This window comes from Paraburkholderia tropica, assembly GCF_014171495.1.
Taxonomy (GTDB): Bacteria; Pseudomonadota; Gammaproteobacteria; order Burkholderiales; family Burkholderiaceae; genus Paraburkholderia; species Paraburkholderia tropica.
Genome location: NZ_CP049134.1, coordinates 1 through 920,151 on the forward strand (window position 1 = coordinate 1; position 920,151 = coordinate 920,151).

The window sequence follows — 920,151 nt, forward strand, 5'->3', positions numbered from 1 at the left end:
ATGAACGAATTCTGGCAACACTGTTCCGCACTACTGGAGCGCGAATTGACGCCCCAGCAGTACGTGACGTGGATTAAACCGTTGGCCCCGGTTGCCTTCGACGCTGCGGCGAACACGCTGCAGATAGCCGCTCCCAACCGCTTCAAGCTCGACTGGGTGAAGAGCCAGTTCTCGGGCCGGATCACCGATCTGGCGCGCGACTTCTGGCAGACGCCCGTCGATGTGCAATTCGTCCTCGACCCGAAGGCGGGCATGCGCGCGCCTGTCGCCGCTCCCGCGCCGCGCGCGCCGCTGGCCGCCGCCGAAGCGGCGCCGGCCGTTCACCACGCCGCGCCGAGCCACGCGGGCGCCGCAGCCGTCGCCGCCATGAACAGCCTCGCCGCCGCGCAAACCGCGCATGCGGCCCAGGCCGCCCAGGCCGATGACGCCGCCGACCTCGACCTGCCGAGCCTCGACGCCAACGAAGCCGCCGCCGGCCGCCGCAGCTGGCGTCCGGGTCAGGGCGCGGCCGCCGCGGCCAGCGCCGAGCCGGACCCGACCTACGAGCGCTCGAAGCTCAACCCGGTGCTCACGTTCGACAATTTCGTGACCGGTAAGGCGAACCAGCTCGCGCGCGCCGCGGCCATCCAGGTCGCCGACAATCCCGGCATCTCGTATAACCCGCTGTTCCTGTACGGCGGCGTGGGCCTTGGCAAGACCCACTTGATCCACGCGATCGGCAACCAGCTGCTGATCGACAAGCCGGGCGCGCGCATCCGCTACATCCACGCGGAACAATACGTGTCCGATGTGGTGAAGGCGTATCAGCGCAAGGCGTTCGACGACTTCAAGCGCTACTACCACTCGCTCGACCTGCTGCTGATCGACGATATTCAGTTCTTCTCGGGCAAGTCGCGCACGCAGGAAGAGTTCTTCTACGCGTTCGAGGCGCTGGTCGCCAACAAGGCGCAGGTGATCATCACGAGCGACACGTATCCGAAGGAAATCTCGGGTATCGACGACCGCCTGATCTCGCGCTTCGACTCGGGCCTGACGGTCGCGATCGAGCCGCCGGAACTCGAAATGCGCGTGGCCATCCTGATGCGCAAGGCGCAGTCGGAAGGCGTGAGCCTGAACGAAGACGTGGCGTTTTTCGTCGCCAAGCATCTGCGCTCGAACGTGCGCGAACTCGAAGGCGCGCTGCGCAAGATCCTCGCGTACTCGAAGTTCCACGGCCGCGAAATCTCCATCGAGCTGACCAAGGAAGCGCTCAAGGATCTGCTGACGGTGCAGAACCGCCAGATCTCGGTGGAAAACATCCAGAAGACGGTGGCGGACTTCTACAGCATCAAGGTCGCCGACATGTACTCGAAGAAGCGCCCCGCGAACATCGCGCGGCCGCGCCAGATCGCGATGTACCTGGCCAAGGAGCTGACGCAGAAAAGCCTGCCGGAAATCGGCGAGCTGTTCGGCGGGCGCGATCACACCACGGTGCTGCACGCCGTGCGCAAGATTGCCGACGAGCGCACCAAGGACGCCCAGCTCAACCACGAGCTGCACGTTCTGGAGCAAACGCTCAAGGGCTGACGGGGCGGGCCCCCGAGGTTCCCCCTGTTTATTGCGTGGATCGCCCCCAATTTAGGGAAGCGGTCCGTTTTCAGGCACAATATGGGTTTAACCGTCCGGCGCTCCGGCCGACCGGGCGGATTCCACGCCACGGCCTGTGCTGCGGGACGGCGCCGGGATCGGGCGCACGACGCCCGGCCCGGACAGGGTGCGCAGACCGTCACATCAACGAAGGAACTCTATGCAACTGGTCAAGACCGAACGCGATAACCTGCTGAGGCCGCTGCAAACGGTGAGCGGCATTGTCGAACGCCGCCACACGTTGCCGATCCTCGCCAATCTGCTGATCACCAAAACCGGTTCCGACGTTTCGTTCCTGTCGACCGACCTCGAGCTGCAGATCACCACGACCGCCGACTTCGGCGTCGGCAGCGAGCAGGTCGCGACCACGGTCGCCGCACGCAAGCTGCTCGACATCCTGCGCGCGATGCCCGACGGCCAGGTCACGCTCACGCTCGCCGACAAGCGCCTGACGGTGCAGTCGGGCAAGAGCCGCTTCGCCCTGCAAACGCTTGCCGCGGACGAGTTCCCCACGGTGGCGCAGGCCAAGGACTTCGGCGCGAACCTCTCGGTGCCGCAGAAGACCTTCCGCCAGTTGCTCGGCATGGTCTATTTCGCGATGGCGCAGCAGGACATCCGTTACTACCTGAACGGCATGCTGCTGGTGGTGGACGGCGACCAGCTGATGGCCGTGGCCACCGACGGCCACCGCCTCGCGTTCTCGTCGATGAAGATCGAAGGCTCGTTCGCGCGCCAGGAAGTCATCATCCCGCGCAAGACCATTCTCGAACTCCAGCGCCTGCTCGAAGACATCGACGACACGCTCAAGATCGACATCGGCTCCACGCAGGTCAAGTTCACGTTCGGCCAGGTCGAGCTCGTTTCGAAGCTCGTGGAAGGCAAGTTCCCCGACTTCCAGCGCGTGATTCCGAAGGCGCACAAGAACACCTTCCAGATCGGCCGCGAAGAACTGCAACGCTCGCTGCAACGCGCGGCGATTCTCACGTCCGACAAGTTCAAGGGCGTGCGCTGCATCATCGAGCCGGGCCAGCTCAAGATCATGTCGACCAACGCCGACCAGGAAGAGGCGCAGGAAGAGCTGGAAATCGCCTATCAGGGCGACACCATCGACATCGGGTTCAACGTCACGTATCTGCTCGACGTCCTCGCGAACCTGAAGGTCGACACGCTGGAAGTGAGCCTCGGCGACGCCAGTTCCAGCGCGCTCATCACGATTCCCGAGAACGAGGAATTCAAGTACGTGGTGATGCCGATGCGCATTTAAAAAGCGCGACAGAAGAAGAACACCAGGGGGCGCTGCGCCCCTTTGGCGTTTTTATGGCTTTTCAAAAAGTCTCGAGCAGTAACGCTGGCAGTACAGCAGAACCGGAAAAATTCCATGACTGATACGAACAACTCGCAACCCGACAACAGCTACGGCGCCTCGTCGATCCAGATCCTCGAAGGTCTGGAAGCGGTGCGCAAGCGTCCCGGGATGTACATCGGCGACACGTCGGACGGCACCGGTCTGCACCACCTCGTCTTCGAAGTGCTGGACAACTCCATCGACGAAGCGCTCGCCGGCTATTGCAACGACATTCACGTCGTCATTCACGCCGACAACTCGATCTCGATCACCGACAACGGCCGCGGCATTCCCACGGACGTGAAGATGGACGACAAGCACGATCCGAAGCGCAGCGCCGCTGAAATCGTGATGACCGAGCTGCACGCGGGCGGCAAGTTCGACCAGAACAGCTACAAGGTCTCGGGCGGCCTGCACGGCGTGGGCGTCTCGTGCGTGAACGCGCTGTCGAGCTTCCTGCGCCTGACCGTGCGCCGCAACGGCAAGAAGCACTTCATGGAATTCCACCGTGGCGTGCCGCAGAACCGCATTCTCGAAGAGCGCGACGGCGTGACGGTGTCGCCCATGCAACTGCTCGGCGACACGGAAAACCGTGGCACCGAAGTGCACTTCATGGCCGATGAAACCATCTTCGGCAGCGTCGAATATCACTACGACATTCTCGCCAAGCGCATCCGCGAACTCTCGTTCCTGAACAACGGCGTGCGTATCCGCCTGACCGACCAGCGCTCGGGCAAGGAAGACGATTTCGCGTTCGCGGGCGGCGTGAAGGGCTTCGTCGAGTACATCAACAAGGCGAAAACGGTCCTGCATCCGAACATCTTCTACATCTCGAGCGAGAAGGACGGCGTGGGCGTGGAAGTCGCCATGCAGTGGAACGACAGCTACAACGAAAGCGTGCTGTGCTTCACGAACAACATCCCGCAGCGCGACGGCGGCACGCACTTGACGGGGCTGCGCGCGGCGATGACGCGCGTGATCAACAAGTACATCGCCGACAACGAAATCGCCAAGAAGGCGAAGGTCGAAACCTCGGGCGACGACATGCGCGAAGGTCTGTCGTGCGTGCTCTCCGTGAAGGTGCCGGAGCCGAAGTTCAGCTCGCAGACGAAGGACAAGCTGGTGTCGTCGGAAGTGCGCGCGCCGGTGGAAGACGTCGTGGCGAAGGCGCTGGAAGACTTCCTGCAGGAAACGCCGAACGACGCGAAGACCATTTGCAGCAAGATCGTCGACGCCGCGCGTGCGCGCGACGCCGCGCGCAAGGCGCGTGAAATGACGCGACGCAAGGGCGTGCTCGACGGCGTGGGCCTGCCGGGCAAGCTCGCGGACTGCCAGGAGAAGGATCCGGCGAAGTCCGAGGTGTATATCGTCGAGGGCGACTCGGCAGGCGGCTCGGCCAAGCAAGGCCGCGACCGCAAGTTCCAGGCGATCCTGCCGCTGCGCGGCAAGGTGCTGAACGTCGAGAAGGCGCGCTACGACAAGTTGCTGTCGTCGGAGCAGATCGTCACGCTGATTACCGCGCTCGGTTGCGGTATCGGCAAGGAAGATTACAACCTCGAGAAGCTGCGTTATCACCGCATCATCATCATGACCGATGCGGACGTGGACGGCGCGCACATCCGCACGCTGCTGCTGACGTTCTTCTATCGGCAGATGCCGGAGATGATCGAGCGCGGTTACGTGTATATCGCGCAGCCGCCGCTTTACAAGCTCAAGGCGGGCAAGGACGAGCGTTATCTGAAGGACGACGCCGATCTGAACGCGCATATGCTGCGTCTGGCGCTGAACGGTTCGGAACTGGTGCCGACCGAAGGCGCGACGCCGATTTCGGGTGATGCGCTGGGCGAGCTGGCAAGGTCGTATCAGTTGGCGCGCGCCGTGGTGGATCGCTTGTCGCGTCTGTATGACGTGCGGGCGCTCGAAGCCATTATGGATGGCGTGGCGATCGATCTGTCGAGCGAGGAGTCGACGGAGGCTTCGGCTCGTGCGCTTGAGGCGCATCTGCGCGACGATCCTTTGAAGCCGGAAGTGTCCGTTGTGCCGATGTATGACGCGGTGCGCGAGCAGCGTTCGCTGCGCGTGGAGCGTCGTCATCATGGCAACGTCAAGGTTTCCGTGATCGACGAAGAGTTCCAGCTGACGGCAGATTATCAGCAGCTCGTGAATACCGCGAATACGTTCAAGGGTTTGATCGGCAAGAATGCGCTCATCAAGCGGGGCGAGCGCAGCATGGCGGTGACGGACTTCAAGAGCGCGATGAAGTGGCTGATCGCGGATGCTGAGCGCAATGTTTCGAAGCAGCGTTATAAGGGGCTCGGCGAGATGAACCCTGAGCAGCTCTGGGAAACGACGATGGATCCGACTGTGCGTCGTCTGCTGCGCGTGCAGATCGAGGATGCGATTGCTGCGGATGGGATTTTTACTACGTTGATGGGTGATGACGTGGAGCCGCGTCGCGCGTTTATCGAGAGCAATGCGCTGCGGGCGGGGAATATTGATGTTTGAGGGGTTTTAGTCGGGTCGCGGTTGGCGATCTGGCTGGAATTGGGAGACCCACGAGTTGAGAGACTCGTGGGTCTTTTTGTTTTTGGGTTTGATTTGGTTTATGGGTGGGATGGGATGCGGATTGCAATCGCGTTCGCAATGCGAAGGACGGGAGTTCGATCCTCCTCCGCGCAATGCGACTAACAAAGCCCTCTACGCCACCCACCTCACCCCACTCCCCCAGCCCCTCAACAAAAAAAGCGCCCTCAAGGCGCTTTTTCTTCGCCCAAACGAAGCTCCCCAACCTATCCACCCCCCCTCTGGATAACCCCCTTACAACCCCCGGAACATCCGGTGCACGAAACCTGAACAACTCCGCCCCTGGATAAAACAGTGGAAAAGTTGTCAGCAACTACCTGGGATTGTCCCGTTAACACCCGCAGGGTTATGAATTTTCCACAGCCTTGTTTACTCAATAGTTTTCCGGGGTTATCCACAGAAAACCCAGGGACTTGTTAACTATTACTACGTTTACGTATACATAGATTGAAAAACCCTAAGAGACCGCGCATCGGAAACGAAAAAGCCGCTGGACAACCTCTCCAGCGGCCTCGAAAAACCCAGGTAAGCCCCGAAACAAGCCCTCAAACCAGCGGAATATAAAGCTCGGTTTTCAGATCCTCAGGCGCGACCTCGTCCGGCGTATTCAGATACACCTCGAACGAAGGCACCGAAAAGTCCGCATTGCGCCCGAGTTGCTTCAAGCCATCGTTGTAAAGCCACATCCACGCCTGCTGCAGTCCCTGATACGGCCCGCTGTGCAGCACCATCGCGTGTTCACCGCCGCGCAACTGAAACTTCTCCACCGGCGCCACAACCTGCACATCGCGATCGTGCACAAGCTGCACCGCCGCCTTCGAGCGCAGCTTCGATTCCTCGACCGAATTCGGATCGTCGTAGTAAATGCCGACCAGCCTCGATCCCGACGTCCGCACCTTCCGCTCGCCGAGCCATTGCGCGAGCGTATAAAACGCATCGCCGATCTTCATATACGGGCCGGTATGGCTCACGGCGAGCAGATCCATCGGATCGAGCTTGAGCAGCTTCACGTCGCGGTTTTGCATGATGTCGTCTCCAGGTTCGGCGCGCGCGAATGTGCGAATGCGCAAATGCGCGGATCCCGGCCAGGATAGCATCGCCCTCGAAATCCCTCCCGCTACCTGTCTCAGCGCAAAGTCACAAACTCACCCGCGCCACCGGATGGGCTTCGAGCCACGCGTTCTCCTCATCGTCATAAAGCCGCGAGCGCGTGAGAAACCGCAACCCCGTCGGCCGCTCAAGCGAAAACATGCCGCCATTGCCCGGCACCGCATCGATGATCAACTGCGTATGCTGCCAATACTCGAATTGCGACGCGGTCATATAAAACGGCACGCCGCCAATCTCGCCGAGTTGCACATCGGCGTTGCCCACGAGAAATTCCCCGGCGGGAAAACACATCGGCGCGCTGCCATCGCAGCACCCGCCGGATTGATGAAACAGCAGTGAGCCGTGCTCGCGCGCGAGTTGCTCGATCAGCGCGAGCGCGGCGGGCGTGGCGGTAACGCGTTCGACCATGTCGCGGCGCTCCTCGAAAAAGACGCTCGCCGGAACGCCCCACACGGCGCCCGGCGAGCCGGTACAACACCCGCAATCGATCAGAAGAAGATCACACGCCCATCAGAAGAAACCCAGCGGCTGGTCGCTATAGCTGACGAGCAGGTTCTTCGTCTGCTGATAGTGATCGAGCATCATCTTGTGGTTCTCGCGGCCGATGCCCGACTGCTTGTAGCCGCCGAACGCCGCGTGCGCCGGATACGCGTGATAGCAGTTCGTCCACACGCGCCCGGCCTGGATCTCGCGGCCGAAGCGATATGCGCGCGTGCCGTCACGCGTCCACACGCCCGCGCCGAGGCCGTAGAGCGTGTCGTTGGCGATCTCCAGCGCTTCCTCTTCGGTCTTGAACGTCGTCACCGAAACGACCGGCCCGAAGATCTCTTCCTGGAAGATGCGCATCTTGTTGTGGCCGCGGAACACGGTCGGCTTCACGTAGTAGCCCGCGCCGAGTTCGCCGGCCAGCGCGTTGCGTTCGCCGCCAATCAGGCATTGCGCGCCTTCCTGCTTGCCGAGGTCGATGTACGAGAGGATCTTCTCCAGCTGTTCCTGCGAGGCCTGCGCGCCGATCATCGTCTTCGTGTCGAGCGGATGGCCTTGCTGGATCGCCGCCACGCGCTTGAGCGCGCGCTCCATGAAGCGGTCGTAGATCTTTTCGTCAATCAGCACGCGCGACGGGCAGGTACACACTTCGCCCTGATTGAGCGCGAACATCGCGAAGCCTTCGAGCGCCTTGTCGAAATAGCTGTCGTCGTGATCGAGCACGTCGGCGAAGAAAATGTTCGGGCTCTTGCCGCCCAGTTCCAGCGTCACGGGAATGATGTTCTGGCTCGCGTACTGCATGATCAGGCGGCCCGTCGTCGTTTCGCCGGTGAAGGCGATCTTGGCGATGCGCTTGTTCGAGGCGAGCGGCTTGCCTGCTTCGAGGCCGAAGCCGTTCACGATGTTGAGCACGCCCGGCGGCAGCAGATCCTGAATGATCTCGGCGAACACGAGCATCGAGGCGGGCGTCTGCTCGGCGGGTTTGAGCACGACGCAGTTGCCGGCCGCGAGCGCGGGCGCGAGCTTCCAGGCGGCCATCAGGATCGGGAAATTCCACGGGATGATCTGGCCGACCACGCCGAGCGGTTCATGGAAGTGATAGGCCACCGTGTCGTGATCGATTTCGGAGATGCCGCCTTCCTGCGAGCGCACGCAGCTCGCGAAATAGCGGAAGTGATCGGCCGAGAGCGGAATGTCGGCGGCCAGCGTTTCGCGCAGCGGCTTGCCGTTGTCGATGGTTTCGGCCACGGCGAGCTTGTGCAGGTTCTGCTCGATGCGGTCGGCGATGCGATTGAGGATGTTGGCGCGCTCGGTCGGCGAGGTCTTGCCCCAGGCGGTCTTGGCTTTGTGCGCGGCGTCGAGCGCCAGCTCGACGTCGGCTTCGCGCGAGCGCGGAATCGACGTGAACGGATGGCCGGTGATCGGCGAGATGTCGTCGAAATACTCGCCGCCCAGCGGCGCGACCCACTCGCCGCCGATGAAGTTGCCGTATTGCTTCTTGTACGGGAACTCGGTCGTCAGGAACTGCATGTCCGCGTGATTCATCTACGTGCTCCTCGTTTTGTCTGTGTCGATATGGGTGGGCGCGTCAGGCCGAGACCGCGCAACCGGTGCTCGTCAATGCCAGAAGCGTGCCAATCGCGGATCGAGAGGAGCGCGGGCGCGAGGCGAAGGGGCGTGCAGGGCCGCTGCGGCGCGCGGACGCATGCGGCCCGGTCTGTACGGCGCGCGGAGCCTGAACGGCTTAGCGAGACAGGCGAGGGCGCCGGCGCGGCCACATTGCGCCGCCACGGCACAGCAAAGCGCAGAAGGACGCGCACGCGTTGCTCAAAAACTGAACAACGCGCGGGAAAACGAGCGAGCGTGAAGAAAACGCGAGGAAAGGATGGCGGAAAGCGCGACGAATTGCGGCGCGCGGGGCCCGCATGCTGTAGGCTTTGCAGCCGTAACAGCAAGGAGAATCTGCAATGTCTGAAACTGAATCGTTCGTCTGCCGCAATCAGTCCTGCGGCACGCCCTGGGAACAAAGCGAAGTGGTCATCAAGAACGAGGGCCAGGGTCCGTTGTTCCGTTGCCCACTGTGCGGCGCCCGCAACTATTTGGAGCAATTCGAGGACGACGAAGGCAACGTCGTCTACGAACAGGTCGACGGCAAGCCGTTCCTGTGAGCCAGTGAGCGGACGCGCGCCTCAGAAGTCCCTCAAAGAATTTCCGAGGCCAGCGAGATGCCGAAAATGATGCCGCCCACGAGACCCAGCGCGCGGCCCACGAGCAACAGGTTCAGATCTTCGTCGAGCAGGCCCGGATCGCGCCGTTCTCGCAGCAGCGTGCGATGGAGAATCGGGCGCGGGAACAGCAGCAGGGCGGAGAGGGCGGCGGGCACGGCAAGCCGTACGGCCGCGCCATAGCCCCGGTCCGACGGAAAGTCGAGCCAGACCATCAGCACGACGAGCGCGGCGGTGAGAATGCCGCCGATGACCGCGCCGGCGACGAGTTTGTCGGTTGGATGCCCGTGCATGGCAATCACCTCTGGAGTGTTTTTCGATCACTCCATGATCTGATGCAGGTCAGAAAAACCCTATCGGATCAGTCTTAAAACGCGCGCGGCACGGCGCGTCGGGCCTGAGCATCGCGCGTGCCCGTCGATGCGTTCTGGCTGGATTTTCGCCCTATCCAATCGGGTAGGCTGGCGTCGCGCCCCGGTCGTCCTACAGTTACGTCATACGATAAGAAACACTGTCGGAAACGGGGAGTTCGCCATGACATTCGTTGAACAGGAAATCGCGCATATCGCGCGCGTGATGCCGGCGTCGCTATCGAGCGACTTCGAAGAGCCGATCATGGACGCCGACTACTGGCGCAAACGGCTGCACGCCTTGCTCAAGCAAAACCATTTGTCTCACGTTCAGCTCGCTACGGTCGACACGCTGCTGCGTCAGCTCGACGGTTTCGAGTCACTCGGCCGCTGGCTGCCCCAGCCGCCGCGCGCGGTGCGTTTTTCGATGAAAGTGAGAGATCGCAGCGCCGACGTGCTGGTTTGAGCGGCGAAAGCGCAGCGCCACCGCTGCGCAGACAAGCGCGCGCAGGAAAAACGGCGGGAGAAATGCAAAAAGCCCGGTCAGAAGACCGGGCTTTTTGCATGACATTTATCGCACGAGGGACGCGGCGCGGGCCGACGTGTTCGATTACATCGAGCGCTTCTACAACCCGCATCGCCGACATTCAACACTGGACTTCGTTAGCCCGGTTCAGTTCGAGCTACGCATGACGGGCTAATTTACCTGTCCGGGAAAGCGGGGGAAAGCCAATCCGCGTATTCCTGAGGTAAGCCGGGACGAATGGACAGACGCCATCTGTCGCCCGGTTTAAATTTTTCGAATCGCAAAGGTAGTGACATGACGCGCGCGCTCAAACGTGAGCCGCGCCATTTGTCAACTTATCCGATTCAAAATACGGGGTGATCTACATCAAATTTTGATGTATTGATTATTCGATTTTTAAAAATTAATGAAAATCAGATTGTTCTGATTTTCACCGTTCAATATTTCAGATCACTATGGTTGTGCAATAGGGCCTGCATCAATCATGCGGTTGCGGCAACATTTTTACGTAACGAACCAGGAGGCGAAATGGCCGATATTTTTCTGAAAATAAATGGTATTTCAGGTGAGGCGAAAGATGCAGTCCATCAAGATGAGATAGAAATTTTTAGCTGGCAATGGGAAATGGCTCAGCAATCATCAATGATGTTAGGGTCTGGCGGCGGTGCAGGTAAGGCAACAATTAAGGATTTGAAATTTGTTCATCAAATTGATCGCTCCAGTCCTAATCTCATGCGTTATTGTTTGACGGGTCGCCACATACCAGAAGCAATCCTGTCAGTGCGCAAGGCGGGTGGTGTGCCACTTGATTTCTTAAAAATAATTATGGGAGACGTGATAATAACCTCTGTTAAGCCGATTGTACATGATGAGAGTTACTGTGAGCACGTTGCGTTTTCATTTTCTCGGGTAAAGCAAGAATATATATTGCAAAGCGATATCGGTGCAAGTGCAGGTACTGTCACCGCGAGCTTTGATATCAAGGAAAATTTGGATCGTTGACGTTTAATTACTAGACACTCAACAATGGAGGGCACATGGCGGACTTATCCACCAAATCCACTATTTCAATCTACGCAGGCAGGATAAGCAAGCCGTGGAAGGCATCGAAGGAAGGCTTGTCATTTATAAGTGTGTGGGAGTCTGGGTTGTTGAACGGTGTAAATTTTCAAGGGCATCAAGTTATTGATGGATTTATATTGAAGGCATACCGTGACAATGTTGGAATTCCTACAGTCGCGAGCGGCCATCGTATCTTGCCTGCCGATCATATAGCATTGGGGCAAACTATTTCGCTAGAACGCGCCAGAGAATTCAAGAGGCGCGATCTTGAAAGAATGGAGCAGCGTTTAAACGGAGATGTAAACGTAGAGTTATATCAATTTGAATATGATGCGCTTGTAAGCATTGTTTTCAATTGTGGCCCCAATGGCGGTGCGGATGATATTATCGACAAAGTTAACGGTGGCCGCTACGGAGAAATGTTTGATTATATATTGGAATATCGAATCGGAAAGAACAAAAAATTAAGGACGAGGCGCTATGCCGAGGCGCGTCTCTTTGCTTCGGGAGTTTATGATGCGGAGCACTAAGACACTATGTTTTATCGCAATGTTGCTGATGCTGGGTTCGTTCACGCCATCGCGCGTAAATGCACAATCCATATATTCGGAGCGATTTGACTATAAGCTGTATCGATCCTCGGCGGCTTATTTTCTGGGGAAGTCAACGGCGTGGATTGATGAATTATGCAAAGCGCAGCATAATGCCTCACAGGAGGATATGGATCAGTGTGCCCATCGTGAATTTGAAGATGCCGATGATAAGTTAAATAAGGAATTGCGATTATTTTCTGAAAAAGCAGCGAGAAATGATAAATCTTTGAAGGCTGATAATTATCCATTGGCATGGCCCTATTTCAAAAATAGCCAAGATGCATGGGTGCAGTATCGAGACAACTACTGCTATGGTGAGACGTATGGACTGGGGCAGGCATCCATGCGTTACATCGTTTTTTGGGGATGCATGGAGCGGATAACAAAGAGCCGATTGCAGGAACTGAAAGCCCCAGATGCGGGTTAGGCATGTTTTCATAGGCCCACGCTTCGCGTGCCCTGCTGTTGTGAGGGGGGGGGCGTGCGGGAGGAGCGGCAAGATCGCTTTGAGGTGGCGAAGATTGCGATTCGCGTGGATGCACTTCGCGCACTGAATAAGCTGCGACATTGCAGGACGAATGTTGCTCGAATTTGCCTACATAGTGCCTACGTGGAACCTGGAAAGCAAAAAGCCCGGTCAGAAGACCGGGCTTTTCACATAAATTGGCTGGTGGGGCGTGAGTGACTCGAACACTCGACCTACGGATTAAGAGTCCGCTGCTCTACCAACTGAGCTAACGCCCCCAACAGAAGAAAGATTATGCCCTGCCTTTTGAGTCTTGGCAAGTCCTTTTCGCAAATTTCCTAAAAAAGTTGCTGGCGGCCTGGAACGGCAAGCTGGCGCGTCGCGGCAGCACGGTCGCCTTATCTTCAATATCAACAGGACGCGGTACCACCCGGTATCATGTGGCCACGCTGGCGGGTCCGCGCTTCGGATCGCTTCCGATCGTTTCGGGCCGCGAGCCGGCGTGCCGCGCGCTACCCGCCGGGTCCGTCGCCACGAGGACATCCGCCACGCGGCACGCACTCCATAAAAGGCACAAGAGAGACGATGGACGACAAGGCAATCGACGCGCTGCTCGAGCGCGTGCTGGCGCCGTGGGTGAAGGCGCTCGGGTTGAAGCCGCTCGACGTGACGGAAGACAGCGCCACGCTGCGGCTGCCGTTTTCCGGCGAGCTGCGCCACGCGGGCGGCGTGATCTGCGGCCAGGTGTTCATGGCGGCCGCCGACACGGCGATGATCGTGGCGATCTCGGCGGCGCTCGGCGAATTCAAACCGATGACCACGGTCGCACTCAACACCAACTTCATGCGCGCGGTGCGCAAGGGCGACGTGAAGATCACGGCGCGCGTGCTGCGCATGGGCCGCAATCTGGTGTTCGGCGAAATAGAACTCTATGACGAAGACGGCCGGATGGCCGTTCACGCGACCTCGACTTACGCGCTACTCGACTAAGCTGTCGCATTCAGGACGAATCGAAGGAAAGAGGGCGCATGTTCGATCAGGTTGTCTTTGCCGGCGGCGGCAACCGCTGCTGGTGGCAGGCGGGTTTCTGGGACGTCGTTCAGCCGAAGCTGGATCTGCGCCCGCGCGTCATCACGGGCATTTCGGCGGGCGCGGCCACCGCGTGCATGATCTACACGCGCGATTCGCAGTGGGTCATGCGCTATTACGAGGAAGCGCTCAAGCACAACAAGCGCAACGCGTACTGGGGCAACCTGCTGCGCGGCGAGTCGGTGTTTCCGCACTACCGCATCTACCGTCAGGCGCTGCTCGACATCTACGGGCCGCGTTTCGAAAAGCTGCAGGACGCGCCCGAGATCCGCATCGGCGTGTCGCATCTGCCGCGCTGGCTCGGCGCGCGCAGCGCGGTGGCGGCAGGGCTCATCGCGTACAACATCGAAAAGCACATCCGCAAGACGCTGCATCCCACGCTTGGGCGCAAGCTCGGTTTTCATCCGGAATTCGTGACGGCGCAGGCTTGCCAGAGCGTCGACGATCTCGCCGACCTCGTGCTGCAATCGTCGTGCACGCCGCCTTTTACGCCGGTGCTGCGCCGTAACGGGCGCGCCGTGCTCGACGGCGGCATGGTCGACAACGTGCCCGTCGGCGCGCTCGACGACACGCCCGGGCGCGTGCTGGTGATGGTCACGCGGCTGTATCCGCGTCCGCAGATGTTCGTGGTGAAGCACCGCACGGGCGGCGACGGCGGCCAGCCCGGCGAGCAACTGCGCCTCTATGTGCAGCCGACCGCGAAGGTGCCGATTTCGAGCTGGGACTACACGAGCCCGCAGCAGATGCAGCACGCCTGGAACCTCGGCGCCGAAGACGGCGGGCGTTTTCTCGCGCGTCTGCCGGAGATGTTCGAGGCGGCCTCGCACGTCTGAGCCGCATCGCGCGGCGCGCGCATCGACGCAAAAAAGGCGGCCTGATGGCCGCCTTTTTGTTGGCTACGCGCGCAGCTTGCCGCCTTACTTGCGGCGACCGCCTTGCAGCGCTTCCGGATTCGCGACGTGCGAGAGATCGCCCGCATCGAACGACAGGATGTTGCGGAAGGCCGCGCCGAAATACAGCTCGTAGCTTTCGCGCTCCACATAGCCGATGTGCGGCGTGCAAATCACGTTTTCCATACGCAGCAGGCTGTAGCCCTGCAGGATCGGCTCGCTCTCGAACACGTCGATCGCGACCATGCCCGGCCGGTTGTGCGCGAGCGCGCCGAGCAGCGCGTTCTCTTCGAGCAGTTCGGCGCGGCTCGTGTTGACGAGCAGCGACGTCGGCTTCATGCGCAACAGGTATTCCTGCTTGACGATGCCGCGCGTGTCGTCGTGCAGACGCAGATGCAGCGAGAGGATGTCGCTTTCCTCGAACAGCGCCTCGTGGCTGGCGGCGGCTTCGTAGCCGTCGGCGCGCGCGGCTTCGAGCGAATGCTCGCGGCCCCAGATGATCACGCGCATGCCGAACGCCTTGCCGTAACCGGCGACCAGGCGGCCGATCTTGCCGTAGCCCCAGATGCCGAGCGTCTGGCCGCGCAGCACCTGGCCGAGACCGAAGTTCGGCGGCATCGCCGAGGTCTTCAGGCCCGACTGCTGCCACGCGCCCTGCTTGAGGTTGGCGACATACTGCGGAATGCGCCGCTGCGCCGCCATGATCAGCGCCCAGGTGAGTTCGGCGGGCGCGACCGGCGAACCGGTGCCTTCGAGCACGGCGATGCCGCGTTCGGTACAGGCTTCGATATCGATGTGCGGACCGGCCTTGCCCGTCTGGCTGATCATGCGCAGATGCGGGAGTTTGTCGAGCAGTTGCGAGGAGATGCGCGTACGTTCGCGAATCAGCACGAGTGCTTCGACTTCCGAGAGGCGGCTCGCGAGCTGACCGAGCCCGCGCACGGTGTTGTTGAAGACCTTGACCTCGTGATCGGCAAGCAGCTGGAAGCAGTCGAGCTTGCGGACGGCGTCCTGGTAGTCGTCAAGGATGGCAATTTTCATGGCGGCAAAAGTGATAGGCAGCGCACCGTACGTGGCGCGACTCGATGTTCATCTGGTGGTTATCCCACTATGCAGCGTTTGGCAGGCTGGTATGAATACGGGGTCGCCTCACGTTGCATCGGCCGCAACGAAGAAATAGCGCTCGCGGGTACCGCAATTGCTGTTTCGTTCGATGGCGCTCAATGCGGCTGCACGAGGTTTGAACGAGAATTTTTCCCCTTTTATCAGCTTGTCGGGTCGCCATGCAAGCCGCTTTACAGACGGTTGCGAACCCCTGCTGATTGGGCCTTGACGACCTGCACAACTGCGCGGACCGCAGCCCCGGTTTCGCCGTTGAATCGCTTAAAAAAGTGCCTCTCGCACGCAGCGTCGAAAAGGGCCTGAAACGATTTTTTATCAGCCCCTATGGAGACTTTTCGATGAATCATCCCGACTTCCCCGCCCAGGCCGCCATGCAGGCGCCGTCCTGGGTCCGACACCGGAAACTGGTGGAATGGGTCAAGCAGATCGCCGCGCACACGCAGCCCGAACGCATCGTCTGGTGCGACGGCTCGCAGGAGGAATACGACCGCCTGTGTCAGCAGATGGTCGACGCGGGCACGATGCGCCGCCTCAATCCGCAGAAGCGCCCCAACTCGTATCTGGCCTGCTCCGATCCCTCGGACGTGGCGCGCGTCGAGGATCGCACCTTCATCTGCTCGCAGAAGAAGGAAGACGCCGGCCCGACCAATAACTGGATCGCGCCCGCCGAAATGCGCTCGACACTCGACGGCCTGTTCGCCGGCTCGATGCGCGGCCGCACGATGTATGTCGTGCCGTTTTCGATGGGCCCGCTCGGCTCGCCGATCGCGCATATCGGCGTCGAACTCTCCGATAGCCCCTACGTGGCCGTCAACATGCGCATCATGACGCGCATGGGCCGCGCGGTGTACGACGTGCTGGGCGAAGACGGCCCGTTTGTGCCCTGCGTGCACACTGTGGGCGCGCCGCTGGCGGCGGGCGAGCAGGACGTGCCGTGGCCGTGCAACAAGACCAAGTACATCGTCCATTTCCCGGAAACGCGCGAGATCTGGAGTTATGGTTCGGGCTATGGCGGCAATGCGCTGCTCGGCAAGAAGTGCTTTGCACTGCGCATCGCTTCGACGATGGGCCGCGACGAAGGCTGGCTCGCCGAGCACATGCTGATTCTCGGCGTGAAATCGCCGGAAGGGCGCAAGTATCACGTCGCGGCGGCGTTCCCGTCGGCGTGCGGCAAGACCAACTTCGCCATGCTGATTCCGCCGGCCGCCATGAACGGCTGGGAAATCAGCACGATCGGCGACGATATCGCCTGGATCAAGCCGGGCGCGGACGGCCGCCTCTACGCCATCAACCCGGAAGCGGGCTACTTCGGCGTGGCGCCCGGCACGAGCGAGAAGACCAACTTCAACGCCATGGCGACGCTCAAGGAGAACGTGATCTTCACGAACGTCGCGCTGACCGATGACGGTGACGTCTGGTGGGAAGGCATGACCGACACGCCGCCCGCGCATCTGATCGACTGGCAGGGCCAGGACTGGACGCCGGCGATTGCGAAGGAAACGGGTCGCAAGGCCGCGCATCCGAACGCGCGCTTTACGGCGCCCGCGTCGCAATGTCCGTCGATCGACGCCGAATGGGAGAACCCGAAGGGCGTCGCCATCGACGCGTTCGTGTTCGGCGGCCGCCGCTCGACCACCGTGCCGCTCGTGACCGAGGCGCGCGACTGGACCGAAGGCGTCTACATGGCCGCGACGATGGGCTCGGAAACCACGGCGGCGGCGGCAGGGCAGCAGGGCGTGGTGCGCCGCGATCCGTTCGCCATGCTGCCGTTCTGCGGCTACAACATGGCCGACTACTTCGGCCACTGGCTGAAGGTGGGCGGCCGCCTCGAACAGCTCGGCGCGACGCTGCCGCGCATCTTCTGCGTGAACTGGTTCCGCAAGGGCGACGACGGCAAGTTCGTGTGGCCGGGCTTCGGCGAGAACATGCGCGTGCTCGAATGGATGGTGCGCCGTATCGAAGGTCAGGGCGAGGGCGAAGCGCACGCGTTCGGCGTGTCGCCGCGTTATGGCGATCTCGACTGGCGCGGCCTGAACTTCACGCCCGAGCAGTTCGCGCAGGTGATTTCGGTCGACGCCGACGCCTGGCGCGCGGAGCTGGCCCTGCATTCGGAGCTGTTCGACACGCTTGCGCAAGGTTTGCCGCCGTCGCTGCGCGACACGCGTGCGGATCTGGAAAGCCGCCTTTGAACGGCGTTTTTCGATGAATGTGAGCGCTCACTATCGGTGTGAGCGGGTATGAGCGCTCGAATTGAACAAAAGATCGCCTGCGGGCGATCTTTTTATTTGGGGTCGTACTTAGTTCGTGGAAAAAGGCGGGCAAAAATCTGCTCTAGAACGCGTGTTCTGTTCACGATGATCCGGGCTTTTCGCTGCGATGCAGAAAATTGTTTCGAAGCGGGAAACAATAGCGGCTGTGATACTGCGTAAACAGTGACAGTAGCGAAAATTTCGAAGAAATTCAGTGCTTCTTAGGCAACTTCTGCACGATTTCTCATGTCGTAGGAGAATTCGTGGTTTCCTCCGTCGGATTCCGACGGACAGTAACAGGCAGGAGTTGTCTCATGGATCATTTGCAGTCGATGCGAGTTTTCGTCAAAGTGGCCGACCTCGGCAGTTTTGCCCGGGCCGCTTCCGCGATGGATATCTCGAATGCGGTTGCGACGCGTCACGTGGCGGACCTCGAAGGTCGTCTTGGCACGCGTTTGCTCAACCGCACGACCCGCAGTCTTTCCCTCACCGAGTCCGGTCAGGTCTATCTCGAACGCGCCCGCCAGATTCTCGACGAGCTCGAAGATGTGGAGCAGATGGTGGTGGCGCGCAACCACGAACCCGTCGGCACCTTGCGCATCGTGGCGCCGGTGGTGTTCGGGCTGCACAATCTCGCGCCCGTGCTGCAGACCTACACGCAGCGCTATCCGCAAGTCATTCCCGATGTCACGCTGGTCGACCGCCAGGTCGATCTGGTCGAAGAAGGCTTCGATCTCGGCGTCGTGACCGCGCGCCAGATGCGCAGCGCGAGCATCGTGACGCGTCGTCTCACGACGGGCTGCATGACGGTGTGCGCGACGCCCGCGTATCTGGAAAAGCACGGCACGCCCACGCGTCCCGAGCACCTGATGGAGCATCCGTCGCTGTCGCTGCCTTCGGAATACTGGGGCGACGAGCGCGTGTTCACCGGTCCGGAAGGCGAAGTGCGCGTGCGCCGAGCAACGTGATCGTCGCGAACAATACCGAAATGCTGCGTCAGTTCGCGCTGCTCGGCATGGGCATCGCGATTCTGCCGAGCTACCTGATCGGCCGCGACATGACGCGCGGACGCCTCGTGCGCCTGCTCGGCGACTACCGTCTGCCGCAGGTCGAGATCAACGTCGCGTACCCGAGCCGCCGCCATCTGCCGGCCAAGGTGCGTACGTTCATCGACCATCTGGTGGAGCATTTCAGCCAGACGCCGAACAGCCAGCTCGGCGAACAGTGGGTCAAGGACGGTCTCGCGCGCCCGGCAAACGCCCGCAACGGCGCGCCGAGGCGTTCGACGGCGCGGAGCCGATCTCGGATCTGCTCGACGGTTCGCGCGGCGCGGAAGGCGAGCACAACGGCGCGGAAGAGCGCGCGCCGAAGGCTGGCCGCGCATCGGCCGGTCGCACGCGTTCGTCGGCGATTTCGCCGCTTTAATTCGCGTTTTGGGTCGATCGTCGCGAGATTGCGTCGGTCGATGCAGGCGATAAAAAAGGCGCAGCTTCGTGAGAAGCTGCGCCTTTTTGTTGGGCGGCGCGGTGAACCACACCGCGCCTGAGACTTAAGAACCCGTCTTGCGCGCGGCGGTTTTCTTCGCCGCGGTCTTGCGCGCAGGCGCGGTCTTCGCAGCCGCCGTCTTGCGTGCCGGCTTCGCAGTGGCTTCCGCGCCTTCGGCTGCGTCGTTGGCGGCGTCGGCGCTCGCGGTGGACTTCTTCGCCGCGGTCTTGGCCGCCGTCTTCGCGCTCGGTTCCTTCTTCTCGAACTCGAAGCCGATCTTGCCGTCGGGCTGCTTCACGAGGAACGCCTTGAAGTTACGCCCCGTGCGCGATGACTTGAAGTTCGTCAGCAGGTCCGTGCGGCCTTCGGACAGCAGCTTGGCCATCTGCTCGCGCGCGATTTCCTGCTGGAGAATCACCTTGCCCGAGCGGAAGTCGCAGGTCTTCGGATTCGCCACCGAGTTTTCGCAGACGTAGCTCATGCCGTGCTCGAACACGCGGCCCTTGCACTTCGGACACGCGCCCACGGCCTCCTGCTGCGAGAAGTCGGGCGCTTCGCCGTCTTCCGTGCCCTGATCCTGACCGAAGTCGAATTCGAGCTTGTAGTTCTTGATCTCGTCGTCGAACGACAGCTTGAGGATCGCCGAGAACGGACGGCCCATCTTGCTGCGGAAGCCCGAAAGCGGACCGATCGTCTTGTTCTGCAGCAGTTCCTCGACTTCGGGAATCTCGAACTGACGGCCGCCCGGAATCTTCGAAATCGAGAATTCGCACTTCGTACACGCGAAGCGTCGGTAGTTTTCCTTCACCTGACCGCCGCAATTCGGACACGGCGTTTCCAGCGTGGCGTAGTCGCCCGGAATGGTGTCCGAATCGTATTCCTTCGCGCGCTTGACGATGGTCTGCGTCATGCGGGCGATTTCCTGCATGAACGCGTCGCGCGGGAGCTTGCCGCGCTCCATCTGCGAAAGCTTGTATTCCCACTCGCCCGTGAGTTCCGGCGCGGTCAGTTCTTCCACGCCGAGGCCGCGCAGCAGCGTCATCAGCTGGAATGCCTTGGCCGTGGGAATCAGCTCGCGGCCTTCGCGCACGAGATACTTTTCGCCGAGCAGACCTTCGATGATGGCCGCGCGCGTGGCCGGCGTGCCGAGCCCCTTGGCGGCCATCGCCTCGCGCAGTTCTTCGTCGTCGACGAGCTTGCCCGCGCCTTCCATCGCCGAGAGCAGCGTCGCTTCGTTGTAGCGCGCGGGCGGCTTGGTCACGAGCTGGTGCGCGGCGATCTTGTCGGTCTTGACCTTCTCGTCCTTCTGCACCGGCACGAGGTTCGCGTCTTCGCCGCTCGTGTCGCGGCCATAGATCTGCAGCCAGCCCGGCTCGACCATCACCTTGCCTTCGGTCTTGAAGTGATGACCGGCGACTTCGGTGATACGCGTGGTCACGCGGTACTCGGCCGCCGGGAAGAACACGGCGAGGAAGCGCTTGACGACGAGGTCGTACAGCTTCTGCTCCGGCTCCGACAGATTCTTCGGCGCCTGCAGCGTCGGGATGATTGCAAAGTGGTCGCTGATCTTCGAATTGTCGAAGATGCGCTTGTTCGGCTTCACCCAGCCCTTGTCGAGCGCCTGCTTGGCGAACGGCAGATAGTTGTTGCTCTCCTTGAGCATCTCCATCGTCTCTTTCACGGTGCTGAGGTAGTCCTCAGGCAGCGCGCGCGAGTCGGTACGCGGATAGGTGAGCACCTTGTGCTTTTCGTACAGCGCCTGGGCGAGACCGAGCGTGTTCTTGGCCGAAAAGCCGAAGCGGCCGTTGGCTTCGCGCTGCAGGCTCGTCAGGTCGAAAAGCGCGGGCGAGAGCTGCGTGGACGGCTTCGATTCTTCCGTGACCGTGCCTTCGCGGCCATGGCAGGCGGCGACAATGGTTTCGGCGGCCGGCACGCTCCAGAGACGCGAATCGCGCTTTTCCGGATCGTGCTCGTCCTTCTTGAATTTCGGGTCGTACCAGCGGCCTTCGTAGAAGCCGCCCGCGCAGACGAATTCGGCGCGCACTTCCCAATAATCGCGCGGCACGAAACGGCGGATTTTCTCTTCACGTTCGACGACGATCGAGAGCGTTGGCGTCTGAACGCGACCGACCGTGGTCAGGAAGAAACCGCCGCCCTTGCTGTTGAAGGCCGTCATGGCGCGCGTGCCGTTAATGCCGACGAGCCAGTCGGCTTCCGAGCGGCAGCGCGCGGCGTCGGCCAGCGGCAGCATGTCGTCGTCGCTGCGCAGGTTCGCGAAGCCGTCGCGGATTGCCTGCTGCGTCATGGACTGGAGCCAGAGGCGCTGCACGGGCTGCTTCGCCTTCGCGTGTTGCGCGATCAGGCGGAAGATCAGCTCGCCCTCGCGCCCCGCGTCGCAGGCGTTGATCAGCTTCGTGACGTCCTTGCGCTTGAGCAGCTTCGTGAGCACCTTGAGCCGCGATTCGCTCTTGGCGATCGGGTTCAGGTCGAAATGGGGTGGGATGACGGGCAGGTTCGCGAAGCTCCATTTGCCTCGCTTGACCTCGTACTCCTCGGGTGCGGCGATTTCCAGCAGATGGCCGACCGCCGACGAGAGCACGTAGTCGTCGCTCTCGTAGTACTCGTCATGCTTGGTAAATCCGCCCAGAGCGCGCGCGATGTCGTTCGCGACGGATGGCTTCTCGGCGATGATCAGAGCTTTGGACATGACTGATTGTGTGTGGGTGTATCCGGTGGGCGCCCCGTCTATGCCATGTGACTCGCGGTGGCGGGGCCGTCGCGCCCTTGGGGCGCCTCGTTAACGACCGCTTTATAGCACATGGCGCGGCGGTGGCGATTTTCGTGTCATCGGTGCGTGCTGTCCGCGCGCCGCTGGCTGCGGCTTTTTCGGGCGCCAATCATAAGGGCGCGGCGCGGCGGCGAGCAAGCTGGTGGGCAGGCGGCAGCGTGGCACATGCGGTCAAGCTGCGCGGGCGCAAGCTCAAGATCACGCTCAAGCGCACGACCCGGCGGCGTAGCGCCCGGCTAGCGGGGTGCGATCAACATGTGTGCGGGCCGACTGCGGGTGAACGGCAGCGTTCGCGTCACGCTTCGAGCAGCGCCGGGCGCAGCTTCGGCGCGTCGGCGACGCCCGGCAGCGCGGTGAGGTCGGCGAGCATGCGCTCGACCACCGCGCCATGCGGCAGCACCGTGCCGAAGAAGCGCGTGGCGTTGCCGTCTTCGATCAGGATAGTCGGGAAATTCTCCACGTCGAGGTCGTCGAAGCGGTCGGCGTGGGTTTCGATATCGATGTACGCGAAGCAGATGTCGGGATGCGCGTCGGCGATGCGGTCAAAGGTCGCCCGATAGTCGCGACAGGTGCCGCACCACTCGGCGCACAGACACGCGACGAACAGCGTCTCGCGGTCGGCGACGCGCTCGGCGATCTGGTCGGCGTCGGTGTCGAGGTCAAGCGCGGGCATGGTCGTTCCTTGCGTTCTCTTCTATATAGAGGCAATGCGTGGGGCGGTGCATTTGGCGCGAATGTAACACGGCGCGCCGCTAGCAGTGGGACGCCCGGGCGAACCAGCCGCCGGGCAGCGCGCTCACGTGGCCGGCCAGTTCGAGCCGCAGCAGCGTGGCCTGGAGCACCGCTTCGGCCATGTCGGTGCGCTGCGCGAGAATTTCAAGCGTGGCGGGCGCGTGACCGATTGCGACGAGCACGGCCTGGGCTTCTTTATCGTCGAGACGATTGGGCGCGGGCGGGCGGCCTGGCGGGGTGTCGAGCGGCAGGGCGATCTGGCTGGCAGCGCTTGCCGTTCGCGGATGCGTGGTTTCGTTCGAGTGCTGTTCTTGCCTTCCGTGCCGTGCGCGCTTCTGGGCGGGAGCTATCGCGACTGTTGCCGCCGCCGGCGCTGCGAAACCCAGCGCTTCGAGCACCTCCTCGGGCGTTTCGACCAGTTGCGCTCCCTGCTTGATGAGCCGATGACACCCGCGCGCCAGCGGCGCGTGAATCGAGCCGGGCAGCGCGAACACGTCGCGGCCCATCTCGTTGGCGAGCCGCGCCGTAATGAGCGAGCCCGAGCGCATGGCGGCTTCCATCACGATCACGCCTTCGACGAGCGCCGCGATCACGCCGTTGCGCTGCGGGAAGTTGGCCGAGCGCGCGGGCGTGCCGAGCGGCCATTCGGAGACGATCGCGCCGCGCGCGGCGATCTGCGCGGCGAGCGCGTGGTGCGCGGACGGATAGACGAGGTCGGCGCCCGTGCCGATCACGGCGACGGTGCCGCCGCGTTCGTCGAGCGCGCCGCGATGTGCGGCTCCGTCCACACCGAGTGCGAGGCCCGAGACGACGGTCACGCCCGCCGCCGCGAGCGTGCGGGCGAAGCGCGCCGCGTCCTCGACGGCCTGCGGTGTGGCGCTGCGGCTGCCCACCACCGCGACGCTGCGCGCATGCAGCAGGTCGAGCCGCCCTTTCACGTAGAGCAGCGGCGGCGGATCGGTCATCGCCAGCAAGCGCGGCGGATAGGCGGCGTCTGCGAGCGTCACGAGCGCGTTGCCGGGCTGCGCGCACCAGTCGCGCACCGCGTCGGCCTGTGGCGCGAACCCGGGTGGCGGTGCGGCGAGCGCGGCTTGCGCCGCCACGCTGCCCGCGACGGCTGCAAGCGCACTGAACGATTGCGCGAGCACCTGTTGCGGCAACCCGAACGCGCCCAGCAATGCGCGCAGCGCGGCGGGCTTCAGGCCGCGCGCACAGGCGAGGCGCAGCCAGGCGTGGAGTTCGTCCGATGCCAGCGGCAGCGGAGCCGGCGGCGGTGGCGCGAGCGACTGAGGACGCGACTGAGGACGTGACTCGGGAAGCGACGGCGGAAGCAACGGCGGAAGCAACGGCGGAAGCAACGGCGGAACGAGCATGGGCGATTCTCCCGTGGGCGGGCGAAGCGCAGCCCGTCGTGTTAAAATTTTCACCATCCGAAATTTGTTGGCGGCGCTCGTTGAGGTACGCACCGAGGCGCTGCTGCAACGCGCCGCAGCGAGGCATTGCCCTTGCGCGGCCGCGTTGGCCCGTGCGAGTGCGCGAGTGGCACGGAGCCGGCTGCCCGAGGCGGCCGGCGCGTTGAATCCGGCCGTTTTGTCCGTATATCCTCCGTATCCTGTACTGGGCCCGCAAGCTGGCCGAACGGCCAGTCCGCGCGCGATCCGCAACATCGGCGCGGCCTGCCGCCCAACGAGAAACCGTGAAATCATGGCTCTACTGAATATTCTTCATTACCCGGACAAGCGCCTGCACAAGGTCGCCAAGCCGGTCGAAGCGGTCAACGACCGCATCCGCAAGCTCGTCGCCGACATGGCCGAGACGATGTACGCAGCGCCCGGCGTTGGCCTCGCCGCCACCCAGGTGGACGTGCACGAGCGCGTCGTGGTGATCGACGTGTCCGACGCGCACGACGAACTGCAGGTGTTCATCAACCCGGAAATCGTCTGGTCGAGCAACGAGCGCGAAGTGCACGAAGAGGGCTGCCTCTCGGTGCCGGGCATCTACGACGAAGTCGAGCGCGCGGAGAAAGTGCGCGTGCGCGCCCTCAACGAGAAGGGCGAGAGCTACGAAGTCGACTGCGAAGGCCTGCTCGCCGTGTGCATCCAGCACGAAATGGATCACCTGATGGGCAAGGTGTTCGTGGAATACCTTTCGTCGCTCAAGCAGACGCGCATCAAGAGCAAGATGAAGAAGCTCGAACGCGCCATGTAAGCGCCGCGCACGCCAGCCGTGCGCCTCACTGTTTCACCCCGTATTCGCTTGTGCCCATGAGCCACTCTCTTCGCGTGATCTTCGCCGGTACGCCGGAATTCGCCGCCGCGGCGCTCGCCGCCATTCACGAGGCGGGCTTTCCCGTGCCGCTCGTGCTGACCCAGCCCGATCGTCCCGCCGGACGCGGCATGAAACTCCAGGCGAGCCCGGTCAAGCGTTACGCGCAGGAGCACGGCATTGCCGTCGCACAGCCCACTTCGCTGCGCCGCGCGGGCAAGTACCCGCAGGAGGCCGCCGAGGCCATCGACCTGCTGCGCGCCACACCGCACGACGTCATGGTGGTGGCGGCTTACGGCCTGATCCTGCCGCAGGAAGTGCTCGACATTCCGACGGACGGCTGCATCAACATTCACGCTTCGATCCTGCCGCGCTGGCGCGGCGCCGCGCCGATCCATCGCGCGATCGAGGCCGGCGACGCCGAAACCGGCATCACGCTGATGCAGATGGACGCGGGCCTCGACACCGGTCCGATGATCTCGGAAGTGCGCACGCCGATCACGCCCACCGACACCACGGCGACGCTGCACGACCGCCTCGCGAATCTGGGCGCGCAACTCGTGGTGGACTGGCTCACGCAGCTCGAACGCACCGGCCAGTTGCCGCTCACGCCGCAGCCCACCGACGGCGTGACCTACGCCGAGAAGATCGGCAAGCAGGAAGCCGCGCTCGATTTCCGCCGCCCCGCCCTCGCGCTCGCGCGCCAGATTCGCGCGTTCGATCCGTTCCCGGGCGGCGCGGCCACGCTCGACGGCGCGCAGCTCAAGCTGTGGGCCGCCGAACCGGCCGCCGGCGTGACGCTGCCCGAAGGCGCCGCGCCGGGCCAGATTCTCGAAGTCTCGCCCACGGGCGTGGTGGTGGCGTGCGGCGAGGGCGCATTGCGCCTCACGCAGTTGCAAAAGCCGGGCGGCAAGCGCCTGCCCGCGCGCGAATTCCTGGCCGGCATGCCGCTTTCGGCAGGCCAGCGTTTCGCGTTGCCCGACGAATCCGCAGCGTAAATCCAGGCGCGTTCGCGCGCCAGTCATCCGTTCGGCCAGGTGTCGCGCGCCATGCGGTGCGCGTTAGAATCGGTGGGTTGCTTCGAGGCCCGGTCGCGTCTCGATCGAGCCCCGCGCGACCGCGTTCGTGCGCTATTTCTTCACCGTATTTGCAGAGAAAGTCATGTTCGGCATCACCCATTTCGGCTTCTTCGTGGTCGCGGTTTTCCTCCTGAACGTCACGCCCGGCCCGGACACCGCGTACATCGTCGGTCGCAGCGTCGCGCAGGGCCGCAGCGCCGGTCTGGTGTCGGCGCTCGGCATCTCGGCGGGCTGCTGCGTGCACGCGCTCGCCTGCGCGTTCGGTCTCACGGCGCTGCTGGCGGCGTCGGCCACCGCTTTCACGGTCATCAAGCTGGTGGGCGCGTGCTACCTGGTGTATCTCGGCGTGCGCCTGATTTTCGCGAAGAGCGAAGCGAAGGCCAGCGAGCCCGAAGCCGGCGAAGCCCGCGCCGCCGCGCCGCGCCCGCTGCGCCAGTTGTTCCTGTCGGGCTTCTGGACCAATGTGCTGAATCCGAAGGTCGTGCTGTTCTTCGTCTCGTTCTTCCCGCAGTTCGTGAGCGTAACGAGCCCGCACAAGGTGATCGCGTTCCTCACGCTCGGCGTGGTGTTCGTGCTGATGAGCTGGGTCTGGAACAGCTTCGTCGCGTGGATCGCGGGCAGCGTCACGCAGCGTTTCTCCGGCAAGCCGGGCATCAAGAAATGGCTCGACCGCACGGTCGGTACCGCGTTCGTCGGGCTTGGCGTGAAGCTCGCGACCACCACGCGTTGAAGCTGGCGCTGAATACCGAGCTGAGCGTCGAACTGAACGCCGGGCTGAAACCGCGCGCCACCCGAAAACGGCGCGCGGAGATTGAATTTTTCGCACCCGCCCTTATCTAACAGATCGCTTACAATGCGCTCGCTGCCGCGGCCTGTCCCTTTGAGTGATGGCGCGCGGCGGGCGTCCAACGATTTGATCCCCACTGGGTTAAGGAGCACAGCACATGTTCAACTGGGTCAAGACCGCGATGTTGATGGCCGCGATTACGGCCCTGTTCATCGCGATTGGCGGTTTGATCGGCGGGCGCAGCGGGATGATGTTCGCGCTCGTGATCGCGCTTGGCATGAACTTCTTCTCGTACTGGTTCTCGGACAAGATGGTTCTGCGCATGTACAACGCGCAGGAAGTCGACGAAACCACGGCGCCGCAGTTCTACCGGATGGTTCGCGATCTGGCCACGCGCGCGAATCTGCCCATGCCGCGCGTCTATCTCATCAACGAAGATGCGCCCAACGCGTTTGCCACGGGCCGCAATCCCGAGCACGCAGCGGTGGCGGCGACCACGGGCATTCTGCGCGTGCTGTCCGAGCGTGAGATGCGCGGGGTGATGGCGCACGAGCTCGCGCACGTGAAGCACCGCGACATCCTCATTTCCACGATCTCGGCCACCATGGCCGGTGCGATTTCGGCGCTCGCCAACTTCGCGATGATCTTCGGCGGCCGCGACGAAAACGGTCGTCCGACGAACCCCATCGCGGGCATCGCCGTCGCGCTGCTGGCGCCGATCGCGGGCGCGCTCATCCAGATGGCGATTTCGCGCGCGCGTGAATTCGAGGCCGATCGGGGCGGCGCGGAGATTTCGGGCGATCCGCAGGCGCTGGCGTCGGCGCTCGACAAGATCCATCGCTACGCGCAGGGCATCCCGTTCGCGGCCGCCGAGCAACATCCGGCCACCGCGCAGATGATGATCATGAATCCGCTCTCGGGCGGCGGCATCCAGAATCTGTTCAGCACGCACCCGTCGACGGAAGAACGCATCCGTCGTCTGATGGAGATGGCGTCGGGCCAGCGCTAAACCGGGAACGGTCGCGCACGCAGCGCGAGCGCATCAGGAAAAACGCCTCTTTCCGAGGCGTTTTTTTATGCCTGCCTGATGCCGATGTGTGACGGCGGGCGCGCGTGACCGACCTTGCGCAACGCGCGCTGGCGCATCGAAATCGCAAGAAAGAGACCGTAGACGCTCACAATCCACATCAGGTCGAGGAAGAGGAAAACGTGCGTGAGCCGCGCCAGCATCCACGCGGCGGCGAACGCAACCGGAACGACATAGGCGATCAGCCGTTGCGCGCGATCCTCGGGCCGTGTGCTCTGAAAGAGTGAGATATAGCAGCATGCGAACAACGCGCCGATATCGTATTCCTTCAGGCGCGGATTCAGGATGATCGCGAACGCGATCACGTAGAACAGCTTGCCCGAGACCTCGTCGAAGCCGATCGTGCGCGGCTCGCGCAACGGGTTGATCCCGTAAAGAAATAGCGCGACGACGATGGCTTCGTGGATCAGCACGTCCTGAAGCGCCGAGAGGCTCGCGACGCGCTGCTGCAGGATGCCGGAAAGCACGAGACCCGAGTCGTGCTGCGTCAGCACCTGCCAGCGCAGGCGCGTCTCGAAACCGGCCCACAACTGCGGTTCGAGCAGCATTTGCGCGGCGTCCACGCACGCGACGCAAATCGGGATGATGAAAAAGTAGCGGATACCTTTCGGCAAAAATAGAAAGACGAGCGCATAGGCCGCGAAGTAAATCTTGATCGACGCGAACAGCACGATGACGAGCGTGGCGAGGCCGTAGCCGAGCGCGGCGCGACGCTCGCTGCGCGACGCCGAATAGAGCAGCATGACAATCAGCAAGTGCGAAAAGATCGCGAAATTCGCTGTGAGCAGCGCGCCGACGCCCGCGCCGCCCGCGAGAAAGCCCACGCTGGCGGCCCAGACGAAATCCGTCCTGCGCACGCGGTACACCACGTAGGCAAGCGTCGCGAGCGCGAACAGCAGATACACGGCGAGAAACGGCACGTTCGCGAACAGATTCAGAAAGATCGGCGGATAGACCAGCGGAAAGTCCGAAGCCGCGATGCCGTACGGATCGACGCCGAGGTGGTAGCGCGTGAGCGCGGACGTGTAACTGCTGTAGTCCCAGAAGGGCGCGAGCAGCTTGTGAGATCCCTGAGCGGCCACCGCGAACAGCGCGACAAAGACCAGGAACACGAGATCGAATCTTTTTCCGAACAGTTTCATGGCGGCCTTTACGGGGCGTAGCAGGGCGTTTGCCATTTTGCAGCGGAAACTCAGGCGAAATCGGCGGTTTTCTAGTGCACGAGCGCCGCGTCTGTCGGCGGTTCGGCGCGGCGAAGCGTCGGCTTTGCTGCGCCGCATGGACAGCGTTGCGCCCACGCCACGCTACAATGGCTCGCTTGTGCTTTGCTTATGCCAGTACGCCGCGCCATGCGGCTCGCATCCGGTTTTTTCATGACATCCAGCCATTCCCGTCGCCCGTCGGGCACTGCCGGCAAAGCCGGCCAGACCCGCGCAGGCCGTTCCGCACGATCCGCTTCGCCTGCCCGGCAATCCGGCGCACCGGCGACGCTTGCGCCCGTGCATCTGGCCCCCGACTCGCTCGGCTTCGCGCTCGATCAGGCTGCCCAGGCCGTTGGCGCGGTACGGGCCGGCGCGGCGTTGCCCGCCGCGCTGTCGAACGCGTTCGCGTCCTTGCCGCATGAGCTTGCTTCGGTCGCGCGCGGCGCGGTGCAGGACATCGCGTATCGCACGATGCGTCGCCTCGGCACGGTCGACTGGCTGATCAAGCAGCGCGTGAGCAAGGCGCCGCCCGCCCATGTGACGAACCTGCTGGCCTGCGCGCTGGCGCTCCTCGTCGACGACGAAGCGCACGCCGCCTACACGCCGTTCACGGTCGTCGATCAGGTCGTGCGCACGGTGGGCGCGCGCCGCGAAATCGCTTTTGCGAAGGGCCTCGTGAATGCCGTGCTGCGCGGTTTCCTGCGCGAGCGCGATCAGGCGCTGGCCGCCGCGCAAGCCGACGACGTCGCGCGCTGGAACTATCCGCAATGGTGGATCGACGCGGTGCGCCGCGCGTGGCCCGCGCAATGGGAAGCGATTCTCGCCACGGGCAACACGCACGGTCCGCTGACGCTGCGCGTGAACGCGCGCCGCGCCAACGCCGCCGACTATGTGCAGCGCCTCGCCGCCGAGAACATCGCCGCGACGCAGATCGGCACGCACGCCGTGCGGCTGGCCACGCCGCTGCCGGTGGATCGCATTCCGGGCTTTCTCGCGGGCGACGTGTCCGTGCAGGATGCGGGCGCGCAGATCGCCGCCGAAATCCTCGGTGTTCGCGACGGCATGCGCGTGCTCGATGCGTGCGCGGCGCCCGGAGGCAAGAGCGGCCATCTGCTCGAACTCGCCGACATCGACCTGATCGCGCTGGAGAGCGACGCCTCGCGCGCGGGGCGTATCGGCGAGAACTTCGCGCGTCTGGGTTTCGCGCAGGACGACGCCGCGCATCCGTTGCGCCACGCGCGCGTCGTGGTCGGCGATGCGGGCGAGCCGCAGGCGTGGTTCGAAGGTGAAGGCGGCGAGGGCGGCGACCAGCGCTTCGACCGCATTCTCGCCGACGTCCCGTGCTCGGCCTCGGGCATCGTGCGACGTCATCCCGATATTCGCTGGCTGCGCCGCGAGCGCGATATCGCGACGCTCGCCAAGGAGCAGCGCCGTATCGTCGAAGCCTTGTGGAGCCTGCTCAAGCCGGGCGGCGAACTGCTCTACGTGACCTGCTCGCTGTTCCCCGAGGAAGGAGAGGCGCAGGCGGCCTGGTTTGAAAGCAGCCGTGAGGATGCGGTACGATTGGATGCTCCGGGGCAACTGTTGCCCACCGCGGCCGATGGCGCGCCGGCCGATCGCCCCGCGGATCACGACGGATTCTTCTACGCGCGCTTCCAGAAACGGTGACCATCAAACGCTTCTTCCCGCTGCGCTTCGCGGCCCTGCTCTGGGTCGCGTTGTTCTTTGGCTTCATGGCCGCCGCGCCGGCGCGCGCCGATTCGATCTCGGTGCAGCGCGCCTCGTTGCAGGCCGACGGCTCCGGCTGGAGCCTCGACGCCCGCTTCGATTTCGATCTCAACAGCAGCCTGGAAGATGCGGTCAACAAGGGCATCCCGCTCTACTTCACCACCGATTTCGAACTCACGCGCCCGCGCTGGTACTGGTTCGACGAGCAACCCGTGAGCGTCTCGCAAAGCATTCGCCTCTCGTTCCAGCCGCTCACGCGCGAATATCGCGTGTCGAGCGGCGGTCTCCAGCTCGGCTTTTCGACGCTGGCGGACGCGCTCGCCGTCATCAAGCACGTCACGTCGTGGCACGTGATCGAGCGCAATCAGGTGCATCCGGGCGAGACTTACACGGCCTCGGTGCGCATGCAGCTCGACGTCGCGCTCATGCCCAAGCCGTTCCAGATCGACGCGGTCAACAATCGCGACTGGAACCTCGCTTCCGACTGGAAGCGCTTTAGCTTCACGGTGACCGAACGTGCTAAATAAAGTGCGCCGCGCCACCGGAGGCAGTGTCAGCAGCTTCGTCGTGAGGCTGCTGGTGTCCACCGTCGCGTTCACCGCGGCGCTGCTGCTCGTGTTGCTCGCCGCCGCGAGCGCGAACACGGAATTCTTCGACCGCTATTACGGCTGGCTCTACGCGGCCAACATCGGCGTCGCGATCATCTTCATGTCGGTGGTCACGGCGCTCGTGATCGTGATCGTCGTGCGTTTGCGGCGCGGCAAGTTCGGCACGCGATTACTCGCCAAGCTCGCATTCTTCTTCGCGCTCGTGGGCGTGGTGCCGGGCGGCATCATCTACATCGTCTCGTATCAGTTCGTCTCGCGCTCGATCGAATCGTGGTTCGACGTGAACGTGGAAACCGCGCTCACGGCGGGTCTCAATCTCGGGCGCGGCATGCTCGACGCCTCGCTGTCCGATCTGCAGACCAAGGCGCGCCTGATGGCCGAGCAGATCGCGAGCGGCGACGCGGCTGGCACGACGCTCACGCTGCTGCGCGCGCGCGACCAGTTCGGCGTGCAGGACGCGACCATCGTCGAGCCGGTGCGCAGCATGTCGGGCGCGGCGCCGGACATGCACGTGGTCGCGCAGGCGTCGAGCAACTTCTCCTCGCTGATGCCGGCGGACCTGCCCACCGCACTGATGATCGATCAGGCGCGCGGGCGCGGTTATGCGGCGATCGAAGGCGAAGTCGATGGCGATCCGCATCTGCATGGACCCAAGGGCGCGCTGAGGTTGCGCGTCGTCACGCGCATTCCCGACGGCAACACCACCGACCTGCAGCCCGCCGAACGCTTCCTGCAACTCGAACAGCCCGTGCCCGCCGCGCTCGCGCGCAACGCGGACGCCGTGCAGCGCGCCTATCGCGAATATCAGGAAAAGGCGCTCGGCCGCACGGGCCTGCGCAAGATGTACATCGGCACGCTCACGCTCGCGCTGTTCCTCGCGACCTTCGTGGCGATGATGCTCGCGCTCGCGCTCGGCAACCAGCTCGCGCGGCCGCTGTTCCTGCTCGCGCAGGGCACGAAGGAAGTGACCGAGGGCGACTACACGCCCAAACGCGAAATCAAGTCGCGCGACGAGCTGGGCTTCCTCACGCAGTCGTTCAACGCGATGACGCGGCAACTTTCCGAAGCGCGCCAGGCCGTCGAGAAGAACCGCGTCGCGCTCGAACATTCGAAGGCGTATCTCGAAAGCATCCTCGCCAATCTCACGGCGGGCGTGTTCGTGTTCGACCGGCAGTTCCGCCTGACCACGGCGAACCCCGGCGCGGAACGCATCTTCCGTCATCCGTTCCAGACCCAGGTGGGCTTGCCGATCGACCACGTGGCCGCGCTCGGCGACTTCGCGGCGATGGTGCGCAAGGCCTTCGCCGATCAGGAAGCGTCGCGCATGGGCGGCGACAACGGCGGCGTCGATCGCGGCCACTGGCAGCAGCAGTTCTCGGTGCCCGTGCCGGGCGAAACCGATCCGCTGACGCTGCTCGTGCGCGGTGCGCGTCTCGTCTCCGACACCGGCCGCGACGCGGGCGACATGCAGACTTCGGGCTACGTCGTCGTGTTCGACGACATTTCCGACGTGATCTCGGCACAGCGCTCGGTCGCGTGGGGCGAAGTCGCGCGGCGTCTCGCGCACGAGATCAAGAATCCGCTCACGCCCATTCAGCTGTCCGCCGAGCGTCTGCAGATGAAGCTCTCGGACAAGCTCGCGCCCTCGGACGCCGAAGTGCTCAAGCGCGGCGCGACGACCATCGTCAATCAGGTCGCGGCCATGAAGCAGATGGTCGACAACTTCCGTGACTATGCGCGCACGCCGCCGGCGGTGCTCGCGAGCCTGCAGTTGAACGACCTCGTGAGCGAAGTGCTCACGCTCTACGGCGCGGAAGAAGGCAAGAGCGCGATCAAGGTCGAGCTGTCGACGCTGCCCGTCATTCGTGGCGACGCGACGCAATTGCGCCAGGTCATCCACAACCTCCTGCAGAATGCGCAGGACGCCGTGGCCGATGTCGCGCAGCCTCGTGTAACGCTCGAAACGCGGGCCGTAGAATACGGCGAAGCGGACGCGCAAGGTCACACGCGCGTTGCGGTGCGTCTCACGGTCTCGGACAACGGTTCGGGTTTTCCGGCACGCATCCTCACGCGTGCCTTTGAACCCTACGTGACGACCAAGGCCAAAGGAACAGGACTCGGGCTTGCGATGGTCAAGAAGATCGTCGACGAGCACGGCGCGCGCATCGACATTCGCAACCGCATGAAAGCGGGCGATGTGATCGAAGGCGCGCAAATATCGATTCTCTTTCTCCAGCTCGCCGACGACGTCGACCCGGACGCCAACGCAAACGCACGTTCAAGCGTTACAGCGGAGCAGGGATCAAAAGCAACAGTGCAGACAAGGGCAGCGTAAATGGCAACCATCCTGGTGGTAGACGATGAAATGGGCATCCGGGAATTGCTCTCGGAGATCCTCAGCGACGAGGGACACGTCGTGGAGCTCGCGGAGGACGCGCAACAGGCGCGCGAATTCCGTCAGCGTCAGGTGCCTGACCTGGTGCTGCTCGATATCTGGATGCCCGACACCGACGGCGTCACGCTGCTCAAGGAGTGGGCCGCGCAAGGCCAGCTCTCGATGCCGGTCATCATGATGTCGGGACATGCGACTATCGACACGGCGGTCGAGGCGACCAAGATCGGGGCGCTCAACTTCCTCGAGAAACCGATCGCGCTGCAAAAGCTGCTGAAGGCAGTCGAGCAGGGCCTCGCGCGCGGCACCGCCGCGCCGGTGCCGGCGGCGGGTGCGCCTGGCGCGAAGCCGGCGGCGGGCGGTCCGGCCGTGGTGGCGTCGGCGGCGGCGCTGCCGGTGCTGGGCGCGGACGGCGCGCCGGGCGTCAGCGTGGCGCAGACGGCCTCGATCTCGTTCGACATTCCGTTGCGCGACGCGCGCGACGCGTTCGAGCGCGCGTACTTCGAGTATCACCTCGCGCGCGAGAACGGCAGCATGACGCGCGTGGCCGAGAAGACGGGCCTCGAGCGCACGCACCTGTATCGCAAGCTCAAGCAGCTCGGCGTCGACCTCGGCAAGAGCAAGGGCGAATGACTGAATGAACGAGCCCTTTCCCAGAATCTTTTGAGAAAGGGCTTGCGCAAGTCGGAAAAGCTCTCTATACTTTCCCTTCTTCGTTGGCCCGGTAGCTCAGTTGGTAGAGCAGCGGATTGAAAATCCGCGTGTCGTTGGTTCGATTCCGACCCAGGCCACCAGAATGCAGAGAGCCCCAGGAGATCGTACGATTCCTGGGGCTTTTTCGTTGGAGGGCGCCGATCGCCCTGCGTGAGTGCCCAGCGTGTTGCGCGCAAAATGGGCCTCGGGCAGACGCCAGCGCGCGATCAGGGCTAATCAGCGGTATAAAGTGGCGCCGATATCCCCCGGGAGGGCGCGCCCTATACTGCTTGGGCCGGCGCCGGATCGAGCCGGTCCGCCCGGCGGGTTTCGACAGCTTGCGACCGCGCGGAACCTCATACACGGAGTTTCACGGTGACTCGAACAGAAACCAGAAACGGCGCGCTCGTGCTGTTTTCCGGCGGCCAGGACTCGGCAACGTGCCTCGCCTGGGCGCTCGACCGCTACGATACCGTCGAGACGCTCGGCTTCGATTACGGCCAGCGTCATCGCGTCGAACTGGAATGCCGTGAGGGCTTTCGCGCCGCTGTCGCGAGCCGGTTCCCAAAGTGGGGCGAGCGTCTCGGCGACGATCACATGATCGACCTCTCCGTGCTCGGTTCGATCAGCGACACCGCCATGACGCGCGAAATCGAGATCGAAACGGCCGCGAACGGCCTGCCGAACACCTTCGTGCCGGGCCGCAACCTGATGTTCATGCAGATCGCCGCGGCCATCGCGTATCGGCGCGGGCTCAAGGTGCTGGTCGGCGGCATGTGCGAGACCGATTTTTCGGGCTATCCCGACTGCCGCGACGACACCATGAAGGCGCTGCAAGTCGCGCTCAATCTCGGCATGGACAGCCGCTTCGTGCTGGAAACGCCGCTGATGTGGCTCGACAAGGCCGACACGTGGCGTCTGGCCGAAACGCTCGGCGGCGAAGCGCTCGTCGAGCTGGTGCGCGTGGAAACGCATACGTGTTACGTCGGCGAGCGCGCCGAGCTGCACGCGTGGGGCTTCGGCTGCGGCGAATGCCCGGCGTGCAAGCTGCGCAAGCGCGGCTACGAAGCGTACCTCGCGGGCGAGAAAGTAACGGAAGCGCCGGTCTGATCCGACGACGGGCGCGCAGCCGCGCAGGCAGTCTTCTCAGGACTGCGCGGCGTTGGAACGCGGCAAGACCGAAGCGGCGCACGGGCGGCGCACTTCGCGACGCGACGAGCGAGCCGAAAGGCTCAACAAGCGCCCGCCATCATGACGGCTCCCCACGAGCCCCGAGTCGATATCAGGCAGCAGCATGACTTACGCGGTAAAGGAAATTTTCTACACGTTGCAGGGCGAAGGCGCGAACGCCGGGCGTCCGGCCGTGTTCTGCCGGTTCGCCGGCTGCAATCTGTGGTCGGGCCGCGAGGAAGATCGCGAGTCGGCACAATGCCGTTTTTGCGACACCGACTTCGTCGGCACCGACGGTGAGAACGGCGGCAAGTTCCGCACGCCCGAAGAGCTGGTCGCGAAGATCGCGTCGCTGTGGCCCGAGGGCGAGAACCACCGCTTCGTGGTCTGCACGGGCGGCGAGCCCATGCTGCAGATCGACCCGCCTTTCGTCGATGCACTGCACGCGGCGGGCTTCGAGATCGCCATCGAAACCAACGGCTCGCTGCCGGTGCTCGACACCATCGACTGGATCTGCGTGAGCCCGAAGGCCGACGCGCCGCTCGTGGTCACCAAAGGCAACGAGCTCAAGGTCGTGGTGCCGCAGGACAACCAGCGTCTGGCCGACTACGCGAAGCTCGATTTCGAGTATTTTCTCGTTCAGCCGATGGATGGTCCGTCGCGCGACCTGAACACGAAGCTCGCCATCGACTGGTGCAAGCGTCATCCGCAATGGCGCCTTTCGATGCAGACGCACAAGTACCTGAACATTCCCTGAATTTGCCCCGGAAGCGCCGTGCTGACGATCACCCGAAAACTCGAATTCGACGCGGGCCACCGCATCCCCGACCACCGCAGCCAGTGCCGTAACCTGCACGGCCATCGCTACGTGCTCGAAATCACCCTGCAGGGCGATACCGTCGAGACGGAAGGCGCGCCCGATCGCGGCATGGTGATGGATTTCGCCGACGTGAAGTCGCTCGCGAACCAGCATCTCGTCGATCTGTGGGACCACGCGTTCCTCGTCTTCGAAGGCGACACGCAGGTGCGCGGTTTCCTCGAAACGCTGCCGGGCCACAAGACGGTCGTGATCGACCGCATTCCGACCGTGGAAAATCTCGCGGCCATCGCGTTCGAGATCCTCGCCAATGTGTACGACGCGCATTACGGCGTGAACCTGCAGCTGCACAAGGTGCGCCTGTACGAAACGCCCAACTGCTGGGCCGAAGTCGTTCGCGACTGATCTCCCGCTGATCTCCGCCGGCGCCGTCGCGCGCCGCGCAAGACGGGTTTTCCGTCCGTCCCTGCAAACTTTTGTCGCGGTATGATCGCTCCGGCAAGGCCTGCGCAGCTCGCGCGGCCCGACAACACAACGGAGCGAGACTTGCCGGCTGCCGCACCGCCGGGCCACGCGGCCCGCGCGTGACGCGCATCGCGCACGCTCGCCGGGAGCACGGCGATGAGTACCTTCACCAATCCCCTCAAGGAACGCCTCAAGGACGCCGAGCCGCTGTTCGGGCTATGGCTGTCGATGGGCAGCGAAACGGCCGCCGAAGCGCTCGCGCACGCCGGTTTCGACTGGCTGCTGATCGACATGGAGCACACGCCCAACGACAGCGGCGACACCATCGCGCAACTGCGCGCGATCGCGGCGGCGCATCTGCCGACCGAGCCCGTGGTGCGCGTGGCGGCCAACGAGCCGTGGCTCGTCAAGCACGTGCTCGACGCGGGCGCGCGCACGGTCATGTTCCCGAATATCGCCTCGGCGGCCGAAGCGGCGCGCGCGGTGAGCACCACGCGCTATCCCGATGCGCAGTCGCCTGACGGCCAGCGCGGCGTCGCGGGCGTGGTGCGCGCGGCGGCCTACGGCATGCGGCGCGACTATCTGCACGGCGCGAATGCGCAGATCGCGACGCTCGTGCAGATCGAGTCGGCGGCAGCGCTCGCGGAAGTCGAGCAGATCGCGGCGGTGCCGGGCGTCGATTGCCTGTTCGTCGGGCCTGCCGATCTCGCCGCGAGTCTTGGTCATCTTGGCGATTCGAAGCACCCGGATGTTCAGGCGGCGATGACGCGCATCGTTGCCGCCGCGCGTGCCGCGGGCGTGGCCGCAGGCATCTTCGCGATGGATGCGGCCCAGGCGAAGCAATATCGCGAGATGGGCTTCTCGTTCATCGCGCTGGCCGCCGACGTGATCTGGCTCGTGCGCGCCACGCGCCAGGCGCTGCAGGAGGCGCGGTCATGAGGCATCCGCAAGAGTGGAGCGCGCAGGTTGGGCGCGTGACGATGGCGTCGATTGTGGTTGCCGTAGTTGCATTAACCGCCAACGCGGCTTACGCAGCCGATAACGGCGCGAAGCCGGCAACCCAACCTGCAACGACGGTCGCCGCTTCGAGCGCCGCCGCGTCGAACGCCGAGGACGATCCGCAAACGGCCAGCGCCGTCGCCGACTACAACGCGGGCAATCTTGCGGCCGCGCGCAAGGAGTTCCTGGCAGCGGCGGCGCGCGGCAACCGGCTCGCCGAATTCAATTACGCGATGATGCTCGTGAACGGCGAGGGTGGCGGCGCCGACGTCGCCGAAGGCCGCAAGTGGCTGCGCAAGGCCGCCGACGCGAACATGTCCCACGCGCAATACGTGTACGGAAAAATGTACGACGACGGCGACTTCGTCGGGCGCGATCCGGCGCAAGCGCATCAGTGGTTTATGAAGGCCGCGAAGCAGGGGCACGTGCAGGCGGAACTCGCGCTCGCGAACCAGTTCCTCGACGGACGCGGCACCGTGCGCGACAACAAGCAGGCGTTCTACTGGTACAAGAAGGCGGCCGAGGGCGGCGACATGACCGCGCAATACGTGACCGGCTCGTTCTACGAACGCGGCGGCGACGGCGTGCCGAAGAACCTCAACGTCGCGCGCGCGTACTACGCGGCGGCGGCGGCCCAGGGCGATCCGGTGGCGCGCCTCAAGTTTCAGCAGTTGAGCGCGCAATTGATGAAATCCGCGCCCGCGCAGCCGCAGTGAGTTCGCGGTGAATCCACGCTAGATCGCGTGCAGAAATGAAAAACGCGCCGGTGAAAACCGGCGCGTTTTGTTTTGTGCGGCCTGCTGTGTACTAATGCAATGCCCGTCAGCTTTGCATCAGCCGCTTCTGGCGCCCCACACTCATGATCAGCCCGATGGCGATGCCGAGCGTCGTCAGCGCGGTGCCGCCGTAGCTCATGAACGGCAACGGCACGCCGACCACGGGCAGGATCCCGCTCACCATGCCGATGTTGACGAACGCGTAGGTGAAGAACGCCATCGTCAGCGAACCGGCCAGTAATCGCCCGAACAAGGTCGCGCCGTTGGCCGCGATATAGAGCCCGCGCGCGATCAGACACATGTAGAGCGTGAGCAGCACGATGCCGCCCGCCATGCCGAATTCTTCCGAGAACACCGCGAAGATGAAGTCGGTGTGCTTTTCGGGGATGAACTCCAGATGCGACTGCGTGCCCTTGAGCCAGCCCTTGCCGAGCGGCCCGCCGGAGCCGATCGCGATCACCGCCTGAATCGTGTGGAAGCCCTTGCCGAGCGGGTCGGACGTCGGGTCCAGCAGCGTGCAGATACGGTGCTTCTGGTAGTCGTGCATGAGCGGCCAGTTGACCTGCGGCTGGCAGATCTTGTCCTGGAACGCCGCGATCGAGGCCACGGCGATCACGCCCGCGATCAGCACCGGCACGATCAGCTTGAACGAGAGCCCCGCGAAATAAATCACGAACACGCCCGAGGCGAACACCAGCACGGCGGTGCCGAGGTCGGGCTGCTTGGCGATCAGGGCGACCGGCACGAGCAGGATCGCGAAACCCACCACGAAGTCGTACCAGCGCGTGACGCCTTCGCGGCGCTGGTAGTACCACGCGAGCATCAGCGGGGTGGCGATCTTGAGAATTTCCGACGGCTGGATGACCACGCCCACGTTGATCCAGCGCTTCGCGCCCTTGCGGGTGAGCCCGAAGAGCGCGACCGCTATCAGTAACGCGATGCCGAAGGTGTAGATTGGCACCGCGAAGCGCATCAGCGTATTGGGCGGCACGTTGGCGAGCACCCACATCAGCACGAAGGTCAGCATGATGTTGCGCAGCTGGTCTTCGACGCGGCCCGGCACGTCGAGGCTCGCGCTGTAAAGCGTGACGATGCCCACGCACAGCAGCAGGAACACCGTGAGCGCGAGCGGGCGATCGAAGCCCAGGAACATCTTGCGCAACGTGTCGAGCACGGCGCGCTTGTCGATCTTGTCGAACTGGAGGAGAGGCATGGTGTGTCCTTACTCGTCGGCGTTGCCCGTCGCGGCCTTGGGCGGCGGCGCGAGCGTGGCGTTGCCGGACGCGCTCGCGGGGCGGCGCGGACGATGCGGGCCGGGGCCGAAATGGCGCGGCAGCGAGGCGGCGGCGGGACGCGCCGGGACGCCGTCGTCGCCGATCGCGGTGCCGCCGTTCACGGCGTCGGCGATGTCGGCGTTCATGCCGGCGCTGTTGTTCGCGGGTTTGGCTTTCGGTGCGGCAGGCGCGTGCGCGCCGCTCGCGGCTGAGGCGTTCGACGCCGCTTCGGCGTTCGCCGCCGCGGAGGCCGCCGCCGCAGCGGACGCCGCCTCGGCCGCCGAAGCCGCGCCGGGAAGCGGCAGCGGCGTGAAGCCCGCCGCAACCTTGACGCTCGATACGGGCGCGCTGGCGGGCGCGGGCGCCGAAGCGCCGCCCGTAGCCGATGCACTTGCGGCACCCGACGCACCCGCAGCACCCGACGCTTCCAGCGGCGCGCCGCCGATCACGGGCGCGGACGCATCCTGCGTCGCCGACGCGGCAGCGGCCACGGCCGCCTGTTCCGCGCCCGGCTTCAGACGGTCGACGAGCCAGTAATCGAGCACGCGGCGCGCGATCGGACCGGCCGCCTGTGCGCCCCAGCCGCCGTTTTCGACGATCAGCGCGAGCGCGATCGTGGGCTTGTCGGCGGGCGCGAAGGCGGTGAACAGCGCGTGGTCGCGCAGATGCTCGGCGACCGCGTGCGCCTGATACTTCGCGCCTTGCAGCGAGTACACCTGCGCCGTGCCGGTCTTGCCCGCCGACGTGTACGGCGCGTTGCGGAACAGCTGATACGCGGTGCCCGACGGATTCATCGTCACGTTTTCCATGCCGCGTTTCACGACGTCGATGTCGGACTGCTTCACGTCGAGTCGTCCGCTTTCGGCCGGCACGGTCAGATGCTCGGCCTTCGTGATCGGATTCTCGATGGCCTTCACGAGGTGAGGCTTCATGAGCACGCCGTTATCGGCGAGCGTGGCCGTGGCGTGCGCGAGCTGCAGGATCGTGAACGAGTTGTAGCCCTGACCGATCCCGAGGCTGATCGTCTCGCCTTCGTACCACTTCTGTTGCTCGGGCTTGCGGTAGGCCTTCTTCTTCCACTCGGTCGAGGGCAGGATGCCGCGCGCCTCGCCCGCGATGTCGATGCCGGTGAGCTGGCCGAAGCCGAGCGGCTTCATGAAGTTGGCGATGGCGTCCACGCCCAGATCGTGCGCGAGCATGAAGAAGTAGGTGTCGTTCGACACCATGATCGCCTTGTTCATGTCGACCCAGCCCTGGCCGGAGCGCACGTCGTTGTTGAAGCGGTGGCCGCCGAACATGTAGTAGCCGGGGTCCGAGAAGCCCCACTGCGGCGTGCGCTTGTGCAGCGTGAGAGCGGCGAGCGCCATGAACGGCTTGTAGGTCGAGCCCGGCGGATAGGTGCCGTGCAGCGGACGGTTGAGCAGCGGGTGATCGGGCGAGTTGTTGAGTTCGTCCCAGGTTTGCTGGTCGATGCCGTCGACGAACGAATTCGGGTCGAAGCTCGGCGCGGAAACGAAGGCGAGAATGTCGCCCGTCGACGGCTCGATGGCCACGAGCGCGCCGCGCTTGCCCGCGAAAGCCTGCTCGGCCACCTGCTGCAAACCGATGTCGATCGACAGCACGAGGTTGTTGCCCGGCGTGGCCTGCGTGCGCGAGAGCGTGCGCACCGGACGGCCGCCCGCCGTCACTTCGACTTCCTCGAAACCGGTCAGGCCGTGCAGCTCGGTTTCGTAGCTCTGCTCGACGCCGATCTTGCCGATGTAGTCGGTGCCGTTGTAGTTGTTGGCATCGAGACGCGGATCGTAATGCTCGGTATCGCTGTCATTCTTGTCGCTCATGTCGTCGATCCGTTCCTGATCGCGCTGCGAAATGCGGCCGATATAGCCGATCACGTGCGCGGCCGTCGGACCGAGCGGGTACTGGCGGAACAGACGCGCGCGCACTTCCACGCCGGGGAAGCGGAAGCGCTGCGCGGTGAAGCGGGCGACTTCGTCGTCGGTGAGGCGCGTGCGGATCGGCAGGCTCTCGAAGTTCTTCGAATCTTCGAGCAGCTTCTTGAAGCGGCGGCGGTCGCGCGCGTCGATCGGAATCACGGTCGAGAGTTGATCGATCGTGTTGTCGAGCGTGTCGGTGAGCTTCGACGGCGTGATTTCGAGCGTGTACGCCGAGTAGTTCTTCGCGAGCACGACGCCGTTGCGGTCGGTGATGATGCCGCGATTCGGCACGATCGGCGCGACCGAAATGCGGTTTTCGTCCGCTTGCAGCGAGTATTTGCTGTGGTTCCAGACCTGCAGATAGAGGAAACGGAACGCGATCAGCCCGAAGCAGACGAACACGAACAGGCCCGCCGCCGCGACGCGCAGGCGGAACTTCGTGAGCTGCTGCTGGGTGTCCTTGAATTCGGTCATGCGATCAGGCGACGAGGCCCGCGCCTCGCGCGAGCGCTGCGGCGGGCCGGTAGGAAGAGTGAGTCATCGGGCGTCCAGCAACGGCGAGCGGCGCGCGGCCGCTCAGATGGGCCGCGTGTCGTCGGGATCGACGGGACGGCGCTGCGGCAGCAGCAGCAGCACGCTCGTGACCGGCCACAGCACGGCTTCCACGAAACCGCTGATCAGATAGCCCCAGCCGGGAAACGACGCGCCCATCAACAGGCGGATCACGAAGGGCACGACCTGCGCGCCCACGAGCAGCGGCGTGACGGCGAACATTTGCAGCCCGATCGACATCCACAGCACGCGGCGGTGGATCGTGATCGCGCCGAACGAAAGCAGCGTGTAGGCGAGCGCGTGCTCGCCGAGCAGATTCGCGTTGTGCACGTCCATCAAGAGGCCGAGGCAGAACGCGATGCCCATGCCGACCTTGCGCGGCTGGTGGATGTTCCAGAACAGCAGCACGAGCGCGACGAAGTCGGGCACGCCGGGCAGCTTGCCCCACGGCAGCAGGTTCAGCAGGAACGCCGCCGCGAGACTGAACGCGATGAAGTACGGGTTGACCGGTTGAAGAATGTATTGCGGACGCGGCATCAGTGGCTGCCCCCTTGTGCGGCAGGCTTGGCCGGCGCGGGCGCCGGAGACTTCGCGGGCGCGGCGCTGCTCGCGGCGGCGGGTTTGGCCGCCGGGGCTGCCGCGCCAGGCGCCGCGTTGGTTGCCGCGTTGGTTGCCGCATTAGCTGCGGGCTTGGCGTCGGCTTTCTTGTCGCCCTTCTTGTCGCCGCCCTTGGCGGCCTTCTTCTTCGCGTCCTTGGCTTCTTTCGCTGCTTCGGCAGCGGCGGCGTCGGCGGCCTCTACCGGATTCGGCGGCAACTGCGCCGTGAAATGCAGCACCAGCACCTGACGCGCGCCGCGCACGGCCGCGAGCGGCACGCACACCACGCGCGCGAAAGCCGTGTCGGCCTGCTTGTCGACGCGCAGCACCTTCGCGACTGGCAGACCTTGCGGATACACGCCGTCGAGACCGCTGGTGACGAGTTCGTCGCCGGCTTGCACGTCGGCGCTGATCGGCACGAAACGCAGATCGAGCAGATCGCCGCGCGCCGTGCCGTAGATCACGCTGCGCAGACCCGTGCGGACGATTTCCACCGGCACGGCCTGGTCCTTGTCGGTCACGAGCGTGACTTCGGACTGCATCGGGAACACGCGGGTGATCTGGCCGATCACGCCGTCTTCGGTCACGACGGGCGAGCCGTTCTGCACACCTTGCTGCGAGCCGCCGCCGATCACGACCTTCTGCGTGAACGGATCACGCGTGTCGTACTGGATTTCGGCGGGCGTGGTCTGCGCGCCGATGCGCTGCGACAGCTGCAGCAGCGCGCGCAGATGCGTGTTTTCCACCGCGAGCGAGGCTGCCTCGTTGGCCTGCTGGGCGAGCTGGAGATTGCGGGTGTGCAGTTGCGCGTTGTCCTGGCGCAGCGAGGCGCTCGTGACAGCGAGGTCGGCGGCGCCCATGAAGAGGTCGCGCGGCACGAGCGCGGCGCGCTGCAGCGGATAGAGACCGGCGCCGAGCACGCCGCGCACGACTTCGAGCGTCTTGAAGCGGGCGTCGGAGACGAGCAGCGCGATCGACAGCACGACGAAGAACAGCAGTCGTGCGAGTGCCGATGGGCCTTGTTTGAACAGAGGCGGCGGACTGTATTCCATGGTCGGCGCCGGGGGCGTGTGCGGTTCGGTGAAACTAACGGTGAAACTGGAGGCGCGAGGGCCGGGCCGCGAAGCGCGCCGCGAGCGCCGCCTCGACATGGGCGGCACGAACGTCACGAGCGGCACATTCGGCCTGAGCGGCGCGGGCGACGAGGCGGGGCGGCGTCTGCCGCCGCCGAACCGTCAACCGTTCGACAGTCTCACCCACTGCGGCGCGATAAGTCGCACCAGATGTCGCGCCAGATGTGACACCACATTCAGCGCCAGGTTCCAGAGCTGGGGCGCCGGATTGCAAATGCACCGTTGCGCCCGCAGCGAAGGGCTGCTTACTCGTACGAGAAGATGCTGCCGAGCTTGTCCATGCGCTCGAGCGCCATGCCCGAACCGCGCACGACGCAGGTGAGCGGATCTTCCGCCACCAGCACCGGCAGACCGGTTTCTTCGGCCAGCAGGCGGTCGAGGTCGCGCAGCAGTGCGCCGCCGCCCGTGAGCATCATGCCGCGTTCGGCGATGTCGGCGCCCAGTTCCGGCGGCGTTTGTTCCAGCGCGATCTTCACCGACGAGACGATCTGGTTCAGCGGGTCGGTGAGCGCTTCGAGAATTTCGTTGCTCGAAATCGTGAAGCTGCGCGGAATGCCTTCCGACAGGTTGCGGCCCTTGACTTCCATTTCCTTGACTTCGGAACCCGGGAAGGCCGAACCGATTTCCTTCTTGATGGCTTCGGCGGTCTGCTCGCCGATCAGCATGCCGTAGTTGCGGCGGATGTAGTTGACGATGGCTTCGTCGAACTTGTCGCCGCCCACGCGCACCGAACCCTTATAGACGATGCCGCCGAGCGAGATCACGCCCACTTCGGTCGTGCCGCCGCCGATGTCGACGACCATCGAGCCCGTGGCTTCCGAAACCGGCAGGCCGGCTCCGATTGCCGCGGCCATCGGTTCTTCGATCAGGTAGACCTGCGAGGCGCCCGCACCGTGCGCGGCTTCCTTGATCGCGCGGCGCTCGACCTGGGTCGAACCGCAGGGCACGCAGATGATGATGCGCGGCGACGGCGAGAACATGCGCGATTCGTGTGCAGTCTTGATGAACTGCTTGATCATCTGCTCGGTGACGGTGAAGTCGGCGATCACGCCGTCCTTCATCGGGCGGATGGCCTCGATGTTGCCCGGCACCTTGCCGAGCATCTGCTTGGCTTCCTTGCCGACTGCCTGAATGGTCTTTTTGCCGTTCGGGCCGCCTTCCTGGCGGATGGACACGACCGAGGGTTCGTCGAGGACGATGCCCTTGCCGCGCATGTAGATCAGGGTGTTGGCGGTGCCGAGGTCGATCGCGAGATCGTTGGAGAAGTAGCTACGCAGAAAACCGAACATTCAAAAATCCTGTCTCGCTGGTGGCCGACCTGTGGAACGAGCGGGTCACGGGCGGCAGCGGAAAAAATAACAGCCTCAGGACGGGCGGAAAGTGCCGCCGCGAGGAGCCTGAAACTGCGGGAATGGTGACCGGAGGCAACCCCGTTGCGCGCCTGCTGAACGCAAATTGCTGCGATCAGGCTTGAAAGGCGGGTGCAAGGCGGTCCGGGTTTGAGTCGAACGCGTAATGATACCTTATAATTTTGCCTGTTTTGCAGGATCCGGAGGTCAGTTTTTGACCGCGTCGAAGCTTTCTTCGCTCCCCGGATCCGGCGCGATAAACCGCTGTTGCAGCACTGATTTTCTGCACTGCTTCAGCCTCATTTTCCGGTGACCGCATGGCCCTGACCCTGACCGATGTGAAGCGCATCGCGCATCTCGCGCGCCTTGAACTGGCCGAAGCCGAGGCCGGCAATACGCTCGAGCGCCTGAATAACTTCTTCGGGCTCGTCGAGCAGATGCAGGCCGTGGACACCACGGGCATCGCGCCGCTCGCGCACCCGATCGAGCAGATCGAGGACGTCGCGCTGCGCCTGCGCGAGGACGCCGTGACCGAAACCGTGGATCGCGAGGCCTTCCAGCGCCCCGCGCCCGCGGTACAGGACGGACTGTACCTCGTCCCGCGCGTGATTGAGTAAACACGCTGGCATTTACCGTTATTTTCGAAGAAATCCGAGTTATCGGACCTTAACTTCGCGGACTTTAATTTCGCGAACGGCGGCAAGACCGAACGGCCGGCGCCTCGCGCACCGGCGCGCAGCGCCCCTCGCGGCGGCGTGCGCAATTCGAAGCGCCGTCACGTTCTTCCAGGAATCACGCAATGCATGACAAAAGCTTGACCGAACTGCGCGCCGCGCTGGCTGCGAAGGAATGCTCCGCAGTCGAACTGGCCCAGCATTTTCTGGGTCGGATTGAGGCGCATCAAGACCTGAACGCGTTCGTCGACGTCAATCCCGAAGCGACGCTCGCGCAGGCCAAGGCCGCCGACGCGCTGCTGCATTCGGGCCACGCCGGCCCGCTCGCGGGCATTCCGCTCGCGCACAAGGACGTGTTCGTCACGCGCGGCTGGCGCTCGACGGCCGGCTCGAAGATGCTTGCAAACTATGTGAGCCCGTTCGATGCGACCGTGGTCGAGCGTCTCGGGCGCGCGGGCATGGTGACGCTCGGCAAGACCAATATGGACGAATTCGCGATGGGCTCGTCCAACGAGAACTCGCACTTCGGCGCGGTGAAAAACCCGTGGGACAAGAATGCGGTGCCGGGCGGCTCGTCGGGCGGTTCGGCCGCCGCCGTGGCCGCGCGCCTCGCGCCCGCCGCAACGGGCACCGACACGGGCGGCTCGATCCGTCAGCCCGCGTCGTTCTCGGGCATCACCGGCATCAAGCCCACGTACGGCCGCGTGTCGCGCTACGGCATGATCGCGTTCGCCTCGTCGCTCGACCAGGGCGGCCCGATGGCGCAGAGCGCCGCCGACTGCGCGCTCCTGCTCAACGCGATGGCCGGTTTCGACGAGCGCGATTCCACGAGCCTCACGCGCGACGACGAAGACTACACGCGCCATCTGGGTGAACAGTGGGGCGCGAACGCGAGCGCCGACAAGCCGCTCGCGGGTCTGCGCATCGGTCTGCCGAAGGAATACTTCGGCGCGGGCCTCGCCGACGACGTGCGCGCCGCCATCGACGCCGCGCTCAAGACTTACGAGTCGCTCGGCGCGACGCTCGTCGAAGTCACGCTGCCCAAGACCGAGTTGTCGATTCCCGTCTATTACGTGATCGCGCCGGCGGAAGCCTCCTCGAACCTCTCGCGTTTCGACGGCGTGCGCTTCGGCCATCGCGCCGACCAGTACACCGATCTGCTCGACATGTACAAGAAGTCGCGCGCGGAAGGTTTCGGCCCCGAAGTGAAGCGACGCATTCTGGTCGGCACCTACGTGCTTTCTCACGGCTACTACGACGCGTACTACCTGCAGGCGCAGAAAATCCGACGCATCATCGCGCAGGATTTCCAGCAAGCGTTCAAGCAGTGCGACGTCATCATGGGCCCGGTCGCGCCGAGCGTGGCGTGGGACATCGGCGCGAAGGGCGACGATCCCCTGCAGATGTACCTCGCGGACATCTACACGCTGTCGACCAGCCTCGCGGGCCTGCCCGGCATGAGCGTGCCGTGCGGCTTCGGCGCGGGCGCGAACGCGCAACGTCCGGTCGGTCTGCAGATCGTCGGCAACTATTTCAACGAGGCCCGCATGCTGCAGGTCGCCGACGCTTTCCAGCGCGCGACCGACTGGCATCGCAAGGCGCCGGCAGGGGTGTAAAGCATGAGCACGCAATGGGAAGTCGTTATCGGTCTTGAGACGCACGCGCAGCTGTCGACGGTCTCCAAGATCTTCTCGGGCGCATCGACGCAATTCGGCGCGGCGCCCAACACGCAGGCCTGCCCCGTCGATCTCGCGCTGCCGGGCGTGCTGCCGGTGATGAACCGCGGCGCCGTCGAGCGCGCGATCCAGTTCGGTCTCGCGATCGGCTCGACGATCGCGCCGCGCAGCATCTTCGCGCGCAAGAACTACTTCTACCCGGATCTGCCGAAGGGCTATCAGATCAGCCAGTACGAGATTCCGGTCGTGCAGGGCGGCCAGATCACGATCCAGGTGCCCGCCAATGAAAAGGCCGGCAAGGAAGCGTACGAAAAAACCGTCAACCTGACGCGCGCGCATCTGGAAGAAGACGCGGGCAAGTCGCTGCACGAAGACTTCGCGGGCATGACGGGCATCGACCTGAACCGCGCGGGCACGCCGCTGCTCGAAATCGTCACGGAACCTGAAATGCGCAGCGCGGCGGAAGCCGTGGCCTACGCGAAGGCGCTGCACACGCTCGTCGTGTGGCTCGGCATCTGCGACGGCAACATGCAGGAAGGCTCGTTCCGTTGCGACGCGAACGTGTCGGTGCGTCCGGTCGGTCAGAAAGAGTTCGGCACGCGTGCGGAAATCAAGAACCTGAACTCGTTCCGCTTCCTCGAAGAAGCCATCCAGTACGAAGTGCGACGTCAGATCGAGCTGATCGAAGACGGCGGCACGGTGGTGCAGGAAACGCGTCTCTACGATCCGGACAAGCGCGAAACGCGCTCGATGCGCAGCAAGGAAGACGCGCACGATTACCGCTATTTCCCGGATCCCGACCTGATGCCGCTCGTGATCGACGCGGCGTGGGTCGAGCGCGTGAAGGGCGAAATGCCGGAGCTGCCCGAGTCGATGCAGGCGCGCTTCGTCGAGCAGTACGGTCTGACCGCGTACGACGCGAACGTGCTGACGTCGAGCAAGGCGATGGCCGCGTACTTCGAGGCCGTGGTCGCGAAGGCCGGCGCCGCGCAGGCGAAGGCCGCCGCGAACTGGCTGATGGGCGAAGTGTCGTCGCAGCTGAACCGCGAAGACCTGGAGATCGGCGCGTCGCCGGTGTCGGCGGCGCAACTCGCGCTGCTGCTCGCGCGTATCGCCGACGGCACGATCTCGAACAAGATCGCCAAGGAAGTGTTCCAGGCGATGTGGGACGAGAAGGCCGCCGACGAAGGCGCGGCCGACCGCATCATCGAAGCGAAGGGTCTCAAGCAGATTTCGGATACCGGCGCGCTCGAAGCGATCATCGACGAGGTGCTCGCCGCGAACCAGAAGTCGGTCGAGGAATTCCGCGCGGGCAAGGAAAAGGCGTTCAACGCACTGATCGGCCAGGCGATGAAGGCCACGAAGGGCAAGGCCAATCCGCAACAGGTCAACGAGCTGCTCAAGAAGAAGCTCGGCTGACCGGCTTGCAGACGGGCGGCTGAAACGCGGGCGCATGGGCGAAGTCGACATCGCCCTGCGCCCGTCCTCGTTTTCGACGCTGCGCTTTGCGCGGCGCTGGCATGCAGCAGCGGTTACCCCGAACCAGGAGGAGAGCAGAGCATGACGAAGTCCCCGTCCCGAGTCTCGACGATTACCGCGTGCCGCTATTCGGCGACAAGAAAGCCGGCAAGTTTGCGTTGGCTGACGTCGATCCGTCCGCCAAGCCGTTTTCCACCGGCAGCAAGGACGGCGACCGCGACCATCTCACGGAAGTCGGCCAGAAGATCGATGTGCAGCAGGAACGCCTGCACGCGCAGCGTCACGACCGCGTGCTGCTGGTTCTGCAGGGCATGGACACGAGCGGCAAGGACGGCACGATTCGCGGCGTGTTCCACGAAGTCGATCCGCTCGGCCTGCGCATCGTGGCGTTTCGCGCGCCCACGCCCATCGAGGCGTCGCGCGACTTTCTCTGGCGCGTGCATATGCAGGTGCCGGGGGCGGGCGAGCTGGCCGTCTTCAACCGCAGCCATTACGAAGACGTGCTGGTGCCGCGCGTGCTGGGCCAGATCGACGCGGCCGAGTGCGAGCGCCGCTATGCGCAGATCCGCGACTTCGAGCGCATGCTTGCCGAGACCGGCACGACCATCATCAAGTGCATGCTGCACATCTCGAAGGACGAGCAGAAGCGCCGCATCCAGGCGCGGATCGACGATCCCACGAAACACTGGAAGTTCGATGTGTCCGACCTCGAAGCGCGCAAGCAGTGGGACGCGTATCAGCTTGCCTATCAGGACGCGCTCGCGGCCACGTCGACCGACTACGCGCCGTGGTACGTGATTCCCGCCGACTCGAAAACGCATCGCAACGTCATGGTGGCCGAGCTGCTGCTGCGTCTGATGGACGGACTCAAGCTCGAATTTCCGCCCGCCAAACCGGAACTCAATGGCATGAAGATCGAGTGACGCTTCGAGTGAAGACTCGATGAGCGCCTCGCTTCACGCCGCTCGCGCGCGCCGCGCCGCCGCGAGCTCCCTGAAACGCAAACCACAAGGAAACACAACATGCTGCGTGTGATCACCGCGAACCTCAACGGCATCCGTTCGGCGGCGAAGAAGGGCTTCTTCGAATGGTTCGGCGACCAGAAAGCCGACGTGCTCTGCGTGCAGGAAATCAAGTGCTCGCAGGACGACATGACGCCCGAATTCCTCGCGCCGCACGACTTCAAGGGCTACTTCCAGCACGCGGTGAAGAAGGGTTATAGCGGCGCGGGCGTCTACACGCGTCACGAGCCGGACGACGTGATCATCGGCTTCGGCAGCGAGGAATTCGATGCCGAAGGCCGCTACGTCGAAGTGCGTTTCGGCAATCTGTCGGTCATTTCGGTGTACGTGCCGTCGGGTTCGAGCGGCGAAGAGCGTCAGGCCGCGAAGTATCGCTTCATGGACGCGTTCATGCCGCATCTGGCCGAACTCAAGCGCGAGCGCGAAGTGGTGCTGTGCGGCGACGTGAACATCGTCCACAAGGAAATCGACATCAAGAACTGGAAGGGCAATCAGAAGAATTCCGGCTGCCTGCCCGAAGAGCGCGCGTGGCTCACGCAACTGTTCGACGACGTCGGTTACGTGGACGTGTTCCGCACGATCGATCAGCGCCCCGAGCAGTACACGTGGTGGAGCAACCGCGGCCAGGCTTACGCGAAGAACGTGGGTTGGCGTATCGATTACCAGATCGCCACGCCGGGCATTGCGGCGACGGCGAAAGACGTATCGGTGTTCAAGGACATCAAGTTCAGCGACCACGCGCCGCTGACGATCGACTACGACTGGAAGATGAAGAAGTAAGGTCGATCCACGCAATTCCACGCAATTCGCAGGCAGAAAAATGGGCGCTCGGGCGCCCATTTTTTTCGTGCTTCGTTCGCGATTCGGCGCCGCGCGCCGTGCTTCAGGGCGACGCCACCACCTTGCGCTTTTGCACGGCCGGCATGCCCTCGTAGTCGGGCAACTGCGCGAGCGGCTTGCCGATCGCTTTCGCGTAGAGCGGCATCATGTCGGCGAGACGCTTGGCGATGTCGGCGCGCCGCGCGGGCGTGTACGGATGCACGTAGATGAAGCCCTGATCGCGATCGGCGCGCGTGGCCATCGCGAGCTTGTCCCAGAGCGTGAGCGCGGCGCGCGGATCGAAGCCCGCGCGCGCGGCGATATCGCTGCCGATCACGTCGGCTTCGGTTTCGTCGGCGCGGCCATAGTGCATCTCCACGAGCCGCGAGCCGATGCCGAGCGGGAACATGCCGAGATCGGCGAGACCGAACAGTTGCGGCACCGCGCCCGATTCGATCTGCGCGGCCTGCTGTTCGCCGAGACGCTCGCGCACGTGCTCGCGCACCGCATGCGCGATCTCGTGGCCGAGCAGCATGCCGAGTTCGTTGTCGTTGAGCTTCACGCGGTCGAGCAGGCCGCCGTAGACGACGATCTTGCCGCCCGGCAGGCAATACATGCGGATATCGGGCGAGCGCACCACGGCCACTTCCCACTTCCACGATTTCACGCGGTCGCTCCACTTGAGCGCGTAGGGCGCGAGCTTGTCGACGAGCTGGCGCACGCGCTGCACGTGCGGATCGCTATCGGGATAGAGGCGGTTCGAATGCGCGGCGCCGCGCACGATCTCGTTGTATTCCGCGGTGGCCTGGGCTTCGAGCATCGGCGACGGAATCAGGCTGCGGAACACGGCGATATTGCCGAAGCGCACCACGCGGCCGGTGCTCGGGCCGCTGCCTTGCACGCCGGTTTGCGCACTGCCGGAGATGGCGTTCGGCGCGGCGCTGCCCGATGCGCCGCTGGACGCGGCGCCCGTCGGGGCGCTCGACTCGGTGGCGGGCGTGGACGTGGCGCCGGCCGGGTTGGCGGCCGGATTTTCCGTGGCGTGCGCGATCTGGCCGACACCCGCCTGCAGCGTGGCGGCGAGCGTCAGCGCGAGCGCGCGCAACGCGGTGCGAAGCGGCGGACGAGCGGGCGTGCCTTTGCGCGGACGTTGCCGACCCGCCGCGCCGCCCGCATCGCTTCCCTCCGGACGGCGTCGCGTCGAACGGAAAGCGAAAACTGCTGGCTGAGGCGGGGTCACGACCGGTTTCTCCACGGGGCGATACGAATGAGCAGGAGCATACCCGGTACGGCGAGCAGCGTGCAGACGACGAAGTAATCGAACCAGCCAATTTTAGCGACGACATAACCGCTCGCGGCGGACGCGAGCGTGCGCGGAATCGAGGCGAGGCTCGTGAACAGCGCGAACTGCGTGGCGGTGTAGCGCGGATCGGTGGTGCTGGCGATATAGGCGGTGAACGCGGCGAGCGTGAGGCCGGTCGCGAAGGTCTCGAAGCCGTAGACGAGCGCGAGCGCCACCGCGCGCGGATCGAGCGTGAGCTGCGTGTGCGCGCCGAACACGCTCGCGATCTGCGTGACGCCGTGGCTCACTGCGAGCACGACGTCGTAGATCGCCGCGAGCGACGGCGAGCCCGGTCCGAGCTGCGCGAGCCACGCGAAGCCGAGCGTCGAAATCATCTGCAGGAAACCGAAGATCCACAAGCCGCGCCCGATGCCGATCTTTACCAGCGCGATGCCGCCGAGAATGCCGCCCGCGAGACTCGCGCCGAACGCGGTCATCTTGGCGATCACGCCGATCTCGGTGCGCGAATAGCCGATGTCGAGAAAGAACGACGTCGAGAGCGTGGTCGCCATCGTGTCGCCGAGCTTGTAAAGGAAGATGAACGCGAGCACGAACAGCGCGGCGGCGAGGCCGTCGCGGTTCACGAATTCGGCGAACGGCTGCACGATGGCTTCGCGCAGATTCTTCGGCGGCGCGCCGTGAATCTCCGGCTCCGTCACGACCAGCGAGAGGATCATGCCGGGAATCATGAACGCCGCCGTGACGACGAACACCGTGCTCCACGGCAGGTGATCGGAGAGGATCAGCGCGAGCGAGCCGGGCACGAGCGCCGCGATCTTGTACGCGTTCACGTGGACCGCGTTGCCCAGACCCTGTTCGGTGTCCTTGAGCAGTTCGCGCCGGTAGGCGTCGACCGAAATGTCCTGGCTCGCGCCGAAGAACGCCACCAGCGCGGTGAGCGCGGCGACGGTCCAGATCGACTCTTTCGGGGAGACGAAACCGAGCGCGGCGATCGCGCCCGCCACGAGTATCTGCGTGACCAGCATCCAGCCGCGGCGGCGTCCGGGCTTCCAGCCCGGCAGACGCGGCACGTAGCGGTCCATCAGCGGCGCCCAGACGAATTTCCAGGTATAGGGAAACTGGATCAGCGCGAAGAGGCCGATTTCCTTGAGATTGACGCCCTCGGAGCGCAGCCACGCCTGCACCAGATAGACGAGCGTGAAGAGCGGCAGCCCCGAGGTGAAGCCCAGAAACACGCAGATCAGCATGTGCGTGTTCAGGTACGCGCGCCAGCCCGGATGGTCTTCGTGAGCCGACAGGTCGTGCGCGTCGTGAGCGCCAACGTCGTGCGGGTTGTGCGTGTCGTGCGCGTCGGGCGCGTGGCGCGCCTCGTGTGCGTCCTGCTTGGTGGCCTCTTGGGGCGGATTCGGCATGTCGTCGGGCGGCGGCGCGTGTGTATCGAGATGAATTCGGCGAGAAACGCGCGGCGCCGGTCCCGGCGTCAGCGTTTCTTCACGCGATAGACCGCAAGACTACCACGCCAGTTCACACCCCAACGCACGGTCTGGCCCCCATGCAGCACGGCGCGATCGAGAATTTCGATGCCGACTTCGGGCGCGAGCGCCTCGAAATCCTTCACCGTGAGCACGCGCACGTTCGGCGTGTTGTGCCATTGGTAGGGCAGCGACTTCGAGACCGGCATGCGACCGCGCAGGACCGAAAGCCGGTGCGGCCAGTAACCGAAATTCGGGAACGAGACGATGCATTCCTTGCCCACGCGCGCCGTCTCGCGCAGGATCGCGGCGGTCTGGTGAATGGTCTGCAGCGTCTGCGAAAGAATCGCGAAATCGAAACTCGCGTCTTCGAACAGGCGCAAGCCGTCTTCCAGATTCTGCTGGATCACGTTGATGCCGTTCTTCGTCGAGGCGAGCACGCCCGCGTCGTTGATCTCGATGCCGTAGCCCGTGCATTCGAGCTCTTCGGAGAGCAGCGAAAGCAGCGCGCCGTCGCCGCAGCCGAGGTCGAGCACCTTCGAGCGCGGTTCGATCCAGCGCGCGATGGTGCGGAAGTCGGGACGGGCGGAAAGACTGTCGAAAGCGCTCTGGTTCATGCGCCCACCTCAGCAGCAATGCGTTCGTAATAGGCGCGCACCACGTTGTGATAGCGCGCGTCGTCGAGCAGGAAGGCGTCGTGGCCGTGCGGCGCGTCGATTTCCGCGTAGGTCACCTGACGATTGTGATCGAGCAGCGCCTTCACGAGTTCGCGCGAGCGCGCGGGCGCGAAACGCCAGTCGGTCGAGAAGCTCGCCACGAAATATTTCGCTTTCGTGTGCGCGAGCGCGCGGGTCAGGTCGCCGTCGAAGGTGCGGGCGGGATCGAAGTAATCGAGCGCGCGCGTGATCAGCAGATAGGTGTTGGCGTCGAAGTAGTCGGCGAACTTGTCGCCCTGGTAGCGCAGATACGACTCCACTTCGAACTCCACGTCGAAGTTGAAGTTGTACTCGTTCTGCGCGCCCTCGGCGCGGCGCAGCGCGCGGCCGAATTTTTCGGCCATGTCGTCGTCGGAGAGATAGGTGATGTGGCCGATCATGCGCGCGACGCGCAGGCCGCGCTTCGGCTTCACGTCGTGCGCGTAGTAGTCGCCGCCGTGGAAGTCCGGGTCGGAGAGAATCGACGAGCGCGCCACTTCGTTGAACGCGATGTTCTGCGCGGAGAGCTTGGGCGTGGAGGCGATCACCAGACAGTGGCCGAGGCGGTCCGGATAGCGCAGGCTCCAGGCCAGCGCCTGCATGCCGCCGAGGCTGCCGCCCATCACCGCCGCGAACTTCTCGATGCCGAAGCGATCGGCCACGCGCGCCTGCGCGTCGACCCAGTCTTCGACCGTCACGACGGGAAATTTCGCGCCCCAGGGCTTGCCGGTGGCGGGATCGATGCTCATCGGGCCGGTCGAGCCGAAGCACGAGCCCAGATTGTTCACGCCGATCACGAAGAAGCGGTTGGTGTCGAGCGGCTTGCCCGGCCCGACCATGTTGTCCCACCAGCCGACGTCTTTGGGGTTGTCCGCGTAGACGCCCGCGACGTGGTGCGACGCATTGAGCGCGTGACAGACGAGCACCGCGTTGCTGCGGGCGGCATTGAGCGTGCCGTAGGTCTCGACCACGAGGTCGTACCCGGCCAGCGCCGTGCCGTTCTGCAGTTGCAGAGGCTCGTCGAAATGCAGTGTTTGAGGAGCGACGATGCCGATCGATTCCATTCGTTCCGCCTGTGTTTTTCGGGCGGCTAAACGGTGTCGGCGAGCGCGGAGTGCGAAGGAGTTGGCGCAGCTGACGACCTCTTTAGCCGCATTTATATCGAACTCCGGGCCCATGCCATGGGAGTTCACGCGCCCGCAATCGAGTCAGCAAATCGGCGCGTGGGTGAAGCAAGTGAACGCAGAGTATAGCGGAAAACGCCGGCGTCAATGCGGCGGACGGGTTGTCGCTGGAGCGGCGCGCGGGCGGGCGGCGTGCGATGCCGCCGCCCTTACGACGCTGTATCAGCGCAACCCCAACGCAAGCTCAGCCGCCGTTCGGATGCGTGTTGCGCCAGCGCCGCAGCCCGAAGGCGGCGACGATCATCAGGATGCCGTAGAGCACGGCGTAGGCGGCGATCACCCAGATCAGCGAGAGCGCGCCCGCGCCCGGAAACATGACGATGAAGAAGCCCACGGCGGCGGAGAGCAGGCCCGAGAGGCCGACCGCCCACGGATGCGCGATCGCGCGGCGGTACTGGAACGCGTAGATGATTTCGAAGACGCCGACCGCGAGCGCCCAGAAGCCGATGATCATCACCAGCACGATCGCCGTCTCGCCGGGCCAGAAGAGCGCCACGAGACCCGCGATCACGCCGATCAGCCCGACCACGACGTAGGTCCAGCGCCGCGTGCCGCCGCCGCGCGCGCCGTAGAGCAGCGCGAACGCGCCGTCGACGATCGCATAGGCGCCCCAGACGATGGCGAGCGTGATGACGGTGAAGCCGGGCCACATGAAGGCGAGCACGCCGAACACGATGGCGGCGATGCCGCGCGCGAGCAGCCAGCCCCAGTGCGCGGACAGGCCCGCGAGGATGGACAGGGCGGCGGGAGGAATGGGACGGGTGTCGGGACGGTTCATGCGTTCTTCTCCTTACGGGCGGAAACGAAGCGCACGGCCGCGACAGGCGACAAGACGCGCCGAACGTGCCGCAAAACAGGCGGAAAGAGCGGGCGCGGCCGCGCTACTGAAGAATCACGCGAATCTGCTCGTCGGCGTGCTCGCTGGGCGAGCGTGTGAAGCCGCTTTGCGCGTAACGGTGCCAGCAGCCGATCACGTAGCGCACCACCAGATTCGCGCGCACCGCCGGATCGTAACCTTTTGGCGCGGCCGCTGCGCCGGGGTTGGCCGACGCGCTCTCCGCGAGTTCGGCGATGCCCACGCGCAGGCACTGGCGCAGCGTGGCCTCGATGCGGTCGAGCATCTGGTTCACGCGTTCGGCGAGGCGCTCGTGCTCGCCCACCAGCGCTTCGCAGGTCAGCACGCGCGTCATGCCGGCGTTTTTCGCCGAAAACTGGACCAGCATCAAGGCAATGGCGCGCGCCTGCAAAACGCCGCTCGGCTCCTTCGCGACGATCTGGTTCACGAGCGCGAACAGCGTCTGCTCGATGAAGTCGATCAGCCCTTCGTACATCTGCGCCTTGCTCGCGAAATGGCGATACAGCGCCGCTTCGGAGACGCCCAGCTTCGCGGCGAGCGCGGCGGTGGTGATCTTCTCGCCGCGCGGCGCTTCCAGCATGGCGGCGAGCGTCTGGAGAATGTGCACGCGGCGCTCGCCCGGCTTCGGACGGCTGGCGCGGCGCGGCGGTGCGTCGGCTGAGTCCGGTGATTCTGCTGCTACGACTGCGTCACGCGTTTCGGTCGGCTGCATGAATGTCGCCCCTGAGTCCGGATCGCGGCCCGCGGCGAGTCCGCCGGGCCGTCGAATCTTGCGGTGTGGTGTGCGTCCGGATGCGCGCTGGCGTCAGCGCCGGCTCCGGATTCGTGTGCTGCGTGCTGCATGACGCGCCCGTGGTCCGTCGGGCGCGGCGCGGTCGGCGTTCGCTGTTGGCGTTCGCGGTCAGTCTGTTACGTGCCGATACGTGCCGGTGAAGCTGCGCGGTGGCTTGCGCGATTGGCCCCGCAGTTGCCCTGTCCGCAGTCCGCGTCCCAGCGATTTTAGCGAACGAATGCGATGGTCGACATAGTGAGGCCGCCCGCCGCGTGCGAGCGCTGCGGGAAGGTGGCCGGTGATCCACACCGTCTGGATGCCGAGGCGGCGGTAGCGCTTCAGATGCCCGCGCGTGTCCTCGACGAGAATCGCGTCCTCGAAGGCCACGCCGATGTCGCGCAGCGTCTTGCGCAGCATCGACGCATCGGGCTTGGCGCGCCAGCGCTCGCGCGTGCGCATGTGCTCGATGGCCAGCACGCGCTCGAAGATCCGCTCGATGCCGAGCGCGTCGAGCACCGCGTGGGCGTACCCGGTCGGACCATTGGTTAGCACGATCTTGCGGCCGGGCAACGCGCGCAGGATGCGCGCGAGGCCGCGCTCCGCGTGCAGCATGGCGCTCAGATCGTCGAAGGTGTGGACGACCTTGAGGAAATCGTGCGGATCGATGGCGTGGTGGCGCAGCAGGCCGAGCAGCGCCGCGCCGTAGCGGTGCGTGTAGCTCGTGCGCAGATGGTTCGCGACGTCGCGGCTCACGCCCAGCGAGTCGATGATGTACTGCGTCATGCCGCGGTTGATGGCCGGAAAGACCGCGCGCGACGCGCCGTGCAGCGTGTTGTCGAGGTCGAACAGCCAGACGGGGCGGTGTGCGGCGCGCGTCGGCCGCCGCCTGGGCGACCTGGACTGCGGGCGATTCACGTTCATGGGGGAGACAGCGTTGGCGGCGCGCGAGGCGCCGCCAACGCAGAGGGGGCGTCAGTGGGAGCGGATCATCGTGCCGAACGGCTGTTCGGTCAGGATTTCCAGCAGCACCGAGTGCTCGATGCGGCCGTCGATGATGTGCACCGAGCGCACGCCGCTCTTGGCCGCGTCGAGCGCCGACGAGATCTTCGGCAGCATGCCGCCGGAAATCGTGCCGTCTTCGAACAGCGCATCGATCTCGCGCGCCGAAAGATCGGTCAGCAGAGTGCCCGACTTGTCCATCACGCCGGGGATGTTCGTCATCATGACGAGCTTCTCGGCGTTGAGCACGACCGCGAGCTTGCCCGCCACGAGGTCGGCGTTGATGTTGTACGACAGACCGTCTTCGCCGAAGCCGATCGGCGAAATGACCGGAATGAACGCGTCGTCCTGGAGCGCCTTCACGACGGCCGGGTTGATCGCCTCGACCTCGCCCACCTGGCCGATGTCGATGTACTGACCGGGGTTGTCGCGGTCCGGCATCATCAGCTTGCGCGCGTGGATCAGGCCGCCGTCCTTGCCGGTCAGGCCGACCGCGTGGCCGCCGAAATGGTTGATCAGCGTGACGATGTCCTGCTGCACCTCGCCGCCGAGCACCCACTCGACGACTTCCATGGTTTCTTCATCCGTGACGCGCATGCCCTGGATGAAGGTGCCTTGCTTGCCGATCTTTTTCAGCGCCGTGTCGATCTGCGGGCCGCCGCCGTGCACGATGACCGGGTTGATGCCCACGAGCTTCAGCAGGATCACGTCGCGCGCGAAGCCTTGCTTGAGCCGCTCTTCGGTCATGGCGTTGCCGCCGTATTTGATGACCACGGTCTTACCGTGGTACTGACGGATGTAGGGCAGCGCTTCGGCCAGAATTTCGGCTTTCAGGGTGGGCGCGATCTGCGTGAGGTCGAGAGGCTCGGACATGGCGACGGAGACTGGACAGAAAACGGGACAAAAACGAGACGAAAAGCGCGAAGAATCCGGCGAAACCGGCCGCGCGGGTCTGTGCGGGTCAAACAGGCCGAATTGTACAGGACTGGCGCGGCGCAACAGGGTTTGCGACCGGGTTTTAGAGAAGGCGCCGTTGCAGTGCGGCAGGCTTACAGCCGCGCTCGTAATTTTGGGAAAATGCACTAATTCATCGTCGATATCGGGAAATTTATTCCTTTGAGCGGCGATGTCGCGGTGGGGAATGGGCGGCGGACAGTCCGCGATGCGTTGTCTGGAACCAACGGGCCGCGCGGCTGCCCGGACGCGCGCCGCGCTGTGGCATCATTTCCCTACCGCCGACGCCGGCACACGAGGAGCGCGCCATGACCGCCTCCAGGCCCCACGCCGCCACGCAGTCCGCGACTCGGGACACCTCTTCGGACACGACCCGCAGCGTCCGCTGTCCGCGCTGCGGCAACCGCTTCGACTGCGGCCGCCACGCCGAGCCGTTCGACTGCTGGTGCAAGTCGCTGCCTGCATTGCCCGCGAGCCAGCTCGATCCGCGCGGCCGCTGTCTGTGTCCCGAATGTCTCGCCGCCGCGGTCGCCTCGGGGCAGGCGCCGTCTGGAGGCGCGCAGCGCCGCTGACGCCGTGCGCCGGTTCGTCGAACCGGGCCAAATCGAGCCTCTGAATGGACCCCGGCCTAAGCGAGCGCCTCGCGATGCGCGCCGGCGAGCCCGGCCAGATCGGCGCTGACGGCGTCGAGCACGGGCTGCCAGTCGCGGAACTGCTTCTGCCGATACAGCGTGGTGTTCGGATACCACGGGCTGTCACGGCGATCGAGCTGCCAGACCCAATGCGGATTCACGTCGAGCAGCACCCACGTGCGCTTGCCGAGGGCGCCCGCCAGATGCGCCGCCGACGTACACACCGAAATCACCAGATCGAGTCCGTCGACGAAGGCGGCGGTGTCGTCGAAGTCGGGCCATTCGGCGCTGTAATCGGCGATCTCGAAGCCCGCCGCGCGCGCCGCCTCGACGTCGGCTTGCGCGCCCGGCTGCAGCGAGTAGAACGCCACGTCGGCGTGCAGGCCCGCGAACGCCTGCGCGAAGCGCTCCAGCCCGACGCGCCGGAACGGATTGCGTTGATGCGTGAGGCTGCCGGTCCAGGCGAGGCCGACTTTCAGGCGGCGCTCGCCGGCATCGTCGGCGAGCCGCTTGCGCCAGTAAGCGGCGCGCGCCGGATCGGGCGCGAGATAGGCGGCGGGGCCGGGAATGGTGTCGTCGCGCGTCTCGAAGAGGAACGGCAGGCTCAGCAGCGACACCTCGCAGTCATACGGCGGCAGCGCTTCGACCGGACCGCCCGCGCAATAGAGATCGCAGTGGGCGCCGAGGCTGCGCGAGAGCAGCGCGCCCATCTGCGGAAACGAATTCCAGACCAGTTTGCCGCCTTCGCGATGCACGCGTTCGGCGAGCATCGGCACGTAGCGGGCGAACTGCAGCAGGTCGCCCATGCCCTGTTCGCCCCATAGCAGCAGCGTGCGCCCGGCGAGCGGTTCGCCACGCCATTGCGGTTTCGGAAACGCGGGCCGTCCCGCCGCGAGTTCGCGCGAACCTTGCCAGCGCAGTTCGTGTCCGGCCCAGCCTTCGGCATACCCGCCGCGCACGAGCCGCAGAATCGCCAGATTGAAACGCGACGAAGCCCCGTTGGGCGCATACTCGCAGGCGGCGCGCGCCATGCGTTCCGCTTCGTCCCAGTCTTGCGCTTCCTTGCATACCATCGCGTAGTTGTTGAGCGCGAGCGGGTCGTGCGGCGCGAGCGCGACGGCCCGCCGGGCTGCGTCATGAGGTCGCGCAAGATCGATGTCGGTCGGACGCAGCAACGCGAGGTTGACCCATGCCCGACTGTCGTTCGGATCGGCCGCGACGGCTTCTTCGAGAAGCCAATCGATCTCGCTTCTCTCAGAATTGATAAGCATCAAAGAGATTGCAAGATTGTTGCGAAGATTTGGAAACGTTTGGTCGATTGCAAGCGCGCGGCGGTATGGTTCGACGGCATCGGCATGACGATTCGCGAATTGCAGGGCCAGTCCGGCGGCGAACTGCGCCGCCGCGCGAGCGGGTGCGAGACGGGCCGCGGCCAGCGCAATCCGCAGCGCGGCGTGGGCTTTGGCGGGATCCTTCACCTCGGCGGCGATGCCGACCAGCGCGTCGTCGCCGAGCGCGAGCAGCGTGGCGCGCGTATTGGTTAGCAGTGCAATGGCTTCTTTGGAAGCCGTCTGTGCCGGGTCCGCCCGCACGGCGGCATCGACGAAATCGTGGAAGAGATTCCTTACCGGCTGAAGCGGATCGTGAGTATCCGTTTGCATGTTTTATTGGCCTTAGATGATTAACGCGGCTTCAGGCAAATCTATTTCGAGCAGATTCGACTATGAGCAATATTCAAACAAAGCTGCTCAGGTTAAGGAATCGGACAAGTACGAACAGGTAAACTGACAGCATGCATCGAATAACCGTCAGTGCTCGCGTCAATCTCAGCCATCTGTTCTGGCTGCGCAGTCTCGCCATCATCGGCCAGCTCTGCACGATTGCGTTCGTGCAATTTTTCTTCGGCGTGCAATTGCCGCTGCCTGCCATGCTGTTCGTGATCGCCCTCGAAGTGGCGTTCAACGGCGTCACCTGGCTGCGCGTCACGCAGGATCGTCCCGAATCCAATCTCGAACTGTTCGGCCAGATCTGGGTCGACCTCGGCGCGCTCTCGGCGCTGCTGTTTCTGTCGGGCGGCACGACCAATCCGTTCGTCTCGCTCTATCTGCCTTCGCTCGCCATCGCGGCGGCCGTGCTGCCCTGGTATCTCACGGCGTGGCTCGCGTGCTTCGCGGTGGCCTGCTATGTGCTGCTCGGCTTCGACAACGTACCGCTCAATCTCGACAACCCGTCGAACCTGTTCGATTACTACCGCGCCGGCACGTGGGTGAACTTCATGGTGAGCGTGGCGCTCATCGTCTGGTTCGTCGCGCGGATGTCGCGCGCGTTGCGCCAGCGCGAATACGCGCTCGCCGACGCGCAGCAGCGTCTCCTGCGCGACGAACGCGCGGTCGCGCTCGGCGTGCAGGCGGCCACGGTCGCGCACGAGATCGGCACGCCGCTCTCCACCATTTCCATGCTCACCGAAGAGCTGCGCGACATCGCGCGCACCGACCAGGGCCTCGCGCCCTACGGCGCCGACCTCGAACTGCTCGACAAGCAGATCACGCTCTGTACCTCGGCGCTCGCGCGCCTGCGCAGCCGCGCCTCGTCGGCGGGCAGCCGTCAGTTCGTGGGCGAATGGCTCGGGCCGTTCGTCGAGCAATGGCGGCTGCGCCATCCGCACGTGAAGTTCGAGCTGCAGGGCGAACCGCCCGCCGACCTGAGCCTCGACGACACCGTTGCGGTCGGCCAGATCCTCACCATTCTGCTCGACAACGCCGCGCGCGCGAGCCGCGACTTCGTTTCGCTTCGCGCGTATCCGTCGCCGCGCCTGAACGACTTTATCGATTTTGAAGTCTGCGACGCGGGGCCGGGCATTCCGGCTTCACTGCGCGCCTCGCTGGGCGCCGCGCCCGTTGACAGCACACAGGGCGGTCACGGCGTTGGGCTCTATCTGGCGTTTTCGTCGGCGGCGCGGCTGGGCGGTTCGATCGAACTGACCGACGCGACGACGGCGGGCGCGGCGTCCGAGGGCGGCGCGTCCGAAGGGAGCAGTGGAGGAGTCGCAGCGAGTGCTGCGGCCGCGGTGGGCGGCGGCACGCGCGCGCGCAAGGCGCGCGGCACGCGTGCGGTGCTGCGGGTGCCTGTGAAAACGGGCGGCCCGGCACAGGCGCCGGCATCGCCGGGCGAGACGGACCAGGTTGCGGGCTCGCGCGATGGCGCGGCGGCCAAGGGTCCGGATATTGAATCAGGCGAGGGGCCGGCCCGGCCCGACGCGGCCTAAACAACACGGAGAAAGTGGCATGAGCGATATGAATTTTCTGGTGATCGACGACGACGAAGTCTTCTCCGACATCCTGACGCGCGGTCTCACGCGACGCGGTTATCAGGTCCAGCAGGCGCACAACGCCGACGAGGCGGTGCGTTTCGCCAACCAGCAGAAGTTTGCGCAAATCACCGTCGACCTGCATCTGGGCAACGACTCGGGCCTGTCGCTGATCGCGCCGCTGCGCGACCTGCAGCCCGACGCACGCATGCTGGTGCTCACGGGTTACGCGAGCATCGCCACGGCGGTGCAGGCGGTGAAAGACGGCGCGGACAACTATCTGGCCAAGCCCGCGAACGTCGAAATGATTCTCTCGGCACTGCAAAGCGACGCGAGCGCGCTGCAAGCCGAAGCGGCCATCGAGCATCCCACGCCGCTGTCGGTTGCGCGCCTCGAATGGGAGCACATCCAGCGCGTGCTGGCCGAGCACGGCGGCAACATCTCCGCAACGGCGCGCGCGCTCAACATGCACCGCCGCACGCTGCAACGCAAGCTCGCGAAGCGGCCGGTCAAGCAGTAAGCGTCACGGCGCAGCCATGAAAAAAGCCCTGCATTGCAGGGCTTTTTTCGTTGGCGAGACGCTTGAAGGTCAGAGCACGTAGCGCGACAGATCTTCGTCCTGCGCCACTTCGCCGAGCGCCTTGTCGACGTAGGCGGCGTCCACCGTCACGCTCTGGCCCGCGTGGTTGCCGGCCGCGAACGACACGTCTTCCAGCAGCTTTTCGATGACCGTATAGAGGCGGCGCGCGCCGATGTTTTCGGTCTTCTCGTTGACCGAGTAGGCGATTTCCGCGAGGCGGCGAATGCCGTCTTCCGCGAAGTCGAGCTGCACGTCTTCGGTCGCGAGCAGCGCCTGATACTGCTTCACGAGGCTGGCGTCGGTCGAGACGAGAATCGCTTCGAAGTCCTTCACGGACAGCGATTCCAGTTCCACGCGAATCGGGAAACGGCCCTGCAATTCGGGGATCAAATCGCTCGGCTTCGACAGATGGAACGCACCGCTCGCGATGAACAGGATGTGATCGGTCTTGATCATCCCGTACTTCGTGTTGATGGTGGTGCCTTCCACGAGCGGCAGCAGATCGCGCTGCACGCCCTGGCGCGAGACTTCGCCGCCACCGCTGCCTTCGTTGTTGCGCGAGGCGATCTTGTCGATTTCGTCGAGGAACACGATGCCGTTCTGCTCGACGTTCTGCACGGCCTTCTGCTTGACCTCTTCGTCGTTGAGCATCTTGGCCGCTTCTTCGTCGGTGATCAGCTTGAGCGCTTCCTTGACCTTCACCTTGCGGCGCGTTTTCTTGCCGCCGCCGAGGTTGGCGAACATCGAACGGATCTGCTCGGTCATGTCTTCCATGCCCGGCGGCCCCATGATGTCCATGCCCGCTTGCGGCATCTCGACGTCGAGTTCGATTTCCTTGTCGTCGAGCTGGCCTTCGCGCAGGCGCTTGCGGAAGGTCTGGCGCGTGGCGTTGTCGCCGCCGTCGGCCGGCGCCGACGCCGACGCATCCGACGAACCGAAGCCGACCGGGCGCGCGCTCGGCAGCAGGATGTCGAGAATGCGGTCTTCGGCCTGATCGGTTGCCTTGCTGCGCACCTTGCGCATTTCCGTTTCGCGCGTCTGCTTCACGGCGATTTCGATCAGGTCGCGCACGATGCTGTCGACGTCGCGGCCCACGTAGCCCACTTCGGTGAACTTGGTGGCTTCGATCTTGATGAAGGGCGCGTCGGCGAGCTTCGCCAGACGGCGCGCGATTTCGGTCTTGCCGACGCCCGTCGGCCCGATCATGAGAATGTTCTTCGGCGTGATTTCCTGGCGCAGCGGGTCGGCGACCTGCTGGCGGCGCCAGCGGTTGCGCAGCGCGACGGCCACGGCCTTCTTCGCTTTCGCCTGGCCGATGATGTGCTTGTCGAGTTCCGAGACGATCTCGGCGGGGGTCATGGTGCTCATCCTGATTCCTTCTCGTCGGTTCGGTCTGGGTACGCTTACTCGATCGTCTCGATCACGCGGTTGTGATTCGTGTAGATACACATGTCGCCGGCGATTTCGAGCGATTTTTCGACGATCTCGCGCGGCGAGAGGTCGGTGTTCTGCATGAGCGCGCGGGCCGCGGCCTGCGCATACGCACCGCCCGAACCGATGGCGCAGATGCCTTCTTCGGGATCGAGCACGTCGCCGTTGCCGGTGATGACGAGCGTGGTGCTGGCGTCGGCGGCGATCAGCATCGCTTCGAGACGACGCAGCATGCGGTCGGTGCGCCAGTCCTTCGCGAGCTCGACGGCCGCGCGGGTGAGATTGCCTTGATGCTTTTCGAGCTTGGCTTCGAAGCGGTCGAGCAGCGAGAACGCGTCGGCGGTGCCGCCGGCGAAGCCGACCATGACCTTGCCGCCGTAGATGCGCCGCACCTTCTTCGCGCCACCCTTCATGACGATGTTGCCGAGGGTGACCTGACCGTCGCCGCCGAGGGCGACCTTGTCGCCGCGTCGCACCGATACGATGGTCGTGCCGTGATATTGCTCCATGTGCGTTCCTTTTTACCGTTGATGCCAGCGTGTTGCGTGGACTTCGCACGGCGGCATGTGCGCCGCGCTTGCGGATCCGGTGACGCGCCGTACGCGGCGCGAGGCGCGCGAGCGGGCGTGTCGGTAGAAGTTTAGGGCGGCAGCGGGCAGTTCAAGGTCTGACAGCGCAGAAAAGCCGTGTCGGCATGCGATCCGGCGTGACGCTCAGGTCGTTCGCGAGGCGCGAAGCAATGAGGGAGGGAACGGGAAAGCGCGGGCGGGGAGGAAGCGAAACGCAAATGAAAAAGCGCACGGGACTCCGTGCGCTTCGAAAGAAGGCAGTCGATCCGGCACGCGCCGCGCGGCGCCGCCGGCGGCCAATCAGTCGCCGAACAGCTTCTGGCGCAGTTCGCGACGCTCTTGCGCTTCGAGCGAGAGCGTGGCGGTCGGGCGCGCGAGCATACGCGGGATGCCGATCGGCTCGCCCGTTTCCTCGCACCAGCCGTAGTCGCCGGAGTCGATGCGCGCGAGCGACTGCTGCACCTTCTTCAGCAGCTTGCGCTCGCGGTCGCGCGTGCGCAGTTCGAGCGCGTGCTCTTCTTCGATCGTCGCGCGGTCGGCCGGATCGGGAACGATCACGGTTTCGCGCAGATTCTCGGTGGTCTGGCCCGCATTGCGGAGGATTTCCGCCTGCAGCTGTTCGAGCCGGTTCTTGAAGAAGGCGAGCTGATCCTCGTTCATGTAATCCTTGTCGCTCATCTTCAGGATTTCGGCTTCGGTCAAGAGTCGTTTCGTCGTCATCTGGCTTGCTTCTTCAATGAGTGAGGCAAAACTGGCACATCTTGCCTGCACTTGGGTGTTGCCCGCAGTGGCTTTGACCACGTTTGGCGCGCGCTGCTCGCGCGTCAAACTGCGCGCTGGCGGGCACGACGGTGCATTGTCGGTGACGCCTGAGCGCCGCTGCGGGGCCGAACTCCTCTGGAAACCGTTCTTCAGATGCTCCTGAGGCATATTTCGTACCGGCTGCGCGCTGCGACGCGATGCGCGGCCGGGGAGGCGCGTTTTTTCCGGATAGCTTATCGAGCTATTTCCGGCGGGCGCCCTGTCTTCCAGTGGGGCCGTATTGTAACCGAACCGCAAACTCGCGCCGCAAGCGGGAAATCCCTGCGTCGGCGGCATTCGTCTGGCGGTCGATATCCAGAAAATATAACGCGCCAATCGTGAAAAAGCGATGGTCGGGTACGTTATTTGACGCTCGATGCGTGAATCGGCGCCGGAAAGGCGCTTTTGAGGCCGCCAGGAGGCGCGTTAGGCGCACTTGCGAGCGGGTTTTCGCTGGCGCCGGCCGTGAACTCGCGCGCTGTCAGGCCTTCGTTCGCCAGACGATCGTGGCGCGCACAAACAAAAACGCCCGGCGCGAAGCCGGGCGTCGCATTCAGCGCGCGTCGCTTACTTCACGAGGCAGGCGTCGAGGCCGTCGGTGATCAGGTCCTGCGGCAGTTCGATACCGATGAACACCATCTTGCTGGTCTTCTTCTCGACCGGCAGCCACTTGGCCGCGAGGTCGCTGCCCATCATCTGGTGCACGCCCTGGAACACCACCTTGCGGTCCACGCCCTTCATGTAGAGCACGCCCTTGTAGCGCAGCAGGCGCTCGCCGTAGATCTGCAGGATGCCGCCGAGGAAGTCCTCGAGGCGGTTCGGATCGAACGGCTTGTCGCTGCGGTAGACGAACGACTTGATCTTGTCGTCGTGGTGCGCATGGTGGTGGTGATGGCCGTGGTCGTGGCCTTCGTGCGTGCACTTGCCGTGGTCGTGATCGCAATCGGCGTGGTCGCCGTGCTCGTGGCCGTGGCCGTGTTCATGGCCGTGATCGTGATGATCGTGCGCGTGGTCGTGCTCGTCTTCGGCGAGGAAGTCGGGATCGATTTCGAGCTTGGCGTTCAGGTTGAAGCCGCGCAGATCGAACACTTCCTTGATGTCCGCTTCGCCGAAATTCACCTCGCGCACCTGCGCCTTCGGGTTCATGTGCAGCACGCGGTGACGCAGGTCGGCGACTTCCTTCGCGTCGACGAGGTCGGCCTTCGTGATGAACAGGCGGTCGGCGAAACCGACCTGGCGCTGCACCACTTCGTGCTCGTCGAGCTGCTTGTTGCCGTGCTTGGCGTCGACCAGCGTGATGATCGCGTCGAGCAGGAATTCGTCGGCGATCTCGTTATCCATGAAGAAGGTCTGCGCGACCGGACCCGGATTCGCGAGGCCCGTGGTCTCGATCACGACGCGCTCGAAGTCGAGCTTGCCGTCGCGCTTTTGCTGCGCGAGGTCGGCGAGCACGCGCGAGAGGTCGCCGCGGATCGTGCAGCAGATGCAGCCGTTGCTCATCTGGATGATCTGCTCGTTGCTGTCCTGCACGAGAATTTCGTTGTCGATATTCTCTTCGCCGAATTCGTTCTCGATCACGGCGATCTTCATGCCGTGGTTTTCGCCGAGGATGCGCTTGAGCAGCGTGGTCTTGCCGCTGCCGAGGAAGCCGGTCAGGATGGTGACGGGAATCATGCTGTTTGCCATGCTCTTTGCCTGGTAAGTGTCTCGTATGGGCGGCGCGGCGCAAGCGCCCGCGTGCCGGAATCTCGCGGTGTTACAACATAACCACCTATTGGAACATATCTGCGGCGAGGGCGCTGGCGCGGCTTCGATTCAAGGGCGACGCGAAGGCGATTCGGGGTCGAATCCGCGCTTCGGGTCCGCACTTCGAGTTCATATCGATGATGCCCGCGCGCGCCGCTCGCGAACCCAGCCGCAGATAAGGCCGCTTCAGGCGATTTGCAACAGCAGGCCCTTCAGATACTCGCCTTCCGGGAACGCCGTGAGCAGCGGATGATCGACGCCCGCGCCGAGGCGCTTGATGATGCGCGCATCGACCTTCGCGTCGGCGGCCGCGCCCGCGACGATCTTCTGGAACAGCTCCGCGTCGATCGCGCCCGAGCACGAATACGTGAACAGCAGGCCGCCCGGACGCAGCAGCTTGAAACCGGTCAGATTGATGTCCTTGTAGGCACGCGCGGCGCGGTCCACGTGCTCGCGCGACGCCGCGAACTTCGGCGGATCGAGCACCACGAGGTCGAAGCGCTCGCCTTCTTCGTGCAGACGGCGCAGCGTCTTGAACGCGTCGGCGTCGAGCCAGGTGGCGCGCCCGGCGTCGAAGCCGTTGGCCTGCACGTTCTTCTGCGCGGTGTTCAGCGCCTCGCCCGACGAGTCGATCGACACCACGCGTTTCGCGCCGCCCTTCATCGCCGCGAGCGAGAAGCCGCCCGTGTAGCAGAAGCAGTTGAGCACGTCGCGGTCTTGCGCACAGGTCTGCACGAGCGCGCGGTTGTCGCGCTGATCGACATAGAAACCGGTCTTGTGGCCGTTGCGCACGTCGACGTGATAACGCACGCCGTTTTCGTTCGCGATGATCGTTTCGGGCGGTTCGTCGCCGGCGAGCAGGCCGGTGATCTGTTCGAGCCCTTCCTTGTCGCGGATCGAGACGTCCGAGCGCTCGTAGACGTTCGGGCAGCCGGTCGCCGAGGTCAGCGCGTTGACGATCGCCTCCTTCCACGCCTCGACGCCCGCCGCCATGAACTGGCAGACGAGCTGGCCGCGCGGGTTCTGCGCGACGTCTTCGGTGTACCAGTCGACGATCAGGCCGGGCAGACCGTCCGCCTCGCCGAAGATCAGACGCACGGCGCCGGTGTCGCGCACCATCGCCTGACGATGGGCGAGCGCGCGCTGCACGCGGCGCTTGAAGAACGCGTGGTCGATGGGTTCGCTTTCGTCGAAGCTCCAGACGCGCGCGCGGATCTGCGAATGCGGGCTGTAGGCGGCGCGCGCGAGGAAGCGGCCGTCGTGGGCGCGCACGATCACCGTGGCGCCGGACGCGGGCTTGCCTTCGACGCGGTCGATCGCGTTCGCGTAGACCCAGGGATGGCGGCGCAGCAGGGATTTTTCTTTCGACGGCTTGAGGGTGACGATATTCATGATGGCTTCGCTAAAGGTGATGCGGCGGCGGGCGTTGCGCCTGCCGCTTGCGGGCGCGCCGCGTGTCGCTCAGGATCACGCGCGCGCCGGAGTGTTCGGGCCGGTCGCGGCGGAGGCCGCTTGATTGCCTCCGTCTGATTGCCCCTAATCGCGCTTCTTCGCGCGTGGATGGGCGTTGTCGTAGACCTTGGCGAGATGCTGGAAATCGAGCGACGTGTAGACCTGCGTGGCCGAAATGCTCGCATGGCCCAGCAGTTCCTGCACGGCGCGCAGATCGCCGCTCGATTGCAGCAGATGCGTGGCGAACGAGTGCCGCAGCACGTGCGGATGCACGTTCGCCGGAATGCCCGCCGCGAGCGCCGCGCGCTTGACGCGCTCGCGCACCACGCCCGGCGCCATGCGGTTGCCGCGCACGGAGACGAACAGCGGCGCGTCGTCGTGCTTGATCCAGGCGTCGCGCACCGCGAGCCAGGCGTCGAGCGCGGCGAGCGCCTTGCTGCCGACCGGCACGACGCGATGGCGGTTGCCCTTGCCGTGCACTTCGACTTCGGCGGCGTCGCGCTTGAACCAGCTCGACGACTCGTAACCGTCGCGGCGGATGTAGCGCACGTCGAGTCCGACCAGTTCCGCGAGGCGCAGGCCCGACGAGTAAAACAGTTCGAGCATCGCGTGGTCGCGCAGCGTTTCGAGGCTGTCCGCGCCTGTGCTCGCGGGATTCGGCGCCTCCATGAGGCGCGTGGCGTCGTCGACGGACAGCGCCTTGGGCAGCGTCTTCGCGCGCTTGGGCGCACGCACGGCGGCGACGGGATTTGCGTCGAGCTCGACACGCCCCGCATACCAGCGATAGAACGCGCGCCACGCCGACAGCCGGTGCGCGATCGAGCGCGCCGCGAGGCCGCCCGCGTGCGCGCGCGCCACCGCGCCGCGCACCTCGGCGGCTTCGACGCGTTCGAGCGGCCGGCCCTTGGCGAGCGTCTTCAGCTCGTCGAGTTCGTGCGCGTAGGCGCGCAGCGTGTGCGCCGACAGGCGGCGCACGTGCTCGAGCTCGGCAAGGTAGTCGGCGATCGGATCGGGCGCGTTCACGGCTTCAGTGCGAATTCAGTGCGGCTGCGTCAGTGCGGCAGCAGGCGCGAGAGCGCCGCGCTCGCGAGCGTGCCGATCTGGCGCAGGAAATCGGTGGCCATGCCGTCGTGGAAGCGGCGCGGATCGGGCGAGCCGAGCACGATCAGCCCGAACGCGTCGCCGCTCGGGTCGCCTTCCTCGTCGTTCGCGCGGCGGCGCAGCGCGACGATCGCGACCGACTGCGTCGGCTGCTCCTCGCCTTCGGCGCCCGGCGCGGCGGCGAGCCACTGCGCGGCTTCGAAGCCGGTGTTCGCGCCGCAATACGGCACGTCGAGGCTGTTGGCGAACAGGCGCACTTCCTCGCCCGTGTGCTTCGCGAAGTCCGCTTGCGCATAGGCGTCGGCGACGTCCCAGACGCGCAGGGCCGCGAGCGGCACGTCGAATTCGGCGCGCAATTGCCCGGCGATCGTGCGCGGCAGCGCATGCGGATCGCGCTCGGCGACCACCTGCGAAGTCCAGCGCACGAAGCGCGCGGCGATGCCGTCGTTCTCGTGGCCGTAGCGCAGCAGCTCGGCGAGGCGCAGTTCGAGGTGCTTGTTCTTTTCGCGCAGCATTTCCATCTGGCGCTCCTGCAGCGACACGGCGGCCTTGCCGTGCGGATTGCCGAGCTTGATCGTCGCCAGCAGTTCGGCGTGCTCGACGAAGAAATCGGGGTGGGCGAGCAGGTAGTCGGCGACTTCGCGATCGTTCATGTTGTAGACGCTTTCGGTGAAGAAGCGGCGCGCGGCGGCGCGCCATGCGTGATGCGATGCTGCGGTGCTTCTGATGTGTACTGCCGATGGGTGTTGCGTGTGCCGCAGTGGCTCGGGCGGCCCGAGCCGACTCAGACCGTCAGCTCGATCTCGCCTTCGAAGACGGTCGTGGCCGGACCGGCCATGAAGAGCGACGCGTTTTCGTCGCGCGCGCCGTCCCAGTCGATCGTGAGCGTGCCGCCGTGCGTGTGCACCTTCACGGGCGTATCGAGCAGACCGCGGCGAATGCCCGCCGCCACCGCCGCGCACGCACCCGTGCCGCACGCGAGCGTTTCGCCCGCGCTGCGCTCGAACACGCGCAGACGCACTTCGGTGCGCGACACGATTTCCATGAAACCGGCGTTGACCTTGTTCGGGAAGCGCGCATGCGTTTCGACGAGCGGACCTTCCGTGAGCACCGGATACGCCTCGACGTCATCGACCACCTGCACCGCATGGGGATTGCCCATCGACACGGCCGAGATCCAGCGCGTCTCGCCGTTCACGTCGATCGGCCAGAGCGTGTCGTTGCCTTCGCGGCGGCCTTCGAGACCGCTCGCGTCGAACGGCAGACGCGCCGGTTCGAACACCGGGCTGCCCATGTCGACCACGACTTCGCCGTTCGGCTGCATGGCGGGCGAGATGATGCCGTTCTGCACCTGCACGCGGATGCGGTCCGCCGTGGTGAGCTTGCGATCGCGCACGAATTTCACGAAGCAGCGCGCGCCGTTGCCGCAATGCTCGACCTCGCCGCCGTCGCAATTGAAGATGCGATAGCGGAAGTCGACGCCGTCGACGGTCGGCTTTTCGACCAGCAGCAACTGATCGGCGCCGACGCCGAAGTGGCGGTCGGCGAGCGCGCGCACGCGCTCGGGCGTGAGCGCGAGGTCTTCGCTGTAGCCGTCGAGCACGACGAAGTCGTTGCCCGCGCCGTGCATCTTGGTGAATTTGAGTTTCATGCCGTTATTGTAAGCGACGCGCGGACCCGCGCCCGCGCGCCTTCGGTCGTGGCGAGACGCTTACGAGTAGACGCTCGGTTCGCCGGGCGGCCGCGTCTTGAAGCGCTTGTGCACCCAGTAATACTGCTCGGGAATGCGCGGAATCTGCTCTTCGAGGAAGGCGTTCATGCGGCGCGCGTCTTCCTCGTCGTTGCCGGTCGGGTAATTGTCCCAAGGTTTGAAGATTTTCAGCCGATAACCTTTGTAATTGGGCAGCACCTCGCCGATGAACGGCACGACCTGCGCATGGCCCACTTTCGCGAGACGCCCGACCGCCGTGAGCGTGCACGCGGGCACGCCGAAGAAGGGCACGAAGGTGGAATTGCGCATGCCGTAGTCCATGTCGGCGCCGAGCATCACGGGCTTGCGGTCGCGCAGCCAGCGCAGCACGGCGCGCGCGCTGTCCGCGCGGCTGACCATTTCGGCGCCGAAGCGGCTGCGGCCGGCTTTCGCGGCGGCTTCGAACTCGGGGTTCGAGAACGGCTGATACAGCGAGCCGCACGGGCGATGCAGCGAGTAGTTCAGGAACATCGACCCCGCCTCGATCCCCACGAAATGCAGGCCGAGGAACAGCGTGGGCGGCAGATCGGGATCGGTGAGATCGACTTCGCTGTCGAGCTGGATCAGCTTTTCGAGCTTCTTCGCCGAGCCGAACCACTGCACGCTGCGCTCCATATAGCTGCGGATGGCCTGGCGGAAATGCTTGCCCGCCACGTCCTCGCGCTTCTCGTCGCTCCACTCGGGGAAGCACAGGCGCAGATTGGTGTGCACGACGCGCTTGCGGCGGCTCGGGATCTGATAAAGCAGCCAGCCAAGGCCGTCGCCGAGGCGCGCGACGAAGCCATAGGGCAAGATCGCGAACAGCTTGAGCAGGCCGATGGCGAAACGGGAGCCTAGCTTGCCGAGCATGATGCGGCTCCCAAGACTGGCGTAAACGAACTGGAGAAGGCGATTGACAACACGCGCGGCGACTCTGCGACAAATTAGGGAAGTCGCTATAATACGGGCTTCGCCGAGTTAACTGACAACTTGCGGGGCGAAGCCGGTTTGCCGCACATCGTTCTTTTCGACCGATCTGCAGGCGCGCCGGTCCGGTAATCCGCTAAAGCGTCGCCGCTTCGAGGCCCGAAGCTGGCAACGTGAGTACCACCGTCACCAGCTACAAGGAGCCTTACACGTGGCAAACGATTATTTCTTCACCTCCGAATCCGTTTCGGAAGGCCATCCGGACAAGGTCGCCGACCAGATCTCGGACGCGATTCTCGACGCCATCCTTACGCAAGACAAATACTCGCGCGTTGCAGCGGAAACGCTCTGCAACACGGGTCTCGTCGTGCTCGCCGGTGAAATCACCACCACGGCCAACGTCGATTACATCCAGGTCGCGCGCGACACGATCAAGCGCATCGGCTACGACAACACCGACTACGGCATCGACTACCGCGGCTGCGCGGTGCTCGTCGCCTACGACAAGCAGTCGCCGGACATCGCCCAGGGCGTGGACCGCGCGCACGACAACAATCTCGATCAAGGTGCGGGCGACCAGGGCCTGATGTTCGGTTATGCGTGCGACGAAACGCCCGAGCTGATGCCGCTGCCGATCCACCTTTCGCACCGTCTGGTCGAGCGCCAGTCGAACCTGCGCCGCGACGGCCGTCTGCCCTGGCTGCGTCCGGACGCGAAGTCGCAGGTCACCGTGCGCTACGTCGACGGCAAGCCGCACGCGATCGACACGGTCGTGCTGTCCACGCAGCACTCGCCGGACATCGACCTCGGCACGCTGCGCGAAGCCGTGATCGAAGAAGTCATCAAGCCCGTCCTGCCGGCCGACCTGATCAAGGGCGACATCAAGTTCCTCGTGAACCCGACCGGCCGTTTCGTGATCGGTGGCCCGCAAGGCGACTGCGGTCTCACGGGCCGCAAGATCATCGTCGACACGTACGGCGGCGCAGCTCCGCACGGCGGCGGCGCGTTCTCGGGCAAGGATCCGTCGAAGGTCGACCGTTCGGCTGCCTACGCCGGCCGTTACGTCGCGAAGAACATCGTGGCCGCCGGCCTCGCGTCGCGCTGCCTGATTCAGGTCTCGTACGCGATCGGCGTGGCCGAGCCGACCTCGGTCATGGTCAACACGTTCGGCACCGGCAAGGTTTCGGACGCGACCATCACGAAGCTCGTGCGCGAACACTTCGACCTGCGTCCGAAGGGCATCATCCAGATGCTCGACCTGCTGCGTCCGATCTACGAAAAGACCGCTGCTTACGGCCACTTCGGCCGCGAAGAGCCGGAATTCTCGTGGGAAGCCACCGACAAGGCGCTCGCGCTGGCTGAAGCCGCCGGCACGGAACCCGTCGTCGCGCTGGCGTAAGCACGCTGCGTCGTTCGATGCCGCACAAGCGGCGTCGCACGCGCCATGAAAAACCCCGCAGGGCTCGCGCCCGTGCGGGGTTTTGTTTTTCTGCGCGTGTCTTTTAACGCATCGCGAAACCGAACCAGCCTTCGCTGCTCGCGCCCATGCGGCGCGGCCGGCGCGTGTTGCGCGCCGTATGGACGGTCGAGGGCGCGGCGAGCGTGCGCAGCGTCGTGTTCGGACGATAGAGCAGCGTGCGCAGCGAGAAGTGGCGCGAACCGGCGCGCTGACGCAGCACCGAGAAGAACGCGTGGAACCAGGCGCGCATGCCGTCGACGGGGCGCGCTTCACGCACGTGCTGGGCGAGCGCGTGCGTGCGTGCGGCGTGATGGCGCAGCGCGCGGACGACATGACGGCGGGGGCGCGCGGCCTTCAGTGCGGCGCGAGTCATACGGCGAGTATCGAAAAGGGTATGCATGGCGTGTGCGGAATCGGGTTCGGTGTGCGCCTCGCGCGACGTGATGCTTCGAGCACCAAACGTGCCTGTTTGCAGGGAAGTCACGATAGCGGAATTCGCGCGGCGAGACGCTGGGCGTGCGCAAGGCGAAAGAGTGAGCGCGGGGATCGGCCCGAAGAGGCGAGCGCCTTGCTGGGCAAGGTCTGGCTGGCGGTCCGTCCGCGCATTGGAGGTGAAGTGCGATGAAACTGCATGCGCGCAGACTACACGCGAATCGTGACGCCAGAAAGTCGGTTAATACCCGCGTGTGCTCAATAAAGAGGCATGTCATCGCGCCCTTTCTCGCCATCGCGGTGCGCGTGCGCCATCGGCGTGCTCCGGATACGTTCGCCGCCGGCGCGGGATTGCGCACGCACACATATCATCCGGATGGCTAACGCTTGTCTCCGCCCGAGCCCGCACGCTTTACAATCGAGCGAACGGCGCAGGCTCGGGCAAACAGGCCTCGGGGCGCCGCTGCTGCGCGCCTCGCGCGTCATCGGAGCCGCTTCGGTGCGCAGCCTTCGCAGGCCTCGAATAACGGAAGTCTCATGTCAGTTCAGTCAAAGAAAGAACAGGTGCAGGCGCTGCGCGAGCGCGGTTTCGTGGTCGTGCCGGGCCTCGTCGCGCCCGAGCGTTGCGACGAGATCAAGCGCACCGCGCAGGAGCAGTTGAAGGCGGCGCAGGCGCCGGTCGAATTCGAAGCCGACCTGCGTTATCCTGGCGCGCCGGATTCGAAAGACGCGCCGGGCGGTCATACGGTGCGGCGTCTGCTCGACGCTTATGGGCGTGATCCGCAATTCGCTTCGTGGGCCACGTCGCCGGAAATCGCGGGCTGGATGGAGCTGTATTTCGGCGAGGAGCCGATGCTCTCGCGCGTGCATCACAACTGCATGATGACCAAGCATCCCGCGTACGGCAGCCTCACGGGCTGGCATCGCGACGTGCGCTACTGGTCGTTCGAGCGCGACGACCTCGTTTCCGTGTGGCTCGCGCTCGGGCCGGAAACGGTCGAGAACGGCGGCCTGTGGTTCGTGCCGGGCTCGCATACGGCGCCGTTCACGTCGTCGAGCTTCGACGCCGCCAAGTTCTTCCGCTCCGACGTGCCCGAGAATCAGGCGTGGATCGAGCAGGCCATGTCGCCCACGCTGCAAAAGGGCGACGTGGTGTTCTTCCACTGCAACACGTTGCATTCGGCCGGTCAGAACCAGAGCAACGACGTAAAGTTCTCGCTCGTCTACACCTACCACGGCGCGAGCAACGTGCCGCTGCCGGGTTCGCGCTCGGCCTCGAAGCCCGAGGTCAAGCTGGTTTGACGGTGCAGGTTCGACGATAAAGGGCGCGCGCGTCACGCATCGCGCCCTTCGTGAAACAGACGTGCCGCCGATGTAAAGCCGATGCGCTAGCGGCGGCGGCCGCTGAGCGCGAGACCGGTGAGGCCCGCAATGGTCGCGGCCACGCCGGCCACGATCAACGTCATCGTGCGGTCGGTGGGCGCGCCCGTCACGAGGCGCGAAACGTCGTTCGAGAACGAGTGAAACGACTGGCCGCCGAAGTAGAGCAGCACCACGCCGCAGGCGATCAGCGCGAACGAAACCGCTTTCATCATAAGAGACCTCCCGGGGTTGGACGGACGCCGCAGTGTAGGCGAGCCGCGCTTTGGCGTCCATGTTCGCATCCCACATGATGGGCCTCTGCACGCATCGCGCGGATTGGCTAACATGGCAGCCCGCGCGGCGTATCGAGCGGGCGCAAGCCGCTGCTGGAGCGGCATTCGCGTGTATCGGGCGCCGCCGCCGGACTTCCTGAAAACCTGTTCTCGTCGAGGATTCAAACGATGGCCTACGAAGCAGCTGCTGAACGCTATTCGGAGATGCAATACCGCTTTTGCGGCAAGTCGGGACTCAAGCTGCCGGCGCTCTCGCTCGGCCTGTGGCACAACTTCGGCGACACCACGCCGATTTCGACGCAGCGTGACATTCTGCGCACGGCCTTCGATCTCGGCGTCACGCACTTCGACCTCGCGAACAATTACGGCCCGCCGTACGGCAGCGCCGAAACCAATTTCGGCCGTATTTTCAAGGACGATTTCCGTCCGTACCGCGACGAGCTGCTGATCTCGTCGAAGGCCGGCTGGGACATGTGGCCGGGTCCGTACGGCCAGGGCGGCGGCTCGCGCAAGTACGTGCTCGCGAGCCTCGACCAGAGCCTGCAGCGCATGGGCCTCGATTACGTCGACATCTTCTACTCGCACCGTTTCGACGTGGAAACGCCGCTCGAAGAAACCGCCGGCGCGCTCGCCACGGCCGTGCAGCAGGGCAAGGCGCTGTACGTGGGCATCTCGTCGTATTCGGCGCAGAAGACGCGTGAAATGGCGAAACTGCTGGCCGAGTACAAGGTGCCGCTGCTGATTCATCAGCCGTCGTACAACCTGCTCAACCGCTGGATCGAGCACGATCTGCTCGACACGCTCGAAGACATCGGCACGGGCAGCATCGCGTTCACGCCGCTCGCGCAGGGCCTGCTCACGAACAAGTATCTGAACGGCGTGCCGGAAGATGCGCGCGTGAACCGTCCGGGCGGCGGTTCGCTCAAGAGCGAGCATCTGAGCGCGCAGAACATCGAGCACGTGCGCAAGCTCAACGAACTCGCGCAGCGTCGCGGCCAGAGCCTCGCGCAGATGGCGATCGCCTGGACGCTGCGCGGCGGCCGCGTGACCTCGGCGCTGATCGGCGCGAGCCGCGCGGAGCAGGTGCGCGAGAACGTGGCGGCGCTGAAGAACATCGAGTTTTCGGCCGAAGAGCTGGCCGAGATTGATCGTTTCGCGACCGAAGGCGGCGTGAATCTGTGGGAAAAGCCGTCGACCGATCAGCACATCTGATCGCGCGCGTCCGGTGTGCGGACGCGTGAAGATGGACGCCCGACGCCTCGCTTCATGCGAGGCGTTTTTTATTCGGCATCAACGTTGTCATGCGCGGTGACAGGCCTTGCGACGCCGAAGGCTGCGCGTCCTGGGGCTGTCACGGAGCGCTGCTAACGTCGCGGCAGTCTTTGCACTGAGGATTGCCGATGGAGTCGACGAGCGCCGTACGTACCCTGGGCGAGGCAGCGTCCGCACCGCCTGCTGCTGCGCCGCGCGCGTCCGCCGGCACGGCAGGCCGCCGCATGCCCGCACGCAAACCCGCACGCAAACCCGATCTGCGCGCCAACACCGCGCTCATCGCCGTCGCCACGCTTGCGCTCGCGTATCAGTTGTTCGGTTTGCCACTGCTGTTGCGCGCGGCGGGCGGCCCGACTTTCGCGCTGATGGCGTCGCTCGTGCCGGTCGTGCTCGCCACGCCGATCCACTGGGGATTGATTCACGAAGGCATCCACGGGCAATTGCTGCGCTCGCGACGCGCGAACGAAATCGTCGCGCGCTTGCTGGCCATCGGCATGGCGATGCCGTTCGACGCCGTGCGTTTCGGACACCTGATGCATCACCGCTTCACGCGCGAGGCGTTCGATCGTCCCGACGTCGATGATGCACACGGCCCGCGCTGGCTGCGTCGCCTCGCGTGGTACGTGCGGCTGCTTGGCGGCCTGTATGTGGGCGAACTGCTCGTGCCGCTGCTCGCGTTTCTGCCAGTGCGGCTCGCGCGCACGCTCGTCGCGCGCGGCGTGGGCACGCCCGGCGAACGCGCGAGCGCCGAGGACGTTCAGGTGCAGCGTCTTTTTGTGAATCACGCGACCGATCCGCAAAAGCGCCGCCGCGCACGGCGCGACTGGCTCTGCTCGCTGGCGCTGTATGCGTGCGCGTTCGCGCTGTACGGGAAGGCGTGGCCGGTGCTGGCCGCGGCGATGTTCGCGCGCGGCTTGTGGCTGTCGCTCGCGGATAACCTGCCGCACTACGGCGTCGCGCTCGACGAGCCGGGTCGCTCGCGCGACTTTCGGGTGCCGCGCGTGATCGGCTTGATGCTGATGAATCATCATCTGCATCGGCAACATCATCTGTATCCGACGCTGCCGTGGGTCGCGCTGCCCGCGCTCGTCGCCGACCATGATGATGCGGACGATGCCGCCGCATCCGCGACGACGCGCGAGGCGTACTGGCGCGCGGCCGCGCGTCAGCTCAAGGGATTGCAGCCGGGTGTAGGGGAGTGCGGTTTGCGCTGACATGCGCGGCAAGTAGCGCGGCACGCCCAGGCGTCCGCGCATGACGGCGCGCCTGCATGCGCCTGAGCGGACTCAAGCGCACGTCAGCCACGCCAGACAACCTCGCAGACGACGCGGAACCCCCAAACGTCCGCAGTGTCCGCGCCGTTGCGCGCCGTCTGAATCGCTACATCAGCGCCGGCAACGTTTCGACCAGCGCGACCGCGACCATGGCGCCGATCAGTGCGCCGATCACGCGCAAGGTGTTGTGCCGGAATTCGGTCGCGCAGGGCAAGGCGCCGAGAAAGAGCGCGCCGGCAAGGGCCATCGGGATGATCATCACGAAATCGCCGATCGTGAAATATCCTTCCATGCTCGTCTCCTTTTTTCGTGGGGCGGCAGGCGCGGCGCGTTCAAACGGCTTTCTTCTGTCGCACGGCGTGCGGCGCTGCGGCTGCGGGCCTGAATCGAGTATAGGTGAGGCTTGCAAACGAGACGCCTCCCACGCGTGCCGCGTGTGCGCCGCCGCACGGCCGCGCAGGCCCGTGTGGCGGGACCTCGCGGCGTCGCGACGGACACCGTGCGGTGCGCGCGCGCAGCGACTTCAGGTTACGAACAGCTTTCGATTCGATGCGTGCTGCGTCGAATGTCGCTTCGAATGCAGCTTCGAATGCGCGCTCGAATGCATCCGGGCTGCGCCGTTTGATGCACCGTTGATGCACCCTCAGCCGCCCCGCCGGACCTGACCGATCAAGCCGCGCCTTCGCGTTCGCGCGCGCAACACGCTTGCCAGCGCCAGCCCGGCCACCAGCAGCACGGCGACCAGACCCGCGACGCCGCTCCAGCCCCAGCCGGCCCAGAAGTGGCCGCCGACCGAACCCATGATGCTCGAACCCAGGTAATAGGCCAGCAAATAGAGTGCCGCGGCCTGGCCCTTGGCTTCGCGCGCGAGCCGGCCGACCCAGCCGCTCGCGACCGCGTGGCCCGCGAAGAAGCCGATCGTCAGGCACGCGATGCCCGCGGCGATCGCGTAGAGCGGCGTGAACATCGTCAGCACGACGCCCGCGAGCATCAGCGCGAGGCTCGCGATCAGCACGCGTCCGCGACCGAAGGTGTCGGCCATGCGGCCCGACCACGGCGAGGCCACCACGCCGGTCAGGTAGACGAGGAAGATCGCGCCGATGGCCGCCTGGCTCATGCTGTACGGCGGCGCGATCAGCCGGTAGCCGATGTAGTTGTAGAGCGTGACGAAGCTGCCCATCAGCACGAAACCCATCACGAACAGCACGGGCAGGCCGGGCCGTCCGAAGTGGCGGATGAGCGCCGCGCGGTGATGCGAGAAGCCGAGCCCGCGTTTGGGCACGAAATGGCGCGACGGCGGCAGCAGCGAGCGGAACGCGAACATCGAGCAGAGCCCCAGCACGCCGATCACGGCCACGGCCACGCGCCAGCCGAACAGGTCGGTGCAGATGCCGGTGATCACGCGTCCGGCCATGCCGCCGATCGCGGTGCCGCCGACGTAGAGACCCATCGAGAGGCCGAGCCCTTCGGGATGCATTTCCTCGGCGAGCCAGGCCATCGCGACTGCGGGCACGCCGCCGAGCGCGATGCCTTCGAGCGTGCGCAGCACCAGCAATGTTTCCCAGTGGGGCACGAACGCGACGGCGAGCGCCAGCAGCGACGAGGCCGTGAGCGAAGCCGTCATCATCGCGCGTCGGCTCCAGCCTTCGGAGAAGAAGCCCGCGACGAAGATCGCGCCCGCGAGCGCGGCGGTGGAAAACGAGAGCGAGAGACTGCTTTGCGCGGGGCTTACGCCGAACGTCTGCGAGAACGCGGGCAGGAGCGGCTGGACGCAGTAGAGCAGCGAAAACGTGGCGTAGCCCGCGAACAGCAGCGCGAGACTCGCGCGCCAGAAGGCGGGGCTGCCGCGCTCGATATAGGGAAGGGTCGCGCTCGGGGAAGCGGCGGAGGCGCTGCTGGGCGCGGTCTTGCGGTCGGCGCCCGGTGATGCGGTCACGACTGGAACTCCTTGCGGAAAATGGCAAAGGCGCAACGATACGCCTGTTGCACGATCCGTGCCGCGTCGATTGGCAGCGTGGGGCGGGTTTTGCGTGCTGCGACAGCGTCAGTTGTGCGAAGGAGCGGACGAAGCAGAGGAAGAGGCCGCGTCGCTGGTTGCGCGAGCAACCGAAGCCGACGCCGAAGCCGACGCCGAAGCCGACGCCGAAGCCGACGTCGGCGCGTCCCCATCGACCGAATCCAGCGCCGCCGCGCGCCATCCGCCGCCAAGCGCCTTCACGAGCGCGACGCTCGCCGCAAGCCGCCGCCGCGCGATCGCCACCGCCTGCCGCTCGTTGGACAGTGTCGTGGTCTGCGCGACCACCACATCGAGATACGTGATCGCACCGTTCTTGTAGCGATCCTCGACGATCGCCAGCGTGCGCTTCGCGGCGTCCACCGCGCGATCCTGCGCCACGGCTTCCTGTTCGAGCACGCGCAGCGCCGCGAGGTTGTCCTCGACCTGGCCGAACGCGTCGAGCACGGTTTGCCGATACTGCGCGACGCTGGCGTCGTATTGCGCGCGCGCCTCGTCGCGCACCGCCTCGCGTCCGCCGAAGTCGAGCAGCGTGCCCGCGAGCGCCGGGCCGAGCGACCAGAAGCGCGCGGGCGCGACGAGCCATTGGCTGTAGTTCGTCGCCTCCAGACCGCCCGTCACCGCGAGCATCAGGCTCGGGAAGAACGCCGCCGTGGCCACGCCGACCTGCGCATTGGCGGCGGCCACGCGACGCTCGGCGGCGGCGATGTCGGGGCGGCGCTCCAGCAGCGTCGACGGTACGCCGGGCGGCGAGGCGAACGGTTGCGCCGAGAGCGGCGCGCCGGGCAGCACAGCGAGCGTGAACGTGGAAGGCGGCTGTCCCGTGAGAATCGCGATGGCGTGTTCGAGCTGCGCGCGCTGCACGCCGAGATCGATCGCCTGCGCCTCGGTGGTCTGCAATTGCGTCTGCGCCTGGCCGACATCGGCGTCGGTGGCGATGCCGCCGTCGTAGCGATGCTGCGTGAGCGCGAGCGACTCGCGATAGGCGGCGAGCGTGTCGTCGAGCAACTGGCGCTCGCGGTCGATGCCGCGCAGTTCGAAATAATCGGTCGCGAGTTCGGCCTGCATCGAGAGCAGCACGGCCTGCATGTCCGCGGCGCTCGCCTGCGCGTTGGCGCGCGCGCTTTCGACGCTGCGCGCGACGCGTCCCCAGACGTCGGGTTCCCAGGTGGCGTCGAGGCCCACGCTGTAGTCGTTGATCGTGCGCCCGGCCTTCGAGGTGTACGCGAGGTTCTCCGAGGTGCGCGCGCGCGAAAAGTCGCCGCCGGCGGTCACGACCGGAAAGAAGCTGGAGCGTTGCTGCGCGACGTTCGCGCGGGCCGCGCGAAAGCGCGCCTGTGCGGCCTGCACGTTCTGGTTCGCTTCGGCGACGCGGGTTTCCAGTGCGTCGAGTTCGGTGTCGCCGTAGATCTGCCACCACGCGCCGCGCGGCGCGCCGTCGGCGGGCTGCGCGAGCGCCCAGCCGGTGCCGTCGAGCGCTTTCGCGTCGGCGTCGGTTTCCTTGTAAGTGGCGGCGACCTGCGCCGTCGGCCGTACGTAGTCGGGGCCGACCTTGCAGCCGGCGACGAGCGCGCTCACGCCGACGATGCACAAGGCCCGCGCGGCGAGATCGAGAAAGCGCCGCGTCATGATCCCTCCGACTCCGAACCGGCGGGCGCGGCTTTCTTCGCGTTCGGCTCGACGATGCGCACCGGCGTGCCGTCGACGATCGAATCCTGCGGATTGACGATCACGCGCGCCTGCGCGCCGAGTCCGTCGGCGACGGCCACGCGCGTGCCGAAGTCGGTGCCGAGCGTCACCGTCACGAGCTTCACGCGATCGTTTGCATCGACGGTCGCGACCATCACGCCATGCGGCCGGAACAGAAACGCATTGCCGGGCAGCGTGAGCGGCGTCGCCGCGCCGTCGAGCGCGAAATGCACCTGCGCGTAGGCGCCGGGCAGCAGCGTGCCATCGGCGTTGTTCACGTCGACTTCGACGAGCATCGTGCGCTGCTGCGGATCGACCGCGCCCGCCGAGCGCGCAATCACGCCCGGATAGCGCGCGCCCTGCGTTTCGTTGAGCGTCAGATACGCGTGCGCGCCGGGCCGGATCTGCTGCGCGTACGCTTGCGGCACGTTCGCATAGACGCGCAGCCGGTCGGCCTGCGCCACATGAAACAGCTCCTTTTGCGGACCGCCCGAACTGCCCGCGTCGATCAGCGCGCCGACGTCCACGTTGCGCGCCGTGACGATGCCGTCGAACGGCGAGGTCACGCGCTGATACGACTGCAACTGCGTGAGCCGGGACACGTTGAAACGCGCCGCGTCGAGCGTGGCTTTTTTCGCCAGCATGTCGCCGACCTTTTCGTCGGTTTCCTGCTTCGAGACCGAGCGGTTTTGCAGCATCTGCGTCCAGCGGTCGGCGGTGGTTTTCGCGAGCGCGTAATTGGCCTCGGCGTTCGCGAGATCGGCGCGCGCCGCGCGCAACTGATCGTCCACTTCGGGCGCGTCGATTTCCGCGAGCAACTGACCCGCCTTCACATGCGCGCCGATATCGACGTACCACTTGCGCAGATAGCCGTTGGTGCGCGCGTAAATGGGCGTGTCAAGAAAGGCCTGCACGTTGCCCGGCAGCACGAGATCGAGCGCGTGTTGCGAACGCTGCGGCGAGACCACCTGCACGCTCAGCACGCTTGCATGCTGCGCGTCCTGTTCGAGCGCCGCGTGCGCGCTGTGGCGCGACCAGATGCCTTGCGCCGCGAGCGCGATCACGACGAGCGCGGCGACGGCCAGCGGCCAGCGGCGCGTGCGGCGATGTTCGCGAGGTTCACGAGAATCGGGAGGCGGCGCGTCAGCGTGCATGATCGGTCGGCGTGAAAGTGAGAAGGGGAGAAGTCGTCATGGTTTCGGTACGACGTGTTCGATGGCGCGCTGGCGGCGCGCGGCGAGCTTGCGATAGACGAGCGAGAACACCACGGGCACGAACACCAGCGTCGCGAGCGTGCCCACGAGCAGGCCGCCGATCACCGCGCGCCCGAGCGGCGCGTTCTGCTCGCCGCCTTCGCCGAGCCCGAGCGCCATCGGCACCATGCCGATCACCATCGCGAGCGCGGTCATCAACACGGGACGAAAGCGCGTGAAGCCCGCTTCGATGGCCGCGCGCGCGGCGTCGCCATGTTCGCGCAACTGCTCGCGCGCGAAGCTGATGACGAGAATCGAATTCGCAGTGGCGATGCCGATACACATGATCGCGCCCGTGAGCGCGGGAATGGAGAGCGTGGTGTGCGTGAGAAACAGCATCCAGACGATGCCCGCGAGCGCGCCCGGCAGCGCCGTGATGATGATGAACGGATCGAGCCACGACTGGAAATTCACCACGATCAGCAGATAGACGAGCACGATCGCGAACACGAGTCCGCCGAACAATCCGGAGAACGAGTCGTTCATCGTCTGCACCTGGCCGCGCAACTCGATGGCCGAGCCCTTGGGCAACTGGGCGCGCGAGTTGTCGATGATCCTGCGGATGTCGTCGGAGACCGCGCCGAGATCGCGGCCGTCGGCGCTGCCGTAAATATCGACGGCGGTCTGCGCGTTGTAGTGCGAGACCACGGCCTCGCCCGCCTCGCGCTGCATGCTCGCGAGCGAGCCGAGAATATTGCTGCGGCCGTTCGCGGTGAGCGGAATGTTGGCGAGCGACTGGAGCGAATCGATCGTGTATTGCGGTGCTTCCGTGACCACGTTGTAGCTCACGCCGTTCATCGGATTGAGCCAGAACGTGGGCGTGGTCTGCTGGCTGCCCGAGAGCGTGATGAGCAGATCGCTCGCGATGTCCTTCTGCGTGAAGCCCGCCTGTTGCGCGCGCGTGCGATCGACGTCGATGAAGATGCGCGGCAGGTCGGCGGGCTGCTGGATGCGCGCGTCGGCGAGACCGGGCACGCTGCGCAGCTTCGCGAGCAGGCGCGCGGCGAAGGCGCGGTTGGCGGTGGCGTCGCGGCCCGTGATCTGCACGTCGATAGGCGCGGGCATGCCGAAGTTCAGCGTCTGGCTCACGATATCGGCGGGCAGAAAGGCGAACTGCACGCCGGGGAATTCGTCGTTGAGCGTGCGGCGCAAGCTGCGCACGTAGTCCGCGGTCGGATGATGGTCTTCGTTCAGCGAGATCAGCACGTCGGCGTCCGAGGTGCCGATGGTGCCGGTGTTGCTGTACGAGAGATTGATGCCCGACACCGGCAGGCCGATGTTGTCGATGATCGAATGCAGCTCGCGCGCGGGAATCAGCGCGCGAATGCGCGCGTCGACGCGGTCGGTGAGCACCGCCGTTTCTTCCACGCGCATGCCGGTCTTCGCGCGCAGATGCAGCGCGATGGTGCCCGCATCGACTTGCGGAAAGAAGTCGCGTCCGAGGAAAGGCATCAGCAGCAGCGAGGCGCCGCAACAGGCCAGAAAGAGCGTGACGAAGCCCACGGGATGCGCGACGCGCGCCGCGAGAAACGCGCGATAACGCCCGCGCGTGCGCTCGAAGCCGCGTTCGAACGCGAGGTGCACGCGCATGAACGGATTGCGCGTGGTTTCGTGATGAAGGTCCGCGCTCTTGTGATGGCGCAGCAGGTATTTCGCGAGTGTCGGCACCAGCGTGCGCGAGAAGAAGTACGAGGCGAGCATCGCGAACACCACGGCTTCCGCGAGCGGAATGAACAGATAGTGCGCGACGCCCGTGAGCAGGAACATCGGCACGAACACGATGCAGATCGAGAGCGTGGACACCAGCGTGGGAATCGCGATCTGATGCGCGCCGTCGAGAATCGCCTGTTCGAGCGTCTTGCCCTGTTCGAGTTGCTGGCTGATGTTTTCGATGGCGACCGTTGCGTCGTCAACGAGAATGCCGACGGCGAGCGCGAGGCCGCCGAGCGTCATGATGTTGATGGTTTCGCCGAGCGCTGCGAGCGCGATGATCGAGGTGATCATCGAGAGCGGAATCGACACGGCGATGATGAGCGTCGCGCGCCAGTTGCCGAGAAACAGCAGGATCATCAGCGCGGTGAGCGCGGCGGCGATCAGCGCCTCGCGCAGCACGCCCTTGATCGAGGCGCGCACGAACAGCGACTGGTCCGCGACCGGGTCGATGTTCAGCGACGACGGCACGAGGTTGCGCAGTTGCGGCATCATCGCCTTGATGCGGTCGACGATGTCGAGCGTCGAGGTGTTGCCGCTCTTGTTGATGGTGAGCAGCGCGGCGCGCTGGCCGTCCACGCGCACGATGTTGGTCTGCGGCACGAAGCCGTCGCGCACGTGCGCCACGTCGCGAATGTAGACCGTGCCGCTCGCCGTGGTTTTCACGGGGATGTCGTTGAGGCCCGCGATGGTGTCGGGGCTCGCGTTCATCAGCACCGAATACTCGGTCGCGCCGATCTTCGCGGTGCCCGACGGCAGAATCAGATTCTGCGTGCTGATCGCGCTGACGACGTCCATCGGCGAGAGATTGTGCTGCTGCAATTCGCGCTGGTCGATGTCGACCATGATCTGCCGCTGCTTGCCGCCATACGGCAGCGGCGCGCTCGCGCCCGGCACGGTGGCGAGCTGCGTCTTGAGGAAGTTGTTGCCGTAGTCGAACAGTTCCTGCTCGGTGAGTTGCTGCGAGGACAGCGAGAGCCGCAGGATCGGCACGGTCGAGGCGTTGTAGCGCAGGATGTTCGGCGGCGTGATGCCGGGCGGCAGCTGGCGCAGTTGCGTCTGCGAGAGCGCGGTGACTTCGGCGAGCGCTTCCTGCACGTTCGCGTGCGGCTGGAAGAAAATCTTCACGATCGCGATGCCGTTGAGCGACGTCGATTCGGTGTGCTCGATGTCGTTCACGGCCACGGAAAGCCCGCGCTCGTAGTTGAGCGCGATGCGCCGCGACATCTCGTCGGCGGGCAGGCCCGTGTAGGTCCAGATGACCGAGAGCACGGGAATGTCGATGTTCGGGAAGATGTCCGTGGGCGTGCGCACGATCGTCAGCGGCCCGACGATCAACAGCAGCAACGCGAGCACGACGAACGTATACGGGCGCTTGAGTGCGAGCCGGACGATCCACATGGAACAGCGATTCCTTCGCTCAGGGCGATGCGCCGCGCCGATGCGTGCGCAGCGCGCGCGCCTGGTCCGGACGGCTTGTGTTTATCTGGTGGTGGTCCGATCGCTATCGGGGGTGGTCGGTGGCGGCTCGCCCTTGCGGCGCGCCGTTTGTCTCCTTGGGACTGGACTATAGCGCCTGCGCGCGCCCGTGTGCACCCGTGTTGCAGCCTCGCTGCATGGGGGTTTCACGCGTGGCGCACCGGCTTCGGCGGCTGGGCGCGTGCTCGCGTATGGGGCTGCGTGTGTGCTTGCGCGTGCTTGCGTGTGCTTGCGTGCGCTCGTGTGCGTGTTCTTTCGCGTGGACGTGTGTGCCGGCGCACTTCGCGTGCCGAACGCGAAAGGGTGGAAAGGCGGGCGCCGGTTCACCATCTGGTACAGTCAGCGTCTCGTAAGTGTTGTGGGCGACGCAATCGCGCAACGCGAGACGGGTCTTCGCGGCCCGGGCGGGATTCGCCGAACAGCGCCACGGAATACGCTGTATTCGACGCTGCACGAAGGCGCGCGGCGTGCGAAAGTAACAGCATGCCCGTCTGCGGCGGGCTTTGCCATTGTTCGGCCCCCTATTTTTTTGCTTTGCGGGCGTGCCCAAACAGGCAACAATGGGGAAACCGGTTGGCCCAAAACGCGCTTGCACAGCGAATCCGAAGCTGCATGCCGTGGTGAACGCAATCGTGCATGCCGTCGTGCACGCGGGCCGTCGGAGCAGGTTGGATGCATGCGCAACCTGGTGGTGTGCGCAGCGGTTTTTGTCAGTACAGTGACCGGTCTTTCCTGCGGGAAAGCCGGCAATGGGAACGGGGAAACATCATGCAAATCGGTTCTATCGTCCGCACCGTCCATATCGCCGTGCCCAATGGGGCGCGCGGCATCGTGCAACGTATTCTCGGCGACATGGCCATGGTCACGTGGTACAGCGGCGAGCCCGGCGCGTCGAAAGAGCTCAATACCGAGCCCTTTTTTCTCGAAGATCTGATCGACACGGGCGAGCACGTCATGCCCGCCGGCGCGAAAGTCCACTGAGCGCCACTGCGCCTCGCGGGCCGATCCCCGGCCCGTCTGCGCGCGCGCCGCTGTCTGTCGCTGTCTGCCTCTGCCTGCGCGCGTGCCACGCGCGATCTAAGCGAGATCTACGAAAAGGGGCTTGCCCCCACTGCCTGCCTGGCCGTCCGGTTTAACGTTTGACTGCGCGGCCGCGCGGCAACCAAACCTTCCCCGACCCCCACGTTTGCGGCTCGCCGCCGCGCTCCGCAAGATGCACAATGCGGGGATGAACGACGATACCTCCTTCCCCTCCGACGAGCCGCAACCGGCGGATTCGGCCGATTCGGCCCAGGCCGCACCTTACGCGCGCCTGACGCCCGAGTGCGTGCTCGACGCCGTCGACAGCGTGCTGATGCCCGCGGGCGAGCGCACCGATGGCCGCATGCTCGCGCTCAACAGCTACGAAAACCGCGTCTATCAGGTCGGCGTCGAAGACGCGCAGCCGCTGGTCGCGAAGTTCTACCGCCCGCAGCGCTGGAGCGACGAAGCGATTCTGGAAGAGCACGCCTTCGTGGCCGAACTCGCCGCGCGCGAGATTCCGGCCGTGCCCGCACGCGTGCTGGAGGGCCGTTCGCTGCATGAATTCGAGGGCTTTCGCTTCGCGCTGTTCGAACGGCGCGGCGGCCGCGCGCCCGAACTCGACCGCAGCGACGTGCTCGAATGGATCGGCCGATTCATCGGACGGATCCACGCCGTGGGCGCGACGCAGCCGTATCGCGCGCGGCCGTCCATCGACATTCAGAGCTACGGCTACGAGCCGCGCGACTGGCTGATCGAGCACGACTTCGTGCCCGCCGACGTGCGCGGCGCGTGGCAGGCCGCGATCGGGCTCGCGCTCGAAGGCGTCGAAGCGGCGTTCGAGCGCGCGGGCGACGTGCGCCAGTTGCGTCTGCATGGCGACTGCCATCCGAGCAACGTGCTCTGGACCGACGCCGGCCCGCATTTCGTCGACTTCGACGACAGCCGCATGGGTCCCGCCGTGCAGGATCTGTGGCTGCTGCTGCCCGGCGACCGCGAAGGCGCATCGCGCGCGCTCGCCGAGCTGCTCGCGGGCTACGAGGATTTCAGCGAATTCGATCCGCGCGAACTGCATCTGATCGAAGCGCTGCGCACGCTGCGCCTCATCCACTATTCGGCGTGGCTCGCGCGCCGCTGGCACGATCCCGCGTTTCCGGCCGCGTTTCCGTGGTTCAACACGCAGCGCTACTGGGAAGAGCGCATTCTCGAATTGCGCGAGCAGATCGGTGCGATGCAGGAAGGGCCGCTCTGGCCGGTTTGACGATCGCGCCTAGTCCGCGCCCGTTTCGGGCGTCAACAAGGGCTTCGACGCGGGCTTCACGATCAACTGCGCGCGCAGGTCGCGCGCCATCGTTTCGAAGGCCGGACGCATCTGCGTGAATTCGTCGGCGCTGCAGACGTCGCTTGCGAAATGCGTGCGTCCGGTGCGCGTCACGCGCAACACGTTCGCCTGCGCGTCGAGCCGATACTGCGAGCGGTAATCGACGAAAGCGTTGTCGGCCTGTTGCGGCGACGGCACGTCGAGCACGCGCAGGCTCGCGGGCAGCGCAATGCGCGCGCGTTCGGTCATCTCCACGTTGCGGCACACGAACGGCTGCGTGCGGCGCGTCTCGCCGAGCCAGTAGCGCAGATTCGCGTCGAGCCCGCCCACGAGGCTCGTGAGCGTCGGCACCGGCGTGGTCATCTGCGGATCGACGAAGCCGTCCAGCGTGCCCGTGAGCGTGACGACGAGCGGGCCGCCCGTCGCGTCCAGCGGACTCGACGCGAGCGTGGCGCTGCCGCGCAGATTCGCGTTGCGCAATTCCCATTGCAGCGATTCCTCGCGCTGCGCGGGCGTTTGCAGACGCAGCACGCTGCGCGTCTGCTCGGCGGCCCAGCCTTCCGATTGCAGGCGATAGACGAAGCGCGCCGAGCCGTCGGCCGCCACGGTGATGTCGAGATCGCTGTCGCGCGTGGTGGTGGCGGTGGCGGGCGTGCTCATCAGCGAGCCGTCGCCGGCCAGCACGGTCTGGCGGTTCATGTCGGTCGACGGCAGATAGCCGAACTCGACGTTGCTCGCGGTGGAGTCGGCGAACATCTGCAAGCCCGGCAGCCACGTGATGACGTGATTGATCACGCCGAAGCCGGGCACGGCGGGCAGCGTGTAGATCGTGCCGCTGTTGAGGAGCGCGGGCGTGTTGCGCACGCCCACGGCGTCGAGCAGCGCGCCGTAGAGCGCCACGTGGTCCTTGCAGTCGCCGTAGCGGTTCGCGAGCACCTCGCTCACGCGATGCGGCACGATCTCGCCGCGCCCGATGTTCATCGCCACGTAGCGGATATTGCGGCGCACCCAGTCGTAAAGCGTCTGCGCTTTCGCGCGTTCGGTGGCGTCGCGCGCAGTGAGCGTGCGCGCGAGCTGCACGACGGCGGGGTCGCGCGCGCTCGCGTCGACGGCCGCTTCGCGATAGACGCGCGCGAACGCCGCGTAGTCGGGGAAGGTGGAGACCATCAGCCGGTCGCCGTAGCTTACGTAGGAAACCGAACCATATTCGAGGCGGCCGAAATTGCGCTTGTCGTAGCGGAATTCGTAGCGTGTGCGGCCGCGCGCGGTGACGGGTGCAATCGACGTGAAACCGCGCGCGTCGGCGTAGAGCGGCACGTTCGCGGGCAGGTCGTAGATCACGCGGAAGTTATGCGTGGGCGCCATGTCGGGCGGCGTGAAGTCGCTGAACCAGCCGGGCACGAGCGGCACGCGCTGCGTCTTGCGCCAGGTGAGATGCACGCGCGCGCCGGGCTCGACGGCGGGGAACACGATCACCTTGTCCTGCACGTCCTGGAACATCGGCGCGTCGAACGAGCGCACTTCCTGCACATCGCGGATCTGGTCGGGACGCACGTCGTGACGGCCGCCCCGGGCGTCCTCGGTCCACGCGTCGAGAATCTCGACGTGCGCCATCTCGCGGTTGAACCACACGTAATACTGGCCCGCGCGCGCGATGCCCGCTTCGGTGTTCACGCGCAGCGTGAGCGTGTCGGTCTTGGTGTAGGAGCCGTCGGCGTTGATCGTGAAGGTCTGGGTTTCCGCCTCGTTGGTGTAGGGCGCCTGCTCGGCGGCGTCGGATGCGGCGACGGTCGCGACAGTCGCCACGGTCGCCACCGCCGCGCTCGCGGCCGGTTCGAACGGCGAGCGCAATTCGGCCGCTCTCGCGCCGCCGGGCGTCGCGAGCAGGGCAAGGCAAACAACGAGGACGTAGCGCATGGCGGCCTTCTGGGGGCTTCGCTGCGGTTGATGGGGGCGTGCCGGGTCGATTGTGCGTCGCCTGCTCGATGGGCTTTTTGCGCCGGCCATGCGCGTTTTTGCGCCATCCCCTCACTTAAAAGTCATGCTATTCGCTTGTCAAGCGCCGCCGCCGTCCCAGCGTGCGGACGGCCGCACGGCGGGTTTCGCGGCGGCCCGGCTTTCGAATATGTAATAATAACTATTCTCATTTGTAAGCTTGGCTGCGGCGCATGGCGCGGCGCCGTGTCTGGAGTGCTCCCGTGAATGCCCGTGTCGACGAGATCGCGATCGAATCGCCTTCCGCCCGCAATGCCGCCAATCCGTCCGCTAATGCGTCAGGTGGTGCGTCCACCAGACCGCTCGACGCTGCCGATCGCGCCGCGCGTCGCCAGCGCTCGCGCCGCGCGACCTTCATCAAATGGCTGCGCAAGGTGCACGGCTGGGTGGGCCTGTGGGGCGCGGTGCTCGGTCTGCTGTTCGGCGTGACCGGTTTCCTGCTCAACCATCGCGCGGGGCCGATGAAGATTTCGTCGGGCGCGCCGCAGGTCAAGGAGATGCAGGTGGCGCTGCCCGGGGAGCGGCCGCCGTCGCCCGAGGCGCTCGCGCACTGGCTGCAGCGCGAACTCGCCTTCGACGGCAAGCCCGGCAAGATCCGCCGCGAGAAGGCGCATCCGGTCGCGTGGGGCGACCGAAGCGTGGTGCAGCCCGAATCGTGGCAATTCGCGCTGATGGGGCCGCGCCAGAGTCTCGCCGTCGAGTACTGGGTGGGCAACAACACGGTCTCGGTGCGGCGCACGCAGAGCGCCTTCTTCGCCACGCTCAACAATCTGCACCGCGGCGTGGGCATGGGCATCGGCTGGGTGCTGTTGATGGACACCATCGCGGGCAGCCTGATCCTGCTCTCGCTGACGGGCGTGCTGCTGTGGACCGAACTGAACAAGCGCCGCACGATCGGCGTGGTGCTGGTCGCCGGATCAGTGGCCGCCGCCTTCGCCGTCGGGTTGCTTTGACGCCACGCGTCGCTAACGATTTACCCTGAGCCGCGCGATCCACGCGCGGCGCAAATATCGCGCGATTCCCGTTCACAGGGCCGCAGTCAAGCGCTTTTCTTCGCTCTCCTGTCCTCCGTCATGGGCTTGTTCGGCCCATATGCATTTCTGTCTCATATTGCCAACACTCGCGCCGGGCACTAACGTTCGGGCGTGCCGAGCTTTCGGCATGTAAGCGCTTCGTGCGCGCACGCAGGAAAACCATCGCTACGGGGACCCATTCAGCGATTGCCGGCCGCCTTCGAGGCGGCGCCGGCACGTGCGCGCACGGCATGACGTATTTAGCTTCCCAAGGAGACCGACCAATGAGCAGCGTTGCGGATTCGACGCGCGGCACCGCACCCGCACCCTTCTTCTCTAAGGAGGCCACCATTGCACCGCCCGGCTTTTCGCGCTGGATGGTGCCGCCCGCCGCGCTCGCGGTGCATCTGTGCATCGGCCAGGCGTACGCCTTTTCGGTGTTCAACTCGCCGCTGACGAAAGTGATCGGCGTGACGCAGTCGTCGCCCGACGACTGGACGCTCACCTCGCTCGGCTGGATCTTCTCGCTCGCGATCGTGTTCCTCGGCCTGTCCGCCGCGTTCGGCGGCAAGTGGCTCGAACGCGTCGGCCCGCGCCGCACGATGTTCACGGCGGCCTGCTGCTTCGGCGGCGGCTTCCTCGTCTCGGCGCTCGGCGTGTATCTGCATCAGATCGTGCTGCTGTATCTCGGCTATGGCGTGATCGGCGGCATTGGGCTGGGCCTCGGTTATGTTTCGCCGGTTTCGACGCTGATTCGCTGGTTCCCGGACCGCCGCGGCATGGCGACCGGCCTCGCGATCATGGGCTTCGGCGGCGGCGCGATGATCGCCGCACCGCTCTCCGTGATGCTGATGAAGCACTTCTCGAGCGACACGAGCGTCGGCGTCGCGCAGACCTTCGTGGTGCTGGGCATCGCCTACTTCATCTCGATGACGATCGGCTCGATCGCGATCCGCGTGCCCGCGCCGGGCTGGCAGCCCGCAGGCTGGACGCCGCCCGCGACCAGCGGCAAGCTCGTTTCGCGCTCGCACGTGCATATCGACCAGGCGCTCAAGACGCCGCAGTTCTACCTGATCTGGCTGGTGCTGTTCCTGAACGTGACGGCCGGCATCGGCATTCTCGGCCAGGCCTCGGTGATGATCCAGGAAAGCTTCAAGGACACCGTGACGGCGGGTGCCGCGGCGGGCTTCGTCGGCCTGCTCTCGCTCTTCAACATGGGCGGACGTTTCGTCTGGGCCTCGGCGTCGGACTGGGTCGGCCGCAAGAACACGTACTTCATCTTCTTCGTGTTCGGCGCGGTGCTGTACTACGCGGTGCCGCAGTTCGCGCAGAGCGGCAACATCGTGTTCTTCGTGCTCGCGTACTGCCTGATCCTCTCGATGTACGGCGGCGGTTTCTCGACCGTGCCCGCGTATCTCGCGGACATGTTCGGCACGGCGTTCGTCGGCGGCATTCACGGCCGTCTGCTGACCGCGTGGGCGGCGGCGGGCGTGGCGGGTCCGGTGCTCGTGAACTACGTGCGCGCGTATCAGGTGGCGCACGGCGTGGCGAAGGCCGACGCCTACACGATGACCGTGCACATCATGGCCTCGCTGCTGGTGGTCGGTTTCATCTGCAATCTGCTGGTGCGCCGCGTCGACGAGAAGCATCACATGAGCGACGCGCAACTCGCGGCCGCCGGTAAATAAGGAGCGACCATCATGACGAATGCAGCCGTGCAAACCACGAAGTCCTCGAACAAGGCGCTGATGGCGGTGTTCTGGCTTTACGTGCTGGTGCCGCTCGTGTGGGGCGTGACGAACACGCTCGCGCAGGCGATGAAGCTGTTCGGCTAAGCCGCCAATCGGCGTGGTTTAGCGACAAGACAACGATGACAGGCGCCCGCCGAGGGCGCGCAATTTGCTGCATCCCGCAGCACTCTACGGGCCGCCGACGCAAGTCGCGGCCCGTTTTTCATGCGCGCGCCGCGGTGTCGCGCGTGCTGCGTCGAGCCGAACGCGGCCGAAACCGCGCGCGCCTCACACGTGACACGAACCGGCACTCGCAGCCTGCTCGCGCGCGGCCTTCGCGCCTTCGACCTGCAGGATCGTCGGCAGCGAGACGCCGTTCTTCGCCGCCGTGACTTCCGCGAGGATCGACACGGCGATCTCGGGCGGCGTGCGGCTGCCGATATAGATGCCCACCGGCCCGTGCAGCCGCGCGAGTTCCGCCTCGCTCAGATCGAATTCCTTGAGCCGCTCGCGCCGCGCCGCGTTGTTGCGCCGCGAGCCGAGCGCGCCCACGTAGAACGCGGGCGTTTTGAGCGCTTCCATCAGCGCGAGGTCGTCGAGCTTCGGGTCGTGCGTGAGCGCGATCACGGCGCAGCGTTCGTCGAGCTTCATGTCGATCACGGTGTCGTCGGGCATGGTGCGCACGAGCGTCGTGCCGGGCACGTCCCAGACGTCGGTGTATTCCTCGCGCGGATCGCACACGGTCACCTGATAGTCGAGCCCCACGGCGATCTGGCAGAGATAGCGCGACAGCTGCCCCGCGCCGATCACCAGCATGCGATAGCGCGGGCCGTGAATGGTCAGCAGGCGGCGCTCGTCGAAATCGATGCCGTCGGTGGCGCTCGCGGGACCGAGCGTGGCCTGGCCGCTTGCGATGTCGAGCGTGCGCGCGACGAGTTCGCCGCGCTCCACCGCGTCGAGCAGCGCGCGGATGCCCGAGGCCGCGCTGAGCGGTTCGAGCACGAGCTGGATCGTGCCGCCGCAAGGCAGGCCGAAGCGATGCGCTTCTTCGGCGCTGATGCCGTATTTCACGGCTTCGGGTTTCGCGATGCGCACGCCTTCGCGGCGCACGCGCTCGATCAGATCGTCCTCGATGCAGCCGCCGGAGACCGAGCCGGCCACGAGGCCGTCGTCGCGCACGACGAGCATCGCGCCCTCGGGCCGCGGCGACGAGCCCCACGTCTTTACCACCGTCACCAGCAACGCGCGGTGGCCTTCTTCGAGCCAGCGCACGCTGGATTTCAGGACTTCGAGATCCACGCTGTCCATGATCGTTTCCTCTTTTGCGGTTCGTCGCCGGTCGCCGCGGTGTCGTCGGCGCTCGCGGCTGGCGGGTCGGTTGCTGTGCTGTCGTTTTCGTTGCTGGCGGTTTGCTCCGCGTCGCCGCCGAACTGTTCGCCGAAGCGCTTGAAGAACTCGGCGGCGATTTTGCGCGCCGCGCCGTCGACGAGCCGCGAGCCGATCTGCGCGAGCTTGCCGCCGACCTGTGCGCGGGCGGTGTAGCTGAGCGTCGTGGCGTCGTCGCCGGCCGCTTCGAGCGTCACGCGCGCGTCGCCCTTGCCGAAGCCCGCTGCGCCGCCCTGGCCTTCGAACTGGATCGTGTAGCTGCGCGGCGCGTCGATATCGGCGAGCTGCATGCGGCCTTTGAAGCGCGCCTTCACCGGCCCGACAGCGGCGGTCAGCGCGACAGCATACGCGTTTTCGCCGTCGGGCTCGATGCTCTCGCATCCCGGGATGCACGTCTTGAGGATGGCCGTGTCGTTGAGCGCTTCCCACGCGCGCTGCTGCGGCACCGGCAGCGTGTGGGTTTCGGTCAGCTCCATCGTGTGGCTCCTTGATGTGGCGCGCGCGGCGGCGGCGTCTCGCGCAGACTGCGCCCGAGCGCTTCGAGGCAGTCGAGGTTGTGGACCGGATAATGCGCGTCGACGTGCGGCAGCATCGCCTGCACGCCGCGCGCCTTCGGTGCGAAATCGCGGTAACGCAGCAGCGGATTGAGCCAGACGACGCGATGCGCGAAGCGGTGCAGACGCGCCATTTCGTCGTCGAGCGCGGCGGTGGCGTCGTGGTCGAGGCCGTCTGTGACCATCAGCACGGTGGCGCGGCCGCCGAGCATGCGGCGCGCCCAGCGGCGGTTGAATTCCGCGAGCGTCGCGCCGATGCGCGTGCCGCCCGACCAGTCCGCCACCTGCGCGGCGAGTTGCGCGAGCGCGATGTCGGGATCGCGTTCGCGCAGCGCGCGCGTGGCGTAGGTGAGGCGCGTGCCGAACAGGAACACCTGCAGACGTTCGCGCGATTGCAGCAGCGCGTGGCAGAAGTAGAGCACGGCGCGCGAGTAGGCGCTCATCGACCCGGAGATGTCGAGCAGCAGCACGAGCGGCAGCTTGCGCTCGACGGGCGCGCGGTATTTCCACACGGTCCAGTCGCCGCCCGCGCGCACGGCATGACGCGCGCTCGCGCGCAGATCGGCGTGCGTGCCGCGCGACGAGGTTTTCAGACGCCGCGTGCGCTCGGTCGCGAGCGGCAGCCGGCGCGCGCGGATCAGGTGGCGCAGCGTGCGCCATTCGTCGGCGGTGAGCGTGTCGAAGTCGCGCTGGCGCAGGCGCTCCTCGGCACTGAAGGTCGCGTGCGCGCGCAGTTCGTGCTGTTCGTGCGTTGGGGGCGGGTGCGGCGCGTTCGCGCGCGTGGCGGCCCGCGCGGCGAGCGCGTCGGCGAGACGGTTATTGCGGCGCGGCGGCGGCAGCGCGCCGCGCACCTTCGGCAGCAGCAGCGCGCGCAGCTTGCCTTCCCAGTCGGGATCGCGCCAGAACAGCGCGAACGCGGCGTCGAACAGTTCGCGCTCGTCGGGCGCGGCGGTGAGCAGCGCGGCCAGCGCCGCGCGCACGTCGTCGCGGCGCGCGAGGTCGATGAAGGCGAGCGCGTCGATGGCTTCGGCGGCGCGCGCGCCCGACATCGGCAAGCCCGCGCCGCGCAGCACGCGCACGAAGTGCACGACGTTGCGCGCGAGCATGGGCGGGCCGCCGTGCGCGTCCGATGCGCGGGAAGCGGCGGTGAGCGAAGTGGCAAGCGCGGGCGCGCGCGGCATCGGCATCGACATTACTCCGCGAGCGCGAGCGTGTCGGCGATCCGTTGCGCGTCGAGCTGCGCGAGATCGTCCTGATACTTGAGCAGCACGCCCAGCGTGTCCTGCACCGATTGCGGATCGAGTTCGGTCACGCTGAGCGCGTGCAGCGCGCGGCACCAGTCGATGGTTTCGGCGATGCCCGGCGCCTTGAACAGATCCATCGTGCGCAGTTGATGCACGAAAGCGACGGCGCGGCGTTGCAGATCGGCCGAGGTCTCGCTCGCGCGCGCCGCGACGATGGCGAGTTCGCGCGCGCGATCCGGGTAGCCGAGCCACTGATAGAGACAGCGGCGCTTGAGCGCGTCGTGCACTTCGCGCGTGCGGTTCGACGTGATGACGACGAGCGGCGGCTCGCTCGCGCGCACCGTGCCGTATTCGGGTATCGACACCTGGAAGTCCGAAAGCAGTTCGAGCAGGAAGGCTTCGAACGGCTCGTCGGCGCGGTCGATTTCGTCGATCAGCAGCACGCGGCGCGCGCCCGGATGTTGCGGATCGGGTTGAAGCGCCTGCAACAGCGGACGCTTGAGGAGGAATTCGTCGCGATAGAGCGTGTCGTTGCGCGGCGTGTCGCCGGCGGCTTCGGCGAGGCGCAGCGCCATGATCTGACGCGGATAGTCCCACTCGTAGAGCGCGCTCGCCGTGTCGAGACCTTCGTAGCATTGCAGGCGCAGCAGCGTCGTGCCGCAGAGCGCCGCGGCGGCTTTCGCGAGTTCGGTCTTGCCCACGCCGGGCTCGCCTTCGAGAAACAGCGGGCGCTGCATCTTGAGCGCGAGAAACAGCGCCGTGGCCAGTTCGCGGCTCGCGAAATAGCCCTGCGCTTCGAGTTGCGCGAGCGTGTCGTCGATGGTGGCGGGGAGCATGGCGGCCTTTGACTGCGCGAGCGTTTTCCTTGGTGGCGGGCGGAAGGTGGGCGAGCAGCACCGGCGTCCGCGCGCGCAGAAAGTCGCGCGAACGGACGCCGATTCCCGCACGCGCCTAACCGAGCGCCTTCGTCACCGCGCGCGCCGCGAGCACCGGAATCAGGTGCGCCCGATACTCGGGGCTCGCATGCAGATCGCCGTTCAAGCCGTCCGCGCCGATCGTGACCGCGCGCGCCGCCTGCGCCGTGAAGCTCGCCGTGAGCGCGGTTTCGAGCGCCGTCGCGCGAAACACCGACGGCGCCGCGCCCGTCACGGCCACGCGCACGCCCGAGGCGAACTGCGCCACGAACACGCCCGTCAGCGCGAAGTGCGAGGCCGGATTGCGAAACTTTTCGTAGGCCGAACGTTCCGGAACCGGAAACTCGACGGCCACGATCAGCTCGTCGGGTTCGAGCGCGGTCTCGTACATGCCGAGGAAAAAGTCGTCGGCGGCGATGCGGCGGCGGTCCGTCACCACGGTCGCGCCGAGACCGAGCACGGCGGCGGGATAGTCGGCGGCCGGGTCGTCGTTGGCGAGCGAGCCGCCGAGCGTGCCGAGCGCGCGCACCTGGCGGTCGCCGATATGCGCGGCCAGTTGCGCGAGGCCCGGCAGCGCGTTCTGGATCGGCGCGTTCGCGGCGACGTCGGCATGGCAGACCGCCGCGCCGATCTTCACGACCTTGCCGTCGACCGAGATCGTCTTCAGCTCGGGAATGCGCGTGACGTCGACGAGCGTGGACGGCTGCGCGAGCCGCAGCTTCATCGCCGCGAGCAGGCTCTGTCCGCCCGCGAGGAATTTGGCGTCCGCGTCGGCGGCAATCGCTTTCACGGCGCCTTGCGCGTCGCCCGCGCGCTGGTAGTCGAATGCGTACATGGTGGGCCTCCGCTCAAGGTTGCTGCGACGTGGATTGCGATGACGATTGCGCCGTGGATGACGAAGCGGACGACGAAGCGGACAACGAAGCGGCCTGCATCGCCTGCCACACGCGATGCGGCGTCGCGGGCATCTGCAAGTCCTTCACGCCGAGCGGCGCGAGCGCGTCGAGAATCGCGTTGATGACGGCGGGCGGCGAGCCGATCGCGCCCGCCTCGCCGCAGCCCTTCACGCCGAGCGGATTGTGCGTGCAGGGCGTCCCTTTCGCGGTTTCCACGTTGAACGAGGGCACGTCGCTCGCGTGCGGCATCGCGTAGTCCATGTACGAGCCGGAGAGCAACTGGCCGCTTTCGGTGTCGTAGACGCAGCGCTCGAGCATCGCCTGGCCGATGCCCTGGCCGAGTCCGCCGTGCACCTGGCCTTCGACGATCATCGGATTGATGACGTTGCCGAAATCGTCGACGGCGGTGAAGCGCTGGATGCGCGTCTCGCCGGTGTCGGGATCGATCTCCACTTCGCAGAGATAGGCGCCCGACGGATAGGTGAAGTTGGTCGGGTCGTAGAAGGCGCTTTCGTCGAGGCCCGGTTCGAGCGTTTCGAGCGGATAGTTGTGCGGCACGTAAGCGGCGAGCGAGATTTCCGCGAAGGTCTTGCTGCGGTCGGTGCCCGCGACGCGGAACACGCCGTCGGCGAACTCGATGTCTTCCACGCCCGCTTCGAGCATGTGCGCCGCGATCTTCTTCGCCTTCGCCTCGATCTTGTCGAGCGCCTTCATGATCGCCGAGCCGCCCACGGCGATCGAGCGCGAGCCATACGTGCCCATGCCGAACGGAATGCGCGCGGTGTCGCCGTGCACGATGTCGATCTGCTCGATCGGCACGCCGAGGCGGTCGGAGACCACCTGCGCGAAGGTCGTTTCGTGACCCTGGCCGTGGCTGTGCGAGCCGGTGAACACCGTCACCGAGCCGGTGGGATTCACGCGGATCTCGCCCGCTTCGAACAGGCCCGCGCGCGCGCCGAGCGCGCCCGCGATGTTCGACGGCGCGAGGCCGCACGCCTCGATGTAGCACGAGTAGCCGAGGCCGCGCAGCATGCCGCGCGCCTTCGACGCGTCGCGCCGCGCGGGGAAGCCCTTCACGTCGGCGAGTTCCAGCGCGCGAGAGAGACAGGCTTCGTAGTCGCCGGTGTCGTAGGTGAGGCCGACGGGCGTGGCGTACGGAAACTGCGTGATGAAGTTGCGGCGGCGGATCTCGGCGGGATCGATCCGCATCTCGCGCGCGGCGGTTTCGACCAGCCGCTCGACCACGTAGGTCGCTTCGGGTCGGCCCGCGCCGCGATAGGCATCGACGGGCACGGTGTTCGTGAACACGGCCTTCACCTCGGCGTAGATCGCGGGCGTGGCGTACTGGCCCGCGAGCAGCGTGGCGTAGAGGATGGTCGGCACGCTCGACGCGAACGTCGAGAGATACGCGCCCATGTTCGCCGTGGTGTGCACGCGCATGGCGAGGAACTTGCCGTCCTTGTCGAGCGCGAGTTCGGCCTTCGTCACGTGATCGCGGCCGTGCGCGTCGGAGACGAAGGATTCGCTGCGTTCGGCGGTCCATTTCACCGGACGGCGGATCTGCTTCGAGGCCCATGTGAGCGCCACGTCCTCGGCGTAGAGGAAGATCTTCGAGCCGAAGCCGCCGCCCACGTCGGGCGCGACGATGCGCAGCTTCGTTTCCGGCAGCCCGAGCACGAACGCCGCCATCAGCAAACGCTCGACGTGCGGGTTCTGGTTCGACACGTAGACCGTGTAGCTGTCGTCGTGCTGCGCGTAGCTCGCGTTCACGGCGCGCGGCTCGATCGCGTTCGGCACCAGCCGGTTGTTGACGATGTCGAGCGTGGTGACGTGCGCGGCCTGCGCGAAGGCGGCGTCGGTGGCGGCCTTGTCGCCGTGGCCCCACGTGTAGCAGGTGTTGTTCGGCACGCCGTCGTGCACGAGCGGCTGGCCGTCGTCGGCGGCGCGGGCGGTGTCCGCGGCGGCCGGCAGTTCCTCGTAATCGACCTCGACGAGTTCGGCGGCGTCCTTCGCTTGCTTCCACGATTCGGCGATCACGAGCGCGACCTGGTCGCCCACATGCAGCGCTTTCTCGTGCGCGATCACGGGATGCGGCGGTTCGTGCATCGGCGAGCCGTCGATGCTGTGGATCAGCCAGCCGCACGGCAGGCCGCCCACGCCCGCGGCGGCCACGTCGGCGCCGGTGAACACGGCCACCACGCCGGGCGCGGCTTTGGCGGCGGCGGTGTCGATGCTGCGGATGCGCGCGTGCGCGTGCGGCGAGCGCACGAACACGGCGTAAGTTTGCTGGGGAAGGACGACGTCGTCGGTGTACTGGCCCGCGCCGGTGAGGAAGCGATAGTCTTCCTTGCGCTTCACCGAGGCGCCGATCATGCGCGGCTGGGAGTCGGGTGCGTTCATGGCGGCCTCCCTCGTCACGCCGCCGAAGCGGTGGCGGGTTGCGCGGCGGGCTGCTCCGCGGCCTGCATGGCTTCGGCGCCCTGGAGCACGGCCTTCACGATGTTGTGATAGCCCGTACAGCGGCACAGATTGCCGTCGAGGTTCGCGCGCACGTCCGCTTCGGTCAGGCCCGGACACGCGTGCGCGAGCGCCACCGCGCTCATCACCATGCCGGGCGTGCAGAAGCCGCATTGCAGGCCGTGGCAGTCGCGGAAAGCGGCCTGCATCGGATGCATCGCGCCGTTGGCGGCGAGGCCTTCGATCGTCGTCACGTTCATGCCGTCGCACTGCACGGCGAGCGTGTTGCACGATTTGATCGCGCGGCCGTTCAGATGCACGGTGCACGCGCCGCATTGGGCCGTGTCGCAGCCGACGTGCGTGCCGGTGAGGCGCCGCTGCTCGCGCAGAAACTGGACCAGAAGCGTGTGAGGTTCGATCTCGGCGGTCACGGGCTGGCCGTTGACCGTGAGGCTGAGGCTGATCGCCATGGGCTGTCTCCTGTCGCCCGGAGCGACGCGCGCGCATCGCGCCCGGGTACCACACTCGGTGAGGATCAGGGACCGGCCTGGCCCGCGTTCACCACTTGCCCCGAGATGCCGCCTGCGATCTTTCGTCCGGCGCGCGTCCGAATCGGAAGACGGCGCATGCCGCGGCGCGGATTGGGCGCGCGCGACGAGGACAAAAGCGAGGGCGAAAGCGGGGACGAGGGTCCGGCTGGTGCTGTGCTGTTCAGTGCGTGGAATGCGTGCTGCTGAATTACCGATGCCGTGCTGCTGTATTGCCGTTCTTCCGGCTGCCGCGATGATGCTCGGCACAGTAAAGCACACTTTGCCGATTTACGCTGCGCGGGCTTTTACTCGCCATAAGCGGCGTTTTTCAGCGTTTTTGTACGTGTTTCAGGCGTTTTTTGCACTGCGGCCATGCCGGGCGCGCGCATGAAAAACGGCCCGTCCGGACAGGCCGGAACGGGCCGTTGCAGCGCAGCGAAAGCGCGCCGGGAATGTCGGGCGCTTACTGCTCGTGCGGCTGATGCGCGAGGCGCGAATGGCGGCGCGAGTAGCCGAAGTAAATCGCCATGCCGATCACCAGCCAGACGATGAACGCGATCCACGTCACGCGCGCGAGGTTCAGCATCAGGAACAGGCACGACGCCACGGCGAGGACCGGCACCACCGGCACGCCGGGGCAGCGGAACGCGCGCGGCAGATGCGGGTGCGTCTTGCGCAGCACGAGCACGGCGATCGACACCATCGAGAACGCCGCGAGCGTGCCGATGTTGATCAGCTCGGCGAGCACGTTGAGCGGCACGAGCGCGCCGATCAGGCCGAAGAAGATGCCCACGAGCCAGGTCGTGAAGAACGGCGTGGCGAAGCGCGGATGCACCTTCGAGAGCTTCGCGGGCAGCAGGCCGTCGCGCGACATCGCGTAGATGATGCGGGTCTGGCCGTAGCTCATCACCAGAATCACGGTGAGCATGCCGAGCACGGCGCCGAGGTCGATGAAGCCCGCGACCCACGGCTGGCCCGCGACCTGCAGCGCGTACGACACCGGATGGCCGATGTTGGCGAACTGCGCCGACGGCACGATGCCCGTGACCACGGCCGCGACCGCCACGTAGAGCACCGCGCAGACGGCGAGCGAGGCGATGATGCCGGCGGGCAGATCGCGCTTCGGATTCTTGACTTCCTCGGCGGCGGACGAGACCGCATCGAAGCCGATGAAGGCGAAGAACATCACCGCCGCCGCGCCGAACACGCCGTTCCAGCCGTTGGGCATGAACGGATGCCAGTTCTCGGGCTTGACGTGGAACGCGCCCACGGCGATCACGAGCAGCACGACCGTGACCTTGATCGCGACCATGATGTTGTTGATGCGCGTGGATTCGCGCACGCCGATCGCGAGCAGCGCCGTGATGCCCATCATCACGAGGAAGGCGGGCAGGTTGAACAGCGTGTGCACGCCCGGCACCGCGCCCGGCGCGGCCGTGAGCGCGGCGGGCAGATGCACGCCGAAGCCGCCGAGCAGCGATTGCAGATAACCCGACCAGCCGACCGAGACCGCCGAGCTGGCGAGGCCGTATTCGAGCATCAGATCCCAGCCGATGATCCACGCGATCAGTTCGCCGAGCGTGGCGTACGAATAGGTGTAGATCGAGCCGGCGACCGGGATCGTCGAGGCGAATTCGGCGTACGACAGCGCCGCGAAGCAGCAGGCCACGGCGGCGATCAGGAACGAGACCATCAGCGCGGGGCCGGCCTGCACGGCGCCGGTGCCGGTCAGCACGAAAATGCCGGTGCCGATGATCGCGCCGATACCGAGGAAAGTGAGGTCCAGAGCGCCGAGAGCCTTCTTCAGGCCGGCGCCCTGCGCGCTCGCCTTCAGCATGTTTTCGACGTTCTTCTTGCGAAAGAGGGACATTTGGCGGGGAACTCCAGGTAGAACGCGCGAGGCGCCGATCGGATGGGATCGCGCCTGCGTGCCGTATGTCGGGGAAACCTGCAATTTTATCCGATCGCCGTGTCGGAACCGGCTCAATCGGGTCGGAAGCCGCCGCAAGGCGCAGTCGATTCCGCCGCAAACGGGCGCGGCTGCGCGCGATCCTTGCCGGGCGTTTCGCGAATCGGCGAAATCATTTCCGGATCAAGGGCTTATGGCGAGAAGGTTGCCTGAGTGGGACGGCGCACGCTTGCATGCGCCGGGCGTGCAGGCGTGCGGCGCGACGGCGCGCAGCCGGCTGCGGCAAGAGGACGCCGCACGCCACCGCCCGTCCGGGCGCGAATCCGCGCCGCTCAGAAGCTCGCGGTGGGCGCGAGATCGACGAGCTGGTTGCTCATCGCGTAGAAGGTCAGCTCTGCGTTGTTGTTGAGCTTCATCTTTTCGAGCAGGCGCGTGCGGTAGACGCTCACCGTCTTCACGGAGAGCGAGAGCGTGTGCGCGATGTCGGTGAGGCGCTTGCCCGAGGCGAGCATGCACAGCGTCTGGTATTCGCGGTCGGAGAGCTTTTCGTGCGGCAGCTGCTCGGCGTCGACCAGCACGTAATCGGCGAGCGCCTCGGCCATCGCCGGGCTCACATACTTGCGGCCGCTCGCGACCTGCTGGATCGCGGCCGTCATCTGCGCGGCGTCCACGGTCTTGGACAGATAGCCCGACGCGCCGGCCTTCAGCGCGCGCACCGCGTATTGATCCTCGCGATACATCGAGAACATCAGCACCGGCACGCGCGGCGCCTTTTTCTTCGCGCGTTTGAGCACCTCGATGCCGCTCATGTCGGGCAGCGAGATGTCGAGCAGGACCACGTCGCAGGCGTGGCGCGCGAGCGCGACGAGCGCCTCGCTGCCGGTCTGGGCTTCGATCACTTCGCAGGCGATGCCGCGGTCGAGCAGCAACTGGCGCACGCCCTGGCGCACCACGGCGTGATCGTCGACGAGCAGGATGCGCAGGGTCATGAGCGGGCGTCCTGAGCGGAGTTCGGAAGAGAAGACGGGGCGGTGTCGGCGCAGAGCGTGTCCCAGAGGAAGCGCGCTTCGACGTTCGTGCCGGGGCGGGCCTGGCCCGGTTGCGCGGTCGCTGCGCGCAGCGTGCCGCCGAATGCGGCGCAGCGCTCGCGCATGCCGGAGACGCCGTAGTAGCTGCGGCCCGTGGCGCCGGCGGCGTCGTCGTGTACGAACGCGAGCGACGCGTCCTGCTGGCGGCTCTGGCGCTTCACGCGGCGGGCGGCTTCGCGCGACAGGCCCACGCCGTCGTCGACGACGGTGAGGATCAGCTCGCGCTCGGTGCTGTCGAGACGGACTTCGACGCGCGTCGCCTGGGCGTGGCGCGCGACGTTGGTGAGCGCTTCCTGCGCGACGCGGAACACGGCCAGCGCGGCTTCGCCGGGCAGCGCCGCGAGGCGTGCGTCGCAGGTGCCGCCGGTGAATTGCGCGCTCAGGCCGGTGCGCGACGCGAAGCCGCGCGTCCAGCGCTTGAGCGCCGGCGCGAGGCCCGCGTCCAGTTCGGGTGCGTGCAGGCCGTCGAGCACGTGGCGCACGGCAGTGGCGGCGGCGTCGAGCGAGCGGGCGACCAGCGCGAGCGCGTCGGCGCATTGCGGCGGGGCATCGGCGGGCAGCCAGGTGTAGACGTTGGCGATGGCGAAACGGGTCGCGGCCAGTTCGGCGCCCACGCTGTCGTGCAGCTCGCGGGCGAGGCGATGGCGCGCGGCCTCGTCGGCGTCCACGCGTGCGGCGCCGGCCGCGACGATCTGCCGCTGCACGCGCGCGATGGCGTCGAGCGCGGCGCGTGCGCCATCGGCGTTGGCCAGCAAGGAGAGGCCGCCGCCCGCATGGCTGGCGCGCGCCGCGGACGCATCAGCGCCAGGCGCGCGCGCGTTGCCCGCGGCGTAAGTCGACGTATCCATCCTTCCCCCGTTGAGGAACCGGTCCCGCCTGGTTCCTGGCTCCGCGCCGGCTGAATCGGTGGCCTTTCCGCGTCGGAAAGCGGGACCCCGAATTCGCTCGGCGCAGCGTAACGAAATTTACATCCGGTAACAACCTGACCGAGACTCTGCCAGGCATTCCGAAATGGCCGATGTTGCGCCGCGATAATATCCCAAAATAAGAAAAGATACAGTCGGGAAAGGCTTTAGCGGCGAAACCTGAGAGCCGGCTTGAAGTTCGGCTCGCGTGCGTCTTCTCGATTTCTGTCAGAAAAACACTGACAAAGAAGCTACGCGAAATCGGCGAAAAATGTAACTGTCCGGGCAGTTTATGCGTGTTGTTGTTGCGTGCATACCGCGAAAAAAAACCGGAGCGCGGGGCTCCGGTTTTTTGGGCGTGGCGTGCTGCGGCTTTTCGCCGCCGCCGGCGAGGAAATCAGCCGACGAATGCCTTTTCGATCACATAGTGACCCGGCTCGTTGTTGCTGCCTTCCTTGAGGCCGGCCTTTTCGAGCAGTTCGACCGTGTCGCGCAGCATGTGCGTGCTGCCGCAGAGCATGATGCGGTCGCGCTCGGGCGTGAACGCCGGCAGGTCGAGGTCGGCGAACAGCTTGCCGGTGTCGATCAGTTCGGTGATACGGCCGCGGTTGTCGAACACTTCGCGCGTGACGGTCGGGTAGTAGACCAGCTTTTCGCGGACGATCTCGCCCAGGTATTCGTGCTCGCGCAGTTCTTCGGTGATGAATTCCTTGTACGCGAGTTCATCGACGAAACGGCAGGTGTGCGTGAGGACGATCTTGTCGAAGCGGTCGTAAATGTCCGGATCCTTGATGATCGACATGAACGGCGCGAGGCCCGTGCCGGTCGACAGCATCCACAGCACTTTGCCGGGCAGCAGGTTGTCGGCCACCAGCGTACCGACGGGCTTCTTGCCGATCAGCACCTTGTCGCCGACTTTCAGATGCTGCAGGCGCGACGTGAGCGGGCCGTCCGGCACCTTGATGCTCAGGAATTCGAGGTGTTCCTCGTAGTTCGCGCTCGCCAGCGAATAGGCGCGCATCAGCGGCTTGCCGTCCACTTCGAGGCCGACCATCGTGAACTGGCCGTTGTCGAAACGCAGGGCCTGGTCGCGCGTGCAGGTGAAGCTGAAAAGCGTGTCGGTCCAGTGATGGACGCTCAGAACGGTTTCTTCGGTGTGTTTGCTCATGGTTCCTGATGATGCGAAACGAGGTCCGCCGGACGGGGCGTTCCTTCCGGCCGCATGACGATGCATGACTGGCCCGGTATGACGATGCGCGGCGCGCGGCTCTGACATCCGGTGGCTACGTGGCTTTGCAGGCGCTGACCGTGCCGCTGCGAGCCCGCAGCCTCGATGCGAACGAGGCGCAATCCGCCATTTTACCGCGTGCGCGCCTCATGGGCGGCGCCGCGCTGCAAGGGGAGGGAAGCTCGCGTGGGCCGAGGCATCGTGCTGGCGCCCGTACGCGGCTGGCGTGACGGGTAGCGCTGGCTGCCGATCGGCGGAAAACGGCTGGCGCCGGCCGGGCCGTGCCGGACTTTGTGCTCCGGGCCGCATGCGGCCCCGATTGCGTCCGGTTCAGCCCGATTTCGATTCGATTTCGCTCAGAGCGACTCGAATCCGGCCGTCCTGCCCGTTCCACCAGGGAGCGGGCGTGCTTGCCGCGAGCGGCGCGCGTCGCGAACGAGGCGCGCCTGCGAATGTTCGCCCCAGATAATACCGGATCGTCTGACAGGCCGCACCATTGACCCTGACGGCGGGGCAGTTTCGCGGCGCGCGAACAACGCTTGAAACTGCTCAGGATGCCTCAGCAGACATCGGCGGGTTTCAGCAGACGCCGAGCGGGCTTCATCGGGCAAAGGTCGGCGGTCAAAGGTCAAAGGTCAGCGGTCAAAGGTCAGCGGTCGGCGGCGAGCTTGGCGGCGAGGCCGATCAGCGCCGTGCCGCAGAACGCGTCGATCGGACGGCGCAGGCGCTTGTAGCCGCGCTGCGTGCGTTGATCGGCGAACAGGAGCGCGAGGCCCGCGTGCCAGCCGAACGACATCGCCGCCACCAGCGCGAGCGCCGCGCCGTAGAACCACGTCGGCGGATGCGCGGGAAAGACCGCCGCGAACACGCTGGTCCAGAACACACACGACTTCGGGTTGGTCAGGCAGGTGAGAAAGCCCGCGCGCCAGGTGCGGAACCACGCGCGGCGGTCGGGCGGCGGCAGCGGCTCGACGGGCGCGCTGGGCGCGGCGTTCTGCGATGCCGTGTCGCGGCGCATGCCCGAGCGCAGCAGCTTGATGCCGAACCACAGCAGATACAGCGCGCCGCCGATGCGCACGCCCTGATACAGCCAGTCGATGTGCTGGAGCACGGCGGCGAAACCGAGCATCGCAAGCGCGGCCCAGAGCGTCGAGCCCGTGCCGACGCCGAACGCCGACGCAATGCCGAGACCGCGCCGTCCGGCGAGCGAGAGTTGCGTCACCATAAAGAAGTTCGGGCCGGGACTGATCAGCGCGAACAGGTAGACGACGGCGATCTGGAGCAGGGTGGCGAGGTGATGCACGCGGGCCTCGGAGCAAGAAAAGCGCGCCATCGAGGCGCGCGACGCGACATATTAACGCGCTTGCTTCGCAGACCCAGGGCGTTTTTCAGCGGTTCCGACGCCGTTTTCGCGCGGCGTGGGAATCATCGGCGGGAAGGATGAAATCGGCGGAATCGGCAAAATCGGCGAAATCGGCGCGCGAGCCCGCCGTCTCGCGTCACTCCAGCCGCAGCCGCGCCATATAAGGAAGGTGATCGGAGAGCCAGGCCGTTTCCTGCGGCGGCGTGATGAGTTCGACGGGTTGCAGGCCGCGCACGAACATCTTGTCGAGCGCGAGCGCGGGCGAGAACGCCGGGAAGGTGCGGGCGGGCTCGCCGAGCAGCGTCGCCACTTCCTGCAGGCCGTGTTCGGCGAACAGCGGCACCGAATCGTTGCGCCAGTCGTTGAAATCGCCCGCAAGCACGAGCGGTCCTTGCGGCGCTTCCTTGGCGATCCAGTGGGCGATCCAGTGCATCTGTTTGAGGCGCGCGCTGCGGGTGAGCGCGAGGTGCGCGCACAGCAGCGTCACCTGCTGGCCCGCCACGCTCGCGCGCGCCACCAGCAGACCGCGCCGCTCGAAGCGATGCGCGGAGATGTCCCAGCGTCCGCCCAGGTCGAGCGGATGCGGCGACAGAATGGCGTTGCCGTGCCGCCAGGACGGCTTGAACACGTTCGGCCCGAGGGCGATCTGCAATTCGAGCGCGTGGGCGATTTCGGTGGCCTGGCACTGCCAGACGTCTTCGAGCGGATCGCCGAGCGGCGCGCCGAAGGTCGACGAAAGCACCGGCTGCGGCAGACGCCGCGCCATCGCTTCCTGAAGAAACCAGGCGTCGGCGTGGGTCGACTGCACCCATCGTCGCATGGCCTGCCAGGCCTGAAAGCCAAGCGGTGAGCGGCCCTTGTGCAGGTTCCAGCTCACCGCGACGAAGTCCCCGGCGTGGGCCGGGTCCATGTCGATGAGAGGTTGTTCGAGATTTCGCATGCGTGTGTTGCTACGTGTTCTGACGCGGGGTGGACGGCGTCGGCCGGTGGGCCGCGCTCCGGTTCGTGGTCGACCGGTGCGCCGTCAGGGCCCCGCGGCGGGCGGCGCGAGGTTCGCGCGCACCCGGTAGACGAGCTTGGGATCGTGATCGACGATCGTCCAGGTCACCCACTGGCCGGCGGGCACGTTCAGGCCCGGATGACTCGCGCTCACCTGGCGCGGCTGCGGCGGCAGCTTGCAGCCGTCGGTCGTTTTCGGCGCGACGGGGTTCTCCAGCGTTTCCTGGGCGTCGATGGCGAGAATCGCGGCGCTGGCGTTCGCTTGCAGCGGCGACACCGTGATCGTGCGTTGCAGGTCGATGCTGCCCGCGGGCTGATCCTTGCAGCCCACGTTGTGCGTGACCACCTTGTGATGCGTGTCCGTGCGCGCCTGGCCGACCGTGGTCGAGCCCTCGAAGCTGTCGATCTTCTGGCCGTCGCGGTCGACTTCCAGCGTCCAGTTGACGACGCCTTGCGGCGCGAGCGGCGAAGCCGGCGCGGACGTGCCGGACGCCGCAACGGCCGCCGCCGCCGATGCAGCCGTGGGCGCGGGATTCGTCACCGTGATCGACGCTGCTGCGGGCGGTGCGGTTTCCTGAGCCCGCGCGCTCGCAGCCAGCGCGCAGGCGGCGACGAGTGCGGTGCTCAGGGCGGTCTTCCATAACGTCATCTCGACAGGCTCCATGCTTGGCAGGGTTCGTTATGACCATCGATCCTATACCGGGTTCGCAAACGCCGCGTTTGCGGCCGCCGGATCGCGGCGAAGCCCGGCGTCGCGGCAAGGACGAAAACCCCTTTGTTTTCAGGATGTGGGGACAACCCCGCCCGGTTTCCATCGCGTAGGGCGAGAAAACTATTACAGCAAATGTAATGCCGCCTCGCGCCGCGTGCGCGTTAAATCGATTCGACCCCGGGAAAATCGTGTCCCGAAGCCGCCCGGCGCGCGCGCGTCATGCGTGTACGCCAGCGCGCCTTCGCCCGCACTCGCGCCGGTGGCTTGCCGATGCGCGGCGTACAATTTTTGAAGGATGCCGGAGCGAGCGGGAGGCGAGCGCAGCGTCATGGACCAGATCGAATGTGTGGTGATCGGCGCGGGTGTGGTCGGCCTCGCCGTGGCGCGCGCGCTGGCGGCGCGCGGCCGCGAAGTGATCGTGCTCGAAGCCGCCGAGGCAATCGGCACCAGCACCAGTTCGCGCAACAGCGAGGTCATTCACGCGGGCCTCTACTATCCGCGCGGCTCGCTCAAGGCGACGCTCTGCGTGCGCGGCCGCGAGATGCTGTACGACTACTGCGCCGAGCGTCACGTCGCGCACGCGCGCTGCGGCAAGCTGCTGGTCGCCACCGCGCCCGCGCAGATCGCGCAACTGGACGCGATCCTCGCGCGCGGCAAGGAAAACGGCGTGTTCGACCTCACGCGCATCAGCGGCTCGGAGGCGCTCGCGCTCGAACCGGCGCTCGAATGCGTGGCGGCCGTGTATTCGCCGCAGACCGGCATCGTCGACAGCCATCAATTGATGCTCGCGCTGCAAGGCGACGCCGAGCGCGACGGCGCGGTGGTCGCGCTCAAATCGCCGGTCGAATCGATCGACGCGAGCGCGAACGGCTTCGTGATCCGCACGGGCGGCGACGCGCCGACCGAAATCCGCGCGGCCTCGCTCGTCAACAGCGCGGGGCTTCAAGCGACGCGGCTCGCCAAACGCATTCGCGGACTCGATCCGCGGCACATTCCGCCGCTCTATCTGGCGCGCGGCAATTACTTCAGCGTGACGGGGCGCGTGCCGTTTTCGCGGCTCATTTATCCGATGCCGAACGAAGCGGGGCTGGGCGTGCATCTCACGCTCGATCTCGGCGGCCAGGCGCGTTTCGGTCCCGACGTGGAATGGATCGAGTCGATCGATTACGACGTCGATCCGCGCCGCGCCGACAGTTTCTACGCGCAGATCCGCAGCTACTGGCCCGCGCTGCCCGACGGCGCGTTGCAGCCTGCGTATGCAGGCATTCGTCCGAAACTCTCGGGACCGGGCGAGCCGGCCGCCGACTTCGTGATCCAGGGCCGCGCCTCGCACGGCGTGCGCGGGCTCGTGAATCTTTTCGGCATCGAGTCGCCTGGGCTCACGGCGTCGCTTGCGATTGCGCAGCGCGTCTGCGAGATGGCCGGGCCGGGTTGAGCGCGCGTGCGCGTCGTGATGACGCGCTTCTCTTATCTCCGGAATTGCAGGCTCACGCGGTGGGGCATCGTTGCTATGCTTCTCGCGCGCCGTCGTCAGAACGGTGTTGCCCACAATACTGGAGTAAGTCCCATGAAATCGTCCCGCCGCAGCTTTCTGATCACGAGCCTTGGCGTCGCCACGACCGTTGCGCTGTCGCGCCAGGCCTTCGCCGATGCCCCGAAGGCATCCGAAGCCGATCCCACGTCCCAGGCGCTCGGCTACAAGCTCGACGCCGCCAAGGTCGACAAGGCCAAATACGCGAAGTACGCCGCCGGCCAGGATTGCAGCAACTGCACGTTCTACCAGGGCAAGGCCACCGACGCGTTCGCGCCGTGCCCGATGTTCGGCGGCAAGCAGGTCGCGGGCAAGGGCTGGTGCAGCGCGTATAACAAGAAGGCGTAAGCGCCTCTCGCGGCACAAGCCGCACTGAGCCTGAAAGCGGCGCGCGAGTCTAGACGCGCGCCATCAGCAGAGGCGGACGCCTGCCGAACCACGGCCGCGCCGCCTCCAGTTGCGCGGCGAGGCGCAGCAGCAACGCGTCGTGATTCTCGCGCGCCGCGAACTGCACGCCGACCGGCAGACCGCGCGCATTCCACGCGAGCGGCACCGTCATCGCCGGCTGGCCGGTCATATTGAAGATCTCGGTGCAGCCCGCCCACGCGAACGCCTTGTTCGCGGCTTCCGTCAGCAGCTTTCTCATCAACGCTTCGACCGGCATCGCGGTGACGGCGCGCATCTGCAGGCGCTCCGACTGCGTGGGTTTCAGCTCGCCGATCTTCACGGGCGGCGCCGCGAGCGACGCGCACAGCATCACGTCGAAGCGTTTCATCAGATCGTCGAAGCGCGCCGTCACGCGCTGCTGCTCGGCGAGCGCGGCGGGCAGTTCGCGCTCGCCGAACTTGCGGCCGATGTGCGCCATCGCCCACGTCGGGATCTCGAAGTCCTGGCGGCGCGGCTTGTTGCCGGTGATGGTGTCGGCGTTCAGCACGTATTGCTCGGCGACGACCGACCAGATCATCAGAAAGGCTTCGCGCGTGGCCGTGAAATCCATGCCCAGTTCGATCGGCTCGACGATATGGCCGAGCGAAGTCAGCAGCTTCGCGGCGTCGTCGAGGGCGTCGCGCACGTCGGGCGAGAGCGCGTCGGCGAACAGCGGATCGGTGATGTAGGCGATCGTCAGCGGCTTGCCGCCGTCGAGCGGCGCGCGCGCGGCCGCGAGAAAGCTGCCCGGCGCGCCGGGCGCGAGGCCAGGATCGCCCGCGAGCAGATCGAGCATCAGCGCGCTGTCACGCACGCTGCGCGATATCGCGAGATCGACGCCCAGTTCGCCCGGCGGGCGCGGCAGGTCCGAGGTCGGCTGGTTGCCGCGCGAGGGCTTGAAGCCGAACAGGCCGCAGCACGCGGCCGGAATGCGGATCGAACCGCCGCCGTCGGACGCGTGCGCGAGCGGCACGATGCCGGCCGCGACCGCCGCCGCCGCGCCGCCGCTCGAACCGCCGGGCGTGTGATCGAGATTCCACGGATTGCGGCACGGGCCGAACAGCTCGGGCTCGGTGTACGGCATCTGCCCGAGTTCCGGCGCGCTGGTCTTGCCGAAGATGTTCAGGCCCGCCGCGCGAATGCGCTGGACCACGGGCGCATCGGCGGTCGGAATGTAATGACGATAGTGACGGCTGCCGAGCGTCATGCGCAAACCGGCGACGGCCGCGCCCAGATCCTTGACGAGAAAGGGCACGCCCGCGAGCGGCCCTTGCGCGAGTGCGTCGAAGCCGTCGCCGTCGGGCGCGACGTGCTGGGCGCGTTTGCGTGCGCTGTCGTAATCCTTGAGCACGATGGCGTTGATCGCGGGATTGGCCGCTTCGGCGCGCGCGATGGCGGTGTCCAGCAACTCGCGCGGGCTCACGTCGCGGCGCTGCACGAGTTCGGCGAGGCCGATGGCGTCGTATTCCAGATAGTCGGACTGCAAGGCGCGCGCTCCCTGTTGGCGTCGTGAGTGAATGCCGCGGCGAGTTTCAGACCCGTCTCGCGGCTCAGCGGGCGAACGCATCGCCCAAAAAACAAAACGGCCATTGCAGCGATTCTGCCGCAATGGCCGTTGTCAGGCGATCGAGGCGATCGACGCGATCGCCATGATCCGGGAAACCCGCTTAGAGATGCTCGGCGAGGAAGCTCAGCGTGCGGCCGTGCGCGAGCACCGACGCGTTCTGGTTGTACGACGCGCGCACCGAGCAGTTGAAGCCGTGATCGGCGCCCGGGTAGATATAGACGTCGGCGTTGTCGCGGCCCGCGAAGCGCTCCTTCACCTGGCCGACCTGATCGAGCGGAATGCCGTGATCGAGTTCGCCGTAGTGGAACAGGATCGGCTGCTTGATCTTGTCGGCGAGATCGAGCTGCGTGTGAATGCCGCCGCCGTAGTACGACACCGCCGCGTCGACCGAACCGCTGCCCGCCGCCATATAGGCGAGACGGCCGCCGAGGCAGTAGCCGATGGCCGCGACCTTGCCCGTGCACTCGGGCAGCTTGCGCAGCGTGTCGGCGGTTGCCGCGATGTCCTGTACGACGAGATTGAAGTCGGTGGCTTTCATCAGCTCGATGCCGCGGTCGCGGTCGGCACCCGTGTATTCGAGTTCGACGCGCGGGGCGCTGCGCCAGAAGATGTCCGGCGCGATCGCGACGTAACCGTCGAGCGCATATTGCTCGACCACGTCACGGATATGGCCGTTCACGCCGAAGATCTCCTGGATGATGACGATGCCGGGACCCTTGCCGCCTTTGGGCAGGGCGAGATAGGCGCCGAAACTGTCCTTGCCGGCGGGAATGTCGATCCATCGAGTCGTTACGCTCACGTTGCTCTCCTTCTTCGCGAATGGGTGTGCGGCCTGGGCCGGTAAAACGGGGAGCCAGTTTGCCATAGGCGCCGCCCTGCCTGCAGCGTGCGTCGTGCTCGCAAGCGGATCGTAATATTTTCGTTTATTCGAAGCGTGCCTCACACGCGCCTCGCACGCGTCGAGCGCGTTCGTTTCGCGCGGTCGATGCGTGCGCGGACAACATGAATTGATGCATCCAGTTCGCCGATGACCGAGGCGCAGCGAGTGAATCGGTGAATACGCGCTCATAGCCTCGGTATCAATTAAACGAAAGCTGACTTTAAAGGCGCGCGGTTATCGAGGAATCCGAACTCAATTGCGGCGCGCTGAAAATGCGCAAACGTTGGCGGTTGTTCCAGCGTGAAAACCGATTGCCGTCAAGCAGTAAAAAATACGCCGAGGCTGATTCACAAAAAATCTCAAAAAAGAGTCGTGAGCTGCCTGGATTTAGCTTTCCGAAAGATTGCAAACGTCTTGTAGAAGCCTTGCAGAGCAAGGCGCAGCGGGCTTCCGGCGGGGTTTGCGCGGGGCTCGGGTGAAAGCCTATTGGTACTCGCCCCGATATCTGAAAAAAGTCCCCCAAATTAATTTGATCACCTACACTTGCGCGCAAGTATGGTGCGCGAACGCTGTCACAAACGGCATTCGAAACCATACTGGCCAGGTGCATCAAGGATGCATCCTGCGTGGTCGTCCGACGGGGAGCGACACGTTCGGGGCGCGGGGGCACAGGGCGATTACGTTGCTTTTGGGTTCGAAACTGGAGACTTACATGAATATCAAGCTTCACAAGCTGTTGCCGATCAGCGCAGCAGCCATGCTGTTCGCGTCGTTTGCAACGGCGGCGAGCGCCGACGTCACGGTCAAGATTGGCCACGTTGCGCCGTTGACGGGCGGGATCGCTCACCTGGGCAAAGACAACGAAAACGGCGCGCGTCTCGCAGTCGAAGAGATCAACGCGAAGGGTCTGACGATCGGCGGCCAGAAGGTCACGCTCGCACTCGACGCGCAGGACGACGCGGCTGACCCGCGTACGGCCACGCAGGTCGCCCAGAAGCTCGTCGACGACAAGGTCGTGGCGGTCGTGGGTCACCTGAACTCGGGCACGTCGATTCCGGCTTCGAAGATCTACAGCGATGCGGGCATCGTGCAGATCTCGCCGTCGGCAACGAATCCGGCATACACGCAACAGGGCTTCAAGACCACGTATCGCGTGGTGGCAACGGACGCGCAACAAGGTCCGGCGCTCGCGAACTTCGCGTCGAAGACGCTGAAGGTCAAGAGCGTTGCGATCGTCGACGACTCGACGGCGTATGGCCAGGGCCTCGCGAACGAATTCGAGAAGACCGCCAAGGCGCTCGGCATGAACGTGCTGTCGCATGACGCGACGAACGACAAGGCCGTGGACTTCCGCGCAATTCTCACGAAGATCAAGGGCGAAAACCCCGACGCGATCATGTACGGCGGCATGGACGCCACCGGCGGCCCGTTCGCCAAGCAAGCCAAGCAGCTCGGCCTGCGCGCGAAGGTGCTGGCAGGCGACGGCGTCTGTACCGACAAGCTCTCGGACCTGGCCGGCGACGCGACCGACAACATCGTCTGCTCGGAAGCCGGTATGGCGCTCGAGAAGATGCCGCTTGGCAAGGAGTTCGAAGCAAAGTACGAGAAGCGCTTCGGCCAGCCGATCCAGATCTACGCGCCGTTCACGTATGACGCGGTGTACATCATCGTCGACGCGATGAAGCGCGCCAACTCGACCGATCCGGCCAAGATCCTCGCGCAGATGCCGACGACGGACTACAAGGGCGTGATCGGCGAGACGACCTTCGACTCGAAGGGCGACCTCAAGCACGGCGTGATCTCGCTGTACAACTACAAGTCGGGCAAGAAGTCGCTGCTCGACGTGGTGAAGATGTAAGAGCGGCGTGCGCGGCGCGGCCTTCGGGCGGCGCTGCGTGACGTGCCGTTCATCGGCATCGATGAAAAAAGCCCGCGGGTCTTTCGACTCGCGGGCTTTTTGTTTGGGCGTTGCCCGAGGCTGCCGGATGTACCGGCGATGCGAGGCGCCTCGCTCAGATGCCCAGCCGCCGCAACACCTTCGGCGCGGCGAACGCCACCAGCGCGGCGCACAGCGCGACTACCGACAGGCCCACGGTGAGATTCGTCACCTGCGTAATGCCGCCGATCACCACCGGCCCGAACAGCAGCCCGAAGTACGCGATGCCCGCGACGTGCGCGAGCCCTTCGGCCGCGTGGATGCCCTTCACGCGCGCGGCCGCCGCGAACAGCACCGGCATCATGTTCGCGAGGCCGAGACCCATCAGCGTGAAACCCGTGAGCGCGGTGAACGAGAACGGCAGCAGCAGTGCGCCGATCATCCCCGCGCAGGCGAGCGACGCGCTCACCATCACGAGCTGCGGCGCGCCGAAGCGCGCGCGCACGGCGTCGCCGGCGAAGCGCGCCACGGCCATGCCGCCCGAGAACGCGGCGTAGGCGGCGCTCGCGAGCGCGGGCGTCGACAGCACGACGTCGCGCATATAGACAGTCGCCCAGTCGTACATCGCGCCTTCGGCGATCAGCGCGATCAGCGCGATCGCGCCGAGCGCCCACAATGCGGGCGTGCGCCAGCGATTGCCGGTTTTGGCGTGCTCGCCGTGCGCGGCATGCGGCACGTGCGGCAGCACCGCCGGACACGACACGGCCAGCACCAGCGCGGCCAGTGCCGAAGCGAGCAGCAGATGCAGCGCGGGCGCCATGCCGCGCGCGAGCAGCGCGCCGCCGATCGCCGCGCCGGCCATGCCGCCCAGACTGAACATGCCGTGCAGCCCCGACATGATCGGCTTGCCGACCGCTTCCTCGACGGCGCTCGCCTCGGCGTTCATGGCGACGTCGAGCGTGGCCATGCCGATGCCGAACGCCGCGAGCACGACGATCAGCATCCAGTAGTACGGCACGACGAGGATCAGCGCGCCGCAGACGCTCATCGTGATGCCGCCCGCGAAGCAGGCGCGGCGCGAGCCGACGCGCGCGATCCAGGTGCCGATCGACGTCATCGCGGCAATCGAGCCGCCCGCCACCGCGAACAGCGCGTACGAGAGCATGGCCGCGTTCAGGTGGAACTTGTCGCGCACGGTCGGCACGTGCACGCCCCACGAGGCATACATCATCCCGGCGACGAAGAAGAGCGCCATCGTCGCGATGCGGGCGCGGTGACGCCGGGCGGCGGGCAGGGCGCGATGGACGGCGGCGGGCTGCGCGTCGAGCGCGGGATCGGAGGCGTGGTTGGACACTGGGAAATTCCGGCGAAGGATGGCGGCTGGATATAAGCGAAGCGGCGGCTGTGGTGGCGGAAATCAGCGAAAGCGGACGGCGGCGGCCCGGATCGATGTCGGCCAGGCCGGGCGAATAAGCTGTCTGAAAGCCAGGCGACGATTTTAGCCAACGCGCGCGCAGGCTGCTCGCCGCGCCGCGGCCTGCTCTAATAGTGGCATCGCGGAATGCGGGCTTGCCGCCGCCGGCCTGCTTCGTTTCCGCCGTTTCCATCGCCCGAGGACGCTGCCGTGAAGATTCCCGCCCATGCCCCGCTGCATCTGCTGCATCAGGTGTCCGTCGGCGCGCTCGCCACGCACGCGCGCGAGCCGCACGGCTTCCCGTATCCGACGCTGCTGCCGTTCGCTGTCGACACGGAGCACCGGCCCGTGATTCTCGTGAGCCGGCTTGCCGAGCACACGCGCAACCTGCAGGGCGATCCGCGCGCCGGACTGCTCATCGCGCAGACGGGCGCGCGCGGCGAGGACGTGCTGAACGCCCCGCGCATGACGCTGCTCGGTCTTTTCGAGCCCACCGACGCCGACGCGCACTCGCCGCTCGCGCGCCGCTACCTGCGCTATCAGCCCGACGCGGCGCGCTATCTCGAACTCGGCGACTTTACGTTCTGGGTGATGCACATCGAGCGCCTGCGCTATATCGGCGGTTTCGGCGCGATGGGCTGGCTCGACGGCAACGATATCGACGACCTCGATCCGCTGGACGCCGGCGAGGAAGATGCGCTGATCGCGGCCTTCGAGGCGAATCCCGCGCGCCGCGCCGGACTGGAGTTACTGGGCGTGGACCGTTATGGCGCCGATCTCGCGCTAGACGGACAGCGTGCGCGCTTCGTTTTCGAGGAGCCGCAGGCCGATACGCCATCCTTGCATGCCGTGCTAATCGACTGCATTGAGCGCCACGCTATCTGAATAATCCCTCTAACTGGATGCCGCCATCTGTGGGATTTTCTCGATTGTTGCGATGCGCCATTCCCCGATAAATGACGCATCGCATGCAAAGTTCTCATCGCATGAAATGTTTTGCGAATTCTTACCAATTAATTTTCATAAGTTGCCAGTTGTGAGAATCGGATTTATCTGGAAAAAGCGGCATTCAGTAAAAATACTGATTTGCACGCAATGAAAGCGTCTTTATGACTTGCGGGGCTGCGGAACAGTTGGAAATCTGTTTTAATTATTTTTATTGCGCGCGCTTTTCCGGGGATTCGTTTCTGTGTTAATCTCGCCACCAATTTCCGAGGCGAATCATCTGTCAATCGGCATACTGGCGCAAGATCGGTAGCCATTATCAACGAACCATCAAGGCACCTTTACTCATGTCGTCATACAAGGAACTTCTCGCACAGCGAGAGAAGCTGGAGCAGCAGATTGAAGAGGCGAAGGCGCGTGAATATGCCGAAGTCCTCGACGAGATCAAGCAGAAAATGGCCGACTACGGCATCACGCTCGCCGAACTCGGCGGCGGCCGTGCAGCCGGCAAGGCCGCCAAGCAGGCCAGCCGCTCGCGCGCCAGCGTCGCGCCGAAGTATCGCGACCCCGAGAGCGGCAGCACGTGGTCGGGCCGTGGCAAGCCGCCGCGCTGGATCGCGGGCAAGGATCGCGAGAAATTCCTGATCCAGAAGTAAATCGCCAGACAGTGTTTGCCAGGCGGACCTCAAATGTCCGTCCAGCAGAAAAGCCGCGCAGTCACGGGGAAATGACGCGCGGCTTTTTTGCGTCCGCATTTTGCGATCTATTGCGTCTACCTTACGTATTCTTACGTTCGGATGCCATATTCTGTTTCCTCAATCGGCCGTCGCGGCGGATTAAGCCAGGCCGTTTTGAACCGGCTCTTCGGGTTCATATTTGAATGCGAATGCGACGCTTTCTCGTAGTCGCCTGATTTAAAAGAAGATTCCAGGGTTATCTACAATTAGGGACGGCGTGGCCATTACAATCGGGATATTGTGACCTCGCTGCCCCGAGCATGGCTTCCTCTGTCGCCGAGACGTTTTCCGATAAACAGCGCGTGGCGCGCAAGACCACGCTGGTCAGTGTCGCCGTGAATGCGGTGCTGGTCGTGCTGCAAATCGTCGTGGGTGTGATTGCGCATTCGCAGGCATTGATCGCGGACGGCGTGCATTCGCTTTCCGATCTGGTCTCCGATTTCGTCGTACTTATCGCCAATCGCCATAGCGGCGCAAAACCGGACGCCGATCACAATTACGGCCACAGCCGTTATGAAACCGTTGCTTCATTATTTCTCGGCGCCATATTGATTACGGTCGGCGTGGGTATGCTCGCGCGCGCCGGCACCCGCATCGCGAATCTCGACGATATTCCGCCCGTCCATGCCAGCGCGCTCGCCGTGGCCGTGCTCGTGCTGATGTCGAAGGAAGGGCTGTTCCGCTACATGCTGCGCGAAGCCCAGCGCGTGCGTTCGGCCATGCTGATCGCCAACGCGTGGCATGCGCGCTCGGACGCCGCTTCGTCGCTGGTGGTGGCGCTCGGCATCGTCGGCAGCTTGATGGGCGTGCGGCTGCTCGACCCGATCGCGGCGGCCATCGTCGGCTTCATGGTCGCGCGCATGGGCTGGGTGTTCGGCTGGGATGCGTTGCAGGATCTCTCCGACCGCGCGCTCGACGAAGCCGCCGCGGCCGATCTGCGCGCGCTGCTGCTCTCCACGCCGGGCGTGCTCGACGTGCACGAAATGCGTACGCGCAAAACCGGCGACCTCGCGCTGGTCGACGCGCACATCCTCGTCGATCCGCTGATCTCGGTGTCCGAGGGGCATTACATCGCCGAGATGGCGCGCGAGCGCGTGCTCACCGATGCACGCGTGCTCGACGCGCTGATCCACGTCGATCCCGAGGACGACATGCTCGCGCGCTCGGTCGCGAGCCTGCCGCCGCGCGACCGCGTGGCCGCGGCGCTGCGCGAGGCGCTCGCGGCGCGCGGCGTGCAGGTGGAATCGGTGACCTTGCATTACCTGAGCACCGGCCTGGAAATTCAGGCCGTGCTTGCGCCGGGCGGCAACCCGCGCGCGCTCGAGGCCGCCGATCTCGACGCGCTCAGGCGCGAACTCGGCGCGAGCCGGCTCGAGGCGGTAAAGTCGCTCGCCGCGCACACCTGACGCCGAAGCGCTCGTCTGCGCCTCAGGTGCGCGCGAGTGCGCTTAAAGCGGCAACTGCGTATCGAACTTGATTTCGCGCAGCACGACGCTTGTGCGCACCTGGGCGACCGCGGGGATGCGGAAGATGCGCTCGTGCAGGAAGGTGTCGTAGGACTTGATGTCGGGCGCGACGATCTTGAGGATGTAATCCGACTCGCCCGTGGTGCTGTAGCACTCCGTCACCTCGGGGCAGGTGGCGATCTCGCGCTCGAACGCTTCGACGCCGCCTTCCGTGTGACGCGTGAGGTGGATATGCGCGAGCGCGCAGACATGCAGGCCGAGCTTCTCGCGATCGAGCAGCGCCGTGTAGCGCTGGATCACGCCCGACTGCTCCATGTCCTTGATGCGGCGCCAGCACGGCGTGCTGGACAGGCCCACCTGATCGGAGATTTCCTGCACCGAACGGCGCGCGTCGAGCTGCAGCAGGCGCAGGATCTTCTGGGAGAAGGTATCGAGTGTCAAATGCGCCTCCATGTGCGTCGCCGGATTCCCAAATGGTAGAGGCCGGGAAAACGAAACGCAATGCAAACCACAGATGACGAGGGAATTTCCCTAACTTAGCGCTCAGACGGCGGTATTTTGCCTTGAGGCGGTGCCTTCTTCGGCGGCGGCCTGCTGCGCGCGCAGGTCGGCGAGCATGTTGCAGAACAGGGCGCCTTGCTCGATGGCGTCGTCGAGCGCGACGTGCGTGTGCGGGTGATCGTCGAACCAGTGCTTCGGAAAACGCGGCTTGATGCACTTGCGGTACGGCAGGCCCGTCATCGCGAAGGCCAGCGTCTTGATGTCGAGCGCCGACCACGAGAACGGGCAGCGGCCCGCAAAGCGCATCATGTACCAGAACATGAAGGTGAAATCGAAGCCCGCGGGCATCGCCACGAACACGGGCTTGCCGGGCAGCTTTTCCACCCATTCGACGTAGGCGACCAGCGCGGCGGCCGGGTCCTGCAGATCGGTGCGGCACGCGGCCCACGCCTCGGGCTGGGTTTCCCACCATGCGGCCTGCACCGGATGCGGCGCCGCGCCGTCGAGCGTGGCGAGATTCGCCGAGAACGTGGCGATCAGGCGCTTGTCGGCCGTGTAGGCCGCCGACGCAAAACTCAGCATCGAATGGGGACCGGGGATCGGACCGTCGGCCTCCACATCGGTGCTGACGTAAATTTCCTCTATGGCTGCTTGATTCATTGCTTCGCCTGGTTGATTCAATCTGTCTGGTGCTGGGTTCGCAGCGCTTGGCCCGACATCAGCCCACTTCAGCCCCACTGCGCCTGGCCCGTTGCGCCGGGTACGCCGTCCGCGACATACGGGTTCGAGCGGCGCTCCTCGCCGAAGGTCGACACCGGCCCGTGGCCCGGCACGAACGTGACGTCGTCGCCGAGCGGCCAGAGCTTTTCGCGGATCGAGCGGATCAGGTCGGCGTGATTGCCGCGCGGGAAGTCGGTGCGGCCGATCGACCCGGCGAACAGCACGTCGCCGACCAGCGCGAGCCGGTGCGCGCGGCTGAAGAACACCACGTGGCCCGGCGTGTGCCCGGGGCAGTGATAGACCTCCATCGCTTCGTCGCCGAAACGCACGGTGTCGCCGTCGACGAGCCAGCGATCCGGCTCGAACGCCTGCGCATGGCCGAAGCCGAAGCGCACGCTCTGCTGTGGCAACTGCTCGATCCAGAACCGTTCGTCTTCCTGCGGACCTTCGATGGGCACGCCGAACTTCTCGGCCAGCGCCTTCGCGCCCGCGCAGTGATCGACGTGGCCATGCGTGAGCAGGACTTTTTCGAGCTGCACGCCCTGGTTCGCGATCTCGGCTTCGATGCGGTCGAGGTCGCCGCCGGGATCGACGACGGCGGCGCGGTTCGTCGCTTCGCAGACAAGCAGCGAGCAGTTTTGCTGGAACGGCGTGACGGGAATCAGCGTGACTTTCATGCGCTAACGCGGGGACGGAAATGTTGTTGGGACGGCGGGGCGCATCGAGGCGGGCTGCGGACGGGATCGTCGGCGTCCGCGACGTCAGGAAACGTCGCGTGCGAACCGCGGCCGCCTCGGCGCCGGCCAAAGATTCGATTGTACCGGCGCGCAGGGAGCGCCGCCCGAGGCGCGCAGCGATCGGCTGAATCCCTTGTCAGACAAGGGATCGAGGTGAGTAGGGTGATCGTCCTTTATTACATCAATGGTGAGAAATGGTCAGGATTTCTATGGGAAACGGATGACAAGAATAAGTTTTAGGTATAATGCGACCCATCACGCACGTTCTACGTGCATTCACTGGGCGATGTGACCCGCGGTAAAAAATGGGTCGCGATGCATCGCCGTCAAGCAGTGCCGTCCGTCGAGGCCAGCCCAACAGGCTGCCTTACAAGACGGCAAATCAGGTGCCGATCCGTTCGGCACCGCACGTCTTGCCCAGCCAGGCGCCACGCGCCTGCCACGGACTTGCTGCCGTGACGCTGGGTGGGGCCTACGCCGCCGTTCCTGTGCGCCGTGTTGTTCCGGCGTGCCTGAATGCAGCCCATCGCGTTCGATGGCGGCATGTGGGGTCTGGTCAGGCTGCCGGGGACAGGTTGCGCCAGACGTGAAAGAAAACCAGCGGTAGCGGCTCAGGAGCTGCATCCGGGTATCGGCTTTCGTCCGCGTTTCGCGGGCGGGGAGTCCTTTTACCTGCGACCGCCGAGGCTATCCGGCAACGCGCAACCAAGGCGCGGGACGGCCTTGAAACGTGATGACTAGCTTATGAAATTCGGACTTTCTCGACGACGATTCGGGAGTCTCGCAGCCGTGTCCGTGCTGGCCGGTTGTGCCATGCCGCCGGGTCCGCAAGACCAGGCGCAGGGCAATGCGCTCAGCACCAAGGACGCGCACACCGCGTTTGCCACGCCGCAGAGCTACGGCTCCGCGCTGGCCGCGCTGCCTGCTTCGGGCGCGAACAACGACAAGTCGCTCGCCGACGCCCAGCCGATCGACAGCGACAGCCCGGACGTCGGCTCGTTCCACCAGACGGGCCGCGCCTCGTGGTACGGCCGCGCGTTCCACGGTCGCAAGACCGCGAGCGGCGAGCGCTTCAATATGGAAGCGCTGACCGCCGCGCACCGCACGCTGCCGCTCGGCGCGTACGTGCGCGTGAGCGTGCCCTCGACCTCGAAGTGGGTCGTGGTGAAGATCAACGACCGTGGCCCGTACGCTCGCGGCCGCGTGATCGACCTGTCGTATGCGGCGGCGAAGATGCTCGGCCTGCAGCACGCGGGCACCGCCAAGGTGAACATCGAAGGCCTCTCGCGTCAGGAAGCGAAGGCCGCGCAGGCGGAAATGCTGGCCGCCAACTCGAACTCGGGCAGCGACCGCTGATCGGCTGAGCGGATCGTCCGCTGATTCGACCGTGTTGGCGCGTGGCGCGCACCGGTCGAGATCCGTACCGATCCGCAGATTGATTCGGGCCGAACCCCGGCAAAACACGAAGGGCCGCACGCTGACGCGTTGCGGCCCTTTCGTTTTTCAGGCCACGAGCGCCCAGGCGGACGCGCGCAGCCGTGTGGCGATCACGGCTCAGTCCGGCTCGCCGCCTTCTTCGTCCTCTTCCCCGCCTTCATGCTTCAGTTCGAGCGCCCGCGCGTAAAGCGTGTTGCGCGAAGCGCCCGTGAGCGCCGCCGCGAGCTTCGCCGCGCCCTTCACCGGCACTTCCTGCAAGAGCACGCGCAGCAGCGCGTCGTGATTTTCGTCGCCCGACGTCTGCGCGGGCGCGCCTTCCACCACCAGCACGAACTCGCCGCGTTGACGATTCGCATCCTCGGCCAGCCACGTTGGCCCTTCGGCCAGGGTGCCGCGCCACAGCGCTTCATGTAGCTTGGTCAACTCGCGGGCGATCAGGATGCGGCGCGCGGGACCGAACGCATCGGCGAGCGCCTGCACCGTCTCCACGATTCGGTGCGGCGCTTCGTAGAACACCATCGCGTGCGCATGCGCGGCGAGCGGCTGCAACGCGCTCGCGCGCTGCTTCGCCTTGGGCGGCAGGAAACCGAGAAACGTGAACGTGGAGACCCAGTCGCCGGCCACGCTCAGCGCGGTCGCGAGCGCGCTGGCGCCCGGCATCGGCACGACCTGGAAGCCGGCTTCGCGCACGGCGTCCACGAGTTTCGCGCCCGGGTCGGAAATGCCGGGCGTGCCGGCGTCGGACACGCAGGCCACGCGTTCGCCCGCCCGCAGATGCTCGATCACGCGCTGCGCGGCTTCGCGCTCGTTGTGTTCGTGCACGGCGATCATCGGTTTCGAGATGCCGTAGCGCGCGAGCAGTTGGCCCGTGTTGCGCGTGTCCTCGGCGGCGATGCGATCGGCGAGCCCGAGCACGTGCAGCGCGCGCAGCGTGATGTCGGCGGTGTTGCCGATCGGCGTCGCCACGACATAAAGCGTGGCGGCGGGATAGTGCTGGGCCTGGGCGAGTTCGAAGGGGGACGAGAGGGACGTCATGACACGGAACGCGCGAACGCAAGCAAAGAGGCCGACATTGTGCCATGTGGGGCCGGCCGCGACGCCGCATCGGGCGGATCGCGGCGGTGCACGGGATGAACGCGAGGACGAAGGCGGAGGCGAAGGCAGGAGCGACAACTTTTCCACACGGGCGCGGTCGAACGCCGGACCGCGTGCGGGCGAATGCCGCACGCGTCGCGAGATCGGCGCGCGTTTCGAACAGCACGCGCTCGTCTATCTGCAACGTCAGCGACTGGTGCTGGTGGCGCGCAACGTGCATTGCCGCGGCGGTGAACTCGACCTCGTGATGCGCGATCGCGACGGCACGCTGGTGTTCGTCGAGGTACGCGCCCGCGCGCGGCGCGGCTACGGCGGCGCGGCGGCGAGCGTCGGTTGGCACAAGCGGCAACGTCTGGTGCTCGCGGCGCGCGACTTTCTCGCGGCGCGCGCGCAGGCGCACGAAGCGGTGCCGGGCGCGTGCCGCTTCGATCTGGTGACGTTCGAAGGCGGCCGGCTCACCTGGCTGCGCGATGCATTTCGCGCCGACGACGAATGAGCGTCTGCATGCCAGCATTGCCGCTTCACTCGTAAGCAGGTGAAAAAAAGCGCGAAAGAAGCGATAAAACGCGCGAAAATCGCGCGCAGAGAAAAAGAACGCCGGAAGACAACGCGCGCGATTGCGCTAAACTTGCGGCACGCCGCGACCCAGCGGAATTTTCGCGATACCCGCAGTACAGATTAGAGAGTCGATGTCCGTCGAACGCATTCAACAGCACTTTCGCGATAGCGCAGCGCTCCAGCTCGCCGCGATGGAAACCCTGGCGGTGCCGATTGCCGCCGCGGTCGATACCATGTTCGCCGCGCTGGCGAACGGCAACAAGATCCTTGCTTGCGGCAACGGCGGTTCGGCCGCCGTGGCCCAGCAATGCGCCGCCGAACTGATCGGCCGGTTCGAGCGCGAGCGTCCGGGCCTGCCCGCGATCGCACTCACCACCGACGCCTCGGTGCTCACCGCCGTCGCGAACGATTACGCGTACGAGCAGGTGTTCGCCAGGCAGGTGCGCGCACTCGGCCAGCCCGGCGACGTGCTGCTCGCGATCACCACGTCGGGCAATTCGGCGAACGTGCTGGCGGCCATCCAGGAAGCGCACGAGCGCGAAATGATCGTGATCGCGCTGACCGGCAAGGGCGGCGGCCAGATCAACGGCGCGCTCGCCGACACCGATATTCAGCTGTGCGTGCCGTCCGGGCGGACCGCGCGCATTCAGGAAGTTCACCTGTTGACGATCCACTGCCTGTGCGACGGCATCGACGCGATGCTGCTGGGCGACGACTGACACCCGAAGGACGAAGGAGAGGCACTTGATGATCAGAACCGGCATGACGCGCGCGCTGGCACGGACCACGCTGACGATCGGCTTCGCGGCTTCGCTGTGCGCGAGCCTGCAAGGCTGCTTTCTCGCGCTCGCGGGCGCGGCGGGCGGCACGGCACTCGTGGCGACCGACCGCCGCACCGTGGGCTCGCAAACCGAAGATCGCGAGATTCAGGTGAAGGCGCTCTCGAACGTGAGCAACGCGCTGCCCGACACCGCGCACGTCAACGTGGCGGTGTTCAATCAGCGCGTGCTGCTGACCGGCGAAGTGCCCGACGAAGCGTCGAAGCAGAAGGCCGAGAGCATCGTGCGCGGTGTCACGAATGTGGAATCGGTCGTCAACGAACTGGCGGTCATGCCGGCGAGTTCGTTCTCGTCGCGCGCCAACGACTCGTATCTCGAAGGGCGCGTGAAGGCCGAACTGGTCGCGTACAAGAACATCTCCGCGAACAACTTCAAGGTCGTGTCCGAGCGCGGCAACATCTATCTGATGGGGCTCGTCACGCCGGAGGAAGGCCGTATCGCCGCCGACGCATCGAGCACGGTGATGGGCGTTTCGCAGGTCGTGAAGTGCTATCAGTACATCAACCCGCAGCAGGCGATGGCCGCGAATGCGTCGGCTGCGTCGGCGCCGCAGGCACCCGCCGCGACGGCCGATGCGCCGACCGTCGGCGCGATTCCGGATTCGGGCGTGAGCTCGCGTCCGATCGAGCAGCAGGCGCCCGCGCCCGTGACGGAATCCGCGCCGCATTCGGCCAACGGCGGAGCGACGATGTGATGGTGGGTCGTTCCGTGGTGGCAATTCGACGTGGCGTGATGGTGTTGGCCATGGCGGCGGGCGGTGTCGCCGCCCTGTTCGGCGCGGCTCCGGCATTCGCCGCGGGCGACGGTCAGAGCATCGCGCGCACCAACGCGTGCATGGGCTGTCACGCGGTGGATCGCCGTCTCGTGGGTCCGTCGTTCAATGACATCGCCGCTAAATACAAGGGCGATAAACTCGCGCAGGCCAAGCTCGAAAAGAAAGTCCGCGACGGCGGAGCGGGCGTGTGGGGCGCGATTCCGATGCCCTCGCATCCCGCGATGAGCGCCAGCGATATTCACGATGTCGTTGCGTGGATCCTGGCGGGCTCGCCTTCGAAATAGTTTTGCGTCAGCTCAAAAATGACGCTTGGCACAAGCAAATTTAGCTGTGCTAGAATCATTTTCGTTGTGGGGGGGTAGCTCAGCTGGGAGAGCGTCGCGTTCGCAATGCGAAGGTCGGGAGTTCGATCCTCCTCCTCTCCACCAAACGAATTCAAAGGGTTACAGGCGCTTGCCTGTAACCCTTTTTCGTTTTGGGTTTGCCTTTCAGGTTTGCCTTTTCGCGTTGTCGCCGCACAGGCTCGTCACGCTACGCGCGAGCTTCCGCTTCGACCAGCATCGCCAGCAACGCAAGCGACTCCTGCCATCCGAGATAACACGCCTCGGCCGGAATCATTTCCGGAATGCCTTCCTGCGTGACGTCCATTTCCGTGCCGCAAAACACCGCGCGCAAGACGACCGTGGTGTGCATCACGCCAGGCAGATTCGGATCGTCGAAGGTGCCGGAATACTTCAGGCGCAGGCCGGGCGCCAGCTCCAGATACTCGCCGCCGAACGCATGACTCGCGCCCGTCGCGAAGTGCGTGAAGGACATGCGATAACGGCCGCCGACCACGGCATCGAGTTCATGCACGGTGCCCGTGAAGCCATGGGGCGGCAGCCATTTCGCGAGCGCGGCGGCATCGAGAAACGCGCGATACACACGCTCGGGCGTGGCGCGCAGCACGCGATGAAGGCGCACGGTGTTCGTCGGCATAAGGGTCCTCCGTTCGGCAATGTCCGTCGGGTCGTCGGCTAACCGGTTCATCCCATTCTAGGCGACGCCTCGCGCAACGCGATTCGCGCGGCCGCGCATCGCCTACACTTCTTCCATCACCGGGCCACGAGTCCGGCACATCCGGAGAAGGGAGGCCATCATGCCCGCCGCCGCACAACCGACGCTGATGCCGTCGACTCAGAAAGTCGATTACGAAGGCTTCGAAATTCATATCAAGGCGATGCCCGCGGACGACGTCGGCACGCGCTACACCTACACCGCGTATGTCTGCCATCCGGGCGCGAATGCGGCGCTGCCGGGCCACACGGTCCCGTATCACCCCGACGGCGACGAAACTTTCCGCAGCGATCAGGACGCGAAAGACGAAGCCACGCACGTCGGAAAAAGCATCATCGACGGCACGCATCCGGATCTTTCGGTGCTGGGGCTCGTGACGCAGGGGTTTTGAGTGGCGGCGGCGATGGTCGGTTGAATCGCAACTAACAGCCAGACGCAGCCGCGCTGACACACTGCTCCCGCAGACAGCCCGGCCCGGCACGACCACGCAAACTTGCGTCGCGGCGCTGTTACCATCGGCGCTTCCCATCACGTTGCCGCCGCCCGTCCGATGCTCGCGCTCAAGCTCACGCTCGTCCCGCTTTTTTTGTTGTTCGTGTCGCTGTCGGGCAAGCGTTGGGGGCCGAAAGTGGCCGGCTGGCTGGCGGGACTGCCCGTCGTCGCCGGGCCGATTCTCTGGCTGCTGACGATGGAGCACGGCGCGGCGTTCGGCGCGCGCGCCGCGACGCTCTCGCTGTACGCGATCCTCGCGTCCGAATCCTTCAACTTCGCCTACGCCTGGACCTGCCGCGCGCGATCGTGGCCGTTTGCGCTCGGCGCGGGTCTCGTCGCGTGGTTCGCCGCCGCTTGCGTGCTCGCGCAGTTGCCGGTGTCGTGGCCGTGGGCGCTCGGCGCGGCGCTGGCCGCCACGCTGTTCGGTCAGACTTTCCTGCCGCGCAGCGAGGTGGTCGCGGCGGGCGCGCCGCTCACCCGAACCGATCTCGCCACTCGCATGGCCGCGGGCGCGGCGCTCACGCTGGCGGTCACAACGCTCTCGTCGCGTCTTGGGGCGGCGTGGAGCGGGCTGTTCGCGGTGTTTCCGCTGCTGGGCAGCGTGCTGGCGGTGTCGTCGCATCGCGCGCACGGGGCGGCATTCGTGATCGCGCTGCTGCGCGGCATGGTGCTGGGGCGCTTCGGTTTCGCGGCGTTCTGTCTGACGCTGACGCTCGGTCTCGCACGCCAGCCGACGGCGCTCGCGTTCGCCGAAGCCGTGCTGATCGCGATGCTGGTTCAGGTGACGAGTGCGCGTCTCGCGCGTTTGCGGCGCGCGTCCACGCAAGAGCGCGAGGTCTGCGCGAGCGTCGTCGCGCCGGACTGATCGGCGAAAAAGTGTTCCGGGGAAGCGAGAAGAGGTGCGATCCGCGTCCCCGGATGGAGGAGGCGGATCGAAGCACAGGAAGAGGAAAAAGGCCCGGACGCCGGAGCGCCCGGGCAAGCCGCCGGAAATCCGGCGGCGGAGGTTGCGGTAGACGCCTCGCACAAGCTGCGCGGCGTCGATGTCTGTCGATGGCGATGTCGGTATCGCGGTCGAAGCACTCCTAGTGCACGTTGTCCACGCACAGCGCAACGACCGACGGGCCCGCGCTCGAATCGAGTCGAGCGCGGGCCCGTCCGGGGTACTTACGCGGCGTGCCGTTTCACGAACGGCAGGGCGCGTGAACTTGCGAACTTACTGGCCGAAGTAAACCGGCTTGATGTTCGGCTGCGTGTGGCTGCCGGCTTGCGTCGAACCGTTGGTCGATGCGCCGTAGGCCGTGGCTTCAGCCGTGGCGTTCTGTTGCGCCACGCGCGCTTGCGCGGCTTGCAGGTCTTCCGGGTAGTACGGGCTCGACAGGCCCGGGCGATAGCCGGCCTTTTCGAGCTGCACGAGTTCTGCGCGCACTTGAGCGCGGGTCAGCGGCTGGTTCGTGCTCTGTTGAGCGAACGAGAGGGCCGGAGCGGCGAGAACGGTCGCAGCGAGTGCTGCAGCAATCAGGGACTTCATGGTCAACAACCTCCAAAGATTATGTTTCGGACCGTAACAATCGTCTTGCTCGATCCGTTGATGGCACTTTATTGCAGTGCACTTCAAAGATAAATATTGAGATGTGGCAAACATCGTTGCGAAAATCGAAATAGTTTTCGGAATTTCGGTGCCAGATCCGACGTTTTTCATCGGATTCCATGCACCGGGGGCAACGGCGCCCTGCGGCCTGCGCGGCGAGCTTTTCGGTGAGGCAAAATAGTGCGCGGCCGGTCGTGCAGTGCAGCGACGGCCTCGACAATCACCGATCCCCATCTCTGTTCGCATGCCGATCGACATCGGCACGGACATCGACATCGAATTCGCTCAAGGAGAGTCCTCATGAAAAACGCACTTAGCCGTCAGGCGGTGATCGCCGCCGCGCTCGCGGGTCTGGCGACGGCGGGCGTCGCGCACGCGGACGACACCGTCAATTGCTACGGCGTCGCCAAGGCCGGCAAGAACGATTGCTCCAGCAAGACCGGCGTGCACGACTGCGCAGGCCAGGCCAAGGTCGATCACGACAAGGGCGACTTCAAGACCATGCCGAAGGGCACCTGCGAAAAGCTCGGCGGCACGCCGGAGCAATAAGCGTGAGCCGGACCGCAAAGCCGGCGCGGGGCGTCGGCATCGGCTTGCGGCATGCGCATTTCGACGCGTTCATGCGCGCGTCGGCGCAGGAAGACGTCGGCGTGCGCGGTGTGCGTGACGTGGCCTGGCTCGAAGTGCACAGCGAGAATTATTTCGGCGACGGCGGCTACGATCTGCACGTGCTCGACACGGTGCGGCGCGATTGGCCCGTGAGTCTGCACGGCGTCGGTCTCGGGCTCGGCAGCGCCGCGCCGCTCGACGAATCGCACCTCGCGCGTCTCGCGCGGCTCGTCGAGCGCATCGAACCGGCGCTCGTCTCCGAGCATCTGTGCTGGGGCGCGACGCCGCATGCGGCGCTGCACGATCTGCTGCCGATGCCGCTCAATCAGGCGTCGCTCGATCATCTGAGCGCGCGCGTGTCGCGTCTGCAAGACACGCTGCGCCGCCGCGTGCTGATCGAAAACGTCTCGACGTACGTGCGTTTTCGCGATGACAGCTATGGCGAGACCGCGTTTCTCGCGGCGCTGTCGCGGCGCACCGGTTGCGGCGTGCTGCTCGACGTGAACAATCTCTACGTGAACGCGCGCAATCACGGCGAAGATGCTTCAGAGGCGATGGCCGCGCTGCCGCGCGAGGCGGTCGGCGAGCTGCATCTTGCGGGGCATCGCGTGACGCCCGCCGCCGTCATCGACGATCACGGCTCGCGCGTCGCGCCCGCGGTGTGGTCGCTGTACGCCGCTGCGTTGCAGCGCTTCGGCGCGGTGCCGACGCTGATCGAGTGGGACACCGACGTGCCGCCGCTCGACGTGCTGCTCGACGAGGCGCGCCTCGCGCGCGACCACATGACGCGCGCGGAACGCGAGGCGGACGCGCATGCCGGCGCGAGCACGGCGGAGCGACCATGAGCGCCGATCGCTACGCCGCCGATGATTCGCTGGCCGCGTTGCAAGCGGCGCAAGCGGCGTTCGCAAACGCACTCGACGATCCCGCCGCCGATGTTGCGCTCGCCGCACATCTGCGCATCGCGAGCGGTGTGAATGACGCGCGCCTCGGCCTCTATCGCGGCAACGTGCGCGCGGCACGCCGTCAAGCGCTCGCGAGCGCGTATCCGGTGCTCGCGGCGCTCACGGGCGATGCGTATTTCGACGCGCTCGCGCTCGCCTACGCGCGTGCGCATCCGTCGCGCGAGGCCGATCTGAATCGCTTTGGCGCGATGCTGCCGACGTTCGTCGAGTGCTACGAACGCGACGCGCGTTACGCGTATTTCGGCGATGTCGCGCGCCTCGAATGGGCGCTGCATCGCGCGGCCTATGCTGCCGACGCCACGCCATTGAGCGCCGCGCAATGGCAGGCCATCGGCGCCGAAAGTCTGATGGGCGCGCGCCTTGCGCTGCATCCCGCCTGTACGGCGTTCGCTTCGCGCTACGCCGTGCTGGCGATCTGGCGCGCGCATCAGCACGATCAGCACGATCAGCACGATCAGGAAAACACCGCGCCAGACGCCTGGCCCGCGCGCATCGACGAGCCTGGCTGGACGCTCGTTGTGCGCCCGCGCTGGCATGCGCGGCCGCTCGCGCAGACGCGCGCGGCGCACGAAGCGTTCGTCGCTTTGCAGCATGGCGCGACGCTCGATGAAGCGCTCGAACGCGCGTTCGATATCGACGCCGATTTCGATTTCGGCACGCAATGGCGCGTCTGGATCGAGGCAGGCGCGATCATCGGTTTGCTCGATTCGAATAGCGGTTAGCGCACATAAAAACGCAGATTTTCTGGCGCGCAAAATAAATGCAGGAATCCGAATCAAGTGCCGCTGCGCCATTGTTCAGTCAATACGTAATAAACGAACAAGCGAGACGACCAGGCGTGCTTCATGCGACGCCATGCGTGGCAAACCCCACACGTCGTGCGATTCGCGGACTACACTCGATTGCAAACCGCCTCGCACGCGCCACCGTCATGATGACCCGCCGACCGAACGTGATGATCGTCATCAGCATCGTGCTGGCCGCCGTGCTTACGGCGGTGGCGGGCTGGGTCATGGCGCAGATGCGCGAAGACGCGCTCGCGAGCGCGCGCGCCGCCGCGTACAACATGGCGCTGCTGTTCGAGCGCGATGCGGCGCGCAATCTGGAGATCTACGAGCTGTCCTTGCAGGCCGTGATCGACGCGCTCGGCGATCCGCGCATCGCCGAACTGCCCGACGATATCCGCCAGAACGTGTTGTTCGACCGCTCGGCCACGGCGAAGCATCTGGGCGTGATTCTCGTGGCGAACGAGGCCGGCGACGTGATTTTCGACTCGCGCGCTTCGCCGCCGCGCGAGGTCAACGTCGCGGACCGCGACTACTTCATCGTGCAGCGCGACACACCGAACATGGGGCTCTACGTGAGCCGCCCCTTCATTCCGCGCGACGGCGCCGCCAACGCAACCATCGGCCTGAGCCGCCGCCTTTCGAAGCCCGACGGCACGTTCGCGGGCGTGGTCGTCGGCACCATGCGGCTCGACTATTTCCGTCAGTTGATGAGCGGCGTGGAGATCGGCGCGAACGGCGTGGTCACGCTCACGCTCGCCGACGGCACGCTGCTGATGCGCCGCCCCTACGCGAGCGCGATGATCGGCAAGGATCTCGCCGATTCGGCGCTGTTTCACCGGTTCGAGCACGTCGAGGCGGGCGGTTTTTTCGGCGTCGGGCCGCTCGACGGCGTGCGGCGCTGGTTCGCGTTCCGGCGCGTGGAGGGCTATCCGCTCGTGTTCAGCGTCGCGGTGGCGGCGGGCGACATCTATTCGGAATGGCGCGTGCGCGCGTGGATCATCGGCTCGCTGACGGCGCTGCTCGATGCGTCGCTGATCACGCTCGCGCTGGTGCTCACGCGTCAGTTGCGCCGCCGCGAACGCGTGGAGGACGAACTGCGCGCGCTCGCGGGCACCGACGCGCTCACGGCGCTGGCGAATCGCCGCGCCTTCGAAGCGCGCGCCGACCACGAATGGTTGCGCGCGCGGCGTTCGGGTCAGCCGCTGGCGGTGATGATGATCGACGTCGATCGCTTCAAGCGCTTCAACGACCGCTACGGCCACGCGGCCGGCGACGGCGCGCTCGCGGCGGTGGCGCGGGCGATCGGCGCGCATGCTCGGCGGCCCGGCGACTGTGCGGCGCGTTACGGCGGCGAGGAGTTCGTGCTGCTGCTGCCCGAGACCGGCGCGGCGCAGGCGCTTGCGCATGCCGAGCGGCTGCGTGCGGCGATCGAGGCATTGGCGGTGCCGCACGAGGACAGCCCGAACGGCGTGCTGACGGCCAGCGTGGGCGTGGCGAGCACCTCGGAGCGCGGCTTCGAGAACTGGCGCGCGCTGATCGAAGCCGCCGACGCCGCGCTCTACACGGCCAAACGAGCGGGCCGCAACCGCGTGGCCGTCTGGCAGCCGAGCGTCGCGCGCGAGCCGCAGGACGCCGGGCCGGACCTCTGAGCGGATTGCGCGTTGTCGTTCGTCATTAAATATTACCCGGGTGATATTGCGCTCCATAATTTACCCGGGTAATATTCGCTGCACGATTCGAACGAAGCAATCGACATGGCAGCGATTCAACAGATGGTGGTGCAAGGCGTCACGGCTTTTGCGGGGACGCGCTTGCTGGCGCGCGGCGCGGCGCTCGACGTGGCGCTCGCGGTGAAGGCGGAACTGGAGCGCGATGCGTCGGCGTCGGTGCTGATCTTCGACGACCGCGACGCGCGTCCGGTCGAATTCGATCTGCGCGGACGTCCCGCCGATGTGGCCGCGCGCCTCGCCGCCGACGCCGCCTGGCAGGCGCGCGCGCAGGAAGCCGCTCAGGAAGCGGCGCAGTCCGCAGAAGCATCCGCCGATCAGGATTCCGCCGACGACGCGCCGCGCGGCCGCGGCCGTCCGAAGCTCGGCGTGGTGGCGCGCGAGGTCACGCTGCTGCCGCGTCACTGGGACTGGCTGGCGGCGCAGCCGGGCGGGGCGTCGGTGGTGCTGCGCAAGCTGGTGGAAACGGCGCGGATCGCGGGCGAGGAAAAGCATCGCGTGCGCGCTTCGCGCGAAGCCGTGCATCGTTTCATGACGGCGCTGGCGGGCAATCTGCCGGGTTACGAGGAGGCGTTGCGCGCGCTCTATGCGGGCGAGCGGGCGCGGTTCGAGGCGTGGAGCGTGGACTGGCCCGAAGGCGTGCGGGACTACGTGCGCGAACTCGCGCAGGACGCGTTCGCCTGACGTGGCGCGGCGTTCGCGAGCGTTCGCACAATTTCCGCGAATGACCGCGCACGTTCGCATGGCTGCATCAAACGGCCGCACAAAAAAAACCGCTCAGGCCAGAACGGCATGAGCGGGAAGTCGGAGAGTTTACAACTTACAACCTCTGCATGAACTGTCATGGGGTCACGCAGAGATTTCAGTCTATGCCCGGCCCTTCCCGCTCGATATAGGATTAGTCCGAAACTCGTATCGGAGCGAGGCGGGTAAACGAGCGCCGACACAGCGGAGAAGTAACGGAGCAATAACGGAGCAATAACAGAGAAACAGCGGCGAAGTCGATCGCCGCCGCCTGTTTCGTCCGGCCCACATGCGCGGATGCCCGCCTTGCCACGCCGATTGCGGCTCCGTACACTCGCGCCTGATTTCCATCAAGGGCATCAGCGAATCCCGGCGCGTGCGACGCACGCCGCATCCGGCTCGCGCCCCGTTCCGATAAACAGAATCCGATCCGGCCCGCGCCGCGCCCTGTCGCGCGTGTGCGCCGGCCCGTTACGGCAAAAAATCACGGCACACAAGGAGCTCCCGATGTCCGATTCCTATTTCCCGCGCTGGCGCGCGCAGACGGACGCCAAAACCGTCGTCGCGCCCGACGAGCGTCTCGCCTGGCCGCAGATGTTCGCGATGGGCGTGCAGCACGTCGTCGCCATGTTCGGCTCGACCGTGCTCGCGCCGCTGCTGATGGGCTTCGATCCCAACCTCTGCATTTTCATGTCGGGCATCGGCACGCTGCTGTTCTTCGTGGTCGTGGGCGGACGCGTGCCGAGCTATCTCGGTTCGAGCTTCGCGTTCATCGGCCTCGTGATCGCGGCCACGGGCTATAGCGGTCACGGCGCGAATCCGAACATTCCGGTCGCGCTCGGCGGCATCATCGCGTGCGGCGTGGTCTATGCGCTGATCGGCGTGCTGGTCTCCGCCATCGGCACCAAGTGGATCGAGACGCTCATGCCGCCGGTCGTGACCGGCGCGATCGTCTGCGTGATCGGCCTGAACCTTGCGCCGATCGCCGTGAAGGGCGTGAGCGGCTCGCAGTTCGATTCGTGGATGGCGCTCGTCACCGTGCTCTGCGTCGGCGGCGTGGCCGTGTTCACGCGCGGCATGCTGCAACGTCTGCTGATTCTCGTCGGCCTGATCATCGCCTACGTGATCTACGCGATCGTCACCAACGGCATGGGCCTCGGCAAGCCGATCGACTTTGCGATCGTCGGGAACGCCGCGTGGTTCGGCATGCCGAAGTTCAGCGCGCCGGTGTTCGACCCGCACGCGATGGCGCTGCTCGTGCCGATCGCCGTGATTCTCGTCGCGGAAAATCTCGGCCACATCAAGGCCGTCTCGGCGATGACGGGCCACAACCTCGACCGCTACGTGGGCCGCGCGTTCATCGGCGACGGCCTCGCGACCATCGTCTCGGGCTTCGCGGGCGGCACGGGCGTGACGACCTACGCGGAAAACATCGGCGTGATGGCCGTCACCAAGATCTACTCGACGCTGGTGTTCGCCATCGCCGCGGTGATCGCGCTCGTGCTCGGCTTCTCGCCGAAGTTCGGCGCGGTGATCCAGACCATTCCGGGTCCGGTGCTCGGCGGCGTGTCGATCGTCGTGTTCGGTCTGATCGCCGTGACGGGCGCGCGCATCTGGGTCGTCAACAAGGTCGACTTCTCGGACAACCGCAACCTGATCGTCGCGGCCGTCACGCTGGTGCTCGGCGCGGGCGACTTCTCGCTCAAGCTCGGCAACTTCGGTCTCGGCGGCATCGGCACCGCGACGTTCGGCGCGATCGTGCTTTACGCGCTGCTGCGCAAGAAGCCGGTGCAGGACGCGGCGGTCTGATTCACCGTCTCGCGCGCGCGGTGTAACCCGTGCGGCGCAGGCGAAAAAAAACGCGACGGCCCGCAAGGGCGTCGCGTTTTTTTGTTTGCGCAGCGTGATGCGTTAGCCGCGATTGCGTCCGCGCGTGGTCATCGCCGTTTCCGAGAGGTCGACTTCGCGCATCAGCTTCGCGAGCGTTTCGTCGTTGATCGTCTGCCGGTTGCGCAGATCGAGCAGCGTCGCGCGTTCGGCGCGCATGGCCGCGAGGCGCATCTGCAATTCGAGCGATTCGGCTTCGCGCGCGTGCTTGCTGAGATCGCGGTCGGCGTCGAGCGTCGCGAGGCGGCGGCGATAGGTGTCCATCACGCGCGCGGTGGTGTCGGCGGCATAGGCGGACTGCGATTCGTTCATGTCCTCCGTGGCGGTCTCGTGCAGCGCGTCGACGGCGCGGATCGCAGCCTGCGCGGCCTGCACACGCGCGGCGCGTTCCTCGGCCACGTGCGCCGGATGCGCGCCGCGCCGCACGCCGCGCAACAGCAAGGGCAAGCCGACGATCGCCACCAGCAGCGACGCGAGAATCACGCCCGTGGCGATGAAGATGGCGCTGTCGCGGCCCGGCAGCGGCTTGCCGCTTGCGAGCGCGACGGGCAGCGAGAGCACGCCCGCGAGCGTCACCGCGCCGCGCACGCCCGCGACCGTGGTGATGGCGACGGTGCGCAGCCCCGGCACCGCATTGGCCACGCCGTGACGCGCCGCGCCGCGGCTCGCCACCCAGCGCAGCAGCCAGACCCAGCCGAAGCGCATCGCGTAGAGCGCGATCAGCACCGCGCCGATATAGCCGAGCAGACGCAGCATCTGCACGTTGCTCGTGTGATGCGCGTCGAGCAGCGCCTTGCCGAGAATGCCGGGAAATTGCAGGCCGAGCAGCGTGAACACCATGCCGTTGAACACGAACTCGATCATCGACCACGTGCTGGTCGCGCGCACGCGCGCCGACACCGGGCCCATGTGCGCGACGCTCGTGTAGTTCATCATCATCCCGGCGGCCACGGCGGCGAGCACGCCCGAGACTTCGAGATGTTCCGCGAACAGGTAAGCCGCGAACGGAATCAGCAAGGTCATGACGACGCCCGGCGCGGGGTCGCCTTCGGCATCGACGTTCAGGAAGCGCGACGACATGAAGCTGAAGAACCAGCCGATCGCCGCGCCCACCGCGAGCCCGCCCGCCGCGATCAGAAAGAAGCTCAGCGTGGCCTGGCGCAGCGAGAACACGCCCGTGAGCGCCGCCGCCACGGCGAATTTGAGCGCGACGAGGCCCGACGCGTCGTTCATCAGCGCTTCGCCTTCGAGGATGTGCATGAGCTGCGCGGGAATCTTGTCCTTGCCGGCGATGGCGGAGAGCGCGACGGCGTCGGTCGGCGAGAGCACGGCGGCGAGCGCGAAGGCCACGGGCAGCGAGATCTGCGGCACCAGCCAGTGCACGAAATAGCCGACGGCCACCACGGTCAGCAGCACTAGGCCGAGCGCGAGCAGCAGGATCGCGCGGCGCTGCATGAAGAACTCGCGCTTGGGCATGCGCCAGCCGTCGGCGAACAGCAGCGGTGGAATGAACAGCGCCATGAAGACGTCGGGATCGAACGTCACGTGCGGATTGATGCGCGGGAACGTGAGCAACGCGCCGATGGCGATCTGCAACAGCGGCAAGGGCAGTTTGACGGGCAGCAGCCGCACGATGATCCCCGAAAGGGCCACGGCGAGGAGCAGAATGAGAACGGTGAAAATGGTTTCCATCGATGAGCGGCGAGACGAGCGGGGATGCGGGGGCGCGCGGTGCGGGCCCAATCATCCGTTGAATGCGGAACGTGCCGCGGTGTCGCGGCGAACGATGCGGAGCATGCCTGACGAGACAGGCGGCGGTTGGCGGTAAGTGTAGCCCGAGCGCGGCTGCGCACGCCGCGAAGCGTGCAAGGGACTTGTAGGGCGCTCGCCGCGGCGAGCATGGCGGCAGCGGTCGTATGCACGATTCTGGTGCGTGCAGGGACGCATCATGCCCGCCGCGCGCGCACGCGCACGGTGCGCGGTGCAGGCTTCGATGCAGGGCGGGTCGCAGCGTGCGCACGGACCTTGCTTTATCGCCTGCCAACGACGCAACGCATCGGCCGCCGGTACGCACGCCCGCGGCGATCAACTTGCGCGAAGAGGAAGGCATGATCACAGAGCAGCAGGACAAGATGGCCGCGGCGCCGCTCGGGTTCACCCTGAGCGTTTCGTCGGGGCTGCAGCGCTATAGCGCGCAACATGGCGAGCTTGCGCTCACCAGCGTGTTTCAACCGGTGTTCAGCCTTTCGCACATGCGTGCGATCGGCTACGAAGGGCTGCTGCGCGCGCACGATGCGCTCGACCGGCCCGTCTCGCCGCTCGACGTGTTCGGCGCGGCCGCGCGCGTCGGCGAGGCGCTGCAGGTCGACCGGCTCGCTCAGGGGCTGCATCTGGAGAACTTCTCGCTGCTCGGCGCCGAGCGCGAGTGGCTGTTTCTCAACGTGCATCCGGGCACGCTGATCGAGCCGTATCACGCGGCGGCGCTGCTTGCGAATCTGCGGCGGCTCGGGCTGCCGCCCCGGCGCGTGGTGCTCGAAGTGCTCGAAGCCGAGGCCACCGATCTCGACGCGCTCGCGCACGCCGTGGCCGAGTTCCGCGAACGCGGCTTTCTGATCGCGCTCGACGACTTCGGCGCCGGTCATGTCGATATCGGCCGCGTGTGGCAACTGAATCCCGACATCGTGAAGCTCGACCGCATCATGCTGATGCACGCCGCGCATCGCGCCGACATGGCCGCGACGCTGCCCGCGCTGGTTTCGCTGCTGCACGAGGCGGGCAAGCTCGTGCTGATCGAGGGCGTGGAGACGGAGCACGAAGCGCAGATCGCGCTCGCCTGCAACGCCGACTTCGTGCAGGGCTTTTTCTTCGCGCGTCCGGCGCCGGGCTTGACCGACGCCACGCACGCGCAGACCGTGATCGCCGAGGCGACCGAGCGTTACCGCGAGCAGACCGAAGCGCGCGAGCGCGGCACCACGAGCCGTCTCGCGCCCTATGTGCGCGCGTTCGAGCGCGCGGCGGAGCGGCTGGGCGCGGGCGAGCCGCTCGAAGAGGTGTGCTGGAATTTTCTCGCGCTCGATCACGCGGCGCGCTGCTTCCTGCTCGATGCAAGCGGGCGTCAGGCCGGGCGCAACGTCGTGCTGCGCGTGGATCGCGCGGACCAGGGCGCGCGCTTCCTGCCGCTCGACGACGCGCAGGGCGCGAACTGGCTGCGCCGGCCGTACTTTCGCGCGGCGCTGGTTTCGCCGGGACGCGTGCATGTGACGTCGCCGTATCTGTCGATCAACGAGGCGCTGCCGTGCGTGACGCTCTCGATGGCCGTGCAGGTCGGCGACCGCCTGTGCGTGCTGTGCGGCGACGTCGACTGGATGGCGGAAGAGCTGGCCTGAACGTGAGTGTGAGCGCTTCGCTCACGTCAATCGAAGCGCAATAGAAAACGGCGCGAGCCATGATGAGCCCGCGCCGTTCGCATTGCGTGATTTCACCCCTGAAAACAGGGCTTATTTCGCCACGACCACCGGAATGCCGCGCAGTGCGCCAGCGCCCTTGAACGAGGCGAGCGCATCGCTCACGGCCGCGCTCGTCTTCACGTCGATACCCAGACGCGCCGCGAGTTCGCGCTCGCCGCGCTTGACCGCCGCGAGGTTCGCGAGCTTCACGTGGCCGTAGCCGCGCACGCGCTGATGCAGGCTCGCGAACTTCGCGAGGTCGGCGGCGCTGTCCGTTGTCGTGTGCGCGTGTTGAATCAGCGCGCCGCGCAACGTGGCCTCGTAATCGTCGGCGAGCGCGCGTTCCATACGGCGTTCGAGCGTGTGGCCGAACGGATCGAACCACGTGCCGCGCACGCCGCGTCCCGTCGCGAGCAGCGCGAGCGCGCGCCAGAGCCATTGGCCGAACTGCATCTTGCGCGGCGGCTGGCCGTGTTTTTCGCGCGCGATCAGCGGCGGCGCGAGGTTGAACTTCACCGTGAAGTCGCTGCCCGCCTGGCCTTCGAACTGCGCTTCGAGCGCGGCGCGGAACGCCGGATCGGCATGCAGGCGCGCCACTTCATATTCGTCCTTCACCGCGAGCAACGTGTAGAACGTGGCGGCGACCGCGCGAGCAAGCGCCTGATCGGCTGACTTGTCGGCGAGACGCGCGGCGTCGGTCAGCGCGCGATAGCGCTTCGCGTAGCCCGCGCCGCCATACGCGAGCAGTCGCGCTTCGCGATCGGCGATCAGTTCGTCGAGCGTTTGCGTGAGCTTGCGCGCGGTGAGCGCCGCTTCGCTGGCCACATTCGCGCGCCGAAGGTCGAGCGCTTCGAGCGCGGCCGGATCGGCGGCGGCGAGACGGCCGATCGAGAGCGCGAACAGATTCGCCTGCACGGCCACGTTGTTCAACTCGATCGCGCGCGTGAGCGCCGCGAGCGACACGGGCACGAGGCCAAGCTGCCACGCGAAACCGAGCATCAGAATGTTCGCGCCGATGGTGTCGCCGAGATAGCGTTGCGCGAGCGCCTGGGCATCGCAGGTCGACAGCGGATCCTGCGCGGACGTCGCGCCGTTCGTCGCCGCGTGACGCATCTTCGCGAGCAGCGCGCCGGCGTGCAGATTCGCGTCGGGGTTCTGCACGAACGACGCGTTCGGAATCTCGTGCGTGTTCACGACGATGCGCGTGCGGTCGTGGCGCACCGTTTGCAGCGCGTCGGCGCTCGCGCCCACCACCATGTCGCAGGCGAGCAGCAGATCGGCCTGCTGCGTATCGATGCGCACCTGGTTGAGCAGCGCGTCGGTCACGGCGAAGCGCACGAACGACAGCACCGAGCCGCCCTTCTGCGCGAAGCCCATGAAATCGAGCACCGATGCGCTCTTGCCTTCCAGATGCGCGGCCATGCTGATGAGCGCGCCCACCGTCACCACGCCCGTGCCGCCCACGCCGGTCACGAGAATGTCGTAGGGCGCGTTGTCGAGATGCGTCGACGGCACCGGCAGCGCACTCACGCGCGCGGCCAGCGCCTGCGGATCGAACGCCGCGCCCGCGGCCTTCTTGAGCTTGCCGCCTTCGATCGTGACGAAGCTCGGGCAAAAGCCGTTCACGCACGAATAGTCCTTGTTGCACGACGACTGATCGATGCGGCGTTTACGGCCCAGTTCGGTTTCCACCGGCTCGACCGAGAGGCAGTTCGACTGCACGCCGCAATCGCCGCAGCCTTCGCAGACGGCTTCGTTGATGAAGAGACGCTTGTCCGGATCGGGGAACTCGCCTTTCTTGCGGCGGCGGCGCTTTTCGGCGGCGCAGGTCTGGTCGTAGATCAGCACGGTCACGCCTGGTGTTTCGCGCAGTTCGCGCTGCACGGCGTCGAGTTCGCTGCGATGATGGAACGTCGTGCCCTTCGGAAACTGGCCGTGATGGCCGTCGTATTTCTCGGGTTCGTCGCTCACGACCACGAAGCGCGAGACGCCTTCGGCTTCCACCTGGCGCGCGATCTGCGGCACGGAAATGCTGCCGTCCACGGGCTGGCCGCCCGTCATCGCCACGGCGTCGTTGTAGAGGATCTTGTAGGTGATGTTGGTCTTCGCGGCCACGGCCTGGCGAATCGCAAGGATGCCTGAATGAAAGTAGGTGCCGTCGCCGAGATTCTGGAATACGTGGCGCGTGTTCGTGAACATCGAATGCGCGGCCCAGTCCACGCCTTCGCCGCCCATCTGGATCAGGCCGGTGGTGTCGCGCTCCATCCACGACGCCATGAAGTGACAGCCGATGCCCGCTTGCGCGATCGAACCTTCGGGCACTTTCGTCGAGGTGTTGTGCGGGCAGCCCGAGCAGAACCAGGGCGTGCGCTTCACGGCATCGGCGACATTCGAGAGGATCTGCGGCGCGACGAGGTCGACCACACGCTCGCGGCGGTCGAGCATCGGCTTGTGCTTCGCGAGCCATGCGGCGAACACCGGCAAGATGCGCGACGGGCGCAATTCGCCGAGTTCGGAAAGCAGCAGCGTGCCGTCCTCCGCATGCTTGCCGATCACGGCCGGGCGCGCGCCGTCCTTGCCGCTGTCCCTCCGGTTGTAGAGATGGTCCTTGATCTGCTGCTCGATCACCGGGCCTTTTTCCTCGATCACGAGCACGTCGGTGAGACCGGAGACGAAGGCGTCGAGACGCGACATCTCCAGCGGAAACGAAAGCCCGACCTTGTAGATGCGCACGCCCGCCTGTTCGAGATCGGCGACGGTGAGGTCGAGCCGGCGCAGCGCTTCCATCAGGTCCAGATGCGCCTTGCCGCAGGTGACGATGCCCACGTTCGCGTGCGGGCTCGGCGCGATCCATTTGTCGATGCTGTTCGCGCGCGCGAAGTGGCGCACGGCGTCGAGCTTGGCCGCGAGACGCTGCTCGATCGCGAGGCTCGGCAGATCGGGCCAGCGGTTGTGCAGACCGCCGGGCGGCGCAGCGAAATCCGCATCGGCCAATTCGGGCGCTTGCCAGTCGGTCTTGAGCGCGTCGAGATCGACGGTCGAGCCCGATTCCACGGTTTCCGAAATCGCCTTGTAGCCGACCCACGCGCCCGAGTAGCGCGAGAGCGCCCAGCCATAGAGGCCGAATTCGAGCATGTCCGCGATATTCGACGGATTCACCACGGGCATGTGCCACGCCATCATCGCGAAGTCGCTCTGATGCGGCATCGACGACGACACGCAGCCGTGATCGTCGCCCGCCACCACCAGCACGCCGCCGTGCGGCGACGAGCCGTAGGCGTTGCCGTGCTTGAGCGCGTCGCCGGCGCGATCGACGCCCGGGCCCTTGCCGTACCACATCGCGAACACGCCTTCGACGGTGCGTTCGGGGTCCGCTTCCACGCGCTGCGTGCCGAGCACGGCCGTGCCGCCCAGTTCCTCGTTGATCGCGGGCAGGAAGCGCACGTCGGCGGCTTCGAGCAGTTTTTTCGCCTTCCACGCCTGCTGGTCGACCATGCCGAGCGGCGAGCCGCGATAGCCGCTGATGAAGCCCGCCGTGTTCAGGCCGTGCGCGCGGTCGAGCGCGCGCTGCATCAGCGCGAGGCGGATCAGCGCCTGCGTGCCGGTCAGGAAGATGCGGCCGCGCGTGGCGGTGAGGTTGTCGGTGAGCTGGTAATCGGCGAGGGGCGGCGAAAAGGGCGGCGAAGCAGGCTGATCGCCAAACGCGGGACGCGCGGTCATGGGGGAAGTCTCCGTTCTTGTGTGGCGAGCGCTGCGTCTCTGCGTCTTTCTGTGCGCTCGCTGAAGACTCCATTTTTTCGCGTCAATAGCGGAAGTTTTTTGCTAACTCTGCGGGCGCATGCGCCGAATGCGCCAAAGCCTGCTCGCAATGGCGAGCTTTGGAGGGAAATTCTCTTTCGTCGCGCGTCCGGCGCGCGCGGCGCGGCTGCGCGCGGTTTTGATTCAGATCACACGCGGTCTGTCAGGCCGGGTCCGATCGAAGGGCTCGACGTCGTGAAAGTGCGTGTAGTCCATCCGGCTCACGCCGCCGTCTTCGCTCATCAGATCGACGTAACGATGGCCGAACCGCACCTGGCCGTCCGGCCAGATGTAGCGCGCCTGCATGGTCTGCGCGGTCGATTCGTCCGAGCCTTCGATCACCACGTGCAGCGTGGCGGCCTGCAGCGCCAGCGACTCGGGCGTCGCGCCGTGCAGCGGGCTGGTTTCGTCGATGACGTGCATCAGGTTCCAGCCGAGCGTGAAGAGCGGATGCTGGTCGCGCACGAGCTTGAGGTCGTGGATGCGCCGCGCGGTGTAGCCGTCCGACGAGGTTTCGATGCGCACGAGGCGCAGCTTCGCGCTGGCTTCGGCGATCACGTTCTGGCGCGCGTTGGCGGCGCGCACCATCAGCGTCAGGCGGCCTTCGATCGGATGCACGACCACCTGGCGCGCGAACAGGATCTTCGCGCGCGGACGAGAGAAACGTGCGAACACGATGCCCGTGGCGAGCGCGATGCTCGACATGCCCACGAAGATCTCGAAGGTGGCGACGATGTGCGCGTAGACGGTTTGCGGATGCATGTCGCCGTAGCCGACCGTCGCGAGCGTTTCGACGCTGAAGAAGAACGCGCCCGCGAAACCGTGTGGATACTGGTTCGCGATGGGTGCGGTGCCGAGCTGGTAGAGGCACGCGAAGAACGCGTTGGCGACCACGAACAGCGCGGCGAGCGAGGCGAAGAAGGTGGGCCAGCGCATGGTGAGCGCCGTGTGATAGAGATCCTGCCAGCCATGCACCGGCATGCCGTAGACGAGCACTTCGCGCGAACCGATGTGCAGGCGGCGCGGCGCGGGGCCGCCGCGCGTTTGCCAGGCGTCGGTGCGGTCGCTGCCGGGGCGCTTGCGGTCTTCGTCGGTGGCGGCGTGCGCGTCGGCCTGGTCGGCGGCGCGCGCGGCTTCCTCGTTCGCGGTGCCCTCCGGCGAATCGGGCGTCATGGCGGTCCTTCGGGGTCGGAATGGCGAGAGCGTAGCAACGCCGCGCGTGCAGGACAAGCGCGATTCATGCGGTGCCGCGCGTGCGCGCCGGGAAGCGGCGGCGGGCGGTTGGAAAGGGCGGGGGAAGGGCGCAGAAAAGGGCGCAGAAAAGGGCGCGGGCGGCCACTCGCGTGCAAGCCGCGCGCGACCGCGCAGCGCTACGCGTGAGCGTTGAGCAAGTCGTGCGCGCGGCCTGCGGACCGCCCATGCGCCGCGTCTGCGGTTCGTGCAAGGAAGCGATTCAAGGAACCGCGGGCCTGTCGCTTACGAAACCGCGTTCCGCGTGCAGAACCGCGTCCCGCCGAAGGAATCGCGTCCCGCTTACGGAAACGCGCGCGGCTTCGGAATGCCCGCGCCGTGTTCAATATCGGCGATGGCCTGGCGGTGCGCGGCGTCGATCGCTTCGGCGCTTTGCGGAAAGCCCGCGTTGCCGCCGATCGTGATCCACGGTTGCACGGCCTGGTCGCGATGGGTGATCTGATACTCGGCGTCCCAGCGCGCGCCCTGCAATTCGAGCGGATGCACATGGATGGCGTAGACGCCGTAGAGAAAGAGCTGTTCGGTCATGTCGACCCTCCTTTCGACCGCAGCGGCGCACCGCAACGCGCCGCATGCGATCCCGTGCAACGGCGCAGTCGCCGTTGCGGCCCGCGCACGCACGGTTGCGTGCCGGACGCGGGAAACCGTCCGGCGCGGGATCGCCTCGCCGGACGGAACACAGGAAGTGGAGGACACGGGCTCGACGCGCTAAACGGATCGCGCTAATCCATCGGCCGATTCGAGAACGTCGCGAGTACGGCGCTGAAGACGGCTCGAATACCGTGCGACTGCGGCGCGCTTACAGTTCGAGTTCGCCGAGCAGCCGGTGCGCGAGCGCCTTGGCTTCCTCCAGCGCTTCCTCGGGCGTGCCGGAAGCGGCTTCCACTTCGTAGATCGCGTTCTCGAGATCTTCGCCGTCGTCGCGCGCCAGGGAGACCAGGCCCTGGTACTGGCCGGCGTTCATGGGTCGCACAGAGGCGACTGCCGTGTAGATCCCCTTGGTGTAGGTGACGTCGTCCATAGCGGGCTCCAGCGTGCTTCTCGAGGAAGGGAATCCCATGCTAGCACGTTGACCGCGCGCCTGCGGGGCACGCATGTGACGCTCGCGCGGCGCTTGCGTGTCATGCCTCGCAACGGTGCAACGCCCGCGCGTCTCAGTCTTCCAGCAGCGCGACGACCTCGTCGAGCGTCGGCGAATGCGCGCCCGCGCGGCGGCAGGCGGCGGCGCCCGCAGCCAGCGCGAACGACAGATGCTGACGCCACGTGCGCTGCGGCGTGCTCATCAGGCTGAACAGCAGACCGCCGATGGACGCGTCGCCCGCGCCCACCGTGTCGGCGACCTGCACGCGCGGCGGCGTCGCGTCGATCACCTCGTCGCCCACGTAGAGCGTCGCGTGCTGCGCGCCGCGCGTGACCAGCAGCGTCGCGGCCGGATTGAGCGCGCGCACGGCGGCGATCGCGTCCGGCTCGCTCTTGTCGGCGAACAGCATGCGCAGGTCCTCGTCGGAGACCTTGATGAGATCGGCGAGCGCGGCCATGCGGCGCAGGATCGGCTCGTAACCGTGCGCCATCAGGTTGCGGTAGTTCGGATCGAAGCTGATCTTCACGCCTTGCGCGCGCAGCTCGGCGGCGAGCGTCGCGAGCGTTTCGCCGAGCGGCTGGCGCACGAGGCTGATGCAGCCGAAATGCGCCCACTTCGCGTGGCGTCGCCAGCCCTCGGGCAGCTTCGCGGGATCGAAGGCGAGGTCCGCGCTGTTGTCGCCGATGAAGTAGTACGCGGGCGGATGCGTCTGGTGCACGATCGCGAGCAGCGGCGCGCGCTCGACGCGCTGCATGAAGCGCATGTCGAGACCGGCGGCGACGCTCGCGTTCCAGAGTTCGTCCGAAAAGTTGTCGGTGCCGAGCGAGCCGGCGCAGGCCGTCGGCAGGCCCAGACGCGCGACCGCGCGCGCCACGTTCCAGCCCGCGCCGCCCGGATGCGCGCGCCAGCTCGAATCGGTGCCCGGCGCGCCGGTGTGCGCCGAGCCCTCGGGCGCCGCGCCGCGCACGAGATCGGTGAGGATGTCGCCCGCCGAAATGAAGGCGGGGAAGCCGGTCGAGAAGTCGGGGCCAGTGCTGCAGGTGCTCATCGCATGTTCCTTCGCTGAATCGGTCGCGGGTGCGTTGCTTGTGCGTCGCCGGTGCGTTGCGGGTGCTTTGCGGTTATCTCTTGCCGTGTCGCGCGGATCAGGCCGCGCCGTCCGTGCCGTTGGCACTGACGTTCGCGTGCTCTTCCTCGCGCCCGACGATCGGCGCCATGCCGCGTCCGGGCAGCGCGTTCAGGACTTCGTAGCACGCGCCCATGGTGTGATAGTCGGTCTTGCCGGCAGGGCTCTTTTCGTCGCTGTACTTGCGGTTGTCGCAGGTGAGGATGCGATACCACGCGCCATAGCGATGATCGACGAAATGCTTCCAGCTGTAGCGCCAGATCTCGTCGTACCAGTCCCAGAAGCGCTCGTTGCCGGTGCGCTTGCCGAGCAGCGCGGCGGTGGCGAAGGTCTCGGCCTGGACCCAGAAATACTTGTCGTGATCGCAGACGGTGTAGTCGGGCCCGAAGCCGTAGTAGAGGCCGCCGTGATCGTTGTCCCAGGCGTGCATCATGGCCGCGTCGAACAGCTCGATCGCGCGCGGCAGCAGCCACGGCAGCGGACGATGACGTTCGAGAATCAGCAGCAGCTTGGCCCACTCGGTCTGGTGGCCCGGCTGGAAACCCCACGGGCGGAAGATGTTCGTGCTGTCTTCCTTGTTGTAGTCCCAGTCGACCGACCAGTCGGCGTTAAAGTGCTCCCAGACCAGCCCTTGCGAGAGCCGCGCCTGACGCAGCGTGATGTTCGACGCGACGCGCTCGGCGCGGTCGAGATAGACCAGATGGCCGGTCGCCTCGTAGGCCGCGAGCAGCGCCTCGGTGGTGTGCATGTTGGCGTTCTGGCCGCGATAGCTGGAGATCTCCCAGTCGGCGCTCGCTTCGTCGGCATAGAGGCCCGCCGCGCCGTCCCAGAAGCGATGTTCCATCAGCTCGAAGGTGGCGGCGATCATCGGCTTCGCTTCTTCGATGCCGGCCATCGCGGCGTGCGCGTAAGCGAGCAGCACGAAGGCGAGGCCGTAGCAGTGGCGCGTGGCGTCGAGCGTGCGCTTCTGGCCGTCGCGCCAGTCGATCTCCCAGTCGTAGCCCTCGAGCTGCGGGTCCCAATGCACGTCGCGCAGGAATTGCAGGCCGTGGCGCGCGTAGTCGAGATGCTGCGCCTCGCCGGTTTCGCGGTACGCCATCGCGTAGTTGAACACGTAGCGGCAGCTGCTCACGAGATGGCGCGAATGCGCGTTGTAGATCGAGCCGTCGTCGCGGAAATAGTGGAAGAAGCCGCCCGACGGGTCGTACACGTTGGGCGCGTAGAAGCGCAGCGTGTCGGCGATATGGCCGAGCAGGAAGGCGCGGTCCCGAAAGCTCGCGACGGCGGGCGCGGCGGTCTGGGCTTCAACGGTGAGTGCGGTGTCGGATGGCTTCGTCATGGCTTTCTCATCTCGGCTGCGTGGGTTCGGCTTGATTCGGTTTGCTACGTTGTTCTGGCGATGCGGCGTGATTCTGCGACCGCTTCAGGACGCTTCGGGCTGCGTCTTGCCGCGACGCGCGGCGGTTTCCAATGGCGGCGGCGCGGTGAGTGACGCAGCGGATTTCGGCGCTGACTTCAACCCGCCGCCCGTCGTGCTCGCGCGCTCGACGAGCCGCACCGGCAGCACGATCTCGTTCGCTTGCGGCGTTTCTTCGAGCAGCAATTCGACGCCGCGCCGTCCGAGCGCTTCCTTGTCGACGGCGAGCGTCGTGAGCGCGGGCGTGGCGTGCGCGGCGGCGGCGATATCGTCGAAACCGACGATGGCGATGTCCTCGGGCACGCGCAGGCCGTTCGCCTGGCACACGCGCAGGGCGGCGAGCGCGGCGGCGTCGTTGTAGGCGAACACGGCGTCGGGCGCCGCCTCGCCGCGCTGGCGCGCGCCGTCGAGCAGACGCTGCATTGCGAGCGCCGCGCCGGTGTCCGGATCGAGACCGCCTTCGATGGTGGTTTCGAGCGACGGATCGAACAGCAGACCGGCTTCGAAGAACGCGCGCCGGTAGCCGAGCGCGCGCTGCGCGATGCTGTAGTGCGCGAGCGAGCCGCCGATGAACGCCACGCGCCGCCGCCCCATGGCGAACAGATGATGCATGGCGAGCGCGGCGCCCGCAGCGTTGTCGATGTTCACCGAGCGCAGGCCCTCGGACCACAGGTCGATCAGCACGAGCGGGCGTTGCAGCGCGACCAGCGCGGCGAGCGTTTCGGGCTCGACGAAGCCCGCCACGGCGACCGCGTCGGGCGCGTGCAGGCGCAATTGCTGGATGGTGTCGTCGGCGGGACCGGCGGTGAGCAGCGCGGGCACGATGCCGTGTTCGCGGCACGCGTCTTCCACGCCGTGCAGGACGTGCGAGAAGAACGGGCTGGCCGCGAAGTTGTTGTGCTGGCGGTGCAGCAGGAAGGTGAGGCGACGGATGCGCGGACGCAGCTGCGCGCTGTCATAGCCCATCGACTGCGCGATCTCGACGATGCGCGCGCGCGTGGCTTCGGAAAGCCCCGGCTGGTTTTTCAGCGCGCGGGACACCGTGCCGATCGACACGTTGGCCGCCTGCGCGACGTCGCGAATGGTTGTCCCCATGATTCCTGTTAGCCCTGGCTGGTGTGGTCAGGTGTGCGGCGATTGTATAGTAAAAACTGTGGCACACAACGTTGCATCGGGCTGAAAAACCCCCGTAAATACCCGTAATCACGGGAATAAACGTAAATTGACATGTTTAGTAAAACTTCCTAAACATCGTCGGTCGTGCGGACGACGGGCACGGCGTTTGCGCTATGTCGCAGGTCATCATTCGAAACGGAACGGAGGCATCATGCTCGGCACCTTGCTTCTCGTCATACTGATCCTGCTGCTGATCGGCGCTTTTCCTGCATGGCCGCACAGCCGGTCCTGGGGCTACGCGCCGTCCGGCACGCTGGGCATCGTGGTCATCGTCGTGGTCGTGCTGGTGTTGATGGGGACGATCTAGCGGCGCGTGGGTTAAGGGTGCGTAACCTGCATGACGCACCCAGAGCAAAAAAGGCCGGCGCGGATCACTCCGCGCCGGCCTCGTTTTTTTCGTCTGCGTTCGGTTGTCGATTGCGCTTTCTTTACGTCCTGCGCGCTAGGCCGGTGTCGCGTTCGCGTTCGCCGTCGTCGCGAGCGTGGGCAGCAGCGTCGCGCTTTCGCCGCCGTCGATCGCGACGAGTCCGCTCGCTTCCTGCTTCGCGCGGCGCTTGGCGATGGCGGCCAGCGACGCGATCGCATCGCTGCCATGCTGCGAGCCGTGGCCCGGCGCGATATGCACGCAGCCGACCGCCATCGTCACGAACGCGAAGAAGGCCGGATGCCCCTGGCGGTCCTCGCCGTGGATGCCGCCCGCGAGCCGGTCGGCGGGCGCGTAGAAACGCTGCGCGCCCGCGTTGAAGGTCTCGATCGCGTGGCGCACGCGCTCGCGCCAGGTTTCGCTCTGGAACAGCAGCAGAAAGTCGTCGCCGCCCACGTGGCCGAGAAAATCGCGCGTGGGATCGCACGCGTCGGCGAGCACCTGCGCCGCGAACTTCAGCACCTCGTCGCCCTGCCAGTAGCCGTACTGGTCGTTGAACGGCTTGAACTGGTTCAGATCGACGTAGCACGCGTGAAAGCCCGCGTCGTGTGAAAGCAGCCGGTCGATGTGCGAACTGATCGGAATGTTGCCCGGCAAAAAGGTGAGCGGATTCGCGTAACGCGCGGCCTGGATGCGCACTTCGGTGACCGCGCGCACGAGGCTCTCGCCGGTGCCGAGCCCGGCGTAACGGCCGCTGTCGGTGATCACGAAGCCATCGGCGAGATAGCGCTGGTCGTCGCTCGCGAGCAGCGTCGCCATCTGCTCGACGCTCATGGTCTGCTCGATCAGCACCGGCGACGCATTCGCGAATTGCAGACACGCCTTCTTGCCGAACAGCTCGCGGTGATAGGGCAGCGCGTAGCGGTCCATGAAGGCGCGCCGGTTGATCAGCGCGATCGGCGTCTCGCCTTCGACCACGGCCACCGCGTGCAGATCGGGCAGGCGGGTGAAGAGTTCGAGCACGTCGTTGTTGGTCGCCTTGCGCGGCAGCGCGGGTGCGTGCACGCGCATTTTCTCCGCGGGCGCGCTGCCGTTGCCGCTCGCGCCCGTGTGTCGCGTGGCTTCCGGAAACACGGCGATGTGCTGCGCGCGCAGCGCGTCGCGCGCGCGTTCGGCCAGCGCGCGCGGCGGCTGCGCCTCGGGCCGTCCGAGGAAGAAGCCCTGACCGGTCGCGATGCCCATATCGCGCAGCACGATCAGATCGGCCTCGTTCTCGATGCCTTCCGCGACGAGCCGTGCGCCGCTCGCCTGCGCGAAGTGCTGCATCGCGCGCACGGCTTCGAACTTGAGCGCGTCGTTGGCGATGTCCTGGATGAAGAAGCGGTCGATCTTCACGACGTCGGGCTGCAACTGCACCCACACATTCATGCTCGCGTTGGCGCTGCCGTAGTCGTCGAGCGCGAATTGCGCGCCCGCCGCGCGCAGCGCCGCGACCACGTGCTTGAAGCCGCGTACGTCCTCGACCGCGCATTGCTCGGTCAGCTCGATGACGACGCGGTGCGCGTCGAGCGTGCCGTCGAACAGCGCGAGCGTGTCGCCGCCGTGATCGGTCAGGTCGCGCAGGGCGTCGGCGCTGAAATTGAGAAACAGCTTGCCGTGGCAGCCGAGCTGCGCGAAGGCGGCGATGCAGGCGGCCGCCGCGGCGCGTTCGAGCGCGAGCGTGCAGCCGGCGCGGTTCGCCTCGGCGAACAGGGCGGCCGGCGATTCGAGCGGCGAACCGGCGGGACCGCGCACGAGGCCCTCGTAGCCGAGGATCGCGCCATCGTCCAGATCGACGATCGGCTGGAAGACGGCGCGCAGCTGGCGCTGGGCGATCAAGGCTTCGATGCCGGCCGGGCTGGCGGCGGACAGCGGAATAGCCATCGGAGCCGCAGTTCTCTGGACCGGCGGCGTGGACGCGCGTGCAGACATGGAAAGAGCCAAGACAGGCTTTGACGACAGAAATAACGGCAGCAGCGTCTGCCAATTGAATGAACTTTTAATGACAGTCAGACGAAAAGGGGGCGCGGACAGGGAGGCTAACGTTTGCGCGGCGATTTGCGCGGCGCGGCGCTGTGGCCGGGGAGCGTCAGGATCGCGATGAAGGGCGGATGCAGCGGAGGAAGACGAGCGCGCGAGCGAGTGGCGCGGGTCGGTCGGTGAGGATGGGGTGGCTGCGCGAAGAACCCGGCAGCGAGAGGAAGAAGGTGGGCGCAGCCGCGCCCACCGAAGGCGTTATCGACGCGCCGCCGCCGTGCGTTCGCCGCCGGCGCGCGATTCGTCGCCGGCATCGGCTGCGCGCTCGGCGCTCATGTCGCGTGCTCCCCAGCGCTGGGCGAGCGCCGCGCACACCATCAACTGGATCTGGTGGAACAGCATCAGCGGCAGCACGACCGCGCCCACGGCGTTCGACGCGAAGATCACCTTCGCCATCGGCACGCCCGCCGCGAGGCTCTTCTTCGAGCCGCAGAAAATGATGGTGATCTGGTCCGCGCGCGAGAAGCCCAGCTTTTTGCTCGTGAACATCGTGATGCCGAGCGCCAGCGCGAGCAGCACCGCGTTCACCACCACGAGCCCGCCGAGCGCGGCGAGCGGCGTGTGGTGCCAGAGCCCTTCGTTGATGGCTTCCGAGAACGCGCCGAACACCACCAGCAGGATCGAGCCCTGATCGACGAATTTGAGCACGCCGCGATTGCGCTCGATCCAGCGTCCGATGACGGGGCGCAGCAACTGGCCCGCGACGAACGGCACGAGCAGTTGCAGCACGATGTTCCAGACCGTGTGCCATGCCGAGGTGCCGCCGGCCGTCTGATTGGTGACGACGAGGCTCACCAGCGCGGGCGTGACGAAGATGCCGATCAGGCTCGACGCCGACGCGCTGCACACGGCCGCCGGCACGTTGCCGCGCGCGATCGAGGTGAACGCGATCGACGACTGCACGGTGGAGGGCAGCGTGCAGAGGAACAGCACGCCCATATAGAGCGCGGGCGTGACGAGCGGCGAGAGCAGCGGCTTGAGCGCGAGGCCGAGCACGGGGAACAGCACGAAGGTGCTCGCCAGCACGACGAGGTGCAGACGCCAGTGCGTGGCGCCGGCGACGATCGCCTCGCGCGAGAGCTTGGCGCCGTGCAGGAAGAACAGCAGGCCGACGGCGACGTTGGTGAGCCAGTTGAACGGCACGGTGGCCGCGCCGTGCACGGGCAGCAGGCTGGCGAGGATCACGGTGCCGACGAGGCACAGCGTGAAGTTATCGGGCAGGAATTTCGGACGAGCCATTACACAATCTCGGGTGCGCGCAGCAGCGCCTCGCCGTGCGCGGTTCGATGGGCGCACAACGGATCATCGGGAACGCTATTGTCGGCGCAAGGCCATTGAAAATGCAAATTCATTTGAAGAATTGATTAATGAGCAGTGCGCATGAAGTCGCGGCTTTCAGGCGCGATTTTCGCGACGGCCGGAAGGGCGTCGACGGGTGTCGCCGGCGCGAGACAATGCACTTGCCCATCACCTTATTCCTCTGGCGAAAGGCGCATCGCGAAGCACGCCGAACGATCCCGCCCTTCTGCCCGCAAAGCCACGCCGGACGGGCTTTCAGGAGCACGAACCGGGCCTGGCCGAAGCGCGCCGGAAAGACCGGAAATCCAGCAGTAACATGGTGTTACAACCCTTCCGAGGGCATAACATTTTTTGGCTCGACACCCCTTCCGGGCGCCCATAAATTACCGTCAAGGAACGTCAGGGCGACCGTTGCGGCGGCAATCGTTACGCGCCGCGCACGCTTCCCGGAATTGGCCCGCCATGGCCCGAGTGGCTGGACGCCATGCTGATCGTCGGGCAGGTGATCGACACAATGCGTGCAGGGTTGTTACGGATGGGGCAGTGGATACTGGGGGCCGGTTTGGCGGCCCTCGTTGCGCTCGCCCATGCACAACCCGGCTTCCACGGCAGCGGTGGGTTTCAGCGCGCGCCCGTGGTGCGCGAAGCGCCGCGCGGTTACGGCGGCATGCAGGGCATGCGCTATGTCCCGCACGGCGGCGTCGCACCCGTGCCGATGCGCGTCGCCGACCAGGGCGGCTGGCGCGAGCGCGGCGGTGGCCGTCAGGCTTCGCGCCGCGACAATGGCGGCTCGCGCGGCTACGGCGGCAATCCCTACGCCAACCCTTATGGCAATGGCTTCGGCACGGGCGGCGGCTATCACGGCCCCATCCAGCCCGTGAGCGCGGAAACGCGTCAAGTGCCGCATCCGCCCGCCGATTCGCCGGTGCGCGCCGGTTCGATCCGCGAAGACGTCGCGCGCTATAACGAAGAGCGCGGTGGCGGCTTCCGGCCGTACGCGCGCGGCGGCGGCGACGTGCCTCGTCCGCCGATGTCGTCGCCGTATCGAAACTGAAGCCACGCAACTAACTGACGGGCAGGGCCACCGCCAAGGCGCGCTCGGCGACTTCGGCTTGGTTTATCGCAACTAACTGCCACGGACGCCGACCTGCCGATCACGCTGCGCGCACCCTGCGCCCACGCACACCACCGTCTTCTTCCCGCCCGCGCGTCTCACCCTTCCCCGCGCAAACCGTCCCACTTCACTTCCGATCGTCTTTCAGACGCACTTTCGGCGTGCTTCCCGCTGTCTTGCGATTCGTCCGCCGCATCGCATTTCATGTCGCGCGAAATCGCCGAAAGCGCTTCCATACGCCGCTTGCGCCTTCATCACACGAAACTGACGCGTGGATACCACACTTTTTTGGAAATCACTCGTCATACAGAACCCTTTCGTCATCAAATCTCGCCTTCGCTACGGCGGTGCGTCATCGGAAGCGCCGGTGCACGTGAAAACCGGGTCAAAGCCCCGCAGGCAAAGGTCGCGCAGCGAGCGAAGTCGATGCTGCGACGCAGCGCACGAGGCGCCAAAAACCGACCAGGCAGGTTTCACGGGCGACAAACTAATCGGGCCGATATACCGGCGATAACAACCGATATTTTTGTCCATAAAAATGGTCCGCAAAGATGGATCCGCCCAGAACGGCCACGCCAGCGGCCGACGAAAAACAAACGGTTTGCGCGAGCGCCATAGCCGCCAGTCTCACTTTTTTGACAAGGACAGGAGAACTCATGAATACAGCCGTCAGCCGCGCGCTGCGCGCGCCCTTGCGCACGTCTCTCAAGGCGTGCGCCATCGCCGCCGTTCTCGCCGGCGCTTCGTCGTCGGCGTTTGCGCAATCGAGCGTTCAGCTCTACGGTCAGGTCGACGAATGGGTCGGCGCGACGCGCTTCCCCGGCAGCCAGACGGCCTGGAACGTCGGCGGCGGCGGCATGTCGACGTCGTACTGGGGCCTGAAGGGCTCGGAAGACCTCGGCAGCGGCTACAAGGCGATCTTCGCGCTCGAAAGCTTCTTCCGCGCGCAGAACGGCCAGGACGGCCGCTTCTCCGGCGACACCTTCTTCGCGCGTAACGCCTACGTCGGCCTCGAATCGCCGTACGGTACGTTCACGGCGGGCCGCCTGACGACGCAGCTGTTCGTCTCGACGATCCTGTTCAACCCGTTCATCGACTCGTACACCTTCTCGCCGATGGTGTACCACGTCTATCTCGGCCTCTCGACCTACCCGACCTACACGACCGATCAGGGCGTGGTGGGCGACTCGGGCTGGAACAACGCGGTGCAGTACTCGACGCCGAACTTCAACGGCCTGTCGGGCTCGGTGATGTACGCGCTCGGCAACCAGGCCGGCGACAACGGCAAGAAGAAGTGGAGCGCCCAGGCGCTGTACTTCCACGGCCCGTTCGCGGCCACGGCCGTGTATCAGTACGTGAACTTCAACAGCACGCCGGGCGACATCGGCAGCATCGTCAGCGGCGAGGCGACCATCGTCGGCCTGCGCAGCCAGGGCGTGGCGCAGGTCGGCCTGTCGTACGACCTCAAGTACGTGAAGTTCTTCGGCCAGTACATGTACACGAACAACAACAGCGACATCAGCAGCTGGCACGTGAACACGGCGCAGGGCGGCGTCTCGGTGCCGGCCGGCCCGGGCACGGTGATGGCGTCGTACGCGTACTCGCGCGACAGCGGCGGCCTGAACCAGACGCACAACACGGCGGCGGTCGGTTACGACTATCCGCTGTCGAAGCGCACCGACGTCTACGCGGCCTACATGTACGACCACTACGACAACATGTCGTCGGGCATGACCTACGGCGTGGGGCTGCGCGCGAAGTTCTAGGCACGCGCTTTCACCCGCCGGGGAAAAAACCCCGCGCTGTTCGCAGCGCGGGGTTTTTTATTGCGCGCGCAACGGCGAAGCCTGGGTGTTTGGCTACCAGGATTTGATAAAGCGCGCACAATATCGCCGATTATTTCCTGATTTGTTTCCTGATTAACCTGATTTTTGCGGGAAGAAAGACGCGATGGATACCCTCGTCAGCATGAAAGTGTTCCGGCAGGTGGTCGAGGCGGGGAGCTTCGTGGCGGCGGCCGAGCGCATGAGCATGTCGGCGGCGATGGCGAGCAAGCATGTGATGCACCTCGAACAGCAGCTCGGCGCGCGCCTCTTGAACCGCACCACGCGCCGCGTCGCGCCGACCGAGGCCGGGCGCGAATATTACGAGCGCGTGGCCCAGGCGCTCACCGAACTCGACGAGGCCGGTCAGGCCGTCGGCGCCGCGAGCGTGGTGCCGCAAGGGCGGCTGCGCGTGTCGTCGCTGACGGCGTTCGGGCTGCGCCACGTGATGGGCGCGGTCGCCGACTACGCCGCCGATTTTCCGCAGGTGACCGTCGATATCACGCTGTCGGACCGCGTCGTCGAATTGATCGACGAGGGTTTCGATGTGGCGATCCGCGCCTCGCCTTCGGGCCTCAAATCGTCTTCGCTGATCGCGCGGCCGCTCGCCACCGCGCATATCGTGCTGTGCGCCTCGCCCGAGTATCTGCGCCGCCACGGCGTGCCGAAGACGGTCGCCGATCTCGCGAAGCACAAGTTCGTGCATTACGCGGGCGCGTCGGCGGCCGAGCTGGCGCCGTTCTCGGAGGCGGGCGCGCGGGCCAAGCCGGCCGGCAACCTGATCGTCAATCACCTGGAGGCGCTGCGCGTGGTGGTGTTGCAGGGCGGCGGGCTGTCGATGCTCGGCACCGAAGTGATCGGCGACGACATCGCCGAGGGCCGCCTCGTGCCGCTGCTCGTCGACGCGCTGCCGCCGCGCGAGCTGCCGATTTACGCCGTTTACGCGAGCCGCCGCCATCTGTCGGCGAAGGTGCGTTCGTTCGTCGATTTCCTCGCCGAGCGCTTCGGCTCGCGCGCGCTCTGGCCGGGCGTGGAGCAGATTCGCGCCGCGGCCTTGCGCACGGTGGTCTAGCGGCGCGGGCGGGCGCGAGCTGGCTGCGCGCCGCCCGCTTTTATCGTTCGCTTTTATCGCCCGCTTGACTTCCCGATACCCAGCCGCGCCTTCGCCTCGTCGTACTCCTGCTTCAGACGCTCGACCAGTTGCGCCACCGACGGCACGTCGTCCATCAGGCCGACGCCCTGGCCCGCGCCCCAGATGTCCTTCCACGCCTTCGCCGCGCCGCTGTCGAAGCTCATCTTCGACTTGTCCGACTCGGGCAGCGCGTCCGGATCGAGCCCGGCGTTCACGATGCTTTCGCGGATGTAGTTGCCGTGCACGCCCGTGAACAGGTTCGTATAGACGATGTCGGCGGCCTTGGCTTCGAGGATCGCGTGCTTGTACGCCTCGACCGCGTGCGCTTCCTGGGTCGCGATGAAGCGCGTGCCCATGTAGGCCAGATCGGCGCCCATCGCCTGCGCGGCGAGGATCGAGCCGCCGTTGGCGATCGCGCCCGAGAGCACGATCGGGCCGTCGAAGATGCGCCGCACTTCGCCCACCAGCGCGAACGGCGAGGTCGTGCCCGCGTGGCCGCCCGCGCCCGCCGCGACGAGGATCAGCCCGTCCACGCCCGCTTCGAGCGCCTTGCCCGCGTGGCGCAGATTGATGACGTCGTGCAGCACGATGCCGCCGTAGCTGTGCACCGCGTCGAGCAGTTCTTTGGGCGGCGCGCGCAGGCTCGTAATAAAAATCGGCACGCGATGTTCCACGCAGACGCGGATGTCGTGTTCGAGCCGCGCGTTCGACTGATGGACGATCTGGTTCACGGCGATCGGGCCGATCACGGCGTCGGGGTTCGCGGCCTTGTGCGCGGCGAGTTGTTCCTCGATCTGCGTGAGCCATTCGTCGAGCAGTTCAGCGGGGCGCGCGTTGAGCGCCGGGAACGAGCCGACGATGCCCGCCTTGCACTGCGCGAGCACCAGCTCGGGATAGCTCACGATGAACATCGGCGAGGCGACGACGGGCAAGGACAGGTTCTGCAGGACGGCGGGCAATGCCATGACGGGATCTCCTTACATCGCTTATAAAACGGTCGTTCGATTATAGGTGCGCGTCCTCGCGCGCATGCCGCGCGCGCCGCCGCATCGTCTGGAGGGAGTGTTCGGTTTCTAGCTTTTCTGGCCCGAAAGCGCCGCTGCGCGCCGCGCGCCCCTCCTACAATGTCGCACAGACCAACAAGCACACCAGGGAGACATGCCATGCCGTTCGATGGATTCACGCCCTTCACCGTTCCCACCGCGAACGGCGTCGAGATCGCGGGCATCAAGGGCGGCGACGGACCGCCGCTGCTGCTGCTGCACGGCCATCCGCAGACGCACATGATCTGGCATCGCTGCGCGGACGATCTGGCGAAGCACTTCACCGTGATCGCCACCGACCTGCGCGGCTACGGCGCGTCGTCGAAGCCGCCGAGCGACGCCACGCACGCCGCCTATTCGAAGCGCGCGATGGCCGCCGATCAGGTCGCGGTCATGCGTCACTTCGGCTTCGAGCGCTTTCTCGTCTGCGCGCACGACCGCGGCGCGCGCGTCGCGCATCGCATGGCGCTCGACCACGCGGACGCCGTCGAGCGCCTGATGCTGCTCGACATCGCGCCCACGCTCGCCATGTACGAGCAGACCAACCGCGAATTCGCCACGCTCTATTTCCACTGGTTCCTGCTGATCCAGCCGGAGCCGCTGCCCGAAGCGCTGATCGGCGCCGATCCCGACGCCTACATCGAGCGCGTGATGGGCAGCCGTCACGCGGGCCTCGCGCCGTTCGCGCCCAAGGCGCTCGGCGCGTACCGCGCGGCGCTGCGCCAGCCCGGTGCGGTGCACGCGATGTGCGAGGACTATCGCGCGTCGGCGACCATCGACCTCGAACACGACCGCGCCGACATCGAGCGCGGCCACAAGGTCGCGTGCCCGCTGCGCGTGCTGTGGGGCGAGCATGGCGTGATCGAGCAGTGCTTCGATCCGCTCGCCGAATGGCGCAAGGTGGCGCGCGACGTGAGCGGCCGCGCGCTCGCCTGCGGCCATTACATTCCCGAGGAAGCGAGCGCGGAACTGACCGCCGAGATCCTGTCGTTCTTCGAGGCGACCGAGCGGCAGGACTAGCGTCCCGATCGAACCCGCGGGCGCGGATCAGCCGAGCGGCGGCAGGCGGCGCGGCACGGGCGTCGATTTGACGATCGCCGTGCTGGTCTCCGCGCGCTCGGTGACCTTGTTGAGAATCTCGTCGAGCTGCTCGATCGAATGCAGCCAGATGCGCGCGATGAAGCAGTCGTCGCCAGTGACCTTGTCGCATTCGATGAACTCGGGAATGCGACGGATCACGTCTTCCACCAGATGCAACTGACCCGGCAGCGGCTTCACGCGCACGATGGCCTGCAGCGTGTAGCCGAGCGCGCGCGGGTCGATGCGCACCGTATAGCCGCCGATCACGCCCTGCGCTTCGAGCCGCCGCAAGCGCTCCGAGGTGCTGGGCGCCGACAGCCCGACGATCCGCGCGAGTTCGCTCACGCTCGCGCGCGCGTCCTCGACGAGGGCGGCCAGCAGCGCGCGGTCGATCTCGTCGAGCGCGGCGGCCGGCGGGTTCGGTCGCTTGTTCATCATCTGCCTCCTGCGGTTTGTCGGCTCGCTTGCGTCTTGTGCCTTCGATTCGAAGGAAAGTGAGCGGTTGTGCCTTAGTTTAGCGCTGTATTTCGCGAGACGGCCTGCGTAGACTTTCAACCATTCACCGACGCATCCCTCCACGAGGAACACGCACTCATGGCCACTCCCGAAATCCGCCGCGGCGCGGGCGAGATGATCGTTGCGATGCTGATGTCCGGCACCATCGGCTGGCTCGTCGTCGATTCGCAGCAGGCGCCCATCAACGTCGCGTTCATGCGCTGCGTGCTGGGCGGCGCGATGCTCGCGCTCGTCTGCGCGGCGCTCGGGCTGTTCCGGCAGCGGCTGCCGTGGCGCACGCTGGCGCTCGCGATGGCGGGCGGCGCGGCCATCGTCGCGAACTGGGTGCTGCTGTTCGCCGCGTATTCGCGCGCCTCCATTTCGATGGCCACCGCCGTCTACAACACGCAGCCGTTCATGCTGGTCGGACTCGGCGTGCTGGTGCTGCGCGAACGCGTGAGCGCGTCCACCGTCGTGTGGCTCGCGCTGGCGTTCGTCGGGCTGGTGGGCGTGGTCGAGGTGCAGCCCGCCGTGCTCGCGGTGCCGGGCCAATATCTGACCGGCGTGGCCTGCGCGGCGGGCGCGGCGTTGCTCTACGCGATTTCGTCGATCATCACGCGGCATCTGAAGGGCACGCCGCCGCATCTGATCGCGCTCGTGCAACTCGCGTTCGGCGCGTTCGCGCTCGCGCCGTTCATCCACTACGGCACGCTGCCCGCGACGCCCGTGCACTGGGCGCAGATCGTCACGCTCGGCATCGTGCACACGGGCATCATGTACGTGCTGTTGTACGGCGCGATCCAGAAGCTGCCGACGGCGATGACCGGCGCGCTCTCGTTCATCTATCCGGTCGTGGCGATTCTGGTCGACTGGTTCGCGTTCGGTCAACGGCTCGCGTGGATTCAGGTCGCGGGCGCGGCGCTGATCCTGCTCGCGGCGGCGGGCGTCAATCTCGGCTGGCGCATCGTGCCGGCGCGGAGCAAGGCGCAAGGCGCGTGATTCGCGTCACGCGCACGATGCACGCAGGGCACGCAGGGCACGCAGGGCGTCGGCGCCGCCGACCTCACGCGGCAAATTCGATCGAGGCGAGATCAAGCCGATATGGCGCGGCCGAGGCGGCCCTCAACACGCTGGCCGCATAATGGCGCGGTTCGAACCGCCCGACGCGTCAGCCGCATGACCACGCCTTCCTCATCGCCCGATCCGATCCCGCCCGCGCATCGTGACAAGCACGACACGCACGACACGCGCGACACGCACGCCGAACCCAGTCAGGACGAACGCGACCTGCGCCGCGCCAAACGGCGCGCGCTGGCGCTGCTGCTGGGCGCGGCGCTGGTGTTCGTCGTCACGGCGCTGTCGCCGCCGGGCGTGGTGATCGACGGCATCAAGGCCGTCAGCGAGGCCGCGATGGTCGGCGCGCTGGCGGACTGGTTCGCCGTGGTCGCGCTGTTCCGGCGCGTGCCGATTCCGTTCATCGCGCGGCGCACGGGCGTGATTCCGCGCAACAAGGACCGCATCGCCGACGAACTCGCCGCCTTCGTGCAGGAGAAGTTTCTCGACGTGAGTTCGCTCGTCGGGCTGATCCGCCGCCACGATCCGGTCGAGCGCCTGTCCACGTGGCTGCGCGCGCCCGAAAACGCGCGCCATCTCGGCGACTACGCGGTGCGGCTCATGTCGGGCCTGCTCGGCCTCACCGACGACGCACGCATCCAGAGCTTTATCCGCGACGGTCTGCATGCGGCGCTCGACAAGGTCGATCTCTCGAAGTCGGCGGGCGCGCTGCTCGACACGCTCACGAAGGACGGCCGTCATCAGGAACTGCTCGACCAGTTGCTCGATCAACTCGGCCTGCTGCTGGCCGAAGACAGCACGCGCGCGTTCGTGGCGACGCGCATCGTCGATGGACTCAAGGGCGAGTTTCCGAAGACCGAGAAATTCCTGCCCTCGGAATGGATCGGCGAAAGCGGCGCGCGCGTGCTGGAAAGCGCCGTGAACCGCCTGCTGCTGCAAGTGAGCGAGGACCGCGAGCATCATCTGCGCGTGAAGTTCGACGAGATCGTGCAGCGCCTGATCGTGCAGCTCAAGAACGATCCCGCGTTTCTGCGCAAGGGCGAAGAACTGAAGACGAGCCTGCGCGAAGGCAGCGCGCTCAACGACTACACGCGCGAGCTATGGGAGAGCCTGCGCGCGTGGCTGCGCGACGACCTCGAACGCGACGATTCCACGCTGCACGCGAAAGTGGCCGCGACGGGACGCTGGCTCGGCGAAGCGCTGGCCGCCGACGCCGATCTGCGCGCCTCGCTCAACAGCCATCTGGAAGACGCCGCGCGCGCGATGGCGCCGGATTTTTCGCGCTATCTCACGCATCACATCCGCGACACGGTGCGTAACTGGGACACGCGTGAAACCGCGCGCCTGATCGAACTGAAGATCGGCAAGGATCTACAGGAAATACGCGTGAACGGCACGGTGATCGGCGGCACGATCGGGCTCGGTTTATATCTGTGCTCGCATTTGTTCGACTGGCTGCGCGTGCATATCGGTCTTTGATGCACGCGCTCCAATTTCGTCTATTGATTCGGATGGCGAAATAATTTTTGGCGCCATGAATTTCAGCGATTTAGGCTGCATCAAGGTGCGGTTCTGCATGCTTTAACCGTCTTGTTACACGGCATTTCACTGCCGCCCCGTTTTTAGGGAAATCACTGATGCGGCGCGTCTTCTCGCGCGAGTATGATCGGCTCGACAGTTTGATCACGTCAGAGCACGATACTCACGCTCGTCCCCGAAAAAGGACGAGCGTTTTTTTTAGCGCGGCTCAGACCGTGCCGGCGGGCGCCTCGATGCCGTGTTCGCGCAGCACCAGCGCGCCGCTTTTCGCCAGCTCGCCGGTGAGTTCGCGCACCAGGGCGGGCCACGCGCTTTCGGGCGCGAGTTGCTGCGCCGCAGCGCGGATGATCGATGCGTTTGCCACCATCGCGTTCAGCGCGTCGAAACTCAGGCTGCGCACATCGAGCAGCTTGAACACGATCAGCACCTTGAGCGCGTTTTTCGCGTTGCGTGCCGGATCGGCCCGCAGCCACGCAAGACGCGAATTCGCGCGTTCGAGTGCGGCGCGCGCGTCGGCGAACGGCGCGCCGTGGCCCGGAATCACCATCGCGATATCGAGTTGCGCGATGACGTCGAGCACGGCCTGCTGCTCGGCGAATCCGCTCGCGCCGTCCAGTTCCGGAAAGATCACGCCGAAGCCGTTTTCCCAGAGCGCGTCGGCGCTGATCAGCACGCGCGGCTCGGGCGCGTAGAGCATCAGCGAGTCGGGATCGTGGCCCGGCGCGCCCAGCACGTCCCAGTCGAAACCGCCGAGCGAAAGCCGGTCGCCCGGCGCGAGCGTACCCGTGAACGCGAAGCGCTCGCAGGTCTGCGCGGTGGCGTCGAAGGTGAGGCGCGCGGCGTCCCACGCGCGCACGGCGTCGGCGCTGGCGGCGGGAATCAGCGTGTCGCAGCGCCATTGCGTCTGCAATCGCGCGTTGCCGCCGCAATGATCCGAATGCAGATGCGTGTTGACGATCGCGTCGAGCGCGCGGCCCGCGAGCGCATGCTGCACGAGCGCGACGGTCTGCGCGGCATGCGTGGCGTAACCGGTATCGACGAGCGCCGCGCGTGCCTCATCGACGAGCAGCACATTGTTCGACGAGAGCCAGCCGCGCTCGAATACGCGGATCGAATCCGGCAGCGTCATGAGGCGGGCTTCGGCATCACGAGGATGGTCGCGCGGCCGATCACGAGCGTCTCGCCGCGATGGTTCGTGGCCGTGCCGTCGAGCTTCACGAGATCGCCGTTCAGGCTGGCTTTCCAGTACGCCTCCACCACGCGCCATTCGAAAGTGATGACATCGTGCGCGTGCGCGGCGCGCTTGAGCTTCATGTCGAATTCGAGGCCGAGCGGCTGCGCGTGCTGCGAATAATGCGTCGCGAGCAGCGCCATGAAATGCGCGGTGGGCTGCGTGCCCGAGGCGATCAGACCGCCGAAGCGGCTTTGCGCGGCGTAGTCGTCGTCGTGATGCAGCGGGTTCAGATCGTTCACGAGCGTGGCGAACGACTTCACCGAATCGGGCGAGAGTGCGAGCGTCGAGCGAAACGTTTCGCCGATCTGCACGATGCGGGCGGGCGCGGTCATGATGCGGCCTCATCGCTGTTGTTGCTGTTTTTACCGCCGAAGCGCTCGGCGATCCAGTTCGCGTGGCGCGTTTCGATCGCATCCCAAACGGCGCGTTTCGCGGCGTCGTCGAACGTGGACCACAGGGCGATCTCGTCGAGCGTGCGCAGGCAGCCTTCACACAGGCCGCTCGGCTCGTGCATGCGGCACACGCTGATGCAGGGCGAGGGCGTGCCGGTCGCCGAAGACATCGCTGCCGGCATCGCCGACGACGGGTTCGGTGCGCGGCCGCTCATGCGTCGCGCAGCGCGACGTCGACCACGGGCGCGCCGGTCATCGCCGCGAGTTCCTGCGGCGACAGATTGAACACCGCATGCGGATGGCCGGCGGCGGCCCACAGGCTGTCGAGCGAGAACAGGTCGGCGTCGATCAGCGTGACGGGTTTGGTGGCGTGACCGATCGGGCACACGCCGCCAATCGCATAGCCGGTTTTCTCGCGCACGAACTTCGCATCCGCGCGGCCGATCGCGCCGACATGCGCCTCGACTTTCTTTTCGTCGACACGATTCGCGCCGCTCGCGATCACGAGCACGGGCGCGTCGTCCGAGCGGCGGCGGAACAGGATCGACTTGGCGATTTGCGCCACTTCGCAGCCGAGACCGGCGGCCGCTTCGGCCGAGGTCTTGCCGGTTTCGGGCAGCAGCACGACCGGCTTGGCATGGCCGTGGTCGCGCAGCAGGAGCGCGACGCGTTGCGCGGAATCGGGCAGGGCGTCGATGCCGTCTTTCTCGGAGTTGATGAGCGTTTCCGTCATGTCCTGAGGTCCTTCGTTGCAGTGTGGCGAGTACGCGGGCGGGTCACGCGCACGCGGCGGCGTTCTGCCGTTTCGCGAGCAGCGCCTTGCCCGCGCGCGAGACGTTCGGGCGGCCGATGGCCGTCGAGATGAAGTCGCCGGCGGCGACCACCTGATCGAGGTCGATGCCGGTGCGGATGCCGAGGCCGTTCATCAGATACAGCACGTCCTCGGTCGCGACGTTGCCGGTCGCGCCTTTCGCGTACGGGCAGCCGCCGAGGCCCGCGACCGAGGCGTGGAAGATCGCGATGCCTTCTTCGAGCGCGGCGTAGATGTTGGCGAGCGCCTGGCCGTAGGTGTCGTGGAAGTGGCCCGAGAGGCGCTCGCGCGGGAACGCCTTCGTGACGGCTTCGAACACTTCGTGCACGCGCTTCGCGGTGCCCACGCCGATGGTGTCGGCGATATCGATCTCGTCGCAGCCGAGCGCGGCGAAGCGTGCCACGACGTCGACCACCGACGCGACCGGCACTTCGCCCTGATACGGGCAGCCGAGCGCGCACGACACGCTGCCGCGAATGCGCACGCCGTTGGCCCTGGCCGCTTCGGCAACGGGCGCGAAGCGCTCGATGCTCTCGGCGATCGAGCAGTTGATGTTCTTCTGCGAGAACGCTTCGCTCGCGGCGCCGAAGATCACGATCTCGTCCGCGCGCGCGGCGAGCGCGCCTTCGAAGCCGCGCAGATTGGGCGTGAGCACCGAATAGATCGTGCCCGCGCGGCGCGCGATGCCGTCCATCACCTGGGCGCCGTCGGCCATCTGCGGGACCCATTTCGGCGAGACGAACGAGGCCGCCTCGATGTTCGCGAAACCCGCCTGCGTGAGGCGGTCGATCAGCTCGATCTTGATCGCCGTGGGGACGAATTCCTTTTCGTTTTGCAGACCGTCGCGCGGTCCGACTTCGACGATCTTGACGGCTTGCGGCAGGGCGTTGCTGGCCATGTGTGTCTCCGGTTTCTTGTGGGGGCGGCGGGCGGTGTTCAGCCGATCATCAATAGCCGCGCGCGGCATGCACGACGCCGCTCACGGTTTCGCCGCGCGCGAGCGCCTCGATCTTGTCGGCGATCTGCGAGATCGCTTCGTCGCGCAAGGTCAGCGCCGAGCTATGCGGCGTGATCGTGATGCGCGGCTCCTGCCAGAACGGATGATCGTGCGGCAGCGGCTCGGTGCGGAACACGTCGAGCGTGGCCGCGGCGAGCGTGCCGTTGGTCAGCGCATCGAGCAGGTCCGGTTCGTTCAGATGCGTGCCGCGCGCGACGTTCACGACATAGGCGCCGCGCGCGAGCTTGCCGAAGGTGCGCGCGTTCAGCACGTTCTCGGTGTCGGGCGTGGCGGGCAGCAGGTTGACGAGCAGTTTCACGTCGTCGAGGAAGGCGTCGAACTGCGCGCCGTGCAACTCGCCCGAGAAGGTCTCGATGCCGTCGAGATGTTTCGCGCTGCGCGAGAAACCGCGCACCGGCACGCCGAGCGCGGCCACCGCGTGCGCGACCTGCGCGCCCAGCACGCCGAGCCCGAGCACGCCCACGGTGAAGGTTTCGCGCGGATGCGGCGCGAGCACGTGCCACTCGCCACGCGTCTGCTGCTGCGTGTAGTCGTCGAAACGGCGCAGATAGCGCAGCACCGCGTGCTGCACGTATTCGGCCATTTGCGGCGCCATGCCGGAGTCTTCGAGACGCACGAGCAGCGCGTCTTGCGGGAGCGTGCCGGGATGCTCGCGTTCGAGCGCGAGGATCGCATCGACGCCCGCGCCCAGGTTGAACACCGCCTTGAGGCCGGGGCGCGCGGCGAACAGTTCGCGCGGCGGATGCCAGACCACGGCGTAATCGGCGGGGGCGGTGTCGCCCGGTTGCCAGGCGCGCAGTTCCGCGGCGGGCAGCGCGCGGGACAGGCCCTGAAGCCAGGCGGAAGCGTCGGATTGCGGGAGCCAGAACAGAATCTTCATCGTGCTTGTGAGCGTGCTGCGCGTGGTGTGTCGAATCCCGGCGGCGAAAGCAGAAGCAAAAGGCGGCTACGGCCCGCGACGGAATTCAGTGACGGAAGCCGGCGACCGGAATCGCCAGATGAATGGGCAACTGAATCAGCATTCGCTCCATTCTACTTTTTCGGGCCGCCGCTGGCCTGGCTTTCTCGACGCGGGCGGCGGCACGGCCTGCCGGTGGGCGTCGGCGGGCGCCCCTGAAAAAGCAAAGCAAAAAAAATTGGTTCGGCACGCACGGGTCGCGGATCACAATCCATGCTCGACCTCTCGATGCGAGGAAAAAATCATGCTTTCGTGCGCTCAATCCCGCTGGCCGCCGCGACTCGTCACCGTGCCCGGTTTGCACGGCAGCGACGGTGCGCACTGGCAGACCTGGCTCGAACGTCAGTTCGCGCACTCGCTGCGCGTGGAGCAGGCCGACTGGGACGCTCCCGATCTGGCGGTCTGGAGCGACGCCCTGCGCGAGCGCCTCGCGCGCGAGCGCGGGCCCTTTCTGCTTGCGGCGCACAGCTTCGGCTGTCTCGTGACCGCGCACGCGCTGCAACAGGGGAAGCTCGGCGCGGATGTGGCGGGCGTGCTGTTCGTCGCGCCCGCGAGCCCCGAGAAGTTTCGTTTCGCCGGGCCGTTCGAGGCGCGCCGTCTGAGCGTGCCGTCGATTCTGATCGGCAGCGAAACCGATCCGTGGATGCCGCTCGCCGGCGCGCGTCAGCTCGCGCAGCAACTGGGCAGCGCGTTCGTGAATCTCGGCGATGCGGGTCACATCAACTCGGCGGCGGGCTTCGGTCCGTGGCCGCGCGCGAAGTATTTCATCGATACGCTCGTGCATTGCGAGGCGCCCAAGCGTCTGCGTGACGACGAAGCACAGGCGGAGCCGGTTCGCGACGTGGAAAGCGCCGCGCCGGTCTTGCCGGGCGGTCTCTCCGCGTTCGCTTGAGGGAGGAGGCGCGCCCGAGCCGTCAGGCGCGCGGGCGCTCGTGCCGAAGCAGAGCGCTCACGCAGTGCTCAACTTCACTGCCCGAGCCGCGCGCCCGCGCCCGCGTCGGGCTGCGCATGCACATGCGCCTCGCGCAGCAGCCGCGCCGTGTGCAGCGCGATCATGCCTTCTTCATCGGTGGGAATCGCGAACACCGGCACGCGGCTGTCGCTCGCGCTCACGCGTTCCTTGCCCGCGTCGTTCGCGGCCGTGTCCAGCGCGATGCCGAACACCGGCGCGAGCCGCTCGCACACCTGCGCGCGCACAGGCGCCGCATGCTCGCCGATCCCGGCCGTGAACACCAGCGCATCGAGCCCGCCGAGCACTACCGCGAGCTTGCCCACTTCCTGCGCGATCCGATACGTATAGAAGTCCACCGCGAGCTTCGCCTGTTTGCTGTCGCTCGCGAGCAGTTCGCGCATATCGCTGCTGAGGCCCGAAATGCCCTTGAGCCCCGACTCCTGATACAGCACCTTTTCGATCGCCGCGTAATCCATGCCGTGCGCCATCATCCAGAGCACGGCGCCCGCGTCGAGCGCGCCGCAGCGCGTGCCCATCGGCAGGCCGTCGAGCGCGGTGAGGCCCATCGTCGTTTCCACGCTCTTGCCGTCCTTCATCGCGCACAGGCTCGCGCCGTTGCCCAGATGCGCGACGATCACGCGGCCGCGCGCGATATCGGGCGCGACGGTGTGCAGATGATGCGCGATGTACTCGTACGAGAGCCCGTGAAAGCCGTAGCGGCGGATGCCTTCCTCGTAGTAGTGAAACGGCAGCGCGAACAGTTGCGCCATGATGTCGTTGCCCGCGTGGAAGGCCGTGTCGAAACAGGCCACCTGCGGCAGCTCGGGCGCGGCCACGCGCACCGCGCGAATCGCCGCGAGATTGTGCGGCTGATGCAGCGGCGCGAGCGGCGTGAGCGCGTCGAGTTCCTCGATCACCTTGTCGTCGATGAGCACGGCGTCGGTGAAGTGCGCGCCGCCGTGCACCACGCGATGCCCGATCGCGGCGGGCGGCGTGTCGCGCAAACCGACGGCGAGCACGAGGCGCAGCAGACGGAACGCGGCGTCGTGGTCGGCGACCTGGGCGACCGGAAATTTTTCGTCGACGATCAGGCGGCCGTCGGCCATATGCGCGACCACGCGCGGCGCCACGCCGATGCCTTCGATCTGGCCGCCCGCGCCGTGTATCGCGCGCGCGCCGGCTTCGGCGTGCGGATCGTCGATCACGCGATACACCGAACATTTGATGCTCGACGAGCCCGCGTTCACGACGAGCACGATCTGGCCTTCGGCGGCGTGTTGCTCCGAGAGCTGGGCGGAAGTGAGATGAGCGGTCACAGCGCCTCCGCGGTCATGCGCGCGCGCCGCGCGTGGGCGAGCAGCACCGCGATCGCGCAACTGCCGATACGCGAGCGCACGGTGTCGGCGCGGCTCGTGAGGATGATGGGCACGCGCGCGCCGAGCACGATGCCGGCCGCTTCCGCGCCCGCGAGAAAAGTGAGCTGCTTGGCGAGCATGTTGCCCGCTTCGAGGTCGGGCACGAGCAGGATGTCGGGGTCGCCCGCGACCGGCGAGGTGATGCCCTTGATGCGCGCGGCTTCTGCGCTGATCGCGTTGTCGAAGGCGAGCGGGCCGTCGAGCAGGCCGCCGGTGATCTGGCCGCGGTCGGCCATCTTGCAGAGCGCGGCGGCGTCGATCGTCGAGGGCATCTTGTCGGAGACCGTTTCCACGGCCGCGAGGATCGCCACCTTCGGCGTGCCGATGCCGAGCGCCTGCACGAGATCGATGGCGTTGCGCACGATGTCGGCCTTGTCGGCGAGCTTGGGGAAGATGTTGACGGCCGCGTCGGTGATGAAGAGCGGCTTGTGATACGTGGGCACGTCCATCGCGAACACGTGCGAGAGGCGGCGCTCGGTGCGCAGGCCGTTCGCGCCCGAAGCCACTTCGTGCAGCAGTTCGTCGGTGTGCAGGCTGCCCTTCATGAGCAGTTCGGCCTCGCCCGCGCGCACGGCGTGCACAGCGCGCTCGGCGGCGGCATGGCTGTGCGGGGCGTCGACGATCACGACGTTGTCGAGCGACAGATTCGCCTCCTGCGCCACCGAGCGGATCTTCTCTTCGGGGCCGACGAGGATCGGCGAAATGAGGCCGAGATTGGCGGCGTCGAGCGCGCCCGTCAGCGACGACACATCGCACGGATGCGCGACGGCGGTGGGCACGGGCGGCAGGCCGGCGCAGCGCGCCAGCAGAACCGAGTACTTGTCGGGCGATGCAGTCATGTCCATCTCTTCGAAGGGCGCTACGTTGACTGAAACCACGCGGTAAAACGGGTGCGGCGGCCGTGCGCATGTTGCGGCGCGCAAAGCGCTAACAGTGTAGTCCAGCGTGCGCGGCGCCGGTCGAAAAGTGCGCGTGGGCGGTGTCGCGCCGGTTCGGTGATGGCGCGCGGCGCGAACGCCGATTCATCGCGCATCGGCTTGCGGAGCGCGTTAGCGGCCGCGAAAAAACCGTGCCGATACCGTTTGTCGCAGGGCCGCCGAAGGCCCGCGAGCGCGTCTGTCACGCCTCATTCACGGCGCGCGGCGATGATGACAGCGACTGCGCGATTCGGCCCGCCTTGACTTTCGTCAGAGCGCTGCCTAGATTGGGATACTGCAGTGCAGCACGGCGCGGCGCCTGCGCTCGCCTGGTGGTTTTGCATGCCGCCGGGTCCGCGCCGCGCGTGCGCCAGTTCATGCCTTGCGCCGCCTGCCGATCCGCAGCGCATGCGCTTCGCCGGCCCGGTGCCGGACGCGCGCCGCCTCCCAGGTTCGCTCGCGCGGCCTGCGCGAGACGCCGCGCGCTCCCCCTTAAAGGAGATTCGTGTCGTGGCAGTTTCCGCTCTCTCGCCTGCACTCCCAGCCGATTCCCACGCGACGCAGGACGCCGCGCCCAATGCGACTCACGCGCCGAACGCATTCTGGCCGCTCTGGCCGCTGTCGCCGTCGCTGACTTCCCTGCCTTCGTCGCTTTCATCGTTTCCGTCGCTGCCTGCTTTTTCCTCGCTCTCGCCGCTGTTTTCGCCGCTCGCCAACGCGTTCGCCGAATCGGCCGAGGCCGCGCAGACGGCGCTGAAATCCGCCTTCGGATCAGCCTTCGACCCGGCGTTGAATCCGCTGTTCGCGCAGGCGCAACAGGCGCTGGACGCCGCAAGCGCGGGCGCGACCACTGCCTTCTCGCCGTTGCAGCCGCTGGCGTCGTTTCCGTCGATTCCGTCGATTCAGTCCATGCCGCCGTTTCCGGCCTTGCCCGCCGCCGCGCCCGCCGCGATCCAGCCGCTCTACGACTATCTGTTCGACGCCTGGCAGCGCAGCGTGCTGTTCCTCGACGTGCTGCGCGAGCGCGGCAACCAGACCTACATGCACGAGAAAGCCGGCATGCCGCCGGTGCTCGCGTTCGACTACGAGGTGATCGTCGACGGCCGCGAACTCGACGATCCCTGCAATTACGCGCTGCTGCGCATCAAGCCCGAAGAGGGCGTGCAGACCGACGCGCGCATGCGTCCGTTCGTCGTGATCGATCCGCGCGCGGGCCACGGTCCGGGCATCGCGGGCTTCAAGATGGACAGCGAAGTGGGCATCGCGCTGCGCAAGGGCCATCCGTGCTACTTCGTGACGTTCTTCCCGGTGCCCACCGATACGCAGACGATCGAATCGGTCGGCAAGGCCGAGGCCGTGTTCCTGCAGAAAGTGCGCGAACTGCATGCCGACGCCGACGGCCAGCCCTTCGTGATCGGCAACTGCCAGGGCGGTTGGGCCGCCGCGTTGCTGGCCGCGTCCGCGCCTTCGCTGGTCGGTCCGCTGATGCTCGCGGGCTCGCCGCTTTCGTACTGGGCGGGCGTGCGCGGCAAGAATCCGATGCGCTATTCGGGCGGCATGCTGGGCGGCTCGTGGATGTCGTCGCTGGCGGCCGATCTCGGCGACGGCCATTTCGACGGCGCGCATCTCGTCACCAACTTCGAGAACCTCAATCCGTCGAATACATTCTGGGGCAAGCTCTACAACCTCTATGCGAAGGTCGATACGGAGCGCGAGCGCTTCCTCGAATTCGAGCGCTGGTGGGGCGGCCACTTCCAGCTGAACCGCGCGGAAATCGACTGGATCGTGCAGAACCTGTTCGTGGGCAATCACCTCACGCGCAACGAGGTCTACGCGAAGAACGCGCGCGCGCCCGTGGATCTGCGCAACATCCGCACGCCGATCATCGTGCTCGCTTCGTGGGGCGACAACATCACGCCGCCGCAACAGGCGCTGAACTGGATTCCCGATCTCTACGCGAGCGTGGATGAAATCGTCGCGAACGAGCAGGTGATCGTCTACTGTCTGCACGACAAGGTGGGGCATCTCGGCATCTTCGTGTCGGCCAGCGTGGCGAATAAAGAGCACACCGAACTATTTTCGGCGCTCGATCTGATCGACGTGCTGCCGCCCGGACTCTACGAGGCGCGCATCACCGATTCGACGCCGGAAGCGGGCCGCCTCGAAGCGCTCGAAGGACGCTACGAGATCCGCTTCGAGCGCCGCACCATCGACGATATTCTCGCGCTCGACGACGGCCGCGACGACGAGCAGCCGTTCGAAGTCGTGCGTCGTTTCGCGGAAAACAATCAGCGTATTTACGACCTGTTCGTCTCGCCGACCGTGCGCGCGTCGAGCAATGCGCTCAGCGCGCATCTGCTGCGCGAGTCGCATCCGTCGCGCGTGGAGCGCAGCTTTTTCAGCGATGCGAACCCGGTGCTCGGCGCGCTGCCCGCCGTGGCCGACGCGGTGCGCGCGCATCGCAAACCGGCGGAGCGCGACAACCCGTTCACGCTGATCGAAAAGCAGGTGTCGGCGAGCATCGAGGCCGTGTGGGACGCGTATCGCGACGCGCGCGACACGTGGACCGAAAGCACCTTCTACAGCCTCTACACCGCGCCGTGGGTGCAGGCGTGGGTGGGCGTCGCGCCCAGCCTGCCGCTCGATCCGATCGCGCCGCCGCTCACGGCGCTGCGCAAGGAGCTGGCGCAGATGCGTCTGCGCGCGGCGCACGCGCATGTGCACAAGGCGTCGCTGCTCGATGTGTTCATGCGCATCATGGCGTACCTCGCCGATGAAATGCATGTGGTGCAGTACCGGCCGTTCCAGAAGATGCGCGAGCTGGCGCGCGAATATTTCGGCGAACGTCAGCCGAGCATCGCGGAACTCAAGGAGGCCGCGCGCCGCCAGGGCGCGATCGTGCAGCTCGATGCGCAGGCCGCCGTCGCCGCGTTGCCGGACCTCGTGCCGGATGCGCGTTCGCGTCGTTTGCTGATGTCGGCGGTGTATCAGGTCGCGAGCGCGTCGGGGCCGCTCGACGGCGAGCGCGCGGAGCGTTTCGCCGAAGTGCAGCGCGTGCTCGGTCTGGAGCCGGGCAGCGAGAAAGAACCGCTGCCGCCGCCGCCGGGCGGGGGCAGTGCGAGTGGTGGCGAGAGTGGTGGCGCGAGCGGAAGCGGTGCGGCGGGCGGCGGCTCCGGCTCGACGCAGGCGGCGGGCGGCGCGCAGGTGAAGGCTTCCGCCGATCCGCAAGATCAGCACGACGCTCCGAAGGCCGATGCCGCATCCGCCGCCGCGAAGCCGCGCCGCGCGACGAACGCGAAAGAGAAGGCGGCTGTCGAGGCTGCGGTGAAGGCCGTCGACGCGCCCGAGGTGAAACCGGCGGCCAAACCGACCGAGAAGCCGACCACGAAGCCGACCACGAAGCCCGCAGCGAAAACCGCCGCCAAAGCCGCGACGAAACCCGCAACGAAGACGGCAACGAAACCCGCGGCCCGCCGCGTGCGTCCCGCGAGCCCGCCCGCTGCCACGCGCACGTCGCGTCCGGCCGCGGCGCGCCGCCGCGCCGCGCGTTCTGCGGGCGAGTGAAGTCGAATGTGAAGTGCGATAGCGCATTCACGCGCGGCGCGTGCATCGAGGCGCGCCGCGCGTGAGGTCAGGCGCGAAATCGTCTGAGACAACCGCAACATCACTCGCGAGGTCCGTCATGCACACTCCTCCCGACCGGCCGCTCGCCGGCATGCGCGCGCTCGTGACGGGCGTGGCCAACGCCGAATCGATCGCGTGGGGCTGCGCGCGCGCGTTCGCCGAACTGGGCGCGGACATCGCGCTCACCTATCTCAACGACAAGGCGAAACCCTACGTTGAACCGCTCGCGCAGGAACTCGGCGCGACGCTGCTGCTCCCGCTCAACGTCGAAGACGACGCGCAGCTCGACGCCGTGTTCGACGCCGTGCGCGAGCACTGGGGCTCGCTCGACATCGCGCTGCATTCGATCGCTTACGCGCCGAAGGCCGATCTGCAAGGCGGTTTGCTCGATTCGTCGGCGCAGGGTTTTGCGTATGCGATGGACGTCTCGTGCCACTCCTTCATCCGCATGGCGAAGCGCGCCGCGCCGCTGATGCCGCGCGGCGGCACGCTGTTCGCGATGAGCTATGACGGCGCGAATCGCGTCGTGCCGAACTACAACCTGATGGGGCCGGTGAAGGCGGCGCTCGAAGCGTCGTGCCGCTATCTCGCGTACGAACTCGGTCCGCTGGGCATCCGCGTGCATGCGGTTTCGCCGGGGCCGCTCAAGACGCGGGCGGCGTCGGGGCTGCCCGATTTCGACCGCATGCTGGCCGAAGCGGTCGAGCGCGCGCCGCTCGGCGAACTCGTCGACATCATGGATGTGGGTTACGCCACCGCGTATCTGGCGACGCGCTACGCGCGGCGGCTGACCGGCAACACCGTGTATATCGATGGCGGCGCGCACATCATGGCGTGACGGTCCGACGCGCATTGCGCACGACGAAAAACGCCTCGCACTGCGCGAGGCGCTTTCGTTTGCTGCGTTTGCTGCGTTTGCTGCGTTTGCTGCGATTGCGGTGCGTGGCTCGGCTAATCAGCCACGCGATGCCGCGCGCTTACCAGCGGCGATAGCCGTCGTCGTGGCCGTAGGCGCCGCGGCGGTCGCTGCCCCAGTGACGGTCGTGCCAGCGGTGGTCGTCCCAACGGCGATCGCCCCAGCGACGGTCGTCCCAACGGCGGTCGTCGTGCCAGCCGACATAGGTCGGTGCATAGACCGGCGCCGGCGCGGCGTACATGGGCGCCGGTGCGCCGATGGCGAGGCCGACGGAGACGCCGGCCATCGCGGTCTGCGATACGGCGAGGATCGTTGCACCTGCACCCAATGCGGCAATCAGCTTTGTCTTCGTGTTCATTCGGAGTCTCCTTCGCTGGATGAATGGACGACTCCAATCTAGCTCGCCGCGCGGCTTTGAAAATTACGAATCTGCAACAATCGTCTCGGCTTTGACGGTGCAATGAAAGGTCGCAAGCTGCCCCGTGACGATGTGAAAGCCCAATCATTACGGGCTTTGCACTCGATCAAGCGATTTTGGTAAGGAGTTTGCAGTCCCTGTGGATTGCGCAAATTGTTGCGTATTTCCAGCTTCGTTACGTGTGTGCCGCCCGAGCGGAGATGTCAGCAAATTTCTCGCTCGTAAGCGTCTGTAATAGTTTTTCCTACTCTTTGTAACCAACGTAACGAAAGCAAAACGTAGACTCGTCCTTCCTTCCTTTATGCGCGGAGCCTTCGGCTTCGTCTCGATGCAAGGATTAGCGATGGTCTCCGAATGCAACGCCATCCGCTCGTCGCGCGCTGGCGTCGAAGCGGAGCGACAGTCGAGCACGGCGGACGCCGCGTTCGCTGCGAAAGCCGCGAATGCGAATCACGCCCCCGCGCCTGTCGAGAACGCGCAGTCCGCCGCGTCCTCGCCGGTGCGCCGCGCCCTCAACACCTTCTTCAAGCTGCTCTATCGCCACACGCATTCACGCGCGTGGCGTCATAACGAACGCATCGCGCACGGCGTCACGCTCGAACGCGACGCAACGGGGCGGCTTACCGGCATGCGTATCGGCGGCCGCAGTTTGCCCTGCGTGAACGGCACGGCGGTGCTGCCGCTGCCCGACGCGCGCGAATGCCATCTGATCGCCACCGGTCCGTCGATCAACGAGATCGATTACCGCGCGCTCGCCATGCCGCGCGTGATGGGCGTGAACGGCGCCATCGCGCTGCAGGAACGCGCGGGCGTGCGCTTCGACTACTACTGCATCGTCGACACGGGCTTCGCGCGTCAACGCGTCGATCTGGTCGAGCGCGTGATTCGCGAGCCGCTCACGCTGTTTGCGACGCCGGTCGTGCTCTGGCATATCGTGCAGCGCTTCGGCGTGGAGCGTCTGCGCTGCCGCGTGTTTCTCGTCGACGACATGCTGTTTCCCGCCGGCCGCCGCGCCGTCGAGAAGAACGCAGTGCGCGCGGTCTACGACGAACGCGCGCTCGCGCTGTTCGACGCGCCGCACACGCTGGGTTTCAGCCTCGATCTGCGGCGCGGCGTGTTCGACGGCTGCACGGTCGCGTACACGGGTTTGCAGGTGCTGGCGGCGCTCGGCTTTCGCCGCATCCTGCTGCACGGCGTCGATCTCGCCAATGCGGCGCTCACGCCGCGTTTCTACGAGTCGGCGGCGAACATGCAGCCGAGTCATCTCGACGAGGATTTCCGCGACATCATCGAACCGTCGTTTCGCGGTGCGGCGGGTCTGCTCGCGCGGCGCGGCGTCGAGGTGCGCAATCTGTCGATGCAGAGCGCGCTCGGCGAGGACGTGTTTCCGAAGCTGCACTGGCAGGCGCTGATTGCGCGCGGCGCGTCCGCACGCGAGGCCGGGGAGCGGGTGCTCGCGGTCGCTTGAGCACGGCGCGGGCAGCGCACGTTACGCCCGCTACGTACAAACGCTCATCAAGCGCGCACAAAAAAGCCGGGGACATGCCCCGGCTTTTTTCATTTCGCGATCAACGCGCCGCGCAACGGACGGCTTTACTGCACCGCCACCGCGCCGAAGTTCTGGCGGCCGAACGGGCTCACCTGATAGCCGTTCACGTTGGCGCGCGTGATGGCGGCGGCGGTCGGATAGCCGAGCGGAATCCACAGCGCCTGATCGTGAATGATCTTCTGCGCGCTCTCGTAGAGCTTCGTGCGCTTCGCCTGATCGGCGGTTGCCTTGCCGTCGGCGATCAGCTTGTCGAGCTTCGGATCGCAAAAGCGCGCGAAGTTGATGCCCGACTGCACCGCGTTGCAGCTAAAGAGCGGCGAGAGGTAGTTGTCCGGATCGCCGTTGTCGCCGGCCCAGCCCATGAAGAGCGTGTCGTGCTGGCCCTGCTTGGCTTCCTTGATCAGCTCGCCCCATTCGATCACCTTGATCTCCGCCTTCACGCCGATCTTCGCGAAATCGGCTTGCAGCAGTTCGGCGCCCGCGCGCGGATTCGGATTGAGCACGCTGCCGTTCGGGCGCACCCAGATCGTCGTCGAGAAGCCGTTGGGCACGCCCGCTTCGGCGAGCAGCGCCTTGGCCTTCGCGATGTCGTGCGGATACGGCGGGATCGTCTTGTCGTAGCCCCAGGTGATGGGCGGCCACGGATTGGTCGCGGGCGTGGCCGTGTTGTCGAACACGGTCTTCAGATACGTCGTGCGGTCGAACGCCATGTTCAGCGCCTGACGCACCTTCGGGTTGTCGAGCGGCTTCTTCTGCGTGTTGAGCGCGACGAAGGCCGTCATGAAAGCGGGCGTCTGCACGACCTTGAGCGCCTTGTCGGTCTTCGCGTCGGCCACGTCCTGCGGCTTGGGCGAGAGCGCGATCTGGCATTCGCCGGCCTTCACCTTCTGCGCGCGCACGGCGGCGTCGGGCGTGATCGCGTAGATCAGGCGGTCGACCTTGGGCTTCGGCCCCCAGTACGACGGATTCACGTCGTAGCGGATCACCGCGTCCTTCGTGTAGCTCTTGAGCTGGAACGGGCCGGTGCCGACCGGCTTCGCGTTCAGGTCGAGCGGCTTGCCCGCCTTGAGCAGCTGATCGGCGTATTCGGACGAGTAGATGGACGCGAAGCCCATCGTGAGGATCGAGAGGAAGGTGGCGTTCGGCTCGTTCAGTTCGAACTTCACCGTGTTCGCATCGACCTTGCTGACCGACTTGATGAGCTTGGGCAGACCCATCGACTGCGCGTGCGGGAAGCCGCTCGGGCCGGCGACCTTGTGCCACGCGTTATTCGCGTCGAGCATGCGCTCGAAGGTGAAGACGACGTCGTCGGCGTTCAGCGTGTGCGTGGGCTTGAACCATTCGGTGGTCTGGAACGCCACGTTCGGGCGCAGATGGAACGTGTAAGTGAGGCCGTCGGCGCTCACGTCCCACGATTGCGCGAGCGCGGGCACGACCTTCTTCTGCGCTTCGTCGTAGCTGACGAGCGAGTTGAAGATCACGTCGGCGGAGGCGTTGGTCGTCACGAGCGAGTTGAACTGCACGACGTCGAAGCCGTCCGGGCTCGACTCCGTGCAGATCGTGAGCGGTTTCGCGAGCGCGGGCGTGGCCGCGCAGGCGAGCGCGCACAGGGCGGCGGCGAGCACGGGGGCGGGCGAGGTGAAGCGCATGGGATCTCCGTTTTGCCAGGGTCTTGCCGTTGGTGTGCGGACCGGTCCGCCGTCTGCCGCGCTGCGCGCGCGACGAACGGCGCGAGGGTCCGATCGGGAAAGCTTATCGAAGGGATATAGCCCGGACAACAAATTAATCGGCATACCAATATGGGGGGCGATCGCTCCCCATCCCCCACGAGCGTGGGTCTGATCGCTCCCACGACGAGTGGGAGGCCGATCTCCCCCAACGATTGGGGGCAGGGGTCAATGCTGCGCAGTGCGCGGCTTGCGCGGCGCGCGCTCGAAGGCGCGGTCGTAGAGCCAGCGCGGCAGTGCGCCGAGCAGGGCGGCGACCACGCGCATCGGCCACGGAAACACGGCGAAGGCGCGTCCGCGCGCGATGGCGTCGGCGGCGCGCGCGGCGAAGCGGTCGGCGTCCATCAGGAACGGCATGCGGTATGGGTTCTTCGCGGTCATCGGCGTGCGGATGTAGCCGGGCGCGATGGTGACCACGGGCACCTTGAACGGGCGCATCTCCACGCGCAGCGCTTCGAGATAGGCGAACGCCGCAGCCTTCGACGCGCTGTACGCGCCCGAACCCGGCAGCCCGCGCACGCCCGCCACGCTCGCGATGCCCACGAGCGTGCCGCGCCGCGTCTGCGCCATGGTCTGCGCGAACGGCTCGAAGGTGGCGACCATGCCGAAGTAATTGGTGTCCATCACGTCGCGGAACGTGGCGAGTTCGCCTTCGCCCGTGAGCGCGCCGCGGCTCACGCCGGCATTGGCGATCACGATGTCGGGCATGCCGTGTTCGGCGATGAACGCGCGCGCGGCGGCGGCGAGCGCATCGGCGTCGCGCACGTCGGCGGGATAGATCGAGACGGGGTGTTGCGGATGAGACTGGAGAAACGCCTCGAGCGCGTCGGCGCGGCGCGCCACGAGCCCGAGGACGGCGCCGCGCCGCGCGTATTCGGCGGCGAGAGCGGCGCCGATGCCGCTCGACGCGCCGGTGATGAAAACCTTGAGCGGGTGTGTCATGCCGGCGCGCGCGCTCACATCTTCTTCGCGCGGATCTGCGAAACGAGGAAGTCCATGACCTGCAGCGTGTCCGGCAGCGCCTTGTCTTCCGTCGATTGCATCAGCGCCGGGCCGGTTTCGTACTTGCCCTGGATCGCGATGGTCGGCACGCCGTCGATCTTGTACGCGTCGAGCATGGCCTTGTCGCGCTGGAGCGCGCTCTGCGTCGAGAACGAGTTGTACGCGTCCATGTACTTCTTCGGATCGACGCCTTGCGTGGCGAGGAACTTCGCCTGGTCTTCCGGCGTGAGCAGGTAGTTTTTGTTCACGTGGATTTCGTGGAACACGGCCGGCGTGAGCTTCTGCGCGAGGCCGAGCGCGTCGAGCGCGTAGTACATCTTCGAATGCGGTACGAAATCGTCACGGAAGGCAACCGGCACGCGCTTGAACACGACGTCCGCGCCCTGCTTCTTGATCCACGATTCGAGGTACGGGTCGAACGCGTTGCAGTGCGGGCAGCCGTACCAGAAGAATTCGATCACTTCGATCTTGCCCGCGGGCACGTCGAGCGGCTGTGGCGCCTTGAGCACCGTGTAGTCCTTGCTGGCGACCGGCGCGGCAGGCGAGGCGTGCGCGGCGCCGGCGATCATGGAGAGCGAGAGCAGGAGCGATCCGAGAATGCGTTTCATAGCGTGTGGTTCCACTGGACGAGGCCGGCGGCGTCCGGCCCGATGGGTGCGGCGCGCAGGCTGCGCGCGGCCGCGGCGTTGCTGGATGAGACCGCGCCGCGGGCTGCGCGCTCCGCCCGTGGCGCTTGCGCACGCAACGGTGCGGACGGCGCGGGGAGCGAAGCGCGCGGCGGCGCGGCGCGGACGGCGGTTACTGCTTCGAGAAACGGATGACGGCGGTGTCGATACCGGCGTCTGACAGACGTTGACGCGTCGAGTTCATGTCGTCGAACTTGGAGAACGGACCGATGCGCACGCGGTAGTAGGTGATGCCGCCCGCGTCGCGCTGCGTGACCTTCGACTCGAAGCCCTGGAAGGCGAGACGCGCGCGCTGCTGCTCGGCGTCGGACGAAGTCTTGTACGCGCCTACCTGCAGGAAGTAGCCGGTGTTGGCGTCGGCGGCCGACGGCGCGCCGGAGCCGGGCTGTGCGGGCTTCGCGGCGTTCGGCGCCGGAATCGCGTTCGGAGACTTCTGCGGCTGGTTGTTCGCGAGTTGCTGCGCGGGCTGGCTCGACGGCTGCGGCTTCTTCGCGGGCTGCGTGGTGTCGGCCGTGTTGCCCGTCGAGGGCTTCGGCGCGACCGCGACGCCGTTGTTGGCGGCGTTGTTCGCGCTGTTGTCGGTCGAACCCGACGGCGGCACTTCGACGATCTGCGGCTCGTCGAGCATGCCCGACGACTGCGACTGATTCGTGGTCTGGCCCGGCGCGGTGTTCGGCGGCGTGCTCTGCGCGGCTTGCGGCGTGACCGGCTGGCCCGGCGTCTTGCCCTGCAGCGGACGGTTCGGATCGTATTGTTCGCTCTGGCTGGCGTCCGAAGCGGCCGGCGGCGCGACCTTCGAGACGAACGGCGTGGGCGAGCGCGTGATATAGAGCGCCACCACCACCGCGATCGCAAGGCCGACAATCAGGCCCAGCACGACACCGAGAAACGTACCCCCGGACTGTTTCGACTGCTGTTTTGTAGTGCGGCGCGGTTTTGCCATCGTCTGAATCACCTGCAAACAAGAGAATCCTGGAATGGCGCGCCCGCTCGCGGACGCGCCCCAAACATGTCGCTTCACGTGGTCATGCGCCGCGGCACTGCGCGGCGCGACGCATGCGTCAGTTGCGTTACATGCGCTCGGGCGCCGACACGCCGATCATCGCGAGACCGTTCGCGAGCACCTGGCGCGTGGCCGCGAGCAGCGCGACGCGCGCATCGCGCTCGGCCGCGTCGTCGACGAGAACGCGTTCGGCATTGTAGAACGAGTGGAATTCAGCCGCGAGTTCGCGCAGATAGAACGCGACCGCGTGCGGCGCGAGTTCGCCGGCCGCATGCGTGAGCATCTCCGGATATTCGGCGAGCTTGGCGATGAGCGCGAGCGCGCGTTCGCTCGACAGCGGCGCGAGGTCGATCTGCGGCAGCGCGTCGAGCTTGCCGCCGAACTTGCCCTGCCAGTCGCCGAGAATCGACGAGATGCGTGCGTGCGCGTATTGCACGTAATACACCGGGTTTTCGTCGTTTTCCTTCAGCGCGAGGTCGATGTCGAACACGAATTCCGTGTCGGCCTTGCGCGAGATGAGGAAGAAGCGCACGGCGTCGCGGCCGCGGCGGATGGTCGCTTCGTCGAGCTGATCCGGCGCGACGTCGCTGCCCGCGCGGTCCACATCGGCGCCGCCCGACCATTCGATCAGGTCGCGCACGGTCACGTAGCTGCCCGCGCGCTTGGAGATCTTCACTTCCTGGCCGTCGCGCATGACGGTGACCATCTTGTGCAGCACGTAGTCGGGATAGCCCGTCGGAATGCCGATGCCGAGCGCCTGCAGGCCCGCGCGCACGCGCGCGATGGTGCCGTGGTGGTCCGAGCCCTGGACGTTGATGACCTTGGTGAAGCCGCGTTCCCACTTGGTGACGTGGTATGCGACGTCCGGCAGGAAGTACGTGTAGGTGCCGTCGGACTTGCGCATCACGCGGTCCTTGTCGTCGCCGTAGTCGGTCGTCTTGAGCCACAGCGCGCCGTCCTGCTCGTAGGTCTGGCCCGAGGCGATCAGCGACTCGACGGTCTTCTCGACGCGGCCTTCGGTGTAGAGCGACGTTTCGAGGTAGTAGCGGTCGAACTTCACGCCGAACGCCTGCAGGTCGAGATCCTGCTCGTGGCGCAGGTAGGCGACGGCGAAGCGGCGGATCGCTTCGAGGTCTTCCGGATCCTTCGCGCCGGTGACGGGCTCGCCGTCCTTGGCCGCGACGGTTTCGCCCGCGAGGTAGTCGCGGGCGATTTCGGCGATGTATTCGCCGTTGTAGGCGGCTTCGGGCCAGCCCGCGTCGCCCGGCTTCAGGCCGCGCGCGCGCGCCTGGGTGGAGACGGCGAGATTGCCGATCTGCACGCCCGCGTCGTTGTAGTAGAACTCGCGGTGCACGTCGTAGCCCTGCGAGCCGAGCACGTTCGAGATGGCGTCGCCGAGCGCGGCCTGACGGCCGTGGCCGACGTGCAGCGGACCGGTGGGATTGGCCGAGACGAACTCGACCAGCACGCGCTTGCCGGCTTCGCGCTGCGAGCGGCCGAACGCGGCGCCTTCGGCGAACACGGCGCCGAGCACGGCGCGCTTGGCGTCGACGGTCAGGCGCAGGTTGATGAAGCCGGGACCGGCCACTTCGGCGTCGGCGATCAGACCGGCGGCGGCGGGCAGCGCCTTCACGGCGTCGACGATCTGCTGGGCCAGCGCGCGCGGATTGGCGCGCAGCGGCTTGGCGAGCTGCATCGCGACGTTGCAGGCGACGTCGCCGTGCGCGGCGACCTTCGGACGCTCGAGCGCGATCGTGGGCACGACGAATGCGGCTTCGGTCGCGCCCTCGGTGGCCTTCGCCACCTGGGCGACGGCGTCGGCGAGCAGAGTCTCCAGGGTGTGTTTCTGTGCGGGCAGCATGCTTGTTGCAGGTCCTGTGCGGGTAGTTGGGTGCGGGGCCGGCCTGCATGAAGCGCAAAGGCCGGCGCTTGCCGTCGAATTCGGGTGAGGGCGGGGCGCCGCCGCCGGCCTTTGTCAGCTTTCAGGCCAGCGATCGGGGCAGCTAACCCGCCACGTTCTGGCCGGTTGGCCGCCTGTCCGGCGGCTGTCGCGTCAGGCGCGCGCGTCGCGCGCTGGCTGTGGCGTACCGGCTGGCCGGACAGGGCCGCGCCCTGCGGGTAATTCCGTCCAGACGGATTTTAGCAGGTGCTAATATGTGAAATGAGAAGCCCGGCACACCCGGGCTCGCCAGTTTCGCTTTTCCGCTGGCGCATCTCCGGTTGCAGGGCGCCAGTTACAGCGGGCGCCGGCAACGGCGTCCAGCCCAGGTCAAGCGGACATCAAAAATCATAAAGGGAACAGACATGCTGGTTACATTCAAATGCCACGCGTCGCCTGACGTGACGATGCTGGAAAATCTCGCGCAATATCTTCTTGGCATCATCGGCAAGCGGCTTGGCGAGCGCGGCGTGATCACGCACGAGGAACTCGACACGGCCATCGGTAAGCTCGAGGCGGCCATCGCCACCGACAAGAAGGATCGCGCCGAACACGAAGGCCATTTCCACGAAGGCGAAGACGGCTACGAACATCACGAACTGCCGCCGGGCCTCGCCCAGCGCGCGTTCCCGTTCCTCGACATGCTGCGCGCGGCGAAGAAAGAAGACAACGACATCGTGTGGGGCATCTGACGTGCCCCTGCGCGGACGGCCGCGAACGTCGAGCGTGCTGAGTCTCGAAGCCGACGATGTCGCGCGCTGGGTGTGAGTCGCACGGTGAACTGCAAAAAAGAAAGAGCCCGCTCGATGCGGGCTCTTTGCTTTTTCAAGCGCTGGCGGCGCGTGACGCCGCTTACTCGCTGGCCGCTGCCGGCGCGGCTTCGGCGGCCGAGGCAGCACCTTTCTTGACCTTCTTTTTCTTCGGCTTCTTCACGTGCTTTTCGGTGGGTGCCGAATACGACGACACCGCGCTCGACTCGTGAGGCGCGGCCGGCTGGGCGAACGACGGCTGCGCGAGCGCCGCGACGCCGAAGGCGGTCAACATCAACATCAGCTTCTTCATACGATTCTCCAAAGGCGATTTTATTAAGGACTTGCTGATGATCGAGCCGGCGCGGCGCCGGACGATGCGCGCCGCCGCGTTTGGCCAAGGGTAAAGCGCTGCCATCTTACAAAGCCGAAAAATGACGCGCGCGTAATATTCAGCCTATCGAATGGCATATGTCGGCTGGCCGCAACGCCCGCGTCCGGAGCCTGGCGGCCACGGCGCACGGGCGGAGGTCGCGGCGACTCGCCGACTTTCGCTCAGAGCAGCGGCGCGAGCGCGCGGCGTGCGTCTTCTTCGGAGAGCGCCATGCGGCGGCCGAAGTCCGCGAGCTGGTCCTGGCCGATCTTGCCGACGGAGAAATACGTGCTGTCCGGATGCGCGAGATAGAAGCCCGAGACGCTCGCCGCCGGCAACATCGCCAGCGATTCGGTCACGCTCATGCCGATCTCGTTGGCCTGCAGCACGTCGAACATGTCGCGCTTGACGAGGTGGTCCGGGCAGGCCGGATAGCCCGGCGCCGGACGGATGCCCGCGTACTTCTCGGCGATCAGCGCGTCGTTGTCGAGCGTCTCGCCCGACGCATAGCCCCACAGGTCGCGGCGCACGCGTGCGTGCATCGCCTCGGCGAAGGCTTCCGCGAAACGGTCGGCGAGCGCCTTGAGCATGATCGCGCTGTAGTCGTCGTGATCCTTCTCGAACTGCGCTTCCTTCACGTCCACGCCAATGCCCGCGGTGACCGCGAACATGCCGATGTAGTCGGCCTTGCCCGAGTCCTTCGGCGCGATGAAGTCGGCGAGACAGCGGTTCGGGCGCATCACGCCGTCCACCACCGGACGCACCGACTGCTGGCGCAGATTGCGCCACGTCATCGCGACTTCCGTGCGCGAGTCGTCGGTGTAGATCTCGATGTCGTCGTCGTTGACGGTGTTCGCGGGCAAGAGCGAGATCACGCCGTTCGCCTGCAGCCAGCGGCCCTGGATCAGGCGCGAGAGCATCGACCTGGCGTCGGAGAACACCTTGCGCGCCGACTCGCCGACGATCTCGTCGTTGAGGATCTGCGGATACGGACCGGCCAGATCCCAGGTCTGGAAGAACGGGCCCCAGTCGATGTATTGCGCCAGCTCGTTCAGGTCGTAGTTCTTGAACACGCGGCGGCCGATGAACTTCGGCTTCACGGGTTCGAAGCCGGTCCAGTCGATCTTCGTCTTGTTGGCGCGCGCGGCTTCGAGCGTGACCATCGGCTGCGCCTTCTTGTTGGCGTGCTGCTCGCGAACGCGGTCGTAATCGGTCTTGAGTTCGTCGATGTACTTCGCTGCGCCTTCGTCGGACAGCAGGCTCGACGCCACCGACACCGAGCGCGACGCGTCCGGCACGTACACGACCGGGCCTTCGTAGTGCGGCGCGATCTTCACGGCCGTGTGCACGCGCGAGGTGGTCGCGCCGCCGATCAGCAGCGGAATCTTCTTCACGCGGAAATAGTCGTCGCGCTGCATTTCGCTCGCGACGTAGGCCATCTCTTCGAGCGACGGCGTGATGAGGCCGGACAGACCGATGATGTCCGCGCCCTCGACCTTCGCCTTCGCGAGAATCTCGTTGCACGGGACCATCACGCCCATGTTGACCACTTCGAAGTTGTTGCACTGGAGCACGACCGACACGATGTTCTTGCCGATGTCGTGCACGTCGCCCTTCACGGTCGCGATGACGATCTTGCCCTTCGCGCGCACGTCCGCGCCCGATTCGGCGAGCAGACGCTTTTCTTCCTCGATGAACGGAATCAGGTGCGCGACGGCCTGCTTCATCACGCGCGCCGACTTCACCACTTGCGGCAGGAACATCTTGCCCTGACCGAACAGGTCGCCGACGATGTTCATGCCGTCCATCAGCGGGCCTTCGATCACGTTGATCGGACGGCCGCCGCCGCCCATGATCTTCTGGCGCGCTTCCTCGGTATCTTCGACGATGAAGTTCGTGATGCCGTGCACGAGCGCATGCGCAAGACGCTTCTCGACGTCCTGATTGCGCCACTCCAGGTTCTCTTCCTTCTTCGCCGCGCCGGTCTTGAACTTGTCGGCGATTTCGAGCAGACGGTCGGTGGCGTCGTCGCGGCGATTGAGCACCACGTCTTCGACGCGCTCGCGCAGTTCGGCGTCGAGATCGGCATACACGCCGAGCTGGCCCGCGTTCACGATGCCCATGTCCATGCCCGCCTGGATGGCGTGGTAGAGGAACACGGTGTGGATCGCCTCGCGCACCGGGTCGTTGCCGCGGAACGAGAACGACACGTTCGAGACGCCGCCGCTGATCTTCGCGTGCGGCAGGTTCCGCTTGATCCAGCGCGTGGCTTCGATGAAGTCCACCGCGTAGTTGTTGTGTTCCTCGATGCCCGTGGCGACCGCGAAGATGTTCGGGTCGAAGATGATGTCTTCGGGCAGGAAGCCGACTTCGTTCACGAGCACGTCGTACGAGCGCTGGCAGATCTCGATCTTGCGCTGATACGTGTCGGCCTGGCCGGTTTCGTCGAACGCCATCACCACGGCCGCCGCGCCGTAACGGCGGATCAGCTTCGCGTGATGGATGAACGGCTCCTTGCCTTCCTTGAGCGAGATCGAGTTGACGATGGCCTTGCCCTGCACGCATTGCAGGCCCGCTTCGATCACGTCCCACTTCGACGAATCGATCATGATCGGCACGCGCGCGATGTCGGGCTCGGAGGCGATCAGATTCATGAAGCGCACCATCGCCGCTTTCGAATCGAGCATCGCCTCGTCCATGTTGACGTCGATGATCTGCGCGCCGTTTTCGACCTGCTGGCGCGCGACTGCGAGCGCCTCGTCGAACTGGCCGTTGAGAATCATGCGCGCGAACGCCTTCGAGCCGGTCACGTTGGTGCGCTCGCCCACGTTGATGAACAGCGTGCCGTCCGTCACGTTGAACGGTTCGAGGCCGGAGAGTCGCAGGGTATGGTCAGTCATGGCGGGGGACCGGGTCGTCAGGGTTCGTCGGTGTGTCGTTTAAGGGTAGCGGGGCGTGTCGGCGCGTCTTATTCGACGTCGCGATACTGGCCCGGCCAGCGGCGCGGCTTGATCTCTGCGAGCGCCTTCGCGATGGCCGCGATGTGTTCGGGCGTGGTGCCGCAGCAGCCGCCGGCGACGTTCACGAGACCGGCCGTGGCGAACTCCTTCAGGAGCCCCGAGGTGTCGGCGGGCAGTTCGTCGAAGCCGGTGTCGCTCATCGGGTTCGGCAGGCCCGCGTTCGGGTAGCACGACACGTAGGTGTCGCACAGCTTCGCGAGTTCGGCGATATACGGGCGCATCAGCGCCGCGCCGAGCGCGCAGTTCAGGCCGAACGTGAGCGGCTTCGCGTGACGCAGCGAATTCCAGAACGCCTCGACGGTTTGACCCGAGAGAATGCGGCCCGAGGCGTCGGTGACGGTGCCCGAGATCATGATCGGCAGGTTCTCGCCGGTGTCCTCGAACAGCTGGTCGAGCGCGAACAGCGCGGCCTTGGCGTTGAGCGTGTCGAAGATCGTCTCGACGAGGAACAGATCGCAGCCGCCGTCCATCAGCGCCTTGGCCTGCTCGTAGTACGCGCGGCGCAGTTCCTCGAACGTCACGTTGCGCGCGCCCGGATCGTTGACGTCGGGCGAGATGCTCGCGGTCTTCGGCGTCGGTCCGATCGCGCCCGCGACGAAGCGCGGCTTGTCGGGCGTCGAGTACTGGTCGCACGCGGCGCGCGCGAGTTTCGCCGACTCCACGTTCATCTCGATGGCGAGTTCGCCCATGCCGTAGTCGTCCTGCGCCACCGTGGTCGCGCCGAACGTGTTGGTTTCGATGATGTCCGCGCCCGCGGCGAGATACTGGTCGTGAATCTCGCGGATGATCTGCGGCTGCGTGAGCGAGAGCAGTTCGTTATTGCCCTTGATGTCGCGCGGATAGTCCTTGAAGCGCTCGCCGCGATAAGCGGCTTCGTCGAGCTTGTAGCGCTGGATCATCGTGCCCATCGCGCCGTCGAGAATCAGGATGCGCGAAGCGAGCAGCGCGGGCAGCGCGGCGCCGCGCGTGTAGCGGGTGGGCGCGGAAGTGTTCGCGGCGGGACGCGAAACGGTGTCGGCAGGCTGGTTCATGGGTCGCGAGCGGGCGTGGAGCCGGTTGGACGGGGAAACCCGTTATTGTAGCCGCAGCCGGGGCGCCGCGCTGGCGCGCAAGGCCCGCAGCGGGCTGGGGGCGAGGGCGCGCGGGCGCGCAGCGGCGAGGCGTGAGAACTGGCGCGTCGCGCGGACGAAGCAAACCCGCCGGACAAAGAAAACCCCGCGCGACCGCGAGGCCAGGCGGGGTTTTCCGGGCGGGGTGCCGCCGCTGCGCGTCGCCGGTTCGCGGCGACGCGCTCAGAGGGTCAGTGGAGCACCACGGGTTGCTGCATCAGACTGTCGAACTGTCCGAGGAATTCGTCAACCTCGTCGAGCGACTGGTCTTCCTCCATCAACTTCTGTACGTCTTCGCGAAAACGCGCGGCCATTGCGCCGTCGATGAAGATCTCGCGACGCGAGTTCTTGTCGACGATCTCGTACCCGCCCGAGCGCATGGCGACATGGCCGTCCTGCGGCGGAAACTCGACAACGCAATAATTCGGACTGTTGTAGATCATCTGCATGGCGACACTCCTTTTTCCTGCGCTCCCTCACTGCTTGAGTTGATACATGGAGCGTTCGTTCTGGAATTCAAGGGGTGGGTCCCACTGCACCTCTTGTTTTCGACTGCTCTCCCTCGGGGTTCCGTCTGTTTCAGTCTTTGCTTCGTGATGCTACCGGGTGCAACTTCTTAGACCTGCTGGCGAAGAAACGTTTCAAGCAAGGCCGCGAATCCTTGCGACTCCTCTACCGGGGCCAGATGCGCGGCGTCGAGCAATTCGTAGCGTGCGCCCGCGATGGCCCGCGCGAGTGCTTCGGTGTGTGCGGGCGGCGTGCCGCTGTCGTGACGCCCCGCGACGGCGAGCGTGGGCACGCGCAGCCGCGCGAGCCGCTCGTGCACGTCGAAGTCGCGTAGCGCCTCGCAGGCGCGTGCATAACCTTCAGCAGGCGTGCGTAACAACACGTCGCAGACTTGCGCGACCGTATCGCGATGCGTCCGGCGGAAATCCGCCGTGAACCAGCGCGCCATCGTCACGTCGGCGAGCGCGGCGAGACCTTCGCGTCGTACGAGCGCGGCGCGCTCGTTCCAGCTCTCGCGCGCTTCGGGCGCGGTGCGGCTCGCGGTGTCGCAAAGCGTGAGTGAGAGCACGCGCTCCGCGTAATCGAGTGCGAACTGTTGCGCAATCATGCCGCCCATCGACATGCCCACGAGATGCGTCGCGCGAATGTCGCGGTCGTCGAGCAGCGCGGCGAGATCGGCGGCGAGTTCGCGCATGCCGAAAACCTCGTGCGCGACCGCGCTGCCGCCATGGCCGCGCACGTCGTAGCGCAGCACGCGATGACGATGGCGGAAGTGTCCCGCAAGCGCATCCCACACCGTGAGATCGCCACCCAGCTGGTGAATGAACGTCAGCGCCGGGCCCCCGCTGCGGTCTTCGAAGACGTAGCGCGTATCGATGCCGTTGACAGTCGCTTGCATGCGTTCCTCCTTCACCGTAGTGGGTTGGGAGTCAGGCTGATTGCGCGGTACTGCCCGAACGCACGGTTGTCGCAAGCGGCGCGCCTGAAAGCGGCGCGCGATGATGCCGACCGGCGTTCATGGCGCTATCCGTGATGCATCGCGGACGTTCGTGAGTCTCTTGCCGTTATGTGCAACGGTTGTGCGTGACGCTGTATTCCGTGTTGCGTACGACACGGCCTCCCTCGAGCCGTTTCTTCAGTCCTTTCTGTTGCTCGCCTTGCAGTCGTTCTGCGTGACTTCGCGGGGCGCTCGAAGGCTGGTGCCGGGCGCTGCGCCGCGTAAGCGGCAGACGGTGCATAGCCGTCTGCGCGCGTGGTCAAAGCGGGTCGCTTTGTCGATTCCAGTATGCGCTATTTCCCAAAACCGTGCGGAAAGATGGGCGGCTTTTGCGGCGTGCGCGCGACTTCTTTGCGACCCAGTGTGCGCTGACGCGCGCAATGGCGTTTCAGGGATGAAGCGGAGCGTCGGCGGGCGGCAGCGAGGGCGTTGCAGGCGATGAAGATTCCGGCGTCGCCGAGGGCTGCGCGACCGCTGGCGCATCGGTTGGCGCGGCGTTGCTGTTCTCGCTGCCGCCTGCCGTGGGGGCGGCTGCGGACGAGGCATCCGGCGTGGCCGGCGGCGCATTCGTCATATCGGTCGACGGCGTGGAGGGCGCGGCATTCGGCGAGGCATTCGTCGGCACTGCATTCGGCGCAACATTCGACGCTGCGTCCGGCGCTGCATTCTGCGTGGCATCCGGCGCAGCGTTGCTTGCGCTGGTGCCGCCTGGCGGCACCAGCGCGCCGCGCCAGACCAGTTCGAATTCGTTGCCGTTCGGCTCCGTCTGCATGATGCGCACGGGCAGCCAGCCGAGCGCGGGCGCGAGCCAGACGTCGATGCGGCGTTTGTCGCCGTCATGGCGCGGCAGGCGCATGAAATGACGCGCGGTCACGTAGCCGTGATCGGTGCTCACCGTTTCGTCGCCGATGGTGGTGATGGGCCAGCTCTCGCCGCTGTCGTTGTCGGCGACATAGAACTCGCGCGTGACGCCGGGCTTGTACGTCTCCGGATCGCCGCGCACCAAACTCGCGAGTTGCATGACCATGCTGAAGCGGTCCTGCGCGCCGTCGGGCAGCGCGAGCGAATTCGGCGTCCGCGTAAAAACGATCTGCTTCTGGTCGCGATTGAACACGGTGACGTCGGCGGGACGGCGGCCGCGTTTCTCGATGTACTGATCGGGCGCGAGGCCGAACGGATCGACGTGCCCCTTGCTGGTCCAGCTGAAGGTGCCGACGAAAGGCAGCGGCACTTCGACGACCATCTCGTAGTGCTGGCCGTCGCTCTTCCAGTGGATCGTGCCGGGCTGATTGCGCACGCCGTTATAAAACGTGTCGTACTGCAATTCGCCCGACGGCGGCACCGAAAACTTGAGGCCGTGCGAGGCCTGGGCGGCTTGTGCCGCCGGGTTGTTGCCGTTGCCGCCGCCCTTGGCCGCGGCGGTCCCGCTCGCGCCGGTCGCGGCGCTGGCGGCCAAAGCGTCCGACGCCGCCGAAGCGTCCGAAGCTGCATCCGCGCTCGATGCCGGCGTGTCGGGCGCGGCGGCGACTTTGGGGTGCGGATGAGGCTGCGGCGGCGCGACGGCCTGCAGCGTGTGCGGCGGCGGCGGCGCGCGTTTGGCCGGAGCCGGTCTGGCGGGCTTCGACGCGGGCGTCTGCGCCGCGCCGGCGGGGCGCGCCTGCTGCTCGATACGCTCGGTCTTGAGCAGACGCACCTGCACGGGCACATGCACTTTCTCGGCCGACGGCGGCGCGCCGTGATGACGCTCGAACCACTCGGCGGCGAGCCAGTGCAGCACCGTCACCGCGACGAACACGGCCACCCAGCGCCAGGGGCGCGATCCGGCGGGGTTGCGGCGGTTTTCGGTGGCGGAGGTGGACATCGGCGGGGCTTGGCGTCGTCGGGGCGTCGGGGTTCAGGTGCGGCTGGATGGGCGTGTGTCGCAGGCGTTACTGTGACATGTCGCACCCACGCGCTGCAAAAAGGCGCGCGCGGGCTCGCGAAACGACGCAGAAGCAACGCAGAAGCAACGCAGAAGCCCAACCCCGGCGCACGCCGCGTGCCGTCCGCCGCCGCTTCGCTGCTTCGTCGCTTCGTCAGCGTTCCGCGGGGCTGTACCCCAATTCGTACGACAGCTTGTCGGCGCACGCGCGCAGCGCCGTATCCACCGCGCCGTTCCAGCCGATATCGAACGCCCCTTCGTGGCCGAGCGCGATCAGCCCGAGCGCCAGTTCGCCGCTCGCGTCGAACACCGGCGTGCAGAACGCGTGGATGGTCGGCAGCAGCATGCCTTCCACGCGCGCCGCGCCGTGCTCGCGCACGTCAGCGAGCGCGCGTTCGAGTTCGTCGGCCGTGCGCGGCGTGGAGCCGTACGAGAAGTGCTGCGCGCTGCCCAGTTCGCGCTCGATCATCGGCGCGGTCTTGCTGCGCGGCAGGTAGGCGGCGAACAGCAGGCCGGTCGCGGAGCTGAGCATCGGCATGACGTCGCCGAGCTTGAGCGACGCCTTGGCCGGATGCGTCGATTCCAGCCAGTGCACGACGGTCGGCCCCTGGTTGCCCCACACGGCGATGCCCACGGTGATGTCGAGCGCGTCACGCAGTTCGGCCAGCGCGAGGCGCGCGAGCTTCACGCCGTCCACGCGCGCGAGCCGCGCGAGACCGAGTTGCAGCGCGAAACCGCCGAGTTCGTAGCGCCCGGACAGCGGGTCCTGCGCGACCACGCCAAGGCGCAGAAAGCTCACGAGATAGCGATGCGCCTTCGCCGGGCTCATGCCCGCGCGTTGCGCGAGGTCGCGCAGCATCATCGCGCGCGGCTCGTTCGTCAGCACCTCGAGCAGGCGGAACCCCACTTCGATCGACTGGATGCCCGAGCGCAGTTTTTCCTCGCCGCCTTCGCCGTGTTCCGCGCTTTCGTTGGCGTCGTCGAGATCGGCATCGGTGTCGGCGAGGGCCGTGGACGCGGCGAGAGTGCGGGCGCTGGGCGCGGAGCGGGGGGACTTCGGCATGAAGGCGTCGATGTTTTTGAGGCGGTCGTCGGGGCGGATCGGGGCGCGGCGGATTCAGGCAACGGGTCAGCGACGTGGCAGGCAAACCTGCGCGCTGCTTGGGTCGCGCCGATTCACCATCGTAGAATACATTTCCTCTATCGTCATCCACGCCTCACCACATGAAACTTGCCACGCTGAAGGACGGCACCCGCGACGGCCAGCTGATCGTCGTTTCCCGCGACCTGCGCAGCGCCGCCATCGCCGATGCGATCGCGCCCACGTTGCAGCGCGTGCTCGACGACTGGCGCTTCTACGCGCCGCAACTGCTCGACCTCTACGAAGCGCTCAACCAGGGCCGCGCCCGCAACACCTTCAGCTTCGACGCCCGCGACTGCATGGCGCCGCTGCCGCGCGCCTATCAGTGGGCCGACGGCTCGGCTTACGTGAACCACGTCGAGCTGGTGCGGCGCGCGCGCGGCGCGGAGATGCCGCCCGAGTTCTGGACCGATCCGCTCATGTACCAGGGCGGCAGCGACGACTTCATCGGTCCGACCGACGACATCGTGTGCGCCTCGGAAGCCTTCGGCATCGACTTCGAAGCGGAAGTGGCGGTGATCACCGGCGACGTGCCGATGGGCGCGGGCGCCGACGAAGCGCTCAAGGCCGTGCGCCTCGTCGGGCTGGTCAACGACGTGTCGCTGCGCAACCTGATTCCCGCCGAACTCGCGAAGGGTTTCGGCTTTTTCCAGAGCAAGCCGGCCACCTCGTTTTCGCCGGTCTTCGTCACGCCCGACGAACTCGGCGAGCACTGGCGCGAAGGCCGCGTGCATCTGCCGATGCTGGTCTGGTGGAACAACAAGAAGGTCGGTCAGCCCGACGCGGGCACCGACATGGTGTTCCACTTCGGCCAGCTGATCGCGCACGCGGCGAAGACGCGCAATCTGCGCGCCGGCGCGATCGTCGGTTCGGGCACGGTCTCGAACAAGGACGCGAAGCGCGGCTACTGCTGCATCGCCGAGAAGCGCTGCCTCGAAACCATCGAGCACGGCGAGGCGAGCACGGGCTTCATGAAGTTCGGCGATTCCGTGAAGATCGAGATGCTCGACGACGCGGGCAAGTCGATCTTCGGCGCGATCGATCAGGCCGTCGCGCCGCTCGGCGGCGAGTGAGCGCGCGTCGGCGCATGCAGGGCGCCTGAAAGGGTTTCGCCGGATGCCGCGCGCGCCGCGTGCGGCTACACTGGCAAACGCGCTGACGACGGCGCACCGCCTGTCGCGGTGAGCGCGACATCGCCGTAGAACAAATCCGTAGAGCACGCAGGAAAAGCTGTAGCCGCATCGAAGCCGTACGCAGAATACGCTCGTCCAACATCACGCGATCCGCGCCGCCGCGTGGCTGCCGCGCGATCGACCGGAGACACCATGCCGCGCTTTCGCACCCGCCGCTTTTCCTGGGCGTCCGCCGTTTCGCCTCTTTCGTTTTTTATCCCGCCGCTCTCGTTGCTCGCGCTGTTCGCGTTGCCTTCGCTCGCGTTCGCGCAGATCAAGATCGGTCTCGTGCTTTCGCTGACGGGGCCGGCCGCGTCGCTCGGCATTCCGGCGCGCGATACCGCCGCGATGCTGCCCACGCAGATCGCGGGCCAGCAGGTGCAGTACATCGTGCTCGACGACGCGTCCGACACCACGCAAGCCGTGCAGGACACGAAGAAGCTCATCGACGAGCAACACGTGGACGCGATCATCGGTTCGTCGATCACGCCCAACACGCTGGCGATGCTCGACGTGATCGCGCAAGGCGAAACGCCGACGATCTCGCTGGCCTCGTCGGCGAAGATCATCGAGCCCGTCGACGACAAGCGTCACTGGATGTTCAAGACGCCGCAGACCGACGCGATGATGGCGGGCGCGATCGCCGAACACGCCGCCGCGCACAACGTCAAGACGCTCGCGTACATCGGGCAGGCCGACGCACTCGGCGACGCGTTCTACGCCGAAGTCGCGAAGGCGGCGCAGGCGCGCGGGATTCGCGTCGTCGCGAACGAGCGCTTCAATCGCACCGATGCGAGCGTGACGGGACAGGCGCTGCGCATCGTCGCTGCGAAGCCCGACGCCGTGGTGGTGGGCGCGGCCGGCACGCCCGCCGCGCTGCCGCCGAAGGCGCTCAAGGAGCGCGGCTACACGGGCCTCGTCTATCACAATCACGGTGTCGGCAATCGCGATTTCCTGCGCGTGTGCGGCGCCGACTGCAACGGCACGTTCCTGCCCGCGAGTCCGGTGCTGGTGGCCGCGCAACTGCCCGACAACCGGCCCGAGCGGCGTCTCGCGCTCGACTACATTGCGCGTTACGAAGCGCGATACGGCGCGGGATCGGTGTCGGCGTTCGGGGCCTATGCGTGGGACGCGGGACTGCTGCTCGACAGCGCGATTCCCGTCGCGCTGAAGTCGGCGGCGCCCGGCACGAGCGCGTTCCGTCATGCGTTGCGCGACGCCATCGAAGCCACGCGCGGTCTGCAGACGACCAACGGCGTCGTCAACATGAGCACGACCGATCACCTCGGCCTCGACGCCCGCGCGCGCGTGATGGTCGAAATCGAAAACGGAAAATGGGTCTGGCAGCCGCATTGAGGCGTGTACGCAGCGGCTGTCCCATAAATTGGTCATCCGAAATAAATCAGCAGGATCAGCAAGGAGCGCCTCATGAACGACACCTTTTACGCCCGCTATCACGCCCTGCAGGTGCGTCGGCATCCGCACGGCATCGTCGAGATCGTGATGAGCGGCGAAGGCACGAACAAGAGCGGCCTTGCCACCGCCGACGCGAACATGCATCGCGAACTCGCCGAAATCTGGCGCGACGTCGACCGCGATCCGGACGCGCGCGTGGCCGTGATTCGCGGCGAGGGCAAGGGCTTTTCGGCCGGCGGCGATCTCGCGCTCGTCGAAGACATGGCGCTGCATTTCGACGTGCGCGCACGTGTCTGGCGCGAGGCGCGCGATCTCGTCTACAACGTCATCAATTGCAGCAAGCCGATCGTCTCGGCGATGCACGGGCCGGCCGTGGGCGCGGGTCTCGTCGCGGGGCTGCTCGCCGATATTTCGATCGCCACGAAAAGCGCGCGCATCATCGACGGGCATACGCGGCTGGGCGTGGCCGCGGGCGACCACGCGGCGATCGTCTGGCCGCTGCTGTGCGGCATGGCGAAGGCGAAGTATTACCTGCTGCTCTGCGAGCCGGTGAGCGGCGAGGAGGCGGAGCGTATCGGGCTCGTGTCGCTGGCCGTCGACGAAAACGACTTGCTGCCGAAGGCGTTCGAGGTGGCGAAGCGGCTGGCGAGCGGCTCGCAGACCGCGCTGCGCTGGACCAAGTACGCGCTCAACAACTGGCTGCGGCAGGCGGGACCGAACTTCGATACCTCGCTCGCGCTCGAATTCATGGGCTTCTCGGGGCCGGACGTGCGCGAAGGCGTGCAGTCGCTGCGCGAGCGTCGCGCGCCGGACTTTCCGGGCGGCGATCCGTTCTGATGAGTCATTCGAGCGGCGCGGCATATAAGGTGTCGGCGTGTTGTCCGCGCATTACCGATGTTCACGTGCGCGGTATGATCGACAGGTGTTGTACCTGCTGTCCACGCCGCACGTAACAGTAGCGATGGGCGTGCGCCGCGCGCGCGTCCATTCATCCAAGCGAGGGAGATCCGCATGACCGATTCCGCAGGCGCCGTTCCGCCGTTCCCGGGCTTTCCCGGTTTTCCGCCCGCCGAAATGCTCGACCGCATGTGGGGGATGATGCGCCTCACGCCGTTCGGCAGCGCGTTTCCCGGCAGCGAGCCGGGTGCGGGGCAGGGACTCGGGCCGTCGCTTTCGATGATGTCCGACATGATGACGCCGCTGACCAACATCGAGGAACTCGACAAGCGCATCACCGATCTGCGCGCCGTCGAGCAGTGGCTCAAGCTCAATCTGAGCATGCTCCAGTCGGCGATCCAGGCGCTCGAAGTGCAGCGCGCGACGCTCTCCACGCTGCGCGCGTTCGGCGCGTTCGCGCAAGCGCAGATGAGCCCGCCGCCCGAGCCCGAGCACGCCGCGCCGCGTCAGGCCGAAGCGAAGCCGGGCGCGCGCGCCGAAACCGATGCCGATGCCGCGGACGACGCCGAGCCGCCGCCGGGTTTCGATGCCTCGGCGTGGTGGAACCTGCTGCAATCGCAGTTCAACCAGCTTGCGCAGTTCGCGATGGCGCAGCCGGCCGCGGCGGCGCAGGCCGCGCAGGCGGCGGCCGAAGCGGCGGCGTCGGCGGGAGCTGCGGGAAGCGCGGGCGGCGCGGGATCGTCGGCGGATGCGCACGCAAGCGGCGCGCGGGCCGCGCCGCGCGCGAAGCCGTCGGCCAAGCGCAGCAGCGGCAGTAGCGGCAGCAGCGGCAGCACGGGTGGCGCGAGCCGCACGACGGCGCGCGGCACGAAGAAGGCGCCCGCGCAGCCCGACCAGGGCTGAGGGCGCGCGGCGCGCCGCGCTGGCGGTGCGCGCGGAACATGAGGAACGGGGAGCGTCGGCATCATGCGGCTAGCGCTCGTGATGATGGGCGGCGGAGCACGCGCGGCTTACCAGGCCGGCGCGCTGCGTGCGCTCGCGGAACTCGCCGCGCAGGCCGATCCGCTGCGCCGCGCGATGCCGTTCACGGTAATCTGCGGCACCTCGGCGGGCGCGATCAACGCCACCTCCATCGCGAGTCACGCCGATAACTTCGCGCTCGGTGCCGCCCGTCTCGCCGATTTCTGGGCGGATCTGCGTGCCGACAAGGTCTATCGCACCGACTGGCCCGGCATCGCGGCGGCGGGCGGCCGCTGGCTCGCGGCGCTCGCGTTCGGCTGGGCGACCTTCGGACTCGGCGCGCGACGCACGCCGCGCACGCTGTTCGACAACGCGCCGCTCGCGCACTTCCTCGCCGCCACGCTCGACTTCCACCGCATCGAACAGATGCTCGATCAGCGCCTGCTGCACGCGCTCGCGGTGACGGCGCTCAGCTATTCGTCCGGGCGGCACCTGACCTTCTATCAGGCGAGCGAGCCGATTCAGGCCTGGCGGCGCGCCCAGCGCACGGCGCGCATGGTGGCGCTCACGCCCGAGCATCTGCTGGCGTCGGCGGCGATTCCGTATGTGTTTCCTGCCGTGCGCCTCGAACTCGACGGTCATCACGAATATTTCGGCGACGGCTCGATCCGCCAGATCGCGCCGCTCTCGCCCGCGATTCACTTTGGCGCCGAGCGCATCGTCGTGATCGGCGCGAGCGCGCCGTCGCCCGGCGCAGCCATGCCCGAAGCGCCCGAAGTGGCCGAAGCGCCCGAAGTGCTGATGGCGCGCGCCGACAGCGACGTCTACCCGACGCTCGCGCAAATCGGCCAGCAGGTGCTCGCGAGCGTGTTTCTCGATGCGCTGGGCGCCGACATCGAGCGCATCGAGCACGTCAACCGCATGGTCCTGCAACTGCCGCACACGGTCGCGCCGGAAAGCGGCTGGCGGCATATCGAGGTGCTCGCGATCGGGCCGAGCGAGCGCATCGAGCTGATCGCGGCGCGCCATTTGCAGCGGCTGCCGCTGTCCGTGCGGATGCTGCTCGGCGCGGTGGGCGGCAATCGCGCGTCGGGTGCGGCGTTCGCCAGCTATCTGCTGTTCGAGCGCGAGTTCACGCAGGCGCTGATCGATCTCGGCTACCGCGACACGCTCGCCCGGCGCGACACGCTTCTGAGCTGGCTGAGCGCGCCGTCCGGACGGCCGTCCGGTGTCGCGTCGACGCCGTCCGAGCCGCACCCGGAGGCGTCCCGGAACTGAAAGATCGGCGTGCTATCATGGTGTAAGGTTTTTCTGGCCGTCCAGTCAGAGCGACGGAGCGCCGCGAGCCCGCCTTGAGCCGGCTTCGAGCCTTGTGGCATGCGCCTCCACGCGATTTCCGATGCGATCATCGGGAGACGGCGCTGCGTCATTCTGTCGCAGCGCTGGGACGGTCCGCCGGGGGCCGCCGCGTAACACGCGGGCGAGGCGGCCAGGCGGCGTGGGCAACGCGAACCGGCGGCCCCGCGGACATTTCGGCAGCCGGGTTCGAGGCACGGTGCAACTACCCAGAACCCACGACGGCGCCTTTCACTCCGGCAGCGCGGATTGCCGCTCGACAGGAAACAATCTGTTTAGCCGCGGTGAGATTGCGTCCAGACGGCCGGTTACCGCGTAAAATTAAACGCTTTTCGCCTGTACGCCGCGTGAGGGCACGCGCCGCAGGCGGCACGCTACAAGTCGTCATGCGCAGAACAGGGGCGGGACTATGAACACGATGCTTTATCCGGAACTTTACAAGTCGCTCGAATCGGTCCGATGGGACATGGAGAAGGACATTCCGTGGGACCAATTCGATGCGTCGCTCCTGACCGACGAGCAGGCCGCGACCATCAAGATGAACGCGATCACCGAATGGTCGGCGCTGCCGGCCACGGAAATGTTCCTGCGTGACAACCATCACGACAGCGACTTTTCCGCGTTCATGAGCGTGTGGTTCTTCGAAGAACAGAAGCACTCGCTCGTGCTGATGGAATACCTGCGCCGCTTCAAGCCGGAAATGGTGCCGACCGAAGAAGAACTGCACGCCGTGCGCTTCGAATTCGATCCGGCGCCGCCGCTCGAAACGCTCATGCTGCACTTCTGCGGCGAAATCCGCCTGAACCACTGGTATCGCCGCGCTGCCGAATGGCACACGGAGCCGGTCATCAAGGCCATCTACGAAACCATTTCGCGCGACGAAGCGCGTCATGGCGGCGCGTACCTGCGCTACATGAAGAAGGCGCTCGTGAACTGCGGCGACGTCGCGCGCGCGGCCTTCGCGAAGATCGGCGTGCTGATGGCGTCGGCGCGTCGCACCGAAAAGCCGCTGCACCCCACGAACCTGCACGTGAACCAGGCGCTGTTCCCGCGCGACACGGTGCAATCGCGCCTGCCCGATCCGGAATGGCTCGAGCGCTGGCTCGACGACCAGATCCGCTTCGACGACGGCTGGGAAAAGAAGGTCATCGAACGCATTCTGCACAACCTGTCGATCCTGTTCGAACGCACGTTCAGCACGGCGCAGGAACTGAACCGCTACCGCAAGGAAGTGGTGCAGCGCCTGCAGGCCGAGCAGGGCACGCAGCAGCCGGCCTGACGCCGGCGCGCTTTCAGGCGTGCCTCGCGGCGCGCCCCGAAGCGCCCACGCATCAAGAAAACGGCCCGGTACGCTCGCGCGTCCGGGCCGTTTCACGTTGTTCATTTCCCTGATCCGTTCACTTTTTTCGAGTCACATCCGATGCCCGCTTCCTTCGAACGCAAGATCACGACGCGCGAAGCGCTCGCGCAGATGCGCGCCTCGTTGCCCGGTCCGGTGGTCTTCACCAACGGCGTCTTCGACATTCTCCATCGCGGCCACGTCACCTATCTCGCCGATGCCAGGGCGCTCGGCGCGACGCTGATCGTCGGCGTGAACAGCGACGCTTCGGTGAAGCGGCTCGGCAAGGGCGACGATCGTCCGATCAACAACGAAAACGACCGCATGGCGCTGCTGGCGGCGCTCGAAAGCGTGGATTGGGTGGTGCAGTTCGGCGAGCAGACGCCGATCGAGCTGATCGAAGCCGTGCGTCCCGACATTCTCGTGAAGGGCGGCGACTACGATATGGACGCGCTGCCCGAGTCGGCGCTCGTGCGCGGCTGGGGCGGCAAGGCGCTGGCGATTGCGTTCGAGCACGATCGCTCGACCACCAAGCTCCTGCAGAAGGTGCGCGCGCAATCCTGAGCGATTGCGCGATGCGGGAACGCGCGCGGACCGGCGCCGCGCGCCAGACTTATTGCGCGAGCGTCGACGCCTGGATGGCCGGATCGGCCACCGGGCCGCCCACCACGGGCACGTCCACGGACTCGGACGGCTTGATCGGCCGCACCGTGAGTCCCTCCGGATGGATCTGCCGGTTCAGATGCTGACGTTCGAGCGAGCCCGAAGCGGGCGTGGGGCCGAACAGACCGCGAATCGCCGCGAAGGCGAGCAGGTTGGCGAGAATCAGGATGGCGATCAGCCAGCGCAGCATCGTGTGAAACTCCGTCGAAATCGTGGTTCGAATAGGTGGGCGCCGTGCAATGCAGCGCCTCGATTGGGCTCGGGCTTGAGCCGTGTTTAGCCTGGATTGGCTTGGATTTAGCCCGGATTTAGCCCGACCGCGCGATCAGCGCGAGACCGGCAAGCACCAGCGCGTCGTGGCGAGTATGCGGCACCTTGAGCGCCGCTGTCACTTCGGCCGCCGCGCCGCCGCTCACCACCAGCCGGACCGGCATTTTCCACGCATCTTGCAAATCGGCCCACGCGCGCTCGATCAGGCCCGCCTGCGCCAGCGCGCAGCCCGCCGAGATCGAGCGTTTCGTGTCGGTGGCGAAAAGCGGGCCGCGCTCCGGCGCGTCGATCAGGCCGCGCGCGTGCTGCGCGTCGAGCACCGGCAATTGCGCGGTGTGCTCGCCGAGCGCGCGCATCATCAGCGTCCAGCCGGGCGCGATCAGGCCGCCGACGAAGGTGCCGTCGGCGCGCAGCGCTTCGAGCGTGGTCGCGGTGCCGAAGGTGGCGATCAGCAGCGGTTCGCCGGGAAAGGCCGCGTGCGCGCCGATCATGCCGGCCCAGCGGTCGCTGCCGAGCGCGTCGGGCGTGCTGTAGCCGTTGGTCACGCCGCCTTGCTGCTCGCACGCGCGGATCACCGTGCGCGCGAGGCCGGGCCAGCGCGCGTCGAGCGCGGCGTCGAGGCGGCGCGCGACGGCTTCACCGGCGACGTTCGAGATCCATGCGCCGCCGGGTGCGGGCAGCGTCGCCCAATCCGCGAAATCGAGCCGGGCGTCCGGCGCGCTGTCCTTTGCGGTGTCCTGCGCTTCCTGATTCGCGTGATCTGCCGCGCCCGCGTGCAGACGCGTGCCGTCGGCGGCCACGAGGGCCCATTTGATGCGGCTGTTTCCGGCGTCGATCAGCAGACAAGGCGCGGCTGCGCGGCTCATGCGCCGCCGCCCGCGAGACGCAGCGAGACGTCGCCGGTCGTGACCGATTCGCGGCCGTTCGGGGTGTCGACGAGCAACTGGCCGTTCTCGTCCACGCCGACGGCAATGCCGCGCATCAGTTCGGCGCCCTGTTCGTAGAGCGCGATTTCGCGGCCCGCGTAGGCGTGGCACGCGTTCCAGCGCGCCTGGAACGAGGCGAAGCCGTTTGCGCCGAAGCGCGCGAGCGCGTCTTCGAGCGCATTGAGTTCGGCGGCCAGCACATCGGTGAGATTCGCGCCGGGCCACACGCGCGAGAGCGCCGTGGGCGCGGCGCCGGGCACGGGCGCGGCTTGCTGCGCGGCGGGGTCGGCGTTCAGCGCTTCGACCTTCGCGGCCAGTGCGTCCGCGCCGCGCACATTGGTGCCGATGCCGATCACCACCGCCGTCGCGTCGGGCGTGCTCCACGCCGTTTCCACCAGAATCCCCACCAGCTTGTCGCCTTCGAGCAGGACGTCGTTCGGCCATTTCAGCGCGATCTGGCCGGGCGCGCTCACGGGCAGCGTGCGCAGGCCGTCGACGAGCGCCGAGCCGACCGCGAGACTCAATCCCGCGAGTCCTTCGATCGGGCGCGGGATCACGCAGGCGAGCGAGAACAGCAGCGCGTCGCCGGGCTGGGCGACCCAGCTGCGGCCGCGCCGGCCGCGGCCCGCGGTCTGCAGATACGCCACGCGCACGAGCGGACGCGCGAGCGCGTTGGTGCGATGGGGCAGCGCTTTCAGGCGCGCCATCAGGTCGGCATTGGTGGAGCCGGTTTCCTCGACGATTTCGATCGGCCAGTCGTTGGCGGCCGGGCCGAACAGCGTCACCGCGCGGTCGCGGTCGATGCGCCAGTCGTCGGCGCGCGGAGCGGGGGTGGGGGGCGTCGCATTCATGGTGCGTATTGTAGTGGCTGCACGGCGTGTGGGCGGTGCGGGACAGGCCGCCGCGAGCGCGTGGGTATCGAAGCCGGTCTGGCGCGATTTACCGGCGATTTGCCTGATTTTTAGGCAAATTCACAGGCGGTCCACAGGCTGCCAACAGCTTATCCACGGATTCATCCACAGGCGCGTGCGGCTTTTCGCGTCGCCGCGCCGCGTATTCCACAGCGCGCCCACAGCGTACCAACAGGTCATCCACAGATTTGTCCACAGCCCGCGCCGCCGCCGTTTGGCTCGCGCCGGAGTTCGGGCGGAACCGGCGCGGGATCGATGCAGAATCGGTGCGCGCTCGCACCGCCGAAACGGGGCGCGTTCGATACAATGTTTAATCATTTCTTCCGTCCGAGCGCCCCGCCTTGACTCAAGAGACGCCGCCTGGCCTCGAAATCGCGGCCGGCAACCAGGGAAAGATCGTGCGCCTGTCCGGCCAGTGGACCGCGCTCGCGCTCGCACGCGACCGCGATCAGGGCGGTGTGGCGCGCCGGCTGCGCGCGCTGGTGGGCGAGCGCGTCGGCCAGTGGGATCTGTCGCGCGTCGAACGCATGGACCACGTGGGCGGCCAGGCGCTCTGGCGTGTCTGGGGCCACAAGCTGCCCGCCGATCTGGTCGCGCTCACGCAGACCCAGCGCGACATCTTCGAGCGCATCGCGCTGCTCGATTCGGTGCGCGAGGCGCCCGAGCGCATCGTCAAGATCGATCCGGTCACGAAGCTCGGTCTCGCGATCTTCTCGTTCTGGGACCACCTCTACGGCGGCATTTCGATGCTCGGCCGCGTGATCCTCGATTTGCTCTTCATCCTGCGCAAGCCGAAGGCCACGCCCTGGATCGAGATTTCCGCGAACGTCTACAACGCAGGCGCCCGCGCGTTGCCGATCACGGCGCTGGTGGCGTTCCTGATCGGCATCGTGCTGTCGTACCTGTCCGCGCAGCAGTTGCGGCTGTTCGGCGCGAACCAGTTCATCGTCAATATTCTCGGGCTCGCGGTGATTCGCGAGCTTGGTCCCGTGCTTGCGGCCATACTGGTGGCTGGGCGCTCCGGGTCGGCCATCACCGCGCAGATCGGCGTGATGCGCGTGACCGAGGAGCTCGACGCCATGCGCGTGATGGGCATCTCGCACGGTCTGCGGCTGATCCTGCCGCGCGTGGTCGCGCTGGGCGTGGCGATGCCGCTGCTCGTCATGTGGACCGACATCATCGCGCTGCTCGGCGGCGCGCTCGCGGCCAAGGCGGTGCTGGGCATCGACGTATCGTATTTCGTGCGTTCGCTGCCGGGCGTGGTGCCGATCGCGAATCTCTGGATCGGGCTCGGCAAGGGCGTGGCGTTCGGCATGCTGGTGGGCATCGTCGGCTGCCACTTCGGCTTTCGCATCAAGGCGAATTCGCAGAGTCTCGGCGAAGGCACGACCACTTCGGTCGTGACCTCGATCACCATCGTGATCCTCGCCGACGCCGTGTTCGCCATTCTCTTCCAGAACGTGGGGCTGTCATGAACACGTTGAGCACGACCGGAACCCGGGCCACGGCGTCCACGCCGTCGCCCGGCGCGCTGACCACGACCGGCACGCTGGCCACGCCGCTCAGGGAAGCCGTCGAGGATCTGCCGCTGCCGGCGATCGGCGAGCCGATCATCGAGGTGCGCAATCTCACCAAGCGCTACGGGCGCAACATCGTCCATCAGCATCTGAATCTGGATATTCGCCGCGGCGAGATCGTCACCATCGTGGGCGGCTCGGGCTCGGGCAAGACCACGCTGGTGCGGCAGGTTCTCGGGCTCGAGCGGCCCACGTCCGGCACCATCAAGATGTTCGGCGAAGACATCTCGACGATCGATCCCGAACGCGCCCGCCTGATGCGCACGCGCACCGGCATGCTGTTTCAGCACGGCGCGCTGTTCTCGTCGCTGTCGGTCTACGACAACATCGCGCAGCCGGTGCGCGAGCTGGGCGAGGTGCCGGCCGACCTGCTGCGCGACATCGTCATGCTGAAGCTGGAGATGGTCGGGCTGCCGTGCAAGCACGCGTCGAAAATGCCGGCCGCGCTGTCGGGCGGCATGGTCAAGCGCGTCGGGCTCGCGCGCGCGATCGTGCTGGAGCCCGAGCTGCTGATTCTCGACGAACCGACGGCGGGGCTCGATCCGCGCTCGTCGGACGAAGTGGTGGAACTGATCAGCACGCTGCATCGCGCGCTGGGCCTGACCGTCGTGCTGATCACGCACGATCTGGACGCGATGGTCGCGCTTTCCACGCGCGTGGCCGTGATCGCGGAGCGCAAGGTGCTGGTGGCCGCGCCCGTGGAGGAAGCGGCCGGCGTGGACGATCCGTTCATCCGCGAATATTTTCTGGGCATGCGCGGGCGGCGCGCGTTGCAGGCGCTCCCGCCCGAGCGCCGCGCGAAGCTGCCGCCGGCGGCGCTGCTGCCCGCATCCGTGGGCGTGAAACCGTGCTGACGCGCGGGCGTGTCACGAGGCGCAAGGTCGCCAACAAGGGAATCTGACGATGGAAAACAAACCGCATGCGTTCTGGGCCGGCGTCTTCACGATCGGCCTGCTGGCGACAATCGCGCTGGCGGTCCTCTTCTTCAGCGCCGATCGCGCGGTGCGCGTGCCGTACGACCTGATCTCGCGCAGCAGCGTCACCGGGCTGTATCCGGACGCGGCCGTGCGCTATCGCGGCCTCGACGTGGGCAAGGTGCAGTCGATCCATTTCGACGCGAATCATCCGGGCCAGATCCGCATTCGCGTGCTGGTGGACCAGAAGGCGCCGATGACGCGCTCGACCTTCGGCACGCTCGCGCTCCAGGGCGTGACCGGCATCGCCTTCGTGCAGCTCGACGACAACGGGCTCGATCAGTCGCCGCTCGCGTCCTCGGACAAGAGCGTGGCGGAGATTCCGCTGCGCCCCGGCCTGCTCGACCAGCTCCAGCGGCGCGGCGACGTGCTGCTGCGCAAGCTCGACAGCATCGCCACCGACGTCGACCAGATGCTCAACGAGGAAAACCGCAAGCAGGTGATGGCGACGGTGACCTCGCTGCAACAGGCCGCCGACAGCGTGAATACGCTCGCGCTGCAATTGCAGCCCGCGACGAAGCAACTGCCGGGCGCGGTCGCCGATCTGCAGAAAACCTTGCAGTCGACCAATCAGCTCATCACCAGCGTGAACCGTCCGGATGGCCCGTTCCAGACCAATCTGAACAAGGCCGGCACGGCGGCGGCGCAGGCCGGGCAGGCGCTTTCGTCGATCGACATGTCGATTCAGGAACTCTCGGCGCGCGTGGGCTACGACACGCTGCCGCGCGTCGATTCGCTGACCGACGACGTGCGCTCGGCGATGCGCTCGGTGGACCGCGCGGCGGGGACGTTCAGTTCGAGCCCGCGCAGCGTGCTGTTCGGCGGCGCGCCGCAACCCGCGCCCGGCCCCGGCGAGCCGGGCTTCGCGTGGCCGGGCACGGGCGCGAAGTAAGCGCGCCGCGAAACGCTGCGAAGTGGCCGCCGCGTTCTGGCCCTTCGCAAAAATCGCTATGCTGCTGCGCGCGCCGCGAACTGCTGCGCCGCAATGGTGTCGGAGTGCATTCGACGTCGGCGGCGGCCGCCAGAACGGCGCCGCCTGACCGCATGATCCGCAAGAACCCGCAAGAACCGGAAGGAACCGCAATGTCACGCCAAGCCACCCCGTCACGCTCGCTTCTGAGGCTCTGCTGCGCCGCGCTCGCGGCGCTCGCCATCGGTACGCTGGCGGCGTGCGCCGGCAATCCGGCCGCGCTCTCGGATATCCGCTACGACCTCGGGCCGCAGGAAGCGCCGCCCGCGCCGCCCACGCTGCCGCCGCTCAAGGTGCTCGAAGTGAGCGCGCCGGCGACGCTCGATCACGACGGCATCGTCTATCGCATCGGCGGCGACTCGCAGCGCTCGGCGCGCTACGCGAGCAGCCACTGGACGATGTCGCCCGCGCGCCTGCTCACGCAGCGTCTGCGCACCTCGCTCGCCACGCGCGTCACGGTGCTTTCGGGCGCGGACGCCGTGCAGGCGCCGATGCTCAAGGTCGAACTCACCGAGTTCGAACAGGTGTTCGACACCGCCTCCGAAAGCTCGGGCGTGCTGGCCGCGCGCGCGACGCTGATGCAGGGCGGCAAGGTGATCGCGCAGCGTTCGTTCCTCGCGCGCGCGCCGGCCAGCACGCCCGACGCGGCGGGCGGCGCGGCGGCGCTGCGGACGGCGAGCGACGATTTCGCGAGTCAGATTGGCGCATGGCTGAGCGTGCAGGCATTCGCCGGCACGCCTTGAGGAACGCGGCGGGCGGCGCGCGCGGCGTGCTGCTCGCGGCACCAGTGGGACCGGTTGGATGAGCGGCAAAGCGGGTAAGGGCGGCAACGGCTACGACAGCCGCAACGGTGAATCCGGCGACGCTGCGCGCGCGCGCAGCGAGGCCGCCGTTGTGCGCGCGGAAAAAGCGTCCGCCGTCCCCGACATCCCGCCGCGCCAGGCCTCCACGCTCTCGCGCCAGGCGCTGGCGCTCTACACGGCGCTGATCGTCTACGGCTCGTGGTATCCGTTCTCGGGCTGGCGCTCGCTCGGCCTCGGTCCGTTCGACTATCTCAACGACCCCTTCCCGCGTTACTGGACCGTCTTCGACGTCGTCACCAACGTGCTCGGCTACATGCCGTTCGGCGCGCTCGCGGTGCTGGCGATCTGGCCGCGCTGCCGCGGACTGGCCGCCGTCGCGCTCGCCACGCTGGGCGGCACGCTGCTCTCAAGCGGCATGGAAGCGGTGCAGACCTATTTGCCCACGCGCGTCGCGTCCAATCTCGATCTCGCCACCAACGCGCTCGGTGCGCTGCTGGGCGCGGCCCTCGCGGCGCCGCTCACGGGCGCGCTGCTCGAACGCGGGTTTCTGCGGCGGCTGCGGTTTCGCTGGTTCGAACGCGACGCGGGCGCGCTGATGGTGCTCGCGGCGCTCTGGCCGTTCGCGACGATGTTTCCCGCGCCGCGCCTGTTCGGCATGGGCGACTGGCCGCGCGCGATCTGGCAGCGCTTCGACGCCTCGATGCAGGACGCCGTGCTCGCCTGGACGCCCGCCGCGTGGCATCTGCGCGCGCTGCCCGATGCGCTCGCCGCGCGTCTGCCCGAGAGCGGCTGGGAAGCGCTCGTCACGACGCTCAACCTGTTCGGCGCGGCGGCCTTCGCCTCGCTGCCGATGCGCCAGCGCGCCCCGCGCGCGCGGCTCATCGTCGTGCTGCTGGCGGCCACGCTCGTGGTGAAGGCGGGCGCGACCTTCCTGCAATCGCAAAGCGGACTGATCTTCAACTGGGCGACGCCGGGCGCGCTCGGCGGCCTCGTCTGGGGCACGCTCGCGGCCTTTCTCGCGCTGCGCCTGCCGCGCGCGGCGCGCGCCGCGGCGGCGAGCGTGGCGCTGGCGGTGGCGCTCGTGCTGGTCAACGTGCTGCCCGTGAATCCGTATTTCGACGTGGTGCTCGCCGACTGGCGTCAGGGCCGCTATCTGCATTTCAACGGGCTTGCGCACTGGCTCGCGTGGATCTGGCCGTGGGCCGCGCTGGGCTGGAGCGCGTTCTCGCTGGAGCGCGCGTGGCTCGCGCGTCGCTCGCTATAATCGACCGCATTCGGCGGCCGCGATGAGTGACCGCATCTAGCGACCCCAGCAGGCACGCCACACGCGCATCGTCACCGTTGTTCCGATAATCCGGCGAGCGCGCCGCACCCCCACTTTTACTGCCTATCCCGGTACTCACGCCATGACCGATTCCTTCTACAAACACCATGTGTTCTTCTGCCTGAATCAGCGCGATCCCGGCGCCGAGCGTCCGAGCTGCGCGAGCTGCAACGCGCAGGCGATGCAGGAATACGCCAAGAAGCGCGTGAAGCAACTGGGCCTCGCGGGTCCGGGCCAGGTGCGCGTCAACAAGGCCGGCTGCCTAGACCGCTGCGAGGAAGGGCCGGTCGTCGTCGTGTATCCGGAAGGCACCTGGTACACCTATGTCGACGAAACCGACATCGAGGAAATCGTCGTGTCGCATCTGCAGAACGGCCAGGTGGTCGAGCGTCTGCTGATCGATCGTCCCTGATGCCGTCCGCGATGCGCGCCGACACGAAAACGACAGCACGAAAGACAGCAAGGACCGCAGCCCGATGAACGCCCAGACGCAAAAATTCCATATCGACGGCCCGATCGGCCAGATCGAATGCGCGCTCGACACGCCCGACGCCGGCACGCCCGTGCGCGGCATCGCGCTCGTCGCGCATCCGCATCCGCTCTTTGGCGGCACGATGGACAACAAGGTCGCGCAGACGCTCGCGCGCACGCTCGTGCAGCTCGGCTACACGACGTACCGCTCGAACTTTCGCGGCGTCGGCGGCACGGCGGGCACGCACGACAATGGCATCGGCGAACAGGACGATCTGCTCGAACTGATCCGCTACATGCGCGCGCAGCCGGGTCAGGCCGACGTGCCGCTCGTGCTCGCGGGCTTCTCGTTCGGCACCTTCGTGCTCTCGCACGTCGCGAAGCGCTATCTGGAAGCGGGCGGCGAAATCGAGCGCATGGTGTTCGTCGGCACGGCGGCGAGCCGCTGGGAAGTCGCGCCGGTGCGCGAGGACACGCTCGTGATTCACGGCGAACTCGACGATACCGTGCCGATTCTCTCGGTGTACGAATGGGCGCGGCCGCAGGAACTGCCCGTCGTGGTGATTCCGGGGGCGGAACACTTCCTGCATCGCAAGCTGCACATTCTCAAGCGCATCATCGTCGACGCCTGGCGCTGAAACGCTCGCGTCGACGGCGCGGCTTTTTCTCGCGCGCGTTTTTAGGGTCCATATCGGCCGCACGCAGCGTCTGTAAGTGCTGTGTCGGCCGATCGTGAGAAATGACCTCGCGGTTGCATAAAAAGGCGCGCGAATCGTTAAAAATGCACGACAGGTGCGCGCAAACGTGTGCCCACTTCGAAAAACGCCTGCACGCGGCGCGTATAATGGGCGCTCTTTTTGCGGCCGCCGCGCCCGTCTGAAACCTCTTCAGGCGTGTTGAGCGAGGCGCCGCATTCCGGCTCACCCGACCGTGCGCCGCATGGCGCGCCACGTTCATCCCGACCCCAATCCCGTCCGACCTGAACCCATGCGTTTTCTCTCCAACGGCCAGCAGTCCCCTCTCGTTTCTTCCTCCATCGTTCGTAAAGTCACGCTCGGCGCGCTCGTGCCGGCCTCGCTGCTCGCGAGCGCCAGCGCGTTCGCGCAGGTGCCGCCGCCGGCGGTGAACGCGCGCTCGTGGGTGCTCGTCGACGCCACGGCGAACCAGGTGCTCGCCTCGGGCAACGCCGACGAGCGCGTCGAACCGGCCTCGCTCACGAAGCTGATGACCGCGTACCTCACGTTCGAGGCGCTGCAGTCGAAGAAGATTTCGATGGAGCAGATCGTCACGCCGAGCGAAGCGGTGCGTCGCGTGAAGACCGACGAATCGCGCATGTTCATCGAAGCGAACAAGCCGGTCTCGGTGCACGACCTCGTGTACGGCATGATCATCCAGTCGGGCAACGACGCGGCCATCGCGCTCGCCGAACTCGTGGGCGGCAGCGAAGCGAACTTCGTGAACATGATGAATGCCGAAGCGCAGAAGCTCGGCATGGCGCACACGCACTTCGCCGACGTCAACGGCATGCCCGACCCGAATCACTACACGACGGCCGGCGACCTCGCCACGCTGTCGGCGCGCCTGATTCGCGACTATCCCGAGTACTACAGCATCTTCTCGGTCAAGGAATTCAAGTACAACAACATCAAGCAGCCGAACCGCAACCGTCTGCTGTGGATCGACCCGACGGTCGACGGTCTGAAGACCGGCCACACGCAAGCCGCGGGCTACTGCCTGATCGCGTCGGCCAAGCGTCCGATGGCGGGCGGCGGCGACCGCCGTCTGGTCTCGGTGATGATGGGCGAGCAGAAAGAGCACGACCGGGTGCAGGACAGCCTGAAGATGCTCAACTACGGCTATAGCGCCTACGACACCACGCGCATCTACGGCGCGAACCAGGCCGTGGCCACGCCGCGCGTCTACAAGGGCGCGGCGGACGCCGTGAAGGTCGGCGTGAAGAAGGATCAGTTCGTCACGCTGCCGAAGGGCGCCGCCGACAAGGCCAAGCCGCAGATCGACATCACCAGCCCGCTGATCGCGCCGCTCGCGGACGGCCAGCAGGTCGGCACGGCGAAGTTCGTCGGCGCGGACGGCAAGGTGCTCGCGCAATTCCCGCTGGTCGCGCTCGAAGCGGTGCCGCAAGCCGGCATCGTCGGCCGCGTGTGGGATTCGCTCATGCTGATGTTCAACAAGAAGAAGTAAATGGCCGGACACACCTCGACTTCAGCGCCGCAAGCGCCCGCCGAACTTGACGCGCTCGACGCTCACGACGAGCACGATCACGATGACGAGCACGACGGCGAGCCCGTCGTCTGGCTGAACGGCGCATTCACGCCGATCAGCGAGGCGCGCGTGCCGGTGCTCGATCGCGGCTTCATTTTCGGCGACGGCATTTACGAAGTGGTGCCGGTGTATGCGCTCGAAGTCGAGGGTGTCGAAGCGGACGAAGACGGCGCAGCGCCGCTCGTGCGTGTGCCGTTCCGTCTCACGCAGCATCTCGCGCGGCTCGCGCGTTCGCTGGAGAAGATCGGCATCGCCAATCCGTTCAGCGAAAGCGGCTGGCGCGCGCTGATCGCGCGGGTGATCGACGCCAACGAGCAGGCCGGCGCGCTCGCGCCCGATGCGCACGCGAACGTCTACGTGCAGGTCACGCGCGGCGTCGCGAAGCGCGCGCACGCGTTTCCGGCGGCGAGCGTGCCGCCCACGGTGTTCGTGATGGTGAATCCGCTCGTCATGCCGGGCGATGCGTCGCGCGCGAACGGCGTGGCCTGCGTCACCGCCGAAGACCGCCGCTGGCTGCATTGCGACATCAAGGCGACCTCGCTGCTCGGCAACGTGCTGATGGCGCAACATGCGGCCGAACACGGCGTGTTCGAAACCATTCAGTTGCGCGACGGTTGGGTGACCGAAGCATCGTCGTCGAATGTGTGGATCGCGAAGGATGGCGCGCTGTACGCGCCGCCGCGCAGCCACAAGATTCTCGAAGGCATCCGCTACGGACTCGTCGAGGAACTGGCGCAGGAATGCGGGCTGCGTTTCGAGGCGCGCGAGATCGACGAAGCCGCGCTGCGCGGTGCCGACGAAGTGCTCGTGACCTCGGCGACGAAGGAAGTGCTGGCGGTCGTCACGATCGACGGCCAGGCGGTGGGCGACGGCAAGCCGGGCCCCGTCTATGCGGCGATTTACGCGGCGTACCAGCGTGCCAAGGCGCGCGCGGCGCGTGAGGTTTATGAGGCGGCATCGCTGGCGCAATCGCACGCCGAAGCCGCCGCCTCGCTACAGGAAGTGGACAACAAATGAGTGCATCGCAAACGAACGGCGCCGCCGGCGCCGAAGAAAAAACCACGCTGATCGAATTCCCGTGCGACTTCCCCATCAAGGTGATGGGCAAGACGCATCCGGAGTTTCAGGACACGATCATCGCCGTGCTGCGCGAATTCGACGGCGGTTTCGATACCGCAACCATCGAAACGCGGCCGTCGAGCGGCGGCAATTACACCGGCCTCACGGTGACGGTGCGCGCGACAAGCCAGCCGCATCTCGACGATATCTATCGCGCGCTGACCGGGCATCCGATGGTGAAGATCGTGCTGTAAGGGCGCGATCCGGATGGGGATCGAGATTGGAATCGAGATGAAGCAAGGGCCGCTTGTTAGCGGCCCTTGTTGCGTTTACGCGCGGTTCACGGCGTTCATTGAAGCGTGCTTCAAGGCGCGTCGCCGGTGGTCGCGCGCAGGGCCGCGGCGGCGGCCGTGATGACCGGGCCGGCCTCGCAGGCGTCTTCGTAGAGCCGTCGAAAGCGCGCCACCTCGTCGAACACCCAGTCGCGAAACGCTGTCACGCGCTCGGTTTGCAGGCGCTGCGGCTGGCAGATGAAGTAGTAGCGCCACGGACTCGGGCCGTCGATGTCCTTGAACAGGCGCACGAGGCGCCCGCGCGTGATTTCGTGCATCGCGAGCGAGCGGCGCACGAGCGCGATGCCCTGGCCGTCCATCGCGGCTTGCAGCAGATTCGACGAATCCTGATAGAGCACGCCGCGCTTGGGTTCGGGCAGATCCTGCAGACCGGCGGCGTCGAACCACGGACGCCACAGTTCGTCGTCGGAGCGCAGCAGCGGCAGCTTCGTCATCTCGCGCGGATCGTCGGGCAGCTTGCCGCCGTTGAAGTCGGGCGCGCAGGCGGGAAAGAAAATCTCGTCGAGCAGCAGTTCGGTGTGCAGGCCCGGATAGTGGCCGAAGCCGAAACGGATCGCCACGTCCACGTCGTCGCGCGTGAAATCGATCAGCGAATTGGTGGATTGCAGTTCGACGTCCCACTGCGGATGCGCCTCGATGAAGCGGCCGATGCGCGGCGTGACCCAGCGCGCCGCGAACGACGACAGCATCGACACGACGAGGCGGCGGTCGCGGTCGCCAGAGCGGATTTCCTCGGTGGCGCGCGCCAGCTGGTTGAGCGCGTCGCGCACCTGGGTGGCGTAGCGGCGGCCCGTGTCGGTCACGCGCACGCGCTTGCCGTCGCGCGCGAACAGCGCCACGCCCAGTTCGGCTTCGAGCGCGCGGATCTGATGGCTGACCGCGCCGTGCGTGACGAACAGCTCGTCGGCGGCACGCGAAAAACTCTCGTGGCGGGCGGCGGCCTCGAAGGACTTGAGCGCATTGAGGGCGGGAAGCGTACGCAGATCCATCGTAATTTTTCTCACATAGGCGTGAAAAATGATCGTTTTGCTCGATCCCTTGCAGTGTCTAGGATTGTAGCCATTGGAGCACGTCATTCGGAGTCGAAAATGAGAGAAATTTCTTCGGATATCACCTTCGAGGTGGAAGCCCGGCAAGTGGCGTCGGTACGCGTTTCGCGCAGCACGCGCCTGACGGTGCGCTGCGGCGCGGTCTGGGTCACGCGCAGCGACGACACGGCCGATTACTGGCTCGAACCGGGCCAGACGCTGCGGCTGCGTCGCGGCGAGCGTCTGTGGATCGGCGCGGAGCAGGGCGCCGCCGCGTGGGTGGCGTTCGCCACGCCCAAGCGCGTGGGCGAGCGCGCGGTGGACTGGGCCGCACGCACGGCGGCGCGCTTCGGCGTGCATGCGCGCGACGGCTGGCGCACGGTTTGATACAGCCACGGTTTGATACAGCCACGGTTTGATAAAGCGTTTGACGCACGATTCGATGCGTGCAAATCCGGTCTGCGCACCGCGCCGGGACCGCGCAGGCGGCCCGGCGCGCGGCCTGATCACGGTGATCGCGCAGCGTCCTCGGCGCGCTTGTCCCGAATTGGGTAAACTTCGGGAATCATGTGCGCCACCCCGGTTTCACCCCTGTCAATGTCATCCGACCCCGCGAATTCCGCGATTTCCACGATCGCCGAGGCGGCGTCCAGCACCGAATCCGGCCCCGCCGGCGCGCGCTTCGCAGCGCCCGTCGTGCGTTGGCGCGGCAACGAGGCCTACCAGGCGAGCTTCGACGCCATGCGCGCGTTCACCGATCAGCGCGACGCCGATACCCCTGACGAAATCTGGCTGGTCGAGCATCCGCCCGTTTTCACGCTCGGGCAGGCCGGCAAGCCCGAGCATCTGCTCGTCGCCAACAGCGGTATTCCGCTCGTCCAGATCGACCGCGGCGGCCAGATCACGTATCACGGGCCGGGCCAGATCGTGGCCTATTTGCTGCTCGATCTGCGACGCCGGAAACTGATGGTGCGCGAGCTGGTGACGCTCATCGAGCAGGCCGTGATCGACACGCTGGCGGCGTATAATCTCGCGAGCGAGCGCAAGGCCGGCGCGCCCGGCATTTACGTGCCGGAACACGCGTCGGGCGCCAGCGCGGCGCACCGTGGCGCGAAGGTCGCGGCGCTCGGTCTGAAGATCCGCAACGGCTGCAGCTACCACGGCGTGAGCCTGAATGTGTCGATGGACCTGAGCCCCTTCCTCGCGATCAATCCGTGTGGCTACGCGGGCCTCGAAACTGTCGATATGGCGTCGCTCGGCGTCGCGGCGGACTGGCGCGACGTGGCCGCCACGCTGGCGGCGCAGCTCGAGACGCAACTCGCTGCGCACGCGGCAAATCTTCCGGTGGCCGAAGCGGCCGCCACAGACCCGGCGGCCGAAGCGGCTGCAGTGGACCCGGCTGCTCAGGCGGCCTCAGGCGGGCAACCGCCGCAACCGCAGGCTGGCGCTGTTCCGGCGGCCTGACTGGATCGAACGAATGACTGATGTAACCGCGAACCCCGCCGCGAACCTGGCTCCGAGCCCGGCCCCCGCCGACGCCGTCCCCTACGACGCGACCGCGAAACAGAAGGCGCAGGCCAAGACCGCGCGCATTCCGATCAAGGTCATACCCATCGAGAAGCTCAAGAAGCCCGACTGGATCCGCGTGAAAGCGGCCACGGGCACGTCGCGCTTCTACGAGATCAAGAACATCCTGCGCGAGCACAACCTGCATACGGTGTGCGAAGAGGCGAGCTGCCCGAACATCGGCGAATGCTTCGGCAAGGGCACCGCGACGTTCATGATCATGGGCGACAAGTGCACGCGCCGCTGCCCGTTCTGCGACGTCGGCCACGGCCGTCCCGATCCGCTCGATCCGGACGAACCGGCGAACCTCGCGCGCACCATCGGCGCGCTCAAGCTCAAGTACGTCGTGATCACGAGCGTCGACCGCGACGATCTGCGTGACGGCGGCGCGGGCCACTTCGTCGAATGTATCCGCCAGGTGCGCGAGCATTCGCCGGAAACCCGCATCGAGATTCTCACGCCCGACTTCCGCGGCCGTCTCGATCGCGCGCTCGGCATCCTGAACGCCGCGCCGCCCGACGTGATGAACCACAACCTCGAAACGGTGCCGCGTCTGTACAAGGAAGCGCGCCCGGGTTCGGACTACGCGCACTCGCTGAAGCTGCTGAAGGACTTCAAGGCGCTGCATCCGGACGTCGCGACCAAGTCGGGCCTGATGGTGGGTCTCGGCGAAACCGAGGAAGAGATTCTTCAGGTCATGCGCGATCTGCGCGCGCACGACGTGGACATGCTCACGATCGGCCAGTATCTGCAGCCTTCGGAGCACCATCTGCCGGTGCGTTCGTACGTGCATCCGGACACCTTCAAGATGTACGAGGAAGAGGCGTACAAGATGGGCTTCACGCACGCGGCCGTCGGCGCGATGGTGCGTTCGAGCTATCACGCCGATCTGCAGGCGCACGGCGCGGGCGTGGTCTAAGCCGCTTCGTTTCGCTTCGTCGCATTGAAAAAAGCCCGCTGAAAAGCGGGCTTTTTCGTTGGCGCGCGGCATGCGCAGGAACACGCAAAGCAATGCTCCAGCAGCGTCATTAGCTATCGCGGATAAATTAGAACCGGACGCTGCCAGACTCCCTATAGTCGGAACCTTCCATTCAACCTCAGTGGTTCCGCCGGAGTTTTTCGATGAGTCATCGCGCCCGTCAACGTGTCCTTTCCTCGCAACGTCCGCGCGTGCTCGCCGCCGCGCTGGCGGCCGCGGCGCTGTTCGCCGCGTTCGGTGCGCCGCGCGCGCATGCCGAGACGCGCGAAGTCGTGATCGCGTATCAGGACATGGTGGTGCCGTGGCGTTACGCGCAGGCGACCGGCGAAGTCGAAAAGGCCACCGGCTACAAGGTCACGTTCCGCAAGCTCGCGAGCGGCGCCGATGTGATCCGCGCGCTCGCGTCGGGTTCGGTGCAACTCGGCGAAGCCGGATCGAGCCCGATCGCGGCGGGGCTCTCGCAGGGCGTGAATCTCTCGCTGTTCTGGATTCTCGACAACATCAACGACGCCGAGGCGCTGGTCGCGCGCGACGGGTCGGGCGTGACGAGCATCGCGGGCCTCAAGGGCAAGACGATCGGCGTGCCGTTCGTCTCGACCTCGCATTTCCATGCGCTCGTGGCGTTGCAGAACGCGGGCGTGAATCCCGCCGATGTGAAGATCGTGAACCTGCGTCCGCCCGAAGTCGCGGCGGCCTGGCAGCGCGGCAACATCGACGCGACCTACATCTGGGACCCGGTGCTCGCGCAGGTGAAGAAGAGCGGCAAGGTGCTGATCACGTCGGGGCAGGTGGCCAAGGCGACGGGCAAGGCGACCTTCGACGGCTTCGTGGTCGATCGCGGTTTCGCGAAGGATAACGGCGACTTCGTGGCGAAGTTCGTGCAGGTGCTGGCCGCCGCCGACGCCGACTACAGCGCGCATCGCGCCGCCTGGAACGCCGCCTCGCCGCAGGTGCAGGCCGTGGCGAAGGAGTCGGGCGCGAATCCGGACGAAGTGCCTGCGAGCCTCGCGCTCTACGCATTCCCGACGCCCGCCGAGCAGGCCTCGAAGACCTGGCTGGGCGGCGGCGCGCAGTCGGGCGCGGCGCAATCGCTGCTCGCGACGGCGTCCTTCCTCAAGCAGCAGGGCACGATCCAGAACGTGCTGCCCGATTACTCGGTCGGCATCGATCCGCGTTACGTGCAGCGCGCCGCCGCGCACTGATTTACGCGCCGATATCGGCATTCGTCAGCATACGCACGCGAAGGAGGCGAGCATGAGCGCACTGGATATCCGCGATCTGAGCGTCGCCTACGCGGGCGCGCGTCGCGGCGACGCGCCCAGCGTGGCGCTCGCGAACGTGAACCTGCAGGTCGAGCGCGGCGAGTTCGTGGTCGCGCTCGGCGCGTCGGGCTGCGGCAAGACCACTTTGCTGAACTGCATCGCGGGCTTCATCGAACCGACTGGCGGCGAGGTGCGCGTGAACGGCGCGCGCGTGGCCGGACCGGGCGCGGAGCGCGGCGTGGTGTTCCAGAAGCATGCGCTGCTGCCGTGGCTGAACGTGCTCGACAACGTCGCGCTGGGCCTGCGTTTCCGGCGCGTGCCGAAGGCCGAACGCGAGCGCATCGCGCGCGAGCAACTGGCGCTCGTCGGGCTCGACGATCACGCGCGTTCGCGCGTGGATGCGCTCTCGGGCGGCATGCAGCAGCGCGTGGGCATCGCGCGCGCGCTCGCGAGCGATCCGCAAGTGCTGCTGATGGACGAGCCGATGGGCGCGCTCGACGCGATGACGCGCGAATCCGTGCAGACGCTCGTGCTCGACGTCTGGGCGCGCACGCAGAAGACGGTGTTCTTCATCACGCACAGCGTGGAGGAGGCGCTCTTTCTGGCGACGCGCGTGGTGGTCATGACGCCGGGGCCGGGCCGCATCGAGCACGCGTTCGAGGTGCCGTTCGCGCGCCGCTATCTGCGTACGCGCGACGCGCGCGCGGTGAAGTCGGCGCCCGATTTCATCGAATGGCGCGAGCGGCTCGTGCAGTTGCTGCACGCGGATGCGCGTGAACCGGCGCTGTCGTGAGCGCCCATTCGCGAAACCCATCATGAAGTCGACAGTCAAGGTGATGCGATGAGCGTGTCGCAGGAATCATTGGAAGCGCTGAACGCACGCGCGTCATCCAGTTTCGAAGGCGCTGAAACCGCGTCAAACATAGTGCCAAACAGCGCGCCAAACAGCGCGCCAAAGATCGCCCCGCAAGCCGCACAGGTCGCGTCGAGCGGTTCGCGCGCCCGCGTCTGGCGCATGCCCGGCGAAGGGCCGACGGCCGCGCTCTCCGCGGCGTCGGTGGCCGGTCTCGCGGCGCTCTGGTGGCTCGCCACGCATCTGCACTGGCTGCCGCCGCTCTTTCTGCCGACGCCCGAGGCGGTCTGGCACGCCTTCGTCGACGCCTGGCACGGCCGTATCCAGGGCGGCCTGCCGCTCTCGGAGCATCTGTTCTGGAGCGCGCTGCGCGTGTTCGGCGCGTTCGCGCTCGCGGCGCTGACGGCGATTCCCGTCGGCATCCTGATGGGCGTGTCGCGCGTCGCGCGCGGCCTGCTCGATCCGCCGCTGGAGTTCTACCGGCCGTTGCCGCCGCTCGCCTACCTGCCGCTCGTGGTGATCTGGTTCGGTATCGACGAGACCGCCAAGATCGTCGTGATCTGGCTCGCCTGCTTCGCGCCGATCGCGATGGCCGCGCGCGCGGGCGCGAAAAGCGCCACCGTCGAGCAGTTGCGCGCGGCGGCGTCGCTGGGCGGCAGCTTCGCGCAGATCGTGCGCTTCGTGGTGCTGCCGGCCGCGCTGCCGGAAATCCTCACCGGGCTGCGCATCGCCATCGGCTTCGGCTGGACCACGCTCGTGGCCGCCGAGATGGTTGCCGCCACGGCGGGGCTCGGCCAGATGGTGCTCAACGCGTCGAGCTTCCTGCGCACCGACGTCGTGGTGATGGGCATCGTGCTGATCGGCCTGATCGCCTGGGGTTTCGACCTCGGCATGCGCGCGCTCGAACGGCGTCTCGTGCCGTGGAAAGGGCGCGGATAAAAAGGCGCGCCTCGCCGGAGTGTTTTGACCCCGCTTCCGGGCGGCGCCCGCGCGCCCGGATTTCCGGATTCCCGGACGTATCCAAACCGCATTTCTGGAAATCCAGATTGCGCCACGCCCGATGCGTTAAAAATCCCTTGTAAATCAAGGGTGAGCACGCGCTGCGCCGCTGGCATCAACCTTGCGAAATAAATCGCGCGGCCACCCCGGCCGCGACAAAAAAAAGCAAGGAGACAGCCGATGTCCGATCCCCTCGTCCGGTTTCGCTGATTCCCCCCGTTTCGACCTGTCGCGGTTCGGCGCGTATCCACGCGCGGCCATCGGCTTAACTCATTGCAGGCATCCAAAGTGAAGAAACCTCTCCACAAAGTGCTCTATTTCCAGGTGATCGTGGCGATTGTCATCGGCGTGATCCTGGGCCACTTCTCTCCGGCCCTCGGCATCGACATGAAGCCGCTCGGCGACGCCTTCATCAAGCTGATCAAGATGGTGATCGGGCCGATCATCTTCTGTACGGTCGTGACCGGCATCGCCGGCATGGAAGACATGAAGAAGGTGGGCCGCGTGGGCGGCAAGGCGCTGCTGTACTTCGAAATCGTTTCGACGTTCGCGCTGGTGCTCGGCCTGATCGCCACGCACGTGCTCAAGCCGGGCGCGGGCTTCAACGTCGATGTGAAGACGCTCGACGCCAAGGCCGTGGCGAGCTTCGCGGAGAAGGCGCACGGTCAGAGCACCGTCGACTTCCTGATGCACATCATTCCGGACACGATGTTCTCGGCGTTCGGCCAGGGTGAAATTCTCCAGATCCTGCTGATCGCGCTGCTGTTCGGCGCGGTGCTCGCGCAACTGGGCGAGCGCGGCCGCGTGGTGACCGACTTCATCGACAGCCTCTCGGGCGTGCTGTTCGGCATCGTCAAGATCGTCACGAAGCTCGCGCCGATCGGCGCGTTCGGCGCGATGGCGTTCACCATCGGCAAGTACGGCGTGGGTTCGCTCGTGCCGATGCTCAAGCTGATCGGCACGTTCTATCTGACGTCGATCGTGTTCGTGCTCGTGGTGCTCGGCGCGATCGCGCGCTTCACGGGCTTCTCGATCATCCGCTTCGTTTCGTACATCAAGGAAGAACTGCTGATCGTGCTGGGCACGAGCTCGTCGGAATCGGCACTGCCGCAACTGATGCAGAAGCTCGAACGCATGGGCTGCCCGCGCTCGGTCGTGGGTCTCGTCGTGCCGACCGGCTATTCGTTCAACCTCGACGGCACCAACATCTACATGACGATGGCGGTGCTCTTCATTGCCCAGGCGACCAACACCGACCTCACGTGGACCCAGCAGCTCACGCTGCTCGCGGTGACGATGCTCACCTCGAAGGGCGCAAGCGGCGTGACCGGCGCGGGCTTCATCACGCTGGCGGCGACGCTGGCCGTGGTGCCGACCATTCCGCTGTCGGGCATGGTGCTGATTCTCGGCATCGACCGCTTCATGAGCGAATGCCGCGCGCTGACCAACATCGTCGGCAACGGCGTGGCGACGGTCGTGGTGTCGGCATGGGAAAAGGAACTCGACCGCGACAAGATGCGCGCGGCGCTGTCCGGCAATCCCGAGGAAGTGAGGGAAGGCGCGGGCGTCTAAGCGTTCCGGGCGTTCCGGTCGTTCCGGTGTCTTTCGCGGGCGGAGCGCATGCGCTCCGCCCGGATCGCAGCAAAGCCAGTCGTGCCGGCATAACCGCTGTAGTGCCGGCTGTCTCACCGGCCGTATCACCGCTTCACCCAGCATCATGTCCTTTGGCGGCCTCGTGCCGTTGGGCGGCGCGCTGTTCCCCTGCGGCGCGCCGCGCCTCTTTTCCCCTTCCGCTCAAGCCGTCGGCCGCCTCGCGCGGTAAGCGTGTGCCACAATTCTCTCCATCCCCATCCGATTCTCCGGAAGCCACCTCCGTGACGCGCCGTCTCATTGTGTTCATCGTGCTCGCCGTCGGGCTCGCGGTGGTTTGCGCGCTCGCGTGGTCGCTCGCCTGGCAGACCGGCATCGACGCGCTGCGCCGCAACGCCGCCGTGCGCGGCGACCGCACGACGGCCGCGCTCAAGAGCACGCTGGAGCGCTACGAATCGCTGCCGTATCTGGTGGGCGCACATCCGCTCGTGCAGGACGTGCTGGCCGATCCGCGCCCCGAATGGGTGGCCGAGGCGAACCGCTATCTCGAGGATGTGAACCGCCACGCGCGCGCCACCACGACCTACATCATCGGCGCCGACGGCCGCTGCATCGCCGCCAGCAACTGGCGTGGCGCGGACAGCTTCGTCGGCAGCGAATACCGCTTTCGCCCGTATTTCATCGAGGCCGCGCAAGGCAATGTGGGGCGCTTCTTCGGCATCGGCACGATCTCGCATGATCCGGGCTACTACATTTCGCAGCCGGTGCGGCGCGGCGAGAAGATCGTCGGCGTGGCCGTGGTGAAGCTCAATCTCGAATGGTTTCCGGGCTCGGATGCGTCCGAGCCGCTGCTCGTCACCGACGATCACGGCGTGATCTTTCTGTCTTCCGTGCCCGCGTGGAAGTACCGCACGGTGCGCCCGCTGCCCGCCGAGATCGTCCGCTCGATCGACCAGACGCGCCAGTACGCGCGCCAGGACATCGCGCCCTTGCCCGCGAGCGTGGAGCGCGTGCTGCCCGGCGACGCCGACATCGTGCGCATCGGCAGCGGCCTGCGCGCGCCGCGCTATCTGGAAACGCGCCGCGCGCTCGGCGAGCCCGACTGGCATCTGGTGACGATGTCGCCGATCGATCCGGTCCTCGACGCCGCGCGCAACGCCACCGTCATGACGGGCTTCGGCTATGTCTCGTTGTGCCTGCTCGCCTTCTACTGGCGCATGCGCCGCGCGCGCGTGCGCGAAGTGCTGCGCAGCCGCGCGATGCTGCAAAAAGCCTATGCGATGCTCAACGACCGCGTGGCCGAGCGCACCGCCGATCTCTCGCAGGCCAACGAGCGCCTGCAACGCGAAGTGGCCGAACGCACGCGCACCGAGCAGGAGCTGCGCGCGACCCAGGACGAGCTGATTCAGGCGAGCAAACTCGCGGCGCTCGGGCAGATGGCGGCGGGCATTACGCACGAACTGAATCAGCCGCTCGCCGCGCTGCGCAGTTTCTCCGACAATACGCGCGTGTTTCTCGCGCGCGGTCAGTACGATTCCGCGCACGAGAATCTGGAGGCGATCGGCTCGCTCACCGAGCGCATGGGCAAGATCGTCAATCAGCTCAAGCTGTTCGTGGGGCGCGCGAAGCCGAGAAGCCAGCGCTCGCCGGTGGTGCGCGCGCTGCGTAACGCGCTCGCGCTGCTCGGCAAGCGGCTCGAAGGCGTGCGCGTCGACCTCACGCTGACCGACGGCGAAGCCGCGCCGGTCCCGCTCGATCCGCACGGCGACGCTCCCGAACTGGTCGCCCAATGCGACGACCTGCGGCTCGAACAGGTGCTCATCAACCTGATCGGCAATGCGCTCGACGCGGTGGCGGGGCTGCCCGATCCGCGCATCGTCGTCGACATTCAGGCGCTGCCCGCGACGCTCGCGATCTCGGTGCGCGACAGCGGCCCCGGCATTCCCGACGACGTCATGCCGCGCCTCTTCGAGCCCTTCTTCACGACCAAGGAGATGGGGCAGGGTCTGGGGCTCGGATTGGCGATTTCGTCGTCGATCGCGCGCGACTGCGGCGGCGCGCTGGCCGCGCACAACGGCCCGGACGGCGGCGCGTGCTTCGTGCTGACGCTGCGGCGCACGCGCATGGGAGCCACTGCGGCTACGACTGCGGGCGCAACTGCGGGCATGGGCGAACCGAAGCCGCAGGACACAAGCTCCCGCACCTCCAACCAGGAAGGCGAACGAACATGATCGACACGACGCCCGGCCGGGTGCTCTATATCGAGGACGACGAACTGGTGCGCCGCGCCGGTGTGCAAAGCCTGCAACTCGCGGGCTTCGACGCGACCGGTTTCGCGAACGCCGAAGCCGCGCTGCCGCTCGTCGATGCCGAATTCGCGGGCGTGGTCGTCAGCGACATCCGCCTGCCCGGCATGAGCGGGCTCGACCTGCTTGCGCAATGCCACGACCGCGCGCCCGACGTGCCGGTGATTCTCGTCACCGGTCACGGCGACATTTCGATGGCCGTGCAGGCGATGCGCGACGGCGCTTACGATTTCATCGAGAAGCCCTTCGCGTCCGAGCGGCTGATCGAAACCGTGCGCCGCGCGCTGGAGCGCCGCACGCTGATGCTCGAAAACCTCGCGCTGCGCCGCGAGCTGGCGGGGCAGAACGCGCTCGCGCCGCGCATCATCGGCAGAAGTCCAGCGATCGAGCAGGTGCGCAAGCTGATCGCGAACGTCGCGCCGACCGATGCGTCGGTGATCATCAACGGCGACACCGGCGCGGGCAAGGAGCTGATCGCGCGCAGTCTGCACGAACTGTCGCCGCGCCGCGATAAACCGTTCGTGGCCGTGAACTGCGGCGCGCTGCCCGAGCCGATGTTCGAGTCGGAGATGTTCGGCTACGAGCCGGGCGCGTTCACGGGCGCGGCGAAGCGGCGGATCGGCAAGCTCGAACACGCGGCGGGCGGCACGCTCTTTCTCGACGAAATCGAAAGCATGCCGCTCGCGCTCCAGGTGAAGCTGCTGCGCGTGCTGCAGGACGGCGTGCTGGAGCGGCTGGGGTCGAACCAGCCGGTGCGCGTCGATCTGCGCGTGGTCGCGGCGGCCAAGGGCGATATGCTCGAACACGTCGCGGCGGGCACGTTCCGGCGCGACCTGCTGTATCGGCTCAACGTGGTGACGATCGCGCTGCCGCCGCTCGCGGAACGCCGCGAGGACATCGTGCCGCTGTTCGAGCACTTTCTGCTGGACGCGGCCGTGCGTTACCAGCGGCCCGCGCCGCTGCTCACCGAACGCGACCGCATGCGTCTCGCGCAGCGCGACTGGCCCGGCAACGTGCGCGAATTGCGCAACGCGGCGGACCGCTATGTGCTCGGGATTCCCGACGATGTCGCGCCGCCCGCCGCGAATGGCGCCGACGACGCGCTGCCGCTCAAGGAGCGCGTCGAGCAATACGAGCGCGCGCTGATCGCCGATGCGCTCCAGCAATCGAACGGCGCGGTCGCGCAGGCGGCCGAGCGTCTGCAGATGGCGAAGGCCACGCTTTACGAAAAGATCCGGCGTTACGGGCTCGTCGCGCGCGGCGAGAACGAACCGCGCGCATAAAAAAAACGGCAGCGAGTTTCGCTGCCGTTTTTCATTGGCGTTGGGCTGATGCGCGGCGATCTCAGGTCGAAAGCGCCTTTTGCAGCAACTGGTCGAGTTCCGCGAACTGCGGCTCGCCCACGTAGCGCTTGAGGATCTTGCCGTTGCGGTCGACCACGAAGGTGGTCGGCGTGAGCTGCACGTTGCCGAACTGCTTCGCGGCGGAGCCGTCGTCCATCGCCACCTTGAACGGCAACTGGCGCGTCTGCGCGTAGTTGGCGACGTACATCGGCGCGTCGTAGTTCATCGCCACGGCGACGAATTCGAGGCCTTCGCCCTTGTAGCGGTTATAGGTCTGGACCATCTGCGGCATTTCCTGCATGCAGGTCGCGCAGCTCGTCGCCCAGAAGTTGATCAGATAGACCTTGCCCTTGAGGTCGGCGGTCGAGACCTTCTGGCCGGACAGCAGCGTGAAGGTGGCGTCCGGCACGCGCTGCTGGCTGCCGAAGAACGCGAAGTAGCCGGCGATGGCGATCGCCAGCACCACGACGGCGGCGGCGATGTTGCGCAGCGCGCCGGAGCGCGCCTTCGGGGAATTCGGGGATGCGGACATGGGTTGGTGCCTCGAGCGCCCACGGGCGCGGAAAGAGCCAGACTGCGTCTGGCAGAACTTCCAGCAAAACAACTGGCAAGCACTCGCAAATCTTGGAGGGTAGGCACCCTTCCTCTCGGAAGAGCGCCCCCCTAAGAACCGTACGTGCGACTTTCACCGCATACGGCTCAAGCCTACATTCATACAGATCGAAGCCCCATTACATCACGGCAATGGAGCCGGCTTAGCTACCGCGACCTTTGCAGCGTGGACCTGCTGGTGACAGTGTGGGTGTAACAGCACCCGGTTAGACAAAGCATCTGTGCCGCCATGCACCCGATACTCCAGGTGATGATCGTGCCAGCCTGTATCGTCCGTTAGAGCACAGCCACAATGCGCGCACAACCCGCCTTGCGACATGTACAGCTTGGCCCATTGCTTGCGGTAGCGCATCGAGTTCCACATGCGCTCCTGCCGCAACTGCTCGCCGTACTGCTCCCACATCGGATCAAAGGGATCGAACCCGCCTTTGATCTTTTTGTGCCGGTGGATTTCCGTACCGCTAAGCTGGTACAGCTCCAACAACCCTTTTCTGCCGTCTTCGTAAACCACAGGTGCAGAGAACACCCAATCGCGTCCGCCGACAGTGTGGAAATACGTCTTCCGCACCCAGTCAGCGTTCTTGTTTGAATGCCTACGCTTCGACCATCGCCAGAGCTTCCGAAAGATAAGATGCTCCACACGTGTGTACGCCTGCTTGGCTACTACAGGACTGTGGTACTGCGCCCAGCCCCGTAGCATCGGGTTCAACAGGCGGATCATCTCCTCCTGCTTCACCGTTTTGTTTCCGCTGATCGTTTCCGCCACCTTGCGATAGAACGTCTTCACGTTCTTCCTGCTCGGCTTGATGAGTAGCTTTCCCGAATACTTGCGGAAATTCCACCCAAGGAAATCGAAACCGTCGTCAATGTGAACGACCCGCGTTTTCTCCTCAGATAGCTGGAGTCCCCGGTAAGCCAGGAACGCTTCCACCCAAGGTCGGATTTCGCTTTCCAGCACCTCTTGCGAGTTGCCCGTTATCACGAAATCGTCCGCGTACCGCACCACATTCACTTTCAGCTTCTTCGCCTTCACGATCCCCAACTTCGCACCGAGGTGCTCAATCAGTTCGCGCTCCAGCCCGTTCAGCGTCACATTAGCCAGCGTCGGGGAAATGATGCCTCCCTGCGGCGTACCGGCCTCAGTCGCCTGTAGCTGACCTTTGTAAATCAGGCCAGCCTTCAACCATTTCTGAAGGATGCCCCTGTCCATCGGGACATGGGACAGCAGCCAGTCATGGTTGATCCAGTCGAAGCATCCCTTGATATCCGCCTCCAGTACCCATTGGGCCGAAACCTTTTGGGACATGGTGACGAAAATCTGAGACATGGCATCCGCCGTCGAGCGATTCCTCCTGAACCCGTAAGAGTTCGGGTCGCTCGTCGACTCTGCCACCGGCTCCAAGGCCAGCAGATACAGAGCTTGCATCGCCCTGTCCCGCATGGTCGGGATGCCCAGAGGGCGCTCCTTCCCGTTGGCCTTTGGGATAAAGACTCGCCGTAAAGGCAGAGGCTTGTATCCGCGCCGCTTCAACCTGCCAATGGCTTCCCATCGGCTCTCAGGCGAATCCCATAGTTCACGATCGACTCCAGCCGTTCGCGCACCTTGGTTCTGCGTAACACGTCGTACCGCGTACAACTTCGCGGACAACGTGCGGGTCAGCATCCGTTGCAGGGCTTTCACCCTGCGCCAGTCGCTTTCCCGCGTCGCCTTCGCAATTCGAATCTGCATCCCTCTCACGTTCCGTTCAACCCGGTGCCAATCGATGGCGTACCAGTTATCCGGCGCGTGTGAGAGCGCAGACCCGTCCTTTCGGACAGATACTCTCATGCTGCTCTCCCGCTTGAAGAAGTGACTTCCCGCGCGAAGAGCAGCACGTCCCTCGCGGGAGCGTTTTGCTCCCGCGAGGGGTAAGACAGCACTGACGACTAAGCAGCCGCCAGCAATCACAATTTTCGCTAGAGGGTAGTCAGCCGTCTTGCGACGGTAGACCAGACGGAAGTCTGCCCGCTTTCGCGTGAGGTAATGTCGCAACCCCTATGCATCCCATTACAGGATACCTTTCGCTTTCTCCGTCCTCCCATACCCGCATGGTCAACAGCGTTCCTTGCGGTTCGCCTGCCTGCAATGCTTCGCAGGCAACTGTACGGGCTTACCACGTTCCCGGCATGTCACACGACTGACTTAGGTTCTGCCTATTCCCCGGTGGTTTATTGACGACGTAATCCGATTGCTCAGCGGATTATCCAACCACATACCTTTTTGGTTGATGCCTATCAGCAGCTTTGGCATCGCAATGCTCACGGGGTTTAACAGCAGTTCACTTACATTAACCGTATCAGTCAGCCTCGCTCCTCGACCCCATTGCTGCTGGGAGTCTCCGGGACGACCGCCTCACGGCCGTCGCCCGCCCGGAAAATCCGGGGGCTACTTTGTCAGAAGAGCTTCACACCCCACCGTTACCAGTGGCGCATGTCTTCCTAGGCTACTGCTGGTCGCACAGCAGGTTCACTACCCTCATCGGTGTTCTGACGAGGCCGAACAATGACACACCGAGCTTCCGCTCGTATCGGCTAGCGATGTACCTCAACCCGAGGCCGAGGAATATTGCAAACGACACCCCGCCCAGTCGGCGGAGGTGAAGCCGCTGACTGGGCGGGACCTGACGGTAGTCAGGTCAATGCAGAGTGCGGTCCCAGGATTACTCATCCGGTTTCCGCTATCACTAAAAGGTGCACCCTGGTGGGGGCGCATCTACTACTTAAAGCAAGCATAGCGACATTGAGCAGTTGCAACCCGAGGCTCGCGCCCCATCGTGATGCTCTACGATATGCCTGTCGCAGCCGGTAGGGTTCGGACTGACACCCGCAGACACTGCTAGTCGATGTCCCTTACGTTGGGACGGCCCGGACACGAGCGTGCGTGTCGCACGAGCAAACGCATTGTAGCGCCGAATTTCCCGGCATAGCGGCTGGGCAGGCACATGCCCGGCATCGCAGCGGATAATGGTCCGCACTTTCTGTCATCCCGCACTTTTATGCCGTCACGTTTGCGTTTCCCGAATTTCGTCAGGCTTTCAGGTTCGCTGGACGTCGATGTTGATATGCGCGCCAGGACGCGCAACGCGCTGCGCCGTGCCGCTGCCTGCGCGGCGGGCGCCACGCTCGTCGCCGGGGTGCTGGCGTGCTCGCCCACTTACGACTGGCGCACGGTCGCGAATAGCGCGAGCGGCTATAGCGTCGACCTGCCCGCCAAGCCGGGCGCGGATCAGCGCAGTATCGACGTCGGCGGCACGCCCATGCGCATGCGTGTGCAGACGGCCGAAGTGGGCGGCGCGGTGTTCGTCGTCGGCACGCTCGATCTGCCCGACGCACAGCCCGCGACGCAGCAGAAAGCGCTCGACTTCCTGCGTGACGGCCTCGCGCGCAATCTGGGCGCGCCGCCCGCCGCGCATGCGGTGGACGTGCCGCTGGCGGCGGGCGGCGCCGTGCAGGGCATGGAACTCGATCTGACAGGCAAAGCCGACAACCCGGCGGGTTTCGGCAGCGCGGGCGGCAAGGCCGAAGCGCGCACGATCCACGCGCGCATCGTCGCAAGAGGAGCCCATGCGTACCAGCTCGCGATCGTGGGCCGCGAACAGCCGCCCGTCGAACAAGTCGATCAGTTCTTCCAATCTTTCAAACTGTATTGAGGATAACGGAGCGACGGGCGCAAGCGGCGCGAAGTGAATGTGCTCTCCTGGGTTTACCGGCTAACACACGGATTTGATTGAGGGTTTACGGGTTACCCACAGCGCCTGTGGGTAACTTTGTGGAAAAAGCCGCGTCGCTGGCCGCAAAAGGCCGCCCTGTGGGCTTTTTGTTAAATTGGGCGGCTTTCCCGTAGTTTGTTAAATCTAGAAGAATCAATGACTTGCGTTTTGGCTGACAGCTGAATGCGAATCGTGCACGAAAACGGGCTCAACACGACGTTGTGTGCATAAGTCAAGTCTTGACTTCCATTTTTTGATCCGTCTGACGAGTGGCCTCGCGCCGCCTCGGCCCGCCATGCGCGATGCGCGGCGCGCGTTGGCGCACGAGCGTTCGCGCCGCGCAATTCGTGCGCACTACTGATCGGCGAGTGCTCGGCGATACTGCACGGCCTCCGCAATGTGCGCCGCCGAGGGCATGGAGTCGCCCGCGAGATCGGCGATCGTGCGCGCCACCTTGAGCGCGCGATAGTAGGCGCGCGCCGACCAGCCGAAGCGCTCGCCCGCTTCGCGCAGCAGCGCTTCGCCGGCGGCGTCGGGGCGGCAGACGGCGTCGGTTTCGCGTCCGCTCAGTTCACGGTTGGTCTTGCCCTGACGCGCGATCTGCCGCTCGCGCGCGGCTGCCACGCGCGGCGCGATGACGGCAGTGGCTTCGCCGGGCGCGGCGGCGCGGCCTGCCAGTTCGGCGGGCGGCAGCGCAGGAATCTCGATCTGGATGTCGATGCGGTCGAGCAGCGGCCCGGAAAGCTTGCGCCGATAACGCGCCGCGCCTTCGGGCGTGCAACGGCAGCGTCCGGACGGATCGCCGCGCCAGCCGCACGGACACGGATTCATGGCCGCGACGAGCTGGCAGGCGGCGGGGAAGTCGGTCTGCCACGCCGCGCGCGAGATGGTGATGGAGCCCGCTTCGAGCGGCTCGCGCAAGGTTTCCAGCACATGGCGGTCGAACTCGGGCAACTCGTCGAGAAAGAGGACACCTAAATGAGCGAGCGTGATTTCGCCGGGCTGCGGCGGATTGCGCCCGCCGATCAGCGCCGCCGCGCTCGATGAGTGATGCGGGGCGCGAAAAGGCCGACGCCGCCACTGCTGCGGCGAAAAGCCGATCGCACTGGCGGACAGCAGCGCGGCGCTCGCGAGCGCTTCGGTGTCGGTCATCGGCGGCAACAGTCCGGGCAGGCGCGCGGCGAGCATGGACTTGCCCGCGCCAGGCGGCCCGACCATCAGGATGTAGGGCCAAATAAACCCATCCAGCCATTTAAGCCCAGCCAGGCGGCTATAGCAAATAGCCTTGTGATAGATTAGGCCACCCTGTATCCACCGACCTATGCCGTGCCTGTAGCCTCGACCCCCAAGGCGTATTCGTATATTCGCTTTTCGACGCCTGAGCAACAAAAGGGCGACTCATCCCGTAGACAGACTGAACTCTCGCAGAAGTACGCTGAGGCGCATGGACTGACTCTTGATGAAAACCTGACGTACCGCGATCTCGGAGTATCGGCATTTGACAAGTCGAACATCCGGAACGGTGAACTCGGTGCCTTTCTCCGCGCCATCGACTCCGGTGCTGTCGAGCCGGGATCGTATCTGCTCGTGGAGTCGCTCGACCGGCTTTCGCGAGCGAAGGTTACCGATGCACTCGAAGTCTTTATGTCGATCATCAATCGCGGCATTCGTCTGGTGACATTGGCTGACGGCCGTGAATACAGCAAGGAAAAGATCAACGAGCAATTTACCGAACTGATTATCTCGATTGTCGTTATGTCTCGTGCGCACGAAGAATCGCTAACAAAGAGTCGGCGATTGAAGGAGGCGTGGAAGGCGAAGCGCGGCAGAATCGGCGACGCGAAACTGACCGAAATTGCACCGGCATGGCTAAAACTGAATGACGAAAGAACGGCCTACACCCTCGTTCGAGACCGTGTAGAGCTTGTTCAGCGCATGTTCGAATGGTCGAAGGACGGGATCGGTTCAGAGACCATCGCCCGCCGATTGAACCAGCAAGGCTTGTCGAACTGGGGAACTCGATCTGCAGATCAGTGGCACGCGTCGTACATCAAAAAAATTCTCGACAATCGTGCAGTGCTCGGTGAGTTCCAGCCGCACACGATCGTCAACGGTAAGCGTATCCCGAGGGCGATCCGGCTCCGGACTACTTTCCGCGAATTATTTCGGACGAAGATTTCGTTCTTGCGAAGACGGCGCGGCAATCGCGCCGCACGAACAGTGCAGGTCGGAAAGGGCAGACGTTCTCGAATCTGTTTTCCGGATTTCTTCGCTGCGGCTATTGCAACGGGTCGATGGTGTATGTGAACAAGGGACATGATGGGCCGCGAGGAAAGTTACTGGTATGCACACGTGCAAAAGCTGGGAAGGGATGCCACTATGTTCCGTGGGAGTACATGCAGTTCGAACGCAGTGTCCTCACGTACTGCAAGGGGCTAGATTTCGATGCGTTCCTTCAGATGCGCGATACGGTCAAGTCCGAACTTTCTGCCTTGAGCGCACGTATCGCGCTGCTCGAATCGTCTCTTGCCGACAACGAGCAGAAACAGGCGAACATTCTCGAAGCCATTGAATCGGGCGCGAAATTTCAGCAGTTCGAAACACGCATGGTTCAGTTGGAACAAGAGCGGACAACGGTCAAAGCCGAACTGGATGACAATCGGCAGAAATACGATCTTCGCGCGAATGCGACGGTTGACGTTTCGGCCGTTCGAGCATCGATTGACGGCTTGCTTCGACGAATGAGCGAACTAGAAGGCAACGAACTGTACGACGTCCGCGCGCGGCTGAGCCAGCATTTAAGGCGGTTAATTGTTCGAGTCGCCATGTACCCTGGCGGCTACATTGAGAAACCACAGTTCGTTGAGAAGTTGCGTGCGCACCTTGTGAGCATAGGAAGCGATGCGGAGGCGGTTAATGAACACATCGCAAGCAGACTGAAGCTGACCGCGAACGTAAGCGAACGATTTTTCACGATGATTTCACGAAGTGACACCATTCGCACGATCCGGCCAAACTTCGAAAATCCAGAATTATTAGACCTTGAAGTTCCGCGGGACGCGCATGGTTTGGCCGCCTACGTAACAACGTTCGGCGCGCTGGAGCGGCTAGATGAGCGTGCATCGAAATCGCCGGGGACGGCACACGAGGGCTCCTGACCGCAGCACACGCGGTCGGTGCTAGCGCCGCCCGCCATTAGCTCCGCACATCCTCCTTGAGTCCTGAAGCATGAAGATTTCTCAGATTACTCGACGCGACACTATCGACATGCGCTAGCTTCGCGGGTCCATTGGCCTTCGACCTCGCGGCGCATTACCTCTTCCATCGTCGGGTACTCTCGCGCCGGGTCATAACAGCCGTACTTTTCCGCCCAGCGTCTTTTTTGTTCGGCAAACGCTGCCATTAGTCGTTCGAATTTGTCCATGTTGTCTACGATTAGCGCCCGAAGATGTTCGGGCATGCATCGGTATTTATCGACGACTCTCTGCGGGACTTTGAGCTCAACCCTTGTCGATTCGGAACCGGCTGCGCTAGATTCGATCTCTTTTGGGTGTCGGACCTACCGTGGCAGCGAATTCCGAGCAGATCGCATTGATGTTCCGACTCACACACTTGTCGGAATCCACAAACGGACAAACGAAGCCGGATTTCACGATCAATGACACCGCAAGCGACTGGCTGTGGTGGTGGTATCGGTACTTCAAGGAAAACGCTGACTACAAGGCGTATTGCGACGCCCGCCGCGATGACGACGCGGCTATTTGCTCAATGCTGGAAAGCCGGTTCGAGCGCATCGCAGAGTTGTACGAGGACTGGGGCGATATCCACCACGGCAAGCGGTTGTACAAAAACGAATCGTCGTGGCCGGAATGGCTGTTTGATCGGCGGCACCTGTTTTTCACCAGTGAACCAGCGGTGAAGACGCTCTCGCGTACTGCCGATGTCGAACACGGGGCCATCGCCATCCAAATTCCAACCACCGCGTCTAAGAGTGACCTACTGCGAGCCATCACGGAGTTCATCGAGCAGAACTATGCCGACCTGCGTACCACGCCAAAGCCCAAATATGAACTTTATGCGCCAGCGGGCAGGATCGATCAGAGCACCTTTCTGACTGTAAAGAAATCGTTTTATGTTCATGCTGCGGCGCGACAACACGTTTGGTTTCCTGATTCGAATGCCGGGACCGCACTTGAAGTCATGGCGCTCGAACTGAAGAGCCAGCTCGGTTTCGATTGGGAACTGGAGCCGGATCAGGAGGAGCGCTTGCGGAACGGAACGCTGAGTATGCTGGAGTTGGATTCGTTCAAAAAGCAGGTGGCACGGTACAAGGCGCAGTTCGATGCCTACGTCGCGAACACCATTCATGGCGTCTTCCCGAAGAAGTAGCGACCAGGAACAAATCAGATCGCGATTCCGGATTTGATCTGTTCGTTCCGCCGGAGTCTTCCGATTGGAAAAATGGCTACATCGTAAGCAATCAACGAAACAGCGGAGATTGCCCGATACGAAACCATCAACCCAATCGGAGGATTTATGCAGAATTATCAACAGCTTGGCACGGAAATCGTTGCAACGCCCGCCGCCATCGAAGCAGTCCCGCATTCCGCAGTCACGGATTACCAAAAGATCGAAGCGGAGTTCGCGCGTTACGAAGCTGAGGCCGCCGCTATCAAACAGCGCATGGACGCTCTCAATGAGCAGCGTGAAAGCCTTCGTGAGCAAGAGCGCGTCATCGCCATCCCAGAACTGAAGGCTCGGATCGCTGCACTCGGTATCGCGCCGGAAGACTTGGGTTACGCGACGCAGCCGAAGAAGTCGCTGGCACCCTCGATTCCCAAATATCGCAACCCTGAGACGGGCGAGACGCACTCCGGCAAGGGAGCCTGCCCCGCTTGGCTGACGCCGGAAACGAAGAAAGATCCGCGCTATCTGAACCCGGAATGGGTTGCAAACGACGAAGCCAAGAAGGCAGCAAAGGCCGCGAAAGCTGCCACGAAGAGCAAGACTGAATCGTCGTCGGTTTCCGTTGCCGCCGAGGCTCTGGCTTCGAACGTCGCGGACGTTGCTTCGAACGATGCGCCCACGACAGCGGACGGACACGTACCTTCGGTTTCGGACGGTGGCGCGGAGATGACCGCTGCTAATGTGGCCGCAGTCGATGCTGCTCACGCCGGTTCCGAATCCTCCAACGAAGCTGTCGTCTCCAACCTCAGCTAAACCACGACTAGAAGACTGAACCAAACGATGTACATCAAAAAACTTTGATTAGTACACCGATTTATAAACAAAAAAATTGAAGGTGAATGTATGAATATTGCCGTTGAATCGATTCTCCGCAACTGTGTTCAACCTGAGCTTGTTCGCGATCCGGATTGCTGGATGTGGCTCAACGAACTGCAGGGCACGCTTACGGGTAAAGACGCTATTAGCGTGGCGGGATTGCTTGCGGAGATGCGTGAGCGCCGTGCGAAGCCGAAAGAGTTTCGGAAAGTCTACCATTGGGGTGTGATTAATTCCACGGGACTTGACGATTCTTTCGAAGAATGGCTGAAGGATAAGGGGTGTGACTACATCTTGTGTGTTCATGTCGAGGACGAAATTTGGGAGGTGAATTTTTGCTCTGAAGGACACAAGTCGTTTCACGACCTGGTCAATTTCTGTAAGCAGATCGATGAAAAATTCACGCAATTCGGCGGTGAGTATCAGGGGTGGAAATTTGTCGGTCGCTTCAAGGTCGCGCACCGCGTAATGCAGAAATAATCTTCTCGCTGGCGGCAAGTGCTGGCCGTTGTACATCGAGCCCGTATTGCCGCCCTCTTCGTTTCACCACTGTTGTAGATCGTAACCCGGCTTGAGCTACTGAAGTCCAGCCTAAACAATCGAAAACAACTTAAAACAAATAGGAATGCATATGAACATTGATAAATTTTGGGAAATCATGGCGCGGTGCAAAGAATCTAATGACCCCATGTCTTCGCTTGGGGAAATTCTTCGCCAGCTTCCGTTGGGCGAGGTCAGGGAGTTCGGTCGGTATTTTCTCTGGATGGAAGGCTACGCCTTTCGTTGGGGTATCTGGGGTGCTGCGTATCTGTTGAACGGCGGATGCAGAGATGACGGGTTCACCGATTTCCGGCGTGGCCTCATTTTGCAGGGGCGAACAGTGTACGAAGCCGTACTCAAAGACCCCGACCATTTGCATACCCACTGGGGTCAAGGGCCTATCGATTGCGAAGGGATCGGCTGTGTCGCGTTCGACGTATATGCGGAGAAGATGAAAATTAGCGGGGAGGCTGCGATGAATGAACTGTATGACTACAGCTATCTGCAGAAGCCGCCGACTCACATAGAGGGTACTCGGTATGACTGGCCGAATGTGGAGGACTGGGACTTCGACGATGAGCAGGAGAATCGAAAGCGGCTTCCTCGTTTGGCGCAGTTGTCCTCCCAGCACTATGAAAGCCAACTGGCCCAGTGGGCGGCTATCGGCGGTATCGCTGCATAACCACAATAAATAGACCTGTCGCAAGCCAGCAGGGCGGTCGTCACCGCTTCGCGCCGTTACCAATGAAATGACGGCCTCCTGCTGACCTTCGCGACGGTCGATCTGGTAACTCGACCCTCACCCAGCGAAGCGGAATCGTCATGCCACGATTCCGTCTATAAAGATAGGAAATACGATGGCAGATAAAGTCAAAACTGCGGTGAACCCGCACTTCGTCAACAAGATCGAAGACAAGAACTCGCCCCTTTGGAAATTCGCCGCGACAGGCTACGAAAACGTCGAACTGACGCCGGAAGAGCTTGCCGAATTTATCAATAAGGGCTATTCGTTTTGTGCCCAACACAAGAAGCACCGTTCGGAAAAGCATTTCATCGGGACCAATCTGCTTGCAGTGGATGTCGATGACGGTCGGCTGGACGACGCGCAGAACAATCCGTTCATCCAGCAAAATGCCCTGCTGATCTACACGACGCCTGGCCATACGGAGAAGGAGAATCGCTTCCGCGTTGTCTTCAAACTGCGTCGAATGATCTGCGATGCAACCGAGATGCGTGCAGCCTATATCGGCGCGGCACGCATCCTCGGTGGTGATCTTGCATGTCAGGACGCTTGCCGCCTCTTCTTTGGCTCGAAGGGTTCGAACCCTATCAATCTCGGCAACGAACTGCCCGACCACGAGCTTGAAAAAATCATCGCTCTTGGTCGTATGAAGCGCGTGTCCGATCACAGCGCCGACAAACGCGGTGTTGCGCATACTCCCGCGCTCCAACGGTTCGAGCAGGATTTGCAGGTGGACCAGTGGGTGGAGCTGGCGAGCGGTCGCACGATTCCTCTGAAAGATGCACCTACGCGCACGGCGATCAAGTGTCCGGTTCACGACGACAAAAATCCGAGCGCATTCGTGGTGACCAATCGCAACGGTGTGAACGGAGTGCGTTGCCAGAAGTGTTGTGCTTCGTTCTGGCCTCCCTCAGCGCAATGGAAGAAACTCGAAAAATTCGATTTTTTCCATACTGAGCGTATCGTTCGCGAGTTGCAGTGCAACGAAGACCCGTTCTATCTGAACGACCGCGAACGCCGTGATGTTGACGGCGAGCCGGTTACGATTGATGTCCAGCGTCATTTCGTTTTCTCGAAACGCTACGTGACCGACGCCGATATTCCGTTCATTCCGGGGGTAACGTTTCTGCGTAGCCCCAAGGGCACCGGTAAGACGCATTGGCTCGAAGATGTCGTCAAGCAGTGCCGCGAGCAGGGAAAGTCTGTCCTGTTGATCGGCCATCGCCAAACTCTGCTGCGTAGCCTCGCGGATCGTCTTGACCTTACCTGCTACTTCTACTTCGATGGCAAGGGCCAGCGCAACAACAAGCCCGAGGATTATTACGCTATCTGCATCGATAGCATGGGCCGTTTATTGAAGCCGACGGCGCATCGCTACGATGTGGTGATCATTGACGAGGCCGAGCAGGTCGTCTCGCATCTGACGGGGAGCACGCTGAAGGCGAAACGTCGCAAGTGCGTTGGGTCGTTCCTGTTCTACCTGCGCAACGCCAAATCGGTCATCGTGTCCGACGCTGACCTCGGTCCCATTACGGTGGAGACGATCTGCAATTCGGTCGATGCCGGTATGGACTATCGCTTCTACGTCAACACGTACAAGGACAGCGTTTGTCCCGTCTATGCTTACGACAACGAGCAGCACTTGATCCAGAGCATGATCGAAGCCGTTGCAGCAGGTGGACGGCACTATATCGCCACCAATTCGAAGAGCCGCGCTGACGTGCTGGCTCAAATGATCAACGATAAATTCGGCGACGGCAAGAAGGTGATGCTGGTCACGGCGAATACCGTTCGTCACCAAGAGGTTGCCGATTTCGTTCGCGATATCGATACAGCGATTCTGGACTATGACGTGACGATTGCGTCGCCGACGCTTGGCACTGGCATCGACATCACCTTCGAGCACGGCGCACGCTGCATCGACACGGTATTCGGATTCTTCGATGCGCGCATTAACACGCACTTCGACATGGACCAGCAGTTGTCGCGCGTGCGCAATCCGGGTGAGATTCGCCTGTGGGTTACGCCCGAACGCTTCGCGTTCGAAACCGATCCCAACGTGATCCGCGAGGAAGTTATCGACACCGACGCGATGAACGAGGCGTTTAACGGCTATCGTGCAGACGGTACGGCAGAGGTAGATGATCAGTACCTTCGTATGTACGCTGATGTTAAGTCGATTGAGCGTGCGTCGAAGAATCGTCTGCGCGAAAACCTGATCGAACTGCGCCAGCATAACGGCTGGGAGGTTATCTCTGTTGAGTCCGATGTCGATTCGCGCAAGATCGGCAAGGGACTTCTGGATGACGCTCGCGGTGCTGTGAAGGCTCGCAAGATCGATGAGGTCTGCAACGCTGCGCCTATCGATTACGAGCAGTATCAACAATTCCTCGAACTGAGTTCGACTGGCGTAGTCATCGGGCCGGAGAGGGAGTTGGCCATGGAGCGCTACAAGATCGAAACGTTCTACCGCGAAGAAATTTCGCCTGATTTGTTGATGCTGGACGATAACGGACGCTATCGCAACAAGGTGCGCCTGATGGAAACGTATCTGTCTCCTATGAACCATATTCGCGAGCGTGCCGACGCAGAGAAGGAGTACGGCTTCTTCGCTTCGGATTCGAAGAACGAGGCTGCGAAGAAATTCCTGCTGATGGAACTGCTGAACGCAGCCGGTCTTGCTGATGAGCACGGCGACATCCAACTGGATGTCGCGGTCACTCAGAAGACCCTTGGTAAGTTCGTGGAGTGCTGTCAGAAACGTTCGGGAAAGATCGAAGATCTGTTCGATATCAGCGTTCGTCGCGACGTTGCGACGAAGGCCAAGAATCAACTCGATGACGTAATCGATTTGATCGGCCTGAAGTTCGACAAGGCCGAACGCCGCAAGCCGAACGGCGTGCAAACCTATTACTACCGTTTGGAGCAGGCTACGTGGCATCGCATCAAGCAAATCATCGATTCGCGCATGAGCATTAACGTTGGCTTCGTCCCAACAATCGAAGCACTTACGCCGACTCGTCGCGCGGTGAAGAATAAAGAGATGAAAAAAACTGCTGCGCGTGCTGCGGCAAAGGGGCTGCAATGGAACTGAAATTCGGACGAGTATCGTGGGGTGACCTGGAGATGATTCGCGAGGCCATTAAACTGGGTGGCCGCTTCGATGGCATCAAGGACATGCAGGAGAAGTTCATCGCCGGAATGGGCAAGGCAATCGACATGGAGATCAAACGCAAGGAAATGGCTGGCGAAGCCCTACATGGCTCAGTCATTCTTTCGCTTGACCTGAAAATTGAGCCTGAACGTCGCGTCGATTCGAAATTGCTGGCGAAACGCATTACGCTTCAGGAGCTGGACGAGCTGGCAAACGAACGGCAACGATTCGCAATCGAAGAGGAAGCCCGCTTGAATAAAATCAAGGTACAGGAGGATGCAGAGCAGCAGGCCAAGGCAGACATAGCCAGTGGCGGTGTCAACTAATTTTCTGTGTGTAAGCTATTGTCGCTCGCGAGTTGACACCGCTTGAGGCGGCCGACTATAACTGCTTGGCGGTTGTCAATGCCCTCTTAAGTGAGTTCGAATCTGGGTATTGAACTCGGTCAACTAAAAAATACTTCCAATCCATGTCCTTTGCCTTAAAGGCTTCGATATCAAGCGTGTATTTAGGCCGCGTTTGATCCGGATAAAATTGATCCCAGAGCAAAAAGAAATCCTCACGCTCAAGACTCCGCAGGGCGTCGGGTTGCAGAGAGCAACACGGATCGTATTGATAGATCCACCCCCGATTTGAAAGCAGGTTGTTCAGTTGGTCAAAGCGACCTTGATCATTGCCGAACTGCTCGTATATGGTTGGGTTCATTTTTTCACCGAGCGAATATATTTCCATCAGTACGTTATAGATATCGGCCTACTGAGACGGTCTGGACCGGACAGTGAACTATTGCCCCGCGTCGCCCACCCGCCCCCTGACGGCGATTTGGGCCGCAGCCCCTTTCCCTTTATCCAGCCTCGCCCCCTATGGTGCTATTGGCGGCGCGGTTAAACTAGAGGAGCATAACGCGAAATAGACGCGTAGCTGTATCGAAGGCTACGTCATTACAACCGGGTGCAGGTGATCGGTCTTCCGGTTATCGCGCCGTTGTCAGTCGAGCAAGGTGACCGTGGGACTTACAGACTATCTGGCGATTTATGGTGCGGTTCTGTCGAGCGCGGTAGCAGGATGGAACTATTTGCGCACCCGTTCCAATGTCCGAGTTAAGCTCGTCGTCGCAGTGGAGACCGTTGATGGCACAACGAAGGGTGGCGTCGGGATATCCATTCAAAATCCATCGGCCCAAACGGCACATATCACTAATGTGTCGTTCCTGTATCCGTACACCGCCCCGACGCTTTCCGATTACGTTCAGCACATGATCCAGTTTCGACAGTTTCCAACGCGTCTCGGTTGGTGTAATTCCGATTTGGCGCTTCATGGTATCGAAGACGGCTGTCCCATTTCGATTGAGTCGGGCAAGTCCCACTGGATTTTTGTCAACGAAGACACCATCGACGCTCTGCTGAAAAAGGCAAAATCGCGCCGTCTAAAGGCAGTAGTACAGGATGCACTTTGGCGTAACAAATACTCGTCAGTATTTGAATGCTCGGCCCGGCCGAAGGATATGACGTAAGCGGCGATTTTGATTGACCACACGCGCGCCTAGCCGCGTGGCCGAGCCGTCGGTGTCAACCAATTTTCTGCGTGTAAGCTATTGTTGATCGCGAGTTGACACCGCCGAGAGCATGGACCGGCAAGGCTGGGGCAAGGTGTGGGGCGTCACGGCGGTGGATCGGGCTTGACGCTGTACAAAAATGTCGCGCTTTCCTGTGAAATTGTAGTATCCCCTACGAATACCACGTACTGGGCCTGCCTGCATTTTTGTACATCAGGCCTGACCCAGTGGACGGCCAGTTCAGGGGCGGCGTCCCGGCCAGCCTGAATTGACCTGTCCGCCCAGTCGCCCGGCCGTCCCTGACGGCGATCTGGGCGGCTGGCCGGTCTGCCCTGCCGTTCTATTTGCTGAATATATCGTTGAGTATGGCGGCGAACCGGCTACCACCTGCCGCAGCTACAACCAGTAGCATGGTGCATAGCGAATGCAACATGGTCTGTTCTGTTTTTTCTCGCTTCGATTGCTTATCTAACTCATCGAAGATCATCGGGTTGGACGCCACTAATGCACCTAAGCTTCGATCGAATTTCTCTAAATTACCTTGGCATTTCAACCATTGAGAATTTCGATCTCGAATCGTATCAACCGTTCCATTCAGTGTTGCAACGTCAAATTTCACGGCTGAATCGGTTGCTGTGGGATTATTAAAAGCCTGCTCGATTGCCGAGTTCCTAGATTTTACGTCCGAAATGCATTTCGCCAGCGCGGGCTTGATAGCAAGGAGGTCCTTGAGCGAATTTAGAAGCTGAGCACCACCTTTCGATTCACCGATTTCACTTTTCGATCTGTTGTCGAGAAGATCAAGCGTGTTTGCCTCGTCCAAAATGAGTGCCGACGCAAACGAAAAATACGACAGATATTGAATTTGAAGTGCAGTGAGCTTGTATATGTCAATCGCGACATCTACGCGCTTTCGAGTATGCCCCATCGTTCGCTTGTAAAAATCATCACGAGCCGTCATGAACTCGTTCACCGTCTTACCGGAGGCCGATGATAGCGACTGGAGCGTACTTACCGCCGGTGCTAGTTGAAGATTAGGCGCCTTGTCGGCTAGTGAAAAGAACTGCCCACCCGTAGTCAAACCGACTACGGCGAGCAACGTTAGAACAGCTAGCCCTTTCGATCCCAGTCCGTTCAGTTTCTCCATGATCACTCCCAGTCCGAAGGTTTGCTCACTGGCTATATGGTGGGTCGCAGATTAAAACGTTGACTACGCTCATCGCCAAGACAGAGTAACTGATTACTTGCCCGTATGCGAATACGATCGACAGCCAGTTCAGGGGCGGCGTCCCGGCCAGCCTGAATTGACCTGTCCGGCCAGTCGCCCGGCCGTCCCTGACGGCGATCTGGGCGGCTGGTCTTCGGTCTGCTTACTTCGTCCCACGACTTGTTAGGCTCGCGGGGAGGGAGTGGGGCCCGCGCTATCGGACCAGTTCTGATTTGCCGAACGAAAAGCGCGAAATGTATGTGGCCGAAATCAATCGTATCGTTGTATTCTGTAATCGCACGAAAGCCACAACAGGCATTCGCGCGAACCTAATTAATGCGTATCAGATAAACGGGGATATTGTGAATTTGCGTATTGATTCGAAGCCCATGGAAAAATGGGATGCTCGGTTTTGTGATTTGGCGAAATTTGTGTCCGAATGGTCGAAAGATCCAAATGCTAAGGTTGGCGCCGTCGTGTTCGCGAAACGAGGTGGCGATGTTTCAATTGGATATAACGGCTTTCCTATGGGCGTGGAGGATTCCGCCGAACGACTCGCCGACAACGATATGAAACTCGAATTGGTTGTCCATGCAGAGCAAAACGCTTTGATTGCCGCTGGCTCTCGCGCATCGGGCTCCACCATCTATGTTTGGGGGAAACCCGTTTGCGCACGGTGTGCTGGGTCAATCATTCAGGCCGGGGTAAAGCGTGTCGTAGCGCTGAGCCCAGAATCGGTTCCAGAAAGTTCGAAGTGGCACAAGACTGGAAAGGTTGCCTTCGACATTTTCCGAGAAGCTGGCGTTGAGGTCGATTTCTATTCTATCGACAACCAACCGGTCGAATAGTGATACCCATTGCTGGCACAGACAGCGATTTCCTTGCGCTACTTCAGGTCAGACGCCCGACTGTCCCCTGATACGACTTCGGACGGCTGGCCTTGGATCCGTTCATGCCAGCCTGTTCGAACCGGCGGAATGTTTACTAAATACAAAAGGTAAACATTCCGAACGCCTGAGCCATCCTGCCAGTGTACGAGGCCCCAAGGGCTGGATAGTATGTTTATAAAGTTAGGCAATCGAACACTTTGTAAACATTCTTGGGGGTGATCTGTGCGGGAAGGTCAGGCAAAGGTGTTGACCGAATCAGAGTTCCGTCGCGTCGTCAACGCAGCGAAGAAAGAAGTCCACGCGAAACGAAACGTCGCCCTTCTATACTGCTCGTTTGGCCTCGGGCTACGTGCGAAAGAGATGGCGGCACTTCGAATCCGCCACGTGCTCAACATCGATGGCGAACTGCTGGGCGAAATCAACCTCGACGGTTCGATGACGAAGGGCAACAAACAACGACACGCCTACCTGACGAATCCGAAAGTGGCCGACGCAATTCGAGACTATCTTGATGAGCGTCGTAATACCGATGGGATCGCGTTCAACTACGATGCGCCGCTATTCCGTTCGCAGAAAGGCGGGCAGTTCACTCCGAACACGCTACAGCAATTGTTCCATCGCTTGTATTCGAAGGCTCGTATGCAGGGCGCATCGAGCCATTCTGGGAGGCGCACGTTTGCGACGACCCTGATTGAGAAGGGCGTAGACATCAAAGCGGTATCGACGTTGATGGGACATGCATCGATTGCGATGACGGCCCGTTATGTCGAAGACAATCCTATCCGGTTGAGGCAGATCAGCGCCGATGTTCTGTAGATTTACCTGTTCCGCCGTTGAGAAAGTGACAAATGTTGAAAAAGTGATGTGAGACATTCATGAAGGCTTCAGTTATGAAGTGAACAGCCGTTAATGAGTGAGGACGGCAATCGCGTTGGGATGGCCGGATGGGAGGGTGGTTGAATTTTTCGATGCTGAAATTTTATGGAAAAAATAATTGAGCTGGTTAGTCGGGGTGCGGGAGAACGAGAGATTCAGGCCGAGTTTAAGCGTAATCTCTCTGCTATTGCGAAAACCTGTGTTCCTTCAGCGATAAAGGACGAATACATAGCATTTTCCGAATTCCCGATTGGGAGTGGGTCTGTGGATTTCGCAGTATTTACAGACCGCTCAAGAATGGATGTGGTTCTGTTAGAGGTCAAAGGGGCTGATTTTGGGTTCCTGAATGCAGATGGAACAGTCGCAAAGTCGATCAGCGACGCATCAGGCCAAATTCGCGATCGCTTTGATTTCATCGATAAAAATTACCAATCCTTTAGGATGGACGCCCACTCTATTCGTCGTAGGGTTGAGGGAGGGGAAACGATCTATAACTCCCTTCTGGGGCCTCGTGGCTATTTAAATGTAGATCCGCAGAAGGACATCGATGTATGGGGTATTGTTATCGGTGGGCGAACGAACGACGACTACCAAGAGAGTAGTGCGAGACACAAACTCGAACGATTTACGTATCGAACTCGGTTCGAATCGTGGGACAGTTGGCTGAGAAAGTACGGTGACGAGTAATGTGTCGGCGAGTCGATTTTGTTGTTTCAGCCAGTCGATTCGCTGATGTTCTGTAGAGCGGGAGATGGTCACCATGACTGTCGAGAAGCGCATCAAATGTGCGAGCGCCGAACGGAGGCGACGCTATCGTGATGTCCTTGACCGAATCGCGAGAAACAACGTTACCGGTCACTCCGATGAAACCGTGCTCGCGATTCTGAATGCAGATCGTGGGCCGTGGACTAGCTATGCGAGCGTCGACGAGATGTTTGCAACAATGGGTATTGCGACGTCGTGATTCGGACGTAATTGGTCCCCATAGCGTCGCGAGCCAGTACTCGCGGTAGGTTTTTATTACTTGAAGGGAATGGTGTGACTACTGATCAGAAAAATGATACGACTACAATTAACCGCTGCTTCATGACGACAGGCTTGGATCGCGATACGCCGATCTACCGATTCGTACCTTGGCGTTGGATTCGGGATTTGCTCGTAGACGAGAACCTTGCGCTGGTTCGTCCAGAGAATTGGGACGATCCTTACGAGTTGATTAATCGACCCATTCAGGTGGATGTTATTGACGGAAGGGGTGCTAGGGCTAGGAAAATACTTGACGGCAGCAACTTCGAGGTGTTTTCGATGTCTTGGACAACGAAGGACATGGCCGACACAATGCTTCGTGCGTATTCGAAGCTTTCGCCTGCAAAAGGCGAAGTGGACATTTTCGACCTCGCAGCTCACGCAAATGAAGCTGTTCAGATATCTACCACAGTGGGTAAGCTTCACGACGCCATCGCGCACAGCTTGAAGAATACACCATCGTTCGAGCGTCTCTACCTGAGTAAAGTTGAATACGTGTCCGATAGCTTGCTGAGTCGGCGAGTGGGCGGAATATATGCCAACGGTCCAGACTTTGGAAAGACATCTGATTGCGTTGCTTCGCTCCTTTCGTTGAAGCGAGATGCGTATGAGGCGGAGCAGGAGATACGCCCAATCGTACTGCTCAACGACGCAGCAAAAGACGTTTCCGTATTGAAGGTAAAGATCAATCCACGTGAATTGATCGATTCGATATCGATTGATCCGCGGTTGAGAAGTAGCAAGGTGAGCGGCTTCCAGATGCAGGCTTATCACAACCGGTTGGTTGTTATACGGGATTGGGGCTTTGGTTCTAAAATTCGCGAATCGCACCTGTATTCGGCATCACCGATGTTTGAGTCGATTTTGGAAATTGACTCGCCGAACGTCTATTTGGATGAAGATGCGAAAGCTCGATGGCGAGCCTTCTTGACACAGCATCAAATGAATGTCTGACTATTAGATTGCTCCCCGATTTTTGCATCGAGTTTTCTCAACGAATCCAACGCACCATAGCCAAGGCCAAGGCCCTTCTTCGGATCAATCCCGTACTCGCGCGGATTGATCCGAATGACTGGCGATCCGCTTCTCTCGCCAACGTTGCGAACGGTCGGAATAGCGCGGCCCGCGCCGAGTTCAACAACGACCATCCGTTCGACGCTCAACAGCCACGCTTCGAATCGCATACGCCGTGTTCGCACCCAGTAGTCGTTCCATTCCGAATCGTGGAACATCAGGATATTGGGTCGCGCGACTTCGCCGCACTTCGTGCATCGCGGTAGCTCCGATAGCAAGCGGCAATGCTCGTCGTTTACCTCAGGATGCAGATCGTCTGCCGACCATGTTTCGTGCGAGCATGGCTGCGCGCATTGCAGGCGGTGGATCGTACCGTGGCATTCGAGAATCCGGTTCTCTTCGAAGCCAGCCTTCTGGAACTGTCCATCGACATTGCTGGTGAACACGAACGCGCCGTGTGCTTTCGTAGAAGCCCATCGACGCAGAATGTTGAACCCTTCATGCGGAACGGTGCGCCGATAGAGGTTGAGCCGATGACCATAGAACCCCCACGCTCGGATCGGATCTCCTTTGAATGCTTCGCCGTTGGCGATATCCTGAAAGCAGATGCCATCGGCCCTCAATGCAGGATACGCACGCCAGAAGCCATCTTCGCCGCGAAAGTCGGGCAGCCCGGAATCGACGCCCATACCTGCGCCAGCCGTTATGAGAAGTCCGGTCGCGTTTCGGATCAGTTCGGCAGCGGCTTCGATTTGTTCGGTTGCGTCCATTCGTCTTCGTTTTAGTATTCGCTCGGAAATAGTACGCAGGTCGAGGACTGATCGCCTTCCGTGATGATCCAAACACGCTTACCAGCGACCTCATAGACTGAGAATGTGCGCCCGCCGTGAATGGCTCCCAATAAGTTCGCTTCGGCATCGCTTGCTGAGACGTTGCCCCAGTCGCCATGTTCGTGACGATGCAGGAACGGTTGAATATCGGAACCGGTATGTTCGAGGTGTTCGAGTACGGCGCGAGTGACAACGACTCGTCCGAGTTCGATGAGCGGGAACGCAAATTCAGAGTACGGATTGTTGGTCGGGATTTCGTGTCTGTCGGCCATTTGATCCTCGTGGGTGTTCGCTTTCAATAGGCGAAAAAAAACCAGGGCGGGGTGCCCTGGTTCGTTGGTCGGATCGGTGATCCGTTTGTAGCCGGTGGCCTAATCGCCACCTCGTTGAGATCGGCAACGTCAATGGCCGGTTGATCCATCGAGGTTGACTGCGCCGCTATTCACGAGCCGTTCGTGTTGAAGCTGGTTGTATCGCGTGTCGTATGCCTTCCCGACGCAATCGGCGGTCTGACACGCGTTTCGCACCTTCAACCATTGGCGCTGCTCCTGCTTGACGCGGTTTTGGTTATCGGTCGTTTGCAGCGCTTCCTTGTACATGTCGGCGTTCACCGAGTCGGCAGACGCAAGCGTCGGATCTGCGCAGATCATCTTTTCGACCTTCGACGATGCCTTCGCGCAGTTGAATGCGGGACCATCGGCGAAGGCGGCGGTGGATACGGCGAACAGCAGGGCAGCAATGGTGAGGTTTTTCATATTATTCACAGGTCTTCGAAGTGATCTACAAACCGCTTTGCGAAGAAGGGAAGAGCGAGCCACATAGTTCCCATCATGAAGAAGCACATGAGGAAATGAGCGAGTGCAGCCCGGTGCCATCCCTTGTATTTCAGGTAGAAGAAACCGAAGAGAAGCAGGTACAGGCCCGACACGTCGCGCCCGTTCGGATCAGCGTTTTCCCTGCGGGCGTTTGCTCTGGCTCCGCGTTGCTTCGTGCCACATACCGGGCATTTTTTCGTCGTGTTCCAGATTGAATTGCCGCAACTACGGCAGCTAGCCATCTTCATCGCCGTTACAGTCCGCAACTGGATATCGTGTTCGAATCGAGTGCAACGACTTCGCTGCTCGCGGTGCGAAGCGTGTCCGCGAAGTACGCTTTGGCGTTCGGGTTCTGCATACCGCCCATTCCATTGACGACTTTCAGTGCGGTATTGAGTTCAGCTTCGACCTTCTGACCAAGTTCGAACTGTTGTTTGAGCGCGGATGCACAGGTCGGAGGCGCGTTCCCGCTGTCGTAGACCTTGCGGCCAGCGAGGAATACATTGTTTGCTTCGTTGGCGGCACGCTTCCACTGCTTCGCCGGATTATCGGCTTGAGCGGAAGCACAAGTCGATCCGGCGAGCAACACGACGCCGATCAGGAAATTGGCTGTTTTCATGAATGAGTGATCATTGATGCGACGCCGCCGATCCAGCGGCGTCGTTTTTGCGTTTACTGCGAGACCGAGACGTTGTACGTCGAGTTCATCGCGTCGATCTTTCCCTGATACGGAATGATCCAGTTAATCCACGTCATCGAATTCGCGAACGGTGCCGTTCCATTCCAGAGCGTTGCGTTCGTCTGGAAGTTGGTGCCGCTGTTCTTCTCGATGTCGCTGTAGCCATAAATCGATGCAGAGCCGTTCGGCATGCTTTGTACGTTCGTCAGATAGATGGAGTTGTTCGTGTAGACGATATCGAGCGCCGTTTGATACGTCGTGCTGTACGGCAGCGTGGTCACGTTGCTTTGCGAATACGTGTTGTTCCCTTGGTTGTGGAAGATCGTCGGAATCCAGTTGCCGATGCCCTCGGGATCGAGAGAGCGTCCACCAAGGAACAGATCGAACTTGCCGGTGCCGCTGAAATCGATCAGTTCGGCCGTGTCGATTTCGGCGGAGCAGCCAGCGGAGATGCAGTTGTCCTGCGCCGCACCCGTCGTCGGATCATACGGAAGCATGGTGGCCGGTAGTCGAACCGATTTGTCGGCGGTGAACGTGCCGTCGCCGTTATTCACGAGAAAGTACGGCGATTTGTTGACGCTCGGATCGGCCACCACGATGTCGGCGTATCCCTTGCCGTTGAAATCGGCAGCAGAAGCGCTGTGGAAATAGCCGGTGAACGGGAGCAACGTGTTCGTGTACTTGCCGTTTGCTTGCGGCAACAGAATGCGAGGTTGTTCGCCTGCAAACGGTGCCGAATCCACGCCGTGACACGCGAAGAATACGCCGGGTTTGCCGGAGCCGTTGAAGTCGGCGACGATTGCTTTGCGCGGGTGGTCGCAGCCGGTATTGTCGGACAGGATATCGGACGTGTGATCGACCCATTGTCCGCTGATCAGCTTGTAGAAGTGGATCGTTCCGTTTCCACCGGGGCCACCGCAATTCGTGTCGGCGCAAGTCGCCGTGACCATCGAATACGTGCCATCCTGAAAGAAGTCACCGAATGCAACGGCGTTACCTTGAGTGACTTCCGACGGAAGCGGCTGCGGACCGATTGCAGCGGCGGCAGCCATCTTGTTCAGATACGACGATGCCTGAACCGGAATAGGTGTTGCCGCCGTAGGTGCCGATGCAGTGGTGGGAGCGGAAGCCGTAGTCGGTGCCGAGGCCGTGCTAGGAGCGGAAGCCGTCGATGCCGAACCACCGCCTCCGCCTCCACATGCCGAAATCAGGACTGCGCTTACCCCGATAGCGATTGTTCTTGCAACCTTCAACGTCATTTGTTGACCTTGTTATCTGTTGGTATTGCTGCTTCTATTTCGTTGCGCTCCGACTATGTGAGCGAACGCAACGCCCCGATGCGTCATGCCGAAGATGACATGACGCGAATTTGATTTGCGAGCGCATCGGAATGCGCCCGGTTGTTCATCAGCACGGTGGCGTTCAGATTTCGATGATCTGGTGAACGATGGCCTGAACCGCCGGATTGTTCTTCCGAAGCAGCGAGGCGAATCGCGACACGATCAGGCGGTTCTTCTTCGTCTCGATCTTGTTGATCTGGCGAACCACTGCCGGATCGAACGGTCGACCGGGCTTCAACTGCTCGATGGCCGATTTCGCCAATGCCGTGCGTTGCTCATCGAGTTCGGCCAGCGTGGCCTTGAACTTCTCGGGCGTGTCCGTCGCTTCCGTCTTCCGTGCCGGTTTCTCCTTCTTCTCTACCCCCGCAGTGCTGTTTTTCGCTTCGTCTGCGCCGCCTGCCTGCGCCGCAACCGTTTCGCCCGCACCCGATCCCTTGACTTCCGTCTTCACGCTCATAGTTTTATCCGAATGAATTTGTCAAATCGACAGTTCCATACTATCTAGCGTTTTGGGATTCGTACATTGTTTTTTGCCTAAGAATCAATGGGTTATGGTATTTCGAGCCTGATGGCAAGCATGGGTGGTCATCCCATCAGATTGGCAAAAATTATATGTATGTGATGTTAAACATCACAATGTAATTCGGCAATTCATGGGAATTCTTTAGCCCGACCGTGACTATTACGTCCGTGCGTAAAAGGTCACATATGAACGAGCAGCAGAAGAACGCTTTGGTGAAGGCAGTGGGACGGGCTATAGCGTTGAGACGAGGGGAGGTAGGGCTGTCGCAGGAAGCGGTTGCCGAAGCGTTGGGTATCAGCCGAGAAGCTGTGTCCCGTATTGAGACTGGCGTGGCCGTTCCATCGGTAGTCCGGTTGGCAGAGCTTGCCGAAATATTCGATTGCGAACTGGAAACGCTTATCGCAGAGGCGTCCAACAGGAAGTTGGATCAGGCGCAGCGAATTGCAGAAATGCTTGACGGGTTGACGCTCGAAAAACGCGAAATACTCATGGGCGTTATCAAGCAGGTCGTCAGTGGTTTTACAAGTAGCTGACAGTAGGCCGTGATCTTGCCGAACAGCGAATTCGGCAAGCGTTCACATTGTTCGAAAAAAACTTTCGTTTGACCATGACGAACGCTACCAGAGCGCGCGATGAACAAATAGTGACGTTGCGCGCAGAACGATTGCCGCAGCGGCGAATGTTTTGACGGGGAGCCACGAAAGCATTGATAGCAGCGAATGGGCACGTGGACGCGTTCGCGTCCAGGCGGATGGTACTAGTTGCCCATCTTGCAGTAGTGGAACCCAGAACCGACTCATGAGGTCGTCCGAGAAAAATTCGCTGTGTCCGCAGTCATGGAAGCGATCTTTTACTGTTGCGGTTTTAAAACCGAAGGTTCCGCTGGCACCGTAGCCCCAAGACGCCTTGGACGCAATGACCGGCCAATAATCCCGCGTGCCAACGTCGTTGATGACGGTGCCATGAATGCGATCGCTGACTTTGTCCCAACGATATTTCGTCGGAACAATCGAGCCACATAGCACGACCCGGTGGAAGCGGAGGTCTGTTGCGTCGTCAAATATCTTCGACATGACATACGTTCCGAAGCTATGAGCTACAACAGAAACATCGACGTCTCCATGTTTTGCCTTGATCGTCCTGATTTCTCTTGTTACGCGATCGATAGGTTGCTGTCGCGTGAAAAACGGACTAAGAAACCTTAAAGCATCAAAAAAACCGTATCCAATGGGATAGACGTGCTGGAATCCGGCTTCGGTTAGATGCGCTGCAAGCCTTTCCTGCCATTCGGCGTAAGTTCGGATGCCATGAACGAGAACGACGACGTGTTCGCGAGGGGCTGACGTCCCGGCGTGCATTCCTAGCAGCACGCCAGCCTCGATAAGGCTCCGCTCCTCTTCGTCAGGTATTTCAGCGAGTTTCGCTTGGATATAACCAAGGCGCTGATCAGCGGGTATGGCTTGCAGCTGGGAAAGGATTTGTGGCAAGAGAGGCGAACTCACTCTAGTGGGCCTCTTGCGTAGGTTTGAACCTATACATCAGGCGCAATTGGTCAGGGCGCACCTCGATTTCATGCCCAATGCGCGGATCAAACATTACGTGTGGCACGTCAGATACAGAAGGGAAATCACCGATTCCGCCTAAGGCGTCAGACTCGACTCGTATGATCTTTTCGAGTGCTCCTTGCTGAACCAGCCTGTGGAGCATTTTCAGAAGTACGCGTTGAGAAGACGGACGAGCGACGTCGAAGACGCGCTGTACCGTCAATTCCTTCGTGCGAGGCGCTTGGTCTTCGGAACCGAAAAGGACAGCTAGCCGCCGAAGGCTTTCAGCTTCCTCCGGAAACTCTTCGATTAAGGCTCCGAAGTCGATCAACAACATACCGATAGTCCTCCTCGGTACAGTTCGCTGGTAGTGCGAACTCATTCACCTCTCCGCCAAGGAGAACGTGGATATCAGCCGACAGGCCAGCGGTTTCCCTGAACCAAATGTTAGCACCGTCACAATACGCAGCATCGTCGTGTTCCAGCAGATAGTCCAAGCTTTCGCTTACCGCAGTGTCCGCAAGCAGGTCGCTTGCCAGACTTCCCGTAGCGCCTTTCAGTAGATTCCCCGCTTCGTTCCGGATCGTGGAATCGGTGTACCGAATTGTCTCAGATAGCTCTTTTCGCTCCGACCACAATCTATCTTTTGCGGTGGAGAGCGACAACTCGGTGAAGTCATGTCTCGGCAAAAACGCGGAGATGTGGTTCCAAAATCGAGCGACGTCTAGTTCATATTTCGTGCTGTTCGAATGAGCCGCGATGCGGATCTCTAACAGCCCATCATGATGCAGTTTGGCTAGATTGATCGCACGTTCCTGTACACGCGCATAGATCTTATGCAGTTCGTCTCCGTACGGCTTCGTTCCGACGTACTTCTGATACGTTCTTGTTTCGACCTCTTTAACCGTAAGGCTGAGATCAATCTTCGCAGTCTCCCAACGAATGTCTACCAATTGCGGTTGGGCCGGTTTCGACAGCGCGAGTGGTTCCGAGAGAAGTTGAACGAGACCTTTGCTCTTTGCAGCTTGCAGTACTCGTTTGCGATCGATCAGTTCCTGCGCGCGGGCTTTGGGGCAAAAGTAGAGGAATACGTGCTGCCGACCGCATTCTTCTACTGAGCGCAACAGGTTCAGTAGGTCCGCATTAGTGAGAGTGCCGTCCTCCACCCTCGGAATCAGGCGCTTGTTGATCATGTCGTCCCATGTCCCAGCGGACGACGCAACGCTGTGCGCCTTGAGGAAATTGCTTACAACAAATAGGCTCGTGGCTTCGCGGAGGAGTTCCGCGATCTCTCGGGTAGCTTTCAGATTGTCCGCCAACTGCATCCCTCTTGTTACTGTAAGTTTTTCCGGAGCAGAAAATGTCGGCAAATTCTATCAGAGACTGATCGGGAGCTAGTCTTGCATCAACCGAACTTGTGAAAGGTCGGCGCCCAACTGCTTGAAGGATTGCGAATCCAACAGACACCAAAAATTGGGAGCTTTGTTGGGTCAGAGCCGGGTTTAATTGGCCATAAATTAAGCAGGTGATGGCCGCCCGCGGCTGCCACTTCGAGCGCGCGCCGGGCGCCGCGCTGGCCGATCACGTCGGCCATGTCGGGCAGGGCGCCGGCCGCCGCGGTGTCGAGGGCGCGGGCGCGCACGGGCGCGAGGCGCGCGTCTTCCGCGCCCGCGAGATGCGCGCACAGCGCGCGCAGGTCGGTGACCGCGTAGACATCGACATCGGGCACGAGCGCGGCTTCTGCGGCGTTGTCGGCGGGGAGATAGAGCTGGGGCGTGCGCGGTGCGCACGACGGGTGGAGATCGGCGTCAGTCCGGTCGTGCGCTTCGGCGGCCGCGCTATGTGAGTGCGCGTGCGCGCGCGCCGTGCCGCACGCCATCGCGAACGCCCCGCGCATGGGCCGCACCGCGCCGGTCAGCGATAGCTCGCCCGCGAACTCGCGCCAGTCGGTGAGCGCAGCGGCGGGAATCTGTCCGCTTGCCGCGAGGATGCCAAGCGCGATCGGCAGGTCGAAGCGCCCCGATTCCTTGGGCAGATCGGCGGGCGCGAGATTCACGGTGATGCGGCGCACGGGAAAATCGAAGCCGCAATTGCTGAGCGCGGCGCGCACGCGCTCGCGGCTTTCACGCACTTCGAGATCGGGCAGGCCGACGATGGAGAACGACGGCAAGCCGTTGGCGAGATGGACTTCGACGGTAACGTCGGGCGCGCGGCCAGCAGCCGGCGCGCGGCTGCGCACCACGGCAAGCGACATGGGGATCTCCGGGAGACGGCACACGCGCGGCGCACGCGCGACGTGGAGGTCGCGCGCGGCCCATGCGCCAGGCTGGTGAGGCGCGTGCCCCTTTACGGTTCCTTTTCGAAACCGTTACGGCTCGCTTGCCTTAAGTTGCTTTAAGCAACGACAGAATTGTTCAGGACGACTGGCCAGTGACCGGCAGCTTCTGTTCGAGTTCGGCCACGCGGCGTTCGAGTTCTTCGAGGCGTGCGCGCGTGCGGGCGAGCACTTGCGCCTGCGCGTCGAATTCCTCACGCGTGACGAGTTCGAGCTTCGAGAAGCCCTGCGAGAGCATCGCGCGCACGTTGCGCTCGACGTCGCGCGCGGGCGAGTTCTTCAGCAGGTCGCTGACCTTCGACTGAATGTCGTTGAATACATCGTTCGGTTGTTTCATTCGCTTCCCCTTCGTTGCACAAAATGTGTGCAAGTTTCGTTTCGACTGTGCCTCGCTTTGGGTCGTGACCGATCTTGGTGCGAAACCCGCAAGTCGGGCGATACCCGTGTGCGCATCTGGTGCGTGGCGCGCGCGGTGCATCCTCCGCGTGCCTTCGCCCTGCCTGCCGCGCGCCTTCACGCGGCCCGCAAGCACGCGCCGAGGCGGCTTTGCGCGGCGCCTGCATGCCTGCGCGATCACGCGAGGCCTGAGAACACTCTAGCAACGATCCCAGGCCGCCGCCACCGCGCGGGCCCCACGTTAGCCGTCCGGCCAGGCGCTGCCTCGGCCGAGCCCGCGCCGCGCCTGGACCCGCTTTGGCGCGGCTTTCGGGCGAATCGGGACGCGGCGAAAAGCGCCTTCGCGCGAGCTTGCGCACGCGAGACGCGCATTGTCCACGGGATAGACCAATCCTGCATCGAACTCCGTCAGAACGTGCGATCGATCAAATTGGCACGGGTGTTGCTAATACCGTCCCGCGCACCGAAAAACGGCTGGCTCGCGGTGCGCCAGCGGGGCGAGACCCGCACCGCAGGCGCCCGTTGCAGAAATAAACACGGGATGAAGCAACTACAGCGAGGACTACATGAAACTGATTACAGCAATCATCAAGCCGTTCAAGCTCGATGAGGCGCGCGAGGCCCTCTCGGCCATCGGTGTCTCGGGGATTACGGTCACCGAAGTGAAAGGCTTCGGCCGTCAGAAGGGTCACACCGAGCTGTATCGCGGTGCGGAGTACGTCGTCGACTTTCTGCCCAAGGTGAAGATCGAGGCCGCCGTGTCCGACGACATCGTCGACCAGGCGATCGAAGCGCTCGAGCGCGCCGCCCGCACGGGCAAGATCGGCGACGGCAAGATTTTCGTCACCCCCATCGAACAGGTCATCCGCATCCGCACCGGTGAAACCGGCGCCGACGCGCTCTGATCAACAGCAGCACACGCGATAGTCGATAGACGAGAGAGACAAGAGGAAACCGAGATGCGCAAACTTTTGATGTCCCTGCTGATGGCCGGCTCGCTGCTCGCCGGCGGCATCGGCGCCGCCCTCGCGGACGACGCTTCGGCGCCGGCCGCGGCGTCGGCCCCCGCAGCTTCCGCTGCGCCTGACGCTTCGGCGGCTGCAGCAGCGCCCGCCGCCTCCGCACCCGCCGCCGACGCGGCATCCGGCGCCGCCGCAAGCGCGCCCGCCGCCGCTTCGGCCGCCGACGCGGCACCCGCCGCACCGACCGCGCCGTTCTCGGTCGATTCGTCGAAGATCAACTCGGGCGACACCGCCTGGATGCTGACTTCCACGGCGCTCGTGCTGTTCATGACGATCCCGGGTCTCGCGCTGTTCTACGGCGGCATGGTCCGCAAGAAGAACGTGCTCGCGACGCTCATGCAGAGCTTCGCCATCACCTGCGTCGTCACGGTGATCTGGACGGTGATCGGTTACTCGCTGGCGTTCACGCCGGGCAACTCGTTCATCGGCGGCTTCTCGCGCGTGTTCCTTGAAGGCATGAACTACATCAAGGGCGACAAGGCGACGACGCTGACGGTCAGCCACCTCGCGCCGACCATCCCGGAAAGCGTGTACTTCGTGTTCCAGATGACGTTTGCGATCATCACCCCGGCGCTCATCACCGGTGCGTTCGCGGACCGCATGAAGTTCTCGGCGATGCTGGTGTTCATGTCGCTCTGGTCGATCATCGTCTACGCGCCGATCGCTCACATGGTCTGGGAACCGACCGGCTGGCTCGCCAGCGCCGGCATCCTCGACTTCGCAGGCGGCACGGTGGTGCACATCAACGCCGGTGTGGCCGGTCTCGTGTGCTGCCTCGTGCTCGGCAAGCGTGTCGGCTATGGCCGCGAAGTGATGGCGCCGCACAACCTCGTGCTCACGCTGATGGGCGCGGCCATGCTGTGGGTGGGCTGGTTCGGCTTCAACGCGGGTTCAGCAGTGGCGGCTGACGGCCGTGCCGGTTTCGCGATGCTCACGACGCAGATCGCCACGGCATGCGCGGCGCTCGGCTGGATGTTCGCGGAGTGGATCGCCAAGGGCAAGCCTTCGGTGCTCGGCATCGCTTCGGGCGCAGTGGCCGGTCTGGTCGCGGTGACGCCGGCTTCGGGCTTCGTCGGCGTGATGGGTTCGATCGTGATCGGCGTGGTGGCAGGCGTGGTCTGCTTCTGGTCGGCGACGTGGCTCAAGCACAAGTTCGGCTATGACGACTCGCTCGACGCATTCGGCGTGCACGGCATCGGCGGCATCATCGGCGCGATCCTGACCGGCGTGTTCGCGGTCAAGGACATCGGCGGCGCCGACGGCAGCGTGATCCTCCAGATCAAGGGTGTTGCGACGACCCTGATCTACAGCGGCGTGGTCAGCTTCGTCCTGCTGAAGGTCATCGACATGGTGATGGGCCTGCGCGTCACGGAAGAAGAAGAGCGCGAAGGTCTCGACGTCATCCTGCACGGCGAGCGTGTGGAATAACGTTCGATCCATGTTTCGATGCATGGTTTGAGGTTGTAGGGCAGTACAGGTAGTACTGGAGCACAGCGACTTGGGCCCGTCTTCATGGCGGGCCCTTTCTTTTTCTGCGGGCGCTGTCGCGGAGCGCGGGCGCCGGGCTTGCGTTCGCGCCTTGCGTTTGCGCCTCGCATGGCGCGGGAATAAAGTCGCGTCGCGCGTGTTAGCTGCGTGCAGGGAGCAATGCGCCGAAGTGGGCGGAAATGCGGGGAAACGCGGGGAAATGCGCAGAAAGGGCGTCGGCTTGGCGCCGAAAAGTGTCCCTTCATTTCGTGGGACTCCATTGCGCGCGACGGCGCACGCGGTCCAGAATGGATATCCACCAGGGATGCAGGGATGGCCGGCGAGTCGCCGGGTGACGCGCGATCCGCGAGCAAGCCGCGAGTAACCCTATAAGGTGTAAGGGGAAAGTGCCTTGCATCCGGCGCAATCGTCCCCAGATAGACCACCGGTTTCCCTACAATCCAATAAGCTTTCGTCCGCGAGTAATTCCATATGGTCCCGCATCTGGTCACGGCGTTGAATGGCCCGCTCCTCGAACTGGAGCAGCGCATCCTCGACGCGACGCCGGCCATCGAGCGCTGGTTCCGCCTCGAATGGCAGGAGCACACGCCGCCGTTCTACTGTTCGGTGGACCTGCGCAACGCCGGCTTCAAGCTCGCGCCGGTCGACACCAATCTGTTCCCGGGCGCCTTCAACTGCCTGCCGCAGGAGGTGCTGCCGCTCGCCGTGCAGGCCGCCATGGCCGCCATCGAGAAGATCTGCCCGGACGCCAAGAATCTGCTCGTGATTCCCGAGCAGCACACGCGCAACGCGTTCTATCTGGAGAACGTCGCGCGGCTCGCCACGATCATGCGTCAGGCGGGCCTGAACGTGCGCTTCGGCACGCTCGACGAAACCATCGCCGGGCCGGTCACGATCTCGCTGGCGGACGGCCAGAAGATCGTGCTGGAGCCGCTCGAACGCTCGCAGCGCCGTCTCGGCCTGAAGAACTTCGACCCGTGTTCGATTCTTCTGAACAACGATCTGTCAGGCGGCATTCCGCCCGTGCTGGAGAACCTGCACGAGCAATATCTGCTGCCGCCGCTGCACGCGGGCTGGGCGGTGCGCCGCAAATCGACGCACTTCTCGTGCTACGACGACGTCGCGAAGAAGTTCGCGAAGATGGTGGGCGTCGATCCGTGGATGATCAATCCGTACTTCGCACACGTGGAAGGCGTCGACTTCGAGGCGCGCACGGGCGAGGAGCAACTGGCCACCGCGATCGACGCGGTGCTCAAGAAGATCGCGAAGAAGTACCGCGAGTACGGCATCACCGAAAAGCCCTACGTGGTGATCAAGTCCGACGCGGGCACCGACGGCCGCGGCGTGATGACGGTGCACGACGCCTCGGAGGTCGCCGCGCTCACCAAGCGCGAACGTGCGAAGATGTCGGCCACGAAGGACGGGCTCGAGGTGCACGACGTGATCGTGCAGGAAGGCGTCTACACCTTCGAGCACATCGGCGACGAGGTGGCCGAGCCGGTCGTCTACATGATCGACCGCTACGTGGTGGGCGGTTTCTACCGCGCGCACGGCAGCCGCGAGCGCGACCAGAACCTGAACGCGCCGGGCATGCACTTCGTGCCGCTGGGCTTCGAGCACACGGCGCTGCCCGACACGCGCGCGAAGCCGGGCGCGGCGCCGCCGAACCGCTTTTACATGTATGGCGTGGTCGCGCGCCTCGGGTTGCTGGCGGCATCGGTGGAGCTGGAAAAGACCGATCCGGAAGCCATCCAGGTCTGACGATAGCGGCGCTCACCCGCGCCCGACACGACCGATAACACGACGCTGCGCCCGCCCTGTGCGGGCGCAGCCGTCATAACAGCACGGATACAGCAGGGACGACATGGACATTCTCTTCATCGCCGATCCGCTCGAGCGGTTCAAGATCTACAAGGATTCGACCTACGCGATGATGGCCGAGGCCGCGAAGCGCGGCCACACGCTCTATGCGTGCGAGCCGCAGCAGCTCGCCTGGGTGAACGGGCGCGTGGAAGCCGACGTGCGGCGCGTCGAGATCGTCGGCGATACGGCGGACCTGCATCGCGCGCCGTGGTTCACGGCCACGGACGCCACGCGCGCGCTCACGGAGTTCGGCGCGGTGCTGATGCGCAAGGATCCGCCGTTCGACATGGAGTACGTCACGTCGACGTGGCTGCTGGAAATGGCCGAGCGCGCGGGCGCGAAGATCTTCAACAAGCCGCAGGCGATCCGCGATCACTCGGAAAAGCTCGCGATCGGCGAATTTCCGCAGTTCGTCGCGCCCACGCTGGTGACGCGCGACGCCGTGCGCCTGCGCAAATTCCACGACGAACATCAGGACGTGATCCTCAAGCCGCTCGACGGCATGGGCGGCATGGGCGTGTTCCGCGTGAAGGCCGACGGCATGAACCTCGGCTCGATCATCGAGATGCTGAGCGAGGACGGCCGCCGCAGCGTGATGGCGCAGAAGTTCATCCCCGAAATCAAGGACGGCGACAAGCGCATCCTGCTGATCGGCGGCGAACCGGTGCCGTACTCGCTCGCGCGCATTCCGCAAGGCAACGAGGTGCGCGGCAATCTGGCCGCGGGCGGTCTGGGCCGCGCGCAGCCGCTCACGGCGCACGACATGGAGATCGCCAAAGCGCTCGGGCCGACGCTGGCCGCGCGCGGGCTGCTGCTGGTGGGGCTCGATGCGATCGGCGACTGGCTCACTGAAGTGAACGTCACGAGCCCGACCTGCTTCCGCGAAATCATGGAGCAGACCGGCTTCGACGTGGCCGCGATGTTCATCGACGCGCTGGAGCGCGCCGCGGCCTGAATGAGCGCGCTTTGACGGTTTCCTGCCGCGTGTCGAGGGGTTGCTCGAACGCGACAGCGAGGCGCTTGATTCCCGGCGCCGCGCCGGCATCTGACAGATGAGGGCGCGTGCGGCGCTGCTGCAGGGCACAAAAACTGCGCATGCCTGATTGTGCGGTTGATGCGTGCGGAATGAAAAACGCGAGCAAAACCGCATGGTCTGCGCGAAAATGACCCTGCTACAATGCCGCGAGTTCGTATCCGGACCGCGCGTGTTGCATCGCCAGAAGCGCGCCCGAGCACGTTCCGACCCTGATGGCCCACGGCTGGCCACCGGTCGGCGCCAGCATCATCCGAAGCCGTTTATTGCAGTCAAGCTGACATGGCAGGGATTCTCATCATCGCCCACGCACCGCTCGCCACCGCGCTGCGCGAGTGCATTGCCCATATTTACGGCGGTTGTCCGGCGCGCATCGGTGCGCTCGACGTGTTGCCCGACAGCGACCCCGCCGAGGTGGTCGCCCAGGCCAACGCCGAAATCGAGCGCCTGCGCGAGGAAAACGGCGCGCTCGTGCTCACCGACATGTTCGGCGCCACGCCTTCGAACATCGCCGCGCGTCTCGCGACGTTGCCGCAGGTGCGCGTGCTGGCGGGCGTGAATCTGCCGATGCTGGTGCGTGCGGTCTGTTACCGCGCGACGCCGCTCGACACGCTCGTCGAAAAGGCGCTGGCGGGCGCGAGCAAAGGCGTGCAGCCGATCGGCCCGAGCACGCCGCAACCCGTCAACGACTGCGGCTGCGCGCCCACACCGTGCGCGGAAGCGGCCTCCGACGCGGCCGCGGGCATGGCCTCGAAGCCCGTCGGCGCGAGCGTGCTCGGTGCGAAGACCGCACCCGTGCTGGCCGAAGCCGACTGCGCGGACGTCGCAAGCCGCCTCGCCGGCGCGCTCAAACCCGCCGGCGCGGCCTGAGCCCGCCCGTCGAATTACGGCGGCGCGGCTCGCTGCGCCGCAGCATCGCGCGCGGCGCGGGCCGCGCAGCGAGCACGCCGGGCCACGGCGTCGCACAATCTCACCGCATCACTCCAACTACCCTGCGTCTGGATCGACCTATGCTGCAACAAGAAACGACCATCGTGAACAAACTCGGCCTGCATGCGCGCGCGTCGGCGAAGCTGACGCAACTGGCCGGCAACTATCAGTCGGAAATCTGGATGAGCCGCAACGGCCGCCGCATCAATGCCAAGAGCATCATGGGCGTGATGATGCTGGCCGCGGGCATCGGCAGCACGGTGCTGATCGAAACGGAAGGCCCCGACGAGCAGGACGCCATGAGCGCGCTGCTCAAGCTCATCGCCGACAAGTTCGGCGAAGGCCAGTGAAGCACGGCCGCTGTTAGCCTCCCGACGCCGCGTCTCGACGCGGCGTTTTCATTTGCTCGACGCGGTATTCGCTTACGGTGTCTTGCAAGACCTAAAGATCGGCGCAAGCCGGACGACATACGAGGACACGCCCCGCACCGCGAAGACTTGCCGCGCTGCAAAACGCGTGTCGCCGGGAAACATCGGCACGCAGCGGAATTTATAATGACGGGCGGGGTCAGAGAGTGCGCATTGCAGCGGTTTGCCGCGGCATCACATAACCAGAGGAGGTGCGCGTGCCGTTCACGCTGCATGGAATTCCCGTATCGCGCGGTATTGCCATCGGGCGGGCGTATTTGATCGCTCCGGCCGCGCTCGACGTCGATCACTATCTGGTCGAGCTGTCGCAGATCGAAGCCGAAATCGAGCGCTTCCGGGCCGCGCTCAAGCGCGTCGAGCAGGAGCTGGACACCTTGCGCGCCGACCTCGCCGCCGACGCGCCCAGCGAAATGGGCGCGTTCATCGGCGTACATCTCATGATCCTGAACGACGTGATGCTCGTGCAGGAAACCATGGACCTCATCCGCACGCGCCGCTTCAACGTCGAGTGGGCGCTCACCGAGCAGCTCGAACGCCTCACGCGCCACTTCGACGAAGTCGAGGACGAATACCTGCGCGAACGCAAGGCCGACATCGAGCAGGTGGTCGAGCGCGTGCTCAAGGCGCTCGCGGGCGCGTCGCCCACGCCGCTGCACGGCAGTTGCGACGAGATGATCGTGGTCGCGCACGACATCGCGCCCGCCGACATGCTGCAGTTCAAGGGCCAAACCTTCCAGGGCTTCGTCACCGATCTGGGCGGCCGCACCTCGCATACGGCGATCGTCGCGCGCAGCCTGGGCATTCCGGCGGCGGTCGGCGTGCAGCAGGCGAGCGCGCTGATTCGCCAGGACGATCTCATCATCGTCGATGGCGATCATGGCGTGGTGATCGTCGATCCCGCGCCCATCGTGCTCGAGGAGTACACCTATCGTCAGAGCGAGATGGCGCTCGAGCGCCGCAAGCTGCAGCGCCTGAAGTTCTCGCCCACGCAGACGCTGTGCGGCACGCGCATCCAGCTCAGCGCGAACATCGAGCTGCCCGAGGACGCCCAGGCGGCGCTCGATTCGGGCGCGACCGGCGTGGGTCTGTTCCGCACCGAGTTCCTGTTCATGAATCACAAGGACCAGTTGCCGGAGGAGGACGAGCAGTTCGAGGCCTACAAGCGCGCGGCCGAGCTGATGAACGGGCTGCCCGTGACCATCCGCACAATCGACGTGGGCGCGGACAAGCCGCTCGATGCGCTCACCGGCGCCGACGGCTACGAGACCGCCGCGAACCCGGCGCTGGGGCTGCGTGCGATCCGCTGGAGCCTGTCCGAGCCGCAGATGTTCCTCACGCAGTTGCGCGCGATCCTGCGCGCCTCGGCGTTCGGCAACGTGAAGATCCTGATTCCGATGCTCGCGCACGCGCAGCAGATCGACCAGACGCTCGACCTGATCCGCGAGGCGCGGCGTCAGCTCGACGACGCGGGCCTCGCCTACGACTCGAACATCCAGGTGGGCGCGATGATCGAGATTCCGGCGGCGGCGCTGGCCTTGCCGATGTTCCTGCGCCGGCTCGATTTCCTCTCGATCGGCACCAACGATCTGATTCAGTACACACTCGCGATCGACCGCGCCGACAACGCCGTGGCCGACCTCTACGACCCGCTGCATCCGGCGGTGCTGCAACTGATCGCGCACACGCTGCGCGAAGCGAAGCGCGCGGGCGTGCCGGTCTCCGTGTGCGGCGAGATGGCGGGCGATCCGCAGCTCACGCGACTGCTGCTCGGCATGGGGCTCACGGAGTTCTCGATGCATCCGAGCCAGTTGCTGGTGGTGAAGCAGGAGATCCTGCGCTCGCAGTTGAAGGCGCTCGAAAAGCCGGTCGCCGATGTGCTGGCCGCCTATGAGCCCGAAGAGTTGCAGGCGGCGTTGGTGCGTCTTGCGCAGGCGTGATTTGCGCGGTTTTGCTTCTCGGGCTTCCCGTACTCCTCGTGCTTCAAAAGCAAAAAAGCCCCGGCATGCCGGGGCTTTTTTGTTGGCGCGCTCACACGTGCCGTTCGCCGCAGACGGGGCAATCGGGCTGGCGCGCGATGCGCATCGTGTTCCACTCCATGCGCAGCGAATCGAGCATCATCAGCCGGCCGACGAGCGGCGTGCCGATCTCTCCGACCACGCGCAGCGCTTCCGCGGCCTGCATCGCGCCGATGATGCCGACCGTCGGCGCGAACACGCCCATCGTCGAGCACGCGACTTCCTCGAACGGTTGATCCTCGGGGAACACGCAGGCGTAGCAGGGCGAGTCTTCGCGGCGGAAATCGAAGGTGCTGATCTGGCCGTCGAAGCGCAGCGCCGCGCCCGAGACGAGCGGCACGCCATGCTTCACGCAGGCGCGGTTGATCGCGTGGCGCGTGGCGAAGTTGTCGGTGCAATCGAGCACCACGCTCATCTTCGGCACCTGCTCGTCGAGCCAGGCGTCGTCGATGCGCGCCTGCACGGCGTTGACCGTCACTTCCGGATTCAGGCGCGCGATGGCGTCGCGGCCCGACTCGACCTTGGCGCGGCCCACCGACGCCGTCTCGTGCATGATCTGCCGCTGCAGATTGGTGAGATCGACCGTGTCGTTGTCGACGAGCGTGAGCGTGCCCAAGCCCGACGCCGCGAGATACATCGCCGCCGGCGAGCCGAGGCCGCCCGCGCCGATCACGAGTGCATGCGCGTCGAGAAAGCGCTGCTGCGCCTCGATGCCGATCTCGTCGACGAGGATATGGCGGGAATAGCGGAGGAGTTGGTCGTCGTTCATCGCGGGGCGCACGGTGCGAGGCGCGCGATGGACAGAAGACCGTGAGACGCGCGCCGGAAATACGGATTCGCGAAAGTCGCGAAGTTCGTATTGTACCGGCGGCGGGAGCTTCGCTCCGGGGCGCGCGTGGTGGTGCTAACGCGGCCCCCGGAGCGGGTGAGGCAGATGCAGCTTACTTCGCGGGAGCCGACGCCGGCGCGGGCGCCGATGCAGCGGCCGGAGCCGACGCGCCCGGCGCCATGATCAGCGCGCCCGGCTTCACGGCGATGGGCGCCGAAGCCGAGGTGGGCGGCTTCTGCTGCGCCATGCGGCGTTCCATCGGCGACTTCGATTCGACCACCGGCTTGCCCTGAAGCTTGTTCAGCGCCTGCTGGAGCATGAAGTCGTCAGTCGAACCGAATTCGACCGGCTTGCGCTCGCGATCCTTCTGGCGCTGTTCCGGCGTCTTCTTGTCGTTCTGCTCTTCGAGCTGACGCAGCATGTCCATGCGCTCCTGCTCGCGCACGTCCTGCTCCTTCTTCTCGTCCGGATCCTGCGTGTTGGCCAGGTGGTTCTGATAGTCCACTTCGCGCGTAACGAGTGCGTCGTCCGGATCGCCGTCCGCGTACTGATCGACCGCGACGTCAGGACGGATGCCCTTGTTCTGGATCGAACGGCCGCTCGGCGTGTAGTAGTACGCCGTGGTCAGACGCAGCGCCGTGTCGGCCGTCATCGGACGCACGGTTTGCACCGAGCCCTTGCCGAAGGTCGTCTTGCCGATGATGAGCGCACGCTTCTGGTCCTGCAGCGCGCCCGCGACGATTTCCGACGCCGACGCCGAGTAGGCGTTGGTCAGCACGATCATCGGCACGGTCTTGAACTCGGCCGCCTCGCCCTTGAGCGGGTCGCCGTCGAACGACGGCAGGCGGTAGTTCTCGTAGTTGTCGCGATAGACCTGCTTCGAGTCCGGAATCTGGCCGTTGGTCGAGACGACGACCGAGTCGGCCGGCAGGAACGCGCCCGCCACGCCGACCGCGCTCTGCAGCAGACCGCCGCCGTTGTTGCGCAGATCGAGGATGAGGCCCTTCAGGTTCGGCTCCTGACGCGCGATGTCCTGCAGCTTGGCTGCGAGGTCAGGCGTGGTGCGTTCCTGGAAGCTCGTGATGCGGATGTACGCGTAACCCGGCTGCAGGATCTTGGACTTCACGCTCTGCACCTTGATGATGGCGCGCGTGATGGTGAGCGGGAAGGTGCGGTCGTCGGTCTTGCGGAAGATCGTGAGCGTGACCTTCGTGCCCGGATCGCCGCGCATCTGCTTGACGGCCTGGTCGAGCGTCATGCCGCGCACGGGCTTGTCGTTGATACGCGTGATGAGGTCGCCCGGACGGATGCCGGCGCGGAACGCGGGCGTGTCTTCGATGGGCGAGATCACCTTGATCAGGCCGTCTTCCGAGGAGATCTCGATGCCGAGGCCCGCGAAGCGGCCCTTGGTCTGTTCCTGGAGTTCCTGGTAGTCGGTCTTGTCGAGATACGACGAATGCGGGTCGAGACTCGACACCATGCCCTTGATGGCGGCGGTGAGGAGCTTCTTGTCGTCGACCGGCGTGACGTACTCATGCTTGATCTGACCGAAGACTTCGGCGAAGAGCCGCAGCTGGTCGAGCGGCAGCGGCTCGATCACGGTCTGCTGGGTCTGCTGCGCCGAGGCGGAAATCTGCAGGGTGGCAAATACGCCGGTCGCGAGGCCAGCGGCGATCAGGCCGATGTTTTTCAGGTTCTTTCGCATAGAGTTTGTTGCGTGCGGTCGAGGCGCGTGAAAAATAGGCGCGTGGCAGCGTCTAATGGAAAAGCGACGGACAAGTATAACTGCACAGTTGCCGCGTCTGTGTACAAGGCGCGTTCAGCGTCGGGTTCGAGGGATGAACGGGCATGAATCGAAGCGCGCGGCCAGCCGAACGTTGCGTGTTCGACAACCGCGCTGCGGCCGGGTTCGCAAGCCGCGTGCCGTGAATTGTGCCGTGAATTGCGCCTCGGAGGCAGACTGGACGCGGGTGTGGCGGCGAACTGGCGGGAAGCTGGCGGCGCTGTCAGCCTGGCGCGCGAGCGTGCGCAAAGACGATGGCGGCACGTAGCTCGCGCGAAAGGATGGCGCAAGGGATGACGTGAGCGGCGATGCAGGAGATAACGCAGCGCGGGGCGGACACGGCGGAGGCGAAGTCGGCATGCGAGCTTGAGTCGACAGCTTCAGCCGGCCTGGGCGTAAACCGCCGGCGCCCGCTCGAAAGGAGCGGGCGCCGGCGAGAGTCATGCGTGAGCGAAGCGAGGCGTGGATCAGCCCGCTTTCTTGCCCTGGTTCGCGACGGCGGCCTGAGCCTGCGCGATGGCCTCGGCGTCGCCGAGGTAGTAATGCGTGATGGGCTTGAGGTTCTCGTCGAGCTCATAGACGAGCGGCACGCCGTTCGGAATGTTCAGGCCGACGATGTCGCTGTCCGAAATGCCGTCCAGATACTTCACGAGCGCGCGGATCGAGTTGCCGTGCGCGGCGATCACGACGTTCTTGCCCGACTTGATGGCCGGCGCGATCGACTCGTTCCACAGCGGCAGCACGCGCGCGACCGTGTCCTTCAGGCACTCGGTCAGCGGCAGTTGCTCGCGCGGCACCTTGGCGTAGCGCGGGTCGTTGTAGGCCGTGCGGTCGTCCGACGGATCGAGCGCGGGCGGCGGCGTGTCGTAGCTGCGGCGCCAGACGAGCACCTGTTCGTCGCCGTACTTCGCAGCCGTTTCCGCCTTGTTCAGGCCCGAAAGCGCGCCGTAATGACGCTCGTTCAGACGCCACGAGTGGACGACCGGGAGGTACATCTGGTCCATCTGGTCCTGGACGTGCCAGAGCGTGCGGATCGCGCGCTTGAGCACCGACGTGTAGGCGATGTCGAACGCATAGCCGGATGCCTTGAGGAGCTGGCCGGCCTGCTGGGCCTCGCGATTGCCCTGTTCGGTCAGGTCGACGTCCACCCAGCCGGTGAAGCGGTTTTCCTTGTTCCACGTCGATTCGCCGTGGCGGATGAGTACGAGTTTGTACATGAGGATGCCGGTCGGTAGTGAAGAAGCGGTAATCGGGGACGGGAACAGCCAGCAAGCCAGGGCGGCCCGGTCCATCGGGTTGTGCGCCCGGGCTGGGGGGCGTCAACCCTGCGACAAACGGTTATTTTATAATGAGCGGATTGTCCGAACTCGATTTCCCACGATTTCTCTTTTTCCCGGCGGCCCCTCCGTGACGTTCTTCACCAATTACATCAACCTTGTTCTCATCGCGATCGTCCTCATCTCAGGAGGGTTGCTCCTGTGGCCGACGCTCAAACGCGGCGGCCGCGGCGGCGTATCGGCCGCCGAAGCCACGCAGATGATCAACCGCCGCAACGCGGTGGTGATCGACGTGCGTTCGGCCGACGAATTCGCGAAGGGCCATCTGCCCGCCGCCCGCCATCTGCCGATGAGCGAGCTGCAGGGCAAGATCGGCCAGTTCGTGAAGAACAAGAGCAACCCGGTGCTGCTGGTCTGCCAGACGGGCCAGCACTCGAACAAGGCCGCGAGCCTTGTGAAGGAAGCCGGTTTTGCCGAAGTCCACGTGCTGGACGGCGGCGTGAACGCCTGGCAGCAGGCCGGTATGCCGGTCGTGAAACAAGGAGGTTCGAAGTGAACAAAGTGGTCATGTACAGCACCCAGGTGTGCCCGTATTGCCAGATGGCCGAACGTCTTTTAAAGTCGCGCGGCGTCGAACACATCGAGAAAGTGCTGATCGACCGGGATCCGGCGCGTCGTGAAGAAATGATGACGCGTACCGGCCGTCGCACGGTGCCGCAGGTCTATATCGGCGAGACGCATGTGGGCGGTTACGATGACCTCTCCGCGCTCGACCGTGCAGGCGGCCTGATGCCGCTGCTCGAAGCCGCGGCCTGAGTTTCGGGCTGCGCATCGGACCGCGCGTCGGTCCGATGCATTCGCCGCCTGGCAAGGGCGGCTCGGGCGCGGTAACAGCGCCCCAGGTTTCGCCCGCGCGAGCCGGAAAGGTTCGCGCGGGCGTGTTGTCGTTTGTTGCTGCTCAGTGCGGCTGCGTCGCGCGGACTCGCCTCATTGCGAGACCTTGCGATACTGTGCAGCCGCAGTTCATTTAATCAGGAAGCCAAACACCATGTCTGACGAGAATAACCAGCCGTTCTTCAACATCCAGCGCATTTACCTCAAGGACCTGTCGCTCGAGCAGCCGAACTCGCCGGCCATCTTCCTTGAGCAGGACATGCCGTCGGTTGAAGTGGAAGTCGACGTCAAGGCCGAACGCCTCGCGGAATCGGTGTTCGAGATCCTCGTCACCGGCACGGTCACCGCCAAGGTCAAGGACAAGGTTGCGTTCCTGATCGAAGCCAAGCAAGCCGGCATTTTCGACATCCGCAACATCCCGGCGGAACAGGTCGATCCGCTCGTCGGCATCGCTTGCCCGACCATCCTGTTCCCGTATCTGCGCTCGAACATCGCCGACGCGATCACGCGTGCGGGCTTCCCGCCGATCCACCTCGCCGAGATCAACTTCCAGGCGCTCTACGAGCAACGCCTGCAGCAGATCGCGCAGCAGCAGGACGGCGCCAGCAACGCCACGCATTGATCGTTTTTTGATCGCTGATCGAACCAACCGGTGCGGAGTATCGGAATGAAAGTCGCCGTTCTCGGCGCCGGAGCGTGGGGCACCGCGCTGGCGGGCCATCTGGCCCAGGCGCATGACACGGTGTTGTGGGCGCGCGATGGCGCGCTCGTCGACGCCCTGCGTAAAACGCACGAGAACGCCCGCTATCTGGCGGGCGTCTCGCTGCCTGAATCTCTCCAGTACGAAACCGATCTCGCTGCCGCGCTCGACTACGGCGCGGGCGAAGCGGATCTGGTCGTGCTCGGCACACCCGTGGCGGGCCTGCGCGACATGCTGCGCACGATGCGCGACATGGGCCGCGTGCCCGCGCATTTCGTGTGGCTTTGCAAAGGCTTCGAAGCCGACTCGCAGTTGATGCCGCATCAGGTCGTCGCGGCGGAATTGCCCGACCACGCGAGCAATGGCGTGCTGTCCGGCCCGAGTTTCGCGCGCGAAGTGGGCGAGGGTCTGCCCGTCGCGCTCACGGTCGCGAGTGCGTCGGCCGACTGCCGCGAGCGCACGCTCGCCGCATTCCATCACCGTGCGATGCGCATCTATACCGGCGACGACGTCGTCGGCGTGGAAGTGGGCGGCGCGGTCAAGAACGTGCTTGCCATCGCCACCGGCATCTCGGACGGACTCGGCCTCGGCCTGAACGCACGCGCCGCGCTCATCACGCGCGGTCTCGCGGAAATGACGCGTCTGGGCGTGACGCTCGGCGGCCGCGCGGAGACCTTTACGGGTCTCACGGGCCTCGGCGACCTCATCCTTACCGCCACCGGCGACCTGTCGCGCAACCGCACCGTCGGCAAGCAGCTGGCGAGCGGGCGCACGCTCGACGACATCCTCGGCGCGCTCGGCCACGTGGCCGAAGGCGTGCGCTGCGCGCGCGCCGTGCTGGCGATCGCGCGCGCGCATCAGATCGACATGCCGATCACCGAGGCGGTATGCGCCGTGCTGTTCGACGGCGTGGCGCCGCGCGACGCCGTGAGCGCCCTGCTCAGGCGCGACGCGAAGGCGGAATAGTCCCGCGCGGCCACGGCGCGCCTTCGCCGTGAGGGTGCGAGGTTGCGCGAGGTTGCGCACAAGCGCGCAAGGAGGACCGTCATGCTCACCCTCGGAGAATGCCGCATCGAGGCGCGAGTCGTGGACATCACGACGCTCGCCGTCGACGCCATCGTGAACGCCGCGAACACCTCGCTGCTCGGCGGCGGCGGCGTGGACGGCGCGATCCATCGCGCGGCCGGCCCCGGCCTGCTGCGCGAGTGCGAGCCGCTGCACGGCTGTCCGACCGGCGACGCCAAACTCACCGCCGGCTACCGGCTTCCCGCAAAACACGTGATTCACACCGTTGGTCCGGTCTGGAACGGCGGCGCGCACGACGAGGCGTTCCTGCTGGCCTCGTGTTACCGGCGCTCGCTTGAAGTCGCGCGCGAGGCGAACGTGCGCAGCATCGCGTTTCCCGCCATCAGCTGCGGCGTGTACCGATTCCCGCCCGACGAAGCGGTGAGCATCGCGTTCGCAACCGTCATCGACACCTTGCCCGCGTATCCGGCGCTCGAACGCGTGATCTTCGCGTGCTTCGACGAGGCGATGCTCGCGCGTTACGAGCGCGAACTGCGTGCCCGATGAGCACGCTTCACCGTCAATCCGCCCTTATTCCCCGCCCTCGAAACCGGCCTGACGCCACGCTTCGAACACCACGACCGCGACCGTATTCGACAGATTCAGGCTGCGATTGCCGGGCCGCATCGGCAGGCGCACGCGCTGTTCGGGCGCGAAGCGCTCCAGCACGCCGTCGGGCAGGCCGCGCGTTTCCGCACCGAACACGAACCAGTCGCCCGGCAGGAACGCGTGATCGTGAAAGCGCCCCGAGCCGCGCGTGGTGAACGCGAACATGCGCGACGGATCGGGCGTCTCCTTGGCGACGAACGCGTCCCAGTTGGCGTGCACGTGCATCTGCGCGTATTCGTGATAGTCGAGGCCCGCGCGGCGCATCTTCGTGTCGTCGAGCGGAAAGCCGAGCGGCTCGATCAAATGCAGCCGGGCGCCCGTGTTCGCGCACAGGCGAATGACGTTACCGGTGTTCGGCGGAATTTCCGGTTCGACGAGAACGACGTTGAACATGATGATGAAACTCGTGAAAAGACGATAAAAACGATAAAAAAGCGCGCGGCGCTCAGTCCTTCGGCGTGCGAAGCGCGACGAAATTCGTCACGCGCCGCGCGCCCGCAGCCTTGAGGGTGCGGGCGAGGGCGTCGAGCGTCGCGCCCGAGGTCATGACGTCGTCGACCACGCCCAGGTGCAGGCCGCGCAGATCGGTGCGCCTCAACGCGAACGCCCGGCCCACGTTGCGGCGGCGCGTTTCGCGGTCGAGCTTCGATTGCGGCGCCGTGTGCAGCGTGCGGCGCAGCAGCGTGGCGTCGGCGCGCGTGCCGAGCGCGCGCGCCAGCGGTTTCGCGATCAGCCACGCCTGGTTGTAGCCGCGTTCGATCAGGCGCTCGCGCGAAAGCGGCACGGGCACGATCAGATCGGGCACGTCGGTTTCGCCATTCGCGGCGGACTCCGCAGCATCGAGCCAATCTTCGGTGGCCAGCGCGAGCCGCCGCGCGAATTCCTCGCCCAGCGCGAGCCGCGCGCGGAACTTGAGCCCGCGCGCGAGACCGTCGAGCGGCGCACGATAGTCGGCGAGCGCGAGCGTCGCATCGAAGGCGGGCGGTGTTTTCAGGCACGTCTCGCAGCGATGACGGCCGCGTTCCGCCTCCGCGCCATCCCGCCGCTGCATCCCGCGCCGCGCGCTCGCGAGCGGCAGCGCGCACACAGCGCAACGCAGCCGCGCCTCGTTCCAGTACGCGGCATCGCAGCCTTCGCACAGCAGGCCGCGCGCGCTGGACGCCCCGGACACGCTGACACTGCCTCGCGTCAAATTGCCGCATAATGGGCACGGATTGGGCAGCACGAAGTGGGCGAGCCGCGACCAACGCGCTCGCACGCTCTGGCAGACGCGCGGCAGGGCCCGGGATGGGTTCGAACCCTGGGTCCGGCAAGCGGCGCGTCGCGAGGCGGGCGACTCAAGAGACGTCGAAGGGGACGTCGAAGCGGGCGGCGGCGGCATCGAAGGGCGGCCCGTAGCGGGCTCGTGAACTGAAAGGATGGGAGTGAGCGAGTATACTTCGCAGACTTCGCCAATACGACCGACATGTCCCCGTCTCACCCCAGACCCGGCCGTCCGGCCTATGATCCGCGCCATGTGCAGCGGATTTTCGATCGTCGCGCGGCGACTTTCGACGAGGTCGCGTTCCTGCCGCGAGAAATCGCGAGCCGCATGCGCGAGCGCCTCGACTACATCAAGGTGAGCCCCACGTGCGTGCTCGACCTGGGCTGCGGCCCCGGTGACGACCTCCCGAATCTGCGCGAGCGCTTCCCCGAAGCGCCGGTGTTCGGCGCCGATCTCTCGTTTGCGATGCTCGAGCGCGCCCGCGCGCACGACGCCGGCGACACGAGCTGGCGCCGGTTCCTCCCCGTTTCGATCGGCCGGGCGCTCGGCGCACGCGGTCCGCGTTTCGCGCAGGCCGACTTCGCCGAACTGCCGTTTGCGCACGGCGCATTCGAGATGCTGTGGTCGAACCTCGCGCTGCACTGGCATCCGCGCCCGGACCTCGTGTTCGGCGAATGGCAGCGCGTGCTCAAGGTGAACGGCCTGCTGATGTTCAGCACGCTCGGCCCCGACACGCTCAAGGAGCTACGTGGCGCCTATGCCGAAGTCGAGGCCGCGCACGGCGTGGCCACGCAGCCGCACGTGATCGATTTCGTCGACATGCACGATCTCGGCGACATGCTGGTCGAGAACGGCTTTGAGATTCCGGTGATGGATCAGGAGACGCTCACCGTCACCTACAAGACGCCGGAAAAGCTGCTCGCCGACGTGCGCCGCTGGGGCGCCTATCCGTTCGGCTGGGAAGCGTCCGACGCCGACGCGCCGGCGCTCGCGCCGCGTCGCCTCTATCGTGCGCTGCTGGACGCGCTCGAGGCGCGCCGGTTGCACGACGGACCGAACGCGGGAACCATCCCGCTCACCTTCGAAATCATCTACGGACACGCCTGGAAGGCCGTGCCGCGCACGACGGCTGAAGGCCACGGGATCGTGCGGATCGAAGATATTGGACGCGGTTCGGCAAGGAATCGCTGACGTGGTAAGGGGGCTTTCGTTATGCCTGAAATTAGCGCCTGAAAAGCCCCCGAATTTTTGTTGAAAAATCGCTGGAAGTGCCGTCTGGTAAGGGTTTTAGGCAGATTGGGGCTTGCTTGTGAGGGCTGGGGTTCGCGCCTATAATGCGTCAGCTTGCTGCACGGGCAGACCCCAAATCCGACACGGCAAGTCCAGATCTCCCGCAGTTGTGTAAGGCGCAAAGCGGCGATAGTCTGAGGATGTTGCAGTGGGGGGAGCGAGCGATGCAGACATCTGATCTGCTGGCGAGTCCGGAGCCGGTCCTGAAAGACTGGACCATGAAGCGCAATTGTTCGGTTTCGCCCAGACAATTCGTGTTGTTCTATGTGTCGCTGGCGCTGGTCTCCATCGCGATCGCCGTTCTGCTGTTGATCCACGGCGCCTGGCTGGTTTTGCCGTTCACTGGAATCGATCTGTTGGTAGTTGGGGGCGCCTTCGCCATCTATGCGCGCCATGCTGTCGATTACGAACGTATCAGGCTATATCCGAACCGGCTGGTGATCGAGCAGATGAGCGCCAACGCGCTCACCCAGTTCGAATTCAATCCCCGCTGGGTCCGGGTCGAGCCGGGCGCGACCCCACGCGATCCGGTGCGTCTCGTGTCCCGCGGCCAGGCGGTCGCTGTCGGGTTGCATCTGCCGCAGTATCGGCGTGCGCAGTTCGCGCGGGAACTGCGTGCGTGGCTTGCGCGCGCGGGCTGAAATCATGCGCGTTGCGTCATTTTACGAGTCGCGGCGCGAGCGCCCCAGGGCGCGACCTGATTGCGAAACCTTCCTGCGGGGTCGAGGGTTTGAATGGAAAATATGGGTAAGGAAGCTATGAAAACAATCAAGCGAGCCCTACAGGGCGTGCTCGCGTGCAGCGGACTTCTGGTCGCGGGCGCGGCACTCGCAGTCGGAGACAGTCCGGGCGGTCCAGCGGTCAACGAGATCAATCTCCAGCCGCCCGTCACGCGCATCGCAGAAGAGCTTTACAGCCTCCATACGATGATGCTGATCCTATGCACGGTGATTTTCATCGGCGTATTCGGCGTCATGTTCTATTCGATTTTTGCGCACCGCAAATCGAAGGGTCATCAGGCCGCGCATTTCCACGAGAGCACGACCGTCGAAATCATCTGGACGGTGGTGCCGTTCGTGATCGTCGTGCTGATGGCGCTGCCGGCGACCAAGGCCGTCGTGGCCATGAAAGACACCTCCAACGCCGATCTCACCGTGAAGGTCACCGGCTATCAGTGGAAGTGGGGCTACGACTACGTGAAGGGGCCGGGCGAGGGCATCAGCTTTCTTTCGACGCTGACCACGCCGCGCGCCGAAGTGAACGGCCATGCGCCGATCACCGACACCTATCTGCAGGAAGTCGACAACCCGCTCGTCGTGCCGGTCAACAAGAAGATCCGCGTGATCACGACCGCCAACGACGTGGTGCACTCGTGGTACGTGCCGGCGTTCGGCGTGAAGCAGGACGCGATTCCGGGCTTCGTGCGCGACACGTGGTTCAAGGCCGAGAAGACGGGCACCTACCGCGGCTTCTGTACCGAGCTGTGCGGCAAGGAGCACGCCTACATGCCGGTCGTGGTCGAAGTGCTGTCCGACGACGACTACGCGAAGTGGGTGCAGACGCAGAAGGCGAAGATGTCGGCCGCCAACGACGACCCGAACAAGACCTACACGCTCGCGGAACTGAAGGAGCGCGGCGCGAAGGTCTACGCGGCCAACTGCGCGGTGTGCCACCAGCCGACCGGCAAGGGCGCGGGCGCGTTTCCGGCGCTCGACGGCAGCAAGGTCGCGAACGGTCCGATCGCCGAGCACGTGAGCATCGTGCTGCACGGCAAGAACGCGATGCCGTCGTGGGCGCCCACGCTCAACGACGTGGAGATCGCTTCGGTCATCACCTTCGAGCGCAATTCGTGGGGCAACCACATGGGCGACCTTCTGCAACCGCGTCAGGTCGCCGACGCCCGCAACGGCAAGCTGCCCGAAGGCGGCGCGACGGCTGCGGCGGGTGCTGCGGCGGGTGCCGATCAGGCCGCGGCAAGCGGTGCGGCGGGCGCTTCCGCTGCGTCTGGCGCGGATCAGGCCGCCGCCGCGAGCGGTGCGGATCAAGCCTCCGGCGCGGCGCAAGCCGGCGCGTCGCTGCCCGCGAACGTCTACTTCGAGATCGGCAAGAGCACGCTGCCCGCCGACGCGAAGGACGCGATCCAGGCCGCCGCCGATTACGCGAAGGCGCACCCCGACGCGAAATTCACGCTCTCGGGCTACACCGACGCGAGCGGCAAGGCCGACGCGAACGCCGAACTCGCCAAGCATCGCGCGCAAGCCGTGCGCGACGCGCTGAAGGCGGCCGGCATCGCCGAAGACCGCATCATCATGAAGAAGCCGGAAACCGTTACTGGCGGCGCCGACCCGAAAGAGGCGCGCCGCGTGGCGATCAGCCCGGCGGCTTGAGCCGGGCGGCCTGCAGCACGGCCGCGACGGCAAGCAGTCCATAAGAATTTAATAAACGCGCAGTACGCAGTACGAGCGGGCCTACGCACGCCCAGACCAACTGCAGTAAGAGACGCAAAGCAATTCGCTTCAGGAGAGAGTCATGTCTAGCATCGGACACGATGTAGCAGGGCACGGCCACGTGCACGGCGATCACGCGCACGAGACACCGCACGGCTGGCGACGCTGGCTGCTGGCCACCAATCACAAGGACATCGGAACGCTGTATCTGCTGTTCTCGTTCGTGATGTTCCTGTCGGGCGGCGTGATGGCGCTCGGCATCCGCGCCGAGCTGTTCGAACCGGGACTGCAGATCATGCGCCCCGAGTTCTTCAACCAGCTCACCACCATGCACGGCCTGATCATGGTGTTCGGCGCGATCATGCCGGCCTTCGTGGGCTTTGCGAACTGGATGGTGCCGCTGCAGATCGGCGCCTCGGACATGGCGTTCGCGCGCATGAACAACTTCAGCTTCTGGCTGCTGCCGGCCGCCGCGTGTCTGCTGGTCGGCTCGTTCTTCGCGCCGGGCGGCGCGACGGCCGCGGGCTGGACGCTCTACGCGCCGCTCTCCACGCAGATGGGCCCCGGCATGGACTTCGCGATCTTCGCGGTCCACATCATGGGCGCTTCGTCGATCATGGGCGGCATCAACATCGTCGTGACGATCCTGAACATGCGCGCGCCGGGCATGACGCTCATGAAGATGCCGATGTTCGCGTGGACGTGGCTCATCACCGCTTACCTGCTGATCGCCGTGATGCCGGTGCTCGCGGGCGCGATCACGATGCTGCTGTTCGACCGTCACTTCGGCACGAGCTTCTTCAACGCGGCAGGCGGCGGCGATCCGGTCATGTACCAGCACATCTTCTGGTTCTTCGGCCATCCCGAGGTCTACATCATGATCTTGCCGGCGTTCGGGATCGTCTCGCAGGTGATTCCGGCGTTCTCGCGCAAGCCGCTGTTCGGCTATAGCTCGATGGTGTACGCCACGGCGTCGATCGCGATTCTCTCGTTCATGGTCTGGGCGCACCACATGTTCGCCACGGGCATGCCGGTCACGGGCCAGCTGTTCTTCATGTACGCGACGATGCTGATCGCGGTGCCGACGGGCGTCAAGGTGTTCAACTGGGTCGCCACGATGTGGCGCGGCTCGCTCACGTTCGAAACGCCGATGCTGTGGGCCGTGGGCTTCCTGATCGTGTTCACGTTCGGCGGCCTCTCGGGCCTGATGCTCGCGATGGCGCCGCTCGACATCCAGTATCACGGCACCTATTTCGTGGTGGCGCACTTCCATTACGTGCTGGTGGCGGGGTCCTTGTTCGCGCTGTTCTCAGGGTGGTACTACTGGTCGCCAAAATGGACCGGCTGGATGTACAACGAGATGCGCGGAAAGATTCACTTCTGGTGCTCGCTGGTGTTCTTCAACCTCGCGTTCCTGCCGATGCACTTCGTCGGGCTCGCCGGGATGCCGCGTCGCTACGCGGACTATCCGGCCCAGTTCACCGACTGGAACCAGGTGATCACGATCGGCGCATTCGGCTTCGGGCTCTCGCAGGTGTACTTCCTGTTCTTCGTGGCGCTGCCCGTGTATCGCGGCGGCGGCGATCTGGAAAAGGCCGGCGACAAGCCGTGGGACGGCGCGACCGGTCTCGAATGGACCGTGCCGAGCCCGGCGCCGTTCCACACCTTCGAAAATCCGCCGACGGTCGAGTAAGCCGTTTTCGGAACGCGGTGTCCGGCGCACGTTGCCGGACACGCCGACCACGCTGAACACGCAGAACGCGCCGAACAACGACGCCAAACCGCTAACGCACGCCGCCGTCTTTGTGCGGTTTTCATCGCAGCACGCAACGAGGAGCGATTCACGATGCGCATCACGATGACCGGAACGGACGCGGCCAACCGGCCCGCGAGCATGACGCGCAACACAGACAAAAGACGCACGCCCGAGCAGATTCGCGCGGGCAACCGCCGGCTCGGCCTCGTGTTGCTGGCGGTCGTCGCGGCCTTCTTTCTGGCCGGCGTCGTCAAGCAGGTGTATTTCGCCGGCCACTGACGCCGGGGCATTTGCCGTCTTACCGTAAGAGGAAGTCCGATGTCCACGCAGCACGCCGAAAACGACCGCGCCTTCAACCGATCGATGCTCGTGAAGCTCGTCGTGGTGGCGCTGTTGATGTTCGGTTTCGGCTTCGCGCTGGTGCCGATGTATCGCGCGATCTGCCAGATCACCGGCATCAACAATCTCGTGCAGCGCGACGCCACCGAGCGCGAGGCGCGCAACACGCAGGTCGACATGACGCGCACGGTGTCGATCGAACTCGATGCGAACGCGCGCGGACTGCTGGGTTTCCGGCCGGAGCAGCGCAGCATCGATGTGCATCCGGGCGAAGTCATGACCGTGATGTACGACATTTCGAACAACGAAGGACGCACGATCGACGCGCAGGCGATTCCGAGCTACGCGCCGAAGCAGGCGACCGAGTATTTCCGCAAGATCGAGTGCTTCTGCTTCACGCAGCAGACCTTGAAGGCGAACGAGACGAAACGCATGCCGGTGGTGTTCGTGGTCGACCCGAAGCTGCCGAAGGACGTGAAGACGATCACGCTGTCGTACACCTTCTTCGAGCTGAACAAGCCGGCGGTGCCGGCCGCGCCGAAGCAGGCGGCAGGCGCGTGAATTCCACCGATGACGCGGCACCCACGCAATGAAGCGCAGATGAACGCAAACGGCACGAACGGTAAAGGCAACGCGAAAAAGGGCAGCGTCCTGCAGCTCGTGAAGGCGGTCGCGTGGTCGTTTCTCGGCGTGCGCAAGCGCGCGGACCTCGAAGCCGACGCCGCGCAGCTGCATCCGGCGGCGCTGATCGCGGCGGGCATCATCGGCGCGGTGCTGTTCATCGTCGTGCTGTTGCTGATTGTGCACGCGGTGGTGGGTTGAAGCCGCGCGCGGCGCAAGACGAAACAACGGAAGCAGATCAGGCAACAAGCGCAGCAACACAACAAGCGACGCAACGAGAGACACACAGCCGGCTGCGGCCGGAGCAACTGGAAATTGGAGAATCAGGCATGAGCGGCCAAAACGATAGCCCGTACTACTTCATTCCGCACCCGTCGCGGCATCCGATCAGCGCGGCGCTCGGACTTCTGGTCATGCTCGCCTCGCTCGCGTCGTGGATCAACGGCGATTCGTGGGCGCCGATCGGCGTCGTGATCGGCTTGCTGTGGTTGCTGTTCACGCTCTATCACTGGTTCGGCGACGCGATCGCCGAATCGGAGGGCGGCATGTACGGCAAACGCGTCGACGTGTCGTACCGCTGGAGCATGAGCTGGTTCATCTTCTCCGAGGTGATGTTCTTCGGCGCGTTCTTCGGGGCGTTGTTCTACGCGCGCCAGATCGCGCTGCACCAGCTCGGCAGCCTCGATTACAAGCTGATCTGGCCGGACTTCTCCGCGGTGTGGCCGAACAACGGCCCGGCGGCCCTGGTCTCGCATTTCCGCTCGATGACGCCCTGGCCGGTGCCGACCATCAACACCGCGCTGCTGCTCTCGTCGGGCGCGACGCTCACGGTCTCGCACCACGCGCTGCGCGAGAATCATCGCACCAAGGCCATCGCGTGGCTCGCGGCCACGATCGTGCTGGGCGTGTGCTTTCTGTTCCTGCAGGCGTTCGAGTACATCCACGCTTACGGCGAATTGAACCTCACGCTCGCGTCGGGCATCTACGGTTCGACGTTCTTCCTGCTCACGGGCTTTCACGGCTTCCACGTGTTCCTCGGCGGCACGATGCTGACCGTGGTGCTGATCCGCATGATTCGCGGCCACTTCACCGCCGAGCATCACTTCGCGTTCGAAGGCGCAGCGTGGTACTGGCACTTCGTGGACGTGGTGTGGCTGGGGCTGTACGTCGTCGTGTACTGGCTCTGAGTGGCGCTGAGCGCGTGGCGCGACGCTTCGCGGCGACAACAGAACGCAAACGCCGCTCCGACCTCGTCGGCGCGGCGTTTTTGTCTTTGACGTCCTGACGATCGAGCGCGAAGGGCGAGCGGGAAAGCGGTGCGCGAATCAGCGCCCGTACGGAATGCCGGTGGACTGAATCCAGCCCATCCAGTGCGCGAAGAGGATGAAGAGGAAGAGGGAGATCGAGAGGCCGACGCGCGTGGCGAGCGACCAGACCATGCGCTTGGTGCGGCCCCGGTCGTGCATCATGAAGTAGAGCGCCGAGATCATGCTGGCGATGATCAGCGCGAACGCAACAGGGACCAGGATGTGCATGAAGTTCACGGAATTTGGCATGACTGAAAACGCCCGTCTCATTATGGCACCGAGGTTCGCCGTGTGGGGTTCGATCGCGGCGATCACCGGTATTTCGCGCATTGGACGTACCCGATGAAAATCCGCCTCGTTCCCGCGCTGCTCATTCTGCTCGTGATGGCCGTGACGATCCGGCTCGGCTTCTGGCAGCGCGACCGCGCGCATCAGAAGGAAGCGCTCCAGGCGCAGATCACGCAGTACGAAAACGCGACGCCGCAGATCGTGGGCGCGGCGCCGCTCGCGCTCAAAGACGTCGAATTCCATCGCCTGCGCGCGACCGGCACGTTTTTGCCTGAGCGCGTGGTGTATCTCGACAATCGTCCCTATAACGACCAGCCAGGCTTTTACGTCGTGATGCCGCTTAAACTCGAAACCGGCGGCGTGGTGCTCGTGAATCGCGGCTGGCTGCCGCGCAGCATCGATAACCGCGAGACGATCGCGCCCTATGACACGCCTGCTGGCACGGTCACGGTGGAAGGCATCGCGCGCGCGGATGCGTCGCGGGCGTACGAACTGGGTGCCGGCGGCTCTGCAGCGCATCAGAAGATACGGCAGAATCTCGGCGTCGCTTCCTACGCGGCGGAAACCGGATTGCCCCTGCAACCCTTCGTGATCCAGCAGACCGCCTTCGTGCCGGCCTTCAAGGACGGCCTCGTGCGCGACTGGCCGGCGCCCGCCACCGACGTCGAACGCAACTACGGCTACATGCTCCAGTGGTGGGGCATGGCGGCCGCGGCGCTCGGATTCGGGCTGTATGCGGCGCGCCGGGCTGCGGCAAAAGAGCGCATGCACGGTCCGATGCCGGGCACGAAGGACGCCTGATCATCCGATGGGGCAGGATCGTCCGCTGGCTCAGCTCAGCGCAGGACAAACCGGAAGCGACAACAACGAGGTTCAAGCAGTGTCGACTCACACACCCGATACATCGCAGGTCCCGCGCCACCCGGCGCGCGGCGGCAACGGTCAGCAGAAAGGTTCGTGGCAACGCGGCCGCTGGATGCTGCTGCTCATCGTCATCATTTGCGGCGCGCCCATCGTGCTGTCGTATTTCACGTATTACGTGATCAAGCCGAAGGGCGGCAGCACGAGCTACGGCACGCTGATCGAACCGCAGCGCACGATTCCGTCCGCGCTGACGGTGACCGGCGACGACGGCCGCGAAGTGCCGCTCGCCTCGCTGAGCGGCCGCTGGCTGATGCTGACGGTGGACAGCGGCGCGTGCAACGACGCCTGCGCGCAGAAGCTCTATTTCATGCGCCAGGTGCGCGCGACTCAAGGGGCGGAGCGCGAGCGCATCGTCACGGTGTTTCTGCGCACCGACGACGCGAACGTGCCCGACAAGGTGAAGCAGGCTTACGCGGATACGCGCATGTTGCGCGCCAACCCGGCTTCCGTGGCCGCGTGGCTGCCCGCCACCGACACGACCAAGGACACCGATCACATCTATCTGGTCGATCCCAACGGCAATCTGATGATGCGATTCCCGGCCCAGCCGGATCCGTCGAAGATCAAACAAGACGTCACGAAGCTCCTCAAGTGGTCCCGCATCGGTTAAGGTGCGCAGCGCGTCTGACAGAGAAGAGTAAGAGAAAGAGATGTTTATCCTGGAGCTGGGCCTGATCGGCCTGTGCATCGCGTTGCTGCCGCTCTCGTGGGTCTGGGTGAAGGCCGACGACAACAAGTTTCGCAAGCTCGTGTGGCTCACGACGTTCATGACGCTCGACCTCGTCATGTTCGGCGGTTTCACGCGTCTCACCGATTCGGGCCTCGGCTGCCCCGACTGGCCGGGCTGCTACGGCACCTCGTCGCCGTTCATCGCGCACGCGCAGATCGCTGCGGCGCATCTGGCCATGCCCACCGGTCCCGTCAGCATGTCGAAAGCGTGGATCGAAATGATTCACCGCTACTTCGCGATGGCGATCGGCGTGCTGATCATCGCGCAGACGGCGATCGCCTGGCGCGCGCGCATCAAGCGCATGCCGCTGCACGTCTCGCCGTGGTGGCCGACGGCGCTGCTCGGCCTGATCGTCGTGCAGGGTGTGTTCGGCGCCTGGACCGTGACGATGAAGCTGCAGCCGATCATCGTCACCACGCATTTGATGCTGGGCCTCACGCTGCTCGGCGCGCTCGCGTGGCTCGCCGCGCGCATGACGCCGCTGCCCGCCTACGAGCCCGACGCCGCGCGCTGGCGCGCGGCCGCGCTGATCGGACTCGTGCTGCTGATCGCGCAGATCGCGCTGGGCGGCTGGGTGAGCACGAACTACGCGGTGCTCGCCTGCACCGACTTCCCGACCTGCAACGGCGCGTGGATTCCGCCGATGGATTTCCATCACGGCTTCCACCTCTGGCGCGCGCTCGGCATGGACGGCAACGGCGACGTCATCACGCAGGACGCGCTGGTCGCGATCCACTGGACGCATCGCACGTTTGCCTTCGTGGTGATCGCGTATCTGGTAGGGTTCGCCTTGAAAATGCGGCGCTATGCCTCCTTGCGCCGTCCCGCGAACTGGGTTCTGATCGTGATCGCCCTCCAGTTCCTGACAGGACTTTCGAACATCGTCCTGCAATGGCCATTGCCCATCGCGGTGGCTCACAACGGTGGCGCGGCGATCCTGTTGCTTTTGCTCGTCGTGCTAAACTTTCGAATTGCTTGTAGCCGCCCCGGCCGCGCCGTTCTCCCTGCGCGCGACACCGCTGCGGTGTGATCCCGCCCTATGGAAAGTACAACCCTCCCCCAGTCGCCCGGCAGCCGCGTTTCGCAATATCTCGCGCTGACCAAGCCGCGCGTCACCCAACTGGCCGTGTTTTGCGCGGTCATCGGCATGTTCCTCGCCGTGCCGGGCATGGTGCCCTGGAAGCAGCTGATCGGCGGTACCGTCGGCATCTGGCTGACGGCCGGCGCAGCCTTCGCGATTAACTGTCTCGTCGAACAGAAGGTCGACGCCCGCATGCGCCGCACGTCGTGGCGTCCCTCGGCGCGCGGCGAGATCACGAGCCGGCAGATCCTGCTGTTTTCGGCGGTGATCGGCGGCGTGGGCATGTGGGTGCTCTACACGTTCACGAATCCGCTCACGATGTGGCTCACGGTCGCGACCTTCATCGGTTACGCGATCATCTACACGCTGCTGCTCAAGCCGGCCACGCCGCAGAACATCGTGATCGGCGGCGCCTCGGGCGCCATGCCGCCCGCGCTGGGCTGGGCCGCCGTCACCGGTCACGTGCCGGGCGACGCGTGGATTCTCGTGCTGATCATCTTCGTCTGGACGCCGCCGCACTTCTGGGCGCTCGCGCTGTATCGCCGCAAGGACTACGAAGCCGCGGGCCTGCCGATGCTGCCGAACACGCACGGTGAGAAGTACACGCGCCTGCACATCCTGCTGTACTCGCTGATCCTTTTTGCCGTCGCGTTGATGCCCTATATCTCGGGCATGAGCGGTCTGCTGTATCTGGTGTCGAGCGTGCTGCTCGGCGCGATCTTCCTCGCCTACGCCTGGAAGATCTATGTCGAGTATTCGGACGACCTCGCGCGCGCGATGTTCCGTTACTCGATCATCTATCTCTCGCTGCTGTTCGTCGCGCTGCTCGTCGATCATTACGTGCACGCACTCATCGGGGCGTGACGCGATGGTCCGCACTTCGCTAGCGCGCCTCGCGCGCGCCACGGTCGTCGCGCTCGCGGCGACCGCTCTCGTGGGCGGCACGCTCGCGCTCGAAGGGTGCGGCCAGCAACCGCCGTCGTTCTCGAATCTCGACATCACGGGCAACACGCAGTTCGGCAAGGACTTCTCGCTGCCCGATTCGCACGGCAAGACGCGCACGCTCGCCGACTTCCAGGGCAAGGTGGTCGTGTTGTTCTTCGGCTACACCCATTGCCCGGACGTCTGCCCGACCACGATGGCCGAGCTTTCGCAGGCGCTCCAGCAACTCGGTCCCGACGCCGCGAAGCGCGTGCAGGTGATTTTCGTGAGCGTCGATCCGCAACGCGACACGCCCGAGATCCTGAGCCAGTACGTCAGCGCGTTCGATCCGACCTTCATCGCGCTGCGTCCGGCCAACGACGAGCAGCTCAAGCAGATCACGAAGGACTTCCGCGTCTACTACGCGAAGGTGCCGGGCACCACGCCCGACAACTACACGATGGATCACACGGCGGCCAGCTACGTGTTCGACACCACGGGCAAGCTGCGCCTGTTCGCACGCGACGGCCAGGGCGTCACGCCGTGGCTCCACGACCTGAAGATCCTGCTCGATATCAACAGCTGAGCGGCTCGCATCCTCGCCGGCAGCGGCGCACACTGGCGCGCGCCGGCATACCCGTATGCGATTTCTTTATTTCGCGGGGCGCTCATCATATGGGATCATTTATGACTGCGCCGACGCGCGGCACATGACGCCGCCGCGACCGGCGACGTGACAGCCGCGACCGCGCGGCAAGACCCGCGACAATTCTCGCGATAAAAACGCGATCAATACGCATCCAGCTCGAAACTCACTCCATGCAGCGCAGAAATCTGATTAAAGCTCTCCTCGCCGGCGTCGCCGCCACCACCCTCGCAGCCAGCTTCGGCGCACGCGCGGACGACCAGGTCATCAAGGTCGGCACCGTGTCGGGTCCGGACGCGCAAGTCTGGGCCGTGGTCCAGAAGGTCGCGAAGCGCGAAGGCCTGAACGTCAAGGTCATCGAGTTCAACGACTACGTGCAGCCGAACGCGGCGCTCGATTCGGGCGACCTCGACGCCAACAGCTTCCAGACCGGCCCGTACCTTGACAGCCAGATCAAGCAGCGCGGCTACAAGATCGTCAACGCGGGTCTCACGTACATCTCGCCGATCGGCGTGTACTCGAAGAAGCTGAAGTCGCTCAACGACCTGCCGCAAGGCGCGAAGGTCGCGGTGCCGAACGATCCGTCGAACGAAAACCGCGCGCTGCTGCTGCTGCAGAGCAAGGGTCTGATCAAGCTGCGCGCAGGCGCGGGCACGAACGGCAACAATGCCACGGCGCTCGACGTCGCGTCGAATCCGAAGAAGGTGAAGCTGGTCGAACTGGACGCCGCGCAACTGCCGCGCGCGCTCGGCGACGTCGACGCTGCGGTGATCAACACGAACTACGCGCTCGCCGCCGGTCTGCAGCCGACCAAGGACGCGATCGCGATCGAAGACATCCACAGCCCGTACGCCAACCTGATCGCCGTGCGCGCGCAGGACAAGGACAAGCCGTGGGTGAAGAAGCTGGTCGCCGCTTACCAGTCGGAAGACGTGCGCCAGTTCATCAAGAACGAATTCAAGGGCTCGATGGTCCCGTCGTTCTAAGCGCTGACAGATAAGCGCCACTTGGGCGCTTCATCGCCGCAGACGAAAAAGCCGCTTCGAAAGAAGCGGCTTTTTTCTTTGGCGCGTCGCCGTGAATGCGCGACGGCGCCTAGCTCAAAAGCTGCTGCACCACCCGCATGGCCTCGACGAGCCGCGCCTGCTCGTCTTTCGTCAGCCTCGCCAGCATGCTCTCGATATTGCCGATCGCGGCCGTGGCGAGCGCCGCATAGGCTGCCCGGCCGCCTTCCGTCAGACGCAGCAGCGTCTGGCGCGCATCGGCTTTCGAGGGCTCGCGCGAGATCAGCGCGCGTTGCTCGAAACCCGTCAGGATGCGGCTCAGATACCCGGAATCGAGCGAGAGATTGCGCGCGAGCGCGGCGGCGGTATCGGCGCTATTGCTGGCCAGTTCGCGCAGGATGCGCATTTCCGTCAGCGAGTAGGGCATGGGCGGAAGGCCGCCGACGTGTGTGCCCAGAAATTTTCGATAGAAGCGATTGAACTGCAGGACGGCTTCTGCATGCCGTCTCGTGTCGGAATCGTTTGACAACCTTCTTACCCCGTCGTCATTCGTTGATATTGGTCAGATGCCACTATATGGGATGTTTTCGTCTGACGATATTGTTGTTTGCCTTCGCGCAGGGGTATTGGTCCTACAGCGGTATTACGGTGGTGTGCTCCGACATGGCTTTTAACTGGCTTGTGGTCCGCTACCGGTAGACCAAAACTGGGCTCTCCAGGGAAAACACCGAGACCAATCGGGCACCGCGCCAAGCCTTATGAGTTCGTGCAAGTTATTGATTTTTCGCGAGGTTTTCTCGCGCAGGCGAAAGTTCACGCGTCCGTTGACTGGTATTATTGTGGTTATATAATGGGCTCGCTTTCGAACCGGGCCGCCGAGCGTCAATGCCGAGCCGCCCGGGCGCCCCACGATCTGTCCACTGCTGGCCGGAGTTCCATGGAAACCCGTTGGTCTGCCCTGATGCCCGACGCGCGCAACGTCACGCCGCTCTATCTGCAACTGGCGCGCAACCTTGCCACGGCCATTCACTGCGGCGTGTGGTCGGCTGGCGAGGCGCTGCCTTCGGAGCGCACGCTGTCGGACGCGATCGGCGTGTCGCGCATCACCGCGCGCAAGGCGATCGAACTGCTCGTCGAGCAGGGTCTGATCCGGCGCGCGCGCGGCGCGGGCAGTTTCATCACGCCGCGCGTCGAGGACCCGCTGTCGCGCCTCACCGGCTTCACGAAAAAGATGGAGCAGCGCGGTTTCACCGCCGATTCGGTGTGGCTCGAGCGCGAAGTGCGCCCGGCGCGGCGCGAGGAAATCGTCCAGCTCGGTTTGTCGCCGGGCGCGTCGGTCACGAGTTTGCGGCGGCTGCGCCGCGCGGACGGCACCGTGATGGCCGTCGAGCATTCCGCGCTGCCGGTGTCCATCGTGCCGAATCCGGCGCTGATCGACGGTTCGCTGTACGCGTACCTCGAATCGCGCGGCCAGCCTGTCGTGCGCGCGCTGCAGCACTTCAGCGCCGTGAATGCGACCGGCGAGATCGCCGCGCTGATGGGCGTGGAGCCGCGCGCGGCGCTGCTCGTGATCACGCGTGTGGGTTTTTCGCCCGACCAGCGCGCCATCGAGTTGACGGACACGTACTGCCGCGACGGCTATTACGACTTCGTCGCGGAGCTGCGGCAATGAAGAAAGTGGCAGGCGAAAAAGCGGACGAAAAAGCAGGCGAATTCGAAGTCGGACGGAACGCACAGCTGCGTCAGGACTCTCTCATGGACATCGACGTAACGACTTATCGCGCGCCGGCCAACGTCGCGCGCAACATCGGAAAAATCTCATGCTGAGCGGAAATATTCTCACCCCCGAAGGCTGGATCAACGGCACGCTGTCGTTCGAGAACGGCCGCATCGCGTCGATTCAGGGCGAGGCCGCCGATCCGTCGAAGAACGACGCGCCGTACATCATTCCCGGCTTCATCGATCTGCACGTGCACGGCGGCGGCGGCGCCGACGTGATGGAAGCGGGCGACGCCATCGAAACCATCGCGCGCACGCATGCGCGTTTCGGCACGACGAGCCTGCTCGCCACCACCATGACCGCGCCGCGCGACGAGCTGATGAGCGTGGTCGCGGGCCTCGGCGACGTCGCGCGCCAGCGCACGCCGGGCGCCGCCCGCGTGCTGGGCGTGCACCTTGAAGGGCCGTACATCAATCCGGGCAAGCTCGGCGCGCAGCCCGACGCGGCCGTGTCGGCCGTGCTCGACGAAGTGCTCAAGTACCTGGCCATCGCGCCGATCCGCGTGGTGACCGTCGCGCCCGAAATCGCGGGCCATATCGAGATCATCGGCGAAATGGCGGCGCGCGGCGTGCGCGTGCAGCTCGGCCATTCGCTCGCCACCTACGACGACGCCGTCGCCGCGCTCAAGCACGGCGCCTGCGGTTTCACGCATCTGTTCAACGCGATGTCGCCGCTGCACCATCGCAATCCGGGGTTGGTCGGCGCGGCGCTCGCGCACGCGGAATACGCGGAGATCATTCCGGACCTGCTGCACGTGCATCCGGGTGCGATCCGCGCGGCGCTGCGCGCCATTCCGCGCCTTTATGTGGTGACCGACAGCACCTCGGCCACCGGCATGCCCGACGGCGAATACCGCCTCGGCAGCCAGCACGTGACGAAGTGCCTCGGCGGCGTGCGTCTCGCCGACGGCACGCTCGCGGGCAGCACGCTCACCATGGATCAGGCGCTGCGCAATCTCGTCTCGCTCGGCTTGCCGATCGCGGACGTATCCGCGCGCCTGTCGCGCTACGCGGCCGACTACCTCGGCATCGAAGACCGTGGCCGCCTCGTGCGCGGCGCATGGGCCGATGTCAACGTGTTCGACCGCGAACTGGCGCTCACCGCGACCTATGTCGAAGGAGAATCGATTGTCGAATATGCTTAAAGAAGCGCTGGCCTCGGCCGGCGTCGTCGCGGCGCAACTTGCGGACACCTCGCGCGTCGAGGCGCTCGCGGACGTGCTGCAAGCCGAGCCGCGCCAGGTCGCGCTGACCGTCGCGCGCGGCAGCTCCGACCACGCGGCGAGCTATTTCGCCGCGCTCACCATGAGCCGCCTCGGCGTGCCGGTCGCCTCGATTCCCATGTCGATCGCCACGCTCCAGCAGGCGCCCTTACGTGTGCGCGGCCAGTTCGGCCTTGCTTTCTCCCAATCAGGCAGGAGTCCTGATCTCGTCGCCACCATGCGCGTGCTGCGCGAAGCGGGCGCGCTGACGGCGTCGATGGTCAACGTCGCCGGCTCGCCGCTCGCCGAAGCCGCGGGCAACGAACTGCCGCTGCTCGCCGGACCCGAGCTGAGCGTCGCGGCCACCAAGAGCTATATCGCGATGCTCGCGATGTCGGCGCAACTCGTGGCCTTCTGGCAGCGCGACGCCGCCTTCCTCGATGCCGTGCGCGCGTTGCCCGACGCGCTCGAACGCGCGGGCACGCTCGACTGGTCGAAGGCCGTCGACGAACTGCGCGACGTGAAGCAGATGCTGGTGATCGGACGCGGTCCGGGGCTCGCGATCGCGCAGGAAGCGGCGCTCAAGCTCAAGGAAACCTCGAGCATTCAGGCCGAAGCGTTTTCGAGTGCGGAAGTGCGTCATGGTCCGATGGAGCTGATCGATCGCGACTATCCGTTGCTCGTGTTCGCGCCGCGCGGACCGGAACAGGCAGGTCTCGTCGACTTCGCGCGCGACATGCAAAAGCGCGGCGCGCGCGTGCTGCTCGCCGCGCCCGCCGACGTGCCGGACGCCACGTTGCCGCTCGTCACGGCCGCCGATGCGTCGCTCGATCCGATCGCCGCGATCCTGTCGTTCTACGTGATGGCGGCGGGTCTCGCCGCCGCGCGCGGACGCAATCCGGACGAGCCGCGCTTCCTGAACAAAGTCACCGAAACCCACTAGATTGGAAAGCTGATGGAACGCATCCAGGAGTCCCGTCTGATGAACCCGGAACATGCCGCCGCGCGCGTCGAACTCGTCGCGCCGCTTACCGGACCGGTCGTGCCGCTCGCATCGGTGCCCGATCCGGTGTTTTCGGAAGGTCTGTTCGGCGACGGCATCGGTGTCGATCCGCTCGTCGGCCGCCTTGTCGCGCCGTGCGACGGCACCGTCATGCACCTCGCGCGCACCGGCCACGCCGTCACGCTGCAAAGCGCCGAGGGCGCGCAGATTCTCGTGCACATCGGCATCGACACGGTCGAGCTGAACGGCAAGGGCTTCACGCCCCAGGTCGAGCAAGGCGCACAGGTGCGCCGTGGCGATCTGCTGATCGAATTCGATCTCGATATCGTGGCGTGTCACGCGCCGAGCCTGGTGTCGGTGATCGCGATCGCGAACTCCGATGCGTTCGAAGTCGTCGAGCGTGCGGGCGCGGGCCACGTGCGCGCGGGCGAGACGACACTGCTCGTGCTGCGCGCGCGCGACGGCGCGGCTGTCGAGGCGAGCGTCACCAACGTGGTGATGGAAGAAGTGCGCCGCACTGTCACGCTCGCGCATGCGGGCGGCCTGCATGCGCGGCCCGCGGCGCGGGCGCGCGAAGCGGTGCGCGGTCTGGAAGCGCGCGTCGAGGTGCGTTACGGCGAGCGCAAGGCGGCCATCGAAAGCGTGGTCGGCCTGCTCGGGCTGGGCGCGGGCGAGGGCGCGACGATCGAACTCGTCGGCATGGGCCGCGAGGCGCAGAAGGCCGTCGACGCCGTGGCGGGCGAGTTGCTGCGCGAGGCGCCGGGCGAAGTGTCCGAAACGCCTGCGCGCGAGCTTTCGCCTGCGCCGCTTGCTGCTGCGCCTGCTGCCGCTAACGCGCAAACCGCGCAACAGCGTGCACAGCAAAGCGCGCCGGGCACGCTGATGGGCGTGTGCGCCGCGCCGGGCGTGGCGGTCGGCAAGCTGGTCCGCTGGGACGACGCCGAACTCACGCCGCCCGAACTCGCGAGCGGCACGCCGGCGGCGGAAAGCCGTCTGCTCGACAAGGCCGTCGCGGCCATCGACGCCGAACTCGAAGCGTCCGTGCGCACGGCGTCGCAGCGCGGCGCGATCGGCGAAGCGGGCATCTTCCAGATGCATCGCGTGCTGCTCGAAGACCCCACGCTGATCGACGCCGCGCGCGATCTCATCAGCCTCGGCAAGAGCGCGGGCTTCGCGTGGCGCGAGGCGATCCGCGCGCAGATCGCCGTGCTCGGCAAGGTCGACGATCCGCTGCTCGCCGAACGCGCCGCCGATCTGCGCGACCTCGAAAAGCGCGTGCTGCGTTCGCTCGCCTATACGAGCGGCGCGGCCGGTGCGAACGGCGCGGCGCAACGCGAGTTGCCCGACGAAGCCGTGCTCGCCGCCGACGAATTCACGCCCTCCGATCTCGCCACACTCGACCGCACGCGCGTGACGGCGCTCGTGATGGCGCGCGGCGGCGCGACCTCGCACGCCGCGATCATCGCGCGTCAGGCCGGCATTCCGGCGCTGGTCGCGCTGGGCGACGCGCTGCATCAGATCGACGAAGGCGCGCAGGTGATCGTGGACGCGAGCGCGGGACGCTTCGCCTTCGCGCCCGGCGCCGCCGACATCGAACGCGCGCGCACCGAGAAGCAGCGCCTCGCGGGCGTGCGCGAAGCGAACCGCCGCACCTCGCACGAAGCCGCCGCCACGCGCGACGGCCACGCGGTCGAAGTCGCGGCCAATATCGCGACGCTCGACGACGCGCGCACGGCCGTCGACAACGGCGCCGACGCCGTGGGCCTGCTGCGCACCGAACTCATGTTCATCCATCGTCAGGCGGCGCCGACGGTCGAGGAACATCGCCAGAGCTATCAGGCCATCGCGGAAGCGCTCGCGGGCCGCACGGCGATCATCCGCACGCTCGACGTGGGCGCCGACAAGGAAGTCGATTATCTGACGCTGCCGCCCGAGCCGAATCCGGCGCTCGGTCTGCGCGGCATCCGGCTCGCGCAGGTGCGCCCGGATCTGCTCGACGACCAGTTGCGCGGCCTCGTGGCCGTGAAGCCCGAAGGCGCGCTGCGCATTCTGCTGCCGATGGTCACCGACGTGGGCGAACTCGTGCACCTGCGCGAACGCATCGACGCCTTCGCGCGCGAAGCGGGCCGCAGCACGCGCGTCGAAGTGGGCGTGATGATCGAGGTGCCGTCGGCGGCGCTGCTGGCCGACCAGCTTGCGCGTCACGCCGATTTCCTGTCGATCGGCACCAACGATCTTACGCAGTACACGCTCGCGATGGACCGCTGCCAGCCCGATCTCGCCGCGCAGGCCGACGGCTTGCATCCGGCCGTGCTGCGCCTCGTGGCGATCGCGGTGGAAGGCGCGCGCAAGCACGGCAAGTGGGTGGGCGTGTGCGGCGCGCTGGCGGGCGATCCGCTCGCGGTGCCGCTGCTCGTCGGTCTCGGCGTGACCGAGCTGTCGGTCGATCCGGTCTCGGTGCCGTCGATCAAGGCGCGCGTGCGCAAGCTCGACTACGCGCTGTGCCGCGATCGCGCCCAGGACGTGCTGATGCTCGAATCGGCGCAGGACGTGCGCGCCGCGAGCCGCGCGAACTGGCCGCTCGACTGAACGGCGCGTATCGCTTCGGAATCCGGTAATCAGGGTTCCGAAGGTTTCCAACGGTTTCGCAGGTTTTCAACGGTTTCCCAAACCACACCCCGGCGCGCGCAGCGATCGCGCGCCGGCTTTTCTCACCTCAATACGTCTCGCCGCAATACCTCAAGAGACAGGGACTGGAGGCAGTTCGATGGATGGCAATCCGTTTCTCAAGATCCAGAGCCTCGGCCGCGCGCTGATGCTCCCGATCGCAGTGCTGCCCGTGGCGGGCATTCTGCTGCGCTTCGGCCAGAGCGACATGCTCAATATCAAGATCATCGCCGACGCGGGCGGCGCGATCTTCGACAACCTGCCGCTGCTGTTCGCGATCGGCATCGCGGTCGGCTTCGCGAAGGACAACAACGGCGTCGCGGCGCTCGCGGGCGCGCTCGGCTATCTGGTCGAGACCGCCGTGATGAAGGACATCAACGACAAGCTCAACATGGGCGTGCTGTCGGGCGTGGTGGCCGGTGTCGTCGCGGGCATGCTGTACAACCGCTTCAAGGACATCAAGCTGCCCGAGTTCCTCGCGTTCTTCGGCGGCAAGCGTTTTGTGCCGATCATCACCGGGCTCGTGTGTCTCGCGCTCGGGGTGATATTCGGCTATGCGTGGGGACCGGTGCAGAGCGTGATCGACACGGCGGGCCACTGGCTCACCACGGCGGGCGCGATCGGCACCTTCGTGTACGGCCTGCTCAACCGTCTGCTGCTGGTCACGGGGCTGCACCACATCCTCAACTCGCTCGTGTGGTTCGTGTTCGGCACGTTCACGCCGGCGGGCGGCGCGCCGGTCACGGGCGACCTGCATCGCTTCTTCGCGGGCGACCCGACGGCGGGCGGCTTCATGGCCGGCTTCTTCCCGGTGATGATGTTCGGCCTGCCGGCCGCGTGTCTCGCCATGCTGCACGAAGCGCCGAAGGAAAAGCGCGCGATGGTGGCGGGCCTGCTGCTCTCGATGGGCCTCACCTCGTTCCTCACGGGCGTGACCGAGCCGATCGAGTTCACCTTCATGTTCCTCGCGCCGGTGCTCTACGCGATCCACGCGGTGCTCACGGGCCTGTCGCTCGCGATCTGCTCGCTGCTGGGCATCAAGCTCGGCTTCACGTTCTCGGCGGGCGCGATCGACTACGTGCTGAACTACGGCCTCTCGACGCACGGCTGGGAAGCGATTCCGCTCGGCGTGGCGTACGCGGTCGTGTACTACGTGCTGTTCCGCTTCTTCATCCGCCGCTTCAATTTGCCGACGCCGGGCCGTGAAGCCTCGGCGGGCGATACCGAAATCGCCGAGTCGATGTCGGGCGTCGCGGTGCCGGGCATGGCAGCGACTTCGCGCGCGGCGCGTTATATCAATGCGCTCGGCGGCGCGGCCAACCTCAAGGTGGTCGATGCGTGCACGACGCGTCTGCGTCTGAACGTGGCCGATCCGGCGCGCGTGTCGGAGCCTGCTTTGAAGGCGATCGGTGCGCGCGGCGTGCTCAAGCGCGGCGGCGAAAGCGTGCAGGTCATCATCGGGCCGGAAGCGGACATCATCGCCGACGAGATTCGCGGTGAGCTTGCGCGCGGCGGTGTTTCATCGAATGTGGCGAATGTGGCCAAGGCGGTGAATGCCGCCGCCGTGGCTCCGGCTGTTGCGCAAAGCGCGCCGGCTGCGGCGGGCGCGCGCAACGCCGGTCCGCTCGATCCGAATCCGTCGCGCTGGCTGGCCGTGCTCGGCGGCGCGGCGAACATCGTCTCGCTCGATGCGGTCGCGGCCACGCGTCTGCGCGTGATCGTGCGCGATCCGGCCGCGGTCGACCGCGCGAAGCTCGACGCGCTCGACGTGGCGTGGGTGTCGGCGGATACGCTGCACATCGTCGTCGGCGACGCTGCGCCGCGTTACGCGCAGGAACTGGCGCTTCAACCGGCATGATCGGCTGAACCGGCGACATCGGCGAAATAAAAAACCGGCAGGTTGCCAGCCTGCCGGTTTTTTTATGGGCGCGTCGCGGCGCCGTACGTTAATGCGCGTCGTCGCCGTGGGTTTGCATCTTCTGCTGCTCGCCGAGCCACATCACGTTGATGATGCCGAAGGCGAGCGCCACGCCGATGCCGAGAATCCAGGTGAAGTACCACATGATGTTTGCTCCTGCGTTTGTTGCCGACGTTGCCGATGTGGCGTTCAGTACATCGTGTTGCGCTTGTCGTCGAGTGCGTCGACGGTCACCTTGCCGCGCATGATGCGATACGCCCAGGTGGTGTACGCGAGCACGATCGGCAGGAAGATGATGACGGCCACGAGCATGATCTCGAGCGTCATCTTGCTGGACGTCGCGTCCCAGACCGTGAGGCTCGAACGCGGATCGAGCGACGACGGCATGATGAACGGGAACATCGAAAAGCCCGCAGTGAGAATCACCCCGACGATCAGCAGCGACGTGCCGATGAACGCCGTCTTTTCGAGCCGCGATCCGGCCAGCACGAACGCGATCACGCCGCCCAGAATGCCGACGATCGGTGCGGCCGCCATCCACGGATACGTCACGTAGTTGGCGATCCACAGCCCCGCGCCCGGCTCCACGCTCTTGAGCAGCGGATTGGCGACCGCGTCGTAGGGCGCGGCATTGGTGATCGCATAGCCGCCGATCAGCGTTGCCACCAGGCCGCCCGCCACCACGAACAGCACGACCGCGAGTCCCGCCATCAGGCGCAACGCCTTCGACGCGCGCTGGGCCACCACGCCGTCGCTCTTGAGCTTCACGAACGCGGCGCCGTGCGCGCTGAGCATGGTGAGGCTCACGAGCCCGCAGATCAGCGCGAACGGATTGAGCAACGCCCAGAAGCTGCCGTAGTAGGTCACGCGCAGATCGGTGTCGTACTGGAACGGCACGCCTTGCAGCAGGTTGCCGAACGCCACGCCGAACACCAGCGCGGGCACGAAGCCGCCGATAAAGAGCGCCCAGTCCCACGCACCGCGCCACTTCGGGTTGTCGCGCTTGCCGCGATAGTCGAAGCCCACGGGCCGGAAGAACAGCGCGAAGAGCACCAGCAGCATCGCGAAGTAGAAGCCCGAGAACGACGCCGCGTAGACGAGCGGCCAGGCGGCGAACATCGCGCCGCCCGCGGTGATGAGCCAGACCTGGTTGCCTTCCCACGTCGCGCCGACCGTGTTGATGACGACGCGGCGCTCCGCGTCGGTTTTGCCGATGAAGGGCAGCAGGACGGCTGCGCCCATGTCGAAGCCGTCGGTGAGCGAGAAGCCGATCAGCAGCACGCCGATCAGCACCCACCAGATCACTTTGAGGGTTGCGTAGTCCATGGTGTGTTTCCTGATGTGGGTCCGGAGGCCAGGGGGCGTCAGGCGACGCGGTTGCCGCTCGCCACGGCCGCCGCGCCCTGCTCGTGGAAATAGCGTCCCGTCTGCAGCGAGGACGGCCCGAGGCGCGCGTACTTGAACATCAGCGTGATCTCGATGATGAAAAGCGCCGTGTAGAACACCACGAAGCCCGCGAGGCTCAGCCACACGTCGCCGGGCGCGAGACTCGACGCGGAGAGATGCGTCGGCAGCACTTCGGCGATGGTCCACGGCTGGCGGCCGAGTTCGGCGACGATCCAGCCGAATTCGGCGGCGAGCCACGGCAGCGGAATCGCCCAGACGGCCCAGCGCAGGAACCAGCGGCGGTTGTCCTGGAGCAGCGAGCGTTGCGCGCAAAACCAGAACGCGAGCACGAAGGTCAGCAGGAACAGCATGCCGAGCCCGACCATCACGCGGAACGACCAGAACACCGGCGCGACGGGCGGAATCGAGTGCTTCGCGGCGGCCTTGATCTGCGCGGGCGAGGCGTCGACCACATTGGGCGCGAACTGTTTCACGAGCAGGCCGTAGCCGAGATCGCCCTTGTGCGCTTCGAACACGTCGCGCGTGGCGTTATCGGCGTTGCCTTCCTTGAGTTTTTGCAGCGCGGCATAGGCGAGCATGCCGTTCTGGATGCGCACTTCGGCGCGGCCCATCAGATCCTTCAGGCCGATCACGGGCTCGTCGATCGAACGCGTGGCGATGATGCCCATCAGGTACGGAATCTGGATCGCGTAATCGGTGCGCTCTTCTTTCTGATTAGGAATGCCGAAGAGCGTGAAGGGCGCGGGCGCCGGCGCGGTATCCCATTCGGCTTCGATGGCGGCGAGCTTCACCTGCTGCACTTCGCCGGTGCGATAGCCCGACTCGTCGCCGAGCACGATCACGCAGAGCGTCGAGGCGAGGCCGAAACCGGCGGCGATCGCGAACGAGCGCAGCGCGAAATCGACGTCGCGGCGGCGCAGCAAATACCACGACGAGATGCCAAGCACGAACATCGACGCCGTCACATAGCCCGCCGAAACGGTGTGCACGAACTTCACCTGTGCGACCGGATTGAAGATCACCTGGAACAGGCTCGACAGCTCCATGCGCATGGTTTCGTAGTTGAATTCGGCGCCGACCGGATTCTGCATCCAGCCGTTGGCGACCAGGATCCACAGCGCCGAGAGATTCGAGCCGAGCGCGACGAAGAAAGTGGTGAGCAGGTGGCCGCCCTTCGACATGCGGTTCCAGCCGAAGAAGAACAGGCCGACGAAGGTGGATTCGAGGAAGAAGGCCGCGAGCCCTTCGACGGCGAGCGGCACGCCGAAGATGTCGCCCACGTAGTGCGAGTAGTAAGACCAGTTGGTGCCGAACTGGAATTCCATCGTCAGGCCGGTGGTGACGCCCATCACGAAGTTGATCGCGAAGAGCTTGCCCCAGAACTGCGTCATGTCCTTGTAGATGGTCTTGCCGGTCATCACGTAGACGGATTCCATGATGACGAGCAGCCACGAGAGCCCGAGCGTGAGCGGCACGAACAGAAAGTGGTAGAGCGCGGTGACCGCGAACTGCAGCCGCGAGAGATCGACGGTTTCGCTAATGGGCATGGTGGTTCCCTTGTTGCGGGTTCGTCCCGGCCGACACCGGTACGGAGAGAATGGCCTGGGCAACTTCCGCAGGCGGCATGTTCATGTTTTCGGCCTGCGGATGATTGAAGAAGGCGTACTTCAGCGCCATCAGCAGCACGAGCTTGACGGCGAGAACGAGAACGATGTCGCGGGCGAAGGTCGGGCCGCGCGCCCACTGGAGAATGCGTGCGCGCAGAAGCGGTCGCGTGCGCGCTGACTGGCCGGAAGTGAAGATCATGACGATGACTGTTGCCCCTAAAACTTGTTTCCTGGCCAGGCCTGCACGCAACCCGGATTGGTGTACATGTTGTGTACAAGGATTCTAGGAGTGGGGTCATCAGGACACCGTGACAAGAAGCCGCGAGCGCCTGCCTCACCGATCAGTAATGCGATCCGATTTGTTCGAAATCAATTTTTTGAGGTCGCGTTCTGATGTTTGCAACCGTGCATCAGATCAAGACTGCGCGGCATGCGAATTCATCTTACGAGGGAACGCTCAGAGACGGCGTGAACGTGTACTTATTTCTGGCGCCGGAAAAGAAAAAGCCCCGCACCTGGCAGGGGCGGGGCTGTCGGCGTCACGCTCGCGGGGCGAGCGGCGCAGCTTGATACGCGCGTCAGGCGTAGGCGGCGAGCGCCGTGCGCATCTTCTTCATTGCGCTGGATTCGATCTGGCGGATCCGCTCGGCCGATACGCCGAACTCGTCGGCGAGTTCGTGCAGCGTCGAACCGCCCGAACCGTCGTCGGCCACATTCAGCCAGCGCGCTTCGATGATGCGGCGGCTGCGCGGGTCGAGCGCTTCCAGCGCGCTGGCGATGCCGTCCGACTGCAGACGATCGCGGTCGCGCGCGGCCATCACGGCGGTCGGCTCGCTGTGCGAGTCGGCGAGCCAGGCGATCGGCGCGAAGGATTCCTCGCCGTCGTCGTTCTGGCTTTCCAGCGCGATGTCGGCACCCGACAAGCGCGTTTCCATCTCCACGACTTCCTCGCGCTTCACATTCAGTTCCTGCGCCAGGCCTTCGATTTCCTCCGGCGTGAACGACTGCAGGCCCTGCTTGTGGCTGCGCAGGTTGAAGAACAGCTTGCGCTGCGCCTTGGTGGTGGCGACCTTCACCATGCGCCAGTTGCGCAGGATGTATTCGTGGATTTCGGCCTTGATCCAGTGCATGGCGTACGACACGAGACGTACGTTCTGCTCGGGGTCAAAGCGCTTCACGGCCTTCATCAGACCGATATTGCCTTCCTGGATCAGGTCGGCGTGCGGCAGACCATAGCCGAGGTAATTACGGGCGATCGAGACCACGAGGCGCAGGTGCGACAGCACCATGCGGCGCGCGGACTCCAGATTGTTTTGCTCGCGAAATTCAGTCGCGAATTGACGCTCCTCTTGCGGCGTCAACATCGGGATCCGGTTTACGGCCTGGATGTAGGCGTCGATGTTGCCCAGTTGGCCGGGCAGCAGGGAAGCGTTCGCGAGCGCCAGGGCACCCGAACCCGCGGCCTTGGCCGGCTTGGTGTTCAGCGTACCCGGAAGGGTCATTGCCATTGCGTTGCTCACGTAGCGAACTCCTCAGGAATCTTGCAAAAGTCAGACTGCGACTCCACGTTGGATGTTAGCACTCTGAATCAGCGAGTGCTAATACTTGGAGTCGGTAGGGGCTTCATGGTTCCGTGTTATCTATCGAAATAGTTGTTTCGATAGGTTTCAACAAAATCACGGGAGGCAGACGGGACGGGGTTTCCAGCCCGATGCGGCGCGCGCACACCCGCGAACCGAGGGATAACTCTAGAACGATGACGCCGCGCAAAGCCGGCGCGGCAGAGAATTTGGGGCTGGATAAAAAACTGAATAAGCGGCGCTGACGGACTCAATAATCGGGCCTCGCAGACGCTGTTCCGCGATTGTTTCGCACGGGCTCGTACTGGCTCGCACGGGCAGCCGCGCCCGAATTCTGTTCACGGCAGATATCTGAATGACATCAGAATACGCCGAAAGTGCTGCGATGCGACATTGCGGCGCAGGGCTAGCAGGCTTGAGCGTGCGGCGCGTCACACAACGCCGTCTGCGGATGCAGGAAGCAATCGCGCAGCGTGACGGCTCTTTCTGACGCGCATATGGGGCCGATCCTTTTGATCGCAAGTATCCATGCGTCCAAACCTGGTATAAATTTCAGCGACACGCATGCGTACATCTTCTGTGCGAACCGGCGCGCGTGGCGCGGGCTCGTGCGCAAGGGGCCCGGGTAATGGCGGCAAAAGTAATCGAAGCGATTCGCGGACTGGAGCGCGAGCGGTTTCGCGCGATGGTGGACGGCGACGGCTCGTCGCTGGATCAACTGCTGTCCGACAATGTCTTTTTCGTTCACACGAACGGCAAGCGCGAGACCAAGCAGCAGTTCATCGATGCGATCACGGCGGGGCGCCGGCGCTACCGTCAGATCGAGATCCAGTCGCAGGACGTGCTGCCGGTGGGCAACGAGACCTGCGTGGTGTCGGGGCGCGTGCTGATCGAGATGGAAGCGAACAATGGCGCGCTGCTGTTTCCGATTGCCTACACGGCGATCCAGACGCAGGAGGATGGCCACTGGCGTCTGCTCGCGTGGCAGGCGACGCGTTGCGCGATCGAGTGAGATCCGGTAAGTCCACTCGCCGATCCGCCTGCTAGGGCGTTTCGGGCGCACGCCAGCGGCCCGTTTTGCCGCCGGCGCTCAACGGCGCCGCCTCCAGGTTTGCTGCTTTTCTGCTGCTAACTTTCCGACTATTGATCGCTTCCGGATCGCTTCGTGGCCCGATCAGGCCGCGACGCGACGGTCGACCGTCTGCCACGTTGCGCGGTTGATGGCGCTGATCACCGCGGCGAGTACAGCCTGCGCCGCATCGTCGGCGACGCCCACGCCGTGGCGCAGCGCCTGTCCGCCCACCCGGGCGCCGACGAACACCGCCGTGCCGCCTTGTGCCGTGCGCGCGGTTTCAAACGACGTGATCTCCACGCTTTCTTCCGCAACATCGGCGAACGCTGCCGCGACGGCTTGCGCATGCGCTTCGTCGATCTGCGCTGCCGCGGCAATCGCGACGTCGCGGCCTTCGAAGCGTGCGCGGCCTGCGCCGACCATCGTTGCCGGCCCCTTCGTCTCGAAATATTCGCGTTCGAACAGCGAGCAGATCGCCTCGCCGGTGATTTCCACGCCGGAGGCGTCCGTGACCTTTTGCACGGCGTGGCTGAATTCGATCTGGACGCGGCGCGGCGGCGTGAAGCCCATGCCGCGTTCGAGCAGATACGTCGCGCCGCCCTTGCCCGACTGGCTGTTCACGCGGATCACCGCGTCGTAGCTGCGGCCGAGATCGGCGGGATCGATCGGCAAATAGGGCACTTCCCAGATGGCGTCGGGCTGCTGAAGCGCGAAACCCTTGCGGATCGCGTCTTGATGCGAACCCGAAAACGCCGTGAACACGAGGTCGCCCGCGTACGGATGGCGCGGATGCACGGGCAATTGATTGCAGCGCTCGACCACGCGGCGCACGGCGTCGATGTCCGAAAAATCGAGGCCCGGATCGATGCCCTGCGTGTAGAGATTCATCGCGAGCGTGACGAGATCGACGTTGCCGGTGCGTTCGCCGTTGCCGAAGAGACAGCCTTCGACACGGTCCGCGCCCGCGAGCACGGCCATTTCGGCGGCGGCCACGGCGGTGCCGCGGTCGTTATGCGGATGCACGGAGAGCACGATGCTGTCGCGATACGCGAGGTTGCGGTCCATCCACTCGATCTGGTCGGCGTAGACGTTGGGCATCGCGGCTTCGACGGTCGCCGGGAGATTCACGATCATCTTGTGATCGCGCGTCGGGCGCCACGTCTGGGCGACGGCGTCGCAGACTTCGCGGGCGAACGTGAGCTCGGCCATGCTGAACGTTTCCGGAGAATACTGGTAGGTCCAGTGCGTCTGCGGGCGGGCGTCGGCGTGCTCGCGGATCATGCGCGTGCCGTTCACGGCGAGCACCTTCACTTCTTCCTTCGATTGACCGAACACGATCTTGCGGAAAGACGGGCAGATCGCGTTGTAAAGATGCACGATCGCGCGCGATGCGCCTTCGAGCGCCTCGAACGTGCGGGCAATCAGATCTTCGCGCGACTGCACGAGCACTTCGATCGTCACGTCGTCGGGAATGCGCTTTTCGTCGATGAGCTTGCGCACGAAATCGAAGTCGGTCTGCGAAGCGGACGGAAAGCCGACTTCGATTTCCTTGAAGCCGATCTGCACGAGCATTTCGAAGAATTCGGTCTTCTGCTCGATGCTCATCGGCTCGATGAGCGACTGGTTGCCGTCGCGCAGGTCGGTGCTCATCCAGATCGGCGCGCGTTCGATCGTGCGCGTCGGCCATTTGCGGCCGTTCAAACGGATGGCGGGGAAAGGGCGATATTTTTCGGCGGGATTACGCAACATGATGGGCCTCGTTCTTCATGATGTCGTATGCGATGGCGGTCGGCAGCGGGCGGCTGGCGGGCTGGCGACGAGGCACGATGCGAGAGACTTCCGGCATCCGGGCGGCAACCTCGGACGCGAAGAAGACAGCCACGCTGACGGCGGTAACCGGCGCGGCGAAAGCGAACGTGAACGATGCCCATGCAACGTGCATTTTGACCTCGCGACTCGTCCAGTCGGTAGACGGACGAATGCAGACGACAAGTTGTAGAGATACTGCGAGTTTGGGGGTACTGCGAGAACTGCTGGGAGGACTGCCGACCGGCTCTGGGGAGCGGTCGCGCAGCGCTACGCCTGGCTTACGCTAGACGTAGCGATAGGGCCGCTAGGCGGCCGAGGGTAATTCGGAGGGTGTTCGGATAGGAACGCATTCGACCAATTTAAGTCAGGACGAACGCGCCTGTCAACAGGGAATGTGGCGACGCAGCAAGAAAAATTGCACGCAGATAGGCGATGAAGCGCTCAATTGCCGAAATGCGGACGATCCGCAAGCAACGCGCGGACGGCCGCAAACGTCCATGCCGCCGCGCTTTCAGCCGGATCGTTCAGCGCTTCGCGATGCGCTTGATCGTTTCCACCTGACGGGCGATCGCGTCGGGCACGGGCACTTCGCCGCGCAGCACGTCGGCGATCCACTCGGCGGTCGTGGGCGCGTCGCGGCCTTCGGGCAGATCCACTTCGGGCGCGTCCGGCGACGAGCGTTCCGGTTCGATCAGCGTGTCGCAGACGCCGTCATGCAGCCAGTCGACCTGCACCTGGCGGCGCGTATCGGCGACCGCTTCGCCTTCGGTGCCGCGCGCAAGCAATGCGCCACCCACGGCTGCTTCGGGATGCGCGGCGAACAGCGCGCTCAAGCTCTCGCGATACGGCGGATGCGTGTAATTCACGAGCCGCAGGCCCGGTTGCGCGAACGGTTGCAACAGCTTGACGAGCGTGTGCGTGGAGTTGCGCACGCCCATCCGGCGACGCAGCGAGAGCAGGCGCGCAAGCTGCGGTGCGAGCGTTTCGATCGACGCAAATGCAACCCGTTTGTCGGCGAGTTGTGCTTCGATGTCGGCGTGATCGCGTGCGTTGGGGAGATTTAGTGCAGCAAAGATTTCGGCGCTGGTGACGCGGCCGGGATCGGTCTGCACGCCGTGCACGAGCACCGGCACGCCGTCGCGGGCGAGCAGCAGGGCGAGCAGCGGTACGAGGTTCGGCTGCTTGCGCGCTCCGTTGTAGCTCGGAATCGAGACCGCGCGATAGTCGCCTGCAGGCACGGCAATCGGCGCGAACGACGCGTGCGCCGCCGAAAGCATCGCAGCCAGTTCGTCGGCGGTTTCGCCCTTGAGGCGGTAAGCCAGCAAGACTGCACCCAGCTCGAGCTCGGGCACGCGGCCGTCGAGCATCGCGGCGTAGAGCGCGTGCGTGTCTTCGGACGACAGCGAGCGCGCGCCGTGCGGGCCGCGGCCGATCTCCTTGATGAAGCGGGCGCAGGAAAAGGTCTCGGTGGAGTCGGGGGCGTTCATGAGGGCGTGCGTGTTATGTCGATGTGCCGGCCACGCGCCACGCTGCGTGGGCGGTGCGTGCCGTTCGGCGACTGTCTTGCGGATGCAGGAAGTATCGCACGACCTGCGCGGTGCGGTCCGACGCAGTGAAGGGATTAGGGCCGTAGCGTTGTCGCAGCCGTGCCGCAATACTGCGGTATCGAACTGCGCCAGCGCGGCGCCGCAAGCTTCGAAAGCTTCGCAATGGCTTGAAATATCGTCGCGATTGCTTGCCGTGGCGGCTGACCGCGCCGCGCGCCGCTGCGCGTTACACTCGCGTTTTACGCTGCCGAGCCGCGAGCGGATGCAGGCGTCGCGCGGCGTTGACTGACCATCACGAAGAACGAAGACGGAGAAACAGATGAGTTACGTATTTGAACCGGCGCCGCAAGCCTACGTGCCGGTCGCGGGCAGCAGCGCGCATTTCCCGGTGCGCCGCATCTATTGCGTGGGCCGCAACTACGAAGCGCATGCGCGCGAGATGGGCCACGATCCGAACCGCGAACCGCCGTTCTTCTTCGCCAAGCCCGCCGACGCCGTTCTCTTCGTGCCGCCCGGTGCGGCCGCCGATTTCCCGTATCCGGCTCAGTCGAACAACGTGCACTTCGAAATGGAACTCGTTGCGGCGATCGGCAAGGCGGGCAAGAACATTCCGGTGGAAAGCGCGCTCGACCACGTCTACGGCTACGCGCTCGGTCTCGACATGACGCGCCGCGATCTGCAGGCCGAAGCGAAGAAGCTCGGCCGTCCGTGGGATACGGCCAAGGGTTTCGACCATTCGGCGCCGATCGGCCCGATCCATCCGGTGGCGCAAGTCGGCCAACTGGCCAAAGGCTCGATCTGGCTTTCGGTGAATGACGAGGAAAAGCAGCGCTCGGATATCTCGCAGATGATCTGGCCAGTTGCCGATACGATCGCGTATCTTTCGACGCTGTTCGAGCTGAAGGCGGGCGACCTGATCTTCACGGGCACGCCGGAAGGCGTGGGCGCGGTGGTGAAGGGCGATCTGATGAAGGGCGGCGTGGACGGCCTGGGCGAAATCGCTGTGCGCGTAGTCTGAAAACCGCCTGAACGATGCGACCGGCCTGACGCAGCGTTGCGCCCGCCCGGCGCGCTGCGGCTCGATACCGCGCGACTAAAACAAGGAGCATGAGAGGAGCATGAAGCTATATAGCTATTTCCGCAGTTCGGCGTCGTATCGCGTGCGTATTGCGTTGAATCTCAAGAATCTGTCGTACGAGTACGTGCCGGTGCATCTGGTGCGCGACGGCGGCGAGCAATTGAAGCCCGAGTACCGCAAGGTGAACCCGGACGCCATCGTGCCGACCTTCGTCGACGACGAGCAGCACGCGATCCAGCAATCGCTCGCGATCATCGAGTATCTCGAAGAGACGCATCCGGAGCCGCCGCTGCTGCCGAAGTCGCCCGTCGACCGCGCGCACGTGCGTTCGCTTGCGCTGCAGATCGCCTGCGAGATCCATCCGCTGAACAACCTGCGCGTGCTGAAGTACCTGAAGCGCACGCTGGGCGTGGACGACGCGGCGAAGGATGCGTGGTACCGGCACTGGGTCGAAGCGGGTTTCGAGACGCTCGAAGCGCGGCTGGCCGGCGACCCGCGCACCGGCAAGCTGTGTTTCGGCGATACGCCGACTTTCGCCGATCTGTTCCTCGTGCCGCAGATCTACAACGCGCATCGCTTTAACGTCGACACCACGCGGTTTCCGACCATTCAGCGCATTCACGATTACGCCGTGCAGCTCGATGCATTCGCGCGCGCGGCGCCGGGCGCGCAGCCCGATTCGGAGTGATATCGCGGCGATTTGCGCTCAGCTGAGCCGATCATGACGTGAAAAAGGGCATCGCTCGCGAGAGGGATGCCCTTTTCTTTTACGCCGCCTGGATCAGTTGCCGAGCAATGCGTCCGCAAATTCTTCGGCCACGAACGGCTGCAGATCCTCGACCTTCTCGCCCACGCCGATGAAGTACACCGGAATCGGGCGCTGGCGCGCGATCGCGGCGAGAATGCCGCCCTTCGCGGTGCCGTCGAGCTTGGTGACGATCAGGCCGGTTAGACCGAGCGCGTCATCGAACGACTTCACCTGCGTGAGTGCATTCTGGCCCGTGTTCGCGTCGATCACGAGCAGCACTTCGTGCGGCGCGCCGTCGAAGGCCTTGCCGATCACGCGCTTGACCTTCTTGAGCTCATCCATCAGATGGAGCTGCGTGGGCAGGCGGCCGGCCGTGTCGGCCATCACCACGTTGATGCCGCGCGCGCGCGCCGCGTTCACGGCGTCGAAGATCACTGCGGCCGGGTCGCCGCTTTCCTGCTGCACGACCGTCACGTTGTTGCGCTCGCCCCAGATGGTGAGCTGCTCGCGCGCGGCGGCGCGGAACGTGTCGCCGGCGGCCAGCAGCACGCTCTGGTCGAAGCTCTGCAGATGCTTGGCGAGCTTGCCGATGCTGGTGGTCTTGCCCGCGCCGTTCACGCCCGCGATCATCATGACGAGCGGTTGCGCGCGGCCCAGCATCAGCGACTTTTCGAGCGGCTTGAGCAGGTCGATCAGCAACTGACGCAGCGCGGTTTTCACCTGCTGCGCTTCGGTCAGGCGTTCGGCGCGCACCTTCTGGCGCAGCGTTTCGAGCAGATATTCGGTGGCGTCGACACCCGCGTCCGACATCAGCAGCGCGGTTTCCAGCTCCTCGTAGAGATCGTCGTCGATCTTCGCGTTGACGAAGATGCTCTGGATGTTCGAACCCGTTTTCGACAGGCCCGACTTCAGGCGCGTGAGCCACGACTTCTTCGCGGTGGCGTCGAGCGCGGGCGGCGGGACGATTTCGACGGCCTCGAACGTGCGGGCGGCAGCGGGCGGTGCTTTGGACTCTGCGGGCGCGGCCGGCGCGCGCGGCGCCGCAGGCGCTTCGTCGCGTGCGGCGTCGGCCTCGGGAGCGGCGGTTTCGGCCTGCTCGTTCTCCGCGTTCTTGTCGCCGCGGAGTCGTTTGAAGAAACTGAACATGATCTGTGGCGTGGTGGGATCGCGCTGCCGGTCTGACCGAGGGACGGTCATCGACGTCATTTCAGCATGCAACGCGTGGAAAACACGACATTTTATCAGGCGGCATAGGGCGCGTCCTTGCCGCAGGCTTCCGGCGCGCGCGCGGCGCTGTGGTAACGTTCGCGGATTGGCCGGGCGGCCTCTGCGTCGCGCCTGGCAGCCCGGTTTGCTTCGCCGGTTCAGATCACCGGTTCGCATCCCACCGGATTGCGCAATGGCGATCCGGTTGCGACGATTCAACCTCGATTCACACAGTACACACGCATGGCCCGTTCATCTTCTTCACGCCCGCAGGGCGCACGTTCCGCGCCACCCGCGCGCGGCGGCACGCACACGATCCGGATTATCGGCGGCGACTGGAAGCGCACGCCGCTGCCCGTGCTCGATCTCGACGGGCTGCGCCCCACGCCCGACCGCGTACGCGAAACCCTGTTCAACTGGCTCGGCCAGCGTCTGGACGGCCTGCGCTGTCTCGACCTGTTCGCCGGCAGCGGCGCGCTCGGCTTCGAGGCCGCGTCGCGCGGCGCTGCGCGCGTGGTGATGGTCGAGCGCAGCGGGCGCGCCGCCGCGCAACTGCGCGCGAATCAGGAGCGCCTCGGCGCCCGCGTGATCGAAATCGCGGAAGCCGACGCGCTGCGTCTCGCCGCGAACCTGCCGCCGGGCTCGTTCGACGTCGTGTTCCTCGATCCGCCGTTCGGCGACGCCGCGCTGCTCGCGCGCGCGCTCGAACTCGCCGCGCCGCTCGTCGCGCCCGACGGCTGGCTCTATGTCGAATCCGGCGAAGCCGTCGATCCGGGCGCGCAGCCTGCGCTGGCGGGCTGGCGCGTCGCGCGCGACGGCAAGGCGGGGGCCGTCCGCTATCATTTGCTGCAACGCGAAAATGAGGAATAATGCGCGTTCGATAAGGTTCGATAAAAAACGGGCGGACGGTTTTCGTGCCGCGCACGCCCGAGCGCACACTGTTTTGGCCGATGTTTTGACCGCCGTTTTCGCAACGGTTTGCGCCCCATTTCTGTTGAGAGGAGAAGCCTCATGGTAGTCGCCGTGTACCCCGGTACGTTCGATCCGCTCACGCGTGGTCACGAAGATCTCGTGCGGCGCGCGTCGAGCATTTTCGACACGCTGGTGGTCGGTGTCGCCGACAGTCGCAACAAGAAGCCGTTCTTCACGCTCGACGAGCGGCTAGAAATTGCGCATGAGGTGCTCGGCCACTATCCCAACGTTCAGGTCATGAGCTTCAAGGGTCTGCTGAAGGACTTCGTGCGCAGCAACAACGCGCGCGTGATCGTGCGCGGCCTGCGCGCGGTTTCCGACTTCGAGTACGAGTTTCAGATGGCGGGCATGAACCGCTATCTGCTGCCCGACGTCGAAACCATGTTCATGACGCCGTCGGATCAGTATCAGTTCATTTCGGGCACGATCGTGCGCGAAATCGCCCAGTTGGGCGGCGATGTCAGCAAGTTCGTGTTCCCGTCGGTGGAAAAGCGCCTCCAGGACAAGGTGGCGTCGCAGGGCGGCGCACCCGCGAAGGCCTGAGCCTCGCGAGGGTCGGCAGGCGCGGGGCCGCGGCGCTATAATGTCTTGTTTTTGAAGGGAAACGCGAGAGAAGTATGGCCCTGATGATTACCGACGAGTGCATCAATTGCGACGTCTGCGAGCCCGAGTGCCCGAACGACGCCATTTCGATGGGCCCGGAAATCTACGTGATCGACCCGAACAAGTGCACGGAGTGCGTCGGCCATTTCGACGAGCCGCAGTGCATTCAGGTGTGTCCGGTGGAGTGCATCCCGAAGAATCCCGAGCACCTCGAAACGCAGGAGCAGCTGATGCGGAAGTACGAGACGCTGACGGCGGCGAAGGACGCCTGAGCGCCACAGCCCGCCCGTAGTCTGCTCGCAACGACGACGCTGCAAACGAAAAACGCGCCCGAGGGCGCGTTTTTTTTATGCCTGGCTTTTATGTGCGGCCAACGAGGCTCACAACCAGGCTCACAGCGAGGCTCACAGCGAGGCTCACAGCGAGGCTCAGGCAACGATGGCTTTGAGCGCCTCGACGAGCGTATCGCATTCCGCGTCGGTGCCAATCGAGATACGCAGATGCTGATCGATACGCGGCAGCTTGAAATGGCGCACGAAGATTTCCTTTTCGCGCAGCTTCGCGGCAATGCCGGCCGCGTCGTGCTTCGGATGCTTCGCGAACACGAAGTTCGCCGCCGACGGCACGACCTCGAAGCCCAGCGCCTCGAGCGCCGCATTCAGGCGCGTGCGGCTCGCGATCACGCGTTCGCAGGTCGAGCGGAAATACGCCACGTCCTCGTAGGCGGCCACGCCGGCGGCCTGCGCCAGCCGATCGAGCGGATACGAGTTGAAGCTGTCCTTCACGCGGTTGAGCGCGTCGATCAGATCGGCGTGACCGAACGCAAAGCCCACGCGCATGCCCGCGAGCGAACGCGACTTCGAGGTCGTATGCACGACGAGCAGATTCGGATAGCGGTCGATCAGCGCGATGGCCGACTCGGCGCCGAAATCCACATACGCTTCGTCGACGATCACGACCGAATCCGCATTGCCCGCGACCACGCGCTCGATCTCGGCGAGCGGCAGCGCATGGCCGGTCGGCGCATTCGGATTCGGGAAAATCACGCCGCCGTTCGGCTGCAGATAGTCGTCCACGCGAATCTGGAATTGCTCGTCGAGCGGCACCGTGCGGTATTCGACTTCGTAGAGCCGCGCGTAGGTCGGATAAAAGCTGTAGGTGATATCGGGAAAGAGAATCGGCTTGTCGTGCTTGAGCAGCGCGAGGAACGCGTGCGCGAGCACTTCGTCGGAGCCATTGCCCACGAACACCTGATCGGCGCGCAGACCGTGATGCGCGGCCACGGCGGTGCGCAGATTCTTCGCGACCGGATCGGGATAGCGGCGCAGCGACTCGCTGTGCTCGCCCAGTTCGGCGCGGATCGCGTCGAGCACGCGCGGCGAGGGCGGGTAGGGATTCTCGTTGGTGTTGAGCTTCACCGGATGCGCGAGCGCCGGCTGTTCGCCGGGCACGTACGGTACGAGACGGTGGACGATGTCACTCCAGAAACGACTCAAGACGCTCTCCTTCACTCATTCGATAAGACTTGTGCAGCCGCGCGTGACGCACGGCGCGCACCTTGACGCAAGGTTATCCGCGCAACGCCGACTTCAGCCGTTGCGATGCAGCAGCATCACGGCGCGCTCGGTTTCGCCCTTCACGAAGGTGGGCATGATCGCGAGCGAGCGCTCGATCGACGCGTCGATCACGTCCTGCTCTTCGCGGCGCGGCGGCTTGAGCACGAAGTTCGCCACGTCGGGCTTGGCGCCCGCGCGCGCACCTTCGGGAATCAGATCGCGCGGATGGCCGATGCCGATGCGCAGTCGCCAGTATTGCTGCGTCGACAGATGCGCGGAAATGTCCTTCAGGCCGTTGTGGCCGCCGCTGCCGCCGCCGAGCTTGAGCTTCACGGTGCCGGGCGGCAGATCGAGTTCGTCGTGCGCGACGAGGATCTCGTCGGGCAGGATCTTGAAGAAGTTCGCGACCGCGACGACCGACTGGCCCGAGCGGTTCATATAGGTCTGCGGTTCGAGCAGATGCACTTCCTCGCCGTAGAGGCGCGCCTTCGCGTAGTGGCCGTGAAAGCGGCGCTCGTCGCGCAGCGTCGTGCCGGCGTCGCGCGCGAGCTGGTCCACGAGCCAGAAGCCCGCGTTGTGGCGCGTCGCCGTATATTCGGCGCCCGGATTGCCGAGCCCGACGATCAACCTGATCATGGTGGTGTTTCCGCCTGCAAAATCGCTGAAGGCTCGACGGCCAGCGGCCGGAGCGTGATCCGCAAGTGTACGGAAGTGTATGAAAGAGTGCGAAAAAAAACCCGCCGGGCGAACCGCGGCGGGTCACGTCGACCGTCTCTATTGAGACGGATCGAGAGGATCGGCTTGTTGCCGCAGCTTATTCAGCTGCTGCTTCGCCTTCAGCAGCGGCTTGTGCGCCAGCCGGCACCGGTGCCGACGCGACGACCGGGTTTTCCGCTTCGATGTGCGGAACCAGCGTCACACCTGCCGGCAGCGTGATGTCCTTGGCGTGCAGCGATTGACCGGCTTCGATCTTCGCCAGGTCGACTTCGAGGAATTCCGGCAGTTGGCCCGGCAGGCAAACCACTTCGATTTCCGCGAGGACGTGCGAGATGATCGCGCCACCCAGCTTGACGGCCGGGTTGGTTTCCTGGTTCATGAAGTGCAGGGGCACCTTCGTGTGGATCTTCTTGTTCGGGTCCACGCGCTGGAAGTCCACGTGCAGCACGAGCTGACGGAACGGGTGGTATTGCACGTCGCGCAGCAGAACCTGTTGCGACTTGCCTGCCACTTCGAGCTCGAGGATCGACGAGTGGAAGGATTCCTTCTTCAGGGCGTGCCACAGCGCGTTGTGGTCGAGTTCGACCAGCTGGGGTTCCGAACCGACACCGTAAACGATGCCAGGGGTCTTGCCAGCGATGCGCAGGCGGCGGCTCGCACCCGTACCTTGCAGGTTACGCTCGAAAGCGATGACTTTCATGTGATTCTCCAATGCACTGCCCGCGACCAGGCAGTAAAACGGGGCCTTGTCGACAGCACGGCTGTCTTCTGGCCCCCAGCGATGCAGCACGAACCTTCGTCCGTTCGCGCCGATTACGTGCAAAAGCGCGGCATTCTCGCGAACACCGCGCTTTGCGCGTCAATTCTTTTTAGCTTTCTGCGAACAGCGACATCACCGAGTCGCCGCGGCGGATACGCGAGAACGTCTCCGCGAGCAGGCCGGCGCTCGTGAGCGCGCGGATCTTCGAGCACGCGCGGGCTTCTGCGCCCAGCGGAATCGTGTCGGTGACGACCAGTTCGTCCAGTGCGGAAGCTGCGATACGCTCGCCAGCGCCACCCGAGAGAACCGGGTGCGTGGCGTAAGCGAAGACCTGCTTTGCGCCGCGTTCCTTCAGCACTTGCGCTGCCTTGCAGAGCGTGCCGGCGGTGTCGACCATGTCGTCCATGATCACGCAGGTGCGGCCTTCGACTTCACCGATGATGTTCATCACTTCGGCGACGTTCGCCTTCGGACGACGCTTGTCGATGATCGCGAGATCGCAGCCGAGTTGCTTGGCGAGCGCACGGGCGCGCACCACGCCGCCGACGTCCGGCGAAACGACCAGCAGGTTCTCGTAGTTCTGCTTGCGCAGATCGCCGAGCAGCACGGGCGTTGCGTAGATGTTGTCGACGGGAATATCGAAGAAGCCCTGGATCTGGTCAGCGTGCAGATCCATCGTGATGATCCGCTCGACGCCCGCGATTTCCAGCATGTTCGCCACGACCTTCGCCGAGATGGCGACGCGCGCCGAACGGGGGCGGCGGTCTTGACGGGCATAGCCGAAGTAGGGGATGGCTGCAGTGATCCGGCCTGCGGATGCGCGCTTGAGCGCATCGACCATGATCATCAGTTCCATGAGGTTGTCGTTGGTCGGCGCGCAGGTGGACTGGAGGACGAAGACGTCCTTGCCACGCACGTTTTCCTGGATTTCGACCTGGATTTCACCGTCGGAGAAGCGGCTAACCATAGCCTTGCCGAGGGGAATACCGAGGATCTTGACGACTTCCTGTGCAAGCGCGGGATTTGCGTTGCCAGTAAAAACCATCAGGCCGTCATGGCTGCTCATCATGCACCTGCTGCGGACTTTGGGGGGCGAGAGGAACTACTTGGGCGAACTGCTTTTAGAATTTTTGGCAGGGGAGGAAGGACTCGAACCCTCGCATGCCGGAATCAAAATCCGGTGCCTTGACCAACTTGGCGACTCCCCTACACTCAACTTCTAGCCTGACTGACCGGTAGAGCGATCAGCCACGCAAAACTATGACGCGAAAGTGAAGAGTGGATGCGTGTCCAGACTCGAGGCTACCGCGCTTCTCCAGGTTGGGTGTTCCGCTTGCAGTTTGGCTTGCACCGTTTCTGCTTCGGCCCGACTGGTGAATGCTGCGAAAACGCTTGCACCCGATCCGGTCATCCGCGCCGATGTTGTGCTGCTCGAGATGTTCTCGAACCACTTGATCACCTGCGCAACTTCCGCGTATTTTCCTGCGACAACCGCTTGCATATCGTTCCGGCCGAAACTGTCTGGCCATCCGTTCTGCGCTGCTTGCTGTGCAAGAAAGACTGCTATTGTGCAGGTCTCTGTGTCCCTTGTCAACGACTTTTCTGAAAAAATTTCAGCGGTAGGAACATGAACCTGCGGCGTCACAACCAGAAAATGACGCGGGGGCAATTGTACACATTCCAGCGCCTCGCCAACACCCTCCGCAAATGCATTTTTCCCGAACACGAAGAAGGGCACATCGGCGCCCAGTTTCAGTGCCAGTTCCTGCAATTCGAGGCGCGGCAGATTGAGCTTCCAGAGGCGGTTCAGCGCGAGCAGCGTGGTGGCCGCATCGGAGCTGCCGCCGCCGAGACCGGCGCCCATCGGCAGACGCTTTTCGATGTCGATCTCGACGCCTTCCTGCGTACCCGTGTGCTCCTTGAGCAGCTTGGCCGCGCGCACGGTGAGATCGTGTTCGGCCGGCACGCCTTCGACTTCGACGGTGCGCGTGATGCGGCCGTCGTGGCGGCGCGTGAAATGCAGCGTATCGCCCCAGTCGAGCAACTGGAACACGGTCTGCAGATCGTGATAGCCATTCGGGCGGCGGCCCGTGATGTGCAGGAAGAGATTGAGTTTCGCGGGCGCGAGGCAGTCGCGCAGCGAGTCTTGAGTTTCGGTCATGGTGCGTTGAGGCTTGCCTGACCGTCGTGCGGCGGGCCGCGCGACGGTCGTGTCGTGCTGGATTTTACTGGTCGAGCACGAGCTTGATCTGAAGCGGCGGATCTTCGCGGGTGAGATTCACGCGCTTGACGCCGGTCGCGGGCGCGTCCGCGTAAGCGATGTAGTCGATGGTCCAGCCGTCCTGCTCGATCTGCGAAAGACGTTGCGGGTTCTGCGGGTCGGCGCTCGTATGCGCGCGCGAACTGGGCGCGACCGACGGTTGCAGCCAGTAGCGCAGACCTTCGACCGGCAGCGCGAAGCCGAGCGCCTGCTGCATCAGCGTGCCGACGTTGTCGGCGGTGAGCGGCGGCTTGTTCGGCAGTTCGAGCGTGGCCTGCGACGGCGCCGACGTGACGATCGCGAGCGTCGATCCGAGCGGATTGAGCAACTGCAAGGTCACGGTGGAGTCGGTCTGACGCCAGTCGAAATTGCCGTACGCGTTGCGCTGCTGGCCGTTCTGGTCGTTGTACTGCACGGCAAAACGGCCGTGATAGGCGCGGTTCGTCTGCGTGGTGAGCGAGGTTGTGGCGCGCGCCGTGGACGGCTCGTGCGGCGCCTGCGTCGCGCAGCCCGCGAGGGCGAGCAGCGCGGCGAGCGCCGCGCCCGGCGCGAGGCGCAGCGCAGGGCGCAATACGGGGCGCAACACGGCGGAACGGATGCTGAGTCGGGAATCGGCCATCAGAGATCGTTGACCTGGAGGCGCTGGAGCGTCTTCAGGAGCGTGTCGTTGTCGGGTTCGAGCTTGCGGGCTTCGCGCCAGGCCTGACGTGCGCCGTCCTGGTCGCCGTTCTTCCACAGCACTTCACCCAGATGCGCGCCGATTTCGGCGTTCGGCTGCATGCTGTAAGCCTTGCGCAGCAGCTTGATGGCGTCGGCGTTGTCGCCCATGCGGTACTTGACCCAGCCCACGCTGTCCATGATGAACGCGTCGTCGGGGGCGAGCGCCGAAGCCTTCTCGACCAGACGGTCGGCTTCCGGCAGGCGCTGGTTACGGTCGGCGAGCGAATAGCCGAGCGCGTTGTAGGCCTGCGGATTGTCGGGCTGCGTCTTGATCAGCTTGCGCAACTGCGCTTCCATGACTTCGTAGTGACCGTTCTTTTCGGCGGCCATCGCGTAGTCGTAGGTGAGATCGGGGTCGTCAGGGAAGTCGGCGGTGGCCTTCGCGAGGCGCGCTTCGGCTTCCGGATAACGCTTCGCGTCGAACAGGATCGAGGCGTCCGTGCGGGCGATCAGCGACTGGTCGCGCGGGTCGTCGCTCTGGATGCCCGCGAGCAGGCGTCGCGCGTCGTCGACCTTGCCCTGCTTGTCGAGCAGTTGCGCGCGCATCACCTGCGCCGGCACGTATTGCTGGCTGGTCGGGCCGATCTTGTTCAGCCAGGCGTCGGCGCCCGCGTCGTCCTTCTGTTCAGCCGACAATTGCGCGAGGTAGATGTAGGCCTGGCCCGGGTCGCCGCCCGTGACCTTTTCGGCCGCCTGCGCGTACTGAACCAGATACTTCTTCGCGTCGTCGTACTTCTTCTGCTGCACGTCGATGAGCGCGAGCGCCATCATCGGCATCAGGTCGTCCGGCTTGGACTTGTGCAGGATTTCAAACTGCTTCTGCGCGTCGTCGAGACGGTTGGCCGCGAGGTAGGTCTGCGCGAGCGCAAGGTGGCCGTCGCGCGACTTCGGATTCTGCTTGACGTACTGCTCGATGGCCGCAATGCCTTCGGCGCGCTCCTCCGGGCCCATTTGCACGAGCATCAGCGCGGCGGGCAGGTAGTCGCTCTTCTTCGCGAGCGCCTGTTCGAACGACTTGCGTGCGCCGGGCACGTCGTCGGCGAGCAGTTGCTGACGGCCAATGGCGAGTTGCGCTTCGGGGCGGTCCATGTCGTTGACGAGCAGCGCCTTGAGCACGTCGAGACCGCCGGAGCGGTTCGGGCCGCGCGAAAGCAGCAGTTGCAGCGAGAGGATGGCCGGGCCGCGGCTGTCGGCCGGCACGCGGGCCAGCTCGCGCGCGAGCAGCGGCTGCGCGTCGGCGGGCTTGCCGGCGAGCACGAGCAGCGAGGCGTCGAGTTGCGCGGCGCGCTCCGAGTCGGGCGCGTATTGCTGCCAGAGCTGCACGGCGGTGAGCGCGTCGGTCGGGCTTTGCGCCGCGAGCGCGATTTCCGTTGCACGCTGCGCCATGCGCGGATCGTGCGTATCGCGCGCGAGCGCAAGATACGTCTGATAGGCGGGCGCGGGCTGATCGCGCTGGAGCGCGATTTCAGCGGCGAGCACCTGGAAGGTGATCTGGCTCGTGAGCGGAATCGCGGGCAGATCCTTCTTTTCGTCGGCCGTCGCGGGGCCGAACGCGTCCGGCATGGTCACGGAAGTGTCGTCCGTGTCGGGGGACGGATCCTGTGCGTACGCGCTCGACGTGCTCAGCGCCCAGGCTGCGAGCACGGCGGCGCCGATCAGTTTCCGGGGGCCGAACGCGCGGAGTTCGAACGTTTTGCGCAGACGCGGCGCCGCGTGGGGCAGGCGCTTCGCAAACAGCTTTACGAAAGACAGTTCCATGGAATTCCGTCGAATGTTTCGGTCGATTGTAACGCGCTGGCTACAATACGCGCACGACGATGACGCAAGTTGCAGACCAGCCCCGCGCGGTCGCCGGGCCTGGCGACCATGCTGCGTCGCGCTGTGCACCGCGCTGTCCGCCATTTTCCCAGCCCAACCTCACAAACTGATTAAAGATGCCAGAGTTGCCAGAAGTTGAAGTGACCCGCCGTGGCATCGAGCCGTGGGTCGCGGGCCGTCGCGTGGAGCGTGTCGACGTGCGCAACGGCTCGCTGCGCTGGCCTGTGCCGGCCTCGCTTGCGCGCATACTGCGCGGTCGCACGGTCCGTTCAGTTGGACGACGCGGCAAATATCTGCTGTTCGAGGTCGAAGACGGCTGGTTCATCGTGCATCTTGGCATGACCGGCACCCTGCGCGTGTTACGTAATCTTCCGAAGCCGCCGGTTGCGGAAAAGCACGATCACATCGACTGGCTGTTCGACGACTTCACCTTGCGTTTTCGCGATCCGCGCCGCTTTGGCGCCGTGCTCTGGCACGCGCGCGAGGACGGCGACGTGCTCGGCCATCCGCTGCTCGCGAACCTCGGCATCGAGCCATTCACGCCCGCCTTCGACGGCGCGCTGCTGTTTCGCGAGACGCGCGGGCGCAAGGTGTCGGTGAAGCAGGCGCTGCTGGCCGGTGACATCGTCGTGGGCGTGGGCAATATCTACGCGTCGGAAAGTCTCTTTCGCGCCGGTATCCGGCCGACCACGGCCGCCGGACGCGTCTCGCTCGCGCGCTACGAACTGCTCGCCGACGCCGTGCGCGCCGTGCTCGCCTCGGCCATCGAAAAAGGCGGCAGCACCTTGCGCGACTTCGTCGGCAGCAATGGCGAAAGCGGCTATTTCCAGCTCGAATACTTCGTTTACGACCGCGCGGGCCAGCCCTGCCGCGTGTGCGGCACGCCGATCAAACAGATCGTGCAAGGCCAGCGGTCGACCTATTTCTGTCCGCGCTGTCAGCGCTGATCCGTCAGTCCGTTCATGTATCTCAAGACCTCCGCAAAGCCCGCGCCCGACGCGCTGCAATCCACTTATTCCGCCGAACTGCTCGCGAGCTTCGCGCCGCGCCTGATCGCGTGGCAGCGCGAACACGGCCGTCACGACCTGCCGTGGCAGAACACGCGCGACCCGTACCGCATCTGGCTCTCGGAAATCATGCTGCAGCAGACGCAGGTTTCCACCGTGATTCCGTACTACGCGCGCTTTCTCGATCGCTTTCCGACAGTCGAGGCGCTCGCCGCCGCGCCCGCCGACGACGTGATGGCGCTGTGGGCCGGGCTCGGCTACTACACGCGCGCGCGCAATCTGCATCGCTGCGCGCAGGTGGTCGCCGAGAGCCATGGCGGACAATTTCCGTCGACGGTCGAAGGACTCGCGGAGCTGCCCGGCATCGGCCGCTCGACCGCCGCCGCGATCGCCTCGTTCGCGTTCGGCGCGCGCGCGACGATTCTCGACGGCAACGTGAAGCGCGTGCTCGCGCGCGTGTTCGGCGTGGAAGGCTTTCCGGGCGAGAAGCGCGTGGAAAACGCGATGTGGACGCTCGCCGAATCGCTCGTGCCGGGCGCCGACGCCACCGACGCCGACGTGAGCGCCTACACGCAAGGTCTGATGGATCTGGGCGCGACGCTCTGCACGCGCGGCAAGCCCGACTGCGAGCGCTGCCCGTTCGCCTCCGACTGCGTGGCGAAGACGACGAACCGGCAACGCCAGTTGCCCGCCTCGCGGCCGAAAAAGGCGGTGCCCACGCGTCAGACGTGGATGCTGATCCTGCTCGACGGCGACGCGGTGATGCTGGAAAAGCGTCCGCCTTCGGGCATCTGGGGCGGCCTGTGGAGCCTGCCCGAAGCCGCCGACGAAGCCGCGCTGGCCGCGCGCGCCGACGGTTATGGCGCGCAGGGCGCGAAGGCGTCCGCGCTCGCGTCGCTCCAACACACCTTCACGCATTTCAAGCTCGACATCGAGCCGCGCGTCGTTGAACTCGACGCGCGCAAGGGCGGTGCGCTCGTCGCGCAGGATGGGGAAACGGCGTGGGTCGCGCTGCGCGAGATCGACGCCTATGGCGTGCCCGCGCCGGTGCGCAAGCTGCTCGACGGATTGCGCGGTTCGCTGATCTAACCCGGAAACGCCGCGCGGATCACTGCGGCATCAGAGCAACTGATGCTGCTGCATGTAGTGATGCACGACGTCGATGCGCGCGCTGGCGTCGTCCAGTTCCATCAGCTTCTGGCGCGCGCGCAGGGCGATCGGCAGCACTTCGGCGAGACGGTTCGAGACCCAGGACGGATCGTCGAAACGGAACGGCTCGGCGAACGGCACGCTCGACGGATCGCGTTCGCGGAGGGTCGCGATGATGCGCTCCAGCACTTCCGCGCACGCGCCGAAACGCGCGAGATGATCGGAGCCTTCGAGCGGGATGTCTTCGGGCAGCAGTTCGGCCATGCCGACGAGCAGGCCGTCGGGCTGCACGCGGTGCGAGAGCAGGCGAAAACGCTGCGTGCCGTGCGCGCGGATCAGCAGCATGCCGAAGGTTTCCACATCGCATTGCTCGATGCGCGCGAGACAGCCCACGGCTTCGGGCACGGCGGTTTCGTCGGGTTGTGCGACCTCGCCGCCGCTTTTCAGCAGACACACGCCGAACGGCGATTCCTCGCGCAGACATTCGCGCGCCATGTCCAGATAACGCGCTTCGAAGATCTTCAGCGGCAGCAGGCCGCCGGGGAACAGCACCGTATGCAGCGGAAAGAGCGGCAAATCGGCAAGCACGGCAGGAGTCGAGGGCATGGCGCAACGCTTTCGGTAAAAGGCCGCGCGGTGCGGCCGGTCAGGCGATCAGGCGGGATGACTCTCCGACGTCGAGAGGCGCATCGCGATGACGCACGATCACGTTCGACTCGCCGGCGAAGCGCGTGGCGAGCGACTGGGCAATAAAGACCGAACGATGCTGGCCGCCCGTGCAGCCGATCGCAATGGTCAGGTAACTGCGGTTGTCGTTACGGAAATGCGGCAGCCATTTCGCGACGAACGCCCCGATGTCGGCGATCATTTCGTGGACGGCCGGTTGCGCCTTCAGAAAGTCGATCACGGGCTGATCGAGGCCGGTAAGCGGCCGCAGGCGCGCGTCGTAATGCGGATTCGGCAGCGTGCGCACGTCGAACACGAAGTCCGCGTCGAGCGGCACGCCGCGCTTGAAGCCGAACGATTCGAAGGTGAGCATCAGCGAGCCGCGTTCGCCTTCGACGAACACCTTCACCCACTGGCGCAGCGAATTTGCGCTGAGATTGCTGGTGTCGACCTGATGACCGAATTCCGCGAGATTCGCGACGAGTTCGCGCTCGTGCTCGATGGCTTCTTCGAGCGACTTGAGCATGCCGACGTTGGCGTCGTGCGCGACCGAACCCGAGAGCGGATGACGGCGGCGCGTTTCGGAAAAGCGCTGGATGAGCGACTGCGTGCTGGCGTTCAGAAACAGCACGCGCACGTCGTGACGGCGCGCGAGGTCGCGGATCATCTCCGGCATGTCGTCGAACGACGAACTCGAGCGCGCGTCGATGGCCACCGCGAGACGCTCGTAGCCGTCTTCGGACAGATATTGCGCGAGTTGCGGCAGAAAGCGCGGAGGCAGATTGTCCACGCAGAAGTAGCCGACGTCTTCGAGCGCATTGAGCGCCACCGACTTGCCGGAACCCGAGATGCCGGTGATCAGGATGATACGCATGGGAGTGGAGATGGACCCGATTGGGTCATCATAGCATCCGATCCGTGCGACTGTTATGACGCTTCCGGCCGCGCGCGGCCTTGCTGGTGGCGCGTGACGGGCGCCAGGCAGCGCGGCGTGGGATGAGAAGGACGAGGAGAGACGAAGACGGCGGGCGCATTGCGGCAGCGTGCCGCAACGCGCGTCAAAGCAGGATCAGACCGGCGGGATCAGATCAGCTTGCCGGGAAACTGGCTGTCCGGATCCTGCATGGCGAGACGCTGGCGATCCATGAAGTCGCGCAGCGTGTCGATGCCGCGCAGTTGCAGGATCGTGTTGCGCACGGCGGCCTCCACCAGCACGGCGAGGTTGCGGCCCGCGGCCACCTGAATCGTCACCTTGCTGATCGGCAGGCCGAGCACGTCGACCGTTTGGCTTTCCAGCGGCAGGCGCTGGAATTCGCCGTCCGGGCGTCGCACGAGCTGGACGATCAGCTTGAGCTTCATCTTCCGGCGCACGGCCGTTTCGCCGAAGATCGTCTTGATGTCGAGCAGGCCCAGGCCGCGCACTTCGAGCAGGTTTTGCAGCAGCGGCGGGCAGCGGCCTTCGACGAAATCGGGGCCGAGGCGCACGAAATCGACGGCGTCGTCGGCCACGAGGCCATGACCGCGGCTGATCAGCTCCAGGCCCAGTTCGCTCTTGCCGAGACCCGAGTCGCCGGTGAGCAGCACGCCCATGCCGAGAATGTCGAGGAACACGCCGTGCAGCGTCGCGCGCGGCGCGAGGATGCGCGACATGTAGAGGCGCAGGCTGTCGATGACGGTGGCCGCCGACATCGGCGTGGTAAACAGCGGCGTGGAGGAGCGCGTGCAGCGCAGCACCAGTTCGGGCGGCGCGGTCATGCCGTCGGCGACGACGAGAAACGGCGGTTCGAGTGCGATCAGCTCGGCCATGTGGCGCGAGCGGTCTTCGTCGGTCTGGCGCTGGTAGTAGTGGATTTCGGCGTCGCCGAGCACCTGGATGCGGTTCGGGTGGATCAGGTTCAGGTGGCCGACGAGGTCGGCGCTCGCCGTGGCCGTGGCCACCGTCTCGGCCGAAAAGCCGCGTTCCCAGCCTTCGTGCCCCGTCAGCCAGCTGAGTTTCAGCGTGGTGGCGTTGTCGTCGAAGATGCTTTGGGCGTTGATGCTGGAAGTGTCCATGAGTCGCTGACTCCGCGAAGACTCGCTTAACTGGTCGCTCTAACCGCGCGCTCTAAAACTGTTGGCTCGCTGCCTGCACGAGATTCGCGCCGTGGCGCACGCTCGCCGCCTCAACGGGCGGCGCAGGGCGCGCCCTGCCGCTTCAAGGTTGCCACTGGGTGAGCAGGCGATGCAACGTCTCGCGATCTTCTTCCGTGTGCAGCCGCTCGCGCGTTTCGCGATCCGACAACAGTTGGGCGATCTCGGAGAGGATTTCAAGATGCTGCTGCGTGGCCTGTTCGGGCACGAGCAGGAAGATGAGTAGCGAAACGGGCTGGCCGTCGGGCGCTTCGAACGCAATGGGCTCCGCCAGGCGCACGAAAGCGGCGAGCGGCTGCTTCAGGCCTTTGATGCGGCCGTGCGGAATGGCCACGCCTTCACCGAGACCGGTGGAGCCGAGGCGTTCGCGCGCGAACAGATTGTCGGTCACCGTGCTGCGCGCAATGCCGTTCTGGTTTTCGAAAATCAGCCCAGCTTGTTCGAAGACGCGTTTCTTGCTAGTAACGGACAGGCCGACGACGACGTTCTCGATGGGAAGAATTTTGGCTAAACGATTCATGTTGGCAGGCGAAAACGTGGCCTGAATGCTCCTCACCCCGGCAGTCGGCGCGGAGTTCGCGCATGGCTGAATCGGTAAAAACAGCCTGATGCCGGGACCGTGGGACGTGTTACCCCGAAAGTGACTGGACCATTATAGAGCAAGCATAGTGGCCGATGGTGCGATGCACCGGGCATGATTGCAACCATTGTTGCGTGGTTGCACCCGGGAACACCGTTCGATGCCGGACACGTCTTGCGCAGTGCTCATGACGACTCCATGAAAAAAGCCGCCCGGGTGGGGCGGCTTTGTTCGTGTGCTGCATTGACTTCCGGCGCGCTGGCCGCGAAGGCCGGGGGAAGTGAATCAGTGTCGAATCAACGTCGCAAATTCTCAAACCCCACGCGCGCCAGGCGCGTCACTGCGGAGGAATCTCGATGGGCGCCGCGGGCTGATGCTTGAGCGCCTCGTGAGCATGGCCTTGCACGCGATCCTTGTGTCGCACGACCTGGCGATCGAGCTTGTCGACCACGAGATCGATGGCGGCATACATGTCGCCATTGCAGCTCTCAACGAAGATGTCCTTGCCTTTCAGATGAAGGTTCACTTCAACCTTCTGTCTCTTGTCCTTTTCCTTGTGGTTGTCGACCGAGAGGACCACATTGCCATCGATGACCTGATCGAAATGTCTTAGCACCCTGTCCAGTTTGGTGATCACGTATTCTCGCAACGCTGGCGTTACTTCGAGATGGTGTCCACTGATCTTCAGATTCATAGTGCTTCTCCAGGCTGATGGCCGCGTGACGCGTGAAGCGCGGCTGTGCCGGTCGACTGACTGCCTGTGTGCGGCTCCCCGAAAGGCCTGCTACGACGGGCTAGCTCGGCCGGCCCTGTCCGCCAACTGGCGTTGCGGCCGGAAAACGCCCACTCCGTAAAAGCCGGAATGAGCCTAAAGAGACTTGCGCAGATTGACCGCCGGAATCTTCAGTGCTTCGCGATATTTCGCGACGGTGCGTCGCGCGACGACGAAGCCCTGTTCCGCCAGCAGTTCGGCTATGCGGCTGTCCGAAAGAGGGGATTTGGTGTTCTCGGCTCCTATGAGTTGCTTGATGAGCGCGCGGATGGCGGTGGACGATGCGGCGCCCCCCGTATCCGTCGATACATGCGATCCGAAGAAGTACTTAAATTCAAGTGTCCCGAACGGAGTCAGCATGTATTTACCGGTTGTCACACGCGAGACAGTTGATTCGTGTAGGCCCAGCGTATCAGCAATCTCCCTCAAAACCAAGGGGCGCATGGCGATTTCGCCGTGCACGAAAAAGTTCTTCTGGCGTTCGACGATCGCCTGCGCCACGCGCAGGATGGTCTCGAAGCGCTGCTGGATATTCTTGATGAGCCAGCGCGCTTCCTGCAGCTGTTGACGCAGCGAGCCGCTGCCCGGATCGCCGCGGTTATTGCGCAGAATATTCGCGTACAGGTGGTTGATGCGCAGCTTCGGCACCACGTCCGGATTGAGTTCGGCGTGCCAGTTCTGGCCCGCCTTCTTCACGATGATGTCCGGCACCACATAGTCGGCTTCGGCCTTGCCGTACGCCGCACCCGGGAACGGCTCTAGCGAACGGATCAGCGCATGGGCATCGCGCAGCTCGTCGTCGCCGGTCTTCAGTTGCTTGCGCAAGCGCGTGAAGTCGCGCGCGGCCAGCAGTTCCAGATGATTCGACACGATCTCGAGTGCAAGCGTGCGCACCGGCGACGATGTGACGCGCAGCAATTGCAGCTTCAGACACTCCGAAGCGGAACGTGCGCCCACGCCGGCGGGATCGAAGCTGTGCAGCAGTGCCAGCGCCGCGTTGAGTTCGTCGGCGTCGACTTCGAGTTCTTCGGGAATATCGGCAAGAATTTCCTCGCCCGTGGCGGACAGGTAGCCGTCTTCGTCGAGCGATTCGATCAGGAACGTGATGAGCGCGCGGTCGCGCGGGCTCGCGTTCGTTTCACGCAGCTGCGCCATCAGATGGTCGCGCAGCGTGGTGGTGGATTCGTGGATTTGCAGCGGCGGCAGGTCGTCGTCGTCGGAGGCGCTGCCCGAGCGGCCGTAGTCGTCGAGGTTCCATTGGCTTGAGTCGCCGTTGGCGTCGCCGCCGAGTCCTTCGTATTCGTCGACGCCGCGCGGTTCGCCGTCGCTGCTATCGCTGTCGCTCGACGAGGAGGACGAGCCGTTGCTCGCGCCCTGCATCGGTTCCGCGTTGGAAGAAGCCGGCGGCTGGGCGATGAGCGACCCGTCGGCGGCCACGCGCAAGGGGCTCGCGATCCAGTCGTCGTCGTTCTCGAGCAGCGGATTCTGCGAGATCGCGGTGGCGACTTCCTGCTGCAGTTCGAGCGTTGACAGCTGCAGCAGCCGGATGGACTGTTGCAGTTGCGGAGTCAGCGCAAGATGCTGCGAGAGGCGGAGTTGGAGGCTGGCTTTCATGGCGGTGTGCGATTCATTGTAAAGAGTTTGCCACGCTCGCGATACCACACGACATCCGCGAAAACGCGCGTGCCCTGCACTGGTGCAACGGCATCTCGCGGGCGGAATTTAGTGCGCAAACAGCGGTTCGCGCACGCGTGCGGCGTGCATCGCGCACCCGGCCTCGGGGCGCGCGTCGCTCGCGATTGCGCGGGCAAGCACAACGGAACATCACGGAAAGTCCGGACGGAAAATCCAGGAAAACTCGGGAAAAACTCAGGGGAAAGCAGGCGCCGGCGCGGCGTTTGCCCGCAGCGGCGTGCGGGCGTTCCGGCAGGCGCGCCGCGCGGACGCTGCGTGAATCGAGCGCGAACGAAGCGCGGCGGCGCTGCCCCCGCGCGCGTGCGGCGCGCGGGCGCGGAGATTACATGCGGAAGTGTTCGCCGAGGTAGACGCGGCGAACGCTTTCGTTTTCGATGATGTCACCGGGCGCGCCGGAGGCGAGCACGGTGCCGTCGCTGATGATGTACGCGTGGTCGCAGATGCCGAGCGTCTCGCGCACGTTGTGGTCCGTGATCAGCACGCCGATGTTGCGCTGCTTCAGGAACTTTACGATCTTCTGGATTTCGAGCACGGCGATCGGGTCGACGCCCGCGAACGGTTCGTCGAGCAGAATGAAGCTCGGATCGGTCGCCAGCGCGCGCGCGATTTCCACGCGGCGGCGTTCGCCGCCCGACAGCGACAGCGCCGGATTCTCGCGCAGGTGCGCGATCTGGAGTTCGTCGAGCAGCGCTTCGGCGCGCTGCGTGATCACGTCCTTGCTCAGACGCTTGCCGTTCTCGTCGTGTTGCAGCTCCAGCACCGCGCGGATGTTCTCCTCGACGGTGAGCTTGCGGAACACCGAGGCTTCCTGCGGCAAATACGAGAGGCCCAGCGCCGCGCGCTTGTGGATCGGCAGCAGACTGATGGACTGGCCGTCGAGGTCGATTTCGCCCGCGTCGAGCGGCACGAGGCCGACGATCATGTAGAACGACGTGGTCTTGCCCGCGCCGTTCGGACCGAGCAGACCGACCACTTCGCCGCTCTTCACGTCGAGCGACACGTCTTTCACGACCGTGCGCGAGCCGTAGCGCTTCTTGAGGTTGCGCACGACGAGCGAGCTCGTCTTGCCCGCGGACGGACGCTGATGGATGGGGGAGTCGGTGGTGGCGGCGTTCACTGTTGCGGCGCTCCCTGAATCTTCGTGGCCGGCGCGAGCGTGGCCGAGGCGCCGGTGAGCGGCTGCGCGCCGCCGTTGCGCGGCGCCAGCATGGCGCGCACGCGGCCTTTCGGATTGCCCGGGCCCGCGACGTCGGAACCCGACTTCGCCGTGTAGAAGTCGTTCTGGCCGTCGTACGTGATGACGCTGCCGTGGACCTGATCCATCACCGTGGACAGACCTTGCAGACGGCGCACCGTCGCGCGCGTGGTGAGCGTGGTCAGGTCCTGCTTGCCGTCGTAGTCGATACGCTCCGCCGTGCCTTCGACGTATTCGTCGATGCCTTCGCGCTTCTGGCGGAAGTACGCGAGGTTGGCGTCGGGCGTGCCCGGCGCGACCGTGCCGGTGGCGTACTGATAGCCCTGCGGATCCTGGGTGACGACGAGCTTGTCGGACTTGATCAGGATCGTGCCCTTGGTGGCGACCACGTGACCCGTGAAGATGGTCTGCTGCTTGAGGTCGTCATACGTCATGTTGTCCGCTTCGATGTTGAGCGGCTTGTCCTTGTCGGCGCGCTCGGCATGGGCGGCGGGGGCGAAACCGGCGAACGGCAGCGCCGCGGCCAGCGCGGTCAGCGCCGCGAGCGCGGCACGGCGCCAGCGCGCGCTGCGCAGGCTGCCGGACAAGGAAGGGGGAAGCGAATCGTTCATGCAATCGTGCCTTGCGTGGACGGCCCGGGGATCAGGACGCGCCGCCGGAGTCAGCCGGGGCGATCGCGCCACGGACGTTGCCGAAGAGCTGGATGACCCGGGTGACATTGTTGTAGTTCATGCCGTTGGTGGCCGTCATGACCGACAGGCCGCGACGAAGTTTAACCGGCTTTTCGGTCAGGATCACATCGTCGTTCACGAGCACGCGGAAATGTTCGGAATCCGCCTGCATCTCGGGATCGCCGACGCCCGCCGCGCGGAGAATGCGCGCCTCGTCGTACAGATCGACGATCGAGGCGTCGCCGTTGACCGTGCCGCGCAGGCCCGTGGCCGTGACCACCGGCTTGCCGGGCTGGAACGCGCGCACCGCCGGCATCGTGAGGTCGCTGTAGGCGTTGTCCTCGTAATGAACCATGTGCGTGGCCGTGAGGCGATACTGCGTCGCGCCCGACTGGTCGAGCTCGGACACCGAAAGCTGGTCGGCGAAGTAATCCGGCGTGTGCGTGAGCGGACGCGGCGCGGCCTCGTTCTCGTGCGGCTTGACCGCCTGGAAAAGCCACCAGGTGAAGCCTGCGAGAAACGCCACGCAGACGATCGGGATCAGCGACGTGAGCCGGAACTTCTGGTTCATCGCGGCTCCGTGCCCGCTTCGGAGTGCGCCGAGCAGGCGGCCGCGAGCAGGGCGTCGTAATGGCCTTGCGCGCGCAGGATCAGGTCGGTGACTTCACGCACGGCGCCGTGGCCGCCGGTCTTGTCGGTGACCCAGTGGGCGCGCGCGAGCACGTCGGTGTGCGCGTTGGCCGGCGCGGCGCAGAAGCCCACCTGCAGCATGACCGCGAGATCGGGCCAGTCGTCGCCCATGTAGCCGCACTGCTCGGGCGCGAGGCCGGTTTCGGCGAGCAGTTGCTTGAACGCGACGCGCTTGTCTTCCACGCCCTGATACAGATGCGTAATGCGCAGTTCCTTCGCGCGCACGGCGACGATCTCGGACTTGCGCCCGGTGATGATGGCCGTGTCGATGCCGGCTTCGCGCAGCAGCTTGGCGCCGTGGCCGTCGAGCGAGTTGAAGCCCTTCATGGTGTCGCCCGCGCCGGTAAAGAGCAGGCCGCCGTCGGTGAGCACACCGTCGACGTCGAAAATCATCAGACGCACGCGCGCGGCACGCGCAGTCGCATCGAGTTCGGGTACCGCCATCAGATCACCTTCTTGGAGAAAAGGTCGTGCATATTGAGTGCGCCGATGAGCTCGCCTTCGGCGCCGACCACCAGCATCTGATTGATGCGATGGCGCTCCATCAGTTCCACGGCTTCCACGGCCAGCTGGTCGGGGCCGATGGTGCGCGGGCCCTTCGTCATGACCTGGGTGATCGGCAGATCGCGGAAGTCGCCCACACGTTCTAGCACGCGGCGCAGATCGCCGTCGGTGAAGATGCCGCTCACGCGGTTCTGCGGGTCGACGATCGCCGTCATGCCCATGCGCTTGGCGGTGAGCTGGAACAGCGCGTCGCGGACCGTGGCCGTGTCGGGCACCGTCGGCACTTCGTCGCCGGTGCGCATCACGTCGCGCACGTAGGTCAGCAGGCGGCGGCCGAGCGCGCCGCCCGGGTGCGAGCGCGCGAAGTCGTCGGCGCCGAAGCCGCGTGCGTCGAGCACGGCGACCGCGAGTGCGTCGGAGAGCGCGAGCGCCGCCGTGGTGCTGGCGGTGGGCGCGAGGTTCAGCGGACAGGCTTCCTTTTCGACGCCGGCGTCCAGATGGACGTCCGAGAGCTGGCCGAGCGTGGACTTCGGACGATTGCCGGTGATGCCGATCAGCTTGGCGCCGATGCGCTTCACGAGCGGCAGGATCGCCACGAGTTCCTCGGATTCGCCGGAATTCGACAGACCGATGAAGACGTCGTCGGCGGTGACCATGCCGAGGTCGCCGTGGCTCGCTTCGGCGGGATGCACGAAGAAGGCCGGCGTGCCCGTGGAGGCCAGCGTGGCCGCGAGCTTGCGCGCAATATGGCCCGATTTGCCGATGCCGGAAACGACCACGCGGCCGCGGCAGGAGAGGATGAGATCGACCGCGCCGACGAAGTTGTCGTCGAGCCGGTCGCGAAGCCCGCGCACGGCGTCAGCTTCGATGTCGAGCACGTCGCGAGCGAGCTTCAGCGCCCGGTCGCCATTGATTTTCGCTATCATCCGGGGAGTATAGCAAAGGCGTATGCGCGCCGCGCCTGCACCCCAGCGCGCGACGGCCCGCGCGCCGGGCGCGCGCAGACCACGCGCCTGCCGCCACGGCTTCTCCCGGCCGTCCCTCGCAGCACTTCCCAATTCGCATCGTTTGCGCCGATCATGGACCCGACCGGCGCGGGCGAAAATTTGCATCGCCGGCCACGCCCGAGAATGACTTCAGAACGAGGACGCTTCGCACGATGATTTCACCGCTGGAAATGACGTTGTTCCTGCTGCTCGCCTCGGTGGTCGGCGTCGTGCTGTTCCGTTACCTGAACCTGCCGCCGATGCTCGGCTACCTCTCGGTCGGCATTCTGGTCGGCCCGCGCGCGTTCGGCATCGTGCCGAACACGGAGGGCGCGCAGAATCTGGCCGAATTCGGCGTCGTGTTCCTGATGTTCTCGATCGGGCTGGAGTTTTCGCTGACCAAGCTGCGCGCGATGCGGCGCGCCGTGTTCGGGCTCGGGCTCTCGCAGGTGCTCGGCACGATCGTGGTCGCGCTGCTGGTCGGGCTCGCGCTCGATCCGTGGGTGCACATCACGTGGCAGGCCTGCGTGGCGCTGGGCGGCGCGCTCGCCATGTCGTCGACGGCCATCGTCAGCAAGATGCTGGCGGAGCGGCTGGAGATCGAGTCGGAGCATGGCCGCAACATTCTCGGCGTGCTGCTGTTCCAGGATCTGGCCGTGGTGCCGCTGCTGATCGTGATCGCGGCGTTCGGCGGCTCGTCGAAGTCGCTGATCGAGTCGCTCGGCATGGCGGCGATCAAGATCGTGCTGGCGCTCGGCATTCTGCTGTTCGTCGGCCAGAAGTTCATGACGCGCTGGTTCAACGTGGTGGCACGGCGGCGTTCGCAGGAGCTGTTCGTGCTGAACGTGCTGCTCGTCACGCTGGGCGCGGCGTTCGTCACCGACAAATTCGGCCTCTCGCTCGCGCTTGGCGCGTTCATCGCGGGCATGCTGATCGCCGAAACGCCGTACAAACATCAGGTGGAAGAGGACATCAAGCCGTTTCGCGACGTGCTGCTCGGCCTCTTCTTCATCACCACGGGCATGCTGCTGAACCCGCACGTGATCATCCAGCATCCGTTGATGGTGGGCGCGTTCCTGATCGCGCCGCTCGTGCTCAAGGCGGTGATGATCACGGCGCTCACGCGTCTGTTCGGCGCGTCGCCGGGCGTGGCGATGCGCACGGGCCTCGGTCTCGCGCAGGCGGGCGAATTCGGCTTCGTGCTGCTCAACCTCATTCTGGACAAGCATCTCGTCGATCCCACGCTGCTCCAGGCGATCCTCGCGGCGATGCTGCTGTCGATGCTCGCCGCGCCGTTCCTGATCCAGAACGCCGATCGCATCGTGCTGCGGCTGTCGTCGACGGAATGGATGCAGCAGTCGCTGATGATGACCCGCATCGCCACGCAAAGCCTCAAGCAGAGCGGTCACGTGATCATCTGCGGTTACGGCCGCGCCGGGCAGAATCTGGCGCGCATGCTGGAAAACGAAGGCCTTTCGTACGTCGCGCTCGACCTCGATCCGGACCGCGTGGCGGCCGCGGCGGCGGCGGGCGAGTCGGTGGTGTTCGGCGATGCGGCGCGGCGCGAGTCGCTGGTCGCGGCGGGCATCCATCGCGCGGCGGCGGTGGCCGTGACCTATGCGAACACGCAGTCGGCGTTTCGCGTGCTGCATCACATCCACGAACTGGAGCCAACGCTGCCCACCATCGTGCGCACGGTCGACGACGCCGATCTCGAACGCCTGCTCGCGGCGGGCGCGACCGAGGTGATTCCGGAGATCGTCGAAGGCAGCCTGATGCTGGCCTCGCACATGCTGGTGCTGATGGGCGTGCCGATGCGGCGCGTCGTGCGCCGCGTGGAGGAACTGCGCGACGCGCGCTACAGCCTGCTGCGCGGCTACTTCCACGGCACCGACGACGCGGGCGAGGACGGTCACGAGCAGGTGCGGCTACAATCCGTACCGGTCGACGCGCGCGCCGATGCCGTGGGCCGCACGCTCGCCGATCTGGGCCTGTTCGACCTCGGCGTGGAAGTGACCGCGATCCGCCGACACGGCATTCGCGGCGTGGAGCCCGATCCCTCGACGAAGCTGCGCGAAGCCGACATCGTCGTGCTGCGCGGTCTGCCCGAGCAGTTGGCCCAGGCCGAGGAACGGCTCTCGCGGCACCGCAAGCCGGGCGCCGCCGGCGCGGGCGCGGCGGCGGCCTGATTCGGCTCGTCCGGGCTCGTCTGGGCTCATCTGGGCTCGACACGAAAACCGCGAAACTTCGCCGCCAGTCGGCGAGTCGCACCGCGCGGCCTCGCCGATCGCGGAGACGTCGCACGGGGTCGCGCCCCGTTTTAATTGTTTATCCGCTTGTTTATCCGCATTACCTGCTCTTTATTCTTGCTACTGCCCGGAGAAATCATGTCCAACGCACCTGCGAACTCGAACGCGAGCACCGAAGCCGCGCAGTTCGTCAACAGTCTGATCCGCACGGTGCCCGACTGGCCTCAGCCGGGAGTGCAATTCCGCGATATCACGCCGCTGATCGGCCATCCGAAGGGCCTGCGCGTGCTGATCGACCTGTTCGTGGAGCGTTACGTGGACGCGAAGCTCGACTACGTGGCGGGCCTCGACGCGCGCGGCTTCATCATCGGCCCGATCGTCGCGTATGAACTGAATGTGGGCTTCATTCCGGTGCGCAAGATCGGCAAGCTGCCGTACAAGACCGTGTCGCAAACCTACAAGCTCGAATACGGCGAGTCGACCGTCGAAGTGCACGAAGACGCCTGCAAGCCGGGCGACCGCGTGGTGATCGTCGACGATCTGATCGCCACGGGCGGCACCATGCTCGCGGGCAAGATGCTGCTCGAGCGCCTCGGCGCGACGGTGGTGGAGGGCGCGGCGATCATCGATCTGCCGGACCTCGGCGGCTCGAAGCTGCTGACCGAATCGGGCCTGCCGCTTTTCACCGTGACGTCCTTCGGCGGCCACTGACCGCTCAAGACCGCCGACAACCTCGCCGACACGCTCATGCCCAACTTCGCGCTATTCCTCGCGACCTCGATCGCGATCACCTTCGCGCCCGGCCCCGACAACCTGCAAGTGCTCGCGCGCGGCATCTCGCAGGGGCGCATGGCCGGCTTCGTGTCCGCGCTCGGCTTCGCGGCGGGCGTGACGTTCCACACGACGCTCGCCGCGCTCGGCATTGCCGCGCTGTTGCGTTCGTCGCCGCTCGCGTTCCAGATCCTCAAGCTCGCGGGCGCCGCGTATCTGATCTGGATCGGCATCAAGGCGCTGCGCAGCCAGGGACTGGCGGCGGCGGGCGACCGTCCGCGCCAGCCGCTCGCGACGATCTTCCGCCAGAGCGTGATCGGCAACATCATGAACCCGAAGGTCACGCTGTTCTTCGTGGTGTTCCTGCCGCAGTTCGTCGACGTGCACGGCGCGCAGAGCGTGACGCTGCAGATGCTCGAACTCGGCGTGCTGTTCATGGCGCAGACCGTGGTCGTGTTCTCGGTGTTCGGCGTGTGCGCGGGGGCGCTCGGCAGCTGGCTCAAGCGTCGGCCGCGCGCGGGCGTGTGGCTCGACCGCCTGGCCGGCCTGACCTTCATCGCCATCGGCATGCGCATCGCGCTGCGCGATTGACGCACACCGCTTCATATCGACACCGACGCCCGGAGCCCCCGAGATGACCTTGCCCTGCATTACCGACGCGCGCCGCTTCGATGTGAACGCGCATCTGCCGTTTCATTTCGGCGACGAGCGCGTGGGCTGGATTCGCGCGGCCGATGTCGCGCTGCTCGCGCGCTGGCCCGACGTCTTCGAGATCGACGGCGACGCCGACACCGCGCGCGTGACGCTCGCCGCCGAATTCGACAGCGTGACGGCGCGCAGCGCGGCGCTGGGCGCGGTGATCGGCGCACTCGCCGCCGAAGGCCGCATTCCGGGCTGGCGCGACGAAACCTACGCGATCCGCAACGCCTTCGACGCGCCGCCGCTCGCCTACATCGAGCGCGCGGCCTCGCGCTTCTTCGGCACGATGACGTACGCGGTGCATCTGAACGGCGTCGTAGAATATGCGGGTTCCGCGGCGCCGCAGCTCTGGATCGCGCGCCGCAGCGACACCAAGGCGACCGATCCGGGCATGCTCGACAACGTGGTCGCGGGCGGCATCGGCTGGGGTCTCGGCGTCGAGGCCACGCTGCAGAAAGAGTGCTGGGAAGAGGCGGGCATCGCCGCCGAACTGGCCGCGTGCGCCACGCCGGGGCGCACCGTGCACGTGTTGCAGTCGCTGCCCGAAGGCACCCAGGCCGAGCAGATCTTCGTCTACGATCTCGCGCTGCCCGAAGATTTCGTGCCGCACAATCAGGACGGCGAGGTCGGCGAGCATCGTCTTGCGCGCATCGACGAAACCGCGCGCTGGATCGAGGAAGGTCAGATGACGGTGGACGCGAGTCTCGCGACGCTCGATCTGCTGCTGCGCCGCCAATGGATTGACGAGGACGCGTGCGAGGGTATCGCCGCGATCTTCGAGCCACCGACGCTGTGAAAGGGCGTGGGTTTTTTCAGCAACTGAAGCCCTTTTGAAACACCAGGAATCGATGGGAGTCACCAAGGTCATGTCGACCGATCACAGCTTTATTCTCAAACTGTCCTGCGCCGACCGTCCGGGCATCGTGCATGCCGTGTCGGGTTTTCTGTTCGAGCGCGGCAGCAACATTCTCGACTCGGCCCAGTTCGGCGACAGCCACACGGGCGAGTTCTTCATGCGCGTGCATTTCCAGCAGGTGGGCGGCGACCCTGGCCTCGACGGCCTGCGCGACGCGTTCGCGCCGCTGGCGGACGAGTTCGGCATGCGCTGGGAGCTGCATGACGCGAACGTGAAGCCGCGCGTCGTGCTGATGGTGTCGAAGATCGGTCACTGCCTGAACGACCTGCTGTTCCGCTATCGCACCGGCCAGCTGCCGATCGAGATCCCCGCGATCATCTCGAACCACAAGGACTTCTACCAGCTGGCGGCGAGCTACAACATTCCGTTCCATCACTTCCCGCTGCTCGGCGGCACGGCAGCCGACAAGGCCGCGCAGGAAGCGCGCGTGCTCGAAGTGGTGAACCGCGAAGGCGCGGATCTCGTGGTGCTCGCGCGCTACATGCAGATCCTTTCGCCGGAGCTGTGCGAGGCGCTCAAGGGCCGCGCGATCAACATCCACCATTCGTTCCTGCCGAGCTTCAAGGGCGCGAAGCCGTACTACCAGGCGTTCGACCGCGGCGTGAAGCTGATCGGCGCGACGGCGCACTATGTGACGTCCGATCTCGACGAAGGCCCGATCATCGAGCAGGAAGTCGAGCGCGTGGACCACAACATGACGCCGGAGCAACTCACGGCGATCGGCCGCGACGTCGAATGCGTGACGCTCGCGCGCGCGGTGAAGTGGCATGTGGAGCACCGCATTCTGCTGAACGGGCATAAGACGGTGGTGTTCCGTTAAGCGCGTTTTGAGCGTGCGATCGCTTCGGCGATGATGTGAAAATGGCCCCGGAAGGGGCCATTTTTTATGCTGCGCGGTAAGCCCGCGCCTCAAACCCCGCGCCTCAAACCAGCCGCAGATAAATCAGCTCGCGCTTGATATACGCGTAGAAAATCGGCGCGGCGATCACGCCCTGAATGCCGAACGCGGCTTCCATCACGAGCATCGCCACGAGCAGTTCCCACGTGCGCGCCTCGATCTGGCCGCCCACGATGCGCGCGTTCAGGAAGTATTCGAGCTTGTGGATCACGATCAGGAACACGAGCGCCGTGACCGCCGCGGGCAGGCTCACCGTGAGCGCGATGGCCACGATCAGCGTGTTCGAAATCAGATTGCCGATCACCGGCAGCAGGCCCACCACGAACGTCACCACCACGAGCATCTTCGCGAGCGGCAGCGGCGCATGGAAAACCGGCAGCACGAGCAGCAGGAACAGGCCCGTGAACACCGTGTTGATGGCCGAAATCTTCACCTGCGCGAACACGATGCGGCGGAACGCGTCGGCGAAACGCGAGACGCGCGCGACGAACGCCGTCGAAAGCGGCAGCCGCGTGGCGTTCTTCTGCGCGCCGATCGCAATGATCGCGCCGATGATCATGCCGATCACGATATGCCCCAGAATGCGCGCCGCGTTCTTGCCGCCCTGGCCGAGCTGCGTGGCGTGCTCGTGCATCAGCGCGAGCGCCTTGAGCTTCATCTGCGCGACGTCCACGGGCAGATAGGCCGCGATGGATTCGGGAATGCGGCTGCGCGCCTGGTCGACGAAAGTCATCATCTGCGCCATGACTTTCTGCACGCTCGGCACGTCGTTTTCGAACTGTTCGATCACGCCAACCGTGAGCCCCGTGAGCACGCCCACGATCACGATGGACACCAGCACGACCGACAGCCAGCGCGCGCGGCTGCTCGACATGCGGCGCTCGATGAGCGGCGAAATCGTATGGACGAGCTGATAGACGAGCATGCCGGCCAGCAGCGCCCCGAGCAGATTCAGATGCAGCACCGCGAACATGCCGAGAAGCGCGGCCACATAGCTGCCGATCTCCACGGCCGAGAGTTTCGGCAGACTCATGTCGCTCGTGAGCCTGACCGGCCGAGGGCGCAGATCGCGCACCTGCTGCTGCTTCTCGCCGGACGAGCCGGTCGCGTCGGTCGCTTCGTTGCGCTTGCCCATGTTGGTTCTTTTCCGTCTCCAGACCTCGGGAGCGCACGCGCTCCCAACCCGTTGTTACCGCAGCAATCGTGACTGCTTACTGGTGCTTGTTATCGGCCGCTCGTGGGCGGCCGCTTTTTGGTGCTCGCGCGTCTGTGATCGCTGCGGGTGAACGCTTATTGTCCCGATGCCTCGTCGAGCGCGACCGCCTTGCTGGCTCCGCGCTTGAGCAGCGGCGCGAGATAGCGGCCCGTGAAGCTCGCCTTCGACTTCGCGACCTGCTCGGGCGTCCCCTGCGCCACGATCATGCCGCCGCCCGCGCCGCCTTCCGGACCCATGTCGACGACCCAGTCGGCGGTTTTGATCACATCGAGATTATGCTCGATGATCACCACGGTATTGCCCTGATCGCGAAGCCGGTGGATCACTTCGAGCAGCAGGGCGATGTCGTGGAAGTGCAGGCCGGTGGTCGGCTCGTCGAGTATATACAGCGTCCGGCCCGTATCCCGCTTGGAAAGTTCCAGCGAAAGCTTCACGCGCTGCGCCTCGCCGCCCGAGAGCGTGGTGGCCGACTGGCCGAGGCGGATGTAGCCCAGACCCACGTCCAGCAGCGTCTTGAGCTTGCGCGCCACGACCGGCACCGCCTTGAAGAACTCGTAGGCGGTTTCCACCGTCATGTCGAGCACTTCGCTGATGTTCCGGCCCTTGTATTGGATTTCGAGCGTTTCGCGGTTATAGCGCTTGCCGTGACAGACGTCGCAGGGCACGTAGACGTCGGGCAGGAAGTGCATTTCCACCTTCAGCACGCCGTCGCCCTGGCAGCTTTCGCAGCGCCCACCCTTCACGTTGAACGAGAAGCGGCCCGACTCGTAGCCGCGCTCCTTGGCCGCCGGCACGCCCGCGAACAGTTCGCGGATGGGCGTGAAGAGGCCCGTGTAGGTGGCCGGATTCGAACGCGGCGTGCGGCCGATCGGCGATTGATCGACGTTGATGACCTTGTCGAAATGTTCGAGCCCTTCGATCGCCTCGAACGGCGCCGGCTCGGCCGACGAACCGTACAGATGCTGCGACACCGCGTGATACAGCGTGTCGTTGATGAGCGTGGACTTGCCCGAGCCGGACACGCCCGTCACGCAGGTCAGCAGGCCGACCGGCAGATCGAGCGTCACGTGCTTGAGGTTGTTGCCGTAGGCCTCGACGATGCGCAGGCGGCGCTCGTCGGGATCCTGGCGCTCGTCCGGATAGTCGATGCGGCGCGCGCCCGAGAGATACTGGCCCGTCATCGAGGCCGGATCGCGCTCCACCTGTTTGGGCGTGCCTTCGGCGATCACCATGCCGCCGTGCACGCCCGCGCCCGGTCCCATGTCGACGACGTAATCGGCCATGCGGATCATGTCCTCGTCGTGCTCCACGACGATCACCGAATTGCCGAGATCGCGCAGATGCTTGAGCGTGGAAATGAGGCGGTCGTTGTCGCGCTGGTGCAGGCCGATCGACGGTTCGTCGAGCACGTACATCACGCCCGTGAGGCCCGAGCCGATCTGCGAGGCGAGGCGGATGCGCTGCGCTTCGCCGCCCGAGAGCGTTTCGGCGCTGCGTTCGAGCGAGAGGTAATCGAGCCCGACGTTATTCAGGAACATCAGCCGCGCGACGATTTCCTTGACCACCTTGTCGGCGATCTCGCCTTTCGCGCCTTCGAGGCGCAGCGTCTGGAAGTAGCCGAGCGTGTCGCGCAGCGGCCAGCCGCTCACTTCATAGATGGCGCGCGCGTCCTCGCCCGCGCCGATGCGCACGAAGCGCGCTTCGCGGCGCAGACGCGTGCCTTCGCAGTGCGGGCAGGCCTGATTGTTCTGGTACTTGGCGAGTTCCTCGCGCACCGCGGCCGAATCGGTTTCGCGGTAGCGGCGCTCGAGGTTCGGGATGATGCCTTCGAACACGTGCTCGCGCACGGACGTGCGGCCGCGCTCGTTGATGTACGAGAACGGGATTTCCTGCTTGCCCGAGCCGTACAGCAGGATCTTGCGCACTTTCTCCGGCAGATCCTCGAAGGCGGTGTCGATGTCGAAGTCGTAGTACGCCGCGAGACTCTGCAGCATCTGGAAGTAGAACTGGTTGCGCCGGTCCCAGCCCTTCACGGCGCCCGCCGCGAGCGACAGCGACGGATGCGCGACCACGCGCTTCGGGTCGAAGAAGGTGATCTGGCCGAGGCCGTCGCACTCCGGGCACGCGCCCATCGGGTTGTTGAACGAGAAGAGGCGCGGCTCCAGCTCCGGCAGCGAGTACGAGCAGATCGGGCAGGCGAACTTCGAGCTGTAGAGATGCTCCTTGTTCGTGTCCATTTCGAGCGCGATGGCGCGGCCGTCGGCGAGACGCAGCGCCGTTTCGAACGACTCCGCGAGGCGCTGCTTCATGTCGGGGCGCACCTTGAGGCGGTCCACCACCACGTCGATGGTGTGGCGCTCGCTCTTCTTGAGCTTGGGCAGCGACTCCACTTCGTAGATCTTCGCCTCGCCCTCGTTGGCCGTGCCGCCGCCCGAGCGCACGCGAAAGCGCACGAAACCCTGGGCCTGCATGTCGTCGAAGAGTTCGGCGTGCTCGCCCTTGCGGTCCACGATCACGGGCGCGAGGATCATCAGCCGGGTCTCCTCGGGCAGCGCGAGCGCGGCGTCGACCATCTGCGAGACGCTTTGCGCCTCCAGCGGAATCTCGTGGTCGGGGCAGTACGGCGTGCCGACACGTGCGTAAAGAAGTCGCAGGTAGTCGTGGATTTCGGTGACCGTGCCGACCGTCGAGCGCGGATTGTGCGACGTGGCCTTCTGCTCGATCGAAATCGCCGGCGACAGACCCTCGATCAGATCGACGTCGGGCTTCTCCATCAACTGAAGAAACTGACGGGCGTACGCCGACAGGCTCTCCACGTAGCGGCGCTGGCCTTCTGCGTAGAGCGTGTCGAAGGCCAGCGAGGACTTGCCGGAACCGGATAGCCCGGTGATCACCACGAGCTTGTGGCGCGGCAGGTCCAGATTGACGTTCTTCAGGTTGTGGGTTCGGGCCCCACGGATACGGATCTGTTCCATGAACCTGCGGGAGAGAGGGAGGCTAAACCTGCTACTATAACGACTTTTCCAGACCGCCGTTACGGCTTGCCAACGGTCTTTGAAAGGACCTTGAAGCGTCCGCGCGAAGACCCTGCAAGCCAACCGACAGCTCTTGCAAGGCGACCCGGGCTCCGCGCTCCGGGGCCACGGTAAGTGCGCAATCAGCGCCCACTGAGTTCCACGCGGCGCGCGCATCGCCGGCGGGCAGCGGCGGCCAATCACAATACGCTCCGATGTCCTCCAACTCACCCGCTACCTCTTCACGCATGAGTGCGCCCGAGCTGCGCGCGACCGTGTCGCTTGCCGCGATCTTCGCGCTGCGCATGCTGGGCCTCTTCATGATCATGCCGGTGTTTTCGGTCTACGCGAAAACCATTCCCGGCGGCGACAACCTGCTGCTTGTCGGCATCGCGCTCGGTGCGTACGGCGTGACGCAGTCGCTCCTGTACATTTTCTACGGCTGGATCTCCGACCGCATCGGCCGCAAGCCCGTGATCGCCGCCGGCCTCGTGATCTTCGCGATCGGCAGCTTCGTGGCCGCGGGCGCGCACGACATGACGTGGATTATCGTCGGGCGGGTGATCCAGGGCATGGGCGCGGTGTCGTCGGCCGTGCTGGCCTTCATCGCCGATCTCACCAGCGAGCAGAACCGCACCAAGGCCATGGCGATGGTGGGCGGCTCGATCGGCCTGTCGTTCGCGGTGGCGATCGTCGGCGCGCCCATCGTGGTGCACTGGCTCGGCATGAGCGGCCTCTTCACGCTGGTCGGCGTGTTCTCGATCATCGCGGTGGGCGTGGTGCTGTGGATCGTGCCCGATGCGCCCAAGCCCGTGCACGTGCGCGCGCCGTTCTCCGAAGTCCTGCACAACGTCGAGCTGCTGCGCCTGAATTTCGGCGTGCTGGTGCTGCACGCGACGCAGACCGCGCTGTTCCTCGTGGTGCCGCGCCTGCTCGTCGACGCGGGTCTGCCGGTCGCCTCGCACTGGATGATTTATCTGCCCGTGATGGGCCTGTCGTTCGTGCTGATGGTGCCGGCCATCATCGCGGCGGAGAAGAAGGGCAAGATGAAGGCCGTGGTGGTCTCGGCCATTGGGCTTATTCTGATCGGCCAGCTTCTGCTCGGCTCGCTTGCGCATACCATAGCAATCGTGGCCGCCGTGCTGTTCGTGTACTTCCTCGGCTTCAATATTCTGGAAGCGTCGCAGCCTTCGCTGGTGTCGAAGCTCGCGCCGGGCAACCGCAAGGGCGCGGCCACGGGCGTCTATAACACCACGCAGTCGATCGGGCTCGCGCTCGGCGGCGTGGTAGGCGGCTGGCTGCTCAAACACGACGGCGCAAGCACCGTTTTCTATACGTGCTCAGGCCTCGTGTTCTGCTGGCTTATAATCGCGGCCAACATGAAGGCGCCGCCCAAACGCGCTGAGCGCGCGTGAGCGTGCGTTTGAACGCGCTTCGGCGCGCCTGATCGGAATCAACTGGAGAAATACATGGCATCCGTGAACAAGGTGATCCTCGTCGGCAACCTCGGCGCCGAGCCGGAAGTGCGCTATCTGCCGAGCGGTGACGCCGTGGCGAACATCCGCCTCGCGACCACCGACCGCTATAAGGACAAGGCGTCCGGCGAGTTCAAGGAAATGACCGAATGGCACCGCGTGGCGTTCTTTGGCCGTCTGGCCGAGATCGTCTCGGAGTACCTGAAGAAGGGCTCGTCGGTGTATATCGAAGGCCGCATCCGCACCCGCAAGTGGCAGGCGCAGGACGGCACCGACCGTTATTCGACGGAAATCGTCGCCGATCAGATGCAGATGCTGGGCGGCCGCAGCGGCGGCGCGTCGGCGGGCAGCGACATGGGCGACGACGGCGGCTACAGCCGTGACAGCGCACCGCGCGGCGGTGGCCGTGCTTCGGGCGGCGGCGGCGGTGCACCGCGTTCGAGCGGTGGCGGCTCGGGCGGCGGCGCTGGCCGTTCGAACGCCCCGGCCGGCGGCGGCTTCGACGAAATGGACGACGATATTCCGTTCTAAGCCTGCTCGACTCGCGCTCGATTCCTTCGGGCGCGAATCCGACGAAAAGCCCGCGACCTTTCCGGTCGCGGGCTTTTTTCATGGTGCCGCCGTCCTGCGCCGCCACGCTCTCCTTTGATTTGCATCACGGCAAACCTGGCGCGCCCAGGCGACGATAAAAAAGATGCATCAATTTTGCATCTTACAAGACGTCTGATGCGGCGCGGGTCGCCGCCCTCGGACAACGCCGTGCTCCGTCAGCCGATCGACGATCGTCTGACGCGTGGCGCGAGCCATCCCCACAAGCAAGGAGAGCAGCGTGTTTTGCTACCAATGTGAACAGACCGACCGCGCCCACGGCGCGCCCGGATGCGCGTCGGCGAAGGGCAACTGCGGCAAGGACGCCACCACCGCCGATCTGCAGGATCTGCTGATCCACGCGGTCAAGGGCATCGCCCAGTACAACGCGCTCGCGCGCGGTCTCGGCAGCGCCGACCGCGAAGCCGACCGCTTCATCCTCTACGCGATGTTCACCACGCTCACCAACGTGAACTTCAACGCCGGCCGCTTCGTGGCGATGCTGCGCGAAGCCGCGCAACATCGCGACTGCGTGAAGGCCGCGTATGAAACGATGGCGCTCGCGCAGGGCGTCGCGGCGCAGGCGCCCGCCGGTCCCGCGCGCTGGCAGCCGGGCGCCGATCTGCCGCAACTGCTCGCGCAGGCTGCGGACGTCGGCGTCGATGCAGGTCTTGATGTCGTGGGCGCCGACATCGTCGGGCTGCGCGCGCTGGTGCTCTACGGCCTCAAGGGCGTGTGCGCCTACGCGCATCATGCGCGCGTGCTCGGCTACGAAAGCGACGAGGTCTACGCGGGCGTGACGTCGGCGCTCGACTTTCTCGCGCTCGAGCCCGTCGCGGCGGGCGAACTGCTCGAACAGGCGCTCGCGCTCGGCAGCCTGAACCTCAAGGTGATGGAGTTGCTCGACGCCGCCAACACCGGCCGCTTCGGCAACCAGCAGCCCACCGCCGTGCGCATGACGCCGGTCGCGGGCAAGGCGATCCTCGTCTCGGGCCACGATCTGGGCGATCTCGAAGCGTTGCTGCAAGCCACCGAAGGCGCGGGCGTGCAGATCTACACGCACGGCGAGATGCTGCCTGCGCACGCGTATCCGAAGCTCAAGGCGTATGCGCACCTCGCAGGCAACTACGGTGGCGCGTGGCAGGACCAGCAGTCCGACTTCGCGAATTTCCCCGGCCCGATTCTGATGACCTCGAACTGCCTGATCGAGCCGCTGCCGCACTATCGTCAGCGCATCTTCACGACCGGCCCGGTCGGCTGGGCGGGCGTGCGCCATCTGGAGCATCACGCGTTCGCGCCGCTCGTGCAGGCCGCGCTCGCGCTGCCGGGCTTCCGCGAGACCGCGCCCGAGGAAACCGTGACGATCGGCTTCGCGCGCCATACCGTGCTCGGCGTGGCCGACAAGGTGATCGACGCCGTGAAGGCCGGTCAGATCCGCCACTTCTTCCTGATCGGCGGCTGCGACGGCGCCGCGCCCGGCCGCAACTACTACACCGAGTTCGCGCAGGCCGCGCCCGACGACACCGTCGTCATGACGCTCGGCTGCAACAAGTACCGCTTCAATCGCCACGCGTTCGGCGACATCGGCGGCATTCCGCGTCTGCTCGATCTCGGCCAGTGCAACGACAGCTATTCGGCGATCCAGATCGCGCTCGCGCTGGCCGAAGCGTTCGAGTGCGGCGTCAACGATCTGCCGCTGTCGCTGGTGATTTCGTGGTTCGAGCAGAAGGCGGCCGCCGTGCTGCTGACGCTGCTCGCGCTCGGCATCCGCAACATCCGGCTCGGACCGACGCTGCCGGCCTTCCTCACGCCGGGCGTGGTGCAGATTCTCGTCGATCAGTTCGGCATCCAGCCGATCGGCGAGGCGCACGCCGATCTCGCCGCCGCGCTCGCGCGCAAGGCCGCGTGAGGCGGGCACAGGCAAGCCGATGAACCATCGAATCGAGATTCTCACGCGTGACGGCGCGGCCTTGAGCTTCGAGTGCGCGCCGCAGCAGGACGTGCTGGCGGCGGCCGCGGCGGCGCAGTTGACGCTGCCGTCGCAGTGCAAGCGCGGCAGTTGCGGCGCGTGCCACGCGAGCGTCGCCGAGGGCGATTACACGCTGGGCGAGCACGCCGCCGATGCGCTCCCCGCGGGCGATCCGCGCGCGGTGTTGTTGTGCCGCACGACGCCGCGTAGCGATCTGCGCATCGTCGCACCGTACGACAGCGCGAAAGTGCTGCGCCAGCCGGTGGCGGTGCGGCGCGCGCGCATCGTGTCGCTGGACACGCTCACCGAGGACACGCGCCGCCTCGAACTGCAACTCGATGCCGACGATCTCAACGGCAGCGCCGCCGAGTTCGAAGCGGGCCAGTTCGTCGAACTCGCGCTGCCGGATGACGAAGGCGCAGGCGATCTGCGTCGTCCGTTCTCGCTCGCCAACACGAGCAACTGGGACGGGCGGCTGGAATTGCTGATCCGTCTGCGGCCCGGCGGCGCTTTTTCGGACTGGCTGCGCGAGCGCGCGCGCGTGGGCGATGCGCTGACCGTACACGGCCCGCAAGGCGGTTTCGGCCTGTTCGCCGACAGCCTGCGGCCGCGCTGGTTCGTGGCGGGCGGCACCGGGCTCGCGCCCGTGCTGTCGATGCTGCGGCGCATGGCCGAATACCAGGAGATGAACGAGGCGCGCGTGTTCTTCGGCGTGAACCGCGTCAGCGATCTGTTCATGGCCGACGAACTCGCGCGCTTGCAGACGGCGCTTCCGCAGTTGCGCGTCGAGTTCTGCGTGCGCGAAGCCGACGATGCCTGGCGCGGCTTTCACGGCACGCCGGTCGAGGCGCTGGAGGCGGCGCTGGCGTCCGTTTCGGTGAACACGTCGCCCGATCTCTACGTGTGCGGGCCATCCGCGATGGTGAGCGCCGCGCAAGCCGCCGCCGTGGCGGCGCGCGTGCCGTCGTCGCAATTCGCCAGCGAGCGCTTCGCTGTCTGAGACGAAGCCTCGCGTTGTCCCTGCGAACTCGCCTTCGGGCGAGTTTTTTTATGCCGCGCGGTGTGTGTTGTCAGTGATTGACATTTTGTCGTAAATCGTCAAAATGTCACGCGTGGCGAAGATCAAGACACCTACCGAAGTCTCCGGCGCGAGCGTCAGCGCGCGCGAGAACGCGCTGCTGCTGCGCGAAGGCCTCAAGATCGTCGAGGCGCTCGGGCAGACGCTCGCGCCGCTTGTCGAGGTCGTGCTGCACGATCTGACCTCGCCCGAGCAGTCGGTCGTCGCGATCTCGAACAACCTGTCGGGCCGTCAGGTCGGCGACGCCGCCACCGAAATGGGGCTCGCGCGTCTGAACGATCCCGGCTTCCCCGAAGTCGTCGCCAATTATCCGAATCGCTTTCCCGATGGCCGGCCGGTCAAGAGCACGTCGATCGGGCTCAAGAACAGCGCGGGCGAATACGTGGCGGCCGTCTGCCTGAACATGGACGTCTCGCTGCTCGGCGCGGTCACGGCGGGCCTCGGCCAGTTGATGCAGACGGGCGCCGCCGCGCCGCTGCCCGAATCGCTCGCGCCGCGCACCGGCGACGGCGTGCGCGCCGCACTCGAACGCTATGCCGCCGCGCGCAACACCACGCCCATCGGCATGACGCTCGCGCAGCGCCGCGACGCCGTGCGCGAACTCGCCGAAAGCGGCCACCTGAACCTGCGCCACGCGTTGGCCGAAGTGGCGCGCACGCTCGGCGTGGCGCGCTCCACCGTCTACACCTACTTGCCCAGCGAGCACCGACCATGAGCACTCTGCCCATCACTTTCGACGACGTCGTCGCCGCCCACGAGCGCGTTCGCGGCGTCGCGCACCGCACGCCCGTGATGACCTCGCGCACCGCGAACGAACTCGCGGGCGCGGAACTGTTCTTCAAGTGCGAGAACTTCCAGCGCATGGGCGCGTTCAAGTTTCGCGGCGCGTACAACGCCATCGCGCAGTTCACGCCGGAGCAGAAGCAGGGCGGCGTGATCACGTTTTCGTCGGGCAATCACGCGCAGGCCATTGCGCTCTCGGCGCAACTGCTCGGCGTGAAGGCCGTGATCGTGATGCCGCACGACGCGCCCGCCGTGAAGGTCGCGGCCACGCGCGGCTACGGCGGCGAAGTCGTGTTCTACGACCGCTACACCGAGGACCGCGAAGCGCTCGGCCAGCGTCTCGCCGCCGAGCGCGGCCTCACGCTGATTCCGCCCTACGATCATCCGCACGTGATGGCGGGGCAGGGCACGGCGGCGAAGGAACTGTTCGAGGAAGCGGGCGGTTTCGACGTGCTGCTCACGCCGCTCGGCGGCGGCGGCCTGCTCTCGGGTTGCGCGACGGCGGCGCATGCGCTCGCGCCCGATTGCCAGGTGATCGGCGTGGAGCCGGAAGCGGGCAACGACGGCCAGCGCAGTCTGCAAGGCGGCGCGATCGTCCACATCGAGACGCCCAAGACCATCGCCGACGGCGCGCAGACGCAGCATCTGGGCAACCACACGTTCGCGGTGATCCGCGAGCGCGTGAGCGAGATCGTGACGGTCAGCGACGCGGAACTCGTCGAGACGATGAAGTTCTTCGCCAGCCGCATGAAGATCTACGTCGAGCCGACGGGCTGCCTCGCGGCGGCGGCGGTCCTGCAACGCAAGGTGGACGTGCAGGGCAAGCGCGTGGGCATCGTCATTTCGGGCGGCAACGTCGATCTGCTGCGTTTCGCCGAGCTGGTGAGCGCGCAGCCCTGATCGGCGCGCGGGTCGTCCGCATCGCGAATCGGCGCAGGAAGCCGAGGAAGCCGAATAAACCCAAGCGGGCCGCTAGCCGAACAATCCGGCGAGCGCCTCGCGCGCGTTCGTCACGTGCGCGCTCTCGCCGGGACGCCCCGGCAGCAGATGAAATTCGGCGAACGGCAACGCGGGCAAGCCGAACGACGCCGGACAGGCCATCAGCCCGTCGCCGATCGCCGATTCGTTCAGGCAGGAAATGCCCAGCCCCGCCTTCAACGCGAGCTGCAGCCCCGCGACGCCCGACGCCGAATGCGAAATCAGATACGGCATGCGCGCCTCGTCGAGCAGCCTCACCACGTAACGCTGCAACTGGCACGTCGCGGGCAGCAGCACGAGCGGCCAGGGCGGCGTCAGCGCGCCGCGCTCGCGCAGCGTCTCGCGCGCGCTGACCCACACCAGTTTCTCGCGGCGGATCACCGTGCTCGTGGCCGCCGAGGTCTGCGCGCCGGGCTTCGCCGCGCCGCGCTTTCCCGTGCCCTCCACCATGCGCAGCGACAGGCCGATGTCGAAGGTGTTGTCGTCGGCGCTCGCGTCGATCACGGCGCTGGGCAGCACCGTTACATGCAGACGCAGACGCGGATGCTGGCTCGCGAAGCGCCGGATGATCGCGGCGACATCCTGCGGGCGGTAGTAATCGGTGATGGCGATGCGCACCTCGCCGTCGAGCGAACGTCCCTGCATGTCGTCGAACGCGGCGTCGCACATCGCCACGATGCGGCGCGCGTGATCGAGCAGCTTCGCACCCGCGGGCGTGGGCGCGACGCCGTATTTGCCGCGCACGAACAGCGGCTGGCCGATGCGCTCCTCCAGCTTCTTCAACTGCTCGCTCACCGACGACTGGGAGAGGAACACGCGCTCGGCGCCCGCCGAGACGCTGCCCGCCTCCGTGACGGCGATGAAGGTGCGCAACTGCGCGAAGTCGAGACCGCGTGCGTTCATAAGTGTGTGTGGATGAGCCGGACCGGCTGCGAACCGGGCTGGCAACCCGGGATTTCAGATTTCGGAAATTCCGATTCAACCGTTTGGATATTCCCGCTTTTCCGATAGATGGTGCGCCTCTAGCATGAGCGCAGTCAACCTCTTTCTGGAGCGCATCATGGAGTACGCACAGGGGCGCGCCGCGCCGCATCGATGGAAAGTCTTGAGCGTGGGCGTGGCGGCCAACGCCAGTTTCGCGGCCGCGTTTTCGGGCATTCCGGCCACGGCGGTGCTGATCCGCTCGGGCTACCGTATCGACACGGGCGCACTCGGCTTGTTGCTCGGCATGCTGGGTCTCGGGATCGTCCTGAGCGAATTGCCGTGGGGCATGCTAACCGACCGCTGGGGCGACCGGCGCGTGCTGCTCACGGGACTCGTCTCGACGGCGGCGGCGCTGCTCGCCATGGCCGTGTGGGTCACGCCGACCGAGACGCGCGTGCCGGGATTGCCGCTGCTCGAAGCGGGGTTCCTCGCCATCGGCTTGCTCGGCGGCAGTGTCAACGGTTCGAGCGGACGCGCGGTGATGGCCTGGTTCGGACCCGCCGAGCGCGGTCTCGCAATGAGCATCCGTCAGACCGCCGTGCCGACGGGCGCCGGCATCGGCGCGTTGCTGTTGCCGCCGCTGGCGCAGCACGCGGGCTTTGTGTGGATGTACGGCGCGCTGGCGGCGATGTGTCTTGCTTCCGCCATTCTGACGATGCTGTGGGTGCGCGAGCCGGACGCGCTGCCCGTCACGCCGACAGCGAACGCCGACGCCGCATCGGACCCGACCGTCTCGCCGTTGCGCAGCGCGCCGGTGTGGCGCGTGGCGATCGGCATCGCGGCGCTGTGCATGCCGCAAGTCGCGGTGATCTCGTTCGCGAGCGTCTTTCTGCACGATTTCGGCCACATGCATGGCGTGGCGATCGGCGCGGCGCTCGCGGCGGTGCAGGGCGGGGCGGCAGTCATGCGGGTCTGGAGCGGCCGCTGGACCGATCGGCGCGGCAACCGCAACGCCTATCTGCGCGCGTGCGCGGCGCTCACCGTCGGATTGTTCGTACTGCTGGCGATCTCGACCGCGCTCGTGGGGAACACCGGGCAGGGCGTGCAATCGGCGGCGGCGTTGTCGGCATTGTTCGTGTTGCTCGTGGCGGGCGGCATTGCTGCATCGGCATGGCACGGCGTCGCGTACACCGAGCTTGCGACGCAGGCGGGCCACAGCCGCACCGGCACGGCGCTGGCGATGGGCAACAGCGGCGCCTTTCTCGCCTTCTGGCTGGTGCCTTCCGCGATTCCTGTCCTGTTGTCGGCGTTCGGCTGGCCTGCCGTGTGGCTCGCGGGCGCTGCCTGCGCAGCGTTGGCGTGGCCGGCCTTTGCACGCACGCCGCTGGCACGTCAGCAAAGCCGCGCGTCGCGCGGTGCGAGACAGCGCGTTTCCGTTTGACTGTCGCCGTATCAGTCATTCGCTGACAGGATGTTCTGAGTTTTTTTATTTAATTCGCATATCGAATTATTTGATTCGAATAAGCGATACGTGATGCGTATTTAAAGTAAGTTTAACGATTCGGAAATCTCTGATACTGGCAATCGTTAATCGATGTTCAGATGGGAGACCCTGCTGCGTACCGCTCTACGCAGACAAGGCACAGAGCGAGTTGGCGCGTCCGCCGCGCGCACATCGCCGCCCCTTCCCTGTCACATCGAGAGAGAGCCAACTTGAAGCTACGCGTCGTCCTCGCGGACGATCATCCATTCGTTTTATTGGGCGTTCGTTCCGCGCTCGAAGCCGCAGGCGATGTCCATGTCGTTGGCGAGGCAGCCAGCCCGTGCGAACTCATCAGCGCGCTCGAGCGCCTTCCCTGCGACGTCGCGGTCACTGACCTCACCATGCCCAGCGCGCCGGGCGAGATCGAAGACGGTCTGCCGCTCGTGCGTCGTCTGCGCCGCGACTGGCCGCAATGCCGCATCGTCGTGCTCACCAGCATCACCAACGTGGCCATTCTGCGCGCCGTGCTCGACACGGGGGTCACGGCGCTGCTCAGAAAGAGCGAGCCGATGGAGGAGCTCACCGCCGCCGTACGCGGCGCCGGAAACGGCTTGCGCTACGTCAGCCGGTCGATTCTGAGCGACCTCGCCATCGCGGGCGCGGAGCGCGCGGGTTCAACGCGTGCGCCGCGTCTGTCGCCGCGCGAGTCGGAAGTGGTCCGTCAGTTCGTCTGCGGCCGCACCATCACCGAAATCGCGCGCGAGCTCGACCGCGACGTCCGCACGGTGAGCCGCCAGAAGCGCGACGCCATGGCCAAGCTGGGCGTCAGCAACGACGCAGGACTGTTCGCCTTCGTGCGCGCGCACGGACTGCTATGAGCGGCCACGCCGCACGCCGGAAATTGCCATGCCCGAGACTCATGAATTGACGCGGCCCGCGCGGATCATCGTCGCGGACGATCATCCACTGGTGCTGTTCGCACTCGAGAATCTGCTTGCTTCGCTGTCCAATCTGCGCGTCGTGGCGCGCGCGCAATCGGTGCCGCAACTGTTCGAGGAGGCGCAGCAGCACGATTTCGACCTCGCCGTGCTGGACCTCTACATGCCCGGCGAGCGTGGCGAGGAAGGCCACGACGCGGTGCAGCGCTTTCAGCGCACCTACCCGGACAAAGCCGTCGTGGTGCTGACCATGGAAGACGAGGCGGCGGCGCTGCGCAGCGCCATCAATCTGAACGTCGAGGCGGTGTTGAGCAAGCGCGACCGCATCGACCTGATTCCCGTGGCGATCGCTTCGGCCATGGCGCGCGAGCACTACATCGGCCCGGTCGTGCGCGAACTGCTGAAGAAGGCCGAGCGCGAGCAGCGGCGCGAAGAGGTGCTGCGGCTGCTGTCCCGGCGCGAGTTCGAGGTGCTCACGCATTACGCGTCGGGGCTGGGCGTGACCGAGATCGCGGGTCTGCTCGGGCGCAGCGTGAAAACCATCAGCGCGCAGAAGTGCGCGGCCATGAAGAAGCTCGCGCTCACGACGGATATCGACCTGTACCGCTTCGCGCTCGAGTGCGGTGTCGTGCAGGGCGAGGGCCGCTGAATGGGGGCGCAGGTGGCGAGGGCCGATCAAGCGGAACAAACGGAACAGGCGGAACGCGTGCGCGTGATCGTCGCGGACGATCACGAGTGCGTGCGCATCGGCGTGACCGGCTTGCTGCGCGCGTCGCCGCGCATCGACGTGGTGGCCGAAGCCAGCGACACGCACTCGCTTGCATGTCAGCTCGACGCGCACGCCTGCGACGTGGTGATCTCGGACGTCTGCATGCCGGGCATGGACGGCGAATACAGTTCGCTCTCCATGCTGCGGCGTCTGGTCCGCACGCCGCGCGCGCCCGCTGTCGTCGTGCTCACCATGATCTCCAGCGCGCCCATGCTCAGCGGCTTGCTGCAACACGGCTTGCAGGTAATCGTCGACAAGCGCGACGTGCCGTACGCCTTGCTGCCCGCGATCGACGCCGCACGCGTTCGTGAGCCGTTTCAGTCCGCCTGCACGCGCTCGGTGCTCGAGCGCGCGGGTGCGGGCTGCGAACCATGCGTCGGCGTGCCGAGCGCGCGCGAGTGGGAAGTGCTGCAGCTCTACGTGCATGGCATGCCGATTGGCGCCATCGCGCGGCAGCTCGGGCGTAGCGTGAAGACCGTCAGCACGCAAAAGCGCAACGCGATGCGCAAGTTCGGCCTCGCCACCGAGCGCGAACTGATCGAATTCGCCACGCAGATCGGCCTCACCTGAAACGCTCGACCACGCCGCGCCGCCGCCCCGCGATCCGACGTTCTGTCAGATTTCGCGCGCAACTGCGACTGAATCGCCTTCGCATTTTTAGGAGTTGTCCTATCGGACGATGGGACGCCGCTCACCATAATTTAAAGCTCGACGCGCGAATTGTCGGATAGCGCCGGTTTGGCTTTCTCCCTTCGGCATTTCCCCTTCCTGACATCGCTGGCCACCCGTGCGGCAGCCCTCGCCGGCTGCCGGCGGGAACGCGCGCGTCGCGCCAGCTGGACAAGGAGACAACACCATGAAGCTCGTAGACCGTGTGGCGGTGGAGGGCGCGGGCACCGCGTGGCTCGTGTTCGTCGGCTGCGCGAGCGCCGCGCTCAATGGCGCCGTGCCCGCGCAGGGCTGGAATGTCTTCGAAATGGCGGCAGCGTTCGGTCTCGCGCTGGCGGTGGCCGGTTTCGCGTCGGCGCGGGTGTCGAGTGCGCATTTCAATCCCGCGGTGACGATCGGCTTTGCGGCGTCGGGGCGATTCCCGGTACGCGATGTCGTGCCGTATATCGCCGCGCAAACCGTCGGCGCGCTCCTCGGCACGGCCTTGCTTGCCTACGTCGCGAGCGGCCGGCCGGGTTTTTCCTTCGCGGTGTCGGATTTCGCCAGCAATGGCTACGACGAGCATTCGCCCTGCGAGTATGCGTTCGGTGCGGTGGCGGTCGTCGAGTGCGTGATGACGTTCGCGTTCGTGCTGCTACAGCTTGTCATGTCGCGCTCGCCGCAGCGGCGCAAGGCCGCGCCCATGGCGCTCGGCGCCTGCCTCGCCGCAATCTATCTGATTGCGATTCCGGTGAGCAATGGCGGCATGAATCCGGCGCGGTCCACCGCGCCGGCCTTGTTCGTGGGCGACTGGGCGCTCGATCAGCTCTGGCTGTTCTGGGCCGCGCCGATGCTGGGCGGCATCGCGGCGGGCATCGCTCACCGGCTGGCGCTGCGTCTGCGTGCGAGGGGGCGTATCCGGTCGCGTGCGCAGCGCGACGCGTCTCGCAACGGCCACGGCCCGAGCTGAGCGAGGCCATTCTCTTGCCGACTCCGCCGCTCCTTTCCACTCGCGTCGCGCAACGTTGCGCGTGGGGAAGCGGCGCGCGCGGTGGGGCGATCGGCATGGTCATCGGCATGGTTGTCTGTCAGGCGGCGAAATTGGCATTGGCCCTGGCGTTGGCCTTCTGTCTCGCGATCACGCTGACGACAGCATTCGCCGCCCCCGCCCGAGCGCAGCAAGTCGCAAACGCGAACGCGAACAGTGTCGCCGCCGGAAGCCAGACAGCCAGCATGCCGTCACGCCTCGTCGTGGGCGTGCTGACGGGCGGCTGGCCGCCGCTCGAAGTGCTCGACGAGCATGCGCTCAGCGGCTTCAGCGCGGAGTATCTGCGTCTGCTCGTGGGGCCGTCGGTGCAACTCGTGCCGCGCGTCTATCCCGACATGAGCGCCTTGCTCGCGGGCGCATGCGCGGGCGAGGTCGACGTGATCATGAGCATCGCGCGCGTGCCGCAGCGCGAGCGCTGTCTCGCGTTCACGGTGCCCTACCTGAGCGGCGGAAGCGCGTTCGTCACGCGCGCGGGCAACGAGGCGGTCGCCACCACGGCGTCGCGGCTCGCGCACGCGCGCATCGCGGTCGAAAAAGGCTATGTGTTAGAGGCGATGCTGCGCGAGCGCTTCCCGCAAGCCACCCTCGTCACCTTCGCGAATACCGGCGCGGCGCTTCATGCCGTCGCTCACGGCGCGGCGGACGTTTATGCGGGATTCGCGCCCGTCGTGCGCTACCAGCTTTCGTTCGACGATTACGCCGGTTTGCGCGTGGCGTTCGAAGTGCGGGTCAACGTGCGCGAACTGCGCTTTGGCGTGCCGGTTTCGAAGATCGCGCTGCGCGATCGCCTGAACGTGCTGGCGAGCGGCGTGCGTCCGGCCGCCGCGACGGCGCTGCAGGCGCGCTGGCTCGACGGTCATCCGGCGGCAGGGGCAGACGACGCCCAGACGACCGGCGCGCAACGCGTGCCGCCGTTTACGCTCGACGCCCGCGAGCGCGCGTGGCTGGCGGCATTGCCGCCGCTCAAGGTGGGCTTCGATGCGGACTGGCTGCCGTTCAGCGCGATGGCTGCGCGCGACGGTGCGACGGGCATGGCCAACGATTATCTCGATTACCTGAGCCGCACGCTCGGCGTGACCTTCACGCGCGTGCCGGTCGCCAACTGGCTGGGCGTCGACGCGCCGTTCCGGCGCGGCGATTTCGCGCTGCTCGCCGCCGCAACCGACGAAGGCGTGTTGTCCGAAGGCACGCGCTACACGCAGGCCTACGAACGTTATCCGCTCGTGATCGTGGGGCGTCGCGACGAGCCGATGTCGCGCGGTCTCAAGGACTATGCGACACGCCGCGTGGTGTTGTCGCCGCATGCGCCGCCGTCTTCCTTGCTGTTCGGCAGCGCGGTGCCGGCGCAGATCGTGCGCGCGCCCACGCTCGAAGCCGGGCTCGCGCTCGTCGAGCGCAATCAGGCCGACGTGCTGATCGGCAACGCGGCGGCGCTCGACGGACCGCTGAGCGCGCGCTATCTGGAGACGCTCAAGGTGCTCGGCGCGACCGGCATCGACGCGTCGACGGCCTTCGCGGTGCGCGGCGACCTTACTCCGCTCGTCACGCTGATCGACCGCGCGCTCGACGCCATGTCGCCGTTCGAGCAGCAGCAGATCCGCAATCGCTGGACCGCCGCGGCAACTGAGCGCGGCGGCGGCTGGAGCGTGAATGCGCTGCGTCTGTTGCCGCTTCTGATCGTGTTCGGCGTGGTGCTGCTCGTTACACTGCGCGCCCATGCGCTGCTGCAGCGCGAGATGCGCCGCCGCCGGCGCGCCGAGCAGGTGCTCGCCAAACAGGTCGAGCTGCAGGACACGATGATGGAGATGATCCCGTACCCGCTCGGTGCGCGCGACCTCGACAACCGCTATCTCGCGGTAAACCGCGCCTACGAGGAGGTGACCGGGCTGTCGCGCGGCGAGGTGCTGGGCCGTACCGGCGCGACGGTGGCGGCGTGGGGTGCGGAGAACAGCGAGCGCGTCGACGACCTGTACCGCAAGGCGCTGGAGACGGGCGAGAGCCAGCGCGTCGAACTGGCCTTCGAGGGACCGGGCGCTTCCGGCGCGGCGGGCCAGTGCGCCGGGGCGGAACGCGAAAAACGCCACGGCATTTTCTGGACGCGCCTGTGCCGCGACGTGCATGACGCGCCGTTTTGCGTACTCGGCACGATGATCGACATCACCGATATCCGCCGCGCCGAAATGCGCGCGCGCGAGTCGGAGCGGTTGCTGTCGGACGTCACCGGCTCGCTGCCCGTGATCGTGTTCCAGCTGCGCCGTCATGCCGACGGACACTACGCATTCCCGTATCTCGCGGGCGACACGCAAGGGCCGCTCGGCGATTCCGCCGCCGAACTCATGCGCGCGAACGCGCTCGATCTGTCGCGCGTGGACAGCCGCGACCGCGCGCGGCTCGCGGCGAAGCTCGAACGGTCGGCGCGGCGGCTCGCGCCGGTCAACACCGAGTTTCGTTTCGAGTGCACGCCCGCCCCGCTGTGGGTGCGCGCGGAATTCGTGCCGCGCCGTGTCGAAAACGGCGCGGTCGTCTGGAGCGGCTATGCGGTGGATGCGAGCGTCGAACACGCGCGCGCCGACGAGCTGGCCCGCGCGCGCGATCTCGCCGAGGCGGCCTCGCGCGCCAAGGACGACTTCCTCGCCATGATGAGCCACGAGATCCGCACGCCCATGAACGGCGTGCTCGGCCTCGTGGAAGTGCTCGAACGCACGCCGCTGAATCCGGATCAGCATCAGATGGTGGGCATGGTGCACGAATCGGCGGGCGCGCTGCTGCAGATCCTCGACGACCTGCTCGATTATTCGAAGATCCAGGCGGGGCGGCTGGTGATCGACTCGGAGCCGTTCGACGTGCGCGAGCTGGTCGACAACGCCGTTGGACTGCTCGCCGGCCGCGCGCACGAGAAAGGGCTGCGCATGCGCGTGGACGTCGAACCCGGCGTGGCGGCGCAGCTACGCGGCGACAGCGGGCGCCTGCGTCAGATTCTCTTCAATCTGCTCAGCAATGCGATCAAATTCACGCCGCACGGCGAGGTGAGCGTGGGCGTGGCGGCGCAGAACCTCGCGCACGCCGCCGACGCGCCCGCGCGCCAGCGCGTGACGCTGTCGGTCTCCGACACCGGCATCGGCATCGCGCCGCAGGCTCAGGCGCAACTCTTCGAGCCGTTCGTGCAGGCCGAAACCTCCACCACGCGGCGCTTCGGCGGCACGGGTCTGGGCCTGACGATCTGCCGCAAGCTCGCGGCGCTGATGGACGGCACGCTCGAATTGCAGAGCGAACTGGGTCGCGGTACGCGCCTCGCACTGCATATCGATCTGCCGGTCGAAACGCTCGCCGTGCAGGCGAACGGTGTGCGCGGCAAGCGCGCGCTGGTGGTCTGCGACGATGGCGGCGTGGCGGGCGCGTTGATGCATTTCGGCGTGTCGCTCGGCATGGAGATGACGCGTCTGGAGCCCGGCGCGCGTCCGCTGCGGGCGCTGCGCACGATGGTCAAACGCGGCGGCGTCGATCTCGTGTTCGCGTCGGAAGCGCTGGCGGGCGCGCTGGAGGGGCAGGGCGTGCCGCTGCTGCGTCTGACGGAAAATCCCAAGCCGAGCGGCTATCGCGTGGCGGAGAACGGCGTGCGCGTCAGTATTAATCCGCTTTCGTGGCGTGGGCTGAGCGCGGCGTGTGCGATGGCGCTCTCGGGGCTGCCGAACGTCGCGGTGCGCCCGGCCGACGCGTCGGAAAGCGGACTCGCCGCGCCCGATCGCGAGAAGGAGCGCGCGGCGGGCCGCCTGATCCTCGTGGCCGAAGATCATCCGGTCAACCAGGAATTGATCCGTCATCAGCTCGCGCTGCTCGGCTTCGCGTGCGATGTGGTCGACGACGGCGCACAGGCGCTCGAGGCGCTGGCGAGCGAGCGCTACGGCTGCCTCATCACCGACTGTCATATGCCGAACGTCTCGGGCTACGACCTCGCGCGCCGCGTGCGCGAACTCGAAGGCGAGCGCGGGGGCCGGGGAGAACGCGGGGGAGAAGGCGGCCGGGAAGGAAGCCGAAAGACAGCCGATGCACCCGCGAGTGCCGCCGCCCGCTTGCCGATTCTCGGCATCACCGCCAACACCGCACCGGAAAATGTGCGCCTGTGCTACGAGGCGGGCATGGACGATTGCCTCATCAAGCCCACGCGCGTCGCGACGCTGCGCGAGCATCTCGCGCGCTGGTTCGGCGCGGAGGGCGTGCATCGCGCGGCGGAGGCGTCGGCGGAGCGCGGCGCTGCCTGTCCGCATCGCGCGCAGCGCGACGATTGCGCCGGCTGCGCCACAAGCGCGGAATGCCAGGTCTCGGCCGCCGACTCGGGGGCAACGGGATCAGGAACGCGCGAGCTGGAACCGCTCGACCTCGCGCACATGATTCAGGTGTGGGGCAGCGAAGCGACGGTGAAGACGTTGCTCGCTTCGTTCGTGAGCGCCGTGCGCGACGATCTGGACGCGCTGCCGCCGCTGCTCGAAGACGTGGATATCGCGGGCTTGCGCGACTGGCATCACCGGCTCGCGGGCGCGGTGGGCGTGCTGCAATATCCGGCGCTGCTTGCGGTGCTCGAAACGTATCGCCGTCACATGAACAGTCACACAGCGGAGCAATTGCGCGAAGAGGGCTTCGAGTTGATTCGCACTTGCCATGCGCTGCTCGACAACATCGAGCAGCAGGCGGCGCTATTGGCCTAAGTATTTTCTGTCAGTCGAATGGCGCGAAACTGACAGAACTGCCAGAAAGGAATGCGAACAGTCGTGCGGGCGCACGCAGTATAAAAAAAACGCGGCCGAAGCCGCGTTCAAGCTTGGAGACCCTTCGATGAAGAGTCACTTCTCGCATCGGGAAGCTTAGTCCGCGTGCCGATAAAAATCGAGATAAAAACGGTCAATTAACTATTACACGAAGTGTCGATAATCGTCTGACGCGGCGACTCGTGCCGCCGGAACCACTCGACCGTGAAATCGACGAACGAGCGTGTTTTTGCGGGCACGTGACGGCGGCCCGGATAGACGAGCGACAGCTCCTTGTCGGCGTCGCGGATCTCATAGCCGTCGAGCACGCGCACGAGCGCACCCTGCGCGAGGTCGGCGGCCACCTGGCTGGCGGGCAGGATCGTGATGCCCATGCCCGCGAGCGCCGCCTGACGCAACATCGCCGAATTGTTGACCGCGTAGGCGGGTTCGATCATCACGGGCTCGCGCGCGCCGCCGGGCGTGGCGAAGTGCCACTCGTTGCCATGAATGTCGGCGGACGGCGCGAGCAGCGTGTGGCGCGCGAGATCGGCGGGACGCGCGGGCGCGCGATGTCGATCGAGATAGTCGGGCGACGCCACGGCGACCGGCGCGATGGTGACGAGCGGCCGGCGGATCAGCGTGCCGCCGCTCACCTGGCGCGGCGCGACGATGCCCGCGTCGAAACCTTCCTCGATCAGATCAACGGGCCGATGCAGCAGCGTGAGCGCGAGCCGCACGTGCGCAAACTCGGCGAGGTACTGCTTGAGCAGGGGCGTGAGGCCGTGCAGCGCGAACGACGCGTGCGCGACCACCCGCAACGTGCCCGACGGCACCGAGACGCCGTGCGCGATCTGCGTTTCGACGCGCTCGAGATCTTCGAGCAGATGGCGGCACGCCTGCGAATACGCGCTGCCGGCCTCGGTCAGCGATACGCTGCGCGTGTTGCGGTTGATGAGGCGCGTATCGAGATGGGCTTCGAGCAGCGCCACGTAGCGCGTCACGACCGCGTTCGAGAGATTGAGACTCGCGGCTGCGCGCCCGAACGAGCCCTGTTCGGCAACGCTGACGAATACGCGCATTGCCTGCAATTGATTCATGTTCTTCGGTCGCATCGACGTGAGCGCGTGTGGAGTGGACCGCGTAAAGGAGGCGGAAAATATAAAAATGAATAAGCGGTAAAAGCGTTAAATTCCGTTTTGCATTCGACGAATAAAAGTAGTGGGGCGAAACGAAATCGAAGGCGGGAATTTACACGGTGTCTGCCGGATAGTACCGATCGAAACCGGCCCATGAAAATGAGACTGCTCCGAATCTTTGCTGCGTCGAGCTGGCAGCGTGTTGTCTATCGGCAACGTTATATCGGGATAATGTTTCGCACAATGCGCACCCACGAAAAATAGAGATAAAGCGTGCGCATTGCCACTCAAGCGATTGCAGGGTTAACGCGTGCAATCATTCGACATTGTCGAAAATGCTTTTGCTCGATGCCGGGATGGCTGCTTTAAAACGCACGCCCATAAACTTCGGTTTGCATATCAATGCGGCGCCACACTCGCGGCGCGAGGGATCTGGCGAGGCCGGCACCTTGCCCGGCGGCGACATCCACTTTTGCCGAAAGGCTTTGCATCGAAGGAAGCATATGAAAAAGCATCTGGTAATCGCAGCGGCAGTCGCTGCGACGTTCGCATCGGCGTCGTACGCGCAAAGCAGCGTCACGCTGTACGGTATCGTCGACGCGGGCTTCACGTACACGACGAACATCGGCGGCGAACGCAATTACGCCATGACGAGCGGCAACGTCCAGGCAAGCCGTTGGGGCCTGCGCGGCGTTGAAGATCTGGGTGGCGGCCTGAAGGCAGTCTTCAACCTCGAAAGCGGCTTCGACGTGATGAACGGCAAGCAGAACGGCGGCCTGTTCAATCGCCAGTCGTTCGTGGGTCTCTCGCAAGCGCAGTTCGGCACGGTCACGTTCGGCCGTCAGTTCGACTCGGTGGTCGACTACGTCGGCCCGCTGATGGCAGTCGGCACGTGGGGCGGCACCTACATGGCGCACGTCATGGACAACGACAACGGCAACGGCTCGTTCTCGCTGAACAACTCGATCAAGTACACGAGCGCGAACTACTCGGGCTTCCAGTTCGGCGGCACGTACGCCTTCTCGAACCAGGCCGGCGGCTTCGCGAACAACCGCGCGTACAGCGCGGGTGCGAGCTACCAGAACGCCGGTCTGCGCGTTGGCGCGGCCTACCTGCAGGCGCAGGGCATGGACCGCAACGGCAACGGCGCGGTCGTCGGCGACCCGCTGGGCGCGAACGAGCGTCAGCGCACCTGGGGTGCCGGCGCGAGCTACACGTACGGTCCGGTGGTCGGCGGCGTGGTGTTCACGCAAACGCGTCTGAACAACTTCACGGCCGACAAGTCGGTTCGCTTCAACAACATCGAAGGCAACGTGCGCTACAACCTGACGCCGGCACTCGGCATCGGCGCGATGTACACGTACACGAACGCGAACGGCGACGGCGTCGACAACGGCACCGGTAGCCGCTCGGTGCACTGGCATCAGTTCGGCCTTCAGGCCGACTACGCGCTCTCGAAGCGCACCGACATCTACCTCGAAGGCGTCGGCCTGTGGGGTTCGGGCCAGAACGCTGTGGGCCTGACGCAAGTTGGCTACACGTCGGACGGTGGTGTCTCGTCGTCGAAGAACCAAGGCATCATCACGACGGGTATCCGTCACCGCTTCTAAAAAGCATGAACCGCGCGATCCGGGTCCCGGCCGGATCGCGCGATCGTTGCACAACAAGTTGGGTAGGCAATCAAGTCGTACTTGGGTTGGAGAGCGTCGCTTGCGGCGCTCTTTTTTTTCGCCCGCTGCTTTCATCGGGCTTTCCGCTTCACGGGGTGGAATGCGGCATGCTGCAATCGGAATCCGACGTCGTTGTCGGATTTGCTCTAGCATGTGCCTACACGCACGCGCGCGGCCATCGCAAACGGTCTGGTGCGCTGCGTCACAACAAACGGAGAACTCCCATGAAAGCGCTTCGTCCGCTGCAGTTTGCTCTCGCACTGTGTGTCCTTGCCTCCAGCGCCGCCTTCGCCGACACCGTCGCGCTCAAGGCCGATCTCGAACCCTCCAGTGAAGTGCCGCCGCGCGTGAGCAAGGGCCACGGCATGCTCAACGCGACCTTCGACACGTCGACAAAAGCGCTCAACTGGACCATCACCTACGAAGGTCTGACGACGCCGGTCACGGCCGCGCACTTTCACGGTCCTGCGCCCGTCGGCCAGAATGCCGGCGTGCAGGTGCCGATTCCGAAGGGTGAACTGGCGAGCCCGATCAAGGGTTCGGCGACGCTCAACGACAAGCAGGTCACCGATCTGATGGCCGGCCAGTGGTACTTCAACGTGCATACGCAGCAGAATCCGTCCGGCGAGATCCGCGGCCAGGTGCTGCCCGCGAACTGAGCGGCCTTGAAGCGTTCACCGCCAGGGAGCCCATGACCCCATCGACGAGTCGTTCAGGCGGCGCACGGGAATCCGCGCGATGAGCCTGCAAAACAAGCTGATCTGCTGGGGGCTGCGCCGCCGCTTTCTGCCCGAAACGCGCAAGCCGGTCGACGTGGCGCGCACCCGCGCGCTCACGGAAAAGCGCGTCTGGCTGCCGCCGGTGCCGAAGGGCTGGCAGCTTTACGCGCAGCCCGAACAGCGCGAACAAGGTCAAGGCGGCGCCGACGAACCGTCCGTGCGCGGTGAATGGCTGGTGCGCGAGGGCGGGGCGCCGCGCACGATTCTCTATCTGCATGGCGGCGGCTACTACTTCTGTTCGCCGCGCACGCATCGCGCGATTACGTTCGGGCTCGCCACGCGCGCCGATGCCGATGTTTTCTCGCTCGACTATCGCCTCGCGCCCGAGCATCCGTTTCCCGCCGCGCTCGACGATGCGCTGGCTGCCTACCGGCGCCTGCTCGATGAGGGCGCGCCGGCTGCGTCGCTGGTGATCGCGGGCGATTCGGCAGGCGGCGGACTCGCGCTCGCCACGCTGGTCGCCTTGCGCGATGCCGGCGATCCGTTGCCGGGCGGCGCGCTGCTTTATTCACCGTGGACCGATCTGGCGTGCACAGGCGCGTCGATCCGCGCGAACGATGGCCGCGATCCGATGTTCTGCGGCGACGTCTTCGCGCGTATCGCGTCGATGTATCTGGGCGCAACGCGTGCAACGCATCCCTATGTGTCGCCGCTTTACGCCGATTTTCATGGCTTGCCGCCGCTCTTTCTTCTCGCGGGCAGCACCGAAACGCTGCTCGACGACACCTTGCGCGTCGCCGAGCGTGCGCGCGCCGCGGGCGTGAGCGTCGAGTGCGAGATCGGGCGCGATCTGCCGCATATCTGGCCGATCTACGCGCCGTTCATGCCGGAGGCGCGGCGCGCGCTCGATGCCTCCGCGCGTTTCGTGAAGCAGGTCAGCGCCGCCGACGTCACCGCGCGGGCGCGCAAGGCCGCCGCGTTGCCGACGCAAACCGTCGCGTGACGCAGGTGCGCGCGGGATTGCGTGACGCGGTTGCGTGCAGCGCGCTCATTCCAGCGCGAGATCGATCGCGTCATAGGCCGCATGGATCGCGGCTTCGCCGTATTTGCGCTCCAGCCGCCGCACGGTGAAGTGACCGTGCGCGACGTTCTGGAAGTGGTCGATGAACACGGTGTTGACCATCGCGCCCAACACCGCGCCGATGGCCGGAATCGATTTCGCGGCCACTTGCTCGCTGACCTGCACGGAAAAGCGCGTGGCGACCGTCTGCATGAGCTTGAGCAGCGCGGTCGAGCCATGTGCGGCGAAGCCCTTCGTCGCCATTTCCGATGACGCCTTCGAGACCGCCTGCGCCAGCGCGCCGCGCACGATGAAGTAGCCGAAGTCGGCTTCGTCGTCGGCGGCGGAGCGGCCGCCCATGCCGAACACCGTCAGACATTGCAATTGCGTGTCGGCGTTCGCAAGTTGCTCGCCTTCGCTGCGCGCGATATCGCAGATCGAGCGGAACATCAGCGTAGTTGTGACGGGCAATTCGACCGGCAGCGCGAACAGGCCGAACGCGCCGCCCGCCGCGCCCGTGGTCGCGACGGCGAACTTGTGCAGCAGGTTGCTGGGTTTCGATACGACCTGCGCCGCCGCGCCGTTCGGGCCGCCGCCGTTCGGGCCGCTATTCAAGCCGACGCTCGTCAGTGCGCCTTCGCCCTGCTTGCCGAGCGTCTTGAGCGCGATCTGCAGACATTTGCGCAAGGCGGCCTGGGTGGCGTCGTTGACCTTGTCGTTGGCCATGGCAGGCAGCTTCGCGATCAGCTTTTCGACCGGCGCGCCGACGATGGCGGCCAGCTTCATGCCCAGCGGCGGCGTTTCGAGTTCGTGCTTCGCGCGCTTGAGCGCGGCGAGATCGACGTCGGACAAATCGGCAAAATTGGACAAATTAGTATTTGGCCCCATAAATCTCCCGATGAAAGCGGCGTGGCGCGACGGATTGAGCGCGCCGGGAAAACACCCGGCAACATGCAAAAAGCGTGCGCCTCGTCGAGCCAAACCGTCCATTAGACGCCCAGTGTAGAGGATCGCACCATGCTATGATTCGTAATCTTTGACGCGTCAAACGTTGCGGGATCAAAAAATGGCCGTTCATACCGCCGCCCACCATTCCAGCGGGCAGGTGCTGCCGTTCCGCGAGTCGCTGCTCGCCATGCTCGGCGTCTCGTTCGTGACCATGCTGGTCGCGCTCGATCAGACCGTCGTCGGCACCGCGCTGCCGACCATCGTCGCCGACCTGCGCGGCTTCGAGCTTTACGCGTGGGTCGCCACGTCCTATCTGCTCACCTCGGTTGTCACCGTCCCCATTTTCGGCCGGCTCGGCGATTACTACGGGCGCAAACCCTTCGTGATCGCGTCGATCGTCGTCTTCACGGCGGCCTCGGTGCTCTGCGGCGCGGCCAACAGCATGTTGTTCCTCGTGATCGCGCGCGGCCTGCAAGGCATCGGCGGCGGCATGCTCGTGGGCACCGCGTTCGCCTGCATTCCCGATCTCTTTCCCGATTCGGTCGTGCGTCTGCGCTGGCAGGTGCTGATGAGTTCGGCGTTCGGCATCGCCAACGCGGTTGGGCCGTCGCTCGGCGGTTTTCTCACGCAGTACTACGGCTGGCGTTCGGTGTTCTACGTGAACCTGCCGGTCGGCCTGCTTTCGCTGTACTTCGTCTGGCGTTTCCTGCCGCATCTGCGCCAGGTCGCGCACACCGGACGCATGCGGCTCGACTGGCCCGGCGCGCTGCTGATCGCCGTGACGCTCGGCTGCCTGCAACTGTTCGTCGAACGTCTGCCCGAGCATGGCGTGACGTTCGGCGCGCTCGGCCTGCTCGCGCTCGCCGTCGCGGCGGCGTGGGCGCTGTGGCAATGGGAGCGGCGCTGCCCGCAGGCGATTCTGCCCGTCGACATGTTCCGCAACGCGAGCCTCAATGCGCTGTTCACGCTCGCCGTGCTCGGCGGCTTCACGATGTTCTCGCTGCTGTTCTACGCGCCGCTGCTGTTCCAGGGCGGCTTCGGCATGTCGCCGAACGAGGCGGGCGTCGTCATCACGCCGCTGGTGGTGTTCATCACGATCGGCAGCATTGCGAACGGGCGCATCGTCTCGCGCATCCGCAATCCGAATCTGATGCTCTACATCGGCTTCGCGATGCTCGCGATCGCCTGTTTCGCGGTCGCGCTCGCGACGCGCTCCATGCCGCGCGGGCTGCTGATGACGTTCATGATCGTCGGCGGCCTTGGGCTCGGTTTCGTGATGCCGAATCTCACGGTGTTCGCGCAGCAGACGGCGGGCCGCGAGCATCTGGGCATCGCCACGGCGCTGCTGCAATCGCTGCGCATGATCGGCGGGATGATCGGCACGGCGCTGACCGGCACGATGGTCACGCAGCTCTACGCGAGCGGCGTGCAAAAATCGCTCGCGGCCGATCAGGCGACGCACTGGCTGCCGCAACTCGCCGATCCGCAGATTCTGGTGAATCGCGACGCGCAGACCGCGCTGATTGGCGAACTCGCCAAGGCCGGGCACAATGGCGCGCCGCTGCTCGAAGCCGCGCGCGAGGCGCTGGTGGGCGCGATCCATCTGGGCATCGCGCTGGCGGCGCTGGTCGCGCTCGTCTCGCTATGGCAGACGCGGCGCGTGCCGCTCATCAAGCTTCAGCGCAAGGTCGAGCCCGTGATTCACGCGGACTGATGGCGGGTGTTTGCCGCGTCTTTTATCAACACCGCCCAACCCCGCTTTAACCGCCAGGCAGGATTTTTCAGCATGGAAACTCAGGACCGCATCGCCATCGTTCAGCAGTTCGGACGCACTTATCGCGCTTTCATGTCGGCGTTCGAGGCGCAGGTGGGGCATCCGCTGCCGCGCTGGCGCATCCTGCTCGCGCTGCACGACCAGAACGGCGAGTCGTCGCAGAAGCGGCTTGTCGAGCGTCTGCGCGTGGACCCGGGCGCGCTCACGCGTCAGTTGAAGCCGCTCGAAGCGCTTGGCTGGATCGCACGCAGCGCCGATGAGCGCGACAACCGCATCACCAATGTGAAGCTCACGGCCGCCGGGCGCGAGGTGATCGAAGCGGGCTTGCCGCGCCGCAATGCGTTTCTGAACCAGACGATGTCGCTGCCCGACGACGCGCTCACCGCGCTGTCGGGCGCGTTGAAGATGATGGAAGAGCGGATCGGCGTCGCGGCGATGCAGGCGGGTGCTCAGGACGGGGCGTGAACGCCGTTTAACGCACGCGCAAAAAATTCAGGCGGCGGCGCACACTGTGCGACCGCCGCCTTGTTACATCCGGACGCGGAAAACTCAGAAGAACGTTTCGATCACTTCGGTCACGCGATACTGGCCGTCCACCATCAGCAACTGGCGCCACTTGTCGAACGTGAGACACGGGTGCGAGATGTCGAAGCCGATCATGTCGCCGACCTGAATGTCCGCGCCCGCCGGAATCTGCAGATACGCGTGCTGATCCATCATCTGAAACACTTCCCAGCCTTCGCTCGCGGCGATCTCGCGCGGCGCGCCCGTCACCTCGCCATCGCGTGACGGACGATAGTGGCGCGTGGCTTCCGGAAAGCCCGCGTCGAAGGCGGCGTCGCGCTTGCCGAAGCCGATGATCGCGCGGCCCGGTTCCGGAATCGACTGCACATAAGCCCACAGTTGCAGCGCGGGCAGCAGCGCCACGCCCATTTCGCGCGCGACCGGATTGCGCGTGAGGATCTGCGATTGCGCCTGCTTGTAGACGCCCACGTCGTGCGTGAGATAGCAGCCGGGGCGCAGCACCACGTCGATCGTGCCCGCCTGGCTGGCCTGCGCGAATTCTTCGGCGACCACGTCGTACCACGCCGAACCCGCGCCCGAGAGCAGCGCGGGCGAGCGCGAGAAGCGGCCCGCGGCGGCGAGTTCCTCGGTCACGTTGAGCGCGTCGCGCAGGAAGGTGCGCACTTCGCTTTCTTCTTTGAGGATGCCTTCGTAGATCTCGACGCCCGCGAGTTGCAGCGAATCGGGATAGCGCGCGATGGCTTCGAGCACGGCGCGGCGCGTGTCGGCGTCGCGCACGCCGGTGCGCCCGCGCGGCACGCCGAGTTCGAGCAGCAGGTTCAGCGTGCGGCGCGAGGCGCGGAAGAATTCGCCGAGCTGTTCGACGCCCGCGACCGAATCGACGAGACAGAAGAACTCGAACTCCGGATCGCTGAGCAGTTCGGCGATGATCGCCATGTTGCGGCGGCCCACGAGCTGGTTGGCCATCAGCACGCGCGTGACGCCGCCGCGATACGCGGCGCGCGTCTGATGCGCCGTGGCGAGCGTGATGCCCCACGCGCCGGTTTCGAGCTGGCGGCGGAACAGTTGCGGCGCCATCGTGGTCTTGCCGTGCGGCGCGAGCTTCACGCCGTAGCGCGTGACGAAGTCCTGCATCCACTTCAGATTGTGTTCGACGCGGTCCGCATACAGAACGGCGGCCGGCAGGCTCACGTCTTCGGCGAGCAGATTCCATTCGAGACGGCCCGCGTCCTGCAACGGCACGCTCGCGCCGGGCACGTTGCCGAGGCCCTTGCTGTTCGGGTCGATCGTCGCACTCTGATAGTTTGTAACTTTCATCTCGGTTCGCTCCATATTCTCTATTGCGCCTGATATCACGGTACAGACAGGTTCGCCGTTGACTCGGTGATAGTACACAAAGTACCATCGCTTCGTGAATTGTTATTTACTAACACGGCGCTTTCGCCGTTCCCCTCCGTTCCGTCCGCTTACGTCCTGCCTGCCATGAATTCTGCCGCCGAACCGGGCCGCTTCGACATCGTCGCGCGCATCGCGCAATGCGTGCCGGATCTGCGTCCCGCCGAGCGCGACGTCGCCGCCCTGATTCTCGACGATCTCGCCAGCGCCGCGCGCGCGAGCATCGGCGAACTGGCTCGGCGCGCGGGCGTGAGCATCGCGACCGTCACGCGCTTCGCCAAGGCCGTCGGCTGCCACGACGTGCGCGAACTCAAACTGCGCCTCGCCCAGGCGGCTGCCGTGGGCGAGCGATTCCTGCGCGGCGCGGCCGGACAGGGCGAGCCTGCGAAGGCAAAGCGCGCCAAGGGTGCCAAAGGCGCCAGGCGCGATGCCAGCAAAGCCAATGCCACACCCGACGCAGACGCACCGCTCGCTACCCGGGTTTACGGCGAGATTCACGCCGCACTCGAGCAGAATCACGAATTGCTGCGCCAGGCGCCGTTCGCCGAGGCCGCCGCCGCGCTCGCGCAGGCCCGCATGATCTATGTGTTCGGCATGGGCGGCGGCTCCAGCGCGCTCGCCGACGAAATGCGCTTTCGCCTCGTACGCCTTGGACGCCCCGTCGCCTCATACCAGGATAGCCTGTTGCAACGGATGGTGGCGAGCACGCTCGCGCCCGATTGCGTGGTCGTCGCGTTGTCGCTAACAGGACGCGTGCCCGAACTGCTCGACGCGTGCCGCATCGCGCGCGACTACGGCGCGAAGCTGATCGCCGTGACCGCGCCCGCGTCGCCGCTGGCCGCGCTCGCCGATTGGCTCGTGCCGATCGTCGCGAGCGAGACCGACTTTATTTACAAGCCGTCGTCGTCGCGTTACGCGATGCTGATGGCGCTCGACGTGCTCGTGACCGAACTCGCGCTCGCGCAGCCCGAGTCCAGCCGCGAATTGCTGCGCCGCATGAAGCACACGCTCGACGCGCATCGCGGCACCGCCGGGCGCGGCGGCGAGCGCCAGCCACTGGGAGACTGACATGCATTCGCACCCCGAAGCCGCCGATACGCTGATCGTCGGCGCCATGCTGTATGACGGCACGGGCGCGCCGCCCGTCGAACGCGACGTGGCGTTGCGCGACGGACGCATCGTCGCCATCGGTAATCTGTCGAACTGGCTCGCCGAAGAAGTGATCGAGGCGAACGGGCGCGCTCTCGCGCCGGGTTTCATCGACGTGCACACGCACGACGACACCCACGTGATCCGCTCGCCGCAGATGCTGCCGAAGATCAGCCAGGGCGTGACGACGGTGGTGGTCGGCAATTGCGGCATCAGCGCCGCGCCGGTCGCGCTCAAGGGCGATCCGCCCGATCCGATGAACCTGCTCGGCGCGCGCGAGGCATTCGCGTATCCGACCTTCGCCGCGTATGTCGCGGCCGTGAACGCGGCGAAGCCCGCCGTGAACGTGGGCGCGCTGATCGGCCATACGGCGCTGCGCAACAATCATCTGGATGACCTCAAGCGCGCGGCGACCCGTGACGAAGTCGCGGCCATGCGCGCGCAACTCGAAGAAGCGCTCGCGAATGGCGCGCTCGGCTTGTCGACGGGTCTTGCGTACGGCTCCGCGTACGAAGCCTCGACCGAGGAAGTCGCCACGCTCGCCGAGCCGCTCGCCGCCGCGGGCGCGCTCTACACCACGCATATGCGTACGGAATTCGACGCAATTCTCGACGCGATGGAGGAGGCGTATCACATCGGCAAGCACGCGCGCGTGCCGGTGGTGATCTCGCATCTGAAATGCGCGGGGCCGTCGAACTGGGGGCGCAGCGCGGAAGTGCTCGCGTCGCTCGACGGCGCGCGCAAGTATCAGCCGGTGGGCTGCGATTGCTATCCGTACAGCCGCAGTTCGTCGACGCTCGACCTCAAGCAGGTGACGGGCGACATCGACATCACGATCACGTGGTCCACGCCGCATCCCGAGCAGGCGGGCAAGCTGATCAAGGACATCGCCGCCGAATGGGGCGTCTCGCAGCAGGAGGCGGGCAAGCGCCTGCAACCGGCGGGCGCGGTCTATCACAACATGTCGGAGGACGACGTGCGCCGCATCCTCTCGCATCCCGCGACGATGGTGGGCTCCGACGGCTTGCCGAACGATCCGCTGCCGCATCCGCGCTTGTGGGGCGCGTTTCCGCGCGTGCTCGGCCACTACGCGCGCGACGAGCAGTTGCTGCCGCTCGAAGAGGCGGTGCGCAAGATGACGGGTTTGTCGGCGCGGCGATACGGCCTCGCGCAGCGCGGCGAGGTGCACGTGGGCTGGCACGCCGACCTCGTGCTGTTCGATCCCGCGAAGGTGCGCGACGCCGCGACCTTCGACAAGCCGCAGCAAGTGGCCGAGGGCATCGACGCGGTATGGGTGAACGGCGTGCTGTCATACCGCGACGGCCAGCCGACCGGCGAGCGCGCCGGGCATTTCGTGGCGCGCGGTCCGCGCGAGGCGAGTGCGAACACCAGCGCCAACGTGGCTTTTTAAGCCGATTCAATGTCGACACGCGGCGCGGCGCAGGACGACGCGCGCCGCACGATCTCAAAGCGATCTCAAAGGAGCAAACGATGAAACGATATGGAGTGGAAGGCGGCAAGGGCCAGGGCGGTCAACATCTGCCGTTCGCGCGCGCGGTGGAAGCCGACGGCTGGCTCTACGTCTCGGGCCAGACGCCGATGGAAAACGGCGAGGTGATCAACGGCGGCATCGTCGAGCAGTCGCACAAGACGATCCAGAACGTGTTCGCCATCCTCAAGGAAGCGGGTTATGGCCCGGAGCACGTGGTGCGCTGCGGCGTCTGGCTCGATGACGCGCGCGACTTCCAGTCGTTCAACAAGGTGTTCCGCGAGTACTTCGGCGATCATCCGCCCGCGCGCGCCTGCGTGCAGTCGAGCATGGTGATCGACTGCAAGGTGGAAGTGGACTGCGTGGCGTATAAGGCGCCGGCTGGGAAGTAAGGCGCTTGCCTGGTTCAAGCGCGCTGGCGCTTTGGCTGTGGCAGGCGAAAAGCGAAAGACGGTCGTCCGGTTAGCGGGCGGCCGTTTTTTTATTGTCGTGGCCATCGCGCGGCGTGCGCCGCGAAATGCGCAGCTCCACTTTCATGCCCGCGGCCACGGCCATGTTGATGAGCGAGTCGAGCGAGAACAGGTCGATCTTGCCGCGCACGAGGTCGGACACGCGCGGTTGCGTGACGCCGAAGATCTTCGCGGCCTGTGCCTGGCTCAGCGCGTTCTCCTTGATGTACTCCTCGAGTGCGATCATGAGGTCGCAGCGCAGCGTCATGTTTTGCGCCGCTTCGGGCGTGGTTTCGAGCGCATCCCAGACGCTGTCGAACGTTTCGATTTTCATGCTTCGGGCTCCGGTTTGAGGGCGGCGCGGTAGCGCTGCCGGGCAAGCGAAAGGTCGCTGAAGGACGTTTTTTCCGTTTTCTTCGCGAAACAGTGCAGCACGTGAACGGTGTGACGAATGTTCGCCACGTAGAGCACGCGAAACGCGCCGCGCACGTCGCGCAGGCGAATTTCCCGCGCGCCGGGCGCGACCGGATTCATGGGCTTCCAGTCGTGCGGGTCGAGGCCGTGCTGCACGCGGCGCAGCTGACGCCCGGCTTCGATACGCGCCTTTTCAGGAAAGCGCTTCAGGTCGGCCAGTGCGCCGCCGCAGAATTCGAGCGGTTTGACATCGGTAACTTTATACAAAATTTTATATCTCCTCCAGAGGACCAAGCACCGATTCCGGCCCGATGCGCACCGGGCCTGACATCGCTCAAGTCTCTGGATCGCCGCCGGATCGCGCCCCCGATTCAATCAAGCGCGTCCGCAGCGTTGGCCGTCCGGCCAGGGGGTCGGATATCCCAATATCTGAACGCCCCAATCACATATTGGAGATCGCGGAAAAACCGCCCTACAATCCAACCCATCCGACAGGGCGCGCCCAGCAATGGCAAAACAGGCGCACCCGACGCAGTCGGCACCACTCAAGACAAAGCCCGGCGGCGGCGCGCAGCGTTCGTCCAGCCAGGCGAAAACCGGAGACGTTTGCCATGTTCCAGCCTGCGGAAAACGCGGCCACTCGCCGTGCGTCCACGCACCGGGCGCCGCCTTGCGCCCGAGCGCATCGCCCCTCACCGAACCATGGCCCGCGCGCCGTCGTCTGACGCCGCGCGCTCTCCCCACGTCCATCTGATCGACCTCGCCATGAATAAAGCGATGTCCCCGACGCTCGCCGAACGCCTCGCCGCCGCTTCGAACGGCCAGGCCGCGCCCGAAGCCGCCGCCGCCCATGCCGTGCATGCCGCCCAGCGCGCTGTGTCGTCCGCGTCGGCATCTGCGTCTTCCACGAAAGCCCGCTCCGGCGGCGATGAAATCCTCGGTCTGCCGGGCGCGCTGCTCGACGGCTCGACGCAAGCCGGCACGCAGACGCTGCTGCGCGGCCTCGCGATCCTCGAAGCGGCCGCCGCCGGCGTGCGCGATCTGCGTTCGTTCGGCGCGGTGCTCGGCACGACGCGCAGCACCACGCACCGCCTAGTGTCGAGCCTCGTGCAGGCGCGCTATCTGCGTCAGGTGCAGGGCGGCTATCTGCTCGGCCCAAAGCTGATCGAACTCGGCACCATCGCGCTCGAACAGATGCCGCTCACGGCGGTCGCGCGCACGCATCTCGAAGCGCTCGCCGACGCCACGCTCGACACGATCCACATGGGCGTGCGCGACGGCGACGACGTGCTCTACATCGACAAGATCCCCGGCCAGCGCGGGCTCGAAATGCGCTCGCGCGTCGGTCACCGGATGCCGCTCGCGTCGACCGGCATCGGCAAGGCGATGATGCTCGACCTCCCGCCGCAGTCGTGGCGAGATCTGTTCGAAGCGTCGCGCCGCACGCTCGCGGGCGTGAGCTTCCGCCCCGATCACAGCCTCGACCCGGACACTTTCATCAAGCGCATGGCCACCTATTCGGCGGGCGGCTACACGTTCGATCTGGAGGAAAACGAAGTGTCGATCCGCTGCGTGGCCGCGCCCGTGCGCGACGCGTCGGGTGCGATCGTCGCGGCGCTCTCGGTGGCGAGCACGATTCCCTATATGCCGCTCGAACGCATGGACGAATTGATTCCGGTCGTGCAGCGCGAAGCGCGCGCGATCTCGCAGGAACTCGGCTGGCGCGCGCCGCAACCCGCTACGCGCAGGATTCGCCGATGACAGGCCGCACCACACAAGAACACATGGAACAGGGCAAGGACACCCGCGCCGCGGCGCAGCCGGGCACGCGCCAGGCCGCGTTGATCGCGCTCGATTGGGGAACGACTTCGCTGCGCGCGTATCTGTTCGATGCGGCGGGCGAGGTGCTCGACACGCGCGTTTCGACGGCGGGCATCATGAATCTGCCGGTGCCGGCGGAAGAGGGCGGCTTCGACGCCGCCTTCGACGAAGCCTGCGGTGTCTGGCTCGCGCAAACGCCGGCGCTGCCGGTGCTGGCGGCCGGCATGGTCGGCAGCGCGCAAGGCTGGTTGCAGGCGCCTTACGTGGAAACGCCCGCGGGCGAGGACGCGCTGGTGGGCGGCATCGTCAAGGTGCGCGCGGCGTGCGGCGTGGACGTAGCCGTGGTGCCCGGCGTGCTCGAACCGGGTGCGCTGCCCAACGTGATGCGCGGCGAGGAAACGCAGATCTTCGGCGCATTGAGCGCGCAACCCGCAAGCGACGCCGACGACGACAGCGCCGCCGGCACGCAAGCCGCGCTGATCGGCCTGCCCGGCACGCACGCGAAATGGGCCGTGGTGGAAGGCGCGCGCATCGCGCGTTTCTACACCTTCATGACGGGCGAGGTCTATGCGGCGCTTTCGGCGCACACGATTCTCGGCCGCACGATGAAGCGTCCGGCCGCGCCCGATACGGCAGCGTTTTTGCGCGGCGTGAGCGTCGCGCGCGAACACGGCAGCGCGGGCCTGCTCGCCACGGCGTTCAGCACGCGCACGCTCGGTCTCACCGAACAACTGGCGCCCGACGAGCAGCCCGATTACCTCTCGGGCCTCGTGATCGGCCATGAACTCGCGGGACTCGAAGCGGTGCTGGCGCGCCGCGACGTCGCGCTGGCCGCCTGCGCGCCGCAACTGATCGGCGCCGATGCGCTGTGCGAGCGCTACAAGCTCGCGCTCGCGCAGTTCGGCTGCACCGGCGCGCATCTTGTGCGCCATGCGACCGAGCGCGGCTTGTGGCGCATCGCGGTGCGCGCGGGCCTCGTGTCCGCGAGCTGATCGACGCGACGCACGACGCCATCGCACGCCGATACGTAGACAGATACGCAAGCAACGCAACATCGAGCAACGTCAAGCACCGAACACACGAACAGGACCCGTCATGCAACCCGAACTGAACCTGCCCGCTCCCTACACGCCGCACGCGGGCTTCGTGGCCGCGTTCGCCGCGTGCCGCATGGTCGCGATCGTGCGCGGCATCAAGCCCGCCGAAGCCGCCGAACATGGCCGCGCGATCTATGAAGCGGGTTTCCGGATCATCGAGGTGCCGCTGAATTCGCCGTCGCCGCTGGAGAGCATCGCCGCGCTGCGCGCCACGCTGCCGGCGGATGCGCTGATCGGCGCGGGCACCGTGCTCACGACCGAGCGCGTGCGCGACGTGAAAGCCGCGGGCGGCGAACTGATCGTGATGCCGCACGCCGACACCGACGTGATCCTCGCCGCGAAGCTGCAAGGTCTCGCGTGCGTGCCGGGCGTCGCCACGCCGACCGAAGCGTTCGCCGCGCTCAAGCACGGCGCGGACGGCCTCAAGATGTTCCCCGCCGAACAACTCGGCCCCGACGTCACGAAGGCGTGGCGCGCGGTGATTCCGGCGATCGTGCCGCTGCTGCCCGTGGGCGGCGTGAAGCCCGACAACATGGGCCCGCAACTCGCGGCGGGCGCGAGCGGCTTCGGCCTCGGCTCGGCGCTCTACAAGCCGGGCCAGGACGTGGCGGCCACGCGCGCCAACGCGCTCGCGTTCATCGCGGGCTGGCGCGAAACCGCCAAGGCGCAGGGAGCAAAGGCATGAATCGTCTCGCGGGCAAGGTTGCGCTCGTGACCGGCGCCGGACGCGGCATTGGCGCGGCGATCGCGCGCGCGTTCGTCGCCGAGGGCGCGGCCGTCGTGCTCGCGGAGCTGGATCTGGACACGGCGCAGGCCACGGCCAAAGACATCGCCGCTGCATACGCGAACGCGCGCGTGCTCGCCGTCAAAACCGACGTCACGCAATCGGCCTCGGTCCAGTCGGCCGTGAGCGAAGCGGAGCGCACGTTCGGTCCCGTCGACGTGCTCGTGAACAACGCCGGCATCAACGTGTTCGCCGATCCGCTGACGATGACCGACGACGACTGGCGCCGTTGTTTCGCCGTCGACCTCGACGGCGTCTGGAACGGATGCCGCGCCGTGCTGCCAGGCATGGTCGAGCGCCGCGCGGGCAGCATCGTCAACATCGCCTCGACACACGCGTTTCAGATCATTCCGGGCTGCTTCCCGTATCCGGTCGCCAAGCACGGCGTGATCGGCCTCACGCGTGCGCTCGGCATCGAATACGCGCCGAAGAACGTGCGCGTGAACGCGATCGCGCCCGGCTACATCGAGACGCAACTGACGCACGACTGGTGGAACGCGCAGCCCGATCCCGACGCGGCGCGCCGCGCGACGCTCGAACTGCCGCCGATGAAGCGCATCGGCAAGCCCGAGGAAGTGGCGATGACGGCCGTGTTTCTCGCGTCCGACGAAGCGCCGTTCATCAACGCGAGCTGCATCACCATCGACGGCGGGCGCACGGCGCTGCATCACGAATGAATCCGCAGTAACGAATCCGCAGTAACGCAGTAACGACGAACAAAAAAAGCAATAACGAAGAAGAGAAGGCAGCAGTAAAAAAACGCAGCACGAAGGCAAAAAGAAAAACGCAGGACATTCGCCGCAGCGCTGGCCGCGCGCGCGAGCGGACGGACGAAAACAAGCGGCCGCTACCCTTCCCGTGACTGAAGAAGACAGGAGACTGACACCATGCAACGCAGGATTTTCCTCACGCTGATCGCCACCGCGACCACGGCCGTGCTCGCTCATATGCCCGTCGCGCAAGCCGCCGATCCGGTCAAGATCGGCTTTCTCGTGAAGCAGCCCGAAGAACCCTGGTTCCAGGACGAATGGAAGTTCGCGGAAGCGGCCGCGAAGGAAAAGGGCTTCACGCTGGTGAAGATCGGCGCGCCCTCGGGCGAAAAGGTGATGAGCGCGATCGACAACCTGGCTGCGCAAAAGGCCCAGGGCTTCATCATCTGCACGCCTGACGTGAAGCTCGGACCGGGCATCGTCGCCAAGGCCAAGGCCGACGGCCTCAAGATGATGACGGTCGACGACCGCCTCGTCGACGGCGCGGGCAAGCCGATCGAGTCGGTGCCGCACATGGGCATTTCGGCCTACAACATCGGCAAGCAGGTCGGTGACGGCATCGCCGCCGAAATCAAGAAGCGCGGCTGGGACATGAAGGACGTCGGCGCGATCGACGTGACCTACGAGCAGTTGCCGACGGCGCACGACCGCACGGCCGGCGCGACCGACGCACTGGTGGCCGCGGGCTTCCCGAAGGCGAACATCATCGCCGCGCCGCAAGCCAAGACCGACACGGAAAACGCCTTCAACGCCGCCAACATCGCGCTGACGAAGAACCCGCAGTTCAAGCACTGGGTCGCTTACGGCCTGAACGACGAAGCCGTGCTCGGCGCCGTGCGCGCAGCGGAAGGCCGCGGCTTCAAGGCCGACAACATGATCGGCATCGGCATCGGCGGTTCGGATTCGGCGCTCAACGAGTTCAAGAAGCCGCAACCGACGGGCTTCTACGGCACCGTCATCATCAGCCCGAAGCGTCACGGCGAGGAAACCTCGGAACTGATGTACGCGTGGATCACGCAAGGCAAGGAACCGCCGAAGCTCACGCTGACGACCGGCATGCTGGCCACGCGCGACAACGTGGAAAGCGTGCGTCAGCAGATGGGTCTCGCGTCGAAGTAAGCGCCTGATCGTAGGGTTTTGAGGTGTTTCCCGCTGCGGGGCGGCGGCCGGTCCGAGGATGGATCCGGCCGCCGTGCCCGCAGCGTATCGAATGAGAGGAAACCGACGTGTCAGCGACACTGCGTTTTGACAATATCGGCAAGGTGTTCCCAGGCGTGCGCGCGCTCGACGGCGTGTCGTTCGAGGTGAACGCCGGCGAAGTGCACGGCCTGATGGGCGAAAACGGAGCGGGCAAGTCCACGCTCCTGAAGATTCTTGGCGGCGAATATCAGCCCGATTCGGGCCGCATTCTCGTCGATGGCAACGAAGTGAAGTTCGCGGATGCCGCGGCCTCGATCGGTTCGGGCATCGCCGTGATTCACCAGGAACTGCAATACGTGCCCGACCTCACGGTCGCGGAGAATCTGCTGCTGGGCGCGCTGCCCAATGCGCTCGGCTGGGTGAAGCGCGGCGAGGCGCGCAAGTTCGTGCGCGAGCGTCTTGCGTCGATGGGCGTGGATCTCGATCCGGCCGCGAAGCTGCGCAAGCTCTCGATCGCGCAGCGCCAGATGGTGGAAATCTGCAAGGCGCTGCTGCGCAATGCGCGCGTGATCGCGCTCGACGAACCCACGAGTTCGCTCTCGCACCGCGAGACCGAAGTGCTGTTCAAGCTCGTGCGTGAACTGCGCGCCGACAATCGCGCGCTCATCTACATCTCGCACCGCATGGACGAGATCTACGAGCTGTGCAACGCCTGCACGATCTTCCGCGACGGCCGCAAGGTCGCCTCGCACGAGAAGCTCGACGAGGTGAAGCGCGAAACGCTCGTGGCGGAAATGGTGGGCCGCGAGATCAGCGACATCTACAACTACACGCCGCGCGAGCACGGCAACGTGCGCCTCGCGGTGCGCGGCATCGAAGGGCATCCGCTCAACGAGGCGGCCAGCTTCGAGGTGAAATCGGGCGAGATTCTCGGCTTCTTCGGTCTGGTGGGCGCGGGCCGCAGCGAACTGATGCAGCTCGTCTACGGCACGCACAAGCGCAAGGCGGGCGAGATCGAACTCGACGGCAAGCGCATCAGCGTGAAGAGCGCGAGCGACGCGATTCGCAACGGCATCGTGCTGTGTCCGGAGGATCGCAAGGAGCAGGGCATCGTCGCGATGGCCACGGTGTCGGAGAACATCAACATCAGTTGCCGCCGCCATTTCCTGCGCGCGGGCATGTTCCTCGACCGCAAGAAAGAGGCCGAAACGGCGGACCGCTTCATCAAGCTGCTGAAGATCAAGACGCCGAGCCGCCGCCAGAAGATCCGTTTTCTCTCGGGCGGCAATCAGCAGAAAGCGATTCTGTCGCGCTGGCTCGCGGAGCCGGACCTGAAGGTCGTGATTCTCGACGAACCCACGCGCGGCATCGACGTGGGCGCGAAGCACGAAATCTACAACGTGATCTATCAGCTTGCCCAGCGCGGCTGCGCGATCGTGATGGTGTCATCGGAATTGCCTGAAGTGCTCGGCGTGTCGGACCGCATCGTGGTGATGCGCGAAGGCCGGATTTCGGGCGAGTTGCCGCGCAGCGCGGCGAGCGAACACGCGGTGCTGGACCTCGCGCTGCCGCAAGGCGCGCAGCGTCGCGCCGCATGATGGGGAAGGAGTGATGCAAATGCAACGAGACAATCTTGCGGCCGAAGCCGCCGACGCAGCGAAGAGCGTGGCGCACAGCGCCGCCGACGCGCTGATCCCGAAGACCAGCGACAAGCAGAAGTGGTGGCAGCAGATCACCGAGTACAGCCTGATCGTGATTTTCGCGGTCATGTTCATCACGATGTCGCTGACCGTCGATCACTTCTTCTCGATCGAGAACATGCTGGGTCTTGCGTTGTCGATCTCGCAGATCGGCATGGTGGCCTGCACGATGATGTTCTGCCTCGCCTCGCGCGACTTCGACCTCTCCGTGGGCTCGACCGTGGCGTTCGCGGGCGTGCTCTGCGCGATGGTGCTCAACGCGACCAACAACACCTTCATCGCGATCGTCGCGGCGGTGGCGGCGGGCGCGGCGATCGGCTTCGTGAACGGCGCGGTCATTGCGTATCTGCGCATCAACGCGCTGATCACCACGCTCGCGACGATGGAAATCGTGCGCGGCCTGGGCTTCATCGTTTCGCATGGCCAGGCTGTGGGCGTGTCGTCGGATACGTTCATCGCGATGGGCACGATGGCCTTCTTCGGCGTGCAACTGCCGATCTGGGTCACGCTGTTCTGCTTTATCGTGTTCGGCGTGATGCTCAATCAGACCGTATACGGGCGCAACACGCTCGCCATCGGCGGCAATCCGGAAGCGTCGCGGCTCGCGGGCATCAAGGTCGAGCGCACGCGCGTGTGGATCTTCCTGATTCAGGGCGCGGTGACGGCGCTGGCGGGCGTGATTCTCGCCGCGCGCATCACCTCGGGTCAGCCGAACGCGGCCGAAGGTTTCGAGCTGAACGTGATCTCGGCGTGCGTGCTGGGCGGCGTGTCGCTGCTGGGCGGCCGCGCGACGATCTCGGGCGTGGTGATCGGCGTGCTGATCATGGGCACGGTCGAGAACGTGATGAACCTGCTCAACATCGACGCGTTCTATCAGTACCTCGTGCGCGGCGCGATCCTGCTCGCGGCGGTGCTGCTCGACCAGTTGAAGAACCGCGGCGCGCGCGATTAAGCCCGCGGCCACGACTCAAAAAACCAGGAAGCTCAACGTATGTCTTCACCCGCCAATGCCGTCGCGCGCCACGCGCATGAAAACTTCGCGCGTTATCCGAGCCTTGCGGACCGCGTCGTGTTGATCACGGGCGGCGCGACCGGCATCGGCGCGTCGTTCGTCGAGCACTTCGCGGCCCAGGGCGCGCGCGTGGCGTTCTTCGATATCGACGCGACGGCGGGCGAAGCGCTCGCCGACGAACTCGGCGACTCGCGTCACAAGCCGCTGTTCGCGCGCGTCGATCTCACCGATATCGCCGCGCTGCGCGCCGCCATCGCCGACGTGAAGGCCGCGCTCGGTCCGATCGAGGTGCTCGTGAACAACGCCGCGAACGACAAGCGTCACACGCTCGCGGAGGTCACGCCCGAGTTCTTCGACGCGGGCATCGCCGTGAACGTGCGTCATCAACTGTTCGCGGCGCAGGCCGTCGCCGAGGACATGAAAGCGGCGGGGCGCGGCTCGATCATCAATCTGGGTTCGATCAGCTGGATGCTCAAGAACGCCGACTATCCCGTCTACGTGATGAGCAAGTCGGCGGTGCAGGGGCTCACGCGCGGGCTCGCGAAGGATCTCGGCCAGTACGGCATTCGCGTGAATTCGCTGGTGCCGGGCTGGGTGATGACGCAAAAGCAGCGCGACCTGTGGCTCACCGACGAAGGCCGCGAGGCGATCAAGCGCGGCCAGTGCATCGACGCCGAACTGCTGCCCGAAGACCTCGCGCGCATGGCGCTCTTTCTGGCCGCCGACGACAGCCGCATGATCACTTCGCAGGACATCGTGGTGGACGGAGGCTGGGCATGAGCGATCAGCTTCAACCGGCGCGGGGCGACGTCGCCGAACTGCTGGTGCACGCGCAGAACGCGCTCGGCGAAGGCGCAACGTGGTGCTCGCGCAGCGGGCGGCTCTACTGGAACGATATCGAAGGCGCGAGCCTGGCGCGTTACGACACGGCCGACGGTTCGCATCGCGTCTGGCCGATGCCCGAGCGTCTCGCGTGCTTCGCGCTTTGCGAAGACGCGGACACATTGCTGATCGGGCTCGCCTCGCGGCTTGCGTTCTTCGATCTGCGCACGGGCGAGATCACGCCGATCGTCGACGTGGAACCCGATCTGCCGACGCGTCTGAACGACGGCCGTTGCGACCGTCAGGGCCGCTTCGTGTTCGGCACGAAGTACGAGCGCAAGCCGTTCGAAAAGATCGGCGGCTTTTATCGGCTCAATCACGATCTCACGCTGGAGAAACTGCCGCTGCCGGTGGCGGCGATTTCGAACAGCATCGGCTTCAGTCCCGACGGCGGCACGATGTATTACGCCGATTCGTTCACGCGCGAGATTCGCGCCTGCAATTACGGCGCCGATGGAACGATTGCAAACGATCGGCTCTTTGTGCAGGTGCCGTCGCACGAAGGCGAGCCGGACGGTTCGACGGTCGACAGCGAAGGCGGCCTCTGGAACGCGCAGTGGGCGGGCGAATGTGTCGTGCGCTACGGCCCGGATGGCGTGGAAACCGAGCGCATCCGCGTGCCTACGGCGCAGCCGACCTGCGTGACGCTCGGCGGCGAAGGCTATTCGACGCTGTATGTGACGAGCGCGCGCGACGGCCTCGACAGCGACACGCTGGCGCGCGAACCGCACGCGGGCGGCGTGTTCGTGGCGCAAACGGGCCGGACGGGGCTTGCCGAGCCGCGCTTTCTGGGTGGCATCCAGGACGGTGTCCAGGGTAAACGGTAAGGAAAGCGAACGATCGTTCGGCGTGTGAGGGCGTGCTCGCCGACGCGTTCGCTTGAGCGACATGAGCGCAGCGCGGAATCGTTTTCGAGCGAGGCCTGCGTTGTAGCGAGACAACAAAAAGGCGCAAAAGAGCGGCGCGGATGCGCGTCGGTGTGGCGCCAAACCGCCGCCGTCTCTAAGGTGCTAGCTGTACAAGGCAGCACGAATCAGCACGTATCAGCACGATTCAGCAGGACTTGAACAAGAAGCGGCCGTCACACGACGCAGGCAGCGCGCGGCGATCGAAGCGCGCTGAAGGACCGTCGTGGCGATGCGACCGGCAGGCCGCCAATGCGCCGCCATCCTGGGCGGCGATCCATCATGCCTCTCGAGGAGCCGCTCATGAGCGTCGCGAATTCCGCTTTGCGTCCAACAGCTCGTTCCCGTAACGCTTCCCGGTCGCCGCTTGCCTCCGGCAAGGCCGACCCCGCCGCATCGCCGCCCGCCGCCGGTTCGCCCGCCGCCGCGCGCCGCGCGCGGCTGGAAGCGACCACGCATCCCGTCATGCCGGGGCCGAGCACGTCCGCCGTGGCCATCGGCGCGGCCGGCACGGGCGACGTGGCCTGCGTCAGCCTCATCAACGCCTATCTCCGTCTGGACGTCGCGCCGCAACTGGGCGGCGGCATCACGCGCTTCGACTGGCGCAGCGAAGGCGCGCTCGAACCCGTGTTCCGCCGCTGCGAGCAGGTGAGCGCGCGCATGGACCCGAACGAACTGGCGTGCTATCCGCTGCTGCCGTATTCGAACCGCATCGCCGCCGGGCGCTTCCAGTTCGGCGGCCGCGACGTCGAAATCGCCCGCAACCGCGCGAGCGAGGCGCTGCCGATTCACGGCGACGGCTGGCTGGCGAACTGGAGCGTCGAGAGCGCCGAGCGCGAGCACGTGCGTCTCGTGCTCGACCGCAGCGATGGCGAGCCTTACGCGTATCGCGCGGCGCTCACCTACGCGCTGGACGGCCCGACGCTCGCGATGTCGCTCGAAGTGGAGAACGTGGGCCGCGAGGCGCTGCCGTTCGGGCTGGGCGTCCATCCGTTCCTCGCGCGCGACGCGAGCACCGAACTCTCCGCGCCTGCAAGCGGCCTGTGGCTCTCGGGCGCCGACTGGCTGCCGGTGCGCCACGTGCCCGCGCCGCCCGCCTGGCAGTTCGGCGTGGCGTATCCGCTGCCCGAGCAGATGGTGAATCACGCGTTCAGCGGCTGGAGCGGACGCGCGGCCGTGGTCTGGGAGCGCCGCCGCCTGTCGCTGTCGATCTGCGCGAACACGGACTATTACGTGCTCTACACGCCGCCGGGCGAAAACTTCTTCTGCTTCGAGCCCGTCGATCACCCGATCAACGCGGTCAATCTGGCGGGCGGCGGCGGCGCGCACGGCATGACCGTCCTCGCGCCGGGCGAGCGCCTCGCGCGGCGGTTCAGCTTCACGGTCGAGCGGATGGACCTGCGCGCGGCGGCCAGCCCGCATCGCTCGGGCGCGCGGGGCCGGACCGGCGCGCGCGGGCCGAAGGGCGGCCGGGCGCGCACGCAGGGGGCATGAAGGTGGCCTGACGGTGGCCTGACGGTGGCCTGAAGACCGGCTGAACCCGGCGGGGTTCGGCGACGCCTACGGCCAATCCGGCGGCGGCGCGCCCGGCCTCGCGGCGTTTCCTCCGATCATTGCGTCGCGGCCCGTAAGCGCCTCTTGGTGGCCAACTGCTCGTTGGCCGGCGTTTCGCCGCTTCGCCGCCGGCGGCTTGCGCCCGGCGCCGCTTCCCGGCGCTTGCCGAAGCCGCGTGCGCCTTGTCGGGAAGCCGTCCGGCAAGCCGGTTAAAATACGCGCCGTTTCCCCTGTTTCCCTTTTCCCTGCACCGGGCTCGCCGCCCGATCCATCATGACCTCGTTCACCCAAGACCTCGCCGCCGCCTGGCAGCGCACCGGCTCGCTGCTGTGCGTCGGCCTCGATCCCGAGCCCGCGAAGTTCCCGGCCGCGCTGGCCGGCCGCAGCGACGCGATCTTCGAATTCTGCCGCGATATCGTCGACGCAACCGCGCCCTACGCGTGCTCGTTCAAGCCCCAGATCGCCTATTTCGCCTCGAATCGCGCCGAAGACCAGCTCGAAGCGCTGATCGCGCACATCCACGAGAAGCATCCGGGCCTGCCGGTGATTCTCGACGCCAAGCGCGGCGACATCGGCAGCACGGCGGAGCAGTACGCCCGCGAAGCCTTCGAGCGCTTCAAGGCGGACGCCGTGACGGTCAACCCGTACATGGGCTTCGACTCGATCGAGCCCTACCTCGCGCACGCGGGCAAGGGCGTGATCGTGCTGTGCCGTACCTCGAACCCCGGCGGCTCCGATCTGCAATTCCTCACCGTCGACGGCAAGCCGGTCTACCAGGTCGTGGCCGACCTCGCCGCGAACAAGTGGAACGCGAGCGGCGAACTCGGTCTGGTTGTGGGCGCAACGTTCCCGAAGGAAATCGAGATCGTGCGCGGCATCGTCGGCGACATGCCGCTGCTGATTCCGGGTATCGGCGCACAAGGCGGCGACGTGGAAGCGACCGTCAAGGCCGGTCGCAGCGCCAACGGCACCGGCATGCTGATCAACTCGTCGCGCGCGATCATTTTCGCGAGCAAGGGCGAGGACTACGCGCAAGCGGCTGCAACGGCTGCTGAAAAGACGCGCGACGCGATCAACGCCTGCCGTTGATGCGTTCAGGCGAACGGTTCGGTATTCGAACCGTTCGCCTCTCGGTTTTTCGATCTGACACACATAAATATTCAGAAAACGTCAGATCGCTCACTCAGATTTTAAGAACCGTCTGATTCGTCGCATCCCCGTCAGTTCTTAACATGGCATTGTCGATGTGGAATTTGCGATGCCCGGATGTTAAACGCCGCAAATTTCCCGCTGCCTGGCCTTCAGGCGGCGCGCCGTGCAGCTGACTGCATCGTGCCTCGATCCGCTGGCGTCGTGACGGCAAGCATCGTCACGACACCTGGTTGGGCCGCCCACGCGGCCCGCTGACCGGGGCGCTCTCGCGCTCGTAGCGATCGGTAGAACCGATCTGCAGGAGTCTGGACGGGTTCTGTCATGAAAATCACCATTTTTCGCGCCGTGAGAATGTCGATTCTCGCGTGCGCGAGCACGTCTGCGTTCGCAGGGAGCGATTCGTCACGGTCTCGCTTGAACAATTCCAGGTCGATGCGAGGTGCGCCGTGCGGATGAACCGGTAACGGCGGCCGTGCCGCTGTTGCGCGCCCTCACAGGCCAGAGGAGCAGCCGACGGGCGGCACACGCCGACCACCATTGACGTGCAGATAACCGGCGCGCCCACGTTCCTGTGCGCGCGCCGCTGGAACAAGAGCGCTTCGCCTGGCAAGTCGACCCTCATGGTCGCCAGCAAGCGCAGGCCGGAACTGAATTGACGCCGGGGCTCGACGAGATCAGGCCACGGGAACAAGGGAATTATTAAGGATTGCAAAATGAACAAGGCATATAGATCGGTTTGGAACGAATCCACGGGCACGTGGACGGCGGTGCAGGAAACCGCGAAGGGGCGCGGCAAGAGCAAGTCGCGGACGAAGGTGTCCGCGGCCGCTTCGTCGCTGGTGACCGCGGGCGTGCTGGGCAGCCTGTCGCTTTCCGCGCACGCGGCGGGAACGATTTCGGATAGCGGCGGCGTCGCCGTGATTGCCGATAACTGTGCAGCGGGCACGGCGGCCTCGGCCCCTGGCGCGAGCGCGCTGGCGGAAGGGTGCAGTGCGAGCGCCACTGGTTCCGGTTCGGTCGCTCTGGGTGCAAGCGCCGGTGCGCTTGGCAACAACGCCATCGCTATCGGTTACGGGGCGAAAACGCCCCAGACCGGTGGCGTGGTGATCGGGGCGGGTGCGGTGAGCGATCCGGGCAACGACTGCGGTGGCAACCCCGCCAACTCCAACGTGGTCATTGGGGCCAGCGCATCTGCCTCCTACTCATCCTCGATTGTGATTGGCGCGTCCAGCACCGCCTCGCAGACCGGCGGTACCGTGGTGGGCGTGCGCAGTACCGCAAGCGGCAACCGCTCTACCGCCTTGGGTTTCGTTGCCACTGCCAGCGGTGACTATTCGGTGGCGCTCGGCCGCGCCTCAGTTGCAACGGGAGCGTCCAGCGTGGCGATGGGTGACAGTGCCCTTGCTTCGGGGAGCAACGGCCTTGCATTGGGCGGCTCAGCCAACAGTACCAACGCCGGCGGGATTGCGATAGGCGGGACGGCGACCGCGCAAGGCGTGAACAGCGTCGCGCTGGGCTACAGCGCGACAACGTCGGGGATGAACGCCGTCGCGATTGGCACATCGGCAGCGGCGGCTGGCAATGCCGTGGCGATGGGGTTGAACGCCAACGCCATCGCAAACGGGACGGCGATCGGCAACAGCGCAACGGTTTCGGGAGACGATGGCAATAACTCGGGCTCGGCAATCGGTACGCTTTCATATGCCAATGGCGTGTCGAGCGCCATGGGCTACAAAACCACGGCGGGCGGTTCGTGGAGCACGGCGTTCGGCCCCACCGCAAACGCAGGGGGGCTGAACTCCGTTGCAGTGGGCAGAGCCGCGAACGCAGCGGGGTCAAGCGCGCTCGCAATGGGCAATAGCGCGAACGCAGCGGGGTCAAACGCGCTCGCAATGGGCAGTAGCGCGAACGCAGCCGGGTCAAACGCGCTCGCAATGGGCAATAGCGCGAACGCAGCAATCGACAACGCGATTGCAATCGGTTCGAGCGCGAAAAGCACCGTCGCGGGCGCGATTGCGATTGGCCAGGTGAGCACCGCGCAAGGCACGAACAGCATTGCGCTGGGCTACAACGCCGTGAGCGGCTCCACGTCGACCGCCGACGGCAACATCGTGATCGGCGAGAACGCGACGAATGCGAACAAGGGCTCCGGCGTCATCGTGATCGGCCGCAATGCGAAGCTCCGGCCCGACGGCGGCACGCCGAGCATCATGGGCGACAGCTCGACCGTGATCGGCGACGGCGCAAGCATCTTCGGCACCAACAGCACCGCGATCGGCGCGAACACGAGTTCGGTGTATTCAGGCGCGACGCTCGTCGGCGCGGGCGCGAGTTCGTCGGTGATGGGCGGCGGCACGGCGCTGGGTCAAAACGCGTCGGTATCGGGCAGCAACGCGGTCGCGCTGGGTAGCGGCTCGCTCGCGAACCGCGCCAATTCGGTCTCCGTCGGCTCGGCCGGCGCGGAGCGTCAGGTCGTCAACGTGGCGGCCGGCGCAGTCAATCCGACCAGCACCGATGCGGTGAACGGCTCGCAGCTCTATGGCGTGGCCAGCTCCACGGCCAGCGCGCTCGGCGGCGGCGCAGCGGTGAATCCGGACGGCTCGATCTCGAACCCGACTTATGTCACGAACGGCTCGACGTTCAACAACGTCGGCGGCGCGATCACGAACCTGAGCGGCGCGGTCAACAACATCAACAGCACCGTCAACAACATCGCAAACGGCGGTGGCATCAAGTATTTCCACACGAACTCGACGCTGGCCGATTCGTCGGCGACGGGCGCGAACTCGACGGCGATTGGTCCGGCCGCTTTTGCGGGCGGCGGCAACGACATTGCCATCGGCAATGGGGCTAGCAGCGCAGCGCCCAATGCCGTGGTGATTGGTGCAAATGCGACGGTCGTCGGACCGGCTTCGATGGCGCTTGGCGCTGGCAGCTATGCGTATTCGACAGGCACGGCTAACGGTCAAAGCACGGCCATTGGTCAGGGCGCGTCCGCGAGCGGCGATTTTTCTACGGCACTTGGCAGCCTTGCCCTTTCTCAGGGCGACGCATCGACAGCACTCGGTGTAAATGCCACGGCCGCCGGTGCGCGTGCTGTCTCGATTGGCGCGAGCTCGATGGCGAGCGGTAGCTACGCCACCGCCACCGGTACGCTTGCGAAAGCCAGCGGCGCGAATGCCGCCGCGTTTGGCACGGCGGCGACTGCCAGCGCAAATAATTCGGTAGCCATCGGTAGCTTGGCCACTGCCGGTACCACCAACTCGGTGGCGCTGGGTAACGGCGCGACGACGGCTGCTGCTGTCGGCACGGGCAGTGGCGTGATCGGTGGTCAGACGTTCACGTATGCGGGTGCAACGCCGACCGGTGTGGTGAGCGTGGGCGCGGCAGGTGCCGAGCGTCAGGTGACGAACGTCGCGGCAGGTCGCGTGACGTCGACGAGCACGGATGCGGTGAATGGCTCGCAGCTTTACGCGACCAACACGCAGGTGACGGCGAACACGACGAGCATCAGCAACGTGCAAGGCGCGGTGACGACGCTTCAGGGCAATGTCACGACGCTGCAAGGCCAGATCACGAACATCAACGGCAAGCTCGCTGATGCGGTGTTGTACGACTCGTCGTCGCATAACTCGGTGACGCTGGGTGGCGTTGGCGCGAGCACGAACGTCAAGCTGACGAACGTGGCGGCAGGCACGCTCTCGTCGACGAGCACGGATGCGGTGAACGGTTCGCAGCTGTACGCGACGAACGCCAACGTGTCGAACGTTTCGAACACGGTGAACAACATCGTGAACGGCAGCACGGGCCTCAAGTATTTCCACACGAACTCGACGCTGGCCGATTCGTCGGCGACGGGTACGAACGCAACGGCGATTGGGCCGGTGGCGTCGGCTGCGGGTACGAGCGCAGTCGCGCTCGGCAATGGCGCGGCAGCATCCGGCGACTACGCCAACGCGATGGGCAATCTCGCCAAGGCGGCAGGCGTCAGTGCGATCGCGATGGGCACGTCGGCGAACGCCTCGGCGGACAACGCGATTGCAATGGGCCAGGGCGCGAAAAGCACCGTTGCGGGCGCGATTGCGATTGGCCAGGTGAGCACCGCGCAAGGCACGAACAGCATCGCGCTGGGCTACAACGCCGTGAGCGGCTCCACGTCGACCGCCGACGGCAACATCGTGATCGGCGAGAACGCGACGAATGCGAACAAGGGCTCCGGCGTCATCGTGATCGGCCGCAACGCGAAGATCAAGAACGACGGCGGCACGTCGAGCATCATGGGCGACAGCTCGATTGTGATCGGCGACGGCGCAAGCATGTTCGGCACCAACAGCACGGCGCTCGGCGCGAATACGAGCTCGCAGTACTCGGGCGCGACGCTCGTTGGCGCGGGCGCCAAATCGACGGCCATGGGCGGCGGCACGGCGCTGGGTCAAAACGCGTCGGTGTCGGCCAGCGGCGCTGTCGCACTGGGTGACGGCTCGCTCGCGAACCGCGCCAATTCGGTCTCCGTCGGCTCGGCCGGCGCGGAGCGTCAGGTCGTCAACGTCGCGGCCGGCGCAGTCAATTCGACCAGCACCGATGCGGTGAACGGCTCGCAGCTCTATGGCCTGGCAAGCTCCACGGCCAGCGCGCTCGGCGGCGGCGCAGCGGTGAAATCGGATGGTTCGATCTCGAACCCGACGTATGTCGTGAACGGCTCGACGTTCAACGACGTCGGCAGCGCGCTCACGAACGTGGGCGGTGCGGTCAACAACATCAACAACGTCAACAACATCAACAACGTCAACAACACCGTCAACAACATCGTGAACGGCGGTGGCATCAAGTATTTCCACACGAACTCGACGCTGGCCGATTCGGCTGCGACGGGGGCGAACTCGACGGCGATTGGGCCGGTGGCTTCGGCTGGCGCGGCGAATGCGATCGCGATCGGTAACGGTGCGAATGCGTCGGTTTCCAACTCGGTGGCGCTCGGCAACGGCGCGACGACGGCGGCTGCTGTCGGTACGGCGAATGGCGTGATCGGCGGTCAGAAGTTCACGTATGCCGGTGCAACGCCGACCGGTGTGGTCAGCGTGGGCGCGGCGGGTGCCGAGCGTCAGGTGACGAACGTCGCGGCAGGTCGCGTATCGGGTACGAGCACGGATGCGGTGAATGGCTCGCAGCTGTACGCGACCAACACGCAGGTGACGGCGAACACGACGAGCATCAGCAATGTGCAAGGTGCTGTGACGACGCTGCAAGGTAACGTCACGACGCTGCAAGGCGACGTGAGCAACCTCGCGGGCAACATCACGAACATCAACGGCAAGCTCGCTGATGCGGTGCTGTACGACTCGTCGTCGCACAACTCGGTGACGCTGGGCGGCGTGGGCGCGAGCACGAACGTCAAGCTGACGAACGTGGCAGCAGGTACGCTGTCGTCGACGAGCACGGATGCGGTGAATGGCTCGCAGCTGTACGCGACCAACACGCAGGTGACGGCGAACACGACGAGCATCAGCAACGTGCAAGGTGCGGTGACGACGCTGCAAGGCCAGATCACGAACATCAACGGCAAGCTGGCTGATGCGGTGCTGTACGACTCGTCGTCGCATAACTCGGTGACGCTGGGTGGCGTGGGCGCAAGCACGAACGTCAAGCTGACGAACGTGGCGGCAGGTACGCTGTCGTCGACGAGCACGGACGCGGTGAACGGTTCGCAGTTGTACGCGACGAACTCGACCGTCTCGAACCTGGCCGGTGACGTGACGACGCTTCAAGGCGACGTGAGCAACATCGCGGGCAGCATCACGAACATCAACGGTCAGCTCGCTGACGCGGTGATGTACGACTCGACGTCGCACGATTCGGTGTCGCTGGGCGGCGCGGACGCGAGTGCGCCGGTGGCGTTGCATAACGTGAAGGATGGCGAAGTCTCGGCATCGAGCTTCGACGCGGTGAACGGTTCGCAACTCTACGCACTCGGCAGCAGCACCGCCGATGCGCTGGGCGGCGATTCGACGGTGAACGCGGACGGTTCGATCACAAAGCCGACGTACAAGATCGGCGGCTCGACGTACAACAACGTCGGCGACTCGCTGACGAACATCGACGGCCGCGTGACGAACATCGCGAACGAGCTCGACAACGGCTCGATCGGTCTGGTGCAGCAGGATGCGGCCTCGCGCAACATCACGGTCGCGAAGGACACGGACGGTCAGCTCGTGAGCTTCGCCGGCACGAAGGGCAACCGCGTGCTGACGGGTGTCGCGGCGGGTGCGGTGAACGCAACGAGCGTCGACGCGGTGAATGGCTCGCAGCTTTACGCGACCAACATGAGCGTGTCGAATCTGGCGGGCACGGTGACGACGCTGCAAGGCAACTTCACCACGCTGCAAGGTAACGTCAACACGCTTCAAGGCGATGTGACCAACCTCCAGGGCTCGGTGACGACGCTGCAAGGCCAGATGGCCGACGTGGTTTCGTACGACTCGACGGCGCACGACTCGGTCACGCTGGGCGGTTCGGGCGCGAGCAACGCGGTGGCGCTGCACAACCTCGCAGCCGGTGTGGAGGATTCGGACGCAGTGAACGTCGGTCAGATGAACGCGGCGATCTCGGCGGTGCAGAACATGGCGGAAAACGCCACGGATCCGATGTTCACGGCAAGCGGCGATCGCAACACCGAAGCCGCCAAGGCGAGCGGCACGCACGCCACGGCGGGCGGCGCCAACTCGCTGGCCAGCGGCGAAAACTCGACGGCGATGGGCGCAGCCTCGCAGGCCACGGGCAAAAACTCGTCGGCTCTGGGCGCGAACTCGACGGCGAGCGCGGAAGGTGCAGTCGCACTCGGCGCCGGTTCGGTGGCCGATCGCGACAACACCGTGTCGGTCGGTTCGGCAGGCGGCGAACGTCAGATCGTCAACGTGAAGGCCGGTACGCAAGGCACCGACGCCGTCAACGTGAGCCAGTTGAACGATGCGGTGCTCAATGCCCAGTCGTACACGACGCAGGCGGTGGCGCAAGGCGTGCAGCAAGCCAACGCGTACACCAACCAGCAGATCGGTCAGGTTCGTCGCGAGATGAACTCGCTGGGTGCGGCGGCCATGGCGGCGTCGTCGCTGATCCCGAACGCGCGGGCGGAAGGCAACTTCCAGATGGCCGTCGCGGCGGGTACGTACGGCGGTGAAAGCGCGCTGGCGCTCGGTGCGAACTGGTACGTCAGCGACCGTCTCCTGCTGAACGCGCACGTCGCGCGTTCGACGGGCGCCGGCGGCAGCACGGGCGCATCGGTCGGTGCAACGTTCGGCTTCTGAGCGGAGCGCTAACCAGGCCCGCCACGGGAAGCCGTGGCGGGCACGGAGATTGAAGTCATGAAGAAACTATTGCTATGTGGCGCGCTGGCCACGGCGTTGTCCGCGTTGTCGAGCGCTCCGGCGTTTGCCGGCGTAGGCAGCGACGCCGAAGCGCTCATGCCCGCCGCGCAACGTCTCGCCGATCCGTATCAGCGCGGTCTGGCCGAAGGCTGGCTGGAAATCGCGGATCGTCAGGACAGCCATGTGCTCGTCTCGAAGGTCTACAACGATGCGGCGGCGCGCGCGCTCAACAACGGGCGCCACTATATCGACGGCAGCGTGCCGTTTCAGCCGGTCTACGGCCAGAAGAACTGGCCGCCCGTCGAGACGCGCGAGAAGTGGGTGAAGGCCTTGCAGGAGATCGAGCGCACCAACCAGCGCGCCGATCAGTCGCCGTGCAAGGGCGAGGACGCGGGCCGTCTGCGCGCGCTCACCGACGAAGCCTGGAAGGAACAGGACGAAACGCATGGCACGCGCTGGGTGCACGGCTGGGACGCGATCGAGCGCGCGCAGAAACTCGCGCAGAAGGTGAACGGCGAGCTTGATCAGTGCGTGCCGCCGCCCGCTCCGGCTGTCGTTGTGCCGGTGGTCGCGCCGGTCGTGAAGCCGGTCTCGCTGTCGGCCGACGCGCTGTTCGATTTCGACAGCGCCGTGCTCAAGCCCGAAGGCCATCGTCAGGTCGCCTTGCTCGCGCAGCAGTGGCGCGAGTCGGGCGCGGTGCTGGGCGTGGTCGGCATCACCGGTTACACGGACCGTTTCGGTTCGGCGGCGCATAACGATCGCCTCTCGAATCAGCGTGCGGCGGCGGTGATGCGCGAGATGCAGGCACAAGGCGTGAAGGCGCAGCGTTTCGAGATCAACGGGCGCGGGGCGTCGAATCCGGTCAAGTCGTGTCCGGGCAAGACGGCGACGCCGGCGGTGGTGGCGTGTCTCGCGCCCAACCGGCGCGTGGAGATCTCCGCGAAGTAAGCGTGCGTTCGCACGCGCTGAGCGGGGTGTGAGCCGGGCGGCGCGCGCAGCGCCGCCCGAGGATGTAGGGCGATTTGCGGCGTGTCTTCGGGCACGCCGCTTTTTTTATGCGCTCACGCTTTTTTCGCCGCCGCCGCGGGCTTGCGGAACAGTTCGATGATCGGGCGATGCAGCGGATAGCGCTCGAGCAGCGCATCGACGTCGGCGATTTCGAATTCGCTGAATTCGAAGCCCGGCGCGACCGTGCAGCCCACCAGCGCCCAGCTCGACGGATTCACGCAGCGCGCCGCGAACCAGTGGCCCGCGGGCACCACGGCCTGGAACACCGTGCCCGGATGATCGAGCGCGTGGCCGAGCTTGCGCGTGGACAGCACGCCGCGCTCGTCGATCGAATGGATCTCGATGGGCGTGCCCGCGTAGAAGTGCCAGAGTTCGTCGGAACGGATGCGGTGCCACGCGGAATAGGCGCCGTCGGCGAGCAGGAAATAGATCGCGGTCGATGCCGCGCGCGTGCCGTCCGCGTCGTTGCCGCCGTCGCGCAACACCAGTTTGTCGGAGCGATAGGTCTCGCTGTAGTAACCGCCTTCGGGATGCGGTTCGAGTCCGAAGCGGCGAATCAGTTCTTCGACCGCGCCGCTCGTCGTCGCGGTGGACGGGGTAGTCGGTTGCGTCATGGCATGCGTCTCCTGGTGGGCGAGTCCGGCCACGCGCGGGCGTGGGCATTCGCGCTTCGTCAGCGTTCCTGTTCGTCGATCAGCGCCAGCAGCCCGCGCAGCGCGTGCGCGGCGGCCTGCACGCGAATCTGGTCGCGATCGCCTTTGAAAACCAGCGTCTCGACGTTCGTGTGCAACCGGTTGCTCCAGCCGAACGACACCATGCCGACCGGCTTTTCCGGCGTGCCGCCGCCCGGACCGGCAATGCCGGTGATGGCCAGCGAAACCTGTGCCCGGCTGTTGCGCAGCGCGCCTTCGGCCATCGCGCGCGCGACCGGTTCGCTCACCGCGCCGTGTTTGTCGATCATCTCGGCGGGCACGCCGATCATTTCGGTTTTCGCCTGGTTCGAGTAGGTGACGAAACCGCGCTCGAACCAGCCGCTACTGCCGGAGATGTCGGTGATGGCGGCGGCGACCATGCCGCCCGTGCAGGACTCGGCGGTGGCGAGCATCAGGCGCGCGTCGCGCAGCTTGTTGCCGGCGCGGATCGCGAGTTGGTGGACGACGGAATCGGTGGGCATGGCGGTGTGTCCGTGGCGGTGGCCGAGGGTGGGGGAGCGACGCGAAAAATCAGACCGACATGCGCCAGAGCGCGATCACGAGCAGCGTGAAAAAGGCGGCCACGAGGTCGTCGATCATGATGCCGAAGCCGCCTTTGAAGCGCCGGTCGAAATAGCGGATGGGCGGCGGCTTGACCATGTCGAAGAAACGGAAGATCACGAAGGCCCAGAGCTTGCCGGTGAATTCGATCGGCGTGACCATCAGCAGCACGAGCCAGAACGCGACGATTTCGTCCCAGACGATCGACGAGGGATCGTCGCTGCGCAGTTTCTTCGCCGTGAAGTCGGTGATCCAGATGCCCGCGAGAAAGCCGCCGATGATGAGCACGCCCCAGTCGAGCACGCTCAGATAGCGGTTGAGCACTTCGAACGCGGCCCACGCGAACAGTGTGCCGGCCGTCCCCGGCGCGAGCCGCGAGAGGCCCGAGCCGAAGCCGAGCGAAACGATGTGCAGCGGATGCGTGAGCATGAAAGGCGCATCGGCGCGGCGCGGGCCTTTCGGCGTGCTTGCGGTTTCGGGCCCGGGCAGCGAGGTCAGCGAGGTCAGCGATGAGGGCGGCTCCGAAGCGCCGCCGGGCGCATCGGCATGCGTCGCACCGTTGCCGGCGGGCGAGGGCGTGGAGTCAGTCTGCATGGAAGTGATCGAAGCCTTGCAACGTCAGGTTGAGCGGCGCGCCGGCGGCGTCGTGCCAGGCGATCGCGGGCCGCGCGTCCTGATTCGCGCCGATCCCGCCTTGAGGCGAAGTTATTGTACCGATGCGCGTCACGCGCACACCGGCCTGTTGCGCCGCCGCCTCGACATCGTCACGCCGGGCTTGCGCGGCGGTGAAACACAGTTCGTAGTCGTCGCCGCCCGCGAGCGCGCATTGCACCTGAAGCTCGCGCGGCAGACGCGCGAGCGCGGGCGAGACCGGCAGCGCGTCCACGTTGATGGCGGCGCCCACCCGCGAGCGTTCGAGGATGTGCCGCAGATCGCCGGCCAGCCCGTCCGACACGTCGAGCGCCGCGCGCGCCACGCCCGCGAGCGCGAGACCGAGCGCCACGCGCGGCTGCGGATATTCGAGCGCGCGCCGGAAATACGCGGCGTCGGCGGCGTCGACGGGCATTTGCGGCCAGTCGTTGCGCAACACCGCGAGCCCCGCGCGCGCGTCGCCGGGCGTGCCCGAGATCCAGACGTCGTCGCCCGGCTGGGCGGTGTCGCGCCGAAGTGCGACATCCTGCCGCACCGAGCCGAACACGGTGATGCAGAGATTGAGCGGCCCGGCCGTGGTGTCGCCGCCGACCAGCTCGCAGTCGTGCAGATCGGCCAGCTCGAAGAGGCCCGCGCTGAAGGCGGCGAGCCAGTCCTCGCGCGGTTTGGGCAGCGCGAACGCGAGCGTGAAGCCGAGCGGCTTCGCGCCCATCGCCGCGAGGTCGGAGAGATTGACGGCGAGCGTCTTGTGGCCGAGCGCGTGGGGATCGACGTCGGGCAGGAAGTGGCGGCCTTCGACCAGCATGTCGGTCGAGACGGCCAGCATTTCGCCTGGCGCGGGCGCGATCAGCGCGCAATCGTCGCCAATGCCGAGCGCGGCGCGGCGTGTGTGTTCTCGTGCGCGCCGCGCGAAATAATGGTCGATCAGGGTGAACTCGGAAAGCATGACGAAAGGTGTATGACGAATGAATGGCGAGCCCGCTGAGCGGGCCGCCGGCGCGGCTTTGTCTCCATGGCGGTCGCGGCAGCTGCGCCTGAACTGAAAGGAATCCTGCTGGGGAATGGCGCTACAATCGGGCACATTCGCGTTCGAACTGTCATTCTAATCCGCACTCACGCCCTGCCTCCCATGTCGAATTCCGCCACGAACAAGCTTCGCGAAGCCGCCCTCGACTATCACGAGTTTCCCACCCCCGGGAAGATCGCGATCGCGCCGACCAAGCAAATGATCAACCAGCGCGACCTCTCGCTCGCGTACTCGCCGGGCGTTGCGTTCGCGTGCGAGGCGATCGTCGAGAATCCGCTGAACGCCGCGCGCTTTACGGCGCGCAGCAATCTCGTCGGCGTCGTGTCGAACGGCACGGCCGTGCTGGGCCTCGGCAACATCGGGCCGCTCGCCTCGAAGCCCGTGATGGAAGGCAAGGCGGTGCTGTTCAAGAAGTTCGCGGGCATCGACGTATTCGACATCGAGCTGAACGAGTCGGACCCGCACAAGCTCGTGGACGTGATCGCCGCGCTCGAACCCACTTTCGGCGGCATCAATCTGGAAGACATCAAGGCGCCGGAATGCTTCATCGTCGAGCGCGAAGCGCGCAAGCGCATGAAGATTCCGGTCTTCCACGACGACCAGCACGGCACGGCCATCGTGGTGGCGGCGGCGTTCACCAACGGCCTGAAGGTCGTCGGCAAGGACATCAAGCAGGTCAAGCTCGTGGCCTCGGGTGCGGGCGCGGCAGCGCTGGCGTGTCTGGATCTGCTGGTCGACCTCGGCCTGCCGCTCGAAAACATTTTCGTGACCGACCTCGCGGGTGTGGTCTACAAGGGCCGCACCGAGCTGATGGACCCGGACAAGGAGCGTTTCGCCCGTGAAACCGAGGCGCGCACGCTCGCCGAGGTGATCGAAGGCGCCGACATTTTCCTCGGCCTCTCCGCGGGCGGCGTGCTCAAGCAGGACATGGTCAAGCAGATGGCCGCGAAGCCGCTGATTCTCGCGCTCGCGAACCCCACGCCTGAAATCCTGCCGGAACTGGCGCTGGAAGTGCGCCCGGACGCCGTGCTCGCCACGGGCCGCACGGATTATCCGAATCAGGTGAACAACGTCCTGTGCTTCCCGTTCATTTTCCGCGGCGCGCTCGACGTGGGCGCGACCACGATCACGCGCGAGATGGAAATCGCCGCCGTGAACGCCATCGCGGAACTGGCGCGCCAGGAGCAGAGCGACGTCGTGGCCACGGCCTACGGCATTCAGGATCTGCAGTTCGGCCCCGAATACCTGATTCCGAAGCCCTTCGACCCGCGCCTGATCGTGAAGATCGCGCCGGCGGTCGCCCAGGCGGCGATGGACGCAGGCGTCGCCACGCGTCCGATCGAGGACATGGACGCCTACGAACAGCACCTCCAGCAGTTCGTCTACCACAGCGGCACGACCATGAAGCCGATCTTCCAGCTCGCGCGCGCCGTGGAGCCGGAGAAGAAGCGCATCGTGTTCGCCGAGGGCGAAGAGGAGCGCATCCTGCGCGCGGTGCAGATCGTGGTCGACGAAAAGCTCGCGAAGCCCATCCTGATCGGCCGCCCGGCGGTGATCGAGCAGCGCATGGCGCGCTACGGGCTGCGTCTGGTCGCGGGTCAGGACTACACGGTCGTCAATACCGATCACGACGAGCGCTATCGCGACTTCTGGCAGACCTACGCGAAGCTGATGGCGCGCAAGGGCATCACGCCGCAAATGGCCAAGCTCGAAATGCGCCGCCGCACCACGCTGATCGGCGCGATGCTGGTGGAAAAGGGCGAAGCCGACGGCATGATCTGCGGCACGGTCAGCACGACGCACCGCCACCTGCACTTCATCGACCAGGTGATCGGCAAGAAGACGGGCTGCAACGTGTTCGCCGCCATGAACGCGCTGGTGCTGCCGAACCGCCAGATTTTCATCGTCGACACGCACGTGAACGTCGATCCCACGCCCGAGCAGCTCGCCGAAATCACGATCATGGCGGCGGAAGAAGTGCGCCGCTTCGGCATCGAGCCGAAGATCGCGCTGTGCTCGCATTCGAACTTCGGTTCGAGCAACGCGCCTTCCGCGCAGAAAATGCGCGACCTGCTGGAAATTCTCCAGGAGCGCGCGCCCGATCTGCAGGTTGACGGCGAAATGCACGGCGACGTCGCGCTCGACGCGAATCTGCGCCAGGAAATCCTGCCGGAGTCGACGCTCGAAGGCGAGGCGAACCTGCTGATCATGCCGAACATCGATGCGGCCAACATCTCGTACAACCTGCTGAAGACGGCGGCCGGCAACAACATCGCCATCGGGCCGATCCTGCTGGGCGCGGCCAAGCCGGTGCACGTGCTGACGGCGTCGGCCACGGTGCGCCGCATCGTCAACATGACGGCGCTGCTGGTCGCGGATGTGAACGCGGCGCGTTAAGTTTTGCGCGGCGTGTCACGCGCGATGTCACGCGAAGTGTCACGATAGGACCACGGATTGGCCGCCTCGGCGGCAGTCCCGAAACGGCGCGTCCGGGCTTCCGGCGCGCCGTTTTTTTGCACTTTTCAGTGTTGTAATAATTACCGGTTTGCCGCTTGTGCGGGGTCAACGGTGTGGTATCGGCGCCTGGCTGCGATTGCTTCCAGGTCCCATTAGCGATACCCTTACATCTTTCATGGTCGTCGAACGCGTAATCCCCAAGATAAAACTTGGGGCGGAAATCCATAAATGGTGCGCAGATGGCATGCATAGGACTGCCTGACGAAAATCGCGCGCAAGATGGCGTCGCATCGACCAGTCAGGTTCGAGTAAATCCTTGTTCCCCAAGAGCATTTCGCGGTCGCGCCGGCGGCGCTGCCGGTCGGCTTGGGCGCGCGGTTTCGGGCTTTTTTCTGGTGGCGGCGCTGGCGTTCGCGCAAGGCGCGGCGGCGCGCGGTTCGTCGTGGGAGCAATCCGGCGGCAACGCGGCCGACGTGCCGGTCGGAACCGTCAACGTGGGCGAGTTGCCGCGCGAGGCGGTTGCCACGCTGGGTCTGATCGGCGAGGGCGGGCCTTATCCGTACGAGAAGGACGGTGTCGTGTTCGGCAATTTCGAGCGGCAGTTGCCGCATCACCGGCGCGGCTTCTATCACGAGTACACCGTCCCCACGCCGCATGCGCGCAATCGCGGCGCACGGCGCATCGTCTGCGGCGGGCCGCTCAGGCATACCGACAACTGCTATTACTCCGACGACCACTACGCCAGTTTTAAGCGAATTGTTGAATGACACCGGGAAGAGCGGCATGAGCGATAACACTTACGCACACGACCCGCGGGTCGCGAGCGATCTGTTCGCGTCCGGCGAGGGCAACCTGTTCCAGCGCGTCATGCAGATGAAGCAGGACGATCAGCAACGCGAGGATCAGCAGCACGGCAGCGTGCACACGGACGAGGCGCATTCATCGAACGAGGCGGCCATGAGCCTGTTTTCGACCGTCAGGCCGAACATCGTCCAGTCGATCCGCGCGTTCCGCGTGCAGGATCTCGCCGACGAGGCGGAGCGTCTGAAACAGCATTTCCTGTATGCGTTCTGCGCCAATGCGCTGACCAAGCAGGAAGTGCTGGAGACCATCGCCACGTCGTTTCTGTTTCCGAAGCATTTCGGCAAGAACTACGACGGCCTGTACGACTGCCTGACCGATCTGGTGCAGAAAGCCGGCGAGCAGCCGGGCTTCGTGGTCGTGCTCGACGGTCTGCCGATCGCGCAGAAGTTCGACAAGGACGGCCGCGAGACGCTGCTCGACGTGTTCCGCGAGGCATCCGAATATTGGGCCGAGCGCGGCGTGCCGTTCCGGGTCTTTTATTCGTTCGCCTGAACGGACCGGTTTGGCGCGGTCGCCGCGCATCCATCGTCGCATTCGCGCGACACAAACGCACAGGCCCGCCTTTCGGCGGGCCTTGTCATTTTTACGTGCTCGATCGCCCGTTCAGGCGACGTCTGCGTTATCTGCGCAAGCGGATTACCAGCCGCCCCAGCGCGCCGCAAGCGCCGCGAGCACGGCGATCCCCGCCGTTTCCGTGCGCAGGATGCGCGGCCCGAGGCCGACGGCGATAAAGCCGTGATCGAGCGCGGCGGCTTCTTCCGGCGACGAAAACCCACCTTCCGGCCCCACCAGTACGGTCACTTCGCCGTGCGGCGGCGTGCCCGGCAAGGTGGCAAACGAGACATTCGCGCGCGGCGAAAGCAGCACGCGCAACTCGCCTTCGGCAGGCGTTTTCGACAGCGAGCCGAGCCAGGTGCCCATCTCGCGCGTGGGCGCGACTTCCGGCATGCGGTTGCGCCCGCATTGTTCGCACGACGCCTGCACGATGCGCTGCCAGTGCGCCTGGCGGCGCACGGCGCGATCGCCCGAGAGGCGCACGACGCTGCGCGAGGTGGTGAGCGGCACGAAATTCGTCGCGCCCAGTTCGACCGCCTTTTCGATCAGCCAGTCCATTTTGTCGCTGCCGGCGATGCCTTGCGCGAGCGTGAGCCGGTAGGGCGGCTCGGTTTCGATGTCGCGATACGGGCCGACGCGCACTTGCACCTCGCGCCGCTCCATTTCGACGATTTCGGCGCTGAACTCGCCGCCCATGCCGTTGAACAGCACGACCGTGTCGCCGGGTTGCAGACGCAGCACCTGAACGTGTCGCGTGACTTCGTCGGGGAGGGTAAAGACGTCGCCGGATTCCAGGGAATTGCCGACGAAAAAGCGGGGCATAAGACAGGTTCTCATTGCTTCATGACAAATGGCGGGCAAGCGCCCAGCGGTAACCGTCGAGGTCCTCGACCTGGGCGAAACGGTCGCCCCAGAACTGGTCTTGTGGTTCGCTCAACGATTTGGCGCCGGCTGCGAGCGAGCGCGCATACACCGCGTCGACGTCGTCGACATACAGATAAAAGGATTGGGGAGCGATGGTGTTCGAGCTTTTGGGCGTGTGCGCCGTCGAGCCGAACGCGCCTTCGGGCGCAAACATCACGATCAGCTGATCGTGATAGGTCATTTCCACGTGCATGACCGCGCCGTCGTCCTCGACACTGTCGCGTACCGCAAAGCCGAATGCCGCCACGAAAAAGGCGATCGCGGCGCGCGCATCGCGCACCGTCAGATACGGCGTCAGCCACGGCACACCGGCGGGGCGGGGTGGGGTCATCGAGTCTCTCCAGATTCGGTTCGGGCAAGGACCTGGGTGGGCGGATTTCGGCGGGTACGCAAAAAAGTGTAAGGAACCCAGCGATTCTCCAACGTCACACCTGCTAAAGCTGTAGGAATTGGCCTAGTTTATCGCGCGCCATCCGGGGTGCGACCAGGAGTGCCCCGTGGATCTGCGCGTCGTAGAAGCGCAGTTCCTCGATCTGGCGCGCGGCGAGGCGCGTTTCGATCGCGGCGGCGTCCATCGTCATCGGATCGAGACGGTCGCTTGCCACCGCCATCAGCCAGAACGCGCCGTAAAGCGGCACGTAGGCGCCGAGCGGGCGCACCCGCGCGAACGCGCCACGCAATCCGGCCAGCAGCGCGCCGATGCGCGCGGCGTGATGATACGGCGCGCCCAGATGCAAGGAAACCAGCGCATCGTCGTTCATCACGCGTTTGAGCGCGGCGTAGAACGCGGCAGTGTACAGGCCCGCGGCGGGCGAGTCGGGCGGCGTCAGATCGAACACGACCAGATCGAACCGTTCTTCGGCGCGCGCGACGAAGTCGGCGGCGTCGCCGATCACCAGTTCCACGCGCGGGTCGTCGAAGGCGCCGCCGCGCACGTCCGGCAGATAGTCGCCGGTCAGCCGCACGACGTCCGGATCGAGTTCGGCCACCACGATGCGCTCGATGTCCGGATGACGCAGCAACTGGCGCGCCGCGCCGCCGTCGCCGCCGCCCAGCACGAGCGCCGCGCGCGGCGCGGGATGCGTGAGCGCGGCCACGTGCGTCATGCACTCGTGATAGATGAATTCGTCGCCGGCCGAGGTCATCGGGCGGCCGTCCAGCGTGAACAGGCAGCCGAGCTGCGGCGTGTCCCAGACCTCGATGTGCTGCCAGACCGAATCGGCGGCGGCGAGCAGGCGCGCGCCGGGGAAGCCGTATTCGGCGTCGGCGGCGGGGCGGAAGACGAGCGGAGCGGTCACGGCGGAGTCGAGGCGATCGGTGCGGATTCGTTTCTAAAAGCGATGCGACCCTATGGAGAGCAGGGCGAGCGTGGTGCACTGGCCGAACCCGGCAGGCAGGCGCGAATCAGGGCGACATCGGCATCTGTCGCAATTATAAAGGCGGCTGGCGTGCGGCCCGCCGCCGCGTGCTGGGCGCCGCCGTGTGCCGGCAGGCGAGGCCGAGCTGCCGCCGAGTTGCCGCCGATTGCCGCGCCGCAACGTCGCCGCGTCATAGCGCAACGTCGATCGCGTCATAACAGGGTCCAATCGCCGCGTGCCAGAGTTTGATCCTGCTCCTGCCGATCCGGGAAAATCCCCATGATCTGCTAGAATGTCCGCCTTTGCAGCCCTGTCCGTTTGCTCTGGCCGTTTGCGTCTACCTGGCGCCGCATCGCGCGCCGGAGCGGGCGTTTGCCGAGCTTCCGGAAGTCTCGCTGCTGTGCGCGATCCGCAAACCGTTTCATCGTTTGCCCGCCCACGCCGCTTTTTGCACTCGATCCCCGGACTCGACATGACGACCTCGTCCTCCGCCTCCCCCGCTACCACCTCGTTGATGGCCAACGCGATCCGCGCGCTGTCCATGGACGCCGTTCAGCAAGCGAATTCCGGCCACCCCGGCATGCCCATGGGCATGGCCGAGATCGCCGTCGCGCTGTGGGCGCGCCATCTGCGCCACAACCCGACGAACCCGCACTGGAACGACCGCGACCGCTTCGTGCTGTCGAACGGCCACGGCTCCATGCTGCTGTACTCGTTGCTGCATCTGACCGGCTACGATCTGCCGATCGAAGAGCTGAAGAACTTCCGCCAGATGCACTCGAAGACGCCGGGTCACCCGGAATTCGGCATCACGCCGGGCGTCGAAACCACGACCGGCCCGCTCGGCCAGGGTCTGGCGAACGCGGTCGGCATGGCGCTGGCCGAAGCGCTGCTCGCTGCCGAGTTCAACAAGGCCGACGCGAAGATCGTCGACCACCACACCTATGTGTTCCTCGGCGACGGCTGCCTGATGGAAGGCATCTCGCACGAAGCCTGCTCGCTCGCCGGCACGCTCAAGCTGAACAAGCTGATCGCGCTGTACGACGACAACGGCATCTCGATCGACGGCCACGTCGAGCACTGGTTCCACGACGACACCCCGAAGCGTTTCGAAGCCTACGGCTGGAACGTGATCGCGGACGTGAACGGTCATGACGTCGACGCCGTCGACGCGGCCATCGCCAAGGCGAAGGCATCGGACAAGCCCACGCTGATCTGCTGCAAGACGCAGATCGGTCACGGCGCGCCGACCAAGGCCGGCGGTCACGACGTGCACGGCGCGCCGCTCGGCGCCGAAGAAATCGCCAAGTGGCGCGAAGCGGCGGGCTGGAAGTGGGAGCCCTTCGTCGTGCCGCAGGAAGTCTACGCAGACTGGGATTCGAAGGCCACGGGCGCGAAGCTCGAAGGCGAATGGAACGAATCGTTCGGCGCGTACAAGTCGAAATATCCGCAGGAAGCCGCTGAATTCGAGCGCCGCATGGCCGGCAAGCTGCCCGCCGACTGGGCGCAGAAGGCTGCCGCGATCGTCGCGGGCGCGGACTCGCGCAAGGAAACCGTCGCGACCCGCAAGGCGTCGCAGCAAGCCATCGAAGGTCTCGCCGCAGCGCTGCCCGAACTGCTCGGCGGCTCGGCCGACCTGACCGGCTCGAACCTCACGAACTGGAAGGCTTCGAAGCCCGTGCGCGCCGCCAAGGCAGGCGAAGCCGGCATCGAGTGGGGCAACCACGTCAACTATGGCGTGCGTGAGTTCGGCATGAGCGCCGCGCTCAACGGCATCGTGCTGCACGGCGGCTACAAGGCTTTCGGCGGCACCTTCCTGACGTTCTCGGACTACAGCCGCAACGCGCTGCGCGTCGCCGCGCTGATGAAGTGCCCGTCGATCTTCGTGTTCACGCACGACTCGATCGGCCTCGGCGAAGACGGCCCGACGCACCAGTCGATCGAACAGGTCCCGAGCCTGCGCCTGATCCCGAACATGACGCTCTGGCGTCCGGCCGACACGGTGGAAACGGCCGTGGCCTGGACCGAGTCGATTGCGCATCAAGGCCCGTCGTCGCTGATCTTCAGCCGTCAGAACCTGCAGTTCAACGAACGCACCGACGCGCAGATCGCCAACATCGCCAAGGGCGGTTACGTGCTGAAGGACTGGAACGACGACATCCCGAGCCGCAAGATCATCCTGATCGCCACGGGTTCGGAAGTCGAACTGGCGATGAAGGCCGTCGAAGCGCTGCAGCGCGAAGGCATCGGCGCCCGCGTCGTGTCCATGCCGTCGACCAACGTGTTCGACCGTCAGGACGCCGAGTACAAGGAGCGCGTGCTGCCCAAGGGCGTGCGCCGCGTCGCGATCGAAGCCGCGCAGACCGACTTCTGGCGCAAGTACGTCGGCCTCGAAGGCGGGGTGGTCGGGATCGACACCTTCGGCGAATCGGCCCCGGCTGGCGTGCTGTTCAAGCACTTCGGCTTCACGGTCGAGAACGTCGTCGCGACGGCCAAGGCCGCGCTGGACAACTAAGCATGCTTCACACGGGCTCGCCGCCTACCAGACGGCGGGCCCGTTTGCCGTGTGCGCCCCGCAGCGTCGCGCTCGCACGCGACGGCGAACGGAGCGGCCGCACGGCGTCCGTCTCAGAATTTTTAACCATCAGGAGATGAACCATGACGATTCGCGTCGCTATCAACGGCTATGGCCGTATCGGCCGTAACACGCTTCGCGCGTTCTACGAGAACGGCAAGAAGCACGACATCCAGATCGTGGCGATCAACGACCTGGGTGACGCGAAGACCAACGCGCATCTGACGCAATACGACACGGCTCACGGCAAGTTCCCGGGCGAAGTCAGCGTCGACGGCGACTACCTCGTCGTCAACGGCGACCGTATCCGCGTGCTGGCCAACCGCAACCCGGCAGAACTGCCGTGGGGCGAGCTGGGCGTCGACATCGTGTTCGAATGCACGGGCTTCTTCACGACCAAGGAAAAGGCGAGCGCCCACCTGAAGGGCGGCGCAAAGAAGGTCATCATCTCGGCGCCGGGCGGTAAGGACGTCGACGCGACCATCGTCTACGGCGTGAACCACAACGTGCTGAAGGCTTCGGACACGGTCATCTCGAACGCATCGTGCACGACGAACTGCCTCGCGCCGCTCGTCAAGCCGCTGAACGACAAGATCGGCCTCGAAACCGGTCTGATGACGACGATCCACGCCTACACGAACGACCAGGTTCTGACGGACGTGTACCACGAAGACCTGCGCCGCGCGCGCTCGGCCACGCACAGCCAGATCCCGGCGAAGACGGGCGCGGCATCGGCTGTCGGCCTCGTGCTGCCGGAACTGAACGGCAAGCTGGACGGTTACGCGATCCGCGTCCCGACCATCAACGTGTCGATCGTCGACCTGTCGTTCATCGCCAAGCGCGACACGACCGTCGAAGAAGTCAACGCGATCATGAAGGAAGCCTCGGAAGGCGCGCTCAAGGGCATCCTGGGCTACAACACCGCACCGCTGGTGTCGATCGACTTCAACCACAACCCGGCATCGTCGACGTTCGACTCGACGCTCACGAAGGTCTCGGGCCGCCTGGTCAAGGTGTCGAGCTGGTACGACAACGAGTGGGGCTTCTCGAACCGCATGCTGGACACGGCAGTGGCGCTCGCGAACGCGAAGTAAGTACGCTCGCTGGACAAAAAGCCGCCCCTCGGGGCGGTTTTTTTACGCCGTCGCGTGGCGTGCGCGCCACGCAAATCTGGCTAATGATTGCCGCGACCGCGCAAAACATTACCGGATAAAACAAAAACGCCACGGCGAAGCGTGGCGTTTTTCCGCGATAAGCGGTGCATGAGCGGTATGCCGGGCGGGCCCGGGCATACCGTAAGCACGCTCAATGCTTGCGGTGCGGGCAGTTTTCCTTCGTGCACGCGCCGTAAAGCGCAAGCGCGTGCTCCTGCAGCTTGAAGCCGCGCTCGTTGGCGATCATCTGCTGGCGTTTCTCGATTTCGGGGTCGAAGAATTCCTCGACGATGCCGCAATCGAGGCACACCAGGTGGTCGTGGTGGCTGCCTTCGTTGAGTTCGAAGACGGCTTTGCCCGACTCGAAGTTGCTGCGCGTGAGCAGGCCTGCCTGCTCGAACTGCGTGAGCACGCGGTAGACCGTGGCGAGGCCGATGTCGAGCTCCTCGTTCAGCAGGTTGCGGTACACGTCTTCCGCCGTCAGGTGGCGTACCGGGCTGTGCTGAAAAATCTCCAGGATCTTGAGGCGCGGCAGCGTCGCCTTCAGACCGATGTTCTTGAGATCGGTTGGATTGGTCATGACGATAAGTCCCTGGAGTACAATGCTAGGTTCTTATGTTAATGCGTTTTTGCCGTTCCGGGCATTTTCGGCAGAACTTCGAACGAACTTCTACAGAATACGCGCGGCTTCGCGACAAGCCCGCACGGTGAGGGAAATGATTCCAGAATTCACAACGATCGGCCGCCGTCTGAGCGGCAGCCGCGTGGCGTGCACCCTGCTGGCCGCTGCCGCGTTCGCAACCCTCGGGGGCTGCAAGACCTATGACGGCGTGACGCAGCGCATCGCGCAGAGCATTACGCCGTACCGCATCACCATCGTGCAAGGCAACTTCGTTTCGAGCGAAATGGCCGCCCAGATGCATGTGGGCATGTCGCGCGCCGAGGTCAAGCAACTGCTTGGCACGCCGCTGCTCACCGACATGTTCCACGCGAACCGCTGGGACTACGTCTTCTACTTCAAGCGCGGCTCGACCGCAGTCGTCCAGCAGCGCGATTTCGTCGTGATGTTCGAGGGCGACCGCGTGGCCAGCTGGTCGGGCGGCGAAGATCTGCCGTCGAATCTGGAACTGCTCGCCGAAATCGACGGCGACAAATCGGGCAAGAAGGCCAAGGCCGCTGCGGCTGCCGCTGCTTCTGGCGCGTCGGGCGCCACGGCTGCGTCGCTGGCGCCGGCTGCCGGCAGCCCGGGCGCGTCGGCGCCGGCTGTCACCGACACGGCGCGCACGCCGTCGTCGGAACTCGGCACCGCCACCTCGCAACTGCCGCAGGACGCCAACGCGCAGGCCGCCGCCGCCGCGAACCGCGCCACGGAAGCGGTGCAAACGCCGGCCGGCGTGACGCCGTCGGTGCGCGCGGGTACGCCCACGTCGGCGGCGCTGCCGCCGAACGTCGGCACGATGCCCTCGCAGGTCCAGCTGCGCCGTCAGCCGCCGCCGCAGATCCAGGGCGTGCCGCCGTCGAATCCGGTCGGTCCGACCGCGGGCGCACAAGGCACCGGCGACACGAATCCGCCGCCGCCGTCGCAAAACGCGCCGCTGACCGCGCCGCCCACCGTGCCCGCCTCGGGCGCCGCGGCCACGGGCAACTGATCGCGCGGTCCGACGGCGCAGCGCGTCGCGCAGTCCGCCGCGCGGTGCGTCGTATCGGACAATTCGTACGGGCGTAGCGCCTCGCGCTGCGCCTCTCCTCGGCGGCTTCGGCCGCCGCGTTTTTTGGTGGTGGCCGCGCGCGGTGTGTCCCGTGCGCGGACTCGGCCAGTTTCACGTTTGCAGGGACCGTCATGAAAATCGCAATCGCCGGCGCATCGGGCCGCATGGGCCGCATGCTCATCGAAGCCGTTCTCAACTCGCCTGACTGCACGCTCTCGGGCGCGCTCGTCCGCACCGGCTCGGCCGCTCTCGGCCAGGACGCGGGTGCGTTCCTCGGCAAGCAAACCGGCGTGCAGATCACCGATGACATCGAACAGGTCTTCTCGCAGAGCGACTGTCTGATCGACTTCACGCGCCCCGAAGGCACGCTCGTGCACCTCGAAGCCGCGCAGCGCCACGGCGTGAAGATGGTGATCGGCACGACCGGCTTCGACGCGCAGCAGAAGGCGCAGCTCGGCGCCGCCGCGCAGAAGGTCGGCGTGGTGTTCGCCGCGAACATGAGCGTGGGCGTGAACGTCACGCTCAAGCTGCTCGAATACGCTGCGCAGTTCTTCGACAAGGGCTACGACATCGAGATCATCGAGGCGCACCATCGCCACAAGGTCGACGCGCCCTCGGGCACCGCCCTTGCGATGGGCGAGGCCGTGGCGCACGCGCTCGGCCGCAACCTCGACGACTGCGCCGTGTATGGCCGCAATGGCGTGACCGGCGAGCGCGATCCGTCGACCATCGGGTTTTCGGCGATTCGCGGCGGCGACATCGTCGGCGACCATACGGTGCTGTTCGCGGGCATCGGCGAGCGCATCGAGATCACGCACAAGTCGTCGAGCCGCCTGTCGTACGCGCAAGGCAGCGTGCGCGCCGCGCTGTTTCTGCAGGACAAGGCGAGCGGCCTGTACGATATGCAGGACGTGCTCGGCCTGCGCTGAGCGAACCTGACACCAACGCGGCAGTTCCGCCGCGAGACGAGGGCCGATGGCAGCGAGTTCCGGAGTCATCCACTATCTGCAGACGAGCGACGCCGTCACCCACGCGGTCGCGTGGGTGCTGCTGGCCATGTCGATCGCGAGCTGGTGTTTTCTGATCGTCAAAAGCTGGATGCTGGTGCGCGCGAAGCGCCAGGGGCCGCGCGCCGTGGCCCGCTTCTGGCAGGCGCATTCGCTCGGCGAGGGCGTGAGCGCGATGCGTGCGGTCGACCGCGAGCGCGTGTTTTTGCCGCTCGCGCAAGCGACGCTCGCAGTCGTCGAATCCGACGCGCCCGGCGCCTTGCTGGCCCGCGTGGATCGCGGCGAGCGTGTGCTGCGCGCGCTGCGCGGCGCGCTTCAGGGCTCGCAACGGCGGCTGGAGTTCGGTCAGGTGCTGCTGGCTTCGGTGGGCAGCACGGCGCCGTTCGTCGGCCTGCTCGGCACCGTCTGGGGCATCTATCACGCGCTCGGCAGCATTGCCGCGAGCGGCCAGGCGATGATCGAAAACGTGGCCGGCCCGGTGGGCGAGGCGCTCATCATGACGGCCTTCGGCCTCGTCGTGGCGATTCCCGCGGTGCTCGCCTATAACGTGCTCGGCCGCCTCGTGCGCCAGATCTCCGACGATCTCGACGGCTTCGCGCACGATCTGCATGCTTACGCCTGCGCGCCGGACGACGGCGCCGCAGCGCGCGATCTCCCGCTGGCCGCGCGTAGCGAAGGCGTCACGCGCGCCGGGGCGCTTTGAAGCGCCGCTGACACGGAGGCACGCATGGCATTCGGCGGACTCGAAAAGAAGCGCGATTCGGCACCGATGGCCGAGATCAACATGACGCCGCTCATCGACGTCATGCTCGTGCTGCTCGTCATCTTCATCATCACCGCGCCGCTGTTCACGCACGCGATCCGGCTCGACCTGCCGCAGGTGGCCGCCGAGGCCGCGCGGCAGACGCCGCAGACCGTCACGCTGTCCATCGACGGCGCGGGCAAGCTCTACTGGAACGCCGCGCCCATTTCACTCGACGAGCTGCGCCAGCGTTTCGCCGACGCGGGCAAGGCGCCCGAGGCGCAGCAGCCCGACCTGCAGCTACGCGCCGCGCGCGACACGCGCTACGACATCATCGCCCAGGTGATGGGCGCGGCGCAGGCCGCGGGCCTCGCGCGCATCGGTTTCGTGACCGATCCGGCGCCCGCGCAGCATTGATCGTCGCGCGCCGCGGGCACGCCGCGCCCGGCGCCGGCGCGCTCATGTCAAACCGGGCGGAAAGCCCGGCTCAGTCAACGGTATAATCAGCGTTTCCCCGCTTATCACGGGGTCGTTTAGCCAGCGTAGCCCGCCACCCGCCGGCGTCGCAGTCCGGCTGCGAACGACCGGTCCGGTGCATCCGGCACCGACTCCGCCTGAATTTGAACTGAATCGGGCCAGAATCCGCCAGATTCCGCGTTACCCCATCCACACCATGCTCGAAAAATACGTTCCCTCCGACGTCGAATCCGCCGCGCAAGGCGAATGGCGCGACAGCGACGCTTACCGGACGGCCGAAAAGGCCGACAAGCCCAAGTTCTATTGCGTCTCGATGCTGCCGTATCCGTCGGGCAAACTGCACATGGGCCACGTGCGGAACTACACGATCAACGACGTGATGTACCGCTATCTGCGCATGAACGGCTACAACACGCTCATGCCGATGGGCTGGGACGCGTTCGGCATGCCCGCCGAGAACGCCGCGATGGCCAACGGCGTGCCGCCCGCGCAGTGGACGTACAGCAACATCGAGTACATGAAGGGCCAGATGCAGTCGATGGGCCTCGCGATTGACTGGTCGCGCGAAATCGCCACCTGCAAGCCCGACTACTACAAGTGGAACCAGTGGTTCTTCCTGAAGATGCTCGAGAAGGGCATCGCCTACAAGAAGACCGGCACGGTGAACTGGGATCCGGTCGATCAGACCGTGCTCGCCAACGAGCAGGTGATCGACGGCCGCGGCTGGCGCTCGGGCGCGCTGGTGGAAAAGCGCGAAATCCCGATGTACTACCTGCGCATCACGCAGTACGCCGATGAGCTGCTGAACGACCTCGACGGCCTCGGCTGGCCCGAGCGCGTCAAGATCATGCAGCAGAACTGGATCGGCAAGAGCTTCGGCGTGAACTTCGGTTTCCCGTACGAACTCGACGGCGAGAAGACGCTGCTGCGCGTGTTCACCACGCGCGCCGACACGATCATGGGCGTGACGTTCTGCGCGATCGCCGCCGAGCACCCGCTCGCCACGCGCATCGCCCAGGACAAGCCGGAACTGCTGCCTTTCATCGACGAATGCAAGCGCGGCGGCGTCGCCGAAGCCGACATGGCCACGATGGAAAAGAAGGGCGTGGACACGGGCTTCACGGTCACGCATCCGGTCACGGGCGAGCAGGTGCCGGTGTGGATCGGCAACTACGTGCTGATGAGCTATGGCGAAGGCGCGGTAATGGGCGTGCCGGGCCACGACGAGCGCGACTTCGCGTTCGCGAAGAAATACGACCTGCCGATCAAGCAGGTGATCGCGGCGGAAGGCGAGACGTACTCGCTCGACGGCTGGCAGGAGTGGTACGGCGACAAGGATCGTGCCGTCACCGTGAACAGCGGCAAGTACGATGGCCTGAATTACGCGGCGGCGGTCGACGCCGTGGCGGCGGACCTGAAGGCGCACGGTTACGGCGACAAGCAGGTCACGTGGCGTCTGCGCGACTGGGGCATCTCGCGCCAGCGCTACTGGGGCACGCCGATCCCGATCATCCACTGCCCGAGCTGCGGCGACGTGCCGGTGCCCGAGCAGGACCTCCCGGTCGTGCTGCCGGAAGACCTCGTGCCGGACGGCACGGGCAACCCGCTCGCGAAGTCGGAAGCGTTCCTGAACTGCAAGTGCCCGAGCTGTGGCGCCGACGCAAAGCGCGAAACCGACACGATGGACACCTTCGTCGACTCGTCGTGGTACTTCTACCGCTACGCGGCGCCGGACGCAGTGAACATGGTCGACGAGCGCACCGACTACTGGATGCCGATGGACCAGTACATCGGCGGCATCGAGCACGCGATTCTTCACCTGCTGTACTCGCGTTTCTGGGCCAAGGTCTCGCGCGATCTCGGCCTCGTGAAGTTCGGCGAACCGGCGAAGAACCTGCTCACGCAGGGCATGGTGCTCAACGAAACGTTCTATCGCGAAGACGCGTCGGGCAAGAAGACCTGGTATAACCCGGCCGACGTCACGGTCACGCACGACGACAAGGGCCGTCCGACCGGCGCGACGCTCAACGGCGACGGTCAGGCCGTCGTGCTGGGCGGCATCGAGAAGATGTCGAAGTCGAAGAACAACGGCGTCGATCCGCAGGTGCTGATCGACCAGTACGGCGCCGACACCGCGCGTCTCTTCACGATGTTCGCCGCGCCGCCCGAGCAGCAGCTCGAATGGTCGGGCGCGGGCGTGGAAGGCGCGAGCCGTTTCCTGCGCCGCGTCTGGTCGTTCGGCTATACGAACGCGGAAGCGATCCGCTCGCGTGCGACGTTCGACGCCGCCGCGCTCACGGACGCCGAAAAGGCGCTGCGCCGCGAAGTCTATGGCGTGCTCAAGCAGGCCGACTTCGACTATCAGCGTCTGCAATACAACACGGTCGTGTCGGCGGCGATGAAGATGCTCAACGCCATCGACGGTGCGAAGACCGCCGGCGCGGGCGTGCAGCGCGAGACGTTCAGCGTGCTGCTGCGCGTGCTCTATCCGGTCGTGCCGCACCTCACGTTCGAACTGTGGAAGCTGCTCGGTTACGCCGACGAATACGGCACGCTGCTCGACGCGCCCTGGCCGAAGGTCGACGAACAGGCGCTTGAACAGGCCGAGATCGAACTCGTGCTCCAGGTGAACGGCAAGGTGCGTGGCGCCGTGACCGTCGCCAAGGATGCGCCGAAGGACGCGATCGAAGCGGCAGCGCTCGCTCACGAGATGTTCGTCAAGTTCGCGGAAGGCCGCGCACCGAAGAAGATCATCGTCGTGCCGGGCCGTCTCGTGAACGTCGTCGTCTGACGTGCCTCCCAGGCCGGCGCGCGCGTGCCAACGCACCGCGCGCCGGCAGAACTGAATCTGTCGCGAACCCAGGAGTCCACGTGATTCGCAGATCGTTCCTGTTAGTGGCGAGCAGCGCCCTGATGCTCTCGGCGTGCGGTTTTCAGCTGCGCGGCGAGCAGAACTACGCGTTCAAGCGCCTTGCCATCGTCGGCGCGCCCCCGCCCGTGGCGGCGCGCCTCACGCGCATGATCGAAGGCGGCAGCGATTCGGTCGTGGTCGATTCCACGGCCAACGCCGACGCCGTGCTGCGCGTGGGCGAATCGCGCGGCTTCAGCACGCTGACGCTGAGCTCGCTCGGCGCTGTCGAGGAATACCAGGTCAACTATTCGCTCAACTACGCGCTGATGGCGCCGGACGGTTCGCCGCTGATCCGCCCGAGCACGATCGCGCTGAACCGCGCGATGACCTATAGCGACCAGTATTCGACCGCGAAGGTGACCGAGTCCGAACTGCTGTTCGCGGATATGCAGAACGACGCGGTCGATCAGCTTACGCGCCGCCTCGCGGTGCTCAAGACGCTGCATCCGACGCCTGATCAGGTCGTGCCGGGCGTTGCGCCGCGCGCGCCGCTGCCGCCGCCGCCGCTCTGATCGCTCAGTCGGTCGCCGGGTCGATTCCTGCACGGATCGGCCCGCGCTGACGCTGTTTTTGTTCTCCTACCAAAGCGCTCTTCATGCAACTGCGACTGGACGCACTCGAGCCGCACCTCGCCAAGGGGATGGCCGGCCTGTACGTCGTCTTCGGCGACGAGCACCTGCTCGCCCAGGAGGCGTGCGACCGCATCCGGGCGAGCGCGCGCGCCGCGGGCTTTACCGACCGCTCGGTGTTCACGGTCGAGCGCGGTTTCGACTGGAGCGCGCTGCTCGGCGCGAGCCAGTCGATGTCGCTGTTCGGCGATCGCCAACTGGTCGAGTTGCGCATTCCGACCGGCAAGCCCGGCAAGGAAGGCGCGGATGCGCTGAAGACGCTCGCGAAGTCGGGCAATCCCGATGTGCTGACGCTTGTCACGCTGCCGCGTCTCGATGCGGCCACGCAGAAGTCCGCGTGGTTCACGGCGCTCGCCGAAGGCGGAGTGGCGATCAAGATCGATCCGGTCGAGCGCGCCGCGCTGCCGAACTGGATCGGCCAGCGTCTGGGCATGCAGGGCCAGCGCGTCGCGCCCGGCGAAGATGGCCGCCGTTCGCTGCAGTTCGTCGCGGAGCGCGTCGAAGGCAACCTGTTGGCGGCGCATCAGGAAATCCAGAAGCTCGGGCTGCTCTATCCGCAAGGCGTCCTGAGCTTCGAGCAGATTCACGACGCCGTGCTCAACGTGGCGCGCTACGACGTCTTCAAGCTCAACGAAGCGATGCTGACCGGCGACGCGGGCCGTCTTGCGCGCATGCTCGACGGGTTGCAGGGCGAGGGTGAAGCCTCGGTGCTGGTGCTGTGGGCCGTCGTCGAGGAAATCCGCACGTTGCTGCGCATCAAGCGCGGTGTGGGCGCGGGCAAGCCGCTCGCCATGCTGCTGCGTGAAAACCGCGTCTGGGGACCGCGCGAGCGCCTGATCGGGCCGGCGCTTTCGCGCCTTTCCGAAGCGACGCTGGAGCGCGGTCTCGCGCTCGCGGCGCGGCTCGACCGGCAGGTCAAGGGCCTCTCGGGGCAGGCGCGCGGCGACTGGCGCAATGCGCTGCCGCCCGATGCATGGGATGGCCTGTTCGAACTCGCGATGATGGTGGCCGCGCCGCGCGACACCGCGCCGCCGCCGCGTACCGGCGCGCGCAGCGAGGGCGATGCACGCCGCGCCGCGCCAGCGAACCCGGCCGCCGCGGCTGCTGCTGCCGCCGCCGCCCGACCGCGCACCGCAGGGCCGGGGCGCCGGACCAGCTAGCGCGTTACGCGCGGCGTCCTCGCTCCCGCACCTGCATCCGTTCCGGCGCGATCGCGGCTTGATCACGGCGCCTGGCTGAACCTCGCTGAACGTCGCTGAATCCCGCCGCGCCCAGCAAAGCTGGCCCGTTCCCTTTAAAATTGACCTGATCTGAACCGCGCACCCCGCCGCCTTGCTGCATTCGCGCCGGACGCGCCGCATCACGAAGACATCATGGATATCGACCAGTACATGACCGACCTCGGCCGCCGCGCACGCAAGGCATCGCGCGCGATGGCGCGTGCCTCGACGGCCGCGAAGAACGCCGCGCTCGAAGCGGTGGCCCAGGCCATCGAGCGCGACGTGCAGCAACTGAAGGACGCCAACGCTCGCGACCTCGCGCGCGCGAAGGAGAAGGGCCACGACGCGGCTTTCATCGACCGCCTCACGCTCTCCGACAAAGCGATCGGCACGATGGTCGAAGGGCTGCGCCAGGTCGCGGCGCTGTCCGACCCGATCGGCGAGATCAGCAACATGAAGTTCCGCCCGAGCGGCATCCAGGTCGGCCAGATGCGCGTGCCGCTCGGCGTGATCGGCATCATCTACGAATCGCGCCCGAACGTGACCATCGACGCCGCGGCGCTGTGCCTGAAATCGGGCAACGCCACGATCCTGCGCGGCGGCTCCGAAGCGCTCGAATGCAATACGGCGCTCGCGAAGCTGATCGGCGAAGGGCTGGCGGCGGCGGGTCTGCCGCAAGACGCGGTGCAAGTCGTGGAAACGGCTGACCGCGCGGCGGTGGGCAAGCTCATCACCATGACGGAGTTCGTCGACGTGATCGTGCCGCGCGGCGGCAAGAGCCTGATCGAACGCCTGATCGCCGAAGCGCGCGTGCCGATGATCAAGCACCTCGACGGCATCTGCCACGTCTACGTGGACGACCGCGCCGATCTCGCGAAGGCGCTCACCGTGTGCGACAACGCGAAGACGCATCGCTACGGCACCTGCAATACGATGGAAACGCTGCTGGTCGCACGCGGCATCGCGCACGACGTGCTGCCGCCGCTGGGCCGTCTCTATCGCGACAAGGACGTCGAGCTGCGCGTGGACGCCGCAGCGCGTGCGATCCTCGCGGACGCCAACATCGGCCCGCTCGTGGACGCGACGGAAGAAGACTGGCGCACCGAGTACCTCGCGCCGGTGCTGGCGATCAAGATCGTGGACAACCTCGATCAGGCCGTCGATCACATCAACCTGTACGGCTCGCATCACACCGACGCCATCGTCACCGAAGACCACGACCGCGCGATGCGCTTCCTGCGCGAAGTGGATTCGGCAAGCGTGATGGTGAACGCCTCGACGCGTTTCGCCGACGGCTTCGAGTTCGGTCTGGGCGCGGAAATCGGCATCTCGAACGACAAGCTGCACGCGCGCGGCCCGGTCGGCCTCGAAGGGCTGACGTCGATGAAATACGTGGTGCTCGGCCACGGCGAAGGCCGCCAGTAGAGCGCGGCGCATCCCCAAAAACAACAAGGATTACCGATGCTTTGGGTCAAGACGTTTCATATCGTGCTGATCGCCTCGTGGTTCGCCGGTTTGTTCTATCTGCCGCGAATCTTCGTCAATCTCGCGATGGAAACGGAGCCCGCCGCCATCAACCGTCTGCTGATCATGGCGCGCAAGCTGTACCGCTTCATGACGCTGATCGCCGTGCCCGCACTGCTGTGCGGGCTGTGGCTGTGGCTCGTGGTGGGCATCGGGCGCGGCCAGGGCTGGATCCACGCGAAGGTGGGCGTGGTGGTGCTGCTGATCGTCTATCACGCGTATTGCGGCCGCCTGCTCAAGACCTTCGAGCGCGGCGAGAACACGCGATCGGACAAGTGGTATCGCATGTTCAACGAGCTGCCGGTGCTGGGCATGCTGGCGGCCGTGGCGCTTGCTGTGATCAAGCCGTTCTGATTTCCCTTCCTCACGTTTTTCCCGCGACGGGCAGCCTCAGATGCTGCCCGTTTCTTTTCTGCGCATGCGCGACGCGGCCACGCGCCAGCCATCCGCGCGCTTCACGAACACGTCGGTGAAGCGGTATTCGACCGCCTTGTAGCCTGACGCGGGCGTATAGCGGTTGATGCCTGTCGCGACGGCAATATCGCCGAGCACCTGCACGCGCACGTCCCTAAGCACCTGCGAGCCGCCTTGCGGCTGCGCGGCGGCGGCCAGCAGTTCGCGCTTGCTGCGGCGCACGTCGCCGGGAAATACTTCGAAGAACTTATCGTCGAGCAGGTCGTTGAGTACCGGGCGGTCGCCCGTCGATGCGGCTTGCGTCCACTGGTATTCGAGCATCTGAACCTGAAGCGTTTCGGAAAGGGGATTGCTCGTGGGCGCGGCGGCGCTCGCGAGGGCGGCAACCGACAGCGTGAGCGCGCTGGCGGCGACGAGAATCTGCATGCGTTTCATGACGTTTCCTGACGTGAGACCGCGAACCGGCGTGGCTCGCGCGAACGGGGAAACGTTGGGAGATGCGGGGGACTGACCAGCGTGAAGGCGCGTGCCGTTTGCACGTGAATCGCGGGATCGTGACTGCCTGAGTGGCATCGCGAGGCGTTGACCTCGTTCAGCGTTTCCTCTCAAAACCAGTCTATTTATCTGACAGATTTAGCGGAATAGGACAAATCTCAAAAGCGGACGACCGTGTCTGGCGTGCCGTTGCATCGTGTGATGACGGGTCGATATTGAGGATGTCAAAAAGCGTTGCACGGTAGTCAGCAAGTATTTTGCCCATTTTTTTTCAGTGCTGAAACTGGGAGTTGGCGATTGCGGAGCGATATTTTCTTTCGGCTGTTATCCGATTAATAAGAAAATTCTCGGGGATGCCTTTTGCGGTGAATAAGTAAATATTCAGCAGGTTATTTTTTGCCAAAATCTTTGCTACTCGGTGTTTAAGAATTTTCGTATGTTCTGCTTAGTGACTGCTTAATACAGTCGCCAGTGTCATCGCCAGCCAAGGCGTTCCCGTGATCGATGCATGTGATTCGGGTTTCAAGGCTCGGCGAATTCGACGAGAACCGCTGACATTTCAAGTCAGTGCTTTCTTTGCATGGAAAGCAGCGTCGCCAGATTACTTCGTGAATCTGGTCGTGATCTCTGCTGTTTGCGTGCAAGGAGTATTCCGCTAGCTATTCCGTCACGAATCAGGGCACGAAATGAACAAGACATACAGATCAATCTGGAACGAGACCACGGGGACGTGGGTCGCGGTGCAAGAGGACGCGGCGGCGCGCGGCAAGCGTTCCTCGAAGGCTGTGATTGCAGGCGCGAGCGGGATCGTCGGCGTTCTCAATGTCATTGGCGTGATGGGCGGCGCGGCGCTGGCCACGTCCGCGCACGCAGACACCGTCGCCGACAATTCCGCCGCGCGCGTTGTTGCCGTCGGCACCGACTCCGTCGCCTCGCTCGACAACGCGGCGGTCGCTTACGGCACGGGTTCGTATGCGGACAGCGGCCTGGGGCTGCTGCCGGGTGTGGCGGTGGGCAGCCAGGCCGACGGCATGCAAGGCGCCTTTGCGGTGAACCTCGGGCAGGTGGCGCCGGTCGTCGGCGCTGCGCCGGTGGCCAGCGGCAGCGGTGGTGTTCAGATGTTGGCCATGAATAGCGCGCCGTTGCTTGGCGCTTCGCTGGCCTCCTCGGGCATCGACACAGGTGATCTGAACACGACCTTCAAGACGGCCGCGTGGTACACGCAAGTCAAGGGCATCGCCAATGCATCGGGCTCGGTGGGTCCGTCCGACATGGCGCGCGTGATCGGGCTGGGCAGTATCGCCATGGGTTCGAACACGCAATCGGACGGTAACGCCAGCATGGCGCTGGGCACCCAGGCGTACTCGAAGGCGAATGATTCGGTCGCGCTGGGTGCGGGCTCGGTCTCGACTCAGGCGAACACCGTGTCGGTCGGCAGTGACGGCACGGCAACGCATGTCGTCTACAACGCGGACGGCGTCGCAAGCACGGTGCAGAGCGTGCAGAATGAGCGGCGCATCGTCAACATGGCTGCGGGCCAGGGCGATACCGACGCCGTGAACGTCGCGCAGCTCAAGGGCATAACGGATGCGCTGGGCGGTGGCGCGACGGTGAATGGCGATGGCTCGGTTACGCCGCCGTCCTACACGGCGGGCGGCACGACCTTCCATAACGTCGGCGACACCCTCACGAACATCGACGCGCGTACCACGCAAAACACGACCAATATCACCAGACTGCAAGGTCAGATGACGAATGCGTTCGTGGCCTACGACGACACCACGAAGCGCGCAGTCACGCTGGGTGGCAAGGGCAGCAGCGCTGCGGTGGTAATCCACAACGTTGCCAACGGCGCGCAGGACGCCGATGCGATCAACGTGGCGCAGTTGAAGGCAGCTGGCCTGGGTTTCGATACGTCGGGCAATGTGACGAATGCGTTTGTCGCCTACGACGACAATACGAAGAACTCGGTCACGCTGGGCGGTAAGAGCGCCGGTGCGCCGGTGGCCCTGCATAACGTGGCGCCGGGCACCGTGAACGCAGCCAGTTTCGACGCCGTGAATGGTTCGCAGCTCTATGGTCTGGCGGCGTCCACGGCCTCTGCGCTGGGCGGTCAGGCGGCAGTCAATCCGAACGGCACGATCACGTCGCCCAGCTACCAGATTGGCAGTAGCTCATACAGCAACGTGGGTTCTGCGCTCGATGCAGTCGCAGAGCTTGCGCGGGGCGGTTCGGCCGATGCGGTGATCTACGACTCGGGGGCTCACAACAAGGTCACGCTGGGTGGCAAGAACGCGTCTGCACCGGTGACATTGACGAACCTCGCCAACGCGACCGACGACAGCGATGCCATCAACATGGCGCAACTCAAGGCCGCAGGCCTGAACTTCGACACGTCGGGCAACGTGACGAATGCATTCGTCGCGTATGACGACAACACAAAGAGCTCGGTTTCGCTTGGCGGCAAGGGCAGCAGTTTGCCGGTAGCGCTGCACAACGTGGCGTCGGGCACCGTGAACGCAGCCAGCTTCGACGCCGTGAACGGTTCGCAGCTCTATGGCCTGGCGGCACTCACAGCCGCTGCATTGGGGGGCAAGACGACGGTCGATCCGAATGGCTCGATTACCGCGCCGAGCTATCAGATCGGCGAAAACTCTTTCAGCAACGTGGGGTCGGCGCTGGACGCGGTGGCAGCACTTGCGCGGGGCGGTTCGGTCGACTCGGTGATGTACGACTCCGCGTCGCACGACAAGGTGACGCTGGGCGGCCAGAGCGCGTCCGCGCCGGTAAAACTGACGAACCTCGCTAACGCGACCGACGACAGCGATGCCATCAACATGGCGCAACTGAAGGCCGCGGGGCTGAACTTCGACACTTCGGGCAACGTGGTCAATGGCTTTGTTGCTTACGACGACACCACCAAGAAGTCGGTCACGTTCGGTGGCGCGGGCGCGAGCACGCCGGTCGTGTTGCACAACGTTGCGAACGGCTCGCTGGACAACGATGCAATCAACGTGGCGCAGTTGAAGGCCGCAGGTCTGAGCTTTGACACGTCGGGCAATGTGACGAATGCGTTCGTCGCGTATGACAACGGCTCGAAGAGTTCGGTGACGCTCGGCGGCGCGGGTGCGACCACGCCGGTCGCACTGCACAACGTCGCGAACGCCACACTGGCCAACGATGCGGTGAACCTCGCGCAGCTTCAGGCGATGGGTGCGGTCGTCGATACGTCGGGCAACGTGACGAATGCGTTCGTGGCCTACGATGATGCGTCGAAGTCCTCTATCTCGCTCGGTGGAGTGGGTTCGACCAAGTTGGTCAAGATCCACAACGTTGAGAAGGGTACGGTTGCAGCCAATAGCTCCGACGCAGTGAACGGTGCACAGCTCTATACGCTCGCATCGAGTGTGGCCGACGGGTTGGGCGGCGGCTCGACGGTCGACGGCGAAGGCAAGGTCACGGCGCCGACCTACAACATTGGCGGCAATACCTACAACAACGTCGGCGGAGCTCTGACCAACATCGATGCCCGCGTGACGACGCTGGAAACTACCGTTGTCGGCAAGGTGGAAAATGCGGTGCAGTACGACAGCGCCGCGCACGACAAGGTCACGCTCGGCGGCACCGACGCCTCTGCGGCCGTGAAGCTGACGAATCTCGCCGACGGCGACATCTCGTCGGCCTCGAGCACCGACGCGGTCACGGGTGGCCAGTTGTATGCCACGAACGAGAACGTCGCGGCACTGACCCAGGCTGTCCAGAACATCGGCGATACGAGTTCGCCGTATGTTGCGGTCAATTCGACGAGCGGTCCGGCTTCGGCGTCGGGCAGTAACACGATTGCCATGGGCGGCGGTGCGAACGCATCGGGTGCGAGCTCGACGGCGATCGGCGACAAGGCGTCGGCCACGGGAGAGAACTCGGTCGCGCTGGGTGCGAATTCGGTGGCGGATCAGGCGAACACGGTGTCCGTCGGTTCGGCGGGCAACGAGCGCCGCATCACGAACGTCGCCGATGGCGTAGCGGGCACGGACGCTGTGAACATGCGCCAGTTCCAGTCGGGCATGACGGAGATGCAGCGCAACGCCTACGGCGGTATCGCGGCGGCCACGGCGCTGACGATGATTCCGGACGTCGACCAGGGCAAGACCATTGCGGTGGGCATCGGTACCGCCAACTACAAGGGCTACCAGGCCACGGCGCTCGGCGTGTCGGCGCGCATTACGCAGAACGTCAAGGTCAAGATGGGCGCGGGTTACAGCGCGGGCGGCGACACCACGTGGGGCGGCGGTATGTCCTACCAGTGGTAAGCGCCTGACGGCGAGCGCGGAGGCGGGGCAGCCAGCCCGCTTCTGATCGCGCCGGATTCGGCCGGGGCGTGCGGCAGCGCACCGCTCAGCATGCCCGGCTATAAGGCAAAGCGGACTCCCTTGGGAGTCCGCTTTTTTTTGCTCGATGTTCGCCGCTGCAGCGCGGGGCGTCGAGCGTTCAACCGTTGGCGTCGAGTCTGCGACGATCGATGATGTCTTTCGCGCCGGCGAGCTTTTCCGCGAGCTCCGGGCCGCGCTGGAGCGCAACGCCCACCGCCAGGATGTCGCCGATCGCGAGGTGCGAAGTGCGCGAGGTCATCGGCGAAAAAACATCGGTGTCTTCGTCCACGTTTGCGTGCAAGCCCACACTCGCGAGGCGGGCAAGCGGCGAGGTACCGTGCGTGATCGCGATGACCTTCGCGCCGCGATCGAGCGCGGTGCGGGCGGCGTCCACCACGTCGCGCGTGCGTCCCGTATTCGAAATGGCCACGACCACGTCGCCGGGACCGAGCAAGGCCGCCGACATCAGGAACGTGTGCGGGTCCGAGTAAGCGACGCTCGGCATGCCGAGGCGGAAGAACTTGTGCTGCATGTCCTGCGCCGCGATGCCCGAACCGCCCGCGCCGTAGAACTCGATGCGCGCCGCTTTCGCGAGCAGATCGATCGCGGCGCCGAGTGCGTCGGTGGAGAGGTTGTTGCGCACCTGGAGCAGCGCGCCGATCGTGCGTTCGAGCACCTTCGCCGCGACGCCTGGCACCGGCTCGTCGGGACTCACATCACGGTAAACGGCCGGCAGGGCGCTCGGCAGATCGCCAGCCACGGCCTGCGCGAGCCGGATCTTGAACTCGCGGAACCCCGAGAAGCCGAGCGCGTGACAAAAACGCGCGATCGTCGGCTGGCTCACGCCGGCGCGCTGGGCAACTTCGGTCATCGAAAGATCGAGCAGCTCGCGGGGCGCGTCGACGATGTAATCGGCGAGCTTGCGCTCCGATGGACGCAATTGCTCGCGGATGGCCTTCACCTGGGACAGCAGCATTGGGAAACTCGCACTATGCTGAAAGATCCGTGGACTATAGCGGATCATGGGTCATGTACAAAAACTACAGAATCCTGACCGATGGTGCAATTGGGGGTTGTGCCGGATCGAATGAAATCAAGCTAAATAACGGTTTTTGCAGCGCTTGCACCATTCGATCCCAGGGCAAAACCGGGATTGCGACCGTGTAGTTTTTCTACTAACATCGCGCCATCGCTGTTTGGATCGCGTGATGTGTCCCCGAGCGCCTGAGCGAGATAACAAGGAAGGAGATTCGATGGTTTCCCCGCATTCGCAGTTGATGAAGGTCACGCAACGCGTGATCGAGCGCAGCAAGCCGACGCGCGAGGCCTATCTCGCGCGCATCACGGCGGCGCAGGACCGTTTCCCGGCACGCGGTGCGCTCTCGTGCGCGAATCTCGCTCACGGTTTCGCCGGTCTCGAAGGGCGCGACAAGATTGCCATCAAGGCGATCCGCGAACCGAATATCGGCATCGTCTCGTCCTACAACGAGATGCTCTCGGCCCACGCGCCGTACAAAGACTTTCCCGACATCATCAAGAAGGCGGCCCGCGAAGGCGGCGGCGTCGCGCAATTCGCGGGCGGCGTGCCGGCGATGTGCGACGGCGTCACGCAGGGCAATGCCGGCATGGAGCTGTCGCTGTTCTCGCGTGAAGTGATCGCGATGAGCACGGCGGTCGCGCTCACGCACAACATGTTCGACGCGGCGCTGTGCCTCGGCGTGTGCGACAAGATCGTGCCGGGCTTGCTGATCGGCGCGCTGCAGTTCGGCCATCTGCCGACGATCTTCGTGCCCGCTGGCCCGATGACGAGCGGCATCTCGAACGACGACAAGGCCAAGGTCCGCCAGAAGTTCGCGACCGGCCAGTGCGACCGCGACGCGCTGCTCGAATCCGAAGCCGCCGCGTATCACGGCCACGGCACCTGCACGTTCTACGGCACGGCCAACAGCAACCAGATGCTGATGGAAGTGATGGGCCTGCATCTGCCGGGCTCGGCCTTCATCCATCCGCATACGCCGCTGCGCGACGAACTCACCGCCGCTGCCGCGCGCCGCGTGCTCGAACTGACGGTCGAGCGCGGCAACTACACGCCGATCGGCCACGTGGTCGACGAAAAGTCCGTGATCAACGGCATCGTCGCGCTGATGGCGACGGGCGGCTCGACCAACCACACGCTGCACCTCGTGGCGATGGCGCGTGCGGCGGGCATCCTGATCGACTGGAACGATTTCGACGAACTGTCGGCGGCCGTGCCGCTGCTCGCGCGCGTCTATCCGAACGGCAAGGCCGACGTGAACCACTTCCACGCGGCGGGCGGCATCGCTTTCCTCGTGCGCGAACTGCTCGACGGCGGCCTGCTGCACGAAGACGTGAAGACGGTGGCGGGCGAAGGTCTGCGTCACTACACCGAGGAGCCGAAGCTGCTCGACGGCAAGCTCACGTGGGTGCCGGCCGTGGAAAAGAGCGCCGACGACGCCGTGTTGCGTCCGCTCGCCACGCCGTTCCAGCCGGACGGCGGTCTGCGACTGATGCAGGGCAAGCTCGGTCGCGGTGTCATCAAGGTCTCGGCGGTTGCGCCGCAGCATCGCAAGCTGAGCGCGCCCGCAATCGTGTTCGACTCGCAGGAAGCGGTGCAGGAAGCGTTCGATCGCGGCGAGCTGGAGCGCGATTTCGTGGCGGTCGTGCGCTTCCAGGGCGCGCGCGCCAACGGCATGCCGGAGCTGCACCGCCTCACGCCGCTGCTCGGCGTGCTGCAGGACAAGGGCTTCCACGTCGCGCTCGTGACCGACGGGCGGATGTCGGGCGCGTCGGGCAAGGTGCCCGCGGTGATCCACGTGTCGCCGGAAACGCTGCTGCACGGCCCGATCGGCAAGGTGCGCGACGGCGATACGATCGTGATCGATGCGGAACGCGGCGTGCTCGACATCGAAGTCGATCAGGCCGAATGGGACGCGCGCCCGGTCGCGCAACCGGCGCATCAGGAAAGCAATGAAGTGGGCTTCGGCCGCGAGCTGTTCGGCGTGTTTCGCGCCGCCGCGGCGCCGGCCGAGCTGGGCGCGACGGTGTTCGGCCCGCTCGTCGGCGAAGTGCCGGCCAGTGCGTCGGCCACGCAGCACGCGCCGCAGACCGCGAGCGCCTGAACAACTGAGCGCCTGAGCGGCCGACGTCACCGCGACGCGGCAACGCAACGAACAGAATTCATCATCAAGGAGCCTGAACATGGCACAAAGCACGGTGGCCGACATTGTCCGCCTTGGCCCGGTGATTCCGGTGCTGGCCTTCGAAACGCCCGAACAGGGCGAGCACGTTTCGCGCGCGCTGCACGCGGGCGGCGTGAAGGTGCTGGAAATCACGCTGCGCACCAAGGCCGGTCTCGAAGCGATCGAGCGCGCGGCGCAGATCGCGCCGGATATCGCCGTCGGCGTCGGCACGATCACGAAGCCCGAGCATTGCGCGCTGGCGAAGAAGGCGGGCGCGACGTTCGGCGTCTCGCCGGGCCTCACGCGTGAAATCCATCAGGCGTCGCTCGACGCGGGTCTGCCGCTGCTGCCGGGCGTCATGACGCCGACGGACATCATCGTCGCGATGGAACTCGGCTACGAGATCGTCAAGTTCTTCCCGGCCGTTCCCGCGGGCGGCCTGAACATGCTGCAGGCATTCCACGGCCCGTTCCCGACGCTGAAGTTCTGCCCGACCGGCGGCATCAGCGCCGAAACCGCGCCGAATTTCCTCGCGCTGCCCAACGTGGTGTGCGTGGGCGGCTCGTGGCTCACGCCGAAGGCCGCGCTCGCGGCGCAGGACTGGGCCGAAGTCACGCGTCTCGCGCGCGCGGCGAGCGAGCTTTCGCGTCCGGTGCGCTAAGGCGTCCGCTCGATCGATGAGGAAAGGCAACTAACTGAAGTTTGATTCACGATCGACGGACAACGGGCGCAAGCGCGCGCCGTACGAGTCGGCGCTTCGGCACGCTAAATAAGGTGCTGATCGCCGTCGCCGGGCGGGCGATTTCCGGACCGCCCGCACCGCCTGGACCGGCCGTTCAGCCCGGCGGTGCCGACGTGCTTTCCCGCCCGTTTCCGTCGCGTGTTTTCACGAGCCGCGCAGGCTGCGCCCGAGAGGGCGTGCGCCTTGCGCGGCTCGCTCGTCTTTCGAGCAGACAACCCGGAAAGTCGTTATAACCTCTACAATCCCGGCCCGGCGACGGCCGACCCCCTGCGTTTTCCACGTGCGCGTTTTTCAAGATGCCGCAGGCGCGGCGGCGCGGGGATACCGAACAACTACCTGGAGAGGAGCCTCATGGGAGTGGCCCACGGCAGTTCGCTGCTGATTTACGCGCTCGTCGCGATTGCCGCGCTGATCCTGCTGATCACGCGTTTCAAGGTGTATCCGTTTCTGGTCCTGATCATCGTTTCGCTGCTGCTCGGCCTCGCCGTCGGCATGCCGATGGATCAGATCGTCAAATCGTTCGAGACCGGCAACGGCAACACGCTCGGCCACATCGCGATCGTGGTGGGCCTCGGCACGATGCTCGGCAAGATGATGGCCGAATCGGGCGGCGCCGAACGTATCGCCACCACGCTGATACGCTGGTTCGGCGAGAAGAACATCCACTGGGCGATGATGTGCGTGGCCGTGATCGTCGGCCTGCCCGTGTTCTTCGAAGTCGGTTTCGTGCTGCTGATTCCGATCGCGTTCAACGTTGCCAAGCGCACGGGCAAGTCGCTGCTGCTGATCGGTCTGCCGATGGTCGCGGGTCTCTCGGTCGTGCACGGCCTGATTCCGCCGCACCCGGCCGCGCTGCTGGCCGTGCAGGCGTATCACGCCGACATCGGCCGGACCATCGCGTATGGTCTGATCGTCGGTATTCCGACGGCGATCGTCGCCGGACCGCTGTTCGCGCTGTTCATCCACCGCTTCATCAAGCTGCCGGAGAACAATCCGCTCTCCGCGCAGTTCGTGAGCAAGGCCGATCCGAAGCCCGACAGCGAGTTGCCGAGCTTCGGCATCACGCTCTTCACGATCCTGCTGCCGGTGATCCTGATGCTGGTCGGCTCGTGGGCGGACCTCGTGTTCGCGCCGAAGACGCTGCCGAACAATCTGTTGCATTTCATCGGCACCTCGGATGTCGCGCTGCTGATCGCCGTGCTGGTAAGCTTCTGGACCTTCGGCGCGCAACGCGGCTTCAATCGCGAGCAGATCCAGAAGTTCTGCGGCGACTGCCTCGCGCCGATCGCCGGCATCACGCTGATCGTGGGGGCGGGCGGCGGTTTCGGACGCGTGCTGATGGACAGCGGCGTCTCGAAGCAGATCGTCGAACTCGCGCAGACGGCGCATCTGTCACCGCTTTTGCTCGGCTGGCTGGTCGCCGCGCTGATCCGTCTCGCGACGGGCTCGGCCACGGTCGCGATGACCACCGCGTGCGGCATCGTCGCGCCGATCGCCTCGGCGGCCGGCGTCACGGTTCAGCCGGAACTGCTCGTGCTCGCCACGGGTTCGGGCTCGCTGATCTTCTCGCACGTCAACGACGGCGGATTCTGGCTGATCAAGGAATATTTCGGCATGACCGTGGGTCAGACGTTCAAGACCTGGTCGCTGCTGGAGACCATCATTTCGCTGCTGGGCCTCGGACTGACGTTCGCGCTCTCGGCAGTGGTGTAACAGGTAAATTTGCATGAGGCGGCGCGCGGCATTCACGCCGGGCGGCCGCCGACTGAGGAGCAGTAGATGATTCTGATTGCAATGGGCGTGTCGGGCGCCGGCAAGACGCGTATCGGCGAGATGCTGGCCGAGCGCCTCAAGTGTGCCTTCACCGACGGCGACGCTTTCCACAGCGAAGCCAACAAGAAGAAGATGCACGACGGCATTCCGCTCACCGACGACGACCGCTGGCCGTGGCTGCGCACGATTCGCGCCGCCATCGAGGAAAAGCAGCGCGCGCACGAGACGGCCGTGTTCACGTGCTCGTCGCTCAAGCGTTCGTACCGCGACATCCTGCGCGGCGGCGATCACGACGTCGTGTTCGTGTATCTGAAGGGTTCGTACGAAGTGCTGCACGAGCGCCTCGCCACGCGCACCGGCCACTTCTTCGATCCGTCGCTGCTGCAAAGCCAGCTCGACACGCTCGAAGTGCCGGGCGCCGACGAAGCGATCGAGGTGAGCATCGAACTCACGCCCGAGCAGATCGTCGACGACGTGCTCAAGCAGCTCGAAACGCGCCGCGTGGGTTGATCCGCACGGCGGTTTTGAACGGCTGCAAATAAAAAAGCCCCGGCTTCGCACCGGGGCTTTTTGTTTGGCCGCGCCGCAAGGGCGCTTGCCAAAACAGACTTACGAAACGGATTTACGAAATGCGCTTCGCGAGTTCGGCAGCCTTGCCGATGTACGACGCGGGCGTCATGTCCAGCAGACGCTGCTTCGCGTCTTCAGGAATCGCGAGACCCGTGACGAAGGTTTGCAGCGCTTCGCGCGTGATGCCCTTGCCGCGCGTGAGTTCCTTCAACTGCTCGTACGGGTTTTCGATGCCGTAGCGGCGCATCACGGTCTGCACCGGCTCGGCCAGCACTTCCCACGTGGCGTCGAGGTCGTCGTTCAGACGCTGCGGATTCACTTCGAGCTTGTCGATACCGCGGATCAGCGCGTCGTAGGCGAGCAGCGAGTAACCGAACGCGACGCCGATATTGCGCAGCACCGTCGAGTCGGTCAGGTCGCGCTGCCAGCGCGACACGGGCAGCTTGTCGGCGAGGTGACGCAGCGTGGCGTTCGCGAGACCGAGGTTGCCTTCCGAGTTTTCGAAGTCGATCGGATTGACCTTGTGCGGCATCGTCGACGAACCGATTTCGCCGGCCTTCAGCTTCTGCTTGAAGTAGCCGAGCGAGATGTAGCCCCACACGTCGCGGTCGAGGTCGAGCAGGATCGTGTTCGCGCGTGCGACGGCGTCGAACAGTTCGGCCATGTAGTCGTGCGGCTCGATCTGGATCGTGTACGGGTTGAACGTGAGCTTCAGGCGCTGTTCGACGACGTTCTTCGAGAACGCTTCCCAGTCGAATTCCGGATACGCCGAGAGGTGCGCGTTGAAGTTGCCGACCGCGCCGTTCATCTTGCCGAGCAGTTCGACCTTCTCGATGCGCGTGATTGCGCGCGCGAGACGGGCGGCGACGTTGGCGACTTCCTTGCCGAGCGTCGTCGGGCTCGCGGGCTGACCGTGCGTGCGCGAGAGCATCGGCTGGTCGGCCTGTGCGTGCGCGAGCGCCACGAGGCGCTGATGCACCGAGCGCAGCGCCGGCAGGATCACGTGCTCACGCGCGCCGGCGAGCATCAGGCCGTGCGACGTGTTGTTGATGTCTTCCGAGGTGCAGGCGAAGTGGATGAACTCGCTGGCGCGCTCCAGTTCCGGCTGACCCTTCACCGATTCCTTGAGCCAGTACTCGACCGCCTTCACGTCGTGGTTCGTCACGCGCTCGATGTCCTTGATGCGCGCGGCGTCGTGCGCCGTGAAGTTCTCGGCGAGCTTGAGCAGGAACTGCTCCGACGCTTCCGAGAAGCGCGGCACTTCCGCGAAACCGGCTTGCGACAGCGCGATCAGCCAGTGGATTTCCACGGTCACGCGATTGCGCATGAAGGCGGCTTCCGAGAGCCAGTCGCGCAGGGCTTCGGTTTTTGAGGCGTAGCGGCCGTCGAGCGGGGAGAGCGCGTTGAGCGCGAAGAGGGTATCGGGACGAGTGTCGGACATGATGGGGACGTAACGTGTGGCGTTACGATCAGAAAGGAACCGGGGGGAGCCGGGTATTTTATCACCACGCTGACAGCGTCCGGTCGGGGATTCGGGGCGGCTTGCAGGCAGGGCCGCCTGGTCGCGTGAGGCGCGCTGCGTCAGAGTTTCGGAACTGTCTGACAGACATAGGGAGGGCGGCGGCATACGGTGATGAGGTCGGCGGCGTTGGCCGCTTCTCGTTTTCCGATCCGCATGAACCGCGATTCCCTTTTTCCTCCGCTCGACGACGCAACTGCACTCGTCGATGCCGCGCTCGCCGAACACCGCGCCGGGCGGCTCGACGCCGCGCAGACGCTGTACGAGCGCGCCCTCGCTCGCGATCCCCGCTGCGCGCGTGCGCTGCACTATCTCGGCGTACTGGCGATGAGCCGCGGCGAGCTTGTCCGCGCCGCCGAACTCATGGATCGCGCGCTGGCGCATACGCCCGCCGATGCCGAGTGCTTGAGCAATCGCGGCGTGGTGGCCGCGCGGCAGAACGATCACGCGCGCGCAGCGATGTTCCAGCGCAAGGCGCTCGCGTGGTCGCCCGATTTCGCCAACGCGCACAACAATCTCGCCAACGCGTTCATGGCGCTGGGCGACCTCGCGGGTGCCGAGCACCATTACGCGCGCGCCCGCGAGATCGATCCGCAATCGGCGCATTTCGCCTTCAATCTGGGGCGCGCGCTCGAAAAGGCGGGACGCGCGGACGCCGCCATCGCGCAATTTCGCGCGTCGCGCGCGCTCGCGCCGCACGATACGGCGACGCTCGCGCATCTGGGCAAGCTGCTGCGCGCGGCGGGCGAACATGCCGAGGCGGCGGCCTGCTTCGAGGCGATCGTCGCGCGCGAGCCGGACAACGCACACGCGCTCTTCGAACTCGGCTACGCCTACGACGCGATGCATCGCTATGACGAGGCGATCGCGCTCTATCAACGCGCCGCGGCACTGCGGCCCGACGCGGCGGGCGTCGTCAACAATCTCGCGTTTGCCTACACGGCGCTTGCGCGCTATGACGAAGCCGAAACGCACTATCGGCGCGCGCTGGAATTGAATCCGGATCTGCCGGAGTCGCGCTTTCAGCTCGGCATGCTGCTGCTGCGCCGCCAGGAATACGCACAAGGCTGGCCGCTGTTCGAGAACCGCAAGACCACCGCATTCGGCAAGCCGAACTATCGCAAGCTGCCGCCGCCCGAATGGCAGGGCGAGCCGCTTGCGGGCAAGCGTTTTCTGATTGCGCGCGAGCAGGGCGTGGGCGATCAGATCCAGTTCGTGCGTTACGCGCAGTGGCTCGCCGCACAGGGCGCGCAGGTCGATGCGTGGGTCGCGCCCGAACTGGCGCCGCTGGTGGCGACGGTGCCGGGCGTCGCGCGCGTGCTCGACGCCGCGCCCGGCGACGCCGATATGGCGCGCGACTACGACTTCTGCTGCGACGTGATGAGCTTGCCGCTCAAATTTCCCGGCCGGCCGATTTACGCGCCGACTTCCTATATGCACGCCGATCCGGCCCTCGTCGAGATGTGGCGCATGCGCGTGGCGGCCCGCTCGGGCGGTGTGCGGCGGCGCATCGGGCTCGTCTGGGCGGGCAATCCGCGTCATCATTTCGACGCCTTCCGCTCGCTGCCGCTGAAGGCGCTGCTGCCGCTCGCCGCGCTCGACGGCCACGCCTGGTTCGCGATCCAGAAGGGCGAGGGCGTGCGGCAACTGCCCGACGTGGCGGGCCGCTGGCCGCTGCACGCGGTCGGCGACGATCTGCCCGATTTCGCCGCCACGGCCGCGCTGATCGAGGCGCTCGATCTGGTGATCACCGTCGATACCTCGGTGGCGCATCTGGCCGGCGCGCTCGGCAAGCCGGTGTGGGTGCTGCTCGCCGCCCAGCCCGACTGGCGCTGGGGCATGGGCCGCGCCGATTCGGTCTGGTATCCGTCCGCGCGGCTGTTCCGGCAGACCACGCTCGGCGACTGGCGCGGCGTGGTGGCGGAACTGGAGGCCGCGCTGCGCTGACAGCGCCCGCGCGCGGGCCTAGAATGCGGACTTCTCATTTGCTCGCCGGTCCCGCATGGAACTCAAATGGCTCGAAGACTTCGTTTCGCTGGCGGAAACGCATAGTTTCAGCCGCTCGGCCGAACTGCGGCACGTGACGCAGCCGGCGTTCTCGCGCCGCATCCAGGCGCTGGAGGCGTGGCTCGGCACCGAACTGATCGACCGTTCGGTTTATCCGACGCGTCTCACGCCGGCGGGGCAGGTGTTCTACGAGCAGGCGCTCGCGATGCTTTCGCAGTTCCACGAAGCGCGCACGCTGCTGCGCGGGCATACGGCCACGCCCGCGGAGACCATCGAATTTGCGGTGCCGCACACGCTGTCGCTCACGTATTTCCCGCGCTGGCTGCAACGCGTCGAGGCCAAGCTCGGGCGCATCCACACGCGGCTGCGCGCGCTCAACGTGCACGACGCTGTGCTATCGCTCGTGGAAGGCGGCTGCGATCTCGTGATGGGCTATCACCATCCGAGCCATCCGGTCACGCTCGATCCCGCGCGCTACGACACGCTCACGCTCGGTATCGAATCGATCAGCCCGTATTCGGCGCCGCAGCGCGCCGGACGTGCACGCTACACGCTGCCGGGCACGCCGGACGCGCCCGCGCCGTATCTCTCCTACACGCCGAACGCCTATCTCGGACGGATGACCGAAGTGATCGTGGCGAACGCGCCCGCGCGCCTCTATCTGGACCGCGTCTACGAAACCGATATGGCCGAAGGGCTCAAGGCGATGGCGCTGGCGGGCCACGGCATTGCGTTCCTGCCGCACAGCGCGGTGGAAGACGCCGTGGCGCAAGGCAAGCTGATCCGCCTCGACCGCGGCACGCGCGGCGCGCCCGAAGGCCAGTTCACGCTCGACATGGAAATCCGCCTCTATCGCGACAAGCTCGCCGCGCAAGGCAACGACGCGCGCGAAGCGCTCGTGCGCGCGGTCTGGGACGCGGTCAGCGATGAACTCGCGCGCAACGGCGCATAACCGTCACGAAAATCGCTCGATGCAAACGCGGTACCGACTGATGCGCAGTAGCCGCGCGCGTTCGTGCGCATTCGCGTAGAAGGTCTTTTTCGCGCGCAGCAACAATGCGCGCCGCCGCGCCTGCGCAGTCGTAAAACGCCCGTAAATAGCGGATCCAGCGACAAGTTTTTTCGACTTTTATGACGTTATGCAAGAAAAGCATGACGCGATGACCAAACGGCATTGGCATAGACGTGGGCCTTTTCTGACAATGGCACCACTTCTTCGATCGCTGGAGCGTTCATGTCTTCCCAACAGCAGTCTGCAGTGTCTTCGTCGGTTCCTTCGTATCTTCACGCGGACGCACTCGGTCCGTGGGGCAACTATCTTCGTCAGGTCGACCGCGTCGCGCCGTATCTCGGTTCGCTGTCGCGCTGGCTCGAGACGCTCAAGCGTCCGAAGCGCATTCTGATCGTCGATTGCCCGATCGAACTCGACAACGGCACCGTGGCGCACTTCGAAGGCTATCGCGTCCAGCACAACGTTTCGCGCGGTCCCGGCAAGGGCGGCGTGCGTTATCACCAGGACGTTACGTTGTCCGAAGTGATGGCGCTGTCCGCGTGGATGTCGGTGAAGAACGCGGCCGTGAACGTGCCGTACGGCGGCGCGAAGGGCGGTATCCGCGTCGATCCGCGCACGCTCTCGCGTGGTGAACTCGAGCGCCTGACGCGCCGCTACACCAGCGAAATCGGCATCATCATCGGACCGAACACCGACATTCCCGCGCCGGACGTCAACACGAACGAGCAGATCATGGCGTGGATGATGGACACGTACTCGATGAACCAGGGCCAGACGGCCACGGGCGTCGTGACCGGCAAGCCCATCTCGCTCGGCGGCTCGCTGGGCCGCAAGGAAGCGACGGGCCGCGGCGTGTTCGTGGTCGGCTGCGAAGCCGCGCGCCGCAAGGGTCTGTCGATCGAAGGCGCACGCATCGCCGTGCAGGGCTTCGGCAACGTGGGCGGCATCGCTGCCCGCCTGTTCCAGGAAGCCGGCTCGAAGGTCGTCGCCGTGCAGGATCACACCGGCTCGATCTACAAGTCGACGGGTCTCGATGCAGCCGCGCTGCTCGACCACGTCGCGAAAACGGGCGGCGTGGCGGGCTTCGCCGGCGCCGACATGCTCGGCAACGACGAATTCTGGACCATCGAAACCGACATCCTGATTCCGGCAGCGCTGGAAAACCAGATCACCGAGCACAACGCCGGCAAGATCCGCACGAAGATCATCGTGGAAGGCGCGAACGGCCCGACCACGACGGCCGCCGACGACATTCTGCACGACAAGGGCGTGCTGGTGATTCCGGACGTGGTGGCGAATGCGGGCGGCGTGACGGTCTCGTACTTCGAATGGGTGCAGGACTTCTCGAGCTTCTTCTGGACCGAAGGCGAGATCAACGAGCGCCTCGAACGCGTGATGCGCGAAGCGTTCACGGCGGTCTGGCAGGTGTCGAGCGAGCAGGGCGTGTCGATGCGTACCGCGGCGTTCATCGTTGCGTGCAAGCGCATCCTGATGGCGCGCGAAATGCGCGGTCTGTATCCCTGATTGACGAATGTTTACGTTTGCCGCGCGGCGCCCGATTTCCGGGCGGCATGCGCGCGGCATCGGTACAAAATACGTGCGGCCTACCCAGGCCGCGCGTCAAGGCGGACGGTCTCCACAAGGGGCCGTCCGCCTTTTCTTTTGGCTTTTCTTTTGGGCGTTCCAGGCAGGCCGGCAATGTGGCTTCCGTGTGTGCGGCAAGCCTTACACGCGCGCGCGTGCGCGCTTACAACGCCAGGGTCCATCCATATACTTTCAAAATAATTACTTTGCTACACTGGCCGCGATTCTTGCAAAGGAGATCACAGATGAAAATCAAAAAGGCCGCGCTCGTTCTCGCCACTCTCGGACTGGTCGCCGCGAGTGCTCAGGCGCAGGACTCGGGGACGCTGAAAAAAATCAAGGACACCGGCGTCATTTCGCTGGGCCACCGCGAATCGTCGATCCCGTTTTCCTACTATGACGACAAGCAGAACGTGATCGGCTACTCGCAGGACTTCGCGATGAAAATCGTCGAAGCCGTGAAGCAGAAGCTGAATATGCCGAACCTCAAGGTCAAGATGGTTCCGATCACGTCGCAGAACCGCATTCCGCTCGTGCAGAACGGCACGGTCGACATCGAATGCGGCTCGACCACGAACAACGCGGAACGCCAGCAGCAAGCTGCGTTCACGAACACGATTTTCGTGATCGGCACGCGTCTGATGACCAAGAAGGATTCGGGCATCAAGGATTTCGCCGACCTCAAGGGCAAGACCGTCGTGACGACGGCGGGCACGACCTCGGAGCGTCTGCTGCGCAAGATGAACCAGGACAAGAACCTGGGCATGAACATCATCAGCGCGAAGGACCACGGCGAGTCGTTCCTGACGCTCTCCACGGGCCGTGCCGTCGCGTTCATGATGGACGACGCGCTGCTCGCGGGCGAACGCGCGAAGTCGAACAATCCGGGCGATTTCGTGATCGTCGGCACGCCGCAATCGCGTGAAGCGTACGGCTGCATGCTGCGCAAGAACGACCCCGAGTTCAAGAAGGTCGCCGACGACGCGATCGCCAAGGTCGAGACCTCGGGCGACGCCGACGCGATCTACAAGAAGTGGTTCGAGTCGCCGATTCCGCCGAAGGGCCTCAACCTGAACTTCCCGGAAAGCGAAGACATGAAGGCGCTCTTCAAGAGCCCCAACGACAAGGCCATCGACTAAGTCCGGTCGCGGCATTGATCAGCGTTTAGAACGGAACGGAAGAAGCGGCGCTTCTTCCGTTCTTTTTGTTGGAGTCTCTTCATGTCCTATCACTGGAACTGGGCCATTCTGCTCAGCCCGGTCTCGACGGGCGAACCCACGACCTACCTCGGCTGGCTCATTTCGGGTCTCTGGGTGACGGTGTCGGTGTCGCTGTGCGCGTGGGTGATCGCGCTCGTCGTCGGTTCGATCTTCGGCGTGCTGCGCACGGTGCCGAACACATTCCTCGCGGGTCTCGGCACGGTCTACGTGGCGATCTTCCGCAATATTCCGCTGATCGCGCAGTTCTTCATCTGGTACTTCGTGTTGCCGGAAATCCTGCCGCCTTCAATCGGCAACGCCTTCAAGCAACTGCCGCCGGGCGTGCAGTTCTTCTCGGCGTCGGTGATCTGTCTGGGCCTCTTCACGGCCGCGCGCGTGTGCGAGCAGGTGCGCTCGGGCATCAACGCGCTGCCGCGCGGCCAGCGCGCCGCCGGTCTCGCGATGGGCCTCACGCAATGGCAGACCTACCGCTACGTGCTGCTGCCGGTCGCGTACCGCATCATCGTGCCGCCGCTCACGTCCGAGTTTCTCAACATCTTCAAGAACTCGGCGGTCGCGTCGACCATCGGTCTGCTCGATCTTTCGGCGCAGGCGCGTCAGCTCGTCGACTACACGGCGCAGACCTATGAGTCGTTCATCGCGGTCACGCTCGCCTACGTGCTGATCAACCTGATCGTCATGATGCTGATGCGCTGGGTCGAAGCGAAAACCCGGCTGCCCGGCTATATCGGAGGCAAGTGATGCATCATTTCGACTGGAGCGGTATTCCGGGCGCACTGCCTACGTTGTGGACCGGCGCCATCGTCACGTTCAAGATCACGCTCTGCGCGATCGTCGTGGGCGTGCTGTGGGGCACCCTGCTCGCGCTCATGCGGCTTTCGGGCGTCAAGCCGCTCGAGTGGTTCTCGAAGGGCTACGTCACGGTGTTCCGCTCGATTCCGCTCGTGATGGTTCTGCTGTGGTTCTTCCTGATCGTGCCGCAGGTCCTGCAGAATCTGCTGGGCCTCTCGCCCGACATCGACATTCGCCTCGCGTCCGCCATGATCGCGTTCTCGCTGTTCGAGGCCGCGTATTATTCGGAAATCATTCGCGCGGGCATTCAGGCGGTGCCGCGCGGACAGGTGAACGCGTCGTTCGCACTCGGCATGCGTTACGGCCAGGCCATGCGCTTCGTGGTGCTGCCGCAGGCGTTTCGCGCGATGGTGCCGCTGCTGCTCACGCAGGCCATCGTGCTCTTTCAGGACACCTCGCTCGTCTACGTGATCAGTCTCGCCGACTTCTTCCGCACGGCCGCCAACGTGGGCGACCGTGACGGGACGATGGTCGAGATGGTACTGTTCGCGGGCGCATGCTATTTCGTGATCTGCGTGATCGCGTCGAGCCTTGTGAAAGGTCTTCAGAAAAAGGTCGCAAGATGATTTCAATTAAGAACGTTTCGAAGTGGTACGGCCAGTTCCAGGTGCTGACCGACTGCACGACGGAAGTGAAGAAGGGCGAAGTCGTGGTCGTGTGCGGCCCGTCGGGTTCGGGCAAGTCCACGCTGATCAAGACCGTCAACGGTCTCGAGCCGTTCCAGCAGGGCGAGATCCTCGTGAACGGCGAGTCAGTGGGCGACAAGCGCACCAATCTCTCGAAGCTGCGCTCGAAAGTGGGCATGGTGTTCCAGCATTTCGAGCTGTTTCCGCATCTGTCGATCACCGAAAACCTCACGCTCGCGCAGGTGAAGGTGCTCGGCCGCAGCAAGGACGAAGCCAGCGAGAAGGGCCTCAAGCTGCTCGATCGCGTGGGTCTGCGCGCGCATGCAGACAAATTCCCGGGTCAGCTTTCGGGCGGCCAGCAGCAGCGCGTGGCGATCGCGCGGGCGCTCTCGATGGATCCCATCGCGATGCTGTTCGACGAACCCACCTCGGCGCTCGACCCGGAGATGATCAACGAAGTGCTCGACGTGATGGTCGAACTCGCCCAGGAAGGCATGACCATGATGTGCGTGACGCACGAAATGGGCTTTGCGAAGAAGGTCGCGCACCGCGTGATCTTCATGGACAAGGGCGCCATCGTCGAGGACGACCGCAAGGAAGACTTCTTCGCCAATCCGAAGTCGGATCGCGCGAAGGATTTTCTGGCGAAGATCCTGCACTGACGGGGTGAATTCGCGCCGGTTTTTCCGGCGCGCGTTCTGGTTGGCCGCAGTACGGCGGCCAACAAAAAAGCCGCGCGGCCCTTCGGGCTTGCGCGGCTTTTTTGCGTGTGTGATGTGGCGTGGTGCGGCGTGAAGTTGCGCGGATAAAAAGGCCTTATTCGCCCCAGCTCTGCAACGCCGCCACGGCTTCCGGATCGACGGCGCCGGGCTGTTGGGCGCACGGCGACACGCGCGACGCGCTCGCCGACGCATCGAGCGACGGATTCTTGAGCTTGTCGAGCACCTTCTGCGGCACCGGTACGCTGGTCTGCGCGACGACTTCGCCGTGCTGGAACATCAGCAGGTCGCCGGGCGCGAAACGCGTCCAGACTTCGTTGTCGGTGAGCGGAGCGGTAGCGATCACGGCCACGCGGTCCTCGGGCGTCGTGTACTTCGCGAAGTCGATCGACACGTCGGCATCGACGAGATGCGCCGTGGAGAACGGCCAGCGCCGCACCAGATAGTAGAGATGCGTGGAGCAGTGCGCGAACAGCGCCTGACCGTTCGACATCAGGAAATTGAAGACGCCGAACTGCGTGATCTCGCGCGTGAGCGTTTCGAGCGTGGCGAACAGTTCTTCGAGCGGCGGCTGCGAAGTCGGAAACGCCTTGCGCAGCCCTTGCAGCAGCAGGCAGAACGCGCGTTCGCTGTCGGTGGTGCCCACCGGCTGATAGACGCCCGACATCACCGGATTGAAGTCCTGCAGGTCGCCGTTGTGCGCGAAGATCCAGTGGCGGCCCCACAGTTCGCGCTGGAACGGATGGCTGTTCTCCAGCGCGCAACTGCCCTGGGTGGCCTTGCGGATATGCGCGATGGTGTTGCGCGACTTGATGGGGTAGTTCTTCACCATCTCGGCGATGGGCGAGCGCGCCGACGCCTGATTGTCGATGAAGAGGCGGCAGGCCTTGTCCTCGAAGAACGCGATACCCCAGCCGTCGGCATGGTGGTCAGTGGCGCCGCCGCGCGCCGCGAATCCTGTGAAGGAGAACGTGACGTCCGTCGGCGCGGCGCAGTTCATTCCGAGAAGTTGGCACATGGTGCTGGTGTCGTGCTGCGGGCGAAGCTGGGCGCGTGACCCGGTACAATGATGATTTTCCAAGCATATCACCGGCCCGCCGCGCGCCAATACGAAATTTGTCGGATGCTTTCCGCCCCGGCTCACAAGGCCGCCGCGCGGGCATCGGCGAGTCGTGTCAGGTCGCGCGTTGTCGTGCGCACGCGACGCCTTCCGTCGTCGGACGTGCTGGCAGGTGATCAGACGCGCCGCGCGCCGCCCGCGATATGCATGGAATGTACGGAACGCCGCCGCCGGCGCTCCGATCGATCCCTAGCCGCGCCTCACATCACGCCATGAACGCATCTTCCCCCACGACCCTCACGCTTTCCCGCCCCGACGACTGGCACCTTCACGTGCGCGACGGCGCGATGCTGGCGGCGGTCCTGCCGCACACGGCGCGCCAGTTCGGCCGCGCGATCATCATGCCGAACCTCAAGCCGCCGGTCACGACGACCGAACTGGCTTCCGCGTATCGCGACCGCATTCTCGCGGCGCTGCCCGCGGGCCTGAAGTTCGAGCCGCTGATGACGCTGTACCTGACCGACAACACGCCGCCCGAGGAAATCCGCCGCGCGAAGGCGAGCGGTTTCGTGCATGGCGTGAAGCTGTATCCGGCGGGCGCGACCACGAATTCGGACGCGGGCGTGACCGACATCCGCAAGTGCGCGAAGACGCTCGAAGCGATGCAGGAAGTGGGCATGCCGCTGCTCGTGCACGGTGAGGTGACGAGCGCCGACATCGACCTGTTCGATCGCGAGAAGGTCTTCATCGACCGCGTGATGACGCCGCTGCGCCGCGACTTCCCGGGCTTGAAGGTGGTGTTCGAGCACATCACGACGAAGGACGCCGTCGATTACATCCGCGCCGATAACGCCGCGCCCGGCCTGCTCGGCGCGACGATCACGGCGCACCATCTGCTCTACAACCGCAACGCGATTTTCCAGGGCGGCATCCGTCCGCACTATTACTGTCTGCCGGTCCTCAAGCGCGAGACGCATCGCGTGGCGCTGGTCGAGGCGGCCACGTCGGGCGACGCGCGCTTCTTCCTCGGCACCGACAGCGCGCCGCACGCGAAGGGCCTGAAGGAACACGCCTGCGGCTGCGCGGGTTGCTACACGGCGCTGCACGCGCTCGAGCTTTACGCCGAAGCGTTCGACAACGCGGGCGCGCTCGACAAGCTCGAAGGCTTCGCGAGCTTCTTCGGTGCGGACTTCTACGGCCTGCCGCGCAGCGCCGAGAAAGTCACGCTGCGCCGCGAAGAGTGGACGCTGCCCGCCGAAGTGCTGGCCGGCGACGTGCCCGTCGTGCCGCTGCGCGGCGGCGAGACGATCGGCTGGAAGCTGGTTTGAGTTTGATGTCCGGCGAGACGTCCGGCTTGACGCAAGGCGCGGTGTCCGGCGCGGAGCCGCAGGCGCTCGATGCGCACGCATCGAGTGCGGCGCGCGCCGAGCCTGCGGCATCTGCGGCTTCGCTCAAGCGCCGCAGCCTGCCCGAAGGCAGTTTCGCGGACATCGACTGGGCGCGACCGTGGTTCGCCCAGCACGCGGCGCGCGGGCGGCGCTGGCAGCAGGCGGCGCTCGCGGGCTACGCGCGCTATCTGGAAGAGCTGAACGCCGATGCGCGCGCGGCCGGTCATCGCACCGGGCGCGGCGAGGCGCTCGGCTTCATCGCTCAGGACGATCTGCCCGAGGGCGCGTCCTACGAAGGGCACATCGCCGCGACAGGCGGCGTGCCCACGCGCCACAACCTACACGACTTCTTCAACGCGCTGCACTGGTTCGCGTTTCCGCGCATCAAGGCGGCGCTCAACGCGCGTCAGGCGGCGGCGATCGATGTGCTAGGCGTGGGTCCGAGGCGCGGCGACGTGCGCGACGCGCTCACCTTGTTCGACGAAAACGCCGTGCTGTTCGCGTGCGCCGATCCGGCGCTCGCGCAGGCGCTGCGCGGCTTCGACTGGCGCACGCTGTTCGTGACGGCGCGCACGCACTGGGAATCGGCGATCGGCGAAACGCTGGACGGCGCGGCGCGCTGCGAAGTGCGCGTGTTCGGCCACGCGCTGCTCGAAAAGCTCATCGCGCCCTATGCCGCGTGCACGGCGCATGCGTGGATCGTCGCGGTGCCGCAGGCCTATTTCACGTGGCCGCGCGCCGAACGCAACGCGTATCTCGACGCCACTGTCAGCGCCGAACTCGCCGCGAGCGAGCAGTTGAGCGGACGCAGCTTCGCGCCGCTGCCGGTGCTCGGCATTCCCGGCTGGTGGACGCCCAACGAAAACAGCACGTTCTACGACGACGCCACGGTGTTCCGTTCGGGCCGACGCGCGCGCTGAATCGCGCCTGCCTGGTCGCTGCGTAGTCGGCGCATAGTCGGCGCGTAGTTCAGGCGCGGCGGGCACAGTCCGCGTGACCGTGCTAAGATCGCGCCCGCAAAGCAGGCCAGGCAGTCGCGGCCCCGAGGTTTCGGCCAAGGGGGCGAGGAAAGTCCGGACTCCACAGGGCAGGGTGATGGCTAACGGCCATCCGTGGCGACACGCGGAACAGGGCAACAGAGAACAGACCGCCGATGGCCCGATTTCGGTCGGGATCAGGTAAGGGTGAAACGGTGCGGTAAGAGCGCACCGCGTCTGCGGTGACGTAGACGGCACGGTAACCTCCACCCGGAGCAATTCCAAGTAGGCAGGCGCGCATCTTCGGGATGCAGGATGGGGCCCCCATTTCGTCTGCGGGTAGGAAGCTTGAGCGCGTCAGCAATGGCGCGCCTAGAGGAATGGCTGCCACGCGCGGCGCGTCTTCGGACGCGGCGTGTGCACAGAATCCGGCTTATCGGCCTGCTTTGCCGCCTCATATCGACAAAAAGCCGGCGCGGTTCATTGAGAACCGCGCCGGCTTTTTTCATTTGCTGCCGCCGGAATCGCCGGTGTGCGCGTGTCTTACGCTGCGACGATCTCGAACGAGTGCGTGATCTCGGCGGTTTTGCCGATCATGATCGACGCCGAGCAGTACTTGTCGTGCGACAGATTGATCGCGCGTTCCACGGTCGCCGGGTTCAGGTTCTTGCCCGTCACGGTGAAGTGGAAGTGGATCTTCGTGAACACCTTGGGGTCTTCGCTCGCGCGGTCGGCCTTGAGCGTCACGCTGCAGCCGCTCACTTCCTGACGGCTCTTCTTCAGGATCAGCACCACGTCGTAGGCCGTGCAGCCGCCCGTGCCGAGCAGCACCATTTCCATCGGACGCGGCGCGAGGTTGTGGCCGCCGCCTTCCGGTGCGCCATCCATGTTGACGAGGTGACCGCTGCCCGTTTCGGCGGCGAAGGCCATGCCGTCCTGACCCATCCAGCTAACTTTGCATTCCATGCGCTTGCCTCAGCTCAATATTCTCGATTCAGCCGGCATTGTAGCCCGCGTCTTACAGGTATGTCCGGGGGGACATGGCGCGTGCGGCTTATGCCCGTCGCTTGCATGTTGCGGCGCCACATCCCACGATCACGAGGGATTTCCCTGGCGCAATTAGGGAGATCGCTCTAGTTGTCCTGCACGTGCGCGCTGACGCAATTTCTTAGTTCATTGATTGTTATGGGAAAAATCGCAAGCGCCGCGCGAAATCAAAATTTCACATTATGGTTTAGTCTTTCACAATATAAATTTCCTTGCGTCGCACAAGGCCGATCCGTATAATTCGTCTCATTGGTTGTCGTGCTTCACGACACCTCAGCATGTCTCCTCCACCCTCCTCCAAAAGGTGGATTAAGCCCGAGCCAACACGCTTGGGCTTTTTTTCGTCCGCGTTTTTGTGCCCGATCCTGTGCGCCTGGCGCCTCGCCAGCAGAAAGTCCGCACAAATTTTGACCGCTGCTCAAATTTCCCTTTATAATCCAAGGTTTCCCGCATTCATGCCCGCGGGAGAAACGGGTAACCCGATGAAAACAAAGGGAAGCCCGACCAGGGAGAGCCTGCGCCGGCGCCAACGAGTGCCACTACACAAGCAGGACCGAATCAGGGCACAAGTTATTTTTTGGATCGATCATGAAGACTTTTTCCGCCAAGGCACATGAAGTGCAGCGCGAATGGTACGTGATTGACGCGACGGATAAGGTTCTCGGCCGTGTCGCCAGCGAAGTGGCGCGCCGTCTTCGCGGCAAACACAAGCCTGAGTTCACCCCGCACGTCGACACTGGCGATTTCATCGTCATCATCAACGCCGGCAAGCTGAAGGTCACGGGCAACAAGACCACGGACAAGAAGTACTACCGTCACTCGGGTTACCCGGGCGGTATCTACGAAACGACGTTTGGCAAGATGCAAGAACGCTTCCCGGGCCGCGCGCTCGAGAAGGCAGTTAAGGGCATGCTGCCGAAGGGCCCCCTGGGCTACGCGATGATCAAGAAGCTCAAGGTCTACGCAGACGCAACGCATCCGCACTCGGCACAACAGCCGAAGGCGCTCGAGATCTAAGGGGAGCCCACATGATCGGTAACTGGAATTACGGTACGGGCCGCCGCAAGAGCGCAGTCGCTCGTGTCTTCATCAAGTCGGGCAAGGGCGACATCATCGTCAACGGTAAGCCCATCGCCGACTACTTCTCGCGCGAAACGTCGCTGATGATCGTGCGTCAACCGCTGGAACTCACGAACCACGGCGCGACGTTCGACATCAAGGTGAACGTGAACGGCGGCGGCGAAACCGGCCAGGCCGGCGCAGTTCGCCACGGCATCACGCGCGCGCTGATGGACTACGACGCAACGCTCAAGCCGGCACTGTCGCAAGCTGGCTTCGTGACGCGTGACGCACGTGAAGTGGAACGTAAGAAGGTCGGTTTCCACAAGGCACGTCGCCGCAAGCAGTTCTCGAAGCGTTAATCGCGCTTTGGCGTGCGCTCCTCGCGGAGGCGCACGTTACTGCAAAAACCGCCTCGCGCAGGAATGCGCCGGGCGGTTTTTTCGTTTACGGGACACGCCCCTATTCGAGATATGAGTCAAGAATGTGGCGAGAAACCCTTGATTTCCTGGGCTTAAGCACGAACTCAGGAACAGCCCTACAATAGCGGCTAGAAGCTTTTTTGGAGAGTTCGAATGAACGCTGTCACCGAGACCCCCGTGACTGAAATGCCCGGTCCCTTCGTTTTTACCGACGCAGCGGCTGACAAGGTCAAGCAACTGATCGACGAGGAAGGCAACCCGGAGCTGAAGCTGCGCGTGTTCGTGCAAGGCGGCGGCTGCTCGGGCTTCCAGTACGGATTCACGTTCGACGAGACCGTCAACGAAGACGACACCGTGATGAACAAGAACGGCGTCCAGTTGCTGATCGACTCGATGAGCTATCAGTACCTCGTCGGCGCCGAGATCGACTACAAGGACGATCTGAACGGCGCGCAATTCGTCATCAAGAACCCGAACGCCTCGACCACCTGTGGTTGCGGCTCGTCGTTCTCGGTCTGAACGAAGCGCAGCAGTCGTAAAAAACGGGGCGTCATGCCCCGTTTTCTCGTTTACATCGCCGATCTCGCGCCGCGGTCTTCAGCGTGGATAAATCGCCCCCAGCACGCGCTCGCCCGCCGCGCCCGTGACCGCCGGCAGATTGCCCGGCTCGCGCGCCACGCAGCGCATCGCCAGCCACGCGAACGCGAGCGGCTCCACCTGCTGCGGCGGCACGCCGAGCGCTTCGGTCGTCATGACCGGCACGCCGGCTACGCCGCCCGTCTCCAGCGCCTTCTGCAGCGCGTCCATCAGCACCGGATTGCGCGCCCCGCCGCCGCACACGTACACGGCGCGGCAATCGCCCGCATGACGCTCGATCTCGCGCGCGACGCTCACGGCCGTCAGCGCGACGAGCGTCGCCTGCACGTCGGCGGGCGCGAGCGTGTCGAAATCCTTCAGCTTGGCGTCGAGCCACTGCGCATTGAACAGATCGCGTCCGGTGCTCTTGGGCGGCTGCTGCTCAAAAAACGCCTCGTCGAGCAGGGCGTTCAGCAATGGCTGCTGCAAGGTGCCGCTGGCGGCGAACTGGCCGTTCTCGTCGTAAGGCTTGCCCAGATGGCGCTCCGACCAGAGGTCGAGCAGCGCATTGGCCGGGCCGCAGTCGAAGCCGCGCACCGAGCCCGTGGCGTCCAGAATCGTGATGTTGCTGATGCCGCCCAGATTGCAGACGACGCGCGTTTCTTCCTGCGAGCCGAACAGCGTCGCGTGGAATGCGGGCACGAGCGGCGCGCCCTGGCCGCCCGAGGCGACGTCGCGGCTGCGGAAGTCCGCGATCACGTCGATATGCGCGAGTTCGGCGAGCAGCGCCGGATTCTGGATCTGCACCGTGAAGCCTTTTTCGGGCCGATGCCGGATGGTCTGGCCGTGCGCGCCGATCGCACGCACCTCGCCGGCGTTCACGTTGCCCGCGCGCAGCAGTTCGTGGCAGCAGACCGCGTAACGGGCCGCGAGCGCGTTGCCCGCAAGCGCGGCGCGCTCGATCTCGTTTTCGCCCGGCTGCTGCAGCGAAAAGAGCGCCTCGCGCAGCCCCTGCGCGAAACCGACGAATGCCTCGGCCAGCACGACCGGCCGCTGGCCCTGCTCGAAGCGCACGGCGATGCCGTCCACGCCGTCCATGCTGGTGCCCGACATCAGGCCGAAATACACGCCGTCGGCGGGATGTGCGCTGTCTTTTCGTGCTTCGCGTGGCGCCACGTTCTGCTCCTCTCGGAAAGGCTAAGAAGGGAATCTGACGATGATTATCGGGGCAATAGCCGTTCGGCGTAAGCCGTTCGGACGAATGGAGCGGATCGGCGGATTGTGCGACCCTGTGTGCTGGTTCCCGGACGCGTCCGCGAGCGCGATTCGCCGTGAAAAACGGCGCATGCCGCCGCAATCCTCGGCCCTGTCAGTCGAATCACGTAAAATCCCGGGTTAGTCCCAGACCTAACGCACTCCAATCGATCGAAGCATGAGCACCGATTCCGCATCTTCCAATGGCGCCCACAGCGGCGCCAAACCCGCCTTTCCGGTCACCGACGAAGTTCGTCACGCGCTCGCCGTCACGAAGCGCGGTGTCGACGAACTGCTGATCGAAGAAGAATTCGAGCAGAAGCTCGCGAAAAGCGCGGCCACCGGCAAGCCGCTGCGCATCAAGCTCGGCCTCGATCCGACCGCGCCCGACATCCACATCGGCCACACGGTCGTGCTCAACAAGATGCGCCAGTTGCAGGATCTCGGCCATACCGTGATCTTCCTGATCGGCGACTTCACCTCGCTGATCGGCGACCCGTCGGGCCGCAACGCCACGCGTCCGCCGCTCACGCGCGAGCAGATCGAGTCGAACGCCAAGACGTATTTCGAGCAGGCCGCGCTCGTGCTCGACCGCGAAAAGACCGAAATCCGCTACAACAGCGAATGGTCGATGCCGCTCGGCGCCGACGGCATGATCAAGCTCGCGTCGCGCTACACGGTCGCGCGCATTCTGGAGCGCGAGGACTTCACCAAGCGCTTCCAGAGCGGCGTGCCTATCTCGATCCACGAGTTCCTTTACCCGCTGATGCAGGGTTACGACTCGGTCGCGCTCAACGCCGACCTCGAACTCGGCGGCACGGACCAGAAGTTCAATCTGCTGGTCGGCCGCGAACTGCAAAAGCAGTACGGCCAGGAACAGCAGTGCATCTTGACCATGCCGCTGCTCGAAGGTCTCGACGGCGTCGAAAAGATGTCGAAGTCGAAGCACAACTACGTCGGTATCAGCGAAAAGCCGAACGACATGTTCGGCAAGCTGATGTCGATTTCCGACACGCTGATGTGGCGTTACTTCACGCTGCTCTCGTTCCGTCCGATGGACGAGATCGAAGGCTACAAGCGTGAAATCGAAGCGGGCCGCAATCCGCGCGATTTCAAGGTGCTGCTCGCGCAGGAAATCGTCGCGCGCTTCCACTCGCAAGGCGACGCCGAGCGCGCGCTCGAAGACTTCAACCACCGCGCGAAGGGCGGCGTGCCGGACGATATTCCGTCGGTCACGCTCGCGGGCGCGCCGCTGGCGATCGGCCAGTTGCTCAAGCAGGCGGGCCTCGTGCCGTCGACCAGCGAAGCGCTGCGCAACATCGAGCAGGGCGGCGTGAAGATCGACGGCGCCACCGTGTCCGACAAGGGCCTGAAGGTCGAAGCGGGCGAGTTCGTCGTGCAGGTCGGCAAGCGCCGCTTCGCGCGCGTGACGCTGACTGCGTGATGGCGCGTTCAGGCTTGAACGGCGCGCGCGCGTCGAAGGCGCGCGCTCGATGATCGCGCTGATTCAACGCGTGCGCCGCGCGCAGGTGGACGTCGAAGGACGCGTGACCGGTGCGATCGGCCAGGGGCTGCTCGCGCTCGTCTGCGCGGAGCGCGGCGACACCGAGGCGAACGCCGACAAACTGCTCGCGAAGCTGCTGGGCTACCGCGTGTTCAGCGACGCGGCGGGCAAGATGAATCTGCCGGTGCAGAACATCGACGGCAACGGGGCGGCGGGCGGACTGCTGCTGGTGTCGCAGTTCACACTCGCCGCCGACACGAACAGCGGCCTGCGCCCGAGCTTCACGCCGGCCGCGCCGCCCGACGAGGGCCGCCGTCTGTTCGACTATTTCGTCGCTGCGGCGCGCGCGAAGCATCCCGTCGTGGAAACCGGCGAATTCGGCGCCGACATGCAGGTGTCGCTCGTCAACGACGGTCCCGTGACGTTCTGGCTTCAGGTGCGCAACGACGCATCCGCTGGCGCACGCAACTAACTGCGGTTTCCGTTCCGCTCTTTCATCGCCGACTCATGACCACGCAGATTCTTTTCATCCGTCACGGTGAAACCGCCTGGAACCGCATCAAGCGCATCCAGGGCCATATCGACATTCCGCTCGCCGAGAGCGGCGTCGAGCAGGCACAACGGCTCGCTGCGAAGATCGCGCAGGCCGCGCATGCGGGGACGCGACTCGATGCGGTATGGTCCAGCGACCTGATGCGCGCGCAACAAACGGCGCAGCCGATTGCCGACGCGCTCGGCTTGCCGCTGCAACTGACCGAAGGCGTGCGCGAGCGCAACTACGGCGCGTTCCAGGGCCACGACAGCAACGAGATCGCCGAGCGTTTTCCCGATGAATACGCGCACTGGCAAACGCGCGATCCCGGTTTCGAGCCGCCCGAGGGCGAGTCGCAGCGCACGTTTTATCACCGCGTTCTGCACGCGCTGGAACCGATCCTCGCAAAGCATTCGGGAGGCCGCATCGCGGTCGTCGCGCATGGCGGCGTGCTCGATTGCATCTACCGTTTCGCCAACGGCGTCGAGCTGGCCGCGCCGCGCGCGTGGCCGTTGCTGAACACGAGCGTCAATGTCGTCGATTTCACGCGCGACGGCAGTGTGACGCAGGCGAGCGTCGTCAACTGGGGCGATGTCTCGCATCTGCCCACGGCCAGCGACGACGACGGCCTCAAGCGCGCGACCTGAGCGCGTTTGTGCGTCACTTGAGCGCTGGATAAGCGTCATATAAGCGCCACCTGAGCGCATCCCCACGTCTCGGGCCATCCGGCCCGGGCATCCCCTCCGCATTGCCGTCAAATCGGCTTACCCGCCTCTTACGACGCCTTTCCAAAGGCCAACCGCGATGCGGGGGCGCCTGATACCATTCATCCGACCTTTGTGCTTTGCCGCATCGGTGGGGCCTCGCCGCGATTTCCCGTGTTCCGGGCGATGGCCGCGAGCGCCGGCTGCGCGTTGAAGAGGCGTGCGGGCGCACCACGGGCAGGCGGTGCCGACGAAGCCAGGGTTGCATACGAAAGGCAGTTTCCAGAACAAATCGCAGGAGATTTTCAATGACGTTCAAGCTTCACACGCTGTTGCCGGTCAGCGCCGCCGTGCTCGCGTTCGGCGCGATGTGCGCGAATGCATCCGCGGATCAGGTGGTCAAGATCGGTCACGTCGGCCCGCTCACGGGCGGCTCGGCCCACCTCGGCAAAGACAACGAAAACGGCGCGCGTCTCGCGATCGAAGAGATCAACGCCAAGGGTCTGACGATCGGCGGCCAGAAGATCACACTCGCGCTCGACGGTCAGGACGACGGCGCCGACCCGCGCCAGGCCACCCAGGTCGCGCAGAAGCTCGTCGACGACAAGGTCGTCGCCGTGATCGGCCATCTGAATTCGGGCGCATCGATTCCCGCCTCGAAGATCTATAGCGACGCCGGCATCGTGCAGATCTCGCCGTCGTCGACGAATCCGTCCTATACGCAGCAGGGCTTCAAGACCACGTACCGCGTGGTCGCCACCGACGCGCAGCAAGGTCCGGCGCTCGCCGACTACGCGCTCAAGAGCCTGAACGTGAAGAGCGTCGCCGTGGTCGACGACTCGACCGCCTACGGCCAGGGCCTCGCGAACGAGTTCGAAAAGACCGCGAAATCGCTCGGTATGAAGGTCGTTTCGCACGACGCGACCAACGACAAGGCCGTCGATTTCCGCGCGATTCTCACCAAGATCAAGGGCGAGAATCCGGACGCGATCATGTACGGCGGCATGGATTCCACCGGCGGTCCGTTCGCCAAGCAGGCGCGCCAGCTCGGCCTGCGCGCGAAGGTGCTGGCGGGCGACGGCGTCTGCACGGAAAGCCTCGCGCAGCTCGCGGGCGCGGCGGCGGACAACATCGTCTGCTCGCAGGCTGGCATGGCGCTCGAGCGCATGGACGGCGGTGCGGCGTTCTCGGCGAAGTATCAGAAGCGCTTCGGCCATCCGGTCGAATACGATGCGCCGTTCACCTATGACGCGGTGTATATCGTCGTCGATGCGATGAAGCGCGCGAACTCGACCGACCACGCGAAGATCCTCGCGGAAATCCCGAGCACGAACTACAAGGGCGTGATTGGCGAGACGGCGTTCGATTCGAAGGGCGATTTGAAGCACGGCGTGATCTCGCTCTACAACTACAAGGCGGGCAAGAAGACGCTGCTCGACGTGGTGAAGATGTAAGTGCGCGCGCCGCGTCACGTTGTGTTGCGCTGATTCACGCCGGGTTACGCGGCAAGCGTGATGCGGCGCCGGTGCGAAAGCGATGCAAGGCGGCCAGTCTGCGCGAGCGGGCTGGCCGTTTTCTTTTACGTGGACGATGCCGGCGGGGCGGCCGCGCGTCGGCGCGCACGTTTCGAGACGCCGTTGACGAGCGCCCAGCGCAGCACCGGCGCCACGGCGCGCATGCCGGGCTGCACGACGGCGCGGCGCGCCAGGGCGAAGCGCTCGAAGCCCAGCAGCCGCAGCGCGAACGGCGGCAGCAGGTCGATGCCCGCTTGACGCATCAGCGCGCCGGCCGGCCGCATCGCGGGGCGCGGCGTGGGCGCGTCCATCAGCACGCGCACGACTTCGCTCGTGCGCTCGCTCGCAACCAGTTCGGGCTGCATCGATTCGAGGTAGGCGGCGATTTCCGCGCGCGACGTGGGCACCTCGGTCGCGCCCAGCAACTGCGCGATGCGCGCGACTTCGGCGTAGTACTGATCCTGCTGCGCGCCCGGCAGCGCGGGATTCACATAACGCAGATACGCCGCGAGAAAACTCGACACCTCGGCCACATGCACCCACGTGAGCAGCGCGGGGTCGCTGGCGCGATACGGGCGTCCGTCGGGCGCGAAACCGGTCACGCTTTCGTGGATGGTTTTGACGCGTGCGATCAGCGCGAGTGCGTCGGCGCGGCTGCCGTAGGTCGTGCCCGCGATGAAGGTCGCGGTGCGGCGCAGGCGGCCGAGGATATCGGTGCGAAAGGTGGAGTGGTCCCACACGCCCGCGAGCGCGAGCGGATGAAGCGCCTGCAACAGCAGCGCGCTGATGCCGCCCGCCATCATGCCCGCGAAGTCGGCGTGCACTTTCCAGCAGATGGCGTCGGGGCCGAACAGGCCGGGATCGCCCGGCGGATTCGAATAATCGAGCTTCGGACCGCTGCCCGTGGTGAGATGCGTGACGCTCTCGGCGAGCGCCATGCGCAGGCGATGCGAGAGCTGGCCGACGAAGCCGCTCGGCTCGGGAGCGTCGTGGCGGCGGCCGGCGTGCTCGGACATCGTGGACTCGCTCGCGGGACGGCGCGCCTTACGACGCGTCCGGCTCCCAGTCGGTGCCGCGCGCGTCGCGGGCGTCGTCGGGCACCGTCAGGCCGAAGTGGCGATAGGTGAGCTGCGTGGCCACGCGTCCGCGCGGCGTGCGCTGCAAAAAGCCCTGCTGGATCAGATACGGCTCCAGCACGTCCTCGATCGTGTCGCGCTCCTCGCCGATCGCGGCGGCGAGGTTGTCCACGCCCACCGGGCCGCCGTCGAACTTGTAGAGAATCGCTTCGAGCAGCTTGCGGTCCATCAGGTCGAAGCCGACGGGATCGACGTCGAGCATGCGCAGTGCGGCGTCGGCGACCTGCGCGGTGATCGAGCCGTCGGCCTTCACTTCGGCATAGTCGCGCACGCGGCGCAGCAGGCGGTTGGCGATACGCGGCGTGCCGCGCGAGCGGCGCGCGATTTCGAGCGCGCCGTCGGGATGAATCTGCGCGCCGAGCAGCGCGGCCGAGCGCTGCACGATCCGCGAGAGTTCGCCCGCGTTGTAGAACTCGAGCCGCGAGACGATGCCGAAGCGGTCGCGCAGCGGGTTCGTGAGCATGCCCGCGCGCGTGGTCGCGCCGACGAGCGTGAACGGCTGGAGATCGAGTTTCACGCTGCGCGCGGCCGGACCTTCGCCGATCATGATGTCGATCTGATAGTCCTCGAGCGCCGGATACAGGATTTCCTCGACGACCGGCGAGAGCCGGTGAATTTCGTCGATGAACAGCACGTCGTGCGCTTCGAGATTGGTGAGCAGCGCGGCGAGGTCGCCCGCGCGTTCGAGCACCGGTCCCGACGTCTGCCGCAGATTGACCCCCATTTCGCGCGCGATGATGTGCGCGAGCGTGGTCTTGCCCAGACCGGGCGGCCCGAACAGCAGCACGTGGTCGAGCGGCTCGGAGCGGCGCTTGGCGGCTTCGATGAAGATTTCGAGCTGGCCGCGCACCTTTTCCTGGCCGACGTATTCCTCGAGCTGACGCGGGCGCAGCGCGCGCTCGAACGCCTCTTCGCCGGACGAGGCGGGCGAGGCGGAAATCACGCGCTCGGGCGCGGCGCTGACGCGGTTGGCGGCGAGTTTGTCGGTTTCGATCATGCAGCGATTGTACCGCGCGACCTGGGCGCGGGCAGGGCGCTTTCAGGCCGCGCGGCGCGTTGTTCCGCTTCGCAACTAACAGCCGACGTTGGGCCTCAATGCAGCACTTCACGCAGCGTGCGACGTCCTGCGCCGCACGCGAGCGTGGCGGACGCTCAACCCTTCGACAGCGCCTTGAGCGCGAGCTTGATGCCTTCGGACACGCCCGTGCCGGCCGGCACGTTCTTGATGGCCGCGACGCCTTCCTTTTCGGAATAGCCGAGCGCGAGCAGCGCGTTGAGGATGTCGCTGGCGTGATCGGACGGCGACGCCGCAGCGGCCATCGCGCCCAGGTCGGCGCCGAGCTTGCCCTTGAGTTCGAGCAGCAGACGTTCGGCCGTTTTCTTGCCGATGCCGGGCACGCGCGTGAGGCGCGCGGAATCCTGCATGGAGACCGCCTGCGCGAGGTCGTTGACGCTCATGCCCGAGAGCACCGCGAGCGCCATGCGCGCACCGATGCCGCTGATCTTGAGCAATTCGCGAAACGTGGCGCGTTCTTCGATCGTGCCGAAGCCGTAGAGCAGATGCGCGTCTTCGCGCACGATCATCTGCGTGAGCAGCACGACTTTTTCGCCATTGCTGGGCAGGTTGTAGAACGTGCTCATCGGCACGTCGACTTCGTAGCCGACGCCGTTGCAGTCGATGAGCAGGTGCGGCGGGTTCTTTTCCAGCAGTACGCCGGCAATGCGACCGATCATGGCGGATTCAGTGATGAGGGAAAGCGCAGAGTGTAGCGGAGCGCGGCGCGCGCGCGGTCAACGTTAGCCGTCCGGCCAGGATTTTGCGGCGCGATCAGCCGGTCAGCCAATCAACCAATCAATCGCCCGCGCCGCACGCGCACGCCTTTTTTCGCGAGCGCGGGCGCAATGCCGCCGAGCGTCGCGAGCGTGTCGCCGCCGTGAGCGTGGCAGATCGCCATGCCGAGCGCGTCGGCGGCGTCGGTGCCCGGCGTGCCGGCGAGGTTCAGCAGGCGCACGACCATCTGCTGCATCTGCTCCTTGGTCGCGCGACCGTAGCCGACCACGGCCTGCTTGAGCTGCAGCGCGGTGTATTCGGCCACCGGCACGCCGCCGGAAACCAGCCCGCAGATGGCCGCGCCGCGCGCCTGGCCGAGCAGCAGCGTCGACTGCGGATTGACGTTGACGAAGACTTTTTCGATCGCGGCCTGGTCGGGCGCGTGCTGGCGGATCAGCGTCGAAACGCCTTCGAAGATCGTGCCCAGGCGCGTCGGCAGATCGGCATCGGCGGTGCGGATGACGCCGCTCGCGACGTAGGAAAGCGTGTGGCCGTGACGTTCGATCACGCCGAAGCCCGTGACGCGCAAGCCGGGGTCGATGCCGAGAATTCTCATGAAATGCGGGAAAAACGAGTGTGTTTCGGATGGTACAACGAATGCCGGCGATGCCGCGAGCCATGCGCGGCGCGGCGTGGCCTCATGCACGTGCGGCGCGCCGCAAAGAAAAAGCCCGCTGGACGCGTGGTCCAGCGGGCTTTCGCCTGTTAAAGCGCGCCGATCAGCTGTGGATCAGCGATGAATCAATGACGGAAGTGGCGGATGCCCGTCATGACCATGGCGATGTTGTGCTCGTCGGCGGCGGCGATCACTTCGTCGTCGCGCATCGAGCCGCCCGGTTGGATCACGCAGGTCGCACCCGCGTTGACCACCACGTCGAGGCCGTCACGGAACGGGAAGAACGCGTCCGACGCCACAGCCGAACCCGCGAGCTTCAGGCCTGCGTTTTCCGCCTTGATGCTGGCGATGCGCGCCGAGTCCACGCGGCTCATCTGGCCCGCGCCCACGCCCATCGTCATGCCGTTCGCGCAGAACACGATGGCGTTCGACTTCACGAACTTCGCGACGCGCCAGGCGAACAGCAGATCGTCCATTTCCTTCGGCGTCGGGTGACGCTTCGTCACGACGCGCAGTTCGTGCGGCTGCACGTTCTTCGAATCGAGCGACTGCACCAGCAGGCCGCCGCCCACGCGCTTCAGATCGAACGCGTTATGGCCTTCGCCCAGCGCGATTTCGAGCAGACGCACGTTCTGCTTCGCCGCGAACACGGCCTTGGCCGCGTCCGAGAACGACGGCGCGATCAGCACTTCGACGAACTGCTTCGACACGGCTTGCGCCGCGGCTTCGTCCACTTCGCGGTTGAAGGCGATGATGCCGCCGAACGCCGAGGTCGGATCGGTCTGGAACGCCTTCGAATACGATTCGAGCGCGTCCGTGCCCACCGCCACGCCGCACGGATTCGCATGCTTGACGATCACGCAGGCGGGCACGTCGAAGGTCTTGACGCATTCCCACGCCGCGTCGGAGTCGGCGATGTTGTTGTACGAGAGTTCCTTGCCCTGGAGCTGCTTGTAGTTCGCGAGCGCGCCGGCGGGCGAGGCCAGATCGCGGTAGAACGCGGCGCTCTGGTGCGGGTTCTCGCCGTAACGCAGGTCCTGGACCTTGTCGAACGCGAGGTTCAGCGTGGCCGGGTAGGCGTTGCGCGACTTGTGCTCCAGCGCTTCGGTCAGGCTCGTCAGATAGTTCGTGATCGCGCCGTCGTACTGCGCCGTGTGCGCGAACACCTTGGTCGCGAGGCGGAAGTTCGTGGCGTAGCCGACGTTGTTGCCGTTCGCGCGCATCTCTTCGAGCACCGTGGCGTAGTCGGTCGGGTCGACCACCACCGTGACGTCGCGATGATTCTTCGCCGCCGAGCGCAGCATGGTCGGGCCGCCGATGTCGATGTTCTCGATCGCGTCTTCCAGCGAGCACTCTTCCTTCGAGATCGTCTGGACGAACGGGTAGAGGTTCACGACCAGCAGGTCGATCGTCGGGATGTCGTGCTTTTCGAGCGCGGCCATATGTTCCGGCAGGTCGCGGCGCGCGAGGATGCCGCCGTGGACCTTCGGATGCAGCGTCTTCACGCGCCCATCGAGCATTTCCGGAAAGCCGGTGTAGTCGGCGACTTCGGTCACGGGCAGGCCCGCGTCCGCGAGCAGTTTCGCGGTGCCGCCGGTCGAAAGGATCTTGACGCCGAGGTCCGACAGCGATTTCGCGAAGTCGACGATGCCTGACTTGTCGGAAACGGAGATGAGCGCTTGCTTGATCATGATGGGGGAGAGTTGCCGGGAGATCGAGGGGTGAGCGCCGGAAGCGGCAGGCGGGCGACGGCCGTTACAGCAGGCCGTGCTGCTGGAGCTTCTTGCGCAGCGTATTGCGGTTGATGCCGAGGTACTCGGCGGCCAGCGACTGGTTGCCGCCGGCCTGCTCGAGCACCACCTCGAGCATCGGTTTTTCGACGCACGCCATCACCATTTCATAGACGTCGTGCGGATTGGAGCCGTCGAGGTCCTGGAAATACATGCCCAGACTCTCGCGGACGGATTGTTCGATGTTGTGCTTGCTCATGCTGCCAGTCGATCGGTTGGTTCGCGCCCGCCGTTTTGCTCGCCTTCCGCGCCGCTTTCTTCGTCGACATAGACGAGACGGTCGGATACGGCCTTCTGCTCGTCGAAGAACTGGTTGACGGCGGCGAGCTGTTCGCGCGTGGTGTCCAGCGTATTCATGCGGTGCCGGAAGGTATTGGCGCCGCAAAGGCCGCGAGTGTACCAGCCGATATGCTTGCGCGCAGTACGCACGCCCGTAAACTCGCCATAAAACGCGTAGTGGTCCTCCAGATGCTCATTCATGATGGTCTGGATTTCGTCCACGCGCGGCGACGGCAGCAACTCGCCGGTGACGAGGAAATGCTCGATTTCGCGGAACAGCCACGGACGCCCCTGCGCAGCTCGGCCGATCATGATCGCGTCGGCGCCGGTGACGGCGAGCACGTGCTGCGCCTTCTGCGGCGTGCGGATGTCGCCGTTGGCGACGACCGGAATGCGCGCGGCGGCCTTCACGGCGGCAATCGTTTCGTACTCCGCGTCGCCGTGATAGAGGTCGGCGCGCGTGCGGCCGTGCACGGTGAGCATGGCGATGCCGCTTTCCTCGGCGATGCGCGCGATGGTCAGCGCGTTGCGGTTGTCGCGGTCCCAGCCGGTGCGGATCTTGAGCGTGACGGGCACGGCGTCCGGCCCCACGCCCACGGCGTCCACCACGGCCTTGACGATGCGTGCGACGAGCGGCTCGTTTTGCAGCAGCGCGGAACCGGCGGCCACGTTACAGACCTTTTTTGCCGGGCAGCCCATGTTGATGTCGATGATCTGCGCGCCGTTTGCGACGTTATACCGCGCCGCTTCGGCCATCATCTGCGGGTCGGCGCCCGCGATCTGCACGGAAATGGGTTCCACTTCGCCCGCGTGATTGGCGCGGCGCATGGTCTTTTCGCTCTTCCAGAGCTGCGCGTTCGACGCGACCATTTCCGACACGGCGTAACCCGCGCCGAGACGCTTGCACAACTGGCGGAACGGCCGGTCGGTGACGCCCGCCATCGGGGCGACGAACAGGTTGTTACGCAGGCTGTGACGGCCGATGGTAAGGCCGAGGGGGGACCCGGATGTGGACATGACGCGCGAAAAATGCAGCGGCGCGCCCGGTTGGCTCCGACAGAGGTCGAAGCAGGCGGCGCGGCGGCTCAAAAGGGGAAACGTCTATTTTAGCGTTAACAAGATGCGGGGGCTCGGGTCGCGGACCCTGGTGTGGCGGGGGCGTTGATGGAATCGAGGCTGCGCGGGCCGGGCGGGGACGCCCCGGCGCGCTGCTTTTAAATACGATTCGACCCTGAGCGCAATTTCAACCGCGGACGCTGTGCCGCCTCAACTGCGCTGCCCGAACATCATCTGCCGCGCGAGCGCCGCCTTTACGGGCGGCACGAATTCGAGCGCAGTCAATGCGAGGCCGCGCAGCGTCGCGAGCGGCGGGAAATCGATGGTGAACAGACGCGCGAGCGTGTCGGTGGCGCCGATCGTCAGGCGGCGGTCGAGGGCGCGGCGGCCCGCGAAATCGGCGAGCGCGAGCGGCGTGGCGCCGTGTTGCGCGAGCGCGTCGGCGAGCGCGTGGGCGTCGCGCAGACCGAGATTGAGACCTTGTCCCGCGACCGGATGCAGGGTTTGCGCCGCGTTGCCGACCGCCGCGATGCGGCTTTGGCCCGACACCAGCGTGTCGAGCGCCGTGAGGCCGAGCGGAAACGATGCGCGTCCGTGGATCTGCGTGAAGCGGCCCATGCGTGCGCCGAACGCCGCGCCGAGTTCGGCGAGGAAATCGGTGTCGGAAAGGGCGGCGCGGCGTTCGGCTTCGTCCGGCGCGCTGCACCAGACGAGCGCGTAATCGGCGCCGCGCACGCCGCCCATCGGCAGCAGCGCGATCGGGCCTTCCTCGGTGAAGCGTTCCCACGCCACGTGCGGCTGCGGCGCCGAGACCGTCACCACGCCGACGAGCGCGGTCTGGCCGTAATCGCGCGTACGCTTTTGCGTCGGCGATTCGGGCGCGGAGTCGGCTTCATCGATATCGATATCAACATCGGCTTCAGCGCGCGATTCCTCAGAAGCTTCCTGCTTCTTTTTCCGTTCCGATTGCGCGCGATACAGCCCGCCTTCCGCGTTCACGAGAATGCGCGCACGCAGCGTACGCACGACGCCCGCGCTTTCCACGGGCAGCGTCACGCCGTCGTGATCGACGGTCGGTTCGTGCGCCTGCGTGTGATGCAGCCAGTGCACGCGCGTGCCGGGCAGCGCCGTCTTGAGCGCGTGCGCGAGCGACTGCACGATCGCACCGTAGCGCGCGACGTAACCGAGCGCGGGCAACGCGTAATCGTGACGGTCGATCAGCGTGCGGCCGAAGTGACCGCGCTGCGAGACGTGGATGCGCTCGATGGGCGTCGCGTCCTGCGGCCACGCGAGCGCTTGCAGCAGCGTGCGGCTGCCTTGCGAGACGGCGATCGCGCGCGGGTCGCCCGCGCAGTCTTCGGGTTCGCGTGCGTCGATCAGCGCGACCGACAGTTGCGCCGTCGCGCTGCGTCCGGCCAGCCAGCCCGCGAGCGCGAGCCCCACCGGCCCCGCGCCGACGATCAGCACGTCGTAGTCGTAGGGCGCGCGGTCGGCGTGCGTCGAAGGGTCGGTCGCTGCGTTCATAGTGGTTCTGTCGGTTCTCGTCGTGCTCACGCGCCGCGGCGCGCGTCCTGCATCAGGGCTTCGATTTCGTCGGCATGGACGGGCACGCCGCGCGTGATCAGCTCGCAGCCGGTTTCGGTGACGATCGCGTCGTCCTCGATACGGATGCCGATGTCCCAATAGCGCTCGGGCACGTCTTCGGCCGCGCGCACGTAAAGGCCCGGCTCGATCGTCAGCGTCATGCCGGCGCGCAGCGTGCGCCACGGCGGCGGGGCGTCGGCTTGCGCGCCGGGTTGCACGCCGCGCTCGCGATAATCGCCGACGTCGTGCACATCCATGCCGAGCCAGTGTCCCGTGCGATGCATGTAGAAGCGCGCGTAGGCGCGTTCGGCGATCACGTCGTCGACCGAGGCGAAGCGGGTTTTGTCGATGATGCCGGTGTCCAGCAGCCCTTGCGCGAGCACGCGCACGGCGGCGTCGTGCGGCGCCTCGAAGTTCACGCCCGCGCGCGTGGCGTCGATGGCGGCCTGCTGCGCGGCCAGCACGATGTCGTACAGCTCGCGCTGCGCGCTCGTGAAGCGTCCGCTCGCGGGAAACGTGCGCGTGATGTCGGCGGCATAGCCGTTCAGCTCGCACGCGGCGTCGATCAGGATCAGGTCGCCGTCGCGCGCCACGGCGTTGCCCGCCGGATAGTGCAGCACGCAGGCGTTCGCGCCCGCGGCGACGATCGAGCCGTAGGCGGGCGACTGCGCGCCGTGCTTGCGGAACGTGTAGAGCAGTTCGGCTTCGATCTCGTACTCGTGCATGCCGGGGCGGCAGGCCTGCATCGCGCGCACATGCGCGAGCGCGGAAATGTGGCCGGCGCGGCGCATGGTGTCGAGTTCGTGCGCGTCCTTGATGAGCCGCATGTCGTCGAGCAGCGGAATCAGGTCGTACGCGGCGGCGGGCGCGCTCGTGCCGCCGCGCGCCTGCGCCCGCACGGCGTCGATCCAGCGCTTCACCTGGGCGTCGAAACGCTCCGACGCCGCGAGCGCGTAATGCAGCGCGGGCCGGTTCGCGATCAGACGCGGGATCTGCGCGTCGAGGTCGTCGAATGGCAGCGCGGCGTCGAAGCCGAACGCCTCGCGCGCGCCGTCGGGCCCGAAGCGGAAGCCTTCCCACGTTTCGCGCTCGACGTTCTTCGCGCGGCAAAAGAGGACCGACGACGGCTGGTTCTCGCCCGCGTTCGCGTCGAGCACGAGCAGCGCCTCCGGCTCCGTGAAGCCGGTCAGGTAGTAGAAATAGCTGTCGTGCCGGTAGGGATAATCGGCGTCGCGGTTGCGCAGCACTTCGGGCGCGGTCGGCACCAGCGCCACGCCGCCGCCCTGGGCGCGCAGCGCGGCGAGTACGCGTTCGCGGCGCGCGCGGTAAAGCTCTGCGCCGCCGTCGGGGCCGCGCGGCGCATCGGCAGCGGCGCGCGAAGCGGCCGAGGCGCTTTCCGTGAGGGTCGTGTCCATCATGCGATTGTAGCGTGCGATCGCAGCGTCTGATTGTCGGGTCCGACAGGTGTCCCGATGCTGCGGCGCGGGGCGTCCAGGCTGTCGTCTTCCTGACGCATCTGTCGGCAAAATCCTGCGTGACCGAAGTCAACCCGTCAGAATTTGGCGAATCCAACGTATACTTCGGCCGGATTACAGAAAAGGCAGGTGCGATGAAACTTATCGGTTCGCTCGGCAGCCCGTATGTCCGCAAGGCGCGGATCATGCTCGCTGAAAAGAAAATCGACTACAAGCTGGTGCTTGAGAACGTGTGGGGCGAGGAAACCGCCATCCACGATTTCAACCCGCTGGGCAAGGTGCCGTGTCTCGTGATGGAGGACGGCGAGGCGGTGTTCGATTCGCGCGTGATCTGCGAATACGTGGACATGCGCTCGCCGGTCGGCAAGCTGATTCCGCAGAACGGGCGTGAGCGCGTCGAAGTGCGGTGCTGGGAAGCGCTCGCCGACGGCATGCTCGACGCCGCCGTCCTGATCCGCTCGGAATACACGCAGCGCACGCCCGAGCAGCGCAGCGAAGCGTGGATCGAGCGTCAGCAGCGCAAGATTCAGGAAGGTCTGAAGGCGATGGCCAAGGGTCTCGACGCCAACGCGTGGTGCGCGGGCAACCGCTACACGCTCGCGGATATCGCCGTGGGCTGCGCGCTCGGCTATCTCGACTTCCGCCAGCCGGAACTCGACTGGCGCGAGCCGTATCCGAATCTCGCGAAGCACTTCGAGAAGCTGATGCAGCGCGCGTCGTTCGCGGACACCGTGCCGCAAGGCTGAGGTCCGCCGCCCGCGAGGCTCGGTCTCGCGGACACAAAAAAGCGCGCAGATTCGCTCTGCGCGCTTTTTTTTTCGCCATGCGTGCGCTACGCCTATGATGTTGCGCACGCATCGATCGCTGCGTCAATGACTCCGTCGTCAGACGATCTTTTCCACTTCCGGCGCGAACGAATCGCTGCGCGCGACCGGCCACCACTTCTCGTACAACTGATAGCGATAGCGGCCTTCGAGCAGATCGCCGGGCTTCAGATACTTGAGCAGCTCCGACATCAGCTTGACTTCATACGACGACACGCGCCGCACGATGTGATGCGCGCGCAGATCGGCGGGGCTGGCGAGACCGGCGGCCTGGATCAGTTCCTGCAGCGCGTGCAGCGTGTTGCGATGGAAGTTGTAGACGCGCTCGCCCTTGTCGGGCACGTTGAGCGCGCGCTGGCGCACCGGGTCCTGCGTGGCGACGCCGGTCGGGCAGCGGTCCGAGTGGCACTTCTGCGCCTGGATGCAGCCGACCGCGAACATGAAGCCGCGCGCCGAGTTGACCCAGTCCGCGCCGATTGCGAGCGTGCGCGCCACGTCGAACGCGGTGATGATCTTGCCGCTCGCGCCGATCTTGATCTTGTCGCGCAGGCCGATGCCGACGAGCGTGTTGTGCACCAGCAGCAGCCCTTCCTGGAGCGGCGTGCCGATGTGATCGGTGAACTCGATCGGCGCCGCGCCCGTGCCGCCTTCCGCGCCGTCCACGACGATGAAGTCGGGCAGGATGCCGGTTTCGAGCATGGCCTTGGCGATGCCGAAAAATTCCCACGGATGGCCGATGCAGAGCTTGAAGCCGGTCGGCTTGCCGCCCGAGAGCTTGCGCAGGCGCTCGACGAATTCGAGCAGGCCGCGCGGCGTGGAGAACTCCGAATGGCGCGACGGCGACACGCAGTCATGCCCCAACGGAATACCGCGCGTTTCGGCGATTTCGGGCGTGACCTTCGCGGCCAGCAGCATGCCGCCGTGGCCCGGCTTCGCGCCTTGCGAAAGCTTCACCTCGATCATCTTGACTTGCGGCTCGTGCGCGAGGCGCTGGAATTTTTCGGCGCTGAAGGTGCCGTCGTCGTTGCGGCAGCCGAAGTAGCCCGAGGCGATTTCCCAGATGATGTCGCCGCCGTGTTCGCGGTGATACTTCGAGAGCGAGCCTTCGCCCGTGTCATGCGCGAAGCCGCCTTTTTTCGCGCCGAGGTTGAGCGCGCGGATCGCATTCGCGGAAAGCGCGCCGAAGCTCATCGCCGAGACGTTGAAGAGCGACATCGAGTACGGCTGTTCGCGGGTCGCGCCGACCAGTATGCGGAAGTCGCTGCTGTCGAGTTTCGTCGGCGCGAGCGAGTGGCTGATCCACTCGTGGCCGACGGCCTTCACGTCGAGTTCGGTGCCGTACGGGCGGCTGTCGACGACGTTCTTCGAGCGCTGATAAACCACGCTGCGCTGCACGAGCGAGAACGGCTTTTCGTCGGTGTCGTCTTCGACGAAATACTGGCGGATTTCGGGCCGCACGAATTCGAACAGGAAGCGCAGATGGCCCCAGAGCGGGTAATTGCGCAGGATCGCGTGGCGTTGCTGGGTCATGTCCCAGAGGCCGAGCGCGACGATCAGCGCGGGCACTGCGGCACACAGCCACGACAGGTGATGGAGCGCCGCTGCGATCACGCAGGCTGCGAGCAGCAGCACCGCGCACCACATGGCGAGGTAACGTCGGGAAAACATTCGGGGACTCCTCGATCTCTTGTGTCGTCGCGCCAGCCGGTCGGGCGGCGCGCGTTCGCCGCGCCCGGGTAACGGCGGCGGCGTGCCCGAATGATGCCGCAAGTTCGTGAAACTAGCCGGGAGGCGGGCAAATTTGCCGCATTGACAAATGCGCGAGGAAAGCTGCGCGCAAGATTTGCGCAGCGATTCGCCAAGCGAGGGAGGAGGAGGGAGCGCGCGGCGCAGGGTGCGCCGCGCGTGTCGAGCCTGAGCCTGAAATTGAGCTTGAGTCTGCTCAGGCCTGGCCGGCCGTCGCGGCGCCGGTTTTCGCACCGGCGGCAAATTGTGCCGGTTTCTTGCGCGGCGAGCGCTTCTTCTTCGGCGCGACCGGTGGCAGCACGGCGGGCACGTGCGGTTCGAGCGTCGTGACCGCTTCGATGATGCCGCCGCCGAGGCACACCTCGCCGTCATAGAGCACGGCGGACTGGCCGGGCGTCACGGCCCATTGCGCGTCCGGGAAATGCAGCGAGAACTGGCCGTCGCCGAACTCAGCCGCATTCGCGAACGAGCAGGGCGCATCGGCCTGGCGATAGCGCGTCTTCGCGCCGCACGCGTGGCCGTCGGCCGGCGGCTCGCCCGCGACCCAGCTCACGTTGCCCGCGCGCAGATCGTGCGCGAGCAGCCACGGGTGATCGTGGCCCTGCACGACATAAAGCGTGTTCGACGCGATGTCCTTGCCCGCCACGAACCACGGATCGCCGCTGCCGTCCTTGCTGCCGCCGAGGCCAATGCCCTTGCGCTGCCCGAAGGTGTAGAACGCGAGGCCGATATGCTCGCCGACCGTCTTGCCGTCGGGCGTCATCATCGGGCCCGGTTTGGTCGGCAGATAGCGGTTCAGGAAGTCGCGGAAGGGCCGCTCGCCGATGAAGCAGATGCCGGTCGAATCCTTCTTCTTCGCGTTCGGCAGGCCGATCTGTTCGGCGATCTCGCGCACCTTCGTCTTGGGAATCTCGCCGAGCGGGAACATCGTCTTCGAGAGCTGCGCCTGGTTCAGACGATGCAGGAAGTACGACTGATCCTTGGTGTGATCGAGCGCCTTGAGCAGTTCGAAGCGGCCGTTGCTTTCGTTCTGGCGCACGCGCGCGTAATGGCCGGTCGCGATGGTTTCCGCGCCCAGCGTCATCGCGTGGTCGAGGAAGGCCTTGAACTTGATCTCGGCGTTGCAGAGCACGTCGGGGTTCGGCGTGCGGCCCGCGGAATACTCGCGCAGGAACTCCGCGAACACGCGGTCCTTGTACTCGGCGGCGAAGTTCACCGCTTCGACGTCGATGCCGATCAGGTCGGCGACCGACACCACGTCGATCCAGTCCTGACGCGTCGAGCAGTACTCGCCGTCGTCGTCGTCTTCCCAGTTCTTCATGAACAGACCGACGACGTCGTAACCCTGCTCCTTGAGCAGCCATGCGGTCACCGACGAATCCACGCCGCCCGACATGCCTACCACCACTCTACGTTTGCTCATCTTCTGCTGCCTTGTTGCGCCGGATCGCGGCGCTTAGCCTTTGGGTCCCACGGTGCCTGCCGTGCCGTCCGCCTTCGGCCCGACCGCGTGCGTCTGCACGAAATCGAGCGGCGCGCGCTTGCCCGCGAGGTAATCGTCGACGCATTGCATCACGAGCGGCGTGCGATGGCGCTCGCTCGCGGCGCGCAGCTCGTCGACGCTCATCCACAACGTGCGGACGATGTCCGGATCGAGCGCGCGATCTTCCGGTTCGGCCGCGACGTTGCCGCAATACGTGAAGCGCAGATAGGTCGTGCCGGACTCGCCCGGCTTGCCGAAGTGCGTCATGTACATGCCGACGAGCGCCTCGGGCGCGAATGCGTAGGCGGTTTCCTCGAGCGTTTCGCGTACGACGGCTTCGTGCAGCGTCTCGCCGGCCTCCAGATGGCCGGCGGGCTGGTTCAGGCGCAGGCCGTTCGCCGTGTGCTCCTCGACGAGCAGAAAACGCCCGTCGCGCTCGACGACGGCGGCCACGGTAACGTGGGGTGCCCAGGTTTCATCGTTCATGGGCCGCTATTTTACCGGGACGCGCCAAACGCTGCCCGGGGCCGGATCGTCGGCGCGACGCGCGGACGGCGATGCCTGGGATGCCTTGCCAATCTGCCGGGCGGCTCGCCAGGCGCGCCGCCAACCGTCCGGTCGGACGACATGCCGCGTTGTAGGCGATACAAAAAAAGGGGATAAATCCCGCTTCAAAGGCCGCGCCCCTTTCGGTTAAAGTGGTGCGTCGTTTGCCGTTGCCTTGCCCGTTTGAGAATGTCGAGAACGTTGCAATAAGAGCCGGCGCGCCTCGTCGGCCTTACTCCGCTCGATTCGAGCCAGATCAGAAAGAGAAGCAGGCCGAGGAGGAAACAACGATGCATATCGGAGTGCCCGCAGAAACCCGGGCGAACGAAAGCCGTGTGGCCGCGACGCCCGAGACCGTCAAGAAATACGTCGCGCAGGGCCATACGGTCACCATCCAGGCAGGCGCCGGTGTCGGCGCGAGCTTTCCGGACGAAACCTATACGGCCGTCGGCGCGCAGATCGCCGACGCGGCTGCCGCATTCGGCGCCGATCTCGTGCTCAAGGTCCAGTCGCCGAGCGTCAGCGAACTGGCCTTCATGAAGCGCGGCGCGGTGCTGGCCGGCATGCTCGATCCCTTTAATGCGGACAATGCGCAACGGCTCGCCGATGCGGGCCTGACCGCGTTCGCGCTCGAAGCCGCGCCGCGCACCACGCGCGCGCAAAGCCTCGACGTGCTGTCGTCGCAGGCCAATATCGCCGGCTACAAGGCGGTGCTGGTGGCGTCGAACCTGTATCCGCGCTTCATGCCCATGCTGATGACCGCCGCCGGCACCGTGAAGGCCGCGCGCGTGCTGATCCTCGGCGCGGGCGTGGCGGGCCTGCAGGCGATCGCCACGGCGCGGCGGCTGGGCGCGGTGATCGAGGCGTCGGACGTGCGTCCGGCGGTGAAGGAGCAGATCGAATCGCTCGGCGCGAAATTCCTCGACGTGCCCTACGAAACCGACGAGGAGCGCGATGCCGCGCAAGGCGTGGGCGGCTACGCGCGGCCCATGCCGCCGTCGTGGCTCGCGCGCCAGGCGGCGCTGGTGCACGAGCGCGCGCGTCAGGCCGACATCGTCATTTCGACCGCGCTGATTCCGGGCCGCGACGCGCCCACGCTGCTGCCGTCGGAAACCGTGCAGGCGATGAAGCCGGGTTCGGTCGTGATCGACCTCGCGGCCGGCCGCGGACCGATCGCCGACGCGGCCGCCGGGCGGCGCGGCGGCAATTGCCCGCTGACCGTCGCGGACCAGGTGGTGACGGCGCACGGCGTGCAGATCTGCGGCTACACGAATCTCGCGTCGATGGTGGCCGCCGACGCCTCGGCGCTCTACGCGCGCAATCTGCTCGACTTCCTCAAGCTGATCGTCACGAAGGAAGGCACGCTCAACATCGACCTCGCGGACGACATCGTCGCGGCCACGCTGCTGGCTCGCGACGGCGCCGTCACGCGCAAGGCATGACGAGGAGACCGAGATGGAACTCATCAACCATACCGTCATCAATCTGATCATCTTCGTGCTGGCCGTGTACGTGGGCTATCACGTGGTCTGGAACGTCACGCCCGCGCTGCACACGCCGCTCATGGCCGTGACCAATGCGATCTCCGCGATCGTGATCGTGGGCGCGATGCTCGCCACCGGCCTGACCGTGGGCTTCGCGGGCAAGTTCTTCGGCACGCTGGCCGTGCTGCTCGCGGCCGTGAACGTGTTCGGCGGCTTTTTAGTCACGCGGCGCATGCTGGAGATGTTCCGCAAGAAAGAGCCGAAGAAGCTCCCGGCGGCCGGCAAGGAGGGCGCGTGATGAGCATGAACGTCGTTACGCTGCTTTATCTGGTGGCGTCGGTTTGCTTCATTCAGGCGCTCAAGGGGCTGTCGAATCCGCGCAGCGCGCGCGCCGGCAATCTGTTCGGCATGGTCGGCATGGCCATCGCGATCCTCACGACGATTGCGCTGATCGTCAAGGAATCCGCGCAATTCGGCTCGAATCTCGGGCTGGGCCTCGGGCTGCTGTTCGCGGCGCTGATCGTCGGCGGCGGGCTGGGCGCGTTCGTGGCCGCGCGCGTCGAAATGACGAAGATGCCCGAACTCGTCGCGGCCATGCACTCGCTGATCGGTCTCGCGGCGGTGTGCATCGCGTATGCGGTGGTGTCGGAGCCGGCGGCCTTCGGACTCGTCGCGGAAGACGCGCCGTATCCGGGCTTCCTGCCGTACGGCAACCGCATCGAACTGTTTATCGGCACCTTCGTGGGCGCGATTACGTTCAGCGGCTCGGTGATCGCCTTCGGCAAGCTCTCGGGCAAGTACAAGTTCCGGCTGTTTCAGGGCGCGCCCGTGGTGTATCCGGGCCAGCATCTGATCAACCTGATGCTCGCGCTCGGCATGATCGGCTTCGGCATTCTGTTCTTCGTCACGCAGTCGTGGCTGCCGTTCATCATCATGACGCTGATCGCGTTCGCGCTGGGCGTGCTCATCATCATTCCGATCGGCGGCGCGGACATGCCCGTGGTGGTCTCGATGCTCAACTCGTACTCGGGCTGGGCGGCGGCGGGCATCGGCTTCTCGTTGAACAACGCGATGCTGATCATCGCCGGTTCGCTGGTGGGTTCGTCGGGTGCGATCCTCTCGTACATCATGTGCCACGCGATGAACCGCTCGTTCTTCAACGTGCTGCTCGGCGGCTTCGGCGCGGAAGCGGGCGCGGCGGCGGTGGGCGGCGCGCAGGAGCAGCGTCCGGTGAAGTCGGGTTCCGCCGACGACGCCGCGTTCATGCTCGGCAACGCCGAAAGCGTGGTGATCGTGCCGGGTTACGGCCTCGCCGTGGCGCGCGCGCAGCATGCGCTCAAGGAACTCACCGACAAGCTCGTCGAAAAAGGCGTGGACGTGCGTTACGCGATTCACCCGGTCGCGGGCCGCATGCCGGGCCATATGAACGTGCTGCTCGCCGAAGCCGAAGTGCCCTACGACATGGTGTTCGAGATGGAGGACATCAACAACGAGTTCGGCCAGACCGATGTGGTGCTGGTGCTCGGCGCAAACGACGTGGTGAATCCGGCCGCCAAGAACGATCCGAAGTCGCCGATCGCGGGCATGCCGATCATCGAGGCGTACAAGGCGCGCACGATCATCGTCAACAAGCGGTCGATGGCGGCCGGTTACGCGGGGCTCGACAACGAACTCTTCTACATGGATAAAACCATGATGGTGTTCGGCGACGCGAAGAAGGTGATCGAGGATATGGTGAAGGCAGTGGAGTAAGCGCTGCGTTCATCGGCGGCCTGGCCGGTGGACCATGCAGAAGAAAAAGCGCGCAGCGATGCGCGCTTTTTTATTGGCGCGGTGCTTCACGCACATTCATCGTGCAAGAGGAAAGCCTCAGCGCGACGGCGCATTCACGTGCCGCAGATAATCGGCGAGCCGGCGTCCACTCACGTCGGGAAACGGTTCGAGCACTTCCACGCTTTCCATGCGCTCGATGTTGAAGTTGCGAAAGCCCTCGCGCATTTCGCACCACGCGCCGACCGTCCACTGCGCGCCCCAATAGACCAGCCCGAGCGGCCAGACGCGCCGCAGCGTCTGCGCGCCGATGCGGTCGCAATACGCGAAGCGCACGACGAGCCGCGAATCGACGGCGCGGTGCAGCGCATCCACTTTGTCCGAATACGCGCGATCGACGTGATACGACGGCGCGAACACGGCGATGCGTTCGAGCACCGCGCGTTTTTCGGCGGGCATGGCGGCGGCGATCTTCGCGAGCGCGCCGCGCGCGCCGGTGCCGAGCGCCGCGCCGCCCCACGACTCGGCCATGCGCGCGCCGACGGCGAGCGCGGTGAGTTCGTCGGCGGTGAAGGTCAGCGGCGGCAGGCTGGCGGTGCGCGCGAGCCGGTAGCCGATGCCCGCTTCGCCTTCGATCGGCACGCCCGACAGTTGCAGGTCGCGCACGTCGCGATAGACGGTGCGCGGCGAGACTTCGAGCCATTCGGCAAGCTGCTGCGCCGTGGTGAGACGGCGTCCGCGCAGCAGTTCGGCGATGCGGAAAAGACGGTCGGCGCGGCGGGTCATGGCGGTCGGGCGCGGGAGACTCGATGGGCGGGAACGGCGCGGTGTGCGGCTTGGGCGGCGGCGCGGGGCGTCCGCATAAATTGCGTTGTGCGGATTGCGTTGCGCAGATGATAGCGCCGCGCGCGCACCGCGCCTTGCCGCGTGCCGTCGCTAATGCGCTGCTGACACGCCGCCGATACGCCGCCGCTGCGCCGCGTTCAGCCCAGCTTGGCCGCGTGCAGCCCGACGCGATTGCCTTCCGTATCGATGAAAAAGCCGATGTAGCCGTAATTGTTCGGCAGTTCCAGCGCCGGGCCTTCCTTGCGGCCGCCCGCCTTTTCGACGCGATCGAGCACGGCCGTGACCGACGGCTGCGCGTTCAGATACACGAGCACGCCCTTGGTGTCGGGGCGGGCGTCGCGCGGATTGAACACGATGCAGCCGCCGGTTTCGTTGTCGGTATGCGCGAACAGGGCCATCGGCACGCCGCCCATGACTTCGCGCTGCAAGGACGTATCGAAGGCGGTTTCGTAGAACCGGGCGGCGCGCTCCAGATCGTGCGCGGGGATTTCGAACCAGGAAATGACGCGGGTGGCTTCAACGGTCGACATGATGCGCTCCTCGAATGAGCAGGTTGGACGAGATGGATGAAAACTGGCAGCAGATGACGGCACGTGGCGCACGCCGCGTGTGCCGCGCGCGCTGCGTTTTGTGCCGAGTTTCGCCGGGCGTGGTGGTGTTCGGACGGCGTGGAGAGGAGTGTGCGGCCCGCCTGCTGACAGCGTCCTGTCAGTAGGCTGCGCTCAACGTCTTTATCTTCGCGCGACGCGTTTTCGAGTTTTTCTGAGAGAGGCGCGGACGCGACTCTGCTGTAATCGTTTCCATCTCCTCCTTCATCCGCGGCCGCTTGCCGCCGCGCTCACCGCATCGCTCATGTCTCCAAACGTTTCCATCATCACGCCCACGGCGAACCGCGCCGCGTTTTTGCCCGCCATCGCGCGCTGCGTGGCGCGCCAGCAGGCCGACTGGGAGTGGCTCGTGCTCGACGACAGCCCCGAGCCGAACGCGTTCATGCGCGATCTCGCGCAGCGCGACGCCCGCGTGCGCTACCTCTGGTCGAGCGAGCCGATGACGATCGGCGCCAAGCGCAACCGGCTCGTGAGCGAGGCGCGCGGCGAACTGATCGCCCATTTCGATGACGACGACCACTACGCCTCGCACTATCTCGCGGATATGACCGCGTTGCTGCGCCAGAACGACGCCGCGCTGATCAAGCTCTCGACGTTCTGGATGTACGCGCCGCACACGCGTTTTCTCGGCTACATGGATCTGAACGCGCGCGTCGGGCTGCACTATGTGCTGAAGGGGCAGGAGGTGAGCACGGTGACGTTCCACGAGAAGATGCAGATCGGCGCGGACTTCATCCTCTTTTACGGTTTCGCCTACGTGTATCGCAAGTCGCTGTTCGAGATCGCGCGCTTCGACGATGTGAATCTCGGCGAGGACGAAAGCTTTATCCGGCGTGTGGTGAGCGCGGGCAAGAACGTGCTCGCCGCCGAGGATGCGCGCGGGAGTTGCTTGCATCTGATCCATCCGGCTTCGACGTCGCGCTGTTTTTCGCGCCACAGCTTGCCGGACTTCTTGTTGCCGAAGCTCTTTCCGGAGTACGAAGGGTATCCGCTGCCGGTCGATGCTGGCGGAGCGAAAGTGGGGCCGTCGCGCGTGTGAGCGCGAGGTGTGCGGAGTGAAGTCGTGGTTACCGGCGCGGCGGGGAGCCGCGCCGGTCGAGGCGCAGTTTAGTCGCGCGATTTAGTCGCGCGAGTCGGCGGGCTGGCTGCCCGCGTCGGCGTTACCTGCCGCCGGACGCTGACGCACGCTGCCTGCGATCAGGTCGAAGCGGAACAGACGGCATTCGAGCGCGCCGTTGAACAGCGGCGTCTTGGCCGATTCGCGCAGGCGCAGCTGGCCCGGCAGCTTGCGGTCCGAGGTGAGGATGAACGCGCGCCAGCCCGTGAAGCGCTGCTTGAGCGCGTCGCCGAGCGCCTGGAAGAACTCGGCGTCGGGTGCGTCGGTGTGGGCGCGGCGGAAGGCGTCCGGTGCATCGTAGTCGTCATCGTTGCGCGGATTGCGCTCGCGCAGTTCGCCGCGCGCGTTGCGCCCGCGCACCTCGATACGCTCGCCGTACGGCGGATTCGCCACCAGAATGCCTTCGCCCTCGGCGGGCGGTGTCATGTTGCGGGCGTCGAGCTGCTTGAGCGGCACCTTGCCGAGCCCGGCGCGCGCGAAGTTGGCGCGCGCCTTGTCGAGCATCACGTCCGAAATGTCGCTGCCGAAGATCCGCAGATCCTGCGCGCGGCTCAGCGCCGTATTGCGCGCCGTGTTGGCCTCGCTCTTGAGGTGACGCCAGGCGGCCGAATCGGCCTGCTTGAGGCGTTCGAAGCCGAAGCTGCGCTCCAGACCCGGCGCGATGTCGAGGCCGACTTGCCACGCTTCCGCGAGGAAGGTGCCGGAGCCGCACATCGGATCGTAGAGCGGCTGCTCGGGCGTCCAGCCCGTCAGGCGCAGGATGCCGGCCGCGAGATTCTCGCGCAGCGGCGCCGCGCCCTTGTCGAGACGCCAGCCGCGCTTGAACAGCGGCTCGCCGGACGTGTCGAGATAGAGCGTGCACTCGGTGGCGGTCAGGAAGGCGAAGATGCGCACGTCGGGATAAGCGGTATCGACGCTCGGACGCGAACCGGCCTTGTCGCGCATGCGGTCGCAGATCGCGTCCTTCACGCGCAGCGTGGCGAATTCGAGGCTGCGCAGCGGCGACTTGATCGCGGTGATGTCGATGCGGATCGTCTCGTTCGGCGAGAACCACTTTTCCCACTGTTGCTCGCGGGCGAGCGCGTAGATGTCCTGCTCGCCGCGATACGGACGCTGGGCGATCTTGAGGAGCACGCGGCTCGCGATGCGCGAATGCAGGTTCGCGGCCATGCCGCCGGCCCAGTTGCCGCGGAAATGTACGCCGCCGGGCACTTCGGCGCCGACCTGGAGCGCGCCGGGCGGCAGGCGCCGTTGCGCGGTTTCCGCGAGTTCGGCGGCGAGCGCGGCTTCGAGGCCACGCGGGCAGGGGGCGAAGAAATCGAAAGACATGAGAAAAGAGAGGTGACGCTGCGGGGAAGGCGCTATTGTACGCGGGTTGTGGGGGCGGGCCGGAGCGCGTGTCCGCCAGGGCGCCGGAAGTCGGGCGCTTGCTGCCCGCATGGGCATGCAAAGGCGCGCGCCAGAGGGCGTGGGACCGCGTCAGGCGGCCCTCAGCGCGCCGCCACGACGGCTTGCGCGGCCGCACGCGCAAGCGGCCGGATGCGCGGACGCGGCTGCCGGCGCGCTTGCCAGAGATCCCACTGCGTCTGCAGCCCGAGCCAGTGTTCGGGCGTGGTGCCGAGCCACGCCGACAGTCGCAGCGCGAGATTCGCCGTCATGCCCGCCTTGCCGTTGAGCAGGTTCGACAGCGTGACGCGGTTGATATGCAGATCGTGCGCCGCCTGGGTCACGGTGATCTCCGGCGGAATCCATTCGCGCAGGACTTCGCCGGGATGCGGCGGATTGTGCATTCTGCTCATACGTGTGCCCTTAGGGGTAATCCTCAGTGGTAATCCTGATAGTCGACGAGGATGGCGTCGGCGCCTTCGAACAGGAAAGTGAGACGCCAGTTGCCGTTGACCCACACCGCCCAATGCCCGGCGAGACTGCCTTGCAGCGCGTGCAGGCGCCACGGCGGCGCGTTCATGTCCTGCGGCCCGCGCGCCTGATCCAGCGCGCCGAGCAGCAGCCGCAGACGCGACGCGTGGTGCGCCTGGATGCCCGCCTTGCTGCCTTCCAAAAAAAACGATGCAAGACCTTTGTGCCGAAAGGTTCGAATCATGAGGACTGTAGCCCAGGTGACTACACGCGGCAACGGCCTCCGGTGGCGTGCCGCGACGTAGATCAAACGTGAGGAACGCCTCGCAGACGGAAAAATGCATGCACACAAAGTGCAAACTGCGTGCGAGGCGGATGCGTCCCTCAGCGTCGCGCCGGCGCGGTGAGGACGCGATGGCCGGCGTCAACCTGGGCGGTAACGTTGGCCGAACGGCAGATCAAAACGCGCGTTTCACTCGTTGTCTTCACGCAACTGGCCGCGGCGCATCGGCCACACCAGGTCGGCAGGATGCCGCGTCACGCGCCGCCAGAACGCGCGCATGAGCGGGCGCACATCCTTGCGCGCGAGGTCGCGCGAGCGCAGCGCCATCTGCAAGGCGAGCGCGAAGCTCACCGTCACGTTGAGCACCGCCATGCTCGCGACGCCCGCCACGGCCCACCACAGCTCGCCGCTCTTGAGCGTCGCCGGGCCGAGCACGCCCATCGCCACGCCGATCGAACCGGCCGAGAGCGTGACGTGGCGCACCTCGAAGTGAAACGCGACCGCCGAGACGATCGCCGGCACGAGGCCGAGCATCATGCCGAGCACGAGATTGCCCCACACGCCCGCCGCGTTCAGGCGGCAAAAACGCGCGAGCCGCGCAGCGCCCGAGGTGCCGAGCGTCATGCGCAGACGGCGGTTCCACGCCAGCGCGTCCTCGACGCGATGGAGCACGAACCAGTTGTCGGCCCAACCGGCGAACAGGCTCGACGCCCACAGCAGCACGCCCGTGAGCGCGGCGTAGAACGGCGTCGGGCCGATCAGCGAGAAGGATTGCAGCGTTGCGTGCGCCTTGGCGGGCGAGATCAGATCGGCGTGAAACAGCCAGCCGCACACGAGCTGGATCGCGAGGCAGGCCGGAAACACGAGCAGCACGTTGCCGAGCACGGCCGCCGCCTGGGTGCGGATCAGCGCCACCACCGACGAGACGAAGCGCACGCGTCCCGGCGCTTCGTTCGCGCCGTCGAGTTCGCGCGCGAGCGTGGGCGCGGTCATCGCGGGCTGCTTGGTCGCGAGCGAGAAGTGGCAGAAGTGCATCACGAGGAAGCTCAGCGCGTAGTTGATGCCCGCGAACAGCCCTTCGATCATCGACGGCAGATGCGCGCCCGTGATGCCGAATTTCACGTACACCGTCACCGCCGTGACGAGGCCGCCGCCCGCCGCCATGCGCAACATCGTCAGATATTCGGCGCGGTCGCGTGCGATGTAGTGCTCGCCGGTGTCGGCGGACAGCTCGACGACCTTGCGCGAGAGCAGCGCGAAATTGCTGCGCACGAGGTGCGAGACGCTCTGGCTCGCCTGGTTCGCCCGGACGAGATCGGCGGCGAGGCGCGCCTGCGTGCGGGCGTCGTCGCTGGACATCCAGGCGTCGAGCAGATGCTCGGCGCGCACGATGCGCATGCGCATGCGTTCGACCTGGAACACGGTGTCGACGCGCACGCCGTGGCGGTAGAGATGGGCGAAGACGTCGTCGGTGGCTTTGCGGCATTCGTCGAGCAGCAGGCGCAGCCACGTCACTTCCTGGCGCAGCCGCGCGGCGTCGCCCGAGTCGCGCGCGTTTTCGACGGCGAGCATCGCGCGCGTGAGGCGGAAGAACGGCAGCTTTTCGACGGCGACGTGCGATTCGTCGCGCGACAGACGGCTGCGCACGGTCGGCGAGAGGCCCGTCGAGCTGATCTGGCAACTGAGGTTGTGCAGCGCGGTCAACAGGTCGAGCGTGAATTCGGTGCCTTGCGGGGCGCGGCTGGCGCGGATGTCGTCGGGCGAAGCGGATGCGGTTTGCGCAAGCGCTTGCGGCTCGGCGATCAGCGCGCGCAGGCGTGCGAGCACGTCGGGCGGCAGCGTCGCGATCCACTCGGGATCGTGCGTGGCGGGGAACATCAGCGTGACGAGCGCGGCCAGATCGCGGCGGTTCGGTGCGGGCGGTATCAGTTGCGCCTGGACGCGGCCGACCAGCGCGCCGAACAGGCCCGAGTGAACCGGCATGCCGGCGTCGCACAGCAGCGAGATGCTGTCGCTTTCGCGCAGCAGCTTGCGCACGATGGCGCCGACGTTCGCCTTCCAGCCCGGATTGCGGTCGAGCACGTGCAGCAGGTAGCGCAGGCGCGCGTGTTCGGGCGGCGGCGGGGCGTCGGCGTCGGCGTCGGTTGCAGTGGCGTAGGCGTGAGCGGAGTCGGCGAACGTGTCAGGCGCGGACGGCACCACCCGGCCGGCGCCGTCGAGCTTGCCGCGCCGGTGGATCCAGTGGGCGAGTTCGATCAGCCAGTCGCTGCGTTCGGCGTAGGGCGCGTCGGCGTCGGCGGTGGCGAGCAGGGCGTCGAGCTGCTGGCCGGCGCTGCGCGAGGCGCGCCATTTTTTCCAGAGCGTGGGGAAGGAGCGAAACATAGGCAAACGGTCAAAGCGACAAGGCAACGCGACATTATCGCGGGCGGCGTGCGTTTGACCGTTTGAGATGGGCCGGCGCGGCATGAGCGCGGCGCCGACTGGCGAGACGCGGGTGGGAGCGCGCGCCGCGTTCCGTCGAGGAAGCGGCGCGCGATGAGCGAGCCTTTACCCCCCGATCCCGCCGATTCAGCGACCGGCGCGACTTGCGGGCAGGCGATGCTGACGGGCTTCGTTTTGACGACGGCGGCCTTGGCGCCGCCTTTCGACACCGCCGCCGCCACCGCTGCCGCGGCGCCCGTCACCCGCGGCGTGGCCGCGAGCGCGCGCACGCCGCTCGAAATGGCCTGCGAGAGCGATGCGACGGCGCGCCGGTGGCCGACCACGAGCGCGTCGTAGCCGTCGCCGACCGGTTCGTTGAGCACGCTGCGGCAAGTCATGACGGTCTGGGAGTCGAGCGAGCGCACGCTCCAGACCGCGTCGATCAGCGCATGCGAGCCCGGCCACGATTCGAAGCGCTGCACGTTCACGCTCACGCGATAGACCGGCACGCCTTCGGGATGCGGCGAGCCGTACACGTCGATCGTGTTCAACTGCTGCGTGAGGTCGCCCGACAGCGCGCGGCGGATCTCGTCGCCGGGCATCGACGCCCAGCGTTCCTGTTCGAGCACGCGCACCTGGGTGGCGTCGGTCTGCACCACGAACTGCGCCTTCGCGACCTGCGGCGGCACGTCGACGGGCGCGAGTTCGATCAGCCACGCCGGATTGCCGTTCGTCGCGGCGGCGGGCTGGGTCCGCGCCGCGTCGTCGGTCGGACTCAGCGTGTAGAAGTGGCTGCTGGGCGAGGCGCAGCCCGCCAGCGCCGACAGCGCGGCGAGGGCAGCAAGGGCGGCAAGGCGCCGGAGCGGGCGCCGGCGATACGTCATGGCTTGTCTCCTGATTTGCCGCGCAGCAGCGATTCGGGATGGCGCTCGAGGTAATCCGAGAGCGCGTTGAGCGATTGCAGCGTGCGCGTCAGTTCCTGCAGCGCCTGATGCACGTCCGATTGCAGCGGCGAATCCTGCTGCAAGGTGGACTGGGCGGCGCTGAAGGTCTTCTGCGCCTCGTCCAGCGTGCCGCGCATCTGCGGCAGAAGCTGGTCGTTGACCTGACCGAACAGCTGGTTCGCGCTCTTGAGCGATTCGTTCAGGTTGTTGCCGATCTTGTCGAACGGAATCTGATCGAGCTTCTTGGCGATGTCGGCCACCTGAAGCTGCAGCTCTTCGAGCGAGTTCGGCACCGTCGGCAGCTCCATCGGGTCGCGGTCGAGATCCGCCTTGGCCGGACCGGCCTTCGGGAAGATGTCGAGCGCGATGTAGAGCTGGCCGGTGATCAGGTTGCCGGTGCGCAACTGGCCGCGCAGGCCGCGCGAGACGAGCCGCTTGATCAGTTCGTGGCTCTGCGGCGTATGCGGCGCGGGCGCTTCGCCGCGCGTGCGGCGCGACAGGCGCAGCGGATACAGATCCATCGTCACCGGCATGGTGAAGTTGTGCTCCTTGGGATCGTATTCGATGCCGATATCGGTCACCTGGCCGAGCACGATGCCGCGGAAGTCCACGGTCGCGCCCACGGCGAGGCCGCGCAGCGACTGGTTGAAGTACATGACCACGCGCACCGGCGCGCCGTCCGGCTCGCGCATCGCTTCGCTTTCGTCGGAGGCGAGCGTGAAGGTCGCGGCGTCGGGCGCCTGCGGACCCATCGCCTGACCCGGCGGCGCCTGGAAGGCGAGACCGCCCGTCACGACCGTCGCGAGCGACTGCGTGTTGACCTTGAAGCCGCTCGAATCGAGCTGCACGTTCACCCCGCTCGCATGCCACCAGCGCGTATTGGTGCCGACGTACTGGTCGTACGGCGCGCTGACGAACACCTGCACGGTCACGCCCGTGCCGTCCTTGTCGAGCGAATAGCCCGTGACCTGGCCGACCTGGATGCGGCGATAGAAGATCGGCGTGCCGATATCGAGCGAGCCGAGGTTTTCGCTGTGCAGCGTGTAGCGGTGGCCTTTTTCGTCGATGGTGACGGCGGGCGGCGTTTCCAGTCCGGTGAAGTCGCTGGCGGTTTCTTCCGAACGGCCCGCGTCGGCGCCGATGTACGAGCCCGAGAGCAGCGTGCCGAGGCCCGAGACGCCGCTCGCGCCCACGCGCGGACGCACCACCCAGAAGCGGCTGTCCTTCTTGGCGAAGTCTTCGGCATCCTTGGTGAGTTCGACGGTCACGAGCACGCGCGAGAGGTTCGGCGAGAGCTTGATGGCGCGCACCGAACCGATATCGACGTCCTTGTACTTGACCTTGGTCTTGCCGGGTTCGAGGCCTTCGGCGCTCATGAAGCTGATGGTGATGGTGGGCCCGCGGGTGGCCACCGACTTCACCACGAGCGCCACGCCGATCAGCGCCGCGATGAGCGGCACGATCCAGACGAGCGAGGGCAGCCAGCGCCGGGGTTTGACGATGTCCGGTTCGGGCAGGTCGGGCGGCAAGCCGCCGCCGCCGGAACCCGCCCCGCCGGGGGCCGGGGTCGGTCCTTTCGGACTATTCATGTGGGTGATCCTGAGAGTGTTGCGTGGGTTGTTGCTTGTCTTCGTCCACCGGATCCCAGATGAGGCGCGGATCGAACTGCATCGACGCGATCATCGTCAGGATCACGACCGAGCCGAACGCGATGGCGCCAGGGCCCGCCGTGATCACCGCAAGTGACTGGAAGCGTACCAGCGCCACGGTCAGGGTGACAACGAAGACGTCCAGCATCGACCAGCGGCCGATGAATTCGACCAGCCGGTAGAGTTTGGTGCGCTCGGCGGGACGCCACGTGGAGCGGCGCTGCGAGGTGAAGCAGAGCAGCCCGAGCACCGACAGCTTGAGCATGGGCACCAGAATACTGGCGATGAACACGATTACGGCGAGCGGCGCGTCGCCCGAGGTCCAGAAGTAGACGACGCCGCTCATGATGGTGTCGTCCTCGTCGCCGACGAGCGAGGCCGTGTGCATGACCGGCAGGATGTTGGCCGGAATGTAGAGCAACGCGGCGGCGATCAGCAGCGCCCAGGTGCGCATCAGGCTGTCCGGGTGGCGCGTGTGCAGCGGCGAGTGGCAGCGCAGGCAGCGCGGATGCGCGATGCCGCGCTGCAACGGCTGGACGTGGCCGCAGGCGTGGCAGGAGATCAGGCCGGCGTCGGCGGCGGTGAGGTATTTTTTCATCGCGAACCCTCGGGACGGGCGGGCGGGGTGTCGGGTGGCGCGTCTTGCCCGGCGTCGCGCGCGGTGCCGCGAATTTCCGGATCGGCGAGCGCGTCGGATCCGGCGACGTGCGCGAGCACCGAGGGCACGCCCGGATCGAGCAGCCCGCGCGGGTCGATGTCGTGGCCGTCGGCCGTGTGCGGGGTGGCGGGCGTGTCCAGCCCGTCGTTGCCGCCGTGGCCGCCGTTCCCTCCGTTACCGCCAGGCAGGCCCGGACCGCCGTTCGCGCCGCCCTCTGCCGCCGGACCCGAGCGGCCGCGGCGCGCGGCGAGCGCGCTTTCGCGCAGGGCGTCGGCGATATCCCAGAGCGTGCGCGAATCGAACGTCACGACCACGGTGAACATCAGCGTGAGCGCGCCGAACGCGAATAGCGCCGTCTCCGGAATCACGCGCGCGAGGCTGACCATCTTCACGATCGTGATCAGCACGCCGAGCATGAACACTTCGAGCATGCCCCAGGGCCGCACGAACTGGATCGCGCGCAGCACGAGATCGAAGCCGGGCGGGATGAAGCCGCGCCGGATCGGCAGCAGCACGTAGAGCAGCGCCACCATTTCGGTGAGCGGGAAAAGGATGGTTGCGCAAAAGACCATCACCGCGACGATCTGCATGTCCTCGTTCCACAGCACCACGAGCGCGCCGAACAGGCTCGATTCCGTGGTGATGCCGTTGGCGTCGAGTTCGATGATCGGAAACGACTGCGCGATGATGAAGGTGAGCAGCGCGGCGATCGTGATCGCGCAGATGCGGTCGAGCTGCGACGAGGCGCTGTGATAGAGCGTGGCGCCGCAGCGCGTGCAGCGCGCGGTTTCACGCCCGAGCAGGCGAGGTTTGCGGTAGAGCGCGTCGCATTCGTGACACGCGATCAGTTTTTCCTGGGCCATGCGGGCAGGTGGCGCAAAACGACGTGAACGGGACATGCAGCGCGGGCCGAACGGCAGCATGGCAACGCGACACGCGCGGCGCGCCTGGCCATGTTACCAAAGGGCACCTGACGCGCGCGTTTGCTTGCGCGGCGTGCGCGGGTAGCGTCTGGACAGCGGGCAACAGCACGTAGGCGGCCTTTCGGCGCGAGCATCGGCAAGCTGTAGCAATTTGCGGGCCGGGCCCTTGCGGCCATTCCGGCGACCCGCTCGACCGCCCCGGCGATCCGGGCTGCATGACGGGCGAGGAGTGTGCCACGTTTGCGCCGCCGATGCGCGCGAGCCAGCATGGCCGCGCATGCCGGCTGCGCGGCGCCGGGCGATGCCACGCCGGGCGCGAGTGCGCGGCTAGCCGCGCTATTCTCTATCCGCAGATGTTTGCAGTCACGCGCATAGGCTATCTTTGCAGCTGAGAGGCCGATTCGACGGCCCTCCCTCCTCGGGGCTCGCGCGGGCGGCGGGCGTCATTGTCGGAGGAGACCGGCGCCCGCATCGGGGAAGATCATGGAAGGATTGTCCGGGCTGGCGCGTTTAGTCAGCGGGAGGCGGCGACGGGGCCCGCTGGCGGGCAGGGCGAGGGCGGTTCGGGTGCCGGTCGCGCCGGTCGCGCGGTGGGGCACGGTGCTGATTGGCATGGTCTGCACGCTATTGACGGCGCTCGTGCCCGGCGGCGCGGCGTTCGCGCAGATCGACGCCGACAGGAGCACACTCGTGGCGATCTCGCGGCAGATGAACGTGCCGGTCGAAGGGCGCTTCATGAAGTTCGACGCGCAGATCGCCTTCGATCCGGCGAAGCCCGCGGGCGGCACGGCGCGCATCACCGTCGATACCGGCAGCTACGACCTCGGCAGCCCGACGTACAACGATTCGGTGCGCGGTCCCGAGTGGTTCGACGCGAAGGCGTATCCGCAGGCCACTTTTGTGTCCACGTCGATCACCTCGACCGGGCCGAACCAGTACAGCGTGAGCGGCAACCTGACCATCAAGGGCCGCACGCAGCCCGTGACGGCGCCCGTCGTGCTCACGCAGCAGGGCGGCACGCAGACGTTCGACGGCACCTTGCCGATCCACCGTCTGGCGTTCGGCATCGGCACGGGCCAGTGGAAGGACACGTCGACCGTCGCGGACGAAGTGCTGATCAAGTTTCATATCGTCGTCGCGCACCGGTAGGGGGCAACGCACGCGGCGGCGCGTTTCTTTTCCATGACGTTGCCGACTCAGGAGACGCACTTGAACAAGAACGCCTTGCACAACGCAAAGTACGCCGCGAAGTATGTAGCGAAGCACGCCACGAAGCACGCCACTAAGCACGCCTTGCCGAAAGCGGCCGCCGCCGTCGCGCTGGTCCTCACCGCCTCGCTCGCGCACGCCGCCGACGTGTATCAGCTCGATCCGAACCACACCTACCCGAGCTTTGAGTCCGACCACTTCGGCGGCCTCTCGGTGTGGCGCGGCAAGTTCACGAAGACCACGGGCACGGTCACGCTCGACCGCGCGGGCAAGACCGGCACGGTCGACGTGACGATCGACCCGGCTTCGGTGCAGACGGGCAACACGGAACTCGACAAGCATCTGCGCGGCGAGGAGTTCTTCGACGTCGCGAAATATCCCACCGCCACCTACAAGGGCACGCAGATCGTGTTCGACGGCGACACGCCCAAGGAAGTGATCGGCACGCTCACGCTGCACGGCGTGACGAAGCCGCTCAAGCTCGAGATCGAATCGTTCAAGTGCATGCAGCACCCGATGCTCAAGCGCGAAGTGTGCGGCGTGGAAGCCGAAGCCGAGTTCGACCGCGACGCGTTCGGCATGGACATGGGCAAGAAATACGGCTTCAAGATGGAGACGAAGCTGCACATCCAGGCCGAAGGCATCAAGCAGTAAGCGCCGCGCTTTACGCTTCACGGGCGCAAAAAGAAGCGCAAAAAGAAAAAAGCCCCGCGAGATTCGCGGGGCTTTTTTTGTCCGTCTGCGTTCGAGGGAACGCGGCGCAGGTGTGACTTAAACCTGCGCGCCGGCGTTCGGATCGTTCGGATCGAACTTGTCCTTCTTTTCCTTGATGAGGTCCTCGCGCTTCACGCCGAGCCACATCGAAAGCGAAGCGGCCACGAACACCGACGAGTAGATACCGAACAGAATACCCACCGTCAGCGCCAGCGCGAAGTAATGCAGCGTCGGACCGCCGAAGAAGAACATCGACAGCACCATCATTTCCGTACAGCCGTGGGTGATGATGGTTCGCGACATCGTGCTCGTGATCGCGTGGTTGATGACCTGCACCACGCTCATCTTGCGTTCGCGGCGGAAGGTCTCGCGAATCCGGTCGAAGATAACGACCGATTCGTTAACCGAATAACCGAGCACCGCCAGCACCGCCGCGAGCACCGAGAGCGAGAACTCCCACTGGAAGAACGCGAAGAAGCCGAGAATGATCACCACGTCGTGCAGGTTGGCGATCACGCCGGCCACGGCGTATTTCCACTCGAAGCGGAACGACAGATAGATGATGATGCCGACGACCACGCACGCGAGCGCGAGCAGGCCGTCGGTGGCGAGTTCCTTGCCCACCTGCGGACCGACGAACTCCACGCGCTGCAGCAGCACTTGCGGATTGTCGGCCTTGAGGGTGTTCATTACCTGGTCGCTTTGCTGCGCCGAGGAGAGGCCCTGCTTGATCGGCAGGCGGATCAGCACGTCGCGCGAGGTGCCGAAGTTCTGCACCTGGGCGTCGCCGTAACCGATCTTGCCGAGCGAGTCACGCACCGGTTCGAGCGGCACCGCCTGCGGGTACTGCACTTCGATGACCGTGCCGCCCGTGAATTCGATCGACAGATGCAGGCCGCGGTGGAACAGGAAGAACACCGCCGCGATGAACGTAATGAAGGAGATCGCGTTGAAGATCAACGCGTGCTTCATGAACGGGATGTCTTTGCGGATGCGGAAAAATTCCATTTTCTAGTCTCCGTATCAGCGGGACGAGCCGGTGTTGTCCGGGCCGCTCGCATTGCGGCGGCGCACGGTGGGCTTGCCGCGTGCGGCGCCCTTCGCGCCGGCCTTGGCCGATTCGCGCTTGGCTGCGCTGGCGGTGTTGCTGGCGAGCGCACGGCCCGTGTCGGTGTCGGTGTCCGCGTCGGAGAGTGCGGGCGCGCCCGCCGCTTCCGGTTCCGGACGCCACACCTGACCGACGGCCAGCGACTTGAGCTTCTTCTTGCCGCCGTACCAGAGATTCACGAGACCGCGCGAGAAGAACACGGCCGAGAACATCGAGGTCAGGATGCCGATACAGTGCACGATCGCGAAGCCGCGCACCGGGCCCGAGCCGAACGCGAGCAGCGCGAGACCGGCGATCAGCGTGGTGACGTTCGAGTCGAGAATCGTCGCCCAGGCGTGCGCGTAGCCGTTCTGGATGGCCAGTTGCGGCGGCGCGCCGTTGCGCAGTTCTTCACGCACGCGCTCGTTGATCAGCACGTTCGCGTCGATCGCCATACCGAGCGCGAGCGCGATAGCGGCAATGCCCGGCAGCGTGAGCGTGGCCTGCATCATCGAGAGCACGGCCACCAGCAGCAGCAGGTTCACCGACAGGCCGATCATGGAGATCATGCCGAACAGCATGTAGTACGCGATCATGAACACGGCGATCGCGGCGAAGCCGTAGACCACCGAGTCGAAGCCCTTGCGGATGTTGTCCGCGCCAAGGCTCGGACCGACCGTGCGTTCTTCGATGATGTCCATCGGCGCCGCGAGCGAACCGGCGCGCAGCAGCAGCGCGAGGTCGGCGGCGGCTTGCGGCGTGGGCTGGCCCGTGATCTGGAAGCGGTCGCCCAGTTCCGACTGGATCGTGGCCACCGTCAGCACTTCGCCCTTGCCCTTTTCGAACAGCACCATCGCCATCGGCTTGCCGATGTTGTCGCGCGAGACGCTGCGCACCGCGCGGCCGCCCGCCGAGTCGAGACGGATGTTGACCGACGGACGCTGATGCTCGTCGAAGCCCGCCGACGCGTCGATGATGCGGTCGCCCGTGAAGATCACGGCCTTGCGCAGCAGCACCGGCGCGGCGTTGCCTTGCGTGAACAGCTCGTCGCCCGGCGGCACGGGGTCGCCCGGATTCGGATGCAGACCGTTCGGGTCGGCGAGGCGCGCTTCGAGCGTCGCCGTGCGGCCGATGATGTCCTTCGCCTTCGCGGTGTCCTGCACGCCCGGCAGTTCGACCACGATGCGGTCGTCGCCTTGCTGCTGGATCACGGGCTCGGACACGCCCAGTTCGTTCACGCGGTTATGCAGCGTCTGGATGTTCTGCTTGAGCGCGGCGTCCTGCACGGCCTTCTTGACCGCCGGCGTGAAGGTGCCGACGAGCTGCACGCCGCCTTCCGGCGCGTTCTGCGTGGCCCACACGAGTTCGCTGATGCCGCCGGTGCCCGACAGCAGCTTGCTCGCCTGGTCGGCGACGGCCGGATCGGCGAAATTGATCACGACGCTCTGGCCGACGCGGTTCACGCCGCCGTCGCGGATATTCTTGTCGCGCAGAAGCGTGCGGGCGTCCGAAGCGTCGGAGTCGAGCTTCTTGTTGAGCGCGCCGTTCATGTCGACCTGGAGCAGGAAGTGCACGCCGCCGCGCAGGTCCAGACCGAGGTACATCGGCAGCGCGTGCAGCGCCGTCAGCCAGCGCGGCGAGGCGCTCTGCAGGTTCAGCGCGACGATGTACTGCGGATCGCTCGGGTCGGCGTTCAGCGCCTTGTTCAGCGCGTCCTTGAGGCGCAGCTGGGTGTCGGTGTCGGCCACGCGCACGCGAATGTTCGCGTTCATCGACGAGTTGTCGAAGGTGACGTCGTCGGCCTTGATGTTGGCCGCCGCCACTGCGGCTTCGACCTGCGCGAGCGTGCCGGAGTCGAGCTTCACGGTGGCTTTACCGCTCGACACCTGGACCGCGGGCGCTTCGCCGAAGAAATTGGGCAATGTGTACACGAGGCCGATGACTAGCGCCACCAGCATCACGACATATTTCCAGAGGGGATAACGGTTCATTGGTTGGCCCAACGGGGGAGGGGGATGGCCATCTCGATGCGAGCGCGTCCGGCAAGGCCCGCTTGCCGCCCCGCGCGAGGCGCTTCAGCGCGCCTCAGGGTGATGCAGGGGGCCGGGCCGGACGCACCAGACCGCGGACTCAGCCACGGCCTGAAGTGATCGACGGGGTGATCGATCGTCTGGCGCTTACAGCGACTTGATCGTGCCCTTCGGCAGGATGGTCGTAACCGACGACTTTTGCACGGTGACTTCCGTGCCGTCGGAGATTTCGACGCCCACATAGGCTTCGCTGACTTTGGTGACCTTGCCGACGATACCGCCGCTGATGATGACTTCGTCGCCCTTGGCCATGGCGGCGAGCATGTTGCGGTGTTCCTTCTGGCGCTTCATCTGCGGACGGATCATGATGAAGTACAGCACGGCGAACATCAGAATCAGCGGCAGGAAGCTCATCAGGCTGGATTCTGCGCCGCCGGCTGCGGAGCCTTGGGCGAAGGCATTGGAAATGAACGACACGTTGGTCTCTCCGTTTATACGATCACTACGATCAAAGGTACGATCAAAAAGCGAGCCGATTATTCTACCACCGGCTTAATACGCGACGACGACGCCAAATGGGCTTTCCGATCAAGCTGTTAACACCTGGTTGCCCCGCTGCGCGAAGCATGGGTTGCGCGGGTGCGACCGGTGCAGGGCGGCCCGAACGGCGATTTGCCCGCCTGGGCGGCGCTGTCGCGAAAGGTAATTGTAAAGTCTGACGGCACTCGCCGTCGCGCGCGATCGGAAACCTTCGAAAGCGCGCGCCGGCGCTGCGATCGGGACCCGATCGGGGCTCGATCAGAGTCGATCAGACTCAGTCCACCCCGCGCGCGCGGTTTTCGGCGAAACGCTGACGGAAGGCCTCGAAGGTCTTCGTCTCGATCGCCGTGCGCATCTCGCTCATCAGTTCCAGGTAGTAATGCAGGTTGTGGATCGTGTTGAGCTGCGCGCCGAGAATCTCGCCCACGCGGTGCAGGTGATGCAGATAACCGCGCGTGAAGTGGCGGCAGGTGTAGCAGCCGCACTGCTCGTCGAGCGGACGCAGCGAGTTCTTGTGCGTGGCGTTGCGGATCTTGATGTCGCCGAAACGCGTGAAGATCCAGCCGTTGCGCGCGTTGCGGGTCGGCATCACGCAGTCGAACATGTCGACGCCCGCGGCCACGCCCGCCACCAGATCTTCCGGCGTGCCCACCCCCATCAGGTAGTGCGGCTTGTCGGCGGGCAGCTTCGGCGCGACGTGCTGGAGCACGCGCATCATGTCTTCCTTCGGCTCGCCCACCGAGAGCCCGCCGATCGCGTAGCCGTGGAACGGCATCTGCGACAGACCGGCGAGCGATTCGTCGCGCAGATCCTCGAACATGCCGCCCTGCACGATGCCGAACAGCGCGTTCGGGTTGCCGAGGCGGTTGAACTCGTCGATCGAGCGCTGCGCCCAGCGCATCGACATGCGCATGGAGTCGGCGGCTTCCTTGTGCGTGGTCGGCACGCCGTTGGTCGCGTAAGGCGTGCATTCGTCGAACTGCATGACGATGTCCGAGTTCAGCACCTTCTGGATCTGCATCGACACTTCGGGCGAGAGGAACAGCTTGTCGCCGTTCACGGGCGAGGCGAAGCGCACGCCGTCTTCGGAAATCTTGCGCAGGTCGCCGAGCGAGAACACCTGGAAGCCGCCCGAATCGGTGAGGATCGGCCGGTTCCAGCCCATGAAGCGGTGCAGGCCGCCGTGCGCTTCGATGGTTTCCAGACCCGGACGCAGCCAGAGGTGGAAGGTGTTGCCGAGGATGATCTGCGCCTTCATTTCCTCCAGCTCGCGCGGCTGGGTCGCCTTGACGGTGCCGTAGGTGCCCACGGGCATGAAGATCGGCGTTTCGACCACGCCGTGATTGAGCGTGACGCGGCCGCGGCGCGCGAGGCCGTCGGTGCCGAGCAGTTCGAATTTCAGGCCGTTTTGCGGGCGTTCGCCCAGATAGGCGCCGTGTTCGGCGCGTGCGTTGCTTTGCTGACCGTCGGTCATGCGTTTGACTCCTGTGCAACCGGAAAACAGTCCGGCGCGGATGGTGATGCGCCGCCGCGCGACGTTTGACGCGCGCGGCGGCGGGGAACGGTGGCGGCTTTAATGCCTGGCTTTATGCCTTGAGCGCGTCTGCGGTGCGCGTGAGCAGCATGGCGTCGCCGTAGCTGAAGAAGCGATAACGCTCGGCGATGGCGTGACGATACGCCGCACGAATCGTTTCGATGCCCGCGAACGCGGACACCAGCATCAGCAGCGTCGATTTCGGCAGGTGGAAGTTCGTCACGAGCCGGTCCACCACGCGGAACGGATAGCCCGGCGTGATGAAGATGTCGGTTTCGGCCTGGGTGGCCGCGAGCGGGCGGCCTTCGCGCTCGGCGTCGCGCGCGGCGGCTTCGAGCGCGCGCATCGAGGTCGTGCCCACGGCGATCACGCGGCCACCGCGCGCGCGCGTGGCGGCGATCTTGTCGACGAGCGATTGCGGCAGTTGATACCACTCGCTGTGCATCGTGTGATCGGCGATGTTTTCCACGCGCACCGGCTGGAACGTGCCCGCGCCGACGTGCAGCGTGAGCGTTGCGCGCTCCACGCCCTGGGCGTCGAGCTTCGCGAACAGCGCGTCGTCGAAGTGCAGGCCCGCCGTGGGCGCGGCCACCGCGCCCGGATTCTGCGCGAACACGGTCTGGTAGCGGGTTTCGTCGCCGGCGTCGGCGTCGTGCGTGATGTACGGCGGCAGCGGCAGACGGCCGAACTGCTCGATCAGCGTGAGGCAGTCGTCGGGGAAGTGCAGCGTGTAGAACGGCTCGACGCGCTCGCCCACCGTCACGTCGAAGGCGTCGGCCAGACGCAGCGTGGTGCCGGGCGCCGGGCTCTTGCTCGCGCGGATCTGCGCGAGCGCCGTGCGCGCGCCGGTCAGGCGCTCGACGAGCACCTCGATCTTGCCGCCGCTGGCCTTCTGGCCGAAGAAACGCGCCTTCAGCACCTTGGTATCGTTGAACACCAGCAGATCGCCGGGCGCGATGCACGCGGGCAGATCCGCGACGGTGCGGTCGGTCAGCCGGGCGGGCTGGACGGAATTGTCCACTTCCAGAAGGCGGCTCGCGCTGCGCTCGGGCAGGGCGATCTGCGCGATCAGTGCTTCGGGAAGATCGAAATCGAAATCGGAAAGCTTGAACATGCGGCCTGATGAAACGGAAATGCGCCAAACGGCACTACGCCGACGGTGCGGCGCGCGGCGGTGAAAAGCGGTTGTTGCGGCGGTCTGTGCCGCGCCCGGAGTGCGCCGGGAACACGTTCGGAACGCACCTGGAACGTACCCGGAACTCGCCCGGGCGGCCCGCTCGCGCCCCAAAAAAGCGCCCGGACTGTCTGCCCGCGCGCCCTGAAACGCTATGATTGCGGGGGTACGCACGACGAGGCGGCCTGCACGGCAGGCAGTCGCGCCGATGCGCCGCGCCTGACCGGAAAGCCGATATTGTACTTGCGAAGCCGCCCATGCCCTCGTCCGTTAGTCGAATGATGTCCGAAGCCGATCCCGCGAGCGTCCCGCACGACGACCCGCGTGCGGACGCGCGCGACGAAACGGCGGACGCGCCCGCGCCGCGCAAGCGCGCGGCCGCGAAGAAAAGCGCCGCGAAACCGGCGGAAGACGACGCGAAAGCGAAGGCGAAGGAAAGCGCGAAAGAAAGCGCAAAAGAGAAGGACAAACCCAAGCTCGCCAAAACCGCCGACAAGCTCGCCAAACTCGGCCTGCGCAGCGACATCGACCTCGTGCTGCATCTGCCCATGCGCTACGAGGACGAAACCACGCTCACGCCCATCGGCGAGCTGCTGCCCGGCGGCGTCTCGCAGACCGAAGGCGTGGTGTTCGACAACGAAGTCGCGTATCGGCCGCGCCGCCAGCTCGTCGTCAAACTGCGCGACCACAACGGCGACGAACTGCATCTGCGCTTCCTGAACTTCTACGGCTCGCAGGTCACGCAGATGGCCGTCGGCAAGCGCCTGCGCGTGCGCGGCGACGTGCGCGGCGGCTTCTTCGGCATGGAGATGGTGCATCCGGCCGTGAAGGTCGTGGAAGGCGACGCGCCGCTGCCGCAGGCGCTCACGCCGGTCTATCCGTCGACGGCGGGCGTGAGCCAGGCGTATCTGCGCAAGGCCATCGACAACGCGCTGTCGCGCGCGCATCTGCCCGAACTGCTGCCGGAATCCGTCGCGCGCGAGTTCATGGCGCCGCTCGATCTGCCCGGCCTGATGGACGCGGTGCGCACGCTGCACCATCCGCCCATCAACGCCGACGAGCACGCGCTGATCGACGGCACGCACCCCGCCTGGACGCGCATCAAGTTCGACGAACTGCTCGCGCAGCAGCTCTCGCTCAAGCGCGCGCACGAGGAGCGCCGCACGCGCGCCGCGCCCGCCATGCCGCGCCACGTCGCGGGCCGCAAGAGCGAGACCACGCTGCTCGCGCGTCTGCGCGAACAACTGCCGTTTACGCTGACGAACGCGCAGGAACGCGTGGTGGGCGAAATCGCGCACGATCTCGAACAGCCGCATCCGATGCAGCGCCTGCTGCAAGGCGACGTGGGCGCGGGCAAGACCGTGGTCGCGGCGCTCGCGGCGGCTCAGGCCATCGACGCCGGTTATCAGGCCGCGCTCATGGCGCCCACTGAAATCCTCGCGGAGCAGCACGCGCGCAAGCTGCGCGGCTGGCTCGAACCGCTCGGCGTGCAGGTGGCGTGGCTCTCGGGCAGCCTCAAGGCGAAGGAAAAGCGCGCCGCGCTCGAAGCCGCCGCGCTCGGCACCGCGCAGCTCGTGATCGGCACGCACGCGATCATTCAGGACGCCGTGGAATTCGCGCGCCTCGGTCTCGTGATCGTCGACGAACAGCATCGCTTCGGCGTGGAGCAGCGCCTTGCCTTGCGCGCGAAGGCGCAGAACGCGAAGTCGCCGGACGACGCGAAACGCGAGTTCCAGCCGCATCAGTTGATGATGACCGCGACGCCGATCCCGCGCACGCTGGCGATGACCTATTACGCCGACCTCGACGTGTCGACCATCGACGAACTGCCGCCTGGCCGCACGCCGATTCTGACCAAGCTCGTCTCCGACGCGCGCCGCGAGGAAGTGATCGCGCGCGTGCGCGCGGCGGCGCTCACGGGGCGTCAGGTGTACTGGGTGTGTCCGCTGATCGAGGAAAGCGAGACGCTGCAGTTGCAGACGGCGGTGGAGACCTACGAAACGCTCGTGGCCGCGCTGCCCGAACTGACCGTCGGGCTCGTGCACGGGCGCCTCGCGTCGGCGGACAAGGCGGCCGTGATGGACGGCTTCTCGCGCAACGAAGTGCAGTTGCTGGTGGCGACGACGGTGATCGAAGTGGGCGTGGACGTGCCCAATGCGTCGCTGATGGTGATCGAGCACGCCGAGCGCTTCGGTCTCGCCCAGCTTCACCAGTTGCGCGGGCGGGTGGGGCGCGGCACGGCGGCGTCGGTCTGCGTGCTGCTTTACACCGGGCCGCTGTCGCCCACGGGCCGCGCGCGTCTGCAAACCATGCGCGAAACCACCGACGGTTTCGAGATCGCGCGCCGCGACCTCGAAATTCGCGGCCCCGGCGAGTTTCTCGGCGCGCGCCAGTCGGGCGCGGCCATGCTGCGCTTCGCCAATCTCGAAACCGACACCTGGCTGATCGACCCGGCCCGCGACGCGGCCGAACGCCTGCTGCACGAGTATCCGCACGTGGTCACGCAGCATCTGAACCGCTGGCTGGGTGCGCGCGAGCAGTATCTGAAGGCGTAAACAGATCATTTCTCATGCTGACGGCACGCGCGCGGAACCTGCGCGCGTTCTCGCCGTCTGACCCTGTTCGTGATCCCGCCCCGCATAGGGGCGTTGATTATTGGCGAATCGCCGCCATAGGTGTATAAGTACAAACTATTGATTCACCCTTTTTGATTGGTCCCTAGAAATGACGCTCACTGAATTGAAATACATCGTCGCGGTTGCTCGCGAGCGCCACTTCGGACGGGCCGCGGAAGCCTGCTTCGTGAGCCAGCCGACGCTGTCGGTGGCGATCAAGAAGCTTGAAGACGAACTCAACGTGCAGATTTTCGAGCGTGGCACGAGCGAGGTGAGCGTCACGCCAATCGGCGAGCAGATCGTCACGCAGGCGCAGCGCGTGCTGGAGCAGACGCTCGCCATCAAGGAAATCGCCAAGCAGGGCAAGGACCCGCTGATTGGGCCGCTGCGCCTCGGCGTGATCTACACCATCGGGCCGTATCTGTTGCCCACGCTCGTCAAGCAGATGATCAAGCGCGTCCCGCAGATGCCGCTGATGCTGCAGGAGAACTACACGCTCAAGCTGATCGAGTTGCTCAAGCAGGGCGAGATCGACGTGGCCATCATGGCGCTGCCGTTCCCGGAAACGGGCCTCACGCTGCGTCCGCTCTACGACGAACCGTTCGTGGTCGCGTTGCCTTCGGGCCATGCGTGGGAAAAGCGCCCGAAGATCGATCCGGACGATCTCAAGCAGGAAACCATGCTGCTGCTCGGCAGCGGTCATTGCTTCCGCGACCACGTGCTCGGCGTGTGTCCGGAACTGATGCGCTTCTCGCAGAACGCGGACGGCATCCAGAAGACCTTCGAGGGCTCGTCGCTGGAAACCATCCGTCATATGGTCGCGAGCGGCGTGGGCATTACGGTGCTGCCGCGTATGTCGGTGACCGAGGTCAAGCCGCATGCGGGCGGCGTCGATTCGGGCCTGCTTTCGTACGTGCCGTTCGACGAACCCGTGCCCGATCGCCGCGTCGTGCTGGCATGGCGCAAGAGCTTCACGCGCATGCCCGCGATCGAAGCGATCGTCGATGCGATTCATGCCTGCGAACTGCCCGGCGTGAAGAAGATCGAAGCGCCGGTCGAGGCGGTCTAACGCTTTCCTTCCGTTGTCGCGCCGCACCCTGACATAGGGCGCGGCGTTTTCCTCCCTCCGCGTAGGCATTCGTCCGCGCTCCCATTCCTCAATTCCGACACGCCTTGCGACCCCAATAAACTCAGTCTATTCGATAGATTAAATAAATCAAATTATCACCATCAATAGCGTTTGATACAGTTTCCTCAACCGATCCCCAACACGATCAACCGGAGGAAGCGATGCAAAACCAGCTCAACACGTCCGCTGTCAACCACGCACCGTCGCGCGTTGCGTCGAGTTTGCGCACCGTCGCGTTTTCGCTGCTCGTCGACCGCGCGCTGTCGGCCTGAATCGGCCTGAATATCCGCCGCATCGAATTCCGCGCCGCATCGAATCCCCGCAATTGGCTGTACGCCTCAATCCCCACGAAACCCAGGAGTCCAGGATGACCGAACGCACTCTCACCTCGGCCGCAGGCGCCCCCGTCGTCGATAACCAGAATTCGCAGACCGCCGGCCCGCGCGGCCCCGTGATGCTCCAGGACGTCTGGCTGCTCGAAAAGCTCGCGCATTTCGACCGCGAAGTAATTCCCGAGCGTCGCGTGCATGCCAAGGGCTCGGGCGCGTTCGGCACGCTCAAGGTCACGCACGACATTTCGCACTTCACGAAGGCGAAGGTGTTCGGCGAAGTCGGCAAGGAAACGCCGCTCTTCATCCGCTTCTCGACGGTTGCAGGCGAGCGCGGCGCCGCCGACGCCGAGCGAGACGTGCGCGGTTTCTCGATCAAGTTCTACACGGAAGAGGGCAACTGGGACATCGTCGGCAATAACACGCCGGTGTTCTTTATCCGCGATCCGCTCAAGTTCCCGGACTTCATCCACACGCAAAAACGCGATCCGCGCACCAACATGCGCAGCAACGTGGCGGCGTGGGACTTCTGGTCGCGTCATCCGGAATCGCTGCATCAGGTGACGATCCTCATGAGCGATCGCGGCATTCCGAAGAACTATCGCCAGCAGCACGGCTTCGGTTCGCACACGTTCTCGTTCATCAACGCGAACAACGAGCGCTTCTACGTGAAGTTCCACTTCAAGTCGGCGCAGGGCGTGGAGAACTACACCGACGCCGAAGCCGCGCAAGTGGTGGCGCAGGACCGCGAATCGGCGCAGCGCGATCTGTTCAACGAGATCGAGAAGGGCAATTTCCCGAAGTGGCATTTCCGCGTGCAGGTGATGCCGGAAGCCGATGCCGCGAAGGTGCCGTACAACCCGTTCGACATCACGAAGGTGTGGCCGCACAAGGATTACCCGCTGATCGACGTGGGCACGATCGAACTGAACCGCAATCCGGAGAACTATTTCGCCGACGTCGAGCAGGCTGCGTTCACGCCCGCGAACGTGGTGCCGGGCATCAGCTTCTCGCCGGATCGTCTGTTGCAGGGCCGCCTGTTCTCGTACGGCGACACGCAGCGTTACCGCCTCGGCGTGAACCATCACCAGATTCCCGTGAACGCGCCGCGCTGCCCGTTCCACTCGTATCACCGTGATGGCGCGATGCGCACCGACGGCAATCTCGGCGGCAACGTGAATTACGAGCCGAACCGTTTCGGCGACTTCGCGCAGCGTCCCGGCGCAGGCGAGCCGCCGCTCGCGGCCGGTGCGGTCGATCACTACGATCATCGCGAGGACGGCGATTACTACAGCCAGCCGGGCGCGCTGTTCCGCCTGTTCGACGCCGGTCAGCGCGAGCGTCTCTTCGCGAACATCGCGCGGCATATCGCTGGCGTGCCGTCGGAGATCGTGCAGGTGCAGCTCGAACATTTCCGCCGTGCCGATCCGGCTTACGCGGAAGGCGTGATCGCCGCGATGGCGGCGCTCGCGGAAGCGAAGTCGAAGTAAAGCGATAAAAGGCAGGTAAATCAGGGAGTAGTGCACGGAGTGGTGCTGAAAGCAGCGGCGGGGCGTATCGACGTCCCGCCGCGCCCATCATCCGCGCCGCAGGAACCGAGGACGAGGCCGCGAGCCTCAAGCAAAGGAGCAGGATCATGACCAGAACGATGACGATGACGCTCAAGACCGTCGGCGCGGGACGCGGCGCCGAGATGGCGCGCACGCGCGCGCAGGGCACGCAGTTCGTGCGCCGCGTGGTGAGCTACGGCATCTTGACGAGCACGCTCGTAGCGATCGCCGCACAGGCTCTGGCGCATTTCGTCGCGCGCTGACGACGCCGGGAACACGCGCTGCTTGTGCCTTGTCCGACCTTGGGGCCGGATGCCCTTGGGTTTTACGCTACACTGACGCCCGATCGAGCGTTTGCGGGGCGCCTGCGGTATCGAGGCGAACGCGACGCCAGCGACCGGAAGTCTCACTGCTATAAATAGGAGTCGTCATGGCCAAGAAATCTGCTGTGCAGCACGTGAATATCGGCATCAGCGACAAGGATCGCAAGAAGATCGCGGACGGTCTTTCGCGCCTGCTCGCGGACACCTACACGCTGTATCTGAAGACGCACAACTTCCACTGGAACGTCACGGGTCCGATGTTCAATACGCTGCACCTGATGTTCGAAGGGCAGTACAACGAACTGGCGCTGGCCGTCGACGCGATCGCCGAGCGCATCCGCGCGCTGGGCGTGCACGCGCCGGGCAGCTACAAGGACTTCGCGAAGCTCTCGTCGATTCCGGAAGCCGACGGAGTGCCGGCCGCCGAAGACATGATCCGCCAGCTCGTGGAAGGCCAGGAAGCCGTGGTGCGCACCGCGCGCGCGATCTTCCCGGCAACGGAAGCCGCCAACGACGAGCCGACCGCCGACCTGCTCACGCAGCGCATGCAGACGCATGAAAAGACCGCGTGGATGCTGCGTTCGCTGCTGGCTTGATACACGGTTGATGTGCATGATTCCCGGTTAAAGCGCCACGCGCCGATGCCGGGACACAAAGCCCGCTGGTTGATCCGGCGGGCTTTTTCATTGACGGTGCGTGTTCGAGGGCGTGCGAGCGCGGCTTCGCGGACGCATCGCGCCCGATTTCCCGCGCGCGCCGATGATGAACTCGCGGCGAAGCGTCGCCGCCGTGGCCTACAATAGCGGCATCGTTTTTTGCGCTCCCATCATGTTCGCCCGACTCCCGCTCTATCTGCGGCTCGTCCGCATGGACAAGCCGATCGGCAGCCTGTTGCTGCTGTGGCCGACGCTCAACGCGCTGTGGATCGCCTCGAACGGCCATCCTTCGCTCTCGCTGCTCGTGATCTTCACGGTGGGCACGGTGCTGATGCGCTCGGCGGGCTGCGCGATCAACGATTACGCCGACCGCGATTTCGACCGTCACGTCAAACGCACCGCCGAACGGCCGATCACCTCGGGCCGCATCCGCGCGTGGGAAGCGGTGGCAATCGCCGCCGGACTCGCGATCGTCTCGTTTCTGCTGATCCTGCCGCTCAACGGGCTCACGAAGCAGCTTTCAGTGGTGGCGCTGTTCGTGGCCGCGTCCTATCCGTTCACCAAGCGCTTTTTCGCGATTCCACAGGCGTATCTGGGCATTGCGTTCGGTTTCGGCATTCCGATGGCCTTCGCCGCGATTCAGGACCACGTGCCTGCGCTCGCATGGATCATGCTGATCGCGAACGTGTTCTGGTCGGTGGCCTACGACACCGAGTACGCGATGGTCGACCGCGACGACGACATCAAGATCGGCATTCGCACCTCGGCGCTCACGTTCGGCCGCTACGACGTGTTCGCAATCATGCTCTGCTATGCGGTCACGCTCGGCATCTACGTGTGGGTGGGCATGACGCTGCAATTCGGCTGGCTTTACTGGCTCGGCTGGGCGGCGGCCGTGGGCTGCGCGATCTATCACTACACGCTTATCCAGCACCGCGAGCGCATGGCGTGCTTCGCCGCGTTCCGTCACAACAACTGGCTCGGCGGCGTGCTGTTCGTGGGCATCGCCGCGCATTACCTCGTGGCCGGTTCGTAAGCGCGACGCACGTTGCGAGTGTAAAAAAAGCGCCTCGAAATTCGAGGCGCTTTTTCTTTGCGCTGCCGGTTGGCGCGGCGAATCACGCATGACGCGCGATGCGCGACGTGGTGAACACGTGGCAAACACCGCGCGACCACATGGCAAACACCGCGACGCACGGCGAGACGCCGCGCGACCGCGACTTCCCACCGCCGCGCCTGCGGCTCGTGCGGCTTACTGCTTGCCGAACTCTTCGCCCATTTCCTTCGCACGCGCGTCGGCGGCCAGTGCGCCGCGCACGATGGCGTCCTTCACGGCCGAGGCGTCGAACGACGCGAGCGCCGCCGCCGTGGTGCCGCCCTTGGACGTGACACGCTCGCGCAGCACCGCGGGCGTTTCATCCGACTGCAGCGCGAGTTGCGCCGCGCCCGCGAACGTGGCGATGGCGAGCGCGCGGCCTTGCTGCTCGTCCATGCCGAGCTGGCGGGCGGCTTCCTCGAGCGCTTCGATGAAATAGAACACGTAGGCCGGACCGCTGCCCGAGATGGCCGTGACGGCGTCGATCTTGCTCTCGTCGTCGAACCAGACGGTCTGGCCGACGGCGCCCAGCACGTTCGAGGCGAGTTCGCGGCCCGCCGCGTCCACGCCGCCGCTCGCGACGAGACCGGTCGCGCCCATGCCGATCAGCGCGGGCGTGTTGGGCATCGTGCGCACGATGCGCGTGTGGCCCTTGAGCCAGCGCGACAGATCTTCGATGCGGATGCCCGCGAGAATGCTGATGACGACCTGATGCGCGCCCAGATGCGGGGCGAGCGATTCGGCGACGACCTTGGCGATCTGCGGCTTCACCGCGAGCAGGATGGCGTCGTAGTCGGCCAGCGCCGCGTCGGCGCCCGCGCCGGTGCGCACGCCGAACTGTTCCTCGCTGCGCTTGCGGGCGTCCTCGTTCGGATCGATCGCATACAGGTTGGCGGCGGGAACGCCCTTGCGGATCAGACCGCCGATGAGTGCGGCGGCCATGTTGCCGCCGCCGATGAAGGCAATTTTCATGGTGTGGAGTGCGTACTTGAATCAGTGAGAATAATCGCGCCCGCCAAAGATCGCGGTGCCGACGCGCACGATCGTGGCGCCTTCGAGCACGGCCGCTTCGAGGTCGGCCGACATGCCCATGGAGAGCGTGTCGAGCGCGAGGCCGTCGGCGCGCAGCGCGTCGAACAGCTCGCGCAGCTGCCGGTGCGGCGCACGTTGCGCCTCGGGCGTTTCAGCCGGCTCGGGAATGGACATCAACCCGCGCAGGCGCAGGTTGGGCAACGCGGCGATGGCGTGTGCGATTTGTACGGCTTCCTCCGGCGCGGTACCGCTCTTGGAAGCTTCGCCGCTCACGTTGACCTGCAGGCACACGTTGAGCGGCGGCATGCCCGCGGGTCGCTGTTCCGACAGGCGCTGGGCGATCTTCAGTCGATCGATCGAATGGACCCAGTCGAAACGCTCGGCCACGGGCCGCGTCTTGTTCGATTGCAGCGGCCCGATGAAATGCCATTCGAGGCTCGCGCGCAGGTCCGCGAGCGCCTCGATCTTGTCCACCGCTTCCTGCACGTAGTTCTCGCCGAACGCACGCTGACCGGCGGCGTGCGCGGCGCGCACGTCGTCGGCGGGGAAGGTTTTCGACACCGCGAGCAGCGCAACGGATTCCGGCGCGCGCCCCGCACTGCGGGCGGCGGCGGCGATGCGCTCATGGACGGCTTCGAGGTTGTGGACGAGATCGGTCATCGGATTGGAGGCCGGCCGCGCAGCGCTGCCCGCGGCCGTTACGGCGCACATGAAACGAACGAAGGCAATTATACGGACTGCGCCGGGCCGCGAAACCTCCGCCGAAAGACGTAGGGCTTTTTCGGCGTCATGCGGGGGGCAATTTCTGACGGTGCGCATCGGCGTCGCGAGCCCTGACGGATTGGCTCCTACGCCATCCGGCCGACTGTTGGCGCGATCGGCGAATCGCTACGCTGGGACGTGTTTTTTCGACGTCCGGCGCCTTGCCGGCTTCAATTCGCCGCCAGCATATGTTCGATCAACTCAATCCAGTGCGTGACCGGAATCGCCGTGCCGCTTTGCAGGTGTGCGATACAGCCAATGTTGGCCGAGACGATCAGTTGCGGCTCCAGCGCCTTGAGCCGATCCACCTTCTGATTGCGCAGTGTGTACGAGAGGCGCGGCTGCGTGATCGAATAGGTGCCCGCGGAGCCGCAGCACAGGTGATTGTCCACGGGCAGACGCACGTCGAGCCCGAGCGCGCGCAGCACGTGCTCCACGCCGCCGCGCAACTGCTGGCCGTGTTGCAGCGCGCAGGGCGGGTGGTACGCCACGGTATGAATGCCGCGCCGCCGCGTGGCCGCGAGCAACTGGTCCTCGAATGGCGGCAGGATCTCGGCCAGGTCGCGCGTGAGTTCCGCAACCCGCCGCGCCTTCTCCGCGTAGACGGGGTCGTGGCGCATCAGGTGCGCGTATTCCTTGACCGTCGCGCCGCAGCCGGAGGCGTTCATCACGATCGCCTCCACGCCTTGCTCGATATGCGGCCACCAGGCGTCGATGTTCGCGCGCACGTCGTTCAGGGCGTCGTCGGCGTAACCCATGTGCAGACGGATCGCGCCGCAGCAGCCCGCCTGCGGGGCCACCACGGTTTCGATGCCCAGCGCGTCGAGCACGCGCGCCGTGGCCACGTTGATGTTGGGCATCATCGAAGGCTGCACGCAACCGGCGAGCATCAGCATCTTGCGGGCGTGTTTCGCGGTCGGCCAGGCGAGCGGGCGCTGGCGCACCGGCACCTTGTCGCGCAGCCGTCGCGGCAGCAGGGCGCGCACTTGCTGGGCGAAGCGCATGGCCGGCGAAAACAGCATGCGGCGCGGCAGGAAGCCCGCCAGAAAACGCCGGGTCAGACGCTGGCGCAGCGGGCGCGGCACGCGCTCTTCGGCGAGCTTGCGGCCGATTTCCACGAGCCGGCCGTACTGCACGCCCGAGGGGCAGGTCGTCTCGCAACTGCGGCAGGTGAGGCAGCGGTCGAGGTGCGTGAGCGTGCTTTTCGAGACCGTCGCGCCTTCCACCATCTGTTTCATCAGATAGATGCGCCCGCGCGGGCCGTCGAGTTCGTCGCCGAGCAACTGGTACGTCGGGCAGGTCGCGGTGCAGAAGCCGCAATGCACGCACTTGCGCAGGATCGCGTCGGCTTCGTCGCCGTCGGGGGTGTTGCGAATGAAGTCCGCGAGGTTCGTCTGCATCGCCGCGTGATGGTCAGGTCAGAAGTCGGAATACAGGCGGCCGCGATTGAAGATGCGGGCCGGGTCGAACGCGGCTTTCAGGCCGCGATGGATCTTCATCAGTGGCGCGGGCAGGGGCGTGAACACGCCCGCGCTGCGGTCGTACTCGTGCCCGGTGCGGAACATCGTGGCGTGGCCGCCCGCCTGCTTGGCGGTGATGCGGACCGTCTGCGCGTCGGTTTCGGTAATCCACCAGCGCTGCGCGCCGCCCCATTCCATCAACTGCGCGCCGGGCAATTGCAGCGGCTCGGCGATCGAGGGCAGTGCGAGACGCCAGAGCGCGGCATTGGGCGCGATGGAGGCGAAAAACGGGTCGGTTTGCTCGCGCAGGCCCGCCCAGAAGCGTTCGGCTTCCACGGCGTCCACCACCTCGCCGCCGAGCGCGGTGCGCGCGGACTTCACGGCGGCTTCGGCGCCCGCCAGACGCACGGCCAGCGTGCCGTTGCGCCAGGCGCTGGCCGTCATCGGCAGCGGGCGGCCGCCCCATTCGTTGAGCTTGCGCACGGCGTCGGTGCCGTTCATGTCGAAGCGCAGCGTGGTTTCGGCCTGCGGCACCGGCAGTACCTTGACCGAGAGTTCGAGCATGAGGCCGAGCGTGCCGAGCGACCCCGCCATGAGCCGCGCCACGTCGTAGCCCGCCACGTTCTTTACGACCTGGCCGCCGAAGTGCAGCACCTCGCCGTGGCCGTTCATGACCTCGGCGCCCAGCACGAAGTCGCGCGCCGCGCCTGCCGCAGCACGCCGGGGCCCGGCGAGGCCCGCGGCAACGCAGCCGCCGAGCGTGGCCTGGGTGCCGAAGTGGGGCGGCTCGAACGCCAGCATCTGGCCGCGCGCCGCCAGTGTCTGTTCGATCTCCAGCAGCGGCGTGCCCGCGCGCGCCGTGACCACCAGTTCGGCGGGATCGTAGGCGACGATCCCGCGGTGCGCGCGCGTGTCGAGCACCTCGCCTTCGAGCGCCTGGCCATACCAGTCTTTCGTGCCGCCGCCGCGAATACGCAGCGGCTGGCCGTCGGCGGTCGCCGCGCGAATGCGCTCGGACCAGCTCGCGACGATGTCCTCTTCTTCCATGTCGTCCATGGCGCGTTTGTCGTTGTGGTGCGTTCGATTGTACTGACGCGCCCCGTGCTGACAACCCGGGGCAGGCCCGCATGGCGCGCGTTCGCAAGGGTGGTTGACCGAGGGCGCGACCCGGCGCGCATGACACCCCGCAAAGCGCATGCGCTGCGCATGCCGAGCGGGCCGATTCGGCGTGCGCAGCCGCGTGCCTCCTCGCATCGTCCCGTGTGGCTGCTGCCGCGCAGGCTCGATGAAGCCGCCGCAGCGCGGCGCGCGCCCGCGTCGGCGCGCGGCTCAGAAACGCGGCAGATCGGGATGCGGCAGCAGATTGCCGCGCACGTGCATGCGGCCGTATTCGGCGCAGCGCGCGCGCGTGGGGATGCCTTTATCGGGATTGAGCAGGCCCGCCGGGTCGAACGCGTGCTTTACGGCATGGAACGCATCACGTTCCTGGGGCGAGAACTGCACACACATCGAATTGATCTTTTCGATCCCCACGCCGTGCTCGCCCGTGACCGTGCCGCCCAGTTCGACGCAGGTTTCGAGGATATCGGCGCCGAAGGCCTCGGCGCGGTGCCATTCGTCGAGATCGTTGCCGTTGAAGAGAATCAGCGGGTGCATGTTGCCGTCGCCCGCGTGGAACACGTTGATGCAGCGCAGCCGGTACTGCGCCTCCATTTCGTGGATGCGCGCGAGCAGCGGCCCAATCGCGCGGCGCGGCACCGTGCCGTCCATGCAGTAATAGTCGGGCGAGATGCGCCCGGCGGCGGGGAAGGCGTTCTTGCGGCCCGACCAGAAGCGCAGGCGTTCTTCCTCGGTGCGCGAGATCTGGATACGCGTCGCGCCATGTTCGCGCAACACGACGGTCGTGCGCGCGATTTCGTCGGCGACTTCCTCGGGCGTGCCGTCGGCCTCGCACAGCAGGATCGCGGCTGCGTCGAGGTCGTAGCCCGCTTTCACGAATTCCTCCACGGCGCGCGTGGCGGGTTTGTCCATCATTTCGAGACCGGCGGGAATGATGCCGGACGCGATGATGCCGGCCACGGCGTCGCCGCCTTTCACCACGTCGTCGAAGCTCGCCATGATGACCTGCGCGGTCTGCGGACGCGGGATCAGCTTGACCGTCACTTCGGTCACGATGGCGAACATGCCTTCGCTGCCGATCATGACTGCGAGCAGATCGAGCCCCGGCGCGTCGAGCGCGAGCGAGCCGAACTCCACGATCTCGCCGTCCATCGTGACCGCGCGCACGCGCAGCACGTTATGCACGGTGAGGCCGTACTTGAGGCAGTGCACGCCGCCCGAGTTTTCGGAAACATTGCCGCCGATCGTGCAGGCGATCTGCGACGACGGATCGGGCGCGTAATAGAGACCGTAAGGCGCGGCCGCCTCGGAAACGGCCAGATTGCGCACGCCCGGCTGTACGGTGGCCGTGCGTGCGTAAGGATCGACTTCGAGAATGCGCTTGAAGCGCGCGAGCGAAAGCACAATGCCGTGGCGGATCGGCATGGCGCCGCCGGACAGGCCCGTGCCCGCGCCGCGCGGCACGATCGGCACGTCGAGGCGTCGGCAGATCTGCACGATGCGCTGGACCTGCGACTCGGTTTCCGGCAATGCCACCGCGAGCGGCAGGCGCCGGTAGGCCGCGAGGCCGTCGCACTCGTAGGCCACGGTGTCTTCTTCCCGGTGCAGCAGGCAATGCGCGGGCAGCACCGCCATCAGTGCCTGAACCACCTCGCGCTGCCGCTGCGCGAGGGCTTCGGGCGAGAGTTCGGGCATCTTCGCCTCGGGTGCGTTCATGTCTCCTCCTGCTCGTGGGGTTCGCCGCGTGCGGCGGCGGTAGCTGCCGATGCTACTGCGCTGGCCGCAGCCGTGTCAGTCGTCTCTGTCGTGTCAGCCGCTGCAGACTTGGCGGGCGCGCGTCTCGCGGCGCGCCTCGCATTGCGACGCTTGCAACGCGTGCACCAACCAGCCAGCTTACGCCGCCCAGCTGAAAATCTTGCCGGGATTCATCAGATTATGCGGATCGAGCGCATGCTTGATGGCGCGCATGGTGTCGACGGTATCGGCGCCGTGCTCTTCCACGAGGAAGTCCATCTTGTGCAGCCCCACGCCGTGCTCGCCCGTGCAGGTGCCGTCCATGCGGATCGCGCGCTGCACGATGCGATGGTTCAGGCGTTCGGCCTCGTCGATTTCGTCGGGCTTGTCGGGGTCGATCAGGATCGCCACGTGGAAGTTGCCGTCGCCCACGTGGCCCACGATCGGGCAGGGCAGCGCCGAGGCCTTCAGGTCGGCTTCGGTTTCCGCCACGCATTCGGCGAGGCGCGAGATTGGCACGCAGACGTCGGTGGTCACGGCGCGGCAGCCGGGTTTGAGTTGCAGCATCGCGAAGTAGGCGCTGTGACGCGCGTTCCACAAGCGGCTGCGGTCTTCGGGGCGCGTGGCCCATTCGAACCCTTCGCCGCCGTTTTGCGCCGCCAGTTCCTGCACGGTTTGCGCCTGTTCGGCCACGCCCGCTTCGGTGCCGTGAAACTCGAAGAACAACGTGTGCTTCTCGCGCAGGCCGAGGTTCGAATGCTTGTTGATTGCGCGCACCGCGAGCGCGTCGATGAATTCCACGCGTGCGATCGGCACGCCCATCTGAATCGTTTCGATCACGGCGCGCACGGCTTCGGCCATCGAGGGAAACGCGCATACCGCCGCCGACACCGCTTCCGGCTGCGGATACAGGCGCACGGTGATTTCGGTGATCACGCCCAGCGTGCCTTCGGAGCCCACGAACAGGCGCGTGAGGTCGTAGCCCGCCGACGACTTGCGCGCGCGCGTGCCGGTCTTGATCACTCGGCCGTCCGCGAGGACGGCGGTCAGGCCCAGTACGTTCTCGCGCATCGTGCCGTAGCGCACGGCGTTGGTGCCCGAGGCCCGCGTCGCCGACATGCCGCCGATGCTCGCATCCGCGCCCGGGTCGATCGGGAAGAACAGGCCGGTGTCGCGCAGCGCTTCATTGAGCTGCTTGCGCGAGATGCCGGGCTCGACGGTGACGGTGAGGTCTTCGGCGTTGATCGAGAGCACGCGGTTCATTTGCGAGAGGTCGATCGATACGCCGCCTTGCACGGCCAGCAGATGGCCTTCGAGCGAGGAGCCGTTGCCGTACGGAATGATCGGCACCTGGTGGCGCGCGCACAGCTTGACGATGGTTTGCACGTCTTCGGTGCTCTGCGCGAACACCACGGCGTCGGGCAGTTGCGGGTCGAAACGCGACTCGTCGCGGCCATGATGGGCGCGCACGGCTTCGGCGGTCGAGACGCGCTCGCCGAAAGCGCTGCGCAAGGCGTCGAGGAGTTCGGCGGGGAACGGGCGGCGTGCGAGAGCCGGCGGCGCGGGATGATTCACGCGGGTGTCTCCTTCGTTGGCGTGGCCGATCGCGCAGACCGGCCTCTATGCGTGTGGGTCGTGCTAACTGGTGCGTTTCATTTTACGCTGAACGTTCGCGTACGCGTTTGCGCCTCGGTCGGCGCGCGCGGGCGCATGCTGCGCTGCACGACGGGCAGCGGCGGGTCGCACAGCCCTATCTATAATGAGCCGCGCACATGCTGCCGCAATCCGGTCGATGCACGACGGGTTCGCGCATCGACGGCATCTACGGAATCTACGTTTTGGGAGAAACACGATGGGCAATCGCCTGAGCAAGATCGCCACGCGCACCGGCGACGACGGCACGACGGGACTCGGCGACGGCAGCCGCGTCAGCAAGGACGACGCGCGTATTGCGGCGATCGGCGACGTCGACGAACTCAATTCGCAGATTGGCGTGCTGCTGTGCGAGCCGCTGCCCGACGACGTGCGCGCCGCGCTCGTCGCGATCCAGCACGACCTGTTCGATCTGGGCGGCGAACTCTGCATGCCCGGCCACACGATGGTGACCGACACGCATCTGGCTCGCCTCGACGACTGGCTCGCGGCCTGGAACGCCACGCTGCCGCCGCTCAAGGAATTCATTCTGCCAGGCGGCTCGCGTCCCGCCGCGCTCGCGCACGTGTGCCGCACGGCCTGCCGCCGCGCGGAACGGGCAATCGTGGCGCTCGGCGAGTCGGGCGCGGCGATCGAGGCGGCGCCGCGTCGCTACGTGAACCGGCTTTCGGATCTGATGTTCGTGCTTTCACGCGTGCTCAACCGCGCGGCGGGAGGCGACGATGTGTACTGGCGTCACGACCGTGGCGCAGCACGCGGCGCCGAATTCTCGAACGAATAGGCTGAGTCGGCGAGCAATCGCGGACGTCCTGAACAGCGGCACACGATCGTCGCGCGCTGCATCAGTCCACGTTATGGTCGCACCCTTAATTTCGTGGATGCGTCGGATTATCTGTCGCAGGGTGCGACAAAATGCCTGGGTTAGCGCGTCCTCGTTAAAGATGTATTGTACGTACATCTTTAACGAGGAGAAGCCGCACATGACTGCGCTCACCGCCGACCAGATTGCCCGAGTCAAGGCCACCGCGCCCGTTTTCGCCGAGCACGGCACGACGATCACGAAGCACTTCTACCAGCGCATGTTCAACGCGCATCCGGAACTGAAGAACATCTTCAACCAGACGCACCAGAAGAGCGGCAGCCAGCCCGAAACGCTCGCGCGCGCCGTCTATGCGTACGCGGCCAATATCGACAATCTGGGCGCGCTCGGCGGCGCGGTCACGCACATCGCGCACAAGCACGCGAGCCTGAACATCCGTCCTGAGCACTATCCGATCGTCGGTCGCCATTTGCTGGGGGCGGTCGTCGACGTGCTCGGCGAGGCGGTCGATCAGCCGACGCTCGACGCCTGGGCCGTGGCCTACGAGCAGCTTGCGAACATCATGATCGGCGCCGAGGCGAAGCTCTATGAAGCCGCGTCGTGGAGCGGTTTCCGTCCGTTCAAGGTGATGCGCAAGCAGGTCGAGAGCGACGAAATCACCTCGTTCTATCTGGCGCCGGCCGACGGCGCGAGCGCGGGCGGCTTCGAACCGGGCCAGTACGTGAGCGTGACGCGCTACGTCGACCAGTTGGGCGTCGATCAGCCGCGCCAGTACAGCCTCTCCGATGCGCCGCACGGCCGTTGGCTGCGCATTTCGGTCAAGCGCGAGGATGGCCGCGCCGACACGCAACCGGGCCACGTCTCGAACATCCTGCACGCCGATGTCGAAGAGGGCACGATCGTGCACGTGAGTGCGCCGATGGGCGAATTCACGCTCGACCGCAAGAAGAGCACGCCGGTCGTGCTGATGAGCGGCGGCGTCGGCATCACGCCGATGACGTCGATGCTCGCCACGCTGCTGGCGGAACGCAGCGAGCGCAAGATCGCGTTCGTGCACGCCTGCCGCAACGGCCGCGTGCACGCGTTCAAGGACTGGCTGCGCCGCAGCGCCGCCGAGCATCCGAACCTCAAGCGCGTGGTGTTCTACGAAGCGGTCGGCGCTGACGATCGCGCGGGCGTCGACTACGACTTCGAGGGCCGGTTGGACATCGGCCGCGTCGAAGCCGACGTGATGTTGCCGGATGCCGACTACTACCTCTGCGGCCCGGTCGCGTTCATGCGCGCACAGCGCGAAGCGCTCGTGGCGCGCGGTGTCGATCCGGCGTGCATCCACACCGAGATCTTCGGTTCGGGCATGCTGTAATCAGGTTCACGCGAAGGCGCTTTCAGGGCGCCATGGCGACACAAAAAACGCCGCGCGGTCTGCACGACCTCGCGGCGTTTTGCATGGCGTTTGTCGCTCACTCGTTCGACGCGCGCCGGTTCACCGCGCGATAGCCGGAGGGCGATATCGACAGGCGGCGCCGAAAGATCCGCGCAAGCCGCTCGCCGCGCGGCACGCCGCAGCGTTGCGCGATTTCGTCGATCGGCAGATTGGTCTGCGCGAGCAGCAGACAACTCGCGTCGAGCCGCGCGCGCAGCAGATATTCGGACGGCGTGAGCCCGGTCTGCGTCTTGAAGTGGCGCAGGAAGTTGCGCATGCTCATTTGCGCGACGCGCGCGGCGTCGGCGACCGAAATGGGCTGATGGTAGTTCTCGCGCAGCCAGTGCGCGGCCGAGCTGATCTTGCCGTTCGGGCTGTCCGATTCGCCATCGTCGAGCATCGGGCCGAGACGTTCCCACGCGCCCGGCATCGTATCGTCCGAAACGCGCTGCGCGAGCGCCACGCCGTGATTGCGCTTGAGCACCTTGAGCGCGGCGATCAGCGCCTCGGGCGGCGTGACCACCGAGGCGCACGCGTGATGCGCTTCGAGCGCGCGCCGCAGCCGTTGCGCCGATGCCGCCGCGATCAGGCCGCTGCGCAGAAACGAGACATCGGCGGCCGCGAGCACGGTGCGTCCTTCGCCGAGCGCGCGAATGATGCGCACTTTTGGCGCGAGCGCCTGCAACCGCGCAAGCAGCCGCTCGTTTTCGCGCGCCTCCTCGGCGCCGGGACCGCCCGCGATGAAGAGCGTATCGAAGCCGTTGCGCAGCGGGCCGTGCACGCTATCGGTCCAGATTCGCAGACCGCATCCGCTCGCGACGCTGCCGCCGTCCTCCGAGAGCACGGCGAGCGAATAGACCGGCAGCGGCCCCACGCCCGCATCGTTCGCGATACGAAACACGTCGGCGAGCAGGCTCACGTCGCCGAGCGGAAAGCCCTCGAAAACCAGGATGCCGATACGTTTGGCCATGGTCGCCAGCTTAAGGTGGGGGCGCGTCCGTAAGGCGGCTTGCCGGCAGATCACCCGATCGATGTGCATGGCCGGTTCCTCGCGCAAGGATGGATTCGCAGGAGTACGTTGCATTGTTCGGGGCGCTCGCGCGCCACGTTTGACTGGGGTTCATGATAGGCGCGGTGTCGCGTGCGTCGCTCGCCGCAGTCGGAAAACGCCGAGAGATTGGCAGAATGGCTCGATATGCGCTGGTTAAGCTGGCCTCGCATCCTTCGTGACCGGGCGCTGCATTTTCGCCGCACCAGGCGCTGCAATATCGATACCCGGCAAGCGCCGCGCGGCGATCGCGCGAGGCTCACGACGAAGCGGCAAACCCCACGGCAACTCCCGCGCCCGGCGTTTGCGGCGGCGCGATCCACCGAACGGCGAGGCGAACATGATCAAGCTGCGCAAGGCGGTATTTCCGGTTGCCGGTCTCGGCACGCGATTTCTCCCGGCCACCAAGGCGAGTCCCAAGGAAATGCTTCCGGTCGTCGACAAGCCGCTGATCCAGTACGCCGTCGAGGAAGCGGTGGCCGCCGGCATCACCGAACTGATTTTCGTGACGGGTCGCGGCAAGCGCGCGATCGAGGATCACTTCGACAAGTCCTATGAGATCGAGCGCGAGCTGGAAGCGCGCGGCAAGGCGGAGCTGCTCGCGACCGTGCGCAGCATCAAGCCGTCGCACGTCGAGTGCATTTTCGTGCGCCAGCCGGAGCCGCTCGGGCTCGGCCACGCGGTGCTGTGCGCGCAGAAGATCATCGGCGACGAACCGTTCGCCGTGCTGCTCGCCGACGATCTGATCGACGCACAGCCGCCCGTGCTCACGCAGATGGCGCGGCGCTTCGATCACTATCACTGCTCGCTCGTCGCGGTCGAGGAGATCGCGCGCGCGGATGCGGGCGCGTACGGCGTCGTCAAAGGGCGCGCGTGGGACGAGCACGTGTTCCGCATGTGCGGCATCGTCGAAAAGCCCGCTCCCGACGAGGCGCCTTCGACGCTCGGCGTGGTCGGCCGCTATGTGCTGATGCCGGGCATCTTCGATCATCTGCGCCGCTTGCGTCCCGCGCCGGGCGAGGAACTGGAGTTGAGCGACGCGATCCAGTCGATGCTCGCCGACGAGCAGGTGCTCGCGCATCGCTTCACGGGGCGGCGCTTCGATTGCGGCAGCAAGCTCGGCTACTTGCAGGCGACCGTCGAGTACGCGCTGCGTCACGCCGAAGTGGGCGAGGCATTCGGCGCGTGGCTACGGGCGCGCGAGCGCAGCGACGGCAACGAGGGTGACACGGCGCAGGCCGCGCGCGAGCCGCGCAAGCCGCACACGCCGCACACGCCGCACGATGGGCCGGATCTGCATCTCGTGCGCGATGTACCCGACGCCGACGCAGCCGACGACTTCGCCACGCCGCTCACGGCGACCTGAAGACGCGATCGCGCAAACGCATTCACGCAAACGCCATCCCACGAACGCGCGCCTGGCGCTCGCGCGCGTTCGCCTTCACCGGCAACATCGCCACATCGCCACAACAATCGCTCAGGAAAAATAAGCCTTCGTATTCGGATGCACGTCGTCGCGCACGAGCAATTCTTCGGGCGCGAGCCACGCGTACTGACTGTGCTGATCGAAGCGCCCGACCGGCACCGTGCTGTCGAGCGTGAACGCGTAGGCGAGCACGACATAGTGCGTGCCGATGCCGTTCTCCGCCGCGAAATTATCCGGATACAGGTGTTCGTACACGCCGCCGAAGCGCGCCGCCGCGCGTTGCATGCCCGCGATGCCCAGCTCCGTTTCGACGATGCGCGTGAACGCCGCGTCGAGCCGTTCCTCCTTGCGGATGCGTCCGCCCGGCACGAACCATGTGCCGCGCGCGGGACGATTGCGCCGCTGGCCGACCAGCACGCGGCCTTGCGCGTCCACGACGATCAGGTCGATCGCGACGAGCGGCGCGAGACGCACCACGTCGAGAAATTCGGTTGGCGACAGCATGAGCGAGCGGTCCAGTGGGAGTGGAGAGGGCACAACCCGACGCGCGCTCGCCTCGTATGCGTGGCGGACGACTGGACGAAACCGGCGAAGCAGGCCGCAGCGCGTTCAACAGCAGTCTAGGCGTGTCAATTTCGTGGCGCACTGTCGTTTGCCGCCGAAGTTTCGCTATCGCGGGCCAAGTTGCGCATTCGCGCTTGCCTTGCCGGTTCGATCGGCGTCACGATCCCAGCTATTGGAATGGCGCGAAATGAAGGCGGAGGCCGCGCGGCCTCCGCAAGCGCTAGCGCGTGACGTAACCCGCCGGCGTGATCGCGTTCGCTTTTGCGATGGCCGCGTTGCCCGACACCACGTAGACCGGCGATTCGGTCAGGCTCAGCGGCAGCATGCCGTCCTTGTAGCTCATCGTGCTCGCGTTGCCCATCATGTCGAACACGCTCACGTTGCCCGCGCTGCCGCGCGCGTCCACCTGCAACGTCCAGTTGGTCGCGCGCTTCGCGTCGAAGCCGGCGCTCGCGCTCCAGCGCGCGTCGTCGTGGCTCCAGAGCGCCGTGATCACCTTGCCGTCGGGCCGCGCGAACGCGTAGGCATAGACGCCCGGCGGCGTGTTGCGCAGCGGGCCGAGCGTGATCGTGCCGTCGACGAGACGCGTCATCGCCGCAACCGCGAGCGCGGCGGGCTTCGGACTGATGTTGCCCGCGCCGTACGCGCCTTGCGCGTGATCGAGTTCGAAGAACACGCCATAGCCCGCCGACGTTTGCGGCATGTCCTGCGAATAGAACACGTAGGTCACGTCCGCGCCTTCGCCGAGCATGATCAGATGCGTGCGCGCGACCACCGCGCCTTGCGCGTAGAGCGTTTGCGCATCCGGATAGTGCGGGCCGTAGGTCTTGCCGATGTCGTAGCTGATGCCGGTTTCGGTGACGAACAACGGCGCGCCGGGCTTGAGCAGATCGCGCATGGTCGCGCGCAGATCGCGCATCGCGGTGGGCAGCGCGGGCCCTTTTCCGACGCCTGTATCGATCACGCGTTCGGGCGGATGCGAGGGACTCGTGCCGAAATCGTAATAGCCGTGGATCGTCATGCCGTCGAGATAGCGCGCAATACCCAGTTGTGCGAAGTGTTTGAGCCACTTCGCGTTGTCGCCGACGCCCGAGTACGTGAGCCCCATCACGACGCCGTTCGGGTCCGTCGCGTGAATGCCCTGATACACCGACGCATAGGTCGCGACGAAATTCGCATCGGTGTCGCGCCAGGGCAGGCCGCCATCGGGGTCGGGCTCCCACGTCACCTGATAGTAATTGCGCGACTGGCGCGGAAAGGTCTTCGCGCGCACGCGCGCCGACTCGGTGCCCACGCGCGTCATGAAATCGCGCAGCGCGGCCTGCGAGGCGGGCGCGTAGCTGTGCGTGAAGGTGTCGGTGATCTGCGCGGCCTTGTCGGGCGGCGCGGCCCATTTCGGAATGCCGTCGAGCAGGATCAGCCGCATGATGTCGCCTCGCTCGAACCAGCTTGCGAGTTGCGGCTTCGACGGATCGAAGGTGTTCGGCCCGTTCGGCTCCATCGTGTACCACTTGCGCTCGTCGTTGGCCCACGAGAGGCCGAGATCGGTATAGAGCGGACGATAGCCGTCGCCGCCGCAGCAATGCTGGCCTGGCGCGATGAACGCGGTGCCCTGGCCGCCGAAGCGATGCAGGTCCTGCCGCGCGTAACGCGGCGCGGGCAGCACGGCGTTGACGTCGGGCAACACGCCGAAGCTCGTGATGCCGGCCGGCCGCGTGCCGCGTTGCGGCAAGCTGCCGGTGGGGTCCGAAGCCATCGACGCGAGCGTCGCCGAAAATGCGAAATAACCCGCTTGCGGCAGCGTGCAGGTGAGCGTCGTCACGCGCGTGCCGCCGGTCACGGCGAAACTGCCGCTGGCCTGCGTGCGGCTCCACGTATCGTCGATCCGCCATTGCACCTTGTCGTCGCCTTTCGCGCGCGTCACCACGTCGATGCGCACGCTCTTGCCGCGCGCAAAGAGACGCGTGCCGTCGCTGCCCGGGGTATCGGCCGTGATCGGTTCGTCGCCCGCGGGCGCGGCGGCGTTGCCCGGCGCGCTGCGGCACGAGGCGGCTTCGTCGGCGCGGCAGCTTGCTGAAGCTAGCACGCCGAACACCAGTGTCATGGCGAAGAATGCGAACTTGAAGCGCGCGAGCTTGAAGCACGCCAATGTGCAGCATGCGTCGCGTTGCGCATTGCTATCGTGCTGATGTTTCGAACGCTCTCGTTGTGCCGACGCATGCGCGATGCGCCGCGAGAGGGTTGTTCGGAAGCTGCTCGTCAGCCGCGCGTCAGGGACCGATGAGCTCGATACGTCTGTCGATGGCGCTGCAACTACGTCTCGTGCGATGAATGCAGTCGTGTGCGTCGCAACAGCCGCTACGCGTATCGATCGCCTGTCGCCCGATTTGTGTGTCGGCCACGCATCACTCGAACATGCGAATGCGGACATCGTAAGAAAGCGCATGGCATTCATCGGCGGATTCCTCGCCCGGTTTCGCGGGTTAAAAAAGCATCAAAAGGCAAGCCTAAAGGCTGCTGATGAGTGTGCGCCGCCAGGCTCCAGTCATTTCGCGCAATTCTGTGCGTTGCCCAACATAATTCACACCAATATGGCAATGCGTATCGATAAAACAACTGTAATGGTTATCTGATATTGTGCGCTGCAACCTGATTTAAAAACGTCTAATATCCTCTCAGTGCGCAGAGAAATGGCGTTTTCAGCCTGGTTTCACGTCTTTAAATCAGACGAATCAGCGCACTGTCTTTGAGTTTCCGCCTCATTCCATCCTGCGCCTGGCGTAAAGATCGGAAAACTTCGCAGTATTCGTCGTATCAATGGTGCGTTTGTCGAGGCTTTAATCTGAGCCATTCCGCGGACCACCGGCTTTCGTTCATCATATTGAGCGATTTCCCGCCGGGGCGGATTGTTTCCGATAAAAGCCGTAATGTGCATGCTTCAAATCGGTCCGCGACCGGACTAAATGCGCCAATGTCTCGCCACTTTCGGTCAGTCGTCGTTGCGCGATTTTTTATCTGCCTATGATGCACTGCACACGGAATGCTATTACCAGGACTTTTCACTAGGACGGGGGCTGTTTAGGGGAAAAGCATGGCATACGCAAGTCTGGATTTGCCGTCGTTTGCTCATCCGCATTTCGTTACCGCGGGTGTGAGTCGTGAAGTGCGTCATATCGCAATACTGCTTTTCGATGGCTGTTCGTTGCTTGGTGCCGGTATCGTGGCGGAAGTGTTTCATGTCGCCAATGAATTGTCGTCCGATACCGCCAGGCGCTCGCCTTACGATGTCAGCATTCTTTCCGCAGATGGCGGCAACGTCACCTGCTCGTCGTCGGTACGCGTCTGGACGGATGGTCTCGATGCGCGCCACTACGTCGGCTTCGACGCGCTGTTCGTTGCGGGCGGGAAGGGCGCGTTCGCCGCGGCCAACGATGAACGCCTGATTGCTTGGCTGCGTCACGTGCATGCGAACACCGCCACCATCCGGCCGATCGGTGAAGGGCGTTCGTTGCTCGAAGCCGCGAATCTGTGTGGTCAGCGCACGCAGCGCGAGTTCGGCTCTTACGCGATGCAGAACACGCGTGAGGACGCAGGCGGCGACGCCGGCGACCGGCTCGAGTCGATGAAGAGTGCGCTGACGCTCGTCAAACGCGATCTCGGCGTGGATGTCGCGCGCGCCGTGACGGAGCGCCTGATGCCCGATTCGGGCGGCAACCTCTTGCCGTTTCTCGGCGATGCGCTCGGCAGCGCGCCCGCCGACAAGGTGAGGGCGGCCGCGCGCTGGTTGCAGGAAAACTGCCAGCGGACCATTTCGATCGCCGACGCCGCGCAGGTTGCGGCGATGAGCGAGCGTAATTTTCTGCGCCGTTTCAAGCTGGAGATGGGCATCACGCCATCAGACTATCTATTGCATGCGCGGCTGGCGATCACCTGCAGTCTGCTCACCGATTCGGAGTTGCCGGTCGACAAGATCGCGCGCCGTACCGGCATGGGCAACGGCGACCGTCTCGCGAAAATCTTCCGCAAACGCATGATGATTTCACCTTCCGAATATCGCGAGCAGAGCCGCCGGGAAGCCGGCGGATGAACCTCGCGGCCGCTCGACGGCATGCCGCGCGAGGTTGCGCGGTATGGCGCGGCGGCGCATGAGCCGGCCGCCCGGCGGCCGAGCCACAAGCCAGAGGTCCGATAGCCGCCTGCCCGCACGCCGACGCGGCCGTCCATCGCCTATATCGTTTTGCCGCCGCTTGTTCGCGGTTTCGGGTCGCTTGTCGCGAGACACGGCGATCCCGCCCGATATGCAGGAGTCCGAACATGATGCAAAGATCAGGGATTCAGCAGGCTACGGTTCAAGCTCCCATGCCGCCGATGCAGCCGATGTCGTCGACGCCCGCAGTGTCGGCGTCGGCCGATACGCCGGCGCCGCAAGCGTCGCGCTCGGAGGACACCGCGTGCACGCGCATCGTGCCGGTCGTGCTGGCCGGCGGTTCGGGCACGCGCTTGTGGCCGATGTCGCGCGAACACTTTCCGAAACAGTTGATCGGCGTGGTCGGCAGCGACACGCTGCTGCAGGCCACCGTGCATCGTCTCGACGGCTTCGCGCCCGAATGGCAGGTCGCGGGCGCACCGATCGTGGTGTGCGGCGAGGCGCATCGATTCGTGATCTCCGATCAGTTGCACGCGTGCGGCATGGATGCGCGGCTCGTCGTCGAGCCCGCGCGTCGCGACACTGCGCCCGCGCTCACGCTCGGCGCCGCGCTCGCGAGCGCCAACGGCGACGATGCGATTCTCGTCGTGATGCCGTCCGATCACGCGATCGCCGACGTCAAGGCCTTGCAGCGCGCGCTCGAATGCGCCGCGCGCCACGCGCAGCGCGGCGCCATCGTCACGCTCGGCGTGCCGCCGCGTTCGCCGGAAACGGGCTTCGGCTACATCCGCATCGGCGAGGCGCTCGAAGCGGGCGCGCATCGAATCGACGGCTTCGTCGAAAAGCCCGCGCCGGAACTCGCCACGCAATACGTGGCGCAAGGCGGCTACTGGTGGAACAGCGGCATCTTCGTGATGCGCGCGAGCGTGTGGCTCGAAGCGCTGCGCGCGTTGCAGCCTGACATGCACGCGGCGTGTCTCGCGTCCTTCGTCGGCGGCCAGCAGGATGGCGACGTGTTCCGTCCGTCCGCGCAAGCCTTCGCGGGCACGCCGGCCGACTCGATCGACTATGCGGTGATGGAGCGTCTGTCCGGCAGCAACGGCTGGGCGCCCGAAGGCGTGGTGGTCGCGCTCGACGCGGGCTGGTCCGACCTCGGTTCGTGGGACGCCGTGTGGGCCGCGATGGACAAGGACGAAGCGGGCAACGTGGGCCGCGGGCGCGTGATCTTCGAAGGCGCCGTGGCGAGCTACGCGCATTCGGAAGGGCGGCTCGTGGCGTGCGTGGGCACGACCAATCTCGTGGTGGTCGAAACCGCCGACGCGGTGCTCGTGGTCGACCGCTCGAAAGTGCAGGACGTGAAGGGGCTCGTCGCGCGCATCAAGGCGCAGCACGCGCCCGAAGCCGACGCGCACCGCAAGGTGCAGCGCCCGTGGGGCTTCTACGACTCGATCGATCATGGCGAGCGCTTTCAGGTCAAGCGCATCGTCGTGACGCCGGGCGCGCGGCTCTCGCTGCAACTGCATCATCATCGCGCCGAACACTGGACGGTCGTGCGCGGCACCGCGCTCGTCACGCGTGGTGAGGAATCCTTTTTGTTGAGCGAAAACGAATCGACCTACATTCCGCTGGGCACGCGCCATCGGCTCGAGAATCCGGGCAAGGTGCCGCTCGAGATCATCGAGGTGCAGTCCGGCGCGTATCTGGGCGAAGACGACATCGTCCGTTTCGACGACACTTACGGACGCTGCAATTGAGCGGCCCGGCACGATCGGCAAGGTGACCGACATGCGCGAGCTTCAAAATCTGATGGCGAGAGTGCTGGACGTGACGGCGGTGTTCGTCGGCGCGAGCGTGGCGGCGCAGATCCGTTTCGACGATCTCGCGCCGCGCGGCATGAACGAGGCGTTTGTGTTGCTGGCGGCGGCGTTCGCGCTCGTGATCTTTCCGGCGTTCGAACTGTATCAGTCGTGGCGCGGCCGCTCGAAGGCGCTGATGGCGGGCCAGGTGGCGCTCGCGTGGATCGTCGTGCAGGGCTGCGCGCTGATCGCCATGTACTCGACCATGCATCACGTCGATGCGGTGTCGCGGCTGTGGTTCGCGTACTGGACCGCGGTGGCGGCCGGGCTGCTGATCGCGTGGCGCGTGATCGCGCATGGCGTGCTCTCGCACGTGCGGCGCGCGGGCATGAATCTGCACCAGGTGGCGATTGCGGGATCGGCGGCGCAATGCGACGAGATCGTGCGGCGCATCGATTCGGAACCCGGCTCGGGCTTTCGCGCCACGGCGCTCTACAACACCGTGCCCGACACGCCGCCGCGCAACGGCACCGGCGCCGCCTTGTGCGACACCATCGAGGGCTTCGCGCAGTTCATCCGCGAGCACGACGTGCATGAATTGTGGCTCGCACTCTCGCTCGCCGAGGAGCGCACGGTGGTGCGTCTCGTCACCGAGTTTCGCAACGATCTCGTGAACATCCGCTTCATTCCGGATGTGCGTTCGCTCGCGCTGTTCGACACCAGCAGCGTGATCGAACTGCTCGGCGTGCCCGCGATCAATCTGGTGGCCTCGCCGCTGCCCGCGAGCGCGCAGTTCAAGAAGGCCGTGTTCGACCGCGTGTTCGCAACGTGCGCGCTCGTGAGCCTGATGCCGGTGCTGTTCGGCATTGCGCTGGCGGTGAAGATTTCATCGCCGGGACCGGTGCTGTTCAAGCAGCGGCGCAAAGGCGCGGACGGCCGCGTGTTCACGATCTACAAGTTCCGCACGATGCGCGTACACAGCGAGGCAGCCGGCACGCTCAGCCAGGCCACGCGCGGCGACCGCCGCGTGACGCGCGTGGGCGCGTTCCTGCGCCGCACGAGTCTCGACGAACTGCCGCAGTTCTACAACGTGCTGCGCGGCGACATGTCGGTGGTCGGCCCGCGTCCGCACGCGCTCGAACACGACGATCTCTATCAGCGCGTGGTGACGGGCTACATCCACCGTTATCGTATCAAGCCCGGCATCACCGGCTGGGCGCAGGTCAACGGCTTTCGCGGCGAAACCGACCGGCTCGAAAAAATGGAGCTGCGCGTGGCGCACGATCTCTATTACCTGGGCCACTGGTCGTTCTGGCTCGACATGCGCATCATCGCGGCGACGATTGCGCACGGACTGTTCAGCCCGAACGCGTATTGAGCGCTCGGGCCCTGGAGCCGCGCGGTCCGGTCCCCGCGCGGCTCCCGCATGCAACGCACGCGGACGACGTGCGGCGCATGGGCTTCACCGGATCTCGGGAGACGGAAGATGGCGATGAACTATGTTGACGGCGGCTACGCCGTGAGCACCGAAGAGCGGTATCTGGGCGACTACCTGCAAACGATCGTCGCGAACTGGCGCACCATCGTGGTCGTGACGCTCGCCGTCACGCTGCTGGGCGCGGCTTACGCGTTTCTCGCGACGCCCACGTATCGCGCCGACGTGATGTTCCATCTCGTCGACAAGACGGACAGCAGCAAGAAAGATCCGGGCCTGCCGCCGATCAACGGCATGTTCGACGAAAAGACTTCGGCTAACGGCGAGATCGAGATGCTGAAGTCGCGGCTCGTCACGCAGGAAACCGTGAACCGGCTGCACCTCGACATCGCGGCGCGGCCGCGCGAAATGCCCGTGCTCGGCGGTATGCTGGCGGGCTTGGAGAACGGCAGTTGGGGCATCCGGCTGCCGTCGTTCCTGCGCTCGAATAATTACGCGTGGGGACGCGGCGCGATCGCGGTGTCGCGCTTCGACACGCCCGACGCGCTCTACGATCAGGACTTCACGCTGATCGCGGGCGAGGACGGCGCGTACGTGCTGCGCGACGCAGAAGGCGCGGCGCTGCTGCAGGGCCGCGTGGGCGAGGACGTGACGGCCAACACGGCCGACGGTCCGATCTCGCTGCACGTCGACAGCCTGAGCGGCCCCGCAGGCACGCCGTTCACGCTCACGCGCGCCTCCACGCTCACCACCGTCGAGCGCCTGCAACGCGCGCTCGACGTGTCCGAAGTGGGGCTGCAGTCGGGCGTGATCCGCGCGAGCCTCGAAGGCCACAACAGCAAGCTCACGGCCGACATCCTCAACAACATGGCGCGCGAGTTCATCCGCCAGGACGTGCAGAGCCGCTCGGCCGAAGCCGAGCATATGCTCGCGTTCCTCGACGAACAGTTGCCGCAACTGCGCAAGCAGCTCGACGACGCCGAGCAGAAGTACAACAACTTCCGCAACCAGCACGGCACCGTCGATCTCGGCGAGGAAAGCCGTCTGCTGCTTCAGCAGGTCGTGGACAACAAGACGCGCCTCGAAGATCTGCAACAGCAACGCGCCGAACTCGCGCAGCGCTTCACCGAGCATCATCCGGCCGTGGCCGCGCTCGATGCGCAGATCGCCGCGCTCGCCAGCTCGCAGGCCACGCTGCAAGGCAAGGTGAAGAGTCTGCCCGATACCGAACAGGCGGCCGTGCGTCTGCTGCGCGACGTGCACGTGAATACCGAGCTCTACACGAACCTGCTGAACAGCGCGCAGCAATTGCGCGTGGCGAAGGCGGGTCAGGTCGGCGACGTGCGCGTGGTCGACTTCGCGGAAGCGCCCGACGATCCCGTGCGTCCGAAGCGTCTGCTCGTGATCGTGCTGTCGATCGGCGCGGGCATCGTGCTGGGCATCCTGATCGCCTTCATGCGCAAGTCGCTGTACGGCGGCGTGGAGCGCCCCGACGAACTCGAAGCGGCGCTTGGCGTGCCGGTCTTCGCGGTGGTGCCGCGCAGCCACAAGCAGCTGCGTCTGCAACATCACGTCGCGACGCGCCGGCGCGGCCTGCACGTGCTTGCGCAGCAGTCGCCGCAGGACATCGCGGTCGAAGGCGTGCGCAGCCTGCGCACCACGCTGCAACTGTCGCTGAACGAGGCGAGCAACAACATCGTGATGCTCACCGGCTCGCGGCCCGACATCGGCAAATCGTTCCTCTCGGTCAATCTCGCGGCGCTGGTCGCGTCGGTGAACAAGCGCGTGTTGATCGTCGACGGCGACATGCGGCGCGGCGACGTGCACTCGCACTTCGGCATCGCGCATCAGCCCGGCCTTTCCGATGTGCTGCTCGGCGCCGACCTGAACGCGGCGATCCAGCGCGAAGTGCTGCCGGGTCTCGACGTGCTCGCGAAAGGCTCGCTGCACGCGCATCCGTCCGAGCTGCTGATGAGCGCGCGTTTCGAAAGGCTGCTCGAAGAACTGAAGTCGAAGTACGACCTCGTGATCGTCGATACGCCGCCGGTGCTCGCGGTGACCGACTCGACAGTGATCGGGCGTTATGCGGGCACGACGCTCCTCGCGATCCGGCACGGCCGCCATCCGCTCTCCGAACTGGAAGAGACGGCCAAGCGGCTGCGCAACGGCGGCGTGAATCTGTGCGGCGTGCTGCTCACGGACGTGCCGCAGACGGGCGCATTCGTCGGCGGCGGCTATCGCGGCGGCTACTACGGTTACGAAAGCATCGCAGGGTAAGTGAGCGGCGCCTCGGCCCGCATGCGGGCGGCCGGCGCGCCGAACAATCCATTTCGCTTTGACGCGAGGAGAGAACGATGGCTCGGAAGGTTGCGTTGATCACCGGCATCACCGGTCAGGACGGGTCGTATCTGGCAGAACTGCTGTTGAGCAAGGGCTACGAGGTGCACGGCATCAAGCGCCGCTCGTCGCTGTTCAACACCGATCGGATCGATCATCTGTATCGCGACGTGCACGACCCGGAGCAGGGCATTCAACTGCATCACGGCGAACTCACCGATTCGACGGCGCTCCTGCGCGTGATCCAGCGCGTCGCGCCCGACGAGATCTACAACCTCGCGGCGCAAAGCCATGTGGCGGTGTCGTTCGAGGAACCCGAGTACACGGCGAACGCCGACGGCCTCGGCACGCTGCGCATTCTCGAAGCGATCCGCATTCTCGGGCTCACGCAGAAGACGCGTTTCTATCAGGCCTCGACCTCGGAACTCTACGGGCTCGTGCAGGAAGTGCCGCAGCGCGAGACCACGCCGTTCTATCCGCGCAGCCCGTATGCGGTTGCGAAGCTGTTCGCATACTGGACCACGGTGAACTATCGCGAAGCGCACGGCATCTACGCGTGCAACGGCATTCTGTTCAACCACGAGTCGCCGCAGCGCGGCGAGACGTTCGTCACGCGCAAGATCACGCGTGCGATCGCGCGTATCGCGGTCGGCCTGCAAAAAGAGCTGTATCTGGGCAATCTGTCGGCGATGCGCGACTGGGGCCATGCGCGCGATTACGTCGATATGCAATGGCGCATGCTCCAGCAGGATCATCCGGAAGATTTCGTGATCGCGACCGGCGTGCAGTACAGCGTGCGCGACTTCGTGCGCACGGCGGCGGAAGAACTCGGCGTGACGGTGCGTTTCGAAGGCAATGGCGTCGATGAAGTGGGCATCGTCGAGCACGTGGAAGGACGCGAGACGCGCCTCGAACCGGGCAATGTGATCGTGCGCGTCGATCCGCGTTATTTCCGGCCGACCGAAGTGGAGACGCTGCTCGGCGACGCCACCAAGGCGCAGGAAAAGCTCGGCTGGCGTCCAACCACGTCGTTCCATTCGCTCGTCAAGGAAATGGTGCGCTCCGATTACCAGATCGCGCGGCGCGACGCGCTCGTCACGCTCGCGGGCTTCCGCGCGCTCGAACATCACGAGTGACGGGCATGGACACGAACTCCCGCATCTTCGTGGCCGGCCATCGCGGCATGGTGGGTTCGGCGCTGGTGCGCGCGTTGCAGGCGCGCGGCTACCGCAACCTCGTTACGCGCACGCGCGCGGAACTCGACCTCACCGATCAGTCGGCCGTCGACGCGTTCTTCGACACCGCGCAGATCGACGCGGTGCTGCTCGCGGCCGCGAAAGTCGGCGGCATTCTCGCGAACTCGACGCAGCCCGCGCAATTCGCCTACGACAATCTCGCGATCGAAACCAACGTGATTCGCGCGGCGTATCAAACGGGCGTGGAGCGGCTGGTGTTCTTCGGCTCGTCGTGCATCTATCCGCGCGAATGCCCGCAGCCGATCCGCGAAACCTATCTGCTCACGTCGCCGCTCGAACCGACCAACGAGGCCTACGCGATCGCGAAGATCGCGGGCCTCAAGCTTTGCGAGGCGTACAACCGCCAGTACGGCACGCACTACGTCTCGCTGATGCCGACCAATCTGTACGGCCCCAATGACAACTACGACCTCGGCAGCAGCCACGTGCTGCCCGCGCTGATCCGCAAGGCGCACGAGGCGCGCGCATCCGGCGCGGCGTCGCTGACCGTGTGGGGCTCGGGCACGCCGCGGCGCGAGTTCCTGCACGTCGACGACCTCGCGGACGCGACGATCTTCGTGCTCGAACACGAGACCGGCGACGGCGTCTACAACGTGGGCGTCGGCGAGGATCTGTCGATTCGCGAACTGGCCGAGCGCGTCTGCGAGACGGTGGGCTTCGAGGGCGAACTGGTGTTCGACACCAGCAAGCCCGACGGCACGCCGCGCAAGCTGCTCGACGTGTCGCGCCTCGGCGGACTCGGCTGGCGCGCGCATATCGGGCTCGAAGAAGGGCTCGCGCGCACCTACGGCGATTTTCTGCATACGCACGGCGCGCCGGTGCTCGAAGCGCACGCGCAAGCCTGACCGGGATTCGGTTGTTGTTGGCGGCGGGCGTCCTGTGCGGACCGGCGAATGGCGCCCGCTTTTTTTTCCGGTCCGTCCTCGCGTCGCACGGGTACGCCGGCGCGCGCTGTTTGCAATCGATACATCGCGACGCAACGCGCAACATCGCGAACATCGCGACAGAACACGAACCAGGCACGAGCCGATGAGAATCCTGATCTACGGACTGAACTTCGCGCCCGAAGTCGCGGGCGTGGGCAAGTACACGGCCGAGATGGTCGACCAGCTCGTGGCGCGCGGCCACGACGTGCGCGTGGTCTGCGCGCCGCCGTATTACCCGCAATGGCGCGTGCAGGACGGCTATCGCGCGTGGCGCTACCGGCGCGAAAGCTGGCACGGCGTGCCGGTGTCGCGCGCGCCGCTGTGGGTGCCGTCGAAGCCGGGCGGACTCAAGCGCATCGTGCATCTGGCGAGCTTCGCGCTGATGTCGCTGCCGGTGCTCGTGCGCGAGGCGCGCTGGCGTCCGCAGGCGGCGATGCTGATCGCGCCGACGCTCTTTTGCGCGCCCGGTCTGCTCACGGTGGCGCGCTTGATCGGCGCGAAAACCTGGCTGCATATTCAGGATTTCGAAGTCGATGCCGCGTTTGATCTCGGCCTGCTGCAAGGCGGCGCGGGCTCGCGCGTCGCCAATCTCGCGCGCGCGTTCGAGCGCGCGGTGCTGCGCCGCTTCGACGTGGTGTCGTCGATTTCGCCGCGCATGGTCGAGCGCGCCGTCGACAAGGGCGTGGAGCCCGCGCGCGCCGTGTCGCTGCCGAACTGGGTCGACACGCACGCGATCTTTCCGCTGCCGCAGCCGAGCGTCTATCGCGCGAAGCTCGGCATTCCGCTCGATCACACGGTCGTGCTGTACTCGGGCAGCATGGGCGCGAAGCAGGGCATCGAGATTCTCGCGGATGTCGCGGCGGCGCTCGCGGCACGGCCCGACATCAGCTTCGTGTTCTGCGGCGACGGCGCGGGCAAAGCCGATCTCGAAGCGCGCTGCGCACCGCTGCCGAACTGCCACGTGCTGCCCTTGCAGCCGACGGCGATGCTCAACGAACTGCTCAACGTCGCCGACATTCACGTGCTGCCGCAGCGTAACGATGCCGCCGATCTCGTGATGCCGTCGAAGCTGACCGGCATGCTCGCGAGCGGGCGCGCGGTGGTGGCGATGGCGCGGCCCGGCACGAGTCTCGCGGATGTGGTGGCGGAAACGGGCATCGTCGTGCCGCCGGAAGACGGCGCGGCGCTCGCATCGGCCATCGTCGCGCTGGCCGCCGATCCGGCGCGGCGCGCGACGCTTGGGCAGGCCGCGCGGCATTACGCGCAGCGCATGCTGTCGCCGCACGCGATCATCGGCGCGCTGGAAGCGCGGCTGGCGGGACTCGTCGGCGCGATCGTGGGCGAGGAGGCGGTGGTGGCGGCGCAGGCGTCGGCACAGGCTTCGGCGCAGGAGCGGTCCGATGCGAAGGGCGCGGCGCTGAGCGAGGTCGAGCATCGCGACGCGTGAGTGTGCAGTGGCGTTTGCGCCGATTAAGCAGGATGCCGCTGCCATTCAGAAGCGGGTTCGAAGTATCGCGACGCCGCGCCTCACCACGGCGAGCGATAGAGCTGCGCGGCGGCCGCGCGCTGCGATCCGTACGGATTGCCGTAGATCTTCGCGCTCGGCGAAGTCGTGCTCGCGCCCCAGTCGTAGGCGCCCCACGCGCCGCCTTGGGCGCTCGATGCTGCGTCGGGCGACGCGGCGCGCGCGAGGCGGCTGTGCGTGCTGCTACGGCTGCCGCTTGCGCTGTTCAGCGCGCTCGCGCCGCGTGCGCGGCTCGATGCGCCCGCGCGCGGTGCGCCGCTGCCGCCTGCTGCCGGACTGCCCGTCGTATAGAAGTCGGTCGGGCTCACGATGCGCATGCGCGACTCGCTCATCAAGGCTTTCTCCTGCGCGCCGGGCGACGAACCGTCGCTGCTATACGCGCCGCCGCTGTACGGATTGTGCGAGGCGGTCGGGCTGCCGAGCAGACGTTGCGCGTCGGCGCGCGTGCGGCGCGCGGCGGAGGTCAGGGTGTCGTCGGAGTCGCTGTGCCGGCCGTTCGCCGATGCCGATGCCCCGGACGCGGCATCGTCCTGTGCACGCGTCGGCGACGGCCAGGCGGCGAGCGCCGCGCAGAGGGCGAGCAGCGTCGTTGTCCGGGCGGCGAACGCCACCGGCGAACGCACCGCGCCGCGCCTCGCCGACGCGGCATGCGATGAAATCGGCGGAATCGGTGGGCCCGGTCGGCGAAGCGTGGTCATCATGAGCGTGGTTCCCGCGCGCCGCGAACGGTGCGGCGCCATGCTTGCATGGTGCCTGCGCGGCTTCGCGTCGCTGCGCCAAAACCCCGGCCATCTCGGCCACGCGTGCGAGGCGCGCCGGTCATCGCCGGATAATGGAGCCGTCACCCGCACAGACCCGAACGGGCGAGGAGCGCTCATGGCTGATCTGGTCGAAGGACTCGCCGCGCGGCACGATGCGGGCGGCGCGACGCACGCAGCAGGCGGCGCGGCGCCGCCGTTGCGCGCGCAGGAAGCGTCCGCCACGTCCACCACGTTTGCCACGCCCGCCGATCTGCCCGTGATCGACCTGAGCCGCGCGGGCAAGGGCAACTATGTCGCGCGGCGCGGCAAGCTCGTGCAGGCCGCGTGGTACGTCGTTGAGACCTGCGTGCTCGACAACCGGCTGCTGCCGTTCTCGGCGCTGCGCGTGGGTCTGCTGCGGCTGTTCGGCGCGAAGATCGGACAGGGCTGCCGGCTCGTGCATCCGATGCGCGTGAAGGCGCCGTGGAATCTCGAACTGGGCGACAACTGCTGGATCGGCGTCGACGTCTGGCTCTACAACCAGGCGCCGATCCGCGTCGGCTCGAACGTGTGTCTCTCGCAGGGCGCGTTTCTGAGCGCGGGCTCGCACGACATGCGCACGAACATGGACCTGCGCGTCGCGCCCATCGTGATCGAGGACGGCGTGTGGGTGTCGTCGAAATGCGTCGTGCAGATGGGCGTGACCATCGGGCGCTCGGCGGTCGTCACGCCGCTGTCGGTCGTGCACCGCTCGCTGGAGGCGGGCGGCGTGTACGGCGGCAATCCGTGCCGGTTCATCCGCCGGCGGTTCGAGTGATCGAGTGATCGTGAAATACAGAACGGGCCCTTGAAACAGGGCCCGTTTTACATGCAGCGTGCGGTGCTACGCGCGCTCGCTCAACACCACGCGCCGATCAATACCCGTACCCGACCGCGCGTCCCGCCGAGGCCGCCTGCGTGCTCGGCAGGATCAGGTTGACCACGCGGCTCCACTTCACGAGCGAAGAGGCGTCGACGAAGATCACGTCGCTCGGGTTCAGTTCGAACTCGTCGGCGGTGGCCATGGATTCGGGCGATGAAGCATCGAGGTGATACACGGTGCGATGGCCTTCCTTCTGCCCGCGCACGACGTAGACCTGCGAGGCGTCGCCGGAACCCTGGCTGATGCCGCCCGCGTTGCCGAGCGCTTCGTTCAGCGTGAGGCGGCCGTTGTCGAGCGGAATGCTGCCCGGATGCCCGACTTCGCCCAGCACGTAGACCTTGCTGTCGTTCTCCGAAAACACGCGGATCAGGTCGCCGTTCTGCAGGATGATGTTGTCGGGATTCACGCCCTTCTTGATCATGTCGGGAATGTTCACCAGCACCGTCTTCTTGCCGCGCGTCACGCTCACGCGCGAGCGGTCGCCCGCCGCCGTGAAGCCGCCCGCGCGGTTGATCGCCTCGGGCAGCGACATCGTCATGTCGTTGAGCACCATCAGGCCCGGCGTGCGCACTTCGCCGTCCACGTAGACGCGGCGGCTGCGATACGCCTCGATGCGCAGCGTCACCTGCGGATTGTGCAGATAGTACGAGAGCTTGCTGGCCACGAGATTGCGCGCGTCGAGTTCGGTCAGCCCGGCCACGTGGATCGGCCCGACGTACGCGACCTGGATCGTGCCCGACGAATCGACCGTATAGCCCGACACCACCTGGCTCGTGCTCTGATCCTGCTGCCCGTTGCTGCTGGACGAGGTGGTCGGCAGATTCATTTCGGGGTGATCCCAGACGACGATGGAGAGCACGTCGCCGGGACCGAGCGTGTAGGGCTTGGGCGTGCCGAACAGCGACTCGACGTCGTTGGGCACGACGGTGGGCCGCGCGGCGTGTTCCTTCGCGATCAGCGCGGGGTTGATCTCGACGAGCGCGTTAGGCGGCGGCGCGTCGTTGTTCGCGCCGCCCGATTGCGCCGCCTGGGTGGCGGCCTTTGCCTGCGTGACGCTCGACGGCGCCGTCATGCCCGGCGAGAACGCGCAGCCCGCGACCAGCGAAACGAGTGCCGCGAGTGCCGCCGCCGCGCCCAGCGCGCCGCGCGATCCACGTGTTGCGCGCCGCCCGGCGCGTGCTTGTTGTTCTGTGTGTGCGTCTGCTTGTGCGTTCATGTTGGCGTTGATGTGTGTGTCTGCGAGTGCCGCTGCGTCGGCGCTCGTCACGCTCGAACCACCCGGTATGCTGTGTGACATGGCTTGTCCCCTCAGTTCAGGAATCGCTCACCCCCGGCCGGCGCGCAACGCCATCGCGTGCTGCGCCGCTCCGTCGCCATGCGGCCTGACTGCGCCGCGTGTGATTGTTCAATCGTTATCTGTGTGATCTGCCGTGTTGTACCCGGCCTGTTTGCAATACGGACTCAGTTGCGCAACGTGGCCGTCGCTTCCGGCTGCTCGGCGGCATCGACGTGCAGCGCGCGCGGCGTGCGCGCACGCGCGGCGGCATGCGACGGATGCTCGTGCAGCAGCGCGAGCAGCGAGCGCACCATGCCGCTCATCGCATAGCGCGTCTCGAAGGTGCGCTGCGCCTGCGCGCGCATCACGCCGCGCTGTTGCTCGTCGAGACCGCGCCAGGCCGACAGCAGTCCGGCCGTGCCCGCGACCGTATCGGGCGCGACGAAGCCCGCGCCGTCCGATTCGATGTCGCGCCACACGTTGACCTTGTCCGACACCAGCACGGGCAGCCCGCACGCGAGCGCCTCGGCCACGGACACGCCGAAATTCTCCTGATGCGAGGGCAGCACGAACACATCGCTCGCATGGAACGCGCCCCACTTGAGATTGCCTTGCAGCATGCCGGGCCAGCTGATGCGATGCGCGATGCCGTGGGTCTGCGCGATCGCCTGCAACGCGGGCTGCCAGTCGTTCTTGTCGGGGCCGGCCATCAGCAGATGGGCGTCGGGCGTCGCGCGCGCGTGTTCGGCGAACGCGTGCACCAGCAGATCGCAACCTTTCTTCGGATGCAGACGGCCGAGAAACAGCACGATGCGCTTGTTCTGCAGATGCGGGTGCGCGCGCAGGAATTCCTCGCGCAGCGTGCCGGCGTCGAGCGCGGGCGGATGGGTGCCGAACGGCACGACGCGTTCGTTGGCGCGATACAGCCAGAACGATTCGCGCGCGAGCAGGCGCTCTTCCTCGGTCGTGAAGATCACGGCGGCGGCGTCGCGCAGCACACGGTATTCGGCCCACGGCCAATAGGCCCATTTCTTCAGATGCTTGAGCGGATAGGTGATGCGGAACCACGGATCGAGCATGCCGTGCGCGTAGACGTAGTAGGGCAGACGCGTCGAACGCAGCGCGCGCCACGCGCCGTAGCCGTGGTATTGCCAGAGACCGTGAACGATCGCGGCGTCGAAGCGCGTGGCGTTCTCGCGCAGCCAGGACGCGTAAGCCGGGCAGTAACCATAATGGCCGCGCGCCGGACCGAGCGCGTGAAGCGGCAGCGGAAAATCGCGCACATAGGGCGCGTCGATCGGATCGAGCGAGGCGACTTCGATGCGATGACCGAGGGCCGCCATCGCAAGGCCGCTCTGGCGCACGCCTTCGATGGGACCGCCCGAACGTGGATCGACGGTGGACACGAGGTGCAGGATTTTCATCGGGGCTCCGGAGTCGCGTAGGGAGTGAGCGGCGCCGGCGCGGGCGCCGGGGGACGAAAGGCGGGCTCGGTGCGTTCGTGCCTGCGCGGGCGTTGCGGGGGATGCGAGTACGGGTCGGCCTGTGCGCGGCGGCGCTGCACGTCGATGCGGTAATGAAGCTGCGAATACAGCGCGACGACGAGACCGAGCGCGACGCCATACATCAGGCCCGAGAAACGCGGCCCGAGCGGATTGCCGCCGATCGACGCGCCCGGCAGCGCGGCCAGCATCAGGATCGCCATGCTGAACGGCATCAGCAGCGGCTCGCGCGGCGCGATGCGATGCCAGCGCCGGAACGCGAAACCGGCCGCGACGAGCGCGGCGAGCACCGCGATCGGCATGCACGCGCCGAACACGACGCCTTCCGCGTAGAGCTGATAGACCCAGAAGTTGTGGCCCGCGACCCAGTCGCTGGTGTCGAAGTAGTCGGCCTTGCTGAAGGTCTCGCGCACGTAGGGGAAATAGATCGGCGAGTAGCGGTAGACGTGGCCGTAGCCCTTGCCGAACAGCAGCGTTTCCGCCGACGCCGTCACCTGATCGTACTGATCGCGGATTTCGGCGATGCGCGTGATGGTGGTCGGGTCGCGGTCCGAGTCGGAGTTCTGCGCCGCGAAGATGCGCTGCGACCAGTGATTCGTGATCGACGGGAACAGCCACGCGGTGCCCACCGCGATCGCCACCACGCACAGCAGCGCCGCGCCTGTGCGCACCGCCGATTTGATCAGATGACCGATCGACGGCGCGGCGAGCCACGCGGCGAACATGGTGAGCAGCACGGTCGCGAGCAGCAGGCTGCGCGTGACGCTCAGCAGCTCGACCACGAGCGTGGCGAGGAACACGAGCACCATCCACACCGAGAAGCGCCGCGCGACGATGAACTGATGCAGCAGCATCGCCTGCAACGCGAGCATGGTCGGCGAGACGATGCGAAAGCGGATATCGGACAGCGGCCCGCCCACGGCGAACATGCCGAACAGGAACGTGAAGATGAGGCCCAGCACGTTCGCGTAGTAGAGCGCGTTCTGTATCTGCGCGATGCGCACCGGATGCCATGGGCGGCACATCGCGAAGTAGCCGAGCGCGAACAGCAGGAACGGCAGGATCACGCGCAGATAGTTGCCGACCGGATTGTGCTGGAGCAGTTGCGCGACGAGACTGCCGCCGAGACTCAGTGCGAGCATGACTGTCACGAACGAGCGCAGGCGCGACTCGCGCGTGAAGCGCGGGCCGATCATCATCAGGATGGCGGCGGCGGCCAGCGCGGGAAACACCGCCAGCCATTGCGCGCCGTGGCCGAACTGCGAGTCGGGCGCCTTGTAGTCGAAGGCGAGCGGCACGAAGCACAGCCAGATCCAGAGGACCGCATGTTTGTTGCGCATCGGCGTTCCTCCCGGTGCGGTGCGTGGTTGCGCAGGCGGCCGACGCCGCATGCGGAGTTTCGCCCCAATATAAAACGCAGCGAACGCGTTGCCATGACGCTGGCGCGAAGGGACAGAATTGTGGCGGCTGAAAAAAAATGATCGATCTGTCACCGTGCGTCTGGCCGAGAACGCCGGGAAGTTGGCGCACGCCGACAGGCGGGCTTGCGCAAGATGGGGTCGGCGAGCATGCCGCGCCGGATGACCGGGCGCGGGTCGGTTGGCGCGTCGTTGGCTAACGAAAGCGAAGCAGCGAAGCAAAGCAACGAATCAACCCCGCATCGGGGATCGCCATTGCGAGGAGGCGTCATGAATCTGTTGCGCGGCACGCCGCCCGCGGTGCGCGGACGATCGATCGAACTCGACTTCGTGCGCGGCATCGCGATCCTCGCGGTGATGGGCTTTCACTTTCATACGGTCCACACCGGCTACGCGTGGGTCGACATCCTCGAATATCCGCTCAAGAGCTTCGGTCACGAAGGCGTCAATCTGTTCTTCACGCTCTCGGGCTTTCTCGTCGGCGGCCTGTTGCTGCGGCAGTACGCGCAGAACGGACGCATCGCCGCGCGCCGCTTCATCGTGCGCCGCATCTTCAAGATCTGGCCCGCGTACTACGCGCTGATTCTCTTTCACGTGGTGTCCGGGCGGCATCCGCGCGACACCTTCCTGTGGCAGAACCTCACGCATCTGCAGAACTACTTCGGCACCTCGATTGCGCAGACGTGGAGCCTCGCCGTCGAGGAGCATTTCTATCTGTTCCTGCCCGCGCTGCTGATCGTGCTCGCGCATTTCCGGCTGCGCGCCAACGCGCTGATCGGCGTGATGGCCGTGCTGTGCACGCTCGTGCTCGGCGCGCGCAGCATCGCCGTGGCGAGCGGCAATCTCGACGCCGCGTTCAACTACACGCAGTACCGCATCGACAGCCTGCTGTTCGGCGTGATGCTCGCGACCGTCTACTGGATGAAGCCCGAAGTCTGGCGCGGGATCGCCGCGCGCAAGGGCTGGCTCGTGGGCGCGGTGCTGCTGCTCGTCGCGTGGCTCACGCTGGCGACGCGTCATGTGGCGCTCGACGAGAGCATCGGCTTCACGCTGCAGGCCGCGGGCTTCTGCGCGCTGCTCGTGCTCGTGCTCGAACATTCGGGCGGCTTGCGCGCGTCATGGCTGTATCGCGCAATCGCGTGGCTCGGCGTGTATTCGTATGGGATTTACCTCTGGCATTCGCTCGCGCTCGCGCCCGGCGACTTTCTGATCCGCAAGCTCGCGGCGCTGCACGTGCCCGCGCTGGCCGCGTGGCCGGTCGTGCTCGGCGCGCAGTTCTTCGTCGCGATCGTGCTCGGTTATGTGACGACGCGCGCAATCGAGTTTCCGTTCCTGCGTCTGCGCGATGCGGTGTTTCCCGACCGCCGTCCGGCCCGCGCGAGCGCGGCCTCCGCGCCGACTGCGCCGGGACCGGTCACGACCGCGCCGGCTTCCGGCACGCCCGATGTCGACGGCAAGATAGGCGGCGTGGCGTGATGAATGCGCTCCCCTGAACGCGTTCGCTCCGCCCGCCTGAAAGCGCTCACACCATCGCGTCCTGCAACGTGTGCTTGAACTGATCGAGCGTGTTGCGCGCGAGCAGATGCGCGTCCATGCGCGCGATGCCCGCACCGGGCGCGCGCGCGTTCCAGCCCTGCGCGAGCGTGTCGATCGCGTGGGCGATGGTGGCGGGTTCGAGATCGTCGAGCAGCGGACCGAGCGCGCCGTCGCGGCAGAACCAGCCGATCAGGCCGTCGGCGCTCGCGAGCACCGGCTTGCCGAAGCGATACGCCTGCACCAGCACGCCGCTCATGCCGTAGTGCTTGTGGTAGCCGAGCCAGACGGCGTCGCAGGCGGAGAACAGATCGCGTTCCATGTCGTCGGGCACGAAGCGGTCGAAGATCACCGGCGCGGGCGTCAGATGCGGCGCGTGCGCGTTGATGAAGGCGCGCGTTTCGTCGTCCTGCTGACCGGCGATCACGAGGCAGGGCGCGTCGCCCTTGTGCATCAGCGCCTGCATCAGTTCGCGGATGCCCTTGCGCTCGCCGATCGCGCCATACACGAGCAGATAGCGCGTACGCGCATCGAGCCCGAGACGCGCGCGCGCGATCTGCGGATCGACGGCGTCGATCTCCGGAAACGGATCGGCGACGTAGGCGAGGCGAGTCGGGCGCGAATTCGCGTGCGACGTCGATTCGGGCGACGCAGCCGTGCGCGTCATGCGCGCGAGCCAGTCCGGCAGCGTCGGGTCGATGGTGAGCAGCGTGCGCAGACCGCGTGCGCGCAGACCGCGCCGGAACAGCATCGACTTCACGAGATCGACGAACGGACGGCGCGGCGTGCGCAGCCCGGCCTGCGCGTGATGGAAGGTCATGCCCATCACGATGGCGATCCACGGCGTCTTGCCGAAGGGCGTGTCGAGCGCCGCGAGCGTGTAGAAAAAGTAATCGGCGTAGGGCACGACCACGAGTTTCACGCGCGTCGTGCGGCTGATGTCGGCGAGCGCGCGCGCGTAGAAGTCGCGAAAGCGCATGTACACGCTGCACGCGTATTGCAGGCCGCGCGGCACCGTATGCAGATCGAGCAGCACGACGCGCAGATCGGGCCGCGCCTCGCGCAGGAGGCGCTGGACGAGCGGATGCTCGGCATACGCCGTGTCCGTGACGACGAGGCAGCGATGGCCGCCTTCCACGCAGGCCTGCGCGACCCATTCGACGTAGCGCCAGCGGTGGCCCGTGAAGTTGGGTTCGATGATCGCGATCCACTCGCCGTCGGCCGTCGTGCCGTCGCTGGCGGTGCCGCTCGTGGCGGCATCGGCTGAATCGACGTCATCGGCATCGTCACGGCGGTATCTGGCGATCGACACGGTTTCCATGTGGTCGGCCTGTCTGAGGATTGTGCGTTTCACCATAGCAGCGACGCGCGTGCGCCACGCGCCAAAATGCGGGCCGGGTTGGCCGAAAATGCCTGGCAGCTAGCGGTGGGTGCGCGGGCGGGTGCGCTATGCGGTACGCGCCACACGCCGCAACATCGCGCGTCCGATTCCGCCTGGCAGATGGCGTCTGGTGACATTTGCGCCGCGGTAACGTCCAGAGGTCGGCCCCGCGAGACCCAGGGCCGGCGCTGCGCGCCGTTCACGCGCGCATTGCACGAGCGAGTACGGCATCAGTACCGGATAAGGAGAAGCGGATTGCGCGCGATGCGGGTGCCGGCGTGGCCGGTCAAGGCGGGGTTCGGTCCCGGCGCGGCGACGTGGGTGTTGCTGCAGCAGGTCGTCGTGCGCGGCCTCGTGGCCGTCAAATTTCTGGTGATCGGGCGCATTCTCGGGCCGTCCGCGATCGGTCTCGCGAGCGTGGCGCTGCTCGCGGTCGCGATCGCCGAAGCGCTCTCCGACACCGGGCTTGCGCAGGCCGTGATCCAGGGGCCGACGCCGCCCACGCGCGATCAGACCGGTAGCGTCTGGACCACGCTCGCCACGCGCGGCCTGCTGATCGCGCTGCTGCTGGTCGCCTGCGCGCCGCTGATGGACGCGCAATTCCATCTCGGCGGCGCGCTCGGCCTCGTGCAGCTGGCGGCGCTGCTGCCGCTGTTGCGCGGCCTCGCGTCGCCGGCCTATTTCATTGCGCAGCGCGAGCGGCGCTTCCAGCATATCGCGGGCATCGAGATCGCCGCCGCGTGCGTCGATTGCACGGTCGGCGTGGGTCTCGCGCTCACGGGCATGGGGCCGTACGCGCTGTTGCTCGGCATGATGGTCGGCGAGGCCTTCAAGAGCGTGCTGACGTGGACCACGCTCGCGCCGCGTCCGCCGATCCGGCTGCGCTGGTCGGGCATCGGCCATTACGTGGGGTTCTCGCGCTGGATCTGGGCGAGCAGCGTGATCATCCTCATCACCAACCAGTTCGACAAAGTGGTGGTCGGCAAGCTGCTCGGGCCGGCGCAACTGGGCGCATGGCAGATGTCGTCGAAGCTCGCGCAGATGCTGCTCGCCGATGCCGCCATCGCCATGTCGCAATATCTCTTTCCGACCTTCGCCGCGCATCATCGCGGCGGCGCGCAGGCGGCCGCGCGGCTGTTCCGCATCTACCTCGGCGTGACGGCGCTCGGTCTCGCCGTCGTGGTGATCGTGCTGCGATTCGCGGCCGAGCCGCTGTTCTCGCTCGTGCTCGGCGCGGCGTGGCTGTCGGCGGTGCCGCTGTTTCGCATCTTCGTCATCAACATGGCGATCAGCGCGCTGAATTCGGTGCTCGCGTCGTATGTGCGCGCGGTCGGCGATGCGCGCGCGGTCACGGTCGCCTCGCTGATCCAGGTCGCGACGCTCGCGGTGAGCGTGCCGATCGCCACGCAGCATTGGGGCGTGATGGGCATCGCGTGGTCGATGACGCTGGGCCTTGCGTCGGGCGCGGGCTGGATGCTGTATCGCGTGTGGCGCAAGCGCTGACGCTTGTGCACTGAGTGTCGATGCGCGTCGATGCGCGTCGATGTCGGGCGCGGCGTGCGGCGTGCGTCAAATGCGACTCAGACGCACTCAAGCCCGCAGCGACGCCTCGACGATTTCCGCAAGCTGATGCCCGAGCGTCGGCGTGTTGAGCCGGCAATAGGCCGCGTGCGCGGCCGTGGCCATCTCGCGCATCGTATCGGGCGGCAGCGCCCACGCGCGGCGCAGCGTGGCGGCGAGCGCGGCGACGCCGCCGTCGCGCCGGAACAGAAAACCGGTGTGGCCGTCTTCGACGTAGCCCGGCTCCGGTCCCATGTGCTGGCGCAGCCGGTTGTGCACGACGGGCGGCAGACTGAGCGCGAACATGTGCACGACCGACAGCCCCGCCGAGCCCGGATAGCAGCCCACGCGGCAGCGGCGGCTGATGGCGGCGATGGTGTCGTCGTCGTAGAGCGCGCCGTACCAGATCACGTCGCTGCGGTCGCGATAGCGGCGCTGCAGACTCGCGGCATGCTCGCCGCCGCCGACCACATGCAGCGCGATATCGCAGCCTTCGCGATGCAATTGCGCGATCACCTCGATCAAGCCCTCGATCTGCGAATTCTCGCGCAGCCGTCCGATGAAGAGCACGCCGTTTTCCGTGCCGGTTTTCGCGCTCGGCTCGACCGTCGACGAAACCTGGAGCGAGTTGTTGGCGACCACGAGCTTGCGCGCCGGGCAGCCGATGCGCACGAGCGAGCGCCGCGACGCCTCGGTATAGCAGACGTAACGCTGCGCGAGCGCGACCGCGATCCGGTAACAGAGCGTGCGCACGAATCCCGCATGCGTGTGGCGATACAGCCCCTGACCGTGGATCAGCACCGGCACGCGCATGGCGCGGCCCGCGATGAGCGCGAGCCAGAGCGAGAGATAGCGGACGTCGGCGAAAATCAGCACGGCGTCGGGACGTTCGAGAACGATGCGCGTGAGCACGCGGCTTTGCATGCGGATGCGCCGCGAGGACAGGCCCGCAATGCGCGTCTCGACGAATTCCTCGCAATCGGGCCGCTCGCGCGAAAAACCGTTCGCCTCCATGCCTTCCGAGCACGCGAACACCTTCACGCAGAACAGGCGGTTCAGCGATTCGATCACCTCGACGCGATAGCGCGCGATCAACGGCTGCACGTAGAAGACGACCGGCCGGTCGCGCACGGCGCTGCGCGCCTCGTGGTCCTGTGCGTAGAGGCTCGTCCCGGAAGAAACGATCTTGTTTTCCACAGCCTGGCTCCAGCGTGCAGACGCGGTCAAAAGGGGACGAGTGTCTCGGGTAAGCGGAATTCAGCCGGTCAAATTTTCATATCCTCAGAATGTTGTAGGCGAGCCGTAGCAAAAGTGGAACCCGAAAATTTCTATTGAATCCGTGCCGCTCGCGAGGCCGCGCTATGGGCGATGCGGCATCGATAAACGCACGGAAAAAGTGCGAAAAATGGCGTAAACCGACCGGCAGATTGGCGGGATGGGCGCGTGCGAACGCGAGTGTCGCTTTGTGTTCGACAACGTTTCGTTGAATTCAGCCGATGAATAGAATGTTTCGGACAACTTCGTTCTGGCGACTCGGCGACGACCGCGACCTCGGGTAATCTCGGAGCAAGCGGAAGAACGTGCGCGCGATGTGCGTGGCGCAGACGACACGCGCAGCGACCGTCGTGTGCCCGGCGAATGCGGAGAAACCGATGACGATGATCACAGGCGATGCATCCCCACCTTCGTTCGTGGACGGCGCAACCACGCAGCACGCGCGTGCGTCCGCTGCGACGGGCGCGCGCGTCGCCGCCGTGATCGCCACCAAGGGCCGCCCGGCCGCCACCGCGTGGGCCGTGCGCCTGCTCGCGCGGCAAACGGTGCCGCCCGCGCAGATCATTCTTTCCGCGAGCTGCGAAGACGATCTCGGTCCCTACGACGCCGAAGGTCTGCGCGTCGATGTGCTGATCGGCAGCGCGGGGTCGAGCGTGCAGCGCAATCGCGCGCTCGACGCGCTCGCGCCCGATATCGACATCGTGATTTTTCTCGACGACGACTTCGCGCCCGAGCGTCACTGGATCGCGCAATGCATCGAGGCGTTCGAGGCCGATAGCGGGCTTGTCGGCGTGTCGGGGCGCACGTTGCGCGACGGCGCACAAGGTCAGCCGGCGACGTGGGACGAAGCGCTCGCGCTCATCGACGGCGCGCACGACGAGGCGCGCCAGCGTCCGCCCTTGCGTGCGTGCGACGAGCTTTACGGCTGCAACATGGCGTGCCGCGCGCACGCGATCGCCGATCTGCGTTTCGACGAACGGCTCGTGCTGTACGGCTGGCTGGAGGACAAGGATTTTTCGCGACGCCTCGCGCGCAGCGGGCGGCTCGCGTACTGCGACTATCTGCTCGGCGTGCATCTGGGCCTGCGCGGCGGGCGCGTCTCGGGACGCCGCTACGGCTATTCGCAGGTGGTCAACGCGATGTATCTGTGCCGCAAGGGCGTGATGTCGCGCAAGGAAACGGCGAGCAACATCGTGCGCGCGCTCGGTATGAACTGCCTGAAGTCGATGCGGCCCGAGGCGCATCTCGACCGGCGCGGACGCCTGATCGGCAACGTGATCGGCATTGCCGATCTGTGCATCGGCGCCGTGCGTCCGGAGCGCGCGGCGCGGCTTTGAAGCCTGCGCCGCGCGCGGTTTGCCGATGAAGGCGTTGCCGCTTAATTGCCGCTGCCGCGCGCGACGCGGCGCTGCTTGACGCTTTCCGCGAGACCTTCGAGCACGTTCACGCTGTCTTCCCAGCCGATGCACGCGTCCGTGATGCTCTGGCCATAGGTGAGCTCGCAACCTTCCTTGAGGTCCTGGCGGCCCGCCACGAGGTGCGATTCCACCATCACGCCGACGATGCGCTCGTCGCCCGCCGCGATCTGGCGGCCGATGTCGGCGCACACGGGAATCTGGTTCTCGTGCTTCTTCGAGCTGTTGGCGTGGCTCGCGTCGATCATCAGACGCGCGGCCAGACCCGCCTTGCCGATGTCGGCGCACGCGGCGTTCACGCTTTCCGCATCGTAGTTCGGCGTCTTGCCGCCGCGCAGGATCACGTGGCAGTCCTCGTTACCTGCCGTCGAGACGATGGCCGAGTGGCCGCCCTTCGTCACCGAGAGGAAATGGTGCGGCTGCGACGCGGCCTTGATCGCGTCGACGGCGATCTTCACGTTGCCGTCCGTGCCGTTCTTGAAGCCGACCGGGCAGGAGAGGCCCGACGCCAGTTCGCGGTGCACCTGCGACTCGGTCGTGCGCGCGCCGATCGCGCCCCACGAGATCAGGTCGGCGATGTACTGCGGGCTGATCATGTCGAGGTATTCGGTGCCCGCGGGCAGGCCCAGTTCGTTGATCGAGACGAGCAGTTCGCGCGCCGTGCGCAGGCCGTCGTTGATCTTGAAGCTGTTGTCCATGAACGGGTCGTTGATGAGACCCTTCCAGCCCACCGTCGTGCGCGGCTTTTCGAAGTACACGCGCATGACGATCTCGAGTTCGTTCTTGAAGCGCTTGCGCTCCTCGACGAGGCGCTTCGCGTACTCGACCGCCGCCTTCGTGTCGTGAATCGAGCACGGTCCGACGATCACGATCAGCCGGTCATCCATGCCGTGCAGGATGCGGTGCATCGCGCGGCGCGATTCGTAGATCAGCGTCGAAGCGGCTTCCGAGCACGGGAATTCGCGGATCAGGTGCGCGGGCGGCGTCAGCTCCTTCAGTTCGCGGATACGGACATCGTCGGTGTTGTGCGGGGGCATGTTGTTTTCTCCTGATCCTGGGTGCGTAGCGTGCGTCGGTCGGACGGTGCTTCAAAAATCGGTTAGATGAAAATGCGGCTCTGAGGCAATGCACGAAAAGTGCGGGACGAAAAAAAACCGCCAGGCTTTGCTGGCGGTTTCTCGTGTGTTCGGGGTCCTGCGCGTACTATCAACCCTCTCGATCCGCCAGCGGTCTGAGATACCAAAAGAAGTAAAAATAAAACTTCGTGGCGAACATGGCGGATTGGGTGTCTTTAAAACGGTTTCGCTGAAAAAGCGTTCGTTACGTCGAAAAGGGTGATTGCCTTTATACCCCGGCGCTCTCGCGGCTGGCAAGCGGGTTTGCGAGAAAAAGCGGATTATCCGCGCAATTGCGCGGTGCGATGCAGAAAATCCGCGTGGCGGTGCGGAATTTCCGCATCGCCACGCATCGCGCGCCTGGACTGACCTGCGCGCGCGCCTGCCTTAAACCGTGCCGCCGACCGTCATGCGGTCGATGCGCAGCGTCGGCTGGCCGACGCCCACCGGCACGCTCTGGCCCTCCTTGCCGCACACGCCCACGCCCGAGTCGAGGCGCATGTCGTTGCCGATCATGCTCACGTACTTGAGCGATTCCGGGCCGCTGCCGATCAGCGTTGCGCCCTTCACGGGGTAGGTGATCTTGCCGTTCTCGATCATGTACGCCTCGGACGCCGAGAACACGAACTTGCCGTTCGTGATGTCGACCTGGCCGCCGCCGAAGTTCACGGCGTAGAGGCCGTTCTTCACCGAGGCGAGGATTTCCTGCGGGTCCTTGTCGCCGTTCAGCATGTAGGTGTTGGTCATGCGCGGCATCGGCAGCGCGGCGTACGACTCGCGGCGCGCGTTGCCGGTCACCGGCATCTTCATCAGGCGCGCGTTGAGCGAATCCTGAATGTAGCCCTTGAGAATGCCGTCCTCGATCAGCGTCGTGCACTGCGTCGGGTTGCCTTCGTCGTCGATGTTGAGCGAGCCGCGGCGATTCGGAATCGTGCCGTCGTCGACCACGGTGACGCCCTTGGCCGCCACGCGCTGGCCGATCTGGCCCGCGAACGCCGACGAACCCTTGCGGTTGAAGTCGCCTTCGAGACCATGGCCGATGGCTTCGTGCAGCAGCACGCCGGGCCAGCCCGGCCCGAGCACGACGGTCATCGCGCCCGCGGGCGCCGGACGCGCTTCGAGGTTCACGAGCGCCGCGTGCACGGCGTCGTCGACGTATTTGCTGAGCACGTCGTCGGTGAAATAGCCGTAGTCGTAACGGCCGCCGCCGCCGCCGCTGCCCACTTCGCGGCGGCCGTTCTGTTCGGCGATCACCGTGACCGAGACGCGCACGAGCGGACGGATGTCGGCGGCGAGCGCGCCGTCGCTGCGCGCGACCAGCACCACGTCGTATTCGCCCGCGAGACCCGCCATCACCTGGGTGATGCGCGGATCGCGCCCGCGCGCCATCTGCTCGATGCGTTCGAGCAGCTTGACCTTTTCGGTGGCTTCGAGCGAGCCGAGCGGGTCGGAGGGCAGATACAGATCGCGGCCCGCGATGCCCTTGAGCGAGGTGGCCACCTTGATCTTCTGCTTGCCGCCGCCAGCCTGGGCGATCGAACGCGTGGCGATGGCCGCCTGGCGGATCGCTTCGGGCGAAAGGTCGTCGGAGTAGGCGAACGCGGTGCGCTCGCCCGAGACCGCGCGCACGCCCACGCCCTGGTCGATGCTGAAGCTGCCCGACTTCACGATGCCTTCTTCCAGGCTCCACGCTTCGCTGCGGGTGGTCTGGAAGTAGAGGTCGGCGTAGTCGATGCGGTGCGTGAAGATCTCGCCGAGCGTGCGCGTGAGCACTGCCTCGTCGAGGCCGTAGGGCGTGAGGAGCAAGTCCTTCGCGGTCGCCAGATTGCGGATGCCGGGTTCGATGATGTTCATGCGCTCAGTGGGATCAATCGATGAGTCTGTGAAGGAAGATTCGGGCGCGGTGCGCTCAATTCAAGTGGCGCGCCCGGGTTCGTCAGGCACGGTCGAGCACGCGATGCCGCCACGCAGGCAGGCTCGCGCGCACGGCGGCGATACGGTCGAGGTCGAGGTTGCCGATCACCACGCCGGGGTTTTCGTCGAGCACGTCGACGACTTCGCCCCACGGGTCGATCAGCATGCTGTGGCCCCAGGTGCGGCGGCCGTTCTCGTGCGTGCCGCCCTGCGCCGCGGCGAGCACGTAGCACTGGTTCTCGGTTGCGCGGGCGCGCAGCAGGATCTCCCAGTGCGCGCGGCCCGTGGTGTACGTGAACGCCGACGGCACGACCATCAGCGCGCAGCCGTCCTGGCCGCCCATGCGGCGGTACAGCTCGGGAAAGCGCAGATCGTAGCAGACCGACAGGCCCACGCGGCCGAACGGCGCATCGAAGGTCTGCACCTCGGTGCCGGGGCGGATGGTGCGCGCCTCGTCGAACGATTCGGCGCCTTTCTCGAAGTTGAACAGGTGAATCTTGTCGTAGCGCGCGCGCTCCGCGCCGCTCGGGTCGAACACGAGCGTGGTGTTGAGCACGCGGGTTTCCTCGGGCGCTTTCAGCGGCAGCGTGCCGCCGATGATCCATACGCCGTGGCGCTGCGCGGCATCGGCGAGAAAGCGCTGGATCGGGCCGTCGCCGTAGGCTTCGCGGATCGCGAGCTTGTCGGTGTCCTTGTGGCCCATGAAGCAGAAGTACTCCGGCAGCAGCACGAGCTGCGCGCCCTGCGCGGCGGCGTCGGCGATCAGGCGTTCGGCTTCGGCGAGATTGCGCGCCGGATCGGGCGTGCTGACCATCTGCAGCGCCGCGACGCGGAACGGGGTGATCGGTGGGGTGGACGGGGCGGCGTGGGAGGGAGATTCGCTCATCGGCGGCTCGTGAGTGGACGGTGTTCGTTGCCGGCCCGTTCGGGCGGCCGCGCCAGCAAGGAGGAGTTCCGTGATCCGGACCTCAATGCGCCGCCGCCGGGACCTGCGTGTCCATCTTACCCTGATCGCCGCGCAGACGCTCGACGTGGGGTTTGGCCCAGGAGCCCGTGATCGCGTAGTCGCGCGCGAACGCCGACTCGACCGTGTGCGAGAGCGCGATGTCGCCGGCCAGCGCCGCGAGACCGAGCAGCGGATTGATGATCGCGGCGACCACCACGCCCGCGCCCGCGCTCACCGTGGGCACGACATGCACGCGCAGGTCCTGCGTTTCGTGCGCGAGATCGACGGTGCCCTGCATCTGCGCGCGGCCCGGCGCGGTGACGAGCCGGAAGTCGCTGGTGCGGCCGATGCCGTTCTCGATCTGCCCAGTGCCCGTGATGCTCGTGAAGGGCAGGCCCTGGCCGATCACGTCGCGGAAGTCCATGGTCGCGAAGCGCGCGAGGCTTTGCAGGCTCAGCACGCCGAGCAGCGTGGCCACGCCCTGATCGATCTTGAGGATCTGACCGTGGCGCAGGTCGAGCGCGAGATTGCCGTTGAGCGTCGGGAAGTCGATCTTCGAGGGGCCGCCGCGCCAGACCAGATTGCCGCTCAGCGTGCCTTCGCCGTTCTTGACGGCGTGCGCCACGCCCGCGCGTTCGAGCAGCTTGCCCGCGTCCTTGATATCGACGTGGAAATCGAGCGCGGTGCGGCGCGGCGTCTGCGAGGCGCCGCCGGCCGTGTCGGCAGGCGCGGTTTCGTCGCCGATCGCGCGCCAGTTTTCGGTGGCCGTGAAGTGCGCGTCCGGGTTCAGGATGTCGAGCTTGTCGAGCTGCCAGACCGGCACGCCGTTCTCGTCGTAGTTGTGCGCGTTGATCTGCAGGCGGCCGAGGTCGCGGCCGCGCACGATCAGCTGGTTCACCACGAGGTCGATCGACGGCATGTTCTGCGCGGGCTGCGAAACGGCCTGGCCGAGCAGGTCGTTTTCGGTCGCGGCGGGCACGACCAGACGCGCGAGGCGCGCTTCGAGCGTGCCTGGCGATCCCGGCACGGCGCCCGGTTTCCACGAGACGTGGCCCGAGACCTGGTTCGAGGCGAGATTGGCCTGCCATTCGTTGCCGTGCTCGCCGCTGCGCGAGGCGCCGACGATCACGTTTTCCCAGTGGCGCTTGAGCAGCGTCAGCATGCCGACGTGGACCGCGAAGCGCGACGGCAGGTACTGCGCGAACGCGCCGCCGGGGGCGAGCGGGGCGGCGGCAACGTTTGCCGCGCTGGCCGCCGTGTTGGCCGACGCCGTGTTAGGCGCATTGACCGACGCGCCGCTCGCCGGATTCGCCACGGCGTTGGCCGCGCTCGTCGCGGCGGGGCTGGAGGCGCCGTTCGTCATGGCCGTCGCGGCCGCGTTCGCCGGTGCGCCGGTGCTGGCGGCTTCGCGGTGATCGGCTCGATCGGCATGTTCCGCCGCAGCGGTTGTGTTGCTCGCTGCCGCCTTGCCGCGCAGTTGCTGGACTACGAGGCGCCAGGCGTCGGCGTCGAAGGCGGGCAGGTCGACGGCCGCCGTCACGCCTTCGGCGGGCAGGTCGGCGGGCTTGTTCATGCCGATCGCGCCGCGCACCACGTCCGGCACATGGCCCGGATTGCGCCGCAGCACGTAACGCGCCGCGAGCGGGCCGAGCGTGAGTTCCGCGTGCTGATAATTCGCGGCGTCGGTGGCGCCGGCGACCGTGCCCGCGTCGCCCGCGTCGCCGGTGCCCGGTTGCAGATCGAATCGCAGCGGCATCTGCGCGCCCGCGGCCTTGCCGAACGGCGCGGGCAGGTCGATCGCGAGATCGGTGAGATCGGAACTCGCCTTCACGTCGGGCAGATGGCCGCGCGCGCCGTCGACCGAAAGCGAGTAGGGCGCCGTGCCCGAGAAGCGGTCGAGCACCGCCGCCGCCGTGCCGTGCAGATTGAGCCCGCGCGCCGCATCGACGGCCACGTTGCCCGCCACGTCCAGCTTGTAGCGGCCGTCCTCGCGCAGCCCGCCGTTCGCGCGCAGGTCGCCGCCGAGGAAGCGGCCCGTGAGGCGCTCGACCTGGGCGCTGCGGTTCGTGAAGCGCACCTTGCCGTTGAGCGCGGAGAGCGGCGGCACGTTGTCGGCGGCCAGCGTGTTGTTCTCGAAGCCGATCGCGCCGGCCACCAGCACCTTCGGCATCGGCTTGCGCGGGATCGTGAGCTTGAGCGCGAGCGTGGCCGGCCCTTGCGCGCGCACCTTTGCGGGCGCGTGCTTCGAGAGCGCGCCGATCGAGCTGTTGTCGGCATAGGCGAGCAGGTCGGCGAGCGGCCCGCGGCCCGCGCCCTGGATCACGAGGTCCGAGCCCTTGACGCCCAGTTCGTCGATGCGGCCGTTCACGTCGCGCAGCACGAAGTCGCGGTAATGGCCGCGCGCCACGTCGAAGCGCAACTGCTTTTCCTTGAGCGTGAACACGCCGTCGATGCCGTCGAACGCGGGCCACACATTGGGCACGCCGTTGCGCATGGTCTTGGGCGGATACGGCGACGGATCGAAACGGCCGTTCTGGAACGGCGCGACGATGCGGAACTGGCCCGCGTCCGGATCGCGCGAATAGGGGAATTTGGCGAGGTCGCCGTGAATCTCGATGGTCGCACCTTTCGAGATGCCCGCCTGCAGCCCGTGGCCGAGATAGATGCGCGTTTTCTCGCTGATGCTGGTGGGCAGATAGCGCGCGATGGCGTTGACCTTGGCCTCGTCGAAATGCGCGACGAGGTCGAGCGCGCCGCGACCGTGGCCCGGATTCGTGTAGTGCGCGGTCATCCTGGCGCTTGCGTCCGGGTTCTGCACGCCCAGTTCGGTCACGTCGACGGCGAAGGCCTTGAGCTTGTCGCCCGGATTGCGCTGCGCGGCCACGGTCCACTTTGCCGTGCCGTACAGACGGTCGAAGGTCAGGCGCGGGTCGTCGAACACGCCCGGCAGCGTGACTGCCGACTTCGAGGCGTCGAGGCGGATCGTGCCGTGCGACTCGTCGGCGTCGATATGCCCCCAGAGATTTTCGAAGCCCGGCAGGCCCGCGCGCGGGTGATTGCGCGGCGTGAGGCCCGGCCCCGGTTCCTGCGCCGCCACGCTGATGCCCTGCAGGTCGCCCTTGAAGCGGTAGTGCAGGATCGGCTCCGCCGCCGTCGAGCGCTGCTCGGTGGCCGCTTCGCCCGCTTCGGGCGCGGCGCGTTCGAGCGCGAGTTCGTAATCGGCGACGAGCCCTTGCGGATTGAAGCGCACCAGCGCGTTCAGCACGCGGCTGGGCAGCGGCAGCGCGCGCATGAATTCGGCGAGGATGCCGAGGTCGATGCGGTCGCCGCGCACGCTCACGAGCTGGCCCGCCTGCAGCGTCTGCTGGCGAAAGCGCGCGTCGAGCGTGGTGAGCGCGAGCGTGCGCACGAGCGGCGTGCCGTCTTCGAGCGGCGGCTGGCCGAGTTCGGCGTGGAAGTCGCGCAGTTGCAGCGTGAAGTCGCCGGGCGCGAGACCCATGCGCCAGTTGAAGCCGGCGACCGGCAGATCGAGGAGAGGCTGCGTGGGCTTCACGCGCAGCGCGATCGTGTTGCCGCTCAGCACGCCGTCGGCGGACTGGATGCGGCCGTTCTCGAAATGCGCCCAGATGGTGTTGTCGATGCGTCCCGCATAGGTCGTGATCGGCAGCGGAACGTAGCGCGCGAGCGTGGGCAGATCGACGGGGCCGGTCGACACATAGGCGTTGCCGCTCCAGGTGTTCGGCTTGCCGGCGGGCGCGAGGCGTGAGTGCTTGAACTGCGCGCGGAAATCGAGCGGACCGTGCAGCACCGTGCCCTCGGCGGGCGCCTGCAGCGCGATGCGGTGATCGTAACCGTCGTTGAGAATCGCGAGGCGGATGTCGGACAGCTTCAGCTCGGGCGCGTCGCGCGTGGCGTCGGCCCAGCGCAGCGTGCCGCCGCGCAGCACGATGGCTTCCTGGCGCATCAGCCAGGTCGTGAAGGTGGCGTTGCCGGTATGCGCGGTGGGTACGGGCACGCCCGCGACTGTGAGCGTGCCGTCGTCTTCGCGCGTGATCAGCACGTCGGGCCGCTCGACGATCATGCTCGACAGCAACGGCTCGAACAGCACGAGCGAGCGCCACGACACCGAGGCGGTCGCGTGCGGCACGTTCAGCGCGAGCTGGCCCTGGCGATTGCGGATCGTGAGGTCGGCCACGTCGATGCCGGGCTGGAAACCGGACCAGTGCGGCGAGAGTTTGCCGATGCGGAAATCGGCGTGGATCTTGTCGGAAACGAGCTTTTCGATGCGCGGACGGAAGTCGTCCACATGCGGCAGCACGACGTAGCGCAGACCGAGCAGCAGCACCGAAACGATGAAATACAGGACGAGCGCGATGCACGCCAGCACGCGCAGCGTGTGACGGAGTACCGGGTGGTGATGCTGGGAGCCCGCGTCTGCACTTTCCCGGCTGGCGTGTCCGGTGGGGTGCGGGCCGGCGGGGTCGTTACGCTCGGACATGCTGCGGCGGGTGGGGTATGGTAGCGTTGCGATCTGACGACGAAATGTATCACACAGGGCCGTATACAAGGCCATCCAGGGAAGCCGGGATGGCCGGTGGCGCGCGGCGTTTTACATGACGGGCAGGGCGGGTGGCGCGCACTTCGGTGTCCGGCGCAACGTTGCGGGCGAGGCGCCTGCGCACAGGCTCGGGGCCTCGCGTTTGCAAGCCTTGCAACGGAACGTCACAGCAAAACTTCATGGCGGATCCTCGTGCGCGTCATCTTCGTCGCTTCGCGGTTCGCGCGTGTTTTGCGTGCGTCCCACGTGCGTCCCGTGTATTTTCCCTTTCCCGTGCATCTTTCATCCGCGCGATCATCGACGTTTATCTCCGCTTATTCCGCCGGGCCAGGCTTTCATGACTGACATTCCCCTTCTGAGTTCCAGTTATTCGCGCTATGCGGCGCGCGCTTATGCGGCCCGTCCCGGCCTCGAAGCCCAGGTCGAAGCGCTCGCCGCCGCGCCGCTCACGCGCGAGCGCATCGTCGCGCGGCTCGACGCGCTGTGCGCGCAGGCGAGCGGCCAGACGCGTGACGCAGCAAGCGGCGCACCTGCTCAGGCAGACGCTCAAGCAGCACCGATCGCCCTCACCGACGAACAGTTGAAAACCGCGCTGCGCCAGTTGCGCGTGGAAGTGATCTGCGCGGTGATGGAGCGCGATCTCGGCGGTGTCGCCGACGTCGCCGAAGTCACCGGCACGATGACCGATTTCGCGGAAGTCACGATCCAGCGCGCGCTGGCGGTCGTGAGCGCCGATCTCGAAACCGTGTTCGGCGAGCCGCGCGGCCCGAACGGCGAAAAGCTCACGCTCGGCGTGGTCGGCATGGGCAAGCTCGGTGGGCGCGAGCTCAATGTGTCGTCGGATATCGACCTGATCTTCGTCTACGAAGACGACGGCGAAACCACTGGCGGCCAGCGTTCGCCGATCGCCACTCAGGATTACTTCACGCGCGTGGGCAAGCGGCTGATCGGCGCGCTCTCGGACGTGACCGCGGACGGCTTCGTGTTCCGCGTCGACATGCGGCTGCGGCCGAACGGCGACTCGGGCCCGCTCGTGTGCAGCCTCGGCATGCTGGAGGAATATTTCTACGTGCAGGGCCGCGAGTGGGAGCGCTACGCGTGGATCAAGGGGCGGCTGGTGTCGGAGCGCGAAAGCGACAGCGCGCAGCGCCTCGCCACGCAACTCGATTCGCTCGTGAAGCCCTTCGTGTACCGGCGTTACCTGGATTTCGGCGTGATCAGCGCGATCCGCTCGCTGCATCTGCAGATCCGTCAGGAAGCGCAGCGCCGCGCCATGATGCGCCCCGACAAGGCCGACGACATCAAGCTCGGGCGCGGCGGCATCCGCGAAATCGAATTCAGCGCGCAGGTGTTCCAGCTGATTCGCGGCGGCCAGGACGCGGGCTTTCGCGTGCGCCCGACGCTCGCCGTGCTCGGCTACGCGGCGGCGCGCGGCCTGATCGCGCCCGAGGTCTGCCACGACCTCACGCTCGCCTATAACTTTTTGCGCGAGCTGGAGCACCGCCTGCAATACCGCGACGACGCGCAGACGCACGCGATGCCCGTCGACGACGCCGAACGCGCGGCGCTCGCGAAGTCGATGGGATTCGCCGACTACGCCGCGCTGATGAGCGTGCTCGACGCGCACCGCGAAAAGGTCGAGCGCCAGTTCGACCAGATTTTCTCCGACAAGGTGGCCGGCGAAAGCGGCTGCGGCGCGCCCGAGGACGGCGCGGCGGCGTGGGTGTGGAGCGGCGCGCTCGCCGAGGAAAGCGCGGACGGCGCCCTGCTCGAACGTCTCGCGGAACTCGGTATCGACGATCCGGCGCCGCTGCTTGCGCGCCTGCGCGGGCTGTGGACCTCGGCGCGCTACACGGGCCTGCCCGAGAAGAGCCGCGAGCGCTTCGACGTCGTCGCGCAGCGCGCGCTCGACGCGGCGCGCACGCTGGAGCCGCGCGCGCGGCGCGGCGTCACGCTCGCGCGCATGTTCGACCTGCTCGAAACGGTGATCCGGCGCGGCGCCTATCTCGCGCTGCTGACCGAATACCCGGATGCGCTCGACCGCGTGCTCAAGGTGCTCGGCGCGTCGCGCTGGGCGTCGGGCTATCTGATTCGCCATCCGCAACTGCTCGACGAACTGCTCGACGACGAGGCGATTTCCTCGCCGTTCGACTGGCCCGAGTTTTCGCGCCTGCTGCGCGCGCGCCTCGCGGCCGCCGCCGATGTCGAGCAGCAAATGGACTTGCTGCGCCACGCGCACCAGGCCGAAGTGTTCCGCATCCTGCTCAACGACCTGGCCGGACGGCTCTCGGTCGAGCACGTGAGCGACCGCCTCTCGGAACTCGCCGACGCGGTGCTCGACGCGACCATCGAAACCGTCTGGAAGCAGTTCGCGAAACGCCACCGCGAGGTGCCGCGCTTCGCGGCGATCGCGTACGGCAAGCTGGGCGGCAAGGAACTGGGCTACGCGTCGGACCTCGACATCATCTTTCTCTACGACGACGAGGACGAGCGCGCCGCCGAAATCTACGCGACTTTCGCGCGCCGCCTGATCACCTGGCTCACGACCGCGACGGGCGCGGGGACGCTGTTCGACGTCGATCTGCGGTTGCGGCCGAACGGCGAATCGGGGCTGCTCGTCACCGATCTCGACGCGTTCCGCCGCTATCAGCTACGCGAAGGCGACGCCGCGAATACGGCGTGGGTGTGGGAGCACCAGGCGCTGACGCGCGCGCGTTTTTCGGCGGGCGACGCGGGCATCGGCCATGCGTTCGAGGCGATCCGCGTGCAGGTGCTCACCACGCCGCGCGCCGCCGCGCCGCTCGCGCAGGAGATCGTGCAGATGCGCCAGCGCGTCGAGGACGGCCATCCGAATCGCACCGAGCTGTTCGATCTGAAGCACGATCGCGGCGGCATGGTGGATATCGAATTTCTCGTGCAGTACTGGGTGCTGCTGCACGCGGCGCAGGACCCGGAGCTGATCCGCAATACCGGCAATATCGCGCTGCTGCGCGAGGTGTCGCGCTTCGGGCTGATGAGCGAGGCGGAGGCGGACACGATCGGCGCGGCGTACCGGCTGTATCGCAAGCTTCAGCATCAGCTGCGGCTCGACGGCATGGAGACGGCGCGCGTCGATCCGGCGCGCGTCGAGCGCGAGCGCGAGACCGTGCTCGCGTTGTGGAAGCGGGTGTTTGGGGAGGCGTGAGGGAGAAATGTCAGGCTGCCAACCTAAGCCGCCAACATCTCCTTCGCATGCCGCCGCGTGGTCGCGGTGATCTCCAGCCCGCCGAGCATGCGCGCGACTTCTTCCACGCGGCCCGGCTTGTCGAGCGGCGTGACGACCGAGACCGTGCCGCCGTTGCCGTCGCCGGACTTCGACACCTGGAAATGGTGATCGCCGCGCGCGGCCACTTGCGGCAGGTGCGTGACGCACAGCACCTGGCGCGCTTGCCCGAGCTGATGCAGCAGACGGCCGACCACTTCGGCCACGCCGCCGCCGATGCCCGTGTCCACTTCGTCGAAGATCAGCGTGGGCGTGGGGCTCGCGGCGCTGGCGATCACGGCGAGCGCGAGGCTGATACGCGCGAGTTCGCCGCCCGAAGCGATCTTCGCGAGCGGGCGCAGCGGCACGCCCGCGTGGCCCGCGACGCGGAACTCGATCTGCTCAAGCCCGTGCTGGCCGCCGATCGGCTCGCCATTCGAGCCGTTGCCGAGCGGCACGAGCGCCACTTCGAAACTGCCGCCCGCCATCGACAATTCCTGCATGCCTTGCGTGACCGCCGCGCCGAGCGTCTGCGCGGCCTTGGCGCGCGCTTTCGACAGCCGGCGCGCTTCGGCGAGGTAGGCGTTCTGTGCTTTGTCCGCGGCGGCGCGCAGGCCGTCGAGATCGGAGGCGGCGTCGAGCGCGGCGAGTTGCTGGCGGCGCGCCGCGTGTTCGTCGGGCAGCGACTCGGCCGGCAGACGGAATTTGCGTGACGCCGAATGCAGCGCATCCAGACGGTGTTCCACCTGCGCGAGCCGGTGCGGATCGAGGTCGAGACGCTGCGCGTAATGCGAGAGCGAATAGGACGCTTCCTGAAGCTGGATGGCGGCCGGTTCGAGCGCGGCGAGCGCGTCGTTGAGTTCGTTGTCGACTTCGGCGAGGTCGCGCAGCTTCGAGACGATCGAGTTCAGATGCGAAATCATCGCGTCGTCGGATTCGGAGAGCGCCGCGAGCGCGCCTTGCACGCCGTCGATCAGATTCGCGGAATTCGAGAGCCGCGTGTGCTCCGCGTTCACTTCTTCCCATTCGCCCGGCTGCGGCGCGAGCTTGTCGAGTTCGGCGAGCTGCCACGCGAGACGCTCGCGCTCCAGTTGCAGCTCGCGGTCGCGCGACATGGCGGTCTGCACGGCCAGACGCGCGTCGCGCGCATCGCGCCACGTGCGCGTGACGGCGGCGGCGAGGTCGGTGATGCCCGCGTGCGTGTCGAACAGCTCGCGCTGCGCGTCGGGGCGCATCAGCAGTTGATGCGCGTGCTGACCGTGAATGTCGACGAGCCGTTCGCCCACATCGCGCAACTGCGCGAGCGTGGCGGGCGTGCCGTTGATGAAGGCGCGCGAGCGGCCGTTGCTGTCCACGACGCGGCGCAGCATGACGACGCGCTCGCCGTCGGGCAGCGCGAGCGCCTGCTCGTCGAGCCATTGCTGAATGTGCGGCGGCGTGTCGAATTCGGCGGTGATGTCGGCGCGGCTTTCGCCCGTGCGCACGACGCCCGCGTCGGCGCGCGCGCCGAGCGTGAGCGCGAGGGCGTCGATGAGAATCGACTTGCCGGCGCCCGTCTCGCCGGAGAACACGGAAAAACCGCTGTCGAATTCGAGGTCGAGCGCGGCGACGATCACGAAGTCGCGTATCGAAAGGTGGCGGAGCATGGCGTCTTGGGTCGGGCTGGCGTGCCGTTTATACAGGGTTGTGGCGGGTTTGGGCGCGCTTAGTCCTGCGGGTCGTCCTGCAGCGACGGATGCTCGTTCCAGTGCAGCTTCTTGCGCAGCGTACGGTAGTAGCTATAGCCGACCGGATGCAGGAAGGGCACGGTATGGCGCGAGCGGCGCACCTCGATGACGTCGTTCAGTTCGACGGCCGTGAACGACTGCATGTCGAAATTCACGTTGACGTCGCGGCCCGCGACGATCTGGATGCTCACCTTGCAGTCGTCGGGCAGCACGATCGGGCGGTTCGAGAGCGCGTGCGGCGCGATCGGCACGAGCACGATGCCCTGCAGCTGCGGATGCAGAATCGGCCCTTGCGACGAGAGCGCGTAAGCCGTGGAGCCCGTGGGCGTGGCGACGATCAGGCCGTCCGAGCGCTGGTTGTACATGAAGCGGCCGTCCACGTGCACGCGCAGCTCGGCCATGCCGGAGAAGCCGCTGCGGTTCACCACCACGTCGTTGAACGCGAGCGCCTGATAGATCGGAGCGCCGTCGCGCGTGATGCGCGATTCGAGCAGCGAGCGCTCCTCGCGCTCGAAGCTGCCCGCGAGCAGTTGCGGCACGATCTCCTGCATGTCGGAGAACGGAATGTCGGTGATAAAGCCGAGCCGCCCATGGTTGATGCCGATGAGCGGCGTGCGGTAGGGCGCGAGCTGGCGGCCGATGCCGAGCATCGTGCCGTCGCCGCCGAGCACCACGGCCACGTCCGCGCGCGCGCCGATTTCGGCGGGCTGGAGCGACGGATAGCCGGTGGCGCCGATTTCCTGGGCGGTCTGCGCTTCGAACACGACGTCGAAGCCGCGTTGCGAAATGGTCTGGGCGAGCGCCATCAGCGGCTCGCCGATGCCTTGGGTGTTGCTGCGCCCGACGAGCGCAACCGTCTTGAACTGGCTCTCAATCTTCTGGATCTGCATGCCGCAATTACACCATAGTCAGGTCCCGAAAAGGAACCTGTGAGCCAATACGGGCGGGGCGGCGGCCGAAAAAACGCCGCCTCGCGGGCGATGCGCCCGCGGGTGCTTTTCCCGCGCAACGCGGCGCCTTTCTCCCAAAAGCCGGTGACGCGCCGATGACAGCGACCCATTTCGGGGGCTACGCCGCGTAGCGGGTTCCGCCAGCCGGCGGCCCGCTGCCGGCTCGGCACGCCGCCCGCGCGCCCGCGTGCGTACTCGCCCCGAACCCGGCATTAGGCTAAAATTTTCAGTCATGTTAGATCCCCGCGCACAAACCCTCCTCAAGACGCTGATCGAGCGCTACATCGCCGAAGGTCAGCCGGTTGGCTCGCGCACGCTGTCGCGATTCTCCGGGCTGGAGCTGAGCCCGGCGACCATCCGCAACGTGATGTCGGACCTGGAGGAGCTGGGGCTCGTGTCCAGTCCGCACACCTCGGCGGGGCGCGTGCCCACGCCGCGCGGCTACCGCCTGTTCGTCGACACCATGCTCACCGTCGAGCCGTCCGGCGACGAGGACGCGCTCACGCGCGCGGTGAAAACCACGCTGCGCCCCGGCGAGCCGCAGAAGGTGGTGGCGGCCGCGGCCAGCGTGCTCTCGAATCTCTCGCAGTTCGCCGGCGTGGTGCTCACGCCGCGCCGCAGCCACGTGTTCAAGCAGATCGAGTTCATGCGCCTGTCGGACAAGCGCATCCTGCTGATTATCGTGACGCCCGAAGGCGACGTGCAGAACCGCATCATGGCGACGCAGCGCGACTTCGCGCCTTCCGAGCTGATCGAAGCCTCCAATTACATCAACGCGCATTTCGCGGGCCTCTCGTTCGACGAGGTGCGCCGCCGCCTGCGCGAGGAAATCGACGCGCTGCGCGGCGACATGACCACGCTCATGCACGCCGCCGTGACCGCGAGCACCGAGGAGTCGGACACCGGCGAGACCGTGCTGATCTCGGGCGAGCGCAACCTGCTCGAAGTGGCCGACCTGTCCTCGGACATGGCGCGCCTGCGCAAGCTGTTCGACGTGTTCGACCAGAAGACCAGCCTGCTGCAACTGCTGGACGTCTCCAGCCACGCGCAGGGCGTGCAGATCTTCATTGGCGGCGAGTCGCAACTCGTGCCGATCGAGGAAATGAGCGTGGTGACCGCGCCGTACGAAGTGAACGGCAAGATCGTGGGCACGCTGGGCGTGATTGGCCCGACGCGCATGGCCTACAACCGCGTGATTCCGATCGTGGACATCACCGCGCGGCTGCTCTCGCTCACGCTCAGCCAGAACTGAGCGGCTTGCCGGCCATGATCGGCGAAAGCGGCGCGCCGCGCCATTAGCCGAATGGCTAACGTTGCGGCGCGAACTGCGCTGCGTTGCCTGACGTACGCCGCCGCACACGCGCGGCCCGCCCGCCGCCTGGCTGACCCGAAGCCGCCCGCTATAATGATCCCTTGTGCAACCGTTGCTGCGCTGCTCGCGCGGCGTCCCTGATCGCCTATGCGTTTCGACCTCGAGCGGCCCCTGCAATCCGCTGTCGCGCATCGTGTTGCGGTGCTGCTGATCAATCTCGGCACGCCCGACGCGCCCACGCCGCGCGCCGTGCGCCGCTATCTCGCGCAGTTTCTCTCCGACCCGCGCGTGGTCGAGATTCCCGCGCCCATCTGGCAGGTCATTCTGCGCGCGCTGATTTTGCCGCTGCGCGGGCGCTCGTCGGCGAAAAAGTACGCCGCCGTGTGGACGCCCGAGGGCTCGCCGCTGCGCGTGCACACGCAAAAGCAGACCGACGCGCTGCGCCATCTGCTGCAAATCAACGACTACACGGTGCTGGTCGATTACGCGATGCGCTACGGCACGCCCGACATCCCGGCGATGCTCAATCAGCTCAAGCTCGCGGGCGCCGAACGCATCCTGCTCGTGCCAATGTATCCGCAGTATTCGGCCTCGACCACGGCCACGGCCTTCGACGCCGCGTTTGCTGCACTGCGGCGCATGCGCAATCAGCCCGAGATCCGCACGCTGCGCGGCTATCACGACCATCCGGCCTACATCGCCGCGCTGGCCGCGCAGGTGCATCAGTACTGGAGCGCGCACGGCAAACCCGATTTCGCGGCCGGGGATCGTCTCGTACTGAGCTTTCATGGCGTGCCGAGCCGCACGCTCGATCTCGGCGACCCGTACCACGAGCAGTGTCAGCAGACTGCGTCGCTGCTCATGCACGCGCTGGAACTTACGTCGGTCGAATGCCGCGTCACGTTCCAGTCGCGCTTCGGGCGCGCGCAGTGGCTGCAGCCGTACACGGCGCCCACGCTCAAGGAGCTGGGGCAGGCGGGCGTGCGGCGTGCGGACGTATTCTGTCCGGGTTTCACGGCCGATTGCCTGGAAACCATCGAGGAAATCGGCATGGAAGTCCGCGACGAATTCCTGCACGGCGGCGGCAAGGAGTTCCACCGTATTCCGTGCCTGAACGACTCGCGCGCGTGGATCGCGGCGCTCGGCGAGATCGTGGCGCAAAACCTGCAAGGCTGGCCTGTGCAGGCGGCGAGCGCCGGCGTGCATGCTGCGGGCGCGGTGGCGTGAAGCTGCTGCGCCGAGCGCGTTTCGCTTAATCAGGACGCAACGTATGAACTACAAAATTTCGACGGAGCCGGGCGCGCGACTGCGCATCGACAAATGGCTCTGGTCCGCGCGCTTTTTCAAGACGCGCTCGCTGGCTACCGATGCGGTCGGCAAAGGCCGCGTGCGCATTGGCGGCGAAGCGGTGAAGGCGTCGAAGGAAGTGCGCGTGGGCGATCGCGTGGAATTCGAAATCGATCACGTGGTCTGGGAAGTGGATGTGCTGGGAATCTGCGAGGTGCGCGGCCCGGCCAGCGTGGCGCAGACGCTTTACGCGGAAACCGAAGCCGGGCGCGCCCGGCGCGCGGCCGAGCAGGAACGGCGCCGGCTCTTTCGCGAACCGGCGGCCGTATTGCAGGGCAGACCGACCAAGCGGGAGCGCCGCACTATCGACAAACTTTCGCGTGAGGATTGAAGAGGGCTTCCATCGTGGCGTGGACGCCGCCGTATTCGGTGGTGTTCTCGTTCACGACGCCGGACATGCAGATGGTGGTGGTTCCGGCGATGAGTACCAGAGCGACCACCGATATGGCAAAGGTCAGTTTCACGGTACTCCCCAAGGGATCGCGCCAAAACGGCCAGGTAAACCCGGTTTCGGGTTCAATCGGTGCGGTGCCGCGCTCAGGGTATACGTGTGATTGAGCAGCACCTGTTCCTGAGTGTAGGTCAGGTGGGCGGCGCACTCAATTTCAATTTTTCCGCACTGCGGTAATGATTGTAACGGGCAGTTTCGGCGGTTTGACCGTTGTATAAAAAACCGCTGGAAAGCCCTTGAAACAAGCGATCCGGCACCCATGTGCTGTCGCAATGTACGAAGCATCTGTCGCGCCGGCACAACGGCTGCCGGGGCGGCGGAACAGACGGTCCGCACGGGCCGGTGCTTCGTGTCCCTTTTTACTATTCAACGACGTTCAGCGACATGGAAAACACGCAAGAGAACCCGACGAGCCAGAACCCCACGCCCGCGGACGACGCGTCCCAGGCCGCCGCACAGCCGCAGGCCGACGCCGGCCAGGTGGAGCAAGGCGGCGCGGACGCCGCGCTTGCCGAGGCGCAAGCGAAGGTGGCCGAGCTGCAGGACGCCTTCATCCGCGCCAAGGCCGAGACGGAAAACGTCCGCCGCCGCGCGCAGGAAGACGTCGCCAAGGCTCACAAGTTCGCCATCGAAAACTTCGCCGAGCACCTGCTGCCGGTGGTCGACAGCCTCGAAGCCGCGCTCGCGCACGGCTCGGACGACCTCGCGAAGGTCAACGAAGGCGTCGAGCTCACGCTCAAGCAGCTGAGCGGCGCGCTGGAAAAGGGCAAGGTGCTCGCGATCAACCCGGTCGGCGAGAAGTTCGATCCGCACCGCCATCAGGCTATCTCGATGGTGCCGTCGGAGCAGGAAGCCAACACCGTCGTCAGCGTGCTGCAAAAGGGCTATGTGATCGCCGACCGCGTGCTGCGTCCGGCGCTCGTCACGGTGTCGCAGCCGAAGTAAGCGGTGTAAATGGCGCGCACCGCCGGGCGTCGGCAGTCAGACTGAAGACGCGGCGTCGCGCTGCCGTCATCCGCTGTAGCGCAGTCGTGCTTTCCGGCGGCCTTGCGGTCGTTTCGTAAGGCTTTAGAAAGCGAAGGTGGCGCTTTTTCCAAAACATCGCGAAAATGCGTCGCCGATTGAAAAAAATTAACGGACGCATAGCCCAAACCCCTTGAAAAGCGCCAACGCGGCACTTATTTGGGCAGCAGTTCCGAATTGAAGTGGACGCCAGCCGCGATCACGCGGATTGCAACCTTGTTGAAACCGCGTCGAAAACCGCGCAAAGCGGCGTCCGCGCAGCGATCAAAATTGGAGATTTGACAAAAATGGGCAAAATTATTGGTATTGACCTCGGCACCACGAACTCGTGCGTGGCGCTGATGGAAGGCAATCAGGTCAAGGTGATCGAGAACTCCGAAGGCGCCCGTACGACGCCGTCGATCATCGCCTACATGGACGACAACGAAGTCCTGGTCGGCGCGCCGGCCAAGCGCCAGTCGGTCACGAACCCGCGCAACACGCTTTACGCGGTCAAGCGCCTGATCGGCCGCCGCTTCGACGAGAAGGAAGTGCAGAAGGACATCAACCTGATGCCCTACAAGATCGTCAAGCACGACAACGGCGACGCCTGGGTCGAAGCGCATGGTCAGAACCTCGCGCCGTCGCAGGTTTCCGCAGAAGTGCTGCGCAAGATGAAGAAGACCGCTGAAGACTACCTCGGCGAGCCGGTCACCGAAGCCGTGATCACGGTTCCCGCGTACTTCAACGACAGCCAGCGTCAAGCCACCAAGGACGCGGGCCGCATCGCCGGTCTGGAAGTCAAGCGCATCATCAACGAACCGACCGCAGCCGCGCTCGCGTTCGGTCTGGACAAGGCCGAAAAGGGCGACCGCAAGATCGCCGTGTTCGACCTCGGCGGCGGCACGTTCGACATCTCGATCATCGAAATCGCGGACGTCGACGGCGAAATGCAGTTCGAAGTGCTCTCGACCAACGGCGACACGTTCCTCGGCGGCGAAGACTTCGACCAGCGCATCATCGATTACATCATCGGCGAGTTCAAGAAGGAGCAGGGCGTCGACCTCTCGAAGGACGTGCTCGCGCTGCAACGCCTGAAGGAAGCCGCTGAAAAGGCCAAGATCGAACTCTCGTCGGGCCAGCAGACCGAAATCAACCTGCCGTACATCACGGCGGACGCATCGGGTCCGAAGCACTTGAACCTGAAGATCACGCGCGCCAAGCTGGAAGCGCTGGTCGAAGACCTGATCGAGCGCACCATCGAGCCGTGCCGCGTCGCGATCAAGGACGCAGGCGTGAAGGTCGGCGACATCGACGACGTGATTCTCGTCGGCGGCCAGACGCGTATGCCGAAGGTGCAGGAAAAGGTGAAGGAGTTCTTCGGCAAGGATCCGCGCCGTGACGTGAACCCGGACGAAGCCGTTGCAGTCGGCGCCGCGATTCAAGGTCAGGTTCTGTCGGGCGACCGCAAGGACGTGCTGCTCCTCGACGTGACCCCGCTGTCGCTCGGTATCGAGACGCTCGGCGGCGTGATGACGAAGATGATCAACAAGAACACCACGATCCCGACCAAGCACTCGCAGGTCTACTCGACGGCGGACGACAGCCAGTCGGCCGTGACGATCAAGGTGTTCCAGGGCGAACGCGAAATGGCGGCGGGCAACAAGCTGCTGGGCGAGTTCAACCTCGAAGGCATTCCGCCCGCACCGCGCGGCGTGCCGCAGATCGAAGTGAGCTTCGACATCGACGCGAACGGCATTCTGCACGTCGGCGCGAAGGACAAGGCGACCGGCAAGGAAAACCGCATCACCATCAAGGCGAACTCGGGCCTGTCGGAAGCCGAAATCGAAAAGATGGTGAAGGACGCCGAAGCGAACGCGGAAGAAGATCACCGTCTGCGTGAGCTGGCCGACGCGCGCAACCAGGGCGATGCGCTGGTTCACAGCACGAAGAAGGCCGTGGCCGAGTACGGCGACAAGATCGACGCTTCCGAAAAGGAAAAGATCGAAGCTTCGCTGAAGGAACTCGAAGACACGCTGAAGGATTCGTCGGCTGACAAGGCGACGATCGAGGCGAAGGTCGAGGCGCTGTCGGCGGCATCGCAGAAGCTCGGCGAAAAGATGTACGCCGACATGCAGGCGCAGCAGGCCGGCGCCGCAGCGGGCGCGGGTGCCGAAGCCGGCGCCGAGCAGGCCGCGAAGAACGATGCCGACGACGTGGTCGACGCCGAGTTCAAGGAAGTCAAGAAGGACTAAGCCGGTGCGAACGGGCCGCCGCCCACGGGTGGCGGCTCGAACGAATGGACCGGAGCACGGCCGCATCGGTTACGATGCGCGTCAGCATTGCAGCGCCTGGCGAGCCTTCCGGCTCTCCGGGCACATTTGTTTTATGGAGGCCGTTCTGTAACAGGGGCCGCAAGGGCGCGAAAAGTGCCCGCGCGGGGCGTGAAAGGAACGGCGAACGGGTCACGAGATCCAGCATTCAAGAGGAGCCGGCGTGCGCTGCAAAGCGTCAGGCCGGCGTTGAACCGATATGGCGAAACGGGATTACTACGAGGTTCTGGGCGTCGCGAAGAACGCGAGCGACGACGAAATCAAGAAGGCGTATCGCAAGCTGGCGATGAAGTATCACCCCGACCGCAATCCGGACAACAAGGATGCGGAAGAGCATTTCAAGGAGGTCAAAGAGGCCTACGAAATGCTGTCGGACTCGCAAAAGCGCGCGGCATACGACCAGTACGGCCATGCGGGCGTCGATCCCAACATGGGCGGCGCGGGCGCGCAGGGCTTCGGCGGTTTCGCCGACGCCTTCGGCGACATTTTCGGCGACATCTTCGGCCAGGCGGCCGGTGCGCGCGGCGGCCGTAGCGGCCCGCAGGTGTACCGCGGCGCGGACCTGCGCTACAGCATGGAAATCACGCTGGAGCAGGCGGCGCACGGCTACGAGACGCAAATCCGCGTGCCGGGCTGGAGCGGCTGCGAAGTCTGCCACGGCTCGGGCGCGAAGCCCGGCACCAAGCCGGAAACCTGCCCGACCTGCCACGGCTCCGGCCAGGTGCGCATGTCGCAGGGCTTCTTTAGCATCCAGCAGACCTGTCCGAAGTGCCACGGCACGGGTTCCTACATCCCCGAACCGTGCACGGCCTGTCACGGCGCGGGCAAGGTGAAGGAAACCAAGACGCTCGAAGTGAAGATTCCGGCGGGTATCGACGACGGCATGCGCATCCGCTCGGCCGGCAACGGCGAGCCGGGCATCAACGGCGGTCCGTCGGGCGACCTGTATGTGGAAATCCACATCAAGCAGCACGCGGTCTTCGAGCGTGACGGCGACGACCTCCATTGCCAGATGCCGATTCCGTTCACCACGGCGGCGCTCGGCGGCGAGATCGAAGTGCCCACGCTGGCGGGCCGCGCGACCTTCACGGTTCCGGAAGGCACGCAGTCGGGCAAGACGTTCCGTCTGCGCGGCAAGGGCATCAAGGGTTTGCGTTCGAGCATCGCGGGCGATCTGTACGTGCACGTGCAGGTCGAAACGCCGGTCAAGCTCACCGACAACCAGCGCGATCTGCTCCAGCAGTTCGAGAAGTCGCTCGTGGAAGGCGGTTCGCGCCACAGCCCGCAGAGCAAGAGCTGGTTCGACCGCGTGAAGAGCTTCTTCGACTGATGCGCGTTCCCACGCGCGTCGGGTTGCATCGATGCAGTAGCAGGTAGCAAGTCCATGGCAGTCAATCCTGGCGGCGCGGTGTTCGCGCTGCTCGACGACGGCGACTCGACGGCCACGCGCCGCTCGAGCCGCCTCTACACGGGGTTCGTGCGCGAAGTCGCGTGCGAACGCGCGGCGGATCTCGACGCGGCCTGCGCCCAGGTGCAGGCCGAACAGCGCGCGGGGCGCCACGCGCTCGTGATCGGCGATTACGAATTCGGGCGCGCGCTTGAATTCGCGAAGCACGATGCGGCGTCATCGGCGCCATCGTCAACGGCCTCCGCCAGTCAGCCAACGCAGCACGGCCACGCCGCGCTGCGTTTTTTATTGTTCGCGCACTGCGAAATGCTTTCGCGCGAGGAAGCCGACGCGTGGCTCGCCGCGCGCGAAGGCCGTGAATCGCCCGCGCCCGCGGGCATCGCGGCGGTGACGATGGGCGTCGATCGCGAGCGTTTCGAGCACGACATCCACGCCGTGCAGGACGCTCTGCGCATCGGCGACTCGTATCAGATCAACTACACGTACCGGCTCGATTTCGAGACGTTCGGCACGCCCGTCGCGCTGTACCGGCGTCTGCGCGAGCGTCAGCGCGTGCGTTATGGCGCGCTGATCGCATTGCCGGGCGACCGCTGGGTGCTGTCGTGCTCGCCGGAACTGTTCGTCGAGAAGCACGGCGAGACGTTGCGCGCGAAACCGATGAAGGGCACCGCCGCGCGCGACCCCGATGCGGCGCGCGATGCCGCCGCCGCGCAATTCCTCGCGAACGATCCCAAGAATCGCGCTGAAAACGTGATGATCGTCGATCTCCTGCGCAACGATTTGTCGCGCGTGGCGCAGACGGGCTCGGTGCGCGTGCCGGCGCTGTTCAGCGTCGAGCCGTATGCGTCGGTCTGGCAGATGACGTCGACGGTTGAAGCCATCGTGCGCCAAGGCACCACGTTCGCCGACGCGATGCGCGCGCTGTTCCCGTGCGGTTCGATCACGGGCGCGCCCAAGCATCGCACGATGGAGTTGATCGAGGCGCTGGAGCACGGGCCGCGCGGGCTGTACACGGGCACGATCGGCTGGCTCGACGCCGCGCCGGACGGCGAGGCCTGCGGCGACTTTTGCCTCTCGGTCGTGATCCGCACGCTGACGCTCGACGCCGCACAATCCGGCGACGCGGTCATGCGCCGCGGCCAGATGGGCGTGGGCGCGGGCATCGTGCTCGACAGCGTGGCCGCCGACGAATACGAGGAGTGCCGTTTGAAAGCACGTTTTCTGACTCAGGCCGACCCCGGCATCGAACTGTTCGAGACGATGTACGCGACGCGCGCGCAAGGCGTGCGTCACCTCGACCGTCATCTCGCGCGGCTCGCGGCGAGTGCTGCGTGGCTCGATTTTCCGTGCGACGTCGAGGCGTTGCGGGCGCGTTTGAGCGAGACCTGCGCGAGCTTTGTCGACGAGGATGCGCCGCATCGCGTGCGCGTGGCGCTCGCCAAGCACGGCGAGTTCGTGCTCACGAGCGCGCCGCTCGCGCCGCTGGCGTCGGAAACCGTGGGCGTGTTACTTGCTTCGGATCACGGCTATGCGCCGGTTGCATCCGCCGATGCGCTGCTGCTGCGCAAATCCACGCGCCGTGTCGACTTCGACCACGCGTGGCGCGAAGCGGAGACGCAGGGCGGCTTCGACATGCTGTTCTTCAACGAACGCGGCGAGCTGACCGAAGGCGGGCGCTCGAACGTGTTCGTGAAACTCGGCGGCCAGTGGTTCACGCCGCCGCTCGCGTCGGGGCTGCTGCCGGGCGTGATGCGCGGCGTGCTGCTCGACGACGAGGCGTTCGGCGCGCAGGAGCGCGTGCTCACGCGCGACGACGTGCTCGACGCCGAAGCGCTGCTGCTGACCAACGCGCTGCGCGGCGCGCTGCCCGCGCGCTTGATGCTGATCTGAACGACCGGACAGGCGCGCGACAGATTTCGCGCGCCTCGGTTAGCCTGCTAGCTGCCTGGCCCCGGCAGGGCCGCGGAGAGCGGCGGCATGGCACGACCTTCCTTCTTGAACATGCGGGACGAGAGCGCCGTGCTGCGCCTCTCGATCGCCACCACGCTGCTGATCGCCACGGGCGGCGTGCTGTTCGGCCTCTTTTCCGGCTCCTTCTCGATCATTTTCGACGGCGTCTACTCGCTCGTCGACGCCAGCATGAGCGCGCTCGCGCTCGCCGTCGTCCGCCTGATCACCTCGCATGCCGTCGACGTCGATTTGCCGCGCAAATGGCGCGAGCGTTTCACGATGGGTTTCTGGCATCTCGAACCGATGGTGCTCGCGCTGAACGGCACGCTGCTCGTCGCGGTCACCGTCTATGCGCTGATCAACGCGATCACGAGCCTGCTGGGCGGCGGCCACGCGCTGCACTTCGGCCCGGCGCTGGTCTACGCGGTGATGACGGTGAGCGTCTGCGCGGCGATGGCCCTGCTCGAAATGCGCGCCAACCGGCGCATCCGCTCGGACTTCCTGCGGCTCGACATCAAGTCGTGGATCATGTCGGCGGGCATCACGGCGGCGCTGTTGATCGCGTTCGGCGCGGGCTACGCGATCGAAGGCACGGCGTGGGCAAGCTACACGCCGTATATCGACCCTGCGGCGCTGGCCTTCGTCTGCGTGGTCATCATGCCGATTCCGCTCGCGGAGATCCGCCAGGCGCTGCTCGACATGCTGCTGGTGGCGCCCGCCGACCTCAAGGCGCAGGTCGATGCGATCGCCGTGAAATTCGTCGAGCGTTACGCGTTCCAGTATCACCGCGCCTACGTGGCGAAAGTGGGGCGGTCGCGCGAAATCGAGCTGTATTTCGTGGTGCCGCCCGAGATGCCGGCGAAGCGGCTCGCCGAATGGGACGCGATCCGCGACGAGATCGGCCGGGCCATCGGCGGCGACGAAGCGCACCGCTGGCTCACGATCATGTTCACGTGCGACCCGGAATGGGCGGAATGAGAGGGGAGGGAACGGGCGCGGGCGTGTGCGGCCCGCGCGTGCATCGGCTGAATCAGAACGCGTCAGCAGAACGCGTCAGAACACGTGTTCGGGACCGGGGAAGCTGCCTTCCTTGACGGCCTGCACATAGGCGCGCACGGCCGATTCGATGTCGGGCTGACCCGTCATGAAGTCCTTCACGAAACGTGGACGCTTGCCGGGGAAAATGCCCAGCATGTCGTGCAGCACCAGCACCTGTCCCGAGCACTCGACGCCCGCACCGATGCCGATGGTCGGAATGCGCAGCTGCTTCGTGACTTCCGTGCCGAGCGCCGCCGGCACCGCTTCGATCACCACGAGTTGCGCACCGGCGTCCTGCAGCGCGAGCGCGTCGCGGATCAGTTGCGTCGCGCCCGCATCGCTCTTGCCCTGCACCTTGAAGCCGCCGAACGCATGCACCGACTGCGGCGTAAGACCGATGTGCGCGCACACGGGCACCGCGCGCTCGACCAGCATCTTCACGGTGGGCGCGAGCCATTCGCCGCCCTCGATCTTCACCATCTGCGCGCCCGCGCGCATCAGCTTGACCGAGTTCGCGAAGGCGTCTTCGGGCGTGCCGAAGGTACCGAACGGCAGATCGGCGACGATCAGCGCCTTGGGCTGCGCGCGCGCCACCGACGCCGTGTGATAGGCGATGTCGTCGATGGTGACGGGCAGCGTGGTCGTGTGGCCCTGGAGCACGTTGCCGAGCGAGTCGCCGATCAGCACGGAATCGACGCCCGCACGGTCGCACAGCGCCGAAAAGCTCGCGTCGTAGCAGGTCAGCATGGCGATGCGCTCGCCCGCGTCGCGCATTGCCTGGAGTTTGGGCACGGTGACCGCGCTGCGGCTCGTTTCCTGCAGGTAAGTCATGGGGAATCCGTTTGGAAAAGAGAGAAACCGGAGAGGAGCGCGCCGCTTAGAGCGACGTGCCCTTGACGAAGGATTCCTTGCGGCCGCGCATGGTTTCGATACGTTCGGCGATCAGCGCAAGGTCCGCATCGGAATCGAGCGGGTGCAGATTTTCCACGCCGACGGTCAGCACCGGCGCATGGTCGTAATGATAGAAAAATTCGTTGTAGCTGTCGCAGAGGCTACGCAGAAAGGCATCGGAAATGTGCTGCTCCGCAGCCACCGCGCGCTTCTGGATGCGCGCGTAGAGCGCTTCCGGGCTCGCCTGCAGATAGACGACGAGGTCGGGCGCGCTCGTCTGCGCGGGCAGCCGTTCGGCCAGCGCGCGATAGAGCGGCAGTTCGTCTTCCGGGAGCGTGAGGCGCGCGAACACGTCGTTGCGCTCGGCGAGGAAATTGGTCACGAGCGGCACACCGGCGGCGCGGCGCGCGGCCACTTCGTGCGAGAGGCGCTCGCGCTGCAGGGCCACCGAGAGCTGCGCGGCCAGCGCGTGCCGCGAGGCGTCGCGCCAGAAGCGTTCGAGAAAGGGATTGTCGGCGTGCGACTCGAACAGGGTCTGCATCGACCAGCGTTCGGCCAGACGCGTGGCGAGCGCGGTCTTGCCCGCGCCGATCGGCCCTTCGATCGCGATGTACTGATACGCCGGACGGGCCGCGCGTGCGGTGACGACAGGTAGCGGCGTGCTCATCCGCAACGGCCCGTGGGCGTGCCCGGCGTCGCGTCCGTCGTGCTGGCGGAGGCGCTGTTCGACGATGCGTCGGCCGGCGCCTGCGACGCCATGCCCAGACACTGGCACAGCGGCTTCATCTTCTCGATGCGCTGGTCGGCCACGCCGGGCAGGAAGTCGCTCACGCGGCCCTTGCCGGGAATCTCCAGTTCGGGATCGACCTCGGCGAGCGGCGCGAGCACGAACGCGCGCACGGTCATGCGCGGATGCGGCACCATGAGATCGGGTTCGTCGATGATCTCGCCGCCGTACAGCAGGATGTCGATGTCGAGCGTGCGCGGCGCGTTGCGAAAGGGGCGTTCGCGGCCGAAATGATGCTCGACGCGGTGACACAGGCCGAGCAGCTCGCGCACGGCGAGCCGCGTGTCGAGCTTCACGACGCAGTTGAAATAGTCGTCGCCGCCCGCGTCGATCGGCGCGGTGCGGTACAGACTCGATTTCGCGAGCACGGTGATGGAGTGCTGTTGCGCGAGGCACACCACCGTGTCTTTGAGGGTCTGGCGCGCATCCCCCAGATTCGCGCCGATTCCCAGCCAGGCAACCGTCATGGCTTCACTTCCGACTATCGTTGCGGTTGACGATGGACCTTACCGCACTTTGCCGCGCCTTGCATGGCGTCAGTCCTCGTGCGGGTTGCCGTCGTCGCCGAACGAGCCATCCGCGCCGGCGCTTTCGGCGCCCACCGCGGCTTCGCCCGTTTTGCGTTTCGCTCCGCCGCGACGGCGGCGCTTGCGCGGCGAACGCTCTTTCGTGCCGCCCTGCGTGAGCAGGGTTTCGCGCGCGGTCGGGTCGCCGCTGATGAAATCGGTCCACCATTGGCCGATTTCGGCGTCGAGCTCGCCCGATTCGCAGCGCAGCAGCAGGAAATCATAGCCCGCGCGGAAACGCGGATGCTCCAGCAGCTTGATGGCGCTGCGGCCGCGCTTTTCGAGGCGCAGTTGCAGGCCCCAGATTTCGCGCATATCCGACGAGAAGCGGCGATGGATCGCCAGTTTCTCCGTTTGCGCGTCGATCACGTCGTCCATCGCGCGGTGCAGCGCCGGCACCGGGAATTCGCCCTCGGCCGTGTATTGCTGCAGACGCTGCTGCACGTCGTGCCAGAGCAGCGTGGCGAACAGGAAGCCCGGCGAAACCGGCTTGCCCGCACGCACGCGCGCGTCGGTGCTGGACAGCGCGAGCGAGATGAAGCGCTCGCCCTGCGGCTGTTCGAGGACCACGTCGAGCAGCGGCAGCAGGCCGTGATGCAGGCCTTCCTTGCGCAGCCACTTGAGGCATTCGAGCGCGTGACCCGAGAGCAGCAGCTTGAGCATCTCGTCGAACAGACGCGCCGCAGGCACGTTGTTGATGAGGTCGGCGAGATCCTGAATCGGACCGCGGGTGTTTTCTTCGATGTCGAAACCGAGCTTGGCCGCGAAACGCACCACGCGCAGCATGCGCACCGGATCTTCGCGATAACGCGTGGCCGGGTCGCCGATCATGCGCAGCAGGCGCGCGCGCATGTCGGCCATGCCGTTGTGGTAGTCCAGCACGGTTTGCGTGGCCGGATCGTAGTACATCGCGTTGATCGTGAAGTCGCGGCGCGTGGCGTCCTCGTGCTGCTCGCCCCAGACGTTGTCGCGCAGCACGCGGCCGCTCGCGTCGACGTGGTGCGTCTTGCGGTCGAGTTCGTCGCGGCGCATGCGCTTGGCCGGCGGAGCCGATTCGGCGGGCGGCGGCGGTGCATCGACGAGCGCGCGGAAAGTCGAGACTTCGATGATTTCCTGGCCGAACTGCACGTGCACGATCTGGAAGCGGCGGCCGATGATGCGCGCGCGGCGGAACAGCTTCTGCACCTGGTCGGGCGTGGCGTCCGTGGCCACGTCGAAGTCCTTGGGCGCGACGCCGAGCAGCAGGTCGCGCACCGCGCCGCCGACGATGAACGCGCGAAAACCCGCTTGCTGCAGGCCTTCGGTCACGCGCACGGCGTTGCGGGAGATCAGCGACGGGTTGATGCCGTGCACGTCGGCCGAGAGGATCACGGGCGAGATCGGCTCGCTCGCGCCCATGGCGGCGCGCGGCTTGGTGAGCGTGGCGCGCGTGCCGGACTTTGCAGCGGGCTTGCGGCGCGTGCGGGGCGCGGCTTCGTCGTCGGATGCGGAGTGGGAGGCTGCGGCTTGCGCGCCTGCGTCGTCGTGCGCGGCGGCGCTGTCGTCCTGGCCGAACAGCTTGCGGATGAATTTCTTGATCACGATGCCTGGAACAAATCGAGGATGCGCCAGCCCTTTTGTTGCGCGTGGGCGCGCAGGGTGTCGTCGGGGTTGGTCGCGATCGGGTCGGTGACCTTTTCGAGCAGCGGAATGTCGTTGTGCGAGTCGCTATAGAAGTAGCTGTGCTCGAAGTCCGACCACGTTTTGCCGAGCGAGGCGAGCCATGCTTCGACGCGCACGATCTTGCCTTCACGGTAGCTCGGCGTGCCCGTCGGGCGGCCCGTGAAGCCCGAGGCCGGATGGCCGTCGACGGTTTCGACCTCGCAGCCGATCAGCTTGTCCACCGCGAACGCCTCGGCGATGGGCGCCGTGATGAACTCGTTGGTGGCCGTGACCACGCAGCACACATCGCCCGCTTCCTTGTGCTCGCGCACCAGTTCCAGCGCGGCCGGCAGGATGGCCGGACGGATGACTTCGTGCATGAACTGGTCGTGCCACGTCTTGAGCTGCGCGCGCGAATACTTCGCGAGCGGCGTGAGCATGGCGACGAGGTAAGCGTGGATGTCGAGCTTGCCGGCCTTGTAGTCGGCGTAGAAGCGGTCGTTCTGCTCGGCGAAGCTGGTGGCGTCCACGATGCCGAGCTTCACCATGAAGCGGCCCCATTCGTGGTCGCTGTCGGTGGGGATCAGCGTGTGATCGAGATCGAAAAGTGCGAGATTAGCCATGGGCGCTCATTTTACTTGAAGCGGGTGAAGCCGTTGCCCGCGCCCGCGTCGGGCGGCGAGCCGGGGCGCTCGGGGGCGTTCGGGGTCTGCTGGGATGCGCCGGGTTCGGACTGCGCGGTATTCGGGCCGGAGCGTGCCGGGTCGTGCTCGTCCGGCGAGACGGCGGGTTCGGTTTGGGCCGCGGCGGCAGCAGGATCGGCGGGATGGGCCGGATTGGCCGGGGCGTTCGGATCGGCGGCGGGCGGATCGAGGTCGCCGTTCAGTTCGCCGCTCATTTCGTCGCTGACGTCGGCTTCCACTTCGCCCTTCAGCTCGGTGCCCAGCTCGCGGTGCACCACCGCGCGGAACGGCGCGCCCAGCTCGCCTTCGACGTTGTCGGTCGGCGGCTGGAACGGCGGCGCGCCCAGCGGCGTGCGCGGTTGCAGCGCGGGCGGCTTGGGTGCTTCGTAACCGGCTTCCTGCGCCGATTCGCCGGCTGGCTCGTTCGGGAACAGTTCGAGTTCGACGCCGCGCGGGGCGGCGAAGTCGGGGGCGGTGGGCGCGGCGGGTTCGTTCGGGGCTTGAGGCGCGTCGTGATCGACGGATTCTGTGGATTCTGTGGATTCTGTGGATTCGGCAGATGCGGTCGATTCAGCGGATTCAGCCGCGTCGTCGCCCGTCTCGCTGCCAAACGGCGCATCAGTCTCGCCGAAGCCTTCGTCGCCGCCTTCCAGCGCCGTTTCGTCGCCATTCGCCGCGTCCTCGCCGTCACCCTTCGCCAGCATCGTGCGCAGCAGCGGCAGCGTCACTGCGCGCTTCTGTTCGAGCGAGAAACGGTCGAGCTGGTTGAGCAGCTTCATCAGGCTCGGCATGTCGCGGCGGAAATGCGTGAGCAGATAGGCGGGCACGTCGTCGGCGAGATTGATGCCGCGTTCGCGCGCCGCGTGCTTGAGCACGGCCGCCTTGCCCGCGTCCGAGAGCGGCGCGAGGTGGAACACGAGGCCCCAGCCGAGGCGCGTGCGCAGATCCTCGCGCACCGCGAGGCCCATCGGCGCGGCGTTGCCGGTGGCGACCAGCGCCGTGCCCGGATGCGAGCGCACTTCGTTGAAGAGGTTGAACAGCGCGATCTGCTGCGCGCCCGAGAGCGAGTCGCAGTCGTCGACGGCGTAGATCGGCACGCGCGCGTCGAAGGTGAAGGCGGCGAGGCCGCTTTTCGGTCCGAGATAGCGCACGCGTCCGGGCGGCGTCTCGCAGGCGAGCGCGTGCAGCAGATGCGAGCGGCCGTTGCCCGGTTCGCCCCAGATGTAGAACGTGCGGTCGGCCTGCGGGTCGGCGGCGTGCGCGCCCGCGGCGAGCGCGGCGTCCAGACCGCGCAGGCGTGCGACCAGCTCCGCGTTGGCGCCGGTGTGGAAGTTGTCGAAGGTCGATGGCGGCGGGGTGCCGAGATCGAGCGTTAACTGTCGCTGCACGGTTGTCTGGCGGAAGTCAGTTCTTGTAGAGCGCGCTCGCGAGATAGCTGCGCCGCAGTTCGCGCAGCGCGATCGAGAGGATCGCGCTCGCGGGCAAGGCGAGCAGCACGCCGAAGAAGCCGAAAAGTTGCCCGAACGCGAGCAACGCGAAGATCACCGCGAGCGGATGCAGGCCGATGCGCTCGCCGACGAGGCGCGGCGTGAGGAAAAAGCCCTCGAGCACCTGGCCCACGCCGTAGATCAGCGCCACCGCGCCGAAGCCGTACCAGTTGCCGAACTGGAGCAGCGCGGCGATCAGCGCGAGCACGAGGCCGGTCGCGTAGCCGAGATACGGAATCAGCACCGCGAGGCCCGTGAACACGCCCACCGGCAGCGCGACTTCGAAGCCCGCGATCGACAGCGTGATCGCGTAGAACGCGGCCAGCACGGCCATCACCAGCAACTGGCCGCGCAGATATTGCGCGAGCATGCGGTCCATTTCGCCCGCCAGCTCCATCGTGCGCCCAAACCAGCGGCGCGGGATGAAGGTCTGCACGCGCACCAGCATCGCGTTCCAGTCGTAGAGCAGATAAAACAGCACGAGCGGCACGAGCACGGCGTTCGAGACGACTTCGATCGCCACGTTGCTGCTGGTGCGGATCGACGTCCACGCGTAGAGCGCGATGGTCTGCGCGCTGCCTTCGACGCGGCTCGTGATCAGGTCGCGCAGGCTCTGGAAGTCGAGCATCGAATCGCTGACGCCGAGAAACGCGAGCTTGGGCGTGAGCCAGTCGTGCAGATGCGTGATCATCGCCGGCACCTGCTGTTTCAGTTGCGGCCCTTCTTTCTGGATCACCGCGAGCAGCAGCACGACCAGCATCGTCACGAGCAGCGCGAACAGCAGCATCATGGCGAGCGCGGCGAGGCCGCGCGGCACGCGGCGGCGCACGAGCCAGGCCACGCCCGGCTGCAGGATGTAGGCGAGCAGGCCGCCGAGCAGGAAGGGCGTGAGGACCGGGCGGAGCAGCCACAGCACGATGCCGAAGGCGAGCGCGAGCGCGGCCCAGATGAAGGCCTGGCGCTGATACGGCGTGAAAATCGGTGTGTTCGGCGACAAATCGTGGTTTCCGGTTCTGGAGCGCGGTTTGGCGGACGGGCGCGATCGTGCGGCATGCGCGCGCCCAGGCGTGCTCGATGCGTGTCCGGGCGCGGCTCAGCGGGGCTGACAGCACGCGGCCGGCGCATTCCTGGCGGCGTCTCGCCGCCCGTCTCCAAAATACTCGCCCCAGCCGCGGCGGCGGGGCACCTGCAATCGGTTAAAATCGCATTTTACCGACCTTCTGGCACTTCCCCATGAATCAACCGAAATCCGGCCCCGCTAATCAGGCGCAAGGCCTCTCCTACGCCGACGCCGGCGTCGACATGGTCGCGGGCGACGCGCTCGTCGACCGCATCAAGCCGTTTGCGAAGAAGACCCTGCGCGAAGGCGTGATGGGCGGCATCGGCGGATTCGGCGCGCTCTTCGAAGTGCCGAAGCGTTACAAGGAACCGGTGCTCGTTTCGGGCACCGACGGCGTGGGCACCAAGCTGCGCCTCGCGTTTCATCTGAACAAACACGATACGGTCGGCCAGGATCTCGTCGCGATGAGCGTGAACGACATTCTCGTGCAGGGCGCCGAGCCGCTGTTCTTCCTCGACTATTTCGCCTGCGGCAAGCTGGACGTCGACACGGCGGCCACGGTCGTGAAGGGCATCGCGCAGGGCTGCGAGCTGTCGGGCTGCGCGCTGATCGGCGGCGAAACGGCCGAAATGCCGGGCATGTACCCGGACGGCGAATACGACCTCGCGGGCTTCGCGGTCGGCGCCGTGGAAAAGAGCAAGATCATCGACGGTAGCACGATCGTCCCCGGCGACGTGGTGCTGGGCCTCGCGTCGAGCGGCATCCACTCGAACGGCTTCTCGCTCGTGCGCAAGATCATCGAGCGCGCGAACCCCGACCTGAACGCCGACTTCGACGGCCGCTCGCTGGGCGACGCGCTGATGGCGCCCACGCGCATCTACGTGAAGCCGCTGCTCAAGCTGATGGAAACCGTCGACGTGAAGGGCATGGCGCACATCACCGGCGGCGGTCTGGTCGAAAACATTCCGCGCGTGCTGCGCGAAGGCCTCACGGCTGAACTGGATCACGCGGCATGGCCGCTGCCGCCGCTGTTCTTGTGGCTGCAGAAGGAAGGCGGTGTCGCCGACGCGGAAATGCACCGCGTGTTCAACTGCGGCATCGGCATGGCCGTGATCGTGGCGGCGGATCAGGCCGATGCGGCCGCGTCGCTGCTGGCGGCGGCGGGCGAGCAGGTCTGGAAGATCGGCGTCGTGCGCGAAAGCAAGGAAGGCGAAGCGCAGACCGTGGTGGTCTGAGCGGGTCCAGCCGGCTAAGAAGGCAGTCTGAAACCATCGCGCCGGTTCGGCGAGGCTTCCCGAAAGAAGCCCGCCGAACCGGCGCGATGTCGTTTACGGCGCGCGAGCGTCGCGCGTCACAGCACCGTGCGCACGTGCCACAGCTCCGGAAACAGCACGACATCGAGCATCTTGCGCAGATACGGCGCGCCATTGGTGCCGCCCGTGCCCTGCTTGAAGCCGATGATGCGCTCGACCGTGGTCACGTGGCGGAAACGCCACTGGCGGAACGCGTCTTCGAGATCGACGAGTTCCTCGGCCATTTCGTACAGATCCCAGTGCTTCGACGGATTGCGGTAGATCTCCAGCCACGCGGCCTCGACGCTGCTGTCGTGCTCCGTCGCCTGCGTCCAGTCGCGCGCGAGCCGCTCGGGCGCGATCGCGAACCCGCGCCGCGCGAGCAGGCGGATCACTTCGTCGTAGAACGAGGGCGCGTCGAGCGTCGCCTTCACCTGCGCGTGGATTTCGGGCCGATGCTCGTGCGGCTTGAGCATCTGCGCGTTCTTGTTGCCGAGCAGAAACTCGATCATGCGGTACTGATACGACTGGAAGCCCGACGAAGCGCCCAGATACGGCCGCATCGACGTGTACTCCGAAGGCGTCATGGTCGACAACACGTTCCACGCCTGCACCAGTTGTTCGAGAATGCGCGAGACGCGCGCGAGCTGCTTGAACGCGGGCGGCAGCTCGTCGCGATGCACGTTCGCGAGCGCGGCGTGCAGTTCGTAGAGCGCGAGCTTCATCCACAATTCGCTCGTCTGATGCTGGACGATGAACAGCATCTCGTTGTGATCCGGCGAGAGCGGATGCTGCGCGTTGAGCACCTTGTCGAGGCCGAGGTAATCGCCGTAGCTCATCGACTTCGAGAAGTCGAGTTGCGCGTCGTGCCAGCCGTCGCCCTGTTCGGCGGCCGGTGCTGCCTCCGTGTGAGCCGGTGCCGCTGCCGTCGCCGCGCCATGCCCAAACGGACAACCGCCGCGCGGCGCGTCGTTCGACGCATTCGTCTCTTCGGGCACGCCGGGAATCTGCATGTGGTCGTTCATCGTGCGTTCCTCAGGTCACCGCGCCGCGCGCGGCGAATTCCGGCTTGCGCCATTGTTCCGTGGCGAGCACGTCGCGCAGCGTTTCGACGGCGTCCCAGACATCGGCGTAACCGATGTAGAGCGGCGTGAAGCCGAAGCGCAGCACGCGCGGCTCGCGATAGTCGCCGATCACGCCGCGCGCGATCAGCGCCTGCATCACTTCATAGCCGTGCGGGTGTTCGAAGCTCACGTGCGAGCCGCGGCGCGCATGCTCGCGCGGCGTGACGAGCGTGAGGTCGAGACCGGCGCAGCGCGTCTCCACCAGTTCGATGAAGAGATCGGTCAGCGCGAGCGATTTTTCGCGGATCGCCGGCATGCCCGTTTGCAGGAACACGTCGAGGCCGCATTCGACCAGCGCCATCGAAATGATCGGCTGCGTGCCGCACAGATAGCGGCCGATGCCGTCGTCGGGACGATATTGCGGATTCATTTCGAACGGCGACTTGTGCCCCCACCAGCCCGACAGCGGTTGCGAGAAGGTGTTCTGATTGCGCCTGGGCACCCACACGAAACCGGGCGAGCCGGGGCCGCCGTTCAGATACTTGTACGTGCAACCGACCGCGTAATCGGCGTTCACGCCATTCAGATCGACCGGCACCGCGCCCGCGGAATGCGCGAGATCCCAGAGCGCGAGCGCGCCTTGCGCGTGGATGTGCTCCGTGAGCGCGCGCATGTCGTGCATTTCGCCGGTGCGATAGTTCACGTGCGTGATCATGGCGACGGCGACGTCCTCGCGGATCGCCGCGGGCAATTCGCTCGGGTCGTCGACGAGACGCAGTTCGTAGCCGCGATCGAGCTGCTCGATCAGGCCTTGCGCGATGTACAGATCGCTCGGGAAATTCGAGCGTTCCGAGACAATCACGCGACGCTTCGGATCGCGCGCGTTCTGCACGCGCAGCGCGGCGGAGAGCGCCTTGAAGAGATTGATCGAGATGGTGTCGGTGACCACGACTTCGTCTTCGGCCGCGCCGATCAGCGGCGCGAGCTTGTTGCCGAGGCGGCGCGGCAGCGCGAACCAGCCCGCTGTGTTCCAGCTGCGGATCAGGCCTTCGCCCCATTCGCCGCCGATCACGGCCTGGGCGCGCGCGGCGCTCGCTTTCGGCGGCACGCCGAGCGAGTTGCCGTCGAGATAAATGGTATCGGGCGCGAGCGCGAACTGGTCGCGCCGCGCGGCGAGCGGGTCGGCGCGGTCGAGCGCGAGGGCTGCGTGTCGGTCGTTCATGGTCGATGCAATTCCGGTGGGGAGGAGAGTCAGTTTGCCGATGCCGGCAGCGCGCGCAGCACGGCGCGCACGGGGCTGGCGTCGAGCGTCGCGAATTTGAGCGGCAGCGCGATGAGTTCGTAGTCGCCGGGCGCGACGGCGTCGAGCACCACGCCTTCGAGGATCGCCATGCGATGCGCGCGGATGCGGTGATGCGCGTCCATCGTCTTCGATTCCTGCGGGTCGAGCGAGGGCGTGTCGATGCCGATCAGCCGTACGCCGTGCGCCGCGAGCAGATCGACGGTTTCGGGCGCGACCGCGCAGAACGCGCTGTCCCAGCGGTCCTGCGGCGCGCTCGCGTAAGTGCGCAGCAGCACGCGCGGCGGGATGCCGTCCAGCGCGGCCTGCACGTGTTCGGGCAGCACGACGGGCGTCGCGCCGACGCAGTCGATCACCCGGCACGCGCCGATATACGTATCGAGCGGCACCTCGCCGATGGGCGCGCCGTCGGCGTCGTAATGGAGCGGGGCGTCGGTGTGCGCGCCGGTGTGCGGCGAAAGCGTGACGCGCGCCACGTTCACCGGCGAACCCGCTTCCATGCGCCAGACGCGCTCGACGGTCACGGGCGTATCGCCCGGCCAGACGGGCGTTGCGGGGTGGATGGGCGGGGAAATGTCCCAGAGGTCGTTCATCTTGCTGACAAGGTTGTCTCGTTATTTTTCGAATGATAGGCAACCCGCCGCGAAATGTGCTTGCGAAAAAAACGCCGCAAGCTACAGTTCTTGGCACATAATTTGTTACAAGACGGGAAAGGAGACCAAATATGAACGCTATCTCGCTCGACGCTACCGATTGCCGGATTCTCTCCGTGCTGCAGAACGAGGGCCGCATCAGTAACCTCGATCTGGCCGAACGCATTTCACTGTCGCCGTCCGCGTGTTTGCGGCGACTGCGCCTGCTCGAAGAGCAAGGCGTGGTCGAGCGCTATCGCGCCTGTCTGAACCGGGAGATTCTCGGTTTCGAGATGGAAGCCTTCGTGCAGGTGTCGATGCGCAACGACCAGGAAAGCTGGCACGAGCGCTTCGTGACGGCGCTGCGCGACTGGCCGGAGGTGGTGGGAGCGTACGTCGTGACCGGGGAAACGCATTACCTGCTGCGGGTGCTCGCGCACAACCTCAAGCACTACTCGGACTTCGTGCTCAACAAGCTCTACAAGGCGCCCGGCGTGATGGACATCCGCTCGAACATCGTGCTGACGACGCTCAAGGTGGAGGCGGGCGTGCCCGTCGATCTGATCGCGCAGCGCGCCGAGCAGAAGACGGCACCGGTCTGACGTTTTTGCACGCGCCGATGTAAAAAGGGCCGCTTCGAGCGGCCCTTGGCGTTGGCGCGGCGGATCGTGCCTGCGATCCGCCTAAAGCGATTGCAGCCGATGGAAACCGCCGCCGTGGAAGACCAGCGGCGAGTCGGCGTCGAGATCCTCGCGCACGCCGCAACGCTCCACTTCGCCGACGAAGATCACGTGGTCGCCTTCGTCGTAGCGGCTGCGGTTGTGGCATTCGAACCAGGCGATGGCGCCGTCGAGCACGGGCATGCCGGTGTCGCCGGCCGCGTGCGAAACGCCTTCGAAGCGGTCGCCCTTCACGGTGGCGAAGCGCTTGCACAGGTCGAGCTGCGACGCCGCGAGCACATTCACCACATAATGGCTGTTGCTGCGGAACACCGGCATCGAGGCCGAGCGCGTGGCGAGGCTCCAGAGCACGAGCGGCGGCGTGAGCGACACCGAGTTGAACGAACTCGCGGTGATGCCGATCAGCGAGCCGTCGGGCGCCTGGGTCGTGATGACCGTGACGCCGGTCGCGAACTGGCCGAGCGCGCGGCGGAAGGCGGCGGCGTCGAAATTGGGCGGGCTGGCGCGGCGGGTCATCGTTGCGCGCCTTCGGCGTAATGGGTGGCGATCAGCAAAGTCATGTGGAATTTCAGCGGATTGCCCCAATTTTAGCGAAAAGCGGCGCGCGACAGGCTGTACACCCACTCGCGCGCCGGGTTACCTGGGGCGGCGTGGCGCCATGCGCGGCGTGCGAAGCCGGCGCGGCGCAGCGCCGGCGCCCCATCACAGGAGAGTTCAGCATGAGTCAGACAGTCGAAACGGCCACGCTCGGCGGCGGATGTTTCTGGTGCCTCGAGGCGGTATTTCTGCGCGTAGACGGCGTGCTCGCGGTCGAATCGGGCTACGCGGGCGGCCACACCACGAACCCGTCCTACGAGCAGGTCTGCGACGGCGAAACCGGCCACGCCGAAGTCGTGAAGGTCGATTTCGATCCCGCGAAGATCGGCTATCGCGAGATTCTCGACATCTTCTTCGCGATTCACGATCCGACCCAGTTGAACCGCCAGGGCAACGACGTCGGCACGCAATACCGCTCGGCGATCTTCACGCATTCGGATGCGCAGCGCGATATCGCCGAACAGGCCATTCGCGAGCTGGCGGCCGAGGGCGTCTACGACGGCAAGATCGTCACGCAGGTGCTGCCGCTCGACGGCAACTATTTCCCGGCCGAGGCGTATCACCAGAATTACTTCGCGCAGCACCCGGATCAGGGCTACTGCGCGTTCGTGGTGGCGCCGAAGGTGGCGAAATTCCGCCAGAAGTTCGCGCATCGGCTCAAGGCTGACTGATCTTCCGACTGGATAGCCGATGAAAACGGCGGGCGCTTTGCGGCGTCCGCCGTTTTTTATTGCGCGGACGAATCGATGGAGGCGGCGATGTCGGCGACATCGGTGGCCGCTTCGGCACGCAGACGCTGCACTTCATCGACGATGGCGCGCGCGAGCTTCTGGCAGGTCAGCGGCGCCGAGCCTTCGGCCTTGTTGTTGGTCGTGATCAGTACCGGCTGGCCCGCGATCACGTAGCGTGCCGCGAGTTCGGCGAGCGCGTCGCGCGTGTGCGGGTCTTCGTCGACGAGCTTGTCGAACGGCTCGTAGCGCGCCTTCGCCTGCTCGTACTTGAAGCCGCTGTGCAGGCTCCAGCGCACGATCAGCGGACCGGCGGGCGCTTCGCCGTCCATCAGCGCGAGCGCGGCGGCCTGGCGCAGCGGGTCGGGCATGCGCGCGTGCAGGCCCACGCAGTAGCGCACGCCCGCCGCGCGCAGCATGCGCACGAAGCGCGGCGTGAGCAGGATGGCGTCGCGGATCTCGACGGCGTAGCAGGTCGCATCGCCCGGCGCGGCGTCGGCGGCCGGTGCCGGGAGCGGCGGCAGCGCGGCCAGAAACGCGGCGAGGCGCTCGACGAAGGTCGTCGGATCGGCGAGCAACTGGTCGGTCAGCGGCGGAAACTGGAACACCAGCGCCCCCGCTTTCGCGCCGAGGCCCGCGAGGCACGGCTCGACGAATTCGCGCGCGGCCAGCTCGGGATTCAGGAAGCAGGGATTGGCCGAGACCGGCTCGCCGCGATCGCCGCGCACGCTGGCGTCGGTGATGAGCGCGGGCGCCTTGATGATGAAGCGGAAGTGGTCCGGCACCTGCTGCGCGTAGCGCAGGTAGTCGGTGACCGTGAGCGGCGCGTAGAACGAGCGGTCGATGCTCACCGAGCGCAACAGCGGATGCGCGCCGTAAGCGGCAAGACCGTCGCGGGCGAGCTTCGAATTGCTGTAGTCGTCGCCGTAGACGAGGCCGCGCCAGCCCGGAAACGACCACGACGACGTGCCCAGACGCACGCCTGCGGGCAGTTCGGCGCCGAGATCGAGCACGTCTTGCGCGAGTTCGGCGGGCAGCACGCCGCGCGCGCGGCGCTTCGGGGCGGGCGGGGTATCGCCGGATTCGGACGTCGGAGCGGGTTTGGGGCGTTTCGGTTTTGGCGCGGGGTCGCTGTCGGCGCTTGCGTTGGCGACATCGGCGGTCTTGGCGCGCTTCGGCAGTTCGGGCGGCACGAAGCCGAACAGATCGGTTTGCGGCGGTTCGCCCCTGGGCGTTGTGTCCACCGCGCGCGCGGTGCGGCGTTCGCGCGGTCGGCGTGTGGTCGATCCGGCGCTCGATCCACCCTCAGGCGCGAGGCCGGAACCGTCGTTCTCCAGGGCGCCGAAAAGGCCGTCGTCGCGTTCGTTCATGCTCGTCTGGTCAGTGGCGAAAGGCCGGTGGCAAAAAAGCGCCGTTCGCCTGGCGCGGACGGGCGGCGAATCCGTATTGCGCGCCGCCCGCGCCGTCGCCCCGTGTTACAGCGGCTTCTCGTACATGTAGCGGCGCGACCAGGGCAGCGTCGTCGCGCTGCGTCCGGCCTTGCGGCAGACGATCTGATAGATCGACACGTCGTCGTGCTCGAACGCGTACGCGCAGCCGGCCAGATAGACGCGCCAGATGCGGAACTTCTCGTCGTCGACGAGTTGCTTCGCTTCCTGCGCGCGCGCCTCGAAATTGTCCGCCCAGAGGTCGAGCGTGTGCGCATAGTGACGGCGCAGGCTCTCCACGTCAACCGCCTCCAGTCCGCCGCGCTGCGCCGCTTCGAGCGCGAGGCCGATATGCGGCAGTTCGCCGTCCGGGAACACGTAACGGTCGATGAACTCGCCGCCGCCCAGCGCTGTCTCGCCGCTTTCCGCGTCGCTCGACGTGATGCCGTGATTCATGGCGACGCCGTCGTCGGCGAGCAGTTCGCGCACCTTCGTGAAGTAGCCCGGCAGATTTTTGCGCCCGACGTGCTCGAACATGCCCACGCTCGTGATGCGATCGAACTGGCCCGTGACGTCGCGGTAATCCTGCAGACGGATCTCGATGCGGTCCTGCAGGCCCGCGTCCTTGACGCGCTGCGTCGCGAGATCGAACTGGTTCTGCGAAAGCGTCACGCCCACGCAGCGCGCGCCGAACTTCTGCGCGGCGCGCAGCACGAGCGCGCCCCAGCCGCAACCGATGTCGAGCAGCGTCTGGTCCGGCTGCAACTGGATCTTGGTGAGGATGTGATCGATCTTCTTCAGTTGCGCGGTGGCGAGGTCTTCGTCGCCGTTCTCGAAGTAGGCGCAGGAATAGACCATGTTCTCGTCGAGCCACAGCTTGTAGAAGTCGTTCGAGACATCGTAGTGATACTGGATCGCGCGCTTGTCGGTGGTCTTCGAGTGCGTGAAATAGCGGCGCACGCGCGCGAGCTTGCTGGCGCTCGTGACCGTGTTGCGGGCGAGCGAATAGCTGATGTTGATGATGTCGGCGAGCTTGCCTTCGATGTCGATCTTGCCCTTCACGTAGGCCTCGCCGAGATTGTCGAGGCTCGGTTCGAGCAGCAGCGGCAGCGCCGCCGCGCTATTGACCTTCAGCGTGACCTGCGGCGCGGCGAAATTCCCGAAGTCGTATTGCTGACCGCTCCAGAGCACGAGCCGCGCGGGCAGGTTGGCCTTGTTGCGCACTTCGTCGACCCATTGCGCGAGTTTTTTCTCCCAGAACATGCGTTTTCTCCCTGTCCGATGAACGAGTGAAGCCCAAAGACACAAGCGAATTGCGATGCCAGCGATGAAGCCAAAACGGGGCGGCGCGGCGGCGTCGGTCGCCGCGCCGGGGTACGGCGGGTGTGGCTGATACGGCGCCGCGTGGGCGGCGCGTTTGAAGCGATGTGCCTGATGCCTTACGGCGCGAGGCGCTCGATGCGCCAGGCGTCGGCTGCGTGCTCACGCACGTAGCGAATGCGGTCGTGCAGCCGCGACGGACGGCCTTGCCAGAATTCGATCGCCGTCGGCACGACGCGATAGCCGCCCCAATGCGCCGGACGCGGCGGATTCTCGCCGTACTGCGCGCTGATTTCGCGCTCGCGCGCTTCGAGCTGCTCGCGGCTTTCGATCACCGCGCTCTGCTCCGACGCCCAGGCGCCGATGCGCGAGCCGAGCGGACGCGACTGGAAATACGCCTCGCTTTCCGCCTCGCTGGTCTTTTCGACCGCGCCTTCGATGCGCACCTGACGCTCGAGTTCAACCCAGTGAAACAGCAGCGCCGCATGCGGATTGGCGCCCAGTTCGCGGCCCTTGCGGCTTTCGTAGTTCGTGAAGAACACGAAGCCGCGCTCGTCCACGCCCTTGATCAGCAGGATGCGCGCGGCGGGGCGGCCTTGCGCGTCGACGGTGGCGACCGTCATGGCGTTCGGCTCGGGCAGCTTCGCGTCCAGCGCCTGGGCGAACCAGGTGTGGAACTGGCGGATGGGATCGGGGTCGACGTCGGCGGCGTCGAGCGAGCCGAGCGAGTAGTTCTTGCGGAGGTCGGCGAGGGAGGTCATGTTTTATGCAGACGCTTCAGTGCGAACAAGTATATCGAAGAGGCGGAAATAGGGACGCGAACGACGGTTCGGCGGCCTGCCCACGGCGGCGGACCCGCAGCGATGCGGCCGCGTCCGGCCAGCTCGGGCGCGATCAGGCAAAATACGGGTCTCGCGAGGACCGGGGCAGTGCGCCGGTCCGCTTACGATTGCTACCGCCATGTCCAGTACCCCGATTTCCCCTGTCGCCGGCGCCGCCGGCCCCGCTGATCTTACCGCGAGCCTCGCCGCGGATGTTGCTGACCGGGCCCGTCGCTTCGGCGGCGTGGCGCGGCTTTACGGCGCACCCGCCCTCGATGCGTTCGAGCGCGCGCACATTGCCGTGATCGGCATCGGCGGGGTGGGCTCGTGGGTGGCGGAGGCGCTTGCGCGCAGCGCCATCGGCACGCTCACGCTGATCGACCTCGACAACGTCGCCGAAAGCAACACCAACCGCCAGATTCACGCGCTCGACGGCAACTACGGCAAGCCGAAAGTCGAGGCGATGGCTGAGCGCATCAAGCTGATCGATCCGGCCTGCGACGTGCGGCTCGTCGAGGACTTCGTCGAGCCGTCGAATTTCGACGCGCTGCTGGGCGGCGGATTCGATTACGTGGTGGACGCCATCGACAGCGTGCGCACCAAGACCGCGCTGATCGCGTGGTGCGTGGAGCATCGCGTGCCGCTCATCACCGTGGGCGGCGCGGGCGGGCAGCTCGACCCGACGCGTATCCGCATCGACGACCTCGCGCTGACGATCCAGGACCCGCTGCTTTCGAAGGTGCGCGGGCAACTGCGCAAGCATCATGGCTTTCCGCGCGGGCCGAAGGCGCGCTTCAAGGTGAGCGCGGTGTACTCCGACGAACCGCTGATCTATCCGGAAGCGGCGGTGTGCGATGTCGACAACGAGGCCGAACACCTGACGACCTCGCCGGGCCATCACGGGCCGGTCGGGCTCAACTGTGCGGGGTTCGGTTCGAGCGTCTGCGTGACGGCGAGCTTCGGGTTCGCAGCGGCGGCGTATGTGCTGCGGACGCTGGCGCATCAGGCGAATGCGCGGGCGGCGGGGTAATCGGAACTCAATGCGCGCCGGTTAGCGCGCGAGCGACCGGCAGGTAGGCGCGCAGAATCTCCAGCATGGCTGCCGCCTCGGCCTTCGAGACCGGCGGAAACGGCGACACGTACGACGTGCCGTTGCGCCGCTCATGAGCCTTCGTGATGAAGGCGAATTCCGCCGCACTCACGCCCAATGACGTGGACACGCGCTGGATGGCGAGGTTGCGTCCGGCGTCGCGCGTGCGCACCGCGTAGAACTCCAGCGTGGCCTGCACCAGCTGGAAATAGCCCTCGTAAGCCAGCGTGAAGATCTGCAAATGTCGTTCGGGGTCCAGACCTTCGGCGGTGACGAGATAGTCCGCCGCGTTGCGCAGGAAGCCCGCGATGGCGCCGGGCGTCGGGGCCACGGCTTCGAAGGCTTTCGTCTTGATGAGATTGTCGTATTCGGGCGGGCGCGTCATCACAGTATCGTCAGAGTGGGGCCCTGAACGATCTGGGCCATGACGGGATCTGACTGCACGAGCGCCGCCCATTCACCCGGCTCATACAACGAAAAGTTGATGGGGCGCAGCAAATCCTGTTCGACGGTGTGCATCGCCTCGGCGACTTCAAGAAGCGGCACGTTGCCGACCACGATCAGGTCGATATCGCTGCGGCCGCCGTCGGTACCTTTCGCCACTGAGCCGAACACGAACGCCGAATCGATACGCGCAGCGAACGGCGCGAGCGCTTCTTTCAGCGGCTCCACCACGGCAAACGACTTGCGCGCGATGCCGAGCAGTTCGGGATACAGCACAAATTCGGTATTCGCGCGGATGCTGCGCTGGCGGCCGCGCCGCGCATCTTCGCGCAGCACGCCCGCCTCGATCAGACGATCGACCTGTTTCTGCGCACTGCCACGTCCGCTGTCCGCGAGACGCAGCAGTTCCTGAAGCGTGAAGCTGCGCTCGGGTTGCAGCAGCGTGGCGCCCAGCACGCGTTGCATGCCCGCAGTGAAGAGGAAATCAGCGAGGCTCACGATAAATCCTCAAAATAGGGATATTTATCCCCATTATAAGGATTTACATGTTGATCCTCAATTCAAGGCCAACCGTCCCTCTTTTAAGGATTCGCCGTCAAAAAAAACGCCACGGTCTCCCGTGGCGCTTCTCCATCCGGCGCGGCGCGCTCAACCAGGCAAGCGCCGCTCAGTTCAACGTCGCGCTCAGCTTGCGCCGCCACTCGCTCACCAGTTGCGGCTGATGCGCGGCCAGATCGAACACCGACAGCATCGTCTTGCGGCCGATATCCTCGCGGAACGTCCGGTCGCGCTTCACGATTTCCAGCAGATGCTCCAGCGCGCCGGCGTATTTGCGCCGCGCGATCAGCGCGCTCGCCAGATCGAACTGCGCTTCCAGATCGTCCGGATTGTTCGCCACGCGCGTTTCGAGCGCGTCGGTCGGCGGCAAATCGGCGGCGGCGTCGAGCGCGTCGAGACGCGTCTTCAGCGCGTTGAAGCGCGCGTCGATGCCCTGCGTGGTCTTCGGCGAGAGCAGATCGACTTCGTTGTGCGCCTCGTCGGCGCGATTGTCGGCGAGCAGCATCTCGATCAGGTCCATGCGCGCGTCGTCGAAACCGGGGTCGTAGGCGAGCGCGGCCTGCAGCGCTTCATAGGCGTCCTCGCGGCGGCCTTCCTCGATGGCCTGCTGCGCGACCTGGCGCGCGGCCTGCGCCGAATCGGGAATCAGCCGGTCGATGAACTCGCGCAGCTGGCCTTCGGGCAGCACGCCGATGAACTGGTCGACGGCCTGGCGGTCGGCGAACGCGACGACGTGCGGAATGCTGCGCACCTGGAAGTGCGCGGCCAGCTCCTGGTTTTCGTCGACATTCACTTTGACGAGCCGCCATTTGCCCGCGTACTCGGCTTCGAGTTTTTCGAGCATCGGGCCGAGCGATTTGCACGGGCCGCACCACGGCGCCCAGAAGTCGACCAGCACCGGCGCGAGCGCCGACGCTTCGATCACGTCTCTTTCAAAAGTGGCCAGAGTGGTATCCATTGCGTCCTCGTTGGGAATTGGCAGTCACGCGTGAAGATGGGGGCGAATCGCCGCGCTTCAATGCGCGGGCTTTTTCTCGGGCAGCGGAATCCATTCGGTTTCGCCGGGCACCTGCCCCATTTCCTGACGCGTCCACGCGGCCTTCGCGGCGTCGATCTTCGCGCGCGAGCTGGCCACGAAGTTCCATTCGATGAAGCGTTCGCCTTCGAGCTTTTCGCCGCCGAGCAGCATCACGCGCGCGCCGTTCGCGCTCGCGAGCGTGACCGTTTCGCCCGGCACCAGCACCGCCATGCTGTGCTGGTCGAGCGGCGTGCCGTCGATCGACAGGTCGCCTTCGACCAGATACACGCCGCGCTCCTCGTGCTCGGGTTCGAGCGCGATGGCGCTGCCGGGCGCGAAGTCGGCGGCCACGTAAAGCGTGCCCGAGAAGGTCTCGACGGGCGAAGTCGCGCCGAACGCCGTGCCCGCGATCACGCGCAGCGTCACACCGTTGCGCTCGATTTCGGGCAGCGTCGCGGCTTCGTGATGGAAGAACGACGGCTCGACGTCCTCGTGATCGAGCGGCAGCGCGACCCACGTCTGGATGCCGTGCATCGTGAGGCCGGTGGCGCGGTTTTCGTCGGGCGTGCGCTCGGAATGGACGATGCCGCGGCCGGCCGTCATCCAGTTGACGTCGCCGGGCAGAATCTTCTGCTCCGAGCCGAGGCTGTCGCGATGCATCAGCGCGCCGTCGTAGAGATAGGTGACGGTGGCGAGGCCGATGTGCGGATGCGGACGCACGTCGACGCCCGCGCCGGGCGCGAGCGTGGCCGGGCCCATGTGGTCGAAGAAGATGAACGGGCCGACGAGTCGCGCGGCCATGGCCGGCAGCACGCGGCGCACGTACAGGTTGCCGATGTCGCGCTGATGAGGCTTGAGGACCGCTTTGATCGATGAGGACATGGACGCTTCCTTGATGAGCCGGACGGTTCGAATGAGTGGGGCAAGGCGGCGGGGCAGCAGGGCGGCAGAGCGGCCGCGCCTGCGCTGCGCGCGCGGACTGGCGCTCATTCTAACGCCCGCTTCGGCGCTGTGTCGGCAAGCGCGAAGCAGCGTGTAAGGCGTCCGCTCGGGCTTCGTGAGGCACGGGACGCACGCCCGGCCGGCATCGACGCAATTTGTCCGGCTGGGCGAGCACGCGCCGCAGCCGCTAAACTGACAGATTCGACAGAACAATAGAGGGAGCCGGAGAGATGTCGCCGAAGGATTTGTTGCTGGCGCTGGTGGTGGTGATCGCGTGGGGCGTGAATTTCGTCGTGATCAAGGTGGGTCTGCACGGCGTGCCGCCGCTGCTGCTCGGCGCGCTGCGCTTCATGCTGGCGGCGTTCCCGGCGGTGCTGTTCGTGAAGCGTCCCAAACTGCCGCTGCGCTGGCTGCTCGCCTACGGCGCGACCATTTCGTTCGGCCAGTTCGCGTTTCTCTTCACGGCGATGTACGTGGGCATGCCCGCCGGACTCGCCTCGGTCGTGCTGCAGGCGCAGGCGTTCTTCACGCTGGTGTTCGCGGCCGTGTTTCTCGGCGAGCGGTTTCGCGCGCAGAACGTCATCGGCCTGCTGATCGCGGCGGGCGGCCTGGCGCTGATCGGCCTGCAATCGACGGCGGCGGCAGGCGTGGGCGTGCAGACCATGACGGCCGCGGGCTTCATCCTCACGCTGTGCGCGGCCTGCATGTGGGCGCTCGGCAATATCGTCACGAAGAAAGTGGGCAAGGTCGATCTGGTCGGCCTCGTGGTGTGGGCGAGCCTGATTCCGCCGCTGCCGTTCCTCGTGCTCTCGTATTTCATGGAAGGGCCGCAGCGCATCGAAACCGCGCTCGAAGGCATCGGCATGACTTCGATCGGCGCGATCGTCTATCTCGCGTTCATCGCGACGATACTCGGCTACAGCCTCTGGAGCCGTCTGCTCGCGAAGTATCCGGCCAGCCAGGTCGCGCCGTTCTCGCTGCTGGTGCCGATCGTCGGGCTCGCGGCGGCCGCGCTGCTGCTCGGCGAGCGTCTGAGCGCCGCGCAGATCGGCGGCGCGGCGCTCGTGATGGCGGGCCTCGGCGTGAACGTGTTTGGCGGCTGGGTCAGGCAGCGTCTGGTGGCGGCGCGCACCTGACACGCACCTCACACGCAGCTGAACACGCACATTTGAGTTCGCGGCATCGGCGCATGAAAAAACGCCGCGCTTCCGCAAGGAAGGCGCGGCGTTTTCGCATCTGACGCGTCGATCGATCAGGTCATGCGGCTCTTCGCGAGCGGCGGATTGGCCGCGAAATAGCGCTTGATGCCCTTCATGATCGCGTTGGCCATCTTGTCGCGATAGGCCTCGTCGTTGAGCTTCTGCTCTTCTTCGGGATTGCTGATGAACGCGGTTTCCACGAGGATCGACGGAATATCGGGCGCCTTGAGCACCGCGAAACCGGCCTGCTCGACCGAGCCCTTGTGCAGCTTGTTGATCTCGCCGACCTCGTTGAGCACGAAGCCGCCGTAGCGCAGCGAGTCGCGGATCTGCGCCGTCGTCGACATGTCGAACAGCGCGCGGTTGACGGCGGCGTCCGCCGTCTTCACGTTGATGCCGCCGATCTGGTCCGACGAGTTTTCCTTGTTCGCCATCCAGCGCGCGGCCGCGCTGGTCGCGCCGTGCTCGGAAAGCGCGAACACCGACGAGCCGCGCGCGGCGGGCGTGGTGAACGCATCGGCGTGAATCGACACGAACAGGTCCGCGCCCACGCGGCGGGCCTTCTGCACGCGCACGTTCAGCGGCACGAAGAAGTCGGCGTCGCGCGTCATCATCGCGCGCATGTTGGGCTGGGCGTCGATCTTGGCGCGCAGGCGCTTGGCGATGTCGAGCGCGATGTGCTTCTCGTAGGTGCCGCCGCCGCCGATCGCGCCCGGGTCCTCGCCGCCGTGGCCGGGGTCGATCGCGACCGTGAGCAGGCGCGTGGTGCCGCCCTTGCCGGACTTCGGCGCGGTGAAGCCGTAGTTGTCGTCGTCCTTGTCGGAGTCGTCGTCGGTCTGGGCGACGACGGGCGGCTTCGGCGCGGGCTTCGGCTTGACCACGACCGCCGGCGGCACCGGCGGCACGGGACGCGGCGACGACGGTCCCGCCGATCCCGCCGATCCCGCCGATCCCGACGATCCCGAAGCCGTGCCGCCGTCGTTCTGCGCGTAGCGCTGGAAGAAGTCTTCGCTGTTGTCGTGGCGCGGCGGCGTGTTCGGACCCGCGAGCGTGGACGGCGTGGGCGGCGTGTTCTGGCGCATCGCCTCGTGGGCGTCGAGCTGCTGCTGCTTGTGCTCGGTCTGCGCGAGCAGATCCATGAGCGGATCGGGCGCGACGGCCGGATACAGGTCGAACACCAGCCGGTACTTGTACGAGCCGACCGGCTGCAGCGTGAACACCTGCGGCTTCACCGAGCCCTTCAGGTCGAACACCATGCGCACGACGTGCGGCTGATACTGCCCGACGCGCACGGCCTGGATCTGCGGATCGTTCGGCGTGATCTTGGAGACGAGATTCTTGAGCGCGTCGTCGAGGTCGAGGCCGCTCAGATCGACCACGAGGCGGTCGGGATTCTGCAGCAGCGTTTGCGTGGTCGTCAGCGCCTGATCGGATTCGATCGTGACGCGCGTGTAGTCGCGCGCGGGCCACACGCGCACGCCCATGACCGAGGTCGCCCAGGCGAGGCGCGGTGCCGCGAGGCCGAGCACCAGCGTGGACGCGCCCGCCTTCAGAATCTGCCGGCGCCGCCAGTTGTGCGTGGCGGTGGCGGCGGATTCGATCGAGCGGAACGGTTTGATTAACATCTTTCTAGACATGCCTTTCCTGATGCGCTGTATGCGTACGCGGTGAGCACGCGGCCTTCGCCGTCCGGGCCGGGTTCGAGCTGGAACACCAGGTCCGGCACGCCGAGCAGGCCGCCCGCGCGTTGCGGCCATTCGACGAGACACACCGCCCCTTGCGCGAAATATTCGCGAAAGCCGGCGTCGGCCCATTCGGCCGGGTCGCTGAAACGATACAGATCGAAGTGATAAAGCTGGAGTTCCCCGCTCGCGCTTGCGACCGTGTAGGGTTCGACGAGCGTGTACGTCGGACTGCGCACGCGCCCGTTGTGGCCGAGCGCGCGCAGCGCGGCGCGCACGAGCGAGGTCTTGCCTGCGCCGAGGTCGCCGAGAAGCTGAACGTGCAGGCCGCCGAATGCGTTGACGGCTGCGTGGCGTGCGGAACTGGCCGTATTGTCGGCAGGCTGGCGGGAAACTTGCGTGCTGGCGGTGCGCACCGCGTCGAGCGCGTGCGCGAAACGCGCGCCGAACGCATCGGTGGCGCTTTCATCCGCAAGCTCGAAACGGCGTTCGAGCAGAACAGGAGCGGCGGGCAGGCTCGCGTGGTCGTGACCGGGCGTGTCGGGCATTCTCGTAAAATAGCGTGATGAACCCCTCGCATTCCCCGTTGAACCAGACATTGGCCGCAGAGGCCGCGCGCGCGCCTGACAAGGCGAGTGCGTCGCGTGCATCGTCGTGCGCGCAGCAGACGCAGGGCGCCGGCGCGTCGGCGACGCTCGACGCAGCGGCACTGGCCGCGCTCGAAACGCAAATCCGCGCATGGGGACGCGAGCTGGGGTTCGGTGCGATCGGTATCAGCGACACCGACCTGTCCCATGCCGAGGCGGGCCTTGCCGCGTGGCTCGAAGCGGGCTGCCACGGCGAGATGGATTATATGGCCAAACATGGGATGAAACGCGCCAGGCCCGCCGAGCTCGTTGCCGGTACGCGACGTGTCATCACCGCGCGCATGGCCTATTTGCCGGCCGCCACGCTTGATCCGTCGACGACCGCGGCCACGGAGCATGCAACAGGTCAGCCTGCCGAAAGCGCTTCGCAAGGCGCGGATGAAGGGCGTCGCGGGCACGCCATCCACGACGACTGGCGTCAGCGCGAACATGCGCGTCTCGCCGACCCGCACGCCGCCGTGGTGTCGATCTACGCACGCGGACGCGACTATCACAAGGTCATGCGCGCGCGTTTGCAGCAACTCGCGGAGCGCATCGAAGGCGAGATCGGCGCATTCGGCTTTCGTGTTTTCACCGACTCGGCGCCTGTGCTCGAAGTGGAACTCGCGCAGAAGGCGGGCATCGGCTGGCGCGGCAAGCACACGCTGCTGCTTCAGCGCGACGCGGGCTCGCTGTTCTTTCTCGGCGAGATCTACGTCGATGTGCCGCTGCCGACCGACGCGGACGATCCGGCCAGCGCCGCCCCCGAAACGCCCGGCGCGCATTGCGGCAGTTGCACGCGCTGCATCGACGCGTGTCCGACGGGCGCGATCACCGGGCCGTATCGCGTCGATGCGCGCCGCTGCATCTCGTATCTGACGATCGAGCTGAAAGGCAGCATTCCCCTGGACATGCGGCCGCTGATCGGCAATCGTGTCTATGGTTGCGACGACTGTCAGCTCGTGTGTCCGTGGAACAAGTTCGCGAAGGCCGCGCCGGTCGCCGATTTCGACGTGCGCCACGGGCTCGACCGCGCGAGTCTCGTCGAGCTGTTCGGCTGGAGCGCGGCGCAGTTCGACGAGCGCATGCAGGGCAGCGCGATCCGGCGTATCGGTTACGAAAGCTGGTCGCGCAATATCGCGGTGGCGATGGGCAATGCGCTGCGCGCGCCGCGTGTGGACGACGCGACCGGAACAAGCGAAACAAGCGAAACAAGCGAAACAAGCGAGACAAGCGAAACACACGCGCGCCGCGAAGCCATCGTCGATGCGCTGCGTGCGCGCGCGCAGGACGAATCGGCGGTCGTGCGCGAACATGTGCAATGGGCGCTGGAAGCAGCATGATCGGCATGATCGATTGAACCGGCGCGGCGATTCAAGGAGAGCGGCGATGAGGAAACCATTGGCAAGCGCATCGGCAACGTATTCACTGTGGGACGACGCGGAAGACGCGGCGATGCGCGCCGCTGCCAACATTCCCGCGAACGCGCCCGCAGATCTTTCCGCCGATGCGTCCGCGCGTACGCCGAGCCGGCAGGCCTTGCGCAAGCTCGCGCCGCGCGTCTACAACGCGGTGATCGATGCACCGTTCGGCAAGGTCGGCATCGTCACGAGCGCGGACGGCGTGCGCGAAATCCACTATCTGCCCGCTTCGACGCCGGGTGTCGCGCCGGATTCCGCACTCGCCGAACTGGCCGCCGCGCAGATCGCGCGCTATCTGGACGATGCGTCGGCGTCGTTCGATCTGCCGCTCGCGTCGCCTGGCACGGCCTTTCAGCGCCGCGTCTGGGACGGCATCTGCTCGATCGGGGCGGGCGCGGTGCTGACTTACGGCGAACTTGCGCAACGCGTCGGCAGCATCAGCGCGCGCGCGGTGGGGCAGGCGTGCGGCTCGAACTATCTGCCGATCGTGATTCCGTGCCATCGCGTGGTCGCGGCGAGCGGCATCGGCGGCTTCAATCACCACGGCGGCGACGGTTTTTTCCGCGACGTCAAACGCTGGCTGCTCGCCCATGAAGGCGTAAGAATCCGATGACGAACACCCCCGCGCACGAAAACTCGCACGAAGACGCGCAAGATCACGAAGCCGGTTTCGAGGACGATGCGCAAGACCTCGACGATGCCGATCCCATCGGGCACATCGACGCAAGCGACGCAAGCGACGTAGACGAGGCCGCGCCGCTTTCCGACGCCGCTTCCGCCACGCTCGCCACGAGCCTGCTCGCCATCGACACGTTCTGCGACGCCATGTGGCTCGAACACGGTCTCTCGCGCAACACGCTCGACGCCTACCGGCGCGATCTGCGCCTGTTCGCCGAGTGGCTCGCACGCGCGCGCCAGCACGGCCTCGACGGCGTGCACGAAGACGATCTCTACGCCTACAGCGCGCGCCGCAAGGAGGACAAATCGACGTCGGCGAATCGTCGGCTGTCGGTATTCCGGCGCTACTACGGCTGGGCGCTGCGCGAGCGGCGCGTGAGCGTCGATCCCACCGTGCGCGTGCGTTCGGCGAAACAGCCGCCGCGTTTTCCCACCACGCTCACCGAAGCGCAGGTCGAAGCGCTGCTCAACGCGCCCGACGTGGCCACGCCGCTCGGGCTGCGCGACCGCACGATGCTCGAACTGATGTACGCGAGCGGACTGCGCGTGACCGAACTCGTCACGCTCAAGACCGTGGAAGTCGGCCTGAACGAAGGCGTCGTGCGCGTGCTCGGCAAGGGCTCGAAGGAGCGTCTCGTGCCGTTCGGCGAAGAGGCGTCGGCGTGGATCACGCGTTATCTGCGCGAGTCGCGGCCCGCGCTGCTCGGCCCGCGTCCGGCCGACGCGCTGTTCGTGACGGCGCGCGCCGACGGCATGACGCGCCAGCAGTTCTGGCACATCATCAAGCGTCACGCGATGAACGCGGGCGTGCACGCGCCGCTGTCGCCGCACACGCTGCGCCACGCGTTCGCCACGCATTTGCTCAATCACGGCGCCGATCTGCGCGTGGTGCAGATGCTGCTCGGCCACAGCGACATCTCCACCACGCAGATCTACACGCACGTCGCGCGCGAGCGTCTGCGTCTGCTGCATCAGAAGCATCACCCGCGCGGCTGAGCGCGAGCGCGCGGCCCACGCCGCTCGCGCATTACAATGCGCGCCATGAGCAAATCGAAACACGTCTCCGAAACGCCCGCCACGCAGATGCTGCGCCGCGCGGGCGTCGCGTTCGGCGAGCATCCTTACGAATATGTCGATCATGGCGGCACGGGCGAGTCCGCGCGCCAGCTCGGCGTGGACGAGCACCGCGTCGTCAAGACGCTCGTGATGGAAGACGAGAACGCGAAGCCGCTCATCGTCCTGATGCACGGCGACCGCAAGGTGTCGACCAAGAATCTCGCGCGGCAGATTGGCGCGAAGCGTGTCGAGCCCTGCAAGCCCGAAGTCGCGAACCGCCATTCGGGTTATCTGGTCGGCGGCACTTCGCCGTTCGGGACCAAAAAACGCATGCCGGTCTACGTCGAAGCGACGATTCTCGATCTCGACGAAATCTGGCTCAACGGCGGCAAACGCGGCTATCTGGTGAGCCTCGCACCCGCCGTGCTGACGTCGCTGCTCGACGCGAAGCCGGTTCAGTGCGCGAGCGTCGAATAAGCTCCGGCGCACCGCACGCGGGCCGGTACGCTCCCTGATTACCCTGGCGCGCCATCAAGGCGCGCCCGCGCTTCGGTAGAATGGGCGCCTTCGCCGCCGCGGCGCGGCCGTTGCGGGCATTGGCTGCGGGCCGGGCCCCGCGCGCTTCGTCTCACGTTTCGTTTTCATTACTTCGGGTTTCGTGCATGTACAACCTGTTCGTCGCCGTTCTGGCTTATCTGATCGGCTCGGTTTCGTTCGCGGTGATCGTGAGCGCCTTCATGGGCCTCGACGATCCGCGCTCCTACGGCTCCGGCAATCCGGGCGCGACCAATGTGCTGCGTAGCGGCAACAAAAAGGCCGCGATCCTCACGCTGATCGGCGACGCGTTCAAGGGCTGGCTCGCCGTCTGGCTCACGGTGCGTTTCGGGCCGCGTTTCGGTCTCGGCGATACGGCTGTCGCGCTCGCCGCCATCGCCGTGTTCCTCGGCCATCTGTATCCGGTGTTTTTCCGCTTCAAGGGCGGCAAGGGCGTGGCGACGGCCGCGGGCGTGCTGCTCGCCATCAATCCGCTGCTGGGCGGCCTGACGCTGCTCACCTGGCTGATCGTCGCCTTCTTCACGCGCTATTCGTCGCTGGCGGCGCTGGCCGCCGCCGTGTTCGCGCCGCTGTTCGACGTCTTCATGTTCGGCCCGCACGTGATTGCGCTCGCGATTCTCGCCATGAGCGCGCTGCTGTTCTGGCGCCATCGCGCCAACATCGGCAAGCTGATGAACGGCACCGAAAGCCGTATCGGCGATAAAAAGAAGAAGGCCGCCGCCGCGAGCGAGTGAGCGCGCGCCGCAAAATCAAATGGGCCAGACAGGCCAAAGCGGAGCCCGCCGCGAGGCAAGCGCGGCGCGGCGCCCTAAAAAGATGTTCGAGTTGTGAACCGACGCGCATTTTCTGCGCGTGTCGTCTGATCAGTTGCGCGCATTTGTCAGACGTTTGACTGCATTTTGTGCGCATTTGCACCAAAAAAGCGCCTTAAGTCGTCTGCCGGCGGGCCGTTAACCCGTATGTCATTTTCTTATTGCCATACGTACTCGCGGTCCGAATTACTTCTTCCCCCGGCGCTCCTCCCCATGTTCTCCACCATTCGCGCGCGCATCGTCGCGCTATGCGTTTCCATCGTCGTCGTGGCGCTCGCGGCCAATACCGCACTCGATTACTACGTCGCCAGCTCGCATAACAAGGATTCGATCGACGCCACGCTCTCGGCCGTCGCGGCCAGCCACGCCGAAGGCATCGGCGAATGGGCGGCGACGCACGCGCGCATGATCGAGTCGCTGCAGGACGCCGTGCTTCAACCCGATCCGTCGGCGGCGCTCAAGCAGATCGCAGCGGCGGGCGGCTTCACCAACGTCTACGTGGGCTACGCCGACAAGACCGCGAAATTCTCCGATCCGACCGGCATTCCGCCCGATTACGATCCGACCGGCCGTCCCTGGTACAAGCAGGCGGTCGCGGCGGGCAAGGGCGTGGTGACGCCGCCTTACGTCGACGTGGGCACCGGCAAGCTGGTGGTGGCGTTCGCCGCGCCCGTGATCCGCGACGGCCAGGTGAAGGGCGTGATTTCCGGCGACGTCGCGATGGACGACGTGGTGTCGAACGTGCAGTCGATCCATCCGACGCCCGCGAGCTTCGGGATGCTGGTGGACAGCGCGGGCCAGATCGTCGCGCACAACGACGCGAAGCTCACGCTCAAGCCGGTCACCGACCTCGCGCCGGAACTGACGGGCGACAAGCTGGCCGCGCTCGATGCGTCGGCGCGCCCGCCGTCGTTTGACGTGGGCGGCGACGCCAAGCTGATGCGCGCGCAGCCGATTCCGGGCACCGACTGGCGTCTGATCGTCGCGCTCGACCGCAGCGAAGCCACGGCGGGCATGCGCTCGCTGCTCACCGCGTCGCTGATCGCGCTCGTGGTGGTGGCCGTGGTGGCGGCGCTGGTGGTGGGCGCGGTCACGGCCGTGTCGTTCCAGCGCCTCTCGCGCATTCGCGACGCGATGGACGCGATCAGCGCGGGCGAGGGCGATCTCACGCAGCGCCTGCCCGCCACGGGCGACGACGAAGTGGCGCAGATCGCGCGCTCGTTCAACGCCTTCATGGACAAACTGCGCGACGTGATGCGCCATATTCGCGATGCGAGCGAGTCGGTGCGCACGGCGAGCGACGAGATCGCGGCGGGCAACGTCGACCTGTCGGGCCGCACCGAATCGGCGGCGGCGAGCCTCGAGCAAACGGCCGCGTCGATGGAGGAAATCACGGCGACGGTCGGCCAGTCGGCCAACGCGGCGCAGCAGGCGGACGTGACGGCCAATTCGGCGTCGGTGGTGGCGTCGCGCGGCGGCGCGGTGATCAACGACGTCGTCGATACGATGGGCGCGATCGAGAAGGCTTCGGTGAAGATCGCCGACATCATCGGCGTGATCGACGGCATCGCGTTCCAGACCAATATTCTCGCGCTCAACGCCGCCGTCGAAGCGGCGCGCGCGGGCGAGCAGGGGCGCGGTTTCGCGGTGGTCGCGGGCGAGGTGCGCAGCCTCGCGCAGCGTAGCGCGCAGGCGGCGCGCGAAATCAAGGCGCTGATCGAATCGACGGTGACGAGCGTGAATTCCGGCTCGCAACTCGTGCGCCGCGCGGGCGAAACGATGGACGAGATCGTGGCGAACGTGTCGAACGTGACGACCATCATCGCCGAAGTGACGAGCGCGGCCGGCGAACAGACGCGCGGCATTCAGGAAGTGAATCGCGCCGTGAGCCAGCTCGACGAAATGGTTCAGCAGAATGCGGCGCTGGTCGAGCAGTCGACGGCGGCGGCGTCGGCGCTGCGCGGTCAGGCGATGCGGCTCGCGGAAGCAGTCGGGCAGTTCAGGCTCGATTGACGCCAGACACGCGGCAAAAAAAGGCGGCGCTCAGGCGCCGTTTTTTTTCGCCTGATGACGCGTCCTACGCCATTCGGACGAGGTTTCAGACGCGGCGCGCGTCGCTAAGCTGTGTTCTCGATCACGCCGCCCGTTGGGGTTGATCCAGTGCAAGAGAGTGCACGGAAAACGGGCCGCGCGGCGCTCCAGAAACCCAACGTTAGGTTATTGTCTACGCCATGCCCACACTGCTTCGCGTATCCGGCGCCCGCGTCGTGATCTATTCGAACGATCATCGGCCCGCGCACGTGCATGTCGAGAGTCCGCAAGGCGCGTGTGTGTTCAACCTCAATTGCCCGCTCGGGCCGCTGGCGTTGCGCGAACGCTTCGCGCTCGGCGAGCGTGAAGTGGCGCGCCTCGCGCAGGCCATCGAACCCGAAGTCGCGCATTTGTGCCGCGAATGGCAACGCATCGCAACCTGGAGAACGCAAACATGGCCAGCAGCAGGGAGCATCTCAACCGCGAGCCCGTGGGCGCCCAGACCATCGGCCGCGAGCAGTTCGACGCCGCAGCGGGGGCGGCACAGGCGAGTCCGGTTGCGGTCGCCGCGCGGTACAGCCGTACGCATCACAAACTCGAAGTGTCGTTCGCGAACGGCGTAGACATCGCCGTGCCCATCGCGCTCATTCAGGACCTGCAGATGCTCGCGCACGCGCCCACGCCGGCCCAGCTTGCCGACGTCGAAATCTGGGGCGGCGGGCAGTCGATCTACTTCCCGCGCCTGGACGAGTCGGTGTGGGCGCCGGGGCTGCTGAGCGGCATCTACGGCACGAAGCTCTGGATGCGCGATCTGGCGCGTCAGATGGGCTCGGTCAAGTCGCCGGCGAAGGCCGCCGCCGCGCGCGAGAACGGGCGCAAGGGCGGGCGGCCGCGCAAGGCCGTCGCGTCCGTCGCGTCCGTCGGGGCCGTCACGTCCAGCAAGCCCGTTGCCGGCGCGCAGGCGCTCCCCAGCGAGCCGGTCAGCCGGGCGGCGGTGGGGCCAGGCGTCGCGGCGGGGGGCAAGGTCGTCGTGCGTAAGCGTCCATGAGCGTCGTGCGCGATCACTTGGCACGCGCCGGTTTCACCTTGACATGCAACCTCGTGGTTGCATAATAAAATCCATGAACGACGACGCCGTATTCCGCGCGCTCGCAGACGCGAGCCGCCGCCAGTTGCTGGATCGGCTGCACGCCAGGAACGGCCAGACGCTGTCGCAGCTCTGCGAAGGCCTGACGATGTCGCGCCAGGCGGTCACCAAGCATCTCGGCGTGCTCGAAGCGGCGAATCTCGTCGTCACGCGTCGCGAAGGGCGTGAAAAGCGCCATTTCATCAATCCGGTGCCCATCGGCGAAATGGCCGCGCGCTGGATCGGCAAGTTCGAGCGCGCGCAGGTAGACGCGCTCGTGGAGCTCAAACATTCGCTCGAGGAGTAAGCGCGCGCAGCGCGCAGACATCGAAGTCAGGAGGCAGCCATGAGCCAGCAAGACCGCGCAGCAACGCAGGCCGGCACGCACGCCGCGCAGGAGTCGGTGTTCGTCTACGTCACCTATATCCGCACCACGCCGCAGGCGCTCTGGACGGCGCTCACGAGCCCGGAATTCACCGCGCGCTACTGGCACGGCGTGCGCGCGGAAAGCGACTGGCAGCCGGGTTCGCCGTGGCAGTTGCGTTTCGCCGACGGACGTGTGGCTGACTCGGGCGAGATCGTCGAATCCGAGCCGCCGCATCGTCTGGTGATCCGCTGGCGCAATCAGTTTCGTCCCGACCTGAACGCGGAAGGCGACTCGCTGTGCACGATGGAAATCGTCGCGCAGGACGACGTGGCGAAGCTCACGGTCACGCACCGAATGGCGCGGCCGGGGTCGAAGTTTATCGAGGCGGTGGCGGGCGGCTGGCCGCTCATCCTCTCGAACCTCAAGACGCTGCTGGAAACCGGTGAGGTGATGATGCCGCTGCTGTTCAAGCCCGATTGACGGCCTGAAAGTACGCGGAAAAATGCGGAGAAATACAAAACGGGCGCGACGCCCACGTGAGTGCGCGCCGCGCCCGCCGAACCGACTATTGGGAGCGTTCGCGAAAGTTCGCGAACGCTCAGTCGCTCAGCATCAATCGCGGAAGTTATTGAAGTCGAGCGGCGTATCGGTCACGTCCTTGCGCAGCATGGCGATCACGCTTTGCAGGTCGTCGCGCTTGGTGCCGGTCACACGCACGGCGTCGCCCTGAATGCTCGCCTGCACCTTGATCTTGCTGTCCTTCACGAGGCGCACGATCTTTTTCGCGAGATCGCCGGACACGCCCTTCTTCACGGTGATGATCTGCTTCACCTTGTCGCCGCCGATTTTCTCGATCTTGCCGTAGTCGAGAAAACGCACGTCCACATTGCGCTTGGCCAGTTTCGACAGCAGCACGTCCTTGACCTGGCCGAGCTTGAAATCGTCGTCGGCGAACGCGGTCAGCTCGCGTTCCTTTTGCTCGACGCGCGAATCCGAGCCCTTGAAGTCGAAGCGCGTGGAGATTTCCTTGTTGGATTGCTCGATCGCGTTCTTCACTTCGATCATGTTGGCTTCGCTGACGACGTCAAACGATGGCATTGCTTTCTCCCAAAAGTGCGAGTGGCGCTGCGCGGGCGGGCCGCACCGGCGTTTTCCGGCGGCGTCGCGCGCACTCGCTATAATCACGGACCGACGCTATTTTACCGGCGCCTTCGTGTTTGCCCAAGGTTGCGCGGCGGGCCGGGCCTGCCTCGCATTGCCGGGTTCTACCGGGCTTTGTCCGGCTCGGCCTGATCTGGCCCGCGTCCTCCGTCCGTCTTTTCCGTATCCGTTCTTCCGCGATGTCCGCTTCCGCCTTGTCTGCTGATCCGTCCCCGCGCAACAGCGTGTGGTTCGCCGCCGCTTATCCGCTGCGTGCGCACAACACGTTCGGTTTCGACGTGCGCGCGCGTTACGCGTGCCGCGTCGAAAGCGAGGCCGATTTCGTCGCCGCCGTGCGCGATTCGCGCGCGCAAGGCTTGCGCACGCTTGTGCTGGGCGGCGGCAGCAACGTCGTGCTCACGCGCGACTTCGACGGCCTCGTGCTGCTGGTCGCGCTGGCGGGCAAGCGCGTCGTTCACGAGGACGGCGATGCCTGGTACGTCCAGGCCGCCGCCGGTGAGAACTGGCACGATTTCGTCGCGTGGACGCTCGCAGCAGGCATGCCCGGCCTCGAAAATCTCGCGCTGATCCCCGGCACGGTGGGCGCCGCGCCGATCCAGAACATCGGCGCTTACGGGCTGGAAATGGGCGATCGCTGCGCGGCCGTGCGCGCGATCGAAGTGGAGACCGGCACGCCCTATGAATTCGACGCGGCCGCCTGCGAGTTCGGATATCGCGACAGCTTCTTCAAGCGCGAAGGCCGCGACCGCTTCGTGATCACGGCGGTCACGTTCCGTCTGCCGAAGTCGTGGCAGCCGAATGCCGGTTACGCCGATCTCGCACGCGAGATCGCGCAGCGCGGTCTGAGCGAAGCGCAGTGCGCGCAGGACGTGTTCGACGCCGTGGTGGCCGTGCGCCGCGCCAAGCTGCCCGATCCGCGCGTGCTCGGCAACGCGGGCAGCTTCTTCAAGAATCCCGTGATCGAGGGCGAGCAGTTCGACGCGCTCGTCATGCGCGAGCCGGGCGTCGTGTCGTATCCGCAAGCCGACGGACGCGTGAAGCTCGCGGCGGGCTGGCTGATCGACCAGTGCGGCTGGAAAGGGCGCGCGTTGCGCGAGGCGGCCGTGCACGAGCGTCAGGCGCTGGTGCTCGTGAACCGCGGCGGCGCGACCGGCGCCGATATCCTCGAACTGGCCCAGGCGATCCGCCACGACGTGTTCGCGCGCTTCGGCGTGGAGCTGGAGCAGGAGCCGATCAGCCTCTAGGCCTTTTGTCCGTCGCGTAAAACCACGCACAAAAAAACGCCGCGCCTTCGCAAGAAAGCGCGGCGTTTTTCATGGCGGAGCGAGTCAGGCCGCGCTGTCCTGCGCGGTGAACACCGGCCCCTGCACGAAGCGCACGTCGTATTGCTGTAATTGCTCGAACTGCGCGGCATCGACCACGCGGTTGAAGATCAGCGGAATGCGCAGGCGCGCGGCATAGCTCACGAGCGGCTTCACCATCGAATCGCGCAGCGCCGAGCTGGCATCCATCTTCACGAAATCGAGCCGCGCCATGTCGGACACCGAAAGAATCTGTCCCGCATTCGGCAGATTGCCCGCCACCTTGAAGCCATAGCGCTGATAACTCTGCGTCAGATAGCCGACGAAGGTCCGGTGCGCGACCGCCGCCGCCGGTAACTCGATCACCACACGCCCCGGATTCAGGCCGAACGAGACCAGCACGTTCGAAAAATGCCGCCCGTGATCGTATTTCACGCTTTTAAGCAGACGCTCGTGCACGCGCAGAAAGAGCAGCCCATGCTGTTGCGAGCCGAGAAAGTTGATCGTGTGCAGCGCGCGAACGCAACGGTCGAGCGCGACCAGCTCGGGATCGTCGAGCGAGTCGGAAAACGGATCGTAAGGCCCGACCTTGCCGTCGACCTCGCGCAGCGTCACGGCCTGAAAACCGAGTTCGTCGCCGAAACGCGAGGCCTGCGCGAGATCCGCCGTCAGCGATTGCGCGCCGCCGTGCACGCTGATGTCGTAGATCGGTTCGTAGGCGCTCAGCAACTCCACGCCGCGCCGGTGGGCGACGGCCACGGCGCTGTGCGCGCCGGTCCCCATCGCCAGGTGCTCGCCGAGAAAAGGATGATCGGCGGCGCGGGCGACGAGCGCGGGAATGGTGGGAGCAAGCATGGTGACGAAAAAGAGGGCGTCTCGGAGCGCGGAGTGATCGGATCGGGCAGCCTCGGGGCCGCATGACTCGATGTTAGCAGTCCGCCGGCCTGCGGCATGCATGGATTGGTGATAACGATATCCACGCAAACGCGGCTTTGCCGGGGTTTCGACGTCCTCCCAGGGTTTACGTTGAATTTCACTAATCATAATCCGTTTTACTATTCGTAAATCGCGCGACGGATTCTGTCAGAGAAAGCCGCCGCGCCCGGCTCGATCAATCGAAAGTCGGCGTGCCGAGGGGCGTCTATGCTGAAGACGCGCCTGCACGCAGAACATGGAGACAGTGATGAATGCACCCTTGCGCCACGCCGCGGCCAATCGCGCCGCGACCGACGGCTATATGAGCGGCTTCGCCAACGAGTTCGCGACCGAGGCGCTGCCCGGCGCGCTGCCGGCCGCGCAGAACTCGCCACAGCGCTGCGCGTACGGCCTGTACGCCGAGCAGCTTTCGGGCACCGCCTTCACGGCGCCGCGCTCGCACAATCGCCGCACGTGGTTCTATCGGATCCGTCCGGGCGCGGTGCATCAGCCGTTCACGCCGCTCGTCGCGCACGCCCAGATCGGCGGCGCGACGCGCCTCGTCGCCGATTTCAACGACGTGCCGCCCACGCCGCCCAATCAGTTGCGCTGGGACCCGCTGCCGATGCCGACCGCGCCGACCGACTTCATCGACGGCTGGGTGACGATGGCGGGCAACGGCTCGGCGGCGTCGATGAGCGGTTGCGCGATCCATCTCTACGCGGCCAACCGCGCGATGACCGACCGCTTCTTCTTCAATACCGATGGCGAATTGCTGATCGTGCCGCAGGAAGGGCGCCTGTCGATTCGCACGGAAATGGGCAAGCTCGACGTCGAGCCGTTCGAAATCGCCGTGATTCCGCGCGGCGTGCGCTTCACGGTCGATCTGCCGGACGGCACGGCGCGCGGCTATCTCTGCGAGAACTTCGGCGCGTTGCTGCGCCTGCCGGATCTGGGCGTGATCGGTTCGAACGGCCTCGCGAATCCGCGCGACTTCCTCACGCCGCACGCCGCGTACGAAGATCTTGAAGGACAGTTCGAACTCGTCACCAAGCTCAACGGTCAGCTCTGGCGCGCCGACATCGGCCATTCGCCGCTCGACGTGGTGGCCTGGCACGGCAATTACGCGCCGTACAAATACGATCTGCGCCACTTCAATACGATCGGCTCGATCAGCTTCGACCATCCGGATCCATCGATCTTCCTCGTGCTGCACGCGCCGACTGACACGCCGGGCGTCGACTCGATCGACTTCGTGATCTTTCCGCCGCGCTGGCTCGCGGCCGAGAACACCTTCCGTCCGCCCTGGTATCACCGCAACGTCGCGAGCGAGTTCATGGGCCTCGTGCACGGCGCGTACGACGCGAAGGCCGAGGGCTTCGTGCCGGGCGGGTCGAGCCTGCACAACTGCATGTCGGGCCACGGCCCGGACGCCGAGACCTTCGAAAAAGCCTCGAACGCCGATACGACGAAGCCGCACAAGGTCGGCGACACGATGGCGTTCATGTTCGAGACCCGCACGCTGATCCGGCCGACGCGCTTCGCGCTCGAAACGGCGCAGTTGCAGGCGCATTACTACGAGTGCTGGCAAGGCCTCGAGAAACATTTCAATCCGGAGCAGCAATGAGCAGCCAAGCCCTTCCCGACGACCTGCGCGCCACGCTCGACCCGCGCCGCAAGAGCTGGATCGAGTCCGCCAACGACGCCGCGTGCGAATTCCCGATCCAGAATCTGCCGTTCGGCGTGTTCAGCACGGCGCAGCATGCCTCGGCGCGCGTGGGCGTGGCGATCGGCGATTCGGTGATCGACCTCGCGGTGCTGTATGACGCGGGCCTGCTGAGGCTGCCGGCCACGGTGAAGCACAACGTGTTCGCGCGCGGCGCGCTCAATGACTTCATCGAACTGGGTCGCGACGTGTGGCGCAGCGTGCGCGTGCAGCTTTCGTCGCTGCTTGCGCGCGACACGGCAGCCTTGCGCGATGACGCGGCGTTGCGCGCTCGCGCATTCGTGAAGCTCGCGGAGGCGAAGCTGCATTTGCCGGTGAATATTCCGGGCTATACCGACTTTTATTCGTCGAAGGAACACGCGACGAACGTGGGATCAATGTTTCGGGATCCGAAGAATGCGCTATTGCCGAACTGGTCGGAAATGCCGATCGGCTATAACGGGCGCGCTTCTTCCGTGGTGGTGAGCGGCACGCCGGTGCGTCGGCCCAATGGGCAGTTGAAGTTGCCGGATCAGGATCGGCCGGTGTTCGGCGCGTGCCGCAAGCTCGACATCGAACTGGAGACCGGATTCGTGATCGGGCGCGGCAATGCGCTGGGCGAGCCGATCGCGTGTGAGGATGCCGAGGCGCATATTTTCGGCATGGTGCTGCTCAACGACTGGAGCGCGCGCGATATTCAGCAGTGGGAATATGTGCCGCTTGGGCCGTTCAATGCGAAGACTTTTGCTTCGACGATTTCGCCCTGGATTGTGACGCTTGATGCGCTGGAGCCGTTCCGCGTCGCGCAGCCGGTGCAGGAGCCTAAGCCGCTGGAGTATTTGCGGCATGGCGGGGAGCATGCTTTCGATATCGAGCTGGAAGTGCTGTTGCAGCCTGCCGGGGCGCAGGAGGCGTCGACGATTTCACGGACTAATTTCCGGCACATGTACTGGAGCATGGCGCAGCAGCTTGCGCATCATACGGTGAGCGGGTGTAACACGCGCGTCGGGGATTTGATGGGCTCTGGGACGATCTCCGGGCCGACGCCCGATTCGTTTGGGAGCTTGCTGGAGATTACCTGGAATGCGAAGAATCCTGTTGAGTTGAAAGGGGGCGCTACGCGGGGGTTTATTGAGGATGGGGATGTGTTGACGCTGCGTGGGTGGTGTCAGGGGGAGGGGTATCGGGTGGGGTTTGGGGAGTGTGTTGGGGAGGTAGTGGCTGCATTAGGTTGATTGTTTGTTTTGCGCTTTTCTTGTTTTCTTGTCGGTCTGCACGCGTTGCCCCTGTGCGGGGCGGCACCTACTTTTCTTTGCAGCCGCAAAGAAAAGTAGGCAAAAGAAAGCGGCTCAAACCGCCAGTGTGACGCCGTCCACCCCGCACCTTCTTCGATAGTGGTTCCGGGGCGTCTGTCGCCTCGCACCACTCAACTCAGTGACAAAGCCGTCATTCATCCGGGGGCGCTCCGCGCCCCGTGGGGCATGGCAGCAAACCGAAGGTTTGCGAGTGCCCCAAAAAGATAAATTAGTACCTTTGGTTTCCCCCGCATACCCGGCCGTTGCGCGTTGAGCGCAACGGGATGTGAGGATGCCTTGTCACTACGTGGGAGGGCGCGGGACGACGGACGCTCCTGCACCACTCCGAATGACGTCGAGAGAAACACAGCGAAGCATTAGCGGTGTGAGCCGCTTTCTTTTGCCTACTTTTCTTTGCCGCGGCAAAGAAAAGTAGGTGCCGACCCGCACAGGGGCAACGCATGCAGACCGACAAGAAAACAGGAAAAAGCGCAAAACAAAAAAAATCACCGAATATGCGAAGCACCAGCCAATCCGCGCACCCGTTCCCACCTCAAAGCCCCAAGAAAAACAACCGCGGCGGCAAACAAAACCCAAAGCATGGCATCGCGCCCGGCATGCTCCATCAAAGCCCCGGTAACAATAGGCCCCCCAAAACTGGCGACACTCCATGAAGCACTAACCAGCGCACTAGCCGAAACGAGCGCCCCGCCTTCAAACCGCTCACCGCAGGCGACAATCGCCAACGTATAAATAGACCCGGCAGCGGCCCCCAAAACAAAAAGCAAAGGCCACCGCAACCAGGGCGTCCCCACAGCAAAAGGCAACAAAGGCAACAGCACGACAACAATCAAGCCCATCAACCCATGCACCCGCTCGCGCCCGAGCCGATCAGCGAGCCACCCGATGGGAAACTGCATCGTCGTATCGCCGAGCAACACAACCGAAGCAAACAGCACGGCCAGCTCGCTCCCAATCCCATGCCCCATTGCGAATAACGGCAGCAACGACAGCGCAAGCGTATCGAACAACGCAAAAAAACCGGTCGCGATAATCAGCGCCGGCATCTTCGGCAACACATGCCGCCAACTCCCATGCGGCTCATGCAGATCCGACTTGTGCGGACTCGACCGGATGGCAAACAGCATCGGCAACGCGATCAGGAAAATCGCCCCGCAGATCGCAAACCGCCACGCCGTAGAGTCCGCGATCTGGCTCACCAGCACGGGCCCGGACATCTGAAACAAGGTAAAGGTCGTCGCATAGATGGCGACCACGCGTCCGCGATTGGAGTCGTCCGCGAGTTCGTTCACCCACGCCTCGCCGATCGTGAACAGCAGCATGAGCGCCGCGCCGCACACCATCCGCAGCGCCGCCCATACCCACAGATTCGCGCAGGTCTGCATGAGCGCAGTGGCCGCCGCGACCGCAATCACCGATCCGACGATCACTTGCCGCGAGCCGAATCGCCCCGCGATCCACGCCGTGAGCGGCACGACGATCAGCCCGCCGAGCGCCTGTGCGGCAGTCAGCAGGCCGACGATGGCACTGCCGTATCCGGCGTCGGTGAGTGCGAGCGCCGTGAGCGGCAAGGTCGCGCCGGAGCCCAGGCCGACCACGGCCACGCTCAGGATCAGCGCGAGGAAATCTCGGGTAAGGACGGTTTTCATCGGGCGCCATCCTACACTGCGCACGCGAAAAACGCGGCATGGGATGCCGCGCTGCTTCAGTCAATCAGCGCGTCATCGCGCCGAGCGTCGAACGTCGAACGTCGAACGTCGAACGTCGAACGTCGAACGTCGAACGTCGAACGTCGAACGTCGAACGTCGAACGTCGAACGTCGAACGTCGAACGTCGCGCTTCGAGTCGACACGTCCCGTTCAGGCGACCGAGGTCGGCCCGTTGACCGCCACGCGGCGACGCGCGCGCCGCTCGAGTTGCGCCGAGACGAAGGTGAGCCCGAGCGCGGCGAGCGCCATCGCGAGTCCCACCCACGGCAGCGACGTCAACGGCGCGCCCGCGCTGATCGCCACGCCGCCGATCCACGCGCCGCTCGCATTGCCGAGATTGAACGCGCCCTGGTTCAGCGTCGAGGCGAGGTTCGGCGCATGGCTCGCGCGATTGACGATGAGAATCTGCAGCGGCGGCACGATCGCAAACGCGAGCACGCCCCACACGAAAATGGTCGCCATCGCCGCGATCTGATCGTGCATCGTGAACGCGAACACCGCGAGCAGTACGCCGATCATCGCGAGCAGACTCAGCAGCGAGCGCATCAGCTTCCAGTCGGCGAGCTTGCCGCCGAGCGTGCTGCCCACCGTCAGCCCGAGGCCGAACAGCAGCAGCACGAAGGTCACTTCGTGCGGCGAGAATCCGCTCACGTCCTCGAGAATCGGCGTGATGTAGGTGAACACCGAGAACAGGCTCGCCGATGCCAGCACGCTCATGCCCAGCACCATCAGCACCTGCGGATTCTTGAGCACGCTGAATTCGTGCACGAGGCTCGCCTTCTGCATTTCGATGTGCTTCGGCAGGCACACTTGCAACGCGAGCGCCGCGAAGAGGCCGATCACCGTCACGGCCCAGAACGTCGTGCGCCAGCCTGCAAGCTGACCGAGCGCGGTGCCGAGCGGCACGCCCAGCACATTGGCGAGCGTGAGGCCCGTGAACATCAGCGCGATCGCCTGGGCGCGCCGGTTGGGCGCGACGAGTCCGGCCGCGACCACCGAGCCGATGCCGAAGAACGCGCCGTGACAGAACGCCGTGACGATGCGCGCGGCCATCAGGATCGAATAGGTCGGCGCCAGTGCACACAGCAGATTGCCGACGATGAAGATGCCGATCAGCCGCATCAACGCCGCCTTGCGCGGCACGTTGGCGATGGCGATCGCCACGATGGGCGCACCGATCGTCACGCCCAGCGCATACGCCGAGACCAGCATGCCGGCGGCCGGAATCGACACGGACAGATCGCGCGCGACGTCGGGCAGCAGTCCCATGATGACGAATTCGGTGGTACCGATACCAAACGCGGCGACGGCAAGGGCAAGCAGGGGCAAGGGCATGGACGTGTGGGCCGGTTCTCGGCGGGGACGGCGTGGTCGGTTCGGTTCGCGAGGCCGGCGGTGAGCGGCTCGCGCGCTGTTTTTGTGCGACGGTTGTGCTGAACGTGCCAATCGTGCTGAATTTGGCGTACTGATTAAGCCAATGCCGAATTGTACTGAAATGCGCCTCGCTGCATCCGGCACGCTTTTCTTGCGTTCTTCTTACGCAACACTGCCCGCCACAGGCATGTCTTGACGATTTCTTCAGGTTGCGTCGATGGTGCCGCGCAGGCGCGGGCCGCACCATGCTTGCACGATCCAGCCCGCGCCAGTCGAGGCCCCGCATCGCGCGGGGCTCGCCGCCACGCCAGTTTGCGGCGCGGGCTGCATCGTCCGCGACGCGCATCGCGGGCCGGTTGGGGATGCGCGACTCTTTCCTGGAGCGATGACATGAACACCTTGAGCACCGTACGCATCGCGGTGGCCTGCTCGGCCGCCTTGCTGGCAGGACTTGCCTGGGCCGATTCGTCGACCGATCCGGCGTCGACTCCGCCGTCGGCATCGCAGGACGTGGGCGGCATGCCCATGAGCAACAGCGCGTCGGGCGCGCCCATCACGCTCACGCACGCGCAGGTCTATCAGGATCTGGTGCGCTCCGAGCAGTCGGGCGAACGCGCGCGTCTGAATGGCGATCTGTATCACGGGAATTAAGACACGGTAACTGAAACGCGGTCACTGGGACACGGAAACCAGTACGGCATCCGCACGCAGCGGACGGCAGATCGGCGGCGGCCCGGCGCGCGGCGTTCAGCGCGGCTGGCCGCCGCCGATGTGCTTTTCGATCAGGCGCATGCGTCCGCCCGGACGATAGGGCGCGAACCATGGATTCGAGCGCAATTCGCAGAGCCGCGAACTGCGCTCGGCGAGCGCGGCGTCGAGCCAGTGATACATCGGCTCCGGCTGTGCGAGTCGCGCGTAGAGTTCGGCGAGCAGCAGCGGCGAGGTGTACTGGCAGCGCCGCCGTTCGAGCAGATCGTCGAGATACCAGTGCAGCACCGCGTCGTAACCGCCCGCCTCCCATTGCGCGCGAATCGCCGCCGCGCGCGCGTGCTGGTCGCAGCGCACCAGCGCTTCCTCGGTTGCGTCGACGGCCTGCGCGTAGTGCTTCTTCACTTCGAACGCCGTCGCCAGCACCTGATAGACGAGCGGCGCATGCTCGCGATGGCCCGGCGACAGATACTCGCTCGCCACTTCCGCGTGCTTGCCCGCGAGCACCATGCCGAACGCGCGCGAACCCTGGAACGCCAGCGGATCGATCTTCTCGGCGCGCTCCAGCGCCGCGTCGCCTTCCGCGCGGCGGCCCGCCGCGAGCAGCAGGCGCGCGTAGAGCCGGTGCGCTTCCGGATAGCTCGGGTTGCGCTTGAGCGCTTCCTTGAAGCCGGCTTCGGCGCGCGGCCAGTCCCACTCGAAGAAATAGCGCACGGCGGCGAGCGCGTGATGCGCTTCCGGCAGATCGGGGTCGAGTTCGAGTGCGTTGTGGGCGAGCGCGCGCGCGAGCGGCCAGCCGTCTTCGGGCGCGTAGAGGCCGTGCACGACCGTCGATCCGTAATAGTTCGAGAGCCCCGCATAGCCGAGCGCGTAGTTCGGATCGCGTTCGATGGCCGCTTCGAAATAGGCGCGGCTGCGCGAAAAATCCTCGCCGTCGATGTTGTGATGCGCGCAGAACGCGGCGTCGAAATGCACGCGCCGATACCAGAAGTAGCGCCCGCGCACGTAGGCGTCGTGCGCCGCCGGATCGACGGGCAGACGGCGCGCGAGCAGCGAGCGCTGCTGGTCGGACAGCGTAGAGGCCAGATCGTCGACGATGGCGGCCGCCACTTCCTTCGGCAGATCGAGCGCGCGCGGCGAAACCGGCTCGTGCGCGCGGCTCCAGATCTGCACTTCGTCGGCGCAACGAATCAGACGCGCGAGAATGCGCGCGCGCCGCGCGTCGCGCGTGAGCGAGCCTTCGAGCACATAGTCGAGCTTCAATTCGCGCGCGATTTCGCCGATGCTCTTCGCGGTGTCGCGATAACGCGCGGCCGTGGTGCGCGCGATCATGCGCAGACGGTCCGCGCCCAGCGCGCCGAGCGTCGCCGAGATCTCGTCGGCGAGCGCGCTGCACAGGCACTCCTCGCGACCGTCGCCGGTGAGGTTTGCAAACGGCAGCACCAGCACGCGCACGGCCGCGCGCGCGGCGGGCTCGTTCGGCGGCGCGCTCGCAAAACGCGCGCCGTCGAGGCGATAGCCCTTGCCCTTCACGGTCACGAGATGGCGCGGCTTGAGCGGGTCGTCGGCGAGCGCGATGCGGATCTTGCGGATCGCCGTGTTGATGCCGTTCTCGGTGTCGCGATATGGATTGCCGTGCCACAGACGCTCGACGATATCGGCGCGTGAGATCAGTTCGCCGTGCCGCGACGCGAGCAGGATCAGCAGGTCCATCGGCAGGCGTTCGAGCCGCACGGCCTCGCCCTCGCGCCGAAGCTGATAACGCTCGACATCGAGCTCGAAATCCGCGAACCGGATGACGCGATCCGACGACATGGGATCACTCCCTGATGCGCGTGCGGGGTTGTTGTTCGCGTCGGCGTCTCGTCTGAGGATTGCCCGGAAAAAAGCGGGCCGATGCAGTGTGGCGGACGGCGCGGGCGGTGCATCGTGGCGACTGACAGATTCAATTTAGCGCCTTGAACAAGGGCCTTCAAGAATCAAGTGTGGCGAGGTTTTCGCGCGCTCAAAGCGGTTCGCCGTGGCGTCCCGCGCCTTGCGCGAAACGCGCGGCCATCGGCAGCCCTTCGTCGAGCGCGGCGCGATAGCCGCCGGCGCCTTCGCGGCGCAATGCTTCGGCGAAGTCGTCGAGTGCGCTGTTGTCCCAGGCCGAGCGGCGATCCGCGAGCAGCGCCGCTTGCGGGAACGCGGCGAGCGTGGCTGCGAGCGCTTCGGCTTCGGCGCGCGCGCATCCTTTGCCGACGACGCGATTCGCGAGACCGAAGTCGAGCGCCTCGCGCGCGTCGACGGCGCGCCCCGTGAGGATCAGATCGAGCGCGCGCGACAGGCCGATCAGGCGCGGCAGACGCACCGTGCCGCCGTCGATCAGCGGCACGCCCACGCGGCGGCAGAACACGCCGAGCACGGCGTCTTCCTCGACGATGCGCAGATCGCAGAGCAGCGCGAGTTCGAGCCCGCCCGCGACGGCGTAGCCCGTCACGGCCGCGATGCAAGGCTTGGCGAGCCGCATGCGCGTCGGGCCGAGCGGACCGGGGCCGCCGCCGTCTTCGCGCAGGGCGTTGCGCCGCGTGCCGTCGTTGAGCGCGCCGAGGTCGGCGCCCGCGCAAAAGGTGCCGCCCGCGCCGAACAGCACGGCCGCGCGCCAGTGCGGATGCGCCTCGACGCGCGCGAATGCGGCGGCGAGCGCATCGGCGGTCGGGCGGTCGATCGCGTTGCGCTGCGCGGGGCGATCGAGCACGATCGTCGCGACCTGGGCGCGGGCTTCGATGCGCACGGCGTCGCCGAACGTCTCCGTTATCGCGTGGTCCGGCGTGCTTTCGCGTGGCGCTGCGTCGTCGCGTTGCTTGTCGCTTCTGTCGTTGCCTTTTTCACCTTGGCTCATCGGGCTTTTCCTCGCGAGCGCGGGGCGTGCGCATCCACGCCGCATAGGTCACGAAACCGTCACGAATCCCTCGTAGCTTAGGCCGTTTTTCCTCCCCGCGAGAGGCGCATCACCCGCATGTCCCCGACGTCACTGCCCACGCCCGGCGCGCTGCCACCGAATCCTTCAACGCTGTCGAAACCGCTGCAATCCGCGTGCGGAACGCACTGGATCGTGTCCTTGCCCGATCACCCCGGCTACGATCATGTGCGCTTCAAACGCGTCTTCACGACCGACGGCACGCGCCACGAAGTGGTGGTCGTCGATCTGCACAAGCTGCTGCTGTGCGCCGACCGCGACGACACCGACTACGTGCTCAAGCCCGTCGACGACTGGCATGTCGGCAAGGTGCGCGGGATCCGCGAATTTCTCGATCCGGAAAACGAACGCGTGCCGCAGATGCCCTACGTGACGATCTCGAAGCGCCGCGCGGCGGGGATTGCAGGCTGGCTCGGCATCGCGCATGTGGGCGTGGTGGCGTTCCGCAACGGCCAGCATCGCGCGCGCTATCTGGCGTGGGCCGGCGCGCAGTGGCTGCCGGTCGAGGTGCACGAGCGCGAGGCGGCGCTGCTGCGCGAGTTGTGCGGCGCCGCGGGTCTGGAAAGCGAGCCGGCGGAATACGGCACGCCGCCGGGTTGAGCCGCGATGGCGCTGCCCGCGCCGGCGGTGCAGCGCTTCTTACGTGCTGCCTTACGTGCCTCAGCGTTCGTTCATCGCCTGCAACACGGCGCTGCTGCCGGGCGCGCCGTTCATCGGCCGCCACGCGGAGCCGCCTGCCGAAGTCGAAGCCGACGACGCCACGCTCGACGCCGACCGGTTCGCCAGCGCGCCGTCGTGCGCGTGCTCGAAATGCTCGACCGCGTGATCGACGAAGCGCCGCGTCTTGGCGGGCAAATACTGGCGGCTCGGATACACGATCGACATGCGTGCCTCGGGCGCGTCGATCTCGTAGTCGGGCAGCAGGCGCCTGAGCGTGCCGGCGGCGAAATCGTCGGCGACGAGCGGCGCGGGCACGATCGCCACGCCCATGCCCGCGAGCGCCGCGAGCCGCACCATCAGCATGTTGTTGACCGCGTAAGCGGGCTGGAGCGTGACCGGCTGCGCGCGTTCGCCGGCCTTCGCGAAGCGCCACGTCGCGCTGCGCTCTTCGGGCGGCAGCGTCACGGCCGCGTGCTGCGCGAGCGCGTCGGGCGTGCCCGGCTCGCCGTGCTCCGCGAGCCATGCGGGCGATGCGCAGGGCACGAACGAAGTGGTGCCGAGCGAGCGCTCGACGAGTTCGCCGTTGCCGTCGCCACTTTCCGTCGACGCCGCCACGATGCCCACGTCGAAGCCGTCCTCCGCCAGGTCCACGGGCCGCTCGGCGAGCGTGAGGCGCACATGCACGCGCGGATAACGCCGCCGGTAGCCGTCGATCAGCGGCGTGAGCGTGGCGAGCGACAGCGCGCCGGCGGCTACCACGCGCAGCGTGCCGCTCGGCTCCCGCTCGGTATGCGCGAGCGTATGTTCGAGGTGATCGAGTTCCTCCAGCACGCTGCGGCAGCCCTCGAGATAGCGCTGACCTGCTTCGGTGAGCGAAAGATTACGCGTGGTGCGGTTGATGAGCCGCGTGTGCAGATGCGCTTCGAGCATCGCGACCGAACGGGTGACGAGCGCGTTCGAAACGTCGAGGTGCTGCGCGGCGCGGCGAAAGCTCTGTGATTCCGCAACCCTGACGAAGACGCGCATGGCGTGTATCTGGTTCATGGAAATTCGCCTCGCATGCTGAATGCATTTACCGGTTAAGGGGCGTGCGCTCGAACAGAACAGCCGAGCGCGAATGAAGCGGACTGGCGGCTAGCTCGCGATTACGACTTTGAATGAAAATCATATTGACAGTCCTGTGAAATTACAATATCTATCTCAAAAAGCAGTGTCATTTCATGGTTGTAAAAGATTCAAATGCGCGGCTGGCATGGGTATTGAATGAGGCGGGAATATGGCACGTTCGCGCAGTCGTATTTGAATTTGAATTACGATCGAGCGGCGTTCATTCGACGGATAGCGGTTTTCCGGGTCTTGTACAAGCTTGCGAGGAATCGATGTCTGTGCAAATTGCGGAGATTTCCTGGCGAAAAACGTTTGTTGTCAATGCGTTGCAGCCGATGATTTTTATGCCGGTTCACAGCCTTTACATAAATAGCGAATAAAAGCGGTTTTCCGGATTTATTGCGTGTCACGCAAATATGCGATGCGCCCGGAAATAGATGCGTACATGCCATGGGCATGTCTTTTTATGCGCGTTTGGGCAAAAAGAACGTAAATCGGCAGACCAGACATGATCGTCGAATTGCTGAAGTCGCAACCCGAGATTGCCCTGTTTACGAGTCTCGCACTCGGTTATCTGATTGGTTCGATTCGATTCGGGCCCATTTCGCTTGGCGGCGTGTGCGGCACGCTGATCGTGGCGCTTTTGCTCGGTCAGACGGGCGCGCGTATCGCGCCCGATCTCAAGAACATCGCCTTCGCGCTGTTCATCTTCGCGCTCGGCTTCACGGGCGGCCCGCAGTTCTTCGCCAACATCGGCAAGGGCTGGCGTTACGGGCTGCTTTCGATCGTCGAGATCGTCTCAGTGATGACGCTCGTCATGATTGCAGTCGTCCTGATGAAGCTCGACGCGGGCACCGCCGCGGGCCTGCTGGCGGGCGCGGCGACCGAGTCGGCGGTGATCGGCACGGCTTCAGAGGCGATTGCGCGGCTCGGCATCAGCCCCGAGGCGGTGGGCACGTTGCAGGCGCACATCGTGACCGCGTATAGCGTGAGTTACCTGTTCGGTCTGGTCACCATCGTGCTGTTCACGAGCCAGGTCGCGCCGCTGATCCTGCGCGTGAATCTGCGCGACGAGGCCGCGCGTCTCTTTCGCAAGCTCGGCGGCGACGGCGTGCTCGACGAAGGTCAGCGTCTCGCGCTGCCGCCGCTGGTGGGCCGCGCGTTCAGGGCCGGTCCCGCCGCCGGCATCCAGGTCGCCCAGTTCGAGGCGCGTTTCGGCAACAACATCACGGTCGAGCGCGTGCTGCGCGAACAGCGCCAGATCGACGCGGACGGTCAGCTCGTGCTGCAGAGCGGCGACGTTGTCTTCATTGCGGGGCGCCGCGAAAGCATGGTCGATGCGTCCGCCAGTCTCGGCGAGGAAGTCTCGGGCGAAGGCTTCACGAAGCTGCTCGCGCAGCGGGTGGACGTGATGCTCACGCGCCGCGACGCCGACGGCCTCACGCTCGCGCAGATGCGCGAACGCGCCTCGGCGCAAGCGGGCCGCGGCATCTACGTGAGCGCGATCACGCGGCTCGACACTACGGTGCCCGCGCTGCCCGGCACGGTGGTGCGGCGCGGCGACGTGCTTACGCTGCTCGGCGCGCCCAGCGACGTCAAACGCGGCGCGCAGCGACTCGGCTACGTGATCCAGCAGACCACCAAGACCGACTTCGTCTATCTCGGGCTCGGCGTGCTTGTCGGCATGCTGATCGGCCGCTTCGGGCTGAAGGTGGGCGGCGTCTCGCTGGTGCTCGGCACCGGCGGCGGCTGCCTGCTCTCGGGCCTGCTGTTCGGCTGGGCGCGCTCGCACTTTCCCGTGGTCGGCTCGCTGCCTTCGGCGGCCGCCCAGGTGCTCAAGGACTTCGGCCTCGCGACCTTCATCGCCGCCGTGGGTCTGTCCGCCGGTCCGGACGCCATCAAGCTCGTGCGCGAGTACGGCCTCGCGCTGCCGCTCGCCGGCATCCTGATGGTGCTGATACCGGGCCTCCTCTCACTCTGGATCGGGCGCATGTTTCTCAAGCTCGAAGCGCCGATGCTGCTCGGCGCGATTGCAGGGCAGCAGTGCAGCACGCCGGCGATCAGTGCGCTCGTGGGCGTCACCGGCAATTCCACTCCCGTGATCGGTTACACGATCACCTATGCGTTGTCGAACATCCTGTTGCCGTTGATGGGGCCCGTCGTGGTTGGGCTCGCGGCGAAGTTCGGCTGACCCGCGCGGCGGCTCAAGCGTCGGGTTCGAGCGGCATCAGGCTGTCACACTTTCCAAGCGAGGGCACGATGGAATGGCTACATGACATCTTTCACAAATCTCCGGAAATCGCTCTGTTCCTCTCGCTGGCCGTGGGTTACTGGATCGGCCAGATCAATTTCGGCAAGTTCCAGTTAGGCGGCGTGGGCGGATCGCTGCTCGCGGCCGTGGTCATCAGTCAGGCGGGCGTGACCATCGACAACGGCGTGAAGTCGGTGATGTTCGCGGTGTTCATCTACGCCGTGGGTTACGACTCCGGGCCGGGCTTTTTCAACTCGCTCAACCGCAAGACGCTGCGTGAGATCGCCATGGCCGTGTTCATGGCCGTCGCGGGCCTCGTCACGGTGGTCATCTGCGCGAAGCTCTTTCACCTCAACAAGGGTCTCGCCGCCGGTCTCGCGGCGGGCGGCATGACGCAATCGGCGATCATCGGCACGGCCGGCGACGCCATCGCGCGTCTGGGTCTGCCGGCCGATCAGGTGAAAGCGATGCAGGCCGACGTGGCGATCGGCTATGCCGTGACCTATGTGTTCGGTTCGCTCGGCGCGATCATCGTCTGCGTGAACATCCTGCCGAAGTTCATGGGCCGCAGCCTCAAGGACGCGTCGATGGACGCCGAACGCGAAATGGCGGGCGGCTCGGCGGCGAGCGGGCCGGGCCAGATCACGGCGCTGCCCGAACTGTTCGGCCGCGTGTTCCGCGTGGACGCGGGCGCGGGCCAGACGGTCAAGCAGCTCGAAGCGGCGGAGAAGGATTTCATCGCGATCGAGAAGATCCGGCGCGCGGGCAAGGTGCTCGATTCGACGCCCGATTTCGTGCTGAGCCGCGACGACGTGGTGCTCGTGGTCGGCCGCCGCGAGCAGATGGTCGAAGTGGGCGCGCTGATCGGGCCGGAAGTGCCGGACTCGGGCGGCATGAGCCTTGTGATGCAGACGCGCCAGCTCGTCTTCACGAAGAAGGGCATGAATCACACGACGATCGCCGACGTGCGCAAGAACGTCGATCGCGACATGCGCCACGGCGTCTACATCGAGAAGATCGAGCGTGCGGGTCAGCCCGTGCCGGTGCTGCCGCAGACGCAGCTCGAACACGGCGACGTCATCACGATCTACGGCACGGCCACCGACACCAAACGCGCCGTGCAGGAAGCCGGCTACGAGCTTGCGTACAGCAACAAGACCGACTTCATCTACATGGGCGTCGGCCTCGTGCTCGGCTTGCTGATCGGCCTGATCGTGGTGAACGTGGCGGGCATTCCGCTCACGCTCGGCTCGGGCGGCGGCTGCCTGCTCGCGGGTCTGCTGTTCGGCTGGATGCGCGGCAAGCACCCGATGTACGGCGTGATGCCGCCCGCGGCCTCGCAGCTGCTCAAGGACTTCGGGCTCGCGGCGTTCGTCGCCGTGGTGGGTCTGAACTCCGGCCTCCAGGCGGTGGTGACGGTCAAGCAGAGCGGCATCACGATCTTCCTGCTCGGCGTGGTGGTGACCATCGTGCCGCTGATTCTCACCATGCTGTTTGGCCGCTACGTGCTGAAGTACAACAACGCGGCGATTCTCGCGGGCGCGCTGTCCGGCTCGCGCAGTGCGAACCCGGCGTTCGGCGGCATTCTCGACAAGGCCGAGAGCGCCGTGCCGACCGTGCCGTTCGCCATCACCTACGCGATCGCCAATGTGCTGCTCACGCTGCTCGGGCCGCTCGTGGTCGGTCTCGCATGACATGAAGCCAAAGCGGGCCGCGCGAGGAGCGCAGGCCCGTCCTCGATGATCTGTCGAAACGCGCGCCGCGTTCCACGCAACGACGACGTTCACCGCGCACGGTGAGCATGACGAACGAAGCGGCGCGCATCACGTCTTCCAATGGAGAGCACCATGGCAAAAGGTAAAGGCAACGATACGAAGGAAAAGGCGGGTCTCGACGCACTGAGCCCGTTCGAGCTCAAGGACGAACTGATCAAGGCGGCCGGCGGCGGCGCGGCCGAACGTCCGGCCAACTTCTCGATGCTCAACGCGGGTCGCGGCAACCCCAACTTCCTCGCCACCATTCCGCGCCACGGCTTCTGGCAGCTCGGTCTCTTCGCGATGCGCGAATCGGAGCGCTCGTTCTCGTACATGCCCGAAGGCGTGGGCGGCTTCCCGCAGCGCGCCGGCATCGTCGAGCGCTTCGACCAGTTCCTGCACGAAAAGCACGGCGAGCCGGGCATCGACTTCATCGGCGGCGCGGTGTCGTATGTGCGCGACCAGCTCGGTCTTTCCGCGGGCGATTTCCTCTACGAAATGTGCGAAGGCATTCTGGCCTGTAACTATCCGGTGCCCGACCGCATGCTCAAGCTCTCGGAGATCATCGTCGGGCAGTATCTGCGCCGCGAGATGATCGGCAAGCATCCGTTCGTGGGCGAGTTCGACGTGTTCGCGGTGGAAGGCGGCACGGCGGCCATGACGTACATCTTCAACACGATGCGCGAGAACTTCCTGATCAAGGCGGGCGACACCATCGCGCTCGGCATGCCGATCTTCACGCCGTACATCGAGATTCCCGAACTCAACGACTATCAGCTCAACGTCGTGCATCTGAATGCGACCGTCGAGAACCACTGGCAGTACTCGAAGAAGGAACTCGACAAGCTGCGCGATCCGAAGGTCAAGGCGTTCTTCCTCGTGAATCCGAGCAATCCGCCGTCGGTGAAGATCGATGACGAAAGCCTCGAATACATCGCCGAGATCATCAAGGAACGTCCGGACCTGATCCTGCTGACCGACGACGTGTACGGCACCTTCGCCGACAACTTCGTTTCGCTGTTCGCGCTCGCGCCGAAGAACACGATTCTCGTGTACTCGTATTCGAAGTATTTCGGCGCGACCGGCTGGCGTCTGGGCGCGATCGCGACGCATCGCGACAACGTGCTCGACGTCACGCTCGCGAAGCTGCCGAAGGACGAAAAGAAGATCCTGCACAAGCGCTACGAGTCGATCACGACGGAGCCGGACAAGCTCAAGTTCATCGACCGTCTGGTGGCCGACAGCCGCACCGTCGCGCTCAATCACACGGCCGGTCTGTCGACGCCGCAGCAGGTGCAGATGGTCCTGTTCTCGCTGTTCTCGCTGATGGATACGCCCGACGCGTACAAGAACGCGCTCAAGCGCGTGATCCGCAGCCGCAAGCGCGCGCTGTTCGAAGAGATGGGCATCGCCTACGACGAGAGCGATCCGAACCAGGTCGATTACTACACGATTCTCGACATGGAATATCTGGGCGAGAAGCTGTTCGGGCGCGACTTCGTCGAGTGGCTGCTCAAGCAGGTCCAGCCCAACGAGCTGCTGTTCCGTCTCGCGAGCGAAGCGCGCGTCGTGCTGCTGCCGGGCAAGGGCTTCGGCACGCCGCATCCGTCGGGCCGCGTGTCGCTTGCGAACCTCAACGAGTCGGATTACCGCAAGATCGGCCGCGCGGTGCGCAAGCTCACCGAGGAATACGTGCAGCGCTACAACGAGGCGACGGGCAAGAAGCTCGCGACCGATACGGTGCAGAAGAAGTAAGGCATCGATATCGGCTGCGATGAAAAAAACCGCCCGCAGCGCGAAGCGCGTTGCGGGCGGTTTTTCTATTGGGTGCGGTGAAGCCGCGAGTCTGACGAAAGCTCAGTCGGCGCGTTGTGTGGCGCTCGCGGCGGCTTTCGCTTCGGCGGCCGCCTTCACGCTCTTGCGATGCAGCGAGACCGACAGCGCCACGGCCGCCGCCGACGCAATCGCCGCGAACAGATACACCGAGCCATAGCCGAACAGATTCGCCACATAGCCCGCGAGCGGGCCGGTGATGCCGAGCGACAGATCGAGGAACACCGAGTACGCCGAGAGCGCCGCGCCGCGGCTCGCCGCCGGCACGAGGCCGACCGCCTCGACGCCCAGCGCCGGAAACACGAGCGCGAAGCCGAAGCCCGTGAGCGCCGCGCCCGCGAGCGCGAAATGCGGCGTCGGCGCGAGCCACAGCAGCAAAAGACCGGCGCACTCGCACGAGAACGAGGCGATGGCCACGCGGAAGCCGCCGAAGGTCTTGATGGTGTTGGCGAACAGCAGGCGCGCGCCGATGAACATCAGGCCGAACAGCGTCAGCGAGAACGCGGCGTTGTCCCAGTGGCGCGCCGCGTAGAACAGCGTGATGAAAGTGGCGATCGAGCCGAAACCCGCCGAGCCGAGCGCGAGGCCGAGGCCGTGCGGCAGCACGCGCGTGAACACGCTGCGGTACGACATGCGCTCGCCGTGCACGACCGGCACCGGCGCGATCGGGCGCGCGAGCCAGAAGCCGAGCGCGGCCAGCGCGATCACGGAGACGCCGAGCGTCCAGTAGCCGACGAAATGCACCATCTCCACGCCGAGCGGCGCGCCCAGCGCGAGCGCGCCATAGGTGGCGATGCCGTTCCACGAAATCACCTTGGCGTTGTGCGAGGTGCCCACGCGGCCGATGCCCCAGAGGATCGCGCCCGTGCCGCACAGGCTTTCGCCGCAGCCGAGCAGCAGGCGGCTCACGACCAGCAGCGTCAGCGAGAGGCCGGGCCAGTGATCGACGAGCGTGCCGAGCAGCAGCAGCACGCCGCTCGCGCCGCAGATCATCAGGCCGATCGACACGGTTTTCTTCGGGCCGAGCGTGTCCGCCGAGCGGCCGGCGAGGGCGCGCGAGCAGAGCGTCGCGATGTATTGCACGCTGATCGCCGCGCCCGCCACCACGGTGCTGAAACCGAGGTCGTTGTGCACGTAGCCCGGCAGCACGGCAAGCGGAATGCCGATCGTCAGGTAGCAGAGGAAGGTGAAAAAGACGACCGGAATGATCTGCAGGGTCGTCGATGCGGCGGAGCGCGGGGGCGCCAAATCAGCGGACATGGGGAAAACGCGGATGGAAAACGGCGGGAAAGGCGTGATTGTCCCATGGAACCGGTTCTTATGCAGACGTTGAAAAAACGTTTCGGTGAGCGGAACAACACCTTTTGCGCGTGTTTCGCTGTTTAAACGTTCTGTCATCTGCGCCGGCGGAAATGGGCAAGGTTGCGCGATGTTGGCGCAATTTGGCGAGCCCGGACGCCGCCAGGCCGTGTCATCGCGGAAAAAACGGGGCGCGAGCACCGGGATGAGGCATCGACACGGAGATTCCGGTGTCCTGTTTGCGTGAAACGTGAGAGAAATAACGCAATCAGGACGTCGCGACATAAGCCCGCCATGCGCGTGCGAGCGCGATTTATCGTCTCAACGATATATCCCCCATGCACTTGCGCCTATGGGATCGCAATATTGGTGGTGATAGCTTTCAAATCGTCCACTGTTGCGTGGCGAGCCGCAGACGCTTGCCGCGCACACGCATACAACGACGAGCCAGAAACCATGAATCAGCCGATCCGCTTTTATCACCGCAACGCGATCCGCGAAGTCAGCGACGCGGGCGTGACCCGCACCGTCCTTCAATACCTGCGCGAAGACGCGCGCTGCACCGGCACCAAGGAAGGTTGCGCCGAAGGCGATTGCGGCGCGTGCACGGTCGTCGTGGGCGAGCGCACCGCCGAGGGCGGCGTCAGCTTCAAGGCCGTCAACGCCTGCATCCAGTTCCTGCCGACGCTCGACGGCAAGGCGCTCTTCACGGTCGAAGACCTGCGCCAGCCCGACGGCTCGCTGCATCCCGTGCAGCAGGCGATGGTCGATTGCCACGGCTCGCAGTGCGGCTTCTGCACGCCCGGTTTCGTCATGTCGATGTGGTCGCTCTACGAGAAGCACGGCCATGAACACAGCCACGAGCACAGCCACGAGCAAGCGGCGCAAGGCTGCGCGGGCAAGGCGTCGTGCAGCGTGCCGTCGCGCGACGAGATCGCCAATGCGCTCACGGGCAATCTGTGCCGCTGCACGGGTTATCGCCCGATCCTCGACGCCGCCGAGCAGATGTTCAAGCTCGACGCGCCCAAGGCGCCCGTCGACGTGAAGGCGATCGCGGCCTCGCTCGCGACGATCGAGCGCGCCGAGACCTTCCACTACGAGCATCGCGGCCAGCAGTTCGACGCGCCGCGCACGGTCGAGGCGCTCGCCGCGATCAAGGCCGCGCGCCCGAACACGCGCATTCTCGCGGGCAGCACCGATATCGGCCTGTGGGTCACGAAGCAGATGCGCGATCTCGGCGACATCGTCTACGTGGGGCAGGTCGAGGCGATGCGCGCGATCGACGTGGACGAGCAATGGATACGCATCGGCGCGGGCGTGACGGTCGAGCGCGCCTATGCCGAACTCGCGAAGCACTATCCCGAACTCGAAGAAATGTGGCTGCGTTTCGCCTCGCTGCCGATCCGCAATGCGGGCACGCTCGGCGGCAACGTGGCGAACGGCTCGCCGATCGGCGACTCGATGCCGGGCCTGATCGCACTGGGCGCGCGCGTGGTGCTGCGCGGCGGCGAAGTCGAGCGCGAGCTGGCGCTCGAAGACCTCTATCTCGCGTACCAGAAGAAGGACATGGCCGAACACGAATTCGTGCTCGCGCTCAAGGTGCCCACGCGCAGCGGCGCGCGCGCGAATCTGAAATTCCGCACCTACAAGGTCTCGAAGCGTTTCGACTCCGATATCTCGGCCGTGTGCGCCGCGTTTTCGTATCTCGCCGATGGCGAGCATGGCGAGACGATCCGCGAGCCGCGCATCGCGTTCGGCGGCATGGCGGCCACACCGAAGCGCGCGAGCCACGCCGAAGCCGTGCTCGCCGATGCGCAGTGGCACGAAGCCACCGTGCAGGCCGCGATGATCGCGCTCGGCAACGACTACGCGCCGCTCTCGGACATGCGCGCGACGAGCGAGTATCGGCTCGAATCGGCGAAGAACACCTTGTATCGCTTCTGGCTGGAAACGCGTCCGCACAATCCGCTCGCGCCGCAGGCGCTGAACGTGCGCGCGGTGGCGGCGGAAAGTGCGGATAACGCGGACAGCATCGAAAGCAGCGCGGTTTGACCGGACAGGAAACGGGAAAAAGCGAAACAACATACGGAGAACGACATCATGAACCAGCAAGCCGAACCGTTCCTGGAAGAAGCGAAAGCGCGCGAGCCGTTCGCGCAGGTCCACGTCTCGCGGCCGCACGAATCGGCGCATCTGCACGTGAGCGGGCGCGCCACCTACACCGACGACATTCCGGTCGTCGCGGGCACGCTGCACGCGGCGCTCGGTCTCTCGCAGAAAGCGCATGCGCGCATCGTCGCGATGAATCTCGCCAAGGTGCGCGCGACGCCGGGCGTCGTCGCCGTGCTCACCGCCGAGGACATTCCGGGCGTGAACGATTGCGGCCCGATCATCCACGACGATCCGGTGCTCGCGGACGGCGTCGTGCAATACGTCGGCCAGCCGATGTTCGTCGTGGTGGCGACGTCGCACGATACGGCGCGTCTCGCCGCGCGCCGCGCCGAAATCGACTATGAGGAACTGCCGCCGATCCTCACGGCGCAGCAGGCGCGCGCCGCGCAGCAATACGTGTTGCCGCCGATGAAGCTCGCGCGCGGCGACGCGTCCACGCGCGCGGCGCGGGCCGCGCATCGTCATGAAGGCGAGATGCTGCTGGGCGGGCAGGAGCAGTTCTATCTGGAAGGGCAGATCGCCTACGCCGTGCCGAAGGACGACGACGGCATGCACGTCTGGTGCTCGACGCAGCATCCGAGCGAAATGCAGCACCTTGTCGCGCATGTGCTGGGCGTGCAATCGCACAACGTGCTGGTGGAATGCCGGCGCATGGGCGGCGGCTTCGGCGGCAAGGAATCGCAGTCGGGCCTGTTCGCGTGCTGCGCGGCGCTCGCGGCGTGGAAGCTGCTGTGCCCCGTCAAGCTGCGCCCCGATCGCGACGACGACATGATGGTGACCGGCAAGCGTCACGACTTCCACTACACCTATGAAGTGGGCTACGACGACGAGGGCATCATTGAGGGCGTGAGCGTGGACATGACCTCGCGCTGCGGCTTTTCGGCGGACCTCTCCGGCCCGGTGATGACGCGCGCCGTCTGCCACTTCGACAACGCCTACTGGCTGCCCGATGTGTCGATTTCGGGCTTCTGCGGCAAGACCAACACGCAGTCGAACACCGCGTTCCGCGGCTTCGGCGGCCCGCAGGGCGCGTTCGCGATCGAGTACATCATGGACGACATCGCGCGCTCGCTCGACCTCGATCCGCTCGACGTCCGCAAGCGCAATCTCTACGGCAAGACGGAGAACAACGAAACGCCGTACGGCCAGACCATCGAAGACAACGTGATTCACGAACTGATCGACGAGCTGGCGCAAACGAGCGGCTATCGCGCGCGCCGCGCGGCGGTTCGCGCGTTCAACGCGGACAACGAGGTGCTGAAAAAGGGCATCGCGATCACGCCGGTGAAGTTCGGCATCGCGTTCAACGTCACGCACTTCAACCAGGCGGGCGCGCTGGTGCACATCTACACCGATGGCTCGGTGCTCGTGAACCACGGCGGCACGGAAATGGGCCAGGGGCTGAACACCAAGGTCGCGCAGGTCGTCGCGCACGAACTCGGCATCGAGTTCGGCCGCGTGCGCGTGACGGCCACCGACACGAGCAAAGTCGCGAATACGTCCGCCACGGCGGCCTCGACGGGCAGCGATCTGAACGGCAAGGCCGCACAGGACGCCGCGCGCCAGTTGCGCGAGCGGCTGGCGACGCTCGCGGCCACCACCTGGGGCAAGGGCGCGGTGAACGCGGCGGACGTGCGGTTCGCGAACGACTGCGCGATCGTCGGCGACGAAGTGGTGCCGTTCGGCACGCTGGTGCAGAAGGCCTATCTCGCGCGCGTGCAATTGTGGTCCGACGGTTTCTACGCCACGCCCAAGCTCTACTGGGATCAGGCGACGCTGCGCGGCCGGCCGTTCTATTACTACTCGTATGGCGCGGCCGTGTCCGAAGTCGTGATCGACACGCTCACGGGCGAAATGCGCGTGCTGCGCGCCGATGCGCTGCACGACGTGGGCGATTCGCTGAATCCCGCGCTCGACGTGGGGCAAGTGGAAGGCGGCTTCATTCAGGGCATGGGCTGGCTCACGACCGAGGAACTCTGGTGGAAGCCGGACGGCAAGCTCATGACGCACGCGCCGTCCACGTACAAGATCCCGACCGTGAACGACACGCCGCCCGAGTTCAGCGTGAAGCTCTTCAAGAACCGCAACGCGGAGGACAGCATTCACCGCTCGAAGGCCGTGGGCGAGCCGCCGCTGCTGTTGCCGTTCTCGGTGTTCTTCGCGATTCGCGACGCCGTGGCGAGCGTGGCCGATTACCGCTTCAATCCGCCGATGAACGCCCCGGCGACCGCCGAGGAAATCCTCAAGAGCGTGCGTGCGGTGCGTGCGATGGCGCGGGCCTGAGTCCACGGATCAGCGAGGGAAACGCAACATGATCAGTCATCCGAATCATTGTGTGCGCGTGGATGCGACGGGGCGCGTCGTGATCGGCCGGCGCAGCACGCCGGTGCCGCAATACGGGCCGATGCACGTCGTGCTGTTCGGCGCGGGGCACGTGGGCCACGCGCTGGTGACGCTGCTCGGCATGCTGCCGTGCGTGGTGCAATGGGTCGACGAGCGCGACGAACTGTTCCCCGACGAAGTGCCCGCCAACGTGCAGGTCGAGGCCACCGACACGCCCGCGGCGATCGTCGACAGCGCGTCGCCGGGCGCATACTTCATCGTGATGACGCACAATCACGCGCTCGATTTCGAGCTGTCGCTGCGCATCATGAAGCGGCGCGATTTCGCGTGGTTCGGGCTGATCGGCTCGAAAACCAAGCGCGTGAAGTTCGAGCGGCGTCTGGCCGAGCGCGGCATCGCGCGCGAGCGCATGGACGAGATCACTTGCCCGATCGGTGTGACGGGAATCGTCGACAAGGCGCCGTCATCGATTGCGGTGGCCGTGGCCGCGCAGTTGATGCAGTTGCGCGTGGTGATGCCGCTCGACGTTCATCGGCATGCGCAGGAGAGCGGATTCGCGCGGGCGTAGCGCGCACGCTTGCGGAAGCTTGAAAAAGCCGGACGTTGTTGTCCGGCTTTTTTGTTTTTGCGGCGTCAGATGGCGGCTTTCGAGGCCGTGTCCTGCTTCGCGCGCCGCTTGCGCGCGGGCACCGTCAACGACACCGAGACGGCATCGATCAACTCGCGCAGCCAGCCCACGTCGCTAGGACGGTCCGGTTGCGGATGCCACATCTGATAGCAGCGGATGCGCGGAAACGCGAACGGCGGCTCCACCACCGCGAGCGGCAGCATGCCCGCGTAGTGCAGCGCGAAGCGGCGCGTGGTCGTGAAGATCAGATCCGATTGCAGCAGCACTTGCGGCACGAGGCCGAAATACGGCAGCGTCGCGACGATGTGGCGATGCGCGCGCGCCTTCGCGAAACCCAGCTCCACGGGGCTCGCGTTCGCGCCGGTGTAGGGCGTGGGCGCGAGATGGCCCGCCGCCAGGTAGTCCTCGCGCGAGAGCGGCGCGTGGGCGAGCGGGTGGTCGGCGCGCATCAGGCAGACGATCTTGTCGGCGAACAGGTCGCTGCGCGCGAAACGCGGATCGGGCTTCGGCCAGTTGCCGATCACGATGTCGAGTTCGCCCGCGTCGAGCGCGGCGTGATGGTCGAGCGTCGGCGAAAGCGAGAGGATCTCCAGCCGTGCGGCGGGCGCCGCTTCGCGAAAACGCGCGATCAGCGTCGGCATGAAGAAGTCGTTGAGATAGTCGGGCGCGGCGAGGCGAAACGTGCGCTTCGAGCGCAGCGGATCGAATTCGCCGTGCGGCGTGGCGACGAAATCGACGTCGCGCAGCACGCGCTGGGCGTATTGCAGCAGCGACTCGCCGTATTCCGTCGGCACCATGCCGGCCTTGCCGCGCACGAGGATCGGGTCGCCGAGCACTTCGCGCAGCCGCCGCAGCGCGGTGCTGATGGCGGGCTGCGTCTGGTTCAGCCGCAGCGCGGCCTGGGTGACGCTGCGCTCGACCAGCAGCGTGCGCAGCACGCGCACGAGCCAGATATCGAGGGAAAGGGCAGAGTCGTCCATGGCGATGAAAGCGGGAACGCGGGGAACGCAGTGAGCGCGCACGCGCCGCGCTTCGTGCGCACGGCGTCAGGCATAACCTTAAGCCGCGGCGCGCGCGCTGGCCATAGGGCGCGCGGTATGGCGGGGATCAGCGCGGGCGGCGGACGTGGTTTATACGTTGCTTATACGTTGCTTGGGCGTCGCTCGCCCGCGTGCGCCGCAGGTTTTCAGGCCTTTTCCGGCTTCGGCAAACCCGAAGGCAGCGCGCTGATGCGCTTGACCTCGCGCGAGTCGAGCCAGTTCGGCGTGCGCGCGCAGTAGAGCACCATCGGCAGCGCGTCTTCGCCCCAGAACAGCTGCTTGTTCATCCAGAACGTGGGCACGCCGAACACGCCCATCGAGATCGCGTCGTTGGTGTTGCGGCGCAGTTGCGCGCGCACCGCTTCTTCCTCGATCAGCGCCTCGCCGTGCGCGATGCCCACGCGCTCGCACAATTGCTCGAAGCCTTCCTCGGTCGACGGGTCGCGGCCTTCGCGCCAGATGAAGCGGAAGATCTCGCGCACGCAGGCGAAGTCGCCGCCCGCCGCGATGGCGAGCAGCATCGGCTTGACCGAGTCGAACGGATGCGCGGGTGGCATCTTGAACGGAATGCCCAATTGTTCGGCGCGGAACAGCGCGTGACGGTACGTGAAGATGCGCTTGGCCGGAATCGATGCGCCGAGCGGCTGGCCCCAATGGCGGTGCAGGTCGGTGAGCAGGACCGGCGTCGGCGCGAAGTCGAAGCCCGGCCACTTGTCGTACTGCTCCAGCAGCAGATACGAAAACGGCGACACGAAGTCGTAGAACCAGGCTGGCTGGCTGGCGTCGATGCCGCTGATCATGCTGTTCCTCCGCTATGGGCTTTCATGCGGGCCGCAGCGGCGACCCGTCGTTTGAGTATCGATCGTATTCGGTGCTGCGTGCTGCAATTTCTGCGCGGGCGGTGTCAGGCGCCGCGTGTTTCGTTGCGTGTTTCTGCCTTGTCTTCCACGTTCGCTCCCGCGTTATCTTCCGTGTTCGCTTCCGTGTTCGCTTCCGTGTTCGCTTCCGTGTTCGCTTCCGCGCCGGCTTCCTTCGCCTCGGACGCTTCTTCGGCGACGCGTTCGTCCATCGCGTCGCCCGTATCGACTTCGGCGTTCTCGGGCGCGCCGCTCATACCGCCAAATCCGCCGATTGTGCCGAATCCGTCCAGACCGCTCGCGCCATGCTCACCGCGCGCCGCGCCGCCCTCGCGGGCGGGCGACAGCCGCGAGCGCACAAAGCCGATGTGCTCGCGCAGCACGTAGAACTGATCCGCATACGCGAGCGGCATCTTCATGCCGTTGACCGATTCCTCGATGGTGTCGAGCTGGCGCAGCAGCGTGCGCCGCTCGGCGGGCGAGTTGTCGGCGAGCGCGGCGCGTTCCAGCGCGATCAGCGAGCCATACCAGCGGTAGATGCGCGATTTTACCCGCCAGGCGTAGAGGCCGGGCACGAGCCGCAGCCCCGGAATCAGCACGACGATGATCGGCACCAGCACCACCAGCAGGCGGTCGGCGAGGCTCGCGAGCCAGAACGGCAGCACGCGGTAGAGGAAGCCCTTGCCCGATTTGTAGTAGCGCGCGGCGTCGTCGCTGATCGGGAAGTCCTGGGCGCGCGGCGCCGGGAATTCGCCGGCGCGCTGGAGCAGCGTCGAGCGGCCGTGCACTTCCTTGGCTGCATCGACGAGCAGATCGGACAGCGCCGGATGCAGCGAGTCGCGCGCGACCAGTTCGGCCGTCGGCGCGATGAACTGCAACGGATGCGGCGGCAGGTTGCGGCCGAAATCGAACGCGCCCATCGGGATCGTGATCGCCGTGAGGTAGGGAAAGCGACGCGCGTAGGCATCGGCCTGGGTGAAGTCGAAAAAGCGCACCCCCGGCATGCGCATCAGGCGGCCCATGACGGGCGGCTGCGCGGAGTCGCCGGTCAGGAAAGCCGCGTCGATCTTGCCTTCGACGAGCGCGCGGGCGGCGTCGTCGCCGGAGAGCGGCAGCAACTGCGTCTTGCCGCCGGGCACGATGCCGTTGGCCTTGAGCAGCGTCAGCGCGAGTTCGCGCGTGCCGCTGCCCTCCGCGCCGATGGCGAGGCGCTCGCCTTCGAACTGCGACAGCCGCGTGACGGGCGGCCCGTGATAGAACACCGCGAGCGGCACGTAGGCGACGCTGCCGAGCGAGACGAGCCGGTCGGGCACCTTGCTGGCGAGGCCGTCCTGCACGAAGGCGACGTCGACGTGCGAAGCCGGATCGGCGAGCCGCTGCAGGTTCTGCGCGGAGCCTTCCGACTCCAGCACGTTCAGCGTGATGCGGTTGCGCGCGAGGATCGCCTTGTACTTCTGCGCGGCGTTCCAGAACGTGCTGCCCTTGGGGCCGGCGCTCATGGTGAGCGTGCTGGGCGGCGCGGGCTGGATCAGGCGCACGGCGAGCCAGATGGCGGCCACACTCACGAGCAGGATGGGACCGAAGGAGACGGCCAGGTCGCGCCACGAAATCGCCACGAAACGCGCGACGAGACGGGGAGGAGGTTTGCGGCCGGTGGGGGACTTCATCGGGGAAAGGCGGGCCTCGGAGGTTCGTGGGGCGGGCGATGCGAGCCGGGTAGTCGGACGCCGGTGCACGTGCGCGGACGTGGCGTCTGCACGGTCGGCGCGCGCTGTGCTCAGTGCGCCCGGCGCGCTCGCTGCGTCGGCCGTTTCGGGCGGGCGGTCCGCCCGGGCCGTTCGCGGCCGGTCCGCCCGCCGATGGTACATGAGAATCGCCGTTGCGGCGGCTAACAGGTTGCCGTGAGCGTGCCGCGCGGTTGCCGTGGCGCGCAAGCCGCGCCGCGCCCTTAAATCCTTTGCGCTCGCGCCGCGCCCAGGCTAAATTGTGGAGCGCCGCGGCGGCCCTTGCCGTTCGCCGCGAGACACAGAACAAAACGAACAAAAGACAATAACGAGGTACGCGGCCAGGGCGCGTCAGGGTGGATCGACCGATCCCGCCCCCGCCCAGCGCACCGTGCCCATTCCAGCCTCTCGCACTCTCTCGCATCAGCGTGGCCAGACCACGGCTATGTCGTCGCGCGCGCCCTCGAAGGCGCCTCCGGCGGCTGCCCGCGGGTGTCGTAACGAAGCCGCCGGTGCGCGACCGGCAGACGGCGCATGCGCCGTCTGCCGTCGGCCGAAGCGGTCCATCCTCGCTACGGAGCTAAGCATTGGGCGAAGCAATGAGCGAAGCAACGAGAGAAGTACTTACGCGATAGCAACAAGGAGAGAACATGAAATCGGTCGCTATTCTGAAGACCCTGGCCGCAGTCGCTTGCGTGACGGTGGCGTGCAGCGTGTACGCGCAGGACAACTCGGCAGCGAGCGGCGCGGCTGCCGCCACGACCACGAAGGCCGCTCCGGCCGGCAAGAAGGCCGACCGCAAGCTGGGCTACACGGTGCGCAAGGCGCTTTCGAAGGCGCAGGGCATCGACGTGTCGAACATCACGGTGCGCTCGCGTAGCGGCGCGGTTACGCTGACCGGCTCGGTGCCGTCGCAGGACCAGATCGATCAGGCCGGCCAGGTCGCGCAAGGCGTGGCGGGCGTGAAGTCGGTGACGAACAAGCTGACGGTCATGCAGCAATAAAGTCGTAAGCCGATCACTCGCGCCTCCGGCAGCACCGCCGGGCGCGCGGGCGGCACGAACGGGCTCCGGCATCGCGCCGGAGCCCGTTTTGTTTTTTTGGGGTGCTTTCATCGTCCGCGGTTTTCGGCCTGCGTTTATCGGCTCGCTTTTATCGGACTATTTCCAGCGCGCGAGGAAAAGCGCGCGCGCAAGTGCGGACTGACACACAGCGGACGCGCAATTGGCGGTATATGTTGGAAGTGCGCAGGTCCCGGTCATGCTATCCGTGGATCGTGCGCGGACTCATTGCAGGTAACTGTCATGACTATCCATACCTATACCGATTTGCCGCTGATCGACCGGGCCGCGTTCGAGCTGGCCTGTGCGCGGCATGGCTTTGCGCCCATCCATTTCGACGTGCGCGGCGAAACCGATCCCGACGATCCCGAGCACGGCGAACTCCTCGTCGTGCGGCGCGGCGCCTGGGCCCAGGCGTATCGCATCGATGCGCGCGGGCAGTGGCTGCGTCAATTCGAGGTCGATCTGAACGGGCGGTTTTTTCGCCAGGCGCCGTATCTCTGACGCGGGCTGAATCCGCCTGAAGCGGCTGAAGCGGCTTCTGGCCGGGGGCATGCCGGGTACGCCGATGGCGCGCGCCGGCGGGTCGTGGCGCGCGCGCCGCTGAGGCGCGGCGCGCCGGTTTCGCTATGTGAATCGCGCCACGCTGAATCGCGCGAGGCCGAATTCAGCCGCGCGGCGCTCAGGCCAGCACGAGGCGCACGCCGACCAGCGTCAGCGTGGCCGCGAGCAGCACGCGCAGCAGCTTCTCGGGCGCGCGCGACGACAGCATGCTGCCGATCGCGATACCCGGCAGCGAGCCGCACAGCAGCGAGAGCAGCATCGACCAGTCGATCGAGCCGAGCAGCCAGTGCCCCGCGCCCGCGAGCAGCGTGAGCGGCACCGCATGCGCGACGTCGGAGCCGACGATGCGCACCGTCGGCAGCGCGGGATAGAGCAGCAGCAGCACCGTCACGCCGATCGCGCCGGCGCCCACCGAAGTCATCGAGACCAGCACGCCGAGCACCGCGCCCGTGAGCACGGTGAAGAACAGCGTGCGCGCTTCGCCCGGCGCATGGCGATGGCGCGAGGCGAACGCCGCGAGCTGCGGCCGGAAGATCAGCGCGACAGCCGTGATGAGCAGCGCCGCCCCGAGCACCGACTGGATCAGATGCCCGGCGCGCGGCGTATCCATGCCGAAGCGGTGCAGCAGGATCAGCGTGATGGTCGCGGCGGGCACGCTGCCGGCCGCGAGCCGCAGCGTCACGCGCCAGTCCACCGATCCCTTGAGGCCGTGCACGAGCGTGCCCGCCGATTTGGTCGCCGCCGCGTAAAGCAGGTCGGTGCCGACGGCGGTCGCGGGGTGCACGTTGAACAGCAGGACGAGGATCGGCGTCATCAGCGAGCCGCCGCCCACGCCGGTCAGGCCGACCAGAAAGCCAACTGCGAGGCCGGAGACGGAATACAGCAGATCGATATGGGGTAGGGGCATCGCGGACGGCGCGGACTATCGCGGACTAAAGTGGCCTGACTGCCTGGGCTATGACGCTTCGCACCGTGTCGCGATCACGTCCGGACTGGCGCGGCGGCGTCGATCGCGTGGGGATCGTAAGCGCGTCGTCAGGCTGGACAGCGGCAAGGGCTGGCGGCGAAAATCCGCTATTGTCGCAAAACCGGCGGTTCGGCGCAGGGTTGGCCGATATTTCGCTCGCTCCGGACCTCGCGTGTCGGCCTGTCGTCGGCGTGAGTGCGTCCATCGGATGGGCGCGAGCCAGCTTGCCCCGGCCTTCTCGCAGCGCGGTTCGATCGCCGACAGTTCGCGGCCGGCCCGCAGTCAGACACCAGAACGAATCATGAATCCCGGCATCGCGTACGCATTCTCCGCCTTCACTCTGTGGGGGCTGTTTCCCGTCTACTTCAAGACGCTGCACCAGATTCCCGCGCTCGAAATGCTCGCGCATCGCATGGCGTGGTCGCTCGTGTTCGTGCTCGGCGTGCTCGTGGTGCGTCATCACTGGGCGTGGCTGCGGCCCGCGCTGCGCGACCGGCGTCTGCTCGCGCGCTTCGCGGCGAGCGCCGTGCTGCTGTCGGCCAACTGGGGGCTCTATATCTGGGCCGTGAACGCGGGGCATATCGTCGAGGCGAGTCTCGGCTACTTCATCAATCCGCTGATCAACGTGGTGTTCGGCTATGCGTTTTTGCGCGAACGGCTGCGGCCGCTGCAATGGTGCGCCGTGGCCATCGCGACGCTCGCCGTGGCCTGGCTCACCTGGCAGAACGGCACGCCGCCGTGGATCAGCCTCGCGCTGGCGGTGACCTTCGGCGGCTACGGGCTCTTGCGCAAGACCGCGAAGCTCGGCGCGCTCGAAGGGCTCGCGCTCGAAACCGTGCTGCTGTTTCCGGTCGCGCTGATCTATCTGACGATCATCGGCCTCGCGGGCGCGAGTCATTTCGCGCGCGCGCCGCTCGGCCTGCAACTGCTGCTGGTGGCGGCGGGGCCCATCACGGCCGTGCCGCTGCTGCTGTTCGCGGCGGCCGCGCGGCGCATTCCGCTTTCGATGCTCGGCCTCATTCAGTACGTGACGCCGACGCTCCAGTTGCTCACCGGCGTGCTGATCTATGGCGAGCCGTTCGGCTCGGTGCGCGCGTTCGGATACGGCGCGATCTGGGTCGCGCTGCTGATCTATTCGTTCGAAGGGCTGCGCAGCACCTTGCTGGCGGCGCGCCGCCTGCGCGAGACGGCTTGAGGTATCGCTTGAAGCGCGAGACGTGCACGCAGTGTTGTTGATCGGCAGCAAATCCTACGGCGACTGGCTGCTGCGCTGACGTCGCGGTAGGATGTTTCGGCAAGCTGCGAACACAGCACGGACAAGCCGCACACAAGCGGCATCCGCGATTCGCCGAACAGGGAGACACGCGCGCATGAGCAACGAAGCCGTCCATCGCTTCGAGGAAGAATTCGCGCCGCGCATTGCCGCGCGGCTCGCGAAGCAGTTTGGGCCGGACGTGCACGTGGAGGTCGTGCCGAACGCGGGCCGCGGCCATCCCACGCGCGTGCGCCTTTCGGGGACGTCGAGCGAGAACCGCCATCCGTATGCGTATCCGCTGAACGTGTTTTTGACGTGGGACGTCGACGAGATCGAGCGGCTCATGGAGCCCGGCGGCGAGGCGCGCTTCGCGCATTATCTCGACGCGACGATGCGCAAGATGGCCTCGTGGGAGACGGCGCGTCCGGTGGACTTTTCCACGCGCACGCAGGGCGAGCCGGAAGTGCTGATCGGCGGGCTCGATTTCGAGGGATGAGCGGCGCGGCGGCACTCAGCCGCCCCGCTTGAACCGAAGCCGCGCGCGTTACACCACGCCCGCCGCCATCATCGCGTGGACGGCCTTCACGGCCATGCCCACGGCCACGCATCCCGCGAACACCGCGAACGACTGCTGCAGACGCGCGCCGCTCACATGGCGCGCGAACACGCGGCCGATCAGCATGCCGACGAGCGCGCCCGCCGCGAACGGCACGGCGTTGAGCCAGAGCATGTGGCCGCTCGCCGCCGACGCGGCCACGCCCGCCGTCGAGACCAGCGCGATCACGGCCAGCGACGTCGCGACGATGCCTTGCATCGGAATGTCCGAGGCGCGCTTGAGCGCGGGCACGATCACGAAGCCGCCGCCCACGCCGAGCAAACCCGAGAGAAAGCCCGCCATCGCACCCGAGAGCGCGAGCGCCCGCGCGCAGGGCGCGGTCCAGTCGAGCTTGCCGCGATCAGCGTTGAGACGGCAGGGCAGGTCGGACGCGCACAGGTCGGCGCCGCCTTGCAGATCGAGCGCGTCGTCGTCGGTCCTCGCTCGTTGCTGATGAAACATGCGCCACGCCACGCGCGCCAGCACGAGCGCGAATATCAGCATGAGCGGCGCGTCGGGCACGCGATGCGCGACCCACAGCCCGGCGGGCGAGATGATTGCGCCCGAGACCGCCATCAGCGCGGCGGCCTTGTAGCGCACCTTGCCTTCGCGCAGCGCGAGCAGCGCGCCGATGCCCGCCGCGAGCGCCACCGCGAACAGGCCGATCGGCGCGGCCTGCGCGACTTCGAGGCCGAGCCCGAACACCAGCAGCGGCACCGCGACGATCGCGCCGCCCGCGCCCGTCAGCGCGAGGATCAGGCCGACGACCGAGCCGAGCGCGGCGCTGACCAGCGTGACCATATCCATATGCGCCATGTGGAACTTCTCCGAAGTGACGTCAGGTTCGGCAGGCAGCGCGACGCTTACTCGTGCGCCGCGCCGGTGAACCACTCGCGGCCCTTGAGCATGCCGCTCCAGTAGAAGCGCGGCAGCACGCTGGCCTTGAGGAACCACATCAGACGGCGCGGACGCGTGGGGTCGAGCGGGAACGTGGGCAGCAGCTTGCCGCCGTAGCCGAACTCCGCGAGCACGACCTTGCCCTTTTCGACCGTCAGCGGACACGAACCGTAGCCGTCGTAGCGATAGCGCAGCGGCTGGTTCGCGCGCGCGGCCAGCACATTTTCGGCGACGATCACCGCCTGCTTGCGCGCCGCCGCGCCCGTCTTCGCGTTGGGCGTCGAGCTGACGTCGCCGAGCGAGAACACATTGGGCCAGCGCGGATGCTGCAAGGTCGCGTGATCGACTTCGCACCAGCCCGCGGCGTCGGCGAGTTCGCTGTCGCGGATGAAGTCGGGCGGCACCTGCGGCGGCACCACGTGAATCATGTCGAAGCGCTTTTCCACGCGCGTGACGTTGCCGTCGGCGTCCTTCACTTCGAAGGTGGCCTTGCGCGCCGGGCCGTCGATCGCAACGAGGTTCGCGTTGAATTCGAGCTTCGCGTCGTAGCGCTTCACGTATTCCATGAGCGGCGGCACGAAGGTCGGCACGCCGAACAGCACCGCGCCCGCGAGATCGAATTCGACCTTGATCTTCGAGAGCACGCCGCGCTTCATCCAGTGATCGCAGGCCAGATACATCGCCTTTTGCGGCGCGCCCGCGCACTTGATCGGCATGCCCGGCTGCGTGAACAGCGCGGTGCCGCCCTGCATGCGCTGCACGAGTTCGAACGTGTACGGCGCGAGATCGTAGCGATAGTTCGAGGTGACGTTGTTCTTGCCGAGCGTTTCCTGCAGACCGGCGATGCGTTCCCACGCGAGGCGCAGCCCCGGCGCGACGATCAGTTGGCGATAGGCCACGGACTCGCCGTTGGTGAGGCGCACGAGGTTCGCATGCGGCTCGACGCGCTCGGCGGCGGCGCGGATCCACGTCGCGCCGCGCGGGATCACGCTCGCCATCGGACGGCGGGTTTTCTTCACGTCGAATGCGCCGCCGCCCACGAGCGTCCAGGCCGGCTGATAGTCGTGATGATCGTTGGGCTCGACGATGGCGATCCGTAGATTCGGCTGGCGGCGCAGCAGGCTCGACGTCACGCAGATGCCCGCGAGACCGCCGCCGATCACGACGACGTCCCAAGCTTTCTCGTCCGCGTTCCAGTCGCAGGCGGGCGTGGCCGTGACGGCGGGCGCGACCGGTTCGGCGACCGGATGCGCGGCGGCGCTGGCCTGCGCGAACTGCCAGAGGTTGGTCGCGCGATTGCCGGTGCGGCAATAGGCGAGCACGGGCGCGGGCAGGTCGGCGAGCAGTTGCGTGAACTGCGCGATTTCATTGGGGCCGATCTTGCCGGGCGTGACGGGCAGCCAGGCGAATTGCAGGCCGAGTTGCTCTGCGGCTGCGCGGATCTCGGCGGACGCGGGTTGCGTCGGGCCGCCTTCGCCGTCGGGCCGGTTGCAGATGACCGAGCGAAAGCCCGCAGCCGCGATCTCGGCGAGGTCGGCGGGCGAGATCTGATCGGCGCTCGCGAAGCGCGCGTCGTGTTGCACGATTTGCATGGACTCGAAAACTCCTGAGTGGGGCAGATTAAGAACGGCGGGTGCGCGACTCGAACACGGCGAACAGCGCCATGCCCGCGAGCATCGCGGCCACGAACAGCCACGCGCGCGGCTGACCGCTCGCGGCGCTGACGAGCGCGGGACCGGGGCAGAAGCCCGCGAGACCCCAGCCCGCGCCGAACAGCAGCGCGCCGATGGCGAGCCGCAGATCGATGCGCGTGGCGGTGGGCAGTTGCATGGGCGCGCCGAGCAGGCTCGCGGTGCGCGTGCGCGCGAAACGGAAAGCGGGTGCGGCGACGAGAATGGCGCCGGCCATCACGAAAGCCAGCGACGGGTCCCAGCGGCCCGCGAGGTCGAGGAAGGCTAGCACCTTGGCCGGGTTCGCCATACCCGAGACGATCAAGCCGAGGCCGAACAGCAGACCGCAGGCGAGGGCGACGAGTGGGCGGATTGCGCGCATGGTTCAGGCTCCGACGAGGTGCCGCGCCACGTAGACCGTGACGAAACCGGCGGCCATGAAGAGGCCGGTTGCGGCAAAAGAACGCAGCGAGCCGCGCGCGATGCCGCACACGCCATGACCGCTCGTGCAACCCGAGCCGTAACGCGTGCCGATGCCGACGAGCAGGCCCGCGACGATCAGCGTGAGCGGCGATGCGGTGATGACTGCGGCGATGCTTGAAGCGGGCAGGGCGGCGCTGGCTGTCGTGGACGAAGCCGCGCCCGACGTCGCATCCGACGTGGCGCCGACATTCATCCGCGCGAGCCACCACACCCAAGGCGCGGCGCACAGCCCCGCGACGAACGCGAGCCGCCACGCCCGCTCTCCCGCCGCATCGCGTACGCGTAGCAAGCCGCCGACGATGCCGCTGATGCCCGCCACGCGCCCATTGCCGAGCACGAGCAGCGCGGCCGCCGCACCGATCATGAGACCGCCCGCGAGCGAGGCGAGCGGCGTGAAGTGAGCGAGATCGATATTCATGGGCGTCACCTGGCCATCACACGGCTTACGCGGGGCGCGCCTTGAGGCGGCCGCAGTAGAGGCTCGACAGCGTCTGCATCACCTGAATGACTTCGTGGCTGGCGAGGCGGTAATAGATGTACTTGCCTTCGCGACGCGTCTCGACGAGACCTTCCTCGCGCAGCACGCCCAGATGCTGCGAGAGACTCGGCTGATGCACGCCGACGAGCGCTTCGAGCTCGCCCACGTTGCGCTCGCCTTCGGTGAGCTGGCACAGCAGCAGCAGACGGTCTTCGTGCGCGAGCGCCTTGAGCAGCGCACAGCATTTCTCGGCAGATTCGCGCAGGGCGCCGAGCGCTTCGGGAGTGATCGGTGAGTTCATGGTCGTGCGGCGAATGGGCGCCGGTGAGCGCCGGATCAAGGTTCGGTCGGCCCGGCCGCGTCACAGCGTCCCGGACAGGCTGACAGTTTGTTGAAAAACATTATATCCGTTCATAATATGTGTTTCAATAAAGCATCGCGATGACGTTGTCGGAATGAATGCGTCGGCCCGTACGCCGCCCCGCAGTCTCGCGCGCGTTTTAGTCGCATTTTTTGAAAGGGAAGGCGTCGCAGCGTGTTCCGGCCGCTGCGCGCCGTTGTCCGAATCTGTCCGAGTTTGTCGTCTGGAGCACCCATGTCCGAGTCCCCCATCGCTGCCGCCCCCGTGACCCCTGCGTCCCCCGCGGCGCTCGTCGAGCCGTTCTTCGATCCCGCCACGTCCACGGTGACCTACGTCGTGCACACGGGGCGCGGCTCGGTGTGCGCGGTCGTCGACCCCGTGCTCGACTACGATCCGAAGTCGGGCCGCACGTCCACGGGTTCCGCCGACCGCGTGATCGCTTTCGTGCGCGAGTACGGGCTCACCGTGCAGTGGCTGCTCGAAACCCACGCGCACGCCGACCACATCTCGGGCGCGCCGTATCTGAAGCAGCAACTGGGCGGCAAGATCGCGATCGGCGAACACATCCGCACGGTGCAGGGCGTGTTCCGCACGGTCTTCAATCTCGGCGATACGGTGGCCGCCGACGGCAGCGAGTTCGATCATCTGTTCAAGGACAACGAGACCTTCCACGTCGGTCCGCTCACGGCGCGCGCGATGCACGTGCCCGGCCACACGCCCGCCGATCTTGCCTACCAGATCGGCGACGCGGTGTTCGTCGGCGACACGCTGTTCATGCCCGACGTCGGCTCGGCGCGCTGCGACTTCCCGGGCGGCGACGCGCACACGCTCTATCGCTCGGTGCGCCGTCTGCTCGATCTGCCCGGCGAGACGCGTCTCTTCATGTGCCACGACTACCCGCCCGAGTCGCGCGGCCCGGCGTTCGAAACCACGGTCACCGCGCAGCGCCGCGGCAACATCCATCTGAACGACAGCGTGACCGAAGACGCCTTCGTGCAGATGCGCACGGCGCGCGACCGCACGCTGGCCATGCCGAATCTGATCCTGCCGTCGATCCAGGTGAATATCCGCGCGGGTCGCATGCCCGAGCCGGAGGCCAACGGCGTGCGCTATCTGAAGATTCCGCTGAACGCGCTCTGAGCGGCGTGTCTCGACGATGCCAAAACGGCCCGCCATCGCGCGGGCCGTTTTCTTGCGCGCGCCTTGTCCGAAATTCGAAAGCATCTGTCCACATCACGGCATCCCGGCAATCTAGACTGCTTCTCACGCTAGAACGCACTCACGGAGTCATGCCATGAAAGCCATCCGCTTCACGACCTTCGGTACGCCCGACGTCCTCGAATTCGTCGATCTCCCGACGCCGCAGCTCGCCGCCGGCCACGCGCTGGTCCAGGTGAAAAGCGCGTCGGTCAATCCGAGCGACGTGAAGAACGTCTCGGGCCATTTCGATCACACCGTGCCGCCGCGCGTGCCGGGCCGCGATTTCAGCGGCGTCGTGGTCGCCGGCCCCGACGAATGGCTCGGCGCCGAAGTCTGGGGCACGGGCGGCGACATCGGCTTCACGCGCGACGGCACGCACGCCGAGTTCATCGAGATTCCCGTGGCCGCGCTGGCGAAAAAGCCCGCGTCGCTGACGCATGCGCAGGCGGCCTCGATCGGCGTGAATTTCGTGGTGGGCTGGCTCGGCACCGTGGATTACGCGCAACTGGCCGCGGGCGAAACGATCGCCGTGATCGGCGTGTCGGGCGGCGTGGGCGGCGCGGTCACGCAGATCGCCAAGGCGCGCGGCGCGCGCGTGATCGGCATCGGCCGCGAGGCGCCGGACGCGGATTCGCCGGCGGCGCGCCTGATCGACGCCTTCGTGCCGATGGACGCCGACACCGCGCGCCGCGTGCGCGATCTCACGGGCGGCGCGGGCGCGGACGTGGTGTACGACGCGGTCGGCGGCGTGGCTTTCGAACTGGCGCTCTCGCTCGTGAAGCGGCGCGGCCGGGTGGTGGAGATCAGCGCGACGGGCAAGCGCCGCGTGGAGTTCGACCTGATCGACTTCTATCACAACGAAACGCAGCTGCTGGGCGCCGACAGCGCCAAGCTCGGCGTCGCCGACGCCGCGCCGATCATGCGCGCGCTGGCCGAAGCGTTCGACGCGGGCCGCTTCGCCGCGCCCGTGGTGGCGGCGCACTATCCGCTCGAACGCGCGAAGGACGCCTATGCGGCGGTCGCCGCGGGCACGCGCGGACGCGTCGTGATCGACATGGCTTGACGGACGTGATGAACCGGACGCAAGGGCGGGGAGCGCAACGATGAAGGCTTATCTGGTTTCGTTCGCGGTGGGCGCGCTTGCGGGCCTGCTCTACAGCTTGCTCGACGTGAAGTCGCCGGCGCCGCCCACGATCGCGCTCGTCGGCCTGCTAGGCATGCTGGCCGGCGAACACGCGATCGGCTTCGTGCGCACCTGTCTCGCGCACCTCGCGGGTTAGGCGGGCATTACGCAGGATCGGCGCGGGATCGACGCGATTTTTACGCGCGAAGGTTCAGGTTTCCGCGCGCACGAGCCGCTCGGGCAGATGCGTGCGCAGCGTGCGCGGATCGAGCAGCGCGAGATCCTTGTCGAGTTCGAGCGTGACGAGATGGCGCGTCTGCGCGTCGAGCGCCTTGCGCAGCGCGCCGAGAAACGCGGGCGGCGCGATCAGCGCGAGCGTGCCGTAACGCGCGTCGTTGCGCGCCTTCGCGAGCAGGGCCGCGACCTGCGCCGCGAACACCGTGGTTTCGTGCTCGTGATGCTGCGTGTCGGGGTCGCTCGACTGGCGGCCGGACCCGCCCGAGCGCTCGGTGCGGCCCGAGCGGTCGCTCACGAGGCTCTGTTCCTGCACGCGGCTTTCGGGATGAAGCAGCGTCTCGACTTCCTCGATGGCGCCGAGCGGATTATCCGTCGCGAAAATGCGTGCGGTGACGCGGTTGGCGACGACGACCCAGATCGTTTTCGACATGCTTTCCTCCCGGCCTGAAACAGCCAATGCGCTGCGGCGGATGAGGCGAACGCCCCGGCCGAAGCGATGAGTGGACTCGCGCGGCGCGGCGCGAGCTACAAGGGTAGCGCTTCGCGCAGCGCAAAGGAGCTACGATGCACGCGCGCTTTTTCTCTGTGCTGCGAGCCTCCCGAAATTCGGGAGGATGATTCCCGCTCGCGCGGGATTCTCTTTGCCGACGGTAGGCCCTATCTTGGTATCTCCAGCGCGCTGCCGCGCAGCCAGAAGGAGCCGAAGATGGAATCGCCCGTTCACGCTTACCCGAGCGACGTTGCGTTCACGCCCACCGTGAAGGCGATGCAGACGCAGCTGGGTTCCCGCGAAATGTATGCCCGGATGGAGACGCAGCGCGGTTTCGGCACCGACCTCACGCCCGATATCGAGGCGTTCGTCGAGGCGCAGCGCAGCGTGTTCCTCGCCACCGCGAACAGCGAAGGCCAGCCGTACATCCAGCATCGCGGCGGGCCGCCGGGCTTCCTGCGCGTGCTCGACGCGCGCACGATCGCGTTCGCGGATTTCATCGGCAATCAGCAATACATCACGCTCGGCAATTTGACCGACAACGCGAAGGCGTATCTGTTCCTGATCGATTACGCGCGCAGGCGCCGCGTCAAGATTTGGGGCGAGGCGCGCGTGATCGACGACGACCCGGCCTTGATCGAACGGCTGATGCCGTCCGGCTACAAGGCGCGCGCGGACCGTGCGATCGTCTTCACGGTGACGGCGTGGGATCTGAACTGCCCGCAGCATATTCCGCAGCGTTTCGAGGCCGCCGACGTGAAAGCGGCGCTGGACGAGCGCGACGCGCGCATCCGCGAGCTGGAGGAGGAGGTGGCGCGGCTGCGCGCGCAGCATTGAGGGCGAAGCACAAACGAAACGGCCCCGCGCGAAGGCGGGGCCGGGGGCAGGCCTATCGCGTTACTTGGCCTTGTCCGCTGAATTGGTGATGGCGTTGCCGCCCTTCGAGATGTCTTCGCCGGCTCCGGCGATGGTGTTGCAGGCGGCGAGGGTGACGGCGAACAGCGCAAGGGCAAAAGCAAGGTAACGGCTCATGTCGGCTCTCCTTGTGATGGATTCCCTGATCGCGGTGCACAACGGCGTGCGGTAAGGCGATGGCCGGCACCGGGCAGCCATCCGGTAAATTGTACCCGCACGGCGGGGCGCAGCGGGGCCATCTGTACGCGGAGGATGCGCGGCGGGTGCGGCAATTGCGCCGTTCGCCGCCGCTGCCACTGCCGTCGCCGCTTCAGGTCCGGCGCTGCTTGCGCACCACGAGCCACTTCGGCGAGCGAAAGCGCACGATGCTCACGTAGAGCCACACGTAAGTGAAGGCGAACACCACCACGAAGCAGAACAGATGCAGCGTGTGGCGCCAGAACAGCGTGGCCGGAATCACGGCGATCAGGCACAGCAGCCACAGATACGGCGACGTCAGCGAATTGCGGCGCGTGAGTTCGCGTGCGGTGCGCGCGCCCACGGCCCAGCGCATCAGGCGCTTGTAGACCAGCATGTGCAGATGCACGCCGTCGGGAATGCCGGGCGACATGCCGCGCACGAACTTCTTCCGGTAGATCGAGAAACAGGTCTCGAAGATCGGGTACATGAACAGCAGCACCGGATACCAGGCCGAGACGTCGCGGTTGCGCATGACGAGCAGGATCGCCAGTTCGGCGAGCATGAAACCGATGAAGTACGCGCCGCCGTCGCCGAGAAAGATCAGGCCCGCCGGGAAATTCCAGATGAAGAAGCCCATCACCGCGCCCATCATGATCAGCGAGGCAGAGAGCACGACCGGGTCGTGCACCTGGAATGCCACGTAGGCGAGCGAGGCGAACATCATGAACGCGACCATCGAGGCGAGGCCGTTGAAGCCGTCGATGATGTTGACGGCATTCGCGAGCGCCGCGACGGCCAGCACCGTGATCACGCACGAAATGGCCGCGTAGGAAAGCAGGAAGTCGAGCGGCGGCACGCTGATGCGCGTGACCGCGATGCCGAGCAGGAAATACGCGAGCGCGGCGGCGGCCATCGTGCAGACGAGGCGCGCGAGCGGCGAGACCTTCTTGGTCAGATCCTCGACGAGCCCGGAGCCGAACGCAGGCAACCCGCAGGCGACGATGCCGAGAATGCCGCCGGACACGGTCGGCCAGGCGTGGTGAAGCTGCGCGGCGGCCACCACGAGTCCCGCCAGAATGCCGGTTCCGCCGATGCGCGGCACGGGCCGCGCGTGGAATTTCTGCACGCCCGCGAGATCGGAATCGACGGAAAACCTTTCATGCAGATGCGCGTAACGCACGATCAGCAGCGTGACCAGCAGTGAAACGATGAAGCCGAGGGCGAAACTGAGCATGAAAGGTGAACGCCGGTCAAAAAGTTAAATGCGCGTTGAATGCGGGCTGAATGCAGCGTGAATGCGGGCCGAAACCGCGATTATACAAAGGCGCCGGGACGCCTCCGTGGGCTGCCGGGCGCATGCGCGCCGACGGACGCAGGATTGGAGCGAGGTCAATACGGAGCCTTGCCGCGCTGCCGATAATTGCGCCGATCATGCGCGAACCCAATCTACTCATTCCGTCGTCGCCGTCGCCGCTTGCGAGCGCCGATGTGCAAACAAACGCACAGCCCGCCGCGCCGTTGACGCCGCCGGCCTCCGCGCTCGACGCCCGCTCGCTCGTTTCGACGCTTTCCACGCGCTCGCCCAACCCGCTTAACGCCACCAGCTCGCCCACGCCGCTGCGCGCCGCACGCGGCGGAGCGTCGCGCGCCGACCGCGTCTACGAGAGTTTGCGCGAGGACATCTTCGAGCTGCGCCTCTTGCCGGGCGTCTGGCTGACCGAGGCGGCCGTCGCGGCGCGCTTCGAAGTGTCGCGCACGCCCGCGCGCGAAGCGCTGCAGCGCCTGCAAGGCGACGGCCTGATGCGCGGCTACGTGCGCGGCGGCTGGGAAGTCGCGCCGATCGACTTCAGCCGCTTCGACGATCTTTACGAAATGCGCGAGCTGATCGAAACCTTCGCGATCCGCCGACTCTGCGAGCGCCACGCGCGCGGCGATCGCGCGGCGGTGCAGGCACTCGACGCGCTGGGCGCGATCTGGCTCGTGCCGGAGGCGGCTCGGCTCACCGATGCACGCCGCGTGGCCGCGCTCGACGAGGCGTTTCATCTCGCGCTCGTCGACGCCGTGGGTAACGCCGAGCTTTCAGCGGCATTGCGGCGCGTGACCGACCGCATCCACGTGGTGCACCGGCTGGGCTTCGTGTACGGCGAGCGCGTCGGCGAAACGTATGCGGAGCATGCCGAACTGATTGGTGCGATTCGGGCGGGCGGCGTCGGGGTTGCCATCGAGCTGGCCGAACGCCACGTGCGCCGCTGCCGCGCCGAAATCTGCCGGCTCGGCGCCCAGCGTCTCGAACTCGCGCGCGGCGAGCCTGCGGGGGTGTGAGCGAGGACGGCGGTGTCGGCCCGACGCCACGGTGCGGCGGGCGCGCCCGCCAGGCGTTCCGGGTCAACGGGGCCGCATGATAGTATGGCCGCCCGCGCCGCCCGGACTGGCCTCCCGGCGGTGCCAACCCCACTCGTCCCACTCGCCCGCCTGCACGGGCCGCCCATCGCCGATGAACCTGGAAGACGAACGCACTGAGGCAGGTCCTGCCGTGTCCGCGAACGACGCCTCGCGCCCGCTGGTCTCGATGCTGCTCATCGCCTACAACCAGGCCGGTGTGATCGCCGATGCCGTCGCGGGCGCGCTCGCGCAACGCTATTCGCCGCTCGAAATCCTGATCTCCGACGACTGTTCGAGCGACGGCACCTTCGCCGCCATCGAAGCCGCCGTGCGCGACTATCGCGGACCGCATCGCGTCGTGCTCAACCGCAACGAGAAAAACGCGGGCATCAGCGCGCATCTGTCCCAGCTCGCGGCGAAAAGCCAGGGCGACCTGCTGGTCGTGACGGCCGGCGACGACGTCTCGTCGCCCGAACGTTGCGAGCGTCTCGTCGCGTGCTGGAACGCGCATGGACGCAAGATCGACCTGATCGCGTCCGACCTCGAAGAATTCGAAGGCGCGAAGGGGCAGCAAGGCAAAGACGGCGAGGCGGGCCGCATCGCGCCGACCGACCTCGGCCAGTACCGCAATTTCGACGACTGGGCGCGCGAGCGTCCGTGGCTCGTGGGCGCGTCGCACGCGTGGTCGCGGCGGCTGTTCGAGCGCTTCGGGCCGATGCTGCCGGGCGCGATGGCCGAAGATCAGATCATGACGTTTCGCGCCGTGATGTCGGGCGGCGCGGTCAGCCTGCGCGAACCGCTCGTGCGTTACCGGCGCGGCGGCTTGTCGGGCAAGAAGCGGCTGCGCACGGTCGAGCAGTTCATCGCGCGCGTGAAGCAGACCAATGCGTTCGGCCTCGTGGAGTCGGCGCAATTCGAACGCGATGCCGATATCGCGGGTGTCGGCGACGCGATGCGCGCGCTGCTCGTGCCCAAGCTCGCGCGCGAGTGCTACGTGCGCGATCTGTTCGCGGCGCGCGGTTTCGGCGAGCGCCTCATGCTCGCGCTGCGCAGGCCGCACATCAAACTCGGTTTTCGCATCCGCATGTTTCTGTACGCGGCGTGTCCGTCGGTGTATCGGCCATTCTTCGCGCTGCGCGCGCTCGTCAAACGTTAAAGCCCACAGGCGGGTTTTATCAGGCTTTTCAGCACGGCCATTTAATTCGTCATCCGAATGAATTGAAATCAGGTGCCCGGCGTACCGGCGGGCGTGATTTCCAGCAGGATCGGGTGATCGGGCACGTCCACGCTGATCTGGCCTTCATTGCGATGCGTCGCGAGCGGCTCGGCGGACACCATCGGATCGTACACATCCACGCGGCGCGCGTTCGCGCCGAGACCCACCTGAACGGGCACCGGCGGGCTGACGAGCGGCGTGCCTTTCGCCCGATCCCAGATCGGCGTTTCGTTCCAGAGCGCGAGCACGAAGCGGCCGTCCTTTTTCTTCAGCAATAAGCTGTACGCCGAAACCGGCATGCCGGAGAGCGTGTACGCGAGCGTGTCGCGCGCGGCCGCTCTGGTGCGATGCGGCGTGTTCGTGTTCAGAATCGTCGTCAGATTGCGGATGGTGTGCGCGACGACCTTCGGGCTGTTGTCATTGCGAAACATGCCGTAATGCATTTCGGCGTTCTTGTTTTGCGGATCGGGTTTCTGGTCGAGCAACTCGTAGACGAAAAGCCGCTTCACGCCCGCCGCCGCCGCATCCATATAGCCGTTGAGCACGCCTTTGGCCTGGGTCGGTTCATCCACGCCCAGCATGTACCAGCCCGATTGCGGCATCGAAAAATAGCCGAATTCGGTCACGACGACCGGCAACTCGAACTTCTTCACCGAGCCGAGGGCCGCCGGCAGCCAGTGGTCGCCGTTCGCGTTATAGCTCGGCTGTTCGCCGTTTTGCGGATAGACGTGGGTGTTCGAATAATCGGCGGAACTCGTGCGCGTGTCGACTCCCTTCGGGTCATAACCTGTCACGTCGTACACACGCACGCCCGCGAGCGCGGGCGTGGTCTGCACGCGACTATAGATGTCGCGCTGCGAGGCGAGCCCGGCGGCGGCGCCCTTGAGCCCGTTGTAAGTCACCGGAAAGTTATCGATCTCGTTGAAGCCTTCGATGGCGGCAACGCTGCCGGGCACGGCGGTATTCAAGGCCACGGCCTGGGCGATCGATTCGTCGATATTGGTGCGCACGAGAAAATTGAATTTGACGCCGCGACGCGCGAGGTACACATAGTTGTCGAAGGGCGGCGAGCCGTTCGGCACGATGTCGCGCACGTGGCGAATGCCGAGCCAGTTGAGATCGTCGGCGATGTTGTGGACGTTCACGTAGGCGCCATCGGTGTAATTCACGTGCGTGTTGACCGCGAGCGAGTCGATGAAATCGCTGGCGGGCATCGCGCGCACCGCATCGGCGGCGTGTGCCGGCGTTGCGGCGAGACCCACTATCAGGCCGAAGACGGCGCAAGCGCCGATGATCGTATCGACGAGGCGCCCAGTCGCGTGCGGGCGGGCTGCGTTTATAGAGAGCTTCACGGCAGGTTCCTCGCGTGGTGCGGTTTGCCGACATTCTGCGGCGGAGTGAACGCGCGAGTGTGTGCGTAGGCGAACGCGGCGAGCGAATGGTGAAAACGAATGGTGAAAACGAATGGGGAAAACGAATGCGGCATTCCGCAGAGGAATCGCCTTGTGTGTCCCGCCGCACACATCACGGAAAAAATTGCGTCGCCAATAATACGGATTCCTATTAAATGGCGTAAATCGTCACGCGCGCGCTGCTAAGAGAAAACGCAGATCACACAAAAAAAGAAGCCACGAAAAGACACGGCGAATGTGCGAGACCGTACATATCGCCTCGCCCGCGCATGGCGTGCTTCATGGTGTGCGTGCCTCGCCACGAAGCCGCCGCCACGAACACAAACCGTTGGTGGGATTGCGCACGGTTTGCCCGTTGTCCACACCGTAATGTGTCGCTGTGGCCTGTTGGGGCGGGCGAAGTACGAATCTGCATCCCCAGGCAAAGAGAGAGCGTGCGTTCGCTCTCCGAGGACGACCACGTCAGACCCAAAACGTCTGATGAACACGACACGCACTGGGGTAGGACATGTCAGATCTAACGCAAGGGCCTCAGCTGACGCAAGGAACGCAGCTGACGCGAAGTTCGCTACTGACGCAACGCACGGTCGACGTGGCGCTGATCGTGCTGGGCGCAGTGTGCGCCGTGCACCTGAACCTGAATTTCACGCAGGTCGGCGCGGCACATCATCCCGATCCGACGCTGGTGGCGTTTTGTGCGGCACTGGCGCTCTCGGTGTTTCCGGCTTGCGGCACTTACGGCTCGCGCGGCAGCCGCTCGATTTTCAGCGTCGCGGGACGCACGGCGCTCGCGTGGCTCGCCGTGCAGCTCTGCGGCCTCGTGCTGCTTTACGCGATTCATCACGATCATCTGCTGCAACTGCCGTGGTTCATCTACTGGACGCTGACGACCGGCATCTCGTTGATGGCCTCGCACACGCTGTTCTTTTCGGAATTCAGCGTGCTGCGTCTCACGCGCGCCTGGTGGCATCGCGAGCCGATCGAAGTGGAGATGGGTTCGGTGCGCGCCGCCGTGGTCGGCCACGCGCTCAAGCGCATGTTCGACATCGTCGCGGCGCTCAGCGCGCTGGTGCTGCTTTCGCCGGTGTTGTTCGTCGTGGCGCTGCTGGTCAAACGCGATGGCGGCGCGGCGTTCTATGGGCACACGCGGGTGGGCCGTCACGGCAAGCCGTTCCGTTGCCTGAAGTTCCGCTCGATGGTGGTGAATTCCGAGCAGGTGCTCAAGGACCTGCTCGCCCGCGATCCGGAAGCGCGGGCCGAATGGGAGCGCGAATTCAAGCTTAAAAACGATATCCGCGTGACGCGCATCGGCCGCTTCCTGCGCCATTCGAGTCTCGATGAACTGCCGCAACTCTGGAACGTGCTGCGCGGCGAAATGAGCTTCGTGGGCCCGCGCCCGATCATCGATCAGGAACTGGAACGCTACGGCGACGCGCGCAAGTATTACCTGATGGCGACGCCGGGCATCACCGGACTGTGGCAGGTGAGCGGCCGCAACGATATCGACTACGCCACGCGCGTCTCGCTCGACGTGTTCTACGTGATGAACTGGACCTTCCGTCGCGACATCGGAATTCTGTTCAAGACGTTTTTCGTCGTGATTCGCGGCAGCGGCGCGTACTGACGTACTGAGATTGCTTGAGTCGTTTTGTTTGAACACCGGATTCAGCAGGGGAAATGAGCGGCGCGTTTGCGCCGGGCGGACCAGGTATCCGCGTCACACGGAATGACGCGGAACATGGGCAACGGATGGGGGTAGGTCAATGGAAACGAACGCGTATCAATCGATTGGCGCGGGCGCGAAGCGCCGCGTCGGCTTGTGGGTCGTGTGCCTGGCGATGGCCGGGCTGGGCGGCTGCGCGCTCGCGCCGGGCATGACGTACGCCCCCGCGAAAGGCGGCGGCACGTCCGGCGAGGCGAACGCGGGCGCGACCGGCACAGGCGCGCCCGGCTCGAACGTGCCGGACAGCGTGGTGGCCAAGGGCTTCGCGGGCGCGCCCTCGGGCACGCTCGTCGAGATCACGCGCGACCTCGTGACGAAGGAAGCGGCGGCGCGCCCCACGGGCATTCCCACCGACGTGCAGAAGCTGTTCGCCAAGGCCGTGCCGTATGAAATCGGTCCTGGCGACATTCTCAGCATCGTGGTCTGGGACCACCCCGAACTGAACCTGCCGATGTCGGGCGGCGGCGGCGACGGCAGCGGCGCGAGTTCGGTGTCGTCGGGCTATACGGTCGATACCAACGGCTTCATCCAGTACGCCTATATCGGGCCGCTGAAAGTCGAAGGGCTCTCGGAAATGGGCGTGCGCGACGCGCTCGCCGACAAGCTTGCGAAATACGTGCGTCAGCCGCAGGTGACGGTGCGCATCCAGACCTATCGCAGCAAGCGCGTGTATCTGGACGGCGAGGTCAAAACGCCGGGCGTCGAAGTGCTCAACGACCGCCCGATGACCTTGCCCGAAGCGATCAACCGCGCGGGCGGCTTCACGAGCAACGCCGATCGCTCGCAGGTCGCGGTCACGCGCGGCGATACGACGGTGGTCGTCGACATGCCGGAGATGATCCGCAAGGGCTTCAATCCCGACCGCATCATCCTGCGCGACGGCGATCTCGTGCGCGTCTTCGGGCAGGCCGACAGCAAGGTGTTCGTGGTGGGCGAAGTGGAGCGTCCGGGCGGCGTGATGTTCAACAACGGCCACATGTCGCTCAACGAAGCGCTCGGTAACGCGGGCGGCATCAGCCAGGCGTCGGGCGACGCTTCGCAGGTGTACGTCGTGCGCGGCCGCGATACTTCGCAGCCCACGGTGTTCCATCTCGATGCGAGCAATGCGTCGGCGATGGCCACGGCCGATTCGTTCCAGCTCAAGCCCAACGATGTGGTGTTTGTCGATACGTCTTCTCTCGTCAAGTGGAGCCGTGTCATCAGCCTGATTTTGCCGACGACGCAGGCCGCGGCAGCAACCCGCGCGGTCGGCTACTGATGTCCGCATGAACGCGAAGCGCGCCTTTCGGCGCCTTCGTCACGGAGAGGATAAAAATGAATCAGCGCGAATATTTGCTTGAGGGGCCGGCCGACTCGATGATGCCGGTCGCGCCCGAAAGCGGACACATGGGCAATCTGCTCGATACGCTCTATGCCGGCCGCAAGACGATCCTGGTCGCGACCGTGCTGTGCACGCTCGTCGGCTGCGTGTATGCGCTGCTGGCGGCGCCGGTGTATGAATCGGACATGCTGATCCAGGTGGAGGAAAATCCGAACGCCGCGAAGTCGGCGCTCGCCGATCTGTCTTCGCAGTTCGCGATCAAGACCGAGGCCTCGGCGGAAATGGAAGTGCTGCGTTCGCGCATGGTCGTTTCGGCGGCCGTCAACGCGACCAAGCTCTATATTCATGCGTCGCCGCGCTATTTTCCGGTCGTGGGGCGCTGGGCCGCGCAGCATCTGAATCTCTCGAACTGGTCCGGCTGGGGCGGTTATGCGTGGGGCGACGAAGCCATCGAGGTGTCGAGCTTCGAAGTGCCGGCGCGCCTGATGGGCCGCCCGTTCGTGCTGACGTATCAGGGCGAGGGCGCGTACACGCTCGCGTTCGGCGGCACCACGCTCGAAGGCAAGGTGGGCGAGACGCTGCACGCGCCGGTGGTGGGCGGCACGATCGACCTGCTCGTGAACCGCATCGACGGCGAGCCCGGCGTGGTGTTCAACCTCTCGCGCAGCTCCGAACTGAGTGCGATCCAGCAGTTGCAGTCGGCGCTGGCGATTTCGGAAAAGGGCAAGGAATCCGATGTGATCGGCGTCGCGCTCGACGGCGGCGATCCAGTGCTGACCAGCACGATTCTCAACGCGATCGGCAACGAGTACATCCGCCAGAACGCGCAGCGCACCCAGGAAGAAGCGGAGAAGTCGATCGCCTTCCTCGACAAGCAATTGCCGCAACTGAAGGATCAGCTCGAAAAGGCCGAGAACGAATACAACACGTTCCGTTCCGAACATGGCGCCGTGAATCTGGGCGCCGAAGCGACCTCGCTGCTGGCGAGTTCGGCGCAAGCGCAGCAACATCTCGCTGACCTGCGTGGGCAACGCGCGCTGTTGCTCGCGCGTTTCACCGACGACAACCCGGCCGTGATTGCAATCAACGGTCAATTGTCGGAAGCCGAAAAGGCGATGAGCGAACTCGCGGGACAGACGCGCGCCTTGCCGCCGCTCGAACAGCATCTCGTGCGCCTGCAACGCGAAGTCACCGTCGATACGAACATCTACACGAACCTGCTGAACAACCGTGAGCAGATGCGTCTGCTCAAGGCCGGGCGCGTGTCGAACGTGCGCATGATCGACGCGGCCGTGCCGCCGGAAGGGCCGATTCGTCCCAAGCGCGCGGTGCTGGTGATCGCCGCGTTCTTCACGGGGCTGTTCGTTGGCGCGGCGATCGTGCTGGTGCGTCATCGCCTCAAGCGCGGCGTGTCGCTCGTCGACGAGATCGAAGTGGGAACCGGCCTTGCCGTGTTCGCTGCCGTGCCGCGCAGCCGTCTGCAACATACGCTCACGCGCCGCGTGCCGAACGGCACGCCCGGCACGAACACGGTGCTCGCGCATACGGCGGCCTTCGACGCCGCGGTCGAAAGCCTGCGCAGCTTCCGCAGCGCGCTCGAATATTCGCTGGCGAATGCGTCGAATCATGTCGTGCTGCTCGCGGGGCCGACGCCGATGGTGGGCAAATCGTTCGTCTCGGTGAATCTCGCCGCAGTGTCCGGCGCATCGGGCAAGCGCGTGTTGCTGATCGACGCCGACCTGCGGCGCGGCTCGCTGAATCTGCACACGGGCGTGCCGAGCAGCCCGGGTCTGACCGATGTGGTCGATTATCTGCAGGACTATGACCAGGTCGTGCATCGTCAGGTGATGCCGGGCGTGGACTTCGTGGCCACGGGCGGTTATGTGACCAACGCGAGCGAACTGTTGCGTCAGGACAGCTTCAAGGATTTCGTGGATTGGGCCAACGAGACCTACGACCTCGTGCTGATCGACGCGCCGCCGGTGCTGCCGGTCGCGGACGCCGGCATCATCGGACAGCTTGCGGGCACGGTGTTCGTGATCGCGCGTCAGGGCACGACGAGCGTGGCGGAACTGCGCGAGTCGGTGCGCCGTTTCGAACAGGTCGGTGTGCCGATTCGCGGCGTGATCTTCAACGATATGACCTCGCGTCCAGGCCGTTACGGCGATGCGTATGCCGCTTACGGTTATTCGAGCCACGGTTTCGCGAAAGACGCGGGCATGGCGCAGCGCTGAATTCCACGAAAGCGTTAAACAGGAAGCCCACCACGGTGAACCCGTGGTGGGCTTCTTCCATTCTGCGGATGAATGCGGACGAGCGCGGGTGAATGGCGACAAAGAAGCAATTGCCAAGGCCTAGTTCCGGTTCGCACATCCGCGCGCGCGAACAGGAATGCAAGCCGTGATGAACATCCTGAACCGCGCGATACACGCATGAAAAGCCGCTCGACGCAGTGACTTTAATCGTCGCCGATACGCGGAAGCCGGACGCAAAAAAGCCCGACGTAAGACCGTCGGGCTTTCATTTTCAGACGTTTTAAATTCCGCTTGAAACCTCAGCTCATAGCCGCTTCGCGCAGACGCGAACGCTTGCCGTCGAGCTTCGAAAGCAGCGGTTTCTCCAGATACCGGTGAACCACCAGCGCGAACACCACCGCGATACAGGCCACGCACGCGGCGGCGAAATAAAGACTGAACGTCGAATGAAACACGCCCGCTTTGATCGCCTTCGCGAAGGCGTTCATCCAGAAACCGTGCGTGAGATACAGCACATAGGAAGCGTTGCCGAGCGTCGTCAGCGAACGGCCGATGCGGTTTCGATCGTCGGGGATCTGCATGAACAGCGCGACCAGCAGCATGGACGGCAGGCCCCACGCCCACCATCTGAACGAATTCGGCAGACCGAACGTCGCGGTGTCGGGCGAGGCGGCGGAGGCCCACCAGAACAGCGCGACGCAAGCCAGCAACAGGAGTTGCCACGTGCGCCGGCCCAGCTCGGGCAAATGCGTGCCGATCGCGCCGAGCGCAATGCCGAGCAGGAATTCGATGACGAGCGGACTGCCGTAATACTGCGCCTGCGCGGTTGCGCCGAGTTTATCGAGCACGAAGGGCAGGGCGGCCAGCAGCGCGACGATGCCCAGCGTGCGTAGCCGCTGCCACGGCAGACACAGCACGACGGTGCAGACGAGATAGAAATACAGCTCGTAGATGAGCGTCCACGCCACGCCGAGAATCAGACCGGACGACGTCGTGGGCGGCAACAGGAAAACCGATTCGGCGATGCCGACCGCGTCCAGTTCCATATGCTTGAACGCGAGCCCGCTGCCGGCCAGCACGACCATGATGGCGACGCAGGCCCAATACGACGGAAAAATGCGCGTGAGGCGGCGGGAGAAGAATCGGCGTGCCGACGTTTGCGCGGAAAAGCCGCCCGTCGTATGCCACATCACCAGTCCGCTGATGACGAAAAAGATATCGACGCCGCACGCGCCGACGCGCGTCGCCGAAGCGGGCACGATGGCCAGCGAACTGCCGGCGGCTTCTTCGAGAATGTGATGCGCGAGCACCGCGAACGCGGCGAAAAAGCGCAAATGCTGGAGGCCGTACAGGCGGGTTGGACGTGCCATGGATGTCGTCGGTGAGTGCAGCGATGGCGAAAGGCGCCGCCCGGAATAGACGGGACGCGCTGACGCATTCGTCCAACTCGATGCTCCGGCGGCGTGGCGGGATTTTCCGGAGGAATTATAGAAATGTCTTTATTTCAGCGGACCAATTAACTGCTTCGCTACGTGGTGCGCAGCACATTGCGCCTTGCTTGCGCTTCGGTCGCGCCTCGCTCGCGCCGCGCGCCGCGCGAAATGGCGCGGCATGAGCGTAGGCGAACATTCGACGCGGGGAAGATCGGCCACACTTCGGTCCATACCAATTGCATGGTGTGGCTCGTCGAATCCGGTCGTGTGTCGCGGTGCTTGCGCGCACGGATGACGCCGGGTCATGAGCGATGCCCTGGACCGATCCAATGAAAGACCCGCTTGCTCCCAATCTGCTGATCAACGGCCGTTTTCTCGGACGGCGCGCGACCGGCGTCGATCGTTTCGCGTTCGAGACCATTCGGGCGCTCGATCAATTGATCGAGTCGGGCGATCCGCGTGTGGCCGGACTGCGCAGCGAGATCATCGTGCCCGCTGCGTTGGCGGGCATGGCGAATCCGTTCCGGCATGTCGGGCTGCGTGCGAGCGGCAAGGGCGGCGGTTTGCGTTGGGAACAACTGGCTTTGCCGCAGGCCGCGCGTGGGCGCTTGCTGCTCAATCTCTGCAATTCCGGGCCGCTGATGTATCGGCGTCAGGTCACGGTGTTGCACGATGCGGCGCCCGCGCGTGTGCCCGATAGCTACAGCCGCTCGTTCGTCGCGTGGTATCGGCTGATGGCGCCGCGTATCGGCCGGGTTTCGCAGCGCGTGATTACCGTGTCGGAATTCTCGCGGCGCGAGTTGTCCGACGCGTACCGGATTCCGGCGCGCAAGATCGGCGTGGTGTACGAGAGTGGCGAGCACATGCTGCGCGTGCAACAGGACGAGAACAAGGTGGCCGCGTCGCTGGGCGAGCGCCCCTTCGTGCTCGCCGTTGGCAGCCTCAATCGTCACAAGAATTTTCAGCTTGTAGCCGATGCGGCGCGCCGGATTCGCGACGCGAAATTCGACATCGTGGTGGTGGGCGGCGGCGATGCCAAAGTCTACGGCACGGGGCAGGACGCGTTGCCCGGCTTCGTCAGGCATCTCGGCTACGTGAGCGACGGCGAACTGGCCGCGCTGTATCGCCGCGCGGCGTGCTTCGTGTATCCGTCGCGTTATGAAGGTTTTGGGCTGCCGCCGGTCGAGGCGCTGGCGCTCGGCTGTCCGGTGATCGCCTCGCGTCTGCCGGCCGTGCAGGAAGCGTGCGGCGATGCCGTGCTCTACACCTCGCCGGACGACCCCGCGGAACTCGCGCAACTGCTCGAACGCATCACGGCCGACGCCGCGTTGCGCGCGACCCTGCGCGAACGTGGCCGCGCACGCACGGCGGAGCTGACTTGGCACGCCACCGCCGTCAAGCTGATCGAGGAGATTTCGCCGTGGCTAATGTAACACTTGCCTCGAACCTCGCCAATCTCGCGAACGTGGCCAATGTGGCTAACGTGGTCAATGCGGCGAACGACACGCGCCGCTTTGGCCGCGTCGCGCTCGTGCACGAATGGCTGGTGACCTATGCGGGCTCGGAGAAGGTGGTCGAACAGATTCTCCAGCTGTTTCCGCAAGCCGATCTGTTCAGCGTGGTCGACTTCTTTCCGGAAGCGCAACGCGGCAAGCTCGGCGGACGTCATGCGAAAACGTCGTTCATTCAGCATCTGCCGCGCGCGCGTTCGTCGTTTCGCAGCTATTTGCCGCTGATGCCGCTCGCGATCGAGCAGTTCGATCTCTCTTCGTACGATCTCGTGATTTCGTCGAGCCACGCCGTGGCCAAGGGGATCTTGACGGGACCGAATCAGGTGCACGTGAGCTACGTGCATTCGCCGATTCGCTATGCGTGGGATCTGCAGCATCAATATCTTTCCGAAGCGGGTTTGCAGCGCGGCGTGAAAAGCTGGATCGTGCGCATGCTGCTGCATTACATGCGCATCTGGGATCAGCGCACGGCGCACGGCGTCGATACCTTCGTCGCCAATTCCGCCTTCGTGGGGCGGCGTATTCGCAAGGCCTACGGCAGCGAAGCGACCGTGGTGTATCCGCCCGTCGACGTGCAGCGTTTCGAATTGAGCGATCGGCACGAGGACTTCTATCTGATCGCCTCGCGCATGGTGCCGTACAAGCGCATTCCGCTGATTGTCGAGGCTTTCGCGGCGATGCCGTCCAAACGTCTCGTCGTGATCGGCGACGGCGCGGATTTCGAGCGCGTGAAAGCCTGCGCCGCGCCGAACGTGACCTTGCTCGGTTATCAGCCCGACTCGGTGCTCGTCGATCACATGCAACGCGCGCGCGCATTCGTCGTGGCAGCGGAAGAAGACTTCGGCATTTCGGTGGTCGAAGCCCAGGCGTGCGGCACGCCGGTGATCGCATTCGGACGCGGCGGCTCGCGCGAGATCGTGATCGATTCGCCGGACCCGGAACGTGGCACCGGCCTCTTCTTCGCGGAGCAGAGCGTGGAGGCCATCGTCGAAGCAGTGGAACGCTTCGAGCGTCAGCCCGCGCTCAAGCCCGAGGTATGCAGGCGCAATGCGATGCGCTTCACGGAAGAGCGCTTCAAACAGGAGTTTCTCAGCGTGGTTGAGCGCGCGATGGACGCCGGCAAGGGCTTCACCGATGCGCCACAAGTGGTGCGGCGGTGGCAGTCGGCATGACGGTTGTTCGAGCGCGCTTCGAATGTGCTTCGAATGTGCCTTGAGCCGCTGCCATAAGCAGGCCTGACGACATGAGCGACATCGCGCGCGCGTGATCGGCGGGCGAACGAATCTTGGGGGCAGGGACGTGTCGATATACGGGTTGATCGTGTTCGTCACCGGACTGGTGGCGTTGTACACCTCGCATCGCTGCGCCATCTACGCGATGATGGTGTTTGCGCTGTTTGGCAGCACACAGGCGGTGGGCCTCGGCAGCATCGGGATCTTGCCTGCGCAACTCTTTCTGGCTTTTTTCGCGATCCGGGCGTTCAATCTCGCCGGCGGCAAGACGCTCGCCGATGCGGTCTCGCTCGACAAGCCCGGCTTCTGGCTGCTGTGCACCTGCGTATGGGGCGTCGTGGGCGCGATCCTGTTGCCGCGCCTGCTGCTCGGCTCGACGCTCGTGTATCCGGTCGACCGCAGCAGCCAGGAAGTGCTGCTCAAACCGCTCGGGCCGGTGTCCGGCAATCTGTCCCAGTCGGTCTATTGCGTCAGCGATGTGATCGTCTATTGCGCGACCTACGCGTTCCTCAAATATCGCGGCGTCTATCGAACGCTCGCGAATGCGATCTTCGTGCTGGCAGCGCTCGACGTGGTTGCCGGTTGCCTCGATATCGTCTTTCACGCGGCCGGTATCGATGCGATGTCCGCGATCAAGACCGCTCAATTCGCCGACCTGACCGGCGAGGAAATGGGCGGCCTCGTGCGCATCAGCGGCACCTTCAGCGAGACCTCGGCGTTCTCGGGTTTTACGCTGCCGCTGTTCATCTTCTGCCTGAATCTCTGGCTCGTGGGCTATCGCACCAAAATCGCGGGCTCGCTCGCGCTGGCCACGGGCATTTTGCTGCTGCTGTCGACGTCGGGCACGGCCTATGTCGGGCTCGGCGCTTACGCGGGCGTGCTCGTGTTCAGCCGCCCCGGCGTGATCTCGCGTTCGGCGATCGCGCGCAAGCAGCGGCTCTGGGTGGTCGGCGCCTGCGCGGGGCTGCTGGTCGTGCTTTACGTGATTCTGTTCCTGCCGAGCGTGGCCAATGCGCTCACCGACTTCTTCAACACGGCCGTGTTCAGCAAGGCCGGCAGTTCGTCGGGCGTCGAGCGGATGGGCTGGAACGCGCAGGGCGTCACCAACTTTCTCGATACCTATGGCATCGGCGTCGGGCTCGGCAGCATTCGCACGTCGAGCTTCCTGATCGTCGTGCTGGCGAATCTCGGCGTGGTGGGCGTGGTGTGCTACGGCATGTTTCTCGGTACGTCGCTGCTCACGCCGATCCCCAGCGCGTACGGCTTCAGCGAGCGCGCCATCTGCTACGCGGCTCGTCACGGCATGATTGCGACGCTCATCGTGGCCTCCGCTTCCGCCGGGGTGTTCGAACTGGGCGCGCCGTTCTATATCTTCGCGGCGGCGGCCGGAGCCCTGTCGCCGCGCGTATCGCGTCGCGCGATGGCGCGTGCGCGCTGGGTTTCGCAGGGGGGATCATGAAAAAGCTCGACACCTCGCTGTCGAAACTCGATCTGTTCGCCGTCTACCTGTCGTACGCGTTTCGCTACCTCTATCCGCTCGTCCTGATTCCTTATTACGGACGCGTGCTGGGCGCGGGCGGCTACGGCGTGGTGCTGGCCGGCACGTCGTTGTCGAATTCGCTGTGGTTGTTCGTGAACTTCGGCTTGTCGACGGTCGGCGGACGCGAACTCGTGCAAACCGATCAGGCGGGCCATCACGACGTGGTCTTTCGCGAGCACTTCACGGCGCGCCTCGTGATCGCGGCACCGGCGGTAGTGATCGGCCTGATCGCGGCATTTCGTTCTGATGTGATTTCGAGCGTGCCGTACGCGCCGTTCTTCATCGTCGCGGGCGGTATTCTCGCCGCGTTCAATCTCGGCTGGTATTTCTCCAGCACGGGCCGCGTGCGTACGAACATGGCGATCGAAGTCATGGGGCTCGCGCTGTCGCTCATGATGCTGTTCGTGTTCATTCACAAGCCTTCGGACGTCGGCCTTGTTTTTCCGTTGACCTTCGCTTCCGGGCTGCTGCAAACCGGCGTGTCCTACTGGCTGGTCCGCAAGGAGTCGACGGGCTGGCTCGTGCCGCTGCGTGCCGCGTTCGCGCTGATCAAGCGTTCCACCACGATCTTTCTCTACAACGGCACGGCGATTCTGATGCTTGCCGCGTCGTCGTACATTTTGTCGCTGATGGCCTCGCCCGCCGAAGTCGGCGCGTTCGGGATCTCCGAGCGCCTGATCGCCGCCGCTTTAGGCGTGATGGCGCCCGCCGCCCAGGTGCTCGCGCCGAAAGTCATGTATCTGGTCGCGCACGACGAAGCGAAAGCCAACTGGTTCGCGCGGCGCATTTTTGCCGTGTTTCTCGTGGGCGCGATCGCGGGCGTGATTCTCACCGAAGCCCTCTCGGACTGGCTCGTGCCGCTCGCATTCGGTCAGGAATTCCGCCCCGCCGTGCCGATTCTCAACCTGATGGTGTTCGTGTTGCCGATCAGCGTGTGCACGCGCGTGCTGGGTCTGTATTTCATCTTGCCGCGCAAGCTCGAACGACTGTTGCTGTGGACGGGCTTCGCGAGCGCGCTGGTGAATCTGCTGGTGGCGATTCCGCTGGCCAGCTATCGCGGCGCGGAAGGCATGGCCGAAGCACGCTTGATCGGCGAAACCGCCTTGCTCGCGATGCTGATCTTCGGCGTCTCGCGCGCGGGCTTGCTGCGCGGTTTTATCGGCAATGGCAATGCAGTGTCCTTGAATGCGCGACTGGCGCGCTGGCGCGAATAACTTCGCAACAGGTAAAACAATGAATCCGTCTCCTTTCGACAAGAAGCCGAAAGTCTGCGTGATCTTCCCGACGCTGGGGCGTGCGGAAATTCTTCAGCAGGTCGTCGCCTTTGTGGACCTGCAAACGGTCAAACCCGATCTGATCATCGTGTCCTGCGTGTCGGATGCGGACGTCGGCGACCTGCGCTCGCGGCCCGGCCTGCTCGTGATCCAGGGGCGGCCCGGCAGTTCGGTGCAGCGCAATCGCGCGCTCGATCATGTGCCGTCCGATTTCGACGTCGTCATTATTCTCGACGACGATTTCCTCATGCATGGCCGCTGGATCGCCGAGGCATTGAAGGCGCTCGAAACCGACGCCTCGATTGCCTGCGTGACGGGCACCGTGCTCGCGGACGGCATTCACGGCCCCGGCTACTCGTACGAGGAAGCGCGCGCGATCGTCGCGAACACGAACGACCTGCCGGGCGACATGCACATCGCGCCGACCGGCGGTCCCTACGGCTGCAACATGGCGTTCCGGTGCAGCAGCATTGCGGGGCTGCGTTTCGACGAACGTCTCGTGCTGTACGGCTGGCAGGAGGATCGCGATTTCGGCGGCCAGATCTGGAATCGCGGCGGCCGCGTCGTGCGCATCAATACGGCGGTGGGCGTGCATATGGGCGTCAAGCGCGGACGCGTATCCGGGCGCAAGTTCGGCTATTCGCAGGTGATCAATCCGCTGTATCTGGTGCAGAAGAAAACCATGCCGCTGCGCGACGCGCTGCGTCATGTGCTGCGCAATGTATCGAGCAATGTCGTGCGCAGCTTCGTGCCGGAACCGTGGGTCGACCGGCGCGGGCGCTTGCGCGGCAACTGGATCGGCGTCTGCGATTTCGTGCGCGGCCGACTGACGCCCGAGCGCGCGGAAAAACTATGAGGACGATTGCGTTCAACGGCAAATTCTTCGGCGCGGCGCCGACGGGCGTGCATCGGGTGGCCGAACAGCTCGTGGCGGCCACCGACGCGTTGATTGCCGCGCACGCAGGCGGCGACGTCGATTACGCGCTGGTGGTGAGAGATCGCGTGAACGTGCCGCGTTACCGCAATATCGCGTGCATTCGCGAGAGCCGCTGGGCGCGCCGCATGCATCGCATTGCATGGGAGCAGTGCTATTTTCCGTTTGCGCGGCGCCGCGATTTCATTCTCAACCTCTGCAATCTCGGGCCGCTGCTGCATCGTGATTCGGCAACGATGATTCACGACGCGCAGGTGTATTCGTCGCCCGATTCCTATTCGCTGCCTTTCCGCCTCTGGTACAAGTTTCAATATTTCTTTATTGGCAAGCGGCACAAGATCATCTTCACTGTTTCCGAGTTCTCGAAACAGGAACTGGTGCGTTACGGCATTGCGAGCGCGGACAAGATCGTCGTGGTGCATAACGGCTGCGATCATGTTTTTCAGGTGCGTCCCGACGAAACACTGTTGGCTGCGTTGAAACTCACGCCCGAGCGTTACGTGCTGGCGCTCGCGAATACGCAGCGTCACAAGAATATCGGCGTGTTGTTAAAAGCATTTGCCGATCCGGCATTGCGCGACATCGAACTGGTTTTGTTCGGCGGCGCGACGCGCGCGGATTTCGAGTCGCTCGGCCATGCCGTGCCGCCGAACGTGCGATTCGCGGGCCGCGTGAGCGATGCGCAACTCGTCGGTCTGATGCAGCGCGCGGGGGCGCTCGCGTTTCCTTCGCTGACCGAAGGCTTCGGCTTGCCGCCGCTGGAAGCGATGGCGCTCGGCTGTCCGGTGATTGCCGCGCCGCTCGGCGCGTTGCCCGAAGTGTGCGGCGACGCTGCGCTCTACGCCGATCCGTTCAGCGTGCCGGCGTGGCGCGCGCAGATTCTCACGGCGCTCGACGACGTGTCCGCGCGGCAATCGCTGATCGCGAGCGGATACGGCCAGGCGGCGCGCTTCACCTGGCAGTCGGCGGCCCGCAGTCTGGTCGAATCGCTGCGAACCGTGACCGGCGCGACGCGCTGATGCAACGCATAGTGGAGCAAGCAATGTCGATCGATGTCGATTTTTCGCTGGCGCTGAACGACCGCACCGGCAAGCTATTTCTCGGCAAGGATATTATTTCGACGCTGGGCGGGCAGGTCTCGCGCGTGCGTTACGGACGGTGGCACGAGTTTCCGCACAGCGATCTGATGCGCCGCGTCGTGGGCCGTCTGACGCACAAGGAAACGCTCGCGCGCGTGTATCGCTCGCCGTTCGCCGCGGTGTTGCCGGTGATACGCGATCCGCGTCCGACCTTGCATCTCGATCCGTTGAGCGTGGTGCGCCATCGGCTGGAGCCGCGCGATATCGTGCTGTGTCACGACGTCGGCCCGATCACGCATCCGCAGTATTTCGCGCCGGGCGTCGACGACTTGTATCTGCGTGCGTACGACCAGATTCGCCGCGTGAAACCGCATATGGTGTTTGTCAGCAAGACCTCGCAGCAGGAATTTCACCGGCTGTATGGCTGTGATTTTGCGTCGTCGAAGGTGATTTACATTCCCACGCGGCTCGGCGTGAAGGACGGCGAAGCGAAGGCTGTCGACGGTGTGGGCGCGCGTTTTCTGTTGACGGTCGGCAGCGTGGGCGATCGCAAGAATCAGGCGCGCTGCATCGAGGCGTTCGCGGCGAGCAGACTCGCGCAGCAAGGCTGGCAGTATGTCGTGGTGGGTGGCCGCGAGCCGGGCGCCGACACGGCCATTAATCTCGCGCGGCAGACGCCAGGCGTCGTGCTGCCCGGTTATACGACGGACGAGCAATTGCGCTGGCTGTACCGCAACGCATCCGGCTTCGTGCTGATGAGCTTGCTCGAAGGTTTCGGCATGCCGGTGATCGAGGCGATCGAGCACGACTTGCCGTGCCTCGTGTCGCGCTCCAGCATTCTGACTGAAGTGGGCGGCGACGCGATGCTCGACGCCGATCCGCTCGAACTCGAATCGATCGCGATGGGCATGCAGGCGCTCGCCGCCATGCCCGCCGACGAGCGTCAGCGCAGAATCGACCAGGCTCGCCGCCATTTGCAGATCTTCGCGCGCGAACCGATTCTTGCCTGCTGGCGGGAATTGATCGAGCGGATGGGCTAACGCGTCGAGTGAGTCAAGGCGCAGCGGTGGAGGTGAGGGGAGCCGCCGCCGCATGCGTCGAACCCGCAGAATTCGCGGCAAAGCTCGGCTGCAAGAAGCCCAACACCTGCGCGTCCGTGATCGGTTCGATATGCAGCCCGAACGCGGTGTTCAGCGCGGCGATCAGATGCTGCGTCCAGAGCGTATTCCAGACCACGCCCGCGTGGCCGTCCGAGAGCACCGCATTGTGCGGATCGTCGCCCGACGTATTGGTCACAGCCCAACCCGGCGGAAGCCGCAGCGTCTTGTAGCGCGGGCGGCCCTGCGCGTCGCGCGCGCCCCATAGACCGCGGAACCACGCGCGATCGTCGAGAAAAACCACATGCTGTCGATCGGCGGCCGCGAGCTTGCGCAAGCCGTTGTCGTAGCGATCGAGGCCCGCATCGATATTGGCGATCGCCGCGCCGGACTGCCAGCTGTCGAACTCGATCGACCAGTCCGCATTGCTGAGCACGCCGACGAGCACGACATGCGTATCCGGATGATGCGAGCGGATCAGCGCCACCGTCTTGCCGATCTCGGCGAGGCAGGCGTCGATGCGCGCGTTCGGCTCCGGCGCGTTGCGATCGTGCGACAGCGCGTCGAGCACCGCGTGATCGCCGAGGTCGTTGATGCCGATGCGGATCAGCACGACGCCGCCGCGCCAGGCTTCGGATTCGCCGTCCATCAACTCGACGAGGCGAATGGCCTGGCGCTGCGAATGCCCGAGCAACTGGCTGCAATTCGCGCCGCTCACGGCGAAGTCGTAGCGATAGTCGTCCTTGCGCGGCGTGCGGGCCGACGCGCCGAACGCTTCGTCCACGTAGGCGCGCACCTTGCCGCTGCCCCAAGCGCCCCATGCGCCGAGATCGACCTGATCGCCGCGCAGGCGCGCCAGCACTTCGGTCCACTGCCAGGTGGTGGCGCGCCACGCGCCGCCGCGCATGTCGGGGCCACCGAGCATCAGCGTGTCGTGATAGGACTGGCTGTCCGAGTCGCCGAGCACGGCGAAACGGATCTTCGCGTCCGGCCGCTCCGCCGCCGACGCCGTTGCGGCCATCGCAACGGGCGGGCGGCGGAACAGGCCGGGCGCGGCCAGCTTCGCGCACAGCGCGACGAGCGTCAGCGCGCTGCAAAACGCCACCACCAGCACTCTGCGCGAAGGCGACATGAAGCGATCCTTGCGTGTCGTCAGGCGTGCGCCGGGCGCGTGAAGGGAGCGGGCGCGTCGCGGTCGTCCGCGCTGTTCGCCGCGCTGCTGCTGACATCGCTGCGAACACCTTGCGTCTCGATGCCCGCCAGGCGGTTGCGCAATTGTTCGCCCATCACCGCCGAGCCCGCTGCGCGGAACATCTGGTTGTGCATGCCAGGCACTTCGGTCACGACCAGCTTGCCCGTCACCACGTCGCCCCAGCCCATGTCGTTCGCGAACAGGCGTCCCTTGAGCACCTGCGCACTGCGGAAGATCTGCACGTTGCCGTCGTAAGGCGCGGGACGGTAGCGCGCCTGTTGCTCGCGCAGATAGCCGATATTGCGGCCATACCAGAGGTTTTCGTCGACCACGTTGCCGCCGGGATCCTGCTTCAGCAGGCCGAGCTTGAGGCCGATCTGGATCAGGCGGAACCAGCGTACCGTGCGGAATTGCTGGAGGAAATGGATCATCGACATTTCGCCGCGCCTCGTCGCGCGGAAGTCGCGCGGAATGTCGTCGCTGCGGACCTGAATCTTGCGCAGGATCTTGTCGTACCACGGCATCGATTCGCGATAGCCGGGCCGCCACGAGTCGTTGAGGATCACGAGTTCCACCGTGTCGCCTTCGCGCCGCATCTGATGAGCGGCTTCGAGCGCCATCGCGCCCAGCACGCAATAACCCATCAGGATGTACGGGCCTTCGGGCTGAATGCGCTTGATGAGGCGCACGGCGTCGGCGGCGATGTCCTCGAAGGCGCGCGGCGGGAAGTGCTGCGGCGTCTTCGGCACCATCGGCATGTCGACGATGGCGCGTTGCGCGCCCACCTGCTGCGCGAGTTCGTAGAACACGGCGACGTTGTTGAGCACGATGATGGGCGTCTGCGTGCCGTCCTCGTTGAAGCGCACGACGCTTTGCACCTTCGCATCCATCTCGGCCTGGCTGATGAAGGCGCTGTTGCCGACGCCCGCTGCGATTTGCGTCTGCGTTTGTGCCTGAACTTGAGAATGAACGGGTGCGGCTTTCTGCGCCGCCACCGGCGCCGTGATCTCCACGTTCTGCAGCACATCGCGCCACGTCGCGAGATGTGCGTCGATGGTGGCCACGTCGTAAAGATCGAGATCGCCTTCGCACGAAATGCGCCAGCCTTCCGGACGGCGCACCATGAAGAAGTTGAGGTCGTAGAGCGCGCCCGCGTTGAACGATGGCGAGGTGGTCGCGGCGAACGCGTCGCGGCGCACTTCGTCGCCCATGCCGACGAAGCTCTGCTGCAACGCGAAGTTCACCGAACACAGCGGCGGCCGATCCGTGCTTGCCGCTTCGCCGGCCATCTCGCGCATCTCCTCGAACGGCACGTGCAGATGTTCGATGGCGTCGCTGAGCTTCGCGCCGCATTGCGCGATCACCGAAGCGAGCGTGCTGTCCGGCGCGACGTCGAGGCGCAGGATCACCGTGTTGATCAGCGGTCCGATCACGCCTTCGAGTTCCTGCTGGTCGCGCACCGACATTTGCGTGCCGATGGCGACGCGCGCCGTGTTCGAGCTACCCGTGGCCTTCTGCAACGCCACGGCGAGACTCGCCGCCGCCACGCTGAACAGCGTCACGCCTTGCGCCTTCGCCGCCGCGATCAAATGCTCGCTCAGTTCGAGCGGCAGCAGGATCGAGCGAATTGCGCCCTGGAAGCGGCGCTCCTGCCCACGCGCGCGGTCGCCCGGCACGTCGAAGCGGCTGAAATCGCGCAGCTCGTTGCGCCAGTGCGCGCGCGCACGATCGAGCGCGCCGCTGGCGAGAAACTCTTCTTTCCACAGCGCGTAGTCGCCGTGATGCAGATCGACGTCGGCGTACGCGGCGTCCTTGCCCGCATGCAGCGCGGCGAGGCCTTCGACGAGTTCGCGCACGACAATCGCAAACGACCAGCCGTCCATCACGAGCGAATGGAAGGTCAGTTGCAGCTCGCCTTGCGTCGACGAACGCGGCAGCCACACGGCGCGGAAGTACGAGCGCGAGGCGAGATCGAACGGCGTGCGCGCCTGCTCGCCGCCCACGCGTTGCGCTTCGGCCAGCGCGGCCTGATCGTCGAGACCGCTCAGATCGATCACGTCGAGACGGAAGGGCGCGTCGCTCCACACCTGCTGACGCAACCCCGCGCCCGTCATCAGAAAACCGGTGCGCAGGATTTCGTGGCGCGCGACCAGATCGGCGAGCACCTGTTCGAGACTCGCGGCATTCAGCGGCCCCGACAGTTGCAGCCGGAACGCGATGTTCAGCGCCGACGCGTGCGGCGCGGCCTTCTGCTCATGCCAGAACCGCGTCTGGCAGGCGGTCGCCGGGAACAGCGCGTAGCCGCTATCCAACGCTGCCACGCTATCCGCTGCTTCCGTCGGCGCGATCTTCAACGCTATCCCGTTCATCGCTCACATGCCTCCTGCGTTGCGACGCTTGAAGTTGAGGATCGAGGGTCGCGCGACCGCGGCTACTTCGGCCACGGCTTCGACTTGCGCGCCATCGAGACTCGCCGCGAGTTGCGCGATCGAGACGTTCTTCATCAGTTGACGCGCATCGACGCCGAGACCGCGCTCGTTCATGCGGGCGACGATGCGGAACAGTTGCAGGCTGTCCGCGCCGAGGCTGAAGAACGGCTGGTCGATGCCGATTTGCTGCACGCCGAGCACGTCCGACCAGATCGAGACGAGCGTGGCTTGCGTGGGCGTCAGCGCGGCGGGTTCGCTGGCGGCATCCGTGGTGCTCGCGGCGCCTTGCGCTTCGACCGGCGCGGCCGTCTGCGGCACGGCCTTGAGCGTCGCATGCGCGGCCGGAGCCGGACGCGCGGGCGCGGCCACCATGTCGGCGCTCGGCACCGGCAGCGCCTTGCGGTCGAGCTTGCCGTTCTGCGTTTGCGGCAGCGCGTCGAGCACCATCCACAGCGTCGGGACCATGTAGGTCGGCAGTTCCACCGCCACGTACGCGGCGATCTCGCCGAGATCGGCCATGCCTTGCTGCGTTTCGACGACATAACCGACGAGGCGCGGATGATCGTTGACCGTATGCAGCGCGACCGCCGCCGCCGCGACGCCCGGCGCTTTACGCAGCGCGGCCTCGATATCCTCGATCTCGATGCGGAAGCCGCGCAGCTTGATCTGCTGATCGCGGCGGCCCAGATGCTGGAGCGCGCCATCGGCCAGACGCTTCGCGAGGTCGCCGGTGCGATAGAGACGCGCGGGCGCCGCGCCTTCGACGGCGATGGTGCGGAACGCGGCGTCCGTGAGGTCGGGGCGGTTGAAGTAGCCCGTCGCGAGTCCTTCGCCGCCGATCCACAGTTCGCCGGTCACGCCTTCCGGCGCGAGACGCAGATCGTCGGTCAGCACGTGCAGTTGCGTGTTCGCGAGCGGCGCGCCGAGCACGACGGCGCCGTTCGGCTGCACGCGCGCGGCGGCGGACCAGATTGTCGTTTCGGTCGGGCCGTAGAGGTTCCAGACTTCGGCGCCGGTGGCGAGCAGCGCATCGGCGAGATCACGCGGCAGCGGTTCGCCGCCGCAGAGAATCTTGAAGCCTTGCGGCGCCTTGAAACCGGCTTCGAGCAGCATGCGCCACAGCGACGGCGTGGCTTGCAATACCGTGGACGCCTGCGCCTTCAGTCGCGACACCAGCTCGTAACCCGTGCGCACTTCCGCGTGGCCCGCGACGAACACCTGGCCGCCGGTCACGAGCGGCAGGAACAGTTCGAGGCCCGAAATATCGAACGAGAACGTGGTCACGGCGACGATGCGGTCCTGCGCGGTGAAGCCCGGCTCCTGCGCCATCGAAAGCAGGAAGTTGCTCAGCGCGCGATGGGGAATTTCCACGCCCTTCGGCTGGCCCGTCGAACCCGAGGTGAAGATCACGTAGGCCGCATCGGCGTCCTGCACGCGGGGCAGCGCGACGCTTGCGTCCTGATGCTGCGCGAGCAGCGTTTCCAGTTCGAGCACGCGATGATCGCCCGGTTCCAGCACGGCGCGGCTGCCCGCGTCGCTGAGCACGGCGGCAATGCCCGCGCCGTCGAGAATCTGACGCAGGCGCGCAGCCGGCATCGTCATGTCGAGCGGCACGTAGGCGCAGCCCGCGCGCCACACGCCGATCATCGCGGCGACGGTCATCGCCGTGCGTTCCATCGCGATCGCGACGCGGCCGTGCTGGGCGATGCCTGCCGCTACGAGACGGCGTGCGATCTGATTGGCGCGCGCGTCGAGTTCGCTGTAGCTCAAGCTCGCGAATTCGTCGGCGACGGCGACGGCATCGGGCGTCTTGTGCGCCTGCGCGGCGATCAGCGCGGGCGTCGTCTGCGTGAGATCGTAGGCGCGCTGCGAGGCGTTCAGTTCGTCGCGCAGATGGCGGATCTCGGCGTCGCCGAGCAGCGGCAGCGTGGCGATGGACGCGTCGGCGTCGCGGGCGATCGCGCCCAGCAGCGTTTCGTAGTAACCGAGCCAGCGCTGGATCGTCGATTCGTCGTAGACGTCGGTGTTGAAGTCGCAATCGAGACGCAGGCCTTGCGCCGATTCGATCACGTTCAGGAACAGATCGAAGTTGCTATACGCCTTCGCGTTCGGCGCGAAGCGCGTGCTCACGCCCGCCATGTCGAGCTGCGAATCGACCTTCTCCAGATTGAATTGCAGATCGGTCAGCGGCAGGCGGCTGAAGTCGCGCTTGATGCCGAGGTCGCGCACCAGCGCGCCGTAGGTGTAGTTCTGGCGATCGCCCGCATCGTAGAGATGATCGCGCACGGCCTTCATGTGCGTGGCGAACGACTGCGCGCCGTCGAACTTCACGCGCAGCGGCAGGAAGTTCACGCAGTGGCCCGCGAGCAGCGCTTCGCCGGCTTGCGATTGACCCGCCATCGGCGCGGCGATCACCACGTCGTCGCGGCCCGCGAGGCGGCCGAACAGCACTTGCGCTGCGCCGAACAGCGCGGCGAACAGCGAGCAGCCTTGTTTCGACGCGGTGGTCTTGACCTGCTTGAGCAGATCGGCGCTCAACAGACGCGTGGTCGATGCGCCATTGAAGCTCTTCACTTCGGGACGCGCGCGGTCGCCGGGCAAGTCGAGTTGGGGCGCGCCTTCGCGATGCAGATTCATCCAGAAGTCGCGCGTTTCCTGATCGACGCCGGCTTCGTCCTGCGCCTTCGCGAAAGCGAGGAAGCTCTGCACGTCATCGAGTTCGGCGGGCGTGCCCGAGACTTCGGCGGCGTAGAGCGCCTGCAGATCGCGCAGGATGATGTTGATCGACCAGCCGTCGCAGATGATGTGATGCGCCGTGAACACGAAGGCCCACTTGTTTGCTTCGAGACGCACGAGCGCGGCGCGGGCCAGCGGCGCACGCGTGAGGTCGAAGACTTCGCGCGCTTCGGCGTCGATGAGCGCGGCGAGTTGTGCGTGCGCGTCGGCTTGCGTCGAGAGGTCGATCTGTTCGAGCGGCACGCGGGCGTCGGCATCGGCGAACATCGTGTCGCCGACGCGCGAGAAGTGCGCGCGCAGCGCATCGTGTCGCGCGACCGTCGCCGCGAACGCACGCTCGAAGGCGGCTTCGTTCAGATCGCCCGACAATTCCAGCGTGAACGATTCATTGAACGCGAGCGAAGCTTCATGGCTTTGCTGCGCCGACATCCAGATTTCCTTCTGCGGTTCGGTCAGCGGCGCTTGCGTCGGCGCGGGCGCTGCGGTTGCGGCTGCCGGAATCGATGCTGGCTGCGCCGTGCCGCCGAGAATGCCCGCGGCTTGCAGCGCGGCGATCGCTTCGACGAAGGCGTCGCCGATCTTGCGGATGTCTTCGTCGGAATGGCTTGTGGTCAGGAAGCACGGGAAGCCTTCCATGATGTGCACGCCGAGGAAGCGCATATACGCGTAGAACAGGCTGCCCAGGCGATCTTCGCCCGCGAAGCTGATGTAGAACCAGCTCGAGAAGGTCTCCGCGCGCGTGGCGATGCCCACCTTTTCCAGATGCGTGTTGATGCGTTGCACGAGGCCGTCCATGCGCGCGCCGAGCGTTTCCTGCAGCGCGGGGCCGGCTGCCTGCAGATGCAGCAGCACGGCCTTCATCGCGGCGAGCACGACCGGATGACGCACGAAGGTGCCCGCGAAGAACGTCGGCGGCACTTCGGGCACCGAGGCATCGCCGAATTGCCATTGGCCGCCGTCGAGCGCGTCCATGTACTGCGCGCTACCTGCGAGCACGCCCACCGGCAAACCGCCGCCGACGACCTTGCCGTACGTGGCCATGTCGCCCTTGATGCCCCAGTAGCCTTGCATGCCGGCTGGGTGCACGCGGAAGCCCGTCACCACTTCGTCGACGATCAGCGCCGATTCGTTCGCGGCCGTCACGTCGCGCAGTTGCTGCACGAACTCCTTCGGACGCAGATTCGGATGGCGCGACTGCACCGGCTCGATCAGCACGGCGGCGATGTCGTCGATATTGGCCTTGATCCACTCCAGGCTTTCCGAGCGCGCGTAGGGCAGCACGACCATGTTGCCGACCGAGCTGTTCGGGATGCCGGGGGCGAGCGGGAACGCGCGCGGCACGCCGGCTTCGCTGCCCGGCTTGACGAGCACTTCGTCGAACTGGCCGTGATAGTCGCCGTCGAAGCAGACCACCTTGTCCTTGCCCGTCACCGTGCGCGCGAGACGCATCGCGGCCATCACGGCTTCCGAGCCCGTGTTGCAGAACGTGACGCGTTCGTGGCCGGTCATGTCGGCGAACATCTGCGCGACTTCGCCCGCGAGCGGCGATTGCGGTCCGATCGCGAAGCCTTCGGCCATTTGCGCGTTGACGGCCTCCACGACGAAGTCGGGCGTGTGGCCGAATGCGGTCTGGCCGTAGCCGTTCACGAGGTCGATGTATTCGTTGCCGTCGACGTCCCAGATCTTCGAGCCCTTCGAGCGTTGCGCGACGATCGGATAGACGAGTTCCTTCCATTCTTCGCGGAAGCCGCTCGCGGTGCGCGGGTCGGCGAGCACGGCGCGGTACGTCTGCGTGCGCGACTTCGACGTGGCGGTTTTGGCCGAGTAGCGCGTGGCGAGATCGGTGATGAAGGCGCTTTGCACGTCGGTCATCTGCGCCGAGGTCGTCGCGCCGGGCTTGTAGGCGGTGAAGCGCGTCGGGCGGTTTTCCTCGAACTTGATTTCGGGACCGGCGGCGTGGGCTGCTGCTGCGGGTGCTGCCGCTACGGGCGCTGCAACTGCTGCTGCAACCGGCGCTGCAACCGGTGTTGCAACTGCCGCCGGTGCCGCGATCGCCGCAACGGGCTGAGCGACGGCGACCGGCACGCCTTGCAGCACGTCGAGCTGACGCGTCATCAGCGACTGCATGGCGGCGATCTGATCGCGGATCACCGATTGCACGTCGCCCGTGACAGGCAGCGCGGTCACGGCGGTCACCGCAGTCGCAACCGGCGCGGTGACAGTCGGTGCAGCGACCGGCGCAGCAGCAACCGGTGCAACCACCGCAGCCGTTTCAACCGGCGCGGGCGCGGCTACGGGTTCCGGATCGGGCGGCAGCGCGCCGTCGAGGAACTGTGCGAGCGCGGGCAGCGTCGGGTAGTCGCTCATGATCTGGCGGAAGCTGATCGTCACGTCGTAACGGCGGCGCAACTGGCGCGAGACCTGACCCATGAACAGCGAGTCGTAGCCGAGATCCCAGAAGGTCACATCCGGATTGGACGTGTCCGGCGCTTCGCCCGACATTTCGGTGAGGAGCGACGCCAGTTCGGCGACGAGACGCGGCTTGCGGTCGATTTGAGCGGTTTGGGCCATGGCGGTCTGGGAATGGTCGGTAATCGCGTGAGTGGAAGCGGGCGTGGCAATCGCCGCCGCTTGCGTCTGCAGTTGCGTCTGTAGTTGCGTTTGTTCTTGCGTCGTTATTTGCGTTTGTTCTTGTGCGGCAGCGGGTCGAGCGGCGGCCGTGGCGGGCGCGTCGATCCAGTGGCGTTCGGGCTCGAACGGATACGTCGGCAGCGCGATACGGCGGGCATCCGCGCCATGCAGCGCGCGCCAGTCCGGCGTCGCGCCGTTGAGCCAGAGCCGCCCGGTCGCTTCGGCAAGCACGCTCAGTTCGCGTTCGCGCTGCGCGAAATCGGGCAGCGAGGCGATGGCGGCTTGATAGCGGTCCTTCGTCAGCCCTTGCGTCGCGAAGGTCGCGAGCGTGCGGCCCGGGCCGATTTCGAGCAGCAGCGGCTTACCCTGCGCGGTAACGGTCGCGAGCGCATCGGCGAAACGCACCACGTCGCGGCAATGGCTGGCCCAGTAGCGGCCCGACACCGGACGATCGGACGCCGCCCATTGCCCCGTCACCGACGACACATACGGAATCTTCGGCGGCGCGAACGTCAGGCGGTCCGCGACCTTGGCCAGTTCTTCCACCACGCCGGACATCATGCGCGAGTGGAACGCGTGCGACGTATGCAGGCGCCGATGTTCGATATCGCGCGCCTTCAGCGTGGCCTCGAACGCTTCGATGGCCGCGAACGGACCGGCCACGACGCTCAGCGTCGGCGCGTTGATGGCGGCGAGATCGACGTCTTCGGGCAGCGCGGCGCGCAGTTCGGCTTCGGGCAGACGCACGACCAGCATCGCGCCCGGTTCGGCCGACTGCATCAGCGCGCCGCGTTGCGCGATCAGCCGCAGCGCGTCCTCGAATTCGATCGCTTCGGCCACGCAGGCCGCGACCAGTTCGCCGACGCTATGGCCGATCATCGCCGTCGGCCGCACGCCGCGCGAGATCCACAACTGCGCCAGCGCGTATTCGGTGAGGAACAGCGCGGGCTGCGCGTAGATCGTCGAGCGGATCGGATGCGGTGTGTCGTCGCCTTCGGGCACGTCGCCCAGCAGCATCGTGCGGATGTCGAGGCCGAGATGCGGCGCGAGCGCTTCCGCACCCTTGTCGATCCACTCGCGATACACCGGCTCGCTGCGATAGAGCGCCGCGCCCATGCCCGGATACTGCGCGCCCTGACCGGGGAACATGAAGACGACGGCGGGCGCGGCTTGCGGCGCCTGCGCTTCGAGCGCGCCTTTTTGCAGCTTCGCCTGCGCCTGATCGAGCGTTTCGGCGACGATCACCGCGCGATGCGAAAACGCGCGACGGCCCGTTTGCAGCGTCGCGGCTACGTCGGCGAGCGCGAGTGGCGGATGGGATGCGAGCGGGTTGGCCAGGTAAGTTGCGAGATTCGCTTTCGCGCGTTCGAGCGCGGCGGCGCTGCGTGCCGAAATCGGCAGGATCTGCGGCGCGGGTTCCGCGTGCGCATCGACGCGTTCGCGCAGCGGCGCTTCTTCGAGCACGACGTGCACGTTCGTGCCGCCCACGCCGAACGAACTCACGCCCGCGCGGCGCGGTGTCGAGCCCTCGGTCCATGCGCGCGCGGCCGTGTTGAAGTAGAACGGGCTGCGCGCCGCATCGATGCCCGGATTCGGCGATTGGAAATGCGAGAGCGGCGGCAGCGTGCGCTCGCGCAGCGCGAGCGACGCCGCGATCAGACCGGTGACGCCCGCAGCCGCATCGAGATGGCCAACGTTTGCCTTCGCGGACCCGAGCGCGCAGAACTGGCCGCCTTCCACGCCGCCCAGACGGAACGCCTGCACGAGCCCCGCGAATTCGATCGGATCGCCTAGCGGCGTGGCCGTGCCGTGCGCTTCCACATAGCCGATGGTCGCCGGATCGATGCCCGCTTCGGCGTGCGCGATGGTGATGGCGCGCGCCTGCGCGTCGACGCTCGGCGCGGTGAAGCCGACCTTGTCCGAGCCGTCGTTGTTCATGCCGACGCCGCGAATCACGGCGCTGATCGGATCGTTGTCGGCGAGCGCGTCTTCGAGGCGCTTGAGTAGCACCACGCCCGCGCCGCTGCCGAACACCGTGCCTTGCGCGTGCGCGTCGAACGGACGGCACACGCCGTCGGCCGCGCCCATGCCGCCTTCCTGGTAGAAGTAGCCGCGCTTCTGCGGGAAGGTGATCGACACGCCGCCGGCCAGCGCCATGTCGCAGCGTCCCGCGCGCAGATTTTCGACGGCGAGGCCGATCGCGGTGAGCGAGGTCGAGCAGGCCGTCTGCACCGAAATCGCCGGGCCTTTGAGACCGAGCTTGTACGCCGTGCGCGTGGCGACGAAATCGCCCGCGCCGACCAGTTTCTGATACTCGCCGATCTGGAACTGGCTCGTGAATTCGTCGATCACGGCGCGGTCGGAGAGCACGTGCTTGAGGAAGTACGTGTTCATCGACGTGCCCGCGAACACGCCGACCGCGCCCGCGACGGCGGCGGGATCGTAGCCCGCGTCCTCGAACGCTTCCCACGCGATTTCGAGGAACAGGCGCTGCTGCGGATCGGTCAGCGCGGCTTCGCGCGCGAGCATGCCGAAGAAGCCCGCGTCGAAACGATCGACGTCGGGCAGGATCGGGCGCGCCTTCACGTAGCTCGGATCGCGGCGCATGGCGTCGTCGAAACTGTCTTCGAGTTCCGACACATCGAAATGCGTGACGCAGTCGCGGCCCGCGAGCAGATTCGCCCACAGTTGCGCGACGTTGCGCGCGCCCGGAAAGCGTCCGGCCATGCCGATCACGGCGATGGCGCCGCTCGTCTGCGTGCGGCGCGCTTCGAGCTTGCCGCCTTGCGGCGCGCCGAGCGTGGCGCGCAGATGCGCGGCCAAAGCGTCGACGTTCGGATGGCGGAACAGATCGACGAGCGCAAGACCTTGCGTGACGTCGCGCGCGATGATCGCGTGCGCGCGCATCAGATCGAGCGAGCGCAGACCGAGGTCGAAGAAGTTCGCGCGACGGTCGACGGGCTTGCCGAGCAGACCTTCGAACACGGCGGCGAGCGGGTCGGCGAGGTCGTGCTCTTGCGATTGCGATTGCGTCTGAGTTTGCGTGCTTGCCGAAGGCGCGGCGGCGATATCGAGTTCCGCGAGCAACGCCTTGCGATTGATCTTGCCGTTCGGCGTGAGCGGGAAGTCGGGCAGCACGCGCAGTTCGGTCGGCACCATGTAATCGGGCAGCGCCGCTTTCAGATGCGTGCGCAGCGCGTCGACGAAGGCGGCAGCCGAAGCCGCGTCGGCCTTCACGAAGCCCGCGATCGCTTTGCCGTTGCGGCCTTCGAATGCAGCGACTGCCGCATCGGCGACGCCCGGCGCGACGCGCAGCGCATGTTCGATTTCATCGAGTTCGATGCGCTTGCCAGCGATCTTGATCTGCCGGTCGTTGCGGCCGAGGAAGTCGATCGCGCCGTCCGCGCGGCGGCGCACGAGGTCGCCGGTGCGATAGAGCTTCGCGCCTTGCGTAAAGACATCGTCGACGAATTTCTCGGCCGTCAATTCCGGACGATTCAGATAGCCGAGCGCCACGCCGTCGCCGCCCACCACGAGTTCGCCCACTTCGCCATCGGTGACCGGCGCGAGTTTGTCATCGACGATATACGCCTGCGTGCCGGCAATCGCGTAGCCGATAGGAATCGCGTCGCCATGTGCGAGCGCTTCGTCGCGCGGAATGCGAAAGCAGCACGAAAACGTGGTGTTTTCGGTCGGACCATAACCGTTGACGACTTGCACTCCGGCGTGCGCGTCCATCACTTTGCGCACGTGCAGCGGCGACAGCACGTCGCCGCCCGTGAGCACGTCGTGGAGCGGCGCGAACGCTTCGAGCCGATAGTCGGCGAGCGCGTTGAAGAGGCCCGCCGTGAACCACGCGCTCGTCGCGCCGAGCCGCGCGATTTCGGCGGCGATGGCGTCGAGCGAAGGCTGGACTTCGTTGATGATCGCGGCGCATCCGCCGTTGAGCAGCGGGCCCCAGATTTCCAGCGTGCTTGCGTCGAACGCAAGCGGCGCGAGATTGAGCAAGCGCGTGTCCGGCGTGAGCGCGGTGAAGGTCTGGCCGTGCACGAGACGCAGGATCGCGCGATGCGGAACGATCACGCCCTTCGGCTTGCCGGTCGAACCCGACGTGTACATGATGTAGGCCGCGTCGTCGCGTTCGCTCGCGTGCGGCGCGGCGGGCGCGGCGTGTTGCGCGGCGGCGATGAGGTCGGCGAGATCGACGGGCGCGCCGTATGCGCCGTGCGAATCGCCGGCGTTCGCGAGCGTGCTCGCATCGGCGATCACGAGTTTGGGCGCGCAATCGGCGACGATGAAATCGAGCTGCGCGCGCGGATAGGCCGGATCGAGCGGCACATAGACCGCGCCCACGCGCAGGATCGCGAGGATCAGCGCGAGCGTGTCGCGGCTGCGCGGCACCATGATCGCGCAGCGTTCGCCCGCGGCGAGCCCGCGTTCGCGCAAAACGGTTGCGAGCCGCGCCGAACGGTCGCCGAGATCGGCATAGCGCTCGTCGCCCGTTGCGTCGACGGCGGCAAGGCGATCGCCGAATTGCGCGCGTATCGTTTCGAAACGTGCAACGACGCCCGGTCCCGTCTCTGAGCCGCGTGGCGATGCAGCGGACAAATCATCGCGATGTGACATTTGCCGGTCTCCCAATAACTTTTGATCGGCCATCGGAAATCATTGGATCGTCGATTCGTCACCGTTTGCGCGATGCCCCGTTGCACCGCGGTGAGTTCACGACCTGAAGAAAAACCCCGTTACCGCTCGACTTGTTCTCGCCTGGCCGCGTGTTCAGCGGCCATCTGGAGGCGAGAAATATTCTGTAAGTCAAATTTAATTTTCTGAGGCGCGACTGTCCGTACGGCGTCGCACACACGGACGCGCGGCGAGTCCTGCGCGCAACACCGCGTGCCGTTGCGCACGAACGTGCGCTGGCGCTCAGGCGGCGCCCGCCTGGCTCGCGGCAAGGCGGCGTCGCGCCGACGCGCGGCGCAGCACCGCAATGGCGGGGCGCTCGACCAGCAGATGGAACACGTAAGCGCTGGCGAGCGCGATGAAGAAACAGACGAAGGCCCAGAGGATGCTGACTTGACGCGTCGAATGCAGCAGCCAGGAAAACAGCGCGATGCAGACCGGCATGTGCACGATATAGAGCGAGTAGCTGAAGTCGCCGACTTTCTCGAGCGCGCGCATGACGAACGCGGGGCGCGGGCGGGCGTGCAGCAGCGCATCGAAGCAGGGCGTGAACGCGAGCGCCCAGGGCAGGCACCAGAGAATGCGCGCCTCGCGCGTCGACATGACGCCGCCCAGCACCAGCAACGGCGGCGTCGCAATCAGCAGCCAGCCGTGTGCGAGCCGCTGGCCGCGCACGTCGCGTTCGGCGATCCACGCGCCGAGATACCAGCAGGACCAGTAAGTCGTGAAGATCAGCACGCCGTGGCGGTCGAGCAGCGCATACGAGACGGCCGCGAGCGCCATCAGCGCGACGAGCGTGCGGTTCGGCCCGAGGCGGCGCTGCACGGCGAACAGCAGCGGGTAGAGCAGATAGAACTGCACTTCGAGCGAGAGCGTCCAGAGCGCGGTATTCGAGCCGTAGGTCGGCGCGACGATGCCTTGCAAGGCGAACAGATTCGCGACGAAGGTCCACAGACTGCCGTCGCCGAGCTGCGCGTCGTGCACGCGAAACTGAAGGCTGAAATTGTCGAGCGCCCAGGTCAGCAAGAGCGCGCAGAACAGCACAGGATAGATACGCACGAAGCGCCGCCACAGAAAGTCGTGCGTATCGAGCCGGAAGTGTGGATGGCGCGCGAGCCGCGCCGCCTGGCTGCGATGAATGCAGTAACCGCTGATGACGAAGAAAACCGGCACGCCGATCGGTCCCCAGACGAACGGAATCGTCAACCAGGCGAGCGCGGTGTCGAGCGAGAACGCAGGGTGTTGTCCGGATGCGTAGGCGCGTATGCCGATCCACGCAATCAGGCGGCAGTGGAATAACGCGACCGCGATCGCGGCGATACCTCGCATCGCCTCGATCGTGCGCGTGTTATCGGCGTCCTCGCCTGTGATGGCTTGGCTCATCGCTCGCCTCCCCTTGCGTGTGCCGCGCGAAGGAATTCGCGTCTTTTGCCACGCTGCTGGTCCGGGTGAAGCGATTGGAGCAAAGGGGCGCCGAAGCCTCTGTGCGCCGCCAGACATAGCGCGTGCGCATGAGACGAGCGCGCAGGGTTATTTCATCGGCGATTCATGAAGACGGGCGACCAGCCGGTATGGCGTGCGGCCACCGCGCCCGCGCAATCGGGCAGATCCGCGAGCGCGTGAACGCGCCAGTGCGCGGCTTCTTGCGCATCGCCGCCGACCCGGCACGGCGTGGTGTCGCCGCTGATCGCGAGATCGAATTCGAAATGATCGGGCGGCAGGATGAAGCCGGTGCCGAGCGCTTTCAGACAGGCTTCCTTGCGCGCCCAGGTTTCGAAGAACACCGCTTGCCGACGCGCGTCGGACAACGCGATGAATTGCGCGCGCTCGCGCGTGGAAAATACCTCGACAGGCAGGCTGTCTTCGAACGGTCGCACGATTTCCACGTCGATGCCGATCTCGATGCCGTTCGACACGGCGAGCGCCGCGCGGTTTTCGCTGTGGCTGAGATTGAAGCAGAGCGTCCAGTTTGCGGGCTGACTTGCGCAAAAGGGCTTGCCTTGCTCGCCGTAGTCGAGCGCGACCGCGTGCGCGGGGAGACCGAGATAGGCGCCGAGCAAGCGGCGCAGTTCGCCGCGCCCCGCCACGAAGCGGCGGCGATGGCGTTCGAAACGGAATTTACCGGCGCGCTCGCGCTCGTGATCGGTGAGCGTCTGCCAGTCGCTGTCGAGCTGCGCGTCGTCTGCATCGAGATCCCAACGCCAGATGTGGACGTCTTGTGCGGTGGGCGGCGTGAGCGGGGAAACGGCCATTGAAAGCTAAAGGGTGGCTAACAGTAAGCGAAATGATTGTAAGACTCGGTTAGATATCCGGAAAGCGAATTCGCCCCCGAATTGTTGGCCATCCCACGGAACGCCGTCGGGCATCGGTCTTACGATCCTTGACAGCATAGCGCACGCGGCGACGGGAAAATGCAGAGCGTCGTCGCGTGCCTCGACGCCAACGTCGACCGGCTCCCCTGTGGCGGCGAGCCGTTAGACGCAGCCTCTCCTGACGGCTGAACGGGCGCATGTGCTGTTCCAGACAAGATGCGATGCCGATCCCGGTCCGAAAAGCATGGGGATTGCGCGTCGGCACGAATACGCAAGGTTTGCTGCGGCTCGAGGACGCGATCGACGTATGCCACGCGTGGCACGCGTTTGTCTGTGCGTTTGCTCGTCTGTTCGTCCATTGGCCGGCTTTGAATTGAATCGATCGGTCCCGGGTTGATTTTCCAGGACCGGGAACGCGCTCGGCCCGAAGAAACGATTTCACGGTCGCCGCTATTTGTGCAGTCAGGCGGATCGTAAAAGCGAATCGTTATTCGTAAATTGGCCTGGTGTCATTCAACGCCCGCCGGTATCGCCGCAGGGATGGGCTCTTCTTTGCTCTTCGCGTGAGGGATTTTTCGAAATTTTGATCCGAGGTGTGGGATGCGGCATGAGTGTGTATCCGGCTATAACGTGAGTGTGATAATTCCGCACTACAACAGTGTGGATTTATTGTGGATGGCGATCGAATCGATCTCCACGCAAACGGTTATTCCGCACGAGATCATCGTGGTGGACGATGCGTCGGGCATGTCGTTCGACTTGCCGAGCCATTGCGGCGACGACATTGCGTTGCATCTGATTCGCGAGACTGTGAATCGCGGGGCCGCGTGGTGCCGAAACCGCGGCATCGAGGCGGCGACCGGCGACCTGATCGCCTTTCTGGACGCGGACGACCGCTGGCTGCCCGACAAGCTCGAACGGTGTCTCGCGGCCTTTGGCGCGCGGCCGTCGGAGAGCGAAGCGAAAGTGCTGTTCAGCAACGTGGTGCTGACCGATGGAAGCCGCCGCATGCTCGGCAATGCCGCGCCTTACGGCGGGCAGTCGATGCTCGATTTCATTCTGCTGGAGCGCGGCTATATCCAGACCTCGTCGATCATGATGTGGCGGCATCATTACCCGCTCATCAGTTTCGACGGGTCGTTGCGCCGCCATCAGGATTGGGATTTCGCGATCAATGCGCAATTGGCGGGCTGTGCGTTTGTGTATTTACATGACGCGCTGGTGGAATATTCACTAAGCGGCCGAGTGGACAAAATATCGCGCGTGCCGAGCAGTGAGCCGAGCCTGGTTTTTCTCGGGAAATATCACAAGCATATGTCGAAGTGGCATGTTTCCTCGTTCGTCTTCGACGTGCTGATTTACAAGAATATGAACTGGGTGATGCGGCTCGATTTCGTCGGACGAATCATGGCGGGTGAGATCGCGATTCCGGGAAAAGGGCGCGTACCGCTGTTCGCGCGGCTCGTGATCGGCCGCAGCGGCGTGAATCTGATCAAGCAGTTGCGCAGAAGAATTCAGCCCGGCAATTTGCCGGTTTGAGGGGATTGGCGGGTTTGGCGGTTTTGGCGATCTAAAGCGTGCAGCTTGTTTTGGGTCGGGCGGGCTTGTGTATGTCGGCGCACAGAGACCGCGGCTTGTCTCTGCTGTAATCGCCGAGCACACACGGGCAACGTTTGGACGAAGCGTGCGTATTGCACTTTTGCGCTATTGCGCAGGCTTCCGCAAGAACAGGCGCGTTGTTCTGCGCAACCGGTGTGCCTCCGTGCGGTTCAGAACGCTTTGACTCGAGGGGGCCGAAATGCGTCAATTTATCCGCGATTTCTTTTATACCTCCATCGCCGATAAACAGGTGAATTTGCCGCTGCCACCGACGTCGCTGGCCATCGATGCGCGCAAGCTCAATATTTTGCTGCTGGGTACGTGCGGCGTCGAGATTCTCGGCAAGCGCAGCGCGAACACCGGCCACAACATCCGGCACATCATCATGGGCTCGAAGCGTCACGAGCCGGTGCCGGTCGCTGCCGCGAACGACGACGTGGTGGTGGTGAACCTGACGTTGCGGCATATTCTGAGCGAGGCCGCGAACACGCCCGAGCCCGCTGTCGACATGCTCTTCGCGCGCCTGAAGTCCGACGACGAGGCGCGCGCGCTGCTGGCCAGCGTCGGCGAATTCATCGCGCTGAAGGTCGGCCAGCTCACGGCGAAAATCACCTCGGTGCCGATCCTGTTCATGTCGTTTTTCGAGCCGAGTTTCAATTACCTCGGCGACCTGATCGATCCATCGAGTTTGACGTCGCCCAGCTATCTGGTGCGCGAGATCAATCGGTTGTTGTTCGACGCGGTCCGCAAAACGAGCAACGGCTACTTTCTCGACGCCAACGAGATTCTGAATTTCGTTGGCCGCCGGCATTTGCAGGACGACGTGCTGCTGAGCAGTTCGCACGCTTCGTTTATCAACGATTGGGACTTCAAGCTCGACGCCAGCCGCTTGAATGCGCCGAAAGCGCTGATCAATATGGTGACGTATGAAGTGGCCTCGCGTGAATTCACGCTTGCGCTGCTCGCGCGCGTGGAAGCGATCGTCAAGATCGTGGCGCAGCGCAATCCGGTGAAACTGATTATCGTCGATCTGGACGACACGCTTTGGCGCGGCGTCGCTGCCGAAGGCGAGGGCCTGAATCCGTCCGAGCGAATCGAAGGCTGGCCGATCGGACTTGTCGAAGCGTTGTTGTTCTACAAGAAGCGCGGTGGTTTGCTCGCGATTTGCAGCAAGAACGACGAAGCGCCGACCATCGAGCGCTTCAACGCGATCTGGCGCGGCGCGATCACGCTCGACGATTTCGCGAGCGTGCGCATCAACTGGCAGCCGAAGTCGCAGAACATTCGCGAGATCATGAAGGAAGTGAATCTGCTGCCGGGCAATTGCGTGTTTATCGACGACAACGACCGTGAATTGTCGGAGGTAAAGGCGGCGATCCCCGAGATTCGCTGCCTGGGCGGCAATCACTACGACTGGCGGCGCATCATTTTGCGTTCGGCGGAAACGCAGGTGCCGGTCGTGACAGAGGAGTCGGCGCGGCGCACGGAACTCGTGCGCGCCATTTCGCAGCGCGAGGCCAGTGTGGAGGTGGAGAGCGGAGCGTCGCGCGAGGCATGGCTCGCGTCGTTGCAGCTTCGGCAGTCGTTTTATCTGATCAAGACGCCGAAATCGAAATACTTCGAGCGCGCATTCGAGTTGATCAACAAGACGAATCAATTCAATACCACGGGCAAGCGCTGGGAGAAGTCGGAGTTCGAGAAGTTCATCAGCAAGGGCGGCTATTGCATTGTTTCTTCGCTGCGCGACAAGCTGATCGACAACGGCATCATCTCCGTATGTCTGATCAAGTGCGAAAGCATCGTGCAAGTGGTGCTGTCGTGCCGCGTGTTCGGGCTGGGCGCGGAGCTGGTGGTGGGCGCGGTGGCGACCCGGCTGGCGCTGAAGGCGCAGCCGCAGATTCGCGCGGAACTGGTGGACACCGGCAAGAACGCGACGTGTCACGACTACTTCGAGCGCATCGGTTTTTCGCAGACGCAAACTGGCTTGTTTTCCAGCGCGGCGAATGAATGGCCTTCGTACATTCAGATCGAGAATCTGGGGACGTCGGATTTTCCTCCTGTGCAGATTCAGTAGCGCGGAGGCGGGGCGCACGGCGAGCGATTGGCGCCGTGCATGCCCGACACGGCGGCGGTAACAGAAAATAGAACGAGAATGCCGCGCCGATATTGCGCTGATGCCGCGCGAAATATGTTCCCAGTTTCCCCTTCCCTGGAAGCGCGCGTGCGTGCCACGCAGGTGCGCGTTCTACACTTTCCTCTCTCATCGTCCGGCGGCGAGCGGTTCACGCGCATGCGGCGCGACTGAATGAACGCCGGCTATCCGGCTGTCCGTGAACCTTCGCCTTTCAAATCGCAGATAGATTCTTTGCGATTATTTTGTTTTTCCCGACTGTTATCTGAATGTGCGCTTACGAACAGAAAGGGTTCGTGTGGCCGGTGTTTAATAGCACTATGGTAAATGCGGGAAATTCCGGGTAAGCGTCGGAAGGCGGGTGTTCGTCAGCGCACATCTGCAGGGTAGGGGCGATTGTAGCCTACAGGCAAATCTCCCCCTTCCCGTGAGGTCTGCCATGTCTACCCCCGACATTAGCGCTACGTGGGCGTTCGATCCGCACGAGCTTCCCGCAGACGGCAATCTTCTTCAAGCTTGTAAATCGGAATTTAAAAACAATTTCAATTGTAAGCCATTCAAATTCAATCACTCATTGCATCGATCTGGATTGTTTGAGATTCCACGAATTATGGAAGTCGCTGAAAATATGATGAAAAAGAATGGCAATTTCTGCGCCATTAATTTCAGGCATGGCTCCGTGGCGAGCAAGTTCAGCGACATGCCGCACAGCAGCCAGTTGAGAGAAGCCTTCGCGCACGTGGGAGAAACCGCCACGTGGATCAAGCTGACGCAAGCCCAGTACTACGACCCCGAGTACGCGAAGGTACTGGACCAGGTGACCGAAGAACTCGAAGGCTTGTCGGACTTTCCGCTGCGCAGGGACATGACGTGGCGCACGATGACTTTACTCATCGCGTCGCCGAAGATCGCGACGCCTTTTCATATCGATCACGAGACCAACTTTCTGTTTCAGATCCAGGGAGCGAAAGATGTTTGTCTGTTCCCTGCGACCGATCGCGAGCTGGTTCCCGATCAGGAAGTCGAACGCTATTACGGCGGCAATTTCGAAGCCGCGCATTATCGTCAGGAAATGCAGGACCGCGGCACGATCTTCCGCATCGCACCCGGCGATGTGGTGCACCACCCGTCGCTGGCGCCGCATTGGGTGAGAAACGACAACAACGTGTCGGTGAGTATCAGCATCAGCTATTGCATGAAGTCACTCGAGCGTCGGGCGAGGGTGTACCAGGCGAATTACATTCTGCGCAAGTTTGGATTGAAGCCGCTCTCGCCAGGTGTGTCGCCGATCCGGGACAACCTGAAGCGACTGTTCATGTCGACGCTCGAACACCGCAATCCGAAGACCTTTGCGGAAGTCGTGCACGAGCCGTTGAACCGGTTTAAATCGCCGCTGAACGCAGCGCGGCGGATGGTCAGGCGCTGAGCAAATGCAGCGCGCCCGGCGCATCGGGCGATGGCGGCGCGATAAATGACTTTTCTGCGATTACTTTACGTTCGTGGGGGAAATTCATGTTGATCAACGACGCTCCCGTCCTGACCCGTCCGCTCTGGCAGACTGTCGATCCGCTCGCGCAATGTCGCCAGCAACTTCACAAGACGGCATTCGCGGCGCGCCATCCGCTCGCCGGGCATCCGCTCTTTTCGATCGAGGCGCTGACGAAAGTGGCCGAGTCGGCCTGCAAGCGCAGGGGCGATGTGTATGTCGACGCCGGCGATCTCACGCTGGCGGACAAGTGGGGAAGCACGCCCACGCCCAATATGACGATTCCGGAAATCATCGATCGAATCGAAACAGCAGGCGCGTGGCTCGTGATGAAGCACGTCGAAAAAGATCCGGTTTATAAAGCGCTCCTCGACGAGTATGAAGCGTTTGTGCGCGAGATTGCAGGGCCGGAGGGATCGAGGTTGTTGAGCAATGCGGAAATGCTGGTGTTCATTACTTCGCCGTGGCGCAAGACGCCTTTTCATTTCGATGCGGAAGTCAATTTCCTGGTGCAGATTCAAGGATCGAAGGATCTCTGGGTATGCGATCCCCTGGATCGCAGCGTCACCACGGAAGAGGAACTCGAACAATATTATTGTGGCGCGATGAATGCAGGGACTTATAAACCCCATGCCGAGGAGGTGGCGCGGCAATTCACGCTCCATCCGGGCGATGCCGTGCATATTCCCACGCACGGTGCACACTGGGTCAAGAACCACGACAACGTGTCGATTTCGCTGAGTCTCAATATGGAATTTCCGCAGCGTTATGGCGACGCATACCGGGCCAATCACTACATGCGCAAACTGGGTTTGAAGCCGCGTGCGCCGGGTGGATCGGAATGGCTGGACCGCTCGAAAGCGGCCACCGTGTATGGCCTGCGCAATATCCGATCGCTGCTCAAGCGATAAGCGGTATGGGCATTCGCACGCGATGAAAACCGGGTGCGAATGCTTATCGATGTATCGACATATCGGCCGCGAATGACATCGCCAGGACTTTTGGCCGGGAAGATTGCCCGATGCTTCCTTAAGAATTCATCGAGCGATTCACGCGCTATGCAGCGGGTTGGCAGACGCCTTCGTGGTCGAGAAACTGCCGAAACTCCACAATATCGCCATTGCTCGTTTGCGATTGCGAATAAGCGAGCGCGGCCTCGGACGCCGCATTCAGGCTGGCTGCATCGGACAGCATCGCACTGATCTGCGCGGCGTCGATCAGAAAGGCACAGCGTTCGCTGCCGGGCGGCAAGCCTTCCAGCGAATGACGCGAGCCGAACACCGGTTTGCCGGCCGCCAACGCCTCGACCACCTTGATTTTCAGTCCCGTTCCATCGACCGGCGCGATTACGATTTTCGCGCGCCGGTAAAGCGCGTCCAGATCGTCGACGAAACCGAGTAGCTGGATAGTGCCGATTGCCGATGCCTTTTCGACCACTTCGGGATTCATGCTGACCTCGCCGGCGATCGCGAGAGAAAAACGTTGCAGCAGGTCGCGCTGCTCGTTGATGAAGTGGAGTATGCCGTCCACATTGAACGGATTGCGCGAGCCGATGAACAGCAGGTCGATATCGCGGCCAGCGGGGGGTGTTGCCGTAGTGCGATGGCTCGCGACGCTGTATTTCGGCAAAAAGAATACGGGCTTGTGCGGAAAGAACAACCGGAACATGCCGGCCTCCGTTCGCGCAATCGAGAGTAATGAAAGCGCGCTTTGCAGCAAGCCGGTTTCGCTGCGAAATTTTTCGGCGATTCTTCGGCTGGTGAGCGCGTGCCCGAAACGCTTGCTGAATTGCAGGAAGTCGATGTCGTGCGTTTCGATCACGCAGCACTCGGGATCGATGCCGTTGAGTTCGAGCAGGCCGTTGGCGTAGTTCACGATGAATAACGCGTCGGGATACTGCTTTCGGAGCCGATCGTAATTCGGCGTCAGAGTGGGCAGGTGCGCGCCGATCAGTTGCGGGATGAGGTTCGGAAACACGCCGCTCAGTTTCTTTTTGGCTTTGCCCCAATAGCGCAGCACGGGTGAACGTCGGTCAAGCACGAGTGCCACGCCTGGATACAGCTTGCTGAAGATCGCGCGCTCGGCGTCGCCCCAAGGACATTCGACATGGTTCGAATAGCTGTAGACGGTGACTTTGCAGCCGTAACTGATCAGCAGATTGAGCAGCGACGTCACGCGAACATGCGCGCCATTCCGGTTGTTGACGAAGGTGCCGTTGAAATACAGGATGAGTTTGCGATGCACGACATGGGCGAGGTCCGGAGCGGGCGTCGAATCTTCCAGCATCATTTTCTTCCGACAATTCGAGTTCGAGCGGCCACGGCCGGGCGACGAGGAGAGGGTGGGAGGGTGTCCGGCCTCAGCGTAGCGGCAGGGCAGGCCCGACACTGCTACCTACCGCACGAAATCCACTGCGCATATCCGGCCGCGGGCGAGCGGCGTCGCAGGCGCGCCATCGTCGGTGTTTACACCTGGTTTTTGGGGGCGTAAGCGGCATTCTGCGCGCCGTGAACGTCTTTATGTCATTGATTTTCTTGAGTTTGGCGGGTGCGCGCCCGCCTATGTTGCATCCCGCATCCGCCCCCCTTCTTGAATTTGTCACTACCCGTCCATATAATTAGCACTCACCGCATGAGAGTGCTAACAACGCTCGGTGTACACATATCTCTGGCTGGCACCTTCGCCAACCAGGTTTTCTTGAGTCTCTTCAAGTCCCAATCAAGAGAGAGGATCTATCCATGAACCTTCGTCCTTTGCATGATCGCGTGATCGTCAAGCGCCTGGATCAAGAAACCAAGACCGCTTCGGGCATCGTGATCCCGGACGCAGCGGCAGAAAAGCCGGATCAAGGTGAAGTCCTGGCCACGGGCCCGGGCAAGCGCGACGACAAGGGCTCCCTGATCGCGCTCGACGTCAAGGTCGGCGATCGCGTCCTGTTCGGCAAGTACGCTGGCCAGACCGTCAAGGTCGATGGCAACGAACTGCTCGTGATGCGCGAAGAAGACATCATGGCCGTGGTGCAGAAGTAAGCTCAGCCCACCGCTCATTCATCAAGAATTCAAGGAGTTAGAAGATGGCAGCTAAAGACGTCGTGTTCGGCGATTCCGCCCGTTCCAAGATGGTTGAAGGCGTGAACATTCTCGCCAACGCAGTGAAGGTCACGCTGGGTCCGAAGGGCCGCAACGTCGTCCTCGAGCGCTCGTTCGGCGGCCCGACGGTCACCAAGGACGGTGTCTCGGTCGCGAAGGAAATCGAGCTGAAGGACAAGCTCCAGAACATGGGCGCGCAAATGGTCAAGGAAGTGGCTTCCAAGACCAGCGACAACGCAGGCGACGGCACGACGACGGCAACCGTCCTCGCGCAATCGATCGTTCGCGAAGGCATGAAGTACGTCGCATCGGGCATGAACCCGATGGACCTGAAGCGCGGCATCGACAAGGCTGTTGCAGCCGCGATCGAAGAACTGCGCAAGATCAGCAAGCCCTGCACGACCAACAAGGAAATCGCGCAAGTCGGCTCGATCTCGGCGAACAGCGATTCGTCGATCGGCGACCGTATCGCTGAAGCGATGGACAAGGTCGGCAAGGAAGGCGTCATCACCGTCGAAGACGGCAAGTCGCTGCAGGACGAACTCGAAGTCGTCGAAGGTATGCAGTTCGACCGCGGCTACCTGTCGCCGTACTTCATCAACAACCCGGACAAGCAAGTCGCCGTTCTGGACAACCCGTTTGTCCTGCTGTTCGACAAGAAGATCTCGAACATCCGCGATCTGCTGCCGATCCTGGAACAAGTCGCGAAGGCTGGCCGTCCGCTGCTGATCATCGCTGAAGACGTCGAAGGCGAAGCGCTGGCTACGCTGGTCGTCAACAACATCCGTGGCATCCTGAAGACCGTCGCCGTCAAGGCTCCGGGCTTCGGCGACCGCCGCAAGGCCATGCTGGAAGACATCGCGATCCTGACCGGCGGTCAAGTCGTCGCGGAAGAAACCGGCCTGACGCTCGAAAAGGCAACGCTGAACGAACTCGGTCAAGCGAAGCGCATCGAAGTGGGCAAGGAAAACACGACGATCATCGACGGTGCAGGCGAAGCCGCAAGCATCGAAGCGCGCGTCAAGCAAATCCGCACGCAGATCGAAGAAGCGACGTCGGACTACGACCGTGAAAAGCTGCAAGAGCGCGTTGCCAAGCTGGCAGGCGGCGTGGCAGTGATCAAGGTTGGCGCTGCGACCGAAGTCGAAATGAAGGAAAAGAAGGCACGCGTGGAAGACGCGCTGCACGCAACCCGCGCTGCCGTTGAAGAAGGCATCGTCCCGGGCGGCGGCGTTGCGCTGATCCGTGCTCGCGTTGCTGTGACGGGCCTGAAGGGCGTCAACGCAGACCAGGATGCAGGTATCAAGATCGTCCTGCGCGCGATGGAAGAGCCGCTGCGCCAGATCGTCACGAACGGTGGCGAAGAAGCGTCGGTCGTCGTGGCAGCGGTTGCTCAAGGTTCGGGCAACTACGGCTACAACGCAGCAACGGGCGAGTACGTCGACATGGTCGAAGCCGGTGTCGTCGACCCGACGAAGGTTACGCGCACGGCGCTGCAAAACGCAGCTTCGGTCGCTGGCCTGCTCCTGACGACGGACGCAGCAGTGGTCGAAGTCGCGAAGGAAGATGCACCGATGCCCGGCGGCATGCCCGGCGGCATGGGCGGCATGGGCATGGACATGTAAATTCGGTGGGTCGAAAGACCGCCGCGATTTGCATCGACGTGCCGATGGAAATGCGCCTCGCGGCGTGTTTCCATCGTCCGCAAAAGAAAAAACCCGCAGCGATGCGGGTTTTTTTACGTCCAGCGTTTTTGTCTCGCGCGCGGGAGCCGGGGCTGCCGCGCGGGTTGATCGGCGTATGCCGGTTACGCCTCGCCTTCCTCGTCCGGCGTTTCGGCGTCGTTGCTGCGCGCCCAGAAGAAGCGGTCCGGCACCCACGCGCCCATGCCCGGGCGGAACGCGCCCTGCACGGTCTGATAGAGATACTCCTGCGCCTCGCGCACGGCCTCGGGCGGCTCCTGCCCGTTGGCGAGCAGGGCGGCGATGGCCGCGCCGAGCGTGTCGGTCACGCCCATCACCGGATTGTTCGCACGGTCCCAGAAGTCCTGACGCAACTGGCCTTCCTCGCTGTAGAGCGTGTTCACCACGCGGTGCGAGCCGGTTTCCATCGCGAGGATGTACTCGCAGCCCGTCGCGAGCAGATGCGAGATGGCGGCGTCGATGCTGGGCGCTTCGGCGTCGCCGTCCGGCTGCGCGAGCGCGAGCAGGACCGAGACGTCGGCGACCAGCAGCGTGGTTTGCGGCACGAGCAGGTCGGCGACCACTTCGCGCAGTTCGTCGGCGGCGAGCACATGTTCGTCGTCGAGCGTGAAGTCGGGCGCGAGCACGAGCGGCACCTCGTCATAATCGGCGACGACTTCGGCGATCGCGCTCACCACTTCCGCGCGCGTGCCGGCGCCGATCTTGAACGCCGCGACGGGCATGTCCTCGAGCAGCATGCGCGCCTGGCTCGCGACGGTTTCGGGATCGAGGCCGGTGACTTCGTCGCAGCCGGCGGAATCGCGCACGGTGTAACCCGTCAACGCGGTGACACCGTGGCAGCCCATGCTGGCGAGCGTGAGCAGATCGGCTTGCAGGCCGCCGCCGCTGGTCGGATCGGAGAGGCCGAAGGTAAGGACGATGGGAGGGGTGTCGCTGGGCATGAACGTGACGAGAAAGGTTGGCTCGCTGCAAATGCAAGGCGGTTGCGGCGGACGGCGAAACGCCGGTTTGCCGCTGTCCGTTCAATTATGCCGCCTGGCGGCGCTCACAGGGGCCGGATGAGCCGTCTCGCGCAAGGGAATTTCGCATGACCGCCGCACAGTGCGCAGTTGGCGCGCACGCGAGGCGCGCGGCGTCACGGTTGCTAGGCATAAAAACGGCAACACGGTACCATCATGGCTCTTGTTTCCTGGCAGGTTTCCCCAACCGCCTTCACCTCGCACCCGCAGGGTCATCGACGGGTGCGGGCGTGCGGTTTTTTGGACTTTTCGACGCGGCATAAGAATGGAATATAGAAGCTGGATGTGCCTGATCTGCGGCTGGATCTACGATGAAGAAGCCGGTTTGCCAGACGAAGGCATTGCGCCCGGCACGCGCTGGGAGGATGTGCCGATCAACTGGACGTGCCCCGAGTGCGGTGCGCGTAAGGAAGACTTCGAGATGGTCCAGATCTGAGGCACGGGCCGGGAGCATCGCTTCCGGCTGGCCGAAGATCGGTGCCGAAGCTGGCGCCGAAGTTGGCACCCAAGTCGCGGCGCAGGCTGGCGCTTCGGCGGTTTCGATTTCATCCGCATGGTTTTTCGCGGATGCCGCACGATGATGCCAATGGCGCACCGGCTGCTTCTGCTTCGCGCACTTCGCCGTGCGTCACTCGCACGACCGGCGTGCGGCGCGCAAATTGCTCAGTGAGGGCTCGTCCGCGGGCCGCCTGAGCGTAGTCGAGGCCGCCACGCCCTCGCGCCGCCCGATGTGCGGCCCGCTCGCGCCGCGTTCGGCCGTCTCGCCGGGCCGCGGTCATTGCAACCCGCACTGCTACCGCATTGCAACTGTTCTCGGCGCTGCATCATGAGTCTACGTTCAACGTCGGTCGCCCCTTTCGACGCGCTGCCCAACCCGCGCGGCGGCAGCGTGCCGTTCGCCCTCGCGGCGCTCGCGCAGGCGCTGGCCGCGCTCGACGAGCAGCGCGACGTCGCGCGTCCGCTGCGCCAGGCCACGCGCACGCTGCGTGACGCGGGCTGGCTCGCCGCCGCGCGTTTCGCCGATACGCTGCTGCTCGCTTCGCCGCTCGCGCTGGCGGCTTCCGTCGCCGTTGCGCCGCCGCCGGGCTTGCCTGCGCGTCCCGCGCACGAACACGACGGTCCCGACGACAGCCACATCCGCACGGCGTTTCGCGATGCGCTGATCGAGCTGTCCACCGTGCTGGAGCGCCGCAATCTGCGCGAGCTGGCCTGTTCGCCGGCGCTTTACGCGCATCAGCGCGCGCTTGTCGACATCATCGCGGAGCACGCGCCGGGCGTCTCGCTCGCTTACGAGGACGTGGCGCTGCATGGCCGTCCGATCGTCGGCGCGATTCTGAGTCCGCAGCCTGCGCAGCGGCTCGCACAGGCGCGTGCGCGCTTCGAGGCGGCCCTGCTGCCCGCGCTCAAGGCGCGTCTCGGCAACGGCAGCCGCGCGGCCAATGCGCTCGCGGAGGCCGCTTTCGACGAGATGGACGCCTGTTTCGCCGAACTGACCGGCTCCGATCCCTACGACTTCTGGCGCCTCGCCGTCGCCTGCGGACGCGCGCTGCGGCGCGGCGTGACGTATTGGGGCGACGAGGACGTGCGGCGTTTCTACGCACGCTGCAATCTGCTGCTCAGCGAGCACGCACGCGGCTTGCGCATCGTGCCGCAATCGTTCGTGCGCACGGCGCTCGCGCTGTTGTGGCGCGATTACGCGCTGTTCGGCGCGTCGGCCGACGACACCGCCGACGTCGAGCTGCTGCATGACTATGGTTTGACCGTCGACTGGCATGTGGCCGGTACGCAGGCGTCCGAGGCGCTGTGGGAGGCGGGCAGCGCGCAGGCCGGCGCTCTCGCGGCGCGTGTTGCGCCGTCGCGCGATCTCGGGGCGCTCGTCGTCAACGGCAATGCTTACGAGGATTTCCTGCAGACCGCCGATGCCGCGATGCTCGCGCTCGGCACCCAGGCGCGGGCGCTGTCGCTGCGCGCCGATGGGACGCATGGCGATCCGGCGACGTCGCTGCTGGCGGCCGAGGCGGCGTACCGCATCGGCGCGGCGGCCTGGGCGCTCGGGCTTGGCCACGTGGCGTTGCTGGCGGATGCGCTCGGACTGGCCTGGCGGCGCGCCGCGCACGCGACCAGTACGCCCGCTGCACGGGACGCGTATGGCGCGAGCACGGCGAATCCCGCGCCGTCCGTCGAGGCGATCGAGTACGCCAACGAATCGCTGCGCGCGATGCTGCACAAAGTGGCGGCAGGCGTGGCGCAGCCTGACGCGACCCCGACCGTGCGCGCGCTCGGCGCGGCCATCGCGAGCGGGGCGGGTAGTCATTCGAGCAACAACGCAAGCAACACCGCAGGCAGCGGCACGAGTCAAAACGCAGCCGAAACCACCGGCAGCAGCGCCGCAGTCGTCTCGCCAGACGCGGTGTCATCCGCACCAGGCGGTGTGGATGCCGAGCTTCCGCGCTAAGGCGTGCGCGCCCTTGACTGCGGTTAGCGCCGGTCGGCCTGCCGGGCGCGTCGCGCTGGCGTGTTAGAGTGAGCAATTCCCCGCTATACGGAGCGCGGGTCGCGTGCGCGCAGGTCTCTGGCGGGTTGGAAGCAGGTTGCAAACCAGGCGCAGATCGGCCTCAAAGCGGCGGCCTCGAGCGAGCCTGAAACCGGTCGCGAACACGCCGCAAGCAGGGCGCGATGCAGGTCCACGGGACCTCGCGCGTCCGGCGCACCGGGCCGCCGCCATTCCGTATCGTCTTTGCTAGAATTCAAACCATGTCCAAGAGTAACGATCGCATCAATCTGACCAACCAGTTCCTGATCGCCATGCCCAGCATGGCGGACCCCACGTTTTCAGGAACGGTGGTCTACCTTTGCGATCATTCCGAGCGCGGCGCGCTCGGTCTCGTGATCAATCGTCCCACCGACATCGACCTCGAAGCGCTGTTCTCGCGCATCGACCTCAAGCTCGAAATCGAACCGTTGCTGCACGTGCCCGTCTATTTCGGCGGCCCGGTGCAGACCGAGCGTGGCTTCGTGCTGCACGCGCCGCGATCGGGCACGAACTACACCTCGTCGATGGCGGTGCCCGGCGGGCTCGAGATGACCACGTCGAAAGACGTGCTCGAAGCCGTCGCGAACGGCAGCGGTCCCGAGCAGTTCCTGCTCACGCTCGGCCACGCAGGCTGGGGCGCGGGCCAGCTCGAAGACGAAATCTCGAAGAACGGCTGGCTGACCGTGGAAGCCGACCCCAAGATCGTCTTCGACGTGCCCGCCGAAGAGCGCTTCGAAGCGGCGCTCGCGCTGCTCGGCATTTCCTCGACGATGCTCTCGGGCGAAGCGGGTCACGCATGAGCGTGGCCGCGAAGCGAGGCGCCGCCGAGGCGACCTTGCTGGCGTTCGATTACGGCGAAAAGCGCATCGGCGTCGCGCTCGGCAACGTGCTCACGCACAGCGCCCGCGCGCTCACCGTGATTCCCAACAAGAGCAGGGAATATCGGTTCGAAGCCATCGGCGCACTGCTGCGCGAGTGGCAGCCGGACCTGCTCGTGGTCGGCCTGCCGCGCCATCCCGACGGCACGCCGCACGCCATGACGCAGCTCGCCACGCGCTTCGGCAATCAACTGAATGGCCGCTTCAATCTGCCCGTCGTGTGGGTGGACGAGCGCTATTCGTCGGTCGACGCCGAGGCGCGTCTGCGCGAGCGCGGCGAACGCGCCGAGCACATCGACGCCGAAGCCGCCTGCGTGATTCTGCAGCAATATCTCGACGAACATTCGTCGCAACCCCTCTGACGCGCCCGTGATGAGCCCACCCGACGCCGAGGCGCTGTACCGCGCCGTTCTCGACCAGATCCGCGCGGCGTATCTCAGCGATGCGGCGAGCAACGCCTTCAGCGCCGCCGGCGGCATCGCCATCGCCGGCATTCACAGCGGCGGCGCGTGGCTCGCCGAACGGCTCGCGCGCGATCTCGGCGCGCCGCATCATGGCGTGGTGAACGTCTCGCTGCATCGCGACGACTACGCGAAAAAAGGCTTGCACAGCGAGGCGAGCCCGACCGCGCTGCCGTTCGAGGTGGAGAACCGCCGCATCCTGCTCGTCGACGACGTGCTGCACACGGGCCGCACCGTGCGCGCCGCGCTCAACGAACTCTACGATTACGGCCGTCCCGCGTCCGTCGAACTGGCCGTGCTCGCCGATCGCGGCGGCCGCGAATTGCCGGTGTCGGCGCGTTTCGTGGGCGCCGAACTGGCCGTGCCCGCAGGCTCGACGCTCGTGCTCGCACGCGAGGGCGACGATGGCGACGATGGCGATCAGGGCCGCTTCGCGTTCAGGATCGACGCGAACGCCGCCTGATCCGCGAGGCCACGCGCGCTGCGCAATGCGCACGACGTGGCCCGCCTCAGATACACCCAACTTTCTCCCGACTCCGATCTCACCGCAGGACGCATCGCGATGAACACACAGCCCACGCCCGCTTCGCCCGATCGCGGCGACTCGCGCTTTCGCTACGGCTTTCTGAAGGGCAATCCGCAGCTCACGAAAAACGGCGAGCTCAAGCATCTGCTCTCGATCGAAGGACTGCCGCGCAAGATTCTCACGCACATTCTCGACACGGCCACGCAGTTCGTCAGCGTGACCGACCGCGACGTGAAAAAGGTCCCGCTGCTGCGCGGCAAGTCGGTGTTCAACCTGTTCTTCGAGAACTCGACGCGCACGCGCACGACCTTCGAGATTGCCGCCAAGCGTCTCTCGGCGGACGTGCTGAATCTGAACATCAACGCGTCGTCGACGAGCAAGGGCGAATCGCTGCTCGACACCATCGGCAACCTTTCCGCGATGCACGCCGACATGTTCGTCGTGCGTCACGCGTCGAGCGGCGCGCCGTATCTGATCGCCGAGCATTGCGCGCCGCACGTGCACGTGATCAACGCCGGCGACGGCCGTCACGCGCACCCGACCCAGGGTCTGCTCGACATGTACACGATCCGCCACTACAAGCGCGATTTCACGAATCTGCGCGTGGCGATCGTCGGCGACATCCTGCATTCGCGCGTGGCGCGCTCGGACATCCACGCGCTCACCACGCTCGGCGTGCCGGAAGTGCGCGCGATCGGTCCGCGCACGCTGCTGCCGGGCGGCCTCGAACAGATGGGCGTGCGCGTGTTCCACAACCTCGACGAAGGGCTCAAGGATGTGGACGTCATCATCATGCTGCGGTTGCAGAACGAGCGCATGAGCGGCGCGCTGCTGCCGTCGGCGCAGGAGTATTTCAAGAGCTGGGGGCTCACGCCCGAGCGTCTCGCGCTCGCCGCGCCCGACGCGATCGTGATGCACCCCGGTCCGATGAACCGCGGCGTCGAAATCGACTCGCAGGTCGCGGACGGCCCGCAGTCGGTGATTCTCGATCAGGTGAGTTTCGGCATCGCGGTGCGCATGGCGGTGATGGGCATCGTCGCCGGTAACAACGATTAATGCAGCAGGGCAGACAGGGCAGCGCATGAAGATTCATATTCAAGGCGGCACGCTGATCGATCCGGCGAGCGGCGAACAGACGCGTCGGGACGTGTTCATCGAAGCGGGCAAGATCGCCGCGCTCGGCGACGCGCCCGCGGGCTTTCACGCGGATCGCACGATCGACGCGAACGGACTCATGGTCGCGCCGGGTTTCGTCGACCTGAGCGCGCGGCTGCGCGAGCCGGGCTACGAGCACAAGGCCACGCTCGACTCCGAAATGGCGGCCGCGCTGGCGGGCGGCGTGACGAGCCTCGTGTGTCCGCCGGACACCGATCCGGTGCTCGACGAAGCGGGCCTCGTGGAGATGCTCAAGTACCGCGCGGGCAAGCTCGAACGCGCGCACGTGCATCCGCTCGGCGCGCTCACGGTCGGGCTCAAGGGGCAGGTGATCACCGAGATGGTGTCGCTGACCGAGGCGGGCTGTATCGGCTTCACGCAGGCCGATCAGCCGATCGTCGATACCTCGGTGCTGCTGCGCGCGCTGCAATACGCGAGCACGTACGGTTACGCGGTGTGGCTGCGTCCGCAGGATGCGTATCTCTCGAAGGGCGGCGTGGCCGCGAGCGGCGCGCTGGCGTCGCGCCTTGGGCTGTCGGGCGTGCCGCAGAGCGCGGAAACCATCGCGCTCTTCACGCTGTTCGAGATGATGCGCGTGACGGGCGCGCGCGTGCATGTGCAGCATCTGTCGTCGGCGGCGGGCGTCGCGCTCGTGCGCGCGGCGAAGGCCGAAGGGCTGCCCGTGACCTGCGACGTCACGGCGAACCATCTGCATCTGATCGACATGGACATCGGCTATTTCGACGCGCAGTTTCGCCTCGATCCGCCGCTACGCCAGCAACGCGACCGCGAGGCGCTGCGCGCCGGTCTCGCCGATGGCACGATCGACGCGATCTGCTCGCAGCACACGCCCGTGGACGACGACGAAAAGCTGCTGCCGTTCGGCGAAGCGACGCCGGGCGCGACGGGTCTCGAACTGCTGCTTTCGCTGACCGTGAAGTGGGCGCAGGAAGCGGGCGTGCCGCTCGCGAAGGCGCTGGCGCGCATCACGTCCGCGCCGGCCGCCGTGATGGCGCACGAGGCGGGCGGTGTGAGCGTGGGCGCGCGTGCGGACCTGTGTGTGTTCGACGCGAACACGCACTGGCACGTCGAGCCGCGTGCGCTCAAGAGCCAGGGCCACAACACGCCGTTCCTCGGTTACGAGCTGCCCGCCGTGGTGCGCGCGACGCTCGTGGCGGGGCGCATCGGCTTCGAACGTCATATCGAACGTAACTGAGCGCATCGACATGAGCCTCTTCTTTCGCAAAGCCCGTCTGCTCTCGCATCTGCTGCGCGGCGCGTGGACCGTCGCGATGCGCTTTCCGCGCGCGACGCCCGAAAAACGTCACGCGCTCAATCGCGCCTGGTCGCTGCGGATGCTCGAGCTGTGCGGCTTGCAGCTCGTCGTGCACAACGACGCCGCGCGTCTCGACGCGGGCGCGCTGGTCGTCAGCAATCATATTTCGTGGATCGACATCTATGTGATCAACGCGTGGCGGCCGACGCCGTTCGTCTCGAAGGCCGAGGTGCGTAGCTGGCCGCTGATCGGCTGGTTCGCGCAGAATCTCGACACCGTGTTCATCGAACGCGAAAAGCGCAGCGAAGCGCGCCGCATCATGCAGGAACTGGCCGAGCGGCTGCAGCGCGGCGAACTGATGTGCGTGTTTCCGGAAGGCACGACGACGGACGGTCTCGGGCTCAAGCCGTTTCACTCGAACATGTTCCAGGCGCCGGTGACGGCGTGCACGCCGGTGCAGCCGATCTGCATCATGTACGAGGACGCGCAGGGGCGTCAGTCGCTCGCGCCGGCGTATATCGACGATCTGTCGCTCAAGGATTCGCTCGACGCGATGCTGAAGTCGGGGCCGCTGACCGCGCACGTCTATGTCGGCGACGCGTTGGAACCCGGCGACGATCGCCGCAAGCTCGCGGCGCGCGCGCAGGAGGCAGTGGGTGTGGCGTTGGAGACGATGCGCTCGCAAGGGCAGAACGTGGCGGAGCGGGCGTGAGCGCGCATGAGCGTGCGCGCCGATAATCAGCGAACCAGCAGCGAAAGCAGGACAGACATCATGGATCGTACGGAACTGGGCGCGCGCATCGCGCAGCGCCTCGAAGCGGAACTCGCGCGGCTGCGTGAGCAGTGGACGCAGACGGCGCCTATCAACCATTTCCATATCGACGACGTATTGCCGGACGACGTCGCGCACGAAATTCGCGCCGCATTTCCGGATGCGTCGAAGATGATGCTGCGTAAAAGCCTGCGCGAATTGAAGTACGTGTCGGCGCAAATGGATGCGCATGCGCCGCTGCTCGAAGAGATCATCTTCGCATTCCAGATGCCGCGCGTGGTCGAACTGGTGAAAGAGATCACGGGGCTGCGCTCGCTTTATCCGGACGAGCATCTCTACGCGGGCGGCATTTCGATGATGGGGCCGGGCCACTTCCTGAACCCGCATCTCGACAACTCGCACGACAAGGATCGCGCGCACTATCGCGTGCTCAATCTGCTGTATTACGTGTCGCCGGACTGGGCGCTGGAGAAGGGCGGCAACCTCGAAGTGTGGCCGCAGGGCACGAAGGCCGAACCGACCACGATCGTGAGCCGCTTCAATCGCCTCGCCGTGATGGTGACGAACCAGCACTCGTGGCATTCGGTGTCGAAGAATCAGAGCGCCGAGCAGCGTTGCTGCGTGTCGAATTACTACTTCTCCGATCATCCGGTCGGCGACGACGCGTATTTTCATCCGACGTCGTTTCGCGGTCGCCCGGACGAACCGGTGCGCGATGTCGTGTTGCAGGCCGACGCCGCCGCGCGGGGTCTTGTGCGCCGCGTATTCCCGAAGGGCGTCGCGGCGACCACGCACGTGTACAACAAGAAGCGCTGATGCCGACCGGCGCGCTGCACGTCATGCAGGCGCGCCGGGGCCGGTTCAAACCGATACCGCGCGGCAGGTTTCGCAGGGCACCTGGGTGAGCACGCGCTGAACCGGATCGGCGACCAGATGCACGGCCGAGAGCCGCTCGCCCCACACGCAGCCCGAATCGAGCCCGACGAGGTTCTGACGCAAGGTCAGGCCAAGCGCCGCCCAGTGGCCGAACACCACCGTGATATCGGCCGTCTTGCGGCCGGGCACGTCGAACCAGGGCAGGGTGCCCGGCGGCGCGGAATCGAGGCCACCGCTCGCGCTGAAATCCATCACGCCGTCGCGATCGCAAAAACGCATGCGCGTGAGCGCGCTGCACGTCACGCGCAGACGCTCGATCCCTTTGAGATTCTTCGACCAGCGGCTCGGCTCGTTGCCGTATAGACCCGCGAGCGTTTCCTTCCAGTTGTCGCGCCGTAGCGCTTTTTCCAGATCGCGAGCGAGTTCCATCGTCAGACCGACGTCCCACTGCGGCAGCACGCCCGCGTGCACCATCAGCATGCCGTTCTCGTAGTGCGCGATCGGGCGATGACGGACCCAGTGCAGCAGATCGTCGGCGTCAGGCGCATTGAGAATGTCGTCGATCGTGTCGCCTTTTTTCGACTTGCGGATGCCCGCCGACACCGATAGCAGATGCAGATCGTGATTGCCGAGCACCGCCACGCCGCGCTCGCCCAGCGCGATCACCTCGCGCAGCGTCGCCAGCGATTCGGGGCCACGATTGATGAGGTCGCCGGCGAACCACAGCGGCGTGTCGGGCGAGGGCGCGGCCTTGGCGAGCAGTTCGCGAAACGGCGTGAGGCAACCCTGGAGATCGCCGAAGGCAAGAGGAGCGGGAGACGGCGCGTGCTTGGTCATGAATCGGAATCAGTTGCAGTACAAGTTGCAGTACAACGCGGTGCGCACGAAGAAGGGAGTGACGGTATCACAGGAATACTTTTGTCGCGTGATCGCACCTGAATTTGACATCATCGAGACAGATGAGCCGCGAGGCAGCGTAGAAAAGGCGCGGTAAGTGTCGGATTAAATTTTGTCAAGCTGTTTCAAGATGTTAGCGGTATGGTTTTCGCTTCCGCTGGCCTTATAATTGCAAGGATAAAATCAGAGCCAGAGTATGCTGAGTGGGTAATTTCTGGCGTTTTTGGCGTCAAAAGTCCCTTTTTTACAGCATTCTTTCGCGCATCTGGCGGCCGGGGTGGTAACGCCAGACCTGCAATCCAACACGCGACAAGAAAGGAGTTCCATGATTCTCGTAACGGGCGGTGCCGGCTTTATCGGCGCCAATTTTGTGCTTGATTGGCTGAGCCAGGCCGACGAAGCCGTTCTCAACGTAGACAAGCTGACCTACGCGGGCAATCTTGGGACGTTGAAGTCGTTGCAGGGCAACCCGAAGCACGTGTTCGCCCGTGTGGACATCTGCGACCGCGAGGCGCTCGACACGCTGTTCGCCGAGCACAAGCCGCGCGCCGTGCTGCATTTCGCCGCGGAAAGCCACGTCGACCGCTCGATTCATGGTCCGGCCGATTTTGTTCAGACGAATGTGGTCGGTACCTTCACGCTGCTCGAAGCCACGCGTCAGTACTGGAACACGCTGCCCGAAGCCGAGAAAGCCGCTTTCCGCTTCCTGCACGTCTCGACCGACGAAGTGTTCGGCTCGCTTTCCGCGACCGATCCGCAGTTCTCGGAAACCACGCCGTACGCGCCCAACAGCCCGTACTCGGCCACCAAAGCCGGTTCCGACCATCTCGTACGCGCCTACCATCACACGTATGGTCTGCCTGTGCTCACGACCAACTGCTCGAACAATTACGGTCCGTACCAGTTCCCCGAAAAGCTCATTCCGCTGATGATCGCCAACGCGCTCGCCGGCAAGCCGCTGCCCGTCTACGGTGACGGTCAGAACGTGCGCGACTGGCTTTACGTGGGTGATCATTGCAGCGCGATCCGCGAAGTGCTCGCGCGCGGCAAGAGCGGCGAAACGTACAACGTCGGCGGCTGGAACGAGAAGAAGAACCTCGAAGTCGTGCACACGCTGTGCGACCTGCTCGACGAAATGCGTCCGAAGGCAGCCGGCTCGTATCGCGATCAGATTACCTACGTGACGGATCGCCCGGGTCACGACCGCCGCTACGCAATCGACGCGCGCAAGCTCGAACGCGAACTCGGCTGGAAGCCCGCGGAAACCTTTGAAACCGGTCTCGCGAAGACGGTGCGCTGGTATCTGGACAACCAGGCATGGGCCGACGAAGTCGCTTCGGGCGACTATCGCAAGTGGGTCGAAACCAACTACGCGCAACGCACGTAAAAGGCGGTCGACATGGCTCGTAAAGGCATTATTCTCGCCGGCGGTTCCGGCACGCGGCTCTATCCGATCACCCACGCAGTCTCGAAGCAGCTGCTGCCGGTGTACGACAAGCCGATGATCTACTACCCGCTGTCGACGCTGATGATCGCGGGCATTCGCGACGTGCTCATCATCTCGACGCCGCAGGACACGCCGCGTTTCGAGGCGATGCTCGGCGACGGCAGCCAGTGGGGCATGAACATCCAGTACGCGGTGCAGCCCTCGCCGGACGGCCTCGCGCAGGCGTTCATCATCGGTAAGGATTTCGTCGGCAATGATCCGTCGGCGCTCATTCTTGGCGATAACATTTTCTACGGTCACGATCTCGCGAAGCAGCTCGAGCGCGCCGATGCGCAAGAGGCGGGCGCCACGGTCTTCGCTTATCACGTGCATGACCCGGAACGCTACGGCGTGGTCGAATTCGACAAGGGTTTTCGTGCGCTGTCGATCGAAGAAAAGCCCGAGCAGCCGCGTTCGAATTACGCGGTCACGGGTCTGTACTTCTACGACAACCGCGTGTGCGATATTGCGGCGGACATCAAGCCGTCGCCGCGCGGCGAGCTGGAAATCACCGACGTCAACTCGCGCTATCTGAGCGACGGCGCGCTGAATGTCGAGATCATGGGCCGCGGCTATGCGTGGCTCGACACCGGTACGCACGACTCGCTGATCGAGGCGGCAACGTTCATCGCCACGCTGCAGAAGCGTCAGGGTCTCGTGGTCGCCTGTCCTGAGGAAATCGCGTTTCGCCGCGGCTGGATCGGCGCGGAAGCGGTGGAGAAGCTCGCCAAGCCGCTGTCGAAGAACGCTTATGGCAAGTACTTGTTGAATCTTCTTACGGATCAGGTCGCATGGCCATCACGGTAACCGCTACGGCGCTCCCCGAAGTCAAGATCATCGAGCCGAAGGTGTTCGGCGATGCACGGGGCTACTTCTACGAAAGCTTTAACGCACGCGAGTTTGAAGAACTGGTCGCGCCTGGCGTCGTGTTCGTGCAGGACAATCATTCGCGTTCGGCGAAGGGCGTGCTGCGCGGCCTGCACTATCAGATCCAGCATGCGCAGGGCAAGCTCGTGCGCGTGGTGGAAGGCGAAGTGTTCGACGTGGCCGTCGATCTGCGCCGCGACTCGCCGAATTTCGGCAAGTGGGTGGGGGTGACGCTGTCGGCGGAGAATTGCCGTCAGGTATGGGTGCCGCCCGGTTTTGCGCACGGCTTCGTCGTGATGTCCGAGTCGGCGCAGTTCCTCTATAAAACGACCGACTACTGGTTTCCCGAGCACGAGCGCAGCATCCTGTGGAACGATCCGGCCATCGGCATCGAGTGGCCGATTGATTTCGAGCCCGTCCTCGCAGCGAAGGATGCGGCGGGCAAACTCCTGTCGGATGCGGATGTTTTTGCGTGAGGATGGCAATGGCGTCGTTTGAACAACCGACCATCCTGCTAACCGGTGTGAACGGCCAGGTTGGCTTCGAGTTGGCGCGCAATCTCCAGGGTCTCGGCAACGTCGTGGCCCTGGGCCGCGACAAGCTCGATTTGACCGATCTCGATCAGTTGCGCCGGGTCGTGCAGGACGTCAAGCCGCAACTGATTGTGAATCCGGCCGCGCATACGGCCGTCGACAAGGCCGAGTCGGAAGCCGGTCTCGCGATGCGTCTGAACGCGGAAGCGCCGGCCGTGCTGGCCGAGCAGGCAAAGAAGCTTGGTGCAGCGCTGGTCCATTACTCCACGGACTATGTATTCGACGGGAGCAAGGTCGGTGAGTACGAGGAAACCGACCTCACCAATCCGCAAAATATTTACGGCGAAAGCAAGCTGGCGGGCGAGCAGGCGATCGCGGCATCTGGCTGCTCGCATCTGATCTTCCGCACGAGCTGGGTCTACGGCACGCGCGGCAAGAATTTTTTGCTCACGATGCTGCGTCTTGGCGCAGAGCGCGATCAGCTGAGCGTCGTGTCCGACCAGTTTGGCGCGCCGACCTGGGCGAATACGATTGCCGCGTTGACGTCGAATGTGCTGGCGCAGGAAAGCGCGGCGGCCGATCGCAATGCGTGGTGGGCGGAGCACTCCGGTGTCTACCATTTGACCGCTGGTGGCGCGACTTCCTGGCACGGTTTTGCCGAGGCGATTTTCGAACTGGCCGATCTGGCCACGAAACCGCAGGTCAATCCGATTCCCGCGTCGTCCTATCCGACCCCCGCGAAGCGGCCCGTTAATTCGCGGATGTCAAACGACAAGCTGGCGCGGACTTTTCGCGTGAGGGCGCCGCATTGGCGCGAAGCGTTGCAGCTATGCATGACGGCACGCTGACGAGCGCATGGACGACTCACCGTGCTGGTGCGGTAGTCGTTTTCTACAATCCGGATGCGGCCTGCATCGAACGAGCCAATCGGCTCGCGTCGATGCTGCCTTGCGTCGTTGTCGATAACACGCCGAGCATGCGGACGGGCGCCAGCCTGGGGCTGTCCGCTTCGATTGAGTACGTGCCGAATGGCGAGAACGTCGGCATAGCGACGGCGCTCAATCAGGGTGTGGAATATCTCAAGCGCGCCGGTGCGGAAATGGCGCTGCTTTTCGACCAGGATAGTGAACCGTCGGATACGTTGCTGGCGGGACTTCCCGCCGAAATTGCGCGCGCCAACGAGCGAGGCGAGCGTGTCGCGCTCGTGGGTCCGGCCTATGACGATCCGCGACTGAGAGGCACCGCGCCATTTGTCAGGTTCCGGTACTGGAAGCTCGAGCGGCTGGTGCCCCAGGGTAGCGAGCCGATGGATGTCGATTTTCTGATCACATCGGGATCTTGCATCAATCTGCGCTTTTGGTCTGAAGTGGGTCCGATGGACGACGCGCTTTTTATCGATTTCGTCGATCTCGAGTGGTGCGTGAGAGCGAAGCAGAAGGGTTATCACATCCTGGGTCTGCCATGGCTGCGAATGAGTCACGAACTCGGCGGTGAGCCGGTGCGCATTTTTGGTCGGGCCTATCCGATGCATGGTCCTTTGCGTCACTACTACCAGTTCCGCAACGTTATCGCCTTGCTCAAGCGTTCGTATATTCCCTGGAGCTGGAAGACCACGGAATTGCTGAAGCTTCCTGTGCGGCTCGTGATCTATTCATTTTTCCCCGAACAGCGCTCACAGCACATAAGAATGGCGCTGGAAGGTTTGAGGGACGGGTGGATGGGCCGCCTGGGCCGCTATGGTGATCGCAGCGTCCCGCGCAGCTAATTGCCTCGCGCGCGTTTGAGCGCAGCCGGGGCACTCCCAATTTTGGTGTTACGTTAGCGTGGTCGACGACAGAGCCTGTAAGGTTCACGCTCGTCGCCACGGAGTTAAGGAGCTTACATTGGAGCTTTACGCATGAGCGCGCCGTTGACTCGGTCGGTCGACCCTCACGCAGCGCCGCCTTGTGGTCCCGGTTCTTTGATTCGAGGACTCTGGCGTAATCGTCAACTGATCGCCCAGATGACGCGGCGCGAAGTGCTGGGCCGCTACAAGGGCTCTGCGATCGGTCTGGCGTGGTCTTTTGTGCAGCCGTTATTCATGTTGACGGTCTACACCTTCGTCTTTTCCGAGGTGTTCAAAGCCCGTTGGGGAGGCGCTGGCGCCGTGCAAAGCAAAACCAGCTTTGCGGTGCTGTTGTTCGTCGGCCTGATCGTTCTGAACCTGTTCTCGGAAGTGATTAATCGGGCCCCTGGGCTGGTCATCGCGAACGTCAATTTCGTCAAGAAGGTCGTCTTTCCGATTGAAGTGCTCCCGGTTTCCACAATGGGCGCGGCCTTGTTTCATGGTTGCGTCAGCGTGGCCGTGTTGTTGGGCGCCTGTGTCGTCTTCAACGGCGGCATTCCCTGGACGGCGATATTTTTCCCGCTGGTGCTTCTGCCGCTCGTGATCGTGACGCTTGGGCTGGCCTGGGTGCTCGCGTCGCTCGGAGTGTTCCTGCGAGATGTCGGGCAGACCATTTCGCTCCTGACGACGGTGCTGATGTTTCTGTCGCCGGTGTTCTACCCCGTGACGGCCGTCCCGCCGCGATTCCGGCCATTCATCATGGCGAATCCGCTGACGTTTGTGATCGAGCAGGCGCGCGATGTGCTTGTTTGGGGAAAGTTGCCTGACTGGGCAGGACTGACTATTTATACGATTGCCGCCTTCGTCGTGGCATGGGCCGGGTATGCCTGGTTCCAAAAGACAAGAAAAGGGTTTGCCGATGTCCTCTGACGATATCGCCATTGGCGTGCATAACCTCGGCAAGCGCTACCAGATTTACGAAACTCCGCGTGATCGGTTGAAGCAATTCGTCTTGCCGCGGCTTTACAGGATGGCAGGCGCGCAGCCGAAGCAGTATTGCAGCGAATTCTGGGCGCTCAACGACGTCTCCTTCGATGTGAAGAAGGGCGAGACGGTTGGCATCATCGGGCGCAATGGCAGCGGAAAGTCGACGTTGTTGCAGATGATTTGCGGCACGTTGAGCCCGACGCAGGGGCATGTCGATGTCAACGGCCGGGTCGCCGCATTGCTCGAGCTGGGCGCGGGTTTTAATCCCGAGTTCACCGGACGCGAAAACATCTTCATGAACGGAACGCTGCTCGGTCTGAGCAAGCAGGAAATCGAAGAGCGTTACGACGATATCGTGGCCTTCGCCGATGTCGGGATGTTCATCGACCAGCCGGTCAAGATGTATTCCTCCGGTATGTATGTGCGCGTGGCATTCGCGATTGCCGCGAGCATGGACCCCGCGATTCTGATCGTCGACGAGGCGCTGGCCGTCGGCGATCTGGCGTTTCAGGCGAAGTGCATGATCCGTCTGCGTGAACTCATGGATCGCGGCACGACCGTGTTGTTCGTGAGTCATGACATGAGCAGCGTACAAAACATCTGTAGCAAGGTGCTGTGGCTCAAGCAGGGGCGTTCAGTCGCTTACGGTGACCCGAAGCAGGTGGTTGGCGAATACATCAGCGAGATGAATCTCGACATCAACCGGATTACGCAGGCACACACGGAAGAAGCTGAAGCCGTAGTCGATGTCGGGTCGACGTCCGTTGCGGAGTCGATTTCCCTGGAACCCGCGATGTTTCTCGACGGCCATACGCGCTATGGAGATGGTCGTGCGACGATTCTGAATGTCACGTTGATCGATCAGCAAGGGCGTCCCACGGAGCTGCTGGAGCTGCATGAGCGATTCACGGTGAGGATCATCGTGAAGGCTAACAACACGATCGAGCGGCCCGCTGTGGGTTATTCGCTGCGCGACTTCAAGGGTAACAAGGTCGTGGGAACCATGAATTCCAATTTCCCCAATGTGGAAATGCCGACATTCGAAGCGGGCAAGGTTTACTGCATTGATGTCGCGGGCGTCAATTCACTCGCACAAGGCGGATACACGGTTGCCGTGGGAGTCGAGCAGATCGTTCAGCAGAATAAGGTTCATCAGTATCTCGATGTGCTCGAGAATGCGAGAGTATTCCAGAGCACCTTTGGCTCCCGTGCAGAGAACATCTTCCCGGCGATGGTCTGGCAGGATGTCTCGTTCGAGATCAGGGAAATCAAAGCTGGCGTTGCAGTGTAAGTAAAAATTGTCGTTGCTAGAGGTGTGTCTATGGCGTCATCCAACCGGTTTGAAGATATTGGCTTCGAAGATTTCCGGCGCTTTGCGCAGGACCAGTCAATGTCGAAGTACGAGCGGATTGGTTTTCCCGACTCGTATCGCCAGGGCTATGAAGCGTCGATTTTTGCGGATATCTGCGGAAAGCTGAGTAATCTGCAGGCGCAGGGCCGACATGTCGTCGACATTGGACCCGGATGTAGTGACCTGCCGCGCATGCTGGTTGAACTGTGTGCATCAAACAACCATGCATTGACGCTGATCGACAGTCAGGAAATGCTCGACCTGCTCGGCGATGCGGATTTCATTGCCAAGGTGCCGGCGATGTACCCCAATGCCCGGACTGGATTGCCAGTCAGGTGGGTAAAGTCGATGTCATCTTGTGCTACAGCGTCCTGCAGTATGTCTTCGTCGACGTGAGCTTTTTCCAATTTCTGGACGTATCACTTTCCTTGCTCGCGCCCGGCGGGCAAATGCTGATTGGTGACATACCCAATGTTTCCAAGCGCAAGCGTTTCTTTGCGAGCGAAACGGGCAAGCAGTTTCATATGCGTCATATGAAGACGGATCAGGCGCCCGTCGTGGAGTTCAACAAAATCGAGCACGGCCAGATCGACGACGCCGTTGTAATGGCCTTGGTCGAGCGGGCTCGTGCCCAGGGCTTCGATGCTTATGTATTGCCACAGGGCAATGGGTTGCCAATGGCCAATCGACGCGAGGATGTCCTGATTGTCCGACCTTGAGAGCGCAAAATGACGAAGACAAGAAAGCTGGTGATCCTCGGCGACAGTGCATTCGCTGAAGTTGCCTACGAGTGTTTTACTCACGACTCGGAATACGAAGTCGTCGGGTTCTCTGTCGACTCCGCGTTTCTTACCCGGGACAGCCTCTTTGGCTTGCCCGTGGTCCCCTTCGAGGAGATCGAGCGTTCTTTCGATCCGGGCGAGGTCGAATTTTACGCAGCCCTCGTTTATTCCGAGCTCAACCGTCTGCGAACGCGTTTCTATCAGGCGGCGAAAAGTAAGGGCTATCGCGCCGCAAGCTACGTCAGCAGCAGGGCGTTTGTCTGGCATAACGTCGTGCTGGGCGAGCACTGTTTTATCTTCGAAGACAATACCGTACAGCCCTTCGTCAAGATTGGCGATAACGTCGTGCTGTGGAGCGGCAATCACGTCGGTCATCACTCGGTGATCGAAGATAACTGCTTTGTGTCCTCGCACGCAGTCATCTCGGGCTTTTGTACCGTCGGTAGAAATACCTTTATCGGTGTGAATTCCGCGCTCGCCAACAACGTCGTCATTGGTCCGGATAACTGGCTTGGCGTCGGGGTCAATATCATCAAGAACACCGATGCCGATTGCGTGTTCAAGGGTGAACAGCCCCAACCCTCGAAGGTTTCGGCGCGTCGCTTTTTCAAGGTCAAGGAATGATGGGGAATCGATTGGGCGCTCGCTGGAGCGCCACGAACCCGCCGTTCCTGCATGCGTTCGCGTCCGACGGCGTCGACAAAGGCGAAGTGCGGACTCTCCTCGCCGCGGAGTGGCTCTGGTGACCTTCGACGTTATCCGCTATCGGCCCGACCTGAGCGACGCCTGGGATGCGTTTTGCGCAAACGCAGTGAACGGCACGTTTCTGCATACGCGGCGCTTCCTTGGGTACCACGGTGACCGCTTCGACGACGTCTCCACCTTGCTGATGCAAGGTGACCGCATCGTGGCCGTCTTTCCTGCAGCGCAAGCCCGTCGAGATGCCACGATGGTGGTCAGTCATCCGGGCATAACGTACGGCGGCGTCGTTCACGACGGGACGCTGTGCGGCGAAAGGATGATAGAGGCGCTAGCGCTTTTGTCGGCGCACTACGGCGCGGCGGAGTACAAACGCCTGCGCTATAAGGTCGTACCGCATCTTTACCACCAGCGAGCATCGCAGGACGATTTGTATGCTCTGTTTCGTTTGCGGGCGAATCGGAGCCGTTGCGACCTCTCCTGTGCGATCGATCTGGCCGAGCGTCCGAAGCCGTCGGAGCGTCGTCGTCGGGGATTGAAAAAGGCCAGCAAAGTCGTCTCTGTCGCCGTTGGTGCCGAGCAAGTCGCAGCCCTGTGGCGAGTATTGATCGATAACCTCGAGCGCAAGCACGGCGCGGCGCCCGTTCATACCCTGGACGAGATGAAACACCTGATCGCCTTGTTTCCCGAGTCGATCGAGTTATTTTGCGCCACGATCGAAGGACAAGTCGAGGCGGGAATCGTTGTGTTCAAAACACCGAAGGTCTGGCATGCGCAGTACATCGCAGCGAGCGACGTTGCCTATTCGGTGTCCGCGCTCGATGCGGTATTTGAACGCGCGATTGAAATCGCCCATTCCGGAGGAATCCGATATTTCGATTTCGGAACGAGTAATGAGTCCGAGGGTACCGTTCTCAATCAAGGTCTGTATCAGTACAAGCATGAATACGGCGGTGGCGGAGTGGTACACGAGTTTTACGACATAGATCTATCAGGTAGCCACCATGCCGATTTCTGATTGCAAGATCATCAATTTTCCGAAGATCACCGACCCGCGGGGGAATCTGACTTTCCTTGAGGGGAACCGGCACGTTCCTTTTGATATCAAGCGGATTTTCTATCTGTACGACATCCCGACCGGCGAGTCGCGCGGTGCGCACGCGCACAAGGAGTTGCATCAGCTTTTGATCTGCTTGTCGGGCAGTTTCGACGTTGCGCTCGACGATGGTACGGAGCAGAAAACGGTTCACCTGAATCGCCCGTGGCAAGGACTCCATATCCCGCCGATGATCTGGGCCGCAGAACTCAACTTCGATCCTGGTTCAGTCTGCCTGGTGCTGGCCTCGATGGCTTTCAATGAATCCGACTATTTCCGGGAATACGAGGACTACTTGCGTGCAGTTCGCGCAAGCTGAATGCCGGAAGATCGGTGAATTTCGCCTGAGGAATGTTCGAATCATGCGGAACGACTATAGCGATTCCGTTTGAGAGTAAGGAGCACGATTGTGAAAGTACCATTCCTTGATGTCCGTAGCGCCTATCTCGAACTTAAGCCTGAACTCGATCGAGCCGTCGCACGCGCCCTCGATTCTGGCTGGTATATCTTCGGGGCCGAGGTCGCACAATTTGAAAAGCTGTTTGCGGAGTACACGAATGCGCGCTTCGCCATTGGTGTGGGCAACGGCCTGGACGCTTTGCGAATCGCCTTGATGGCAATGGGCGTGACCGAGGGCGATGAAGTCATCGTGCCCTCCAATACCTATATTGCGACCTGGCTCGCTGTGACGCAATGCGGCGCGCGTCCGGTTCCTGTCGAACCCGATGCGAATACGCTCAACATTGATCCGCTTCGTATTGAAGAGGCGGTGACCGAAAAGACCAAGGTTATCCTGCCTGTTCACCTGTACGGGCGGCCGGCTGACATGGGGCCGATCCTCGACATCGCCAGGAGGAAGGGGCTGAAGGTGCTCGAGGACGGTGCACAGGCACACGGTGCGCGATATCGAGGTGACATCATTGGCGCTCATGGCGACGCAGTCGCCTGGAGCTTCTATCCCGGCAAGAATCTCGGCGCCTTTGGCGACGCCGGCGGCGTGACAACCAACGACGCGGAATTAGCCGAAAGAATTCGCGTGATCGCGAACTACGGCTCGAAAGTGAAATATGTCAACGATGTCTGCGGTGTGAATAGTCGGCTTGATCCCATTCACGCGGCGGCGCTGGCCGAAAAATTGCCGCTGCTGGAAGAATGGAATGCGCGCCGTACCGCTATCGCAAACTTTTATCACCTGCACCTGAAGAATTCGTCAGTAAGCGTTCCTGCGCTCGATCCGGATTGTGTGTCGTCCTGGCATTTGTTCCCAATATTCTCGCCGCGTCGCGATGCGCTGCAGGCGCACTTGAAGGAGGCGGGAGTCGAATCATTGATTCATTACCCGATTCCGCCCCATCTGCAAGAGGCGTACGGATTCCTTGGTTTCCAGAAAGGGGCCTTTCCGATCGCTGAAGCGCTGGCTGACGAAGAACTCAGTTTGCCTATTGGCCCGCACATGAGCCTGGACCAGGCTGCGTATGTTTGTGAAACGATAATAAACTTCCAGTAATGCAAGACTTGAAACTCGACGGCCTGCAAGAATCGGTCGCGAATAGTATTTCTCAGGCGCGATTTGGCGATGCTCTGCTGAGCATCAAGTCGTTCGCCGAAGAGGTTATCAACGATCCGGAATCGATTGCTGTCGTTTTCGCCAGCCGGGAGATCGATAACCTGTGCACGGCAGTGGCGGATGCCTATTACGCCGACATTCATCCGGAGAAAGGTGGCTGTCAGGGGACCGTCGTTCTGGCGACGGAACTCGTCAGGGCCGGCGGCCACGTCGAGCTAATCAAGGACTATCTCGCGTCAGGACAATTTCCAGGGCCTGTCCGTGTCGTTCAGACGGATCTATTCAATCGAGTCGATCTCGCGCTGATCGCGGACTGGCAATCGCTTCTTGGCTGCGAAGTGTATGTCACGAGCCAGCCGGAACTCGACGGAAAACTGAGCGCGCTAACTGAAAAGTTGCGTGAGTGGAATCCTTCCACGATCTTGACGCTGGGCCATAACCAGGATGTCGTGTGCGTGGTCGGTGCCCACTTTCCGGGCGTCACCAACCGCTATTACATTCACCACGGGGACCACCATCTGTCTCTCGGCGTGACATGCGATGCGTTTCAGCACGTCGATCTGCACAACATGTCCTATGAGTTGTGCAAGAACGAGATCGGTGTGCGGCATCAACTCTATTGGCCGCTTGGCAGCAGGAATCCAGAGAGAACGAAAAACCGTTTTCTCGAGCGCGGAGCGCTGACTACGTGTTCATGTGGTCGAACGTCTAAATTCGAATCCGGAACCTACGATCTGCATTACGAGCGTGCTGTCGCGCGCATTTTGGCGGCGTCAGGCGGCTACCATATCCATATTGGTGAATTGCCGGAGACTTTCCTTCAGCGAATTTACGCGGAACTCGATGCAGCGGATGTCAGCCGTGATAGGTTTATTCACATCGAGTGGGTCGCTTCGTTGTCGCGCGCACTGATTGAACATTCGGTCGATGTCTATATTTCCTCTTTTCCGCTCGGAGGTGGAAAAGCATTGATCGAAGCGATGTCGGTTGGGCTGCCTGTCGTTACCCACGACTCTTACCGTTCTCGCTATCACGGTGGTGGCGATCTCACCTATCCGGGAAGCTTTTCCTGGGTGGAGTATGAGGATCTCAAAAATATTTTGAGCGTTGGGACGAACCGCTGCTTAAACAGCACAGTGAGGCCGCATTACAGCACTTTCGCCGCTACTACTCCGAAGAGGCGTTCTTGAGTGCCGTCGCGAGCGGCGCTGATTGCGCACAGCATGTACCACCACTGCGTCGCTATCGCCAGAATCACTTGAAGAATTATCTCGATTTTCGGCGTAGGCGGACGGAGAGAATGGGGCACCTTGAAACCGAAAATGCGCGAATTCTCGCTGAGTGGCAAAAAGTTTTCACAGCGTATGATCGATGTGTGAAAACGATTGATGAAGTCGTAGCCGAGAAGGACAGAGTCTTTGCAGAGTGGCAGAAGGTCCACCTAGCGTATGAGGAGTGCAAAGGAGTGATTGCACGCCAACAGATCGCCATTGAACAGTTGACGCAAGATAGAGATGCTTTAAACGCCTCATATGCTGCAATGAATGCCTCACACGCTGCGATCGTTCAGGATATCATGGATCGCCAGCTCAGAGATAAAGAGCGCTCGTCTACGTTGGGCAGCAAATTCAGGAGGTTGTTGGCTGTCGTGTTGGGGAAATAAAGCTGGATACACCGTCTAAAACTAATTTTTAATTTATTTTTTCAACGCAGATGAGAATATTCAACAATCTATTCGAGGCTTTTCGCCGCAGAGTGGTGCGATCAAATCCGGGCTTGCCCAATGATTTTGATCCTGATGTGTATTTGAAACTGCATGATGACGTGCGTGAGGCAGGTGTCGATCCGGCACAGCACTACATGGAATTTGGCATGGCGGAAAAGCGGCCTTATCGGCTCCCTCCAGAAAATAAAGCTGTCGTGCGCCGCCTGGGTTGGGGTAGGCGTTCGACGCCGGCCGATTTCGATCCTGCGGTCTATCTTAGACTTCACGCGGATCTGCGCGATGCGGGCGTCGATCCGGTCGCGCACTACATCGAATTTGGAGAGGCGGAGAAGCGGGAGTATCAATTTCCGCCTTTCGAGTACCTGCGAAGCACCGTCTTTGATCCCAAACGACAAACAGCGCTGCTGGTGACGCACGAGTGCTCGCTCACCGGTGCGCCGGTACTCGTTTACAACATAGCCGAACAATTGTCTGGCTCCATGAATGTGATCGTTCTCTCATTGGGAGGCGGCATACTCGAAGAGCTATTCAAGGAACTGGATGTCACTTTTGTGCCAGCGCACTATGCGCGCTTCAGTAGTGCACATGCAGAATACGTCATTGGCTGCGTTACGCGAGACCTTTCGCCATCCTTCGCAATCGTCAATAGCATTGAGTCGCAGTGGGTCGTCGAACCGCTTCAGCATGCGGGCGTGCGCACCGTTAGCTTGATTCACGAATTCGCGTCCTGCTATCCGGATCCTGCGGCGCGATTCAACGCCATGATGACCTTGCCTCAGCAAGTCGTGTTCTCGTCGGAAATCACGCTCAAGGATGCGGCTAGATTCGTCAGTGGCTACCAGCCTGAAAGGACCCATGTGTTGCCTCAGGGGCGCTCCAGAATCCCGGGTAAGCGCACGCAGGACGCCTCGGCAGAGAAGGAGCAGCAAAGGTTGCGTTCTATTCTCCGTCCGTCCGGACAACAGGCGCCGAAATACGTGGTGCTCGGTGCAGGGTCGGTCAACTATCGCAAAGGCATCGATCTCTTCCTTCAATGCGCGCGTGCGGTTTTGTCGAAAGTCGGGGAGGGCCAATGTCGGTTCATTTGGATCGGACAAGGTTACGAGCCGCGAAAGGACGCGGCGTACTCTGTCTATCTGGAGGACCAGATCACGCGTGCGGGTCTTTCGGATTCGGTCGAGATTATCGGTGAGACCACCGAGATCGAAACGGCTTATCAACTGTCTGATCTCTTTCTGCTGAGTTCGAGACTGGATCCCTTGCCGAATGTGGCAATTGATTCGATGTTCTTCGAGAAACCGCTTGTTTGTTTCGACAAAACGACGGGGATTGTCTCCTTCCTGGAGAGTATCGGGCTGAAGGATCCTTGCGTCGCGGACTATCTGGACGTCGAAGGCATGGCTAGCAAGGTGGTGCGCCTGCTTACAGAGCCTGAACTCAGATCGCAGGTGTCTGCTACGCTTGCCGCGCATGTCGCGGAAAGCTTCGATATGGAGCAGTATGTGCGCAATATCGTTGCACTGATTGAGCCGGTTGCTTAATGCAGAGCTCGGCTAGTTGCAGTAGCAGGCTGACAACGTAGACTTTGATGTCTCAGAGGCAGTGAGTGCCGGGAGACAACACTTGAGCGAGTCGGTTACGCCGTTCTTGCCGGGTCATGCTGTTGCGGGGGCCGGGGGATCTGCCGCGCGCGCCTTTGCGCACGATGTGTGCGCAAAGGCTGTAAGCGGGGCGTTGCCTCGCTCAGCCACCATCTACCGACTGCATCGCATGGTGGTCGTCAGCAATGATCTTTGTGCACATCGGCGTCGGGTGGACTGCTGCCTGAGGCCGCGCTAGAGGTGAGCGTCCGTTGGGTGCCAATGACGGTCTACGTTGCCGCGTTTGAACAGCTCTGTGGGGCCATTCATCAGTTCAGATGTGCGATACGTTGGCCGTCAAGGTCACCGCGCTGTGATGGTCCCGCTGGAAAGTGGGCCGCAGCTCTGAATAGCCATATTCAGAGGGAGGCGGCCAGGCAGAGTACGATTGTTGCGGATTGAACCGAGCCGGGAATCGTGGAGGCTATTGGGTTTAAGTTAAAGCAGGCGCATCCGCAGTATTTCTGAGTTGCCTGTAGTAGTTTGCCTCAGCTTCAGCGGGCGGGATATAGCCGAGCGGTTCCATCAGTCGATGATGATTGAACCAGGCCACCCATTGCAGCGTTGCCAGTTCGACGGATTCCTTCGTTTTCCACGGGGCGCGCCGATGAATCAGTTCCGTCTTGTACAGGCCGTTAATCGTTTCAGCCAGCGCGTTGTCATAGCTATCGCCACGGCTGCCGACCGAAGGCTCGATGCCCGCTTCGGCCAGACGTTCGCTGTAGCGAATGCTGACGTATTGGGACCCCCTGTCGGAATGGTGTATCAATGTCCCGTTCTCGCCTGGTTGCCGCGCATACAGCGCCTGTTCAAGTGCGTCCAGAACGAAGTCCGTGGTCATCGACGAACTGACTCGCCAGCCAACGATACGGCGAGCAAACACGTCGATCACGAACGCCACGTAAAGCCAGCCTTGCCATGTCGAAACGTACGTGAAGTCCGAAACCCAGAGCTGATTCGGCCGCTGCGCCTTGAATTGCCGGTTGACTCGGTCCAGCGGACGCGGTGCGCTTTTGTCGGCAATCGTGGTGCGAATGCGCTTGCCGCGAACCGCACCACGCAGACCTTGCAGCTTCATCAACCGACCGACCGTGCAGCGCGCGACCACAATGCCCTCGCGATTCATCTGCTTCCAGACCTTCGGCACACCATAGACCTGCATGTTGGCCTGCCAGACACGCCTGATCTCGGGTTGCAGAATCTCATCTCGTTTCGCGCGGGCGCAGCGTCTGGACGGATCGCGAAGCTGTGCCGCATGGCGTCGGTAGCCCGACGGGGCAATCCGCAAGACCTTGCCGATCGGCTCGACCCCAAAGGTGTCGCGATACTGATCGACGAAGGCCTTCAGGACTTGAAACGGCGGTCGAGCTCCGCCTGGGCGAAAAACGCGCTCGCGACCTTGAGAATCTCGTTGGCACGACGCAATTCCTTGACCTCGCGCTCCAGGGCCTTCAGCCGTTCGCGTTCGTCGGTGCTCACGCCATCACGCTCACCCTGGTCAACCTGGTCACGCTTGACCCATTCGTGCAGCGTCTGCGGCGTACAGCCGATCATCGGTGCAATCGATTCGACCGCCGCCCACATCGACGGATGTTCCCTACGTTGCTCGCGCACCAGACGCACTGCGCGCTCGCGGACTTCCGGGGAAAACTTGGTTGCCTTCTTGTTCATGGCTCCATTCTCTCAAGAGTTGGAGCCTCCACCAAACCCGGCTCGGTTCAGATTGTCTTGAGCGAATTGCCCGCAATCGATCGAATCTGCAGTCGAAGATGCGTTCGACCGCATGCTATGGCAGTGGCCCAGCGGGCCACTGTTAGACGCTAGCTCCGCGGTAGGCGCCGCTCGCGCCAATTCTTTGCATCGGTCGCCGGGGACCAGCGGAAGCCTAAATACTTTCGTACGCTTGGATCTGTTGGTGGGGCAATACCCGTGCTCTCAAATGCGGTCTCAAAACTCACCTGCTGCGCCAGAAACGGAAGTCCGATGACGTGGTTGACAGCGCGACGGATATTGTTCGATACATTCAGGCCGCCTCGGTGATAAAGCATGGCATCCAGAACGATGAATGATCCGGCGGGCGCAGCAATTTGCTTCTCATGCTTCCGCACGAATTGATCGGTCGGAAACTCTTCAATATGATGCGTCGCTGGCAAGACGAATGACGCGCCGTTCTCGTGCGTGAATTCATCAATGCACAGAAGCGCATTGAATGCGATTATTTTAGAACTCGTCCAGTGCTGATAGCTAAGGTCGCGATGCCATTTTATTTGATAGTTCTGTCGATCGGGACGGTTGATAATCCCATTCTGTTGCATCAATACGAATTCCGGGCCTAGCAACTTCGTCGCCAGTTTCAGCAGATTCGGAGTGGTGGCTACGGTCAGAAAATCCGTGTCATAGGCCATCGCACAACGCGCAATGTCGGTGTCGCTAATACTTTCGAGTGCCTGCTCGCCGCCGAGTTCGCTGACTTGCGTACTATAGATCCGGTCAATCCCGGTTTTCAGGCGCTCAATGAATTCTGCGGAAAGTCCACTGTCGATCACCGTGTAGCCGTTAACGCGCATTTCTGCTGCGGCTTCATCAACGACATCTTCACCTGCCAGCCGCCGCGCTACTCCGTGAGTCGATACTGGCGTATTGGAATCCATCATATCTGCAACCTTATATAGAGAAGCTAAGGGGCGATGAGTTCTGCAACTGCGAAACCTTCGCGGCCAAATGCGTTGCCGTTATAAAAACAATAAGTTTTGTCTCTTACGCTAATCAACGCAGTATAGGAGATGCTATCCGAGTCGAATGATGCTGGCGAAACGTCCAAGCCAACTTGCTGGTCCATTCGTGCCCACTGGCGTCCATCGCAAGACTCTGCATATCCCAGGCGGTACGCCGCGACCGAAATGCGGCGAATGGAGTAGTAAAGCTGATATTTCCCCTCTGTCGTCTTGACGATCCACGGCCGTCCGATTCCGTGTTCATCCTCGTTAAAGCTCATGCACGAAATCCCTTCGTCGCCCCAGTTGATTCCATCGGTTGATTCGAGATACTTCAGCGAGTATCGAGGAACCTCTTTGCCATTTACGATGTCCCAAGTCGACCCTGCGGTGTACCACATCCTGAATTTGTCATCTTCTGCGATGACAAACGGCGCGCAGCGAAACATGGTCTCAGCATCTGTTGCGCCGAGAATAGGCTTCTCCTGTACGCGCTCGAACGTCTTCCCGTTATCGAAGCTCCGGGCCAGGCCCATGAAGATCTGATATCGAACAGTTTGAGACCGCGCGAAACCTGAGTAGTACATCAGCAGAGTACCGTCGGTATCACTGAGAACCTGGGCGCAAACGATGCCTCGCTCGTCGAAGGTGCCTTGATTGCCAACATCCATCAACGGCCCTGGCGAAGTTCCAATGATCTTCGTTGGATCCGAGGCATCAACGTCGACGAAATAGGGGCGACCGACGTTGTCTGCATCGCAGATCGTCAGGAATACGCGAATCGTCTTGTCGTCGATTAACAGGGGAGTTGGAACCATGGCACGTGTAGTTCCAGCCGGCGCATGCCTTGAGGTGTGGAAGACAAGTCCACGTTTGAGCCATTGCATGTTTGATTCGATGCTGAAAATAAGAGTCTGAATTATAGCTACCCGGTCGTGCTCCAGCGGAACCTTGGGGACACCAGCAATAGAGCTACTCGCGCTCTTGAGTATGCTTGCGAAGCCAATCGGCAGTCAGTCCAATCCCGACATCCAACGACACCTTCGGCGTCCAGCCCAGATGCGTTTGAGCCGCATTATTGTTCAATACACTAGCGGGCACATCAAAAATCCGGCCCGGTTGGTAAGTCCGCAGCACGGGATGTCCAACGTAGCCCTCGATCTTCTCAATGATCTCGTTCAGGCTCGTACCATAGCCGGAACTGATATTGAACACCGATTCTGTGCCTTCATACTGAATGGCACGTGCAAATGCCTCCGCAACATCCGAGATGTAGATGTAGTCACGCGTGACTGAACCATCGCCCCAAATTTCGATAGCTTCGGACCGAAGTGCCTTATCGAGAAATACTGTAATCGCGCCTTGAGCTGTCTGCACCCGTTGCCGCTCTCCGTAGGGGTTTGCCACACGGAGGATACTTGCCCTGATCCCATACTGTTGCTGGTAAAGCAGTAGATACTTCTCGATGGCAAGCTTCGAAATGCCATACGATACGCGTGGATTCGTCGGGTGCTTTTCGTCGATAGGCAGGTAAACCGGGTCGCCATACACAGTGCCACCCGATGAACTGAAGACGATTTTCTTCACGCCTTTCGCAACCATGACGTTCAGCAATTGCAGCGTTGCCACAACGTTGCTTTGCACGTCGTAAATCGGATCGTCATTCGAATTCTTCGGCAACGTCGTCGACACGAGATGAATGACCGCGTCGGCACCTTCAACCGCTTCCGTCACGTCGGCCAGACTGTTGAGGTCGCCGGTTAGCCAGCGGACGCTCTCGTTCTGCTCAAACTCACGATAAGCGGGAACGCGCGGCCGTTCGAAGACGCAAATTTCGTGGCCGTCTCGCAGCAGGCGATCTACGATAGTTGAGCCAATAAAACCACCACCGCCGAAGACAGTAATTTTCATGCTGTTACCTTCTTTTCCTGCTGCGAGATTTCAAGAGAAAGAGGGGCGACGCGAGGTGGCCATGCCAGGGAAAAATCCTCGAGATCGAGCGAAAGATTCGGACTGTAAGCGCGATCCTGAGTCAGTGCATCGCCCCAGCGCTTAAGCATGTATTCAACCTCCCGATTGAAGCGAGCCACTTTCTTTGGATTGTCTTCAAGGCCACGCGTTGCCGATTCATGATGAAACAGTTCTGCGTAGGGCGTCCAGACATTCCGGTACCCCGCTTCGAGGATGCGCAGGCAGAAGTCGACATCGTTGAACGCGACCTCAAGGTCGACTTCGTTGAGGCCGCCGACCTCTTCGTAGATCGCTTTGCGCATGACGAGGCATGCAGCCGTTACCGCGGAAAAGGAACTGATAGCGACAGCGCGCGAGAAATAGCCAAGACTGTCTCGCGGGAAAAGCTTATGCGCATGGCCAGCGACACCGCCCACGCCGATGGTAACGCCTGCGTGCTGGATTCTTCCATCGGGATACAGCAGTCTTGCGCCGACTGCGCCGACACCGGGCTGAATGGCAAGCGACACCATTTCCTCAAGCCATGTTTCTGAAATGACTTCGATATCGTTATTGAGGAGGCCGACGATCTCGCCATTCGCATGCGCGCACGCCATGTTGTTGAGCGCGGAGTAGTTGAATGGCCGATCATCGCGAATCACACGAATGTTTTCTGCTGCCTGAATCTGTTCCAGATAGTCCAGCGTCGCTTGCTCGTCCGAGCCGTTGTCGACGATGATGATTTCATAGGGAGCGTAAGTCGTCTTTTCGACAATGCTGTCGATGCATTGTTTCAGAAGTTCGAGGCCGTTCCGGGTGGGAATGATCAGGCTGACGAGGGGGCGTTGCTCGGGCAGGCGGTACGTTGCGCGATAGCAGTACGGCGTGCCCGTGACGCTGCCGTCGATATTCTGCCGCGCGAAATGTTCATTCAGCGCGCGCTCGCCCGCGAGCATTGCGTAGGGCTTTGCATCTACCGTTGCCGCAGTGCTGCTCGAATGGACTCGCCAATGGTAGAGCACGCGTGGAATGTGGACGAATGCGGAGACGCCGGCGCGCTCGAGGCAGCGAAGCGCCAGATCGTAGTCCTGAGCACCCTCGAAGCCGATACGAAAGCCGCCGATCTCGTCAAGGAGCTGCTTCTGATAAACGCCGAGGTGACAAATGATATTTTGCGAATAAAACAAATCAATGTTCATTTCGCATTTGAAGTACGGGTCGTGGCGCTTGCCCTGTACATCGATTTTGTCTTCGTCCGAATAGAATACGCGTGCCTGCGGTTGCCGAATGATTTCCTTGGCGACGCAGTAAAGCGCGTGTTGTGCGAACAGATCGTCCTGATCCAGCAACGCCACCCATTCGGATGTCACCAATTCCAGTGCGCTGTTCGACGCCGCCGAAATGTGGCCATTTTCTTTCCGGTAGGTCACGCGGATGCGCGAATCCTCGCGAGCATATTGCTCAAGCAAAGGGCGGACTTCCGGGCTCGTCGAAGCATCATCCGCGATGCACAGTTCCCAGTGCGGATAAAGCTGATTGCGAACGGAATCGATCGCCTCGATCAGCCAGCTGAGTTCGGCATTGTAGGTCGGCATGACCACGGAAATCCGCGGCGGCGTGGGCATGCTCGCAATATCGGATTTGATGAGTTCGATAGCGTCGTGATCGAGGCTGTCGTAGCGCTTGATCCATTCGGCATAGTCGTGGTTGGGCGCGGGGCGGCTGATGGCGCGTCGCTTCAGTCCGTCAAGCCCCTCTCGCTGGATGACGTTCGTTGCTTTCCTCAGGAGGGGATATACGCCGTCGCGTCTGATAAGACTCGCAAGTCTTCTGACAATTGAGGTGTATTTCTTCATAGAGACAGATCTATATTCCTGAGTGATCAAAATGGCCTGCTATGTCGCCGCCAGCCCAATGGGAAACGCTTTTCATCCACGTGGCCAGTTAAGGTCTAGCAAATAGCACCCATTTTTTAATGTTTTTTTGCGATTAATTTGCCGATGGAGCTATTGTACCGGCTGCCGTCTCGGGCAATCGATATGTCGTGCTATCGACAGAGTAAAAGGGACGGAGCTGGTCGTCCGTGAGATGGAGATGCCTGGCTTTGCGTGCAGAACACTATGCACCTGCTCTGCACCGCAGCTCGTGCCGAGTATGGTACATGATCAGATTGGAGGCGACAAAGTGTTTGGGGTGCGTAGCGTCCTGCCTTGACTCTCTGGATGGATCGGGTGCTACGGGGTGCTACGGGGCGCTGCGGCGCCGCTGCAGGCAATTCCGGGCGCAAAGGTACGATGCGATCGATCAAAAAGATCAAATGTAAGCATTAGTCTCACGAAGACACAAGCGGTGGCGAGGATCGGCTAATATAGCGGCACGTCAATTTTGCGTACCAGCGGTGAGCACGTTGTTTTTTGTCAGTCCGGCGACCTGTCTCCGGAACTTTTCGATCTGCAATATGAGCACCTGATTAAATGTACGGAAGCCCGTCTGATGCCAACATCATCGCAGCAAAAATATCGAAAAAAAAGCGGAGTGTCGAAACTCGCAATAACCTACGCGATTCTGGCGGCCATTGCCACCGCAATTAATATTGGCGCGCAGGATGTTTCGCTTCGAATCTATTCTGGCCAATTTTCAATCGCAGTGTCGGTAGCAGTCGGAACTATCGTTGGTCTGATCGCGAAATATATACTCGATAAAAAGTATATTTTTTCGTTTAAAGCCAAAGATGCAGCTCACGATGTGCGAACTTTTGTTGCTTATGCCGCAATGGGTCTCGTCACAACGGCTATCTTCTGGTCATTCGAATTCGGCTTCAATCAGATGTTTCACACCAAAGAAGCGAGATTTACCGGTGCGGTCATAGGATTGGCGATTGGCTATATTTCGAAATATATGCTCGACAGGAAGTTTGTGTTCGTCTCTGCCGAAGCAGAGTGATCGATATTCTGTGTGCTGTCAGGTTTAGCCGATTTCGCTAGTTGTCTTGTGTCACAACATTGAGGTCGCGAGCGCGGGGACTCGATAGAGTTCCCCGGCTGAACAAAGGCGATAGGGATAACTGGTCAGATTTCGTGACCGAGGAACGATCGGAAAATACGATCGAAATCCGTAAAATGGTAGATTTCACCCCAAATCGGGGAGAAATCCTGATTGAGTTTGTTGAATATCTGAAGATCAGTTTTATTCAGCTCAGTCGCGAGATGAATATCGTCGGCATCAAAATTATTATAGCCGGCTTCTGAAACGCGAATTGTGTGTTGGGGTGAAAATCGCATGCCGCTCATCGCAAACAGCAATTTTACAGACGCTACGTAATTCTCCTGGAAGCCAATCCAGTAGTAATTTTTCTTGATCCATTCGGCCGCTTCCTCCCCGTTATCGTGGATTCCAGGAGTCAGTTGCCGGGAAATTCCGTTGATATTCTCCGGGCATTGGATAAAATGGCGGAAATTGGGATATTGCTGCTTGAAGGCGGCGTTATCGGGATGCGCGCTCGAGGAGTGATACTCGTAGAAAGACGTAAGGCGGGAGATCGGATTCCGGATGAAGGTTACGAGTCGGCCATCCGCAATATTTTTTGTCCGCGCGAGCTGGTTATAAGAGAAGTGTCCCGACACCATTCTGCATTTCGCTATGCGATGGCTATCGAGATCCGCCAGATTGCTCTCCATGACCGCCGTGTACTTTTCGGCGCTCACAGGCAGTTCGATTTTTGAAAAATCGACGAATACGTTCTCGGATGGCTGAAATCGATCGGCAAGTTCTTCGCGAAACGATGAGCCGGCGGTTTTCGCAACGTGCAGGAAAACAAGGGGTTTTCTTTGCGCGTGCTCGTCGCCAAGGCATTGCTCAAGAAAAGCTTTGGTTCCGAGTTCGAATAAACTGCCAATCATTTTGCTATTCCTTTTATCTGAACTGATGTGTTCACGACGTCGCTTCCGCAAAAGGCGTAAGTCCTTGGTCTCGCGATAGCCTGGATGGGTGAATTACCCGCTCAGGTTTTCAGGCGAGAAGTGAAGGCTGACGTCCAGGTTAGCTAACCCGCCTCGAGGCGATTGCATCTACAGCGGCGCTATCACGATAGTTCTGATTGTTGCCAATAAAAAATTAGTTGTGCAAGAAGCGTGCGCCCTGCGTCGCTCGTAGCATCGATTTAATCGACGCTGAGACTCGCCGCAGGGCGGTTAGTGCGCGGCTTACTTGCCGCAGCCGGTCGGCTCAATGTTGAGGTTGAGCCAGTCGCTATCGGGGTTTCCGTGGTCGTCGACGAGCACCTTCACGGGCGGGGATCCGACAGCAACCGAAAAGTCCACATCGTGTCCTCGGCTCACGACACCCTTTTGCGTCTGGCCCTGGCTATTGATCGTGGTAATACCGATCACGCCACCTCCGCGTTGAATTGCATCTGGCAAGACGCCCTTGTCGAGGGTGGCGACTACGTTGACGCCAGAGCAGGTGGCATCGTCGGCCAGGCGCCCGAGATCGATCGAAAGGGCGGTCGGATCGCCGACGCCCGGATGGACGAAAAGGACTTCGTCGGTCATTTTCGAAACAGTACCGGTCTGACGCCCGAGGTGATCGACGTGGACATAGTTCATGATGCTGCTGGTCTGAACATTGCCCCAATCGGTCATGTCGAGCGACGTGCGGCGAAGCAGGGTGTAATAGCGCGAGAGGGGGATCTTTGTCCAGCCAGGCGCGCCATTCTGCAGAAATTCAGTGAATTCCGTGTGCCCGGTTTCCTTGGACCATTCGAGTAGCGGGGCGCTGACCATGACGCCATTGATGTGCGCCTGATCGAGATATTGGATCATGTTCTGTGCCTGGGCATCCAGCGCGTAGAGCGAGTGGCAGTTCTTCGCCGCGTAATAGCACCAGCCGCCGTCCATCTCAAGCAATGCCCCGAATGGTTTTTGCATTCGGAGCGCCGTGGCGGTGTCGAGGTGAGGTTGTTCGCCGGCTGGAAGCGGCTTGACGACTGCCGCTGTCAGCACCAGCAGAATCGCCGCACCGATTGCCGTATCGCGAGCACCAAGCCAGCGAAACACCAGCGCGATCAGGAGCATCATCAGCGTGGCGGCCACGACGAGATAGTGGTCGCGAGCAAAGATGAGGACAATCGACATCGCAGTGGGCACCGCGATGACGATCCAGGCGACCACGCTGGCGAGATCGAGAGGACGTCGGGTCCGCTTCGTGAGGCACCATGCAGCCAACGCGACGACCGCGATTGCAATGACGGGGTGGTTGGTGGCTATGCCTGCCAGTGCGCCCAACCCGGCTTTCACGCCGCTCTCGATGTTGTAAACGAAATACCCCAGCACGCGGGCGGGGTAGAGTCGGAGCGCATTCATCTCCGACGTGGCACCCGGAAGATACTGGGCCAGAAGCTTCTCGTAGTTGAAGAACGGGTCGATATTGATCTTGCCCGTGTCCCGAAGATAGAGGCTGAAATGCTGGCCAAACGCCTGAAGCGCGCGCGCGCCGCCACGCAGGACAGGGAACGTCCAGAGCTTGACCAACACAGCGACGATCACCAGGATCCCGACGGTAACCCAGGGCCACGGCCGCGCTGTAACGAACTGCCGGTAGCTGAACGCCAGGGCCACGATGGCGATGGCGGTCGCGGCGTAAAAGGCAATCACGAATTCAGGCCGGATGAAGGTGACGATAAAAGCCGTCAACGCAACGCAGGCCATTTTCGAATGAAAGCGGGGCAGGCGCGTGGAAATTGCAAAACCGATGCTCATGAGCGCGATGGCCGCGTAGACGAGTTTCGGGAGCGCTTGTGAGTAGCCCGAAGAGATCAGAATCGCGGTGGTGATTGCCGACAGTGCGACATTCCGGCTGATGACGAAAACCGCCAGTGAGGTAGCGATGATCCCAGCAGCAACGACCGCGACGCCCATCCAGATGTGCAGGGTCATCGGATCGGGGTCAATCGCCGACGCGATCCGGTAAATGTATGAGTAAAGCGGAGATCCCTCGTAATTGAGGAATCCGTGGTTCCAGTTGAATATCCCGCTTGCCATGTAGAACGTTTCGTCCCACATCTGAATGTCCCAGATATGTGGGGCATTTCGTAAAAACATGGCGACACAGAAGATTGTGAGCACGCTCACCAAACCGACTAGAGCCTTCCGTTTCATGATCACTTGATTATGTATCTTCGTATCAGACATGGCATGCGAGTTTAACAGTACTTCCTTACTGCGATTCCGGGGCTGTAAAGGATCGTGAATACCTCGCGGTTTTGCACGATACGACAGCTTGTGGCAGCGCCCGGCGCGTCGATCTGGCAATGCATTCAACGCGCTGATGCTTGCTCATTAATCCAGTTTCAGTTCGATAGGGCAGCGTGAAGCTTTGCCATCGGCCTGCACCATCCATTCGACGGTTCGCGGATGATCGAGCGTGCTCAGATCGAGCATGACACTGAATCCCGATGTGGCGAGTTCCGGGCGGTGAAGCGCGAGTGCGACGTCGGGGCGATTTCTCGGCTCGGCCGTGAAGTAATGGGGGCCGTTGGCATCACGCACGATGAAGTACGAACGGATCGATTTCGCGTCTGCTGCCGAAGCCGGCGCCGACCAGCCTTGCAGCGACAAGACGTTGCCCGGAGTCGCGACATGCGTTTGCGCGACGTATGGCGTGTTGTTGACGAGGTCGAACGTGCAGCGCGGTGGCGAACTGGTCTGTGCCGTGTCAGGCGGCGCGTCCGTCGGTGACGACAGGATCAGCTTGCTCGCGGAGGGTTGCGGAGTAATTTCGATACGACGAAGCTGGACGCTGTAGTTGTCGCTCCACAAATGCCGGTGTGACGCTTCAACCTTGAATGCCACGACCTTGCGCGCGGACTGGACGCCACTCGCCAGCGCGATGAGATCCTCGGGGCGGTTCAGGAAGGGCGACAGAATAAAACCGCCGCTGCCGACTGCGGCGATGAAGCGCCGGCGCACGACGCTGCCGTCGTCGAGCGTCAACTCCAGTGAGAGTTCCGGGAGCCTCCAGGCCGCGCTCAACAGCTTGCCGGCAAGCGTCGGTTTGATATCGAGCGTGGCCCATAGCGGCTGGCTTGCGCTGAGTTCAACGCGTTCGCCAAGACGGGCATGGCGGGTCATGAGCGGCGTCGGCTCGATCGCTGCGGCAGGCGGCCCGGCGTGTCGTTCGAAGCGCACGTACTGCCCATCGTACGCGACCGGCGAATATCGGGCCAGCAGGCCGACTACGCTGGACGCATCGTCAAGCGTGGGCATGCGGTTGTCGATTGGCGCGAAGGTGAAAAAGACGGTGTGGGCGCCCGAGCGCTCGAGATGCTCGGCATTGGCGGCGTCGAGGCGCGGATCGTAGACCGAATAGCTCTGAAAAATCGGCCGGGGCTTCCAGTGGAGGCCGTTTGCGAAGACCGAAGAAAGCTCCGTCGGATAGAGGTCGACGGTACCGCTTACGGCGGGCAGGCGCTCCTGGGTGCGAATGGCTTCGTTTGCGTTCGCGAACTGGGCCGGCAGGCTGGACGGCGACTCGATGCGCGTTTCGATGCCCGCGATTGTGCGCGTCCATGCGCCGTTCAAAAGTTCGCCGGCGTAGCCGAATCCCATCGGGAATACGGCGTGCCCGACGATCTTCCACGTCGCGACGACGACGATCCACAACATGCAGGCCGGCAGCGGTGCGCTTCGAGCGGCGGCAGCAAAGGCGATGAAGAGCAGGAAGCCGGTCGTGATGAACACGTGCCCGTCTTGTCGCACCATCCCCGCCTTGAAGCCCACGAACAAGACCATGACGAGTCCGAGCGTGGCGCACCAGCCGACCAGACCTCGTCCGCGCCCGAACGTTACATGGAAGTAGATCGCGATGATGAGCGAGACCCCGGCGACGAGGGCGGGAATCCAGAGGCGGCCCGGAAACGACATCGCATTCGTGTAGCCGGAGATGATCGGTGCTTGCGCAATAAAGTAGCCAGGCAGTGCCTCGAGCGGTTGGCCCGTGCTCGTCCACGCCACGATCAGACCGGCGACGCAGAGTAGAAAGAACATCGCGGCTTTCGCGCGATTCTGGCGGGCCAGCATGACGAAGGCGAGCGCGCAGGTCGCCCAGACCGAGCCAGCGAAGCTGGCCTTGACGATCGGCGTGATGATGATGGCAATCGTGGCGAAGCCGATCCCGAGTTGTACGGGTATCGTCGGGCGCAGATAGAAGCGGTCTTCGGCGACGAGTTGCGTCCGCGCGATGACGTACAGCAGGAGAAACGGCGCGGCAAGGAACACGCTGTCGCGCACGAGCGCCATCGCGACGATGGCGGGAAGGAGAAGGGCGTAGGCGAGCCTGCCGGGCGACAGCGCCAGCGCCATCAGCAGACCGAACCCGCAGGCGAAAACGGTGCTTCCGACCATCATCAGCGTGTCGGTTGCGGGGCTATAGAGCGTCGAGTAGACCGAAGCAAGCGGGCCGAACGTGAAGATAACATCGCGGCCAAATACGAGCTTGTGCTCGACCGCGACGTTCAGCGCATAACGCCACGAATTGTCGAGCCCTGCGAGCGGCATGCTGGGGGCGAATGGGATCAGGAGCAACGCGGCGATCACCAGTGAGGCGATGCCAATTATGTTGCCTGTCGCCAGGAGGCGCTTGCTCGAAGTGGTAATCATCGTTTTCGTGCTTCTTTGACCGGACTTCGACGGTCCTGATCGTGTTTTCAGGCCCTGCGTGCATTGCTGCGGCCTGCCGCGAAGCGAACGCAGGCTGCGGCGCTCGACGCCGGGCCTTCTCGGGTAATTCGGGAAATGCGTACCGATACAGGCACCCACACCCGGTTGCCATGTCCGGCTTCCACGCCAGGCCGCGTGCCGATGGCCATCACGCGGATGTCGTGACTGCGGCAATGGCCATCGGGGAAGGGCAAGCTGCGCATTCGTCGCGTCGATACGTCATGGTCGACGGGATCGCACATCACGTGCCGCGTTGCTGACGTTCTCGCGCACCTGTTCGGCGTCGGTGGCCGGTTACAGCGAAGCGCGTTTGAACAGGAATTTGGGCACGCTCCGGATGATCAACATGATCAGCGACCAGAACCACGGCGTGTACAGCACGTCCTTCTTCTTTTCGATGGCACGCGTGATATCGCCCGCGACCTTGTCCGCCGTGGCGACGAGCGGACCCGGGAGCGGCAGGCCCTGCGTCATCGGCGTGGCGACGAAGCCCGGCTTGATGGTCACGACGTGTGCGCCAGCCTTGAAGAGGCGCGCATTCAAGCCCTCGCAGAAGTTCGAGAGGGCGGCCTTCGCGCTGCCGTAGAGATAGTTCGACGGACGACCGCGATCGCCGGCCACCGAGGAGATGACCGCGATGGTGCCGCTGCGCTGCGCTTCAATCAGGTTCGCGATGGGCGTGAGGAGGCCGATGATCGACGTGACGTTCGTGTTGAATTCGCGCATGGCCACTTCGGCGCTGTCCTGGCACTGCGCCTGGTCGGGCAGCGTACCCGGTGCGACGAGAACGATATCGATCTTGCCCAGTTCCGCCTGGCAACTTTCCAGCATGGCGGCGTGGCGCTCGACCTCGTTGATGTCGAGTTGAAAGCATGCCGCGCGCTTCGCGCCGCGTGCAACGAGGTCGTCCGCGACTTGTTGCAGGCGTTCGCCGTTGCGAGCAACGAGAAAGAGGTTTGCGCCTTCAGTGGCCCAGCGACGGGCACAGGCCGTAGCGATCGCCGAGGTCGCGCCTACGATGAGGATATTTTTCATGTTCGAGTAGTTCGTTCCCAGAATCGCGAAAGCATTGCGGGGTCCCGCAAGGTTTCCAGTTGTTCCCATTGTGGATAAGCCGCCCGGAAGTCCTCTCCCGACATATGGGCGTCCTTCGCGGGGTACAGGCGCCCGCTCGCTTCCCTGACGATCGCATCGAGGCGTGAGAAAAGTTGCGCGTTAGCCGCGTCTCGCTGAGGAAAGTCGAGTGCGAGCGAAGTACCCTCGCGTGGGAACGACAGCAGCCCCGGCGAGCGAATATCGCCGCAACGCTTGAGCACGGCGAGGAAGGAGCCGGTGCCGCTGGTTGCAATCGCATCGAGAATGGCACGCGTCGCATCGCGTGCAGCCTCCGGAGGAATGACGCACTGGTACTGCTGAAAACCTTTGCGCCCATAGATGCGGTTCCATTCGAGCAGGCTGTCGAGCGGATAAAAATACGCGTCGTAACTGACCTTCGCGCGCGTCTCGCCCCTGGGTTGGCGGTGATAGTAGAGGCCGTTGAACGCCCGCAGGGTGAGCGGATTGAAAAGCGGGATAGGCAACGTCACCGGGACGGTCCGCTTTTTTCGGCAGTCGACTTCCAGCGGACCGTCCTGCGCATGATCGCCGACCATGAAGATGCCGCGCCCCAGCGCCTGTCCGCGGCTCTGGCAATCGACCCATGCGACGCTGTATTCGTGTAGCGGATCGAGGCGGGTGGAAAGCTCGAAAAACTCGTCGAGATTATCGAAGCGGATATTTCTGACGTCGATGAGACTCGAGCGGATCGGCATCAGTTGGATTTCCGCCCACAGAATGAGTCCGGTGAGCCCGAGGCCCCCGATCGTTGCGGCGTAGAGGTCCGCGTGAAGCTCCGCTGAGCACTCGAGCACATTGCCGTCGCTGCGCGCGAGGCCGAAGCGGCGCACGTGGCGGCCAAACGTCCCGCGCACATGATGGTTCTTGCCGTGCACGTCGTTCGCAATCGAGCCGCCGAGCGTGGCGTACTTCGTACCGGGCGTGACCGGGAGCATCCAGCCACGCGGGATGGCGACGGCGAGAATCTGCTCGAGCGTGACGCCCGGCTCGGCGCGCAGTACGCCCGTCGTCCAGTCTGCGGCGATTACGCGATCGAGAGGCAGCGTCTGCAGCACGTGGTCCGATGCGGCGAGGCAACTGTCTCCGTAGCTGCGACCGTTGCCGAAGACGAGTGCGTTGCCGTGCTCCTGCGCGAGTGCCTGCCAGGCGGTCATGGCGCTGTCGCGCCACGCAATCGGGTGCGCCTCTTGTGGGTGGACGGGATATCGTCCCCAGGACAGAACCGTGCTCATAGATCAGATCGCAGCCCAGAACACGATGCCGCAAAGCGCAACGACGGCAAGGCTGACCCGATCACGCGCGGCAAACACGATCGGATCGTCGTGCATCAGGCCGCGGTGGGCGATGATCCACGTTCTGCTGATCCAGTAGAGCAGCAGCGGGCAGGCCAACCAGATGAACTGGGCGTTCCGGTACAGCTTGGCCGTGTTGGCGTCCTGAATGTAGAGCGCCAGCACGAGTACGGACAGATATCCCGATGCCGTTCCGAGCGAAGAGATGAGCGACAGGTCGCTCGCCACGTAGCCGCGCCCGCGCGTTTTCACGAGACCGCGCGCCTTCATCGAGTGCAGTTCCGCGTATCGCTTGACGAGCGCGAGGCTCAGGAAAATGAACATCGAAAACGCCAGCAGCCAGAAAGTGGGCTGCGCGCCGATAGCTGCCGTGCCGGCAATGATGCGAATGGTGTAGAGGATCGCCAGCACGACGACATCGACCATGACCTGCCGCTTGAGGTACATCGAATAGGCGAGCGTGAGCGCGTAATATCCCACGAGCACCGCAGCGAACCGCCAGGGCAGGAACAGCACAGTGAGTACGAAGGCGCTCACCAGCAAGACTGGAAAGAGTCCGATTCCCCAAGTTAGCGGCAACGCGCCGGACGCGAGAGGGCGCTTTCGCTTGGTCGGATGGTGCCGGTCGTCTTCGAGGTCGAGCAGGTCGTTCAGCAGATAGACGCTCGATGCACACAGTCCGAAGGCGAAAAACGCGAGCAGCGAAGCAAGGACGAGTCCCGTATTCGAGAGTTCGTGGGCGGCAAGCAGCGGCACGAAGATCAGAAGGTTCTTCAGCCACTGATGTAGACGCAGCGATTTCGACCACGTTTTCAGGGAGGGCGGCCGCGATTCGATCACGCGCTCGACGTTACCCACTTTACGCGCCGCGCGTTCGACGCCAGCCGACGGGTTGACCACGTACGCGCGCGCTGCGGATTGCCAGACGGCCACGTCGTCATGCGAGTTGCCCGCATAGTCGAAATTCTTCTCGCCGAATTCAGCCACGAGTTTGTCGCGCTTGCGCTCGGCAGAGAGATTCGTGTTGCTGTCCGTTGCGAAGGTCTGGTCGAACAGGCCGAGGTGATTGGCGATCGCGTGTGCGTAGCGTTCGTGACTCGCCGTTGCGAGCACGAGGGTTCGGCCAGTCTTGCGCTCCTCTTCGAGCCAGCTGAGCACGGCGGGATCATACGGCAGCACGGAAACGTCAACGTTCGTCGTTTCCGCGAGTCCTGCCTTCAGTGCGGGCTTGCCGCCACGCGTCAGCCACAGCAACGGCCTGTAAAAGCGATGCGGCGCTGACGTCAAATAAGCGAAGCCCGATTCGATCAGGATATCGGAGCGTATCAGCGTGCCGTCCAGGTCAACAACGAGTGGTCTGCTGTTCATACGGTAGGCCTGCGGGCACCTTATTGATGGGGCGTGGAAGGTAGAAATGGCGCTTCGCCCGGGAAGTCCGGGAAAGTTGCCAAACACGAAATTTTACCGGATATCGCCAACCGGTTACATTTGTTGCGGTTCAATTCACGTACGGTGGCTCACTCCAGGCAGCCGTATGCGGTGTAGGAGCCGGCGTCCGCCAGGCATGCCGATGCTCGCTTCATTCGGCGATGCAGGCTGCGCGGCGCGCTGCGATCGCCGCATCGCTGCGGACAAGTTCGGTGTTGCTGGGAGCCTCGGGCGTCGTGGTCAGGAGCGCCGTCAAGCCGGATTGCAAAGAAAATAGGGGGCGATTGAGTGGCGGCCAGATGCGTTTCGGAGTGGTCGAGCTCGCCTCGCCTCGGCGAAACCTGGCGGTGACGCCAGATGGTGCCTTGAAGTAACAGCAAGTAATAACGCCGGCGGCAGGGCAACAGTCAGGTGTTGGGTTTTGACACGGCTATTCCGGGTATGTGGGCTGTGCGCGGGCGCCGCTACTGTACTATTCGCCCACGTCAGGGGCAACCGCGCGCCCCGGAGATATCGGGCGCGGAGGAGCGTAACCCCCGTAACACTTCGAAAGTGCAATTGCCGAAAGTCGAAGTTTTCGCGACACTACGTTTTTTCTGGCACCTATTTAGTCACATTTGCGCGTGGCGTTGTCCCGTCGTCAAGAGAGAATGAGTCCGGTATCAAGTAACAAGCATCCGCATTTGTCGGTGTCAGTCGTGGTCTACCATCCTGATCCGGCATTGCTGGCTCGCACATTGGCAAGTCTTGCCCGAGCCGCTTCTTCTGAGACGCTCTCGGGCAGGGAAGTGCACCTGCTTATTGTCGACAACGACGGGCTGCCCGATGTCGGCGCCAGCGTCGACGAACTGTCGCGCGCGGGCATCAGTCATACGGTGTTGCGCGGCCACGGCAACGTCGGCTACGGCTGCGGCCACAATCTCGCGATTGCGCAGGCATCGAGCCGCTACCACCTGATCCTGAATCCCGACGTCGACATCGAGCCCAGCGCGCTGCTGAAAGCGCTGGAGTTCATGGACGCCCATCCGGACGCCGGCCTGCTGACGCCCGCAATCGTCGACGACTCGGGCCAGCTTCAATACCTCTGCCGCCAGTTCCCCACGCTCGTCGATCTGTTCGTGCGTGGTTTCCTGCCGCGCGCGGCGCGCCGGCCGTTCGAGTCGCGTCTCGCGCGCTACGAAATGCGCGCGCAGATCAACGAGCGCGACACGCTCTGGGATCCGCCCATCGTCAGCGGCTGCTTCATGCTGTTCCGCACCGACGTGCTGAAAAAGCTCGCGGGTTTCGACGCGCGCTACTTCCTCTATTTCGAGGACTACGACCTGAGCCTGCGCACGCACGAAGTCGCGCGCGTGGTCTACGCGCCCGCCGTGCGCGTGCTGCACCACGGCGGCGGCGCGTCGCGCAAGGGCATGGCGCACATCCGCATGTTCGCGGCGTCGGCGTTCAAGTTCTACAACCGGTTCGGATGGAAGTGGCTTTGAGCAGCGTACTGGTGACAGGAGCCAACGGTTTCGTCGGGCGCGCGCTGTGCTGCACGCTCGCACACGCGGGTCACGAGGTGACCGCGCTGGTGCGGCAAGGCGGTACCGATCGCGCGGATGGCGTGCGCGAATGGCGTCACGCCACGGCGGATTTCGCTGGACTCGAGCAAGCCTGGCCGCAAGGCTATGCGCCCGATTGCGTCGTGCATCTGGCGGCGCGCGTCCACGTCATGCACGATGAAGCGCCGGACCCGCTCGCGGCGTTCATGGCGACTAATGTCGAAGGCACGCTGCGGGTGGCGCGTGCCGCGCGGGAGCAGGGCGCGCGGCGCATGGTGTACGTCAGCAGCATCAAGGCCATCGCGGAAACCGACGGCGGCGTGCCCCTCGCCGAATCGACGCCGCCTCAGCCGCTCGATCCTTACGGACGCTCGAAGCGCGCGGCGGAAGAGGCGCTGTGGCGCTTGAGCGAAGAAACGGGCATGGAGATCGTGGTGGTGCGGCCGCCGCTCGTCTATGGTCCCGGCGTCGGCGCCAATTTCTTGCAGATGATGAATGCGGTGTCGCGCGGCATTCCGTTGCCGCTCGGACTCGTCGATGCGCGCCGCAGTCTCGTCTACTCCGATAATCTGGCCGATGCGCTGATGCATTGCGCCACCGACCCGCGCGCCGCCAACACCTGCTTGCATGTCACCGATGGCGACGATCCGTCGGTCGCGCAGTTGCTGCGCACGCTCGGCCGCCACCTCGGCAAGCCCGCGCGCCTGCTGCCGGTACCGCCGCGTCTGCTGCGCGCGGCCGGTGCGCTCGCGGGCCGTGCCGCCCAGATCGAGCGGTTGACGACGAGCCTTCAGGTCGACGCCTCGCGCATCCGCGCGCAGCTCGGCTGGTATCCGCCGGTGAGCCTGGATGCCGGGCTCGAGGCCACCGCACGCTGGTTTCGTGCGACGCACTGATCACGCGGAGACCGTATATCTACATGCTGCACGCACCGAATTCGCTGTTGTTTTCTTCGTCGATCTTGACGCTCGTGTCGATCGCGCTGGTGTGCGCCGTCGCGTGCGCCGCCGTCCTCGCGTTCCTGCTCAAGACCGGCCTCGCCTGGCGGCTCGCGACCGACATCCCCAATGAGCGCTCGCTCCACGTGCGCCCGACGCCGCGCGTAGGCGGCTGGGGCGTGATTCCGGTCGCGGTCGTGGCGATCCTGCTGGTTGCGCCGTCGCTCTGGCTGATCGCGCTCGGCGCGGCGTTCCTCGCCGCCGTCTCGCAGATCGACGACCGGCGCGGCCTGCCCGCGCGCGTGCGCTTTGCGGCGCACTTCGTCGCCGTGCTGGCGCTGATCGTCGGCTATCCGGCCCCGATTCCCTGGTGGTGCGCGGCCATACTGGCGTTTTTGCTGCTGTGGCTGGTCAATCTCTACAATTTCATGGACGGCGCGGACGGCCTCGCCGGCGGCATGGCGCTGTTCGGTTTCGGCGGCTACGCGCTGGCGGCGTTCGCCGGACCACAGCCGATGCTCCCGTTGAGCTGGGCGTGCGTGGCCGTCGCGGGCGCGGCGGCGGGCTTTTTGCTCTTCAACTTTCACCCTGCCAAAATCTTTCTCGGCGACGCCGGCTCGATTCCGACCGGCTTTCTGGCCGGTGCGCTAGGCTACTGGGGTTGGCGCGGCGGCGCGTGGCCGATCTGGTTCCCGGCGCTGGTTTTCGCGCCGTTTATCGGCGACGCGTCGGTCACGCTGATTCGCCGCCTGCTGCGCGGCGAAAAATTTTGGCAGGCGCATCGCGAACACTATTATCAACGGATGGTTCGACTCGGTACCGGCCACGCTGTCACGGCGCTGTCATGGTATCTGGTAATATGCGTGGGCATAGTAATTGCTTTATGGGCTTTGGGGCGCTCCCCGGCCCAGCAGTGGGGGATCGTTGCAGGCTGGGCTGTCGTTCTTGTTCTGATGGGTGCGGCAATCGACGTGCGCTGGCGTAGTTTCCAGTCCCTAACCAGTCAATCTGAGGTCGACGCTGATGCTCCGCAATAAAGCCACCTGGCTCTCGTTCAGCGCCTTTCTGTTCGATATCGGCGCCGTGGCCGCCGCCTGGCTGACGGCCTATCTTCTACGCTTCAATGCGTCCGTGCCGTCCGAGTTCTGGCACGGCGCGGTGAACACCCTCGTCTGGGTGCTGCCGATCTACGCGATCATGTTTCGCATCTTCGGGCTCTACCGCGGCATGTGGGTGTTCGCGAGCCTGCCCGACCTGTTGCGCATCTCGAAGGCCATCATCTCGGCCGGGCTGATCGTCATGATCGTCTCGGTCCTGTTGCAGCCGATGCCGATCATCCCGCGCTCGGTGCTGATTGTCTCGCCGCTGTTGCTGTTCTTCGTCATGGGCGGCGCGCGCGCGCTCTATCGCGCAACCAAGGAGTTCTACCTGTACGGTGGTCTCGTCGCCCAGGGCAAGCCGGTGATCGTGGTGGGCGCAGGCGGCGCGGGCGCGAGCCTCGCGCGCGAACTGTCGCGTTCGGCGGAGTGGCGTCTCGTCGGTCTGCTCGACGACGATCCGGCCAAGCAGGGCCGCGAAATCTACGGCTACAAGGTGCTCGGCCCGATCAGCGACATCTCGCGCTGGGCCGAAGAACTGCGCTGCGAGTTCGCAATCATCGCGATTCCCTCGGCGTCGGCGGAAGTGCAGCGGCGTGCGGCAACGCAATGCGTGCGCACAGGCGTGAAGGCGCTGATGCTGCCGTCGCTGACCGAACTCACGCCTGGGCGCGGCTTCCTCTCGCAGGTCCGCAACATCGACCTCGAGGATCTGCTCGGGCGCGACGCGGTCAAGATCGACACGCCGCACGTGGAAGCGCTCCTGAGCGGCCGCGTGGTGATGGTGACGGGCGCGGGCGGCTCGATCGGTTCCGAACTCTGCCGCCAGATTTTGCGCTTCGCGCCGGCGCAACTCGTCGCGCTCGATCTCTCCGAATTCGCGATGTACAAGCTGACCGAGGAGATCCGCGAACGCTTCCCCGAGCTCTCTGTGGTGCCGATCGTCGGCGATGCCAAGGATTCCTTGCTGCTCGACCAGGTGATGGCGCGTTATACGCCGCACATCGTCTTCCATGCGGCGGCGTACAAGCACGTGCCGCTGATGGAGGAACTGAACTCGTGGCAGGCGATCCGCAATAACGTGCTCGGCACCTATCGCGTGGCGCGTGCGGCGATCAAGCATCAGGTCCGCCACTTCGTGCTCATTTCGACCGACAAGGCCGTCAATCCCACCAACGTGATGGGCGCGAGCAAGCGGCTCGCGGAAATGTCGTGTCAGGCCTTGCAGCAGATCAGCGAGCGCACGCAGTTCGAAACCGTGCGTTTCGGCAACGTGCTGGGCAGCGCGGGCAGCGTGATTCCGAAGTTCCAGCAGCAGATCGCGAAGGGCGGCCCGGTGACGGTCACGCACCCCGAGATCACGCGCTTTTTCATGACGATTCCGGAAGCGTCGCAGCTCGTGCTGCAGGCATCGAGCATGGGGCACGGCGGCGAAATCTTCATTCTCGACATGGGCAAGCCCGTCAAGATCGTCGATCTCGCGCGCGATCTGATTCGTCTGTATGGCTACTCGGAGGAGCAGATTCGCGTGGTGTTCACGGGACTGCGGCCCGGCGAGAAGCTCTACGAAGAACTGCTCGCCGACGACGAAGCCACGACGCGCACGCCGCATCCGAAGCTGCGTATCGCGCGTGCGCGCGAGGTGCCGAACAACCTGCTCGATGAACTGCTGCCGTGGCTCATGCAGCATCGCGTGCCTTCCGACGACGAAGTGCGGCGCGATTTGCGGCGATGGGTGCCGGAGTATCAGCCTGCGGTCGCGCCTCAGCTTCAGTCAGTCGGCACGAGTTCTGTGCGGGCGGCGAGCTAAAAGAAAAAGGCGAAACACCTGTGTGTTTCGCCTTTTTTGTTGGGCGTCTGAAGCAAGCGCATGAAGCGTGGACGCAACCGTGCCGCGCGATCCTTTAGCCGATGACGCCGGCGCCAACGTGATGCTTGCGCGCGAGATGCTCGACGATGTCGTCGACGCAACGTTCGACCGAGGCGCTGTGCGTTCGCAAGGTGAGGTCGGGGTGAGCCGGCGCATGATATGGCGAGCCGATGCCCGTGAACTGCGGAATCTCACCGCGCCGTGCGCGCTTGTACAGCCCCTTTGGGTCGCGTTCTTCGCAGATCTCGAACGGCGTGTCGATGAACACTTCCACGAATCGGGCGTCGCCCACGATGCGTCGCGCATTGTCGCGGTGTTCCGGTTCCGGCGAGATCGTCGCGGTGATGGCGACAAAACCTTCCCGACAAAACAAATCCGCCACGTGAGCCACGCGGCGGAGGTTTTCGGTGCGGTCGGCTTCGCTGAAGCCCAGATCGGAGTTGAGGCCGGTGCGCAACACGTCGCCGTCGAGCACGGTAGAGCGAATGCCGAGCGCTTTCAGTCGTTCGACCAGCGCACGCGCGATTGTCGATTTGCCCGCCCCGGACATGCCGGTGAGCCAGACGACGGCACCCGTCGATGTTGCTGTTTCCACCCCTTTGCGCCCCACTCAAGTAAAGATTGGTTTAATTGAGTGGATATTCTAACTTCATTACGGGCGCTGTAACGTCGACGTAATAAAGTGCAATAAAAAATCAGCGGGCGGATTTTTTGTCACTTCGACCCTAAGTGCGCTCCGGCGGGGCCTGGCAGGCCGCCCCTTATTTTTTCTTTACTCAAACCCGTGCGGATTATTTTCCTGCCAGCGCCAGTGGTCCACGCACATGCGCTCGATGCCGAATTGCGCTTTCCAGCCAATCAGCTTTTCCGCCGTGGCCGGGTTCGCATAGCACTCGGCGATGTCGCCCGGCCGGCGCGCGACGATCTCATACGGCACCGGTCGGCCCGACGCCTTTTCGAACGCCTTCACCACGTCCAGCACGCTATAACCCTGACCGGTCCCGAGATTCACGACAAAGCCTTCGCCGCGCGCGGCCAGCGCGTCGAGCGCCTTCAGATGCCCCTGCGCCAGATCGACCACGTGGATGTAATCGCGCACGCCCGTGCCGTCCGGCGTCGGGTAATCGCCGCCGAACACGCGCAGGCGCTCCAGCTTGCCCACCGCCACCTGCGCGACATACGGCATCAGATTGTTCGGAATACCGGCCGGATCTTCGCCGATCAGGCCGCTTTCGTGCGCGCCCACCGGGTTGAAATAGCGCAGCACGGCGATGCGCCACGACGGATCGGAGATCGCGACGTCGCGCAGAATCTGTTCGGCGATCAGCTTGGACTGGCCGTACGGATTCGTCGCCGACAGCGGGAACGTCTCGTCGATGGGCGAGCGCTCCGGCACGCCGTAGACGGTCGCCGACGAGCTGAACACGAACTCCTTCACGCCGTGCTGGCGCATCACGTCGAGCACCACGAGCAGGCCGTCGAGGTTGTTGCGGTAGTACTCGATCGGCTTCGCGACCGATTCGCCGACCGCCTTGAGCGCCGCGAAATGGATCACGCCCGTGATCGGATGCGCCTTGAAAATGCGCTCGAGCGCCTGCGCATCGCGCACGTCGGCCTCGTAGAAGGCGACCGGCTTGCCGGTGATCTGCGTGACGCGCTTGAGCGATTCCTGACGGCTGTTGACGAGATTGTCGACGGCGACGACGTCGTAGCCGCCGTTGAGCAGTTCGACGCAAGTGTGCGAGCCGATAAAGCCCGCGCCGCCCGTGACGAGGATCGTGCCTTTTGAGTTCGTCGCTGCCATGCTCTGGTTCCGTATCGTCAGACTGCGTTCAAAACGTCGATCCGGTCAACTCCCGGATCGTTTCCCGGTAGCGTTGTACCACAACGCGTTCGTCGAATTCTTTCGCAATTTTTTTCCGGCCGCGCTCGGCCATTTTTGTTCGGTCCGATGGGGACATATCGAGCATGCGCGCCATCGCCTGCGCGAGCGAAGCCGCGTCGCGGGCGGCGCAGAGCAGGCCGTTTTCGCCGTCCGCGACCACTTCGCGGCAGCCGGGCACGTCGGTCGCCACGATCGGGCGGCCCATCGCGCTCGCTTCCATCAGCGTGCGCGGCACGCCTTCGCGGTACGAGGGCAGCACTACGCAATCGGCGTCCGCAATATAGGGGCGAACGTCCGCCGTTTCGCCCAGATAAGCGATCACGCCTTCGCGTTCCCACGCGGCCACTTCGTCGCGCGTGATCGCGCTCGGGTTGTCGACGCCGACCGGGCCGAGCAGGCAGAAGCGCGCCTGCGGATACCGCGCGCGCAGCGAGCGCGCGGCTTCGACATATTCGCCGACGCCCTTGTCCCAGAGCAGGCGGCCAATCAGCACGAACGAAAATTCGCTGCGCTCGGGCAGCGGCGTGAACGCGAAGTCGTCGAGATCGACGCCTTCGCCGTGCAGCAGTCGCGCGCGCTCAGGATGAACCAGCAAATTCTGCTCGCGGAAGGCGGTTTCGTCGTCGCGATTGAGGAACCAGACTTCGCGCGGGAAGCGGAACGCGAAGCGATAGAGCCGTTTGGCGACCTGCGCCGCGCGGCTTTTCTGGATGAAGACGTAGCCGAGCCCTGTGGTCACCGCCACCGACGGCACGCGCGCGAGCCACGCCGCCACCGAGCCGTAGATGTTCGGCTTGATCGTGTAGTGGAACACGACGTCGGGCCTGAGCGCGCGATAGTGGCGGCGCAGCGCGAGCAGCGTGCGCAGATCGTCGAGCGGATTGGTGCCTTTCGACGCCACGTGCAGGTCGATGCAGCGGCAACCCATCTGCTCCAGCGGTTCGAAGGTGCGGTCGCGCGGCGCGATCACCGTGACCTGCGCGCCGGCTTCGTTGAGCGCGCGCAGCAGGCCCCGTCGATAGGTGTAGATGGCCCAGGCCGTATTGCAGACGAGCACCACGTGCAGCGGCAGGCGGCGGGCGGGCGAGGGTTGGGCGGCGGGAGCAGCGGAGGAATTCACGAAGGCCGGATCGTCGAGAGCGTCGATGGGCCGGGCGCGAGCCCGGCAAGGGGCCACATTTTAGCCGAGGCGGCGTGGGCCGCCGGGGCGCTTCGGGCGCGCAGGAACGATTGTCGCGGCGATTGTGGCGGAGCCAGGGCGCGACCGATGGGCGCGAGGGTGCAGGCGGCTTACACGTGGGCTACACTCCAGGCCAGCGCGCGGGCGTCGGCTGGCATCGCATTGCACCGGCCTTGTATCGCCTTTGCATCGGCCTTGTATTGGCCACACACCGCGCGCTGGACCTTGCCGGGTCCAGACTCACTCAGACCCATTCCAACAAGCGCGCCGCTCCTTCCGCCATGCTCCGTTCCCTTGCCGCTCTGCTGATCTTCCAGTGTCTCGGCGAGAGCGTTTCCTACGTGTTCTCGCTGCCCGTGCCCGGTCCCGTGATCGGCATGCTCCTGCTGTTCGCCTTCGCGATGATGCGGCCCGCCGCCGCCGAAGCCATCGAGCCGACCGCGCTCGAATTGTTGCGCCACCTGTCGCTGCTCTTCATTCCGGCGGGCGTCGGCATCATGGTGTCGGCGCAGGCCGTGCGCGGCGAAGCGTTCGCCGTGATCGCGAGCCTCGTCGTGAGCACGACGCTCGGCATCGCCGTCACCGCGCTCGTGACGCGCGCGCTGCTGCGTCGCCAGCGCCGCCACGAAATCGGCGAGGAGGGCGCAGCGTGAATACGACTCTGCCGTTCGCGAAACTCGACGCCATCTGGGTCTATCTCGCCGCTTCGCCGCTGCTCGGACTCACGCTCACACTGGTCGCGTATCTGATCGCGCTGAACGTCTACGCGCGCGCGAAACACAACCCGCTGGCGAATCCGGTGCTGATCGCGGTGGCGATCGTGGTCGTCGCGCTCAAGATCACCGACACGCCGTATCGCACCTATTTCGAAGGCGCGCAGTTCGTGCACTTCCTGCTCGGACCGGCGACGGTCGCGCTCGCGCTGCCGCTCTATCGCCAATGGAACAAGCTGCGGCGCACGGCGCTGCCGCTCATCGGCGGGCTCGTGGCCGGTTCGCTCACCGCGATCGTGTCGGCGGTCGGCATCGCAAAACTGTTCGGCGCGACGCATCAGACGCTCGCGTCGATCGCGCCCAAGTCGGCGACCACGCCCATCGCGATGGCGGTCGCCGACAAGGTCGGCGGCATTCCCTCGCTCACCGCCGTGCTGGTGATCTCGACGGGCGTGTTCGGCGCGGTGACGGCGCGCTGGATCCTCAACCTGCTGCGCGTGCGCGAGACCGAAGTGCGCGGTTTCGCGATCGGCGTGGCGTCGCACGGCATCGGCACCGCGCGGGCGTTTCAGGTCAGCGAGGAGATGGGCGCGTTCGCGGGGCTCGGCATGGGGCTCAATGGGGTTTTCACTGCGTTCGTCGTGCCGCTGCTGTTGCCGACGCTGCTCGGCTGGTTATGAAACGTCGCTTTTGCGCGCGTCTTGTGCAGCGCGTTATGAGGTTAACCCCGCATCCACGACGCCCTTTTGATTGGAGTTCTTCCTGCAAACTGCAAAAATTCCGTGTCCGCGAATTTCTGTCCGGAATGGTTTTGCAGCCAGGAGCCGCCCATGCAGGTTTTTGTCATTTCATTAAAAGGAAGTCAGTCTGAGAGCAACCGGAAACTCGCGTCGATGCTCGAAAACGAGCGCTTCACGGTAAGCGTGATCGACGCGGTGTATGGCCCGGAACTGAATGCGAAAGATTATTTTTCGGCGATCCAGCATTACCTGAGCTTTCGCAACCGGCTCATCACGCCTTCGGAACTGGGCTGCGCGCTGAGCCATAAAAAAGCCTACGAAGCGCTCTTGCGCACGGGCGAATCGCACGCGCTGATTCTCGAAGACGACGTGATTCTCGACGCCGACGCGTGCGCGAACATTCGCCAGATCATGGAAAAGATGGGCCAGTTCGACGGCTATCTGCATCTGGGCGGCATGGACGGCCTGCTGCGCAGTTTCGAGCGCGTGGGCGGCACGATCTGCTGCGAGATTCCGCCGGTGTTCCGGGTTCACGACGGCGATCTCGGCCATCTTTATCGCACCGTCGGCTATGTGATTTCGGCGTCGTTCGCGAAGGAAGTCCTGAGCCTGATGGAGCGCGACATCTTCGTGATCGACGATTTTTCGCACGTCCGCAATCACGTTCAGGTCGGCGATTTTTATTTTTCCAGCATCGTTAAGCATCCAACCGATTTGAGCGCTTCAAGCATCCAGAGCGAGCGCACGACGATGGTGACGCGTCCGAAGCGTCCGGGTCTCGCGCGGCAGATCTGGCGCGAGATCGACCTCACGCTGCGCGCGAAGCGGAAAATCGCCAATCAGCTTCGGGCGATCGACGCCGGAAGTTTGCCGAACGAGTAGTGGCGGAATAGCGGTTTGTGCGGCGGCAGGCGTCGGGCTTGAATGTGCCCGGCCTGCCGCCGCTTTGCATTGTGCTTCGCGTTCTGCTTTGCGTTCTGTTGCAGGACGTTTTCCTCGCCGGCCGACCCGCCGTTCGCGCCGCGCGACCTCACTTCCCAGGCTTCATCAAGCCCAGCGGCTTCGCATCGATGCGAACACGCCGAGCACGCGCGCGAACAGCGCCGGTTGCGCACGTGCGCTCCAAGCGAGCGCGACGCCGGTCGTGGCGATCCACATCGTGATCGACGGCAGGCTCAGCGGCGCGAGGACCAGCGTGCCGACGTAGGCGATGCCGATGATCAGCGTCGGCGCGGCAAGCATGCGCAGCGGGCGGATTTCGAGGCGCGCCGCGCGATACAGCAGGAAGCCGTCGATCACGCAGCGCGCGCTCCACGCGAGCGCCGCGCCGAGCACGCCGAAGGTCTGCATCGCCCACCAGAGAAACGCGAAGAACGGCACGAGTTCGTAGATCAGGAGACGCGCGACGATGCCGGGGCGGCCCGTTGCCTGCAGATGGCAGCCCGCGATCAGCGCGAGGCAATTGAACCAGACGCCCACGAGTATCGTTTCGCCGACGGAGTCCGAGCGCGCCGCGAAATCCTGTCCGACCCACAGCGAAAGAAACGGATGCATGAGGAACATGCCGAACACGATCATCGGCGTGAGTGCGGCCAGGAAACCGCGCAGCGTGGTCGCGGAAAGCGCCGTCGCGCTCGTGATTTCGAGCGACGAGAGGCGCGGAAACAGCGTGCGCGCGATCACGTTGGGCAGGAATCGCACGCGCACGGCGAGATTGAACGGCACCTGATAGTACGCGACCGCCTGCGGCCCGAGGATGTGGCCGATCATGACGCGATCGGCGGTTTCGTGGAGCGCGGAGGTCAGGTTCTGCACGCTCATCCACGCGCCGAACGAAAACAGTTTGGGAATCAGCGCGCGGCGCGGACCCGCGCAAAAGCGCAGCGGAAAGACGCGCCACACCACGATTGCGTAGATGCCGAGCGTGCCGAGCCCCGCGCCCAACGTGCCGTACACGATGTAGTTCAGGCGCGGGCCCATCACGTACGCCACGATCAGCGGCGTGAGCTGATACATCAGCGTGACGGGAATCTGCACCAGCGTGAGGATGCCGAAGCGCTCGCGCGCGGAAAGCGAGCCGCTGAGCACGCCGATCAGATTCGCGAGCGGCATCAGACACGCCACGAAAGGCAGCGCGGGCTGCAACTCGGCGCGCAGCGCCGGACCGAGATTGAAGTACGGCAGCAGCAGATGCATCGCCACGAACAGCACCGCGCCGCTCGCCACGCCGAGCCCGACGTTGAGGATCAGCGCCGTCCACAGCACGGATTCGCGCTCCTGATGCGTGGCGTCGGCGAGCTGGGCAATGCGATTGGCCGTCGCGGACGACAGCCCCATGTCGAGAAAGCCGAAATAGCCCTGAATCATCCAGACGATGGCCAGCACGCCGTACCGCGCCGTCCCGATGTAGTGCAGATAGATCGGCGTGGTCACTAACGCAATGATCATCGGCAGCAGGCTGCCGATCAGGTTGAACAGGGCGCTGCGTTTCAGGCTGGGTTTGGCGGTCATGGTGTGGTCCGGTGCGTGCATTCGATGCGCCACTTTGGCCGCGCCGCAGCGCGCCGTGACGGACTCGTGACGCGCGCGGACCCGCGCGGCGCTATGACTGCGCCTCTGCGGCGACGCGTGAAGCGCCGTCCGGCTGCGTCCGAATGCGAACGTCCTATTCTGCGCCGGGAGACGGATGGCAGTTTGTGCGTCGGCGCACGGTTGCACGCGGGGCGGACGTGGGACCGCATGTGGGGCCGGACCGTAGCTTTCAGGGACCGCGCGAGCCCGGACTTCGCGTTATGCGCCGAGCCGCGTTTTCAGCCGGTGAAGCAACCTGTAAGGCGTGACGAGATGCAGCGTGTTCTTGGCGAGCCCGGCCCAGTCGCGCCAGTTCAGCACGTTCAGATAACGCGCCTGCAAACGCAAGGTCGAGACGATCTGCCGACGCCGTTTGGTCGCGCTGATGCCGCCTTCGTTCAGCTCGTAATAGAGCCCGAGTTCGGGCAGATTCGCGCAGTCGTAACGCTCCATCAGACGCAGGAAAAGATCGAGGTCTTCCGCAGCCGGATACTGCACGCGATAGTTGCCGACGGCGAGCACCGCGTCGACGCGCAGCATCACCGAAGGATGCACGAGCGGCGAGCGCAGCATGCGCGTGCGGCGCAGTGCGCGCGCGTCGGCGGGCGGGCGCAGCATGAAGAGCGGCTCGCCCGCGCGATTGACGACCTGCGTCCACGTGCCGAGCGCGGCTAGTTCAGGCTCGGCTTCCATGCGCGCGCGCTGCTTCGCGAGGCGGTGCGGCACGGCCAGATCGCCCGCGTCGATGCGCGCCGCGTAGCGGAAATCGCGCGAGGCCAGCGCCTCGATACCGGCCTGCAAGGCGCGTTCGATGCCGCCGTTTTTTGGCATGCGCAATACTTCGATTTCCATGCCGGGCACCGTCGGCGCGACGATGGGCGGCGTGCTGCCGTCGTCGACGACGAGCGCGTAGATCGGCGCGTCTTCCGCGAACGAGGCGAGCGTGCGCTCGACGTCGGCCTGGCCGTTGTAGGCGGGCATGAGCAGGGCGACATCGGCGAGAGCGCCGGTTCGAGCGCGCGCGGCGGCGGGGGATGGCGTCATGAGGCGGGCAGCGAGGTTCAGGTCAGTTTGAAGCGGATGTAATAGAAGTTCACGCAGGCCGCCGCGAGGTAGCCGCACGCCAGCCCGACGAGCGCACCGTACGCGCCGAGGCGCGGGATCGCCACGAGATTCACGGCGAACGCCACCGCGAGCGCGAGCAGCCACTTGGCGAGCAAGACGAACTTCGCCTGATATTTGAGCACCACGAGATTGCCGATCGCCTCGATGCCCGCGGGCACCGAGAGCCACACGGCCCAGCGGAAAATATTCACGGCGCCCGCGTAGTCCGGGCCGAACACGCGATGGATGATGAAGCCCGCGAGCGCGTCGAGCACCAGCGCGCCCGCGATCATGATGACGCCCGTCATCGCGAACAGGCGCACGAGGTTGCGGCGCAACTGCGCGGCCTGCTGCACGCGATAGACGAAGGCGGGCGCGATGGTCTGCGAGAGCATCAGCGCGAGCGTGATCCAGTTTTCGTTGAGCTGCTGCGCGGCCGAATAGCGGCCGAGATCGGCGAACGAAATGGTGCGTTCGAGCATCAGCCGGTCGAGCTTCAGGAACAGATACATGCAGATCAGGCCGAGCCAGAACACCGTGCCCGCCGTCGCGAAATGCTTGAAGAGCGCGCGGTCGACGTGCCAGCCGAGCTTGCCGCCGTGACGCTTGCGGAAATAGAGCACCAGCGCCGCGCCGATCGCCGCCGATTCGAGCGCCCACAGCCAGCCGAAGGTGGCGGGCGCGAACGCCGCGCGCGCGAGCAGAAACACGAGCAGCGCCTTGACGATCGCCGTGCTCATACTCGCGATAAGCTGTGGCTTGCTGTACGTCATGCTCTGCAGCCACGCGTTGATCACGCCGACGAACGGCTCGCGAAACAGCATGGTGACGGCGAGTCCGGCGAGCATCGCGCCGACCATCGGATCGGTCGCGCCGAGCCCGATGCCGATCCACGTGACGACGAGCGCCGCCGCCGACACGCCGATGCGCAGCGCGAACGCGCTGCCGAGCACCGTGCCGACGGCCTCGCGCGGTTTGTTGACGATTGTCGGCACGAGAATTTCGGCGCCGCACACCCAGGTGATGGGCGAGAGCACGAGCAGCAGCGTGTTGGCGTACTGCCATTTGCCAAACACGTCGGGACCGAAATAGCGCGCCAGCACGCCGCTGATCGCGATGGCGACGGCGATCTGCGTGACGCGTTCGAGGCCGAGCCACACGATGTTCGTGAACGCGCGCGTGACGTCGGGGTTGGCGGGGCGCTTGAGGCTCAGCATGCCGGACCGTCCTGACGACGCGGACGCATCGGGCACGCATGGGCATGGCGCTTGCTGGCGCGAGGCGCCAGACCCGGCGCGGATTTTGTCGTCAGGAGGAAACGGCGAGGCATTAAAATGGGTGCATAACCTTCGGCGGTCGCCGAAAAACGGCAATTATAGTTTGTAACGGTTCCGACTTTTCGTAACGCGGGGTCGCGGCAGCCCGCCGAAACGTGTTACGAATAATCCCCCCGACTTTCCATCGCACGGTGAGCCTCATCATGATTTCTCAATCGATTTTCAAGGCCTATGACATTCGCGGCGTGATCGGCAAGACGCTCGATACCGACACGGCACGCGCCATCGGCCAGGCCTTCGGCAGCGAGGTGCGTGCGCAGGGCGGCGACGCGGTGGTGATCGCGCGCGACGGCCGCCTCTCGGGCCCCGACCTGTCCGCCGCGCTCGCCGACGGCCTGCGCTCGGCGGGCGTCGACGTCGTCAACGTGGGCATGGTGCCCACGCCGGTCGGCTACTTCGCGGCGAGCGTGCCGCTCAAGCTCGCCACGGGCGAGCGCAGCATCGACTCGTGCATCGTCGTGACCGGCAGCCACAATCCGCCCGACTACAACGGCTTCAAGATGGTCCTGCGCGGCAAGGCCATTTACGGCGACCAGATCCAGGCGCTCTATCAGCGCATCGTCGACAAGCGTTTCGAAAGCGGCGCGGGCACCTATGCCGATTACGATATTCGCGATGAATATATCGACCGCATCGTCGGCGACATCAAGCTGGCGCGTCCGCTGAAGATCGTCGTCGATACCGGCAACGGCGTGGCGGGCGGTCTCGCGCCGCGTCTGTTCAAGGCGCTCGGCTGCGAACTGGTCGAACTGTTCACCGAAGTCGACGGCACCTTCCCGAATCACCATCCGGATCCGGCGCACCCGGAAAACCTCCAGGACGTGATCCGCGCGCTCAAGGAAACCGATGCCGAAGTGGGCTTCGCGTTCGACGGCGACGGCGACCGTCTGGGCGTGGTCACGAAGGACGGCGAGATCATCTATCCGGATCGTCAGCTCATGCTGTTCGCCGAGGAAGTGCTGTCGCGCAATCCGGGCAAGCAGATCATTTACGACGTCAAGTGCACGCGCAACCTGGCGAAGTGGGTGAAGGAAAAGGGCGGCGAGCCGCTGATGTGGAAGACGGGCCACTCGCTCGTGAAGGCGAAGCTGCGTGAAACCGGCGCGCCGCTGGCGGGCGAAATGAGCGGCCACGTGTTCTTCAAGGACCGCTGGTATGGTTTCGACGACGGTTTGTATACGGGTGCGCGTCTGCTTGAAATCCTCGCGCGCGTCGACGATCCGAGCAAGCTGCTCAACGATCTGCCGAACTCGCACGCCACGCCGGAGCTGCAACTGAAGCTCGAGGAAGGCGAGAATTTCGCGCTGATCGCGAAGCTGCAGGAGAACGCGACGTTCACGGGCGCCGATGAGGTGATCAAGATCGACGGTCTGCGTGTGGAGTATCCGGATGGGTTCGGCCTCGCGCGTTCGTCGAATACGACGCCGGTCGTCGTGATGCGTTTCGAAGCCGATAACGACGCCGCGCTCGCGCGTATTCAGGCGGATTTCAAGCGCGTGATTCTGGCTGAGAAGCCGGATGCGAAGTTGCCGTTTTGAGTGTTTCAGTGCGTCATTGCAGCGGCCGGGCGCCGCTGCAATGACGCTGTTGGGAGGCATCGTTCTGATTTCGACTCGTTTCGCTTGCCACAACGTGCGCCAACTATTGCGTACGTGTCTTGCCGACATAATCCTCAAACTCAACCGCCGATCGTTGATTCGTGCCGCAGTAGCGTACACAAAATGCGTCTAAAGGCAAGTTGTTCGAGCGCAAAATCGATTGCCGATAGAAGAAGGGGCGACGGCAATACAACAATCAATATTGTTGGCTGGGAAAGTGGCCTTAGGCCTTGCGTATAATCCCCGCGAAATAAGGGGAGGCCATTCAATGGCGACACAAATAATCTCGCGCGCGCGCCGACTGCCGGAAATTCTTATTACCGTTGCAGTTCTGGTTCTGATCTACGCTCGCATGCCCGAGAGGATCATTCATGGTTTTCTGTGGGCTGAAGACGTCACGACGTTCCTGACTCAGGCGTATGACCTCGGCCTGCCTTCCATCGTTACGCCCTACGCTGGGTACCTGCATCTCGTCCCGCGGGTGATTGCTTACCTGTTCTCCCTGATGTTCCCCATTACGAGGGCTCCATGGGCGTTCGCTATCGTTAGCCTGCTCATTACGTGCGCCAGCGCAGCGTGGATCTTTTCGATCGCAAGACGGGTGCTGCCGATTTATGTCGCGGCAATCATGTCGCTCGCGCTTGTGCTGGTGCCGGGCAATGGCGAAATATGGCTGACGATTACCAATCTGCAATGGGTGCTGGCACCGCTGCTGCTCGCGCTCATCTGGGAAGAGTTCTGGTCCGATAGGCCACGCTCAACCGTAAGGACTGTGGCAATCGTCGTGTTTTCGCTCACCGGACCATTCGGTATTTTCTTCACTCCTTTTACGCTGGTTGGCATCGCCAGGCGTCGCAGGGGTTACGGCTATCTTATTCCGGTGGCAATTCAGGCGGCCATGACGGCCCTTTACGGCTTGCCGTTGCCGCCGAATGCACACGCTCCGCTTTCGTACATTCACTACCCATGGTTGCCCGAAGCAGCGCAGCATCTGGTGTACGACATGTTTCTGCTGCCGGGCATTCACCACTGGGCGCTGGCGGCATTTGCGCTTGCAGCCGTCGTGTGTCTGTGCGCATTTTCCGTCCGAGGCTATGCATGCGTGGCGCTTCTCGCGTTGAGCGCGGCGCTGTGGGGAATCGGCGTCGTCAGAACGGGCGTGTGGACGGACAGCGTCGTGGCGTGGTACGGGGCTGGCTCACGATATTTCTACCTTCCCGCTGTGTTTATCGCATGGTCACTCGCGATTGCGACTTCGCGGTCTCGCTACGTGTCGATGCGGCTGGGTGCTGCATTGCTTCTGCTCATGATGCTCCACGTCAGCCACTCGTCATTCCGGGTAACCCGATACCCCGACACCACGTTCACCCGGACGCCGGAAGGCTGGAGAGTCGTCCCACCTCCCGCTAAAGGCTGGGGAAGAGTGATCAAATAGGTCGATCTCTGCGGGGGGGCTCCTGCGCTCGAGTAGCAGCGCGGGGGCATTCAACCTGATATACGACGAGCATTTCAACGGGGTGCGCCGTTGACCGGCAGCATTGGTTTCGGTTGAAACAGTCGATACACGGGGCCACTGCGTCGCCTCGACACTTGCAACAAGGGAAGCCCTAGCCCGGGCGGCATTCGCGATGATCTGGCGCCGTATTCCCCAATCGGCGCCGATCTTCGAAAACACGCACTTTCCCCCCTCAATTCACGCCAGCTCTCGCCCAACCCCGCGGGCGCGCTAAAATTGCGGACCTTTCAACCAGTCCGCCCTTCCTGCCTTGAGCGTGCAAAAGATCCTCATCGTGCGCGTGTCGTCGCTTGGCGACGTCGTCCACAACATGCCCGCCATCGCCGATATCCGGCGGCGGTATCCCGACGCGCAGATCGACTGGCTCGTCGAAGAAAGCTTCCAGTCGCTCGTCGAGCTCGTGCAGGGCGTGCGCCGGCCGATCCCGTTTTCGCTGCGGCGCTGGCGCAAGCGCCTGCTGTCGGGCGCCAACTGGCGTGAGATCGGCGCGTTCCGCCGCGCGCTCGCCGCCGAGAAGTACGACCTCGTGATCGACTGTCAGGGCCTCATCAAGACCGCGTGGGTCGCGAGCTGGGCGCGCGGGCCGCTCGTCGGGCTCGGTAACCGCACGGACGGCGCGGGCTACGAATGGCCGGTGCGCTTCTTCTACGACCGCTCGATCCGCATCGAGCCGCGCACGCACGTCGTCGAGCGCACGCGACAACTGGTCGCGGCGGCGCTCGATCTGCCCGCGCCGCAGCCCACCGACGAGATCGACTTCGGCCTCGACACCTACCGCGCCGCGCAGGCGCTCGCGGGCGTCGGCCTGAATCTGCCGGTGCCCTACGTGGTGTTCGTGCACGCAACTTCGCGCGCCGACAAGCAATGGCCCGACGCCCACTGGATCGAACTCGGTCAGGCGCTGGTGCGCCGCGGCGCGTCGCTCGTGCTGCCCTGGGGCAGCGACGCCGAGCGCGCGACCAGCGAGCGCCTCGCGCGCGAGTTCGGCGAGGCGGCCATCGTGCCGCCGAAGCTCTCGCTGCCCGCCGTGGTCGGCCTGATCGACGGCGCGGCGGCCACGGTCGGCGTGGACACGGGGCTCGTGCACATCGCGGCGGCGCTGAAGCGGCCGACCGTCGAGTTGTACAATTTCGCGACCGCCTGGCGCACCGGCGGCTATTGGTCGCCGAACGTCGTCAATCTCGGCACCGCCGGGCAGCCGCCCACGCTCGCGCAGGTCAAGAGCGCGCTGGCCGGTTTCGGGCTGCTGTGACGGCCAGGGCGCCGGAAGCGCGAAGGGCAATCTCTGACAGACTGCGTCGCATCAAAGCGCGCCGCGCGGCCCGCGGGGTATAAGGAGCGGCGCGTGCGGCAAGATAACGTCCGCCGCGCGCCACTTCGGGCCGGGCCGTGAACGTGCCGACGATATTGTCGATAGCGCCGATCTCGTCGATATCACGCACGCCGCGCACCACACACAGGCCGGGCAACCAGATCCAATCGCTTGCAGGGGCGACCATGAAAGAATCCCAGATCATCGAAATCACTTCCGCCGACTGGCAAGGCAAGGGCCTCGCGATGCCGCGAGAGACGCTGCTCGATGCCGTCGAGCAGGGCAAGGTGCTGTACTTTCCGAAGCTCGAATTCGCGGTCGAAGGCGGCGAGCGCGCGCTGCTCGATCCGGCCATCGCCGATCCGAAGCGCAAGAACATCAGCCTCGATCCGAACGGCGGCGCGCTGCACGGCGTGCTCGGCGACACTGTCACGCAGTCGGCCGTGCGCGCGCTGATCGCGCGTTATCAGGCGTGCGCGCGTTCGCTCGTCGACGGTCTCTTTCCCGAGTACACGGGCAAGCTGCGCGTGGCGCCCACGAGTCTGCGCCTGCATCAGGTGGAAACGCGCGAGACTTCGTGGCGCAAGGACGATTCGCGTCTGCACGTCGATGCGTTCCCGTCGCGCCCGAACTACGGCGAGCGCATCCTGCGCGTCTTCACCAACGTGAACCCGAACGGCGTGCCGCGCGTGTGGCGCGTGGGCGAGCCGTTCGAGGACATGGCCAAACGCTTCCTGCCGAACATCAAGCCGCAGTTTCCGGGCTCGGCGTGGCTGCAGAATCTGCTGCACATCACCAAGTCGCCGCGCAGCGAGTACGACCATCTGATGCTCAATCTGCACGACGGCATGAAGGCCGATCTCGACTATCAGAAGTCGAGCCCGCAGCAGACCATCAACTTTCCGCCGGGCAGCGTCTGGGTGTGTTTCTCCGATCACACCTCGCACGCCGTGATGTCCGGCCAGTTCATGATGGAACAGACCTTCTTCCTGCCGGCGAAGGACATGGTGCATCCGGAATGGGCGCCGCTCGGCATTCTCGAACGCCTCAAGGGCAAGGAACTGGTTTGATCTTCGATTTGAGCGTCGATTCGAGCGTCGATTTGAGCGCTGACTTTAACGTCGAGCCGGGCGCGCGGGCTGCGATCGCGGAGGCCCGATGCTGAGGGCGGTTTATCGCGCGGCCTGGTGGCTGATCGCGCCGCTCGCGGTGCTGCGCCTGTTCATCCGCTCGCGTCGCGAGCGCGGCTATCGCGAACACGTCTGCGAGCGTTTCGGTTTTGCGGACGGCCGTCTGCCCGAGGACGACACGCCGCTGATCTGGGTGCATGCCGTCTCGGTCGGCGAAACGCGCGCGGCGCAGCCGCTCATCGACGCGCTGCTGGCGGCGCGTCCCGACGCGCGCATTCTGCTCACGCACATGACGCCCGGCGGGCGCGCACAAGGCGAGCAACTGTTCGGCGACCGCGTGCTGCGCTGCTATCTGCCGTACGACATGCCGCACGCGGTGCGGCGTTTTCTGCGCACGTGGCGGCCATCGCTCGGCCTCGTGATGGAAACCGAGGTGTGGCCCACGCTCATCGACGAATGCAGGCGTGCCGACGTGCCGCTCGTGCTCACGAATGCGCGCATGTCGGCGCGTTCGTTCAAGCGCGCGGCCAAGTTCGGCGCGGGCGCGCGCGAGGTGTTCGGCGGCTTCACGCGCGTGCTCGCGCAAAGCCCGTCGGATGCCGAACGTCTGACCGCGCTCGGCGCGCGCAACGTGGCCGTGCTTGGCAATCTGAAGTTCGATATGGCGAGCCCGCCCGCGCTCGTCGCGCGCGGCCGCGACTGGCGACGCGCGATCGGCGCGCGTCCCGTGTGGGTGGCGGCGAGCACGCGCGAGGGCGAAGAGGAACTAGTGTTGCAGGCGTTCGCGGCGCTCGACGTGCCCGACGCTTTGCTGATTCTCGTGCCGCGTCATCCGCAGCGTTTCGACGAAGTCGCCGCGCTGGTCGCGCGCAGGAATCTGAAGCTCGAACGGCGCTCGCAGTGGGCGCCGGCGTCCACCGGCACTGCGCATGCGGATGTGCCGGCCTTGCCGCAGGACGTGAACGTGCTGCTCGGCGATTCGATGGGCGAGATGGGCGCGTACTACGCGGCCGCCGATGTCGCGTTTATCGGCGGAAGTCTGTTGCCGCTGGGCGGGCAGAATCTGATCGAGGCGTGCGCCGTGGGCACGCCGGTGCTGATCGGCCCGCACGTGTTCAACTTCACGCAGGCGACGGCCGATGCCGTGGCGGCGGGCGGGGCGCTGCAGGTGCAGGACCCGGCCGACCTCGCGCGCGTGTTGCGCGAACTCTTCAAGGACAAGTCGCGCCGCGTGACGATGGGCGCGGCGGCGTCGGCTTTCGCCTCGCGCCATCGCGGTGCGACCGCGCGCACGGTCGACGTGCTCACGACGCTGTTGCCCGAGCGCGCCTCGGCGACGACGCTCGATCTCTGAACGACGCACTCACCAGGTGCTCACCGCGTTCTCACCGCGTTCTCACCGCGTTCTCACGATACGCGCCGCCCGGCACGCATCGTGAGCCGCGCGCTCAACCCACCAGCAATCCCTTCTTCTCGATGAAGCCGATCACCTGATCGAGGCCGTCGAGCGCCTTCAGATTGCACATCACGAACGGCCGCTCGCCGCGCATCTTCTGCGCGTCGGAGGCCATGATGTCGAGATTCGCGCCCACGAGCGGCGCGAGATCGGTCTTGTTGATCACCAGCAGATCCGACTTTGTGATGCCGGGGCCGCCCTTGCGCGGAATCTTTTCGCCGCCCGCCACGTCGATCACGTAGATCGTCAGGTCCGACAACTCCGGGCTGAAGGTGGCCGCGAGATTGTCGCCGCCCGACTCGATGAACACGATGTCCGCATCGGGAAAGCGCGTGAGCATCTGGTCGACGGCTTCGAGGTTGATCGACGCATCCTCGCGGATCGCCGTGTGCGGGCAGCCGCCCGTTTCCACGCCCATGATGCGCTCGGCGGGCAGGGCGCCCGCGACGGTCAGCAGGCGCTGATCTTCCTTCGTGTAGATATCGTTGGTGATGGCGACGAGGTCGTAGCGCTCGCGCATCGCCTTGCAGAGCATTTCGAGCAGCGTGGTCTTGCCGGAGCCAACCGGGCCGCCGACGCCGACGCGCAGCGGCGGCAGTTTCTTGGTGCGCTTATTGGACGAATTGTTGGGCGAATTCATGTGTGAGTGCGAACGCGAAGTGACGCGAAGTGAGGAGAGCGCGGCGCTCAGGAACGAAACAGCCGCGAGTATTGCGATTCATGGCGCGCGCTCAGAATGCCGAGCTGCGGCGCGAACGTGTTGAGCGAGTCGGGCGGCGTGGCGAGCGCGCGCGCCACGGCATCGGCGATCGCAGGCCGCAGCGCGACGACGATGCGTTGCCCCGCGACCTGGCCGAGCGGCACCGCCTTGAGCGCGGCGGCCGTCTGGTTCTCGACCCAGCTGAACGCGTAGGCGGCGAGCGTCGCTTCCGTGGACGCATCGTGCGCGTAAGCCGCGAAGGCGAACGCCGTGGGCTGCGCGACGGGCGTCATGCGATCGAGCGTGGCGCGGCGCGCGGCGTCGCCCCATTCGAGTTGCGCGCAAAGCTGGCGCAGCGACCAGCCCATCTGCGCGGTCTCGCGACGGAGTTCCGCCGATTCGCGGCTCGCGATGAACTCCGCGTTGGCGTCGATCAGCGCTTGCGTGGCAGCGGCGGCGTTATCCGTATCGTGCGCGCGCCAGCGTTCGAGCTGATGCGCGAGGAACGGCAACTCGCCGGGCGCGAGCACGTTGGCGAGGCCGTGGGCGATCCAGTGCGCGGCGTCTTCGGCGGTTTCGACCAGTCTGGCGTCGATCGCCGCTTCGAGTCCCTGCGAATAGCTGAACGCGCCGATCGGCAGCGCCGGCGACGCGAGATGCAGCAGCGCGGTGAGTTCAGCGATGTTCATGGCTGTGGTCGTGCGCGTGGCCGTCGCAATGACCGTGGTCGTGGCCGCATTCGTGGTCATCACCGTGATCGTGCGGATGTTTGTGATCGTGCGAATGATCGTGGCCGTGTGCGTGGCTGTGGTCGTGTGCGTGATCGTGATCGTGATCGTGATCGTGCGAGTGACCGTGATGCTCGTCGTACACGCGCTGCGCGAGCGCGTAGTCCTCGGCGAACGTCGCATCGTGACCGTGACGATGCCCGCCGCCATACGCGCCCGACTCGGGCTGGAACGGCAGTTCCGCGCGCTCGACCTGCGCGCCGAGGCGCTTGAGCATGTCTTCGAGCACCGGATCGGCTTCGAGCTTCAGTTCGTCGACGCCCACTTCCACGGGCGTATGGCGATTGCCGAGGTGATACGCCGCGCGCGTGAGCGTGAGGCGGTCGTGCGCGCGCACGCGCAGCACGCTTTGCGCCGCCGCGATCACGCGCACGAGGCCGCCATCGTCGGCGACCAGCATGTCGCCGTCACGCAGCACCGTGCCGCGCGGCAGCACCACGCCCACGTCCTCGCCCGTGTCGAGCCTGGCCGCGAGGCGGCTCTTGCAGCGCTCGTCGTAGGCGAGCGTGAGGGTGGGCGCGCGCTTGACCAGCACGGGCGCGAGTTTGGCGTTGAGTCGTTTGTCGATCGTGCGCATATCAATACTTCAAACTTCATGAATGCTGTTCGTGAATCCCGAACAGATCAGAACAGAAAATACCGCTGCGCCATCGGCAGCACCGTGGCGGGTTCGCAGGTGAGCAACTGGCCGTCCGCGACCACCTGGTAGGTTTCGGGATCGACGCTGATCGACGGCTGCCATGCATTGTGGATCATGTCGGCCTTCGTCACGCTCCGGCAATTGCGCACCGCGACCACGCGCTTTTGCAGACCATAACGATCGACGATGCCTTTGTCGAGCGAGAGTTGCGAGACGAAGGTGAGCGAGGTCTGCGTGAGCGCGCGTCCGCGCGTGCCGAACATCTCACGATAATGCACGGGCTGCGGCGTCGGAATCGACGCATTCGGGTCGCCCATCTGCGCGAGCGCGATCATGCCGCCCTTGAGAATCAGCGAGGGCTTGATGCCGAAGAAGGCCGGATCCCAGAACACCAGATCGGCCCATTTGCCCGGCTCGATCGATCCCACTTCATGCGCGATGCCGTGCGTGAGCGCCGGATTGATCGTGTACTTCGCCACATAGCGCTTGACGCGGAAGTTGTCGTTGCGCGCGTTGTCCTCGGGCAGCGCGCCGCGTTGCACCTTCATCTTGTGTGCGGTCTGCCACGTGCGGATGATGACTTCGCCCACGCGGCCCATTGCCTGGGAATCCGAAGAAAGCATCGACAGCGCGCCGAGGTCGTGCAGGATGTCTTCGGCGGCGATGGTTTCGCGGCGAATGCGCGATTCGGCGAAAGCAATATCTTCGGCAATCGACGGATCGAGGTGATGGCAGACCATCAGCATGTCGAGGTGTTCGTCGAGCGTGTTGACGGTGTACGGGCGCGTGGGATTGGTCGAGGAGGGCAGCACGTTCGCCTCGCCGCAGACCTTGATGATGTCGGGCGCGTGGCCGCCGCCCGCGCCTTCGGTGTGATACGTGTGGATCGTGCGGCCCTTGAACGCGCCCACGGTCGCTTCCACGAAGCCCGATTCGTTGAGCGTGTCGGTGTGGATTGCCACCTGGGTGTCGGTGTCGTCGGCCACGCTCAGGCAGTTGTCGATGGCTGCGGGCGTCGAGCCCCAGTCCTCGTGCAGCTTCAGGCCGATCGCGCCGGCCGCGATCTGTTCCTCGGCGGGCGCGGGCAGGCTCACGTTGCCCTTGCCGAGAAAGCCGAGGTTGATCGGCCAGCCGTCGGCGGCCTGGAGCATGCGTTCCATGTGCCACGGGCCCGGCGTGCAGGTGGTGGCGTTGGTGCCCGTCGCCGGGCCGGTGCCGCCGCCGAGCATCGTCGTCACGCCGCTCGCGAGCGCCTCGTCGATCTGCTGCGGGCTGATGAAGTGGATGTGCGTGTCGATGCCGCCCGCCGTGACGATCTGGCCTTCGCCCGCGATCACTTCGGTCGAGGCGCCGATGGGAATCGTCACGCCCGGCTGCACGTCCGGATTGCCCGCCTTGCCGATGCGCCAGACGCGCCCGTCCTTGATGCCGATGTCGGCCTTCACGATGCCCCAGTGATCGATGATCACGGCGTTGGTCACGACCGTATCGGCGACTTCGGCGTGCAGGCGCTGCGACTGGCCCATGCCGTCGCGGATCACTTTGCCGCCGCCGAACTTCACTTCGTCGCCGTAGACGGTGTAGTCGCGCTCGATCTCGATGAGCAGTTCGGTGTCGGCGAGACGCACGCGGTCGCCGGTCGTGGGGCCGAACATCTCCGCGTAGGCGCGGCGGCCGATCTTCAATGTCATATCGGATTCCTGATGAATTCGGGGCGTGACGCGCCGCTCAGAGCGGGCCCATCACCTTGCCGTTGAAGCCGTAGACCGCGCGCTCGCCCGCGAGCGCGACGAGTTCGACGGTGCGCTCCTGGCCGGGCTCGAAGCGCACGGCGGTGCCCGCCGCGATGTTCAGCCGGAAGCCGCGCGTAACCTCGCGCTCGAACACGAGCGCTTCGTTCACTTCGTAGAAGTGGTAGTGCGAGCCGATCTGCACCGGGCGGTCGCCCGTGTTCGCGACCGTCACGCTGAGCGTCTCGCGGCCCGCGTTGAGTTCGATTTCGCCGTCGTCGATCAGCATTTCGCCGGGGATCATGGGCGCGTCCTTCAGGGAATCGGATGGTGGACGGTGACGAGCTTGGTGCCGTCGGGGAAGGTCGCTTCGACCTGAATGTCGGGGATCATTTCGGGCACGCCGTCCATCACGTCGTCGCGCGTGAGCAGCGTGGTGCCGTAGTGCATGACCTCGGCGACGGTCTTGCCGTCGCGGGCGGCTTCCATCAGCGCGGCGCTGATGAACGCCACCGCTTCCGGATAGTTGAGCTTGAGGCCGCGCGCGCGGCGCCGTTCGGCGAGCAGCGCGGCGGTGAAGATCAGGAGCTTGTCTTTCTCGCGTGGCGTGAGCTTCATCGTTCTGGTTCGGTTGGGGCAAGTCTGGACGCGTGACAGCCGAAGCGGCCAGGCGCGCGGGAAGGGCGCGGACCAGCTTACGGGAGCCAGGTTACGGACAGCTTGCTGCCTCGCGCGCGGCGCGCACGATTCGCTGCAAGCTCACAGCAAGGTGTGTGCCAATGAAGGGGCCAGCGTGGATGCACCATATGCGCGGCGTTCATGCACCGCCTTGACGTTTCGATGTCGCGAGTTTGTGCGTTGACGCGCGAACGCGCGCCAGGATGGTGCGACATTCAGCAGGAGCGATGCAGGAACGATGCGGATCAGGTCGTCCACAGTCGCAGCGGCGCGGCCTTCACGCCGTGCACGAACGGGCGCAGTTGCGTCCAGCACTGCGCGAGCGTGGTTTGCAGCGGTTCCATCGAGCGGCCCACCACGCGCACGAGCAGCACGCCCGGCGCGATGCAGCTCGCGCCCGAGCGCAGCGCGTCGTCGAAAGGCAGCGTGGCGGCGAGATCCTGCGCGAGCGCGTCGGTGCAGGCGGGGCCGATCGCCCACAGCACGCCGAACGCCGGAAAGCCCGCGAGACCTTGCGGCGCGTCGCGCAGCGGATCGGCGGCGTCGATCAGCGCGCGCTCGAACCAGAGCAACTGTTCCTCGGCCTCGGGCGTGGCCACGCGCACGACGCGCGTGAGCGCGCGCAGCATGCCCGCCGACCAGCGCTCGCCCGCCGCCTGGCGGCCCAGTTGCGTCGCGTCCCAGCCGATGGCCGTCGCGCCCGCGCCGAGCGTGAGCGCGAAGTCGAGTTCCGCGTGCGCGTGATCGAAGACGAGATTGTTCTGCGGCAGCCAGTCGAGCTTCGCGCCGTCGCCCACGCGCACCTTGATGCGCTGGCGCGCGACGCGGCCGTTCGACTTGTACCACTTGGTCGCGCCCGGCGTGGTGAGCACGGCGTGCGCGCCGTCACCTACATTCACGTTGATGTCGAGGCGGTCGCCGCCCGCGATCCCCGCCGGCGGATGCACGATCACCGCGTGGCAGATCGCGTCGCCTTCCGGATAGAGTGGACGTTGCACGCGCAGCGGTCCCACGTGCAAACGATGCGTGAGCGCCGTGCGCGCCTTTTGAAGTTCGAAACCGAGTTCGAGCTTCGCGGCCCATTCGGGTTGCGCGACCTGGCGCAGCGTGGTGTTGGCGAGCGCGGCGTGATCTTCGTGAAGCGACATGCGGATTTCGTGCGGACCAGTGCGGAAGTTGGCGTGGAGGATAGCACGCGGGGCCGCGCGTTCCGGCCGGTCCACAATCCGCGCGATCTCGCCGCTTGATTTCCCGCTCAGACGGCGATCAGCTCGCGCACGCCGTCCGCATCCATCTGCGCGCCCGCGCCGCCCGCGACGATTTCGCCGCGGCTCATCACCCAGTAACGGTCGGCGATGGCCTTCGCGAAGTCGTAATACTGCTCGACCAGCAGCACGGTGAGATTCATTTCCTCGACGAGCCTGCGCAGCGTGCGCCCGATCTCCTGAATGATCGACGGCTGAATGCCTTCGGTCGGTTCGTCGAGTATCAGCAGTTGCGGTTCGCTCATCAGCGCGCGGCCGATGGCGAGCTGCTGCTGCTGGCCGCCCGAGAGATCGCCGCCGCGCCGCGCCTTCATGTCCTTGAGCACGGGAAAGAGCGTGTAGATGTGCTCGGGCACGCCCTTGGGCATGCGCTTCTTGCTCGCCGCGCCCACCAGCAGATTCTCCTCGACCGTGAGACGCGGAAAGATATCGCGCCCTTGCGGCACATACGCGAGGCCGTGCGCCACGCGCGCATGCGTGGGCATTTTCGTGAGCGCGGTGTCGCGCCACGCGATGCTGCCGTTCTTCGTCGGCACCACGCCCATCAGGCAGCGCAGCAGCGTGGTCTTGCCCACGCCGTTGCGGCCGAGCAGCACCGTGAGTTCGCCTTCGGGCACCGTCATCGAGACGTTGCGCAGGATGTGGCTGCCGCCGTAATACTGGTTCAGCGATTCGATTGTGAGCATGTCGATGCCTTGTCGAGGCTTTGTCGATCCCTTCTCGGGCCGGTGGGGAGAGGCTCAGCGGCCCAGATACGATTCGATCACCGTTTCGTCGCGCTTGACCTCGTCGAGCGTGCCGTGCGCGAGCACGCGGCCTTCGGCCATCACGGTCACGCGTCCGGTCGCGCCCGCGAGCGCCGCGACGAACTCCATGTCGTGCTCGACCACCATCATCGAGCAACTGCCGCGCAGCCGGTTGAGCAGCGCGGCGAGTTCCATCGTCTCGTCGTCGGTCATGCCCGCGGCGGGTTCGTCGAGCAGCAGCAACTGCGGCTTCTGCATCAGCAGCATGCCGATTTCGAGCCGCTGCTTTTGCCCGTGCGAGAGCTCGCCCGCGAGCCGGCGCGCCTCGCTTTCGAGGCGGATCGTTTCGAGCGTCTGCTCGATCTTCGCCTGCGCGTCGCGCCCGAGCCGCGCGCGCAGCGTGGCGAACCAGCCCTTGTCGGCCTTCATCGCGAGTTCGAGGTTTTCCCACACGGGATGCTGCTCGAACACGGTCGGCTTCTGGAACTTGCGGCCGATGCCCACGCGCGCGATCGCCGGTTCGTTCATGCGCGTGAGGTCGAGCGTCTGGCCGAGAAACACCTTGCCCGAATCGGGCGAGGTCTTGCCGGTGATGACGTCCATCATCGTGGTCTTGCCCGCGCCGTTCGGGCCGATCACGCAGCGCAGTTCGCCCGCATCGATCTCGAGCGAGAGCTTGTTGAGCGCGCGAAAGCCGTCGAAGCTCACGGTCACGTCCTCGAGATACAGAATCGTGCCGTGCGAGGTGTCGATCACGCCGGGCTCGACCACGTGACCCATGTCGGCGACGCCCGAGAGCGTGAGGCTTTCCTCGTCGAACGGATTGTGATTGAGCGGATCGTTGAGCAGGATGTGTCCGTTCATGAGCGCTTGCCTCCTGCCGCGAGCTTCATGCGCCGCACGGCGAGTTCGATGAGGCCCATGATGCCGTTGGGCAGCAACAGCGGCACGAGCACGAAAATGAGGCCGAGGAAGAACAGCCAGTATTCGGCGAAATAGGCGGTGAAGAAGCTCTTCGCGCCGTTCACCGCGAACGCGCCGATGATCGGGCCGATCAGCGTGCCGCGTCCGCCCACGGCCACCCAGATCGCCATTTCGATCGAGTTGCCCGGCGACATTTCGCTCGGATTGATGATGCCCACCTGCGGCACGTAGAGTGCGCCCGCGATGCCGCAGAGCATCGCCGACACGGTCCAGATAAACAGCTTGTAGCCGAGCGGGCTGTAGCCGAGAAACATCAGGCGCGTTTCGCCGTCGCGCACGGCGGTGACCACGCGTCCGAGCTTCGAGGTGACGATCGCGCGCGCCGCAAGAAACGCGAGCACGAGCGTGGCGAAGGTCAGCAGGAGCAGCACCGTGCGCGTGCCCGGATGCGTGATCGGCATGCCGGCGATGCGCTTGAAATCGGTGAAGCCGTTATTGCCGCCGAAGCCGGTCTCGTTGCGATAGAACAGCAGCATCGCCGCGAAGGTCATGGCCTGCGTGATGATCGACAGATACACACCCTTCACGCGCGAGCGGAACGTGAAGAAGCCGAACACCCACGCGACCACGGCGGGCACGAGCACGACGAGCAGCAGCGCGTAGCCGAGATGCTGCGTGCCGCTCCAGTACCACGGCAGGCTGTGCCAGTCGAGAAACACCATGAAGTCGGGCAGATCGCTGCCGTACTTGCCGTCGTGGCCGATCTGGCGCATCAGGTACATGCCGATGGCGTAGCCGCCCAGCGCGAAGAACAGGCCGTGGCCGAGGCTCAGGATGCCGCAGTAGCCCCAGACGAGATCGAGCGCCAGCGCGGCGATCGCGTAGCACATGAGCTTGCCCGCGAGCGTCATCGTGTAGGCGGAGAGATGCAGCGCGCTCGTTTGCGGCAGCACCAGCGCGCACAGCGGCACGCCCACGCCCATCGCGATGATCAGCGTGATGAGCGCGAGCCACGCGCGCCGCGAGAGCAGGGCGGGGCGCGCGGGCAGGCCGAGCGCGAAGGTGTCGGCGTTGCCGTCGTGCGGCGCGAGCGCCGAACGCGGCGAAGTGGAGGTGGCGGTCGTCATGGTCAAGCCTCCGCGCTGCGGCCCTTGAGGGCGAACAGGCCCTGCGGACGCTTCTGGATGAACAGCACGATCAGCACGAGCACGGCGATCTTCGCGAGCACCGCGCCCCAGAACGGCTCGATGGCCTTCGAGACGAGCCCGAGCCCGAAGCCGCCGATCACCGTACCGGCGATCTGGCCCACGCCGCCGAGCACCACGGCCATGAACGAGTCGATGATGTAGCTCTGGCCGAGGTCCGGGCCGACATTGCCGATCTGCGAGAGCGCGCAGCCGCCGAGTCCGGCGATGCCCGCGCCGAAAGCGAACGCCCATGCATCGACGCGCGCGGTGCGCACGCCCACGCAGGCGGCCATGCGGCGATTCTGCGTGACGGCACGCACGAACAGGCCGAGGCGCGTTTTCGTCAGCACGGTCCACGCGATGCCGACCACGATCAGCGCGAAGGCGAGAATCGCGAGGCGGTTGTACGGCAGGATCAGGTTCTGCATCACGGTCACGCCGCCGCTCATCCACGCGGGGTTTTCGACCTGCACGTTCTGCGCGCCGAAGATCATGCGCGTGGCCTGAATCAGGATCAGGCTGATGCCGAAGGTGGTGAGCAGCGTTTCGAGCGGGCGGCCATACAGATGGCGGATCACGAGGCGCTCGATCACCGCGCCCACGAGCGCGGCGGCGACGAACGAGGCCGGAATCGCCAGCAGCGGATACCAGTCGAACGCGCCCGGCGCGTAGCGCTGGAACAGCGTCTGCACGACATAGGTGGCGTACGCGCCGATCATCAGAAACTCGCCGTGCGCCATGTTGATCACGCCGATCAGACCGTACGTGATCGCGAGGCCGAGCGCCGCGAGCAGCAGCACGCTGCCAAGCGAGAGACCCGCGAACAGCGTGCCCGCGATTTCGCTGCGGCGCTGGATCGAGTCGAGCGCGTCGATGCCTTGCTGCGCGACGGCGCGCACATCGGCGTCGGGTTCGTTGAATGCGCCGCTCGCGTTCTTCGCGACGAGCGGGCGCAGCAGTTCGTACATGTCGAGATCGTGGCGCGCCGCGACGAGCCTGGTCGCTTCGAGGCGCGTGGCCGCGTTCGGGTCGCGCAGCGCGGTCATCGCCCAGAGCGTGTCGAGGCGGCGCTTGAGCGCGGCGTCGGTTTCCTTCGCGCGGGCGGCGTCGATCATCGGCTTCATCGACGGATCGGGATTCTTCAGCAGCTCGGCGATGGCCGCGCGGCGCGTTGCCAGATCGGGCGACGCGAGTTGCAGGCCCGAGACCGCGCCGGCCACTTTCGAGCGCAGCAGATTGTTCAGCGTGATGGGCTGCGCACTCGACGAGACGTCGGCGGCGACCGGTTTGCCGGTGGCGGCGTCGCGCGCGGCGTCGCCGTCGGTGACGAGCACTTCGCCGGCGTCGGTGGCGCTCACGTTGTCCTCGGCGAGCGCCTTGAGCAGCGCGAGCGAGGCGGCGTCGTGGAGGGCAATGAGTTTGTCGACGGCGGCGGACTTGGCGTCGAAGTCGTCGCCGCCGAGCGGGGCGACGTCGGCGGCTTCAAGCGCGTGCGCGGCGGTCGTGAAGGTGGCGAACAGCGTCATGCACAGCGTGACGCTGGCAATCGCGCGCCGCAAGCCCAGGCGGGCGTACCTCGGGAATGAGAGAGCCATGATGAGGTCTTTATGATGCGGGCCGCCGCGTCGCGCGAACGCGGGCGCAAGCGGCGGCCCGTGGGCAGAACGCGCGCGGCGCTCAGAGTGCGCCGCGCGTGGCTTGCATGACGTGCATGGCGCGCAGGATGGCCGTGCGATCGCGACGATCAGGCCGTGCGCGAACGGCGCAGGAAGTTCGGCAGCACGTCCTGCGTGACCACATCCGGCTTGCCTTCGTTGCCGGCGATATACGGGCTCCACGGCTGCGCGCGGATCGCGGTCTTGGTGCGCCACACGACGTTGAACTGACCGTCGCCGCGAATCTCGCCGATCATCACCGGCTTGTGCAGGTGATGGTTGCCGTCCATCGTCAGCGTGAAGCCCGAGGGCGCCGCCACGGTCTGGCCGATCATCGCCGTGCGCACCTTGTCGACGTCGGTGCTCTTCGCTTTTTCGACGGCCTGCTTCCACATGTGGATGCCGACGAAGGTCGCTTCCATCGGATCGTTGGTGACGCGCTTGCTGCCGCCCGGCAGATTGTTCGCCTTCACCCACGCCTCGAACTGCTCCTTGAACTTCGTGTTCTGCGCGCCCTTCACCGACATGAAGTAATTCCACGCCGCGAGGTGGCCGACGAGCGGCTTGGTGTCGATGCCGCGCAGTTCTTCCTCGCCCACCGAGAACGCGACAACGGGCACGTCGGTCGCCTTGATGCCCTGGTTGCCGAGTTCCTTGTAGAACGGCACGTTCGAGTCGCCGTTGATGGTCGAGACGACGGTGGTCTTGCCGCCCTGCGAGAAGGTCTTGATGTTCGCGACGATGGTCTGATAGTCGCTATGACCGAACGGCGTGTAGACCTCCTGAATATCGGCGTCCTGCACGCCCTTCGAGTGCAGGAAGGCGCGCAGGATCTTGTTGGTCGTGCGCGGATACACATAGTCGGTGCCGAGCAGGAAGAAACGCTTCGCGCCGCCGCCTTCCGCGCTCATCAGATATTCCACGGCGGGAAGCGCCTGCTGGTTCGGCGCGGCGCCCGTGTAGAACACGTTGCGCGACATTTCCTCGCCTTCGTACTGCACCGGGTAGTAGAGCAGGCCGTTCAGCTCCTCGAACACCGGCAGCACCGACTTGCGCGACACCGAGGTCCAGCAGCCGAACACGCATGCGACCTTGTCCTGCGTGAGCAGCTGGCGGGCCTTCTCGGCGAACAGCGGCCAGTTCGATGCGGGGTCCACGACCACGGGCTGAATCTGACGCCCCATCACGCCGCCGTTCTTGTTGATGTCGGCGATCGTCATCAACGCGGTGTCCTTGAGCGACGTCTCCGAGATCGCCATCGTGCCCGAGAGCGAATGCAGGATGCCGACCTTGATCGGCCCGCTGCCCGTGTCGGCATGCGCGAACGGCACGCGCCCCGCTACGGCGAGCGCGCCCGACATCGTCCCGAGTTTCAACAGACTGCGACGTTTCATGTAGATGCCCCTATGGGTGAAGTCGTGGGTCTCGGCGCGTCTGATTACGCGCCCCCGTTGGTGTGTCCAGCCTTGCGGGGTTGTTACTGCAAAGGCTATGCCAGCGCGCGTGAGAAGCGCGATGCGCGTGCCGTCGACGCGTGCCGAGCGCGGGGCGGGCTTCCGGCGAAGCAAGACGAGACGGACGTACGCGAACGCGACGTGCGGCGGGCGGGCGAATCTGGTGCAGCGGGACGCATGTTCGGGCGCGCTGCATCGTTGCAGTGCGCGCGTGCATGAAAGCCGATGATCGTCGCGGTGCATGCGTCGCGCGCAGTGCATGACGATGCGATCAGGTGCATGCGGGGTGCATGCGGCAGGCGGAGAAGTCGGCGCGCGCGCTACATCGTTGTGCAAGCACGCATTCCGATCGAAGTGCGACGAGGCGCTGCACGCATGAATGCGAAGCGCGCAGAAATGCGAAAGGGCGCGGTGTGAACCGCGCCCTTCGACGAAGACATCCTCTTGACCGGTGATGGACCGGTCTTGCCGCAATCAGTACGTCGGCACCTTCGGATCGACCTGACGCGACCACGCGTCGATGCCGCCTTGCAGGTTAAACACTTGCGTGTGGCCGCGCGATTCGAGGAACATCGCGACCTGGGCGCTGCGCGCGCCGTGATGGCAGATGCAGACGATCTGCGCGTCGTCGTCGAGTTCTTCGCTGCGCGCGGGGATCTGCGCCATCGGAATCGAGATGCTGCCGTCGATCTTCGCGGTCTCGATTTCCCACGGCTCGCGCACGTCGAGCAGGACGGGCGCCGGGCGCGCGGAGTCGGCGAGCCATTCGGCGAGGGCGGGGGCGGTCAGGATCTGCATGGAAGACTCAGTCGGAGAAAGCGGAGAAAAACGGAAGATAAACGTAACACAGGGACGTAATGCAGGGCGCGGGCCGCACACGCGGCCCGGCGACCACTTAGAACTTGAAGCGCGACGGCTGCACGGCGTTTTGCAGCGGTTCGACGTAGGTTTCGAACACGCCCGCGATGCGGTACTGCTTCTCGTCCATACGCGTGATGATCTGCATTTCCATGACCGGCGCGCTGCCGACGAACGCCGCCAGACGGCCGCCCACCTTGAGCTGCTCGAGCAGTTCCTGCGGCACGACCGGCAGGCCGCCCGAGACGCAGATCACGTCGTACGGCGCGTTCGCGGCCCAGCCGCGTGCCGCGTCGCCGACCGCGACTTCGGCGTTCAGCACGCCGTTCTTCACGAAGTTGGCGCGCGCGAATTCGGCCAGTTCCGTGTCGATTTCTACCGTCAGCACCTGTTGTGCGCGGTGCGCGAGCAGGGCGGCCATGTAGCCCGAACCGGCGCCGATTTCGAGCACGCTCTCGTGCTTTTTCACCGCGAGTTCCTGCAGCACGCGCGCTTCGACGCGCGGCGCGAGCATGTGCTGACCATTGGGCAGCGGCAGTTCCAGGTCGGCGAACGCGATATCGACATAGGCCGCGGGGACGAAATGCTCACGCTTGACGATCGAGAGCAGATTCAGCACGTCCTGGTCGAGCACTTCCCAGGGGCGAATCTGCTGTTCGATCATGTTGAAACGCGCTTGTTCGATGTTCATGGTGACTCGGCGTTATGGTTCGGTTCGAAGTTCGGGCGATACGTAAGGGGGACTGGCGGGGACTGGCTGTCCTGGCGGCCGCGTGCCGCTGCGGACGCCCCGAAAAACGGTGCCAGGCAATCGCGAGATTGTACCAAAGGCCTTTGCGGCGGCGTCCGCCCGCCGGCAGCGCGGGGCCGGCGCGGGATCAGTATTTGTCCTGGCTTCGTGCGCCTTGAAGTTTCGCCGTTCGCGAACCAAGAATGTAATCGATTACATTACCGACGCGCCCGCGCGGCCATCTTCGACAGCCTCGACCCTGCCACCGATCGCCTTTTTCATGACGACCACCGCCCAGCCGCACGCCTCACAAGCCGATCCGGCGGCGTCAGCCGAAGCGGACGAGGCCGCGGCGCAGGCCGCCGCCGCCGGCGGCGACGCGCGCGGCGGCTCCATCGCGGCAGTGGCGCGGCGCGTGGGCGTCTCGGTGGCCACGGTGTCGCGTGTGCTCAACGGCCACACCAACGTGCGGCCCGCCACGCGCGCACGTGTGCTCGCCGAGGTCGAAACGAGCGGCTATCGCGTCAACGAGCTGGCGCGCAACCTGCGCACGGCGGAAAGCCGACTGCTGCTGACGATGGTGCCGGACTTCGGCAATCCGTTTTACGCCGAGATCGTGCGCGGCATCGACAGCGTCGCGCGCCAGCACGGCTATTTCATGCTGCTCTGCGACACGGGCGCCGACGCGGGCCGCGAGCGCAGTTACTTCGACCTGCTGCGCCGCCATCGCGCGGACGGCGCTATCTGCCTCGATCCGGCCACGGTGCAGCAGGCCAACCGCGCCGCCGCGCACGAACCGGCGCTGCCGTGGGTCGCGTGCTGCGAGTTCGATCCGGCCGCGGGCGTGCCTTACGTGGGCATCGACAATTTCGGGGCGGCGCGCGACGCGGTGCGCCATCTGATCGCGCGCGGGCGGCGGCGCATCGCGCTGATCAATTCCGACGATCACTATCTGTATGCGCAGCAGCGCCGCGACGGCTACCTCGCCGCGCTCGCCGAAGCGGGCATCGAGGCGCGCGAAGCGTGGCGCGTGAACCTGAACTGTCTGGATTACGACGCGGGCGCGCAGGCCGCCGCCGCGCTCATGGCGCAACGCGGCGGCGCGCGCGCGGCGAAGCCGGACGCGATTTTCGCGGTTTCGGACACGCTCGCGGTGGGCGTCGTCAATGGTTTGCGCGGCAGCGGCTGGGCGGTGCCCGACGACGTCGCCGTGGTCGGTTTCGACGACATCGCGCTGGCCGCGCAGATCGATCCGCCGCTCACGACCATCGCGCAGCCGATGCGCGAACTCGGCGAAACGGCCGCGCGTCTGCTGCTGAAGCGGCTCGCCGATCCGCGCGCGAGCGTGCCGGGCGTGCTGTTGCCGCATCGGCTGGTGGTGCGGCGCAGCGCCTGAACGCGCGGGGTCGGCTGAACATGCTGGATCGCAGGACAAACGCTTATTAGCAGGGGAGACCAGCGAGAGAAGGCGGGCAGCGCCGCACGGCTTGTCGACGTGCACGCGGCCCGCCGGACCCCGCGCGAACCGGAGGAGCGAGCGGCCATGAGCGTCGCCGTGCGATTCAACGATATCCGCAAGGACTTTGGCCCCGTGCGCGTGCTGCACGGCGTGAGCTTCGACCTCGCGCCGGGCCGCATTCACGGACTGCTGGGCGAGAACGGCGCGGGCAAATCCACGCTGATGAAAATCCTCGCGGGCTACGAGCGCCCGAGCGCGGGCGAGATGCTCGTCGACGGCCGCGCCTGCCAGTTCGACGGTTCGCGCGCCGCCGAAGCCGCGGGCATCGTGCTGATCCATCAGGAGTTCAATCTCGCCGAGCATCTGACGATCGCGCAGAACATCTTTCTGGGCCACGAAAAGAAGCGCGGCCTCTTTGTCGACGACACGGCGATGCGCCGCGAAGCGCGCGCGCTGCTCGCCCAGGTCGGGCTCGAACGGCATCCCGACACGCTCGTGCGCGAGCTGATCGTCGCCGAAAAGCAGCTCGTGGAAATCGCCAAGGCGCTCGCGCGCCGCGCGCGCCTGCTCATCATGGACGAACCCACGGCCACGCTCACGCCCAGCGAAACCGCGCGCCTGTTCACGCTGATGACGAAGCTGCGCGCGGACGGCGCGACGATCGTCTACATCTCGCACAAGCTCGACGAAGTGGAGCGCATCACCGACGACGTGATCGTGATGCGCGACGGCCGCTTCGTGGCCGCGAGCGCGACAGCGGGCCTCGCGCGTCAGCAGATGGCCAACCTGATGGTGGGCCGCGACGTCTCCGACATGTTTCCCGACAAGCGCCTCGTCGCCGCCGACGCGCCCGTCGCGTTGCGGGTGCGCGGCCTCGCCGTGCCGGGCTGGGTCGAGGACCTGAGCTTCGAGGTGCGCGCGGGCGAGATTCTCGGCTTCGCGGGACTCGTGGGCGCGGGGCGCAGCGAAGCCTTCGAGGCGCTCGTCGGGCTGCGCCGCAAGCTGGCGGGCGAGGTGGAGATCGGCGGGCGGGCGGTGACGCTCAAGCATCCGCGCGACGCCATGCGCCACGGCCTCACGTATCTGAGCGAGGACCGCAAGGGCAAAGGCCTGCATCTGAATCTGAACCTCCAGGACAACCTCACGCTGATGACGCTCGAACGCTACGGCCATCCGCTGCTCGACCTGAAGGCCGCGCGCGGCGCGCTCGAAACGGCGGTGCGCGAATTCGGCATTCGCACCGGCGACTTGTCGAGCCGCGCGCGCATGCTCTCGGGCGGCAATCAGCAGAAGCTCGCGCTCGCCAAATTCCTGCAGCCCGATCCGCGCGTGATCGTGCTCGACGAACCCACGCGCGGCGTCGATATCGGCGCGAAACGCGACATCTATTTCCTGATCGAGCGGCTCGCGGCCTCGGGACGCGCGGTGGTGGTGATTTCGTCGGAGCTGATCGAGTTGATCGGCCTCGCGCATCGCGTCGCGGTGATGCGCGCGGGGCGGCTCGTCGCCACGCTCGGCCGCGACCATCTGAACGAAGAGGAGCTGATCGCCCATGCAACCGGCACCCACTGAAGCGGCGAGCGCCCAGGCGCGCACGCGGCGCTTCGTCGTGCGGCTCGCGCACCGGCTCGCGGGCGTGGGGCCGCTGATCGGCCTCGTCGCGCTGTGCGTGGTCGGCACGCTGCTTAACCGCGACTTCGCGACCGTCGACAATCTGCTCAACGTGCTCACGCGCACGTCGTTCATCGGCATCATCGCGGTGGGCATGACCTTCGTGATCATCTCGGGCGGTATCGATCTTTCCGTGGGCTCGATGGCGGCGCTGATCGCGGGCGTGATGATCTGGGTGATGAACGCGCTCGCGGCGGGCGTGAACAGCCACGCGTTCGCGCCGCTCGCCATCATTGCGATCGGCATGGCGATCGCGCTCGTGCTGGGCGCGCTGTTCGGTCTCGCGCACGGGCTGCTCATCACGCGCGGACGCATCGAGCCGTTCATCGTCACGCTCGGCACGCTGGGCATTTTCCGCTCGGTGCTCACGTGGCTCGCCGACGGCGGCGCGCTCACGCTGCAAAACAATCTCGTCGATCTCTACGGTCCCGTGTATTACGCGAGCCTCTTCGGCGTGCCGGTGCCCGTGTGGGTGTTCGCGCTGATGGCGGCGGGCGGCGCGCTGGTGCTCAACCGCACGGCGTTCGGGCGGCACGTGCAGGCGATCGGCTCGAACGAACAGGTCGCGCGTTATGCGGCGATTCGCGTCGATCGCGTGAAGTGCGCGACCTATGTGCTGCTCGGCGTGTGCGTGGGCGTGGCGACGGTGCTCTACGTGCCGCGTCTGGGCTCGGCCACGCCGACCACCGGCATCTTGTGGGAACTCGAAGCGATCGCGGCCGTGGTGGTGGGCGGCACGGCGCTCAAGGGCGGCGAAGGACGCGTGGCGGGCACCGTGGTGGGCGCGATCCTGCTCTCGGTGATCGCGAACATTCTGAATCTCACGAGCATCATCAGCGTGTATCTGAACGCGGCGGTGCAGGGCGTGGCGATCATTGCCGTGGCCTTCCTGCAACGCGGCAGGCGGTAGTCGTGTGAGCGCTATTGTGTTCGGATAGCGAAATAATAGTCGGTGCAAGGCGTGGTCAAAGGACGGGCGTGCGCGCCCGCACAACAATCATCGGAGACGGCATCATGAAGAATACGATTCGTGCGATGTGGACGGGCGCGCTGACGCTCGGCGTGGCGGCGATGTTCGCTTCGCCTTTCACGGCAAGCCCGGCGCACGCCGAGGACAAGGTCACGCTCGGCGTCGCCATTCCCACGGCCGATCACGGCTTCACGGGCGGCATCGTCTGGTGGGCCAACGAGGCGAAGAAAGAGCTGGAGAAGGCGCATCCGGACCTGAAAGTCATCGTCAAGACGGCGGCCAACGCGCCCGATCAGGCGAACCAGTTGCAGGACCTTGTGACCGTCAACAAGATCAACGCGCTGGTGATCTTCCCGTTTGAATCGGCCTCGCTCACGCAGCCGGTCGCGCAGGTCAAGAAGAAGGGCGTGTACGTGACGGTGGTCGATCGCGGCCTGACCGACAAGAGCGCGCAGGACGCCTACGTGGCCGGCGACAACACCGCGTTCGGCCGCATTCCCGCCGAGTATCTCGCGAAGCAGTTGAACGGCAAGGGCAACATCGTCGCGCTGCGCGGCATTCCGACCACGCTCGACAACGAGCGCTGGAACGCCTTTACGGCGGTGCTGAAGAACTATCCGGACATGAAGATTCTCGACGCGAAGTACGCGAACTGGAATCGCGACGACGCCTTCAAGACCATGCAGGACTTCCTGACGCGCTTCAAGCACATCGACGCCGTCTGGGCCGCCGACGACGACATGGCCGTGGGCGTGCTCAAGGCGATCGATCAGGCCAAACGCAGCGACATCAAGATCGTGTTCGGCGGTGCGGGCTCGAAGGACATGGTCAAGCGCGTGATGGACGGCGATCCGCTGATTCAGGCCGACGTGTCGTATTCGCCGAAGTTCATCTACGACGCGATCAAGCTCACGGCCGAGGCGCGGCTCGCGGGCAACGCGCTGCCGCCCACGACGATCATTCCTTCGGTGCTGATCACGAAGGAGAACGCCAAACAGTTCTATTTCCCGGATTCGCCGTTCTGAGCGCGGCGCATCACGCTGGCCTGCATCGTTCGTCAACCGCCGCCGCGCCGCGGTGGCTTTGCTGAGGACTCGGACCGATGAAAACCCTCAAGGGTCCGGCGATCTTTCTCGCCCAGTTTCTAGGTGAGGAAGCGCCGTTCGACAGCTTCGCGCACATGGCGCAATGGGCCGCGCAACTGGGCTACAAAGGCATTCAGGTGCCGACCGATGCGCGCCTGATCGATCTCGAACAGGCGGCCGCGAGCCCGGCGTATTGCGACGATCTGCGCCAGACCGCCGACGACGCGGGGATCGCGATCACCGAGTTGTCGACGCATCTGCAAGGTCAGCTCGTGGCCGTGCATCCCGCGTACGACGCGCTGTTCGACGGCTTCGCCGCGCCGCACGTGCGCGGCAATCGCGAGGCGCGCACGGCGTGGGCCATCGAGCAGCTGAAGCTCGCCGCGCGCGCGTCGCGCAACCTGGGCTTGAGCGCGCACGTGACGTTTTCGGGCGCGCTCGCGTGGCCTTATGTGTATCCGTGGCCGCAGCGTCCGCCCGGTCTCGTCGAGGCCGCGTTCGACGAACTCGCGCGTCGCTGGCGGCCGATTCTCGATGCATTCGACGCAGCGGGCGTGGACGTCTGCTACGAACTGCATCCGGGCGAGGATCTGCACGACGGCGTGACTTTCGAGCGTTTTCTGGCCGCCGTGGACGATCATCCGCGCGCGAACATTCTCTACGACCCGAGCCATTTCGTGCTCCAGCAGCTCGATTACCTCGCGTTCATCGACCTCTATCACGCGCGCATCAAGGCCTTTCACGTGAAGGACGCGGAATTCCGGCCCACGGGGCGGCAGGGCGTGTACGGCGGCTATAGCGATTGGGTCGAGCGCGCGGGGCGTTTCCGTTCGCCCGGCGACGGGCAGATCGACTTCGGCGCGATTTTCTCGAAGCTCACGCAGTACGATTTTCCGGGCTGGGCGGTGCTCGAATGGGAATGCGCGCTCAAGCATCCGCACGACGGCGCGCGCGAGGGCGCGGAGTTCATCAAGCGGCATCTGATCCGCGTGGCCGAGCATGCGTTCGACGACTTCGCGGGCAGCGGCGTGGACGACGCGCAACTCAAAAGCGTGCTGGGCCTCTGATACGCAGTGACGCACAACGCGGAGCACGACGATGACACGCAGACTGAAACTCGGCATGGTGGGCGGCGGCGAGGGCGCGTTCATCGGCGCGGTGCATCGGATCGCCGCACGCCTCGACGACGATTTCGAACTGGTGGCGGGCGCGTTGTCGTCCGATGCGGCACGCGCGCAGTCGAGCGCCGACGCCATCGGCCTCGCGCGCAGTTACGCCGACTGGCGCGAGATGGCGCGCGAAGAAGGCGTGCGCGCGGACGGCATCGACGCGGTCGCGATCGTCACGCCCAATCATCTGCACGCGCCGGTGGCGCATGCGTTCATGGCGGCGGGCATCCACGTGATCTGCGATAAGCCGCTGGCCGTCTCGCTCGACGAAGGGCGCGCGATCGCCCAGCACGCGCGCGACGCGAACGTGGTGTTCGCGCTCACGCACACGTATTCCGGGTATCCGCTCGTGCGCCATGCGCGAGAAATGGTGGCGGCGGGCGAACTGGGCGAGGTGCGCGTCGTGCAGGTGGAGTACGCGCAGGACTGGCTCGCGCATCCGATCGAGCAGGGCGGCGCGGACGGCCGCAATCGTCAGGCGAGCTGGCGCACCGATCCGGCGCTGGCGGGTCCGGCGGGTTGTCTCGGCGATATCGGCACGCACGCGTATCAGCTGGCGGCGTTTGTCAGCGGCATGGAGCCGGTGGCGGTCGCGGCGGAGTTGCATACCTTCGTGCCCGGACGGCGTATCGACGATCACGTGCAGGCGATGCTGCGTTACGCGAACGGCGCGCGCGGCATGCTGTGGGCGAGCCAGGTCGCGAGCGGCGCGGAGAATGCGTTGCGTTTGCGCGTCTTTGGCGCGAAGGCCGGGCTCGCGTTCGATCAGGAAGCGCCAAACGAACTGTGGTTCACGCCGCAGGGCGGCGAGGCGCAGCGGCTCACGCGCGGACGGGTGACGGGCGCGGCCGCCGCGCACGCGACGCGCGTGCCGCCGGGGCATCCGGAAGGGTATCTGGAAGCGTTCGCGCAGCTTTATCGCGATGCGGCGGCGCAGATTCGTGCGCGCGACATGGGCGTGCCGCCGCCGCCCGAAAGTACGTTGCTCACGACCGTCGACGATGGCGTGGCCGGGCTGCGTTTTATCGAAGCGGTGCTGGCCAGCAGTGACGCCGATGGCGCCTGGCGCGCGCTGGGTTGAGGGTTGGGGCGAGCGCCGACGGTCGCGGGCAGCGCGCTGCGTTAGCCATTCGGATGAATGGCGCGGATTTCCGGACGCGACAAAACTTGCAGTGTGTTTAACGCACTTCAAGGATGCTCATGTCTAATGTAATACAGTTGAATTACAATGCGGCTTCGATCACCACGCGAGGGAGTGAGGCGATGGGCGCAAGCGCATTGGTACAGGTCCGCATCGACCCGGCGTTGAAAGAACGCGCCACGGCGGTGCTGGAAAAGATGGGACTCACGGTGTCGGACGCGGTGCGCATCCTGCTCACGCGGGTGGCGAACGAGGGCGCGCTGCCCGTCGGCTTCGCGGTCGATCCGGCCACGCACGACGCGTGGCTCCGCGCGAAAGTGCTGGAAGCGCTGGAAGACGCGCGCCCGGCCGTGGAGGCGGACGCGGTCGAGGCGCATTTCGCGAAGCGGCGCGCGGCGGCGGCGAGGCACGTGGACGAGGCCGAGCCGGCGGCTCCGAAGCTGAACCCCGTTCGCAAGCGCAAAAATTGAAACTCGAATGGTCGCCGCTCGCGCTGGCCGACCGCGAAGCGATATTCGACTTCAACGAGACACGCGGCGCGCATGCAGCCGTGAGCGTGGACGAGTGCATCGCCTCCGCGGTCCGTCGGCTGCGCCTCTATCCGGAGATCGGCCGTCGTGGCCGGGTAAGCGGCACGCGCGAACTGGTCGTGCATGGCGCGCCGTTCGTCATCGCTTACCGTGTCGAACGGCAAACGCTCACGGTGCTACGCGTGCTGCACGGCGCGCGGCGCTGGCCTGCCGAGCTGGATTAGCACGCGCTGCGCCGACTCACTGCTCGAACTCACTGCGCGAACTCACTGCGCGAACTCACTGCGCCAGATACACGAACTTGCCGCCGCGTATCGTGCCCATCACGCTCGCGCGCTGGTCCAGTCCAACGTGGTCCTTCTCGCTCGTGTTGACCACGCCGTTGGGCACGACCAGTTCGTGCGCGTGCTCCAGTTCGCTGCGCAGCGCCACGCGGAACGCCTCGGTGCCGGGCTGCGCGGTCTTGAGCGCGCGCGTTACGGCGTCCGCGAGGCGCGGATACACGCCGGCCGCGTCGCCCGCGAACTGCGTGACGGTGCCAGGACCGTATTTGACCTCATAGGCGTCCACGAAGGCGAGCGCCGCTTTCTGCGCGGGCTGATCGGCAGGCAGCGTGCGCGCCACCACCACGGGCTGCGTCGGGAACAGCGTGCCTTCCACATCCTTGCCGCCGAGCTTGATGAACTCGGGCGTGGCGATGCCGTGCGTCTGATAGATCGCGCCCTTGTACCCGCGCTCGACCAGCGTGCGCTGCGGCAGTACGGTCGGCGTGCCCGCGCCCGCGATCAGCACGGCATCCGGTTTCGCGGCGATCAGCTTGAGGATCTGGCCGGTCACGCTCGCGTCGGTGCGGTTGAAGCGCTCGGTCGCCACGATCTGAAGGTTGCGCTCCTTCGCGAACTTCGTGAACGCGTTGAGCCAGCTGTCGCCGTAGCTGTCGGCGAAACCGATGAAGCCCACCGTCTTCACGCCGTGCGCGGACATGTAGCGCGTCATCACGTCGGCCATGGCGGCGTCGGTCTGCGCCATCTTGAACGCCCAGGTGCGCGCGCCCTGCTGCGGCTCGACCACCGAGGCCGAGCCGACCAGCGTGATCATCGGCGTCTTGCTTTCGGCCACGGCGTCGAGCGCCGCGAGCGCGGCGGGCGTGATGTTCGGCCCGACGATCACGTCCACATGGTCCTCGTTGACCAGTTTGCGGATGTTGCGCACCGCCGCGCCCGGGTCGGAGCCGTCGTCGAGCACGATGTAATCGGCTTTCTGGCCCGCGATCGTCGGGGGCCACATCAGCATGGCGTTCTTGCTGGTGATGCCGATGGCGGCGGCGGGGCCGGTGCTCGACAGGTCGATGCCTACCTTGAGGTCGGCGTGGGCGGCGGGGGCGGCAACGCCCAGCGCGACGGCGGCGGCGAGCGCCAGCGGACGAAGGGCAGGGCGCAAGCCCGGATTCGGAAGATGCAGACGCAGATACGACTTCATGCAGCGGTCTCCAGGAAGGAAAAAAGCGAGAAGCGTTCTATCTAGTTAGTTGTGGGTGAATCTGCGGGTGAATCCGCGCGGTTGAATGCGGCACGCGCCGTCCGCTTACAGTTCGCATTACAGCGCGCATTACAGCGCGTATTACAGCTCGTACGTCTCGTGCTCGCCCTTGAGCGCCTGTTCGATCAGCTTGCGGTTCAGGCTCGGCGAAAGCAGCTCGACGAGCGTATACACATAACTGCGCAGATACGCGCCCTGCTTGAGCGCCACGCGCGTCACGTTGCTGCCGAACAGATGCCCCACCGGCACGGCGCGCAGATGGCGGTCGCGTTCCGCGTTGAAGGCGATATCGGCCATGATCCCCACGCCGAGGCCCAGTTCCACATAGGTCTTGATCACGTCCGCGTCGATGGCTTCGAGCACGATATCGGGCGAGAGTCCGCGCAGGCGGAACGCCTCGTTGATCTTGGTGCGGCCCGCAAACGCGTTGTCGTAGGTAATCAGCGGAAATTGGGCCAGATCGTCGAGCGAGAGCGGCTTGCGTTCCAGCAACGGATGATCGGGTAGCATCACGGCCACGTGATGCCAGGTGAAGCAGGGCAGCGAGACCAGTTCCTTATAGTTGGAGATGGCCTCGGTGGCGATCGCCAGATCGGCCTGGTCGTGCAGCACCATTTCGGCGACCTGGGTCGGGCTGCCTTGCAGAATCGAAAGGTGGACCTTGGGGAAGCGCCGCTTGAACTCGGCGATGGCGGCCGGCAGCGAGTAGCGCGCCTGCGTATGCGTGGCCGCGATCACCAGATTGCCTTGATCCTGGGCCGCGTAGTCCTTACCTACGCGCTTGAGGCTCTCCACTTCCTGAAGGATGCGCTCCACGGAGGCGAGGATGATGCGGCCGGGTTCCGTGAGCGAGCGCACGCGCTTGCCGTGGCGTGTGAAGATTTCGACCCCTAATTCATCCTCGAGCTCGATGATCGCCTTCGAGACGCCGGGCTGGCTGGTATACAGGGCCTTCGCGGCTTCCGTGAGGTTGAAATTCTGGCGCACGGCCTCGCGTACGAAGCGGAACTGGTGCAGGTTCATATATAACCCCTTGGCATATCAACCTGATTTTTGAATCGTTTGAAATATAAGGCGAGTTTATTACCATTTCCCCAACTTTTCCAATATGGATATCTGTTTTGGTCATTAGCAAATGACCGGCGAGTTGAAGGCGCCGGTCGGGCTGGAACAGAAATAGCGAAGTCGAAGTCGGAGAACGCGGCGTAACCGGAACGCCGCGATTGATACAACCCTGGGGTCCCCGAATGTACCAATACGATCAGTACGACCAGACCATCGTCGACGAGCGCGTCGCGCAATACAGCGACCAGGTTCGCCGCCGCCTGTCGGGCGAATTGAGCGAAGAAGAGTTCCGTCCGCTGCGTCTGCAGAACGGCCTGTACTACCAGCGCCATGCCTACATGCATCGCATCGCGATTCCGTACGGCAATCTGCGCAGCGACCAGATGCGCATGCTCGGCACCATCGCGCGCGAGCACGACCGCGGTTACGGCCACTTCTCGACGCGCTCGAACATCCAGTACAACTGGATCAAGCTCGAAGAAACGCCCGAAATCCTGCGCAAGCTCGCGTCGGTCCAGATGCACGGCATCCAGACCTCGGGTAACTGCATCCGCAATATCACCGCCGACCAGTTCGCGGGCGTCGCGCCCGACGAAGTCATCGATCCGCGCCCGTGGGCCGAGATCATGCGTCAGTGGTCGACGTTCCACCCCGAATTCGCGTGGCTGCCGCGCAAGTTCAAGATCGCCGTCTCGGGTTCGAAGGAAGACCGCGCCGCCGTGCAGATCCACGATCTGGGCGTCTACCTCGACCGCAACGAGCAGGGCGAAGTCGTCGCGAGCATTCTCGCGGGCGGCGGCCTCGGCCGTACGCCGATCATCGGCGCGATCATCAAGCGCGACCTGCCGTGGCAGCATCTGCTGACCTACTGCGAAGCCGTGCTGCGCGTGTACAACCGCTACGGCCGCCGCGACAACCTCTACAAGGCGCGTATCAAGATTCTCGTGAAGGCGCTTTCGCCCGAGAAGTTCGCGCAGCAAGTGGAAGAAGAGTGGCAGCACCTGAAGGACGGCCCGTCGACGATCACGCAGGCCGAAGTGGACCGCGTGTCGCAATACTTCGCGCCGCCGGCCTACGAAAAGCTGACCGACACCGACACCTCGTACGAAAAGCATCTGCTCGAAAACCGCGCGTTCGCGCGCTGGGTCGAGCGCAACGTGCGTCCGCACCGCGTGCCGGGCTACGCTTCGGTCACGCTCTCGCTCAAGCCGCAGGGCATCGCCCCGGGCGACGCGACCGACGTGCAGATGGAAGCCGTGGCCGACTGGGCCGACGCTTACTCGTTCGGCCAGGTGCGCGTCTCGCACGAGCAGAACCTGATTCTCGCGGACGTGAAAAAGCAGGACCTGTTCGGGCTGTGGGAAAAGGCGAAGGCAGTTGGTTTCGCGACGGCCAACGTCGGCCTGCTGACCGACATCATCGCGTGCCCGGGCGGCGACTTCTGCTCGCTCGCGAACGCCAAGTCGCTGCCGATCGCCGAAGCGATCCAGCAACGTTTCAGCGACCTCGATTTCGTCTACGACCTCGGCGACGTCTCGCTCAACATCTCGGGCTGCATGAACTCGTGCGGTCACCACCACGTCGGCAACATCGGCATTCTGGGCGTCGATAAAGACGGCTCGGAGTGGTATCAGGTGTCGCTCGGCGGCGAGCAGGGCAACGGCGCCAACGGCGCACGCCTTGGCCGCGTGATCGGCCCGTCGTTCTCGGCGGAAGAGATGCCCGACGTGATGCAGAAGGTGATCGACACGTTCGTCGAACTGCGCATCGACGGCGAGCGTTTCATCGACACCTACGACCGCCTCGGCATCGCGCCCTTCAAGGAGCGCGTGTACGCCTCGCGCCAGACGGCGCACGCCTGAGCCGCACGCAACGAATCGAGAGTTAAGCAATGGCATTGATCATCAAGAACCGCGAGATCGTCGAAGACAACTGGCAGGTCGTGCGTGCCGCCGAAGACGGCGCGCTGCCCGACGTGGCCGCGCTGCCCGACGTGGCCGCGCTGCCGGCCGGCAAGGTGCTGGTCCCGTTCGCGTACTGGCAGGCCAACCGCGACGCGCTGGCCGCGCGCGGCAAGGACGAACTGGGCGTGTGGCTCGCGCCGGACAGCGAACCGGCTGACGTGGTCGCCGACTTCGACAAGATCGCGCTGATCGCAATCGACTTCCCGGTGTTCCGCGACGGCCGCGGCTATTCGATCGCGCGTCTGTTGCGCGAGCGTTATGGCTACAAGGGCGAGATTCGCGCGATCGGCGACGTGCTGCGCGACCAGCTGCGCTTCTACGAGCGCTGCGGCTTCGACGCCTACGCGCTACGCGCCGACAAGGACATCCACGACGCGCTGAAGGCGTTCACGGAATTCACGGTGCAGTACCAGGGCGCGTTCGACGAACCGTCGCCGCTGTTCCGCCGCCGCGCGGCACAAGCGGCACAAGCGGCCGAATCGGGCGCGGCAGCATGAGCACCGCCCCTACCGCAGCCAGCGAGATCACGGCTGACCTGCAGGCGAAGATCGAGCGGCTCGATGCGCTGCTCGACTCGATCGCCGCGCGTCACGCCGACGTCAAGCTAGCCAGCAGCCTCGCCGCCGAAGACATGCTGCTCACGCACGCGATCCTGTCGCGCGGCGTGAAGATCGGCATCTTCTCGCTGAACACGGGCCGCCTGCACGCCGAAACGCTCGGCATGCTCGACGCGGTGCGCGAGCGCTACGGTTACGCGATCGAGCAGTTCCATCCGCAGCAGGACGCGGTGGACGAATATGTCGCGCAGCACGGCCTGAACGCGTTCTACGAGAGCGTCGATCTGCGCAAGCGCTGCTGCGAAATTCGCAAGGTCGAGCCGCTCAACCGCGCGCTGTCGGGCGTGTCGGCGTGGGTCACGGGCCAGCGCCGCGAGCAGTCGGTCACGCGCGCCGAGCTGCACGAGGAAGAACGCGACGAAGCGCGCAACATCGACAAGTTCAATCCGCTCGCGGACTGGACCGAAGCCGATGTCTGGGATTACCTGCGCGCCTTCGCGGTGCCGGTGAATCCGCTGCATGCGCGCGGCTATCCGAGCATCGGCTGCGAACCCTGCACGCGTGCGATCCGTCCCGGCGAAGACAGCCGCGCGGGCCGCTGGTGGTGGGAGTCGCGCGATACGAAGGAATGCGGGCTGCACATCACGTCGGTGTCCGCGATTCCGGTGGTGGCGGTGTCGCCGATCGGCCAGGCGAGCTAAGATTGAAGTTTTCGCGCCGCTTTCGACGTTTTAACGAACGCCGAACGGCAGCGAAGTCGAATACAGAGTAACGCGCCCGATGCAAAGGGCGCGATCAGACGAAGGATTCCGAACATGAGCACGACGCTCGATTCCGCAGTGAACGCCCCGCTTCAGGTGACGGCGAACCGCATGGACCATCTCGACTGGCTCGAAGCCGAGTCGATCCACATCCTGCGCGAGCTGGTCGCCGAATGCAGCAAGCCGGCGCTGCTGTTCTCGGGCGGCAAGGATTCGGTCGTCGTGCTGGCGCTCGCCCTCAAGGCGTTCGGTCTCGGCGCGAACCGCAAGACCTCGCTGCCGTTCCCGCTCGTTCACATCGACACGGGCCACAACTACGAGGAAGTGATCGACTTCCGCGATCGCCGCGCGGCTGAAATCGGCGCGGAACTCGTGGTCGGTCACGTCGAAGATTCGATCAAGAAGGGCACCGTGCGCCTGCGCCGCGAAACCGATTCGCGCAACGCCGCGCAAGCGGTCACGCTGCTCGAAACCATCGAGCAATACGGCTACACCGCGATGATCGGCGGCGCGCGCCGCGACGAAGAGAAGGCCCGCGCGAAGGAGCGCATCTTCTCGTTCCGCGACGAATTCGGCCAGTGGGACCCGAAGGCGCAGCGCCCGGAACTGTGGAGCCTGTACAACGCGCGTCTGCACAACGGCGAACACCTGCGCGTGTTCCCGATCTCGAACTGGACCGAACTCGACGTGTGGCAATACATCGAGCGCGAAAAGCTCGAACTGCCGTCGATCTACTACGCGCACCAGCGCGAGATCGTGCGCCGCAACGGCCTGCTGGTGCCGGTCACGCCGCTCACGCCGATGAAGGAAGGCGAAGTCAGCGAAATGGCGCAAGTGCGTTTCCGCACCGTGGGCGACATCAGCTGCACGTGCCCGGTGGCGAGCGATGCCGACAACGTCGAGAAGATCATCGCCGAAACGGCCGTGACCGAAATCACGGAACGCGGCGCGACGCGCATGGACGACCAGGCGTCGGAAGCCGCGATGGAACAGCGCAAGAAGCAAGGTTATTTCTAAAGAGCACGCAGAGGAAGAATTGAACATGGTTACGACGCATCAACCTGAAGACCTCGGCGTGCTGCGCTTCATCACGGCGGGCAGCGTGGACGACGGCAAGAGCACGCTGATCGGCCGCCTGCTGTACGACAGCAAGGCAGTGCTTTCGGATCAACTCTCGGCGCTTTCGCGTGCCAAGAACAAGCGCACGGTCGGCGACGAAATCGACCTGTCGCTGCTCACGGACGGCCTCGAAGCCGAGCGCGAGCAGGGCATCACGATCGACGTGGCGTATCGCTACTTCGCCACGGCCAAGCGCAAGTTCATCATCGCCGATACGCCGGGCCACGAGCAGTACACGCGCAACATGGTCACGGGCGCCTCGACGGCGCACGCCGCGATCATCCTGATCGACCCCACGCGCGTGACGGTCGAGAACGGCGTGACGCAACTGCTGCCGCAAACCAAGCGCCATAGCGCGATCGTCAAGTTGCTCGGTCTGCAACACGTGATCGTTGCGATCAACAAGATGGATCTGGTCGATTACAGTGAAGCGACTTTCAACCTGATCCGCGAAGCCTACGTCGAACTCGCGCGCCAGCTCGGCCTGGAAGACGTGCGTTTCGTGCCGGTGTCGGCGCTCAAGGGCGACAACATCGTCGGCGCGAGCGAGCGCATGCCGTGGTACGCAGGCGAAGCGTTGCTCGACGTGCTCGAACAACTGCCGGTCGCGCAGGCAACGGGCGAAGCGCTGCGCTTCCCGGTGCAGTGGGTCGCGCGCCAGGACGGTTCGAGCGCCGACGACTTCCGCGGCTACATGGGCCGTATCGAAGCGGGCGAAGTGAAGCTCGGCGACGCCATCACGGTGCTGCCGGCGGGCCGCGCGGCCACGGTCGCGGAAATCATCGCGCCGGTGCCGGGCGGCACGGCGCAGGTCGACCGCGCGTTCGCGGGCCAGACCGTCACGATCCGTCTCGCGGAAGACGTCGACGTCTCGCGCGGCGACACCTTCGTGCCGGCCGGCGACGACACACAACCGGCCAAGAAGCTCGAAGCGGACCTCTGCTGGTTCGACGAGGAGCCGCTCTCGCCGCAGCGCAAGTACCTGCTCAAGCAGACCACCAGCACGGTGTTCGCGAAGATCGGCGCGATCAAGGAAGTGCTCGACGTGCATACGCTTTCGCACGCCGTCGACCGTCACGACCTGGCGATGAACGACATTGGCCGCGTCTCGCTCACGCTGCAAAAGCCGCTCGTCGCGGACCTGTATGATGTGCATCCGGGCACCGGCGCGTTCGTCCTGATCGACGAAGCCACGCACCACACGGTGGCCGCGGGCATGATCCGCGCCGTCGCCGCCTGACGCCGCAGCGCGCCACGCCCGCGCCATCCACGTCATGTGGCGGCGCGCGGCGGTGCGCCGGGCTTGCGCGTTTCGAGCGTGCGGTATGGGAGTCTTCTAGCAAATGGGTAAGGTCTATCTGATCGGCGCCGGTCCGGGCGCCGCGGATCTCATTACGGTGCGCGGCGCGCGTCTGCTCGGGCAGGCGCAGGTCGTCCTGCACGACGCGCTCGTCGAACCGGCGATGCTCGAGTACGCGCCGGCCGATGCGAAGTTCATCGCGGTCGGCAAGCGTTGCGGGCAACGCTCGACGGCGCAGCACTTCATCAACAAGCAGCTCGTCGATGCCGCGCTGGAGCACGACGTGGTCGTGCGCCTGAAGGGCGGCGACCCGATGCTGTTCGGCCGCGCCGACGAAGAAATGCGCGCGCTCGAAGCGGCGGGCATCGAGTACGAAATCGTGCCGGGCATCACGGCGGCGCTCGCGAGCGCGGCCACGCTGCAACGCTCGCTCACGCTGCGCGGTGTGTCGCGCAGCGTCGCGCTCGCGACGTATTCGCGCGCGGCGGGCAGCGAGGAAATCCGCGAGCACGTGAACGCCGATTCGCTGGTGTTCTATATGGGCCGCGACAGCGCGCCCGAGATCGCGCGCCAGCTGATCGAAGCGGGCCGCGCGGGCGAGACGCCGGTGGCGATCGTCGAGGCGTGCAGCACCGCGCGCGAGCGCACGCTGACGCTCACGCTGGCGGCGTTGCAGGCGGGCGAGGCGCAAGACTGGCTCGACGCCGCGCAGCCGAGCCTGCTGATGATCGGCGAAGCGTTTCGTGCGCGCGCCGCGCAGGAAGACGCCTCGCAGGACGAACAGGATCCGCGCCGCGCCGCCGCGTAAAGTATAAAAAACGGGGGTTGTGCGTAGTACGAGCACGAAAGCAGAAAGGGAAAGGGCCGCTGAGAAGCGGCCCTTTTCTTTTGTGCGGTTGCGCGACGCATTCAGGCGTCGCCGGGCGACGCGTGCTGCGATGCGTGAGTCAGGCAATAGCCGACGATGGCGTCGAGCACGGCATCGTCTTCGCCGACGGCGGTGGCGCAGCGGATCTGCACGTCCGGATGATCGGCCTGACATTGCGCGATGAGCGCGGGCAGATCGCGGCGAATATGGCCGCCCTGGCCGAAGAACACCGGCACCACGGTGATGACCGTGCAGCCTTGCGCGGCCTGCGCGGCGATGGCGTCGGGCAGGCTCGGTTCCATGAGTTCGAGGAAGGCGAGGGCGACCGGGCCGCCGGCGTTGTCAGCGGTGTCAGTAGTGCGCGCCGCCGCGAGTTTCGCGGCGAGGCGCGTGAACGGCTCTTTCCAGCGCGCGTCGCGCGCGCCGTGGCCGAAGAGAATCATGCCGTGCGTGCTCATCGTCGATTCTCCGTGATCCATGTGGCCGCTAGTGCCGGTCGACCCACTTCAGCCCGATCAGACCGAGCGCGAGATAGATCAGCGCGGGTGTGGCGGCCGTGAGCGGCGCGGGCCAGCTACTCAGATTGCCGATGTGCGAGAACAGCGTGTTGACGAGCTGGAAGCTCATGCCGAGCATGATGCCGCCGAACACCTTCACGCCGACCACGCCCGCGCGCGTATGCAGATACGCGAACGGCAGCGAGAGCACCAGCATCACGAACACCGCGAACGGGTAGAGCAGCTTGCGCCAGAGCGCGATTTCGTAGCGCTGCGTGTCCTGATGGTTTTCCTGCAAATGCTGGATGTAGCGGAACAGGTTGAACATCGACATGCGATCCGGCGACACCAGCAGCACCGAGAGAATCTGCGGCGTCAGTTCCGAGCGCAGCGAGTATTCGGGCAGCGCGGTCTGACTCGCGCGATAGACGGGCGCGAGCGCGTCGGTCGGCTGGTTCGGCGGCGGCGGCACGCTGACCAGCTCGGTGTCGGTCACGTCCTTGAGCAGCCAGTGGCCCGGCGGCTGGTACGTGCCGCTCTTCGCGATGCGCACGTTCGAGAGCTTGAACTGCTTGTCGAATTCGTAGATGCGCACGTCGGTGATGGTGGCGTCCGGCTGCAGCTTGCCGACGTTCACGAAACGCGTGACCTGCTCGCCGTCGAGGCGCGCCGTGAGCGTGTCCTTCACCCACACGCCCGACTGAAAGTTGGTCGACACGGCCGAGCCCAACGCTTCGAGACGCACGCGCTCGGAAAGCTGGTCGGTGTACGGACCGACGACTTCGCCGATCAGATAGGTCAGCAGCACGAGCGGCACGCCGATCTTCAGCAGCGAGCGCAGCGCCTGGCCGGTCGCGAGACCCGAGACGCGGAAAATCGTGAATTCCGAGCTGGCCGCCATCTGCGCGAACACGTAGATCGCGCTGATCAGCGCCGCGACGGGAATGATTTCATAGAGCCGCGAGGGCGCCTGCAAGCCCACGCGCAGCACCGCGTAGCCGAACTTGTAGTTGCCGTGGCCGACCGAGTTCAGCTCGTTGATCAGGTCGAAGAAGAAGAACAGACCCGAGAAGGCGAACAGGATGAACACGAACGTCAGGTAGACCTGACGCGCGAAGTATTTCTCGTAAATGCGCATCGGTCAGTTCCCCTGCGACGCGCGGCGGAACATCGCGCGTGTAAAGAGCGGCCGGTTGCGCACGCGCAGCCAGAAAATGAAAACAACGAGCGCCAGCACGACCACGTGCAGCACCACGAGCCCGAGGCCGAACGACATCTTGCCTTGTTCGATCTGCGACTGAATGACGTTCAGCAGATTCGAATACGTGAGGTAGATCAGGACGGCCATCACGAGGTTGATGGTGCGGCTGCGGCGCGGATTCTGATACGCAAGCGGGATCGCCAGCAGCATCAGATTGATCGCGATCAGCGGCAGGCCCGCGCGCCAGGCGAATTCGCCGAGATTGTCGTCGGTGGGCTGGCGCAGCAGGTCGGGCGTGGAGGTCGAGCTGGCCGACGGCGTGTTCACGACCGGCTGGCTCTGGATCTTGACGCCGTAACGCTGGAATTCGGAAATGCGGAAGTCGGGATGGCCCGGCTCGCCGTCGTAGCGGCGGCCGTTTTCGAGCACCACGAAGCGGTCGCCGTTCTTCTCGGTTTCCGTGTGCCCCGTCTTCGAGACGATGACGTTGACCTTGCCGTTCTCCGTGCTCGTGACGAACACGTTCTCCACGCGCGCCTGGTCGGGGCTCATGGACTCGATGAAGAACACGCGGTGCGTGGTGGGCGATTCGCGGAACTGGCCCGGCGCGAGCAGCGAGACCTCGTCGCGCTGCTGGAAGCGCGCGCGAATGAGCTTGCTCTGCGCGTTCGACCACGGCCAGCCGATGAAGGCGAAAAACACGATCAGCAGGATGATCGGCGTGGAAAACACGGCGATCGGCTTGATCAGGCGCGTGAGGCTCACCCCGGAGGCGAGCCAGACGACCATTTCGGAATCCTTGTACCAGCGCGTGAGGACGAACAGGATCGACACGAAGAGCGTGACGATGAGCATCACGGCGAGATAGCCGATCACGGTGAGGCCGATCAGGACCAGCACGTCGCGCGGGTCGATCTGGCCCGAAGCCGCGAAACCGACGATGCGGATCATCATCGTCGTCAGCATGATCGTGAGCAGAACCATGAACACAGCGCCGGCCGTGTACGCGAGTTCGCGCTGCAGGGAACGTTCGAAGATCATTCTAGATGGGCAGGGCGGGCGGCTCGGACCAGGCGCCGCGCCTTTCGCGCAACCGCCGAGGAGCCGCCGCGGGAAAAATAGCGGATAATTGCGGCTTTCATCCTAAGCCCTGATTTTATCCGAGGACAAGCGCGATGGACTTTAGCATAAAAGCCTGTGATTGGAGCAAAGGCGGGGAAGGCCCCTTCCTGACCGGCAAGTCGGATTGCGTCGTGGTGGGTGTCTTCGAGGCCCAAACCCTCTCCGGCGCGGCATTCGCGCTCAATGCGGCGCTCGGCGGCACGATCGCCCGCGTCGTCAAGGCCGGCGATATCGACGGCAAGGCCGGTTCCACGCTGTTCCTGCCCGAAGTGACGGGCATCGGCGCGTCGCGCGTGCTGCTCGTCGGTCTCGGCAAGCAGGATGCGTTCGGCCAGAAAGCCTATAACGACGCAGCCCGTGCGGCATGGCGCGCGATCCTCGGCACGCGCATCGCCCAGGTGACCTTCACGCTCGCGCAACTGCCCATCAAGGAGCGCACGAGCGACTGGGGCGTGCGCGCCGCGATTCAGGTCCTGCGCACCGAGACCTACCGCTTCACGCAGATGAAGAGCAAGCCCGACGTCACGCAGCGCGCGCTCAAGCGCGTGGTGTTCAGCGTCGACGCCGCCGACGAGAAGGTGGCGAAGGTCGCCGCGAAGCAGGCCGTGGCGCTCGCCAACGGCATGGACCTCACGCGCGACCTCGGCAACCTGCCGGGCAACGTCTGCACGCCCACCTATCTGGCCGCCACCGCGAAGAAGCTCGCGCGCGACTGGAAGCTCAAGGTCGAAGTGCTGGGCCAGCGTCAGATCGAAGCGCTCAAGATGGGTTCGTTTCTTTCTGTAACAAAGGGCTCGGTCGAACCGCCGCAGTTCATCGTGCTGCATTACCAGGGCGCCAGCGCGAAATCCGCGCCGATCGTGCTGGTCGGCAAGGGCGTCACGTTCGACACCGGCGGCATTTCGCTCAAGCCCGGCGAGGGCATGGACGAGATGAAGTACGACATGTGCGGCGCGGGCTCGGTGCTCGGCACGATTCGCGCGGTCGCCGAAATGGGCCTGAAGCTCAACGTGATCGGCATCATCCCGGCCTGCGAGAACATGCCCGCGGGCAACGCCACCAAGCCGGGCGACGTCGTCACGACGATGGCGGGCCTCACGGTCGAAGTGCTCAACACCGACGCCGAAGGCCGTCTGATCCTGTGCGACGCGCTCACCTACGCCGAACGCTTCAAGCCGGCAGCGGTGATCGACATCGCCACGCTCACGGGCGCGTGCATCATCGCGCTCGGCCATCACAACAGCGGCCTGTTCTCGAAGGACGACGCGCTCGCGGGCGAACTGCTCGACGCGTCGCGCGAAGCTTCCGACCCGGCCTGGCGTATGCCGCTCGACGACGAGTATCAGGATCAGCTCAAGTCGAATTTCGCCGATCTCGCCAATATCGGCGGGCGTCCGGCGGGCAGCGTGACGGCGGCGTGCTTCCTCTCGCGCTTCACCGAAGCGTATCCGTGGGCGCACCTCGACATCGCGGGCACCGCATGGAAGAGCGGCGCGGCGAAGGGCGCAACGGGCCGTCCGGTGCCGCTGCTGGCGCAATTCCTGATCGATCGCGCCGCGCAGTGATGCAGGTGTTGCAAACCATGTTGCAAAGCGGGGCAGGCATGAAAATAGCGGCGGGGCGGGCATGACGCGCATCGACTTTCATACGAATGTCGGCGACTCGCTGCTGTACGCATGCCGTCTCGTGCGCAAGGCGTATCAGGCGGGCCAGCAGGCGGTTGTGCTGGCCGAGCCTGGGCGCCTGCGCGCTTTCGACGAGATGTTGTGGACGTTCTCGCCGCTCGACTTCGTGCCGCATTGCATGGCCGACAGCGCGCACGCGGCCGAGACGCCCATCGTGCTGGCCACGGACCTTGAGCGCGCGCCGCATCATCGCGTGCTGCTCAATCTGGGCGCCGAGGTGCCGCCGCAGTTCGCCCGCTTCGAGCGCCTGCTCGAAGTGATCGGCGATGCGCCCGAGGAACTCGCGTCCGGGCGCGAGCGCTACCGCTTCTATCGCGATCGCGGCTATGCGCTGAACAACTACAAGCAGGGCAGTTGACGCGCCTCGCCTTGCTTGACCGACTTTCGAAGGAGGCGATCATGCCCGATCTCCACGACGTCGACGAGGCGCCGATTCCCATGCTGGACGAGGTGCTGGTCAACGGCAACCTGCTGCGTGCGCGTTCGCCGTTCGAGCGCGCCGAGACGCCACAGGACGAAGCCGCGGCTGCGGCCGTTCACGTTCAGGCGGATGAAGCCGGTCACGGCGAGCACGCGGAATTGAGCGGCGATGCCGGCCACGGTAGCCGCCTCGATCACATCGATCACGACGATCTGCCCGAGCTGGTCGATCGCTTCGAACCGCTCGTGCCGGCGACGCCTGCCAGTGCGGCGGCCGCGCTCGCAGCCGCGAACGCCGTGCCGGAGCCGCAGTTGTCGGCGCAAACTTCGGCCGAGCCGCCCGCGCAATCCACCGCTTATGAACCCGAAGGTCTCTTCGCCCACGACGCCGACGCGCTCGTCGAGCGTCTGCGCGGACGCGCGCTGAGCTGGCTCACCGGCGAAGGGCGCGGCGTGATCGAAGCGCGTTGCAGTGCCGCCATGCAGGAGCACGCGCACTGGATCGTCGGACAGGTGTCGCGCGAGATCGGTCTCGCGCTCGAAACGGAACTGAAGGGCTGGGTGAAGGCCGCGGTGCGCGAGGAACTCGCCGCGCGCGCCGGACATGGCGGCTCGCACAAAGCCTGAGCGGCGCGCGTTCTTCGCGCTCGCTGCATCCTTGATTGTTTTCGCTGCGGCGCGTCACGACTTGTGCGCGCCGCACGCGTCTTCATGGCACGCGTCTTTGGGACGCGCGCGTTATCCCATCATTTCAGCGTGAGAATCCAGCCGGCGAGCGTGGCCGCCTGGCCGGGGCTCAGTTGCGTGTTGGCGGGCATGGGCACGACGCCCCAGACGCCGCTGCTGCCTTCCGCGATCTTGTGGGCGAGATAGTTCTGCGCGTCCGGCTTGCCGGCGTACTTCGCGGCGACGTCGCGCAGTGCGGGACCCATGAAGGTGCGCGTGACCGAATGACAGCTCATGCAGTTCTGCTGCTGGGCGAGGGCGAGTCCGCCGGGCGCGTTCTGCACCTGCGCTTGTGCCTGTACGTGCGACGCGGCGAGGAGAAACGTGAGCGCGGCGGCGAGCGTCGCTGTCTTGTTCTTCGCTTGCGACTTCTGTTTCATGCTGGTCTCCGCCAGCGTAGGCGCCGGCTGTGTCGACGCATTATAAGAGCAAAGGGCGCGCGGATTTTCCGTGCGCCCTTTGCCGGGTTGCCGCCTGTGTTATCGCGCGCGCATTGCTGTGTGGATTGCGTCTGGCCCAGTTCGCCGCGATGCCTGCCAGCTCACCCTCAGCCCGTCACGGCGCCCTTGTTCGCGGGCCGCGCGAGCGCCGCGAACTTCGCGAGCACGCCGCGCGTATAACGCGGTGCGGGTTGCTTCCACGCGGCGCGGCGGCGCGCGAGTTCGGCATCGTCGATGTTCAGTTGCAGCAACAGCCGGTGCGCATCGATGGTGATCGAATCGCCTTCCTGCACGAGCGCGATCGTGCCGCCCTCGAACGCCTCGGGCGCGACGTGCCCGACCACCATGCCCCACGTGCCGCCCGAGAAGCGACCGTCGGTGATGAGCCCGACCGTTTCGCCGAGCCCCTTGCCGATGATCGCCGACGTCGGCGCGAGCATCTCCGGCATGCCGGGTCCGCCCTTCGGCCCGAGGTAGCGCAGCACGACCACGTCGCCGGCCTGGATCTTGTCGGCGAGGATCGCATCCATCGCGCTCTGCTCGTCGTCGAACACGCGCGCCGGGCCGGTGATCACCGGATTCTTCAGCCCCGTGATCTTGGCGACCGCGCCCTCGGTCGCGAGATTGCCCTTGAGAATCGCGAGGTGGCCTTCCTTGTAGAGCGCCTGGTCGATCGGATAAATCACCTTCTGGTCGGCGCGCGGTTGCGACGGCACGTCCTTGAGTTCTTCCGCGATCGTGCGGCCCGTGATGGTCATGCAGTCGCCGTTGAGCAGGCCTGCGTCGAGCAGCAGCTTGAGCACCTGCGGAATGCCGCCCGCCGCGTGCAGGTCGGTGGCCACATACTGGCCCGAGGGCTTGAGGTCGCAGATGACCGGCACCTTCTTGCGCATGCGCTCGAAGTCGTCGATGGTCCAGTCGATTTCGGCGGCGTGCGCGATGGCCAGATAGTGCAGCACGGCATTGGTCGAGCCGCCCGTCGCCATGATCAGCGCCACGGCGTTTTCGATCGATGCCTTCGTGATGATGTCGCGCGGCTTGAGGTCTTTCTTGACCGCTTCGACGAGCACGCGCGCCGACTCCGCCGCCGAATCCACCTTCTCCTGATCGGGATTCGCCATCGTCGACGAATAGAGCAGCGACATGCCGAGCGCCTCGAACGACGAGCTCATGGTGTTGGCCGTGTACATGCCGCCGCACGAGCCGGTCGACGGACACGCGTTCTGTTCGACGCCCTCGAAATCCTCCTCGCTCATGCGGCCCGCCGTGAATTCGCCGACGGCCTCGAACGCCGAGACGATCGTCAGGTCCTTGCCCTTCCAGTGGCCCGGCCGGATCGTGCCGCCGTACACGTAGATGCCCGGCACGTTGATGCGGGCGAGCGCGATCATGCCGCCGGGCATGTTCTTGTCGCAGCCGCCGATCACGACCACGCCGTCCATCCACTGGCCCTGGACGCAGGTCTCGATGCAGTCGGCGATCACTTCGCGCGAGACGAGCGAGTACTTCATACCTTCGGTGCCCATCGACATGCCGTCGGAAATGGTCGGCGTGCCGAAAGTCTGGGCGTTGGCGTCGGCGTCCTTGAGCGCGCCCACGGCGGCGTCGGCGAGCCGTTGCAGGCCCGCGTTGCAAGGCGTGATGGTCGAATGGCCGTTGGCGACGCCGATCATCGGCTTGTCGAAGTCAGCCTTCTCGTAGCCGAGCGCGTAAAACATCGAACGGTTCGGCGAGCGCGCGACGCCTTGCGTGATGTGCTTCGAACGACGGTTGTATGCCATGGGGACGCTCCGTGTCTCGATTTCGATTGTTGTGGGGATGAGGGGACGTGCGTGTCAGGATGGTGTGTCGCGAGCGCAATGTCCAATATATTATTCGTGGCTTATTGAGTCGAAAAACATATCAACGGAGTGGTCACGATGAGTCTCGCGAGTCCCGATCTGCGCCAGTTGCGCTACTTCGTGGCGGTGGCGGAGGAGCAGCATTTCGGCCGCGCCGCCGCGCGCCTGTCGATGACGCAGCCGCCGCTCTCGCAGGCGATCCGCGCGCTGGAGGAGGCGCTTGGCGTGGAGCTGTTCGCGCGCACGCGCCGCTCGGTCGAGCTGACGGCCGTGGGTGCCGATCTGCTGCCGGAGGTGCGGCGCATTCTGGCTTCGGCGGACGCCTTGCGCCCGCTCGCGCAGAGTCTCGCGCGCGGCGAGGCGGGCGTGCTGGCGCTGGCTTTCGTCTCGACCGCCGACTACGGCCTGCTGCCGCTCCTGCTGCGCGACTTCGGCGCGCGCTATCCGCGCGTGCGGCTGCAACTGGCCGAAGCGACCAGCGACGTGCAGGTGGACGAACTGGTGGCGGGGCGCATCGACGCGGGCCTCGTGATCGCGCCCGTGCCGCCGCGCCACGCGGCGCAGCTCGCGTATCTGCCGGTCGCGCGCGAGCCGCTGGTGATCGCGATGCCGGCGGCGCTCTCGGCGCAACTCGGCGGCGCGGAAGCCGAAGCCGACGCCGACGACGGCTGGTGCGCCACGCCCGTGAACCTGCGCGAACTCGCCGACGTGCCGCTCGTCGTGTTTCCGCGCCATCTGGCCCCGGGTTTTCACGACACGATCATGGACTGCTACGGCGCGGCCGGTCTCGCGCCGCGCGTGGGCCAGGAAGCGGTCCAGATGCAGACGATCGTGAGCCTCGTCTCGGCGGGCATGGGCGTGGCGCTGGTGCCGCAGTCGCTGCGCCATCTGCGGCGCACGGGCGTGGTCTACCGGCCGCTCGCGCAGGCCGTGCCGACGATCGAAACCGGCCTCGTCTGGCGCGTGCAGGAGGTGAGCCCGGTGCTGGCGGCGTTCATCGAGATCGTGCGCGCGCACGCGGCGACGGTGAACGCGCAGCCGCACGCGTGAAGTCCCGGCGGCCGACGCGTGTGCACGGCGCCTTCATCTCTGTCCCTTAAAATCGCGGATCAGCACGATCAGCGAGAAATGTGCATTTTGGCTCGCGCGCCCCGGCGTCGGCGATAATGTCACCCCTCGGCGCCGCGTAACGTGCAACCCGCGTGGCGTATCTTGCAACCCGCTTTCAAGCTCACCGCCGACAAGAATCCACTTCACGATGCTCATCCATCCGAATTTCGACCCCGTCGCCATCCATCTGGGGCCGCTCGCCGTGCGCTGGTACGGCCTCATGTATCTCGTCGGCTTTATTCTCGCGATCGTGATCGGCCGTCTGCGCCTGCGTCTGCCGTATGTGGCCGCGCAGGGCTGGACCGCCAAGGACATCGACGACATGCTGTTCTACGGCGTGCTCGGCACGATCCTCGGCGGGCGTCTCGGCTACGTGCTGTTCTACAAGGCGAGCTGGTACTTCGCGCATCCGCTCGACATCTTCAAGGTGTGGGAAGGCGGCATGTCGTTCCACGGCGGTTTCCTCGGCGTGACCTTCGCGATGATCCTGTTCGCGTGGCAACGCGGCCGCACGTGGCTGCAGGTCACCGACTTCGTCGCGCCGATGGTGCCGACGGGTCTCGCCGCCGGGCGTCTCGGCAACTTCATCAACGGCGAACTGTGGGGCCGCGTGACCTCGCCGGATTCGCCCTGGGCGATGATGTTCCCGGGCGCCGCGAACGACGACGCCGCGTGGCTGCAAACGCATCCCGCGCTGGCCGCGAAGTGGCATCTGAACGAAGTGTTCGCGCAATATCATCTGCTGCCGCGCCATCCGTCCGAGCTGTACGAGATCGCGCTCGAAGGCATCGCGCTGTTCTTCGTGCTGATCCTGTTCTCGCGCAAGCAGCGCCCCGTCGGCGCGATTTCGGCGATGTTCCTGATCGGCTATGGCCTCGCGCGCTTCACGGTGGAATTCGCGCGCGAACCCGACGACTTCCTCGGCCTGCTCGCGCTCGGTCTGTCGATGGGCCAATGGCTGTCGCTGCCGATGATCATCGTGGGCGTGCTGCTGATGATCTGGGCGTATCGCCGCGCGAAGCGGGCCAGCGGTGACAGCGGTGCGAACGGTGCGAACGGCACGCAGCAGACGGCTGCCGCGAAAAGCTGAAGCGCACAGCGCCCACGCTGAAGTCCCATGAAAAAAGCCACGGTGTTTGCCGTGGCTTTTTTGTTTGGCAGCGCGTTAAAACGTGCTTTCGCAGGCGCTGTCGCGTTACTTCATCTGCACCGAGCCCGAGACGTTGACCGTCACGGTGGAGGTGCCGCCTTCGAGCGGCATGGGTGCCATCTTCGCGTCGGCGCTGGCGGCACGCGCGCTCATCATCATCATCGGACGCGGCGGCACGCCGGAGTGACCCACGTTGACGTCGCGGATCGCATAGCCGCTGTAGCCGAACGCGCGCGCATTCGCGGACGCCTGATCGCGGAACGACGCGATCGCTTCGCTCGACAGCTTCTGTTCGGCGGCGCGCTGCGCTTCGGGCGAGAGCGAGAACGCCACGTTGCCGACCTGCATGACCGACGAGATATCGCCCGCGAGTTTCGACGCGGCGGCGAAGTTGCGCGATTCGAGCACGACCTCGGTGCGGCCGCGCCAGGCGGAGATGCGGCCGTCGCGGTCGGTGGACGGGTAGATCGAGAACTGGCCCGAGCGCGCGGTCACGCCGTTGACGCCCTTGGCTTTTTGCAGCGCGGAGTCGGCGCGCTGATTGAGCGTGCTGGTCAGCGACGCGGGATCGCTCGCTTCCTGCTCGTAGAACAACGTGATCGTGACGACATCCTGCGGCACCTCGGCGCTCGCCTGGGCCGACAGCGAGAGCACGCCGGAGGGCTGATAGCGCGCATCGCTCTGCGCGAAGGCGGCGCTGGGCGCGAGCGTCAAGGCGAACGGAATCGCAGCGGAAAGGGCGGCGGCGAGCGTGACGGCGGTTCTTTTCTTCATTGTGGCTCCTTGCAGAACGAATGCGCCGGCGGGTCGTTGCAGCACGTGGCAGCGCTGCATATTGCGCGACTGCCTGGACTGACGCGTACCGGCACGAGCGCATGATTGTGCTGAACTTCGCGCACACGTGTCGGCTGCCTGTACGAGGGCGCGGTGTGCTGCGTGGCGGCCGGCGTGTTCGTTAGGCGATGCGCCGCGCGCGGGGTTCCCGCACGCTGGCGGTTTTGCACACTTTGAAGATCGAGCGCCTGAAACAGGCTACATCAGCCGCTTCGTGATGAAATCCCACTCGGCGCGCGTGACCGGCGTGATCGAAAGGCGATTGCCCTTGGCGAGCACGCGCATCTCGGCAAGCTCGTCGTGCTCGCGCAGCGTGGCGAGCGGAATCAGCGCGCACTTCTTCTTGAACACGACGTCGACGAGCATCCAGCGCGGCGTTTCCTGCGTGGATTTCGCGTCGTAGTAAGGGCTTTTCGGATCGAACTGCGTGGGATCGGGATACGCGGTGGAGGACACTTGCGCGAGCCCCGCGATGCCGGGTTCGGGACAGCTCGAATGATAGAAGAGCACGCCGTCGCCGATCTGCATGGTGTCGCGCATGAAATTGCGCGCCTGATAGTTGCGCACGCCGGTCCAGGGCAGCGAGTGCTGCGGCGCGTTGGCGAGATCGTCGATGCTCGCTTCGTCGGGTTCGGACTTCATCAGCCAGTAGCGCATGACGTGAAGATCGATTTGGAGAGCACAAAAGGAAAACGGCATCGGACGCGTGTCCGATGCCGTTCGAATAGGTCCCCGCCTTAGCCGCTAGGCCGGCATCCTGAACCTGAGGTTCAGAATTGGTCGCAGTTAGCAGCACTTCGGGTACATCAGACAAGTGACGCGCACACCCGTGCTACAAATTTCCGCAACCGTGCACATGGCATTGGTTCAAGGAATATATGACCTTGGCGAACCAGGCAGGGAAGCTGAACTGATTGCAACTGCCGTTGATGACAACCACAGCTGCTTAAACCTGTTTAGAAACGTATTCACTTCCTACGTTTCGATGAATCCATTTTAGCGCATTATGCAGCGGCGTTTTTATTGCACGCCATATTGCTGGATCACTGCGCCAAGCTGATCATTCATTTGGCGCATTGTACGACGGATTTCTTCGGCTGGGAATGCTTCTCCGTGACGCACGCTGGTCTGCAAACGCAGCAGTTCCGAGGCGAGCGAGAGCGCCGCCATGACGGCGATGCGATCCTGGCCGCGCACGTTGCTGTGATTGCGGATCTTCGACATTTCCGCGTCCACGCGTGCCACTGCTTCGAGCAGCGCGCCTTCGGTTTCAGGCGAACAGGCGAGGCGATAGCTCTGGCCGAGAATGGTCGCTTCGATCTGTTTGGTCGTCATGCATTTTCTCCGTGGCGAGCGGCGTTGTCGTCGTCGGCGCTTTGCTGCGGTTCGAGCAGGTCGAGCTGATTGTCGCGATCGGCGCCGGCGCGTGCGCGCGGCAGCTTTTCGAGGATCGCGTTCAGGCGCACCTGTGCGTCGTCGATCTTCGCCGACAGCCCGTCGCGTTCGGCTTGCAGCGCGTTACGCTCTTCGCGCACCTGCTCGAGTTCCGTACGCGTGGCTTCGCATTGCGCTTGAAGTTGTGCGAGTTGCTCTTCGAGCGCCACGCGTGCTTCGTGATGGCGCTGATTGATCTCGATCAGCCGCCCGATGTTTTGTGAGAGTGTTTCGAGTTCGTTGAGCATGTGCTGCGTCCTCTAAAGACAGGCATTCTAGCGCGGATTGTGGCGTATTCCGATAATTGCGTCGTTTCCAGACGTAACAGCCCTGCTTCGTGCCTGTATCTTGCGTTTTTTAACGGTTGGCGTGTTGCGTGCCGTGCTGCGGGAACATATTTTGCCGAGCGTTGTCGGATGCGCGCTCACGCTCGATCGCCACGTTTACGGCAATAATCGCGCTTTCTTGACGCTTGATTCGCGCAGTCTCAGTACTTTTTTTGCGCGTCGTTTTATGTTGCGGTTCGTGGCAGTCAGTTGCTTCGTGCAGCGCGTCACGCGAAAGAGGGCGCGAAGTGCAGGCGCTCGAACTGCCGAGCGAATTGCATATGCGATGGGGAATCGGCGGCCAAACGCGCCGCGCGCGTTATAACATCTCGACATCTCAAATTTGCGACGCGCAACGATCGATACGCACGCGAGCGCAGCCACACTCCAGCCACGTCCGAGCCACGCCGAACCCAGCATGCAAACCGTCAGTCCCGATGAACCGCGCCACGCGCGCGAACGCTCGACGCACGCGCCGGGCGTTCGTGTTGCGCCGCCGCGTCGCGGCATGCACGCGCGCCGCGCAGCGGCGATCTGGTGCGGGCTCGCGCTTGCGGCGGTCGCGGTGTTCGCGGCGTCGCTGCTGATCGGCAGCGTGCCGGTGTCGTTCGCGCAGGCACTGCATGCGCTCATGCCTTCGACGTCGCTTCATACCGCTGTCGCGAACGCGGCGGCCGACGACATGACCACAGAAATCGTCCGCACGTTGCGCATGCCGCGCGCGCTTGGCGGCTTCGCGTGCGGTGCGTTGCTCGCGCTCGCGGGCGCGCTGCTGCAGGTGCTGTTGCGCAATCCGCTCGCGGAACCTTACGTGCTCGGCGTGTCGGGCGGCGCGGCGGCCTTTGCGTTGTGCGCGATGATCGCGGGTCTCGCGACGTGGGCCGTGCAGGCGAGCGCCTGCGCGGGCGCGTTCGTGTCGATCCTGCTCGTGCTCGGTCTTGCGCGCCGCGAGTTGTGGCGCGGCGAGCCGCAGGACAGCGCGCCGCGTCTGCTGCTCACGGGCGCGGTCACGGCGGCCGGGTGGGGCGCGCTGATCACCTTGCTGCTGACGCTCGCGCCCGACGCGCGTCTGCGCGGCATGCTGTTCTGGCTGACCGGCGATCTCAACGGCATCGCCGCGCCGTGGCCCGCGTTCGCGGCGCTCGCGGTGGTGCTCGCGTTCGCCGTGCATGCCGCGCCGCGTCTGAATGTGCTGCTGCGCGGCGACGCCGCGGCGCAGGCGCTCGGCGTGCCGGTGCGGCGTCTGCGCGTGGGCGTGTATCTTGCCGCGTCGCTCGCCGCCGCCGCCGCGGTGACGACGGGCGGCACCATCGGCTTCGTCGGGCTCGTCGTGCCGCATATGCTGCGGCTCGCGTTCGGCAACGACCAGCGCATGCTCGTGCCCGCCGCCGCGCTTGCGGGCGGCCTCGCCGTGATGGGCGCCGATCTCGTCGCGCGCACCGTGGCCGCGCCGACGCAATTGCCGGTCGGCGTGGTGACGGCGCTCGCGGGCGTGCCCGTGTTCCTGTGGATGCTGCTGCGGAGGCGCACGCGATGAGCGCCTTGCCGATCACGCCGTCGAGTGCATCGCCGGGTGCATCGTCATTACTCGCCACGCGCGCGCTCACCTTGCGCGCGGGTTCGCGCACGCTCGTCGAACACCTCACGCTCGACATTGGCGCGGGCGAAATCTGGTGCTTCGCGGGCGCGAACGGCGCGGGCAAAACCACCTTGATTTCCGCGCTCGCCGGTTTGCGCGACGCCGCGTCGGGCCATGTCGAAGTCGACGGCGTGACACTGCGCGACTGGCCGCCCGTGCGACTCGCGCAACGACGCGCGCTGATGCCGCAAGACGTGCGCGACGCGTTCAGCGCGAGCGTGCTCGACACCGTGCTGCTCAACCGCTATCCGCATCTCGCGGGTTGGGGCTGGGAAAGCGAAGACGATCGCGCTGCCGCGTACGCAGCGCTGGCCACGCTCGGCCTCGAAGCCTTCGTCGGGCGCGACGTGCTCTCGCTCTCGGGCGGCGAGCGTCAGCGCGTCGCGCTCGCGGCGGTGCTGTGTCAGGATGCGCCGCTGTTGCTGCTCGACGAACCGCTCGCGCATCTCGATCTGCATCATCAGATTGCGTGTCTCGATGCGCTCACGCAATGGGTTCGCGCCGGGACAGCAGACGACCTGCGCGCCGTCGTGCTCTCGTGCCACGATCTCAATCTCGCGCGCCGATTCGCGACCCACGCGCTCCTGCTCGACGGACGCGGCGGCTATTACGCCGGCCCCGTGCGCGACGTCTTGACGGCGGAGCGCGCGAGCGACGCCTTCGGCCACGCGCTGTTGCTGATCCGCGACGGCCCGCACGAAGCGCTCGTGCCGGCGCTCGCTTCCACGCACGCGCCCGGCTGATCCGCATTGACCTGATTTCGCCCATCACAAATGATTCGCGCGCGGCGACAAACACCCACGCGCCGCGCGCGCCGAACGCTAACGAACGACCTATGACCACGACGCTTTCCGATCTGCTGACCATCGAACCGCTCGACGTCTCGCTGCGCGACACGCTGCAACATCTGATCGATACCAAGACCAAGCCGCCGGGCAGCCTCGGCCGCCTCGAAACGCTCGCGCGCCAGCTCGGCATGATCCAGCGCAGCACGCAGCCGCGCGTGACGCGTCCCGCGATGATCGTGTTCGCCGGCGATCACGGCATCGCGCACGAAGGCGTGAGCCCGTATCCGCAGGCCGTCACGGTGCAGATGGTCGCGAACTTTCTCGCGGGCGGCGCGGCGATCAACGCGTTCAGCGGCGTGGGCGGGCTCGAACTCGAAATCGTCGATGCGGGCGTGGCCGCGCCGTTGCCCGAATCGGCGCAACTCGTCAGCGTGCCGATCGCACGCGGCACGCGCAATTTCGCGCACGAACCGGCGATGACGCGCGACGAAGCGGTGCGCGCGCTCGCGGCGGGCGCGGCGCGCGTGCGTCATCATGCGGCGCTCGGTACCAACGTGATCGGCTTCGGCGAGATGGGCATCGCGAACACGTCGGCGGCGGCGTGTCTGATGAGCCGTCTGTGCAACGTGCCCATCGACGAATGCGTCGGGCGCGGCACCGGACTCGACAACGCCGGTCTCGCGAAGAAGCGCAACGTGCTGGCGGCGGCGCTCGCGAAGCACGCTCAGGTGCGCGAGCCGCTCGACGTGCTCGCCACGTTCGGCGGCTTCGAAATCGCGATGATGACGGGCGCGTTTCTCGAAGCGGCGCGTCAGCGCATGGCGATTCTCGTCGATGGCTTCATCGCGACCTCGGCGCTGCTGGTGGCCGATTCGCTCGCGCCGAACGTGCGCGATTACTGCGTGTTCGCGCACGCGTCGAACGAAGCGGGCCATCGCCGCATGCTCGATCATTTCGGCGGACGCGAACTGCTCGCGCTCGATCTGCGCCTCGGCGAAGGCACGGGCGCGGCGCTCGCGGTGCCGCTGCTGCGTGCGGCCGTGGCCTTCCTCAACGAGATGGCGAGCTTCGAGTCGGCGGGCGTGGACGATCGCGCCGATCACAGCGCCGATCACAGCGCCAATACGCCCGGCGCAGGCCACTGATCCCGCGATGAATCCGCTCGCGGAACTGCGTTACTTCTTCACGGCGCTCGGTTATTTCACGCGCGTGCCGGTGCCGCGCTGGGTCGGCTTCGAGCCGCAGTGGCTCAATGCGGCGGCGCGTTATTTTCCGCTCGTCGGCGCGTTGATCGGGGCGCTCGCGGCGCTCGTCTATCTGGCGGCGCTGCGCGTGTTTCCGCCGGGCGTGGCGGTGCTGCTGTCGATGGCGGCGACGCTGCTCGCCACCGGCGCATTCCACGAAGACGGTCTCGCCGATTGTCTCGATGCGTTCGGCGGCGGCTACACGCGCGAGGACGTGCTGCGCATCATGCACGACTCGCGGATCGGCGCGTTCGGCGCGATTGGCGCGGTGCTTGCGCTGCTCATCAAGTGGCAGACGCTCGCGGCGCTGCCGCCGCTGCGCGCGGCCACGCTGATGATCGCGGGTCACGCGGCGAGCCGTGCGTTCGCGATCAGCTATCTCGTCACGCTCGAGTATGTCCGGCCCGAGGGCAAGGCCAAGCCGGTCGCGCAGCGCATGGGCGTGGCCGCGCTCGGCTGCGCGCTGCTGTTCGGGCTGCCGTGGCTGCTGTGGCCCGCGTGGCCAGACTGGCGCGCGGCGATCGTCACGTTTGTCGTGCTGATCGCGCTGCGCCATGCGCTCGGCCGCTATTTCGTGCGGCGCATCGGCGGCTACACGGGCGATTGTCTCGGCTTCGCGCAGCAGGTGTTCGAGCTGGCGATCTATCTCGTGGGGCTCGCATGGATCTCGTACTGATCCGCCATCCGGCCGTCGCGGTCGAGCCGGGTGTTTGCTACGGCAGCACCGACGTACCGCTCGCCGCGTCCGTCGAAGCGGGCGCGGCGGCGATTGCCGCGCGGCTTGCGGCGCTCGGCGTGCGCGCGCCGCATCGCATCGCATCGAGTCCGCTGTCGCGTTGTGCGGGGATCGCGGAAGCGCTCGCGCAACAGCATGAAACGCTTGTGCCGCAACACGATGCGCGTCTCGCGGAGATGGATTTCGGCGCGTGGGAAATGCAGCGCTGGGACGCGATCGAGCGCGCGCAGCTCGACGCCTGGGCCGCCGATTTCGAGCATGCACGCGCGCATGGCGGCGAGAGCGTCGCGCAGTTCGACGCGCGCGTGACGGCGTGGTTCGAAGGCCTCGATGCGCTGGGACTGGCGCCGCGCGCGTGCCTGTGGACCGTCGCGCATGCGGGCGTGATCCGCGCGATTACGGCGCGTGCGCTGGGACTGACGCTTGCGCGTTGTTCGAACTGGCCGCTGGAGATGGCCGCGATCGTGTGGCTACGCCGCGACCTGCACAGCGGCGAGTGGCAACTGGCGCGTTGGAACGCCTGATCGATTCGTTGTTTTGAATTGATTCGGATGGCGAATCAATTTGTCTTGCCGGTCGCGTCACGCACGCGCGCCTGATCGAGATCCTTGCAAAGCTGCTCCGCGCCTTGCGCGAGACGCGGACCCGCGCGCGAGAGCAGATCGCCGTCGATGGCGAACAGGTTGCCCTGCGCGACGGCCGCGAGTTGCGGCCACGCGCGCCAGCGGTCGAGCGCGGGCAAGGGCCGGTCCGGCGCGGTCGCGCCCGGCGAGGCGGTCACGATCGCCTCGGGATTCGCGGCGAGCACGGCTTCGGTCGAGAGCGTCGGGACGGGCGGGCGCAGCGCGGCGAACACATTGCGGCCGCCACAGAGCGTGATGGCATCGCTGATGATCTGCTCGCCGTTGATCGTCATGAGCGGCTGATCCCAGACTTCATAGAACACGCGCACGGGCGCGCGCTGCGCGTAGCGCGTGCGCAGTTGCGCGATGTCGCGGCGATAGGCGTCGGCGGCGGCCCGCGCGGCGGTGTCGGTGCCGAACAGCGTGCCGAGCCGTGTCAGCGATGTGGCCACGTCGTCGAGACGATGCGGCTCGCTGAAGAACAGCGGGATATGCAGGTCGCGCAGGCGATCGATCTGCTGCTGCGCGTTGCCGTGCCGCCAGACCACGATCAGGTCGGGCTTGAGCGCGGCGATGCGTTCGAGGTCGAGCGCGCGATTGTCGCCGATGTGCGGGACCTTCAGCGCGGCGGGCGGGTAATCGCTATAACTCACGGTGCCGACGAGCTTCGCCCCGCCGCCTGCTGCGTAGATCAATTCGGTGGCGTGCGGCGCGAGGCTGATCACGCGCTGCGCGGGCGCGTCGAGCGTGACGGTGTTGCCGGCGTCGTCGGTGGCGCTGACGCCGGCGTGTGCCGTGCCGATTGAACACGCGACGCACGCGGCGTACGCGATGAAGGCGGCGAAGCGGCGCATCAGCGCGATGCCTCCAGCGTGGCCATCGCGTGACCCAGCGCGATCTCGAAGCGCTGCCATTCTTCCTCCGATGCGGGCAGGCCGAAGCGCAGGCTCGCGGGCGCGTCGAAGCGGCGCGTCCACACCGCATGGCGGGCGAGCGCGTCCTGCAATGGCGCGGCGCGCGGGTCGTCGATCCACGCGAACAGCGGCGTGGCGCGCGGCGCGAAACCGTGCGCGCGCAGCAGGGCGGCGAGCCGTGCGCCCTCGCGCGCGAGTTGCTCGCGCATCGCGTGTTGCCACGCGGTATCGGCGAAAGCGTGCATGACGGCATGACGCGCGGGGCCGTTCACCGTCCACGCGCCCAGCCGTTCGCGCAAGGCCGCGAGCAGCGCGGGCTGCGCGAGCGCGAAACCGCAGCGCGCGCCCGCGAGACCGAAGAACTTGCCCGGCGAGCGCAGCACCACGAGGCCCGCGCGATCGGTGGCGTTCGCGAGCGAGCGCGCGGACGTGTCAGCGAACGCATCCGCGAAGGTTTCGTCGACGATCAGCGTGCCGCCGCGCGCGGCGAGTTGCGCGTGCCAGCGCAGCAGCGTGTCGCGGTCGATCAATGCGGCGGTGGGATTGTTCGGATTCACGACGACGGCGTGCGTCGCGTCGGCGGGGAGATCGGCGTGCGTGACGTCGAGCGGCACGACTGTGTGACCGGCCTGCGCGAAGGCGGGCGCGTACTCGCCATACGTGAGCGGCGCGATGGCCACGCGCGCGCGCGGCGACAGGGCAGGCAGCAGGGCAGGCAGCAGCGCGGGCAGCGCGCGGATCGCGGCCTGGCTGCCCGCGACCGGCAGCACGTGCGCGGCGTCGGGCGCGCCGTAGTAACGCGCGGCGCAGTCGGCGAGACCGTCGCCATCCTCGGGCAGGCGCCGCCACGCCGAAGCGGGCACGGGCGGCACCGGATAGCCATGCGGATTGATGCCCGTCGAGAGATCGATCCACGTTTCCCATGCGATGCCGTAGCGGCGCGCCGCCTCGTGCAGATTGCCGCCGTGCGCGATCGTGCGCGCTACGGTGTCGGTTGTCGTCGTCGTCGTCGTCGTCGTCGAAGTCATGGATGGCTCAGACATGGGTCGCCACGTTCACGAAAGCCAGCGCGACGATCACGGCGAGCCACAGCAGCGTGGTGCGCTCGACGAGGCGCAGGGCGGCGTCGACGTCCTGCGCGCGCGGCGGCGAACCCGCGCCGAGCGCGGGACGCTCCTCGAGCGCGCCGTGATAGACGGCCGCGCCGCCGAGCAGCACGTTCAGGCTGCCCGCGCCCGCCGCCATCACCGGACCGGCGTTCGGGCTGTCCCAGCGCGGCGCCTGTTCGCGCCAGCAGCGCAGCGCGACGCGCGTGTCGCCGAGCAGCGCGTAGCTCAGCGCGGTGAGGCGCGCGGGCGCGAAGTTGAGCACGTCGTCGATGCGTGCGGCGGCCCAGCCGAAGCGCAGGAAACGCGGCGTGCGGTAACCCCACATCGCGTCGAGCGTGTTGGCGAGCCGGAACGCCAGCGCGCCCGGTCCGCCCGCGAGCGCGAACCAGAACAGCGCGCCGAAGATCGCGTCGTTGCCGTTTTCGAGCGCCGATTCGCAGGCCGCGCGCGAGAGCGCGGTCGCGTCGGCTTGGGCGGTGTCGCGCGAGACGATGCGCGCCGTCAGTTCGCGCGCGGCGGCCAGATCGCGCTGCGCGAGCGCGCGGGCGATGGGCGCGATGTGTTCTTCGAGGCTGCGCGCGCCGAGCGCGAACCACAGCAGCGCGACGTGCAGCGCCCAGGCGAGCGGCCAGGGCAGCAGCGCGCACAGCAGCAGGGCGATCAGCACCGGCGGCGCGACAGCGGCGAGCCACGCGACGAGTCCGAGCGGACGTCCGCGCCGGCCCGTGTTGAAGCGTTTTTCGAGGCGTTGGGCGTAGTTGCCGAAGGCGATCAGCGGATGCGCGCGGCGCGGTTCGCCGAACCAGCGGTCGACGGCGACGCCGGCGACGGCGAGCGCGGCGGTGACGGGCAGGCTCAACATCGTCATGCTCGCGGCGCCTTGAGCACGAGCGGCAGGCCGGCGGCGACGAGCGTCGCGCGGTCGGCGAGCGCGGCGATGCGTTGGTTCAGGCGACCCAGTTCGTCGACGTAGAGGCGCGTGGCCGCGCCCATCGGCACCACGCCCATGCCGATCTCGTTGCTGACCACCAGCACCGTGCCTTGCGCGCGCTCGCAGGCGGCGGCGAACGCGTCGAGGCGCGCTTGCCAGTCGGCGCGCGGCGCGTCGGAGCCGGGCGGGCAGAGCAGATTCGCGAGCCAGAGCGTGAGGCAGTCGATCAGCACGCAGTGGCCGGGCGCGGCATGCGCGTCCAGCGCTTGGGCGAGGGCCAGCGGCGCGGCGGCGAAGCCCCAGTGCGCGGGGCGGCGCGCCTGGTGATGCGCGATGCGCGCGGCGAATTCGGCGTCGGCGTGCGCGCCCGTTGGCGTGGCCGCCGTGGCGATGTAGGTGACCGGCAGGCCGCTGTCGGCCGCGAGGCGTTCGGCGTGCGCGCTCTTGCCCGAGCGCGCGCCGCCGACGATGAAGGTGAGGTCGCGCGAAATCATCGCGTGATTGTAGCGTTTGGGCGCGCGACTTCCGGCGTGGACGGGGCTGGCCGAATGGCGGATCGGCCGTTCGGCCAGCCGGGCCGTTGCGCAGGCGATGGGATAATGCGCATTCGTTTTATCGGCCTTGCGCCGCAACCGCACTCCGTATCGACCATGTCCGCTTCGAAATCCGCCGAGTCCGCCGAGTCCGCCGAGTCCGCCGAGTCCGCCGAGTCCGCCGAGTCCGCCGAGTCCGCCGTGCCTGTCGTGCCCGCCGTGCCGAGGGGCACGCTCATGATCCAGGGCACGACCTCCGACGCCGGCAAGAGCACGCTCGTCGCCGGCCTGTGCCGTCTCGCGCGCCGCGCGGGCGTGCGGGTCGCGCCGTTCAAGCCGCAGAACATGGCGCTCAACAGCGCGGTGACCGCCGACGGTGGCGAGATCGGCCGCGCTCAAGCCTTGCAGGCGGTCGCCGCGGGCATCGCCCCGCACACCGACCTCAATCCCGTCCTGCTCAAGCCGAACAGCGATCTGGGCTCGCAGGTCATCATCCACGGCAAGGCGCGCATGAATCTGAACGCGCGCGCGTATCAGGACTACAAGCCGCTGGCGCGCGTGGCCGTGCTCGAATCGTATGGGCGACTGCGCGCGGCCTACGACACGGTGTTCGTCGAGGGCGCGGGCAGCCCGGCGGAAATCAATCTGCGCGCCAACGACATCGCCAACATGGGCTTTGCCGAAGCCGTCGATTGCCCGGTCGTGCTGGTCGCCGACATCGACCGCGGCGGCGTGTTCGCGCATCTGATCGGCACGCTCGCGTGTCTGTCGGAGAGCGAGCGGGCACGCGTGCAGGGTTTCATCATCAACCGGTTTCGCGGCGATCCGGGGTTGCTCAAGCCCGGCCTGGACTGGCTCGAGGCGCAGACGGGCAAGCCCGTGCTCGGCGTGGTGCCGTATCTGCACGGCCTCACGCTCGACGCCGAGGACATGCTGCCGGGCGCTGCCCATACCCACGCGCAGGCGGGCGGGCAGACGCTGCGTGTGGTCGTGCCCGCGCTGCCGCACATCAGCAATCACACCGACTTCGACGCGCTGCGCGCGCATCCGCAGGTCGAATTCAGTTACGTGCGCACGAACGAAGCGCCGCCGGCCGCCGATCTGGTGATACTGCCGGGTTCCAAAAACGTCCGCGACGACCTCGCGTGGCTGCGCGCGCAGGGGTGGGAAAGCGCGCTCGCGCGGCACCTGCGCTACGGCGGCCGCGTGATCGGGATTTGCGGTGGCATGCAGATGCTCGGGCGCGCGATTACGGATCCGCATGGCGTGGAAGGCGAGCCCGGCGCGACGGCGGGTTTCGGCTGGCTCGACTACGAAACGGAACTTACGCGCGAGAAGGCGCTGCGCAATGTGACGGGGCGGCTTGCCTTGGGGCTGGGCGAGGGTGGCGCGCAAGCCGGTGCACCCGTGCGCGGCTACGAGATTCACATGGGCGTGACGCGCGGCGCGGCGCTGGCGCAACCGGCGCTGCGGATCGACTCGATCGAGGGCGAGGCGCAAGAGGCGCAAGAAACGCCGGAGGCGCAGCGCGAACCGCGCCTGGACGGCGCGCAATCGGCGGACGGCCAGATTCTCGCGACCTATGTGCACGGCCTGTTCGACACGCCCGAGGCGTGCGCCGCGCTGCTGCGCTGGGCCGGGCTCGACGCGGCGCAGAGCGTGGATTACCCGGCGCTGCGCGAGGCGTCGCTGGAGCGGCTTGCCGACACGCTGGCCGCAAGCCTCGACCTCGACCGCCTGTACGGCGCGATGCGCTGAACGAGGGCGCGTCGGTCAGCATCAGTCAGTACAACACCATCTGCGTGCAGCGGAACAGCGCGGTGGTCCTGCCGTCCGGGCCGGTCACGGTGGCGTCCCAGATCTGCGTGCTGCGGCCCAGATGCACGCCCGTCGCGACCACGCTCAGCGTGCCTTCGCGCGCCGTGCCGACGAAGTTGCTCTTGAGTTCGACGGTCGTGAAGTTCTTCGCCGTAGGCGGCAGATGCGCGTAGCAACCGTAGCCGCAGGCCGTATCTGCGAGACCAATCACGGTGGCGGCGTGCAGGAAGCCGTTGGGCGCAAGCAGATTGCTGCGGATATCGAGCTCGGCGCGCAGGATGCCTTGCTCGAGCGCCACCGCGCGAAATCCGAGCAGGTCGGGCAGCCGGCCTTGCTGGCGCTCGTGCAGGGAGGCGAGGGTGATCTCGGGGCGCAGCGTGCTCATGGGGCATGTCTCCTTGGATGGGGGGTGAAGTGAAGTCGAGGCAAGGCCGGAGCCCGGCCAGGCGGGGCGCCGCAACGGTTTTCATGCGGTCCGGATGCGCTCGGAAAGCCGGGTTGAGGCTCGATGCTGCGCCACCCTGACGCCGTCGGGGGCTTCGGCGCCACGGCATTTGCCGATATTATCGGACGGTTGCGCTGCTGCGCGGCCGGCTTTGCAGACGGCTCCAGGCCACGCGGCGCGACCGTGGGGCGCCTGGCGGCGGCCCGCAAGCGTGCCGAAGTCCGCGGGATGCGCACTGTCGGTACGAGCTCGCGCACGCTCATATCGGCACGTATAGGCACGTATAGGCACGTATCAACACGCACAAGCAGCAGAATCGGCAAACCGGCTGGCCCGTGTGCCAGCCTTCCTGACGGGAGCATTCATGACGGTGATCGTGGTGGCGAACCCCAAGGGCGGCGTCGGCAAAAGCACGCTGTCCACCAATCTGGCCGGCTATTTCGCGGCGCAAGGCGAGTGGGTCGCGCTCGCCGACCTCGACCGGCAGCAGTCGTCGCATGCGTGGCTCGACCTGCGGCCCGCGACGCTGCCCGCCATCGAGAGCTGGCCGGTCGATCTGGACCATCCACAGAAGCCGCCCAAGGGCCTCGAGCACGCCGTCATCGACACGCCCGCGGGTCTGCACGGCAACCGGCTCGCCACGGTGATCGAACTGGCGGACAAGGTGATCGTGCCGCTGCAGCCGTCCATGTTCGACATTCTCGCCACGAAAGACTTCCTCGACCGGCTGTCGAAGGAAAAGGCGGTGCGCAAGGGCGCGATTCAGGTGGGCGTGGTGGGCATGCGCGTCGATGCGCGCACGCGCTCGGCGGAGCAGTTGCAGCGCTTCGTCGAAGGGCTCGACTTGCCGGTGCTCGGCTATCTGCGCGACACGCAAAACTACGTGCAACTCGCCGCGCACGGGCTCACGCTCTGGGACGTCGCGAAAAGCCGCGTGGAGAAGGATCTGGACCAGTGGCAGCCGATCATCAGCTGGCTCAACGCGAAGTGAGCGCATAAGCGCATAAGCGCACCCGCGCGCCGATCCGCACGCGCCGCCGGAAATGCAAACGGCGCGCAGAACGCGCGCCGTTTGCCGTAGCAAAGCCAGCCAATCTGTTAGTGAGTCACTCAGTCAGCTAGCCAGCCATCGCCCGGAAGCGGATCACAATCCGCCGCCGTTCAGCTCCAGGCCTGGGTCGGCACGTGGTCGCGGCTGCCCTTGATGCGGTTGTTTTCGTCGACGAACACGAGGTCCGGCTTCCAGCCCGCCTTGAGTTCTTCTTCTTCGACGTTCGCGAAGGCCGCGATGATCACAAGGTCGCCCAGTTGCGCGCGGCGCGCGGCCGAACCGTTTAGCGAAATCATGCCGCTGCCGCGTTCGCCCTTGATCGCGTAGGTCGTGAAGCGCTCGCCGTTGTTGATGTTCCAGATGTCGATGCGCTCGTTTTCGACGATGTTCGCGGCTTCGAGCAGATCCTCGTCGATCGCGCACGAACCTTCGTAGTGCAGTTCGCAGTGCGTGACCGCGACGCGGTGGATCTTCGACTTGAGCATGTGGCGTTGCATGGTGCGTCTCCTCAGGCGGACGGGCAGGCAGCCCGCCGCACGGCATTCGATGGGTTGGAACCGGAGCGGATGTCCGAGCGGCGTGGCGCTCAAATTTCCAGGTTGTCGATCAGGCGCGTCGCGCCGAGTTTTGCGGCGGCCACTACGACGAGCGGCGCGCCGGTCTCGCCCGGTGCGGGCGGCAGCAGGTTCGCACGCTTGCGGATCGAGATGTAGTCGGGCTTCCAGCCGCGCGCGGCCAGCGTGGCCATGGCGTCCAGTTCGAGTTGCGGATAATCGTGGCGGCCCGCGAGCACCGACTCGCGAATCGCGCGCAGCACGGCCGCCAGTTGCGGCGCCTCGGCGCGTTCCGGCTGCGTGAGATAGCGGTTGCGCGAGCTGAGCGCGAGGCCGTCGTCGTCGCGCACGGTTTCGGCGGCGATTACTTCGGTCGGCAGCGAGAACTGCTGGCACATCGCGCGCACGATCATCAACTGCTGGTAATCCTTCTTGCCGAACACGGCCACGCGCGGCTGCACGCACGACATCAGCTTCATCACGACCGTGCAGACGCCCTCGAAGAAACCGGGGCGGAATTCGCCTTCGAGAATATCGCCGAGGTTATGCGGCGGATGCACGCGGTATTCCTGCGGTTGCGGGTACATGTCGGCCTCGGTGGGCGCGAACAGCACGTACACGTTTTCCTTCTGCAGCTTCTCGATGTCGTCTTGCAGCGTGCGCGGGTATTTGTCGAAATCCTCGTTCGGCCCGAACTGCAGACGGTTGACGAAGATGCTCGCCACGACCGGATCGCCATGCTGGCGCGCGAGGCGCATCAGCGAGAGGTGGCCTTCGTGGAGGTTGCCCATGGTCGGCACGAACGCGGTGCGGTTTTGGCCGCGCAGCTGGTCGCGCAGTTCCTGAATCGAGCTGATGACTTTCATGATCGGATGCGTTATGCCTCGCGCGGGGCAAGACGTAGGTTGCGGCAACCGGCGCTCGCGCGGGCGAGCCGGCCGGATGGCGTGCCAACCCCTGTCAGGAGCAGGCGCGGGCGATTGTAGAGGATTTGACCGGGCCGCGCAGCGCCTTCGGCTACGGGATTATCCTGGCCCGGCGGCGTGAAATATTGATGGGGACGGAACGTCGCAGGCGCGCGCAGCCGCTTCGCGCGCACCGGGAAGGTGCGTGGCGAAGCGTGATTTTGGCTGCTTGAGCGGAATTTGGCGCGACTTGAACCGGGTTAAACCGGCAGATAGGCGAGGCGCACGTAGATGGGCGCGAACGGCTCGGGCTGGGTGATTTCGATCAGCGATTCGCGCGACAGTTCGAGCATGGCGATGAAGTTCACGACCACGACCGGCACGCCGCGCGTGACGTCGAACAGTTCCGAGAATTCCATGAAGCGTGCGCCCTGGAGCTTGCGCAGGATCGTGCTCATATGCTCGCGCACCGACAGTTCCTCGCGCGAGATCTTGTGGTGCTGCACGAGCTTCGCGCGCTTGATGACGTCGGCCCACGCGGCGCGCAGGTCGACGGCGTCCACGTCCGGGAAGCGCGGCGTGATGCTCTGCTCGATATAGACCTCGGCGCGCATGAAGTCGCGGCCGAGTTGCGGCAGCTTGTCGATGCGCTGCGCGGCGAGCTTCATCTGCTCGTATTCCAGCAGGCGGCGCACGAGTTCGGCGCGTGGATCTTCGGCTTCCTCGCCGGTGTCGGCCTTCTTGACCGGCAGCAGCATGCGCGACTTGATCTCAATCAGCATCGCCGCCATCAGCAGATACTCCGCCGCCAGTTCCAGATTGGTCTTGCGCAGTTGCTCGACGTAGCCGAGGTACTGCACGGTGACCTCCGCCATCGGAATGTCGAGAACGTTGAAGTTCTGCTTGCGGATCAGGTAGAGCAGCAGGTCGAGCGGACCTTCGAACGTTTCGAGGAACACCTCGAGCGCATCGGGCGGGATATAGAGATCCTGCGGCAGCTTGAAAAGCGGCTCGCCGTACAGGCGAGCGAACGCGACGCCGTCGATCGTGTCGGGCGTCGAGTCGGTGGCGGGGGCGGCCAGCGCTTGCGGATTCGCCGGCGCGGCCGGATGGCCGGCCGCGTGCGCCGCGGAATGCGCCGCCTCGGCGCCGGGTGGAGGCGTCAAGGCCTCCTTGGCGCCTTCGGCCCCGTCGGCTTCAGCCATCAGAAGTTCTGGTAGTAGACGTAGGGCGTCTGCTTGACGCGCGACGCCTGCTGGCGCTCGCGTTCGTCGAGGTCGATCGGCTGCTTGTCCCACAGGAGCGAGCGGCCCTTGCGCTGCTGCTCTTCGAGCTGCGGCTTCTGCTGCTTGAGTTGGGTCAGGAACTGGGTGATGTCCGACTGATACATGGCTGACGTCCGTCGAGTGAGGCAGCTGTTTCTGACAGCCGCCGATGTTCGTGTCGGCGGCAATTTTACCGCAAGCGGCGGGCGCGGAACATCCGGGCGGGCGGCGCGTCGAAGGCACGCGATGCGTCTGCGCAGGAAGGGCGGCATTGGCCGTCCGCGTGGCTTGCGGTCCACTTTGCGCCTCGTCCTGGGGTTTTGGAGCGCTGATGTGGTGAAATAGCGCGTTTGGGTCTGCGCGCAGTCCGCGCGGCGGCGCGAGCCGCACGAAAGCAAACCGTAGCGAACCGATGCGAAGCGAACCGCAGCGAACCGCAGCGAAGCGAACCGAAGTGAACGAAATAACGTCTGGAGGTCCTGTTTGGCGGGATGGCTGATCGAAGCATTGCGCGCATGGCGGCGTCCCGTATGGGCGGCGCGGCCGTGGCACGCCGCCCGCCGTGTGGCGGAGCGCGCACAGCGTGACAAACCGCTCGCCACACGCCACTCGACCCACGCTCCCGGCCACGCTATCGCAAAAATCTTCGCGACTTTTTCCGTCAATCGACCCCATCACTTTGCTCGCCGCGTCGCGGCGTGCTTTGCTCTCGGCATGGCGCTGAGCGCGCTGACCGCCACGCCCGCGCACGCGGATCTGGCGAGCCTGCTGCCCTGGTCGCGCGCGCGCACCTATTACGACGTCAAGGTCGACGCCTCGCCGCGCGAACTGCGCAAGCTGCTCGAAGCGCACCTCGACATCGCCCGCTTCGCCACGCGCGCCGACATCAGCGAAGATCAGTTCGAATTCCTCGTCACGGCCACGCCGCAGCAGGTGCGCGATCTCGCGTCCACCGACGGCTATTTCACGCCGGTCGTGCGCACCGACGTCGGCAGCGACGAAAACGGCCGCCGCCATGTGACGGTGAGCGTCGATCCGGGGCCGCGCACGACGATTTCGGCGGTCACGCTCACGTTTCGCGGCCCCGTGCTGACCGAGGACAAGGCGCAGGAAAACGCCACGCGCTTCGCCTTCTCGCTGCACACGGGCGACGCCTTCACGCAGTCCGGCTGGGACGACGCCAAGAACGCGTCGCTGCGGGCCTTGCAGGCGCGGCGCTATCTGGGCGCGAAGATCGCGCGTTCGGAGGCGCGCGTCGATCCGCTCAAGCACGACGCGCAACTGGCCGTCACGTTCGACAGCGGCCCGACCTTCACGATGGGCGCGCTCGACGTGTCCGGACCGCGCCGCTATCCGGAAAAGATCGTGACCGACGTGAATCCGCTGTCGCCCGGCGAGATCTACGACGTCAACCGCGTAACCGAGCTACAGCGTCAGCTCCAGAACACGCCGTACTACGCGAGCGTCGCCATCGACGTCGACGACAACACGCAAAAGCCGCTCAACACGCCGCTGCACGTGAAGGTGAGCGAGTATCCGTACAACAATTTCCGTGGCGGCGTGGGTTATTCGACTGATACGGGCGCGCACGTGCAGGGCTCGTATTCGTATCTCGATACCTTCGGCAAGGCCTGGCCGTTCCAGGTGCAGGGGCGTCTGGACCAGATCCAGCAGTACGGGCAGGTGACCTTGTCGATGCCGCCGGGGCCGCGCGCGTGGACCAACAGCGCGCTCGCGTCCTACACCACGACGGATGTGTCCGACACGCGGATCTACAGCCTGCGCGCGGGCGTGCAGCGCACGCGCACTTCGCAGAACATCGACTACGCGTATTCGCTGCTCTACTACCAGGACCGGCTCGACCAGAACGCCGGGCCGCCGACCACGAGCCGCGCGCTGGTGCCGCAATGGTCGTGGACGCGCCGCAACGTCGACGACCCGCTGTTTCCGCGCTCGGGCAACCTGATTCGCGTGGAGGCGGGTTTCGCCGTGAAGGGCGCGCTCGCCGACGCCACCTTCTTCCGCGGCTACATGCGCGGCCAGCAATACCTGCCGATCGGCCATAGCGACCTCATGCTGTTCCGCGCGGAGCTGGGCGGCGTGTTCACGTCGAGCAGTTCGCAGGATGTGCCCGCGTCGCTGCTGTTCCGCGCGGGCGGCTCGAACTCGGTGCGCGGCTACGGCTTCCAGAGCATCGGTAACGACGTCGACGGCTCGATCTTGCCGGCCAAATATCTCGTGACCGCTTCGGCGGAGTATCAGCACTGGTTCACGCACGACTGGGGCGGCGCGGCGTTCTTCGACGTCGGCACCGCGACCGATACCTGGGGCGAGAAAGTGTTCTATCCGGGCGCGGGTCTCGGCGCGCGCTGGCGCAGCCCCGTCGGCCCGGTCAATCTCGACCTCGCTTACGGCTTCCGCGAACGCCGCGTGCGGCCGTATCTGACGCTGGGGATCGCCTTCTGATGACGATGCGCGCGATCCTTTCCTTCTTGCTGCCCGCCGGTTCGCGAGCCTGGACGCCGATGGCCGCGCCGCCGGGCGGCGGTGCGCCATCGCCGGAATCGCCGCGCGACGAAGATCGCAATGGTGACGCAGCGGGCGAAAGCGGCGAACGTGGCGACACGCCCCCGCCGCCGCGCCGCCCGCGTCGGCTCTGGAAAGCGCTGGCCTGGGCGATTGCCGTGCCGGTGCTGCTGGTCGCGCTCGTCGCGGGACTGCTGTATGGCGTGCTGACGACCGAGCGCGGCACCGCTTACGCGTGGCGCGCGGCCGTGAGGATCCTCGACGGCAAGCTGTCGGGCACCCTCGAAGGCGGCACGCTCGCGAGCGGCGTGCGCTTCTCCAACGTCGCCTGGCGCGGCGGCGACGGCACCACGGCGAGCGTCGATCGCCTCGGCGGCCAGTGGGTGCTGGAGATGCCGCACGGCAAGCCGTGGCGCTTCGTCATCGACTATCTGCATGTGGGCGACGTCGATCTGCGCATCGTGCCGTCGAACGCGCCGTCGTCCGGGCCGATGTCGCTGCCCGACGATCTGCGTCTGCCGCTCGCCATCGACATCCGCGACGTGCAGGTGGACAAGCTCACGCTGCATCAGGGCACGTCGGCGACCGAATTTTCGCGCTTCCAGTTTCATGGCCGCAGCGACGGACGCCATCACGAAGCCGCCGTCGAGCGGCTCGATACGCCGTTCGGCGCGGTGAGCGCCAGCGCGAAACTCGACGGCGTCAAACCGTTCGCGCTCTCGGGCGACGCGGGCTACGCGGGCAAGGTCAACGGCGAGGACGTGCAGGTGAACGCGAGGCTCGGCGGCTCGCTCGAGGCGCTCACCGCGGAGATCGAGGCGACCGGGATGAAGCTCACGGGCCATGCGCACGTGGAAGCGACGCCGTTCGCCGCCGTGCCTTTGCAGCGCGCCACGCTGGCCTTCGATCACGTCAATCCGCAAGCTTTTGCGCCCGGCGCGCCGTTCGCCGACCTCGCGCTGCGCGCGCAGTTGCAGCCGGTGCAGACGGCGCACGGTGGGGCGGCGGCGAGCCCGCAGGCGGTGGCGTCGGCGGTGCGGGCGGCCTCGGCTTCGGTGGCGTCGGCGGCTTCGGTGCCGGCGATGGCTTCGGTTTCCGTGGCGTCGGCGGCGTCCGGTGCAGTGGTCGCTTCGGCGGCTTCCGCGGTGGCGATGGCGTCGGCGCCGGTTGCCGCGTCCGCCGCCGCGGCGCACAGCGACGCGGCCGGTTTCACGGTCGCGGGCAGCGTCTCCATCGTCAACGCGAAGCCGGGCGCCATCGACCAGCAACTGCTGCCGCTGATCGACGCGCACACCGACGTCGTGCTCGACGCCAAGGCGCAGCGCCTCTCGAATCTGAACGTGCGGCTCGTCAAGAACGCGACGATCACGGGCGGCGGCGCGCTGGCGGGCGGCAATGGGCGCTTCGACCTCAAGGTGGCGGGCCTCGACCTCAACGCCATCGAGGCGAGCGTGCTGCCGACGCAGCTGGCGGGTCCGATCGGCGTGCGTCTGAACGGCGACACGCAGAGCGTCACGCTCGATCTCGCCGATCCGAAGGCCGCGCTGCGTCTGCAAGGCAAGATCACGCAGGACCCGGCGCGCCTCTCGTTCAACGACGTGCGGCTGACTTCGGGCGCGGGTCACATCGACCTGTCGGGCGCGCTCAAGCACGACGCGAATTCCAGCTACACGCTGAAGGCGGCGCTCACGAACTTCGATCCGCTCTCGCTCGTGCCGCCCGCGAAGGCGGCGACGGCTGCGAGGTCGACGAAAACCGCGCCGAAGCCGACGAAGTCCACGAAGCCCACAAAGAGCGCGCCGCGCGACGCGACGCAAGCGGCCACGTCCGGCGATGCGCTGAATCCCAAGCGCAATCTCGCGCTCAATCCGTCGCTGAATCCGGCGTTGAATCCCGCGCAGATCGGCGGCGAGCAGGCGCAGGCGCAAAAGCGCGTCGAGAACGACAAACAGACCGTGCAATCCGGCGCAACGCACGCCGCGAATAACGCATCGAGCGACGTGAAGCACCCGGCGCCCAAGCCCAAAACCCCGCCGCGCCCCGCCAACCGCCGCATCGAGGCGCGCGTGAACGGCACGCTGACGGCCACCGGCATGCTCGCGCCCACGCTCACGACCAAGGCCGAGTTCAAGCTCGGGCCGAGCGTCTACGACGACCTGCCGCTCACGGGCGCGGGCCTGATCCAGCTCGCGGGCACGCGCATCCTGCCGAGCCGCGCGAATCTGTCCGTGGCGGGCAATACCGTCGATCTGCAAGGCAGCTTCGGCGCGCGCGGCGACCGTCTGCGTTTCAAGGTCGACGCGCCGCAACTCGACCGGCTCGGTTTCGGCGTCGCGGGCCAGGTGGCGGCGAACGGCGATCTGACCGGCACCTTCGCGCATCCCGATGTCGCGCTCGACTACAAGCTCGACAACGTCGTGTTCGGCGACAACCGCGTTGGCCATGCGCAAGGCCACGCCGAAGCGCACGACGGCGCGAACGGCGCGCTCGCCTTCAACACGGATGCGAGCAACATCGCCGTGGCGGGCGTCGATATCGCCAGCCTCACCGCGCGGCTCTCGGGCACGCGCGCGCATCACACGCTCACGGCCAGCGCGAAGGGCAAGCTGCAAGGCCAGCCGATCGATCTGTCGGTGGCCGCCAACGGCAAGCTCACCGACACGCGCGAGGGCTCGCGCTGGGACGGCACCGTCACGCAGTTGCAGAATCGCGGCGTGCCGGACCTCACGATGCAGTCGCCGCTCACGGTGAGCGCGGGCGCGGGCAAGGTGACGCTGGGCGCGACGCGCATCGTCGCCGAGGGCGCGGCGCTCGACCTCAAGGGTTTCGATCTCGATCACGGCAGGATCCGCTCGGCGGGCTCGCTCACCAACGTCTCGGTGGCGCGCATGATGGCGCTGCGCCAGCAGTTCACGGGCGAGCCGTCGACGCTCAAGACCGACCTCGTGTTCGACGGCGACTGGGACTTCTCGATCGGGCCGACGGCCACGGGCTACGTGCAGCTCAAACGCCGCAGCGGCGACGTCACGGTGGAAATCGGTCGCGGCCTCGCCTCGCTCGGTCTCGGCGACATCAACGCGCGCGCGGCCTTCAGCGGCGGCAACCGGCTGACGCTTGCGGCGCACGCGCAGGCGAGCCGCGTGGGCGTGATCGACGTCGACGCGAACACCACGCTTGCGCCGCGCGACGGCGTGCTCACGGTCGTGGACGAAGCGCCGCTCGGCGGCACGATCAAGGCGAACGTGCCGTCGCTCAAGACCACGGGCGGGCTGCTCGGTCCGAGCTATCTGCTCGACGGCCACCTCGCGCTGCAACTCGCGCTGGGCGGCACGGTCGCGAAGCCCGACCTGACCGGCTCGCTGATCGGCGACGGGCTGTCCGCGACGGTGGTCGATCAGGGCGTGCAACTGAAGGACGGCGTGATTCATATCGCGCTGTCGCACAATCTGGTCGACTTCCAGCAGGTCGAGTTCCACGGCGCGAGCGGCACGCTGCGCGCGACGGGCCGCGTGCGTCTCGACAACGAGGACCCCGATCTCACGGCGAACATCGTTGCCGACAAGCTCGAACTGTTCGCCGCGCCCGATCGCCGCCTGTCGCTCTCGGGCAGCGCGAGCGTCGCCAACGGCGGGCATCTGGGCGGCATGCAGATCGACGGCAAATTCACCGTCGATCACGCGCTGTTCGATCTGCCGGAGTCGGCGGCGCCCTCGCTCGGCGACGACGTCGTGCTCGTGCGTCCCGACGGCACCACGCGCGGCGGTCCGCCGCCGCTCGACGAAACCGCCTCGACGAAACCCGCGCCGCGTTTTGCGCCGCGCGCGAACATCGACATCAATCTCGGCCGCAACTTCCGCTTCCGCGGGCAGGGCGCGGATCTCGGCCTTGCGGGCACCATCACGGCCATGAGCGCGCCGGGCGTGCCGCTGCGCGCCGTGGGCAACGTGCGCGTGACCGAGGGCAGCAGCTATACGGCGTTCGGCCGCAAGCTCAACATCGAGAACGGCTTTTTCACGTTCAACGGGCCGGTGGCGAATCCGGGCATCAACATTCTGGCGATGCGGCGCAACCAGCAGGTCGAGGCGGGCGTGTCGGTCACCGGCACGGTGCAGGCGCCGGTCGCGAAGCTGGTGTCCGAGCCGAACGTGACCGACAACGAAAAGCTCTCCTGGCTGCTGTTCGGCCACGGCACCGACCAGGGCAACAACCTCGGCCAGCAGAGCGCGATGACCACGGCGCTGGCGCTGCTCGGCAGCGCGCAGGGCAAGCGCATCGCGCAGAGCATCGGGCTCGACGAGTTCTCGATCGGCCGCTCGGACGTGGGCCTGACCGACCCGCAGGTGGTGATGCTGTCGAAGGCGATCAACGAGCGGCTCGTGATCGGCTACGAGCAGGGCTTGCAGTCGGCGGCGAACGCGATCAAGGCAACCATCAACTTCTCGCGTTACTGGTCGGTGTCCGTGTACGGCGGCACTTTCAATGGCGCGGACATCAACTACACGCGTCGCTTCGACCGCATTCGCTGGTAGCCGCGAGGCGCGGGCTTCGGCCCGCGCCCACGCCTCGCTGTGCTCCTGGCGGTGCTCCTGGCAGGACGCCTGGCTGTGCGCCGGAAACCGCCCCGCATGCGACGCCGCAATTCTTCCTTCCTCGTTTGACCCAGATCGACCGGGCCTCTGAACATCGCCTGTCAGACGGTCGCGTCGACGTGTCGAAATCCCCCACGTTTATCGGCGAAATTTCTCACGCGCAGGGGAAATTTCAAGCGATTCACTTATAGAAAACCTTTTGTTTAAGACAAATCTTATGGATTGGTCTGAACGCTAAGGCAAAAATGGCGCTGCGTTCAATTGAGGGTGGATCCCTCACTCACGTCCCCGGCAACGAGGCTGAGCGCATTACTTTCTAGCGTGAGAGACCCGCCCTTCTGGGCATTTCGTTTTAAAAAAAGGAGTCCTGATCAAAATGAGTCGGGACGATCTAAACGCTGTCACTGGAGTGCAATAAATGAACAAGTATGCAATTACCCTGATCGCCTCGGTGCTGGGTCTGGCTGCCGCGGGCGCGCATGCGGCGGATGTCGGCGACGGCACGCTGACGATCAACGGCAAGCTGACCGCCGCGACCTGCACCGTCAGCGGCAACGGTCAGGGCAAGGACTTCACGGTCACGCTGCCGACGCTGTCGGCGCAAACGCTGTCGTCGGCGGGCGCGACCGCGGGTTCGACCGGCTTCTCGATCGCGCTGACGAACTGCACGCCGGCGACCGGCAACGTGCATACGTTCTGGCAGTACGGCGCGAACACGCTGGCCGACGGCAATCTGAAGAACAACGGCAGCGCGGGCAACGTCGAAGTCCAGCTCGTCGACTACAACGGCACGCCCGCGACGATCGACGTGAGCAAGGCCGACGGCGCGCAGAATTCGCAAACGGCCGCGATCGCGAGCGGCGCGGCGAACCTCAAGTACGCGGCGCAGTACGTCTCGCCGGCCGGCTCGGCCACCGCGGGCGACGTGACGACCAGCGTCACGTACTCGATGAGCTACCAGTAAGCCGTGTTAGCGGCGCGGGGCGCGTTCCGCAGGGAAACGGCCCCGCCCCGCGCGTGCGGTGAGCACCGCAAGCTCAAGCCTGGCGTGGAGCGTGCGGATCGGATCGGTGCTGGCGTCGATGTCGAGGGCGCAGGGTATTGATCAGTACAACGATTGAATCCGCCCGAGCGCCGGCCGGTGCCCGATGTCGCGTGCGCGGCGTCGCGAATCGAAGGCCGCAGGTCTTCCCAAGGTCATCAAGTGAATATTCAACCTTTCTCCAAGCTGCTGTCGCGTGTCGTGTGCGCGGGACTGATCGTGGCGGGGGCGCTGGCGCCGCTCGAATCCGGCGCGTCGATCGTCATCGGCGGCACGCGCGTGGTGTACAAGTCGTCCGATAGCGAGGTCACGGTCAAGCTGTCGAACGCGGGCGAGCAGCCTGCGTTGACCCAGGTCTGGCTTGACAAGGGCGACCCGCACGCCGATCCGTCCACGCTCGATCTGCCGTTCATGATCACGCCGCCGATGTCGCGCATCGATCCGGGCAAAGGGCAGACGGTGCGCGTGCTCTACACGGGCGAGCCGCTGGCGAAGGATCGCGAAACGGTGTTCTGGCTCAACGTGCTGGAAGTGCCGCCCAAGCCGACCGCCGCGCAGGCCGGCGCGAACTACGTGCAGCTTGCCTTTCGCTCGCGCATCAAATTCTTCTTTCGCCCGGACGGTCTGCCGGGTAGCGCCGACGATGCGCCCGGCAAGCTCGTGTGGCGTCTCGATACGGCAAGCGCCAAACCGGCGCTGACGGTGGCGAATCCCACGCCGTACCACATCACGATTATCGAAGCGCATGTGGGCGCCGAGCCCAATGCGCCGACCTTCGACGAAGGCACGATGGTGGAGCCGGGCGGCCAGCAGACGCTGCGGCTCTCGGGGCCGGTCCGCGCCGGCGCGAAAGTCATGTTCACGACGATCAACGACTACGGCGGTCCCGTCCACCACGAAGCGACCTTGCCCTGATCGGCGAGGGTCCCTCATCGGGCCGCCGGAGATGGTGTCCGCCGGCCTGTCCTGTTCACCGAACTGCTCGCTGACCACACCCACGCACCCCGCACGCGAGCGCGCGCTGGGCAGGGCTTCGCTTTGCCTGTTTTTAGCCTGATTTCGCCGGCTTTGGCCTGCTTGCCGCACCTCATCATAATGAACGACAACACGCACAATCAGCCCGTCACGGCGTCCCGGGGCGACGGGTATCGGCTGACGCCGCTCGCTGCCGCCGTGTTCGCACTGGCTTCCAGCAGCGCCCTCGCGGACGTGACGCCGGGCGGCGACGAGCTGGCCGTGGCGGCCGCCGCCGCGACGAACCCGTCGGCGCCCGCTACCGCCAACGTCGAATTCAACGAGCAATTTCTCTCGGGCGCGGGCGCGCGGAACCTCGACATCAGCCGCTTCAATGCGGGCAATGCCGCCGCGGCGGGCGAGTATCGGGCCGCGGTCTATGTGAATCAGGTCTGGGTCGGCGTCAACGACGTCTCGCTCGCCGAGATCGACGGACACAAGGACAACGTCCAGCCCGTGGTCGATCGCGATCTGCTCGAACGCATGGGCGTCGATCCGCGCCGCCTGAGCGACGCGGCGCGCACACGGATCGAAGCGGCGGGATCGCGCGGCATCGCCACGTTGCCGGAACTGATCCCCGGGGCGGCGGCCACGTTCGACATGGGCGAGCAGCGTCTCGACGTGAGTCTGCCGCAGGCGGTGCTCAATCGCAGCGCGCGCGGCTGGGTGGACCCCGCCTACTGGGACGACGGCATCAACTCGGCGATGCTGCAATACAACGCCAACGTGTTCCACACGAACGGCATCGGCCCGGCGAGCACCCAGAGCTACCTCGGCCTGACCGGCGGGATCAACGCCGGACCGTGGCGCTTCCGTTACAACGGCAACGTCACCAGCACGACGGGGCAGGGCACACACGTCCAGTCGCTTCAGACCTACCTGCAGCGCTCGATCGTCCCGCTCAAGAGCGAACTCACGCTCGGCGATTCGTACACGGACGGCAGCATATTCGACAGTTTCGGCGTGCGCGGCGTGCAACTCGCGACCGACGACCGCATGTACCCGGAATCGCAGCGCGGCTATGCGCCGACCGTGCGCGGCTTCGCCAACTCGAACGCGCGGGTGCAGGTCCGGCAGAACGGCAACATCATCTACGAGACGACGGTTGCGCCCGGCCCGTTCCAGATCGACGATCTCTACGCGACCGGTTACGGCGGCGACCTTCAGCTCGTGATTACCGAGGCGGACGGCAGCCAGCGCGTCTCCGCCGTGCCGTACTCCGCGCCGGTCAATGCGTTGCGCGAGGGCCGCTGGCGCTATAGCGCCGCCATGGGCCTGTATCGCGCCTCGTTCTCCGAGCATGCGCCGTTCGTGTTCGAAGCAAACGTGCAGCACGGCTTGAACAATCTGGTCACGTTGTACGGCGGGCTGATCGCCTCGGAAAAGTATCTGTCCGGCGCGGCGGGCGTGGCGCTGAACACGCCGCTCGGCGCATTCGGTTTCGACGTCACCGAAGCGGCCACGCAGTTCCGCACGCTGCCCAGCCGCAGCGGGCAAAGCCTGCGCCTGTCGTACTCGCGCATCATCGCGCCGACCAACACCAACATCACCCTGGCCGCCTATCGCTATTCGACGAGCGGCTTCCTTTCCCTGCCGGACGCGGTGAACCTGCACGACCTCGATGCGCGCGGGCTGGCGTTCTCGGCGAGCGGCCTCCAGAAGGGACGGGTGCAGGTCACGCTGAACCAGAGCCTCGGCAGTCTCGGCTCGTTCTATCTGTCGGGCTACACGCAGAACTACTGGAACAGGAGCGGGCGCGATACCTCGTACCAGTTCGGCTACAACACGCTGCTCAGGCGCGTGGGCATCGGCGTGTCCGCGTCGCGCGATCTCGATGTGTCGAACCGGCGCTGGGACAACCGCCTGATGCTGAACGTCACGGTTCCGCTGAATCTCGGCTCGTCGATCGGTACGTCGAACACGGCGTTCGTTCACGACACGCGTGACGGCAGCGACCAGTTGCAGGAAAGCTTCAGCGGCGCGTTCGGCAAGAACTACGAAGTCAACTACGGCGTGACGGCGGCCCACACCTTCGGCGGCCCGACGGGCAGCAACAGCAGCATCAGCGCCAACGGCGGCTATCTGGGCCCGTACACGCAACTGCGCGCGAACGCGAGCCATGCGAACGGCTACACGCAGGTGGGCGCGGGCATGTCGGGTTCGCTCGTCGCCTGGCCGGACGACGGCCACGGGCGCGGCGGCGTGGCCGTGACGTCGCAAACCGGCGACACCTTCGCCGTGATCGACGCGAAGGACGCGGCGGGCGCGCGGATCGCCAGCGCGCCGGGCGTGCGTGTCGACCCGTTCGGTCATGCCGTCGTCGCGGGCATGAATCCCTACGAGCAGAACACCGTCGAGATCGATCCGAAGGGCCTGTCGCTCGGCGTCGAACTCAAGAACACGGAGCAGCACTTCGCGCCGAGCGCGGGCGCGGTCGTCAGACTCAACTTCGAGACCGTCAATCGCGGCAAGCCGTTGCTGCTGCGCGTGAAGCACAGCGGCGGCGTCATTCCGCTCGGCGCGCAGGTGTTCGACGCGGGCGGCAACAACGTCGGCTCGGTCGCGCAAGGCGGGCGGGTGCTCGTCTACAGCAAGGCGCAGGCGGGCGAGTTCGCCGTCAAGTGGGGCGACGGCGCGCAGCAGACCTGCAAGGTGTCGTACTACGCGGCACGCGAGAAGCCGGAGAAAGCCGGCGCCTACGAGCCGGTCGACGCCGAGTGCCGGTAAGGCTCCCCCCGGGGCGCCCGATTGGCGAACAACCACCATCACGTAACGAAACAGCTATGAATCCACTCAGAATGTTCGCGGCCGTCGCGGCCCTGGGCTTCGCCGCGCAGGCGCAGGCGGCGGACGTCACGCTCAGCTTCACGGGCAACATCATCGTGCCGACCTGTACGGTCGACAGCACGACCGCCAATCAGACGATTCCGCTGACCACGGCGTCGTCGTCGGATTTCGCGAGCGTCGGCAGCACGCAACTGCCCGCGGCGTTCAACCTCAAGCTCAAAAGCTGTACGGCCGGCGCGGGCGTGAGCATGACGGTCAGCGGCACGAGCGACACCGTCACCAGCGTGCTCAAGAACACCGGCACCGCGACGGGCGTCGGCGTGCAACTGCTGCTCGGTTCGAGTGTCGGCGCAACCACGGGGACGGCCATCGCGCTCAATGCGCTACAGAGCGTCGGCACGGTCGACGCGACCAACGCGATGACGATCCCGATGGTGGCGCAGTACTACCGTCTCGGCACGATGACGGCGGGCACCGTGGCCGCGGCGGCGACGGTCAATTTCACATACAAGTGAGCGGCGTGAGCGTGCCGCTTCCGGGCGGTGCGCCTGTTTCGAGGTGAAGTCATGTTTGTGATACGAATCGCGGCATGGGCGTTGACCCTGCTGACGGCGATGGCCGTGCGCGGCCGCGCCCGAACCGGCGCGCGCGCCGTCCCGAAGCTGCTGTGCGCGGCCGGAGTGCTGCTGGCGCTGTCGCCCGGCGCCTGGGCGTCCTGCGTCGTGGTGGGCGGCGCGCCAGGCGTCTTCGCGTTCTCCTTCAATTTCCCGGCCTTCGATCCGACTGTTGCGGACGGGACGACACTCGCGACCTCGACCGTAGCGGCTTCGGCTGCGATCGAAGTCGACTGCACGACGGGCGGCAACAACACGTATTTCGGCACGGCGGGAACGGGGGCGCAGGCGTCGGTCGGGCAGTACGGCGAGTACGCCACGGGCATCCCCGGAATCGGTGTCATCCTGAGCTTCGCGTCGGGGCAATTCCCCATCACGAGGAGCTTCAGTTACCAGGTGAACTTTGTGTACCGCCCGACGCTGACGGCCACGCTGATCAAGACCGGCGACATCACCGCCGGCGGCATGCTGACCGGAGAGTTCGGACAATGGTGGATCTCGCAAACCACGGGCTCGCCGCTCTTTGCCTTCAGCCTGCGATACAACGGGGCGCTGAGCGTGATCCCGAAAGTGCCGACCTGCACGGTGAGCACCAAGTCGGTATCGGGCAACCTCGGTCCGGTGTCGAGCGGCGCCTTTGCCGGAGCCGGTTCGACCGCAGGCGCGGCGTCGGCCAATGTGCAACTGTCGTGCAGCGGAGGCGTGACCGGCTCGACCACGAAACTCTACGCGACCATGACGGACGCCACGGCGCCCGCCAACCGCACCAACCAGTTGTCCCTGACGCCGACGTCGACAGCGAAGGGCGTCAAGGTGCAGTTGAGCTACAACGGCCAGGTGCTGGCGTATGGCGCGGATTCGGCGGTGGCCGGCAACGCGAATCAGTTCTTCGTGTCGGCGGCCCAGAACGGCACTGTCACGATACCGATCGTCGCGAAATACGTGGCGACGGGCGACCCCATCGTCGCGGGCACCGCCAACGCAACAGCGACCATGACGATGAGCTATCAGTAAGCGGCGCACAAAAGAAAACACCCCTGAAACAGGGGTGTTTTTTCATGCCGCGGTGGTACGCCGAACTTAGCGCACGCGCATGCCGGGCTTCGCGCCGCTGTGCGGTTCGAGGATGTAAAGACCCGGTTCGGACTTCTCGTCCTTCGCGGACGCCGCGAGCACCATGCCTTCGGACATGCCGAACTTCATCTTGCGCGGCGCGAGGTTCGCGACCATCACCGTCAGCTTGCCCTTGAGGTCTTCCGGCTTGTAGGCCGAACGGATCCCCGAGAACACGTTGCGCGTCTTTTCTTCGCCGACGTCGAGCGTGAGTTGCAGCAGCTTGTCCGAGCCTTCGACGATGTTGCAGTCGACGATCAGCGCCACGCGCAGGTCGATCTTCGCGAAGTCGTCGATCGAAATGGTTTCCGGCGTTTCGGGCTCGGCCTTCTTCGCTTCCTTCGCGGCCTTCGACTTCTTGTTCGCATCGGCGGCAGCGGCGGGCGCGGCGTCGGTCGCTTGCAGCGAGTCGCGGTTCGCGGCCAGCAGCGCTTCGACCTGCTTCGGATCGACGCGCGTCATCAGATGCTTGTACGCGTTGATCGGCTGCTGCGAGGACAGCGCGGTGTTCGCGTCGGCCCACGTGAGCGGCGCGATCGAGAGGAATTCCTCGACGCCTTGCGCGAGCTGCGGCAGCACCGGCTTGAGCGCGAGCGACAGCAGACGGAACGCTTCGAGGCTGACGCTGCAGGTTTCATGCAGCGCGACCGCGTTGGCCGGATCCTTCGCCTGTTCCCACGGCTTGGCCGTGTCGACGTAACCGTTCACCGCGTCGGCGAGTTCCATCGTCTGACGCAGCGCTCGGTTGTACTCGCGCGCCTCGTAGTTCGCGGCGATCTGCGGAATCGCGGCGCGCAGTTGCTGCAGCAGCGGATGATGCATCGCGCTGTCCTGCACGCGGCCGTCGAAACGCTTGATCAGGAAGCCCGCCGCGCGGCTCGCGATGTTGATGTACTTGCCGACGAGGTCGCTGTTCACGCGCGCCTGGAAGTCTTCGAGGTTCAGGTCGAGATCTTCCATCGTGCTGTTGAGCTTCGCCGCGAAGTAGTAGCGCAGCCACTCGGGGTTCAGGCCCGTCGTGACGTAGCTTTCCGCGGTGATGAAGGTGCCGCGCGACTTCGACATCTTCGCGCCGTCCACCGTCAGGAAGCCGTGTGCGAACACGTTCGTCGGCGTGCGATGGCCCGAGAACTCCAGCATCGCCGGCCAGAACAGCGTGTGGAAATACAGGATGTCCTTGCCGATGAAGTGGTACTGCTCGGTTTTCGTGCCGGGCTTGACCCACGCGTCGAAGTCGAGCCCGCGCTGTTCGCACAGGTTCTTGAAGCTCGCGTAGTAGCCGACCGGCGCGTCGAGCCACACGTAGAAGTACTTGCCCGGCGCGCCCGGAATCTCGAAGCCGAAGTACGGCGCGTCGCGCGAGATGTCCCAGTCGGCGAGCTTCGATTCGCCCGCGTCGCCGAGCCATTCGCGCATCTTGTTGGTCGCTTCCGGCTGTGCGAGTCCCGCCACCCAGCCGCGCAGGAATTCTTCGCAGCGCGAGTCGGAAAGACGGAAGAAGTAGTGCGTCGAGGTCTTGCGGATCGGCGTGGCGCCCGACACGACCGAGTACGGATTCTTCAGATCGGTCGGTGCGTAGGTCGAGCCGCAGACTTCGCAGCTGTCGCCGTACTGATCCTTCGCGCCGCACTTCGGGCACTCGCCCTTGATGAAGCGGTCCGGCAGAAACATGTTCTTGACCGGATCGTAGGCCTGCTCGATATCGCGCGTTTCGATGAAACCGGCTTCCTTGAGCGCCAGATAGACGGACTCGGACAGCACGCGGTTCTCGTCCGAATCGGTCGAGTAGTAGTTGTCGAACGACACGCCGAAGCTGTCGAAATCGCGCTTGTGTTCCTGCCAGACGCGCGCGATCAGCTGCTGCGGCGTGAGGCCTTCCTTCTCGGCGCGCAGCATGACGGGCGTGCCGTGCGTGTCGTCGGCACCGACGTAATAGACCTCGTGGCCGTGCATTCGCAGCGCGCGAACCCAGATGTCCGTCTGGATGTACTCGACCAGGTGGCCGATATGGATCTGGCCGTTGGCGTAAGGCAGAGCAGACGTGACGAGAATCTGGCGGCGTCCCTGGACGGCAGGCGCGCCGGCGGCGAGGTCGGTAGAGGGTGCTGACATAAGTGGATGGAAGTCCGATGTTGCGGGGGGAAAGGGCGATTTTAGCAGGGCGGCCGGTCCGCGCGGTCGGCTGCCGGATGGCGCGGACGAAAGCGGGCTCAGGCGGGCCGACGCTCAACCGTGGCGCGCGGATCCGGGCGGACGGCGCGTTACGGCGTGCGCTCCAGTCTGCGACCCGATGCGCGAGGCATCGGCATGACGAAATCGAGGGGCAAAAAAAACCGGGGCAGGATGGCCCCGGAGCAACAACGACAAGAGGAGAATGGTGACGCGGCGGCGTCGCCGCACACGTACCGTAAAGACAGACAGCACCTTTCAACGAGAGTTCGAAATTTTTTTAACTTTCCCGGCGAGCGTCGCGGCGCGACGGGCTGAGCGCCCGGCTGGCGGGGCGTTGGCGTGATCGGCGTTCATCTGCGGAAATAAAAACGGGACAGCGAAGCCGCTGTCCCGTTGGTGTGTCACTTATTTATGGCGCTAATTTCTGGCGCGCCATGCGCCGCGCGAGCTTAGCCGCCCTGATGCTGCGCCGTTGCACGCAGATAGATTTCCACGCGACGGTTCGCGGCGCGGCCGGCTTCGGTGCTGTTGTCGGCGATCGGTTGCGTGTCGCCACGGCCTTCGGCCGCCATGCGCTGCATCTGGATGCCGCGCGAGGCGAGGTAGTTCACGACGCTCTGTGCACGGTTGACCGACAGCGTCTGGTTGTACGCCGGCTGGCCGGTGTTATCCGTATGGCCGACGACCTGCGCGACCACTTCCGGGTTCTGTTGCAGCGTCTGCGCAACCTGGTCGAGCACCGGCGCGAACGTCGGCTTGATGGCGTAGCTGTTCGTGTCGAACGTCACGTTGCTCGGGATGTTGAGCTTGAGCGAGCCGTCCGGCTGCTCGGTGATCTGCGTGCCCGTGCCCTTGGTCGCGCCCGAGAGCTTGTTCTTGATGTTCTGCCAGTTGTAGCCGGTGACGCCGCCGACCAGCGCACCCGCGCCAGCGCCGATTGCCGCGCCCTTGCCGCCGCCGAAGATCGCGCCGATGGCGGCGCCCGTGCCGGCGCCGACGCCGGTGCCGAGCGCCGTGTCGGTGCCCTGCTGGGTCGCGCAGCCGGCGACGAGCGCACCGGCGACGGCGAAGACGGACAGGCGGGTCAAGATTCTTGTGTTCATTTTCAATCCTTCCTCTCTGGAGTGGAACGTGACGGCTGCGTGCGCTTCCTGTGGGCCCCGATTGCAGTCAGGGTCTTCAAACGACGCGCCGCGGCAGCTACTACAATGACGGCTTGAGGGCTGGCTTGCGCCGTTGTCGCATCTGATGCATCCGGTACACCTGCTGCTCGGCGGCCGCTTGACACAGGCGCGCGCGGTTCAGGATAACCGTTGCCGCGAAGCGTGCCTTGTCGCAGACAATTGCGCAATCCAGCTTAACAATTTCTTTCGATTTCCGGCGTCTGCGCGGCCTGATGCCGCTTGCGCCGGGACATTCCCCACGGAGTTTCAATGAGCATAGATCGGGCTTTGGTCGACGCCGCGCTCGCGGCCCTCGCGGATCCCAACACGGGCAAGCCGTACACGGTCGCCAAAGGCGTGCGCAACGTCACGATCGACGGCGACACGGTGGGCGTCGAGATCGTGCTCGGCTACCCGGCGAAGAGCCAGTACGACGCGGTGCGCGCGCAGGTCGAAGCCGCGCTGGCCGCCGTGCCGGGCGTCGCATCGAGCCGCGTGAACGTGCGTCACGAAGTGGCCGCGCATACGGTGCAGCGCGGCGTGAAGCTGCTGCCGAACGTGAAGAACATCGTGGCCGTGGCGTCGGGCAAGGGCGGCGTCGGCAAGAGCACGACCGCCGTGAACCTCGCGCTCGCGCTGGCGGCCGAGGGCGCCTCGGTGGGCGTACTCGACGCGGACATCTACGGCCCGTCGCTGCCGATGATGCTCGGCATCGAAGGCCGCCCCGAGTCGCCGGACGGCCAGTCGATGAATCCGCTCGAAGGCCACGGCGTGCAGGCCAATTCGATCGGCTTTCTCGTCGATCAGGACAACCCGATGGTCTGGCGCGGCCCGATGGCCACGTCCGCGCTCGAACAGCTGCTGCGGCAGACCAACTGGCGCGAGCTGGACTATCTGGTGGTCGACATGCCGCCGGGCACGGGCGACATCCAGCTCACGCTCTCGCAGCGCGTGCCGGTCACGGGCGCCGTGATCGTGACGACGCCGCAGGACATCGCGCTGCTCGACGCCAAGAAGGGCCTCAAGATGTTCGAGAAAGTGGGTATTCCGATTCTCGGCATCGTCGAGAACATGGCTGTGCACGTCTGCTCGAACTGCGGCCACGCCGAGCATATCTTCGGCGCGGGCGGCGGCGAGCGCATGGCGAAGGAGTACGGCGTCGAGGTGCTGGGCAGCCTGCCGCTCGATATCTCGATCCGCGAGCAGGCCGATTCGGGCCAGCCGACCGTGGTCGCGGATCCGGCCGGGCAGGTCGCGTCGACCTATAAGGCGATCGCGCGCCGCGTGGCCATTCAGATCGCCGAACGCGCCCGCGACATGACCTCGAAGTTCCCGACCATCGTCGTGCAGAACACCTGATCGACGGCGGCGTTCGCGCGATTCTTCGCATCGCTTGCTGAGCAAGGCCTGCGGCGGCACGCAACGTGCTCGCCGCCGTGCTCATGCAAGGCCCGCGAGAGCGCGTGCGCGCGGTATCATGTGGGCTTCATGGGTCCGGATCGACGGCCGCAGGGGCGGCCGCGAGACGGCAAGAGGATCGCATGGTTAAACGGAACGACAGGAACGCGGTAGACGCAGTCGTGCTGGCCGTGGTTGCGTGTGCGCTGCTGGGCGGCTGCACGAGCTTCATGGGGCAGCAGGACAAGCGCGCAGGCGCGCAGGTGCTGCCCACGGTCGGCAGCCAGGTGCGCGGGACCGTGTCCTTCGTCGAGCGTTCGGACGGCGTGCAGGTGAGCTACAACCTCGCCGGCCTGCAACCGGACAGCGACCATGCGCTGCAGGTACACGAGCGCGGCGACTGCAACGCCGCCGACGCCTCCAGCGCGGGCGCCGTGTTCGCGCCCGCGGCCGACCGGCTCAAGGCCGGCGCGCGCGTGGAAGGCGACCTCGGCAATATTCATGCGGATTCGAACGGCGTAGCTATCGGCTTCATCGTCGCGCCGGATGTTTCGCTCGACGGCGTGCGCTCGGTCATCCAGCGCGCGGTGATCGTGCATCACGACGCCATCGACCCGTATGCGTATCCGCAGCGCGGCACCGGCGCGGCGATCGCGTGCGGCGTCATCAAGGCGCAGTAAGCCGACGCGAATCGCTGCAAGCCGCCCCAAGCCGCCCCAAGCCGCCCGGCCCGAAGTCCCCGCCAGGCTGCGGATTGGCACGATTCCCGCCCGACTCACACGTGATCCGCGCCCGCCCGAAGCCGTCCTCGCAAACAACGCTTGCATTGCAGCGCCCGAGCGCGCATGATGCGCCGCGGCAAGCCCTGCGGCGCCCGCGTAGATGCGCCTCGTGGCGCACTTCCCGGCACGCCGGTTGACATCGCGTAAAATAGTCGCCTTTCGCGAGCGGCCCGCCCGTCGGCCCGTTCGCGCGGCTTTCCCCCGGGTCGCGGCCCGGGGTTACATCCCCGTTTTTTCTGGACCGTAGCGAAACATGGCAATCAAATCCGACAAGTGGATCCGGCGCATGGCCGAAGAGCAGAACATGATCGAGCCGTTCGTGCGCGACCAGGTCCGCACGTCGGAAGACGGCCGCAAGATCGTGAGCTACGGCACCTCGAGCTACGGCTACGACATCCGCTGCGCCGACGAATTCAAGATCTTCACGAACATCAATTCGACCATCGTCGATCCGAAGAATTTCGACGAGAAGTCGTTCGTGGACTTCAAGGGCGACGTCTGCATCATCCCGCCGAATTCGTTCGCGCTGGCGCGCACGGTCGAGTATTTCCGCATTCCGCGCAACGTCCTGACGGTCTGCCTCGGCAAATCGACCTATGCGCGTTGCGGCATCATCGTGAACGTCACGCCGTTCGAACCCGAGTGGGAAGGCTACGTGACGCTCGAATTCTCGAATACGACACCTTTGCCTGCGAAAATCTACGCGAACGAAGGCGTGGCTCAAGTGCTCTTCTTCGAGAGCGACGAGATCTGCGAAGTGTCGTACGCCGACCGCGGCGGCAAGTATCAAGGCCAGCACGGCGTCACGCTGCCGAAGACCTGAGTTCGAGCGCAAACCCACTCCGGCTTCAACGACATACGGGGACCGCTGCGCGTTTAAAGCAGCGGTCGTTTCTTTTGGAGATTCGCCCATGAAGTTTCGCTTTCCCGTCGTCATCATCGACGAAGACTTTCGCTCCGAGAACATCTCGGGTTCCGGCATCCGGGCACTCGCCGAAGCCATCGAGAAAGAGGGCGCGGAAGTCCTCGGGCTGACGAGCTACGGCGACCTCACGTCGTTCGCGCAGCAATCGAGCCGCGCGGCCTGTTTCATCCTGTCGATCGACGACGACGAACTGCTGCCCTACGTGGAAGGCAGCGACGGCGAAGCGCCCGAGCACGCGCCCGCGATCGTCGCGCTGCGCGCGTTCATGGAAGCGGTGCGCAAGCGCAACGCCGACATCCCCATCTTCCTGTACGGCGAAACGCGCACCTCGCGCCATCTGCCCAACGACATCCTGCGCGAGCTGCACGGCTTCATCCACATGTTCGAGGACACGCCGGAGTTCGTGGCGCGCCACGTCATTCGCGAAGCGAAGGTGTATCTCGATGCGCTCTCGCCGCCGTTCTTCAAGGAACTCGTCAAGTACGCCGACGAAGGCTCGTACTCGTGGCACTGCCCGGGTCACTCGGGCGGCGTGGCGTTCCTGAAGAACCCGCTCGGCCAGATGTTCCACCAGTTCTTCGGCGAGAACATGCTGCGCGCCGACGTCTGCAACGCCGTGGAAGAACTCGGCCAGCTGCTCGATCACACCGGCCCGGTCGCGGCGTCGGAGCGCAACGCCGCGCGCATTTTCAGCGCGGACCACGTGTTCTTCGTGACCAACGGCACGTCCACCTCGAACAAGATCGTCTGGCACGCCACCGTGGCGCCGGGCGACATCGTGCTGGTCGACCGCAACTGCCACAAGTCGATCCTGCACGCGATCACGATGACGGGCGCGATTCCCGTGTTCCTCACGCCGACGCGCAACAACTTCGGCATCATCGGCCCGATTCCGCGCGACGAGTTCAAGCCGGAAAACATCCGCAAGAAGATCGAGGCGAATCCGTTCGCGCGTGAAGCGCTGGCGAAGAACCCGAACGTCAAGCCGCGCATTCTGACGATCACGCAGAGCACGTACGACGGCGTGGTCTACAACGTCGAGATGATCAAGGATCTGCTCGGCGACATGCTCGACACGCTGCACTTCGACGAAGCGTGGCTGCCGCACGCCGAGTTCCACGCGTTCTATCAGGACATGCACGCGATCGGCGCGGGCCGTCCGCGCACCAAGGCGCTCGTGTTCGCGACGCACTCGACGCACAAGCTGCTGGCCGGCATCTCGCAGGCTTCGCAGATCGTCGTGCAGGATTCGGAAGACAGCGCATTCGACCGCCATCGTTTCAACGAGGCGTATCTGATGCACACGTCGACCTCGCCGCAGTACGCGATCATCGCGTCGTGCGACGTGGCCGCGGCCATGATGGAAGCGCCGGGCGGTCCGGCGCTGGTCGAAGAGTCGATCGCCGAGGCGCTCGACTTCCGCCGCGCGATGCGCAAGGTGGACGCCGAATACGGCGACGACTGGTTCTTCCAGGTCTGGGGTCCGGACGATCTGGCCGAGGAAGGCATCGGCTCGCGCGACGACTGGATCCTGCGTCCGAACGACCACTGGCACGGCTTCGGCGCGCTGGCGGAAGGCTTCAACATGCTGGACCCGATCAAGGCGACCATCGTCACGCCGGGTCTGGACGTGGACGGCGAGTTCGGCGAAACCGGCATTCCGGCGGCGATCGTCACGAAGTACCTGGCCGAGCACGGCATCATCGTCGAGAAGACCGGTCTGTACTCGTTCTTCATCATGTTCACGATCGGCATCACGAAGGGCCGCTGGAACTCGATGGTCACCGAACTGCAGCAGTTCAAGGACGACTACGACAACAACCAGCCGCTCTGGCGCGTGCTGCCCGAGTTCGTGGCGCAGCATCCGATGTACGAGCGCGTGGGCCTGCGCGATCTGTGCCAGCAGATCCACAGCGTCTACCGCGCCAACGACATCGCGCGTCTGACGACCGAGATGTATCTGTCGACGATGGAGCCGGCCATGAAACCGTCCGACGCGTTCGCGAAGCTCGCGCACCGCGAGATCGATCGCGTGCCGGTCGACGAACTCGAAGGCCGCGTGACGTCGATCCTGCTCACGCCGTATCCGCCGGGCATTCCGCTGCTGATTCCGGGCGAGCGCTTCAACAAGACGATCGTGAACTACCTCAAGTTCGCGCGCGAATTCAACGAGCGCTTCCCGGGTTTCCACACCGACATCCACGGACTCGTGGGCGAGACCATCAACGGCCGCATCGAGTATTTCGTGGATTGCGTGCGCGGCTGAGCGCGGAGGCGGGCGGCATGACGGTGCGAACTTCGCGAACCCTGCGGGCGCTGACGGCGGCGCTGGCGCTGGCGGCGACGATGTTCGCCGCCGCGCCCGCGCGCGCCGAAGTGGCGGCCGCCGATCCGATCGATACGGCGATGCGCGCGTGTCTCGCGCGCGCGGACCGCTCGACGACAGCGGGCCAGATCCAGTGCATGGAAGAGGCGCGCGGCGCATGGCGCGCCGCCACGGAATCCGCGCTCGTGCAACTGAACGCGAAGCTCAAACCGGCGGACCAGAAACGCTGGAAGCTGAGCCAGCAGAAGTGGGTGGCGTGGCGCGACGCCGAGGACACCATGCTTGGCGCCGCGTTCGCGACCACGAGCGGCAGCACGTATCAGCTCTACGAGGCCGACATGCGCTTGCAGCCGGTGCGCGACCGCGCGCTTGCGCTGCGCAACGAAGCCGCGAGCTGGGACGGCCAGGCGCCGCGTTCGCGCGCCTGTAGCGCCGATGCGCGCTGCGAGCACGTGAGCTACGACCTCAACCGCTATTACCGGCAGCTTTACGCGCGGATGCCGAAGCACGCGCGGCCTGCCGTGTCGCGCGCGCAGAGCGCGTGGCGCGCGTATCGCGATGCAACCACGCCGCTCATCGACGAGCGCGCGCGCCTCGATCTGCTCGGTGCGCGGCTGGCCACATTGAAGCGTTTGTCGGAGACGGTGAACAACCGCTGACCGTTGCGTGCGTTCCATGAAAAAACCGGCGTGTATCTTCGCGATACACGCCGGTTTTGTTTTGGGCGCGGTTTTGAGCCGCGGATTTGGGCCGCGTCAGTCGAGAATGAACTGCTCGGGCGGATGGGACGGCGTGCGCGTCGGGTCGCCGAGCAGATCGTGCAGCGCCGACTCGATGCCCGTCGACATCGCGTTGAGGGCGAGGTCGTTGTCTTCGATGCCGAACGGGTCCTCGATCTGCGAGGCGATCGCTTCGTGCGCCATGAACGCGTAGGCCACGAACACGGCGAAGATCGGCGTGAGCGCGCCGATGCTGTCGACGAGCCCGAACGGCAGCATCGCGCAGAAGAAGTAGACCGTGCGATGGATCATCACCGTGTAGGCGAACGGTAGCGGCGTGGAGGCGATGCGCTCGCAGCCGCCGATCACGTCCGAGAGTCCGTTGAGATTGCGCTCGAAGGCGAGCACCGCATAGCCGTCCAGACGGCCCGCGCGCGCTTCGCCGCGCATCCACTCGGACGCGCACAGCAGCAGCGTGGCGGGACGGAATTGCGAGGCCATCGCGCGCTCGAGCAGTGCGGGCGGCAGACGCGTTTCGAGGTCGGCGCGCGGGTCCGTGTGGCGCAGTTGATGGCGCAGCGCATGCGGCAGCGCGCACAGGATCTCGACGAACGGACGCGCGTGGCTGCGGGCGTCCTCGCCTTGATTGGGCGTGACGAGCGTGAGCGCCTCGCGCGCGAGCGAGCGCGATTCGTTGAGCAGTTGCCCCCAGAGCTTGCGGCCTTCCCAGTAGCGGTCGTAGCTCGCGTTGTTGCGAAAGCCGAGAAACACGGCGAGCGCGATGCCGATCAGCGAAAACGGCACCGTGCTGAGGTTCACGGTCACGCGCAGGATGTGGTCGTGCGCGGCGACGGCGACGATCGACAGACACAGCACGATAAAGAGCCGCGGCAGCAGTTGCGGCAGGACTGAACCGCGCCACGCGAGCAGCATGCGGAACCAGTTGAGGTGAGGGCGGACGATCATCGGGGCGGAGACTCGGAGCGGGAAAGCGACGGAACGCGATAGAAGCGCAACAGTAACGATCTCGATTCTAGGTCAAGGGGCGCGATCGTCAGGCGTACAACTGGGGCCATTCGAAGCGGGTACAGCCGCGCGGTTTGCCTCTGCGCAATTTACACGCCGCGCGCAAAAACAAAACGGGCGCGCGACGTTGTCCGTCGCGCGCCCGTTTCGGGTGCATGGCCTGGCGGCCCGCTGCGCTTGCTTCGCGCTTGCTTCGCGCTTACTTCGCCGCGCCGAGCGCCGCGCGCGCCGCGACAATCGCCGCACGCACCTGTTCGGGCGCAGTGCCGCCCGGATGATTGCGCGACGACACCGAGCCTTCCAGCGTCAGCACTTCGAACACGTCTTCGGCGAGCAGATGCGCGACGGCCGGCAGTTCGCTGCGCATTTCGTCGAGTGTCAGGTCGGCGAGATCGCAGTTGCGATCCACGCAGATCCGCACCGCGTGCGCCACGGCTTCGTGCGCGTCACGGAACGGCAGACCCTTCTTCACCAGATAGTCGGCGAGATCGGTGGCCGTCGAGAAGCCTTGCAGCGCGGCGGCGCGCATGGCGTCGGCCTTGACCGTGATGCCGGCGACCATTTCCGCGAAGATGCGCAGCGTGTCCGCGACCGTATCGACGGTATCGAACAGCGGCTCCTTGTCTTCCTGATTGTCCTTGTTGTACGCGAGCGGCTGGCCTTTCATCAGCGTGAGCAGGCCCATCAGATGGCCGTTCACGCGGCCGGTCTTGCCGCGCGCCAGTTCGGGCACGTCGGGGTTCTTCTTCTGCGGCATGATCGACGAGCCGGTGCAGAAGCGGTCGGCGATGTCGATGAAGCCGACGCGCGGGCTCATCCACAGCACCAGTTCTTCCGAGAAGCGCGACACGTGCGTCATGACGAGCGCGGCGGCGGCCGTGAATTCGATCGCGAAGTCGCGGTCGGAGACGGCGTCGAGCGAGTTCGTGCAGATGCCGTCGAAGCCGAGCGTCTTCGCCACGGCGAAGCGGTCGATCGGATAGCTCGTGCCCGCGAGCGCCGCCGCGCCGAGCGGCAGGCGGTTCACGCGCTTGCGGCAGTCGACCATGCGCTCTGCGTCGCGCGTGAACATTTCCACGTAGGCGAGCAGGTGATGGCCGAAGGTGACCGGCTGCGCGACCTGCAGGTGCGTGAAGCCCGGCATGATCGTGCCCGCGTGTTGCTCGGCGAGGTCCAGCAGCGCGCCGCGCAGGTCGCCGATCAGACCGCCGATGCGGTCGATCTCGCCGCGCAGCCACAGGCGGATGTCGGTCGCGACCTGGTCGTTACGCGAACGGCCTGTGTGCAGACGCTTGCCCGCGTCGCCGATCAGCGCCGTGAGGCGCGCTTCGATGTTCAGGTGCACGTCTTCGAGATCGAGCTTCCACTCGAATTCGCCGCGCTCGATCTCGCCCTTGATCTGCGCCATGCCGCCCTGGATGGCGGCGAGGTCGTCGGCGGAGATGATCTTCTGCGCGGCCAGCATCGACGCGTGCGCGAGCGAGCCCTCGATGTCCACGAGCGCGAGTCGCTTGTCGAAGAAGACCGACGACGTGTAGCGCTTGACCAGCTCCGACATGGGTTCGGAGAAGCGAGCCGACCAGGCTTCGCCTTTTTTGTGCAGTTGGGACGTCATGATGATGAGCGGTGAGCGATGGGAAAGCGGGCCGCGCGCTGAGTGCCTCGCAGGGCGCCGGGTGCGGCAGGAAAGTTCAGGATTTTACCATCCGCGCAGGCGCGGACCGGCGATGCGGCGCGTCCGGGGCACACTCAGAGGCGCACCAGCACCACCAGCTTGAGATCCTCGCGGTGCGCGGGCTTGAACGTGATCTGGTCGTAAGCGATGCGGCCGTGGCGCGGATGATGGAATTCGCGCCGTCCGCCTTCGCGCTCGAACACGTCCTGCGAGCCCCAGTAGCGGCCGAATTCGTCGCTCGCGGCGATCAGCGAATCGATCAGCGCGCGCGTGGGCGCGTCGTTCAGATGGCGGATGGAGTCGGCGCGGAACTCGGCGGCCAGACGGCGCGCGCGGGTTTCCCAGTCGACGATCAGCTCGCGCCCGAGCGGCTCCGTGAAGGTGAAACGCAGCAGGTTGCGGTCGTGATCGCCGTCGAGCCAGCCCGTGAACAGATCCGCGGCCTGCGCGTTCCAGGCGAGCGCGGTCCACTGGCGGTCGAGCACGTAGGCGGGCGCGTCGATCAGGCCGACGGTTTGCAGCAGGGTGGCGGGTGCGTCGGCGGCGCTGGCGGTGTCGGGTTCGGCGGGATCGCGCTGCGCGGCGAGTTCGAACAGATACGCGCGCTCGGCGCGCGAGAGCCGCAGCGCCACGGCGATGCGCGCGAGCGCGTCCGCCGACGCCGAGACCGGCCGGCCCTGCTCGATCCACGTGTACCAGGTCGGACTCACGCCGCAAAGCTGCGCGACTTCCTCGCGGCGCAGGCCGGGCGTGCGCCGGCGCGGGCCGGGCGGCAGGCCGACTTCCTGCGGCGACAGACGCTCGCGATGGGCGCGGATGAACTCGCCGAGCGCGCGCGCGGGCGTGGCGTCGAGGGTTTTAGCGGGGCCGGAATCGCCGGTAGTGGAGGTATCGAGGCTCATGGAAGGCTGGCGGGTGCTGGCGATACCAGAATAATCGCTCAACTTGTACTGGTACAGAACGGGCTCTATTGTAACGGCTGACGCGGCGCCGGGCCGCCGCGCCGACCCGCCCCGGGGACAGAAGCAAAAAGATCGACGCGAGGCCGCAGCCGCAGATGTCGTGGTCCATGCAGCTGAACTCGCGCCCCACACAACCGGAATACCGGTGCGCGCGCAGGAGCGTCGGCGCGCCGGATCCGCACCAGGAGCATGTCATGAAGCATCACGATCAGGTCGCCGACGCCTTCGGCACGACCGCCGCCGCCTATCTCACCAGCCAGGTCCACGCAACCGGTGCCGATCTCGAAAACCTGGCCGCGACCTTCGCGGCGACCTGCGGCAACGCGCTGGTGCTCGACATGGGCTGCGGCGCGGGTCACGCGAGCTTCGCGGTCGCGCCGCATGTGCGGGAAGTCGTCGCCTACGATATCGCGCCGCCGATGCTCGCGACCGTCGAAGCCGCCGCGAAGGAGCGCGGTTTGAGCACGATCCGCACGCAGCAGGGCGCCGCCGAGACGTTGCCGTTCGCCGACGCGAGCTTCAACTGGGCGATCAGCCGCATGAGCGCGCACCACTGGCGCGACGTGCCGCGCGCGCTCGCCGAAGTGCATCGCGTGCTCAAACCGGGCGGCCGGCTCAAGTTCATCGATATCGCGGGCATCGACGATCCGCTTTTCGACACGCATATTCAGGCGGTGGAATTGCTGCGCGATGCGTCGCATATCCGCGATTACCGCGCCGACGAGTGGGTGAGCATGCTCGATGCGGCGGGCTTCGACGCGAAGGTGACGGAGCGCTGGCGCATCGCGCTCGACTTCGACACGTGGGTCGCGCGCATGCGCACGCCGCCGGAGCGCGTGACGGCGATCCGCTCGATGTGGGACAACGCGCCCGATGAAGTGCGCCAGTATTTCGATGTGCAGAGCGATCGCTCGTTCAAGCTCGATACGCTGATGATCGAGGCGACGCGGCGGGATTGAGGGGCATGTTGCGCAACAGGTTAGCCTGCGCGCAATTCAATGCATGGGCGGCTGCCAGGCCACGTCGAAGCGTTCGGCGAGACCTGCCAGCCGCCTGTCGAGCGTCCAGAGGCGCGCGCCCGGCGTGATCAGCACGGAGCCGAGCAGGATCAGGTCGACCACGCCGCAGCCGAGGCCGTAGAGTTGTTCGCGTTCGATCAGCGCCATGACTTCCTGCAGGCTCACCGGATTCGCCGACCGCAGCAGGCCAATGTCGCCTAGTGTGCGCACGCGTGGCGCGGGCGGCGTGCCGCAGGCCAGTTCGGCGAGCACCATCGGATGAGCCAGCGCTTCGTCGCTCAGCATCAGTTCGACGAGCGCTCCGTTTCGGCGTCTGAAATGATCGACCCAGACCGACGTGTCGACGAGCACGCTCATGACGCGGGCGTGTCGTCGCGCCGACGCGCGATGTCCGCCATCTCGGGCGCGCTGCCGCCTAATGCGGCCAGCCGCTTGGCCGCTTGAACCCGCACGAACGTCTTGACGGCTTCGCGAAACAGATCGGCCTTCTCCATGCCGGGATCGGCCATTTCGAGCGCTTTCTCATAAAGCGCGTCGTCCAGGGTCACCGTGGTGCGCATGCTGCCCTCCGTGATTCAGATTCTGATGCGATTTTGCATCAGAATTTTGCATCCCGGCAAGCATCGTCCAAAAGAAAAGCCTCGCAGATCAAAGACCTGCGAGGCTTTTTTATACGGTGTCAACCCGTGCGGTCGCCCGCGCAGTTAACCCGTATTCCGCAACCCCGCCGCGATCCCGTTGATCGTCAGATGAATCCCGCGCCGCACGCGCGGGCTCGGGTCGCCCGCGCGATAGCGTTTGATCAGCTCGACCTGCAAGTGATTGAGCGGATCGAGATACGGGAAGCGGTTCTTGATCGAGCGCGCGAGCAGCGGGTTGTCGGCGAGACGGCCGTTCGAACCGGTGATCTCGTCGAGCACCTTCGTCGTGCGCTCCCACTCGGCCACGATGCGCTCGAACACATGCTTGCGCAGCTTCTTGTCGGCGACGAGTTGCGCGTAGCGCGACGCCACCGCGAGATCGGTCTTCGCGAGCGTCATGTCCATGTTCGACAGCAGGTTCGCAAAGAACGGCCAGGTCTTGTACATCTTCCTGAACAGCGCGAGGCGGCGCGCGCGTTCGGCGTCGCTGTCCGCTTCGTCGAGATACGAGGACACCGCGCTGCCGAAGCCATACCAGCCCGTCAGCAGCAGACGGCACTGGCCCCACGAAAAGCCCCACGGAATCGCGCGCAGGTCGTCGATCTTGCGGTTCTTCGGATCCTGCAGCTTGCGCGAAGCCGGGCGGCTGCCGATGTTCAGTTCCGCGATTTCGGTGATCGGCGTCGAGGCGAAGAAGTAGTCGGTGAAGCCGGGCGTCTCGTAGACGAGCGAGCGGTACGCCGCCATCGCCGCATCGGAGAGATGCTGCATGGTTGCTTCGAACGCCGGCAGTTGATCCGGCGCATTGCCCGCGGTGTTGTCCATCGGCAGCAGCGTGGCTTCGAGCGTGGCCGCGATCACCGTCTCCAGATTGCGGCGGCCGATTTCCGGATTGCCGAACTTGCTGGCGATCACCTCGCCCTGTTCGGTCAGGCGGATCTGGCCGTCCACCGTGCCCGGCGGCTGCGACAGGATCGCGTTGTAGGTCGGGCCGCCTCCGCGTCCGACCGTGCCTCCGCGCCCGTGGAACAGACGCAGCGTGATGCCGCGTTCGCGATACAGCGAGACGAGCGCGAGTTCGGCGCGATACAGCTCCCAGTTCGACGTGAGGAAGCCGCCGTCCTTGTTGCTGTCCGAATAGCCGAGCATGATTTCCTGCTCGTTACCCCAATGCTCGACGATGCCGTCGATGCCCGGCAGCGCGAGCAGGTCGCGCATGATGCCCGGCGCGTGGCGCAAGTCGGGAATCGTTTCGAACAGCGGGATCACCATCAGCGCGGCCTGCGCGGGATCGTCCGTGTGGCCGAGGCGGCCGCCGAGCAGACCGGTTTCCTTCTGCAACAGCATCACTTCGAGCAGGTCCGACACCGTTTCGGTGTGCGAGATGATGTAGTTGCGCACCGCGCGCGCGCCGAACTTTTCGCGCGTCACGCGCGCCATTTCCAGCACGCCGAGTTCGCTCTTCACGAGGGCGGAGTAGTCGAGATACGGCGAGCGCAGCGGACGCTGATCGGCGAGTTGCGCGAGCAGCACGATCTGCTTGTCTTCTTCGGAGAGCGCCGCGTAATCGGCCTGCACGCCCGCGCGCGCGAGCAGTTCGGTGATGACGGCTTCGTGGATGTCCGAGCTTTGACGCAGGTCGATCGAGGCCAGATGGAAGCCGAACACTTCCACCGCGCGCACGAGCGGCGCGAGGCGCGGCGTGGCGAGCGAAGCGCCGTGATGCGCGGCGAGCGAATCCATCAGGATGTGCAGATCGCGCGAGAACTCGGCGGCGTCGGCGTACGGCTGCGCGCGCACGGGCGCGGCGTTGCGGCCCGCGCTGCGCACGGCCACGACGCCTTCTCCCAGGCGCACGCGCGCGCTCGCGGCGAGGCGCGTGTACACGCCAATCAGCGCGCGCCGATACGGTTCGTCCACGCGATGCGGCGACTGGTCGGGCGAGGCTTCGGCCAGCGCCTTGAGTTCGTCGCTCGCGCCGGCAAGCAGATTCGACACCGACAGTTCCGCGCCGAGCTTGTGCACTTCGTCGAGATAGTGCTGCAGGATCACCTGCGCCTGGCGCTCGCTGGCTTCTTCGAGCGTGGCCGACGTGACATTCGGATTGCCGTCGCGGTCGCCGCCGATCCAGCTGCCCATCTGGAAGAACGCGGGCAGGCGCGCGGAAAGACCGTGCTCCTTGAGCGAGGTTTCGATCTCGCCGTACAGCGCGGGAATCTCGGTGAGGAAGGTGGTGTGGTAGTACGAGAGCGCGTTTTCGATTTCGTCGGTGACGGTCAGGCGCGCGTCGCGCAGCATGCGCGTCTGCCACAGCGAGGTCACGCGTGCGCGCAGCAGCGCTTCGTTATGCTCGCGTTCGCGATGCGTGAGCGGCTGGTCGCGTTCGGCGAGCAGGCGCGCGACGTCGTGCTGCGAATCGAGCGTGCTCTTGCGCTGCACTTCCGTGGGGTGCGCGGTGAGCACGGGCACGATCAGCGCATCGTTGAAGAACTGCTGGAGCATCGGCGTGGCGGCGGCGCCCGCTTGCGCGAGACGTTCGAGCGAATGCGCGATGGTGCCCGCCTGTGGCGCCGAACCGGCCAGATCGTGGATACGGCGGCGACGGTTGCGGTGACGGTCCTCGGCGATGTTCGCCAGATGCGAGAAATAGCTGAACGCGCGCACCACGCTCACGGTCTGCTCGGGCGAGAGTCCGCGCAACTGTTTTTCCAGCGCGAGCGCGGCGGCGTTGTCGTCCTCGCGGCGAAAACGCACGGCCGTCTGGCGGATGCTTTCGACCACCTCGAACACGGCATCGCCTTCCTGTTCGCGCACGACGTCGCCGAGCAGGCGTCCGAGATAGCGGATGTCTTCGAAGAGCGGCTGGTCCTTGTCGTCGCGCTGTTCTTCGTCGCGCGTGCGGCCGCCGCGCGGCGCGCCGGCGGTTTTCGGCGCCTTGGCGGGCTTTGCGGCCTTGGTGGCTTTCGTCGCCTTCGCGGCTTTTTCAGGCTTTGCCGCCTGCGCCACTTCGACGATCCCGGCGGATTCGGCGACCTTCGACGCGGCTTTCGACGCGGCTTTTGACGACTTGCCGGCCTTGACCGCCTTCGTCGCTTTCGTTTTCGTGGTCTTGCTGGCGTCGGCCGGTTTCGATGTCTTCGTCGTCTTCTTCGTTTCAGTGGCCGTTGCGGCTTTCACGGCCCTGGCGGTTTTGGCCTTGTCGGCGGCCGCGGGGGAAGAAGAGGCAAGCGATGCGTTGTTGCGGCGCTCTGCGCGCGCCGATCCGGAAGACTTCACGATGTTTTCCTCAAGACTAGCCAGGAGTGTGGACAGGGTATTCGGGGACTGCCAACTGCATGGCCGCGGCGCGGGCCGCGGTCAGGGTACTTCGGTGCTACCAGAAACCACCAGAACGGATGGCGGGAGCCATCCTGCGCGAGCCGCGCGGACTGCGGTGCTGCGGTATCGCGGCGGACCGAACGGCAAGCGACGGCGAAGACGATACGACGACGGCGAAAAACTGCGGATACCGGCGCGCCGGGAGCAGGCTTTGCGAAAGCGCGGCACCATGGAGCGGACGCAGGTTCGCGCCGGGTGCCGGGGAGGGCGTGCAGGATCAGCGCCGCCGACGCGCAGATAGCGCGTACGTCAGCGACGGACCGTGTCTCTTCCTTGCCGCCGCACGCGCGGGCCTAAAAAGGGGCGCGTGCTAACATTGCCTGTTATCCGATTCTGTTTTTCGAACCCGTCATTCGATGTGCTAGCCATGAATTCCGAGACGTTATCCGCGCCCATGCCCCGCACGCTTGTCATCGCTTCGCGGGAGAGCCGCCTCGCGATGTGGCAGGCCGAGCATGTGCAAGCTGCGCTGCACAAATTATATCCATCCTGCGACGTGAGCATCGTCGGAATGACGACCCGCGGCGATCAAATTCTCGACCGCACGCTGTCGAAGGTCGGCGGCAAGGGTTTGTTCGTGAAGGAGCTGGAGCAGGCGCTGGCCGAAGGGCGCGCCGATCTGGCCGTGCATTCGCTCAAGGACGTGCCGATGGAGCTGCCCGAGGGCTTCGCGCTCGCGTGCATCATGGAGCGCGAAGATCCGCGCGACGCCTTTGTGTCTAACGAATACGACTCGCTCGCGACGCTGCCGCCGGGCGCCGTGGTCGGCACCTCCAGCCTGCGCCGCGAGTCGATGATCCGCGCGCGTTATCCGCATCTCGACGTGAAGCCGCTGCGCGGCAATCTCGACACGCGCCTCGGCAAACTCGACCGCGGCGACTACGCGGCCATCATTCTCGCGGCGGCGGGGCTCAAGCGTCTGGGTCTCGGCGCACGCATCCGCGCGCTGCTCGAACCGGCGGACAGCCTGCCGGCGGCGGGACAGGGCGCGCTCGGCATCGAGATCCGCGCCGACCGCGCCGACATCGCCGCCTGGCTCGCGCCGCTGCACGACGACGCCACCGCGAAGGCCGTCGAGGCCGAACGCATGGTGTCGCGCGCGCTCGGCGGCAGTTGCTCGGTGCCGCTCGCGGCCTACGCGCAGTGGCAGGACGGCAAGCTCGCGCTGCGCGGCACCATCGCCACGCCGGACGCGAGCCGCGTGCTGGCCGCCGAAGATGCGGCCACGCCCGCCACGGTCGCGGACGCCGTCGCGCTCGGCCGCAAGGTCGCCGACGAACTGATCGCCCAGGGCGCGCTCGAGATCGTGCGCGCGCTGTCCGAAGCGGGGCCTGAAGAACAACGCGTGCCGAACGCGCCCCCGGCAACTTCCGGCAACGCCAACCGCGCGGGCGACGATCCCGCCGAGCCGCGATGACCGGCGGCCCGTGGCAGCCGCGCCAGGGCGGCCCGGGTTCGGCCCAGCCCGACGAATGGCGCGGGCCGGCCGATTCGTCCGCGCCGCATCATGACGCGCGCGGCACGGCAGCGGGCACGGATTTCACCGTTGTCATCACCCGTCCGGCCGGTCAGTCGGACGCGCTGTCCGCGCAACTGGCCGCGAGCGGCCTGCGCACGCTCGAATTTCCGCTGATCGCCATCGCGCCCGTGCGCGACGACGCGCCGTTGCGCGAAGCGCTCGGCGCGCTCGACCGCTATGCGCTCGTGGTGTTCGTTTCGCCGAATGCGGTCGACCGCGCGTTCGAGTGCTACCGGTCGATTTCGTCGATCTGGCCGCACGCGCTGCCCGTCGGCGTGGTCGGTCCGGCGAGCGTCGCCGCGCTCGCGCGCCACGGCGTTGCCGCCCCCGCGCATCGCGTGATCAGCCCGGCCGGTTCCGCCGACGAGGAGCCGGCGCGCTTCGACTCGGAATCGCTGTACGCCGCACTCGAAAAAGAGCTTGGCGAGAACGCCTTCGCGGGCAAGCGCGTGCTGATCGTGCGCGGCGACGGCGGCCGCGAATGGCTCGCCGACCGCCTGCGCGAAGCGGGCGCGGAAGTGGAGGCCGTCGCGGCCTACCGCCGCATCGTGCCCGAGCCGCCGATGGGCGCGTGGGCGGCGGTTCACACGCTGCTCGAAGGCGCGCCGCACGCGTGGCTCGTGACCAGCTCGGAAGGCGTGCGCAATCTCGACGAACTCGCGCGCGAGCACCTCACGGCAGGCGAGATCGTCGAGCTGCGCCATGCGCAACTGGTCGCGCCGCATCCGCGTATTGCCGAGACGGCGCGCGGATTGGGTTTTGATAGGATGACGGTGTCCGGCGCGGGCGACGAGCGCATCGTCGAGACGCTGCTGGGGCTTGCCGCATCCGCGCCAGCCAGCACGGTTTCTTCCGATCTCTCTTCAGCCGCGCTTTCGGCGGCTCAACCGGTTCAGAACACCCCGGCCTCGCCGCCGGCACAACCACGCATGACTGATTCGAACGATTCCAGCCACGTTCCCAATCAAGGCGCCGCTTCGGCAGGCGCTTCGCAAACCGCTTCCCCGACGGCATCGAAACCGGCCGCCCAGGCCGCGAGCGCGCGACCTGCGTCGTCCGCTGCGTCGTCATCCGCATCGACGTCCTATTCGTCCGCGCCGCTGACGCCGGCCGGCAACGGCGGCGCGCGCCGCGGCGGCGGCACCGCGATCCTCTGGCTCGTGGTCGTGCTGCTCGCGGCAGGTGCGGCGGGCGGCGGCTATGCGCTCAATCGCAAGCTCGACCGCGTCGACGCCTCGCTTGCGCAGCGCCAGCAGAGCGCCGACCAGCAGACCGCCGCCTTGCGCGCGCGCGCCGACGAAGCCGCGTCGAGCGCGCAGCAGATCGACAAGCAGATGGCGCAGCTCGAAGGCAAGATCGCCGACGCGCAGAACTCGCAGCAGGCGCTCTCGCAGCAATATGCCGACCTCGCGAAGAACCGCGACGACTGGACGCTCGCCGAAGTCGGCCAGATGCTGTCGAGTGCGAGCGAGCAGCTCCAGCTCACCGGCAACACGCAGCTCGCGCTGTTCGCGCTGCAAAGCGCCGACACGCGCCTCGCCGCGTCGGCCAGCCCGCAGGCGCTCGCCGTGCGCAAGGCCATCGCCGAGGACATCGACAAGCTCAAGGCCGCGCCGTCCACCGACCTCGCCGGTCTCGCCATCAAGCTCGACACCGCGCTCGCCGAAATCGACGCGCTGCCGCTCGCGGGCGAAGCGCTCGTCGCGCACACGAAGCCCGAAGCCGCCGCGCCCGCCGACGTCGCCGTGACGGCCGCCGCCACCGGCGAGCCGCGCTGGAAGGCGTGGCTCGACACCTTCGTGCACGGCGTCGGCCAGCAGATCGCGAGCCTCGTGCAGGTGCGCCGCATCGACAACGCCGACGCCATGCTCGTCTCGCCCGATCAGGGCTACTTCATGCGCGAGAACCTGAAGCTGCGCCTGCTGTCGGCGCGTCTGTCGCTGCTCTCGCGCAATCCGGCCACGCTCAAGTCCGACCTCGCCGCCGCCGACGCAACGCTCGCGCGCTACTTCGACGGCGCGTCGAAAGAAACGCAGAACGTGCGCGACCTGCTCAAGCAGGTGGACGCGGGCTCGGCCGCTGTCGCGCTGCCCACGCTCGACACGAGCCTGAAGGCGCTGCAGCAATACCAGAGCCGGGGGTAAGCATGGCGATCCGTGGACTTCTCTGGCTCGCGCTCCTGTTCATCGTGGCGGTCGCGCTCGCGACCGTCGGCCGGTTCGACGCGGGGCAGGTGCTGCTCGTCTATCCGCCGTATCGCGTGGATGTGTCGCTCAATCTGTTCGTGGTCGGCATCGTGGTGGCCTTCCTGCTGCTCTACGCGATCCTGCGTTTCGTGCGCAACGTCGTGACGATGCCGCGCCGCGTGGCCGCGTACCGCGCACGCGCGCGCAAGGAAAAGGCGCATTCGGCGCTGCGCGACGCGATCGGCAATCTCTACGCGGGCCGTTTCTCGCGCGCCGAGAAGGCCGCGCGCGACTCGCTCGCCGACGACAACAACAAGGGCGCCGCGGGCCTGATCGCCGCGAACGCCGCGCATCGTCTGCACGAGTACGCGCGCCGCGACGACTGGCTCACGCAGGTCGACGACCCCGAGTTGCAGGAAGCGCGTCTGATGGCGACCGCCGACATGCGCGCCGACGGCCGCGATGCGGACGGCGCGCTCGCCGCGCTCACCGAAATGCGCTCGCAGGGCGGCCGCCGCATTCACGCGCAGCAGATCGCGCTGCGCGCGCAGCAGCAGCTCAAGAACTGGAGCGAAGTGCTCAAGCTCGTGAAGACGCTGGAAAAGCGCGAGGCGCTGCATCCGGCCGTGGCGGTGCGTCTGCGCCAGCTGGCGGCCGAGAACCTGCTGCGCGACCGTCGCCATAACGCCGACGCGCTGCTCGAACTCTGGCACGCGCTGTCGCCGATCGAGCGTCATTCGCCGCGTCTGGCCGATTGCGCGGCCGAACTGCTGATCGCGCTGGAGCGTCAGGCGGACGCGCGCAAGATCGTCGAGGAAGCGCTCGCGCAGAACTGGGACGCGCGCCTGCTGCGCCGCTATCCGGACACGGCCGGCGATGACGCGCTGCCGCTGATCCAGAAGGCCGAGGCGTGGCGCAAGGAGCGTCCCGAAGACGGCGATCTGCTGTTCGCGCTGGGTCGCCTGTGCCTGAAGCAGCAGTTGTGGGGCAAGGCGCAGTCGTTCCTCGAGGCGGCGCTGAAGTCGGCCAACGCGAGCAACAACGAGCCGCTCAAGATCCGCTCGCACCGCGCGCTCGCGCGTCTGCACGAGGAACTGGGCGACGCCGGCAAGGCGGCCACGCACTATCGCGAAAGCGCGATGTCGATGAACGTGGTGTGATCGTCCGATAGTCCGATCGTGCGCTATCGCTGCGCATGCTGCAACGAAAAACGGCCGCTGCTAGCGGCCGTTTTTTTTCGACGCAGCGTGTTACGCGCGTTTATCGATCGACCAGCGTCTTCGGCGCCGACAGCGCGAGCAGCCCGCCGAGGATCATGAACGCCGCGAGCATGTACATGCCCGAGTCGTTGGCGGCGGTCGCCTGCTTGAGCCAGCCCACGGCGTACGGGCTCAGGAAGCCCGCGAGATTGCCGATCGAGTTGATGAGCGCGATGCCCGCCGCGGCGCCCGTGCCCGCGAGCCACGCTGTGGGCAGGCTCCAGAACAGCGGCAGCGTGGTGAGGATGCCGAAGGTCGCGAGCGTGAGCGCGGCCATCGCGAGCGCGGTGTCGTGCGCCCATGTCACCGAGAGCACGAGGCCGAGCGCGCCCACGGCCGCCGGAATCGCGATGTGCCAGCGACGTTCGCGGCGACGGTCGGCGCTCTTCGCCACCAGCACCATGCCGACCACCGCCGCCGCGAACGGAATCGCCGAGAGCAGGCCGATCGCCAGCGCGTCCTTCACGCCCGTCGCCTTGATGATGGTCGGCAGCCAGAAACTCACGCCGTACAGACCCATCACGAACGAGAAGTAGGTGAGGCTCATGAGCAGCACGCGCGGACTCGTGAGCACGGTGACGAGCGGCGGATCTTCCTTGGTCGCGTCTTCGGCGGCGATGTTGCGTTCGAGCAGCGCGCGTTCGTCGGGCGTGAGCCACTTCGCGTTGCCGATGCGGTCGTCGAGCACAAAAAACACCAGCACGCCGACGATCACCGACGGCAGCCCTTCGAGCAGAAACAGCCACTGCCAGCCTTGCCAGCCGTTCGCGCCGTCGAAGGCCTTGAGGATCCAGCCCGACACCGGACCGCCGATCACGCCCGAGAGCGCGATGGCCGTCATGAACCACGTCGTCATGCGGCCGCGCCGGTGCGCCGGATACCAGTAGGTCAGATAGAGGATGATGCCGGGGAAGAAGCCCGCTTCGCACAGGCCGAGCAGGAAGCGCATCACGTAGAACATCGTCGGCGTGGTGACGAACATCGTGAGAATGGACACGAGCCCCCACGTGACCATGATGCGCGCGATCCAGATGCGCGCGCCCACGCGATGCAGGATCACATTGCTTGGCACTTCGAACAGGAAGTAGCCGATGAAGAAAATGCCCGCGCCGAAGCCGTAGACCGCATCGGAGAGATTGAGCGCCGCGCTCATCTGCAACTTGGCGAAGCCGACGTTCACGCGGTCGAGATACGCGACCACGTAGCAGAGCATCAGGAGCGGCGTGAGCCGCCAGGCGACCTTGCGGTAAGTGGCTTCTTCGAACGCCGAAGGCGGCGCGCCCGCGCTCGCATGCGGCAGGGGATTCGCTGGACTGGCCATGGTGTCTCCAATGTCGTGTGTCGGCTGTTATTCGTGTTGTTTGCGTCGAGTACACCGGATTAAAGCACGACCATTCTAGCCGCGCCGCCGGAGCGTGGCGGCGCGGGAAAACACTCATGCGTCAAGCACTTACGAGCGAGGCGAAAGCGGCGCGGCGTGGCTCAGACGCAGCGCCCGCCGTCCACTTCGAGACACGCGCCGGTGATGAACGCGGCTTCGTCGGAGGCCAGATAGAGGCAGGCGTTGGCCACGTCCTGCGGCGTGGAGAAGCGCCCGAGCGGGATCGTCGCGACGAAGCGCGCGCGGTTCTCGGGCGTGTCGGGCACGCCCATGAATTCGGCGGTGAGGCCCGTATCGCCGATCACGGGATTCACACAGTTCACGCGGATGCGGTCGGGGCCGAGTTCGGCGGCGAGCGCCTTGCTCGCGACGATCATCGCGCCCTTGCTGCCGTTGTACCAGACGAGCCCGGGGCGCGGCCGGATGCCCGCCGTCGAGGCGATGTTGACGAACGCGCCGCCGCCGCGCTCGCGAAAATGCGGCACGAACGCGCGCACGCTCCAGTAGAGTCCTTTCACGTTGACGGCGAAAACGCGGTCGAATTCCGCTTCGCTGACTTCCATCACGGGCTTGTTGCGATGCGTGGTGCCCGCGTTATTGACGACGATCTCCACGCTGCCGAAGCGGCCGATGGCGGCGTCGCGCAGCGCGTGCCAGTCGGCTTCGCGCGTGATGTCGCCTTGCACGGCGATCGCCTGGCCGCCCGCGTGCGCGATCTCGCTCGCGACGCGCTGTGCGGCCTCGGCGTTCAGATCGTTGACGACGACATTCGCGCCTTCGCGCGCATAGGTTTTGGCGATGCCTTCGCCGAATCCCGAACCGGCGCCCGTCACGACGGCCGTCTTGCCTGTGAGTCGCATGCTGTCTCCGAATTTTTTATCAGCGATGAAAAAACGGTGTGGCCTCAGCCGTGCTTGAGCGCGATGGTTTTCAGCACGGTGAAGCCGTAGAGCGCTTCGAAGCCTTTTTCGCGGCCGTGGCCCGACTGGCGCGAGCCGCCGAACGGCAGTTCGACGCCGCCGCCCGCGCCGTAGTTGTTGACGAACACCTGGCCCGCGCGCACGCGCCGCGCGATGCGCATCTGGCGCGCGCCGTCGCGCGTCCACACGCCCGCGACGAGGCCGTAGGGCGTGCCGTTGGCGAGCGCGAGCGCGTGGGCTTCGTCGTCGAAAGGCATGGCGGCGAGCACGGGGCCGAACACTTCTTCCTGAGCGAGACGGCTTTGCGGTGGCACGTCGCGCAGCAGCGTCGGGGCTTCGTAGAAACCGCCGGAGGGCGCGGCGGCGTCGAGCGTGCCGCGCGCGGCCACGGCGATGCCGTCGCGCTGCGCTTCGTCGAGAAAGCCGCGCACGCGCCGCCGCTGCTTCTCGTTGATGAGCGGGCCGCAGTCGAGATCGGCGCTCGCGGGCCCGACTCGCAGCGTTTCGAACGCAGCCGCGAGCCGCTCGAGCAGCGGCGCATAGGCGCTGCGCTCGATCAGCACGCGGCTGCCCGCCGAGCAGGTCTGCCCGGCGTTCTGCACGATCGCGGCGACGAGCACGGGCAGCGCGGCGTCGAAGTCGGCGTCGGCGAACACGATCTGGGGCGACTTGCCGCCCAGTTCGAGCGTGACCGGCACGTGATGTTCGGCGGCGGCCTGCGCGACGAGCTTGCCGGTTTGCGGCGAGCCCGTGAACGAGATGTGGTCGATGCCCGGATGCGCCGAGAGCGCCGCGCCCGCCTCGTGGCCGAGCCCGGTGACGAGATTGAGCGCGCCGGGCGGAAAGCCCGCTTCATGCGCGAGCGCCGCCACGCGCAGCAGCGACACGCAGGCGTCCTCGGCGGGCTTCACCACGCAGGCGTTGCCGGTCGCGAGCGCGGCGCCCACGCTGCGTCCGAAGATCTGCATCGGATAATTCCACGGCACGATGTGGCCCGTCACGCCGTGCGGCTCGCGGATCGTGAGGACCGTGTAGCCGTGCTGATAGGGCAGCGTTTCGCCGTGCAGCTTGTCGGCGGCGCCCGCGTAGAACTCGAAGTAGCGCGCGAGCGCGGCGGCGTCGGCGCGGGCCTGCTTGAGCGGTTTGCCGGTGTCCTGCGCTTCGAGTTGCGCGAGCGTTTCCTGATGCTGCGCGACGAGTCCCGAGAGCTTGAACAGCAGGCGTCCGCGTTCGGCGGCGCTGAGCGCGCCCCAGATGCCTTCATACGCGGCGCGCGCGGCCTGCACTGCGGCGTCGATGTCGGCGGCATTGCCGCGCGCGAGTTGCGCGAAGGGTTGACCGGTGGAGGGATCGAGGGCGGCGAGGGTTTCGCCGCTGGCGGGCGCGCGCCACGCGCCGCTGATGAAATGCTTCGCTTCTTCCATGCATGCGCCTCGTAAATAGGAGATGAAACGAGGGAAGGGAACGCAAGACGAAAACACGAACGGCCAGTATCAGGCCATCAACAGGCAGGCGCCGCGCGTTGCGTGCGCGAGCGCCGGCCTGCCGGGCCATTATCGCGCCAATCGCGGCGCACGCGTGGGTTTTCAGGAGACGCTTCATCCGGGCTTCATCCGGACGCCGCAGCCGATTGGCTATAATGCTGCGAACCTGTGACGTCCGGTTTCGCACCGGCACGCCTCGCGCGAGAGCCGCGTGCTCGCCGCGCGCCTCGCGTGAACCGTCGCTTTTTTCCCCTTCTCTCAGAGAGCGCTCATGAGCTTCGCAAATGTCCCCGCCGGCAAGGATCTGCCGCACGACTTCAACGTGATCATCGAGATTCCGGCGCAGAGCGATCCGGTCAAGTACGAAGCCGACAAGGATCTGGGCGTGCTCGTCGTCGACCGTTTCGTCGGCACCGGCATGCGTTATCCGGTCAACTACGGTTTCATTCCGCAGACGCTCTCGGGCGACGGCGACCCCGTCGACGTGCTCGTGATCACGCCGTTCCCGCTGCTGGCCGGCTCGGTCGTGCGTTCGCGCGCGCTCGGCATGCTGCAGATGACGGACGAGTCGGGCGTCGACGCGAAGCTGATCGCCGTGCCGCACGACAAGGTTTGCCCGATGACGGCGAACATCAAGACGCTGGACGACGTGCCCGAGTACCTGAAAGACCAGATCAAGCACTTCTTCGAGAACTACAAGGCGCTCGAAAAGGGCAAGTGGGTCAAGGTCGAAGGCTGGGTCGGCATCGAAGCCGCTCACAAGGAAATCACCGAAGGCCTCGCGAACGCGAAGAAGTAAGCGTCGCGATTCCTGGCGGTAAAAAAACCGCACGTGCCGAAAGGCCGTGCGGTTTTTTCATGGGCGCGGGTTTGGCTTCAAGCGGGCGCTTCGGCTTCCGGTTCGTCGCTTGCGGGCACTTCGAGCGGCACCGGCGGCAGCACCGATTCGAGCGTGCGCGCGCCTGCCGCGAGCGCGCGTTTCTCACGCGGCGTGAGGCGCTTGACCCAGTATTCGGCGCGGGAGGCGCTCGCGCGATCGGCGAGTTCGAATTGCGCGAGCACCTGCACGGGCTTGCGCGAGCGCGTGTAGCGCGCGCCCGTGCCGTCGGCGTGCTGCGCGAAACGCGCGGCCACGTCGATGGCGATGCCCGTGTAGACGCTGCCGTCGGCGCATTCGAGCAGATAGAGAAACCACGGCATATTTCTGGAAGCGATGATCGTGAGGCTTGGGTGAGTGTGCGTCGGCGTTTGCGTTCGGGCTGGCGTTATCCGCGAAACGGATTGTGCTCGTTCAACTCGTGCATATAGGCGTGAATCTGGTTCGTCTCGCTGTCGAGAAAGCGCGCGACGGCGTCGGCGAACGCGGGATGTGCGAGCCAGTGCGCCGAGCGCGTGACGGTCGGCATGAAGCCGCGCGCCATTTTATGCTCGCCTTGCGCGCCGCCTTCGAACACGTCGAGTTTTTCCTCGATGCAGAATTCGAGCGGCTGATAGTACGCGGTCTCGAAGTGCAGGCAGGGCACGTGTTCGAGCGCGCCCCAATAGCGGCCGTAGAGCGTGCCGCCGCGGCCGTCCGCGCCGCGCTGATACACCACGAGCGAGCTGGCGATCGGCTTGCCTTCGTATTCGGCGATCACGAGCAGCAGGTTCTCGGGCATCGACGCGCCGATCATGCGGAAAAAATCGAGGTTCAGATACGGCGACGAAAAATGCTCGCGGTAGGTCTGCCGATAGCAGCGGCTGAAAAAGCGCCAGTCCTCGTCGCGGATGTCCTCGCCGCGCACGCGCCGCAGCGTCACGCCGGCCTCGCGCACCTTGCGGCGCTCGGCGCGGATGTTTTTGCGCTTCTTCTGTTCGAGCGTCGAGAGGAAGTCGTCGAAGTCGCGGTAGCCCTGGTTGAGCCAGTGAAACTGCACGCCTTCGCGCTGCATCATGCCGAGGTCGGTGAGCGCGCGCGCATCGTCTTCGGGCGGAAACAGCACGTGCAGCGACGAGACTTCGGCCTGCTCCGCGAACGCCAGCAGCGTGGCGGCCAGATGGCGGCGCGCGGGTTCGTCGGCGGCCAGCAGGCGGGTGCCTTGCACCGGCGTGAACGGCACGGCGCACAGCAGCTTCGGGTAGTACTCCAGGCCGTTGCGCTTGTAGGCGTCGGCCCAGGCCCAGTCGAACACGTATTCCCCGTACGAATGGCCCTTGAGATAGACCGGCGCGGCGGCGGCAAGCTTGCCCGTTTGCGGGTCGGTGAGCGTGACGAACTGCGGCGCCCAGCCCGCGTCGGGCGCGGCGCAGCGCGTGGCGTCGAGCGCCGTGAGGAATTCGTGGCGCAAAAAGGGCGTCGGCTGCGCCTGGCGCGCGAGCAGCGCGTTCCATTCGGCGGCGTCGATCTCGGCCGGTGAGCCGAGAATGCCCGTGCGATAATCGAAATGTTCCTTTTTCAACTTGCGTGCCCGTTCTGGCGTGGCGAGGTGGGAGGCGGGCGGCGAGGGTTTCGGCCCGTCGCGGCGCGGGTGCGCCGGTTTCGCCGCGCCGCGGCAAGCGGTCATGGTAAAGCAAACCCTCCGAACGGGTGAGCGCTGGCGCGCCGCCGCTATCGTGCCGCTGCCGTCGTTGCGCCGTCGTCATGCAATGCGCACGTTCGCGCGGCCAGCACGAACCGTACCAGAACCTCGCCATTCGCTTGCCAGGCGCCGCGTGCGCCGACTGCCTCAAGAGCCCAAGGTTATCGACATGAAAGAGCGCTTCTTCAATCTCTACTCGCATGGTTTCGCGCGCGTGGCCGTGGGCTTGCCGCGCTGCCACGTGGCCGATCCGGTCTTCAACACCGAACAGACGCTCGCGCTCGCCCGCGAGGCGGCGGCGAAGGGCGCGGTGCTCGTCGCGTTTCCGGAACTCGGTTTGTCGGCGTATAGCTGCGACGATCTCTTCCATCAACAGGCGCTGCTCGATGCCTGCGAGCACGCGCTCGCGCAGATCGCCGAAGCTTCGAAGACGCTGCCGCTCGCGATGATCGTCGGTTTGCCGCTGCGCGTCGGGCATTCGCTGTTCAACTGCGCCGCCGTGGTGGCGGGCGGCCGCGTCGCGGGCATCGTGCCGAAGAGCTATCTGCCGAACTACGGCGAGTTCTACGAGCCGCGCCAGTTCAGCGCCGCCGACAGCGCGAGCGTCGACAGCGTGCGCATCGCGGGCGCGGACGTGCCGTTCGGCGCCGCGCTGCTGTTCGACGTGCCGGAGGTCGCGGGCCTGCGCTTCCAGGTGGAAATCTGCGAGGACGTCTGGGTGCCGATTCCGCCGTCGTCGTTCGCGGCGCTTGCGGGCGCGTCGGTGCTCGTGAATCTGTCGGCGTCCAACGTGGTGGTGGGCAAGGCGGGCTATCGCCATCAACTGGTTTCGCAGCAGTCGGCGCGCTGCCTCGCGGCGTATCTCTACACCTCGGCGGGCAAGGGCGAATCGACCACGGACCTCGCGTGGGACGGTCAGGCGCTCGTCTGCGAAAACGGCGAATTGCTCGCGCAGTCCGAGCGTTTCTTCGACGATTCGCAGATCATTTACGCCGATGTCGATCTGGAGCGCCTCCAGCAGGAGCGCATTCGCCAGACCACATTCGGCGATTCGATCCGCCGTCACGCCGACGAAATCGCGAAGTTCCGCGTGATCGAATGCGCCGTCGGCAATGCACAAGACAACGCGCAAGGGGCGGCGCCGTGGCAGCAGGAAACGCTCGCGCTGGAGCGCCGCGTCGAGCGCTTCCCGTATGTGCCGGCCGATCCGAAGCGCCGCGACGAACGCTGCAACGAGGTCTACAACATTCAGGTGCAGGCGCTCGTGCAGCGTCTCTCGCAGGCCAACATCAAGAAGGTGGTGATCGGCGTGTCGGGCGGGCTCGATTCCACGCACGCGCTGCTCGTCTGTGCGAAGGCGATGGACCGCCTCAAGCTGCCGCGCGCGAACATCCTCGCGTACACGATGCCGGGCTTCGCGACCAGCGAACGCACGCTGCGCCAGGCGCGCGAGCTGATGAATCTCGTGGGCTGCACGGCGCGCGAAATCGACATCCGCAAGAGCTGCATGCAGATGCTCGAAGACCTCGGCCATCCGTATTCGGAAGGCAAGGAAAGCTACGACATCACGTTTGAAAACGTGCAGGCGGGCGAGCGCACGAATCATCTGTTCCGTCTCGCGAACTTCAATCATGCGATCGTGATCGGCACGGGCGATCTGTCCGAGCTCGCGCTCGGCTGGTGCACCTACGGCGTCGGCGATCACATGTCGCATTACAACGTGAACGCCAGCGTGCCGAAGACGCTCATCACGCACCTCGTGCGCTGGGTCGCGGAAACCGGCCAGATCGGCCAGAACGGCGAGAGCGGACGCGACGTGCTCGAAGCGATTCTCGGCACCGACATCAGCCCCGAACTGATTCCCGGCAAGTCGGACGGCGCGCCCGAGCAGAAGACCGAAAGCACGATCGGACCGTACGAGCTGCAGGACTTCAATCTCTACTACACGCTGCGCTTCGGCTTCACGCCCGCGAAGGTCGCGTTCCTCGCGCGTCACGCGTGGCGCGACCGCGAGACGGGCGCGTGGCCGGAGAACGCCGAGGTCGCGCGCAATCAGTACGATCTGGCGGCCATCAAGCGCAATCTGCGGATTTTCCTCGACCGCTTCTTCCGCCAGAGCCAGTTCAAGCGCAGTTGCGTGCCGAACGCGCCGAAGGTGGGCACGGGGGGCTCGCTGTCGCCGCGCGGCGACTGGCGCGCGCCGAGTGATTCGGAATCGGTCGTCTGGCTCGCCGATCTGGAGCGCGTGCCCGCGCAGGAGCCGGCGGCGTAAAATTACGCCAGTCACATTGCCCATTTACCGCAAGTCACCGGATACGAAACCTACGTAACCGATACCGAACGAGGATCGCCATGAAACGCATTACCGCCGTCATCAAACCGTTCAAGCTCGACGAAGTGCGCGAGGCGCTCGCCGAAGTGGGCCTCACGGGCCTGACCGTCACCGAAGTGAAGGGCTTCGGCCGCCAGAAGGGCCACACGGAGCTGTATCGCGGCGCCGAATACGTGGTCGACTTCCTGCCGAAGGTGAAGATCGAAGTCGTGGTCGCCGACGAGCAGACCGACCAGGTGATCGACGCGATCATCGGCGCGGCGCGCACCGGCAAGATCGGCGACGGCAAGATCTTCGTCACCGACGTCGAGCGCGTGATCCGCATCCGCACGGGCGAAGAGAACGAAGCGGCGGTCTGATCGATCGTCCGCACGGGCGTCACGTCACAGCGTGACGCCGGCAAAGAAAAAGGGCGGCCCGAAGGTCGCCCAGGAATAAAAAACGGTGCGGTACCCTTTCGGACACCGCACCGATACGCGCCTCTCGCAGCAGCGTGAAAACGTCGATGTAGCTGTTCTGTCTACACTCGTCCGGAATTAGAACGAGTGCTGGATGCCTGCGTACACGCCGGTCTGGCTGTGGCCGGCCAGCGGGTTGCCCGTGGCAGCCGAGTCGCCGTAGTTGTTGGCGTTCAGACCGAAGTTGGCCGACTTGCTGTTCTGCACCGTGGCGACCTGCAGGTCGAGCAGCGTGCGCTTGGACAGGTTGTACGAGCCGCCGATCGTGTACAGCGTGGCGTTGCCGCCGCCGTTGTTCGCGTTGACGTGGTAGACCGCGGCGATCAGCGCGGCAGCCGGCGTGGCTTGCCACGTCACACCGCCCCACTCGTGATCGAGCGTGCTCGGCTGGCCGATTGCCAGACCCGTCATGCCCGACGAGCGAACGGCTTCGTAGCCGCCCTGAACCTTGAACGGACCGAGGAACACGTTGACCATCGCCATGTAGTCGCGCGAGTACGCGAAGACGCCTTGCGAGGCGTTGTCTGCGTTGGTCTGGTCGTACGTGCCACCCAGCGTACCGTTGGCCGGATTGCGGATTTCGTCGTAGATACCGCGAACCTGGAACAGCGAGTTCGTGTAGGTCAGCTGGATGCCGTTCTGGCGGCCTTGCGACGTCGTGCCGTTACCGTTCCAGTTCGTGGCGTTCGAGAACGAGTACTGGCCGTACACGTCGAAGCCGTAGAACTTCGGCGACTGGTACGAAATGTTGTTGCTTGATTGCGGCCAGTTACGACCACGGACCATCGATGCCGACGACCAGTTCGACTGACCGAACGGGTCGAAGTCCCAAATGCCGTTGACGATCATCAGTTCGCGGCCCAACAGCAGCGTACCGTAGTTGTCGTTCGACATACCGACCGTTGCCCAGCGATTGAAGAGGCCGCCGTTGCCCGGACCTGCGCCCGTTGCCGTGCTGAAGCTGCCTTCCAACTGGAAGAGTGCCTTGTTGCCGCCGCCGAGGTCTTCAACGCCCTTCATGCCCCAGAGGCTGGTGCCCCAGTAGCCGCTTTCGAGCTGAACCTGGCTCGTGCCATGGGTAGCCTGGCCGTTTGCGCCCGAACCGGCGCCGACGCCGTTCATGTACGCCACACCTGCGTCGAGGCGGCCGTAGAGCGTCACGCTGCTTTGCGCATGCGCCACGACGCCAGCCGACATCAATGCTGCGGCGAGCAATGCTTTCTTCATCTTCTCCTCCATACCCTGTCAAAGAGTCAACCTTAGTACTGCGAAAGACGTCCGCGCGCCTTCGGGGTGCTGCGGACAGAAACGGTCGCGTAAAGGGAGTGTGACCCGGAGGATCGGCGTACGGAAACGATGCGAGCAGGACAACCTGATCGAGTCGTCATGCAGATCCCCTGGTTGACTGGCATCTCCCGTTCTTATTTGAAGTGAAACTACTTTTAAAGAAGTTTGTTTTGCTACTTTGGTTACTAATTTAGCAAAAAAGGTGGGCGGTGGCGAACGAAATCGCGCGGGCGGCGCCGGGTGTCGTCAAATTGCCATATGGCCTTCCTGGATGGTGGTCACCCGAGTCTGAAAAGTATGCCTAAATCCTTATCAGACAAGGGACACACGGATCGTCAGGGGGGCTCCTCAGGATTGCCACTATTGACGCGTGAAGGACGCAGGAGTAATGCGAAAAACGCGCTTTTGGCGGCGATTTTCGGGGGCGAGAGGCGGGTTGCGAAGGAAAAAAGAAAAGGCGCAGAAAGCGCCTTGAAATACTACTTTTACTACATCGCCGCTGGAACGGATGTAGTCGACTACATAGACTGACTATGCAGCGCGACTACAAAACCCGGCATCACTTCAGACTGCCCGACAAAAACTGGCGCAGACGGTCGCTCTTCGGATTGGCGAACACCTCGGCGGGCACGCCTTCCTCTTCCACGCGGCCTTGATGCAGGAACATCACATGATTCGAAACGTTGCGCGCGAAACCCATTTCGTGCGTCACGACGATCATCGTGCGGCCTTCCTCGGCGAGCTGCTGCATCACCTTGAGCACTTCGCCGACGAGTTCGGGGTCGAGCGCCGAAGTCGGTTCGTCGAACAGCATCACGTCGGGGTTCATGGTGAGCGCGCGGGCGATCGCCACGCGCTGCTGCTGGCCGCCCGAGAGATGCGACGGATACTGCTTCTCCACGCGCGGCGCGAGCCCGACCTTCTCCAGATAGACGCGCGCGCGGTCCTCGGCCTCCTTGCGCGAAAGACCGAGCACGTGCACCGGCGCCTCGATCACGTTCTCGAGCACCGTCATGTGCGACCACAGGTTGAAGTGCTGGAACACCATCGCGAGCTTGGTGCGCACGCGCTGCAACTGCTTGACGTCGGCGGCCACGAGCGCGCCGCTGCGGCGGTCGGCCTTCGTGACGACTTCTTCGCCGTCGACGAAGATGCGGCCCGCGTTCGGCTGCTCGAGGAAGTTAATGCAGCGCAGCATCGTGCTCTTGCCGGAGCCCGACGAGCCGATCACGCTGATCACGTCGCCGGCGTTCGCCTTGAGCGAGACGCCTTTGAGCACTTCGTTGTCGCCGTACTGCTTGTGGATCGAATCGACGAAAAGTTTCTGCTTCTGGGAATTCATCAAAGACCTCGTTGGCTCACTTGCCTTGCGGTCGCAGGTATGCGAGCCAGCGGCGCTCGGCTTGGCGGAACAGCCACACGAGCGTGAATGAAATGATCAGGTACAGCACCGCGGCGATGCCGAACGCGCCGAACGACTGGTACGTCGCCGAGTTCACGTCGCGCGCGATCTTCAGGATGTCCGGCACGGTGGCCGTGAACGCGACGGTGGTCGCGTGCAGCATCAGGATGACTTCGTTGCTGTAGTAGGGCAGCGCGCGGCGCAGCGCCGACGGCAGGATCACGCGGCGATACAGCGTGAACGGGCTCATGCCGTAGGCGCGCGCGGCCTCGATCTCGCCGTAGGGCGTCGCCTTGATGGCGCCCGCGAAGATCTCGGTCGTGTACGCGCAGGTGTTGAGCGTGAACGCGAGCAGCGTGCAGTTCATGCCGCTGCGGAAGAACGCGCTCGTCAGCTCGTGATTGCGGATGATTTCGAGGCTGTAGAGGCCCGTGTAGCAGAGCAGCAGTTGCACGTAGAGCGGCGTGCCGCGAAAGATGTACGTGTACAGCCACACGAGGCCCGAGAGCCACTTCTTCTTCGAGACGCGCGCGACGGCGAGCGGCACCGAGAGGCAGAAGCCGAGGCCGATCGAAATCACCAGCAGCCAGGCCGTGATCGCGACGCCCGTGAAGTGATACCCGTCGGTGTAGAGATAGTTGCGCCAGTATTGCTGGATCAGCTGGATCAGGTCTTGCATTGTCGTTGGCCTTGTCTTGTCTTCTGGCTAAGTTCCGCCTGAGCCTGGATCTCAGAGATCCGCTTTGCGCACGCCCGTGGAGTAGCGCTTGTCGAGATACATCAGCACGAAGTTCGAGACCGTCGTGATGCCGAGATAGATCGCGCCCGCGAGCAGCGTGAAGAAGAAAAAGCGCAGCGTGCCCTTGCCGGCGTCCTGGCTGGCCTTCACGACGTCGGCGAGACCGATGATCGAGACGAGCGCCGTGGACTTCACGAGCACCTGCCAGTTGTTGCCGATGCCGGGCAGCGCGAAGCGCATCATCTGCGGGAACATGATGCGCGTGAACACCTGCCAGTTCGTCATGCCGTAGGCGTGGCCCGCTTCGAGCTGGCCGCGCGGCACGGCGAGAAATGCGCCGCGGAAGGTTTCCGTGAAGTACGCGCCGTAGATGAAGCCGAGCACCACCACGCCGGCGAGGAACGGGTCAATGTCGATCTGATCCCAGCCGAGCATGTCGGTGAGGTCGTTCAGCCAGATCTGGATGCTGTAGAACAGCAGCAGCATCAGCACGAGATCGGGCACGCCGCGGATCAGCGTGGTGTAGGCCGTGCCCGCGCCGTGCACGGCGCGGTTTTTCGAGAGCTTCGCCGCCGCGCCGATCAGCCCGAGCACGAAGGAGAGCACGAGCGAGAGCACCGCGAGCTTGACGGTCTGCCAGGTGCCGGCGAGGATCAGCGGGCCGTAGCCTTGAAGAAACATAGGTGAGTCCTCGACGAAGCGTCCTCGATGCCGAGGGGCGCCTCGCGAAAGGCGCGGCAGCGACTGCCGCGGTTCAAATCCGGTCAAGCGCGGCTGGCGAGGCTTCGCCGCGTGGCCGTCGGTCTCCGTGTCCTGGAGGCGCGTGTCGAATGGTGTCGAATGGCGCTCTGGACGGCGTCTTCGCAGGACGCGCTTCGCACTGTATACGAAGCGCCTGCGCGGTCCATCGGGGCGAGCCCCGGGCGCGCCGCGCGCGCCGGCCTTTTGCCCGGCTCGCTTGCCCGAGTTACTTGCCCTTGTAGATCGGGAAGTCGAAATACTGCTTCGCGATCTGGTCGAACGTACCGTCCTTGTGCAGCGAGGCGAGGGCCGCGTTGAACTTCGCCTTCAGGTCGGCGTCGTCCTTGCGCAGGCCGATGGCGGTGCCGTCGCCGATCGTCGCCAGATCCTCGACTTCCGGACCGGCCCAGCCGAAGCCCTTGCCGCGCGGCGTCTTCAGGAAACCGTAGTCGGCCTGCACTTCATCCTGCAGCGTGGCGTCGAGGCGGCCCGCGATCAGATCCTGATAGACCTGATCCTGGTTCTGGTACGACACCACGTTCACCCCCTTGGGCGCCCAGTGGACCTTCGCGTACGCTTCCTGGGTCGAGCCCTGTTCCACGCCGACGTTCTTGCCCTTGAGCGATTCGGGCGTCGGCAGCAGCGGCGAACCGCTGCGCGCGATCATGCGCGCGGGCGCGTCGAACAGCTTGTCGGAGTAGTCGATCTGCTGGCGGCGCTGCGGCGTGATCGTCAGCGACGAGACGATCGCATCGAACTTGCGCGCCTTGAGCGCCGGAATGATGCCGTCGAGGTCGTTTTCCACCCACACGCACTTCACGTTCATGCGCGCGCACAGCGCCTTCGTGAGGTCGACGTCGAAACCGACGATCTGGCCGTTGGCGGCCTTGGACTCGAACGGCGGATAGCTCGCATCGACGCCGATACGCACGGTATGCCAATCCCTGGCCGCGGCGCTGCCCGCCATCAGGGCGAGCGCGACGCACACTGCGAACTTCTTCATCTTTCTCCTGTCGGGGCGCAGCGAGTGGTTCATCACTGACTCCGTCCCTTCCATAGCTGAGGCGGGCGCTTCGGGACCGCGGCGCCGGCGGCGCGCGTCGATACCGGCGCTCGCTCGCGACTTGCGCGAACCGGCTCGTGGCCGGAGCGCCGCCATTGTAGGCGATCAAAAATACGGGTCGGACGCGCAGGGCGTCCAGGCTGGCGCCCAAAGCCGGCGCCGGGTCGCGCGCGAGCTGGCGCTGGCCGAAAAGCGCGGTATTTTACCCGAAGCCAGGGCGCACGCGGGCGACTCGGCACCAGGCATGTGGTTCAGGCCTGACAGAATTGGTCGCGGGGCGCGTATCGAGCGGCGATCGGGCGCCCGATCGGTGTCCGGACGGCCGCGACGCGCCCGCGCCGGCCATTGATGTTGCTGGCGAAACGATGCGGTGCGCAGGTGCGGATTGTGCGCGAGGCCGTCCGCCCCTACCTTCGGACATCGACATGACTGAACGGAGAATCCCCATGCTTGCGATCCGACGCGCCGACGAACGCGGCCATGCCAACCACGGCTGGCTCGACACGTATCACAGCTTCTCGTTCGCGGACTATTTCGACGAAGCGCATCTGCACTACGGCGCACTGCGCGTGCTCAACGACGACCGCATCGCGGGCGGACGCGGCTTCGGCGCGCACGGCCACCGCGACATGGAAATCGTCACCTATGTGCTTTCCGGCGCGCTCGCGCACCGCGACAGCATGGGCAACGGCTCGACCATCCGCCCCGGCGACGTGCAGCGCATGAGCGCCGGCACGGGCGTGATGCACAGCGAGTTCAACGCCTCGAAGGACGAGGAAGCGCATCTGCTGCAGATCTGGCTGCTGCCGACCGAACGCGGCGGCGCGCCGGGCTACGAGGAAAAGCGGTTCGACGACGCCGACAAGCGCGGCCGTCTGCGCCTGATCGCCTCGCCCGACGGGCGCGACGGCTCGGTGACGGTGCAGGCCGACGCCTCGATTCACGCAGCGCTGATCGACGGCGACGAGCGCGCCGAATATGCGGTGCCGGCGGGGCGGCGGGTCTACGTGCAGGTGGCGCGCGGCGTGCTGGAGGTCAACGGCGAGCGCCTGGACACCGGCGACGCGGCGATGATCGAAGCCGAAACGGCCGTGGTGCTCGCGAAGGGCGAAGCGGCGGAAGTGCTGCTGTTCGACGTGGCGTGATGCCGCACGGGACGCGCAGGCCGTGCGTGTGACGCTGCGCGCGGGGCGGCCCCCCGCGCGCGGCCATGAAAAAAGCGCCGCGAGGGATGAGACTCGCGGCGCTTTCGCTTTTGTTTGCGTCTTTGCTGAACCGGGCGGTCAGGCCCGCGCCGGGCGGACGTGCGGCGGCGCGACCCGCCGCGCGTCCGCTCAGGCGCGCGCCTCGATTGGCGCCCGGTTGCTTACTGCGCGCCCGGCGCCGATGCCGCGCCCTTGTCGTGGCGGTGCTGTTCCCAGCGCTGACGCATCTTCTCGTGGCGCTGTTCCATCTTCGCGAAGTGCTCCTTGAGCGCCGAGCTGACGGTGGTCTTCTGCTGGTCGTTCAGGCCGTTGTAGAACGCGAGCCAGGCTTGCGCGGTCTGCTCGCGCAGTTGCGCTTCCTGCTGCTCGATCTGCTGATGCGTGGCGTGCATCGCGTTCAGGTCGAGGATCGGCTGGTTCTTCTGCGCGTCGAACTGCTGCTTGAGCTGTTCATGGTTCTTGCGCATGGCCTGGCCGTTCTGCTTCATGGTGTCGACGGCGGTTTGCCATTGCTTTTCCTGAGCGGCGTTCAGGTTGAGCTTGTCGTGCAGCTTTTTGGCGCCCATCATGAAGTCGCCGTGCATGCCCGGGCCGCCGTGCGGGCCGTGCATCATGCCGGGACCGCCCGGGGCGGCGGCGGCGTTTGTGCATTGGCGGCGGTTGCGCCGACCGTGAGAGCGAGAGAGGCAGCGGCGATCGCGAGAAGGCGCGAAGTAGTCTTGTACATGGTGATGCTCCTGACAAATCCTTGAAGGTTTGGTCCGGTTTGGCACGGCGTCCGAAGCAGGGTGGCCGCAACCGGTGTCCCTAGCGTATAGGCCGGTCAGGAGCGGCGTGTTACGGGCCACGGCGTTGTCATTACGCGACATTACATGTGCCTTTCGCGGTAACTTCTCGTAACCCAAAGCGCCTCCGTGTAAGCAAACGGCTTACATGCGCGCGTTAAACTTCGTCCCATGGCTACTCAAATTCTGGTCGTCGATGACGACGTCGAACTGCGCGACCTGCTGCGCGACTATCTGGCGCGGCAAGGCATGGAAGTGTCGGTGCTGCACGATGCGGGCTCGCTCGAGCGCCGCCTCGAGCGCGAGCGCCCCGACCTGATCGTGCTCGATCTCATGATGCCGGGCGTCGACGGACTCACCGCGCTGCGCAAGCTGCGCGCGTCCGGCGACGACATCCCCGTCATCATGCTGACCGCGCGCGCCGACGACGTGGACCGCATCGTCGGTCTCGAACTGGGCGCCGACGATTACCTCGGCAAACCCTTCAACCCGCGCGAACTGCTGGCGCGCGTGCAGGCCGTGCTGCGCCGTCGCCGCACGCTGCCCTCGGCCGCCGCGCCCGAGCAGCGCGAGCCGTTCTCGTTCGGCCGCTTCACGCTCGACTTCCAGTCGCGCACGCTCCAGCAGGAAGGCAAGCCCATCATGCTGTCGGGCAGCGAGTTCGCGCTCCTGAAGATTTTCGTCAATCACCCCATGCGCACGCTCACGCGCGAGCGCCTGCTCGAACTGCTGCACGGTCCGGAATACGACGGCACCGACCGCGGCATCGACGTGCAGGTGTGGCGTCTGCGACGCATCCTCGAAACCGATCCGTCCACGCCGCGCTTCATCCAGACGGTGCGTGGCCGCGGCTACGTTTTCGTGCCGGACGGCGAGCAGAGTGGTCATGCGCCGGCCGGTTGATTCGCTGTTCGGGCGGCTTGCGCTGCTCTTCATTGGCGTTCTGCTGCTGTCGCACGTCGCCTGGTTCGCGCTCATGCGTCTCGAGCGCGACCAGATGCAATCGCGCTACGCGGTCGAAGAGGCCATGTTCCTCGTCGACGCCGTGCGCCAGCACGTCCAGCGCGAGCCCGACCAGCCGCTGCCCTCGCGGGTGCAGCTGGTGCCGGCCGACAGCCCGGACGTGCCGACCATGCGCAGCGAAATGCCGGAGCCGCTTCACCGCTTCCTTGACGACATCCGCGAGCGCATGCCGCCGGGCACGGAAGTGCGCCCCGGCATGCCGGGCCGTCCGCCCACGCTGTGGGTGAAGGGGCCGCAGGACGCGAAGTGGATCGTGGTGCCGGGGCAGCCGCTGCGCATGATGCGGCCGATCGACCGCGCGCCGTGGTTCATCATCATCTTCTCGGCGGCGCTGGTGGCCGCGCTGGTGGCGGCGTGGATGGTGCAAAAGCCGCTGCGCGCGCTGGCTCACGCGGTCGCGCGCTTCGGCCGCGGCCAGCCCGTGCCGCCGCTGCGCGAGCGCGGTCCGCGCGAGCTGCGCCAGCTCACGCGCGGCTTCAATCAGATGGTGAAGGAAGTCGAGCGCACCGAGAAAGACCGCGCGGTCATGCTCGCGGGCGTGGCGCACGACCTCAAGACGCCGCTGGCGCGTTTGCGTCTGCGCGCCGAAATGATGGACGAGCAAAAGGTGCGTGACGGCGTGGTGCGCGACGTGGAGTCCATGGCGCACATCGTCGACCAGTTTCTGGTGTTCGCGCACGATGGCGCCGACCGCAGCGAGCCCGTCGAAGTCGACGAGCAGTGCGAGCGCATCGCGCGCAATTACCGCACGGTGGGCGGCGAGACGCTGGCGATCGAGCGGCGTTTCAAGGCCGGTCCGGACTTCCGTCTGCCGGCCGCCACGCTCGACCGCGTGGTCGCGAATCTGCTCGACAATGCGCACGCCTATGGCGCGCCGCCCGTTGTGATCGAAACGTCGCGCGATGCCGAGGGCTACACGCTCACGGTGCGCGACCACGGCAAGGGCATCGCCGACCAGGACCTTACGCAGGCGAGCCGTCCGTTCGTGCGGCTCGACCCGGCGCGCGGCGGCAACGGCCACAGCGGCCTGGGTCTCGCGATTGTCGAGCGGCTGGTGCGGCGCGCGGGTGGCGAGATCGCCATCGGCAACGGCGAAAGCGGCGGCCTCGCGGTGCGCATGAGCTTTCCGTTCGAAGTGGTCGAACGTACGGTGGCCGAGGCGGCTCAGATCTGGTGAGCGCCGGCGTGCTGTAGACGGTTTGGGGATTTGCGCGGCGGGCGTCCGGGCTGTGCCGGAGCCGACCGAAAGTCCAGCGGATGCGTGTTGGCGAATATGAATCAGTGTGACCCGGAGCGGCTGCGAACCAGCCGCTCTTTTTATTTTCAGGCCGAGAACAGCGTGTCGAGCGCGGCGGCGGCTTCGCTGTCGACCGTGTTGTAGACAACGCTGTCGGCTTCGAAGATGTAGTGCGTCGTGTATTTGCCGATGCGGGCGAGAATCTCTTCCTGGACCAGCTCGGGCGCAGCCTCGAGCTTCAGATACCACGCGGTCGAAGAGAGGCGCGTCTGGAACGCGCCGTATTCCACCATCAACTGGTCGAACGCGAGAGCATCCTGATCGCGGCAGACGATGACCAGATTTCCCTTCATGCATGCCTCCTGATATGTGCTGTGAAACGACCTGACGCGCCGCGCGCCGGACTTCGGCGATGCGCATAGCATGGCGGAGCGTGCTGCGCTGGTCCGATGATACCGCGTCGGGCCGGTTTGCCCCGGTCGAGTTCGGCAGTTAAGTGAGTGTGTGCTGATGTCCGGCGTGCGCGGCGACGGCGCGTTCACCACGTTTCGGCGGCGGTGCGCGGCGGCACGGCGCCGTCGGCGGTCATCGCCTCGCAGCGGTCGCGGCCGCCCGCTTTCGCCATGTAGAGCGCCAGATCGGCACGGCTCATCAGCCGTTCGGGCTGATCTTGCGACGCGGCCAGTTCGGTGACGCCGATGCTCACGCTCAGGTTCGATTCCGCGGGCAATTCCGCGCACGGGCTCGACTTCACTTCGCGGCGCAGACGCTCGATTACGTCGTGCGCGGTCGAGAGCGAGGTGTCGGTTAGCAGGATGCCGAACTCCTCGCCGCCGAGCCGTCCCACGGCGTCGCCGGAGCGCAGTTCGGCGCGGCAGGTTTCCACGAAATGCTGAAGCGCGCGGTCGCCCGCCGGATGGCCGAAGCGGTCGTTGATCTGCTTGAAGTGATCGAGGTCGGCGATCGCCATGCACAGCGGCTTGCCCTGCGCATAGGCGGCGTCGATTTCGCGGCGCAGCAGGTCGAGGAAATAGCGGCGCGACAGGGCGCCGGTCAGCGCGTCGTGGCGCGCTTCGGCGGCGAGCAGCGCGTTGGCGGCCTGCAGTTGCCCCGCGAGATCGCGGCTCGCGCGATGCAGACGCCGCTCGCGCACCCACGAGATCGAAATCACGGCCGCGAGCGCCGCGGTGCCCGCGAGCGTCAGAAAAATCAGCAGACGATCGCGCCGATGGTTGGCGAGCAGTTCAGGCCAGGCGTTGAGCGGATCGACGAGATGCGCCGAGAGTCCCGAGTTGAGCCCGCCGCGCACCTCATAAAGAGCGGGCAGGGGCTGGCCCGGCAGATCGACGAGCGACTGCGCGGCCTGCGCGGGCATCCACGGCGCCTGGCTCGTGGCGGCGTCGGCGGCGTTTTGCAGCGACAGTTCGGAGAAGCGCTCGCGCAGATAGGTGTTCACGCGGTCGACGGCGTTCATTTCTTCGACGTGCGAGCCGGGCATCGCGAGCCCTTCGAGCGCGCTGTCGTGCGCCATCACGATCACGCCGTTGCTGTCCGAGACGAAGGTGCCCGGATGCGTCACCCAGTGGCGCAGCCGCGCGATGCTCACCTTGGCGACCACGGCGCCCACCAGCAGGCCGTTGTCGTAGGCCGGTGCGGCGACGAAGATGCCCGGCTCGCCGCTCGAGGTGCCCACACCATAGGTTTCTGAGAACGCACCGAGCAGCGTGTCGGTGAGGTACGCGCGCGGACGCATGTCGACGCCCACGTAGGAAATCTTGTCCATCGCGTTGCTCGACGCGATGCAGATGCCGTTGCTGTTGACGAGCCAGATCGCATCGAGGCCGGAGAAGCCTTGCGCGTCGTGCAGGAAGCGGTTGACGGTGGCGAGCTCGGGCATCTGCTGCAACGCTTCGCGTCGCGCCAGTTCCGTAGATGTGCGCAAAGCGGCATAATGCCCGGCCTCGGTGAGCGCCTGTTGCACCACGCGGGTCTCGGCCATAGTGGCGGGAATCGCACGCGACATGGCGAGATCGCTGGCGATCACTTCCGCCATGTTGTCGACGACGGAACGCGTCATCTGACGCTGGACCTTGAGCGCCGTGTCGAGCTCCTGACGCACCATGCGGTCGGCGAGCCAGCCGGCGCCCAGCCAGCAGACGAGGGCGACCGCCACGACTCCGAGCGGCCCGGCTGCCTGACGCAAGAGTCTCCTGTTCATCGGCCTTCTGATTCGTGGATGGGCATGGCGCGCCTGATGCTTGAGCGGGCGGCTCGCCCGATATCCCGGCGCGTGAAGCACCGGCCCGGCACAACGGGACACTGCGCGGCGAAGGGGTGGCCGTCGCCGCGTGACGATTCTACCTCTCGAACGGCGTCTGCGAGCCTGCAAACGCCGTCCGGCGGGCCTCGCGCGTGATCGCCGTGTGCGCGGGCGCACGTTGGGGAGTCGTCGGCAGGCTTTGCCGCATGCTGGCCGGAATGTCGCGGAAAGCGCGCCGAAAGTGGCTCGAAAGCCCCGCCTGGCGGGCGTTTGCTGGAATCCTGCCGGCGTGGCGCGCGAGGTTGAATGTGTCACGAAGGTTGGTGTAGTGTCGTGCCGTTCCGAACCAGGCAAGCCTGCCGCGTGAGCGCGCCGCCGCGGGTTGCGCCGGCCGCGCCGGACGGCAGCGGGCGCGCTTCCTTGGGTCCGGCCCCTGCGTGCGGCGGCATGCGTCCTCGTGGGGCGCCGCCGCGTCATCAACGCTAACGAAATACTCAGTCCATGCGTCTTGCCTTTGCTGATTTCCGCTCTCCGCGCGCCGCTTGCGTTGCTTGCGTGGCTGGTGCCGCGCGCGCACCGCACCGCGAGGCCGCCGCATCGATCTTCAACGGGGAGGGCGTCTGATGGAATTCAAGTTCAACCTGAACCGCACGGCCAACGCTTCGGCGTGGCGCGTGCTGCCTAATCGCTGGGACTTCGTGGCGTTCCCGCTGATCATCTGCCTGATCGCGATGGCCGCCGTGGGCTTTCACGAAACGATGGCGCCCATCGCCACGCTCAAGGCGCAGCCGATCTCGCTCGACGCCGCGAACCTGCCCGAATACGCGATGCGCACGACGCTGCGCATGCTGGCGGCGATGGTCGCCTCGCTGATCTTCACGCTGGTCTACGGCACGCTCGCGGCCAAGAGCCGCCGCGCCGGTCTCGTGCTGGTGCCGATCCTCGACATTCTTCAGTCGGTGCCGGTGCTGGGCTACATTTCGTTCACGGTCACGTTTTTCCTCGCGCTGTTTCCCTCGCGCGTGCTCGGCGCCGAACTCGCGGCGATCTTCGCGATCTTCACGAGCCAGGCGTGGAACATGACCTTCAGCTTCTATCAGTCGCTGCGCACGGTGCCGCGCGATCTCGACGAAGTCTCGAAAGGTTTCCATCTGACCAACTGGCAGCGCTTCTGGAAGCTCGAAGTGCCGTTCTCGATGCCGGGCCTCATCTGGAACATGATGATGTCGATGTCGGGCGGCTGGTTCTTCGTGGTGGCTTCCGAAGCGATCACGGTGGGCAACAACACGATCACGCTGCCGGGCGTCGGCGCCTATCTCGCGCAGGCCATCGCCGAGCGCAACATGCACGCGATCGGCTGGGTGATCCTGACGATGACGGTCGTGATTCTCGCCTACGACCAGCTGCTGTTCCGACCGCTCGTCGCGTGGGCCGACAAGTTCCGCATGGAGAACACCAGTTCCGGCGACGCGCCGCAGTCGTGGCTGCTCGACCTGATCCGCCGCACGCATCTGATTCACGAACTGCTCGTGCCGCTCGGCTGGGTTTTCGCCAAGGCCGCGCGCATTCCGTTCCGTCTGCCCGCGTTTCCGACGATCCAGCGCGCCGCGCCCGCGGCCCCCGCGCGCGGCGGCGCGCGCTCGAAGCTCGGCGATATCGTCTGGGCGCTCTTCGTGATCGCGCTCACGCTGTTCGTGGTCTGGCGCGTGGTGGCCTACGTGCGCACGGGCGTCTCGCTCGACGAAGTCGGCCACGTGCTCATGCTCGGCCTCATCACGCTGCTGCGCGTGATCGTGCTGATCGCGATCGCTTCGGTGATCTGGGTGCCGCTCGGCGTGCTGATCGGCATGCGCCCGGCGCTCGCGGAAAAGATCCAGCCGCTCGCGCAGTTTCTCGCGGCGTTTCCGGCGAACCTGCTGTTCCCCGTGTTCGTGATCGTGATCGTGCGCTTCCACCTCAATCCTGACATCTGGCTGTCACCGCTGATCGTGCTCGGCACGCAGTGGTATATCCTGTTCAACGTGATTGCCGGGGCGAGCGCCTACCCGAACGACTACAAGGAAGCGGCGAAGAATTTCCGCATCCGTGGCTGGCAGTGGTGGCGTCAGGCGGTGCTGCCGGGCATCTTCCCGTACTACATCACCGGCGCGATCACGGCCTCGGGCGGCGCGTGGAACGCGAGCATCGTCGCCGAATACGTGCAGTGGGGCGACACGAAGCTCGAAGCGCATGGCCTCGGCGCGTACATCGCGCAGATGACCGCCGCCGGCGACTTTCCGAAGATCATCCTCGGCATCGCCGTGATGTCGCTGTTCGTCACGCTGTTCAACCGCGTGCTCTGGCGCCCGCTGTACACGCATGCCGAATCGCGGCTGCGGCTCGATTGATCGCCATCGGGCGAAGACTGCGACAATTCAGCGAATCAACGAAGGATCGAAGGTAACGCGATGCAAAACCCCAAGACCCTGAGCACCGCGCACGGCGACGTGCAGACGGCCCCGAATCCGCCGCGGCTCGGCGAGGAAATCCTGCGTGTCAAGGACGTATGCCGGGGCTTCAACAAGTCGCAGGGCGAACTGCTGGTGCTCGACGACGCCAATCTCTCGCTGCGCGAAGGCGAGATCGTCGGGCTGCTCGGCCGCTCCGGTTCGGGTAAGTCGACGCTGCTGCGCATCATCGCCGGGCTGATCGAGCCGACCGGCGGCGAAGTGACGTGGCGCGGCAAGCCGCTCGACGGCCCGGCCGAAGGCGTGGCAATGGTGTTCCAGACCTTCGCGCTGTTCCCATGGCTCACGGTGCTGCAGAACGTGGAAGCCGGTCTGGAAGCGCAGGGCGTGGGCGCGCGCGCGCGTCGCGAACGCGCGCTGGCGGCGATCGACCTGATCGGTCTCGACGGCTTCGAAAACGCCTATCCGCGCGAACTCTCGGGCGGCATGCGCCAGCGCGTGGGCTTCGCGCGCGCGCTCGTCGTCGATCCGATGCTCATGCTGATGGACGAGCCGTTCTCCGCGCTCGACGTGCTGACCGCCGAAACGCTGCGTACCGACCTGCTCGATCTGTGGACGCAAGGGCGTCTGCCGATCAAGTCGGTGCTGATCGTCACGCACAACATCGAGGAAGCGGTGTTCATGTGCGACCGCATTCTGGTGCTGTCGTCGAATCCGGGTCGCGTGGTCGCGGAAATCAAGGTGCCGTTCAAGCATCCGCGCAATCGTCTGGACCCGGCGTTCCGCAAGCTGGTCGACGACATCTACGCGAAGATGACCGCGCGTCAGACCGGCGAGACGACGAGGAAGGGCCTCGAACTCGGCAGCTGGCTGCCGCGCGTGTCGACCAACCTGATGGCCGGTCTGATCGAAACGCTCGCCGCCGCGCCGTATCACGGCCGCGCCGACATGCCGGAAATCGCCCGCTCGCTGCATCTGGAAGTGGACGATCTGTTCCCGATCGCGGAAGTGCTGCAACACCTCGGTTTCGCCGATGTGCGCGAAGGCGACGTGCTGCTCACGCCGCCCGCCCGCGTGTTCGCGGAATTCGGCACGCAGGAGCGCAAGATGATGTTCGCCGAGCATCTGCTGCGTCATGTGCCGCTCGCGGCGCGGATCAAGAAGGTGCTCAACGAGCGTCCGGGCCACCGCGCGCCGCGCGTGCGCTTCGAGCAGGAACTCGAAGACTTTCTCTCCGACGGCGCGGCCGAGGAGACGCTCGACACCGTGATCGACTGGGGCCGTTACGGCGAGATCTTCTCGTACAACGACCAGTCGGAAATCTTCAGTCTCGAAGACGTGGAGTCCTGATCGATTTGCGGATCGCATTCACGCGATACGCACCATGAAAAACGGTCGCCGAGGCGACCGTTTTTTCGTGTTGTGCGAGCGATTATTGCAGCGCGCCCCAGCGCTCGACGGCAGGCTCGGCCGTCGCCCATTTCCAGGTGCTCTGATCCTGGCACGCGGTGGCGGTGTACCACTGCTCGGGCGAGTTGGCGGCGTCGCCGTCCTGCACGGAGAACACGAAGTCCTTGCACAGCGCGAGCGCCGACGCGAACGCGCGCGTCACGCGCACCTTGCCGTGGCCGTTTTCCACGGGCAGCGTGTGCTTGATGCGCCAGGTGTCGGTGCCGTCGACGGGCAGACGTCCGGCGGTTTCCGCGATCAGCTCCTGCTGGTCGGCGTGCATGCTCTTCATGAAGCGGTTGACGGCTTCGTCGGTGGCCGCCTGCACGGCGATACCCACGCCCACGCCCACGGCCGGATTCGCGGTGACGATGCCGGTGGCGGCCGCGGCGGCGGCCCCGCTGGCCGCGCCGATTGAGCCGCAGCCGCTGGTGGTGAGCGCAACGCTCGCGCAGAGCGCCGCGAGTGCAACGAGCGAGAGCCCGCGCGATGCGCCGGGACGCCGCGCGCGCGCCGCACGTGTCGCGGCCACGGCCGGGGAATTCACGCCGTTCATTGCAGCGCGCCCCAGCGCGCGGTGGCCGGTTCGGCCGACGCCCACTTCCAGTTCTGACCGTCGCGGCACACCGAGGCCACGTAGAACGCGCTCGTCGCGGCCTTGTCCTTCGTCGCGTCGTGATCGACGGAGAAGACGATTTCCTTGCAGTCGAGCGCGCCCGAACTGATCGTGCGGCTCACCGTCACGCGGCCGTGTTCGTCGTCTTCGATCGGAAACGAATGGACGATCGACCAGGGCGCGACGGCGCCGACGTCGAGCGGGCCCGCGGCCTTCGCGATGCTGTCCTGGGTGTTGGTGTGCACGACGCGCTCGGAGTACTGCACGCCGGCCTTGGCGGCGGCCAGCGCGCCGAGGCCGATGCCGGTCGCCACGGCCGCGTTGTTCGTCACCTTCGCGGCGACGGCGGCGCCCGCGATACCGGCGCCGGTTTGCGCGCCCTCGGAGTAGAGCGAGCTGCACGCCGAACACGCGAAGCTGGCCACGGTGGCGAGCAGCGAGAGCGACGCGGCGCGGCGCCAGCGCGCCGACGAAGCGGCGTGCCGTGCGAGCGCGATACGAATCGTTTCACGCGGCGAATCAGCGATCGGGTGAGTCGTCGAGTCGATCGGCGATGCCGCCATCGGCGCGTTGCACGCCAGAGCACTTCGTTCTTGCATGATCCTTTCCCTGCCGCTTGCGGCCGGAAGCCGCGTTGCGCAAGCCTCCAGCACGTTTTCGTGCTGCGGATTGTGCAGGAAGGACTTACACAAGGGCATAGGTAAAGTGCAAGAAATTGCAAAATGCCGTGCACCGCTTGTCCTAACGTGATTGCGATGACGGCTATTTCGCAACATTTCGAGGCTTTTTGCCGACGCTTTCGTCGACGTATTCGGCAACGCGCTTGCCGATAACCGACAGCCTCGTTTCAGATTCCTTTCGCCTGAAATCTTCCGCGCGCGATCATGCGTCGTCGCGCGCGTCGTCGCCTTCGTCGCTGTCGATGTCCTCCGGCGGCGGCGCGTCGCCGTCCTCGGCGCCGTAGCTGCCGAGCCGGTTGTACAGCGTCTTCAGACTCACGCCGAGCGTGCGCGCCGCGAGACGCTTGTCGCCGCCGCAATGCTTGAGCGTGCCGAGAATGATCTGCTTTTGCGCGTCCGCGAGCGGCGTGCCGATCCACACGCTCATCGCATCGCCCTGCGTGACGGGCTTCTTCACGCGCGGCACGAGTTGCGGATGCGCGATCTCCACCTGCTTCTCGGCGAGGATGAACGCGCGATACACCGCGTTCTTCAGCTCGCGCACGTTGCCGGGCCACGACCAGTTGCGCACCGTTTCGAGCGCGCGCTTGCTGAACACCTTCTGCGTGCCGCTCTCGTCGTTGAGTTCGTTGAGAAAGAGCTGGGCGAGCAGTTCGCGGTCGCGCTCGCGTTCGCGCAGCGGCGGCGCGCGCAGCGGAAACACCGCGAGGCGATACATCAGATCCTCGCGCAGCGCCATGTCGCGCACGGCGGCCACGGGGTCGCGATTGGTCGCGGCGATCACGCGCACGTCGCCGCGAATCGCCTCGTTGCTGCCGACGGGGTAGTACTCGCCGGACTCCAGCGCGCGCAGCAGCTTGACCTGATGCAGCAGCGACATTTCGGTGACTTCGTCGAGAAACAGCGTGCCGCCGCGCGCGTGCTCGAAGTGGCCGTCGCGCGCCTGCACCGCGCCCGTGAAGCTGCCTTTTTCGTGGCCGAAGAGTTCGGCTTCGATCAGCTCGTCGGGAATCGCGCCGCAGTTCACGGCGATGAACGGACCGTCGCGGCGATTGCTTTCCTCGTGAATCGTGCGCGCGACCAACTCCTTGCCGGTGCCCGATTCGCCGACGATCAGCGCCGTCGCCTCGGTCACCGAAACGCGCCGGATCTGCTCGTAGAGGTCCTGCATGACCGCCGACGAACCGTACAGGCGTCCGTACGATTCCAGGCCCGCGACGCGCGCGCTCCGTTCCTCGCTCATGCGCGCGTCGTCGGGCTTGTCGGGCTTGTCGGTTTTGTCGCGGCGTGCCGCGGCGCGCGGCTTGTCGCTGCGTTTTTCACTGCGCTTTCCTGCACGCTTCTCGTCAGGCCGTTCATCCAGCATCTCGTTACGTTGTTCGTCGCGCATTGCATCGCGCTCGGCGGCGGGCGAGCCCGGCTCGATTGTCGCCATAGGGTAGTCGTCCTGCAAAGTGTGGTGTGTGGCCCGAAGCCGGGGCGCTGGCGTTGCGCGCGTCGGGCGGATCGGGCATGGCTTGCCGGCCTCGGCGGCTGGCGAGCCGCACGATCTGGCCAACTGGCTGTGCGAAACGGCGCAGGCGATACCTTGCCCGGCGGCCACGGGATTTCCATCTCGTAAACATTTAACCACTGCCGCGCGTCGCAGGGCAATGGACGTGCCCGGATTGTCGCTGCGCGCCGCGTTCTGCGCGAATGCGCCCCGATGCGCGCCCGGACGCCGTCGACTGCGGCCAGAATTCGGCGCGCGGACCGGCTGGCACGCCTCGTGCTCCGCATGTCGGACTGCGCACGGGCGTCTATCCTACCTGGCGCGGCGTATGCGCCGATAGATCGGTGGCCGGTTCATCTGCTCACGGCTGCCGATTCTGACCGCATTTCCGACAACAACCTGGGAGAGTGCGACATGGCGAAGAACAAGCCTGGACTGATTGGGACCCTCGTGGCGGTGGGTGCGCTCGGCGCGACGGCAGGCATGCTGGCGTGGCGTTTTGCGCAGCGTCACCGCATGCAGCGTCAGACGTTTCACCGCGAGCTGAACCGCTGGGAGGGCGAGGGCGGCTCGCTGGCGGAGAGCGGCGTGGCGCCGGGCGCGGCAGCGACGGGCGATGCGATGGCCGCCGGCGTGATGGCGCGCGGCGAGCCGGTCAACGGCGCGGCGGGCGACGCCTCGAGCGGCGCATGGCCGTTTCCGCAAAGCGGCAGCGATCCGGCCACGCGGCATTGAGGTGCAGGAGGACGCATTCCGGTAGCGGATGCGGCTTTCGACGCAACATCGGCACGGCGCTCACGTCCTCGCGACGCGCGCGCCGGGCGTCCGATGTCACCGTGAATGCCACGCATCCGCATCTGGAATATGTCTATAATGGCCATATCCACAACAATCAAGGTTTGGGTTGACTGCGGGTCGCGAGATTGTTGCGATCATGCAGCTAAAAGACCGCGCTCGCCGTCCTGAGCGTACCCGGCCGTTTCGCACTCCACTTGCAGCGCCACCCTCGCGCCGCGCAGCCCGCGACGTCGGACTCTGTTGTCCGTCGCGCTGGAACTTGCTGCGGCGCGTCGTGTTGTGCGCCCAGGAGCCACTCACCTTTCAGGGCTGACGAGACGCGATGCCACATGTATTGATTGTCGATGACGACGCAGAAACCCGCGAAGCGCTCGCCGCCGTGGTGGGCGAAGACGGACTCACCACCGCGCAGGCCGGCGACCTGCGGGAAGCGCGCATCCAGCTGATCCGGCAAATGCCGGACGTTGTGTTCACCGATCTGAAGCTGCCCGACGGCAGCGGCACCGATCTGTTCCAGGATCTCGATCCGCGCTCGGGCGTGGAACTCGTGGTCATCACCGGTCACGCGACCGTGGAGACGGCCGTCGACGCGCTCAAGAACGGCGCGATCGACTACCTCGTGAAGCCGATCAACCTCCAGCGCGTGAAGGCGATTCTCAATCGTCTGCCGCGCGCGGGCGATCTCAAGGCCGAAATCGGCACGCTGCGCGGCGAGCTGCGCCGCATGGGCCGTTTCGGTCTGATGCTCGGCAATTCGCCGGTCATGCAGGACGTCTACGACCAGATCAGCCGCGTCGCGCCCACGCCCGCCTCGGTGATGCTGGTGGGCGAGTCGGGCACCGGCAAGGAAGTCGCCGCGCAGACCATCCATCAGTTGAGCCTGCGCCGCAAGCACGAATTCCTCGCGGTGAACTGCGGCGCGATTTCGCCGAACCTGATCGAATCCGAAATGTTCGGCCACGAACGCGGCTCGTTCACGGGTGCGGACCGTCAGCACAAGGGGTATTTCGAACGCGCGAACGGCGGCACGCTGTTCCTCGATGAAATCACCGAAATGCCGATCGAGCTGCAGGTGAAACTGCTGCGCGTGCTCGAAACCGGCATGTTCATGCGCGTCGGCACGACCAAGGAAATCGAGACCGACGTGCGCCTGATCGCGGCCACCAATCGCGATCCGGAGCAGGCCGTGGCCGAGGGCAAGCTGCGTCTGGACCTGTATCACCGTCTGAACGTGTTCCCGATCAACCTGCCGCCGCTGCGCGAGCGCGGCAAGGACGTCGAGCTGCTGGCGCAGGCCTTCCTCGACGAACTCAACGAGCGCCACGGCACGAAGAAGCAGTTTCCGCCCGCGGTGCGCGAGATGCTCGCGGCCTATCCGTGGGCCGGCAACGTGCGCGAACTGAAGAACTACGTGCAGCGCGCGCACATCATGTCGGGCAACGAAGGCGATCTCACGGCGGCCGTGCCTTTGCAGATCTCGCTGTCGAAGCCCGTGGCGGGCACGGCCGTGACGATCCCGTTCGGCACCTCGCTCGCCGACGCCGATCGTCAACTGATTCTCGCGACGCTCGAACAGTGCGGCGGCGTGAAGACGCGCGCGGCGGAGATTCTCGGCATCAGCCTGAAGACGCTCTATAACCGGCTGGTCGAGTATGGCAACGAGACGGGCAAGGGCGAGACGCCCGCGCGCGCGGGAGCCTGAGCCGCCCTGTCCGGATAAGGCGATAAGCCTCAAGACGCACTGAAGTCAGCGCCCGTTCGTGCCGGTATGCGATGTAAATCGCGCCGGCCGAACGGGCGCTTTGCATTGGGCGCAGATTGCCGATACCGCGCCGATGCCGCGCAGACGCGGGGCGAGAGCCGCCGATCGACATGGCTGGTATGTCGCTTGCAGACGGGTTCATCGACGACCTTTGGAGGAGTGCACGATGCCCAGTTGCAAACAATCCGATCCGTTCCGCGTGAAGCCGTGGCTTGCCCATACGCCGCAGCCCGACGATCCGCCGCCCAGCGAACCCGGCACGCCCGATGTGCCGCCGGTCGGCGATCCGCCGCCGCAGCCGGGCGAAGTGCCGCGCTCGATCCGACACTATCCCGTGATGCGCACGCGCGAGTCGCACGACGAGTGGGCGCGCGTGGCCGCGTATGCGCGCGAGGCGGGCCGCTCGGCGTGGGCGCGCTGGGCGCGCTGGGCGCGTTGGGTAAGCTGGACCTGCCGTCCCGGCGACGATCGAACCCCGTCCGCGCCGTCCCGGGCCGCGCCAGTGTTGCAGCATCGGTGACATCCGCGATTTTTATGTACGAGTTACAAACCAATCGCCATATTTACCGGCAAATTCACGCGGCGAACCCTAGACTATAAAAAACGCCCACGCCGCGTGGCAGCCTTCCCGCTGGAGGCATCGACATGAGACATCCCGCATTGCGCCGCTCCGCACGTCACTCGGCCCGGCGCGGCTCGCGTGACGGAGAACCGAAAAGCGGCAGTTCCGCCGATCCGTCTTCCGGCTCGCCCGGCGCTTCCGGTGCGTCCGGTGCGTCCGGTGCGTCCGGTGCGTCCGGATACAGCCCCGATCCGGCCGGCCAGAATCGCCCCGCGCCCGGCGTGCCGCCCGACGGCGAGCACAATCAGGGCGGCGCGCGCGCCGAGGGCATCGACTATCAGCGGGATCTGGGCTCGGAGCAGGACGCTTGATCGATCGGTTCAAGTCGCGCTGCCGAGCGCTCCGTCGGCGAACGCGGCTCCCGTCGAAGTTCAGTTGAAGTTCGGTCGCGGTTCACTCGCAGTCAGGCATCCCACCCTGCTTTTGCACAGCGCATTCACCGCGCGCGCAGTCGGGACGCGTGCGCGCGGAAGGTGTCTGCGTTCGTTTGTGCCCCGTTTAAATCCGTTCCTCGTCGGACAAAGGAGGCGCGGATCTTGCGTGCGTGCCTGAGGCAACGTCTTCGGACGCACGAGAAACAACGAAGCAACGAAACAGGAGGATTGGCCGCAATGGGCAGACTGATCGTGGTATCGAATCGCGTGGCACCGACGCAAGAAGGCCGTCCCGCAGCAGGCGGGCTGGCGGTCGGCGTGCTCGACGCGCTCAAGGAGACGGGCGGCGTGTGGTTTGGGTGGAGCGGCGAAACGGTCGCCGAGCCGGCCGCGCCGGTCATCGAGCAGCAGGGCAGCGTCACCTACGCGACGGTAGGACTCACCCGCCGTGACTACGACCAGTACTACAAGGGCTTCTCGAATACGACGCTCTGGCCGACGTTCCACTATCGCAACGACCTCGCGCGCTACGAGCGCCAGGAATATGGCGGCTATCTGCGCGTGAACGTGACGCTCGCGCGCCAGCTCAAGCCGCTGATTCAGCCCGACGACATCATCTGGGTTCACGACTATCACCTGATTCCGTTCGCGCGCTGCCTGCGCGACCTCGGCGTGAAGAATCCGATCGGCTTCTTCCTGCACATTCCGCTGCCGGTGCCCGAAGTGATGCGCTCGGTGCCGCCGCACGAAGAACTGATGAAGTTCATGTGCCATTACGACGTGGTCGGTTTCCAGACCGATGCGGACCGTCAGGCGTTCGTCGACTACATTGAGCGCGGCGGCCACGGCACCGCGAGCGAAGACGGCATGGTGCACGCCTGGGATCGCTTCCTGAAGGTGGGCGCGTACCCGATCGGCATCTATCCCGATTCGATCGCGAAGTCGGCGGCGCAATTCACCGACCGCAAGCCGGTGCGCAGCCTGCGCGACGCGATGCGCGGACGCAAGCTCATCATGAGCGTCGATCGTCTCGATTATTCGAAGGGGCTCGCCGAGCGCTTCCAGGCGTTCGAGCGCATGCTGCAGAACGGGCCGGGCTGGCATGGCCGCGTCTCGCTCCTGCAGATCGCGCCGCCGACGCGCTCCGACGTGCAGACCTATCAGACCATCCGCCGCAATCTGGAAGGCGAGGCCGGACGCATCAACGGCCGCTTCGCGCAGCTCGACTGGACGCCGATCCAGTATCTGAACCGCAAGTACGAACGTCATCTGTTGATGGCGCTGTTCCGCCAGGCGCAGGTGGGTTATGTCGCGCCGCTGCGTGACGGCATGAACCTCGTCGCGAAGGAATACGTGGCGTCGCAGAATCCTGAGGATCCGGGCGTGCTGGTGCTCTCGCAGTTCGCGGGCGCGGCAGAGCAGTTGCCTGGCGCATTGGTTGTGAATCCTTACGATTTGAATCAGACCGCCGAGGCGCTGGAGCGCGCGCTCTCGATGTCGCATGCCGAGCGCCAGTCGCGCTACGAGGACATGATGGCGTCGCTGCGCGAGAACAATCTTTCGGTGTGGCGCGATACGTTCCTCGCCGATCTGCGCAGCGTCGCGACGGCGGCTTCGGTGACGGCCACGGCGAAGGCGCGCAGTGCGACGCCGGGCGTGCCGAATGCATCGATTGCACCGATCGCTCCGGTCCCGCCGGTCGCGGTTCCGGTCGCGAAAGCTGCGCAAGTCGATCTGCCTTCGAAGGCGTCGGCGAAGGCCGCCGCGAAGCCGGCGTCGAGCGCCGCCGCGGTCAGCAAGGCGAAGGCGGAATGATCGCGATGCACATCGTCGTCACGCGTTAACGCGGACGACAGACGATTCACCCCCCGGCGGCTTTCGAGTCGCCGTTTTTTTGCGCACGCTTGCCGCGCCGCGTGGTGCCGCGTGTCGCTTCAGGCGCGTTGCGCGCCCGCTTCGCCGAACGGATGCGGCGCGGCGGTCGGATCGAAATCCGCCCAGTGGCCGCCGTGCCATTGGCCCGACGCGCGCTCGACGTCGTCGGCGCCGGCTTCGCGCAGCACGTCGGCGGCGACGGCCTGGTTATCGGGGCTCACGTGCACGGCGAGCAGCACGCCCGACTGACGCATCTCGTGATGCACGCGCTCCTCGTGCTCGCTCGCGCGGTGCCAGCCCGCGCCGATGCGTGCGCCGATCCACGCGCCCACGCCCGCCGCGATCACCACCGCCGGCAGCGACGCCGACAGCAGCGCGCCGAACAGCGCGACACCGGCCACGGCGCCCGCGACCGCGCCGAGCGTGAGATTGCGCGTGCGATGCGGCGGCGCGGCGGCCACGGCCACCGGATGCGGCGTGTGGCGCGCGTGTTGTCCGCGCGGATTGACGAAGAACAGGTTGACGTCTTCTTCGACGAAACCGCGCGCGAACAGCTTGTCGGCGACGGCTTCGGCGGCGGGGAAGGTCGTGAAGCGCCCGGCGACGATCAGTGACATGGGAATCCCCCTTCGCAAGGTTGACTCACCGAAGGAAGACGCGCCGCGCGTGCGGCGCGCCGTAATCCCATGTTAGTGCGTGCCTGTGCGAAACGTGAGGGCAAACGCGAGGCGAGCCGCGCGGCCCGCGTCAGCCGCGCAGGCGTGCGTTGCGCTGCGGCACGAGCCGCATCAGGCTCACGACGGCGGCCACGGCGGAGAACGCCGTCGCCACATACAGCGCGAGCGCCGGTCCGTGCTGCGGCGCGACGCCGAAAATCAGCGCGACCAGTGCCGCGCCGAGCGTTTGCCCCGTGAGCCGCGCGGTGCCGAGCATGCCGCTCGCGCCGCCGCTGCGTTCGCGCGGCGCGGACGAGAGAATCTGCCGGTTATTGGGCGACTGGAAAATGCCGAAACCCGCGCCGCACAGCGCCATGCGCCAGCCGATGTCGAACACCGAGGGATGCGCGCCGAGCGTCGCGAGCGACAACAGCCCGAGCGCGAACAGCACGAGGCCGATGCCGCCGAGCATGCCGGCGGCGTAGCGGTCGGACAGCCAGCCCGCGAGCGGCGCCGCGCCGATGATGACGAGCGGCCAGGGCGTCATCAGCAAGCCGGTGTCGACCTGCGAAAAACCGAACGCGTCCTGCAACATGAACGGCAGCGCCACGAACGCGAGCATCTGCGCGCAGAACGAGCAGACCGAAGTGCTGATCGAGAGCGCGAACACCGGATTCGCAAGCAGATCGACGGGCAGCAGCGGCGCGGGCTGGCTGAGCTGGCGGCGCACGAAGAACCAGCCGACGACCACCGCGCCCGTGAGTTGGGCGGCGATCCAGAGCGGGTTTTCGCCGTGGCCGAAGCCGTCGACGGCAAAGATCAGGAGACCGAACACGATGGCGTTGAAGACGGCGCTCACGTAGTCGTAGGGCGCGGGATGCCCTTCGTTCATCGGCAGCGCGCGCACGCCGAGCGCGAAGGCGGCGATGCCGATCGGCACGTTGATCGCGAACAGCCAGGGCCACGAGGCGATGGCGAGCACGCCCGAGGCGAGCGTCGGGCCAACCGCCGAGGCGACGGCCACCACCATCGCGTTGATCGCCACGCCGCGCCCGAGCTGCGCACGCGGATAGATCATGCGCACGAGCGCGGTGTTCACGCTCATGATGCCCGCGCCGCCGAAGCCCTGGATCATGCGCGCGAGCGCCAGTTGCGTGAGCGTCCCCGCGAGCGCGCAGCCGAGCGAGGCGACCGTGAAGAGCGCGAGACCGGCCAGATAGACGCGCTTGTAGCCGATGCGGTCGCCGAGCGAGGCGAGCGGCAGGAGCGAGATCGTCACCGAAAGCTGGTAGGCGTTGACGATCCAGATCGAGCTGGCCGCGCTCGCGCGCAGGTCGTGCGCGATGGTCGGCAGCGCGACGTTGGCGATCGCGCCGTCGAGCACGGCAAGCGTGATGCCGAGCGCGACCACGAGGATCGCGTAATAGCGTTGGGGGAAGGGCAGGCCGGATTCGGCGTCGTCGGCGGGGTGCGCGGCGGGTGCGCGCGATGAGGCGGTTGGCGTGGTGATCGGCATCGAGGAAAGGACGGCGCGCGCCGCCGGAAGCTGCATGGCGGCGCGCGCGGTGCGTGGGCGCGCGGCGCGCGTTATTTCAGTTCGTAGAGCCCGACGTAGGTCGTCGAGTCGATTTCGTTCAGATGCGTCATGAAGCGCGCGACCGCGTTGGTGGTCTCGGGCGTGACGGGCAGTTGCGCCGCCTTCAGCGCGTGCACGCGGAAGATGTAGCGGTGCGGCTTGTCCCCGCGCGGCGGCGCGGCGCCGCCGAAGCCGACCGTGCCGTAGTCGTTGCGCATCTGCACGGCGCCTTGCGGCAGCAGGCTGCCGTCGGGCTTGCCCGCGTTGCGCGCGAGCGAGCGCACGTCGGGCGGAATGTTGACCACGACCCAGTGCCAGAAACCGCTGCCGGTGGGCGCGTCGGGATCGTAGACGGTGATGGCGAAGCTTTGCGTGTCGGCGGGCGGGGCGTCCCATTGCAGCGCGGGCGAGACGTTGTCGCCATCGACGCCGAAGGCCCGATCGTCGAACTCCTGCGCCTTCGGCATGAAGCCATTGCCCGGAAAGTCGTCGGACCAGAGTCGAAAGTCAGCCATCGCTTGTCTCCTTTTCGTGGGTGCCGGGTCTTGAGCGGATGCGCGGACGTATGCGGCTCGCACAGCCTGCGCAGAGCGTGTCGATCCAGTTTAGCACCGCGATGCGCAGGCGCTTTTCCGCGACGACGCAGGTTCGCGCGGCTTCAGGTCGCAACGTCTCAGGCGCGCGCTTCGAACCACGCGCCTTGCTCGGTGGCGAGCCACGCGGCGAGCCGGTCGACGACCGCCTGCGGATCGCGTGACGCGCCGCGCAACGCGCATTCCCAGATCACGGCGACGCGCCAGCCCTGGGCGGCGAGCGCGGCGATGGCTTTGGCGTCGTTGGCGCGGTTGCGGGCGATCTTGTCGCGCCAGAATTCGGGCCGCGTGGCGGGCCACTTGAAAAGCGCGCAGTCGTGGCCGTGCCAGAAACAGCCGTGCACGAACACGGCGGCGCGATAGCGCGGCAGGACGATGTCGGGGCGGCCCGGCAGTTCGCGCACGTCGAGGCGAAAGCGGAAGCCGCGGCGATGCAGCAGGCTGCGAATCAGGATTTCCGGCTTCGTGTTGCGCCCGCGAATGCCGGACATCATCCGGCTTCGGGTGGCGGCATCCACGACGTCGACCATGCTGATTCGTCCTGACGTGTGTGCGAAGGTCCGCTCAGGCCGAGGCGGCGGCTTCGGCGGTGGCTGGTGCGCGGCGGCGGGGGCTTTCGCGGCGGCTTTCGCTGCGGGTTGTGCTTCGCCCAGCGTGGCCGCTTCCTCAACCGATTTCTTGCCCGACTTCGCCGCGCGCTTGCCGGCCGGCGCTTTCGCGAGCATCGCGTCGAGATGCGGCATCATCGTGCGCGCCACTTCGCGCATCACCGGCATCACCACGCTGTTGCCGAACTGGCGATACGCCTGCGTGTCGCTCACGGTAATGCGGAACGTGTCGGGAAAGCCCATCAGGCGCGCGCACTCGCGCGGCGTCAGGCGGCGCGGACGCAAGCCTTCGCCCTGATGCACGAGGATCTCGCTGCCGTCCTTGTGATAGCGCGCCGACAGCGTGCGCGTCACGCTCTCCGGAAACGCGAGGCCGTAGCCGAAGCCGTTACCGGCTGCGCGATGCTTCTCGGCGTATTGCTGGAGATAGGCCCAGAGACCGGGCGTGAGCGTGTACTTCGGCTGCACGCGGCGCGCGGTGTGATCGAAGAAACGCTCGCCGTCCCACGGCAGAACCGGTTCGCTGCCGTCGGTGCGATGCAGGATCGAGGCGAGGCGCGGGCCGTCTTCGGGCAGGCCGAGCGCGTCCCACGAAAAATCGGTCGGCTCGCGAAATCCGGCGATGATGATGCGCTCGCGATGCTGCGGCGTGAAATGGCGGCCGTCGATCACGCGGTAGTGCACGTCGTAGCCGAGTTCGTCACGCAGGACCTGAAGAATTACGTCGAAGGTGCGGCCCTTGTCGTGCGACAGCAGGTTCTTGACGTTCTCCAGCAGAAAGGCGGCCGGCCGCTTTTCGGCGATGATGCGCGCCACGTCGAAAAAGAGCGTGCCTTGCGTGGTGCACTCGAAACCGTGCGGACGGCCGAGCGCGTTCTTCTTCGAGACGCCCGCGATCGAAAACGGCTGGCACGGAAAGCCCGCGAGCAGCACGTCGTGGTCGGGCACGTCGGCGGCCTCGAACGCGGTGATATCGCCGACGAAGGCGTGGCCTTCGGCATCGGTCTGGCCGTAGTTCTCGAGATAGGTCTTCTTCGAGAACGGATTCCACTCGCTCGTCATCACGCAGCGGCCGCCGTGCGCCTCGAAGCCCATGCGGATCCCGCCGATGCCCGCGAACAGATCGACGAAACGAAAGCGCGCGGGCGCGGCGCCGGCGCCCGACGCGGCGCCCGGAACGGATTCGGCGCTGCGCAGCAATTCGCGCAACGCGGCTTCGAGCATGGCGGGGCAAGGCGTTTCGCCTTTTTCCCACCGGCGCACGGTCTTGACGTCCTTGCCGACGTGGGCGGCGATCTGCTGCTGCGTGAAGCGCTGACGTGCCTGCGCAAGCAGGTCTCGCGGTTGGGCCGGGTGCACGAAGTCCTCTCTGGGTATTTTGGCGGACATTATGACCGATGGTCGACCCGCGGCACCAGGATTTCCGGGCACGATCAGACAGACGTGCGCGCGCCTCGACCGCGAAGCGGCGGCGAGAAACGGCAAGGTGCGGTGAAAAGGCGTGAAAAGCGTCGAAACGCGGCAGAACGGCGCCGATCAGTGGCGCGCGGCTTGTCCGATGATTTGCCTGGCGGTTGCGGCAGCGGATGTCTCGGCGTTCAGTTCGTAGAGATCGAGCTGGATCAGCAGACTGTCGATCTTGGCGAGCTGGCCTTTGTTGACGTGCCCGGTATCGAGCAGCCGATGCAGACGCGAGCGCCAGTACATGACGGGGAGGATGGGGCCGCCGAAATCGCCCGAGAGCGAAAGCGGCATGACGCGCCGAATATGCGCAATGTCCTGGTCGATGAGATTCGACATCAGGTGGCCGGCCGGGAGGGGACGTGTCGTGTCCATGTACGAAGATTACGACAGTTCCGACCCTAACTTGAGGGTCGCAGACCCCCGTATTTACCCTGATGTGCGTCGGCCGCTCAGCCGATCAGCAACATGGCCAGCGACGACGCGACCATGGCGGCGAGCGCGGCAATCAAGGCGAATACGTAGGGCGAAGTCATGACGGTGGTCTCCTTCTTTTGTTGGAGACCATGGTAGGCGATGCCGCTCCGCGTGAACGTTAACAATTGACAAACCACTGTCAGACGACGCGCGCGGCCCGTCGCGCTTACTCCTCGGACGAATCCGCGGCTTCCGGCGAATCCGGCGAATCCGGTTCGACCGGCGCCGGGCCTTGCGCCGCGCCTTCGAGGAAACGGCGCGTCGCTTCGAACGACGCGAGCATCTGCTCGGGCCAAGGCGTTTGCAGCATCACGGCCTGATGGTTTTCGAACGCCGAGTTCAACAGCTTCACGAGTTCGGGCGAGCTCAGATGGCGCAGCAGCACGCTCACGGCGATCGCGGTGGCCTGGCTCGCGCCGGCCGTCTGCAGTTCCGAATGGGTGAGAGCGGCGACTTGCTTGTGGATGTCCATGGTGAATCTGCCTGAAAAAATTGGATGCGATGAAGGGCGGGCGCTCGCGCAAGCGTAATGCATTGGCAATGCCTGGCCGGCACGACGAAAAGGGAAACGCCTGGAGCGGCGGATGAGGCTGACGCGGGAGTCGGGGCTGGAATCGAATCCGAACCGGCGCAGGACGCGTGCCGCCGGAAACGATGCAACGAGGCGAGCGGTCTCGCGTGTGGGCTGGTCCCCCTGGCAGGAATCGAACCTGCATCTAGCGCTTAGGAGGCACTTGTTCTATCCATTGAACTACAGGGAGATGACCAAAATCACTGGATAGACTGGAAGCCTTGTGAATCAGGGCTCTTGCCTTGTCCGGTGGGCGATTCCGGCTGTTCAGCTTCTTCCTAAATGAAGCGCCGTGAACCATTGTGTAGCATCGTTTAACGACTCCGCTGCTACAATTCTGCTACAGATTCCAGTCTGTAGCAGCGCACTGATCTTGCCCTGCTACAGCCAAACCTGACGGGGCAACATGGCATCCATCCTTCCCATCGGCAGCCGTTGGCGGGCACAGGTCCGGCGCAGCGGCGGCAAGAGTATATCAAAGACGTTTGCGACAAAGCGCGCCGCCGAGGTCTGGGCGCGCGAGATCGAAACCGAACTCGATCGCGGCGGCAAGGTCGAGGCGTCCACGGTCACGCTCGGCGAGCTGATTCTGAAATATCGCGAGGCCCGGAAGGAATCCGGCCGTGCCGTGGTCGACAAGTCCAACGAGGATTACATTCTCGACCGGCTGTACGATACCTTCCAAAGCGACTTTGCCGCGAAGCTCACGACCGAGCGTATCGTCGCGTTCGCACAGTTACGCCGCAAGGCGGGTGCCGGCGGCTATACCGTCGATATGGATATCTCCAAGCTCGGGACCGTGATGCGGCACATGGCGTCGCTGCTCGGTATCACGCTGTCCGACGCGGTTGCCGCCGCACGGCCGAGTCTGCGCCACCTTGGTCTGGTCGAGTCGGGTAAGCGGCGCGAGCGGCGCCCGACTCCCGAGGAAATCGAGAAGATCTTTGAATGGTTTGCCGAGCATCCCGAGCGCGAGCAGGCGATGCCCGATCTGTTGCGCATCGCGATGCAATGCGCGTTCCGGCGAGGTGAACTGTTCAACCTGCGCTGGGACGACCTCGATCATGAGCGGCACCTCGCGCTCGTGCGCGACCGCAAGCATCCCCGCCAGAAGAAGGGTAATAACGAGTGGGTGCCGCTGATTGGGGACGCCTACGAAGTCATCATGCGCCAGCCGCGCTATCCGGTGCCGGAGGGCTACGCGGAGCGTTGTGCTGCTGACCCGTCGCTGCCGGCACACAAGAACGATTTCATCTTCCGTTTCGATAAGGGTACGGCTAGCAAGTACTTCAAGCAGGCCTGTGACGAGAAAGGCATCGTTGACCTGCATCTGCACGACCTGCGGCACGAGGCGACGAGTGCGCTGTTTGAGGCAGGCTGGGAGATTCCGGAGGTGGCGACCGTCACCGGGCACAAGGACTGGCGCAACTTGAAGCGCTACACCAACCTAGATCCTGCGGCCGTTGCGAGGAAGGGGCGGCTCAAGCTGGTAAAGGCGGCGTGAGTCATCGGAAGTAGTGCATGGCGTCAGTTTCGCGTACTATCGCGCGAGTGTCGGCGTCGCGGGGCGCCGATGTTATGAATTTATACCCATAAAAAATGAGAACAGTCGCCGATCGAGAGCAAAACGGGGGCGGAGCAGCCGCGAGTCGGCGCTTTGGAAAGCCTGCAGGCGTTTCCCCGTTCAGGGTTGTTTCTTTCTTCGCGGGGTGTGGGGGGCTGGATCTCGGCTTCCGCGGAGACTTCGTCTATCGAGGTGAAGAATATCGAAGGCTTCCTTTTCAGCTGCTGAAGGCATACGAATTCGAAGAGCGGTGCCAGGCAACGTATGAGCAGAATGTCGGGAAGCATTTTGAGCTATGCGATTTGAGTACTGCCGACGTCAGCGAAATGCCGGCGGCCGACGTGCTTATTGGCGGATTCCCGTGTCAAGAATTTTCGATTTGCGGCCCGCGGCGCGGGATTCAAAGTCAGCGCGGAAATCTGTTCAAAGTGATGTCGCGCTACGCGCGGCATCACAAGCCCATGGTTGTCGTTGCAGAGAACGTGGCGCACATCGCCCGACTGAACGACGGCGAAGATTTGGCCACGATCCGGAGGTCATTCGCGCGAGCTGGATATCGCAGCTACGTCTGGAGCATGTTTGCCCCGGATTATGGAGTGCCGCAGGCGCGGGATCGTGTGGTCCTTGTTTTTGTCCGCAGTGACATAAAGCAGGTACCGGAGGCACCCCGTCGCTCCTTCGCCGACAATCACCGAAGTATTGAGTGGGCAATCGGCGATCTGATTGAGGTCGCGGACGAGTCGGTACCAAATCAAAGCCAGTACTTTAAGGCCGGTCTCGCGGCGTCCGGGCATGGGCAAGGGGATGAGACCAGCCGGAAAGCTGAGCCCGGCTACACGGTGCGAGCGAATGCCAAATCGCGCGTTCAGTTTCACTATTCGCTACCGCGGCGGTTGACGGTGCGTGAATGTGCTCGCTTGCAGACGTTCCCGGATGAATTCATCTTTCCGCATGCGGCGACCACAAACATCATGCAAATTGGCAACGCCGTGCCGCCTGTTCTCGGCCATGTTGTCGCGTGTCAGATGGAAGAATTTTTGGGCGGGGTTGTCCGAAAGAACAAAAGTCGTACTGTGGGGGCCTAAGGATGGTGGCGCGGAAGGTAATCGAAGTCGATACGATCGCGAAGTATGCGGCGAAGATCGAAGAACTGTTGGAGTCGACACTTAGTCGGCAGGCCGATGCCAGTTATAAAGGCAATTGGTACCGCGGCATCGGAAGTGCCAGCCATCATAAACTTATGCCGACGCTGTATCGTCATCCTTCGATGAAGGACGTCGAAGAGTTGATAAAGCTGGAGCGCACGATGTTGGAGGATTTTGAGAGACAGAACGTCCTCCACACAGCTACACCGATGCCGTTCGGGTGGTCGAACGAAGCAAAGCCATTGTTGTCACTATTTGTGATGCAGCATCATGGCATACCGACGCGATTGCTCGACTGGACAAGCAATCCGTTCATCGCCCTCTACTTTGCCCTCAGTTCTGCGCATATGACGGATGACGCGAAAGGTTACAAGGATGATGCGGCGATCTGGGTTCTCGATCCGGTGGCTTGGAACGAGGAATCGCTCAAGCAGGTTACGCACGGAAAGGGTGGCCCCCTGTCTCATGATTCGGATATTCCAGTCACGGGATACGGCCCACGAAAAATCTACGGAGGTAAGCTGGAGCCGACGGCGATCAGTACGCTTTATGACAGCCCCGCTGCCATCCTTGGGGTTGCCAACAGTGCTCGAATGTTCGCGCAACGGGGAGTGTTCACGATTTTTGGCCGAACGGTGAAGCCTCTGGAAGAGCAAATGGCTGCTGGCAAGTATGCCAATGGCACATTGACCAAAATCATCATTCCCAAACGGTGCATCGGCGAGCTGTTGCAAAAATTGCTGCACATAGGCTACACGGATTCGGTTTCGTACCCGGATCTCAGCGGGCTTGCAATGGAAATTAAGCGCTCTCGTGGATTCAGGGTGTAGTCATGCTTAAAGTCATTTCACACGATCCAAAGCCACTTTCTTGGTGGTATGAGCAGTATCTTCTCGGTCGCATCAACATGGCTCCGGCGTATCAGCGTCGCTCCTATATCTGGAGTACGTGGAAGCGGGCGCACTTGATCGATTCGCTGCTCAACGATTTTGACGTCCCAAAGTTCTATGTCGCGAACTTTGTGGAGATGCACGTTCAGGCCTTGAACAAAGAGCGGAAATCCTACGCGATCATTGACGGAAAGCAGCGCATGCAGGCCATCTTTGATTTTTTCGACGGCACGCTTCCTCTTAACCCGTCATTCGTCTTGGACGATGCGCCGGATCTCAAGCTTGGAAAGTTTACGTACGTGGAACTGAAGAGCAAATTTCCGACCCTTGCGCGCAAGGTGGAGGGATTTGTCCCGACGGTCATGGACGTTCTAACTGACGATGAACATAAGATCGAGGAACTCTTTGTTCGTCTGAATAGTGGCGAGGCCGCGACGGGTGCTGAGAAGCGCAATGCGATGGGCGGTCCGGTCCCCGCGATTGTCCGTGAAATCGTGCTGCATCCGTTCTTTCAAAAGAAGATTCGTTTTGACACAAAGCGGATGCAGGAGCACAACCTCGCAACCAAACTTTTGCTGATCGAATACCGTCAAGGTTTTCAGGACACAAAAGCGGCGAAACTCAATGAGTTCGCCGAGGAAGCGAAGCGCTGGGCTGACGAACAGCCTGAGGATCGACTCGATTTGGGCCCCTTCGGTGCCGCGCGTGATCGGGTGTATGCAGTGCTCGATGCGCTAAGTCCTGAGTTTCATGAGCGCGATAAGCTGCTGTCTTCGGCAGGACAAATTCCCGTCTACTATTGGTTGGCTCGTGAGCGACCTGATCTTTTGCCCGAATTGCACGATTTCCTCGACGAGCTGACGGTAGCCATAAAAGACTTGATTGCGGGAGAGCGGCTTCAACCCGGTCGGGCCGATCCTGAGTTGGTGTCGTATTACACGATGTCGCGGACAACCAATGACCAGAGCAGCCTGGAGAACCGGTACAGAATCCTTGTAAAGCGGCTTCAGGCATATGTTGGCCCTGTGCGTGGTCGCCGTCGGGCTGTATAACACGGCAGCACGTGAGTTCGAAAGAGGGGGCCAGCGGCCTCCTTTTTTTTAAGCGCGCACCATCACTCTATCGCGCCGCCCCAGCCAAGGTAGTTCAGAGCGCGCCTCGGCGGCACTAAATTTTTGGCTTATGCGGTCGTTAAGAGTGGGAAACCACTTAGATCGAGGTGCGTTGCATGAAACACAAAATCTACTTCTGGATCTGGAAGCATTTTTCTGCGCCGGGCTTGATCCGCAGGCTTCGTGCGGCTGGCGAGCATGCTGCTGCGGATGCACTAGAAAAAAGGCGTCATGAGCCCGCGAAAACGCAGGCGCAGACGGTTGAGGACACCGTCCAGTCGTTGATCAGGCAGGGGCGGATGGACGAGGCGATAGAGTTCAAGAAGATCGCTGCGGCGGTAGAGCACTGGCAGAAACATGGTGGCGAACGGCCGTTCTAGGCGCTAAGTGGCCCGAGCAAACGGCCGGGCGCCGATTCGGGCCAACTGGGGCGTGTTTGACTCGCCCAAGCTGGCCAAGCTGCCCACTTCATGCTGCCTTCTGCCTAGCATTTTCCGACATCCTGTCGAGATAGTCCGCGACAGCCTCATACGGCGCGAACCGTGCCGATCCTTCCTTATACGTCGGGATCGGAAAGATCTCTGCGCTGATCTGGTTGCGCACCGTGCCTTCGGCCATCGAGAGCAGTTGCGCGAGCTGCGGCACCGACAGGCGCACGCCGAATTTTTCGAGAATATACGCACGCGTAAGCAGGCTCATGCGCGGCCTCCGGTTGCGAGTTGAAGAGCGTGGGCCTGCATCGCTGCAAGCACAGCAGCCGCGTTGAATCGCGCCGTCGTTTTCGCGGGGGCCATTCCGGCGATGCACCAGTATTCGTCCATGCGCTTGCGTGGGCTGAGCTTGCGGAAGCGCTCGATTTCGCCGTCGGTTTCGGCCTTCTCCATTACCTCGTCGACGAGCCATTTGACGGTGCGAAGCGCGGTGATGATCTTTTTCTTCGGCAACGGTCCGCTCTCGCGAAGGAGCGCCACGGCATCGATCTGCAAAGTCGCTTTGTCTCGCTTGTGCTGAACCGTCCCGTTGATCAGAGTAGGCGTGTAGCGGCCCGGCAGCGCGTTGATCGGCGTTCTCATCGTTGTTCCCCGTTAATTCTGTTAAGTCGTGCGCCGCGCTCCACAAGGCGATTGACCAGCCACTCCGCAGCGCTCTGAGGGTCGCCGAGCTGGCCGGTCACGCGTCGACGCTTGTTCATCGCAGCGCACTGGCGCAATGTAATTTCGACCGCGCCGGCGGCGATGGCGAGCTCACGCTTGCTCATGCAGATGTCGTAGTGACTGCCTGACGTGGCGGTGAGCGGTTGCCAGTGGCGGCGCGCGACGCCGATCTGTTGGGCGAGCGCATGGAGTTCTTCGTCGGTGTCCGCGATCAGATGCGACATCTTCATGCGGCCGAAGCGTCCGATGCTGTGAAGGTACATGTCGTCAACGTACACCGTCATGGTCGCCACCTGTGGGATCGGGGTTACCTTCGGTTTGCACCGCCGCTTTGCGCTTGAGGTAGTCGTCGAGTTGGACGACATACTCGTCATGCGTTGGCCCATCGTGGACGGTTAGCCAATGCTCGTAGCCGGAACCGTACCCGCCGGAGATCGAGTGCGACGAGAGATCACCACCTGAGACGCGATTGGACAGGTTGAACAGCGCGTCCGAAAGCTCTTGCTTCGTGTCGGCTTGCACGTCGACACGGAAGATGATCGCGCGCCGTGGCGCAAGGGGTGGTGTCGCGGCCGACAGGGCGATAGCGCTCATCAGATAAAGAGGCCAGAAACGGTCTTCGAACGGAGACAGGTTGCGATCAATGCGCGCGACAGCGGCGCACGCCTGCGCGTGAATCGCGCGGAGTTGGTGTTCGTTCATGGTCATCCTCGAATGGTCGTGGAGCGCATCGCACGCTCCAGTTGCATCAATCCAGTCTCAACGGTCAGGCGCCCTTGTTCGGCCCACGTGCGCGCTTCCTGCGCTGCTTTGTGTCGGCTATAGCTGCCCGTCTCGTCGCGCATGAGGTCGAGCAGCTCGATGTCCGCGCCGAGTACGATTGCCTCGGCCAGCGAGCGGATCTCAATTGCGAGCGCTTCGATGCGCGCGAGGTTGCCCCGTCGATCAGACGGGGCTTCGTTCGTCTGGATTGGTTTGCGCCGCGCACGCGGCGCTTCGTCCTTCTGGATAGCGGGCGTGAGCCCGCTGTTGTTGTCGTTGACGTTCGAAGGCTGCGCCGGAACGGCGCCAGCGAGGGAAAGCCTCGGGCGCTTTTCCGCGTCGCCCCGCTGACGCGGCAGCGGACGTTGGGTAGAAGTGGCCGCGAGCACCGTCATTGGGGCCTCGCAGCGGTGTTGGCAAGTGCTTCCGTCCAGTCAGGGTCCGGAGCGAGGTAGAGCTTGTCGAGCCACATGTGAACCGATGGCAGCTCTTTCGCTTTGCTGAAATTCGGATGGTCAAGCTTGCGGGTCAATTCCTGCACTGCCGCACGAATGGCTGCGCCGCGCGTTGGATAGGCGGCTTCGCCCGAATAACGCTTGCACGGGCTGCTCGAAACGCCATTGCCGAGCGAGAGTGACGTCGAATAGATCCATTCGTTATCCGTTACCCGTGCCAGATGGATCTCAGCGGGCGCGACGCCGAGTCTGTTTCCTTTGGGTGAGGCAATCGTTTCATGCGAATAGACGCCATGCTCATTGGGCACATCGATCGGTCGAGCCTTCGTGCGCTTCGACAATGAGGCGTCCAGCAGATCGGTCAACGGCGTAAGCGCTCGATGCACGCCTTCGATCGTGCCGGGAGACAGCTTGCCGAACAGCGGGTCATGCAGCACCGACTGAAGCGCCTGCAAAAGTTGCTTTGTCTGCGTGTCGTTGATTTTTTTCGGCGCGAGTGCTGCTGGCGCGGCGGATGCGGCCTCCACGTGCTTTTTCGTTGCTTTAGCTTTGCCAGTCGCCTTCGCCGCCTCGATGCCGCGCTGCAGCCGTTCAAGTGCCTTTTCGGGCCCGTGCGCGCGGATCTGTTCGATAGCAAGCGTGGACGTTACCGCTTGCTCGCGAACAAGCTTGTGGATCGCTATCGGCGCGTTCGCCAGCAGCAGACAGTCACGGATCGTCTGATCGGTGATGTCCAGGCGCTCGCAGATCGTCTTGTTTTCCTCGCCGAGGGCCTGCAGTTCGACGATCTGCTCAGCCAACTGAAGCGGCGTGAGCTTCTCGCTATCGTTGTTGATGACTCCGGCGTAGATCAGGTTCGCTCGGGTCACGGACTTCGCTTCGTCGATGACGAGCGGCAGCCGGTCGATCTCGTAGCCTTCGCTGATCGCGAGCAGGGCGCCGTGGTAGCGATGCTGGCCCTCGTAGACGAAGATCCGATCCTCGCCGCCGACCTTGCGCACGAAGCAGCCGAGCGGCTTCTTGCGGTCGTATCCGTTGGCCTTGATCAGATCCGCAATCTTGCGCACCCGCTCCTTATTGAGCGGCCGCACGTTGTCGCGCGGGTCGTAATGAATGTGCTCGGGCGGCACCGTCCAGAGGTCAGACGAACCGCCGCCTGCTGCTTTCACTGCGGCCTTCGTGTTGCCCGTAACGATCATGGCGTCAAGCACGAGCGGGCTGGTGCGTTTGTCGCTCATGCTGCACCTCCCTGTGCCAGCGTGAGCTGCAGGCGCTCGACCTCGTCATCGAGATAGAAGCGGGCTTCCTTGATCGCTTTGATCTGCTCGCGCGCTGCGCGCGAAGATCCGTCGCGCAGGCCAACACACCAAAGGTGACGGATAGCGCTCCCGACGTTGTAGTTCCGGTGGCGCGTGATCTGCACACAGGCAACGCCGCTAGGATCTTCGCCAGTGTGTGCGTCGGCGCGCGAGCCATTGTCTACGGTCGCGGGCGACGCGCCAATCCCGGCGACATAGACTTTCCCACCACGGAACACCGTCCTGATTGCCAGTGAATCATCGTGCGAAGACGGCTCGCCGGTGACGGCTAGTTCCAGTTTTGCGGGCGTCTGATGGGAGCTGCGGCCGCCCGCGCCGCCGAGGTAGTAGCAGGGCACGCGACCCCGGGCGTCGTCGGCTCCGACCAGATCGCCCTCGATGACAACGGTGGCACGTACGAGCATGTCGAGCGTTTGGTCGACGGTTGCGCGGTCTGCGTCCGGAAGCGCGCTATAAATCTCGCCTCGGGTGAAGGAGGCGCCCGAGGCGAGCAGTGCGATCAACGACTTGCAGATAGGTGAAAGATCAGTTTGCATGCTTGCTCCCGAAAAGGCTCACCGATCGGCTGCGCAGAAGGGGGCGCAGAAAGCACAGTGCGCAGAATGCGGCGATGAGGATGACGGCAGTCTTGCCGGCGGCGATGCCGGCGACGAGCCAGAGAATCGAGTCGATCAGTCCGAAGAGGCCGCCGACGGTTCGATTGGGTTGCGGGCTGGTCAACAACCACGCGGTCGCGCAGGTCGCGATCGTGATGAGGATCGCGAGCATCAAGCAACCTCCGCCACTGCGGGTTGTGCGCGGCGCTTCTTTGCTTTCGTGATCGTCGTATCAGCCATCGATGCCGCCTGCGCGGCGCGGTAGCGCAGAACTGCCGAGGCGCAATCCGCTTCCGAGGGATACGAGATCTGGGTGCCGACGACGGTCTTGCCGTCAAGGATCATGTAAAGGGTGTAGATGCTGTCGAGAAGCGGGCGACGAGCGACGACGTATTGCCCGACCATAACCGGCGTAGTCGGGCGCGGAGCTGTCGGGTCGTAGAAGACGACCGAACGCAAGCCAAGTGTGTCGCGGCGCGATTGCTGCAATTCAGGCGCTGTGGTCTGTTTGATGCGGGGCATGTGGTGTTACTCCGAATCGCCAGCGGCGAGACGCTTCCCGTCGACCAGTTGATCGGCAGGCTGCTCGCGTTTCTTCCTCATCTCAGCGAGGTTTGTGAGGCAGATACGCATGGCTGGGTTTGTGATGGCGTCAGCGGCGGAGCCGGGAAAGCGGCCGAGGCGGTGTTCCCGTGCGATATCCAGATCGGAGACGGGAACACGCGGCGGCATGTCAGGCTCCGGCCGAGTCTTGAGCTGCGTGGCTGGGTTGGGTTGACACCCACTTGCGAGCGTCTACAGCCGCCTGAGATCGGAGGGGATGGGCGCGTTGCGCGCCTGAACCGACATCGGGATCGGGTGAAAAGACGTTAATTCCAATCACTATCACTGCGATCAGCAGGCAGATTCGCCAGTGCGGCGACTCCTCAAAGTTGCTTTGGGGTACGTGCTGCCGAACGCGTGGCTCTTGCTCCTCCCGTAGCCACGCGCGCCTCCCGTCCCCGTTCACGTCTTCGAAACTCATGTGGATCTCCAGCGCGCACCGTGCGCGTGGGACGAAGAATAACCATTAATGGTTTTTGTGTAAAGCCATAAATGGTTATTTTTGGGTCTGACGTTCAGCCGGGAGGGAGGCCGTTATGTCAGAAAAGGTTGCGCTTCGAAAGGTAGCCGGCGGCGATTTGAGCGGCAAGGGATAGGGCGGCGTCGATCCACGCAACGTCGTTCCAGTAAGTTGCGGCCGCGAAGCTGATGGCGATTAAGGTTCCGATGAGCGCAACGCCGCGTTGTTTTTTAGGGCGTGTGCGTTGCTTTGTGGCGTGGCTTTCGATCGATCGAGCGAGCGCTCGAAGTTCATCGGCTAGAGGGATCGCCATCTCTGGCTCGATACCTGCGGCAGCTATGCCGATGCAACCGTTTGCATCGATATAAGCAGCGGCGGCTGCGAGCGCGGGTTTTTGAGGGTGCTTCAGTCTCGACAGGACGATGTCGTTGACTAGCCTTATGCGTGCTGCATGTGCTTGCGTCGCATCATCCCTGGTGGGCCGTTCGGGCTCCCGGAAGTCAACGAGATGAAGAACGTTTGTGGTGCTGCACGGTGTGTTTGGTCTCTTGTTCGCGTTCATTGCTCAGGCTCAGCGTGTCATTATTAAGCTCACGCTGGATTGCCTGCATTAGCCGCCCTGCCAATTCGGCCGGCAATTTCTTCATCTGGTCGGTATTGAAAGTCTCGGCAACGGCTGCCGAGTATTCGTCCGCCTGCCTTCTAGCCTCAGCTTTGGTCGTGGTAGTTCGCTTGACCTCTCCAACGATTACGGGGCGCTCGTCCGAATCGTGACGACCCGCCAAGAACACCACAAAGTCATGTACCTGCCGCTTCTCGTCATCGGAGAGGCGTTCGAACGTGTCGTCGTGTGGTCCGCTCGCGTTCGTGTCGATTGGGCCGCTCTCATTCAGTAGCGCCGTCACGTCGACCTTAAATGCCTCCGCCAATGACTCGATTTGCGAGAGCTGCGCGTGCACCTCTCCGCGCAGTAGGCGGCCTACTGTGCTCTGTGCAATGCCCGCGCGCTGGGCGACCTTCACCTGTGTGTCGAGCGAATCGCTCCGGCGCATGAGTTCGCGAAGGTTTCTCGCAAGGATCTGCTTTGTGTCTTGTCTGCTCATGGCAGCGAGCGTGCCATTAATGGGTAACCAGTTGCGGCTATGTTTAGCCATCATTGGGTTGCTTAAATAACCATTTATGGTTAATATGCCGGTATTCATATCAGGGGGTCGTATGGAGATCCAAGGCACGACGTTGCTGGAGCAGGTCCTCGTCCGGCTCGGCAGCGAAAAAGGCAATCTGCGGGCAATCGCGGTTGGCGCTGGCGTTCCGTACTCGACGCTTATGAAGCTGAGCGCGCGAAGCGTCACCGATCCGCGTTTTTCCACCGTCCAGGCGTTGCATAACTATTTCGAGTCGCATCCGACGGTGCGATCCGGTGAGCAGTAGCTGACCGGATCGCGACCGTGCAAGGTGAATCGTAGTCGGCGCGATCGGCGGTAAACAGAATGAAAAATCAGGTCCACAAAGATAAGCGGGGCACGAATGACTTGCAGATATAGCGGCGCCGAGTGGCTTGACGTGCTGTACACGTCGGTCCGTAACACCAAGGGTGGCGTGGCAGACGCTGCGGCGTTTCTCACGAATCGTCGCGGCCGTAACATCGGCACGGAAAGCCTGCGTCTTCGTCTGCGTGGTGAGGGCGAAAACCGGCTCTCGATGGAGATGTTCGAGTTGCTGATCGAATGGATGGAAGAGCGCCGTGAGCCGCACTATCGCGACGCCCTTATCGCGCTCAACGAGCGCTTCGGCCTGAGCGCGACGCCAGTCGAAACGCCGTCTGCGGGCAATACGACAAGCGACGTTGCCTTGCACGCACTTGACCTAGCTCGTCATACCGGCATCGTCGCCGAGCAGGTTCATGCGGCGCTTGAAGATGACGTCGTCACTGGTCAGGAGGCAGACGATATCGTTGCCGCCGCACGCGGGAGCCAGCGAATGCTCGATCGCCTGGTTGCGACGGTGCGTCGCGTGAGCAACAAGCCCGCGCGCTAAGCATGCACTTCGAAAGGGGTATGGCGTGTTGCAACCGGTTCCGCGCGAAAGCGGGGCTTTGTTGCGATCTCGATCACCAGCTCGAATGCGCATCCATTGAGATGGCTCGTCTCGCACAGCATGCGCCCGCCGATCTGTTTCCCTTCCTGTTGACCCTTTGCCCCATTTTCCCGGCGGACATGCTGCTTGTCCGCGCGCGGCAGATCGGGCATTTCGACGAATTTATAAAGGCCGCCGCCTATCACTGCGCCACATTGCGCACAGTGACTGAGCGGCGCCTATTTGCGGGCTTCATCGCGGGCTACATGACAGCAGGGCAGATCCAGACGTTCCGGAGCCTGCATGAAGCCGAGTGGCGCCGCCTACGCGGCAAATAACTTTCCGGGGCTCAAAGTGACTTTGTCTAGTACCGCATCTGCGCTTCGAGCGCGGCATCCTCTCGTGTCCAAACTGTCGAATGGTGCCGTTTCACGCTTCGGCGCTGGCCGTCGCCAATGGCGCTCGTATTTCAATAACGAGGGTCTTCTCTTCCCGCGCATCATTGTCGAAGGCACGGGGCGCTAATCAATGGCGACACTCGATCAGATCGCAAATCAATTGATGGCTGCGGGCCATCCGAAACCTCCGGAAGGGCATCCGCGCGTCTCCGACAATGGCAGACCTCATCGTTACGGCCCGGGCAAGAAGTATTGGTATTCGATTCACGAGATCGTCCAGGGCGGCTCCGTCATCGGATACACGGGCGCATTTGGCTATTGGTCCGGCAACGACAATGGCGCACAGACTTTCCGATGGGAGGGCGCAGCGCTGTCTCCGGAGACCCTCGCAGAATCGCGCCAGCGCCAGAAGCGGCTCGAAGAAGTTTCGGCCGCGAAGGCGCGTGAAAAGGCGAAACTCGCTGCGAATCGCGCGCGCTCGCAGTGGGATGCGGCGTCGGAAGATGGCGCGTCGGAGTACCTCGGCCGCAAGCAGATCACGCCGGAAGGCGTGCGCTTTGCTGCGGACGGCACGTTGTATGTGCCGATGTACCACTATCGCGCCGACGGGGCGGAGCTCGCCGGGCTGCAGAAGATCGCGCCGAACGGCAGCAAGCTTTTCAACAAGGGCATGGAAAAGGGCGGCGCCGCGCTCCAGCTCGGCGATATCGAGCCAGACGACAAACTGGTGATGATCGCGGAAGGCTATGCGACTGGCCGCTCGATCCGTATGGCGACCGAGAACCGCATTCCGCTCGTTGTCTGCTTTGACGCGGGCGGCATCCATGGCGCTGCGCGTTCGCTTCGAGAAGCATGCCCGGACATTCATATCCTCATTTGCGCCGATGACGATTGGGTCATCGAGCGCCGCATGCGCGAACATTTGCGTGACGAGTATGGGTTCGACGGCGAGTTCTTCGTGGACGCCGACGACGCCACGCAGATCTCGCACAACAAGCTCCAGTACGCTGTGCGTGCAACTGGCAAGCGCGACGACAACGGTGTTTCGTTCATTGAGCTCGTGATTGAGCGCAACGGCGTTGCACCGCGCGTTCGCCGATTCGAAAACACAGGCGTCAAGTACGCCCGCGCTGCGGCGGCAGCCGTCGGCAACGCGAGCGTCACGATCCCGATGTTCGCGGGTCGCGGTGAGCGCAAGCTCACGGATTTCAACGATCTCCACGTCGAGGAAGGGCTGCACGTGGTCAAGGCACAGGTCGAGAGCGCGTTGCTCGCGGCGCTCGCGCCGGCCAACGACGAAATCCCTCCATTTCCACATCTGCACGCCGTTGATCGCGGGCAAGATCCGCTATACGAGCAAGCCGCAGCTCATGTGCGCAAGGGCAAGCGCATATCGATATCGGCGCTGCAGCGCGAGCTAAAGATTGGTTATAACCGCGCCGCTCATCTGCTCGATGATCTCGAAAAGGCGGGTGTCGTGAGCGCTGTCGGTGACAACGGCGTTCGTTCGCTCGTCGGCACTCCCTCGGCTACCCCTTCGTCGGCTGACGCGGAGAGCGATACGCCCGAGTGGGACGGCGTCGAAGGGGAGAACAGTCACTTCACGTGGCAACAGCGCCTGCGCCGCGCGGAAAAATCCAACGCGCTGCTGCCTTGTCTCGATAACGTGTTCGCGATCCTCACGCACGACAAGCGTTGGCAGGGCGTGCTGGCCTTCGAGAAGTTTGCGCTGCGCATCATGAAGCTGACGGCGCCCCCCTTCGAAGGCGGCGAGAAGGGCGAGTGGGGTGATCGAGACGATGCGCGCTGCGCGCTCTGGCTTGGCCAGAACTACTCTTTCAGCCCGCGCCCTGATGTGATCGCAGACGCGGTCTTTCTCGCGGCCGAACGCAATAGCTATCATGAAGTCCGGGACTATCTCGCTGGCCTGCAGTGGGATCGTCAGCCTCGCCTGCGTGGCTGGCTGACGACGTGGCTTGGCGTGCAGGATAGCGAGTATGTCCGCCACGTATCGTACAAGTGGCTGCTCGGCGCGGTCGGGCGCGTGATGCGTCCTGGCTGCAAGATGGACAACGTGCTGATTTTCGAAGGCAAACAGGATGCTGGTAAGTCCGCCGCATTCCGTACACTGTTCGGCCCTGGCTGGTTCACCGACGCGAATATTGTGATCGGCGATAAGGATTCGTTCGCGGTGATGGCTGGCAAATGGGTGATCGAGCTGGCCGAACTGGATGCGCTGAGCAAGTCTGATTCGTCGAACGCCAAACGCTTCTTTACGACGGCAGTGGATACGTATCGACCGCCATATGCTCGTCGGGCTATTGATGTGCCGCGCCAGAGCGTTTTCGGCGGAACGGTGAATTTCGACACGTATCTGAAGGACGAATCCGGTAATCGCCGCTACTGGCCTGTTCGAACGGCGGACGTCCTCGATCTGAAGGGGCTCGCAGCGAACCGCGATCAGATCTGGGCCGAGGCGTACACGGAATACTGCGAGTGGGAACGGGCCAATGCCGAAGCGGAGGGCATTTTGCCTGCGCCGTGGCAGGTGCTTCCGGAAGAGAAGCATCTGTTCTCGGCGGAGCAGGACGCGCGCTATGAAGGCGACATTTACGAAACGATGATCGCTCGCTTTTGCGAGTTCCTTCCGCGCGTGACAATGGAAGACATCCTCAATTCGTGCCTCAAGCTCGAAATCTCGAAGTGGACGCCAGCCGAGCAGCGGCGTATCGGGAAGGCGATGAAGTCGTTGGGATGGGTCCGCAAGCGCGAATCGAAGGGTACGCGCGAGTGGTACTACGAGCCGCCCGCACAGGAGCCTGTATCCGTAATCGCCGCAGACGGCGCGCTCGCAGAAGTGACGGAGGACGACGATGCGCCGCTGTAAATCGACTCGCGCCGCGTCCCGTGGCGCGCGCGTCAGCCTGTATCGGCGCGCCAGTGACGTCGCGGCGGCGCGCCCGATGGCGTCCCATGTCCCGACGTCCCAAGCGCCGGCCCTCGTGTGCGTGCGCGTGACGCCTGCGACGTGCGCGATGTGCGGGCGAGGGTGCGCATGTCGCAGGCGCCCGCGCGCAGTCACGACCCTTTTTCATTGGGACATTGGGACAGTAGGACGAAAGGGAGTAACTCGATGATCGACCTGAAAGAGCAAGCCGGTGTCGCGATGAATGTGCGCGGGCAATTCTCCGATCCGATCGCGGACCCACAAGTTACTTTGGGCGCGCTCGCGTTTGCCAACGATCTCGGTCGACTGCTGTGGCGAATGAAATACGGGCAGGACGTGAAGCGGTCCGGCCTGAATCGGGCCGCGCTGCTTCTGGCGAAGCGAATGCGTGAACCCGGTAAATTCGCGCGCTCGAAATTTACCGGTGTGACGCGAGCGGCGGAGAAGACTGCTGCGCTCACGGGAAAAAAGGTCGAACGGCTTGCGACGGACATCATTGAGCGCTTCGCACGGCAGGCCATCGTCGAATGGATCGCGGACGTCTGTATCGCGTGCGACGGACGAGGCGTGAGCGGTCGCGGTAAGGCTGTGACCCATCAGCGCGTGGTCTGCGCGAGCTGCAATGGGGACGGTCGAGTGTGCCGGGACGAGTATCGGATTCCGTTCGCAGCGCGACGTGACGGAAGTGGCCCAATCGTGTATCGCGAGTTTGAGCGATGCGAGCAGTGTCACGGCATCGGTGAGCATGACGTCGAAATCGCGTCAAAAATTGCAGGGCGGCAGATCTGCGGCGTGTGTCGCGGGACAGGCCGACGGCCGGAAGATCACGGCGCGCGAGCAAGGGCTCTCAGTGTTCCGCTGGAGCAATATCATGCGCGATGGAAGTCTCATTTCCACGCTGTTCACGCGCTGCTGGACGAGCTGGACGGTGCCGCACACGACACAGTGCGCCGCCGGATGCAACGATGAAAAAGTTGCATTCCAAGAAAAACCCTGCCTATACTCCGCGCCATGCAACCTTTACCGCGTCACTGGAAGCTGTGAGCCCCGCACACTCGTGGAGCAACCCTGTCCCGGCAGTCGTACAGAATCGCGCGAGCGGCGCGACGAATAACATGCCAACAGCCTGCCGGGAATTGTTCGGCGGGCGTTCGTCCGTACGAAACCCGCATATCTAAAGCCCTGAGCGCGCGAGCCTCGGGGCTTTTTGCATTGGAGGCTGTCCATGTCTCTGAAATCCATTCTTCAGTCGATCTTCCACTGGGGCCGTTCCGAAGCCCAGTCGGTCGAATCGACTGTCGAACGTGTTGCTTCCTCTGTGGAAGCAATTGTCGATGCGATCGAGCAGTCACCGCTCGACGCGCTAATTTCCACCATCGAGGGAAAAATGCCGGAAGCTTCGAACCAACAGGCCCCGAAAACCAGCAGCAATGTCGACGCAGCGATCAAGATCGCGCTCGCTCTGAAGGCGGTCGACGCTCAGCAAACCGACGTGGCAATTCAGGCCGCGACGAATGCGGCGTTGTCGGTGTTGTATCCGCAGCAGGCTGTCGAGCAAGCAACGGCGTAGTCGCTGGCACTGAAAGTGCGAAAGGCGATTCGCTCAGGCGTTTCGCCTTTCTACGGGGTTGAAAATGTCGAGATCTTCGTTTGCGGTCAATCTGGACACCACGCAGTTTGAAGCAGCTGTCGACGATCACGTGCAGCGGCAATTACCATACGCCGCTTCGGTTGCGCTGAATCGCACCGGCAAAGCGGTGATAGCCGTTGAGCAGGCAACGATGCGCAACGTGTTCGATCGCCCGACGCCATATACGCTCAATGCTCTGCGGCTCAAGCCCGCGACGAAAACGAAACTGATTGCGGAAGTCAGCTACAAGGATGAGTCGTTCAAGGGTACGCCCGCGACAAAGTACCTTGCACCTCAAGTCGACGGTGGGCCGCGAAGTGTGAAGCGCGTTGAGGCGCTCCTTCGCGCGCGCGGGTTGCTGCCCGCCGACATGTACACCGTGCCCGGCAGCGCGGCAAAGGTTGACCAGTACGGCAACTTCAGCCGTGGCCAGTATTCGCAGATCCTCGCGCAGCTACAGGCTTCGCGAGATTCCGCGCAGAACGAAACGCCAACATCGCGCCGCCGCAAGCGACGTAACCCGACGGCGGACGTTCGTTACTTCGTTGGTCGGCCCGGCGGCGGACGCTTGCCGCTTGGGGTCTGGGCGCGATACCAGTTTGCGCAGGGTTATGCGGTGCGTCCGATTCTGATGTTCGTCCGCGCGCCAACATACTCGCGCCGGTTTCCGTTTTACGACGTGGCCGATGCGACGTCAGCCGCGACGTTGCCGACGGAGATGGAGGCAGCGCTTGCGATGGCGCTAGCGACGCGTCGCTAGACATTCGCTATTGAGTGTCTAGGTCGATAGCCTGTTGCGGGTGCGCGCCGCAGGGCCGCAACCACATAGATAAGAATCATTCGCATTGTCGTGGGTCCCTCCTGGACTCCTGCCGATGCGGGTAATTCGAGCCACGTTCCGCATGCGTTGTCAAAGCTTTTTCAGGGTGGTCGCCTGGGTGGTCAGGTGGTCATTTTCGGTGGTCAAAGGGTGGTCAGATGGCCGAGATGAGTCAGCGGGCCTTTGCCCGCCACATGGGCGTGGCGCTCAACGCGGTGCAGAAGGCGATCAAGTCTGGCCGCATCGCGTTGAACGCCAACGGCAAGATCGACGCCGCGATTGCCGAAACGGCATGGCGACGCAACACCGATGAGAGCCGTCGCTCATTCACGGACCTCTCGCGCTCGACGCGGGCGCTCGAATCGGACTCAACGCTTCCCCCGGCTGACGGCGAAGACGACTTCCCGGCTGCCGCGAAATCGAACGACCCTCACATGACGGCGTACCGCGCAGCGCGTGCCGAGCGCGAGACCACGCGCGCGAAGCGCGAGTCGATGGAGCTGGAGCGCGATCTCGGAAACCTGCTCGACCTCGCTGACGCAACCCGCCTCGCATTCACCGCATTTCGGACGTTGCGCGACAGCGTCATGAATGTGCCCGTGCGCATCAAGGACCTGCTCGCAGCGGAAAGCGATCCGCACCGTGTCGAGTCGATGCTCGAAGACGAGCTGGCGCGGGCGCTGTCATCGATCGACGTCAGCAAGCTGATGCAGGAAGAAGATACGGACGAAGACGATGGGAGCGATCGACAGCTTTCTGAAGACGATCGGGGAGGCGATTCGGCCTGACAAGCGCATTGGCATTGCACAGTGGTCCGAAGACCACCGCGTTCTGCCGGAGAGCAGTCCTGAGCCGGGCAAGTGGCGCAATTCGCGCACGCCGTACCTCGTCGGCATTATGGACGCGTTGTCCGGTCATGCGAGCAGCGTCACTCGATACGATCACGATGACACGCGCCCGTTCGATAACAGTTGGGTCACGGTAGTTGGTCTGCAGAAGGGACACCAGCTCGGTGGCTCAGCGCTCGGCGAGAATTTCATCGGGCGCAGCATCACGAGCGCCGCCGGCAATATCCTCGCGGTGTTCGCGACGAAGGATGATGCCGAGAAGTGGGAGATGGACCGCTTCGAGCCGATGCGTCTGTCGACGCCGGAGCTGCGGCGGCGCGTAAAGGACGCCAATCGCAAGGGCAGCGCCAACACGAAGCTGCGCAAGCGGTTCCCGGGCGGGATCATGAATCTCGTCAGCGCAACACGCGCTGGGCGCCTGAAGTCGACGACAGTGCGCTATGTGCTGCTCGAAGAGATCGACGAATACCTGCTCAATGTCGACGGGCAGGGCAACCCGATCGACCTCGCGAAGAACCGCACAAGCAACTTTGGGCGCCGTGCAAAGATCTTCGCGAACAGTACGCCGACGATCAAACGTCGATCCCAGATCGAAAAGCTGTACGAGGCGGGTGATCAGCGACGGTATTACGTGCCGTGTCCCGAATGCGGCGTTGCGCAGTATTTCGACTGGGCCAATTTCAAACGCGTTGAGTCCGCGCCCGAGACGGTTCTTTGCTATTGCACGTCGCCGGGGTGTGGCGTTGGCAGTCCGGAGCACGCGTGGAAGTCTCGGTATCCAGACGCGTACTGGATGCCGACAGCGAGAGGCGATGGTCGCACGGCAAGCTTCCACCTTAGCGCGCTCTACGCGCCTCTGGGTTGGCGTCCATGGTCGGAGTTGATGGCCGACTATGAGGCGAGCGAGAACGATGTCGAAAAGCGCATTGCGTTCACGAACAATGCGCTCGCGGAGTGCTGGGAGGATAAGAGCGCCGAAATGAAGTGGGAGTCGATCAAGCGCCGGGCGGAAGCGTACCGGTTGCGCTCGATCCCGCTCGGCGTTCTCCTGCTCACGGCGTCGGTAGATACACAGGGCGATCGCCTCGAAGTCGAGATATCCGGCTGGGGGCGCGGTATGCGCAACTGGACGGTCGATCACGTTGTGATTCGAGGCGACCCGGCGACGCCGGAGCCGTGGGCGGCGCTCGATCGCATTCTCGACACGCCGATCGAAAACAGCTTCGGCGTGCCGATGCGAATCGAGCTGTGCGCGGTGGACACCGGCGGCAACCGCACGCAGGACGCATACGACTATTGCCGCACTCGAGCGCATCGCGGGGTGTTTGCCGTCAAGGGCGCGTCAACAAAGCATCGCCCGATCGTCGGCCGGCCGAGCGATCAGGACGTGACGAAAAACGGTAAGACGATCAAAAACGGCGTCAAGGTGTGGCAGGTCGGCACCGACACGGCGAAGGATCGGATTTTCGGCACGCTCGCGGCCGATGAGGATCGCGAAGTCATTGACCGCCGCATGCACTTCTCCGAAGACCTCGAAGACGAGTATTTCGAGCAGCTCTGCGCGGAGGCATACAACCCGGCAAAAGATCGCTGGGACAAGCTGCGCAAGCGTAACGAAGCTCTCGACCTGAAGGTCTACAACTTCGCGTGCGCGTATCACCCACGTTTGCGGCTCAACACGTATCAGGACGCTGATTGGACGGCGCTTGAGCTGATCATGCAGCCGCGCGTGCGCGATCTCTTTGCGCAGCCCGTCGAGGCCGCCCAGAGCGATCCCGAGGCAATGGACGATGTTACCCCGTGGCCCGAGTTGCCTGAGCCCGCTACGGCCGCTGTAGACGTTGCTGGCGCAACCATTCAACCCGTCGCGGCGCAGCCGCAGCAGCAACCTGCGTCGAATTCGTGGGTTCCGCGTCGTGACAACTGGCTAAGGCGATCGTAATGGCATTTACAACGCAGGATCTCAACGCCGTCGAGCGCGCAATCGCGAGCGGCACGCTCACTGTCGAATACAACGGGAAAAAAGTAACTTTCCGGCAGATGAGCGAGCTGCTCTCGGCTCGCGACACGATCAAGGCTGATCTGGATGCGCAAAACCCCTGGCGCCGGCCGCGCTCCAGTATCGCGATCATGGAGCGCTTCTGATGAAACGAAATCTGCTCGACAGGATGATCGAAGCGGTCGCACCGGCGGCGGGTGCGCGGCGAATGCGGGCGCGCATGATGCTCGATGCGGCTCGCGGATTCGACGGCGCGAAGCGTGGCCCGCGCGCGATCGGTTGGAAGGCTACCGGCACGAGCGCGAATGCCGAGCTGGGGCCAGCGCTCGCGACATTGCGCAACCGGTCGCGCGACTTGATCCGAAACAATCCGTATCTATCGCATGCGCTTAACGTCAAGGTGGCGAATCTCGTCGGCACGGGCATTCGCGCCAAGTTCAAAGACCCGGCATTGCAGACGTTGTGGAAGCAATGGATCAAGGAATGCGACGCGGGCGGCTTGCTCAACCTGTACGGCATTCAGGCGCAGGCATATCGGGCGATGGAGGAGTCGGGCGAAGTCTTTATTCGCTTCCGGGCACGGCTTCCGCAGGACGGCTTGAGCATTCCCCTGCAGCTTCAGGTGCTCGAAGCTGACTTTCTCGACAGCACGAAAACGGGCCCGGTGCCCGGCGGCTTCGTGATTCTCGGCGTGCAGTTCAACATGATCGGGCAGCGCACCGGTTACTGGTTCTACAACCAGCATCCGGGCGAGATTGCGACGGTGCCGCGTAACATGGTCAGCAGCTTCGTGCCGGCCGCTGACGTGATTCACCTGTTTGATGCCATCAAGCGGCCCGGGTCGGTGCGCGGCTTGCCCGAATTCGCGACGGTAATCTGGAAGGCGCGCGATCTGGACGAATATCAGGAAGCCGAGCTGATCCGCAAAAAGATCGAAGCGTGCTTCACGGCGTTTGTCACGTCGAGCGACGAAAGTTTCCAGGTTGGCCGGCAGACATCGACAGGTGCAGCGAACGGCCCGCGTGTCGAATCGCTTTCGCCTGGCCAGATCGAATACATGCGGCCTGGTGAGGATGTCACGTTTGCCGCTCCGGCCGCGAGCGACGGCTACAAGGATCACGTATCGATCGAGCTGCAGGCGCTCGCCGCTGGCACTAACACGACGTATGAGCAGCTTACCGGTGACTACTCGCGAGTCAATTTCACGAGCGGCCGGATGGGCAAGATGGAATACAAGCGGATCATGGAGCAGCGGCAATGGCTTCTGATGATTCCGATGCTCTGCGAGCGTATCGCCGCGCGGTTCGTCACCACGGCTTACCTGTCGGGGCTTACGCCGAAGCCGACGGCCGAGGAAAGCTGGACACCGGAGCGCATCGAATTCATCGATCCGGTGCGTGAGGCGAACGGCCTGATCTCGCTGATCGAGGCGCGTCTCAAAAGTCGTCAGCAGGGCATTCGCGAGCTTGGCGACGACCCGGATGAAGTCGATGCCGATATCGAGTCCGATCCTTACGCGCAAGACATCGTCCCGCCGACCACAACCGTCAACTAGACGTCAATTCAAACCGCAAACGCCCGCCATCGCGGGCGTTTTTCATTGGAGCCCTAGATGCCCCAGGCAACCCAGCAGGAAGGCGCGCAGCAGCGCGGCTCGTCGATGCCGATTCTCGGCCGCGACATGCCGGTGTCGTCGGTCAACGCCGATTCGCGCACGGTCGACGTGACGTGGACGACCGGCGCGCAGGTGCTGCGCTACGACTGGATGCGTGATCGCAACTATCTCGAAGAGCTGAGCACGCAGCCCGGTGCTGTGCGTATGCAGCGCCTCGAATCGGGCAGCGCACCGCTGCTCAACAACCATAGCCGCTGGGCTGGCCTTGATGGCGTGCTCGGCGTCGTGTCTTCGGCGTCGCTGAACAGCGCATCGGGAACCGGCCAAGCGACTTTGCGGTTCTCGAAGCGTGACATAGCCGAGCCGTACTTTCAGGACGTGCAGGACGGCATTCTCCGCAACGTCTCTGTCGGCTATCGGACGTACAAGGTCGAAATGATCCCGCCCGGCCAGCAGGGCAACGATCAATGGATTTACCGCGCGACGGACTGGGAGCCTTACGAGGTTTCGCTCGTCGCGATCCCGGCTGACGCCGGCTCGACCACGCGTGGTGAGCCGGACGGCCAGCAGCGTTTCTATCCCTGCGAATTCGTCGAGCGAGGCGCAGGAAGTCAACCCAACGGGGCCAACGCCTCGCCGCAAACCCAAGGAGCAGCAATGCCGGATGAAAACAACCAGACCCGCGCCGCCGGCGCAGCCAATGCGACGACCGCTACGGCGGCACACTCGACTACCGCGTCGACCGAAGGCGTTGAAGGGGCTCGCACTCAGGCCCAGTCGGAAGAGCGGCAACGCGTCCAGGAAATCCGCGTAGCGGTGCGCTCCAGCACGCTCGAAGATCAGCAGGGGCTGATCGATCGTTTCGTCGACAACGGTGCGACGGTCGATGCGGTGCGTGTCGAGTTGCTGCGCATGCTGGCCGAACGTTCGAACGCGACGCAGACGCGCTCGCAGACGAACGTCCAGACGGTCGCCGACGAAACGGACGCGCGTCGTGACGCGATGACGAATGCGCTCATGCATCGTATCAATCCGCGCGTGGAACTCACGGATGCAGGTCGTCAGTATCGCGGCATGACGCTCGGCGAATTCTGCCGCGTCGGTCTCGAAGCGGTTGGCGTCGATACGCGCGGTTTTGATCGTCGCCAGCTCGCAGGCGTCGCGCTCGGCATGGGCGAGCGTGGTTACAACACGACGTCGGATCTGCCCGTCGTGTTCGGCAACGTCATCAACCGCACACTGCGCGATGCCTACGGTGCCGCGCCGCGCTCGTTCTCGCAGTGGGCTCGCCAGGGAACGTTGAACGACTTCCGAGCTGCAACCCGCGTGATGGTCGACGGTGCGCTGAACCTCGAAAAGGTGAACGAGGCCGGCGAATACAAATACGGCAAGCTCGTCGACGGTGGCGAAACGATCCAGCTCGGCACGTACGGCAAGATCGTCGCCTTCACGCGTCAGATGATCATCAACGATGATCTGTCGGCGCTTGAGCGCGTGCCGCTGTATTTCGGGCGTGCGGCTGCGAACCTCGAACTGGACATGGTCTATGGCGCTCTGACGGCCAACGCGGCGATGTCCGACGGTACGGCGATTTTCCACGCGAAGCACGGCAACCTCGGCCAGGCGGCAGCAATCGGCATCCCGTCGCTGTCGGCCGGGCGCGCTGCGATGCGAGTGCAGAAGGCACCCGGCGACGGCACCGCGCTGAATCTGGCGCCGAGCTTCCTGCTGGTTCCGGCTGCGCTCGAAACGATCGCCGGCCAGTACACGAGCAACCAGTACACGCCGAATCAGGCGGGCGATCAGAACCCGTTCTTCGGCACGCTCACGCCGATCGTCGAGGCGCGTCTGGATGCTGTGAGCCCGTCCGCCTGGTATCTCGTCGCCGACCCCGCGGTAATCGACACGGTCGAATACTGCTACCTAGACGGCGAACAGGGGCTCTACACGGAACAGGCGCTCGACTTCGACGTCGACGGCCTCAAGGTGAAGGCCCGCCTCGATTTCGCGGCAAAGGCGATCGACTTCCGCGGTCTCTACAAGAACGCGGGCGCGTAAGGCAGCGTCGGGCACATTCGTGTGCCCGACGTGATCTGCAGTTCATGCGAACCATTTCCGACAGGAACCCTATATGAACAACTTCATTCAGCAAGGTAAGACGCTGACGGCGACGCTTGCCGCAGCGGTCACTTCCGGTCAACCCGTCGCTCTCGGGGGTGCCAAGGTGCCCGCAGTCGCATTCGGCACGTATGCCGCGAATACGCCGGGAGAGTACGCCGTGGTCGGAGTCTACGAATTCCCGGCAGATGCGGCGGCTGCCGGTGCGGTTGGCGATGCAGCCTATCTCACGGCCGCCGGCACGATCGCGACGGTGTCCGACGGCAATACGGCGTACGGCGTGCTCGCAGCGCCCGTGGTCGCGAACAGCGCGACCGCACGCGTTCGTTTGCCCGGTGGCTGACGTGTTTGATCCCAGCGTGTTCTGGGCGGCCATCGCTGCCGTCGGGATGCTGAAGACAGCCTATGTCGACGGCATTCCCGATGGCGTGCTGGTCGGCTTCGCATCGCCCGATCAACTCGAGCTGGACAGTCAGGTGACAGTCGCTGAGTACCAGATCGAGTACCAGGCGGATGATCTGCCGGACCTCGCTCGCTTCTCGATTCTAACGATCGATGCGGTGCGATACCGTGTGCGCCGACCGCCGAGGCGCAAGGACGACGGTTTCTTCATGCTCGCCGATCTGGAGGTTGCCAAATGACGACGCGTCGGGAGTCGTATGTCGAAGCTCTCATGCAGTTGTTGTCCGCCGACGTGCAGCTGCAGGCGCTCGGGGTGCGTGTCGAGCGCTCCATTTATGACGCTGTCGGCAGCAACGAGCCGCTTGTGCTCGTTGTGCATCGCGGTCGTGACGTGCCGACGCCTGACATCGGTGTGACGACGCGAGAGTGCATTTTTATGCTCACAGCGGTCGTACGCGATGCGGCACCTGATCGCGCCTCCGATTCTATCTTTGAGCTAGCTCATCCTCTCGTCATGAATTTCGACGCAGCCGGCCTCATGGGGGTGCTCGAAGGGACGACTGACGAGCCGCGCGCGGCCGATGCTGAGGGCGGCATCGGGGTTGTCACGCTCCAGTACATCTTCCAGTACCAGACGCCTACTGACGCCCTGTAGGGCGTGCGTCGCATACATATAGAGGTGCGCCTCGATGGCAAAATCCATCAAGAACACAGTCATTCTCGCAAAGCTCCAGACCGCGATCGGCACGCCCGCTGTGCCGACGGGGGCTGACGACGCAATGCTCGTCACTAACCCGAGCCACACACCGGTGGCGTCGACGATGGTCAGCCGGGATCTCATCCGACCGTATTTCGGCAACAGCCAACAGCTCTCGGCCGGCGTGCACACGGAGCTGAGCTTCGATGTGGAAATCGCGGGCTCAGGTGTCGCGGGCACCGCGCCGGCATGGGGCCGCTTGCTAGTCGCCTGCTATTTTGCCGAGACCGTGACGGAAAACGTCGACGTGAAATACACCCCGGTCAGCCAGAAGCCGGCGACACCGTTGACGATTTTCTATCACCTCGACGGCCTGCTTCATAAGCTGACCGACGCGTATGGCACCGTCTCGTTCGATATCACGTCGGCGGGTATTCCGAAGATGTCGTTCAAGTTCATGGGGACGTACAACCCGGTGACTGACACGCCGCTCCCGGCAGATACCGACTTTTCCAAGTTCCTCACGCCCAAGCTGGCGCTCACCGCCAATACGACGTGGTCGATGTTCGGATACAGTGGGCCACTGCAGTCGCTCTCGGTCGATATCGCGAATACGCTCAACTGGTTCCAGCTGATCGGCGAAGAGGGCGCAGAGGTCGACGATCGCGCGCCGTCGGGCAAGATCGTGATGGAGCTGTCATCGGTCGCGAGCCAGGACTGGTGGTCTGCGGCGAAGGATGCGGTGCTCGGTGCCTTGACCGTTCAGCAAGGTCAGACGGCAGGCAACATCGTGCAGTTCGACGCTCCACAGGTTCAGATCAGCAATCTGTCGTACTCCGACCAGAACAACAAGGCACTGCTCAACGGCGACCTCGGCCTGAGTCCGCTCGCCGGCAACGACGAGCTGGTCATCACCGTAAAGTAACTTTGCCGTTCTCCCTGTTTGGGCCGCCCTAGCGCGGCCCATTTTCATTTGAGGTTCCTGATGCCATACGTTTTGACGAGTCGTCCCACGTTCACCTGGCCGGTCACGGTCATCGAGCCCGGCAATGCGCCCGATGGCGCAGTCGAAGAATCGCAATTCGTTGTCGAATTCGCGCGCAAGGATGGTGACGAGCTGGAGGCGCTTTTCAAGGACAACAAGCCGGTGCGCGTGGCGCTGAAGGATCTGGTCGTCGGCTGGACGGGGCTGCGTGACGAAGGCGGCAGTGAGCTCCCGTTCGATCAGGCGTATCTCGACGCGCTGTTGAAGGTTCCTCACGCCGTCGTTGGTCTGTGGACCGCATTTCTTGAAGGCGCGGGCGGGGCGACGCGAAAAAACTGATCGGGGCGGCGCGGCACTGGGCCGGCGCACCGCCCGATGACGGCAACGCTATTGACGATGGTGTTGCGTCCGCGCTTGCGGCATTCGGAGCGCGGACGCAGGACGTCGACGCCGCGCGTAAGCAGGCGGCCCCTGCGGCCTTCGAGGTCTATGCGGAGAACTGGGACGCGGTCCAGCTATTCGAGGCGCTATCGACGCAATGGCGTGCGGTTGCATTCGGCACTATGGCCTCTGCTCGAATCGTGCATATGGGCCTCGACTATGCGGCGATCGAGCCGGTTGCGCGCTTGATCGGGATTGGAAAGCGTCGTCGTCCCGCCGTGTTTCAGCAACTCAGGGTCATGGAAGATGCCGCGCTCGCGGTGCTGCTCGCCGAGGTCTCCTGATTGCTTCGTGCCCCTCGCGGGCAATACAAGGTGGTGATTATGGGGATTACGACAGGGAATCTCGGGCAACTCGTGGTGCAGATCACGATGGACCCATCCCGTTATAACGCCGGCGCGCAGGATCTCAAGACCGGCGCACGGAACGTCGCGTCCACGCTGAGTCAGGCGGGCGAGTCCGGCGCCGCCGGTATGGACAAAATCACGTCACATACGGCGGGAGCTCGAAAGGAACTGCTCGTGATGGCGCACGAGCTCGCGACCGGCAACATTTCGAATTTCGAGGGGTCGTTGATGGTGTTCGCAGAACGCATCGACGCCTTCAAGTTCCTTCTGTCTCCCGTTGGCGCAGCGGTCACGTCCGTAGTGGCTGTGATCGGCTCGTTCGCTCTTGCCGCGTATAAGGGGCACGAGGAGACGGAGCGGTTCAACAACTCGCTGATCCTTACGGGCAACTATGCTGGCCAGACGGCAAGCAGTTTTGCCGCGCTTACGCAGGCTATAGCGTCCAGCACCGGGTCAGGCCTCGGTACGGCCCGCGACGGGCTGCAGGCACTCGTGTCGTCCGGTCAGGTTACTGGCCAGTCACTGCAGGTGCTCGGCGAGGATGTTGTGCGGATGCACGACCTCACCGGACAAAGTCTCGACGATATCGCAAAGGACTACGCGAAGATGCCGGAAGGCGTGGCGAAGTGGGCTGAGCAGCACAACAGCAGCATGCATTTCATCACGACGGCGCAATACGATTACATTCGCGCGCTCGAAGAGGCAGGAGACAAGCAAGGTGCGATGCTCGCGGTGGCGAAGGCGCTCGATGCGCAACTGAGCTCGGAGTCAATCCCGAATCTCGGATTGCTTGAGCGAGGGTGGAAAGCGGTAGGGTCGGCAATCAGTGGCGCATGGGACTGGATGAAGTCGATCGGGCGCGACGAAACTGCTGCCGAGAAAATCGCGAAGGCGACGGCCGAGGTGCAACGCCTGCAGAATGCCCTGAAATCCCCCACTGGCCAGATGAATGCGGACCAGATCAATCCGCAGTTGCAGGCCGCGCAAGAGCAACTCGATGCGCTGAATCGCGACGCGTTGCGTGAGCAAAACCATGCGATCGACAAGTCGCAGCAGGACCAGATTCAGCAGGCTGGGATCGCCGCGTCAGACTTCCTTAAGAAGTTGCAGGACGAAGAGCGCGGCATTAACCGCGTCGACGATGCTCTCAAGGACTATCGGAAGAATGTCGCCGCATACAACGCGGCCAATCCGGGCAAGGCGATCACCCCGACGCAGCAGGCGACGGATGAATCGTTCCTGCGCAAGCAGTACGCTGATCACGGTGCAGACTCAGCAGCCAATCGGGCGAGGAAGAATGCGCTGGATGCAGCGTTAGCAACCACGAAGAACGGCCTTGAACTGATCAATGCCGCGTACAAGTCGTCGGATGAGCAGTTGCAGGCTCTGCGCAAAGCAACTTTGATTTCGGATCAGGCGTACTACCAGGCCGAAATCACGCTGACGAACGATACTGCGCAACAGCAGATCACGGCGTATCAGCAGGAGAAAAAGACCCTGCAGGATGCGTACTGGAAGGCCCCGGCTGAGGACCGCATCAGGATCACCCAGGAAATCGGCGACGTCGACACCAAGATTGCCAAGGTGAGGCAGGACAACGCGGCCAAGGTGCAGGTTTTGCTCACGCAGCAAACGGACGCGCAGCGGCAATATCTGAAGTCGATTACCGACACGCGTGATGCGCTGCTCGCACAAGCCGGCATTTCCGCGCCCAAGGCGCTGCACGATTTCGACGAACGCAATCGCGGGGCCATGCTGCAGGCGGCGACAACGGGTGACGTCGGATCGGCGGCATTTCTTGATCAGGACCGTCAGCTCACGAAGTTGACTGCGCAGTACAACGATCTGATCGCTCAGGCGAATGATGCGAAGACGAAGATCTCGCTCGATCAGCAGGAGGGGTTGACCGGTCTGTTCGACGGCTTCTCGCAGTTGCGTACAAACTCGGCAGACACCGTCGACTCGCTGCGTCAACTGTACGATCAGGTCAATCAGCTTTCGTGGCAAACGACCGACCCTGGCGTGCTGGCGAACCTCGATCAATTGCGCGACAAGATCCGGCAGTCGATGCTCGATAGCTCGAACTACATCAAGGACTTTACGGACGCGGGGCGCAGTGCTTTCGACGGATTTTTCTCTGACATCACAGAGGGCACGAAGACGCCGGCGCAGGCATTGAAATCGATGGTCGCGAGCATGCTGTCGTCGCTCGCTTCTCTCTTCGCGAATCAGGCATACACCGGGCTGATCAACACGATCTTCGGTGGTGCGATGTCGGCCGCCTCGGGGGGCACCGGAAATTCGGCATATGGCTTCAGCATGCCATCGTCGATCTCGGGCAGTGGTGCACTCTTCGGAACGATGGCCGGGATGCTGTTCAAGGCCGATGGCGGCCTGATTACGGGCCCCGGCACTGCGACGAGCGACAGCATCCCTGCGCGGCTATCGACGGGCGAATTCGTCGTGAACGCAAAGTCTGTGTCCCAGCCGGGCGTGCTTGCCATGCTGACGGCACTTAACAGCGGCGCGAGCGTTTCGCCGCGTAATCGCTTTGCCAAAGGCGGCCTCGTCGGCTCTTCCGGGGCTGGTTCAACTGCGCAGGGCGGCGATCTTCAGATCAGCGTATCGACGACGGTGGAGGCGCCACGCTCGGCATCTGATTCGTCGGGGCAATCCGCTGGCGTCACTGAGCAGCAGATGGCAGCTGTGATCGATGCACGCGTCAAGCAGGCCATCGCCAAGGAAACTCAGCAGGGCGGCATCATCTGGAGGTATAGGAATGGCCGTTGAAACCTTCACCTGGGGCGCGCGTATAGGCGATCAGGGCGATATTACCTACGCGACCCAATCTGCGGCATTTGCCGATGGCTACGAGCAGACAGTATCAGTCGGTATCAACAACAAGTCGGGGTCATGGCCGTACACCTATATCGGCCCGATCGAAGAAGTGCAGCCGATTATGGATTTTTTGGATGCACACGCGGGATCGAAATCCTTTCAGTGGACGCCGCCATTCAGTGCGCAGGGACTCTACAAATGCGCGGGCTACAGCATCTCGCCAAAGGGCGGTCCGCTCCTGCAGCTTACGGCAACGTTCAAGCAATCCTTTTCTTTGTGACGAGATATGGGCTCACTTCAAAAAGTCAATTTGGGTACGCCTCCCGATGCGGAAGATGGCGATACAGCCCGTGCCGCGAACACGAAGGCAAATCTCAACGTCGACATTCTCAGTACGCAGGCCACTCTGACAAGCTCCTCGCCGAACGCGGTGCGCGACCTGGCGGCCGCAGACATGGGAAAACGGGTGAACTTCACGCCGACGGCGGCGAGCACCGTACATTTCCCGGCTGCCAACACGACGGGCGCGGACCAGCTCGTCGCGATCCACAACCTGTCTGCCGCATACGACATCACGATGGCGAGCGCGGCGGGCAGCGGCGATACGGCGCCCGCGATCTTCGTTGTGAAGCCGGGCGAGATGCTGACGTACGAAACGGATGGCGTTTCGGTGTGGCGCACGATCGGGCGCAAGAAGGCGTTCGACGAGACGGTGCAGGGGAAGCTGATCGTGGCGGGCGCGACTACGCTTGCCGGCCCGGTCACGATGACGGGCGGTGTGGCCGGCCCGGTTACGGCGACGGGCGCCCTGCAGGGAACGTCTCTCTCAATCGGCACCGGGCCGACCTACGTGGCTTCGATCTCTGCGGCAGGTGCGTTTTCTGGCCCGAGCGCAAGCTACACAGGCAATGTCACGGTGGGCGGTACGCTGGGTGTGACGTCCAGCGTGACTTTCGGCGGAACGCTCGGCGTGACCGGTCAAGCGACCTTTACGGTACGGCCGACTTTCGCGAACAAAGTGCCTTGGGACGCTGGAAATCTTGCTTCGCCGATGACGTTGGACACCGCGCAGACCTTCACTGCGGCTAAAACCGGCAACGCGCCGATCACGCTTACTCCCGCCGCTCCGTCCGGCACGACGGGAGTAACGAACCAAGCGCCGAGTTTTGCGACAACCGCACGCGGCTCTTACCAGTTCGTGATGTATGCCCAGGAAGTTGTCGGCTCGTCGGTCACTGGCATTTTGGGCGCGTGGTCGGGGTCGTGGAAGTACTGGTTTTTCGACGCGAACACGGGAAATGCGACATGTGCGAGCGGCTCGTGGGTGAATTCGTCCGATCGCCGCTTGAAGACGAACATCGAGGTCATCGAATCGCCGCTGGAGAAGATGCGCAAGATTCGCGGCTATACGTGGGATCGTCTCGACGCGGAGTCGCACGGCATGGGCTTCATCGCGCAGGAGATCGAGGCAGTCTTTCCGAACGGCGCGCATGAGATCGGCGAGACGGCGGAATTGCTCGACGGCACCGTCATAGAGAAGCCGCTTGGGATCGACACTGGAGGCGTCGCAGCAGCGCTGCATCACGAGGCCATTCTTGCGGTGATGGAAGAGATTGACGCATTAAAGGCGGAGGTCGCGGCACTGAGGGGCGCAGCATGACGATCACAGCAGACGTTCAGCAGCTTGAGCCAGGACGCCTGATCGAGCTTTTCGAGGTCGACTGTACTGCGATTGGAGGCGATGTACTGCGTTTCCACGGGCACCTTCAGTCAGCGTCAATATGGTGGCAGGGCAACGAGTACAAGCCGTGGCCGATTCAGGCGGCGGGCTTCGAGCGCACGGGCGATGCTCAACAGCCGTCTCCGACTGTAACGGTTGGCAATGTCGATGGCGTTATCGGTGCGATGTGCATCGCGCTCGGCGATCTCGTCGGGGCAAGCGTTCGTCGAAGGCGGACATTCAGCACTTACCTCGACGCGGTGAATTTTCCAGACGGCAACCCTACTGCCGATCCGGGCGAGGAAATGCCGCCGGAACTTTGGTACATCGAGCAGAAGAGTGGAGATATCTATCCACAGATCGAATTTACGCTCGCCTCAGCGCTCGATCTGAATGGCCAGCAACTGCCCGCTCGGCCGATCGTCGCGAACGTATGCATGTGGTTGATGAAAGGCGGCTATCGAGGGGCGTACTGCGGCTATACGGGCGCAGCATATTTCGATCTTAACGATCAGGCCGTCGATGATCCGGCGAAAGACAAATGCGCCGGTCGGGTCGCTTCGTGCAAGTGCCGCTTCGGTGCGAATAACCCGTTGCCCTACGGATCGTTTCCGGCGGCGGACTTGACCTCGGGGGTGTGATGCAGGAAAGCACGCTGAATGATATTCGCGCTCATGCGCAGCGGGATTATCCGCGCGAGGCCTGCGGCGTCGTAATCGTCGAGCGGGGCCGTGAGCTCTATGTGCCTTGTCGCAACATGTCTGCAACGGCATCTGAACAGTTCAAGCTGCCAGCCGACGACTTCGCTTCGGCCGAGGACCGCGGCGAGGTCGTTGCAATCGTGCACTCTCATCCCGATGCGTCGCCGGAACCCACTGATGCAGACCGCGTGTCATGTGAGGGGAGCGGTTTGCCGTGGCACATCATATCGTGGCCGGATGGCCGGATACGCACGATCGAACCATGCGGTTATGAGGCACCCCTCGTAGGGCGCGCGTACGCGCATGGAGTACTCGACTGCTGGAGCCTGATAAGGGACTGGTATGCGCGGGAGCGGAACGTCTCGCTGCCGGACTTTCAGCGTCAGGATAAGTGGTGGGACGACGGTGCCAGCGACCTGTACACCGAGCACTGTCGCGCTGCAGGCGGAAAGATCGTCTGGGAGGCGGGTCACGATGTAGCCGCCGCATCGGTGCTTGAGGTGGGGGACGTGATCTTGATGCAAATCCGCAGTCGCAACGGCGTGCCAAACCACGGTGCGGTGTATATCGGCGATACGCGGATTCTGCATCACCCGTATGGACGGTTATCGACGCGGGATGTGTATGGCGGGTACTGGCACGACTGTACGCGCCGCATCGTGCGGTATGCGAAGTGATCCAGTTTTCAAAGCAACTTTGAACCCGCCCTGAGCGGGTTTTTTTACGTCCAGAGCATGAGCGAAAAAATCCGCAATATTCGCCTTTACGGAAAACTCGGTGCGCGCTTCGGGCGCCTCCATCGCCTCGCCGTGGCGAGCGCGGCGGAAGCAACGCGTGCGCTCTGCGTGCTTCTTCCCGGATTCGAACGGGAGCTCGTCGGCAGCAAGGATCGAGGTGTGACTTACGCGGTGTTCATCGGGAAGCGGAATATCGACGAATCAGCGCTGCACTATCCGGTGGGCGACGACGATATTCGTATCGCCCCAGTTCTGCAGGGCGCAAAGAGCGGCGGGTTGTTTTCGACAATCCTCGGTGCGGTGATCATTGCTGCTTCTGCGATCGGTAGCTATTTCGCGCCGGGCAATCCGTTGAGCGCATACGGCTTTCAGTTCGGCGCAGCGCTTTTGCTGGGGGGCGTCGCGCAAATGCTCTCGCCGCAGCAAACGGGGCTTGCGACCAAGGACAGCCCTGACAATGGGGCCTCCTACAACTTCAATGGGCCGGTGAATACGCAGGCGCAGGGCAACCCTGTGCCAATCCTGTACGGCCGCATGATCGTCGGCTCGGCGGTCATTTCCGCTGGTATATACGCGGAGGATCAGCTATGAGGGATATCGTCGGTTGGAAGGGGCAGTCGAGTGGCGGCTCATCCGGTACGGAATCGCCCGACAGCCTGCACAGCACCGCGCATGCAAAGGTGCTCGATCTGGTCTCGGAAGGTGAGATTCTCGGACTCGTTGCCGGTCTGCAATCGGTGTATCTCGATGGGACGCCGATCCAGAATCCGGACGGGTCGGAGAACTTTTCCGGCTACTCGATCGACTGGCGCTGGGGTACGCAGGACCAGACGTACCTGTCCGGCTTCCCGTCAGTCGAGAACGAGCATTCCGTCGGCGTCGAGCTGAAGGATACGCAGCCATGGACTCAGGCGATCACTGACCTGTCACTGTCGGCTGTGCGGATTTTAATGGCGGTGCCCCAGTTGCAGCAGAGCAACGCGAGCACGGGCGACATTACTGGTTACAGGATCGAGTATGCGATCGACCTTTCGACGGACGGTGCAGCGTTCCAACAGGTATTGACGGGCGCATTCGACGGAAAGACGACGTCTCAGTACGAGCGCAGCATCCGTATTGAGCTTCCGGGTGCCGCTCTAGGGTGGACTTTGCGCGTGAGGCGCACGACTGCGAACGCGAACAGCAGCTTGATCGCCGATACCGTCAACCTCGTCTCATATACGGAGATTGTTGACGCGAAGTTGCGCTATCCGATGAGTGCTGTCATCGGCCTGCAGATTGACGCCTCGCAGTTTCAGTCTGTTCCGACGCGCTCATTCGATCTGTATGGTCGCATCATCAAGGTGCCGACGAATTACGACCCGGTATTGCGCACGTATTCAGGCGCATGGGACGGAACATTCAAGCTCGCATGGTCGAACAATCCCGCATGGGTGTTCTATGACCTGGTGCTCAACGATCGCTACGGGCTCGGGCAGCGCGTAAATGCGGCGCAGATTGACAAGTGGGGGCTGTACTCGATCGCGCAGTATTGCGATGTCATGGTGTCTGACGGGAAGGGCGCCCAGGAGCCGCGCTTTACCTGCAACGTCTACATCCAGAGCACCGCCGACGCCTATCAGGTGCTGCAGGATCTAGCGGGCATTTTTCGGGGGATGGCTTACTGGGCGAACAGTCAGGTTTTCGCGGTGGCAGATATGCCTGGCGATTCCGTGTACACATATACAGCGGCCAATGTCGTGGGCGGCCAGTTCAAGTACGTGGGAAGTCCGCGAACGAAGCGGTTCACAGTTGCTTTGGTCTCGTGGAACGATCCTTCGGACCAGTACAAGCAGAAGGTCGAATACGTTGCCGACGATGCAGGTATTGCTCGCTACGGCGTGCAGCAAACATCGATCTCAGCATTCGGATGCACATCGCAAGGCCAGGCTCAACGCGTCGGGCAGTGGGCGCTGCTGACATCGCGGCTGGAAACCGAGACGGTGACGTTTCAGGTGGGGCTGGACGCCACTATCGTGTCGCCGGGCAAGGTTTTCAAAGTCGCGGACCCGAACCGCGCGGGGCGTCGCAACAGCGGCCGGATTCGCGCGGTAAGTGGACGCACGGTAACGCTCGACAAGGCGCCGATAGTTAACGTTGGAGACACGCTGACAATCATTCTGCCTGCTGGCACGGCAGAGAAACATACGGTGCAGTCGGTCGAAGGCAATGACGTAACGGTCGTCGACAACTTCTCGACGGCGCCTGTGCTGCAATCGATCTGGCTTATCGAGAGCGATGACCTTGTGGCGCAGACGTTCCGGTGTCTATCCGTGGCCGAGCAGGACGGCATCGTGTTCGAAATCACCGCCACGCAGCACGAGCCCGGCAAGTTTGACGCGATTGATAACGGCACGCGTATCGATCCGCGGCCAATCACGGTCATTCCGCCGTCGGTGCAACCGCCTCCTGCGAACGTGCGTCTCGCGACGTACAACATCATCGATCAGGGCATAGCGCGGACGGTGATGACGATCGCCTGGGATGCTGCAGCTAACGGAGTCGCCTATCAGGCCCAGTGGCGTAAGGACAACGGTGAGTGGGTGAGTGTGCCGCAAACCGGCTCGCTCAGTGTCGACGTCATCGGCATCTATCAGGGCGAATACCTCGCGGCGGTGCGAGCGGTCAACGCGATGGGCGTCGTCTCGATCCCGGCATATTCCGAGCAAACGCCGCTGCAGGGCAAGACATCCCCGCCGCCGGCGGTGACGTTTCTTCGCACGACGTCGCAGATATTCGGGATTGGGCTCGACTGGGGCTTTCCTGACGGTGCGGGGGACACCGAACGTACGGAGATCTGGTACAGCAAGACTGCAGATCGTGACGATGCACAGAAGTTTTCTGATTTCGCTTACCCGCAGGCGACGACGATCTATCAGGGACTGGCCGCAGGGCAGTCGTTTTTTTTCTGGGCGCGATTGATTGATCGGTCGGGAAACATCGGCCCATGGTATCCGGATGGTGCAGGCGTAAACGGCCAGAGCAGCAGCGACGCGACGCCACTTCTCGCGTACCTCACGGGCGAGATCACGAAAACGCAGCTTGGTGAGGACGTGCTTGATCCAATCAACGCGATCCCGGGACTGCAGCAGGACGTGCAGGAGACTGCGGCGGCTATCACGGACGAACAGCAGGCGCGAGTCGATGGTGATGCAGCGCTTTCTAGCCGGCTGGATCAGGTGAGTGCGCAGGTTGTTATCCCGCCGATGGCTGGAAGCGAGAAAGACTATGCGGGCTCGACGACTGTGTACGCTGGGGTCTGGTCCGAACAGTCGGCGCGTGCTGAAGCTGACCTTGCACTCGCGCAGAACAACGAGACAACGACGGCGCAGATCAGCTCGACGAAAGCGACGATGCTGGCCGCAGTGCAGACGGAGACTCAGGCGCGCGTGGACGCAGTTAGTGCGCTTACGACTCAGGTTACGACGGTGCAGGCGCAGGCCGACGACAACACGGCTGCTGTGCAGACAGTGGCGCAATCGTACGCAAACCTGAACGGTCAGCTCTCGGCGTCGTACACCATCAAGACGCAGATCACGTCTAACGGTCGCACTTACATCGCTGGGATTGGCATCGGGATTGACAACAACAATGGTGTCGTCGAGTCGCAGGTGCTCGTCGCGGCGCAGCGGTTCGCGATCCTCGATAACACAGGGTCTACGGTGTCGTCGCCTTTCATCGTACAGGGCGGTCAAGTGTTTTTGGCGCAGGCGTTTATCGGCACGGGCTGGATTCAAAACGCGATGATTGGCGACGTGATCCAGTCCACGGCGGTGGGCGCGAACGGGCAACCGCGATGGAAGCTCGACAAGAACGGCACGCTCACGCTTAACGGCGCGAACGGAGGCAGCGGTTACATGACGCTGACTGACTCGACGCTGCTGGTCTACGACAACAACAATGTGCTGCGCGTCCGTCTGGGGCTCTGGTAATGACGGCCGGTCTGCAGATCTTCGACGCGAGCGGAAACATCGTTCTCGATGCGACGTATCGCGTTATGCGGCTGGGTGGCTTCAGGCAGATCTACGGAGGTACCAACGATAGCGTCACGGACAGTCGCCTTGCGCAAGGTGGATGGTTCACGTTTCAGCCCGGAGGTACGCGCGGAGACGGGTACCTGTCGGGCGGCGTGATCGTCCCGCGCTTTACGCTGAGCGGCAGCACGCTCTCGTGGACGTGGAACGCGAAGAACAGCACGTACGACATTTATCAGGAAGGCTATATCGTCTATGGGGGGAGTTGATGACGGCCGGATTTCAGGCGTGGACAGATACTGGCCTGGTCCAGATTGACGGCAGTTCGCAGAATTTTGCGCTTCGCCAGTCGTTCAGTGTGACGACCGGTTCCGGCACTGTGAACGTCGGGAAATCGAACGCAGGCGTTCAGTACACCGTCGCCGCCAACGTCGCGAATTTCACCGTCTCAGCCGTATATCCGTTGATCGCGCTTTACAGCCCGAACGCGTACGCGACGATCCTGAAGTGCCAGAACGTCGGCACCAATTCGTGGTCGATTCAGGTCTGGTCGAACGTCGCTGCGACGGTGCAGGTCTACGTATTCGACCAGTCGTTAGCGGCTGCGCCGTCGGGTGCCGGGTACGGACTGCAGGTGTTCGACGCGAGCGGCAACCTGATCGCGGACGCGCGCCAGCGTCTCGCGCGCGTGCTCGACATGCAGAGCGGCAACATCATGGGTGCGGGTCCGGGCTGGGGGCAGTGGAATCAGGTCGATCTGCGGCAATACACGTTCGGGCCGTATTCGGGCGTCGCCAAGATCGGCGTGGCAGCAATCGCGACCGCGTGGGTTTCTGCGCCGGCGGGCGGAAACGATAGCGGCTGGTACAACGTGAGCGGCCTACAGACAGTCGGCAACACCATCAATTTCCAATATGCCTATAACGCGGTCGGCAGCACGACGCATCCGGGCAACAACACGTGTTTCGGCTCTCAATACGACTGGGCGTTTCTGGCGGTCGATCTGAGCTATATCTGACAGGAGAAAGTATGCCGATTAAGAAGGACTACGAGACGCCCGCGACGGGCGCGATTGCGAGCTACCACGTAGCGGCGATGGTGACACTCGACGCGATTTCGAAAGCGACGTCCGTCACGCTGCAGTCGTTTCTCAGCGCTGACGCGCGCGGCGCAGGCAAATCGCCGATGTATCAGCAGCAGATCATGATCACCGGCCTGCCGGATTCTGGCACGGACGCTTTCGCGTTCGCCGACGCGCAGCTCGTGGCCGCGCCGCCGAGCGACGGCGCGGAAGCGCTCAACCCGGCACGCTACGCGTTCACCGGCGCCGAGATCGTCGACTGAGCGATCAGCTATCACGAAGAACACGCCGCCCAAGAGGCGGCTTTTTTATTTCCGGGGGGCAGATGGAAGGCCATGAGCAGATCGTGCAAGCGATCGATGAATTGCGAAGCGACATTGAGCAGCGGCACAGCGAGAACGTGACCTCACTGGGAGTCACGGAGCTGAAGCTTGACGAGGTGATCCGTCGTGTCGACGACCTTCATAAAGCGTTTCCGGGTGGTGACCCGGATGGCCATCGTCGTTATCACGAATCGCTGATCGAGCGCGCGGAAGCGCGCACCAAGTTTTACAACGAGCTGCGGGCCGAGCTGGCGAAGAAGGGGCTGTGGGCGCTTCTTGCGCTGATCGGCGTGGCCCTCTGGCAATACCTCAAATCGAGGGTGATCGCGTGAAGCCTGTTTCGTATTGGCGCAAGGCGCACCGGCGCAACTCGGTGCGCGCGTTGATCGCGTCGACCGCCGTTTCGTTTGCCGGCGGCGTCTGGTCAGCGCTCCCTGAAGCATGGATCGAGAGGCTGCCTACGTGGGTTGTCCTGTCGGTGCCGTTCGCAATCAGTGCAGCAGGCCTTGTACTCGCCTACCTGCATCAGCCGTCCTTGGAGGACTGATGGCAAACCGTGTTGGAAAAAAAGGCCTCGCGGCGCTGGTTGGTGCAGGCGCCGCGTCGCTGTTGATGTACGGCGCGTCCTATTTTCCCGGCGTGCCGGGGTTCGAGGGCGTAGTAAATCGCGGATATCTCGATCCTGTCGGCATCCCGACGAAGTGCATGGGCGACACGCACGACGTCGTCGTCGGTAAGCGGTATAGCGACGCGGAGTGCCGCGAATCGCTCGAAACGCAGCTGATCGCACATGCCGAGCCGGTGTTGAAGTGCACGCCGTCGCTCGCGGGCCACGCGTACCAACTCGCGGCGGCCGTGAGCTTTGCCTACAACATCGGCGCGAGCGCGTACTGCGGAAGTTCGACGGCTCGCCGGTTCAACGCGGGCGACTGGCGCGGCGCGTGTCGGGCGATGAACGAATCGGACGCGGGCAGGGCGCAATGGGTGACGTCGGGAGGCCGTGTGCTTCCCGGTCTGGTGAAACGGCGTGCCGACGAGCGCGCGCTTTGTGAAAAGGGGTTGTGATGCTGAAAGCTACTTTGCCGTATCTGATTGCGGCGCTGCTCGGCGCGGGCATCGGCTTTGGTGCCGAATACGTTCGCGCGAGCGCCGCGCTAGCCGTCGAGCAGGCGGCGCACGCGAAGGACAACGAGCGGCACACGAACGACATGCTCAATGTGTCGCGCGCGGCGCTGGAGGGCGAGAACCGCGCGATCGATGCGCATAACCTGGCCGCTTCGGCGGTCGCTGCGGCGGATGCCGAAACTACGAAGGAGATGAACGCACATGAAACCGACAATCGCCGCTATCGCGCTGCTCTCGCTGCTGGCACTGAGCGCGTGCGCGTCGCGGTGCGAAACTGCACTGCAGCCGATCCCGGCGGCATCGCCGGATCTCCCGGCGCCGCCGGCGTGGGCGATGGAAGCGCCGCCGTCGCAGACCTCGACTCAGCGGTTGCAGAACGCGTTTTCCGGGTCGCTGGAGACGACCAGCACGAAATCGACAAAGTGAAGGTGTTGCAGGCGTACGTCTGCGCCGTACGGCCGAAAACGCCCGGGTGTTCGTAGGCGTACCGTAAACCCGTGTAAACTTTATTGCGCGGCTTGAGAGGGCCGCGCCAACAAGAAACCGAACCGGGGAACAAGAATGAAAAAGAGACTTTCTGCTGCTTTGCTTTTGGCGGCCGGCCTGGCCGCGTGTGGCGGTGGCAGTGGCGACGACAGCGCCAGCGCAACGCCCGCATCGAAATCGCTCACGATCTCGATGTACGGCAAGCCAGTCGTGTCGAGCACTACGACCGCAGTCGCACACTCACAATTCAGCCTGATCTCGGCCGCTGTGGCGGCTGACACGTCGAATCCTGCATCGGACGCGCAGGCCACGGCGAAGTCGCTGACCGATGCGCTCGCTGCGCGCGGCGTGACGGCTGACATCACGAGCCAGGTGGTCGACGGGACAGCGCTGCATCAAATCGTGACCACCGAGTACAACGGCAAATCGCCGACGGCGGACCAGTTCAAGACGGACCCCAGCTCGTGGCTGGTCGTGAATTTCCAGCTCGACGACATGGTGACGCCGACGACCGATCCGGCGCAGCAGGCAGCATTGCAGCAATTCACTGCTGACTTGCTCGTTTTCTCGCAATGGGCTGCGGTGTCGGGAAAGGCCGTATTTGTGGTGCGGCCGATCCCGACCTGCGATTCACTGTATTCAGCATCGAGTGGGTTGTATAACGCGGAGACTGCCGCGTTGAGCAACGGTGCGCCGATTCGCTTCATGGGTGAAGTCGGAGCGAGTTTCAGCTTCGATCAAAATGGAAATGCGGTGCCGGATGCTGGAACTGACTTCGCGCACTACGGTGCCGATTGCCGGACGCCCGACGCTTATCTGCAAAACAAGCAGGTCGATTCGATGGCCGACACCATCGCACTCGCTTATAAAGAGCAGGCAAGCAGCGCGAGCGCGGCGAGCGCAGCGTCGACCGCGCAGTGACGAAAAAAAGCCGCCTGGGCACGAGCCCGGCGGCTTGAACGTAATACACCGAAGCTGCCCGGGACCACATCGGGCAGCAGGCGCGGACTCTACCACGTGAAGACGATCGGCGCGAGATAGCGGTGCCCCAGCGCTAGCGGCGATCTCCGGTTAGGGGCCCGATGCGCTCCATCTCCTGTCGCAGACGGCGCCTGATGCGCGCGATCGCCTTGCGTGCGTCTGCGATCGTCGCGCTGTCTTTGTCGATGTGCCAATACTCTTCCGCCGTGAGCGCCTCCAGCTCGCTCAACGCATGGCGCCCGCATTGCACCTCTAGTGCCAGCCGGCGCACGTCCTCGTTACGTTGCTCGGTCCAGATCCGGCGCAGCTCCTCGTACGTGGGCGTGAAAAAGGGCGGTAACTTGTAGCGTGACACGTCGGCACGCGCGCGGCGCTCGCGCGGCCAGTCAACGTCGTGGGCCGGAGGGTCAATCAGAGGCCCGATCGAGCGGTTCCGGTCGCGTTTCGTGTGCTCGATTTTGTGTGAGCGCTGATCGTTGAAGGCCCACCAATCGGCGCGCGCCTCTGCATCGGTCATCCAGACGGGCGTCGGGACAAAGCACCCGGCCCTCTCGTCCCACGCGGCCCACTTCCATTCCCATAGAGGTTCCATCTAAGCGCTCAAAATACTGTATATATATACAGTACCACGACATCTCAAAATTGCGCCAGCGCTGGCACAATGAACCGAGATCAGGGAGCCAAAATGTGTACGAATTATGCCGCCGCACGCCGCGACCGCCTGTTCAAACAGTTTGGCGTCGAGCCGCCTGAGAGCGCTTGGCGCGATGAGGTTTACAAAGATTATCCGGCGCCGATCATCCGGCGTCAGGCAGATGCAGCGCGCGCGGACGTCGCGACATTCGGGATCGTGCCGCGCAAGCATATTCCGTCCGGCGTACGGGTGTTCGACACGATGAACGCGCGCGCAGAGACCGTCGGCGAAAAGCGGTCATTCAGCGGCGCATGGAAGAAACAGCAGCTCTGCCTTATACCGTGCGAGGCTTTCTACGAGCCGGATTACGAAACGGGGAAAGCGGTGCGCTGGCGTATCGGCATGGCCGATGGTTCGTCGTTTGCAATCGCTGGCTTGTGGCGCGAATGGGCAGAAGAAGGGGGGAAGGCGTTCTCGTTCACCATGCTGACTGTCAACGCGGCGGAGCATCCGCTGATGAGTAGATTCCACAAGCCAGGCGACGAGAAGCGATCAGTCGTGATCGTGCCGCGAAACGAATACGATGGATGGCTGTCGAGCAGGACGATGGATGAGGCACGGTCGTTCCTGAACCTGTTTCCGGCCAATTTGATGCACGCCGAGCCGTTTCCTGCGCCTCCGCGACCGGCGAAGGTCGCGGAGGCGCAGCCGAATCGCGGCAGTCCTAAAGCGTGAATGGGGTACGATTGCGCTGCTACAGATTTGCTACAGCACGTTGTGCAGCCTATATCTGGCGCGGGTTTGCGGTCTCATTCCACCCCCTGAACTACAGGGAGCGGTCAGGTCCGCTGCGAGGCGCATGCGCCGGGCTCCGCCAAGCCGCCATGTTTCCCAAGTCACCCGTCATGGCGCGGAGCCGTCGCACGCGTCGCACTGTTCTGGGGCGGCCCGGACTGCACGCGGATCGAACCGCGGCCGGGCTGCGCGCCACGTGCGACGCAGGCGCAAGAGTATAGCAAACACATTCCGGCTGGAAACCACCCGCCGATGCGTCAGTGGCTCGGTTCAGCGGACCCGTTCAGCAAGCCCGCGCGCGCCGATCAGAACTCGACGACGGCGAATTCGGCCTTGCCCACGTCGCACAGCGGGCAGCGCCAGTCTTCGGGGATATCCGCGAAGCGCGTGCCGGCGGCGATGCCTTCGTCGGGCAACCCTTCTTCTTCGTTATAGATCCATCCGCAGATCAGACAGACCCAGCTTTTGTATTCGATCACTTCGCTCACAACATACCTTTCGTTCAATTCGATGCCGATGCCCGTCATTTGCCCCCATTTGGCGGGGCGATGGGCGACCCGCGATGTTACCGGAAAACGGAGAAGGCGCCGAAAGCGGCCTGGGCCAACATGTCGCAGTTTGACGGCGCGCAGTCACGGACGCGGTGTAAGCTGGGGCGCAAACGAACCAAGGATCGCAAGCAGGGTCGCAAGCAGGATCACAAACCGCCGCGGGGAACGCGCCGGGCAGATCGCCCGCCAATCACCTACAACCGACAGCATCGACATCATTCTCAGGAGCATCACGATGACTCGCAAAATCTGGCTCGCCGGCGCGACGTTGAGCGCCTTCGCAACCTTGTTCGCGGCAAGCGGCGTGGCGCGCGCCGAGGGCGTCTACTTCGTCGAGCCGAAAGACGGCGCGACGGTCAGCAACCCCGTGCACGTGAAATTCGGCGTCGACGGCATGACGGTCGCGCCCGCCGGCACGACCACGCCGAACACGGGCCACCATCATCTGCTGATCGACGGCAAGGCGCTGCCGCAGGGCGAAGTCGTGCCCGTCAACGAAAAATCGATCCACTACGGCAAAGGCCAGACCGAAGCCGACGTGACGCTGCCGCCCGGCGACCACACGCTCACGGCGCAATTCGCCAACGGCGCGCACCAGTCCTACGGCCCGGCTTGGAGCCAGACCATCACGGTGCACGTGAAGTAAGCGGCGCAGCCGTGTGACGGCGCGCGGCGCGTTCAGCCTGAGCCTGGTCGGGTTCGCCCCGATCGGCCCAGGTCCCGCCCGCGCGCCCCGGTACAATACGCGCTTGCTCTCCAACGCAGGCCACGGTCCCATCCATGTCGCTTTACACCATCACCGGCGCGCAACTCGCGTTCGGCCACGTCGCGCTGCTCGATCACGCGGACTTTTCGCTCGAAGCCGGCGAACGCGTCGGCCTGATCGGCCGTAACGGCGCGGGCAAGTCGTCGCTGCTCACGATCGTCGCCGATCTCGCGAAGCC

809 protein-coding genes, 6 tRNA genes, 2 other RNA genes, 17 pseudogenes and 1 other annotated feature (1 of these 835 only partly in view) are annotated in these 920,151 nt (G+C 65.3%); of the genes and pseudogenes, 461 read left to right on the top strand and 373 right to left on the bottom strand.

The genetic code is table 11. The features are described from left to right. The 4 genes from dnaA to G5S35_RS00020 all read left to right on the top strand — a co-directional run bounded on the left by dnaA (position 1) and on the right by G5S35_RS00020 (position 5,650). Positions 1–1,566: a chromosomal replication initiator protein DnaA gene (gene dnaA, locus G5S35_RS00005; protein ID WP_183038439.1), complete on the top strand. Its 1,566-nt coding sequence runs from the start codon at positions 1–3 to the stop codon at positions 1,564–1,566. Between the two features lie 220 nt (positions 1,567–1,786). Continuing rightward, positions 1,787–2,890 carry a DNA polymerase III subunit beta gene (gene dnaN, locus G5S35_RS00010; RefSeq protein ID WP_065061811.1) on the top strand — a complete coding sequence of 368 codons (1,104 nt, stop codon included), beginning with the start codon at positions 1,787–1,789 and terminating at the stop codon, positions 2,888–2,890. A gap of 114 nt (positions 2,891–3,004) precedes the next feature. Next, the gene (gyrB, locus tag G5S35_RS00015; RefSeq protein ID WP_074982903.1) at positions 3,005–5,476 is read left to right on the top strand and encodes a DNA topoisomerase (ATP-hydrolyzing) subunit B; all 2,472 of its coding nucleotides are present in this window, start codon (positions 3,005–3,007) and stop codon (positions 5,474–5,476) included. 101 nt (positions 5,477–5,577) lie between these two features. Further along, positions 5,578–5,650: transfer RNA gene (locus G5S35_RS00020), tRNA-Ser, on the top strand. Positions 5,651–6,099: 449 nt separating this feature from the next. Here G5S35_RS00020 and G5S35_RS00025 read toward each other — a convergent pair. From G5S35_RS00025 to adh, 3 genes are all read right to left on the bottom strand, one after another. After that, the gene (locus tag G5S35_RS00025) at positions 6,100–6,579 is read right to left on the bottom strand and encodes an AraC family transcriptional regulator (protein ID WP_183038440.1); all 480 of its coding nucleotides are present in this window, start codon (positions 6,577–6,579) and stop codon (positions 6,100–6,102) included. 112 nt (positions 6,580–6,691) lie between these two features. Further along, complete coding sequence (locus tag G5S35_RS00030) at positions 6,692–7,072, bottom strand: DUF779 domain-containing protein (RefSeq protein ID WP_074983015.1); 381 nt, start codon at positions 7,070–7,072, stop codon at positions 6,692–6,694. Between the two features lie 102 nt (positions 7,073–7,174). Then, on the bottom strand, positions 7,175–8,695 hold the full coding sequence (gene adh, locus G5S35_RS00035) for an aldehyde dehydrogenase (RefSeq protein ID WP_065061814.1): 1,521 nt from the start codon (positions 8,693–8,695) through the stop codon (positions 7,175–7,177). Between the two features lie 422 nt (positions 8,696–9,117). Between adh and G5S35_RS00040 the strand changes: the two genes are divergently transcribed. Continuing rightward, a complete protein-coding gene (locus G5S35_RS00040; RefSeq protein WP_065061815.1) occupies positions 9,118–9,318 on the top strand; it encodes a hypothetical protein in 201 nt (66 codons plus the stop codon). A 32-nt stretch (positions 9,319–9,350) separates the two neighbouring features. Here the strand turns inward: G5S35_RS00040 and G5S35_RS00045 are convergent, their stop codons facing one another. After that, positions 9,351–9,668 (bottom strand): hypothetical protein, encoded by a 318-nt coding sequence (locus G5S35_RS00045; RefSeq protein WP_074982909.1) that lies wholly within the window; start codon positions 9,666–9,668, stop codon positions 9,351–9,353. A 241-nt stretch (positions 9,669–9,909) separates the two neighbouring features. On the opposite strand from G5S35_RS00045, the gene G5S35_RS00050 reads away from it, so the two are divergent. From G5S35_RS00050 to G5S35_RS00070, 5 genes and pseudogenes are all read left to right on the top strand, one after another. Then, entirely contained in the window at positions 9,910–10,191 is a 282-nt protein-coding gene (locus tag G5S35_RS00050) for a hypothetical protein (protein ID WP_065061817.1), read from the top strand. A 103-nt stretch (positions 10,192–10,294) separates the two neighbouring features. Continuing rightward, a pseudogene (locus tag G5S35_RS00055) lies at positions 10,295–10,426 on the top strand (IS3 family transposase); the annotation flags it as partial. 353 nt (positions 10,427–10,779) lie between these two features. Then, the gene (locus G5S35_RS00060; protein WP_183038441.1) at positions 10,780–11,253 is read left to right on the top strand and encodes an Hcp family type VI secretion system effector; all 474 of its coding nucleotides are present in this window, start codon (positions 10,780–10,782) and stop codon (positions 11,251–11,253) included. 35 nt (positions 11,254–11,288) lie between these two features. Next, positions 11,289–11,843 carry a lysozyme gene (locus G5S35_RS00065; RefSeq protein WP_082992068.1) on the top strand — a complete coding sequence of 185 codons (555 nt, stop codon included), beginning with the start codon at positions 11,289–11,291 and terminating at the stop codon, positions 11,841–11,843. Between the two features lie 19 nt (positions 11,844–11,862). Next, complete coding sequence (locus tag G5S35_RS00070; protein WP_161495579.1) at positions 11,863–12,333, top strand: lysozyme inhibitor LprI family protein; 471 nt, start codon at positions 11,863–11,865, stop codon at positions 12,331–12,333. A gap of 241 nt (positions 12,334–12,574) precedes the next feature. Here the strand turns inward: G5S35_RS00070 and G5S35_RS00075 are convergent. After that, positions 12,575–12,650: transfer RNA gene (locus G5S35_RS00075), tRNA-Lys, on the bottom strand. Between the two features lie 307 nt (positions 12,651–12,957). Here G5S35_RS00075 and G5S35_RS00080 point away from each other — a divergent pair. Then, the gene (locus G5S35_RS00080; protein ID WP_065061818.1) at positions 12,958–13,362 is read left to right on the top strand and encodes a PaaI family thioesterase; all 405 of its coding nucleotides are present in this window, start codon (positions 12,958–12,960) and stop codon (positions 13,360–13,362) included. 38 nt (positions 13,363–13,400) lie between these two features. Continuing rightward, entirely contained in the window at positions 13,401–14,294 is an 894-nt protein-coding gene (locus tag G5S35_RS00085) for a patatin-like phospholipase family protein (protein WP_183038442.1), read from the top strand. Positions 14,295–14,378: 84 nt separating this feature from the next. Here the strand turns inward: G5S35_RS00085 and G5S35_RS00090 are convergent, their stop codons facing one another. Then, on the bottom strand, positions 14,379–15,392 hold the full coding sequence (locus G5S35_RS00090) for a D-2-hydroxyacid dehydrogenase family protein (protein WP_183038443.1): 1,014 nt from the start codon (positions 15,390–15,392) through the stop codon (positions 14,379–14,381). Positions 15,393–15,811: 419 nt separating this feature from the next. Here G5S35_RS00090 and G5S35_RS00095 point away from each other — a divergent pair, with 419 nt between their 5' ends. Both G5S35_RS00095 and G5S35_RS00100 read left to right on the top strand, forming a co-directional pair. Next, a complete protein-coding gene (locus G5S35_RS00095; protein ID WP_074982917.1) occupies positions 15,812–17,662 on the top strand; it encodes a phosphoenolpyruvate carboxykinase (GTP) in 1,851 nt (616 codons plus the stop codon). 374 nt (positions 17,663–18,036) lie between these two features. Then, positions 18,037–19,115 (top strand): annotated as a pseudogene (locus G5S35_RS00100) (LysR family transcriptional regulator); the annotation flags it as partial. A 156-nt stretch (positions 19,116–19,271) separates the two neighbouring features. On the opposite strand, the gene G5S35_RS00105 reads toward G5S35_RS00100, so the two are convergent. From G5S35_RS00105 to dprA, 3 genes are all read right to left on the bottom strand, one after another. Beyond that, positions 19,272–21,914, bottom strand: coding sequence for a DNA topoisomerase III (locus G5S35_RS00105; RefSeq protein ID WP_065061823.1), 2,643 nt, complete (start codon positions 21,912–21,914; stop codon positions 19,272–19,274). A gap of 376 nt (positions 21,915–22,290) precedes the next feature. Then, positions 22,291–22,668, bottom strand: coding sequence for a thioredoxin family protein (locus G5S35_RS00110; protein WP_065061824.1), 378 nt, complete (start codon positions 22,666–22,668; stop codon positions 22,291–22,293). Between the two features lie 79 nt (positions 22,669–22,747). Continuing rightward, positions 22,748–24,100, bottom strand: a complete 1,353-nt coding sequence (gene dprA / locus G5S35_RS00115; RefSeq protein ID WP_183038444.1) for a DNA-processing protein DprA — start codon at positions 24,098–24,100, stop codon at positions 22,748–22,750. A gap of 331 nt (positions 24,101–24,431) precedes the next feature. Here dprA and def point away from each other — a divergent pair, with 331 nt between their 5' ends. From def to htpX, 4 genes are all read left to right on the top strand, one after another. Further along, positions 24,432–24,935: a peptide deformylase gene (gene def, locus G5S35_RS00120; protein WP_065061825.1), complete on the top strand. Its 504-nt coding sequence runs from the start codon at positions 24,432–24,434 to the stop codon at positions 24,933–24,935. A gap of 56 nt (positions 24,936–24,991) precedes the next feature. Next, a complete protein-coding gene (fmt, locus tag G5S35_RS00125; protein WP_065061826.1) occupies positions 24,992–25,990 on the top strand; it encodes a methionyl-tRNA formyltransferase in 999 nt (332 codons plus the stop codon). 163 nt (positions 25,991–26,153) lie between these two features. After that, positions 26,154–26,801: a LysE family translocator gene (locus G5S35_RS00130; RefSeq protein ID WP_065061827.1), complete on the top strand. Its 648-nt coding sequence runs from the start codon at positions 26,154–26,156 to the stop codon at positions 26,799–26,801. Positions 26,802–27,015: 214 nt separating this feature from the next. Beyond that, positions 27,016–27,867 (top strand): zinc metalloprotease HtpX, encoded by an 852-nt coding sequence (gene htpX / locus G5S35_RS00135; RefSeq protein ID WP_065061828.1) that lies wholly within the window; start codon positions 27,016–27,018, stop codon positions 27,865–27,867. A 65-nt stretch (positions 27,868–27,932) separates the two neighbouring features. Here the strand turns inward: htpX and G5S35_RS00140 are convergent, their stop codons facing one another. Then, positions 27,933–29,057, bottom strand: a complete 1,125-nt coding sequence (locus tag G5S35_RS00140) for a hypothetical protein (protein WP_183038445.1) — start codon at positions 29,055–29,057, stop codon at positions 27,933–27,935. A gap of 261 nt (positions 29,058–29,318) precedes the next feature. On the opposite strand from G5S35_RS00140, the gene rsmB reads away from it, so the two are divergent. The 10 genes from rsmB to G5S35_RS00190 all read left to right on the top strand — a co-directional run bounded on the left by rsmB (position 29,319) and on the right by G5S35_RS00190 (position 38,735). Next, positions 29,319–30,815, top strand: a complete 1,497-nt coding sequence (gene rsmB, locus G5S35_RS00145; protein ID WP_183038446.1) for a 16S rRNA (cytosine(967)-C(5))-methyltransferase RsmB — start codon at positions 29,319–29,321, stop codon at positions 30,813–30,815. Beyond that, positions 30,812–31,402 (top strand): DUF4390 domain-containing protein, encoded by a 591-nt coding sequence (locus G5S35_RS00150; protein ID WP_065061831.1) that lies wholly within the window; start codon positions 30,812–30,814, stop codon positions 31,400–31,402. The genes rsmB and G5S35_RS00150 overlap by 4 nt, the downstream gene beginning before the upstream one ends. Continuing rightward, positions 31,392–33,818: a sensor histidine kinase gene (locus G5S35_RS00155; RefSeq protein ID WP_065061832.1), complete on the top strand. Its 2,427-nt coding sequence runs from the start codon at positions 31,392–31,394 to the stop codon at positions 33,816–33,818. Before G5S35_RS00150 ends, G5S35_RS00155 begins: the two co-directional genes overlap by 11 nt. Beyond that, entirely contained in the window at positions 33,819–34,508 is a 690-nt protein-coding gene (gene esaR / locus G5S35_RS00160) for a response regulator transcription factor EsaR (protein WP_065061833.1), read from the top strand. It begins immediately after the preceding gene. An 85-nt stretch (positions 34,509–34,593) separates the two neighbouring features. Then, positions 34,594–34,669 (top strand) — tRNA-Phe (locus G5S35_RS00165). A 274-nt stretch (positions 34,670–34,943) separates the two neighbouring features. Continuing rightward, positions 34,944–35,678 (top strand): 7-cyano-7-deazaguanine synthase QueC, encoded by a 735-nt coding sequence (gene queC, locus G5S35_RS00170; protein ID WP_074982923.1) that lies wholly within the window; start codon positions 34,944–34,946, stop codon positions 35,676–35,678. 184 nt (positions 35,679–35,862) lie between these two features. Beyond that, the gene (queE, locus tag G5S35_RS00175; RefSeq protein WP_065061835.1) at positions 35,863–36,495 is read left to right on the top strand and encodes a 7-carboxy-7-deazaguanine synthase; all 633 of its coding nucleotides are present in this window, start codon (positions 35,863–35,865) and stop codon (positions 36,493–36,495) included. A 21-nt stretch (positions 36,496–36,516) separates the two neighbouring features. Then, entirely contained in the window at positions 36,517–36,960 is a 444-nt protein-coding gene (queD, locus tag G5S35_RS00180; RefSeq protein WP_110325590.1) for a 6-carboxytetrahydropterin synthase QueD, read from the top strand. 216 nt (positions 36,961–37,176) lie between these two features. Beyond that, positions 37,177–37,959: an HpcH/HpaI aldolase family protein gene (locus tag G5S35_RS00185; RefSeq protein ID WP_065061837.1), complete on the top strand. Its 783-nt coding sequence runs from the start codon at positions 37,177–37,179 to the stop codon at positions 37,957–37,959. Further along, complete coding sequence (locus tag G5S35_RS00190) at positions 37,956–38,735, top strand: tetratricopeptide repeat protein (RefSeq protein ID WP_420874517.1); 780 nt, start codon at positions 37,956–37,958, stop codon at positions 38,733–38,735. Before G5S35_RS00185 ends, G5S35_RS00190 begins: the two co-directional genes overlap by 4 nt. A 106-nt stretch (positions 38,736–38,841) precedes the next feature. On the opposite strand, the gene rodA is transcribed toward G5S35_RS00190, so the two are convergent. The 5 genes from rodA to G5S35_RS00215 all read right to left on the bottom strand — a co-directional run bounded on the left by rodA (position 38,842) and on the right by G5S35_RS00215 (position 45,574). Further along, a complete protein-coding gene (gene rodA / locus G5S35_RS00195; RefSeq protein WP_065061839.1) occupies positions 38,842–40,008 on the bottom strand; it encodes a rod shape-determining protein RodA in 1,167 nt (388 codons plus the stop codon). Positions 40,009–40,017: 9 nt separating this feature from the next. After that, positions 40,018–42,477, bottom strand: coding sequence for a penicillin-binding protein 2 (gene mrdA / locus G5S35_RS00200; RefSeq protein ID WP_110325261.1), 2,460 nt, complete (start codon positions 42,475–42,477; stop codon positions 40,018–40,020). Between the two features lie 102 nt (positions 42,478–42,579). Beyond that, positions 42,580–43,092 carry a rod shape-determining protein MreD gene (gene mreD, locus G5S35_RS00205; RefSeq protein ID WP_065061841.1) on the bottom strand — a complete coding sequence of 171 codons (513 nt, stop codon included), beginning with the start codon at positions 43,090–43,092 and terminating at the stop codon, positions 42,580–42,582. After that, on the bottom strand, positions 43,092–44,204 hold the full coding sequence (gene mreC, locus G5S35_RS00210; protein WP_074982926.1) for a rod shape-determining protein MreC: 1,113 nt from the start codon (positions 44,202–44,204) through the stop codon (positions 43,092–43,094). Before mreC ends, mreD begins: the two co-directional genes overlap by 1 nt. Positions 44,205–44,530: 326 nt before the next feature. Then, positions 44,531–45,574 carry a rod shape-determining protein gene (locus tag G5S35_RS00215; RefSeq protein ID WP_004189550.1) on the bottom strand — a complete coding sequence of 348 codons (1,044 nt, stop codon included), beginning with the start codon at positions 45,572–45,574 and terminating at the stop codon, positions 44,531–44,533. A 377-nt stretch (positions 45,575–45,951) separates the two neighbouring features. Here G5S35_RS00215 and gatC point away from each other — a divergent pair, with 377 nt between their 5' ends. From gatC to G5S35_RS00240, 5 genes are all read left to right on the top strand, one after another. Continuing rightward, positions 45,952–46,251 carry an Asp-tRNA(Asn)/Glu-tRNA(Gln) amidotransferase subunit GatC gene (gene gatC, locus G5S35_RS00220; RefSeq protein WP_065061845.1) on the top strand — a complete coding sequence of 100 codons (300 nt, stop codon included), beginning with the start codon at positions 45,952–45,954 and terminating at the stop codon, positions 46,249–46,251. A gap of 182 nt (positions 46,252–46,433) precedes the next feature. After that, complete coding sequence (gene gatA / locus G5S35_RS00225) at positions 46,434–47,924, top strand: Asp-tRNA(Asn)/Glu-tRNA(Gln) amidotransferase subunit GatA (protein WP_065061847.1); 1,491 nt, start codon at positions 46,434–46,436, stop codon at positions 47,922–47,924. Positions 47,925–47,927: 3 nt separating this feature from the next. Then, a complete protein-coding gene (gene gatB, locus G5S35_RS00230) occupies positions 47,928–49,403 on the top strand; it encodes an Asp-tRNA(Asn)/Glu-tRNA(Gln) amidotransferase subunit GatB (RefSeq protein ID WP_065061849.1) in 1,476 nt (491 codons plus the stop codon). Between the two features lie 101 nt (positions 49,404–49,504). After that, positions 49,505–50,386, top strand: coding sequence for a PPK2 family polyphosphate kinase (locus G5S35_RS00235; protein ID WP_183038447.1), 882 nt, complete (start codon positions 49,505–49,507; stop codon positions 50,384–50,386). A gap of 99 nt (positions 50,387–50,485) precedes the next feature. Then, the gene (locus tag G5S35_RS00240; RefSeq protein WP_065061851.1) at positions 50,486–51,265 is read left to right on the top strand and encodes an exodeoxyribonuclease III; all 780 of its coding nucleotides are present in this window, start codon (positions 50,486–50,488) and stop codon (positions 51,263–51,265) included. Between the two features lie 103 nt (positions 51,266–51,368). Here the strand turns inward: G5S35_RS00240 and G5S35_RS39340 are convergent, their stop codons facing one another. The 8 genes from G5S35_RS39340 to argB all read right to left on the bottom strand — a co-directional run bounded on the left by G5S35_RS39340 (position 51,369) and on the right by argB (position 59,458). Beyond that, positions 51,369–52,544, bottom strand: a complete 1,176-nt coding sequence (locus G5S35_RS39340; protein WP_237181302.1) for a M48 family metallopeptidase — start codon at positions 52,542–52,544, stop codon at positions 51,369–51,371. Next, positions 52,541–54,019: an AmpG family muropeptide MFS transporter gene (locus tag G5S35_RS00250; RefSeq protein ID WP_183038448.1), complete on the bottom strand. Its 1,479-nt coding sequence runs from the start codon at positions 54,017–54,019 to the stop codon at positions 52,541–52,543. The genes G5S35_RS39340 and G5S35_RS00250 overlap by 4 nt, the downstream gene beginning before the upstream one ends. A gap of 68 nt (positions 54,020–54,087) precedes the next feature. Beyond that, a complete protein-coding gene (gene metW / locus G5S35_RS00255; RefSeq protein WP_065061855.1) occupies positions 54,088–54,696 on the bottom strand; it encodes a methionine biosynthesis protein MetW in 609 nt (202 codons plus the stop codon). Beyond that, positions 54,693–55,838: a homoserine O-succinyltransferase MetX gene (metX, locus tag G5S35_RS00260; RefSeq protein WP_065061857.1), complete on the bottom strand. Its 1,146-nt coding sequence runs from the start codon at positions 55,836–55,838 to the stop codon at positions 54,693–54,695. The genes metW and metX overlap by 4 nt, the downstream gene beginning before the upstream one ends. A 304-nt stretch (positions 55,839–56,142) precedes the next feature. Beyond that, the gene (locus G5S35_RS00265) at positions 56,143–56,736 is read right to left on the bottom strand and encodes an HdeD family acid-resistance protein (protein ID WP_074982929.1); all 594 of its coding nucleotides are present in this window, start codon (positions 56,734–56,736) and stop codon (positions 56,143–56,145) included. Between the two features lie 103 nt (positions 56,737–56,839). After that, entirely contained in the window at positions 56,840–57,526 is a 687-nt protein-coding gene (slmA, locus tag G5S35_RS00270) for a nucleoid occlusion factor SlmA (protein WP_065061861.1), read from the bottom strand. A 189-nt stretch (positions 57,527–57,715) separates the two neighbouring features. Further along, a complete protein-coding gene (locus tag G5S35_RS00275) occupies positions 57,716–58,507 on the bottom strand; it encodes a pyrimidine 5'-nucleotidase (protein ID WP_065061863.1) in 792 nt (263 codons plus the stop codon). Positions 58,508–58,558: 51 nt separating this feature from the next. Next, positions 58,559–59,458 carry an acetylglutamate kinase gene (gene argB, locus G5S35_RS00280; protein WP_065061865.1) on the bottom strand — a complete coding sequence of 300 codons (900 nt, stop codon included), beginning with the start codon at positions 59,456–59,458 and terminating at the stop codon, positions 58,559–58,561. A gap of 389 nt (positions 59,459–59,847) precedes the next feature. Here argB and G5S35_RS00285 point away from each other — a divergent pair, with 389 nt between their 5' ends. After that, positions 59,848–60,111 carry a cysteine-rich CWC family protein gene (locus G5S35_RS00285; protein WP_074982931.1) on the top strand — a complete coding sequence of 88 codons (264 nt, stop codon included), beginning with the start codon at positions 59,848–59,850 and terminating at the stop codon, positions 60,109–60,111. A 56-nt stretch (positions 60,112–60,167) separates the two neighbouring features. On the opposite strand, the gene G5S35_RS00290 is transcribed toward G5S35_RS00285, so the two are convergent. Next, entirely contained in the window at positions 60,168–61,832 is a 1,665-nt protein-coding gene (locus G5S35_RS00290) for a hypothetical protein (protein WP_183038449.1), read from the bottom strand. A 131-nt stretch (positions 61,833–61,963) separates the two neighbouring features. On the opposite strand from G5S35_RS00290, the pseudogene G5S35_RS00295 reads away from it, so the two are divergent. Beyond that, a pseudogene (locus G5S35_RS00295) lies at positions 61,964–63,298 on the top strand (ATP-binding protein); the annotation flags it as partial. A gap of 157 nt (positions 63,299–63,455) precedes the next feature. Further along, on the top strand, positions 63,456–63,998 hold the full coding sequence (locus G5S35_RS00300; protein WP_065061871.1) for a response regulator transcription factor: 543 nt from the start codon (positions 63,456–63,458) through the stop codon (positions 63,996–63,998). Between the two features lie 69 nt (positions 63,999–64,067). Here the strand turns inward: G5S35_RS00300 and hslU are convergent, their stop codons facing one another. The 9 genes from hslU to G5S35_RS00345 form a co-directional block, all read right to left on the bottom strand. Next, positions 64,068–65,426: an ATP-dependent protease ATPase subunit HslU gene (hslU, locus tag G5S35_RS00305; protein ID WP_065061873.1), complete on the bottom strand. Its 1,359-nt coding sequence runs from the start codon at positions 65,424–65,426 to the stop codon at positions 64,068–64,070. A gap of 35 nt (positions 65,427–65,461) precedes the next feature. Next, on the bottom strand, positions 65,462–65,998 hold the full coding sequence (gene hslV / locus G5S35_RS00310) for an ATP-dependent protease subunit HslV (protein ID WP_065061875.1): 537 nt from the start codon (positions 65,996–65,998) through the stop codon (positions 65,462–65,464). Between the two features lie 360 nt (positions 65,999–66,358). Next, positions 66,359–66,778 (bottom strand): RNA polymerase-binding protein DksA, encoded by a 420-nt coding sequence (gene dksA / locus G5S35_RS00315; protein WP_065061877.1) that lies wholly within the window; start codon positions 66,776–66,778, stop codon positions 66,359–66,361. Positions 66,779–67,426: 648 nt separating this feature from the next. Further along, on the bottom strand, positions 67,427–68,533 hold the full coding sequence (locus G5S35_RS00320; RefSeq protein ID WP_181440923.1) for a CobW family GTP-binding protein: 1,107 nt from the start codon (positions 68,531–68,533) through the stop codon (positions 67,427–67,429). A gap of 258 nt (positions 68,534–68,791) precedes the next feature. After that, positions 68,792–69,997, bottom strand: coding sequence for a class I SAM-dependent rRNA methyltransferase (locus G5S35_RS00325; protein WP_065061881.1), 1,206 nt, complete (start codon positions 69,995–69,997; stop codon positions 68,792–68,794). A gap of 144 nt (positions 69,998–70,141) precedes the next feature. Continuing rightward, the gene (gene xerC / locus G5S35_RS00330; RefSeq protein ID WP_176079467.1) at positions 70,142–71,080 is read right to left on the bottom strand and encodes a tyrosine recombinase XerC; all 939 of its coding nucleotides are present in this window, start codon (positions 71,078–71,080) and stop codon (positions 70,142–70,144) included. A 29-nt stretch (positions 71,081–71,109) separates the two neighbouring features. Continuing rightward, positions 71,110–71,811: a DUF484 family protein gene (locus G5S35_RS00335; RefSeq protein WP_074982938.1), complete on the bottom strand. Its 702-nt coding sequence runs from the start codon at positions 71,809–71,811 to the stop codon at positions 71,110–71,112. Between the two features lie 131 nt (positions 71,812–71,942). Beyond that, entirely contained in the window at positions 71,943–72,809 is an 867-nt protein-coding gene (gene dapF, locus G5S35_RS00340) for a diaminopimelate epimerase (protein ID WP_065061887.1), read from the bottom strand. A 60-nt stretch (positions 72,810–72,869) separates the two neighbouring features. Continuing rightward, positions 72,870–73,757, bottom strand: a complete 888-nt coding sequence (locus G5S35_RS00345) for a lipid A biosynthesis lauroyl acyltransferase (RefSeq protein ID WP_065061889.1) — start codon at positions 73,755–73,757, stop codon at positions 72,870–72,872. Between the two features lie 268 nt (positions 73,758–74,025). Here G5S35_RS00345 and metK point away from each other — a divergent pair, with 268 nt between their 5' ends. Then, positions 74,026–75,213 carry a methionine adenosyltransferase gene (gene metK, locus G5S35_RS00350; RefSeq protein WP_065061891.1) on the top strand — a complete coding sequence of 396 codons (1,188 nt, stop codon included), beginning with the start codon at positions 74,026–74,028 and terminating at the stop codon, positions 75,211–75,213. A 103-nt stretch (positions 75,214–75,316) separates the two neighbouring features. Here metK and G5S35_RS00355 read toward each other — a convergent pair whose 3' ends face one another. Then, entirely contained in the window at positions 75,317–75,673 is a 357-nt protein-coding gene (locus tag G5S35_RS00355) for a hypothetical protein (protein WP_065061893.1), read from the bottom strand. 569 nt (positions 75,674–76,242) lie between these two features. Between G5S35_RS00355 and G5S35_RS00360 the strand changes: the two genes are divergently transcribed. Then, on the top strand, positions 76,243–77,007 hold the full coding sequence (locus G5S35_RS00360; RefSeq protein WP_183038450.1) for a phytanoyl-CoA dioxygenase family protein: 765 nt from the start codon (positions 76,243–76,245) through the stop codon (positions 77,005–77,007). An 86-nt stretch (positions 77,008–77,093) separates the two neighbouring features. Here the strand turns inward: G5S35_RS00360 and G5S35_RS00365 are convergent, their stop codons facing one another. Next, complete coding sequence (locus G5S35_RS00365) at positions 77,094–77,300, bottom strand: DUF3185 family protein (protein WP_065061896.1); 207 nt, start codon at positions 77,298–77,300, stop codon at positions 77,094–77,096. Between the two features lie 228 nt (positions 77,301–77,528). On the opposite strand from G5S35_RS00365, the gene mgrA reads away from it, so the two are divergent. Further along, entirely contained in the window at positions 77,529–78,572 is a 1,044-nt protein-coding gene (gene mgrA, locus G5S35_RS00370; RefSeq protein WP_124260919.1) for an L-glyceraldehyde 3-phosphate reductase, read from the top strand. A gap of 188 nt (positions 78,573–78,760) precedes the next feature. Further along, positions 78,761–79,846 carry a fatty acid desaturase family protein gene (locus G5S35_RS00375; RefSeq protein WP_237181303.1) on the top strand — a complete coding sequence of 362 codons (1,086 nt, stop codon included), beginning with the start codon at positions 78,761–78,763 and terminating at the stop codon, positions 79,844–79,846. Positions 79,847–80,012: 166 nt separating this feature from the next. On the opposite strand, the gene G5S35_RS00380 is transcribed toward G5S35_RS00375, so the two are convergent. The 5 genes from G5S35_RS00380 to G5S35_RS00400 all read right to left on the bottom strand — a co-directional run bounded on the left by G5S35_RS00380 (position 80,013) and on the right by G5S35_RS00400 (position 87,973). Then, complete coding sequence (locus tag G5S35_RS00380; protein WP_065061901.1) at positions 80,013–80,198, bottom strand: hypothetical protein; 186 nt, start codon at positions 80,196–80,198, stop codon at positions 80,013–80,015. Between the two features lie 351 nt (positions 80,199–80,549). After that, positions 80,550–81,842 carry an MFS transporter gene (locus G5S35_RS00385; RefSeq protein ID WP_183038451.1) on the bottom strand — a complete coding sequence of 431 codons (1,293 nt, stop codon included), beginning with the start codon at positions 81,840–81,842 and terminating at the stop codon, positions 80,550–80,552. A 108-nt stretch (positions 81,843–81,950) separates the two neighbouring features. Then, positions 81,951–83,549 (bottom strand): efflux transporter outer membrane subunit, encoded by a 1,599-nt coding sequence (locus tag G5S35_RS00390; protein ID WP_183038452.1) that lies wholly within the window; start codon positions 83,547–83,549, stop codon positions 81,951–81,953. After that, positions 83,546–84,763 (bottom strand): efflux RND transporter periplasmic adaptor subunit, encoded by a 1,218-nt coding sequence (locus G5S35_RS00395; RefSeq protein ID WP_183038453.1) that lies wholly within the window; start codon positions 84,761–84,763, stop codon positions 83,546–83,548. Before G5S35_RS00395 ends, G5S35_RS00390 begins: the two co-directional genes overlap by 4 nt. A gap of 36 nt (positions 84,764–84,799) precedes the next feature. Beyond that, positions 84,800–87,973 (bottom strand): efflux RND transporter permease subunit, encoded by a 3,174-nt coding sequence (locus G5S35_RS00400; RefSeq protein WP_074982945.1) that lies wholly within the window; start codon positions 87,971–87,973, stop codon positions 84,800–84,802. A gap of 846 nt (positions 87,974–88,819) precedes the next feature. Here G5S35_RS00400 and G5S35_RS00405 point away from each other — a divergent pair. Beyond that, entirely contained in the window at positions 88,820–89,032 is a 213-nt protein-coding gene (locus tag G5S35_RS00405; RefSeq protein ID WP_065061911.1) for a hypothetical protein, read from the top strand. A gap of 247 nt (positions 89,033–89,279) precedes the next feature. Beyond that, entirely contained in the window at positions 89,280–90,332 is a 1,053-nt protein-coding gene (locus G5S35_RS00410; RefSeq protein ID WP_183038454.1) for a serine/threonine protein kinase, read from the top strand. A 9-nt stretch (positions 90,333–90,341) separates the two neighbouring features. Here the strand turns inward: G5S35_RS00410 and G5S35_RS00415 are convergent, their stop codons facing one another. Further along, positions 90,342–92,309 carry a DUF3857 domain-containing transglutaminase family protein gene (locus G5S35_RS00415; RefSeq protein WP_183038455.1) on the bottom strand — a complete coding sequence of 656 codons (1,968 nt, stop codon included), beginning with the start codon at positions 92,307–92,309 and terminating at the stop codon, positions 90,342–90,344. Positions 92,310–92,617: 308 nt separating this feature from the next. Here G5S35_RS00415 and G5S35_RS00420 point away from each other — a divergent pair, with 308 nt between their 5' ends. The 3 genes from G5S35_RS00420 to G5S35_RS00430 all read left to right on the top strand — a co-directional run bounded on the left by G5S35_RS00420 (position 92,618) and on the right by G5S35_RS00430 (position 95,235). Beyond that, positions 92,618–93,340, top strand: coding sequence for a PepSY-associated TM helix domain-containing protein (locus G5S35_RS00420; RefSeq protein ID WP_074983028.1), 723 nt, complete (start codon positions 92,618–92,620; stop codon positions 93,338–93,340). A 344-nt stretch (positions 93,341–93,684) separates the two neighbouring features. Next, complete coding sequence (locus G5S35_RS00425; protein WP_065061913.1) at positions 93,685–95,088, top strand: L-lactate MFS transporter; 1,404 nt, start codon at positions 93,685–93,687, stop codon at positions 95,086–95,088. A 12-nt stretch (positions 95,089–95,100) separates the two neighbouring features. Beyond that, the gene (locus tag G5S35_RS00430; RefSeq protein WP_065061915.1) at positions 95,101–95,235 is read left to right on the top strand and encodes an MFS transporter small subunit; all 135 of its coding nucleotides are present in this window, start codon (positions 95,101–95,103) and stop codon (positions 95,233–95,235) included. Positions 95,236–95,418: 183 nt separating this feature from the next. Here G5S35_RS00430 and G5S35_RS00435 read toward each other — a convergent pair whose 3' ends face one another. From G5S35_RS00435 to G5S35_RS00500, 14 genes are all read right to left on the bottom strand, one after another. Then, a complete protein-coding gene (locus G5S35_RS00435) occupies positions 95,419–96,438 on the bottom strand; it encodes an XdhC family protein (RefSeq protein ID WP_065061917.1) in 1,020 nt (339 codons plus the stop codon). After that, entirely contained in the window at positions 96,411–96,992 is a 582-nt protein-coding gene (locus tag G5S35_RS00440; RefSeq protein ID WP_110325280.1) for an SRPBCC family protein, read from the bottom strand. Before G5S35_RS00440 ends, G5S35_RS00435 begins: the two co-directional genes overlap by 28 nt. Beyond that, positions 96,983–98,251, bottom strand: coding sequence for a vWA domain-containing protein (locus G5S35_RS00445; RefSeq protein ID WP_176079608.1), 1,269 nt, complete (start codon positions 98,249–98,251; stop codon positions 96,983–96,985). The genes G5S35_RS00440 and G5S35_RS00445 overlap by 10 nt, the downstream gene beginning before the upstream one ends. Before the next feature lie 11 nt (positions 98,252–98,262). Beyond that, a complete protein-coding gene (locus G5S35_RS00450) occupies positions 98,263–99,150 on the bottom strand; it encodes an AAA family ATPase (protein WP_065061921.1) in 888 nt (295 codons plus the stop codon). A 115-nt stretch (positions 99,151–99,265) separates the two neighbouring features. Next, positions 99,266–100,063: an FAD binding domain-containing protein gene (locus G5S35_RS00455; protein WP_065061923.1), complete on the bottom strand. Its 798-nt coding sequence runs from the start codon at positions 100,061–100,063 to the stop codon at positions 99,266–99,268. Between the two features lie 13 nt (positions 100,064–100,076). Next, positions 100,077–102,524 carry a xanthine dehydrogenase family protein molybdopterin-binding subunit gene (locus tag G5S35_RS00460; RefSeq protein WP_074982949.1) on the bottom strand — a complete coding sequence of 816 codons (2,448 nt, stop codon included), beginning with the start codon at positions 102,522–102,524 and terminating at the stop codon, positions 100,077–100,079. A 14-nt stretch (positions 102,525–102,538) separates the two neighbouring features. Further along, positions 102,539–103,051 (bottom strand): (2Fe-2S)-binding protein, encoded by a 513-nt coding sequence (locus G5S35_RS00465; RefSeq protein ID WP_074982950.1) that lies wholly within the window; start codon positions 103,049–103,051, stop codon positions 102,539–102,541. A 523-nt stretch (positions 103,052–103,574) separates the two neighbouring features. Continuing rightward, a complete protein-coding gene (locus G5S35_RS00470; RefSeq protein ID WP_065061929.1) occupies positions 103,575–104,981 on the bottom strand; it encodes a branched-chain amino acid transporter BcaP in 1,407 nt (468 codons plus the stop codon). A 371-nt stretch (positions 104,982–105,352) separates the two neighbouring features. Further along, on the bottom strand, positions 105,353–106,009 hold the full coding sequence (gene rqpR, locus G5S35_RS00475; RefSeq protein WP_065061931.1) for a response regulator transcription factor RqpR: 657 nt from the start codon (positions 106,007–106,009) through the stop codon (positions 105,353–105,355). After that, positions 106,006–106,956, bottom strand: coding sequence for a sensor histidine kinase (locus G5S35_RS00480; RefSeq protein ID WP_065061933.1), 951 nt, complete (start codon positions 106,954–106,956; stop codon positions 106,006–106,008). The genes rqpR and G5S35_RS00480 overlap by 4 nt, the downstream gene beginning before the upstream one ends. A gap of 454 nt (positions 106,957–107,410) precedes the next feature. Beyond that, positions 107,411–108,181 carry a ferredoxin--NADP reductase gene (locus G5S35_RS00485; protein WP_065061935.1) on the bottom strand — a complete coding sequence of 257 codons (771 nt, stop codon included), beginning with the start codon at positions 108,179–108,181 and terminating at the stop codon, positions 107,411–107,413. 709 nt (positions 108,182–108,890) lie between these two features. Then, the gene (locus G5S35_RS00490) at positions 108,891–109,544 is read right to left on the bottom strand and encodes a LysE family translocator (protein WP_065062291.1); all 654 of its coding nucleotides are present in this window, start codon (positions 109,542–109,544) and stop codon (positions 108,891–108,893) included. Positions 109,545–109,740: 196 nt separating this feature from the next. Beyond that, a complete protein-coding gene (locus G5S35_RS00495; RefSeq protein ID WP_065061937.1) occupies positions 109,741–110,544 on the bottom strand; it encodes an endonuclease/exonuclease/phosphatase family protein in 804 nt (267 codons plus the stop codon). Between the two features lie 84 nt (positions 110,545–110,628). Then, complete coding sequence (locus G5S35_RS00500; RefSeq protein WP_231957658.1) at positions 110,629–111,252, bottom strand: hypothetical protein; 624 nt, start codon at positions 111,250–111,252, stop codon at positions 110,629–110,631. 391 nt (positions 111,253–111,643) lie between these two features. Here G5S35_RS00500 and G5S35_RS00505 point away from each other — a divergent pair, with 391 nt between their 5' ends. Then, positions 111,644–112,750, top strand: a complete 1,107-nt coding sequence (locus G5S35_RS00505) for an NAD(P)/FAD-dependent oxidoreductase (RefSeq protein WP_065061939.1) — start codon at positions 111,644–111,646, stop codon at positions 112,748–112,750. A gap of 132 nt (positions 112,751–112,882) precedes the next feature. Then, positions 112,883–113,194 carry a high-potential iron-sulfur protein gene (locus G5S35_RS00510; protein ID WP_065061941.1) on the top strand — a complete coding sequence of 104 codons (312 nt, stop codon included), beginning with the start codon at positions 112,883–112,885 and terminating at the stop codon, positions 113,192–113,194. 49 nt (positions 113,195–113,243) lie between these two features. Here the strand turns inward: G5S35_RS00510 and G5S35_RS00515 are convergent, their stop codons facing one another. Together G5S35_RS00515 and G5S35_RS00520 are read right to left on the bottom strand one after the other, a co-directional pair. Next, complete coding sequence (locus G5S35_RS00515; RefSeq protein ID WP_074982952.1) at positions 113,244–114,758, bottom strand: amidase; 1,515 nt, start codon at positions 114,756–114,758, stop codon at positions 113,244–113,246. Positions 114,759–114,939: 181 nt separating this feature from the next. Then, positions 114,940–115,638: a dienelactone hydrolase family protein gene (locus tag G5S35_RS00520; protein ID WP_065061945.1), complete on the bottom strand. Its 699-nt coding sequence runs from the start codon at positions 115,636–115,638 to the stop codon at positions 114,940–114,942. A gap of 353 nt (positions 115,639–115,991) precedes the next feature. Here G5S35_RS00520 and G5S35_RS00525 point away from each other — a divergent pair, with 353 nt between their 5' ends. After that, positions 115,992–116,198: a hypothetical protein gene (locus tag G5S35_RS00525; RefSeq protein ID WP_146229907.1), complete on the top strand. Its 207-nt coding sequence runs from the start codon at positions 115,992–115,994 to the stop codon at positions 116,196–116,198. A 233-nt stretch (positions 116,199–116,431) separates the two neighbouring features. After that, the gene (locus tag G5S35_RS00530; protein WP_065061947.1) at positions 116,432–117,577 is read left to right on the top strand and encodes a branched-chain amino acid ABC transporter substrate-binding protein; all 1,146 of its coding nucleotides are present in this window, start codon (positions 116,432–116,434) and stop codon (positions 117,575–117,577) included. 154 nt (positions 117,578–117,731) lie between these two features. Here G5S35_RS00530 and G5S35_RS00535 read toward each other — a convergent pair whose 3' ends face one another. Beyond that, positions 117,732–118,949 (bottom strand): MFS transporter, encoded by a 1,218-nt coding sequence (locus G5S35_RS00535; RefSeq protein ID WP_074982953.1) that lies wholly within the window; start codon positions 118,947–118,949, stop codon positions 117,732–117,734. 270 nt (positions 118,950–119,219) lie between these two features. On the opposite strand from G5S35_RS00535, the gene G5S35_RS00540 reads away from it, so the two are divergent. From G5S35_RS00540 to G5S35_RS00550, 3 genes are all read left to right on the top strand, one after another. Further along, positions 119,220–119,894 carry a HugZ family pyridoxamine 5'-phosphate oxidase gene (locus G5S35_RS00540; RefSeq protein WP_065061950.1) on the top strand — a complete coding sequence of 225 codons (675 nt, stop codon included), beginning with the start codon at positions 119,220–119,222 and terminating at the stop codon, positions 119,892–119,894. A gap of 407 nt (positions 119,895–120,301) precedes the next feature. Continuing rightward, the gene (locus tag G5S35_RS00545) at positions 120,302–120,610 is read left to right on the top strand and encodes an H-NS histone family protein (protein WP_065061952.1); all 309 of its coding nucleotides are present in this window, start codon (positions 120,302–120,304) and stop codon (positions 120,608–120,610) included. A gap of 341 nt (positions 120,611–120,951) precedes the next feature. After that, complete coding sequence (locus G5S35_RS00550; RefSeq protein ID WP_183038456.1) at positions 120,952–122,097, top strand: cation diffusion facilitator family transporter; 1,146 nt, start codon at positions 120,952–120,954, stop codon at positions 122,095–122,097. A 42-nt stretch (positions 122,098–122,139) separates the two neighbouring features. Here G5S35_RS00550 and G5S35_RS00555 read toward each other — a convergent pair whose 3' ends face one another. The 3 genes from G5S35_RS00555 to G5S35_RS00565 all read right to left on the bottom strand — a co-directional run bounded on the left by G5S35_RS00555 (position 122,140) and on the right by G5S35_RS00565 (position 124,055). Then, positions 122,140–122,610, bottom strand: a complete 471-nt coding sequence (locus G5S35_RS00555; protein ID WP_173816881.1) for an Lrp/AsnC family transcriptional regulator — start codon at positions 122,608–122,610, stop codon at positions 122,140–122,142. A 90-nt stretch (positions 122,611–122,700) separates the two neighbouring features. Continuing rightward, positions 122,701–123,318, bottom strand: a complete 618-nt coding sequence (locus G5S35_RS00560; protein WP_110325286.1) for a 3'-5' exonuclease family protein — start codon at positions 123,316–123,318, stop codon at positions 122,701–122,703. Between the two features lie 68 nt (positions 123,319–123,386). Continuing rightward, positions 123,387–124,055, bottom strand: coding sequence for an MBL fold metallo-hydrolase (locus tag G5S35_RS00565; RefSeq protein ID WP_065061958.1), 669 nt, complete (start codon positions 124,053–124,055; stop codon positions 123,387–123,389). Between the two features lie 804 nt (positions 124,056–124,859). On the opposite strand from G5S35_RS00565, the gene G5S35_RS00570 reads away from it, so the two are divergent. Beyond that, positions 124,860–125,471, top strand: a complete 612-nt coding sequence (locus G5S35_RS00570; RefSeq protein WP_065061960.1) for a septal ring lytic transglycosylase RlpA family protein — start codon at positions 124,860–124,862, stop codon at positions 125,469–125,471. A gap of 198 nt (positions 125,472–125,669) precedes the next feature. On the opposite strand, the gene rsmI is transcribed toward G5S35_RS00570, so the two are convergent. Beyond that, entirely contained in the window at positions 125,670–126,587 is a 918-nt protein-coding gene (rsmI, locus tag G5S35_RS00575; protein ID WP_065061962.1) for a 16S rRNA (cytidine(1402)-2'-O)-methyltransferase, read from the bottom strand. Positions 126,588–126,624: 37 nt separating this feature from the next. Here rsmI and G5S35_RS00580 point away from each other — a divergent pair, with 37 nt between their 5' ends. From G5S35_RS00580 to G5S35_RS00600, 5 genes are all read left to right on the top strand, one after another. Further along, complete coding sequence (locus G5S35_RS00580) at positions 126,625–127,143, top strand: YraN family protein (RefSeq protein ID WP_237181305.1); 519 nt, start codon at positions 126,625–126,627, stop codon at positions 127,141–127,143. A 193-nt stretch (positions 127,144–127,336) separates the two neighbouring features. Further along, positions 127,337–127,924, top strand: a complete 588-nt coding sequence (locus G5S35_RS00585; RefSeq protein WP_074982964.1) for a phosphoheptose isomerase — start codon at positions 127,337–127,339, stop codon at positions 127,922–127,924. Positions 127,925–127,952: 28 nt separating this feature from the next. Further along, complete coding sequence (locus tag G5S35_RS00590) at positions 127,953–128,738, top strand: BON domain-containing protein (protein WP_065061966.1); 786 nt, start codon at positions 127,953–127,955, stop codon at positions 128,736–128,738. 38 nt (positions 128,739–128,776) lie between these two features. Next, a complete protein-coding gene (locus G5S35_RS00595) occupies positions 128,777–129,103 on the top strand; it encodes a c-type cytochrome (RefSeq protein ID WP_124260964.1) in 327 nt (108 codons plus the stop codon). Between the two features lie 68 nt (positions 129,104–129,171). Further along, positions 129,172–129,247 (top strand) — tRNA-Ala (locus G5S35_RS00600). Positions 129,248–129,350: 103 nt separating this feature from the next. On the opposite strand, the gene G5S35_RS00605 is transcribed toward G5S35_RS00600, so the two are convergent. After that, entirely contained in the window at positions 129,351–129,797 is a 447-nt protein-coding gene (locus tag G5S35_RS00605) for an SRPBCC family protein (protein ID WP_176079457.1), read from the bottom strand. 160 nt (positions 129,798–129,957) lie between these two features. On the opposite strand from G5S35_RS00605, the gene G5S35_RS00610 reads away from it, so the two are divergent. Continuing rightward, a complete protein-coding gene (locus G5S35_RS00610; protein ID WP_074982969.1) occupies positions 129,958–130,266 on the top strand; it encodes a hypothetical protein in 309 nt (102 codons plus the stop codon). A 159-nt stretch (positions 130,267–130,425) separates the two neighbouring features. After that, positions 130,426–131,218, top strand: a pseudogene (locus tag G5S35_RS00615) (hypothetical protein); the annotation flags it as partial. A gap of 365 nt (positions 131,219–131,583) precedes the next feature. Here G5S35_RS00615 and G5S35_RS00620 read toward each other — a convergent pair. After that, positions 131,584–131,898, bottom strand: a complete 315-nt coding sequence (locus G5S35_RS00620) for a DUF4148 domain-containing protein (protein WP_065061976.1) — start codon at positions 131,896–131,898, stop codon at positions 131,584–131,586. A 360-nt stretch (positions 131,899–132,258) separates the two neighbouring features. On the opposite strand from G5S35_RS00620, the gene G5S35_RS00625 reads away from it, so the two are divergent. From G5S35_RS00625 to G5S35_RS00650, 6 genes are all read left to right on the top strand, one after another. Continuing rightward, the gene (locus tag G5S35_RS00625; RefSeq protein ID WP_065061978.1) at positions 132,259–132,507 is read left to right on the top strand and encodes a BufA1 family periplasmic bufferin-type metallophore; all 249 of its coding nucleotides are present in this window, start codon (positions 132,259–132,261) and stop codon (positions 132,505–132,507) included. Between the two features lie 2 nt (positions 132,508–132,509). Beyond that, positions 132,510–133,412, top strand: a complete 903-nt coding sequence (bufB, locus tag G5S35_RS00630; protein ID WP_074982972.1) for an MNIO family bufferin maturase — start codon at positions 132,510–132,512, stop codon at positions 133,410–133,412. Continuing rightward, positions 133,409–134,254 carry an HvfC/BufC N-terminal domain-containing protein gene (locus G5S35_RS00635; protein WP_183038458.1) on the top strand — a complete coding sequence of 282 codons (846 nt, stop codon included), beginning with the start codon at positions 133,409–133,411 and terminating at the stop codon, positions 134,252–134,254. The genes bufB and G5S35_RS00635 overlap by 4 nt, the downstream gene beginning before the upstream one ends. Positions 134,255–134,463: 209 nt before the next feature. Beyond that, complete coding sequence (locus tag G5S35_RS00640; RefSeq protein WP_065061984.1) at positions 134,464–135,969, top strand: sensor domain-containing diguanylate cyclase; 1,506 nt, start codon at positions 134,464–134,466, stop codon at positions 135,967–135,969. Positions 135,970–136,074: 105 nt separating this feature from the next. Continuing rightward, positions 136,075–136,731 carry a DUF2239 family protein gene (locus G5S35_RS00645; RefSeq protein WP_237181306.1) on the top strand — a complete coding sequence of 219 codons (657 nt, stop codon included), beginning with the start codon at positions 136,075–136,077 and terminating at the stop codon, positions 136,729–136,731. A 567-nt stretch (positions 136,732–137,298) separates the two neighbouring features. Then, on the top strand, positions 137,299–138,600 hold the full coding sequence (locus G5S35_RS00650) for a solute carrier family 23 protein (protein ID WP_065061988.1): 1,302 nt from the start codon (positions 137,299–137,301) through the stop codon (positions 138,598–138,600). A 102-nt stretch (positions 138,601–138,702) separates the two neighbouring features. Here G5S35_RS00650 and G5S35_RS00655 read toward each other — a convergent pair whose 3' ends face one another. Beyond that, a complete protein-coding gene (locus G5S35_RS00655) occupies positions 138,703–140,370 on the bottom strand; it encodes a Na+/H+ antiporter (protein WP_065061990.1) in 1,668 nt (555 codons plus the stop codon). Positions 140,371–140,786: 416 nt separating this feature from the next. Between G5S35_RS00655 and G5S35_RS00660 the strand changes: the two genes are divergently transcribed. After that, a complete protein-coding gene (locus tag G5S35_RS00660) occupies positions 140,787–142,064 on the top strand; it encodes an EAL domain-containing protein (RefSeq protein ID WP_074983034.1) in 1,278 nt (425 codons plus the stop codon). A gap of 111 nt (positions 142,065–142,175) precedes the next feature. Here G5S35_RS00660 and G5S35_RS00665 read toward each other — a convergent pair whose 3' ends face one another. From G5S35_RS00665 to G5S35_RS00695, 7 genes are all read right to left on the bottom strand, one after another. Continuing rightward, positions 142,176–145,844: an indolepyruvate ferredoxin oxidoreductase family protein gene (locus G5S35_RS00665; protein ID WP_183038459.1), complete on the bottom strand. Its 3,669-nt coding sequence runs from the start codon at positions 145,842–145,844 to the stop codon at positions 142,176–142,178. A gap of 222 nt (positions 145,845–146,066) precedes the next feature. Next, a complete protein-coding gene (locus G5S35_RS00670) occupies positions 146,067–147,095 on the bottom strand; it encodes an ion channel (RefSeq protein WP_110325302.1) in 1,029 nt (342 codons plus the stop codon). A 360-nt stretch (positions 147,096–147,455) separates the two neighbouring features. Next, entirely contained in the window at positions 147,456–147,701 is a 246-nt protein-coding gene (locus G5S35_RS00675; RefSeq protein ID WP_065061994.1) for a hypothetical protein, read from the bottom strand. A 271-nt stretch (positions 147,702–147,972) separates the two neighbouring features. Then, the gene (locus G5S35_RS00680) at positions 147,973–148,194 is read right to left on the bottom strand and encodes a hypothetical protein (protein WP_065061996.1); all 222 of its coding nucleotides are present in this window, start codon (positions 148,192–148,194) and stop codon (positions 147,973–147,975) included. A 133-nt stretch (positions 148,195–148,327) separates the two neighbouring features. Next, complete coding sequence (locus G5S35_RS00685; protein ID WP_065061998.1) at positions 148,328–149,302, bottom strand: carbohydrate kinase family protein; 975 nt, start codon at positions 149,300–149,302, stop codon at positions 148,328–148,330. 97 nt (positions 149,303–149,399) lie between these two features. Further along, positions 149,400–150,719, bottom strand: coding sequence for an AGE family epimerase/isomerase (locus tag G5S35_RS00690; protein ID WP_237181307.1), 1,320 nt, complete (start codon positions 150,717–150,719; stop codon positions 149,400–149,402). Positions 150,720–150,803: 84 nt separating this feature from the next. Further along, entirely contained in the window at positions 150,804–151,892 is a 1,089-nt protein-coding gene (locus tag G5S35_RS00695) for a LacI family DNA-binding transcriptional regulator (RefSeq protein ID WP_183038460.1), read from the bottom strand. A gap of 232 nt (positions 151,893–152,124) precedes the next feature. On the opposite strand from G5S35_RS00695, the gene G5S35_RS00700 reads away from it, so the two are divergent. Beyond that, on the top strand, positions 152,125–152,280 hold the full coding sequence (locus G5S35_RS00700) for a DUF3309 family protein (RefSeq protein ID WP_042296285.1): 156 nt from the start codon (positions 152,125–152,127) through the stop codon (positions 152,278–152,280). A 135-nt stretch (positions 152,281–152,415) separates the two neighbouring features. Here the strand turns inward: G5S35_RS00700 and G5S35_RS00705 are convergent, their stop codons facing one another. Both G5S35_RS00705 and G5S35_RS00710 read right to left on the bottom strand, forming a co-directional pair. Then, positions 152,416–154,260 carry an EAL domain-containing protein gene (locus tag G5S35_RS00705; protein WP_237181308.1) on the bottom strand — a complete coding sequence of 615 codons (1,845 nt, stop codon included), beginning with the start codon at positions 154,258–154,260 and terminating at the stop codon, positions 152,416–152,418. Between the two features lie 351 nt (positions 154,261–154,611). Next, a complete protein-coding gene (locus tag G5S35_RS00710) occupies positions 154,612–155,652 on the bottom strand; it encodes a bile acid:sodium symporter family protein (protein WP_065062004.1) in 1,041 nt (346 codons plus the stop codon). A 544-nt stretch (positions 155,653–156,196) separates the two neighbouring features. Here G5S35_RS00710 and G5S35_RS00715 point away from each other — a divergent pair. The 3 genes from G5S35_RS00715 to G5S35_RS00725 all read left to right on the top strand — a co-directional run bounded on the left by G5S35_RS00715 (position 156,197) and on the right by G5S35_RS00725 (position 159,721). Then, positions 156,197–156,766, top strand: a complete 570-nt coding sequence (locus G5S35_RS00715; protein WP_183712853.1) for a hypothetical protein — start codon at positions 156,197–156,199, stop codon at positions 156,764–156,766. Between the two features lie 716 nt (positions 156,767–157,482). After that, positions 157,483–158,592: a porin gene (locus G5S35_RS00720; protein ID WP_183038463.1), complete on the top strand. Its 1,110-nt coding sequence runs from the start codon at positions 157,483–157,485 to the stop codon at positions 158,590–158,592. A 184-nt stretch (positions 158,593–158,776) separates the two neighbouring features. After that, positions 158,777–159,721, top strand: coding sequence for a LysR family transcriptional regulator (locus G5S35_RS00725; protein WP_065062009.1), 945 nt, complete (start codon positions 158,777–158,779; stop codon positions 159,719–159,721). A gap of 53 nt (positions 159,722–159,774) precedes the next feature. On the opposite strand, the gene G5S35_RS00730 is transcribed toward G5S35_RS00725, so the two are convergent. Then, a complete protein-coding gene (locus tag G5S35_RS00730) occupies positions 159,775–160,746 on the bottom strand; it encodes an NAD(P)H-dependent flavin oxidoreductase (protein WP_110325312.1) in 972 nt (323 codons plus the stop codon). A gap of 198 nt (positions 160,747–160,944) precedes the next feature. Here G5S35_RS00730 and G5S35_RS00735 point away from each other — a divergent pair, with 198 nt between their 5' ends. Further along, the gene (locus G5S35_RS00735; RefSeq protein WP_065062013.1) at positions 160,945–161,844 is read left to right on the top strand and encodes an alpha/beta fold hydrolase; all 900 of its coding nucleotides are present in this window, start codon (positions 160,945–160,947) and stop codon (positions 161,842–161,844) included. 27 nt (positions 161,845–161,871) lie between these two features. Here the strand turns inward: G5S35_RS00735 and G5S35_RS00740 are convergent, their stop codons facing one another. Next, positions 161,872–162,339, bottom strand: a complete 468-nt coding sequence (locus tag G5S35_RS00740) for an Lrp/AsnC family transcriptional regulator (RefSeq protein WP_065062302.1) — start codon at positions 162,337–162,339, stop codon at positions 161,872–161,874. 159 nt (positions 162,340–162,498) lie between these two features. Between G5S35_RS00740 and G5S35_RS00745 the strand changes: the two genes are divergently transcribed. Together G5S35_RS00745 and G5S35_RS00750 are read left to right on the top strand one after the other, a co-directional pair. Then, a complete protein-coding gene (locus G5S35_RS00745; RefSeq protein ID WP_065062014.1) occupies positions 162,499–163,398 on the top strand; it encodes a DMT family transporter in 900 nt (299 codons plus the stop codon). 177 nt (positions 163,399–163,575) lie between these two features. After that, complete coding sequence (locus G5S35_RS00750) at positions 163,576–164,952, top strand: DUF445 domain-containing protein (protein WP_110325314.1); 1,377 nt, start codon at positions 163,576–163,578, stop codon at positions 164,950–164,952. Between the two features lie 268 nt (positions 164,953–165,220). Here the strand turns inward: G5S35_RS00750 and G5S35_RS00755 are convergent, their stop codons facing one another. From G5S35_RS00755 to G5S35_RS00780, 6 genes are read right to left on the bottom strand one after another with little or no spacing between them, the layout of a single operon-like run. Beyond that, positions 165,221–166,141 (bottom strand): MBL fold metallo-hydrolase, encoded by a 921-nt coding sequence (locus tag G5S35_RS00755; protein ID WP_183038464.1) that lies wholly within the window; start codon positions 166,139–166,141, stop codon positions 165,221–165,223. Then, positions 166,138–166,578 carry a MaoC family dehydratase gene (locus G5S35_RS00760; protein ID WP_110325318.1) on the bottom strand — a complete coding sequence of 147 codons (441 nt, stop codon included), beginning with the start codon at positions 166,576–166,578 and terminating at the stop codon, positions 166,138–166,140. Before G5S35_RS00760 ends, G5S35_RS00755 begins: the two co-directional genes overlap by 4 nt. Continuing rightward, a complete protein-coding gene (locus tag G5S35_RS00765) occupies positions 166,575–166,820 on the bottom strand; it encodes a DUF1289 domain-containing protein (RefSeq protein WP_074981723.1) in 246 nt (81 codons plus the stop codon). Before G5S35_RS00765 ends, G5S35_RS00760 begins: the two co-directional genes overlap by 4 nt. A gap of 29 nt (positions 166,821–166,849) precedes the next feature. Then, complete coding sequence (locus G5S35_RS00770) at positions 166,850–167,371, bottom strand: YbaK/EbsC family protein (protein WP_065062019.1); 522 nt, start codon at positions 167,369–167,371, stop codon at positions 166,850–166,852. Between the two features lie 43 nt (positions 167,372–167,414). Beyond that, the gene (locus G5S35_RS00775) at positions 167,415–168,347 is read right to left on the bottom strand and encodes a hydroxymethylglutaryl-CoA lyase (protein WP_065062021.1); all 933 of its coding nucleotides are present in this window, start codon (positions 168,345–168,347) and stop codon (positions 167,415–167,417) included. 49 nt (positions 168,348–168,396) lie between these two features. Next, entirely contained in the window at positions 168,397–169,347 is a 951-nt protein-coding gene (locus G5S35_RS00780; RefSeq protein WP_065062024.1) for a 2-hydroxyacid dehydrogenase, read from the bottom strand. Between the two features lie 322 nt (positions 169,348–169,669). Here G5S35_RS00780 and G5S35_RS00785 point away from each other — a divergent pair, with 322 nt between their 5' ends. Next, positions 169,670–170,317 carry an RBBP9/YdeN family alpha/beta hydrolase gene (locus G5S35_RS00785; protein ID WP_065062026.1) on the top strand — a complete coding sequence of 216 codons (648 nt, stop codon included), beginning with the start codon at positions 169,670–169,672 and terminating at the stop codon, positions 170,315–170,317. 74 nt (positions 170,318–170,391) lie between these two features. On the opposite strand, the gene G5S35_RS00790 is transcribed toward G5S35_RS00785, so the two are convergent. Next, positions 170,392–171,693: an acetate/propionate family kinase gene (locus G5S35_RS00790; protein WP_237181309.1), complete on the bottom strand. Its 1,302-nt coding sequence runs from the start codon at positions 171,691–171,693 to the stop codon at positions 170,392–170,394. Beyond that, a complete protein-coding gene (locus tag G5S35_RS00795) occupies positions 171,690–172,637 on the bottom strand; it encodes a bifunctional enoyl-CoA hydratase/phosphate acetyltransferase (RefSeq protein ID WP_065062028.1) in 948 nt (315 codons plus the stop codon). Before G5S35_RS00795 ends, G5S35_RS00790 begins: the two co-directional genes overlap by 4 nt. A gap of 582 nt (positions 172,638–173,219) precedes the next feature. On the opposite strand from G5S35_RS00795, the gene G5S35_RS00800 reads away from it, so the two are divergent. After that, a complete protein-coding gene (locus G5S35_RS00800; protein ID WP_338048706.1) occupies positions 173,220–176,273 on the top strand; it encodes a DUF3141 domain-containing protein in 3,054 nt (1,017 codons plus the stop codon). A gap of 118 nt (positions 176,274–176,391) precedes the next feature. Next, entirely contained in the window at positions 176,392–177,171 is a 780-nt protein-coding gene (fabI, locus tag G5S35_RS00805; protein WP_065062032.1) for an enoyl-ACP reductase FabI, read from the top strand. 139 nt (positions 177,172–177,310) lie between these two features. On the opposite strand, the gene G5S35_RS00810 is transcribed toward fabI, so the two are convergent. Continuing rightward, positions 177,311–177,607: a hypothetical protein gene (locus G5S35_RS00810; RefSeq protein WP_183038465.1), complete on the bottom strand. Its 297-nt coding sequence runs from the start codon at positions 177,605–177,607 to the stop codon at positions 177,311–177,313. Positions 177,608–178,010: 403 nt separating this feature from the next. On the opposite strand from G5S35_RS00810, the gene G5S35_RS00815 reads away from it, so the two are divergent. Then, a complete protein-coding gene (locus G5S35_RS00815; RefSeq protein WP_183038466.1) occupies positions 178,011–179,135 on the top strand; it encodes a hypothetical protein in 1,125 nt (374 codons plus the stop codon). A gap of 125 nt (positions 179,136–179,260) precedes the next feature. Here G5S35_RS00815 and G5S35_RS00820 read toward each other — a convergent pair whose 3' ends face one another. The 5 genes from G5S35_RS00820 to argS form a co-directional block, all read right to left on the bottom strand. Next, positions 179,261–180,865 carry an ABC transporter substrate-binding protein gene (locus G5S35_RS00820; protein ID WP_183038467.1) on the bottom strand — a complete coding sequence of 535 codons (1,605 nt, stop codon included), beginning with the start codon at positions 180,863–180,865 and terminating at the stop codon, positions 179,261–179,263. A gap of 246 nt (positions 180,866–181,111) precedes the next feature. After that, the gene (locus tag G5S35_RS00825; protein WP_074981727.1) at positions 181,112–181,885 is read right to left on the bottom strand and encodes an SDR family oxidoreductase; all 774 of its coding nucleotides are present in this window, start codon (positions 181,883–181,885) and stop codon (positions 181,112–181,114) included. A gap of 14 nt (positions 181,886–181,899) precedes the next feature. Next, the gene (locus G5S35_RS00830; RefSeq protein WP_065062038.1) at positions 181,900–182,553 is read right to left on the bottom strand and encodes a thiol:disulfide interchange protein DsbA/DsbL; all 654 of its coding nucleotides are present in this window, start codon (positions 182,551–182,553) and stop codon (positions 181,900–181,902) included. 190 nt (positions 182,554–182,743) lie between these two features. Continuing rightward, positions 182,744–183,574, bottom strand: a complete 831-nt coding sequence (locus tag G5S35_RS00835) for an SPOR domain-containing protein (protein WP_065062313.1) — start codon at positions 183,572–183,574, stop codon at positions 182,744–182,746. A 127-nt stretch (positions 183,575–183,701) separates the two neighbouring features. Then, positions 183,702–185,495: an arginine--tRNA ligase gene (gene argS, locus G5S35_RS00840; protein ID WP_074981418.1), complete on the bottom strand. Its 1,794-nt coding sequence runs from the start codon at positions 185,493–185,495 to the stop codon at positions 183,702–183,704. 443 nt (positions 185,496–185,938) lie between these two features. Here argS and G5S35_RS00845 point away from each other — a divergent pair, with 443 nt between their 5' ends. Then, the gene (locus G5S35_RS00845) at positions 185,939–186,265 is read left to right on the top strand and encodes a DUF1840 domain-containing protein (protein ID WP_065062041.1); all 327 of its coding nucleotides are present in this window, start codon (positions 185,939–185,941) and stop codon (positions 186,263–186,265) included. Between the two features lie 160 nt (positions 186,266–186,425). On the opposite strand, the gene G5S35_RS00850 is transcribed toward G5S35_RS00845, so the two are convergent. The 7 genes from G5S35_RS00850 to G5S35_RS00880 form a co-directional block, all read right to left on the bottom strand. Next, positions 186,426–186,740: a hypothetical protein gene (locus tag G5S35_RS00850; RefSeq protein WP_375790400.1), complete on the bottom strand. Its 315-nt coding sequence runs from the start codon at positions 186,738–186,740 to the stop codon at positions 186,426–186,428. Positions 186,741–186,877: 137 nt separating this feature from the next. After that, a complete protein-coding gene (gene metH, locus G5S35_RS00855; RefSeq protein WP_110325321.1) occupies positions 186,878–189,595 on the bottom strand; it encodes a methionine synthase in 2,718 nt (905 codons plus the stop codon). 68 nt (positions 189,596–189,663) lie between these two features. Further along, positions 189,664–190,746 (bottom strand): homocysteine S-methyltransferase family protein, encoded by a 1,083-nt coding sequence (locus G5S35_RS00860; RefSeq protein ID WP_065062045.1) that lies wholly within the window; start codon positions 190,744–190,746, stop codon positions 189,664–189,666. Between the two features lie 269 nt (positions 190,747–191,015). Further along, on the bottom strand, positions 191,016–191,273 hold the full coding sequence (locus tag G5S35_RS00865; RefSeq protein WP_065062046.1) for a BTH_I0359 family protein: 258 nt from the start codon (positions 191,271–191,273) through the stop codon (positions 191,016–191,018). A gap of 167 nt (positions 191,274–191,440) precedes the next feature. Continuing rightward, positions 191,441–192,229, bottom strand: a complete 789-nt coding sequence (gene pcaD, locus G5S35_RS00870) for a 3-oxoadipate enol-lactonase (protein ID WP_183038468.1) — start codon at positions 192,227–192,229, stop codon at positions 191,441–191,443. Positions 192,230–192,716: 487 nt separating this feature from the next. Next, entirely contained in the window at positions 192,717–194,189 is a 1,473-nt protein-coding gene (locus G5S35_RS00875; RefSeq protein WP_183038469.1) for a DUF3108 domain-containing protein, read from the bottom strand. 214 nt (positions 194,190–194,403) lie between these two features. Next, a complete protein-coding gene (locus G5S35_RS00880; protein WP_183038470.1) occupies positions 194,404–195,312 on the bottom strand; it encodes an IclR family transcriptional regulator in 909 nt (302 codons plus the stop codon). Positions 195,313–195,473: 161 nt separating this feature from the next. Between G5S35_RS00880 and G5S35_RS00885 the strand changes: the two genes are divergently transcribed. The 7 genes from G5S35_RS00885 to rfaE2 all read left to right on the top strand — a co-directional run bounded on the left by G5S35_RS00885 (position 195,474) and on the right by rfaE2 (position 203,094). Continuing rightward, entirely contained in the window at positions 195,474–196,463 is a 990-nt protein-coding gene (locus G5S35_RS00885) for a fumarylacetoacetate hydrolase family protein (RefSeq protein ID WP_065062051.1), read from the top strand. A gap of 252 nt (positions 196,464–196,715) precedes the next feature. Next, complete coding sequence (locus G5S35_RS00890) at positions 196,716–197,918, top strand: ABC transporter substrate-binding protein (protein ID WP_183038471.1); 1,203 nt, start codon at positions 196,716–196,718, stop codon at positions 197,916–197,918. A 72-nt stretch (positions 197,919–197,990) separates the two neighbouring features. Continuing rightward, the gene (locus G5S35_RS00895) at positions 197,991–198,815 is read left to right on the top strand and encodes an enoyl-CoA hydratase/isomerase family protein (protein ID WP_176079439.1); all 825 of its coding nucleotides are present in this window, start codon (positions 197,991–197,993) and stop codon (positions 198,813–198,815) included. Between the two features lie 174 nt (positions 198,816–198,989). Further along, the gene (locus tag G5S35_RS00900; RefSeq protein ID WP_110325329.1) at positions 198,990–199,778 is read left to right on the top strand and encodes a PhaM family polyhydroxyalkanoate granule multifunctional regulatory protein; all 789 of its coding nucleotides are present in this window, start codon (positions 198,990–198,992) and stop codon (positions 199,776–199,778) included. A 63-nt stretch (positions 199,779–199,841) separates the two neighbouring features. Further along, entirely contained in the window at positions 199,842–201,113 is a 1,272-nt protein-coding gene (locus G5S35_RS00905) for a patatin-like phospholipase family protein (RefSeq protein WP_110325331.1), read from the top strand. 487 nt (positions 201,114–201,600) lie between these two features. Beyond that, positions 201,601–202,470, top strand: a complete 870-nt coding sequence (locus tag G5S35_RS00910; RefSeq protein ID WP_065062058.1) for a ferritin family protein — start codon at positions 201,601–201,603, stop codon at positions 202,468–202,470. Positions 202,471–202,611: 141 nt separating this feature from the next. Continuing rightward, a complete protein-coding gene (rfaE2, locus tag G5S35_RS00915) occupies positions 202,612–203,094 on the top strand; it encodes a D-glycero-beta-D-manno-heptose 1-phosphate adenylyltransferase (protein ID WP_065062060.1) in 483 nt (160 codons plus the stop codon). 49 nt (positions 203,095–203,143) lie between these two features. Here the strand turns inward: rfaE2 and G5S35_RS00920 are convergent, their stop codons facing one another. The 3 genes from G5S35_RS00920 to G5S35_RS00930 form a co-directional block, all read right to left on the bottom strand. Next, positions 203,144–203,383: a hypothetical protein gene (locus tag G5S35_RS00920; protein WP_065062062.1), complete on the bottom strand. Its 240-nt coding sequence runs from the start codon at positions 203,381–203,383 to the stop codon at positions 203,144–203,146. A gap of 118 nt (positions 203,384–203,501) precedes the next feature. Next, positions 203,502–204,329, bottom strand: a complete 828-nt coding sequence (locus tag G5S35_RS00925; protein WP_065062064.1) for a type III pantothenate kinase — start codon at positions 204,327–204,329, stop codon at positions 203,502–203,504. Continuing rightward, positions 204,326–205,240: a biotin--[acetyl-CoA-carboxylase] ligase gene (locus G5S35_RS00930; protein WP_065062066.1), complete on the bottom strand. Its 915-nt coding sequence runs from the start codon at positions 205,238–205,240 to the stop codon at positions 204,326–204,328. The genes G5S35_RS00925 and G5S35_RS00930 overlap by 4 nt, the downstream gene beginning before the upstream one ends. A gap of 401 nt (positions 205,241–205,641) precedes the next feature. Between G5S35_RS00930 and G5S35_RS00935 the strand changes: the two genes are divergently transcribed. The 10 genes from G5S35_RS00935 to G5S35_RS00980 all read left to right on the top strand — a co-directional run bounded on the left by G5S35_RS00935 (position 205,642) and on the right by G5S35_RS00980 (position 215,015). Continuing rightward, positions 205,642–206,775, top strand: a complete 1,134-nt coding sequence (locus G5S35_RS00935; protein ID WP_065062068.1) for an MlaE family ABC transporter permease — start codon at positions 205,642–205,644, stop codon at positions 206,773–206,775. A gap of 74 nt (positions 206,776–206,849) precedes the next feature. After that, positions 206,850–207,731: an ABC transporter ATP-binding protein gene (locus tag G5S35_RS00940; RefSeq protein ID WP_110325604.1), complete on the top strand. Its 882-nt coding sequence runs from the start codon at positions 206,850–206,852 to the stop codon at positions 207,729–207,731. A gap of 49 nt (positions 207,732–207,780) precedes the next feature. Further along, positions 207,781–208,743 carry an MlaD family protein gene (locus G5S35_RS00945; protein ID WP_074981435.1) on the top strand — a complete coding sequence of 321 codons (963 nt, stop codon included), beginning with the start codon at positions 207,781–207,783 and terminating at the stop codon, positions 208,741–208,743. Positions 208,744–208,934: 191 nt separating this feature from the next. Next, a complete protein-coding gene (locus G5S35_RS00950) occupies positions 208,935–209,564 on the top strand; it encodes an ABC-type transport auxiliary lipoprotein family protein (protein WP_065062321.1) in 630 nt (209 codons plus the stop codon). Between the two features lie 58 nt (positions 209,565–209,622). Then, entirely contained in the window at positions 209,623–210,888 is a 1,266-nt protein-coding gene (locus G5S35_RS00955) for a VanZ family protein (protein ID WP_082992087.1), read from the top strand. 142 nt (positions 210,889–211,030) lie between these two features. Beyond that, the gene (locus G5S35_RS00960) at positions 211,031–211,360 is read left to right on the top strand and encodes a (2Fe-2S) ferredoxin domain-containing protein (RefSeq protein WP_065062072.1); all 330 of its coding nucleotides are present in this window, start codon (positions 211,031–211,033) and stop codon (positions 211,358–211,360) included. A gap of 64 nt (positions 211,361–211,424) precedes the next feature. Further along, a complete protein-coding gene (locus tag G5S35_RS00965) occupies positions 211,425–212,057 on the top strand; it encodes an alpha/beta hydrolase (RefSeq protein WP_065062074.1) in 633 nt (210 codons plus the stop codon). Between the two features lie 349 nt (positions 212,058–212,406). Next, entirely contained in the window at positions 212,407–213,621 is a 1,215-nt protein-coding gene (locus tag G5S35_RS00970; protein ID WP_065062076.1) for a D-alanyl-D-alanine carboxypeptidase family protein, read from the top strand. Next, the gene (locus G5S35_RS00975) at positions 213,622–214,719 is read left to right on the top strand and encodes a D-amino acid aminotransferase (RefSeq protein WP_183038472.1); all 1,098 of its coding nucleotides are present in this window, start codon (positions 213,622–213,624) and stop codon (positions 214,717–214,719) included. It abuts the gene before it with no gap. After that, positions 214,716–215,015: a DUF493 family protein gene (locus tag G5S35_RS00980; protein ID WP_065062077.1), complete on the top strand. Its 300-nt coding sequence runs from the start codon at positions 214,716–214,718 to the stop codon at positions 215,013–215,015. Before G5S35_RS00975 ends, G5S35_RS00980 begins: the two co-directional genes overlap by 4 nt. Before the next feature lie 110 nt (positions 215,016–215,125). Here G5S35_RS00980 and G5S35_RS00985 read toward each other — a convergent pair whose 3' ends face one another. Beyond that, a complete protein-coding gene (locus tag G5S35_RS00985; protein WP_065062079.1) occupies positions 215,126–216,103 on the bottom strand; it encodes a transcriptional regulator GcvA in 978 nt (325 codons plus the stop codon). Between the two features lie 99 nt (positions 216,104–216,202). On the opposite strand from G5S35_RS00985, the gene G5S35_RS00990 reads away from it, so the two are divergent. The 9 genes and pseudogenes from G5S35_RS00990 to G5S35_RS01030 all read left to right on the top strand — a co-directional run bounded on the left by G5S35_RS00990 (position 216,203) and on the right by G5S35_RS01030 (position 226,980). Then, a complete protein-coding gene (locus G5S35_RS00990; protein WP_065062081.1) occupies positions 216,203–216,529 on the top strand; it encodes a DUF2917 domain-containing protein in 327 nt (108 codons plus the stop codon). Positions 216,530–216,739: 210 nt separating this feature from the next. Next, positions 216,740–217,525: pseudogene (lipB, locus tag G5S35_RS00995) on the top strand (lipoyl(octanoyl) transferase LipB); the annotation flags it as partial. A 94-nt stretch (positions 217,526–217,619) separates the two neighbouring features. After that, positions 217,620–218,627, top strand: coding sequence for a lipoyl synthase (gene lipA, locus G5S35_RS01000; protein ID WP_065062083.1), 1,008 nt, complete (start codon positions 217,620–217,622; stop codon positions 218,625–218,627). 203 nt (positions 218,628–218,830) lie between these two features. Beyond that, positions 218,831–219,889, top strand: a complete 1,059-nt coding sequence (gene tauA, locus G5S35_RS01005) for a taurine ABC transporter substrate-binding protein (RefSeq protein WP_183038473.1) — start codon at positions 218,831–218,833, stop codon at positions 219,887–219,889. A gap of 52 nt (positions 219,890–219,941) precedes the next feature. After that, positions 219,942–220,742 (top strand): taurine ABC transporter ATP-binding protein, encoded by an 801-nt coding sequence (locus G5S35_RS01010; RefSeq protein WP_065062087.1) that lies wholly within the window; start codon positions 219,942–219,944, stop codon positions 220,740–220,742. A gap of 165 nt (positions 220,743–220,907) precedes the next feature. Beyond that, positions 220,908–221,741, top strand: coding sequence for an ABC transporter permease subunit (locus tag G5S35_RS01015; protein WP_065062327.1), 834 nt, complete (start codon positions 220,908–220,910; stop codon positions 221,739–221,741). Positions 221,742–222,089: 348 nt separating this feature from the next. After that, the gene (locus G5S35_RS01020) at positions 222,090–223,373 is read left to right on the top strand and encodes a dicarboxylate/amino acid:cation symporter (RefSeq protein WP_065062089.1); all 1,284 of its coding nucleotides are present in this window, start codon (positions 222,090–222,092) and stop codon (positions 223,371–223,373) included. Between the two features lie 152 nt (positions 223,374–223,525). After that, positions 223,526–225,622: a sensor histidine kinase gene (locus G5S35_RS01025; protein ID WP_420874518.1), complete on the top strand. Its 2,097-nt coding sequence runs from the start codon at positions 223,526–223,528 to the stop codon at positions 225,620–225,622. Continuing rightward, the gene (locus G5S35_RS01030; RefSeq protein WP_065062091.1) at positions 225,619–226,980 is read left to right on the top strand and encodes a sigma-54-dependent transcriptional regulator; all 1,362 of its coding nucleotides are present in this window, start codon (positions 225,619–225,621) and stop codon (positions 226,978–226,980) included. Before G5S35_RS01025 ends, G5S35_RS01030 begins: the two co-directional genes overlap by 4 nt. A gap of 61 nt (positions 226,981–227,041) precedes the next feature. Here G5S35_RS01030 and G5S35_RS01035 read toward each other — a convergent pair whose 3' ends face one another. After that, positions 227,042–227,572 carry a TlpA disulfide reductase family protein gene (locus G5S35_RS01035; protein WP_065062093.1) on the bottom strand — a complete coding sequence of 177 codons (531 nt, stop codon included), beginning with the start codon at positions 227,570–227,572 and terminating at the stop codon, positions 227,042–227,044. Positions 227,573–227,776: 204 nt separating this feature from the next. After that, the gene (gene ltrA / locus G5S35_RS01040; RefSeq protein WP_074981440.1) at positions 227,777–229,480 is read right to left on the bottom strand and encodes a group II intron reverse transcriptase/maturase; all 1,704 of its coding nucleotides are present in this window, start codon (positions 229,478–229,480) and stop codon (positions 227,777–227,779) included. Positions 229,481–230,753: 1,273 nt separating this feature from the next. Here ltrA and G5S35_RS01045 point away from each other — a divergent pair. Then, the gene (locus G5S35_RS01045; protein WP_237181310.1) at positions 230,754–231,341 is read left to right on the top strand and encodes a hypothetical protein; all 588 of its coding nucleotides are present in this window, start codon (positions 230,754–230,756) and stop codon (positions 231,339–231,341) included. 414 nt (positions 231,342–231,755) lie between these two features. Here G5S35_RS01045 and G5S35_RS01050 read toward each other — a convergent pair. Continuing rightward, positions 231,756–232,628 (bottom strand): annotated as a pseudogene (locus G5S35_RS01050) (YifB family Mg chelatase-like AAA ATPase); the annotation flags it as partial. Positions 232,629–232,727: 99 nt separating this feature from the next. On the opposite strand from G5S35_RS01050, the gene G5S35_RS01055 reads away from it, so the two are divergent. The 9 genes and pseudogenes from G5S35_RS01055 (at position 232,728) to G5S35_RS01090 (ending at position 241,446) form a co-directional block, all read left to right on the top strand. Next, positions 232,728–233,708, top strand: a complete 981-nt coding sequence (locus G5S35_RS01055) for a recombinase family protein (protein WP_183038475.1) — start codon at positions 232,728–232,730, stop codon at positions 233,706–233,708. After that, positions 233,696–233,770, top strand: a pseudogene (locus G5S35_RS40240) (hypothetical protein); the annotation flags it as partial. The gene G5S35_RS01055 and the pseudogene G5S35_RS40240, both read left to right, overlap by 13 nt. 27 nt (positions 233,771–233,797) lie before the next feature. Then, positions 233,798–234,559, top strand: a complete 762-nt coding sequence (locus G5S35_RS01060; RefSeq protein WP_237181311.1) for a hypothetical protein — start codon at positions 233,798–233,800, stop codon at positions 234,557–234,559. Between the two features lie 406 nt (positions 234,560–234,965). Further along, on the top strand, positions 234,966–235,790 hold the full coding sequence (locus G5S35_RS01065; protein ID WP_183038476.1) for a hypothetical protein: 825 nt from the start codon (positions 234,966–234,968) through the stop codon (positions 235,788–235,790). A 147-nt stretch (positions 235,791–235,937) separates the two neighbouring features. Continuing rightward, positions 235,938–236,621: an H-NS histone family protein gene (locus tag G5S35_RS01070; protein WP_183038477.1), complete on the top strand. Its 684-nt coding sequence runs from the start codon at positions 235,938–235,940 to the stop codon at positions 236,619–236,621. A gap of 90 nt (positions 236,622–236,711) precedes the next feature. Then, complete coding sequence (locus tag G5S35_RS01075) at positions 236,712–237,164, top strand: ribonuclease E inhibitor RraB (protein WP_183038478.1); 453 nt, start codon at positions 236,712–236,714, stop codon at positions 237,162–237,164. Positions 237,165–237,315: 151 nt separating this feature from the next. Then, positions 237,316–237,906 (top strand): DUF4240 domain-containing protein, encoded by a 591-nt coding sequence (locus G5S35_RS01080; RefSeq protein ID WP_183038479.1) that lies wholly within the window; start codon positions 237,316–237,318, stop codon positions 237,904–237,906. Positions 237,907–238,081: 175 nt separating this feature from the next. Next, entirely contained in the window at positions 238,082–241,060 is a 2,979-nt protein-coding gene (locus G5S35_RS01085) for a plasmid replication protein, CyRepA1 family (RefSeq protein ID WP_183038480.1), read from the top strand. After that, a complete protein-coding gene (locus G5S35_RS01090; RefSeq protein WP_183038481.1) occupies positions 241,051–241,446 on the top strand; it encodes a hypothetical protein in 396 nt (131 codons plus the stop codon). The genes G5S35_RS01085 and G5S35_RS01090 overlap by 10 nt, the downstream gene beginning before the upstream one ends. A gap of 55 nt (positions 241,447–241,501) precedes the next feature. On the opposite strand, the gene G5S35_RS01095 is transcribed toward G5S35_RS01090, so the two are convergent. Beyond that, positions 241,502–241,852, bottom strand: a complete 351-nt coding sequence (locus G5S35_RS01095) for a hypothetical protein (RefSeq protein WP_183038482.1) — start codon at positions 241,850–241,852, stop codon at positions 241,502–241,504. A gap of 274 nt (positions 241,853–242,126) precedes the next feature. Here G5S35_RS01095 and G5S35_RS01100 point away from each other — a divergent pair, with 274 nt between their 5' ends. Continuing rightward, positions 242,127–242,633 (top strand): hypothetical protein, encoded by a 507-nt coding sequence (locus G5S35_RS01100; RefSeq protein ID WP_183038483.1) that lies wholly within the window; start codon positions 242,127–242,129, stop codon positions 242,631–242,633. A 382-nt stretch (positions 242,634–243,015) separates the two neighbouring features. Here the strand turns inward: G5S35_RS01100 and G5S35_RS01105 are convergent, their stop codons facing one another. Continuing rightward, positions 243,016–243,822 carry a hypothetical protein gene (locus tag G5S35_RS01105; RefSeq protein WP_183038484.1) on the bottom strand — a complete coding sequence of 269 codons (807 nt, stop codon included), beginning with the start codon at positions 243,820–243,822 and terminating at the stop codon, positions 243,016–243,018. 314 nt (positions 243,823–244,136) lie between these two features. Between G5S35_RS01105 and G5S35_RS01110 the strand changes: the two genes are divergently transcribed. The 5 genes from G5S35_RS01110 (at position 244,137) to G5S35_RS01130 (ending at position 247,628) form a co-directional block, all read left to right on the top strand. Beyond that, positions 244,137–244,730 (top strand): deoxycytidylate deaminase, encoded by a 594-nt coding sequence (locus tag G5S35_RS01110; protein WP_202034987.1) that lies wholly within the window; start codon positions 244,137–244,139, stop codon positions 244,728–244,730. A gap of 285 nt (positions 244,731–245,015) precedes the next feature. Then, on the top strand, positions 245,016–245,588 hold the full coding sequence (locus tag G5S35_RS01115; RefSeq protein ID WP_202034988.1) for a tyrosine-type recombinase/integrase: 573 nt from the start codon (positions 245,016–245,018) through the stop codon (positions 245,586–245,588). Between the two features lie 165 nt (positions 245,589–245,753). After that, complete coding sequence (locus tag G5S35_RS01120; RefSeq protein WP_183038486.1) at positions 245,754–246,335, top strand: Shedu anti-phage system protein SduA domain-containing protein; 582 nt, start codon at positions 245,754–245,756, stop codon at positions 246,333–246,335. Between the two features lie 73 nt (positions 246,336–246,408). Continuing rightward, positions 246,409–246,612, top strand: a complete 204-nt coding sequence (locus G5S35_RS01125; RefSeq protein ID WP_183038487.1) for a hypothetical protein — start codon at positions 246,409–246,411, stop codon at positions 246,610–246,612. A 74-nt stretch (positions 246,613–246,686) separates the two neighbouring features. After that, positions 246,687–247,628 (top strand): hypothetical protein, encoded by a 942-nt coding sequence (locus tag G5S35_RS01130; RefSeq protein WP_183038488.1) that lies wholly within the window; start codon positions 246,687–246,689, stop codon positions 247,626–247,628. On the opposite strand, the gene G5S35_RS01135 is transcribed toward G5S35_RS01130, so the two are convergent. The 6 genes from G5S35_RS01135 to G5S35_RS01160 all read right to left on the bottom strand — a co-directional run bounded on the left by G5S35_RS01135 (position 247,613) and on the right by G5S35_RS01160 (position 251,809). After that, positions 247,613–248,458, bottom strand: a complete 846-nt coding sequence (locus G5S35_RS01135) for an SIR2 family NAD-dependent protein deacylase (protein WP_183038489.1) — start codon at positions 248,456–248,458, stop codon at positions 247,613–247,615. The genes G5S35_RS01130 and G5S35_RS01135 overlap by 16 nt on opposite strands. Positions 248,459–248,469: 11 nt before the next feature. Further along, positions 248,470–248,790, bottom strand: a complete 321-nt coding sequence (locus tag G5S35_RS01140; RefSeq protein ID WP_183038490.1) for a hypothetical protein — start codon at positions 248,788–248,790, stop codon at positions 248,470–248,472. Between the two features lie 129 nt (positions 248,791–248,919). Then, positions 248,920–249,336, bottom strand: coding sequence for a lysozyme inhibitor LprI family protein (locus G5S35_RS01145; protein ID WP_183038491.1), 417 nt, complete (start codon positions 249,334–249,336; stop codon positions 248,920–248,922). A 250-nt stretch (positions 249,337–249,586) separates the two neighbouring features. After that, complete coding sequence (locus G5S35_RS01150; protein WP_183038492.1) at positions 249,587–249,952, bottom strand: hypothetical protein; 366 nt, start codon at positions 249,950–249,952, stop codon at positions 249,587–249,589. Positions 249,953–250,005: 53 nt separating this feature from the next. Next, positions 250,006–250,962 (bottom strand): FG-GAP repeat domain-containing protein, encoded by a 957-nt coding sequence (locus G5S35_RS01155; protein ID WP_237181312.1) that lies wholly within the window; start codon positions 250,960–250,962, stop codon positions 250,006–250,008. Between the two features lie 472 nt (positions 250,963–251,434). Beyond that, positions 251,435–251,809, bottom strand: coding sequence for a hypothetical protein (locus G5S35_RS01160; protein ID WP_183038494.1), 375 nt, complete (start codon positions 251,807–251,809; stop codon positions 251,435–251,437). 251 nt (positions 251,810–252,060) lie between these two features. On the opposite strand from G5S35_RS01160, the pseudogene G5S35_RS40245 reads away from it, so the two are divergent. Further along, a pseudogene (locus tag G5S35_RS40245) lies at positions 252,061–252,222 on the top strand (helix-turn-helix transcriptional regulator); the annotation flags it as partial. 270 nt (positions 252,223–252,492) lie between these two features. Here G5S35_RS40245 and G5S35_RS01170 read toward each other — a convergent pair. The 4 genes and pseudogenes from G5S35_RS01170 to G5S35_RS01185 all read right to left on the bottom strand — a co-directional run bounded on the left by G5S35_RS01170 (position 252,493) and on the right by G5S35_RS01185 (position 256,091). After that, positions 252,493–253,377, bottom strand: coding sequence for an esterase/lipase family protein (locus tag G5S35_RS01170; RefSeq protein WP_183038496.1), 885 nt, complete (start codon positions 253,375–253,377; stop codon positions 252,493–252,495). Positions 253,378–253,703: 326 nt separating this feature from the next. Continuing rightward, positions 253,704–254,738 carry a hypothetical protein gene (locus G5S35_RS01175; protein WP_183038497.1) on the bottom strand — a complete coding sequence of 345 codons (1,035 nt, stop codon included), beginning with the start codon at positions 254,736–254,738 and terminating at the stop codon, positions 253,704–253,706. Between the two features lie 158 nt (positions 254,739–254,896). Then, a pseudogene (locus G5S35_RS01180) lies at positions 254,897–255,673 on the bottom strand (magnesium chelatase domain-containing protein); the annotation flags it as partial. A 160-nt stretch (positions 255,674–255,833) separates the two neighbouring features. After that, entirely contained in the window at positions 255,834–256,091 is a 258-nt protein-coding gene (locus G5S35_RS01185) for an accessory factor UbiK family protein (protein WP_065062099.1), read from the bottom strand. A gap of 625 nt (positions 256,092–256,716) precedes the next feature. Here G5S35_RS01185 and G5S35_RS01190 point away from each other — a divergent pair. From G5S35_RS01190 to ptsP (G5S35_RS01220), 7 genes are all read left to right on the top strand, one after another. Beyond that, complete coding sequence (locus G5S35_RS01190) at positions 256,717–257,055, top strand: P-II family nitrogen regulator (RefSeq protein ID WP_006048089.1); 339 nt, start codon at positions 256,717–256,719, stop codon at positions 257,053–257,055. 54 nt (positions 257,056–257,109) lie between these two features. After that, complete coding sequence (locus tag G5S35_RS01195) at positions 257,110–258,600, top strand: ammonium transporter (RefSeq protein ID WP_065062101.1); 1,491 nt, start codon at positions 257,110–257,112, stop codon at positions 258,598–258,600. Positions 258,601–259,131: 531 nt separating this feature from the next. After that, positions 259,132–260,421, top strand: a complete 1,290-nt coding sequence (gene gshA, locus G5S35_RS01200; protein WP_065062103.1) for a glutamate--cysteine ligase — start codon at positions 259,132–259,134, stop codon at positions 260,419–260,421. Between the two features lie 103 nt (positions 260,422–260,524). Then, positions 260,525–261,478 (top strand): glutathione synthase, encoded by a 954-nt coding sequence (gene gshB, locus G5S35_RS01205; RefSeq protein ID WP_065062105.1) that lies wholly within the window; start codon positions 260,525–260,527, stop codon positions 261,476–261,478. Positions 261,479–261,838: 360 nt separating this feature from the next. After that, complete coding sequence (locus tag G5S35_RS01210; RefSeq protein ID WP_080180578.1) at positions 261,839–262,426, top strand: PTS sugar transporter subunit IIA; 588 nt, start codon at positions 261,839–261,841, stop codon at positions 262,424–262,426. A gap of 140 nt (positions 262,427–262,566) precedes the next feature. Beyond that, a complete protein-coding gene (locus tag G5S35_RS01215; RefSeq protein WP_065062107.1) occupies positions 262,567–262,836 on the top strand; it encodes an HPr family phosphocarrier protein in 270 nt (89 codons plus the stop codon). 275 nt (positions 262,837–263,111) lie between these two features. Next, the gene (gene ptsP / locus G5S35_RS01220) at positions 263,112–264,851 is read left to right on the top strand and encodes a phosphoenolpyruvate--protein phosphotransferase (RefSeq protein WP_065062329.1); all 1,740 of its coding nucleotides are present in this window, start codon (positions 263,112–263,114) and stop codon (positions 264,849–264,851) included. Positions 264,852–264,942: 91 nt separating this feature from the next. Here the strand turns inward: ptsP (G5S35_RS01220) and G5S35_RS01225 are convergent, their stop codons facing one another. The 3 genes from G5S35_RS01225 to gpmA all read right to left on the bottom strand — a co-directional run bounded on the left by G5S35_RS01225 (position 264,943) and on the right by gpmA (position 268,758). Continuing rightward, positions 264,943–265,698, bottom strand: coding sequence for a HesA/MoeB/ThiF family protein (locus G5S35_RS01225; RefSeq protein ID WP_110325339.1), 756 nt, complete (start codon positions 265,696–265,698; stop codon positions 264,943–264,945). Positions 265,699–265,870: 172 nt separating this feature from the next. Further along, positions 265,871–267,463: a S41 family peptidase gene (locus tag G5S35_RS01230; protein WP_183038498.1), complete on the bottom strand. Its 1,593-nt coding sequence runs from the start codon at positions 267,461–267,463 to the stop codon at positions 265,871–265,873. A 545-nt stretch (positions 267,464–268,008) separates the two neighbouring features. Beyond that, positions 268,009–268,758: a 2,3-diphosphoglycerate-dependent phosphoglycerate mutase gene (gene gpmA / locus G5S35_RS01235; RefSeq protein ID WP_065062113.1), complete on the bottom strand. Its 750-nt coding sequence runs from the start codon at positions 268,756–268,758 to the stop codon at positions 268,009–268,011. Positions 268,759–268,948: 190 nt separating this feature from the next. On the opposite strand from gpmA, the gene G5S35_RS01240 reads away from it, so the two are divergent. The 5 genes from G5S35_RS01240 (at position 268,949) to G5S35_RS01260 (ending at position 271,984) form a co-directional block, all read left to right on the top strand. Next, positions 268,949–269,374, top strand: coding sequence for a rhodanese-like domain-containing protein (locus G5S35_RS01240; RefSeq protein WP_065062115.1), 426 nt, complete (start codon positions 268,949–268,951; stop codon positions 269,372–269,374). Then, the gene (gene grxC, locus G5S35_RS01245; protein ID WP_065062117.1) at positions 269,371–269,634 is read left to right on the top strand and encodes a glutaredoxin 3; all 264 of its coding nucleotides are present in this window, start codon (positions 269,371–269,373) and stop codon (positions 269,632–269,634) included. The genes G5S35_RS01240 and grxC overlap by 4 nt, the downstream gene beginning before the upstream one ends. A 232-nt stretch (positions 269,635–269,866) precedes the next feature. Then, a complete protein-coding gene (gene secB / locus G5S35_RS01250; RefSeq protein ID WP_065062119.1) occupies positions 269,867–270,334 on the top strand; it encodes a protein-export chaperone SecB in 468 nt (155 codons plus the stop codon). Between the two features lie 45 nt (positions 270,335–270,379). Then, positions 270,380–271,378 (top strand): NAD(P)H-dependent glycerol-3-phosphate dehydrogenase, encoded by a 999-nt coding sequence (locus G5S35_RS01255; RefSeq protein WP_065062121.1) that lies wholly within the window; start codon positions 270,380–270,382, stop codon positions 271,376–271,378. An 81-nt stretch (positions 271,379–271,459) separates the two neighbouring features. Further along, on the top strand, positions 271,460–271,984 hold the full coding sequence (locus G5S35_RS01260; RefSeq protein ID WP_065062123.1) for an O-acetyl-ADP-ribose deacetylase: 525 nt from the start codon (positions 271,460–271,462) through the stop codon (positions 271,982–271,984). 24 nt (positions 271,985–272,008) lie between these two features. Here G5S35_RS01260 and trmL read toward each other — a convergent pair whose 3' ends face one another. After that, positions 272,009–272,479, bottom strand: a complete 471-nt coding sequence (gene trmL / locus G5S35_RS01265) for a tRNA (uridine(34)/cytosine(34)/5-carboxymethylaminomethyluridine(34)-2'-O)-methyltransferase TrmL (protein WP_110325345.1) — start codon at positions 272,477–272,479, stop codon at positions 272,009–272,011. 52 nt (positions 272,480–272,531) lie between these two features. Next, positions 272,532–273,365 carry a ComF family protein gene (locus G5S35_RS01270; RefSeq protein WP_183038793.1) on the bottom strand — a complete coding sequence of 278 codons (834 nt, stop codon included), beginning with the start codon at positions 273,363–273,365 and terminating at the stop codon, positions 272,532–272,534. 186 nt (positions 273,366–273,551) lie between these two features. Here G5S35_RS01270 and G5S35_RS01275 point away from each other — a divergent pair, with 186 nt between their 5' ends. From G5S35_RS01275 to G5S35_RS01310, 8 genes are all read left to right on the top strand, one after another. Next, positions 273,552–274,541, top strand: coding sequence for a methyltransferase domain-containing protein (locus G5S35_RS01275; protein ID WP_074981448.1), 990 nt, complete (start codon positions 273,552–273,554; stop codon positions 274,539–274,541). A gap of 263 nt (positions 274,542–274,804) precedes the next feature. Further along, entirely contained in the window at positions 274,805–275,281 is a 477-nt protein-coding gene (locus G5S35_RS01280; RefSeq protein WP_065062129.1) for a DUF2244 domain-containing protein, read from the top strand. A gap of 93 nt (positions 275,282–275,374) precedes the next feature. Beyond that, entirely contained in the window at positions 275,375–277,027 is a 1,653-nt protein-coding gene (gene coxB, locus G5S35_RS01285) for a cytochrome c oxidase subunit II (protein WP_110325347.1), read from the top strand. 142 nt (positions 277,028–277,169) lie between these two features. Then, positions 277,170–278,780, top strand: coding sequence for a cytochrome c oxidase subunit I (gene ctaD, locus G5S35_RS01290; RefSeq protein WP_065062134.1), 1,611 nt, complete (start codon positions 277,170–277,172; stop codon positions 278,778–278,780). A gap of 201 nt (positions 278,781–278,981) precedes the next feature. Continuing rightward, the gene (locus tag G5S35_RS01295) at positions 278,982–279,122 is read left to right on the top strand and encodes a cytochrome oxidase small assembly protein (RefSeq protein WP_216822702.1); all 141 of its coding nucleotides are present in this window, start codon (positions 278,982–278,984) and stop codon (positions 279,120–279,122) included. A 39-nt stretch (positions 279,123–279,161) separates the two neighbouring features. Further along, complete coding sequence (locus tag G5S35_RS01300; RefSeq protein ID WP_074981452.1) at positions 279,162–279,743, top strand: cytochrome c oxidase assembly protein; 582 nt, start codon at positions 279,162–279,164, stop codon at positions 279,741–279,743. A 39-nt stretch (positions 279,744–279,782) separates the two neighbouring features. Then, positions 279,783–280,004 carry a DUF2970 domain-containing protein gene (locus G5S35_RS01305; protein ID WP_065062140.1) on the top strand — a complete coding sequence of 74 codons (222 nt, stop codon included), beginning with the start codon at positions 279,783–279,785 and terminating at the stop codon, positions 280,002–280,004. Between the two features lie 128 nt (positions 280,005–280,132). Beyond that, entirely contained in the window at positions 280,133–280,990 is an 858-nt protein-coding gene (locus tag G5S35_RS01310) for a cytochrome c oxidase subunit 3 (protein WP_065062142.1), read from the top strand. A gap of 138 nt (positions 280,991–281,128) precedes the next feature. Here the strand turns inward: G5S35_RS01310 and G5S35_RS01315 are convergent, their stop codons facing one another. Continuing rightward, on the bottom strand, positions 281,129–281,338 hold the full coding sequence (locus G5S35_RS01315) for a twin transmembrane helix small protein (protein ID WP_028201826.1): 210 nt from the start codon (positions 281,336–281,338) through the stop codon (positions 281,129–281,131). A gap of 114 nt (positions 281,339–281,452) precedes the next feature. On the opposite strand from G5S35_RS01315, the gene G5S35_RS01320 reads away from it, so the two are divergent. The 6 genes from G5S35_RS01320 (at position 281,453) to G5S35_RS01345 (ending at position 286,686) form a co-directional block, all read left to right on the top strand. After that, entirely contained in the window at positions 281,453–282,199 is a 747-nt protein-coding gene (locus G5S35_RS01320; protein WP_074981454.1) for an SURF1 family protein, read from the top strand. Positions 282,200–282,278: 79 nt separating this feature from the next. Further along, the gene (locus G5S35_RS01325; RefSeq protein WP_065062333.1) at positions 282,279–282,932 is read left to right on the top strand and encodes an SCO family protein; all 654 of its coding nucleotides are present in this window, start codon (positions 282,279–282,281) and stop codon (positions 282,930–282,932) included. Between the two features lie 40 nt (positions 282,933–282,972). Beyond that, on the top strand, positions 282,973–284,082 hold the full coding sequence (locus G5S35_RS01330; protein WP_065062146.1) for a COX15/CtaA family protein: 1,110 nt from the start codon (positions 282,973–282,975) through the stop codon (positions 284,080–284,082). Positions 284,083–284,091: 9 nt separating this feature from the next. Then, positions 284,092–284,997 carry a heme o synthase gene (gene cyoE, locus G5S35_RS01335; RefSeq protein WP_065062149.1) on the top strand — a complete coding sequence of 302 codons (906 nt, stop codon included), beginning with the start codon at positions 284,092–284,094 and terminating at the stop codon, positions 284,995–284,997. A 4-nt stretch (positions 284,998–285,001) separates the two neighbouring features. Beyond that, a complete protein-coding gene (locus G5S35_RS01340; protein ID WP_065062150.1) occupies positions 285,002–285,640 on the top strand; it encodes an SCO family protein in 639 nt (212 codons plus the stop codon). Between the two features lie 233 nt (positions 285,641–285,873). Beyond that, positions 285,874–286,686 carry a MetQ/NlpA family ABC transporter substrate-binding protein gene (locus tag G5S35_RS01345; RefSeq protein WP_065062151.1) on the top strand — a complete coding sequence of 271 codons (813 nt, stop codon included), beginning with the start codon at positions 285,874–285,876 and terminating at the stop codon, positions 286,684–286,686. A 109-nt stretch (positions 286,687–286,795) separates the two neighbouring features. Here the strand turns inward: G5S35_RS01345 and G5S35_RS01350 are convergent, their stop codons facing one another. After that, positions 286,796–287,131 (bottom strand): MarR family winged helix-turn-helix transcriptional regulator, encoded by a 336-nt coding sequence (locus G5S35_RS01350; protein ID WP_124263144.1) that lies wholly within the window; start codon positions 287,129–287,131, stop codon positions 286,796–286,798. A gap of 510 nt (positions 287,132–287,641) precedes the next feature. On the opposite strand from G5S35_RS01350, the gene G5S35_RS01355 reads away from it, so the two are divergent. From G5S35_RS01355 to nagE, 6 genes are all read left to right on the top strand, one after another. Beyond that, a complete protein-coding gene (locus G5S35_RS01355; RefSeq protein WP_065062155.1) occupies positions 287,642–288,376 on the top strand; it encodes a GntR family transcriptional regulator in 735 nt (244 codons plus the stop codon). Then, the gene (locus G5S35_RS01360) at positions 288,373–288,531 is read left to right on the top strand and encodes a hypothetical protein (protein WP_156773828.1); all 159 of its coding nucleotides are present in this window, start codon (positions 288,373–288,375) and stop codon (positions 288,529–288,531) included. Before G5S35_RS01355 ends, G5S35_RS01360 begins: the two co-directional genes overlap by 4 nt. Further along, positions 288,525–289,628 carry an N-acetylglucosamine-6-phosphate deacetylase gene (gene nagA, locus G5S35_RS01365; RefSeq protein ID WP_074981460.1) on the top strand — a complete coding sequence of 368 codons (1,104 nt, stop codon included), beginning with the start codon at positions 288,525–288,527 and terminating at the stop codon, positions 289,626–289,628. Before G5S35_RS01360 ends, nagA begins: the two co-directional genes overlap by 7 nt. After that, positions 289,621–290,628, top strand: coding sequence for an SIS domain-containing protein (locus tag G5S35_RS01370; RefSeq protein WP_065062160.1), 1,008 nt, complete (start codon positions 289,621–289,623; stop codon positions 290,626–290,628). Before nagA ends, G5S35_RS01370 begins: the two co-directional genes overlap by 8 nt. Before the next feature lie 12 nt (positions 290,629–290,640). Further along, a complete protein-coding gene (gene ptsP / locus G5S35_RS01375) occupies positions 290,641–293,277 on the top strand; it encodes a phosphoenolpyruvate--protein phosphotransferase (RefSeq protein ID WP_183038499.1) in 2,637 nt (878 codons plus the stop codon). Positions 293,278–293,455: 178 nt separating this feature from the next. After that, positions 293,456–295,213, top strand: a complete 1,758-nt coding sequence (gene nagE, locus G5S35_RS01380; protein WP_124260944.1) for an N-acetylglucosamine-specific PTS transporter subunit IIBC — start codon at positions 293,456–293,458, stop codon at positions 295,211–295,213. 88 nt (positions 295,214–295,301) lie between these two features. Here nagE and cydX read toward each other — a convergent pair whose 3' ends face one another. The 5 genes from cydX to rpoH form a co-directional block, all read right to left on the bottom strand. Beyond that, positions 295,302–295,418: a cytochrome bd-I oxidase subunit CydX gene (gene cydX, locus G5S35_RS01385; protein WP_183038500.1), complete on the bottom strand. Its 117-nt coding sequence runs from the start codon at positions 295,416–295,418 to the stop codon at positions 295,302–295,304. Between the two features lie 44 nt (positions 295,419–295,462). Then, a complete protein-coding gene (gene cydB / locus G5S35_RS01390; RefSeq protein WP_110325359.1) occupies positions 295,463–296,599 on the bottom strand; it encodes a cytochrome d ubiquinol oxidase subunit II in 1,137 nt (378 codons plus the stop codon). Between the two features lie 38 nt (positions 296,600–296,637). Further along, positions 296,638–298,227, bottom strand: coding sequence for a cytochrome ubiquinol oxidase subunit I (locus tag G5S35_RS01395; RefSeq protein WP_065062165.1), 1,590 nt, complete (start codon positions 298,225–298,227; stop codon positions 296,638–296,640). Continuing rightward, complete coding sequence (gene cydP / locus G5S35_RS01400; protein WP_065062167.1) at positions 298,217–298,486, bottom strand: cytochrome oxidase putative small subunit CydP; 270 nt, start codon at positions 298,484–298,486, stop codon at positions 298,217–298,219. The genes G5S35_RS01395 and cydP overlap by 11 nt, the downstream gene beginning before the upstream one ends. 379 nt (positions 298,487–298,865) lie before the next feature. Next, positions 298,866–299,795, bottom strand: coding sequence for an RNA polymerase sigma factor RpoH (gene rpoH / locus G5S35_RS01405; protein WP_373681563.1), 930 nt, complete (start codon positions 299,793–299,795; stop codon positions 298,866–298,868). A gap of 700 nt (positions 299,796–300,495) precedes the next feature. Here rpoH and G5S35_RS01410 point away from each other — a divergent pair. Further along, the gene (locus G5S35_RS01410; protein ID WP_065062171.1) at positions 300,496–300,879 is read left to right on the top strand and encodes a nuclear transport factor 2 family protein; all 384 of its coding nucleotides are present in this window, start codon (positions 300,496–300,498) and stop codon (positions 300,877–300,879) included. A gap of 162 nt (positions 300,880–301,041) precedes the next feature. On the opposite strand, the gene leuA is transcribed toward G5S35_RS01410, so the two are convergent. The 3 genes from leuA to ybiB form a co-directional block, all read right to left on the bottom strand. Then, positions 301,042–302,688, bottom strand: a complete 1,647-nt coding sequence (gene leuA, locus G5S35_RS01415) for a 2-isopropylmalate synthase (RefSeq protein ID WP_183038501.1) — start codon at positions 302,686–302,688, stop codon at positions 301,042–301,044. Further along, a complete protein-coding gene (locus G5S35_RS01420; RefSeq protein ID WP_065062175.1) occupies positions 302,678–302,881 on the bottom strand; it encodes a hypothetical protein in 204 nt (67 codons plus the stop codon). The genes leuA and G5S35_RS01420 overlap by 11 nt, the downstream gene beginning before the upstream one ends. Positions 302,882–303,272: 391 nt before the next feature. Further along, positions 303,273–304,235 (bottom strand): DNA-binding protein YbiB, encoded by a 963-nt coding sequence (ybiB, locus tag G5S35_RS01425; RefSeq protein ID WP_074981468.1) that lies wholly within the window; start codon positions 304,233–304,235, stop codon positions 303,273–303,275. A gap of 379 nt (positions 304,236–304,614) precedes the next feature. Here ybiB and G5S35_RS01430 point away from each other — a divergent pair, with 379 nt between their 5' ends. Further along, the gene (locus G5S35_RS01430; protein WP_110325363.1) at positions 304,615–305,313 is read left to right on the top strand and encodes a fumarylacetoacetate hydrolase family protein; all 699 of its coding nucleotides are present in this window, start codon (positions 304,615–304,617) and stop codon (positions 305,311–305,313) included. 100 nt (positions 305,314–305,413) lie between these two features. Further along, the gene (maiA, locus tag G5S35_RS01435) at positions 305,414–306,061 is read left to right on the top strand and encodes a maleylacetoacetate isomerase (protein ID WP_065062181.1); all 648 of its coding nucleotides are present in this window, start codon (positions 305,414–305,416) and stop codon (positions 306,059–306,061) included. 93 nt (positions 306,062–306,154) lie between these two features. Here maiA and ftsY read toward each other — a convergent pair whose 3' ends face one another. Further along, positions 306,155–307,267: a signal recognition particle-docking protein FtsY gene (gene ftsY / locus G5S35_RS01440; protein ID WP_110325365.1), complete on the bottom strand. Its 1,113-nt coding sequence runs from the start codon at positions 307,265–307,267 to the stop codon at positions 306,155–306,157. Positions 307,268–307,570: 303 nt separating this feature from the next. Between ftsY and rsmD the strand changes: the two genes are divergently transcribed. The 3 genes from rsmD to G5S35_RS01455 all read left to right on the top strand — a co-directional run bounded on the left by rsmD (position 307,571) and on the right by G5S35_RS01455 (position 309,174). Then, entirely contained in the window at positions 307,571–308,197 is a 627-nt protein-coding gene (rsmD, locus tag G5S35_RS01445; protein ID WP_183038502.1) for a 16S rRNA (guanine(966)-N(2))-methyltransferase RsmD, read from the top strand. A gap of 141 nt (positions 308,198–308,338) precedes the next feature. Continuing rightward, on the top strand, positions 308,339–308,842 hold the full coding sequence (coaD, locus tag G5S35_RS01450) for a pantetheine-phosphate adenylyltransferase (protein WP_065062187.1): 504 nt from the start codon (positions 308,339–308,341) through the stop codon (positions 308,840–308,842). A 74-nt stretch (positions 308,843–308,916) separates the two neighbouring features. After that, positions 308,917–309,174 carry a YfhL family 4Fe-4S dicluster ferredoxin gene (locus tag G5S35_RS01455; RefSeq protein WP_065062189.1) on the top strand — a complete coding sequence of 86 codons (258 nt, stop codon included), beginning with the start codon at positions 308,917–308,919 and terminating at the stop codon, positions 309,172–309,174. A 156-nt stretch (positions 309,175–309,330) separates the two neighbouring features. Here the strand turns inward: G5S35_RS01455 and hisC are convergent, their stop codons facing one another. From hisC to G5S35_RS01495, 8 genes are all read right to left on the bottom strand, one after another. After that, positions 309,331–310,398, bottom strand: a complete 1,068-nt coding sequence (hisC, locus tag G5S35_RS01460; RefSeq protein WP_183038503.1) for a histidinol-phosphate transaminase — start codon at positions 310,396–310,398, stop codon at positions 309,331–309,333. 93 nt (positions 310,399–310,491) lie between these two features. Next, positions 310,492–311,094, bottom strand: coding sequence for an aminoacyl-tRNA hydrolase (pth, locus tag G5S35_RS01465; protein WP_065062191.1), 603 nt, complete (start codon positions 311,092–311,094; stop codon positions 310,492–310,494). A gap of 178 nt (positions 311,095–311,272) precedes the next feature. Further along, complete coding sequence (locus tag G5S35_RS01470; protein ID WP_065062193.1) at positions 311,273–311,875, bottom strand: 50S ribosomal protein L25/general stress protein Ctc; 603 nt, start codon at positions 311,873–311,875, stop codon at positions 311,273–311,275. A 169-nt stretch (positions 311,876–312,044) separates the two neighbouring features. Further along, positions 312,045–313,001, bottom strand: coding sequence for a ribose-phosphate pyrophosphokinase (locus tag G5S35_RS01475; RefSeq protein ID WP_027815686.1), 957 nt, complete (start codon positions 312,999–313,001; stop codon positions 312,045–312,047). 65 nt (positions 313,002–313,066) lie between these two features. Next, positions 313,067–313,143, bottom strand: a tRNA-Gln gene (locus G5S35_RS01480). 50 nt (positions 313,144–313,193) lie between these two features. Continuing rightward, positions 313,194–314,096 carry a 4-(cytidine 5'-diphospho)-2-C-methyl-D-erythritol kinase gene (ispE, locus tag G5S35_RS01485; protein WP_074981478.1) on the bottom strand — a complete coding sequence of 301 codons (903 nt, stop codon included), beginning with the start codon at positions 314,094–314,096 and terminating at the stop codon, positions 313,194–313,196. Between the two features lie 64 nt (positions 314,097–314,160). Beyond that, complete coding sequence (gene lolB / locus G5S35_RS01490; protein ID WP_065062197.1) at positions 314,161–314,814, bottom strand: lipoprotein insertase outer membrane protein LolB; 654 nt, start codon at positions 314,812–314,814, stop codon at positions 314,161–314,163. Further along, the gene (locus tag G5S35_RS01495) at positions 314,814–316,673 is read right to left on the bottom strand and encodes a tetratricopeptide repeat protein (protein ID WP_065062198.1); all 1,860 of its coding nucleotides are present in this window, start codon (positions 316,671–316,673) and stop codon (positions 314,814–314,816) included. Before G5S35_RS01495 ends, lolB begins: the two co-directional genes overlap by 1 nt. Before the next feature lie 176 nt (positions 316,674–316,849). Here G5S35_RS01495 and mutM point away from each other — a divergent pair, with 176 nt between their 5' ends. Continuing rightward, positions 316,850–317,680 carry a bifunctional DNA-formamidopyrimidine glycosylase/DNA-(apurinic or apyrimidinic site) lyase gene (mutM, locus tag G5S35_RS01500; RefSeq protein ID WP_065062200.1) on the top strand — a complete coding sequence of 277 codons (831 nt, stop codon included), beginning with the start codon at positions 316,850–316,852 and terminating at the stop codon, positions 317,678–317,680. A 15-nt stretch (positions 317,681–317,695) separates the two neighbouring features. Then, positions 317,696–318,829, top strand: coding sequence for an A/G-specific adenine glycosylase (mutY, locus tag G5S35_RS01505; RefSeq protein WP_080180577.1), 1,134 nt, complete (start codon positions 317,696–317,698; stop codon positions 318,827–318,829). Positions 318,830–318,859: 30 nt separating this feature from the next. Here the strand turns inward: mutY and G5S35_RS01510 are convergent, their stop codons facing one another. From G5S35_RS01510 to kdsD, 11 genes are all read right to left on the bottom strand, one after another. After that, positions 318,860–319,495, bottom strand: coding sequence for an LON peptidase substrate-binding domain-containing protein (locus G5S35_RS01510; protein ID WP_110325383.1), 636 nt, complete (start codon positions 319,493–319,495; stop codon positions 318,860–318,862). Positions 319,496–319,535: 40 nt separating this feature from the next. Beyond that, a complete protein-coding gene (gene rapZ, locus G5S35_RS01515) occupies positions 319,536–320,429 on the bottom strand; it encodes an RNase adapter RapZ (RefSeq protein WP_176079414.1) in 894 nt (297 codons plus the stop codon). Between the two features lie 209 nt (positions 320,430–320,638). Beyond that, complete coding sequence (hprK, locus tag G5S35_RS01520) at positions 320,639–321,607, bottom strand: HPr(Ser) kinase/phosphatase (protein ID WP_027795920.1); 969 nt, start codon at positions 321,605–321,607, stop codon at positions 320,639–320,641. A gap of 142 nt (positions 321,608–321,749) precedes the next feature. Next, positions 321,750–322,205, bottom strand: a complete 456-nt coding sequence (gene ptsN, locus G5S35_RS01525) for a PTS IIA-like nitrogen regulatory protein PtsN (RefSeq protein WP_027815677.1) — start codon at positions 322,203–322,205, stop codon at positions 321,750–321,752. A gap of 397 nt (positions 322,206–322,602) precedes the next feature. Next, entirely contained in the window at positions 322,603–322,959 is a 357-nt protein-coding gene (gene hpf, locus G5S35_RS01530) for a ribosome hibernation-promoting factor, HPF/YfiA family (protein ID WP_065062206.1), read from the bottom strand. 174 nt (positions 322,960–323,133) lie between these two features. Then, a complete protein-coding gene (locus G5S35_RS01535; protein WP_065062208.1) occupies positions 323,134–324,651 on the bottom strand; it encodes an RNA polymerase factor sigma-54 in 1,518 nt (505 codons plus the stop codon). A gap of 403 nt (positions 324,652–325,054) precedes the next feature. Further along, complete coding sequence (gene lptB / locus G5S35_RS01540) at positions 325,055–325,822, bottom strand: LPS export ABC transporter ATP-binding protein (protein WP_110325612.1); 768 nt, start codon at positions 325,820–325,822, stop codon at positions 325,055–325,057. Between the two features lie 23 nt (positions 325,823–325,845). Next, the gene (gene lptA / locus G5S35_RS01545) at positions 325,846–326,538 is read right to left on the bottom strand and encodes a lipopolysaccharide transport periplasmic protein LptA (RefSeq protein ID WP_074981486.1); all 693 of its coding nucleotides are present in this window, start codon (positions 326,536–326,538) and stop codon (positions 325,846–325,848) included. A 31-nt stretch (positions 326,539–326,569) separates the two neighbouring features. Continuing rightward, complete coding sequence (gene lptC, locus G5S35_RS01550) at positions 326,570–327,169, bottom strand: LPS export ABC transporter periplasmic protein LptC (RefSeq protein WP_065062214.1); 600 nt, start codon at positions 327,167–327,169, stop codon at positions 326,570–326,572. Further along, entirely contained in the window at positions 327,166–327,732 is a 567-nt protein-coding gene (locus G5S35_RS01555; RefSeq protein WP_074981487.1) for a KdsC family phosphatase, read from the bottom strand. Before G5S35_RS01555 ends, lptC begins: the two co-directional genes overlap by 4 nt. Beyond that, positions 327,732–328,718 carry an arabinose 5-phosphate isomerase KdsD gene (kdsD, locus tag G5S35_RS01560; protein WP_065062218.1) on the bottom strand — a complete coding sequence of 329 codons (987 nt, stop codon included), beginning with the start codon at positions 328,716–328,718 and terminating at the stop codon, positions 327,732–327,734. Before kdsD ends, G5S35_RS01555 begins: the two co-directional genes overlap by 1 nt. Before the next feature lie 233 nt (positions 328,719–328,951). Here kdsD and G5S35_RS01565 point away from each other — a divergent pair, with 233 nt between their 5' ends. The 5 genes from G5S35_RS01565 (at position 328,952) to purU (ending at position 334,233) form a co-directional block, all read left to right on the top strand. Continuing rightward, positions 328,952–330,967: a monovalent cation:proton antiporter family protein gene (locus G5S35_RS01565; RefSeq protein WP_110325387.1), complete on the top strand. Its 2,016-nt coding sequence runs from the start codon at positions 328,952–328,954 to the stop codon at positions 330,965–330,967. Positions 330,968–331,165: 198 nt separating this feature from the next. Then, positions 331,166–331,738 carry an adenine phosphoribosyltransferase gene (locus G5S35_RS01570; RefSeq protein ID WP_110325389.1) on the top strand — a complete coding sequence of 191 codons (573 nt, stop codon included), beginning with the start codon at positions 331,166–331,168 and terminating at the stop codon, positions 331,736–331,738. 36 nt (positions 331,739–331,774) lie between these two features. After that, positions 331,775–332,389: a LysE family translocator gene (locus tag G5S35_RS01575; RefSeq protein WP_065062224.1), complete on the top strand. Its 615-nt coding sequence runs from the start codon at positions 331,775–331,777 to the stop codon at positions 332,387–332,389. 43 nt (positions 332,390–332,432) lie between these two features. Next, complete coding sequence (locus tag G5S35_RS01580; protein WP_065062226.1) at positions 332,433–333,293, top strand: NUDIX hydrolase; 861 nt, start codon at positions 332,433–332,435, stop codon at positions 333,291–333,293. A gap of 70 nt (positions 333,294–333,363) precedes the next feature. Next, the gene (gene purU / locus G5S35_RS01585) at positions 333,364–334,233 is read left to right on the top strand and encodes a formyltetrahydrofolate deformylase (RefSeq protein ID WP_065062228.1); all 870 of its coding nucleotides are present in this window, start codon (positions 333,364–333,366) and stop codon (positions 334,231–334,233) included. A 103-nt stretch (positions 334,234–334,336) separates the two neighbouring features. Here the strand turns inward: purU and G5S35_RS01590 are convergent, their stop codons facing one another. After that, entirely contained in the window at positions 334,337–335,446 is a 1,110-nt protein-coding gene (locus tag G5S35_RS01590) for an AI-2E family transporter (RefSeq protein WP_065062230.1), read from the bottom strand. Positions 335,447–335,601: 155 nt separating this feature from the next. Further along, positions 335,602–338,502 (bottom strand): excinuclease ABC subunit UvrA, encoded by a 2,901-nt coding sequence (gene uvrA / locus G5S35_RS01595; RefSeq protein ID WP_065062232.1) that lies wholly within the window; start codon positions 338,500–338,502, stop codon positions 335,602–335,604. A 254-nt stretch (positions 338,503–338,756) separates the two neighbouring features. Between uvrA and G5S35_RS01600 the strand changes: the two genes are divergently transcribed. From G5S35_RS01600 to G5S35_RS01625, 6 genes are all read left to right on the top strand, one after another. Further along, the gene (locus tag G5S35_RS01600; RefSeq protein WP_373681566.1) at positions 338,757–339,956 is read left to right on the top strand and encodes an MFS transporter; all 1,200 of its coding nucleotides are present in this window, start codon (positions 338,757–338,759) and stop codon (positions 339,954–339,956) included. Between the two features lie 54 nt (positions 339,957–340,010). Then, positions 340,011–340,547: a single-stranded DNA-binding protein gene (locus G5S35_RS01605; protein WP_065063061.1), complete on the top strand. Its 537-nt coding sequence runs from the start codon at positions 340,011–340,013 to the stop codon at positions 340,545–340,547. A 298-nt stretch (positions 340,548–340,845) separates the two neighbouring features. After that, positions 340,846–342,513: a hydroxylamine reductase gene (gene hcp / locus G5S35_RS01610; protein WP_183038504.1), complete on the top strand. Its 1,668-nt coding sequence runs from the start codon at positions 340,846–340,848 to the stop codon at positions 342,511–342,513. A 19-nt stretch (positions 342,514–342,532) separates the two neighbouring features. Next, complete coding sequence (locus G5S35_RS01615) at positions 342,533–343,573, top strand: 2Fe-2S iron-sulfur cluster binding domain-containing protein (protein ID WP_183038505.1); 1,041 nt, start codon at positions 342,533–342,535, stop codon at positions 343,571–343,573. Positions 343,574–343,685: 112 nt separating this feature from the next. Then, positions 343,686–344,366: a helix-turn-helix transcriptional regulator gene (locus G5S35_RS01620; RefSeq protein WP_237181313.1), complete on the top strand. Its 681-nt coding sequence runs from the start codon at positions 343,686–343,688 to the stop codon at positions 344,364–344,366. Continuing rightward, entirely contained in the window at positions 344,363–345,334 is a 972-nt protein-coding gene (locus G5S35_RS01625) for a threo-3-hydroxy-L-aspartate ammonia-lyase (RefSeq protein WP_074981499.1), read from the top strand. Before G5S35_RS01620 ends, G5S35_RS01625 begins: the two co-directional genes overlap by 4 nt. Positions 345,335–345,406: 72 nt before the next feature. Here G5S35_RS01625 and G5S35_RS01630 read toward each other — a convergent pair whose 3' ends face one another. Beyond that, the gene (locus G5S35_RS01630; RefSeq protein ID WP_065063071.1) at positions 345,407–346,315 is read right to left on the bottom strand and encodes a LysR family transcriptional regulator; all 909 of its coding nucleotides are present in this window, start codon (positions 346,313–346,315) and stop codon (positions 345,407–345,409) included. Positions 346,316–346,439: 124 nt separating this feature from the next. On the opposite strand from G5S35_RS01630, the gene G5S35_RS01635 reads away from it, so the two are divergent. The 6 genes from G5S35_RS01635 (at position 346,440) to G5S35_RS01660 (ending at position 355,925) form a co-directional block, all read left to right on the top strand. Then, positions 346,440–347,777, top strand: a complete 1,338-nt coding sequence (locus tag G5S35_RS01635) for an MFS transporter (RefSeq protein WP_237181314.1) — start codon at positions 346,440–346,442, stop codon at positions 347,775–347,777. Between the two features lie 161 nt (positions 347,778–347,938). Then, positions 347,939–348,697 (top strand): response regulator, encoded by a 759-nt coding sequence (locus G5S35_RS01640; RefSeq protein ID WP_080180187.1) that lies wholly within the window; start codon positions 347,939–347,941, stop codon positions 348,695–348,697. Positions 348,698–348,725: 28 nt separating this feature from the next. Beyond that, positions 348,726–349,406, top strand: coding sequence for a response regulator (locus tag G5S35_RS01645; RefSeq protein WP_065063075.1), 681 nt, complete (start codon positions 348,726–348,728; stop codon positions 349,404–349,406). A 12-nt stretch (positions 349,407–349,418) separates the two neighbouring features. Beyond that, complete coding sequence (locus G5S35_RS01650) at positions 349,419–350,096, top strand: response regulator (protein WP_237181315.1); 678 nt, start codon at positions 349,419–349,421, stop codon at positions 350,094–350,096. A 286-nt stretch (positions 350,097–350,382) separates the two neighbouring features. Then, positions 350,383–351,144 carry an aquaporin gene (locus G5S35_RS01655; RefSeq protein WP_065063079.1) on the top strand — a complete coding sequence of 254 codons (762 nt, stop codon included), beginning with the start codon at positions 350,383–350,385 and terminating at the stop codon, positions 351,142–351,144. Positions 351,145–351,407: 263 nt separating this feature from the next. Beyond that, a complete protein-coding gene (locus G5S35_RS01660) occupies positions 351,408–355,925 on the top strand; it encodes an ATP-binding protein (RefSeq protein WP_237181316.1) in 4,518 nt (1,505 codons plus the stop codon). 197 nt (positions 355,926–356,122) lie between these two features. Here G5S35_RS01660 and G5S35_RS01665 read toward each other — a convergent pair whose 3' ends face one another. Continuing rightward, positions 356,123–357,064, bottom strand: a complete 942-nt coding sequence (locus tag G5S35_RS01665) for a LysR family transcriptional regulator (protein WP_124260953.1) — start codon at positions 357,062–357,064, stop codon at positions 356,123–356,125. A 542-nt stretch (positions 357,065–357,606) separates the two neighbouring features. Here G5S35_RS01665 and G5S35_RS01670 point away from each other — a divergent pair. From G5S35_RS01670 to G5S35_RS01680, 3 genes are all read left to right on the top strand, one after another. Next, positions 357,607–358,713 carry a porin gene (locus G5S35_RS01670; protein WP_074981503.1) on the top strand — a complete coding sequence of 369 codons (1,107 nt, stop codon included), beginning with the start codon at positions 357,607–357,609 and terminating at the stop codon, positions 358,711–358,713. Between the two features lie 284 nt (positions 358,714–358,997). Next, on the top strand, positions 358,998–359,432 hold the full coding sequence (locus G5S35_RS01675; RefSeq protein ID WP_065063085.1) for a CHRD domain-containing protein: 435 nt from the start codon (positions 358,998–359,000) through the stop codon (positions 359,430–359,432). 79 nt (positions 359,433–359,511) lie between these two features. After that, positions 359,512–360,495, top strand: a complete 984-nt coding sequence (locus G5S35_RS01680) for an alpha/beta hydrolase (RefSeq protein ID WP_065063086.1) — start codon at positions 359,512–359,514, stop codon at positions 360,493–360,495. A gap of 45 nt (positions 360,496–360,540) precedes the next feature. On the opposite strand, the gene G5S35_RS01685 is transcribed toward G5S35_RS01680, so the two are convergent. Then, complete coding sequence (locus tag G5S35_RS01685; protein ID WP_373681567.1) at positions 360,541–361,422, bottom strand: EcsC family protein; 882 nt, start codon at positions 361,420–361,422, stop codon at positions 360,541–360,543. A 196-nt stretch (positions 361,423–361,618) separates the two neighbouring features. Here G5S35_RS01685 and G5S35_RS01690 point away from each other — a divergent pair, with 196 nt between their 5' ends. Beyond that, the gene (locus tag G5S35_RS01690; RefSeq protein WP_065063090.1) at positions 361,619–363,214 is read left to right on the top strand and encodes an MDR family MFS transporter; all 1,596 of its coding nucleotides are present in this window, start codon (positions 361,619–361,621) and stop codon (positions 363,212–363,214) included. A gap of 72 nt (positions 363,215–363,286) precedes the next feature. Further along, a complete protein-coding gene (locus tag G5S35_RS01695) occupies positions 363,287–363,739 on the top strand; it encodes a MarR family winged helix-turn-helix transcriptional regulator (RefSeq protein WP_065063092.1) in 453 nt (150 codons plus the stop codon). Between the two features lie 84 nt (positions 363,740–363,823). Here G5S35_RS01695 and G5S35_RS01700 read toward each other — a convergent pair whose 3' ends face one another. Beyond that, positions 363,824–365,116: an amino acid deaminase gene (locus G5S35_RS01700; RefSeq protein WP_065063094.1), complete on the bottom strand. Its 1,293-nt coding sequence runs from the start codon at positions 365,114–365,116 to the stop codon at positions 363,824–363,826. 165 nt (positions 365,117–365,281) lie between these two features. On the opposite strand from G5S35_RS01700, the gene G5S35_RS01705 reads away from it, so the two are divergent. The 3 genes from G5S35_RS01705 (at position 365,282) to G5S35_RS01715 (ending at position 368,224) form a co-directional block, all read left to right on the top strand. Continuing rightward, positions 365,282–366,262 carry a MurR/RpiR family transcriptional regulator gene (locus G5S35_RS01705; protein ID WP_074981505.1) on the top strand — a complete coding sequence of 327 codons (981 nt, stop codon included), beginning with the start codon at positions 365,282–365,284 and terminating at the stop codon, positions 366,260–366,262. A 1-nt stretch (position 366,263) separates the two neighbouring features. Next, positions 366,264–367,754, top strand: a complete 1,491-nt coding sequence (locus tag G5S35_RS01710) for an N-acyl-D-amino-acid deacylase family protein (protein ID WP_176079411.1) — start codon at positions 366,264–366,266, stop codon at positions 367,752–367,754. An 80-nt stretch (positions 367,755–367,834) separates the two neighbouring features. After that, positions 367,835–368,224 (top strand): RidA family protein, encoded by a 390-nt coding sequence (locus G5S35_RS01715; RefSeq protein ID WP_065063098.1) that lies wholly within the window; start codon positions 367,835–367,837, stop codon positions 368,222–368,224. A 70-nt stretch (positions 368,225–368,294) separates the two neighbouring features. Here the strand turns inward: G5S35_RS01715 and G5S35_RS01720 are convergent, their stop codons facing one another. After that, positions 368,295–368,615, bottom strand: a complete 321-nt coding sequence (locus G5S35_RS01720) for a helix-turn-helix domain-containing protein (RefSeq protein WP_183038506.1) — start codon at positions 368,613–368,615, stop codon at positions 368,295–368,297. Beyond that, complete coding sequence (locus tag G5S35_RS01725; protein ID WP_237181317.1) at positions 368,612–368,989, bottom strand: type II toxin-antitoxin system RelE/ParE family toxin; 378 nt, start codon at positions 368,987–368,989, stop codon at positions 368,612–368,614. Before G5S35_RS01725 ends, G5S35_RS01720 begins: the two co-directional genes overlap by 4 nt. A gap of 471 nt (positions 368,990–369,460) precedes the next feature. Between G5S35_RS01725 and G5S35_RS01730 the strand changes: the two genes are divergently transcribed. From G5S35_RS01730 to G5S35_RS01790, 13 genes are all read left to right on the top strand, one after another. Then, the gene (locus G5S35_RS01730; protein WP_176079410.1) at positions 369,461–370,456 is read left to right on the top strand and encodes an IclR family transcriptional regulator; all 996 of its coding nucleotides are present in this window, start codon (positions 369,461–369,463) and stop codon (positions 370,454–370,456) included. A 23-nt stretch (positions 370,457–370,479) separates the two neighbouring features. Continuing rightward, positions 370,480–371,508: a 2-dehydro-3-deoxygalactonokinase gene (locus G5S35_RS01735; protein ID WP_065063103.1), complete on the top strand. Its 1,029-nt coding sequence runs from the start codon at positions 370,480–370,482 to the stop codon at positions 371,506–371,508. Between the two features lie 103 nt (positions 371,509–371,611). Further along, complete coding sequence (locus G5S35_RS01740; protein WP_065063105.1) at positions 371,612–372,298, top strand: 2-dehydro-3-deoxy-6-phosphogalactonate aldolase; 687 nt, start codon at positions 371,612–371,614, stop codon at positions 372,296–372,298. Further along, positions 372,295–373,074 (top strand): SDR family oxidoreductase, encoded by a 780-nt coding sequence (locus G5S35_RS01745; RefSeq protein WP_065063107.1) that lies wholly within the window; start codon positions 372,295–372,297, stop codon positions 373,072–373,074. Before G5S35_RS01740 ends, G5S35_RS01745 begins: the two co-directional genes overlap by 4 nt. A 210-nt stretch (positions 373,075–373,284) precedes the next feature. After that, positions 373,285–374,286, top strand: coding sequence for an arabinose ABC transporter substrate-binding protein (locus tag G5S35_RS01750; protein WP_183038507.1), 1,002 nt, complete (start codon positions 373,285–373,287; stop codon positions 374,284–374,286). A 107-nt stretch (positions 374,287–374,393) separates the two neighbouring features. Further along, on the top strand, positions 374,394–375,905 hold the full coding sequence (araG, locus tag G5S35_RS01755; RefSeq protein ID WP_065063111.1) for an L-arabinose ABC transporter ATP-binding protein AraG: 1,512 nt from the start codon (positions 374,394–374,396) through the stop codon (positions 375,903–375,905). Between the two features lie 13 nt (positions 375,906–375,918). Next, the gene (araH, locus tag G5S35_RS01760; protein ID WP_074981509.1) at positions 375,919–376,959 is read left to right on the top strand and encodes an L-arabinose ABC transporter permease AraH; all 1,041 of its coding nucleotides are present in this window, start codon (positions 375,919–375,921) and stop codon (positions 376,957–376,959) included. Positions 376,960–376,998: 39 nt separating this feature from the next. After that, positions 376,999–377,799 carry an SDR family NAD(P)-dependent oxidoreductase gene (locus G5S35_RS01765; protein ID WP_183038508.1) on the top strand — a complete coding sequence of 267 codons (801 nt, stop codon included), beginning with the start codon at positions 376,999–377,001 and terminating at the stop codon, positions 377,797–377,799. Then, the gene (locus G5S35_RS01770) at positions 377,796–378,728 is read left to right on the top strand and encodes an SMP-30/gluconolactonase/LRE family protein (RefSeq protein WP_183038509.1); all 933 of its coding nucleotides are present in this window, start codon (positions 377,796–377,798) and stop codon (positions 378,726–378,728) included. The genes G5S35_RS01765 and G5S35_RS01770 overlap by 4 nt, the downstream gene beginning before the upstream one ends. Positions 378,729–379,109: 381 nt before the next feature. Beyond that, the gene (locus G5S35_RS01775) at positions 379,110–380,300 is read left to right on the top strand and encodes an aldose 1-epimerase (RefSeq protein ID WP_183038510.1); all 1,191 of its coding nucleotides are present in this window, start codon (positions 379,110–379,112) and stop codon (positions 380,298–380,300) included. A gap of 333 nt (positions 380,301–380,633) precedes the next feature. Then, on the top strand, positions 380,634–381,449 hold the full coding sequence (pyrF, locus tag G5S35_RS01780; protein WP_065063119.1) for an orotidine-5'-phosphate decarboxylase: 816 nt from the start codon (positions 380,634–380,636) through the stop codon (positions 381,447–381,449). Between the two features lie 776 nt (positions 381,450–382,225). Next, on the top strand, positions 382,226–388,813 hold the full coding sequence (locus G5S35_RS01785; RefSeq protein WP_183038511.1) for an ESPR-type extended signal peptide-containing protein: 6,588 nt from the start codon (positions 382,226–382,228) through the stop codon (positions 388,811–388,813). Between the two features lie 57 nt (positions 388,814–388,870). Continuing rightward, complete coding sequence (locus tag G5S35_RS01790; protein ID WP_074981515.1) at positions 388,871–389,821, top strand: OmpA family protein; 951 nt, start codon at positions 388,871–388,873, stop codon at positions 389,819–389,821. Positions 389,822–389,934: 113 nt separating this feature from the next. Here the strand turns inward: G5S35_RS01790 and G5S35_RS01795 are convergent, their stop codons facing one another. The 4 genes from G5S35_RS01795 to thiL are packed head-to-tail and all read right to left on the bottom strand — an operon-like array spanning position 389,935 to position 392,731. Further along, positions 389,935–390,495, bottom strand: a complete 561-nt coding sequence (locus G5S35_RS01795; protein ID WP_065065167.1) for a cupin domain-containing protein — start codon at positions 390,493–390,495, stop codon at positions 389,935–389,937. 59 nt (positions 390,496–390,554) lie between these two features. Then, positions 390,555–391,055, bottom strand: a complete 501-nt coding sequence (locus G5S35_RS01800) for a CinA family protein (protein WP_065065166.1) — start codon at positions 391,053–391,055, stop codon at positions 390,555–390,557. Positions 391,056–391,104: 49 nt separating this feature from the next. After that, entirely contained in the window at positions 391,105–391,728 is a 624-nt protein-coding gene (locus G5S35_RS01805; RefSeq protein ID WP_181440919.1) for a phosphatidylglycerophosphatase A family protein, read from the bottom strand. After that, complete coding sequence (gene thiL, locus G5S35_RS01810) at positions 391,718–392,731, bottom strand: thiamine-phosphate kinase (RefSeq protein WP_065065165.1); 1,014 nt, start codon at positions 392,729–392,731, stop codon at positions 391,718–391,720. Before thiL ends, G5S35_RS01805 begins: the two co-directional genes overlap by 11 nt. Positions 392,732–392,914: 183 nt before the next feature. Here thiL and G5S35_RS01815 point away from each other — a divergent pair, with 183 nt between their 5' ends. The 3 genes from G5S35_RS01815 to G5S35_RS01825 all read left to right on the top strand — a co-directional run bounded on the left by G5S35_RS01815 (position 392,915) and on the right by G5S35_RS01825 (position 396,625). Continuing rightward, positions 392,915–395,209, top strand: a complete 2,295-nt coding sequence (locus G5S35_RS01815) for an NADP-dependent malic enzyme (protein ID WP_065065164.1) — start codon at positions 392,915–392,917, stop codon at positions 395,207–395,209. 455 nt (positions 395,210–395,664) lie between these two features. Beyond that, the gene (locus G5S35_RS01820; protein WP_373681568.1) at positions 395,665–396,036 is read left to right on the top strand and encodes a ribonuclease; all 372 of its coding nucleotides are present in this window, start codon (positions 395,665–395,667) and stop codon (positions 396,034–396,036) included. Between the two features lie 16 nt (positions 396,037–396,052). After that, the gene (locus tag G5S35_RS01825; protein ID WP_065065163.1) at positions 396,053–396,625 is read left to right on the top strand and encodes a barstar family protein; all 573 of its coding nucleotides are present in this window, start codon (positions 396,053–396,055) and stop codon (positions 396,623–396,625) included. 144 nt (positions 396,626–396,769) lie between these two features. Here the strand turns inward: G5S35_RS01825 and G5S35_RS01830 are convergent, their stop codons facing one another. The 3 genes from G5S35_RS01830 to speE all read right to left on the bottom strand — a co-directional run bounded on the left by G5S35_RS01830 (position 396,770) and on the right by speE (position 398,910). Further along, a complete protein-coding gene (locus tag G5S35_RS01830; protein ID WP_065065162.1) occupies positions 396,770–397,510 on the bottom strand; it encodes a 16S rRNA (uracil(1498)-N(3))-methyltransferase in 741 nt (246 codons plus the stop codon). Between the two features lie 19 nt (positions 397,511–397,529). Then, complete coding sequence (locus tag G5S35_RS01835) at positions 397,530–397,943, bottom strand: VOC family protein (protein ID WP_065065161.1); 414 nt, start codon at positions 397,941–397,943, stop codon at positions 397,530–397,532. Between the two features lie 103 nt (positions 397,944–398,046). Further along, on the bottom strand, positions 398,047–398,910 hold the full coding sequence (gene speE / locus G5S35_RS01840) for a polyamine aminopropyltransferase (protein ID WP_074981520.1): 864 nt from the start codon (positions 398,908–398,910) through the stop codon (positions 398,047–398,049). Positions 398,911–399,442: 532 nt separating this feature from the next. Between speE and tkt the strand changes: the two genes are divergently transcribed. Together tkt and gap are read left to right on the top strand one after the other, a co-directional pair. After that, positions 399,443–401,485: a transketolase gene (gene tkt, locus G5S35_RS01845; protein WP_065065159.1), complete on the top strand. Its 2,043-nt coding sequence runs from the start codon at positions 399,443–399,445 to the stop codon at positions 401,483–401,485. A gap of 143 nt (positions 401,486–401,628) precedes the next feature. Further along, positions 401,629–402,639, top strand: coding sequence for a type I glyceraldehyde-3-phosphate dehydrogenase (gene gap / locus G5S35_RS01850; RefSeq protein WP_065065158.1), 1,011 nt, complete (start codon positions 401,629–401,631; stop codon positions 402,637–402,639). A gap of 211 nt (positions 402,640–402,850) precedes the next feature. Here the strand turns inward: gap and fur are convergent, their stop codons facing one another. Then, complete coding sequence (fur, locus tag G5S35_RS01855; RefSeq protein WP_065065157.1) at positions 402,851–403,279, bottom strand: ferric iron uptake transcriptional regulator; 429 nt, start codon at positions 403,277–403,279, stop codon at positions 402,851–402,853. Between the two features lie 136 nt (positions 403,280–403,415). Here fur and G5S35_RS01860 point away from each other — a divergent pair, with 136 nt between their 5' ends. From G5S35_RS01860 to G5S35_RS01900, 9 genes are all read left to right on the top strand, one after another. After that, entirely contained in the window at positions 403,416–404,348 is a 933-nt protein-coding gene (locus G5S35_RS01860) for an outer membrane protein assembly factor BamE (protein WP_183038512.1), read from the top strand. Positions 404,349–404,539: 191 nt separating this feature from the next. Then, a complete protein-coding gene (gene dapB, locus G5S35_RS01865; protein ID WP_065065155.1) occupies positions 404,540–405,337 on the top strand; it encodes a 4-hydroxy-tetrahydrodipicolinate reductase in 798 nt (265 codons plus the stop codon). A 46-nt stretch (positions 405,338–405,383) separates the two neighbouring features. Then, positions 405,384–406,118: a MotA/TolQ/ExbB proton channel family protein gene (locus G5S35_RS01870; RefSeq protein ID WP_183038513.1), complete on the top strand. Its 735-nt coding sequence runs from the start codon at positions 405,384–405,386 to the stop codon at positions 406,116–406,118. 24 nt (positions 406,119–406,142) lie between these two features. Further along, positions 406,143–406,574, top strand: a complete 432-nt coding sequence (locus tag G5S35_RS01875) for an ExbD/TolR family protein (protein WP_065065153.1) — start codon at positions 406,143–406,145, stop codon at positions 406,572–406,574. A gap of 256 nt (positions 406,575–406,830) precedes the next feature. Next, positions 406,831–409,425 (top strand): leucine--tRNA ligase, encoded by a 2,595-nt coding sequence (gene leuS / locus G5S35_RS01880; RefSeq protein WP_074981527.1) that lies wholly within the window; start codon positions 406,831–406,833, stop codon positions 409,423–409,425. 80 nt (positions 409,426–409,505) lie between these two features. Continuing rightward, positions 409,506–410,057, top strand: coding sequence for an LPS-assembly lipoprotein LptE (locus G5S35_RS01885; RefSeq protein WP_183038514.1), 552 nt, complete (start codon positions 409,506–409,508; stop codon positions 410,055–410,057). A gap of 83 nt (positions 410,058–410,140) precedes the next feature. Further along, positions 410,141–411,334, top strand: a complete 1,194-nt coding sequence (gene holA / locus G5S35_RS01890) for a DNA polymerase III subunit delta (protein ID WP_074981530.1) — start codon at positions 410,141–410,143, stop codon at positions 411,332–411,334. Between the two features lie 213 nt (positions 411,335–411,547). Further along, entirely contained in the window at positions 411,548–412,819 is a 1,272-nt protein-coding gene (locus G5S35_RS01895; protein WP_065065150.1) for a glutamate-5-semialdehyde dehydrogenase, read from the top strand. A 36-nt stretch (positions 412,820–412,855) separates the two neighbouring features. Continuing rightward, the gene (locus G5S35_RS01900) at positions 412,856–413,272 is read left to right on the top strand and encodes a CopD family protein (protein ID WP_074981532.1); all 417 of its coding nucleotides are present in this window, start codon (positions 412,856–412,858) and stop codon (positions 413,270–413,272) included. 36 nt (positions 413,273–413,308) lie between these two features. On the opposite strand, the gene G5S35_RS01905 is transcribed toward G5S35_RS01900, so the two are convergent. Then, positions 413,309–413,767 (bottom strand): nuclear transport factor 2 family protein, encoded by a 459-nt coding sequence (locus G5S35_RS01905; protein ID WP_065065148.1) that lies wholly within the window; start codon positions 413,765–413,767, stop codon positions 413,309–413,311. Between the two features lie 746 nt (positions 413,768–414,513). Between G5S35_RS01905 and G5S35_RS01910 the strand changes: the two genes are divergently transcribed. Continuing rightward, positions 414,514–418,137 carry a YadA-like family protein gene (locus tag G5S35_RS01910; RefSeq protein WP_183038515.1) on the top strand — a complete coding sequence of 1,208 codons (3,624 nt, stop codon included), beginning with the start codon at positions 414,514–414,516 and terminating at the stop codon, positions 418,135–418,137. A gap of 178 nt (positions 418,138–418,315) precedes the next feature. Here the strand turns inward: G5S35_RS01910 and G5S35_RS01915 are convergent, their stop codons facing one another. Continuing rightward, the gene (locus G5S35_RS01915) at positions 418,316–419,173 is read right to left on the bottom strand and encodes a MurR/RpiR family transcriptional regulator (RefSeq protein WP_065065146.1); all 858 of its coding nucleotides are present in this window, start codon (positions 419,171–419,173) and stop codon (positions 418,316–418,318) included. 277 nt (positions 419,174–419,450) lie between these two features. Between G5S35_RS01915 and edd the strand changes: the two genes are divergently transcribed. From edd to G5S35_RS01935, 4 genes are all read left to right on the top strand, one after another. Further along, entirely contained in the window at positions 419,451–421,337 is a 1,887-nt protein-coding gene (gene edd, locus G5S35_RS01920; protein ID WP_065065145.1) for a phosphogluconate dehydratase, read from the top strand. A 79-nt stretch (positions 421,338–421,416) separates the two neighbouring features. Next, on the top strand, positions 421,417–422,058 hold the full coding sequence (gene eda / locus G5S35_RS01925; RefSeq protein ID WP_065065144.1) for a bifunctional 4-hydroxy-2-oxoglutarate aldolase/2-dehydro-3-deoxy-phosphogluconate aldolase: 642 nt from the start codon (positions 421,417–421,419) through the stop codon (positions 422,056–422,058). A 432-nt stretch (positions 422,059–422,490) separates the two neighbouring features. Then, on the top strand, positions 422,491–423,852 hold the full coding sequence (locus G5S35_RS01930) for a GntP family permease (protein WP_065065143.1): 1,362 nt from the start codon (positions 422,491–422,493) through the stop codon (positions 423,850–423,852). Positions 423,853–423,918: 66 nt separating this feature from the next. Beyond that, on the top strand, positions 423,919–424,422 hold the full coding sequence (locus G5S35_RS01935) for a gluconokinase (protein WP_065065142.1): 504 nt from the start codon (positions 423,919–423,921) through the stop codon (positions 424,420–424,422). A 112-nt stretch (positions 424,423–424,534) separates the two neighbouring features. Here G5S35_RS01935 and purB read toward each other — a convergent pair whose 3' ends face one another. Continuing rightward, positions 424,535–425,923 carry an adenylosuccinate lyase gene (purB, locus tag G5S35_RS01940; protein WP_065065141.1) on the bottom strand — a complete coding sequence of 463 codons (1,389 nt, stop codon included), beginning with the start codon at positions 425,921–425,923 and terminating at the stop codon, positions 424,535–424,537. A 234-nt stretch (positions 425,924–426,157) separates the two neighbouring features. Between purB and G5S35_RS01945 the strand changes: the two genes are divergently transcribed. The 7 genes from G5S35_RS01945 to G5S35_RS01975 all read left to right on the top strand — a co-directional run bounded on the left by G5S35_RS01945 (position 426,158) and on the right by G5S35_RS01975 (position 433,964). Then, the gene (locus tag G5S35_RS01945; protein ID WP_183038516.1) at positions 426,158–427,948 is read left to right on the top strand and encodes a tetratricopeptide repeat protein; all 1,791 of its coding nucleotides are present in this window, start codon (positions 426,158–426,160) and stop codon (positions 427,946–427,948) included. Positions 427,949–428,003: 55 nt separating this feature from the next. After that, the gene (locus G5S35_RS01950; protein WP_065065139.1) at positions 428,004–428,960 is read left to right on the top strand and encodes a LysR family transcriptional regulator; all 957 of its coding nucleotides are present in this window, start codon (positions 428,004–428,006) and stop codon (positions 428,958–428,960) included. Between the two features lie 282 nt (positions 428,961–429,242). Beyond that, the gene (locus G5S35_RS01955; protein WP_065065138.1) at positions 429,243–430,544 is read left to right on the top strand and encodes a Glu/Leu/Phe/Val family dehydrogenase; all 1,302 of its coding nucleotides are present in this window, start codon (positions 429,243–429,245) and stop codon (positions 430,542–430,544) included. A gap of 305 nt (positions 430,545–430,849) precedes the next feature. After that, positions 430,850–431,743: a glutamate/aspartate ABC transporter substrate-binding protein gene (locus tag G5S35_RS01960; protein WP_065065137.1), complete on the top strand. Its 894-nt coding sequence runs from the start codon at positions 430,850–430,852 to the stop codon at positions 431,741–431,743. 81 nt (positions 431,744–431,824) lie between these two features. Continuing rightward, a complete protein-coding gene (locus G5S35_RS01965) occupies positions 431,825–432,565 on the top strand; it encodes an amino acid ABC transporter permease (protein ID WP_065065136.1) in 741 nt (246 codons plus the stop codon). Then, a complete protein-coding gene (gltK, locus tag G5S35_RS01970) occupies positions 432,565–433,242 on the top strand; it encodes a glutamate/aspartate ABC transporter permease GltK (protein ID WP_065065135.1) in 678 nt (225 codons plus the stop codon). Before G5S35_RS01965 ends, gltK begins: the two co-directional genes overlap by 1 nt. Further along, a complete protein-coding gene (locus tag G5S35_RS01975) occupies positions 433,239–433,964 on the top strand; it encodes an amino acid ABC transporter ATP-binding protein (RefSeq protein ID WP_065065134.1) in 726 nt (241 codons plus the stop codon). The genes gltK and G5S35_RS01975 overlap by 4 nt, the downstream gene beginning before the upstream one ends. A gap of 154 nt (positions 433,965–434,118) precedes the next feature. Here the strand turns inward: G5S35_RS01975 and G5S35_RS01980 are convergent, their stop codons facing one another. Then, positions 434,119–435,039, bottom strand: coding sequence for a class II glutamine amidotransferase (locus tag G5S35_RS01980; RefSeq protein WP_082992260.1), 921 nt, complete (start codon positions 435,037–435,039; stop codon positions 434,119–434,121). 314 nt (positions 435,040–435,353) lie between these two features. Between G5S35_RS01980 and pyrC the strand changes: the two genes are divergently transcribed. The 3 genes from pyrC (at position 435,354) to rnpB (ending at position 437,898) form a co-directional block, all read left to right on the top strand. Continuing rightward, positions 435,354–436,409 (top strand): dihydroorotase, encoded by a 1,056-nt coding sequence (gene pyrC, locus G5S35_RS01985; protein ID WP_065065132.1) that lies wholly within the window; start codon positions 435,354–435,356, stop codon positions 436,407–436,409. A 5-nt stretch (positions 436,410–436,414) separates the two neighbouring features. After that, the gene (locus tag G5S35_RS01990) at positions 436,415–437,389 is read left to right on the top strand and encodes a DUF3025 domain-containing protein (RefSeq protein WP_183038794.1); all 975 of its coding nucleotides are present in this window, start codon (positions 436,415–436,417) and stop codon (positions 437,387–437,389) included. Between the two features lie 98 nt (positions 437,390–437,487). After that, positions 437,488–437,898: RNase P RNA component class A (gene rnpB, locus G5S35_RS01995), an RNA gene on the top strand. 91 nt (positions 437,899–437,989) lie between these two features. Here the strand turns inward: rnpB and G5S35_RS02000 are convergent. After that, complete coding sequence (locus G5S35_RS02000) at positions 437,990–438,412, bottom strand: OsmC family protein (RefSeq protein WP_065065131.1); 423 nt, start codon at positions 438,410–438,412, stop codon at positions 437,990–437,992. Between the two features lie 669 nt (positions 438,413–439,081). On the opposite strand from G5S35_RS02000, the gene rplM reads away from it, so the two are divergent. The 3 genes from rplM to erpA all read left to right on the top strand — a co-directional run bounded on the left by rplM (position 439,082) and on the right by erpA (position 440,493). Beyond that, positions 439,082–439,510: a 50S ribosomal protein L13 gene (gene rplM, locus G5S35_RS02005; protein WP_065065130.1), complete on the top strand. Its 429-nt coding sequence runs from the start codon at positions 439,082–439,084 to the stop codon at positions 439,508–439,510. A gap of 11 nt (positions 439,511–439,521) precedes the next feature. Further along, complete coding sequence (rpsI, locus tag G5S35_RS02010) at positions 439,522–439,914, top strand: 30S ribosomal protein S9 (RefSeq protein ID WP_065065129.1); 393 nt, start codon at positions 439,522–439,524, stop codon at positions 439,912–439,914. 213 nt (positions 439,915–440,127) lie between these two features. Continuing rightward, a complete protein-coding gene (erpA, locus tag G5S35_RS02015; RefSeq protein WP_065065128.1) occupies positions 440,128–440,493 on the top strand; it encodes an iron-sulfur cluster insertion protein ErpA in 366 nt (121 codons plus the stop codon). A gap of 78 nt (positions 440,494–440,571) precedes the next feature. Here erpA and G5S35_RS02020 read toward each other — a convergent pair whose 3' ends face one another. Further along, the gene (locus G5S35_RS02020) at positions 440,572–441,663 is read right to left on the bottom strand and encodes an anhydro-N-acetylmuramic acid kinase (RefSeq protein WP_065065181.1); all 1,092 of its coding nucleotides are present in this window, start codon (positions 441,661–441,663) and stop codon (positions 440,572–440,574) included. A gap of 319 nt (positions 441,664–441,982) precedes the next feature. Here G5S35_RS02020 and tyrS point away from each other — a divergent pair, with 319 nt between their 5' ends. The 4 genes from tyrS to G5S35_RS02040 all read left to right on the top strand — a co-directional run bounded on the left by tyrS (position 441,983) and on the right by G5S35_RS02040 (position 445,998). Further along, the gene (tyrS, locus tag G5S35_RS02025) at positions 441,983–443,248 is read left to right on the top strand and encodes a tyrosine--tRNA ligase (RefSeq protein ID WP_074981543.1); all 1,266 of its coding nucleotides are present in this window, start codon (positions 441,983–441,985) and stop codon (positions 443,246–443,248) included. Positions 443,249–443,297: 49 nt separating this feature from the next. Next, positions 443,298–443,780, top strand: a complete 483-nt coding sequence (gene dtd / locus G5S35_RS02030; protein WP_065065126.1) for a D-aminoacyl-tRNA deacylase — start codon at positions 443,298–443,300, stop codon at positions 443,778–443,780. 35 nt (positions 443,781–443,815) lie between these two features. Then, the gene (locus G5S35_RS02035) at positions 443,816–444,487 is read left to right on the top strand and encodes a histidine phosphatase family protein (protein WP_065065125.1); all 672 of its coding nucleotides are present in this window, start codon (positions 443,816–443,818) and stop codon (positions 444,485–444,487) included. 365 nt (positions 444,488–444,852) lie between these two features. Further along, positions 444,853–445,998 (top strand): branched-chain amino acid ABC transporter substrate-binding protein, encoded by a 1,146-nt coding sequence (locus tag G5S35_RS02040; RefSeq protein ID WP_074981545.1) that lies wholly within the window; start codon positions 444,853–444,855, stop codon positions 445,996–445,998. Between the two features lie 125 nt (positions 445,999–446,123). Here the strand turns inward: G5S35_RS02040 and G5S35_RS02045 are convergent, their stop codons facing one another. The 9 genes from G5S35_RS02045 to G5S35_RS02085 form a co-directional block, all read right to left on the bottom strand. Next, positions 446,124–447,074: an oxygenase MpaB family protein gene (locus G5S35_RS02045; protein WP_183038517.1), complete on the bottom strand. Its 951-nt coding sequence runs from the start codon at positions 447,072–447,074 to the stop codon at positions 446,124–446,126. 28 nt (positions 447,075–447,102) lie between these two features. Further along, positions 447,103–448,191 carry a Holliday junction branch migration DNA helicase RuvB gene (ruvB, locus tag G5S35_RS02050; RefSeq protein ID WP_065065122.1) on the bottom strand — a complete coding sequence of 363 codons (1,089 nt, stop codon included), beginning with the start codon at positions 448,189–448,191 and terminating at the stop codon, positions 447,103–447,105. Between the two features lie 155 nt (positions 448,192–448,346). After that, the gene (gene ruvA / locus G5S35_RS02055; protein WP_065065121.1) at positions 448,347–448,928 is read right to left on the bottom strand and encodes a Holliday junction branch migration protein RuvA; all 582 of its coding nucleotides are present in this window, start codon (positions 448,926–448,928) and stop codon (positions 448,347–448,349) included. 110 nt (positions 448,929–449,038) lie between these two features. Then, positions 449,039–449,581 (bottom strand): crossover junction endodeoxyribonuclease RuvC, encoded by a 543-nt coding sequence (gene ruvC, locus G5S35_RS02060; RefSeq protein ID WP_065065120.1) that lies wholly within the window; start codon positions 449,579–449,581, stop codon positions 449,039–449,041. A gap of 185 nt (positions 449,582–449,766) precedes the next feature. Then, positions 449,767–451,332: a bifunctional phosphoribosylaminoimidazolecarboxamide formyltransferase/IMP cyclohydrolase gene (purH, locus tag G5S35_RS02065; RefSeq protein ID WP_065065119.1), complete on the bottom strand. Its 1,566-nt coding sequence runs from the start codon at positions 451,330–451,332 to the stop codon at positions 449,767–449,769. Positions 451,333–451,396: 64 nt separating this feature from the next. Continuing rightward, a complete protein-coding gene (locus G5S35_RS02070; RefSeq protein WP_065065118.1) occupies positions 451,397–451,630 on the bottom strand; it encodes a Fis family transcriptional regulator in 234 nt (77 codons plus the stop codon). Continuing rightward, positions 451,627–452,727: a tRNA dihydrouridine synthase DusB gene (gene dusB / locus G5S35_RS02075; protein WP_065065180.1), complete on the bottom strand. Its 1,101-nt coding sequence runs from the start codon at positions 452,725–452,727 to the stop codon at positions 451,627–451,629. The genes G5S35_RS02070 and dusB overlap by 4 nt, the downstream gene beginning before the upstream one ends. Positions 452,728–452,976: 249 nt before the next feature. Then, positions 452,977–454,290 (bottom strand): UbiH/UbiF/VisC/COQ6 family ubiquinone biosynthesis hydroxylase, encoded by a 1,314-nt coding sequence (locus tag G5S35_RS02080; RefSeq protein ID WP_183038518.1) that lies wholly within the window; start codon positions 454,288–454,290, stop codon positions 452,977–452,979. 26 nt (positions 454,291–454,316) lie between these two features. After that, entirely contained in the window at positions 454,317–455,768 is a 1,452-nt protein-coding gene (locus tag G5S35_RS02085; protein ID WP_156773908.1) for an aminopeptidase P N-terminal domain-containing protein, read from the bottom strand. A 191-nt stretch (positions 455,769–455,959) separates the two neighbouring features. Here G5S35_RS02085 and G5S35_RS02090 point away from each other — a divergent pair, with 191 nt between their 5' ends. Beyond that, positions 455,960–456,571, top strand: coding sequence for a glutathione S-transferase (locus tag G5S35_RS02090; RefSeq protein WP_065065116.1), 612 nt, complete (start codon positions 455,960–455,962; stop codon positions 456,569–456,571). A gap of 138 nt (positions 456,572–456,709) precedes the next feature. Here G5S35_RS02090 and G5S35_RS02095 read toward each other — a convergent pair whose 3' ends face one another. The 3 genes from G5S35_RS02095 to G5S35_RS02105 all read right to left on the bottom strand — a co-directional run bounded on the left by G5S35_RS02095 (position 456,710) and on the right by G5S35_RS02105 (position 460,364). After that, a complete protein-coding gene (locus tag G5S35_RS02095) occupies positions 456,710–458,317 on the bottom strand; it encodes an FMN-binding glutamate synthase family protein (protein ID WP_183038519.1) in 1,608 nt (535 codons plus the stop codon). 274 nt (positions 458,318–458,591) lie between these two features. Then, complete coding sequence (gene mnmA / locus G5S35_RS02100; protein ID WP_074981552.1) at positions 458,592–459,818, bottom strand: tRNA 2-thiouridine(34) synthase MnmA; 1,227 nt, start codon at positions 459,816–459,818, stop codon at positions 458,592–458,594. Between the two features lie 33 nt (positions 459,819–459,851). Further along, positions 459,852–460,364: an NUDIX hydrolase gene (locus G5S35_RS02105; RefSeq protein WP_124261807.1), complete on the bottom strand. Its 513-nt coding sequence runs from the start codon at positions 460,362–460,364 to the stop codon at positions 459,852–459,854. A 350-nt stretch (positions 460,365–460,714) separates the two neighbouring features. On the opposite strand from G5S35_RS02105, the gene G5S35_RS02110 reads away from it, so the two are divergent. From G5S35_RS02110 to G5S35_RS02120, 3 genes are read left to right on the top strand one after another with little or no spacing between them, the layout of a single operon-like run. Then, entirely contained in the window at positions 460,715–461,866 is a 1,152-nt protein-coding gene (locus G5S35_RS02110) for a Re/Si-specific NAD(P)(+) transhydrogenase subunit alpha (protein ID WP_074981556.1), read from the top strand. 13 nt (positions 461,867–461,879) lie between these two features. After that, positions 461,880–462,206: an NAD(P) transhydrogenase subunit alpha part 2 gene (locus G5S35_RS02115; RefSeq protein WP_065065111.1), complete on the top strand. Its 327-nt coding sequence runs from the start codon at positions 461,880–461,882 to the stop codon at positions 462,204–462,206. Continuing rightward, a complete protein-coding gene (locus G5S35_RS02120) occupies positions 462,206–463,660 on the top strand; it encodes an NAD(P)(+) transhydrogenase (Re/Si-specific) subunit beta (protein ID WP_065065110.1) in 1,455 nt (484 codons plus the stop codon). The genes G5S35_RS02115 and G5S35_RS02120 overlap by 1 nt, the downstream gene beginning before the upstream one ends. Before the next feature lie 117 nt (positions 463,661–463,777). Here the strand turns inward: G5S35_RS02120 and G5S35_RS02125 are convergent, their stop codons facing one another. Both G5S35_RS02125 and G5S35_RS02130 read right to left on the bottom strand, forming a co-directional pair. Further along, complete coding sequence (locus G5S35_RS02125) at positions 463,778–464,464, bottom strand: helix-turn-helix transcriptional regulator (RefSeq protein WP_065065109.1); 687 nt, start codon at positions 464,462–464,464, stop codon at positions 463,778–463,780. Between the two features lie 197 nt (positions 464,465–464,661). Then, entirely contained in the window at positions 464,662–465,054 is a 393-nt protein-coding gene (locus G5S35_RS02130; RefSeq protein ID WP_065065108.1) for a VOC family protein, read from the bottom strand. A gap of 322 nt (positions 465,055–465,376) precedes the next feature. Between G5S35_RS02130 and G5S35_RS02135 the strand changes: the two genes are divergently transcribed. Then, the gene (locus G5S35_RS02135) at positions 465,377–466,171 is read left to right on the top strand and encodes a glycosyltransferase family 2 protein (protein ID WP_074981558.1); all 795 of its coding nucleotides are present in this window, start codon (positions 465,377–465,379) and stop codon (positions 466,169–466,171) included. 81 nt (positions 466,172–466,252) lie between these two features. Here the strand turns inward: G5S35_RS02135 and G5S35_RS02140 are convergent, their stop codons facing one another. The 8 genes and pseudogenes from G5S35_RS02140 to G5S35_RS02175 all read right to left on the bottom strand — a co-directional run. Further along, the gene (locus tag G5S35_RS02140; protein WP_183038520.1) at positions 466,253–467,578 is read right to left on the bottom strand and encodes a THUMP domain-containing class I SAM-dependent RNA methyltransferase; all 1,326 of its coding nucleotides are present in this window, start codon (positions 467,576–467,578) and stop codon (positions 466,253–466,255) included. A gap of 161 nt (positions 467,579–467,739) precedes the next feature. Further along, positions 467,740–468,048 (bottom strand): HigA family addiction module antitoxin, encoded by a 309-nt coding sequence (locus G5S35_RS02145; protein ID WP_065065105.1) that lies wholly within the window; start codon positions 468,046–468,048, stop codon positions 467,740–467,742. 23 nt (positions 468,049–468,071) lie between these two features. Further along, complete coding sequence (locus G5S35_RS02150; protein WP_074981560.1) at positions 468,072–468,350, bottom strand: type II toxin-antitoxin system RelE/ParE family toxin; 279 nt, start codon at positions 468,348–468,350, stop codon at positions 468,072–468,074. Between the two features lie 228 nt (positions 468,351–468,578). Continuing rightward, entirely contained in the window at positions 468,579–470,771 is a 2,193-nt protein-coding gene (locus tag G5S35_RS02155; RefSeq protein ID WP_110325450.1) for a site-specific recombinase, read from the bottom strand. A gap of 398 nt (positions 470,772–471,169) precedes the next feature. Then, positions 471,170–471,694: pseudogene (locus G5S35_RS02160) on the bottom strand (PqiC family protein); the annotation flags it as partial. After that, complete coding sequence (locus tag G5S35_RS02165) at positions 471,691–473,343, bottom strand: PqiB family protein (protein ID WP_110325454.1); 1,653 nt, start codon at positions 473,341–473,343, stop codon at positions 471,691–471,693. The pseudogene G5S35_RS02160 and the gene G5S35_RS02165, both read right to left, overlap by 4 nt. Continuing rightward, the gene (locus G5S35_RS02170) at positions 473,336–474,001 is read right to left on the bottom strand and encodes a paraquat-inducible protein A (protein ID WP_065065100.1); all 666 of its coding nucleotides are present in this window, start codon (positions 473,999–474,001) and stop codon (positions 473,336–473,338) included. Before G5S35_RS02170 ends, G5S35_RS02165 begins: the two co-directional genes overlap by 8 nt. Positions 474,002–474,312: 311 nt before the next feature. Further along, a pseudogene (locus G5S35_RS02175) lies at positions 474,313–474,924 on the bottom strand (paraquat-inducible protein A); the annotation flags it as partial. Positions 474,925–475,596: 672 nt separating this feature from the next. Between G5S35_RS02175 and G5S35_RS02180 the strand changes: the two are divergent. After that, complete coding sequence (locus G5S35_RS02180; RefSeq protein ID WP_065065178.1) at positions 475,597–476,133, top strand: YceI family protein; 537 nt, start codon at positions 475,597–475,599, stop codon at positions 476,131–476,133. Between the two features lie 144 nt (positions 476,134–476,277). Further along, on the top strand, positions 476,278–476,847 hold the full coding sequence (locus G5S35_RS02185; protein WP_065065177.1) for a YceI family protein: 570 nt from the start codon (positions 476,278–476,280) through the stop codon (positions 476,845–476,847). Positions 476,848–476,964: 117 nt separating this feature from the next. Here the strand turns inward: G5S35_RS02185 and secF are convergent, their stop codons facing one another. The 5 genes from secF to queA form a co-directional block, all read right to left on the bottom strand. Then, positions 476,965–477,915, bottom strand: a complete 951-nt coding sequence (secF, locus tag G5S35_RS02190; protein WP_065065099.1) for a protein translocase subunit SecF — start codon at positions 477,913–477,915, stop codon at positions 476,965–476,967. A 15-nt stretch (positions 477,916–477,930) separates the two neighbouring features. Then, positions 477,931–479,985, bottom strand: coding sequence for a protein translocase subunit SecD (gene secD, locus G5S35_RS02195; RefSeq protein ID WP_065065098.1), 2,055 nt, complete (start codon positions 479,983–479,985; stop codon positions 477,931–477,933). 186 nt (positions 479,986–480,171) lie between these two features. Beyond that, positions 480,172–480,501 carry a preprotein translocase subunit YajC gene (yajC, locus tag G5S35_RS02200; RefSeq protein ID WP_065065097.1) on the bottom strand — a complete coding sequence of 110 codons (330 nt, stop codon included), beginning with the start codon at positions 480,499–480,501 and terminating at the stop codon, positions 480,172–480,174. A gap of 337 nt (positions 480,502–480,838) precedes the next feature. Further along, on the bottom strand, positions 480,839–482,038 hold the full coding sequence (gene tgt / locus G5S35_RS02205; protein ID WP_183038521.1) for a tRNA guanosine(34) transglycosylase Tgt: 1,200 nt from the start codon (positions 482,036–482,038) through the stop codon (positions 480,839–480,841). 112 nt (positions 482,039–482,150) lie between these two features. Then, complete coding sequence (gene queA / locus G5S35_RS02210; protein WP_183038522.1) at positions 482,151–483,212, bottom strand: tRNA preQ1(34) S-adenosylmethionine ribosyltransferase-isomerase QueA; 1,062 nt, start codon at positions 483,210–483,212, stop codon at positions 482,151–482,153. A 317-nt stretch (positions 483,213–483,529) separates the two neighbouring features. On the opposite strand from queA, the gene recG reads away from it, so the two are divergent. The 6 genes from recG to ubiA all read left to right on the top strand — a co-directional run bounded on the left by recG (position 483,530) and on the right by ubiA (position 490,910). Further along, entirely contained in the window at positions 483,530–485,827 is a 2,298-nt protein-coding gene (gene recG / locus G5S35_RS02215; protein ID WP_074981569.1) for an ATP-dependent DNA helicase RecG, read from the top strand. Positions 485,828–485,996: 169 nt separating this feature from the next. Next, the gene (locus G5S35_RS02220; protein WP_065065094.1) at positions 485,997–486,956 is read left to right on the top strand and encodes a hydrogen peroxide-inducible genes activator; all 960 of its coding nucleotides are present in this window, start codon (positions 485,997–485,999) and stop codon (positions 486,954–486,956) included. 427 nt (positions 486,957–487,383) lie between these two features. Beyond that, positions 487,384–488,835: a catalase gene (locus G5S35_RS02225; protein WP_183038523.1), complete on the top strand. Its 1,452-nt coding sequence runs from the start codon at positions 487,384–487,386 to the stop codon at positions 488,833–488,835. 146 nt (positions 488,836–488,981) lie between these two features. Then, positions 488,982–489,158, top strand: coding sequence for a hypothetical protein (locus tag G5S35_RS02230; protein WP_156773907.1), 177 nt, complete (start codon positions 488,982–488,984; stop codon positions 489,156–489,158). Positions 489,159–489,325: 167 nt separating this feature from the next. Further along, the gene (locus G5S35_RS02235; RefSeq protein WP_065065092.1) at positions 489,326–489,814 is read left to right on the top strand and encodes a Dps family protein; all 489 of its coding nucleotides are present in this window, start codon (positions 489,326–489,328) and stop codon (positions 489,812–489,814) included. Between the two features lie 232 nt (positions 489,815–490,046). Continuing rightward, positions 490,047–490,910, top strand: a complete 864-nt coding sequence (ubiA, locus tag G5S35_RS02240) for a 4-hydroxybenzoate octaprenyltransferase (protein ID WP_065065175.1) — start codon at positions 490,047–490,049, stop codon at positions 490,908–490,910. Between the two features lie 216 nt (positions 490,911–491,126). Here the strand turns inward: ubiA and proC are convergent, their stop codons facing one another. From proC to G5S35_RS02270, 6 genes are all read right to left on the bottom strand, one after another. Next, positions 491,127–491,942: a pyrroline-5-carboxylate reductase gene (gene proC / locus G5S35_RS02245; RefSeq protein WP_065065091.1), complete on the bottom strand. Its 816-nt coding sequence runs from the start codon at positions 491,940–491,942 to the stop codon at positions 491,127–491,129. Between the two features lie 21 nt (positions 491,943–491,963). Beyond that, entirely contained in the window at positions 491,964–492,662 is a 699-nt protein-coding gene (locus tag G5S35_RS02250; RefSeq protein ID WP_065065174.1) for a YggS family pyridoxal phosphate-dependent enzyme, read from the bottom strand. Between the two features lie 272 nt (positions 492,663–492,934). Then, positions 492,935–494,164, bottom strand: coding sequence for a glycolate oxidase subunit GlcF (gene glcF, locus G5S35_RS02255; RefSeq protein ID WP_183038524.1), 1,230 nt, complete (start codon positions 494,162–494,164; stop codon positions 492,935–492,937). Between the two features lie 18 nt (positions 494,165–494,182). After that, positions 494,183–495,271 carry a glycolate oxidase subunit GlcE gene (glcE, locus tag G5S35_RS02260; RefSeq protein WP_183038795.1) on the bottom strand — a complete coding sequence of 363 codons (1,089 nt, stop codon included), beginning with the start codon at positions 495,269–495,271 and terminating at the stop codon, positions 494,183–494,185. Positions 495,272–495,553: 282 nt separating this feature from the next. Then, positions 495,554–497,059, bottom strand: a complete 1,506-nt coding sequence (locus G5S35_RS02265) for an FAD-linked oxidase C-terminal domain-containing protein (RefSeq protein WP_065065089.1) — start codon at positions 497,057–497,059, stop codon at positions 495,554–495,556. Positions 497,060–497,236: 177 nt separating this feature from the next. Then, entirely contained in the window at positions 497,237–498,652 is a 1,416-nt protein-coding gene (locus G5S35_RS02270) for an FAD-binding oxidoreductase (protein ID WP_183038525.1), read from the bottom strand. Between the two features lie 277 nt (positions 498,653–498,929). Here G5S35_RS02270 and G5S35_RS02275 point away from each other — a divergent pair, with 277 nt between their 5' ends. Continuing rightward, on the top strand, positions 498,930–499,511 hold the full coding sequence (locus G5S35_RS02275; RefSeq protein WP_074981574.1) for a cob(I)yrinic acid a,c-diamide adenosyltransferase: 582 nt from the start codon (positions 498,930–498,932) through the stop codon (positions 499,509–499,511). A 199-nt stretch (positions 499,512–499,710) separates the two neighbouring features. Beyond that, positions 499,711–500,913, top strand: coding sequence for an NO-inducible flavohemoprotein (hmpA, locus tag G5S35_RS02280; protein WP_110325463.1), 1,203 nt, complete (start codon positions 499,711–499,713; stop codon positions 500,911–500,913). A 97-nt stretch (positions 500,914–501,010) separates the two neighbouring features. Here hmpA and G5S35_RS02285 read toward each other — a convergent pair whose 3' ends face one another. After that, complete coding sequence (locus tag G5S35_RS02285) at positions 501,011–501,943, bottom strand: GlxA family transcriptional regulator (RefSeq protein ID WP_231957756.1); 933 nt, start codon at positions 501,941–501,943, stop codon at positions 501,011–501,013. Between the two features lie 418 nt (positions 501,944–502,361). Here G5S35_RS02285 and galU point away from each other — a divergent pair. Next, positions 502,362–503,225 (top strand): annotated as a pseudogene (gene galU, locus G5S35_RS02290) (UTP--glucose-1-phosphate uridylyltransferase GalU); the annotation flags it as partial. A gap of 273 nt (positions 503,226–503,498) precedes the next feature. On the opposite strand, the gene G5S35_RS02295 reads toward galU, so the two are convergent. Both G5S35_RS02295 and G5S35_RS02300 read right to left on the bottom strand, forming a co-directional pair. Beyond that, a complete protein-coding gene (locus tag G5S35_RS02295) occupies positions 503,499–503,951 on the bottom strand; it encodes a GDP-mannose mannosyl hydrolase (protein ID WP_065065084.1) in 453 nt (150 codons plus the stop codon). 280 nt (positions 503,952–504,231) lie between these two features. Continuing rightward, the gene (locus tag G5S35_RS02300) at positions 504,232–506,115 is read right to left on the bottom strand and encodes a hypothetical protein (protein WP_143064401.1); all 1,884 of its coding nucleotides are present in this window, start codon (positions 506,113–506,115) and stop codon (positions 504,232–504,234) included. Positions 506,116–506,338: 223 nt separating this feature from the next. Between G5S35_RS02300 and G5S35_RS02305 the strand changes: the two genes are divergently transcribed. The 8 genes from G5S35_RS02305 (at position 506,339) to G5S35_RS02340 (ending at position 517,355) form a co-directional block, all read left to right on the top strand. Then, a complete protein-coding gene (locus G5S35_RS02305; RefSeq protein ID WP_146229912.1) occupies positions 506,339–506,644 on the top strand; it encodes a hypothetical protein in 306 nt (101 codons plus the stop codon). Between the two features lie 458 nt (positions 506,645–507,102). Beyond that, positions 507,103–508,098: a GlxA family transcriptional regulator gene (locus G5S35_RS02310; protein WP_065065081.1), complete on the top strand. Its 996-nt coding sequence runs from the start codon at positions 507,103–507,105 to the stop codon at positions 508,096–508,098. Between the two features lie 227 nt (positions 508,099–508,325). Then, positions 508,326–509,912 carry a mannose-1-phosphate guanylyltransferase/mannose-6-phosphate isomerase gene (locus G5S35_RS02315; protein ID WP_408585085.1) on the top strand — a complete coding sequence of 529 codons (1,587 nt, stop codon included), beginning with the start codon at positions 508,326–508,328 and terminating at the stop codon, positions 509,910–509,912. A gap of 31 nt (positions 509,913–509,943) precedes the next feature. After that, positions 509,944–511,332 (top strand): undecaprenyl-phosphate glucose phosphotransferase, encoded by a 1,389-nt coding sequence (locus G5S35_RS02320; RefSeq protein WP_074981756.1) that lies wholly within the window; start codon positions 509,944–509,946, stop codon positions 511,330–511,332. A gap of 108 nt (positions 511,333–511,440) precedes the next feature. Beyond that, entirely contained in the window at positions 511,441–513,666 is a 2,226-nt protein-coding gene (locus G5S35_RS02325; RefSeq protein WP_065065079.1) for a polysaccharide biosynthesis tyrosine autokinase, read from the top strand. Between the two features lie 77 nt (positions 513,667–513,743). Next, a complete protein-coding gene (gmd, locus tag G5S35_RS02330; RefSeq protein WP_065065078.1) occupies positions 513,744–514,862 on the top strand; it encodes a GDP-mannose 4,6-dehydratase in 1,119 nt (372 codons plus the stop codon). 5 nt (positions 514,863–514,867) lie between these two features. Continuing rightward, the gene (locus G5S35_RS02335) at positions 514,868–515,827 is read left to right on the top strand and encodes a GDP-L-fucose synthase family protein (protein ID WP_065065077.1); all 960 of its coding nucleotides are present in this window, start codon (positions 514,868–514,870) and stop codon (positions 515,825–515,827) included. Positions 515,828–516,011: 184 nt separating this feature from the next. Next, a complete protein-coding gene (locus tag G5S35_RS02340; RefSeq protein WP_124261796.1) occupies positions 516,012–517,355 on the top strand; it encodes a glycosyltransferase WbuB in 1,344 nt (447 codons plus the stop codon). Positions 517,356–517,435: 80 nt separating this feature from the next. Here G5S35_RS02340 and G5S35_RS02345 read toward each other — a convergent pair whose 3' ends face one another. Continuing rightward, entirely contained in the window at positions 517,436–518,134 is a 699-nt protein-coding gene (locus G5S35_RS02345) for a hypothetical protein (RefSeq protein ID WP_183038526.1), read from the bottom strand. Positions 518,135–518,309: 175 nt separating this feature from the next. On the opposite strand from G5S35_RS02345, the gene G5S35_RS02350 reads away from it, so the two are divergent. Beyond that, entirely contained in the window at positions 518,310–518,990 is a 681-nt protein-coding gene (locus G5S35_RS02350) for a DapH/DapD/GlmU-related protein (RefSeq protein ID WP_237181319.1), read from the top strand. Between the two features lie 97 nt (positions 518,991–519,087). On the opposite strand, the gene G5S35_RS02355 is transcribed toward G5S35_RS02350, so the two are convergent. The 3 genes from G5S35_RS02355 to G5S35_RS02365 all read right to left on the bottom strand — a co-directional run bounded on the left by G5S35_RS02355 (position 519,088) and on the right by G5S35_RS02365 (position 523,213). After that, complete coding sequence (locus G5S35_RS02355) at positions 519,088–520,392, bottom strand: polysaccharide biosynthesis/export family protein (protein WP_231957754.1); 1,305 nt, start codon at positions 520,390–520,392, stop codon at positions 519,088–519,090. 164 nt (positions 520,393–520,556) lie between these two features. After that, positions 520,557–521,795, bottom strand: a complete 1,239-nt coding sequence (locus G5S35_RS02360) for a glycosyltransferase (protein ID WP_065065074.1) — start codon at positions 521,793–521,795, stop codon at positions 520,557–520,559. After that, on the bottom strand, positions 521,792–523,213 hold the full coding sequence (locus G5S35_RS02365; protein WP_183038527.1) for a sulfite exporter TauE/SafE family protein: 1,422 nt from the start codon (positions 523,211–523,213) through the stop codon (positions 521,792–521,794). The genes G5S35_RS02360 and G5S35_RS02365 overlap by 4 nt, the downstream gene beginning before the upstream one ends. Before the next feature lie 348 nt (positions 523,214–523,561). Here G5S35_RS02365 and G5S35_RS02370 point away from each other — a divergent pair, with 348 nt between their 5' ends. Beyond that, positions 523,562–524,767, top strand: a complete 1,206-nt coding sequence (locus G5S35_RS02370; protein ID WP_124261794.1) for an acyltransferase family protein — start codon at positions 523,562–523,564, stop codon at positions 524,765–524,767. A gap of 46 nt (positions 524,768–524,813) precedes the next feature. Here the strand turns inward: G5S35_RS02370 and G5S35_RS02375 are convergent, their stop codons facing one another. Next, a complete protein-coding gene (locus G5S35_RS02375) occupies positions 524,814–526,181 on the bottom strand; it encodes a glycosyltransferase (RefSeq protein WP_237181320.1) in 1,368 nt (455 codons plus the stop codon). A gap of 279 nt (positions 526,182–526,460) precedes the next feature. On the opposite strand from G5S35_RS02375, the gene G5S35_RS02380 reads away from it, so the two are divergent. Then, the gene (locus G5S35_RS02380; RefSeq protein ID WP_065065072.1) at positions 526,461–527,708 is read left to right on the top strand and encodes an oligosaccharide flippase family protein; all 1,248 of its coding nucleotides are present in this window, start codon (positions 526,461–526,463) and stop codon (positions 527,706–527,708) included. An 87-nt stretch (positions 527,709–527,795) separates the two neighbouring features. Here G5S35_RS02380 and G5S35_RS02385 read toward each other — a convergent pair whose 3' ends face one another. After that, entirely contained in the window at positions 527,796–528,962 is a 1,167-nt protein-coding gene (locus G5S35_RS02385) for a glycosyltransferase (protein WP_237181321.1), read from the bottom strand. Positions 528,963–529,417: 455 nt separating this feature from the next. On the opposite strand from G5S35_RS02385, the gene G5S35_RS02390 reads away from it, so the two are divergent. Continuing rightward, the gene (locus G5S35_RS02390; RefSeq protein WP_221224209.1) at positions 529,418–530,377 is read left to right on the top strand and encodes a glycosyltransferase family 2 protein; all 960 of its coding nucleotides are present in this window, start codon (positions 529,418–529,420) and stop codon (positions 530,375–530,377) included. A gap of 41 nt (positions 530,378–530,418) precedes the next feature. On the opposite strand, the gene aroG is transcribed toward G5S35_RS02390, so the two are convergent. The 4 genes from aroG to G5S35_RS02410 all read right to left on the bottom strand — a co-directional run bounded on the left by aroG (position 530,419) and on the right by G5S35_RS02410 (position 538,928). Continuing rightward, positions 530,419–531,492 (bottom strand): 3-deoxy-7-phosphoheptulonate synthase AroG, encoded by a 1,074-nt coding sequence (aroG, locus tag G5S35_RS02395; RefSeq protein ID WP_065057150.1) that lies wholly within the window; start codon positions 531,490–531,492, stop codon positions 530,419–530,421. Between the two features lie 465 nt (positions 531,493–531,957). After that, positions 531,958–533,424, bottom strand: coding sequence for a metalloprotease TldD (tldD, locus tag G5S35_RS02400; RefSeq protein ID WP_065057151.1), 1,467 nt, complete (start codon positions 533,422–533,424; stop codon positions 531,958–531,960). 82 nt (positions 533,425–533,506) lie between these two features. Continuing rightward, positions 533,507–534,370: a carbon-nitrogen hydrolase family protein gene (locus G5S35_RS02405; RefSeq protein ID WP_110325479.1), complete on the bottom strand. Its 864-nt coding sequence runs from the start codon at positions 534,368–534,370 to the stop codon at positions 533,507–533,509. A gap of 82 nt (positions 534,371–534,452) precedes the next feature. Then, entirely contained in the window at positions 534,453–538,928 is a 4,476-nt protein-coding gene (locus G5S35_RS02410) for a YhdP family phospholipid transporter (protein ID WP_183038529.1), read from the bottom strand. Between the two features lie 397 nt (positions 538,929–539,325). Here G5S35_RS02410 and glnE point away from each other — a divergent pair, with 397 nt between their 5' ends. Further along, a complete protein-coding gene (gene glnE / locus G5S35_RS02415; RefSeq protein ID WP_183038530.1) occupies positions 539,326–542,172 on the top strand; it encodes a bifunctional [glutamate--ammonia ligase]-adenylyl-L-tyrosine phosphorylase/[glutamate--ammonia-ligase] adenylyltransferase in 2,847 nt (948 codons plus the stop codon). Positions 542,173–542,195: 23 nt separating this feature from the next. Here glnE and recN read toward each other — a convergent pair whose 3' ends face one another. After that, entirely contained in the window at positions 542,196–543,875 is a 1,680-nt protein-coding gene (gene recN, locus G5S35_RS02420; RefSeq protein WP_183038531.1) for a DNA repair protein RecN, read from the bottom strand. A 59-nt stretch (positions 543,876–543,934) separates the two neighbouring features. Further along, positions 543,935–544,846, bottom strand: a complete 912-nt coding sequence (locus G5S35_RS02425; RefSeq protein ID WP_065057157.1) for an NAD kinase — start codon at positions 544,844–544,846, stop codon at positions 543,935–543,937. A gap of 292 nt (positions 544,847–545,138) precedes the next feature. Between G5S35_RS02425 and hrcA the strand changes: the two genes are divergently transcribed. The 3 genes from hrcA (at position 545,139) to G5S35_RS02440 (ending at position 547,896) form a co-directional block, all read left to right on the top strand. Beyond that, complete coding sequence (gene hrcA / locus G5S35_RS02430; RefSeq protein WP_065057158.1) at positions 545,139–546,158, top strand: heat-inducible transcriptional repressor HrcA; 1,020 nt, start codon at positions 545,139–545,141, stop codon at positions 546,156–546,158. Between the two features lie 207 nt (positions 546,159–546,365). Continuing rightward, the gene (hemH, locus tag G5S35_RS02435; protein ID WP_074981586.1) at positions 546,366–547,445 is read left to right on the top strand and encodes a ferrochelatase; all 1,080 of its coding nucleotides are present in this window, start codon (positions 546,366–546,368) and stop codon (positions 547,443–547,445) included. 43 nt (positions 547,446–547,488) lie between these two features. Beyond that, complete coding sequence (locus tag G5S35_RS02440) at positions 547,489–547,896, top strand: RNA-binding S4 domain-containing protein (protein WP_183038532.1); 408 nt, start codon at positions 547,489–547,491, stop codon at positions 547,894–547,896. Here the strand turns inward: G5S35_RS02440 and G5S35_RS02445 are convergent. Next, positions 547,868–548,029: a hypothetical protein gene (locus G5S35_RS02445; protein ID WP_167371393.1), complete on the bottom strand. Its 162-nt coding sequence runs from the start codon at positions 548,027–548,029 to the stop codon at positions 547,868–547,870. The genes G5S35_RS02440 and G5S35_RS02445 overlap by 29 nt on opposite strands. Positions 548,030–548,400: 371 nt before the next feature. On the opposite strand from G5S35_RS02445, the gene grpE reads away from it, so the two are divergent. The 5 genes from grpE (at position 548,401) to G5S35_RS02470 (ending at position 555,687) form a co-directional block, all read left to right on the top strand. Continuing rightward, on the top strand, positions 548,401–548,961 hold the full coding sequence (gene grpE, locus G5S35_RS02450) for a nucleotide exchange factor GrpE (RefSeq protein ID WP_065057162.1): 561 nt from the start codon (positions 548,401–548,403) through the stop codon (positions 548,959–548,961). A gap of 365 nt (positions 548,962–549,326) precedes the next feature. Continuing rightward, on the top strand, positions 549,327–551,273 hold the full coding sequence (gene dnaK / locus G5S35_RS02455; protein ID WP_065057163.1) for a molecular chaperone DnaK: 1,947 nt from the start codon (positions 549,327–549,329) through the stop codon (positions 551,271–551,273). A 277-nt stretch (positions 551,274–551,550) separates the two neighbouring features. Beyond that, a complete protein-coding gene (dnaJ, locus tag G5S35_RS02460; protein ID WP_065057164.1) occupies positions 551,551–552,681 on the top strand; it encodes a molecular chaperone DnaJ in 1,131 nt (376 codons plus the stop codon). Positions 552,682–552,735: 54 nt separating this feature from the next. Beyond that, positions 552,736–554,649 (top strand): aminodeoxychorismate synthase component I, encoded by a 1,914-nt coding sequence (gene pabB, locus G5S35_RS02465; RefSeq protein ID WP_183038533.1) that lies wholly within the window; start codon positions 552,736–552,738, stop codon positions 554,647–554,649. Between the two features lie 87 nt (positions 554,650–554,736). Continuing rightward, complete coding sequence (locus G5S35_RS02470) at positions 554,737–555,687, top strand: cation diffusion facilitator family transporter (protein ID WP_183038534.1); 951 nt, start codon at positions 554,737–554,739, stop codon at positions 555,685–555,687. 75 nt (positions 555,688–555,762) lie between these two features. Here the strand turns inward: G5S35_RS02470 and panB are convergent, their stop codons facing one another. From panB to G5S35_RS02505, 7 genes and pseudogenes are all read right to left on the bottom strand, one after another. Next, on the bottom strand, positions 555,763–556,578 hold the full coding sequence (panB, locus tag G5S35_RS02475; protein ID WP_074981592.1) for a 3-methyl-2-oxobutanoate hydroxymethyltransferase: 816 nt from the start codon (positions 556,576–556,578) through the stop codon (positions 555,763–555,765). A 46-nt stretch (positions 556,579–556,624) separates the two neighbouring features. Then, positions 556,625–557,305 carry a deoxynucleoside kinase gene (locus G5S35_RS02480; RefSeq protein WP_065057168.1) on the bottom strand — a complete coding sequence of 227 codons (681 nt, stop codon included), beginning with the start codon at positions 557,303–557,305 and terminating at the stop codon, positions 556,625–556,627. Then, complete coding sequence (folK, locus tag G5S35_RS02485) at positions 557,302–557,892, bottom strand: 2-amino-4-hydroxy-6-hydroxymethyldihydropteridine diphosphokinase (protein ID WP_183038535.1); 591 nt, start codon at positions 557,890–557,892, stop codon at positions 557,302–557,304. The genes G5S35_RS02480 and folK overlap by 4 nt, the downstream gene beginning before the upstream one ends. Before the next feature lie 69 nt (positions 557,893–557,961). Further along, positions 557,962–559,572, bottom strand: coding sequence for a polynucleotide adenylyltransferase PcnB (gene pcnB / locus G5S35_RS02490; protein WP_065057170.1), 1,611 nt, complete (start codon positions 559,570–559,572; stop codon positions 557,962–557,964). Beyond that, on the bottom strand, positions 559,569–560,255 hold the full coding sequence (locus G5S35_RS02495) for a histidinol-phosphatase (protein WP_065057171.1): 687 nt from the start codon (positions 560,253–560,255) through the stop codon (positions 559,569–559,571). Before G5S35_RS02495 ends, pcnB begins: the two co-directional genes overlap by 4 nt. 725 nt (positions 560,256–560,980) lie before the next feature. After that, positions 560,981–561,703, bottom strand: a pseudogene (gene hda, locus G5S35_RS02500) (DnaA regulatory inactivator Hda); the annotation flags it as partial. Between the two features lie 16 nt (positions 561,704–561,719). Then, positions 561,720–562,799: an AI-2E family transporter gene (locus G5S35_RS02505; protein ID WP_065057172.1), complete on the bottom strand. Its 1,080-nt coding sequence runs from the start codon at positions 562,797–562,799 to the stop codon at positions 561,720–561,722. Positions 562,800–563,035: 236 nt separating this feature from the next. Here G5S35_RS02505 and purM point away from each other — a divergent pair, with 236 nt between their 5' ends. Further along, positions 563,036–564,097, top strand: a complete 1,062-nt coding sequence (purM, locus tag G5S35_RS02510; RefSeq protein ID WP_074981599.1) for a phosphoribosylformylglycinamidine cyclo-ligase — start codon at positions 563,036–563,038, stop codon at positions 564,095–564,097. A gap of 116 nt (positions 564,098–564,213) precedes the next feature. Here the strand turns inward: purM and kynA are convergent, their stop codons facing one another. Genes kynA through kynB form a run of 3 tightly spaced genes read right to left on the bottom strand, consistent with a single transcriptional unit; the run spans position 564,214 to position 567,111 of the window. Continuing rightward, positions 564,214–565,179, bottom strand: coding sequence for a tryptophan 2,3-dioxygenase (gene kynA, locus G5S35_RS02515; protein WP_176080393.1), 966 nt, complete (start codon positions 565,177–565,179; stop codon positions 564,214–564,216). A gap of 10 nt (positions 565,180–565,189) precedes the next feature. Beyond that, a complete protein-coding gene (gene kynU / locus G5S35_RS02520; RefSeq protein ID WP_124262544.1) occupies positions 565,190–566,440 on the bottom strand; it encodes a kynureninase in 1,251 nt (416 codons plus the stop codon). Positions 566,441–566,469: 29 nt separating this feature from the next. Further along, positions 566,470–567,111, bottom strand: coding sequence for an arylformamidase (kynB, locus tag G5S35_RS02525; RefSeq protein WP_183038536.1), 642 nt, complete (start codon positions 567,109–567,111; stop codon positions 566,470–566,472). A 131-nt stretch (positions 567,112–567,242) separates the two neighbouring features. On the opposite strand from kynB, the gene G5S35_RS02530 reads away from it, so the two are divergent. After that, positions 567,243–567,752, top strand: a complete 510-nt coding sequence (locus G5S35_RS02530) for an Lrp/AsnC family transcriptional regulator (protein WP_065057177.1) — start codon at positions 567,243–567,245, stop codon at positions 567,750–567,752. Positions 567,753–567,833: 81 nt separating this feature from the next. On the opposite strand, the gene G5S35_RS02535 is transcribed toward G5S35_RS02530, so the two are convergent. Continuing rightward, positions 567,834–568,346, bottom strand: a complete 513-nt coding sequence (locus G5S35_RS02535; RefSeq protein WP_065057178.1) for a flavin reductase family protein — start codon at positions 568,344–568,346, stop codon at positions 567,834–567,836. 203 nt (positions 568,347–568,549) lie between these two features. On the opposite strand from G5S35_RS02535, the gene msrA reads away from it, so the two are divergent. After that, positions 568,550–569,098 (top strand): peptide-methionine (S)-S-oxide reductase MsrA, encoded by a 549-nt coding sequence (gene msrA / locus G5S35_RS02540; protein WP_110325495.1) that lies wholly within the window; start codon positions 568,550–568,552, stop codon positions 569,096–569,098. Between the two features lie 56 nt (positions 569,099–569,154). On the opposite strand, the gene G5S35_RS02545 is transcribed toward msrA, so the two are convergent. The 3 genes from G5S35_RS02545 to pdxH form a co-directional block, all read right to left on the bottom strand. Next, positions 569,155–570,525, bottom strand: coding sequence for a DUF72 domain-containing protein (locus tag G5S35_RS02545; protein ID WP_237181322.1), 1,371 nt, complete (start codon positions 570,523–570,525; stop codon positions 569,155–569,157). Positions 570,526–570,630: 105 nt separating this feature from the next. Continuing rightward, complete coding sequence (locus tag G5S35_RS02550; protein WP_183038537.1) at positions 570,631–571,845, bottom strand: SAM-dependent methyltransferase; 1,215 nt, start codon at positions 571,843–571,845, stop codon at positions 570,631–570,633. Between the two features lie 176 nt (positions 571,846–572,021). Next, positions 572,022–572,663 (bottom strand): pyridoxamine 5'-phosphate oxidase, encoded by a 642-nt coding sequence (gene pdxH / locus G5S35_RS02555; RefSeq protein WP_065057181.1) that lies wholly within the window; start codon positions 572,661–572,663, stop codon positions 572,022–572,024. Positions 572,664–572,862: 199 nt separating this feature from the next. Between pdxH and G5S35_RS02560 the strand changes: the two genes are divergently transcribed. Further along, on the top strand, positions 572,863–573,753 hold the full coding sequence (locus G5S35_RS02560; RefSeq protein ID WP_124262543.1) for a tRNA threonylcarbamoyladenosine dehydratase: 891 nt from the start codon (positions 572,863–572,865) through the stop codon (positions 573,751–573,753). A gap of 7 nt (positions 573,754–573,760) precedes the next feature. Here G5S35_RS02560 and G5S35_RS02565 read toward each other — a convergent pair whose 3' ends face one another. The 4 genes from G5S35_RS02565 to G5S35_RS02580 form a co-directional block, all read right to left on the bottom strand. Further along, complete coding sequence (locus G5S35_RS02565; protein WP_074981609.1) at positions 573,761–574,198, bottom strand: hypothetical protein; 438 nt, start codon at positions 574,196–574,198, stop codon at positions 573,761–573,763. Next, entirely contained in the window at positions 574,198–574,755 is a 558-nt protein-coding gene (locus G5S35_RS02570; protein ID WP_124262542.1) for a nucleotidyltransferase domain-containing protein, read from the bottom strand. Before G5S35_RS02570 ends, G5S35_RS02565 begins: the two co-directional genes overlap by 1 nt. A 169-nt stretch (positions 574,756–574,924) precedes the next feature. Next, complete coding sequence (trxA, locus tag G5S35_RS02575) at positions 574,925–575,773, bottom strand: thioredoxin (RefSeq protein WP_065057185.1); 849 nt, start codon at positions 575,771–575,773, stop codon at positions 574,925–574,927. A gap of 57 nt (positions 575,774–575,830) precedes the next feature. After that, complete coding sequence (locus tag G5S35_RS02580; protein WP_065057186.1) at positions 575,831–576,715, bottom strand: pirin family protein; 885 nt, start codon at positions 576,713–576,715, stop codon at positions 575,831–575,833. A 290-nt stretch (positions 576,716–577,005) separates the two neighbouring features. On the opposite strand from G5S35_RS02580, the gene G5S35_RS02585 reads away from it, so the two are divergent. Further along, complete coding sequence (locus G5S35_RS02585) at positions 577,006–577,911, top strand: EamA family transporter (RefSeq protein ID WP_065057187.1); 906 nt, start codon at positions 577,006–577,008, stop codon at positions 577,909–577,911. 116 nt (positions 577,912–578,027) lie between these two features. Here G5S35_RS02585 and G5S35_RS02590 read toward each other — a convergent pair whose 3' ends face one another. Together G5S35_RS02590 and tsaE are read right to left on the bottom strand one after the other, a co-directional pair. Next, a complete protein-coding gene (locus G5S35_RS02590; RefSeq protein WP_183038538.1) occupies positions 578,028–579,611 on the bottom strand; it encodes an N-acetylmuramoyl-L-alanine amidase in 1,584 nt (527 codons plus the stop codon). Beyond that, entirely contained in the window at positions 579,593–580,204 is a 612-nt protein-coding gene (tsaE, locus tag G5S35_RS02595) for a tRNA (adenosine(37)-N6)-threonylcarbamoyltransferase complex ATPase subunit type 1 TsaE (RefSeq protein ID WP_124262540.1), read from the bottom strand. Before tsaE ends, G5S35_RS02590 begins: the two co-directional genes overlap by 19 nt. A gap of 161 nt (positions 580,205–580,365) precedes the next feature. Here tsaE and queG point away from each other — a divergent pair, with 161 nt between their 5' ends. From queG to G5S35_RS02640, 10 genes and pseudogenes are all read left to right on the top strand, one after another. Continuing rightward, positions 580,366–581,625: a tRNA epoxyqueuosine(34) reductase QueG gene (gene queG / locus G5S35_RS02600; RefSeq protein WP_237181357.1), complete on the top strand. Its 1,260-nt coding sequence runs from the start codon at positions 580,366–580,368 to the stop codon at positions 581,623–581,625. 196 nt (positions 581,626–581,821) lie between these two features. Beyond that, positions 581,822–582,316 carry a methylated-DNA--[protein]-cysteine S-methyltransferase gene (locus G5S35_RS02605; protein ID WP_065057358.1) on the top strand — a complete coding sequence of 165 codons (495 nt, stop codon included), beginning with the start codon at positions 581,822–581,824 and terminating at the stop codon, positions 582,314–582,316. After that, positions 582,313–583,377 (top strand): site-specific tyrosine recombinase XerD, encoded by a 1,065-nt coding sequence (xerD, locus tag G5S35_RS02610; RefSeq protein ID WP_183038540.1) that lies wholly within the window; start codon positions 582,313–582,315, stop codon positions 583,375–583,377. The genes G5S35_RS02605 and xerD overlap by 4 nt, the downstream gene beginning before the upstream one ends. A 45-nt stretch (positions 583,378–583,422) precedes the next feature. Further along, a complete protein-coding gene (ybaK, locus tag G5S35_RS02615) occupies positions 583,423–583,914 on the top strand; it encodes a Cys-tRNA(Pro) deacylase (RefSeq protein ID WP_065057360.1) in 492 nt (163 codons plus the stop codon). Between the two features lie 185 nt (positions 583,915–584,099). After that, complete coding sequence (plsY, locus tag G5S35_RS02620) at positions 584,100–584,726, top strand: glycerol-3-phosphate 1-O-acyltransferase PlsY (RefSeq protein WP_074981616.1); 627 nt, start codon at positions 584,100–584,102, stop codon at positions 584,724–584,726. A gap of 291 nt (positions 584,727–585,017) precedes the next feature. After that, positions 585,018–586,817 (top strand): methyl-accepting chemotaxis protein, encoded by a 1,800-nt coding sequence (locus tag G5S35_RS02625; protein WP_074981618.1) that lies wholly within the window; start codon positions 585,018–585,020, stop codon positions 586,815–586,817. A gap of 218 nt (positions 586,818–587,035) precedes the next feature. Further along, positions 587,036–587,203, top strand: a pseudogene (locus G5S35_RS40250) (DUF4160 domain-containing protein); the annotation flags it as partial. A gap of 86 nt (positions 587,204–587,289) precedes the next feature. Further along, complete coding sequence (locus tag G5S35_RS02630) at positions 587,290–587,883, top strand: DUF2442 domain-containing protein (protein ID WP_110325509.1); 594 nt, start codon at positions 587,290–587,292, stop codon at positions 587,881–587,883. A gap of 73 nt (positions 587,884–587,956) precedes the next feature. Then, positions 587,957–588,268 carry an ArsR/SmtB family transcription factor gene (locus G5S35_RS02635; protein WP_110325511.1) on the top strand — a complete coding sequence of 104 codons (312 nt, stop codon included), beginning with the start codon at positions 587,957–587,959 and terminating at the stop codon, positions 588,266–588,268. Positions 588,269–588,307: 39 nt separating this feature from the next. After that, the gene (locus G5S35_RS02640) at positions 588,308–588,808 is read left to right on the top strand and encodes an SRPBCC family protein (RefSeq protein WP_176080405.1); all 501 of its coding nucleotides are present in this window, start codon (positions 588,308–588,310) and stop codon (positions 588,806–588,808) included. A gap of 132 nt (positions 588,809–588,940) precedes the next feature. Here G5S35_RS02640 and G5S35_RS02645 read toward each other — a convergent pair whose 3' ends face one another. Further along, positions 588,941–589,426 (bottom strand): YajQ family cyclic di-GMP-binding protein, encoded by a 486-nt coding sequence (locus G5S35_RS02645; protein WP_065057196.1) that lies wholly within the window; start codon positions 589,424–589,426, stop codon positions 588,941–588,943. Positions 589,427–589,668: 242 nt separating this feature from the next. On the opposite strand from G5S35_RS02645, the gene murB reads away from it, so the two are divergent. Beyond that, positions 589,669–590,733, top strand: coding sequence for a UDP-N-acetylmuramate dehydrogenase (murB, locus tag G5S35_RS02650; protein WP_183038541.1), 1,065 nt, complete (start codon positions 589,669–589,671; stop codon positions 590,731–590,733). Between the two features lie 84 nt (positions 590,734–590,817). Here the strand turns inward: murB and G5S35_RS02655 are convergent, their stop codons facing one another. Beyond that, a complete protein-coding gene (locus G5S35_RS02655; protein WP_065057198.1) occupies positions 590,818–591,645 on the bottom strand; it encodes an EAL domain-containing protein in 828 nt (275 codons plus the stop codon). Positions 591,646–591,973: 328 nt separating this feature from the next. On the opposite strand from G5S35_RS02655, the gene hmgA reads away from it, so the two are divergent. Continuing rightward, positions 591,974–593,332 (top strand): homogentisate 1,2-dioxygenase, encoded by a 1,359-nt coding sequence (gene hmgA / locus G5S35_RS02660; RefSeq protein ID WP_065057199.1) that lies wholly within the window; start codon positions 591,974–591,976, stop codon positions 593,330–593,332. After that, positions 593,329–594,645 carry a fumarylacetoacetase gene (gene fahA, locus G5S35_RS02665; RefSeq protein WP_183038542.1) on the top strand — a complete coding sequence of 439 codons (1,317 nt, stop codon included), beginning with the start codon at positions 593,329–593,331 and terminating at the stop codon, positions 594,643–594,645. The genes hmgA and fahA overlap by 4 nt, the downstream gene beginning before the upstream one ends. Positions 594,646–595,211: 566 nt before the next feature. On the opposite strand, the gene G5S35_RS02670 is transcribed toward fahA, so the two are convergent. Next, positions 595,212–596,375 (bottom strand): MFS transporter, encoded by a 1,164-nt coding sequence (locus G5S35_RS02670; protein WP_074981634.1) that lies wholly within the window; start codon positions 596,373–596,375, stop codon positions 595,212–595,214. Between the two features lie 211 nt (positions 596,376–596,586). Further along, positions 596,587–597,771: an MFS transporter gene (locus G5S35_RS02675; RefSeq protein WP_065057201.1), complete on the bottom strand. Its 1,185-nt coding sequence runs from the start codon at positions 597,769–597,771 to the stop codon at positions 596,587–596,589. Positions 597,772–598,200: 429 nt separating this feature from the next. On the opposite strand from G5S35_RS02675, the gene G5S35_RS02680 reads away from it, so the two are divergent. Beyond that, positions 598,201–598,461: a DUF4148 domain-containing protein gene (locus G5S35_RS02680; RefSeq protein WP_237181323.1), complete on the top strand. Its 261-nt coding sequence runs from the start codon at positions 598,201–598,203 to the stop codon at positions 598,459–598,461. A gap of 96 nt (positions 598,462–598,557) precedes the next feature. Here the strand turns inward: G5S35_RS02680 and G5S35_RS02685 are convergent, their stop codons facing one another. Further along, positions 598,558–600,333: a winged helix-turn-helix domain-containing protein gene (locus G5S35_RS02685; protein ID WP_176080409.1), complete on the bottom strand. Its 1,776-nt coding sequence runs from the start codon at positions 600,331–600,333 to the stop codon at positions 598,558–598,560. 190 nt (positions 600,334–600,523) lie between these two features. Next, on the bottom strand, positions 600,524–601,399 hold the full coding sequence (locus G5S35_RS02690) for a crotonase/enoyl-CoA hydratase family protein (RefSeq protein WP_183038543.1): 876 nt from the start codon (positions 601,397–601,399) through the stop codon (positions 600,524–600,526). Positions 601,400–601,516: 117 nt separating this feature from the next. Here G5S35_RS02690 and G5S35_RS02695 point away from each other — a divergent pair, with 117 nt between their 5' ends. Continuing rightward, complete coding sequence (locus G5S35_RS02695; RefSeq protein ID WP_065057202.1) at positions 601,517–602,077, top strand: plasmid fertility inhibition factor family protein; 561 nt, start codon at positions 601,517–601,519, stop codon at positions 602,075–602,077. A gap of 60 nt (positions 602,078–602,137) precedes the next feature. On the opposite strand, the gene G5S35_RS02700 is transcribed toward G5S35_RS02695, so the two are convergent. Then, positions 602,138–603,181, bottom strand: coding sequence for a LysR family transcriptional regulator (locus tag G5S35_RS02700; RefSeq protein ID WP_082991590.1), 1,044 nt, complete (start codon positions 603,179–603,181; stop codon positions 602,138–602,140). A gap of 176 nt (positions 603,182–603,357) precedes the next feature. On the opposite strand from G5S35_RS02700, the gene G5S35_RS02705 reads away from it, so the two are divergent. The 4 genes from G5S35_RS02705 (at position 603,358) to G5S35_RS02720 (ending at position 609,004) form a co-directional block, all read left to right on the top strand. Next, positions 603,358–603,624, top strand: a complete 267-nt coding sequence (locus G5S35_RS02705) for a hypothetical protein (RefSeq protein WP_183038544.1) — start codon at positions 603,358–603,360, stop codon at positions 603,622–603,624. Positions 603,625–603,752: 128 nt separating this feature from the next. Next, entirely contained in the window at positions 603,753–605,435 is a 1,683-nt protein-coding gene (gene aspT, locus G5S35_RS02710; protein ID WP_183038545.1) for an aspartate-alanine antiporter, read from the top strand. Positions 605,436–605,503: 68 nt separating this feature from the next. Beyond that, positions 605,504–607,189: an aspartate-alanine antiporter gene (aspT, locus tag G5S35_RS02715; protein ID WP_065057205.1), complete on the top strand. Its 1,686-nt coding sequence runs from the start codon at positions 605,504–605,506 to the stop codon at positions 607,187–607,189. Between the two features lie 153 nt (positions 607,190–607,342). Then, the gene (locus G5S35_RS02720; RefSeq protein ID WP_183038546.1) at positions 607,343–609,004 is read left to right on the top strand and encodes a bifunctional aspartate transaminase/aspartate 4-decarboxylase; all 1,662 of its coding nucleotides are present in this window, start codon (positions 607,343–607,345) and stop codon (positions 609,002–609,004) included. A gap of 102 nt (positions 609,005–609,106) precedes the next feature. Here G5S35_RS02720 and G5S35_RS02725 read toward each other — a convergent pair whose 3' ends face one another. Further along, positions 609,107–610,342, bottom strand: coding sequence for an MFS transporter (locus G5S35_RS02725; protein WP_065057206.1), 1,236 nt, complete (start codon positions 610,340–610,342; stop codon positions 609,107–609,109). Between the two features lie 495 nt (positions 610,343–610,837). Between G5S35_RS02725 and xdhA the strand changes: the two genes are divergently transcribed. From xdhA to xdhC, 3 genes are read left to right on the top strand one after another with little or no spacing between them, the layout of a single operon-like run. Beyond that, the gene (gene xdhA / locus G5S35_RS02730; protein ID WP_183038547.1) at positions 610,838–612,433 is read left to right on the top strand and encodes a xanthine dehydrogenase small subunit; all 1,596 of its coding nucleotides are present in this window, start codon (positions 610,838–610,840) and stop codon (positions 612,431–612,433) included. Between the two features lie 48 nt (positions 612,434–612,481). Then, complete coding sequence (gene xdhB / locus G5S35_RS02735) at positions 612,482–614,836, top strand: xanthine dehydrogenase molybdopterin binding subunit (protein WP_183038548.1); 2,355 nt, start codon at positions 612,482–612,484, stop codon at positions 614,834–614,836. 28 nt (positions 614,837–614,864) lie between these two features. Next, on the top strand, positions 614,865–615,464 hold the full coding sequence (gene xdhC, locus G5S35_RS02740; protein ID WP_183038549.1) for a xanthine dehydrogenase accessory protein XdhC: 600 nt from the start codon (positions 614,865–614,867) through the stop codon (positions 615,462–615,464). Between the two features lie 65 nt (positions 615,465–615,529). Here xdhC and G5S35_RS02745 read toward each other — a convergent pair whose 3' ends face one another. From G5S35_RS02745 to G5S35_RS02755, 3 genes are all read right to left on the bottom strand, one after another. Further along, a complete protein-coding gene (locus tag G5S35_RS02745) occupies positions 615,530–616,504 on the bottom strand; it encodes a LysR family transcriptional regulator (protein ID WP_065057210.1) in 975 nt (324 codons plus the stop codon). A gap of 206 nt (positions 616,505–616,710) precedes the next feature. Next, positions 616,711–617,364: a 2-hydroxychromene-2-carboxylate isomerase gene (locus G5S35_RS02750; protein ID WP_065057211.1), complete on the bottom strand. Its 654-nt coding sequence runs from the start codon at positions 617,362–617,364 to the stop codon at positions 616,711–616,713. 104 nt (positions 617,365–617,468) lie between these two features. Beyond that, entirely contained in the window at positions 617,469–619,088 is a 1,620-nt protein-coding gene (locus G5S35_RS02755; protein WP_183038550.1) for a TAXI family TRAP transporter solute-binding subunit, read from the bottom strand. A 707-nt stretch (positions 619,089–619,795) separates the two neighbouring features. On the opposite strand from G5S35_RS02755, the gene G5S35_RS02760 reads away from it, so the two are divergent. Continuing rightward, positions 619,796–620,149, top strand: a complete 354-nt coding sequence (locus tag G5S35_RS02760; RefSeq protein ID WP_065057212.1) for a BON domain-containing protein — start codon at positions 619,796–619,798, stop codon at positions 620,147–620,149. A 300-nt stretch (positions 620,150–620,449) separates the two neighbouring features. Continuing rightward, positions 620,450–620,710, top strand: coding sequence for a hypothetical protein (locus G5S35_RS02765; RefSeq protein ID WP_065057213.1), 261 nt, complete (start codon positions 620,450–620,452; stop codon positions 620,708–620,710). A gap of 178 nt (positions 620,711–620,888) precedes the next feature. Here G5S35_RS02765 and G5S35_RS02770 read toward each other — a convergent pair whose 3' ends face one another. Then, on the bottom strand, positions 620,889–621,677 hold the full coding sequence (locus G5S35_RS02770; protein ID WP_183038551.1) for a sulfite exporter TauE/SafE family protein: 789 nt from the start codon (positions 621,675–621,677) through the stop codon (positions 620,889–620,891). Between the two features lie 361 nt (positions 621,678–622,038). On the opposite strand from G5S35_RS02770, the gene rarD reads away from it, so the two are divergent. Beyond that, positions 622,039–622,932 (top strand): EamA family transporter RarD, encoded by an 894-nt coding sequence (rarD, locus tag G5S35_RS02775; protein ID WP_074981653.1) that lies wholly within the window; start codon positions 622,039–622,041, stop codon positions 622,930–622,932. A gap of 175 nt (positions 622,933–623,107) precedes the next feature. Next, positions 623,108–623,488, top strand: coding sequence for a DUF5594 family protein (locus G5S35_RS02780; RefSeq protein WP_065057216.1), 381 nt, complete (start codon positions 623,108–623,110; stop codon positions 623,486–623,488). Positions 623,489–623,536: 48 nt separating this feature from the next. Here G5S35_RS02780 and G5S35_RS02785 read toward each other — a convergent pair whose 3' ends face one another. The 5 genes from G5S35_RS02785 to G5S35_RS02805 are packed head-to-tail and all read right to left on the bottom strand — an operon-like array spanning position 623,537 to position 627,416. Beyond that, entirely contained in the window at positions 623,537–624,394 is an 858-nt protein-coding gene (locus G5S35_RS02785; RefSeq protein WP_373681570.1) for a sulfite exporter TauE/SafE family protein, read from the bottom strand. A gap of 56 nt (positions 624,395–624,450) precedes the next feature. After that, a complete protein-coding gene (locus G5S35_RS02790) occupies positions 624,451–626,076 on the bottom strand; it encodes a bifunctional protein tyrosine phosphatase family protein/NAD(P)/FAD-dependent oxidoreductase (protein ID WP_082991592.1) in 1,626 nt (541 codons plus the stop codon). A 28-nt stretch (positions 626,077–626,104) separates the two neighbouring features. After that, positions 626,105–626,536 (bottom strand): YeeE/YedE family protein, encoded by a 432-nt coding sequence (locus G5S35_RS02795; RefSeq protein WP_183038552.1) that lies wholly within the window; start codon positions 626,534–626,536, stop codon positions 626,105–626,107. Positions 626,537–626,539: 3 nt separating this feature from the next. Beyond that, a complete protein-coding gene (locus G5S35_RS02800; protein ID WP_065057219.1) occupies positions 626,540–627,055 on the bottom strand; it encodes a YeeE/YedE family protein in 516 nt (171 codons plus the stop codon). A 25-nt stretch (positions 627,056–627,080) separates the two neighbouring features. Beyond that, positions 627,081–627,416 carry an ArsR/SmtB family transcription factor gene (locus tag G5S35_RS02805; RefSeq protein WP_065057220.1) on the bottom strand — a complete coding sequence of 112 codons (336 nt, stop codon included), beginning with the start codon at positions 627,414–627,416 and terminating at the stop codon, positions 627,081–627,083. Positions 627,417–627,710: 294 nt separating this feature from the next. Here G5S35_RS02805 and G5S35_RS02810 point away from each other — a divergent pair, with 294 nt between their 5' ends. The 3 genes from G5S35_RS02810 (at position 627,711) to G5S35_RS02820 (ending at position 629,956) form a co-directional block, all read left to right on the top strand. Then, entirely contained in the window at positions 627,711–628,616 is a 906-nt protein-coding gene (locus tag G5S35_RS02810) for an MBL fold metallo-hydrolase (RefSeq protein ID WP_065057221.1), read from the top strand. A 154-nt stretch (positions 628,617–628,770) separates the two neighbouring features. After that, on the top strand, positions 628,771–629,739 hold the full coding sequence (locus tag G5S35_RS02815) for a quinone oxidoreductase family protein (RefSeq protein ID WP_183038553.1): 969 nt from the start codon (positions 628,771–628,773) through the stop codon (positions 629,737–629,739). 40 nt (positions 629,740–629,779) lie between these two features. After that, complete coding sequence (locus tag G5S35_RS02820; protein ID WP_065057223.1) at positions 629,780–629,956, top strand: DUF1427 family protein; 177 nt, start codon at positions 629,780–629,782, stop codon at positions 629,954–629,956. 54 nt (positions 629,957–630,010) lie between these two features. On the opposite strand, the gene G5S35_RS02825 is transcribed toward G5S35_RS02820, so the two are convergent. Next, entirely contained in the window at positions 630,011–630,466 is a 456-nt protein-coding gene (locus G5S35_RS02825) for a host attachment protein (RefSeq protein WP_065057224.1), read from the bottom strand. Between the two features lie 276 nt (positions 630,467–630,742). Between G5S35_RS02825 and G5S35_RS02830 the strand changes: the two genes are divergently transcribed. Continuing rightward, entirely contained in the window at positions 630,743–631,363 is a 621-nt protein-coding gene (locus tag G5S35_RS02830) for a pyridoxamine 5'-phosphate oxidase family protein (protein WP_183038554.1), read from the top strand. Positions 631,364–631,423: 60 nt separating this feature from the next. On the opposite strand, the gene G5S35_RS02835 is transcribed toward G5S35_RS02830, so the two are convergent. Together G5S35_RS02835 and G5S35_RS02840 are read right to left on the bottom strand one after the other, a co-directional pair. Beyond that, the gene (locus G5S35_RS02835) at positions 631,424–631,558 is read right to left on the bottom strand and encodes an entericidin A/B family lipoprotein (protein ID WP_065057226.1); all 135 of its coding nucleotides are present in this window, start codon (positions 631,556–631,558) and stop codon (positions 631,424–631,426) included. Positions 631,559–631,751: 193 nt separating this feature from the next. Further along, entirely contained in the window at positions 631,752–632,855 is a 1,104-nt protein-coding gene (locus G5S35_RS02840) for an MraY family glycosyltransferase (RefSeq protein WP_065057227.1), read from the bottom strand. Between the two features lie 197 nt (positions 632,856–633,052). Here G5S35_RS02840 and G5S35_RS02845 point away from each other — a divergent pair, with 197 nt between their 5' ends. Continuing rightward, entirely contained in the window at positions 633,053–633,943 is an 891-nt protein-coding gene (locus G5S35_RS02845; RefSeq protein WP_080180172.1) for a GntR family transcriptional regulator, read from the top strand. A gap of 172 nt (positions 633,944–634,115) precedes the next feature. Beyond that, positions 634,116–635,159: a glycosyltransferase family 2 protein gene (locus tag G5S35_RS02850; RefSeq protein ID WP_074981662.1), complete on the top strand. Its 1,044-nt coding sequence runs from the start codon at positions 634,116–634,118 to the stop codon at positions 635,157–635,159. A gap of 68 nt (positions 635,160–635,227) precedes the next feature. Here the strand turns inward: G5S35_RS02850 and G5S35_RS02855 are convergent, their stop codons facing one another. Then, a complete protein-coding gene (locus G5S35_RS02855; protein ID WP_237181324.1) occupies positions 635,228–636,571 on the bottom strand; it encodes a calcium-binding protein in 1,344 nt (447 codons plus the stop codon). Positions 636,572–637,139: 568 nt separating this feature from the next. On the opposite strand from G5S35_RS02855, the gene G5S35_RS39985 reads away from it, so the two are divergent. The 3 genes from G5S35_RS39985 to G5S35_RS02870 all read left to right on the top strand — a co-directional run bounded on the left by G5S35_RS39985 (position 637,140) and on the right by G5S35_RS02870 (position 641,909). Then, positions 637,140–638,255: a sugar transferase gene (locus tag G5S35_RS39985; protein WP_183038555.1), complete on the top strand. Its 1,116-nt coding sequence runs from the start codon at positions 637,140–637,142 to the stop codon at positions 638,253–638,255. A gap of 139 nt (positions 638,256–638,394) precedes the next feature. Next, complete coding sequence (locus G5S35_RS02865; protein WP_124263307.1) at positions 638,395–639,612, top strand: polysaccharide biosynthesis/export family protein; 1,218 nt, start codon at positions 638,395–638,397, stop codon at positions 639,610–639,612. A 56-nt stretch (positions 639,613–639,668) separates the two neighbouring features. Next, positions 639,669–641,909, top strand: a complete 2,241-nt coding sequence (locus G5S35_RS02870; RefSeq protein ID WP_074981664.1) for a GNVR domain-containing protein — start codon at positions 639,669–639,671, stop codon at positions 641,907–641,909. Between the two features lie 320 nt (positions 641,910–642,229). On the opposite strand, the gene G5S35_RS02875 is transcribed toward G5S35_RS02870, so the two are convergent. Beyond that, the gene (locus G5S35_RS02875; RefSeq protein ID WP_183038556.1) at positions 642,230–643,300 is read right to left on the bottom strand and encodes an acyltransferase family protein; all 1,071 of its coding nucleotides are present in this window, start codon (positions 643,298–643,300) and stop codon (positions 642,230–642,232) included. A 392-nt stretch (positions 643,301–643,692) separates the two neighbouring features. On the opposite strand from G5S35_RS02875, the gene G5S35_RS02880 reads away from it, so the two are divergent. The 7 genes from G5S35_RS02880 (at position 643,693) to G5S35_RS02910 (ending at position 651,973) form a co-directional block, all read left to right on the top strand. Further along, on the top strand, positions 643,693–644,796 hold the full coding sequence (locus G5S35_RS02880) for a glycosyltransferase family 4 protein (protein ID WP_074981669.1): 1,104 nt from the start codon (positions 643,693–643,695) through the stop codon (positions 644,794–644,796). Between the two features lie 32 nt (positions 644,797–644,828). Continuing rightward, complete coding sequence (locus G5S35_RS02885; protein WP_065057367.1) at positions 644,829–646,046, top strand: glycosyltransferase family 4 protein; 1,218 nt, start codon at positions 644,829–644,831, stop codon at positions 646,044–646,046. A gap of 127 nt (positions 646,047–646,173) precedes the next feature. Then, on the top strand, positions 646,174–647,565 hold the full coding sequence (locus G5S35_RS02890) for a hypothetical protein (RefSeq protein ID WP_183038557.1): 1,392 nt from the start codon (positions 646,174–646,176) through the stop codon (positions 647,563–647,565). Continuing rightward, on the top strand, positions 647,562–648,860 hold the full coding sequence (locus tag G5S35_RS02895; RefSeq protein WP_074981671.1) for an oligosaccharide flippase family protein: 1,299 nt from the start codon (positions 647,562–647,564) through the stop codon (positions 648,858–648,860). The genes G5S35_RS02890 and G5S35_RS02895 overlap by 4 nt, the downstream gene beginning before the upstream one ends. Before the next feature lie 19 nt (positions 648,861–648,879). Further along, a complete protein-coding gene (locus tag G5S35_RS02900; protein WP_065057235.1) occupies positions 648,880–649,776 on the top strand; it encodes a glycosyltransferase family 2 protein in 897 nt (298 codons plus the stop codon). Beyond that, the gene (locus tag G5S35_RS02905; protein ID WP_183038558.1) at positions 649,773–650,873 is read left to right on the top strand and encodes a glycosyltransferase family 4 protein; all 1,101 of its coding nucleotides are present in this window, start codon (positions 649,773–649,775) and stop codon (positions 650,871–650,873) included. Before G5S35_RS02900 ends, G5S35_RS02905 begins: the two co-directional genes overlap by 4 nt. Positions 650,874–650,896: 23 nt before the next feature. After that, positions 650,897–651,973, top strand: coding sequence for a glycosyltransferase (locus tag G5S35_RS02910; RefSeq protein ID WP_161495532.1), 1,077 nt, complete (start codon positions 650,897–650,899; stop codon positions 651,971–651,973). 13 nt (positions 651,974–651,986) lie between these two features. Here the strand turns inward: G5S35_RS02910 and G5S35_RS02915 are convergent, their stop codons facing one another. The 5 genes from G5S35_RS02915 to G5S35_RS02935 form a co-directional block, all read right to left on the bottom strand. After that, positions 651,987–653,162, bottom strand: coding sequence for an SGNH/GDSL hydrolase family protein (locus tag G5S35_RS02915; protein ID WP_183038559.1), 1,176 nt, complete (start codon positions 653,160–653,162; stop codon positions 651,987–651,989). 20 nt (positions 653,163–653,182) lie between these two features. Further along, positions 653,183–655,543, bottom strand: coding sequence for a condensation domain-containing protein (locus G5S35_RS02920; RefSeq protein ID WP_237181325.1), 2,361 nt, complete (start codon positions 655,541–655,543; stop codon positions 653,183–653,185). A gap of 51 nt (positions 655,544–655,594) precedes the next feature. Continuing rightward, a complete protein-coding gene (locus tag G5S35_RS02925; RefSeq protein ID WP_183038561.1) occupies positions 655,595–665,644 on the bottom strand; it encodes a non-ribosomal peptide synthetase/type I polyketide synthase in 10,050 nt (3,349 codons plus the stop codon). 300 nt (positions 665,645–665,944) lie between these two features. Next, a complete protein-coding gene (locus G5S35_RS02930) occupies positions 665,945–667,084 on the bottom strand; it encodes an acyltransferase family protein (protein WP_065057239.1) in 1,140 nt (379 codons plus the stop codon). Between the two features lie 152 nt (positions 667,085–667,236). Further along, entirely contained in the window at positions 667,237–667,953 is a 717-nt protein-coding gene (locus G5S35_RS02935; protein WP_065057240.1) for a 4'-phosphopantetheinyl transferase family protein, read from the bottom strand. Positions 667,954–668,613: 660 nt separating this feature from the next. On the opposite strand from G5S35_RS02935, the gene G5S35_RS02940 reads away from it, so the two are divergent. From G5S35_RS02940 to G5S35_RS02955, 4 genes are all read left to right on the top strand, one after another. Continuing rightward, positions 668,614–669,552, top strand: a complete 939-nt coding sequence (locus G5S35_RS02940; RefSeq protein ID WP_124262000.1) for a glycosyltransferase family 2 protein — start codon at positions 668,614–668,616, stop codon at positions 669,550–669,552. Positions 669,553–669,811: 259 nt separating this feature from the next. Beyond that, positions 669,812–671,686, top strand: coding sequence for an HAD-IIIC family phosphatase (locus G5S35_RS02945; RefSeq protein ID WP_065057242.1), 1,875 nt, complete (start codon positions 669,812–669,814; stop codon positions 671,684–671,686). A 496-nt stretch (positions 671,687–672,182) separates the two neighbouring features. After that, positions 672,183–673,169, top strand: a complete 987-nt coding sequence (locus tag G5S35_RS02950; RefSeq protein WP_074981686.1) for a cupin-like domain-containing protein — start codon at positions 672,183–672,185, stop codon at positions 673,167–673,169. Positions 673,170–673,255: 86 nt separating this feature from the next. Further along, complete coding sequence (locus G5S35_RS02955) at positions 673,256–674,140, top strand: cupin-like domain-containing protein (RefSeq protein WP_074981688.1); 885 nt, start codon at positions 673,256–673,258, stop codon at positions 674,138–674,140. Positions 674,141–674,285: 145 nt separating this feature from the next. Here G5S35_RS02955 and G5S35_RS02960 read toward each other — a convergent pair whose 3' ends face one another. Then, positions 674,286–675,518, bottom strand: coding sequence for a glycosyltransferase (locus tag G5S35_RS02960; protein WP_074981690.1), 1,233 nt, complete (start codon positions 675,516–675,518; stop codon positions 674,286–674,288). A 449-nt stretch (positions 675,519–675,967) separates the two neighbouring features. Between G5S35_RS02960 and G5S35_RS02965 the strand changes: the two genes are divergently transcribed. Together G5S35_RS02965 and groL are read left to right on the top strand one after the other, a co-directional pair. Then, positions 675,968–676,258 carry a co-chaperone GroES gene (locus G5S35_RS02965; protein WP_027816722.1) on the top strand — a complete coding sequence of 97 codons (291 nt, stop codon included), beginning with the start codon at positions 675,968–675,970 and terminating at the stop codon, positions 676,256–676,258. A 44-nt stretch (positions 676,259–676,302) separates the two neighbouring features. Continuing rightward, complete coding sequence (groL, locus tag G5S35_RS02970; protein ID WP_065057246.1) at positions 676,303–677,943, top strand: chaperonin GroEL; 1,641 nt, start codon at positions 676,303–676,305, stop codon at positions 677,941–677,943. Positions 677,944–678,125: 182 nt separating this feature from the next. On the opposite strand, the gene G5S35_RS02975 is transcribed toward groL, so the two are convergent. Next, positions 678,126–678,962 carry a hydroxymethylpyrimidine/phosphomethylpyrimidine kinase gene (locus tag G5S35_RS02975; RefSeq protein WP_065057247.1) on the bottom strand — a complete coding sequence of 279 codons (837 nt, stop codon included), beginning with the start codon at positions 678,960–678,962 and terminating at the stop codon, positions 678,126–678,128. Positions 678,963–679,305: 343 nt separating this feature from the next. Here G5S35_RS02975 and G5S35_RS02980 point away from each other — a divergent pair, with 343 nt between their 5' ends. The 9 genes from G5S35_RS02980 (at position 679,306) to G5S35_RS03020 (ending at position 687,457) form a co-directional block, all read left to right on the top strand. Next, entirely contained in the window at positions 679,306–679,476 is a 171-nt protein-coding gene (locus tag G5S35_RS02980; protein WP_008342674.1) for a rubredoxin, read from the top strand. A 390-nt stretch (positions 679,477–679,866) separates the two neighbouring features. Next, positions 679,867–681,495 carry a hypothetical protein gene (locus G5S35_RS02985; protein ID WP_065057248.1) on the top strand — a complete coding sequence of 543 codons (1,629 nt, stop codon included), beginning with the start codon at positions 679,867–679,869 and terminating at the stop codon, positions 681,493–681,495. A gap of 299 nt (positions 681,496–681,794) precedes the next feature. After that, positions 681,795–682,373: a YqgE/AlgH family protein gene (locus G5S35_RS02990; RefSeq protein WP_065057249.1), complete on the top strand. Its 579-nt coding sequence runs from the start codon at positions 681,795–681,797 to the stop codon at positions 682,371–682,373. Next, complete coding sequence (gene ruvX / locus G5S35_RS02995) at positions 682,370–682,813, top strand: Holliday junction resolvase RuvX (protein WP_065057250.1); 444 nt, start codon at positions 682,370–682,372, stop codon at positions 682,811–682,813. The genes G5S35_RS02990 and ruvX overlap by 4 nt, the downstream gene beginning before the upstream one ends. A gap of 10 nt (positions 682,814–682,823) precedes the next feature. After that, positions 682,824–683,375, top strand: a complete 552-nt coding sequence (gene pyrR, locus G5S35_RS03000; RefSeq protein ID WP_183038562.1) for a bifunctional pyr operon transcriptional regulator/uracil phosphoribosyltransferase PyrR — start codon at positions 682,824–682,826, stop codon at positions 683,373–683,375. 99 nt (positions 683,376–683,474) lie between these two features. Next, positions 683,475–684,494: an aspartate carbamoyltransferase catalytic subunit gene (locus G5S35_RS03005; RefSeq protein ID WP_110325568.1), complete on the top strand. Its 1,020-nt coding sequence runs from the start codon at positions 683,475–683,477 to the stop codon at positions 684,492–684,494. A 25-nt stretch (positions 684,495–684,519) separates the two neighbouring features. Then, the gene (locus tag G5S35_RS03010; RefSeq protein WP_074981697.1) at positions 684,520–685,809 is read left to right on the top strand and encodes a dihydroorotase; all 1,290 of its coding nucleotides are present in this window, start codon (positions 684,520–684,522) and stop codon (positions 685,807–685,809) included. A 10-nt stretch (positions 685,810–685,819) separates the two neighbouring features. Beyond that, a complete protein-coding gene (locus G5S35_RS03015; RefSeq protein ID WP_080180168.1) occupies positions 685,820–686,581 on the top strand; it encodes a lysophospholipid acyltransferase family protein in 762 nt (253 codons plus the stop codon). 60 nt (positions 686,582–686,641) lie between these two features. Then, a complete protein-coding gene (locus G5S35_RS03020) occupies positions 686,642–687,457 on the top strand; it encodes a 2OG-Fe(II) oxygenase (protein WP_074981699.1) in 816 nt (271 codons plus the stop codon). 45 nt (positions 687,458–687,502) lie between these two features. Here the strand turns inward: G5S35_RS03020 and G5S35_RS03025 are convergent, their stop codons facing one another. Continuing rightward, positions 687,503–688,354, bottom strand: a complete 852-nt coding sequence (locus G5S35_RS03025; protein ID WP_074981701.1) for a symmetrical bis(5'-nucleosyl)-tetraphosphatase — start codon at positions 688,352–688,354, stop codon at positions 687,503–687,505. A 385-nt stretch (positions 688,355–688,739) separates the two neighbouring features. Here G5S35_RS03025 and rfbB point away from each other — a divergent pair, with 385 nt between their 5' ends. The 16 genes from rfbB (at position 688,740) to G5S35_RS03095 (ending at position 702,874) form a co-directional block, all read left to right on the top strand. Beyond that, on the top strand, positions 688,740–689,801 hold the full coding sequence (gene rfbB / locus G5S35_RS03030; protein ID WP_074981703.1) for a dTDP-glucose 4,6-dehydratase: 1,062 nt from the start codon (positions 688,740–688,742) through the stop codon (positions 689,799–689,801). Between the two features lie 12 nt (positions 689,802–689,813). Then, on the top strand, positions 689,814–690,707 hold the full coding sequence (gene rfbA, locus G5S35_RS03035) for a glucose-1-phosphate thymidylyltransferase RfbA (RefSeq protein WP_065057257.1): 894 nt from the start codon (positions 689,814–689,816) through the stop codon (positions 690,705–690,707). Further along, a complete protein-coding gene (rfbC, locus tag G5S35_RS03040) occupies positions 690,692–691,243 on the top strand; it encodes a dTDP-4-dehydrorhamnose 3,5-epimerase (RefSeq protein ID WP_074981705.1) in 552 nt (183 codons plus the stop codon). Before rfbA ends, rfbC begins: the two co-directional genes overlap by 16 nt. Before the next feature lie 8 nt (positions 691,244–691,251). Further along, positions 691,252–692,148: a dTDP-4-dehydrorhamnose reductase gene (gene rfbD / locus G5S35_RS03045; protein WP_074981707.1), complete on the top strand. Its 897-nt coding sequence runs from the start codon at positions 691,252–691,254 to the stop codon at positions 692,146–692,148. Then, on the top strand, positions 692,130–693,065 hold the full coding sequence (locus G5S35_RS03050) for a glycosyltransferase family 2 protein (RefSeq protein WP_074981708.1): 936 nt from the start codon (positions 692,130–692,132) through the stop codon (positions 693,063–693,065). Before rfbD ends, G5S35_RS03050 begins: the two co-directional genes overlap by 19 nt. A gap of 132 nt (positions 693,066–693,197) precedes the next feature. Then, positions 693,198–694,055 (top strand): ABC transporter permease, encoded by an 858-nt coding sequence (locus G5S35_RS03055; RefSeq protein ID WP_074981710.1) that lies wholly within the window; start codon positions 693,198–693,200, stop codon positions 694,053–694,055. Further along, on the top strand, positions 694,045–695,403 hold the full coding sequence (locus tag G5S35_RS03060) for an ABC transporter ATP-binding protein (protein WP_074981712.1): 1,359 nt from the start codon (positions 694,045–694,047) through the stop codon (positions 695,401–695,403). Before G5S35_RS03055 ends, G5S35_RS03060 begins: the two co-directional genes overlap by 11 nt. 30 nt (positions 695,404–695,433) lie before the next feature. Continuing rightward, complete coding sequence (locus G5S35_RS39365; protein WP_237181327.1) at positions 695,434–695,859, top strand: hypothetical protein; 426 nt, start codon at positions 695,434–695,436, stop codon at positions 695,857–695,859. 53 nt (positions 695,860–695,912) lie between these two features. Next, a complete protein-coding gene (locus tag G5S35_RS39370; protein ID WP_237181328.1) occupies positions 695,913–696,182 on the top strand; it encodes a hypothetical protein in 270 nt (89 codons plus the stop codon). Between the two features lie 9 nt (positions 696,183–696,191). Beyond that, the gene (locus tag G5S35_RS03070; protein ID WP_074981715.1) at positions 696,192–696,869 is read left to right on the top strand and encodes an acetyltransferase; all 678 of its coding nucleotides are present in this window, start codon (positions 696,192–696,194) and stop codon (positions 696,867–696,869) included. Between the two features lie 118 nt (positions 696,870–696,987). After that, a complete protein-coding gene (locus G5S35_RS03075) occupies positions 696,988–697,962 on the top strand; it encodes a GNAT family N-acetyltransferase (protein WP_074981717.1) in 975 nt (324 codons plus the stop codon). Then, on the top strand, positions 697,949–698,359 hold the full coding sequence (locus G5S35_RS03080; protein ID WP_074981718.1) for a sugar 3,4-ketoisomerase: 411 nt from the start codon (positions 697,949–697,951) through the stop codon (positions 698,357–698,359). The genes G5S35_RS03075 and G5S35_RS03080 overlap by 14 nt, the downstream gene beginning before the upstream one ends. Positions 698,360–698,449: 90 nt before the next feature. After that, positions 698,450–699,547, top strand: a complete 1,098-nt coding sequence (locus G5S35_RS03085; RefSeq protein ID WP_074981720.1) for a DegT/DnrJ/EryC1/StrS family aminotransferase — start codon at positions 698,450–698,452, stop codon at positions 699,545–699,547. Positions 699,548–699,555: 8 nt separating this feature from the next. Further along, complete coding sequence (locus tag G5S35_RS03090; protein WP_237181329.1) at positions 699,556–700,797, top strand: glycosyltransferase family 4 protein; 1,242 nt, start codon at positions 699,556–699,558, stop codon at positions 700,795–700,797. A 110-nt stretch (positions 700,798–700,907) separates the two neighbouring features. Beyond that, the gene (locus G5S35_RS39375; RefSeq protein WP_237181330.1) at positions 700,908–701,270 is read left to right on the top strand and encodes a hypothetical protein; all 363 of its coding nucleotides are present in this window, start codon (positions 700,908–700,910) and stop codon (positions 701,268–701,270) included. 50 nt (positions 701,271–701,320) lie between these two features. Beyond that, on the top strand, positions 701,321–702,874 hold the full coding sequence (locus G5S35_RS03095) for a glycosyltransferase family 4 protein (RefSeq protein ID WP_237181331.1): 1,554 nt from the start codon (positions 701,321–701,323) through the stop codon (positions 702,872–702,874). A 532-nt stretch (positions 702,875–703,406) separates the two neighbouring features. Here the strand turns inward: G5S35_RS03095 and G5S35_RS03100 are convergent. The 5 genes from G5S35_RS03100 to G5S35_RS03120 all read right to left on the bottom strand — a co-directional run bounded on the left by G5S35_RS03100 (position 703,407) and on the right by G5S35_RS03120 (position 709,493). Further along, positions 703,407–704,644, bottom strand: a protein-coding gene (locus G5S35_RS03100; RefSeq protein ID WP_183038563.1) for an IS3 family transposase whose coding sequence is annotated in 2 segments (ribosomal slippage) — positions 703,407–704,353 and positions 704,353–704,644 — 1,239 coding nt in all. Because the reading frame shifts where the segments join, the coding sequence is not laid out codon by codon here. After that, positions 704,247–704,363 (bottom strand) — a sequence feature (AL1L pseudoknot). Its footprint overlaps the gene before it by 117 nt. A gap of 149 nt (positions 704,645–704,793) precedes the next feature. Beyond that, on the bottom strand, positions 704,794–705,627 hold the full coding sequence (locus tag G5S35_RS03105; RefSeq protein WP_074984600.1) for a phytanoyl-CoA dioxygenase family protein: 834 nt from the start codon (positions 705,625–705,627) through the stop codon (positions 704,794–704,796). A 23-nt stretch (positions 705,628–705,650) separates the two neighbouring features. Next, positions 705,651–706,574: a glycoside hydrolase family protein gene (locus G5S35_RS03110; protein WP_074984602.1), complete on the bottom strand. Its 924-nt coding sequence runs from the start codon at positions 706,572–706,574 to the stop codon at positions 705,651–705,653. 85 nt (positions 706,575–706,659) lie between these two features. Then, the gene (locus tag G5S35_RS03115) at positions 706,660–707,598 is read right to left on the bottom strand and encodes an NAD-dependent epimerase/dehydratase family protein (protein ID WP_074984604.1); all 939 of its coding nucleotides are present in this window, start codon (positions 707,596–707,598) and stop codon (positions 706,660–706,662) included. Beyond that, a complete protein-coding gene (locus G5S35_RS03120; RefSeq protein ID WP_124262395.1) occupies positions 707,595–709,493 on the bottom strand; it encodes a glycosyltransferase family 2 protein in 1,899 nt (632 codons plus the stop codon). The genes G5S35_RS03115 and G5S35_RS03120 overlap by 4 nt, the downstream gene beginning before the upstream one ends. Positions 709,494–710,022: 529 nt before the next feature. Between G5S35_RS03120 and G5S35_RS03125 the strand changes: the two genes are divergently transcribed. Then, positions 710,023–710,580 carry a GtrA family protein gene (locus G5S35_RS03125; protein ID WP_237181332.1) on the top strand — a complete coding sequence of 186 codons (558 nt, stop codon included), beginning with the start codon at positions 710,023–710,025 and terminating at the stop codon, positions 710,578–710,580. 125 nt (positions 710,581–710,705) lie between these two features. On the opposite strand, the gene G5S35_RS03130 is transcribed toward G5S35_RS03125, so the two are convergent. From G5S35_RS03130 to G5S35_RS03155, 6 genes are all read right to left on the bottom strand, one after another. Then, a complete protein-coding gene (locus G5S35_RS03130) occupies positions 710,706–711,536 on the bottom strand; it encodes a sulfotransferase family 2 domain-containing protein (RefSeq protein ID WP_074984610.1) in 831 nt (276 codons plus the stop codon). A gap of 303 nt (positions 711,537–711,839) precedes the next feature. Further along, positions 711,840–713,825: a hypothetical protein gene (locus G5S35_RS03135; RefSeq protein ID WP_074984612.1), complete on the bottom strand. Its 1,986-nt coding sequence runs from the start codon at positions 713,823–713,825 to the stop codon at positions 711,840–711,842. A 147-nt stretch (positions 713,826–713,972) separates the two neighbouring features. Continuing rightward, on the bottom strand, positions 713,973–716,291 hold the full coding sequence (locus tag G5S35_RS03140) for a hypothetical protein (protein ID WP_124262394.1): 2,319 nt from the start codon (positions 716,289–716,291) through the stop codon (positions 713,973–713,975). A 354-nt stretch (positions 716,292–716,645) separates the two neighbouring features. Further along, complete coding sequence (locus G5S35_RS03145) at positions 716,646–717,386, bottom strand: SDR family oxidoreductase (protein ID WP_183038564.1); 741 nt, start codon at positions 717,384–717,386, stop codon at positions 716,646–716,648. Then, entirely contained in the window at positions 717,383–718,699 is a 1,317-nt protein-coding gene (locus G5S35_RS03150) for an FAD-binding oxidoreductase (RefSeq protein WP_074984616.1), read from the bottom strand. Before G5S35_RS03150 ends, G5S35_RS03145 begins: the two co-directional genes overlap by 4 nt. A 3-nt stretch (positions 718,700–718,702) precedes the next feature. Then, positions 718,703–720,127, bottom strand: coding sequence for a UbiA family prenyltransferase (locus G5S35_RS03155; RefSeq protein ID WP_074984618.1), 1,425 nt, complete (start codon positions 720,125–720,127; stop codon positions 718,703–718,705). Between the two features lie 710 nt (positions 720,128–720,837). On the opposite strand from G5S35_RS03155, the gene G5S35_RS03160 reads away from it, so the two are divergent. The 4 genes from G5S35_RS03160 to G5S35_RS03175 are packed head-to-tail and all read left to right on the top strand — an operon-like array spanning position 720,838 to position 725,576. Further along, on the top strand, positions 720,838–721,671 hold the full coding sequence (locus tag G5S35_RS03160) for a glycosyltransferase family 2 protein (protein WP_183038565.1): 834 nt from the start codon (positions 720,838–720,840) through the stop codon (positions 721,669–721,671). Then, entirely contained in the window at positions 721,668–722,627 is a 960-nt protein-coding gene (locus G5S35_RS03165) for a UDP-glucose 4-epimerase family protein (protein WP_183038566.1), read from the top strand. The genes G5S35_RS03160 and G5S35_RS03165 overlap by 4 nt, the downstream gene beginning before the upstream one ends. Before the next feature lie 23 nt (positions 722,628–722,650). Next, complete coding sequence (locus G5S35_RS03170; RefSeq protein ID WP_176082077.1) at positions 722,651–723,706, top strand: MraY family glycosyltransferase; 1,056 nt, start codon at positions 722,651–722,653, stop codon at positions 723,704–723,706. After that, positions 723,693–725,576, top strand: coding sequence for a polysaccharide biosynthesis protein (locus tag G5S35_RS03175; protein ID WP_074984621.1), 1,884 nt, complete (start codon positions 723,693–723,695; stop codon positions 725,574–725,576). The genes G5S35_RS03170 and G5S35_RS03175 overlap by 14 nt, the downstream gene beginning before the upstream one ends. A gap of 94 nt (positions 725,577–725,670) precedes the next feature. Here G5S35_RS03175 and cysC read toward each other — a convergent pair whose 3' ends face one another. The 3 genes from cysC to G5S35_RS03190 form a co-directional block, all read right to left on the bottom strand. Then, positions 725,671–726,186 (bottom strand): adenylyl-sulfate kinase, encoded by a 516-nt coding sequence (cysC, locus tag G5S35_RS03180; protein WP_065057277.1) that lies wholly within the window; start codon positions 726,184–726,186, stop codon positions 725,671–725,673. Positions 726,187–726,408: 222 nt separating this feature from the next. Then, positions 726,409–727,440, bottom strand: coding sequence for a UDP-glucose 4-epimerase GalE (galE, locus tag G5S35_RS03185; protein ID WP_124262391.1), 1,032 nt, complete (start codon positions 727,438–727,440; stop codon positions 726,409–726,411). A 28-nt stretch (positions 727,441–727,468) separates the two neighbouring features. Beyond that, positions 727,469–728,593, bottom strand: coding sequence for a glycosyltransferase family 4 protein (locus tag G5S35_RS03190; protein ID WP_124263347.1), 1,125 nt, complete (start codon positions 728,591–728,593; stop codon positions 727,469–727,471). Positions 728,594–728,982: 389 nt separating this feature from the next. Here G5S35_RS03190 and G5S35_RS03195 point away from each other — a divergent pair, with 389 nt between their 5' ends. The 3 genes from G5S35_RS03195 to G5S35_RS03205 all read left to right on the top strand — a co-directional run bounded on the left by G5S35_RS03195 (position 728,983) and on the right by G5S35_RS03205 (position 731,036). Further along, positions 728,983–729,354, top strand: a complete 372-nt coding sequence (locus tag G5S35_RS03195) for a CidA/LrgA family protein (RefSeq protein ID WP_065057279.1) — start codon at positions 728,983–728,985, stop codon at positions 729,352–729,354. Beyond that, on the top strand, positions 729,351–730,094 hold the full coding sequence (locus G5S35_RS03200; RefSeq protein WP_234774824.1) for an LrgB family protein: 744 nt from the start codon (positions 729,351–729,353) through the stop codon (positions 730,092–730,094). The genes G5S35_RS03195 and G5S35_RS03200 overlap by 4 nt, the downstream gene beginning before the upstream one ends. 150 nt (positions 730,095–730,244) lie before the next feature. Further along, positions 730,245–731,036: a glycosyltransferase family 25 protein gene (locus tag G5S35_RS03205; protein WP_183038567.1), complete on the top strand. Its 792-nt coding sequence runs from the start codon at positions 730,245–730,247 to the stop codon at positions 731,034–731,036. A gap of 165 nt (positions 731,037–731,201) precedes the next feature. Here G5S35_RS03205 and G5S35_RS03210 read toward each other — a convergent pair whose 3' ends face one another. The 3 genes from G5S35_RS03210 to G5S35_RS03220 all read right to left on the bottom strand — a co-directional run bounded on the left by G5S35_RS03210 (position 731,202) and on the right by G5S35_RS03220 (position 735,046). Then, positions 731,202–732,665 carry a flippase gene (locus G5S35_RS03210; protein WP_183038568.1) on the bottom strand — a complete coding sequence of 488 codons (1,464 nt, stop codon included), beginning with the start codon at positions 732,663–732,665 and terminating at the stop codon, positions 731,202–731,204. Between the two features lie 279 nt (positions 732,666–732,944). After that, complete coding sequence (locus G5S35_RS03215) at positions 732,945–733,769, bottom strand: glycosyltransferase (protein WP_074984627.1); 825 nt, start codon at positions 733,767–733,769, stop codon at positions 732,945–732,947. A gap of 17 nt (positions 733,770–733,786) precedes the next feature. After that, a complete protein-coding gene (locus tag G5S35_RS03220) occupies positions 733,787–735,046 on the bottom strand; it encodes an oligosaccharide flippase family protein (protein WP_074984629.1) in 1,260 nt (419 codons plus the stop codon). Positions 735,047–735,309: 263 nt separating this feature from the next. Between G5S35_RS03220 and G5S35_RS03225 the strand changes: the two genes are divergently transcribed. The 3 genes from G5S35_RS03225 to waaC all read left to right on the top strand — a co-directional run bounded on the left by G5S35_RS03225 (position 735,310) and on the right by waaC (position 739,532). After that, a complete protein-coding gene (locus tag G5S35_RS03225) occupies positions 735,310–736,704 on the top strand; it encodes a phosphomannomutase/phosphoglucomutase (protein WP_074984840.1) in 1,395 nt (464 codons plus the stop codon). 328 nt (positions 736,705–737,032) lie between these two features. Beyond that, a complete protein-coding gene (locus tag G5S35_RS03230; RefSeq protein WP_074984630.1) occupies positions 737,033–738,199 on the top strand; it encodes a hypothetical protein in 1,167 nt (388 codons plus the stop codon). A gap of 337 nt (positions 738,200–738,536) precedes the next feature. Beyond that, positions 738,537–739,532: a lipopolysaccharide heptosyltransferase I gene (waaC, locus tag G5S35_RS03235; RefSeq protein WP_173816900.1), complete on the top strand. Its 996-nt coding sequence runs from the start codon at positions 738,537–738,539 to the stop codon at positions 739,530–739,532. Here the strand turns inward: waaC and G5S35_RS03240 are convergent. Then, positions 739,498–739,797, bottom strand: a complete 300-nt coding sequence (locus tag G5S35_RS03240; RefSeq protein WP_183038569.1) for a hypothetical protein — start codon at positions 739,795–739,797, stop codon at positions 739,498–739,500. The genes waaC and G5S35_RS03240 overlap by 35 nt on opposite strands. Between G5S35_RS03240 and G5S35_RS03245 the strand changes: the two genes are divergently transcribed. Together G5S35_RS03245 and waaA are read left to right on the top strand one after the other, a co-directional pair. After that, positions 739,778–740,662, top strand: coding sequence for a Kdo hydroxylase KdoO (locus G5S35_RS03245; protein ID WP_065057288.1), 885 nt, complete (start codon positions 739,778–739,780; stop codon positions 740,660–740,662). The two genes, G5S35_RS03240 and G5S35_RS03245, sit on opposite strands and share 20 nt — an antisense overlap. 88 nt (positions 740,663–740,750) lie before the next feature. Further along, entirely contained in the window at positions 740,751–742,076 is a 1,326-nt protein-coding gene (gene waaA / locus G5S35_RS03250; protein ID WP_183038570.1) for a lipid IV(A) 3-deoxy-D-manno-octulosonic acid transferase, read from the top strand. 94 nt (positions 742,077–742,170) lie between these two features. Here the strand turns inward: waaA and ureG are convergent, their stop codons facing one another. The 14 genes from ureG to G5S35_RS03320 all read right to left on the bottom strand — a co-directional run bounded on the left by ureG (position 742,171) and on the right by G5S35_RS03320 (position 755,494). Next, the gene (gene ureG, locus G5S35_RS03255) at positions 742,171–742,818 is read right to left on the bottom strand and encodes an urease accessory protein UreG (RefSeq protein WP_065057290.1); all 648 of its coding nucleotides are present in this window, start codon (positions 742,816–742,818) and stop codon (positions 742,171–742,173) included. 47 nt (positions 742,819–742,865) lie between these two features. Continuing rightward, positions 742,866–743,567, bottom strand: coding sequence for an urease accessory protein UreF (locus G5S35_RS03260; RefSeq protein WP_065057291.1), 702 nt, complete (start codon positions 743,565–743,567; stop codon positions 742,866–742,868). Continuing rightward, a complete protein-coding gene (gene ureE, locus G5S35_RS03265) occupies positions 743,554–744,243 on the bottom strand; it encodes an urease accessory protein UreE (protein ID WP_183038571.1) in 690 nt (229 codons plus the stop codon). Before ureE ends, G5S35_RS03260 begins: the two co-directional genes overlap by 14 nt. Before the next feature lie 47 nt (positions 744,244–744,290). After that, positions 744,291–745,997 carry an urease subunit alpha gene (gene ureC, locus G5S35_RS03270; RefSeq protein ID WP_065057293.1) on the bottom strand — a complete coding sequence of 569 codons (1,707 nt, stop codon included), beginning with the start codon at positions 745,995–745,997 and terminating at the stop codon, positions 744,291–744,293. Positions 745,998–746,034: 37 nt separating this feature from the next. After that, complete coding sequence (locus tag G5S35_RS03275; protein WP_074984638.1) at positions 746,035–746,340, bottom strand: urease subunit beta; 306 nt, start codon at positions 746,338–746,340, stop codon at positions 746,035–746,037. An 11-nt stretch (positions 746,341–746,351) separates the two neighbouring features. Next, a complete protein-coding gene (gene ureA / locus G5S35_RS03280; protein WP_065057295.1) occupies positions 746,352–746,654 on the bottom strand; it encodes an urease subunit gamma in 303 nt (100 codons plus the stop codon). A 305-nt stretch (positions 746,655–746,959) separates the two neighbouring features. Further along, on the bottom strand, positions 746,960–747,862 hold the full coding sequence (locus G5S35_RS03285; RefSeq protein ID WP_183038572.1) for an urease accessory protein UreD: 903 nt from the start codon (positions 747,860–747,862) through the stop codon (positions 746,960–746,962). Positions 747,863–747,969: 107 nt separating this feature from the next. Then, positions 747,970–748,665, bottom strand: a complete 696-nt coding sequence (urtE, locus tag G5S35_RS03290) for an urea ABC transporter ATP-binding subunit UrtE (RefSeq protein ID WP_124262383.1) — start codon at positions 748,663–748,665, stop codon at positions 747,970–747,972. A 54-nt stretch (positions 748,666–748,719) separates the two neighbouring features. After that, a complete protein-coding gene (gene urtD / locus G5S35_RS03295) occupies positions 748,720–749,505 on the bottom strand; it encodes an urea ABC transporter ATP-binding protein UrtD (protein ID WP_420874519.1) in 786 nt (261 codons plus the stop codon). Positions 749,506–749,585: 80 nt separating this feature from the next. After that, positions 749,586–750,776, bottom strand: coding sequence for an urea ABC transporter permease subunit UrtC (urtC, locus tag G5S35_RS03300; protein ID WP_183038574.1), 1,191 nt, complete (start codon positions 750,774–750,776; stop codon positions 749,586–749,588). Between the two features lie 2 nt (positions 750,777–750,778). Then, a complete protein-coding gene (gene urtB, locus G5S35_RS03305; protein WP_183038575.1) occupies positions 750,779–752,431 on the bottom strand; it encodes an urea ABC transporter permease subunit UrtB in 1,653 nt (550 codons plus the stop codon). A 149-nt stretch (positions 752,432–752,580) separates the two neighbouring features. Beyond that, positions 752,581–753,885, bottom strand: coding sequence for an urea ABC transporter substrate-binding protein (urtA, locus tag G5S35_RS03310; RefSeq protein WP_065057300.1), 1,305 nt, complete (start codon positions 753,883–753,885; stop codon positions 752,581–752,583). A gap of 534 nt (positions 753,886–754,419) precedes the next feature. Continuing rightward, the gene (locus tag G5S35_RS03315; RefSeq protein WP_065057301.1) at positions 754,420–754,743 is read right to left on the bottom strand and encodes a rhodanese-like domain-containing protein; all 324 of its coding nucleotides are present in this window, start codon (positions 754,741–754,743) and stop codon (positions 754,420–754,422) included. Positions 754,744–754,840: 97 nt separating this feature from the next. Then, complete coding sequence (locus tag G5S35_RS03320) at positions 754,841–755,494, bottom strand: protein-L-isoaspartate O-methyltransferase family protein (RefSeq protein ID WP_065057302.1); 654 nt, start codon at positions 755,492–755,494, stop codon at positions 754,841–754,843. Between the two features lie 319 nt (positions 755,495–755,813). Here G5S35_RS03320 and G5S35_RS03325 point away from each other — a divergent pair, with 319 nt between their 5' ends. The 8 genes from G5S35_RS03325 to G5S35_RS03360 all read left to right on the top strand — a co-directional run bounded on the left by G5S35_RS03325 (position 755,814) and on the right by G5S35_RS03360 (position 763,782). Next, positions 755,814–756,929: a LacI family DNA-binding transcriptional regulator gene (locus tag G5S35_RS03325; protein WP_183038576.1), complete on the top strand. Its 1,116-nt coding sequence runs from the start codon at positions 755,814–755,816 to the stop codon at positions 756,927–756,929. A gap of 147 nt (positions 756,930–757,076) precedes the next feature. Then, positions 757,077–758,564: a sugar ABC transporter ATP-binding protein gene (locus G5S35_RS03330; protein WP_074984650.1), complete on the top strand. Its 1,488-nt coding sequence runs from the start codon at positions 757,077–757,079 to the stop codon at positions 758,562–758,564. After that, positions 758,545–759,573: an ABC transporter permease gene (locus tag G5S35_RS03335; RefSeq protein WP_074984652.1), complete on the top strand. Its 1,029-nt coding sequence runs from the start codon at positions 758,545–758,547 to the stop codon at positions 759,571–759,573. The genes G5S35_RS03330 and G5S35_RS03335 overlap by 20 nt, the downstream gene beginning before the upstream one ends. A gap of 104 nt (positions 759,574–759,677) precedes the next feature. Continuing rightward, positions 759,678–760,658: a substrate-binding domain-containing protein gene (locus G5S35_RS03340; protein WP_074984655.1), complete on the top strand. Its 981-nt coding sequence runs from the start codon at positions 759,678–759,680 to the stop codon at positions 760,656–760,658. Between the two features lie 77 nt (positions 760,659–760,735). After that, positions 760,736–761,785 (top strand): sugar phosphate isomerase/epimerase family protein, encoded by a 1,050-nt coding sequence (locus G5S35_RS03345; protein WP_074984657.1) that lies wholly within the window; start codon positions 760,736–760,738, stop codon positions 761,783–761,785. A gap of 31 nt (positions 761,786–761,816) precedes the next feature. Then, a complete protein-coding gene (locus tag G5S35_RS03350) occupies positions 761,817–762,968 on the top strand; it encodes a Gfo/Idh/MocA family protein (RefSeq protein WP_237181333.1) in 1,152 nt (383 codons plus the stop codon). A 182-nt stretch (positions 762,969–763,150) separates the two neighbouring features. Next, positions 763,151–763,498 carry a type II toxin-antitoxin system RelB/DinJ family antitoxin gene (locus G5S35_RS03355; RefSeq protein WP_183038577.1) on the top strand — a complete coding sequence of 116 codons (348 nt, stop codon included), beginning with the start codon at positions 763,151–763,153 and terminating at the stop codon, positions 763,496–763,498. Beyond that, on the top strand, positions 763,495–763,782 hold the full coding sequence (locus G5S35_RS03360) for a type II toxin-antitoxin system RelE/ParE family toxin (RefSeq protein ID WP_065057309.1): 288 nt from the start codon (positions 763,495–763,497) through the stop codon (positions 763,780–763,782). Before G5S35_RS03355 ends, G5S35_RS03360 begins: the two co-directional genes overlap by 4 nt. Before the next feature lie 55 nt (positions 763,783–763,837). On the opposite strand, the gene G5S35_RS03365 is transcribed toward G5S35_RS03360, so the two are convergent. Both G5S35_RS03365 and G5S35_RS03370 read right to left on the bottom strand, forming a co-directional pair. Continuing rightward, positions 763,838–765,037 (bottom strand): ABC transporter substrate-binding protein, encoded by a 1,200-nt coding sequence (locus tag G5S35_RS03365; RefSeq protein WP_080180712.1) that lies wholly within the window; start codon positions 765,035–765,037, stop codon positions 763,838–763,840. A gap of 141 nt (positions 765,038–765,178) precedes the next feature. Then, the gene (locus G5S35_RS03370) at positions 765,179–766,120 is read right to left on the bottom strand and encodes a CysB family HTH-type transcriptional regulator (RefSeq protein WP_065057310.1); all 942 of its coding nucleotides are present in this window, start codon (positions 766,118–766,120) and stop codon (positions 765,179–765,181) included. Positions 766,121–766,344: 224 nt separating this feature from the next. Here G5S35_RS03370 and G5S35_RS03375 point away from each other — a divergent pair, with 224 nt between their 5' ends. From G5S35_RS03375 to cobA, 6 genes are all read left to right on the top strand, one after another. Continuing rightward, positions 766,345–768,024: a nitrite/sulfite reductase gene (locus G5S35_RS03375; protein WP_183038578.1), complete on the top strand. Its 1,680-nt coding sequence runs from the start codon at positions 766,345–766,347 to the stop codon at positions 768,022–768,024. A gap of 29 nt (positions 768,025–768,053) precedes the next feature. Beyond that, positions 768,054–768,623: a DUF934 domain-containing protein gene (locus tag G5S35_RS03380; RefSeq protein ID WP_183038579.1), complete on the top strand. Its 570-nt coding sequence runs from the start codon at positions 768,054–768,056 to the stop codon at positions 768,621–768,623. Further along, positions 768,620–769,384, top strand: coding sequence for a phosphoadenylyl-sulfate reductase (locus G5S35_RS03385; protein ID WP_065057313.1), 765 nt, complete (start codon positions 768,620–768,622; stop codon positions 769,382–769,384). The genes G5S35_RS03380 and G5S35_RS03385 overlap by 4 nt, the downstream gene beginning before the upstream one ends. Positions 769,385–769,498: 114 nt before the next feature. Continuing rightward, on the top strand, positions 769,499–770,461 hold the full coding sequence (gene cysD / locus G5S35_RS03390) for a sulfate adenylyltransferase subunit CysD (protein WP_065057314.1): 963 nt from the start codon (positions 769,499–769,501) through the stop codon (positions 770,459–770,461). Positions 770,462–770,486: 25 nt separating this feature from the next. Further along, the gene (locus G5S35_RS03395) at positions 770,487–771,803 is read left to right on the top strand and encodes a sulfate adenylyltransferase subunit 1 (RefSeq protein WP_065057315.1); all 1,317 of its coding nucleotides are present in this window, start codon (positions 770,487–770,489) and stop codon (positions 771,801–771,803) included. A gap of 103 nt (positions 771,804–771,906) precedes the next feature. After that, entirely contained in the window at positions 771,907–772,671 is a 765-nt protein-coding gene (gene cobA, locus G5S35_RS03400; protein ID WP_065057316.1) for a uroporphyrinogen-III C-methyltransferase, read from the top strand. A 101-nt stretch (positions 772,672–772,772) separates the two neighbouring features. On the opposite strand, the gene G5S35_RS03405 is transcribed toward cobA, so the two are convergent. From G5S35_RS03405 to lptF, 3 genes are read right to left on the bottom strand one after another with little or no spacing between them, the layout of a single operon-like run. Further along, positions 772,773–773,189 (bottom strand): sirohydrochlorin chelatase, encoded by a 417-nt coding sequence (locus G5S35_RS03405; protein ID WP_183038580.1) that lies wholly within the window; start codon positions 773,187–773,189, stop codon positions 772,773–772,775. A 28-nt stretch (positions 773,190–773,217) separates the two neighbouring features. After that, positions 773,218–774,366, bottom strand: a complete 1,149-nt coding sequence (gene lptG / locus G5S35_RS03410; protein WP_176080464.1) for an LPS export ABC transporter permease LptG — start codon at positions 774,364–774,366, stop codon at positions 773,218–773,220. Positions 774,367–774,369: 3 nt separating this feature from the next. After that, positions 774,370–775,470, bottom strand: coding sequence for an LPS export ABC transporter permease LptF (gene lptF / locus G5S35_RS03415; RefSeq protein ID WP_065057319.1), 1,101 nt, complete (start codon positions 775,468–775,470; stop codon positions 774,370–774,372). Between the two features lie 134 nt (positions 775,471–775,604). On the opposite strand from lptF, the gene G5S35_RS03420 reads away from it, so the two are divergent. From G5S35_RS03420 to G5S35_RS03430, 3 genes are all read left to right on the top strand, one after another. Continuing rightward, positions 775,605–777,116 (top strand): leucyl aminopeptidase, encoded by a 1,512-nt coding sequence (locus G5S35_RS03420; protein ID WP_065057320.1) that lies wholly within the window; start codon positions 775,605–775,607, stop codon positions 777,114–777,116. A 61-nt stretch (positions 777,117–777,177) separates the two neighbouring features. Further along, entirely contained in the window at positions 777,178–777,594 is a 417-nt protein-coding gene (locus G5S35_RS03425) for a DNA polymerase III subunit chi (RefSeq protein ID WP_065057321.1), read from the top strand. Positions 777,595–777,635: 41 nt separating this feature from the next. Beyond that, positions 777,636–778,283, top strand: coding sequence for a DUF2486 family protein (locus G5S35_RS03430; protein ID WP_183038581.1), 648 nt, complete (start codon positions 777,636–777,638; stop codon positions 778,281–778,283). 119 nt (positions 778,284–778,402) lie between these two features. Here the strand turns inward: G5S35_RS03430 and G5S35_RS03435 are convergent, their stop codons facing one another. Then, positions 778,403–778,762 carry a c-type cytochrome gene (locus G5S35_RS03435; protein WP_065057323.1) on the bottom strand — a complete coding sequence of 120 codons (360 nt, stop codon included), beginning with the start codon at positions 778,760–778,762 and terminating at the stop codon, positions 778,403–778,405. 167 nt (positions 778,763–778,929) lie between these two features. Beyond that, complete coding sequence (gene ilvD / locus G5S35_RS03440; protein WP_183038582.1) at positions 778,930–780,603, bottom strand: dihydroxy-acid dehydratase; 1,674 nt, start codon at positions 780,601–780,603, stop codon at positions 778,930–778,932. Positions 780,604–780,741: 138 nt separating this feature from the next. Between ilvD and G5S35_RS03445 the strand changes: the two genes are divergently transcribed. Then, positions 780,742–781,713: a LysR family transcriptional regulator gene (locus G5S35_RS03445; RefSeq protein WP_183038583.1), complete on the top strand. Its 972-nt coding sequence runs from the start codon at positions 780,742–780,744 to the stop codon at positions 781,711–781,713. Between the two features lie 33 nt (positions 781,714–781,746). Here the strand turns inward: G5S35_RS03445 and G5S35_RS03450 are convergent, their stop codons facing one another. After that, positions 781,747–781,929, bottom strand: a complete 183-nt coding sequence (locus G5S35_RS03450) for a hypothetical protein (RefSeq protein WP_124261103.1) — start codon at positions 781,927–781,929, stop codon at positions 781,747–781,749. On the opposite strand from G5S35_RS03450, the gene lgt reads away from it, so the two are divergent. Then, entirely contained in the window at positions 781,922–782,863 is a 942-nt protein-coding gene (gene lgt / locus G5S35_RS03455; protein ID WP_110327561.1) for a prolipoprotein diacylglyceryl transferase, read from the top strand. The two genes, G5S35_RS03450 and lgt, sit on opposite strands and share 8 nt — an antisense overlap. 105 nt (positions 782,864–782,968) lie before the next feature. Here the strand turns inward: lgt and G5S35_RS03460 are convergent, their stop codons facing one another. From G5S35_RS03460 to G5S35_RS03480, 5 genes are all read right to left on the bottom strand, one after another. Beyond that, entirely contained in the window at positions 782,969–783,697 is a 729-nt protein-coding gene (locus G5S35_RS03460; protein ID WP_065057326.1) for an SIMPL domain-containing protein, read from the bottom strand. A 258-nt stretch (positions 783,698–783,955) separates the two neighbouring features. Then, positions 783,956–784,414: an EVE domain-containing protein gene (locus tag G5S35_RS03465; RefSeq protein ID WP_065057379.1), complete on the bottom strand. Its 459-nt coding sequence runs from the start codon at positions 784,412–784,414 to the stop codon at positions 783,956–783,958. A gap of 68 nt (positions 784,415–784,482) precedes the next feature. Next, positions 784,483–784,663: non-coding RNA, 6S RNA (gene ssrS, locus G5S35_RS03470), on the bottom strand. Between the two features lie 114 nt (positions 784,664–784,777). Next, positions 784,778–785,092, bottom strand: coding sequence for a cell division protein ZapA (locus G5S35_RS03475; protein WP_065057327.1), 315 nt, complete (start codon positions 785,090–785,092; stop codon positions 784,778–784,780). Continuing rightward, on the bottom strand, positions 785,089–785,439 hold the full coding sequence (locus G5S35_RS03480; protein ID WP_074984688.1) for an ATPase: 351 nt from the start codon (positions 785,437–785,439) through the stop codon (positions 785,089–785,091). The genes G5S35_RS03475 and G5S35_RS03480 overlap by 4 nt, the downstream gene beginning before the upstream one ends. 496 nt (positions 785,440–785,935) lie before the next feature. Here G5S35_RS03480 and G5S35_RS03485 point away from each other — a divergent pair, with 496 nt between their 5' ends. From G5S35_RS03485 to cobC, 5 genes are all read left to right on the top strand, one after another. Next, positions 785,936–787,054 carry a FecCD family ABC transporter permease gene (locus G5S35_RS03485; RefSeq protein ID WP_183038584.1) on the top strand — a complete coding sequence of 373 codons (1,119 nt, stop codon included), beginning with the start codon at positions 785,936–785,938 and terminating at the stop codon, positions 787,052–787,054. Then, on the top strand, positions 787,051–787,899 hold the full coding sequence (locus G5S35_RS03490; protein ID WP_183038585.1) for an ABC transporter ATP-binding protein: 849 nt from the start codon (positions 787,051–787,053) through the stop codon (positions 787,897–787,899). Before G5S35_RS03485 ends, G5S35_RS03490 begins: the two co-directional genes overlap by 4 nt. A 92-nt stretch (positions 787,900–787,991) precedes the next feature. Continuing rightward, positions 787,992–789,089, top strand: a complete 1,098-nt coding sequence (gene cobT, locus G5S35_RS03495) for a nicotinate-nucleotide--dimethylbenzimidazole phosphoribosyltransferase (protein WP_183038586.1) — start codon at positions 787,992–787,994, stop codon at positions 789,087–789,089. Positions 789,090–789,096: 7 nt separating this feature from the next. After that, positions 789,097–789,864: an adenosylcobinamide-GDP ribazoletransferase gene (locus tag G5S35_RS03500; protein WP_183038587.1), complete on the top strand. Its 768-nt coding sequence runs from the start codon at positions 789,097–789,099 to the stop codon at positions 789,862–789,864. Further along, the gene (gene cobC / locus G5S35_RS03505; RefSeq protein WP_074984694.1) at positions 789,849–790,448 is read left to right on the top strand and encodes an alpha-ribazole phosphatase; all 600 of its coding nucleotides are present in this window, start codon (positions 789,849–789,851) and stop codon (positions 790,446–790,448) included. The genes G5S35_RS03500 and cobC overlap by 16 nt, the downstream gene beginning before the upstream one ends. A gap of 35 nt (positions 790,449–790,483) precedes the next feature. Here cobC and G5S35_RS03510 read toward each other — a convergent pair whose 3' ends face one another. From G5S35_RS03510 to cobU, 4 genes are read right to left on the bottom strand one after another with little or no spacing between them, the layout of a single operon-like run. Beyond that, positions 790,484–791,401, bottom strand: coding sequence for a cobalamin-binding protein (locus G5S35_RS03510; protein WP_065057332.1), 918 nt, complete (start codon positions 791,399–791,401; stop codon positions 790,484–790,486). Continuing rightward, positions 791,401–792,489: a threonine-phosphate decarboxylase CobD gene (cobD, locus tag G5S35_RS03515; RefSeq protein WP_183038588.1), complete on the bottom strand. Its 1,089-nt coding sequence runs from the start codon at positions 792,487–792,489 to the stop codon at positions 791,401–791,403. Before cobD ends, G5S35_RS03510 begins: the two co-directional genes overlap by 1 nt. A gap of 7 nt (positions 792,490–792,496) precedes the next feature. Beyond that, positions 792,497–793,438, bottom strand: a complete 942-nt coding sequence (locus G5S35_RS03520) for a CobD/CbiB family cobalamin biosynthesis protein (RefSeq protein ID WP_110327568.1) — start codon at positions 793,436–793,438, stop codon at positions 792,497–792,499. Next, positions 793,435–793,995, bottom strand: coding sequence for a bifunctional adenosylcobinamide kinase/adenosylcobinamide-phosphate guanylyltransferase (cobU, locus tag G5S35_RS03525; RefSeq protein WP_065057381.1), 561 nt, complete (start codon positions 793,993–793,995; stop codon positions 793,435–793,437). Before cobU ends, G5S35_RS03520 begins: the two co-directional genes overlap by 4 nt. Positions 793,996–794,271: 276 nt before the next feature. Between cobU and G5S35_RS03530 the strand changes: the two genes are divergently transcribed. Continuing rightward, positions 794,272–795,792 (top strand): cobyric acid synthase, encoded by a 1,521-nt coding sequence (locus G5S35_RS03530; RefSeq protein ID WP_237181360.1) that lies wholly within the window; start codon positions 794,272–794,274, stop codon positions 795,790–795,792. A gap of 25 nt (positions 795,793–795,817) precedes the next feature. Here the strand turns inward: G5S35_RS03530 and G5S35_RS03535 are convergent, their stop codons facing one another. Continuing rightward, entirely contained in the window at positions 795,818–796,237 is a 420-nt protein-coding gene (locus G5S35_RS03535; RefSeq protein WP_065057335.1) for a PaaI family thioesterase, read from the bottom strand. A 424-nt stretch (positions 796,238–796,661) separates the two neighbouring features. Here G5S35_RS03535 and G5S35_RS03540 point away from each other — a divergent pair, with 424 nt between their 5' ends. Then, the gene (locus G5S35_RS03540) at positions 796,662–797,288 is read left to right on the top strand and encodes a ParA family protein (protein WP_065057336.1); all 627 of its coding nucleotides are present in this window, start codon (positions 796,662–796,664) and stop codon (positions 797,286–797,288) included. Positions 797,289–797,458: 170 nt separating this feature from the next. Here the strand turns inward: G5S35_RS03540 and panD are convergent, their stop codons facing one another. From panD to G5S35_RS03560, 4 genes are all read right to left on the bottom strand, one after another. After that, a complete protein-coding gene (gene panD / locus G5S35_RS03545; RefSeq protein ID WP_065057337.1) occupies positions 797,459–797,845 on the bottom strand; it encodes an aspartate 1-decarboxylase in 387 nt (128 codons plus the stop codon). A gap of 89 nt (positions 797,846–797,934) precedes the next feature. Further along, positions 797,935–798,768: a pantoate--beta-alanine ligase gene (gene panC / locus G5S35_RS03550; RefSeq protein WP_065057338.1), complete on the bottom strand. Its 834-nt coding sequence runs from the start codon at positions 798,766–798,768 to the stop codon at positions 797,935–797,937. A 299-nt stretch (positions 798,769–799,067) separates the two neighbouring features. Next, on the bottom strand, positions 799,068–800,012 hold the full coding sequence (locus tag G5S35_RS03555; RefSeq protein WP_258365486.1) for a segregation and condensation protein A: 945 nt from the start codon (positions 800,010–800,012) through the stop codon (positions 799,068–799,070). Beyond that, positions 800,012–800,197 (bottom strand): DUF3460 family protein, encoded by a 186-nt coding sequence (locus G5S35_RS03560; protein ID WP_065057339.1) that lies wholly within the window; start codon positions 800,195–800,197, stop codon positions 800,012–800,014. Before G5S35_RS03560 ends, G5S35_RS03555 begins: the two co-directional genes overlap by 1 nt. A gap of 589 nt (positions 800,198–800,786) precedes the next feature. On the opposite strand from G5S35_RS03560, the gene G5S35_RS03565 reads away from it, so the two are divergent. From G5S35_RS03565 to G5S35_RS03595, 7 genes are all read left to right on the top strand, one after another. Continuing rightward, positions 800,787–802,538, top strand: coding sequence for an autotransporter assembly complex protein TamA (locus tag G5S35_RS03565; RefSeq protein WP_080180711.1), 1,752 nt, complete (start codon positions 800,787–800,789; stop codon positions 802,536–802,538). Between the two features lie 5 nt (positions 802,539–802,543). Beyond that, a complete protein-coding gene (locus G5S35_RS03570; protein WP_420874520.1) occupies positions 802,544–807,127 on the top strand; it encodes a translocation/assembly module TamB domain-containing protein in 4,584 nt (1,527 codons plus the stop codon). A gap of 478 nt (positions 807,128–807,605) precedes the next feature. Continuing rightward, positions 807,606–808,151 carry a fimbrial protein gene (locus G5S35_RS03575; RefSeq protein WP_065057340.1) on the top strand — a complete coding sequence of 182 codons (546 nt, stop codon included), beginning with the start codon at positions 807,606–807,608 and terminating at the stop codon, positions 808,149–808,151. Between the two features lie 240 nt (positions 808,152–808,391). Continuing rightward, the gene (locus G5S35_RS03580) at positions 808,392–809,144 is read left to right on the top strand and encodes a fimbria/pilus periplasmic chaperone (RefSeq protein ID WP_124261112.1); all 753 of its coding nucleotides are present in this window, start codon (positions 808,392–808,394) and stop codon (positions 809,142–809,144) included. Between the two features lie 180 nt (positions 809,145–809,324). After that, entirely contained in the window at positions 809,325–811,970 is a 2,646-nt protein-coding gene (locus G5S35_RS03585; RefSeq protein WP_183038590.1) for a fimbria/pilus outer membrane usher protein, read from the top strand. A gap of 56 nt (positions 811,971–812,026) precedes the next feature. Further along, a complete protein-coding gene (locus G5S35_RS03590) occupies positions 812,027–812,545 on the top strand; it encodes a fimbrial protein (protein ID WP_110327572.1) in 519 nt (172 codons plus the stop codon). Positions 812,546–812,596: 51 nt separating this feature from the next. Next, positions 812,597–813,658 (top strand): fimbrial protein, encoded by a 1,062-nt coding sequence (locus tag G5S35_RS03595; RefSeq protein ID WP_183038591.1) that lies wholly within the window; start codon positions 812,597–812,599, stop codon positions 813,656–813,658. 66 nt (positions 813,659–813,724) lie between these two features. Here G5S35_RS03595 and metG read toward each other — a convergent pair whose 3' ends face one another. Both metG and G5S35_RS03605 read right to left on the bottom strand, forming a co-directional pair. Then, positions 813,725–815,869 (bottom strand): methionine--tRNA ligase, encoded by a 2,145-nt coding sequence (gene metG / locus G5S35_RS03600; RefSeq protein ID WP_065057344.1) that lies wholly within the window; start codon positions 815,867–815,869, stop codon positions 813,725–813,727. Between the two features lie 509 nt (positions 815,870–816,378). Continuing rightward, entirely contained in the window at positions 816,379–817,032 is a 654-nt protein-coding gene (locus G5S35_RS03605; protein WP_065057345.1) for a YiaD family glycine zipper/OmpA-like lipoprotein, read from the bottom strand. 330 nt (positions 817,033–817,362) lie between these two features. Between G5S35_RS03605 and apbC the strand changes: the two genes are divergently transcribed. The 5 genes from apbC (at position 817,363) to G5S35_RS03630 (ending at position 823,182) form a co-directional block, all read left to right on the top strand. Beyond that, entirely contained in the window at positions 817,363–818,451 is a 1,089-nt protein-coding gene (gene apbC, locus G5S35_RS03610; protein WP_065057346.1) for an iron-sulfur cluster carrier protein ApbC, read from the top strand. Between the two features lie 182 nt (positions 818,452–818,633). Further along, positions 818,634–819,170: a superoxide dismutase family protein gene (locus tag G5S35_RS03615; RefSeq protein WP_065057347.1), complete on the top strand. Its 537-nt coding sequence runs from the start codon at positions 818,634–818,636 to the stop codon at positions 819,168–819,170. 355 nt (positions 819,171–819,525) lie between these two features. Next, on the top strand, positions 819,526–820,095 hold the full coding sequence (dcd, locus tag G5S35_RS03620) for a dCTP deaminase (protein ID WP_065057348.1): 570 nt from the start codon (positions 819,526–819,528) through the stop codon (positions 820,093–820,095). A gap of 88 nt (positions 820,096–820,183) precedes the next feature. Next, positions 820,184–822,463: an arginine/lysine/ornithine decarboxylase gene (locus G5S35_RS03625; protein ID WP_074984707.1), complete on the top strand. Its 2,280-nt coding sequence runs from the start codon at positions 820,184–820,186 to the stop codon at positions 822,461–822,463. Positions 822,464–822,480: 17 nt separating this feature from the next. Further along, positions 822,481–823,182: a lysozyme inhibitor LprI family protein gene (locus G5S35_RS03630; protein ID WP_183038592.1), complete on the top strand. Its 702-nt coding sequence runs from the start codon at positions 822,481–822,483 to the stop codon at positions 823,180–823,182. 96 nt (positions 823,183–823,278) lie between these two features. Here G5S35_RS03630 and G5S35_RS03635 read toward each other — a convergent pair whose 3' ends face one another. From G5S35_RS03635 to G5S35_RS03645, 3 genes are all read right to left on the bottom strand, one after another. Beyond that, positions 823,279–824,208: a bestrophin family protein gene (locus G5S35_RS03635; RefSeq protein WP_183038593.1), complete on the bottom strand. Its 930-nt coding sequence runs from the start codon at positions 824,206–824,208 to the stop codon at positions 823,279–823,281. Between the two features lie 259 nt (positions 824,209–824,467). Beyond that, complete coding sequence (gene argH, locus G5S35_RS03640) at positions 824,468–825,883, bottom strand: argininosuccinate lyase (RefSeq protein WP_065057351.1); 1,416 nt, start codon at positions 825,881–825,883, stop codon at positions 824,468–824,470. A gap of 134 nt (positions 825,884–826,017) precedes the next feature. Continuing rightward, entirely contained in the window at positions 826,018–826,845 is an 828-nt protein-coding gene (locus tag G5S35_RS03645; RefSeq protein WP_065057352.1) for a helix-turn-helix transcriptional regulator, read from the bottom strand. 254 nt (positions 826,846–827,099) lie between these two features. Between G5S35_RS03645 and G5S35_RS03650 the strand changes: the two genes are divergently transcribed. Next, a complete protein-coding gene (locus G5S35_RS03650) occupies positions 827,100–827,864 on the top strand; it encodes a class I SAM-dependent methyltransferase (protein ID WP_183038594.1) in 765 nt (254 codons plus the stop codon). 36 nt (positions 827,865–827,900) lie between these two features. Here the strand turns inward: G5S35_RS03650 and G5S35_RS03655 are convergent, their stop codons facing one another. From G5S35_RS03655 to ppc, 3 genes are all read right to left on the bottom strand, one after another. After that, positions 827,901–828,281: a type II toxin-antitoxin system VapC family toxin gene (locus G5S35_RS03655; RefSeq protein WP_065057353.1), complete on the bottom strand. Its 381-nt coding sequence runs from the start codon at positions 828,279–828,281 to the stop codon at positions 827,901–827,903. Further along, on the bottom strand, positions 828,278–828,484 hold the full coding sequence (locus G5S35_RS03660; RefSeq protein ID WP_065057354.1) for a type II toxin-antitoxin system VapB family antitoxin: 207 nt from the start codon (positions 828,482–828,484) through the stop codon (positions 828,278–828,280). The genes G5S35_RS03655 and G5S35_RS03660 overlap by 4 nt, the downstream gene beginning before the upstream one ends. 144 nt (positions 828,485–828,628) lie before the next feature. Then, complete coding sequence (gene ppc / locus G5S35_RS03665; protein WP_183038595.1) at positions 828,629–831,841, bottom strand: phosphoenolpyruvate carboxylase; 3,213 nt, start codon at positions 831,839–831,841, stop codon at positions 828,629–828,631. A gap of 469 nt (positions 831,842–832,310) precedes the next feature. Between ppc and hemC the strand changes: the two genes are divergently transcribed. Genes hemC through G5S35_RS03680 form a run of 3 tightly spaced genes read left to right on the top strand, consistent with a single transcriptional unit; the run spans position 832,311 to position 836,808 of the window. Next, complete coding sequence (gene hemC / locus G5S35_RS03670) at positions 832,311–833,360, top strand: hydroxymethylbilane synthase (protein WP_183038596.1); 1,050 nt, start codon at positions 832,311–832,313, stop codon at positions 833,358–833,360. Next, positions 833,357–835,606 carry a fused uroporphyrinogen-III synthase HemD/membrane protein HemX gene (hemDX, locus tag G5S35_RS03675; protein ID WP_080180707.1) on the top strand — a complete coding sequence of 750 codons (2,250 nt, stop codon included), beginning with the start codon at positions 833,357–833,359 and terminating at the stop codon, positions 835,604–835,606. The genes hemC and hemDX overlap by 4 nt, the downstream gene beginning before the upstream one ends. Positions 835,607–835,608: 2 nt before the next feature. Then, entirely contained in the window at positions 835,609–836,808 is a 1,200-nt protein-coding gene (locus G5S35_RS03680; RefSeq protein ID WP_110327578.1) for a heme biosynthesis protein HemY, read from the top strand. A 100-nt stretch (positions 836,809–836,908) separates the two neighbouring features. On the opposite strand, the gene G5S35_RS03685 is transcribed toward G5S35_RS03680, so the two are convergent. The 3 genes from G5S35_RS03685 to G5S35_RS03695 all read right to left on the bottom strand — a co-directional run bounded on the left by G5S35_RS03685 (position 836,909) and on the right by G5S35_RS03695 (position 840,632). Continuing rightward, positions 836,909–838,228, bottom strand: a complete 1,320-nt coding sequence (locus G5S35_RS03685) for an MFS transporter (protein ID WP_065063766.1) — start codon at positions 838,226–838,228, stop codon at positions 836,909–836,911. 161 nt (positions 838,229–838,389) lie between these two features. After that, a complete protein-coding gene (locus tag G5S35_RS03690) occupies positions 838,390–839,148 on the bottom strand; it encodes an SDR family oxidoreductase (protein ID WP_074984714.1) in 759 nt (252 codons plus the stop codon). Positions 839,149–839,192: 44 nt separating this feature from the next. Further along, positions 839,193–840,632, bottom strand: coding sequence for an aldehyde dehydrogenase family protein (locus G5S35_RS03695; protein WP_183038597.1), 1,440 nt, complete (start codon positions 840,630–840,632; stop codon positions 839,193–839,195). A 22-nt stretch (positions 840,633–840,654) separates the two neighbouring features. Here G5S35_RS03695 and G5S35_RS03700 point away from each other — a divergent pair, with 22 nt between their 5' ends. Beyond that, entirely contained in the window at positions 840,655–840,864 is a 210-nt protein-coding gene (locus G5S35_RS03700) for a hypothetical protein (protein ID WP_110327580.1), read from the top strand. A gap of 99 nt (positions 840,865–840,963) precedes the next feature. Next, positions 840,964–841,491 carry an inorganic diphosphatase gene (gene ppa, locus G5S35_RS03705; RefSeq protein ID WP_065063761.1) on the top strand — a complete coding sequence of 176 codons (528 nt, stop codon included), beginning with the start codon at positions 840,964–840,966 and terminating at the stop codon, positions 841,489–841,491. A 77-nt stretch (positions 841,492–841,568) separates the two neighbouring features. On the opposite strand, the gene G5S35_RS03710 is transcribed toward ppa, so the two are convergent. Both G5S35_RS03710 and G5S35_RS03715 read right to left on the bottom strand, forming a co-directional pair. Then, the gene (locus tag G5S35_RS03710; RefSeq protein WP_183038598.1) at positions 841,569–841,892 is read right to left on the bottom strand and encodes a GIY-YIG nuclease family protein; all 324 of its coding nucleotides are present in this window, start codon (positions 841,890–841,892) and stop codon (positions 841,569–841,571) included. A 65-nt stretch (positions 841,893–841,957) separates the two neighbouring features. Then, positions 841,958–843,130, bottom strand: coding sequence for a GNAT family N-acetyltransferase (locus tag G5S35_RS03715; RefSeq protein WP_074984722.1), 1,173 nt, complete (start codon positions 843,128–843,130; stop codon positions 841,958–841,960). Positions 843,131–843,419: 289 nt separating this feature from the next. On the opposite strand from G5S35_RS03715, the gene G5S35_RS03720 reads away from it, so the two are divergent. Then, complete coding sequence (locus G5S35_RS03720; protein ID WP_183038599.1) at positions 843,420–845,522, top strand: NAD(+) synthase; 2,103 nt, start codon at positions 843,420–843,422, stop codon at positions 845,520–845,522. Positions 845,523–845,602: 80 nt separating this feature from the next. Then, complete coding sequence (glnK, locus tag G5S35_RS03725; protein ID WP_065063755.1) at positions 845,603–845,941, top strand: P-II family nitrogen regulator; 339 nt, start codon at positions 845,603–845,605, stop codon at positions 845,939–845,941. A gap of 177 nt (positions 845,942–846,118) precedes the next feature. On the opposite strand, the gene G5S35_RS03730 is transcribed toward glnK, so the two are convergent. The 5 genes from G5S35_RS03730 to G5S35_RS03750 all read right to left on the bottom strand — a co-directional run bounded on the left by G5S35_RS03730 (position 846,119) and on the right by G5S35_RS03750 (position 851,212). Next, positions 846,119–847,267 carry a porin gene (locus G5S35_RS03730; protein ID WP_065063793.1) on the bottom strand — a complete coding sequence of 383 codons (1,149 nt, stop codon included), beginning with the start codon at positions 847,265–847,267 and terminating at the stop codon, positions 846,119–846,121. A 619-nt stretch (positions 847,268–847,886) separates the two neighbouring features. Beyond that, positions 847,887–848,669, bottom strand: a complete 783-nt coding sequence (locus G5S35_RS03735) for an ABC transporter ATP-binding protein (RefSeq protein ID WP_065063753.1) — start codon at positions 848,667–848,669, stop codon at positions 847,887–847,889. Positions 848,670–848,685: 16 nt separating this feature from the next. Then, a complete protein-coding gene (locus tag G5S35_RS03740) occupies positions 848,686–849,399 on the bottom strand; it encodes an ABC transporter permease (RefSeq protein ID WP_065063791.1) in 714 nt (237 codons plus the stop codon). Between the two features lie 60 nt (positions 849,400–849,459). Beyond that, on the bottom strand, positions 849,460–850,149 hold the full coding sequence (locus G5S35_RS03745) for an ABC transporter permease (protein WP_065063751.1): 690 nt from the start codon (positions 850,147–850,149) through the stop codon (positions 849,460–849,462). A 286-nt stretch (positions 850,150–850,435) separates the two neighbouring features. Beyond that, complete coding sequence (locus tag G5S35_RS03750) at positions 850,436–851,212, bottom strand: ABC transporter substrate-binding protein (protein WP_065063749.1); 777 nt, start codon at positions 851,210–851,212, stop codon at positions 850,436–850,438. A 506-nt stretch (positions 851,213–851,718) separates the two neighbouring features. Between G5S35_RS03750 and G5S35_RS03755 the strand changes: the two genes are divergently transcribed. After that, on the top strand, positions 851,719–852,417 hold the full coding sequence (locus G5S35_RS03755) for a pirin family protein (RefSeq protein ID WP_124261126.1): 699 nt from the start codon (positions 851,719–851,721) through the stop codon (positions 852,415–852,417). A 221-nt stretch (positions 852,418–852,638) separates the two neighbouring features. Here G5S35_RS03755 and G5S35_RS03760 read toward each other — a convergent pair. Next, positions 852,639–853,204: pseudogene (locus G5S35_RS03760) on the bottom strand (Spy/CpxP family protein refolding chaperone). A gap of 229 nt (positions 853,205–853,433) precedes the next feature. Between G5S35_RS03760 and G5S35_RS03765 the strand changes: the two are divergent. Beyond that, complete coding sequence (locus tag G5S35_RS03765) at positions 853,434–854,165, top strand: response regulator (protein WP_065063743.1); 732 nt, start codon at positions 853,434–853,436, stop codon at positions 854,163–854,165. Next, positions 854,149–855,462, top strand: a complete 1,314-nt coding sequence (locus tag G5S35_RS03770) for an ATP-binding protein (RefSeq protein ID WP_176080484.1) — start codon at positions 854,149–854,151, stop codon at positions 855,460–855,462. The genes G5S35_RS03765 and G5S35_RS03770 overlap by 17 nt, the downstream gene beginning before the upstream one ends. 146 nt (positions 855,463–855,608) lie before the next feature. Here G5S35_RS03770 and G5S35_RS03775 read toward each other — a convergent pair whose 3' ends face one another. Both G5S35_RS03775 and G5S35_RS03780 read right to left on the bottom strand, forming a co-directional pair. After that, positions 855,609–855,875 carry a double-stranded DNA-specific endonuclease gene (locus G5S35_RS03775; RefSeq protein WP_065063739.1) on the bottom strand — a complete coding sequence of 89 codons (267 nt, stop codon included), beginning with the start codon at positions 855,873–855,875 and terminating at the stop codon, positions 855,609–855,611. A gap of 185 nt (positions 855,876–856,060) precedes the next feature. Then, the gene (locus G5S35_RS03780) at positions 856,061–857,740 is read right to left on the bottom strand and encodes a sensor domain-containing diguanylate cyclase (RefSeq protein ID WP_065063737.1); all 1,680 of its coding nucleotides are present in this window, start codon (positions 857,738–857,740) and stop codon (positions 856,061–856,063) included. 665 nt (positions 857,741–858,405) lie between these two features. Here G5S35_RS03780 and G5S35_RS03785 point away from each other — a divergent pair. Together G5S35_RS03785 and G5S35_RS03790 are read left to right on the top strand one after the other, a co-directional pair. Continuing rightward, positions 858,406–860,169 carry an ABC transporter permease gene (locus tag G5S35_RS03785; RefSeq protein WP_065063736.1) on the top strand — a complete coding sequence of 588 codons (1,764 nt, stop codon included), beginning with the start codon at positions 858,406–858,408 and terminating at the stop codon, positions 860,167–860,169. Positions 860,170–860,229: 60 nt separating this feature from the next. Continuing rightward, positions 860,230–861,579 (top strand): ABC transporter ATP-binding protein, encoded by a 1,350-nt coding sequence (locus G5S35_RS03790; protein ID WP_183038600.1) that lies wholly within the window; start codon positions 860,230–860,232, stop codon positions 861,577–861,579. An 82-nt stretch (positions 861,580–861,661) separates the two neighbouring features. On the opposite strand, the gene G5S35_RS03795 is transcribed toward G5S35_RS03790, so the two are convergent. From G5S35_RS03795 to G5S35_RS03805, 3 genes are all read right to left on the bottom strand, one after another. Beyond that, on the bottom strand, positions 861,662–862,234 hold the full coding sequence (locus G5S35_RS03795) for a hypothetical protein (protein ID WP_234774820.1): 573 nt from the start codon (positions 862,232–862,234) through the stop codon (positions 861,662–861,664). Further along, the gene (locus G5S35_RS03800; protein ID WP_373681616.1) at positions 862,231–862,857 is read right to left on the bottom strand and encodes a hypothetical protein; all 627 of its coding nucleotides are present in this window, start codon (positions 862,855–862,857) and stop codon (positions 862,231–862,233) included. The genes G5S35_RS03795 and G5S35_RS03800 overlap by 4 nt, the downstream gene beginning before the upstream one ends. 319 nt (positions 862,858–863,176) lie before the next feature. Continuing rightward, entirely contained in the window at positions 863,177–864,217 is a 1,041-nt protein-coding gene (locus G5S35_RS03805; RefSeq protein WP_065063785.1) for a sigma-54 interaction domain-containing protein, read from the bottom strand. Between the two features lie 663 nt (positions 864,218–864,880). Between G5S35_RS03805 and G5S35_RS03810 the strand changes: the two genes are divergently transcribed. The 5 genes and pseudogenes from G5S35_RS03810 to otsA form a co-directional block, all read left to right on the top strand. Beyond that, positions 864,881–865,201 carry a hypothetical protein gene (locus G5S35_RS03810; protein WP_065063731.1) on the top strand — a complete coding sequence of 107 codons (321 nt, stop codon included), beginning with the start codon at positions 864,881–864,883 and terminating at the stop codon, positions 865,199–865,201. Between the two features lie 385 nt (positions 865,202–865,586). Further along, the gene (locus G5S35_RS03815; RefSeq protein WP_065063729.1) at positions 865,587–866,966 is read left to right on the top strand and encodes a sigma-54-dependent transcriptional regulator; all 1,380 of its coding nucleotides are present in this window, start codon (positions 865,587–865,589) and stop codon (positions 866,964–866,966) included. 226 nt (positions 866,967–867,192) lie between these two features. Continuing rightward, positions 867,193–867,546: a hypothetical protein gene (locus G5S35_RS03820; RefSeq protein WP_183038857.1), complete on the top strand. Its 354-nt coding sequence runs from the start codon at positions 867,193–867,195 to the stop codon at positions 867,544–867,546. A 125-nt stretch (positions 867,547–867,671) separates the two neighbouring features. Beyond that, a complete protein-coding gene (locus G5S35_RS03825; RefSeq protein ID WP_183038601.1) occupies positions 867,672–867,959 on the top strand; it encodes a hypothetical protein in 288 nt (95 codons plus the stop codon). A 300-nt stretch (positions 867,960–868,259) separates the two neighbouring features. After that, positions 868,260–869,663 (top strand): annotated as a pseudogene (otsA, locus tag G5S35_RS03830) (alpha,alpha-trehalose-phosphate synthase (UDP-forming)); the annotation flags it as partial. Between the two features lie 293 nt (positions 869,664–869,956). Here the strand turns inward: otsA and G5S35_RS03835 are convergent. From G5S35_RS03835 to G5S35_RS03870, 9 genes and pseudogenes are all read right to left on the bottom strand, one after another. Further along, on the bottom strand, positions 869,957–870,514 hold the full coding sequence (locus tag G5S35_RS03835) for a hypothetical protein (protein WP_065063724.1): 558 nt from the start codon (positions 870,512–870,514) through the stop codon (positions 869,957–869,959). A 130-nt stretch (positions 870,515–870,644) separates the two neighbouring features. Then, the gene (locus G5S35_RS03840) at positions 870,645–872,069 is read right to left on the bottom strand and encodes an MFS transporter (protein ID WP_074984853.1); all 1,425 of its coding nucleotides are present in this window, start codon (positions 872,067–872,069) and stop codon (positions 870,645–870,647) included. Positions 872,070–872,140: 71 nt separating this feature from the next. Beyond that, the gene (locus G5S35_RS03845; RefSeq protein ID WP_110327584.1) at positions 872,141–872,644 is read right to left on the bottom strand and encodes a YbhB/YbcL family Raf kinase inhibitor-like protein; all 504 of its coding nucleotides are present in this window, start codon (positions 872,642–872,644) and stop codon (positions 872,141–872,143) included. 158 nt (positions 872,645–872,802) lie between these two features. Continuing rightward, complete coding sequence (locus G5S35_RS39260; protein ID WP_065063720.1) at positions 872,803–873,252, bottom strand: very short patch repair endonuclease; 450 nt, start codon at positions 873,250–873,252, stop codon at positions 872,803–872,805. Between the two features lie 183 nt (positions 873,253–873,435). After that, positions 873,436–874,719: pseudogene (dcm, locus tag G5S35_RS03850) on the bottom strand (DNA (cytosine-5-)-methyltransferase); the annotation flags it as partial. Between the two features lie 147 nt (positions 874,720–874,866). Further along, positions 874,867–875,130 carry a hypothetical protein gene (locus G5S35_RS03855; protein WP_065063781.1) on the bottom strand — a complete coding sequence of 88 codons (264 nt, stop codon included), beginning with the start codon at positions 875,128–875,130 and terminating at the stop codon, positions 874,867–874,869. 113 nt (positions 875,131–875,243) lie between these two features. Beyond that, positions 875,244–875,393, bottom strand: coding sequence for a hypothetical protein (locus G5S35_RS03860; protein ID WP_161495587.1), 150 nt, complete (start codon positions 875,391–875,393; stop codon positions 875,244–875,246). Positions 875,394–875,434: 41 nt separating this feature from the next. Beyond that, entirely contained in the window at positions 875,435–875,740 is a 306-nt protein-coding gene (locus tag G5S35_RS03865; protein WP_183038603.1) for a hypothetical protein, read from the bottom strand. A gap of 214 nt (positions 875,741–875,954) precedes the next feature. Beyond that, positions 875,955–876,029 (bottom strand) — tRNA-Arg (locus tag G5S35_RS03870). 216 nt (positions 876,030–876,245) lie between these two features. On the opposite strand from G5S35_RS03870, the gene G5S35_RS03875 reads away from it, so the two are divergent. The 5 genes from G5S35_RS03875 to G5S35_RS03895 all read left to right on the top strand — a co-directional run bounded on the left by G5S35_RS03875 (position 876,246) and on the right by G5S35_RS03895 (position 880,930). Then, positions 876,246–877,343: a site-specific integrase gene (locus G5S35_RS03875; RefSeq protein ID WP_183038604.1), complete on the top strand. Its 1,098-nt coding sequence runs from the start codon at positions 876,246–876,248 to the stop codon at positions 877,341–877,343. Positions 877,344–877,438: 95 nt separating this feature from the next. Next, positions 877,439–878,488, top strand: a complete 1,050-nt coding sequence (locus G5S35_RS03880; RefSeq protein ID WP_183038605.1) for a DNA cytosine methyltransferase — start codon at positions 877,439–877,441, stop codon at positions 878,486–878,488. Between the two features lie 2 nt (positions 878,489–878,490). Then, on the top strand, positions 878,491–879,378 hold the full coding sequence (locus G5S35_RS03885) for an FRG domain-containing protein (RefSeq protein ID WP_183038606.1): 888 nt from the start codon (positions 878,491–878,493) through the stop codon (positions 879,376–879,378). Positions 879,379–879,380: 2 nt separating this feature from the next. Next, positions 879,381–880,490, top strand: a complete 1,110-nt coding sequence (locus G5S35_RS03890) for a DUF262 domain-containing protein (RefSeq protein ID WP_183038607.1) — start codon at positions 879,381–879,383, stop codon at positions 880,488–880,490. Between the two features lie 176 nt (positions 880,491–880,666). Further along, a complete protein-coding gene (locus G5S35_RS03895; protein WP_183038608.1) occupies positions 880,667–880,930 on the top strand; it encodes a hypothetical protein in 264 nt (87 codons plus the stop codon). A gap of 88 nt (positions 880,931–881,018) precedes the next feature. On the opposite strand, the gene G5S35_RS03900 is transcribed toward G5S35_RS03895, so the two are convergent. The 12 genes from G5S35_RS03900 to G5S35_RS03955 form a co-directional block, all read right to left on the bottom strand. After that, the gene (locus G5S35_RS03900; protein ID WP_183038609.1) at positions 881,019–881,249 is read right to left on the bottom strand and encodes a hypothetical protein; all 231 of its coding nucleotides are present in this window, start codon (positions 881,247–881,249) and stop codon (positions 881,019–881,021) included. Next, positions 881,246–881,623, bottom strand: a complete 378-nt coding sequence (locus G5S35_RS03905) for a hypothetical protein (protein WP_183038610.1) — start codon at positions 881,621–881,623, stop codon at positions 881,246–881,248. Before G5S35_RS03905 ends, G5S35_RS03900 begins: the two co-directional genes overlap by 4 nt. Beyond that, complete coding sequence (locus G5S35_RS03910) at positions 881,620–881,988, bottom strand: DUF4031 domain-containing protein (protein WP_183038611.1); 369 nt, start codon at positions 881,986–881,988, stop codon at positions 881,620–881,622. Before G5S35_RS03910 ends, G5S35_RS03905 begins: the two co-directional genes overlap by 4 nt. Continuing rightward, entirely contained in the window at positions 881,972–882,406 is a 435-nt protein-coding gene (locus G5S35_RS03915; RefSeq protein ID WP_183038612.1) for a hypothetical protein, read from the bottom strand. Before G5S35_RS03915 ends, G5S35_RS03910 begins: the two co-directional genes overlap by 17 nt. 2 nt (positions 882,407–882,408) lie before the next feature. Then, a complete protein-coding gene (locus G5S35_RS03920) occupies positions 882,409–882,861 on the bottom strand; it encodes a hypothetical protein (protein ID WP_237181335.1) in 453 nt (150 codons plus the stop codon). Next, complete coding sequence (locus tag G5S35_RS03925) at positions 882,858–884,159, bottom strand: transcriptional regulator (protein WP_183038613.1); 1,302 nt, start codon at positions 884,157–884,159, stop codon at positions 882,858–882,860. Before G5S35_RS03925 ends, G5S35_RS03920 begins: the two co-directional genes overlap by 4 nt. Further along, positions 884,156–884,776: a hypothetical protein gene (locus G5S35_RS39265; protein WP_202034991.1), complete on the bottom strand. Its 621-nt coding sequence runs from the start codon at positions 884,774–884,776 to the stop codon at positions 884,156–884,158. The genes G5S35_RS03925 and G5S35_RS39265 overlap by 4 nt, the downstream gene beginning before the upstream one ends. Then, positions 884,766–885,008, bottom strand: coding sequence for a hypothetical protein (locus tag G5S35_RS03935; RefSeq protein WP_237181336.1), 243 nt, complete (start codon positions 885,006–885,008; stop codon positions 884,766–884,768). The genes G5S35_RS39265 and G5S35_RS03935 overlap by 11 nt, the downstream gene beginning before the upstream one ends. Further along, positions 885,008–885,358: a beta-hexosaminidase gene (locus G5S35_RS03940; RefSeq protein WP_183038615.1), complete on the bottom strand. Its 351-nt coding sequence runs from the start codon at positions 885,356–885,358 to the stop codon at positions 885,008–885,010. The genes G5S35_RS03935 and G5S35_RS03940 overlap by 1 nt, the downstream gene beginning before the upstream one ends. Positions 885,359–885,364: 6 nt before the next feature. After that, a complete protein-coding gene (locus G5S35_RS03945) occupies positions 885,365–885,568 on the bottom strand; it encodes a hypothetical protein (protein WP_183038616.1) in 204 nt (67 codons plus the stop codon). A 410-nt stretch (positions 885,569–885,978) separates the two neighbouring features. Then, positions 885,979–886,461 (bottom strand): hypothetical protein, encoded by a 483-nt coding sequence (locus G5S35_RS03950; RefSeq protein WP_183038617.1) that lies wholly within the window; start codon positions 886,459–886,461, stop codon positions 885,979–885,981. Next, complete coding sequence (locus G5S35_RS03955; RefSeq protein WP_183038618.1) at positions 886,400–887,101, bottom strand: helix-turn-helix domain-containing protein; 702 nt, start codon at positions 887,099–887,101, stop codon at positions 886,400–886,402. Before G5S35_RS03955 ends, G5S35_RS03950 begins: the two co-directional genes overlap by 62 nt. A gap of 13 nt (positions 887,102–887,114) precedes the next feature. On the opposite strand from G5S35_RS03955, the gene G5S35_RS03960 reads away from it, so the two are divergent. From G5S35_RS03960 to G5S35_RS04115, 33 genes are all read left to right on the top strand, one after another. Beyond that, complete coding sequence (locus G5S35_RS03960) at positions 887,115–887,330, top strand: hypothetical protein (protein ID WP_183038858.1); 216 nt, start codon at positions 887,115–887,117, stop codon at positions 887,328–887,330. Between the two features lie 96 nt (positions 887,331–887,426). Continuing rightward, positions 887,427–887,936 carry a phage regulatory CII family protein gene (locus G5S35_RS03965; protein WP_183038619.1) on the top strand — a complete coding sequence of 170 codons (510 nt, stop codon included), beginning with the start codon at positions 887,427–887,429 and terminating at the stop codon, positions 887,934–887,936. Between the two features lie 2 nt (positions 887,937–887,938). Then, a complete protein-coding gene (locus tag G5S35_RS03970; protein WP_183038620.1) occupies positions 887,939–888,313 on the top strand; it encodes a hypothetical protein in 375 nt (124 codons plus the stop codon). Positions 888,314–888,503: 190 nt separating this feature from the next. Further along, a complete protein-coding gene (locus G5S35_RS03975) occupies positions 888,504–891,260 on the top strand; it encodes a VapE domain-containing protein (RefSeq protein ID WP_183038621.1) in 2,757 nt (918 codons plus the stop codon). A 246-nt stretch (positions 891,261–891,506) separates the two neighbouring features. Beyond that, positions 891,507–892,289, top strand: coding sequence for a hypothetical protein (locus G5S35_RS03980; protein ID WP_183038622.1), 783 nt, complete (start codon positions 891,507–891,509; stop codon positions 892,287–892,289). Positions 892,290–892,545: 256 nt separating this feature from the next. Next, on the top strand, positions 892,546–892,890 hold the full coding sequence (locus tag G5S35_RS03985; protein ID WP_183038623.1) for a hypothetical protein: 345 nt from the start codon (positions 892,546–892,548) through the stop codon (positions 892,888–892,890). A 64-nt stretch (positions 892,891–892,954) separates the two neighbouring features. Then, a complete protein-coding gene (locus tag G5S35_RS03990) occupies positions 892,955–893,710 on the top strand; it encodes a hypothetical protein (protein ID WP_183038624.1) in 756 nt (251 codons plus the stop codon). A gap of 218 nt (positions 893,711–893,928) precedes the next feature. Next, on the top strand, positions 893,929–894,558 hold the full coding sequence (locus G5S35_RS03995) for a hypothetical protein (protein WP_183038625.1): 630 nt from the start codon (positions 893,929–893,931) through the stop codon (positions 894,556–894,558). Further along, complete coding sequence (locus tag G5S35_RS04000; protein WP_183038626.1) at positions 894,506–896,560, top strand: phage terminase large subunit family protein; 2,055 nt, start codon at positions 894,506–894,508, stop codon at positions 896,558–896,560. Before G5S35_RS03995 ends, G5S35_RS04000 begins: the two co-directional genes overlap by 53 nt. Then, positions 896,560–896,763: a phage head-tail joining protein gene (locus tag G5S35_RS04005; protein ID WP_183038627.1), complete on the top strand. Its 204-nt coding sequence runs from the start codon at positions 896,560–896,562 to the stop codon at positions 896,761–896,763. The genes G5S35_RS04000 and G5S35_RS04005 overlap by 1 nt, the downstream gene beginning before the upstream one ends. Positions 896,764–896,786: 23 nt before the next feature. After that, positions 896,787–898,172 carry a phage portal protein gene (locus G5S35_RS04010; RefSeq protein WP_237181337.1) on the top strand — a complete coding sequence of 462 codons (1,386 nt, stop codon included), beginning with the start codon at positions 896,787–896,789 and terminating at the stop codon, positions 898,170–898,172. 57 nt (positions 898,173–898,229) lie between these two features. Then, on the top strand, positions 898,230–900,290 hold the full coding sequence (locus tag G5S35_RS04015; protein WP_183038629.1) for a prohead protease/major capsid protein fusion protein: 2,061 nt from the start codon (positions 898,230–898,232) through the stop codon (positions 900,288–900,290). A gap of 73 nt (positions 900,291–900,363) precedes the next feature. After that, positions 900,364–900,693 (top strand): capsid cement protein, encoded by a 330-nt coding sequence (locus G5S35_RS04020; protein ID WP_183038630.1) that lies wholly within the window; start codon positions 900,364–900,366, stop codon positions 900,691–900,693. Between the two features lies 1 nt (position 900,694). Then, positions 900,695–900,991: a head-tail joining protein gene (locus G5S35_RS04025; protein ID WP_183038631.1), complete on the top strand. Its 297-nt coding sequence runs from the start codon at positions 900,695–900,697 to the stop codon at positions 900,989–900,991. Further along, a complete protein-coding gene (locus tag G5S35_RS04030) occupies positions 900,988–901,407 on the top strand; it encodes a hypothetical protein (protein ID WP_183038632.1) in 420 nt (139 codons plus the stop codon). The genes G5S35_RS04025 and G5S35_RS04030 overlap by 4 nt, the downstream gene beginning before the upstream one ends. Positions 901,408–901,441: 34 nt before the next feature. Beyond that, a complete protein-coding gene (locus G5S35_RS04035) occupies positions 901,442–902,374 on the top strand; it encodes a phage tail tube protein (RefSeq protein ID WP_183038633.1) in 933 nt (310 codons plus the stop codon). 48 nt (positions 902,375–902,422) lie between these two features. Continuing rightward, positions 902,423–902,773, top strand: coding sequence for a hypothetical protein (locus G5S35_RS04040; RefSeq protein WP_183038634.1), 351 nt, complete (start codon positions 902,423–902,425; stop codon positions 902,771–902,773). A gap of 50 nt (positions 902,774–902,823) precedes the next feature. Next, complete coding sequence (locus tag G5S35_RS04045) at positions 902,824–903,159, top strand: DUF1799 domain-containing protein (RefSeq protein ID WP_183038803.1); 336 nt, start codon at positions 902,824–902,826, stop codon at positions 903,157–903,159. A 39-nt stretch (positions 903,160–903,198) separates the two neighbouring features. Continuing rightward, positions 903,199–906,012: a phage tail length tape measure family protein gene (locus G5S35_RS04050; protein ID WP_183038635.1), complete on the top strand. Its 2,814-nt coding sequence runs from the start codon at positions 903,199–903,201 to the stop codon at positions 906,010–906,012. Further along, positions 906,002–906,340 (top strand): phage tail protein, encoded by a 339-nt coding sequence (locus tag G5S35_RS04055; protein WP_183038636.1) that lies wholly within the window; start codon positions 906,002–906,004, stop codon positions 906,338–906,340. The genes G5S35_RS04050 and G5S35_RS04055 overlap by 11 nt, the downstream gene beginning before the upstream one ends. Positions 906,341–906,346: 6 nt before the next feature. After that, positions 906,347–907,720 carry a tail fiber domain-containing protein gene (locus tag G5S35_RS39270; protein ID WP_202034992.1) on the top strand — a complete coding sequence of 458 codons (1,374 nt, stop codon included), beginning with the start codon at positions 906,347–906,349 and terminating at the stop codon, positions 907,718–907,720. Continuing rightward, positions 907,717–908,421: a phage minor tail protein L gene (locus tag G5S35_RS04065; RefSeq protein ID WP_183038637.1), complete on the top strand. Its 705-nt coding sequence runs from the start codon at positions 907,717–907,719 to the stop codon at positions 908,419–908,421. The genes G5S35_RS39270 and G5S35_RS04065 overlap by 4 nt, the downstream gene beginning before the upstream one ends. Next, complete coding sequence (locus tag G5S35_RS04070; RefSeq protein WP_183038638.1) at positions 908,421–909,158, top strand: C40 family peptidase; 738 nt, start codon at positions 908,421–908,423, stop codon at positions 909,156–909,158. The genes G5S35_RS04065 and G5S35_RS04070 overlap by 1 nt, the downstream gene beginning before the upstream one ends. 57 nt (positions 909,159–909,215) lie before the next feature. Continuing rightward, positions 909,216–909,809: a tail assembly protein gene (locus G5S35_RS04075; protein ID WP_183038639.1), complete on the top strand. Its 594-nt coding sequence runs from the start codon at positions 909,216–909,218 to the stop codon at positions 909,807–909,809. Then, positions 909,806–913,189: a TipJ family phage tail tip protein gene (locus tag G5S35_RS04080; protein ID WP_183038640.1), complete on the top strand. Its 3,384-nt coding sequence runs from the start codon at positions 909,806–909,808 to the stop codon at positions 913,187–913,189. The genes G5S35_RS04075 and G5S35_RS04080 overlap by 4 nt, the downstream gene beginning before the upstream one ends. Further along, a complete protein-coding gene (locus G5S35_RS04085) occupies positions 913,189–913,500 on the top strand; it encodes a hypothetical protein (RefSeq protein WP_183038641.1) in 312 nt (103 codons plus the stop codon). The genes G5S35_RS04080 and G5S35_RS04085 overlap by 1 nt, the downstream gene beginning before the upstream one ends. Before the next feature lie 110 nt (positions 913,501–913,610). Continuing rightward, positions 913,611–914,249, top strand: coding sequence for a hypothetical protein (locus G5S35_RS04090; RefSeq protein ID WP_183038642.1), 639 nt, complete (start codon positions 913,611–913,613; stop codon positions 914,247–914,249). 11 nt (positions 914,250–914,260) lie between these two features. Further along, positions 914,261–914,575, top strand: coding sequence for a hypothetical protein (locus G5S35_RS04095; protein WP_183038643.1), 315 nt, complete (start codon positions 914,261–914,263; stop codon positions 914,573–914,575). A gap of 83 nt (positions 914,576–914,658) precedes the next feature. Continuing rightward, on the top strand, positions 914,659–914,967 hold the full coding sequence (locus G5S35_RS04100) for a hypothetical protein (RefSeq protein ID WP_237181338.1): 309 nt from the start codon (positions 914,659–914,661) through the stop codon (positions 914,965–914,967). Positions 914,968–915,008: 41 nt separating this feature from the next. Further along, entirely contained in the window at positions 915,009–915,182 is a 174-nt protein-coding gene (locus G5S35_RS40425; RefSeq protein WP_477644650.1) for a hypothetical protein, read from the top strand. Continuing rightward, complete coding sequence (locus tag G5S35_RS04105) at positions 915,182–915,700, top strand: lysozyme (protein ID WP_183038805.1); 519 nt, start codon at positions 915,182–915,184, stop codon at positions 915,698–915,700. The genes G5S35_RS40425 and G5S35_RS04105 overlap by 1 nt, the downstream gene beginning before the upstream one ends. Positions 915,701–915,702: 2 nt before the next feature. Further along, entirely contained in the window at positions 915,703–916,242 is a 540-nt protein-coding gene (locus G5S35_RS04110; RefSeq protein ID WP_420874521.1) for a lysis system i-spanin subunit Rz, read from the top strand. Positions 916,243–916,321: 79 nt separating this feature from the next. Continuing rightward, the gene (locus G5S35_RS04115) at positions 916,322–917,167 is read left to right on the top strand and encodes a hypothetical protein (protein ID WP_183038646.1); all 846 of its coding nucleotides are present in this window, start codon (positions 916,322–916,324) and stop codon (positions 917,165–917,167) included. A 133-nt stretch (positions 917,168–917,300) separates the two neighbouring features. Here the strand turns inward: G5S35_RS04115 and G5S35_RS04120 are convergent, their stop codons facing one another. Beyond that, positions 917,301–917,744 carry a hypothetical protein gene (locus G5S35_RS04120; RefSeq protein WP_183038647.1) on the bottom strand — a complete coding sequence of 148 codons (444 nt, stop codon included), beginning with the start codon at positions 917,742–917,744 and terminating at the stop codon, positions 917,301–917,303. Between the two features lie 168 nt (positions 917,745–917,912). Between G5S35_RS04120 and G5S35_RS04125 the strand changes: the two genes are divergently transcribed. Beyond that, the gene (locus G5S35_RS04125) at positions 917,913–918,596 is read left to right on the top strand and encodes an SOS response-associated peptidase (RefSeq protein ID WP_183038648.1); all 684 of its coding nucleotides are present in this window, start codon (positions 917,913–917,915) and stop codon (positions 918,594–918,596) included. Positions 918,597–918,961: 365 nt separating this feature from the next. Here the strand turns inward: G5S35_RS04125 and G5S35_RS04130 are convergent, their stop codons facing one another. Further along, positions 918,962–919,144 carry a rubredoxin gene (locus G5S35_RS04130; RefSeq protein ID WP_027816562.1) on the bottom strand — a complete coding sequence of 61 codons (183 nt, stop codon included), beginning with the start codon at positions 919,142–919,144 and terminating at the stop codon, positions 918,962–918,964. A gap of 298 nt (positions 919,145–919,442) precedes the next feature. On the opposite strand from G5S35_RS04130, the gene G5S35_RS04135 reads away from it, so the two are divergent. Together G5S35_RS04135 and G5S35_RS04140 are read left to right on the top strand one after the other, a co-directional pair. Next, a complete protein-coding gene (locus G5S35_RS04135) occupies positions 919,443–919,853 on the top strand; it encodes a DUF4399 domain-containing protein (protein ID WP_065063716.1) in 411 nt (136 codons plus the stop codon). Positions 919,854–919,987: 134 nt separating this feature from the next. Further along, positions 919,988–920,151, top strand: the 5' end (the start) of a protein-coding gene (locus tag G5S35_RS04140) for an ATP-binding cassette domain-containing protein (RefSeq protein WP_074984736.1). 1,765 nt of this gene lie beyond the right edge of the window; the window shows 164 of its 1,929 coding nt (coding positions 1–164); the start codon lies at positions 919,988–919,990; the stop codon falls past the right edge of the window.

Coding starts and splice junctions, on each gene's coding strand:
- dnaA (WP_183038439.1), top strand. CDS start 1: ATGAACGAATTCTGGCAACACTGTTCCGCACTACTGGAGCGCGAATTG.
- dnaN (WP_065061811.1), top strand. CDS start 1,787: ATGCAACTGGTCAAGACCGAACGCGATAACCTGCTGAGGCCGCTGCAA.
- gyrB (WP_074982903.1), top strand. CDS start 3,005: ATGACTGATACGAACAACTCGCAACCCGACAACAGCTACGGCGCCTCG.
- G5S35_RS00025 (WP_183038440.1), bottom strand. CDS start 6,579: ATGCAAAACCGCGACGTGAAGCTGCTCAAGCTCGATCCGATGGATCTG.
- G5S35_RS00030 (WP_074983015.1), bottom strand. CDS start 7,072: ATGGTCGAACGCGTTACCGCCACGCCCGCCGCGCTCGCGCTGATCGAG.
- adh (WP_065061814.1), bottom strand. CDS start 8,695: ATGAATCACGCGGACATGCAGTTCCTGACGACCGAGTTCCCGTACAAG.
- G5S35_RS00040 (WP_065061815.1), top strand. CDS start 9,118: ATGTCTGAAACTGAATCGTTCGTCTGCCGCAATCAGTCCTGCGGCACG.
- G5S35_RS00045 (WP_074982909.1), bottom strand. CDS start 9,668: ATGCACGGGCATCCAACCGACAAACTCGTCGCCGGCGCGGTCATCGGC.
- G5S35_RS00050 (WP_065061817.1), top strand. CDS start 9,910: ATGACATTCGTTGAACAGGAAATCGCGCATATCGCGCGCGTGATGCCG.
- G5S35_RS00060 (WP_183038441.1), top strand. CDS start 10,780: ATGGCCGATATTTTTCTGAAAATAAATGGTATTTCAGGTGAGGCGAAA.
- G5S35_RS00065 (WP_082992068.1), top strand. CDS start 11,289: ATGGCGGACTTATCCACCAAATCCACTATTTCAATCTACGCAGGCAGG.
- G5S35_RS00070 (WP_161495579.1), top strand. CDS start 11,863: ATGTTGCTGATGCTGGGTTCGTTCACGCCATCGCGCGTAAATGCACAA.
- G5S35_RS00080 (WP_065061818.1), top strand. CDS start 12,958: ATGGACGACAAGGCAATCGACGCGCTGCTCGAGCGCGTGCTGGCGCCG.
- G5S35_RS00085 (WP_183038442.1), top strand. CDS start 13,401: ATGTTCGATCAGGTTGTCTTTGCCGGCGGCGGCAACCGCTGCTGGTGG.
- G5S35_RS00090 (WP_183038443.1), bottom strand. CDS start 15,392: ATGAAAATTGCCATCCTTGACGACTACCAGGACGCCGTCCGCAAGCTC.
- G5S35_RS00095 (WP_074982917.1), top strand. CDS start 15,812: ATGAATCATCCCGACTTCCCCGCCCAGGCCGCCATGCAGGCGCCGTCC.
- G5S35_RS00105 (WP_065061823.1), bottom strand. CDS start 21,914: ATGTCCAAAGCTCTGATCATCGCCGAGAAGCCATCCGTCGCGAACGAC.
- G5S35_RS00110 (WP_065061824.1), bottom strand. CDS start 22,668: ATGCCCGCGCTTGACCTCGACACCGACGCCGACCAGATCGCCGAGCGC.
- dprA (WP_183038444.1), bottom strand. CDS start 24,100: ATGCTCGTTCCGCCGTTGCTTCCGCCGTTGCTTCCGCCGTTGCTTCCG.
- def (WP_065061825.1), top strand. CDS start 24,432: ATGGCTCTACTGAATATTCTTCATTACCCGGACAAGCGCCTGCACAAG.
- fmt (WP_065061826.1), top strand. CDS start 24,992: ATGAGCCACTCTCTTCGCGTGATCTTCGCCGGTACGCCGGAATTCGCC.
- G5S35_RS00130 (WP_065061827.1), top strand. CDS start 26,154: ATGTTCGGCATCACCCATTTCGGCTTCTTCGTGGTCGCGGTTTTCCTC.
- htpX (WP_065061828.1), top strand. CDS start 27,016: ATGTTCAACTGGGTCAAGACCGCGATGTTGATGGCCGCGATTACGGCC.
- rsmB (WP_183038446.1), top strand. CDS start 29,319: ATGACATCCAGCCATTCCCGTCGCCCGTCGGGCACTGCCGGCAAAGCC.
- esaR (WP_065061833.1), top strand. CDS start 33,819: ATGGCAACCATCCTGGTGGTAGACGATGAAATGGGCATCCGGGAATTG.
- queE (WP_065061835.1), top strand. CDS start 35,863: ATGACTTACGCGGTAAAGGAAATTTTCTACACGTTGCAGGGCGAAGGC.
- G5S35_RS00185 (WP_065061837.1), top strand. CDS start 37,177: ATGAGTACCTTCACCAATCCCCTCAAGGAACGCCTCAAGGACGCCGAG.
- G5S35_RS00190 (WP_420874517.1), top strand. CDS start 37,956: ATGAGGCATCCGCAAGAGTGGAGCGCGCAGGTTGGGCGCGTGACGATG.
- rodA (WP_065061839.1), bottom strand. CDS start 40,008: ATGCCTCTCCTCCAGTTCGACAAGATCGACAAGCGCGCCGTGCTCGAC.
- mrdA (WP_110325261.1), bottom strand. CDS start 42,477: ATGACCGAATTCAAGGACACCCAGCAGCAGCTCACGAAGTTCCGCCTG.
- mreD (WP_065061841.1), bottom strand. CDS start 43,092: ATGCCGCGTCCGCAATACATTCTTCAACCGGTCAACCCGTACTTCATC.
- mreC (WP_074982926.1), bottom strand. CDS start 44,204: ATGGAATACAGTCCGCCGCCTCTGTTCAAACAAGGCCCATCGGCACTC.
- G5S35_RS00215 (WP_004189550.1), bottom strand. CDS start 45,574: ATGTTCGGTTTTCTGCGTAGCTACTTCTCCAACGATCTCGCGATCGAC.
- gatC (WP_065061845.1), top strand. CDS start 45,952: ATGGCCCTGACCCTGACCGATGTGAAGCGCATCGCGCATCTCGCGCGC.
- gatA (WP_065061847.1), top strand. CDS start 46,434: ATGCATGACAAAAGCTTGACCGAACTGCGCGCCGCGCTGGCTGCGAAG.
- gatB (WP_065061849.1), top strand. CDS start 47,928: ATGAGCACGCAATGGGAAGTCGTTATCGGTCTTGAGACGCACGCGCAG.
- G5S35_RS00235 (WP_183038447.1), top strand. CDS start 49,505: ATGCAGCAGCGGTTACCCCGAACCAGGAGGAGAGCAGAGCATGACGAA.
- G5S35_RS00240 (WP_065061851.1), top strand. CDS start 50,486: ATGCTGCGTGTGATCACCGCGAACCTCAACGGCATCCGTTCGGCGGCG.
- G5S35_RS00250 (WP_183038448.1), bottom strand. CDS start 54,019: ATGCCGAATCCGCCCCAAGAGGCCACCAAGCAGGACGCACACGAGGCG.
- metW (WP_065061855.1), bottom strand. CDS start 54,696: ATGAACCAGAGCGCTTTCGACAGTCTTTCCGCCCGTCCCGACTTCCGC.
- metX (WP_065061857.1), bottom strand. CDS start 55,838: ATGGAATCGATCGGCATCGTCGCTCCTCAAACACTGCATTTCGACGAG.
- G5S35_RS00265 (WP_074982929.1), bottom strand. CDS start 56,736: ATGAACCGTCCCGACACCCGTCCCATTCCTCCCGCCGCCCTGTCCATC.
- slmA (WP_065061861.1), bottom strand. CDS start 57,526: ATGCAGCCGACCGAAACGCGTGACGCAGTCGTAGCAGCAGAATCACCG.
- G5S35_RS00275 (WP_065061863.1), bottom strand. CDS start 58,507: ATGAACGTGAATCGCCCGCAGTCCAGGTCGCCCAGGCGGCGGCCGACG.
- argB (WP_065061865.1), bottom strand. CDS start 59,458: ATGTCCGAGCCTCTCGACCTCACGCAGATCGCGCCCACCCTGAAAGCC.
- G5S35_RS00285 (WP_074982931.1), top strand. CDS start 59,848: ATGACCGCCTCCAGGCCCCACGCCGCCACGCAGTCCGCGACTCGGGAC.
- G5S35_RS00290 (WP_183038449.1), bottom strand. CDS start 61,832: ATGCAAACGGATACTCACGATCCGCTTCAGCCGGTAAGGAATCTCTTC.
- G5S35_RS00300 (WP_065061871.1), top strand. CDS start 63,456: ATGAGCGATATGAATTTTCTGGTGATCGACGACGACGAAGTCTTCTCC.
- hslU (WP_065061873.1), bottom strand. CDS start 65,426: ATGAGCACCATGACCCCCGCCGAGATCGTCTCGGAACTCGACAAGCAC.
- hslV (WP_065061875.1), bottom strand. CDS start 65,998: ATGGAGCAATATCACGGCACGACCATCGTATCGGTGCGACGCGGCGAC.
- dksA (WP_065061877.1), bottom strand. CDS start 66,778: ATGACGACGAAACGACTCTTGACCGAAGCCGAAATCCTGAAGATGAGC.
- G5S35_RS00320 (WP_181440923.1), bottom strand. CDS start 68,533: ATGATTCCCGTCACCATCCTGACCGGCTTCCTCGGCAGCGGCAAGACC.
- G5S35_RS00325 (WP_065061881.1), bottom strand. CDS start 69,997: ATGAATATCGTCACCCTCAAGCCGTCGAAAGAAAAATCCCTGCTGCGC.
- G5S35_RS00335 (WP_074982938.1), bottom strand. CDS start 71,811: ATGAACGATCGCGAAGTCGCCGACTACCTGCTCGCCCACCCCGATTTC.
- dapF (WP_065061887.1), bottom strand. CDS start 72,809: ATGAAACTCAAATTCACCAAGATGCACGGCGCGGGCAACGACTTCGTC.
- G5S35_RS00345 (WP_065061889.1), bottom strand. CDS start 73,757: ATGCTCGGCAAGCTAGGCTCCCGTTTCGCCATCGGCCTGCTCAAGCTG.
- G5S35_RS00355 (WP_065061893.1), bottom strand. CDS start 75,673: ATGCATACCCTTTTCGATACTCGCCGTATGACTCGCGCCGCACTGAAG.
- G5S35_RS00360 (WP_183038450.1), top strand. CDS start 76,243: ATGTCAGTTCAGTCAAAGAAAGAACAGGTGCAGGCGCTGCGCGAGCGC.
- G5S35_RS00365 (WP_065061896.1), bottom strand. CDS start 77,300: ATGATGAAAGCGGTTTCGTTCGCGCTGATCGCCTGCGGCGTGGTGCTG.
- mgrA (WP_124260919.1), top strand. CDS start 77,529: ATGGCCTACGAAGCAGCTGCTGAACGCTATTCGGAGATGCAATACCGC.
- G5S35_RS00375 (WP_237181303.1), top strand. CDS start 78,761: ATGGAGTCGACGAGCGCCGTACGTACCCTGGGCGAGGCAGCGTCCGCA.
- G5S35_RS00380 (WP_065061901.1), bottom strand. CDS start 80,198: ATGGAAGGATATTTCACGATCGGCGATTTCGTGATGATCATCCCGATG.
- G5S35_RS00390 (WP_183038452.1), bottom strand. CDS start 83,549: ATGACGCGGCGCTTTCTCGATCTCGCCGCGCGGGCCTTGTGCATCGTC.
- G5S35_RS00395 (WP_183038453.1), bottom strand. CDS start 84,763: ATGCACGCTGACGCGCCGCCTCCCGATTCTCGTGAACCTCGCGAACAT.
- G5S35_RS00400 (WP_074982945.1), bottom strand. CDS start 87,973: ATGTGGATCGTCCGGCTCGCACTCAAGCGCCCGTATACGTTCGTCGTG.
- G5S35_RS00405 (WP_065061911.1), top strand. CDS start 88,820: ATGCAAATCGGTTCTATCGTCCGCACCGTCCATATCGCCGTGCCCAAT.
- G5S35_RS00410 (WP_183038454.1), top strand. CDS start 89,280: ATGAACGACGATACCTCCTTCCCCTCCGACGAGCCGCAACCGGCGGAT.
- G5S35_RS00415 (WP_183038455.1), bottom strand. CDS start 92,309: ATGCGCTACGTCCTCGTTGTTTGCCTTGCCCTGCTCGCGACGCCCGGC.
- G5S35_RS00425 (WP_065061913.1), top strand. CDS start 93,685: ATGAGCAGCGTTGCGGATTCGACGCGCGGCACCGCACCCGCACCCTTC.
- G5S35_RS00430 (WP_065061915.1), top strand. CDS start 95,101: ATGACGAATGCAGCCGTGCAAACCACGAAGTCCTCGAACAAGGCGCTG.
- G5S35_RS00435 (WP_065061917.1), bottom strand. CDS start 96,438: ATGGACAGCGTGGATCTCGAAGTCCTGAAATCCAGCGTGCGCTGGCTC.
- G5S35_RS00440 (WP_110325280.1), bottom strand. CDS start 96,992: ATGGAGCTGACCGAAACCCACACGCTGCCGGTGCCGCAGCAGCGCGCG.
- G5S35_RS00445 (WP_176079608.1), bottom strand. CDS start 98,251: ATGCCGCGCGCGCCCGCGCTTGCCACTTCGCTCACCGCCGCTTCCCGC.
- G5S35_RS00450 (WP_065061921.1), bottom strand. CDS start 99,150: ATGCTCCCCGCCACCATCGACGACACGCTCGCGCAACTCGAAGCGCAG.
- G5S35_RS00455 (WP_065061923.1), bottom strand. CDS start 100,063: ATGTACGCATTCGACTACCAGCGCGCGGGCGACGCGCAAGGCGCCGTG.
- G5S35_RS00460 (WP_074982949.1), bottom strand. CDS start 102,524: ATGAACGCACCCGACTCCCAGCCGCGCATGATCGGCGCCTCGGTGAAG.
- G5S35_RS00465 (WP_074982950.1), bottom strand. CDS start 103,051: ATGGCGATCAGCCTCAGCCTCACGGTCAACGGCCAGCCCGTGACCGCC.
- G5S35_RS00470 (WP_065061929.1), bottom strand. CDS start 104,981: ATGTCCCTCTTTCGCAAGAAGAACGTCGAAAACATGCTGAAGGCGAGC.
- rqpR (WP_065061931.1), bottom strand. CDS start 106,009: ATGACCCTGCGCATCCTGCTCGTCGACGATCACGCCGTGGTGCGCCAG.
- G5S35_RS00480 (WP_065061933.1), bottom strand. CDS start 106,956: ATGGATACGTCGACTTACGCCGCGGGCAACGCGCGCGCGCCTGGCGCT.
- G5S35_RS00485 (WP_065061935.1), bottom strand. CDS start 108,181: ATGAGCAAACACACCGAAGAAACCGTTCTGAGCGTCCATCACTGGACC.
- G5S35_RS00495 (WP_065061937.1), bottom strand. CDS start 110,544: ATGCGAAATCTCGAACAACCTCTCATCGACATGGACCCGGCCCACGCC.
- G5S35_RS00500 (WP_231957658.1), bottom strand. CDS start 111,252: ATGACGTTATGGAAGACCGCCCTGAGCACCGCACTCGTCGCCGCCTGC.
- G5S35_RS00505 (WP_065061939.1), top strand. CDS start 111,644: ATGGACCAGATCGAATGTGTGGTGATCGGCGCGGGTGTGGTCGGCCTC.
- G5S35_RS00510 (WP_065061941.1), top strand. CDS start 112,883: ATGAAATCGTCCCGCCGCAGCTTTCTGATCACGAGCCTTGGCGTCGCC.
- G5S35_RS00525 (WP_146229907.1), top strand. CDS start 115,992: ATGCGCAAACGTTGGCGGTTGTTCCAGCGTGAAAACCGATTGCCGTCA.
- G5S35_RS00530 (WP_065061947.1), top strand. CDS start 116,432: ATGAATATCAAGCTTCACAAGCTGTTGCCGATCAGCGCAGCAGCCATG.
- G5S35_RS00545 (WP_065061952.1), top strand. CDS start 120,302: ATGTCGTCATACAAGGAACTTCTCGCACAGCGAGAGAAGCTGGAGCAG.
- G5S35_RS00550 (WP_183038456.1), top strand. CDS start 120,952: ATGGCTTCCTCTGTCGCCGAGACGTTTTCCGATAAACAGCGCGTGGCG.
- G5S35_RS00555 (WP_173816881.1), bottom strand. CDS start 122,610: ATGGAGGCGCATTTGACACTCGATACCTTCTCCCAGAAGATCCTGCGC.
- G5S35_RS00560 (WP_110325286.1), bottom strand. CDS start 123,318: ATGAATCAAGCAGCCATAGAGGAAATTTACGTCAGCACCGATGTGGAG.
- G5S35_RS00565 (WP_065061958.1), bottom strand. CDS start 124,055: ATGAAAGTCACGCTGATTCCCGTCACGCCGTTCCAGCAAAACTGCTCG.
- G5S35_RS00570 (WP_065061960.1), top strand. CDS start 124,860: ATGAAATTCGGACTTTCTCGACGACGATTCGGGAGTCTCGCAGCCGTG.
- rsmI (WP_065061962.1), bottom strand. CDS start 126,587: ATGACGTCCCTCTCGTCCCCCTTCGAACTCGCCCAGGCCCAGCACTAT.
- G5S35_RS00585 (WP_074982964.1), top strand. CDS start 127,337: ATGTCCGTCGAACGCATTCAACAGCACTTTCGCGATAGCGCAGCGCTC.
- G5S35_RS00590 (WP_065061966.1), top strand. CDS start 127,953: ATGATCAGAACCGGCATGACGCGCGCGCTGGCACGGACCACGCTGACG.
- G5S35_RS00595 (WP_124260964.1), top strand. CDS start 128,777: ATGGTGTTGGCCATGGCGGCGGGCGGTGTCGCCGCCCTGTTCGGCGCG.
- G5S35_RS00605 (WP_176079457.1), bottom strand. CDS start 129,797: ATGCCGACGAACACCGTGCGCCTTCATCGCGTGCTGCGCGCCACGCCC.
- G5S35_RS00610 (WP_074982969.1), top strand. CDS start 129,958: ATGCCCGCCGCCGCACAACCGACGCTGATGCCGTCGACTCAGAAAGTC.
- G5S35_RS00620 (WP_065061976.1), bottom strand. CDS start 131,898: ATGAAGTCCCTGATTGCTGCAGCACTCGCTGCGACCGTTCTCGCCGCT.
- G5S35_RS00625 (WP_065061978.1), top strand. CDS start 132,259: ATGAAAAACGCACTTAGCCGTCAGGCGGTGATCGCCGCCGCGCTCGCG.
- G5S35_RS00635 (WP_183038458.1), top strand. CDS start 133,409: ATGAGCGCCGATCGCTACGCCGCCGATGATTCGCTGGCCGCGTTGCAA.
- G5S35_RS00640 (WP_065061984.1), top strand. CDS start 134,464: ATGATGACCCGCCGACCGAACGTGATGATCGTCATCAGCATCGTGCTG.
- G5S35_RS00645 (WP_237181306.1), top strand. CDS start 136,075: ATGGCAGCGATTCAACAGATGGTGGTGCAAGGCGTCACGGCTTTTGCG.
- G5S35_RS00650 (WP_065061988.1), top strand. CDS start 137,299: ATGTCCGATTCCTATTTCCCGCGCTGGCGCGCGCAGACGGACGCCAAA.
- G5S35_RS00655 (WP_065061990.1), bottom strand. CDS start 140,370: ATGGAAACCATTTTCACCGTTCTCATTCTGCTCCTCGCCGTGGCCCTT.
- G5S35_RS00660 (WP_074983034.1), top strand. CDS start 140,787: ATGATCACAGAGCAGCAGGACAAGATGGCCGCGGCGCCGCTCGGGTTC.
- G5S35_RS00665 (WP_183038459.1), bottom strand. CDS start 145,844: ATGACCGCGCGTCCCGCGTTTGGCGATCAGCCTGCTTCGCCGCCCTTT.
- G5S35_RS00670 (WP_110325302.1), bottom strand. CDS start 147,095: ATGACGCCCGATTCGCCGGAGGGCACCGCGAACGAGGAAGCCGCGCGC.
- G5S35_RS00675 (WP_065061994.1), bottom strand. CDS start 147,701: ATGACCGAACAGCTCTTTCTCTACGGCGTCTACGCCATCCATGTGCAT.
- G5S35_RS00680 (WP_065061996.1), bottom strand. CDS start 148,194: ATGGACGACGTCACCTACACCAAGGGGATCTACACGGCAGTCGCCTCT.
- G5S35_RS00685 (WP_065061998.1), bottom strand. CDS start 149,302: ATGAGCACCTGCAGCACTGGCCCCGACTTCTCGACCGGCTTCCCCGCC.
- G5S35_RS00690 (WP_237181307.1), bottom strand. CDS start 150,719: ATGACGAAGCCATCCGACACCGCACTCACCGTTGAAGCCCAGACCGCC.
- G5S35_RS00695 (WP_183038460.1), bottom strand. CDS start 151,892: ATGGGGACAACCATTCGCGACGTCGCGCAGGCGGCCAACGTGTCGATC.
- G5S35_RS00700 (WP_042296285.1), top strand. CDS start 152,125: ATGCTCGGCACCTTGCTTCTCGTCATACTGATCCTGCTGCTGATCGGC.
- G5S35_RS00705 (WP_237181308.1), bottom strand. CDS start 154,260: ATGGCTATTCCGCTGTCCGCCGCCAGCCCGGCCGGCATCGAAGCCTTG.
- G5S35_RS00710 (WP_065062004.1), bottom strand. CDS start 155,652: ATGGCTCGTCCGAAATTCCTGCCCGATAACTTCACGCTGTGCCTCGTC.
- G5S35_RS00715 (WP_183712853.1), top strand. CDS start 156,197: ATGCTGATCGTCGGGCAGGTGATCGACACAATGCGTGCAGGGTTGTTA.
- G5S35_RS00720 (WP_183038463.1), top strand. CDS start 157,483: ATGAATACAGCCGTCAGCCGCGCGCTGCGCGCGCCCTTGCGCACGTCT.
- G5S35_RS00725 (WP_065062009.1), top strand. CDS start 158,777: ATGGATACCCTCGTCAGCATGAAAGTGTTCCGGCAGGTGGTCGAGGCG.
- G5S35_RS00730 (WP_110325312.1), bottom strand. CDS start 160,746: ATGGCATTGCCCGCCGTCCTGCAGAACCTGTCCTTGCCCGTCGTCGCC.
- G5S35_RS00735 (WP_065062013.1), top strand. CDS start 160,945: ATGCCGTTCGATGGATTCACGCCCTTCACCGTTCCCACCGCGAACGGC.
- G5S35_RS00740 (WP_065062302.1), bottom strand. CDS start 162,339: ATGAACAAGCGACCGAACCCGCCGGCCGCCGCGCTCGACGAGATCGAC.
- G5S35_RS00745 (WP_065062014.1), top strand. CDS start 162,499: ATGGCCACTCCCGAAATCCGCCGCGGCGCGGGCGAGATGATCGTTGCG.
- G5S35_RS00750 (WP_110325314.1), top strand. CDS start 163,576: ATGACCACGCCTTCCTCATCGCCCGATCCGATCCCGCCCGCGCATCGT.
- G5S35_RS00755 (WP_183038464.1), bottom strand. CDS start 166,141: ATGACGCTGCCGGATTCGATCCGCGTATTCGAGCGCGGCTGGCTCTCG.
- G5S35_RS00760 (WP_110325318.1), bottom strand. CDS start 166,578: ATGACCGCGCCCGCCCGCATCGTGCAGATCGGCGAAACGTTTCGCTCG.
- G5S35_RS00765 (WP_074981723.1), bottom strand. CDS start 166,820: ATGCCGGCAGCGATGTCTTCGGCGACCGGCACGCCCTCGCCCTGCATC.
- G5S35_RS00770 (WP_065062019.1), bottom strand. CDS start 167,371: ATGACGGAAACGCTCATCAACTCCGAGAAAGACGGCATCGACGCCCTG.
- G5S35_RS00775 (WP_065062021.1), bottom strand. CDS start 168,347: ATGGCCAGCAACGCCCTGCCGCAAGCCGTCAAGATCGTCGAAGTCGGA.
- G5S35_RS00780 (WP_065062024.1), bottom strand. CDS start 169,347: ATGAAGATTCTGTTCTGGCTCCCGCAATCCGACGCTTCCGCCTGGCTT.
- G5S35_RS00785 (WP_065062026.1), top strand. CDS start 169,670: ATGCTTTCGTGCGCTCAATCCCGCTGGCCGCCGCGACTCGTCACCGTG.
- G5S35_RS00795 (WP_065062028.1), bottom strand. CDS start 172,637: ATGGACATGACTGCATCGCCCGACAAGTACTCGGTTCTGCTGGCGCGC.
- fabI (WP_065062032.1), top strand. CDS start 176,392: ATGCACACTCCTCCCGACCGGCCGCTCGCCGGCATGCGCGCGCTCGTG.
- G5S35_RS00810 (WP_183038465.1), bottom strand. CDS start 177,607: ATGAACACGAAGACAAAGCTGATTGCCGCATTGGGTGCAGGTGCAACG.
- G5S35_RS00815 (WP_183038466.1), top strand. CDS start 178,011: ATGGTCTCCGAATGCAACGCCATCCGCTCGTCGCGCGCTGGCGTCGAA.
- G5S35_RS00820 (WP_183038467.1), bottom strand. CDS start 180,865: ATGCGCTTCACCTCGCCCGCCCCCGTGCTCGCCGCCGCCCTGTGCGCG.
- G5S35_RS00825 (WP_074981727.1), bottom strand. CDS start 181,885: ATGACACACCCGCTCAAGGTTTTCATCACCGGCGCGTCGAGCGGCATC.
- G5S35_RS00830 (WP_065062038.1), bottom strand. CDS start 182,553: ATGAAACGCATTCTCGGATCGCTCCTGCTCTCGCTCTCCATGATCGCC.
- G5S35_RS00835 (WP_065062313.1), bottom strand. CDS start 183,574: ATGGCAAAACCGCGCCGCACTACAAAACAGCAGTCGAAACAGTCCGGG.
- argS (WP_074981418.1), bottom strand. CDS start 185,495: ATGCTGCCCGCACAGAAACACACCCTGGAGACTCTGCTCGCCGACGCC.
- G5S35_RS00845 (WP_065062041.1), top strand. CDS start 185,939: ATGCTGGTTACATTCAAATGCCACGCGTCGCCTGACGTGACGATGCTG.
- G5S35_RS00850 (WP_375790400.1), bottom strand. CDS start 186,740: ATGGCAGCGCTTTACCCTTGGCCAAACGCGGCGGCGCGCATCGTCCGG.
- metH (WP_110325321.1), bottom strand. CDS start 189,595: ATGACTGACCATACCCTGCGACTCTCCGGCCTCGAACCGTTCAACGTG.
- G5S35_RS00860 (WP_065062045.1), bottom strand. CDS start 190,746: ATGAACCAGCCTGCCGACACCGTTTCGCGTCCCGCCGCGAACACTTCC.
- G5S35_RS00865 (WP_065062046.1), bottom strand. CDS start 191,273: ATGCAGATGATCTACAACAGTCCGAATTATTGCGTTGTCGAGTTTCCG.
- pcaD (WP_183038468.1), bottom strand. CDS start 192,229: ATGCAAGCGACTGTCAACGGCATCGATACGCGCTACGTCTTCGAAGAC.
- G5S35_RS00875 (WP_183038469.1), bottom strand. CDS start 194,189: ATGTCCACCTCCGCCACCGAAAACCGCCGCAACCCCGCCGGATCGCGC.
- G5S35_RS00880 (WP_183038470.1), bottom strand. CDS start 195,312: ATGCCGAAGTCCCCCCGCTCCGCGCCCAGCGCCCGCACTCTCGCCGCG.
- G5S35_RS00885 (WP_065062051.1), top strand. CDS start 195,474: ATGAAACTTGCCACGCTGAAGGACGGCACCCGCGACGGCCAGCTGATC.
- G5S35_RS00890 (WP_183038471.1), top strand. CDS start 196,716: ATGCCGCGCTTTCGCACCCGCCGCTTTTCCTGGGCGTCCGCCGTTTCG.
- G5S35_RS00895 (WP_176079439.1), top strand. CDS start 197,991: ATGAACGACACCTTTTACGCCCGCTATCACGCCCTGCAGGTGCGTCGG.
- G5S35_RS00900 (WP_110325329.1), top strand. CDS start 198,990: ATGACCGATTCCGCAGGCGCCGTTCCGCCGTTCCCGGGCTTTCCCGGT.
- G5S35_RS00905 (WP_110325331.1), top strand. CDS start 199,842: ATGCGGCTAGCGCTCGTGATGATGGGCGGCGGAGCACGCGCGGCTTAC.
- G5S35_RS00910 (WP_065062058.1), top strand. CDS start 201,601: ATGAACACGATGCTTTATCCGGAACTTTACAAGTCGCTCGAATCGGTC.
- rfaE2 (WP_065062060.1), top strand. CDS start 202,612: ATGCCCGCTTCCTTCGAACGCAAGATCACGACGCGCGAAGCGCTCGCG.
- G5S35_RS00920 (WP_065062062.1), bottom strand. CDS start 203,383: ATGCTGCGCTGGCTGATCGCCATCCTGATTCTCGCCAACCTGCTCGCC.
- G5S35_RS00925 (WP_065062064.1), bottom strand. CDS start 204,329: ATGAGCCGCGCAGCCGCGCCTTGTCTGCTGATCGACGCCGGAAACAGC.
- G5S35_RS00930 (WP_065062066.1), bottom strand. CDS start 205,240: ATGAATGCGACGCCCCCCACCCCCGCTCCGCGCGCCGACGACTGGCGC.
- G5S35_RS00945 (WP_074981435.1), top strand. CDS start 207,781: ATGGAAAACAAACCGCATGCGTTCTGGGCCGGCGTCTTCACGATCGGC.
- G5S35_RS00950 (WP_065062321.1), top strand. CDS start 208,935: ATGTCACGCCAAGCCACCCCGTCACGCTCGCTTCTGAGGCTCTGCTGC.
- G5S35_RS00955 (WP_082992087.1), top strand. CDS start 209,623: ATGAGCGGCAAAGCGGGTAAGGGCGGCAACGGCTACGACAGCCGCAAC.
- G5S35_RS00960 (WP_065062072.1), top strand. CDS start 211,031: ATGACCGATTCCTTCTACAAACACCATGTGTTCTTCTGCCTGAATCAG.
- G5S35_RS00965 (WP_065062074.1), top strand. CDS start 211,425: ATGAACGCCCAGACGCAAAAATTCCATATCGACGGCCCGATCGGCCAG.
- G5S35_RS00970 (WP_065062076.1), top strand. CDS start 212,407: ATGCGTTTTCTCTCCAACGGCCAGCAGTCCCCTCTCGTTTCTTCCTCC.
- G5S35_RS00975 (WP_183038472.1), top strand. CDS start 213,622: ATGGCCGGACACACCTCGACTTCAGCGCCGCAAGCGCCCGCCGAACTT.
- G5S35_RS00980 (WP_065062077.1), top strand. CDS start 214,716: ATGAGTGCATCGCAAACGAACGGCGCCGCCGGCGCCGAAGAAAAAACC.
- G5S35_RS00985 (WP_065062079.1), bottom strand. CDS start 216,103: ATGGATCTGCGTACGCTTCCCGCCCTCAATGCGCTCAAGTCCTTCGAG.
- G5S35_RS00990 (WP_065062081.1), top strand. CDS start 216,203: ATGAGAGAAATTTCTTCGGATATCACCTTCGAGGTGGAAGCCCGGCAA.
- lipA (WP_065062083.1), top strand. CDS start 217,620: ATGACTGATGTAACCGCGAACCCCGCCGCGAACCTGGCTCCGAGCCCG.
- tauA (WP_183038473.1), top strand. CDS start 218,831: ATGAGTCATCGCGCCCGTCAACGTGTCCTTTCCTCGCAACGTCCGCGC.
- G5S35_RS01010 (WP_065062087.1), top strand. CDS start 219,942: ATGAGCGCACTGGATATCCGCGATCTGAGCGTCGCCTACGCGGGCGCG.
- G5S35_RS01030 (WP_065062091.1), top strand. CDS start 225,619: ATGATCGACACGACGCCCGGCCGGGTGCTCTATATCGAGGACGACGAA.
- G5S35_RS01035 (WP_065062093.1), bottom strand. CDS start 227,572: ATGTCCGCATCCCCGAATTCCCCGAAGGCGCGCTCCGGCGCGCTGCGC.
- ltrA (WP_074981440.1), bottom strand. CDS start 229,480: ATGAGAGTATCTGTCCGAAAGGACGGGTCTGCGCTCTCACACGCGCCG.
- G5S35_RS01045 (WP_237181310.1), top strand. CDS start 230,754: ATGCGCGCCAGGACGCGCAACGCGCTGCGCCGTGCCGCTGCCTGCGCG.
- G5S35_RS01060 (WP_237181311.1), top strand. CDS start 233,798: ATGCAGTTCGAACGCAGTGTCCTCACGTACTGCAAGGGGCTAGATTTC.
- G5S35_RS01070 (WP_183038477.1), top strand. CDS start 235,938: ATGCAGAATTATCAACAGCTTGGCACGGAAATCGTTGCAACGCCCGCC.
- G5S35_RS01075 (WP_183038478.1), top strand. CDS start 236,712: ATGAATATTGCCGTTGAATCGATTCTCCGCAACTGTGTTCAACCTGAG.
- G5S35_RS01080 (WP_183038479.1), top strand. CDS start 237,316: ATGAACATTGATAAATTTTGGGAAATCATGGCGCGGTGCAAAGAATCT.
- G5S35_RS01085 (WP_183038480.1), top strand. CDS start 238,082: ATGGCAGATAAAGTCAAAACTGCGGTGAACCCGCACTTCGTCAACAAG.
- G5S35_RS01090 (WP_183038481.1), top strand. CDS start 241,051: ATGGAACTGAAATTCGGACGAGTATCGTGGGGTGACCTGGAGATGATT.
- G5S35_RS01095 (WP_183038482.1), bottom strand. CDS start 241,852: ATGGAAATATATTCGCTCGGTGAAAAAATGAACCCAACCATATACGAG.
- G5S35_RS01105 (WP_183038484.1), bottom strand. CDS start 243,822: ATGGAGAAACTGAACGGACTGGGATCGAAAGGGCTAGCTGTTCTAACG.
- G5S35_RS01110 (WP_202034987.1), top strand. CDS start 244,137: ATGTATGTGGCCGAAATCAATCGTATCGTTGTATTCTGTAATCGCACG.
- G5S35_RS01120 (WP_183038486.1), top strand. CDS start 245,754: ATGGAAAAAATAATTGAGCTGGTTAGTCGGGGTGCGGGAGAACGAGAG.
- G5S35_RS01125 (WP_183038487.1), top strand. CDS start 246,409: ATGACTGTCGAGAAGCGCATCAAATGTGCGAGCGCCGAACGGAGGCGA.
- G5S35_RS01135 (WP_183038489.1), bottom strand. CDS start 248,458: ATGGACGCAACCGAACAAATCGAAGCCGCTGCCGAACTGATCCGAAAC.
- G5S35_RS01140 (WP_183038490.1), bottom strand. CDS start 248,790: ATGGCCGACAGACACGAAATCCCGACCAACAATCCGTACTCTGAATTT.
- G5S35_RS01150 (WP_183038492.1), bottom strand. CDS start 249,952: ATGAAAACAGCCAATTTCCTGATCGGCGTCGTGTTGCTCGCCGGATCG.
- G5S35_RS01155 (WP_237181312.1), bottom strand. CDS start 250,962: ATGGTCACGGCGACTTGCGCCGACACGAATTGCGGTGGCCCCGGTGGA.
- G5S35_RS01160 (WP_183038494.1), bottom strand. CDS start 251,809: ATGAGCGTGAAGACGGAAGTCAAGGGATCGGGTGCGGGCGAAACGGTT.
- G5S35_RS01185 (WP_065062099.1), bottom strand. CDS start 256,091: ATGAAACAACCGAACGATGTATTCAACGACATTCAGTCGAAGGTCAGC.
- G5S35_RS01190 (WP_006048089.1), top strand. CDS start 256,717: ATGAAACTGATTACAGCAATCATCAAGCCGTTCAAGCTCGATGAGGCG.
- G5S35_RS01195 (WP_065062101.1), top strand. CDS start 257,110: ATGCGCAAACTTTTGATGTCCCTGCTGATGGCCGGCTCGCTGCTCGCC.
- gshA (WP_065062103.1), top strand. CDS start 259,132: ATGGTCCCGCATCTGGTCACGGCGTTGAATGGCCCGCTCCTCGAACTG.
- gshB (WP_065062105.1), top strand. CDS start 260,525: ATGGACATTCTCTTCATCGCCGATCCGCTCGAGCGGTTCAAGATCTAC.
- G5S35_RS01210 (WP_080180578.1), top strand. CDS start 261,839: ATGGCAGGGATTCTCATCATCGCCCACGCACCGCTCGCCACCGCGCTG.
- G5S35_RS01215 (WP_065062107.1), top strand. CDS start 262,567: ATGCTGCAACAAGAAACGACCATCGTGAACAAACTCGGCCTGCATGCG.
- G5S35_RS01225 (WP_110325339.1), bottom strand. CDS start 265,698: ATGAACGACGACCAACTCCTCCGCTATTCCCGCCATATCCTCGTCGAC.
- G5S35_RS01230 (WP_183038498.1), bottom strand. CDS start 267,463: ATGCGAAAGAACCTGAAAAACATCGGCCTGATCGCCGCTGGCCTCGCG.
- gpmA (WP_065062113.1), bottom strand. CDS start 268,758: ATGTACAAACTCGTACTCATCCGCCACGGCGAATCGACGTGGAACAAG.
- secB (WP_065062119.1), top strand. CDS start 269,867: ATGTCTGACGAGAATAACCAGCCGTTCTTCAACATCCAGCGCATTTAC.
- G5S35_RS01255 (WP_065062121.1), top strand. CDS start 270,380: ATGAAAGTCGCCGTTCTCGGCGCCGGAGCGTGGGGCACCGCGCTGGCG.
- G5S35_RS01260 (WP_065062123.1), top strand. CDS start 271,460: ATGCTCACCCTCGGAGAATGCCGCATCGAGGCGCGAGTCGTGGACATC.
- trmL (WP_110325345.1), bottom strand. CDS start 272,479: ATGTTCAACGTCGTTCTCGTCGAACCGGAAATTCCGCCGAACACCGGT.
- G5S35_RS01275 (WP_074981448.1), top strand. CDS start 273,552: ATGTCCCCGTCTCACCCCAGACCCGGCCGTCCGGCCTATGATCCGCGC.
- G5S35_RS01280 (WP_065062129.1), top strand. CDS start 274,805: ATGCAGACATCTGATCTGCTGGCGAGTCCGGAGCCGGTCCTGAAAGAC.
- coxB (WP_110325347.1), top strand. CDS start 275,375: ATGGAAAATATGGGTAAGGAAGCTATGAAAACAATCAAGCGAGCCCTA.
- ctaD (WP_065062134.1), top strand. CDS start 277,170: ATGTCTAGCATCGGACACGATGTAGCAGGGCACGGCCACGTGCACGGC.
- G5S35_RS01295 (WP_216822702.1), top strand. CDS start 278,982: ATGACGCGCAACACAGACAAAAGACGCACGCCCGAGCAGATTCGCGCG.
- G5S35_RS01300 (WP_074981452.1), top strand. CDS start 279,162: ATGTCCACGCAGCACGCCGAAAACGACCGCGCCTTCAACCGATCGATG.
- G5S35_RS01305 (WP_065062140.1), top strand. CDS start 279,783: ATGAACGCAAACGGCACGAACGGTAAAGGCAACGCGAAAAAGGGCAGC.
- G5S35_RS01310 (WP_065062142.1), top strand. CDS start 280,133: ATGAGCGGCCAAAACGATAGCCCGTACTACTTCATTCCGCACCCGTCG.
- G5S35_RS01315 (WP_028201826.1), bottom strand. CDS start 281,338: ATGCACATCCTGGTCCCTGTTGCGTTCGCGCTGATCATCGCCAGCATG.
- G5S35_RS01320 (WP_074981454.1), top strand. CDS start 281,453: ATGAAAATCCGCCTCGTTCCCGCGCTGCTCATTCTGCTCGTGATGGCC.
- G5S35_RS01330 (WP_065062146.1), top strand. CDS start 282,973: ATGTTTATCCTGGAGCTGGGCCTGATCGGCCTGTGCATCGCGTTGCTG.
- cyoE (WP_065062149.1), top strand. CDS start 284,092: ATGGAAAGTACAACCCTCCCCCAGTCGCCCGGCAGCCGCGTTTCGCAA.
- G5S35_RS01340 (WP_065062150.1), top strand. CDS start 285,002: ATGGTCCGCACTTCGCTAGCGCGCCTCGCGCGCGCCACGGTCGTCGCG.
- G5S35_RS01345 (WP_065062151.1), top strand. CDS start 285,874: ATGCAGCGCAGAAATCTGATTAAAGCTCTCCTCGCCGGCGTCGCCGCC.
- G5S35_RS01350 (WP_124263144.1), bottom strand. CDS start 287,131: ATGCCCTACTCGCTGACGGAAATGCGCATCCTGCGCGAACTGGCCAGC.
- G5S35_RS01355 (WP_065062155.1), top strand. CDS start 287,642: ATGGAAACCCGTTGGTCTGCCCTGATGCCCGACGCGCGCAACGTCACG.
- G5S35_RS01360 (WP_156773828.1), top strand. CDS start 288,373: ATGAAGAAAGTGGCAGGCGAAAAAGCGGACGAAAAAGCAGGCGAATTC.
- nagA (WP_074981460.1), top strand. CDS start 288,525: ATGCTGAGCGGAAATATTCTCACCCCCGAAGGCTGGATCAACGGCACG.
- G5S35_RS01370 (WP_065062160.1), top strand. CDS start 289,621: ATGCTTAAAGAAGCGCTGGCCTCGGCCGGCGTCGTCGCGGCGCAACTT.
- ptsP (WP_183038499.1), top strand. CDS start 290,641: ATGGAACGCATCCAGGAGTCCCGTCTGATGAACCCGGAACATGCCGCC.
- nagE (WP_124260944.1), top strand. CDS start 293,456: ATGGATGGCAATCCGTTTCTCAAGATCCAGAGCCTCGGCCGCGCGCTG.
- cydX (WP_183038500.1), bottom strand. CDS start 295,418: ATGTGGTACTTCACCTGGATTCTCGGCATCGGCGTGGCGCTCGCCTTC.
- cydB (WP_110325359.1), bottom strand. CDS start 296,599: ATGGACTACGCAACCCTCAAAGTGATCTGGTGGGTGCTGATCGGCGTG.
- G5S35_RS01395 (WP_065062165.1), bottom strand. CDS start 298,227: ATGCCCATTAGCGAAACCGTCGATCTCTCGCGGCTGCAGTTCGCGGTC.
- cydP (WP_065062167.1), bottom strand. CDS start 298,486: ATGATCTTCACTTCCGGCCAGTCAGCGCGCACGCGACCGCTTCTGCGC.
- rpoH (WP_373681563.1), bottom strand. CDS start 299,795: ATGGCAATGACCCTTCCGGGTACGCTGAACACCAAGCCGGCCAAGGCC.
- G5S35_RS01410 (WP_065062171.1), top strand. CDS start 300,496: ATGGCGGCAAAAGTAATCGAAGCGATTCGCGGACTGGAGCGCGAGCGG.
- leuA (WP_183038501.1), bottom strand. CDS start 302,688: ATGTTGCGTAATCCCGCCGAAAAATATCGCCCTTTCCCCGCCATCCGT.
- G5S35_RS01420 (WP_065062175.1), bottom strand. CDS start 302,881: ATGCACGTTGCATGGGCATCGTTCACGTTCGCTTTCGCCGCGCCGGTT.
- ybiB (WP_074981468.1), bottom strand. CDS start 304,235: ATGAACGCCCCCGACTCCACCGAGACCTTTTCCTGCGCCCGCTTCATC.
- G5S35_RS01430 (WP_110325363.1), top strand. CDS start 304,615: ATGAGTTACGTATTTGAACCGGCGCCGCAAGCCTACGTGCCGGTCGCG.
- maiA (WP_065062181.1), top strand. CDS start 305,414: ATGAAGCTATATAGCTATTTCCGCAGTTCGGCGTCGTATCGCGTGCGT.
- ftsY (WP_110325365.1), bottom strand. CDS start 307,267: ATGTTCAGTTTCTTCAAACGACTCCGCGGCGACAAGAACGCGGAGAAC.
- rsmD (WP_183038502.1), top strand. CDS start 307,571: ATGGCCCGTTCATCTTCTTCACGCCCGCAGGGCGCACGTTCCGCGCCA.
- coaD (WP_065062187.1), top strand. CDS start 308,339: ATGGTAGTCGCCGTGTACCCCGGTACGTTCGATCCGCTCACGCGTGGT.
- G5S35_RS01455 (WP_065062189.1), top strand. CDS start 308,917: ATGGCCCTGATGATTACCGACGAGTGCATCAATTGCGACGTCTGCGAG.
- pth (WP_065062191.1), bottom strand. CDS start 311,094: ATGATCAGGTTGATCGTCGGGCTCGGCAATCCGGGCGCCGAATATACG.
- G5S35_RS01470 (WP_065062193.1), bottom strand. CDS start 311,875: ATGAAAGTCATCGCTTTCGAGCGTAACCTGCAAGGTACGGGTGCGAGC.
- G5S35_RS01475 (WP_027815686.1), bottom strand. CDS start 313,001: ATGAGCAGCCATGACGGCCTGATGGTTTTTACTGGCAACGCAAATCCC.
- ispE (WP_074981478.1), bottom strand. CDS start 314,096: ATGACCGAAACTCAAGACTCGCTGCGCGACTGCCTCGCGCCCGCGAAA.
- lolB (WP_065062197.1), bottom strand. CDS start 314,814: ATGGCCGATTCCCGACTCAGCATCCGTTCCGCCGTGTTGCGCCCCGTA.
- G5S35_RS01495 (WP_065062198.1), bottom strand. CDS start 316,673: ATGGAACTGTCTTTCGTAAAGCTGTTTGCGAAGCGCCTGCCCCACGCG.
- mutM (WP_065062200.1), top strand. CDS start 316,850: ATGCCAGAGTTGCCAGAAGTTGAAGTGACCCGCCGTGGCATCGAGCCG.
- mutY (WP_080180577.1), top strand. CDS start 317,696: ATGTATCTCAAGACCTCCGCAAAGCCCGCGCCCGACGCGCTGCAATCC.
- G5S35_RS01510 (WP_110325383.1), bottom strand. CDS start 319,495: ATGCCCTCGACTCCTGCCGTGCTTGCCGATTTGCCGCTCTTTCCGCTG.
- rapZ (WP_176079414.1), bottom strand. CDS start 320,429: ATGCGTATCATCCTGATCACCGGCATCTCGGGTTCCGGCAAGTCGGTG.
- hprK (WP_027795920.1), bottom strand. CDS start 321,607: ATGGACACTTCCAGCATCAACGCCCAAAGCATCTTCGACGACAACGCC.
- ptsN (WP_027815677.1), bottom strand. CDS start 322,205: ATGAATCGTTTAGCCAAAATTCTTCCCATCGAGAACGTCGTCGTCGGC.
- hpf (WP_065062206.1), bottom strand. CDS start 322,959: ATGAATCTGAAGATCAGTGGACACCATCTCGAAGTAACGCCAGCGTTG.
- G5S35_RS01535 (WP_065062208.1), bottom strand. CDS start 324,651: ATGAAAGCCAGCCTCCAACTCCGCCTCTCGCAGCATCTTGCGCTGACT.
- lptA (WP_074981486.1), bottom strand. CDS start 326,538: ATGAACGATTCGCTTCCCCCTTCCTTGTCCGGCAGCCTGCGCAGCGCG.
- lptC (WP_065062214.1), bottom strand. CDS start 327,169: ATGAACCAGAAGTTCCGGCTCACGTCGCTGATCCCGATCGTCTGCGTG.
- G5S35_RS01555 (WP_074981487.1), bottom strand. CDS start 327,732: ATGGCGGTACCCGAACTCGATGCGACTGCGCGTGCCGCGCGCGTGCGT.
- kdsD (WP_065062218.1), bottom strand. CDS start 328,718: ATGATAGCGAAAATCAATGGCGACCGGGCGCTGAAGCTCGCTCGCGAC.
- G5S35_RS01565 (WP_110325387.1), top strand. CDS start 328,952: ATGATTTCACCGCTGGAAATGACGTTGTTCCTGCTGCTCGCCTCGGTG.
- G5S35_RS01570 (WP_110325389.1), top strand. CDS start 331,166: ATGTCCAACGCACCTGCGAACTCGAACGCGAGCACCGAAGCCGCGCAG.
- G5S35_RS01575 (WP_065062224.1), top strand. CDS start 331,775: ATGCCCAACTTCGCGCTATTCCTCGCGACCTCGATCGCGATCACCTTC.
- G5S35_RS01580 (WP_065062226.1), top strand. CDS start 332,433: ATGACCTTGCCCTGCATTACCGACGCGCGCCGCTTCGATGTGAACGCG.
- purU (WP_065062228.1), top strand. CDS start 333,364: ATGTCGACCGATCACAGCTTTATTCTCAAACTGTCCTGCGCCGACCGT.
- G5S35_RS01590 (WP_065062230.1), bottom strand. CDS start 335,446: ATGGGCAAGCGCAACGAAGCGACCGACGCGACCGGCTCGTCCGGCGAG.
- uvrA (WP_065062232.1), bottom strand. CDS start 338,502: ATGGAACAGATCCGTATCCGTGGGGCCCGAACCCACAACCTGAAGAAC.
- G5S35_RS01600 (WP_373681566.1), top strand. CDS start 338,757: ATGTCCTCCAACTCACCCGCTACCTCTTCACGCATGAGTGCGCCCGAG.
- G5S35_RS01605 (WP_065063061.1), top strand. CDS start 340,011: ATGGCATCCGTGAACAAGGTGATCCTCGTCGGCAACCTCGGCGCCGAG.
- G5S35_RS01615 (WP_183038505.1), top strand. CDS start 342,533: ATGAACCATCGAATCGAGATTCTCACGCGTGACGGCGCGGCCTTGAGC.
- G5S35_RS01625 (WP_074981499.1), top strand. CDS start 344,363: ATGAGCACTCTGCCCATCACTTTCGACGACGTCGTCGCCGCCCACGAG.
- G5S35_RS01630 (WP_065063071.1), bottom strand. CDS start 346,315: ATGAACGCACGCGGTCTCGACTTCGCGCAGTTGCGCACCTTCATCGCC.
- G5S35_RS01635 (WP_237181314.1), top strand. CDS start 346,440: ATGAGCGCAGTCAACCTCTTTCTGGAGCGCATCATGGAGTACGCACAG.
- G5S35_RS01640 (WP_080180187.1), top strand. CDS start 347,939: ATGGGAGACCCTGCTGCGTACCGCTCTACGCAGACAAGGCACAGAGCG.
- G5S35_RS01645 (WP_065063075.1), top strand. CDS start 348,726: ATGCCCGAGACTCATGAATTGACGCGGCCCGCGCGGATCATCGTCGCG.
- G5S35_RS01655 (WP_065063079.1), top strand. CDS start 350,383: ATGAAGCTCGTAGACCGTGTGGCGGTGGAGGGCGCGGGCACCGCGTGG.
- G5S35_RS01660 (WP_237181316.1), top strand. CDS start 351,408: ATGCCGTCACGCCTCGTCGTGGGCGTGCTGACGGGCGGCTGGCCGCCG.
- G5S35_RS01665 (WP_124260953.1), bottom strand. CDS start 357,064: ATGAATCAATTGCAGGCAATGCGCGTATTCGTCAGCGTTGCCGAACAG.
- G5S35_RS01670 (WP_074981503.1), top strand. CDS start 357,607: ATGAAAAAGCATCTGGTAATCGCAGCGGCAGTCGCTGCGACGTTCGCA.
- G5S35_RS01675 (WP_065063085.1), top strand. CDS start 358,998: ATGAAAGCGCTTCGTCCGCTGCAGTTTGCTCTCGCACTGTGTGTCCTT.
- G5S35_RS01680 (WP_065063086.1), top strand. CDS start 359,512: ATGAGCCTGCAAAACAAGCTGATCTGCTGGGGGCTGCGCCGCCGCTTT.
- G5S35_RS01690 (WP_065063090.1), top strand. CDS start 361,619: ATGGCCGTTCATACCGCCGCCCACCATTCCAGCGGGCAGGTGCTGCCG.
- G5S35_RS01695 (WP_065063092.1), top strand. CDS start 363,287: ATGGAAACTCAGGACCGCATCGCCATCGTTCAGCAGTTCGGACGCACT.
- G5S35_RS01700 (WP_065063094.1), bottom strand. CDS start 365,116: ATGAAAGTTACAAACTATCAGAGTGCGACGATCGACCCGAACAGCAAG.
- G5S35_RS01705 (WP_074981505.1), top strand. CDS start 365,282: ATGAATTCTGCCGCCGAACCGGGCCGCTTCGACATCGTCGCGCGCATC.
- G5S35_RS01710 (WP_176079411.1), top strand. CDS start 366,264: ATGCATTCGCACCCCGAAGCCGCCGATACGCTGATCGTCGGCGCCATG.
- G5S35_RS01715 (WP_065063098.1), top strand. CDS start 367,835: ATGAAACGATATGGAGTGGAAGGCGGCAAGGGCCAGGGCGGTCAACAT.
- G5S35_RS01720 (WP_183038506.1), bottom strand. CDS start 368,615: ATGAAAATCGAAACGTTCGACAGCGTCTGGGATGCGCTCGAAACCACG.
- G5S35_RS01730 (WP_176079410.1), top strand. CDS start 369,461: ATGAATAAAGCGATGTCCCCGACGCTCGCCGAACGCCTCGCCGCCGCT.
- G5S35_RS01735 (WP_065063103.1), top strand. CDS start 370,480: ATGGAACAGGGCAAGGACACCCGCGCCGCGGCGCAGCCGGGCACGCGC.
- G5S35_RS01740 (WP_065063105.1), top strand. CDS start 371,612: ATGCAACCCGAACTGAACCTGCCCGCTCCCTACACGCCGCACGCGGGC.
- G5S35_RS01745 (WP_065063107.1), top strand. CDS start 372,295: ATGAATCGTCTCGCGGGCAAGGTTGCGCTCGTGACCGGCGCCGGACGC.
- G5S35_RS01750 (WP_183038507.1), top strand. CDS start 373,285: ATGCAACGCAGGATTTTCCTCACGCTGATCGCCACCGCGACCACGGCC.
- araH (WP_074981509.1), top strand. CDS start 375,919: ATGCAAATGCAACGAGACAATCTTGCGGCCGAAGCCGCCGACGCAGCG.
- G5S35_RS01765 (WP_183038508.1), top strand. CDS start 376,999: ATGTCTTCACCCGCCAATGCCGTCGCGCGCCACGCGCATGAAAACTTC.
- G5S35_RS01770 (WP_183038509.1), top strand. CDS start 377,796: ATGAGCGATCAGCTTCAACCGGCGCGGGGCGACGTCGCCGAACTGCTG.
- G5S35_RS01775 (WP_183038510.1), top strand. CDS start 379,110: ATGAGCGTCGCGAATTCCGCTTTGCGTCCAACAGCTCGTTCCCGTAAC.
- pyrF (WP_065063119.1), top strand. CDS start 380,634: ATGACCTCGTTCACCCAAGACCTCGCCGCCGCCTGGCAGCGCACCGGC.
- G5S35_RS01785 (WP_183038511.1), top strand. CDS start 382,226: ATGAACAAGGCATATAGATCGGTTTGGAACGAATCCACGGGCACGTGG.
- G5S35_RS01790 (WP_074981515.1), top strand. CDS start 388,871: ATGAAGAAACTATTGCTATGTGGCGCGCTGGCCACGGCGTTGTCCGCG.
- G5S35_RS01795 (WP_065065167.1), bottom strand. CDS start 390,495: ATGACGCAACCGACTACCCCGTCCACCGCGACGACGAGCGGCGCGGTC.
- G5S35_RS01800 (WP_065065166.1), bottom strand. CDS start 391,055: ATGCCCACCGATTCCGTCGTCCACCAACTCGCGATCCGCGCCGGCAAC.
- G5S35_RS01805 (WP_181440919.1), bottom strand. CDS start 391,728: ATGCAGACTGACTCCACGCCCTCGCCCGCCGGCAACGGTGCGACGCAT.
- thiL (WP_065065165.1), bottom strand. CDS start 392,731: ATGCTTTCCGAGTTCACCCTGATCGACCATTATTTCGCGCGGCGCGCA.
- G5S35_RS01815 (WP_065065164.1), top strand. CDS start 392,915: ATGTCGAATTCCGCCACGAACAAGCTTCGCGAAGCCGCCCTCGACTAT.
- G5S35_RS01825 (WP_065065163.1), top strand. CDS start 396,053: ATGAGCGATAACACTTACGCACACGACCCGCGGGTCGCGAGCGATCTG.
- G5S35_RS01830 (WP_065065162.1), bottom strand. CDS start 397,510: ATGCCCCGCTTTTTCGTCGGCAATTCCCTGGAATCCGGCGACGTCTTT.
- G5S35_RS01835 (WP_065065161.1), bottom strand. CDS start 397,943: ATGACCCCACCCCGCCCCGCCGGTGTGCCGTGGCTGACGCCGTATCTG.
- tkt (WP_065065159.1), top strand. CDS start 399,443: ATGACGACCTCGTCCTCCGCCTCCCCCGCTACCACCTCGTTGATGGCC.
- gap (WP_065065158.1), top strand. CDS start 401,629: ATGACGATTCGCGTCGCTATCAACGGCTATGGCCGTATCGGCCGTAAC.
- fur (WP_065065157.1), bottom strand. CDS start 403,279: ATGACCAATCCAACCGATCTCAAGAACATCGGTCTGAAGGCGACGCTG.
- G5S35_RS01860 (WP_183038512.1), top strand. CDS start 403,416: ATGATTCCAGAATTCACAACGATCGGCCGCCGTCTGAGCGGCAGCCGC.
- dapB (WP_065065155.1), top strand. CDS start 404,540: ATGAAAATCGCAATCGCCGGCGCATCGGGCCGCATGGGCCGCATGCTC.
- G5S35_RS01870 (WP_183038513.1), top strand. CDS start 405,384: ATGGCAGCGAGTTCCGGAGTCATCCACTATCTGCAGACGAGCGACGCC.
- G5S35_RS01875 (WP_065065153.1), top strand. CDS start 406,143: ATGGCATTCGGCGGACTCGAAAAGAAGCGCGATTCGGCACCGATGGCC.
- leuS (WP_074981527.1), top strand. CDS start 406,831: ATGCTCGAAAAATACGTTCCCTCCGACGTCGAATCCGCCGCGCAAGGC.
- holA (WP_074981530.1), top strand. CDS start 410,141: ATGCAACTGCGACTGGACGCACTCGAGCCGCACCTCGCCAAGGGGATG.
- G5S35_RS01895 (WP_065065150.1), top strand. CDS start 411,548: ATGGATATCGACCAGTACATGACCGACCTCGGCCGCCGCGCACGCAAG.
- G5S35_RS01900 (WP_074981532.1), top strand. CDS start 412,856: ATGCTTTGGGTCAAGACGTTTCATATCGTGCTGATCGCCTCGTGGTTC.
- G5S35_RS01905 (WP_065065148.1), bottom strand. CDS start 413,767: ATGAAACGCATGCAGATTCTCGTCGCCGCCAGCGCGCTCACGCTGTCG.
- G5S35_RS01910 (WP_183038515.1), top strand. CDS start 414,514: ATGAACAAGACATACAGATCAATCTGGAACGAGACCACGGGGACGTGG.
- G5S35_RS01915 (WP_065065146.1), bottom strand. CDS start 419,173: ATGCTGCTGTCCCAGGTGAAGGCCATCCGCGAGCAATTGCGTCCATCG.
- edd (WP_065065145.1), top strand. CDS start 419,451: ATGGTTTCCCCGCATTCGCAGTTGATGAAGGTCACGCAACGCGTGATC.
- eda (WP_065065144.1), top strand. CDS start 421,417: ATGGCACAAAGCACGGTGGCCGACATTGTCCGCCTTGGCCCGGTGATT.
- G5S35_RS01930 (WP_065065143.1), top strand. CDS start 422,491: ATGGGAGTGGCCCACGGCAGTTCGCTGCTGATTTACGCGCTCGTCGCG.
- G5S35_RS01935 (WP_065065142.1), top strand. CDS start 423,919: ATGATTCTGATTGCAATGGGCGTGTCGGGCGCCGGCAAGACGCGTATC.
- purB (WP_065065141.1), bottom strand. CDS start 425,923: ATGTCCGACACTCGTCCCGATACCCTCTTCGCGCTCAACGCGCTCTCC.
- G5S35_RS01945 (WP_183038516.1), top strand. CDS start 426,158: ATGAACCGCGATTCCCTTTTTCCTCCGCTCGACGACGCAACTGCACTC.
- G5S35_RS01950 (WP_065065139.1), top strand. CDS start 428,004: ATGGAACTCAAATGGCTCGAAGACTTCGTTTCGCTGGCGGAAACGCAT.
- G5S35_RS01955 (WP_065065138.1), top strand. CDS start 429,243: ATGTCTTCCCAACAGCAGTCTGCAGTGTCTTCGTCGGTTCCTTCGTAT.
- G5S35_RS01960 (WP_065065137.1), top strand. CDS start 430,850: ATGAAAATCAAAAAGGCCGCGCTCGTTCTCGCCACTCTCGGACTGGTC.
- G5S35_RS01965 (WP_065065136.1), top strand. CDS start 431,825: ATGTCCTATCACTGGAACTGGGCCATTCTGCTCAGCCCGGTCTCGACG.
- gltK (WP_065065135.1), top strand. CDS start 432,565: ATGCATCATTTCGACTGGAGCGGTATTCCGGGCGCACTGCCTACGTTG.
- G5S35_RS01975 (WP_065065134.1), top strand. CDS start 433,239: ATGATTTCAATTAAGAACGTTTCGAAGTGGTACGGCCAGTTCCAGGTG.
- G5S35_RS01980 (WP_082992260.1), bottom strand. CDS start 435,039: ATGTGCCAACTTCTCGGAATGAACTGCGCCGCGCCGACGGACGTCACG.
- pyrC (WP_065065132.1), top strand. CDS start 435,354: ATGAACGCATCTTCCCCCACGACCCTCACGCTTTCCCGCCCCGACGAC.
- G5S35_RS01990 (WP_183038794.1), top strand. CDS start 436,415: ATGTCCGGCGAGACGTCCGGCTTGACGCAAGGCGCGGTGTCCGGCGCG.
- G5S35_RS02000 (WP_065065131.1), bottom strand. CDS start 438,412: ATGGAATGCAAAGTTAGCTGGATGGGTCAGGACGGCATGGCCTTCGCC.
- rplM (WP_065065130.1), top strand. CDS start 439,082: ATGAAGACTTTTTCCGCCAAGGCACATGAAGTGCAGCGCGAATGGTAC.
- rpsI (WP_065065129.1), top strand. CDS start 439,522: ATGATCGGTAACTGGAATTACGGTACGGGCCGCCGCAAGAGCGCAGTC.
- erpA (WP_065065128.1), top strand. CDS start 440,128: ATGAACGCTGTCACCGAGACCCCCGTGACTGAAATGCCCGGTCCCTTC.
- G5S35_RS02020 (WP_065065181.1), bottom strand. CDS start 441,663: ATGTCGGGCACCAGCATGGACGGCGTGGACGGCATCGCCGTGCGCTTC.
- tyrS (WP_074981543.1), top strand. CDS start 441,983: ATGAGCACCGATTCCGCATCTTCCAATGGCGCCCACAGCGGCGCCAAA.
- dtd (WP_065065126.1), top strand. CDS start 443,298: ATGATCGCGCTGATTCAACGCGTGCGCCGCGCGCAGGTGGACGTCGAA.
- G5S35_RS02035 (WP_065065125.1), top strand. CDS start 443,816: ATGACCACGCAGATTCTTTTCATCCGTCACGGTGAAACCGCCTGGAAC.
- G5S35_RS02040 (WP_074981545.1), top strand. CDS start 444,853: ATGACGTTCAAGCTTCACACGCTGTTGCCGGTCAGCGCCGCCGTGCTC.
- G5S35_RS02045 (WP_183038517.1), bottom strand. CDS start 447,074: ATGTCCGAGCACGCCGGCCGCCGCCACGACGCTCCCGAGCCGAGCGGC.
- ruvB (WP_065065122.1), bottom strand. CDS start 448,191: ATGATCGAAACCGACAAACTCGCCGCCAACCGCGTCAGCGCCGCGCCC.
- ruvA (WP_065065121.1), bottom strand. CDS start 448,928: ATGATCGGTCGCATTGCCGGCGTACTGCTGGAAAAGAACCCGCCGCAC.
- ruvC (WP_065065120.1), bottom strand. CDS start 449,581: ATGAGAATTCTCGGCATCGACCCCGGCTTGCGCGTCACGGGCTTCGGC.
- purH (WP_065065119.1), bottom strand. CDS start 451,332: ATGATCAAGCAAGCGCTCATCTCCGTTTCCGACAAGTCAGGCATCGTC.
- G5S35_RS02070 (WP_065065118.1), bottom strand. CDS start 451,630: ATGAGCAAGCACAACATCGAACAATCCGTCCGCGAGAGTCTGGGCATG.
- dusB (WP_065065180.1), bottom strand. CDS start 452,727: ATGTCCACATCCGGGTCCCCCCTCGGCCTTACCATCGGCCGTCACAGC.
- G5S35_RS02080 (WP_183038518.1), bottom strand. CDS start 454,290: ATGAACGCAGCGACCGACCCTTCGACGCACGCCGACCGCGCGCCCTAC.
- G5S35_RS02085 (WP_156773908.1), bottom strand. CDS start 455,768: ATGATGGACACGACCCTCACGGAAAGCGCCTCGGCCGCTTCGCGCGCC.
- G5S35_RS02090 (WP_065065116.1), top strand. CDS start 455,960: ATGAAACTTATCGGTTCGCTCGGCAGCCCGTATGTCCGCAAGGCGCGG.
- G5S35_RS02095 (WP_183038519.1), bottom strand. CDS start 458,317: ATGTTTTCCCGACGTTACCTCGCCATGTGGTGCGCGGTGCTGCTGCTC.
- mnmA (WP_074981552.1), bottom strand. CDS start 459,818: ATGAGCAAACGTAGAGTGGTGGTAGGCATGTCGGGCGGCGTGGATTCG.
- G5S35_RS02105 (WP_124261807.1), bottom strand. CDS start 460,364: ATGAACGATGAAACCTGGGCACCCCACGTTACCGTGGCCGCCGTCGTC.
- G5S35_RS02110 (WP_074981556.1), top strand. CDS start 460,715: ATGCATATCGGAGTGCCCGCAGAAACCCGGGCGAACGAAAGCCGTGTG.
- G5S35_RS02115 (WP_065065111.1), top strand. CDS start 461,880: ATGGAACTCATCAACCATACCGTCATCAATCTGATCATCTTCGTGCTG.
- G5S35_RS02120 (WP_065065110.1), top strand. CDS start 462,206: ATGAGCATGAACGTCGTTACGCTGCTTTATCTGGTGGCGTCGGTTTGC.
- G5S35_RS02125 (WP_065065109.1), bottom strand. CDS start 464,464: ATGACCCGCCGCGCCGACCGTCTTTTCCGCATCGCCGAACTGCTGCGC.
- G5S35_RS02130 (WP_065065108.1), bottom strand. CDS start 465,054: ATGTCGACCGTTGAAGCCACCCGCGTCATTTCCTGGTTCGAAATCCCC.
- G5S35_RS02135 (WP_074981558.1), top strand. CDS start 465,377: ATGTCTCCAAACGTTTCCATCATCACGCCCACGGCGAACCGCGCCGCG.
- G5S35_RS02140 (WP_183038520.1), bottom strand. CDS start 467,578: ATGTCTTTCGATTTCTTCGCCCCCTGCCCGCGTGGCCTCGAAGCCGCG.
- G5S35_RS02145 (WP_065065105.1), bottom strand. CDS start 468,048: ATGAGCAGAATGCACAATCCGCCGCATCCCGGCGAAGTCCTGCGCGAA.
- G5S35_RS02150 (WP_074981560.1), bottom strand. CDS start 468,350: ATGATTCGAACCTTTCGGCACAAAGGTCTTGCATCGTTTTTTTTGGAA.
- G5S35_RS02155 (WP_110325450.1), bottom strand. CDS start 470,771: ATGTTTCGCTCCTTCCCCACGCTCTGGAAAAAATGGCGCGCCTCGCGC.
- G5S35_RS02165 (WP_110325454.1), bottom strand. CDS start 473,343: ATGAATAGTCCGAAAGGACCGACCCCGGCCCCCGGCGGGGCGGGTTCC.
- G5S35_RS02170 (WP_065065100.1), bottom strand. CDS start 474,001: ATGAAAAAATACCTCACCGCCGCCGACGCCGGCCTGATCTCCTGCCAC.
- G5S35_RS02180 (WP_065065178.1), top strand. CDS start 475,597: ATGGTCTGCACGCTATTGACGGCGCTCGTGCCCGGCGGCGCGGCGTTC.
- secF (WP_065065099.1), bottom strand. CDS start 477,915: ATGGAATTTTTCCGCATCCGCAAAGACATCCCGTTCATGAAGCACGCG.
- secD (WP_065065098.1), bottom strand. CDS start 479,985: ATGAACCGTTATCCCCTCTGGAAATATGTCGTGATGCTGGTGGCGCTA.
- tgt (WP_183038521.1), bottom strand. CDS start 482,038: ATGACCGACGGTCAGCAAAGCAACGCACGCGCCGAACACGGCGCCTAT.
- queA (WP_183038522.1), bottom strand. CDS start 483,212: ATGTTCAAGCTTTCCGATTTCGATTTCGATCTTCCCGAAGCACTGATC.
- recG (WP_074981569.1), top strand. CDS start 483,530: ATGCCCTCGTCCGTTAGTCGAATGATGTCCGAAGCCGATCCCGCGAGC.
- G5S35_RS02220 (WP_065065094.1), top strand. CDS start 485,997: ATGACGCTCACTGAATTGAAATACATCGTCGCGGTTGCTCGCGAGCGC.
- G5S35_RS02225 (WP_183038523.1), top strand. CDS start 487,384: ATGACCGAACGCACTCTCACCTCGGCCGCAGGCGCCCCCGTCGTCGAT.
- G5S35_RS02230 (WP_156773907.1), top strand. CDS start 488,982: ATGACCAGAACGATGACGATGACGCTCAAGACCGTCGGCGCGGGACGC.
- G5S35_RS02235 (WP_065065092.1), top strand. CDS start 489,326: ATGGCCAAGAAATCTGCTGTGCAGCACGTGAATATCGGCATCAGCGAC.
- ubiA (WP_065065175.1), top strand. CDS start 490,047: ATGTTCGCCCGACTCCCGCTCTATCTGCGGCTCGTCCGCATGGACAAG.
- proC (WP_065065091.1), bottom strand. CDS start 491,942: ATGAAAATTGCCTTCATCGGCGGCGGCAACATGGCCGCCGCACTCATC.
- G5S35_RS02250 (WP_065065174.1), bottom strand. CDS start 492,662: ATGACCGATCTCGTCCACAACCTCGAAGCCGTCCATGAGCGCATCGCC.
- glcF (WP_183038524.1), bottom strand. CDS start 494,164: ATGCAGACGAACCTCGCGGACTTCATTCGCAACACCCCCGACGGCGAC.
- glcE (WP_183038795.1), bottom strand. CDS start 495,271: ATGGAAGAAGAGGACATCGTCGCGAGCTGGTCCGAGCGCATTCGCGCG.
- G5S35_RS02265 (WP_065065089.1), bottom strand. CDS start 497,059: ATGAACGCACCCGAGGCGAAGATGCCCGAACTCTCGCCCGAAGCCCTC.
- G5S35_RS02275 (WP_074981574.1), top strand. CDS start 498,930: ATGGGCAATCGCCTGAGCAAGATCGCCACGCGCACCGGCGACGACGGC.
- hmpA (WP_110325463.1), top strand. CDS start 499,711: ATGACTGCGCTCACCGCCGACCAGATTGCCCGAGTCAAGGCCACCGCG.
- G5S35_RS02285 (WP_231957756.1), bottom strand. CDS start 501,943: ATGGCCAAACGTATCGGCATCCTGGTTTTCGAGGGCTTTCCGCTCGGC.
- G5S35_RS02295 (WP_065065084.1), bottom strand. CDS start 503,951: ATGCTGTCGCCAACCGAATTTCTCGACGTGGTGCGTCTCGCGCCGCTC.
- G5S35_RS02300 (WP_143064401.1), bottom strand. CDS start 506,115: ATGACACTGGTGTTCGGCGTGCTAGCTTCAGCAAGCTGCCGCGCCGAC.
- G5S35_RS02305 (WP_146229912.1), top strand. CDS start 506,339: ATGAATGCAGTCGTGTGCGTCGCAACAGCCGCTACGCGTATCGATCGC.
- G5S35_RS02310 (WP_065065081.1), top strand. CDS start 507,103: ATGGCATACGCAAGTCTGGATTTGCCGTCGTTTGCTCATCCGCATTTC.
- G5S35_RS02315 (WP_408585085.1), top strand. CDS start 508,326: ATGATGCAAAGATCAGGGATTCAGCAGGCTACGGTTCAAGCTCCCATG.
- G5S35_RS02320 (WP_074981756.1), top strand. CDS start 509,944: ATGCGCGAGCTTCAAAATCTGATGGCGAGAGTGCTGGACGTGACGGCG.
- G5S35_RS02325 (WP_065065079.1), top strand. CDS start 511,441: ATGGCGATGAACTATGTTGACGGCGGCTACGCCGTGAGCACCGAAGAG.
- gmd (WP_065065078.1), top strand. CDS start 513,744: ATGGCTCGGAAGGTTGCGTTGATCACCGGCATCACCGGTCAGGACGGG.
- G5S35_RS02335 (WP_065065077.1), top strand. CDS start 514,868: ATGGACACGAACTCCCGCATCTTCGTGGCCGGCCATCGCGGCATGGTG.
- G5S35_RS02340 (WP_124261796.1), top strand. CDS start 516,012: ATGAGAATCCTGATCTACGGACTGAACTTCGCGCCCGAAGTCGCGGGC.
- G5S35_RS02345 (WP_183038526.1), bottom strand. CDS start 518,134: ATGATGACCACGCTTCGCCGACCGGGCCCACCGATTCCGCCGATTTCA.
- G5S35_RS02350 (WP_237181319.1), top strand. CDS start 518,310: ATGGCTGATCTGGTCGAAGGACTCGCCGCGCGGCACGATGCGGGCGGC.
- G5S35_RS02355 (WP_231957754.1), bottom strand. CDS start 520,392: ATGTCACACAGCATACCGGGTGGTTCGAGCGTGACGAGCGCCGACGCA.
- G5S35_RS02360 (WP_065065074.1), bottom strand. CDS start 521,795: ATGAAAATCCTGCACCTCGTGTCCACCGTCGATCCACGTTCGGGCGGT.
- G5S35_RS02365 (WP_183038527.1), bottom strand. CDS start 523,213: ATGCGCAACAAACATGCGGTCCTCTGGATCTGGCTGTGCTTCGTGCCG.
- G5S35_RS02370 (WP_124261794.1), top strand. CDS start 523,562: ATGAATCTGTTGCGCGGCACGCCGCCCGCGGTGCGCGGACGATCGATC.
- G5S35_RS02375 (WP_237181320.1), bottom strand. CDS start 526,181: ATGGTGAAACGCACAATCCTCAGACAGGCCGACCACATGGAAACCGTG.
- G5S35_RS02390 (WP_221224209.1), top strand. CDS start 529,418: ATGACGATGATCACAGGCGATGCATCCCCACCTTCGTTCGTGGACGGC.
- aroG (WP_065057150.1), bottom strand. CDS start 531,492: ATGCCCCCGCACAACACCGACGATGTCCGTATCCGCGAACTGAAGGAG.
- tldD (WP_065057151.1), bottom strand. CDS start 533,424: ATGAACATCATCGAACCCGGCATCCGCAATCTGGCGACCGCGAAGGAC.
- G5S35_RS02405 (WP_110325479.1), bottom strand. CDS start 534,370: ATGAGCGAATCTCCCTCCCACGCCGCCCCGTCCACCCCACCGATCACC.
- G5S35_RS02410 (WP_183038529.1), bottom strand. CDS start 538,928: ATGTCCGAGCGTAACGACCCCGCCGGCCCGCACCCCACCGGACACGCC.
- glnE (WP_183038530.1), top strand. CDS start 539,326: ATGACTGACATTCCCCTTCTGAGTTCCAGTTATTCGCGCTATGCGGCG.
- recN (WP_183038531.1), bottom strand. CDS start 543,875: ATGCTCCGCCACCTTTCGATACGCGACTTCGTGATCGTCGCCGCGCTC.
- G5S35_RS02425 (WP_065057157.1), bottom strand. CDS start 544,846: ATGCAGATCCAGAAGATTGAGAGCCAGTTCAAGACGGTTGCGCTCGTC.
- hrcA (WP_065057158.1), top strand. CDS start 545,139: ATGTTAGATCCCCGCGCACAAACCCTCCTCAAGACGCTGATCGAGCGC.
- hemH (WP_074981586.1), top strand. CDS start 546,366: ATGCGTTTCGACCTCGAGCGGCCCCTGCAATCCGCTGTCGCGCATCGT.
- G5S35_RS02440 (WP_183038532.1), top strand. CDS start 547,489: ATGAACTACAAAATTTCGACGGAGCCGGGCGCGCGACTGCGCATCGAC.
- grpE (WP_065057162.1), top strand. CDS start 548,401: ATGGAAAACACGCAAGAGAACCCGACGAGCCAGAACCCCACGCCCGCG.
- dnaK (WP_065057163.1), top strand. CDS start 549,327: ATGGGCAAAATTATTGGTATTGACCTCGGCACCACGAACTCGTGCGTG.
- dnaJ (WP_065057164.1), top strand. CDS start 551,551: ATGGCGAAACGGGATTACTACGAGGTTCTGGGCGTCGCGAAGAACGCG.
- pabB (WP_183038533.1), top strand. CDS start 552,736: ATGGCAGTCAATCCTGGCGGCGCGGTGTTCGCGCTGCTCGACGACGGC.
- G5S35_RS02470 (WP_183038534.1), top strand. CDS start 554,737: ATGGCACGACCTTCCTTCTTGAACATGCGGGACGAGAGCGCCGTGCTG.
- panB (WP_074981592.1), bottom strand. CDS start 556,578: ATGACTTACCTGCAGGAAACGAGCCGCAGCGCGGTCACCGTGCCCAAA.
- G5S35_RS02480 (WP_065057168.1), bottom strand. CDS start 557,305: ATGAGCACGCCGCTACCTGTCGTCACCGCACGCGCGGCCCGTCCGGCG.
- folK (WP_183038535.1), bottom strand. CDS start 557,892: ATGACGGTTGCCTGGCTGGGAATCGGCGCGAATCTGGGGGATGCGCGC.
- G5S35_RS02495 (WP_065057171.1), bottom strand. CDS start 560,255: ATGGCTAATCTCGCACTTTTCGATCTCGATCACACGCTGATCCCCACC.
- purM (WP_074981599.1), top strand. CDS start 563,036: ATGAATCAACCGAAATCCGGCCCCGCTAATCAGGCGCAAGGCCTCTCC.
- kynA (WP_176080393.1), bottom strand. CDS start 565,179: ATGAACGACCACATGCAGATTCCCGGCGTGCCCGAAGAGACGAATGCG.
- kynU (WP_124262544.1), bottom strand. CDS start 566,440: ATGAACGACCGACACGCAGCCCTCGCGCTCGACCGCGCCGACCCGCTC.
- kynB (WP_183038536.1), bottom strand. CDS start 567,111: ATGAACGACCTCTGGGACATTTCCCCGCCCATCCACCCCGCAACGCCC.
- G5S35_RS02530 (WP_065057177.1), top strand. CDS start 567,243: ATGAACGCTATCTCGCTCGACGCTACCGATTGCCGGATTCTCTCCGTG.
- G5S35_RS02535 (WP_065057178.1), bottom strand. CDS start 568,346: ATGACCCGCCGCGCCAGCCCGCCCAATTTCGACGCCGCCGCCTTCCGC.
- msrA (WP_110325495.1), top strand. CDS start 568,550: ATGAGTCAGACAGTCGAAACGGCCACGCTCGGCGGCGGATGTTTCTGG.
- G5S35_RS02545 (WP_237181322.1), bottom strand. CDS start 570,525: ATGAACGAACGCGACGACGGCCTTTTCGGCGCCCTGGAGAACGACGGT.
- G5S35_RS02550 (WP_183038537.1), bottom strand. CDS start 571,845: ATGTTCTGGGAGAAAAAACTCGCGCAATGGGTCGACGAAGTGCGCAAC.
- pdxH (WP_065057181.1), bottom strand. CDS start 572,663: ATGACCTCCCTCGCCGACCTCCGCAAGAACTACTCGCTCGGCTCGCTC.
- G5S35_RS02560 (WP_124262543.1), top strand. CDS start 572,863: ATGTCCAGTACCCCGATTTCCCCTGTCGCCGGCGCCGCCGGCCCCGCT.
- G5S35_RS02565 (WP_074981609.1), bottom strand. CDS start 574,198: ATGACGCGCCCGCCCGAATACGACAATCTCATCAAGACGAAAGCCTTC.
- trxA (WP_065057185.1), bottom strand. CDS start 575,773: ATGGATACCACTCTGGCCACTTTTGAAAGAGACGTGATCGAAGCGTCG.
- G5S35_RS02580 (WP_065057186.1), bottom strand. CDS start 576,715: ATGTCCTCATCGATCAAAGCGGTCCTCAAGCCTCATCAGCGCGACATC.
- G5S35_RS02585 (WP_065057187.1), top strand. CDS start 577,006: ATGTCGCCGAAGGATTTGTTGCTGGCGCTGGTGGTGGTGATCGCGTGG.
- G5S35_RS02590 (WP_183038538.1), bottom strand. CDS start 579,611: ATGTCTAGAAAGATGTTAATCAAACCGTTCCGCTCGATCGAATCCGCC.
- tsaE (WP_124262540.1), bottom strand. CDS start 580,204: ATGCCCGACACGCCCGGTCACGACCACGCGAGCCTGCCCGCCGCTCCT.
- xerD (WP_183038540.1), top strand. CDS start 582,313: ATGACGAACACCCCCGCGCACGAAAACTCGCACGAAGACGCGCAAGAT.
- ybaK (WP_065057360.1), top strand. CDS start 583,423: ATGAGCAAATCGAAACACGTCTCCGAAACGCCCGCCACGCAGATGCTG.
- plsY (WP_074981616.1), top strand. CDS start 584,100: ATGTACAACCTGTTCGTCGCCGTTCTGGCTTATCTGATCGGCTCGGTT.
- G5S35_RS02625 (WP_074981618.1), top strand. CDS start 585,018: ATGTTCTCCACCATTCGCGCGCGCATCGTCGCGCTATGCGTTTCCATC.
- G5S35_RS02630 (WP_110325509.1), top strand. CDS start 587,290: ATGGCCAGCAGCAGGGAGCATCTCAACCGCGAGCCCGTGGGCGCCCAG.
- G5S35_RS02635 (WP_110325511.1), top strand. CDS start 587,957: ATGAACGACGACGCCGTATTCCGCGCGCTCGCAGACGCGAGCCGCCGC.
- G5S35_RS02640 (WP_176080405.1), top strand. CDS start 588,308: ATGAGCCAGCAAGACCGCGCAGCAACGCAGGCCGGCACGCACGCCGCG.
- G5S35_RS02645 (WP_065057196.1), bottom strand. CDS start 589,426: ATGCCATCGTTTGACGTCGTCAGCGAAGCCAACATGATCGAAGTGAAG.
- murB (WP_183038541.1), top strand. CDS start 589,669: ATGTCCGCTTCCGCCTTGTCTGCTGATCCGTCCCCGCGCAACAGCGTG.
- G5S35_RS02655 (WP_065057198.1), bottom strand. CDS start 591,645: ATGCTTGCTCCCACCATTCCCGCGCTCGTCGCCCGCGCCGCCGATCAT.
- hmgA (WP_065057199.1), top strand. CDS start 591,974: ATGAATGCACCCTTGCGCCACGCCGCGGCCAATCGCGCCGCGACCGAC.
- fahA (WP_183038542.1), top strand. CDS start 593,329: ATGAGCAGCCAAGCCCTTCCCGACGACCTGCGCGCCACGCTCGACCCG.
- G5S35_RS02670 (WP_074981634.1), bottom strand. CDS start 596,375: ATGAAAACCGTCCTTACCCGAGATTTCCTCGCGCTGATCCTGAGCGTG.
- G5S35_RS02675 (WP_065057201.1), bottom strand. CDS start 597,771: ATGCCCTTGCCCCTGCTTGCCCTTGCCGTCGCCGCGTTTGGTATCGGT.
- G5S35_RS02680 (WP_237181323.1), top strand. CDS start 598,201: ATGAACACCTTGAGCACCGTACGCATCGCGGTGGCCTGCTCGGCCGCC.
- G5S35_RS02685 (WP_176080409.1), bottom strand. CDS start 600,333: ATGTCGTCGGATCGCGTCATCCGGTTCGCGGATTTCGAGCTCGATGTC.
- G5S35_RS02690 (WP_183038543.1), bottom strand. CDS start 601,399: ATGAGCCAAGGTGAAAAAGGCAACGACAGAAGCGACAAGCAACGCGAC.
- G5S35_RS02695 (WP_065057202.1), top strand. CDS start 601,517: ATGTCCCCGACGTCACTGCCCACGCCCGGCGCGCTGCCACCGAATCCT.
- G5S35_RS02700 (WP_082991590.1), bottom strand. CDS start 603,181: ATGAACCAGATACACGCCATGCGCGTCTTCGTCAGGGTTGCGGAATCA.
- G5S35_RS02705 (WP_183038544.1), top strand. CDS start 603,358: ATGGTTGTAAAAGATTCAAATGCGCGGCTGGCATGGGTATTGAATGAG.
- aspT (WP_183038545.1), top strand. CDS start 603,753: ATGATCGTCGAATTGCTGAAGTCGCAACCCGAGATTGCCCTGTTTACG.
- aspT (WP_065057205.1), top strand. CDS start 605,504: ATGGAATGGCTACATGACATCTTTCACAAATCTCCGGAAATCGCTCTG.
- G5S35_RS02720 (WP_183038546.1), top strand. CDS start 607,343: ATGGCAAAAGGTAAAGGCAACGATACGAAGGAAAAGGCGGGTCTCGAC.
- G5S35_RS02725 (WP_065057206.1), bottom strand. CDS start 610,342: ATGTCCGCTGATTTGGCGCCCCCGCGCTCCGCCGCATCGACGACCCTG.
- xdhA (WP_183038547.1), top strand. CDS start 610,838: ATGAATCAGCCGATCCGCTTTTATCACCGCAACGCGATCCGCGAAGTC.
- xdhB (WP_183038548.1), top strand. CDS start 612,482: ATGAACCAGCAAGCCGAACCGTTCCTGGAAGAAGCGAAAGCGCGCGAG.
- xdhC (WP_183038549.1), top strand. CDS start 614,865: ATGATCAGTCATCCGAATCATTGTGTGCGCGTGGATGCGACGGGGCGC.
- G5S35_RS02745 (WP_065057210.1), bottom strand. CDS start 616,504: ATGGACGACTCTGCCCTTTCCCTCGATATCTGGCTCGTGCGCGTGCTG.
- G5S35_RS02750 (WP_065057211.1), bottom strand. CDS start 617,364: ATGATCAGCGGCATCGACGCCAGCCAGCCAGCCTGGTTCTACGACTTC.
- G5S35_RS02755 (WP_183038550.1), bottom strand. CDS start 619,088: ATGAAGTCCCCCACCGGCCGCAAACCTCCTCCCCGTCTCGTCGCGCGT.
- G5S35_RS02760 (WP_065057212.1), top strand. CDS start 619,796: ATGAAATCGGTCGCTATTCTGAAGACCCTGGCCGCAGTCGCTTGCGTG.
- G5S35_RS02765 (WP_065057213.1), top strand. CDS start 620,450: ATGACTATCCATACCTATACCGATTTGCCGCTGATCGACCGGGCCGCG.
- G5S35_RS02770 (WP_183038551.1), bottom strand. CDS start 621,677: ATGCCCCTACCCCATATCGATCTGCTGTATTCCGTCTCCGGCCTCGCA.
- rarD (WP_074981653.1), top strand. CDS start 622,039: ATGAATCCCGGCATCGCGTACGCATTCTCCGCCTTCACTCTGTGGGGG.
- G5S35_RS02780 (WP_065057216.1), top strand. CDS start 623,108: ATGAGCAACGAAGCCGTCCATCGCTTCGAGGAAGAATTCGCGCCGCGC.
- G5S35_RS02785 (WP_373681570.1), bottom strand. CDS start 624,394: ATGGATATGGTCACGCTGGTCAGCGCCGCGCTCGGCTCGGTCGTCGGC.
- G5S35_RS02790 (WP_082991592.1), bottom strand. CDS start 626,076: ATGCAAATCGTGCAACACGACGCGCGCTTCGCGAGCGCCGATCAGATC.
- G5S35_RS02795 (WP_183038552.1), bottom strand. CDS start 626,536: ATGCGCGCAATCCGCCCACTCGTCGCCCTCGCCTGCGGTCTGCTGTTC.
- G5S35_RS02800 (WP_065057219.1), bottom strand. CDS start 627,055: ATGAATATCGATCTCGCTCACTTCACGCCGCTCGCCTCGCTCGCGGGC.
- G5S35_RS02805 (WP_065057220.1), bottom strand. CDS start 627,416: ATGAACTCACCGATCACTCCCGAAGCGCTCGGCGCCCTGCGCGAATCT.
- G5S35_RS02810 (WP_065057221.1), top strand. CDS start 627,711: ATGTCCGAGTCCCCCATCGCTGCCGCCCCCGTGACCCCTGCGTCCCCC.
- G5S35_RS02815 (WP_183038553.1), top strand. CDS start 628,771: ATGAAAGCCATCCGCTTCACGACCTTCGGTACGCCCGACGTCCTCGAA.
- G5S35_RS02820 (WP_065057223.1), top strand. CDS start 629,780: ATGAAGGCTTATCTGGTTTCGTTCGCGGTGGGCGCGCTTGCGGGCCTG.
- G5S35_RS02825 (WP_065057224.1), bottom strand. CDS start 630,466: ATGTCGAAAACGATCTGGGTCGTCGTCGCCAACCGCGTCACCGCACGC.
- G5S35_RS02830 (WP_183038554.1), top strand. CDS start 630,743: ATGGAATCGCCCGTTCACGCTTACCCGAGCGACGTTGCGTTCACGCCC.
- G5S35_RS02835 (WP_065057226.1), bottom strand. CDS start 631,558: ATGAGCCGTTACCTTGCTTTTGCCCTTGCGCTGTTCGCCGTCACCCTC.
- G5S35_RS02840 (WP_065057227.1), bottom strand. CDS start 632,855: ATGCTCAGTTTCGCCCTCGGCTTCATCGTTTCACTGCTGGTCACGCTG.
- G5S35_RS02845 (WP_080180172.1), top strand. CDS start 633,053: ATGCGCGAACCCAATCTACTCATTCCGTCGTCGCCGTCGCCGCTTGCG.
- G5S35_RS02850 (WP_074981662.1), top strand. CDS start 634,116: ATGAACCTGGAAGACGAACGCACTGAGGCAGGTCCTGCCGTGTCCGCG.
- G5S35_RS39985 (WP_183038555.1), top strand. CDS start 637,140: ATGTCAGATCTAACGCAAGGGCCTCAGCTGACGCAAGGAACGCAGCTG.
- G5S35_RS02865 (WP_124263307.1), top strand. CDS start 638,395: ATGGAAACGAACGCGTATCAATCGATTGGCGCGGGCGCGAAGCGCCGC.
- G5S35_RS02870 (WP_074981664.1), top strand. CDS start 639,669: ATGAATCAGCGCGAATATTTGCTTGAGGGGCCGGCCGACTCGATGATG.
- G5S35_RS02875 (WP_183038556.1), bottom strand. CDS start 643,300: ATGGCACGTCCAACCCGCCTGTACGGCCTCCAGCATTTGCGCTTTTTC.
- G5S35_RS02880 (WP_074981669.1), top strand. CDS start 643,693: ATGAAAGACCCGCTTGCTCCCAATCTGCTGATCAACGGCCGTTTTCTC.
- G5S35_RS02895 (WP_074981671.1), top strand. CDS start 647,562: ATGAAAAAGCTCGACACCTCGCTGTCGAAACTCGATCTGTTCGCCGTC.
- G5S35_RS02900 (WP_065057235.1), top strand. CDS start 648,880: ATGAATCCGTCTCCTTTCGACAAGAAGCCGAAAGTCTGCGTGATCTTC.
- G5S35_RS02905 (WP_183038558.1), top strand. CDS start 649,773: ATGAGGACGATTGCGTTCAACGGCAAATTCTTCGGCGCGGCGCCGACG.
- G5S35_RS02910 (WP_161495532.1), top strand. CDS start 650,897: ATGTCGATCGATGTCGATTTTTCGCTGGCGCTGAACGACCGCACCGGC.
- G5S35_RS02915 (WP_183038559.1), bottom strand. CDS start 653,162: ATGTCGCCTTCGCGCAGAGTGCTGGTGGTGGCGTTTTGCAGCGCGCTG.
- G5S35_RS02925 (WP_183038561.1), bottom strand. CDS start 665,644: ATGTCACATCGCGATGATTTGTCCGCTGCATCGCCACGCGGCTCAGAG.
- G5S35_RS02930 (WP_065057239.1), bottom strand. CDS start 667,084: ATGAGCCAAGCCATCACAGGCGAGGACGCCGATAACACGCGCACGATC.
- G5S35_RS02935 (WP_065057240.1), bottom strand. CDS start 667,953: ATGGCCGTTTCCCCGCTCACGCCGCCCACCGCACAAGACGTCCACATC.
- G5S35_RS02940 (WP_124262000.1), top strand. CDS start 668,614: ATGCGGCATGAGTGTGTATCCGGCTATAACGTGAGTGTGATAATTCCG.
- G5S35_RS02945 (WP_065057242.1), top strand. CDS start 669,812: ATGCGTCAATTTATCCGCGATTTCTTTTATACCTCCATCGCCGATAAA.
- G5S35_RS02950 (WP_074981686.1), top strand. CDS start 672,183: ATGTCTACCCCCGACATTAGCGCTACGTGGGCGTTCGATCCGCACGAG.
- G5S35_RS02955 (WP_074981688.1), top strand. CDS start 673,256: ATGTTGATCAACGACGCTCCCGTCCTGACCCGTCCGCTCTGGCAGACT.
- G5S35_RS02960 (WP_074981690.1), bottom strand. CDS start 675,518: ATGATGCTGGAAGATTCGACGCCCGCTCCGGACCTCGCCCATGTCGTG.
- G5S35_RS02965 (WP_027816722.1), top strand. CDS start 675,968: ATGAACCTTCGTCCTTTGCATGATCGCGTGATCGTCAAGCGCCTGGAT.
- groL (WP_065057246.1), top strand. CDS start 676,303: ATGGCAGCTAAAGACGTCGTGTTCGGCGATTCCGCCCGTTCCAAGATG.
- G5S35_RS02975 (WP_065057247.1), bottom strand. CDS start 678,962: ATGCCCAGCGACACCCCTCCCATCGTCCTTACCTTCGGCCTCTCCGAT.
- G5S35_RS02980 (WP_008342674.1), top strand. CDS start 679,306: ATGGAATATAGAAGCTGGATGTGCCTGATCTGCGGCTGGATCTACGAT.
- G5S35_RS02985 (WP_065057248.1), top strand. CDS start 679,867: ATGAGTCTACGTTCAACGTCGGTCGCCCCTTTCGACGCGCTGCCCAAC.
- G5S35_RS02990 (WP_065057249.1), top strand. CDS start 681,795: ATGTCCAAGAGTAACGATCGCATCAATCTGACCAACCAGTTCCTGATC.
- ruvX (WP_065057250.1), top strand. CDS start 682,370: ATGAGCGTGGCCGCGAAGCGAGGCGCCGCCGAGGCGACCTTGCTGGCG.
- pyrR (WP_183038562.1), top strand. CDS start 682,824: ATGAGCCCACCCGACGCCGAGGCGCTGTACCGCGCCGTTCTCGACCAG.
- G5S35_RS03005 (WP_110325568.1), top strand. CDS start 683,475: ATGAACACACAGCCCACGCCCGCTTCGCCCGATCGCGGCGACTCGCGC.
- G5S35_RS03010 (WP_074981697.1), top strand. CDS start 684,520: ATGAAGATTCATATTCAAGGCGGCACGCTGATCGATCCGGCGAGCGGC.
- G5S35_RS03015 (WP_080180168.1), top strand. CDS start 685,820: ATGAGCCTCTTCTTTCGCAAAGCCCGTCTGCTCTCGCATCTGCTGCGC.
- G5S35_RS03020 (WP_074981699.1), top strand. CDS start 686,642: ATGGATCGTACGGAACTGGGCGCGCGCATCGCGCAGCGCCTCGAAGCG.
- G5S35_RS03025 (WP_074981701.1), bottom strand. CDS start 688,354: ATGACCAAGCACGCGCCGTCTCCCGCTCCTCTTGCCTTCGGCGATCTC.
- rfbB (WP_074981703.1), top strand. CDS start 688,740: ATGATTCTCGTAACGGGCGGTGCCGGCTTTATCGGCGCCAATTTTGTG.
- rfbA (WP_065057257.1), top strand. CDS start 689,814: ATGGCTCGTAAAGGCATTATTCTCGCCGGCGGTTCCGGCACGCGGCTC.
- rfbC (WP_074981705.1), top strand. CDS start 690,692: ATGGCCATCACGGTAACCGCTACGGCGCTCCCCGAAGTCAAGATCATC.
- rfbD (WP_074981707.1), top strand. CDS start 691,252: ATGGCGTCGTTTGAACAACCGACCATCCTGCTAACCGGTGTGAACGGC.
- G5S35_RS03050 (WP_074981708.1), top strand. CDS start 692,130: ATGCATGACGGCACGCTGACGAGCGCATGGACGACTCACCGTGCTGGT.
- G5S35_RS03055 (WP_074981710.1), top strand. CDS start 693,198: ATGAGCGCGCCGTTGACTCGGTCGGTCGACCCTCACGCAGCGCCGCCT.
- G5S35_RS03060 (WP_074981712.1), top strand. CDS start 694,045: ATGTCCTCTGACGATATCGCCATTGGCGTGCATAACCTCGGCAAGCGC.
- G5S35_RS39365 (WP_237181327.1), top strand. CDS start 695,434: ATGGCGTCATCCAACCGGTTTGAAGATATTGGCTTCGAAGATTTCCGG.
- G5S35_RS39370 (WP_237181328.1), top strand. CDS start 695,913: ATGCTGATTGGTGACATACCCAATGTTTCCAAGCGCAAGCGTTTCTTT.
- G5S35_RS03070 (WP_074981715.1), top strand. CDS start 696,192: ATGACGAAGACAAGAAAGCTGGTGATCCTCGGCGACAGTGCATTCGCT.
- G5S35_RS03080 (WP_074981718.1), top strand. CDS start 697,949: ATGCCGATTTCTGATTGCAAGATCATCAATTTTCCGAAGATCACCGAC.
- G5S35_RS39375 (WP_237181330.1), top strand. CDS start 700,908: ATGGGGCACCTTGAAACCGAAAATGCGCGAATTCTCGCTGAGTGGCAA.
- G5S35_RS03095 (WP_237181331.1), top strand. CDS start 701,321: ATGAGAATATTCAACAATCTATTCGAGGCTTTTCGCCGCAGAGTGGTG.
- G5S35_RS03105 (WP_074984600.1), bottom strand. CDS start 705,627: ATGATGGATTCCAATACGCCAGTATCGACTCACGGAGTAGCGCGGCGG.
- G5S35_RS03110 (WP_074984602.1), bottom strand. CDS start 706,574: ATGCAATGGCTCAAACGTGGACTTGTCTTCCACACCTCAAGGCATGCG.
- G5S35_RS03115 (WP_074984604.1), bottom strand. CDS start 707,598: ATGAAAATTACTGTCTTCGGCGGTGGTGGTTTTATTGGCTCAACTATC.
- G5S35_RS03120 (WP_124262395.1), bottom strand. CDS start 709,493: ATGAAGAAATACACCTCAATTGTCAGAAGACTTGCGAGTCTTATCAGA.
- G5S35_RS03130 (WP_074984610.1), bottom strand. CDS start 711,536: ATGATTGGCAGTTTATTCGAACTCGGAACCAAAGCTTTTCTTGAGCAA.
- G5S35_RS03135 (WP_074984612.1), bottom strand. CDS start 713,825: ATGTCTGATACGAAGATACATAATCAAGTGATCATGAAACGGAAGGCT.
- G5S35_RS03140 (WP_124262394.1), bottom strand. CDS start 716,291: ATGATTACCACTTCGAGCAAGCGCCTCCTGGCGACAGGCAACATAATT.
- G5S35_RS03145 (WP_183038564.1), bottom strand. CDS start 717,386: ATGAAAAATATCCTCATCGTAGGCGCGACCTCGGCGATCGCTACGGCC.
- G5S35_RS03150 (WP_074984616.1), bottom strand. CDS start 718,699: ATGAGCACGGTTCTGTCCTGGGGACGATATCCCGTCCACCCACAAGAG.
- G5S35_RS03155 (WP_074984618.1), bottom strand. CDS start 720,127: ATGAACAGCAGACCACTCGTTGTTGACCTGGACGGCACGCTGATACGC.
- G5S35_RS03160 (WP_183038565.1), top strand. CDS start 720,838: ATGAGTCCGGTATCAAGTAACAAGCATCCGCATTTGTCGGTGTCAGTC.
- G5S35_RS03170 (WP_176082077.1), top strand. CDS start 722,651: ATGCTGCACGCACCGAATTCGCTGTTGTTTTCTTCGTCGATCTTGACG.
- G5S35_RS03175 (WP_074984621.1), top strand. CDS start 723,693: ATGCTCCGCAATAAAGCCACCTGGCTCTCGTTCAGCGCCTTTCTGTTC.
- cysC (WP_065057277.1), bottom strand. CDS start 726,186: ATGTCCGGGGCGGGCAAATCGACAATCGCGCGTGCGCTGGTCGAACGA.
- galE (WP_124262391.1), bottom strand. CDS start 727,440: ATGGCAGCGACGAACTCAAAAGGCACGATCCTCGTCACGGGCGGCGCG.
- G5S35_RS03195 (WP_065057279.1), top strand. CDS start 728,983: ATGCTCCGTTCCCTTGCCGCTCTGCTGATCTTCCAGTGTCTCGGCGAG.
- G5S35_RS03205 (WP_183038567.1), top strand. CDS start 730,245: ATGCAGGTTTTTGTCATTTCATTAAAAGGAAGTCAGTCTGAGAGCAAC.
- G5S35_RS03210 (WP_183038568.1), bottom strand. CDS start 732,665: ATGACCGCCAAACCCAGCCTGAAACGCAGCGCCCTGTTCAACCTGATC.
- G5S35_RS03215 (WP_074984627.1), bottom strand. CDS start 733,769: ATGACGCCATCCCCCGCCGCCGCGCGCGCTCGAACCGGCGCTCTCGCC.
- G5S35_RS03220 (WP_074984629.1), bottom strand. CDS start 735,046: ATGCTGAGCCTCAAGCGCCCCGCCAACCCCGACGTCACGCGCGCGTTC.
- G5S35_RS03225 (WP_074984840.1), top strand. CDS start 735,310: ATGATTTCTCAATCGATTTTCAAGGCCTATGACATTCGCGGCGTGATC.
- G5S35_RS03230 (WP_074984630.1), top strand. CDS start 737,033: ATGGCGACACAAATAATCTCGCGCGCGCGCCGACTGCCGGAAATTCTT.
- G5S35_RS03245 (WP_065057288.1), top strand. CDS start 739,778: ATGAAAGAATCCCAGATCATCGAAATCACTTCCGCCGACTGGCAAGGC.
- G5S35_RS03240 (WP_183038569.1), bottom strand. CDS start 739,797: ATGATCTGGGATTCTTTCATGGTCGCCCCTGCAAGCGATTGGATCTGG.
- waaA (WP_183038570.1), top strand. CDS start 740,751: ATGCTGAGGGCGGTTTATCGCGCGGCCTGGTGGCTGATCGCGCCGCTC.
- ureG (WP_065057290.1), bottom strand. CDS start 742,818: ATGAATTCGCCCAACAATTCGTCCAATAAGCGCACCAAGAAACTGCCG.
- G5S35_RS03260 (WP_065057291.1), bottom strand. CDS start 743,567: ATGAACATCGCTGAACTCACCGCGCTGCTGCATCTCGCGTCGCCGGCG.
- ureE (WP_183038571.1), bottom strand. CDS start 744,243: ATGCGCACGATCGACAAACGACTCAACGCCAAACTCGCGCCCGTGCTG.
- ureC (WP_065057293.1), bottom strand. CDS start 745,997: ATGACATTGAAGATCGGCCGCCGCGCCTACGCGGAGATGTTCGGCCCC.
- G5S35_RS03275 (WP_074984638.1), bottom strand. CDS start 746,340: ATGATCCCCGGCGAAATGCTGATCGACGACGGCGAAATCGAACTCAAC.
- ureA (WP_065057295.1), bottom strand. CDS start 746,654: ATGAAGCTCACGCCACGCGAGAAAGACAAGCTCCTGATCTTCACCGCC.
- G5S35_RS03285 (WP_183038572.1), bottom strand. CDS start 747,862: ATGTCGCTTCACGAAGATCACGCCGCGCTCGCCAACACCACGCTGCGC.
- urtE (WP_124262383.1), bottom strand. CDS start 748,665: ATGCTCACAATCGAATCGCTGAACCAGTATTACGGCGGCAGCCACATC.
- urtD (WP_420874519.1), bottom strand. CDS start 749,505: ATGGGTCACGTGGTCGAGCCCGGCGTGATCGACACCTCGCACGGCACG.
- urtC (WP_183038574.1), bottom strand. CDS start 750,776: ATGACGACCGCCACCTCCACTTCGCCGCGTTCGGCGCTCGCGCCGCAC.
- urtB (WP_183038575.1), bottom strand. CDS start 752,431: ATGGCTCTCTCATTCCCGAGGTACGCCCGCCTGGGCTTGCGGCGCGCG.
- urtA (WP_065057300.1), bottom strand. CDS start 753,885: ATGAAACGTCGCAGTCTGTTGAAACTCGGGACGATGTCGGGCGCGCTC.
- G5S35_RS03315 (WP_065057301.1), bottom strand. CDS start 754,743: ATGCAGATCCTGACCGCCCCCGCCCTCGCCGAATGGCTCGCCGACTCC.
- G5S35_RS03320 (WP_065057302.1), bottom strand. CDS start 755,494: ATGAACATCGAACAAGCGCGTTTCAACATGATCGAACAGCAGATTCGC.
- G5S35_RS03325 (WP_183038576.1), top strand. CDS start 755,814: ATGACGACCACCGCCCAGCCGCACGCCTCACAAGCCGATCCGGCGGCG.
- G5S35_RS03330 (WP_074984650.1), top strand. CDS start 757,077: ATGAGCGTCGCCGTGCGATTCAACGATATCCGCAAGGACTTTGGCCCC.
- G5S35_RS03335 (WP_074984652.1), top strand. CDS start 758,545: ATGCAACCGGCACCCACTGAAGCGGCGAGCGCCCAGGCGCGCACGCGG.
- G5S35_RS03340 (WP_074984655.1), top strand. CDS start 759,678: ATGAAGAATACGATTCGTGCGATGTGGACGGGCGCGCTGACGCTCGGC.
- G5S35_RS03345 (WP_074984657.1), top strand. CDS start 760,736: ATGAAAACCCTCAAGGGTCCGGCGATCTTTCTCGCCCAGTTTCTAGGT.
- G5S35_RS03350 (WP_237181333.1), top strand. CDS start 761,817: ATGACACGCAGACTGAAACTCGGCATGGTGGGCGGCGGCGAGGGCGCG.
- G5S35_RS03355 (WP_183038577.1), top strand. CDS start 763,151: ATGGGCGCAAGCGCATTGGTACAGGTCCGCATCGACCCGGCGTTGAAA.
- G5S35_RS03365 (WP_080180712.1), bottom strand. CDS start 765,037: ATGAAGTCGTATCTGCGTCTGCATCTTCCGAATCCGGGCTTGCGCCCT.
- G5S35_RS03370 (WP_065057310.1), bottom strand. CDS start 766,120: ATGAACCTGCACCAGTTCCGCTTCGTACGCGAGGCCGTGCGCCAGAAT.
- G5S35_RS03375 (WP_183038578.1), top strand. CDS start 766,345: ATGTACCAATACGATCAGTACGACCAGACCATCGTCGACGAGCGCGTC.
- G5S35_RS03380 (WP_183038579.1), top strand. CDS start 768,054: ATGGCATTGATCATCAAGAACCGCGAGATCGTCGAAGACAACTGGCAG.
- G5S35_RS03385 (WP_065057313.1), top strand. CDS start 768,620: ATGAGCACCGCCCCTACCGCAGCCAGCGAGATCACGGCTGACCTGCAG.
- cysD (WP_065057314.1), top strand. CDS start 769,499: ATGAGCACGACGCTCGATTCCGCAGTGAACGCCCCGCTTCAGGTGACG.
- G5S35_RS03395 (WP_065057315.1), top strand. CDS start 770,487: ATGGTTACGACGCATCAACCTGAAGACCTCGGCGTGCTGCGCTTCATC.
- cobA (WP_065057316.1), top strand. CDS start 771,907: ATGGGTAAGGTCTATCTGATCGGCGCCGGTCCGGGCGCCGCGGATCTC.
- G5S35_RS03405 (WP_183038580.1), bottom strand. CDS start 773,189: ATGAGCACGCACGGCATGATTCTCTTCGGCCACGGCGCGCGCGACGCG.
- lptG (WP_176080464.1), bottom strand. CDS start 774,366: ATGCGCATTTACGAGAAATACTTCGCGCGTCAGGTCTACCTGACGTTC.
- lptF (WP_065057319.1), bottom strand. CDS start 775,470: ATGATCTTCGAACGTTCCCTGCAGCGCGAACTCGCGTACACGGCCGGC.
- G5S35_RS03420 (WP_065057320.1), top strand. CDS start 775,605: ATGGACTTTAGCATAAAAGCCTGTGATTGGAGCAAAGGCGGGGAAGGC.
- G5S35_RS03425 (WP_065057321.1), top strand. CDS start 777,178: ATGACGCGCATCGACTTTCATACGAATGTCGGCGACTCGCTGCTGTAC.
- G5S35_RS03430 (WP_183038581.1), top strand. CDS start 777,636: ATGCCCGATCTCCACGACGTCGACGAGGCGCCGATTCCCATGCTGGAC.
- G5S35_RS03435 (WP_065057323.1), bottom strand. CDS start 778,762: ATGAAACAGAAGTCGCAAGCGAAGAACAAGACAGCGACGCTCGCCGCC.
- ilvD (WP_183038582.1), bottom strand. CDS start 780,603: ATGGCATACAACCGTCGTTCGAAGCACATCACGCAAGGCGTCGCGCGC.
- G5S35_RS03445 (WP_183038583.1), top strand. CDS start 780,742: ATGAGTCTCGCGAGTCCCGATCTGCGCCAGTTGCGCTACTTCGTGGCG.
- lgt (WP_110327561.1), top strand. CDS start 781,922: ATGCTCATCCATCCGAATTTCGACCCCGTCGCCATCCATCTGGGGCCG.
- G5S35_RS03450 (WP_124261103.1), bottom strand. CDS start 781,929: ATGAGCATCGTGAAGTGGATTCTTGTCGGCGGTGAGCTTGAAAGCGGG.
- G5S35_RS03460 (WP_065057326.1), bottom strand. CDS start 783,697: ATGAAGAAAAGAACCGCCGTCACGCTCGCCGCCGCCCTTTCCGCTGCG.
- G5S35_RS03465 (WP_065057379.1), bottom strand. CDS start 784,414: ATGCGCTACTGGCTGATGAAGTCCGAACCCGACGAAGCGAGCATCGAC.
- G5S35_RS03475 (WP_065057327.1), bottom strand. CDS start 785,092: ATGACGACCAAACAGATCGAAGCGACCATTCTCGGCCAGAGCTATCGC.
- G5S35_RS03480 (WP_074984688.1), bottom strand. CDS start 785,439: ATGCTCAACGAACTCGAAACACTCTCACAAAACATCGGGCGGCTGATC.
- G5S35_RS03485 (WP_183038584.1), top strand. CDS start 785,936: ATGCAAACCGTCAGTCCCGATGAACCGCGCCACGCGCGCGAACGCTCG.
- G5S35_RS03490 (WP_183038585.1), top strand. CDS start 787,051: ATGAGCGCCTTGCCGATCACGCCGTCGAGTGCATCGCCGGGTGCATCG.
- cobT (WP_183038586.1), top strand. CDS start 787,992: ATGACCACGACGCTTTCCGATCTGCTGACCATCGAACCGCTCGACGTC.
- G5S35_RS03500 (WP_183038587.1), top strand. CDS start 789,097: ATGAATCCGCTCGCGGAACTGCGTTACTTCTTCACGGCGCTCGGTTAT.
- cobC (WP_074984694.1), top strand. CDS start 789,849: ATGGATCTCGTACTGATCCGCCATCCGGCCGTCGCGGTCGAGCCGGGT.
- G5S35_RS03510 (WP_065057332.1), bottom strand. CDS start 791,401: ATGCGCCGCTTCGCCGCCTTCATCGCGTACGCCGCGTGCGTCGCGTGT.
- cobD (WP_183038588.1), bottom strand. CDS start 792,489: ATGACTTCGACGACGACGACGACGACGACGACAACCGACACCGTAGCG.
- G5S35_RS03520 (WP_110327568.1), bottom strand. CDS start 793,438: ATGACGATGTTGAGCCTGCCCGTCACCGCCGCGCTCGCCGTCGCCGGC.
- cobU (WP_065057381.1), bottom strand. CDS start 793,995: ATGATTTCGCGCGACCTCACCTTCATCGTCGGCGGCGCGCGCTCGGGC.
- G5S35_RS03530 (WP_237181360.1), top strand. CDS start 794,272: ATGATCCAGGGCACGACCTCCGACGCCGGCAAGAGCACGCTCGTCGCC.
- G5S35_RS03535 (WP_065057335.1), bottom strand. CDS start 796,237: ATGAGCACGCTGCGCCCCGAGATCACCCTCGCCTCCCTGCACGAGCGC.
- G5S35_RS03540 (WP_065057336.1), top strand. CDS start 796,662: ATGACGGTGATCGTGGTGGCGAACCCCAAGGGCGGCGTCGGCAAAAGC.
- panD (WP_065057337.1), bottom strand. CDS start 797,845: ATGCAACGCCACATGCTCAAGTCGAAGATCCACCGCGTCGCGGTCACG.
- panC (WP_065057338.1), bottom strand. CDS start 798,768: ATGAAAGTCATCAGCTCGATTCAGGAACTGCGCGACCAGCTGCGCGGC.
- G5S35_RS03555 (WP_258365486.1), bottom strand. CDS start 800,012: ATGGCTGAAGCCGACGGGGCCGAAGGCGCCAAGGAGGCCTTGACGCCT.
- G5S35_RS03560 (WP_065057339.1), bottom strand. CDS start 800,197: ATGTATCAGTCGGACATCACCCAGTTCCTGACCCAACTCAAGCAGCAG.
- G5S35_RS03565 (WP_080180711.1), top strand. CDS start 800,787: ATGGCGCTGAGCGCGCTGACCGCCACGCCCGCGCACGCGGATCTGGCG.
- G5S35_RS03570 (WP_420874520.1), top strand. CDS start 802,544: ATGCGCGCGATCCTTTCCTTCTTGCTGCCCGCCGGTTCGCGAGCCTGG.
- G5S35_RS03575 (WP_065057340.1), top strand. CDS start 807,606: ATGAACAAGTATGCAATTACCCTGATCGCCTCGGTGCTGGGTCTGGCT.
- G5S35_RS03585 (WP_183038590.1), top strand. CDS start 809,325: ATGAACGACAACACGCACAATCAGCCCGTCACGGCGTCCCGGGGCGAC.
- G5S35_RS03590 (WP_110327572.1), top strand. CDS start 812,027: ATGAATCCACTCAGAATGTTCGCGGCCGTCGCGGCCCTGGGCTTCGCC.
- G5S35_RS03595 (WP_183038591.1), top strand. CDS start 812,597: ATGTTTGTGATACGAATCGCGGCATGGGCGTTGACCCTGCTGACGGCG.
- metG (WP_065057344.1), bottom strand. CDS start 815,869: ATGTCAGCACCCTCTACCGACCTCGCCGCCGGCGCGCCTGCCGTCCAG.
- G5S35_RS03605 (WP_065057345.1), bottom strand. CDS start 817,032: ATGAACACAAGAATCTTGACCCGCCTGTCCGTCTTCGCCGTCGCCGGT.
- apbC (WP_065057346.1), top strand. CDS start 817,363: ATGAGCATAGATCGGGCTTTGGTCGACGCCGCGCTCGCGGCCCTCGCG.
- G5S35_RS03615 (WP_065057347.1), top strand. CDS start 818,634: ATGGTTAAACGGAACGACAGGAACGCGGTAGACGCAGTCGTGCTGGCC.
- dcd (WP_065057348.1), top strand. CDS start 819,526: ATGGCAATCAAATCCGACAAGTGGATCCGGCGCATGGCCGAAGAGCAG.
- G5S35_RS03625 (WP_074984707.1), top strand. CDS start 820,184: ATGAAGTTTCGCTTTCCCGTCGTCATCATCGACGAAGACTTTCGCTCC.
- G5S35_RS03630 (WP_183038592.1), top strand. CDS start 822,481: ATGACGGTGCGAACTTCGCGAACCCTGCGGGCGCTGACGGCGGCGCTG.
- G5S35_RS03635 (WP_183038593.1), bottom strand. CDS start 824,208: ATGATCGTCCGCCCTCACCTCAACTGGTTCCGCATGCTGCTCGCGTGG.
- argH (WP_065057351.1), bottom strand. CDS start 825,883: ATGACGTCCCAACTGCACAAAAAAGGCGAAGCCTGGTCGGCTCGCTTC.
- G5S35_RS03645 (WP_065057352.1), bottom strand. CDS start 826,845: ATGAGCCTCGATACCTCCACTACCGGCGATTCCGGCCCCGCTAAAACC.
- G5S35_RS03650 (WP_183038594.1), top strand. CDS start 827,100: ATGAAGCATCACGATCAGGTCGCCGACGCCTTCGGCACGACCGCCGCC.
- G5S35_RS03655 (WP_065057353.1), bottom strand. CDS start 828,281: ATGAGCGTGCTCGTCGACACGTCGGTCTGGGTCGATCATTTCAGACGC.
- G5S35_RS03660 (WP_065057354.1), bottom strand. CDS start 828,484: ATGCGCACCACGGTGACCCTGGACGACGCGCTTTATGAGAAAGCGCTC.
- hemC (WP_183038596.1), top strand. CDS start 832,311: ATGAATTCCGAGACGTTATCCGCGCCCATGCCCCGCACGCTTGTCATC.
- hemDX (WP_080180707.1), top strand. CDS start 833,357: ATGACCGGCGGCCCGTGGCAGCCGCGCCAGGGCGGCCCGGGTTCGGCC.
- G5S35_RS03680 (WP_110327578.1), top strand. CDS start 835,609: ATGGCGATCCGTGGACTTCTCTGGCTCGCGCTCCTGTTCATCGTGGCG.
- G5S35_RS03685 (WP_065063766.1), bottom strand. CDS start 838,228: ATGGCCAGTCCAGCGAATCCCCTGCCGCATGCGAGCGCGGGCGCGCCG.
- G5S35_RS03690 (WP_074984714.1), bottom strand. CDS start 839,148: ATGCGACTCACAGGCAAGACGGCCGTCGTGACGGGCGCCGGTTCGGGA.
- G5S35_RS03695 (WP_183038597.1), bottom strand. CDS start 840,632: ATGGAAGAAGCGAAGCATTTCATCAGCGGCGCGTGGCGCGCGCCCGCC.
- G5S35_RS03700 (WP_110327580.1), top strand. CDS start 840,655: ATGAAACGAGGGAAGGGAACGCAAGACGAAAACACGAACGGCCAGTAT.
- ppa (WP_065063761.1), top strand. CDS start 840,964: ATGAGCTTCGCAAATGTCCCCGCCGGCAAGGATCTGCCGCACGACTTC.
- G5S35_RS03710 (WP_183038598.1), bottom strand. CDS start 841,892: ATGCCGTGGTTTCTCTATCTGCTCGAATGCGCCGACGGCAGCGTCTAC.
- G5S35_RS03720 (WP_183038599.1), top strand. CDS start 843,420: ATGAAAGAGCGCTTCTTCAATCTCTACTCGCATGGTTTCGCGCGCGTG.
- glnK (WP_065063755.1), top strand. CDS start 845,603: ATGAAACGCATTACCGCCGTCATCAAACCGTTCAAGCTCGACGAAGTG.
- G5S35_RS03730 (WP_065063793.1), bottom strand. CDS start 847,267: ATGAAGAAAGCATTGCTCGCCGCAGCATTGATGTCGGCTGGCGTCGTG.
- G5S35_RS03735 (WP_065063753.1), bottom strand. CDS start 848,669: ATGAATTCCCAGAAGCAGAAACTTTTCGTCGATTCGATCCACAAGCAG.
- G5S35_RS03745 (WP_065063751.1), bottom strand. CDS start 850,149: ATGTTTCTTCAAGGCTACGGCCCGCTGATCCTCGCCGGCACCTGGCAG.
- G5S35_RS03750 (WP_065063749.1), bottom strand. CDS start 851,212: ATGAAGAAGTTCGCAGTGTGCGTCGCGCTCGCCCTGATGGCGGGCAGC.
- G5S35_RS03755 (WP_124261126.1), top strand. CDS start 851,719: ATGCTTGCGATCCGACGCGCCGACGAACGCGGCCATGCCAACCACGGC.
- G5S35_RS03765 (WP_065063743.1), top strand. CDS start 853,434: ATGGCTACTCAAATTCTGGTCGTCGATGACGACGTCGAACTGCGCGAC.
- G5S35_RS03770 (WP_176080484.1), top strand. CDS start 854,149: ATGCGCCGGCCGGTTGATTCGCTGTTCGGGCGGCTTGCGCTGCTCTTC.
- G5S35_RS03775 (WP_065063739.1), bottom strand. CDS start 855,875: ATGAAGGGAAATCTGGTCATCGTCTGCCGCGATCAGGATGCTCTCGCG.
- G5S35_RS03780 (WP_065063737.1), bottom strand. CDS start 857,740: ATGAACAGGAGACTCTTGCGTCAGGCAGCCGGGCCGCTCGGAGTCGTG.
- G5S35_RS03785 (WP_065063736.1), top strand. CDS start 858,406: ATGGAATTCAAGTTCAACCTGAACCGCACGGCCAACGCTTCGGCGTGG.
- G5S35_RS03790 (WP_183038600.1), top strand. CDS start 860,230: ATGCAAAACCCCAAGACCCTGAGCACCGCGCACGGCGACGTGCAGACG.
- G5S35_RS03795 (WP_234774820.1), bottom strand. CDS start 862,234: ATGAACGGCGTGAATTCCCCGGCCGTGGCCGCGACACGTGCGGCGCGC.
- G5S35_RS03800 (WP_373681616.1), bottom strand. CDS start 862,857: ATGGCGGCATCGCCGATCGACTCGACGACTCACCCGATCGCTGATTCG.
- G5S35_RS03805 (WP_065063785.1), bottom strand. CDS start 864,217: ATGAGCGAGGAACGGAGCGCGCGCGTCGCGGGCCTGGAATCGTACGGA.
- G5S35_RS03810 (WP_065063731.1), top strand. CDS start 864,881: ATGGCGAAGAACAAGCCTGGACTGATTGGGACCCTCGTGGCGGTGGGT.
- G5S35_RS03815 (WP_065063729.1), top strand. CDS start 865,587: ATGCCACATGTATTGATTGTCGATGACGACGCAGAAACCCGCGAAGCG.
- G5S35_RS03820 (WP_183038857.1), top strand. CDS start 867,193: ATGCCCAGTTGCAAACAATCCGATCCGTTCCGCGTGAAGCCGTGGCTT.
- G5S35_RS03825 (WP_183038601.1), top strand. CDS start 867,672: ATGAGACATCCCGCATTGCGCCGCTCCGCACGTCACTCGGCCCGGCGC.
- G5S35_RS03835 (WP_065063724.1), bottom strand. CDS start 870,514: ATGTCACTGATCGTCGCCGGGCGCTTCACGACCTTCCCCGCCGCCGAA.
- G5S35_RS03840 (WP_074984853.1), bottom strand. CDS start 872,069: ATGCCGATCACCACGCCAACCGCCTCATCGCGCGCACCCGCCGCGCAC.
- G5S35_RS03845 (WP_110327584.1), bottom strand. CDS start 872,644: ATGGCTGACTTTCGACTCTGGTCCGACGACTTTCCGGGCAATGGCTTC.
- G5S35_RS39260 (WP_065063720.1), bottom strand. CDS start 873,252: ATGGTCGACGTCGTGGATGCCGCCACCCGAAGCCGGATGATGTCCGGC.
- G5S35_RS03855 (WP_065063781.1), bottom strand. CDS start 875,130: ATGTCGAATCTCATCGACCAGGACATTGCGCATATTCGGCGCGTCATG.
- G5S35_RS03865 (WP_183038603.1), bottom strand. CDS start 875,740: ATGGACATCCACAAGCAAGTCGCCGCTCTCACCCATTCGGAACTGCAG.
- G5S35_RS03875 (WP_183038604.1), top strand. CDS start 876,246: ATGGCATCCATCCTTCCCATCGGCAGCCGTTGGCGGGCACAGGTCCGG.
- G5S35_RS03880 (WP_183038605.1), top strand. CDS start 877,439: ATGAGAACAGTCGCCGATCGAGAGCAAAACGGGGGCGGAGCAGCCGCG.
- G5S35_RS03885 (WP_183038606.1), top strand. CDS start 878,491: ATGGTGGCGCGGAAGGTAATCGAAGTCGATACGATCGCGAAGTATGCG.
- G5S35_RS03890 (WP_183038607.1), top strand. CDS start 879,381: ATGCTTAAAGTCATTTCACACGATCCAAAGCCACTTTCTTGGTGGTAT.
- G5S35_RS03895 (WP_183038608.1), top strand. CDS start 880,667: ATGAAACACAAAATCTACTTCTGGATCTGGAAGCATTTTTCTGCGCCG.
- G5S35_RS03900 (WP_183038609.1), bottom strand. CDS start 881,249: ATGAGCCTGCTTACGCGTGCGTATATTCTCGAAAAATTCGGCGTGCGC.
- G5S35_RS03905 (WP_183038610.1), bottom strand. CDS start 881,623: ATGAGAACGCCGATCAACGCGCTGCCGGGCCGCTACACGCCTACTCTG.
- G5S35_RS03910 (WP_183038611.1), bottom strand. CDS start 881,988: ATGACGGTGTACGTTGACGACATGTACCTTCACAGCATCGGACGCTTC.
- G5S35_RS03915 (WP_183038612.1), bottom strand. CDS start 882,406: ATGAACGAACACCAACTCCGCGCGATTCACGCGCAGGCGTGCGCCGCT.
- G5S35_RS03920 (WP_237181335.1), bottom strand. CDS start 882,861: ATGACGGTGCTCGCGGCCACTTCTACCCAACGTCCGCTGCCGCGTCAG.
- G5S35_RS03925 (WP_183038613.1), bottom strand. CDS start 884,159: ATGAGCGACAAACGCACCAGCCCGCTCGTGCTTGACGCCATGATCGTT.
- G5S35_RS39265 (WP_202034991.1), bottom strand. CDS start 884,776: ATGCAAACTGATCTTTCACCTATCTGCAAGTCGTTGATCGCACTGCTC.
- G5S35_RS03935 (WP_237181336.1), bottom strand. CDS start 885,008: ATGCTCGCGATCCTCATCACGATCGCGACCTGCGCGACCGCGTGGTTG.
- G5S35_RS03940 (WP_183038615.1), bottom strand. CDS start 885,358: ATGCCCCGCATCAAACAGACCACAGCGCCTGAATTGCAGCAATCGCGC.
- G5S35_RS03945 (WP_183038616.1), bottom strand. CDS start 885,568: ATGCCGCCGCGTGTTCCCGTCTCCGATCTGGATATCGCACGGGAACAC.
- G5S35_RS03950 (WP_183038617.1), bottom strand. CDS start 886,461: ATGAACGCGAACAAGAGACCAAACACACCGTGCAGCACCACAAACGTT.
- G5S35_RS03955 (WP_183038618.1), bottom strand. CDS start 887,101: ATGAATACCGGCATATTAACCATAAATGGTTATTTAAGCAACCCAATG.
- G5S35_RS03960 (WP_183038858.1), top strand. CDS start 887,115: ATGGAGATCCAAGGCACGACGTTGCTGGAGCAGGTCCTCGTCCGGCTC.
- G5S35_RS03965 (WP_183038619.1), top strand. CDS start 887,427: ATGACTTGCAGATATAGCGGCGCCGAGTGGCTTGACGTGCTGTACACG.
- G5S35_RS03970 (WP_183038620.1), top strand. CDS start 887,939: ATGCACTTCGAAAGGGGTATGGCGTGTTGCAACCGGTTCCGCGCGAAA.
- G5S35_RS03975 (WP_183038621.1), top strand. CDS start 888,504: ATGGCGACACTCGATCAGATCGCAAATCAATTGATGGCTGCGGGCCAT.
- G5S35_RS03980 (WP_183038622.1), top strand. CDS start 891,507: ATGATCGACCTGAAAGAGCAAGCCGGTGTCGCGATGAATGTGCGCGGG.
- G5S35_RS03985 (WP_183038623.1), top strand. CDS start 892,546: ATGTCTCTGAAATCCATTCTTCAGTCGATCTTCCACTGGGGCCGTTCC.
- G5S35_RS03990 (WP_183038624.1), top strand. CDS start 892,955: ATGTCGAGATCTTCGTTTGCGGTCAATCTGGACACCACGCAGTTTGAA.
- G5S35_RS03995 (WP_183038625.1), top strand. CDS start 893,929: ATGGCCGAGATGAGTCAGCGGGCCTTTGCCCGCCACATGGGCGTGGCG.
- G5S35_RS04000 (WP_183038626.1), top strand. CDS start 894,506: ATGGGAGCGATCGACAGCTTTCTGAAGACGATCGGGGAGGCGATTCGG.
- G5S35_RS04005 (WP_183038627.1), top strand. CDS start 896,560: ATGGCATTTACAACGCAGGATCTCAACGCCGTCGAGCGCGCAATCGCG.
- G5S35_RS04010 (WP_237181337.1), top strand. CDS start 896,787: ATGATCGAAGCGGTCGCACCGGCGGCGGGTGCGCGGCGAATGCGGGCG.
- G5S35_RS04015 (WP_183038629.1), top strand. CDS start 898,230: ATGCCCCAGGCAACCCAGCAGGAAGGCGCGCAGCAGCGCGGCTCGTCG.
- G5S35_RS04020 (WP_183038630.1), top strand. CDS start 900,364: ATGAACAACTTCATTCAGCAAGGTAAGACGCTGACGGCGACGCTTGCC.
- G5S35_RS04030 (WP_183038632.1), top strand. CDS start 900,988: ATGACGACGCGTCGGGAGTCGTATGTCGAAGCTCTCATGCAGTTGTTG.
- G5S35_RS04035 (WP_183038633.1), top strand. CDS start 901,442: ATGGCAAAATCCATCAAGAACACAGTCATTCTCGCAAAGCTCCAGACC.
- G5S35_RS04050 (WP_183038635.1), top strand. CDS start 903,199: ATGGGGATTACGACAGGGAATCTCGGGCAACTCGTGGTGCAGATCACG.
- G5S35_RS04055 (WP_183038636.1), top strand. CDS start 906,002: ATGGCCGTTGAAACCTTCACCTGGGGCGCGCGTATAGGCGATCAGGGC.
- G5S35_RS39270 (WP_202034992.1), top strand. CDS start 906,347: ATGGGCTCACTTCAAAAAGTCAATTTGGGTACGCCTCCCGATGCGGAA.
- G5S35_RS04065 (WP_183038637.1), top strand. CDS start 907,717: ATGACGATCACAGCAGACGTTCAGCAGCTTGAGCCAGGACGCCTGATC.
- G5S35_RS04070 (WP_183038638.1), top strand. CDS start 908,421: ATGCAGGAAAGCACGCTGAATGATATTCGCGCTCATGCGCAGCGGGAT.
- G5S35_RS04075 (WP_183038639.1), top strand. CDS start 909,216: ATGAGCGAAAAAATCCGCAATATTCGCCTTTACGGAAAACTCGGTGCG.
- G5S35_RS04080 (WP_183038640.1), top strand. CDS start 909,806: ATGAGGGATATCGTCGGTTGGAAGGGGCAGTCGAGTGGCGGCTCATCC.
- G5S35_RS04085 (WP_183038641.1), top strand. CDS start 913,189: ATGACGGCCGGTCTGCAGATCTTCGACGCGAGCGGAAACATCGTTCTC.
- G5S35_RS04095 (WP_183038643.1), top strand. CDS start 914,261: ATGCCGATTAAGAAGGACTACGAGACGCCCGCGACGGGCGCGATTGCG.
- G5S35_RS04105 (WP_183038805.1), top strand. CDS start 915,182: ATGGCAAACCGTGTTGGAAAAAAAGGCCTCGCGGCGCTGGTTGGTGCA.
- G5S35_RS04115 (WP_183038646.1), top strand. CDS start 916,322: ATGAAAAAGAGACTTTCTGCTGCTTTGCTTTTGGCGGCCGGCCTGGCC.
- G5S35_RS04120 (WP_183038647.1), bottom strand. CDS start 917,744: ATGACCGATGCAGAGGCGCGCGCCGATTGGTGGGCCTTCAACGATCAG.
- G5S35_RS04125 (WP_183038648.1), top strand. CDS start 917,913: ATGTGTACGAATTATGCCGCCGCACGCCGCGACCGCCTGTTCAAACAG.
- G5S35_RS04135 (WP_065063716.1), top strand. CDS start 919,443: ATGACTCGCAAAATCTGGCTCGCCGGCGCGACGTTGAGCGCCTTCGCA.